Origin of the sequence: Actinoalloteichus caeruleus DSM 43889 (genome assembly GCF_000429185.2) — a bacterium.
GTDB lineage: Bacteria > Actinomycetota > Actinomycetes > Mycobacteriales > Pseudonocardiaceae > Actinoalloteichus_B > Actinoalloteichus_B caeruleus.
The window spans coordinates 5,355,477-6,039,370 of record NZ_AUBJ02000001.1 but is presented as its reverse complement, the minus strand read 5'-3'; the positions used below and the strand labels follow the sequence as shown (position 1 = coordinate 6,039,370).

The following is a 683,894-nucleotide window of genomic DNA, read 5'->3' as shown; positions in this document are numbered from 1 at the left end:
TACGCCTGTCGGCCTCGCCTTAGGTCCCGACTTACCCTGGGCGGGAATAACCTGGCCCAGGAACCCTTGGTCATCCGGCGGCAGAGTTTCTCACTCTGCTTTCGCTACTCATGCCTGCATTCTCACTCCCACACCGTCCACACCCGCTCACGCGACTGCTTCACCCAGTGCAGGACGCTCCCCTACCCATCCACACACCTACACCCACCCCCCAAAAGGGACAGATGGAGCTCTACATGTGAATGACACGGCTTCGGCGGTGCGCTTAAGCCCCGCTACATTATCGGCGCAGGACCACTTGACCAGTGAGCTATTACGCACTCTTTCAAGGATGGCTGCTTCTAAGCCAACCTCCTGGTTGTCTGGGCGACCCCACATCCTTTTCCACTTAGCGCACACTTAGGGGCCTTAGCCGGCGTTCTGGGCTGTTTCCCTCTCGACTACGAAGCTTATCCCCCGCAGTCTCACTGCCGCGCTCTCACACACCCGCATTCGGAGTTTGGCTGACGTCAGTAACCTTGTCGGGCCCATCGGCCATCCAGTGCTCTACCTCGGATGAGAAACACACGACGCTGCACCTAAATGCATTTCGGGGAGAACCAGCTATCACGGAGTTTGATTGGCCTTTCACCCCTACCCACAGCTCATCCCCCAGGTTTTCAACCCTGGTGGGTTCGGGCCTCCACGCGGTCTTACCCGCGCTTCACCCTGGCCATGGGTAGATCACTCCGCTTCGGGTCTAGGACACGCGACTCTGACGCCCTGTTCAGACTCGCTTTCGCTACGGCTACCCCACCCGGGTTAACCTCGCCACGTATCACTAACTCGCAGGCTCATTCTTCAAAAGGCACGCCATCACCCCACAACGGAGGCTCTGACGGATTGTAGGCACATGGTTTCAGGTACTATTTCACTCCCCTCCCGGGGTACTTTTCACCTTTCCCTCACGGTACTAGTCCGCTATCGGTCATCAGGGAGTATTTAGGCTTAGCGGGTGGTCCCGCCAGATTCACAGCAAATTCCACGAGCTCGCTGCTACTTGGGATCCCCTCCAGGAGACACAGTGCTTTCACGTACGGGAGTATCACCCTCTACGCTGACGCTTTCCAGACGTCTTCCGCTAACACCATGTTTTCTGACTCCTCGCCGAGATGGCAGCCTCGACCGGTGGGTCCCACAACCCCGCATACGCAACCCCTGCCAGGTATCACACGTACACGGTTTAGCCTCATCCGCTTTCGCTCGCCACTACTCACGGAATCACGGTTGTTTTCTCTTCCTACGGGTACTGAGATGTTTCACTTCCCCGCGTTCCCTCCACACACCCTATATATTCAGGTGCGGGTGACCAGACATGACTCTGGCCGGGTTTCCCCATTCGGAAATCCTCGGATCACAGCTTGGTTGACAGCTCCCCGAGGCCTATCGCGGCCTCCCACGTCCTTCATCGGCTCCTGATGCCCAGGCATCCACCATGTGCCCTTACTTACTTGACCACAAAGATGCTCGCATCCACTGTGTAATTCTCAAAGAACAACCGGCCACCACCCCCACACCAGCACCACCAACCCCGCACACCCACCAGGGGCACGCCAGACGGTATGGCACTCGGGGACAGCACCACCAGAAGACCCACGCACCACGCGTGTTCCCTCAGGACCCAACAGTGCACCGACCACACCACCACCCCACCACACAGCAGCTTTCCCCACCCCCACCCGAAAGCAGGAGCCGTACTCACCACCACACAGCAGAACAGCCATGCGGGTAACCAGCAGTCCACAATTCCACTGAGCAGTCACCCCCAGAACACACGCCTGAGACAGTGACCACCCCACCACCGAAGCAGTGGGATACATGCTCCTTAGAAAGGAGGTGATCCAGCCGCACCTTCCGGTACGGCTACCTTGTTACGACTTCGTCCCAATCGCCAGTCCCACCTTCGACCGCTCCCCCCACAAGGGTTGGGCCACGGGCTTCGGGTGTTACCGACTTTCATGACGTGACGGGCGGTGTGTACAAGGCCCGGGAACGTATTCACCGCAGCGTTGCTGATCTGCGATTACTAGCGACTCCGACTTCACGGGGTCGAGTTGCAGACCCCGATCCGAACTGAGACCGGCTTTAAGAGATTCGCTCCACCTTGCGATTTCGCAGCCCTCTGTACCGGCCATTGTAGCATGTGTGAAGCCCTGGACATAAGGGGCATGATGACTTGACCTCATCCCCACCTTCCTCCGAGTTGACCCCGGCAGTCTCCCATGAGTCCCCACCATTACGTGCTGGCAACATGGAACAAGGGTTGCGCTCGTTGCGGGACTTAACCCAACATCTCACGACACGAGCTGACGACAGCCATGCACCACCTGCACACTGACCTTACGGAAACCCCATCTCTGAGGCGATCCAGTGCATGTCAAACCCAGGTAAGGTTCTTCGCGTTGCATCGAATTAATCCACATGCTCCGCCGCTTGTGCGGGCCCCCGTCAATTCCTTTGAGTTTTAGCCTTGCGGCCGTACTCCCCAGGCGGGGCGCTTAATGCGTTAGCTACGGCACGGAGGACGTGGAAATCCCCCACACCTAGCGCCCACCGTTTACGGCGTGGACTACCAGGGTATCTAATCCTGTTCGCTCCCCACGCTTTCGCTCCTCAGCGTCAGTATCGGCCCAGAGACCCGCCTTCGCCACCGGTGTTCCTCCTGATATCTGCGCATTCCACCGCTACACCAGGAATTCCAGTCTCCCCTACCGAACTCAAGTCTGCCCGTATCGACTGCACGCCCACAGTTAAGCTGTAGGTTTTCACAGTCGACGCGACAAACCGCCTACGAGCTCTTTACGCCCAATAATTCCGGACAACGCTCGCACCCTACGTATTACCGCGGCTGCTGGCACGTAGTTAGCCGGTGCTTCTTCTGCGCCTACCGTCACTTTCGCTTCTTCGGCGCTGAAAGAGGTTTACAACCCGAAGGCCGTCATCCCTCACGCGGCGTCGCTGCGTCAGGCTTTCGCCCATTGCGCAATATTCCCCACTGCTGCCTCCCGTAGGAGTCTGGGCCGTATCTCAGTCCCAGTGTGGCCGGTCGCCCTCTCAGGCCGGCTACCCGTCGTCGCCTTGGTAGGCCATTACCCCACCAACAAGCTGATAGGCCGCGGGCCCATCCTGCACCGCCGGAACTTTCCACCCACCCCCATGCGGGGGAAGGTCGTATCCGGTATTAGCCCCGGTTTCCCGAGGTTATCCCAGAGTGCAGGGCAGGTTGCCCACGTGTTACTCACCCGTTCGCCGCTCGTGTACCCCGAAGGGCCTTACCGCTCGACTTGCATGTGTTAAGCACGCCGCCAGCGTTCGTCCTGAGCCAGGATCAAACTCTCCATAAAGGTTTGATTCTGTTACATTCGACGCATGACACTCACACCCACCCCGGAGGGCAGGGAATGCCACCGTCACTCAAAGGAACTCCTCTAACGAGGGTTCATATTTAGCTCTACTGGCTATTATATCGGTACACTGTTGAGTTCTCAAAGAACACACGCCACACCAGAACCCCACACCCACATCGTGGGCCCGTCGTCCTGGGACGCACTCTTCTCGTATCTGAAGCTTGTGTCCGGTAACCCCCACCACCACGTTCCCGTGATGTCCCATCCGGTGTTTCAGGGAGTTCCCGTTTTTCGCTGGAACCAGCTTAGCATTTCCGTTTCCACCGGGTCAAATCCGGGGTTTCCGTGGAAACCGCCGTTTTCTCAGCGGAACCGGAATCACCGTTGACCACCCTTCCGGGAAGGCCGTCGCTGTTTCCGTCGTGTTGTGTTGTCAACGCTACCAGACCGTGTTTCCGGTGTTTCCCGGGGGGTGTCGGTGTCACCGTGGTGAACCGTGCACCGTTTCCGGTGGACCGGTGTTTCTTTCCGGTCTGGCCGTTCCACCGTATCGGTCGGTGTTTCCTGGTGTCAAATCCGGTGTTCACCGGGTTTGGCCTGGTCACGACCGTTTCCGAATATCGTGGAACTGTGTTGTCAAAGTGTGGTTCCGGGCAGCACCGTGTGTGCGGTGTTTTCCGGTTCCGGGTCAACGTAACCGATCTTCGTTCGTTCCGTCAACTCGGCGCTTTCGACCGGTTGGCGGTGAACTCCTGGCTTTGTTGTTGTCAATGTGGAGCGTAGTGGAGCGTACTGGGCTGCTTTTCCCTGTCGCGTTCGGGGGCCGCGTCTTGGCCTCGCCAGATCCGTGTCAGGTCCGAGCTGCTCAGTGGTGTTGCTGTTTTCAACGCCCGGGAACGCTACCAGGCGGAGATCCTCACCCCTGTCGGGGGTCCGACTCTCCGACCGACCTCGTCCCACGGCCCGCGCGCCGTGACGCACCGACCGTTCTTCAGGTGTCAACCCCACCCCGGGCGCACGTCGAACCCGCCACGAAGGGACTGGTTCGCCAACACGCACAAGCGAGATCCCGGCTTTCGCCGCTGATCTTCACTGGGAGGGAGCAACGACTCTAGCCGGTCCGGATTCGCGGTGTCAAGTCCTGACGTCCGCTCGTCCCGTCTCGCCGTTCCGGGGATGAACTCTAGCACCCACATCCGTCCCGCTGATCACCCCCCTCCCCTCGGCGCGCCGCGTGGGTCGCCGGCGGCGGCCTGGTGGGTGCCCGAGGCGCCGGACACCCACCGGCCCCCACCCGTCAGGCCGGCACCGGCACGGGCGCGGGCGGACCGACGTACCTCGCGGCCGGCCGGATGATGCTGGACTCCCCGGCCTGCTCCAACAGGTTCGCGCACCAGCCGATGACCCGGCTCGTCGCGAACGTCGGGGTGAACATCGCCCGGGGCAGGCCGCACAGCTCCATGACAACGCCCGCGTAGAACTCGACGTTCGCGTGGAGCCGGCGCTCCGGCTTCAGCTCCGCGAGGAGCTCCACGACCCGGGCCTCCACCCGCACCGCGAAGTCCGCGAGGTCACCGCCCAGTTCCAGCGCGGTCCGCCGCAGCATCACCGCCCGGGGATCGGCCGTCCGGTAGACGGGGTGCCCGAAGCCCATGATCCGGTCGCCGGCCTGGACACGGCCCCGAACCCAGCCGTCGATCCGGTCCGGTGAGCCGATCTCGTCGAGGGCGTCCAGGGCGCGGTCCGGCGCGCCACCGTGCAACGGGCCGGAGAAGGCCCCGACGGCCGCGACCACGGCCGCCACCAGATCGGCGCCCGTGGAGGCCACCACCCTGCCGGTGAAGGTCGACGCGTTGAAACCGTGGTCGACCGTGGACACCAGGTAGCGGTTGATCGCCGCGACCTCGTGCTCCGCCGGCTCCTCCCCTGTCACCTGGTACAGCCAGTTCGCCGCGGCGGAGAGGCCCTGGCGCGGCTCCAGCGGTTCGAGCCCCACCCCGAGGCGGTACAGCGCGGCCAGGATGGTCGGCGTCACGGCAGCCACCCAGAGCGCGTCAGCCCGCCGCTGCTCCCCGCTGGAATCCCACAGCGGCCGCACCCCCCGGACCGCTCCCGCGAGGGACAGGGCGGCCCGCAGCCCGGCGAGCAGATCACCCCGGCTGGACCCGGCGATCGCGGGCAGCACGGCGAGCAGTTCCGCCGGGAGACGCCGTAGCGGCGCCACCTCCTCGACGAACGCCGCTCGCTCCTCGGCGTCGGGCAACCTCCCCTCCACGAACAGGAACCACACGTCCTCCAGGCTCCTGGTCTCGGCCAGGTCGACGGCCGAGTACTCGCGGTAGTGGTAGAAGCCCTCCTCTCCTCGGACGTCCCCGAGCGTGGTCGACGTGACGACGACCCCGCGCAGGCCGGGCGGCACCTCGCTGGCCCTGATGGTGTCCCGCGGCGAGTTGGTCGTTGTTCCGGACATCGCGCACCTCCTTGTGTGCCCGCCACTGTCAGCAGACGTCGCGATACCGTCAACGTTGATCCAGTCAATGTTGACGACAGGAGCTCCCGGATGACCGGACGGACCGGGCACGACGCGAACGAAGCAGGTCAGGAGGGTGTGCGACATCACCTGACCACCGCGCAGGTGGCGGACCGGCTCGGCGTCCGGCAGGAGACCGTGTACGCCTACGTGAGCCGGGGGCTGCTCACGAGCCACCGGGAGCCGGGACGCCGGGGCAGCAGGTTCAGCGTCGCCGAGGTGGAGGCCCTCGCCAGCGCGGGCCGCGAACGGCGCACGTCCACCGGCGTCCTGGAACGCATCCGCACCGAGATCACCCTGCTCGCCGACGACCGGCTGCGCTACCGAGGCAGGGACGCCGTCGACCTCGCGTCCTCGTGTTCGGCCGAACAGGCCGCCAGGCTGTTGTGGACGGGGAACCTGACCGACCACCGCCCCTTCGCCGCCCCCGACGAGCTGGTGCGCGCCGCCAGACGGGCCGACCGCGCGCTCCCGCCCGCCGCGCGGCTGACGGACCGGATCCGGGTGCTGTTGACGACCGTCGCCATCTCCGACCCCCTCCGCTTCGACCTCGACGAGGGCTCGGTGACCAACCGGACCGAGACCCTGGTCGGCGTGCTGGTGCGTGCCCTGCCCCTGGTGCCCGGGGCGAGCGGGCCCAGCTCGGCCGCGCTGGCCGACCAGCTCTGGCCTCGGCTCACGGCCGAGGAACCCACCGAGGAGGCGGTCGACCACCTGCGCGCCGCGCTCGTCCTGCTGGCGGACCACGACCTCGCCGCGTCGACGCTCGCCGCCCGCCTGGCCGCCAGCACCCGGGGCCCCCTGTACTCGGTCGTCTCCGCCGGGCTGGGTGCCGTCGAGGGAACCGCGCACGGCGCGGCCAGCGGGATCGCGTACCGGTTCCTCCGGGAGGCCCTCGACGACACCCTCGGCGCGCTCGCCGACCGGCTGCGGGTGGAGTCGGCCCTGCCCGGGTTCGGGCACCGCGTCTACACCGCGCGGGATCCCCGCGCGGAGGCCCTGCTGGGTCGGCTCCGGCAGTCGGCGGAGGGCTCGCCCCGCCTCGCGCAGGCCGTGGACGTGGTGGACACCATCGCCGACCGGCTGCGGGACCGGCCCGGCGGGTTCCCCAACATCGACCTGGCATTGGCGGCGATGCAGCACGGGTACCGGATGCGGGCCGACGCGGGCGAGGCGGTGTTCGCGGTCGCGCGGATCGCGGGGTGGGTCGCGCACGCGTTGGAGGAGTACCGGGAACCCGGGGTCCGGTTCCGGCCCGCCGGCGTGTACGTCGGTCCGCCGCCCACGTCGGACGCCGACGACGACCGGTAGGCACGCGGGCCGAGGAGTCCCCGGTCCGGGGGCGTCCTCGGCGGCTACCCCGTCGTGCCTGCTCGCGCCCTTGTCGTTCCCGTAGAGCGCCGCCGCTCGGGTGCCGCCGCCACCCCATCCCGTCCGGCGTTCACGATGCGGGCTCCTACCTGGAAAAAGACCCGCGACGGGGAACCGCTGCTCCGTTCCGGCGATGTCCGAGCAGGCGCCGGACCCGGGCGTGCTGGTGCCGTTCCACTGTCCCTGTCCGACGTGCGTCGGACCGCTCCCGGTACCGGGAGCCGCGTTCGTCAGGTCAGGAGGAGGAACAGATGCGTACTCGTGTCACGCTGGCGGCCGCCGTGGTGGCCGCACTGCTCGGCGGTACGACGGTGGCGGCCGCCGCCAGTCCCGCCGAGAACACGGCCACCGCCGTCGCCCCGACCCAGATGCGGTGTGGCGACAACTTCACGGACACCCGGCTGGGGACCACCGTGATGCGCGACCTCACCTACTACAACTGCGGCACCACGACGGTGTGGCGCAAGGCGACCGGCTACCCGCCGGCGAGCTGCCGGCAGATCGGCCCGGGTGAGCGGAGGTCACTCGCCTACGTGAACACCTTCTACTACTGGCTCGGCCCGTCCGTCGCCTGCTGAGTCCGGAGCGGTGCGCGTCGCCGGTGCGGCAGGACGGGCCTCGAGTCGCCACAGGGAGGGGTCGGGCTGCCCGGAGGGCGCGTCCGTGTCGGCCAGGACGAGAACCCGTTGCGGCGCGGTACGAGGGCCGTGGGCGGCGTCACCGGTGAGCCACGATGAGCGGAGGGGAGGGCGGCGGCGCTGGTCGTCCTCCCCCCACCCGGTCGTCGTGCGGTCCCGCGACGGAGCGCACCGGCGGCGTGCGGTATACCGGAACGACGCCCCCGGGAACGACGGAAGTGGGAGACAGGAGCCACCACGGGTGCGGCCGGATTTCAGCGAACCCCCCGGGTCTGACGCCAAACCTCGGGTTCGCTGCGGAACGGACGCGAGCGACGCCCTTCAGATGTATCCTGACCTGCGACTTTACTCTCGGGTCCTCATCGCTCCTACGAGGAGTTCCAACGAGTCGCTCGCCGCGCGCCGCCGCCAGGAGGTCGTCGTCCTCATCGCTCCTACGAGGAGTTCCAACATGTCCCGGGGGGACCGGGACGTCATGGCCGATCCGGTCCTCATCGCTCCTACGAGGAGTTCCAACCCTGCGCCAACTCCAGGAGCTCTTCGCCTCCTTCGCCGGTCCTCATCGCTCCTACGAGGAGTTCCAACTCTGGATGTCCGAGTGGACGGACGCGGTGACGTCCCGTCCTCATCGCTCCTACGAGGAGTTCCAACGCGAACCCGCTGATCCTCTCCACCGCGCCGGGGGTCCTCATCGCTCCTACGAGGAATTCCAACCGGCGGTAGGTACATCCCCTCCGCTGGGCGCGGCGTCCTCATCGCTCCTAGGAGGAGTTCCTGCGCCACCCTGTCCGCCTGCTCCGGGGTGTGGTCCGTGGTTCTCTGAGTTCCGGTGCGGGCCTCGCGAACCGGCGCCAAGTCGTCCAGGACATGGGAAGCGTTGACACCGTGTGACCGCCCTGCTGCAATTCACCCGTGGTTCCCACGGTGCTGACTCGACGGCGGCACATCGACTTCGCCCGCGTCAACACCCAGGCGTGTCGTAGCTCCCTGTTCCTCGAGCTCTGACCGCCCATCCCGGGTCGCTCCGGCCCGCTTCCCGTGAGGAACCACCACCATGTCGTCGCGTTGGCAGTCCACGTCCGATTCCCCCAGCCCCGAGTTGCGGGCGGTGCCCTGTCAGGTCTCCTCGGCGCCGGTCCACCAGGGCCAGCCGAGTGCTCACGCCGAGATGACGGTGACCATCACCGTCCGCACGGACGTGGAGGAGGCGGCGTCGGTCACGGGCCGCCTGGTGCGGGCGGTACGCCGGGCCGTCGACCTCTCGGCGGCCTCGCTCACGGTCGACGGGGTGACCGTCTCCCGCCGGTGCCCGGCGTCGCGCGAGGACGCGGGGCGGGGTGACGTCGGGCCTCGGACGTCCGGTCCGCTGCACATCGTCCTACCGGCGCGCCGGGTGACCCGCGCTGGCGTGGACGTGCCGTTGACGCGAATGGAGTTCGACCTGCTGGTGTTCCTGTGCGAGAACCCCGGGGTGGTACACCAGCGCTCCGACCTGGTGACGCGGGTGTGGGGGGCGCCGGGTCGGAGTTCGGAACGGACCATCGACGTCTACGTGCGGCGGATCCGGAGCAAGCTGGGCGTGGACTGCCCGTTGATCACCACGGTGCGGGGTGTGGGGTACCGGGTCGACGATCCCACGCTGGTGGTCCTCCACCACGCCGTCGCCTCGGGGTCCGCCCGGTCCTGACGGTGGTGCCGGGTGCCCCGGGCCGGGGCTCCCGACCCGCTCGGGTCGGTCGAGTCCGCCGGGGCGTCGTTCTCACCGCCGCGCGGCGGGTTCAGTCCCAGACGTAGCCGCGTGGGTTCCGCTCGCAGTCCTCACCGAGGCTGGGGAGGACGGTGCCGTCGAGCCCGGGGCAGCGGGGGTTCGCCCCGATGGGCGCGTCGTCCGCCTCGGCCGCCGGGGTGCTCGGCTCGTCGCCCGCGCCCGGCCGGGGGACGTCGTCGCTCGCCTTCCTGCGCGGGATGTCCATGTCGGTGACCTCCGGCTGGTCCGCTCGCGGGGGTGGGGTGGTGGTGCGGCCGGGCGGGGCGACGCGGAGGTGCCCCACCGGGGCGGGGGACGCGTGTCCTGGGGCCGAGGGGCGGCCGTGGGCGTTGGAGGCGGCACGGCGTCGGGTTCCCCGCCCGGGGGCGACGCGGTGCCCCGGTGGTGGACCGTGCCGGCGCCCGACGGGGTTCCGGCGCCCGGCCGGGAGGCGGCGGGGCGCGGAGGCTCGGTCGTCGGGGGCATCGGTCCTCCCCTGGCCTGCGAGGGGGTGGCGCCGCCGCCGGCGCTCGTCGGCGGGTGGGCGTCCGCGTCAACGGTAGGCAGCGGGCGGTGGGGAGGGCAACGGGGTGGGGTACCCGCCTCCTCACGATGTGGGATCGGGGCCGGAGGTGTGGATCTTGGGACTCCCGTTCACCCGTTCCCGGGATGGCGGTGCGGTGGGCCGGCGGCGGACCGGCGCCACCTCGGGGGGGCGGGTGCCGGTGCTCGGGCCCGCCGCGCCGGCCGCCGGCTGACGTGCCAGGGGACACGGAGATACCGGCGGCCGGGCCGTCCCGGGAGGACGGCGTCAGCGGGGCGACCTCACTGGCACGCCTCGCACTCGCCCGGCTCGGTGGAGCAGGCGACGGCGCCGGCGAGGAAGTCGTCCTCGTCCTCGGCCGCCAGGTCGCGGATCTCGGTAGCCGCCTCGGTCACGTTCGGGTCCTCTCTCTCGTTCGTCGGCACGACGTGTCACCGCGCCGCACTACCGCTGCCCAACCCGTGCGGCCCCGGGCGCATTCCCGCTCCGGGTGTGACGAGGTGGGGCGGCGGAGGAGATTACCGGCGACCGGTGGTCGGGTGTTCCCAGGTGCCGCACGGAGTCGGGGCCCCGGGGCGGCGGACGCCGTACCGACGTGCTCACCGAGGCCGCGAGCGCCCTCGGAGCCCGGGCGGTGGTCTTCGACGCCACTGGTCGGGGAGGCGGGGCGGCACGCGGTTCCGGTGGTGGTGTCGCGGTGGGTTCAGCGTCCGGAGTGGGCGCCACCGTGTTCAGTTTCGGGGCGGAGGGGGCGGGACCCGGCGCCCGGGGTTCCGGGAGACGCGGAAGGCGGTCCGGACGTCCCGGTGATCCGTTCCCCGAGCGGCGAAGTCCGGCCCCGCCCGCGTGGGCGCCGGCCCTCCCCCGGTGGCCCGTTCCTGGTGGGGCTGCCCGTTCGGAGCATTGACACCGGTTGGTCGAAGCTTCTACTTTCCGATCAACGACACCAGGTGAATCGTTTCGACCCCAGTCGCCTCAAACCGGACCGCAAAGGAGCGGAATGGTCACGATCAAGGACGTCGCCGAGAGGGCCGGAGTGTCCACGAGCACCGTGTCCTACGTGCTCAGCGGTGCCCGCAAGATCTCCGCCGGCACTCGGGAGGTCGTGCGCCAGGCGATCGACGAACTCGGGTACCACCCCCATGCCAGTGCCAGGGCGCTCCGCGCGGCGCGGACCAGGGTCCTGGCCCTGGCCCTCCCCCAGACCACCCGGTCCTACCGGGCCGTCGACGGGCGCTTCATCCACGACCTGAGCGTCGCCGCCGTCCGCCAGGGCCACGACCTGCTGCTCATGACCGCGCAGGAGGGTGTTCCCGGGCTGCGGCGGATCGCCAGGGGGCGGTTGGCGGACGCCGGGATCCTGATGGCGGTCGACCTCGACGACCCCCGGATCGAGGCGATGCGGGAGGCGAACTTCCCGATCGCGGTGGTGGGGCGGCCCACCACCACTCTCGGCACCCCGTGGACCGACCTGGACTTCGAGCAGGCCGCCGTCCTCGCCCTGGGGGACCTCGCCTCGGCCGGACACCACCGGCTCGCCTACCTCGCCGTCACCGAACAGGAGATCCAGGCCAGGCGCAGCTACGCCGCGCACGGGCTCGCCGGGGCGCGCCGCGCGGCCGGGCAGCTCGCGGGGAGCGTGGAGATCCTGCACTCGACCTCGGACCGGCTGGAGCTGCGGCGGCGGTTGGCGGCGCTGTTCGCGATGCCCGACGCGCCGACGGCGTTGGCCGTGCAGGACGCGGCGGCGGCGCGGGTGGTGGTCGACGCGTTGGCGGAACAGGGGATGCGCGTTCCCTCGGACGTGTCCGTGGTGTTGATCGGCACGTTGCCCGACGACCCGGAGCACGTCGCGTTCCGCCGCGTCGAGCTGCCCGTCGAACGGATGGCCGAGCACGCCACAGCCCTGGCGATCGCCGCCGTCGATGACCCGACGAGCGGGACGCGGGTCCTCATCCCGCCGGACCTGCTGCCAGGCCCGAGTGTCGCCCCGCCCCGCGAGGCGGGGTGAGGGCAGCCGCGCGGCCGCCGGGTGTCCCGTCGACGGGCTCCCCGGCACGGCGCGCGCGGCGGACCTCGTCGGCCGCGCCGTCCCCACGGGCGGCTGGCGAGGCACCGTTCACATCCACGAGAAGAGGAGCGACCCTTGTCCGACCTGCCCGTCCTGCCGCCGGATTTCGTCTTCGGTGTGGCCACCGCGAGCTACCAGATCGAGGGGGCGGTGCGGGAGGGAGGTCGCGGACCCTCCATCTGGGACACCTTCTCCCACACCCCGGGTCGGGTGGCCCGGGGTGAGACCGGGGACGTGGCCTGCGACCACTACCACCGCTACCGGGAGGACGTGGCCCTGCTGCGGGACCTCGGGGTGGACTCCTACCGGTTCTCCACGGCGTGGCCCCGCGTGCAGCCGGAGGGCCGGGGGCCGGCGAACGCGGCCGGCCTCGACTTCTACGACCGCCTGGTGGACGAGCTGCTCGCGGCCGGGGTGGCGCCGGCGCTCACCCTGTACCACTGGGACCTGCCCCAGGCGTTGGAGGACGCCGGGGGGTGGCGTGCGCGGGACACGGCGCACCGCTTCGCTGACTACGCGTCCCTGGTGGTGGGCCGGCTCGGTGACCGGGTGGCCCGCTGGATCACCCTGAACGAGCCGTTCTGCTCCGCCTTCATCGGGCACGCCGAGGGCCGGCACGCGCCCGGTGCGCGGGAGGGCACGCCGGCGCTGGCCGCCGCCCACCACCTGTTGTTGGCCCACGGGCTGGCCGTGTCGTGCCTGCGGGACGCCGGCGCCGGGGAGGTCGGCATCACGCTGAACCCCGAGCGGATCACCGCCGTCGGTGACGGCGAGGAGGAGATCGCCGCGGCTCGGCGCGCGGAGACGCTGCGGAACCTCGCGTTCACCGATCCGATCCTCGGTGCCCGGTACCCGGAGTGGGAGCGGGAGACCTGGGGGCCGCTGGCGGACGGGTCCTACCGGCGGGACGGGGACCTCGCCGTGATCGCCGCGCCGCTGGACTTCCTCGGCGTCAACTACTACGCCCCCAGCCGGGTGGCGCCCGCGCCTCGGGTCGAGGCCGATCCGGCCCGGCGGACGGCGTGGGACGTGGGGGCGGTCGCGGCCGGGTGGCCGGGTGCGCGGACCACCGAGATGGGGTGGCCGGTGGTGCCCTCCACCCTCACCGACCTGCTCACCGGGCTGGTGGAGCGCTATCCGGGGCTGCCGCCGCTGTACATCACCGAGAACGGGAGCGCCGAGGCCGACCAGGTCGGTCCCGACGGGGTGGTGCACGACGAGGGCCGGGTGGACTACCTGCGGGAACACCTGGGGGCGGTGGCGCGGGCGGTGGACCTCGGGGTCGACGTCCGGGGCTACTACGCGTGGTCCCTGCTGGACAACTTCGAGTGGGCCTACGGCTACGACCGCCGGTTCGGCCTGGTCCACGTCGACTACGACACCCAGACCCGCACGCCCAAGGACAGCTACCACTGGTACCGGCGTGCCATCGCCGGTCACCGGGAGCGGTCCGCCCGGGGCTGACCAGCATCACCGATCCGCCCGTTCCAGCGCGTTCGTCGACGTCAGAACGCTCGGCTTCCCGGCCGGGCACCTTCCAGTGGGAAGAGGAAGCGGATGAAGTTCACCAACGGTGTCTGGCTGATGCGCGACGGTGTGCGCGCGTCCTACGCCACCGAGGCACGGGACGTGGTCACCACCGGGGAGACGGTGACCGTGCACGCCGCCACCCGGGCGGTGAGACATCGGGGGGACACGTTGTACGGCCCGGTGTTGACCACGCACTGGTGGACGCCGGCGCCGGACGTGATCGCGGTCCGCACCACCCATTTCGCCGGTGGGCGGCCGCGGTCCCCGGAGTTCTCCCTGGCGGTGGAGCCGGACACCACCGCGAAGGTGGAGCGGGTCGGGCCGGTGGTCGAGCTGACCAGTGGGCGGCTGTCGCTGCGGTTGGACACCTCGGCCGAGTGGAGTCTGGACTTCCTCGCCGAGGGCCGGGTGCTGACGCGGACGGGCCGGAAGGGCACGGGGATCGCGGTCACCGAGGAGGACCGGCACTACTCGGTGGCCCAGCTCTCGCTCGGGGTCGGCGAGCTCGTCTACGGCCTCGGGGAACGTTTCACGCCGCTGGTGCGCAACGGCCAGGTCGTGGACATCTGGCAGGCCGACGCCGGGACCGGCAGCGAGCAGTCCTACAAGAACGTGCCCTTCTACCTCACCAACCGGGGCTACGGCGTCTTCGTCAACGAACCGGGGCAGACCTCGTTCGAGGTGGCCTCCGAGCACACGGGCCGCGTCCAGTTCAGCACTGAGGGCCAGACCCTGGAGTACCTGGTCATCTACGGGCCGACGCCGAAGGAGATCCTGTCCCGGTACACGGCGTTGTTGGGGCGGCCGGCGCTGCCGCCGGCGTGGTCGTTCGGGCTCTGGTTGTCCACCTCGTTCACCACCTCCTACGACGAGGAGACGGTGACCGGGTTCATCGAGGGGATGCGCGACCGGTCGATTCCCCTGAGCGTGTTCCACTTCGACTGCTTCTGGATGCGGGAGTACCAGTGGTGTGACTTCGAGTGGGACCCGGCGGTCTTCCCCGACCCGCCGGGGATGCTGCGGCGGCTGCACGACCGGGGCCTGCGGGTCAGCGTCTGGATCAACCCCTACATCGGGCAGAAGTCCCCGCTGTTCGAGGAGGGGCTGCGGGAGGGGTACCTGCTGCGGCGGCCGAACGGCGACGTGTGGCAGTGGGACCTGTGGCAGCCCGGGCTGGCGATCGTGGACTTCACCAACCCCGCCGCCCGGGCCTGGTACTCGGACAAGCTGCGTGGCCTGCTCGCGATGGGCGTGGACTGCTTCAAGACCGACTTCGGGGAACGCATCCCGACCGACGTCGTGTTCCACGACGGTTCGGACCCGGTGCGGATGCACAACTACTACACCCACCTGTTCAACCAGACGGTGTTCGAGGTGTTGCGCGAGCAGCGGGGCGACGGGGAGGCGGTGGTGTTCGGCCGGTCGGCGACGGCGGGCGGGCAACGGTTTCCCGTGCACTGGGGCGGGGACTCGGAGTCGACGTTCGAGTCGATGGCGGAGAGCCTGCGGGGCGGGTTGTCGTTGGGCCTGTCGGGTTTCGGGTTCTGGAGCCACGACATCGGCGGGTTCGAGGGCACCCCCGACCCGGGGGTGTTCAAACGGTGGTTGGCCTTCGGGTTGTTGTCCTCCCACAGCCGGCTCCACGGCAGCAGGTCCTACCGGGTGCCGTGGGAGTTCGACGAGGAGTCCGTCGAGGTCGCGAGGTTCTTCACGGAGCTGAAGTGCCGGCTGATGCCCTACCTCTACGGTGCGGCGGGGCAGGCCGCCGACCACGGGTGGCCGGTGATGCGGTCGATGGGGTTCGGTTTCCCCGACGACCCCGCCTGCGACTACCTCGACAGGCAGTACCTGTTGGGTGATGACCTGCTGGTCGCGCCCGTGCTCAGCGCGGACGGCGAGGTGGAGTACTACGTGCCCTCGGGCCGGTGGACCCACCTGGTCACCGGGGAGCCGATGGAGGGCCCCGGTTGGCGCCGGGAGCGGCACGGTTTCCTGGGGCTGCCGGTCCTGGTCCGCCCGGGTGCCGTGGTCCCGCTCGGTGGGCGGTCGGACCGCCCCGACTACGACTACACGCGGGGGTTGACGCTGCGGGTGGGCTGGTCACCGGAACTGACCAGGACGAGGACTGCCGTTCCGACGCTGGCCGGGGAGACCGGGGTCGAGTTCGAGACCACCCGCACGGGGGCGACGCTCACCGTTCGCGTGGTGGCCGGGGCCGCGGCGGGCTGGCGGGTGCTGGTGGTGGGTGTCGCGGCGGTGACGGCGGTGCGCGGAGGCACCTGGGAGCCGCACGAGCAGGGCGTCCTGCTGTCGGCGACCGGGGCGGAGCTGTCGGTGGTCGTGGCGGACTGAACCGGTTCGGGCGCCGCCGGCCCGTGCGGGTCGGACCTCGCGGTGGGAGCCGCCGAGGGGTCCGACCGGGTCGGCGGTGTGCCGGGGCGCCCAGGGGCTGGGCGGCCGGAAGGAGGATCCGGGCAGGGCCGCGCTTCCAACCTTCGGGTGATCGTCTCCGCCCGGTCGACCGATGCCGGGGTCCTGGTCGCGCACCTAGCGTGCTTCCCGCCGAGGTTAGGCACGGCCGAACCCGAGTCCAGGGAGGACCACATCCTGATGAAGCACCAGAGAACACCGCGAGCGCTGGTGTGCGGCGCGCTGGCAGCGCTGCTCGCGTTGGGGCGCCCCCGGCGCTCGCCGACCCCGGCGCCGGCTCCGCCGCGCCGCCGGACACGAACGGGGACTCCGACCGGAGCGCGATGCTCGACGCGCTCCGCTTACCCGTGGAGGCAGCCGGGTACCCGGGCATCCAGCTCCGCGTCCGGGACGGCGCGGACGAGGAGGTCCTGACCACAGGGGTGGCCGACCTCGGCACCGGGGTCCCGACACCGCCGGACGGGGTGTTCCGGGCGGCGAGCGTGACGAAGAGCCTGGTGGCGACGCTGGTCCTCCAGCTCGTCGAGGAGGACCGGCTCGCCCTGGCCGACCCCCTCGCCGAGCACCTGCCGGGTTCCGTGCCGACCGCCGACCGGGTCACCGTCGAGCAGTTGTTGAACCACACCAGCGGGCTCACCGACTACCTGGAGGACGCCGAGTTCGACGACGTCGCCGAGTACTCGCGGCGCACCTACACGCCGTGGGACCTCGTCCGGTTCTCCGGCGCCCAGGACCCGGTCGGGGAACCGGGAGGGGAGTTCTCCTACGCCAACATCAACTACGTGCTGCTCGGCCTCGTCGTGGAGTCGGTGACCGGGGAGCCGCTGGAGGTCCTGCTGCGGGAGCGGGTGTTCGAACCGGCGGGGATGGCCAACAGCTCCTTCCCGCTCACCGAGCGGGAACTCCCCGGCCCCCACTCCCTCGGGTACTACCGGCTGGCCGGGGACCCGGCTGGTGAGTGGCGGGAGCTCACCGAGCTGAACCCGTCCTTCGCCTGGGCCGCCTACGCCCTGGTGTCGGACACGGCCGACGTCAACCGCTTCTACCGGGCGCTGTTCGGCGGGGAGCTGGTGTCGCCGGAGTCGCTGGCGCTGATGACGGACGGCGTCCCCACCACCGATCCGACGCTGTTCCCCCAGTACGGGCTCGGGCTCCAGACGTTGAACACGGTGTGCGGGGTCCCGCTCGTCGGGCACACCGGCGGCATCCCCGGTTTCCTGACCTACTCGTTCGGGACGCTGGACGGCGAGCGGCACGTCACCGTCTCCGGTAACGCCTGGGCCGGGGACGAGAGCGTCGCGCTGTTCCACCTCGGGGTGGTCAACGCGATCAACCTCGAGTTCTGCGGCGAGGAGTGGGCTCCGGTGGGGAACGTCCCGACCGTCCTGACCGAGCAGCCGCCGCTGGGCGCCGCCCTGAACGGCTGACGCGACCCCGGCCCCGCCGCCCGGCGCGGCGGGGCCGGGTACCCGTTCGGGAGTGGAGCGGACCTCGCGGGGCGCGGGGGAACGCTCCGCCGCGCCGAGGACCGACGGGAAGCTCAGCAAGGCTTCCCCCCGTCGGGGTGGGTGGCTGGTCGTCGACGGTGGCCGCATCGGGCCAGCCCCACCGACCGGTTCCGGGCCGCCGCCGGCGACAATTCCCGAGAACTCGGGCGAAAGCCGACCGATAGTCACGAGAAACCACCGCCGCCCCACCGCCGGATCCCGATTTCGACGATCGCCGGTACTCCGTCCGGAGCATTCGGGGCGAATTCCTCGACGAGGAGGCACCGCCCGGGGCCACTTCGCCCCCGCTCTCCTCGACGAACACCGTTGTTCCGGCTTTCTTGGCTCCCCGATGAAGTCTGGGTAACATTCCCGCCCAGCCAGCCGGCACCGGTGGCCACCGTGAGGCCACCGCTCGACGACAAGCGTCCTGACCAGCCATCCCGCGCCGACACGAGAGACGGCGGGCGCCACCCCGCCTGGTATTCCGCGGAATTTCCGCCGTGGCGACACGCTCACCGCCCGGGCTGCCGTGACATCGCCGGCCCCGAACGGACGAGTGGCCTTCTCCTTCTTCCTCCCGGCGGGACACCAGGCACGTCGACGTGCGACCGGGCCGTGGTCAGGCCCTGAAGGGAATGACGATGTCGAACAGCGGAAGAATATCGGGAGCGCGCCCAACGCGAAGATGGAGAACGGCGGTCACCGCGGTCATCGCCACCGTGTTCGCCACTCTCGGGGTTCCGGCGGCCGCCAACGCCGCGACCGTCGACCCCAACGCCTACTACCAGCTGGTGAACCGGCACAGCGGGAAGGCACTGGACATCGAGGCACGGGGCACCGGGGACGGCGTGAACGCCGTGCAGTGGACCCGGAACTCGGGAACGAACCAGCAGTTCCGGTTCCTGCCCTCGGGTGACGGGTGGTACCGGATCCAGGCCCGGCACAGCGGCAAGGTCCTCGACCTCTACGAGTTCGACGTCGCCGATGGAGCCCGCGTCGTGCAGTGGGCCGACCTCAACGGGCACAACCAGCAGTTCCGCGCCGCCGACTCGGCCGGTGGCCACGTGCGGTTGATCAACCGGCTCAGCGGCAAGGCGCTCGAGGTGTGGGAGTGGTCCACCGAGGACGGGGCCAGGGTCTCCCAGTACTCCGACCACGACGGCCACAACCAGCAGTGGCAGCTGGTCCCGGTCGACGGGGGTGGCACGCAGCCACCCGGGCAGGCCAGGCAGGTGGAGGACCTGAACCGGGGTCTGATCAGCGCCAGGTCGGGGAACGGCAACCTGGTGAGCTGGCGGCTGCTGGGGACCGACCCGGCGGGAGTGGCGTTCAACCTGTACCGGGGTTCGACCCGGGTGAACTCGTCGCCGATCACGGACTCGACGAACTACTTCGACGGCGGGGCCTCGGCCACGGCGAGCTACACCGTCCGGGCCGTGGTGAACGGCACCGAGCAGGGCGCGTCGGAACCGTCGCTGCGGTTCGGCGGCGGCAACTACCTCGACGTCCCGCTCCAGGTGCCCTCGGGTGGTCGGACTCCGGACGGCGTGGACTACACGTACTCGGCCAACGACGCCAGCGTCGGTGACCTCGACGGCGACGGCCAGTACGAGTTCGTCGTCAAGTGGGATCCGTCGAACTCCAAGGACAACGCGCACTCGGGGCACACCGGGAACGTGTTCGTCGACGCCTACCGGCTGGACGGCACCCGGCTGTGGCGGATCGACCTGGGCCGCAACATCCGGGCGGGGGCGCACTACACCCAGTTCCAGGTGTACGACTTCGACGGCGACGGCCGGGCGGAGGTCGCGATGAAGACGGCGGACGGCACCGTGGACGGTGCTGGACGCGTCATCGGCAACGCCAACGCCGACCACCGCAACTCCAGCGGCTACGTCCTCGCCGGGCCGGAGTTCCTGACCGTCTTCGACGGTCGGACCGGAGCCGCGCTGTCCACGGTGGACTACCTGCCGGCGCGGGGCAACGTCAGCGACTGGGGCGACAACTACGGCAACCGGGTGGACCGCTTCCTGGCGGGCACCGCCTACCTGGACGGCCAGCGGCCGAGCCTCATCATGTCCCGTGGCTACTACACGCGCACGGTCATCGTGGCCTGGGACTTCCGCGACGGCAGCCTGACCAGGCGCTGGACCTTCGACAGCAACTCGGCCGGCAGCCAGTACCGGGGGCAGGGTTTCCACAGCCTGTCGATCGCCGACGTGGACGGTGACGGTCGTGACGAGATCGTCTTCGGCGCGATGGTCATCGACGACGACGGCACCCCGTTGTGGAACACCGGCTACGGGCACGGCGACGCGCTGCACGTCGGCGACTTCGTGCCCAGCCGCCCGGGGCTGGAGGTCTTCGGCGTCGCCGAGAACAGCAACCAGCCCAGTTCGTGGCTGGTGGACGCCCGCACCGGGCAGCCGATCTACACCACGCCGGCCAACGGCGACAACGGGCGCGGGGTGGCCGGTGACATCTGGGCGGGCAGCCCCGGAGCCGAGATGTGGTCGTCGCGGGTGGACGGCATGCGCGACACCCAGGGCCGGAACGTGGGGCGCAAGCCGTCGTCGACGAACTTCCTGATCTGGTGGGACGGCGACCCGGTGCGGGAACTGCTCGACCAGACCAGGATCGACAAGTACGGGCCGAACGGGGACACCCGGCTGCTGACGGCGAACGGTGTGGCCTCGAACAACGGCACGAAGGCCACTCCCGCGCTCTCGGGCGACCTGTTCGGGGACTGGCGGGAGGAGGTGGTGTGGCGGACGTCGGACAGCCGCGCGCTGCGGATCTACACGACGACCGACCTCACCGACCTGCGGATTCCGACGCTGATGCACGACACCCAGTACCGGGTGGCGATCGCGTGGCAGAACACCGCCTACAACCAGCCGCCGCACCCCAGCTTCTTCATCGGGGACGGCATGGCCCCTGTCCCGCAGCCCAACGTCTACTACCCGTGACCCGTCGAGCCGCTGAGCCGTGATCGCGCGTCGGGGAGCCCGGGTGGACTCCCCGACGTGTTCCCGGGAACGCGTCGGGGTGACGCGGGTCCGCAGGCGGCCCGGGAGGAATCGGAGAACGGCGCACCGGACGAGCTCCCTCCCCAGGGGGCGCGGACGGGGCGGCACGGACGTGGTGGTCCCGCCACCGCTCAGCCCGGGTAGCGTCCGACGGCGGCGTGCCGGGCCGCGGTGCGCAGCCGCCGCCACTCGCCGGCCGCCGTGCAGTCCCAGCACCACTCCTGCCCGTCGGGCCACCAGCCGCCGTTCCGGCAGGTCCGGCACCGCCGGAACTCCAACCGCACCCGCCGGGGCGCGGCCGGCGTGGGCGAGGACCGCCGCCAGGCGCGGGACCACCAGGCTGCTAACCGGCCGGCCGTCCCGGTCTGCCCCTCAACCCGGGGGGCGGGGACCTCGGCTGCCACCGGGGGATACTGGCCCGCCAACCTGCGCAGCATGTCGAGGCTGTCCCGCGCTGAGCGCGCCAGCAGCGCCGCCGTGCGTTGGATCTCGTCGAGGGTGTCCGCGACCTCGTCGAAGCACTCCGCCCACCGCTCCCGGTAGGCCAGCTGCTCCTCGGCAGGCGCGTCCTTGGGTGGCAGGTGCTCCACGAAGGTGAGGAACAGGGCGCGCAGTTCCCGTTCCCACGCGGGCACCTCCGGCTGGTCCTCGCTCACCGGTGGCACTCCCCCTCGTCGGTGGGCTCAGGTGCCCGCCAGTGGTGCGCCCCACCTGGGGGGTCCTCGGGTGGGGTGGCGGGCAGGTAGCCGGCCAGCGCGGTCCGGGCGGAGTCCACGTCGAGCAGACCGTGGGTGTGCCGAGGCTGGGAACGCAGCCAGGCCAGCGCCCGAGCCGCTTCCCCGGAGAGTTCGGACAGGAACCGGTCGAGGTGTTCCCGGTCCTGGCCGTCCTGGTGGAACCGGACCTGGACGCACAGGCTTCCCAGGTCCACCATCAGCATCGGCCCGGTGCCGGGCATCTCCACCGTGAACAACGCCCCCGCTCCCTGCGCTGGGGCCGCCACCACCTGGGGGACCATCATGGTGTGTCCCTCTCTCCGGTCGGCCACGCTCGACACCGCTGCCCTCGTCCCGCCGCCGGCGGGCCGCACTGCCCGCTGTCGTTCCGGGGAGCCGCGGTCAGCCCCTCGAAGACCACTGGTCGCAGGTTGGTGCCGGGCAGCGCCTCCGCCGCCTGGTCGATCACCGTCACCAACCACTGACAGTGTCCGGTGCCGGGGTCCAACTCGGGGACCCGAGCCGCACCCCGCGCCCGCTCCTCACGGCTCCGGGGCTCCATCACCCGCCCCACCCGCATCACCAGCGCACCGTGTGGGAACACCTCGTCATGCCCGGCCCGAAGTCGGGCTCCACCACCGCTCGCCATGCGAACACCTTTCACTTCTGCACGGCAAATGCTCATTGCGTCAAAGTCCTCAGTTCCCGGGGAGGATCAGATTTGTGACCTCGAAGTTGCCGTCCAACTCGTCACGCCGAGCGGCGGACTGATCCGCGCCGCGTGCTTCGCGTTTCCTGCCGCCACACCCCATCGCGATATGAGCGCGAGTCGTGAACAGCCGCCATACCAGCTATCCGGGTGGCGTCTACCGAACGTGCACCAGGACTCATAACCTCATCAGCTTCGTCCATCCGGTCGTGGTTGCGCTGTGCCCTCTGCCCGCACCTGTCATCCATTCCAAGAGCTAGAATCGGCCTCAGCAGCACCACAGTCGACCGAATGCGTACCCGGCGCATGCGATGCGCATAGCCAGGTACGGGAGGTGCCAGCATGGAACGGTTCGCAGGAGAACTCGCGCGGCTTCGGCGGCGTGCTGGTCTCAGCCAGGGAGAGCTCGCGAAAGCCGCGCACTGGAGCCAAAGCCAGGTCAGCCGTTGCGAGAACTCCAAAAGTCTTCCCGACGAAGGCATGATCGATCGCCTGGACACGATCCTGGGCGCCGACGGCTCCCTGGCCGCCGCTGCCCGCGCGACGGGCCGTGCGGTCCTTCCTCCCACGGCTCCGTCGGCTCCGGGCCGCCCCTGGGGACTGAGCGACGTCGTGCGACGCCTTCACAACACCGATGTCGGTAGCAAGACGCTGGAGCAGATGCAACTCGTCACCGAGCAGCTCTGTTGCGAGTACGCCTGGCGGGGCGCCCGTGAACTGCACCGTGAGACCATGCAGTGGTTGGAGTACAGCGCCCAACTGCTCGAACGCCCCACGACGCTCAGGGAACATCGGGACATCCTGGTCAACGCTGGGTGGCTCACCCTGCTCCTTGGTTGCCTGGAATACGATCTCGGCAACATCAGACAAGCCGAACTCAGCCGCCTTGCCGCCCTACAGATAGGCAAGGAATCCGGACACGCCGAGATCGTGGGATGGACCTTCGAGTTGAGCGCATGGTTCGCGCTCACGCAGGGACGCCTACGCTCCGTCGCCCAGTACGCGGAGGCCGGCACCGCAGCAGCTCCCCATTCTTCGGTCGTCGTGCAGCTTGCCGCGCAATCGGCGAAGGCCCATGCCCGGATGGGGCAGCGGGATCGCGTACATCGAACCCTGGACGGGGGGTACCGCCTTCTCACCCGGCACGATCACCCAAGCCGACCCGAGAACCATTTCGTCATCGACCCGACCAAGTGGGACTTCTACGCGATGGACTGCTACCGCCTGGTGGGCGATGATCGAAGGGCGACGGAGCACGCGCACGAAGTCATTCACCTGTCCCGAGCATCTGACGGAACCGAGAAAAGCCCCATGCGCGCGACCGAAGCCAGATTCACCCTCGGCATCTCCGCACTGCGAACCGGGGATATCGAATCAGCACTACCGTGGATCGAGGAAGCGAAGCAGGAAACTCGTCGATCTCAACTGCCGTTCGCCATGCTCGCCCAGGAGGCCATGCGGCAGGCACGTGAACTCTACCCCGGAGACCCAGCCGCACAACCCATATTCGAGGCACTTCAGCTGTCGGCCCCAACTGAGTGATCGATCTCGAACCGCCATCCCCCACTCGACCGCACGGCCGCTTCGGTCGAGGCGCCTGCCCGGCGCGGCACTGCCTGCCCAGGTTGCCCGCCGTTAACCCGGATTCGGAGACGACGTTCGCGCCCGAGATCATGGTCGGCGCAGCCCACGAGAAACGAGCACGGACGAAGGGAACGCAAGGGGCCGGACGGGACTACTACTACGACGAATCCGGCCCCGGGGCGAACAGCATCGCACCCGCCGTGACGGCAGTAGTTCGCAACTGGTCAGGGCACTTTTTGATTATTCGTCGGACCGACAACGACCTGTACGCCATCCCCGGCGAAACACAGGGTATCGGTGAAACCATCTCCCAGACCGTCGTCAGGGAAGTCGAGGAGGAAACCGGAATCACCGTAGTCCCCAGGGCGGTTACCGGAATCTGTACGGACCCCAACCACGTAGTCTCCTACAGCAGCGACGGCAGGTTCGTCAGGAATTCTCCATCCGCTTCCTTGCCGACCCGGTGTCTGGGAGCTTGCGGACCAGCAGTGAGAGCAAGGAGGTACTCTGGGCTTCCCGAGGAACTCATGACCCTCAACATCCACCCGGCGATCCGACTGCGCATCGACCATGCACTCGGACCCCACGCTCGATCTTGCTCAACCAGTCCTCGGATCGGCCCATCATGCCCGCCGGGGCCACCTGGGCGAGGCCCCGCCGGCGCCGGTAGAAGGCCACTCGTTCCCCGATGCTCAGTGGGTCGCCAGCACCGCGCATGACCACGAGACTAGCGTCCTCAGCGGACGGGGTGCCCGCCACGAGCGTTCGACGACGCACTCCCATCCAGGTACGCCAACCATCGGCCACCTTCCACAGGGAATCCCGAGGCGGGTGCGTACACACCCGGGTCGGGGCAGCGGGCGGACCAGCGGTCCGGTCAGTGGCGGGTCCCGCGGTGGATCACCGCCACCGACCGTGGACGGCCCTCCTCCGACTGCCTCCTCGTCGGGTTCACGCCGGCGAGGCGAGTTCCCAGGGCCGGGGGTGGCTGACGTCGGCATCGGAGGACCCGAAGGAGTGCCGCCGCAGCGGGGTGACGTACCGGCAGAGCCGCATCCAGGTGCGGCTGACGATGGTGTCCAGGGTTCCGCCCGCGACCATCTGGTCCCGCACCGCGAGCGCGTCCCGCACGGCCGCGTAGCCGTGTTCGCGGAGGTCCCGTTCGTAGGTGCGGACGGAGTCGAGGATCCCGTCGCCGCTCGTCGTGGCCAGCAGCTGGGTCAGGCGGCGGGCGTCCCGCAGCGCGGCGTTGCCGCCGAGGCCGCCGGTGGCGGGGACGGCGTGGATGGCGTCGCCGAGCAGGGTCACCCGGCTGGATGGCCAGGGCGGTAGCTGCGGCGCCACCCGGAAGACGCTGACGCCCCGGCTGTCGTCCTCGGACTCGTCGATCATGCGGCGGACCACCGGGTGCCAGTCGGCGACGAGTCCGGCCGCGACCTCGCGCAGGCGGTCCGGCCCGAAGTCCCCGATGTCGGGGGGCAGGTGGTCGGGGGCGGACACCAACGCGGTCAGCAGGTAGGGCTGGTCGATCGGTGGCGGCGTCCGCCCGGTGACCTCGGCGAGGACCCGCTCCGCGCCGGGGGGCGGCTGGTAGGCGGCGGTGAACAGCGAGTAGGGGCCGTCCCCGGTCACCAGGTTCATCCCCTGCCGGAACCGGCCGGGCACCCACCCCCGGCCGTCGGTGAGCACCAGCTTGTTGGCGAGCCCGACGACTCCGGCGGCCACCGGTTCCCCGTGCGGCAGGTACTGCCGACGCACCCGGGAGCCGGTGCCGTCCGCGCCCACGAGGAGGTCTCCGGTGGCCGAAGAGCCGTCGGCGAAGTGGGCGACGACGCGGCCGTCGTCGGTGACCTCGTACCGCTCGAACTCGGCGCCGAAGTGGACGACGTCCTCGATGCCGGCGAGCAGGAGTCGCCGCAGCGCGCGGCGGTCGACGGCGTAGTGCCCTTCGGCCGGGTCGTCGGCCCGGGGGTGGGAGATCTCCTCCTCGACGACGAGGAGTTCGGTGAGCCGCTCGGTGAGGAAACCGAAGTCCCCGCCCGGTGCGGCCAGGTCGAGGAAGGCCCGCCACAGCCTGTCCGGGAGGCAGGCGCGGAGTGATCTCGCTCCCGCCGGGTCGATGTGGATGCGGTACCCCTCCCACCGGCCGGCCGGGTGGGTGTCGCGTTCGTGGACGGTGACCGGGACGCCGGCCGCGCGGAGCCCCTGCGCCAGGCAGAGGCCACCGATGCCACCGCCGATGACCAGGACGTGGGGTGCGTTCATGACCTGTTCCCTCCTTCGGGAGCGGGTGGCGCGGTGAGCAGCGTGGCCAGGGGGTCGAGGACGGCGGGGGCGAGTTCGGGGGTGAGCCGAACGCCCTTGACCGCGGCGATCACCAGTTCGACGGCCTCCGCCACGGGAAGACCGGCGCGGGGCAGGTCGGTGAGGAGGGCGGACAGGGCCTGCCGCCACCCGGCCTCGTGCCGTTCCACCTCGCGCCGCACCTCGGGGTCGCGGCGGCCTCGCAGGTCGAGTTCGGCGCTGACCGTGAGCAGTTCCGGTTCCGTGCGCATCATCGCCAGCAGGGCGTCGAGGTGTGCGATGAGCGCGGCGGGCGGTTCGAGGTCCCACGGCGGCGCGGTGGTGGCCAGCCGGCTGGTCGTGTACTCGGCGACGGCTCCGATGAGCGCGTCCTTGGTCGCGAAGTAGTGGTGCAGGGTCGACTGGTCGAGGCCGACGTCGGCGGCGACGCGGCGCAGCCGGAGTCCCTCGAAGCCGACGTCGGCGACCACGCGGAACGCGGCCCGGACGACCTCACCCGCCCGCCCACTGTTTCCATCAATCACTTGATGGACTGTAGTGCACTCGTCCGGCGTCCTTGATCGGGTGGGCTGAGGCCGGCCTGGTCGTCCGTCAACGGTCAGGCTCGGACCCGCGCGGCGAACCGCCGAGGGGCGACGAGCCGGCGGTTCCGGTGCGGGGACAAGCGGAAGCGCGGCGGAGGTGGCAGGACACATCGGACCGCCGCTGGCCGCCAACACCCTGACAGAGCCTTCACAAGGAGTTCTCGGGGCATCACACTCGGTGTCACCTGTTCGGCTGGTGTGGCCGGGCAGGTCATCCCCCGAGAGTCCTCTGGAGACCACATGGGTCAGCACCTCGACGCTGTCACGCTCGATCCGACCGGGCGGGACGTGTACGCGGAGATCGAGAAGCTGCGGGGCCGGGGCCCGGCGGTCCCGGTCGTCCTGCCCGGTGCGGTACGGGCCTGGTCCGTGACCGGTCACGAGCACGTGCGTGCCCTGTTGGCCGACCCCCGTGTCTCCAAGGACCCGCACCAGCACTGGCGGGACTGGCGGGAAGGTCGAGTGCCCCGGGACTGGCCGCTGGCCAACTTCGTGTCGCTGCGGAACATGTTCACCGCCTACGGCCCCGAGCACGGGCGGCTGCGGCGGATCGTCAGCGCGGCCTTCCTGCCCCGTCGGGTCCAGGCGCTGCGCCCTCGGGTGGAGCAGGTCACGGCGGACCTGATCGTGCGCCTGGCCGCCAAACCCGCCTCCGAGGTGGTGGACCTGCGCGCGGAACTGGCCAGCCCGCTGCCGATCTCCGTGATCGCCCAGCTCTTCGGCCTGCGCCGTGCGGGGTGGACCACGTTGCGGGAGTGCGTGGACAACCTCTTCCAGACGACGGTGTCATCCGAGCACGCCGCGCGGGACCGCGCGCGGCTCGACGTGTTGTTGCGGGAGATGGTCGAGGAGAAGCGCCGCGAACCCGCCGACGACCTCACCAGCACCCTGCTGCACGGCGCGCCGGCCGAGGGCGACCAGCCCCTCAGTGACGAGGAGCTGCACGACACCCTGTTGTTGATGCTCGGCGCCGGGTTCGAGACGACGCTCAACCTGGTGCACAACCTGGTGCTGGCGCTGTTGACCCACCCCGAGCAGCGGGAGTTGGTGCGGGTGGGGGTCGCGTCGTGGTCGGATGCGGTGGAGGAGGCGTTGCGGTGGGCACCACCGGTGCCGCACGTGCTGTTGCGGTACGCGGTGACCGACCTGGACGTGGGGGGCACCGTCATCCCGGAGGGGGACGCGATCATGGTGTCCTACGGCGGAGCGGGCCGTGACCCCGACCAGCACGGGGATCGTCCCGACGTGTTCGACGTGCTCCGCCCCAGCCGTCGCGGGCACCTGTCGTTCGGGCACGGTGCCCACTTCTGCGTGGGTGCTCCGCTGGCCAGGATGGAAGCGGAGCTCGCGGTGTCCGCGTTGTTCGACAGGTTTCCCGGCATCGCGCTGGCCCAGCCGGCGGCGGCGCTCCCGCCGCTCGGGACGTTCCTGGTGAGCGGGCACGCGGCGTTGCCGGTGTTCCTGCACCCGGCGGGCGGCTTCGGCCGTCCGCTCCCGCCGCTCGGGCCCGTCCGCCCGTGACCCCGGCGGGCGGAAGCGCGGCTCAGGGGCCGTGACGGTCACCCCGCCTGGCCGGGACGGCCCGTTCCGAGTGCGCTGGCGGGCGGGTCGGCGGCACCCTGCGGTGTCCCCTCCGGGGTGGGTAGCGCGGTGCCTCCGGGACGGAGACCGTCGAGGAGCAGGGCGAGGGAGCGGGCACGGTCCACTCCGGCGCCGTCCTGGTCGTGCGCGGTCGCCAGCGTCATCACCAGGATCGCGGCGAGGTCGCGGAGGACCGCGTCCGGTCGTACCTCCCCGGCGTGCTGCGCCGCCACCAGCACCGCGCGCAGGTCACCCAGGTGGTTCTCGACCAGGTCGAGGTCGATGGCCCCTCGGTCGCGGGCGGCGTGGACCAGCGCGGGGCGGGCGACGAGTCGTTCGACCGCCTCGACGATCGCCGCCCTCAGGGCCGGGCCGGGGTTGGAGGCGGTCGCCGCGACCGCCGCGAGCGGCCAGACCTCGTCGGCGAGGAGGACCCGGAACGCGGCGCGGACCAGTCCCCCGCGCCCGCCGAAGAGCCGGTACACGGTGGCGACGCCGACGCCGGCCCTGGCGGCCACGTCCTCCAGTCGGAGGTCGGTGGGCCCGCCGGCCGGCAGTTCGGAGAAGGCCGCGAGGGCGGCCCTGGAGATCCTCTCCCTGTTGCGCCGAGCGTCGGCGCGTCGGGGTGTCTCGCGCATCAGCGCATTCAACAGGACGGATGTCGCAGGGCGTGCCGCTCGGCGAGCACGGTCACCCGGGCCGGTCGCCGGTTCCGCCCGTCAGGGGCGTGGCGGACCGACGGCGGTCCCGGTCGGCTTGGAGGTCGTCCCGCCCCGGGGGGTCACGGGTTCACCAGGTGACGGGGAACCTGGCGAGCCCGTAGACGGCGTTGAACGACCGGAACTCCGCCCCGCCCGGGACCTCCCGCAGGGTGGGGAACCGCCGCAGCAGCGCGGGGAACGCGACCCGCATCTCCATCCGGGCCAACGGCGCCCCCAGGCAGTGGTGCACACCATGACCGAAAGCCAAGTGCCCCAGCGCACCCCGGGTGAGATCCAGCCGATCCGGATCATCGATCACCTCGGGGTCCCGGTTGGCGGTGGGCAGGCCGCAGAGCACGACATCGCCGGCGCGGAGCGGGGTGCCGGCGAGCTCGGTGTCCTCGGTCACCGCCTTGAGGGTTCCGGTGTGGACGATGCTCAACCACCGCAGCAGCTCCTCGACCGCCGCGTCCACCGCCCCCGGATCGTCCCGCATGATCGCCAACTGCTCGGGATGCCGCAACAACGCCAACGTCCCCAACCCCAGCATGTTCGACGTCGTCTCGTGCCCGGCGATGAGCAACAGATCAGCGATACCGGCCAGCTCCCCGGTACCCACGTCCTCACCGTGCTCACGCACCAACATGCCCAACAGGTCCTCACCCGGCTCACGCCGAGCCCGCAACACCAGTTCCCGCATGTACTCCCGCGACTCCAACTGGACCCGCACCCGCTCCTCCGGCGTGCTCGACACGTCCAGCAACTGACCGCTGCGCTCCTGGAACGCGTCCCGGTCGGCATAGGGCACACCCAGCAACTCGCAGATGACCAACGAGGGAACCGGCAACGCGAAGTCGCTGACCAGGTCCGCCGGCGAACCACCACGCTCCATCGCGTCCAGGTGATCGGCGACGATGTCCCGGACCCGGGGTTCCAGGAGCCGGATGCGGCGGGCGGTGAACGCCCCGGTCAGCATCCGCCGCAACCGCGTGTGGTCGGGCGGGTCCGCGGCCAGCAGGTTGCCCTCCAGGACCCGCTGGATCTCCGCGTCGGTGACGCCTCGCCGGCTCGCCCCGCTGAGCACCTGGCGGGTGTTGCTGAACCGAGCGGGGTCCGACAGGACCTCCCGGACGTCCCGGTGCCGGGTGACCATCCACGCGTCGAACCCGAAAGGGGTGTGGACGAGCTCGATCCCGTCCCGCTCGCGGATCTCCCGCACCTCCGGGGCGGGGGCGAACTCCTGCCTCCGCATGTGCAGCGGTAATTCGGTGATACGTCCGGGCGCTGTCTCACTCACGTGCGGCCTCCGTTCGGGCGTGTCCCCGACCACCACCGTACTGATAGCGGTCTATCACATATTACTCAAGGTATCCGAACGGACACGAAAAATCACCGCGTGCGCACGGAGAAGGCCGGCGAGGAGCGAAGCCCCCCTGCACCGGGCTCCTACCCGCGCACTCCCCTCACCACGTGGTGGGGTGACGATCGCGGGGCTCCGCTCACCCGCGGCGAGGACGCCTCGCCGCCGGCGCGCGACCACTCCGTCCGCCTCCCCCTCACGGATGCCGACCCGGTGGCTCCCGCCCGGGACCTCGCCACCGACACCTCGTACCCGCACGGCGGCAGCCCTCCCCGCGTGGACCACGTGCAAGACGCGAGGCGCGCTCGGGCCGGGTGCGCGAGCGGACGCACCACGACCAGATTCGCCACGGTCCCCCGCGACGCCGAGCGTCGGGGCGCCCCCGCGCGAGCACGTCCCCGCCAGCGGTGGTGCCGGTCGAACGCGCCAACCGGCGGGGACGCTCACCCGGCACGGCGGCCGGTCACGTCGCGCGAGTCCGGGGACGGACGCGGACGGCCACGGACCCGGAAAGGGGACTCACCAGTCGACCGGCAGCGAGGCCAGCCCGTAGACGGCGTTGAACGACCGGAACTCCGCCCCGCCCGGGACCTCCCGCAGGGTGGGGAACCGCCGCAGCAGCGCGGGGAACGCGACCCGCATCTCCATCCGGGCCAACGGCGCCCCCAGGCAGTGGTGCACACCATGACCGAAAGCCAAGTGCCCCAGGCCACCCCGGGTGACGTCCAGCCGGTCCGGGTCGTCGATCACCTCGGGATCGCGGTTGGCCATGGGCAGACCGCAGAAGAGGACGTCACCGGCGCGAAGGCGCGCCCCGCCCAGCTCGGTGTCGGCGATGACCGCCTTGAGGGTTCCGGTGTGGACGATGCTCAACCACCGCAGCAGCTCCTCGACCGCCGCGTCCACCGCCCCCGGATCGTCCCGCATGATCGCCAACTGCTCGGGATGCCGCAACAACGCCAACGTCCCCAACCCCAGCATGTTCGACGTCGTCTCGTGCCCGGCGATGAGCAACAGATCAGCGATACCGGCCAGCTCCCCGGTACCCACGTCCTCACCGTGCTCACGCACCAACATGCCCAACAGGTCCTCACCCGGCTCACGCCGAGCCCGCAACACCAGTTCCCGCATGTACTCCCGCGACTCCAACTGGACCCGCACCCGCTCCTCCGGCGTGCTCGACACGTCCAGCAACTGACCGCTGCGCTCCTGGAACGCGTCCCGGTCGGCATAGGGCACACCCAGCAACTCGCAGATGACCAACGAGGGAACCGGCAACGCGAAGTCGCTGACCAGGTCCGCCGGCGAACCACCACGCTCCATCGCGTCCAGGTGATCGGCGACGATGTCCCGGACCCGGGGTTCCAGGAGCCGGATGCGGCGGGCGGTGAACGCCCCGGTCAGCATCCGCCGCAACCGCGTGTGGTCGGGCGGGTCCGCGGCCAGCAGGTTGCCCTCCAGGACCCGCTGGGTCGCCGTGTCGGAGATACCCGACCTGCCCGCGCTGTTGAGGACGTGCTGGGTGTTGCTGAACCGGGTGGGGTCCGACAGGACCTCGCGGACGTCCCGGTGCCGGGTGACCATCCAGGCGTCGAACCCGAAAGGCGTGTGGACGAGCTCGATCCCGTCCCGCTCGCGGATCTCCCGCATCTCCAGAGCGGGGGCGAACTCGTGCCGTCGGATGTGCAGCGGCAGTTCCGTGATGCGTCCGGGCGCTGTCTCACTCATGGGCGGCCTCCGTTCGGACCTGACCACGACCACCACCATGTTGGTAGCGGCCCGTCATTGATCACACAAGGTATCCGAACGACTACCGTCCATCACCGCGTGGTCGCGGCGAGCGGGGAGCGTCGCCGGGCCGATGCCGGCCGGTTCGGCGTGCCCCGCCGGGCACGCCGTTCCCTCGGGTGCTCCCGCCGGGGCACTCCCCACCCCACCGCGGGTGGGTGACGGTCCCGGGGGTCGCGCGCTCAGCCCGTCGCCGAGGAGGCGTGGCGCCCCCAGCGGGCGACCGCCTCGTCGACCTCCTCGTCACCGATCCCGACGAGGTGGCCATCCCGGACCAGGACCTCGCCGCCGACCACCGTGTGCCGCACGTCGGCGGCCGTCGCCGCGTAGACGACGGTGGAGTACGGGTCGTGCTCTGGCCGGGTGTGCGGCCGGTCGGTGCGCACGACGACCAGGTCGGCCAACTTCCCGGGCTCCAACGAGCCCAACCGGTCCTGCAACCCCAGGGCCCGGGCACCGCCCGCCGTGGCCATCCGCAGTACCGACCGCGCCCCCACCGCCGACGGGTCCCCGGTGTGGACGCTGTGCAGGAGCGCGCCGTACCGCATCACGTCGAACAGGTTCAGGCCCGTCGCGCAGGCGGAACCGTCGGTGCCCAGCCCCACGGGCACGCCTCGGGCGACGAGGTCGGGCACCCTCGCGATCCCGGCGGCGAGCTTCGCGTTGGACACCGGGCAGTGCGCCACCGACGCCCCCGAGTCGGCGACCAGGTCCAGTTCGGTGTCCGTCAGCCAGACGGCGTGGGCCAACACCGTGTCCGGACCGAGCAGGCCCAGATCCGCCAACAGCTCGACGGGCCGCCTCCCCGTCCGGTCGAGGACGGTGTCCACCTCGGTCTGGTTCTCCGCCGCGTGCACGTGGAGCAGTGCCCCGTGTTCCCTCGCCAGCGCCCCGACCGACCGCAGCTGCGCCTCGTCCAGGGTGTAGGTGCTGTGCGCGAAGACGCTCGGCCGGCCGAGCGCGTCCGGTTCCCGGCCGGCGAGCTCGGCGTCGGCGAGGCGGAGCCGTTCACCGAAGTCACTGATCCCGTCGGGCAGGTCCGGCACGTCCATGAAGGTCGGACCGGCGAGCAGGCGGAAACCCGCGCGCCGGGCGACACCGGCGGCGGCCTGGTGGAACCAGTACATGTCCAGGGCGGTGGTGGTGCCGCCCCGCAGCGACTCGGCGAGCGCGAGCAGCACCCCGGCGGCGACGTTGTCGGTCGTGAGCAGGCGCTGCTCCAGCGGGATCACCCTGGCGAGGAAGCCCTGGAGGTCGACGTCGTCGGCGGTGCCCCGCAACAGGGACATCGCCAGGTGGGTGTGGGTGTTCACCAGACCCGGTAAGACCACCGAGCCCGTCGCGTCGAGCACCGGCGCGTCCGGGTACCTGGCCCGCACGGCGGCGGCCTCCCCCACCTCCACCACCCGGCCCTCGCCGAGGGCGACGGCGCCGGCGGGCAGGACCGTGTCCTCGGCGTCCAGGGTGAGCACGACACCGCCGGAGACGACGAGGTCGACCGGGGTTGGCTGGCTGTGGTTGGCGGACGCGGGCGTCGGGTTCATGCGGTCAGCCTAGGTCAGCGGACCGAGGCTCCCGGTCGGTTCGGAGCGGGGGCCACGGGCCTGGTCTCGGCACGGGACCGGAAGTCGCCCGGTGCGGCGGGCCGCACGCGGGGGAACCGACGCCGGGAGAGCCCGGGGAGGGGAGCCGTTCCGGCACCGGTCTCCCCCAGGTGTTCACCCGCCGTGAACAGCCGTGCACACGGAACCGCGCCGGCCCCTAGGCTTCTCGGCATGGCGAAACGAGCCGTCGTCCTCGGCAGTTCCGGCCAGATCGGACGAGCGGTGGTGCTCGGTCTGGTCCGCACCGGGTGGGAGGTGCGGACCGTCGACAGGGGTCGCCGTCCCGTGCCCTCGACCTGGGCCGAGCTGGGGGTGCGCCGAACCCTGCTGGACCGGGACGAGCCCGGCGCACTCCGCGCCGCCCTCGCCGCTCAGGGCGGCGCCGACGTGCTGGTGGACACCATCGCCTACGACGAGGCGCACGGCCGGGAGCTGTGCGCCCTGGCGGACCTGGTCGGTTCGGCCGTGGTGGTGTCGAGCGCGGCCGTCTACGTCGACGAGGCCGGCCGGAGCCTGTCCGGCGGGCTGACCGACTTCCCCCGTTTCCCGGTCCCCCTCCGGGAGGACCACCGGACGGTCGCACCGGGCGACTCCGGCTACGCGGCGCGGAAGGCGGCGCTGGAACGCGTGGTACTGCGCTGCGACGCGCTGCCGGTCACCGTGTTGCGGCCCGGTGCCGTGCACGGTCCCGGCTCGACCGCTCCCCGCGAGCTGTGGCCCCTGCTCCGCGCGGTCGACCGTCGTCCTGTCGTCGCGCTGGCCCACCGGGGAGCAGGCGTGTTCCACACCGCCAGCGCCCGGAACCTCGCCGAACTCGTCCGGCTCGCCGCCGCCCGTCCCGGGAGCAGGGTGCTCAACGCCGGCGATCCGCATCCCCCCTCCGTCCTCGACATCGTGCGGTGGGTGTGCCAGGCGGCCGGCCACGCACCGGAACTCCTCCTGTTGGACGGGCCGCCGTTGGGCGGCGGTGTCGGTGCCACCCCGTGGTCGGTCCCCCACGACGTGGTGTTGGACCTCGGCGCGGCCGAACGCGAGCTGTCCTACCGGCCGGTCACCACCTATGAGGACACGGTGCGCCCGGCGGTGCGCTGGTTGACCGAAGCGCTTGAGGGCAGGGGGTGGCGGGAGGCCTTCCCCGAGATCGTCCGGTTGTACGGGGACGGGTTCGCCGACTACGCCGCAGAGGACGCCGTCCTGGGCGGCGTCGGGACGTAGCCCGGCGGCCCCGGTCCCGCGCGCCGGACCGGGCCGGGACATCGGCGACGGCCACTGCCCCGGGCCGGGTCGGGTCCGGGCCGACGACACGCACCGACGCGGGTCACCTCGGGTGCGCGGACGGGCCACCGGGCGGGGGAAACCGGTGGCGCTGAGGGTGACGCCGTTGGTACAAGGAACGGATGACTCCGCCTGCCACCGACGTCCCCCACCTGTTGGCCCGTCTCGGCCACCCGGGCGCGGAGCGGCTCGCCGGGGGGATGGAGGGGGAGGTCTGGCGCCTCACCGACGACCTGGTGGCGAAGGTGTGGCGAGCCAGGACCCCGGAACAGCTCTCCCCCCTCGTGGCGTTCTCCCGGGAACTCGCCGACCAGGGGCTTCCCTTCGCCACCCCGTACGTCGAGGAGGTCCGGGAGGTCGACGGTGTCGTGCTCAGCCTGGAACGGCACCTGCCCGGGACGTCCCTGGCCGACATCGTCACCCGGGGCGAGGTGACCGGCGAGCGGGCGGTGGAGATCACCGTCGAGGTGGTGTCCGCACTGGCGTCGACGGTGGCCGGCCCGGCCAGCCGGGCGCTACCGGTGTTCGGGGAACCGCGTCCCCTGTGGGCGGGACACCGGTCGTGGGGAGAGGCGCTCGCGGCGCTGGTGCGTCGTCGCGCCCCGGCGGGGCCCGCCGGCGGGCCGCTGGGTTCGACGGTCGACGAGCTCGACCGCAAGATCGACGGGCTCCTCGTCCTGCTGGACAGGGTCCGGGTGGCGCGGCCCGCCGTGGTGCACGGGGACATCTGCCCGGAGAACATCCTCGTGGACCAGGCAGGAGCGGTGACCGCGCTGCTGGACTGGGGTTTCGTCTCCACCGCCGGCGACAACGCCTTCGACGCCGCCACCGCCGCCGGGTTCCACGACATGTACGGGCCGGACGCCGGGGTGAAGCGGGAGCGGCTCGTCGACGCGGTCCACGCGGAGCTGGGCTACCCCGTCGAGCTGCTCCTCACCTACCTGGCCGCCTACGCGGTCACCGGTGCCACCGCCTACTCGTCGTCCGGAGCGGACGGCCACTTCGCCTGGTGCGCCCACATCCTCAACCAGGCGTCCGTCACCGACCTGCTGGTGGCCAACGCCCCGAGATGACCGGGCGGCCGGGGACCGGCGGTGCCCGGAGGACACCGCCCGGGTCCGCCCGTGCCGGTCACCTCGGCGGCTAGCCCTGCGGCAGCAGGGTCTGCATCTCGTCGATCTCGGCCTGTTGGGTGTTCAGGACACGCTCGGCCAGCTCGGCGACCTCCGGGGACTCCCCCTCGTCGAGCACGGCCTGGGCGAGGTCCACCCCGCCCTGGTGGTTGATGAGCATCATCGACAGCCAGAGCTGGTCGAACTCGTCCCCCTCGGCCTCGGCGAGTCGACCGAGTTCGTCCTCGGACAGCAGTCCGTGGGGCGGCACGGCGGACGCGGACGGTGACGTGCTCCCGTCCCCGCCGGCACCGTCCTCGGGGACCTCCTCGTCCCATTCCTCCAGCCAGGAGGTCAGCTGGTCCAGCTCGGGCCGCTGGGTGCCCTCGATCCGGTCGGCGAGTTCCTGGATCTCGGCGTTCTCGGTGTGCTCAGGCGCCAGATCCGCCATCTCCAGTGCCTGCCGTTGGTGGGGGACCATGTCCCGCGCGAACTCGATGTCGGCGGCGTTGGGGGCGGTGTCCCCACCGGTGGTGCCGGAACCGGTGTCCTGGCCGCCGTCGGAACAGCCGGTGAGGGCGAGGCCGACGGCGGCGGCGGCCGAGGTGAGGACGAGGCGGAGCGGGAAACGGGTGGTCACGGGCGTTCTCCTCGGGAGTGGCTGAGACGGGTGGACGCGACGACGCCGCGGCTGGCGGCCACGGCGCGACCGTCACAGCCGCAGCAGCCCCAGCCCGGCGAGCCGTAACGCGACGCGGGGGGCGCGGGTGACCTCGGGGAGTCGCCGGCGGCGTTCCCGGTGCCGGCGGGTGGGGCGGAGTTCGACGAGGGGGCGGGGGCGGCGGGCCAGGGCGGCCAGCGCGAGGGCCAGCACCACCGCGACGCAGACGTGGAACAGGGAGTCCTCGGCCACCACGGGTGTCCCGGCGCACGACGAGCAGGCATCGGACCCGACCGCCCACTGCGGCGGGGCCGGCGAGGACGAGGACACGGCCACCGGGGACGGGGCGGTCGGTGTTGCGCGGCCCACCACGTGGTGGGCGCCGACGAGGCCGACGAGCAGGACGAGCAGGACCAGCCACCGGCCGTGCGCGCTCCTCCACCCGTTCATCCGCCCCAGGCTATCGGTTCACCGTGGGAAAACCCGGGGTCCGCGGCGTGTCCGTCGGGGGAGTACCCGGACAGGCAGTGCGGGCGGAGTGCCGTGGAGTCGGCGGAAGGCGGGGCTCGCCCGGGTGGTGGGAGCCGGTGCCCCGCGCCGTCGCCGCGCCGGGTGGTGCCCGCGCCCGGGTGTGCCCGCGAAGGCGAGCGCCCCCGGGTCACGCGGCCAGCCGGTGGCCGGCGGCGAACCCGAGGAGCGAACCCCCGGAACGCCGCAGGCCCGCCGTCCAGAGTGGACGACGGGCCGGCGGTGTGCGTGTTCGGGAGCGGCTCACAGCGGGAGCGCGCGGAGCTCCTCGATCTCTCCCGGGTTCCGGTCGAGCACCCGCTGCGCGAGTTCCCGCAGCTCCCGGGCGGGAGCCTCGTCGAGCATGATCCGGGCCTTCTCCAACGCGATCTCGTGGCTGGCCACGAGCGAGTCCCGCCAGAACCGGTCGAACTCCGGGCCCTGGAGCTGTTCCAGCCGCTGGACCCTCGGCCACGGGCTCTCCTCGGGCCCCTCACCCTCCCCCTCGGCGTCGGACGGGTCGGCCTCGGGCTCGGTCTCCACCACCTGCTCCGCCGGGGACAGTTCCTCGTCACCGGGCAACGCGGGCGGGTCGTCCAGCGGTTCGAGGGGTGGCCACTGGCCCGTCATGTAGGAGAAGCCGACGAAGCGGTCCTTCAGCCGGGTGTGCTCGATGGCCGTGCGGTCCGCGTACTCCCGCAGCGCCGGCGAGGTGAGGCGCGCGTTCTCCTCGCCTCGGGCATCGAACAGGGCGACGGTGCGCTCGTAGTGGGCGACCATGTCGTGGGCGAGCGCGATGTCCTCCTCCGTGTAGGACGGTTCGGAGGTGAACTCCAACTGGGGGCCGGCTGGCTCGGGATCGCTGTTGATCTCGTGGGAGGTGCAGCCGGCCAGCGCCGCGGCGGTCACCGCCGCGAGCAGCGCGGCCTTGGTCCACGGCCTCACAGTCATGGTCAGGGTTCCTCGTCGTGTCAGCAGGGACGGGGCGCGCGGTGACCGGCCTGCGCCGCAGGACGGTGCCCGACCGGTGGGAGGGGGAGGACCGTCGGCGGCCGGGCGGTGGGGAACGCGCACGATGGTGGTTCCATCCGCCCGGGATCCTACTGAAGGGGGCCACCGCGCCCGGCTGGCCGTGGGCCAACACCGTCGACGCTCCCAACCCCACCCGCTCACCCGGACGGGCGTAGTCGGACGCGGCGCAGGAGCTGTGCGTTCAGGGCCACGACGATGGTGGACAGGCTCATCACGACCGCCCCGACGGCCGGGGGCAGCACGAAACCGACGGGGGCGAGCACGCCGGCGGCGAGGGGAACCGAGACCAGGTTGTAACCAGTCGCCCACGCGAGGTTCTGCCACATCTTGCGGTAGGTGGCGGCCGAGAGCCGCCGGACGGCCAGCACACCGCGCGGGTCGTCGGAGGCCAGGACCACGCCGGCCGACTCGATCGCCACATCCGTGCCGGCACCGATCGCGATCCCGACGTCCGCCCTGGCCAGGGCGGGGGCGTCGTTCACCCCGTCGCCCACCATCACGACCCGGTGCCCTTCGTCCCGGAGCCGGGTGATGGCGGCGTCCTTGTCCTCGGGCAGCACCTCCGCGATGACCTCGTCGACACCCACCTCGCGCCCCACGGCCTCCGCGACGTGCCGCGCGTCCCCGGTGATCATGAGCACGGCGAGCCCTTCGGCGCGGAGCCCGCGCACGGCCTCGGTGGACTCCGGGCGCACGGTGTCGGCGAGCCCGACCGCCCCGACCACCTCACCGTCCCGCACGACGTGGAGCACGGCCGCGCCCCGCTCGGCCCACCTCCCGGTGGCGGGTTCGAGCCGCTCGGGCACGCGGAGTCCCAGCTGGCGGAGGAGGGCCGGGCCGCCGACGGCGATGTCGACGCCTCCGACGCGTGCCGTCACGCCCCGACCCGTCAGGGAGCGGAAGTCCGCGGCCGGTTCGAGCTCGCCGCGCTCCCGCGCGGCGGCGACCAGCGCGCGGGCCAGCGGGTGTTCCGACTCGGCTTCGGCCGACGCCGCGAGCAGCAGGACGCGTTCGGCGTCACCGTCGACGGCCTCCACCCCCACCAGGGAGGGCTGTCCGGTCGTGAGGGTCCCGGTCTTGTCGAGGACGACCGTGTCGACGGTCCGCATCCGTTCGAGGGCGAGCCGACTGGTGACCAGGATCCCGGCCCTGGCGGCCAGGGAGGTGGAGATCGCGACGACGAGGGGGATCGCGAGCCCCAACGCGTGGGGGCAGGCGATGACGAGCACCGTCACGGTGCGCTCCACACCCGAGGTCGTCTCGCCGAGGAGGGACCACACGGCGAAGGTCAGCAGGCCGACCACCAGCGCGAAGTAGAACAGGGCGGCCGCGGCGCGGTCCGCCAGGGCCTGCGCCCGGGAACTCGAGCTCTGCGCCTCGGCGACGAGCCGGCGGATGCCGGCCAGTGTCGTCTGGTCGCCGACGGCGGTGAGGTGGACGCGCAACGCGGAGTCGGTGGCGACGGTGCCCGCGACGACCGGGTCTCCCTCCTCCCGGGTGACCGGCTGCGACTCGCCGGTCACCATCGACTCGTCCACCTCGGCGCTCCCCGCGACGACGGTGCCGTCGGCCGGGACCCGCCCGCCGGACCTGACGAGGACGACGTCCCCCACCCGCAGCTCGGGGAGCGGGACTGGGCGGGGCTCCCCGTCGTCGCCGAGCAACTCCGCCTCGTCGGGCAGCAGCTCGGCCAGTGCCTCCAGCGCCCCGCTGGCCTGCCCCAGGGCCCGCATCTCCAGCCAGTGCCCGAGGAGCATGATCACGATCAGCAGCGCCAGCTCCCACCAGAAGTCCAGGTCCCACCCGCCGAACCCGAGGGTGGTGAGTGCGCTGGCGACGAACGCGACGGAGATGGCCAGGGCGACCAGCGTCATCATCCCGGGTCTCCGGGCCCGCAGCTCGGTGGCGGCACCGGCGAGGAACGGCCAACCGCCGTACCCGAAGAGCACCGTTCCCAGGACGGGGGCCACCCACGCGACCGGGTCGGCGACGGGGTAGCCGAACCAGTCGGAGATCATCCGGCTGGTCAGCACCACCGGGACGGCGAGGACGAGGCTGACCCAGAAACGTCGGCGGAAGACCGAGGCGTGATCCGCGTGGCCGTGATCCGCCTGTTCCGCGTGGTCCTCGTGGCCGCCGCCGGGCGCGCCCTCGTCGCCGCTCGCGCGGCGCGTCACCCCGACTCCCGTCCCGCGCGGACCGGGGGCCGCGTGCTGTCCGGCATGCGGATCGCCGTCCTTCTCACTCCGGGCTCGTTCCGGGCGGGGTGTCCCGCTCCGGGTTCCCCCAGTGTCGGGCCGTCCCCTGGTGCCGTCGACCCGAACCCGGCCGCCCCTCCCCACCTCGGAAGTGACGGAAGAGGACGGCGGAATCCGGTCAGTCCACACCCACCCGTGTGACAGTCCCGCGTAGTCTCACTGATCGTGACTGTGGAACCGGACAGGCCGCTGAACTGGGGGATCGTCGCGACGGGTGGCATCGCCGGCACCGTCGTGGAGGATCTGGCCCGGCTGCCGGACGCGATCCCGCACGCCGTCTCCTCGCGTCGCCTCGAGCGGGCGGAGGAGTTCGCCGCCCGGCACGGCGTGCGACGCGCCTACGGCGACTACCGCGAGCTGCTCGACGACCCGGACGTGGACGTGGTCTACGTCGCCACGCCCCACGGCCAACACCACGAGATCAGCAGGGACGCCCTGCTGGCTGGCAAGCACGTGCTGTGCGAGAAGGCCTTCACGGTGACGGTGGCCGAGGCCGAGGAGCTGACCTCGCTGGCCCGCGCCCGGGGGCTGTTCCTCATGGAAGCGATGTGGACCCGCTTCAACCCGTTGATCCGCCGGCTCGGCGCGCTGCTCGCGGACGGCGCGGTCGGCGACGTCCGCTCGGTGCGGGCGGACTTCGGGTTCGCCGTGCCCTACGACCCGGCCGCCCGGCTGTGGGACCCGGCGCAGGGCGGCGGTGCCCTGCTGGACCTCGGGGTCTACCCCGTGTCGTTCGCGCACCTCGTGCTGGGCGAACCCACCGACCTCACCGTTCGGGGGAGCCTCGCCGCGAACGGGGTGGACGCGGAGGCGGGTCTGCTGCTGGGCTACCCGGACGGCAGGTACGCGTCCCTGGGCTGCACGCTGCTCGCGCACCAGACGGCGCGGGCGTCGGTGGTCGGGACGGCCGGCCGGCTCGAACTCGCCGACCCCTTCTTCAACCCGAGCGCGTTGACCCTCGTCAACCCGGGCCGGGACCCGGAGGTGTTCGAGCACCCGATCGAGGGCCGGGGCTACGGGCACCAGCTCCGCGAGGTCCACCGGGCGGTGCGCGCCGGGGAGGTGGAGAGCCCGTCGATGCGCCACGAGGAGTCCGTGGCGGTGATGCGCACGCTCGTCGGCGCGCTGCGCGGCCTCGGTGCGGTGACCGCCAGCTGAGGACGGCGCTCCCGAGCCGGTGAGGGTTCCGGGAGGTCGGTGGGCGGACGGGGTGGTCCGCCCACCGAGCGCGCTCAGCCGCCGATCGGATCGGCGTAGAGGATGCCCCGGCCGTTGGTCCCGAGGTAGACGCGGCCGTGCCGGTCCGGGTCCCCGGTGATGGTCTGGCCGATCCAACCGTACTGGTGGTCGTCGTCGTTGACCCGGACCCAGGTCGCGCCGGCGTCGTCCGACCGGAAGACGCCGCGCACGCCGTCGACGACACCGGTCACGAACACCGCCGGGGCCGTCGCCCCGGGGGCGGGCGCCCCGAACCCCACGGTGTGCGCCTCGTCGAGGACCTGGACGTAGCTCTCCCCCGAGTCCGTGGACCGGAGGAGCCCGCCCCAGCCGGCGGCGAGCCATACCTCGCCGGCGACGCCGGGCACCGCCTTCCACTGCGCCTGTCCGGTGGCGGGGACGTCGTCGTTGACCAGGGCGAAACTCGCCCCGCCGTCGTCGCTGCGGTAGTGGGCGCCCTCCTCCGGGTCGACGGCGTGGAACACGGCGGCATCCACCCGGTCGGAGCGCACCGCCAGACCGTCGGGCAGCCCCGAGGACGGGGTCCAGCTCCGGCCCAGGTCGGTGGTGCGGTGGGCGACGCCGTCCTCCGGGGTCCACACCACCGCGTCGCCGTTCGCCGACACCGCGATCGTGCCGCCGCCCGAGACGGTGGGGGGCTGGGTCGGGAACGGCTGCCAGCTGTCGCCCGCGTCGGTGGAGTAGGCCGCCCAGGGGCCGTCACCGGTCCCAGCCCGGACGACGGTGGCCGGGTCGTGCTCGGCGTGGTCGAGGCTGGTCGTGTTGCCCAGGATGGGGTTCTGGTGCATCCCGGCCGGCGGGCTGGTGGTGAGGTCGTGGTGGGTGAATCCGCCGATGTCACCGAGGCCGCTGATCAGCGGTCCGTCGGGGAGGCTGACCAGGTCGAGCACCGCCGTCTCCTCCAGACCCTCGGCCCGGACCGACCAGTCCGTCGCCGCTCCGGTGTCAGCGGGGGTGACGTCGTCGGTGCCGAAGATGGTGGCTCCGGTGACGTAGCGGACGCTGCCCGGGTCGAAGGGATCGATCTCCAGGTCCCCGATCATCCAGCCGAGCTTCGGGGTGTCTCCCCAGTCGAGGAACGGCGACACCGAGGTGTCGAGGTTCTGCCCCTCCTGGATGGACACCCAGTTCTGGCCGCCGTCGGTGGTGCGGAAGATGTCGTCGACCGGTCCCCAACGCCCCATCGTCGCGACCATCAGCGTGCCGGGGTCGGTGGGGTCGACGGCCAGGCCGCCGTAGCCGAACCCGGCCTCCTCGCCCTCGTTGGGCCGCAGCGGGGTGATGTCGGTCCACGTCCCGGCCCCCGGGTCGTGGGTGTGCACGGCGCCGTCGTACATCTCGTAGGGACCGGGCAGGTCGCCGTAGCTGACGTGGAGCGCTCCGGTGGTGGACAGCGCCGCCTGGTGCGGGATCAGGCCGGTGGGCTGCCCGGGGACCGGTTCCCAGGTCCGGCCGGCGTCGTCGCTCCGGTGGAGCGGGGCGTCCTCCCCGGAGACGGAGGCGTACACCACGGGTGTGGGGTCGCCGGTCTCTCCGCTGGCGGGATCGAACAGGACGGGCCCCACCCCGATGCCGGCCTGGCCCGTGGAGGGGAGGCCGTCGACCACGGCCCAGGTCGCTCCCTGGTCGGTGCTGCGCCAGAGCCCGTCGTCCCGCGTCCCGAGCAGGAGGACGTCGTCGTCGTTGGGGTCCACCACCAGCCGTTCACCGATCGAGCGTCCCGGTTCGTTGCCGCCCAGCCGGAAGGGCAGGTCCACCCGGTCCCAGGTCTCCCCTCGGTCGGAGGACCGGAGGATCGCGCCGGTGGAGGCCCATTCCTGGCTGTAGGCGCCGGCGGCGAGGTAGACCCGGTCCGGGTCGGAGGGGTCGAGGGCGATGCTGTCGATGCCGAGCAGGTTGTAGTCGTCCCACCCGATCCAGTCGGTCAGCGGCAGCCACCGCTCCGTCCCGGTGTCCCACCGGTAGGCACCGCCGATGTCGGTGCGCGCGTAGGCCAGGCCGGGCTCCGTCGGGTGGTACTCGATGCCCGTCACGAAACCCCCGCCCACGATCTCCACGTTGCGCCAGTCGTGGGCCTGCTCGTGGGCCAGGACGGCCGGGGACGGGTCGGCGGTGGCGCGCGGCACGTCGGGACTCGCTCCGGCGACGGCGGGGCCGGCTCCACCCGCGGTCGCCGCCGCGAGGACGGCGGCGAAGGCGGGCAGGATGCGTGGTCGCATTCCCAGTTCTCCTCACGTCGAGGCTGTCGTTTCCGCTGCGCGCCCATTCCCCCGAGCAGCCAGCCTCACCCGGGACGAAAGCGGAAGTCAAGGTTTTCCCGGCCTTTCCGGACCACCGGCACGCGTTCGACCGGAGTCGTCGAAATCGTTTCGACACCCCTCGTTCGAGTCCTCCTCGGCGAACTCCGATCGCGCCGCCGCGAAACTCGAAGGCGCATCACGGCGGAATCTCGTACGAATCCCCCGAGGAGATCCCACTTTCCCGATGAGTGTCCCGATACGCCGTCCGGCGGGTCGGGGTTGGCTCGGCACCCGGGGCGACCAGGGACATAATGCCTGGTCACGGGATCAGTACCGGCCGGAGATTCGGCGTCCCGCTTCGCGGGCACCCCCTCGGGCCGAGGGCGGCGATGGTCCGCGAGAACCCGATCGAGCCGCCTCCTCCGCACCGGGGAACTGACACCCGAATCCGCACCACCCCGTTCCCGAGCGCACCGACCTGGCGCCTCGGGAAACTCGACAATCCGGTGTGCGTTCGATTCTCGTGCCAGCCTTCGGTCGAATCGACACGATTGTCGACGGAACCCCCCCGAACGGCGCGCGGTCCTTTCCCGGCCGAAACCCGGGCCGAGCCCGGCGATCGGGCGGTCCCTCCGGTGGTTGCCCCGTCGGCGGGGGCCACCCGTCCGCCGCGAGTCGGGTGGGGAGGACGCTCCAGCGTCCAGCCGCTCCCCGGTTCCCAGCCCACGCGGCTTCCGCGCGAGGCGTCAGGTTCCGCTCCCGGTCCGGGTGGGGGCCGCCCGGTCGTCGCCGACCGGCGAGAGCGTCGGTTCGAGTGCGACGCCGGCCGCCGGGTCCGTGCCGAGGGCCCGGACCGAGCGGGAGGCCAGCAACGAGAGCACGGCCCCGCCCGCGAGCACGGTGCCGACCAGCAGCACCGGCGGTTCCCCGAAGCGGAGCGCGAGGTAGCCGCCGGCGAGCTGTCCGAACGGGACCGCCACCCTGGACACCAGCATGTCGTAGGAGATGACCCTGGACAGCACGCCCGAGGGCACGTTGCGCTGGAGGGAGGTCTCCCAGCAGACGATGAAGATCCCGCCACCGACGCCGGCCAGGACCGCCGCGGGCAGGAGCACGGCCGGGTGCGGCGCGACCACGACCGCCAGGTACATCGGTACGAAGGTCAGGTGCAGGAGCAGCCCGGTGGCCAGCGGGCGCCGAGGTCCCCAGTACAGCATCACCACGGTGCCCACGACCACGCCGGCGGCCTGGGCTCCGAGGGTGGCCCCCCACCACGCGCGTCCGACCGTGTCGTCCGCGATGCTCGCGCCCAGGGTGAGCCACGCTCCGGCCGTGACAGCGTGGACCAGGGAGAACACCGAGACGACCTGCCACAGCCACGGCCGGGAGGCGAACTCGGTCCAGCCGTGCCGCAGGTCGGCCACGATGCGCCCACCGCGCTCGCTCACCCGCTTGGGGAGGCGCATGAGCGCGAAGAAGAGAGCCGCGAGGAGCATGCACCCGGCGTCGAAGGCGAGGACCCAGCCCGGCCCGAGCACGGCGACCAGCGCCCCACCTCCGGATGCCCCGATCACGGTGATCCCGCCCCTGCTGAAGCCGACCAGCGCGTTGGCGCGTTGCCAGAGCGTCGAGGGCAGGAGCTGGGGCACCATCCCGTTGGTGGCGGGCAGCGCGAACGCGGCCGCGATGCCGTTGACGGCCTCGATGGCCACCAGCTGACCGACCTCGCCCGTTCCCGTGATCACGAGGGCCGCCGCCGCGCCCTGGGTCAGGGCGGAGACGAGGCAACCGACGAGGAGCACGAGGTGGCGCGGCAGCCGGTCGGCCACCACACCACCGACGAGAAGGAACAGCAACAGGGGGATGCTGCGCCCGGCCAGGACCAGCCCGACATCCGCCGTGCTCCCGGTCAGGTCGAGTACCGCGAAGGTGAGGGCGACGGGAGCGATGGCCTCACCGAGCAGCAGGACGGACCGGCCGGTGAAGTAGTTGCGGAAGGGGCGATAGGACAGCGGGGCGAGCGCGCTGTTCGAGGTCATGGGCGTTCAGCCTGCTCCACCCACCACCAGATGGGCAAGCGCTTTCCCCCACCTGGTCGGCGCTGACGGCGTCCCGCCACCCGCCACCGGCCCCCGACCACGAACGACGGGTCCGGCCGTTGCCTGATGTGGCCGTTCCCCAGAGCGGGGGGCCGGGATCACAGCCGGCGCAGTCCGTCGAGAACCCGGAGCATCAGGTGGGTGTCCGGGCGACCGGTCAGGGCGGCGGCCGGGTGCACGACGATGCTGCCCGTCTCCGCCATGTCCCCGAGGAGGACCTTCGCGACCCCCAGGGGGACGGCGAGCCGCGCGGCGACCTCGGCCACCGAGAGGGGCTCCGAGCAGAGCTGGATGATGCCGCGGTACTCCCGGGTGAGGCCGTGCCGGCGCAGCGACTCATCCCGGTCGCTCACCGACACCAGCGTCTCCACCCGCAGGTCCTCCCGCGCGCGCGTCCGTCCCCGCGTCCAGGCGTAGGGGCGGACGAGGGATGAGGACTCGCCCCCGGTCGCCTCCGGATCCACGGACCAGTCGGTCGAGGGCCAGGCCGGCTCGTCCTCGCCGGAGGTCCCCGTCGGGCCCGACCGACCGTGGTGCAGGGCCTCGAAGGAGACGACCAGGTCCCCGGTGTCCACGACGTCACGTCGCGGTCCCCCTGGCTCCCGCCGGCGGTCCGTCGCCGCGAACCTCGCGCCCGTGGTTCCGACCGGGTCGCCGGAAGGGAACGGAGGGTCATCCCGCTCCTCCTCCACCGGCGGTGGGGCTCCACCGAAGCGCGCCCCGGTTCGCCCGAGAACACCGCGTCGCCGATCACTCTCCGTGCCATGAGGAACGTCGGGGGTCGTCCGATCGGCGTGGGATCGCTGGCGCCGGGGACCTCCGAACCGCGCGCCCGTACGACCGACGCGGTCCTCCCCCGTTCGCTCCGCCGGTTCCTCCGGCGGACGTGTCCGATCAACCACCGACTCCACCCCTCGCCTGCCGGGAAACGTCGCGTCGGGTGCACCGGAGGACGCGCTGATCGTGCCGAGGAGAAATGGACGCCGTCCTCCGGTACTCACCGTAGTACCGAGACGGACGCCCGCATTACCGCCAACTGCCGGTCGCGTCGTGGGCGGATGAACCATGCGGAGTCGACATCGGACCAACACACCGGGGTCAATTGCGAAACAAATTCACAATGCACGAATCCGCGTCCCTCGGCCCTTCCCGTTCTTCCCCGCCGACTCGCCGGACCGCCGGACCGCCCGACCCCGCCGGCCGAATGCGCGAGCCACCTCCCGCGTCGCACCGGGAAACCGCGTTGCTCCCCGGACGCGGGTCGGCGAGGATCCCCCGGTGCTCGAGTTGACTCCCGAACGGTTCGCCGCGCTGGCCCGTTCCGCGCCGTGGCGCTGGGACCACCTGACCTTCACGGTGTGGTGGCCAGGTCGGGCGCCGGCGGTCCGGGCCTGGACGAGCCGCCGGGGCGCGCTGCGGGTGGAGACACCGGACGGACGACCGCTGCTGGTGAGTGCCGGCCCACGCCCACCGCGAAGCGACGGGATGGCGCCCGCCCCCGGTCGGTTCCCCCGCCGCCCGCCCGCCCGCTACCGCGACGGGGAAGGGACGTCGCCGACCTGGGGAGGGGACTCGGATCGGGGGGACCCGGTCAGCCACCACCCGCCGGAACTGGACGAGGACGGGCTCGTGCGCCGCCGACCGCCGCTGGGCCGTGGTGACCTCGACGCGCCGATGTACCAGGACTACCGCTGGGTGGCGATGCTCGATCCGGTGGAACTGGCGGACGGCACCGATCCGGACACCGGTGGCTGGGCGCCGGCCACCGCGGTGCGCGGTCTCGCCGTCGTCGAGCACCACGGCCGGACCGCGTGGGAGGCGGTGCTCACCCCGACGGGGGACTACGACCCCCGCTGTTCGTGCTGCCCACTGCTGTTCTCGCCGGAGTCGGAACGGATCGAGGCCGAGGCCGGGGCGCCGCCACCCGACCGGGGCCCCGGTTTCCGCCACGCGGAGGCCCACCGGGTCCGGCTCGACGTCGCCACCGGCGTCTGCGTGTTCACCGAGGAGATCGGGGGCAGCGACCCCGGCCCACGCCACGACCTCCGGATCGAGGAGGTCGACGTCCCGCCGCGAACCACCTCCCGGCGCCCCCGCTGATCCGGACGGGGTACCTCAGACGGGCGCGGCCGTCCGCTGGTAGCGCTCGGCGATGTGGGCGGTCAGCGGGGAGCGGAAGGCGTGGGACACCCGCTGCCACCAGGCGATGTTCTCGGACAGGGTGTGGTGGGAGTCCATCGGTCTCGCCCGTTCGCCCTCGGGGAGCACGGGGTGGTCGCCCTCCGCGCGGCGCAGGGCGACCGCGATCATCACCGCCTCGCTGATGGCCGCCGCCTGGTGGGGGTCACCCGTCTCGGCGTGCGCCCGCTCGTAGGCGTCGGACCGGATCTGGTCCGAGAGGTGACCGTGCAGGTACACCAGGACGTCCCAGCACTCGATGACCCGGTGGTACAGGCGGAGGGAGAGGTTCCCCAGCGAGACGCGGTCCCAGAGGCGTCCCACCGAGGCGGGCAGGTAGCGGAGGACGAAGGGTTGGGGCATCGCCAGGACGACCTCCGGGCGCACCCGGGTGAGGGCCATCCACAGGGGGCCGAGCCGTCCGTAGGCGGCGCGGTGCCGGCCGAGGCGGACCGCCGCCGGCAGGCCGGTGGCGATGAGCGGCATCGCCAGGCCGGCGAACAGCAGGGCGGCGCAGCAGACGATGAGCGCCCACTCCACCTGGTACTGGTCGTAGGTGGGCTGCCACCCGCCCAGGACCAGGGCGAGGAACACGACCTTGTGCGCGAGGTAGCTGATGCCGACGACGCAGCCGAGCGCGATCAGCCGGAGCCCCCTGGCGGTCCACGGCCGGTCGCTGTGCCGGGCCCACATCCAGGCGAGCGCGGCGATCGAGGCGCCGGAGAGCCCGACGTAGAGGGCGTAGAGGATCATGGCGGCGGCGCTCCAGGGCGCCTCGGTCCACTCCGAGCGCATGGCGGCCGCGACGTCCGCGTCGCCCGCCAGCAGTCCCAGGACCCAGCGCGTCGCGATCACCCCGACGAGGATCACGGCGTGCACGCTGATCCGCCGGGCCCGTGGGCGCCCCGGTTCCCACACCCAGCAGAGGAAGGCGGCGCGGAGGCAGAACAACGAGGTGAGCACGGCGGTGTGCTTGAGCGCGTAGGCGGCGGACAGCCCCAGCACCTCGTCCAGCCAGGGCGAGACCGCCGCGGACTCCATGATGAGCGCGGCGCCCATCGCGACGAGGAAACCGCACATCGCGCGGATCGCGGACCGGTTCGTACCGGGCCGGCGTAAGTGCAGCAGTTTCAGCACGCTGGCGGCCACCGCGAGCCCGATCACCGCCAACTGGACGACATCCCGCATCGTCGATCATCTCCTTCGCTGACCGTGCTCGAACGCGGCGGTCATCCTGCTCAGCGGATCCGTGACGAGGGCCCTCGGTGCCCCCGCCGCCTCCCAGATGGTGTAGGCGAGGGTCTCGGCCTCCAGTTCGGCCTGGTCCGGGTAGTGGTCGCGGTGCAGCACCCGGGCCGGCACCTCCTCCGGCGGGTCCCCCTCGCGGCGATCCGGTGGTCTGGTGGTGGCGGCGCCGCCGGCCTCGGCCGTCGGCCGGGTGGGACCTCCCGGTGGTGACAGGCCGGGCAGGGGAACGCCTCGGTGGTCGAGCAGCATGTGGGCGAGCTCGTGCAGGACGGTGTTCTCCTGGTGGAGCGGGCTGGAGGTGGCGTCGAAGACGACGATGTCCGCGTCGGGCTCACGCACCCACAGGCCGGAGGCGATGGAGCGGTAGGAACTCATCGTGCGCGGCACGAGTCGGATGGGGCGCCCCCGGCGTTCGGCGACGTGCTCGGTGAACTCCCGGAGGTCCCAGGGGTCGGGGATCGTCAGCGTGGCGACCGCCTCGTTGGCCAGCCGCAGTGCTCGCGCCAGGTTCAACCGGGGTGGACGGCGCCTCATCGCGGCCGGTGGTCGCCGGTCTCGCCGGGCGGGTGTTCCTACGCGTGGAGGTCGTTGATGAGCTGGAGCACCGCCTCCTGGCGTTCCGGGCTGAGGTCGGCGAACCTCCCCATCACCTCGACCTCGAGGGACGTGGGAGGCGCGTCGAAGTAGACGGGGCTGACGCCGAAGAAACGCGCGAGGCTGTTCTGCAATTCGCGGCCGGGATTCCCGTGGGTGCCGTTGACCAGGTTCTGGAGTGTGCCGTGGGAAATCGTCACGCCGTCGGAACGCATTTGGCGGGTGAGGGCGCGGATGCTGAGCTTGGGCTGTCCGGTGCGCTCTTTGTAGTCGTCGATGAGCCGGTTCAGGGCTTCGGCGATGGACCAGGACCCGCTGTCACCGACCGTCATTGCGACTCCCACGAAGCATCCCCCGATCGGGCGATACGCTCCGTGACTGAAATCCTTGACAGCCCATACTGGCGCTCCCTATCGTCGGGGGTAGTGTTAAGAATACTAGTCAGCATTCGGAGAGCAGAGTAGAGCAGCAGGGCCGTGAGTCGCATCCACTCCCCCCGACCGGGGGTAACGGTGTCGGGGAATGGATACGCCTGTCCGGGCGACAACTTGAGATGGACGACGCGGCCGGTATTCGCGTGAACGCGAGCGGGGAACTCGTACGCCGCCCAGCAGGGGGTCTCCGGAACGCAGGGCAGGGTGCCGGGAGGGGCAGGCATGATCAGGTGCAGGGGCGAGTTGACGGCGCACCCGGGCGGTGCGCGGTGACCTGGGTGATGGCGGCGCTGATCACCGGGGGTTGGATCATGTGGGCACTGCACGCCGCCGTGCTCCAACAGCGGATCCGGGGGCTCGAACGGCGCAACCGCGCGCTGTTGGAGGCCGTCGAGGCGGGTAGGCGTTGCGAGCGGACCAGGGTCTGGAACCGGGCCGCGTGGGGCAACGAGGCGAGGCCCCTCCTGGAGGAGTGCCCTGACCCGGCCGTGCTCTTCGTCGACCTCGACCAGTTCAAGCAGGTCAACGACACCTGGGGCCACTCGGCGGGAGATGCCGTCCTGGCGGTGCAGGCGGAACGGATCACCGCGACGCTCGGGCCCGCCGCCGTCGTCGGCCGGTTCGCCGGCGACGAGTTCGTGGCGGCCCTCCCGGAGTTGGCCGATCCCTCGGTGTTGGACAGGTTGGTCGAGGCGCTCGCCGAGCCCATCCAGCTCGCCGACGGCGGCTGGTTGGCGCCCAGTGCCTCGATCGGCGTCGCCGAGGTGTCCCAGATCCGGCGGGTGACGCGGACCCAGCCCAGCCTCCCCCAGTGGGTCGGTGCGGCGGATGCCGCGCTGTACCAGGCGAAGCTCTTACGCGGGCGGTGGGTCAGGTACGAACCCTGGATGCGCACCGCCCAGGTGCCCCGGCAGCAGACCCCCCGTCAGTACCGACCGGCGCTGACCAGCGCTCCCCGCATGGTGATGCCGGTGCGAACGGCCTCCGCCCAGAGCTGAGCTCGCCTCCGGCCCGCAGGTGTCCGCGCACTCGACCGCTCCTCGGGCCCGTCGTGCGGGACCAGGGCTGATCTCCCCCGTGGCCATCCCGGACGACGACGAGCACCGGCCACCTCCTCGGAGCACCCGTACTCCGAGCGGAGCCCTCGGCCACCCGTGACGGGTGCGGGACCGCGCGAGCGCGTGGCGCCGCCCTCTCCTTCGCCGGCCGACCACGACGCGGCGGGCAGGACACCCGGCCCGGGTGGACCAACCCACCGCGTCGAGCGACCCGCCGGTGCGACGGGCGCTCACCGCCCCGGTTCGCGGCGCCGGCGGTCACGCTCCTCCCACTGGCCCCGAACCCCGTGCCGTTCCGACCGGGCGGGGCTGCCGGGCCCGTGACCCGGCAGCGCCCGGCGTCGCCTCCCCACCCACCTCGTGCCGGCCGGCGATTCGGACGCGCTTCCGCTCCACCTCCGCCACCGCGGCGGCCCGCCGCCTCCCACTCGCGCACCGCTGGCCGGACCCCGAGGCCGAGGGCCAGGCGGAGGACAGCGATCGGACAACGGTGACCAACACCCGGTCGTCGCCTTGTGCCTGGCTCCACCCCGGTGGTTGCCTTGATCGTCGACCGGTGCGCCCGCGACCGCACGCGGGGGCCGCCCACCGACCCGGGAGCCGAACGCAACCATGACGGACGGGATCATCGCGCTTCGCGCGGCGGGAACCGCGCTCGTGCTCGACGTGCCGGCGTCCGGGACGCCCCGGGTGCTGCACTGGGGAGCCGACCTCGGCGAGGTCGACGCCGAACTGGGCGCCGCCCTGCGCACGGGCGTCGAACAACCCGCGCCACCCAGCTCGGTGGATTTCCCCCGCTGGTTCCCGCTGCTGGCCGGGGAGGCCGACGGCTGGTCCGGGCGGCCCGCGCTCGCCGGCCACCGCGAGGGCGCCGTCTCGCATCCCCGGTGGACGGTCCACGAGGTCGACCTCGACCACCCCTCGGACGGCCACCCCGCCAGCGGGTCCGGTGGGGAACTCACCGTCAGGGCCTCCGACGAGCGTTCCGGGCTCGCCGTCACCGTCACGCTGCGGATGGAGGCGGGTGGGCTGGTCAGGACCCGCCACCGCGTGACCAACACCGGGACCGGCGCGTGGACGGTGGGAGGGCTGGTCAGCGCTCTCCCACTGCCGGACGAGGCGACGGAACTCCTCGACCTGACCGGCCGGTGGTGTCGGGAACGCAGCCCCCAGCGGCGCCCCCTGGTGGAGGGTTCATGGGCGCGGGAGAGCCGACGGGGGCGGACCGGGCACGACGCTCCCCTGCTGCTCGTCGCCGGCCAGACCGGGTTCGGGTTCCGGCACGGCGAGGTGTGGGGCGTCCACGTCGCCTGGAGCGGCGACCAGACACACCTGGCCGAACGACTGCCGGAACGGGCCGGGCAGGCCTCGGCCACGCTGGGCGGCGGTGAGCTGCTCCGCCCCGGGGAGGTCCGCCTCGCACCCGGGGAGACCCACACCACGCCGTGGGTGTGCTTCTCCTGGTCCGACCGGGGCCTGGACGGCCTGTCGGCCCGGCTCCACGACTGGCTGCGCTCCCGCCGGCACCACCCCGCACCCCCCGCCCCCTGGTGCTGAACACCTGGGAGGCCGTCTACTTCGACCACGACGTCGACACGTTGCGCGAACTGGCCTCGGTCGCGGCCTCGGTCGGGGTCGAACGCTTCGTCCTCGACGACGGCTGGTTCCTCGGGCGCCGCCACGAGCGCGCCGGCCTCGGCGACTGGCACGTCGACCCCGGGAAGTACCCGGACGGTCTGCGCCCCGTCTTCGACCACGTCCGCGAGCTGGGCATGGAGGTGGGCCTGTGGGTCGAACCCGAGATGGTCAACCCCGACTCGGACCTCTACCGCGCCCACCCGGACTGGGTGCTGGCGGCGGAAGGGCGGTTACCGCTCCCCTGGCGCCACCAGCACGTCCTCGACCTGTCCCGACCCGAGGTCGCCGACCACCTCTTCGAACGCCTGACGGCGCTGGTCACCGAGTACCGGATCGACTACCTCAAGTGGGACCACAACCGCGACCTGCTGGAAGCCGTCCACGGACCGACGGGGCGCGCGGGCGTCCACGGCCAGACCCTGGGCGTCTACCGGTTGCTGGACAGGCTGCGGGAACGGCATCCTCGGCTGGAGATCGAGTCCTGCTCGTCCGGCGGGGCCCGCGTGGACCTGGGAGTGCTGGAGCGGACCGACCGCGTGTGGGCCTCGGACACCAACGACCCCGTCGAGCGTCAGGTCATCCAGCGCTGGACCGAGGTCCTCCTCCCTCCCGAGCTCGTGGGCAGCCACGTCGGCGGCCCCACCTCGCACACCACGGGACGGGTGACGGACCTGCGGTTCCGCCTGCTCACCAGCCTCGGCGCGCACGCCGGCATCGAATGGAACCTCGTCGGGCGGGACGAGGCCGAACTGGACGCGATCCGGGCCTGGGCCGCCCTGTACCGGGAACTGCGGGGGCTGCTGCACGGAGGTCGCGTCGTCCACGTGGACCACCCCGACCCGGAGGCCCTGGTCCGGGGCGTCGTGGCGCCGGACAGCCGGGAGGCCGTCTTCTCCTACGCCCGGTTGGGGACCTCCACGGGGGCGGTACCCGGGCGGGTCCGGCTACCCGGCCTGGACCCCGACCACCGGTACCTGGTGCGGTTGCGCACCGAGGTCGGCGAACCCACCTCGGGGTCCGCCGTCGCGCTGCCCCGGTGGATCGAGGAAGGCGGGGTGGTGTTCACCGGACGGGCCCTGGACGCGGTCGGGCTGCAACTGCCCGTCCTCCACCCCGCGCACGGGCTGCTCCTGCACCTCCGGGCGGCGTGACCCTGGTCGGCGGTCGTCCGGTGCCGGGAGGTCAGCCCTGCTTCCAGGTGCCGGAGGCGAGGAACTCGTCGATGGTCCGGCGGTGCGGCGCCAGGTCCAGGTCCTGCCGCTCCACCCAGGAGTCGTCGTAGTAGGTGTGGTCGTAGCGGTCGCCGCCGTCGCAGAGCAGGGTGACCACGCTGCCGGTCGTCCCGGCGTCCAGCATCCGGCTGATCAGCTGCCAACTGCCCCAGAGGTTGGTGCCGGTCGAACCACCGGCGCGCAGACCCGTCATCTCGTGCAGGTGGCGCACGGCCGCGATGCTCGCGGCGTCCGGCACCGGGATCATCAGGTCGATGACGCTGGGCACGAAGCTGGGCTCGATGCGGGGACGGCCGATCCCCTCGATGCGGGAGGGCATCCCGGTGGCGTAGTCGGGAGCGTTCGTGGTCCACCCGGGGAAGTACGCCGAGTTCTCCGGGTCGACGACCGCCAGCCGGGTCGGGTAGCGCCGGTACCGCAGGTAGCGGCCGATCGTCGCCGAGGTTCCGCCGGTACCGGCGCCCACCACGATCCACCGGGGGACGGGGTGCCGTTCCTGGCCGAGCTGCTCGAAGATCGACTCGGCGATGTTGTTGTTCCCCCGCCAGTCGGTGGCCCGCTCCGCGTAGGTGAACTGGTCCATGTAGTGCCCGCCGGTCTCCTCCGCGAGCCGCTGGGCCTCGGAGTAGATCTCGATCGGCCGGTCGGTGAAGTGGCACCGCCCGCCGTAGCGCTCGATGAGCGCGATCTTCTCGGGGCTCGTCGTGCGGGGCATCACGGCGATGAAGGGCAGGTCGAGGAGCCGGGCGAAGTAGGCCTCGGACACGGCGGTGCTCCCGCTGGTGGCCTCGATGATCGTGGTGTGTTCGGTGATCCACCCGTTCGCGAGGCCGTAGAGGAACAACGACCTGGCCAGCCGGTGTTTGAGGCTCCCCGTCGGATGCACCGACTCGTCCTTGAGGTAGAGGTCGATCCCCCAGTCGGCGGGGAGCGGCACGAGGTGCAGGTGCGTGTCGGCGGAACGGTTCGCGTCCGCCTGCACCCGCCGCACCGCCTCGTCCGCCCAGGCCCGCGCTCGACGGCCGAGACCGCCGGCCCACTCGTCCTCGTCCCGCGCCCCAGCCCGCATCGCGGCAGGATAGCCGACCCACCACCAGCCGGGTCGCCGCGCGTCCCACCGGCCAGCGGCGTTTGTTCCTCCCCCACTCGGGCACCCCCGGGAGACGCGCCTCGTGTGAGCAGAGCGGTGTGGGCCGCCTCGCCGGGCCGACGACGCCGGGCTGGCCGCGCCACGTGCCACCGACAGCGGGGCCACGGCAGGTCGTCAGCACTGGGAGGTTGGCAATGAGCGGCTACTTCGGCCCGGAGGGTGGCCTCGGCGGGGGACCGGAAGGCTTCGGCGGGGGTTCCTTCGACGAGTTCCTCGCCCGGTTCTTCGGCAGCGGTGGGCAGCGCCACCCCGCGCGACGGGTGGACATCACCTTGCTGATGAGCGAGCAGGCGCGGGAGCTGATGGCCAGGGCCGCCCGGAAGACGGCCGACTGGGGTCGGGCGGACGTCGACACCGAGCACCTCCTCTGGGCCGCCACCCAGGTGGCCCCGACCCGGGAACTGCTGGAGGAGGCGGGGCCGATCCGGGGGCGTTGGCCTCGGCCGTGGAGGAACACGGGCCGGCCTCCGGCGAACCCCGGGAGGCGCCCCCGACGCTGGCGCCGGCGGCGAAACGCGCCCTGCTGGACGCCCACCAGCTGTCCCGGGCGACGGGCGCCAGCTACATCGGCCCCGAACACCTGTTGCTGGCGCTGGCGGCGAACCCGGAGTCGAACGCGGGGCGGCTGTTGACCGCCGCCCACGTGACCCCCAACGCGTTGAGGTCGGCGTTCTCGGGGCGCGGCGCTCCGCCGGAGCGGGCGCAGCAGACCAGCACGCCCACCGTCGACCAGTACGGCCGGGACCTGACCGCCGCGGCGCGGGAGGCCAAGCTGGACCCGGTGATCGGACGTGACGGGGAGATCGAGCAGACCATCGAGGTGCTCTCCCGGCGCACCAAGAACAACCCGGTCCTCATCGGGGACGCCGGTGTGGGCAAGACCGCGATCGTCGAGGGGCTGGCGCAGCGCATCGTCGACGCCGACGTCCCCGACCTGCTGTTGGACAAGCGGGTCATCCAGCTCGACATCACCGGGGTGGTCGCGGGGACCCGCTACCGGGGTGACTTCGAGGAGCGGATGAAGAAGCTGATCGACGAGATCAGGGAGCACGGGGACGACCTGATCATCTTCATCGACGAGCTGCACACGGTCGTGGGGGCTGGCGCCGGCGCCGAGGGCACCATGGACGCGGGCAACATGCTCAAGCCCTCGCTGGCCAGGGGCGAGATGCGGGTGGTCGGCGCGACGACGCTCGACGAGTACCGGCGGAACATCGAGAAGGACGCCGCGCTCGAACGGCGGTTCCAACCCATCCTGGTCCCCGAACCGACGTTGGAGGACACCATCGCCATCCTGCGTGGTCTCCGGGACCGCTACGAGGCGCACCACCAGGTGCGGTTCCGCGACGAGGCGCTGGTGGCGGCCGCCGAGCTGTCGGACCGCTACGTCACCGACCGCTTCCTGCCGGACAAGGCGATCGACCTCGTCGACCAGGCGGGGGCCCGGGTCCGGCTCCGGTTGCGGACCCCGAACGCGCAGTTGCGGGAGCTGGAGCAGCAGCTGGAACAGGTGCGGCGGGACAAGGCGCAGGCGGTGGCCGACGAGCAGTACGAGCACGCCTCCCGGCTGCGGGACCGGTCCGAGGAGCTGCGGGACCGGATCGAGTCGATGCGGGAGGACGGCACCCCGCGTTCCCCGGAGGTCACGACGAACGACATCGCGGAGGTCGTCTCCCGCTCCACCGGCATCCCGGTCAGCCAGCTCACCGAGGAGGAGCGCAGCCGGTTGCTCCGGTTGGAGGACCACCTGCACCACCGGGTGATCGGGCAGGACGAGGCGGTGCGGGCGGTGGCCGAGGCCGTCCGGCGGTCCCGCGCTGGGCTGGGTGACCCGAACCGCCCGATGGGCAGCTTCCTGTTCCTGGGGCCCACCGGGGTCGGCAAGACCGAACTGGCGAAGGCGCTGGCGGAGGCGCTGTTCGGCGACGAGGACCGGATGGTGCGGATGGACATGAGCGAGTTCCAGGAACGGCACACGGTGAGCCGGCTCACCGGGGCTCCCCCCGGTTACGTGGGGTACGAGGAGGCCGGCCAGCTCACCGAGACCGTGCGGCGGCACCCCTACTCCGTGCTGCTCTTCGACGAGATCGAGAAGGCGCACTCCGACGTGTTCAACATGCTGCTCCAGGTGTTGGACGACGGGCGGCTGACCGACGGCCAGGGTCGGACCGTGGACTTCCGCAACACGGTGGTCATCATGACCAGCAACGTCGGATCCGACCTCGTCACCAGGGGCGCCGGGCGGCTGGGCTTCAACCCAGGATCGGCAGCCGGGGCGGACCGGGAGAGCGAACGGGTGGAGGCGCGGCTGATGAGCCGGCTGCGGGAGACCTTCCGCCCGGAGTTCCTGAACCGCATCGACGAGGTCATCGTCTTCCGACAGTTGGACTTCGCGCAGTTGCGGGAGGTGACGGACCTGATGTTGGAGGACACCCGCCGGCGACTGCGGGCCCAGGACGTCTCCATCCGGTTCGAGCCGGCGGCGGTGCAGTGGGTCGCCGAGCACGGCCACCAGCCCGAGTTCGGCGCGCGGCCGATGCGGCGCACCATCCAGCGGGAGATCGACAACCAGCTGTCCGCCATGTTGCTCGACGGCCAGCTGACGCCGGGGCACGAGGTCACCGTGGACGCCAGGGACGATCACCTGTACTTCGCCGTGGACGGCGGCGAGGGGGGTGTCCGGGAGCAGCCGCAACCCGCCTGAGCCGGCCGGGTCGGGGGCCGGCGTACGGTGTGGCCGGGGGTGCATCCCGGGAGGGGTGGTGGGAGCGGGGTCGCACCGGAGGAGGTGTGCGGCCCGCTCGGTCACGTGCCGGGCGGAACAGCACACCGTCCGTCACGGTGCCCGGCTCCGACCAGCCCGCCGTCCACCGGGACCACCACGGGAGACTACGGAGAGTGCTCGTCGCCCGCCGGAGGGGAGTCATCGCGGACTCCCACGCGACCGACGTCACCGGGGATCGGGGACACGCCGGGCCGCAAAGCAGCGGGTTGTCGGCGGCGTCCTTCAGGATGCCTTCTGACGTCCCTGCGACCAGCGGGAACATCGACGCACCATCAGGAAGGACGATCCACACATGGCTCTGCCCGAGTTGACGCCAGAACAGCGGCAAGCCGCGCTGGCGAAGGCCGCCGAGGCTCGCAAGGCCCGTTCCGAACTGCTCGCGGGTCTCAAGTCGGGCCAGCACACGCTGCCCGCGGTGCTCGACAAGGCCAAGACCGACACCATCGTCGGCAAGACGAAGGTGACGGCCCTGGTCAAGGCACTTCCCGGCATCGGTGACAAGCGGGCCGCGGCCGTGCTGGAGCAGGCCGGCATCGACACGTCCCGCCGCGCCGCCGGGCTCGGCGACCGGCAGCGGCAGGCGCTGATCGACGCGCTGGCCGGCTGAGCGATCACAGCGGACGAGGCCGGGCCCGGGCCCGGCCTCGTCCGCGTCCCGGACCGCCCCTCAGGCGGGCACCTGGTCGGAGTCCCGCTCCCAGTGCCGGTGCGCGCCCAGTGCGTGGACGAAGTGCCCGCTGACCCCCGGACTGCTCGGGTTGTCCACGTCGGTCACCACTCCCTGGTCGGTCACCGCGCCGTCCCCCTCGTTGGCCAACCGCACGTTGACCAGGCCGGCCCTGCCGAGCAGCGCGACGCCGTGCCCGGTCGCCGCGAGCGGCTTGCCGTGTTTGAAGGACTCGGCGACGAAGTGCAGGGCCAGACCGTCCGAGGAGAGGTTCTGGAGGTTCTCCTCCCCCGAGGGCACGTAGACGGCGTCGTAGAGCACGGAGGCCATCGTGGACAGCGCCCGGTCGACCGCGATGCTTCCCCCGTCGGAGGTGCGCACCGAGCCGTCGGTGGGCGCCAGCAGCTCGGGGATGGCTCCGCGCGAACGGAGTTCCTCGCTGATCAGCCGGACCGCGCTCTCGTCGACCCCGTCGGACACGAGGAACGCGACCCGCCGGGTCTCCAGGCGGCCGGTGACGGCGTTGGCCTGGCTCAGCGCTGGCGAGCTGCGGCCGTGGTTGGGCCGGACCTCCGAACTCGGGGGCGGGACTCCGATGCCCTCGGCCACCTGCACGGCGAGGTCGTGGTCGACGTGGTTGATCTGGGCGACGGCACGTTCGCGGACCTCGACGGTCTCGACCTTGCCCAGCTCGAAGCGGAACGCGGCGATGATGTGCTGCCGTTCCCAGGGCGACATGCTGTTCCAGAACAGGGTGGCCTGCGAGTAGTAGTCCTTGAAGCTCTCGCTCCTGGCCCGGATCTTGTGACCCTCGACCTTCTCCTGGTAGTGGCGGAAGGCACCCTGGTCGGCCCCCGCGGTCATCGGGCAGCCACCGCCGAGGCTGTTCTTGGTGTAGCTGGTCCGCCCCCGGTGGATCCGGGACTGGTGGTAGCCGTCTCGCTGGTCGTTGGTGACGGGTGCCACCGGGCGGTTGACCGGGATCTGCGCGAAGTTCGGTCCGCCGAGCCGGATGAGCTGGGTGTCGAGGTAGGAGAAGTTGCGGGCCTGGAGCAGCGGATCGTTGGTGAAGTCGATGCCGGGCACGACGTTGGCGGTGTGGAAGGCGACCTGTTCGGTCTCGGCGAAGAAGTTGTCCGGGTTCTGGTTGAGCACGAGTTTGCCCACCGGGCGGACGGGGACCTCCTCCTCCGGGATGATCTTCGTGGCGTCCAGCAGGTCGAAATCGAAGTCGAACTCGGCCGACTCCGGGACCAGCTGCACGCCCAGCTCCCATTCGGGGAACTGCCCGGCCTCGATTGCGTCCCAGAGGTCGCGGCGGTTGTAGTCGGGGTCCTTGCCCGCGACCTTCTGGCACTCGTCCCACACCAGGGAGTGCGTGCCCAGCACCGGCTTCCAGTGGAACTTCACGAAGGTGCCCCGGCCGTCACCGTCGACGAGGCGGAAGGTGTGCACGCCGAAGCCCTGCATCATGCGGTAGCTGCGAGGGAGCGCCCGGTCGGACATCAGCCACATCATCATGTGCATCGTCTCGGGTTGGAGCGAGACGAAGTCCCACAACGTGTCGTGGGCCGACTGGGCCTGCGGGATCTCGTTGTGCGGCTCCGGTTTCACCGCGTGCACGAAGTCGGGGAACTTGATGCCGTCGTGGATGAAGAAGACGGGCATGTTGTTCCCGACGAGGTCGTAGTTGCCCTGCCGGGTGTAGAACTTCGTCGCGAAGCCCCGCACGTCGCGAACCGTGTCGGCGGAGCCCCGGGAGCCGGCCACGGTGGAGAAGCGCACGAACACCGGGGTGCGCAGGCTGGGATCGGTGAGGAACTCGGCGGCGGTGTACTCCCCGAGGGAGCCGTCGTAGGGCTGGAAGTACCCGTAGGCCCCCGCTCCCCGCGCGTGGACCACCCGTTCGGGGATGCGTTCGTGGTCGAAGTGGGTGATCTTCTCCCGTGCGTGGAAGTCCTCCAGCAGGGTGGGGCCACGTTCCCCGACGGTCAGCGAGTCGTCGGTGTGGTCGACGCGCACGCCCTGCTGCGTCGTGAGGTAGGCGCCGTCGGCGCTGACGCGCTCGGCGTCGAGTTGCCGTTGCTTGTCGTCAGCGCCGCGACCGGTGGGCGGCGGGTTGCCCGAGACAGGATCTGGACCGCTCATCTGACAAACCTCTCCGTCGTGGTCTGGCTTCCCTCCGTAGGGGTTCCTCCGCTCCTACCCGACGGGTGGCAGCCGAAACCCCGCCAGCCCGTCGCGGGGCCGGCACCGGGCGGGAGTGGGCCACCGGACGACGGGGTACCCGGAGGGCATGACGAGGCACTTCGAATCCGGCCATGGTGGGGACGGCACGCCTGCTCACGATCCCGAGCGGGTTCCTCCCACCGAGACCCCTCCGGCGGAGAGCAGCGCCACCGAGGGGCTCGCCTACCGGGAGCCGAAGCCCCCGTCGCGGTGGAGCGTCCGGTTGACCGTGCTGGCGATCGTCCTGCTGGCCGCGCTGGTGGCCGGCTTCTTCGCCGGCTACCTCGCTGGCCTGTTCCTCTGAACGTTCTCCGCGGCCGGCCACTGGTGGGGATCCTGGGCCGGACCTCGGCCCGGGGGTCGGGTGTCCGGACGCCGGGACGCGCCCGGACCCGCCCGATGCGTGGCCGGGTCGTCTCCTCGTCACGATGTGCCGAGTGGTCCTCTCCTGGCCCGGGAGCTGGTCCGCCCCGCTCGACGCCCCCCGGTCCGCTCCGCGTGACGCGGACCGGCGCGGGTGCGCGTCCCCGCCTCGGGTCACTCGTGGTCCAGCACCGCTCCCATCGCCGCCACCACGATCGGGTGGCCGAGCGGCAGCGGCCGACGGCGCTCGTTGCGGGTGCCCGCCGGGTCGAGTTCCCGGACCGGCACCGAGCCGAAGTGGTCGGGGACCTCGGGGGGTTCGGGCAGCGCGGGGCCGGCGAGCAGGTAGACGGCGTCGACCCCGGACCGTGGGCGGGTGGCCAGCCACTCCGCCGTGTCGACCAGGTCCCGCGTGGTCAGCAGGACGACGGGGGCCTCCCCGAGCAGGCTGGCGGCCAGGTGCGCGGGGTTCGGCAGGGCGGGCCACCGGACCCATTCGACGCGGTAGCGGGCGGACAACGACCGCCAGGTCGCGGGCAGCTCGCCGTGGACCGCCTCCCCCGCCGGGTCCAGCACCATCACGGTGGGCGACTCCGGCGGTCCGGCGGTCACCACTCCCGGACCGCTCTCCGGGGAGAACCTGCGCTCGCTGATCGTCATGCTCGTCCTCCACTGGCCGCCTCGTCGCGTCCTTCCGGTGCGGGGCCTGGCCCGGTGGTGGGCGGCCCCGTGCTCGGGGTGTACCCACCGGGGGAGGTGGGCACACGGCGGAGCGGTGGGCGGTGCCGCCACCCCGCGCCGGGGGAGCCGGTCCCGCCCGGTGGGGGGCGGCGTCGCACCCGGGTGCTCGCCGGTCCCTGGTGGGCGGGGTGGCGGCGGTCGACGTCAGCGGATCGCCACCGCCTCCTCCCCGCGCGGCAGGAGTTCGCCCACCACCGGGAAGCCGGGGACCTCCCCCGCCACCAGCAGCCCACCCGAGATCTGCGGGTCGGCGAGGAGCAGGGCGTCCTCCTCCGGCAGGCCGTCGGCCACCAGGTGCTGTCCCAGCCACCCCAGGACGCGTCGCGCGCGGGGGCAGTCCGCGTGCGCCGGGCTGGTCCGCGCGCCGTCCAGGAACGGGAGGGCAGCCGAGTCGAGGACCACGGTCACGCCGCTCGCCCGCGCCAGCAGGTAGGCATGGCCGAGCAGGCCGTAGTCACCCACCTCGACGGCTCCCCTGGCGCCGTTCGCGAGGGCTTCCTCAGCTGCCCGGTGGTTGAGGGCGGTCATGCTCGCCACGGCCTGCGGGAAGTACTCGCCGGTCGCCCGGTGCCGTCGGGTCAGCACCCCGCTGCCCAGGGGTTTGGTCAGGGTGAGCGGCATCCCTGCCACGCCCGCGTCGGTGCCGAGGACGGCGTCGGGGCGCCCCGCGCCGGTCACGGACAGGCCGTAGGCGGGGCGGTCGTCGCCGAGGGGGTGGGTGCCACCGAGCTGGCAGCCGGCGTCGCGTGCCACGTCCAGACCCCCCTGGAGGAGTTGCGCCGCCTGGTCGGCGGGCAGGGCTCTCGGCCAGCCCAGCAGGTTCACGGCGAGCACCGGGCGGCCGCCGGTCGCGTACACCGGGGAGAACGCGTGGGCGGCCGCGACGCAGCCCCAGTCGTAGGGGTCGTCCAGGACGGGCGGTAGGACCCGGGTGGAACTGGCCAGGGTGTGGTTGGTGGCCCACCGCAGGACGCTGGCGCTGTCGGTGTCGTCGCGCCCGGAGAGGAGCTCGCCGACCGCTCCGCTCCCGGGCGGGGCGCCCGCGAGCCCGTGGACGAGCCGTTCCAGTTCGGGCGGGAGTAACGCCGGGTCCTCGTCCTCGGGGAGGAACCGGGTGAGGCGCTGGTCGCCGGGGGCCGGTCGGACCGGGTCGGCGGGGTGCGCTGGCTGTGGGGAATGGGACATCCGATCATGGTGCCCGAAGCCGGACCTCCGGCGGGGCGGTGGAGGGCACGTCGGCCGCCCGATCGGCCCGCCCGCCAGTCACGGGTCCGGTGCGACCGCTGGCGGGTCCTGGGCACCGGCCCCCGGGTTCGCGGGGCGTCGGACCGGAGGCGGGGCCGACCGGGAAACGCGGTGGTGTGAACGGAGGCGGCGCCCGAGGATGACCCCATGATCGATACTGGCCTGACGGACACCGTCGTCCTGGTGACGGGAGCTGACCGGGGGATCGGCGCGGCGACCGCGCTCGCCTTCGCGGCGCAGGGGGCTCGGATCGCCGTGCACCACCACCCTGGCACGGCGAGCGCGCCGCCGCCGGGTGTGCGGTTCGAGCACACGCCGGGAGGCGCGGACGCGGCGGAGGAGCTGGTCGACCGGTTGGTCCACGCCGGCGCGGGGGCGGCGGCGACGTTCCCGGCCGACCTCGGAGCTCCCGGAGCGCCGCGAGCGCTCCTCGACGCCGTGGCGGACAGGCTGGGGCCGGTGGAGGTCCTGGTCAACAACGCCGCGCACTGCGAAAGTCCCGACCTCGTCACCGAGCTCACCGATGGTGTGCTGGACCGGACCTACCGGGTGAACGTGCACGCGCCCGCGCTGCTCATCTCGGAGTTGGCGCGGCGGCACGGGACCGGCGGTGCCGGCAGTCCGACCGGGCCCGAGGCCCAGGAGTGGCTTCCGGCGGTGGTCAACATCTCCACCGACGCCGCCCGGGCGTTCCCCGGCCAGCTCGCCTACGGCACGTCCAAGGCGGCGTTGGAGGCGCTCACCCGTGCGACCGCCCTGGATCTCGGGCCGCTGGGGGTGCGGGTGAACGCCGTCGCCCCGGGGCCGGTCCAAACCGGTTGGATCGCCGCCGATCTGGTGGAGCGGGTGACCCCGTCGATCCCGTTGCGCAGGGTGGGGGACCCGAGCGACATCGCGGACTGCGTCGTCTTCCTCGCCTCCCGGCAGGCGCGGTGGATCACCGGGCAGGTGGTGCAGGTCGCGGGCGGCCACGCGCTGTGAGACGTGCCCGGTCCCGGTCCGCGAGGCGAGGGCGGGCGGCGGAGCGAGGGCGGGCGGCGCGGCCACCCGGCCTGCCCGGCCCTGGGCCGGCGGCGTCCCGGGGTAGCCCGGGGTGCCCGCTCAGCGGGAGCTCGCGGCCAACCAACCCGCCAGGCCGAGGAAGACGACCCCGGTCCCCTGGTCCACCCGCCGCATGGCACCGGGTCGGGCGATGGCGCCGATGCGGGCGCCGGCGGTGGCGTAGAGCAGCATGACGACGAACTCGACGACCAGGTACCCGGCCCCGAGGGCCAGCAACCGCGCGGTCGCGGACCCGCTGCTCTGGTCGACGAACTGGGGCAGGAAGGCCGTGAACAGCAGCAGTGCCTTGGGGTTGGTCGCGGCCACCAGGAACTCGCGGCGGGCGAGGCGCCAGCGGGACGGGCGGGCTTCGGCGTCCGGGGCCGGGGTCGCGCCCATCCCCTCCCGACGGGCCCGCCAGAGCGTGGAGAGCCCCAGCCACCCGAGGTAGGCCACGCCGCACCAGGTCAGCACGGTGTAGGCCAGGTCGGAGGACGTGATCAGGGCGCCGGCGCCGAACGCGACCGCGACGATCATGAGGACGAAGGCGACCAGGCGTCCGGTGGCGGCGACGACCGCGGGGGCGATGCCGTGGTGGATCGCGTTGCGCATGCCGAGCAGTTGGTTCGCCCCCGGTACCAGCGACACCAGGAACGCGGCGGTGAGGAACCCCGTCCACTCCGCTCCCACCCCGGACCTCCCCTGTCTGGCGGGTGTGACCGCCGTACCCGACGACGCCGGGGGCGCTCCGGCCCCACCCGATGACCCGCGTGTGAGTGGGCCACGCTACTGGTCGTGGTCCCGAGGTGGGGGCTCCCCGGGACCAGCCCTCACTGTGGGCGCCACCACCCGGGTGGGTGCCCGGCCGGGACCTCGTCCGGCCGGCGCGGTGGCCGGCCGGACGGGTCAGCCGTCCCCGGTGAGGGATGTCAACCGGGATCAGTTCGCGGCGACGCGGATGACGTTCCAGGACAACGGCGGCAGCTCGGCGGTGAGGGTCCCGTCCTGGCAGCTCGTACCGGACACCTGGCGAGGAGCGACCCGCTCCTGGTTCTCCAGGGTGTTGGTGGCGTGCCGGTCCTCGTCGGCGAGCACCCGGTGCTCCAGCACCCTGGCCTTCCCGAGACCGCGCAGGTCCGCGGTGAGCCGGAGGGGCTTCTCGGTGTCCCGGTTCACCGCGAAGACGGTGAGGCCGCCGTCCTCCGCCTCCACCGCGGTCGCGTGCAGGTGGTCGACCTCGCCGAACTTCGCCGTCTCATAGGTGGTGCTCGTGCCGGCCAGTCGCAGGACTCGACCTCGACCGTGCCGCGCCGCGTCCGCGAAGGGGAAGAAGCTCGCCTGGCGCCACGCCGGGCCACCCGGCTCGGTCATGATCGGCGCGATGACGTTGACGAGCTGGGCCAGGCAGGCGGCGGTGACCCGGTCGCAGTGCCTCAGCAGGGTGATCAGGAGGCTGCCGACCACCACGGCGTCGGTGACCGAGTAGACGTCCTCGATGACCCGGGGCGCGACCCGCCAGCCGGGGTCCTCGCCCTCGCGGGACTGGTACCAGACGTTCCACTCGTCGAAGGAGATCTCCAACCGCTTGGAGCTGCGGACCCTGGCCCGCACGTGGTCGGCCGTCGCCACCACGCTCTCGATGAAGTGCTCCATGTCGACGGCGGAGGCCAGGAAGCTGCCGACGTCGCCGTCACGCTCGTGGTAGTAGGCGTGGCAGGAGACGTAGTCGACGCGGTCGTAGCAGTGTTCGAGCATCGTCGCCTCCCAGGAGGCGAATGTCGACATCGCCGACGAGGAGCTGCCGCAGGCGACCAGGCGCAGGTCCGGGTCGATCAGGCGCATGACGTTGGCGGTCTCGTTCGCCAGCCGGCCGTACTCCTCGGCCGACTTGTGGCCCATCTGCCACGGGCCGTCGAGCTCGTTGCCCAGGCACCACAGCCGGATGTCGAAGGGTTCCTCGTCGCCGTGCCGCCGCCGCAGGTCGGACAGTTCCGTGCCACCGGGGTGGTTGGTGTACTCCAGCAGTCGACGGGCGTCGTCGACGCCCCTCGTCCCCAGGTTGAGGGCCATCATCGGCTCGATGCCCGTCTTGCGGGTGAAGTTCATGAACTCGCTGAGGCCGAACTGGTTGGTCTCGGTCGACTTCCAGGCCGGCTCCAGGCGGCGGGGGCGTTCCTCGACCGGCCCGACCCCGTCCTCCCAGTTGTACCCGGAGACGAAGTTCCCGCCGGGGTACCGGACCATCGTCACGCCCAGCTCCCGGATGAGGGCCAGCACGTCGGTGCGCAGGCCGTCCGCGTCGGCGGTGGGGTGGTCCGGCTCGTAGATGCCGGTGTAGACGCACCGGCCCATGTGTTCGACGAAGGAGCCGAACAGTCGGGGGTTCACCTCACCGACGCTGAACGCCGGGTCCAGGGTGAGGGAGGCGGTGGGCTGTTCTGGGGTGGCGGAGTCCTGCATTGCTTCCTTCCATCGGTTCACTGCGGGGGTGGTCGCCGGGCGGCGGCCACCCCCTGGCGGCCCGGGCCGCCACACGTCACGGCCGGTCGGCCGTCCTCGGTCAGGTCACGAGGGGCCAGCCCTCGTCATCCCAGGAGAGCCGGTTCAGGCCGACCTTGGACAGGCCGCCGTCGGCCCGGTCGTAGTAGTGGTAGACGAGCAGGTCGACATCGCCGTCCCGCAGGACGCTCTGCCCGCCGGGTCCGCGCACGTCGCCGTGGCTGGCGAGCAGCTGGGTCCCGCCGCCGTCGAGCATCGGCACGCCGTCGCGGTCGAGGTACGGTCCGGTCGGGCTGGTCGAGCGACCCACCATGATCCGGTAGTCGCTGTCCACTCCCCGGCAGCAGTGGTCGAAGGAGACGAACAGGTAGTAGTGGCCGCCGCGTTCGATGACGTAGGGCGCCTCGACGGCCTGTTCCACGGGTCGGCGGGCCAGGTGGTGGAGGGTGCGGTCGGTGGGGTGCGGCATCCCGGTGAAGGGGTCGAGGCGGATCATCCTGATACCGCTCCAGAAGGAGCCGAACACGAGCCACCACCGGCCCTGCCGGTCCACCAGCAGCGCCGGGTCGATGGCGTTGTGGTCGTCGTCGAGGTCGGTGGACACGACGATGCCGTGGTCTCTGAACGTGCCGGGTCGCCCGGTGGGGCTGGTCGCCAGTCCGATCGCCGAGTTCCGGGAGCCGGAGGTCGAGGCGGCGTAGTACAACCAGTACCTGCCGCGCTGGTAGGAGATGTCGGGCGCCCACACGTCACCGTCGCTGTACTCGTGGACCCAGGCGGGCACGGTCGGGAACACCGGGTCCGTGCGGGTGAACCGTGACCGGTCCGGGGAGGTGCGCGCGCCCAGGTTGCCGTGGCTCTCCAGCAGGAGGTAGCCGTCACCGGTGCGGACCATCGAGGGGTCGTGGATGCGGGTGTCCCCGCTGACCGGGTCGGGGCCGGGGTAGGCGGCGAACGCGGGGGGCGCCGCCGCCATCCACACCAGCACCGTGCCCGCCGCGACCGCCGCCCGCAGGGGCCCGCGTCCCTTCGTCCACCGCATACTCGTTCCTCCACCCTGCCCGCCGCCGGGATCGGCGGCTCGTCCCCCCAGCGTCGGGGGGCCCTGCCGCAGAGGCAGGGCGCGGTCAGCCGGCAGGGTGGCGGTGTCGCTCGATCGGCGGAGTACGCGGGCACGGCGCGAGCCGGCCGGTCCTGCCCGAGTGACGGGACGTGCCGCCGGCCTGCCCCGAGGGCAGGGGGCGGCGGCCGGGCTCCGCGTCCGGCCGCGCCCCGGGAACGGGATGGACTCAGTGGACACTGGGCCACCCGCCGCTCCAGTCGAGCAGGTTGACCCCGAGCTTGTGCCGACCGTGGTCGGCGCCGTCGTAGTAGTGGTACACGAGCAGGTCACCGTCGACGTCGGAGAGCACGCTCTGCCCGCCCGGCCCGATGATGGTGCCGTGGGTGGAGAGCACCTCGGTGCCGCCGCCGTCGAGCATCCGAACGCCGTCGCGGTCGACGTAGGGGCCGGTGGGGCTGGTGGACCGGCCGACCATGACGCGGTAGGTGCTGTCGACCCCGCTGCAGCAGTGGTCGTGGGAGACGAACAGGTAGTAGTAGCCGTTCCGCTCCAGGATGTGGGGCGCCTCGACCGCGTGGGGCGCGTCGGGGCGGGTGGCCAGGTGGTGCAGGGTGCGGTCGGTGGGGTGCCGATGCCCGGTCTCGGGGTCGAGGCGGATCATCCGGATGCCGGTCCAGAAGGAGCCGAGGGAGAGCCACCACGACCCGTCGGAGGTCACCAACAACGAGGGGTCGATGGCGTTGAAGTCGTCCCCGTCGGTGCTGGAGATGACGATGCCCTGGTCGGTGAACGTGCCGGGCCGCCCGGTGGGGCTGGTGGCGAGACCGATCGCGGAGTGGTTGGAACCGAAGCTGGAGGCCGTGTAGTACATCCAGTAGGTCCCCCGGTGGTGGGAGACGTCCGGCGCCCAGACACCTCGGACGTCGTTGTAGTCGTCCACCCAGGCCGGCACCTCGGCCAAGGCGGGGCCGACCCGGTCGAAATCGATCCGGTTCGACGAGCTCCGGACCTCGATGCCGTTGTGGGTGGAGTAGAGCAGGTATCCCTCGGGGGTGCGGACCATCGACGGGTCGTGGACCAGGACGTCGCCCCGCACCAGGCCGGGCAGCGGGTAGCCCTGCTCCGAGGACGACGCGGGGGCGCCAGCCTCGGCGGCGTGCGCGGCGGCGGGCGCTCCCGTCGTGACGAGCGCGGTCACCGCGAGGAGAGCGACGGTGGATCGGAGGCGGCCGGCGGCTCTGACAACCATCTTCGTGCTCCTTGTCACTGGAGGGGGTCGGGACACGGGTGGTGCTCGGTCACTGACCGGAGAGCCCGGTGTGGGCGACGCCCCGGACCACCTGGCGCTGGAAGAGGACGAAGAGGACCAGCAGTGGCAGTCCGGCGAGGACGGCGGAGGCCATGACCCTGGCGAACCGCAGGCCGTAGCCGTTCTCGATGGCCGCGAGTCCCACGGGCAGGGTCATGAAGTGGGGGTCGGTGCTGACGATGAAGGGCCAGAGGAAGTTGTTCCAGGTGGTGATGAACGTGAAGATCGCGACCGCCGCGATCACCGGGCGGGAGAGGGGCAGGATGATCTGCCAGTAGATCCGCCAGCGGCGGGCTCCGTCCATCAACGCGGCCTCCTCCAGTTCCCGGGGGATGGCGTCGAAGAACTTCTTGAGGATGAAGACCATCGCGGGTGTGACGATCTGCGGGAGGATGATGCCCCAGTAGGTGTCGACCATGTTGAGCAGCACCATCTGGTCGAACAGCGGGACGATCAGCACCTGCGGGGGCACCATGATGCCGACCAGGGTGATCGCGAACAACGCCCGTTTCCCGGGGAAGTCGGTCCTGGAGAACCCGTAGGCGGCCATCGTGCAGAGGATCACCACGAGGACCGTCACGACGGTGGCGGTGAACAGGCTGTTGAACAGCCACAGCCAGAAGTGCCCGCCGTCGAGGACGGCGCGGTAGGCGTCCAGGGTGAACTCGGTCGGGAACCAGCGCAACGGGATGCCGGTCGTCTCCGCCTCCGGTTTCACCGAGGTCAGGACCGCCCAGGCGAGCGGCAGCAGCCAGAGCGCCGCCAGCAACGCGGTGATCACCAGCAGCAGCAGCGCGCCGGGGCGGAACCGTCGGCGGCGGCGGGGCGGCGCCGGGGGCGGGACGTCGTCGCTCCGGCCGACGGAGGAGTGGGAGTCGGCCCTCCGGTCCGTCTCGGGCACGGTCACGATGCCTCCTCGCGCGGTCGGAAGAGCCGGATCTGGGCGACGGCGACGACCAGGATCAGGGCGAACAGGATGTAGGAGATGGCGGAGGCGTAGCCGATGCGGAAGTTGGTGAACCCGGTCTGGTACATGTACTGGATCACCGGTCGGGTGGTGTGCTCCGGTCCGCCACCAGTCATCAGGTAGAACTGGTCGAAGATCTTCAGCGAGGCCAGCAGCTGGAGCACCACGACCAGTCCGGTCGTGCGACGCAGCATCGGCAGCGTGATCCGCCAGAGCTTGTCCCACCAGGTGGCCCCGTCCAGCTCGGCCGCCTCGTACAGGTGGTGGGGGATCGCCTGGAGCCCGGCCAGGTACAACAGGAAGTTGAACCCGACCGTCCACCACACGGTGGTCAGGACCACCGACATCATCGCGGTGTTCGGCTCGGTCAGCCACCCGATGTCGGCGTCGATCCCCAGGCTCGCCAGCAGGCCGTCTGCCAGTCCGAAGTCCGGCTGGAAGATCCAGACGAAAATCATCGTGACGACGGTGGACGGCAGGACGTACGGGGCGAAGAAGGCGAGGCGCCACAGCCAGCGCCCGGGGCTGAGGTGGTTGGTGAGCAGGGCCATCACCAGTCCGACGGCCACCAGCAGCGGGGTGCTGAGCAGGGTGAACTTGACGGTGACCCACAGTGCCTGCCAGACGGCGGGGTCGCCTACCGCCTCCGCGTAGTTGTCGAGGCCGACGAACCGGGCCTCGTCGCTGGCGAGGCTGGCATCGGTGAGACTGCTGATCAGACCGCCCACCAGGGGCCAGCCGAGGAACAGCGCGTAGGCCAGCAGGAAGGGGAGCACGAACAGCAGCCCGGTCAGGTTGCGGCGCCGTCGTCGGGGTGGACTCGCGGTGGCGGGCGCGCGCCGGGTCGTGCCGGTGGGTCCCGTGTCGACGGTCATGGCGGCCCCTCCCCTCAGTCGATCGGATTCGGACGGTCGAGCAGGTCCTCCATCACCCGGCGGATGCCGAGGACGCCCTGCTCCGGACTGGTGCGGCCGGAGAAGACCGCCGAGATCACCGCGCCCAGTTCGAGCCACATCACCGACGCGGACCCCGCGAACCACACCTCCGGGTCCAGCTGGGCGTCGTCGGCGACGGACCGGTAGTTGGACTGCGGCCGGAGGTCGAGGTACTCCGGGTCCTCCTGGACCGGTCGGTACACGGGGACGTGTCCGCCCCGCGCCCAGGTGATGCTCTGGCGCAGGAGGAAGGCCACGAACTCGTAGATCCGGCGGTGGTCCTCGTCAGTGCGGTCGGACCGGTGGGGCAGCACGAAGACGTGCGCGTCGGCCTGGGCGTTGGCGTTGTCGAAGACCTGGGGTATGCGGGTCATGGAGAACGGCGTCCCGGTCTCGAGGAAGGTGCTGACCTCCCAGTCGCCGAAGATGAAGAAGCCGGCGTGCCCGCTGGCGAACAGCGACACCGCACCGTTGACGTCGACCTCCCTCGGGGCGAGGCCGTCGTCGGTCAGCCCTCGCATGTACTCGAGGACCCGCAGCACCTTGTCGTCGTCGACGGCGAGGCCGGTGCCCTCCGGGGTGAGGAGGTGCCCGTCCAGCTGGCGGTAGAGGGTCCAGAAGACCCGCCAGGGACCGACGGTGTCGCTGCCGACCGTCTCGGTGACCAGTCCGTGGTGCCCGGTGACCTCCTTGGCCGCGGCGAAGGCGGCCCGGAGCTCGTCCTGCCCGGTGATCGGGGCCAGTGAGCCGTCCGGAGCGAGGAGGCCGGCCCGCTCGCAGACGTCCACGTTGTAGTACAGGACGTAGGGGTGCACGTCCAACGGCACGGCGAAGAGCCGTCCGTCGTGGTGCGAGCGCCGCCACAGTTCCGGGGGGAAGTCCTCCTCCCGGATCCCCGCCTCGGCGAGCAGGTCCGGCCGCAACGGGTCGATGAGCCCGCTCGGCGCGTAGCCGGGCAGCCGCGCCAGGTGGAGCGCGCTGACGTCGGGGGCCCGCCCGCCGGCCCCGGACATCGAGAGCTTGGTGTAGTACCGCTCGCCCCAGGCCAGCGTCACCGCCTCCAGGTCCACCTCGGGGTGGGCGGCGCGGTAGGCGTCCAGCATCTGGTTCATGTTGATGCCGTCGCCGCCGGCGAAGAGGTGCCAGAAGCGGAGTGGTGTCCCGTCGGAGAAGCGCGGCGGCGCGCAGGCGCCCAGAGCTCCGAGCGCGCCGAGCGAACCCAGTCCGAGTGCGCCCCCCAGCACCGCGCGGCGGCTGAGGCGACGGGAGCGATCGCGTGGTGTCACGGCAGCACCCTGTCCCGTATATCGACATTGATCCGGTTCCTCGAACGCAAGCTATGACGCGGATTACAGCGGAGTCAACGGAACAAGAGCGAGACGTGACCGCTTTCGGACGAGAACCGCTGGTGAATCTGGGGCCGACTCGGGACGTTCCCTCAATTCCGTGCCCACACAACGACCAGGAAATGTACGAAATATCGAACCAAAGCCGTCGGGTCGGATGGTCACGAGCTCACGCCCCACGAATCGGTAGTGATCCACATCACCAGTGCGGGCCGGTGGGATCAGGTGTTCGCCGCCCGGACCTCCGACGGCGCCCGAGCGCCCCACCCACGCCCCCGCCGATCGGACCAGCGGGGAGCCACCCGGGCGGGGCACCCCACGACCGGACGGGGGACGAGCGGACCGCGCCGCCCCCTCGTCCGCTCGACGCACCGGGGGTCCACACTGGACTGACGCTCCCCGGCGCGACACCAACCCCCGTGGCATGACCACGCTTCACCGCGACTTGACGCGGTAGTGAGCGTGGCTAAGGATCACGAGAACCACGTCCGAGGAGGTCGCTTGTCGTTGCCGCGTCGTCTCACCTCTGTCCTGCTCAGCGCGGCCCTCGCCGTCGGCGCCGCGCTCGGGCCCGGCACGGCGCAGGCCGCGCCCGCCACCCACCGCGACCCCGGGAACGGCCCCGACCGGCACGAGGTCGCCGCGCCCGGGCCCACCAGCCGCACGGTCCCGGTCGCCGGGGAGAACCAGCCCGGGACACCGGGCGGCCGATCGTTGTCGGGACCCGCCCCCACCCTGGGCGACCCCGGTGTCCAGCAGGGGTACCCGCGCCAGACACGACTTCGCGAGTACCCCGAGGCCCCCGGGGACCGCGCCGTCAAACTGGGCCTGCTGCCCTACCACGAGATCGCCCCGCGCCTGAACGACCTCCAGCGGGAGAGCGACCGGGTCTCGGTCGAGGTCGTCGGCGAGTCCACCCAGGGCCGCGACCTCTACCTCGTCACGGTGACCGCCCCCGAACGCCCGGCCGAGACCCGCCGGCAGGACGCCTGGCGGGACCTCATCCAGGACAACCCGGACCTGGCCGCCCGGCGCGGCGCGCTGCGGGCCCAGTACAAGGCGCCGGTGTGGATCAACGCCAACATCCACGGTGACGAGTGGGAGGGCACCGACGGGGCCATGCGGGTCATCGAGCGGCTCGCGACCTCGAACGACGAGGACGTCCGCACCCTGCTCGAGGAGACGCGGGTCCACGTCACGATCAGCAACAACCCCGACGGCCGGGTGGCCGGCACCCGGTCCAACGCGGCCGGCTTCGACGTCAACCGGGACCACATCACCTCGTCGCAGCCGGAGTCCCGAGCGGCCCGCGACGTGCTCATCGCGACCCAACCGGTGCTGATGCTCGACCAGCACGGGTACACCGGCGACACCCTGATCGAACCCGGGACGCCACCGCACGGGCAGAACTACGAGTTCGACCTGTACATCAGGCACGCCTACGCCAACGCGCTCGGCATGGAGCGGGCGGTCCAGGACCTGGGGCACCCGGAGACCCGCCAGGTGGACATCCCCTTCCGCGACTACCAGCCGGGGGCGTGGGACGCCTGGCCACCGATCTTCACGCCGATGTACGCGATCTACCACGGAGCGGTCGGTCACACCGTCGAGGTGCCGATGCGCGTCAACCGCACCCAGTACGACACGCTGCCGGTGGAGGAACTGCGGCGCCGGGCCGGGATCAACACCGACGTCGCCGAGGCCACGATCGACGCCGCGCTCGACTACGTGGTGGAGCACCGCGAGTCGCTGGTGGCCGACCAGATCGAACTGTTCCGGCGGGGCTGGGCCGGTGAGGCTCAGCGGGACGTGGAGGACGACTACGTCCCGGGGTTCGGTGACGAGGACCGCTACCACACCACCTTCCCCCGCGCCTACGTGATCCCCGCCGGCCCGGGACAGCGCTCCGAGGCCGCCGCGGCCCGCCTGGTGGACCACCTGGTGGCCCACGACGTGCGGGTGGAACGCGCGGAGGCCGGTTTCCGGCTCGGCGGTGCGTCCTACCCCGCCGGTTCGTACCTGGTGGACATGCACCAGCCGAAACGGGGACTGGCGAACGTGATGTTGGAGGCGGGGCGGGACATCTCGACCGACGTTCCCACGATGTACGACATCTCGGGGTGGAGCCACGGCCTGCTGTGGGGCGCGTCCGTGGACGTGGTGCCCGACGAGGCACCCGCCGTGGCGACCAGCCCGGTGGCGGCCGCTGGGCCGACGGGTGCGGTGGACGCCCCGCCAGGATCCGACCTGGCCCTCGACGTGGTGGACGGCGGGGACGTGCGGGCGGTGAACGCCCTGCTGGCCGGCGGTCAGGCGGTCCACCGGCTGGACGACGGTTCCGTGGTGCTGCCCGCGTCGGCCAGGTCGGAGGCGCGGACCGTGGCCGACCGGTACGGGGTCCGTTTCACCGCTTCGGCGCACGGGGAGCGGGGCGTCCCCCTGCACCGGCCGGTGGTCGCGGCGGCGGCGTCCGCCGACGAGTCGTTGGTGCTGCGGGACCTGGGCTTCGAGGTCCGGTCCGTGTCGACGGCCGTGCTCGACGACGGGTTCGACTGGTCGGACGTCGATGTCCTCTACGTCTCCTCCGGACTGCGCTACTCCGCCCTGTCCGTGGCGGCGCGCTCGGCGCTGGACGACTTCCTCGAGGTCGGCGGCGTCGTGACCCGGGGCGGCACCGGTGCGACGTTCAACGCCGAGGCGGACCTGCTCACGGTCTCCGCCGTCGCCGGGCCGTCGAACGCCAACGGCGTCGTCGCCGTCTCCGGCGGTTCGGGTCCCGTCGGGACCCACGCCCCCGACCACTCCTTCGTGTACTCGCCGTTGTGGTTCACGGAGCTGGGCCCGGAGGTGCGGGTCGAACAGCGCTACGAGGAGGACGGCCCCCTCGTCGCCGGCCACTGGAGCGCGGGGGATCGGGGCCCGGGAGCGGCCGCCGGCGCCGCCTCCGTGGTGAGCGGTGTCGCTGAGCGCGGCGCGCGGACCGTGCTCTTCGGCACGGAGCCGCTGTTCCGGGCGCATCCCAAGGGGCTCCACGCCCAGGTGGGCAACGCGGTGTTCTGGGCCGTCTCGGCCTGACCGGACATGCCGGTCCGCCCGCCCCGCCGCCCACCGGGTGGCGGGGCGGAGTGCCATCGGGGCTCCCCCGCCGGGCGACGACGGGGCCTCGAACACGGGAACGCGATGTCCCGCGCGAGCGACCACGCCCCGCCTCAGGCAGCGCCCGCGACACCCCGGCCGCGACCTCCCGGGCCGTCAGCCCGCGAGCACGTCGCTCCCCTCGACCCGGCGTGCGCCACCACCGGACGAGCCAGGGGCCACGGGCGCGGGATCCCTCCCGGGTTCGGCGGCCGACGTCCCGCCGGCCCAGCCGTCCCGGTGCGCGCCCGGCCCGGCGGGGCCGAGGGGACGGGACCCCGGCCGCACGTCCGTTTCATCCGATTCCGTGATCGTTGCGTGGTCCCGGCCTCACCCGAGGTGACAGCCCGCTGACCTGCGTCATCACCGTGTCGCGGCCGGTGACGGCCCCCGAGGGCGGCTGGCAGGCCGATATTGGCCAGCGACTTTGAGAATGTCCGGTTCCCGGCCTACGGTGACGCCACCCACCGCCCCCGGGGCCTGTCCGGCCCCCACCGGTGAGCGCGACCGCGAGTGGAGTCGCGGGGCGGGTCAGGTCCAGGCCGCCGCGCCACGTGTCGCGGCACCGCAACGTCGAAGGAGACGCCGATGCGGGCATCCTCTCGGCCTCGCCACGCGACGCCAGGCACGCCCACCGCTGACCTCCGGGTGCCGGTATGGGCCGGACCGCCGTCGTGGTCGTACCACCGCCAGCGATCCCGGCCAGCGGGTGACGGGGGCGGGACACCGGGCGACCCGCCCCACCGCCACCGGCTCGCCGGCGCCTCCGGGCGGGGTGGGGCCCACGCCCACCAGCACATCGCCGGAGCGAGGTGACCCTTCACCGCGTTCCGCCGCAGACTGCCGTTCCGACGTCGCGCCCCGCGCCCGTCGGAACGTGCTGACCCCGCCTCCAGGGCGGGGGGCAATCCGGGAGAGGAAGACAACAGTGTCGTTGAGAACCAGGCGGTCCTGGCGGACCAGGGTGGCGGCCACGTCGGCCGCGTTCGCGGTGACAGCATTAGTGGCTGGGTGCGGAGCGGACAGCGGTGACGGGACCATCGAGCTGCGCTACACGTTCTGGGGCAACCCGGATCGCGGCGAACGGACCGACGAGGCGGTGGCGCTGTTCGAGGAGCGCAACCCCGGCGTGAAGATCACCACGACGTACTCCGAGTTCGGCGGGTACTGGCAGAAGCTCGCCACCGAGGCCGCGGGCGGCAACGCTCCCGACATCATCCAGATGGACTACACCTACCTGCGGGAGTACAGCGAGCGGGGCCAGTTGCTGGACCTGACCCCGCACATCGGCGAGGAGCTCAACGTCGACGACCTGCTGCCCGGCCTCGACGAGGCCGGCATGATCGGCGACGAGTACTTCGCGGTGCCGGTGGGCCGGAACATGATGGCCTTCCAGTACGACGCGGCGGTGTGGGAGGAGTCCGGGGCCCAGCTGCCCGAGGCGGGCTGGACCTGGGAGGAGTTCCACGAGGCGATCGCGGTCGTCCGGGATCACCTGCCCGAGCGGCAGTGGGCCACGGGCGCGCTGGGTGAGCACCTGCACATGCTCGACGTGCTGCTGCGCCAGGAGGGCAAGACGATCTTCACCGACGAGGGCGAGCTGGGCTTCGACGAGGCCGACCTCACCGAGTTCTGGGAGATCAGCGAGCGCATGCGGGAGGACGGGACGACGATCCCGCCGGAAGTCCTCGTGAAGGGCGACACCGCGACCGCGCTGGGCAAGGGCCAGGTCATCGCCGAGTTCGGCTGGGACAACTTCATGGCGAGCGCCCAGAACACCTACGGCAGTGAGCTCTCGTTGGCGCCCTACCCCTCGGACACCGACGAGCTCGGGCTGTACTTCAAGCCGTCGATGCTGATGAGCGTCTCGGCCCGGTCGGAGCACCCCGAGGTGGCGGCCGAGTTCATCGACTTCATGATCAACGACCCGGAGGTCGGCTCGATCTTCGGCGCCAACCGGGGTCTGCCGGCGACCAACACCCAGCGGGAGCAGGCCGAGCTGGAGGGCGTCGACGTGGTGATCGACGAGTACGAGGCCAGCGTGGAGGACATGCTCGGTGAGCCGGGAATCGCGCCCCCGCCGGGTGGCGCGGGCGTCGAACGGCTGATGTCGCGGATCGATGAGGAGATCAGCCACGGAAGGATCTCCATCGAGGAGGGCGTGGAGCGCTTCTTCCGCGAGGCGGAGCAGACGCTGTCCAACCCCTGACCCCCGTGACCGTCGGGGTCCGGCCACCGCGTCCGGGCCCCGACGTCCACGCCCCGGCGTGGTCGACCTCGGTCAGTCGGCCAGCCGGGCGGGGAAGCCACCGGTGGCGACCGGTCCCCAGCGGGTCGGGGTGATCCTGACCAACGACTTGCCCTGTCGGCGCATCGCCTCCCGGTACTCGTCCCAGTCGGGGTGTTCGCCGGCGATGGCGCGGTAGTAGTCGACGAGCGGTTCGACCGAGTCTGGCAGGTCCACCACCTCGGCGGTGCCGTCCACCTGGACCCAGGGCCCGTCGAAGTCCTCGGAGAGGAACAGCACGCTGACCTCCGGCGCGCGGCGTGCGTTGCGCGCCTTGGCCCGCTCCGGGTAGGTGGACACCACGATCCGGCCCTCCTGGTCGACACCCGCGGTGACCGGCGAGGCCTGGGGACCGCCGTCGGAGCGCCGGGTGATGAGCACGGCGCGGTGGCGGTCGCGGAGGAAGTCCAGCAGGCCGACGCGGTCGACGGTCTGGTTGGTCGCGATCTTGGGAGCCATCCGTCCAGGCTAGTCGGTGGGGTGCGTCGAGCCGGCCGGCCACGAGGTCGACGCCGGCGGTTCGTGCCTGGCTCCCACCCGCGCCCTGGCGTCACGTTCGGCCGCGCGGGCGATGTTGCGCGCCATGCCCCCGAAGACGAGGTCGTGGAAGGGCCAGACCGCCCACCAGTAGAGCTGGCCGGCGAGCCCCCGGGGGAGGAACACGGCGCGCTGCCGGTAGACGCTCCCCCCGTCCTCCGGCCGTACCGCCATCTCCAGCCAGGCCCTCCCCGGCATCTTCATCTCGGCGCGCAACCGCAGCAGCGCCCCCAGCTCGACCTCCTCCACCCGCCACCAGTCCAGGGCGTCCCCGACGTGGAGGCGGCGCGGGTCCCGGCGGCCACGGCGCAGTCCGACGCCGCCCAGCAGGCGGTCGAGCCAGCCGCGCACCGACCAGGCGAGGGGGAACGAGTACCAGCCGTTCTCGCCGCCGATGCTCTCGACGACCCGCCAGACCTCGGCGGGGGGTACGGGCACCCGTCGTTCCCGCACGTCCTGGTACCGCGAGCCGCCCGACCAGCTGGGGTCGGTGGGCAAGGGCTCCGACGGGGCACCGGGTACCGAGGCGTTCGCCCACCGCGTCTCCACCTCGGCGTCCCTGATCCTGGCCATCGCGAGCCGGATGGCCTGTTCGTAGTCCTGGAGGCCGCCCGGCGGGTCCGGGACGTACTGGCTGATGTCGTCCTCGGTGCGCACGACCTCGTAGGCGAGGGAGTCGATGAGTGGCCCGGCGATGCGCCTGGGAACCGGCGTCACGAGGTTGATCCAGTAGGAGGACAACCTGGGGGTGAGGACGGGAACGGGGATGACGTGCCGGGCCGGGAGTCCCGCGACCTCCGCGTAGCGGATCATCATCCGCTGGTAGGTCAGGACGTCCGGTCCCCCGAGGTCGAAGGTGCGGTTGACCTCCGCTGGCAGGTCGGCGGCGCCGACCAGGTAGTGCAGGACGTCGCGGATGGCGATGGGTTGGATGCGGTTGCGGACCCACCTGGGGGCGACCATCACCGGTAGGCGTTCGGTGAGGTAGCGGAGCATCTCGAAGCTGACCGAGCCGGACCCGAGGATGACGGCGGCCTGGAGCACCGCCGTGGGCACCCCGGAGTGCAGGAAGATTTCCCCGACCTCGGTCCGCGACGCCAGGTGCTCGGAGGTGCGCGCGTCGGGAGGGCGGAGCCCGCCCAGGTAGACGACCCGCCGCACCCCGGCCGCGCGGGCCGCCTCGGCGGTGAGCAGCGCTGCCCGCCGGTCCGTGGTGGCGAACTCCGGGCCGCTCAGGGAGTGGACGAGGTAGTAGAGCAGGTCGCGCCCGTCCATCGCCGACCGGAGGCTCTCCTGGTCGAGCACGTCCCCCCTGGCGATTTCCACCCGGTGGGCCCACGGGACGTCCCGCAACTTCCTCGGGTCCCGGGCCAGGCAGCGGACCTGGTGGCCCCGCTCGAGCAGCAAGGGGACCAGCCGACCTCCGATGTACCCGGTTGCTCCGGTGACCAGGATGCGCACCGGTCGATGGTCCTACCGGGCCGGCGGAACCGCACCTCGGAGGCGGCGCGTCCCCGCGAAGCCGTCCCGTGGGACGTGGGTCAGTTCGCGAGCGTGTAGCCGGCCTCGGCCACCGCCGCTCGGACGAGGTCCGGCGCGATCTCCGCGCTGCTGTCGACCACCAACCGGCCGGTGGCGAGGTCGACGGTCACCCCGGTCACCGCCTCGATCTCCCCCACCTCCTCCTCGACGGACCGCACGCAGTGCTGGCAGGTCATGCCTTCCACGGTGTAGGTCGTACTCGCCATCGTCACCCTCCCACGCGGTTGTCCCCTCCCCCGACCGCCCGCTCGGCGACCGGGGAACGCGACCAAGGATACCCCCCACGGGTATGCCCCACGAACAGGTGAGCCCCGGGTGTCCCGTCCGGTTCCGGACAACGACGCGCCGCTCGACCGACCGGGGGCCTCCCGAGCACCCCGGGGCGCCGGATCCCGGGGCCCGGCCGAGGGGAGGGCCTGCCGCACCCGCCGTGGTCATGGACGAAGCGGAGGTCGAGACGGGATGACTCGACGCCCGAGCCCGGCTGGTCCGCTTCGCACTACTCGCGACCGGGCGGCACCCGTTCGGGCGGCATGAGTCGGACACTCACCACGTTTTGGCAGAAACGGGACGAAGCATACTTCGGATGGATGGCGTAAGCCGACACGTTCTGCGCCTAAACTGTCACTCCGGGTTAATCCGGCGGCAGCACTCGCCGTGTCGACCTCAGGAGGAACAGTGCGGATCGCGGAACTCAGCCGCCGCACCGGTGTACCGGTGCCCACGATCAAGTACTACCTGCGTGAACGCATACTCCCACCGGGAAGGGAGGCCACCGGGGTCGCGCCCCGGTACGGCCCGGCGCACGTCCGGCGCCTCAACCTGGTCCGGGCACTGGTGGACGTCGGGGGTCTCCCGATGGCCACCGTGCGCGACCTGGTCGCCGACCTCGACTCCAGGCGGTCCACCCCGCCCCGGGACGTGACCGGGAGGGCCACCGCTCGCGATCACCGGGACCACCGGGAGACCGGGCTGTGGCGGGAGGCCAGCGCCGAGGCCGACGCCCTGTTCCACCGCCGGGGGTGGCGGATCAGGGAGAACCACCCGGCCCGGCAACAACTCGTCGGACTGGTCGTCCAGCTCCGGCAGCTGGGCCAGGCGAACCTCCTGGGACTGCTCGACGAGTACGCGGCGGCCGCCGAGCACCTCGCCGCGGCGGAGATGCGCACGGTGCCGGCCGAAAGCGACGCCAGCAGCGTCCTGGAGGAGGCGGTGCTGAACATGGTGCTGGGGGACGTCATCAGCTCGACCCTGCGCCGGCTGGCGCAGGAACACGTCTCGGTCGGACGCTTCGGCGCCGAGAGCGCCCGCGCTGCTCGGGAGCCCGCCTCGGAGACGGGCTGACGGCGAACCGGCGCCCGCCGCCACGACGGACGGAACGCCCCGTGCCCACGCGGACCGCTTCCGCCTCCGCTCGCCGTCAGTCGGGCCCCGACAACGGCGACGGGCCCGGGGCGCCGCTCCGAGGAGCCGGCGCGCCCGGTCCCTCGACGAGCTCCACCCACTCGCCCGCTCCTCCGGCTCCGCCCATCCGGCGCGCCCGCCGCCGCAGCAGGAGGACCACGGCGACAACCAGCGCGCCCACCACCAGCAGGGGGGCTCCCAGCAGACCGACGGCGGCGCGCACCTGGTCGAACGCCGCACCCGCGGAGTGCCCGACCAGCACGAGAGTCCAGGACCAGAGCGCGCAGCCGACGAGGTTCGCACCCGAGAACCGCCGCCACGCCACTCCCGAGGTCCCGGCCAGGCGCGGCGCGAGCGTGCGCGCCAGCGCCACGCAGTGCGCGCCGATGATCGTGGGGGCACCGCCCCGGTCGAGGAGCCGCGTCAGGCGCTCCCGCGCCCCGCCCACGCCCGCGCGGGCCAACCCGCGACGCGCCACGCCACCCGCGACGCCGAGCCCTCGACGGCGGCCCAGCTGGTACCCCAACTGGGCGCCCAGCGCGGTCGCGGCGAACGCGAGCGCCAGGGCGGCGGGCAGGGGGATGACCCCGAGGTCGGCGACAAGACCGAGGACCAGCACCGTGGACGCGCCGGGCAGGAACAGCCCGATCAGGACGCCGGACTCCAACACGAGCACGGCACCCGCGAGGAGCAGCACGAAGGGGGCCCGCAGGTCGAGCAGCAGGTCGGCCGGATTCATCCCGACCGCCCGCCCGGCCGGGGAGCGGACCGGGCCACGAACCGCCGCGGGTACCGCATGTGTCGTCCTCCTCGGGTCCTCCGGTCGGGCCGGCCCCAGGAGGCGGTCGCGATGGGTGTCCGATCCGGACCGCCATCCTGCACCGCCGCGCCCCGCTCGGGCGACGCGGGGTGGGGTGGACAACGCCCGACGACGGGTGCGGGTTCACCCGGTCCAGGCACGCACCGGCTCCAGCACGACCCCGAGGACGCCGAGGGCTCCACGGGAGGTCCACTCCACGGGGCGGCTCCCCACCCGGCGCGCCCTTCTCCCCCTGCGGGCGGGACCTGGGCTGCCTAGCCTCGTCACGACGGCGAAAGGTGTCAGGAGGAGTCGGAATGACCACCGCGCACAGCGAGCACACCCAACACCCGCACCGGCACGGTGAGGGCTGCGGGCACGTGGCGTTGCCACACCAGGACCACGTCGACTACGTCCACGACGGCCACCTCCACCGGCCCCACGAGGACCACTACGACGAGTGCGAGCCGACGTCCCACCAAGCGCACGAGGGTCACCCGCACCGGCACGGGGTGGACTGCGGCCACGTCGCCGTGCCCCACGGCGACCACGTGGACTACGTCCACGACGGCCACCGGCACGCCGAACACGGCGACCACTACGACGACCACTGACGGCGCGCGGCCCACGACCAGACCCGCGCGTGCGCCGGGTCTGGTCGCCCGTCCGCCCCGACCGGTCAGGCGGGCCGGTCCACGGCCAGCGTCAGACCTCGCGGTGCACGTGGCGCAGGAGGTTCCTGGGCACGAGCCGGCGCTCGCCCCGGATCACCACCGGCACCAGATCCGGCGCCGTGGCCTTCCACCGCGCACGCCTGGTGCGGGTGTTGCTGCGGGACATCCTGCGTTTGGGTACTGCCATCAACGGCCTCCTTCGTTCCCGCGCCGGCCTCCCGGCGCCCGTTCTCCGTACCGGCGGCGGAACTTCTCCACCCGGCCCGCCGTGTCGACCAACCGCTGCGTCCCGGTCCAGAACGGGTGCGAGGACGAGCTGACGTCCACCACCACCAGCGGATAGGTGTTGCCGTCACTCCACTCGACGCGTCGTTCCGAGGTGATGGTGGACCTGGTCAGGAACGACTCCCCCGTCGAGGAATCCTGGAACACGACCGGGTGGTAGTCGGGATGGATGTCCTTCTTCACTGTTCGTCCAGTCCTTTCGTCGTCTCGACGCCGGCGTCCCGCTCCGGGGCGCCGTCCTCGCAGGGCTCGGTGTGCCAGCTGCCGAAGGGGTCGTCGAACCGCCGCCAGCCGGCCGGGCCCAGGGCGAGTTCGTCCTCGGTGAGCAGCGCCTCCCGCAACGCGGTGGTGATCTCGCCCGCGGAGGCGCGGTGGGTGAGCACGACCAGTTCCTGGTGGCGGTCGCCGTAGCGGTGGTGCCACCGGGCCGCGGCGATGGCGGCTCGTTCCGCGTCCACGGACCCCCAGACCTCCCCGTCGGCCGAGGCCAGCCAGGGCCCGGCGTGCCCCACCCGGAGCCCGCCCCGGCGGACTCCAGCCACAGGGCCACGTCGGGTTGGGTGGCGACCCAGACACGTCCACGTGAGCGGACTACCCCGTCCAGCAGCACGTCCAACGCGTCGTGCAGCCGTTCGGGGTGGAACGGGCGCCGCGCGGAGAAGAGCACCAGTTCGACGCCCGCGTCGGGCTCCACGGGGGGTTCACCCCGGAGCAGCGGGGCGTGCGCGTCGTCCACCTCACCTCGTCGGGCCGTCGGTGGCAGCTCGGCCAGTTCGGCCCAGAGGTCGGCCCGGTGGGAGGTCCGCCGGGCTCGTGGTGCCAGGCGGTCGAGCACGGCCCCGGTCCGGTAAGCGGTCCAGGCATCGGTGGCCTGCCCGGTGAGCAGCACGAGGTCCGCGAACTCGACCTGCGCGGTGACGACCTGGGCGACGGTGCGTTCGTCGTCGGCGCTGCCGACCCTGCCGTCCTCGACCAGCTCGCGGTCGCCGGTGGCGTCGGAGAGCCAGCTGCCCTCGTCGACGACGGCGACGACCCCGAGCAGGTCGACGAGGTCGAGGACGGGGCCGTCCTCGACGACGACGTGGCGCAGGGCCCAGCACACCGCCTCGGGTTCCAGGGTCGGGTCGAGGTGCAGCACGACCCGGGTGACGGTGTCGTCGAGCGCGAGCCGCCGGACGAGGGGGAGCAGGTCCTCGCGCAGGGTGCAGGAGACACAGCCGTGGGCGAGCTCCAGCACGCGGGTCTCGTCGTCGGCTCCCACCCGGAGGCGCCGCCGCACCACTCCCTCCGTGATGAGGGCGAGGTCGTGGTGGACCACGGCGGTGGTCCCGTCGACGAGTTCGGCGGCCTGCCGCTCCACCTCCTCGGCGGCGTAGCCAGCCAGGACAAGCAGGGTCGGACGGGGGGCGCCGGGCACGTCAACTCCTCCTCACGACAGCACGGGCCGGGTACCTCCCGGCCTCGGCGCGAGGCTAGTTGAAAATGGTGTTCAACACCAATAAGAGGTTGCGCATACCCCGGGCCGCGCCCCCACCCCGACCCACGACGCCGGCTGCCGCCTAGAATGAGAAACGATTGTCATTTTCACTAGTGGGGAGGTGTCGAATGTCAGCCGTCTGCCAGGTGACCGGGCGTCGCCCGGGCTTCGGCAAGCAGGTGTCGCACTCGCACCGGCGCACCAGCCGGCGATGGAACCCGAATCTCCAGGACAGGAGGTTCTGGCTGCCGAGCGAGCGACGGTGGGTCCGTTTGCGGGTATCCACCAAGGGTCTGCGGACCATCGACCGGCGAGGCATCGAGGCGGTGGTCGCCGAACTGCGAGCACAGGGGGTGAAGATCTGATGGCCAGGTCCGAACTGCGTCCGATCATCAAGCTCCGGTCCACCGCTGGCACGGGCTACACCTACGTGACCAGGAAGAGCCGGCGCAACGATCCCGACCGGATGCGCATCAGGAAGTACGACCCGGTGGCGCGTCGCCACGTGGAGTTCCGGGAGGAACGCTGATGGCCAAGAAGTCCAAGATCGCGCGCAACGAGCGGCGTCGGGTACTCGTCGCCCGGCACCGGGAGCGGCGGGCGGAGCTGAAGGAGACCATCCGGTCTCCCCACTCCACCGACCAGGAGAGGGAGACCGCCCAACTCGCCCTCCAGCGGCTGCCTCGCGACTCCAGCGCCACCAGGCTGCGCAACCGGGACAGCGTGGACGGGCGGCCCCGCGGCTTCCACCGGGCCTTCGGCCTGTCCCGGCTGAGGCTGCGCGAGATGGCCCACCGCGGTGAACTGCCCGGCGTGCGCAAGTCGAGCTGGTGAGCCGTGGCGACCCGAGGTAACAAAGGACGGCACCGCCCGGTGGGCCGACGCAGCAACCTGCTGATGGCCGCCGGGGTCACGCGGGTGGACTGGAAGGACGTCGCCCTGCTCCGCAGGTTCCTGTCGGATCGGGGCAAGATCCGCTCCCGCCGGGTGACCGGCCTGACCGCACCGCAACAGCGCCAGGTCGCCGCCGCGATCAAGAACGCCAGGGAGATGGCGATGCTCCCCTACCCCTCATCACACCGCTGAGCACCGACGCCGGGCCGGTGCCGCACCGGCCCGGCACCGGGCCACGGCCCTCCGGACCACCCGGGCCGCGGTCGCCCACCGGCGCGGCTCTCCGACCGCGTCTCGCTCCACTCCAATGGCGGTGGAGCACGGCCGACGGCGGACGGGGAATACCGATCCCATCAATCACCGACGGTGAGCACTATCACTCGAATGCGGGATTGTTCTCCCCGTTCACACTAAATTCCTGTTCAGAGCGTGACACCCTTACCCGAGCTACTCGATCGTGTTAGGCTGCGCCGGCCCAGGGTACTCGTCACGCGTTTGGGGAGATGGTCGAGTCGTTCCCGCACACTCGCCCGGACCACCGAACCGGGCCGACCCCCCTCCTTCCGAGGGCATCCCATTCCGGCCGACGGACCGGCCCCACCTCGACACCCCGGATAACCCCGTCGCGGGGAAGAACACCGTTCCCGGGATATCCGCACGCCGACGAGTTCGCTGGCCGTTGCCTTTCCCCGGCCGGCCGTCCCCCGGGCTCACACCGTCCACGTCGACGCCGTCCGCCGGCCCGTCGTCCCGGCTCCCCCACGTGGGCGGCGACGACATCCGCCCGCGTGCGGCGAGGAAGCAGGCCACCAGCAAGATGAGTCGTCCCAGGAGCGCCGAGGCCCAGAAACTGGCCTGGTTGGTGAACAACTTCGTCTCCCTGACACCGAGCGTCGTGCACGCGGCGGTGGTGTCCGTGGACGGCCTACCCCTGACCTGTTCGGACGGGGTCCCGAACGAACACGCCGAACAGCTCGCGGCGCTCTCCAGTGGCCTGGTGAGCCTGGCGCACGGCAGTTCCCGACTGTTCGACCTCGGTTCCTACGACCAGACCGTCATCCGGAACGAACACGGGTTCGTGCTCATCATGACGGTCGCCGAGAATTCCTGCCTCACCGTTCTCACGACCGCCGACTGCGACATGAAGGTCGTCGCCTACCAGATGACCCTCCTCGTCGAGAACGCCGGACACGTTCTGACTCCCCAATTGCGGAAGGAACTCCGCGAGGCCGTGGTCGCCTGATTCTCCGGGGCCGCGTTCCCAGGACGTGACAGCCAGTGCGAGGTGACCGTGGCCCCGCCACCGAGCTGGCCGCCCATCGGGACGAGGAATGCGGGAACGCCGACGGCGACCCCGCTTCGCGCGCGGTGCCGGTGAGGGTGGCCGCGCCAACCCGGTCGGGCAGGAGGAGGAGAACGGATGCGCAGGATTCTGATCGTGGGCAGCGGGCAGTCCGGGTTACAGCTGGGCCTGAGCCTGTTGCGCCACGACTACGAGGTCACGATCATGTCCGCCCGCACGGCGGAGGAGATCCAGGGCGGGCGGGTCATGTCGACGCAGCTCATGTTCCACCCGTCCCTGGAGCACGAACGTGCTTACGGGCTGCACCTGTGGGAGGAGGAGACTCCCGACACGGGCGGCTTCGGGATGTCCGTGGCCGGGCCCGACGGCTCCCGCGCGGTCAACTGGTTCGGCTCCCTGCCCGGGCACGCCCACTCGGTGGACCAGCGGTTGAAGATGCCCCGCTGGTTGGAGGAGTTCGAGAACGCCGGCGGCAGGGTCGTCATCCACTCGGTGACCCTCTCCGACCTCGACGGTTTCGCGCGGCTCTACGACCTGGTGATCGTGGCGGCCGGCAAGGGTGACCTGGTGCGGCTCTTCGACCGGGACCCGACCCGGTCGGTGTACTCGGCTCCGCAACGGGCCCTGTCGGTCACCTACGTCCACGGCATGACCCGGCGACCCGAGCACCCGGACGTCGACGCGCTCCGCTTCAACATCGCGCCGGGCGGCGGCGAGATGCTCACCATGCCGTCCCTGACCACGAGCGGGCCCTGCGAGATCATCCTGTACGAGGCGGTGCCGGGTGGGCCGCTCGACGCCTTCTCCGATGTGCGGGGGCCCCAGGCGCACCTGGACAGGGCGTTGGAGCTCATGCGGGAGCACTTCCCGTGGGAGTACGAACGCTGCGGCGACGTCGAGCTCACCGACGACAGGGGCGTCCTGACCGGCGCGGTGAGCCCGGAGGTCCGGCACCCGGTCGGCCGGCTGCCGGGCGGCGGCCTGGTGCTGGGGATGGCCGACGCGGTGGTGGTCAACGACCCGATCTCCGGCCAGGGGTCGAACAACGCCGCGCGGTGCGCCGCGGTCTACCTGCGCGCGATCCTGGACCACGGCGACCGGCCCTACGACGCCGAGTTCATGCGCGACACGTTCGAGGCCTACTGGGACTACGCGCGCCACGCGACCACGCTGACGAACATGATGCTCCGCCAACCGCCGCCAGCGCACCTGATGGAGGTGTTCGGCGCCATCGGGGCGTACCCGCGCATCGCGGACCGCTTCGCGCTGGGCATCAACGACGCGTCGAGCTTCGACGAGTGGCTCTTCCACGAGGACCTGGCCCGTGGCTACCTGGCGGAGGTCGCGGCCGGCCGGGCGTGAGCTCCTCGAGTGCGGCCGCCCCCGGCGGGGCGCGTCAGAGCTCCTGGTCCAGCCCCATCGCCAGCAGCAGGGTGCGGAACTTCGCCGAGCTCTCCGCGAGTTCGCCGTGCGGGTCAGATCCCGGGACGATGCCGCCGCCGGCATAGAGCCGGATCGACTCGCCCGCGACCTCGGCGCAGCGGATCGCGACCACCCACTCGCCGTCGCCGTTGGCGTCGCACCACCCCAGTGTCCCGGTGTAGAACCCCCGGTCGAACGGCTCGATGTCCTCGATCGCCCTCCTGGCGGTCTCCGTCGGCGTGCCGCAGACGGCTGGCGTGGGGTGGAGGGCCGCAGCGAGTTCCAGCGCGGAGGGAGCGGGATCGTCCAGGACACCCGCCACCCGGGTGGAGAGGTGCCACATCGTCGCCGTGGTCACGAGCGAGGGTTCGGACGGCACCTCCAGCTCGCGGCAGTGGGGGCGGAGGCGCTCCGCCACCGCGTCCACGACGAGCGCGTGCTCGTGCCGGTCCTTCTCCGAGGCCAACAGGGCGGCGGCCCGGCGCCGGTCCTCGACCGGGTCCGGGCTGCGGGCGGCTGACCCGGCCAACGGGTTGGACAGCACCCGGGTCCCGGACCGCCGGACCAGCAGCTCCGGGCTGGTGCCGAGCAGGGTGCGCGTCCGGCTCCCCTCGGGTGGGAGGTCGACGGCGAAGGTGTACCCGGTGGGGTCACGGTGGGCCAGGTGCGCGAGCAGCCGGGCGACGGCGACCGGTTCCCCGGCTGTCAACCGCAAGGTCCTCGCGAGGACGACCTTCTCCAACTCACCGGCGTCGAAGGCCTCCAGGGCCTTGCTGACGCCCGCCAGGTACCGGTCGGCGGGAGGATCCGGCCGGACGCTCCAGCCGTGGGAGGACACCGGCGGTACCGAGCGCCAGCCCGAGCGCGCCGGTCCGCTCCACCGGACCTGGGCGGGGAGCACCAGGTGCGGGGGGCTGGTGGGGGAGAACGGGACGGCGCCGACCACGACCGCCGGGCCGCCCGCGGTGACCCGTTGGGTACCGCCCCACCGACCGAGCGCGTCGTCGACCTCACCGGCCAACGCGGCCGGAGTGGCCGCGGTGCTCTCCACCGGCAGGACGTCGCCCGCCCCACTGGCGAGCATGCTGTGCCTGGGTGCGGTGAGAAAGAACGAGGAACCCTCTCGGTACTCCCCGAGCAGGTCAGGTTCACTGCCCTGATCGGTTGTCGCGTGGTCCGCCATCACCATTGCCGCCCCCGAGTCCGCCGGGTCCTTGCCCCACTCGTGTGCCCTGCGCTTCCCCATTCCGGGGACGCGTCGTGTCCACTGGTCACGTTATTGCTCCCACTTCGCGAGCGTGCACGCGGTCTCCGCCCGACGCGGCCACCCCATCATCGTGACCGCGTGCCGGCCACCGCCGGCCCCGGCGGCGTACCGACCCGGTGACGTCCACCACCGCCGCCGACCGGCGGCGCCGCCAGGAACCACCCACTGCACAGCACGCCGACCAGGGACGATGTGGACGGGCAGGGCAGCGGGCGCGAGCCCGACGGTTGGGGACCACCGCCGCCCGGCCCCGTCCATGACTCATCCGCCTCGTCCTCGTTCCGTGCGAGAACGTAGGCGACTCGACGCCATCAGTCACGCTCGGTGACGTCGGGCGCGCCGCCGTGATCGGGGACGCGCGTGCCGGACCGGCGGGTCCACTCCGAGTGGACTGGGGCGTTGTGCCAGGTCAGGGCGCCTCCCGGCGGAGCTCGTCCGGATTGGGGCCTCCGGTTGTGGCGCTCGGCACACCGTGTCCCGCCCGGCCACCGGCCGCCCTGAGGTGGCGGCCGGCGGTCGCGCCGCTGGGTGGGGTCAGCGCAGTGGTTCCGGCGCGCCCGCCAACAGCGGGTCGCCGGGCAGCTCCCGGATCCGCAGCGGGCGGGCGTCCAGCACGGCGAGGCTGGCCAGGTGACCGGCCGGGGCAGCGAGCTCGTAGAGCCGCAGCGCCTCGGGAGGCGGCCGCTCCGAGCGCCAGTCCACCATCGCGGGCGCCTCGTCGGGGCCGGAGAGCAGCACGGACCGCATCGGCAACGCCAGCCCGAGGCCCACCGCCTTGAGCACCGCCTCCTTGCGGGTCCAGTAGGTGAAGAACGCGTCCTGCCGCCGCTCGGCGGGAAGCGCGGCCACCGTGCGCTGCTCCTCCTCGCACAGCACGGTGTCGCCCAGCCGGTCGACGTCGAGGTTCTCCCGCACCTCCTCCACGTCGACGCCGACCTCACCGCCCCGGCACACCGCCAGCACGACGGACTCGCCCGAGTGGGACAACGAGAACCGCAGCCCGCTGTCCGGGGTCAGCACGGGCTTGCCGTGCGCCTCCTCACCGCAGTGCGCGCACTCGTAGCGGAACCGGACATCGCGGGGGTCCAGGCCGAGGTGCGCTCCCAGCACGATCCGGGAGAGCGCTCGGGCGACGAGGTGACGTTGCCGGTCCTCCTCGCGGCGGAAGCGGTCGTGCCGGGTGCGTTCGGCGTCGTCGAGCAGGGAGATCAGCCCGGGGTCCGCCGCGTCCCTGGCCGCCCACCACACCTGGCACTCACCGCTGTCCAGCGGTGCGATCTCGGGTGCGCCCACCCGCCCACCTCCTGTTCGGTTGGCCCGGCCACGCGGGCACGGGACTCGGGTCGTGCTGTCGTCCGCTCAGAGCACGCCGCCGTTGCGGTCCACGACGTCCCCACCCGGCCACCGGGTCAGCGGGGCGGCGACGGGCAGCACCAGCAGCGGGTCGCGGAGGTCCGCGTGCCGCCACGGGTAGTCCGGGTCGGCCCACCTGCTCGCGACCCCGGTCAACACCGACCAGCCGGAACGGGCGTAGAAGGTGGCCGTCGTCCGGTCGGTGTTGAGCAGGCCGAAGGGCACCCCCAGGAGGCGCAGGCGGTCCTCCACCCTCGCCAACAGCTGGGCGCCCAGACCGTTCCCCTGGGCGTCGGGGTGGACGGCCACCAGGCCGACCTCAGCCACGAGCTGGTCGGTCTCCCCCACGCGCACGAAACGGCGCAGCACGGCCGCGTGCGCCACCACCGCCTCCCCCACCCGTGCGCCCAGGCGCAGCTCGGGCCGGGCACCGGCCCAGCTCCGGGCGTCGCGGAAGTGGTGGGAGGTGCTGGCGAAGGCGGCTGACAGCAGCTCCGCGATCCGCAGGTGGTCGAGCGGCGCCAGTTCCCCCTCCCAGCGGTGGAACCAGTGCGGCTCCTCGACGCTCATGGGCTCTCCTTCGTCGGCGGGCTGCCACCGCGTCGCGGTCGACGCCGGCTCCGGCAAGCATGTCGGTGCCACGGCGGGCACCGCCCGGGACCCGTCCGATCATCGTCAGCTCGGCGTCCCCCGTCCACCCGTTTCGACGGTCCTGGTGCTGTGGACCGCGCGCGCCGCGCCGTCATCCCCGGTGGGGAGCGGTCCGTCCGCGCCCGCCGGCCCGCCGTCGGCCCGCCTTCAGGTCGTCCCCCAGGGCGAGCGGTCCTCCGGGCGGGGGAAGGGTGCCCCGGGGTGGCCGCCGATGCCGTCGCCCACCGCGGGGCCGGTCGTGCCGGGCTCACGCCACCGCCCCGGCATGAGCGCCGAGGCGAAGAGGACCGTGCCCAACAGCAACAGCAACCCGAAGGACGCCAGTGAGATCAACGCCGGTGACACCGAACCCAGCCACCCCATGACGCGGGTCGCCGTGCCGGTGCTGACCATGAACAGGAGCCCGGCCGCGAGGAACGCGACGCCGGGGACGAGAGCGGCGACCGGTGAGACCCGCTCGCTCGTGAGCACCGCGATCGCGAGGCCGATCGCGACGATGACGAGGCTGGGCAGCAGCAGGTCGACGCCGACGTCGAAGACCCGGAACGCCCGCACCAGTTCGCCCGAGGCCCACCCGAGCCCCCAGCCGATCGCCGGTGTCAGCAGGACGCCGAGCACCGCGCCGGTGATGTGCCGTGACGAGTTGCGCAACTCTTCTCCTTGTGAGCGTGGCGGAGACGTGGCCGTGGTGACTCGCGGACGGTGTCACACCCACCGGGCGGCCGGGTCCTCCCACCGGGGAGCGTCAACGCCGGGCCGCTGACACCGCGTCGCCCGTGTGGGCCGCCGCTCGCCCGATGTCGCGTTGCACCATTCTGCCCAACGAGCCATCCGCCGAACACGGTAGGTGTCGATCGGTGAACCCGTCACACCGGGCCGTGGCGGGGCTGGGCTGCCCGGCGGGTCGGGTCTGCCGACCCGCCCACCACCGACCCGCCCCGGTAGGCACGACACGGAGGACACGATGACGACACCGGCGGACACCCCCTTCACCGCCGCCGTGGTCGCGGCGGTGGTGCGGCACAGGAACGAGGACCACGCGGAGGACTCGTTGGTGATCCGCCGGGCGCTGGGCGGCGCACCGGACGCCACCCGGGCCGTGCTGGTGGCACTCGACGACACCGGGCTGGACCTCGGACGTCACCACCGGCGCGTGCCCAGGTGCGCACCGAGGTGGTGCGCCTCCGCCAGGAGGCCTGTGGGGTGCTCGGGGCCCCGAACCGGCACTGGCGACGCGACCCGACCGGCGCCGCCCGGGCGGAGGCGGCGCCGGCGGGCCACCGGTCAGGTCGACGAGCCTCGGTCAGAACGGCCAGCCGAAGACCGGCCAGCCGATGACGGAGTCGACGGCCAGGCCCACGAACACCGCCATCAGGTAGCTGTTGGACAGGTGGAACAGGCGCATCGGCCGCACCTCCTCCCCCCGGAGCACACCGGAGTGCAGTCGGTGGGCGCCGACCAGGAACCAGCCACCGCCCAGGACGGCGAGCAGCAGGTAGATCCAGCTGGCGGCGGGCACCAGCAGCAGCGACCAGAGCACCATCACCCAGCTGAAGATGACGATCTGCCGGGAGACGTGGCTGGCCTCCGCCACCACCGGCAGCATCGGGACGCCAGCCCGCTCGTAGTCCTCGCGGTACTTCATCGCCAGCGCCCACGTGTGCGGCGGGGTCCAGAAGAAGATCACGCCGAACATCACCAGGGCGGGCCAGTGGATCGTCCCCGTCACCGCCGACCAGCCGATCACCACGGGCATGCAGCCGGCGGCCCCGCCCCAGATGATGTTCTGGGCCGTCCGACGCTTCAGCACCATCGTGTAGACGAGGACGTAGAACAGGATGGTGGCCACGGCGAAGACCGCCGCGAGCAGGTTGGTGGTCGTCCAGAGCACGACGAACGAGGCCACGCCGAGGGACACGGCGAACACCAGCGCGTGCGTCCGGGAGATCTGGTCCCGCACGAGCGGACGTTTGCTGGTCCGCTTCATCACGGAGTCGATGTCGGCGTCGATGACGCAGTTCAGCGCGTTGGCGCTGCCGGCGGCCATCGTGCCCCCCACCAGGGTGCACAGGACCAGCCAGAGCGACGGCACCCCCCGTTGGGCGAGCAGCATCGCCGGGATCGTGGTGATGAGCAGCTGCTCGACCACCCGCGGCTTGATCAGGGACAGATAGGCGCGTAGGACCTGACGCAGCGATCGGGATCGGGGTGCGACAGGAGTGGCAACGGTGCTCATGACGCGCTCCGTGCGGCGCTCCCCGGCGACATGGGACTCCTCGTCAGTTCGGGTCAGACCCCTGGACAGCAGGGCCACCGGAATGGTAGCCGCGCTACGGAACCGGACCAGCAGGTGGGGCGTAGACTGGAGCGTTCCGGTGACAGCCGGTAGCGGATTCCGCGACGAGGGTGACCGCCGCACTACGTGTGAGTGGAGCGCCCGCCGGGCACCCGTGACGCGACGGGCTGCGAGATCACCGAGATCAAAAGCCGCTATTAGGCTGGCGGCCGGACCAGGGACGACAGCGTGTCCGGCCCGAGGGTGCAACGGAGCGCCGTCCGGCAGGCCGCACCGAAGGAAATGGGGAGCACTGTCCGTGTCCGTCACTGAGGACCTCAACCAGCTGATCACACCGAACCTGCCCGCCGACTGGACGGCGCTGGACACCCGCGCCGTGGACACCCTGCGGGTGCTCGCCGCCGACGCGGTCCAGCACAAGGGCAACGGCCACCCCGGCACGGCGATGAGCCTCGCGCCCGTCGCCTACACGCTGTTCCAGCGCGTCATGCGCCACGACCCGAGTGACGCGGACTGGGCGGGACGCGACCGCTTCGTCCTGTCCGCCGGCCACAGCAGCCTCACCCTCTACCTCCAGCTGTTCCTGGCCGGGTACGGCCTGGAACTGGAGGACATCCGGCAGCTGCGCCAGTGGGGTTCCAGGACCCCCGGTCACCCGGAGTACAAGCACTCCCCCGGGGTGGAGATCACCACGGGCCCGCTCGGGCAGGGGCTGGCCTCCGCGGTCGGGATGGCGATGGCCGCCCGCCGGGAGCGCGGCCTGTTCGACCCGGACACCCCGCTCGGTGAGAGCCCGTTCGACCACCACATCTACGTGATCGCCTCCGACGGCGACATCGAGGAGGGCGTCACCGCCGAGGCCTCCTCGCTGGCCGGTCACCAGCAGCTGGGCAACCTGACGGTGATCTACGACGCCAACGAGATCTCGATCGAGGACGACACGAACATCGCGTTGTCCGAGGACACGGCCAAGCGCTACGAGGCCTACGGCTGGCACGTCCTGCGGGTCGACGGCGGTGAGGACGTGGTGGCGATCGAGGCGGCGCTGGCCGAGGCGAAGGCGGAGACGGAGCGGCCGACGCTGATCGTCCTGCGCACCGTCATCGGTCACCCCGCGCCGACCAAGCGCAACACCGGGAAAGCCCACGGCGCGGCGCTGGGCGAGGAGGAGGTCGCCAGGACCAAGGAGATCCTCGGCTTCGACCCGGCGAAGAACTTCCAGGTCGAGGACGAGGTGCTCGCCCACGGCCGACTCGCGGTGGAGCGGGGTGCCGCCGCCCACGCCGAGTGGCGGAAGTCCTTCGACGCCTGGGCCAAGGCCAACCCCGACCGCGCGGAGCTGTTCGACCGGCTGACCGCCGGCAGGCTCCCCGACGGCTGGACGGACAAGCTCCCCACCTGGGAGCCGGACGCCAAGGGACTGGCCACCAGGAAGGCCTCGGGTGAGGTGCTCAACGCCCTCGCCGACGTGCTCCCGGAGGTGTGGGGCGGCTCAGCCGACCTCGCCGAGAGCAACAACACCACCATGAGCGGGGTGGACTCCTTCGGTCCCACCAGCATCTCCACCCGCGAGTTCAACGCCCAGCCCTACGGCCGCACGTTGCACTTCGGTGTCCGCGAGCACGCGATGGCCTCGATCCTCAACGGCATCGCGCTGCACGGGCCGACCAGGCCCTATGGCGGCACGTTCCTCATCTTCAGCGACTACCAGCGGCCGGCGGTCCGGCTCGCCGCGCTGATGAGGGCCCGGTCCACCTTCGTGTGGACCCACGACTCGATCGGGCTCGGTGAGGACGGCCCCACCCACCAGCCCATCGAGCAGCTCGCCTCGCTGCGGGCGATCCCCGGGTTGTCCGTGGTGCGCCCCGCCGACGCCAACGAGACCGCCGCGGCGTGGCGGGCCACGCTGGAGTGGGACGAGGGCCCCGTCGGGCTGGCGCTGACCCGGCAGAACCTGCCCGTGCACGAGGGCACCTCCGCCGAGGGCGTGGCCCGGGGTGGTTACGTGCTCGCCGACGCCGGCGACGGGAACCCGGAGGTCGTCCTCATCGCGACCGGTTCCGAGGTCACCCTGGCCCTGGAGGCACGGCAGGCCCTGGAAGCCGAGGGCGTGGGAACCCGGGTGGTGTCCATGCCGTGCGTCGAGTGGTTCGACGCCCAGGACCAGAGCTACCGCGACCAGGTCCTGCCGCCGTCGGTCCGGGCCCGGGTCGCCGTGGAGGCCGGTATCGCGCAGCCCTGGCACCGCTTCGTCGGCGACGCCGGCCAGATCGTCTCCATCGAACACTTCGGCGCGTCCGCCGACTACCAGACCCTCTTCCGGGAGTTCGGTTTCACCCCGGAGGCCGTCGTGGACGCCGCCCGGACCAGCATCGCGCGAGTGGAGGGAACCAAGTGAGCAGCAACGAGCGCCTCGCGGCACTGTCCGAGGCCGGCGTGTCGGTGTGGTTGGACGACCTGTCCAGGGACCGCATCAGCTCCGGCCAGCTCGCCGACTACATCCGCGACTACAGCCTGGTCGGCGTCACCACGAACCCGACGATCTTCGCGGGTGCCCTCGCCGACAGCAGCTCCTACGACCCGCAGGTCCGGGAGCTGGCGGCGCGGGGCGCCAGTGTGGAGCAGGCCGTCAGGGAGATCACCACCACCGACGTCCGCAACGCCTGCGACGTGTTCCGGGAGACCTACGAGGCCACCGGGACCGTGGACGGTCGGGTCTCGATCGAGGTGGACCCCCGACTCGCCCACGACACCGAGGCCACCGCCGCGGAGGCCAGGGAGCTGTGGAAGACCGTCGACCGGCCGAACCTGTTCGTCAAGATCCCGGCCACCCTGGAGGGCCTGCCCGCCATCACCAGGGCTCTGTCCGAGGGGATCAGCGTGAACGTGACGCTGATCTTCTCCGTGGAGCGCTACCGGGACGTGATGGAGGCCTTCCTCACCGGGCTTGAGCAGGCGAAGCGGGCCGGCCACGAGCTGGCCACCATCGAGTCGGTGGCCTCGTTCTTCGTGTCCCGGGTCGACAGCGAGGTGGACAAGCGGTTGGAGGCCCTGGGCACCGGGGAGGCCTCCGCCCTGCGCGGCAAGGCCGCCGTGGCCAACGCCCGGCTCGCCTACGCCGCCTTCGAGGAGGTGTTCTCCTCACCACGGTGGAAGGCGCTCGCCGAGGCCGGCGCGCGGCCGCAGCGCCCGCTCTGGGCGTCGACCGGGGTCAAGAACCCCGACTACTCGGACACCCTGTACGTCGACGAGCTCGTCACCGCCAACGTGGTCAACACGATGCCGGAGAAGACCCTGCTGGCCGTCGCCGACCACGGCAGGGTGGAGGGCGACAAGGTCCGGGGCACCGGTGAGGAGGCCAAGCGCGTCTTCGAGCGGCTCTCCGAGGTCGGGGTGGACGTGGACGATGTCTACGTCGTGCTGGAGACCGAGGGTGTCGACAAGTTCGAGAAATCCTGGACCGAACTGCTGGACAGTGTCACCGAACAGCTGAGGGCAGCCACCGAGTCCGGGGGGAGCGCATGACGGGAGCGACGGCATCCGGTGACGGGCCGGGAGTGACGGTCGAGTTCACCGAGGCGACCGCGGCGGCCGAGGCCGCCGCGGTCGCGGAACGGCTGGTCGGCGAGCGGGTGGCGTCCCGTCTCGCCGACCAGGACGCGACGCTGTGGGGTCCGGAGGCCGAACCGGAGGCGTCGATCAGGCTGGCCTGGACGGGGCTGCACCGCGGCTCCCGTCCCCTGGTCGGGGAGATCGAGGCGGTCCGGGGCGAGTTCCACGCCGAGGGCGTCGACCGGGTGGTGCTGGCCGGGATGGGCGGTTCCTCCCTCGCCCCCGAGGTCATCACCGCCGCCGCCGGGGTGCCGCTGGTGGTGTTGGACACCACCGATCCGGCCCAGGTCGCCGAGGCACTGTCCGGTGACCTGTCCAGGACGGTCCTGGTGGTGTCCTCCAAGTCGGGGTCGACGGTGGAGACCGACAGCCACCGGCGGATCTTCGAGGCCGCGTTCCGGGCGAACGACATCGACCCGGCCAGCCGCATCGTGGTGGTCACCGACCCCGGATCCCCGCTGGAGTCGACGGCCAGGGAGAACGGCTACCGGCGGGTGTTCCTCGCCGACCCGAACGTGGGAGGACGCTACTCGGCGCTGACCGCGTTCGGGCTGGTCCCGGCGGGCCTGGCCGGAGCGGACATCGCCTCCCTGCTGGCCGAGGCCGCCGCGGCGGCGCCCGCGCTCGGAGCCGACTCCCCCGACAACCCGGCGCTGCGGCTGGCCGCGGCGTTGGGGGTCGCGCACTCGGAGGGCGCCGAGAAGGTCGTCTTCGCCGACAACGACTCCGGGTTCCCCGGCTTCGCCGACTGGGCGGAGCAGCTCATCGCCGAGTCGACGGGCAAGGAGGGCACGGGACTGCTCCCGGTGGCGGTGGAGAACACCTCCGCGCCGGGTTTCGTCGACGCCGGTGACGACGCCACCACCGTCGTGCTGGGTAACCCGGTGGAGACCGCGGCGCTCACGGTGTCCGGCACGCTGGGCGGCTCCCTGTTGTTGTGGGAGTTCGCCACCGCCTTCGTCGGCCGGCTGCTGGGGATCAACCCCTTCGACCAGCCGGACGTGGAGGCGGCGAAGAAGGCGGCTCGGGCGCTGCTCGACGCCCCGGAGCGGGCGGCCTCCGGCCCGGAGCCGTTGCTCCGGGACGGGGCGGTCGAGGTGTACGCCCCCGGGCGGTGGCAGCCCACCGACACGGGGTCGCTGGCGGCGGTGGTGCGGTCGCTGCTGGACGAGACGCCCCCGTCGGGTTACCTGGCCGTGCAGGCCTACCTCGACCGGGAGCAGGACGCCTCGGCGTCGGTCCTGCGGCCGGAGCTGGCCCGCCGGTCCGGCGCGCAGACGACGTTCGGGTGGGGACCCCGGTTCCTGCACTCCACCGGGCAGTACCACAAGGGCGGCCACCAGAACGGGGTGTTCCTCCAGCTCACCGGGGACAACGAGCAGGACCTCGACGTTCCCGGCCGGCCGTACACCCTCGGCACCCTCCAGCTGGCGCAGGCGCTCGGGGACGGCCAGGTGCTGGCCGACCACGGCAGGCCCGTGCTCCGGGTGCACCTGACCGACCGCGCGGCCGGCCTGGCCCAACTCGTCGCAGCGATCCAGGAGACGACCCCGTGACCAGCAGACACTGGCGCAATCCGCTGCGGGACGACCGGGACAAGCGCCTGCCGAGGATCGCCGGCCCCAGCGGGCTGGTCATCTTCGGGGTCACCGGTGACCTCTCCCGCAAGAAGCTGATGCCCGCCATCTACGACCTGGCCAACCGCAAGCTGCTGCCCCCGGGTTTCGCCCTCACCGGGTTCGCCCGACGGGACTGGGCGGACCAGGACTTCAGCAAGGTGGTGTACGAGGCGGTGCGGGAGCACTCCCGCACCCCGTTCCGGGAGGACGTCTGGCGGCAGCTCTCCGAGGGGCTGCGGTTCGTCTCGGGGAGCTTCGACGACGACCAGGCCTTCGACGACCTCGTCACGACGGTCGCCGACCTCGACCGGGTGCGGGGAACCGGGGGCAACCACGCCTTCTACCTGTCGGTGCCGCCCAGCGCCTTCCCGACGGTGTGCCGGCAGCTGGCCCGCTCGGGTCTCTCCGCGCAGAACCCCGAGCAGTGGCGTCGGGTCGTGATCGAGAAGCCGTTCGGGCACGACCTGGAGAGCGCCCAGGAACTGAACAAGATCGTCAACGAGGTCTTCCCCGAGGAGTCGGTGTTCCGCATCGACCACTACCTCGGCAAGGAGACGGTGCAGAACATCCTGGCGCTGCGCTTCGCCAACCAGCTGTTCGAACCGCTGTGGAACGCGCACTACGTGGACCACGTGCAGATCACCATGGCCGAGGACATCGGCCTGGGCGGTCGGGCCGGCTACTACGACGGCATCGGCGCGGCGCGGGACGTCATCCAGAACCACCTGCTCCAGCTGCTCGCGTTGACCGCGATGGAGGAGCCGGTCTCCTTCCACCCCCGGGCGCTGCGCACCGAGAAGATCAAGGTGCTCGCCGCCACCAAACCGTGGGAACCGTTCTCGGAGACCACCGCCCGCGGCCAGTACACCGGCGGGTGGCAGGGGGGCCAGCTCGTTCCGGGGCTGTTGGAGGAGGGCGGTTTCGCCAAGGACTCCACCACCGAGACCTACGCGGCGATGACGATGCAGGTCAACACCCGCCGCTGGGCCGGGGTGCCGTTCTACCTGCGCACCGGGAAGCGGCTGGGGCGGCGGGTCACCGAGATCGCGATCGTGTTCAAACGCGCCCCGCACCTGCCGTTCGACTCGACGTCCACCGACGAGCTCGGGGAGAACGCGCTGGTCATCCGGGTGCAGCCGGACGAGGGGGTGACGATGCGGTTCGGGTCGAAGGTGCCGGGCACCTCGATGCAGATCCGCGACGTCACGATGGACTTCGGTTACGGCCACGCCTTCACCGAGGACTCGCCGGAGGCCTACGAGCGGCTGCTGCTGGACGTGCTGCTCGGCGAACCGTCGCTGTTCCCGGTCAACGAGGAGGTCGAGCTGTCCTGGCGGATCCTCGACCCCGTCCTGCGGTACTGGGAGAAGGAAGGCAGTCCCGAGCCCTACCGGGCCGGAAGCTGGGGACCGGAGTCGGCCGACCGGATGATGGCCCGCACCGGACGTCACTGGAGGCGCCCGTGATCATCGACCTGCCCTCGACCACGACCTCCCAGGTCAACAAGAAGCTGGTGGAGATCCGGGAGACCGGTGGCGCGGTCGCGCTCGGCCGGGTCCTCACGCTGGCGATCATCACCGACGACGGCAGCCAGGCCGAACAGGCCATCGAGGCCGCCAACGACGCCAGCCGGGAACACCCCTGCCGGGTCATCGTGCTCGCCAGGGGGGCCCGCAAGGCGGCCGCCCGCCTCGACGCGCAGATCCGCGTCGGTGGCGACGCCGGGGCCAGTGAGGTCGTCGTGCTCCGCATGTACGGGCCGTTGGCCGACGAGGGCGCCAGCTGCCTGGTGCCCCTGTTGCTGCCCGACGCGCCCGTGGTGGCGTGGTGGCCCCTGGAGGCACCGAAGGTGCCGGCCGAGGACCCGATCGGCAAGCTCGCCCACCGGCGCATCACCGACGCCAAGTCGGAGCGCAACCCCGTCCGCTCACTGGAACAGCGGCGGGCCTCCTACCGGGGCGGGGACACCGACCTGGCGTGGACCCGGTTGACCTCCTGGCGCGCCTACCTGGCCGCCGCCCTCGACCTGCCGCCGCACGAGCCCGTGACCCGGGCGACGGTGACGGGCACCGCCGACTCCCCCTCCACCCAGCTGCTCGCCGGCTGGCTCGCGTCCTGCCTGGACATCCCGGTGCGCCGGGTCCGCACCTCCAGCGGGCAGGGCATCGTGTCGGTGGTGTTGGAGCGCCGGTCAGGGCTCATCGAGCTCGTCCGGCCGGATGGCCAGCTGGCGACCTTGACCCAGCCGGGGCAGCCCGACCGGACGATCGCGCTGCCGCGCAGGTCGGTGCGGGACTGCCTCATCGAGGAGCTGCGCCGGCTGGACCCCGACGAGGTGTACGAGGACACCCTGGAGGCCCTGTCGAAGGTCGTGGCCGCCAGGGGCTCGGTGACCACGGCGAAGTCCAGCCCGGCGGCGCGGTCGGCCGGGCGCCGGACGGCCACGTCGGCGGGGTCCACCTCGCGGGCCGGCGACTCCGACGGGGCCGGCGGGGCCGGCGGCCGGAAGGGTGGCGCGGCGAAGTCCCCCGGGTCGGAGCCGACGGCCTCGGAGGGCACGAGCGGTCGCGGCGGCACCGCCAAGCGCGGCACCCGCAGGACCACCGGTTCGGCCACGGGCGCGGCGAAACGGACCGGGGCACGGCGTTCGGCTGCCCCCAAGCCCGCCCGTCGGGGGAGCGTGGGCAGGTCCTCCCGGGGGGAGTCCTCGTTATCCCGAGGTGAGGACACCCCGCCGACCACGGAAGGGACGGAGAGCGGATGAGTTCGACCGACGGGAACACCACCCCCGGGTGGTGGTGCACCGCACTCCTGACCTGCTCGCTCCCGCCGTCGCGGCACGGCTGCTCACCGCGTTGGTGGACGCCCAGGCCGCGAAGGGCTCGGCGTCGGTGGTGCTCACCGGGGGCCGCACCGGGGGCGCCGTCCTGGAACGGTTGCGCGACGCCCCGGCCCGGGACGCCGTGGACTGGTCACTCGTCGACTTCTACTGGGGCGACGAGCGCTTCCTGCCCTCGGGTGACCCGGAGCGGAACGAGACACTGGCCAGGACGGCGTTCCTCGACCACGTCCCGGTGGACCCCGCGCGGGTGCACGTGATGGCTGCCTCCGACGGTGAGTTCGGGGACGACCCGGAGGCGGCGGCCGCCGCGTACGCCCGGCTGCTCGCCCAACGGTCGGTCGAGCAGGGCGGGACGGCCGGGGTGCCGCGCTTCGACGTCTGCCTGTTGGGGGTCGGGGAGGAGGGGCACACCGCCTCGCTGTTCCCCGAGACCCCCGCCGTGCGGGAGCCGGAGCGGACCGTGGTCGCGGTCCGGGACTGCCCGAAGCCGCCGCCGACCAGGATCTCGCTGACCCTGCCGGCCATCCGGGAGTCGGCCGAGGTGTGGCTGTTGACGACGGGGGCCGCGAAGGCGGAGCCGGTCGGGGCCGCGCTGCGTGGAGTCGATCCGGTGCTGGTCCCGGCGGCGGGCGCGACCGGCCGGGTCGCCACCCGCTGGTTGCTGGACGAGAGCGCGGCGGCCCGGGTTCCGGCGGACGCGCCCTGAGCGCGGTCCGTTCGCACCCTTCGGGGCCCGTCCCAGGCTGGGGCGGGCCCCGAACCATGTCGGCCCCCTGAGCTGACCGCCCGGGTCCGGCCGTCGCGGCCATCTCGTGGGTGGGACGCGCCGAGTACCTTCGGCGGACTGGTGGGAGGCCGGTGGGGTGGAGCCGTTCGGGGCGCACCGGCGCGGCTGGCCGGGCCCCGGACGCCGTCCAGTTCGGTCGAGGAGCCCTCGGCGTGCCAGTCCGGTGGAGGGTTGCCCGGCTCCACACTCGCACCGGCTCGGACGGACCTCGGCTCGGCGCCCTCCCCCGGGCGGGGATCGTCTCGACAGGGTGTTCTCGGAACCGTGACCGCCGTGGGGAGGGTCTCGCCGCGCCCCGGTCGGATGACTCCGGCGCCGGCGCCGTCCCCCAACTCCTCCGCGTCTGGTCCTGCCCGACGCGGTTCACGGGGTCGTCGTTCCCTTCACCACCGCCCGTGGCCACACCGGCGGACGTCGGCTCGCGATGGCTCCCGGCAGGGGATCACGAGCTCGCCGGCGAACAGGGCCACGCTCGCCGGCACCGCCCGGCGGCGCGCCGCGCCGCGTCACCGAACCCACCGGGCGGGCCTTGGCCGCCCCCGCGTCGGGGGTGGTCCAGCGCGGCCCTCGGGGCACCCGCGCCGCCCGGCTCCACCGTGGTGCGAGCCGGGTGGCGGGCGAGGCTGGGTCGCTTCGCCGGGTGCGAGGGCCGCCAGGCTGCGATGCTGGGCCGATGGGTGTGTTGCTGCTGGTCATCGCCCTGATGCTCGGCGCGGTGCTGCTCGTCGGCGTTGGTGACCGCCTCCGGCTGCCCTGGCCGGCGCTGATGCTGCTCCTCGGGCTCACGGTCGCGGTGATCCCGGGCCTCCCGGACCGGTTCGACCTCGATCCAGACCTCATCCTGCCACTCTTCCTGCCTCCGCTGCTGTTCGCCGCCGCCCAGCGCACCTCGTGGGCGGTGTTCCGCACCCGGTGGCGCAGCATCGTCACGCTGGCCATCGGCCTCGTGGTGGCGACGACGGTCGCCGTCGCCACCACGCTGGCGCTGTTGGTGCCGGGGGTCGCCATCGCGGGCGCGATCGCGCTCGGCGCGATGGTCGCGCCCCCGGACCCGGTGGCGGTGGAGTCGGTCGCCGGCCGGGTGAGCATCCCCCGCAGGTTGCTCGCGGTGCTCCAGAGCGAAGGCTTGTTCAACGACGCGGCAGCCCTGGTGATCTTCCAGACGGCGATCGCGGCGACCGTCCGGGAGCAGGACGTCAACGTGGGTGAGCTGGCGCTGCGGTTCCTCCTGGGCGCGGTGGCCGCGGTGGCGATCGGACTCGGGGTGGCCTGGGTCGCCCGCAGTTTCCTGACCCGGATCACCGACAGCACGGGCAGTACCGCGCTCACCCTGGTGCTGCCCTTCGCCGTGTACCTCGGCGCGGAGGAGCTGGGAGCCTCCGGGGTGATCGCGGTGGTCGTCCTCGCCCTCCAGCTGCGCGGTCACAGCGAGGTCGACGAGGCGGACGAGCGCCTCACCCAGCGCTCGTTCTGGAACGTGGTGGAACTGCTGGTCACCGGCCTGGCCTTCGGCCTGATCGGGCTGGACATGCGCCAGGTGGTGACCGAGGCCGGCAGCGAACTGGGCACGATGCTGCTGCACGCGGCCGTGGTGTGCGCGGTGGTCGTCACGGTGCGCCTCCTGTGGTTCCTGGGCGCGTGGCTGGCCCTACGACGGTCGCGGGACGCCTCGTCCGCACCGAGGACGAGGGCGGAGGCGGTGGTGATGACCTGGTGCGGTATGCGGGGGTTGGCGACGCTCGCGTTGGCGCTGTCCGTGCCCTCCACCACCGAGGACGGTTCCCCCTTCCCCGCGGGCGCGGAGCTCACGGTGATCGCCTGCACGGTGCTGGTGGTCACCCTGCTGTTCGCGGGTCTGACGCTGCCGTTGGTGGTGCGGCTGCTCGGGGTGTCCTCGGACGCCGGTGTGGAGGAAGCCGAGGAGCGGGCGGTGGCGCGCCGCGCGCACCAGGCGGCGTTGCGCCAGATCACGGAGTGGGAGGAGCGAGCCGAGCTGTCCGAACAGGTCAGCGCGTTGCTGCGGAAACGGGCCAGCCGGCTGGAGGCGAAGCTGTGCGGTGACCCGGAGGACGAGGAGCAGCGGGAGCGCATGGAGGCGTTGCGCCGGAAACGGGACGCGCTCCGCGACATCGAGGCGACGGTGCTGGCGGCGGCGCGTGCCGAGGTGTTGGCGGCCCGGCAGGAACCCGGAGTTGATCCGGCGGCGGCGGACCGGGTGCTGCGCCGGTTGGACCTGAAGACCCTGCTGCTCGACTAGGCGACGCGCGACCCAGCCGGTACCAGCGTTGCTGGGAGTCGCGCCACGTCCAGCGGGGTGGGCCGGCCCTTCGCCGCCGGCCGGTCGGGTGGTCCCGCCCCTGGTCCTCCCGACCGGCGGGAGGACGGGGCTCGGCGGCTCCACCACCTCACTGGGGCCAACGCGCCGCACCGGCCGCCACGGGGCACCGGTCCACCCGGTCCCCGGGAACACCGGCCGCGCCGCGCGCCGAGCCACCCCGGGTCAGCGCCTGCTCAGCGGCGTGGCCCCGGTCAGGGCCGGGCGGCGCCGAAGTACTCCACGGGGGTGCAGCAGGGCAGGACGTCCACCGGTTCCCCTGACAGGAAGGTCAGCACCACCTCGACGAACTCGACGGGACGTTCGAGGTAGACGAGGTGGTCCGAGTCCCGCACGGTGGTGAACCTGGCGTCCGGGCAGTCCTTGGCGACCTCCCGGCAGAGTTCGGGAGTGGTGAAGGGGTCGTGCTCCCCGGTCATCACCAGGATCGGCAGCGTCGGCGGGCTGGTGGAGCGGTCCCAGCGGTAGGCCAGCAGCCGCTCGGTGTTGTGCACGTACTTCTCGGCGGCGTCCTCCCCGAGCTGGCGCAGCTGCCTTCCGAGCAGGCGGCGCAGCACGTCGCGCTTGCGCACCACCACGCCCGGGTCCTGGCACAGCAGGAGCTCGATCACCCGCTCGGCGAAGGTGTCCCGGTCACCCGACCTGAGCAGCCGGACGGTGTTCTCCACGTCCGCCCGCGCCCGTTCCGGCAGCTCGGTCATCGTGCCCACCAGCACCAACCTGTCCACGAGGCCGGGGAACCGTTGGGCGAGTCGATAGGCGATCCCACTGCCGTAGGAGCCCGCGCCGACGTTGACCCGGGACAGGCCCGAGCTCACCAGCAGGTGGTGGAGCGCCTCGCACAGGAAGTCCACCCCGTACTGCCGGGGCAGCGGGTCCGCCGACCCCCAGCCAGGCAGGTCAACCGTGACCACCGAGGTGCGGCGCAGGAACTCCCGCTCGTGCCGAGCCCAGGAGTGCTTGTCCTGGAACGCCCCACCGAGCAGCACGAGGGGGGCGAGAGCCGGGTCCTCCGCATCGACGATGCGGATCTCGCAGGTGAAACCTCGGAAGTCGAAGGCTTGGCTGTGCTCTGGCACGACGGTGATCCTCTGGCTCGCACGGATTCGGGATCGCCGGCCGTTCCCTGCCCGTCCCAGCGGACGTCACCTCGGCACACGGGTTGGCGGGACACGGGGACGCGTCGTCGCGGACCACGGACAGCGCCGGGAACAAACCGGCAGGGTAGTCATCGGACGTCGCGGCGCCACGCCGAATCCACGCTGGAGCGTTTGACCCGAACGTGTGAGCGCAAAGATCAACAGGACGCGTTATATGCCGGGAATTTCGGATTCCTTCCGCAGTGGTCACCCACTCCCTCGGGTTACCACCGCCGTGAGAGCCCGGCAGGAACCCGGCGGGTGGCCCACCACGCCACCCCAGCGGGCCCGGGAACGCGGGCGGGGCACGGCGTCCGCCGCCGGCCTCGCCGTGACGTCGCGGCACGCACCGCACGTCCGCGCCGGCGCGGACGACCGGCTCCCACAGGGGTCTCGACGGCGTCTCGACGGCACGAGGGGTTCACTACCCCGCACGCCGGTCGGCGGTCGAGACGCGCGCCCCCGGCAGGCCCGACCACCCCCACGCGCACCGACGGCCCGGCACGTCGTCACGTGCCGGGCCGTCGACTGGTCCCGAAATCCCGTTCCCCGGCTCACGCCGGGCCCGGCCACCCGTGGTCGCCGCCAGCGACAGCGGACGTGATCAGCGTCCCCGCTGTTGCCGCAGCCGGGACAGGGCCTCGTCGAGAATGGCCCTGCCATCGGCCTCGCTACGCCGTTCCTTCACGTAGGCCAGGTGGGTCTTGTACGGCTCGGTCCGCGGCGGGTCCGGCGGCCTCTCCTCGTTGCGGCCGGCCGGGAAACCGCAGCGTGGGCAGTCCCACATCTCCGGAATCTCCGCCTCCACCGCGAAGGAGGGACGCGACTCGTGCCCGTTCGCGCACCAGTAGGAGATGCGCCGTCGCGGGGCGGACTCGCCACGCTCGGACTCCCCCATCGGCCCAGCACCGACCCGCGTGCCGCGGATCGCGTTACCACCTGCCATCGGCCCTCAACACCCCTGCGATCCTCGATCGTCGCCACTCACGACCCCGGCGGGACCCGCTGGCCCCGCCGGTCGCGACGTCCCGCCGTCACGACGTGGCGCGCGAACGCCACGTCATACCAATTACTCCACCTTGAGCAGCAATCCCACCGCGACGATGCAAATCACCCAGATAGCCGTAACGAACAGGGTGATCCTGGTCAGGTTCTTCTCCGCGACGCTCGAACCGGACAGGCTGGACTGCATCCCGCCTCCGAAGAGCGAGGACAGCCCTCCGCCGCGACCCTTGTGCAGCAGAACCAACATCACCAGCGCCAGGCTGGAGATCACCAGTGTGATTTGCAGGAAGAACTTCATCTCATCCTCGCAGTACGGCGGTAGGCATCACAGGGTACCCGGCAGTCAATCACGCAACGGAGTCGACCGGAAGGCCACACCGTTGGCGTGATCAGGGCAGCGGGCCCCCCGCGGCGAGGGCGGACAGCTTGGCGAACTCGTCCCCGTCGAGGCTGGCACCGCCGACGAGGGCGCCGTCCACGTCCCGCTGTTCGATCAGTTCGCCGATGTTGCCCGACTTCACCGAGCCGCCGTAGAGCACGCGCACCTGTCCGGCGACCTCGTCACCGTACTTCGTGGCCAGCGCGGACCTGATGGCGGCACACACCTCCTGCGCGTCGGCCGGGGTGGCGACGCGGCCGGTGCCGATCGCCCACACCGGCTCGTAGGCCACCACGACGTCGGCGACCTGCTCCGCGCGGAGCCCCTTGAGCCCCGCCAGCAGTTGGGCGGTGGTGTGCTCGACGTGACCGCTGGCCTCCCGCACCTCCAGCGGCTCCCCGACGCAGAGGATCGGCCGCAGACCGTGCTTGAGCGCCGCCCGCACCTTCCGGTTGACCAGGTCGTCGTCCTCGGCGTGGTACTCGCGGCGCTCGGAGTGCCCGACCACGACGTAGGTGCAACCCAACTTCGCCAGCATCGCCCCGGAGACATCGCCGGTGTAGGCGCCCGAGTCGTGCGGCGACAGGTCCTGGGCACCGTACTTCAGCCGCAGCTTGTCCCCGTCCACCAGGGTCTGCACGCTGCGGAGGTCGGTGAACGGTGGCAGCACCGCCACCTCGACCTTCTCGAAGTACTTCTCCGGCAGGGCGAAGGCCACCTTCTGGGTGAGACCGATGGCCTCCAGGTGGTTGCGGTTCATCTTCCAGTTGCCCGCGATCAGCGGTTGCCTGGCTGCCATCTGGTGTCAGTCCTCCAGAACCTCGACGCCGGGAAGGGCCTTGCCCTCCAGGAACTCCAGGGAGGCGCCGCCACCCGTGGAGATGTGGGAGAACCCGTCCTCGGGCAGGCCGAGCGCGCGCACCGCCGCGGCGGAGTCGCCCCCGCCCACCACGGTGAAGGCCGAGCTGCCGACCAACGCCTCCGCGACCGCCCTGGTGCCGCCCGAGAACGCCTCGAACTCGAAGACACCGGTCGGACCGTTCCAGAAGACCGTCGCCGCGTCGGCGAGCTTGCCGGCGAACAGCTCCCGCGTCCTCGGGCCGATGTCCAGTCCCTGCCGGTCGGCGGGGATCGCGTCCGCGTCCACCACCTGGTACTCGGCGTCCGCCCCGAACTCCTTGGCCGCCAGCACGTCGACCGGCAGCACCAGCTCCACGCCACGCTCCTCCGCCTCGGCGAGGAAACCGCGGACGCGGTCGAGCTGGTCCTCCTGGAGCAGCGACTGCCCGACCTCGTAGCCCTTGGCGCGGAGGAAGGTGTAGGCCATGCCGCCGCCGATGAGCAGCCGGTCGACCTTGGTGAGCAGGTTGGCGATGACCCCGAGCTTGTCGGAGACCTTGGCGCCACCGAGCACCACCACGTAGGGCCTGGCGGTGTCGGTCGTCAGGCGGCGGAGCACCGACAGCTCGGAGAGCACCAGGCCGCCGGCGTAGTGCGGGAGCCGCCTGGCCACGTCGTAGACCGAGGCCTGCTTGCGGTGCACCACCCCGAAGCCGTCCGAGACGAAGGCGCCGTCCTCGCCGACGAGCCCGGCGAGTTCCTCGGCCAGCGCGCCGCGCTCCGCCTCGTCCTTGCTGGTCTCCCGGCTGTCGAACCGCACGTTCTGCAGCAGGGCGACCTGGCCGTCGGCCAGGCCCCCGACCGTCTCCCGGGCCGAGGGCCCGGTGACGTCGTCGGCGAGCGCGACGGGCGTGCCCAGCAGCTCACCGAGGCGGCTGGCCACCGGGGCCAGCGAGAACCTGTCCTCCGGCGCCCCCTTGGGCCGGCCGAGGTGCGCGGCCACCACCACCCGGGCGCCGGCCTCGGCCAGCGCCCGAATCGTGGGCAGGGAGGCCCGCACCCGACCGTCGTCGGTGATCCTCCCGCCCGGGAGGTCCGGGGTGGGAGTTCCGTCCAGCGGCACGTTGAGGTCGGCCCGCACCAGGACCCGCCGTCCGGCGACCCCGGTCGCGAGCAGGTCGTCCAGCGTCGCGACGGCCGGCCGGCCGTCCTCACCGGTCGCCGACCCAGTGTTCGTCACCATGAGGTTGTCCTTCCCACCCCTCGCTCGCGCGCGCCGGTCAGGCCAGCTTCGAGCCGACCAGGGCGGTCAGGTCCACCAGGCGGTTGGAGTAGCCCCACTCGTTGTCGTACCAGCCGACGACCTTGACCTGGTTGCCGATGACCTTGGTCAGCGGCGCGTCGTAGATGCAGGAGGCCGGGTCGGTGACGATGTCGGTGGAGACGATCGGGTCCTCGCTGTAGCGGAGGATGCCGGCCAGCGGGCCGTCGGCCGCGGCCTTGAACGCGGCGTTGACCTCGTCGACCGAGGTCTCCCGGCCCACCGTCACCGTCAGGTCGGTGGCGGAGCCGGTCGGCACCGGGACGCGCACGGCGTAGCCGTCGAGCTTGCCGTTGAGCTCCGGCAGCACCAGGCCGATGGCCTTGGCGGCGCCGGTGCTGGTCGGCACCAGGTTGACGGCGGCCGCGCGGGCGCGACGCAGGTCCTTGTGCGGCGCGTCCTGGAGGTTCTGGTCCTGGGTGTAGGCGTGGATGGTGGTCATCAGACCCTGCTCCACGGTGAAGGTGTCGTGCAGGACCTTCGCCAGCGGCGCGAGGCAGTTGGTGGTGCAGGAGGCGTTGGAGATGACGCTCTGCGACCCGTCGTACTTGTCGTCGTTCGCGCCGAGGACGACGGTCAGGTCCTCGCCCTTGGCCGGGGCCGAGATGATGACCTTCTTCGCGCCACCCTCGTCGATGTGCTTCCTGGCGTCGTCGGCCTTGGTGAAGAAGCCGGTCGACTCGACGACCACGTCGACGCCCAGGTCCTTCCAGGGCAGCTTGCCCGGGTCGCGCTCGGCGAGCGCCTTGATGGTGGTGTCACCCACCTTGATGCCCTCGTCGGTGACGCTGACCTCCTCGCTCAGCCTGCCGAGGACGCTGTCGTACTTGAGGAGGTGGGCCATCGTCGCCACGTCGCCGAGGTCGTTGAAGGCGACGATCTCGATGTCCTGGCCGCTGGCCTGGGCGGCGCGCCAGAAGTTGCGCCCGATGCGCCCGAAACCGTTGACACCTACGCGAACCGTCACGGTACGTCTCCTCGCTACTCGGACCGGCGCAGCCCTTCGCCGCACTGGCCGGTGGGCATGATGAAGGTTGGCCACGTTGCCGAGCGCCACCCTAGCGCCCAACAGCCGACCAAGGTCACACGGACCGGCGTTCGACTTGATCGAACCAGTCCACCGTAACCGGCGGAGTTCGCCGCCGGCCGACCCGGTCCCAGCGGCGTCCGGTGCGTCCCGGGAAGGCGACCGCTCGTGGGCGGGGTCGACCGCCGGAGTCGGGCGGGAGGGCCCGGTGGGCTCGCCCCCGAGGGGCACCGCGTACTCGACGCCCCGGCGCCGCCATCGAGGCTACGCCCACTGGCGGTCCCACCGGCGGTTCGCGGCCGCGCCGAGGGGACCCCGGCGCCTCAGGCGTCGACCTCCAACATCTCCTGGGTGACGGCGGAGTCCGTTCCGGGCACGCCCAGATCCCTGGCGCGCTTGTCGGCCATCGCCAACAGGCGGCGGATGCGGCCGGCGACGGCGTCCTTGGTCATCGGGGGTTCGGCCAGCTGGCCGAGCTCCTCCAGCGAGGCCTGCCGGTGGCTCAGCCGGAGCTGCCCGGCCACCACCAGGTGGTCGGGGGCGTCGTCGCCCAGCAGCTCGATCGCCCGCTCCACCTTGGCGGCCGCCGCCACCGCGGCCCGGGCGGACCGCCGGAGGTTGGCGTCGTCGAAGTTCGCCAGCCGGTTGGCGGTGGCCCGCACCTCGCGGCGCATCCGCCGTTCCTCCCACGCGAGCACGCTGGCGTGGGCTCCCAGCCTGGTGAGCAGGGCGCCGATCGCGTCGCCGTCCCGGACCACGACCCGGTCCGCCCCCCTGACCTCGCGCGAGCGGGCCTGCACGTTCAGCCGCCGGGCGGCGCCCACCAGGGCCAGTGCCGCCTCCGGCCCCGGGCAGGTGACCTCCATCGCGGAGGACCGACCGGGCTCGGTGAGGGACCCGTGGGCGAGGAAGGCCCCGCGCAACGCGGCCTCGGCGTCGCAGGCACCGCCGGAGACGACGTGCACGGGGAGGCCCCGCACCGGCCGGCCCCGGGAGTCCAGCAGGCCGGTCTGCCGTGCCAGCCCCTCACCGTCCTTGACCACCCGCGCGACGTACCGGGTGCCCTTGCGCAGCCCTCCGGACGTCATCACCTGGAGTTCGGCCGTGTAGCCGTAGAGCTCGTGGATCTCCTTCCGGAGCCTGCGGGCCACCGAGCCGGTGTCGACCTCCGCCTCGACGACCACCCGGCCGGCCACGATGTGCAGGCCGCCGGAGAATCTCAGCAGCGCGGACACCTCGGCACGACGACAGCAGGTCTTCGTCACCACCAGGCGACTGAGTTCGTCCTTGACCGCCGCGGTCATCGCCACCGCTCGTCCTCCTCGTCTGCGCGCGCCGCCGGTCCGCTGGGCTGACCGCACAGGTCAGCCGGCCCGGCAAGCCCAAACCGGTCCAGGTCGGCGACGCCCTCGGCGCCACCGGAGTGCTCCACGGTCCGGTCCGCCACGCCGATCGCCGCGGCGAGCGCGGCACCCAGCGCGGCCGGGTCGTGCCGGTCCGGAGCGTCGTCGTCGGCGACCCGTCTCAGGTGCGTGGTGCCGCCCAGTTCGCCGGTGGCGCGACGCAGTCGGTCGGGCGTCGGCACCGAGTCGATGTCGGCGATGACGTCGTCCACCCGCAGACGCGGAGCATGTTCGGAGAGTACGTGCAGGTGCTGCTCGGGCGAGAAACCGGCCGTCTCACCCGGTTGGGGGACAAGGTTCAGGACGAGGACCTTACGGGCGGTGGTCGTCAGCAGGGCGTCGTGCAGCTCGGGGAGCAGCAGATGCGGCAGTACGCTGGTAAACCACGATCCCGGGCCGAGGATGACGACATCCGCGGAGTGCACCGCGTGTACCGCTTCCGGGCAGGCCGTGAGCCGTCCGTCAGGATCGGCCACGTTGCGCAACCACACCCTTTTCACCCGACCGGGGGTAGTCGCCACGGCGACCTGACCCCGGATCCGCCGGAGCCGGTGCGGGTTGTCCGACAGTCCGGACACCTCGGCCTCGATGTCGAGCGGTTCGGTGGACATCGGCAGGACCCGGGCCCGCACGCCGAGCAGCCGTCGAACGTGGTCCAGCACGGCCACCGGGTCGCCGAGGACCTCCAGCAGTCCGGCGATGAGCAGGTTGCCCACGGCATGCCCAGCCAGGGCGCCACTCCCGCCGAACCGGTGGCCGAAGACGCGGGACCACAGCTGCCCGTCCGGTCCGTCGGGTGCCAGCGCCTCCAGAGCCTTCCGCAGGTCCCCCGGGGGCAGCAGGCCCAGTTCCCTGCGGAGCCGACCGGACGAGCCACCGTCGTCGGCGACGGTGACCACCGCCGTCACCCGCGGGGTCACCCCGCGCAGCGCGGCCAGCGTGGCCTGGAGGCCGTGGCCCCCGCCGAGCGCGACCACTCGCGGTGGCCGGGACCAACCGGCTCCGGCGTCGTTCGTCCGTGCCTCGGGCACTGTCGTCATACTCTCGAAGGTCCTCGCTGACATGGGCCGAGCCGGCCGCGACCGGGCCCGGCCCTACCGGGTGGCGATGCCGCGAGCACCCCCCGTCGTCGTGGGGCCTACTCGCGGCCGAGGTCCCGGTGTACCACGGTCACCGCCATCCCGTCCTCGGTGGCCAACCGGCCGGCCAGTTCCTCGGACAGGGCCACGCTGCGGTGCTTCCCCCCCGTGCACCCGACCGCCAGTGTGAGATACCGCTTGCCCTCCCGCCGGTAACCGGCCCCGACCAGCCGCAACAGTTCGTGGTATCGCTCCAGGAACTCCTCAGCCCCCTCCTGGCCCAGCACGTAGTTGCGCACGTCGGCGTCCTGCCCGGTGAACTCGCGCAGCTCGGGGATCCAGAACGGGTTGGGCAGGAAGCGGACGTCCATCACGAGGTCGGCGTCCATCGGCAGCCCGTACTTGTAGCCGAAGGACAGCACGGTGACCCGGGTGTGCGTGCTGGCCTCGGTGCCGAAGGTGTCCTCGATCTTGGCCCGCAACTGGTGGACCGAGAGCGCACTGGTGTCCAGGACCAGGTCGGCCTCGGCCCGCAGCCGGGCGAGCAGCGCCCGCTCGGCGGTGATGCCGTCGACCAGCCGCCCGTCGCCCTGCATCGGGTGGCCGCGCCGCACCTGCTCGAAGCGGCGCACCAGCACCGCGTCCGTCGCCTCCAGGAACAGCACCCTCGGCTTGTAACCGCTGGCGTCGAGGTCCTTGATGACGGAGGCCAGGTCGTCGGTGAACGCGCGGCTGCGGACGTCCATGACCACCGCGACCCTGGTGATCACCGCGTTGGACCTGGCGCCCAGCTCCACCATCGTCACGATCAGCTCGGGCGGCAGGTTGTCGACCACGAACCACCCGAGGTCCTCCAGGCACTTGGCCGCGGTGCTCCGGCCCGCGCCGGAGAGCCCCGTGACCACGGCCACCTCGATGCCGGTGCCCTCCGCGCCGCCCTCGTCCACGGGTGTTGCCCTCACTTGGCTCCCCCTTCGTTCCTCTCCTGGGTGGGACGCTCCGTCCGCCCTTCCTGTTCCCCCGACAACGCGCGTCGCACCGCCTCCGCGGTGTGCCGGCCCACTCCCGGCACCCCGCTGATCTCCTCGACGCTCGCCGCCCGCAACCGGCGCAGCGAACCGAAGTGCTTCAGCAGCGCGGTCCGTCTGGCCTGGCCCAACCCCGGGATGTCGTCCAGCTCCGACCTGGTCATCCTGGACGACCGCTTCTGCCGGTGGTAGGCGATGGCGAAGCGGTGCGCCTCGTCGCGGACCCGCTGCAACAGGTACAGGGCCTCACTGGTCCTCGGCAGGATCACCGGGTCCGGTTCGCCGGCCACCCAGACCTCCTCCAGGCGCTTGGCCAGCCCGACGACGGCGACGTCGGTGATCCCGAGGTCGGCGAGCACGTCGGCCGCGGCGTTCGCCTGCGGCCCGGCACCGTCGACCACCAGCAGGTTCGGCGGGTACGCGAAGCGTCGTGGCCGGCCCGTCTCGGGGTCGACGCCGGCGGGGGTGCCCGTGTCGGACCCGGTGGCCGAGGCCCCACCCAGGGTCTCGGCCACCGCGTCCTCGGTGACCCGGCGTTCGGCGGCGTCCTGGCGCTCACCGTCGCTCCGGAAGCGGGCGAACCTGCGTCGGGTGACCTCCGCGATGGAGGCCACGTCCCCGCCCTCGGCGCCCTCCCGCACGGCGAACCGACGGTAGTCCGACTTGCGGGGCACCCCGTCCTCGAAGACGACGAGGGAGGCGACGACGTCGCTGCCCTGGACGTGGCTGACGTCGACGCACTCGATGCGCAGCGGGGCGCTGTCGAGCGCGAGGCCGTCCTGGAGTTCCTGGAGCGCGGCGGACCGGGCGGTCAGGTCGCCGGCCCTCCGCAGCTTGTGCTGCGCGAACGCCTCCGCCGCGTTGCGGGCGACCGTCTCCATCAACGCCCGTTTGTCCCCGCGTTGGGGGACCCGGAGGCGCACGCGCCCCCCGCGCAGCCCGCTCAACCACTCGGTGACGGCCTCGGCGTCGGCGGGCAGCTCGGGAACCAGCACCTCGCGGGGGACGGCCGCCGCGTCCGAGTCGGTGTCGGTCACCTCCACGAGCGTCGCCTGCTCGCCGTAGAACTGGCTGAGGAACCGCTCGACCAGGGCCGGGGTGTCGGTGGCCTCGACCTTGTCGATCACCCAACCCCGCTGGCCCCGGACCCGCCCGCCCCGGACGTGGAAGATCTGGACCGCCGCCGCCAGCTCGTCCTGGGCGAAGGCGATGACGTCGGCGTCCGTGCCGTCACCCAGGACGACGGCCTGCTTCTCCATCGCCCGCCGCAGCGCACCCAGGTCGTCGCGCAGTCGGGCCGCGCGTTCGAACTCCAGGCCCTCGGCCGCCTCGCCCATCTCCCGCTCCAGACGGCGGATCATGGTGTCGGTGCGGCCGCCGAGGAAGTCGCAGAAGTCGTCGACGATGTCACGGTGCTCCTCGGGGGTGACCCGTCCCACGCACGGAGCGGAGCACTTGCCGATGTACCCGAGCAGGCAGGGGCGCCCGATCTGCTGGTGGCGCCGCAGGACCCCCGCCGAGCAGGTCCGCGCGGGGAAGACCCGTAGCAGCATGTCGAGGGTCTCGCGGATCGCCCAGGCGTGCGCGTACGGACCGAAGTAGCGGACTCCCCTGCGACGCGGCCCCCGGTAGACCAGGAGCCGGGGCAGCTCCTCGTTCATGGTGACGGCGAGCACCGGGTATGACTTGTCGTCCCGGTAGCGGACGTTGAACCGGGGGTCGAACTCCTTGATCCAGGAGTACTCGAGCTGGAGCGCCTCCACCTCGGTGCTGACCACGGTCCACTCGACGGAACCCGCCGAGGTGACCATCTGGCGTGTGCGGGGGTGCAGGCCGGTGAGGTCGGCGAAGTAGGAGGACAGGCGGGAGCGCAGGCTCTTCGCCTTCCCCACGTAGATGACCCGGCCGTGCTCGTCGCGGAACTTGTAGACGCCAGGCGCGTCCGGGATGGAACCCGGCTGAGGACGGTAGGTCGACGGGTCGGCCATTCACCCAAGGTTACGGCCACCCTCCGACAACTCCGAACCGGCTGGTGAGTGCCGGGCGGGCTCCACCCGGTCAGGTCTCCGAGCGCAGCACCGCGTCCCGCAGCCGTGCCAGCGCCTCGGGGGGCGCCGGGCGGGCGGGGTCCGCCGAACTGGCATGGGCGCTGCGCACCACCAGGTCGTGACGGACCGTGGTGGCGGTCGTGACGAACTCGACGGTGTCGGCTCCGCTGTTGGCCAGGGCCACCGGCTCGCCGGTGAGCCGGGGTCCGACCAGGCGGCCCGGGTCGGGGCGGCCGAGTTCGTCGTCCAGGGCACGCGCCGTCTCCTCGTCCGGCATCACCACCTCGGCGAGGAGCACGTCGACCGGCGCTCCGTCGACCTCGCCGCGGTACACCGTGCGGTCCAGGCGCTCGCACGGGTTCCTGGTGAAGAACTCCCGCAGCCCGTCGGTGGCGTGTTCGCCGCAGTCGTTGTTGGTGGCGACGGCGATGACGTTGAACTGCTGCCCGTCGACCTGGGCGGTCTCGCCGATCCGTACCGGTGCGGCGGCGTCCTCGTCGGATGACCCGAACCAGGACAGGACGCCGGTGACACCGCTGACCAGCCAGACGATGAAGGCGATGGCCACGATGGCCGGGATGAGGATGGCGGGGACCACCAGCAGCTCGGGCCGGACGAACCGGCGCAGGCCGGCCAGCGGCAGGTCCTTCTCCGCCTCCTCGACGGGGTCCGGCTCCCCCCGATCGGGTTTCTCCGCTGGTCCCCCGCCCTCGGCCGGCTCCGACCGGGTCTCGGTGACCGCGCGGACGTCGTCACGTCCTCGGCCGTCGAAGTCGTCGGGGGCGAGCTGGTGGTCCTGGGGCATGTCGAAGTGCAGGTGCAGCGAACGCAGGACCTCCCGGACGTCCTCGGCGTCCCACACCCCGCGGCCGCCGGCCTGCCGGGCCACCGCCTTGGCGATGGCGGCGGAGTCGGCCACGCACACCGCGTAGTGGCCGAGGCGGCGCACCGAGCGCGGCTGGCGGACGCGGAGACCGGGGCCGGCCACGCAGACCAGCCCGCGGACCGGCAGATCCGCGAGGCCGTGCCGCCGGAGGTGGTCGCGGAGGGCGAACACCATCCTCGTCACGCGTTCCCCCGGGTTGCGGTCGACCTCGTCGCCCAGTCCGGAGTCCATGCCGTCCACGGTCCAGGGCCCGGTCAGCTCCACCCGCAGTTCGCCCCGCCGGTACCAGGGCAGTGATCGGAACTCCACCACCAACAGGGCACCGGGTGTGAACAGCAGCGCGGGCACGACGAGGTCCGGTTCGCCGCCGGCGGCGGGAACGAGCACCTCGAAGTACGCCACGCCGGGTGGGCCGAGGTCAGGACTGATCTCCAACAACCGTTGTCGGAACCACGAGCCGGACGTGCTGGTCAGCGGTTTCGCCCGCTGAGTACCGACGACCCACATGCCGCCTCCTGCACCCTCCGCAGTCAACCGGCAACCTAACGCACGAAAGGAACGAAAGGAACGCTCAGCGGGGGAAACACCGGGACGGAGGGGGATGCTCACTCGCTCAGACCAGTTGGGGTGGAACGACGTCTCACCCTGGGTCAGGAGGAGACCGGTCCTCGCCCTTCGAACGGGAGAGCGCCGCCCGCCCGGGTCGTTCCCGCTCACTCCCCGCCGGGAACACCCCCCTCCAGGGGTGCTCCCGGCGCTCGGGCGCTCCGGTCGCGACCCAGCCGGGCGTTCCGGTGTCAGCCGACCTCGACGCCCCGGAACAACAGCAGCGCCAGCCCGAGACCGACCACGAGGTTGACCAGCGTGGCCCCCGCGAAGACACCGACGGGACGCCACCCTGCGCTCCGCAGCGAGTCGAGCCGGAACTCCAGCCCGATGCTGACGAACGCCAGGATCAGGAACCAGTCGCGCAGGTCGTTGGCCACCCCGACCACGTCACCACCGGTGGTGGGGTTGATCCAGGTCAGGTAGGTGGTGGTCAGGACCGAGGCGGCGACGAAGCCGAGGACGAACTTGGGGAACCGCCGCCACAGCTCGCCCGCGCGGGGCGCGGCGGCCCCTGGCCGCCGTTCCACCCTGACCGCGAAGTAGACGGTCAACGCGACGGCCACCACCCCCATGAGGGCGTTCTGCGTGACCTTGACGATGCTGGCGATCTGGAGTGGGCCCTCACCGGCGATGGCACCGGCCGCGCTGACGGCGGCCGTGGTGTCGATGTTGCCGCCGATCCAGGCGCCGGTCACCGCCTCGCTGAGACCGAGCGCCCCCGCGGCCCACGGCAGCAGGAAGATGGAGGGCAGCGCGAAGAGGATCACCAGACCGCTGACGTAGGCCAGCTGTTCCCTGCGGGCCTGGACCGCGCCGGCGGCGGCGATGGCCGCGCTGACCCCGCAGATCGACACCGCGCTCGCGAGCAGGGCCCGCAGCCGGTCATCGAGGCCGAGACGGCCAGCCAACCACCAGGTGAAGAGGAAGACCGCGCTGATCAGCAGCAGCGCCTGGAGGATCGCCGGGCCGGCAGCACTGACGATGAGTCCGAGGTTGACCGACGCGCCGAGCAGGACGAGTCCGGTCTTGATGAGGAACTCGGTGCGGAAGGCGAGGGCCATCCGGTTCCGCGCTCCCGTGATGCCCAGCGCCAGGTTGCCCAGCAGGCCGAGGGCGATCGCGTACACCGGGTACTCGATCGAGGAGGCCAGGTCGGCGAGGGCGGTGTCCGCGAGCAGGGTGGGGACGTTGTCCTCCAGCAGCCGCACCGAGGCCGCGAGCGCCAGCAGCACCAGCAGGCCCAGGGCGGTCCAGAGGACGGTGTCGGAGGTGGGCCTGGTGGCGGGAGCCCCCGCGATCGGCGTGCTCGCCGGCTCTGGTGATTGGTCGTCGGTGTCGCGGGTGACGCTCATCAGGGCACCAGTCCTTCGGGGATCGCGCCGGTGAGCACGAGGACGAGCAACACGAGACCGAGCAGGGTCGCGGCCCAGTCCTCGTTCACCCGCCACCGGTGGCGTCGGGCTCCGGCGACCGGTGCGGGCGGAGGGGGGTTCTCCTGGTTCATGTCAGGACCTCGGGTGGTCGGCGCCCGACCCGTCCGGTCGGACGTGGGCGGCGGTGGGGGCGCGCGTGGTGACCGGCCCGAGGGCGCACGGCGGGGGACCGGGGCACGGCGAGGAGGACGACGCGGCGGGTGGTGGTGGTCCGTCCACCCGGGACGGTCGAGGTGAGAGGAGAGGTGTCAGCGCTCGTGATGACAGAGCGCGCTGGCCACGCGCATCAGATCGACGGCGAGGCGGGCCACCAGCGGAACGGGCCGCGACATGCGGACAAGCCTGCCCCGTCTCCTCGGGGCTCTCAAGACCGTATCGCCTGGTGGAATGACGGCGGACCAACCAGGCGGGCGACGTGGGTGCGCGTCGGCGGTGGCCGACCGGACCCGTCGAGGGCCGCCCGGACCGTCGCCGGCCATGCGGGCAGGGGGATGCGGCCCCCGTGCCCGGAACCGGTCTCGGCGAGGGGCGCGGACCTCGCCGGGCGCGACCGTTGACCGCGTGCTCCTGGGGCGTCGCGGCGGCCGCGCGGGACCGGCGGCGCGTTCCCCTCGGCACCGGCGCGCCGGCCGAGCTGGCCCCCGGGCCCGACGGGATCGCGGTGCCTAGGCCCGGCTCTCGCCGTGCTCGGCGGTGAGGGCGTCCCGGATCCGTCCCGCCATCAGGTCGAGGGTGGCGCGGTGCGGCTGCCGGCGGTTGGCGTGCAGCCGGACACCGTCGCGCACGGTGCGGGGGATGACGTGGAGGTGCACGTGGAACACCTCCTGGAACGCGACGGCTCCGTCCGCCAGCAGCAGGTTCACGCCCTCGCAGGGCAGCGGTCCGGCACGGAGCCCGCGCGCGATCCGGTGCGCCGTGCGGAACAGGTGCGCGCCCAGTTCCTCGTCCAGGTCCGCGAGGCCTGGGGCGTGTTCCCTCGGGACCACCAACAGGTGCCCCGGCGTGAACGGGAGGATGTCCAGGAAGGCGAGGACGAGGTCGTCCTGGTACACGACGCTGGACTCCGCGGTACCGGCGACGATGTCACAGAACGCGCAGTCGGTTCCCTGTCCGCTAGTCATGGGGTCCACTGTGCCGGCAACGGGCCCTCGAATGAAGGCATCCAGGCCGACGGACGGTGCCCGTTCGGGAACCCCGGGTCACGCCGCTCCCACCGCGCGGCTCCCCGCCCGGCTCCCACGGCGGTACGCCGCCTCCGCCGTCCGGTGGAGGGGGCACCGGCCGGGTGCCACCCGACCGACGGGTTCCGGGCCCCGCGACTACGACGTCCGGGGGACTTTCGCGGAAGTCGGAGGTTCGGCGCAACCCCGCGCACCGGGAGGTCCGTCTCCTCGACGGCAGGGTCGCATCCGCGTGTTACGCGGACGTTACCGGTGGGGTTGTTCCGTGGTGCGGTGCGTGAGGACGCGCCACACCGCGTCGACTCCGCCGGGCGAACCGATCTCGCCGGGCCCCGCAGCAGGGAGCGGGGACCGGTGGAAGGTGGGGGCGTTCGGCACCGCCGCGAGCACGGAGGAGAGTGGGTCCCTCCGCGCGGTCCGGTGCCGACGCCACCCGCTGTCCTCCTGGTCGGCCCCCCCGCTCGGCCCCGCTGGTCGGGCGGGATGACGTCCCCCTCATCCGCTCCGCGCTCGGTTCCCCGTGTCCTCACTGCCGCCCGACCCCGGTGACGGGGGCACCCGAGGGCACCGGCCAACCACCACCACGGGCGTGGGCCGGCGCGCGCTCCTGGCCGCTCTCGTCCGACGGGCACGGCAGGGGAAGTGCGGGGTGACCGCGCGGGACACCGGGTTGATGGGTCCGAACCGCCCTGTCCTCCCCTCGGCTGACCGGGGTGTGACAACCTCCGCGGCCGGTCCGGTGCCAACCCGGTCCCCGTGCCGCCCGGCGGGTCGGGGACGAGCGGGTGACCAGCGAGCCGCGGTGGTCCGGATCGTGCGGCCGGGTCGGCGGGGAGCAGCGGTGGCGGTCAGCCGGTCGGTGCCACCGGCCAGCGCCGGGTGTACGACTCCGGCAGGGGAAGGCCCCGTTCGGCCAGCACCGAACGCAACCGGTCCGGGTAGTCGGTGATCAGGCCGTCCACCCCGTCGTCGAGCAGTTTGCGCATGGTCGCCTGGTCGTTCACCGTCCACGGCACGACCCGCAGGCCGGCGGCGTGCGCCTCCTCCACCAGCTCCCGGGTGGTGAAGGGCTGGTAGTCGGGGTCGTCCACCGCCCCGTTCTGCGGGTTGCCGTGCACCGGTGAGATCGCGTCGACCCCGAGCGACGCCGCCGCCCGGACGACGCTGCCGTCGAAGTCGTCGATGTCCAGGCCGCCGAGCCAGGGCGAGGGACCGCCGTCCGGGGCGCGGAGGAACTCGGGCTGGGTGAGGGCGACCAGCCGCAGTCGGGGTTCCACCCGGGCCATCAGCATGAGCGCGCCCCAGTCGAAGCTCTGCACCGTCACGTTGTCGAGGAAACCGGACCGTCGGATCTCGCGGGCGGCGACCCGCACGAACTCGGCCCGGGGCGCGGTCTCGTGCGGTGCGGCCGCCTCGACCTTCGTCTCGATGTTGAAACCGACGTCCCAGGCCCGGTACTGCCGGGCCAGGGCGAAGACCTCGCCCAACGTGGGCATCCTCGCGCCGGGCGAGGGCTGCTGCCCCGGGTGCTCCGGCAGGGTCAGCGAGCCGCAGTCCAGGGTGCGCACCTGCGCGAACGTCAGGTCCTTGACGTACCGGCCGACGTAGGGGTAGTCGGGGTCGTCCGGTCGGACCGGGCCGGTGTCCTGGCACTTGGCGGGACTGATCCGCCGGTCGTGGGTGACGACGTCCCGGCCGTCGCTGGTGATCTGGATGTCGAGTTCCAGCGTGGACACCCCGAGCTCGAGGGCGTTGGCGAAGGCGTCGAGGGTGCCCTCCACCCGCAGGCCGAGACCTCCTCGGTGGGCCTGGACGTCGAAGACGTCCTCGCTCGCCCTGGCCTCCACCGGACCCGCGTCGTGGGGGCCCGCCGTGGCGACTCCGGTGGCCGTCGCGACCGTTCCCAGGGCCAGGGTCAGCGCGACCAACGCCCGGGGGTGTCCCCGTGTCCAGCACCGCATGCTCGGCTCCCTCCCCGTCCCGTGCGGGACAAGGCTGCCTCGGCAGCGTGTCCCCGGCGTGTCCTCAGTCTGGCCGGGTGTTGAACGGGTGACTACCGACCACCGGGTGGTCCGCGACGGGAACCTCGGGCTTGCGGGACGGGTGGGGCATCGCCAGGTCGGTCCGCCCGGTGCCCCACCGGGTGGTGGGACGCCCCGCCGCGTGGGGCGGGCGGGGGAACGCCGTCACCCCGGTGCCGCCGCACAGCCCGTGGAGGTCCGGTCGGAGCGGGACCTCGTGACCGGAGCCCGCCGCGGTGGTCCCCCCGTTCCCCGGTCACGCGGGTTCGAGCACGCCACCGGCCCGGAGCGGTTCCTCCCTGCCGTCGAGGTAGCGCACCACGACCCGTCCGCCGCTGGCTCGTGCCCGGTGCATCGCTCGCCCGTCGGCCACGAGTCGGCGCAGCGCCTCGGTGTAGGGGACGTTCTCGCTCTCCGCCACGCGAGCGATGGCGGCGACGGTGGTGGGGTGCAGCGACAGCGACTCGCGGGGCCCCGCTTCGGAGCAGGAAGTGGTGGCCGACTCACGGAACTGGTTCATGGCTCCCCTCAGGAGGTGGCATGGTCGCGGACCGGCGAACGGGATCCGGTCGACCGCTGGTTGACGCGGACACCCGACACGTCTCGTCGATGTGGTCCGCCCGCGTCCGGCGGCGCACCGGCGTCCACTCCGGGTCTCCCGGACCGACGCCGTCCGCGCGACGGAGGATGGGGCGTCCGCCCCCGGTCGTCGTGCGCCCTCGGGAATCGTCGGCCCTGTCGCGCGGGGAGTGCTCGGAACTCCGTCCGCCGCGCGTGATCATGGCAGCGTTGCCGAGGGACGGCAGCACGACATCATCACCGCACCCCACTTTCACCACCTTCGAGTGGTTCCAGGCCACCCACTGGAGGTAACGACGGCCCGGCCCAGGACGAGGACGCCGCCGCCGGGGCCCGGACGGCCGACTAGCAGGGTGTGTCGTCGAGGTCCGGGAACCACCGCCGCCAGTCGGATCCGAACTGGGCGTCCACCACCGTGGAGCAGAGCCGTTCCGTGGCCTGGTCCACGCTGGTCGGCCAGAGCAGGACCCGACCGTCGTCGCTGGTACTCGCCAGGGTGCGGCCGTCGGGGCTGAACGCCAGGTCGTTCACCGCCGCGTCGTGCCGGTCGAGCACCGCGTACGGCTCCCAGGTGTCGGTCCGCCAGAGCCGGATCACGGCGTCGACACCACCGACGGCGAGCAGCGAACCGTCCGGGCTGAAGGCCGTCGCCCTGGCGCCGGCGGACGTCGCGAGCTCGTGGACGAGTTCGCCTCGCCCCCAGTCCCAGACGGAGACCCGGTCGTCGGCGCGCGTGGCCGCCAACAAGGTCCCGTCCGGGCTGAAACGCAGTGTCGAGACGAGACTGGTCCCGACCACGCCCGACTGGCTGACCGCCGCTTCCCCCAGGTCACCTCGGCGTTCTCCCGTCCCGGACTCGAGCAGGGCGATGGTGCCGTCGAGCCTGCCCACCGCGAGCAGCGTGCCCCACGGGTGCAGGTCCAGGGCACCGGTCGTGCCCCGGACGTCGTGGGCGCGCAGGGCACCGGTGTCCGGATACCAGGTGAGCACTCCGGGTTCCGCCTCGTCCGGCTCGGCGACCTCGAACTGGGCGAGCGCCGTGTGCACGGCGCGCCCGTCCGGCCGGAACCTCAGCACGGCGGGTTCGCCGGGGGTGTGCGCCGGTTCCGCCGTCGACTCCTCCAGGGGCAGGGTGATCTCGGCGAGCTGCTCCCCGCTGTCCAGCTCCCACAGCCGGAGCGCGCGGTCGGTGCCGCCGGTGGCGAGGCGCCGGCCACCGGGGTCCACGGCGACGCAGTGGGGGCGCGCGGAGGGCCCCAGGTCGACGGCCCCCGTCCGCCGTCCCGTGGCGTGGTCCCACACCCGGACGCGGGCGTCGCCGGCAGTGGTGGCGAGCGTGGTCCCCGTCGGGTCGAAGTCCACGCAGCCGGCGGCGCCCTCGTGCCCGAGGAGGACGGTGCCCTGGTGGTCGTGGACCACGGCGTCCCCGGTGCCCCCGGCCCAGACCACCGCTCCGGTCGACGGGGACGACGCCAGGGCCCGCACTCCGCCCACACCCCGCGCGGTGCCCAGGACGTTCGACTCCCAGGATCCGACGACGGTCACCCGCAGTCGACCGCTCACGTGCCCGGTGACCACGATCCCGTCTCCCGGCAGGTGGCTGACAGCGGTCGCGGGATCCTCCGAGTTGTCCCGTGCGAACAGTTCGAGACCGGTGTCGACGTCCCAGTACCGGACCATCCCGTCCAGGGACGCGGTCACCAGCCGGGTGCCGTCCTCGTTGAGGGATACCCCGCTGATCGCCGCGCCGGTCGGGCGCACCCGCACCAGTTCCCGACTCCCGGGCAGGTCCCGGACCACGATCTCGCCGACGAGATCGCCGGTGGCCAGTCGGGACCCGTCCATGCTGAACGCCATCCCGGTCACCAGGTCCTCGTGCGCGGTCGCCTCGTCGACCACCTGGCCGGTGGCGGGATCGCGCAGCCGCACCACGTTGTCGGCGTCCGCGCTCGCGAGCAGGTCTCCCGAGGGCCGGTAGGCGAGCTCACTGGTCCCCGGGCCACCCCGCCAGCGCGGGTTCCCGCCGGCCGCGTCCCAGGCGGCCAGCCCACCTCCCGGGTCCAGGTCCGTGGTGACCACCTGGTCGCCGTCCGGGGACAGCACGACCCGGTAGACGCCGCTGTCGGTCACGCGGAGCCGGGTGCGTTCGGTCCGGTCCGCGACGTTCCACAGCACCACCTCCCCGCTCACCGCCGCGCCCTGACCGGTCAGCGGTCCTCGTAACGGGTTCAGCACCTGGGAGAACAACGCGCTCCTCGCCTCCACGGTCGGGCTGGCCCGCCAGGCGGCGAGCGCACCCAGCTGGGCGCGACGTTGCTGGGTCGCCTCGTCGAGCGCCGCCTGGGCCGCGTACTGGCGGGACAGCGCCTCGGCGGCGAGCACCGTGGAGGTCCGCAGTTGCACCACCGCCACCCCTGCCCCGGTGAGGGCCGCCACGAGCAGGGCGACGAGGCCGACCACGACCCCCACCCTGGCCCGGTCGCGTCGCCGGTCGAGGCGGACCGACGCTCGGACGAAGTCCGCCTCGACCGGCGGCAGCCCCACCGGGGAGGGCGGGAGGAGTCCTCGGTGGACCGGCGGCCCCGCAGCCGCCGGCCGGGTAACCGCGATCGGGGCCGCTCCCCCACCCACGCCCGCACCACCGCCAACTGGGTACCCCGCCACAACGAGTCCGGGGGCCGGCCACCGCCGTCCCAGTCGCGGGCGGCGACGGAGAGGCGGCCGCGCAGGACCAGTTCCTCGCGGTCCTCGGCGAGCCAGGCGCGCAGGCGGTCCCAGGACCGTGGCAGGACCTCATGGCTGATCTCGACCGAGTCCTCCCCCACGGTGACGAGGCGGGCCTCCACCAGGCCGTCCAGCACCTCCGGGTCCCAGGAGCCGCTGGGTTCCCACGCCTCAACCAGCTCGGCGCGCCCCCGGCGCCGCCGATGGGGTTCCGCGTCGCCGGACACGGTGACCAGCTCGGTGAACAGGCGCCGGACGAGGCGCCGCTGGTCGGGGGACAGCCGTTGGTAGCAGGACTCGGCGGCGCCGCTGATCGCGCCGGAGACACCGCCGGCGTCCCGGTAGCCGGCGACGGTGAGCGTGTTCCCCTCCCGCCGCCGCCAGGTCTCCCGCAGGGCGTGCCCCAGGTGCGGGAGCGTCCCGGGTTCCCCGGACCGGTGAGCCGTCCCGAGATCCGCGAGCAGCAGGTCCACCAGGCCCGGCTCGACGCGCAACCCCACCGCCTCGGCCGGACCCAGCACGGACCGCGCCAACTCCGCTGGTCGCATGGGTTCGACCGCGAGCGTGGTCCGTTCCAGCGCGGTGAGCAGGAGGGGGTGGTCGACGCAGCGACGCACGTGGTCGGCGCGGAGCCCGACGACGGCGAGCACCGGAGCGCCACCGCCCCCGTCGTGCGCCTCGGTGAGGGCGGCCAGCGCGTCGAGGAAGCGGGCGCGGTCGACGGCGTTGGCCTGGGTGAACAGCTCCTCGGCCTGGTCGACGACGAGCAGGACGCGCCCGGTCCCGTCAGAGGTCGTGGCGTCCAGCGCACGACGCACCGAGCCGGGTTCCTCACCGAGTCGGCGTCGGATCCGGGTGACCGGCCAGTCCAGTCCCGGGGAGTCGGAGCCGGCGGCGGCCGACGTGAGCTGTTCCGCGAGCCGGAGCACCGGGTCCGCCCCGGGGCGGACCAGCCGGGGACGCCACCTCCGGGAACCGGGGAACGGGAGGTCACCTCGGGCGACCGCTCGGGCCAGACCCGCGCGGATCAGCGACGATTTTCCGCTGCCGGAGGGCCCGAGGACCAACACCGGTCCCCCGTTGTCCGCAGTGGCCGCGAGCCGGCCGACGAGCATGGCGGTCAACCGCTCCCGTCCGAAGAACCACCGGGCGTCGTGCGCCTCGAACGGGGCCAGGCCCGGGTACGGGCAGGGTTCGGGCGGGCAGGCGTCTCGGGAGGAACGGTCGTGGACCGGGGCGGGCGGGTGCTCGCCCTCCTCGGCGGGGGTGGGCGCGCCGGCCAGTTCGGCGCGCAGCGCGGTGAGTTCGTACAGGGACCGCTCGGTGAGCAGGATGTGCCGCCGCTGGGCGGAGGTCTGGTCGGTGAGCTGCCGCTGCATGTCGAGGAGCGCTTCCCGCGCGCCGCTGATCATCCAGTGGAACTCGCGGAACTCCGCGCCGAGGGAGAGCAGCGCCGCGACGACGTCCTGACGCGTCTCCCGGGCTTCGGCGCGCACGGCGGCTTCCAGCGCCACACCGACGGCGTCGACCGAACGGAGGACGGCGGCCATCTCCCGGCGCAGCGCCGCCGCCTCCTCACCGCCGACGGCCAGCCGGCGTTCCAGTTCGACGGCGAGCAGTTCTCGGAGGAGGTCGGGGTCCACGGCCGTGGCTCCGCCGTCGGCGGTCGTTGGCTTCCGCTCCGACTCCGGCGCGTCCTCATCGGAGTCCGCGCCTCGCGCGGCCTTCTCGGCACGTTCCCGGACGCCGGAGACGAGGTCGCTGAGGTAGTCGCTGCCGAGCCCACCGAGGAGGTCGACCAGTGCGCCCGCGACGGCTCCGCCGGCCAACCCGAGGGCGGGGGCGGCGACGGGCGCGAGGGCGCAGGCGGTCAGGGTCGCCGCGATCGCTGGTGGACCGAGCCGGCGGAGACCGGAGCGTGCCGAGGAGCGGCCGAACCAGCGACGCACCCCGTTCCTGGCCGCCGCGTGCGCTGGGCTCTCCTGCTCACGGGGGACGTCGCGCGAGACGTCGCCGGCCAGGTGGTTGTCGTCGTTCTCGGTCCGCTCACCGCTTCCGGGGCGCTCACCGGTCTCCTGGTTCCCCGTGCGTCCGGCGTGGCGCCGGTCGCGACGAGCTCGCTCGGTGGACGACGGGTCCGGGCGTGCGAGGGGGTGGTCGCTGGCGGGGGTGGGCGCGGCGGGCGACGGGAGGTGCCACCCATCTTCGCCGGTGGCGTGGTCGTGGTCGGAGCCGCGCCCGATCCCATCCCCGGTGCCGGCGTGCCCGTGGCCGCCGGTCGCGGCCCGGCCCTCCGGTTCCTCGTCCCCCGCGTCGAACGATCCCTCGTCAGCCTTCACCCAGCTACCCCCGAAGCTTGAGGTGACCCCCGTCACAAGGAGCTTAGCGGTGGGGTGGCGCGAGGAGCGGCGGTTCCGCGAAGTCCCCGGCGGGGTCGGGACATCCCAGGGGCTGGCACGGGCCGGGTCGGTGCGGCGGGGCTGGTGGAGTGCCCGGTTCGGACCACGTCCCGGCGTGGCCCGGGGTTAGGGTCATCCGGGTGGGAATCCCGGTGTTCCTCGCGGCCGGCCGCGACGCGGACGTCTTCGCCCTCGACGACCGCCGCGTCCTGCGCCGCTACCGCGCGGGTACGGATGCGGCGCCCGAGGCAGCGGTCATGGCGCACCTCGGGAAGCTCGGATACCCGGTGCCCCGGGTCCACCGGGTGGACCACGCCGACCTGGTGCTGGAGCGACTGGACGGCCCGACCCTGCTCCAGGCCGTGGTCGACGGTCTGGTCAGCGCGGACGACGCGGGCCGCGAACTCGCCGACCTCCAGGCGCGGCTGCACACGCTGCCGCCCCGGGTCTCGACCGAACCGGACTGGCGGATCCGCCACGGCGACCTGCACCCGGGCAACGTGGTGCTCGCGGCGCGGGGTCCGGTGGTCATCGACTGGCGCAACACGACGGAGGGCCCGCCCGGCCTGGACATCGCGCTCTCAGCCGTGATCCTGGCGCAGGTCGCCGTGGACGGGGGCGGCGCGTTGGCGGGCATCGCCCGTGCGGTCCTCCCGGCGTTCCTCGCCCACTCCCGCCGGGACGCCCTGGTGGCGTTGGAGGAGGCGGTTGCGGCGCGCGGCGCCGATCCGAACCAGGGGGACGCGGAGATCGCCCACCTCGGACGGGCGGCGGCTCTGATCCGCGCGCTCAGCACCGACCCCTGATCGGCACGACGCGGACGGCTGGTGGGGGCCCTCCTCGCCGGAGTGGTGCCCGCTCCCCGCCCGACCGGAGTCGAGGGAGCGGGTTCCCGGGTGGACGCCGTCACCGCCCCCGACCGACCACGGTCCGGGGTACGCGCCGGACCTCCTCGCTCCTCCCCCAGGCCGGCCACCGCGAACACCGGGCGGGGCGCGGCTCCGCGCACCCGCCCATCTCCAGCGGAGCCCCGCGCCACTCCGAACCGAGGGACCGTCTCCGCCCGCTCCGCCGCCGGCGACCCTGACCGGGGCTTCTCCTGGGCGGGAATGGCAGCGACCGACGTTGGTTCAACCGGGTACCGACGTTCGTAGGGTGTGCGCCGCCGCCGGTGGCCACACGGTGGACGACAGCGAATCCACCGGTCACCACGAGCCGCCGCCGGTGTCGCGGCGGCGCTCCGCGCGTCCCCGGCCCCTACGAACCCGCGATCCGCGAGTCCTTCGGGGCGCGGGCCGAGGCCGTGCTCGCCGAGTACCCGGTGGAGTCCTTCGCCGACGACACCGAGGCCTGGTCGGCGGTGCGCACCGACCGCGCCCTCGCCTGTCCGCGATCGCACGCCAACGACGTGATGTCCGAGAAACACCGACGTCCACGCCCACGAGTTCGCCGACCGCGCCGCGCCGGCCCCGCTGCCGCTCCTCGACGGCGCGCCCCGAAGCCCGGCGCGGCGCACTCCGCTGAACTGCCCTACCTGTTCGACATGGCCAGCCAACCCCTCGACATCGAGGGCAACCACGTTCCGCTGACTCCGGCGCAGCGGGAGACCGCCTCCCGGGTGATCGAGGTCTGGGCGGGCTTCGCGGGGACGGGACGGGCGCCGGTGGCGCCGTGGACGCCGGGTGGGCGGTCGCTGGTGTTCGGCGCCGAGGACGTCACCACGGGAACCCGGTCGAGACCTGCCACCGCGACTTCCGGGCGCTGGTCGCGGAATCCACCGGCTGAAGCCGGAATCGAGGTCGTCGCTTCCCTGTCTCCCGCCCCCGTGCGGCGCCCCCAACGGGTGCGGGGTGGGCAGGGACGCCGCTGACCGGCACGGACGCGTCCCAACGGGCTCGCTCCGGACGGCACCGGGTCCGGTCCGCTGACCCCGGCACGCCCTTCCTACGGCGCGCGCACTCGCCTGACGGGTGCGCTGAACCACCGGGGTAGCTGGACGAGCGGGTCCCGCTGGTCGTCACCGGCCCACGTGACGTGATCGTCCGGCCACGGCGGCACGGCGGGCCTGTCGAGTTCGCCGGGTGCGGGCGCGCGACGGGTCGGCGGGTGGGGCGCTGGCCGGCGAGTGGATGCCGTGCGGTCCCCGCCGCGGTCCTCCCGACGACGCCCTACAAGCCGAAGGCCCCGCCCTCGACGAGGATGACCAGTCCGACGGCGATCAGGACGACCGGCATCAGGATGTGGCCCCACCGGGCCAACGCCCTGGCGACGGTCGGGCGGGTGGCCAGGTGACGACCGGTCAGGACCAACAGGGCCAACAGGACGAGGGAGACGACGATGTGGACGCTCGTCCCACCGACCCCCGCCGTGGCGAAGACGGGCACGTAGACACCGATGTTGTCCCCACCGTTGGCGAAGGTCACCGCCGTCACCGCCACGACGGTGGGGCCGGTCCGGGCGGTGGCCCTCTCCTCCTCCGAGTCGTCCCGGTGCAGCCACACCTCCACCGCCGCCCTGACGCCCAGGAGGAGCGGGAGGAGGCCGAGGTAGGGCACCGCCTGGTCGGGCAGGAAGGTGGCACCGAGCGCGGCGGCGACCGAGACGATCAGGATGCCGCAGAAGCCGAGGTACTGGCCGAGGAGGATGGTGCGGGTGGTACCGGAACGTCCCGCGCCCTGGGCGAAGAACAACGCGATCACCACGATGTCGTCGATGTTCGTGACGACGAACAGCCCCACCGCCTGACCGACGAGACCCAGGTTCACGGCGCCACCGCCGGCGACAGGGGAGCCCGGAGGGCCGCCCGTTCGGTGGAGTGCCCGGTGCGGACATGACGGCAGGATGTCGGTAAGCGCATCTTCACCCTTCGGCTGCTCGGTACGGTGGCACGACGCGGCGCGACGTGACCAGCCGCGCGGAGCACGTCCCACGTCCTGTCGGCACCGAATGATCCGGCGCGGGATCAGGGCGGGTCGCGCGTGGTTGGGGCGGAACACCGGACGGGCCGGGTCTCGTCGGCCCTCGGCGGAGCGCCGACGCCGAGCGCCGAGGGCCGACCCCGATGCCGAGGGCCGAGGGCCGAGGTCATCCTCGGACGTCCCGAGGCGAGACGCGCGAGGTCGAGGGTGGCCTGCTCCGGCCCACGCCGTGGGGCGATCCGTCTTGGCCGGAGGTCGGCGAACGGGACTGGCGGGTCGCGCACCACCAGGTGGGGATCGGCGCCGTGACCACCAGCACGCGACGCCCCTCGCCGCGCCACGGCGTCCTCGTGCCCGAGCGTCCACGTCCCCCGCCCCCCGGTGCTCCTCCCCGAAGCATCACACATCCCTGAGGTGGAGCCGCCCGATCCCCGACGCGCGCCCACCAGGCGGGAAGGGGGTCCGGGTCTCGGGAGGACCCCTGGTGCCCGCGCGGACCAGGGCCCGTACCCGTCCGGACGCCCGGGCCGTCCCGGCACCCGACCCCGGTGGCGCCAGGCGACCGGCTCCCGTGGCCAGTTGCGGCCCGGATCGGCGCCACCGGCGGCAATACACTCGGCGCACCGGCTGTGGTTCCGCGGGGTGTTCGTGGTGAGCGGCCGTGCCCCTCCACGTCGAACCAGGGAGAGTTCCGGATGAGACTGCTCCGCCTCGGCCCGGTGGGCGCCGAACGTCCCGCCGTTCGCGCCGACGACGGCACCACCTACGACCTGTCCCCGGTGACCGCCGACATCGACGGCGCCTTCCTCTCCTCGGGCGGGCTGGGCCGGGTCAGGTCGGCGTTGCGGGCCGGGGAACTGCCCGTGCTGGACACCGACGGGCTGCGGGTCGGGGCGCCCGTCGTACGCCCGCAGTCGGTGATCTGCGTTGGGCAGAACTACGCGGCGCACGCCGCCGAGTCCGGGGCCGCGCCGCCCGAGCAGCCGATCATCTTCCTGAAGACGCCGAACACCGTGGTGGGGCCCTTCGACGACGTGGAGATCCCCCGTGGTGCGGAGCGGACGGACTGGGAGGTGGAGCTGGCGGTGGTGATCGGCCGGCAGGCCGCCTACCTGGAGTCCCCCGAGGACGCCGCGGCCCACATCGCCGGCTACACCGTCTCCAACGACGTGTCCGAGCGGACCTACCAGCTCGAGGACTCGGGTGGGCAGTGGTCCAAGGGGAAGTGCTGCCGCACGTTCAACCCGTTGGGGCCCTGGCTCGTCCCGGCCGACGAGGTCCCGGACCCCTCCTCGCTGGGCTTGCGTTCCTGGGTGAACGGGGAGCCCCGACAGGACTCATCCACGTCGGACATGATCTTCACCCCCGCCTACCTGGTGTGGCACCTGAGCCAGTACCTCGCGCTCGAACCGGGCGACGTCATCAACACGGGCACCCCGCAGGGCGTGGCCCTGTCCGGGCGGTTCCCCTACCTGCGGGCGGGTGACGTGGTCGAGTTGGAGATCGACGGGTTGGGCCGGCAGCGGCAGAACCTGGTCCCGGCCTGATCACGGACTCGTCCTCGACCACCCGAACCACTGACCTCCAGTCACGCTCGGGTAACAGCTGGCGAGCAGCCCTCGATCAGGTGATCTCCGGCTGGATAGCGTGGCAGGGTTCGATCTCGACGACGGTGGGCGAGGCGCCGACCGCGCGACACAACTGAACAGGTGGCCCCAGCGGGGGAAGCCGGTGCGAATCCGGCGCTGACCCGCAGCCGTGTGTGACGGGACCGTGTGGAACGAGCCCGCCACGAGTCGGAATGCCCGCTCGGACACCGGTCGCTCGCTCACGAACTGCCGAGGATTGCAGGACGGAGCCCTCACGCGCGGGCACCTCCGACCGCCGGTCCACCTCGGGTGGCCGGCTCGCGGGGCGGCGGCCGGGCGGCCGGGCTTCCCCGACCGCCAGAGGTGCCATCGATGTCCAGGTTCCGTCTCCTCCGGGTGTCGGCCGCCGCCGTCACCCTGCTCGTCGGCGGTGGTACCGCCGTCGCGACACCGGCTCCGCCGCCGACCGCTCCCACGGTGACGTCGGTCGAGGTGGTGGCGCCGGCCACCCCCGGTCACTGCCCCGACGACGACGGCGTCACCGTCATCGTCGACTTCCAGGAACTCTCCACCGCCGACCCCCTCGTCGCCTGCGCCCCCGGCCCCCAGGAGACCGGCCTCGACGCCCTCGAGAACGCCGGCTTCGAGGTCACCGGGACCGACCGCTGGGGCAAGTCCTTCATCTGCCGCATCAACGGACTGCCCACCCCCGACACCGAGGACTGCGTCGACACCCCGCCCGCCCACGCCTACTGGTCCTACTGGCACGCCCCCAACGGCGGCGACTGGGAGTACAGCAGCCACGGCGCCACCTTCCGCACCCCACCACCCGGCAGCTTCGAAGGCTGGTCCTTCGCCCTCGACCGCGACTTCGACGACAACCCGCCCCCACGGCTCGACCCGGTCCGCCCGGTCGTGGTGGAGGAGCCCACCGAACCGACCCCGACCCCGCCCACGGCGACGGGGACGCCGGTCCCGGAGCACACGGCCGCCTCGGACGTCGCCGGCGCACTGGACGCCCCGCCACCCAACCCGCACCGGGGGCAGGCGGTGGCGGCCGGCCGGTGGCTGGCGGAGGAACTGGTCGACGGTCGGATGCCCGGGTTCGTCGGGGCCGACTGGGGACTGACGATCGACGCGCTGCTGGCTCTCGCGGCCACGAACGCCGACCCCGCCGCGGTCGAGGAGGCGGCCGACGCCGTGGCCGCGAACATCCGCTCCTACAACAGCCACGACGACTGGGGAGTGCCCGGTGTGCGCGTCGCGGGCGCCACCGCGAAAATCCTGGTCGCGGCCGTCGCCGCCGACCGGGACCCCACCGACTTCGGCGGCCACGACATGCGCCGGGAGACGTTGGACCTGATCGCCGGCCCGGATGCGGGGGTCCAGGAGGGGCGGTTGAAGGACCAGGGGACGGCCGACCAGTCCAACACCTTCGGGCAGTCCCTCGGCGTGATCGGCCTGGCCCGCAGCGGCGGGGTCCCGCAGTCCGCCGTGGACTTCCTCATCCGCCAGCAGTGTTCCTCCGGTGGGTTCCGGCTGTCACCCGAACTGTTCGGCACACCGTCGGCGTCCTGCGACTCCTCCCCGGACGCGGTCCTCGACCCGGACTCCACCGCGATGGCGGTGCAGGCGCTGTTGGCCGCCGACGAGGCGGGCGCCGAGCACGCCGGTGCGGCCGCGGCCAGGGGCGCGGGATGGCTGGCCTCGGTGCAACGGGACGATGGTTCCTTCGGGGGGTCCGGCCCCACCGCCGGGTCGAACACGAACAGCAGCGGATTGGCGGGGCAGGCGTTGGCCGCCGCCGGCCTGCGGGACGCCGCCGACGAGGCGGCCGACTACGTCGCCGAACTCCAGTTGACCGAGGGGAACGCTGGTGCGGCCTCGGCCGACCGTGGCGCGATCGCCTACAACCCGGGCTCCTTCGCGTCCGCCGTCGCCGACGGCGTGACCGACATGGCCCGCGACCAGTGGCGGCGGGCCACCGCCCAGGCCGTGCTCGCGTTGGCGAAGGTCCCGCTGGGTGAATCGGGGAAGGAGGAGCCGGGACCTCCGCCCCCGAGCACCTCGCAGCCGACGACGCCGTCGGCACCGGAAACCTCGCACACGCCACCGCCCGGTTCCTCGCCGGCCCCGACGTCCTCGGAGCCGGTCACCTCTCAGCCCACCGGTACCGCTCCCCCGCCCGTCGACCCCGCCGGGGTCGACCCGAAGTCCCCGCCACCGCTGGCCAGGACCGGTGCCGACGTCGGGGTCGCCGTGGCGTTGCTGGGGGCCCTGCTGCTCGGCGGTGCCGCGCTCCTGTGGATGTCCCGCCGACGGATCGGGAGCAGCTGATGGGACGACGCCCACTTCGTCGGACCCCGGCCGCCGTCGCGCTCGCCGTCGCGCTGTCGGTCGGTCTGACCGTCGGGCCGGCGGCGGTGGTGGCCCACGGGGAGTCCACCGGTCCGCGACCGACGTCGGTCGCCCCGACGTCCGGCTCCGCCGGCTACTGCCCCGACGCCAACGGGGTCACCGTGGTCATCGACTTCCAGGAACTCGGTGGGCAGACGATCATCCGCTGCGCACACGGCGACCAGGCCACCGGTCACGCCGCGCTCCGCAACGCCGGGATCAACATCACCGGGACGAACCGGTGGGGCGAGGCCTTCATCTGCCGGATCGAGGGCCTGCCGGTCCCCGAGGCCGAACCGTGCATCGACACGCCACCTGCCACCGCCTACTGGTCCTACTGGCACTCACCCAACGGCGGGGCCTGGGAGTACAGCCAGTGGGGGGTCATGAACCGCAAACCTCCGCTGGGCAGCTTCGAGGGCTGGTCGTTCTCGTTGAACCGCACCGAGACCACGAACCCGCCGCCCCGGGTGGCTCCTCGGCGTCCGGCCGCGCCCCCACCGCCGCCTCCGGCTCCCGACCAGCCCGCCCGCCACCGCAGGAGCCGGAGCCGGAGCGTCCCGTACGGCCGCCGGCCGAGCAGGGAGGCTCCCACGGCGGCACCGAGGAGGCCCCGAGCGGGGCCGAACGCACCGGAACGGTCTTCGAGTTCGAACCATCGCCCGAACCCGGATCCCCGTCGCGGTCGGGGACGGCGACCCCGTCGGGCTCCACCGAGCCCAGCTCCGAGCCCTCCGCCGGGGCCGGCGCCACCTCGTCCGTGGCCGGTGCCTCGGCGTCACCGGGACCGCCCGGCTCCCCGGCGGGTGCGGATCCCGGATACCCCGACCCCCTGGCCGACCGGGCCGACACCGGCGCCTCCTCGGGGATCCCACCGGCGACCCTGTTGGGGCTGGCCGCCGTGGTGGTCATCGTGGCGGCGGGCACGGCGACGGCGGTACGGCGACGACGCGCCGAACAGCACCACCCGTGACGCTCGGGTTCCCCGATCGACGCCGGCTCCCGAGGACGCTGCACCCGGGAGCGTGGTGGCTGTGGGCTCTCGGGCTGGCCACCGCGGCCAGCCGGACGACGAACCCGCTGCTGCTGGTCCTGATCATCGCCGTCGCCGGGCTCGTGGTGGCCCGCCGGCGGGGTGACGCGCCGTGGGCGTTGGCGTTCCGGCTGTACCTGCTGCTGGGCGCGTTCATCGTGTTCTCCCGGGTGCTGTTCCGGGTGATCTTCGGTGGCGGGCAGGGAGATCACATCCTGTTCACCCTGCCCGAGATCCCCCTACCCGCGTGGGCGGCCGGCATCCGCCTGTTCGGGCCGGTGGCGGTGGAACAGCTGCTCGGCGGCTTCTACGACGGGCTGCGGTTGGCCACCATGGTGGTCTGCATCGGGGCGGCCAACGCCCTGGCCAACCCCAAAAGGCTGCTGAAGGCGGTCCCTGGCGCCCTGTACCAGGTGGGTTCGGCCGTCGTGGTCGCCCTCTCGGTGGCTCCGCAACTGGTGGAGAGCGTGCTCCGGGTACGGCGGGCGCGGCGGCTGCGGGGTGGCCGCCAGCGGGGGATGCGGGCGTTGCGGGGCATCGTCATCCCGGTGCTCGCGGACGCGATGGACCGTTCGCTGGCCCTGGCCGCCGCGATGGACTCCCGGGGGTACGGCCGGGTCGGGGCGCTGTCCCGCCGGGCCCGGCTGGTGACCGGGGTGCTGGTGCTCGGCGGCCTGGTCGGGGTGTGCGTCGGGGTGTACGGGCTGATGGACGGGTCGACCCCCCGCCAGTTGGGGTTGCCGATGCTGGTGGCCGGCGCGGCGGTGGCGGCCGCCGGTCTGCTGTGGGGCGGCCGGCAGGTGCGGCGCAGCGTGCACCGCCCGGACCGGTGGCGGCTCGGGGAGGTCCTCGTCATCTGCTGCGGGGTCGGCGCCGGCGGCCTGCTCTACCTGACCAGCCAGGTCGACGCGGCGAACCTGTACCCGTCGCTGAACCCGTTGGCCTGGCCGGAGCTGGCGTTGTTGCCCTCGCTGGCCGTCCTGGTCGGGGTGCTGCCGGCGTGGCTGGCGCCGCCGCCGGAGCTGTCGTCGCCCTCGCCCGGCGACCCCGACGAGCACCGACCGGCTGGCAGCGGGGCTCCCGCCCTGGCCTGGCGGAGGACACCGGGAGGGGACGTGCGGCAGCCAGTGCCACCGTCGGCCACCCACGAGAGGACGACACCCTGATGATCGAGTTCGACCGGGTCACGGTCCACTACCCCGAGGCTCCCGGGCCCGCGCTCCGCGACGTGGAACTCACCGTCGGCGAGGGGGAGCTGTGCCTGGTGGTGGGCCGCACGGGCTCCGGGAAGTCCACCCTGCTCGGTGCGATCAACGGCCTGGTGCCCCATTTCACCGGCGGGCACCTGCACGGGGAGGTGCGGGTGGGTGGCGTGTCCACCGCGAGCCGACCACCCCGGGAGTTCGCGCACCTCGTGGGGCGGGTGGGGCAGGACCCGCTGGCGGGTTTCGTCACGGACACCGTCGAGGACGAGCTCGCCTACACGATGGAGCAGCTCGGGGTCCCGCCGGAGGTGATGCGCAAGCGGGTCGAGGAGACGCTGGACCTGCTGGGGATCGCCGAGCTGCGACGGCGTCCCCTGCGCACGCTCTCCGGTGGCCAGCAGCAGCGGGTGGCGATCGGGGCGGTCCTCACCGCCCACCCCGCCGTGCTGGTGCTCGACGAGCCCACCTCGGCGCTCGACCCGACCGCCGCCGAGGACGTGTTGGCGGCCATCACCCGGCTGGTGCACGACCTCGGGGTGACCGTGGTCGCGGCGGAGCACCGGATGGAACGGATCGTGCAGTACGCGGACCGGCTGGTTCACCTGCCCGGGGACGGCTCGGTGCTCGCCGGCGCGCCGCCGGAGATCCTCGACGTCTCCTCCGTCGCCCCGCCCGTGGTGGAACTGGGCAGGCTCGCCGGTTGGCGTCCGCTGCCGCTGTCGGTGCGGGACGCCCGACGGCGGGCGGCCGGGCTGCGGGACCAGCTGCGGGAGCGGCCGCGGCCGGCCCGGGGTCGGGCCGCCGTGGGCGAGGGTGACCGGCCGAGGCTGGTGGCGCGGCGGGTGGTCGTCCGCTACGGCCGGGTCCCCGCCGTCCGGGAGGTGTCGGTCGAGTTGGCCCCGGGGGCGGTGGTGGCTCTGATGGGGCGCAACGGTTCCGGGAAGTCCTCACTGCTGTGGGCGCTCCAGGGTTCCGGGCCACGTCAGGGAGGCACCGTCTCCGTCGACGGCACGGACCCGGCGAAGGTCAGCGCCGCCGAGGCGCGGGCGCTGGTGGGCCTGGTGCCGCAGACCCCGGGCGACCTGCTGTACCTGGAGACGGTGGCCGAGGAGTGCGAGCAGGCCGACCGGGAGTCCGAGGTCCCCGAGGGGACCTGTCGGCGGCTGCTCGACCGGTTGACCCCGGGCATCCGACCAGAAAGGCACCCGAGGGACCTGTCGGAGGGACAACGGTTGTCCCTGGTGTTGGCCGTGCAGCTGACCGCCGCGCCCGCCGTCGTGCTGCTGGACGAACCCACCCGAGGGCTGGACTACCACGCCAAGGCCAGTTTCGGCGACCTGGTGCGGGAGTTGGCCTCGGAGGGCAGGGCCGTGCTGCTGGCCACCCACGACGTCGAGTTCGTCGCCGGGGTGTCCGACCGGGTCGTGGTCCTCGCCGAGGGCGAGATCGTGGCGGACGGGCCGACCGCCGACGTGGTGGTCGCCTCCCCGGCGTTCGCGCCGCAGGTGGCGAAGGTGCTCAGCCCGCAACCCTGGCTGACCGTCTCCGAGGTGCGGGACGCCCTCGCGGGTGCGGAGGCCCGGGTATGACGGGGGCGGGTCGTCCCGAGGTGCCGGTCGACGACGCCACGGCGGACCCGGCCGCCCCGACCGGTCGCCCACCGGGTGCCGGCGGCGACGGGGCCAACGCGGACGGCACGACCACCGGTTCCGGTGCGGGGGGCGAGGACGGATCCGGGACGCCGGCCTCGGGTGCCACCGCTGGGCACCGGCGACCGGGACCGCGCCCACCGGCCTCACGGGAGGAGGAGCCGGCCCCCGGCGCGGGGGACGAGGAGGTCGCCGGCGCGCCGCCAGTGGAGGCGCGGGCGGCGGAACGGCGGGAACGCACGGGTGGCGAATCCACCGGCCTGGTCGGTTCCGGCGAGGGACCGGTCGACGCCGCCGCCCCGCGACCGACCGAGGCCGGACCGCCCCGGGTGGTGCGGATCGCGCCGCGCACCGCCGTGGTCCTCGCCCTGGCCTCCCTGGCGGGCTTCGCGATGTTCTTCTGGCCCCTGTTCGCCGCCCCGGAACCGGAGGCGATGGCCCACAGCGCCGACGCTCCCCTGATCTTCGTCGTGGTGCTGCCGGTCCTCATCGGCATCGTGCTGGCCGAACTGTCGAGCGGGGGCATCGACTCGAAGGCCCTCGCGATGCTCGGCGTGCTGTCGGCGATCAACGCCGCCCTGCGCCCGCTCGGCGCGGGAACCGCCGGCATCGAGACGGTGTTCTTCATGCTGGTGCTGGCCGGCCGGGTGTTCGGGCCGGGTTTCGGGTTCGTCCTCGGGTCGACCTCGCTGTTCGCCTCGGCCCTGCTGACGGCTGGGGTGGGGCCGTGGCTCCCCTTCCAGATGCTCGCCTCGTCCTGGGTCGGCCTGGGTGCCGGGCTGCTCCCGCGCCGGGTCCGGGGGCGGGCGGAGATCGTGATGCTCGCCGGGTACGGGGCGTTCTCCGCCTACTTCTTCGGGTTCGTCATGAACATGTGGTTCTGGCCGTTCACCGCCGGCATCGACACCCAGCTGTCCTTCGTCGCGGGCGACCCGGTGCTGGAGAACCTGCACCGTTTCGTGGTCTTCACCCTCTACACCTCCACCTTCGGATGGGACACGGGACGTGCGCTGACCAACGTGCTCGCGATCGCGCTGATCGGCGGCGCCGTGCTCGCGGTGCTGCGGCGCGCCGCCCGGCGGGCGGCCTTCCACGCCCCGGCCACCTTCGACCGGGGTTGACCGCGTCTCCCGGAGCCGTCCGCCGAGTCCCCCGGCGCGCGGTAATTCGGCCCCGGCGATCCGGGTGGCCCGTGGACGGCAACGGCACGTCCCCCACGACCGGGGGCCGCGGGGGCGCACCACCCGGCTCCGTGTCCCGACGTGGTCGCGGCACGCACCCGACGGCCGAGGTCCGGGCGCGACCGGGCGGCCCCGCCCTCCGGATGGAGCAGGAGCGGGAATGGCCAAGGCCCCGGTAGGACGGGACCTACGTCCCTGATCACCGCGAGGGCGCTCTGGTTCGCTCGGATGTGCCGGCCGACGCGGAGGACGCGGTCCCGGACAGGCGGCAGGAGGTGGGACGGTGCGCGACCCCCAGCCACCCGCGCACCCCCGCGGCCCTGCCCGCCAGGCCCCCACCGGGACCACCGCGTCCGGCCGGTCCAACTTCCCGCCCCGGACGGGGTGCCCGCCATACCCGACGCAGGTCAACGGCCGGAACCGCCATCTGGCCGCGGGTGGGTGGGGCGGGTCACACCAGCCAGGACCGGCCCGATGCTCCCCCGTGAGGCCGTTGCCGCCGCTAGATAGGGTGCCCGGTATGAGCTCGCACTTTGACGTTGTGGTCCTGGGCGCCGGCCCGGGTGGCTATGTGGCCGCGATTCGGTCGGCCCAGCTCGGTCTGCGCACCGCGATCATCGAGGAGAAGTACTGGGGCGGCGTGTGCCTCAACGTCGGGTGCATCCCGTCGAAGGCGCTCCTGCGCAACGCGGAGCTGGCGCACCTGTTCCAGCACGAGGCCTCGACCTACGGGATCCGCACCGAGGGCCAGGTGACCTTCGACTACTCGGCGGCGTTCAAGCGCAGCCGGAACGTCGCGGAAGGCCGCGTCAAGGGCGTGCACTTCCTGATGAAGAAGAACAAGATCACCGAGTTCCAGGGGCGCGGCTCCTTCACCGACGCCAACACCATCGAGGTCACCACGGCCGGCGGCACCGAGACGGTCACCTTCGACCACTGCATCATCGCGGCCGGCGCCACCACCAAGCTGCTCCCCGGCACGTCGCTGAGCGAGCGGGTGGTGACCTACGAGGAGCAGATCCTCACCGAGGAACTGCCGGAGAGCATCATCATCGCCGGTGCGGGCGCCATCGGTGTCGAGTTCGCGTACGTGATGCACAACTACGGCGTGCACGTCACGATCGTGGAGTTCCTGGACCGGGTGGTGCCGAACGAGGACGCCGAGGTCTCCGCCGAGCTGAACAAGCGCTACAAGAAGCTGGGCATCGACATCCTCACCTCCACGCGGGTCGACGCGATCGACGACAGCGGCGCGAAGGTGAAGGTGACCGTCACCAAGGACGGCGCGCAGCAGGTGCTGGAGGCGGACAAGGTCCTCCAGGCCATCGGTTTCCAGCCTCGGGTGGAGGGCTACGGCCTGGAGAACACCGGTGTCGCCCTCACAGACCGGGGCGCGATCGACATCGACGGCCGGGGCCGGACCAACGTGCCGCACATCTTCGCGATCGGTGACGTCACCGCGAAGCTGATGCTGGCCCACACCGCCGAATCCATGGGTGTGATCGCCGCGGAGACGATCGGTGGCGCGGAAACCATGGAACTCGACTACCGGATGATCCCCAGGGCCACCTACTGCCAGCCGCAGATCGCCAGTTTCGGCTGGACCGAGGAGCAGGCCCGGGAACAGGGCTTCGACGTCAAGGTCGCGAAGTTCCCGTTCATGGCCAACGGCAAGGCGCACGGCCTGGGCGACTCCGGTGGCTTCGTGAAGATCCTCAGCGACGCCACGCACGGCGAGCTGCTCGGGGCGCACCTCATCGGCCCGGACGTCACCGAGCTGCTGCCCGAGCTGACGCTGGCCCAGCAGTGGGACCTGACGGTGCACGAGATCGCCCGGAACGTGCACGCCCACCCGACGCTGGGTGAGGCCGTCAAGGAGGCCGTCCACGGCCTCGCCGGCCACATGATCAACTTCTGAGCGGTGAGCCAGCCCCCTCCACTCAAGGATGGGGGCTGGCCATTCACTCCCGCTCCACCAATACGGTTCACCGCCACCGCACATTGTCGGTACTCACTCAGGGCACGACTGTCCACGGTTGGAGCCCAGTTGTAGCCATACCGCGGACTGGTTTGAGCTGGTGTGCGCCCTCACTCCGATGCCCGGTCGCTTTCGAACGTCTCCCCCGCTCGCACTACACGGCTGATCCGTTCGGCCGCATCCGCTGGGTCCTCGTGTTCCCACACCCTGATGACAGACCAACCGGCGTCACGCAACAGCCGATTGGTTTCGGCGTCTCGAACCCGATTCCCCTCGAGTTTCGCCGCCCACGCATCTGCGTTCGTCCTAGCTGCCCGAAGGTGCTCGGGGCAGCCATGCCAGAAACAGCCATCCACGAATACAGCTACGCGCTTGCGCGGAAAGACGATGTCGGCTCTACGCCGAGTTGTACCCAAGGGGCAGACGTCCACTCGGTAGCGCAGCCCCGCTTTATGGAGCAGGGACCGAAGGGCGATCTCGGGGCCGGTGTCTCGCCTGCGATTCGCTCGCATGACTGCCCGCGCGCTTCTTGACGACGCCTTCGACTGTGGTGGGAGCGGCTCTTCACCAACCAAACCTCGATCGAGAGCCAGACGCCAGGCGTCAGCTAGGTTTCGAGACCGTGTTGCCTGGTCTACCTCGCCGATGTACCGCTCCTCGGTCTTTCCGCCCTCCGACCAGCGAAGATAGGCCCGAATCCGTCGCTGCCCCTTCGCCAACCTGAGGGAGACCGACGCCCGTGCGAAGCGGCCATCTCCTAGTGCGACAGCCCGCCGATGGTGCCCACCCGCGGCACGGTCCTGCTCAGCGGAAGGTTTGACGCCTCGTCGCGGCTTGTAGGCTCGCGCCGTTGGCCAAGCGGCCTTCCAGGCGCGACTCGAGAGGTTCATCGTCACCGCCTAGTGCCCGACCATTTCAAGAGCCTCAGCTACCTTGTTCGCGATGAACTCGGCGAGCACCACTGGAACCGCGTTGCCGAGTTGACGCATCTTCTCACCCCGCGGTCCCGCCCCCTGCCACTCGTCAGGGAAGGTCATGACGCGTGCCGCTTCACGGACCGTCATGTAGCGATGTAGCCTGCGCCACCCGTCTGGCGAACCCACTTCCTGCTTACGTTCGTCCAGGAGAACGACCGACTCTCCTCCCGGAACACCGTGAACCCCCGCTTTGACAGTCTTCGCGGGCCGGTCCAGCTCGTTCGGGGTGTGCCCCTTGTAGATGCGCGCGTTGGGCCACCCCACATGGTCGGTGATGCTACCGCCTTGCTCGGTCTTCCTGTCCAACTTTTCCAGGTCTATCGCTGGAAGGGAAGGAAGATAAGTTCCAGTACCGTAGCCTCTCACAGCGTCGCGCAACGTCCTCCACGGCAGTACACCAAGTTCATCATTCTTGTCCTCTGACTCAAGACCCCGAGGAAGACGAGAAATGACCTCTTCCCGAACATATCCAGGTACATCACCGTGACGCTTCCAGTAAGATCCCCCCTTGAGCATGGTTCGATGCAAGGCCTCTTCACTAAACGGAGCCTTCTGCACCTCCGCAACAAATCGATCCACATCGACGCCAAGATCCCGCCGAAAGGCGACAATGATAACACGATGACGAATTTGCGGGACACCGTAGTCTGCCGCATTCACGGGAATATGTCGGACCGCGTATTTCTCGTCCAGCCCTCCACCTCCCCCAGCCTCAATCAGCGTACGCAACCTATCATTATGATCCTCCCATCTAACGATGGATCCACGCTCAACAGCCGGCAACGAAAGCTCGCGCTTTATGTACTCAAAGTATTCACGAAAGGACTTCCGCAGCAGTCCGCGAACATTTTCGCAAATTACGACCTTGGGGCGTATCTCGCGAACTGCCTTGAACATGGCGGGAAACATGTTTCGCCTGTCCTCGTCACCCTTCGCCGCACCACCGGCACTAAACGGCTGACACGGCGGCCCGCCCGCAAGAACGTCCACCCGCCCCCTAAAAGCACTGAAATCGAGATCTCGAACGTCACCAGGATAGAGCGGAGCCGGCTCCCCACGCCCGGGAGGAATCGGACGGGTGTCCATGACACGTCGCACCCCTTCGGAACCCAGGATGCGCGGCGCGCTCGCCTCGAGGGTCTCACAAGCACGCTTGTCGAACTCGTTGAACAGCAGAGACCGGAACCCCGCGCGATGAACCCCCATCGCCAGACCACCACCACCCGCGAACAGCTCCACACTGGAGCGGCCACCTTCTACAGCGGGTACTTGCTGCTCAGACATGCCAAAATCGTACCGCGGCCTTACTGCGAAGGATGAACCGGCCCAGAACTTCCAACCCATCGTGTCGCTCGGATCACGTAAGGTGCGCACTGCGAGGAGAGCAGAAGGGACCGACAAGGTGACACCAAGCCCCCCTAGAAGCGTTCACTTCAGTGATTTTCGACTCAGCATCACGAAGGCACTCGGGGACCAGCTCGCCGAATCATTGGACAAGCTCACGCCAGCTCCGCTCACAACTGAGAACCTGGACTGCGTCGAGAGGACAGCAGGCGTCTACCAGCTCTACCACCGCGAGGAGCTCGTCTACGTCGGCAAGGCCGACCAACCGCTTCCCAGCAGGATCCACCAGCACCTCCGAAAAGTGTCAGGTCGGCGAAACATATCCCTACAGGACATGAAGTTCACCTGCCTCTACGTCGCCGAAGATTTTTCGGCACTCGCACCGGAAAGACTACTCATCAAGACACACCGCAAAAATGGACTGGCCATCTGGAATAACAACGGATTTGGAAACAAAGACCCAGGAAAAAGGCGCGACGAAACCCTGGTCAAGGAGAACCATTTTGACGCACTATACCCCATTGACGTGGACCGGAAAATCTCTGGGCTACCCTCAGGGAAAGTTGAAGTAGGCGAATTACTGATCGAAGCGAGCAAGAGAATCCCATACACGTTCCGCTACGACAAGAAAGGACACAGCAAGAGTTTTCGCGGCATAGTGGACAGCTCGGACACGCTATCCATCGATCAAGTTTTCAGGCTGACCACAGCGGCACTCCCCGAGGACTGGCAGATTACCATCCTTCCAGGTCGCGCCATCATGTACCCCGAACCTCGAATTTACCCCAGCGCTTTGAGCTATTATCGGCGAGGGGCCGCAACCGAGGTCACCCCTCAGTACGGAGAGGCGGGACTGATCACCGAAGAGAGCGAAGACGATACGAACAGTTCTTGACACTTCGCCACGCTACGCAATACCTATTACGCGTGGACCACTGGTTCCTCACCACGCGCTGAGGATGAGCGAAACTCGCTAGGCGAGCTAACGTTCATGGCGAAACACCGCTCACCTCAGCCCCAATGGCCGGCCCGTTGTGGTTGAGCGGAGGCGAAGCCCTCGACTCAATATCCTTCCGTCCAAGGAGTGTCGCGTCGTCACACCCGCCCGTGGACTCCGTCGCTCAGAAGTAGGCGTGCACCGTGTAGCCGTAGTGGCTGACCATCCTGCCCACCCGAACGGGGTGCGCCACCGGGAGCGGTTCTCCGCGCAGCGGCGGGATGCGCACGGTGTCCCAGTGGGGCTGGGCGTCCTCGCCCAGCTCGGCCAGTTCGATGCGCTCGTCCTCCTCACCGGCCTGGAAGGTCATCAGCGTGGTTCCGGCCAGCGACCCGTAGGTGTGGAAGAAGCGGTCGCAGGCCCACCTGAGCTCGTCGGGGTCGGTCACCACGAGTTGTTCCACGTAGCTGACCGCTCCGCTCCCGGTGTCGACCTCGACGAGGTACCAGCTGTAGCGGGACTGGCGCAGCTCGTCGGCCGACGGCTCCTCGTCGCTGGCGGCGGCGCGCAACGCCGCCAGTCCTGCGGAGGCCGCCGGGTCGGCGACGTTGACGTCCAGCACCCGGTCGTAGAGGGCGAGGGCCTCGCTCCGCCGACGTTCGACACCGTCCCGCGCCGACTCCTCCCCCAGGGTCAGGTCGGTCTCGTGGATGGCGTCGATCTGCTGCACGAGGCGACTGGCCAGCAGGTTCGTGGTCACGCTGTCACCCGGGCGTTCCCGCAGCGCGGCCCGCAGCCACCGTTCGCTGGGCCACAGGTCCTCGACGTCGTCCGCGTCGGAGAGCGCGGGACGCACGCACAGCAGCCGCCCCAGTTCGGCCGCGGCCCCGGCGTCCCCGGACTCGGCCTCGGCGCGCAGCGCGACAACTCTCTGCTCGATGTCCGCCATGACCCAGCACGCTACCGGCCGGAAAACGCCCCCGACGGGCGGACACTCCCGCCGGCGATCATGTCCTCCCGCCGCGCGCCCGGAAACTCGGTGGTCGCGGAGCCCCTCCCTGCCTACGGTGGCGGTCATGACGGACGTGGTGCGCACCGACCGCCTCCTCCTCAAACCCTACGTGCGGGAGGACGAGGAGAGCTTCGTCCGGCTCTTCCAGGACGAGGAGGTCGTCCGGTACGTGGGCGACGGCCTCCAGACCGAGGCGGCGGACCGCGCGCTGTTCCACCGCGTCCTCACCGACGTGTACCCGACTCGCCGGTTCGACGTCTGGGCGGTCTGGCTCGACGGTGCGCACGTCGGCCACGCCGAGCTCAAGCCCTGCTCGCGCGCGGAGGGCCACGAACTGATCTACGCGCTCGCCCGTGCGGTCTGGGGGCGGGGTCTGGGCCGGGAGCTTGTCGGCGGGCTGCTGCGGCAGGCCTTCGCGGTACGCCGCCTCCCCGAACTGCACGCCACCGTCGACGTCCTGAACACCCGATCGCTGGTCGTGCTGGCCGCCGCGGGCTTCGAGGCCGTCCGGGACTTCACCGAGGAGGGTGGTGGGATCACCCGGCTGCTCACCGTGCGCCGGGGTCGGATCCCCGAGCAGGCGCCCCCGGAGGACGCTCCCCTGCCTGCGGGGCCGTGAGGCGGGGCCGTCCGCCCGACGGTGGCGGGCTCGACCTCCGGTGGGAGCGGCCAGCGCCTCGCCGGCCGCGCTGACTGGGGCTGACCGGCGGGGACCGGCACCGGGAATCGTCGCCGGCGCGCCGGTGACCTCGTCCCGAGCGGGGCCAACGCCCCGGGCGGGCACGGCCGGGAACGGCGCGCGGGTTGCCGGGACGGGCGTCCCGGAGCACCCGTGATGTTCCGTGCGGGGCGACTCGGGTGGCGACGCGAGCCCGACCGGCCTGCGAGACTGGTGGTCATGACGACCGCCGAGGACACCCGCCTCGTCCTGTGGGACATCGACCACACGCTGATCGAGAACCGGGGCTTCGGCCGGCTGGTGTACGAGCGGATCTTCCCGCGGGTGGTGGGACGGCCGCTGCGCGCCCTGGCCGACGTGCACGGTCGCACCGAGTTGGACATCATCCACGACACCCTCGCCCTGCACGGGCTGGAGCCCACCGAGGACCTGGTCGCCCGGCTGTCCGCCGCGCGCACCGCCGCCTACCGGGAGGGGGAGGGGGAACTCGCGGCACTCGGCTGGGCGCTGCCAGGGGCGGAGGCGGCCCTGCGGTCGTTGGCGGCCGACCCCCGCGTCCACCAGAGCGTGCTGACCGGCAACACCCTGGAGGTCGCCGAGGTGAAACTGCGTGCCTTCGGCCTCGACGGCCTCCTGGACCTGGCCAGCGGTGCCTACGGCGACGACGCGCACGACCGGGCGGAGCTGGTGGGGATCGCCCGCCGCCGCCACCGGGCGGTCACGGGTCGCACCGCCACCGAGGAGACCTCGGTGCTGGTCGGTGACACCCCGCACGACGTGCTCGCGGGGCTGCGGGGCGGAGCCAGGGTGGTCGGGGTGGCGACCGGCGTCTACTCGGTCGCCGACCTGCGGGACGCGGGGGCCGTGCGCGTGCTGGCGAACCTGGAGGACCTGGCCCTGGTGCGGGAGGCGATCCTGACGGCCTGAGCGCCGTCGGCCGGAGCCCGCGGGCGGCGGGGTGCGCTGGCGGGTTCGGTGGGGGTTGGGGGCGGCGGGGTCCCGACTGCCGAGGGGAACGCTCGCCCAGCACGGGGGCGGGACGGCCGTCGGGGGCGGCACCCGCCTCCTGGTCCGGGCGGACCGCTGGTGGCCTCGGTGACCGAGCCCGTCACGCTGACCAGCGCCTCGGAGTGCGTCGTTCCGCCGACCCAGCGCGGGGACGACACCGAACGGTGGATAGTCGGGGAGCCCGCTCCCGTCTACCGTGGGAGCGGTCAACGGCGCGCCGACCTCGTGCTGTCCTCCCCCAGCCGCCGGTCGCATCCGTGACGAGGTTCGGCCAGTCCACGCTCCGCGCCGGCGGATCACCGCGCCCGCCGCTGGGCGCCGGCTGGCGGAACACGCATCGAGTCGCTCCGCTTCCCCGCGTGGTCGCGTGGGGACCGCTCGTCGGGAGGATCCACATGCGATTCCGCATCCGCCGCCAGGCACTCGTGATCGCCGTCGCCGTGGTCGCCGTCCTGCTCACCCCCACCGCCCAGGCCAACGTCGTGGACCCGCCGCCCGGTGCCCTCGGGATGTCCGCTCCCGCATGCTCCGAGGAGGACTGCCTCGGGCAGGACCCGCTGGTCACCCGGTGCGCCTCCGATGCCTACACCCCGAAGAACGGGTGGCGGGACCTCGCCGGCGGCGGGTATCTCGAACACCGGTACAGCCCCCGCTGCCACGCCTCGTGGACGCGGGTCTCCCGGTCGACCAACGGAGACGTGATCAGCGTGGAGAACACCCAGGAGCGGCGGCACGGGGCCACCATCGCGACGTCGGGGGTGACCGAGTGGACGGGCATGGTGCCCAACCGGTGGGGGCTGGACGAGGCGCGGGCCTGCGCGTTCTCCCGCCAGGTGCCGACCTGCACGGACTGGTACTGATCCACCTCCGGCACGGTCGGCGGCGCGGCGCATCCGTCCATGCCTGGTGGTTCGAGGTCCGGCCGCCGTACCCGACTGGCGCCCACCCGCCGCGCCTCGGGCCGCGGGCTGAACCGGCGACGGGCCGGCCGGTGGGCCGGAACCACGTGGGGAGGGCTCCCGGCCGGAGGTCACGCTTCCGGTGCCCTCGGGCAGGGAGCTCGCGCTCCGCCGGCCCGGCGGGCGGTCAGGGGGCGAGCAGCACGCTGGTCGTGGCCGCGGCGAAGAGCACCACCGCGAGGAACAGCGCACTCCGCCACGGCACGTCCACGGTTCGGGTGAGCGGCCGCTCGGGACGGCCTCTGGCCGCCTTCCTGGCCTGTTCGGCGGCCTCGGCGACCGCGTTCTGGAGGCGTCGGCCGCTCAGGCTGCTGGCCATCGAGTAGGCCGTGATCGTCGGTTTGACCACGCTGCCGTCGCGCAGCCGCACCGCGACGTCATCCGCCGCGTCGACGGCCCGGACCTCGGACCACGGTATCCAGTACCGGACCAGCGAGTTCACCACCAGCAGGCCCCGCTCCCGCACCTCGACCCGGTTCTTGGCCCCCAGGACCAGCACCAGCAGGACGGCCAGCGCGACCACACCGGCGAAGGCGAAGACGTCGGCGACCGGCAGGTTGGGGGAGATCAGCGAGAGCAGGCCCCACAGCCCGAGCAGTACGGCGAAGGCCGCCGCCAGCCAGGACACCAGGGCGGTGCTCCACCGCCAGAACACGGCGATCCTCCTGCCAGCGGCCTCGTCGTGCCGGGACCCGCGGATGGTCCACTCCGCGAACGCGCGCAGCGCCGAGCCGGGTTCCGACGCCATCGGGCCACTCCTCTCCTCAGCCCTTGTTGCGCTGCTTGCGCTCCCGCACCCGAACCGACAGCCGAACGGGGCTTCCGGAGAACCCGAAGGTCTCCCGGAGCTTGCGTTCCAGGAACCGCCGGTAGCCGGCCTCCAGGAAACCCGTCGTGAAGAGCACGATCGTCGGCGGCCGCGTCTGCGCCTGGGTGGCGAAGAGGACCTTGGGCTGCCGGCCACCTCGAACGGGTGGCGGAGTGGCGGCGATGATCTCGTTCAACCACGCGTTGAGCTGGCCGGTGGGCACCCGGGTGTCCCAGGACTCCAGCGCCCGGTCCAGCACGGGGGCGAACTTGCCGACGGCGCGTCCCGTCCTGGCGGAGATGTTCAGCCGCTCCGCCCACGGGACCCGGACCAGGCCCCGGTCCAGCTCGCGCTCCAGCTGGTGGCGCCGGTCGTCGTCGACGAGGTCCCACTTGTTGAACGCGAGCACCAGGGCTCGGCCCGCCTCCACGATCTGCGTGATGACCCGCAGGTCCTGCTCGGTCACCGGTTCGCTGGCGTCGAGCAGGACGATGACGACCTCGGCCGCGTCGATGGCGGCCTTGGTCCGCAGCGACGCGTAGTACTCGGTCCCGCTCGCGGTGTTGACCCGTTTGCGGAGGCCGGCGGTGTCGACGAAACGCCAGGGGCGTCCCTCGATCTCGATCAGTTCGTCGACCGGGTCGACCGTGGTCCCGGCGACCGAGTCGACGACCACCCGCTGTTCCCCGGCGAGCCGGTTGAGCAGGCTCGACTTGCCCACGTTGGGCTTGCCGACGAGGGCCACCCGCCGGGGGCCGCCGGGCTGCCCTCCGAAGGTGTCCCGGGGGGTGGTGGGCAGGGCCTCCAGGATCGCGTCGAGCAGGTCGCCGGATCCCCGGCCGTGCAGGGCGCTGACCGGGAACGGTTCGCCGAGTCCGAGCCCCCACAGGGCCGCGACCTCGGCCATCGCCCGCTCGCTGTCGACTTTGTTCGCCGCCACCAGCACGGGCCGCTTGGAGCGCCGCAGCACCTTGGCCACGGCGTCGTCGGTCCCCGTCGCCCCGACGGTGGCGTCCACCACCAGGAGGATGGCGTCCGCGGTGCTCATGGCCAGTTCGGCCTGGGCGGCGACGGCCGCCTGGAGCCCGCTGGCGTCCGGTTCCCACCCGCCGGTGTCGACGACGGTGAAGCGGCGGCCGTTCCACAGCGCGTCGTAGGCGACGCGGTCCCGGGTCACACCCGGCGTGTCCTGCACGACGGCCTCGCGTCGCCCGAGGATGCGGTTGACAAGGGTGGACTTGCCGACATTGGGTCGCCCCACGACGGCCAGCACGGGTTGCGGCAGCGCTGACCCCTGGTCAGCGCTCTCGTCTCCGGCTTCCGCCGAGAGGTCCCAGTCGGCCTCGTCGGTCCAGCTACCGTCCAGGCCGGTCACGTTCGTTCTCCTCTGCTGCTGTCGGGGTGCCCCCCTCGCCCGCTCCGGCCCGCGGCCGCGGTCGCCGGCGGTCGAGTTCCCGCACCAGGCCCGCCAGTTCCTCGCGTACCCGTTCGGTGGCGGCGGTCAACCCCGCGCGCCCACGAGCGTCGGGCAAGGTTAGGGGCTGTCCGAACAATACGTGCACGGTCGGCCGCGGCCTACGCCCGGATCCTGCTTCGCGGCGGGTTCCGCGCAGGGCGACCGGCAGCACGACCGCGCCGCTCGACCGCGCGAGCCACGCGGCGCCGTGGTGGGCGTTGTCCACCGCTCCCGCGCCCCGCGTGCCCTCCGGGAACACGCCGACGACGCCACCGGCCCGCAGGCGGCGGACCGCCGTCAGCAGCACCTCCCGGTCGGTCTGACCCCGGCGGACCGGCAGCTGGCCCAGCCTGCGGAGCAGCGCGCCCAGCGGCCCCCGGAACATCGACTCCTTGACGAGGAACACCGACGGGCGGGCGAGGAGACCGAACAACAGGGGGCCATCGGCGAAGGACGTGTGGTTGGCCACGACCACGACCGGCCCGCTGGCGGGTAACCGGTCCTCACCGTTGACGAGGATGCGGTAGCCGATTCCGCCACCGAGGCGGCCCACCCACCGTCCGGCGCGGTACCAGCCGGCCGAGCCGCCCTCCGGCACCCCGTCTCCCGGACCGTCCCCCAGCGCCGACCAGCGCTGCCACGGGCGCCGGTTCACCGCGTGCCCCCGGTGGCGGTGTCGGCCAGCAGCTCACGCTGTTCCACCAGTTCCCGCAACCGGGAGAGCACCCCGCTGACGTCCAGGTCGGAGGTGTCGACCTCCACCGCGTCCGGGGCGGCCCGCAGCGGAGCGACGGCGCGCGTGGAGTCGAGGGTGTCCCGCCGTTCCACGTCGGCCTGGGTGGCGGTGAGCGTGGCCCGCCGCCCCGCGGCGCTGTCCTGGACGCTCCGACGGCGGGCCCGGACCTCGACGCTCGCGGTCAGGAACACCTTCAACCCGGCGTCGGGGACGACCTCGGTACCGATGTCCCTGCCCTCCACGACGACGCCACCGACGGTGCTCAGCGCCTCGCGGATCAGGGAGCGCTGGTGTCCCACCAGCCTCGTGCGCACCGTGGGCACCGCGGACACCGCGGAGACGGCGCCGGTGACCTCCGGGCCACGGATCTCGGCGCTGACGTCCTCGCCGTCGAGGGCCACCGTGGGGTGGCTCGGGTCGGTCCCCACCCGCAGGTCGGCCGCCGTCACGACCTCGGTGACGGCCGCCGGGTCGTCCAGGGGGGCCTCAGCCCGCAGGACGGCCAGGGTGGCCGCCCGGTACATGGCCCCCGTGTCCAGGTAGCGGGCGGTGTAGCCGACCGCCAGTTGACGGGCCACCGTCGACTTCCCGGTGCCGGATGGCCCGTCCAGCGCCACCACGCCGCGCAGTTGCCCGCTGTCCACTCGTGCTCCTCATCGCCGTCACCGACCCGTGTTGGTCGGCCCCCATTCTGCCCGCCCGCCGGGGGTGGCCGTCAGGGCTCCGCACGGGTCGGCGACGGCGGGCGCGTCAGGAGGACGCGCTGGTCGAGGCCGGCTCCTTCCGGTCGGCCGCCCCGGAGCCCTCCTCGCTCCGATGGCCGCCCTCGGCGTCGAGCTTCATCAGCTCGTCCATGTCCACGAGCTTGGGGTTGTCGAGCACCTTCGCGAGTCGCTCGCGGTCCAGATCACCCTGCCAGCGGGCGATGGCGAGGGTCCCGATGCCGTTGCCGGTGAGGTTGGTCAACGCGCGCCCCTCGGACATGAACCGGTCGATGCCCACGATCAGTGCGATGCCGACCAGCGGGATGACGTCGTCGAAGGCCTGGAGGGAGGCGGCCAGGGTGATCAGGCCAGCACCGCTGACGCCGGCGGCACCGTTGCTGGAGACGAGCATGAACAGCAGGATCGCGATCTGCGTCCAGACGGAGACCTCGTTGCCGGTGGCCTGGGCGATGAACATCGCGCCCATGGTCATGTAGACGGCGGTGCCGTCGAGGTTGAAGGAGTAGCCGGTGGGGATGGTCAGGCCGACCACCGACTTCTTCGCGCCGGCTGCCTCCAGCTTGACCAGCATCCTGGGCAGCACCGACTCGCTGGAGGAGGTGCCGAGCACGATCAGCAGCTCGTCCTTGATCAGGCGGATGTACTTGAGGAGGCTGAAGCCGGCCAGGCGGCAGACCGTGCCGAGCACGAGGAAGACGAACAGGACGCACGTCAGGTAGAAGCTGAGCATGAAGTAGGCCAGGCTGCCCAGGATCTGCTCGCCGTAGCGGCCGATGGTGAAGGCCATGCCACCGAAGGCGCCGATGGGGGCGGCCCACATCACGATCTTGATGATGCCGAAGAACACCCGCGAGGTGGTGTCGAGCGCGCGGATCACCGGCTCGGCGCGGGTACCCAGCATGGACAGCGCGACCGCGACGAGGATGGCCAGGACCAGGACCTGGATGAGCTGGCCGTCGACGAACGCGGAGAAGAACGAGTCCGGCACCATGCTGAGGAGGAAGGAGGTGAAGCCCTCCGCCTCGGTCGCCGCGGCGGCGTCGAGGGTGCTCTGGGCGGCCGACTCGTCGAGTTCCATGTCGAGCCCGGCGCCCGGCCTCAGCAGGTTGATGGTCACCAGGCCGATGCCCAGGGCGAACACGGTGGTGATGTTGAAGTACAGCACCGTCTTCAGCGCCAGGCCGCCCGCCTTGGCGAGGTTGCCGAGGCTGGCGATCCCGACGACCACCGTGCAGAAGATGGTGGGCGCGATGACGACCTTGACCAGCTTGATGAAGAGGTCGGCGAGCCACTTCATCTCGGACGCCTGCGCGGGGAAGGCGATCCCGACTCCGACGCCGAGGGCGATCGCGATCAGCACCCAGAAGTAGAGGTGGTGGTAGATGCGCTTCTTCTTCGGCTTGGTGGGGGCGTTCGCCGCAGTGCCCGCCACGGCGGTATCCACTGCCGACGACATCGCGTCGTCAGGCGATGCCCCCTCTTTCCTCTTCCTGTCGTCGGCAGACACGAATCCTCCTTGATCTGTCGTCCGGGACAAGGAGTGATCCTGAGCACAGGGGTAACACCAGGCAAGAAACGCACACGAAACTTCAGATTCGCTTGACATAACGCGCACACCAGGTGATGGAGTGGTCGCTCCTGGTGTCGCTCGCCCACGGAGTGGTCGTCGTGCGTGCCTGAGCGTGTTCGCCGGCACCGTGTGCCCCGCCGAACGGGTTAACCTGCCGTGGTGCCCAGGAACCAGCCTCGCTCCGCGGCGCCGTCGCTGTCCCGTCGTTCCCTGCTCCGCCTCGGCGCGGTCGGCGGAACGGCGTTGGCCCTGGGCCTCCCTGGGTGCTCCGCCGGCGGCCGTGGGTTCCCTCCCCGGCTGGTCCTGGCGACCGGACCGGAAGGTGCCGTGTTCCGGGAGATCGGCGGGGCGCTGGTGGAGGCGTTGGACCAGCGGATGCCGGACACCGATGTGGAGGCGTTGCCGAGCAGCGCGAGCGTGGACAACCTCTCGCTGTTGTCCTCCGACGACGCGCAGCTCGCGTTGTGCAGCCTGGACGCGGTGGTGGGAGCCGAAGGCCGCCCCGCGGACTCGGTCTCGGCGATCGGCCGGCTCTACGACAGCTTCCTCCAGCTGGCGGTGCTGAACGGGTCGCCGGTGCGGAACCTGTCCGATCTGGCGGGCCTGCGGGTCTCGATCGGGGCGTCCGGTTCCGGCACCGAGTTCATCGTGACCCGACTGCTCGACCTCACGGGGGTCGAGGTGGAGAAGCTCCCACTCCCCCAGGCGATGTCCGCCGCCTCCCTCGCGGGTGGGGAGATCGACGCCGCCTTCACCCTCACCGGCATCCCCACCCCGGCTCTCACCACCCTCGCCGGGGTCGCCCCCTTCCGCCTGGTGCCCCTGGACGAGGAGGCCGACCGGATGGCCGACGCCCACCGTGGCGCCTACATCCCGGCGACGGTCCCCGCCACCACCTACCACCGGGTGCCGCCCTGTCCGACGGTGGCCGTACCGAACGTGCTCCTGGTCAGGAACGACGTCGCGGACCAGGTGGCCACCCTGGTCACCGAGGTGGTGTTCACCGAGTCGGGCCGGATCGCGGCCAACCGCCCCGAGGCGGCGCGGATCAACGTGCGCACCGGGATCGCCACCGGTCCCGTGCCCCTGCACCCGGGGGCGCGGGACTGGTTCGAGGACGCCAAGCGGTGAGGGCGGCCGGCGGGCTGCCGGTCGGTGCGCCCGAGTGGTGGCCGTCGACGCCGGCAGGCGCCCAGCGGGAGCCAGCACCGGCGGGAGCCCCGAGGCCCCCTCCCGGCAGGCGCGGGAGGGAGTTCGACCGCCCGCTCGGCCGGAGACGCGCCGGCCGGGGTTCGACGGGTGCCGTCCACTCGCTGACCCCCGGTCCCACGACTCCCGGGTGGTCCGCCGCCCAGCCGAGCACGACGACGTCGGGGCGGCCCTGGACGGGCACGGTCACGGCATCAGGCCTTCCCGCGCGGCGGCGTGGACGGTGGGAAGGACGAGCGCGCCCCCGCCAGCGGCCCCGGGGTGCGGGGACGTCGCCGGCCGACGCCCCTGCCCGCCCGGGCCCGGTGGGTCGGCACACCAGCCCCGCCGTTCCTCGACCCCGGTCGCCGGCGAGCCCCACCCGGGTCGTCGCAGCGGGGGCGGGTGGGTACCGTCCGACGCGGCCGGTGCCTGGCCCCGTGGTTCGCGCACATTCGGCACCGTCCCGGCGCCCGAACATCCTGGGCGACCCCGACGGCTCGGCCCGCGCCCGGCGACGCGGGCCGGGTCCCCCACGCGCTCCGGCCGGCGACGTCAGGGCGTCCCGCCAGCCACCTCCCCTTCGACGGACCCGGCGGGCGCGCGCAGCGTGACCACCGCCGCCAGCCCGTGCTCGCCGGCGGGGCGCAGCTCGAACCTTCCCCCCGCCGCCGTGACCAGCTCGTGGCAGATCGCCAGGCCCAGCCCGGTCCCGGCGACGTTCTGGTGCCGGGGGGAACGCCAGAAGCGGTTCAGGGCGGCCGTCCGTTCGGCCTCGTCGAGACCCGTCCCGTCGTCGGTGACCTCCAGCCGCACCCATTCCGTGCCGGAGGCCGGAGTGGCCACCTCCTCCGAGCTGAGGTCGGCCAGCTCGGTCGGCTCCCGCACCCGGCGGGCCCGAACCGTCACCCAACTCGCGCCCGAGAGCCGAACCGCGTTGCCCACGAGTTCGTCGAGGACACCGCCCAACCCGCCGGGAGGCTCCAGGGCACCGAGGCCCCGCCCCGGGTCGACCTCCAGGCGGATGCCAGCCTGCCTCGCCTGCACCCGCCACCCGGGCTCATGGGTCGCGAAGAGGTCGTCGAGGGCCACCGGCTCGGCGTCGGTGGCGCTGTCGAGCCGGGTCGCGGCCAACATCGCGTCCAGCAGGCGCCCGAGGGCGGCCGCCTCGTCGACGGCGACCCGCTGCGCCTCCCTGGCGTCGTCGTCCCGCAGGTGCGGTTCCAGGTTCTCGACGGCCAGCCGCAGGCTGGCCAGGGGGTTGCGCATCTGGTGGGAGGCGTCGGAGACGAAGGCCCGCTGCCGTTCCAACGCGGTCCCCACCACGCCGACCATCGTGTTGAACGACGCGGCCAACCGCCGCAGTTCGGGCGGGCCGGTCACCTCGTCGGCGCGGGTGTCCAGGCGTCCCCGCGCGACGGCCGCCGTGGCCTCGTCGAGCTGGCGCACCGGTCGCAGCACCCAGCGGGAGATGGGCCAGGCCGCCAGGACCAGCCCCCCGAGGGGAACCAGCCCGACCAGCCCGAGCAGCAGCCACTGCCAGCCGATCTCCGCCCGCAACCCGCCCGTCGGGGAGGCCATCGCCACCACGGCGACCACCTCGCTGTCCCGGCCGACCGGTTCCACGACGTGCAGGGGTCGCGCCTGCCACGGCCAGAGGAGGGCGGGTGGCTCCGGTCGGTACCCGGCGAACGCCTGCCGCAGCTGCCCCGACAGGTCGTCCCCGTCGATCTCGTCGGCCGCCGGCCACGCGTCCCTGGACGAGAGCAGCACCTCACCGCCGGGTGCGAGGACCGCCACGGGGATGCCGTACAGGTCGTCGTAGCGGGCGATCTCGTCCCGCAGGGCCTCGATCCGGCCGGAGGACAGGGCGCTCTCGGCGAGCGAGGCGAACCGGCCGACATCGCTGAGGCGGTCCAGGTACACCTCCTGGGTCACCCGTTGGGCCACCACCGCGCCCAGGGGCACCCCGAGAGCGGCCATCAGCACGACCAGCAGCGGGACCAGGACGGCCAGCAACCGGCGCAGCACTAGTCGGCCCGCCCGCCGGGTGAGAGCCGGTACCCGATCCCCCGGACGGTGTCGATGCGCGCGGCGTCCCCGAGCTTCGCCCGCAACGAGGCGATGTGGGTGTCCAGGGTCCGGGAGGACGTCTCCCAGGCCGCCTGCCACACCTGGTCGAGGATGTGCACCCGGCTCACGACGGCTCCCGCCTGCGCCACCAGGAGGGCGAGCAGGTCGAACTCCTTGCGGGTGAGCGGCAGCGGGCCGGTGGGGGTGCTGGCCACCCGGGTCGCCGGGTCGAGGACGAGATCGCCGGCGCGCAGCGGCGCGGCGGGCGCGGAGTGCGCCCGCGCGGCGCGGGTCCGCCGCAGCACCGCCTCGATGCGCGCGAGCAGCTCCGCCGTCCCGAAGGGTTTGACCACGTAGTCGTCCGCGCCGGTCCGCAGGCCCCGAACCCGGTCGCGTTCCTCGCCGCGCGCGGTCACCGCGATGACCGCGACGCCGGGCCGCTCCCGGAGTCGGCGCAGCACGTCGATCCCGTCACCGTCGGGCAGTCCGAGGTCGAGCAGCACGACGTCGGACTCCGGCGCGGCGAGCGCCGCGGCGGCCGTACCGACCCGGTTCACCTCGTAGCCGGCGTGGCGCAACGCCACGGTCAACCCGCCCGCGACCCGGTCGTCGTCCTCGACGAGGAGGATTCGCATGACTGGGGATCGTAAGGCTCCGACGGCACGGCGCCGCTTCTCAGCTGGTCCCGTCTCCGTCCGAGCGGTCCGTTCCGCCGGCCGGGCGACGGGGTTGGCGGGGTTCGGTACCGGCGGGGCGGGCCGGGGTGCGAGGAGTGGCCGCGGTGTCCCCGTCCGCCGGGGCGTCCCCGGCTCCGGCCGGGACGTCCCCGTCATCGTCGGTCCGGGTGACGGCCAACACCGACGGGTCCTCCCGTCCCTTGGGGGCGACGAGCAGGTAGACCAGGGCACCGAGGAAGACCAGCGCCGCGACGTAGACGTTGACCCGCACCCCGAGGATCTCGGTTGCCTGGTCGGTCCGCATCAGCTCGATCCAGAACCGGCCCAGCGTGTAACCGGCGACGTAGAGGGCGAACACCCGGCCGTGGCCGAGGCGGAACCGGCGGTCGGCCCAGACGATCACGAGGGCGACGAGCACGTTCCACAGCAGCTCGTAGAGGAACGTGGGGTGGACGACCGCGATCGGGGTGTGGTCGATGGCCACTCCGTTCAGCGGGTCGTTCAGCCCGGTCGCCGGGTTCACCCGCTGGTAGATCTCCAGCCCCCACGGCAGGTCGGTCGGTCCACCGTAGAGCTCCTGGTTGAACCAGTTGCCGACGCGTCCGACGGCCTGCGCCACGATGATGCCCGGGGCGATGGCGTCCGCGACCACCGGCAGCGGTATCCCCCGCCGCCGGCAGGCGATCCACGCCCCGACCCCGCCGAGGGCGATCGCTCCCCAGATGCCCAGGCCCCCGTTCCAGATCGCCAGCGCGTCGAGCGGGTTGCGGCCGGGGCCGAAGTACTGGTGGTAGTCGGTGATCACGTGGTAGAGGCGGCCGCCGATCAGCCCGAACGGGACGGCCCACACCGCGATGTCGAGCACGGTGCCCTTCTCCGCGCCCCGGGCGACGAGCCGCCGGTCGCCCCACCACAGTGCGATGAGGATGCCGGCGAGGATGCACAGCGCATAGGCGCGGAGCGATATCGGGCCGAGGTGCCACACACCCTGGTCCGGGCTCGGGATGTTCGCCAGGAACACGGTTGCCGTAGTGCTCACCGGACCACACTAACCGTCCACGTGTCCCCGGCGTCCGGCGGTGTGGTCGCGATCGCGCTGGCAGCGGGCGGTCCGGACGCGCGGTGGTCGGGGTGGCCGCGCAAGATCCCTCGGGAGCACCTCGGGTGCCGCCGTTCGGGTGATGGCGGGCCGCCGCCAGCGGCCCGCGACGGGTCGGGCGAGGCCGCCCCCGAACGGGCTCCACCGATGTCGCCGCCGCCGGCGGGCGCGCGGGTCCGCCCCGGCGGGTGGCGGCACCAGGCTGGTCGGGCGGCCGACGCCCCCGGTCAGCGGAGGGGCGGGGCTCGTCCCCGGCCGGTGGGCGCGGTCCTCCCGTAACGGGCCGCCGGGCAGCCGGCCGGTCAGCTGACCTGGCCCCGGACCCCGGCGGCGAGCTCCTCGGCCAGCGACCGGACCTCCGACCGGGCCCGCTCCTGGTCACCGCCGGCGCGCGCCACGAAGGCCGAGCCCACGATCACCGCGTCGGCGAAACCGGCGATCTCGGCCGCCTGCGCCCCCGACCGGACACCCAGCCCCACGCCGACCGGCAGGTCGGTGTGCTGCCGGGTGCGGCGGACGAGACCGGGAGCGTCGGAACCCACCTGGTCCCTGGCCCCGGTCACCCCCATGACGGCGGTCGCGTACACGAAACCCCGGCTCGCCTTCGTCGTCATGGCGATCCGCTGTTCGGTGGAGGACGGCGACACCAGGAAGATCCGGTCGAGGTCGTGGGCGTCGGAGGCCGACAGCCACGGCTCCGCCTCGTCCGGGATCAGATCGGGGGTGATCACGCCGAGCCCCCCGGCGGCCGCGAGGTCGCGGGCGAAGGCGTCCACGCCGTAGCGGTGCACCGGGTTCCAGTAGGTCATGACCACGGCGCGACCACCGGCGGTGGCGACCGACTCGACGAGCGAGAACACGTCCCGCAGCCGGAACCCGGCCCGCAGCGCGGTGTCGGCCGCGGACTGGATGGTCGGCCCGTCCATCACCGGGTCCGAGTACGGCACACCGATCTCGACCAGGTCACAGCCACCCGCGACCATCTCGCCCAGCAGGGCGGCGGAGTCCGCCACGGTCGGGTAACCGGCGGGCAGGTAGCCCACGAGAGCGGCCCGCCGCTCGGCCCGGCAGGAGGCGAACAGGGAATCCAACCGCCCCATCAGGCGTCCTCTCCGGGAAGCAGCCCGAACCACCGGGCCGCGGTGTCCACGTCCTTGTCGCCCCGACCGGAGAGGTTGACCAGGACCACGGCGTCCTCGCCGAGCTCACGGCCGAGGGTCAACGCCCCGGCCAGGGCGTGCGCGGACTCGATCGCCGGGATGATGCCCTCGGTGCGGCACAGCAGCTGGAAGGCGTCCATCGCCTCCGCGTCGGTCACGGGCCGGTACTCGGCCCGCCCGGTGTCCTTCAACCAGGAATGTTCCGGCCCGACACCGGGGTAGTCGAGACCGGCGGAGATGCTGTGCGTCTCCTGGGTCTGGCCGTCCTCGTCCTGGAGGAGGTAGGACATGGCGCCGTGCAGCGCGCCGGGCGAACCGGCGGTCAGGGTGGCGCCGTGCCGCCCGGTCTCCAGGCCCTCCCCACCGGGTTCCAGGCCCACCAATCGCACGCCCGGGTCGTCGAGGAACGCGTGGAACGCGCCGATGGCGTTGGAACCGCCCCCCACGCAGGCGGCGACGGCGTCCGGCAGCCGACCGACCCGGTCCAGGACCTGCGCCCGCGCCTCCAGTCCGATCACCCGGTGGAAGTCACGCACCATCACGGGGAAGGGGTGGGGTCCGGCGACGGTACCCAGCAGGTAGTGGGTGTCGGCGACGTTGGTGACCCAGTCCCGCATCGCCTCGTTGATGGCATCCTTGAGGGTGGCCGACCCCGTCCGCACGGGGATGACCTCCGCCCCGAGCAGGCGCATCCTGGCGACGTTGAGCGCCTGCCGCCGGGTGTCGACCTCGCCCATGTACACCGTGCAGTCCAGACCGAACAGGGCGCAGGCGGTGGCGGTGGCCACGCCGTGTTGCCCGGCGCCGGTCTCGGCGATCACCCGGGTCTTGCCCATCCGCCGGGTGAGCAGGGCCTGCCCCAACACGTTGTTGATCTTGTGGGAGCCGGTGTGGTTGAGGTCCTCCCGCTTGAGGAGGACCCGGGCCCCACCGGCGTGCTCACCGAACCGGGGCGCGTCGGTGAGCGGCGACGGCCGCCCCGTGTAGTCACGGAGCAGTCGGCGCAACTCGTCGACGAAGGCCGGGTCGACCCGGGCCTTCTCGTACTCCGCATGCAGCTCGTCGAGGGCCGCGACCAGGGCCTCGGGGACGAACCGGCCGCCGTAGGGGCCGAAGCGCCCGCGCTCGTCGGGGTCGTGCCCGCTGGGGAGGGTGCTCGCGGGAGGGGCCGCGTCCGTGGTCCGCGCCGCTCCGTCGTCTCCGCTCACGTCACCCACCGTCCGTCCGTCTCCTGCTCCCTGGTGCGCGCCCGCCATCAGCGGCTGGGGCGGGGGCACGCCGGATGGGAACCGGCCGTCACCAGCTGGGTGACCGCCGCCCTCGGGTCACCGCTGACGACCAGGCCCTCACCCACGAGCACGGCGTCCGCGCCCGCGCCCGCGTAGGCCATCAGGTCGCTGGGGCCCCGCACCCCGGACTCGGCGACCTTGAGCACGTCGGCCGGCATGCCCGGCGCGATCCGCCCGAACACCTCGCGGTTGACCTCCAGGGTGTGCAGGTCGCGCGCGTTGATGCCCACCAGGCTGGCCCCGGCCTCCAGCGCGCGGTCCGCCTCCTCGGCGGTGTGCACCTCCACCAACGCCATCATGCCCAACGACTCGACCCGGTCCAGCAACGCGGACAGGGTGTTCTGGTCCAGGGCGGCGACGATCAGCAGCACGATGTCCGCGCCGTGCGCCCTGGCCTCGTGCACCTGGTAGGTGCTGACGATGAAGTCCTTCCGCAGCAGAGGGACGTCCACCGCCGCCCGGACGGCGTCGAAGTCCTCCAGCGATCCGCCGAAACGTCGCCGCTCGGTCAGGACGCTGATCGCCCTGGCCCCCGCCGCCGCGTAGGAGCTGGCCAGCTCCGCCGGGTCGGCGATCTCGGCGAGCTCACCCTTGGAGGGGCTGCGCCGCTTGACCTCGGCGATGACCCCCACACCCGGGGCCAGCATCGCGGACTTGACGTCCTTGGGAGGCGCGACCTCCAGGGACCGCCTCTTGATCTCCTCGAAGGGGACCGCGGACTCGCGTTCCGCCAGGTCGGCCCGCACCCCGTCGAGGATGGACTCCAGGACGCTCACGAGATCACCTCGTCGCCGTGCCCGTTCGTGCGCTCGATCACGCCCACTCCCCTCGCGCGCCGCTGGTTGTCGAGGATGCTAACTCCGCTCGCGGGCGACCCCCCGCACTGGGTGGACCATCACTCGCGCGCCGCGTCGTGCTGGTCGCGTGCGGTGGTCGGATCGTCACCACTGTCCATCGCCTCCCAGAGTTGGCGGTCGGACGGCGCCGCCGAGCGCCGGTCGGCGGGCGTGCGGTAGCGCCCGCCCAGCACGGGCAGCGCGCCGGAACGCAGGACCAGCGACAGCCCGCTGAGCACCAGGACGACGCCGCCCGCGCCGCCGAGCACCCTGCCCCACGGCGGGCCCCCGTCGCCGGGGTCGGCGACGGACATCGGGTCCACCGGGACGTGACCAGTGTCGCCGACCACACCGACAGCCGCGCCCGGATCGAAGGAACTCACCGACCAGAGGACCCAGATCCCGGCGAGGGCCAGCACGACGCCCACCCCTCGGCGCAGCCAGCCCCGGGTGCCGAGCACGGCCGCCACGGCGGCCAGGGACAGCAGCGCGACCGCGGCCAGTCCACCGACGGCCGCGGAACCCGGGATGTCCCCGGGCAGCCTGGCCTGCCCCGGCCGCCAGTCCGCGACGAAACCCCAGCTGAGCTGGTTGGCGCCCCACAGCAGGAGCGCGGCCGACACGAGGCCGGCCACCAGCGGCCACAGCCGACCGCCGCGCCGGCGGGCGGCGTCCTTGCTCGCGGGAGCCTCCGCCTGGGCGGGCCCCGTTCCCGAACCGCCGGGTTCAGACGCCCGCGACATCCGCCGCCGCCCTCGTCGTCGTCTCGGCACCGCCGTCCGTGCCCTCGCCACCCACGGGTCCCGGTTCGGCCAGGGTCTCGGCCGTGGCGATCGCGGAGAGGACGGCACCGGCCTTGTTCAGGCACTCGTTGTCCTCGGCCTCCGGGTCGGAGTCGGCGACGATACCGCCCCCGGCCTGCACGTAGGCCACGCCCTCCCGGATCAGCGCGGTGCGGATGGCGATGGCGGTGTCGGCGTCGCCGGCGAAGTCCAGGTAGCCCACCACTCCGCCGTACAGCCCCCGGCGCGTCGGCTCCAGCTCCTCGATGAGTTCCATCGCCCTGGGCTTCGGAGCGCCGGACAGGGTCCCGGCGGGGAAGCAGGCGGCGACGGCGTCGAAGGCGGTGCGGCCCTCGGCGAGTTCACCGCGCACGGTGGAGACGATGTGCATGACGTGGCTGTAGCGCTCGATGCGGAAGAAGTCGACGACGTGCACGCTGCCCGGGCGGCACACCCGGCCGAGGTCGTTGCGGCCGAGGTCGACGAGCATCACGTGTTCGGAGCGTTCCTTCTCGTCGGAGAGCAGGTCCTTCTCCAACAGCGCGTCCTCGTCCGGGTCGGCGCCCCGCCACCGGGTGCCGGCGATCGGGTGGGTCGTCGCGTGGCCGTCCCGCACCGTGACCAGCGACTCGGGGCTGGAGCCGACGACGCTGAACGGGCGCTCCACACCGTCCTCGTCGGGCGCGGACAGCCGCAGCAGGTACATGTACGGGCTGGGGTTGGTGGTGCGCAGCACCCGGTAGACGTCGAGGGCGTCGACGTCGGTCTCCACCTCGAACCGCTGGGACACCACGACCTGGAACGCCTCGCCGGCCCGGATCGCCTCCTTCGCGGTCTCCACCGCCGCGAAGTGCTCCTCACGGGACCGGCGGCGCGTGAAACTCGGGCGGGGGCGGCCGAACGCCGAGACCGTCGGCTCGGCCGGGGTGCACAGCAGCCGGGTCATCTCGTCGAGGCGGCGGACGGAGTCGGCGTAGGCGGCGTCGACGTTCTCCGGGCTGTCGTCCCAGTTGACCGCGTTGGCGATGAGGGTCACGGTGCCCTCGTGGTGGTCCAGCGCGGCGAGGTCGGTGGCCAGCAGCATCATCAGCTCGGGCACCTGGAGGTCGTTCTCGGTCAGTTCGGGCAGCCGTTCCAGCCGGCGCACCGCGTCGTAGCCGACGTAGCCGACCATGCCGCCGGTCAGCGGCGGCAGGCCTGGCAGCGGATCGGTACGCAGCAGCTCCACCGCCTCCCGCAGCACCGCCATCGGATCACCCCCACTGGGCAACCCGACCGGTGGGCTCCCGGTCCAGGTGGCCTGGCCGTCGACCACCGTCAACGCGGCGGGGCTGCGCACACCGACGAAGGACCAGCGCGACCAGGACTTGCCGTTCTCGGCCGACTCGAACAGGAAGGTCCCGGGCCGGTTCCTGGCGAGTTTCCGGTAGACGCCGACGGGCGTCTCCCCGTCAGCGAGGAGCTTGCGCACCACCGGGATCACCCGCCGTTGGACCGCGAGCTGCCGGAACTCCTCCCTGGTCGGGCTCACCGAACCAGTACCGCCACCGTGCACGCCAGCCATGCCGGCCATTGTGCCGCCGGACCGGGCCGTCACCCAAACCGGGCTTGGGCTCGGCGAACGCCCTGCCCGCGAGGCGCTCAGCCCGTCTCGGCGGCGAGCAGGAGCCCGTCGTCGAAGCAGGTGGCGCTGCCGGTGTGGCAGGCGGCGCCCGTCTGGTCGACGGTGAGCAGCACGGTGTCGCCGTCGCAGTCCAACCGCACCTCGTGCACGTACTGGGTGTGCCCGGAGGTCTCCCCCTTGACCCAGTACTCCCCCCGGCTCCGGGAGAAGTAGGTGGCGCGCCGGGTGGCGAGGGTGCGTCGGAGGGCCTCGTCGTCCATCCACGCCACCATCAGCACGGCGCCGTCCTCCCGGCGCTGCGCGACCGCGCAGACGAGACCCGCCTCGTTGCGCTTGAGCCGGTCGGCGATGGTGGGATCCAGCCGCGCCGAACTCATCGACGACCTCCACGTTCTCGGTGTTCGCCGCCCTGGAGGGGCGGCGTGGCCGGCGGCGCCCCGGTCGGGGCGGCCCCCGGGATCAGGCCAGTCCGCCGTACCGGCGGGCGGGCCCCGTGTTGAGCAGGACCAGCGTGTAGAAGGCGCTGGCGGCCAGCAGCAGACCGACCACGGTCAGCCACCAGGGTCCGTCGCTCATCGCCAGCAGCAGGTAGAGGAGCCCGGCCAATGTCGCCCCCGCCAGTCCCAGGGCGCGCAGCGACGGGCGGCCGGCGTAGATGCTCACCGAGGCGGCCAGCACCAGCATGGTGATCATGGTGGGCAGCAACATCACGTCGGAGCCGCCCTCGGTCACCAGGCGCACCAGGCCCAGCACCAGGAACAACAGGCCCCCACCGGAGAGGACGCCGATGGCCACCCGCACCTCCAGTGGCGGACCAGCCTCGGTCGAGCGTTCCGCCCGGGTCATCGCACCGTCACCGCGCCTTCGCGCAGCGCGTCTTTGACCTGGCCGATGCGCAGCTCGCCGAAGTGGAAGACGCTGGCGGCGAGGACCGCGTCCGCACCGGCCCGCACCGCCGGGGCGAAGTGCTCCGGGGTCCCCGCGCCGCCACTGGCGATCAGGGGGACCGAGACCTCCCGGCGGACCGCCTCGATCAGTTCGAGGTCGAAGCCCCGTTTCGTGCCGTCGGCGTCCATCGAGTTCAACAGGATCTCCCCCACTCCGAGTCGTTCGCCGGTGGCCGCCCACTCCACCGCGTCCACGCCGGTGCCCCGGCGGCCCCCGTGGGTGGTCACCTCGAACCCCGACGGGGTGGGTGGCTGCCCGGCCGGGACCCGTCGGGCGTCCACCGACAACACGACGCACTGGGCGCCGAACCGGTGGGAGGCCTCCCGCAGGAGCTCGGGGCGGGCGACGGCGGCGGTGTTCAGGCTCACCTTGTCGGCACCGGCACGCAGCAGCCGGTTGACGTCCTCGACGCTGCGCACCCCGCCGCCGACCGTCAGGGGGATGAACACCTGCTCGGCGGTCCGGCGCACCACGTCGAAGGTGGTCTCCCGCTCGGAGGAGGAGGCCGTGACGTCGAGGAAGGTGAGTTCGTCCGCGCCTTCGGCGTCGTAGGCGGCCGCGAGCTCCACCGGGTCACCGGCGTCCACGAGGTCGGTGAAGTTGACCCCCTTCACGACCCGTCCCCGGTCCACGTCCAGGCAGGGGATCACGCGTACGGCGACTGACATGCGCCCAGGGTAGAGGCTGCCCCCTCCACGTCCGTCGACCGCCGGTCACCGCGCTCCGGTTCGGGCGGGCAGGGCCCGCGTCCTCCCCCGCCGGCCGGGCCGGCCACCACCTGGCCGAGGGCGCCGCCCCGTCCCGGCCCCCAGGTGGCCGGGCCGGCCAGGACGTCGCCCGTCCGGGGCTCCGGCGCCACGTCCTACCCGGGTCCCGGGGGGCGGGGTGGGATCACGGCGGGGCGCCGTTCGGTGCGATGCCGCATCCAGAACTTCCCGAACAGCGCGATCACCGGGAGGGTGAACAACAGCGGGCCCACCAGGGCCAGCGGGCGGCGGACCCACCACCCGGCGTCTGGCACGATCGCCTCCGGCACCGTGACGCCGAACACCCCCCACGACACCACCAGCCACAGGGCCATCCCGGTCGTGTGGAAGAGGAACAGCGGCAACGCGAACCGGTTGATGACGTCGTTGAACCGTCGCCAGCGCACGCCCTCGAGCACTCCCTCCATCCGGGGGCGGAGGGTCTCCACCACACCCATCTGGAAGACGAGCAGGGCCACGATGACGAAGGTCGGCGGCGCCATGTTCGAGAGCCGGTCGCCGGGGACGCCCACCATCGACCCCGGGTAGAGCCCGGAGAACACGAGCCCCACCAGGGCGAACAGCCCGGCCCACAACAAGGACAGGTCCAGTCGGCGGGAGGCGAGGACGAGGCGCCGGTAGAAGAAGCCGGCCTGGTGGGCCAGTCCCCACACCAGCACCATGTTCAGCCAGCCCAGCTCCTCCAGCCCGTAGCGGAACCGGAGGACGTCCACGCACATGGCCAGGCCGCCCAACCAGACGAGGGCGAGCACGTCGAAGCGGCGGTGCAACCAGAGCGCCACGGGGAGCAGGGCGATCAGCATGAGGTAGACGGCGAGGAACCACAGCGGGCTGATGACCATCAGCACCGCCTGGCCGATCCACTGGATGTCGAACAGCGCGCCGAGGACCAGTCCCAGCACGATCCACGTGAGCATCAGCGCGGCACCCGGGACGGCGAGTTGCCTGATCCGGTGCCAGACGAAGCCACCGAGTCCCGAGCCCCGCGCCTTCGCCCGCCGCCAGGACATCATGTGCACGTAGCCGCCGATGTAGAAGAACACCGGCATCACCTGGAGCAGCCAGGTGAAGATCCACAGCCCCGAGGTGAAACCGAGCGGGCTGGTGGCGACGGGGCCGTCGGGAGTCCAGATCAGGATGGTGAACGCCCAGTGCCACAACACCACCACCAGCAGGCTGAGAGCTCGCAGGAGGTCGACGTAGCGGTCCCGCTGGCCGGACGCGGTGAACTGGGATTCGTCCCCCGCGCCCGGAGCCTGCCCCACCCCGTCCGGCCCGACCATCGCTACCCTCTCCCCAGGTTCTCCGGCAGGATGGCATGACGATGGCGCAGGTCGGTTCCGATCCGGGGACGGCTCGGTGGTCCCGCCGCCGCGGCCTGTTCCTCGTGCTGGTCATGTTGGCCTGCTCGGTGGTGATGACCAACACGATTCTGCCCGCGACCGCCTACCCGTTCTGGAACGGGGTGGTCGCCGTGCTCGCCGTCGTCGTGGCCCGCCGCTGCGGCCTGAGCTGGCGGACGCTGGGCATCGGGTCCGATCTGGACCGGCGCGGGCTCCTCGTCGGCGCCGCCGCCGTGGCGGTGGTGCTGCTCGCGTTCGCGATCGCGCTGGTCGTTCCCGAACTCCGGCAGGCCTTCGCCGACGAACGCGCGGCCGAGGTCGGCACCGGGGCGATGCTGTGGGCGGTGCTGGTCCGCATCCCGGTCGGGACCGTCCTCCTGGAGGAGGTGGCGTTCCGGGGGGTCCTGCCCGCGTTGTTCCGGCCCGAGGGCCGCGGCTGGTGGCCGGCGGCCGCCCTGGCCTCGGCGTGCTTCGGCCTGTGGCACGTCCTGCCCTCGCTCGGCCTGAGCGAGGGCAACGACGCGGTGGGCGCGCTCTTCGGCGGTTCCACCCTGTTGACCAGCCTCACCGCGGTGCTGGCCACCTTCGTCCTCGGTCTGGTGCTGTGCGGCGTGCGGCGGCTCGGGGGCGGCCTGCTGGCGCCGGTCCTCGGACACCTGGCCAGCAACAGTGGCGCGTTCCTGCTGGCCTGGCTGCTGCACGCCTGACCGGGCCCGGTCAGGCGCCGCCACCAGAGCGGGTCAGCCTCGGACGGCGGTGTCCCGGACCGCGGCCAGCGCCGCCGGGAGGGTGAACGCGCCGGAGTAGAGCGCCTTGCCCATGATCGCGCCCTCCACACCGAGGTCGGCGAGGCCGGCCAGGGCGGTCAGGTCCTCGATGCTGGCCACGCCACCGGAGGCGACGACCGGCGCCGGCGTCCGTTCGCAGACGGCGCGGAGCAGGTCCAGGTTGGGGCCGGTGAGGGTCCCGTCCCGGCCCACGTCGGTGACGACGTAGCGGGCGCAGCCGTCCCGGTCGAGGCGTTCCAGCGCCTCCCACAGGTCGCCGCCGTCGCTGGTCCAGCCCCGGGCGGCCACCCGGTGCCCGCGTTCGGTGATGCGCACGTCGAGGCCGACGGCGATGCGGTCGCCGTGCTCGGCGATGGCGCGGGCGCACCAGTCGGGGTTCTCCAGCGCAGCCGTTCCGAGGTTCACCCGTCGGCAGCCGGTGGCCAGGGCGGCGCGCAGCGAGGCGTCGTCCCGGATCCCGCCGGACAGTTCCACGTCGATGTCGAGGCGCCCCACGAGGTCCGCGAGGAGCTCGCGGTTCTCACCCCGTCCGAAGGCGGCGTCCAGATCCACCAGGTGCACCCACTCGGCTCCGTCGCGCTGCCAGGCGAGCGCGGCGTCGAGGGGGGAACCGTACGAGGTCTCGGTACCGGCCTCACCGCGCACGAGCCGGACGGCCTGGCCGTCCACCACGTCCACGGCGGGGAGCAAGGTGAAAGTCACCGGGCAACCTTAAGGCCTGACGCGCCGCCGACGCCGGAGCGGTTCCCCGTACCGGCGCGCTGGGCGGCACATCGTGGCTCAGCGGTCGCGGTCCCGGTTGCGGCCGAACACCACGGCGGCGGGGACCGCGATCACCAGCAACAGCACGGCCAGCGCCTCCCACAGCGAGAGCCCGAAGTTGACCAGCACGGCCTGGCCGACGCTCGCCGTCATCACGACGATCAACAGGAGCGCGACGAACCTGGACCCCCTCCCGGGCCGCACGGAGCGGTAGCGGCGCCCGGTCACCGGAGTTCCCGCAACCAGTTCCGGAGTAGGACCGCGCCCGCGTCCGCCGACTTCTCGGGGTGGAACTGCGTCGCCCACAGCGGACCGTCCTCCACGGCGGCCACGAAGTCCTCGCCGTGGTGCCCCCAGGTGACCAGCGGTCCCGCGCCGCCGGTTCCGTCCGGCTCCCAGGTGCGGACGGCGTAGGAGTGGACGAAGTAGAAGCGGGTCTCCGGGTCGAGGCCGGCGAAGAGCCGACTGCCCGCCGGCACGCGGACCGTGTTCCAGCCCATGTGGGGTAGGACATCCGCTTTCAGGCGCTCCACCTGACCCCGCCACCGGCCGAGCCCGTCGGCGGTGACCCCGTGCTCGACGCCGCGTTCGAAGAGGACCTGGAGGCCGACGCAGACCCCGAGGACGGGGCGCCCGTCGCGGAGGCGCCGGTCCACGATCTCGGCGCCGCCCACCTCGCGCAGCCCTCCCGCGCATGCGGCGAACGCGCCCACGCCCGGCACCACCAGGCCCTCCGCCTCGACGGCCGCGCGAGCGTCGGAGGTCACCGTCACCTCGGCGCCCGCTCGCTCCAACGCCCGCTCGACGGACCGGAGGTTGCCCGACCCGTAATCCAACACGACGACTGATGCCACGCGTCCAGGCTAAACCGTCGGGCCGGCGTGCCCACGGGCCGGAGTCGGGAGGAGGCGGGGTGTGACGGACGCCGCGCCGAGGGAGGTCGGCGGCGGCCATCGCCGGAGCGGGTCGGGCGCGAGTGGCCTCGGCGTCCCGTCCGCGTTCCGCCACCTCCCGCCCCGACCGGAGGGCCACACGCGGACGAGGCCCTGGTCAGCGGCCGGAGCGGCGGCGGCCCTGGCGGAACGCGGAAGGTGGGGACCACCTACCGGGGCTGATGCCCCGGGCCACCCCGCCTCGGGTGCTCCGCCTCGGGTGCTCCGCCCGTCCAGGGCGACCTCGGCCAGGCCCCGGACAGGTCACCACGCCCACTTGTTCACCGTGACGGCACCCGATCAGGGTCTCGGGACCCCGGATCCGTACCGCTCACGAAGCGTGCGGGTGCCTACCACCGATCCGAGTGAGATCCGCGCCACCGAGCTACCGCCAGCCGGCGCTCAGGGGGTGTCGTCGAACGAGCCCCGCCGCACGTTGCCCACGAAGCCCGACCACTGCGAGGAGGCGAAGACCAGTGCCGGCCCGCGCGGGTTCTTGGAGTCCCGCACCCCGGCTTCCCCGGAGACGAACCGCACCTCCACGCAGGAGGAGTTGCCCGCGCTCCGCGTCGACTTGAACCAGGAGGAGCGCGCCGACCGATCGTGACGAACGGGGGACACCCGACTGGTCACAGCAGCTCCTTGGCGATCAGGCGGATGAGGGCTAACGAGTCGGCCGCGCTCAGGGCCAGCGTGGCGGCCTGCGAGTACGCCAGATCGTACTCGCGGACCCTCATGTAGTGATCGATCAGGTCCGTGGAGGTGACGGTCTCCTGCCAGACCAGCGTGGGTAACCGCGAGCTGGCGAAGTCGAGCAGGTAGAAGGTCGATCCGCCCAGCGCGTGGTAGGCGTCCGCGGTGAAGGGCACGACCCGCAGGTCGAGGGTGTCCGGGCAGGACTCGATCATGTCGACGAGGTAGGTGAGCTGGTCGGCCAGCACCCGGGGGCCTCCGACGTGTTGGCGGAGGACGGCCTCGTTGATCACCGCCGTGTAGTGGATGGGTGTGGGGCCGGTGAGCCGCTGTTTGCGCTGCATCCGCGCCTCGACCCGCCGGTCGACCTCCGCGAGCCGGATGTTGGGGCCCCCTCCCCGGATCACCGCGCGGGCGTAGTCCTCGGTCTGGAGGAGACCGGGCACCAGGCCCCCGTCGTAGGCGCGGCAGCTCTCCGCGCCGTGCTCGTAGCCGAAGAACCGGAGGAGGTCGTCGCTGAACAGGGCCGAGTAGGAGTTCCACCACGGGCGTTGGTTGGCGTCGCGCCGCAGCGCCGCCAGTTCCTCGGCCTCGTCGCGGTGGAACTCGTAGATCTCGGTCAACGCGGCCAGCCGTTCCTCGGCGATCTTGGTCTTTCCCCGTTCGACCTCCGAGAGGTAGCCCTGGGTGCACCCGCTGCGCTTGGCCACCGCCTGCGCCGTGAGCCCCATCAGCTCCCGACGTTCACGAAGCCGAAGTCCCAGTTCCCAACTTGCGACGGTGGGTGAGGACGGCGCCATCACGGTTCCTTCCTTCGAACTGCCGTGCGAATTGCCGCCGCCCACACAACCCCATCGGTGTAGCAGTGGCAATCAACCTCTTGGGCGATAGCCACTAGTGATATTGGCTGACGCCGTCACGGTCGGAAGAACTCCCGGGCGGCCAGCCCGATGCTCGTCGCGTCCAAGCCGTGCGCCGCCCTGTGCTCCTCGGGTGTGCCGTACGCGCGCAACTCGGCGTCCCGGGACACGCCCAGCGACCGGACGCGGTGGGGCACGGCCTCGAGCGCCGAGCCCACCCGGTGCGCGGAGGTTCCCGCCAGGTAAGGCTCGACCAGCATGACGTCGGCGTGCCGGGCACGACCGACCGCCTCGGCCAGGCCGACCGCGTCGAAGGGCCGGACGGTCGGGGTGTAGAGCACGGTGACGTCGAGGTCCCCGACGCCCTCGATGACCTGGTCGAGCACGGGGCCTACCGCGAGCACCACCCCCCTGTCCGAGCCTGACCCGCCCCTGACCTGGTGGAATCCGGCGCCGACCGGCATCGGCGTGGAGTTGGTCTGACCGGACAACCGCACGTAGACGGGGCCGTCGGAGTCGAAGGCGTCCCGCAACAGCGCGGGGACCTCGTCGGGGTGGCCGGGGACGTGCACCCGCCACCCCGGCAGCGTGTCGAGCAGGGCCACGTCCCCGGGTGCCTGGTGGGTGCGTCCCTCGCTGCTGGCGTCGAAGGAGGCGCCGATGCTGACGAGCACCGCACCCACCCCCTGGTGACCGATGCTGATCTTGAGCTGTTCGAAGGGCCGTTCCACCAGGAACGGGGTGTAGGAGTGGACCACGGGGCGGAGACCGGTCAACGCGAGGCCGCCGGCCACCCCGACCATGGCCTGTTCACGAATCCCGACGTTGAGCACGCGGTCCGGCCAGCGGGCCGCCGCCGGGGCGAAACTGTCCGCGCTGATGTCGGCCAGCACCACGGCCAGCCGGTCGTCGGTGTCGAAGCGGGCGGTGGTCGTCTCGACGAACACGTCGCGCATGGTCCGGGTGGGCCGCTCGTCGATCTCGCTGCTGGTGGCGGGTCGGGTGCTCATCGGGTCTGCTCCTCCGTCGTCGTGGCCGTGCCCTGGTCCTGGCTCTCGGAAGCGTCGTCGTCGTACGGTTCGACCTGGGCGACGACCACCGAGGGCCGCCCGTTCGAGGGCCTGGTGAACGCCGCGTACAGCGCGTCGTGGTCCCGTCCGTCCACGGTGGCCCCGTTCCAGCCCTCCCGGGTGAACCGGTCCTCGATGCCGCCTGGCCAGCCGTACGAGGCGGAGTCGTTGTCCACGACCACCGTGGTCAGCTGCTCCAGCCCCAGTCGACCGGCGACCGCGATGGCCTCGTGGTTGCTGCCCTCGTCCAGCTCCGCGTCCCCGGTGAGGACCACGACGCGGGAGCCGATGCCCCGGGCGCGCAGTCCCAACGCGGTGCCGACGCCCAGGGGGAGCCCGTGACCCAGGGAGCCGCTGCCGATCTCCACCCCCGGGAGCAGCATCCGGTCGGGGTGGTGGCCGAGGGGGGAGCCGAAGGACGCCCAGTCCGGGAACTGGTCGGCGTCGAGGAACCCCTTGGCCGCGAGCACCGCGTAGTAGGACATCGGACCGTGCCCTTTGGAGAGCAGGAAGCGGTCGCGCCCCTCGTCGTCGATCCGCTCGGGGCTGACGTCGAGGATCCGGTCGTAGAGGACCCAGAGGACGTCCAGGGTGGAGGAGGACGCGGAGTGGTGCTTCTCGTCGCCGGTCATCCGGCGGACGAGGGCTGGCAGGTCCGCGTACCCCCACCGCGTGGTGGTGGGGGTGGTGGGGTTCTTCATCATCATGACCCCAGCCTGATACCTCGACATTGGTTTAGGTCAAGGGTTAGGCTGTCCCATGCCCGCGAGCAGCCCCACCCTCAGCATCGGCGAGATCGCCCACCGCAGCGGAGTCCCCCACAGCGCCCTGCGCTTCTACGAGGACCGCGGCCTGATCTCCTCCCACCGCACCAGCGGGAACCAGCGCCGCTACGAGCGGTCCGTCCTGCGCCGGCTCGCCTTCATCCGTTCCGCGCAGCGGGTCGGTCTGAGCCTGGAGGACATCCAGGCGGCGCTCACCACCCTTCCGGAAGGGCGCACCCCGACCAAGGCGGACTGGGCGCGGCTCTCCCGGCAGTGGCGGTCCGAACTCGACACCCGCATCGACGGGATGGTGCGGCTGCGGGACCGCCTCGACTCGTGCATCGGCTGCGGCTGCCTCTCGCTGGCCACCTGCGGGCTGCACAACCCGGACGACGAGCTGGCCGCGCAGGGCCCGGGAGCCCCCATGCTGCGACCGTCACGCGAGGGTGGCCGCTGATCCACGAAAGGACGCCGACCAGCCGGGACGCGGCGGAGGTGGGTCGTGCGGCCGGGGTGGCGGGGCGGACCGCGCGGAACATCGACCCCGGCGGGATCCCGCGCGTCCTGGCCCACGCACTCCGGCGCGACCCGGGAACGCTGGGGGTCTCCCCGGGCGCCGCGGGGTGGGTGTCGGTCGAGCCCCGGCTCGCGGGGCTTGCGGGACGAGGGCACCGGATCGACCGGCGCCCTGGACCGGGTTGGTCGGCGAGAACGACCGGAAGCGCTTCGCCGACGACGGGTCCGGCTCGTGGATGCGGGCGAGCCAGGGGCCCCCGGTGCCCCTCGACCCCGGCCTCACCTCCGCCACCCCCCACCGACGTCGTTCCACGGCACGACGGCGAAGTCCCCTGCCTCGATCCGCCGGGAGGGGCTACGCCCGGTGCGGGGCCACGCCGTGCGTCTCCCCTGACGAGGCGACGGCCGGGGCCGTCCGCACCGCGGGGGCGCACCCGTCGTGCTCGTCGTGGACGCCGGAGGCATGACCCGGGGCAGGCACGTGTTCCACCTCAGCGCCAACGGCGGGTGGCTGGTCTGCCGGTCACCACCCTGCCGTCGGCGACCAGGTGGCTGGGCTCAGCCCGTCCAGAGCACCGCTCCCGCGGCGGCGAGCACCGCGCCGACCAGGAGGACCACCACGCCCGCCCGGCTGGTCCGGCGCAGCGACCAGGCCCCTCCCAACAGGAAACCCGCCACCCCGAGCAGCACGATCGACACCCAGGTGAACTCCACGCGGAACCCTTTCTCGTCGTGACACGTCGTCAGCCGGCGCCCGCGCCGGGGCGGACCGTGGTAGCGGCGCGGGGCTCCCCCCGCGCCGTACCGGTGCTCGGTCAGAGGGCGCCCTTGGTGGAGGGCACTCCCCGCAGCCGCTCGTCCGGCTCGACGGCGGCCCGCAGCGCCCTGGCCACCGCCTTGAACTGGGCCTCGGTGATGTGGTGCGGATCCCGACCGTGGATCACCCGCACGTGGAGCGCGATCTGGGCGTGGAAGGCCAACGAGTCGAAGACGTGCCGGTTGAGCACGAAGGGGTAGTTCCCACCAATGGTGAAGGTGTTGTAGGTCTCCGGCTCACCGGTGTGCACGCAGTACGGCCGGCCGGACAGGTCGACGGCCGCGTGCGCCAGGGTCTCGTCCATCGGGATCCAGGCGTCCCCGAAGCGGCGGACCCCCTTCTTGTCGCCCCACGCCTCCCGGAGCGCCTGCCCCAGCACGATCGCGATGTCCTCGACGGTGTGGTGCGCGTCGATCTCGGTGTCACCGCTGGCCCGCACCCGGAGGTCGAAGGCCGCGTGGGTCCCGAGCGCGGTCAGCATGTGGTCGTAGAAGGGCACGCCGGTGTCGATCTCGACCTTCCCGGCGCCGTCGAGGTCGACCTCCACGTCGACCGAGGATTCCCTGGTGGTGCGTTCCACCCGCGCGATGCGGTTCACCGCTGGTCCTTCCCGTCTGCGGCCCCCTCGGCGAGACCCCTGCTCGCGGCGAGGAAGGCGTCGTTCTCCTCGGCCGTGCCCACGGTCACCCGCAGGTGCCCCGGGATGCCGACGTCACGAACGAGCACACCGTAGTCGAGGTAGGCGCGCCAGGCCGCGCCCGCGTCGGGGAAACGGCCGAACAGCAGGAAGTTGGCGTCGGAGTCCACCACGTCGAACCCGAGCGCCCCGAGCCCGTCGGCGACGCGGTGCCGTTCCTCGACGAGGGTCCGCACCGACTTCAGCGTCGCGTCGGCGTGGCGGAGCGCGGCGCTGGCGGCGGCCTGGGTCAGGACGGACAGGTGGTAGGGGAGCCGGACGAGCAGCAACGCGTCGACGACCGCCGGGGCGGCGGCGAGGTAGCCGAGACGCCCCCCGGCGAAGGCGAACGCCTTGCTCATCGTCCGGCTGACCACCAACCGGTCCGGGTACTCGTCGATCAACGACACCGCGCTGGGGGCGGAGGAGAACTCGGCGTAGGCCTCGTCGACGACGACGATCCCGGTGGCGGCGTCCAGCACGGTGCGCAGGTCGGCCAGCGGCACCGACTGCCCCGTCGGGTTGTTGGGGCTGGTGACGAACACGACGTCGGGCCGCCGGGAGCGCACGGTCTCCGCCGCGGCGGCCGTGTCCAGCGAGAAGTCGGCGCGCCGGGGCGCGGCGACCCATTCGGTGCGGGTGCCGGCGGCGATGATGGGGTGCATCGAGTAGGACGGCTCGAAGCCCAACGCCGTCCTGCCGGGGCCGCCGAAGGCCTGCATCAGCTGCTGGAGGATCTCGTTGGAGCCGTTGGCCGCCCACACGTTGCGGGCGTCCAGCGGGGTGGAGGTCGCCCGGGAGAGGTAGGCCGCCAGGTCGGCGCGCAGCGCCACGGCGTCCCGGTCCGGGTAGCGGTGCAGCTCGGCGGCGGCCCGGCCCACCGCCGCGGTGACGTCCGCCACCAGCTCGGCGGGCGGCGGGAAGGGGTTCTCGTTGGTGTTCAGCCGGACGGGCACGTCGAGCTGCGGTGCCCCGTAGGGGCTGCGGCCGCGCAGGTCGGGGCGGAGCGGCAGGGCGTCCAACCCGACACGGGCACCGGGCACGGCGGAAGCGGGCGGCTCGGGGGTGCTGCTCAACTGGAAGCTCCAGACTCGGGACGGAAACGCGCGGTGACGGCCTGCCCGTGGGCTGGCAGGTCCTCGGCCTCGGCCAGGGCGACCACGACGTCGGCGACGTCCCGGAGCGCCTGCTCGGAGTAGTCCACGACGTGGATGCCCCGGAGGAAGCTCTGCACGGACAGGCCGCCGGAGTGGCGGGCGCAGCCGCCGGTGGGCAGCACGTGGTTGGATCCGGCGCAGTAGTCGCCCAGCGAGACGGGGCTGTGGGCTCCGACGAACACCGCTCCGGCGTTGCGCACCCGGGCGGCCACCGCCCCGGCGTCCTCGGTCTGGATCTCCAGGTGCTCGGCGGCGTAGGCGTCGACCACCCGCAGCCCGTCGGTCAGGTCGGCGACCAGCACGCAGCCGGACTGGGCGCCCGACAGCGCCGTCCGGACCCGCTCGCTGTGCCGGGTGGCCGGGACCCGGCGCGCCAGTTCGGCGTCCACGGCGTCGGCGAGGTCGGACGAGGTGGTCACCAGCACGCTGGCGGCCAGCTCGTCGTGCTCGGCCTGGCTGATGAGGTCGGCGGCGACGTGGACCGGGTCGGCGGTGTGGTCGGCGAGCACGGCGATCTCGGTCGGACCGGCCTCGGCGTCGATGCCGACCAGCCCGCGCAGTTCCCGCTTGGCGGCGGTCACGTAGATGTTGCCCGGCCCGGTGACCAGGTCGACGGGGACCAGGTCCTCCCCCGTGGTGTCCTGCCCCCCGTAGGCGAGCAGGGCGATCGCCTGCGCGCCCCCGACCGCCCAGACCTCGGTGACGCCGAGCAGCTGGCAGGCGGCCAGGATGGTGGGGTGCGGCAGCCCGCCGAAGTCGGCCTGGGCCGGCGAGCACACCACCAGCGAGTCCACGCCGGCCTGCTGGGCGGGTACGACGTTCATGACCACGCTCGACGGGTAGACGGCGTTGCCCCCGGGGACGTAGAGGCCGACCCTGGCCACCGGGACCCACCGTTCGGTCACCGTGCCGCCGGGCACGACCTGGGTGGTCACGTCCCGCCGGCGTTGGGCGGCGTGCACCCGGGTGGCGCGGGAGATGCTCTCCACCAGCGCGGACCGCACCCCGGGTTCGAGGTCCCGCTCGGCGTCGGCGAGGGCCTGGGCCGGGACGCGGACGCGGGCCGGGCGCACACCGTCGAAGCGCTCGGTGAGGTCGAGCGCCGCCGAGACCCCGTACCGCCGGACCTCCTCGACGAGCGGGCGCACCCGATGCAGCACCGTGTCCACGTCTACCTCGGCGCGCGGCAGCACCGCGCGCAACTCGGCGGCGGACGGGACGCGGTCCCGCAGGTCTGTTCGGGTGAGCATCGGGTTCCTCGCACTCGTCGTTCCGTCGCGGCGCTCCGGGTCCCGCGCACGGGGCTGCGGGTGGGCTCGCGGCCGTCCGGGCAGGTCCAGGCCCCGCCGGCCGCGTCCCGGCCGGAACGCCCCCCAAGGGTAGATGGCGGGACGCGGCCACGAACGGGGCTCTCCGGTCACAGCTGTTGACAGTGAACGGAACCGGGAGCGGTTCCCTGCTTGTGGACCGCCGGCCAGGTGGAGAACCATCAGGGGATCACGCTCCGCGATCACCCGGAGGCAGGATGTTCCCGACCACACGCACCCTTCGCCGGTCCGCCGCGGTTCTCGCGGCCGGCTGCTGCCTCGCGCTACTCGCGCCGATCAGCGCGACGGGCATCGCCCGACCCGCCGTTCCGGCGTCCACGTCCCTACAGGAGACCCAGCAGGAGGTCCGACCCGGGAGTGGGGCGTCCCCCCACCGGGTCGAGGGCACGGGCGAGGCCCGGGACCGGACCGCCGTGAGCCGCACCGGCGTCGACATCCTCGCGGTGGAGGGCGACGCGCTGACGGTGCTGGCCACCCCGGACCAGCTGGCCGAGGTGGAACGGCTCGGTTTCCCCACGGCACCGCTGGCCCCGCGCACGGAGGACGTCCCGAGCGATCCGCTGGCGTTTCCCCCCAACCACCAGGGCTACCACGACTTCGCCGAGGTGACCTCGGAGCTGCGGCGAACGGTGAGCGAGCACCCGGACATCGCGAGGATGTCGAGCATCGGCGCCTCCCACGAGGGGCGTGACCTCTGGTTGCTCAGCATCGGCACCCCCGGCCCCGACGTCCCCGAGGTGCTCTTCACCTGCTCCCAGCACGCCAGGGAACACCTGACCACCGAGATGTGCCTGCGCATCGTCGAACGGTTCACCGACGGCTACGGGACCGACCCGGACATCACCAGGGTCGTGGACGGCCGCGTGATCCACGTCGTCCCGGTGGTCAACCCCGACGGCAAGGAGTACGACATCGCCACCGGGCAGTTCCGGAGCTGGCGGAAGAACCGCCAGGGGCAGGGCACCGACCTCAACCGCAACTGGGGACACCAGTGGGGGTGCTGCGGCGGCTCCAGCGGAAGCCCCGGCAGCAGCACCTACCGGGGGGCGGCGGCGTTCTCCGCGCCCGAGACCGCCAGGGTGCGGGACTTCGTGGCGTCCCGGGTCGTCGGCGGTGAGCAGCGGATCACGGCCCACATCGACTGGCACACCTACTCGGAGCTGGTGCTGTGGCCCTACGGCTACACCTACGCCGAGACCGGCCCCGGGCTCACCGCGCGGGACGCGAGGGTGTTCGCCACCCTGGGCAGGCAGCTGGCGGCCACCAACGGGTACACGCCCATGCAGGCCAGCGGGCTGTACATCACCGACGGGAGCATCGACGACTGGATGTGGGCGGCCCACGGGATCTGGAGCTACACCTTCGAGATGTACCCGAGGGGGGCCGGCGGCGGCGGCTTCTACCCGCCGGACTCGGTCATCGAGCGGGAGACCGCCCGCAACGACGAGGCGGTGGACCTGCTGCTCTCCTACGCGGACTGCGTGCCCAGGGTGATCGGGGAGACCTGTTCCTGAGCGGGGTCCGGTCGCGAGCGGGCGGGTCCGGTTCCGAGCGGGCGGGCCCGCCCCGCGGCCGCCCGTCAGAGCTGGTCATACCGCGCCCTGGATGGCCGACACCCCGGGGCACGCCCCGCGTCCGGCGGCTCGCACGGTGGCGGACGGCCCGACCAGGCGAGCAGCACCGGACTCCCCGTCCGGTGGCACCGGTCAGCGGGCCAGCCTGTCCACCTCGGCGACGGCGGTGGCCACCTGGTCCGGCGAGACGAAGTAGTGGGCGGAGGCCCGGACCAGGTCGGGAAGGGACCTGCGGGTGGCGTCCAACAGGGTCGAGTTCGGCGGGCTCACCGTGACCGCGACCCGCTGGTCCCACAGCGCGTCCCGCACCTGACCGGCGGGGCGGCCCTCGACGGTGAAGGTGACGATGCCGCCCGGATCCGGGCCCAGGTCCCAGAGGCGCACGCCGGGGAGGGCGGCCAGGCCGGCGCGGAGGCGGGCCGCGCGGTCGGCCACCTCGCTGGCGATGGCCTCCATCCCGAGATCCCACGCGTAGTCCAGCGCGGCGATCAGCCCGAGCCGGTTGGCCACCCCGAACTCGAACCGCTCGAACACCCGGGCGTCGGTCCGCATCCGGTACCGCCCGGGCGCTGTCCACTGGGCGGCGGTGTGGTCGACGAGCCGAGGGCGAAGCCGGGGCAGGACCTCCTCCCGGACCACGAGCAGGCCGGTCCCCCTGGGGGCTCGCAGCCACTTGCGGCCGGTGGCGCTGAGCAGGTCCACACCGAGGGCGTCCACGTCGACGGGACGCTGTCCGACGGTCTGGCAGGCGTCCAGCAGCACCAGCGCGCCCACCTGGTGCGCGGCCAGCGCGGCCTCCCGCACCGGGTTGACCAGGCCGCCGTTGGTCGGCATGTGCACCAGCGACACGAGGCGGACCCGTTCGTCGAGCATCCGGCGCAGCGCGGCGAGGTCGAGCCGCCCGTCCTCGGCCGACGGAACGGTCTCGACGGAGATGCCCGTCTCGTCCCGCCGCCGGAGGAGTTCGACCGCGTTGGTCCCGTACTCGGCCTCGCTGATCAGCACCCGGTCGCCGGGCACGAGGGGTACCGCGTCGAGCGCGGTCAACCAGGCCTGGGCGGCACTGCCGAGGAAGGCGACCTCGGTGGGCCGGCACCCCAGCAGCCGGGCCGCGCTGTGGTAGCCGCGTTCGAGGTCGTCGGTGCGCTCGCCGGCGGCCCGGTAGCCGCCGATCTCGGCCTCCCGGCGGAGGTGGCCGGTGACCGTGTCGAGGACCACGGAGGGTGGCAGGGAGGAGCCCGCGCTGTCCAGGAACACCAGGTCCTCACAGGCCGGGGTGTCGGCTCGCACCCGGTTCAGCTCCACTTTTCCCCCTCGGTGCGGTGACAGACCTCGTCGCAGCCTAACCGGGTCACACTTTTGGGGGAAGGCGGTGCGGCTCCGGCCTCGGGACCAGGGTCGAGACCCCGGGAACGGCGCGGCGGCTGGGCGCCGGGACGCCGCTCCGGCCTCGCCTCGGCCCACGGGTGGGAACGCCCACCCGCGCCAGCCGGCACCCCCGGAGCGCCACCTCTCTCAGGCCCGGCCGGGGGCCGCCGTCCGCAGCCGGTCGCGGAGGTCCCCGGCCTCGTCGGTGGAGGTCCGGAAGAGCACGCGCAGTCCGGCTCCGCCCGGTTCCGGTCCGGTCGACCCCGCCACCGCGTCCAACACCCGGATGAAGGTCGTCAGCTCGGTGACGGGTTCGGCCACCAGGAGGTTCTCCGCGTGCCGCACGGTGATCTCCTCACGGGACCCCGGGCCCCCCTCCCGAACGCCGATTCCGGCGCCACCGGTGAGGAGGTCGGACAGGCACTCGTCGAAGGCGTCCCAGTTGCGGCCGAAGTAGTCGGGGAACCCCAGCGCCCTGGCCCACTCGTCGAAGAGCTGCGCCCTGGTGGCGCAGTGGCGACCGTCGACGGTCCAGCGACCGGGACTCGCTCCGCCGCCCTCGCCACCCCGGCTCGCGGTCGTGATCTCGTCGTCCAGGGCCAGTTCCGCCCATCGGTGTCCGGGGAGTACGGGCGCGTCCAGTGGCTCGGTCATGGTGGGGGTGTCCTCGGGCGCTGGGGCTGGCCGGGTGGGCCCGGCCGGCGCGGTGGGGGGTTGTCGTCCTGCCACCCGCGGAGCGGGTGGGCGGGCCGTGGCCGGGTCGGCACGGCCGTCGTCATCCGCAACCACCGGAGATCAGCCGGAAGGACTCGTAGTGGTCGGCGGTGTACCAGACCTCGTGGGTGTCGCGGTCCCGGACCAGCCGCTCGGCGTCCCGGCGCTCACCCGGCGGGCGCGGGTTGACGTCGTACTCCCGGTAGGACCCGTCGAGCGGCAGGTCCTCCCCGTAGTTGTGGTACTGGTTCCCGCCCCGGATGACGAGTCCGCCGCCCGCCGGGTGGTCCACCGCCTGGTCGTTGACCGGCCAGCTCAGGTCCGCCCAGGTCCCGCACGCCCGCCCCACCTGGTCCGGGAACTCGTCGACGGGCAGCGGCGGTCCCACGAGGTCGGCCGGGGTACCGCTGGTCGAGCGGGTGTCCTCGACCAGCGGCGCGGGAGGTGCGCAGGCGGCGGCCGCCGTCAACGCGGCGAGGAGGAAGGCGGTGATCGGCCCTGGCGGTCGGGTGCGGGCGCCGCCTCGCCGGCCCCGCCGGGGTGACGGTCCCGCTTCCCGGCCGGGGGGCGCGCCGCGGTCCCGGACGAGGGGGTGCCGAGTTCTCGAGGCGGGATCGCCCACGACGTGGTCCCGGGTGCGGTCCTTGCTCCACATGCCGCTCACCTGCCTGCCTCCGAGCCGCTGGGGTGGTTCTCCGTCGGGCGCGCTCACCGTCGTCCTCGTTCGACCACGGTAGGTGTGTTGATCACGGGGAGGAAGACGTTCACCCCCGAGCCCCCTGATCAGGTGAGGCGCGGACCGGGAGCCAAGGCTCCCTCGGCGGAACGTCACCTGCCGCCCCGCGCACCGGGCCCGGGCGCCAGCGGGTCCACGTGGACCGGTGCGTCCTCCCGCCCACCGCGCACCCGTCCCCCGGGGGCGCTCAGTTCCGGGACCAGTCCTCCAGGTTCCACCAGGGCCCCCAGGTCATCCCGTGGCCGCGAGGCTCGGTGACCCGCTGGTACCCGGCCCACCCCGGGCCCAGGAGGTAGCTGTGGCGGGGGAAGACCAGGTACACCAGCCCCGGCTCGGCCACGTAGGCCCGTTGCGCGGCCCGGTAGTGGGCGGTGCGCTCCGCCTGGTCGAGGCCGAGGCGGGCGGCGTCGAGCGAGGCGTCGACCTGGGGGTTGTCGTAGCGGCCCAGGTTGGCCTCGGCGACCGAGGAGGAGTGCAGCGACGGGTAGCCCTGGAGGTCGGGGTCCAGCGGGTTCCCGTGGCTGACCACCACGGCGTCCCTCCCGGCCCGGGGGAGGATGTCCTCCCAGGGCAGCCCCTCGACCCCCACCTCCACGCCGATGCTCGCCGCCCCCTCCGCGAAGGCGGCGGCGAGCTCGGCGCTCAGCGGGTCGTCGTCCGGGTGCAGCAGGGTGAAGCGCGCGGGGGTGCCCTCCCGGGTGCGGACCTCCTCGCCGTCGTCGAGGTCCCAGCCCTCGTTCTCCAGCATCCGGCGGGCCTGCGGGGCGTCGAGGACGAAGGACGCCTCGGGGTCGACGAACTCCGGGAGGGTGGGCGGGAACGGGGTGTGCGCCGGCTGTCCGTGCCCACCGAGGACGTCGGCCACCATGCCGGCGCGGTCGACGGCCAGGTTCAACGCGAGGCGGATGGCCGGGTCCCCGGCGACCGGGTGACCGGAGGGCAGCGTCACGGCCCGGAACTCCCCGCTGTCGTGGTGGACGACCTCCAGCTCGGTCTGTTCCGGGAGGTCCCTGGCCTCCCACGGGTGCAGCACCGCCCCGTCGAGCTCCCGGTCCCCCATCCCCCGGACCCTCTCCTCGAACCCCAGGCCGAAGACGACGGTCACCTGGTCGATCTCGGGTGCGCCGTCCCAGTAGTCCTCGTTGGCCTCCCACACCATCCGCTCGCCCTGGATCCACTCGACGAGCCGGTAGGGGCCTGTCCCGACGGGTTGGGTGTTCAGGGGTGAGTCGACGAGGGGGCCGGCGGCCACGTCCTCGCTGGGGACGATGCCCAGCACCAACAGGTCGGGGAAGGACGCGTGGGGGTGGCGCAGGTCGAACTGGACGGTGTGGTCGTCGAGCTCGGTGACCGACTCGACCACGTCGAGACCGGCGGCCACCAGGGACCCGCTGGCCGGGTCGATCGCGGCCCGGTAGGTCGCGACGACGTCCTCCGCGCCGAGGGGGGAACCGTCGTGGAAGGTGACGTCCTCGCGGAGGCGCACCGTCCAGGTGGTCCCGTCCGTGGAGGGTTCGGGTTCCTCCAGGGCCAGGGCGGGGCGCGTGACCCGTTCCGCGTCGTGGGTGAGCAGGCCGTCGTAGAACTTGCCCTTGCCCTGTTCGGCGTAGCCCAGCAACGGGTGGAGGGTGGCCGGTTCGGCGATCTCGGCCAACACGATCGAGTCGCCGGCCCGCACCTCGTCGGTCCGCTCGGAGGTCGGCGTGGTGCACCCGGCGGAGAACGCGACGGCGGACAGGGCGAGGAAGGCCACGGGCCTGCGGCGGACGAACACCCACCAACTCTAGGAACCGGCGTCCCACGACCGGCACGCGGAGTGCCCGGCGGGGTGCGAGCGCGGTCCACCGGCGGTTCCGCTCCGGTCGGCCCGCACACCCGACGGACCGCCGGACCGTCCGCCGCGTTCCCCGGCTGGCGCGGGCGGAGGCGTTCGGTTCCCCCGGGCGTGGCCTTCCTCGCCCGCCCGATCGGTCCAACCGGCGCGGTGGACGCGGGGTGGGGCAGGATCGGAGTGTCCGATCACGACGATGGCTACGGCGAGGTGGATGATGGCAGGCTCGTTGCGGGTGGCTCTCTGCCAGCTCAGCACGACACCGGATCCCGCGAGCAACCTGGAGCTGGTCCGGCACGGCGCGGCGGAGGCGGCCGCCGCCGGCGCCCAGGTCGTCGTGTTCCCGGAGGCGACGATGGCGTGCTTCGGGATCCCGTTGCGCCCCCTCGCCGAGGGCCTGGAGGGGCCGTGGGCGACGGAGGTCCGCCGGATCGCGGCCCAGTACGAGCTGCTCGTGGTCGCCGGCATGTTCACCCCGGCCCCGAACGACCGGGTCACCAACACCCTGCTGGTCACCGGGCGGGGGGTGGACACCTACTACGACAAGATCCACCTGTACGACGCGTTCGGCTTCCAGGAGTCGGCGACCGTGGCCTCGGGGGATCGGCTGGTCAGCGTCGAGGTCGAGGGCATGCGGTTGGGTTTCGCCACCTGCTACGACCTGCGCTTCCCCGCGTTGTTCACCCGGTTGGCGGCGGAGGGGGCGGAGGCGGTGGTGGTGCCCGCGTCCTGGGGCGCCGGGCCGGGCAAGCTGCGGCAGTGGGAGCTCCTGGTGCGGGCCCGCGCGCTCGACTCGACCAGCTGGGTGCTGGCCTGCGGCCAGGCCCTTCCCGATGGCGCGGACGTCGAGCAGGCCGGGGGACGGGCGCCCACCGGGGTGGGGCACAGCATGGTGGTCGACCCGTTGGGCACCGTGCGGGTCGCGGCGGGCTCCGCTCCCGAGGTGGTGCTCGCCGGCATCGACTCGGCACGGGTCGCCGCTGCCCGGGACTCGGTGCCGGTGTTGGCCAACCAGCGGCTCTGACGACCGCGACGACCAGTGCGCGGGTCGCCGTGCTGGGCACCGGCTCCGACCTGGGCGCGGGAGCGGGCGCGTGCCGCTCCCACCCGGGCCGGGCTCGTGGCTCGGACGGCCTCGGGGCGTTCGACGGGCGGCTCGTCCTGACAGGACGGTGCCAGCCCAGGACGGGGATCGGGGCGGAACCGGGGCGACGCACCGGCCGTTGTCGGGGGGATGCCCACCGCCTCCGGAGAGCAGGTCCTCGCATGCACCGTCCACCGTCGACCTCGTCGTCGCCGGCCCCCACCCTCCCGGAACGCCGGGGGACGGCGTTGCTGGAGTTCCGGGGGCTGACGGTGCGCTTCGGTGACCACGTCGTCCTGGACCGCCTCGACCTCGCCCTCGAGGCGGGTCGGGCGGTGGCGGTGGTCGGACCGAACGGCGCGGGCAAGTCGACGGCGTTGCGCTGTGCCGTGGGCGCGGAGGCGCCGACCTCGGGAGAGGTGCTGTTCGACGGGGCTCCGCTCGACGAGACCTCGCCCGCCTTCCGCGCCTCGGTCGCCGCCGCCCTGGACGACGCGGCCTCCTTCCCTGACCTCTCCGTCGTGGAGCACCTGCTGGTGGTGGCCTGGGCACACGGGGTCGACGACCCGGCGGTGGTCAACGCCGCCGTCGTGGACTGTGGACTGCGGTCCGTGCGGGACAACCTCCCCGCGACGCTGTCGAGCGGGCAGGCGCGGCGGCTGGCCCTGGCCTCCTGCCTCGTCCGGCCACGGCGCGCGCTGGTCCTCGACGAGCCCGAGCAGCGGCTGGACGAGAGTGGGCACGACTGGTTGCGGGAGAGGCTCCTCGCGGAGAAGGCGGCCGGGACGGCGGTGCTCTTCGCGTCCCACCACTCCGCCCTGGTCGACGCGGTGGCGGACGACGTCGTCACGGTCGCTCCGTGACCGCGGTCCGGCGCGCCGGTGGGCCGGGCACGACGGTCCCGGCGGTGGGTTCCCCACCTCCCACGGCGCGTGCGCTGCGGGCCCGGTTGCGCGCGGCGCGGCGGGAGCGGGGTGGGCGTGGGGCGATGGGTCGGGTGGGGGACCTCTCCTCGCCGGTCCTGGTCGCTCTGGTGGTGGCCGGTGCCCTGGTCAGCTTCGTCTCCGCCGTGGCAGGGGGGCCGGCGGTGCCGGCGCCCGAGGAGCTGGCGTCGCTGCGCTGGTTGGTGCTGGTGGGCGCGGTCGCCGCCTGGGCGGGGGTGGTCCGTTCCCTGCTGACCATCGGACCTGTGGTCGTCGGCGCGACGAAGCGGTTCTGGCTGTTGGGCGCGCCGGTGAGCCGCCGGGGCTTCCTGGCTCCGACGATGGTCGCCCTGTCATCCGGGATCGCGGCGCTGGGCGGGCTCGTCGGGGTGGTGCTGGCCGCGTTGGCGTCCCTGCGCGGCCCGGACGTCCTGCTCGCCGGTGCCGCCGGGGTGGCCGGTGGTGCGCTGGCGGTGGCGGTCGCGGTGCTGGGCCAATCGGTTCCGGACGGGCCGCGTCGGCTGCGGTGGGCCGTGGACGGGGTGCTGGCCGCCTGCGTGGTGGGCGGGGTGGTCCTCGCCGCACCGGCGGGGTGGATGGTCACCCTGCCCGCGCCCTCGTCGGCCTGGGTGGTCGTCTTGGGTGTGGTGGCGGTGGCCGCCTCGCTCGCCTCGTGGGTTCGGCTGGCCCGGGTGGGCGGGCCACCCTCACCGCTGGTGCCGACCTCGCGGGCACCGCGTCCGTGGCGGTGTGGTGGCTGGACCTCTCGGTGCTCTCGTCGGCTCTCGACGAGAAGGCGATGCGACGCCGGGGCCGGGTTCGGTCGCGGCGGCTGCGGGGGACGCGGGTGACGGTGTCGCTCCGCGCCGACTGCCTCCGCCTGCTGCGTCGGCCGGCGCGGGGTGTGGTGTGGGCGGTCCTGCTGCTCGTGCCCTACGCGGTGGCGGGCGTGGCGCTGCCCGAGGCGACGGTCGCGGTGGTCCAGGCGCTGGGCGCGGCGCTGGCCACCGACCGGCTCGCCGGGGGCTGCGGACGGTGGCGCGTTCGCCCGGTCTGCGGCGGGCGTTGGGCGGCACCGATCGCCACTTGCTGCTCGCCCATCTGGTGGTGCCGGGTGTGGGCGCGCTGCTGTGGGTGCTGTTGACGGCTCCCGCCCTGCCGTCCTCGACGTGGTGGTGTTCGGCGGTGTCGGTGCTCGGCGCGGTGCTGGTCACCTACCGGCTCGCCACCCGCCCCCCGCTGTCCTACGACCTGACGCTCTACGACACCGGGCTCGGACCGATGCCGCTGAACCTGATCCGCGAACTGTCGCGGGGGCCGCTGCTGCTGGTGCTGGTGGTCGTCGCCCAACTGGCCATCGTCGGTTGAGGACCGACGGCCACCTGGTCGCGGGCGAGCGGATGGCGGGTGGGCACGGGGTCAGTCCAGGTCCAGCCCCAGGTCCAGCGCCGGAGCGGAGTGGGTGAGCGCCCCCACCGCGAGGTAGTCGACGCCGGTGGCCGCGTAGGAGGCGGCGACCGCCAGTGTGAGCCCGCCGGAGGCCTCCAACCGGGTGCCGCTGGCTCCGGCGGCGTCCCGGCGGCGCACCGCCTCGGCGCACTGCTCGACGGTGAAGTTGTCCAGCAACACCTCGTCGGCGCGCGCGGCGAGCACCGCGTCCAGCTCCTCCAGCGTGGTCACCTCGACCTCGCACGGGAGGTCGGGGGCGTGTTCCCGCACGGCGGCGAGCGCGTGGGTGACCGAGCCCGCCGCCACGACGTGGTTGTCCTTGATCAGGACCGCGTCCCCCAGTCCCATCCGGTGGTTCGAGCCCCCGCCGCACCGCACCGCGTACTTCTGCGCCGAACGCAGCCCCGGCAGGGTCTTGCGGCTGTCCCGGATGACGCAGCCCGTGCCGGCCACCGCGTCCACCCAGGCGGCGGTGGCGGTGGCGATGCCGGAGAGGTGGCAGAGCAGGTTGAGCGCGGTCCGTTCGACGGTGAGCAGCCCCCGCACCGGTCCGCGTAGCCGCATCGCTGGCTGCCCGGCCACGACGCGGTCACCGTCGGAGAGCGCCTCCACCACCTCGTACCCCCGGGGGCCGAGGTGGAGGTCGCAGACGGCCCGGACCAGGGGGAGCCCGGCGAGCACCCCCGGCGATCTCGGCGCGATGTCGGCCACGGCCCACTGGTCGGCGGGGACGGTCGCCTCGGTGGTGACGTCCGGCCCGTACCGCAGGTCCTCGCGCAGGGCGGTGGCGATCAGCGTCGCGATCTCCGAGGGGTCCAGCCCGGCGGTGGTGAGGGCGGTGGCCACGGAGTCGGACAGGGCGGGGGCGGCTGGGGCAGTGCTCACGATCGCACCTTCCTCGTGCGGGTGGCCCCGGGGGGGCTCGGGGCGGGGGCCGGTGGCGGCGCGGCGGTTCACGCGGCGGCTCCGAGGGCGGGTGCGTCCACGGCGATGGGCTCGCCGAACACGTCGAGCCGGAACGCCGTGGACCGCCTCCAGACCTCGTCCTCGCGTCCGGGGTGGTCCAGGCGTTGGTGGCAACCCCGGGACTCGGTGCGGTGTGCGGCGGCGGCGAGCAGGGTCCTCGCCACCAGGGTGAGGGCGGCGTCCTCGGCGAGCCGCCGGGTGGACAGCGGGCGGGACACCGAGCGGGCCTCGAGCTCGGCGTGGGCCGTGGCCAGTCCCGCCGCGTCCCGGCCGAGACCGGCGTGCCGGGTCATCACCCGCTGCACGACGTCCCGGTCGCAGATGCCGCTGGCGGGCAGGGGTGCCCGGTCCACGGCGCAGGGGCCGCCGACCAGGCCGGCGTCGAGGTCACCGGCGACCGCCTCGGCGGCGAGTCGTCCCGTGACCAGCCCTTCGAGCAGGCTGTTGGAGGCCAGCCGGTTCGCGCCGTGCAGTCCGGTCCTCGCGGTCTCCCCCGCCGCGTAGAGGCCGGGGACGCTGGTGCGCCCGTGCACCGTGGCGAGGACACCGCCGCAGGAGAAGTGCGCGGCCGGAGCGACCGGGATGGGCTCAACCTCGGGGTCGATGCCCGCGCGGCGGCAGGCGGCGCTGACGGTGGGGAACCGGCGGGCGAAGGCGCCGCCGGCGAGGTGGGTGGCGTCGAGGAAGACGTGGTCGTCCACGCCGCCGGGCGCGGCGGCCAGGTGGGCGCCGATCGCCCGGGACACGACGTCCCGGGGGGCCAGGTCACCCAACGGGTGCACGCCCGCCATCACCCGGGCTCCGGTGGCGTCCACGAGGACCGCTCCCTCGCCTCGGACCGCCTCGGTCACCAGCGGTCGGCTGCCGGTCGCGTCGGCCGAGGTGTAGAGCACGGTGGGGTGGAACTGCACGAACTCCAGGTCGGCGACCTTCGCTCCGGCGCGCAGGGCGAGCGCGATCCCGTCGGCGGTGGCCACCGCCGGGTTGGTGGTGGCGCGGTAGAGCTGGCCGAGGCCCCCGGTGGCCAGCAGGACGGCGGGGGCGCGGACCACGCCGGGCACGCCGTCGGCGTCGAGCACCGTCAGGCCGGCGACACCGCCCGACCGGCCCCGCAGCACCTCGACCGCGGTGTGGCCGGTGAGGAGGGCCGGACCGCCGCGGGCGGCGGACAGCAGGGCGCGTTCGACCTCGGCCCCGGTGGCGTCCCCGCCGGCGTGGACGACCCGGAACGCGGTGTGGCCCCCCTCCCGCGTGCGGTCGAGCCGCCCGTCGGCGCCCCGGTCGAAGACAGCTCCCAGGTCCCGCAGGTCGGTGACGGCGGCGGGGCCGGCGCGGACGACCGCGTCCACGGTGCCGGGATCGCAGAGCCCCACCCCGGCGGTGAGGGTGTCGGCGATGTGCCGTTCGGGGGTGTCGTCGTCGGGGCCGTCGGGGAGGACGACCGCCACGCCGCCCTGGGCCCAGGCGGTGCCGCCCTCGGACGGTTCGCCCTTGCTGATGACCAGCACTCGGAGCCCGAGGCTGGTGGCGCGCAGCGCCGAGGTCAGTCCGGCCACGCCGGATCCGACGACCACGAGGTCCGCGCTGGCCTCCCAGCGCGGTGTGCCCTGGTCGCCGGTGTTCATTCCCCGCCGCCGGGCTGCCCGATGGCGATCATCCTCCGGACCGCGTCCCGGCCGCGTTCCGCGGTCTCCTGGTCCACGGTGACCTCGTCGAGGCCCTCGCGCAGGCAGCGGAGCAACGCGGCTGGCGTGATCATCTTCATGTAGCGGCAGGACGCCCTGTCGTTCACCGCGCGGAAGTCGATCTCCGGAGCGGCCCGGCGGAGCTGGTGCAGCATGCCGACCTCGGTGGCCACCAGCACGGAGCTGGCGTTGGTGGACCGGGCCGCGGTGAGCATGTCGCCGGTGGAGAGGATCTTGACCTGGTCGGCGGGGACGGCTCCCTCACCGGCCAGGTAGAGCGCGGAGGTCGCGCAGCCGCACTCGGGGTGGATGAAGAGGTCGGCGTCCGGGTTGGCCGCGGCCTTCTCCGCCAGCTCGGGGCCGTTGATGCCGGCGTGGACGTGGCACTCGCCGGCCCAGATGTGCAGGTTCTCCCGGCCGGTGACCCGCTTGACGTGGGCGCCCAGGAACTGGTCCGGGCAGAAGAGCACCTCGCGGTCCTCGGGGATGGAACGCACCACGTCCACCGCGTTGGAGGAGGTGCAGCAGACGTCGGTCTCGGCCTTCACCGCCGCGGTGGTGTTGACGTAGGAGACGACCACCGCCCCGGGGTGCTGGGCCTTCCACTCCCGCAACTGCTCGGCGGTGATGGAGTCGGCGAGTGAGCACCCGGCCCGCTCGTCGGGGATCAGCACGGTCTTCTCCGGGCTGAGGATCTTCGCCGTCTCGGCCATGAAGTGCACACCGCAGAAGACGATGGTGGACGCCGTGCTGCTGGCGGCGATCCTGCTCAGCGCCAGCGAGTCTCCCGTGTGGTGCGCGACGTCCTGGATCTCCGGGAGCTGGTAGTTGTGCGCCAGCAGCACCGCGTCGCGCTCCTCGGCGAGGCGCAGCACCTCCTCCCGCCACGCGGCGTCGGGGGTCACGCCGCCGTAGGGGGTCAGGTCCAGGTCGGTCGTGGTGGTCGCAACCATCTTGTCCTCCTCGAGGGAACCGGAGGTGGGTCACCACCCGCCGGTTTTCGCCCTCCGATCGAAAACTGGGTGGATACTATCAACCAGGTGAGTCAGACCGGTCACGAGGTGTTGGCGGCGGTGCTCGGAGTCCGGGGCCGCGACCGCGAGAAGTCCCTGCGGGTACTGCTCTGGCGGCGCGGCAGGCCGCCGCAAGCCGGCAGATGGGCGCTGCCCGGCGGGCAGTTGGGCGCCACCGAGGACGTGGAGTCCTCCATCCGGCGTCAGCTCGCCGAGAAGGTCGACGTGCGACAGCTCACACACGTCGAGCAGCTCTCGGTGTTCAGCGCCCCCGAACGGGTCCCGGGGCGACGGGTGGTCGCCACCGCCTTCCTCGGCCTGGTCCCCTGCGACGTCGACCCGGAGATCCCCGACGACACCGAGTGGTTCCCGGTCTCCGCGCTGCCCGAGACCGCCTTCGACCACGGGTCGATCGTGTTGCGCGCGCGCGACCGGCTCCGCGCCAAGCTGTCCTACACCAACCTCGGGTTCGCCCTGGCTCAGCCGCAGTTCACCATGTCCGCCCTGCGCCGCGTCTACTCCGCCGCGCTGGGTTACCGGGTCTCGGCCACCAACCTGCAACGGGTCCTGTCCCGACGCGGCCTGCTCGAACCGACCGGCGGCACCGCCCCGTCCGGCCCCAGCGGAGGACGGCCGGCGGCGCTGTTCCGGTTCACCGGCTCGGGGCTGCGGGTCACCGATCCGTTCGCCGTGCTCCGACCCCCGAGCGGGGAGGACGTCCGCTCCTGCTGAGCGCCCGCCGCGGGGGGTCGGACGGCACCGTCCCGCCCCCGGCGAAGGCCAGCCGGGCGCCCGCCGCCGGTGTCAGCCCCGCCGTCGACCCAGGTCGTCGGTCCCCGACCAGGCGACAGCCATGCCGTAGCTCAGTGCCGCTCCGAGCGGTTGCGCGACCAGGGCGAGGGCGGTCGTGAGTTCCGGAGGGCGCACCAGCGTGGCCCCGGCCGACACCGTGTCCGCCAGGGGGAACCGGCTCATGGCGAACGACGTGCCGATCCGGTTGGCCAACCAGGCCGCGGCCAGGCAGCCGAGGACGACGGCGACGAGGACGACCGGTCCCCGCCGGCTGCGCCACGACCAGGCCGCGAAGCCGGTGACCACGCCCGCTCCCAGGCCGAGGAGGACGAACAGCGCCAGGGCGTCGAACCGGTGGTAGCTCTCGGCGGGCAGGCTCGCCAGGCGCCCGTCGGCGAGCACCCGCAGCCGCACCGGGGGCGCCAGGGCGGACCACAACCACCCCAGGGGAAGGCCGGTGAGCGCGACCAGGGACAGCAGGTTCAGCGCGGGCAGCAGGTCGGGCCGCACCAACGGCGGGCGGGGGCGCCGCGCCGGCATCGCCACGACGTGCCCGGCACCTGGTGGCGGGACGGCCGGGAGGTGTGCTGGTCCGACATCTCCGGTGCTGCGCGGTTGCCGCGACACCCGCACCTCCGCTCTCTCGGTGGGTTCCGGCCGCCGCGCGGTTCACCCTGGTCGGTCCCGGGGCCGGGCGCCGTGGGCGACGCCGCTCCCGGGCGGTGAGTGTCCCAGGACGCCTCAACCGACCGGCGGGGTGGGTGCGTCGGCCTCCACCCCCAGGCTGCCGTGCCGGCCGCACCGGGCACTCCACCCGGCCGGGGTCACCTGCACCACCATGCGCCGGGCGCAGGAAGGACAGTACCGGGGAGGGTCGGTGCCGCGCCGACGAACACAGACCGCCCGGTCCGGGCAGGCCCCGTCCGGCCGGCCGCACCACCCGCAGTAGCCCGTGCCGTCCACGTCCCCCTCCTCCCACCCCCGGGTGCGTCGAGTCCGAAACCCCGAGGGCTCACAGGGTGCTGTTGAGCGCCTTGATCGGCATGTTCAGCTCGGCCAGCATGTCCAGGTCCTCGCCGGCCGGTCGCCCGAGGTTGGTCAGGTAGTTGCCGACGATGATCGCGTTGATCCCGCCGAGCATGCCCTGCCTGGCCCCCAGGTCACCGAAGGTCAGCTCCCGGCCCCCGGCGAAGCGCAGCATGGTGCGCGGCAGGGCCAACCGGAACGCCGCCACCGTGCGCAGCGCCTCCGGCCCCTCGACGACCGGGTAGTGCTCGAACGGGGTGCCCGGGTTGGGGATGAGGAAGTTCAACGGCACCTCGTGGGGGTCGAGCTCGGCGAGCTGGCTGGCGAACTCGGCTCGCTGCTCTGTCGTCTCCCCCATCCCGATGATCCCGCCGCAGCACACCTCCATGCCCGCGTCCCGCACCATCCGGAGGGTGGACCAGCGTTCCTCCCAGGTGTGGGTGGTGACGACCCGGGAGAAGTGGGAACGGGCGGTCTCCAGGTTGTGGTTGTAGCGGTGCACCCCCATCGCCGCCAACTCCTCCACCTGCTCCCCGGTGAGCATGCCCAGGGAGCAGGCGATGTTGAGCTCGCGGGTCACCTCGTCGGCGCGGATGGCCTCGATGCCCGCCCTGACCTGCCGGAGCAGGCGCTCGTCCGGCCCGCGCACCGCCGCCACCACGCAGAACTCGGTCGCACCGGAGGCCGCGGTCTGCCGGGCGGCGCGCACCAGGCCCGGGATGTCCAGCCAGGCCGCCCGGACCGGGGTGGGGAACAGGCCGGACTGGGAGCAGAAGTGGCAGTCCTCCGGACAACCGCCCGTCTTCAGGCTGACGATGCCCTCGACCTCGACCTCCGGACCGCACCAGCGCAGCCGCACCCGGTGTGCCAGGTCGAGGAGTTCGGGCAACCGGGAGTCCGGCAGGGACAGCACCTCGCGCAGCGCGCCCTCGCCCAGCCCCCGGCCGGCCTCCAGCACCTCGGCCTCGGCCCTGGCCAGGACGTCCACCGGCTGGGCGCTGGTGGTGGACCTACCGTCGACATCGCTCACGAGTTGTCACGATGTCAGTGACGGTACGTGGCGCGCACTGCCGAAGACCTACAAAATCGGTCGGCGAGTCTGTGCTGGCTCCTCCACTTCGGACGGCGTCGTGGGGGCGGTGCCCGGTGCGACGCCCACTCCGGCCGGCCCGGTGATCCCCTTCGGGGTGAACCGCCCGCCCAGTGCGCCGGCGAGACCGTCGCGGGCGGCGAGCAGGAAGTCCGCCGGGGACCGCCCCGCACACCCGGTGGGCAGCACGCCGAGCAGCGGTACCCCGGTGACCAACGGCAGGTCCCGGAGGTTCTCCCGGCACGCGAGGTCCGGGTGGGCCGGCCACTCCCCCACGACGAGCCCCGCGCAACGCAGGCCCCGCCCGCGCAGCGCCTCCACGGTGAGCGCCGCGTGGTTCAGCGTGCCCAGACCGGCCCTGGTCACGACCAGCACCGGAGCAGCCAGCTCGGCCGCCGTCTCGGCGAGGCCCCCGCTCTCGTCGAAGCGGACCAGCAGCCCACCGGCGCCCTCCACGAGCACCAGGTCGTGGTCGGCGGACAGGGAGCGGGCCAGGTCGGCGACATCGCTCGGGGACACCGGCGCCAGGCCCCGGCGGCGGGCCGCCGTCGCGGGGGCCAGCGGATCGGGGTAGCGCGCGGTCTCCCGGCAGGTGACCGCACCGGCGAGGCGGACCACCTCGTCGACATCCCCCGGTTCGTCCTCGGCCACCCCGGTCTGCGCGGCCTTGAGCACGGCGACACGCCGACCGCTCGCCGCCGCCAGCGCCGCCACCCCGGCCGTTACCACGGTCTTGCCGACACCGGTGTCGGTGCCGGTGATCACCAACAGTCGCACGCGGCGACCCTAGCGGCAGGCGCGCCTCACGCCTCCTCGGCCACCGCGGTCATGGCCGCGCAGATCGCGGCGATGTCCTCGTCCTCGCTGACGTAGGGCGGCATCGTGTACACCAGGTCCCGGAAGGGGCGCAGCCACACCCCGTGCCGGGCGGCGGTCTCCCTGGCCGCCGGGAGGTCCACCGGGCGGTCGAGCTGGAGGACCCCGATCGCCCCGAGCACCCGGACGTCCACCACGCCGGGCAGCGCGGAAGCGGCGGCCAGGCCGGCCCGCAGGCCCCGCTCCACCCGGGCGACGCGGGCGCGCCAGTCACCCGCCAGCAGCAGCTCGACGGAGGCCGCCGCGACCGCGCAGGCCAACGGGTTGCCCATGAACGTGGGGCCGTGCGCCAGGACGGGCACGGCACCGGCGGAGATCCCCTCCGCGACCTCCTCCGAGCACAGCGTCGCGGCCAGGCTCACGTACCCGCCGGTGAGGGCCTTGCCCAGGCAGAGGACGTCGGGCGCGACTCCGGCGTGGTCGGCGGCGAAGAGCTCACCGGTGCGACCGAAGCCGGTGGCGATCTCGTCGAAGACGAGCAGCACGTCGTGGGCGAGGGTGAGTTCACGCAGGACGTGCAGGTAGCGGGGGTCGTGGAACCGCATCCCTCCCGCGCCCTGCACCACCGGCTCCACGATCACGGCCGCCAGCTCGTCGGCGTGCCGCTCCACCAGGTCCGCCAGGGTCCGCACGTAGTCCTGGTCGACTCCGGCGTGGGCACCCGGGGGCGGTGCGGGGGCGAACACCTGCTCGGGCAGGACCCCCGACCACAACGCGTGCATCCCCCCCACCGGGTCGCAGACGCTCATCGGGTGGAAGGTGTCGCCGTGATAGCCGCCGCGCCAGGTGAGCAGGCGGGTCTTCTCCGGTCGTCCCCGGGACCGCCAGTGCTGGAGGCACATCTTGGCGGCCACCTCGACGGCGACCGATCCGGAGTCGCTGAGGAAGACGTGGGGCAGTGACCCCGGGGTGATCTCCGCCAGCCGTGCGCACAGCCGCACCGCGGGCTCGTGGGTCAGCCCCCCGAACATGACGTGGCTCATCCGCCCGAGCTGGTCCCGCGCGGCGGCGTCCAGCTCGGGCACCTGGTAGCCGTGGATCGCCGACCACCACGAGGACATGCCGTCGACCAGTTCCTCCCGCCCGGCGACGGGGGTGGCGAGGCGGAGCCGCACGCCGGACGCCGAGTCCACCACCAGCGGCTCCACCGTTCCCGGCATGGGCCCGTACGGGTGCCAGACGTGCCGTCGGTCCAGGTCCAGCAGGTGTTCGACCGTCACCCCAGCAGGGTAGAGCGGTGATCGCCCCGCCCGAGGTGGTCCCCCGCCCTGGCGGAGGACCGGGGACCACCTGGGTGGAGCGGGTGGCCTCAGCGCAGGCGGACCGGCAGTTCCTCCAGCGCCCTGACCAGGGTCGACTGGCGCCACCGGATCTCCGACTGGGGCGTGCCCAGGCTCATGTTCGGGAACCGGCGCAGCAGCCCACCGAAGGCCACCTCGCCCTCCATCCTGGCCATCGCGGCTCCGACGCAGTAGTGCACGCCGTGGCCGAACGCCAGGTGCCCGCTGGCGTTGCGGGTGATGTCGAACTCGTCCGGGCGGGAGTAGCACTGGTCGTCCCGACTGCCCGCGAGCAGCGAGACCAGCACGATCTCCCCGACGCCGATCCGGGCGTCGCCCAGGCGGAACTCCTCGGTGGCGTACCGGATGCTGGCCAGGTGCACCGGGCCCTCGAAGCGCAGGGTCTCCTCGATGGCGGCCGGCAGCATGGTCAGGTCGGACCGCAGCGCCCGCAGCTGCTCGGGGTGGCGCATCAGGTGCAGCATCCCGTTGCCGATGAGGTTCACCGTGGTCTCGTGACCGGCCACCACCAGGAGGAACGCCATCGCGACCAGCTCCTCCTCGCTGAGCCGGTCCTCACCGTCCCTGGCCTCGATCAGGTCGGTCAGCAGGTCGTTGCCCGGGTGCGCGCGCTTCTCGGCGATGAGGTGCTGGAGGTAGGCGAGCATGTCGTTGATCGAGGACTGGGTGCCGTCCGCCGGTCCGTAGTTGGCGACCACGTCGGCGCTCCACCGCCGGAACTCGTCCGCGTCGGCGTGCGGGATGCCCAACAACTCGCAGATCACCCTGATGGGCAGCGGGAAGGCGAAGGCGTCGAGGAGGTCGACCTCCGTCCTCGACTCCATCTCGTCGAGCAGCTCGGTGGTGATGGCCTCGACGCGGGGGCGGAGGTTGACGACCATGCGGGGGCTGAAGACCTGCCGCACCAGGCGCCGCAGCCGGGTGTGCTCCGGCGGGTCCATGTTGACCATCTGGGCGGCGAAGCTGCCGGCCAGCTCGGCCGGTGTCTGGCCGTCGGGCAGGTCGAGGTGCCGGAAGAGGCTGGAGAAGCCCCGGTAGTCCTTGCTCAGCGACGGCGTGGTCAGCGCTTCCTTCGCCTCGTCGTACCGGGTGACGACCCACGCCCGAAGACCGGAGGGTAGTCGGACCGCGTGCGCGGGTCCGGTGGTCCGTAACGCCTCGTAGACGCGGTGGGGATCCTGGAAGAAGTCGTCCCCGAGCGGCCGTGGGGCGGTCAGCGACTGGGTCATGGAGATCCTTCCTCGTTCAGATGATCTTGCGCGTGACGAGTGAACCGTCTCGATGGCTCGGAGTAAACGGCCAATCACGGGAAGCCGCCGGAACTACTCCGCTCGGCCCAGCGCGGGGTCCGCGGGCGGCACGGCCGCTACTCCCCCTGGCGGGTGCGGCGGTCCGCTCGGGCGCGGGGGCATGGGGCGCCCGGACCAGCGGGGGCGTCCGCCCGCGAGCCGCCCTCCCCGCCGGCCTCGCCCGGGCTGGCGCGCTCTCCCGGCGAGGCACGCGGCCGGTCGCCGCGACCCCGGAACCGACGGCTGGTCCCACGCCTCCCCGCCACCTCGATCACCACCCGAGCCGGTCACGGCGAGCACCGGCGCGCGGTCGTCACCGCCCCGGCCGCACCGGGTCGATGGGCCGGCCCAGGCCGACACGCCGGTCATGCTCCGACCCCTCCTCGACGATCATGCGGTGCCCGCCGGGCCTGACGGGACGTCACGTTGCCGGTTCAACCAACTACCACCCGTCGCCACCCCCGATCAACCTCGGGGGGCGGGTGGGACTCGCCAGCCACGCCACCCCGCCACACCCGAGGGGCGTCGTGGCCTCGCCCCACGCCGTCCCACCGTGCGGTGGGACACCCCGAACCGAGGGCGACACCCCGGGTGGGGTGCTCTCGTCGCGGCACGGCCAGGACATAGGCTGGGCGCTTCTCCCGCGCGGCCCGCACCGCCGCCCCCGCGCGCCGTCGACACGCCCCGGAGGTCCCTGCCCGTGCCCGGTGACTCCTTCGTCCACCTGCATGTCCACACCGAGTACTCGATGCTGGACGGAGCGGCCAAGATGGCGCCGCTGTTCGCCGAGGCCAAGAGACTCGGGATGCCGGCGGTCGGCATGACCGACCACGGGAACATGTACGGGGCCGACGAGTTCTACCAACAGTCGAAGAAGGCGGGCATCAAGCCGATCATCGGGATCGAGGCCTACCTCGCTCCCGGCAGCCGGTTCCACAAGAAGCCGGTGTTCTGGGGCCAGTCCCATCAGCGCTCCACGGACCAGTTCGGTGAGGGCGGTGACGTCTCCGGTGGGGGTGCGTACACCCACATGACGATGCTGGCCGGCGACGCCACCGGCCTGCGGAACCTCTTCAAGCTGTCCTCGCTGGCCTCCATCGAGGGCTACTACCGCAAGCCCCGGATGGACCGCGACCTGATCGCGGAGAACAGCCAGGGCATCATCGCCACCACCGGCTGCCCCTCCGGCGAGGTCCAGACCCGGCTGCGACTGGGCCAGTACGACGAGGCCATCCAGGCCGCCAGCGACTACAAGGACATCTTCGGCGCCGACAACTTCTTCGTCGAGCTGATGGACCACGGGCTGGCCATCGAACGCTCGGTGCGGGAGGGGCTGCTCGACATCGCCAAACGGCTCGAACTGCGGCCGTTGGCCACCAACGACTCGCACTACGTCACCAAGGACCAGGCGGAGTCGCACTCCGCCCTGCTGTGCGTGCAGTCCGGCAAGACTCTCTCCGACCCGAACCGCTTCAAGTTCGACGGCGACGGCTACTTCCTGAAGTCGGCCGAGGAGATGCGGGCGTTCTGGGACAAGGAGGTCCCCGGCGCGTCCGAGTCGACACTGCTGATCGCCGAGCGGGTCGAGTCCTACGCCGAGGTCTACGAGCACCGCGACCGGATGCCCGTCTTCGACGTGCCCGAGGGCGAGACGCAGGAGTCCTGGCTGCACCGGGAGGTGATGAAGGGGCTGGACTGGCGCTTCCCGGAGGGCGTGCCCGACGGCTACCACGAGCGGGCCGAGTTCGAGCTGAGCGTCATCGCGCAGAAGGGCTTCCCCGCCTACTTCCTCGTCGTGGGTGACCTCGTCCAGCACGCCAAGGAGATCGGCATCCGCGTCGGCCCCGGTCGTGGTTCCGCGGCGGGTTCCCTGGTGGCGTACGCCCTGGGGATCACCAACCTGGACCCGATCCCCCAGGGACTGCTCTTCGAACGGTTCCTCAACCCCGAGCGCGCGTCGATGCCCGACATCGACATCGACTTCGACGACCGCCGCCGGGGTGAGATGGTCCGCTACGCCACGGAGAAGTACGGCGCCGACCGCGTCGCGCAGGTCATCACCTTCGGCACGATCAAGACCAAGGCGGCGATCAAGGACTCCGCCCGGGTGCACTTCGGTCAGCCCGGTTACGCGATCGCGGACCGGATCTCCAAGGCCCTGCCCCCGCCGGTGGCCGCCAAGGACATCCCGCTGGCCGGCATCGTCAACCCGGAGCACGAGCGGTACCCCGAGGCCGCCGAGGTGCGCACCCTGATCGAGACGGACGCGGAGGTCTCCAAGATCTTCGAGACCGCCCGTGGTCTGGAGGGCCTGATCCGCAACGCGGGCGTGCACGCCTGCGCGGTGATCATGTCCTCCGAACCGCTGATGGACGCCATCCCGCTGTGGCAGCGGGACGACGGGTCGATCATCACCGGCTGGGACTACCCGTCCTGCGAGGCCATCGGCCTGTTGAAGATGGACTTCCTCGGGCTGCGGAACCTCACCATCATCAACGACGCCATCGACAACATCAGGGCGAACCGGGGCGACGAGATCGACCTCGACGTGCTGGGCCTGACGGACACGAGGACCTTCGAGCTGCTGGGGCGCGGGGACGCGCTCGGCGTGTTCCAGCTCGAGGGCGGCGCCATGCGGGACCTGCTGCGCAGGATGCAGCCCACCGAGTTCAGCGACATCATCGCCGTCAACGCCCTCTACCGCCCGGGCCCGATGGCGATGAACAGCCACAACAACTACGCCGACCGCAAGAACGGCCGCCAGGAGATCACCCCGATCCATCCCGAGCTGGCCGAACCGTTGGAGGAGATCCTCTCCGAGACCTACGGCCTGATCGTGTACCAGGAGCAGATCATGCGCATCGCGCAGAAGGTCGCCGGGTACTCGATGGGACGCGCGGACGTGCTCCGCAAGGCGATGGGCAAGAAGAAGCTGGAGGTGCTCGAGAAGGAGTTCGAGGGCTTCCAGGCCGGGATGCGGGAGAAGGGTTTCTCCGACGAGGCCATCAAGACGCTCTGGGACACGATCCTGCCGTTCGCCGGTTACGCGTTCAACAAGTCCCACGCCGCCGGCTACGCCCTGGTCTCCTACTGGACCGCCTATCTCAAGGCCAACTACCAGGCCGAGTACATGGCCGCCCTGCTCACCTCGGTCGCCGACAACAAGGACAAGTCCGCGGTCTACCTCTCCGAGTGCCGCCGCCTCGGCATCCAGGTGCTGGCTCCCGACGTCAACGAGTCGGCGCTGCGCTTCGCCGCCGTGGGGACCGACATCCGCTACGGCCTCGGCGGCATCCGCAACGTCGGCGGCAACGTCGTGCAGTCGATCATCGACACGCGGAAGAAGAAGGGCGCCTACACCTCCTTCAACGACTTCCTCACCAAGTCGGAGATCGTCAGCTGCAACAAGCGGGTGATCGAGTCGCTGATCAAGGCCGGCGGGTTCGACTCGCTCGGCCACTCGCGCCGCTCGCTGATCGAACACCACGAGGCGGCCGTCGACGCCGTGATCGGCCTCAAGCGGCAGGAGGCGATGGGCCAGTTCGACCTGTTCGGCGGTGGCGACGACACGCCGGCCAGCGAGGACGCCTCCCCGCTGGCGCACCTCACCTACACCCCCGAGGAGTGGCCCCGCAAGCAGAAGCTGGCCTACGAACGGGAGATGCTGGGGCTCTACGTGTCGGCGCACCCCCTGGACGGGGCGGAGCGCATCCTGCGCAAGCAGGCCCCCCGGGACATCGCCGCCCTGCTCAACGACCCACCGAAGGAGGGGGAGGTCATCATCGCCGGCATGATCTCCTCGGTCGAGCGGCGGGTCAACAAGAACGGCGAGCCCTGGGCGATCACGACCGTGGAGGACCTGGACGCCTCCATCGAGGTGCTGTTCTTCCCCAAGTCCTACGCGGTGCTCGGCCAGGACCTCGTGGAGGACACCGCCGTGGCGGTCAAGGGCCGGGTCAACTGGCGCGAGGACAAGATGAGCATCTTCGGTTCCGGGGTGATCCCGCTGGACATCAGCGAGGCGGAGAACAACCCCGGCGTCGAACCACCGTTGACGCTGCTGGTCAAGTCCGAACTGATCACCGAGGAGGTGGTCAGCGACCTCAAGCAGGCGCTGCGCGCCCACCCGGGGGAGACCCCGGTGCGGCTGAAGCTGCACTACCAGCACAAGACGGCCATGCTGGCCGTGGACGACTACCCGATCTCCACCTCGCCGGCCTTCTTCGGAGAGCTGAAGGCGATCCCGGGCGTCACGATCAGCGCCTGAGGCCACACCACCGAGGGGCCCGTTCCCGCGCGTCGGGGGCGGGCCCCGTCGCACGCCCGCCCGGACCGCCTCGCCGAGGTTCACCGGCCTGCCCGACTGGCCCCCTCGCGGGTGATCTTCCTCGTCCGACAGCCGCCACGTCCCGCACCCTGCGTGGTCGCGCGCGGCCGCGGCCCCCACGATCTGATGATCACGCTCGTCGTCGGTTTGGCGTGAGAATATCGGCAGGCCCAACGCAAGGGGCGACCCGAGCACTGGACGACATCCGGGAGAACCCGACGTGGTGGATCAGGCGGACACGAGATCACTGCCGGACGAGTTGGCGGCCCTGTTCCCCGAGGGCGGGGACGGGCGGCCCCTCCCACCGGACCTGCCGCCGGGCGAGCTCATCTGGGCCGACGAGAGCTTCGCCCGCTACCGGCTGTCCACCGTGCGGCCCGCGCTGTGGCTCAGCCGGGACCCCGCCGGGGCTGGGACGTGGGCCCGGTACCGCGCCCTCCACCCCGAGACCGGGCTGTGGCCGCTGCTGCTGCGCCCCAGTGACCTCCAGGGCGGTGAGCCGTGGGAGACCGGGGAGCTCGCTCCCGAACCGGTGTCCCGCGTCGACCGGCACGACGCGCGGGCCCTGATGGCGGAGTGGTGGGCCGAATCGGCCGCCCCGTCCGGCGGCGGACACGACGTCAGCGAACAGCTGCTGCCCTTCGGCCCCGACTTCCCCGGCCTCGCCCCCAGGGCCGTGCCCGACCGACCCCCGGAGGAGGTCGCCGACTGGCTGGCCGGTGAACTGACCGACGGGGTGGCTCGGCTGGGGCTCGTCGCGGCGTCGCGCGGCGCGGACGCGCTCGCCCAGATCGGCTGGATGGGGCCGGTGAACTACTCGGAGCGCACCGCCCCCCTGTCGGCGATCCTGCGCAGCTGGGAGGACCGGTTCGGGGTGCGCGTCGTCCGGCTCGGGTTCGACACCCTGGACCTCAGCGTGGCGGCGCCGCCCAAGACCCCGGAGCACGCCCTGGCCGTGGCGGCCGAGCACTGGTCGTTCTGCCCCGACAGCATCGACCAGGGGGTCGGCAACCTGGGCGACTACGCCCGGCAGATCGTGGGGCACCACTCCTGGACCTTCTGGTGGGAATGATGCCGCCGCACCCCCGTTCCCGCGCCGTCCCGCTACGGGAACGAGCCACCGTTGTCGGCTCCGCCCGGTGGGCGGCCCCCATGATTAGGTAGCGTGCCTGACGTGGTTGGTCCTGATCCCGTCGACACCCGGTTACTCGCGTTGATCGCCGAGGCCGGTCGCGCGTCCGTCACCGACATGGCGCACCGGTTGGGCATGGACGTGCGGGAGGTGGCCGCCCGCCTGGCGGCCCTGTCCGCCGCCGGCCTCCCCCTGGTGGTCGGGGTGGAGTGCGACCAACAGGCCATCCGCAACGTGTTGATGGCGGCCGGAGCCTGGGCGCAGCACCAGTACCAGTCCTACCCGCCCGGCCCGCCACCGGGCTACCCGGCGCCAGCCCCGCCCGGCTACCCGGTGCACGGCACGCCCAGCGGCTCCTACCCTCCCCCGGGCAGCGGTAGCGGCCCCTACCCCCCGCCGGGCAGCGCCAGCGGGGCCTACCCCCCGGCGCACCACCCCGGCGCGGCCAGCGGTCCCTACCCGCACCCGGCACCCGGCTTCCCACCGCCGGGGCAGGCGCCACCCAGCGGCCCGTTCCCCGCACCGCCGCCAGGCCCGGCCGCGCCCCCGCACCCGGCTCCGGCCGCGCAGGAGGGGGCGCCCTCGGATCCCGCCAGCGTGTGGGGTCCACCGCAGTCGGCGTCGTGGGCGAGAGGGGACGGCCCTCCGGCTGCCACCCCCACCCCACCCCGGGCCGGTCAGGTCGGGACGGCCCTGGAGACGCACGGCGTCGAGGGCGAACGCGTCCGCATCCAGCTCCTGGAGGTCGTCGACCCGGCGAACTTCCTGTTCGAGGCAGCCGGGTACACCCTCCAGGAGGGCGAACGCGCCGTCGTCGTCCACACCGAGATCACCAACCAGGGCCCCCTGCCGTTCGCGGCCCTGCCCGACCTGTACCTCGTCCTGGTGACCGAGGACGACCAACCGGTGTCGAAGGCCCCCGTGTCCCTGTCCTCCCGGCCCGCCTACCGCATCGGAGTGGGACCCGGGGAGACCGCCGGCGGCCACTCGGTGTACGTGCTGCCCGACAGCACCCGGGTCACCTCCGTCCGCTGGAGCCCCGGACCCGACCCCGACCACCGCACCCTGACCTGGACCGTCGACGAGGACTGAGCGGGCCGCCCGCGCGGCGCCGGCCCCGGAGGGTGACGCCGGCGAAGCTCCGCCCGGTCAGGCGTCGCGGCGGCCGAACATGCGGCCGACCCAGCCAGCCCTGCCGTCGGGCTCCTCCCGGTCGTCGTCACGGCTCCGGCTGAACGTCGGCCAGTCCCGGGTCTCGCCCTCGACCGACTCGGGCGCCTCGGCCCCGATCACCGCCGGCGCCGCCTGGCCAGCCGCCGTCTGGTCCACCAGCGGTCGCGGGGTCGGCTCGGTCGGCGGGTCGAAGGGGTCCCTCCGACCGCCCCCGGCCATCGACGCGCCGCCGGCCGAGGCCCCCACGGCCACCGGTGGCAGCGCGAACCCCATCGGCGGGGTGGGCGGTTCCTCCGGCCCCGCCAGCCTTCCGCGTCCCGCCTCGATGTACTGCTCGTCTCGTCCTTGCCGCACGACGTCTCCCCAGTCGGTCCCGTTCGGGCTCACAGCCGTCCCCACCACGCTAGACGGTGACGGCGCATGATCCACCCATTCCGGTCACTTCGTCCCGAGGTCGTGGCCGACCCGTTGCGTCGGCACACGCCCGACCGGCTGGGCCCGGGCCGGGACAGCCCGCGCCAGGGGACCACCGCCCGGCGGTCAACTCTCCGAACGCAGCCGCCGCAACGCCTCGGCGAGGTCGTCCGGGTACTCGCTGGTGAACTCCACCCACTCCCCCGTGCCCGGGTGGTCGAACCCGAGCCGCCTGGCGTGCAGCCACTGCCGCGTCAGCCCCAGCCGCTGGGCGAGGGTGGGGTCGGCACCGTAGGTGAGGTCACCGGCGCAGGGGTGCCGCAGCGCGGCGAAGTGCACCCGGATCTGGTGCGTCCGCCCGGTCTCCAGCCGCACCTCGGCCAACGAGGCGGCCCGGAAGGCCTCCACCACCTCGTAGTGGGTGACGCTGGGCTTGCCCCCCGCCACCACCGCGAACTTGTAGTCGTGCCGGGGATGCCGGTCGATCGGGGCGTCGATGGTGCCGTTGGTCGGATCAGGGTGACCCTGGACCACCGCGTGGTAGATCTTGGAGACCGTCCGCTCCTTGAACGCCCGCTTCAGGGTCGAGTACGCGGTCTCGCTCTTGGCGACCACCATCACCCCGGTGGTGCCCACGTCGAGCCGGTGCACCACCCCCTGCCTCTCGGCGGCACCGGACGTCGCGATCCGCAACCCCATCGCCGCCAGCCCCGCCAGGACCGTCGGCCCGGTCCAGCCCGGGCTCGGGTGGACGGCGACCCCGACCGGCTTGTCGACGACAGCCACGTCCTCGTCCTCGTGGAGGATCCGCAAGCCCGGCACCGGCTCGGGTGCGGCCACGACCGGCCGCTCCGGCTGGGGGAGCTGGACCTCCATCCACGAACCGGCCACCAGCCGGTCCGACTTGCCCGCGGGAGCACCGTCGATCACCACGCCACCGGACTCGGCGATCGAGACCACGGCCGTCCGTGACAGACCGAGCAGCTTCGCCAGGCCGGCGTCGACCCGCATCCCGTCGAGTCCGTCGGGCACCGGAAAGGTGCGGGTGTCGCTCATCGCTGGTCGTCTCCCTCGGCGGTGGTCGTCTTCTCCTGGTCGGCGCGCCCCCGGACGGTGCTCCCGTCGTAGTCCCGGCCGAGCACGGCCAGCACCACCAGCAGCGCCACCCCGCCCACCAGCGCGGAGTCGGCGACGTTGAACACCGGCCACACGCTGCCGTCAGGAGCGAACAACGAGACGAAGTCCACGACGTGGCCGTGCAGGGGCGCCGGGGAACGGAAGATCCGGTCCGCGAGGTTGCCCAGCGCACCGCCCAGCATGAGGCCCAACCCCAGGGCCCAACCCACCGAGCGCAACCGGGGCGCGATCCAGATGATACCCACGACCACGCCGACGGCGACCAGGGTCAGCAGCCACGTCATGCCCGTCGCCATCGAGAAGGCGGCGCCGGGGTTGCGCAGCAGCACCAGGTACACACCGCCACCGAGCAGCCGCACCGGCTCCCGCCCCTCCAGCTGGGCGACGGCCACGACCTTGGTGACGAGGTCGAGGGCGAACGCCACCCCGGCCACCACCGCGAGCAGGCCCACCCGTCGTCTCGGCGACCCCCCACCAGGGGGCACGGCGGGCCCGCTGGGTCCGCCGACGGCTCCCGCGTCGGCGTTGGCGGGATCGTCGTCGGCGTTGGACCCCGCAGGGCCGGTCTCGGTCACCCAGTCATTGTGACCTACCGGCATCGACGCTGGTCACAGGCGTCGACACCGGCCAGCGGGCGCTGGTCGGGCAGCCCCGGGCCGCTCGGTGGGGCCACCCGCGCTCAGGCGGGCCCGTCCCCCAGGAGCCCGACCGGCAACCGCCGGGGGTCCGGGACGGGCACCCAGCGCCCGTCCCGCTGGGCATAGGACCAGGCCGGCCCCGAGGCCACCACCGCCCGGAGCGCGGCGAGCAGGCGGTCGACGTGCTCCTCGGTGGCTCCCAGGCCCACGCTGACCCGCACCGCGCGTCCCCCACCGACCCCCGCCCGGGCCAGCAGGCGCTCGGTCGCGACGTGCGCGCAGAACGCCCCGTCCCGCACCCCGATCCCGTACTCCGCCGACAGCGCGGCGGCCAGCAACCCCGGGTCGATCCCGTCGACGCCGAAGCTGACGACGCCCACCGAGGGGGTGGCATCGTCGAACAGCCGCAGCGGACGCACCCCCGGCACGGCCGCGACGCCCTCCCGCAGTGCTCCCGCCAGCCGGTCCTCGTGCTCGGCCACCCCCCGCCAGTGCCCCGACAGCGTCTCGCAGGCCACCGCGAGCGCGTGCGCTCCCACCACGTTCGGCGTCCCGGCCTCCTGGCGCTCCACACCGGCCGCCCAGGTCACCCGCAGATCAGCTCCCACGGACTCCACCAGGGCCGACGCTCCTCCACCCCGCAGGTACGGCGGCGCCGACCGCAGCAGGCGCGCGGGCCCCGTCAGCGCCCCGCAGCCAAAGGGCGCGTAGGCCTTGTGCCCGGAGAAGGCGAGGAAGTCCACCCCGAGCTCGGACACCGACACGGGCCGGTGGGGCGCCCACTGCGCGGCGTCGAGGACGGACAGGGCTCCGTGCCGACGGCTGACCTCGGCCAACTCGGCCACCGGCCACAGTTCACCTGTGACGTTCGACGCGGCGGTGAGCACCACGGCGACCCGGTCACCGTCGGCGACCAGCCCGGACAGCTCCGCCTCCAGCGCCGCCACCGCCTCACCCCGGGTACGCGGCGCGCGGACGCGGCGCACCCGGCGGCCGGCCCAGGGCAGCAGCGCCGCGTGGTGGTCGGTGTCGAAGGTGACCACCACGGTCCCCACCGGCAACACGGCGGCGACCAGGTTCATCGCGTCGGTGGTGTTGCGGGTGAACACGACGTCGTGGTCGGGCGGGGCGTCGACGAACCGGCGCACCGTCGCCCGCGCGTTCTCGTAGATCCTCGTCGACGCCTGCGACAGCAACCCGGCTCCCCGGTGGACGCTCGCGTACCAGGGCAGGACCGCGTCGACGGCGTCCCGCACCGCCTCGAGGCAGGGGGCGCTCGCCGCGTGGTCGAGGTTCGCGTACGGGACATCCCCGCCGGTCACCAGCGGGACCCGCAGGTCCGCACCGACCACCGGCGGCAGGGCCGACACGGGGGGCGCGAGGCGGGACGGGCGGGCGGTGGTGGGTGCGGACGACATGGCACGACCTCCTCGGATCCAGGGGGGACCCGGTGGTAGGCCCCGCGCTTGCCCGACACCACACGGCTCGGGCCTGGTCCTCACCCGGAGCACCCCACCGCGGAGGAGGGTTGCCGGCCAGCGAGCCGGGGCTTGGCGCTGGCGCTCATGACCTGCGGCAGAACCTAACCGCCGCCGCCCGACCTGTCCAGCGGGCCTCCCAGCCACTGGGAGCCGGCCCGACCGCACCCACCGGAACAGCCACCCCCGCGCTGGACCCGCCCGGGCACCGTCGTCCGCCCCTCCTCGGTCGCCGCCGGCATCAGCCCTCCAGCAGGGTGCGCAGGCGGTCCTCGGCCGCGGTCTCGTCGAGGTCGACGACCAGCCACTTGTCCCGACCGCGTTCCCCGGCGTCCACTCGCACGGCTTGGCGGCGGACACCGAACGCGTCCGCCACCGCGCGGCGGAGCGCCTCATTGGCCTTGCCCTCGACCGCCGGGGCGGCCACCGCCACCACCAACGCCGGCCCCAGGACCCCGTCCCACCTGCCCCCGACGACGGTTCGTCGCGCGCCGGGTTTGACACGCACCGCGAAACGGAACACGACCGTCCACCTCCTCCGCCGGGCGTCCCGACCGGCCGCCCGCACCGACCACCCTGCCCCGACACGCGAGCCGAGCGCGGTCGGGGTGCTGGTGGGCCCGCGGCGGGCGAGCCGCCCAATCAGTGCCGCTGTCTCGTCAGGTCCAGGGACCGGGGCACCAGGAGGCAGGCCACGACTGGCACCGCCAGGAGGGTCACCGTCGCCAGCGACTCGCCGAACGCCGCCCTCGCCAGCCGCACCCACCTCGGGCACCCCGGACTCCGAGGACAGCTCCAGGACCGCGGCGAGGGGCTCCCCGGCCGGACCGGCGTCAACACCCCCGACATCGGCCTCCCCCAGCCCGACTTCCAGTTGGGCGCGGTAGAACACTGAGGCCAGACTGCCGAGCACGGCGACGCCGAGCACGGTGCCGAGGTCGTAGGCGGTCTCCTCGATGGCGGCGGCGTTGCCGGCCTTCTCCGGGGGTGTTCCGGACATGATGATGGCCGAGGCGATGGCCAGTGATCCCGCGCCAGCGCCCAACAGGGCCAGCCCGATCGCCAGGGTCGGGTAGGAGAGGGGATTGGGCGCCACGGGCAGCAGCAGGAACCCGACTCCGGCGACCGCGAGCCCGCCGGCCCTGGCCGAGGGGCGGACCTGACCGGAAGCTGAGGTGATCCGCGCGGACGGCGACACCGACGGCTGGATGGCGTCGGTGGATCACCGGCGCGGTCGCGGTGCGTGCACCTACGGGATGGAGGGCTGGTTTCAACCAGAACTGACCTGATGGATCGCGTCGACCAGTGGGTACGCGACGGCCCGGTGCCACCGAGGTGGCGGTGCGGGAACAGGGGCGGGGACCGCCCCTGGGACAGACGCGTCCCGGCTCACGGGAGCGGCCACCACACCGGGCAGGCGGCCGCCGGGGCCTGCGACCCCTCGTCGACGGGCCTCGGCTGACGGCCCCGCACCGGGGACCGCGCCCCACCGGCTCCCCTTCCCGGCATGGGAGGGCGGGACGGCCCGTCCGTCCCCCCGCACGACCACCACGGCCCACCCGCACCGCTCGCCACGCCCGAGCGGGGGCGCCCATGGCGCGGCGGACGACCGGTTCGTCCCAATCCCGGCGGGAGCGGGACGGCCACGACGGCCCCGACTGCCGCGCCGGTCGGTCACCGGCCCGGCGGCCGGGACCTCGTCGATGGTCCCGCCGGGCGCCGCCGGGCGGGACACGTTCCCACCGGCGGCGACGCCCGAGGGCTCACACCCTGGTCACGGAGACCCGCACGGAGGTCCCCTCGCCCACCGTGCCGGTGAGCGCGGGCGCACCCTCCTCGATGGCGGTGGACAGCGACACCGCCAGGGTCTCGCCCCGCACGAACTCCTCGTGGGCGGTCACCGCCGCCACCAGGTCCGCCGGCACCTCGACCGCCAACCCGATCCGGTCCGAGACGTCGAGACCCGCGTCGCGGCGGGCCTGCTGCACGACGCGGACCAGGTCGCGGGCGACGCCCTCGGCCGCCAGTTCCGGTGTCACCTCGGTGTCCAGGGCGACCAGCCCCGCGTTACCCGGCAGGGACTCGACGTCGTCCACGTTCTTCGCCAGCCGCTGCTCGTACTCGCCCGGCAGCAGCTCCACACCGGCGACGACCACCGTGCCGTCCTCGGTCTCGTGCCACTCCCCCGCCTTGGCCGCGCGGATGACCTTCTGCACGTCCCGGCCCAGTCGGGGGCCGGCCACCCTGGCGTTGACCGCGAGCTCGAAGGAACCGTACGAGCTGCCGTCGTCGGTCAGCTCGACCTCCTTCACGTTGACCTCGTCCTTGATGAGGTCGGCGAAGGGCGCCAAGGCCCCCGGGTCGGCGACCACGGCGGTCAGCCTGGCGAGCGGGAGACGAACCCGGCGCCGCGCCGCCTTCCGCACGGCCAGGGCCGAGGAGCACACCTGCCGGACCTGGTCCATGGCCGCGACCAGGTCGGGATCCGAGGGCAGGGAGTCCGCGTCCGGCCAGTCCGTCAGGTGCACCGATCGGCCGCCGGTGAGGCCGCGCCACACCGCCTCCGAGGTCATCGGCAGCAGCGGGGCGACGACCCGGCAGGTCACCTCCAGCACCGTGTGCAGGGTGTCCACCGCCTCCTGGGACCCGGCCCAGAACCGGTCGCGGGACCGACGCACGTACCAGTTGGTGAGCACCTCCAGGAAGTCCTGGACCTCCGCGCACGCCGAGGCGATGTCGTAGTGGTCCAACCGCTCGGTGACCCGCCGCACCAGGTCGTGGGTCTTGGCGAGGACGTAGCGGTCGAGGACGTGCCGGGAGACGCCGCGCCCGGCGGCGGCCAGTTCCTCCCCGTCCGCGTAGGACACCCCGGTCAACGACTCCGCGTTGGCGTACAAGGACAGGAAGTACCAGGAGTTCCACAGCGGCAGCACCGCCTTGCGCAGCGACTCCCGGATTCCCCGTTCGGTCACGATCAGGTTGCCGCCGCGCAGGATGGGGCTCGCCATCAGGAACCAGCGCATGGCGTCGGAACCGTCGCGGTCGAAGACCTCGTTGACGTCCGGGTAGTTGCGCAGCGACTTGGACATCTTCTGCCCGTCGGACCCGAGCACGATCCCGTGCGACACGCAGTTGCGGAACGCCGGCCGGTCGAAGAGCGCGGTCGCCAACACGTGCTGGGTGTAGAACCAGCCACGGGTCTGGCCGATGTACTCCACGATGAAGTCGCCGGGGTGGTGGTGTTCGAACCAGTCCGCGTTCTCGAACGGGTAGTGCACCTGCGCGTAGGGCATCGACCCGGAGTCGAACCAGACGTCGAGGACGTCCGGGACCCGGCGCATCGTGGACCGACCGGTGGGGTCGTCCGGGTTGGGTCGGGTCAGCTCGTCCACGTAGGGGCGGTGCAGATCGGTCAGCCGCACCCCGAAGTCCCGCTCCAACTCGTCCAGCGAGCCGTACACGTCCACCCGGGGGTGGCTCGGGTCGTCGGAGACCCACACCGGGATCGGCGTACCCCAGTACCGGTTGCGGGAGATCGACCAGTCCCGGGCGCCGGCCAACCAGTTCCCGAACTGACCGTCCTTGACGTGCTCGGGGTACCAGGTGATCTCCTGGTTCAGCTCGACCATGCGGTCCTTGAACGCGGTCACCCGCACGAACCAGGAGGACACCGCCCGGTAGATCAGCGGGTTGCGGCACCGCCAGCAGTGGGGGTAGGCGTGGTCGTAGGTCTCGTGCCGCAGGAGCACCGCGCCCTGTTCGGAGGCGCCCTCGGTGCCGTCCCGCAGGTCGCGGATGATGTTCGGGTTGGCCTCGAAGACCTGCTGGCCCTCGTAGTCGGACACCTCGGAGGTGAAGCGGCCCCTGGCGTCGACCGGGGTCACCGGCTCGATGCCGGCGGCGTCGGTGACCGCCTTGTCCTCCTCACCGTAGGCGGGGGCGATGTGCACGACGCCGGTGCCGTCCTCGGTGGTCACGTAGTCGGCGGCGAGGACGCGGTGGGCGCCCTCGTGCCCGACGAAGTACGGGAACGGCGGTGCGTAGCGCAGCCCGAGCAGCTCGGAGCCGCTGTGGCGGGCCAGGACCAGCGGGTCCTCGCCGAGCTCCCTGGCGTAGGCGGCCAGGCGCGCCTCGGCCAGGACGAACCGCCGCCCGTCCGACTCCACCAGCACGTAGTCGACCTCGGGGTGGACCGCGGTCGCCAGGTTCGCCGGCAGGGTCCAGGGCGTGGTCGTCCAGATGAGCAGGTACGCGCCGTCGAGGGCGGAGTCGTTGCCGGTGACGCGGAAGCCCACGGTGACGGCGGGGTCCTGGCGGCGCTGGTAGACGTCGTCGTCCATCCGCAGTTCGTGGTTGGACAGCGGGGTCTCGTCCCGCCAGCAGTAGGGGAGCACCCGGTAGCCCTCGTAGACCAGCCCCTTGTCCCAGAGCTGCTTGAAGGCCCAGATCACCGACTCCATGTACCCGATGTCGAGGGTCTTGTAGTCGTTGTCGAAGTCCACCCACCGGGCCTGCCTGGTGACGTAGGACCGCCACTCGTCGGTGTAGCGGAGCACGGAGGACCGGCACGCCTCGTTGAAGGCGGCCACGCCCATCTCATCGATCTGCGACTTGTCGGTGATGCCCAGCTGCCGTTCGGCCTCCAGCTCGGCCGGCAGGCCGTGGGTGTCCCAACCGAAGCGGCGCTCGACGCGGCTGCCGCGCATCGTGCGGTAGCGGGGAACGACGTCCTTGACGTAGCCGGTCAGCAGGTGGCCGTAGTGCGGAAGACCGTTGGCGAAGGGCGGACCGTCGTAGAAGACGTACTCGTTGGCCCCGTTCTCGCCCGCCGGCCGCGCCTCGACGCTGGCGGCGAAGGTGCCGTCGGCAGCCCAGTAGTCGAGGACGGCGAGTTCGAGGTCGGGGAAGGAGGGCTGGGCCGGCACGCCGCGCCGCTCGTCGGCGGCCGTGGTCCCGTCGGCCGAACCGTCGGCCTCGGATCGCGGTGTTCCGGTGAGATGGACCCGGGGGTAGGCCATCGGTGTCGCTCCTTGGGGCGTCGTGGCTGGCGTCCTGCGCACGGACCGGAGTCTCAGGGACTCCAGCCCCCACGGGGACGACGCGCACTCGCAGGCGCACCGCGGTACCACCCCGCTTGCCGCCGTCGCCGGTACGACCGGCCGCGACGACCTCTCTTCTGGGCTGTGACGGGCCCACCCGTCCGGTTCTACTTGGCTCCCGTCCCAGGGGGCGGCGCCGTTCTTCCGGAGGCTCCCCGGTGATGGCCGGATCGGTGCCTGTGACGACCAGCATAGCGAGGGTCGCGAGCGGGAACGCGCACGGATGCCCTCCGCTGGCCCGACCCGCTCCGCCGGCGACGTCACACCTGCCCGGCGAGCTCGTCCTCGCTCTCCGGAGTGAGAGAACCCCGACCGAGTGCGCACTGATCACGGTCCGTTTTCACCGCAAGGAGTGAACAGCCGGCGGCCGGGCGACCCCTCGGGGGTCGCCCGGCGGACAGCTGGCAGTCAGCCCACAGCCGTGGGAACTCCGGTCAGCCGGCCTCCGCCCGCGTGCCGAAGGTGTAGCCGGACTGGTTGGCCCGCCCCTCGGGCACCGCCGAGCCCCGGTCCTCCAGCTCGCGGAGCTGCGAGTCCAGCATCGTCTTCAACCTGGTCCGGTACTCACGTTCGAAGGTGCGCAGCACCTCGATCTGCTTCTCCAGGCTGTTCTTCTCCTGGGTGATGCTCCCCATCACCTCGGCATGCTTGCGCTGGGCGTCCCGTTCCAGGCCGGTCGCCTTCTCCCTGGCCTGCCGCTCCAGCGTCTCGGACCGGGTCCTGGCCTCGGACACCATGGTCTCCGCGCGGGTCCTGGCCTCGTTGATCATGCTGTCGGCCTTCGTGCGCGCCTCCGAGAGCAACTGCTCGGACTTGGCCCGTGCCTCCGAGAGCATCCCGTCGGCCTCGGTCTTGGCCTCGCCGGTCAGGCGGTCGGCCATCTCCTGGGCGAGTCCCAGCACCTTGGCGGCCTGCACGTGGTGGTCGCCGCCCGGGGAGGTCTGCTCCATCGGGGTGGGCGGCGGGACCGGCGAGAGCCGACGCGGTTCGTCCACCGGCCGGACCGCGGTCACCGACCCGGCGTTCGCCCTGGCGTCCTCCAGGTCGGCCCTGGCGTTGTCGAGCTGCTGGTCGAGCTGCTCGACCTGGTTGCGGAGCTCGTTGTTCTCCTCGATGAGCCTGGCGAGCTCGGACTCAACCAGGTCGAGGAAGGCGTCCACCTCGTCCTCGTTGTAGCCCCGTTTACCGATCGGGGGCTTGCTGAACGCGACGTTGTGAACGTCGGCGGGGGTCAGAGACGGCATGGTCAGATCACCTCACGCACTCCTCGACTCTGCGGCACCTGGGCTCCCCGTAACCCCGTGTGCTCCAGTCGAAACCTGTTAGGAAGGCACAACCAGTTGCATCGCGATGAAGACAACCAGCAGTAGCACCATAATCGACAAGTCCAGCCCCACGCCGCCGATCCGAACGGTCGGGATGAGCCGACGCAGCGCACGAACGGGTGGGTCTGTCACTGTGTAGATGGTCTCCAGCGCGACCGCAACCCCTCCGTTGGGTCGCCACTCGCGGGCGAACGACCGCACGAGCTCGACCACGATCCTGGCCATCAGCAGCAGCCAGAAGAAGAACAACACGTAGTACAGGACGATCCGGACCGCATCCACGCTCTTCACTCTGCCACTAGTCAGCCGCGACCAAACAGCCCGCCCTCGGCGAGCTTCTTGCGCTGCTCGGCGGTGACGTCGACGTTGGCCGGTGAGAGCAAGAACACCTTCGTCGTGACCTTGTCGATCGACCCGCGCAGCGCGAACGCGAGGCCGGCGGCGAAGTCCACGAGACGCTGCGCGTCCGCGTCGGCCATCTCGGTGAGGTTGATGATGACCGGGGTGCCGTCACGGTAGTGCTCCCCGATCGTCCTGGCTTCCTTGTAGGTCTTCGGGTGCAGTGTCGTGATCCTGCTCATGACGCTGCTCGCCGGCTCCGGCGCCGGGCGGATCCGGGTAACGGGTTCCCGTTGCGGATCCACGGCCAGCGCTCCCCGGGTCGGCGCGTCCCCGCCCGACCACTGCCGCCGGGGCCAGGGGCGCTGCTCGCCCTCGGTGTAGTCCTCGTCGTCGTCCTCGAACTCGGCGGGGCGGTAACCGCCGCGGTAGGAGCTGGAGCGGCGGCCACGAGTAGCCGACCGGTCGCCGTAGGAGTCGTAGTCATCACCATCTTGGTACCCGTCCCGGTAGCCAGACGACGACTCGTCGTACGCCTCCAAGTCGTCGGTGGGGACCATTCCGAAGTAGGCCTTCAGCTTGTGCAACGCGCTCATGGACAGCCCTTCCCCGCCTCCCGGTCCGCCAGGCCGTCGGCCTCAGCTTCCCCCCGTACCACACGACTCGACGGCCATCCGGCCGCCGTGGTTTCCCCGTCAACCTCAAGGCGAGGCTAACTTCCGGGTACCCAGCAGACCGGTTCCGACACGCACGAGGGTTGACCCCGCCGCGATGGCGTGTTCCATGTCCCCACTCATCCCGGCGGAGACTTCGGTGGCTCCTGGGTGGTGGCGCTGGATCTGATCGGACACGGTAGCGAGACTATGGAACGCCGTCAGGGGATTACCACCCAATGGCGCGACAGCCATCACTCCGCGCAGCCTCAGTTCACTCGCCTGGGCTACGGATTCCGCGAGAATTGTCACTTGCCCGGGTGGGCAACCACCACGGTCAGCATCCTCGTCGAGACTCACCTGGACCAGCACGTCCAGCGGCCGGCTCCGGTGGCCCTCGTCGAGGGCGGCCCGTACCCCGCCGCGCAACGCCTCGACGAGCCGGAGGCTGTCCACGGAGTGCACGACGTCCGCCCACCGGGCTACCGCCCGCGCCTTGTTCCGCTGGAGCCGGCCGACCATGTGCCAGCTCACGTCGAGCGCGGGCCGCAGCTCGCCGACCCGTCCGATCTTGGGCCGGGCTTCCTGGTCCCTGCTCTCCCCGAACTCGCTGAGGCCGAGGTCGGCCAACAGAGCCACGTCCTCCGCCGGGAAGTTCTTCGTGACGGCCAGCAGGCGCACCGAACCCGCCTCCCGGCCGGCCGCCCGTTCGGCGTCGGCCAGGCGACGGCGCACCGTCCGCAGTCGCTCCGCCAGTTCGCTGGCGCGGTCCTCGGTCACGGTCAGCTCCGTTCGAACCACGTCACCGCGGCGAACCGCCCGGTGGGGGCTCCCCGTCGGTGGCTGAACAGTTCCGGGGACTCCACCGTGCACCGGGGGTCCGCGCCGACCCGGCCCACGCCGGCCTCGGTCAGTTGGCCCAGTAGACCCGCCCGGAGGTCGAGACCGGGAGTTCCCCTGCGCGTGCGGCACGCCGTACCCGGAACGTGCCGCTCGACGTCGGCGCGCATCGCCTCCGGCACCTCGTAGCAGTCCCCGCACACCGCCGGGCCCAACAGCGCCTCGACATCGCCCACCCGCGCCCCGGCGCGTTCCATCGCGGCCAGGGTCGCCGGGAGCACGCCGACCCGGGTACCGATCCGTCCCGCGTGGACCGCGGCCACCACCCCGGCGACCGGGTCGGCGAGCAGGACCGGCACGCAGTCGGCCACCAGCACCACCAGTGCCAGCCCTGGTTCGGCCGTCACCAGGGCGTCGGTGGCCTCCACCGCCTCCGCGCGCGGGCCGTCCACGGTCGTCACGCCGCGGCCGTGCACCTGTTCCATCCACACCAGGCGGTCCGGGGGCAGCCCGAGCTCGTCGGCGAGGCGCCGGCGGTTCGCCGCGACGGCGGCGGGGTCGTCACCGACGTGGTCCCCCAGGTTGAAGGCCTGGTAGGGACCGGAGGAGCGACCGCCCTCCCTGGTGGTCACGATGCGGCGGACGCGCACGTGTCGGTCTTCCCTTCGCCCGGGTGTCGCACTGTCGAGAGTGATCTTAGGAAGAGCCGGGGTGGCCCGGACGCGGGAGTCCCGCCAACGGCGACCAACCCGCCCCGCGAACAGCGAAACGGCCGCCCCCCGGCTTGGACCGGGGGGCGGCCGTTGGTGCTGGCCCGTCGTCACCGCCTCATGAACGGTGGGATGTCGACCTCGTCGTCCTCGGCGTCGTCGGCCACGGGTACGGCCCGCCCCGGCAGGGAGCTACCGCCACCGAGACCCCGGTTGGGGAAGGCCGGCCGGAGCCCTTCCGCTCCCCCGGACTGGACGTGGGGGTGCTGCTGCTCACCGACCCCACCGATGCCCGGCTGACCGGTCGGGAACGCCGACTCGGCGGACGCGGGCGGCCGGTAGGGCTCCGGGGCGGGGCGGGGCGGGTCGGTCGGGTGGGCGTGGGTGAGCCGGGGCTGCGCGGGCGGCGGGTCCACCGCCGGAGGCGAACTGGGCCGCGCCGGCTGCGCGGGCTCTGGCTGGTAGGTGCTCGCGGACTCGCCGGTGGGTGCCGACCGGTCGGCACTTCGGGAGGTGACCGGCGCGGGCTCCAGGCTCTTGTGGGCGGGAACGCCCCCGTCGAAACCGGCGGCGATCACCGTCACCCGGACCTCGTCGCCGAGCGAGTCGTCGATCACCGTCCCGAAGATGATGTTGGCGTCCTGGTGCGCCGACTCCTGCACCAGCGACGCGGCCTCGTTGATCTCGAACAGACCGAGGTCCGACCCACCGGCGATCGAGAGCAGCACACCGTGCGCGCCGTCCATCGACGCCTCCAGCAGCGGGGAGTTGATGGCCTTCTGCGCCGCCTGCACCGCTCTGCCCTCCCCGCGCGCCGAGCCGATGCCCATCAACGCGCTCCCCGCGTCCGACATCACGCTCTTGACGTCGGCGAAGTCGAGGTTGATCAGGCCCGGGGTGGTGATCAGGTCCGTGATGCCCTGCACACCGGAGAGGAGCACCTCGTCAGCCGACCGGAAGGCGTCCATCAGGCTGACGCCGATGTCACCGAGCTGCAACAGCCGGTCGTTGGGGATGACGATGAGCGTGTCGCACTCGTTGCGGAGTTCCTGGATGCCCTGTTCGGCCTGCTTGCCCCGGCGGTTGCCCTCGAAGGAGAACGGCCGCGTGACCACACCGATGGTCAGAGCGCCCAGCTTCCGCGCGATCGAGGCGACCACGGGCGCGCCGCCCGTTCCCGTACCACCGCCCTCACCGGCGGTGACGAAGACCATGTCGGCCCCCTTGAGGACCTCCTCGATCTCCTCGCGGTGGTCCTCGGCGGCCTTGTGGCCGACCTCCGGGTTCGCGCCGGCGCCCAGCCCTCTGGTCAGCTCGCGCCCGATGTCCAGTTTGACGTCCGCATCGGACATCAACAGCGCCTGGGCGTCCGTGTTGACCGCGATGAACTCGACGCCCTTGAGCCCGACCTCGATCATTCGGTTGACCGCGTTGACGCCGCCGCCACCGATGCCGACGACCTTTATCACCGCGAGGTAGTTGTGCGGGGGCGTCATCGGATCCGCCTTCCTGATCTGGCTCGTGCTTCGAGTGCTGCGCTGGCCAGGACCAGCGCGTCCAGGACCTGGTCGTCCTGGACCGGAAAACCCCGGCGCGGAACCGGGAGTGCGCCTCGTCCAGTCAACCCGTGTCTCGATTGCGGACGTTAGGCACCGTAACGCCTGTGGTCCAGCAGCCACGCCGCACGGCGGCACACGCTGTGCCCCGTGCGCGCTGGTGAATGTGCACCCGACGTGTCAGCGCCCGCGGTCTGGCGCCGATGGTATCGGGTTCCCACCCGCGCGGTGCGCCCTCGTCGGGTCTCCCCTCCGAGCGGGCCCCACGGCGCCACCGCCCACGGTGTCCACCGTGTCCGTCCGGTGGTCCGCGCGCCGGCACCGGCACGGCCCACCCCGGCGGCGTGGACTCTGGTCGGAACCGGGATTCCCGCCCAGGTGACGGACGTTCCGGCGGTTCGTGGTCAGGTTCCCGACATCGGGATCGCCGGCGGACCGGCAGGACCAAGATCAATTTACCAGGGCGGTGCTGGCCGGCGGCGGGCAAGTGCGCCGTTCGCACCGCCCGGCGATGGCACGGTCGGGCCGGGGACGCACCGGAGCGTTCTCCGGTCCACCTCGGACCCAGCCGGGCCCGCCGGCCCGAACGGCCCGCTCGACTCCCCTCCCGTGGTCGCCGGCCCGCCGGTCGTCGCCGACGGGCCCGGGGTACGGCGCCGAGGTCCACCCCAGACCACCGCTCGCCACCCGGAACGCCGACGTCCTCCGGCGTCAGTGGTGGTGATCGTCCTCGTCGGGAGGCTCGACGGCCTCCCGGTACCGGGCGAAGCCCTCGGCGAGCTCCTCGGCCCGGGGGCCGGGGAGCACGGTCTCCCCCACGGACTCCGCCACCGGGGGTGACGGCAGACCGAGTGCCCCGGCGGCGAGGTGGGCCGCTCCGACGGCGGCGGCGCTGCGCACCTCGACGGGCCGCAGGGGCACGCCGAGCACGTCGGCGACCAGTTGCCGCACCGCCGGTTCGGTGAGCCCCCCGCCCGTCAGCCGCAGGGCGTCCGGAGCCGGCCCGGGCAGCTCCCCGGCGGCGTGGCGCACCGCGAAGGCGACGCCCTCGATGGCGGCGGTCAGCACGGTCCGCCGGTCGTGGTCCAGTCGGAGACCGCGCAGGGAGGCCGTGGCGGTGGGGTCGACCAGCGGGGTGCGCTCCCCGGTCAGGTGAGGGACGAAGAGGACCCCGCCGCTGGAACCGTGGCGCGCGGCGTCGGCCAGTTCCTCCCGGTCGGCCCGCACCACCGCGCGCACCCAGTCGAGGGCGAGCCCGGCGTTCTGGACGGCGGCCATCCAGTACCAGCCGGTGTCCTCCGCCCGGCGGTAGCGGTGGACCACCGGCCGGCCGGCACCGACGGCGTCCTCCGAGGCGGGTGAGGTGTCGTCGACCAGGCGCACCAGCTGGGCTCCGGTGCCGACGGTGAGCTGCACCTCCCCTGGGGCGGGCCCGGTGGCCAACAGCCCGGCGGCGGTGTCGGCCGCGCCGACCGCGACCGGGGTTCCGGCCCGCAGGCCGAGTTCGTCCGCGACCTCGGCACCGAGCTCCCCGGCGATCTCGGCCGAACGCGACACCAGGGGTAGCAGATCCTCCCGGAGGTCCTGCGCGCGCAGGACTGCCTCGCACCACCGGTCGGCGGGGATGTCCCAGAGCAGGGTCGCGGACGCGTCGGACGGGTCGGTGGCCGCCCGACCCACCATCCGCAGCCGCAGCCAGTCCTTGGGGGACAGCACCCACTCGGCGGCCGCGACCGCGTCGGGTTCCACCGTCGTGAGCCAGTCCACCAGCGGACCGGCCATGCCGGGTACCACCGGGTTGGCGAGCCGCACCCGGAGCGAGGTGGGCAGTTCGTTCCACCGGTCCAGCACTGACAGCGCCCGCTGGTCCGGCCAGAGGACCGCCGGTCGGGTGGGGCGGCCGCCGGGCCCGGTGAGCACCACGCCGTGCATCTGGCCGGCCAGGCCGACCCCGAGGACGCGCGTGCCGGGGCCCGCGCGGCTCACCGCGCTCCGGACTGCCGTCGCGGTCGCCCGCCACCACTCCTCGGGGTCCCCCTCGGCGGCACCGGGGGCGGGCCGTCGGACGGGGTACTCGACGACCGCCTCGCCGAGCACCGCGCCGTCCAGCGCGACCACCAGTGCCTTCACGCCACTCGTGCCCAGGTCGACACCGAGCAGGGCCTCGGCCATCACACCCTCCTCATCGTGTCCCGGCGCGCGACCGGGGCCGTCCTGCCGTCCCCGGGTCCTGTCGGCCGGGGTCCCGGCCACGTGGCCTGGTGGGGATCCCGGTCGCCGGCTCCATCAGTCGCTGGCCGGCGCCGGGAGGGGCCCGGGGGTCAGGTCCCGCAGCCGGGGCAGCACCCGCTCCGCGTAGAGCTCCATGAACCGTGCCTGGTCATCGCCGGGGGCGTGGAACACCAGGTGCGTGAACCCGAGGTCGACATAGCGGCGGATCATCTCGACGTGCTCGTCGGCGTCGCTGGAGACGATCCAGCGCTTCGCCGCCTCCTCGGTGGTGAGCGAGTCGGCGAGCCGCTCCATCTCCCGGGGGTCCTCGACGCCGACCTTGGACTCGGCGGGCAGGCCGAGCGCGGCCCAGTTCCTGGTGTCCGACAGCGCCCGCTCGTGGTCGGTGTCGAAGGAGACCTTCACCTCGATCATCCGCTCGATGTCCCGGGGGTCCCGGCTGGCCTTGACGGCGCCCTCCACGAGGGCGGGCAGCAGCGAGTCGCGGTACAGCTCCTCGCCCTTGCCACTGGTGCAGATCATGCCCTGGGCGGTGCGGCCGGCGTACCGGGCCATCCTGGGCCCGCCGGCGGCGAGGTAGACGGGCAGGGGCGCGTCGGGCTTGTCGTAGATCGTCGCGTTGGAGGTCTGGTAGTACTCGCCCTCGTAGGTGACGAAGTCCTCGCGCCACAGCTTCTCGATGAGGTCGACGGCCTCGCGGAACCGCCCCAGCCGTTCGCGGTACTCGGGCCACTCCATCGCCGTCGCCGGCACCTCGTTGAGGGACTCCCCCGTCCCGACCCCGAGCAGTACCCGGCCCGGGAACAGGACCCCTAGCGTGGCGACGGCCTGCGCGACGACCGAGGGGTGGTAGCGGAAGGTCGGCGTCAGGACGCTGGTACCGATCGTGATCCGCGATGTGCGTTCGCCGAGCGCGCCCAGCCAGGCGAAGGAGTAGGGGGCGTGGCCGTCGGTGTGCTTCCAGGGTTGGAAGTGATCGCTGACCATGACGCTGTCGAAACCAGCCTGCTCGGCGAGCACCCCGAACTCCAGCAGCTGTCGGGGGCCGAACTGTTCCGCGGACGCCTTGTATCCGAGCTTGACCATGTGCTGATCCTTCCGCGTCGGGTGGTGATCGTCATCCTGACGCACCGATTCTCGTCTCCCCTCGGCGCCTGGGCCCACCGCCGTCGCACGGCGCCGCGGGGGCGGCAAGGGGGTCAGCTGACCGTCGGGAGCTCCGGGGCGCGAACGTCGTAGACCTCGCCGTCCTGGGTCAGCAGCGCGGCCAGGGTCGCGGCCTTCCGCTCGGAGTCCCGGGTGTCGCCCCAGCGCGCCTCCCGGCCCAGGCTGAGCCGGAGCCGGATGTCGGTGGCGGTGGGAACGGCCACGGCGAGCACCTCGCGAGCGACCTCGGGGGGCAGCGTCTCCAGCACCCGGAGGCCAGCCAACGTCGGCTCGTCACCCACCCCGGGGTTCGCCACGTCGAGGACGGGCACCTCCGCGGGCTGGTCGGCGACCCGCGCGTAGGGACGCCCGGTGCGATCCACCAGCCAGAGGCCGTCGTCCTGCCGCACCACGGCCTCGGGTGCGCGCTCCGTCACCGAGATCACGGCCGTGTCCGGCCAGGACCGGCGCACGGACACCTCCGCGACCCGGGGGATGTCCCCGATCCGCGCCTCGATCCCGCTGGTGTCCAGCCGCAGGATCGGGACGTCGGACTCGATGGCGGCCGCCGCGAGGACCTCCTGCCGGGTGAGTTCGTCCAGCCCCTCCACCTCGACGGTCCGCAGGGGCAGCACCGGGGTGTACAGCAGCACGGCCGCGGAGGTCAGGCCGAGCAGCAACACGATCGCCAGCCCCCGCGGGGTCAGCAGGCTCCGGAGCCGGAGGCGGCGACGGGGGCGACGGGTGGCGTTCCGGCGCGTGCCGGGACGGCGGGGCACGTGGCGGCGGGTGGTCTCGGACCGCCCGCCGCGCCGGTCACGCGGCCGCCGCGTGCTCGTGCCGCCCCTGCCGCGGGCGGAACCGCTCCCCCGCCCGCCGCGCCCACCCGCCGCCGCCACTACCGGTCCGTTCCCGCGCCGCCCAGCCTGAGCGCGTCGATCACCTCGGGGCCGAGCATCGTGACGTCGCCGGCGCCCATCGTGATCACCAGGTCGCCCGGACGCGTGAGGTTCGCCACCTGCGCCGGCACCCGGTCGAACGAGGGTTCGTAGTGGACGTGTTCCGGTGGGAGGGGCACGGCCTCGGCGATCAGCGCGCCGGTCACCCCGGGCCTGGGTTCCTCCCTCGCGCCGAACACGTCGAGGACGAACACCTCGTCGGCCAGACCGAGCGCGGTCCCGAACTCGGGTGCGAACCGCTCGGTCCTGGAGTACAGGTGTGGCTGGAAGACGACGACGAGCCGGCCCTGGCCCGCCACGCCCCGCACCGCCTCCAGCTGCGCGCGCACCTCGGTGGGGTGGTGGGCGTAGTCGTCGTAGACGCGGACCCCGGCGCTCTCGCCCTTGAACTCGAACCTGCGGCGCACCCCCCGGAACCCGGCCAGCCCCGCCAGCAGGTCCTCCTCCGGGCCACCGGCCTCCATCCCGGCGAGGAGCGCGGCGACCGCGTTGGACCCCATGTGCTCCCCGGGGACGGCCAACCGGACGTCCAGGCGGCGGCCCGCCGGCTCCGCCGGCCCCTCCGGACCGACCTGACCGCCGTCGGCGGCCGCGCCGTCCCCGCCGGCCGGGGTGGCCGGGGCACCGGCGGTGTCACCCAGGACCTCCACGGTGGTCACCCCGCCCACCTCGTCCGGGCGGTGGCCCAGGATCCTGGCATCGCCTGGGGCCGTCACGGCGGACCCGTAACGGCGGACCCGGACCCCCCTGGCCGCCGCGCGGTCCCCGAGCGCCGCGGCGCCGGGGTCGTCCTGGCAGACGATGAGGACCCCGTCGGCGGGGATGCGGTCGACGAACTCGTCGAAGACCGCGACGTAGGCGGCCTCGGTCCCGTGGTGGTCGAGGTGGTCGGCCTCCACGTTGGTCACGACCGCCACCGACGGCTCGAACACCAGGAACGACCCGTCACTCTCGTCCGCCTCGGCGACGAAGATCCCGCCGGTGCCGTGGTGGGCGTTCGCGCCCGACTCGTTGAGGTCGCCCCCGATGGCGAAGGACGGGTCGACGCGGCACCGTTGCAGGGCGACGGTGAGCATCGAGGTGGTGGAGGTCTTGCCGTGCGTGCCCGCCACGCACACCACCCGGTGACCGCGCATCAGCTCGGCCAGCGCCTCCGCCCGCCGGACGACGCGCAGGCCGCGGCGGCGGGCCTCCGCCAGCTCCGGGTTGTCCTCCCGGATCGCCGTGGAGACGACCACGGCCGTCGGGTCCGCCTCGAACTGGTCGAGGTGGGCGGCGTCGTGGCCCACGCCGACCCGTGCTCCCTGCGCGCGCAGCGCCAGCACCGTCCGCGAGTCCCTGGCGTCCGAGCCGGACACCTCCGCGCCCCTGGCCAGCAGGATGCGCGCGATACCGCTCATCCCGGCCCCGCCGATCCCGACGAGGTGCACCCGGGACAGCGGTCCCCCCTCCCGGGTCGGGTCCTGCCGCCCGTCCCTGCCTCCGCCCGTCACCGGCGTGCCACCTCCAGCACCATGTTGGCCAGCTTCACGGCGGCTTCCCGGTGGCCGAAGCCCTGCGCCGCACTCGACATCGTGGCGAGCCGGTGGCCGTCGAGCAACAGCGGGACGACGGTCTCGGCCACCTTCTGGCTCGTGAGGTCCTCGTCGGCGACGAGGAGTCCCCCGCCAGCGTCCACCAGGGGCCGGGCGTTGAGCGCCTGCTCGCCGTTGCCGTGCGGCAGGGGGACGAAGACGGCGGGCAGGCCCACCGCGGAGATCTCGGCGACGGTCATGGCGCCGGAGCGGCAGAGCACCATGTCGGCCGCGGCCAGCGCCAGGTCCATGCGCTCCAGGTAGGGGACGGCCACGTAGGGCGCGGCGCCGGGCACCGACTGCACCGCCAGGGTGTTCTTCTGGCCGTACGCGTGCAGGACGCCGATCCCGGCCCTGGCCAGTTCCCCCGCGGCCCCGGCCACGGCGGTGTTCAGCGACCGCGCCCCCTGCGAGCCACCGGTGACCAGCAGGGTGGGAGCGGTGGGGTGCAGCCCGAAGTGCTGCCGGGCGTGGGCGCGCAGCGCCGCCCTGTCGAGGGACGTGATGGACTCGCGCAGCGGGATGCCGACCACCTCGGCGTTGGGCAGGCCGCTGCCCGGGACCGCCGCCGCGATCTTGGTCGCGAACCGGGCGCCGACCTTGTTCGCCAGGCCGGAACGGGCGTTGGCCTCGTGGACGACGATGGGGACGCGTCCGCGTGCCGCCAGGTAGGCGGGCAGCGAGACGTAACCCCCGAAGCCGACGACGACGTTGGCCCCGACCCGGGTGAGCACCTCCTTGGTGCGCCGCACCGAGTCCCGGACGCGCAGGGGGAGCTTCAGCATGTCCGGGCTGGGCTTGCGGGGCATCGGCACCGGGGGGATGAGCTCGAGCGGGTACCCCCGCGCGGGGATGATCTTGTTCTCGAGTCCTCGTTCGGTGCCCAGGGCCACGACCCGTGCCGTCGGGTCGAGGCGCCGGACGGCGTCCGCTAACGCCAGCGCCGGCTCGATGTGGCCGGCGGTGCCGCCGCCGGCCACCACCACGCACAGCCCGGCGCGGGCCGGTTCCGCCCCCGGGTGGTGTCCGGGCCGCCGGTCACCGGCCCCGTACGGAGGCATCTCTGGACCACCAGGACCGCCCTGACCGCTCAACAATGACCTCCCCGTTCCGACCGGGCCCTCACCGGCTCCGGTGTCCTCGTCCGACGTGCGCGTCCACCGCCGCGCCCTGCTGGTCGCGGTGGTGCGCCGGCGCACGTCCTTCTCGTGTGTGTCGTGTTCGCGTCGTCCGTCGTCTGGTGTTGCCGGGCGTTCGTCCGGTTCTCCTCCGCCCAGCCCGGTGGTGACCCGGTCAGGGCGACCGGCGTCCCCGTTGCCGGGGTCCGCCTCCGGTGCTCCTCGCCGGGTTGACCCGCCGGCGGCCCGCCGTGGCCGGGCGCCGCCGCCGCGCCGGGCCGCGGTGTTCTGGCCGGTCCGCCGGGGTGGGGCTGACGGCCCGACCGGTCGGCGACGACCGGCGGGGGGCCGGTAGGGGTCGGGCAGGGGGAGCCGGAGCCACCGGCTCACCCGGGTGCTGCGCTGGGCCCGCAACGCGGCGACGGCCTCCGGTTCGTGCCGGGCCAGGTTGGCCAGTATGCCGAACACGACCATGGTCGTCACCGTCGCACTGCCCCCCGAGGAGATCATCGGGAGGGGGAGCCCCGTCACGGGGAGGAGACCGACGACGTAGCCCACGTTGATCGCGGCCTGCCCCACCAGCCACACGGTCAGGGAACTGGCCACCAGGCGCATCCACGGGTCGGTGTTGCGGGCCGCGATGCGCAGTCCCACGTAGCCGAGGGTGCCGAACAGGCACAGCAGCAGCACCGCTCCGACGAACCCGAGTTCCTCCCCGACCACGGCGAAGATGAAGTCGTTGTGCACCATCGGCAGGTAGGACCACTTGGTGCTGCCCTGCCCGAGTCCCTGGCCGAAGAGCCCGCCGTCCGCCAACGCGTACAACGCCTGGCGCGCCTGGTACCCGGCGTCGAGGTGGTCGTCGCCGTCGCCGAGGAACGAGGTGATCCTGGCCAGCCGGTAGCCCGCCGTGAGTGCCAGCACGATCGCCCCGCTGACGAAGGCCAGCACCAGGATGGCGAACAGCCGCATCGACGCACCGGCGAACCAGAGCAGTCCCATCAGCACGATTCCGAGCGTGACGGTGCTGCCGAGGTCGGGCTGGAGCATGACGAGGGCGAACATCACCAGGGCCACCGGGACCACCGGCACCAGGACGTGCCGCCACTGGCTGAGCATGGCGCGTTTGGTGGCCAACACGTGGGCGCCCCACAGGCCGAAGGCGACCTTGGCGGCCTCGACGGGCTGGAACCCGACGGGACCGAGCCGGAACCAGCTCTGCGCCCCGCCCCCGGTGGAGCCGAGCGGGGTGAGCACCAGCACCAGCAGGACGACGCACATGACCAGCAGCGGCAGGCTGACCTGCCGGATGAGCCGGGGCGGGGTCCTCAGGGCCAGGTAGAACAGCACCAGCCCGACGGCGACGTACCCGAGCTGGGAGAGGAAGATCCGGTACGGGGAGCCGTAGGTCTGGATGGAGTCCTGCGCGGAGGCGGAGAGCACCATCACGAGACCGAACGCGGTGAGCAGCCCGAAGACCGCCAGGACCAGGTGGAACGACGTCAACGGGCGGGTCAGCCACGCGCTCCACAGGCTGCGGAGCAGCGCGAAGCCGCTGAGCCGGTCGATGGACCGCGTCGACTTCGCCCGTCCGCCGGTGGTGGTGGTGCTCACCGCGCCCCTCGCCGCCCGGCGCCACCGCCTCCAGCGGCGGGTGCCCGTCCCGGCCGGCCCGGATCACCGGCGGGTTCCCCGGCGACGAGGGACTCCACCGCCTCGACGAAGCGGTCACCCCGCTGCCGGTAGTCGGTGAACATGTCCATCGAGGCCGCCGCGGGAGCCAGCAGCACCACGGTCTCCTCGTCGCCGGCCAGTTCCCTGGCCACCGTCACCACCCGCGCCATCGCACTATCGTCACCCGAAAGGACGGTACGAACCGGGACCTCGGGCGCGTGTCGTGCGAGGGCCGCCGCGAAGACGTCGCGATCCGCGCCGAAGAGCACCACGCCGGCCAGCCTGGTCCGGGCCTCCCGGACCAGGTCGTCGACGGACGCGCCCTTGAGCAGACCGCCGGCCAACCACACCACGCGGTCGTGCCCGAGGAGCGAGGCCGCGGCCGCGTGCGGGTTGGTGGCCTTGGAGTCGTCGACGAAGGTAAGCCCGGCGACCCTGGCCACCACCACCGAGCGGTGCGCCCCCGGCTGGAACTCCCGAAGGCCGGCGCGCACGGCCGCCGGGGCGAGACCGTGCGCCCTGGCCAGCGCGGCGGCCACCAACGCGTCGGTGACACCGGGCGGCCCCGAGGGGTGGACGTCCTCGACCTCGGCCAGCACCACGGTGCCGGAGCCCTCGCCGTCGTCGGGTCCCGGTCCCTGTTCGGCGGCGGTCGCGTCCGGGCTGGCGGCGAAGGCTCGGTCGACCAGGCGCCCTCGCGACACCCCGAACTCGCCGGGCGCGGGTTCCCCCAGCCGCGCGGCGACACGGCGGCGGGCGGGGGACTCGGCGAGCATCCGCGCGGCGCGCTCGTTGTCCACGCCGGCGATCGCGACGTCACCGGTGAGCAGTCGCGCCTTGGCCGCCATGTAGGCGGCGAGGGACCCGTGCCAGTCGAGGTGGTCCTCGGCGATGTTGAGCACGGCCCCCGCCGCCGGCCGCACCGAGGGCGACCAGTGGAGTTGGAAGCTGGACAGCTCGACGGCGAGGACCCGGTGGCCGGCCAGCACGGCGTCCACCACCGGGAGTCCGACGTTCCCGCAGGCGACGGCGTCGATCCCGGCGGCCCGCAGCATCGCCTCCAGCATGCCCACGGTGGTGGTCTTGCCGTTGGTCCCCGTCACCGCGAGCCAGGTCGCCGGGCCGGCCGGCCTGGCCTGGTCGATCCACCAGGCGAGTTCCACCTCGCCGACGACCTCGATGCCCTCGGCGGCCGCCGCGGTCAGCAGTGGGCTGTCGGGCCGCCACCCGGGGCTGGTGACGACGAGCTCGGTCCCCTCGGGTGGCCGGGCGGCGCCCGCCAGGGTGTCGACCCCGGGGAGGTCGAGCTCGGCCAACCGCCGCTCCGACCCGTCCGCCACCGTCACCTCGGCCCCGACCGCCACCAGCGCCCTGGCCGCCGACACCCCGGAGACCCCGGCTCCGGTCACCAGCACGCGCCTCCCGGCGAGGGCGGTTGCGTCCACTGCCTCTCCCACTTCCTCGAACGGTCTCGGGTCTCACCTGCCCGGCTAAGGGGTGAGACCGAACTCCACGGCCCAGTCGCTGTAGAACACGCCGAGCCCGAACAGGCAGGTCACCCCCGCCATCAGCCAGAACCGGATGATGACGGTGGTCTCCGCCCAACCTCCCAGTTCGAAGTGGTGGTGGAACGGGGCCATTCGGAAGATCCGTTTCTTCGTCGTCCGGAAGACCAGCACCTGGAGGCTGACCGAGGCCGCCTCGACGACGAACACACCACCGATGATGACCATGAGGAGTTCGGTCTTGGTGGTGATGGACAGACCGGCGAGCAGACCACCGAGGGCCAGCGACCCGGTGTCGCCCATGAAGATCTTCGCGGGCGCGGCGTTCCACCACAGGAAGCCGATGCAGCCCGCCATCGCCGCGGCGGCGAGGATCGAGAGGTCCAGCGGGTCACGGACGGCGTAGCAGCCCGCGGTGTCCCGCAGCCCGCAGTCGTAGCGGAACTGCCAGAAGGTGATCAGCACGTAGCTGGCCAACACCATCGCCGCCGTGCCACCCGCGAGACCGTCGAGGCCGTCGGTGAGGTTCACCGCGTTGGACCAGGCCATGACGGCCAGGTTGCAGAACACGATGAACCCGACGACGCCGAAGGAGATGGCGGCGAAGTCGCGCAGGAACGACAGGTGGGTCGACGCCGGGGTCAGCCCGTCCGAGTTGGGGAAGTTGACGGCCAGCACGGCGAAGGAGATGGCCGCGACGAACTGCCCGACCAGCTTCGCCGTCTTGTTGAGACCGAGGTTGCGCTGCTTGCGGATCTTGAGGAAGTCGTCGAGGAACCCGACGAGTCCGAGGACCGAGGTGAGCAGCAGGACGATCAGACCGGACGCGGTGGGGCCGTCGCCGACCGTCAGGTGGGTGACGAAGTACCCGGCCCAGATGGCCACGAGGATCGCGACGCCACCCATGGTGGGCGTGCCGCGCTTGCTCTGGTGGCTCTGCGGGCCCTCCTCCCGGATCTCCTGGCCGAAGCCCTGCTTGGAGAACAGCCGGATCAGGTAGGGGGTGAGGAGGATGGAGACGGCCAGCGCGACGGCGGCCGCGATGAGGATCGCTCTCACGCGGCACCTCCCGCGGCGCCGCCACGCTCACCGGCCAGCAGGCTCTCGGCGACCCGCCACAGCTCGGCGACCTTCGACGCCTTCACCAGGACCACGTCACCCGGCCGCAGCTCCTCCTCCAGGAGCCGCGCCGCCGATCCGACGTCGGGCACCAGTACCGCCTCCTCGCCCCAGGAACCTTCCAGGCACGCGCCCTGGTACATGGGGCGGGCCTCCTCACCGACTACAACCAGGCGGCTGATGTCCAGCCGCACCGCCAACCGGCCGATCTCGTCGTGCGCGGTGGTGGAGTCCTCGCCCAGCTCGCCCATCGGCCCCAGCACGGCCCAGCTGCGACGTCGACCGGCGGGGGCGTCCCGCGCCATGGTGGCGAGGGTCTTCAATGCCGCCCGGACCGATTCCGGGTTGGCGTTGTAGGAGTCGTTGACGACGGTCACCCCGTCGGCGCGGTCGGTGACCTCCATCCGCCTCGGGACCGGCGGACCGCCGAGGACAGCGAGGCCGCGACGTCGGTGACCTCGGCTCCGCACTCGAGGGCGACGGCCGCGGCGGCCAGGGCGTTGCCGACCTGGTGGGCTCCGTGCAGGCCGAGGCGCACCGGTGCCGATCCGCGCGGTGTCACCAGCCGGAAGCTGGCCCTGGCCTGGTCGTCGAGGACCACGTCCTCCGCCCGGACGTCGGCGGAGGGCGCGAGCCCGACCCGGACGACCCGGGCGGTCGTCCGCTCCGCCATCGCCGCCACCAGGGGGTCGTCGGCGTTGAGCACGGCGACGCCACCCTCGGCGGCGGACGGCAACGCGGCGGGCAGCTCTCCCTTGGCCCTGGCCACCGCCTCCCGGGAGCCGAACTCGCCGAGGTGGGCGCTGCCCACGTTGAGCACGACCCCGATCCGGGGCGGGGCGGCCTCGCACAGGGCCGCGATGTGCCCCTCGCCCCGGGCCGACAGCTCCAGGACGAGGTGCCGGGTGCGCTCGTCGGCGCGCAGCACGGTCCAGGGGTGGCCGATCTCGTTGTTGAACGAGCCGGGCGGCGCCACGGTCGGGCCGAGGGGTCCCAGGACCTGGGCCACCAGGTCCTTGGTGGAGGTCTTGCCGGAGGACCCGGTGATCCCCACCACCGTCAGGTTCCCCTCGGGTCGACCGGGTGCCGTCAGCCGGTCGGTGACGTCCCTGGCCAGGGCGGCCAGGGCGGCGAGGACCGCCGCGCCCTCCCCCGCGACGTCCGCGGCCAGCACCATGGGGTTGCCGCTCGGGCCGGAGCCCGCGGCGACCGGCGGGACGATGATGGCGGGGGCGTCGACCTCGTGGGCCGCCAGTACGGCCACCGCTCCCTGGCTCACGGCTCGCGCGGCGAAGTCGTGGCCGTCGACCCGTTCCCCGGGCAGCGCCACGAACAGGCCGCCTGGCCCGACCTTCCTGGAGTCGAACTCCACCGACCCGGTCACCTCGACCGAGCCCTCGCAGCCGTGCGGCCGTCCACCGACGGCCCTGGCGATCTCAGCCAGGCTGAGCCTGATCACCGTGCCTCCTCAACAGCGCGGGCCTCGATGGCCTCCGCGAGTACTTCCCGGTCGGAGAACGGGTGGACGACGCCGGCGACGTCCTGCCCCGTCTCGTGGCCCTTGCCGGCCACGACGAGCACGTCGCCGGGGGCGGCCCGCCTGACCGCCTCGACGATGGCGTCGCGACGGTCGCCGATCTCGACGATGTCCCCGCGCTGCACGTCGGGGACGTCGTAGGCGCCCCGCAGCATCTCCGCGCGGATGGAGGCCGGGTCCTCGCTGCGCGGGTTGTCGTCGGTGATGATCAGCAGGTCGCTGCCCCGCGCGGCGGTCTCGCCCATGGCGGGGCGCTTCCCGGTGTCCCGGTCCCCGCCGCAGCCCAGGACCGTGATCACCCGGCCCCGGGTCTGGGCCCGGACGGCGTCGAGCATCGCGGCCACCGCCGCCGGCTTGTGCGAGTAGTCGACCATGGCGACGAAGGGCTGGCCGAGGGCGACCCGTTCCATGCGCCCGGGCACGTCGACGGCGGCGAGGCCGCGTTCGATGGCGTCGACGGGTACCCCGGCCTCGTGGAGGCACGCGGCGGCGACCAGTGCGTTGGCGATGTTGAATGAGCCGGGGAGGCGGAGCCAGACCCTGGCGACGATCCCCTCCGGGCCGACGGCCTCGAACCGCTGTTCCCCGCTGGGCATCGCCTCCACGTCGCGTGCCGTCCAGGTGGCCGCTCCGGCGCCGGTCGACACGGTCACCGTGCCGTCCCGGACCAGGCGGGCACCCCAGGGGCCGTCCACGCAGACGACCTCGCGGCGCGCCCTGCCGTCGAACAGCTTCGCCTTGGCCGCGAAGTAGTGCTCCAGGTCGGGGTGGAAGTCGAGGTGGTCCTGGGAGAGGTTCGTGAACGCGCCGACCGCGAAGTGGGTGCCGGCGACCCGGCCGAGGCTGAGGGCGTGGCTGGAGACCTCCATCGAGACCGACCGGACGCCGCGTTCGAGCATCACGGCGAACAGCGCCTGGAGGTCGGGGGCCTCGGGGGTGGTGAAGGCGCTGCCGAGCCGTTCCCCGGCGACACGGGTCTCGACGGTGCCCACCAGGCCGGTCGTCAGCCCCGCCGCCCGCAGGCCCGCGTCCAGCAGGTAGGTCGTGGTCGTCTTCCCGGCCGTGCCGGTGACGCCGATCACCTGGAGGGACTGGGAGGGGTCGCCGTAGATGCTGGCGGCGAGCGGGCCCAGCGCGGACCGGGGGTCGGGGTGCACCAGCACCGGCACGGAGCCGCCGGCGGCGGTGGCGCGGCCGGCGCCCTCCTCGTCGGTCAGGATGGCGACCGCGCCGGCAGCCACCGCCTGGCCGGCGAAGTCGGCGCCGTGCGCCCGGCCGCCGGGCAGCGCGGCGAAGAGATCCCCGGGCCGGGCCTCCTGCGCGCGCAGGGTGGCCCCGGTGACGACCGCGGCAGCGGTGTCCGCAGTGGACGGTGTACCCGTCTCGGCCAGTGGGCGGGCCGCCACCAGACTGGCGAGCTCGGCAACTGACCTCGGCTCTACTCGATGTGGTCGCAACGAGGCCATGGCTGCTTTCGGATTGGAGAGGACGGACACGGGCGAAAGGCTACCGACGGGCCACCGGCCCCTTGACACACGGCTCCTCTCCTGGATCTTCCCGCCAGATGGCAGGATCCGCCCGTCGGGACCGGGAACCCCGAGGGGGGTCCCGGGTCCACCCGGCGGGTGCGCGCCGTCGCCGCGGTTCAGCGCAGCGTCAGCTCGGCCACGGGACTGGGCTCCTCCGACAGGGGGATCTCGTACCGCTGGGTCAGGTAGGAGGCGATCTCCCGGAACAGCGCCGCGGACGAACTGCTGTGCTCGGTGCCCAACCGGTTGAGCATGACCGCCACCACGAACTGGGGGTCCTCGGCCGGCACCATGCCCGCGAAGGTGATCCAGTGGTCCTCCCGGCTGTAGCAGCCGCACTCGGGGTCGATCTGCTGCGCGGTGCCCGTCTTGCCGGCGATCTGGTAGCCGGGGAGCGCGGCCGCCGTGCCGGTCCCCCGTTGCCCCGGGGCGTCCTGGACCACCGCCCGCAGCATGTCGCGGACCGTGCGGGCCGTCTCCGGGCTGACCACCCGCACCCCCTCCGGCCGGGGCCGGTCGAGTCGCTCGCCGTCCGGGGAGATCTCCGCCTGGATGATCCTCGGCGGCACCCGCACCCCGTCGTTGGCGATCGCCTGGTACATGCCGGCCATCTGCAACACGGTCACACTGAGGCCCTGGCCGATGGGCAGGTTGCCGAAGGTGCTGCCGGACCACTGGTTGAGCGGGGGGACATAACCGGCGCTCTCCCCCGGAAGACCGACTCCGGTACGCTCTCCCAGGCCGAAGCGGCCGAGCATCTCGGCGAACCGTTCCCTGCCGAGCTGGTCGGCCACCATGAGGGTTCCCACGTTGGAGGAACGCGCCAGCACCCCGGTCAGCGTCATCCGCTCGACGTTGTGCGACCAGGCGTCCCTGATCACCCGGTCGGCGACCTGGATGCTCCCCGGAACGTCGAGCACGCTGTCCGGACGCAGGTGGCCGTCCTCGATGGCCCCGGCGGCGGCCACCACCTTGGCGACCGAGCCGGGTTCGAAGGCGTGGGTGACCGCCGGGTTGCCCATCTCGTCCCGGGTGGCGCCGCTGGTGTCGTTGGGGTCGAAGCTGACGTCGTTCGCCAGGGCGTAGACCTCGGCCGTCCTGGCGTCCAGCACGACGGCGCTGCCGCTCTCGGCCCCGGTCTCGGCGACGTAGGAGGCGAGTTCGTCCTGCAACACGTACTGGAGGTCGGAGTCGAGGGTGAGCGCCAGGCTGGAGCCCGGGGTGGCCTCCTCGATGACGCGGGTCGACCCGGGGATGGTGATGTTCCTGGCCCGGTCGAGGCTCAGGATGCGTTCGCCGTCGCGGCCGGCGAGCAGGGTGTTCTCCGAGTTCTCCAGGTGCGCCATGCCCAGCACCCTCGGCTCGTCCTGGTCGAGGCGCCAGTTGGCGAATCCCAGGATGTTGGAGGCCAGGTGCCCGCCCGGGTAGGTCCTGGTCGCCCGGTACTCGGTGGCGATCTCGGGGTACTCGGCGGTGATCTCGTCGGCCTTGCTCGGTTCGATGGGCCTGCTGGTGAGGTAGGTGAACCGGGCGTCCCGGGACAACGCCTCGCGCAGGGTGTCCTCGTCGACGGCGTCCCCGAGCGCGTCCTTGATGAAGGCGGCCATGGTCCGCTTGTACTCGGCGGGGTCCTCCCCCAGCTCCTCCCGGTCGGTCTCGATCTGGTTCGGGCTCGCGGTGAGCATCCGCGCCTCCCCGCTGAGCGCCAGCGGGTTGCCCTCCCTGTCGTAGATCGCGCCGCGCTCGGCGTGGATGCGCTGGGAGACCTCGCGTTGCCGCAACGACTGCTCGGACAGGGCAGCGGCCTCGAAGGTCTGGACCTGGACGAGTTTGACCCCGGCGGCGAGCAACGCGATGGCGAGTCCCAGCCGGGCGATCCGCAGCCGGAGGCTGTGCTGCCGCGCGTCGAAGGGCCCGCGCGGCCGGGAGGACCTCAGCTGCCCCGAGCTCCTGGTGGGGCGGCGGCGGGTGCTCGAGGGCATCAGTCCTCGCCCCCTTCCCCAGCCTGGTCACGAGCCGCCGCGTCGAGGACCGGGCGACCGGGCTGGTGGCCGGGGGCCTCCTCCCGGGAGGTGTCCTGGGCCGCCTCGTCCCCCGCCGCGCCGGTCGGATCCCCGGTGCCCCCGGCCGCACCGCCGGGCGGATCGGCGTCCCCGTCGGGGGCCTGGTCCTCGGCGCCGTCCCGTTCCTCGCCGGTCGTGCTGTCCTCGTCCGTCCCCGCACTGCCACCGGCCGCCGCGACGGGCGCCTCCACGGGGGACGGGGTGCCGACGACCCGCACGGAGTCGTCCGGCTCGACGACGAGGCGGGCCGGATCCCGCGCCGCGACCAGTCCCAGCTGTTGGGCTCGCTCGGCGAGGGCGGGTGCCGCCTCCTGCCGGGCGATGTCCTGGCGCATCGCCGCCGTCTCCTCGGTCAGCGAGTCCACGTCGGACTGCAACTGCTCGAGGTAGTAGGCGTCGTCGCCCGCCGCGGTCGACAGCCAGAGGGTGGCGACGAGGCCGGTGCTGAGCAGGGCCATCACCAGGAGCACGAAGGGAGCCTTGGTGGCTTTGCTCCCCGAGCTGGCCAGCAGCCCACCCAGCCCGCTCCGGCGACGACGCCGGGGGCTCGGAGCGTCCCGCCGTCGGGGTTCGCTCCGCGCGCCCGCCTGGCGAACGGGCGTTCCGATGGTCCGCTCGCGGCGGCCCCGGGTGGGCGTGCGGGTGGTCATGGTCGTGTCCCCCTGGGTTTCCGGATCCGTTCGGCGGCCCGCAGGCGGACCGAGGCCGCCCTCGGGTTCTCCTGGATCTCGTCCTCGCCGGCCTGTTCGGCGCCCCTGACCAGCAGGCGCAGCTCCGGCTCGTGTCCAGGAAGTTCGACCGGCAGCCCTGCCGGTGTGCTCGACTCGGCGCGCGGCGCCACCGCCCGCTTGACGATGCGGTCCTCCAGGGAGTGGTAGGACAGCACCACGAGGCGACCCGACACCGCGAGGCTGTCCACGGCGGCGGGGATCGCCGCGCGCAGGACGTCGAGCTCGGCGTTGACCTCGATGCGCAGGGCCTGGAAGGTGCGTTTCGCGGGATGCCCGCCGGTGCGGCGGGCCGGGGCCGGCACCACGTCGTAGAGCAGCCGCACCAGCCGTCCGCTGGTGGTGAAGGGTTCCTTGGCCCGTTCCCTGACGATGGCGGCGGCGATCCGGCTGGCGAACCGCTCCTCGCCGTACTCGCGCAGGATGCGGACGAGGTCCTTGCTGGGGTAGTCGTTGAGGACGTCCGCCGCGCTCGGACCGGCGCCCTGGTTCATCCGCATGTCCAGCGGGGCGTCCTGGGCGTAGGCGAAGCCCCGCTCCCGGGCGTCGAGTTGGAGGGAGGAGACCCCGAGGTCGAACAGCACGCCCTGGACCAGGGGTGTTCCCAGCTCCGCCAGCACGTCGGGGAGTTCGTCGTAGACCGCGTGCACCGGCCTGATCCGGTCGCCGAAGGGGCGGAGCCGCTCTCCCGCGAGTTCCAGCGCCTGCGGGTCCCGGTCGAGACCGACCACGGTCAGCTGGGGGAAGGCGGTGAGCAGCGCCTCGGTGTGCCCGCCGAGCCCGAGGGTGGCGTCGACGACCACCGGTCGCTCGCCGGCCAGGGCCGGTGCGAGGAGTTCACGCACCCTGCCCAGCATCACGGGGACGTGGCCGTACCCCCCGCCGGAGCCTCGCTCCGCCGCCGTCCCGTCGTCGTCCCCCACGCCGGTGTCGGCACCGCCGGGGACGGCCGTTGGCTCGTCGCCCATGGCCTCCTCCTTCGTCGTCGGCGCCCCATCATCCGGATCTTCGCTCCCGGCTCGCCCCCGGGTCCGGAAAACGGCGGAATCGGGTGCGGTCAGGTCCCCGCCCGCCCGAGTGCCCTGGCACCGGGGAAGGTGTGCCAGGGCCGTCAGCCGAGCGGACCGAGGCCTCACCGCACCCGATTCCCAGCTCTGCTCGAACCTGCCCGGTTCGTCTCAGAAGATTCCGGGCAGGACCTCCTCCCTCGCCTGGGCGTAGGAGTCCTCGTGCTGGTCGAGGTAGGTCTGCCACGCCTGCGCGTCCCAGATCTCGAGTCGCGTGATGGCGCCGATCACGACGCAGTCCTTGCGGAGGTTCGCGTAGCGGCGCAGTTCGGGGACGACGGCGATGCGGCCCTGCCCGTCGGGTTTCTGCTCGTCCGTGCCGGCGAAGAGGTAGCGCTGGTAGGCGCGGACGGACTCGTTCGTCAGCGGCGCCTGCGCGACGCGGCGCGCCATCTCCTCGAACTCCGCGCGGGGGAAGACGTACAGGCAGTGATCCTGGCCCTTGGTGACCATCAGACCCTCCGCGAGCGCGTCCCGGTACTTGGCCGGCAGCGTCAGCCTGCCCTTGTCGTCGAGCCTGGGACTGTGCGTGCCGAGGAACACCCCGCACCACCTCCCGCCCGGCTCGGGTGGAACCGGCCGTGGGGTCCCCGTCGCCCCACCGCGCGCCACATTACCCCACCACAGCCCACCGTCAACGCGGATCGGAGCGCGCCAGGCCCGAATGTCGGACCGTTTCCGCTGGTAGGAGGATCGACGCGCGGTGGGGGGCGGTGGGGGGCCGCTCGCGTGTCGGCCGGCGGGGCAGGCGGCCGCGCCGGCGCCGACAACCCGGGAGGTGGTTGGTTTCGTCTCCGACCGGAGCGTGGTGGGGAAGAATGGAGATCATCATCCCGGGCTGCCAGTGTTGGCCGCCGCCGCACTCGTCACGGGACGGCCCCGGCGACGTTTGACAGACTGCGTCCCACACCGCCTCACCCAGGGCGCCGGCGCGGGGTCCGGCCCCTCACGAGGGAGCGGCGGTGTCGGGACGCCTGCGATGCACAGGAGGTCGTGTGACGCCGAGTACCGAGTCCCCAGCGCCGCCGAACGAACGAGCGGCTCCGGCCGACGAGCGACACCGGAGCGGCACGCTCGGGCTGTCCGAGCTGCACGCGATCACCGGCCGGATCGCGGCCAACGTGGAACGGGTCATCGTCGGCAAGCCCGAGGTGGTGCGGGTCGCCATGATCACGATGCTCGCCGAGGGGCACCTCCTGGTGGAGGACGTCCCGGGGGTGGGCAAGACGTCGCTGGCGAAGGCGTTGGCGAAGTCGGTCGGGGGCACCGTGAGCAGGGTGCAGTTCACCCCGGACCTGCTGCCCAGCGATATCACGGGTGTGTCCATCTTCAACCGGCAGAACAGCTCCTTCGAGTTCCGCGCCGGCCCGGTGTTCGCGAACGTCGTGGTCGGCGACGAGATCAACCGGGCCTCCCCCAAGACCCAGTCCGCGCTGTTGGAGTGCATGGAGGAACACCAGGTCACCGTCGACGGGCAGACCTACGCGTTGACGCCGCCGTTCATGGTGATCGCGACGCAGAACCCGGTGGAGATGGAGGGCACCTACGCGCTGCCCGAGGCCCAGCGGGACCGCTTCACGTGCCGGGTGTCGATCGGCTACCCGGACCCGGCGGCCGAACTGGCGATGGTGGACGAGCACTCCGGGCACGACCCGCTCGCCGAGCTGCGGCCGATGTGCACGGCGGCGCAGGTGCGGGAGATGGCGCACGCCGTGCGCGGACTGCACATGTCCTCCGAGGTCCGCCGCTACGCCGTCGACCTGGTGGCCGCGACCCGCCGAACACCCGACGTCCGGCTCGGGGCGTCCCCCAGGGCCACGTTGCACCTGGTCAGGGCGGCCCGAGCCCAGGCGGCGCTGGTCGGGCGGGAGTACGTGATCCCCGACGACGTCCAGGCGGTCGCCGTCACCGTCCTGGCGCACCGGCTGGTCCTCGCACCGGAGGCCCAGGCCGCCCGGCGCTCACCCGCCGAGGTCGTGCACGGTCTGCTGCAACGGGTGCCCGTCCCGCAGGGGGCCGGTTCGGCCCAGCAGCGGAGCGGGCAGTGGCCGGTCGAGCCGGCGCACCGCGCGCGCTGAGACAACGGTCCCGTGACCGAGCGGGCGGACAGCCTCCGTCGCCTTCCGCGTCCCCCAGTTCCCCGACGACCAGCAGCTCCCGGCGACGACGAGAAGGCAGAAGATTGACAGCGCTCTCCGGACTGACCACCCGAGGCCGGTGCCTGTTCGCGGCCGGCACCGCGGCGGCCCTGTGCTCCGTCGTGCTCGACGAACGCGACCTGCTGCGGGTCGGCCTCTTCACGCTGCTGTTGCCCCTGCTGTCCGCTCTCGTGACACGCCGGTCGCGCACGCAGGTGAGCGTCGAGCGCGCCGTCAGCCCGGCCCGGGTCCAGGCCGGTGACCTCGCGCGGATGCGGCTGACCGTGCGGGGGCGCGGGACCCTGGGCGGCGGGACGGTCCTGCTCCAGGACACCCTGCCCTACGCGCTCGGCGAGCGCCCCCGCTTCCTCGCTCCCCGGCCGGTGCGGGGGCAGTGCGTCGTGCTGACCTACGAGCTGCGGCCCACGCTGCGGGGCGTCCACACGGTCGGTCCGCTCGCGGCCAGGTTCACCGACGCCTTCGGGCTGGCCGAACACGACGAGGCGTTGGGCGAGCAGCTGCGGTTCGTGGTGACCCCGCGGGTCGAGGAACTCGCCGGGCATCCGGCCGGGTCGGGCACCGGGCGGGGGGAGGAGGGCATCGCCAGGGCGCGGTCGGGGCAGGGCCTGGACGACGTGGTCGTGCGCCCCTACCGGCACGGTGACGACATGCGCCGGGTGCACTGGCGGTCCACCGCGCGCCGGGACGAACTGATGGTGCGGGTCGAGGAGAGCCCCTGGGTGGGTGGCACGACCGTGCTGGTGGACGTGCGCAACGCCGCCCACCGGGGCACGGGGCCGGCGTCGAGCCTGGAGTGGGCGGTGTCGTTCACCGCCAGCGTCTGCCTGCACCTCAGGAGCACGGGCAAGGGCTTCCGGCTCCTGACCAATGAGGGGGTCCCGTTGCTCAGCGAGGACGTCCTCGGTTCCCGGAGCGACGCCGTCGTGCTCGACACGCTGGCCAGGTTGGCACCCTCGCGGCGGCGGGAGCTGGCCTTGGAGGCGGACCCGGCCGAGGGGCGTGACCTGGTGGCGGTGCTCGGCATGCTTTCGGCGGACGAGGCGCACCGGCTCGCGGTCCGCCGCCCGCCCGGGAGCCGGACCAGCGCGGTCCTGCTCGACGTCCGGCAGTGGGCGGGCCTCGGCGACACGATGGCGCCCAGCCAGGAGCCGGCCGCGCGGGTGCTCCGGGCAGCCGGGTGGCGGGTCGTCACCCCGCTTCCCGGTGAGGAGATGGTCGCGGTGTGGTCGCGGTTGTGCGGGCGGGGAGCGGAGGGCCCGCCGGCCACGCCGACCGCCCGGGCGGTCTGGCACGGAGGAGTCGGGTGATGGTGGGCGTGGAGGTGGGCCGGACCGACCTGGGGCGGCACGCGGCGAACGCGGTCCTGTGCGGGCTGGCGATGCTCGGCGCGGCGAGCGCGGTCACCGGCATCGTCGACGGGGCTGGGCCGATCCTCCTGGTGGCGCTGGCGGTGTTCACCGTGGCCGCCGCCGGTGTGGCGCTGCGCGTGATGCGGCTGCCGGCGTGGATCGTCGTCACCGGCCAGCTGCTCGTCCTGTCGTGCCTGGTCACCGTGCTGTTCACCGGGAGCGGTGTCCTCGGTCTGCTGCCAGGGCCGGAGGCGGTGCGCGAGGTGCTCGGGCTGCTGGGCGAATCGCTGGAACAGGTCAAGGTCGGGGTCCCCCCGGTCGAGGCGACCGCTCCCATCCTGTGCCTGCTCATGCTGAGCATCGGCGTGGTGGCCGTGGTGGCGGACCTGCTCGCGGTGGGGTTGCGCGCACCGGCCGCCGCCGGCCTGCTGTTGTTGTCCGTGTTCGCCATCCCCGCGTCCCTGGCCAGGGAGATGCTGCCGTGGTGGACCTTCGCGGCTGGCGCGGTGGGCTTCGCCCTCCTGCTGGCGGTCGACGGTCGGCACCGGCAACGCGTCCTCGCGGGGGCCGCGACGGACAGCGGGGCGCCCCGGAACCGGTGGACGCCGGCGGCGACCGCGACGACGGCCCTGTCCGTGGCCGCGGCACTGGTCGCGGGCGCGAGCCTGACCTTCATCGGGACCGAGGGGCGGTTCCCCGGTGGGGGCGGCGGTGGTGGGGGCGGTGACCAGGGCGGTTACGGCGTCGGGCTGAACACCTTCACCTCACTGCGGGGACAGCTGGACCGGGAGACCACGATCGATCTGCTGCGGGTCGAGGGGATGCGGGAGCGGCAGTACCTGCGGGCCTTCACCCTCAGCCACTACGACCCCGGGGAGGGGTGGCGGCTCGGCCCCGTCGACGAGGGCGTCGACGCCGCCGCGGGGCGGCCGTTGCCGCGCCCGGCCGGCAGCGCGCGCCTGCCCGCCGAGAGCAGTCGCATCCGTGTCGAACCGCTGAACTACCAGGACCACTGGCTGCCCGTGTTCGGAGTCCCCACCGTGGTCGACGACGTGGCGCCCGGCTGGCGCTACGACGCGCGCTCCGGCCTGATCTACGCCGAGGAGAGCCGGCGGGCCACCCCCTACACGGTCGAGGCGGTGGTGCCCGAGTACCCGCTCGAGGAGCTGCGCACGGCACCGGACCCGCAGAACGTCGACCCGGTGTACCTGCGGCTGGACGGGGTCACTCCCGAGGTGAGCGCGCTGGCCGACCGGCTGGCCGCCCCCCACGCGGCGCCGATCGACAAGGCCAACGCGCTGACCGCCTTCTTCCGCGACCCCGCGAACGGCTTCCAGTACAGCCTGGAGACCGAGACGGGCAGCGGTTCGGACGCCCTCGCGGACTTCCTGTTCGAGGGGCGCACCGGGTACTGCGAGCAGTACTCCTCGGCGTTGGCGGTACTGCTCCGGTCGATCGGGGTGCCGGCCAGGGTCGCGGTCGGGTTCAGCCCCGGGTACCAGACGGGCACATCACGGCTGATCACCAACAACGAGGCCCACGCCTGGGTGGAGGGCTACTTCGAGGGTTTCGGCTGGATCTCCTTCGAGCCCACGCCGCTCAACGACGGCCGGGCCGTGGAGCCGGCGCACAGCACACCGGAGGAGTCCGACCGGCCGGACCGCCCGGAGGAGACGGACTCGGTGCCGACCACGACGGCGCCCACCGACACCTCCACGACGACGAGCGACGCCCCCCAGGCCGGTCACGACGAGGGCGTCGTCGAACCGGGCAAGGGCGCGTTCCCCGTCGCGCTCTGGGTGTGGTTGGTGGTGGGTGTCCTCGTCTCCGCCGCCCTGACAGCGCTGGTGGCTGGTCTCACCCTCGGACGCCGGCGGGCGACGGGCACGGGCCCCGGGGAGTTGGACGCCTGGCTCCGGCCGGTGGCGGCCACCCGGCGGGTCCTGCGGTTCGCGCTGTGCGGAGCGGTGGCGGCGACCCTCGTCCCGGTGTTGTGGTGGTTGGTGCTCCCGGTGGGGCCCGACGGCCTGTGGTGGCTGGCGGCCGTCCTGCTGCCCCCCGCTGTCGTGGTCGCGTCGCCGCCGCTGCTCCGCTCCTCGCGGCGCCGCATCCGCCTCCAGACCGTCCGGTCCGGGTGGGCCGGTGCCGCGACGGCCGCCTGGGCGGAGGTGCTCGACCTGTGCGCCGACCGGGGTTCCGCTCCCCCGGCATCGGACACCGTCCGGGTCGCGGTGGACCGCCTCAGCCGGCAGTACCGGTTCGACGGCCGGACGGTGGCCGGTCTGACCGTGCTGGCCGAGGCGGTGGAACGGGAGTGGTACGCGCCGTCCGCCGCCCCGTCAGGGGAGTTGGCCGGGGCGTTGGACTCGGTGCTGGCCGGTTTCCACCGGAACGCGCCCCCGCGCTGGGTCGACCGGGTCGTTCCCCCCTCGACACGGCGGCGGCCGCGCCGGGCCCCCGAGGGGCCGTCGAGCGACGGGGCTGGGACCGAGTAGGGCACGCCGGGCCCCGGAGGTGGGGCGCGGCTGGACGCGCGCTGGAGGCTGGCTGGAGGCGGAGGGCCGAGTGTGTGCCGCCGGGCCGGGGTGGGCGGCCCACGCGTCCTCCCCCGCCGGCGGAGCCACCTGGCGGCGATGGCCTCGCCGATGCCGCCAGGCCGGGTCGAGGTGACCCGGGCGGGTCAACCCGGAGGACTCGGTGCGGTCGGGGCGGGCGCGGCCACCAGTGGCTCCTCGCCGTCCCCCCGGCTACTCGGGCCTGGTGGCGCGGCCCCCCAACAGAAGAAAGGCACCCCGGCCGAAGCCAGGATGCCTGTCTGCCTGCTGATGCGGAGGAACACGCTCGGCTCGCGGCCCGATCCTTCGCACCGGGCCGCACGCACCACGTCCTATTCGCCGTCGAACCGCCGGCGGAACCGCTCCTCCATCCGTTGGGAGAAGGAACTCCTCGACGTCCGGGACGTCGGTGGCGGCTCGCCTGCGCCTCCCCCTTCGGCAGGTTCCTCGGTCTCGGAGGAACTGGCCCGAAGAGCGGTCAACATCAGTACGGCACCACCGAACATGAGCAGGAAGCCGAAAACGCTGATGACCGGTATGTCCGCCACCCGTACCGGGAGTACCACTCCGAGCACGAGCGTGAGCAAACCAACGGCCAGCAGCGCGACGCCCTGGAGGCGCCGACGCCTGGAAGGCCTCCGCACGCGTGCGCCACGCACGTTGGAGGCGAACTTGGGGTCTTCGGCATAGAGCGCGCGCTCGATCTGGTCGAGCAAACGCTGCTCGTGCTCGGAGAGTGGCATGGCTCCTCCTCCGGCACAGCGATTGCGGCGCCGGACAATCCTTCGAGACTTCCGGCGGACGCCCTCATGGGGCGTCACGTCTAAGGATACGAGCCGCGCAACCCGACCACTACCCGGACCGACCACCAGAATGTTCGCACACGCACACATTATCGTCGTGCGAGGTCAGTGAGTCGATTGTTCGACGCGGAGGGCGGGCCGCACGGCAGCGACACCCCGTGTTCCCCGGATCGGGGGAAGACGGGCGGGCAGCTCCTCAGCGGGGGCGGCGGGCCAGCACGTGCAGCCGGCTCGACAGCTCGCGCAGGGGCGGTTGCCGCGCCGCGAGCAACTCCAGTTCCGCGAGATCACTGGGCGAGCAGGTGTCGAGCACGGACCCCGGCACCAGGTCGGTGACGGCCCCGTCCCCCTGGAGCAGTTCGACCGCCAACCCGGCGGCGGTCACCAGCTCCGACAGGCCGGCGGCGTCGAAGCGGCGGAGCAGCGGGTCGGCACCGGTGCCGGGGGCGAGGGTTCCGCTCGGCGAGGTCAGCACCTCCCTGGCCTCCGCGACACGTCCCGAGAGGACGCGGTGCAGGACCGCCGCGTGCCGGTTGGCCACCACCACGGAGATCGCGCCACCCGGGGCGGTCACGGCCGACAGCTCCGCCAGCGCGGCACCCGGGTTCTCCACGTACTCCAGCAGTCCGTGGCCCAGCACCAGATCGGCCCGGCCCGGTTCCGCCACGGCGGTCAGGGCCTCGGAATCGCCCTGCACGGCGGTGACCCGGTCCAGCACGCCCCGCTCCGCCGCCCGGGTGCGCAGCGTGGCCAACGCGTTCGGGCTCGCGTCGACGACGGTGACCTCGCACCCCGCCTCGGCCAGCGGCACCGCCCACACCCCGCTGCCCCCGCCCACGTCGAGCACCCTCGGCGGACGCCCGGCCCCGGAGCGGCGGCGCACCGCGACCAGTTCGACGTTCAACGCGGACAGCACGGCCTCGGAAACCATGGGACAGAGCCTAGAACCCGTCGTGCGGGAGTGGCGGCGGCCTCCCTCCCCGCGAACCGGCTCGTCCGGCCGGCCGTGGTTCGCGGCGTGCCAGCACCTCGACCACCCGGGGCCACGACCGGTTCCGCCCCGGTCGGCAGCGGGGCCGGCCCGGAGCTCGTTGGGCCGATGCAGTGACGGCTCCACCACTGATCGGGGCAGACCGTAGGCTGCAACCCGTGCTTACTACGGTGGCAGTGCTCAGCCTGAAGGGTGGCGTGGGGAAGACGACCGTCGCGCTGGGGTGCGCCTCCGCCGCCCTGCGGCGGGGCCTGCGAACCCTGGTCGTCGACCTCGATCCCCAGTGCAACACCACGGCTGCGATGGATCCCGCCGAGACGGACGCCGACCTGGCCGACGTCCTCGCCGACCCCTCGCCGGACACGGTGCGGGCGGCGATCGCACCCAGTTCCTGGGGAGAGGGGCTGGACGTCCTGGTCGGTTCGGAGGGCGCCGAGGGCCACAACGTCCCCAACCCGGGCGCGCCGGAGCTCTCCCGGCTCCGGGAGGTGCTGACGACGGTGCGCGAGCTGGACGAGGAGGAGGGGCTGCCCCCCTACCAGCTGGTGCTCCTCGACTGCCCGCCCTCCCTCGGCCAGCTCACCCGTTCCGCGCTGGTGGCCGCCCAGCGCGCCATGCTCGTGACGGAACCGACGATGTTCGCCGTCTCCGGCGTGCAGCGCGCGTTCGAGGCCGTCCAGGCGGAACGGGAGAACACCAACTCCGACCTGCAACCGCTGGGTGTCGTGGTGAACCGGGTGCGCCCCCGGTCGCACGAACACCAGTTCCGGATCAACGAGCTCCGGGAGATCTTCGGTCCGCTCGTGATGCCGGTGGTGCTGCCCGACCGCCTCGCGGTGCAGCAGGCCCAGGGCGCCTGCATGCCCATCCACCAGTGGGGCACCCCCGGGGCGCGGGAGGTGTCGCTGGCGTTCAACCTGCTGTTGGCCCGCGTGTTGCGCTCGGCGCGTGGCCGGCGGGCCGGGCGGGAGCCCGAGACCGAGCCCGCGTTCGACTGAGCCGGGCGGTGGACCGGCTACCGGCTCCGGCGGGATGGCACCATCGGAGGTGTGCCGGAGGGTGACACGGTCTTCCTGACCGGACGGCGCCTCGACGCGGCGCTCGCCGGCCGGGTACTGGTGCGGGGTGAACTGCGGCACCCCGCGTTGAGCGCGGTCGACCTCGCCGGCCGGGCCGTCGTCGGGGCCGACTCGGTGGGCAAGCACCTCTTCGTGCGCTTCGACGACGGGCGGAGCCTGCACAGCCACCTCCGGATGGACGGGTCGTGGCGGCTGCACGGCCCCGGCGAGCGGTGGCGACGTCCCGCCCACGAGGTCAGGGCGGTGCTGGCGAACCAGGACCGGGTGGCGGTGGGGTTCCTGCTGCACGACCTCGCGCTGCTACCCACGGGGGAGGAGTCGTCGCTGGTCGGCCACCTCGGCCCCGACCTGCTGGGGCGGACCTGGGGGGAGGCGGACCGCCGGGAGGCCGAACGCCGGCTCGCCGCGCATCCCGGACGAGCCGTCGGCGAGGCACTGCTCGACCAACGGGTGATGGCCGGTGTGGGCAACCTCTACCAGTGCGAGATCTGCTTCCTCCTCCGCGTGTCGCCGTGGACGAGGGTGGCCGACGTCGACCCGGCCGCCACCGTCGACCTCGCCAGGAGGCTGCTGGCGGCCAACGCGTGGCGCTGGGAGCAGAGCACCACGGGCTCGTTGCGCCGCGACCAGCGGCACTGGGTGTACCGGCGGGCCGGCCTGGCGTGCGCGCGCTGCGGCACCGCGATCCGCCGGGGGACGCTGGGGGTGGGAGTTCAGGCCCGCACCGTCTACCACTGCCCCCGGTGCCAGCCAGCTCCCGAAGGGGCTCCCGGGCACTCCGCCCCGGCGGGAGCCGAGGGCTGACCCGGCATTCACGCCCTGGTGCGCGGGTGCTCGACGGCGGCAGCGGTCCGGACGGCTCAACCGGTCAGGCACCAGCGGTCGTCGCGCGGTCTCCCACTCCACGCCCGTTGTCCCCCCACCCCGTGCCGCCAGCCCCCCGGCCCGAGCGGGACCGGCCTCTCCCCCACCCCGGTCGCCGGGGCTCGGCGCCCTGTTCCCCGGGCAGCGGAGCAGGAGGTGAACACCGCGCGCCCCGAGGGACGGTGGCCACCGTGAGAGTGGACGATCGCGAGACGGTGCGGCACCAACACCTCGTCCGGGGCCGGCCGGGAGTCACGGCCACCGGCCGAGGGTTCCGCGAGGGAGCCGCCCCGAGCTCACCCGGCTGGCGGCCGGCGGGGCACCACGGCGCGGAGCCCGCGCAGCACCGGGTACAGGAGGACGACGACGAGCGCCCCCCAGGCCATCCCGCCGATCTCCACCCCACCGACGGTGAAGGTCAGCCCACCCACTCCGGCGACCAACGCGGCACCCGCCACCACGAGGTTCAGCGGATCCCGGAAGTCCACCTGGTGGTCGGACCAGACCCGGAAGCCGAGCATCGCGATGAGACCGAAGAGCACCAGGGCCACCCCGCCGATCACTCCTGGCGGGACGAGGACCACCGCCGCGCCAACGCGAGGTGAGAAGGACAGCACCACGGCCAGGACCGCCGCCGTGGCGCACGCGGCGGTGGAGTGCACCCTGCTCAGCGCCATCACGCCGATGTTCTCCCCGTAGGTGGTGGTCCCGACCCCGCCTCCCGCACCGGCCAGGCTGGTGGACAGCCCGTTGCCGATGAGCACGTCGCCGGCGTGACGGTCGAGGTCACGTCCGGTGACCGCGGCGACGGCCTTCAGGTGGCCGAGGTTCTCCGCGAGGACGGTGATCACCACGGGTAGGACCAGCAGCGACACCGAGGGCGTGATGACCGGTGTGACCAGTTCGGGCAGACCGGTCCACGGGATGTCGAGGAGTTCGGGGGCGTTCTCCAGGGGCCCGGACAGCCAGGACGCGGTCCAGCCCACCGCGATGCCGAGCACCACGGCCAGACGGCGCCACAGCCCGCGACCCACGACCGCCGCGACGACGATCGTCAGGAGTGTCACCCCGGCGACCACGGGCTGCGCCGAGACACTGGCGGTGGCGTGGGGGGCCATCCCGAGCCCGACGAGGACCACGACGGCCCCGGTCACCACCGGTGGCAGCAACACCTCCACCAGACCGACGCCCAACGCCTTGACCGCCACCCCGAGCATCACCAACGTCACGCCCGCCACCAGCACCCCACCGAGCATCGCCGAGGGCTCCGCCCCCGCCTCGGAAGCCGCCAGGAGCGGACCGACATACGCGAACGAAGCGCCCAGGTACCCGGGAACACGGTTGCGGGTGACCACCAGGAACAGCAGGGTGCCCAGACCGGAGAACAACAACGTCGTGGTCACCGGGAAGCCCGTGATCGTCGGCACGAGGACGGTGGCGCTGAACATCGCCGCCACGTGTTGCGCCCCGAAGCCCAAGGTCAGCGGCCAGCCCAACCGTTCCTCCGGCGCGACCACCCCGCCCGTCCCGGTGACGTCCTCCGCTCGCACCCGCCACAACGGCATGCCGACACCTCCCCGTGCGAGGTCGCATCCTGCCACCACGCGGCGCCCGCCGTCCGCCGAACACGACCGGCGGCCCCGCCCGCGCGCCCACCGGCATCCACACCGACGGTCCACGCGGACCGGAGGTTCAGGCCGCCGAGCTCACCCGAGGCGGAAGGAGGCGACGCCGATCACGGCGACACCACCTCGCGAACGGTCACAGCGCGGTGATGTGGTGTTCCGGGCTGTCCAGCCACAGCACGTGGCGACCGTCGGTGGTGACGGTCAGGCCGTACCGGTCGATCTCAGGACGGCCCGCGACGTCCCAGGTCTCCAGCACGGGTTCCACCTCGTCCCACAGGCGACGGCTCCCGGCCTGGTGCACCGTCGCCGGATGCTCACCGAGGTCGACGCGCACCCACGACCCGGATGCCGGATGCACCCACCGGTACGAGACCACCTGCTCGTCCTCGCCGAGGAACACGAGGCGGCCGTGTTCGGCGATCAGGGAGGTGAAGAACGCCGCCGTCGACAATTCGAGCCCCTTCGGGACCGTGACGGAACGCGTGTCGTCCGCGCTGCCCCCGGTCTCCTCGAGAACGCGACGGCCGCTCCACCTCGGCTGGTAGCCGTGGGAACGCAGCGGCATGAACCCCGCTGCCCCCAAGAACCGGCCGTGAACGGCGCCGTCCGGGGCGCGGCGCAGCAGCGCGATGCCCGTCGAGACGGTGACCAGGATCGCGCCGTCCGCCGTGAGCTGGTCCAGCCATGCTCCGGGCACGCGGTCCACACCGCAGGTCGCCATGATCCTGTCGAACGGCGCCCGTTCGGGCACACCGGCAGCGCCGTCGCCGCACACCACGGTGGGCGCGTAGCCGGTGACGTCGAGCGCTGCGCGAGCCGTGTTGATCAGCTCGCCGTCCACATCGATCGTGGTCACCTGCTCGTCGCCGACGAACCTGGCCAGCAAGGCCGCGTTGTAGCCGGTACCCGTACCGACTTCGAGCACACGGTGGCCAGGGCGCAGATCGAGCGCGGCCAGCATGGACGCCATCATGCTCGGTTCGGTGGACGAGCTGATGGGGTTGCCGTCATCGTCGAACCGCGTGATCAAGGTGTCGTTCGAGTACGCGGCCGCCATCGCCTCAGCACGCCGGACCGGGTCGGGATCGTGGACGTCGTAGTGGGTGAAGCTGCCTGTCACCGGGTCGAACAAGGCGAACCGGGGCGCGAAGACGTGGCGGTCGACGACGCGGAACACCTCGGGCCAGGTCCGCGAGGGCAGCTCTGCTGCGAGCTGGTCGGCCAAACCCGCGCGCAACGCGGGGATGTCCTGGTGGGGCGTGGTCATGCGGCATCCGTTCTGGTGAGTTCATCGGTCCACGCTTCCGTCACCACGTGATGCGCGAGCACCTGCTGTGGCTGCCGCACGTCGTCGAGTGGCCGACGGTGGACCTTCGCGTGGTGCCGATGGGTGTGGGCTGGCATCCCGGGCTCGAGGGTGCGTTCGGCATCGTCGAGCGCGGGGGCGATGACGCGCCAGTGGTGCGGTTGGAGACACGGCGGTCCGCCCTGTTCCTCCATGAAGCCAAGGATGTCGGCGCGTACCAGGAAGCGGCGGACAGGGTGCGGGAAGTCGCGATGAGCCCGGACGACACCTGCGCACTCATCGCTGACGTGATCGGGAGAATGGAGAGGAGATCATGACGGTGCACCACGAGCCGGAGCACTGGCGGAAGGCACGCCGGTCGCGGAATGGTTCCGCCCGCGTCGAGGTCGGCCGGTTCGCCGACGGTGTCGCGGTGCGGGACACCAAAGATCGGGCCGCTGGCCACGTCACCGTTACGGGCCCACGGTGGTCCTCTTTCCCGCGCGCCATCCAGGCCGGCCGTGACGACCGGTGAACACGCGCTGGACGGCCCCCGCCCCACATCGTGGCGAGAGGCCGTCTCGTCGCTGCCGAGGCCGACGAGGACCGCCACAACGGCATGCCGACACCTCCCCGCGCGAGGTCGCATCCTGCCACCACGCGGCGCCCGCCGTCCGCCCAACACCACCGGCGGCCCGCCCGCGCGCCCACCGGCATCCACACCGACGTCCCACGCGGACCGGAGGTTCAGGCCGCCGAGCTCACCCGAAGCGGAAGGAGGCGACGCCGAACGCCGTCCCCGCGAGGCCGCTCCCGAGGCGGGAGGGACTCCAGTGCTCATTCCGGCCGGGTTCCTGGCACCGCCAGCCCAGCGCACCCCTCCGGCGCGCACCCGGGCCGAACCCGCCCTCCTGACGGCTCCACCCGGCCTGCCGCACATGGTCCGAGAGTGGGAACCGGGCTGCCGGCCCCCGGGGCCGAGGGTGGGGGTACGGGAAGGGGGAACCCCGGTCAGAGCCGGGGTGAGCGGGACAGCTCCCGCAGCCCGGCGGCGAGCCCGTCGAGGTAGTCCGCGGCCTCGGTGAGCGCCGGCGCGGAGGTGTCGTGGTCATGGGCTGCGACGGTGCGACCCGCCGTGGCCACCAACCGCCCGAAGCCGTCCACGCCGTCGTGGAGCCTGGCGGCCAACCGGTCGATGTCCCCGGCCAGGGCGGCACGTTCCGAGGCGGGAGAGGCATCCCTGGCCCGCTCGACCGCCTGGAGCCGAGCGGCGGCCGCCCGAGCCGCGTCACCCGCCTCCCGCGCGGTCCCCCGAATCCTCCGCACGGACTCCTCCGGGACGAGCGGCGCCCCGCCGACCGGGGTGGACAACTGGTGGAGCAACTCCGCGAGACTGGCCTCCGCGTCGGCGAGCCGCCGCATCGGCTTGTGCGCGGCGGAACCCGGATCGGGCAGGGGCGGCGGAGGTGGCGGTGCCACCGCCTCCTCGGGCAGCGGGGTCCGGTACAGCCGGACTGTCCGCACGCCGGAGGACACCGCGCTCGCCCCGATCAGGGCGCTCACCCCGCCCACGACGACCTCGGACGTCTCCAGCCCTGGCTCGCTGCCCACGGTGAACGCGAACGCCCCGGCGAGGGCGGCTAAACCGGTCTTGACGTAGAGGCCCCGCCGGGCCCGGCGCCGCTTGCGCAGCAGCTGGGCCCGCGGGTCACGCCACTTGTCCAGGCCCTGGCGGAACTTGCTGGCGATCAGGCCACCGGCCTGGTTCGCCACCGAAACGAGGTCGGACACGTCGCCCCTGCGATCCGCCACCTGGAGTCACACCCTCGGTCGCTCAGGCCTGGCCTGGCTGCTGCTGACCGGGCTGCTGGATGTTCTGCGGCTGGGCCGGCTGCGGCGCCGCGGCACCGCCACCCACCTGGCCAGCGGATCCCCCACCCATGCTGGCACGGATCTGCTCCAGCCTGGAGACACCGGCCATGTTCACCGAGGCCTGTTCGACCTCCATCATCCGCCCCTGGACCGAGTTCTTCGCCAGCTCCGTCTGCCCCATCGCCGTCGAGTACCGCTTCTCGATCTTGTCGCGGACCTCGTCGAGCGACGGGGTGTTCTTCGGGGCGGCGAGCTCGCTCATCTGCTGGAGGGAGCTGGACACCTGCTCCTGCATCTTCGCCTGCTCCAGCTGGCTGAGCAGCTTGGTGCGCTCGGCGATCTTCTGCTGGAGCTGCATGGCGTTGCGCTCCACCGCCTGCTTGGCCTCGTTGGCGGCCTGGAGCGCGGAGTCGTGGAGGCTCTTGAGGTCCTCGATCTCCTGCTCGGCGCTGACCAGCTGGGCCGCGAACGCCTGGGCGCTGTTCTCGTACTGCTGTGCCTTCTCCAGGTCACCCTGGTTCCTGGCGTCATCGGCCATCACCAGTGCCTGCCTGGCCGAGGCCTGGAGCTTCTCGACGTCCCCAAGCCGCCGGTTGAGCTTCATCTCCAGCTGACGCTGGTTGCCGATCACGGCGGCGGCCTGCTGGGACAGCGCCTGGTGCTGCCGCTGCGCCTCCTCGATGGCCTGCTGGATCTGCACCTTCGGGTCCGCGTGCTCGTCGATCTTCGACGAGAACGCCGCCATGAGGTACTTCCAGAACTTCACGAACGGGTTGGCCATCTCCTCCGCCTGCCTTCTTCTGCTACCCGGCCGCCCGAGGCGACTATCCGGATAATCACCCGATGCCTGATTGCCTGTTCCATCGTGTCAGGTACCGTCGCGCGGTTCCAGCGACCCCGGAACATCTCGGGGCTGTCCCTGACCAGAGCCCGGGTCACCCCCCGCCGCCGAGAGCCGCTGAACCTCCACCAGCCCGGACCGCAAACCACGCAGTCGGTCGGCCAGGTCAGCCACCGGGTCACCGACGGTGACCGGGAGGGCACGGGCGGAGGTCAACTCGGCGATCTCCGTGCGGGACCGTTCCAGACCCGCCACCGCACCCCGCATCCTGGCGAGCAGCGTCTCCTTCGCCCCCTGCCGCGCCTCCGCGGCCCGGAGCCGGTCGGTGACGGAGGCGGCCGCGCCGGCCAGCTCGGCCCGGGTGACCTCGTCCGTCGCCTGGTCGGCGGCCTGGGACAGGCGCTGCGACTCGGCCCGCAGTTCGGGGGCCAGGTCCTGGCCCAACAGCTGGTCGAGCCTGGCCACCTCGGCCGCGCTGGACCGCACCTCCACCAGCACGAGCTCCACGTCGTCGTGGACACCCGACAGCTCGGGTCGACCCGCCGTGGCGGAGGTGATGGCGCGCGCCGCCCGCTCCGCCCGCTCCGCCCAGACCTGGGCGGGGCTACCGCGCACCGGGCGGGGCGCCTCGGCCGCGAGGCGCGGGGACGAGGTGCCGCTCCGGGATCGCCGCACGGCGACGAACAGCAGTGCCCCGCCCGCCAGCACGACGACCGCCAGTACCGCGACGAGGACTTCGAGAATCACTGGTGGTCCCCCACCCGCTCCGAGGGTTCTGACACGTCTCGAATTCCGGGTGCCCCACACCGTGACGTGTTATGACGTCGCTCCGTGGCCCCCGGTCAACGAAGTGCCCCCAATAGTAGTCAGGCGCACTCGCGTGGTGGTGCTGACCCGATCACCGGGTGGCAGCAGGCCGCGCGGGGGTGGCGGTCGTGACCCGGGTCCGAACCGGGAAGCGGCTCGTCAGGCCGCCACCACCACCTTGTTGGTGATGCGCATCGAGGAGTCGAGGCGTCCGCCGAGCACCGGGGCGACGGCGAACTCCGAGAACTGCTCCCCCACCACGGCGGGGACGAGCTCGTCCGACTGCTGGGCCTGCCGCGCGACCCGGGCCTCGGCGGTCGCCGGCTGGGCCACCCGGGCAGCGGCGCCGGGCACCGGCGTCGCCACCTGGCGGGTCCCGGCGTCGGACCGGATCTCGGTGGCCACGTCGTCGAGGAGCCTGGGCAGCTCCAGTTCCAGGGCGTCGCAGATGGCCGCGAGGAGCTCGCTGGAGGCCTCCTTGCGCCCCCGCTCGACCTCGGACAGGTAGCCCAGGCTGACCCGGGCGATCCTGGACACCTCACGCAGAGTGCGGCGCTGGGCCGTGCGTTCCTCACGCAGGCGCTCGCCGATGGCCTCCCGCAACAGAACGGCCATGCCGTGTCTCCTTCCACCCTGGATGTGTTCGACGGTTCACTGTCGGGCTGACGCGCCGGCAGCGCGCCGCGATCGAACGACGATCCAGTTGAGCGCGCCGTCCACTCCACCGTACCCAGCCGAGCCAATACGATCAGCAACTTCGGGTCAACGTCCGCCGAGGGCGAACGGGTTCCCGTCCAGCCAGTTCCCCCTGTTGTTTGCCTGATCGGGTTAACGGATCGCGACCGCCCGGCATTCCGGCCGGCGTCCGGGCGCCGGCCGGTGACCGGGCGCGACCGGGCCTTCCCCGTCCCTCACGCGGGTGGCGCCCGGTCCAGGGCCGCGCCGAGGGCGTCGAGAGCGGCGCGGACCGCCGCCGCGCGCACGCCGTGCCGGGAGCGGGACAGCCGGAGCGTACGGACCGTGACCTCGTCCGCGCCGGCCACCGCGACGTGCACGAGGCCGGGTGGGAGCCCGTTCTGCGGGTCCGGGCCGGCGACCCCGGTGAGCCCCAGACCCCAGTCCGCCCCGCAGCGCCGCCGAGCTCCCTCCGCGAGCCGCCTGGCGACCTCGGGGTGCACGGGCCCGTGCTCGTCGAGCACGGCGGTGTCGACGCCCGCGAGGCTGCCCTTCAGGTCGGTCCCGTACACGACGAGGCCGCCCCTGACGACCGCGCTGGCCCCGGGAACCGAGGTCAACAGCCCGGTGACCAGGCCCGCCGTCAGGGACTCGGCCGCGGCCACCGTCTCACCACGCTGGCGGAGCCTGTCCAGGAGGAGGGTGAGACGCTCCTCGTCCAGCCCGAACCCGGGCAGGGGCGAGTGGTCGTCCGCTCGGCTCACGCGGTACCCGCGAGCGCCCGCCGCCCCCGGGCGCGCATGCGCACGGCCCGAACCACGTAGTCGATCCCGGTCGCGAGGGTGAGCAGCAACGCCACCGCCATCACCGACCAGCGCACCAGGTCGAAGCCGTCGGAGAGCGGCAGCACGTACAGGCCGATGGCGACGATCTGGACGAGGGTCTTGAGCTTCCCTCCCCGGCTGGCGGGGATCACGCCGTGCCGGATCACCCAGAACCGCAGCAGGGTGACGCCGAGCTCGCGGACACCGATCGCGATGGTCACCCACCAGGGCAGCTCGCCGAGCACGCTGAGCCCCACCAGTGCCGCCCCGATCAGCGCCTTGTCGGCGATCGGGTCCGCGATCTTGCCGAAGTCCGTGATGAGGCCTCGGCGGCGGGCGAGGTCCCCGTCCAGGCGGTCGGTGATGGCCGCGAGCGCGAAGAGCCCGGCGGCGACCAGGCGCCAGGTCCCGCCCTCCGCCCCCACGAACAGGGCGACGAGGAAGAAGGGCACCAGGACGAGGCGGAAGACCGTCAGGGCGTTGGCGATGTTGACCACCGGGACGGCGGTCGGTGTCACGCCGGCGGGGTCGGCGGGCTCTGGCGCTTCCGCCTTCGCCCAGTCGGCGCCGGTCGGGGTTCCGGTGCTGTCCATGGTCGCGTCCTCGGCTGCCGTCACGGGTATCCCCTCGTCAGGACTTCCTGCGGCCGCACGATGAGGTCGACGCCCTCGGAATCGACCACCGTGGCCCGCACGAACTGGCCCACCTCGATTCCCTCAGCATCGGTGAGAACGCACTCCCCGTCGACTTCGGGCCCCTGGTGCTCCGCCCGACCGGTGCAGTCGCCCTCCTCGTCGGCGGTCCGCTCGACCAGCACCGTGACCTCCTCACCGACCCGTTCGGCGGCGCGTTGGGCGGTCAGCTCCTCCACGAGGGCGGAGACGCGCGTCACCCGCTCGGAGATCAGGTCCGGGTCCAGTTTGTCGGGGAATCCCGCCGCCTCGGTGTTCTCCTCGTCCGAGTAGCCGAAGACACCGACGACGTCCAGGCGGGCCGCAGTGAGGAACCGCTCCAGCTCCGCCACGTCGTCCTCGGTCTCGCCCGGGAACCCCAGGATGACGTTCGTCCGCAGACCGGCGGTCGGGGACAGCGCCCTGACGCTCTCGACGAGGCCCAGGAAGGACTCGGTCGACCCGAACCGGCGCATGCGGCGCAGCACCGACTCGCTGGAGTGCTGGAAGGAGAGGTCGAAGTACGAGGCCACCCCCGGTGTGGTGGCGATGGCGCTCACCAGACCCGGCCGGGTCTCCGCGGGCTGGAGGTAGGAGACGCGCACCCGGTCGATCCCCGGGACCTCGGCCAGGCGGGGGAGCAGCTTCTCCAACGCCCGCAGGTCCCCGAGGTCCTTGCCGTAGGAGGTCGAGTTCTCACTGACCAGGAAGAGTTCCCGCACCCCTGACACGGCCAACCACTCGGCCTCGGCCACCACGTCGTCGGTGGGGCGGGAGACGAAGGAGCCCCGGAAGCTCGGGATCGCGCAGAAGGAGCACCGCCGGTCGCAGCCGGAGGCGAGCTTCAGCGGGGCGACCGGGGACTTGTCGAGGCGGCGGCGCGGCACCCTCGGCCCCCAGGCGTGGCCGGGAACGGCCACCTGCTCGGCCGAGCCGGCCAGGGCGGAGGGGCGCTCGACCGGCGAGATCGGCAGCAGGCGACGGCGGTCACCCGGGGTGTGGGAGGCCACCGCGTTCCCGGCCAGCACCTCGTCGAGCCGGTTGGCCATGTCCGGGTAGTGGTCGAAGCCGAGGACGGCGTCAGCCTCGGGGAGGCTGTCGGCGAGTTCCTTGCCGTACCGCTCGGCCATGCACCCCACCGCGACCACCTTGGCTCCGGTGTCGGCCGCGGCGAGCAGGGTGTCCACCGAATCCTTCTTGGCGGACTCGATGAAGCCGCAGGTGTTGACCAGCACGACGGAGGGGGTGTCCTCCCCGCTGGCGTCGGTGTCGACGAGCTCCCAGCCCGCACCGCTGAGGCGGCCGGCCAACTCCTCGGAGTCGACCTCGTTGCGGGAGCAGCCCAGGGTGACGACGGCGACGCGGCGGGGTGGTTCGGGGGTTGGCACGAGGTCAGGGTAACGGGGCCCGTCCACCCGTCCGGTGGGGCGAGGGCCGCCAGGTGCCGGACGGCTCGGGGCCGGTCACCACCGCACGGGTGGTGAACCAGGCGGATAGGCTTGCTGAACGTGCAGGTAGCCGAGGACGAACCACTGGTGGTCCGGCGTGCCCGGGTGGGTGACGTGCGAGCCGTCAAACGACTGGTCGACGCCTATGCGGGCAAGGTGCTGCTGGCGAAGGAGCTCGTCGCCCTCTACGAGGGGGTGCAGGAGTTCTGGGTGGCCGAGACCGGCGGCGACATCGTCGGATGCGGCGCGCTGCACGTCCTCTGGGAGGACCTCGCCGAGATCAGGACCGTCGCGGTGGCCCCCGAGGCCGCCGGGCGGGGTGTGGGCCGAGCGGTGGTGAGCAGGCTGGTGGAGGTCGCGATCGAGCTCGGCCTGCGGCGGATCTTCGTGTTGACCTTCGAGACCGCGTTCTTCGCGCGGCTGGGCTTCCGCGAGATCTCCGGCACGCCGGTGTCCGCCGAGGTGTACGAGGAGATGCGGCACTCGGTGGACGAGGGGGTCGCGGAGTTCCTCGACCTGCCCTACGTCAAACCCAACACCCTGGGGAACAGCCGGATGCTGCTCGAACTGCCCGCCGAGGAGCAGGAGCGCCCGGGGCCCACGTCGCCCGGTCCGCGTGTGACCCCCACCTGACCCGCGTCTGACCCGCGTCTGACCCGTGGGAGCCGCGCCTGGCCCCGGCCTGGTCCGGTCCTGACCCGACGGGACCCGCCCGACCGGGTGGATCCCGCGACGCCGGCCCACCCGCGGCGGCACCGTCCCGTCGGGTTGACGGCCCGCCAGGGCGGAGCCCGGTCCGGACGGGACGCGCGGCGGCGGTTCCGGCTGCCGCCTCCCCCACCTGGCCACGGCGCCGGCGGTGCGGGTGCCTCGGAGCCCGCTCCCGCTCCGGTGGGCGGCCACATCCGGTGCGGCGAGGCCCTCGGGGAAGGCGGCGCGAGCCCGTGCCCGGTGTGGTGACGGGGTCGGCGGCGTGGCGCCGCTTCGGGCCGCCGCCATTCGCGAGCGCCCTCATCGGACTCCGCCAGTGCCCCGTGCCGACCATCCACCGTGGACCACGAGCACGTCGGTCGAGGACCCCGGGCCTCGTGGGCGGCGCACGCCGCGGGCGAACCCCTGATCCCCGGTTCGGGAACCCCTGCCCACACCCGGGAAACCGCCCCAGGACCCCCACCACCCGGAGTTATCAAACGAACACCCAATGTTTATCGGAGCCACATCGCATGACGGTTCCGCGCGGGGAATCGGTCGGCTAAGAATTGTGATCACTTCGACATCCCAGCGACCCGCCGGCATCCGGTTCCCGCGTTCCCCGGGGGGCCAGGCCCGTCGCGGTCGCCTTCCCCGCCCAGGAGATCGCATGTCCTCCAGATCCCCGCGCCGTGCCCTGCGAACGCTCATCGCCTCCGTTCTCGCGACGATGGCGTTGCTGGTGGGAGGGGGAGTCGCCCACGCCTCCCTCCCGCCGGCCGAACTGCGACAGGTGACCGACGACTACCTGTTCACCCAGAGCCTGCCCTTGTTCGTCCAACTCCGGTCGCAGCGCCCGCACGCGCCCCAGCTCGACTGGTCGTCGGACGGTTGTTCGTACTCCCCCGACGAGCCTTTCGGGTACGAGTTCCTGAACTCCTGCCACCGGCACGATTTCGGCTACCGCAACTACAAACTCCAGAACCGGTTCACCTCGGCCAACAGGAAGGCCATCGACGACCGGTTCCGTGACGACATGTACTCCGTGTGCTCCTCCGCCGTGTGCCGCCGCACGGCGGACGTCTACTACTGGGCAGTCCGGGCCTTCGGTGGTTCGGGCACCACCACCGCCGAGGCGATCGAGCGGGCCCTGCACGAGCCCTCGGTCCAGGCACGGCTCGCCGAGCTCGGTTCCCGCTGACCGGGCGCCGCCCCTTCCGCCGCCGTCGGCCGGGTCCCCACCGGTACGACGGCGGTCGCGGCCGCCGGTGCGCGTGCCGGTCCACGAGGGACGGTGGACCGGGCGCGACGGTCCGCGGCGCGGTCGGCACGGGTGGGCCCGCGCCGTTCGCCCCCGTTCACCCCCCCCCGGCCAGGCACCCGTCATCGGCTGGCTCCGCCGGTTGGCTGCAATCGTCCCGTCCCGATCAGCACAGTCCTTCCGACTGGAGGTCCGATGGTGACGCCACGGGGTGTCAGGACACTGCTCTGCGCCGCACTGGTGACGCTGCCCCTGGCCGCGCTACCGACCGCCACCGCCGCCCCCGATCCGGGGCCCCCGCCGGGGCGGCACTCCCCGAGGACGGTCCCGCGGCGTCCTCGCGGATCGAACCCGACCTGTGGGCGGCCCCGGGCGGGAGCGCGGCGGACCTCGGTTTCACGGTCAGCAGCAGCACGACCGCCGTCGCCCCGGGACTCGAGTTGACCGAGTTCGCCCGTTTCGACCCGAACGGCTGGGTGGAGGGCGACGTGCTCACCGCCGACCTGAGCGGGACCGGGCTGCGTCCCACCTACCTCCACCCCGGCTCGGTGTCCGACCGCGCGCCGCTCTCGGAGCAGGTGGCCTCGGCCGGAGCGGTCGCCGGGGTCAACGCCGACTTCTTCGACATCAACGCCACCGGCGCTCCTCTCGGGGTGGGCATCGACGACGGCACGTTGCGGCACGCCCCGGCCGACGGTCGCAACCTGACCGCCACCTTCACCGAGGAGGGCCTGGCCTCCCTCACGGAGGTCTTCCTGGAGGCCTCGGTGACCCTTCCCGGTGGGGAGTCCGTCCCGGCGAGCAACTTCAACTCGCCGGTCGTGGCCGACGGCGGCATCGGCGTGTTCACCCCGCTGTGGGGGGAGTCCGACCGGACGACGGCCGTCGTCGGCGCCGACCGCGTCTCGGAGGTGGAGGTCCGGGACGGACGAGTGGTCGCGGTCCGGGAGGCGCCATCCGCCGGGCCGGTGGCCGACGGGAGCCAGTTCCTCCTCGGCCGTGACGGCGGGGCGGACCTCCTCGGCGCGCTGTCGGTCGGGGACGCGGTGGGACTGGACGTCGACGTGCGCTCGGACGTCGAGGACATCGCCGTCGCCGTCGGCGGGAACCGGGTCCTGGTCAGGGACGGTGCGGTCCTGCCGGTCGACGACGTGGCCCTGCACCCGAGGACGGCGGTGGGCTTCTCGGAGGACGGCGAGCGCTTCTGGCTGGTCACCATCGACGGACGGCAGGCGAGCAGCCGGGGGATGACGGAGCGGGAGCTGGGCCACTACCTGCGGTCGCTGGGAGCGCACCACGCCCTCAACCTCGACGGCGGCGGTTCCTCCACGATGCTGGCCCGCCCCGTGGGCGACGCCGAACCCAGTGTCCGCAACTCGCCGTCGGACGGCGGCGAGCGGACGGTGCCCAACGGGCTGGGTCTGGTGACGCCGGAGGGCAGCGGCGAACTGACCGGCTACCGCGTGGAACCCGCCGTCACCGGTGCCGACTCGGAGCGGGTCCTCGGCGGGCTCGGCCGCCGGCTCGTGGCCCACGGCCACGACGAGACCGGCGCGGCCGTCGCCGCCACCCCGAGGTGGTCGGTCACCCCGCAACGGCTCGGTCAGGTCGGTCGCGGTGTGTTCCGGGCCCGTCCGGGCGCGCCGGGTGTCGACGGCCCCCGAACGGTCACCGTCGCGGCCGGCCGGGACGGCACTCGCTCGGAGGTGGAACTGAGGGTGTTGGGCACCCCGGTCCGGTTGGGTACCGACGTCGGTCAGGTCGCCCTCGCCGGTGACGGCGCCGTCGGGCACTTCACGGTCCTCGGGTACGACGGCGACGGGTTCGGCACGTGGGTCGAACCGGCCGACGTGTCGCTGGACTACGACCGGGACGTCGTGCGGATCACCCCGCACGAGGACGGTTTCGCCGTCACCGCCCTGGTGCCCAGCGGATCGACCGTGGTCGAGGCGACCGTCGGCGGACTGCGCGCCGCCGTCGGGGTGTCGGTCGGGACCGAGGACCACGTGCTGTCCAGCATGGACGACCTCGCCGCCTGGCAGGCCACCGGCTTCCCCGCCGTCGTCGACTCGGCGATCTCCTCGGCTCCCGGCCGCGACGGCGGCACCGGGATCGCCCTGGACTACGGGTTCACCGGCACCACGGCGACCAGGGCCGCCTACGTCGCCGCCCGGGGTGACCTCGCACTGCCGGCGGGCACCCAGCGGATCGGGGTGTGGATCAACGGGGACGGGCGCGGGGCGTGGCCGAGGCTGGACCTCCGGGACAACGGTGGGGTGGCCACGATCCTGGACCTCGCCGCCGCCGTGGACTGGACGGGCTGGCGCTACGTGGAGGCGACCGTGCCGGGAGGACTGGCCGGTCCGCTGCGGGTGCACCGCGTCTACCTCGCCGAGACCGACGGGAACAGCCAGTACGAGGGCAGGGTGGTCTTCGACGACCTCACCGCCGCTGTCTCCCCCGTCGCCGAGGTACCGCCACCCGGTGCTCCCCGGGACCCCTCGGTGCTGGGCGCGGCCCCGCGGGGGCCGGCGGGAGGCCTGCGGGTGGCCGTGGTCAGCGACGCCCAGTTCACCGCCGACTCCCCGGACGGCGAGGCGGCCAGGCAGGCGAGGAGGTCCTTCCGCGAGGCGTTGGCGTCCGAGCCGGATGTGGTGTTGATCAACGGCGACCTGGTGGACCGGGGGTTCGCCGAGGACTTCGCGGTGGCCCGCCGGATCCTCGACGAGGAGTTGGGCGACTCCGTGCCCTGGTACTACGTGCCCGGCAACCACGAGATCTCCGGCCCGGGTGACATCAGCGAGTTCCAGGCCGCGTTCGGCGCTCCCTTCCAGGTCGCCGACCACGGGGGAATTCGGATGGTGTTGCTGAACAGCGCGTACGGCACGCTGCGCGGTGGCGGGTTCGACCAGGTGGAGATGCTGCGGGACGCCCTGGACTCGGCGGTGTCCGACCCGGACGTGGACGGGGTCCTCGTGGCGATGCACCACCCGACCGTCGACCCGGGGCCCGCGGCGAACTCGCGGCTCGCCGACTCCAGGGAGGCCGACCTCATCGCCGGGTGGCTGACGGAGTTCGAACTGGAGTCCGGCAAACCCGCCGCCGTCATCACCGCCCACGCGGGACTGTTCCACGCCTCGCGGGTGGATGGCGTGCCCTACTGGATCAACGGCAACGCCGGCAAGGGCCCGTCGGCGCGGCCCGAGTCGGGCGGCTTCACGGGGTGGAGCCTGCTGCACCTGGACCCGAGCCGGGAGGAGCTGCCGATGCGCGTCGAGATGCGTCCGCACGTGGACGGGCTGTCGGTCGAGGTCCCGGACGAGCTGGCGATCGGCGGGACCGGCGAGGTGGTGGCCGAGGTCCACCAGGACGGCCGGACCGTCCCGGTGGCCTACCCGGTGGCCGGGTCGTGGTCCGGCTCGGACGGACTGCACGTCGCTGGCGCCTCGACCTCCGAGCCCGGCCCGGAACACGTGGCCTCCTTCGACCCGGCCACCGGTCAGGTCCGGGGGCTTCGGGCGGGGACGGCGTCCCTCGAACTGGCGGTGAACGGGGTGACGGAGCGGGTGCGGGTGACCGTGCGCTGATCTCGCCCAGGGTGACCGCCGCCCGCCCTTGACGCCAGACCTCGACGGCCCCGGGAACCGCTCCGGTTCCCTGGGCCGTCCGCCGCGCGGGGACGGCACACGGCCCAGGTCGATGACCAGGCGAAACCTGGACGCGCTCCGCGCGCGCGGTCTCCACGAAACGGTGTGCGGACACGAAGTTCGCGCCTGGGTCCGATTCGGATCGACGGTGTTCCCGAAGTGCCCCTCACACCCTTCTCACGCCTGCTAACTTCACAGAGGGGAATCACCAGCCGGCGGTGTGTGCACCGTCCCCGCCCGGCTGACGAGCATCGGAAGGGCCGCGGATGGCGACCGAACAGGGTGGGGAGCGCCTCGTCGCGTCACCGGACGCCGTGGGCACCGTCGACCGCCGGACCGCGCGCTCGCCCTCGCTGGTCCCGCGCGAGCACGCGGTCCGGGCGCCGGGTCGCCGGCACGCGCCCACCGCGCGGCGGGAGGCGATCCACTGGCCGTCAGCGCCGGCCCCGTGGTCCTCGCCCGCACGGAGAGCGTGCCCGCTCGTCGGTTCCCCCGAGGTCGGGTCGAGCGGCGGCGACTCCGCTCCACGGCGAGCACGGACCTCCGTGACGGCCGAGCGCCGGCCCGCGCCCCCGCGCGCCCTCCTGGCGAGCGAGCCGAGCCTGCCGGACCGCGCCTCCCTCCCCTCCGGCGAGGGCACTCCGCCCCCGAACACGGCTCACCCGCCCAGGAAGCCTGGGCCGGCGGGATCCGGCACCACCTCCCGCACGGCCCACCCGCACCAACCAGACCGGCGTCCCATCCGCCCCGGCGGCGGGCGACCGGTCGGCACGTCCACACGACCAGACAGCACCAAGGACCACCACGCGATCACGGCCACCGTTCCTCCGACGACGGGGGCGACCGGCACCACGTCGGCGGTCAGCGGGTGCGGGGCGTCCCGCCGCCCATGCGCACCCGGCCGCCGCGCACGGGCCGACGACCTCCGGGCATCCGGACCAAGCTGGGGAGAGCCGGTCCGGGTTCGTCGGGGAACGGTGATTTCCTTGTTGCGGCCAGCACTTCGGGGAGCAGCACCATGACCGACGCCGAAACCCAGGAACCAGACTTCACGCAGTCCGAGTACCAGAGACAGGAAAGCCCGACCCTGGAGTCCTTCGGGGATGTCTTGAAACTGCCCTCGACCTGGATAAACAACCAGTTGATCAGGAATCGGGGCGAGAAGCTCAACCAGGGTCTGGACCACCGGGACCCGATGCTCACGAGCTGCCACAACTACGCCTCGTCGGGGCACCCCGAGCTCAAGCAGTGGGTCGACGAGGGCAACGAGCCCGAGCACACCCACGCTGTCGGCGAGACCTGGAACAGCATCGGCAACGAGTTCGTCGAGGACTTCGAGGAGCTGAGGTCACTCGCCGACAACGGCGCCGACTGGGAGGGCGAGTCCGCCGACGCGGCCTTCGCCGCCGTCGCCTCCCTCGGCGAGTGGACCGGGGAGAGCAGCCAGGCGTACCACGCCACGTCCGCGCAGGTGGAACAGCAGGCCTTCGCCGCGTCCGAGGCGAGACAACGGATGCCGGAACCGGTCGAATACGACCGGGCCGAGTTCCAACGGCGGATATTGACCACGGCCAACCCGCTCGAGATGATCGCCATCGGCAACGAGGCCGTCGAGACCTACGAACGCGCCGTCGCCGCGCACGAAGAGGCCGTGCAGGTCATGGGCACGCTGGAGTCGACTTTCCAGACGACGGACAGCAGCATGCCCGCGTTCGCTCCGCCGCCCTCCATCACGGGTGGGGACGGTGACGGAACGGTCGACCGGTCCAACATCCGCACCCCGGTCGGTGAGGGCAGCCTGGACCGGTACGGCCGGCCGGGCGACGGTCCGGGCGGCGGGGGCCTGCCCGGCGGCGGTGGCGGCCTTCCCGGCGGTGGCGGGGGCCTGCCCGGCGGCGGGGGAAGCCTTCCCGGTGGCGGTGGCGGTGGCGGCGGGGGCGGTCTGCCCGGTGGCGGCGGTGGACTTCCTGGCGGCGGTGGTGGCGGCGGCGGGGGCGGCGGCCTTCCCGGCGGTAACTACCCCGGCGGCAACCCCCCTGGCTCTGACGGCCCGGGCAACGTCCGCCCCGACTGGGTGCCCAACAACCCGAACTACCCGGGCGGCAACCTGCCCGGCGGCAACCTGCCCCCCCTGCCGGGCGGTGGTGGCCCGGGGGGTGGGTTCCCCGGCGGAGGGCTACCGGGTGGCGGTGGCCCCGGTGGCGGCGGTCTCCCCGGCCCGCTCGGTGGGCTTCCTGGTGGCGGCGGCTTCGGCGGTGGACCAGGTGGGGGCGGCCCGGGTAGTGGCATGCGCCCCGGAGGTTTCGGCCCCGGTGGCGGCGGCTTCGGACCGGGCGGCAGCGGGGGCGGCGGTGGTTTCGGCCCTGGTGGCAGCTCGGGCGCGGGCGGTCCCGGTGCGGGTATGGGCGGCGCCCGGGGCATGGGCGGTATGGGTGCCGGTGGCATGGGTGGCGGTATGGGCGGCGGCATGGGTGCCGGCGGCGGCCGAGGCGGGCAGAACGCCGAGGACAAGGAGCACACCCGTGCCTCGTTCCTCCAGGAGACCGACGACATCTTCGGGGACGGGCGGATGGTGGCTCCCCCGGTGCTCGGCGACACCAACCGCTGACGGCTGACCGAGGCCCGGTGGCCGCGCGGCGGGTCCTCCCCGCCGCGCGAACGGGTCCCGAGAACCCCGGCGTGCGGCGGGCGGATCGGCACCGCTCGCGGAACGGAACGGCTCGGACCGCGCTTCCCGCCCGGGGTGCCCTCCCGGCCCAGACCGGTACCGACCGAAGCCGTCGTCGGCTGGCCGCCGCCGTGGGGCGGGGTTAGCGTCGGGAGGCTGCCCGGACCGGCCGGGCGACGCCGTCGGAGGTGCGTGTGATACGACCGATGACCAGCCTCGGGCACTGGCCCAGCCGGCTCGCGGCGGGGACCTTCATCCTCAACTCGGGTCTGAGCAAGCGGGACGCGGACGACGAGGCTGCCGCCGGTCTGCACGGCGCGGCGGCCGGCGCCTACCCGTTCCTGAAGTCGATGGAGCCGAAGCAGTTCGTGCGGCTCCTCTCGACCGCCGAGATCGGCCTCGGTGCCGCGCTGCTCATCCCCCTGGTTCCGACCGGGGTGGCGGGGGTCGGCCTGACCGCCTTCTCGGCCGGCCTGGTGGGCATGTACCTGCGGACTCCCGGGACGCGGCACAAGGGCAGCGTTCGTCCCACCGAACAGGGGCTCCCGCTGGCCAAGGACATCTGGCTGGTGGGCGCTGGCGTGGGCATGGTGGTGGAAGGGGTCGTGCACCGCGCGGCCCTCCGGCGGCACCGCAGGCGCAAGGCACTGCTGCGCGCCGGCGGTGCGGCGGCGCACCACGGGCGTTGCCGGCACCGCGGAGCCGGTGAGGGGCGCGGTCACGAACACCACGGGCACCACGAGTCCCGGCGGCATCACGGGCACGGGAAGCACGAGGGGTGGCACCACCTCGGTCGGCACGGTGGTCGAGCTCGGCACGACGAATCGGCTGCCACCGAACACCACGGTCACGGCGCCGCCGGCATGCTGTGGCGGAAGGCCCACCGGGAGCACTGACTTCCACCTCCTCCCCGGGCAGCCCACTCCCCACGCCGCGTGCCGGCGGTACCGCTGGCGAGCGGCGGCGCACCCCCTCCGCGGGGACGCTCGGGTCGGCCGGCGACAACGGCCGTGGCCCGCCTGGGGCTTGGGCGCTCCCGGTGGCGGGACGAGGACCGTCCGCGCCGGTGGGGGGATCCGGGGTGCGGGCCACCTCGGGTCGGCCGGAGCCGGCGGGTCTCCCGCCGAACGACCGACCGGCCGCCCCCGCCTCGGCACGGGGTTCCGCCCGGCGTCCCCTCGGTGCGGCGCTCCGAGCGGTGGGGAGCACGCGGCCACCACCCCTCACGGCGGTTGGCCGGCCCGGCTCCACCAGCGCGGGAAGCTCCACGGCCGTTCGGGTGTTGAGGTGGGCGTGAGCACCTCCCAGGTCACGCGGGTCGACGTCGTCGTCATCGGTGCGGGGCAGGCCGGGCTGTCCAGCGCCCACTCCCTGGCGAGGGCCGGTCTCCCGCCCGGCTCGGGTTTCGTGGTGCTCGACGGGGCGACCCGGCCCGGTGGCGCGTGGGGCGAGCGGTGGCCGACCCTGACCATGCGGACCGTGCACGGCATCCACCAACTGCCCGGCATGCCCGTCCCCGCCGTCGACGAGAGCGAGGCCGCCGCCGTGGCGGTGCCCCGGTACTTCGCCGACTACGAGCGCGAGTTCGACCTCCCGGTGCGACGCCCGGTCATGGTGCGGTCGGTGCGCCCCGGACCCGCCGGCCGGCTCCTGGTCGACTCCGACGACGGCGGGTACGCGGCGCGGGCCCTCATCAACGCCACGGGCACCTGGCGCCGCCCCTTCTGGCCGAGGTACCCCGGGCAGGAACTGTTCGGTGGCCGACAGCTGCACACCGCCGACTACCGGGGTCCCGAGGAGTTCGCGGGCCAGCGGGTCGTGGTCGTCGGCGGCGGGTCGTCGGCCGTCCAACTCCTGCTGGAGATCGACGAGGTGGCCAGCACGGTGTGGGTGACCAGGAACCCGCCTGACATCCGCCGGGGACCCTTCGACCAGGACCGGGGGCGGGAGGCCGTGGCCTCGGTCGACCGCGAGGTGCGGGCGGGGCGACCGCCCGGCAGCGTCGTGCGCGCCACCGGGCTCGTACTCCCACCGGACGCCCTGGCGGCGTGGGAGGCGGGGCGACTGGCACGACGGCCCATGTTCCAGCGGCTGACCCCCACCGGCGTGGCGTGGCCGGACGGGCACCACGAGGACGTCGACGTCGTCCTGTGGTGCACGGGCTTCCGCCCCGCCCTGGACCACCTGGCCCCGCTGCGACTGCGCACCCGGCACGGCGGGATCGTCATGGACGGGACGCGGGTGGTGGCCGACCCCCGGGTCCACCTGGTCGGATACGGCCCCTCCGCGAGCACCGTCGGAGCGAACCGGGCGGGTCGCGACGCCGTCCGCGACATCCGTCGGCTGCTCGCCGCTCCGGCGGCGGACGGCGCGGGCGACGACCTGCCCCGAGCGGGATGAGGGACGACGGGGTCGGAGTCGGAGGCACGCGACCACCGCGCCCTGGACCGTCCGACCGTCCCGACCACCGGTAGCTGGTCCGCCGGGCCGATGGCGGGTCGGGCCCAGCCCGGGTGCGGCGGACGACCACCACCAGGCCCACCCACCGCTCCCGACTGGTCAGCGCCGGGCGAGTTCCAGCCGGGCGGCGGCCCTGGCGGCCGAGGGCTCCGCCGCCGCCAACGCCGCCTCGGCCGCCGCCCGGCAGCGGGCCAGGTCCACCCCGGCCAACCGGGCGCCCACCGGCGCCAACGCCGGGTGGTTCATCGACAGGCTGCTGACTCCCAGGCCGACGAGGACGGCCGCCAGGTCGGGATCCGCCGCCGCCTCCCCGCAGACACCCACCGGCTTCCCGGCCGCCCCGGCGGACCGCCCGAGCAGGCGGAGCAGGCGGAGCAGGCCGGGCTGCCAGGGGTCGGTGAGCTGGGCGACCGCGCCGAGCTGCCGGTCCGCCGCCAGGGTGTACTGGGCCAGGTCGTTGGTCCCCACGCTGACGAAGTCGACGACATCCAGGATCTCGTCGGCGGTGAGCACGGCCGAGGGCACCTCGACCATCACCCCCACCCGTTCCACCCCCGCCGCCCTGGCCCGGGCCGCGAACCACGCGGCCTCGGCCGGCGTGGCCACCATCGGGGCCATCACGGAGACGACCGCTCCGCTGTCGGTCGCCGCGGCGACGATGGCGCCCAACTGCCTGTCCAGCACGTCCTCGTGGACCCGTCCGAGCCGCAGCCCGCGCACACCGAGCGCCGGGTTGGGCTCCCCGTGCTGGTCGAGGAACGGGATCGGCTTGTCGGCCCCGGCGTCGAGGGTGCGCACGACCACCGGCTTGCCCCGGAAGGGGGCCAGGACCCGCCGGTACGCCTCGTGCTGGTCCTGCGCCGAGGGCTCCCGGGTGGCCCCGAGGTAGCAGAACTCGGTGCGGAAGAGCCCGATACCCTCCGCGCCGGCCCGGACCGCCTCCGCCGAGTCCGGTGCGGACCCGACGTTGGCCAGCAACGCCACCTGGTGGCCGTCCGAGGTGCGGCCGACCCCGTCCCAGTGCGCCTCCGGCGGCCGGTCGGCGGTCACGACGGTCACCTCCGGGGCCGCCTCCACCACGGTGCCAAGGCCCCCGTCGACGACGAGGGCGGCGGGGTCCAGCTCCAGCACTCCCTGGCAGGCGACCACGGCCGGGATCCCCAGGGAACGCGCGAGGATCGCCGTGTGGCTGGTGGGACCGCCCTCCTCGGTGACCAGGGCGAGCACCACCGACGGGTCGAGACCGGCGGTGTCCGCGGGAGCGAGGTCCCTGGCGAGCAGCACGCTCGGCTGGTCCAACACCGGGATGCCCGGCGCCGCCCGCCCGAGCAGTTCGGTGACGAGCCTGTCCCGGACGTCGATCACGTCCCGGGCCCGTTCCGCCATGTAGCCGCCGGCCGCGCGCAGCGCGGTGACGAACTCCTCGGCGGCCTCGTGCACCGCCCTGGCCGCGGGCAGCGGACCGCTGGCCACGAGCTGTTCCGCCTTCCCGAGCAGGGAGGGGTCCTCCGCCATCACGGCGGTGGTCTCCAACACCTCGGCGGACTCGCCCTCCGCCCGCGCGGCCTGGGCACGCAGGCGACCGGCCACGGCGGCGCCGGCCGGCCGGATGCGGGCGGCCTCGGCGGTCGGATCAACGGGCGGCGGGCCGGCTGGCGGATCGAGCACCGGTTCGGTGATCCGCACCACCGGCCCGGCTGCCCGTCCCGGGCTCACCCCGACTCCGTTGAGCACGACCTCGGCCATCGGCGGACTCCCTTCCGTGGTGTGCCCGCACGCTATCCCGATCCGAGTGGTCTGGACCAGTGCCCCGGGCCGAGCGTCGCGACCGGTGACCCCGAACGTCCCAGCGCGACCGGCACCGAACGGCCCAGGGGAACCAGCGGGTAGCGACGCGTCGCGTCCCCTCGGCCAGGCGACCTGGACGGGAGCCGGGACGCCGCGCGGGCACCCATCGCCCTGCCCCCGACCGACGTCCCCGCCACCACCGGTACCGCCCGCCGGCGGTGACCCCCGAGACGACGGACGGTCAGCCCGCCGGTTCCTCCGCCGGCGGGGCACCCTTGATCGAGGCCATCAGACCGCCGAGGTCCTCCGGTTTCACCAGGACGTCCCTCGCCTTGGACCCTTCGGAGGGGCCCACCACTCCCCGTGTCTCCAACAGGTCCATCAGCCGACCCGCCTTGGCGAAACCCACGCGCAGCTTGCGCTGCAGCATCGAGGTCGACCCGAACTGGGAGGTCACGACCAGTTCCGCGGCCTGGAGCAACACCTCGAGGTCGTCACCGATGTCAGGGTCGATCTCCCGCTGCTCACCCGGCTTGGCGGCGGTGACACCCTCGGTGTACTGGGGCTGGGCCTGGTCCTTGGTGTAGGCGACGACCTGGGAGATCTCCTCGTCGGACACGAAGGCGCCCTGCATCCGGGTCGCCCGCGAGGCACCCATCGGCAGGTACAGGCCGTCGCCCATGCCGATGAGCTTCTCCGCCCCCGCCTGGTCCAGGATCACGCGGGAGTCCGTCAGCGAGGACGTCGCGAAGGCGAGCCGCGAGGGGACGTTGGTCTTGATGAGCCCGGTGACGACGTCCACGCTCGGCCGCTGGGTGGCGAGCACCAGGTGGATACCGGCCGCGCGCGCCTTCTGCGTGATGCGGACGATCGCCTCCTCGACGTCCCGGGGGGCCGTCATCATCAGGTCCGCGAGTTCGTCGACGATCGCGAGGATGTACGGGTAGGGCCGGTACTCCCGTTCACTGCCCGGCGGCGTGGTGATCTCGCCGTCCCGGACCTTGCGGTTGAAGTCGTCGATGTGCCGGACCCGATTGGCCTGCATGTCCTGGTAGCGCTGTTCCATCTCCTCCACGAGCCAGGCCAGCGCCGCCGCCGCCTTCTTGGGCTGCGTGATGATGGGGGTGATGAGGTGCGGGATCCCCTCGTACGGGGTCAGCTCGACCATCTTGGGGTCGATCAGGATCATCCGGACCTCGGTCGGGGTGGCCCGGGCCAGCAGCGACACCAGCATGGAGTTGACGAAGCTCGACTTGCCCGATCCGGTGGAACCCGCGCACAGCAGGTGCGGCATCTTCGCGAGGTTCGCGGTCAACATGTGGCCCTCGATGTCCTTGCCCAGGCCGATCACCAGGGGATGCGCGTCCCCCAGGGCGGTCGGCGAGTGCAGGACGTCCGCCAGGCGCACCATCTCCCGGTCGCTGTTGGGCACCTCGATGCCCACGGCGGACTTCCCCGGGATGGGGGCCAGCAGCCGGACGTTGTCGGTCGCGGCCGCGTAGGCGATGTTCTTGGTGAGCGCGGTGATCTTCTCGACCTTCACGCCAGGGCCCAGCTCCACCTCGTACCGGGTGACCGTCGGCCCCCGGGTGAACCCGGTGACCCGCGCGTCGATCTTGAACTGCTCCAGGACGCCCTGGATGGCGTCGATCATGGCGTCGTTGGCGCGGCTGCGGGCCTTCGGCGGGTCGCCAGCGCGGAGCAGTTCGGGCGGCGGCAACCGGTAGTCGCCCTCCACGGCCCGGACGGTGAAGGGCGTTCCCTTCGCCCGCTCGGCGGTGCCGGCGCCGGTCTCCTGGTCGGCGGCCGGCGGGTGCGCGACCGCACGGGCGGCGGCCGCCGCTGCGGCTGGCCGGGCCGGCTCGGCGGCCGCGACCTCCTCGGCCTCCCCGGTGTCGCCCACCGGATCCGCGTCCTCCCGCGCGGCCGCCCGGCGGCGGGGGCGGCGGGCGGGCCGGTCCTCCTCGGGCTCAACGTCCTCGCGCGTCCCGACCTCGGCCGCCCGGGTACGGCGGGGTCGTGGGCCGCGGCTGGGCGCGGGTTCCTCGTCACCGACGAGTTCACGCCACCGCTCCGGGATCCGGCTGACCGGCGTCCCGGTGAAGACGAGCAGCCCGAAGCAGACGATCAGGGCGAGTAAGGCGATGGCGACCGGACCGGTGAGGCCCTGCCCGAGCGGCCCGCCCGCCACGAAACCGATGACGCCCGCCGACTCCCGCCAGGCGGCCGGTTCCTGGGGCGCTCCGGTGGACAGGTGCAGGATGCCGAGAGCGGCGAGCCCCATGAGCAGCGACCCGAGGACGTGGCGCATCCGCGCGTCCGGAAGGGACTGGTGCCGGAACATGGCGATGCCGGTGCCGAACAGCACGACCGGGACCACCGCCGCGGCCAGGCCCGCGAAGCTGCGCAGCGCGACGTCGACCCACTCGCCGACCGGACCGCCCGCCCGCCACCACACACCGGCGGCGGTGACGATCGCCAACGCGATCAACACCATGGCCGCGCCGTCCCTGCGGTGCGCCGGGTCGAGGTCCCGGGTGCGGCCGACCGCCCTGGCCATGCCACCGACACCGCGTGCCAGCACCGACCAGCCGCCCCGGACCCCCTTGGGACGGCTCTTCTTCCGGGCGGCGGCGGAGCGGGACCGGGTGCCGGACCGGGTGCCGCCGGACTTCGACGAGCCGCCCTTCCGGTTCGAGCTACGTCCTGTCGTCGTGGTCCGGCCAGCCATGCCCCATACCGTAGTACGCCGTACCGCTGGTCACACGAACCACAACGGACCCGGCTCCGCCTGGGACGAGCTCGTGCCGTGGCCGGCACGAGGGGTATCCCGGTTGGGTGACCTCCGGCACTGCTGCCATGCTGCTGCGTCATGGTTGCACTCGCGCCCAGGCCGACCGGTTCGGCACCGCGAACCAGGTACCCCGTCCCGCCGGCTCGGCCGGTCCCCGCTTCCGGAGGGCGCTGGCACGTCCCGCCGCTCTGGCGGGCGTTGATGCCAGTGGCGAGCCTCCTCGTCGGACTGACCGGCAGGCTGGTCGTGACCGGGGACGTGCCGGCCAGGCTGCGGGGGCGGCCCCTGTTGCTGGCGGCGAACCACATCGGGAACTTCGACGTGCTGGTGCTGGTCGCGGCCTGCCGCCGCATCGGGGTGGCGCCCCGTTTCATGGCGACGGGCGGGCTGTTCGACGCCCCCGTGCTCGGTCCGGTGATGCGCCGCTGCGGCCACGTGCGGGTCAACCGGGGCAAGGACACGGCGGGGGACGCCATCGGCACGGCGGTGAGCGCCCTGGGCTCGGGCGCGCCGGTGCTGGTCTACCCGGAGGGGCGCATCAGCCTCGATCCGGGCCTGTGGCCGGAGCGGGGCAAGACGGGGGTCGCCCGGATCGCCCTGGCCTCGGGGGCTCCCGTGGTACCGGTGAGCCAGTGGGGCGCGCACGAGGCGGTGTGCTGGGGCACGCTGCGGATCGAGAGCCGGGCCGACCTGTGGATCCTCTTCCGGTCGTGGTTCCAGGCCATGCGCCGGCGTCCCACCTTCCGGGTGCACTTCGGTCACCCGGTCGAACTGTCCGGACTGGAGTCGGGCCGCCCCGGCGACGCCGTGCGGGCCCGGGACCGCATCATGCGGGCGATCAGCAGGGGCCTGCGCCCGCTGCGCCACCGGGAACCGCTGCGCCCCGCGTTCCACGACGGGACCCGACCGGTGACGGGCCGCAGCCCGTGGTCCCCGGAAGCCGACCGAGAACGGGCCAAGGCGGGCTGAGGACAGTACCGGTGGCCGCACGGCCGGCGGCCCACCCCGCCGGCCGCACCGTCAACTCGCCGACCCAACCGCACCACCCCCAGCGTGCGGGGACGACGCCAACGACTTCACGAACTTGAAGCAGGAGGCCGGAACAGCCCCGCGTGCGCGGGGACGACACGTGATCAGTCGCGCCCGTCACGGGACAATGGGGAACAGCCCCGCGTGCGCGGGGACGACGTGTTCGGTGACTCCTTCGACTTCGGGATGTTGGGAACAGCCCCGCGTGCGCGGGGACGACACTTTCCGACCTGCGGCGTTAGGGGCGGCACGCTCGGTTCTCGTTCACTTTTCCGAGCACCTCACGCCGCCGCGTCCTCGTCCGGTCAGGGTATCCGCACTCGGCGAGCTGGTAGGGCCACCGGTTCCGCGCGTTGACGCCCAGGCTCCACGTCGCACGCCGCGCCCCGACGGCCCTGGCCGCCCCGAGCACCGTGCTCCGCCCGGAGAGGAGGCCGCGTGCAGTCCTGCTCCCGGGCCGGGAACGGCGGGCGACGACACGCGTTCGTCCCGGGCTGGTCCGGACGGAGCCCGCTCTCCTCGCGCCCGCTGGCCTCCCCAGCCCTCCGCGACCCGTCAGCTCGCCGGCGTTCCGCCCCGCGTTGCCGCCGCCCGCAGCGCGTCCCGCAGCACCTCGGCGAGGTGCGAGGAGTCCCGCCCCAGGCCCTGGGCGAGCTGCGTCCGGCAACTGAACCCGTCGGCGAGCACCAGGGTGTCCGACTCGGCTGCCCGCACGGCCGGGAACAGCGAGTCCTCGGCGCAGGCCATCGACACCTCGTGGTGTCCCTTCTCGAAGCCGAAGTTCCCGGCCAGTCCGCAGCACCCGTCGACGAAGTCGGCCCGCACCCCCACGTGGTCGAGCAGCGTGCGGTCCGGGTCGGTGCTGAGTACGGCCGACTGGTGGCAGTGGGTCTGGGCGACCGCTGCCCGCTCCGCTCCTCGGGGCAGCCAGTCGAGGTCGTCGGCGACGAGGAGTTCGGCGAAGGTGCGGACTCCTTCACCGAGCCAGCCGGCCCCGGGCAGGAGTTCGCCCAGGTCGGTGCGGAGGGCGGCGGTGCAGCTGGGTTCCAGGCCCACCACGGGGACACCTGCCTGGACGTAGGGGGCCAGGACGCGGGCGGTGCGGCGCATCACCCGCCGGGCGATGCCGAGTTGCCCGGTGCTCACCCAGGTCAGCCCGCAGCACACCCGTTCCCTGGGCAGCTCGACGGTGTAGCCGGCGGCCTCCAGGACCTCGACGGCGGCCCGGCCGACCCCCGGGCTGAAGGTGTTCGTGAAGGTGTCCGGCCACAACAGCACCCGGCGTCCGCCCGCGGCGGGTGGGCGCGGGGCGCGGCGCCGGAACCAGCGGGTGAGGGTTTCGGGGGCGAACACCGGGAGGTCCCGGTGGGGGTCCACTCCGCCGAGTCGGCGGACGGCCGAGGCGACCGGGCGGGCCGACAGCGCCGCGTTGAGTGGGCGGGCGAACGGCTGGGCCAGCACCGCCAGCGCTGGCAGCCACCCCATCGAGTAGTGGGCGGCGGGCCTGATCCGGTTGCGGTAGTGCTGGTGGAGGAACTCGGCCTTGTAGGTGGCCATGTCGACCTCGACCGGGCACTCGGAGCGGCAGGCCCGGCAGGACAGGCACAGGTCCAGGACCTCGTGGACCTCCTCCGCGCGCCACCCGTCCCGGATGACCTCGCCGTGCAGCATCTCCACGAGCGCCCTGGCCCGGCCCCGGGTGGAGTGGCGTTCGTCGCGGGTGGCCCGGTAGCTGGGGCACATCACGCCGCCCCCGGTGTTGCGGCACTTCCCCACTCCGACGCAGCGGCGGGCGGCGGCGACGAAGGAACCACCGTCGTGGGGGTAGCTGAACATGGTGTCCACCGGGACGGTGACGGTGTCCTCGCTGGGCCAGCGGAGGTTCGCGTCGAGGGGCAGCGGGTCGACGATCTGGCCGGGGTTGAGCAGCCGGTCCGGGTCGAAGACGGCCTTGAACTCGCCGAACGCGTCGATGACCTCCGCCGGGTACATGCGGGTCAGTAGTTCGCCGCGTGCCTGGCCGTCGCCGTGCTCGCCGGAGAGCGATCCGCCGTACCCGGCGACGAGGTCGGCGGCGTCCAGCATGAACTCGCGGAAGCCGCGCACCCCGGTCGAGCTGATCAGGTCAAAGTCGAGGCGGACGTGGATGCACCCCTCGCCGAAGTGCCCGTAGTAGATGCCGCGTCGCCCGTGCTGCCCGAGCAACGCCTCGAAGTCCCGCAGGTAGTCGCCGAGCCGTTCCGGGGGAACGGCGGCGTCCTCCCAGCCCGGGTAGCCCTCGGTGCCGTCGCTCATCCTCGTCGCGATGCCCGAGCCTTCCTCCCGGATGCGCCACAACGCCCGCTGGTGGGCGGACTCGGCGAGGACGACGGCGGGAACGTCGAGGTCGCGGGCCAGCCCCTCCGCGCGGAGCACGGCCTCCGCCCGGGTGTCGCCGCCGGTCTCGCAGTACAGCCAGGCGTTGCCGTCGGGGAGGGATTCGGTGGCGGCGGAGGGGCCGTGGACGGCGCGGTGCGCCTCCACCAGGGCGCGGTCGACGCTCTCCACGGTGAGCGGGCCGTGGGGGAGGATGGCCGGCACGGCGTCGGCGGCGGCGAAGGCGTCGGGGAACCCCAGCACGGCCAGCACGCGCACGGCGGGCGGGCGGATCAGCCTGACGGTGGCGCCGAGCAGGGTGACGCAGGTGCCCTCGCTGCCCACGAGCGCGCGGGCCAGGTCCTCCCCGTTCTCGGGCAGCAGGGCGTCGAGGGCGTACCCGGACACGCGGCGCGGCAGGGTGGGCAACCCGGTGCGGAGGGCGGCGCGCCGCCGGTCGACGAGGGCGCGCAGGGGTCGGGTGAGGGGGCCGGCCGAGTCGAGGTCGGACACGGTCAACCGGGTTCCGTCGGCGAGCAGCACGTCGAGGTCGACGACGTTGTCCGCCGTGGTCCCCCAGGCGACGGCGGAGGAGCCGCAGGCGTTGTTGCCGATCATCCCGCCGATGGTGCAACGGCTGTGCGAGGACGGGTTGGGTCCGAAGGTGAGGCCGTGGGGCAGGGTGGCGTCGCGGAGGTCGTCGAGGACCAGTCCGGGTTCGACCCTGGCGGTCCCCCGGTCCGGGTCGAACTCGAGCAGCCGGTTGAGGTGGCGGGAGTGGTCCAGGACGACGCCGGGACCGCAGGCCTGCCCGCCGATGGAGGTCCCACCGCCCCGGTGGGTGATGGGGACGCCCTGCTCGGCGCAGACGGCGAGGGTGGCGGCCACGTCCTCGGCGTCGCGGGGCAGGACGACGGCTCTGGGCACGTGCCGGTAGTTGGAGGCGTCGCTGCTGTAGACCGCTCTCGTGGCGGAGTCCGCGAGGACCTCGCCCGCGATCCGGGCCCGGAGTTCCTCGGCCAGCCCCACCGTCACCACCGCCTCACCGTGTGCGTGTCGTCCCGCGATGGTGATCACAGTCCGGCGGCGAAGGCAAGCACCGGGCTGAGTGCGTCGCGGCCGGGGCGGGGCGGGGCGGGTCGTGGTGGCGGGGAGCCGGGCCGGACGTCGCCCGGCCCGGCTCCCCGCTCAGACCGGGAGGACGGTCGGGACGATCATCGGCCGACGCCGGTAGGTGGCGGCGACCCAGCGCCCCACCACGCGCCGCACCGCCTGGGCGATGCGGTGGGTGTCGTTGATGCCCTCCGCCTCGGTGCGGGAGAGCTCGTTCTCCACGAGGGAGACGACCTCGTCGAGCGCCTTCGGGTCGTCGGAGAACCCCCGCCCGGAGACGGTGGGCGGGGCGACGGCGCGCCCGGTGGCGGCCTCCACGGCGACGGTGATGGCGATGAAGCCGCCCTCGCCGAGGATGAGCCGGTCGGACAGGGTGGACTCGCCGACGTCGCCGACGGAGAGGCCGTCGACGTAGACCTGGCCGACCTCGACGCGCCCGGTGCGGCCCGCCAGGCCGTCCACGAGGTCGACGACGACGCCGTTCTCCGCGAGGACGACCCTGTCGGCGGGTACCCCGGTGAGTTCGGCGAGTTCGGCGTTGGCCCGCAGGTGCCGCCACTCGCCGTGCACGGGCATGACGTTCGTGGGGCGCACCGCGTTGTAGAGGTAGAGCAGCTCGCCGGCCGAGGCGTGCCCGGAGACGTGGACCTTCGCGTTGGCCTGGTGGACGACGTTGGCGCCGAGGCGGGTGAGGCCGTTGACGACGCCGAACACGGCGGTCTCGTTACCGGGGATCAGGGAGCTGGCCAGGACGACGGTGTCCCCTGGTTTGATGCTGATCTGGCGGTGTTCTCCCCTGGCCATCCTGGAGAGCGCCGAGAGCGGTTCGCCCTGGGAGCCGGTGGAGACGAAGAGCACCTGGTCCTCGGGGAGCCGCATGGCGGCGTCGAGGTCGACCAGGAGGCCGTCCGGCACCTGGAGCAGACCGAGGTCGGCTGCGACGCCCATGTTGCGGACCATCGAGCGGCCGACCAGGGCGATGCGCCGGCCGTGCGCGACGGCGACGTCGAGGACCTGTTGGACGCGGTGCACGTGGCTGGCGAAGCAGGCGACGATGACCCGTTGGGTGGCCTTGCCGATGACGCCGTCCAGCACCGGGCCGATGTCCCGTTCGAGGGGGACGAAGCCGGGCACCTCGGCGTTGGTGGAGTCGACGAGGAACAGGTCGACGCCCTCGTCGCCGAGCCGCGAGAACCCGCCCAGGTCGGTGAGTCGTCCGTCCAGCGGTACCTGGTCGAGTTTGATGTCCCCGGTGTGCAGCACGGTCCCGGCGGGTGTGCGCAGCGCGACGGCCAGCGCGTCCGGGATGGAGTGGTTGACGGCGAAGAACTCGCAGTCGAAGGCACCGTGCCTGGTGCGTTCCCCTTCCCGCACCTCCCGCATGTGGGGGGTCTGCCGGTGTTCCTTGCACTTGGCGGCGAGCAGGGCCAGCGTGAACCGGGAACCGACGACGGGCAGGTCCGGGCGCAGTCGCAGCAGGAAGGGGACGGCGCCGATGTGGTCCTCGTGCCCGTGGGTGAGGACCAGCGCCTCGATGTCGTCGATGCGGTCCTCGATGGCGCGGAAGTCCGGGAGGATCAGGTCCACGCCTGGGGCGTCGTCCTCGGGGAAGAGGACACCGCAGTCCACCACCAGCAGCCGGCCGTCGTACTCGAAGACGGTCATGTTCCGTCCGACCTCGCCGATGCCGCCCAGGGCGACCACCCGCATCCCGCCCTCGGCCAGTGGTGGTGGCGGGCTGGTGGGGCCGGGTCCCCGGTGCGGTGGCAACGCCTGGTCGGGTGCGGTCAGCGGTGGCAGGGAGGTTTCGGTCACTGGCTTGCCACCCCCGCGACGGTGTCGGGGTTGACCAGGACGAGGCCGGCCTCCCACAGGTCGGCGGTGATGAGCCGCACGTCCTCCTCGGAGGCGGGTGGCAGCGGGAGTCGGGGTTGGCCCGTCTCGTAGCCGCAGAGCCGCAGCGCCGTCTTGCTGAAGATCACTCCGCCCAGCTGGTTCATCGACCGGTACACGGGGAGGAGGCCGTGGTGGACCTCGCGCGCCTTGGCCAGGTCGCCGCCCTCGAAGGCGTCGAGCATGACGCGGAGCCGGTCGGCGACGACGTGGCCGATCACGCTGACGTACCCGACGGCGCCCACGGCGAGCCACGGCAGGTTGAGGGGGTCCTCTCCGGAGTAGTAGGCGAGGTCGGTGGTGGCCATCACCTCGCTGCCGGCCCACATGTTGTGCTTGGAGTCCTTGACCGCGAGGATCCTCGGGTGTTCGGCGAGGGTGCGCAGCGTGTCGACCTCGATGGGCACGACGGAGCGGGGCGGGATGTCGTAGAGCATCACCGGCAGCTCGGTCGCGTCGGCGACGGCGGTGAAGTGGCTGACCAGCCCGTCCTGGGGCGGTCGGGAGTAGTAGGGGGTGACCACCAGCAGGCCGTGCGCACCGGACTTCTCGGCGTCCCTGGCGAGCTGCGTCGAGTGCGCGGTGTCGTTGGTGCCGGCGCCGGCCACGATGGTGGCCCGGTCGCCGACGGCGGCGACGACGGCGCGGATGAGCTCGGCCTTCTCCTTGTCGGTGGTGGTGGGGCTCTCCCCCGTGGTGCCGTTGACGACGAGACCGTCGTTGCCCTGGTTGTCGATCAGGTGTACGGCCAGTTCCTGGGCCAGGTCGAGGTCGAGGGCGCCGTCGGCGTCGAACGGCGTCACCATTGCGGTGAGCACCCGGCCGAAGGGCCTGCCGGGCGAGGCGGTGGGACATCCGGTCATGCCCATGACGCTACCGCCTCACCCCCGGGTCGGGCGGCAGCGGCAGGCGACAGCTCGCCGTGTGGAACCCGGCACCGCGCGTGCCCGCCCTCGTGGCGGGTTCACGGGCGCTGGCCAGCGGGTTCACCCTCCACGAGGTAGCCGGCGGCGGCGAGGGCCCGGCGGGCGCCCGGGAGGCGGTCGGACGTCACCAGCGGGTAGTCGGTGTCGAAGGTCGACACGGCGAACAGGGCTGACGCCGGCCTCGGCGAGGGTGGTGGCCAGGCCGGCGAGCACGCCGGTGAGGGAAAGGTCCGGGGGCCGTCGACGGCGAGCAGCCGCCAGCCCGGTTCGACGGCGGGTGCGGTGGGGGCGCCCGCCGCGGGGCGCACCACCGACAGCTCCGCCTCGGTCCTGGTCAACCGACACCAGGCCCGGACCGGCCAGGGCGGCCGGGGGTGTCGGGTGGGTAGCGCGGGATCAGGTGGTCGCGTGGGTCGGTGGTGAGCCGGAGCGGTCGGTGGGCCGGGAGGCCGTTCCCGGTGCCCGAGGTCGCCTCGGGTCAGCCCTCGGTGACGTAGGGGCTGGAGGCGATCTCGGTGCCGTCGGGCAGCGCCGAGATCTCGAAGTCGCCGAACACGTTGGGCACCGCCTTGTGGAGCTGGCGGAGGCACTCGACCGCGAGCGCGCGGATCTCGACGTCGGCGCTCTCGGTGGCCCGCATGGCGATGAAGTGCCGCCAGGCGCGGTAGTTGCCGGTCACCACGATGCGGGTTTCGGTGGCGTTGGGCAGGATCGCCCTGGCGGCCTGCCTGGCCTGCTTGCGGCGCAGGGTGGCGTTGGGCAGGTCGGCGAACTTCTCCTCCAGCCCGGCGAGCAGCTCGTTGTAGGCGGCGACGCTGGCCTCGGCGGCGGCCTGGAACCTCGCGTGGAGCTCGGGGTCCTCGGCGATGACGTCGGGTTCGACCATCGCGGCCTTGCGCTCGGGCACGTACCGCTGGGAGAGCTGCGAGTAGGAGAAGTGGCGGTGCCGGATGAGCTCGTGGGTCAGCGAGCGGGAGACGCCGGTGAAGTAGAAGCTGACGGTGCCGTGCTCGAGGACCGACAGGTGGCCCACCTCGAGGATGTGGCGGAGGTAGCCGGCGTTGGTGGCGGTGGCCGGGTTGGGCTTGCGCCAGGACTGGTAGCAGGCGCGGCCGGCGAACTCGGCGAGCGCCTCACCACCCTCGGCGTCCGTCTCCCAGGGCACGTCGGCCGGCGGAGTGAACTCCGTCTTGGCGATCAACTGCACCTTCGGCGACACCAGCTCGGTCACGGCCCAACGACTCCCTCAACGATCGGCTCCGGACCGCTTCCCGATCCGGGCGGCGGCTTGCAGCCCGCCCGGCAGCCTAACCGCCCTGCTCTCGGGGCCTTCGAGGTGGGAGGAGGAGCCCGATCGGGCGGGGGTCCGGCGAGGGTCCGACACGGCGACGACACCACCCACCCTCCCCTGATGACACCACCTGTGCGTCAATTTCTCCTTGAATGACGCCATCGGTGATGTCATAGTGGTGTCATGGATCTCTCACCGTACGTCGCTCAACTGAGGAAGGACCTCGCCTCGGCGGCCTCCGCCGGGGACGAGGAGACCAGGCGGGCGGCCACGCTGCTGGCCGGAGCGGTGGAACCCGCGGTCCGACTGGCGCTGATGAACGCGCTCTCCGACCTCGCCGCCGAGGTCACGTCGAACCTGGACGACCACGTCGTCGACGTGCGGATCAGCGGGCGGGACGTCAACGTCGTCGTCACCCCGGTCGGTGGTCCCGCCACCGAGTCGGCCGAGCACCCGGAGTCCGCTCCCCCACCCCCGCCGCCCCGCCCCCGCCCCCCGCCGAGGGTGACATCAGCCGGATCACCCTGCGACTGTTCGACGAGATCAAGTCCAAGGCCGAGCAGGCCGCCGCGACGCAGGGCGTCTCGCTGAACTCGTGGGTCGCCCAGGCGGTGCAGGGTGCCCTGCACGGCCCCTGGAGCGGTCAGGCGCACCGGGGAGGTCCACCTCCCCGGGGTGAGCGGCCCGGCGGGCAGGAGGACCGGCGTGGGACCGGGCGGGACCGGGACGGCGACGGCGGGGTGCACGGCTGGGTTCGAGGCTGAGCCCTTCCTCCCCCCTGCCGCCCGCACCGAGGGCGCCGCGCGCGCCCCTCACCCACCCCCTCCCCGCCTCCAAGGCGACGACGACCGTGAGGACGACGATGACGACCGACAGCGACCACGACGGGCAGGCCAGGCAGGCCCGGTACCGACGGGTGGAGTTCGAGGCCGACGGGCCCGTGGACCTGGACATCGGCGTCGCCGACTGCGACGTCACCGTCGAACTCGGCGGTGCCAGCGGCGGTAGCGCCGAGCTCCGACACGCTCCCGACCGGGGGGCCGGGTGGGCGGGCGGCCTCCTCGACATCGTCGGCTGGGCCACCGAGCGGGCCGAGGGCGACTCGGTCGACCTCGCCGCCAAGGCGATCGAGCGCACCCGGATCGACCACGGTGACAACCGGCTCCTGGTCCGTTCACCCCAGAGCCTGCCGCTGCGGTCAGTTCCGATGTCCCTGCTGGTGCGGGTACCCAGCAGCTCCAGGGTGACCGTGCGCACCGAGACCGGGGACGTCACCGTGACCGGGGAGGCCGCCGGGCTGGACCTGCGGGCGGGCACCGGCGAGGTGCGCGCCGACGCCTCGGACGGCCGGGTGGACGTCGGCAGCGGCGCTGGGCGGGTCCGGCTGACCCGCGTGCGGGGCGAGACGACGGTGCACAGCGGGGCCGGCGAGGTGGAACTCACCGAGGTGAGCGGGCGGACCGCCATCCGCACCGGCCTGGGCAGGGTGCGGTTGGGCACCGTGCGCGGCGACGTCACGGTCCGCTCCGGCGCCGGCGATATCACCGTCACCGAGGCCGTCGAGGGCAACCTGCGGCTGACCACGGGCACCGGCCAGCTCCGGATCGGCATCGCCAGGGGTGTGCACACCGAACTCGACGTGCACGCCCCCCTGGGCGGCTTCCGCAGCGCGCTCGCCGTGTCCGACCGCCCACCCTCGGACGGCGAGGTCGGTCTGCGCGTACGGGCCAGGTCCGGCATGGGTCGGGTGCTCGTGGCCAGCACCGGGGACTCCTGACCGCCGGTGAACCGGCGGGCCCCGCACGGGCCGCGGGCGGGGTCAGCCCCCGTCCGAACCCGCTACGGCCCGGGCGAGGGGATCCGCGAGGTCCCCTCGCCCTCCCACCACGACACCGTCGAGCTCCAACCACTCCGCCATCTCCCGCAGGGCTCCCGCGAGCTCCGCGGCGGTCCTGGCCACCGGTCGGCCTTCCTCCAGGAACGCCCCGGGAACCCGCAGCACCCCGGCGGCCCGGTCCGCCTTGAGGTCGACGCGGGCGACGAGTTCACCGTCGAGCAGGAACGGGAAGACGTAGTACCCGTGCACCCGCCTGCTCTCGGGCACGTAGATCTCGATGCGGTAATGGAAGCCGAACAGCCGCTCCGCCCGCTCCCGTCGCCAGATCAGCGGGTCGAACGGGCACAGCAGCGCGCGGCCCTCCACGCGACGGGGAACGCTGGCGCCCGGCAACCGGTAGGCGGCCCGGTCCCAGCCGCGCACCTCGACGGCCTCCAGCGATCCGGCGTCCACCAACTCCGCGACGGCCGCCTTCGACGCCGAGGTCGGCAGGCGGTAGTAGTCACGCAGGTCTGGTTCCGTGGCGACGCCGAGGGCCCCGGCCGACCGCAGCACCAGTTCCCGCGCGGCCTCGTCCCGGTCCGGCGGGGTCCGGGCGAACGCGGTCGGGGGGAGCACCCGTTCGGGGAGGTCGTAGCGCCGTTCGAAGGACCGCCGGGTGCCGGTGGTCAACGCGCCCACCCCGAACAGGTACTCGCACATGTTCTTGGTGTCACTCCGGTTCCACCACCCGCCGCGCGACCCCGAACCGGCGCCCGTCAGCTCCCGTTCCAGCGCGCCCGCGCTGATCGGTCCCAGGCGTTTGACCGCGTCGAGCACCTCGTCGGCGAGTCCCGGGGAGCGTTCCTCCAGCGCCGCCCGGTGGTGCTCGTACCGCTGGCGGTAGGCCTCCCGCCGCCAGCCCAGGAGTGGCCAGTCCGCGACGGGCACGAGGCTGGCCTCGTGCGCCCAGTCCTCGACGAGCAGCCGGGGCCGGGCGGGGCTGTCGGTCCAGGCGGCGTCGTCGAGCAGCGCCCGGTCGTAGGGACCCAACCGACTCAGGACCGGCATGTAGTGGGCTCGTACGGCGACGTTGACCGAGTCGAGCTGGAGCAGCCTGACCCGCTTCAGCACCCGCTTGAGGTGGTGCCTCGTGGGTCTGCCGGTGGGTCGGGCGTCGGTGAACCCCTGCGCCCCGAGCGCGAGCCTGGTCGCGGCCGAACCACTCATCGTCTGCACAGTCCGGGGATGCTGTCACGGGGGACCGACAACCACGGAGGCGGCCCACCGGCTGGCGCCTTCTCCCACGCCCTCTGGCCGGGGACGGGCGACAGGGTCCGCCGGGTCCCAGCCCCGTGGAACTCCTCGGCCCGGCCCGCGCGCCGGCGTCGCACCACCCCGCCCTTTCCGCGCTCGGGGACCTCGCCCCCGTGCCGCGCCCGGCCGAGAACCCCGACCCGTCGGGGTGGCGCCGCGACGGCCCCGCCCGGGGGCCACTCGTCCGGGCGGCGCGGGATACGTTGGTGCGCATGGCCGTAGCCGATGTTCGACCAGCCGTGACCGCGGACGCCCGTGAGATCACGAGGATCCAGCGGGTCACCTGGCAGGCCGCCTACGCGGACCTGCTGCCGCCCGAGGTGCTGGCCACCCTGGACACCCCGGACGCCGAGGAGGCGTGGCGGGAGGCGCTGGCCCAGCCGACGGCCCGGGTGTTCGTCGCCACCGAGGGCGAGTGGACGGTCGGGTTCTGCGCCGCCGGGCCCGCGCCGGCCGAGGCCGTCGCCTCCGCCGACGGCGCCCTGCCCGAGGACTCCGACCGGGTGGGGCTGGTCAGCGTGCTCCTCGTGGAACCCCGTTGGGGGCGGCGAGGGCACGCGGGACGGCTGCTGGCCGCCGCGGGCGAGGCCCTCCGCGGCGAGGGGGCGGAGCGGGGGGTGACCTGGCTCCCCCAGTCCGACACCGCGTCGGAGTCCTTCTACCGGAAGGCCGGTTGGGAACCGGACGGCACGGCCCGCACCCTCGACGCGGGTGGTCGCCCCTTCCGGGAGGTGCGGCTCACCGGCCCGTTGGACATCCCGCTCGTCGAGCGGGGCGGCGGGGCCGGTGGCGTCCCGTCGGACGCCGACCCGAGGTGAGCGCCCTCAGCCCGTCGTCCCACGTTCCAGGTCGACCGCGCGCCGCATGGCCTCCCGGGCCCGGCGGCGGTCGCCGGCCAGGTCGTAGGCCCTGGCGAGTTTGAACCAGCTGCGCCAGTCCCCCGGCGCCTCGTCGAGCTCGGCCCGCCGGGCCGCGAAGAACTCGTCGGCGGCGTCCCGCTCGATCCGGCCGGAGGGCATGGTCGGCAGGTGGGACTCGTCGGGAAGCCCTCCCTCGGCCACGATGCGCTCCCCCAGCCGGGCCGTGCGGGCCCCGAACCGCCAGGTGGCGACGACCATCCACACCCCGAGCAGCGGCAACGCGAGCACCGCCGCACCGAGGAGCACGGCGACCGGGTCGCCGGAGGTGACCAGCAACCACGCCCGACCGGCCAACAGGACCAGGTAGACGACGAGGGCCGCCGTGAGGACGACGGCGGCGGCCCGAGCCCTCACCGGAGCCCCAACAGCGGGTCGATGCCCACCGTCACCCCGGGCCGGGCCCCGACCTCGCGGACGGCGAGCAGCACACCGGGCATGAACGACGACCGGTCCACCGAGTCGTGCCGGATGGTGAGGGTCTCCCCTTCCGACCCGAAGAGCACCTCCTGGTGCGCGACCAGCCCGGAGAGGCGGACCGAGTGCACGGGAACCCCGGCGATGTCGGCGCCCCGGGCCCCGGGCACCTGCTGGGTGGTCGCGTCGGGGGCCGCTCCGAGGCCGGCGTCCCGCCGGGCTCCGGCGATCAGCCGGGCGGTGCGGTCGGCGGTGCCGGACGGCGCGTCGACCTTGCGCGGGTGGTGCAGTTCGATGATCTCGGCCGACTCGTAGTGCCGGGCGGCGAGCTCGGCGAACCGCATGGCGAGGACGGCGCCGATCGCGAAGTTCGGCGCGACGAGCACGCCCACCCCCGGGTGCTCGGCCACCAGCTCCGACAGGCTCGCCAACCGCTCGTCGTCGAACCCGCTGGTGCCGACGACGGTGTGGATGCCGTGATCGACGCAGAACCGGATGTTCGTCATGGTGACGTCGGGCCGGGTGAACTCCACCACCACCTGGGCGCCCGCCCCGGTGAGCCGCTCCAGGGGGTCGCCGGAGTCGAGCGCCGCGACCAGTTCCAGGTCCGGGGCGCCCTCCACTGCCTGGCACACCTGGGAACCCATCCGGCCCCGAGCGCCGATCACCCCAACCCGAACCGGACCGGACGGCTGGTCAACAGTGCTCACCTGATCACCTCGTGCACTTCGGCTGGGAGTTCGTCGGGGTGAGAGTACGGGCCGACCACGGCGACGCTGAGCGGGCGGCGCAACAACTCCGCGGCCAGCGCGGACACGTCCTCGACGCGGACCGCGTCGATCATGGCCAGCTCCTCGGAGACCGGCAGGTGGGTTCCGTAGTTCAGTTCGCCCTTGCCCAGGCGGGACATCCGCGACCCGCTGTCCTCCAGGCCGAGCACCAACCCACCCCGGAGCTGCCCTCGTCCTCTGGCCACCTCGGCGTCGGTGAGGCCGCCCTCGGCGACGTCGGCGAGCACCGAACGCACGACCCGGACCACCTCACCGAGCCGCGCCGGCTGGCAACCGGCGTAGACGCTGAAGCTGCCGGTGTCGGCGTAGGAGGCCACCGACGAGTAGACCGAGTAGGCCAGGCCACGCCGTTCCCGCACCTCCTGGAAGAGCCGGGAGCTCATGCCGCCGCCCAGGGCCGCGCTGAGCACCCGCTGCGTGAACCTGCGGTCGTCGTGCCGGTGGATCGAGGGCATGCCCAGCATCAGGTGGGCCTGCTCGCTGTCGGCGTGTTCGAGGACCAGGCGTCGCCGGCCGGGGATCTCCGCGACTCCCCGCCGCGGCCCGACCGGCACCTCCGCCCCGGCGAGCCGCCCGGCGAGCGCCTTGCCGACCAGGGTCACGACCTCGTCGTGGTCCACGTTGCCGGCCACCGCCACCACCATGTGCGGGAGGGTGTACCGGCGGCGGTAGAAGCCCTGGAGGGCCGAGGCGGTCATCCCGGTGATGGACTCCTCGGTGCCCAGCACCGGGCGGCCCAGGGCGTGGTCCCCCAGGACCGTGGTGCAGAACGCCTCGTGCAGGAGGTCCTCGGGATCGTCGTCGCGGATCGCGATCTCCTCGAGGACCACGCCGCGTTCCACCTCGACGTCCCGGGGGCTGATCAACGCGTCGAACACGACATCGCAGATCAGGTCCACCGCCAGCGGCAGATCGCTGTCGAGCATGTGCGCGTAGTAGCAGGTGTGCTCCTTGGCGGTGAAGGCGTTCAGCTCACCACCGACGGCGTCGGCCTCCTCGGCGATCTCCGCCGCGGTCCGGCGCGCCGTGCCCTTGAACAGCAGGTGCTCCAGGTAGTGGGCGGCGCCGGCCACCTCGGGTTCCTCGTCACGAGAACCCGTTCCGACCCAGATCCCCACCGAGGCCGAGCGCACTCCCGGCACCCGCTCGGTGAGCACCCGCAGGCCACCGGGCAGGACGCTGCGGCGGACGAGGTGCCCGTCGGGTCCGCTTTCCAGCACCGTTCCGCCGTCGAGCGACGAGGCATTGGCTTCCATCCAACTCACCACCGGGACTCCACGCCAGACAGGTGACCGCGGGCGCCTCCGGAGGCGCCCGCGGTCAGGGTGTGCCACGTCGTCACTTGTCGGCGGGCGCCTCGGCGGGCTCGCTGCTCGCCTGCTCCTCGTCGGACACGAGGACCAGGCTGATCTTGCCGCGGCTGTCGATGTCGGCGATCTCCACGCGGAGCTTGTCGCCGACCTTGGCCACGTCCTCGACCTTGCCGATCCGCTTGCCGTTGCCGAGCTTGGAGATGTGGATCAGGCCGTCCTTGCCGGGCACCAGCGAGACGAAGGCCCCGAAGGCGGCCGTCTTGACGACGGTCCCGAGGAAACGCTCACCGACCTTCGGCAGCTGCGGGTTCGCGATCGCGTTGATCTTGTCGATCGCCGCGTCCGCGGACGGGCCGTCGCCCGCGCCGACGTAGATCGTGCCGTCGTCCTCGATGGAGATGTCGGCGCCGGTCTCCTCGGTGATCGAGTTGATCATCTTGCCCTTCGGGCCGATGACCTCACCGATCTTGTCCACCGGGATCTTGATGCTGGTGACGCGCGGGGCGTAGGGGCTCATCTCGTCGGGCCGGTCGATCGCCTCGGTGATCACCTCGAGGATGGTCACCCTGGCGTCGTAGGCCTGCCGGAGCGCCTGGGCCAGCACCTCCGAGGGGATGCCGTCGAGCTTGGTGTCCAGCTGGAGGGCGGTCACGAAGTCCTTCGTGCCGGCGACCTTGAAGTCCATGTCGCCGTAGGCGTCCTCGGCACCGAGGATGTCGGTCATCGCGACGTAACGGGTCTCCCCGTCGACCTCGTCGGACACCAGACCCATCGCGATGCCGGCCACCGGGGCCTTCAGCGGAACACCGGCGTTGAGCAGGGACAGCGTCGACGCGCAGACCGAACCCATCGAGGTGGACCCGTTGGAGCCGAGCGCCTCCGACACCTGCCGGACCGCGTACGGGAACTCCTCGCGGGTGGGCAGCACCGGCACCAGGGCGCGCTCGGCGAGCGCGCCGTGGCCGATCTCCCGCCGCTTCGGCGAACCGACCCGACCGGTCTCACCGGTGGAGTAGGGCGGGAAGTTGTAGTGGTGCATGTACCGCTTGGTGGTCTCGGGCGCCAGCGTGTCCAGCGTCTGCTCGAGGCGGAGCATGTTCAGCGTGGTGACGCCCAGGATCTGCGTCTCACCCCGCTCGAACAGCGCGGAGCCGTGCGCCCGGGGGATCACCGACACCTCGGCGCCGAGGCTCCGGATGTCGGCCAGGCCACGGCCGTCGATGCGGACCCGGTCCCGCAGCACCCGCTGCCGGACCAGCTGCTTGGTCAGGGAGCGGAACGCGGCCGAGATCTCCTTCTCCCGACCGGCGAAGGCCTCGCCCTCACCGACGCCGACCTTCTCGACCGCGGCCTGCTTGACCTCGCTGATGCGGTCCTCGCGCTCCAGCTTGCCCGAGATGGTCAGCGCCTGCGCCAGGTCGGCCGAGGCGACCCGCTCGACGGCCTCGTAGGCGTCCTGCTCGTAGGCCGGGAACACCGGGAACTCCAGGCGCTCCTTGCCCGAGGAGTCGGCCAGCGACTGCTGGGCCTCGCACAGCACCCGGATGAAGGGCTTGGCGGCCTCCAGGCCCTGGGCGACGACCTCCTCGGTCGGGGAGGGGGCGCCCTCGCCGACCAGCTCGATCGTGCGCTCGGTGGCCTCGGCCTCGACCATCATGATCGCGACGTCGTCACCGACGATCCGGCCGGCGACGACCATGTCGAAGACGGCGTCCTGGAGCTGCTCGTGGGTCGGGAACGCCACCCACTGGCCCTGGATGAGGGCGACGCGCACGCCGCCGATCGGGCCGGAGAAGGGCAGACCGGAGAGCTGGGTCGACGCCGAGGCGGCGTTGATGGCCAGCACGTCGTACAGGTCGCCCGGGTTCAGGCTCATCACGGTGACGACGACCTGGACCTCGTTGCGCAGCCCGTCGACGAAGGAGGGCCGCAGCGGCCGGTCGATGAGCCGGCAGGTCAGGATCGCGTCGGTGGAGGGACGGCCCTCCCGGCGGAAGAACGAACCGGGGATCCGCCCGGCCGCGTACATCCGCTCCTCGACGTCGACGGTGAGCGGGAAGAAGTCGAAGTGCTCCTTCGGCTGCTTCGAGGCGGTGGTCGCCGACAGCAGCATCGTCTCGTCGTCCAGGAAGGCGGCGACGCTGCCGGCGGCCTGCTTGGCGAGCCGGCCCGTCTCGAAGCGCACCGTCCTGGTGCCGAACTTCCCGTTGTCGATCGTCGCGGTGACTTCGGTGAAGTCGTTGTCCGTCACAGGTTCTCCTCATCTGCGACGCGTCCGACGCCACCAGGGGTCGCGGTCCACTCGAGGCCGGTCTTCGATCGAAGCTCCCGGGCCGAGCTGCCCGAAAGCCACTACCGAGGACCGGCGGACAGGTCTCCCCGTGGTCGGTTCGGCGCGTTCGCTCTGTGGTTGTCTCCGCCCGGGGGGACCCGGCCGGTGTCGTTCTATGTGCCGAGGGGGAGCAGCCGACTCGGCTGCTCCCCCTCGGCCTGGCGTCATCGACGCAGTCCGAGCCTACTGATCAGGGACCGGTAGCGCTCGATGTCCACCTTCGTCAGGTAGTTGAGCAGCCGGCGGCGGCGGCCGACCAGCAGCAGCAGACCACGACGGGAGTGGTGGTCGTGCTTGTGGGTCTTCAGGTGCTCCGTCAGGCCCGTGATGCGCTTGGTCAGCATCGCGACCTGGGCCTCGGGGGACCCGGTGTCGCTGTCGTGCAGGCCGTACTCGCCGAGGACCTGCTTCTTCTCGTCGGTGGACAGTGCCACGTGTCATCTCCTCACAGATTTCCGTGCGGCCCCTGGACACGGTGACGACGACCCCAGCCCGGACGGAGGACACACCGACGTCGTCGGCACGGCCATCCGCCCTGTTCCCGCTGGTTCCCGTCGGCTCCTCATGCAGGTCATGCGCCTGGTCGCGCAAAGCCACGCCGGGGTAAGACGGTCACGGCCGCCACGGAACGCAGCCGGACCCGGCCGTCACGATAGCACTCCCCACGTCAGAACGTACGTTCTGGCACGCGGACGCATCCCCCTCCGCTGGTCACGACGCCCGTCGGTCCCCGCTGCCCCGGGAGGGCGCTCACGGCGCCCCCGGAGGAGGGCCCAGGGCGATCCGCTGGTAGGCGGAGTAGCGGGGACGCTCCCGAGCGTCGCTGCGCACGACCAGGACCTCCTCGGGGGTCCACCACCGGCCGGCGTACGACGTCAGCGCCGTCAGCGCTGCCAGGTCGGGGGTCGCGCGCCGGGGCCACCGGGCGAGGGTGACGTGCGGCCGGTACTCCCCGGGGTCGGACTCCCCGACGGCGGCCACGAGGGCCGACAACGCCGCCTCGTCCTCTGGGCCCGCGCCCTCGACCCCGGCCCAGAGCACGCCGGGGAAGACCCCGGCACCGGCGATCCGCACCGTGGGGGCGCGACGACCGCCGAGCGCGGCCCGCAGTCCCGCCGCCAGCCTGGCCGGGTCGGTCACCTCACCGTGGAAGCCGAGGGTGACGTGCCACTCCCGTTCCGGCACCGGACGAGCCGGGGCGGGGACGACCGCCTGCTCGCCGGGGCGGAGGGCGGCCGCGAGATCACGAACCACGTCGTCGGGTGGCCACAACGCGGTGAACAGCCGCACGGGACCCCGTCACTCCCTGGCCGCGTAGCGCAGCAGCCGGGCCAGCTTCGGGTACTTCTCCTCGATCAGCTCGGCCGCGCCGACCAGTTCGTCGAACGAGGCCGTCTTCGCCAGGAAGGTCAACGTGACCTGCTCGCCGGTGCCGTCGTCGACGGGCAGCGAGCCCCGCCCCACGGTGGGTCGGGACGCGCGCACCTCGTCGAGCGCCCGTTGCAGGGCCTCCCGTTCGCCGGTGGAGACGTCGGGGGTGAGGACCTTCCGCTCCAACATGACCAACCTGGCCAGCACGGCGGGGTTGCCGATCTTCGCCCGCCGGCCGCTCATCACCTGGCTCAACATCGGCGCGCTGATGCCGAGGACGTCGGCCAGCTGGGCCTGGGAGATGCTGTAGGCGACGACGAGCCGTCGCACGCGGTCGCCGAGTGGTTCCCCGTACCACTCGCGTTGCAGCGCGAGGTTGCGCTGGACAATCTGCTGCTCCTCCACGTTCCCGCTCCCTGGCCGTGTCATCGTCGTCAGGCTGGCCACCCAGACGTATCCTGCCAGGTCAGTTCCGCCTCGAGGTGGGCAACCGACAGGTTGGGGCCACGTCACCTCCCCCGCACCCGGCGCCATCGGCCCAGGTGGGCGGTCGACACGAGGAGCGCGGACGGTCAGCGCCCGTCGCCGACCAGCTCCCGGGTCCGGACCACGTCCCGCTCCATCTGCTCGACGAGCGCGTCCACCGAGTCGTACCGCTCCATGTCCCGCAACCGTTCGACGAAGTCGAGTTCCACGTGCTCGCCGTAGAAGTCCTCGTCGGCGTCCAGCACGAAGGCCTCGACCCGGCGCTCCGAACCGGAGAACGTCGGATTGGTACCGACCGAGACCGCGGCGGGGCGGACCCGGGCCGGGTGCGGTTCGGTGCGCTTGCGGTGGCCGAACAGGCAGGCGTAGACCCCGTCGGCTGGGACCGCCGCGTGCGGGGCGGTGGACAGGTTCGCGGTCGGGAAACCGAGGTCACGGCCCCGGCCCTCACCCCGGATCACCACTCCCTCCAGTCGGTGGGGGCGGCCCAGCGCCGCCGCGGCCTCGCCCACGTCGCCCGCCGCGACGCAGGACCTGACGTAGGTCGAGGAGAAGGTCACCCGCTCCGTGGACAGGAGTTCGGTGCCCTCGGTGGTGAAGCCGAACCGGCGGCCCAGGCGGTTGAGCAGGGCGACGTCCCCGGCGGCGCGGTGGCCGAAGGTGAAGTTCTCGCCCACCACCACGGTGGCGACGTGCAGCTGGTCGACGAGCAGCCCGTGGACGAACTCGTCAGCGGGCATCCGCGCGAGCTCCTGCGTGAAGGGGATCACGCAGAAGACGTCGACCCCCAGCTCCTGCACGAGTTCCGCGCGGCGTCGCAGGCTGGTGAGTTGCGCCGGATGACTGCCAGGGCGGACGACCTCGGCGGGGTGCGGGTCGAAGGTCATGACGACGCTGGGGATGCCCTGCTTCCTGGCCTGTTCCACAGCGGTGCCGATGAGTCGCTGGTGGCCCCGGTGCACACCATCGAAGATCCCGATGGTCACCACGCAGCGACCCCAGTTGCCAGGGAGTGATTCCAAGCCACGCCAGCGTTGCATGACACGCAGACTACGACGGCGGTCCGCCCCGCCGCCCCCGGGTGGAGGCGGCGGCGGTCCCGGCCTGGTCAGCCGCCGGAGCCGGCCAGCACCACCAGCGGCCGGGTCACCCCGCCCTCCTCGGTGACCAGCGCGACCACCTTCCCGTCCGGGGCGAAGACCCCGTAGGCACCCCGCCGCCCGGTCGGGGAGAGACGTTGGCCGTGCGCCAGCGCCGTCGCCTCGGCCTGGTTGACCTCGCGCCGGGCGAAGGCGGTGGCCACGGCGTCGTCCAGGCCCATCGACAGGCCGGGTTCCGCCTCCACCTGCTCCAGGGTGCGAGCGCTGACGATGCCGAACGGGCCCACCCTGGTGCGGCGCAGCTCGCCGAGGTGGCCGCCGACGCCGAGGGCCGCCCCCAGGTCCCGGGCGAGCGCGCGGACGTAGGTGCCGGAGGAGCACTCGACCAGGACGTCGAGCTCGGTGGTCGCGGCGAGCCGGCGCACCGCGAGCAGGTCGAAGCGGTGGACGGTGACCGGTCGCGGCGGCAGTTCCACCTTCTCCCCCGCGCGGACCAGTTCGTAGGCGCGGCGGCCGGCGATCTTCACCGCGCTGACGGCGCTGGGCACCTGCTCGATGTCACCGGTCAACGCGGCGATGCCCGCGCGGATGGCCTGCTCGTCGACGTCGGCCGCGGGCGCTTCGCCGAGGGTCTCGCCCTCGGCGTCGTCGGTGGTCGTCGAGGCTCCCAGCCGGATCGTCGCCAGGTACGCCTTGGTGTCGAGCGCGAGGTGCCCGAGGAGCTTGGTCCCGCGTTCCACGCCGAGGATCAGCACACCGGTGGCCATCGGGTCCAGGGTTCCCGCGTGGCCGACCTTGCGGGTGCCGAGGAGGCGGCGGGCCCGGTCCACCACGTCGTGCGAGGTCATGCCGGAGGGCTTGTCCACGACGAGCAGCCCGGAGGGGGCGGTCGGACGACGGTCACGGGAACGGGAGGAACGGTTCGCGCCTGGCACGGGCGCACATACTGCCCTAACCCGCCGTCGGGTCCACGGCCCGGGGTCGGCACCCGGGCCGCGTCCGGCACGGGTGTCAGCGGGTCGCGCCGGTGATCGCCCACCGCCCCGACCTGACCCGCCCGAGCACCGCCGCCAGCCGCAGCAGCATGAACGCCGCCAGTCCGGTCCAGATCCCCCGCAGGCCCCAGCCCATCGCCATGGATGTCCAGATCAGGGGCAGGAACCCGACGAGGGCGCTGATCAGCGTCGCCGTCCGCAGGAAGGCCGCGTCCCCCGCGCCGAGCAGGACCCCGTCCAACGCGAAGACCACGCCGGCGACCGGTTGCAGCGCCACGAAGAACCACCACGCGCCGGGCACCTCCGCCAGCACGGCGGCGTCGGGGGTGAACACACGGGGCAGGACCTGGGACACCGCCGCGAAACCGAGGGCCAACACCGCGCCGAAGACGAACCCGTAGAGCGCGACCTGGCGGGCCACTCCCCGGGCCTGCCGGGCGTCGGACCTGCCGAGGGCCGCCCCGACCAGTGCCTGCGCCGCGATGGCCAGCGAGTCGAGGACCAGCGAGAGGAAGGTCCACAGCTGGAGCACGATCTGGTGGGCGCCGGCGGCCGCCACGGAGTGCCGCGCGGCGACGGCGGCCGCCGAGAGGAAGCAGGCCTGGAAGGCGAGGCTGCGCAGGATGAGGTCGCGGCCCATCCTGAGCTGGGCGCGCATCACCGCGGGTTCCGGGCGCAACGGCACCCGTTCCCTGGCCAGGGCGTGGAAGAAGAACCCGGCGGAGATCGTCTGGGCGACGACGTTCGCCACGGCGGAGCCGTTGAGCCCCCAGCCCGCGCCGTGCACGAGCAGGGGGCACAGGACGGCGGAGATCCCGTTGCCCACGAGCACGTACCGCAGCGGGCGGAAGGTGTCCTGCACACCCCGCATCCAGCCGTTGCCGGCCATCGTCACCAGGATGAGCGGCGCTCCGAACAACGCGATCCGCAACCAGCCGACGGCGGCGTCGGCGACCTCCCCCGGGCCGGCGAGGGCGTTGGCGATCGGAACGGCCAGCAGCTGGCCGACCACCACCAGGACCGCGCCGACGGCGAGCGCGAGCCAGGTGGCCTGCACCCCCTCGGCGACGGCCTCGGCACGCCGACCCGCGCCGTAGAGCCGGGAGGCCCTGGCGGTGGTGCCGTAGGAGAGGAAGGTGAGCTGCGTGGAGACCTGGGCCAGCACGATGGCGCCGATGGCCAACCCCGCGAGGGGGACGCCTCCCAGGTGACCCACGACGGCGGTGTCCACCAGCAGGTACAACGGCTCGGCGGCGAGAACCCCCAGCGCCGGCACCGCCAGCTTCGCGAGCTTGCCGGGGCTGACCCGGTCTCCGACCTGTGACACGCGGACCTCGTAAGGTGTGAACTTGGGACGTGCCCCTGACAGCGGCACTGTACGGGTAAGGACCCCTCATGGACAACACTGATTACCTGGACATCACGCTCCGGCTCGCCAACGCCGACCTGACCACGCTCGACGACCTGCGCGCCGCGCTGCACGACGAGCCGTGGTGGGCGGACCGGGTGACGGCGGACGATCTGCGTGAGCTGCGGGGAACGCGACTGCGGCTGCGGAGGGCACTCGACGCGGTCGTCGCGGGCGACGCGGCGGCGGTGATGCGGGAGACCAACGGCCTGTTGGGCGCGCACCCGCCACGGCCCCGCCTGTCCGCCGGGCACGAGGGCAACACCGAGTTGACCTCGGCCGAGGGGACGGGCGCAACGGTGTCCGCCCGGTTGGACTGGCACGTGCACGTCGCCGACGTGGACGCGCAGCCGGCCACGGAGGTGGCGGCCGCGGCGGCGTGGGGTCTCGCCCAGGGGGTCGTGCGGCACGGCCTGGAGCGGTGGGGCCGGTGCGCGGACGAGACCTGCGGCGCCTTCTTCCTCGACACCTCCACCAACCGGCGCAAACGCTTCTGCTCGCCCCGCTGCGCGAACCGGACCCACGTCGCGGCCTTCCGGGCCCGCCGCCAGGCCGAACCCGGCACCCCGGTGGAGCCGGCCTGAGCGGCGCCGCCAGGCACGAACACGGGCCGGCGCGCCTTCCCCGAGCAGCGCCGGTACCCCTAGACCCCGAAGGCCGCCGGGTACCGGATGAGACCGGTCGGGGTGGGTCGGGCGGGGTCGAGCGCCTGCGCCAGGAAGGCGTCGTCGGGCGCGTCGAAGGGAGCGCGAACACCGAGACCCGATGCGGGCGTGAACCCGAACCGGGGGTAGTAGGCGGGGTGCCCCAGCACCACGACGAGGTTCTCGCCTCGGCTGCGAGCGAGGTCGAGCCCGGCCCGGATCGCGGCTGATCCCGCGCCCCGTCCCTGGTGGTCCGGCAGCACGGCGCAGGGTCCGAGCGCGAGTGCCGGCCCGTCCCCCACCCGGCACCGGGTGAACAGGGCGTGGCCGACGACCTCACCAGCCGGGTCCTCTGTCACGACCGACAGATCACCGATCCACGCCTGCTGGTCGGCTCGCAGGGCGTCCACCAGGTCCGCCTCGAAGGGGGTGGGGAAGGCCGCGAGGGCGACGGCGCGGATGGCCGACCCGTCCTCCGGTGTCTCCGGCCTGGTGCTCCACACGGTGGCTCCATCCCTCGGGTCGGCCCGGTCACAGCGGTGGTCCAGGCGAGGGCCGCCGTCCCAGGAGGACCGCGGTCCATTCACGAAATCCTCTCCCCTCGGATCCGTGAACGGAACGCCGAGGAGTCGGGAGCGAGGCGGCTACCCCGTCGAGCGGACCGGGAGCGGCGGCGGGCGCACCCGACTCGCGGGAGGGGCCGAGCGCCCCACCCGCTCCGACACGCATCGTCGGTCCGCCGCCGGCGGGGACGGCCGCGAGCCTGGCCGCGCTGCCCCATCGAACGCCCTCGGGGCGTCAGTCGCCTCGGGTGTCCCGGGGCGGGGTCCCGGTGTCCCGGGAGGTGTCCTCCCCACCGAGGTCCTCGTCCACGTCGTCCTCGTCGGCGGCCCGGTAGGGGTCCGGGTCACCGGCGTGGCTGGCATCGGCCGCCAGCCTGGCGACCTGCTCGTCCGCCTCCCGCGCCCGTGCCAGCAACTCGTCCATCCTCCTGGCGGAGTCGGGCACGTTGTCGGGCACGAACGTGAGGGTGGGGGTGAACTTGATGCCGGTGCCCTGCCCCACCTTGGACCGGAGGACGCCCTTGGCGCTCTCCAGCGCCGCGGCGGCACCCGCCTCGTCGGGAGGGCTGGACAGGGACTCGCCGAAGACGGTGTAGTACACCGTCGCCTCGCGCAGGTCGGCGGTGACCTTGGCTTCGGTGATCGTCACCCTCGCCACCCGCGGGTCCTTCACCTCGTGTTCGAGCGCGGAGGCGATGATCTGCGCGATCCGCTTGGCGAGCCTGCGAGCGCGGGCCGGATCTGCCACGGCCTTGTCTCCTCGTCGTCGGGCCCACCGGCTCCGGCCGGTGGGCGGCCCCGGTGGCGTGCACCGAGGCGGACCTGCGTTGTCGAAAGTCGGGGCGGCGGGTTCCCGCCGAGCCCTGTCCGTCAGTTCTCGTCCTCGGGGCCGAACAGCCGGCGCCGCGCGGACAGCAGCTCCAGCTCGGGCCGGTTGGCGACCATCCGCTCGCAGGCGTCGAGGACGTCCCGGACGTGCTCCGCGTCGGCGGCGGCCACCGCCACCCCCACCAGCGACCTGCGGTGCAGGTCGAGGTGGCCGCACTCCCCCACGGAGGCGTCGTAGCGCTTCCGCAGCTCGGCGATGACCGGTCGGACCACCGACCTCTTCTGTTTCAGCGAGCGGACGTCGCCCAGCAGCACGTCCAGTTCAAGGGCACCCACGTACACCAGGCATCACCGTGTGTGTTGGTCGGCGGGGTAGGCCGGCATGGACCGGCCGTGAACAGCGCGCTGGGCCGCCCCACCCGGGACGGCCCAGCGCCTGGTGGCTCAGCCGCGCGGCTTCTCCCGCATCTCGTAGGTCTCGATCACGTCGTCGACCCTGAGATCCGAGTAGGAGCCGAGCGTCAGACCGCACTCGAAGCCCTCGCGGACCTCGGTGACGTCGTCCTTGAACCGGCGCAGCGTGTTGACGGAGAGGTTCTCCGCGACCACCACGCTGTCCCGGAGCAACCGGGCCTTGGAGTTCCGCCGCACGGTGCCGTTGCGGACCATGCAGCCGGCGATCGTGCCCACCTTGGAGGACTTGAAGACCTCGCGGACCTCGACGCGGCCCAGCTCGACCTCCTCGTACTCCGGCTTGAGCATCCCCTTCAGCGCCTGCTCGATCTCCTCGAGAGCCTGGTAGATGACCGTGTAGTACCGGACATCGATGCCCTCGCGGTTGGCCAGCTCGTCGGCCTTGCCGGTCGCCCGGACGTTGAAGCCGATCACGACGGCGTCCGAGGCCGCGGCGAAGTTGATGTCGCCCTCGGTGATGCCACCGACACCGCGCCCGATCACCCGGAGCTCGACCTCGTCACCGACGTCGATCTTCAGCAGCGAGCTCTCCAGCGCCTCGACGGTTCCGGAGTTGTCACCCTTGATGATCAGGTTCAGCTGACCGGTCTCCTTGAGGGCCTTGTCCAGGTCCTCGAGGCTGACGCGCTTGCGCGCCGCGGCGAACTGCGCGTTGCGCAGCCGGGCCCGGCGGCGGTCGGCGATCTGCCGTGCCACCCGGTCCTCCTCGACCACCAGGAAGGTGTCGCCCGCTCCCGGCACCGAGGTGAACCCGATGACCTGGACCGGCCGCGCCGGCAGCGCCTCGGTGACGTCCTCGTCGAACTCGTTGATCATCCGACGGACACGCCCGTAGGCGTCGCCAGCGACCACCGAGTCGCCGACCCGCAGCGTGCCGCGCTGCACCAGCACGGTCGCCACCGGACCACGGCCACGGTCGAGGTGGGCCTCGATCGCGACGCCCTGGGCCTCCATGGTCGGGTTGGCCCGCAGGTCCAGCGAGGCGTCGGCCGTCAGCAGGATGGCCTCCAGCAGGCCCTCGATGTTGACGCCCTGCCGAGCGGAGATGTCGACGAACATCGTGTCGCCGCCGTACTCCTCCGGCACCACGCCGTAGTCCGACATCTGCTGGCGGACCTTCGAGGGGTTCGCACCCGGCTTGTCGATCTTGTTGACCGCCACCACGATCGGCACGTCGGCCGCCCTGGCGTGGTCGATCGCCTCCGCGGTCTGCGGCATCACGCCGTCGTCGGCCGCGACCACGATGACCGCGATGTCCGTCGACGTCGCACCACGGGCACGCATGGCGGTGAACGCCTCGTGACCCGGGGTGTCGATGAAGGTGATGAGCCGCTCCTCGCCCTCCAGGTTCGTCGCGACCTGGTAGGCGCCGATGTGCTGGGTGATACCCCCGGCCTCGCCCTCGTGGACGTTGGTCTTCCGGATGGTGTCCAGCAGTCGCGTCTTACCGTGGTCGACGTGACCCATGACGGTCACGACCGGCGGCCTCGGGAGCAGGTCCTCGTCGCCTCCGGCGTCCTCACCGAAGGTGATGTCGAAGGAGTCGAGCAGCTCCCGGTCCTCCTCCTCGGGGCTGACCACCTGGATCTGGTAGTTCATCTCCTGACCCAGGAGTTCCAGCACCTCGTCGGAGACCGACTGGGTGGCCGTGACCATCTCACCGAGGTGGAACATGGCCTGCACCAACGAGGCCGGGTTCGCGTCGATCTTCTCCGCGAAGTCCGTCAGCGAGGCACCCCTCGGCAGGCGGACGACCTCGCCGTTGCCGCGCGGCAACCGCACGCCGCCGACCGACGGCGCCTGCATGTTGTCGAACTCCTGGCGCTTCTGCCGCTTCGACTTGCGGCCACGGCGCGCCGGACCACCGGGACGGCCGAAGGCACCCGCCGCTCCACCGCGGCCACGGCCACCGCCACCGGGACGACCGCGGAAACCACCCGCGGGGGGTGCGCCGGTGCCACCGCCGCCGCCACCGCCACCGCGGAAGCCGCCGCCACCACCGCCGCCACCGCCGCGGAAGCCGCCGCCACCGCCGCCGGGACGACCGCCGCCGCCACCGCCGCCACCGGGACGACCGCCACGGCCACCGCCGGGGCCGCCACCGGCGGGCCGGGCCGGCCGAGGGGGCATCATGCCCGGGTTCGGACGCGGAGGCATCATGCCCGGGTTCGGGCGCGAACCGCCGCCGCCACCGCCACCGGAGCCCTGGGGAGCACCCGGACGCGGGGCACCGCCACCGGGAGCGCCACCACGGGCACCGCCGCGGTCAGGCCGGTTGCCGCCGGGACGCGGGGCACCCCCACCGGGAGCGCCACCACCGCCGGGGCGGGGCTGGCCGCCCGGACGGGGAGCCGGACCACCCACGCCGAACGGGTTGTTACCCGGGCGCGGCGCGCGGGGCCCCGGCTTCGGCGACTGGGGCTTGGGCGGCACCACCGAGGGCGACGGACCGGGACGCGGCCCCGGCTTCGACGGGCCAGGACGGGGGCCGGAGGCCGCCGGCCGGGCCGGCTGCTGCCGCGGCTCTTCGGTCCTGGGCTGCTCGGTCCTGGGCTGCTGGGGCTCCTCGGCGGGCCGGGGAGCCTGTTCCTGAGCCGGCCGGGGCGCGGGGCGCCTCGGTCCGGGTGTCGGCGCGCCGGACGGGCGGTCCTGGCCGGGACGTCCACCGGTGGCCGGGGGACGGGGCGTCGGAGTGCTCGCCGGCGGCCCGGACGCGGCGCGGGGCCGGGACGCGGGCCAGGGCGGGGGACCTCACGCGCCGGCTGGGCACCGGCCTCGGGGGTCCTGTCGGCCGGCGGGCCGGGGCGCGGCCCCGGACGACGGCCCTTGCCGTTGGACGAGTCCCCTGACCGGGGGAAGGCGTCGCGCAGTCGCCGCGCGACGGGTGCCTCCACCGTGGAGGACGCGGACTTCACGTATTCGCCGAGGTCGGCGAGTTTCTTCAGTACTTCCTTGCTCGTGACACCGAGCTCTTTCGCGAGCTCGTGCACGCGGGCCTTGCCTGCCACTGCTCTCCTCATCTGGTGAGGCCGGGCGGCAAATCCCGCTCGACCTCGTCCTACCGTCGAAGCGCGTTCATGGCTTCAGCTTCACGGCTGCTTCATGACGGGTCGACCTGCTTCCTTCTGCTGCCGGACGCGGGGGAAGTCCCACGTCGGTCTGAATACTCCGAGCATTCTGCCCGAGGTGGCGCTCGACCGCCGACATGTCCAGCGGTCCCGGAACCCGGAGCGCGCGTGGGAACGCGCGTCGCCTTTCGGCCCGGCGCAGGCATTCCGGGTCGGGGTGCACCCACGCTCCTCGACCCGGCCGCCTTCGCTGGGGATCCGGGACCGCGGCTCGGCTCTCGCCGACGGCCACGGCCACCACTCGCAGTAGCTCGGAAGACACCACACGGCCTCGGCAGCCCACACAGGTACGCACGGGAAGCGTGCCCGGATGTGACCGCGCGGGTGCCCCCGGTCGGTGGTGATCCAATGAAAGTCTAACCCTTGCCGTTCACTCAGCCGAACCGGCTGCTGGTGCGCCCGTGGCTTCGCCCGACGACTCCCCGCCGCCGGCGACCGGCGTGCTCGGTTCGGCGTCGCTCCGGATGTCGATCCGCCACCCGGTCAACCTGGCCGCCAACCTGGCGTTCTGGCCTTCCTTGCCGATCGCGAGCGACAGCTGGTAGTCGGGAACCACCACCCTGGCCGTCTTGGCGCGTTCGTCGACGACCTCCACCGATACTACCTTGGCCGGCGAGAGCGCGTTGCCGACGAAGGTCGCCGGGTCCTCCGAGTAGTCGACGATGTCGATCTTCTCGCCGCCGAGCTCGCTCATCACGTTGCGCACCCTGGCGCCCATCGGGCCGATGCAGGCGCCCTTGGCGTTGACGCCCTGCACCGTGGAATGCACCGCGATCTTGCTGCGGTGCCCCGACTCCCTGGCCACCGCCGGGATCTCCACCACACCGTCGGCGATCTCGGGGACCTCCAGGGCGAACAGCCGCCGCACCAGGTTCGGGTGCGTCCGGGAGAGGGTGATCTGGGTTCCCCTGGCTCCCCTGGCGACACCGACCACGTAGCACTTCAGCCTGCTGCCGTGCTCGTAGGACTCCCCGGGCACCTGCTCGGCCGGGGGGATCACGCCCTCGGTGTCCCCCAGCTCGACCACGACCATGCCGCGTGAGTTGGCCCGGGAGTCCCGCTGCACCACACCGGCGAGGATCTCGCCTTCCTTGGTCGCGAACTCCCCGTAGGTCCGGTCGTGCTCGGCGTCCCGCAGCCGCTGCAGGATGACCTGCCTGGCCGTGGTGGCCGCGATCCGACCGAAGCCCTCGGGGGTGTCGTCCCACTCCGGGCCGGGCTCCCCGTCCTCGCCGACCTCGTGGGCCAGGACCCGCACGACGCCCGTCTTGCGGTCGATGTCGACCCTGGCGTGGGACTGGTGGCCCTCGGTGTGCTTGTAGGCCGTCAACAGCGCGGTCTCGATCGCTTCGAGGACGGTCTCGAAAGGAATCTCCTTGTCACGCTCGATCGCCCGCAGTGCGGCGATGTCCACGTTCACTTCGGCCTCTCCTCGCTCGGGCCCTGCTCGGGTGCGGCCCCGTCGTCGGCGGCACCCCCCAGGTCCAGCAGCTTCAGTTCGTCTACCGGCGGCTGCCGGAACTCCACCTCGACGACGGCCCGCTCCACCTCGTGGAACGCGAGCCTCCGCAGGCTGCCGTCGACGAGCAGCGTGACGCCCTCGTCGTCGGCCTCGCCGACCCGGCCGGTCAGCTCACCGCCCTCCGCCAGCCGCGTCCGCACCAGGCGGTGGCGAGCTCGGCGCCAGTGTCTCGGCCGCGTGAGGGGCCGGTCGACCCCGGGCGAGGTGACCTCCAGGGTGTAGGGGCCGGCGAGCACGGATTCGCGCTCGTCCAGGGCCGAGGACACCGCACGGCTCGCCTCGGCGATCTCGTCGAGGCCGACCCCGCTGTCACGGTCGACGACGACCCTGACCACGCGGCGCCCGCCGGCGCGCTGGACGTCGAGCGACTCCAGGTCGTAGCCCAGGTCGTCGACCACTCCGGCGACGATCGTCTCGAGTTCCGCGGCGTCCTGCCCGCTCGGCACGTCCGACACTCCCCACTCCCGGTGCAGGCCGGGTCGTGGCACACCGTCTCGACGGAGGCATGCCCAGGACCGACCGGCGCTGCACCTCGCCGGTCGTGGTCGCCCAGCGTAGCGCGTGCCCGCTCGACGTGTTGCCCCACGCCGGGTGGGTGGCGGCACGCCCGCGCCCCTGCCCGGCCGACCGGTTCACCGCCGCTGGCAGGATGATCCCCCGTGACCTCGCCACCGCAGGGCCGCTTCTCCTTCGGCCGACGGAGACTGCTGATCGCCGGCGTGCTGGGAGCCCTGGCGGCGCCGGTGCTCGCCGCCTGCACCTCCGAGCCCCCCGCCGAGCCGGAACCCGACGTGCTCGAACCGCTGCTCGCCTCGGCCAGGGCGGACGCGGCGTTGGCCGAGGCCGTCGCCGCCGCCCACCCGGGTCTCACCGCGGTCGCCCTGGTGGCCTCGGACCGCGCCGAGCACGCCGAGGCCCTCGCCGAGGAGATCGACCGGGCCAACCCGCCAGCGACGGGCGGTGAGGAGCAGCCGGCCACCTCGTCGGCCGCCCCGCCCCCACCTCCCGAACCACCGGGAGATCCCGAGGCGGCCCGCCAGGAGCTGTTGGCCGCCCTGGACGCGTCCCGCGAGCAGGCCAGCGCCCTCGTCGCCACCGTGCCGGGTTTCCGGGTCGGGCTGGTCGCCGCGGTCGCAGCCAGCTGCACCACCCTCCACGACGTCCTGTGAGGTCCCGTCCATGAGCACGTCAGCAGACGCGAACCAACCCACCAGCCCGTCCGGGACCCCGCTCAGCCCGGCGGCCGAGGCCACCGACGCGGTCCAGCGCGCCCTCGCCGCCGAGCACGCCGCGTTCTGGGCCTACGGCCTGGCCGACGCCTACCTCGACGAACAGCACGACGGGGCGCTCGCGGAGGGCCGGACGGAGCACCGCCGCCGCCGCGACGAGGTCGAGGCGCTGCTCACCGCGGGAGGGACCAACCCGGTGCCGGCGGAGCCCTCGTACCAGACACCCGAACCCGTGGTGGACGCCCGTCCCGCGCTGGTGCTGGTCCTCACCGCCGAAACCGACGTCGCCGCGGCGTGGCGGTACGTGCTGGAGCGGACGGCCGACGGCGAACTCCGGGCGGCGGCCTTCGCCGCGCTGGTCGACGCGGCTCGGCGGGCGGTCGGGTGGCGCCAGGCGCTCGGGCTGGACCCCGTCACCGTCGCCTTCCCCGGGCGCGGCTGAGGTCCGGCACCACCGGCGCGGGCGGCGCGGGGCCCACCGGTACCACCCGACGGGTTGGCGCCGCTGCCACGCCCGGCTGGTCGGCGGGGTCGCGGACGACCAGCCGGATGCCGTCCCGCATCACCTCCGAGGGACGGCGGGCGGGCGTCAGCTCCCGTCGTCCCAGGCGAGCTCCAGCCCTTCCTGGGCGATCTGGCGGAGGAGGTCCTTGTCACCCGTCCGCCCCGGGTCGAAGAAGGCCGTCTCAACCACGGTCAGCGTGCGGCTCTCCAACTGCGAGGCGTACCCGTACTCCGAACCCCGGCGGTGGAGTTCGGTGGGGCCCCCGTCGAACCGGACGTCCTCGCGGAGCAGGTCCTTCACGTTGCCGGTGTTGTCGGTGTCCAGCAGTGCCTGGAGGTCCCGCGCGGCCTGTTCGTCGGGCATGGTGGTGCTGACGACGGAGACCACCACCTGCTCGCCCTGGTCGGTCTCGGTCGCGTAGAGCCAGCGGTGCAGGCTCTCGCACTGCTGCTCCTCGAAGAACTGCTGGGCCGGCCCCCCGTAGGAGGACTCGACGCAGTCGACGTGGCTGCCCTCGTCGAACCTCTCGGCCTTCTTCTCGAAGCGGCTGGTCTCCTCCGGTCCGCTCGACTCGCTGGGGGCCGAGGAGTCGAGCGCCGTGGTGTCCCCGGTGCCCCCCGTCCGCACGTCCTCGGTGCCGCCGTCCGGTCGCAGTGCGAGGTAGAGGCTCCCGGAGATCACCGCCACCCCGACCAGGCCGAGCGCCTGGAGGGCGAGTCGCTTGTACTTCTGGTTGTCGCCGCCGCCCGTCGCCGCCCGGGTCCTCGGAGGTGGACCGCCCGGTCCGCCGGGGCCGCTCGCCGGACCGCCTGGTGCGACGGGCCCGCCTGGACCGCCTGGACCGCCAGGTCCGACCGGGCCGTAGGGGCCGCCCGGGCCCCCGGGCGGCGGGCCTCCGGGCGGCGGGCCTCCGGGCGGCCCGGAGTGCGCGATCGCGGCCACCGGGATGTCCACCGCGGTGCCCCCTCGGGGGGCGGACGCGCCCGGTGGCGGCGTGGGTGGCGCACCGGGGCCCGTCTGGATCGTGGGTGCGGCGTTCGGGGGTAGGGGGACGCCCGGAGGCGGGGAGTGCGACGGGGCGTGGGCCGCGCCACCTGACGGGAAGCTGCCCGGATGCGCGGGACCGCCCTGCGGTGGTGCCCCGGGAGAGTGGCCGACCCGGGCGGTGGCGGCCGCCTCCGGTGGCGGTGTGGGGCCCGCTGGCACCACCGGGATCGTCGTGGTGGGCCTCTCGTCCGGCGTCGGTTCGACCGGCGCGCCCATGCGGGACAACGAGGGCGTCGACCGGGTCGTCCCACCGTGCTCGGCGGGGGTGGGCGGGGGCGCGCTCGCGGTCAGGGCGGCCGAGGACCGCAGGGCGGGCGAGGACCGTTCGGCCGGGCCTCCGTCCGGGCTCGCCGGGGTCTCACTCGCGGTGGGGCGATCGGAGGAACCACCGGTCCGCTCGGCGGCCGGAGTCACCGGGTCGCCGTCGGACATCTCGTCCGGCGCGCGCCACGGGGACGCCTTGCCCGCCGTCGCCGAGGTCGGTGGAGGAACCTCCTCCTTCACAGCGGGCAACGGAGCGGTGTCATCGTCTCGCCCGTTCGTGTCGCGCTGACTCGCTGGGTCGGGTGCGCTCTCCACGTCGGACATGAGATCACACCGTAACCGCACTCACGGAGCCGCCGAAACGGGTCCCGCCTCCGCCGCGCTCCGAGAACCCGACGCGCGCAGGGCGTGGACCGCGCGGCGAACGTCCTCGTCCGTGTTGTACAGGTGGAACGAGAAGCGGAGCGCACCCGCTCGCTGGGCGCAGCGCACGCCAGCCCCGGCCAGCAGGTCCATCACCTCGGGTATCGGCCCGGGCGCGGGCACCGACACGATCGGGGAGGCACCCTCGCCCAGCCCCAGTTCGGCCCGGAAGCGAGCGGCGAGTCCCAGGACGTGCCGGGAGACCTCGGCGAGGTCCAGACCCGCCAACCAGGGCAGGGAGTGCGCGGCGCCGACCTGGGCCAGCCAGACGGGGGAGATGTCGTAGGCCCTCGCGTCCGCGGCGAGGCGCAGGGGAAGGCCGTACACGGTCCGCCACGGGTCCTCCCCGGCGTACCAGTTGGCGGCGTGGGGGACGGTGCGGGAGCGCGCCCGCTCCGACAGGGCCATCCAGGCCGAACCCCGGGGGCTGAGCAACCACTTGTACCCGGCGCACACGACCCAGTCGGCCCAGTCCAGCCGCAGCGGGAGCCAACCGGCGGCCTGGGTCACGTCCAGCAGCACCGGCGTGCCCCGTTCGGCGACCGCGCGGAGCCCCGCGAGGTCGGCGATCCGCCCGTCGGCCGACTGCACCGCGCTCACCGCGACGAGGTCGTGGTCCTCGGCGGCGGCGACGAGGTCGTCGAGCTCCACCTCCTCGGTGGTGACGCCCCTGTCGCGTTGGGCGGCGAACGGGAAGGTGACGCTGGTGAAGTCGCCCGCCGCGGTCAGCACCCTGGTCCCCGGCGGGAGGCTGGCGGCGACCAGGCCGACCAGCTGCGACGCGCTGGCGCCCTCGGCCACGTCCGAGGTGGCGACCCCGACCAGGGACGCGAAGGCGGCGCGCGCCTCACCGACCCACCGGTCGTACCCGGGGGCCGTCGACCGGCCGCCTGCCCAGTCCCGGATGTCCCGTTCGACGGCCTCGGCTGCCAGGGCGGGCGGGATCCCGATGCTGGCGGTGTTCAGGTAGCCGACCGGTACCGCGAAGTCCTGACCGAACGCACTGCGCACGCGTCCGAGACTACGACCACGCCGGCTCGGGCGGAACAGCCTCGCGGGCGCCAGCACGGGGGTCGTTCGGCGACCGCGACCGCGCGGCACCCTCGGGAGCCCCGTGGTGGTGCCGTCGCACGGCGTGGGGACGTGGCAGCGCGGCGGCGAGGAGTCGCCGTGGAGCCGGGTTCCCTGCCCCGGCACGTGCGCCGTCGTGGGGGTTCCGGCTGCTCGGCTCCCGCGATGCCACGAGCGCCGGCGGCGCCGCGCGTCGGGGCGCGGTGCCGGTGGCGAGGAGTGGGGGTGACGGCGGGTGCGGCGAGCCCGCGAGCGTGAGACGGCGCCGCGCTCGAAACCGGCGGCGGGCGGCGGCGCTGGCCGTGCGACGGCGGGGAGCGGGTGACGACCCACGACGGGAGGCGGCGCACCTCGTGTGCCCGGACCTCGGGAGCCACGCGCATCGCTGGAACGGTCCTCCGGCCGGCTGGGAGTCCCGGCGGCGGCCGGGGCGGAGGCGGTGCGCTGGTCCGGTGCGCCCCGGGTTCCCCGCCGTCGTGCCCTCCGCGCGGCACTCCTCGGCCGGGACTCGTCGACCAGGCGCACCACCCACCTCGGGCCCGTGCTCCGCTGCGGTGGGCACCACCGCGCTCCTAAGGTGGACACCGTGTTGAGTGAGGAGTTCGAGATCCGCACCGGTTCGGTCGAGGTGGTCTACGACCTGACGGCCGAGTGCGAGCAGTTCCTGAGCCGGGTGCCGCGAGCCGACGGCCTGCTGAACGTGTGGGTGCCGCACGCCACCGCCGGTCTCGCGGTCCTGGAGACCGGGGCCGGTAGCGACGAGGACCTGCTCACGGCGCTGAACGACCTGCTCCCCCGGGACGACCGGTGGCGCCACCAGCACGGAACGCCCGGTCATGGCCGGGACCACGTGCTGCCGGCGCTGGTACCGCCCTCCGTGACCGTCCCGGTGCTGTCGGGGCGGATGGCCCTGGGGACCTGGCAGTCGGTGTGCCTGGTGGACACCAACGTGGACAACCCGGTGCGCCGGGTGCGTCTGAGCTTCCTGGCCGGCTGATCGGCGCCCGGCCCGGCCGGATCCGACCCGGGCTCAGGCCTGGTGGGGGCGCAGCCCGGCGGCCCCGGCGAGCAGTTCGTAGGAGCGGCGGCGCTCCCCCGGGTCGAAGATCTGCGAGGTCACCATGACCTCGTCCGCCCCGCTGCGCGCGATGAGCCGGTCGAGCCCGGCGCGCACCGTGTCGGGGGAACCGACGACGTGGGAGGCCTGGAAGGCGTCGACCACCTCCCGGTCGAGGGGGGTGAAGGGGTGGGCGGCGGCCTCGTCAGGGCTGGGCAGCGTCCCGGGGCGGCCCGTGCGCAACCGCAGGATGGCCAGGCCCTGCGAGCCGGCCAACCACTGGGCGTGCTCGTCGGTCTCGGCGCACACGACGCCGGCGGCCACCATCGCGTAGGGCTCGGACAGGACCTCCGAGGGGCGGAACGAGTCGCGGTAGACCTCCAGCGCCGGGAGCAGGCCGGCGGCGCTGAAGTGGTAGGCGAAGGAGAAGGGCAGACCGAGCAGCCCGGCGGCCCTGGCGCTGTAGTCGCTCGATCCCAGCAACCACAGCGGTGGCCGGTTCCCGGCGGCCGGGACGGCGTGGATCCGCCCGGGACCGACCGGCCCGTCCGGGTGCTGCCCGAAGTAGTCGATCAGCTCCCGCAGTTGACGGGGGAAGTCCTCCACCGACAGCGGGTTCGCGGTGCGGCGCAGGGCGGCGGCGGTGTGCCCGTCGGTGCCGGGTGCCCGGCCGATACCCAGGTCGATGCGCCCCGGGTGGAGTGCCTCGAGCATCCCGAACTGCTCCGCCACCACCAGCGGCGGGTGGTTGGGCAGCATCACCCCACCCGATCCGACGCGGATGGTGGAGGTGGCGGCGGCGACCTGCCCGATCAGCACCGCCGGCGCCGAGCTGGCGATGCCGGGCATGTTGTGGTGCTCGGCGACCCAGTAGCGGTGGTACCCGAGCCCTTCGACGTGCCGGGCGAGTTCGACCGAGTCGCGGAGGGCCCGGGCGGAGGTCGAGCCGGTGGGGACCGGTGCCAGGTCGAGTACGGACAGCGGGATGTTCACGGGGTCGCTCACGGTCGGGTTCAACGCGTTCCGGTGGGCCTGACTTCCCACCACCGGGTGGTGGTCCTGGTCACAGCCCGCCTTCGCCGTCCCGCGCCGGGGTGGCGGCGGCCCCGGCTACGGTGACACGCATGACTTGGCCAACGGGTGGGCCGGGCGGTCCCGGTGACGGCAACTCCTGGGGCAGGGACCCGGCTTCCACGACCGGACGACACGACTCGGCGGCAGCGCCGTCGTACTCGGGCCTCGGGGTGTACGGCCAGCAGGGGGAGCCCTCCGGTCCCGATCGCCGGCGGAAGGTGTTGATCGGAGCCCTCGCCGCCGTCATCGTGGTCTGCGTCACCGCGACCGTGGTCCTGCTCGTCGGTGGCGGCGAGGAGGAGACCGCCGGGGGCGACGACACCCCGGCGCCGGCTCCCACCTCGGAGACGTCGGCGACCGCCGAGACCGCCGCCGCGCAGGAGGGCCAGGACGGGCCCGCTCCGCTGATCCCGGACTGGCTTCCCGTCGCGTCCGCCGAGCGCAACGCCGTGTACGACGTCCCACCGGGTTGGGAGGAACGCGAGCAGCTGGGGTTCACCCTGGAGAACGGCGACGAGATCTGGTACTCGGCGCCGGCCTCCTACCAGTGGGACTTCTGCTCCGCGCTCGACTACTCGGCGCGGGGTACCTCGGGGATCTGGGAGGTGGCCGAGCCCGACCAGGGTGCCGCCGCCCGCCAGCTCGCCGAGGACATCGCTCGTTCGGCGTACGGGTACTTCGACCAGGAGACGGGCGAGACGATCTCGGAGTTCGAGTACAGCGAACCGACGCCGGTGACGGTGGGCGTAACACCCAGGGCAGCCACGTGCGGGCGGAGGTCCTGCTGGGCCAGACGCACGACTGCCTGCCGGCGACGGGCGTCGTGCACGTGGTGACCATCCCGTCGACGGCCGGCGGTTCGCTGGCGATCGTGGCGACGGGCGACCAGAGCGCGGCGCACGGCGTCGCCGACTCGGACCTCCGGCAGATCGTCGAGAGCCTGCGCCCGCTGAACTGAGGGCCGGTCCCGGCGGGGTGGCGGTCACGGGAGCCGGGGCTCCCGTGACCGCGTCCGGTCAGGCGTCCAGCGCGGTGCGCAGGTGGTCGACGAGCGCTCCGACCTCGACGTCGGTCCGGTCGCCGGTGCTGCGCCGCTTGACCTCGACGACGCCGTTGGCCAGTCCCCTGCCGGCGACGACGATGTAGGGCACGCCGACGAGTTCCGCGTCGGCGAACTTGACCCCCGGGGAGACGGTTCGGTCGTCGAGGATGACCTCGATGCCGGCGGCGTCCAGTTCGGCGGCGATCCGTTCACCGCCGGCCCGGATCTCCTCGTTCTTCCCGGCGACGACGAGGTACACCGAGGCGGGGGCGACCGAGGCCGGCCAGACCAGGCCGAGTTCGTCGTGGTGCTGTTCGGCGATCGCGGCGACCAGTCGGGACACCCCGATCCCGTAGGAGCCCATCGTGATCCGGATCGGCTTGCTGTCCGGACCCAGCGCGTCCAGGCCGAAGGCGTCGGCGAACTTCCTGCCGAGCTGGAAGATGTGGCCGATCTCGATTCCCCGCGCGGCCACCAGCGTGCCCTCGCCGTCGGGTGCGGGGTCGCCCTCGCGCACCTCGGCGGCCTCGATGGTGCCGTCCGGGGTGAAGTCCCGGCCGCAGACCAGGTCGACGACGTGGTGGTCGGCCTTGTCGGCGCCGGTCACCCACGCGGTGCCGGTGACCACCCTCGGGTCGACCAGGTAGCGGACCCCGTTGGCCAGCAGGGCGCCCGGGCCGATGTAGCCCTTGACGAGGAAGGGGTTGTTCCGGAAGTCGGCCTCCTCCAGCAGGGCCACCTCCGCCGGGTAGACCGCCGACTCCAGCCGCTTGAGGTCGACCTCCCGGTCGCCCGGCAGGCCGACCGCGAGCAGCTCCCAGTCCTTCGCACCCGGCTGGCGGGTCTTCACCAGGACGTTCTTCAGCGTGTCGGCCGCCGTGAAGGAGCGGCCGAGTCCGGCCGAGTTCAGGAACCCGACCAGGCTGTCGATGGTGGGGGTGTCCGGGGTGTGGTGGACCTGCGCCTCGGGCTTGTCCTCCACCGGCTGGGCGGGCGGCGCGGGCGTGACGACCGCCTCGACGTTCGCGGCGAAGTCCGACCCGGTGCTGCGGACGAAGGTGTCCTCCCCGGTGGGGGCCTCGGCGAGGAACTCCTCGGAGGCCGAGCCGCCCATCGCCCCCGAGGTGGCCGACACGATGACGTAGCGCAGGCCGAGGCGGTCGAAGATCCGCTGGTAGGCGGCGCGGTGCAGCTGGTAGGAACGTTCGAGCCCCTCGTCGTCGAGGTCGAAGGAATAGGAGTCCTTCATGACGAACTCGCGGCCCCGGAGGATGCCGGCCCTGGGCCGTTCCTCGTCGCGGTACTTCGTCTGGACCTGGTACAGCACGACGGGGTAGTCCTTGTAGGAGCTGAACTCGCCCTTGACGGTGAGGGTGAACAACTCCTCGTGGGTGGGACCGAGCAGGTGGTCGGCGCCCTTGCGGTCCTTCAGCCGGAACAGGCTCGGTCCGTACTCGGTCCAGCGGCCGCTGGCCTCGTAGGGTTCGCGGGGGAGCAGGGCGGGGAACTGGATCTCCTGGCCGCCGATCGCGTCCATCTCCTCCCGCACGATCCGCTCGATCCGGCGGAGCACGCGCAGCCCGAGGGGGAGCCACGAGTAGCCACCGGGGGCGACCCTCCGGACGTAGCCGGCGCGGACCAGCAGTCGGTGGCTTGGCACCTCGGCGTCCGCCGGATCCTCCCGCAGGGTGCGCAGGAACAACGACGACATCCTGGTAATCACGGCAAGCTCCTCGGCTGGTCGGGTGCGCACGCGAGGCCGGGCCGGCGGCCGGGGCCGCGCCGCGTGGCCGTCGCGAGTGTGTGCCTTTGTTGGTTCGCGGGCAGAGTAGCGAGTCGGCCGTGACACTCCGCGACTGATTACCGGCCGCGGACCGACCGCCCGGATCGTCGCGTCCCCGCTCCGCGCCTCGCCGTCGGTCGCCCGGCGGTGGGGCCGTCGATCCGCGCGGTGCGCGCACCGGGCTGGTCCTCGGCCGGGTCGGGGCGGCGGCCGACGTGGGAGAGCGGGGCGGGATCCGGGGTCGGGGGTGACGCGTGGCGAGGCGGGCGGGGGCGCTTCAGTACCCTCCCCGACCATGCTGGTGCTGCTGCCCCCGTCGGAGACGAAGTCGAGCGGCGGCCAGGGCCCCGCGCTGCGGCTCTCCGGCCTGTCCTGGCCGGAGTTGGAACCGGTGCGGCGCCGGGTCGCCGACGCCCTGGTCGGGCTGGCCGGGGACGTGCCGGCGAGCCTGTCCGCGTTGGGGCTGTCCGAGCGGCAGGAGGACGAGGTCGCGCGCAACGCGAGGTTGTGGTCCGCGCCGACCGCTCCCGCGCTGCTCCGGTACACCGGAGTGCTCTTCGACGCCCTGGGCGCGCCCGAGTGGGGGCCGGTGGAGTGGGAACGCGCCGGGCGGCGCCTCGCGGTGTGTTCGGCGCTGTTCGGCCTGCTCCGCGCGACCGACCGGGTGCCGGCGTACCGGCTCTCGGCCGGCAGCCGACTGCCGGGGCTGCCGGCGCCGCGCACGGTGTGGCGCCCCGTGCTGGCCCCGCTCCTCGCGGGCGTGGAGGGGCTGGTCGTGGACCTGAGGTCCGGGGCGTACGCCGCGTTCGCCCCGGTTCCGGGCGCGGTGACGGTCCGGGTGCTGTCCGAGGACGCCGGGGGCGGGCGCACGGTGGTCAGCCACCACAACAAGGCGCACAAGGGGCGTCTGGCGCGCGTGCTGGCCACGGCCGGGACCGCCCCGGCGGACATCGAGGGCGTGACGGGGCTGGCCCTGGCCGCCGGGATGCGAGCGGAACCGGTCTCGGACACCGCGCTGGACCTCGTGGTTCCGCGCGGCTGACCGAACGCTCGACCCCTCCACGCGCGGGAGCCCCTCCCCCACGCCCCGTGCGGAGCCTCCCGGCCGGCCGCGGCGGGGGCGTCGCGCCCGGCGCGTCGGTGGGCCGTGGGAGGACCAGGTCGCGCCGGTGGGAGGTGGGGTCGAGGGCTGGGCCGTCCGGGGCACCCTCGGGCCCGAGCGGTGGGTGGGCGCGCGGGCACGGCGGTGGAGGGCCGTCGTCGACCCGGTCCCCACACCCCGAAGAAAAGTCGCCGGCGCAGGGCGGTGGGGTCAGGCTGGGCGCACGGTTCACGCCGCGTGCCGTCTTGGAGCAAGTGCCCGTGCCGAGTTGCCCCGTGGCCGACGCGCGCACCCCTCGTACGCCCGCCCGCCGCGCCCGCCGGCCGGGAGCCGCCCGCTCCTCCCAGCCGGCCGGGGCGCCCTCCCCCGGAGGTCCCGCCGTGTCCCGCTTCCGCGCCGTCGACCTCGCCGACCGCGAGGCCGACCCGATCGACGAGTCCCCAGCCACGCGTGTCCCACCGCGCGCCCGGCCGGTCGGGCGGTGGCCACCGCCTCGACCAGCGTCGCGACCGGTCGACCGGGACGGATGCCGAGTCCGGGTCGAGGGGGGCCGCCTGGTCGTCATCGACGTGCCCCGGCTGGTGGACGTCGTGGGCGATCCGTGTGGTCTCGCCCACCCGTGGCGGGATGTCGACTCGGTGCTGTCCTGGTTCCGGGCTCGGGGACTGCCGCCGGAGGTCGCCGACCCGGAGGTGGTGTACGCGGAGCTGGTGGCGGCGGCCGGACTCCCGTGCCGTGGCTGGTGGCAAGGCGTTGCGCCCCGGTGGTGTAGGAGCGTGTCGGGCCTGGCCGGGTGACGCCGGAGGTTGACCGGGACGTGTCGGGAGGGATGCGGAGGTCAGGGTGACGGGGCCCGGGGGGTGGCACGACGGCTTACCCCGGGGTGAGCGATGACCGACGGCGACCGTGTAGGCTCGCATCGCACCGTGACGGACGCGTCGGCAAGCGTCCGCTGATGGCTCGACGAAGGCCACCGGTGCCCCATCGTTCACCAATGGCGCCAAGGCGCCGGGCTCGTCCTTGTGATCGCATTCCGCGGCCTGCCGACTGTCGTCGCGGAGCGTCCCCGCGGCGTGCCATGTCACGGAGGTTCTCTGTGCCCACTACGTCCGCGGATCGCGCCCCGTCGCCCCGTCGTTCCGGCCCACGCCGGAACGGGGGAGGCGGAGGGTTCCGCCCCCGCCGCCGGCGGGGTGACTCCCGCCGCTCCGCGCAGGTGGTCGAGCCGTCGCCGCTGCTCGAACCGACCATCACCGAGTTCACCGGCCCGATCCCGTCCTTCACCGAGCTCGGGCTCCCCGACCGCCTCGTCGCCGCGCTGACCCAGCGGGGCATCACCGAGCCGTTCCCGATCCAGGCCGCGACGCTGCCGGACGTGCTGGCCGGCCGCGACGTGCTGGGACGGGGGCAGACCGGCTCGGGCAAGACCCTCGCCTTCGGGCTTCCCCTCCTGGTCAGGCTGCTCGACGGCACCTCGCAGCCGATGCGTCCCCGGGGCCTGGTGCTGGTGCCCACCCGGGAACTGGCGATGCAGGTCCACGACGCGCTCCAGCCGTTCGCGGTGGCGCTCGGCCTGCGTTGCGCGACCGTCGTCGGCGGCACGTCCTTCCCCAAGCAGGTGAACGCGCTGCGGCGCGGGGTCGACCTGCTGATCGCCACCCCGGGACGGTTGTCCGACCATGTCCGGCAGGGCACCTGCTCGCTGTCCGACATCGGCCTCAGCGCGCTGGACGAGGCCGACCAGATGGCCGACATGGGGTTCCTGCCGCAGGTCAGGGCGATCCTCGACCTGGTGCGTCCCGACGGGCAGCGGCTGCTGTTCTCCGCGACGCTGGACCGGGACGTGGACGCGCTGGTGCGGCAGTACCTGACCGACCCCGTCGTGCACGCGGTGGCTCCGCCGTCGGCGAGCGTGAACACGATGGACCACCACGTGCTGCTGGTCACCGACGAGCACAAGCCGGACGTGTTGGCCTCCATCGGTGCCCGTGAGGGCCGCACCATCATGTTCGTGCGCACCAAGCACAGCGCCGACCGGGTGGCTCGCAAGCTGCGCCAGGTCGGGGTCGCGGCCGGGGCGCTGCACGGCGGCAAGACCCAGAACGCCCGGACCCGCACCCTCGGCGAGTTCCGCGAGGGCACCACTCCGGTGCTGGTGGCCACCGACGTGGCGGCGCGCGGGATCCACGTGGACAACGTGAGCCTGGTCGTCCACGTCGACCCGCCGTCCGACCCCAAGGACTACCTGCACCGCGCGGGCCGGACCGCGCGGGCCGGCGAGTCGGGCACCGTGGTGACGCTCGTGCTCGACGAGCAGCGTCGCAGCGTCAACTCGTTGACGGGGCGCGCCGGGGTGCGGCCCACCGTGACCCGGGTGCTGCCGGGTGACGAGCAGCTGGCGGAGCTCACCGGCGCTCGGACCCCCAGCGGGGAGCCGGTGCCGGAGTCGAAGCCGAAGCGTCCGGCCAGGGCGCCGCGTCGTGACGGCCCCCGGGACGGCGCTCGTGCCGGTGGTCGGGCCGGGGCGCCGCGGGTACCGGGCGGTCGAGCCGCCGGGACCCGGCGTTCCGCTCGGACCGCGAGGGTGGTGCCCGGGACGGGCGGGCCCGTCGCCACGGCGGTCAGGGTGGTCACCGCAGGGACCGCGACCAGCAGCGTTGAACCCCTCGGTGACGGCCGAGCCGCCGTCGCCACGTACCCGCACGCCCGGTTGGTGGGCCACCACCAACCGGGCGTGCGGCATGTCCGGGGCCGCACGTCCTCGGGCGGATGGGACCCCCACGGCGCACCCCGGGTGGTGAGCCGCGCCCGTCGGGCGGCCCGCCCGGCGTGCCTCCCGCCCCCGCCGGGACCCGGTCCGCGCACTGGCCGGGGTCGCGCCCGGTGAGCCCGGGTCGGGGCCGGATGCCCGTCGCCTCGGCCGCGCGGCGCCGCCGCACCCGATCAGGTCGCACCCCCATCAGGCGGTCACGCGCGCTCTCACCTCCTGCGGTAGCCCGGTCCACCGCAGGGGGTCGCCAGTGGCGGGGATCATCACGAGGCGTCGCGTTCCCGTCGGCTGCCATGGTGCCGGCCACACTCCACGCTGATCAGGATTTCACCTTGTTAGGTTAGTCTTACCTGTGGCTGACCTGTGCCGCCGGCAGCCGTTCCCGCCGTGCGCGCCACGGCGGCCGGATGTGGGGCCACGGGGCCACCCAGGCGTCGTCGGTCTCGTCCGCCTCCTGGGTGAAGGCGCAACCACGAACCGAGGGAAACCAAGCGATGAGCTCAGTGTGGAGTGGCGCCCGGGTGCGCGCGGCGACGGCGCTGGTGGCCGTGGCGGTGTCGGGCGGCACGGCGTGCGGGACGTCCACCGAGGACGGTGGCGCGGAGGGCGGGCAGGACACCGCTGGCGGGGGTGCGTTCCCGGTGTCGATCGGGAGCGCGTTGGGGACGGCCGAGATCCCGGAGGCGCCCGAGCGGATCGTGACCCTGGGGCAGGGTTCGACCGAGACGGCCATCGCCCTGGGGCAGACCCCCGTCGGTGTCGAGCGTTACGACTGGGCCGCTGACGAGTCCGGCCACCTGCCGTGGATCCGGGAGGCGGTCGAGGAACGCGGCGACGAGCTGCCCGAGCTGTTCACCGGTGGTGAGGACATCGACATCGCGGCGGTGCTCGCGCTCGAACCGGACGTCATCCTCGCCCCCTGGTCCGGCATCACCCAGGAGCAGTTCGACATCCTCAACGACATCGCCCCCACGGTCGCCTACCCCGACCTGGCCTGGAGCACCGACTGGGACGAGCAGATCGACCTCATCGGACAGGCCCTGGGCAAGGGCGAGCAGGCCGAGGAGCTGAAGTCGGACATCGAGCGCCAGTGGGCCGAGGCCGCCGAGTCGCGCCCCGAGTACGCCGACGTCACCTTCTCCTACATCTACACCAACGGCCCCGGCACGCTCGGCGTGTTCCTGCCGGACGAGCAGCGGGTCGCGATGGTCTCCGGGCTCGGCCTCACCGTGGACCCCGTCGCCGAGACCCTCCCGGAGACCGAGGGCACGGACTCGGCTCTGATCGGCCTGGAACAGGCGGATCTCCTCCAGGACAGCGACCTGGTCTTCACCTTCTACTCGGACGAGGAGACGAGGGAGCAGATCGAGTCGCAGCCGCTGTACGCGGAGATCCCCGCCGTCGCCAGCGGCGCCCTCGTGGCCAGTGACGACAACGCGTTCGTCACGGCCTCGTCCGTCATCAACCCGCTGACGGTGCCCTGGGTGATCGACCGGTACCTGCCGCTCATCGACGACGCGGTGAGCCGGATCTCCTGACGCCGGCATGGACTCGTCCTCCTCGCGGACCCCGCCGGCCCGGACCACCTCCGGGGCACCGCGCTACACGCTGCTGCTGGTCGCGGGCCTGCTGCTCCTCGCGGGAGCGGTGCTGGCCAGCCTGGTGCTCGGTTCCCGGGAGACCTCGCTCGGCGACGTCCTCGACACCCTCGCCGGCACCGCCGACCCGTTCACCGCCGCGGTGATCGAGAGCAGGTACCCGCGCACCGTGCTGGGGCTGTTGGCGGGCGCGGGGCTCGCGGTCGCGGGGACCCTGCTCCAGGGGGTCACCCGCAATCCGCTGGCCGAACCCGGGTTGCTCGGCGTGAACATGGGGGCGGCGGCGGGCATCGTGACCGCCTCCGCCTTCCTCGGGGTCTCCGGCGCGGCCAGCAGCGTCTGGTGGGCGCTGCCGGGAGCGGTGGTGGCCGGTGTGCTCGTCTACGCGATCGGCGCCGCCGGACCGGGCGCCGGCCTGGTTCGCCTGGTGCTGGCCGGTGCCGTCGTCTCGGCCGTGCTCGGCGCCTACATCCAGGCCGTCGCGCTGAGCCTGCCCAACGTCTTCGACGGCTACCGCACCTGGGTCGTCGGGTCGCTGGCCGGGCGGGACATGGACGTCGTGCTGGCGGTGCTCCCCTTCGCCGTGTTCGGTCTCGCGCTGACGGCGCTGGTCACCCCCGGTCTGAACGGGCTCGCCCTCGGTGAGGAGGCCGCGCTCTCGGTCGGGGTGAACACCGCCCTGGTCCGGGCTGGTGGGCTGGCGGCGGCGACGCTGCTCAGCGCGGCGGCGACCGCCGCCGCCGGTCCGATCGTCTTCGTGGGGCTGGCCGTCCCGCACATCGTGCGGGCGTTCGTCGGCATCGACTTCCGCCAGCAGATCCCGTTCGCGCTGCTGCTCGGCCCGTCCCTGCTGCTGGTCGCCGACGTCGTCGGGCGGGTGGTGATGCGGCCGCAGGAGTTGATGGTGGGCGTGGTGGCCGCCTTCGCCGGTGCGCCGCTCCTCCTCTACACGGTGCGCGGGATGCGGGGTGCCACATGACGGCGTCGTCGACGCGGACGGCGACCCTCCGGCTGGGCTCGGTGGTCGCGGTGCCCTTCCGGTGGCGGTCGGTGGTGGTGGGCGCGCTGCTGCTGGTGGCGACGCTGGTGTCGGCCGTCGCGACGATCGCCCTCGGCCCCCTCGGGGTTCCGCTGGAGAGCTTCCCGGCCATCCTGACCGGCGAACTGGACCGGCAGACCCTGTTCGCCCTGGAACGGCTGAGCGGCCCCCGGTTGGTGGTGGCGGTGGGCACCGGTCTGGCGTTGGGGATCGCGGGAGCTCTCTTCCAGTCGGTGGCGCGCAACCCGCTGGGCAGTCCGGACGTGATCGGCGTGGGTGCCGGCGCGGGCGCTGGCGCGGCGCTGGTGGCGTTGCTCCTGCCCGGGTCGCTCCCCGTCCCGGTGGGTGCGGTGCTGGGTGGTTTCGTCGCCGTCGGCCTGGTCTACCTCGCCACCGGGAGCGGGTTCCGCCACCCGGGGCGGTTGATCATCGCCGGGATCGGGGTGGCGGCGTTGTCGACCGCCCTGACGCAGTACGTGGTGTTCGCGGTGGCCCGGGACCGCTCCTCGGTGCTGTCGGCCTACCTCAACGGCAGCCTGTCGGCGCGTTCCTGGGAGCACGCGTTGACCGTCTGGCTCTGCCTCGCGCTCATCCTGCCCGCCGTGGCGCTCCTGGCGGGGCGGGTGGCGATCACGGAGATGGGTGATGAGGTGTCGGACGGCCTCGGCGCCGAGCCGAACCGGACGCGGACGTGGGCGGTCGTCCTGTCCGTGCTGCTCTCCGCGGCGGCCGTCAGCGTGGCCGGCCCGATCGCCTTCGTCGCGCTGACCGCGCCCAACATCGCGAAACGGCTGTCCCGGGCGGCGGGTCCGAACCTGGTGCTGGCTGGCCTGACCGGCGGGCTGCTGCTGGTGTTGGCGGACCTGGTGGCCCAGCACTCCCCGATCGGTGACCGGTTGCCCGTCGGTGTGTTCACGATGGGGCTCGGTGGCGCCTACCTCGGTTACCTCCTGATCCTCGAATGGCGGAAGGGCACGTTGTGAGCGTCGACGACGGGGACGTGACGTCCTGGAGCCTGCGGGCCGAGTCGGTCACCCTCGGCTACGGCGGCGAGCCCGTCGTCCGGGAGCTGAGCCTGGACATCCCGCACGGCGGGCTGACGGTGGTCATCGGTCCGAACGGTTGCGGGAAGTCGACGGTGCTGAAGTCCCTGGCCCGCGTGGTCCGCCCCACCTCGGGACGGGTGGTGCTCCACGGCGTGGAGCTGTCGCGGTACCGGGGCAAGGCGGTCGCCCGGCGGCTGGCGCTGCTGCCCCAGAGCCCGGTGACCCCCGAGCGGATCACGGTCCGGCAGCTCGTCGGGCGGGGCCGCTACCCGCACCACACGCTGCTGCGGCAGTGGAGCGAGTCCGACGACGCGGCGGTGGCGGAGGCGTTGGAGCGGGTTGGCCTGACCGAGGAGGCGCACCGGCCGGTGAGCGAGCTGTCCGGGGGCCAACGGCAGCGGGCCTGGTTCGCCCTGGTCCTGGCGCAGGGCACGGACATCGTGTTGCTGGACGAGCCGACGACGTTCCTCGACATCGCGCACCAGTTCGAGGTGCTGGAGCTGTGCGCGCGGATGCACCGGGAGGGGCGGACCGTCGTCGCCGTCCTCCACGACCTCAACCAGGCCGCGCGATACGCCACCCACCTGGTGGTGATGGACGGCGGTCGTGTCGTCGCGCAGGGGCCGCCCTCGGAGGTGCTGCGCGCCGAGCTGGTCACGGAGGTCTTCGGCCTGGCCTGCGACGTCGTCCCCGATCCGCACGCGGGAACACCGATGGTGATCCCGATGCCGGGCGCCCTCGGCCCGGTGTCCTGACCAGCTCCCGGCCGCGGTCGGTGGCGGGTCCGGGCTGACCGGGCGCGGAGCGCGGTTCGTCCCGTGCCCTGGCGCCCGCCGGAGCCGGGTACCCGACCGGGAATAGGGAACGCCGAGGCAGCGTTGATGCATGCGCATACAACCTGAGGAGGCTGTCGGAGATGCAGTTCGGGATCTTCAGCGTCGGTGACGTCACACCCGACCCGACGAACGGCACAACCCCCACCGAGGCCGAGCGGATCAGGGCGATGGTGCGGATCGCGCTGAAGGCCGAGGAGGTCGGCCTCGACGTGTTCGCCACCGGCGAGCACCACAACCCGCCCTTCGTCCCCTCGTCCCCCACCACCATGCTCGGTTACGTCGCGGCGCGGACCGAACGGCTCATCCTGTCCACCGCCACCACGCTCATCACCACGAACGACCCGGTCAAGATCGCCGAGGACTTCGCGATGTTGCAGCACCTCGCGGACGGCAGGGTGGACCTGATGCTGGGCCGGGGCAACACCGGGCCGGTCTACCCGTGGTTCGGCCAGGACATCCGCCAGGGCATCCCGCTGGCGATCGAGAACTACCACCTGCTGCACCGCCTGTGGCGGGAGGACGTCGTCGACTGGGAGGGGCGGTTCCGCACCCCGCTCCAGTCCTTCACCTCCACCCCCCGCCCGCTCGACGGCGTGCCCCCCTTCGTCTGGCACGGGTCGATCCGGAGCCCGGAGATCGCCGAGCAGGCCGCCTACTACGGCGACGGCTTCTTCGCCAACAACATCTTCTGGCCCAAGGACCACTTCGCCCGGCTGATCGAGCTGTACCGGACCCGCTTCGAGCACTACGGCCACGGATCCGCGGACCAGGCCATCGTGGGTCTGGGCGGTCAGGTGTTCCTGCGGCGCAACTCGCAGGACGCGGTGCGGGAGTTCCGCCCGTACTTCGACAACGCGCCCGTCTACGGGCACGGTCCCTCCCTGGAGGAGTTCACCGAGCAGACGCCGCTGACGGTGGGCAGCCCCCAGGAGGCCATCGACCGCACCCTGCGCTTCCGCGAGTACTTCGGCGACTACCAGCGGCAGCTCTTCCTCGTCGACCACGCCGGCCTCCCCCTCAAGACGGTGCTCGAGCAGTTGGACCTGCTCGGTGAGGAGGTCATCCCGGTGCTGCGGCGCGAGTTCGAGTCGCTGCGCCCGGCGCACGTCCCGACCGCCCCCACCCACGAGAGCCTGCGCGCCGGAGGCTCCCGGGGTGGCACGACCTCGGAGGAGGGCACCGCGTGACGACCAGGACCATCACGGTGATCAGCGCCGGCATCGGCCAGCCCTCGTCGACGCGGCTGTTGGCCGACCGGTTGGCCGAGGCCACCACCGCCCGGTTGACCGACCGGGGCCTCCAGGTCGACCTGGAGGTGGTCGAACTGCGGGACCACGCCAGGAGCCTGGCGAACACGCTGCTCACCGGGTTCGCGACCGGGCCGCTCGGGGAGGTGGTCGAGCGGGTGGGGGCCAGTGACGGACTGGTCGCCGTCACCCCGGTCTTCAGCGCCTCCTACAGCGGCCTGTTCAAGATGTTCTTCGACGTCCTGGACCCCGACCTGCTCGCTGGGACGCCGGTGCTCGCCGGCGCCACCGGGGGGACGGCACGGCACTCCCTCGCCCTGGAGCACGCCGTGCGCCCCCTCTTCTCCTACCTCCGGTCGGTGGTCGTGCCCACCGCCGTCTACGCGGCACCCGAGGACTGGGCCGGCGGCGGCGCGGACACCGCGCTGGCCGAGCGGATCGGCCGGGCGGCGGAGGAGCTGGCCACGCTGGTCGCCGCCCGCGAACCGGGGTCGACCGACCGCCGGGACGGGTTCGAACAGCCCACTCCCTTCGAGGACCTGCTGTTCGGGGACCAGCGGTGACCGGGGTGGACGTGCGGGCGGGGCGCGCCGCCACCCGGCGACGGGTCGGGGTGTGGCGCTCGCTGATGGAGGTCCACTCCTCGGTGCTCCGGGAACTGGAACGGGAGCTGACGGCTCGGCACGGCCTGTCGGTCAGCGAGTTCGACACGGTCGTCAACATCCCCACCGGCGGGGTGGGTCTGAGCGAGCTGACCGGACGGGTGGTGCTCAGCCAGAGCGCGGTGAGCCGGCTGGTCGACCGCCTCACCCGACGTGGTCTGCTGGAGCGGACGACCGCGCCGGGGGATTCCCGGGCGGTGCGGGTCCGGCTGACCTCGCTGGGACGACGTCTCCAGGTGGCGGCCATCAGGACCAACGCCGAGGTCGTGGAACGGTGTTTCGCCGGCCGCCTGTCCGAGGAGGAACTTCGGGTGCTCGGCGCCGCGTTCGACCGGCTGCGCGCGGAGGAGCCGCCCGGCGAGCCGACCGCCTCCCCGGGCGGGGCCGGGCCGGGACCGTCCCCCGGGTGATCGCGTCGGCCGAGCGGGTCGCGCCGTCGGCGTTCCACCGGCCCGGGGGAGCCGCCCGCTGGGCCGCCCCTCCCCTGTGGTCACGCCTCCCCGGCGTCGCCCCCCACGGCGACGACGTCGCCGATGACGATCACGGCGGGCGGACGGACGTCCTCGGCCCGGACCCGTTCGGCCGCCTCACCCAAGGTCGACCGCAGCACCCGCTGCCCCGTCATCGTGCCGTCGGCGATCACGCTCACCGGGGTGTCGGCGGCCCGGCCGTGCTCGAGGAGGACACGGGCGAAGGCGTCGAGCCGGTCGACACCCATCAACAGCACCAGGGTGCCCCGCAGCCGGGCCAACGCGGGCCAGTCGGTGAGGGAGCGGGGATCGCCCGGGGCCACGTGCCCGGACACCACGACCACCTCGTGGGCGACCCCTCGGTGGGTCACCGGGACACCGGCCACGGCGGGTACGGCGAAGGCACTGGTCACCCCGGGCACGACGGTGACAGGGACGCCGGCCTCCACGCAGGCCAACACCTCCTCGAAGCCCCGGCCGAAGACGTAGGGGTCGCCGCCCTTGAGCCGCACCACGAACTTGCCGGCGCGGGCGTGCCGGACCAGGAGTTCGTTGATCACGTCCTGGTTGGCCGCCCGGCCGTAGGGGATCTTCGCGGCGTCGACGACCTCCACGTGCGGCCCCAGCTCCTCCAGGAGCTCGCGCGGGCCGAGCCGGTCGGTGACGACGACGTCGGCCCTGGCGAGCAGCCGGCGTCCCCGCACCGTGACGAGCTCGGGGTCCCCCGGTCCGCCGCCGACGAGGGCCACCCCGGGGGCTGCCGGTTCGGCGTGGTCGTCGACCACCCCGGACTGGAGCGCCGCGACCACGGCGTCCCGCACCGCCGCAGAGCGGCGGGGACGTCCTCCGGTGAGGACACCGACCTCGACGTCGTCGTGCGTCCCGACCGCCGGGGTCACCGCGCTGCCGTGGACCGCCAGGTCGGCCCGCACGCAGAAGACGCGGGCGCGTTCCGCCTCCCGCGCCACCTCCTCGTTGACGGCGGCATCGCTGGTGCAGGCCAGCGCGTACCACGCGTCGACCAGGTCACCGTCGCGGTAGGCCCGTCGGGTCCAGGTCAGTTCCCCGGCGGTGGCCATCGCCTCCACCGCCGGTGTCGCCTCCGGGGCGACGACCTCGACCCGCGCTCCCGACCTCAGCAACCGGGGTATCCGACGTTGCGCCACGGTGCCGCCACCCACGACCAGGACTCGGCGGCCAGCGAGCAGGAGACCGCTGAGGTAGGGCTGCGCGCGACTCATGGCGCAGACCCTATTCCCCGGGGGCCCGGCGGGAACACGGTGCGTGGTCGGCGTCTCACGGTGCGGGCGGGTCGGCTCCGATCAGCCGGTCCGCGAGGGGGTGGAGGTCGCCCACACCAGGAAGGAGGGGTCCTCGGCCACGAAGCGGGTGAGTCCCTGGGCGGTGGACACCATCCGGCTGACGGCGAGTTGCCGGCCCTCGACCTGGTACCCCGTGTTGGCCAGGATCGTCCGGGTGGGGCCGATCAGGTCCGAGGTGGACAGGGAGACGACGACCCGGGGCGCGCCGACGGCCGCGACGGCGCGGACCACCTCGGCGCCGCCGCCACCGACGAAGACCGCGTCCGGCTGGGGCAGGTCGGCGAAGGCGTCGGGGACGACGCCCTCCACGACACGGGGCTCCACCCCGAGGGCGGCGGCGTTGGCGATGATCCGGGCGCACTGCACCGGGTCGTGGTCGATGCTGATCACGGCGGCGCCGAGGCGGGCGGCCTCCACCGAGACGGCACCCGATCCGGCGCACACGTCCCACACGAGGCAGCCGGGTGCGGGCCCGAGCCGGGCCAGGGCGAGGGCGCGGAGCTCGGCCCTGCTGACCAGGCCGGGCCGCTGCGAGAAGGTGTCCTCCGGTAACGCCCACCCCTGGGCGCCGATCCCGGTGGTGGCCGAGGCGGCCCCGGCCAGCCAGGTCGGCTCGCCTGGCCCCTCCGGGTCGGCCAGGGAGAACAGGAGGTTGGGCTCGCGCCAGCGGCGGGCCGCGGCGCCGGCGGGGTCCACGGTGGACACCCGCTGGTCCTCGGTCCCGGGGTCCTCCACGACCACGAGGGTTCGCCGCCACCCGCGCAGGCCCGCCCCGATCTCGGCGGGTCCGGCTCCGGTGGCGGTGAGCACCGCCACCGAGGGGCGCGCGCGGCAGACGTTGAGCGCGCGCCGGAGGTCCCGGCCGCCGGCGGTCACGATCGGCAGGTCGTCCCAGGGTCGGCCGAGCTCGGCCGCGAGCCGTTGCACGCTGGTGGTGCCGGGGATCACCTCGGGCCGCAGTCCGTGTTCGCGCAAGGTGCGTACCAGCCCGAAGAAGCCGGGGTCGCCCTCGGCCAGGACCACGGCGTGCGCCTGCTCGCCCAACGCCCGCAGTTCCCGCACCACGGGTTCCCAGGGGCCCAGTTCGACGGTGCGCGTTCCGGTGGGGGCGTGCCGGTCGAGGAGGCGCGATGCCCCGACGACCATTCGCGCGCCCTCCAGTCTCGCGGCCGCCGCCGGGGGGAGCGCGCCGCCGTCGATGCCGATCACCGTCACCGTCACCTGTCCACCACTCCGTCCGTCGTCCGGGCCGGCCGTCGCCGAGCCGGTGGTCGCGTGCGCGGGCCACCGCCGGATCCATCCTGCCGGCGGCCGACAGCGTCGCAGATCAGGCACCGGGGGACAACGGCGGCGGTCCGCGCGTACTCGCCGGTGGGTGGGCGGTGCTCAGTCCGAGGCGTCGGCCCGTCGCCCTCGGGTGGACCTGCGGTTCGTGGTCTTCCGGGTCGCCGCCGACGGTGCCGACCTGGCCGCGCGGCCCCGTCCACCGCCGCCGCGCTCGGTGGTGGCCGGCTCGCCCGCCGTGGTGGGGGTGGGCCGCTGGCGTTGTGATCGGCCGGCGGAGCGTGGTTGTTCGACGGTGTGCTCGGGCTCCGACCGCTCGCCAGGCCCGCTGGTGTCGGGGACGGCGCCGGCCGGGGCGGGTGTCGACTCGGCCGTCTGGGCCGCCTGGTCGCCGGCGCCTGGCCGTTCCGCGGGGGGATCCGCCGGTGGGGGTTCGGGTGCCGTGGTGGTGTCCGTCGCGAACAGGTCGGGGTGCGCCGCGTCCGGCCGAGGGCGGGCGGATCGGGGCTGGCGGGGCCCCGGTGCCCTCGCCGACTCCTGCCAGTCCCGCACGGCCCACCAGGCCACCTCGGCGGTGGGGCCGCCGGGCCGCCTGGACTGCTCAGCCTGATCACCGGAGCGGCGCCAGCCGCTCGCGTCCTGAGCGGACGAGTCCTGGCCGTTCGTCGTCGCCGTCCCGGCGGCGCCGTCGTCGTGGCCGGCGGCGCGCGACTGCCACCGTTCCGATCCGTTCCTGGCGCGGGACCGCTCGTTCCACCTCCGCCGGTGCTCCCCGCCGTCGGCGCTGGACGACGTCCCGCTCCGGGTGGCGCGGTAGCCGGCGGCGCCGCCAGCCCTGGTGGTGCTGGTGGCGAGGGCGTCGCCGACCAGGAAGAGCGTCTGCTGCCAGAGGCGGCGTTCCTTGACGGTCGCCTCGAGGCCGGCGACCGTGGTCGGCACGACGAAGCCGTCCGGCCAGGTGGGCTTGTAGCCGACGAGGGCGGGGGTGTCCTCGCGGAACCCGGCTTCGAGCAGCCGCTCCGCGAGGCGCCCCGCGCGCGCCCCCGCCAGGAGGACGCCCACCGTGCTGCCCCGCTCGGCGACGCCGATCAGCTCGGCGGTGTCGGGAACCCCGTCCGACCGACCGTCGGCGGTGGTCAGCAGCACAGCCTGGCCACCGTCCGAGGTGGTCAGCTCGCGCCCGACCTCGGCGACGGCGCTGGACACGGTGGACACGCCCGGGATGATCTCCACGGTGAGGCCGAACCGCCGGCACGTCTCGTGCTGCTCGCGGATCCCTCCCCACAGCGCGGGGTCCCCGGGGCAGAGCCGGACGACCCGCTGCCGGCCCGCCGCCGCCTGGCGGTAGATCTGGTTGACCCCCTCGGCCGAGGTCCGCGACAGGTCGACCAGGTCGGCCTCGGCGTTGGCGTGTTCCCGGAGGCAGTCCTGGGTCACCTGAGCCGGTGCCCACAGCACCACGTCGGCCTCGGCGAGCCGCCGCGCGCCGCGCACCGTCAACAGGTCGGCCGCACCAGGACCGGCTCCGACGAAGGAGACCCGGCCGCTCGTCACTGTTGCTCCCCTCTGCCGCCGGACCCCGCGGGCGGGCGTCGGGCGTGGCGGGTGGTCGATGGACACCGATGTCGGTCCGGGCTGTCCGGGCGATCCTCGGGAGTGGATCACGGTCCGTCGTCGACGACCGTACTCCCCGCACACGTTCGGGTGTGCAGCGGTCGCCGCTCGGGTGGGCGTCGACGGGGCGGCGTGCGCGGCTCCACTCGGAGGTGGTCGCTCCGCCACCCACGACCGGTGACCTCGACGACTGGTGGGGCGGCCGGCCCTTCGTGGGGTGGGGCCGGTCTCGCCGGCGGGCCGGACCCTGGCCCGGTCGAGAGGCACCGTGCGTGCCGGATGCGCCGGTGGCCGGACGGTGATGATCTTAGTACAACGATCCGTCGCCGGTGCCGGGTGGACGGCCGCCGGCGCCGTCCCGGCCCCCACGGGGGAGTCCGACCAGGACGCGGGCGGGGGCGCGGAAGGAGAGCAGCCCCAGCATCGGCGGCCGTCCCTCCATCCGGACGAGCCGAGGGAAGGCGCGGGCTGTCTCGTCCAACGCGACCTCGGCCTCGACGCGGGCCAGGCCGGCGCCCAGGCAGACGTGACGGCCCAGGCCGAAGGCGAGGTGCCGGCGCGCGTTCGGGCGACCGGGTCGGAAGCGGTCCGGTTCGGCGACGAGGTCCGGGTCGGAGCCCGCGCCCAGCAGCTGCGCCAGGACGGCGGCGCCGGCGGGCAGCTCCACTCCGGACAGGACGGTGGGACGGGTGGTGACCCGCCGCCAGGTGAGCACCGGGGTGTCCAGGCGCAGCACCTCCTCCACGCAGTGGGCCGCGAGTCCTGGCTCCCCGGTGGCCAGTCGTCGCCACAGCTCCGAGTTTCCGAGCACCCGGTGCAGGGCCGCGTTGACGAGCTGGCTGGTCGTCTCCTGGCCGGCGATGAGCAGGAAGTAGCAGACCCCGACCGCCGCCTCCACGCCGAGCGGCCGTCCGTCGGGCAGGTGGTGCCGGACGAGGTCGCCGAGCAGGCCCCCCTCCCCCGGTGACGCGGCCGTCCCGCTGACCAGCCGGCTCAACCACCGGTGGAACCCGCCGGCCTCCTCGGCCAGGTCACGCTGCCGGTCCGGCCCGGGGTTCCCCCAGAACAGTTCGAGGGAGGCCTGGCTCCACGTCTTCAGGAGCCGCGGGTCGACGTCCCGCATTCCCAGGAGGGACAGCAGCACCCGTGCTGGTGGGTGGGCCGCGACCCGCTCTGCCAGGTCGGTGGTCCCGGTGCCGGCGAGGTCGGCGGCGGCCTCCCGCAGCCCGTCCCGCACCAGCGACCGGGCCAGCGGCGTGACCGCCCGCACCCGTTCGCTGGTGAAGTGGGCGGCGACGAGCCGCCGCAGGCCCGGGTGGGTGGCCGTGCCGTTGTTGGCGAGGGTGGGTGGCAGGGAGAAGCCGTGCTCCGCGAGCACCCGGAGCGCGGGCACCGACAGCGGTGTGATCGCGTGCAGCGCGTTGTCCGGCGCGAAGGTGTCGGCGTCGGTGAGCACGGTGCGCACGTCGCGGTGCCGGCTCACCACCCAACACCCGGTGGGCGGGTGGTAGGCCACGGGCTGCCGGCGCAGCGCGCGCAGCGTGGGATGGGGGTCGGCGACGAAGGCTGGCGAGAACGGGTCGTAGTCGGCGAGGGGGCAGCCGACCGGGGGCGGGCCGGGGGGCTCGTGGGGTTCGGTGTCGCTGCGCACGGCCACGACGAGCACCGTAGCGCGCTGCCGGGGGTGCTCCCGCCGACGCCTCGGCGGCTGGGCGCGGCCCGGGTCGGGGTTCCGCCACGCGGGTGGTGGGGGACGGCGCCGGGCGGGACGGGGCGGGCCGGGAGGACCCTGGCTGGGAGACTGCCGGCATGATCGAGGTCGGGAACGTCTTCGGCTGGCTCGCGACGAAGGCCGCCGCGCGGGAACGGGCCGGGCTCCGGCGGCTGCTCCGGGCTCGGGACGGCGCGGAGGCGGTGCTGGACCTCGCGGGCAACGACTACCTCGGGCTGTCCCGCCACCCCGCTGTCATCGAGGCGGCCGAGGCGGCGCTGCGCCGCTGGGGCGCCGGGTCGACCGGTTCGCGCCTGGTCACCGGGAGCACGACGGCGCACGCGGCCCTGGAGGAGGAGATCGCCGACTTCTGCGGCGCGGAGGCCGCCGTCGTCCTCTCCTCAGGCTACCTGGCCAACCTGGCGGCGCTGACCGCGCTGGCCACGCCGAACACGAGGGTCGTGGTCGACGCGTACAACCACGCGTCCCTGGTGGACGGCGCCCGGCTCGCGCGGGGCAGCACCGTTCCGTTCGCGCACGCCGACGTCGCCGCGGCGGAGGAGGCGTTGGCGACGAATCCGTCACGCCGGGCGCTGGTCGTCACCGACTCGGTGTTCTCGGTGGACGGGGACCTCACCGACCTGGGGGCGCTGGCCGCCTCCTGTTCTCGGTTCGGGGCCGCGCTGCTGGTGGACGACGCGCACGGCCTCGGTGTGGTGGGCCCGGGGGGCCAGGGGGCCGTGGCGGCGGCGGGGCTGGCGGGCCGGCCGGACGTGGTGGTGACGGCGACCCTGTCGAAGGCGCTCGGTGGGCAGGGGGGAGTGGTGCTGGGCTCGCGGACCGTGGTGCGCCACCTGGTCGAGACGGCGCGGCCCTTCCTGTTCGACACGGCGCTCGCCCCGGCCTCGGCCGCGGCGGCGCTGGCGGCGTTGCGGGTGCTCCGGGCCGAGCCGGGCCTGGCGGCACGGGTGCGGCTTCGGTCGGCGGAGCTGTCCCGGGGGCTCGTGGCGGCGGGACTGCCGGCCAGCACGCCGGCGGGGGCCGTGGTGTCGGTCCGCGCCCCCGGCCCGAGGGCCGCCGCGGCCTGGGCGGAGCGGTGCCGGGAGGCGGGCGTGGCCGTGGGGTGCTTCCGGCCCCCGTCGGCGCCCGACGGCGGATCCCGACTCCGGTTGGGGGCGCGTGCCGACCTCACTCCGGAAGACGTCCGCCGCGCCGTCGCCGCCGTGCGCGCGGCGGCCCTCGACGTGCCCGAGGGGTGAGCGGGACGCGGCGGGGTCCGTTCGCGGTCGCCCTAGCCGGGGACGCCGGTCCGGGTGGACGCGGCGGGTCGGCGCATCGGGACGTGCGGGATGCCGTCCTCCAGGTACTCCGGACCGCACTGCGCGTAGCCGAACGCGGCGTAGAAGCCCTTCGCCCGTGTCTGGGCGTCCAGGACGGTGTCGCGGTCCCCGACCTCCGCCAGCGCGGCGGTCATCAGCCGGCGGCCCTGCCCGGTGCCTCGGGCCGATAGCGCGGTGCAGACCCGGCCGACGCGCACCGATCCGTCCGCCTCCTCCAGCAGGCGGAGGCAGGCCAGCGGGGTGTCGTCGCCCGGTTCGGTGCTCCACAGGTGGCGGGTGGTGGGGGCGAGGTCGCGGCCGTCCAGTTCCGGGTACGGGCACTCCTGTTCGACGACGAACACCCGCACCCGGAGCTGGAGGAGCTGGTAGAGCTGGTTCGGGGTCAGCTGGTCACCGCGTGCGACGTGCTGGACGCGCTCGGGCCGGTGGTCGGTCGTGCTGGGCATGTGCCCTGCATAGCACAGCCGGTCAGCGGCCGAGCTGCGCGAGCAGTTCGTCGCGGTAGGTCAGCACCCGCGTGTACACGCCGGGTTTGCCGGCACGCGCGCACCCGTCCCCGAAGGACACCAGCCCGACCAGGCGGCCGCCGACGACCAGCGGGCCCCCGGAGTCTCCCGCGCACGCGTCCCGGCCGCCCTCGGGGTAGCCGGCGCACACCATCTGCGGGGCGGTGAACTGGGTGTAGGCGCTGGCGCAGTCCGCGTCGGTGACCAGGGGGACGACCACCTCCCGCAGGACGCTCGAACTCGCGCCGTTCTCGCTGGTGCGGCCCCACCCCATGACCGTGGCCTCGGTTCCGGCCCGGTAGTGGGACTGCCCGTCCCGTTCGACCACGGGCAGCGTCCGGTAGGGCAGGGGCTCGCTCAGGGTGAGGACGCCGATGTCCTCACCCTGGGTGAAGGAGACGTACTCGGGGTGTATCCACACCCGGCTGACGGCCACGTCGTGACCGCCTCCGGTGCGCAGGTCGGTGCGCCCGGCCACGACGCGCAGGCTGGCCGGGCTGCGGGTGGTCACCTTTCCCGACCGGGTCTCGGCGACGCAGTGCGCGGCGGTCACGACCTTGTCCTCGGCGACGAGCGCTCCACCGCAGAACTGCTTGCCGGCGTCGTTGAGGAGTGTGACGGCCCACGGGTACTGCTCGGTGGTGGCGTTCGTCCCGCCGACGATGCGGGCCTGGGCGGGTGGGGCGTCCGGTTCGTCGAGCGCGGCCGCCGCGGGGGCGGCCAGTCCCGGAGCGGCGACCAGGGCGAGCACGAGGGACGAGGTGAGGCCCCGCAGCCACGACCTCCCGCGGCGCGACTGGACTGAAGAGCGCAGCACTGCTGCTCCTTTCGTCGGACACCAGTAGGGAACTCAGCGTAGCGAACCGGGCGCTCTCCGCATGTGGTCCGCACAACCACACCCCACGAGCGAGAAATATTGTCGTGTTAGCCTGCAGAAGCACAGGAATTCTTCCTGTAGATGTGCGCTCGATCACCAGATCATTTCATGAGGAGCTGTTCAATGTCGTGGGATGCCTCGGTACTGCCGGCGTTCCTGCTCGCCACCGCCGTCTTCGTCCTCACACCGGGCGTGGACGTCTTCCTCCTGCTGCGAACCTCGGTGCTGGCCGGGACCCGGGCGGGGCTGGCGACCCTCGCGGGCATCCACACGGCCGTCACGCTGCACATCGTGCTGGTGGTGTCGGGGGTCGGGCTGCTGGTGGCGCGCAACGACACGGCGCTGACCGCCCTCCGGTGGCTGGGTGCCGGCTACCTCGCCTACCTGGCGGTGTCGATCCTCCTCGGGCTGGTCCGCCGACGGACGAACCCGCCCGGTGCCGAGGGTGACCGGACGCCGGAGGGCACTCCCCCACCGGCGACCCAGACCAGCCGCCCCTACCTCCGCGGGCTGTTGACCAACCTGACCAACCCGAAGATGCTGCTGTTCACCCTCGCCCTCCTGCCCCAGTTCATGGGCTCGGCGCAGAACTCGACCCTCCAGCTCGCGGTCCTCGGCGTCGTGCTGCTGGCGGTGGCGGTGGTCCTGGAACTGTGCATCGTGCTGGCGGCGGGACTGCTCTCCGAACGGTTGCGCCGACCCCGGGTCACCGCCGGCCTCGACGCCGTCTGCGCCGGCGTCTTCATGGTCCTCTCGGTCGGCCTGGTCGTGGGCTGACCCGCCCGGGACGCCCCGTTCAGGCGCCGGGCGTCCCCGCCACCGCCCGGCTCCAGTCGTCCACGCCCTCGAGGGTGTCGCGGTGGTGGGACAGCCGGGTGTGCACGCCGGGATCCTCGGAGGCGCACCCTGCCGAGAACGAGGCGAGGCCCACCAGCAGGCCTTCGGCGACCAGCGGGGCCCCCGAATCGCCCTGGCAGAAGCCGGCCCGGCCCGCCGCGTCCTCCGCGCAGACCATCCGGTCGCCGTCCACCTCGGGATGGCTCCTCGCGCAGTCCTCGGCCGACAGCGTCGTCACCACGACCCGGCGCAGCGGCCCGCCCGGCAGGCCGCCCTCCTCCTCCGCCCCCCACCCCACGACCTCCGCGGCGGTGCCGGGGCGGTACGGGTCGGTGTCCGACGGACCGGCCACCGCGATCGTGGCCCGGTCGACGGGGGTGGCCAGTCGCAGCAGCCCGACGTCGTCGCCCCGCACCGCCGTGGTGAACTCGGGGTGCACCCACAGCCCGTCGACCGGCAGGCTCTGGCCCTCGGCGCCACCGCTGTCCGTCCGACCGACCACGACCCGCACCCGGTCGGCGCTCGCGCCGAGCAGGCAGTGGGCGGCGGTGACGACCCGGTCCGCCGCCACGAGCGCCCCGGCGCAGAACACCACGCCGTTGCGGGTGGTCAGGTGGACGGCCCAGGGGTAGTCGTCGACCGGCACGGGCTCACCGCCCACGACGTTGGTCCGGGAACCGGCCGTCCGGGGTTCGGACGCCGTCCGGTCCACCCGCACCGGCGCCGCCGCCGCGAGGACCCCGGAGAGCACGATCCCGGCCAGGACCAGCCCGGCGACCCTCCTGGCGCGGCCTCGTCGGCCTCCTCCGTACCCACGCATCGGTTGCCCCTTCCGACCCCGCTCCCGGGTCCAGGCAACCCCGGCGGGGTGGGGCGGACAAGTGGGGACCACCGAGATCATCCGGGCAGGTGATCCACGTGCCCGGATCAGCCGCGCCGCGTCCCACGGACCGTGACCACCAACGCCCCGCCGTTCTGCCGGCCGGGTTCGGGGTGCTCGGTCGGCGGGCCGTCAGGAAGTCTCGGAACCCCGGCCCCGCGTGCCCTCGGCCCCCGCCGACGGGTCCGCCGGCTCGTCCCCGCTACGCCCCCCACCCGCCGGGGATCCCCCGAAACGCTCCCAGAACCTGCTCGCCGCGCCGCTCACCGCGCCGCCGACCTCGTTGGCCAGCCGGGCGAGCGGATCGGCCGACCGGGCCAGCGACTCGGTGTAGGAGCGGGCGCCCTTCCTGATGTCCGACCGCCAGTCCGCGGCCGGGTCATCGGTCTCCCGGCGGGGGTAGTCCCCGGACAGGATCGACCGGTACTCCTCCCCAGCGGCCCACCGCTGGAGCTCGGCCGCGCGGACCACGGCCAGCGGATGGGTGCGCATCTCCAACTGGCGCAGCTTCAACAGGCTGTCCCACAACGACTCCACCCCGTCGTAGTCCCGGGCCTGCCGGAGGAACTCGGCGGTGTCGATCCGGTCCGGATCGGTGGCACCCGCCATGATCATGTGAGCGCGCAGCGCGGCGCCCGCGTCCTGCGCGCAGAGCAGACCCGCCCGGTCGCAGGACAGTTCCGACCTGCGGTACCAGTCGGCCAACGCGAAGAGCACCGCGCGGATCCCCCAGTAACCGACGGGCATCCAGCCCATCCCGGCCATGATGGACTGGAGCCGGTTCATCAACGTCCGGTACACCGCGTGCCCGGACAGCGCGTGCCCCATCTCGTGCCCGATGACGAAGCGCAGCTCCCGGGTGTCCATCACCTCCACCAGCCCGGTGGTGAGCACGATGAAGGGCCGGTCCATGCCCACGCACTCCGCGCTCGGCCTCGGGTCGCGGGCGACGAAGACCTCCGGGACCTCCGGGAGGTCGAGAGTGGACGCGCACTCCAGCCGCAACGCCTGGAGTTCCGGGAACTGCGACTCGGAGACCCTGATGTGGGAGGCGAGCGAGAGCAGCCGTTCGCTGCGTTCCCCGGTCATACCGTTCACCGCGCGCAGCACGGCGGCGAAGGGGGGCACCGCCCGCAGGGTGGCCAGCGCGCCGCGGTCAGCGGGATGTTCGTAGGCACGCGGGCTGATCCCGGGGAAACGGACGCGGTGCGCGCGGTCGCCGTGGTCGATCTCGTCGGTGGGCATCGTCGGGTCCCCTCAAGCCGTGGTCCGGTGCCCCCACGCTAACCGCCCGCGCGGCCGCTCGAGCCCGATTCGGGGGCTCCGGTGGGGACCGAGGCCCGCCGCGAACGCGCGGGGGCCGGTCAGCGCGGCCGCTCCACCGCGCCGGGCTCCCGGGATCTCCCGCCGCCCCCACGGACGGCCGAGCGCAGGGGTTCGCTCCCCGGCCACGACCGTCCGCCTGGTCCTGCCGCGCTCGGGCCGGCGCGCTCCCCGCCAGCCCGGGCCGGGTTCAGGACAACGAGCCCGCGACGTTGTCCAGCAGCCGCTGGTGGATCTTCCGGAGGCCGAGGGGAGCGAAGATGCGCTCGAAGAACCCCTTGACGCCACCGGCGCCCTCCCAGGTCGTCACACCGGTCACCCGGCTGCGGTCGTCACCGAGGTCGACGACCGTCCACGTGGTCACCAGGGAGGAGTTCTCGTCCGACTCCACCAGCTGGGTCTCACGCGGGGTGGAGACGTTCATGACGCAGTCCCGCACCCTGCTCTTCGTCGCCTGGAGCTTCCACCGGACCCGGGTCCCCTCGCCCCGGCCGCCGCTGAGCACCTCGTACTCGGTGTAGTTCTCGGTGAGCACCCTGCTGCGCGAGTCCTCGTAGTCCGCCATCGCCGCGAAGACCTGGGTGGCCGGCCTGTCGAACTCGCGGCTCACCTCCGCCTTGACCTGTCCCATGACCTCGACCGTGCCCCTCGTCGTGCCCGGGCACCGGAGCCGGACCGGCGCCGCCTGATCACCATCCTGTCACCGCCCCCCACCGGTTCACCACCGGGGGACGGGGCCGCACCGCGGTGGCGCCGCGTCCAGGACGTCGATCGCCACTCGCGGGCGAAGCGGGCGAACTCGCCCGAACAGCCCACCGGTTCCACCCTGACTACAGTCGTTTGTGGACCCGCCACCCCGCGCCGCGCCCTCCCGGGCCCCGTGGAGCCCGGACCCCTCGGCGCGGTGGTGGTGACACCGGACAACGAGGAAGGACCACCTGACATGGGCCTGGACCGCCCCGTCGCACCCGACCCCTACCGCCTGCTGCCCGAGGTCGGCTCGTTCACCGTCACCAGCTCCGACATCCGGCACGGCGAGACCCTGCCCGACGCGCAGGTCGCCGCGCACGGCGACACCTCTCCCCAGCTCAGCTGGCGGGGTTTCCCGGAGGCGACGCGGAGCTTCGTCGTGACCTGCTTCGACCCGGACGCCCCGACGCCCTCCGGGTTCTGGCACTGGGGGGTGGTGAACCTGCCCGTCGACGTCACCGACCTCCCGACCGGCGCGGGCGCGTCCGACGACACCCTGCCCGCCGGTGCCTTCCACGTGCGCAACGACCTCGGTGGCCACGGTTTCACCGGCGCCGCGCCGCCGCCCGGCGACCACCCGCACCGCTACTACTTCGTGGTGCACGCGGTCGACGTCCCCCGGTTGGAGGTCGACGGTGAGGCAAGTCTCGCCGTGGTGTCCTTCAACCTCGCGTTCCACACACTGGCCAGGGCCGAGCTGACCGCCACCTACGCCACCAGCGGTTGACCACCAGTTCCCCAGCACACCCCCTCCGCGCACCCGAGGTGCGGGCGGGCCGGTGTCCCGGCAGGGGTTCGGTCACCGCCTAACCTGGTGGCCGAGCCCACCGCACCCGGACAGCCGCGCGGCCCTGGTCGTGGTCTCGAACGACGACGAACGAGCGAACAGCGGTGGGGGCCGGACGTGGGCGAGCTCGGGGTGCGGGTGCTGCCGGGCGTGATGGCGGCCAGCGTCGCCCTCACCGTGGCGATCGTCCTGTTCGTCCCCTACGTGGCCCGCCAGTACCGCCGTCGAGGCCGGTTGGGAGTCGGGCACGCCGCCCTCGCGTTCGCGTTCCTGGTGTACGTGCTCGCGCTGGTCGCCTACGTCCTGGTCCCGATGCCGCCGTTGGTACCCGACTTCTGCTCCTACCACGGCGGCCAGCGACCACAGCTCGAGGCCCTGGGGAGTCTGCGTGGCCTGCCCGGCGTCCACGCCACGGGTGGTCTCCGCGCCGTGGTCATGGACGCCGACTTCCAGCAGTTCGCGATGAACATCGCGCTGTTCGTGCCCCTGGGGATGTTCCTGCGCCACATGTTCCGACGAGGGGTGGTCGCCACCCTGGCCATCGGCGTGGCGACGACGCTGTTCGTGGAGTTCACCCAGCTCACCGGGAACTGGTTCGTCTACCCGTGCCCCTACCGGCTGTTCGACGTGGACGACCTCATCGCCAACACGGTGGGAACCGGGGTGGGAGTGGTGCTGGCACCCCTGCTGCGACTGGTCCCCGGGCAGCGGGCCGTGCCGGACCCGGGAGCGCCACGACCGGTCACCGCCGGCCGCCGTCTGCTGGGCATGCTCTGCGACCTCCTCCTGATGTGGCTGGGCGGCAACCTGGCGCTGCTGCCCGTCGAGTGGGCGCTGCGCACCGCCGCGCCGCTCGCCGACTCCGGCTGGATGGTCCTGCTCCCGGCGTTGACGCCGTGGTCGTTGCCCGCGCTGGTGGTGCTCCTTGTCCTGCTGGCCACCGGCGGTACCCCGGGGCAGCACGTCGTCATGCTGCGCTTCCACCGCGTCGGCCGGCGGCGCCCGGGGGCCGGCCGGCTGCTCGTCGCCTGGCTCGTCGGGCTGGGCGGTCTCGGCGTCCTGGCCGCGGCGGCGCTGGCCGGATGGGCGCCGGGCGCGCCGCTGGCCCTCGGGCTCGCCGCCCTGCACGTCGTGGCGTTGGTCCTGGTTCCCGGTGGCCGTGGAATGACCGGGCTGCTCAGCGGGTTGCACACTGTCGACTCCCGCCCGGCTCGGCCGGCCGGGCGCGCGGAGACCCCGGAGGCCCACGTCACCGGCCCTGGGGGCTCCACCTGATGGCGCGGTCACCCGACCCGCCCGGACGACGAGCACGGGGAACACGGATGCGGACATTCGACCTGATCATCGTGGGCAGCGGCTCCGGGAACTCGCTGCTGGACGAACGCTTCGCGGACTGGGACGTGGCGATCGTCGAGCGCGGCGTCTTCGGCGGCACCTGCCTCAACGTGGGCTGCATCCCCACCAAGATGTTCGTCCACACCGCGGACCTGGCCGCCGCGCCCGCCGACTCGGCCCGGTTCGGGGTGGACGCCACCCTGCGGGGCGTGCGGTGGCGGGACGTGCGGGACCGGATCTTCGACCGCATCGACCCGATCGCGGCCGGCGGCCGCCAGTACCGGGCGGAAGGCAGCCCCAACGTCACGCTCCACCAGGGAACTGCGGCCTTCGCCGGGGAACGGGTCCTGCGCGTCGATCCGGGCGACGGGGGGCCGTCGACGCTGATCCAGGCCGACCAGATCGTGCTCGCCACGGGCAGCCGGCCCTTCGTGCCGGCGGTTCCCGGCCTGGCGGAGGCGGGCTTCCACACCAGCGACACGGTCATGCGGCTCGACGAGCTGCCCGCCCGGATGGTCATCCTCGGCGGGGGTTTCGTCGCCGCCGAGTTCGCCCACGTGTTCTCGTCCTTCGGGGTGGAGGTCACGGTGGTCAACCGGGGCGACGCCCTGCTCAGGGCGGAGGACGGCGACGTGTCCCGCCGCTTCACCGAGCTCGCCTCCCAGCGCTGGGACGTGCGGCTGGGCCGGACCGCGCTGCGGGCGACCCGGTCGGGCGGGGTCACCAGCCTGGTCCTGTGGGGGCCGGACGGTGAGGAGACCGTGGAGGCGGAGGAGGTCCTGGTCGCGACGGGCCGCGTGCCCAACAGCGACCTGTTGGAGCCGGGGGCCGCCGGGCTCGACCTCACCCCGGACGGCAGGGTGCGGGTCGACGAGTACCAGCGGACCTCACTGCCCGGTGTCTGGGCGCTGGGTGACCTCAGCTCGCCGTTCCAGCTCAAGCACGTCGCCAACCACGAGACCCGCGTGGTCCGGCACAACCTGCTGTGCCCGGACGACCTGATGGCCAGCGATCACCGGCACGTGCCGCACGCCGTCTTCTCCTCCCCGCAGGTCGCCTCGGTGGGGCTGACCGAGGAGGAGGCCAGGGCGCGGGGCGTCCGGCACGTGACGGCGGTCCAGGACTACGGCGACGTGGCCTACGGGTGGGCGTTGGAGGACTCCACGGGGTTCTGCAAGCTGGTGGCCGACCCCGAGACGGGGGCACTGCTCGGGGCCCACCTGATCGGGCCGGAGGCTGCGACCCTCATCCAGCCGTTGATCCAGGCCATCAGCTTCGGCCTGCCCGCCACCGAGCTGCCCCGGCGGCAGTACTGGATCCACCCGGCGTTGCCGGAACTCGTGGAGAACGCGCTGCTCAAACTCCCCCTGGCCTGACCGGGCTGCCGCCGTCGGGGCCCGGCCTCACGGGACGGTGAGGATCTCGGCCCCGTCGGCGGTCACCAGCAGGGTGTGCTCGAACTGGGCGGTCCACTTCTTGTCCCGGGTGGTGACCGTCCAGTCGTCGTCCCAGATGTCGTACTCGATCGTGCCGAGGTTGATCATCGGCTCGATCGTGAAGGTCATGCCCTCCTCGATCACGGTCTCCACCGAGGGGTCGTCGTAGTGCAGGATGACCAGGCCGCTGTGGAAGGACCGCCCGATGCCGTGCCCGGTGAAGTCCCGGACCACGCCGTACCCGAAGCGGTTGGCGTAGGACTCGATCACCCGGCCGATGACGTTGAGCTGGCGTCCCGGGCGCACCGCGCGGATGGCTCGCGCCAGCGCCTCGTGGGTGCGCTCCACCAGCAGCCGGGCCTCCTCGCTGACGTCGCCGGCGAGGAAGGTCGCGTTGGTGTCGCCGTGCACACCGTTGAGGTACGCGGTGACGTCGACGTTGACGATGTCACCGTCCTCGATGACGGTGGAGTCGGGGATGCCGTGGCACACGACCTCGTTCAGCGAGGTGCAGCACGACTTGGGGAAGCCCCGGTACCCCAGCGTCGACGGGTAGGCCCCGTGATCGCACAGGAACTCGTGCACGACGCGGTCGATCTCGTCGGTGGTCACTCCCGGCGCCACCGTGCGGCCGGCCAGCTCACGCGCCTGCGCGGCGAGTTTGCCCGCCAGGCGCATCCGCTCGACGACCTCGGCTGGCTGGACCCAGGGGTCGGTGTTGCGGGCCGGCGACGGTCGGTCGACGTACTCCGGGCGTTCGATCGAGCGGGGGACCGATCGGCGGGGCGAGATGCTCCCAGGTCGCAGGGGTGCGCGTTCTGGCATGACGACAACCCTACGCAGCCCGCGCCGAGGCGCGCGCGGACACCCACCAGGCGACCAGGCGCCAGCCCACCAGGCAGGCTGCGAGGAAACCGGCCGCCACCAGCGCGAACGACAGCGGCGGCCAGTGCAGGACGAGGGCGCGGATCGCCAGGCCGCCCACCAGCGTGGCCAACCACACCCCCAGCCCGTGGAGCGGTCGCGTCGGGGCCCGCCACGCCCGGACCAGCAGCCACCCCAGGAGCAGCCCGACGAGGAAGGGCCACGCGGTGTCCAGGACGCCCACGATCCCCCCTCCCCGCTCGTGTTCACGGCGCCCCAGCGCGGCGAACACGACGACGAGGGTCACGTCGAGGGCGGCGGCACCGAGGACGAGCCGCGGCCGGGGACTGTCTGCTGGCATACGGGCAGGGTAGGCCGGGGGTTCCGGTGGGAGCGGCGGGGTGGCTGGTGGTGAGCCCGGTGCCGTGTGCCCGGAGACCGCTGCTCCCCCGGCCCTCCCCGAGGCCGCCGCGCCGGCGGGAGCTCCCCCGTCCCGAACCCCTCGCCCGCGACCGGTCCCCCCGGCCGACCGGACGTCGGGGCGGCTCCCCACGTCGAGGCGTCGGCCACGGCCGCCCGCCGGCCCTCCTCCTCGACCGCCACTCGCGGCTCCCACCCGACGAGCGCGCGGTCGCCCCGGTGCGGACCCGGTGCCGGCCACCGACGTGCGACGGCGGCCGGAGCGCTTCGCGCCCCCGACGCCGGCGTCCGTGGGAGTGGACCGGGTCCACCGTCCGGCGTCCCGCGGTCCCCGGTCGTGCCGGACTGCCGGCGTCCACCGCCCGAGGTGGGCCTCACCCGTGACGACGACGCGGCGGGCCGCGCCGGTGGACCGGCGGTGGTCACCGTGGTCCGGGGTGCCCGGGCGGCGGCCGGGACCGAGCGGGAGGGGCGGGCTCGCGAAGTGGGCGGCCCACCACCCGGCGGCGACATCCTGGCTGGCCGCGCCGCCCCCGCCGCCGCCCCCTCCGGCCGGTGTGGACCGAGGTGCCCGCGAAGCCAGGCGGGGACCGGTCCGCCGCTGGTGACGCGCCGCCAGGGCATGCCGAGATCGTCATACTCCCGGGTAGGCTGGTGATCGTGACTACCGCCTGGCCTCCTGACGATCCTGAGGAACAGGTGGCCGCCGTGCGGTTCGCGACATCCTGGTGGCGGTACCCGGGTTCGCTCGAGCAGGCCGCCCGCGAGCGGTACGGCGTCACCGGTGCCCGGTTCTGGCAGGGCATCAACAGCCTGATCACCGAGCGGCACGTGATGGCGGCGTTGCCCAACGAGTGCAACCGACTGCTCCGGTTACGGGACCGCCGCCGGGTGGCGCGAACCCGGCGGCGAGGGGGATACCGTGACTGTGGTTGAACCATCCGGGCGGCGCCGTTTCGGCGCGTGGGCACTGGTGCGGGACCCGGAGAACCTGGCGCCGGGCACCCGGGTGCGGGTGCACTACAACCGGGGCCTGCTCTCGGCGACGGTGCTCGTGGGGGACCTGATCGCCTGCGGCGAGGACATGATCCGGCTGAGCGGTTCCCACCTGTGCGACCTGATCGCGCCCCGGGTCGACGGTGACCAACCCGCGATGGTGGAGCGCTGGTCCTACCCGGACGAGGCTCCGGCACAGTAGTGCCCATGTTGATCGGCCTGAAGTCCGGTTGCCCGAACTGCCACGGCACCGGGATGGATCCCCTGGACGCCACCAGCCTCTGCCCCACCTGCCGGGGGTTGAGCGAGGAGGTGGAGGGACGCCTGTCGACGGGTTCCTCCCCCGTTCCCCTTCCACTGGTGGTCGAGCGGGCGAGGAACCACCGGCACTCCCCCTGGCGGCGCTGGACGTGAGACGCTCCCGCCGGGGGTCAGCCGAGGGAGCCCAGGAAGTCGCCCGCCAGCTTGGTGGCCGGGGCCGAGCTGCCGCCGTCGACCACGAGTGCGGCGAAGGCGATGTCCCCCTGGTAGCCGACGAACCACCCGTGGGACCGGGAGCCGTCCCCGAACTGGGCGGTGCCCGTCTTCCCGTGCACCTCGGGCAGCCCCGCGAGCTCGGTGGCGGTGCCCTCGGTCACCACCTCCCGCATCATCGGTCGCAACGCGTCGATCACCTGGGCTGAGGGCGCCTCGACGGGGCCCGCCGAGGACGGGCCGTCCGGCTCGGCGCTCGTTCCCCCCGCCGCCGCACCGGCCGCATCCGAGGGTTCCCGGTCGTCCTCGGCGAGGAAGACCGGGGTGGGGGTCGTGCCAGCGGCGACCGTCGCGGCGACGAGAGCCATCCCGAAGGGGCTCGCCAGGACGGTGCCCTGCCCGAAACCGGCCTCCACCCGCTCGGCGGAGCTGTCGGTGACCGGGACCGGCCCCGTCCAGGTGGCGAGACCGGGGATGACGAACTCCCGCCCGAGGCCGAACTGGCGGGCGGTCTCGGCCAGTTCGTCCGGCTCCATGTCGGAGGCGAGGGTGGCGAACGTGGTGTTGCAGGAACGCGCGAAGGCCGTGTGGAAGGGCACGTCCCCGAGGTCGAAGCGGTCGTTGTTCGGCACGAGTCGACCGTCGATGGCGGTGGTGGCCGGGCAGGCGACGGTCCGGTCCGCGGTCACCTGCCCGGAGGCGAGCGCGGCGGCGGCGGTGACGATCTTGAAGGTGGAGCCCGGCGGGTACTGGCCGACGAGCGCGACCGGGCCCTCGGCGTCGGCCGCCGCGTTCTGCGCGACCGCGAGCACGTGACCGGTGGACGCCTCGACGGCCACCAGCATGGCCTGCTCGTCGAAGGGCTCGACGGCGTCCTCGGCCGCCGCCTGGGCGGCACGGGACAGGGTGAGCCGGGTGGCCTCCGCCGGGCGGGGCTGCTCGTGGTGCAGGGTGTTCACCTCGGCGCCGGTCGCGTCGAGGCTGACCACGCGCCACCCGGCCCGCTCGACGTTGGCCTCCTCGACGCCGCGGCGCAGCGACGGCAGGATCTGCGAACCGAAGTCCCGGGTGACCGGGAGCAGGCGCGGTTGGTTGGTGAAGCGCACTCCGGGGAGCTCGTGGATGTCGGACCGGACGGAGTGGTAGTCGGGCTCACGCAGGGTGGCGACCAGGTAGGAGTGGCCGTCCTCGGTGTCGGACACCCCTTCCAGCACCGAGTCCGGGGTGATGCGGTCGTCGAAGCGGTTGAGCGTGTCGCCCAGCACCGTGGCGACCTCGGTGACGTCGCCCTCCTGCTCCTCGGTGGCCGCCGGGTCCAGCAGGACCGAGATGACCACGCCGGGATCGAGGACGACGTGCCCGTCACGGTCCAGGACGGGTGGCAACGGGGCGGCCTCGGTCCGGACGGCGAGCGTCTGCTGCTCCCCGAAGTCGGGGTGGATGACCGAGGGCGCCCACTCGAGCCGCCAGTCCCCCTCGATCTCGCGCAACCGGGCCGTGCCGTGGTAGTTCCAGGTGCGGTCCCCCGCCAGTTCCCAGGTGATGTCGAGATCCGCGTGCGTGGACCCGTCGGTCTCCCGCACCTCGATCACCTCGGCGCTGGCTCCCTCGGGTGCCAGCGCGCGGTCGACGCTCTCCAGCGTGGGCAGGGCGCCGTCCGGGCTGTCGGTCAGGGCCGCGGCCCGTTCCGGCTCACGGGCGCCCATCGCGGCCACGAAGTCCGCCAGGGCCTGTTCCGGGCCGGGGCCCGAGTCGAACACCCCACATCCGCTGAGCGTCAGGGACAGCGCACCAGCGAGCAGCACGGTTCCGGCTCGGCGTCCCGGCCGGGAGGAAACGACGACCACCACGACTGGAGTATGCCCGCATTCGTGTCCCCTGGCACAGGGCCCGACCGCCTCGAGTCGTGTTTCCGCTGTTCGAAGGCCGGAAACTGTTGGGCCACTGTGGAGCGATCAGGACCGCCCACGAGGGGGTCACAGCAGGACGGTGGCGAACCGGCCCACCTCGGAGAAGCCGACCTTCCGGTAGACCGCGCGGGCCGGGAGGTTGTAGTCGTTGACGTAGAGGCTGGCGATGCGGCCCATCCACCCGGAGAGGCGGTCGACGACGGCCGCGGTGCCGGCGGCGGCGAGACCCCGGTTGCGGTGTTCCGGGTGCACCCACACCCCCTGGATCTGGCCGACCCTGGCGGAGAGCGCGCCGACCTCGGCCTTGAAGACGACCTCGCCTCCCTCGAAGCGGGCGAACGCGCGTCCGTTGACGATGAGTTCGGCGACCCTCGCCCGGTAGCTGGCCCCGCCGTCCTCGCCCTGGGGGTCGATGCCGACCTCCTCGGTGAACATGGCCACGGCGGCCGGCAGGTAGCGCTCCAGGTCGTCGAGGCGCACCTGGCGCACCAGCGGGTCCGGGGCGACCGAGGGCGGTGCGGACATCGCCAGCAACGGCTGGTTGGGCCGCACGTCACGTGCCGGCCCCCACCCGGGTTCCAGCTGCTGCCACATCTCCAACACCTGGTCGGCGGGGCCGACCAGTGACGAGCAGTGCCGGGGTTGGCTGAGGGCTCGTTCCGCGAAGGCGCGGCTGGCGGCCCTCCCGCCCCGCAGCGGGATGAGGTTCACCCCGGAGAAGCAGAGCCCACCGAGTCGGCTCCCGACACCCCACAGTTCCCCGCCGAGCCGCCAGGGGTCCAAGCCCACGCTCTCCACCCTGGCGGCGACCATACAGCTCACGACAGGATCAGCGACCAACGCTGATCGGACCGCCAAACCCTCACGCTCCGTGAGCAACCTTGCACCCGCGAGCTTCAGCACGGTCCCAGAGTGCCAGAAAGCACCGGAAGGGTGGGTAGGCGCGTCGAGGGCGTCGGGATCGACACCTGAGTGGACCGACCACGGGCCCCTTCGCGGCCCGGGGCACCGCGCCCGACGAGCCGAGGGGATCAGCTCACCGTGACCGTCGGTTCGCCCACGAGCGTGCTGGGGTCACCGTCCATCTCCTCGGCGATGCGCATCGCCTCCTCGATGAGGGTCTCCACGATCTTGTGCTCGGGAACGGTCTTGATGACCTTGCCCTTGACGAAGATCTGCCCCTTGCCGTTGCCCGAGGCGACGCCGAGGTCGGCTTCCCTGGCCTCACCGGGGCCGTTGACCACGCAGCCCATCACCGCCACTCGCAGCGGGACCTCCAGGCCGTCGAGACCGGCGGTGACCTCGTCGGCCAGCTTGTAGACGTCGACCTGGGCACGGCCGCACGACGGGCAGGAGACGATCTCCAGCTTCCTGGGCCGCAGGTTCAGCGACTGGAGGATCTGCGTGCCGACCTTGATCTCCTCGACCGGCGGCGCGGACAGCGAGACCCGGATGGTGTCCCCGATGCCCTGCCGCAGCAGCGCGCCGAAGGCGACCGCGGACTTGATGGTGCCCTGGAAGGCGGGGCCCGCCTCCGTGACGCCCAGGTGCAGGGGGTAGTCGCAGGACTCGGCCAGCAGTTCGTAGGCCCGGACCATCACGACGGGGTCGTTGTGCTTGACCGAGATCTTGATGTCGTGGAAGTCGTGCTCGGCGAACAGGCCGGCCTCCCACAGCGCCGACTCCACCAGCGCTTCCGGGGTGGCCTTGCCGTGCTTGGCGAGCAGGCGGGGGTCGAGCGACCCGGCGTTGACGCCGATGCGGATCGGGGTCCCGTGGTCCCGGGCCGCCTGGGCGATCTCCTTGACCTTGTCGTCGAACTTCTTGATGTTGCCGGGGTTCACCCGGACGGCGGCGCAGCCGGCCTCGATGGCGGCGAACACGTACTTGGGCTGGAAGTGGATGTCGGCGATGACCGGGATCTGCGACTTCCTCGCGATCGCCGGCAGGGCGTCGGCGTCGTCCTGGCTGGGGCAGGCCACCCGGACGATGTCGCAGCCCGAGGCCGTGAGTTCGGCGATCTGTTGCAGGGTCGAGTTGATGTCCGCCGTCACGGTCGTCGTCATCGACTGGACCGAGACGGGGTGGTCACTGCCCACGCCGACCGCGCCCACCCGCAGCTGGCGGGTCGTGCGGCGGGGCGCCAGCACCGGCGGCGGGATGGTTGGCATTCCTAGCTCGACGCTCATCGGTCCTCTCCGCGACCAGATGTCCGATGTCGTGGCCCGCGCAAGGGCCGACAGGGTGACAGCCCGACCACCGGGCCGTCACCAGCGTACTAGCAGTCCTTCACCCGGGCCGCCGGGTGGCCGCCCCGGGGGAGGGAGCGTGGCCACGAGGTGAACGCCCTGCTCGCACGCCCCGTGGCCAGGCGGGGCTAACGCAACCGGATCGGGTTAACGATGTCCGCGGTCAGGGTGAGGAGCATGAACGCACCGCCGATGAACACCGCCGCATAGGTGATGGGCAGCAGTTTGGTGTAGTCGACGGGCGCCCCCTTGGCCTTGCCGCGCCACCCCCGAATGGTGTCCCGCGCCTTCTCGTAGAGGTTGACGGCGACGTGACCGCCGTCCAGGGGCAACAGTGGCAGCAGGTTGAACACGCCGATGAAGAGGTTGAGGGTGGCCAGGAGGAACAGGAACAGCTCCCAGTAGCCGCCGGCGACGGCGTCGCCGCCGATGATGCTCGCTCCCACCATGCTGACCGGGGTGTTGGGGTCGCGCTCGGCACCCAGGATGGCGTCGATGACGGCGGGCACGCGGCTGGGCAGTTCGAGCAGGCGTTCCCAGGTGTGCACGAACATCTCACCGGTGAAGGTGAGCGTGCCCGGCAACGCCTGGGCGGCCGTGAAGTGCAGGTAGTTGGGGAAGCTCACACCCAGCGCGTTGGTCTCGACCTTCTCGGCCTCACCGGTCTCCGGGTTCACCATCACCCGTTGCACGGGGACGATCGGGATGGTCAGCTCCTGCTCGGAGCCGTCCCGCAGGACCGTGATGGTCGCGCTGTCCCCGCTCTGCTCGACCAGGGCCGCCTGCACCTCGGTGTAGTTGCCGGTCGCCTCGCCGTTGACCGCGACGATCTCGTCACCGGGCAGCACGCCGGCGTCCCTGGCCGGTGCCGGGTCCTGGCCGGGCGTGCACTCGGCGTACTCGTAGGTCTCCAGGTCCTGGTCCGGCGGGACGCAGGAACTGGCCTCGGCGACGACCGCCCGGCCGCTGATGTTGGGCAGGCCCATCGTCACCGCCATCGTGAGCAGGATCACGAAGGCGAGCATGAAGTGGGTCGCCGAGCCGGCGCACAGCACCACGACGCGCTGCCACACCGGCTTGCGGTTCATCGCCCTGGGCGCGTCCACCGGGTCGACCTCGTCGAGGGAGGTCATGCCCGTGATCCGGCAGTAGCCGCCCACGGGCAGGGCTCGCAGGCCGTACTCGGTCTCGCCCCGCCGGAACGAGAAGATCTTCGGCCCCATGCCGACGAAGTACTCGGTGACCTTCATCCGGAACGCCTTGGCGGCGGCCAGGTGCCCGAGTTCGTGCAACGCGATGGACACCCCGATGCCGATGGCGAACAGGATGACCCCGATCACAAAGGCCACGCGTCAGTCCTTTCCCACCGAGCCCGCAGCGTGGCCCGTCACACCGAGCAGCCGCCGCGACCGGGCCCGCGCCCAGTCCTCGGCTGCGAGAACGTCGTCGACACCGGAGGGGTCCCGACGCCACTCGTCGGCCTCAGCCAGCACCCGCTCCACAGTCTCCAGGATCCGTGTGAATTTCGTGCGACCTTCGAGGAAGGCCTCCACGGCCTCCTCGTTGGCCGCGTTGTACACGGCAGGGACCGACCCGCCCGCGCGCCCAGCGGCCCTTGCCAGCTCCACGGCGGGGAAGCTGAGGTTGTCCACCGGCTCGAAGGTCCACGTGGTCGTGGTGTCGAAGCGGCACGGCGAGGAGACGTCGCGCAGGCGGCGCGGCCAGCCGAGGGCGACGCCGATCGGCAGTCGCATGTCGGGCGGACTGGCCTGGACCAGGGTCGATCCGTCCACGAAGGTGACCATCGAGTGCACGACCGAGGTGCGGTGCACGACGACGTCGATCCGGTCGTAGGGGACGCCGAACAGCAGGTGCGCCTCGATGAGCTCGAGCCCCTTGTTGACCAGCGTGGCGGAGTTCACGGAGATGACCCTGCCCATCGACCAGGTCGGGTGCGCCAGGGCCTCCTCGACGGTCACCGCCTCGAGGTCCTCCCTCGTCCGGGAGTAGAAGGGGCCGCCGGAGGCGGTGAGGACCAGGCGGTCCACCTCGTCGGCCCGGCCGCCCCGCAGGCACTGGGCCAGGGCGGAGTGCTCGGAGTCCACCGGGACGATCTGGCCGGGAGCGGCGGCCGCCAGCACCAGCGGGCCGCCGGCGATCAGGGACTCCTTGTTGGCCAGGGCCAGCGTCGCGCCGGTGGCCAGGGCGGCCAGCGTCGGTTCCAGGCCCCGCGAGCCGGTGACGGCGTTCAGCACGATGTCCGAGGGGGTGGACTCGATCAGGTCCAGCAGGGCGCGGACGCCGGTGTGCACCCGAGGCGGGGCCGTACCGGCCGGGACTCCACGCCGCTCGGCCTCGGCGCGCCAGGCCGCGACCAGGTCTCGCTCGACCCCGACGCGGGGGACGGCGATCGCCTCCACCTGGAAGTCGTGGGCCTGGGCGGCCAGCGCGTCCAGGTTCGCACCGCCCGCCGCGAGCCCGACGACGCGCACGGCGTCCGGGTTCCGCCTGGCCACGTCCAGGGTCTGCGTTCCGACGGACCCGGTGGATCCGAGGAGCAGGACGCGGCGCGCCGATGAGGGGGCCTCGGCGGGCACGGGGCGGGGACCCGGCTCGGCGGCGGTCGAGGTGGGGGACAGCGAGCTCATGGCCCGACATTGTCGCGGAGCCGGCTCGGCCGCCCGCCCCGGGGCGGGGTCGACGGCCACGGAGGGCGACGGGGGAGCGGCCGGCCACCACCCGCCGTTGATAACGGAACGATAACGGACGCATGGCCCTCACCGGACGTGGTTATTCCAGAGTCAGGTCATGAACACCGCCGAAGGACCGTGGAGCTGGGGTTTCTCCCAGCCCCACGCCGCCCGGTGGCGGCGAACTCCTAGGAGGTTTCGATGGGTATTCTCGGTTGGATCGTCCTCGGTCTGCTGGCCGGCCTCATCGCCAAGGCCATCATGCCCGGCCGCGATCCTGGCGGGATCATCATCACTCTCGTACTCGGCGTGATCGGGGCCTTCGTGGGCGGCTTCATCGGCCGCGCGATCTTCAACACCGACCTCGGCTCGTTCTTCGAGATCCGGACATGGCTGTTGGCGATTCTCGGTTCGATCATCCTGCTCGCCATCTACCGCCTGGTCACGGGGCGGCGAGCACACGCCTGACCCGAGTACCAGCGGCGAGCGCGTCACCGGTCGAGGTGGCGCGCTCGCCGTGCGACGACCAGGACGGCCAGCACGAGCAGCACGGTGCTCAGCACCACCATGCTGGTGGACAGCGCGACGATCTCCGGTGAGACACCGCGCCGACTGGCCTGCCCGTAGACCAGGACCGGCAACGGGGTACCTCCCACCCCCGAGAGGTAGCTCGAGGTCACCACGTCGTCGAAGGAGAGCACGAAGGCGAACGCGGCCCCCGCCCCGATCGCCGGCCACAGCACCGGCAGCGTCACGGTGCGCCACCGGGTCAGGGGGCCGGCGCCGAGGTCGGCCGCCGCCTCCTCCAGCCTCGGATCGAGCCCGGCGAGCCTGGCCCGCACCACGATGACGACGAAACTCAGGGAGAACGTGACGTGCGCGGCCAACAGGGCGCCGAACCCCAGCGGGATGCCCGCCAGCTTCACGCAGAAGGCCAGCAGGCTCACCCCGAGCACCACCTCGGGGACCACCAGGGGCATCGCGAGCACCGTCGACCACAGCCCCCGCCCTCGGAACGGCCGACGCAGGGCCCAGGCCGCCAGCGTGCCCAGCACCGCGGCCACCACGGCCGTGCTGGCCGCCAACCGGACGGTCAACCACAGGGCGTCCAGCACCTGCCCGTCGGTGAGCAGCTCCGCGTACCAGCGCAGCGAGAACCCGGTGAACGTGCTGACCGAACGGGAGTCGTTGAACGACAGCAGGGCCAGCCACAGGATCGGCGCGTACAGGAAGGCGTAGGCGCCCACCACGGCGGCCAGCAGCACCCAGGGCCGGCGACCCCGGGCCGCACGACGTCCCCGTCCCGCGTGTTCCACGGTCACAGCACCTCCCGCGCCCGTCGGCCGCGCGCCACCCACAACACCGCCACCGCGGCGAGGAGCAGCACCGCCAGCGCCGAGCCGAGCGGCCAGTTGTTCCCACCCCGGAACTGGTCGTCGATGACACTGCCGAACGTCAACTGGTTGACCCCGCCCAGCAGGGCCGGTGTCACGAAGTCGCCCACCGAGGGCACCAGCACCAACAACGACCCGGCCACCACCCCCGGGGCCAGCCCGGGCAGCACCACCCGGACGAAGGTGCCGAGCCGCCCGTGCCCCAGGTCCTGGGACGCCTCCAGCAGCCTCGGGTCGAAACGCCGGCAGACGACGTACAGCGGGAGCACCATGAAGGGCAGGTAGCCGTAGGTCAGCCCCACCACGACGGCGACGTCGGTCAGCAACAGCCCACCCGGCCGGTCCAGCCCCACCAGGCCCAGCACCCGGTTCACCGGCCCGTCCTCGGCCAACAGCGCCTTCCAGGCGTAGATCCGCGCGAGGTGGCTCGCCCAGAACGGCACGAGCACCGCTCCCAGCAGCACGAGCCGCCACCTCCCTGCGTGCCGGGCGACGAACCAGGCCAGCGGCAACCCGATCACCAGGCACGCCAGCGTGGCGGACAGGGAGTAGGCGGCGGTGCGCCAGAAGATCGGCAGCACAGCGGGGTCGACGGCGAGCCGGTAGGCGTCGAGCGTCCAGGGGAGCACCACGCGGGCGATGCCGAGGTCCCTGGTCGCGAAGCTGTACTGCGCGACCAGGGCCACCGGGACCACGAAGAACGCGCCCAGCCACAGGCCCGCCGGGGCGAGGGCCGCCCAGCCGGCCAGGGAACGGCCGTGCGCGCGGGCACGTCCTCGCCCCCGGGAGCGGGCTGGTCGGGCCGCGCCACCGGGGCGGCCGGCGCCGCTGGTGGGCTCGGGCCGGGGGCGCCGCGGCCCGCCCGAGGCTCTCGTCACGCCATCCATCAGCCCGTCTTCACCCTCGTCCAGGCGTCCGCGTACCGGCCCTCGACCTCCGGTCCCAGATCGCGGGTGAAGGGGACCCGGGCTAGCGCCTCCGGGGAGGGGTAGATGCGCTCGTCGGCGAGGAGTTCGGCGTCCACGAAAGGGCGCGCGGCCGCGTTCGGACTGCCGTACTGGATGGCGTTGGCCAACCTCCCCCCGACCTCGGGCCGCAGGATGTGGTCGATGAAGCGGTGGGCGTTGGCGGCGTGCGGCGCCGACCGGGGGACGCAGAGGAGATCCACCCAGGACAGGCCGCCCTCCTCGGGGATGACGAAGTCCAGTTCCGGGTTCGTCTCCATCGCCTGGAACACGTCCCCCGACCACGCCTGCGCGAGAGGGGCCTGCCCGGAGGCGAGCGGTTCGATCACGTCCGAGGTGATCTGACCGAGCACGCCCTTCAGGTCGAGCAGGTACTCGACGGCGTCCTCCAACTCCCCGGGGTCGGTCGTGTTGGGGTCGTGACCCGCGCCCAGGAGCCCCAGGGCCATCGCGTCCCTGGCCTCGTCGAGCAGGGCGCTCCGCCCCCGGGCGGCGGCCAGCCGGAACGCGTCCAGCGAGGTGACGTCGGCCCCGCCGAGGGCCTGCCGCGAGAAGGCGAGCCCGGTGGTGCCCCAGGCCCAGGGCACCGAGTACCGGTTGTCCGGGTCGTACTCCGCCTCCCGGAACCGCCGGTCCAGGTTGTCCAGGTTGGGGATCAGGTCGTGGTCGAGCGGGTTCAGGAGGTCGGAGCGGAGGAACCGCCGCAGGAAGTTGTCGCTGGGCACGATCAGGTCGTAGCCGCTGCCTCCGGCGGCGAGTTTCGCCTCCAGCTCGTCGTTGGAGCTGAAGTTGTCGTAGGTGACGGAGATGCCGGTCTCGTCCTCGAAGCCCGGGATGGTGTCCTCGTCGACGTAGTCGGTCCAGTTGAAGAAGTTCAGGACCGGTTCCTCGACCTCGTTGACGGCCCGGGTCGCCCTCGGGTCGGTACGACGTGGCTCGACCGGCTCCGAGATCGCGCAGCCCGCGGCCCCGTGCGCCGCCAACGCGAAGAATGCGGTCGACCGGAGCATCGCGCGTCGGGTGACCGGCCGCTCCCGACCGTCCCACAACCGCGCGATCCGTACCGCGTCCCTGTCCGCCATGTGCGAGTGGTCCTCCCCTCCCCCGGGCAGCGCCAGCTGGCGGGCCGTCCGGGGTGTGTCCGGCTGGTGTGCTCAGCGGGCGCTACGAGACGTCCGCCCGGGAGGTGGCGCCGACCGGAGTCGGTGCCGAACCCGGGGTGGGATCGCCGTCCGCCGCCGTGGGACGAGCGCGTCCGCCCGGCTCCGCGCCGCCGTCCCCACGGCCCGGCTCATCGGCCAGCAGGACGCTGAACCGCGGTTCCCAGCCCACCAGCACCGGACCGCCACCGGGCCCGGTCTCGCCCGCCCGCCGGGTGTTCTGGGTGAACACGGTCAGCGGCGTGGCTCCGGGGTCCCCCACGACCTCGACGAGGTGTTCGGTGGCGGCGCCGGTGTACACGGTGTCTCGCGGCCGGACGGGCACCCGGGACCACCCTGGTGGTGGTCCGTCGTCCTCCGCGGAGTAGAGCCGGGCCTTCTCCGGGCGCACCGCCACCGCCACCGGTTGTCCCCGTCGCAGCGCCCGGCCCGGTGGGAGTTCGGCCAGGACGGCCCCCTCCCCCACCGACACCTCCACCAGCGCCGCGTTCCCGGCGCCGGTCACGGTCCGCACGGTCCCCTCCAGCACGTTCGAGCCACCCGTGGTGGAGGAGCGGATGAACTCGGCGACGAACCGGCTCACCGGCCGTTCGTAGACGTCGGCGGGAGTGCCCACCTGTTCGACCCGGCCGGCCCGCAGGACCGCGAGCCGGTGCGAGAGCACCAGCGCCTCCTCCTGGTCGTGGGTGACGTAGAGGAAGGTGGTGCCGACCTCGCGCTGGATCCTGGTCAGCTCGACCCGCAGCTGCGCCCGGAGCTGGGCGTCGAGCGCCGCCAGGGGCTCGTCCAACAGCAGGACGCGGGGGCGGCGGGCGAGCGCCCTGGCGATGGCCACCCGCTGTTGCTGCCCGCCGGAGAGCTGGTGCGGCCGACGGCGCCCGTAGCCGGCGAGCTGGACGAGGTCCAGGTAGTCGCCGACCCTGGCGCGCAGCTCCGCGCGGCGCAGTCCCAGCCGGCGCAGCCCGTAGGCCACGTTGTCCCAGACCGAGAGGTGGGGGAAGAGCGCGTAGGACTGGAAGACGGTGTTGACGTCCCGCCGGTGGGCGGGTACCCCCACCACGTCGCGGCCCCCCAGCAGGATCGCTCCCCCGTCGGGGTCCTCGAACCCGGCGACCATCCGCAGCAGCGTCGTCTTCCCGCTCCCGGACGGGCCGAGCACGGAGAAGAACTCGCCCTCCCCCACCCGCAGGCTCAGGTCACGGACGGCGACCTGGTCGGTGTAGGTCCTGGTCACCCCGCGCAGCTCGACGGCGGGCGGGCCCGAGGCGTCGGGGACGCGGTGGTCGAGTGCCGGTGTCTCTCGCGGGTCCTCGGACATGGCTCACCTCCGGGAGGGCGTCTGGGGTGGATGGGGTTGACGCGGGCCGCGCCGCGGCGGACAGCCTAGGCGGTGATCCCCCGCACGGGTGGCCGGACCCGAGTCGGCGGGGCGCGGCGCCGGGAGGGCGGTGCCGCCCGGGTGCGGCCCCCACGACCGAGGTCGACGGGCGAGGGTGCCGCTTCGCGCACCCGGTGGTCCGGCGCGGCCGCCAGGGCACCGACGGGGGACCGTGTGCGAGGATAGGTCGGCAAGCTACGTGATGAGCCCGTGCTGGAGGGATCGTGTCCGCTGAGCAGCCGTCGAGGACCAACGCCGCTGTGGACAGGTATTCCGGCGGTGACGTGGTGGATCCCCGGGACGAGCCGTCGGCGGAGTGGGGCTGGCACGGCGAGTGGCCGCGCGGCCGCCGCGTCGCCGGCTGGGCCGTCGCGGCCATCATGTTCCTGATGCTGATCGGCAACCACGAAGGTCACGTCGAGACCATCTGGCTGATCGGGATCGGGCTCGGCATGATCGGGTTCCTGATCTGGGACCAGACGCGCCGCCGGACACCGTGGCGTAACTGAGGGGTCCCCGGGGTTCGCCCCGGGGTCCATCTCCCTGTCACACCCACGCACCGTTGTCACACTTCCCAGTGATGTTCCTTGCCTCAACGCGGTGACACCCGATTCACTGCCTCCAGTGCGGCACCCCGGTACCGGGCGGCGCCGCGCCAGACCTGTCACCGGTGATTATCGCGGACGCCGGTCTTCCCGACATCGCGCCGGCCGTTCCGACGGTCGAGCAGACACCAGGCCGGGGGTTTCCCATGTCCATGTCCATCACGCAGCGGCTGGTGCACCACAACGCCGCTCACCCCATCTCGTGCGCCGACCTGCCCACCGAACCCGCCAGCAAGTTGGCGGTGGTGGCGTGCATGGACTCGCGGATGGACGTCTTCCAACTGCTCGGGCTGCGCGTCGGCGAGGCGCACATCATCCGCAACGCCGGGGGCGTCATCACCGACGACGTGATCCGGTCCCTCGCGATCAGCCAGTGGCGGCTGGGCACCGAGCACATCATCCTGCTGCACCACACCCGCTGCGGGCTGCGGACCTTCACCGACGCCGAGTTCAAGGCCCAGATGCGGCAGGAGGTCGGCGTCACCCCCGAATGGTCGGTGGAGTGCTTCGAGGACGAGTCGGTCGACGTGCACGAGAGCAAGGAACGCATCAAGCGCAGCCCCTTCATCCGGCACGCCCACTCGATCCGAGGCTTCGTCGTCGACGTGGACACCGGTCTCCTGCACGAGGTGGACTGAGCCCGAGCCGCCGGCGGATCAGGGCCTGGTGCCATCCGGCATGACCGGCGGGTGTCCCCAGGGGTCCCTCCGGGGTACCGCGCGCGGAGAAGCCTCGTTCGCGCGGCGCCCGCGTCGTGCGGCAGGTCATGGCCGTGTCCGCGCCCCGGACGGGGTGGGGGCGCGGACACGGCCGGGTCCTCCGGCCCGGTCCCGCCCTCGGGCCGAGCGGAGACAACCGATGCCGGGGCGGGCCTGGCCCGCCCGACCACCATCCACGACGGCCGACGGGGTGGGCTGGCGCCCACGCCCGGCGATCGCGGCGCGGGCGCACCCGGAGGGCGGAGCCCCTCACCCCTGTGGCCACGGCTCGCGCCCGGCGGGCGGATCGCCTCGCCTCACCAGTGGGTGGGGTGGCTACTCCTGGGCCGCGAGTTGGCCGCAGGCGGCGGCGATCTCCTGCCCCCTGGTGTCGCGCACCGTGCAGCTCACCCCGGCCTCGCGCACCCGCCGGACGAACTCGCGCTCCACCGGTTTGGGGCTGGCGTCCCACTCGCTGCCCGGCGTCGGGTTCAGGGGGATCAGGTTGACGTGGGCCAGATGGCCCAGGTGCTGGCGCAACAGCCTGCCCAGCAGGTCGGCCCGCCACGGGTGGTCGTTGACGTCCCGGATGAGCGCGTACTCGATCGACACGCGGCGACCGGTCCGGTCGGCGTAGTACCGGGCCGCCCGCAGCACCTCGTCCACGCTCCAGCGCGTGTTGACCGGCACGAGGGTGTCCCGCAGCTCGTCGTCCGGGGTGTGCAGGGACACCGCGAGCGTGACCTGGAGGTCCTCGTCCGCCAGCTTCCGGATGGCGGGAGCCAGCCCGACCGTCGACACGGTGATCGAACGCTGCGAGAGCCCGAGACCGGCGGGCGCCGGCTCGCAGAGCCGGCGGACGGCGGCCACCACCCGCTTGTAGTTCGCCAACGGCTCGCCCATGCCCATGAACACGACGTTGGACAACCGGCCCGCTCCGCCGGGGAGCAGGCCGTCGCGCATGGCGGCGGCGGCCGACCGCACCTGGTCGACGATCTCGGCCGTGGACATGTTCCGCTGGAGCCCACCCTGGCCGGTGGCGCAGAACGGGCAGGCCATCCCGCACCCGGCCTGGCTGGACACGCAGACGGTGGCCCGGTCGTCGTAGCGCATCAGCACGCTCTCCACGAGGGTGCCGTCGTGCGCCCGCCACAAGGTCTTCCTCGTCGTGCCGTTGTCGGTGGTCACCTCCCTGACCTGCGTGAACAGCGTCGGCAGGAGGGATTCCACGAGCCGGTCCCTCGTCGCCGAGGGGATGTCGGTCATCGACTCGGGATCCACGCTGAGCCGGCCGAAGTAGTGGTGGGACAGCTGTGTGGCGCGGAACGCCTTCTCGCCGAGCTCGGCGACCGCCGACCGGCGATCCTCAGGGGAGAGGTCGGCGAGGTGGCGGGGCGGAAGCCCACGGCGGGGGGCGTCGAACACCAGGGGAAGTGCAGTCATGGCGCGACCAGTGTCCCACGGCCTCCTGCCGGCCCCGTGCGGCGTCCCTCCTGTTGGCGCCCTCGGCGTCACCACCGGTGTCCCCGTCGGCCGCGCGGTCGGTACGCGTCACTGTCGGTGCCTGGCGGTAGCAAGGTCACCGCAGGACGAACAGCCCCTGGGCGGTGAGGAGCAGCGGTGCTTCCCGAGGACGACAGGTTCGAACCGATCGGTGACCCCCACTTCGACCGCCTCGTCGGCGAGACGCGGTCCGCGGCGGTGGCAGGCCACCTGCTGGACTGGTTGGCCCTGGCGCACAGCGCCGCGGCCGAGCTCCAACGCGTCCGGCGCAGGTCCGCGCGGGGCTCGTGGGCCAACGGCTGGAGCTTCGGCACCGACCGGTACCAGTACCTGCTCGCCACCGCGAGCGGGCTGCCCGACGCCCGTGTCAACCCCGCTTTCCAGTCCATGACGATCGGCATCGGGAACTGCGCCCTCTACCAGTACCGGGCGAAGACCGGTTCGCCGCTGACCTCGGTCCTCGACGACACCGAACTCCAACGTCGGCTCGTGCGGCCGCCGGAGGAACCGCCGGGGCTGTTCCCCGCCAACCACGCGATCACCGGCGGCCGCGATCTCCTGTTCCTCCCGTGGACCGGCAGCGAGGCGGCGGGGCTGTCCGGCGCGTGGGTCGGCCAGGGCAGCGCGGACCGCGACTACCGGATCCGGTGGAGTTGGCTGTGGCCGCTGACGTCGTTCACCAGGGGCTACGCGCGGACCGCCGGCCTCGGGGGCCCGCTGACCGCGCGGCCGGCACCCACCGGGACCACCGGTTGGAATCCGCACGACCTGCCCGAACTGCCCCTGCGGCACCGGGCGCGCCCCCAGGAGGGCACCTCCGGTACCTGACCACCCCGGGTGATCTCCGGTGGCCCCACCCGGCCGGTGGGGAAAGAATGTCTGTCGGCAAGATTCTCAGGTGCCCGTCGGCGGCGTCACCCCTCGCGGGGCGCTCGCGCGCCGACCAGGTACCGACCACGGCAGTGGCAGGCCGACGAACCAGGAGATCGCAGTGACCACGGGTGCGTTCGCGGCCGCGCGGGCCTTCGACCCGGCCAGGTTGACGATGGCCAGGCGGCTTCTCGGGTTGAGCAAGCGCGAGCTGGCGGAGTGGATAGGCCGGCCGGCCGCGCTGCTCTCCCGGTTCGAACTCGGCCAGTCACGACCCGACGTGACCGTGCTCTCCCGCTGCGCCCAGGTGATGGAGCTGCCCGTCGGGTTCTTCGCGGCCGGTCGTCCCCAGCTGAGGCTGGACACCACCAACGCGCACTTCCGCTCGTTGCGGGCCACCACGGCCACCCAGCGCCTCCAGGCCCTCGCGCAGGTGGAACTGCTGTGGGAGGTCCTGTCCAGGTTGGAGGACCTCATCGAACTGCCGGTGGCGGACCTGGCGCCGGCCGCCACCGGGAGTGACCCGGCCCGGGCCGCCCGGGCGGTGCGCCGAGGCTGGGACGTCCCCTCGGGGCCCGTCCCGCACCTGGTGCGCACCCTGGAGGCCCGGGGCGTCGCCGTCGCCCGGCTGGTCATTCCCGACAACAAGAACATCGACGCGTTCTCCTCGGCGAAGGGTGGACGCCCGATCATCGCGCTCACCGATCGGGGGAACCCGCTGCGCCAGCGGTTCTCCGTGGCGCACGAACTGGGCCACCTGCTGCTGCACCCCGAACCGGCACCCGGCAACCCCCGGCACGAGGCGGAGGCGAACGCCTTCGCCGCGGAGTTGTTGATGCCGGCGACGGAGATCGGTGACCTCCTGCCGGTGGAACCGGAACCAGCGTCGCTCCGCGACCTCGGCCACCGGTACGGGGTGTCGATGGCGGCACTCGCCGTGCGGGGGCGCACCCTGGGTTTCTACTCCGACACGACCTACCGCGAGGTGATGGTCGAGCTGTCCCGTCTCGGCCTCCGCACCGACGAACCGGTCAGCGAGGTCTTCCCCGGGGAGGAGCCGACACTGCTCCGGACGGCCACCGAGATGGCGGCGGACCAGGGGGTGGGGCTGGCGGAGCTGGCCGCGCGGATCGAGGTCACCCCAGCGATCATCCGGCGGCTGCTGGGGATCCCCGACCCACGGCCCCACCTGCGGCTGGTCACCTCGCCCTGACCGGGAGGACGGCCACCCGGGGGCCTGAGCTCAGCGCGGGTCGTCCCGGGCGGTGGCCCCGTTCGGCAGCACCGGGCCCCTGGGCTTGTGCCGCACGTGCACCCGGTACCCGACGCGGAACGACAGTCCCGGCACCTCCGCGGCGGCCCGCGCCGCGATCTCGGGGGAGAACTCGATGCCCAGCACCGACTCCAGGCTCCGCCGATCGTCGAAGCGCCAGTCCACGTCGAACCGCTGGCAGGAGAAGCCGCGCTCCACGAAGAACCGTTCGGCCGCGAGCGGGTCGTAGCGGGGCAGGTCCGCGCGCATCCACCGGCCGTAGGAGTGCCGGGTGGCGTCCAGATCGACGACGGCCAGGGTTCCGCCGGGCCGGAGCACCCGGTCGGCCTCGACCAGACCTGGCTCGCAACCCGGCCCGAAGAAGTAGGCGGTCCTCGCGTGCACCAGGTCGACGGCCGCGTCGGGCAGCGGCAGCCGCTGGGCACCGGCCTCGTGCACGGTCACCGCGGGGAGGTCGCGCACCCGCTGCCTGGCCGCGGCGGCCAACGGGGGGTGCGGTTCGACCCCCACCACCCGGGCGGCCGAGCGGGCGAACACCGGGAGGTGGAACCCGGCCCCGCAACCCACGTCCACCACGTCCGCGCCCGACCAGTCCCTGGCGGCGCGCAGAGCATCCCACAGGACTCCGTCGGGGTCCTGCGCCCTGTTCTCCACCTCGTAGAGATCCGGCCAGTTCCAGATGTTGGGGCTGGGCAGGACACCGCCTCCCCGCCGTTCCCGCCGGCCCGCCAGGCCCGTGACCGCCTGGAACAGGGCCGGCAGCCGCCGCCCGGGACCGGTCACGCGAGCGGCAGGAAGACGGTGAGCAACAGCCAGGAGACGACAGCGGAGGGCAGCAGGGAGTCCATGCGGTCCATGATCCCCCCGTGCCCGGGGAGCAGGGAGCCCATGTCCTTGACCCCGACGTCCCGTTTGACCAGTGATTCGATCAGGTCACCCGTGGTCGCGGTCACCACGAGGGCCGCCCCGAAGATCGCCCCCTGCCACCAAGCGCCGTCCAGCAGGAACACGAAGCTGCCCACGCCGGCGGCCACCCCGGCCAGCAGGGAGCCGGCGAAACCCTCCCAGGACTTCTTCGGGCTGATCGACGGGGCCATCGGGTGGCGGCCGAAGAGGACGCCCGCGACGTACCCACCGGTGTCCGAGCACACGACGGCGAGCAGGAACGCGATGGTGCGGGCCGCGCCGTCCGGCGAGAGCACCAGCAACGCCGCGAAGGAGGCGAAGAGCGGGACGTAGGCGGCCACGAACACCGACGCCGAGGTGTCCCGGAGGTACCCGTCGGCGCCGCCCCGGAACCGCCAGAGCAGGCACGCGACGACCGTCAAGGCGAAGGAGGCGAGCACCCCGACCGTGCCGAACGGCCAGGAGAGCCAGATCATCGCCTGGCCACCCACCAGCAGCGGGGCCAGGGCCAGCCGGACCCCGGCCGCGCGACCCAGGGTCCGGTGCAGCTCCATCGTGGAGACGGCCACCGCCGCGGCCACGATGGCCACGAACAGGTGCCGCCAGAAGAGCAGGGCGGCCAGCAGCAACGCCCCGAGTCCCAGCCCGACCGCGATGGCGGCCGGGAGGTTCCTCCCCGCGCGGGAGGCGGTCCCCCCGGTCACCGCCGTTCCCGGAGGGGTGGATGTGTGCTGGTGGTGACCGGTTTCCCCGTCAACACCAGGTGCGTCGTGGTCACCGGCCGCCATCATGGAGAGCCCTATACCTCCAGCAGCTCGGTTTCCTTGTGCTTGACGAGGTCATCCACGCTGGCGACGTACTTGTCGGTCAGGTTCTGGAGTTCCTTCTCCGCGCGGGAGCCCTCGTCCTCGCCGGCCTCGCCGTCCTTGACGATCCGGTCGATCTCGTCCTTGACCTTCCGCCGGATGTTGCGGATGGTGACGCGGGCGTCCTCACCCTTCTGCTTGGCGACCTTCACCAGGTCCCGCCGGCGCTCCTCGGAGAGCTGGGGGATGACCACGCGGATGATGGTGCCGTCGTTGCTGGGGTTCACGCCCAGGTCGGAGTCCCGGATGGCCTTCTCCACGACGCGCAGCTGGCTGGGGTCGTAGGGCTTGATCACCGCGAGACGCGCCTCGGGGATGCTGATGCTGGCGACCTGGTTGATCGGCGTCATCGCACCGTAGTAGTCGACGCTGATGCCGTTGAACATCACCGGGGTCGCGCGACCCGTGCGAATGGTGGCGAGCTCGTCCTTGGCGACGGACACCGCCTTCTCCATCTTCTCCTCGCCATCGAGGAGGGCCTCGTCGATCACGACTGCTCCTTCGCTTGCCGCCGGTTGGCTGATGCTGGTCAGAGCCCTGTCTCACAACCACTGCCCGACCGCACAGGGCTCGGGGACAGCCTCTTCGTAGATCTCAGCACGCCCCCGAGGGGACGCGCTCGTCAGGGGGTGGAGACCAGCGTGCCGATCTTCTCACCACGCACTGCCCTGGCGATGTTGCCCTCCGTGAGGAGGTTGAACACCAGGATCGGCATGTTGTTGTCCATGCACAGGCTGAACGCGGTGGCGTCCGCGACCTTCAGACCACGCTCCAGCACCTCACGGTGGGTGATGTGGTGGTACATGGTGGCGGTCGGGTCCTTCTTCGGGTCCGCCGTGTAGACGCCGTCGACGGCCTTGGCCATCAGCACCACCTCGCAGCCGATCTCCAACGCGCGCTGGGCGGCGGCGGTGTCGGTGGAGAAGTACGGCATCCCGACGCCGGCGGCGAAGATCACCACCCGGCCCTTCTCCAGGTGGCGCTCGGCGCGACGGGGGATGTAGGCCTCGGCGACCTGCCCCATGGTGATGGCCGTCTGCACCCGCGTGTCGATGCCCTGCTTCTCCAGGAAGTCCTGGAGGGCGAGGCAGTTCATCACGGTGCCCAGCATCGCCATGTAGTCGGCCCGGTCGCGGTCCATCCCCCGCTGCTGGAGCTCCGCGCCCCGGAAGAAGTTGCCGCCGCCGATCACGACGCTGACCTGGACACCGGTGCGGACGACCTCGGTGATCTGCCGTGCCACCGTCTGGACCACGTCGGGGTCGACGCCCACCGCGCCACCGCCGAACATCTCACCGCCGAGCTTGAGCATCACGCGGCGGTAACCGGGGTGGTCGTCGTCGATCTGCGGGTCGGACACCGGACCTACTCTCCTCACGGGCTGGACGGGGTGTTACCAGGGCCTGGCAGAGCTGAGCACGGAACCCCGGGTTCTCCGGAGTTCCGTGCCCAGGGTGGTGCGGGTCAGGAAGCGCCGACCTCGAAGCGGGCGAAACGGGTGATCGTCACGCCGGCCTCGTCGAGCACCGCCTTCACCGTCTTCTTGGACTCCTGGACCGAGGACTGCTCCAGCAGGACGACGTCCTTGTAGAAGCCGTTGACCCGACCCTCGATGATCTTGGGCAGCGCCTGCTCCGGCTTGCCCTCCTCGCGGGCGGTCTCCTCGGCGATGCGCCGCTCGTTGGCGACGATGTCGGCGGGCACCTCGTCCCTGGTGAGGTACTTGGCGCGCATCGCCGCGACCTGCATGGCCGCCGCCTTGGCCGCGTCCTCGTTCGACCCGGTGTACTCGACCAGCACACCCACGGCCGGCGGCAGGTCGGCGGCCCGACGGTGCAGGTAGACGGCCACCTGGCCGTCGAACACCGCGACCTTGGAGACCTCGAGCTTCTCGCCGATCTTGGCGGAGAGCTCCCGCACGGCGTCGGCGACGGTCTTGTCGCCCACGGAGGCGGCGTTCAGCGCGGCGACGTCGGCCGGCCGGGTCTCCTTCGCGGCCTGGACGACCTTCGCGGCCAGCTCCTGGAACTCGGCGTTCTTCGCGACGAAGTCCGTCTCGGAGTTCAGCTCGACCAGCACGCCGCCGTCGGCGGCGACCAGGCCGTTCGCGGTGGTGCGCTCGGCACGCTTGCCCACGTCCTTGGCGCCCTTGATGCGGAGCAGCTCGACGGCCTTCTCCAGGTCGCCGGCGGACTCCTCCAGCGCCTTCTTGCAGTCCATCATGCCGGAGCCGGTGAGCTCACGAAGCCGCTTGACGTCGGCGGCGGTGTAGTTCGCCATGTGCGTCGTCAGTCCTTCTCGTCGTTGCGTACCCGCTGGCCGGCACCGCGCGGCGCGGGTGAGTGTCTGGTGACCCCGGGGAACGGGGCACCCGCGTGGTCGCGGGTGCCCCGTGCTGACGGTGGCGGAGCGGTGGAACCGCTCTCGTCCGACGCGTGACGCCGCCCGGGCGGCGTCGGCGGTCCGGCTGCGATCAGGCCTGGGCGGGCTGCTCGCTGCCCTGCTTCTCGCCCTCGCTGGCGGCACCGGCGAGCAGCTCCTGCTCCCACTCGGCCAGCGGCTCGTCGTTGGCGACGCCCGGCTCCGGCTTCTCCTGGCCCTCCGGGGCGTTGCCTCGGCCGGAGCGGGCCATCAGGCCCTGCGCGACACCGTCGGCCACGACCCTGGTCAGCAGCGCCGCGGACCGGATGGCGTCGTCGTTGCCCGGGATCGGGTAGTCGACCTCGTCGGGGTCGCAGTTGGTGTCGAGCACCGCCACCACCGGGATGCCCAGCTTCCGGGCCTCACCGACGGCGATGTGCTCCTTCTTGGTGTCGACGATCCACACCGCGCTCGGGACCTTGGCCATGTCGCGGATACCGCCGAGGGTCCGCTCCAGCTTGTCCTTCTCCCGGGTCAGCATGAGGATCTCCTTCTTGGTGCGACCCTCGAAGCCCCCGGTCTGCTCCATGGACTCCAGCTCCTTGAGCCGCTGGAGGCGCTTGTGCACCGTGGAGAAGTTGGTGAGCATGCCGCCCAGCCAGCGCTGGTTGACGTAGGGCATCCCCACGCGGAGGGCCTGCTCGGAGATGGCCTCCTGCGCCTGCTTCTTCGTGCCGACGAACAGGATGGTGCCGCCGTGGGCGACGGTCTCCCTGATGAACTCGAAGGCCCGGTCGATGTAGGTCAGCGTCTGCTGGAGGTCGATGATGTAGATGCCGTTGCGCTCGGTGAAGATGTAGCGCTTCATCTTCGGGTTCCAACGACGGGTCTGGTGCCCGAAGTGCACGCCGCTGTCGAGCAGCTGCTTCATGGTGACGACGGCCATGGCCGGTTAGCACCTCGTGTTCTCGGGCGCGCCGAGGCGCGCTGGTGGTTGTCACAGCGGGTGGTTGGCCCGCTGTCCTGGTGTCGCGCCGCCATCGGAGCCCGACCACCCCGTAGGGTGAGGTCGGGACCACCGGATGCCGTGCCGCCCGGAGAACCCGGCCGACGCGCGCGATCACGCGAAGTCGGACCGCACAGTGTCAGCCCGCACCACTCAGTGTACGACCTGCGGCAAGATCCCCGGTGGCTGGGATGCGCTGGGAACCTCGGCGATCCCCAGCGCCGAGTTGTCCACACCCCGCGGGTGCGTGGCTGGTCGCCCGGGGCACCGGCGGCGCACGATCCGGACATGACCCGCACCCGTCGGCCCACCGGCCTCACCCGCGCCCTGGCCCTGCTCACCGTCCCCGCGCTGGCGGTGTCCGCGTCGGTGCCCACGCCCACGCCGCGCGGCTGGGCCGCGGAGCCCGCGACGGCGTCCCCGGCAGGGTGGCGGTGGGAGCGGCCACCCACACCGGCGTCGCCCGGCTCCGGCCCCCACCGGGCACCGGGCCCTCCGCCCGACCGGGCGAGCATCACCCCGCCGGGGGTGACCCACTCGCCTGTCGGTGGAGCCGAGGTGGTCCGCCTGTTCAGCAGGCCGCTGACCCCCTACGGGCCAGGCCACCGAGGGGTCGACCTCGCCGCTCCCCCCGGTGGACCGGTGCTGGCCGCCGCCGACGGTGTGGTGCTCTTCGCGGGCCCGGTAGGTGGCCGCCCCGTGGTCTCCGTCGACCACGCCGGTGGGTTCCGCACCACCTACGAACCGGTGCGCGCGGCCGTCCGGGTGGGACAGCCCGTCGTGGGCGGCGCGCTGCTGGGCTGGCTCGACGGCGCCCACCCCGGTTGCTCGGCGGCCTGCCTGCACTGGGGAGCGCTCGTCGACGGGGAGTACCTCGACCCGCTCACCCTGTTGCCCGGCCGACGTGCCCGGCTGCTGCCCTGGGAGGCGTCCTCCCCGACCGTGGTGGGCGGCCCGGTCGGGACCGCCCACCCGACAGTGGGGTCAGGACTGGCCGGTCAACCTCGTGCGCAGCCGCAGCACGGCCCGGGTGTGCAGTTGGCAGACCCGGGACTCGGTGACACCCAGGACCCGTCCGATCTCGGCGAGGGTGAGGTTCTCGAAGTAGTACAGGGTGACCACGATCCGGTCCCGCTCGGTGAGCTGCGCGATGGCCGACGCGAGCTGGCGGCGGCTGTCCCCGTCGATCAGGTTCGCGACCGGGTCCTCGGCGCGTTCGTCGGGGAGGGTCTCGGCAAGGGAGGCACTCCCCCGCCCGGCGGCGATGAGTTCGTCGAGGGCGACGACGCTGGTGAGCTGGACCTGCGCGAAGAGGTCCCGCAACTCGGAGACGCCGATACCCAGCTCATGGGCCAGTTCGCCGTCGGAGGCGGTGCGTTGCAACCGGGCCTCCAGGCGTTCCTGTGCTCGTTCCAGGTCCCTCGCCCTGCTGCGGACCGACCGGGGCACCCAGTCCTGGGCGCGCAGGTCGTCCAGGATGGCTCCCCGGATGCGTTGCATCGCGTAGGTCTCGAACTTCAGGCCACGTTCGGGTTCGAACTTCTCGATGGCGTCGACCAGGCCGAAGATCCCGGACTGCACCAGGTCGGCGACGTCGACGTGGGCTGGCAGTCCGGTGCCGACCCGGCCGGCGACGTACTTCACGAGGGGCGCGTAGTGCAGGACCAGTCTGTCCCGGAGCGCCTGCTGCCGCGCCGCGCCGTAGGAGCGCCAGAGCGCGACGATGCCGGCTTCCACGTCGTCGGCGCTGCGCGGATCACCGGAGGACGGGGCGTCACGCCGAGTGACGCGGGAGCGGTACGACCCGGCGGTGGGCTGGGCTGGCTGTGAGGGTGTCGCTGGAGCAGTCCCCGACCGAGCTGAGCGGATGGCGCGGTCGCCACCGACCGTGGCGCCATGCTCCTGCTGGTGACGCGCGATGGCCGTACGGGAACCTCCCCCAACATCGTCAGGAACGGGGGTGGGTTCGGTCATGGATTGCCTTTAGCCGTTCGACGGTGACGTGTGTGTAGAACTGGGTTGTTGCGAGCGTAGCGTGACCGAGCAACTCCTGTACGCTGCGGAGGTCAGCCCCGCCCTCGAGGAGGTGGGTGGCCGCCGAGTGCCGGAATCCGTGCGGTCCCACGTCCGGAGCGCCGGGAGCCGCCGCGGCGGTCTGGTGCGCGATCGTGCGTGCCGCCCGGACGCCGAGTCGACCGCCGCGCACCCCGAGGAAGACGGCTGGGGGCGAATCCGACCTGGTCAAGCTGGGTCGTCCTCGTTCGAGCCACGCCGCCAGCGCACGTTCGGCGGGGACACCGAACGGCACGGCGCGTTCCCGGTCGCCCTTGCCCCGCACCACCAGGAGGCGGTCCGCACGCCGCACGTCGTCCACGTCCAGCGCGCAGAGTTCTGCCACCCGGACCCCGGTCGCGTACAGGAGTTCGACCACGGCGTGGTCACGCAGCGCCACCGGGTCGCCGTCGGCGGTGGCCCGCTCCGCCGCGCGAAGCGCCGTCGCCGCCTGGTCGGGGCGCAGGACGGAGGGCAGCGCGCGCCGCACGCGGGGAGCACGCAACCGAGGCCCGGGGTCGGAGGGGAGGAGGCCTCGCCGGGTGGCCCAGGCGGTGAAGGCTCGGGCGGCGGCGGCGCGGCGCGCGAGGGTGCTCCTGCTGGCCCCCTCGGCGTGGCGTGTGGCCAGCCAGGCCCGCAGCAGGGTGATGTCGAGCGGGAGCGGGTCGAGCGGTACGGCGTCGGGGGCTCCGGGGAGCTGGGCGAGGAGCTCGCGCAGGTCGCCCAGGTAGGCGCGGACCGTGTGGGCCGACAGGTTCCGTTCGGCGCGCAGGTGCCGTCGGTAGTCGGCCAGCAGTTGCTCGGCGGTCGTCGAGGAGACGGCCTCCGCCTGTCCGGTCACGGCTGGGCGGGGTGCGGCCTGGGCGGTCGCCCCACCGTCGCCGCGGGGAAGGGGAGCGCGCTCGCCCCGGTCCGAGGCGGGCCGTCGTGGCGCTTCCGCCCCGTCGGGTGCTGGGCTCGACGGGGACCTCGGGGGATCGTGGGGGTGCACCTGGTCCACCCTCCCAAGTCGGCCGAGGTCTGACCAGCCGACCCGCGCGGTCGCCGGGGAGGGATCGACGGGCGCCACCCGTCCTGGCCGCCGGTGCCTCGGGGGGTGGCCTCGCGGCCTCCCCTCCCCCGGCCGCTCCTCCCCGGAGGGGACGGGCCGGGCGTCCCGGTCGGGGGACCGGCTCCCCTCCCCGGCCTCACCAGAGGCGTCAGCCCGGCGGTGGGACGGGGTTCCGTTCGCGTCCCCGCGCGCCTCGGCCGGGGCGACCCGAGTCCCGCTGGCCGTCCCAGTCCGGTCCGGACGAACCGGGATCGGGGCCCCGCCACGCCGCGACCGGGCGACGCGCCGCGTCAGCCGGAGGAGAAGGGGCCGTTCTCGGGTAGCCGCAACTCGGGCTTGTCGAGTTCCTCGACGTTGACGTCCTTGAAGGTGATGACCCGGACGTTCTTCACGAAACGGGCTGGTCGGTACATGTCCCACACCCAGGCGTCGGACATCCGCACCTCGAAGTAGACCTCGCCCTCCGAGTTGCGCACCTGGACGTCCACGGCGTTGGCCAGGTAGAACCGCCGCTCCGTCTCCACCACGTACGAGAACTGACCGACGATGTCGCGGTACTCCCGGTAGAGCTGCAGCTCCATTTCGGTCTCGTACTTCTCGAGATCCTCGGAACTCATCGAGTCCGAACCCTCCCTACCGCCGAAGCACCGGTGATGCGGGCCTCATTGTCCACGACACTCTTCCTCAACACGAGCGGCGACCATCAGCTGATCGCCACGGGCTCTGGCGCACCCCCTCCGACCGGCGACGTTCGACTGCTCGTCACCCTGTGACCGGCAGCCTCCCGAACGTTGGAGTAGGAGAAGCGGTGCTCCGCGCACGGACCGTACTCCCTCAGGGCCTCGGCGTGGTCCGCCGTGCAGTACCCCTTGTGCACGGCGAAACCGTACCCGGGGTACCGCTGGTCCATCCGGGCCATCGCCCGGTCCCGGGTCACCTTGGCCAGCACGGAGGCCGCCGCCACGCACGCGGCGACCAGGTCGCCCTTGACCACCGCGAGGTTCGGCGCCGTCAGGCCGGGCACCCGGAACCCGTCGGTGAGCACGTACCCGGGATGCACCGGAAGCCGTGCCACCGCCCGGCGCATGCCCTCGAGGTTGGCGACATGCACCCCCAGCGCGTCGACCCGCTCCGCCGGCACCGACACCACCGAGAACGCGACCGCGCGGTCGACCACCTGGTCGTAGAGCCGTTCCCGGGCCAGGGCGGTGAGGAGCTTGGAGTCGGTCAGCCCGGGCAGGCGTTCCGAGTCCCTGGGCCGGAGGACGCAGGCCGCGATCACCAGCGGGCCGGCGCAGGCCCCGCGACCGGCCTCGTCCACCCCGGCCACCGGGCCCAGCCCGCGCCGGTCGAGCGCGGACTGCAACGCCCAGTTGCCGAGACTCCGCCGGACCACGGCCCTGGGCGGCCGCGGTAACCCTGGTTCGGCGTCCACCATGCCAGTCCCAGCCGTCAGTCGTCCCGCCGACGCAGCGAGAGCAGCCGCCGTCCGATCCACAACGTCGGGAAGGCGGCCGCGAGACCGATCCCGGCGGGGATGGCGCCGTGCCAGGCCGGCGCGCTCAGCGCCTGCCCCGTCCGCTGCGGATCATCGTCACCGATGCCCTGCCAGCGCTGCGGGGGAAGCACGATGAACCGGGCTTTGCCGATCACGTCGTCCACGGGCACCGAGCCCCGCTCACCACCGCCGCCCTGCACTCGGGAGTCCAGGGAGTTGTTGCGGTTGTCGCCCATCATCCAGAGGTGGTCGGCGGGCACGGTGACCGGGCCGAAGGCCTCCTGGGTGTTACCCCGGTTCGGCTGCCAGTAGACGTAGGTCTCGTCCAGCGGTTCCCCGTCGACGAGTACGCGGTTCTCCTCGTCGCAGCACTCGACGGTCTGCCCGCCGGTCGCGATCACCCGCTTGACGAACTCGCGGTTGTCCGGCGGCGCCATGCCCACCAGCCCACCGATGGACTGGAAGAAGCTCACCACCGGGTTGTCGGACCGCTGCGGAGGGATCTCGTTCTCGGTCCACGTCGCCGGCCCCCGGAACACCACCACGTCGCCAGGGCTCGGGTCGGTGAACCGGTAGGTCATCTTGTCCACCAGCACCCGGTCGTTGGTGCAGCCGTTGCAGCCGTGGAGGGTCTCCTCCATCGACTGCGAGGGGATCACGTAGACCCGGGCGATGAAGGCCTGGATGACGATGGTCAGCACCACGGCGATGCCCACCAGGACGACCAGTTCGCGCCAGAAGGAGCCCTTCTTCTGCTCCTTCTCACCCGCACCGCCCGCGCCCTCGCCAGCGGTGGCCTCGTCGCTCACCGGCTCCGAGCTATGTCGCCCACCGTCGGACGGCGGGCCCTGCTCGGAGCCGGGCCGAGGCGCTGGGTCGGGCTTGGGCTGGTCTGGATCGCCCTGGGGTGTGTTCGAGGGCACGAAGTCCGCCACCGCCTCAGACTACGCTACGTGATCCACAAGGGACTCAGGAGGCCGTCGGCGTTTCGCGCTTCTCCTTGATCTTGGCGGCCTTGCCGCGGAGTTCACGCAGGTAGTACAGCTTGGCGCGCCGCACGTCACCCCTGGTCGCCACCTCGATCTTGGCGATGTTCGGGGAGTGCACCGGGAAGGTCCGCTCGACGCCGACGCCGAAGGAGACCTTACGCACGGTGAAGGTCTCGCGGATGCCGCCGCCCTGACGCCGGATGACGGCGCCCTGGAACACCTGCACGCGCTCCCGAGAGCCCTCGATGACGCGGACGTGAACCTTCAGCGTGTCGCCCGGCCGGAAGGCGGGAATGTCGGAACGCAGCGACTGAGCGTCCAGAGCGTCCAGGGTGTTCATCGGTGGTCCGTCCTCACCATTCACTCGGGTCTTTCGTCTCTCCGCGGGGCGCGGCCGCGCGCTGTCGGCACAGCCTGGGCTCGCCGTCGGAGTGGTCTGTGGTGCGCGCCGGCTGGTCTGCCGGTTGCAGCAACCCACCCAGTGTGCCACGGGCGGGATCGTCTCAGGAAATCGGGCCGGCTCCCGCGCCGCCACCATCGGCCCCGACCTGCGGAGACCCTTCCTCCAGCCCGGCGAGGAACGCGCGGTCGGCACGGGAGAGCTCCTCCGGCGGCAGGGCGTCGAGCAGGTCCGGTCGACGACGGAGGGTGCGCTCCAGCGCCCGGTCCCGCCGCCACCGGTCCACCGCCGCGTGGTTGCCGGAGCGCAGGACGTCGGGCACCGCCCTGCCCCGCCACACCTCGGGACGGGTGTAGCAGGGGCCCTCCAGCAGGCCGTCCGAGAAGGAGTCCTCCGACGCCGAGACGGGGTTGCCCAGCACGCCGGGGATCAGCCGTGCCACCGCCTCGACCATGACCAGGGTGGCGACCTCCCCGCCCACCAGCACGTAGTCACCGATGGAGACCTCCAGGACGCGCATCCGCCCCTCGGCCTCGTCGACCACCCGCTGGTCGATCCCCTCGTACCGCCCGCAGGCGAAGACCAGCCTCGGTTCCTCGGCCAGCTCGCGGGCGAGGGCCTGGTCGAACCGGCGTCCCGCCGGGGTGGGGACCACCAGGACAGGAGCCCTGCCCCCGGCGTCCTCGGGGTCCGGGGCCGGGCAGACCGCGTCAAGGGCCTCGCCCCACACGTCGGGCTTCATCACCATGCCCGGCCCGCCACCGTACGGGCTGTCGTCCACGGTGCGGTGCACGTCGTGCGTCCAGGACCTGAGGTCGTGCACGCCGATCTCCACCAGGCCGCGGTCGACGGCCTTGCCGAGCAGTGCCGCGCGCAGTGGCGCCAGGTACTCGGGGAAGATGGTGATCACGTCGATGCGCAACGGCGCTCCCTGAACGTTCACGGGGGTGGATGCGGTCATCGGGGACGGGATCGACCCGGGCGACCGGGAGGAGCGGCGCCTCGGAGCCGAACCGCGAGGATCGGACGCCGAACCGCGAGGACGCGCACCCACCCCCGGCACGGCGGCGGCCACGGCTCGCGGCACGGCGGGCCCTCAGGTCTCGTCGAGCAGCCCCTCGGGCGGGTCGACGACCAACCGCCCCTCGTCGAGGTGGACCTCGGGCACGATCGCCCGCACGAAGGGGACGAGGACGCGGTCGGCCCGCTCCGGGGCTCGGATCGAGAGGAGGTCGGCGCCGGCGCCGTGGACCACCTCGACGACCTGACCGATCTCGCTGCCGTCGGGGAGCTCGGCCCGCAGACCCTCCAACTGGTGGTCGTAGTACTCGTCCGGATCGCCGGTCGGGGGCAGCGCCGCGCGGTCCACGGTGAGCAGGGTGCCGCGCAGCTCCTCCGCCGCGTCGCGCCCCACGACACCGTCGAGGGTGAGCAGCAGCCGCCCGGAATGGTTCCGGGCGGCTGTCACCGTGAAGGTCCGGGTGCTGCCGTCCCGCAGGCGACCGTCGAGCGTGGTGCCGACGGCGAACCGCTCCTCGGGGGAGTCGGTCCGGACCTCGACGACCAGCTCCCCACGGACACCGTGCGGGCGGACGACCCGGCCAACGAGGAGGGCGGACTCCCCTGGCCTGGCGGTGTTCACCACTGCCACACCACGCTCACCTGTCGGTGTCGACCACGTCGACCCGCAGACCGCGGCCACCGATGCCGGCCATCACGGTCCGCAGGGCGGTCGCGGTGCGACCACCACGGCCGATGACCTTGCCCAGGTCGTCGGGATGCACGTGCACCTCGAGGGTGCGTCCCCGCCGGGTGGTGATGAGCTGGACCCGGACATCGTCCGGGTTCGCCACGATGCCCCTGACGAGATGCTCCAGGGCGTCCGCCAGGACACTCACTCCTGGCCGCCCTCGTTCTTCTCGCCCTCGGCCTCGGACGCGTCGGCCTTGTCGCTCTTCTTCGTCGACTTCTTCTTCGGCGTCGTGGCCTCGGTCACCGGCTCCTCACCGGCGGCGGCCAGCGCGGCGTTGAACAGCGCCTGCTTGTCCGGCTTGGGCTCGGCCTGCTTCAGGGCGCCCTCCGGGACGGGGAGGCCCTTGAACTTCTGCCAGTCGCCGGTCAGCTCCAGGAGCCGCTGCACGGGCTCCGTCGGCTGCGCGCCGACACCCAGCCAGTACTGGGCACGCTCGGAGTCCACCTCGATGAAGCTGGGCTCGCGGGTGGGGTGGTACTTGCCGATCGTCTCGATGGCCTTGCCATCACGGCGGGTCCTGGCGTCGGCGACGACGATCCGGTAGTGCGGGGCGCGGATCTTGCCGAGCCGCATCAACTTGATCTTGACGGCCACGGGTGAGTTGCTCCTCAAGCTCTCGTCTGCTCATGGATGAGCGCCCGTGGCCCGAGTGGGGCGACGGGTCCGAGCGCTCGGACGTCATGGGTAGCCGCTGCACGGTGAGAGGGCCCGACAGCGACGGACAGCGAGCCATTCTGCCAGATGGTCCCCCGCGAGCCGAACTGACCTCGGAAGCCACCGGGACGGGGTCGTGCCGGAGCGCCGCCGACCGCCCCGGGGGAGCCACGTCCGCGCGGTGCGTCACGGGGGGATCACCCCGAGGGCCATCAGCAGCAGCCCCACCGCGCCGAGCAGGTTGTTCATCTGGTGGGCGACGATGCTGGCCAGCAGTCGTCCCGTGTACAGGCGGGCGAGCGCGATCGGGATGCCGATGAGCAGCAGCAGCGGGGTGCGCTCCGGCTCGAGGTGGGCCACCGCGAAGATCGCCGTGCTGGAGACGAACACGGTCCACCTGCTCCACCTGAGCCGCTCCATGGCTCCCCACAGCGCGCCTCGGAAGATCAGTTCCTCGCAGGTCGGTGCGATGAGGAAGACGTGGAGGAACAGCAGGACCGCCAGGCCGGGGGACAGCTGGAGCCCCTCGACCAGCGATCCCACCGCGGAGTTCGCGTTCTCCTCCCCCACCCACTGGGACCAGAACATCGCCCCCACGTAGGCCAGCCCCATGCACAACGCCCCGTACTTGAGGCCGGTGCGGACGTCCGCCCACGACCACTCGAGCCCGAGGTCGCGCCGGGGGCCGTTGCCCCGCAGACGGGTCGCGGCCAGCACCACCCCGGCCGCGAGCAGGGTGGGCAGGACCAGCCCCACGATGAGCACCGTCTCCCGGAGGGAGGAGTCCGGGTCCATCGGTCCCAACGGGGCGACCAGGAAGACCGAGGAGAGCAGGAACACCAGTTGGGCGAGGAAGAACACACCCAGTCCCCAGCGGTGGGTGCGGACCGGCGCCCCGTCGGCGCCGGGGTCGGGCCGGGGTTCGGCGGTGGGCGGTCCCCGTCCCGCCGGGCCTCGGCCCCGGGCCGGCGGTCCTGGTCGCCCGTTCCTCGCCGGGGATGTCGGTCACGGTCTCGTCGGGCTCAGCCGTCCCGTGCCCGGGCGGGCCGGGCGTTGCGCGGCGAGGTTCCTCGCCACCGTCGACCTGGTTCACGTTGTGATCTCCCCACTCCGCTTCCCCGTCCCACCGAGATTAGCCGCACTCGTCGTGATCGCGGCACGCCGAACAGGGCGGGGCCGTGGTCTCGTGGTGTGATCACGCCAGCCACGCTGGGTAGTGCCGGCGGGTCCTCAGCCGCTGAACTGCGCGTAGAAGACGACGGCCGGCAGCAGGTTGTAGGTGGCGTGCGCGATGATCGCGGCCGCGACCCGGCCGGTGATCATCCGCGCGATGCCGATGGCCAGCCCACCGACGAGCAGCACCGGGGTGCGCTCCGGTTCCTCGTGGATCAACGCGAACACGAAGGTCGTGAGCAGCAGGATGGCGTACCGGGGTACCCGGTACTGCTCCAAGGCGCCCCACAACGCGCCGCGCACGAGCAGTTCCTCCGTGAGCGGCGCGCCGATGAAGACGAACAGCGAGAACAGCAGGATCCAGATCGCCTGCCCCTGGGCGAGCTGGCCGAGGCTGTTGATCCCGGAGGACTCGCCGTTCTCGTCCAGCGATCCCGACATCAGCAGGATCGCCATCACGAAGGCGGCGACCAGGCCGATGCCCCCGGAGAGCAGCCCGACCTTCCAGTCGCGGCGTTTGGGCACGATGCCGAAGTCGCGACGCAGCCCCTGGCCCTTCCACCAGGACAGCACGGCCGGGCCGAGCCCGAGGAAGAGGTTGGGGATGAGCGAGACGAGCAGCAGCGGCCCCATCGGTGGCGGGGCCAGCGGGTCGAACTCCTGGAACTGCCCGGCGAGGATGGCCCCGATCAACCCGGCCACCAGGTAGTAGGCGGCCCAGCCGACGAAGAACGCCAGGAATCCCCAGTGGAGGCTGTTCCGGGCGCCCGCCTCCAGCTGCGCCTCCCAGTAGCGGTCGTGCAGGCCGGGATCGCGGCCGTCCTGCACCGACCCCATCGGCTGGTACTGGTTCAGGAACCCCCCGGTGGGGGACGCGCCGGGCCCGGGGGACCCGGCGGGGCGGCCGGTGGGCCCTGCCACGGGTTCGGTGCGGGCGGGGACCCGGCCGGCTGGCCCGGGTGGGTCCCCGGCCCGGGTGGGACGGGAGCGCTGGGAGAGGCCCCGGCGGAGTGCGGGGGCGCGGGCGGCCGGCTGCCGGGGGCACCGGTGCCGGGCTGGGGCAGGCCGGTCGGCGGCGTCCGCTCCGCGTCCCCGGACCGGTCCGGAGGCCGGTGCGCTGGCTCGTCCGGTGTGGCCGACCCCGGCTCCCGCTCTTCCACGTGTTTCCCTTCGACGTCTCGACGGCGCCCCGACGCGGGCGTGCTCCTGGTGCGGGCGACGTGGCGGGCAGCCGGTTCGGCGGCTCACCGCACGACGCGCCCCCGCAACACTATGCGGGCCGGGTCGCGCAGCGCCGTCAGATCGCGGCGAGGGTCGTTCCGGTACACGACGAGGTCCGCCGGAGCCCCGTCCTCCAGGTTGGGGTGGCCCAGCCACTCGCGGGCCCGCCAGCACGCGGCGGACAGCGCCCGCTCCCGGCTCATGCCCACCCGGTGCAGCGACTCGATCTCGTCGACGATCCGGCCGTGGACGATGCCGCCGCCGGCGTCGGTACCCGCGTAGACCGGGACCCCGGCCTCGACGGCCGCGCCGATGGTGGCGTCCACCCGGGCGTGGAGGTCGCGCATGTGCGCCGCGTACCGCGGGTAGCGCACCGCCGTGTCGGCGATGGAGGGGAAGTTCTCGATGTTGATCAGGGTGGGCACGAGGGCGACCCCGCGGCGGGCCATCAGGTCGATCGTGTCGTCGGTCAGGCCGGTGCCGTGCTCGACGCAGTCGATCCCCGCGTTGAGCAGCCCGGGCAGGGCGTCCTCCCCGAACACGTGGGCGGTGACCCGGGCGCCCGCGTCGTGGGCCACGGCGATCGCCTCGGTGAGGACGTCGTCGGGCCACAGGGGCGCCAGGTCGGCGGCGGCCCCGCCGGCCGAACGGTCGATCCAGTCCCCGACCAGCTTCACCCAGCCGTCGCCGGCCTCGACCTGTTCGGCGACGGCCTTCGGCAGCAGGGACGGGTCGTCGAGGTCGACTCCCAGCCCCGGCAGGTACCGCTTGGGCCGGCCGATGTGCCGGCCGGCGCGGAGGATGCGGGGGAGGTCCTCCCGCCCGCGCAGGTGACCGGTGTCGATCGGCACCCCGCAGTCGCGGATCAGCAGGACGCCGGCGTCACGGTCGGCGCGCGCCTGGTCGACGGCCTCGTCGGGGTCGGCCGGACGGGCCCCGAGGCCGATCCCGACGTGGCAGTGGGCGTCGACCAGGCCGGGGACCACGTAGGCCCCGCTGGCGATGGTCTCGGCGCCGGGCACGGGTGCGGTGCTCACCCGGCCGTCGACGATCCACAGGTCGCGGTGCTCGCCCTCGGGCAGCACCACTCCGCTCAGGTGCAGCGCGGTCCCCACTGGATCACTTCTTCTTTTTCTTGCCGCTCTTGGTTCCGCCGAAGGTCAGGCGGTTGGGGTCGAAGTCGGCGGGCAGCTGGTCCATGCCGGCGAGGCCGGGCGGCACCTGACCGCCACCGCCGAAGGCTCCGGGACCGCCGGGCATACCGCCGGGCATTCCTCCGGGCGGGAGGCCGGGGAATCCGGGCATCCCGGCGGGCATCCGGGGCGGGGTGGGGCCGCGGCCCTTGCCCTTCTTGCCCTTCTTCCCCTTCTTGCCCTTGCGGTTGCCCCCGCCGGCACCGGGCATCCCGAAGCGACCGGCCATCTGCTGCATCATCTTGCGGGCGTCGAAGAAGCGGGTGACGAGGTCGTTGACGTCGCTGACCGCGACTCCGGACCCCTTGGCGATCCTGGCGCGCCGCGAGCCGTTGATGATCTTGGGGTCGGCCCGCTCGTCCGGCGTCATGCCCCGGATGATCGCCTGGACGCGGTCCAGCTGCTTCTCGTCGAACTGCGCGAGCTGGTCCTTCATCTGCCCGGCGCCGGGCAGCATGCCGAGCAGGTTCGCCAGCGGGCCCATCTTGCGGACGGCCAGCATCTGCTCGAGGAAGTCCTCCAGGGTGAGGTCCCCGGCGCCGATCTTGTGCGCGGCCTGTTCGGCCTGCTCGGCGTCGAAGGCCTGCTCGGCCTGCTCGATCAGGCTGAGCATGTCGCCCATGCCCAGGATGCGGCTGGCCATCCGGTCCGGGTGGAAGACGTCGAAGTCCTCCAGCTTCTCGCCGTTGGAGGCGAAGAGGATCGGCTGCCCGGTCACCTCCCGGACGGACAGGGCCGCGCCACCCCGGGCGTCGCCGTCGAGCTTGGTGAGGACCACACCGGTGAAACCGACGCCGTCGCGGAACGCCTGGGCGGTGGTGACCGCGTCCTGGCCGATCATGGCGTCGAGGACGAAGAGGATCTCGTCGGGTTTCACCGCGTCCCGGATGTCGGCGGCCTGCCGCATCAGCTCCTCGTCCACGCCGAGGCGCCCGGCGGTGTCCACGAGGACGACGTCGTGTTGGGCCCGCTGGGCCTCGGTGATGCTCCGCCTGGCGACCTCGACGGGATCGCCGACCCCGTTGCCCGGCTCGGGGGCGAACACGGTGACGCCGGCCCGTTCCCCGACGACCTGGAGCTGGGTGACGGCGTTGGGGCGTTGGAGGTCGCAGGCCACCAGCAGTGGGGTGTGCCCCTGGCCTCGGAGCCACTTGGCGAGCTTGCCGGCCAGCGTCGTCTTGCCCGCACCCTGGAGGCCGGCGAGCAGGATGACGGTGGGCGGGTTCTTCGCGAGGTGGATCCGGCGCGTCTCACCGCCCAGGATGCCGACGAGTTCCTCGTTGACGATCTTGATGACCTGCTGGGCGGGGTTGAGCGCCTGGGAGACCTCCGCGCCCTTCGCGCGCTCCTTCACCTTGGCGATGAAGGTCCGGACGACCGGGAGCGCGACGTCCGCCTCGAGCAGCGCGATCCTGATCTCGCGGCAGGTGGCGTCGATGTCGGCGTCGGACAACCGGCCCTTGCCTCGAAGGTTCTTCAGGACCGAGGTGAGCCGATCGGAGAGTGTGTCGAACACGGGGTGGCGTCTCCAGGACTCGTCGGGGGCCAACGGTGTGGCCTTGCACGTGCGAGGGTAGCCGCGCCCGGGGTGGGCGCGGCTACCCGCTCCTGACGAGGCGCGTCACGGGTGGGGTGGTGTCGGCCCCTCCCCCTCCTCCCGTTCCCGGAGTTCCAGTTCGTGGAGCTCGGCGTCGCTCAGCAGCCGGGACCGGAGCAGGAAGCGCACTCCGTCGGGGGCTTCCAGGGAGAACCCGCTGCCCCGCCCGGCGACGACGTCGATGGTGAGGTGGGTGTGCCGCCAGTACTCGAACTGGGCGCCGGACATCCACACCGGTACCGGTTCGGCCACTCCGGGGATGTCGAGGTCACCGAGGTGGCGGTCGGAGGCGCCCACCCGGAACTCGCCGTCGGGGTAGCACATGGGCGAGCTCCCGTCGCAGCAGCCGCCGGACTGGTGGAACATCAGCGGCCCGTGCCGGGTGCGGAGCCGGGCGAGCAGGTCGGCGGCGGCGGGCGTGGCCGCCACCCGCGACGCCGGGGCCCGGTCCGCCCCGGGAACGCCGTCCCGCTCCGGGGCGGCGTCCCGCTCGCAAGCGGGGTCCGGCTCCACCATCAGAACAGCCCCTGCGGATGTTCACCGTAGCTGACCAGCAGGTTCTTGGTCTGCTGGTAGTGCTCCAGCTGGACCTTGTGGGTCTCGCGTCCGATCCCGGACTGCTTGTAACCGCCGAACGCGGCGTGGGCGGGGTAGGCGTGGTAGTTGTTGACCCACACCCGGCCGGCCTGGATGTCCCGACCCGCCCGGTAGGCGGTGGTCCCGTTGCGCGCCCAGACACCCGCTCCCAGCCCGTAGAGGGTGTCGTTGGCCACCGAGATCGCCTCCTGGTAGTCGGCGAACCGGGTGACCGACAGGACGGGACCGAAGATCTCCTCCTGGAAGATGCGCTGCCGGTTGTGCCCGGCGAACACCGTGGGCTGGACGTAGTAGCCGCCGGAGAGTTCGCCGCCGAGGTCGACGCGGTCGCCGCCCAGGAGGACCTCCGCGCCCTCCTGCCGGCCGATGTCGACGTAGGAGAGGATCTTCTCCAGCTGGTCGTTGCTGGCCTGGGCCCCGACCTGGGTCGTGGTGTCCAGCGGGTGCCCCTGCCGCAGACCCCGGGCCCTGGCCAGCCCGTCGGCCACGAACTCCTCGTAGATGTCCTCCTGGACCAGGGCACGTGACGGGCACGTGCACACCTCGCCCTGGTTGAGGGCGAACATGGTGAAGCCCTCCAACGCCTTGTCGTAGTAGGAGTCCCTGGCCGCCGCGACGTCGGCGAAGAAGATGTTCGGGCTCTTCCCTCCCAGTTCCACGGTGGCGGGGATGATGTTCTCGCTCGCGTACTGGAGGATGAGCCGGCCGGTGGTGGTCTCCCCGGTGAAGGCGATCTTGCGGATGCGGCTGTTGGAGGCCAACGGCTTGCCCGCCTCCACCCCGAACCCGTTGACCACGTTGAGCACCCCGGGTGGCACCAGGTCCGCGATGAGTTCCACGAGCAGGTGGATCGAGGCCGGGGTCTGCTCGGCGGGTTTGAGCACCACCGCGTTGCCCGCCGCCAGCGCGGGCGCCACCTTCCAGGTGGCCATCAACAGGGGGAAGTTCCACGGGATGATCTGACCGACGACGCCGAGCGGTTCGTGGAAGTGGTAGGCGACGGTGTCCTCGTCGAGCTGGGAGATACCGCCCTCCTGGGCGCGCAGCGCGCCGGCGAAGTAGCGGAAGTGGTCGACGGCCAACGGGAGGTCCGCGGCGAGGGTCTCCCGGACGGGTTTGCCGTTCTCCCAGCTCTCGGCGACGGCCAGCCGTTCCAGGTTCCGCTCGATCCGGTCGGCGATCGCCAGCAGGACCCCGGAGCGTTCCGCCACGGAGGTCCTCCCCCAGGCGGGCGCGGCGGCCCACGCGGCGTCGAGGGCACGTTCGACGTCGGCCGCGGTGCCCCTGGCGATCTCGGTGAACACCTGGCCGGTGACCGGCGTGGGGTTTTCGAAGTACTCGCCGCCGGCGGGCGGGACGTACTCGCCCCCGATGAAGTGGTCGTAACGGGAGCGGTACTCGACGATGGCGCCGGGGCTTCCCGGTGCCGCGTACTGGGTCATGACCTACCTCCGTTGGTGCGGTGGTGTCCCACGACTCCCGGGGCGCGCCGCCGGGCGAGGCACCTCGGGGAGCGCCCGTGGTGCGGCGGTGGGCGCCGGCCGGGTTCGGGCGTGCACCGTAGGTCGGGCGGGGTTGCGTCGACGTTGCGCCGGCTCGGCGGCGGGCCCCGGCGACAGGGGCTGGTCGGTTCGCCGAGGTGGACGGCCGGGTTCGTCCAGGCCGGGCGTGGGTGCGCCGTCCTGCCTGGTCAGCGCGCTCGACGGGCCGGGCCCGCGCGGTGCAGGGGTGGCGCGCGGTGGGCTCGCGGTGAGCTGGGGCCCGCGCCCCGCGCGCCGACCACATCCCCCGAACAGGTGAAGCCGATTGTGGTGCGCGGCCCAGGGGACCGAGGATTCCGGTGCGGGCGCGCCGGGGTTGGCGCGGTGCGGGTCGCGCGTCTCCTCCCCCGAGCACGTCGCCCCCGGAGGTCAGATGGCAGCGGAGTTCCCACGGTCCGCGCCGTGGCGGCCGGTCGCCGCCCCCGCCGAGGAACGGTCCGAGCACCAGCTGCGCGCCACCCATGAGGCCGTGTTGGGCGGGGACCTCGCACGCCGGCCACGCCCGCTGGTCTGGGAGTCCTGGCAGCGGTCGCTGGCCGCCGAGGTGCGCCCCGACTCCCCTGTTCCCGAGATCGGGTTCGACCGGGCTGAGCTGGCCGCGCGCCGATCCGCCCACCCGCTGGCCGCGGTGCTCCCGGAACTGCGGGAGCTGCTGGTCGGGATCGCCGACGAGGCCGTGCACCTGATGATCGTCACCGACGCGGAGGGCCACATCCTCTGGCGGGAGGGACATCGGGACCTGTGCCACCGCGCGGACCGGGTCGGACTGCGGGAGGGCACCTGCTGGAGCGAGGACGCGATGGGCACCAACGCGATGGGCACCGCGCTGGCCGTCCGGCGCGCGGTGCGCATCCACTCCGCCGAACACCTGGTGCGCACCTACCACCCGTGGACCTGCGCGGCGAGCCCGGTCCGCGACCCGGACAGCGGCGCGATCGTCGGGAGCGTCGATGTCACGGGGCCGCTGTCCTCCGCGCACCCGGCGACGGCCGCGCTCGTCAGGGCCGCCGTGGAACTGGCCCAGGCACGGCTGGCGGAGCGGATGCGCGAGCGGGACTCCTGGCTCCGGCACCGCCACGGTTCGGTGTTGCGCCGCCGCCCCGGCGAGTTGCGGGCGGTGGTCACCCCGACCGGCCGGGTGGTGGGTGACGGGCTGCCGGGCTGGGTACCGGCCAGGGTGGTCCCGGTGGTGGACGGCGCCGGGCGGCGGTGTGGCTGGCGGATCGACGACGGCACCGTACCGGGCCTCGGGCCGGGGGCGGCGTCGTGGGAACCGCTGGACGACGGCTGCCACCTGCTCCGGCTGAGCACGCGCCCCCACCAGCGCGGTCGCTCCGCGAGGCCGGCCCGGGGCGCACGGCCGGCCCGTCCCGCCGGCCGCGACCGGAGCCTGGCCGTCGGCGGCGGGGCGGAGGAGGAACCCGCGGTGCCGGCCACCAGCCCGCTGCCGCCGGGTCCCCCCGGCCCTGGCGGGTCCGCCTCCCCACCGCGCGGGGTCTCCCTGCTGCGGCTGCTCGGCACGACACCCTCGGCGGTGGTCGACGGCCGGGAGGTCCGGCTCTCGGTCCGGCACTGCGAGCTGCTGCTCGCCCTCATCCTGCACCGGGGCGGCCTGACCGCCAGCGAACTGGCGCTGCACGTGCATGGCGAGCACGGCAGCCCGGTGACGGTCCGGGCCGAACTGCACCGGCTTCGACGGCGGCTGACCCCGCAGGTGCTCACCGCCCGTCCCTACCGGTTGTCCCCGGCGGTCCGCTCGGACGTCGAGGCGGTGCGGTCCGCGCTCGACGACGGCCGGACCGGCGACGCCGTCGCCGCCTACACCGGTGAACTGCTGGTCGCCTCGGAGGCACCCCTGGTGCGGGCGGAGCGGGAGGTGCTGCACGCCTCGGTGCGGGCGGGGGTGCTGCGGGACGGCGACCCGGCGGTGCTGCTGCGGTTCCACCGACGGTGCGCCGTGCCCGACTCGACCGTGCTGGAACGCCTCGTGGAGGTGCTGCCCGCCCAGGACCCACGGCGCGCGCTGGCCGAGGCCACGCTGCGCACCGGGTGACCGCCGAGATGGGGGCGGGGCCGGCGGATGCCCCTCAGAAGTCGCCCTCAGCCACCTGCATGACGGTCAGGCCGAGGCCGCGCCACAGCCGCACCACCTGGTCGCGGTCGTCGAGCACGAAGACGACCCGGTAGTGGTCCCTGATCTCCCGGTCGAACATCTCCAGCTTCACCACGGCGTCCTTCCGCCGGTCACCGGGTTCCCGCATCAGCAGCAGGTCGTGGGGCACGTCCACGTGCCGGGCCAGCCACCGTTCGGTGGCCCCCCGGCTCCCGCTGGTCCGCCCGGAGCAGAACAGGACGCGGTGCCCGGTGGCGTGCATGCCCCGCAGGGCGGCGATGACGGCCGGGTTGGGCTGGTCGGACTCCACCCGTGACTCGTCGTAGGGGGAACGGTCGCCCACCAGGGCCACCGTGCCGTCGAGGTCGCACATCACGGCGGCGGGCAGGTCGCGGCGGGGGTGGTAGGGCCTGCCGGTCGTCTCCTGCCCGCGCTCCGGTTCGGACGCCGGGGGCACCGGCAACGGCAGCTCGCGGCCGGCGAGGTAGCGCCGCCACAGATCGCGGATCACCCCTTCCCCGACCGGTTCCTCCCGGGCGGCGTCCCGCGCCACGCAGTCCTCCAAGGGCACCGAGGTGAAGTCCCGCACCTCGAAGTCGGCGCCCGACCGCCGGGCGAGGTCCCGTAGTTCCCGCAGGTAGCGGGCGCGGAGGTTGGTGTCGTCGACGACGACGGTCACCCCGAGGTCGAGCTGGGCGCGGATCAGCGCGTGCTGCGCGGCGGTCACCTGCCGCTCGGTCGCACCCCGGTGCGACGCGGCGCCGTGCAGCATCACGCGCAGGTCGTCCCGGTTGACTCGCACGGCTCGATCACCGGACTTCGCGACGTACCGCTTCGCCCAGGTGGTCTTTCCCGACCCGGGGAGGCCACGGGTGGCGATCAGCGCGGTCACCTCGTCGAACCCTCCTGTCTGGCCACGGCGCACCGGAGCCACGGTAGACCGCTCGGCGGTGGGGGGAGAGCCTCCTCGGCAGCGGTCGGGTGGACGGACCAGTGCATTCAGTCCGAAGAGGGCACGTCGCGGACCTGCCTGCCGATCCACTGGCGATGGCACCGCCCGCGGAGCAGCCAGTTCGGATGTTGATCGCGCCTCAGTGCTGGATCAGGCCGCCGACCGGGACGGCAGCGACGTGGCCAGTCGCCGGAAGCGTCTGAGCCAGGGCGAGGCCGACATCGACCAGCGATGACCGGCGCAGGCGAGTGACATCGGGGATCGGAGTCCAGACCGACTCAGCGATTTCGCCGTTCGGCTCCGGCCGCAGCTCGCCGCCGGTGACACGGACCTGGTAAAAGACGCCGACGTTGTGATGCTCCGGTCCACCGGGGATGGCACGTTCGGCCGCGGGGATCACCCGGGAGTCCACGCCCAGCAGCCGTTCGACCACCGCATCGCAGCCGGTCTCCTCTGCGACCTCCCGGATCACCGCGTCGAACGGATCCTCCGCGTGCTCAACCCTGCCACCCGGAAGAATCCAGTTGCTCTCGCCCTTCGGCGGCACGTGACGGGCGAGCAGCACCCGCCCGCCCTCGATGCACACGGCGTACGCCGCCAGCCGGACACTCATTCCCCCGCACCTCCCACCGGACCCTATCCCGACGTCCAAGATCGATGAGACGCCATGAGCGCAAGGTGGAGCTGGAGCAAATTCTTACGCCTGGGGCCACTTCAGTTCCGCGCGGTGGAGCCCGAAGAAGTGCTCACAGACACGCACTCCGGGGACGGGGACGGGGACGGCCCGCCGGGTCCGCTTCGGACACGCTCCCGGGCCGTTCTTGGCGCGCTCGGGCCCACGACGGGATGCCCGGCGGCCGGCGCACGGCACCCCGGGATCCGGGTGCACGCGCACCACCCCAGTCCAGTAGACACCGCCGGCCGCCGCAGCGGCAGCCGCCGAACGGCTGACGTCCGAGCGGGCGGGCGGCGGTACCCCGACACCCGCCCGCTGGCTCGAATGGTGTCGTACCGTCTTCGCGTGCCCCGCCGACCAGGCCGGTGCCCCGACCGGACAGGGGAAAACCGATGTCCCGCTGGTTCACGCTCCTCGACCGGCACCGGCGCGCGGCGGCGGGCCTGGCGGTGGTCGCGGTCGTCCTCACGGGATGTTCCACCGCCGGCCCCCCGGCTTCGGACGCGGGTGTCGGCGAGGCCGCTCCGACCCCGTCCGCGACACCTCCGGCGACCACTCCCTCCGCCGAACCCCTGACGGATCCCGAGGAGTCGCCGGCTCCCTCCGCCGCGCCCACCACCTCCTCCGACTCCTCCACCACCCGCACCGAGGACGACGCCGGCCCCCACGCCGACGAGGTCCCCGTGCCCCGGGACGCCACCACGCGGGGGCTGGGCAGCTTGTCCACCCTGGACCCGTGCGGTCTGGTCGCCGTCGAGGACCTCGACTTCCAGCAGCCCGAGCTGGTGACCGTCGAACCCCGGCTGACGCACTGCCTGCTGACGGTGACCCTGCCAGCGGACGAGGAGGTGACCGCCCAGGTCCAGGTCGACCACGACGCCGACCCGACCGGTGCGGCACTGCTCGCGGTCGGGGCCCGCGGCTCGGCCTGGGTGGTCGAGTACTGGAGCGCGGCGACCGGCATGTGCCTGCGGGAGGGGGTGTTCCCCGACGGGCTCGTCGTCCGGGTGACGACCCTGCCCTCGGACGGTGTTCCCGTGTCCTCCGACCGCGACGACACCTGCCGCCTCACCCACGTCCTGCTCAACGCCGCGGTCGACCGGGTGGCCGACGGCTCGGCACGACACCTGCCGGTGGGGTCGGACAGCCTGATCGCCCGCCGGATGTGCGGCCTGCTGCCGGTCGACCGGGTCCGCGCCGTCGCCCGCACCTCGGGTGAGTGGCACGACGTCGACCCGATGGGCCGGGGCTGCGTGTGGGGAGCCGACGACCTCACCGCCGGCGAACCCGCCGTCGCCCTGTCCCTGACCAGCAACCACGCCCTGCGAGGAGCCACCAGGACCCTGCACGGGCGCCCCACCCGGGAGCAGCGGGTCACGATCCGCCCCGGCTACCGAGGATGTGTCCTCGGCGCGGAGGGCGGCGAGTTCCACCCCGCGCACGCCACCGTCCCCGGCCCGCACCGCGAGGCCCTGACCCTGGGCGTCTACGGCGGGTCCGGGTTCGACGAGCTGTGCGGTCGCGCCTCCCGGCTCAGCGGCGCGGTGTGGCCGCTGCTGGCCGACTGAGACCGCCGACCCCGAGGGCGGGCCACGAAGGGGCCCAGCGGCGGGCAGGGCCGGCGGTGCGCGCGGTCCGGCGGGTGGCCGTCACGGGCCACGAGTCCCACGAACCGGCGCCGGCGGTCAGGGGGTGTCAGTACAAAAAGGATGATCGGCACCCCTCGCCGCCGCCGCGTCCTCGGGAGGTCGCATGACCGGACAGCCACGGTCCCTCGTCGTCGTCGGGGACTCGACGGCCGCCACCTACGCCGCCGACGAGGCCCCGCAGGCGGGTTGGGGGCAGGCCCTGCCCGCCTTCCTCCGACCGCACCTGACGGTGCGCAACACCGCCTGGCCCGGGGCCAGCACCAAGAGCTTCCTCGACAGTGGACGCGGCGCGGCAGCCCTGGACCTGCTCCGCCCCTCGGACCTGCTGCTGGTCTCCTTCGGTCACAACGACCACAAGGCGTTCGACCCGGCGCGGTACGCCCCGGCGGACACCGATTACCGGCACAACCTGCGCCTGTTGGTCGACGGCGCCCAGCGGCGGGGAGCCCGGCCCGTGCTGGTGACCTCCGTGGAGCGGCGGGTGTTCGACGAGCGGGGCCGGGCCGGGACCTCGCACGGGCCCTACCCGGCGGCGATGATGGAGGTCGCGGCCGCCACGGGGGCCAGCGCGGTGGACCTGGCCCGGATCAGCCGGGCCCGCTGGGACCGGCTGGGCCCCGAGCGCACCGCGCGGGAGGTGTTCCTCTGGTTGGCGCCCGGCGAGAGCCCGAACCACCCGGAGGGCGTCCGTGACGACACGCACTTCACCGGGTCGGGGGCGGTGGTCGTCGCGCGGATGCTGGTCTCCGCCCTGCGCCGGCTGGGGGTGCTGTCCGAGGAGGACGTCCGGGGTCTGGACCGGGAAATGGAGGCCGGGGAAGTCGGGTGGCCCGAGGTGCGACCGGCGGCCGCGCTCGGGGCGGGCTGACGGTCCCCGGTGTCGCATCTCGACCGTCCTGGTGTCGGCGGAACGGTGCTGGGGTTGGGCGGCGCGGCAGGCCGGACGGCGGCACGACCCCGTGCGGGTTCAGCGGCCGGAGCCGTGGGAGCCCCACGTCCTCGGGCCCCGAGCGCCGGCCAGGAGACCGGCTGGTCGCGCGCGTGCCCACATCGAGCCATCCACACCTGATCCCATGACGAAGGGTGAGTATTCGTCAACACACCACAGCCATCACACCCGTTCGGCGTACGATCTCGCGAGTGTCCGATGACCCGCTGTTGACGAGTCTTCTCGCCGCGGTCTCCGCCGCCCCCCAGGACGTCCCGCTGCGGCTGCACGTGGCCGAGCTCCTGCTGGACAGGAACGACGCCACGGGCGCGCTCAGCCACTGCACCGTGGTGCTGCAGACCGATCCCGGCAACGCGCAGGCGCTCAGCCTGTTGGGACGAGCGTCCGCCGCGCTCACCGGCGCCGCGGCCGCCCCGACACCGCCGCCCCCGGCCACCCCGCCGGCCGCCCCGCCCGTGACGCCACCGCCCGACGCGACACCAGCCGTCGCCCCGCCACCGACCGCGCCCCCTCCCCCGCCCGGGGCGACCCCCACCTCGCCGGCCAGCGGTCAGGACGCCACGCGGGGCGGCCCCGGCGGAGCCGAGCCGTCCGGCGAGCGGCCCGTCGTACCCCTGCGCCCCACGACGACCAGGTTCGACTCGGCCGCCGAACGGCCCGCACCCACCAGCCCGCCCCGCCTCCACGTCGTCGGCGACGACGAGGAACCCCCGGAACCGGCGCTCGACCTGGAGACCAGCCAGATCACCCTGGCCGACGTCGGAGGTCTGGAGCAGGTCAAGGCACGCTTGGACATGGCCTTCCTCGGGCCGATGCGCAACCCCGAACTGGCCAGGGCCTTCGGCAAGAGCCTGCGCGGCGGCCTGATGCTCTACGGGCCCCCCGGCTGCGGCAAAACCTTCATCGCCCGGGCGGTCGCCGGTGAACTCGGCGCCAGCTTCAGCACCGTCAGCCTCGCCGACATCCTCGGATCCCGCCTCGGCGAGACCGAACGCAACATCGAACAGATCTTCAGGGCGGCCCGCCGCAACAGCCCCTGCCTGCTGTTCTTCGACGAGGTCGACGCCATCGGCCACCGCCGGTCCGGCATCGGTTCCGGCTGGAGCGGACTGCGATCGGCCGTCAACCAGATCCTCACCGAGATGGACTCCGCGACCGAGGACAACACCGGCGTGTTCATCCTCGCCGCGACCAACCACCCGTGGGACGTGGACCCCGCGTTGCGCCGCCCCGGCCGGTTGGACCGCACCGTCCTCGTGCTGCCGCCGGACGGCCCGGCCAGGGCCGCGATCCTCCAGGGCAAGCTGCGGGACCGCCCCGTCGACGGCCTCGACCTCGACCTGCTGGTCAAGCGCACCGAGGACTTCTCCGGCGCCGACCTCGGCCACCTGGTCGAGTCCGCCGCCGAACTCGCCCTGGCCGACTCGATGCGCCTCGGCCGGGCGCGGCCCATCACGATGAAGGACATGAAGGTGGCGCTGCGCCAGGTCAAGCCGTCCATCGGCCCCTGGCTGGAGTCGGCCCGCAACGTCGCGCTGTTCGCCAACGCCAACGGCGAGTACGACGACCTGCTGGCCTACCTCAAGCAGAGAAAGATGGCATGACGGCCGCCGACCCCACCACGCTGTTCACCCACTCCGAGGCGCTGCTGGACCTGGGCCGCACCTCCGAGGCGATCACCGTGCTGGAGGCCGGGCTCGCCGCATGGCCCTCCGACGGTGTCCTCTGGGGGCAGTTGGCGAAGGCGCTGGTCGGCAACGGCGAGTTCCAGCGCGCCCTCGTCGCCGCGGACAACGCCGTCCGCGGCGCCCCCGGGGACGACTGGGGGCACCGGCTCCGCAGCGGGGCCCTCGTCGGCCTCGGCCGCCTCGCCGACGCCGAGGTCGCCGCCCGGGAGGCCGTCCGCCACAACCCCCACGTCTGGCAGACCCACTCGCGGCTCGCCGAGGTGCTGGCCCTGCAGCGGAAACGGCTCCCCGAGGCCGTGGCCGCCGCCGAGGAGTGCGTCCGGCTCGGCCCCACCGAGGCCGGACCGCACCTGCTGCTCGCCCGGCTCGCCCTCCTCAACCGCCGACGTGACCAGGCCGAGGAGGCGCTGCGGGCGGCGCTGGCGATCGACCCGCACAACGACCAGGCCCTGTTCCTGCTCGGCCAGGTGCAGTCCGACCGGGCCCGGGTCGGCCAGGCGATGGCCACCTTCCGGGCGCTGCTGACCGTGGCGCCGGGGCAGCGGGCCACGGAGGCCGAACTGGCGCGGCTGGGCTGGCTCACCGCCCGGCTGGCGCCGATGGTGACCGCCGCCGCGACCCTCCTGCTGCTCGTCCTCGCGCTGCTGCTCCCCGACCACGCCGGCCGGTGGGTGGCGTTGGGCGCCACCCCGCTACCAGCCCTGCTCGGCCTGCACCTGTGGAGCGAGCACCAGCGCTACCAGCGGGGCCTCGGCGGATACCTGCGCATCCTGCTGCGCACCCGCCGGGTGCTGGCCGGTCTCGTCGGAGTGACCTGCCTGAACACGCTGCTGCTCACGGGGTGGTGGATCGGCTCGCTGATCCAGGGCGGGGACGTCACCCCCCTGCTGCGGGTCATCCTGGCGATCGCCCTCGGATCGACCGCCGTCGCGGTCCTGGCCATCCGCCGGCAACGCGACGAACGGATCTACGACGCCCAACCCGTCCGGTTGTGGCGCCAGTCGTGGCTGACGACGCTGCTCGCGCTCCCCCCGCTGGTGTTGCTGACCGCGCTGGGCGAACAGTCCGAAACATGGTGGTACCCGCCGCTGGGCGTCGCGCTGTCGGTGGTGCCGCTGCTGGCCGTGGTCCGCGCTCGCCACCCCCGCGTGGTCCGGGCCCACCTGGCCGCCCGGGCCGGAGCCGACCGGCGCTCCTACCTGGGCCACGTGCTGGTGGCCGTCACCCTGCTGTGCGGGGCGCTGACCGGACCGCTCTGGGTGCTGGCGTCCCTCGCCTACCCGGCGCTGGACCCGGCGCTGATGTTCGTGGGCCTGGGCCTGCTCATCGTCGTCACCTACTGCCGGGTCCTACGGCTGTTCCTCGCCGGGGTCATCGTCACCCTCCAGCGCCTGTCCGGCCGCCGCCAGCGCTGAGGCGCCGCGCGGCCCACGACCCGGGGACGGGAGACCGGGACGGCAGGACTTCCGGCAGGTCACGACACCCGGACACCCGGGGGCCGGGCGCGGACAGCCAGGACCCCGGGTCAGGGTCAGTCCTCCTCGAAGTAGGCGGCCGGTACCCCGCCCTGGCACACCACGTCCACCTCGATGTCGACGTCCTCCGACTCGAACTCCAGGGACACCTCCCGGGCCGGGCCTCGCTCCACGTCGTCGGCGTCCACGTGGAAACCCTGGTCCGGGGTCCAACTGACCAACCGGGCCTGGTCACCGACGCACTCCACCGCCAGCGAACCGCCGGGGGTCCCGATCACCTTCCGCTGTGGAGGCGGCCCGGTGTCCACGGGCTCGGAATCCTCCCCCGGCCCCGATTCCGCCGAGGTGCTGGGCACGGCCGGCGCGGTGGAGGGCGCGGGCTGGTTCGCCGTCTGCGAGGTCAACCGGGAGCTGATCGCCTGCTGGTCCAACACGCGGGGAGCGTCGTCGACGATCCCGGCGCCGATCGCGCCGACCGCGGCGATGCCCACCGCCGTCGCGGCGGTGGCGCCGGCGGCCCAGCCAGCGGCACCCAGGGCGAACCTGGTCCGATTCGAAAGGCCTTTTCTCACCATCACACTCTCGCGCGGGCCGGGTTAACGCCGGGATAAGACGATCCTAGCCCTCGGTGAGAGGCGTACCGGCCGCCTCGGCCCTCCGATAGCGTGCGGGGGTGGCGCACCTTCTGCTCGTCGAGGACGACCCGACGATCCGTACCGCACTGACCAGGGCACTCGGGGAACGAGGCCACGCCGTCGCCTCCGCGCACACCGCGATGGACGGCCTGCGGCTGGCCGTGTCCGAAGGACCCGACCTGGTCGTGCTCGACCTCGGGCTCCCCGACATGGACGGCCGGGAACTGCTGCGGATGCTGCGGGCGGTGAGCACCGTCCCCGTCATCGTCGCCACGGCCCGCGACGAGGAGACCGAGATCATCTCGGTCCTCGACGCCGGAGCCGACGACTACGTCACCAAGCCCTTCAGCGCCGGCCAGCTCGACGCCCGCATCCGCGCCGTGCTCCGCCGAGGCGGGGAGGAAGCCCCCGCCCAGGCGCTGACCGTGGGCGGCTTGCGGGTGGACGCCCGCTCCAGGGAAGCCAGCCTCGACGGGCGGCCACTCGACCTCACCCCCCGCGAGTTCGACCTGCTGCACTACCTGGCCGCCCATGCCGGCGCCGTGGTCAGCAAACGGGAACTGCTCATCGAGGTGTGGCAGGTGCCCTACGGCGGGGCGGACAAGACCGTCGACGTCCACCTGTCCTGGCTCCGCCGCAAACTGGGCGAGACCGCCCAACAGGCCCGATACCTGCACACCATCCGAGGCGTCGGCGTCAAACTGGCCGCACCGGGCGGGGCGTGACCATGCGAGGACGCCTTGCCCTGCTCGTCGCCGCCACCACCTCCCTCATCCTGGTCGCGTTCCTCGTGCCGCTGGCCCTGTTGGTCCGCACCGTCGCCGAGGACCGCGCGCTGCACGCGGCCAACGTCGACGCGCAGTCCTTCAGCTCCCTGCTGGCCACCGCCGACCCCGAGGTCATCCGCCTCGCCGTCGAGCGGGTCAACCTGTCCGACGACCACCAGTTGACGATCTTCCTCCCCGACGGGACCACGGTCGGCGAGCCGGCCGAGCGCACCGAGTCGGTGGACCTCGCCCTCCGCGGCCACACCTTCACCGCTGACGTCGACGGTGGGATGGAGCTGCTGGTCAACGCCCAGGACTCCACCGGGGAGCAGGCGGCGGTGCGCGCCCACGTGCCCGCCGAGGTCCTGCACCGGGGCGTGGACCGGGCCGTGCTGATCCTCGTCCTGCTGGCCGTGGTGCTGCTCGCGGTCAGCGCGCTCGTCGCGGACCGGCTGGCCACCTCCCTGGTGCGACCCACCACCCAGCTGGCCGCCGTCTCCCACCGGCTGGCCCGGGGAGAGCTCCAGGCCAGGGCTGACCCGGCCGGCCCCAAGGAACTGCGGGACGTCGGACTGGCCCTCAACCACCTGGCGGGTCAGATCGAAACCCTGCTCCAACAGGAACGGGAAACGGTCGCCGACATCTCGCACCGGCTCCGCACCCCGCTGACCGCCCTCAAACTGGAGGCGGAGGGCCTGCGGTCGCCGGAGGAGGCCCGCCGGGTGGAGGGGCTGGTCGAGGAACTGGAACGCGCCGTCAGCGAGGTCATCCAGGACGCCAGGGGGCGCAGCGGCGGCGACGGGCAGACCGCGGCCCGAGTGGCCTGCGACGCCGCACAGGTCGTGTCCGAGCGGGTGCGCTTCTGGTCGGTGCTCGCCGAGGACACCGAACGCCACGTCGAACTCGACCTCGCCCCGGGGCCACTGCTCGTCCGCGTCTCCCCCGGCGACCTGGTCGCCGCCGTCGACTCCCTGCTCGGCAACGTCTTCGCGCACACCGAGGAGGGCACCTCCTTCGCGGTCCGGCTCCGCCCCGCGCCTGAAGGCGGAGCCGTCCTCGTCGTCGCCGACGCCGGCACCGGGTTCGGTGGCGTCAACACCGGGCGGCACGTGCTGGACCGGGGCAACAGCAAAGGCGGGTCGACCGGGCTGGGCCTCGACATCGCCCGCAGGACCGCGGAGGCCTCCGGCGGCGGGATGTCCCTGGGCGCCTCCGGCTGGGGTGGAGCCCAGATCACCGTCCGGCTCGGCCCACCCGACCCCGACTGACCCCGCCCCACCCGCACCCCGCCGACGCCGCCCCGGACAGCCAACCGGCAGGACCGGCCCACGTCGGGGACGGCGGGGGTTGAGGACGGCGGGCCACGCCTAGTCGAAACGCACGTGCCGCAGCTGGACCCCCACCCTGCGCACGGCCCGCCGCACCGGGTGCTCGGCGCTGTCGGACAACCGCAGACCGCAGTGCTCCGCGATGTCCTCGGCCACCTCGGCGATCGTCTGATGCTCGGTGTCGACGTGGACGTCGAACTGGGGGGTGCTCAGCACGTCCAGGCAGCGCCGGGCCTGCCCCGCCGCGAAACTCGCCCTCCCCTCACCCCGATACCGGATGCGGCGCAGCAGCGACTGCTCCGAGGTGAGCAGCGTGACGTGCCGCAGGTTCGGGTGGTTCCGCCGGAGCCCGCCGACGATCTCGTCGTGGTAGTCCGGGTTGATCAGCGTCATGGGCACGATCACGTGCCCGTCGTGGTCCTCGACCAGGCCGGAGAGGAACTCCCGGACGCCACGCCGCCACAGCGGCAGGTCCTGGAAGTCACCCCGCCGGGTGGGAGGAGTCATTCGCCGCAACGCGAAACCGAGCTGCTCGGGATCGCAGACGAAACTCCCGGGCAGGCGGTGCTCCAGTTCGTGGGCCACCTGCGTCTTCCCGACGCCGAACGGCCCGTTGATCCAGATCAGCATGAACGCGCAGACTACCGCCCACGTGGTGCGATCGGACGAACACCCAGCGCCATCACCCGCAGCGCGCTTCTCCTCCGCGCCGCCGCCATTCGCCCTCGAACGCCCGCGCCACCCCGACATCCGGTCCGACGCGGCACCACAGGCGACGCGAGCCGCCCGGCCGCCGGGCCGCCGGGCCGCCGGGCCGCCGGGCCGCCGGGCACGGCCTCGGACGGCCGAGCGAGCCCATCGGCTTCGCGGGCTCCCGCGACGCACGCCCCGCTCCTCCTCGGGCCGTGCACCCCGAAGGCCGCGTCCTGTTCCGCCAAGCCCGCGAGGACGCCACGAGCCCGCGAGCCAATGTCGCCACCACACCGGGCGGACCAGGCAAACCAGCAGGTCACAGCACTGGAGCGTGGTTCACGCACCGGTCGCACGACCGCCTCCGCCGATCTTTACCTCCCCTTAGGAGTCAGACAGCGCGGCCCTATCACCGGGAACGGCAATCTTGGTCCCACACCGAGGGGAACACCCCCGAGACCAGGCCGGGAGAGCCGGACAGCGACTCGGGACCCACCAGGAGAAGGAAGGGAACCACCATGAAGAACCCGAAGATGGTCGCCGCGGTTGTCGGAGCTGTGGGCCTGCTCGCCATCGGTGGCACGGCCGTGGCGCTCAACGACGGCGGGAACAACGAGACCGTGCCGGCGGCGAGCGCGCAGCACTGGGAGAACCCCGGCAACGCCGCCGTGAACAACGTCGAGCGGGACGACGACTGGGACGACCGCGATGACCGGGACGACCGCCACGACGACCGGGACGACTGGGACCCGAGGTCCGTGGAGACCGTGGAGGCCACCAGCGCCGAGGCACGGGAGGGCGGACCGAAGATCAGCCGCGAGGAGGCCGAGCGGATCGCCCTGGAGCGCGTCCCCGGCGCCCGGGTGACCGAGGTCGAACTCGACGAGGACGACGGCCGGTGGGAGTGGGAGATCGAACTCCGCAAGGACCGGATGGAGTACGACATCGACATCGACGCCGCCAGCGGCGACATCATCGGCTACGAGGAGGACCGGGACGACGACGACTACGACGACTGAGCAGCAGCCGGGTAGATCCGGCAGCCAGGCCCGAACAGGCCGCTTCGAGTCGCTCACCGAGGAAGGCCGGTGCCGCTGGGCACCGGCCTTCCGCACGTGTGCGTGGCTGAGCAGCAGGTGAAGCCCTGGCCGGCCAGCGGGTGGACGTCCCACTGTGGACCGCCGAGCCGGGATCACCATGGTCGGCGGGCTTGTGAATGCCCGTACGCGCTCCGCTAGGATCGGGCCGCGTTCGCTCCCGCCCGTCCCGGCGGCCGAGGAGCGATCACGGGAGACTGGGGGCAGTAGCTCAGTTGGTCAGAGCAGGGGACTCATAATCCCTTGGCCGTGGGTTCGAGCCCCACCTGCCCCACCACCCGTGACCAGGGAGAACGATCCGACCAGCCTCGTCGGAGTCGACCGGGGGCGCGACTTCTGGGTGCGAGATCTACCCGGGGCCACGAGTCGTGGACGCGGCGAAGCACGAGCCCGGGACCGCCTCGAGCAATGGTTCCACCGCACTACCGGTCGTCCTCAACGCGGAAACAGCCTCGTGACGCTCCGCCTACCCCTGAGAAACGATCAGTGGCATCGACCGAGCCACCTGGAAGCGAGCGGAGAAGGCACTGACCCGCCTCACGGACCAGGTGGACCAGCAGAACTCCGTGACCTCCGCCGTGCCGTTCAGTGAGGTCCTGGATGAGTGGTTGCGGACGGCGGACCTCGAACGTCCCGAGTCGACCTGGACGTGAAGATCCTGAAAGTCCGTACGGGCTCCGTCCTGATCGGACGTTGGGGCCGAGGAGACGACGGTGCCGCTGAACTCGAACTGGTGCCGATCGCTCTGGCACCCCGATCGAAGCCGGGATCAACTCGTGGGCCCGGCCGAGGTCCCTGCCGCCTTCAGCTGTTCCGCGCGGGCGACAGCTCCGACCCGCCACCCGGCTGAACCCGTCCTCGCCGCCACCTCAGCGAGCCGCGCTTGGACACTGGTGCGAGTACCGCGTTGACCGATCCCCACAGCTGCGAGGGAAGAGTCAGTCGACCATTCGTTCCTTGTTGTTCTCCCTGGTCGGCGACCGCGACCCCTCGAGATCGATGAGCCGGCTGCTCAGCAGTCCGATTTGCGCCCGCAATCCCCTCAGTTCCCGGATGACGGTGTTCAGCAGTGGGATCACCGGATCCTGGGCCACCTTGGTGGCCGGGATGTTAGGCGGCGTCACTCCGTTCAGAACAGCCGTCAGGTGACGGGGATGCCACTCCAGTGCCAGCGAGAGGGCCTCCAAAGTCCGCGGATTGCGTTGCCGCTCAATACGAGCTTGCTGAATTTCTCGCACTATCGCCAGCGACACACCAGACCTGTCCGATATCTCCTTCTGTTTCAAGGACAGCTCCCGCGCTCGGGAATTCACCGCGTACGCGACCTCCGCCCAGTTCTTCGACACCTTATCCTCCGTGGTCGGTCGATCTTCTCCACGCACGTCTCCGACGGTCTGCCAGCCCAATCACCTACACGGGTCCATCGATGTGACCAGGCCGCAGACAGCTCGATGGCTCTTGGCCACACAAGCCATCGAGTGAGTTTCCCACTCGGCCACCATCGTCTTCCGCGCGATCGACCCCGACTCACCGACGCCTCCGACGACGACAACAGAGTATGAGCTGACCTCCTGACATGGGGGCTGACCCGAGGCGTCAGACAGGACAACCCGCGACTACCCGCACACGGACGTGTCCACAGCGAGGAGTCCTCAGCCTTGGACGACCCCCGCCTACCGCCGCCCCATCAGGCCACACAGCGGGGGGAGGGCCAGTCGGTGCCCCCCACCGCCCCACCGCCTCGACGAACTGGGCCGCCAGGCACGCAGGAGGGGGCTCCCAAGGCTGGTAATTCTAGTACTAGAATATGCTCATGGAGCTGACGCCGGCGGAACTGACGGTGCTGGGCCTGGTCATCGAACGGCCCCAGCACGGCTACGACCTGGAACGGGTCATCGAGCAACGCGGCATCCGCCAGTGGACCGACATCGGCTTCTCCTCGATCTACTACCTGCTCACCAGGCTGGAGAGACGCGGGCTCGTCCACGTGCCGGACGCCCCCGCGGCCGCGAAGTCCCGACGGGTCTTCCACGCCACCAGTGAGGGCCACCAGGCCGCGCGGGATACCGCGCTCGCCCTGGTCACCGAGCTGCGGTCAGCGACGAACCCGCTGCTGGTCGGAGTGGCGAACCTGCCCCTGCTCTCCGACGAGGAGTACACGCGGGCCCTCCGGAGCCGCCTGACCCAGGTGGAGGCGCGCCTCGTCGGCATCCGCGCCGCCCAGGGCGCCCCAGTCCCCCTCCCGCGCCCGGCGCGGGAGGTCTTCTCGTACTCACTGAGCCTCCTCGAGGCGGAAAGGTCGTGGCTCGCCGAGCGAGTCCGGGTGACCGATGACGAACAAGACCGACTTCAAGAAGAGCCTCGACGCCTACCAGGCGAAGCAGGACCAGTTCCGGATCATCGACGTACCTGATCTGCGGTACCTGATGGTCGACGGCCACGGGGACCCGAACACCTCGCCGGCGTTCTCGGAGGCGGTCGAGGCCCTTTACCCGGTCGCCTACAAGCTGAAGATGGCGAGCAAGCGGGACCTCGGGCAGGACTACGTCGTCATGCCGCTGGAAGGCCTGTGGTGGGCGGAGGACCTCGACTCCTTCACGTCCTCACGGGACAAGTCCCGGTGGGACTGGACGATGATGATCATGGTTCCGGACTGGATCGACCAGGACATGTTCACCACGGCCGTGCGGCAGGTCGGGACGAGGAAGCCGCCGGCTCGCCTCGACGGAGTCCGGTTGGAACCACTGTCCGAGGGCCGGTGCGTCCAGACCCTGCACGTCGGGTCCTTCGACGACGAGACGGCGGTGCTCAACCGGTTGCACCACGAGTTCGTACCCGACAACCAACTCCGCATGGTGGGCAAGCACCACGAGATCTACCTCAGTGACTTCCGGAAGGTGGCGCCGGCGAAACTGCGCACCATCCTCCGCCAGCCGGTCCTACCCGTCGCCGAGGGCTGAGCGGGGAGCGTTCCAGGTCGCCCCACGGCGCGTCGTGGAGTACCCGTGCGCACGCGGGCCTTGGGGCGGCCGGCGGGAGCACTGCTGTCCTCGCCCGGAACGGAAGGACGGCCAGGCGGGACGGGTGATGACGTGGGCCGCTCGGTTCGTGTCGGGCGATCTCCGCACTGCTGGGTCCGGGGCCGCGTCCCACGCGGACAGCGCCGGCGCGGGACTGGCGCCGCGAGGGCCTGTGGGAGGCCGGACTCCTCGGGCCTCCTGGCGTGAACGCGAGCAGGCCGAGAACGGCCAGGTCACGGCAGGGGGTTCCCGGTCGACGGACAGGCCTACCGCGCCATTCCTTGCCCCCACGCCCGAGGATCGGGCGCTCCGAGCGGCGGCGGTCAGCCCCCTGGCCCGCTCGGCTTCCCTCCCCTGGCGATGGCCCGGTGGATCTCCTGGACGATGTCCCCCTTGGCGTCGGCGTAGTCCTGGACGTGTCGCCAGGTCCGTCGCGCGAGCTCACGTTTGACGGCTTCGTACCTCCGCCTGTCGTCGGCGTTCGCGCGGAGGTGGTCGCGGAACGCGGTCATGCGGTCGATCTCAGAGCAACCGGCGGTGAGGACGTGCAGGTTGACGTCGGGGGCCGTTCCCTTCAGCAGGCGGTGTTGGAACCAGTCGGGTTCTCGGATGCGCAGTACGTACCCGGCCGCTTCCGGGTCGGGCACGTAGTGGGACTCCGCGGTGGAGTCCGCGACGGCGAGGACGATGTCGATGATCGGCTTCGCGGCGAGTGAGGGGACGGCGGTCGATCCGACGTGCTCGACCGCCAGCGCCCGGTCCCCCAGTGCCTCCCGGATCCTGGTGGCCTCCTGGTGGAACAGCCGGGCCCACCGCGGGTCGGGGTCGACGATCTCGATGCTCGCGTTGTGCGGCCGGACCGCCCCGACGGTCATCTCGGCCAGGCGTTCCTCGCCTCCACTCGACATGCGCCCCCACTCCTCGGATACGGACAGGATCCTCGCCGCGCCGCGCCGCTCGCGAACGACTTCTGGAACGCGGGGGTTCGCGGGGGCGAGATGGACGCCGGTGCCTGCGACCGGCACTCCCAGGACGGCGAGTGGGTCGGTCCTCACGGCGGGCGAGCGATCACGTGAGCTCGTCGTCCGTCGCGCCTCACCTCGGCGAGCGGCCGTCCTGCGACCAGCGGGTGTTCCTCGGGAAGGTTCGCGCGAAGGCACTCGCGAGATCGATCTGAGCCAAGAACCTTGGAACTGAGCCAAAGTGGTGCCATGATGGCATCATGGACTTGACCACGTACGTGGGCCAGTTGGGCCGCGAGTTGGCGGCACTCGCCGACGCCGGCGGTGAGGAGTCACGTGCGCTGGTCGAGCGCCTGACCGGCCCGCTCGAGTCGGCGATCCGCATGACCCTGCTGGACACCCTCTCCGCCGCCTCGGACGAGATCACCCGGGAGCTGGCCCCAGGGTCGGTGGAAGTGCGCCTGCGCGGACGCGACCCGGAGTTCGTCGTGACCCCACCGCCCAGCGACCCCCTCGCCGGCTCGGCCGCTGGTGGGACCACGACGACGGAGAAGGTTCCGCCGATTCCCGAGGACGGGCCGACGACGCGCATCAACGTCCGGCTGCCCGAACCGCTGAAGGCAGCGGTGGAGGAGGCCGCCGCCGCGGAGGGCCGCTCGGTCAACTCCTGGCTGGTCCGCGCCGCCGCCGCCGCCCTGCGCCAGCCCGAGGGCGACCCGCGCTCCGAGCACGCCAGCCGTGGCACACGCGGCAGGCAGGGCTTCACCGGCTGGGTCCGCTGACCGCGCCACCTCCGACACACGTCCCGACCCACGGGAACGCCCCACCACCACGTCACGGGGGATGACCATGCCCAGATTCGACACGCCCGAACCCATCGCCGTCCTGATCGAACTCGGCGTCACCAGCGAAACGCGGATCATCGCGAGCGACCGAGCCGACACGTGGGTCGAGGTGCGCCCGACCGACGAGTCCGACGACTCCGACGTGCGGGCCGCCCAGCGGGTCAGCGTCGAGTACACCGACGGTGTACTGCGCGTCCAGGGGCCGAGGGCGCCCGTATTCGACTTCTCCCGGAGGACCCGGTCGGTCGACGTGGTCGTCGAGCTGCCCACCGGTTCCCGCCTGACCGGCTCGGTGCAGCTCGGCGACCTGACGTGCGTCGGCCGGCTCGCGGAGACCCGGTTCAGGACCTCGATGGGGAACGTCCACCTCGAACACACCGGTCCGCTGCGGCTGGAGACGGGGCACGGCCACGTCACCGTGACCCGAACCGAGGGGGACATCGAGATCCACACCGGATCCGGGCAGGTGAGGCTCGGCCGGGTCGAGGGCACCTCGGTCGTGAGGAACTCCAACGGCGACATCCACCTCGGCGCGGTCGGGGGTCACGCCCGGTTGAGCTCGTCGAACGGGGGCATCTCCGTCGGGCGGGCGGAGGCCGGGGTAATCGCGAAGACCGCCAACGGGAGCATCCGGCTGGACGAGGCCACTCGCGACTCCGTCACGCTCGAGTCCGCGCTCGGCGAGATCGAGGTCGGCATCGCCGACGGTACCGCCGCCTGGCTCGAGGTGTTCACCAAGTTCGGGCGAGTGCGCAACCTGCTGGACGAGGCCTCGGGCCCGGAGGGCTCCGAGTCGACCGTCGACGTCCGTGCCCGTACCTCCCACGGCGACATCACGATCAGCCGTGCCTGATCGTCGCCCACCCCAACACGGAAGGACAACCATGGCGACCGCACCCCCTGAGACGGCGATCTCGGTCACCGGGCTGCGCAAGTCCTTCGGCGAGCACGTCGTGCTCGACGGGCTCGACCTCACCGTCCCCGCCGGGACGGTGTACTCCCTGCTCGGCGCGAACGGCGCTGGCAAGTCCACCACCGTCAGGATCCTGTCCACCCTGGCCGCCTCCGACGGCGGCTCCGCGCGGGTCCGCGGGCACGACCTGGCGTCCGAACCCGACGCGGTGCGCGCGGCGATCGGCGTCACCGGCCAGTTCTCGGCGGTGGACTCCCTCCTCACTGGTGAGGAGAACCTGCTCCTGATGGCGGACCTGCACCACTGGCCCCGACGTGACGGCCGGCGGCGCGTCGCTGAGCTGCTGCGGCGGTTCGACCTGGTCGATGCCGCTCGACGACCGGCCTCCACCTACTCGGGAGGTATGCGGCGGCGGCTCGACCTCGCGATGACCCTGGTCGGCGACCCCCAGGTGATCTTCCTCGACGAACCGACCACCGGCTTGGATCCCCGGAGTCGCCGGGCGATGTGGCGGATCGTCCGCGAGCTGGTGTCCACCGGGGTGACCGTCTTCCTCACCACCCAGTACCTCGAGGAAGCCGACGAACTGGCGGATCGGATCGGTGTCCTCCACCACGGGAGGCTGGTCGCGGAGGGCACGGCGGAGGAGCTGAAACGGCTCGTCCCCGGGGGCCACGTGCTCCTGCGGTTCGCGGACCCGACCAGCCTCGAGGACGCCGAACGCGCGCTCGACACGTCCTCGCGGGAGAACGGCACGCTTGCCCTGCGCGTGCCCAGCGACGGCGGTCTCCGGTCGTTGCGGGCAGTGCTGAGCAGGCTCGACGACCGGAGTATCGAGGTCGAGGAGCTGTCCGTGCGCACCCCCGACCTCGACGACGTCTTCCTTGCCCTGACCGGCCAGCCCGGCGCCGAGAAGGTGAGCACCTGATGGGCACCGCACCTTCCCTCCCCGGCCCGGCGCCCGCCGCCCTCCGGTTCCACCCGTTGCGGGATTCGGCGACGATGTCGCGCCGCAACCTCCGGCACATGCTCCGGTACCCCTCGACGACCCTGGTGCTCGTCGGGATGCCGATCGTGTTCCTCCTGCTGTTCGTGTACGTCTTCGGCGGAGCGTTGGGCGCCGGGATCAGCGAAGGCCCCGGTGGACGGTCCGAGTACGTCACCTACGTCGTACCGGCCATCCTCCTGATGACCATCGCCTCGACGGTGCAGGGCACGGCCATCTCGATCGCCATGGACCTGACCGAGGGGATCATCGACCGGTTCCGCACCATGCACATCGCCCGGGTCTCGGTCCTGACGGGCCACGTCGTCGGGAGCGTGATCCAGGCGTTCCTCAGTCTGGCGATCGTGATGGGCGTGGCACTGCTCATCGGTTTCCGGCCCGGGGCCGGGCTGGGCGGCTGGCTGGCGACCACGGGTTTCCTCGCCGTGGTGACCTTCGCCCTCGTGTGGCTCTCGGTGGCTCTCGGTCAGGTCAGCAGGAGTGTGGAGACCGCGAGCAACCTGCCGATGCCGTTGATCCTGCTGCCCTTCCTCAGCAGCGGATTCGTCCCCACGGACTCGATGCCCGCCGGGCTGCGCTGGTTCGCCGAGTACCAGCCGTTCACCCCGATCATCGAGACGTCGCGCGGCCTGCTGATGGACCAGCCCGTCGGCCACCACGGCTGGGTCGCGCTCGGCTGGTGCGCGCTCATCGCGCTGGGCGGGTATCTCTGGTCGCGGAGGCTGTTCGGTCGGGAGCACCCGAGCTGACCGTCTGGCGGTCCTCCCGCGCCGCCCGGTCTCCCACTGGTCCCCGGGGCCCCCGTGCGGCCGCCGGGTCGGGTGTGGACCGTGCGGTCGGGAGGACGACGACGTCCGTGCGCGTCACAGCTGGATGCTCGCGCGCAGTTCCTCGTAGGTGGGGGCGAGGTCGACCAGGAGGCGCGCGGCGGTGGCGGTGTCCCCGGTGACGAGGGGGTGTTGCAGGGCACCGACGAGCCGGGCCTGCCGGGTGAGGACGCGGGACGCCTCGGGGAGGTCGACGGTGCGGAGGCAGTGGGCCGCGTCGGCGAGTCGCCGCGCTCCCACGCGCACCGCGAAGTGGATGAGGTGTTCCTGGACGTCCTCGGGCCGTGTGCTGAGGAGGTCGGCGAGCGCGAGGGCGGCGTCGTGGTTGGCGAGGGCGCCGGGCGGGGCGGTGTCGCCTCGCAGCCAGTGGAGGGCGCGGGGTGGGGAGGCGCGGAGGGCGTCGGCGGGGGCGACGTCTCGTTCGCGGACGAACCGTGTGCGCATGGTGAACGGGGCGGCGTAGTCCACGGTGTCCGCGCGCCACGCGTCCCGGAACTGGGCCCAGGGCAGGCGCGCGTACGGGTACCCCTGGGGGTCGTGCAGGACCAGGTGTCCCCCCTCGTGGCCGATCGCGACGAGGTAGTGGTCGGCCCCGAGGGGACCGGTCCTGCCCGGTTGGTAGCTCAGGTGTCCCATCTCGACGGGGCCGACCAGGACGGGGCCGGTTTCCAGGGCGCCCAGGAGGCGGTCGTGGGCTCCGTGTTCGTCGCCTCCGCCGCTCCGGTGCGTTGACCAGCCGAGGGCGGTGAGGGCGTGGTCGATGCCGATCTCGGGGGTCCAGCCGGCCGGGTCGAAGTACGGTGTCGCTTCCTCGGTGAGCTGCATGCCGTACGGGCTCCCGGTCAGGGTCTCGATGACCGCCACGTCCGGCGCGGCCGCCCCCATCATCATCGCCATCGAGTGGGAGTAGCAGTAGGGACCGGATCCGGCGTAGGTGGTCTCGGACACGCGGTCAGGATGCCATTTTCCCTTCTGTCGTGGTCCGCGCGCCCGACGCCGGGGAGTTCCGCCTCCGTCCCGTTGTCGCCCGCCCGCTCCCGGGGCCGGCCCGACGGTCGTGAGCGTTCGGGGGACGCCGAGGTCGGCGTACCGCCGGAACCCTGGGACGGGACGTCCGTGGGCGTTCGACCGGCTTCCCGAACCCTCGGTGGTGACGGGGAGCCTCGGCGTGCGCGCGCCGGTTCTCCGGGTGGTGGGGCCGGGCCGGGACCTTCAGGCGGCAGGCTGCCCGCCCGGCGAGGTCGGAACGGGCGCGCGTGCTCCCGGCCGGGTCACGCGGGAGCGGGCGAGGTGACGGGGGCCAGCAGGCCGGCGACGCTGCGGCGGAGGCGGGCGGGGACGTCCTGCTCGGCGTTGGCCGTGAGCGCGAGGTGGTGGAACGACCCGACCACGGCGAGGGCGAGCGCGGCGGGATCCGCGGTCGGGGCGATCCGGCCGAGCCGTTGCTCGGCGGTGAGGTAGCGGGCGGTGGCGGTTTCGAGGGCGTCGAGGCCGCTGTTGCCGGGGCCGAGCACGGCGTGGACCCGTTCCACCAGTCCCGGCCTGGCGACGAGGAGGGTGAGGGCGGCCCGCAGGCTGGTCAGCGGTGTGGCGGTGACCGCGTCGCACAGGTTGCCGGCGACCTCGCCGGTGCCAGCCCGGTCGGCGAGGGCCGAGGTGCCGGCGGAGATCAGGAAGGCGCGATCGGTCGCGTAGGCGGCGAGGAAGTCGTCGAGGTCGGCGAAGTGGGCGTAGAGCAGGCCGCTGGCGACTCCGGCCTCGGTGGTGACGGCTCGTCCGCTGAGCCGGCCAGGCCCGTCCCGGCCGATGACGCGTTCGACGGCCGCGAACAGTTCCTGGCGGATCTCCGGGATGGCGACACCTCTGGGCACGGGCCCCAGTCTAGGTGGGGGTACCCGCACCCAGCCCGAGATGAGCACGCGTTCATACTTGAGTTTGAACACGTGCTCATACAAGGAGGGAGCAGGCATGGCACCCGACTTCACCACGCCCGGGACGACGCGGCGTCGAGCGGTCGTCGTCGGCGCGGGCATCGCGGGACTGGCCGCCGCGACCAGGCTCGGCCACAGCGGTTGGGACGTCCTCGTGGTGGAACGCTCCCCCACCCGGCGGAGCAGCGGCTACCTGGTGAACCTGACCGGCCCCGGCTACGACGCCGCCGAACGCCTGGGCATCCTGCCCGCCCTCGGGGCACGCGACCTCGGATTCCTCACCTCAGTGCTCATCAGAGCCGACGGACGCCACAAGTTCACCGTTCCGGCCGCGCTCGCCCAGGCGGCCCTCGGCGGCCGGGCGGTCACCGTGTTCCGGGGTGACCTGGAATCAGCGCTCCACGACGTGGCCGAGGGCGCCGCCGAGTTCCGCTTCGGTACCACCGTCCGCGCCGTCCACCAGGACACCAACCAGGTCCAGGCCACCCTGAGCGACGGTGACATCGTCGACGCCGACCTGCTCATCGGCGCCGACGGCCTGCACTCGGGGGTCCGTGAGCTCGTGTTCGGCCCCGAGGCCGACTTCCGGGTGGACCTGCGGCACGTCGTGGGCGCGCTCCCCCTGGAGCGGGTCTCGCCGGAGGTCCCGGAGCGGACCAGCGCGACCTTCATCGGCCCCGGCCGCACCGCCGCCGTCACCAACCTGGGGCCGGGCCGGTCCTCGGCCTTCCTCACCTACCGCTGCGCCGATGTCGAGGGCGAACTGGGGCGCGGGGCGACGGGTTCACTGACCTCGGCGTTCGGTGACCTGGGCGGCCCGGTACCCGAGGTCCTCCGACAACTCGCCGCCTCCCCGGACCTCGCCTACTTCGACTCGGTCAGCCAGATCGTGGCGGACCGCTGGAGCCGGGGGCGGGTCGTGCTGCTCGGCGACGCGGCCTGGTGCGTCACGCTGTTCGCCGGCCAGGGCGCGGGCCTGGCGCTGTCCGGCGCCGACCGGCTCGCCGCCGCCCTCGCCGACCACGGTGCTGACCTGCCGGCCGCGCTGAGCGACTGGGAGTCGTCACTGCGCGCTGAGGTCCGGAAGCGGCAGGCACTGGCGCGGAAGGGGACGAGCCAGTACGCCCCGCCCACGAAGGCGCACGTGTGGGCACGGGACCTCGCGATGCGGGCCATCCAGCTCCCGGGTATCCGGGGCATGGTCCAGCGAGCCGTCCGGCGGGCGAACCAGCAGCCGTCCGGTGTGGAGCGCCGCGCGCCGCGGTGAGCTGGCCGGGGCCAGCCCGGCGTGGCGCGGACGTGGGGACCGTCGAGGACGAGGGGGCCGTGCCAGTGCCAACCTCGTCCTCGGCGTGGCGCACGACGTGTCGGAGGACCGAGCCCGTACGGAGCGCTGTCGACCGCGGCAACCCCGCTGATCCCCGCCACCACCGTGACGGAGGCGCCTCGGGAGGCGGTCCGCTGAAGGCGACCTCCCACCGCGCAGGACCTCGACGCCGGGACCGCGAACGTCCGGGACCGGCGCCGGGACCGCGAACGTTCGGGACCGGCGGCGGGGTCGCCGGTCCAGCACCCGGATCGGCGACGAGCACGTGCGCCACGTCCTCCACGACCCGGGTTCGTCCGGTCCAGCCACCAGGGCGACGGCGGGCGGGTACCGAGGGCCGCCGTACGGCTGCTCGCCGGACTCCTGGCCACTCCCGCCGACACGGCGATCCAGCCGGTGGTCGACCTCATCGCCGGATCCACCCGAGGAGCCGTTCAACCAGTACGGTCGACGCGGCCGCTGCCCGTCGAGGTGGCGGCCACGGACCTGGCCACCGCTCCACGAGCGGGACACCACCTCCTCGCACTCCACCTGCGGAGGCGAGGAGCACGCGGACGCGACCCGTGCACGCCGGCCGCCCACCCCCTGGGCCGCCCGAACACACGCGGGAGCGGCGGGAGACCGGGGCGGTATCCCCGCCGCCCGCTCAGCGGAGCTGGCGGAAGAACGCCCGGACGTCGGCCACCAACGCGCCAGGGTCCTCCTGGGACAGGAAGTGCCCGCCCCGCTCCAACTCGGTCCACCGCACCACGTTGTGGTCACGCTCGGCCCACGGCCGGACGGTGACGTCGAGGGCGGAGAGCAGGACCGCCGTCGGAGTCGTGCCCCGCTCGGGAGCCCAGCTCGTCTCGCCCGTTCCCCCGGCCCCACCCGCCTCACCGGCTCCGGGCTGGTCATCCCCGCCCCACGAACCGGAGGCAGCGGCCTCCCCTGACGCGTCCCACTCGCCTCCCCCCTCGGCGTCGCTCCAGGAGTTCGCCGACATCTCCTCGTAGTAGATCTGGGCAGCCGAGCCCGCCGTTCCGGTGAACCAGTACAGGGCGACGGTGGTGAGCATCCAGTCCCGGTCGAGGCTCTCCTCGGGCAGGCCGTCCTCGGGCTCGGACAGCTCCTTGAACTTCTCCACGATCCACGCGAGCTGGCCGACCGGGGAGTCGTGCAGCCCGTAGGCGACGGTCCGCGGCCGCTTCGCGTTGCACTGGAGGTAGCCGTCGTTGTAGTCCCGCATCCCGTCCCAGCTGCGCTGTTCCTTCTCGGTGAGGTTGTCCATCTCCCCCGGCGCGCCGATCGGGAAGGAGAGCATGGCGTTGACGTGGACGCCCACCACGTGGTCGGTCGCCTGCCTGGCCACCTCGGGAGCGATCCAGCTCCCGGTGTCGTAACCCTGCACGCCGTACCGCTCGTAGCCGAGTTCGGCCATCAGCCGGGCGAGGATCCCCGCCATCCTGGCCGCGTTCATGCCCGGCCCGGCCAGCGGCACCGAGAAGCCGAACCCGGGCAGGGACGGGATCACCAGGTGGAAGGCGTCGGCCGGGTCACCTCCGTGCGCGCGGGGATCGGTGAGGGGCGCGATGACCTCGAGGAAGTCTGCGAAGGTTCCCGGCCAGCCGTGCAGCAGGAGCAGCGGCGTGGCACCCGGCTCGGTGGACCGGACGTGCAGGAAGTGCACGTTCTGCCCGTCGATGCGCGTCGTGAACTGGGGATGCCGGTTGAGCTCGGCCTCCCGAGCGCGCCAGTCGTGGTGCTCCCGCCAGTACTCGGTGAGTTCCCGCAGGTAGGACGTGGGCACTCCCCGGCTCCAGCCCACCCCCGGGACCTCGTCCGGCCAGCGGGTGTTGGCGAGCCGGTCGTGGAGGTCGTCGAGCTGGGTCTGGGGAACGTCGATGCGGAAGGGCCGGATGCCGTTGGCGGTGCCTGTCATGCGGGAGACGCTAGGAACCGGTTGGGACAGGTCGCGTCCTAAGCGGCGGCCAGGCTCTGATGGTGTGGTGGAAACGTCGGCCAGGCTGCTGAGGCTGCTGTCCCTGCTCCAGGTCCAGCGGGAGTGGACCGCCGCTGCTCTCGCGGACCGACTGGACGTGAGCACCCGCACGGTCCGCCGGGACGTGGTGCGGCTGCGCTCGCTCGGATACCCGGTGGGCGCCACCCAGGGCAGCGCGGGGTACCGCCTCGGCGCGGGAGCGGCGTTGCCCCCGTTGCTGCTGGACGACGACGAGGCCGTCGCGGTGGTGGTGGGCCTGCGCACCGCCACCGCCGGCTCGGTCGCCGGCGTCGAGGAGACCTCGCTGCGCGCCCTGTCCAAGCTGGAACAGGTGCTGCCCTCCCGGCTGCGGTACCGGGTGAACACCCTGCACACCGCGACCGTCCGCACGGGAACCGCTCCCGGGCCGGTAGTGGACCCCGACGTCCTGATGGCGGTCGCCGAGGCGTGCCGGCGACGGGAGGGCCTGCGGTTCGACTACGCCAGCCCTCACGGCGGCGAGGGCCCGCGAGCGGCCGAGCCCCACAGCCTGGTCAGTTTCGGCCGGCACTGGTACCTGGTCGCCTTCGACACCGACCGGGACGCCTGGCGCACCTTCCGGGTCGACCGGCTGCGGCCCCGCGTCCCGAACGGCCCCCGTTTCACTCCCCGGGAGTTGCCGGGCGGCGAGGACCCCGCCAGCTACGTCGCACACCAGCTGTCCGCACGGGCCTGGCCCTACCAGGCGACGGTGACCCTGCACGAGCCGGCCGAGACGGTCTCGGACCGGATCTGGCCGGGCATGGGCGTCCTCGAGGCCGTCGACCACACCAGCTGCCTGCTGCGGGTGGGTTCCGACAGCCCCCGCGACCTGGCGTGGATGATCACCTCGGTGGACGCCGACTTCACCCTCGTCGACGGGCCCGACGAGCTGGTCGCCTCGCTGCGCGCCATCGGGAGGCGGTGCCTGCGGTCCCTTGACCACGTCGACCAGCCCGGGCCCGCCTGACGGCAGCCGAACCTGTGCGCACCGTCGGGCGGTGCGCGTCGCGCGGGCGAGGACCACACCCCACTCCGGCTGCGGCGTGACAACCACAGAGGGACACCCCCACGAGGTCAGCACGGCGGCGTCCCCACCGGTCCGCGCCTCGGGGTGGGCAACCCCGGTGAGCCGGCGCGCAGCCGCCCGGGCGCACCCGGTGGCCGACCGTCCCCACCGTCCACGCCCGGCACCTCAGCCGGCGCGCTCCGGCTCCGGGGAACCCTCGGCGCCGGCGAGGGGCGGGGCCTGGTCGATGAACCTGTCCAGGGCGTCGCGCATCCTGCGCCGTTCGGCGATCTCACGGGCGAGGCGGTCCCGTTCGACGACCAGCCGGGAGGTCAGGGACGTGGTCTGGGTCGCCGGGTCGGCCAGGCATGGCAGCACATCGGCGATGGCGTGCGTGCCCAAGCCCGCCTCGAGCAGTCGCCGCACCAACAGGACACGCTCGACGACGTGGCCGGCGTAGTGGCGTTGACCGCTGGGACCTCGTTCGGCGGCGATGAGCCCACGTTCCTCGTAGTACCGCAGGGACCGCACGCTGGCCCCGGTGCGCCGCGACAGTTCACCGATTCGCACTTGCCCTCACATCAGTGTCAGCTCCTACCGTGACCAGCATGACCGACACCACGACCACACCGGTCCGGCAGCTGCGCCTCGTCGTCGAGGCCGAGGACTTCGAAGCGGCGCTCACCTTCTACCGGGACGTACTCGGCCTCCCGCAGCGGGCGGCCTTCGAAGGCGACGGGGACGCCAGGGTCGCGATCCTCGACGCCGGCGCGGCCACGCTGGAACTCGCCAACCCCGCGCAGGTGCGGATGATCGACGGCATCGAGGCGGAGGGGACGCGCAGCGCTCGCCTGCGTGTCGCCTTCGAGGTCGACGACGCGGAGGCACGCACCGGCGAGCTGGTCGCCGGTGGCGCCGAACTCGTCGCCTCCCCCCGACAGACCCCGTGGCGGTCGCTGAACTCCCGCCTCAACGGCCCGGCGGGCCTCCAGCTGACGTTGTTCGAGGAACTGGACAGCCCCGGCGGATGACCCCCGTCGTTCCCGGCGCGGCCGGCGGGGCGAGTCGAGGATCACCTTCCGACGATCGGTCCACTCCCGACACACACACGTCACGGATTCTGGGCCATGCTCGGGGAGAGCAGTCAAGTCCAGACCTGGAGGTGTCATGGGAACCGGAACGCGAGGCAGCGGCGGGCCCCGGTCGGCCGTCATCGTGGGAGCGGGGATGGTGGGCCTGTCGACCGCGTGGTTCCTCCAGGAGCGCGGCGTCGAGGTCACGGTGGTGGACCGCGCCGGCGTGGCGGCGGGAGCCTCGCACGGCAACGCCGGGTGGCTCTCCCCTGGCCTGGCGATCCCCCTGAACGAGCCCAGCGTGCTGCGCTACGGGCTGCGGTCGCTGGCTGACCCGAAGGCACCGCTGCACGTGCCCGTGACGGTCGACCCGGACCTGTGGCGCTTCCTGCTCCGGTTCGCCGCGCACTGCACGTGGGGCTCGTGGCGCCGCGCCGCCCACGCCGGGCTCCCCCTCAACCAGGCCGCCCTGGACGCCTTCGACGAACTGGCGGAGAACGGGGTCAGGGCCGAGACGCACCGTGCCCCGGTGACGGCGCTGTTCCGCGACCGTTCCGACGCGACCCACCTCCTCCAGGAACTGCGCCGGATGCGGGAGGTCGGCCAGCACATCGACTACACGGGCCTGGAGGGACCTGACCTGCGGGAGCGGCTCCCGCAGGCATCCGGCCAGATCACCGCCGCCGTCAGGTTGGACGGACAGCGGTACGTGGACCCGGGGGCCTTCACCCGGTCACTGGCCGACTCGGTGCGCGACCGGGGCGGGGTGGTCCTCGACGGGTTCGAGGTCATCGAGACGCACCGCAGCGCGGACCAGTCCGTCGTCCGCTCCTCCTCGGCCGAGACGATCTCCGCCGACGTCCTGGTCCTCGCGACCGGCGCCTGGTTGGACCGCCTGTCCCGCCAGTGGGGCGTGCGGGTGCCGGTGCGGGCCGGACGCGGCTACTCCTTCACCGTGCCGACCTCGGACCCCGTGACGGGACCGATCTACCTGCCGGAGGCCCGGGTCGCCTGCACTCCCTACCGGGGGTCGCTGCGCGTGGCCGGCACCATGGAGTTCCAGCCCCCGGACGCGGCCCTCGACCAGGCCCGGATCGAGGCGATCGTCGACTCGGCACGCCCGTTGCTCACCGGCGTCGACTGGGATCGGCGCACCGACGAGTGGGTGGGCCCCCGCCCGGTCACCCCGGACGGCCGCGCGCTCGTGGGGGAGGTCGGAGTACCCGGTGTGTACGTGGCGGGCGGGCACGGCATGTGGGGCCTCACCCAGGGCCCGGTGACGGGACGGCTGTTGGCGGAACTCATCACCACCGGCCGGCGACCCGACCCGCTGCGGGAACTCGACCCGCTGCGGTGACGGCCCGCCCACCGTGGAACGGGGGCGGGGACGGGCGCTGGTGAGCGCCCGTCCCCTGGTACCCCGGTGCTGGCCGGTCCTCGCCTCGAGGACCGCGGCGGAGACGTCGATATCGCCCTCAGGACGGCCGGCCCGGCACCGGGGTGGTCACCGCTGTCCGGATCAACCGCCGTTCAGCGTGTTGAGCACGGAGTAGTAGGCCTCCTTCTTGTTCCCCTGCCCGTCGAACAGGAGCGGCGTCTGCGACGCCCGCCACGAGTCGCTGTCACGGATTCCCCAGACCGTGATGCCCGTGCAACGCGGAACGTTGAGGCAGGCCTGGGTCACCCGGCGGTAGTTGTCCGCCTGCTGCCACCCGGAGCCACCCACGTCGAGCTCGGTGATCTGCACCTCCACGCCCAGGGCGGCGAAGCTGGAGATGGTCGTCTGGTAGTTCGCCGGGACGTTCACACCGAAGAAGTGGGACTGGAGACCGACGCAGTCGATGGGCACGCCACGCGACCGGAAGTCCTGCACCATGCGGTACACGGCCTGGGTCTTGGCGTGGCTCCAGTCGTCGATGTTGTAGTCGTTGTAGCAGAGCTTGGCGCCGGGGTCGGCCGCGCGGGCGGCGCGGAAGGCCGCCTCGATCCAGTCGTTACCGGTGCGTTGCAGGTTGGAGTTGCGCCGAGCGCCGGAACCGCCGTCCTCGAAGGCCTCGTTGACCACGTCCCACGAGTGGATCCGTCCACGGAAGTGGGCCGCCACCTGGGTGACGTGGTTGAGCATGGCCTGCCGCAGCCCCGGCCCCTCCATCCCCTGCATCCAGCCGGGCTGCTGCGAGTGCCAGGCCAGGGTGTGGCCACGCACCCGCATGCCCCTGCTGAGGGCGTGGTTGACGATCCGGTCGGCGTTACCGAAGGTGAACTGTCCCTGGTTGGGCTCGGTCGCGTCCATCTTCATCTCGTTCTCGGCCGTCACCATGTTGAACTCGCGGTCGAGGATCGAGACGTAGGCGGGTTCCGAGAGCTTGTGGGCCGCGACGGCCGCACCGAAGTACCGGCCGGTCTGGGACGCGGCGGCCCCGAGGGTGTCCTGAGCGCTCTCCGCCACGACGGGTGGCGCCATCACGGTTCCCAGGGCCACCGCCGCGCTGATCGCCACGACGGCCTGTCGCACTGACCTCGTTGTCAGTCGCATTGTCTGTCCTGTTCTCTGGACGTTGCGGACACGCGCGCACACCCCCGGCGAAGGGCCTCCCGGTGACCGCGCCCGGAAATCACCGAGAATTCCCTCCCGTTGGGAAGCCCGACAGCACGGGAGCGACCAACACTCCCGTTCGGACGGGAAAGGAGAACGCCCACCCCGAGACGCGTGGCGAACCAGGAGAAGGCGGACACCTCGCCCACCACCACATCACGACCGCCGGGCCGAAATGCGCACGAAGATATCATCGACCCGACCACCCGCCAGCACACTGACCCGAACAGTGCAATTTTCGACACGATACCGGCACCATTGTGGCCGAGTTCTCGAACGGATTCGGCCCCATTCTCCGCGTCCGTTTCGACGAGAGCTTCGCGGCGTTCGACACATCCACGGCGCACGAGCGACCACCCGCTCCTCGGCGAACCCCACCGCCTCGCAACCCGGCGCACCTCCGATCGACACGCCGTCGAGCAGCGACACGCGCGCACTCGCCATCCCCTGACCGGGTGAACGGAGGGCCGCTGCGAGCAGAATTGTCCCCCACCCCCGCTAGGAATGGGCCGATTTCCCCGGAGCAGAGGAGCCGCATGGCCGGTAGGTGGATTACCAAGAACGGGAGAAAGATCTTCATCGAGGACAGCCGTGGTTCCCGGAAGGCGGGTCCGGTGGTTGCCGCGGCGGCCACCGTCACGCTGATGGGAGCGGCGTCCGTCGGCACGACTGGCGGGACGCTGTTCGGTGGTGGCCAGGTCGTGACCGGAGCGGGAAACCAGGCCGTCGCGCGAGTCATCCAGACCCGACTGCCCAACGCCAGGAAAGCGGCGAGGAACGGGCAGCGGACGACGGCGTGGAAGGAACTGCGGGTCACCCAACGGCACAAGAAGCGGAGTCGCCGGCACACCAACTGCGCGCGGCACTCGTTCGGCCAGGTGCGGACCTTCTTCCAGACGACACCATGTCAGTCCCTCCGCCGCCAGCTGTTCTCGGTGCGGGACGAGCACGGCAACGACGTCGCGGTGTCGATCGCCTGGGTCCGGATGCGCGACGCGGCGGAGGTCTGGGACCTTCGGCAGGTCTTCGATGAGCACGGTTCCGGTGACTTCCACCCGGCGTGGAGCCCGTTCCCTGAGCTGTCGGCAGTCAGGTTCACCGCCGAGTACTACGGGTCGGAGCCCCACGGCAGGGTGCTGACGATCGCGGAGGCTGAACCGCTGTCCGGAAGCCCGGACCCGGCCCTGCTGCACGCCGTCGCCGACATCGCCGCGCACCTCCCGAGCCCCTGACCAGGGTTCCTGCCGCCCCTGCGTGCGGAGTTCCCGGGTCCCACGCGGGCCCGGCCGCGCGGCGCTCGGCTCGGACGAGCACGCTCGCACGGGGCCGGGCGGAACCGGGTCCTCAACCGCCGCGGTGGTAGTCGGTGGCGATGACGTGGTTCTTGGCGGGGCCGGTGACCCGCCACCGCTGCGCCCATGTGTTCTCGTCCCGGACCAGGTACTCCACCCGGTAGAGGTCGGCCACGCAGAGGTGCTCGGCGTTCCACCGGGGCCCGCGGAGGTCGACGGTGTGGAAGAACCCGCCGTGGTCGAAGGTGACCTCGGCGGTGGCGGCGCCCGTGGTGCGGTACCACAGGGTTCGGTAGGCGGGTCCGACGTGCGTGCCGAACCGCAGTTCGCCCTCCTCCCGGTAGCGGAGGAGGGCGGGGCGCACGTCCGTGAACTCGGCCGACCCGGTGAAGGTGCCGAGTTCGCCTCCCTCGGGCGTGCTGATCACCCGGTCCAGGCGCCACCGCCCGAGCAGGTAGCCCCGGAGATCGGTGTCGGCGGTGGGCGCTGGCGGCGGGCCGCTCTCGGCGTTCATCGCCCAGCATTGTCCTGGAGCCGGAGCGGCGGCACCGCCGGTGGGGCGGTCGGCCCCGGGGCCGGCCAGTGGGCGCGGGGCGACGGGACTACCTGGCGAACGCGCCGAGCACGTCCAGGAGCCCCTCGGCGAGTTCGTCGATCTGGGCGGCCGCGGTCTCGTAGGCGGCCCGCCCCCGCCCGGCGGGGTCGACGAGGTCGGTGTCCGGCAGGGGTTCGCCCTCGGCGAGGCGGGCGCACAACCCGTCGAGGTCCGGTTGCGGGGGCAGCGCGGCGGCCCGTGCCACGAAGTCGGCCCAGACGTGGATCCGGCCGGCGGCGGTGGGAACCTCGGCGCGGAGGGCGTCATGGTGGGCGCGGGTCGCGCCGAGCACCAGGTCCGCCTGTTCGACGAGGTGCGGCGTGACCTGGACGGCCGGTCGCGGCCCCGGGTCGATGCCCCGCCGCTGGAGCATCGCCGTCGTGTCCGGGCTGATCAGCGTCTCGGCGCGTAGCCCGGCCGAGGACACCCGCACCGGAACGGAGCGCCGGGCGGCGACGGCCTCGGTGATGGCGGCCGCCATCGGGGAGCGGCAGGTGTTACCGGTGCAGACGAAGAGGATGCGCACCGGCTCACGCTATCGGCGACGCCGGGCGGGAACTCGGGTGCAGGGAAGCCCGGCTACCGGATCTCCACCGGCTGACGGAGGAACGACGCACGGGACGTCCGGTGAACGGCGCACGCGGAGTGGCCGCGCCTCACGGTTCTCCCGAACCCGGCCGAGGGGACAGGGGCGAATCTCGGTGGCGCTGCCCCGTGCCCCGGGGCCACGATCTCGGTATGACCGCTGACTGGTGGCTGGACGAGATGGCCTTCGCGGGGCCGGAGCACCTGGACCCGGAATTCGTGGCCGGCTACGAACGCAAGGCCGGGTTCCGCCGGGACGACGGTGCTCCCAGCGACGAGGACGGGGAGATCGCGGCGGACCTCGCCGCGCTGCGGGCTGCGGGGATGACCTCGGAGTCCACCGTGGTGGATCTGGGCGCCGGCACCGGGCGTTTCACGCTGGCGGTGGCGCCGCACGTCCGGCGGGTCGTGGCCGTGGACGTCTCCCCCGCGATGCTCGACGTGCTGGCGGCCAGGGTCACCAGCGAGGGCTGGCGGAACGTCGAGTGCGTGCGGGCGGGCTTCCTCAGCTACGAGCACACCGGTGCGCCCGCCGACGTCGTCCACACCCGCAACGCGCTGCACCAGCTGCCGGACTTCTGGAAAGCGCTCGCGTTGCGCCGGATCGCCGGTCTGCTCCGGCCGGGCGGCGTGCTCCGGCTCCGCGACCTGGTCTACGACGCCGACCCGGGGGAGGTGGAGACCGTGTTCTCCCGGTGGTTCCAGCACGCCGTGGACGACTCGGCGCGGGGGTACACCGCGCACGACCTGGCGGAGCACGTCCGCACCGAGTTCAGCACCTTCCGCTGGTTGCTCGAACCGATGGTGGACCGGGCGGGGTTTGAGGTGGTCGACAGCGCTTTCGTCGGCTCCGTGTACGCCGCCTACACCTGCCGCCGGCGCTGAGCCCGACCGGCCCCTGTCCTCAACCGGACACCTGGACGGGGAGCGGCCCCGCCGGCGCCACCCTCCCTGGTGGCGCGCCCCCGAGCCCTCCACCGTTGACGCGACCCACATCACACCGGGTTCGATCGTGCCCCTTCACCGGACCTTCACCAGGGAGGACGCCGCACGACGCGGCGCGGACCGGGGACTCGCCGGCGACCCCTCCCCGCCCGGGGGTGCACGGTGGAGTGAACGTGTGTACGGTGCCGCAGGCCGACGTGGTCACGGCGTGCGATCACGCCGCTCCAAATCGTCTCCTCCCGGGGCCGCGACCCGCCGTAGGGGACGAGAACGGTACGTCTCGACGGAGAACGAGGTAGGGGAACAGTGAACGACGCGATCGTCGCGCTGAACGACGACTTCTGGACCTACCTGGTCATCCCCCTGCTCGCCGTGGTCAGCATCTACTTCACGGTGCGATCCCGAGGCGTGCAGTTCCGGCTGGTCCGGGAGATGGTCCGCAACCTCGGAGGGAAGCCGGAGCGGGCGCGGGACGGGAAGCCGGCCGTCTCCTCCTTCCAGGCTTTCGCGATCTCCGCGGCGGCCCGGGTGGGGACCGGCAACATCGCCGGCGTCGCCATCGCCATCAGCCTCGGTGGGCCGGGCGCGGTCATGTGGATGTGGATCATGGGGCTGGTCGTCGGCTCCGCCTCGTTCGTGGAGTCCACGCTGGCGCAGTTGTTCAAGGTGCGCGACCGGGACGGCTACCGAGGGGGCCCCGCCTACTACATGTGGCACGGGCTGGGGCAGCGGTGGATGGGAGTCCTCTTCGCCGTCGTCATCATCTTCACCTTCGGCTTCGTGTTCAACATGGTGCAGTCGAACAGCATCGCGGCGGCGATCTCCAACTCGGTGAACACGGTGTCCGGTGGGGCGGAGACAGCTGGTTGGTTGGCGCCGGCGGTCGGCATCGCGCTCGCGCTGTTGGCCGGGGTGGTCATCTTCGGCGGGGTCCGCCGGATCGCGGCGGTCGCGCAACTGGCCGTTCCGTTCATGGCGCTGATCTACCTGGTGATGGGCGCGGTCGTGGTGGGCATGAACATCGAGCAGGTCCCGGCGGTGTTCTCCGACATCGTCGCCTCGGCGTTCGGCCTGCGTGAGGTCGGCGCCGCCGGTCTGGGGACCGCGGTGATGATGGGCATCCGGCGGGGGCTGTTCTCCAACGAGGCCGGGATGGGTTCCGCCCCGAACGCGGGCGCGACTGCGTCGGTGAGCCACCCGGTGAAGCAGGGCCTCGCCCAGACCTTCGGCGTGTACTTCGACACGCTCGTCGTCTGCTCGATCACCGCCTTCATCATCCTGTTCGCCAACCCCGCCTACGGCAGCGACCTCGGGGGCGCGGAGCTCACCCAGCAGGCGCTGGCGGCCAGCCTGGGCGCCTGGTCGGTGCACCTGCTGACGTTGATCATCTTCCTGCTGGCCTTCACCTCGGTCATGGGCAACTACTACTACGGCGAGTCGAACCTGAGCTTCCTGACGTCCAGTCCCGCCGTGATGCTGGGTTACCGGATCGTCGTGGTCGGTGTCCTGTTCTTCGGCGCCATCAGCTCGCTGGAGCTGGTGTGGAACCTCGCGGACGTCACGATGGGCGTGATGGCGGTGATCAACCTGGTCGCGATCGCCCCGCTGGGGGCGGTGGCGATGCGACTGCTGCGGGACTACGAGGCGCAGCGGCGGCAGGGGCTCGACCCCGTCTTCACCCGCGACCGCCTGCCGGACGTCCAGAACGTGGCGTGCTGGGAGCCGGAACCCGACGGCGACCGGGCTCGTGAGGCTGTCAGCGAGAGCTGACCCGGCCGGCGAGGACGGGGCGGGGATGCCGCACCGAGCGGGTGGGATGGGGACGGGCGGCTTGGGCGTCCGACCTCGGGAGACGCGCTGATCACTCGATCAGCCGGCCGCGACGACGCCTGGGGCCACCTCGGGCGCTGCGGACCCACCCGAGGTGGTCGGCTCCCGCCACGCCTGCCGTGGCGCGCCCGAGGTCACCTCTGGCGGCTGTCGTAGGCCTCGCCGTTGGCGAGCACGACGTCCATGTGGGTGTCGGCCCACTCCTTGATGCCGCGCATGAGGTGGTGCAGTGAGAGGCCGAGGTCGGTCAGCTCGTAGGTGACCGTGACCGGCACGGTTGGTGTGACCGTGCGGCTGATCAGGCCGTCGCGTTCGAGGGAGCGCAACGTCTGGGTGAGCATCTTCTGACTGACCCCGGCGAGCCGCCTGGCCAGCTCCGAGTAGCGCATCGGTCGTGGTCCGTCGGCGCAGGCCTCGCCGGACCGATGCGGACCGCCGCTGCCGAGCGCGGCCAGGATCAGGGCGGTCCACTTGTTGGAGATCCGGTCGAGCAGTTGACGGCTGGGGCAGCCCGCCAGGAAGGCGTCGTAGCTCGCTCGCGCCCGCTCCCGCTGCTCGGTCGCCGTCCTCGTCGTCATCACGCACCCACCTTCCAGCACCGGGTGCCTTACGCACTTCGAGGTGCCTTCTTCCCGTTGGGGAGTATCTCACCCACAGTGGTGCTGGCACCCAGTCATGGGGCAGCAACCGTCCTGAGGAGCACGTTGTGAGCACGTCCACCTTCCGCGCCGCCGTCGTCCGCGACCCCGGCGGCCCCGACTCGATCGAGATCATCGACGTCCCCGTCCGCGAGCCCGGCAGGGGTGAGGTCCGGGTCGCGGTCGCCGCGGCGGCCGTCAACCCCGTCGATCTCGCGGTCGCCGCCGGCCTGTTCCACGCCAGGGGGGTGATCCACCAGCCGGACCACACCGGTCTGGGCTGGGACTTCGCCGGCACCGTCGTCGCGACCGGCCCGGATGTGGACCTGGCCGTGGGCACCCGGGTCGCCGGACTGGTGGACGGCTTCGACCGCGACCACGGCTCCTACGCCGAGCAGCTCACCGTGCCGGTCGCCAAACTCGCCGTCGTGCCCGACGGGCTGGACCTGTCGACAGCCTCGACCGTGCCGGTCAACGGGCTCGCCGCCGCGGGGATCCTCGACCTGCTCGGCGACGCGACCCCCGGTGCCGACCGGCTGCTGGTGACCGGGGCGGCGGGCGCGGTCGGCGGTTACCTGGCCGTCCTCGCCGCCGACCGCGGCTGGCGGGTCACCGGGCTGGCGAGGCCGGCCGACGAGGAGTTCGTCCGAGGTCTGGGCGCCGAGTTCGTCACCCACGCCGAACCGGGGTGGGACGCCGTCGCCGACTGCGCGGTGTTCCAGGAGCGGGCGCTGGCCCTGGTCCGCGACGGCGGCACCCTGGTCGGTGTCCAACCGGGCAACGCGCCCGCCACCGAGCGCGGGATCACCGTCCGCACCGTCGTCGCGGGCCCCGACAGCACCCGGTTGGACGACCTGCTCGGCCGCGTGGCGGCCGGGGAGCTGCCCGCTCGGGTGCACGCCGCCGTGCCACTGGACCAGGTCCCGGACGCGCACCGCGCCGTGGCCGGCGGCGGAGTGCGCGGCCGGTACGTGATCCACCCCTGACCTCCCAGGGCGGCGGGACGGTCCTGGTGTGGGCCCACCATGCCGCTCGCCCGTGTCGACGACGGCGTGCGGTCCGGGTAGCAGCGGGAGTACGGGGGACCTGGTCCACGCCCCTCGTGCCCGTCTCGAGCGGTGAGGTCCTCGGGACCCTCGGCCAGGAACCCCGGAGCTGTTCGCGCGGTGCCGTCCGAGTGGCGGCCAGGCGGCGGCGCGCACGCCAGCCTCGTCCGGCCACCCGCGCCCGTACCCGGGGCCGGCGACAGGAACACCGGGAAGCGTGCCTTCGCCGCGCTGGTCAGAGGAGGCGCTTGATCTCGCCCCGCGCCCGGTAGAAGCCGCCTCGACCGGACTCGTGCACCTCGGCGACGAGGTAGCGGGCTCCCACCTCGCGGATGTCCTTGGGGAACTGCACTCGCCAGGTCGGGTCGAACCCGGGGGTCAGGACTCGGACCCGGGTCCGGCCCCCCTCCTGGACGCACTCGACCTCCACGCCGGCGAGGCCGCTGGTGCTCGCGGAGCGCCGCACCGTCTCCAGGCGGGTCGACGGGGTGACCCGCTCCCACCCAGTGGCCTTGATGTCCTCGGTCCGGGGCAGCTGCCCCTCCTTCGCGGCGGTGACCGCCTGCTCACTGGCGTCGATGCAGGCCAGCGAGCCGTCGGTGGTGACGACGTAGAGCCGGTCGTCGTGGTACTGCATCGAGTAGGCGGAACCGCAGCCGGTGCCCAGCTTCCACAGCCGGGTGCCGTCGGCGGCGAAGCAGTACACCGAGGAGTGGTTGTCCCCGGCGAAGACGTACCGCCCGTCCGGGGAGGTGGCGCAGGAGAACACGGCGGCGTCGCACCGGTAGTGGTTGCGCACGGCACCGCTGGCCTTGTCGATCCGGTACACCGACCCGAAGGAGGTGCCGGCGTAGACGTCGTCGCGTTCCTGCCAGCCGAAGAGCACGCTGCCCCGCGTGTCGGTGTGCCACACGGGCTGGCCGTCCCGGGAGCCGTAGCGGGTGACGCCGCCCGAGTGCCCGTGGTAGACGCCGTCGTCGTCGCACCGCACCATCCAGGCGTAGTTCCCGGAGCTGGTGCGCCGCCACTGGAACTCGTCCTCGTGGTCGACGGTGGTGATGCCACCCTGGCGGTCGGACACCCCGAGCACACCGTCGTTGACGTCGAGCCAGTAGATGTCGACGTCCTCGGCGATCTCGTAGGCCACGTGCGGGATCTTGCCGCCGAGGTCGTAGACCCGGCCGTCGTCGCAGCCGGCGTAGATCCAGAAGTCGTCGGCGACGATGCACTTGACGCCGTCGGGTAACCCGTAGCGGCCGGTGACGGTGCCGTCGTGGGCGAGGGTGAAGACGTCACCCTTCTCGTTGCCGACCCAGGCCTGCTCGTCGTTGACGAAGATGCCGAACGCCGGGGCGCCGGAGGCGAAACGCCACAACACGGGGGCCTGCCGGGCCGTGGACCGGGTGCTCACGATCTCCCGTCGGGTGATGGCCCGGCGCTGCCGCACCCCCCGCACCGCTGGGGCATACCCCTTGCGGACCTTCTCGCCGATCTTCCTCGCCGCCGCGGCCGCCGCCTTCTCCTCGGTGGCGTAGGCGCTGGAACGCACCTGGCCGCGTTCGCCGATCCGCCCGTAGGTGATCGTCACCTCGGTCCCGCTGATCCGCACCTCGTAGAACTTGTGGGCGCCGCCGCCCTCTTCGGACAGTTCCAGGTACGTGGTCTGGTCGGCGCTGCTGGCCATCGCGTGCTCCGTGGGGTTCGTGGGGTGGGGCCGGGCGGTGGCCTCGGCTCGCCGTAGCTGATGGGCCGAACCATAGGAGCGGCCACCGACACGTGATCGTCACGGCGCGTGTCGCCATCCCGCGGCGGCACGCCCGTCGGACCGCGCTGGTCGGTCGGGGCCGGGGCGGTTCCGGTGGCCGCGGCAGGCTCCCGGCGGGCCTCGAGGAATGCCGCCCGAAACCGCTCGGACCGCCCCTCACCCGTGGTCGTGGTCGACGTCCAGCAGCGTGCCGACCGTGTCCTCCTGCCCCGGTTCGACGACCAGGAACTGCCCCATCATGCCCAGGTCCTCGTGCAGCAGCAGGTGGCAGTGGTACATGTACGGCACCTCGGGGTCGGTGTGCGGGCCGAACCGGATCAGCAGGCGCACCTCCCCGCCCGGCGGCACGTACACGGTGTCCTTCCACCCGGACAGCGGCGGAGGTGGTGGGTCCCCGTCGAGGTCGAGGACCCGGAACCGCACGTCGTGGACGTGGAAGTTGTGGGGTTGGTTGTGGTCGTTGCGCACCACCCAGGTCTCGGCGGTGTCGCGGACCACCACCTCGTCCACCCGGGACATGTCCATCGACCCGCCGTTGATCTGCCTGCCGCTCAACACGAACTCGCGGGTGGTGACCGACTCGGCGGGATCGGGTGGTGGGATGTCGGCGAGGGTGTCCGGCAGCGGCGGAGCGGGGCGCAGGTCACCAGCGGCCCGGATCTCGAGGATGTCGAGGGTGTCCCGGCCGCCGACCCGGCCGGTCATCGCGTCGCCGGTGCCCAGGTCAGGAGGGGTGGAACGCAGAACGGTGGACTCGCCCGCCACCAGGTCCACGACGATCTCGGCTCGTTCCCCGGGTGAGAGCCGCACCCGGGTAGTGCGGTGCGGGGCGGCCAGCAGCCCTCCGTCGGTGCCCACCAGCGCGAACCCGCGGTCGTCCGCGAACCCGAAGTCGTAGACGCGGGCCGTGGAGGCGTTCAGCAGGCGCAGCCTGACCCGTTCGTCCTCGACCTCCAGGTAGGGGCCGGCGGTGCCGTTGACGAGCACGGTGTCACCCAGGACGCCCATCGGGTTGCGGGACTCGCGGTCGAGCCGTCCCTGGCCGTCAAGCCGGACGTCCCGCACGACCAGGGGGATGTCGTCCACCCCGTACTCCCGGGGGAGGTCCAGGGCGGCTTCCTCGGGGTCGTCGACGAGGAACAGCCCCGCGAGGCCCTGGTAGACCTGCTTCTCCGTCTCACCGTGCGGGTGCGGGTGGTACCAGAGCGTCGCCGCGGGCTGGTCGACGGTCCACGTCGGTTCCCAGGTCTCCCCCGGTTCGATCGCCTGGTGCGGGGTGCCGTCCATCGCGGCGGGCAGGCGCATCCCGTGCCAGTGCACGGTGGTCACCTCGTCGAGGTCGTTGCGGACCCGCACTGCGACCCGTTCGCCCTGCCGTGCCCGCAGCGTCGGCCCGAGGTGATCGCCGTTGAACCCCCGCGTCGGAGTGCTGAGCCCGGGGACGAACTCACGCTCGCCATCCTGGGCGACGAGGTCGAACACCCGCCGGCCATCGCCGTCCAGGTGGGACTCCGCCAGTGGTGGCACCGCCAGTGGCCGTGCGAAGTCGACCTGTCCGACGGTGTCCACGGGTTCCTCTCCTCCGAAACCGAGGCTGGAACACCCGGAGGCGACGGCGATCACGAGAAGGGCGACCAGGAACGGACGGGGGCCGCGAGGGAACCCCCGACCCGCGAACCGGCTCACCTCCCGGAGCCGTCCCGACGGCGGCGCGAGTCGACGAGCACCGCGACCACCACGCCCAGCAGCGACCCCACCTGGGGAGCCAGCCCGACCACCACCACCAGCGGCCCGCCCTGGTAACCGGTCACCTGCGCCGTCCTGGCCAGCAGTTCGCCCACCAGGAAGCCGGCGATCCACCCGGCGAACAGGCCCAGCACCACGATCCCCACGGTTCGCACCCGACGTCCTCTCCCTCGGCATCACGGCGCGGAACGCTAGGTCGGGCCGGGCCGCGCGTCGTCGGCCTGAGGACGCCTCCCCTGGTCGCTTCTCGACGTACCCGGAGGTCGACCGGACCCGTCGTCGGCGGGCGACGTTGGACGACTGTCCCGGTCGGGCGCACTGCCTACACTCCGCGAGGTGAGCGATTCCGCGTCGGGTGACGAACCGGGTTCCGGGCGGGAACCCGTGGCCGCCGGACCCACGCACCCGGGGATCCGCCACGGCACGGGCTGGCCACCGGAACCGGCGGCGGAGGGGACCGACGGGGGGTGGATCGCTGCCCCGGGCCGCCGGACGGCCCGGGCGCGCTGGCGGTGGACTGCCTGCTCGGGGCCGCCGTCACCGCGGTGGTGGCGGTGGCGATCACGGCGGACCTGGGTGGGAGCAGGGGCCCGGACGTCACCGCGTACCTCTTCGCCGCCGGCCTGGGTGCGCTGATGGTGGTCCGCCGCCCCTTCCCCCTGCTGGCGCTGGCCGCGACGGCGACCGGGGTCGTCGCCTACCACATCGCCGACTTCCCCCCGATCGGTCTGGCGATCCCGCTGGCCGCCGCGTTGTTCTCCGCCGCGGAAGCGGGCCGGGCCCGGATCGCGGTGGTGACATCGGCGGTGCTGCTCGCGGTGAGCTCGTTCTTCCGGCTCCGGGAGGGCGAGGACGTCGGCTACCTGCTTGGCTACGAACTCGCCAGCTCGGTGGGGGTGATGGCGGCGGCGATCGCCCTGGGGGACGCGGTGCGGGCCCGGCGGCGGTGGCGGTGGGAGTCGCGGCGACGGGCGCTGTCGGCGGCCGTGGAACGGGAGCGGGAGGCGGAGAGCCGGGTCGCGGCGGAGCGCCTGCGGATCGCGCGGGACCTGCACGACGTGCTCGGCCACACGATCGCGGTCGTCTCGCTCCAGGCCGACGTGGCGGCGGAGGCCCTGGCGGACGACCCGGCCTCGGCTCGGTCGGCTCTCGGGGCGATCAGATCCGCCAGCGACGACGCCTCGCGGGAGCTGCGGGCCACCCTGGGCCTGCTGCGGGACCCCGCCGAGGGGGACGGCCGGTCGCCGATGCCGGGGCTCGACCAGTTGGGCCGGGTGGTCACGTCGGTCTCCGACGGTGGTCTCACCGTCCGGACCAGGGTCGAGGGGACTCCCCGCCCGCTGCCGCTGGTGGTGGAGACGACGGCGCTCCGCGTCGTCCAGGAGGCGTTGACCAACGTCCTACGGCACGCCGACGCGCGGCACGCCGAGGTCGTGGTCCGGCACGAGGAGACGGCGGTGTGGGTGGAGGTCGGGGACGACGGCCGGGGACCGGGCGGCGGCCACCGGGACGGCGCGGGGCAGGGCCTGCGGGGCATGTGCGAACGGGTCGGCCTGCTGGGGGGTTCGGTCGAGCTGGGGCGCGCGCCTTCGGGAGGGTTCCTGGTGACGGCCCGGCTGCCCAGGGAGGTGGTCGCGTGATCCGCGTGGTCGTGGTGGACGACCAGCCCCTGGTCAGGGCCGGGTTGCGGGCCCTGCTGGAACGGGGCGAGGACATCACCGTGGTCGGGGAGGCCGAGGACGGCTCGGGTGGGGTGCGTGTCGTGCGGCGGGAACGACCGGACGTCGTGTTGGTCGACGTGCGGATGCCGGAGATGGACGGGATCGAGGCCACCCGCAGGATCGTCGCGGACGAGGAGCTGCGCGGGGTCGGCGTCATCGTGCTGACCACCTTCGACGTCGACGAGCACATCTTCGACGCCATCCGGGTGGGCGCGGCCGGGTTCCTGCTGAAGAACACCGGCGCCGAGGACCTGCGCAGGGCGGTCCGCCTGGTCGCGGCGGGCGAGGCGTTGTTGTCCCCGTCGGTGACGCGCCGGGTGATGGCGGAGGTCGCGGCGAACCGGGCCGTGACGAGGCCGGAGTTGGTGGCGACGTTGACGGACCGGGAACGGGAGGTGCTGGTCGAGATCGCGGCGGGGCTGTCGAACCAGGAGATCGGCGCCTCGCTGTTCATCAGCCCCGCGACCGCGCGGACCTACGTGGGCAGGCTGCTCACGAAGCTGGACGCCCGGGACCGCGCGCAGCTGGTCACCCTCGCCTACGAGAGCGGCCTGGTCCGCCCCGGCGGCCGGTGAGCACCGGGTCCGGCTGGGCGGACCGGAGTACCGGCGGCACGACGGAGTGAACGCGGGTGGACCGAAGCCTGGTAGCTCTCCCACCCGGCACGTCCCGCTACGGCTGGCCAGGTGCGGGGCCACCGCTCCTTTCCGCGATGCGGACAGTGCGCCGAGAGCGCGCGCCGACGGCATGGGGGTCGGTGGCGGTCCCCCTCAAGGCCGCCCGCCGGTCGCGGCGGGGCCTGGGTCGCGCCGCCCACGCGAGCCGCGATCCGCGCCTGAGCCCCCGCCATCACGCTCCGCACGCCACCCACGCGCTCCGGACCGGGACTCCCACCGACACGCTCCGGAGCGCACCGACGAGGTCCCGGAGGCGTTGGCCGTCCTCTGACGGGAATCGCGTTGACTCCGGCGGGGGGCGGAGCCTACGGTTCGCGCCATGTCCTGCTTCTCCGCCTCCTTCTTCGTGAGGCTGCGCACCGCCTGACGGCGGTGTCGCCCTTCGTACCGCTCGCGCCCCCGCGTTCCACCCGGACCGTGGTCAGTTCCGCCTGACCACCACCGGGTCCGAGCCGCGGGCCCGTGGCAGTGGGACCACGCCGCCGTCTGTTCCGACGTTCTCCCGTCCGCGCGTGCCGTCGTCGCCGCCGGACGTCCCCACCAACGTCCTCGCAGGAGCAGCAGTGTCCTCCCATTCCCACAGTCCCGTCGGGGGGCGGCACGAACTCGGCCAGAACTTCCTGGTCGACCGTGCCGTCGTCCGGCTGATCGCCGAGCTGGCGGCGTCGGCCGCGCCAGGTCCCGTCCTGGAGCTGGCCGCCGGTGACGGCGCGATCACCTCGGCCCTGGTCGGCCTGGGTCGCCCGGTGACCGCCGTCGAACTCGACCCGTCCCGGGCACGCCGCCTCGCCGCCCGGCTGGGCGACTCGGCCCGCGTCGTCCGGGGCGACCTCCTCCGGCACCGGGCTCCCACCGTCGAGCACGTCGTGGTGGCCAACGTGCCGTTCCACCTGACCACTCCGCTGCTGCGGCGCCTGCTCGACGACGGGGCGACCTGGCACACGGCGGTGCTGGTGCTCCAGTGGGAGGTGGCCAGGAAGCGCGCCGGGGTGGGCGGGGCGACCATGATGACCGCCGCGCACTGGCCGTGGTTCGACTTCGACCTCGTCGACCGGGTTCCGGCCCGGGCGTTCCGGCCGGTCCCGAGCGTGGACGCCGGTGTGTTGCGGATCCGGCGTCGGCCCGGTCCGCTGCTGCCGGAGGACGACCGAGGTCCGTACCAGGCGTTCGTGCGGGAGGTCTTCACCAGCAGGGGGGCTGGGTTGCCCGCGATCCTGCGGCGGGTGACGAACGGCCGCGTTCCCGCCGCCCGCCTGCGGGACTGGCTCCGCGCCGAGTCGCTCGACGAGGGCGGCCTGCCCCGGCGGTTGACCTCCCGCCAGTGGGCCGAGCTGTACCGGATGTTCCGGGACGGCCGCGCCGACCGGGCGCCCGCCCCCAGCCCGGCGGGGCGGCCGGCGGCGCGAGCCGGCCGGGACGTGCGGTGCCACGCCACCGCCCTGGCGGCTCCGACGGGAGTGGGGCGGGCTGGCGGGGGCGTCGACGTCGGGGGTGACCCCGGACCGCCCCGGCCGGTGCGGGCTGTCAGTGGTGGGAGTGCCCACCGCTCGGGTGGTTCAGGGTGCGGTCCACGGTGTCGACCCGCTCGGGTGGCACGACGAGGAACTGCCCCATCATGCCGGCGTCCTCGTGGGCGAGGAGGTGGCAGTGGTACATGTAGGGCACCTCCTCGTCCACCTCGGTCCCGAAGTCGACCGCGAGCCGCACCAGGGCCCCGGGGGCAGGTAGACGGTGTCCTTGGGTCCGGCCAGCCACGCCGGGGGCGGGGCGCCGTCCACGTCGAGGATGCGGAAGCTGACGTCGTGGATGTGGAAGTTGTGGGGTGAACCGCTCCCCCTGACCTCCCAGATCTCCGTGGCGCCCGCCGGCACCACCTCGTCGACGCGACCCATGTCCATCGGCCGCCCGTTGATCTCGGAGGTCCCGGAGAGTTCGAAGGCGCGGACGGTGGCGCCCGGCGGCGGCTCGACGACGGGTTCGCTGCCCAACTCCCGGGGAACGGGTGGTGACTCCCGCAGCCGGTCGGCGGCCCGGAGCTGGATGATGTCGAACGTGTCGTCCCCACCGGAGAACCTGTCCTGGAAGAAGCCGGCGTCCAGGCCGCCGGGGAAGGACCGCAGGACCGCCCGTTCTCCGGGGTCCATCTCGACCACGATCTCCGCCCGCTCGCCCGGTGAGAGCCGCACCCGGTCCCGCTCCACGGGTGCGGGCAGCAGGCCCGTGTCGGTGGCCACCACCTGGAAGTGCCGGCCGTCGACGAAGCCGAGGTCGTAGACGCGGGCGGTCGACCCGTTGAGCACCCGCAGGCGGGTGCGGCTGGCGGTCACCTCGAAGTGCGGGTCGTGGGTCCCGTTGACCAGGATCTCGTCGCCGAGGATGCCCACCCCGCCGCCGCCGCTGAGGTCGAACTGGCCGGCGTCGTCGAAGTCCTTGTCCTGCACGATGAGGGGAACGTCGTCCACCCCGTACTCCGAGGGCAACGTCAGCGAGTCGGTCCGCTCGTCCTCGACGATGATCATGCCGGCGAGACCCCGGTAGACGTGCTCGGCCGTCCGGCCGTGGGGGTGCGGGTGGTACCAGAGGGTGGCCGCGGGTTGGCGCACCATCCACTCCGGGATCCACACCCCACCGGGCCGGACCTCCTGGTGGGGTCCCCCGTCCATGCGGGCCGGGACCCGCATCCCGTGCCAGTGCAGCGAGGACGCCTCGGAGAGCTCGTTGGTGACCCGCACGGCGACGTGGTCGCCGCGCCGCATCCGCAGGGTCGGGCCGAGGTGGTCCCCGTTCACCCCCCAGGTCACCGTCCGCGTGCCGGGCAGCAGCTCGGAGGCCCCTGTCCTCAGCCGCAGGTCGAAGGCCTGGCGGCCTTCCTCGTCGGTCTCCGGTTCGAGGAGGGGTGGTACGACCAGCGGTGTCGCGAAGTCCAGCTGGCCCAGGTTGTCGCGCCGCACGACCTGGTAGCCGATCGCGAAGCCCGCCGCGAGCAGGATCACCCCCACGAGGGAGAGCGCCAGGAGCGCGGTCACCACGGTGCGCGGGCGCGGCCACCGGCGCCGGGACTGCGGGGACTGGGGAGTTCTTCTCACCCCCTCAGCCAACCGGTCGGAGGGCCTGGTCGACGTCGGGAAGGCCCCGGAGCAGGCCCCTGGTCCCGGTCCTGGGGTGGCTCGGTGACAACCCTGGCTACGACTTTCGGCCGAGGGGGCCTCCCGTGCCTGGCCGTTCGGCTGATCTGCGGGACAGGGGTTCACGGCCAGGCTGTACGCACACCGACCCCTCCGATCGAGAAGGACGACGATGCGCTCCGCCACCACCACCGGCCCGGTTCCCGGAACCACCGCGTTCCGGATGCCCGAGGCGACCGGTCCACGGGCCTGGCACGGCCCGTCATCGCACGGACGCGGTCCGGACGGAGCCAGCACCCCACCGGGGCGGTCCCCCAGGTCCGCTGCCCCCCGCGCGCGCGGAGGGAGCCGCCCGACCGGCTGAGGCGACTCGACGAAGGGAGAACACGGACGAAAGGACGGAACACCATGTCATCCACCACCACCGCCACCGGGACGATCGTGGCGGCCACCGACGTGTCGAAGGTGTACGGCAGCGCCGACACCCAGGTGCACGCGTTGCGCGGGGTCAGCCTCGGCGTCGCCGAGAGCGAGTTCACCGCCGTCATGGGTCCCTCGGGCTCGGGCAAGTCCACGCTGATGCACTGCATGGCCGGTCTGGACCGGCCCACCAGCGGGTCGATCACCGTCGGCGGCACCGAGATCACCTCCCTGCGGGAACGGCAGCTCACCGACCTGCGGCGGGACCGCATCGGGTTCATCTTCCAGAAGTTCAACCTGCTCTCGGAGCTCACGGCGGAGGACAACATCCTGCTGCCGTTCAGCATCGCCGGCCGCTCGCCGGACCAGGAGTGGCTGAGGACCGTCATCGACATCCTCGGCATCCGCCCCCGGCTGGGGCACCGCCCGTCGCAGCTCTCCGGCGGTCAGCAGCAGCGGGTGGCGATCGCCCGGGCACTGGCGACCAGGCCGGACGTGGTGTTCGCCGACGAGCCGACCGGCAACCTGGACTCGTCGTCGGGCCGGGAGGTGCTGGAGTTCCTGCGCAGGTCGACCGGGGACTTCGGCCAGACCATCGTGATGGTCACCCACGACCCCTCCGCCGCGGCGGCGGCCGACCGGGTCGTGCTGTTGGCCGACGGTCGGATCGCGGGGGAGCTGCGCCGGCCGTCCCGGCAGGACGTGCTCGCCGCCCTCGACGAACTGAGCAGGTGAACGATGGGACTGGGCAAGGCATCACTCGCGCAGATCCGACAGCGGCCCTCGCGGATCCTGCTGACCGGTATCGCCATCGCCATCGCCACGTTCTTCGCGGCGGGCACCATGCTGTTCACCGACACCCTCCGCGACGAGTTCATCCGCAGCACCGTCTCGGTGAGCGAGGAGACCGACGCGGTCGTCGACGCCGTCGAGGAACCGTGGGTGCTCACCGACGAGCAGATCCAACGGGTCGCGGCCATGCCGGGCGTCGACCAGGTCGCGCCGTCCGGTAGCGGGGTCTCCATCGCCATCGGGCGCAACAACTACGTGTTGCGCACCTCCCCCGTCGAGGGCCCGTTGGCGATGCACACGGTGGAGGAGGGGTCGGCTCCGGGTACCGACGAGGTGCTGCTCAGCCGCTCGCTGGCCGAGGAGCTGGACTTCGCGATCGGCGACCAGTTCGAGGTGGTCCTCTACACCGAGGCGGACCAGAAGACGGTCACGGCCACCCTCAGTGGTCTGGTGCGGGACAGCCCTCAGGGCAGCTACAGCGTGATGACCAGCGAGGACACCTTCGCCGACTGGTCCGAGACCGACGGGTTCTACCAGCTGCTGGTGGCCGGTAGCCAGGACGAGGGCGACCTGGTGTCCGCCATCCAGGACGACCTCGGCACCTCCGTGCTGGTGAACTCCGGTCAACAGGTCCGGGACGAGGACATGCGGTCCGCCGCCCGGCAGGCCGACTCGATCTTCCTGGTGTTGTCGATCTTCGTGGTGATCGCGATGCTGGCGGCGGCGATCATCGTCGCCTCCACCTACCGCATCCTGCTGGCGCGCAGCCGCCAGCGCACCGCCATGTTGCGCTGCATCGGCGCGCATCCCGGGCAGATCGTGCGCGCGCTGCTGGTGGAGGCGGTCATCTCCGGTGGCCTCGCCGGGCTGAGCGGTGCCCTCGCCGCCGTCGGCGCGGGCACGGCCGGGCTGGCCATCGCGGACCTGTTCGTCACCGCCACCATGCCCCCGCTGACGGTGTCGGTACCGAGCCTGCTCCTCTGCGTCCTCGCCGCGGTGCTGCTCTCCGTGGTCGCCGCGGTCTTCCCCGCGATCAAGGGCGCGAGGATCCCCCCGGTGGCGGCCATGAGCTCCGCTCCGCTGGCCGACAGCGAGTCCCGGGTAGGCAGGTTGCGCACCACCCTCGGCGTCCTGCTCCTGCTGGGGGCGCTGGGTCTGCTCGCCCTGGGGCTGATGATGGGCACCAACGAGGGCCAACTGTTCGTGCTGGCCGTCATGGCCTCCGGGGTGTTGCTGTTCGGCGCCGTGCTGGCAGCCGGACCGCTGTTGGTGCGCATCATGACGCGCCTGGTCGAGAGGCCGGCCGGGGCGGCGGGCGGGATCGCCGGTCGGTTGGCGGCCCGCAACACCGGTCGCGCGCCGCGCCGCTCGGCGACCACCGCCTCGGTGTTCGCCCTCGGCGTGACCCTGGTCAGCGCCGTGCTCGTCGGGTTGAGCAGCATGCAGGCCGGCGCGGACGAGCAGCTGCGGGCGTCGATGCCCGCTGACGCGATGGTGAGCGACTTCTCCAACCAGGAGGAGGTTGACGGGCTGCTCGACCAGCAGCTGGTGGACGACCTGGCCGCCGCGCCCGGTGTCAGCGCCGTCACGCCCCTCTGGGAGACCCCGCTGGACGTGGACTACGGGACGGACGTCGTGGAGGAGTGGGTGTCCAGTGTGGACGTCCCCGCGATTCCCAACCTCACCCGCAACATCGCCTCCGGGGACTTCTCGGAGTGGGGCCAGGGTTCGGTGGCGCTCTACCAGCGGGTGGCCGACGACCACGGCCTGTCCGTCGGTGACACGGTCACGGTGGGCGCCGAGGGTCGGACCGTGGAGCTGACGGTCCAGGCGATCTACCGGCAGGGGGGCACGCTCGGGTTCGTCTCGATCCACCCGGACGACCTGCGCACCCTCATGCCCGACCTCGACCCGTTCCGGCTGCTGATCGCGGCGGACGAGGCGATCGAACTCGACGCGCTCCAGCAGGCGCTGGAGGCGACCGTGCCCATCGACCCGAACCTCAGCCTGTTCTACCCGGCCGAGGAGCGGGAGGCGTTCGAGGAGATCATCGGCAACCTGCGGTTGGTGGCGTTGGGCCTGGTCGGGATCACGGTCATCGTCGCGATGGTCGGGGTGGCGACCACGCTGTCGCTGTCGGTGGTGGAGCGCGGCCAGGAATACGGCCTGCTCCGGGCGTTGGGGCTGCGTGGCGGCCGACTGCGGTCGATGCTCACCTGGGAGGGCGCCCTGCTGGGCGTGTACGCCACGGTCATCGGGATCACCCTGGGCAGTGCCTACGCGGCGATGGTCGCCTCGGCGCTCTCCGACGTGCCCATGATGGCCATCCCGTGGGGCCAGTTGGGGGCCGTGCTGGTCGCGATGATCGCGATGGCGCTGCTGGCCGCGCTGATCCCGGCGCGCAAGGCCGCGAGGAGTTCCCCGATGCAGGCGCTCGCGGACGACTGACGCCACGGCGGCGGTCCTCTCCGGTGCGGGTGTCGGCGGGTTCGTCCCGCCGACACCCGTTCGCCGTGCCGGGACCGGGCCGGCCGGCACCTCCCGGGAATGGCTGATCCGTGGGCCGTCGGCTCGGTCGTATCACTGAGCGGTTCCCCCCGGGGAGGCTCACCGAACGACCGGTTTCGCCGGGGTGCGGCCTCGCCGCCGCACACGGCCAGTGATACTGCTTGTGATAACTACTCGTTCCGTGCCAGAGCGGCGGTCCATCCCACGTCAGGGGGCGCTGTGCGGCGGGACCGCTCAGGGGGCTGGGACACCGAACTCGACAGAGGTGACCATGTCCGGTTTCGAGGTGGCCGAGGAGGAACTGGCCGCCGTGGGTGACTCGTTGTCGACCCTGTCCGAGGACCTCGACGCGGTGTGCCGCTCGTGGAAGTCCGGCACCGGCGGCGGGGGTGGCGCGTTCACCACCTCGGACTGCGCGGAGGCCTTCGACGACCTGGCGCGCAACCTGGCGGGCACCTTGCTCGGGCACTCCGAGCGGGTCGGCGAGCTCGGTGAGGGTGTCCGGCGGAGCTCGGAGACCTACACCGACATCGACGACGAACGCGCCCGCGCCTTCGACGGCAAGGGGGTGTCGGTGTGAGCCAGGTGGCGGTGGAGGAGCTGGAGGACCGGGCGGCGAGCCTCGGCTCGATCGCCGGCTCGGTCAGCGGGAACAACGTCCGTTCGGTGCTCGGGGACCTGCCGGCCAAGATCGGCGAGCTGGGTGGTGACGCGGAGGCCATCGAGGACCTGCGGATCAGCTGCACGCGAACGGCGGAGGCCACCGAGACGGCGGCCTCCGACGGGCTGTCCTCGGCGGCGAGCGAGCTGGAGGCCGCGTGGACCGGCTCCGCCGCGTCCTCGGCGGTGGGCGCCATCACCAAGCAGCGGTCCGCGCTGCTCCAGGACTCGGAGCTGTTCACCCGCGCCGCCGGGGTGCTCTCCTCGTTGTCCACCAACCTGGCCTCGGCGAAGGAGGACCACACCGCGATCCTCGACAACGTGGCCGACCTCGCCGCCCGCGCCGCCGACGTTCCCGATGACGACGAGGAGGCGCTGCACGAGTTCGCCGTCGCCACCAGGCGCGTCGCGACGGCCGCCGCGACCCTCCTCACGGCACTGGCCCAGGAGAACCGGGCCGCGGCGGCGGAGCTGCGGAGCATTTCCCTCGGCGGCGACGACGTGGTGGCGCTGACACCCGACGGCCGCGAGTCGTTGGAGGACATCCTCAACCGCTACCAGGTCGCCGCGTCCGAGTACGAGCTGGTGGACTTCCCACCACCCGAGCTGGTCGACGTCATCAACCCCATCCTGGAGAGGCTGGGGTTCTCGGTGCCCAGCAGCAAGTGGACCCAGGAGGAACTGGACCTCTTCCTCCAGCTGCGGCCGGACGAGATGTACACCTGGTACCGCCTCCAGCAGGAGGCCTACGTCGTGAGCGAACAGCAGTTCGGCGACCCGGACAACACCACGCACAACCACGTGGACGCCTTCCGGCACGCCTACTGGAACGCCAGGATGACCCAGGAATTCGGGGCCGAGTGGTCCGAGGCCTTCGCCACGGCGCACGAACGGAAACCCGAGAACGGTCGGTACCCCGAGGCGATGGACCTGTACAACAACGAACGCGGCCGGGAGATCGGCACGTCCAACCCGAACGCCAGTCCCGAACAGATCGCCAGCCAGGTCCGCCAGTCGGTCGACCAGGGGGACATGGTGGTGATCAGCCAGGACGGCCGGTTGGCCTACAGCGACCAGGTGGGCCACGGCGGGACGACGACCCTGGACGACTACGACGAGTCCGAGGTCGACCGGGGCGGGTTCGTCCCCGACACCGACGGGGTGCGACCGGACCGTTCCGGGCTGAACCCCTGGGCCTGAGCCCCCGCGACCGGGATCCGGTGGCCGCCGCACCGCGCGGCTGGCCACCGGGCACCACCCGGGTCCGAGCCGCCCGCTGCCCCTGACCTCTCCGGGCTGGATCGCCGCACCAGGGTGGACGAGGAGAGGGCGCGAACCCGCTCCCCGGCGTCGTCCACGGCGACCACCCACCTCACGCACGGGGCGGGTCGAACGGCGGAGAGGGCGGCGCCGGCCACCGCGAGCCCCTTGTCGTCCGCCTGCCCTCGATTCGCGCGGACGATTCCCGGGATCGGCGGAACAAGCCCGACAACGACCAACGGGCACGCGATGACGCCGATCACTGGCCACCGTGAGCACACGGGTCCCACCAGGCGACCACGTATCTAGCCGTACCAGGACCGTTCCGCGGAGCGGCGTCCGACCGTGGGTGGCGCGGGCATCGTCGATGTCCCCAGACCGGCGGAAAGGGAAAAATCAACCCGCCGGGAACCGGTCCACGGCATTCCACTGGCCCCCGTCAGGTGATGTCCCCTCCCGGATCCGGTTCCGCCACCGCGCCGGTCCGGCAGCCGCTGCCCTGGTGTTCCGCGTCGCCGGCGCGAGCCGTGCCGGGTGGGAGAGCACCCGGTCACGGCCGGGTCACCGCCCTCCGCCGCGCCGGACGGCGCCGCCCCTCGCGCTCCCCCTCCCGCTCCCCCACCGGGGCCCGCCACGGCCCGGTCCCGCCACCCGATGGCGAGGAGCGGTGTTTAGCGCCGCTTCGCACCGGGCAGGGCAGGTGTCAAGGTGACACTCCCCCGACGACGCCAACTGGGAGCGAGATGCCCACACAGCAGCAGACCCGTGCCCTGCTCGCCGCCGGGCACGACTACGAGCGGGCCGGCCGCGCCCTACGGGTTCCGCCCGGGCTCGCCTACCTGATCGCCACCGGGGAACCAGCCGACGGCGACCACACCGAACCGCCCCCCACCGCGGTGCGGCTGGGACTCACCCGTTCGCGTAGTCAACGGTTGGTGAACGCGCTGGAGCACACGCCCGACAGCCACGACGAGGTGCGCTGGTGGACGGCCCACCGCGTCCTGTCCGACCCCGACCAGCGGCGGCACGCCTCGTAGGGCGGGGAACGGCCCACGGGCCGAAGCTGGAGACGACAGGCCCACGGCCCCACGGGGGGCCGTATCCGAGGAGGTCCCGGTGGCGACTCCCCGCTGGCTCGACTGGCCGGTGTTCCGGCAGCTCACGGGCCCCGACCGCCTGGGACGCGGCGCGGCCGCCGTGTCCCGCGAAACCGAGTCCCTACGACCCAGGGTGGCGACGGCGGACAAGGTGTCCAAGTCGATCTGCCCCTACTGCGCGGTCGGCTGCGGCCAGAACGTCTACGTCCAGGACGGACGGGTCACCCATATCGAGGGGGACCCGGACTCACCGGTCAGCCGGGGCCGGCTCTGCCCCAAGGGCTCGGCGAGCCTCCAGCTGACCACGGGGTCCTCACGGCGGCACGAAGTGCTGTACCGCAGGCCGTACGGCACCGAGTGGGAACCGCTCGACCTGGAGACGGCCATGGACATGGTGGCCGAGCGGGTGATCAGGACACGACGGGAGAACTGGCAGGAGGAGGTGGACGGGTCCCGCACCCGACGCACCCTCGGCATCGCCAGCCTCGGCGGGGCGACGCTGGACAACGAGGAGAACTACCTCATCAAGAAGCTGTTCACCGCCCTGGGCATCGTCCAGGTGGAGAACCAGGCCAGGGTGTGCCACAGCTCCACCGTCGCCGGCCTGGGCACCTCCTTCGGGCGGGGTGGCGGCACCACCTACCTGCAGGACCTCCAGCACTCCGACTGCATCATCATCGAGGGGTCGAACTTCGCCGAGGCCCACCCGGTGGGGTTCCAGTGGGTCATGGAGGCCAAGGCCCGGGGCGCCACCGTCATCCACGTCGACCCCCGGTTCAGCCGGACCAGCGCGCTGGCCGACCTCTACGTCCCGATCCGCGCCGGCACGGACATCGCCTTCCTCGGCGGCATCATCAACCACGTCCTGAGCACCGGGAAGTACTTCCACGACTACGTGGTCAACTACACGAACGCGGCGATGCTGGTCCACGAGGACTTCCAGGACACCGAGGACCTCGACGGCCTCTTCGGCGGGTTCGACCGCGAGGACGGCACCTACGACGTCGACTCCTGGCAGTACGAGGGAGTGCGCGTCGCCTCGGCGGCGGGCAAGCGTAGCGTCGACGAGCCACGGCACCCCGGGCGGGACATGCAGTCCTCCGGTCACCCCGAGTCGCACGGCTTCGGCGGTCCCGCCCTGCACGGGGAACCGCTCCGCGACGAGACCCTCCAACACCCGCGCTGCGTCTTCCAGGTCCTGCGTCGGCACTACGCCCGCTACACCCCGGAGATGGTGGAACAGGTGTGCGGGATCCCCCGGGAGAAGTTCCTGCGGGTCTGCGAGGAGATCACCAGCAACTCGGGACGCGACCGCACCACGGCGTTCGCCTACGCCGTGGGCTGGACCCAGCACAGCGTCGGCGCCCAGTACATCCGCGCGGCCTCGATCCTCCAGCTGCTGCTGGGCAACATCGGTCGCCCCGGCGGGGGCATCCTGGCGCTGCGGGGACACGCCAGCATCCAGGGTTCCAGCGACATCCCGACCCTCTTCGACCTGCTGCCCGGCTACATCCCGATGCCCCACGCCCACCTGCACGAGGACCTAAACCACTTCATCTCCTCCGACGCCGCCGACAAGGGCTACTGGGCGAACATGCGGGCCTACGTGGTCAGTCTGCTCAAGGCCTGGTGGGGGCCGGCGGCCACCGAGGAGAACGACTACTGCTTCGACTACCTGCCCCGGTTGACCGGCGGGCACAGCACCTACGACACGGTGATGGCCCAGCGGGACGGCATCTGCCGTGGCTACTTCCTGCTCGGCGAGAACCCGGCGGTGGGCTCGGCGAACTCCCGCATGCAGCGGCTGGGCATGGCCAACCTGGACTGGTTGGTGGTGCGGGACTTCTCCCTCATCGAGAGCGCGACGTGGTGGCAGGACGGGCCCGAGATCGAGACCGGCGAGCTGCGCAGCACCGAGATCGGCACCGAGGTGTTCTTCTTCCCCGCGGCGGCGCACATCGAGAAGTCCGGCAGTTTCACCAACACCAACCGGCTGTTGCAGTGGAAGCACCAGGCGAAGGAACCCGACGGCGAGGCCCGCAGCGACATGTGGTTCATCTACCACCTCGGGCGGCGCATCCGGGAACGGCTCGCCGGCTCCACCGAGCCGATGGACCGCCCCATCCTGGACCTGACCTGGGACTACCCACTGGAAGGCACGCTGGGTGACCCCAACGCCGAGGCGGTCCTGGCCGAGATCAACGGCTGGGACGCCGAGGGGCGGCCGCTGTCGGGCTACGACGACATCAGGGACGACGGCTCCACCTCGTGCGGCTGCTGGATCTACTGCGGGGTCTACCAGGACGGGGTCAACCAGGCCGCCCGCCGGCGACCGCACCGCGAGCAGAACTGGACGGGCTCGGAGTGGGGGTGGGCGTGGCCGCAGAACCGCCGCACCCTGTACAGCAGGGCGTCGGCGGACCCGGAGGGCCGGCCGTGGAGCGAACGCAAGGCCCTGGTGTGGTGGGACGAGGAGGCGGGCCGCTGGACCGGCCACGACAGCATCGACTTCATCGCCGACCGTCCCCCCTCCTACCGGCCGGCCCCCGAGGCGCGCGGTGTGGAGGCGATCTCCGGGGTCGACCCGTTCATCATGCAGGCCGACGGCAAGGGCTGGCTGTACACGCCGGCGGGCCTGGTGGACGGGCCGCTGCCCACCCACTACGAGCCCCAGGAGTCCCCGTTCCCGAACCTGCTGTACCCGCAGCAGCGCAACCCGGTGCGGCTGGCCAACTCCCGGGAGGACAACCGCTACCAGCCCAGCGGGGACGAGCCGGGCGCCGAGGTGTACCCGTACGTGGTCACCACCTACCGGCTCACCGAGCACTTCACCGCGGGCGGCATGACGCGGTGGCAGCCCTACCTGGCCGAACTCCAACCCGAGTTCTTCTGCGAGGTCTCACCGGAGTTGGCCGAGGAACGCGGGCTGGAACACCACGGGTGGGCCACCATCGTGACGGCCCGCAACGCCATCGAGGCCAGGGTGGTGGTCACCGACCGGATGACGCCCCTGTTCGTGCAGGGCCGGACCGTCCACCAGATCGGGATGCCCTACCACTGGGGTCCCAACGGCTACACCACCGGCGACTCCGCCAACGAGCTGTCCTCCATCACCCTCGACCCCAACGCCCACATCCAGGAGGTCAAGGCCTGGACGGCGGACATCCGCCCCGGGCGACGTCCCCGCGGCGCCGCGCTGCGCCGCTACGTGGAGGACTACCGGCGGCGAGCGGGCGTCACCGAAACCACCGGAACGGAGGCCTGAGCGCCGTGCCGACCAACCAGTTCTCCGGACCGGACCCGCACGTCGCGGCCTCCGCCGGCCACCGCGACGCACCCCCGCGCTACGGCTTCTTCACCGACACCTCGGTGTGCATCGGGTGCAAGGCCTGCGAGGTGGCCTGCAAGGAGTGGAACGCGATCCCGGAGGACGGCCTGGAGCTGACGGGCATGTCCTTCGACAACACCGGCCGGCTGGGAGCGGACAGCTGGCGGCACGTCGCGTTCGTCGAACAGCGCAAACCCCTGGTGGGGCCCCCGCCCGACGAGTCGCACCGGGGTGTGGACGCGCTGGCCGCCGCCGCCCAGGGCGTCACCGTCCCCGAACAGGGCGGGTGGCCGGCGCCGCTGGTCCCCGAACAGCCCGGCCGGGGAGGCGACGGCGGATCGGCGGGCGACACCGACCTGCGATGGTTGATGGCGTCCGACGTGTGCAAGCACTGCACCCACGCCGCGTGCCTCGACGTCTGCCCGACCGGTTCGCTGTTCCGCACCGAGTTCGGCACCGTCGTCGTGCAGGAGGACATCTGCAACGGCTGCGGCTACTGCGTGCCGGCCTGCCCCTACGGGGTCATCGACCAGCGACCGGACGACGGCCGCGCCTGGAAGTGCACCCTGTGCTATGACCGGGTCGGCGTGGGCATGGAGCCCGCCTGCGCCAAGGCCTGCCCGACTGACTCCATCCAGTTCGGGGAACTGGACGAGCTGCGCGAGCGGGCGGCCGCCCGGGTGGAACAACTGCACGGTGACGGCGTCGGTTCGGCCCGGCTGTACGGCCACGACCCGGAGGACGGCGTCGGCGGGGACGGTGCGTTCTTCCTGCTGCTGGACGAACCCGAGGTGTACGGGCTGCCCCCCGACCCGGTGGTGACGACCAGGGACCTGCCCCGGATGTGGGCGCACGTGGGCGTGGCCGCCGCGACCATGCTCGGTGGACTGGCCGCGATGTTCGTCGGGAGGCGGTCATGAGCACGTCGGACGTCACCAGGGACGGCATCAGGGGGGCGCACCCCGGGCGGGAGGCCCGCGTCGGGGGCACCGGGGAACAGCGGTGGCGGCCCCGGGGGCAGCGGACCGCGGCTCCCGAGTACAGCCCGGACTCCTACTACGGGCTGCCCGTGCTGAACCCGCCCCGCTGGGCGGCCACCGACATCGCCGGGTACTTCTTCCTCGGCGGCCTGGCAGGGGGGTCGTCGGTCCTCGCCGCCGGCGGGCACTGGACGAACCGGCCCGGTCTGGCCAGGCCGGCCAAGCTCGTGGCGCTCGGCGCGGTGTCCGGGTCGGTCGTGGCCCTGGTGCACGACCTGGGGCGCCCCGCCCGCTTCCTGAACATGCTCCGCGTCTTCAAGATCACCTCGCCGATGAGCGTCGGCTCCTGGCTGCTGGCCGCCTACGGTCCGGCGGCCGGAGCGGCCGCGATCACGGACCTCACCGGCTGGTTCCCCAGGATCGGGGCGACCGCGACGGCGACGGCGGCCGTGCTGGGACCGCTGGTGGCCGCCTACACGGCCGCGCTGGCCGCCGACACCGCCGTCCCCGCCTGGCATGAGGGCCACCGCGAACTCCCGTTCGTCTTCGTCTCCTCGGCCGCGCTGGCCGCCTCGGGTGCGTCGATGATCGCCGCGCCGACCGCCCAGACCGGGCCGGCCCGCCGCGCGGCGGTCCTCGCGGCGGCGGGCGAGCTCGCCGCCACCGCGCGCATGGAACGGCGGATGGGCATGGTCGCCGAGCCCTACCGCACCGGGTGGGGCGGCCGGTTGATGAAGGCGGCGAAGGCGTTGACCGTGGCCGGTGCGGTCGGCGGCGCGCTCCTCGGCCGCCGGAGCCGGGTGGCGGCGGGCGTGTGCGGCGCCGCGCTGCTCGTCGGATCGGCCTGCACCCGGTTCGGCGTGTTCCACGCCGGGATGGAGTCGGCGCGCGATCCGAAGTACACGGTCGAACCGCAGCGAGCGCGGGTGCGGGAACGCGCGGCGCGGGCCGCGGAGGAGAACGTCGCCTGATCCGACATGCCACCTCGCCCTCGCGGTGCGGGGAGGCGGCAGTCGGCGGTGGAGTCGTGCCGGTGTCCATCGTGGTCCGCTGGTGTGCCGCCCCGGCCCCGGGCAGCGGTGGGTTGGTCCTCGGTACCCGCCCCCTCAGGACGGCGGGAGGGACTGGCCGAACGGGCCGAACGGGGCCGAACGGGCCTCGGCACCGGACCCGCGCACCAGGAACGCCGTCCCCGTCGCCCCGTCGCCCCGTCGCCCTCGGCCGAGCACGGCGGGACTCACCCGCGACGGGGAGCGGTACGCGAGGAGGGGGCGCCGGGTCTCCCCCGACGCCCACGCACCCCGCCGTCCGGGACTCGGACGACGTCACCTCCACCGGCTCACAGGTCAGGTCGGTGCACCAGCTGGACGGCGTTGAGCACCGGCGGCTCGTAACCCCGCCGGGCGAGGAAACGCAGGTCCACCGACCCGCCCTCCTCCACGGTGACCGTGGTGGTGTGCTCGTCGGCACGCAGTCCCCCGACCGCTTCGGCGATGTCGTGGCCGACGAGCACGTACCGCCCGTTGAGCTGGACGTCGAAACGACGCCAGTCGAGGCGGGGGGACCGGTCGAGTTCGGCGAAACCGAGCGTCAGTTCGTAGGTCCCGGCCGGCAGCGCGTCGAAGCGGTAGCCCTCCAGCCCCACGAGTTGACTCCGGTAGACCGCGTCCTCCCGGGTGTCCCGGATGTCGACCGACTCGTCGACCTCGGCGGTCGTGACGTCGTCACCGAGATACCCGAAGGAGCCCGTCTGGTACGCCTGGTCGGCGACCCACTCGATGCCGGTCGAGTCGGTGTGCGCGGCACCGGCGGGGTTCACCGCCTGCCAGTGCGCGGACACGACGAGCCGCACCGGCACCCGCAGCACCGCCTGCCGGCCACCGTTGGTCCGGAAGGCCACCACCCCCTCGTGGACACCAGGGGCGAGCCCGCCGGTGTCGACCTCCAACCCGAGGGTGACCGCCCGGCCGGGCCGCAGCTGTCCACTGGTGAGCTCGTGGGACAGCCAGGGCACCCCGATGGCCCTGGAGGCGGGGCCCGCCTCGGGGTCGGGCGTGAGTTCCCAGGTCAGCAGCTCGGTGCCGACGTTGGTCACGGTGATCTCGGCCTCCCGGGTGGTGTCCCCGGGCAGCAGCCACTCCAGCCGGTCGACGCTGGTGGCGCCCCGGCTGGTGCGCAGCGTCGCGTCGTGGCTGACCCGTTCCCCGGACTCGCCCACGTAGGCGGTGCCGGTGGTCGCGACGTAGTTCTCCTTGCTGACCGCCACCGTGTAGTAGCCGAGGGGCAGCTGCCTGCGGTACGTGCCGTCGTCCCCGGTGCGTGTGGTCGACACGACCTCACCGCGCTGGAGGAACTCGACCAGCGCCCCGGCCACCGGCCCGCCGTCGTTGCCGTCGACGACGGCACCGGTCACGAACCCGCTGTCGGGCAGGCTGAAGGTGATCGAGCTGCCTGACCGCAGGCTGGCCGCGTTGTGGGAGAACTGGAGGGCGACGGTCCCCGAGGCGTTCTCGATGCCGACCGTCGCGGAGGCGCCCCGCTCGATGGCGTCGTCCTCGCCCAGGTCGCGGTAGTCGAAGACGATGTCACCGCCCTCGTGGAGCGTCACCCCGAAGTCCACCCGCCGGGAGCCGCTGCCGAAGAACGTGAGTTCGCGCCACTCCACGAGGAAGGTCCTGTTCGGGGCCTCCCCGGCCGTCCGGGTGTAGATGCCGGAGTTCGCGTCGGCATTCAGGTCGTCCCAGAACGGGTAGACGGCGGCGTTCGGCGCCGAGGCGCTGGGCAGCGCCCCGTTCAGGAACGCCGTCGCCGGGCCCTCGAAGGCGAGGAAGCCGTTGGTGGAGACGGCCGCGCTGCCGTAGGTCTCGCCGTAGAAGTCGAAGTCGAAGGGCAGGTCGACGGTCTCCGAACGGTCGTCGCCGGTCAGCGCCAACCTGGTCTCGCCCTCGGTGTAGTCGCCCTGGCCGACCCGGCAGGAGTGCCCGTACTCGTCGGTGACGTCGGGCAGCCGGAAGTTCAGCACCCTGGTGAAACCGGAGACGACGGTCTCGCGGGTCACCGGTTCGACGCAGGCGGAGCCGGCCGCGGTGAGGGCGTAGCTGCCCTCGGGCACCGCGTCGAAGGCGTAACCGCCCTCGTCGTCGGTGGTGACGGCGGGCAGGACGTGGTCGTCGAACACGACCGTCGCACCGGGCAGCGGTGCGCCCCTGGCGTCGGTCACCTCACCCACCAGCGACCGCGTCGGCACGGGGTCGAGTTCGAACTCCAGGGACGTGGTCTCGTCGAGCGAGACCGTGGCGGTGCTGGTGGACTCGCCGTAGCCGAAGGCCGACACGGTGACCTCGTACTCCCCGACCGACACCGTCGCGGAGAACCGGCCCTCCGCGTCGGCGGAGGTGGCGCGCTCCAGCGGGCCGGCCAGCGAGACGCGGGCCCCGGCCACCGGGTCCCCGGTGGCGGAGTTGGTGACGCTGCCGGCGAGGACCCCGGTGTCGCCGCGGGGCGCCGCGCCGACCGCCGCGAGCACGTCGAGCTTGCCGTGGCCCCAGACGTTGTTGTTCTCCGGAGTCCCACCGCAGCTGGTGTCGTCCACCGCGATGGCGCTGCCGTTGAGCAGGTCCCGGGTGGACTCGACGTCCCCGACGAGGCTGGGCGCCGAGGACCACAGCAGCGCGACGGCACCGGCGACGTGCGGCGCGGCCATCGAGGTGCCGCTCTTGAGCCCGTAGGAGCTGTTGGGGGTGGCCGACCGGACGCTCACGCCGGGGGCGGAGATGTGCGGTCGGATCTCACCGTCGAACCCGGGTCCCCGGCTGGAGAAGCTGGCGATCGACCCGGTGGACCCGTAGGCGCCGACGCCGTAGGAGTACCGGGAGTCGGCTGGCGACCCTGCCGTGTCGCAGCTGGGCCCGGAGTTGCCGTTGGAGAACAGCCCGAAGATTCCGGAGGCGTTCCAGGCGGCGACCACGTCGTCGTACCAGGGGTCGATGATCGGCCCGTTGGAGGCGCCCCAGGAGTTGTTCACCACGTGGGGGCGCAGGTCGGCACGCGGGTTCTCACCGGCCAGGTCGGTGGGGGCGAGCATCCACTGCCCGGAGGCCAACAGCGAGGCGTCGGTGCACCCGTTGGCCTCGCAGCCCTTCGCCGCGATCCACTGGGCACCGGGCGCGACGCCGATCTGGTTGTCCCCACCGTCGTCACCGGTCATGGTGCCGGTGACGTGGGTGCCGTGGCTGTTGTTGTCGCAGGGGGCGGGGGAAGGGCTGCCGCAGACCGAGGCCGGGTCGAACCAGTTGTGGTCGTGGTCGAAGCCGGATCCCAGATTGCCCCGGTAGCTGTCCACGAGGGCGGGGTGGTCGTACTGGGCCCCGGTGTCGATGCTGCCGACGGTGATGCCCTCACCCCGGACGCCGTAGTCGCTCCACACGGCGTCGGCGTTGATCTCGGCGACCCCCCACTCCAGGGCGTCCACCGACACCCGGGCTGGCCGTTCCTCCACCGGTTCCGGCGCGTCGAGGGTGACGGGCAGGGTGACCCGTGAGACACCGGAGGACCGGTCGAGCCCGGTCAGCAACTCCCGGGTGGCGTCGCGGACCAGGACGCGGTTGGAGATCCAGAAGGAGCTGAACTCGGCATCGGCCTCGGTCAGATGCCCGATCACCTGCTTCTGGGTTCGGGCCGCGTGGTCGCGCAGGGCCGACACGACCGCCTCGCCCCGTTCCACCCAGCCGGTGGTCTCGGCGGCGGCGCTGAGGTCGGCCCGGTCCTCCAGGACGAGCCAGACGTCGGAGCTGCCCTTGGCATCCAGGGCACGGGTGACGGCGGAATCGACGGAGAGGACGTCGCCGGCGGCGTCATCCTGGGCCGAGGCGGCCGGGGGCACGACGAGCGCTGCCGTGATCGCGGTCAACGCCGTGACGGCGGTACCGGCTCGGCCTCGGGACGTTCTGACGGAGTTGCGTTCCCGGCTGGCGGGACTACGTCTGTGGGACACCAACCCTCCTCGAACAGGACGGCGCCCGGCTTCGGGAATTCGGAGCCGGGCCTGTGGTCCCTTCGAGCTAACCGACGAATCCGACGACGCCACAAGAAGCCATTCAGCCCAACGGAGCGAATTCGTCGCCGCCGACGAGAACGAATTGTTTCCGCCACATAAACTGTTTAAGTTCGTTGACCTGCCCGGCGCGTACGCCCATGTGAGGGCGACCGCCAGGAACGCCGGATCGGAACGGCGAAATCCAGGCCGAAATGGACGACCGATAGTGAACTCAACGACATTCTTTCACCCGAACGACGGCTGTTCACCTCGTTACCGACGGAGCGGCCAACGCGAACGGTCACCAGGGAGCAGCGGATCCCGAATCCCCGGGTCGGTGATTCACCAACCTCGACGACAACGGACCGGCGGCCGCCACCGGGGCCGGGAAGCCCTCGTTCCGACGAGCGGAACTGGAGCGGCGGCACCCGCGGACCGGGGTGCGCCGTACCGCCGGCCCCGCCCTCACCGGTCGTCCCGCCGCCCGGCGCCCCGGTCCGGCGCGGCGACGGCCCTCGGGTAGCTGACGCCGGTGAGACGTTCCGAGGCCGCCCACAGCCGCGCCGCCAGCTCGCGGTCCGCGAGACGACCGGTGAGGGGTGTCGCGGAGGGCGGTCGCCGGCCCGCTCCGGGGCCCGTCATGACGTCGGGTTCGGGCTCCGGCCCCACCGCCGCGTGGAGCAGGGGCCGCGCACCCTCCTCCACGCTCCTGCCGAACAGCTGGGCGGGCGTGGCGAACGCCAGTCGCGCCACCACCGAGGTCACCCGGCCGTGGATGGGAGTGCGGGTCATCCCCGGATGGGCCAGCACGCTGCGCACCGGGGAGCCGCCGTCACGCAGCAACCGGTCGAGTTCGGCGCCGAAGAGGACGTTGGCCAGTTTGGAGCGCGCGTAGGCGCGGGCTGGGGAGAGGTGGGTGTCCAGCCGGTCCGGGTCGAGCCGGCCGTACCGGGCGAAGTCGGAGGCCACCGTGAGCACCCTCGATCCGCTCCCCCGCTCCAGCACCGGCATCAGCAGCCCGGTGAGCACGAAGTGGCCGAGGTGGTTCACCCCCAGCGCCCCCTCGAAACCCTCGACCGTGGGCGGCGCACCGGCGAAGCCGACTCCCGCGTTGTTGACGAGCAGGTCCACCCCGTGGTGGTCGGCGGCCAGAGCGGCGGCGAAGGAACGCACCGAGGCGAGGTCACCGAGGTCGAGCTGCCTCACCTCGGTGTCACCCACCAGTTCCGCGCTCGCCGCTCGCCCCCGGGCGAGGTCCCGGACGGCGAGGACCACGTGGGCTCCGCGCTCGGCGAGCACCCGGGCCATGACATGGCCAAGTCCGCTGGTGGCTCCGGTCACGACGGCGGTGCGACCACGCAGGTTCGGGATGTCCCGGGGGCTCCGGCGCGGGGACGAGGGAAGCATGGGTTCTCCTCGGGTAGAGGGACGTCACGTTCCCACGCTACCGCACAAACGGATAGGTCTATCTATTCGGATGACCCCATCAGTTCTCGGGTCGTAGTCCCGCGACCAGGATGCCCAGGTACAGCCCGGCGCGGTCGTCGACCTCGGTGCCCGCGCGTACCGCCTCCTGCGTACCGATCAGCAGACGGCGCACGTCGTCGGGAGTGATCTCCGGCCGCACCACGCCAGCCCGGATCGCCCGCTCCAACAGCGCCGCCAGCGCCGCCAACAGCTCCCGCACCCGCTCCCCGGTCTCCACGCAGGCGAACGCGGGACGGGTCAACACCAACCGGAGCCCCTCGTCGGCCAACTGCCCGCGCAGCACGCCCTCGAGGAACGCCACCAGCGCCGCCGCCGGGTCGGCCATGGACACCGCCGCCCGCGCCGACTCCACCAGCGCGTCCAGCGACCCCGCCACCAGCGACTCCAGCAGCGCCCCGCTGGTGGGGAAGTGCCGGTAGACGGTCCCCACCCCAACCCCGGCCCGCCGGGCGACGACGTTGAGCGGAAGACCGCCATCCCCCTCCCGGACCAGCTCGCGCGCGGCATCCAGGATCCGGTCGCGGTTGCGGGCCGCGTCCGCCCGCAACGGCCCGGGATGCACCGAGAAGGACTGCTCGCTCATGGCGCCGACGGTAGTCCGCGCCCGCCGGGGTTCGACCAACACCGAGCCCCCACCGGACCGGAGGGCACCCGGGGCTGGTGGGAGCCAGGACCTGGAGGCCGCGGCGGCCGGCCCAGGGACCGCTGCCCCGGACCGGCACCTCCTGTCGGTACCGGGGCGCCAGCCCCGCGCGGGAAGGACCGGACGGAGAGATCCCGGTACACCGCGACCGCCTCCGTGGACAGCATCGAAGGACGGGACCGGGCGTGGAGCGTCGACCTGCTCGGCGAGGACGGCGTCCACGGGATGCCTCGGATGCGCGAACGGATCCGGGAGGAGCCCGCGTTCCGCCAGTTCGGCGGGACCGCACCGGTGACTGGCACCCGCGGACGCGCCGCATCGTCGCGGGGCACAGCCACCCGTCGCCGTATGGCTGGCGTGCGCATGGGGGCGAAGGATGGACGCCCGCATCTGGCTCGAGGTTGTCCGAGGCCGGCCTGATCCACCACGTCACCGACTACTGGTCGGAGTCCTACGACCCACCCTCCGGGCAGGACCACCACTGGGAGCGCGGGCCTCCCCGCGGGGAGCGCGACCGGGCGTGGAGCGTCGAACGTGTTCCGCCCCGACCCCGGACTCCCCACAGCGATCCCACACGAAAAAACCCCAGGCCGCGACCTGGGGTACTGCTCCTCCGGTTGGACTCGAACCAACAACCCTTCGGTTAACAGCCGAATGCTCTGCCAATTGAGCTACGGAGGACCGTCTTCTGTTGTCGTCGGACTCGGTGCCCGACTGGTGAATACCTTAGCGCACCCCGGAAACCCCGAGGAACGCACCCCCCTACCCAGCGCCTACCCAGCGCGCGACCAGGCACGACGGGCACAGTCGGGTGCCGGAGCCCGTCAGTCGCAGCGCCCACGCCCCGCCGGCCCGCTGGCCGCCTCGGGTGTCGGGATGATGCTGATGGCACCGGAGGTCTCCAGCACCGCGTACCGGATCTGGTGCAGGCCGTGCACGCCCTGGCGTTCCCGCGCCGCCGTGAGGATGTCGTCGACGGTGATGTGCTGGGCTGCCAGGTGCCTGTCGACGGGCTTCCCGTGGTCGACCAGGACGAGGGGAGCCCCCTGGAGCACGCGGTCCACCGGCCGGAACCGCCACCGCAGGTAGTCGGCCGTGCGGTCGACGAACATCAACGTCGTGATCACCAGCAGGGCGGTCGTGATCGAGAAGTCATCCCCGATGAGCGCCTGCTGGGTCGCCTCGCTGATGATGAGCAGCAGGATCAGGTCGAGGGTGCTGACCTGGGCCAGGGTGCGCTTGCCGGTGAGGCGGAGCAACACCAGGATGCCGAGGTACACGGCGGTGGTGGCGAGGACTGAGTGCACGGTTCCCTCCTCCGGATGTGCCCGACCAGGGGCTCACGGGTAGACGAACTGCCAGAACTCGACGCGGTCCCCACCCGGGACGCTCACCCATCCGGACCGGGCGCCCGCCCCCTGCGGAGCGAGGTCGAAGGTGACGCCGACCTCCGCTCCCTCCCCGACGAGGAAGTCGAACCGGACCGACCCCTCGGACGCCGTGACCTCCGAGGGCTCCGGATCCAATGACTCGACCTGGTTGTCGGACAGGTACGAGGCCGACACGAGCACCGCGACCGTCTCGGCCCCGTTCGGCACCGGAACCCGGAGCCGCAGGTCGTTCTGCCCCGTCGCCCGGCTGAAGCGGTCGTACTCGATGGCCAGGCCGCTGCCGACGTCCCGCGCGGTCGCGTCGCTCAGCGGCCCTCCTCCCCAGCCGCCGAGGAGGCCCACCAGGACGATGACGCCCATCACCAGCCAGCCACCGTTCTGGGCGAGTTTCTCCCAGCGCAGGGACCCCGACCGGTGGTTCACCGGCCAGTTGGGAGGAGAGTCCTCGCCCGCGCCCACCACACCTCCCCGCCCCTCGCCGGGTCGACAGACCGCGTCCAGGCGCGGATACCCCTGCCGCCCCTGGGAAGCACCTCCCGGCGGCGAACTTCACCCCCAGAGGTGACGGCGCGACCCTCGGCCGGCCAGCCACGCCGGGCTGGGGCGGCGGAGCGACCAGGCCGGGCCGCCGGCCCCCGCGCAGGACACCACGGCGGTCAGGCGTCACGGACCTCCACCCGATCACCGTCCAGGCACACCCCCACCCGGTGGCACCGCTCGGGCGCCCCCGCCGACCAGCAGGAACGGTTGTCCTCCGCGACCACCACCTCCGAGGGGTGCACCCGCAGCCGCCGGGCGAGGTGGTCCTTCACCGCCACACGGACCAGCCGCGCCGGTCCGCGCAGGTCCGGTGGAAGCCCGTAGAGCCCGGCCACCGTGCCCGGCAGGAGGTCCGCCGCGTCCACGTCGACCGCCGACAGCACGGTCGCCTCCCCGTCGGTGCGCGACAACCCGAGCCCGCCGGCGTAGCGGCGCAGGTGCAGGAAGGCGCGCCGGTCGCGCAACGGCGACTCCGGGGGGAGCCCCGTCTCCACCAGCACGTCGACCATGCGGACGGCGACCAGCACGGCGCCGTCCGCACCGGTGAGCTGGATGTCGAAGGTGGGCAGCGCCGGGCCGGCCGGGAACCCCACGAACCGCACCTCCAGCCCCAGCCGGCCCACGTCCGGCACCTCCCCGAACAGGTCGAGGGACTCCACCCGATGGGGGAAGCAGACCGCCGAGCGGCTGACCTCGGGCGCCCACCGCCACAGCTCCTGGTGCGGGATGGCCTGGGGCAGGGTGTCCAGCACGCCCTGGTGCAGGTGGCCCCGTGGTACCGATCCGGCCGTCGGGTCCACCACCGCCGAGGCGCCGGTGGAACCGAGGGACAGCGACCGCAGGTAGTGGAAGCTGGGGCCGTGGAAGAGCGCCCCGGACTCGTAGGGGTTGGGTTGCGCGACGGCGTCCACCAACGGCGCGAACGGCTCGGGCGGTGGACCCGGTCGGGCGCCCACCCGGACCGTGCTCGTCGCCACCGGCTCGAAACGGGACAGCTCCGCCGTCCTCGCCTCCCGCCAGACGGCCAGCTCGGCGGAGTACCCGTCGGGCCCTCGGGCGACGGAGGTCCGCAGCCGCAGCGGCCCCGTGACGGGTGTCCACCTCCTGAGCTGCACGCCACGCAGGGACAGCACCCGTTCACCGGTGTGCTCGGCGACCGCGCCGGCGAGCCGGTCGACGGTGGACATCATCGGCAACGCCGGGAGCACCCAGGTGGGCCGGTGGTCGTCCAGCCACCCGTCCGTGGCCGGGTCCAGGACCTCCTCCCGGACCGCGACGGCGGCGTCCACACCTGCGGCCACCCCGGCGGAGGGGGGACGCGGCGGTGTCCGAACCAGGCCCGACGCGGCCGGCGCACCGGCGCCACGGCCCGACCGGGCACCCCCTCCGGGCCCCGGTCCGCCAGCCGACCCACCCCCGGGATCCCCCTCGACGATGCGCATCCCGAGGTCACGCACGTGGTAGATGCGGCGGCCGTCCACCCACAACCAGGCCTCGGCGGTCGCGTACACGCCGCGCTCGTCCACCCCGACGTCGAGCACGTCCATCTCCACCGTGACGACCCGGTCGGTCGGCAGGACCTGCCCCCGGTAGCGCCAGTTCACCCGGTGGCCCAGCCGCACCGGTTCGAACCGGGGACTGGTCACCGCCGGTTCCACCGTCCGCAGCAGGTAGTACTGGAGCAACTGGCACATCGCCTCCACCCCGAGCGAACCCGGTTGGACGGGGTCCTGGAAGAAGTGGGCCTTGAAGTACCAGGCGTCGGCGACGATGTCCTTCTCGGCGCGCAACCGTCCCAGGCCCGCCGAACCGCCCTCCGGCCAGAACCCCGTCACCCGGTCGAGCGAGCGCAACATCGGACCGGCCAGCCGCAACGCGCCGGGCCGGTCGCTCCACTCGGCGAGGTGGACGACCGCGTCCCCGGGGAGCAGCATCCGATCCCGGTCCCGTTGGCTGGCCGGCAACCCGGGCTGCTGCTGGAAGGAGTCCTCCGGGAAGAACCCGAAGACCGCCGTGCCGGTGAACACCGCTCGTCCCTCCACCGAGGAGGCGAAGGAGAACGACAGGAGGGTGATCTCCCCGGCCCGCGAGTGGTTGGTCACCTCGATGGTGGTCGCCACCACGTCACCGGGCCGGACCTCCCCGACGACCGTGCCCTCGCCGTCGAGGTTCCGGAAGAAGACCTCGACCGAACCGACCAGCGTGGGCCGGGCCAGCTGGACGGCCAGGACCCCGCACCCCTGGAGGGCGACCTCCATCAACGCCGCCATCGGCATCGTCGGGCACCCGTTCTGCTCGAAGTACCACGCCCGGTGGGGCGCGTCGTACTCCACGGTGAGCCCGGTGGGCACGTCGCCGGCGTCGCCGGCGAACTCGGTCACCCTGCTCAGGAAGTTGTACGGCGGCCCCGGGAAACGGGGTGTGCGGCGCGCGTCCAGCGCCGCGAAGCCCGGCCCCAGCGCCTCCGAGGGACGCCCCCAGGCGCCGGTGAGCAGGGCGGCGTACCCGAAGGACAACTCCCCCCACCGCGCCGGCGGCACCGGGTCCCGGTGGTCGCGCAGCCCGCCGAGGTCCACGAGGGGGACCGGGGCGCCGGTGGTCTGGGCACGAGGTGGGCCCAGGTGCCGCCAGTGGTCGAGGGGCCAGTCCGGCACCAGGCGCAGCGCGAGGTCACGGGCGTGGAACGCCATGACGCCGTCCACCCAGCACACGACGTCGGCCATCAGCGCGGGTTCGGGTTCCCCGGTCACCGACGACACGAACACCTCGTACCGCAGCCGCGTGCTGTCCGGGGTGACCTGACCCCGGCAGCGCATGGTCACCGGGCGACCCGTCACCGGTTCGAAGCGCCACCCGTCCCGACGGAGCGTGAGCCCCAGCGCCGTGAGGTGGAACGCCATCGCCTGGAGGCAGCCCTCCAGGATCAGGCTGCCGGCCATGCACGGGTCGTGGGGGAAGTGACCGTCGAAGAACCAGTCGTCCGGCCGAACCGGCGTCTCCGCCCGCAGGTACCCCGCCCCCCACGGCCCACCGTGGGGGTCCAGTTCGGTGACCTCGCCGAGCAGGAGGGTCCGCGCGTCGGTGATCCTGGGCGTCCGCACGTGCGCCGCCGCCAGCGCCCAGCCGGGGCCGAAGCAGTCGACGGGCCGCCCCTCCGCCCACGCCAACACCGCGTCCCGGTCGAACCGGCCGGCCGGGGACACCGGAAGCGGCCAGGTCACCGGCCTGACGGCCGAGGGATGGTGCCGCTCGGGCTCCCACCGGGTCGGGCCGACCCCGGCGAGCTCCTCGTCGGTGAAGAACCCGGCCCGCGCCTCGCGGACCGTCACCCTCAGTTCGTCACCGGCATGGCAGTCGTAGTGGAAGAAGAACAGCCGGGTGCCGGCGTGTTCGGCGTGCCGGTCGACGTGGATGTCGTAGCGCAGCGTCTCCCCCGGCCGCGGGAGCGGGCCGTGGAAGGTCACCTCGCAACCGAGCAGCCGGTAGACCCGTTCGCCCCGGTTGAGCAGGTCGACGCCCAGCCAGCTGATCAGCAGCAGGTCGGCCTGGCCCGCCTCGATGACCATCCCGGCGGTCATCCGCCCGGCCGGGTCGAGGCACCAGCTGTCCAGTCGGACGTCGGTCTCGGTGCGGATCGAGCCCAGCCCCATCGTGCCCGGCTCCCCGTCGAGCCCGGTGACCCGGTCCACCAACAACAGCGGACCGCTCGGCAGCCGTACCCACCGTGAGAAGCGGTCCTGGGCGGCGAAGAGCGGACCGAAGTGGCGGGACAGCGGTTCGATGGCCATCCGTTCCAACTGGGCGCGGCCGAACAGCGGGACCGACGGCGTGACGGGACCCGACGGCGCGACCGCGCCACGGGCACCCCGCTCCACGGGCTGGCCCCACGGCTCGGGTGCCGGGCTGTCCGAGCGGACCAGGTCCGTGAGGTGTCCCACGGCCGCGCCGAGGTCCACCGCACCTCCGGGGGCGAGCGTCCCTCCCTGGGTCGCTGACGCCCCGGCCAGTCGCACCACCGACCACAACCCCCTCTCCCGACCGCGCAGGAACGCGTGGTGCGCGGCGGTGAGAGCCGCGAGGTGCCGCCGGTGCGCCTCCACCAGCCGTGAGCGGAGCCCCGCCGCCAGCACGAGCGGTCGCGCGTCCGGGTCGGCGTCCCACACCTCCTCCGAGTCCGACCTCGGCGCCGCCGACGACCCGGTGGTCCTCCCGACCGACGCGCGCGAGGCGGGCACGTCGGATCGCCGGGTCGCTCCCGGTGCGGGCGCCGACAGGCCAGCCCCGGTGATCGGCGCGGGTCCAGCCGCCGGCGAGCGCGGCCCGCCGTGGACAGGCCCTCCCACCACCGGCGACGAGTTCGCGGCCGGGGGCACCCACGGCGCTGGCAGCATCGTTCCGGCCGCGTCCGCCACCGCGACCGGGACGGCCGCACCGTCTCGGACCGGTGGCCCCTCCGGCCCTGCCTCGGGTGCCACGGGGCCGTCGGCGCGGCCCTCGGCGTGACCGGTCGCCCTCCCGGCGGGTGCCGACCGTCCGCCGCCACCGCCGCCCACCGACACGGGCTCGACGACACCCCGCGCCAGCCGGAGCCCGGCGGCGAGCAGCTCGGCGGCCACCCGGTCGAGCTGGCGCACCGCGCGACCCGGCGACCCGTCCAGGGCCACCGCGAGGTGGTCCCGTCCCGCCAGCACCCGGCTGATCCATGCCGTGCACTGGGCACCCGGCCCCTGTTCCAGGAAGAACCGCACACCGTCGGCCCACGCCCGCTCGACCACCTCGGCGAAACGCACCGTTCCCACGGCCTGCGCGGTCAACGCGTCGGCGAACCCCTCCGCCGTCACCGGCACCGGAGCCGCCGCGGCGCCACCGTAGAACCGGACTCCGGGATCGGTGGTGGACCGGTGGTGGTGCCGCCACCACCGGTCCCGGACCTCGACGAGCTCGGGCGCGTGCGCCGCCACCGGGTAGTCCACCGGGATCGCGTGGACACCGCCCATACCGCGCACCACCTCGGCGCAGGCCTCGCTCTCACCGCCGACGACGCAGACGTCCGGCGCGGTCACCGCGAGCAGGTGCACCGCCCGGCGGCCGGCGAGGGCGACGCGCACGGCCTCGGCGGAGGCCAGCACGAGGTAACTGGACCAGCGGGAACCGGGGATCCCCTGGCGACGCCAGGCGCGGCGGACGGCCCGGTACTCACCGGAGAGGTCCCGCGTGAAGAGGGAGTCCCGCGCGGTGTCGGTGAACACCGCCGAGTCCCGCCAGGCACCGAGCGCGACGGGCGCGGTGGCCTCACCCGAGGAGTAGCCGATGGCGGCCTCCGGCCGCAGGCCCCACCGCGTCAGGCAGAACTCGGTGTGCCAGATCGCCAACCGGCCCGCGCCCAGGATGCGGGCGGGCACCCCGGTGGCCACGTCACCGACGGGCATCCCGGTCCGGCGGGACGCCGAGTCCACGACCTCGGGGAAGGCCAGGGCGAACTCCTCCCCCATGCCGGCGTAGCTGGCGGCGGCGTTCGTGTAGACGAAGGCGACCTGCCCGGCCAGGGGAGCGTCGCGGTAGGCCACCCCGGGCGGGCACGGCGCCGGCCCTCCCCCCGCCAGCCACCGACCGGCGGCGTCCTCGTCTCCGTCCCGGAGGACCACCAGCCGGGCCGGGCCGACATCCGACCGGGCCCGGGCGCGCAGTGCCGCCAGCACCTCCGCCCGGTCCCGTCCCGAGTAGACGCGGGACGCCACCGGCCCGAGGAGCGGGGACGCCGGCTCGCCGGTCCCCTCCCGGTCACCACCCACGGCCATCCCCTCACCGCCCCGCCGCGTGCTCGTCCGGGGCGGCGTCCACCCCGAACGCGGCGAGCGTTCCCGGCGCGACGAGCACCACCCGGGTCGCGGCCCCCGACCCGGTCACCTCCTCGGTGAAGGCGGTGGCCCCGGCACCCAGCGGGATCAGGGGCACGCCGGCCCGTTCGAAGCGCTCCGCCAGGGCCGGGCCGACCATCCCGCCGTGCCACGGGCCCCAGGCGAGGGAACGGACCAGGCAGTCGGGCCTGGTGATGCGCTGCGAGGACGCCACCAGGTCGAGGACCTCGTTGGCCATCGCGTAGTCGGCCTGGCCCGCGTTGCCGAAGCACCCGGCGACCGAGGAGAACACGCACAGCAACTCCACGGGGTCGTCCTCCGTCGCGGTCAGCAGGGCGCGCAGACCGCCGACCTTGGTGTCGAGGACCCGGTCGAACTGTTCGTCGGTCTTGTCGGCCAACAGCCGGTCGGCGAGCGTGCCGGCACCGTGCACCAGGCCGGTGATCGGGCCCCAGTCACGGCGCACCTCGTCGAGGGCGGCGGCCACCGCCGCCTCGTCGCGGACGTCGACGCTCAGGTACCGCACCGGTGACCCGAGGGCCCGCAGGTCGTCGAGCGTGGCCCGGATCTCCCGCACCGCGAGCACCCGGCGTGCCTCGGCGGCGAGCTCGGCGGGGGACGGTGGCCCGTCCGCGCGGTCGCCCCACGAGGAGGCGAGCGAGCGGACCAGGTCGGCTTCCTCCGTGGCACCGTCGAGACCCGGCGGTTCCTCCACCAGCTCGGTCCGACCGATGAGGGCCAGGTAGGGCTGGTGCTCCTCGGCCATCGCCCGCATCGCGGCGGCCGTCACCCCGCGCGCGCCCCCGGTCACGACGATCACCGACCCGGGGCCCACCCGGGACTGGTCCACGTCGGGCACGACCGCCGCCGGGACCGGGACGGGAACGACGCGCGACCCGTCCGCCCGGAGCCCCACCGCGGGTGTCGCGCCTCCGACCGTCAGCTCGGTGACGAGGACCTCGGCGATCTGCTCCGGCCCACGGCCGCCCCGCGCGCAGTCGAGGGCCCGCACCGAGGCCAACGGCCACTCCCGCGCGGCCGTCCTGGCCAGCGCGGCCAGCCCGCCCAGCCAGGCCCGGGCCGGATCGCCGCCGTCGAGGCCGAAGTCCCCGCCGGTGTCCTGGACCGTGACCAGCAGTCCACCGCGCTCGGTCGCCCGGGGCGCGAGGCGGCGGGCCGCCGCGAGCGCGGCGCGGCTCACCGCCCTGGCTCGGGTGGGCGAGGTGTCCTCGGTCAGCGCGCCCAGCAGGATCGCCGCCGACGCGGTCTCCGGGACGTCGTCGACCACGGTGGCCTCGATCCCCTGCCGCCGGAGCCGTTCGACCAGCGCCGGCGCGATCCCCCCGCCGTCGTCGGTGACGACGATCGGCGCGTCACCGAGCCGGGGCGTCGGTTCGCCGGGCGCGACCGCCTCCCGGGCCTCGACGACGAACCGGCGCACCAGGTCTGGCGGGGTGGGGGACGGGGACGGCGCGAGGTCGGGCACCTCCTCCACGCGAAGCGAACTTGTCGGAGCCGAGGTGCCCTCGCTGCGCCCCGCCAACCGGTCGGCCACCTCCCGCAGTGTCCGCAGCCGCGCCCACTCGGCGAGTTCGTCCTGGGCGAGCTCGCCGACGAGTTCCCGCAGGGAGGAGAACACCTCCACCTTCTTGATGGAGTCGATGCCGAGGTCGGCCTCGAGCTCCATGTCGAGGTTGAGCACGTCGACGGGATACCCGGTCCGGTCGGCCACCACGGACAGCAGGGTCTCCTCGATCCGCTCCGGGTCCAGCGCGGGGAGGTCCGCGCCGCGGCCGGCCGGGGCGGTCAGCTCGGTTCCCACCGGGGCCGGGCCGGGCTCGGAGGAGGGCACCAGCGGAGCGGCGGCCGGGGCCTGGGGAGCTGGGGCCATTTCCCAGGCCACCTGCGGTTCCCCGACGGCGGGGGCGGCCCGGTGCGCTGGGGTGGTGGCGCGGTGGGGACGGTCGGGCCCCAGGTCTCGCCCCACCGGGCGCCTCGACCGTCGTCCACGGTTCCACGGCGGGCTCCGGGACGCGGTGGGATGGCGGGGTGGGGAGGGTGGCCCGCGTCGACGGGGCTCCGCGGGGCCGGCGGCCAGGGACCGGCCTGCCGCCCGGAGCGGCCTCGCCCCCGGCGAGCAGCGCGGTGAAGGTGGACTCGGCCATCCGGAGGTACGTCAGGTGGCTCTCGGTGAGCATGCGCTGGAAGTCCGCGTGGGCCTGGGCCGTCTGCCGTTGGGCCTCCTCGACGATCCGGAGCCACCCGGAGCCCAGCACGCGCGTCGGCGGTACCAGCGTTCCGGAGAGGACGTCGGGCACGGGCCCGTGCCCGTTGGTCGCGGGCGGCGTGGGCGCCCCGGGTGCGCTCGGCGCGGACGCTCCGGGGGTGGTCGCTCCGGGTGCGGTCGGCGAGTCGACCGGACCGCGCGTCGGCGGGCCGGGGTGCGCGGGGGCGACCGACCGGATCGGCGGACGCGGCGACGGCGGTTCGCCGGGCCCCCACTCCGGCGGGGCGGTGAACCCGCCGCCCGCGCCGACCTCCGCGGCGGGGGCCGGTGTCGCCGGCTCGGCTGGTGGGGCTGGTACCGCGCCGACCCCGGAACCGTTCGAGGGGCCCGGAGGAGCGGTATGGGCCGCCGGTGGACCGGGAAGCTCACCGGAGCCGTCCGGAGGCGGGTAGGGGCGTCCGTAGTTCCCACCGTTGATGCGCACCGTCATCCTGGGCACGACCTCCGTTCCTGTCCGGGTCGGGCCGTAGCCCGCCCACAGCTGTGTGCGGTCCAGTGGGACCCCGGCGACCGCCAGCCGCGCCAGGCCGTCCCACAGCACCCTGACGCCGCACCGCCCTGGTCGGTCCAAGGGCACCGCCAGGTGGTCGCGGTCCGCCAGGACACGCCCCACCAGACCGGTGAGCACCGCCGAGGGTCCGACCTCGACGAAGGTGCGGACACCGGCGCCGTACATCTCCTCGACCACCTGGGTGAAGAGCACCGGCCGGGTCGCCTGCTCCACGAGGCGACGGCGGACCTCGTCCGGCTCCCTCGGGTACGGCCGGGCGTCGGCGCCCCCGAACACCTCGACCCCGGGCGGCCGCGCCTCCATCTCGGCGAGGAAGGCGGCCAGGGGATCTGTCACCGCCGCCACCAGGGGGGTGTGGAACGCCGCCGCCGTCCGCAGGGGTGTCGAGGAGAACCCCTCGGCGGCCAGCGCCGTGGCCAGCTCGGCCACCGCCTCGGTGGCCCCCGCGATCACCACCTGGTCCGGCGCGTTGTGGTTGGCCACCCACACCCGCGAGCCCGGGTGGTCCCCCAACACCGCCGCCACCCGCTCCGCGGGTCCGCTGACCGCCAGCATCACGCCCGGGTCCCCGGGCACCGCCTCCATCAGCTCGCCGCGACGCCGAGCGATCCGCAGCAGGGAGGCGAGGTCGAAGGCGCCGGCGGCGTGCAGGGCGGTGACCTCCCCGAAACTGTGTCCCGCCACGCAGTCGGGACGCAGGCCGACCGAACGCAGCACCCGCAACAGCGCGGCGGAGTGCGCCGCGAGCGCCGGCTGCGCCCACCCGGTGGCGGTCAGCCGCTCCTGCCGCTCGTGGAGTTCGTCCTCGGAGAACGAGGGCGGCGGGAAGACCCGATCGCGCAGCTCCGGCCCGAAGTCGAGATCGGCGGCCTCGTCCCAGGCCTCCCGCCCGGAGGAGAGGTGCACCGCCAGGTCCGCGCCCATGCCGACGTACTGGCTGCCCTGCCCCGGGAACAGGAATCCGACCCGCCCCGGGCTTACCGCTCCGACGCCGTAGTGCCAGCCGGCCGGAGTCGCGAAGGACGAGTCGGGCCGGCGCTCCACGAGGTCGGCCGCCTCGCCGAGCGCGTCGACCCCACCGGCCTCGACGACGACGGCGAGCCGGGCGGGCGCCTCCCGCCGGAAGTCCGCCTGGGACCGGCGCGCGAGGTCCGCCAGCGGCTGGCCGGTGTCCAGGGCGCGGGCCGCCTCGGCCAGCTCCGACGGGCCGCCGGCGGACACCAGGACGAGCTCGGCGGGGCAGGACCGCACCCGCCATGCCGGCCGGCCCCCCGTTCCGACCGGGGGCCGGTACTCCTCCACGGTGACGTGGAAGTTGCTGCCGCCGAAACCGAAACTGGACACCGCGGCCCGCCGGGGGTGGTCAGCCGACCGGACCCAGGGACGGGCTCGGGTGTTCACGTGGAACGGGCTGTCGTCCACGCCCAGCTCCGGGTTGGGCCGGTCCACCTTGATCGTCGGCGGGAGGACACCCTGCTGGACCGCCAGCACCGCCTTGATCAACCCGACCGCGCCCGCCGCGCACTTCGTGTGCCCGATCTGCGACTTGACCGACCCGAGCGCGCACCACTGCCGGTCGACCCGACCGGTCTCCTCGAACACGGCGCGCAGCGCCGTGAACTCGGCGACATCACCCGCCCGCGTGGCCGTGCCGTGCGCCTCCACCAGTTCGACCGTCTCCGGCCCGTAGCCGGCTTCGGCGTAGGCGTGCCGCAGGGCCCGGCGCTGGCCCTGTTCGAGGGGGGCGTAGATCGACGTGCTCCGCCCGTCGGAGGACGCCCCCACTCCCCGGATGAGGGCGTGCACCCGGTCGCCGTCCCGTTCGGCGTCCTCGAGCCGCTTCAGGGCGAGCATGCCCAACGCCTCCCCCAGCATCGTGCCGTCGGCGCGATCCGAGAACGGGCGGCAGTCCCCGGTCAGCGACAACGCCGGGGTCTTGCTGAACCCGACGAACGCGGTGATGTCGTTGAAGGTGTCCACCCCTCCGGTGAGGACGAGGTCCGAACGCCCCAGCCGCAGCTCCGCCACCGCCGAGGCCAGCGCGGCGAAGGAGCTGGCGCAGGCGGCGTCGGTGGTGTGGTTCACCCCGTGCAGGTCGAACCGGTTGGCGACCCGGCCGGCCACGACGTTGGTCAGGCCGCCGGGGAACGTCGACTCCGTCCAGGGCGGGATGAGCTCGGCCACCCGTTCGGCGATGCGCTCGGTGTCGTCCGGGGACAGCCCGTGCTCGCGCATCACCCGGCGCAGCAGCGGCCCCTGCAGGCGGGTCGCCGTGTAGGGGATGAGGTCCAGGGTGGAGGCGCCCAGGATCACGCCGACCCGTTCCCGGTCGACCCCGTCGAGGCCGATCGCGTCGAAGACCTGCCGCGCCACCACGAGGGCCAGCAGTTGCGAGGTGTCGGTGGCCGCGAGGGTGGACGGGGGTATCCCGTAGGACATCGGGTCGAAGTCGACATCGGACAGGAAACCGCCCCGCCGCACGTAGCTGTGGTCGGGCGCCGAGGGGTCGGGGTCGTAGTAGTCCTCGACCAGCCACCGGTCGCGGGGGACGTCGGTGATCAGGTCCCGACGCTCCAACACCATCCGCCAGAAGTCCTCGACCCCGACCGCGCCGGGGGTGAGCACGCCGAGGCCGACGACGGCGATCGGGGGCGTTGCCGGTTCAGATGACATCGTGGGCCTCTCTGTCGGTCCGGCCGGCCGTCAACCGAGCGGTCGGGATCGGAATCGGAGGGCGTGCGCCGGCACGGGGACCCCGAGGGTCCTGGCCTGGTGGGCCCGGGTGACGACGGCGGCCCCCTCCAGCAGGTTCCGGGCGATCTGCACGACGGACCGGTTCTCGGGGTCGGCGAGCCACCCGTCGGCCGCCCACCGGTTGAAGGCCCCCATCGCCGGACCGCACCACAGCTGGTAGTCGAGCCGCCGGTCCTCCGCGCCCTCGATGGCCCACCGGCTGGAACTGCCGAGGTACCACCGGAACACCAGGGCCATGCGGTGCCGGGGGTCGCCCTCCGCCCTGACGAGTTCGGCCGGGTTCCTCCGCTCCCAGAACCGGCGGGTCCTGGCCCACACCTCGTCGAGGGACGCGTGCAGCACCTCCCGTTCGAGGGTGTCCCGCACGGGGCCGGGCAGCGCCTCCAGGCACGGGTACGACTCGTAGAGCACCCGCAGCCGACCGGCGCGGGAGGGGAAGAGGGTGCCCCTGCGCAGCACCTGGAGGCTGATGCCCAGCTCGAACATGTCCGCGGCGGGGGCCATCGTGACGTCGGTGACCTCGGCCTTGGCGAGCATGTCCTTGGCCTCCCGCGACAGGTTCGCCTCGACCGAGGCCTGGTTCACCGAACCGGTCACGACGTAGGCGGCGCCGAGCGCGAACGCGGCCGCCACCGCCTCGGGGGTGCCCAGTCCGCCGGCGGCCCCGACCCGGACCGGACGCCGGTAGCCGTGGCGGCGGGTCAGCTCGTCACGGAGGCCGAGGACGACCGGCAGCACGCACCCCAGCGGCCGGTTGTCCGTGTGACCTCCGCTGTCCCCCTCGACGGTGACGTCCTCGGCCACCGGAACGGTGGCGGCCAGGGCCGCCTCCTCCGGTGTCAGCTCGCCCCTGTCGACCAGCCCGCGCAGCAGTCGGTCGGGAGCCGGTGCCAGGAACAGCGCGGCGGTCTCCGGGCGCGACACCTTGGCGAACATCCGGGTGCGGCGCAGCACCTCCCCTCGCGACCCCCGGCGGAGTCCGGTGGCCGCGCAGCGGACGACGGTCGGGGTGAGGTCCATGAACGCCGACACCGAGACGCAGGGCACCTCGCGGTCCAGCAGCAGCTCCGCGACCGCCCGTTCGAGGTCCGGTTCGGCGGGCGAGTGGATCAGGTTGACCCCCCAGTTCCGGCGGCCGGGCAGGGCCGCGACGAGCTCGTCCACCGCCTTCCCGACCTCGGTCAGGCCGAGACCGGCGGCCCCGAGGAAACCGAGCAGGTCCGCCCTGGCCAGGGCGGTCACCATCCGGGTGCCGGCGATCCCGTTGGCCATCTCCCCGGCGACGTAGGGGAAGCGGACCCCGTGGGCGTCGAGGAAGGAGCGGTCGCCCAGCCATTCGGGGTAGGAGGGCGGGAGGGAGCCGACCAGTGGGTACCCGTGCGGCCCGCTGCCCGGTCCGCCGCCGACGCCGAGCCCGTAGTGGCCGTCCCGGTCGCGGACGACGTGCAGGGGTTCCCGGATGCGGTGCAGGGCGTCGGGGAGCTCGTGGGCGGTGAAGGCCGGCGGCAGTTCGGCCGGCCGCCAGGTCGGGAGGTTGGTCGAGGGGTGCGGGGGTGACACGGCCATCGGTGCTCCTCCGGTCAGTCGCTCGCGCCCAGCAGCGGTGGCCGGCGCATCGCCGCGGACAGGTAGTCCAGGTCGATCCGGGGAGGGGACGGCTCGCTGGTTCCGGCGGTCCCACCGAGCCGGGACCAGGTCCGGGAGGCGTCGAGTCGACGGTGGTGCAGCAGGTAGCCGGCGAGGGCTGGTTGCAGGCTGGTCGCGAACTCCAGGGCGGACAGCGGCGCGGGTAACTCGGAGACGAGGCGGATCCGCAGTGGTAGGAACCGTTCGACGAGACCCGTGAGGAGCAGGACGGACACGTCGTCCCGGGCGACGACGTGGTAGGTGTCGACCAGGCCGGTGGTCCCGCTGGCCGCGAGCCGCACCATCATCCGCGCGGCCTTCTCCACGGGGAGGAAGTTCAACCGCGCCTCGTGGTCCCCGACGACGCGGACCTCCGTCCTGGCCGACCCCCGCCCGGTGGAGGGCTCCTGGTGCTGGCGGACCGTGTCGGCCATCCTGCGGAGCAGGATCCCGACCGGGTGCCCTGGACGCGGGCCCCGGAAGGCCCGATCGGTGACCAGGACGCTCGGGCGGAGGACCGCCACCGGCCTGGCGTGTTCGGTGGCCCACCGGCGGACCAGCACCTCGGCCTCGAACTTGGACTGCTCGTAGAAGTTCTCGAAGCCGTGGCTGTCGTCCAGGTCGTCCTCTTCCACGGTGCCGTGCCGGCGACGGCCGGCGACGAACGCGGTGCTCACGTGGTACACCCGCGGCCTGCGCTCGCCGGCCAGGGCCAGGGCCAGGACGCCCCGGGTCCCGTCGAGGTTGGTCCGTCTCAGGTCGGCCAGCCCACCGCCGAGATCGGTGTCGCCCGCGCTGTGCCAGAGAGCGTCGATCTCGTCGGCGAGCGCGCGGAAGGCGGGGGGCCGCAGTCCGAGCCCCGGCGCGGTGAGGTCGACCGGCACAAGGCGCAGCCGGGTCCGGAGGTCGCGGACCTCCGCCGGTGTCGTGCCGAGTTCGGCGTAGAAGCGCATCAGCCGCCGGAGGGCGGTCGGGCCGGAGGAGCGCACCAGGACGATCAACTCGTCGTGTTCGGCCAACAGTTCGCGGACCAGGTGTATGCCGAGGAAACCGGTGGCTCCGGTGATGGCGACCGTCATGACCCGCGTTCTCCTTCGTCCATTCCCCAGAAGCAGACGAAAGACAATCACAGGAGTGGGAATGGCGACAGAGACCACTTCACGCTACTGGCCTAGCACTCGATCTATTGCACACCACAGTGCAGTCAATTCACTCCAATGCCAAAAGTGCATCGTTTCCGTCGACATTCTCGGCCGATCACCGCCCAGTTCCGCACCATGAGCGATCCACCGGTCGGGGAATACGGGACCGGCACCACTCCAGCGTCCCCCTGGCCGCCCTACCTGCGACTCCCCCGAACCCCGATGCCTCACGCCCACCCGCGCACCGGGATCGCTTCGGCGGCACATCCAGTTCCGGGAGGGGAGATGGCGGGCCAACGGAGCCGGTACGCCCCCGAGGGCAGGGTCCGGGACGGGCCGCCCCGCCCGGGACCGCCACGGCGGTCGAGGTGGGTCTCGAACGCCGCCGACGACGGGAACCGGGAATTCGCCCCGCGACCCGAGACCTTTCCGGAAGCGGACCGACGGCCCACACGAAGGTGAACCGTTCGAGTGAAAACGCGACGGCCGCCTCCGTCACGCGGGGAGCCGGCGGGAGGATCGGACCACCCGACCCCGTGGGCGACGACGAACGCGGAGACGCCCCGTTCCCCGCCGGGGGTGCGCTCCCCGGGGCCCGGCTGCGACGGGCTTCGCGATCCGCACGACCGACCCCTTCCCGAACTCGCTCCACCCCGCCTAGTATAAAAAACGTACGTACGGTTTTGGAGGCTTGATGCAGAACCCCCAGTGGGACCCCGCCACCTACCTCACCTTCGCCGAGGAGCGGGGCCGCCCCTTCCACGACCTGCTCGCCCGGGTCAGGACGACCGCGCCCCGCCGGGTCGTCGACCTCGGCTGCGGCCCCGGCAACCTCACCGCCGACCTACCTCGCCGGTGGCCCACCGCCACGGTCGAGGCGCTCGACTCCTCGCCCGAGATGGTCGAGGAGGCCCGCGCGCTCGGACTGGCGGCGGAGCTGGGAGACGTCCGGGAGTGGCACCCGAGCCCGGACACCGACGTCGTCGTCGCCAACGCCCTCCTCCAGTGGGTCCCCGAGCACCGGGAGCTGCTCCGCCGTTGGACGCGGGAGCTCCCGGCTGGCGCGACCATCGCCTTTCAGGTCCCCGGGAACCAGGGCAGCCCCGCGCACGTCAGCGCCCGCCAGGTCGCCACCACGACCCGCTGGCGGGAACGGCTCGGCGACGCGCTCGTCGCCCGCGCCGACGTCGTCTCCACCCCCACCGAGTACGGCGACCTCCTGGCGGCGGCCGGGTGCGCGGTCGACGCGTGGGAGACCACCTACCTCCAGCGGCTGACCGGCGAGGACCCGGTCCTGGAATGGCTCAGCGGAACGGGTCTCCGTCCGGTGCGGACCCAGCTCGACGACGCCGGGTGGCGTGAGTTCCGAGAGGACCTCGCCCCGCTGCTCCGGGAGGCCTATCCGCGTCGGGCGGACGGCACGACGTGGTTCCCCTTCCGGCGGATCTTCGTCGTGGCGACCACCCCGCGGGGCTGACCGGGCCGTGAGCCACCACCGACCGTGCCGGTGTGGTGGCCACGAGGGGTGCCGTTCCCACCGGGAAGGGGGTTCCGGGCCGCGTTCGGGCGCGGCCCGGGCATCAGGGCACCGGCCTCGCGGATCGGGAGGCGGCCGGGCCGGGACGGAACTCCCGAAGCGCGCGTCACGGGGCCGTCCCCGTTCGGAGCAGGGCGCACCGGAGATCGACCGCGCCGACCGTCGGTCCACGGCCAGCCCGCGCGGGACGACGTGGTTCCGCTCCGACCTCCGCGACGCCCGGCCGCCGCCCGCCGTGCGGGCGGCGGGCCACCACGCTCCCCCGGCGCTGGCACGCCTCGCCCAGCACCGCCGTCACCGCGACCGCCGGGGCGAGGGCCGAGGGGCGCGGCACCGACGACTGGCCCAGGGGACCCCGTCCACCGCCGCCGGCCCACCCGAGCGGGGAGGCCCGACCCACCCGGAGCGGGGGTCCGCCCGTCGAAGCGGGTGGGCGGGCCGCCCATGCGGTAGGCCCGCCCACGCGCCCTCGTCGCCGAGGGCCGTCAGATGTCCGTCTCGCTGTAGCGGGCGGAGGTCCGACGGGCCAGGTCACGTACCTTGGCCGACGCCGAGTCCACGGTCGTGCGGACCGTGGGGTGGTTGACGACCTGCTGGTAGGCGCGAACCAGTTGCTCGTAGCGTGCCCGCCCCGCCTTCGCCCCCAGGACGTAGCCGACGGCGGCACCGATCGCGATCTTGATCATGTTGCCTCCTCGGTGGTCAGGCTACGCGGGGCTCGCCGCACCCGCAGCGGAGCGTGCGCGACCGACTCCACGTGCGGGTGAAGCGTCCCCCATCTCAGGAACGCCGGCTACTCCTGGGAGGCATCCCGTGCTCGGCGGATCTGGGCGGCGACCGCCGTCGCCACCTCGGTGACGGCCCCGCCGTCGGTGCCCGGCTCCGGCCGGACCTGCAACAGCACCCCGGTCCGGCCCGGAATCCTCCGCTGGACGAACCAGGCTCCCCCACCCGGGAGCTCCCGGTGGTGACGGGACTGGATGGAACCGGTGACCCGCTTGTGGACGATCTCCGGCAGCCGCCCCGGCTGTTCCAGCGCGTACCGGCGCGGGGCCTGGTCGGTGAGCACCTGCACGTCCTCCGCCGGCTCCTCGGCCACGGACTCGACCACCGTGAGGACCCCGTCCCGCCAGGTCGCCTTGCTGACCAGGTGCCAACCGACCCGCCGGTGGCCCACCTCCACGTCAGGCAGCCACAGCCCCAGCTGGGTCGCGAGGACGACCCCACCCAGCCCCGTCGACGCGGAGGCGAGCACGCGTTCGTCCCCCTCGAGCGTGCCCTCGAAGCCGTCGGGTACGGGTTCCCGCCCGGCCAGCTGCTCGGTGAACCGCTTCCACCAGCCCGTCACACCAGTCCTCCCATGGCCGACTGCTCCCGCAGCGCCTTCCGGTACTCCTCCAGGCTCACCAGGTCCCCGAACAGGGCCCGGTACTCGTCGGCGTCCTGGGTGGGCGACATCCGCTGGAGCCTCGACTTCAGGTCGGAGATCTGGCTGGCCACCACGAACTCACGCATCGCGGCGAGGATGCTGGACACGTAGCGGGGATCGGACTCCGACCGGGAGCGCAACGACTCCACCGACAGCTCGGTCAGCAACGACCGGAGCGAGTCGTGCGCGCACTCCCGGCCCACGGCGTCCACCAGCGAGGACCCCGACAGCCCGCAGGACGCGCCGCCGGCGGCGATCACGGCCCGGTGCAGCGCGACGTAGGCGGGGTGGGTGAAGGCGCTCTCGTCCAGCGTGTCGTACACCGGGCCGGCGAGCGCGGGGAGCTGGAGCGCGATCTTCAGCGCCTCCCGCTGCACGTGCAGCGCCGGGTCACGGGGATCGGGGCGGGCAGGCGCGTCGACGTCGACGGCCAGGCTGCCCTGGTTCGGGTCGGTCGCCCGTGCCCGTCGGGGCCGGGGGCCTCCGCCTTCCCCCCGGCGCTCTCCCGCACCCGGCGCACCACCGTCTGCTCCTCGGGCCAGCCGACCCAGCCGGCCAGCCGGGGCGCGTAACGCTCCCGGAGCGCCTGGTCCTTGATCCTGGCCACCAGCGGGACCGTGCGCCGCAGCGCCTCCACCTGCCCCTCGGCGGTGTCCAGGTCGTACTCCTCCAACACCGCCCTGATCGCGAACTCGAACAGCGGGGTGCGCTGGGCGACGAGGTCCCGGACCGCCGCGTCCCCCTTGTCCTGCCGGAGTTCGCACGGGTCCATGCCCTCCGGCGCGACCGCGACGTAGGTCTGGGTGGTGAACCGCTGGTCCTCGTCGAAGGCGCGCAGCGCGGCCTTCTTCCCCGCCTCGTCGCCGTCGAAGGTGTAGATCACCTCGCCCCGGAAGGCGTCGTCGTCCATCAACAACCTGCGGAGCACCGCGATGTGGTCCTCACCGAAGGCCGTCCCGCAGGAGGCCACCGCCGTGGGAACACCCGCCAGGTGCATGGCCATCACGTCGGTGTAGCCCTCCACCACGACGGCCTGCCGCCGGCGGGCGATCTCCCGACGGGCCAGGTCGAGACCGAAGAGCACCTGCGACTTCTTGTAGATCGGGCTCTCGGAGGTGTTGACGTACTTCGCCTGGATCGGGTCCTCGTCGAAGATCCGGCGGGCGCCGAACCCGACGACGTCCCCGGAGATCTCCCGGATCGGCCACAACAACCGGCGGTGGAACCGGTCGATCGGGCCGCGCCGGCCCTCGCGGGAGAGCTGCGCCTTGTACAGCTCCTCCAGCGCGAAACCCCGCCCGAGCAGGTGCTTGGTGAGCGTGTCCCACCCGGCGGGGGCGAAACCGCAGCCGAACCGGGTCGCCGCCTCCTCGTCGAAGCCCCGGGTGGCCAGGAACTCGCGGGCGGCCACCGCCTCCGGGGTGCGCAGCTGTTCCGCGTAGAACTCCGCCGCCGCCCGGTGCGCCTCGATCAGCCGGGACCGCGTCCCCCGGTCCCGCTGGACCGTGGTGCCGCCGCCCTCGTAGGTCAACCGGTACCCGATGCGGTCCGCCAGCCGCTCGACCGCCTCGACGAAACCGAGGTGGTCGTGCTTCATCAGGAAGCTGATCGCGTCGCCACCCTCACCGCAGCCGAAGCAGTGGAAGGTGCCGTGGTTCGGGCGCACGTTGAACGAGGGGGTCTTCTCGTCGTGGAAGGGGCACAGTCCCTTGAGCGCGCCCGCACCGGCACGACGAAGCTCGACGTACTCCCCGATGACCTCGTCGACCCGGCTGCGGTCCCGTACTTCCGCGATGTCGCTGTCCCGGATCCGTCCCGCCACGCCCCGAGTCTAGGGACACCTCCGAGCGATCCGCTCGGAGGTCCGACCGGGGGCCCACTCCGACCCCTGCGGGCGCACCGGCCGTCACCGACCGGGGTCGGCCACCCGCGCCAGGAAGTACACCTCCCCGCTCCGGCGGTGCCGCACGAGCAGCAGGAACGGCCGATCCAGCCGGACGACCACCGGGCGGGAGGGCGGCGCCGCGGCGGTGAGGGAGACCACGGCGGCCGTCGCGGCCGCCCCCTCCAGACCCTGTTCGTCGACCCGCAGCACCGCCTCGTGCACCACCGAGGACAGCAGTACCCGCCGGGACTCGCTGATCCCGCTCAGGTCGGCGTCCGAGGTGAAGACCGTGTCCACCCCCAGCCCCCCGAGCGGTTCCCGGAGCTCGGCGCGCCCGGAGACCCGCAGCCGGGGCAGGAACAGGTCCACCTGCGTGGAGCGCATCGCGTCGAGCAGCCGCCCCAGGGTCCACGCGTCCAGGGCGACCTCCGAGTCCTGGAGATCGCCGTCCGGGAGCAACGCGACGGCCTCCACCCCGCCGTGCGTTGGCAGGCTGACCGCCTGCCAGCCGTCCTGGGCCGCGTGCGGCAACCGGCTGACCTGCCGCATGGTCGGCACGTCCCGCCGGCCCCCCGGGGAGTGGAAGGGCAGGGGGGAGGTGCGGTGCTCGGTGAAGCCAACGATCCAGGACGTCCGCAGGTACAACGCGTTCACGAGGGTGGCGACCGTCCGGGGCTCCACCGACCCGGGCGCCAGCAGCTCCGGGATCAGGTCACGCGTGGTCTCCGCGACGTCCTGGTTGATCAGCCGACGCACGCCGTCGGGATCGGAGGCGAAGTCCGCCGCTCGGACCGCCCCACCCGGCCAGTCCCCGAGCCCCTCGACGAAGTCCCCGGAGACGTCGATGTCCGGTCGCACCCACAACGTGTTGCTGAGCGCGAGCACCGGCCGCTCCTGGTGGGTCCCGAGCACCTTCAGCGAGCTCGCGGAGGTGAGCCGTTCCGCGATGCGGTCGACGCCCTCCGCCTTGCCGGGGCTCAGCAGGGCGAGCAGCTCGTCCCTGGTCCGGCCGCGCGCCCCGGCGGCGACGAGACCCAGGCCGCTGGTGACCGAGTAGGGCGACCAGCAGAACGTGGTCGCGGGATCTGGTTCGAGAGCACGCAGCAGGGACAGTGCGAATGCGAGATGAGCGCGATCATCCACCGAGGACAGCTCCCTGGTCGAGGGTTTCCGGCCGTCGACGTGTCCCGCGACCGGGCTGTTCGCCAACCTACCGCCGGCGCGGGGTGTCGCGGGGCACCGAGGAGGGCCGACGCGGACCGGGACCGACGGCGGGTCAGCCTGGTGCGGGGGTGCCCCGGCCACGCGGTGGCAAACCGGCGCCGGCTCTCCCGGCGGGCGGGCGCCGACGAACGGCGCCCGGAGCTGGAACGCTCCGAGCCGCGGGCGAATCCCCGTCTCGGGCTGGGTGGGTGGGGGCCGACGAGCCGGTGCCCACCCCCGACGGCGCCCAGGCCGAGGCGCGCCCCCGGAATCCCCTGCCCTCGGCCGTGCCGTTCGTCCGCCGTGCCGTGGTCCCCGGGCGGCACCGGCCATGACCCGCACCCGAGGAGACCGTGGTCGTCGGCAGAGCGACCCACCCCTGGTCCCCGGGTTCGACCGGTGGCACGAGCCCGACCAGCCCTGACCCCGCACGACACGACCGCCGTCCTCGACCGCTCCGAGGCCGTCACCCGGGCGTGGCCCGACGGTGTCGGCGAGGACCCGCGCACCGTGGTCGGGCAGGGCCCACCCGGTCCTCGCCAGGTGTGGGGACGCGGGACGACCCCGTAGGTCGCGTCGGGGCGCGGCGCGTCGAGCGCGGCCGGGTCGCTACCCGTGCCGGCACCCCCGGCGAGCAGGGCACCGGACCAAGGGCCGCGGAACGGTGGTGGGACGTCCGCACCCCGCCCCGGCGGGGGAGGTCGGCCCACGGGATCGACGGGGGTGAACCGTCAGCTCCGCTCGCCTCGACGACGCACCAGGTGGGCGTGCCAGCGGTGGGCCTGGGCGTCGGTGAGGCAGGCGACCTGGTCGACGACCACCCGCAGCCGGCGGGTGTCGTCGGCGGCCCGGATCCAGGCCGGCAGGAAGGCCGGGTCGAGCGCGTCGGGGGCGCGGTCGAGCAGGGCCTCGACGAGTTCCGCCAGCAGCTCCCGCTGGTCCGCCTGCACCGCGAGGCGACGCGGATCGCTCATGACGTACCGGACCGCGAGGGACTTCAGCACCGCCACCTCCGCGGCCACCTCCGCCGGTACGACCAGCTCGGCCGCGTACCGGACGAGCGGACCGGGACCGAACTTGTCGCGGGTGCCCGCGACCGCCGCCGAGGCGAACCGGCCGACGAGTTCACTGGTCAGGCGCTTCAACGCCACCTGGGCTCGCAGTCCACCGTCGTACCGGAGGACGTCGGCGACCACCGGCAACCGAGCCAGCCGCGCGGCGGCGGTCTCCAACTCGGCGACCCCGTCGAGGGAGAAGTTCGCGGCGGCGAGTTCGGCCAGCGCGCGTCGCTCCACGGCGTCGGTGAGGACGCGCAGCGAGATCCGCCCGGCCACGACGCCGTCCTCGACGTCGTGCACCGAGTAGGCGACGTCGTCGGCCCAGTCCATCACCTGCGCCTCCAGGCAGCGCGGCGGGTCGGTGTCCCCGGCGGAGCCGCCGACGCCGCCGGCCGGCGCGCCGTGCCGCACCCAGTCGAAGACCGCCTGGTCCTCGGCGTACACACCGAACTTCCGCTGCCCGGGGCGCCGCGGCCACGGGTACTTGACCGTGGCGTCCAGGGACGCCCTCGTGAGGTTCAGGCCGGCCACCCGCTGCTCGGCGTCGATCGACTTCGGTTCCAGCCTGGTCAGGATGCGCAGCGTCTGCGCGTTGCCCTCGAACCCCCCGCAGGCGGCGGCCAGCTCGTTCAACGCCTGCTCACCGTTGTGACCGAAGGGCGGGTGACCGATGTCGTGGGCGAGGCCGGCGGTGTCCACCACGTCGGGGTCGCACCCCAGCTCGGCACCGATGCCCCGGCCGATCTGCGCGACCTCCAGCGAGTGGGTGAGCCGGGTGCGGGGCACGTCTCCCTCGTCCGGGCCCACCACCTGCGTCTTACCCGCGAGGCGGCGCAGGGCGGCGGAGTGCAGCACCCGGGCGCGGTCCCTGGCGAACGGACTCCGCTGTTCGCCGTGCGCGCCGGGCAGCGCGGCCTGCTTGGGCTGCTCGGGGAGCAGCCTGGCCACATCGTGCTCACGGTACCGCTGGCTCATCGGGGCAAGCCTACGGGCCGCCGGCGCCGGGACGGCGTGAACCCGCCACCACCCGCGTCGGAGGACCCCCGCCCGACCTGCGGATCTTCGAGGGTTCCCCGGCGCCGCCGTCAGCCAAGACCCGTCTGGGCGTCCACGGCCACCGGGGCGTGCGTGGCGCGGTAGTGCAACAACGCGGCCGTCTCGCGGATGATGTACTTGGCCTGCATCTCCCTGGTCTGCACGATGGGCCCCCGCCGCGTGGGTGAGGCGCTGGCGTCCAGCCCGGCGTCCCTGGCCATCGTCACCGCGCGCAGCGAGTGCCAGGGATCGCTGACGATCACCGCACTCCGCCAACCCTGCCGCTCGGCCTCCTCGGCGGCGGCCCGGACACTGCCGAGGGTGTCGCTGCCCTCGCCGACCGGGACGATGGCCGCCTCGGGGACTCCTCGGTCGATCAGCCAGTTCCGGCCCGCCTCCGCCTCGGTGTACACGTCGCCGGCTCGGCTGCCTCCCACGGTGAGGACCCGGTCGGCGACCCCGTCCGCGTAGAGCTGGGCGGTGTGTTCGAGACGCGCCTCCAGGACGGCGGACGGACGGCCGTTGTACTGCGCGGCGCCCAGCACGATGACGACGTCCGCCGGCCCGCGGTCGTCGTCGCGGGCGACCTGCCAGACGCGGAAGAGGGTGCCGCCGACCACGAACAGGCCCATCAGGAGAACACCGATCACGGTCCTGGTGAACAGACGTCGAAGTCGGGAGCCACGGGAGGACGGAGTGGCGACCACGGGAGAATGGTGGCAGAAGGCCGAGGCGCCTGCTCGGCCCGTCGATCTTTTGACCCCCTCCTCACCTGCCCACTCGCCGGACGGCCCCACCGGGACCACCCGCCGTGGTGACGACCGCCCGCCGAAGGACTCCCCCGGATCCGGTGCCGGCCCTTCCCGCACCCGGACGGGAGCTGGCGACGGCCCGGGACGGGCGGCTCCCGTCCCTCCGGACAGGCCCGACCCAGCTCGACACGGCCCGACCGGCCGCGTACACCTCGATCATGTCCGTTCACCCCGCCAGCACCCTGCTCCTCGTCAGCGGAAGCGTCCGCCGGGGATCGGTGAACTCCGCCGCCCTGGCCACCGCCGCGTCCACCCTGCCGGGCGGGTGGCAGGCCACCATGTACTCCGGTCTCGCCGACCTGCCGCACTTCTCACCCGACCTCGACACCGACGGTGGTCCCCGGCCCGTCCTCGACCTCCGCGCGGCGATCCGGAACGCCGACGCCCTGCTGTTCTCGACGCCCGAGTACGCCGGAACCCTCCCCGGAGCGTTCAAGAACCTGCTGGAGTGGACGATCGGTGACACGGTCATGACCGGCAAGCCGGTGGCGTGGCTCAACCCGTCGACCGCGCCACGACGCGCGGCGGGCACCTACCAGGCGCTGCGGACCGTCCTCGCCTACACCGCGGCGCGGATCGTCGAGGACGCGTGCCTCGACGTGCCCGTCGAGCGGGGCCAGATCGGCGCGGACGGCGTGGTCACCGACCCGGATGTCCGGCGCCGTATCGGCGGCTCGGTGCGCGCGCTGACGGCGTCCGCCCCCAACGGCCGCTGACAGCGCTCCGGCGACGGCCCCGGCCCGGGAGGGTCGCCGCCCCGGGGGACGCGGCCGGCCCCGCCCACGCTCGACCTCCGGAGCGTCCCGCGCGGGGCGCCGGCCCGGACCTGATCCGGAGCCTCGCGCCGCCTGGCCGTGCCGGTCGCGTGGCCGCCGGTTACCCGCTTGCCACCGCCCCGGCGATCCACGAAGGTGCACCCATGTCAGCAGCGCATCCCACCATCCTCGCCACCTCCGGCGGCCTGCTGCGGGGACACCGCACCGAGCTGGAGTTCGCGCCACTCCTGCACCACGCCGTCGAGCTCTCCGGCGTGCACGGCCGCCGGCCCGTGGTCTGCCACGTGGGGACCGCCGGCGGCGACCAGCGGTGGTTCAACGCGGCCGTGTCGGAGGCCGGGCAGCTCGCCGGGGTCGAGGTCCGGCACCTGAACCTGTTCCCGATGCCCCCGACCGCCGACCTCGACGACTACGTCCGGTCCTCCGACGTCGTCTGGGTGAACGGCGGGTCCGTCGCGAACCTGCTCGCGGTCTGGCGGGTCCACGGGCTGGACGCCGTGTTCCGCCGCGCATGGGAGTCCGGTGTCGTCCTCGGCGGCGTGTCCGCCGGGTCGATCTGCTGGTTCCGGGGCGGCACCACCGACTCCTTCGGCCCCGAGCTCCGGATCGTCGACAACGGACTGGGCCTGCTCCCCTACGGCAACGGGGTGCACTACGACAGCGAGGCCGCGCGGCGCCCCGCCGTCCACGCCGGGGTCGCCTCCGGCGAGTTGCCGGACACCTACTGCACGGACGACGGGGTGGGTCTGGTGTTCCGCGGCACCGACCTCGTGGAGGCCGTGACCGAGCGGCCGGGCAAGGGCGCGTACCTGGTCACCGCCGACCAGGCTGGTGACGGGGTGACCGAACGGCGCATCGAACCCCGCGCCCTGGTCTGACCGCCGGCCCCCGCACCACGGCCCACGCGGCACCCCGAGTTCGCCCCGTGCCCTCGGCGGGCCGAGGTGGGCTGGCCAGGGCGCGTCACGCCGCCCCACCCAGGGAGGCGGGGCGCGGCAGGACCCGCTGGTCCCGTCCCGGTCGCGGCCGCGGGGGCCGGGCCGTCGATCGACGCCGCCCCCGGGCTCCCGGGTCGCCGCCCCGGGGCGGCGACCGGCCGGGCGAACCGGCCCGGTCGCCTCCGTGCCTCAGCAGCCGACGAGGCGGGCGGCCAGGTAGGACTCCAGCTGGTCCATCGACACCCGCTCCTGCGACATGGTGTCCCGCTCGCGCACCGTCACCGCGTTGTCGTTCAGGGAGTCGAAGTCGATCGTGACGCAGAACGGCGTCCCGATCTCGTCCTGACGGCGGTACCGGCGGCCGATGGCCCCGGCGTCGTCGAAGTCGATGTTCCAGTTCCTGCGCAGCGCCGTGGCGAGATCACGCGCCTTCGGCGAGAGGTCACTGTTCCGCGACAGCGGGAGGACGGCGACCTTGACCGGGGCGAGCCGGCGGTCCAGCTTGAGCACCACTCGCGTGTCGACGCCGCCCTTGGCGTTGGGGGCCTCGTCCTCGTGGTACGCGTCGACGAGGAACGCCATCATCGGGCGGCCCACCCCGGCCGCCGGTTCGATCACGTACGGGCGGTACCGCGAGCCGGTCTTCTGGTCGAAGTACGACAGGTCCACGCCCGAGTTGTTGCTGTGGGTCGTCAGGTCGAAGTCGGTGCGGTTGGCGATGCCCTCCAGCTCGCCCCACTCCTGCCCCGCGGAGAACCCGAAGCGGTACTCGATGTCCACCGTCCGCTTCGCGTAGTGGGACAGCTTCTCCTTCGGGTGCTCGTAGTGCCGCAGGTTCTCCCTGGCGATCCCGAGGTCGGTGTACCAGTCGGTGCGGAAGTCGATCCAGTACTGGTGCCAGGTCTCGTCCTCGCCGGGCTCCACGAAGAACTCCATCTCCATCTGCTCGAACTCCCTGGTCCGGAAGATGAAGTTGCCGGGCGTGATCTCGTTGCGGAAGGACTTCCCGATCTGCCCGATGCCGAACGGCGGCTTCCGCCGGGACGTGGTCAGCACGTTCAGGAAGTTGACGAAGATGCCCTGCGCCGTCTCGGGCCGCAGGTAGTGCAGGCCCTCGTCGCTCTCGACGGCACCGAGGTGCGTCTTGAGCATCATGTTGAACTCGCGGGGAGCGGTGTACTGGCCGCGCGTGCCGCAGTTGGGGCAGGGCACGTCGCCGAGGTCGCCCTCCAGCACCTCCTTGCCGGTGCGCTCCGCGTACTCCTCGGCCAGGTGGTCGGCGCGGTAGCGGCGGTGGCAGGACAGGCACTCCACCAGCGGGTCGTGGAACGCGCCCACGTGGCCGGAGGCGACCCACACGTCGCGGGGGAGGATGACCGAGGAGTCGAGACCCACGACGTCCTCGCGGCCCTGCACCATCGCCTTCCACCACTGGCGCTTGATGTTGTCCTTCAGCTCCACGCCCAGCGGACCGTAGTCCCACGCCGACCTGGTCCCGCCGTAGATCTCACCGCTGGGGTAGACGAAGCCACGGCGCTTGCACAGGTTGACGACGGTGTCGATCCGATCGGCGGGCACGGGTACTCCAATGACGGTGTGAGCGGTACTGACGCGCGTTGCACCAAGAGTAGCGACTACGACCTGGTGCCTCCGCGCGCCCCGGACGCCCCGCCGAGCGGGCGGCCGAGGGCCGTCCCCCACCCGGCTCCGATGGGCTCGACCGTCAGGCGTCGGCGGGGGAGGTCTCCAGCTCGGCGATCACCACCCGGTTGTCCTCGTACCCGTCCTGACCACCGACGAAGTCGCCGCCGCAGGTGACGAGGACGAGGCGGTGCGGCCCCTGCTGGCCGAAGAGGTCCTCCGCGCGTGCGGGCAGCTCGTCCTTGTGCAGGGTGAAGACCTCGACGGTCCGGTAGACCCAGGTGCCACCGTCGACGTCGGTGACCTCGACGCGCTGGCCGACCTCGGCGCGGTGCAACTGGTCGAAGGGGCCGTCCTGCCCCTGCCAGTTGACGTGCCCGGACATCACCGACGCCCCGCTCGCGGCCCCGAGCCCGGCACCCCACCACGCCGCCTCGCCCAGGTCCTCGGGGATCGGGAGGACACCGTCGACCACCTCCGTCCGCACCAGGGTGGCCAGCCCGCCGTCGGCGAGCCGGACCGTGCCGGGCGGTTGCGGGGCGTCGGTGACGGGCGCGGAGGGCTGGTCGGGGACGACCGGGGGTGGGACGGCCGACGGTTCCGGAGCGGGCCGCTCACCGCTCGTCGGCGCCGCCGCCACCGGAGCCGGTACGTCGTCGTCCGGGGCGATCAGGACGGCGACGAGCACCCCGAGCACCGCTGCCGTGACCCCGGCCGCGGCGAGGCCGATCCACTTCCGCGCCCCCCGACGCGGGCGCTGACTGTCGCTGGAGTCCGACGGATAACCCTGCTGCGAGTACATGGCCAGTCTTCCTCGGTGCGCTCGATGTCGATGACCGGTGGATCAGCCGCTGCGGCGTCGTCACCGGACGTGAGACCGCATCAGCCTGCCAGCCCGACCCGGCGAAGGTAACCGCCCATTGGAAGGACGGTTGTCCACTCGGACGGCCGAGCGGGTCCGGTGAGCTCAGCGCCGTGGGATCTCGGGTCCGGCCGCCTCCCCCAACCGCACCGTGCCGGCGTCGTCGGCGAGCAGGCTGTCGGACCGGGTGACCGTCCCGCCCTCCCCCTCGGCCAGCACCTCGTACACCGCCGACTCGGCCGGAAGCGCCTCCGCGAGCAGCGGGACGACGTGCTCCCGCACCTCGAACGGGGAGAGCGCCCGCCGGTAGGCCGTCACCGACTCGAAGCGGGCGACCAGGACCCACCGCCGGGCGTCCTCGGTGGCCCGTGCCAGCCGCGCGTCCAGGCACCCGGCCTGCTCGCTGAGCAACCGCAGAGCCAGCTCGGCGCGTTCGGCGAAGCGGATCCGTTCCGAGTCGGGCACGTCGAACGGGCAGATCATCAACACGGCGGGGTTCCTCTTCTCGGTGATGGCAGGATTCGGGGACGGACGGCACCAGTGTGTCCGGCGCCACGGGGTGACGCGGAACGGGTGGGAGGTCAGCGATGGGCGGGTCCGGTGGACGACCTCGGCAGGACCGCGAGCGCGGACCGGAGGGGCCGCTCAGCCGGGTGCCGCCGGCGGCCGCGTTCGTGGGGGTCCTGGCCGTGTTCCTCATCGGGGTCTGGGTCGGTGGCCCGCTGGGGGCGGCGCTGCTGTCGGTGCTCCTGCTGTTCGTCCTCGGCCTGATCGTCACCCGCTGGCACCAGCTGCGCCCGGCGGAACGGGTGGGCAGGGTGCTGGTGGTGGCGGTGCTCACCCTCGTGACCCTGTCGGTCCTCGTTCCGGCGCTGCCCTGACCGGGACGACGCCGGGGCTGACCGGAAGGACGCGGCGCGGTCACCGAACGGTTCCAGCGCCTACGATGTAGGGGAGCCTGGCACGCGTGCCGTGCCGGTCCCGTGCGCCGACCGTAGGAGATCACCATGCCCGCCCCCACCCCTCACGGGACCAGTGCGACCACCCCGGTCGCCAGGGCGGCGGCCGGCATCCCCGGCGGCGAGCACTGCGGGGTGCGGGACGCGAGTCCACGTCCGCTGCCCGACCAGGGGACACTCGCCGCGGCGGGCGACCTGCTGCGCGCCCTGGCGGCACCGGTGCGGATCGCGATCGTGCTCCAGCTCAGGGCCGGTGACCGCTGCGTCCACGAGCTGGTCGACGCGCTCGAGGTCGCCCAACCGCTGATCAGCCAGCACCTGCGCGTCCTCAAGTCGGCGGGGGTGGTGCAGGGTCGCAGGCAGGGCCGCGAGGTGGTGTACCGCCTGGTCGACGAGCACCTGGCGCACATCGTGGTGGACGCGGTGACGCACGTGGAGGAGCCGGGCGAGCGGCAACGCCCCGAACGCACCGCCGGTGCCCGCGCACCGGCGACGACGCCCTGACGGAGGTTTCGTGACCGTTGACAAGAAGCCTGTCGCCGTGCCCGGCCTGCGGGCCACCCGGCAACGGGCGGCGGTGTCCAGTCTCCTGGCCAGGCAGAGCGACTTCCGGTCAGCGCAGGAGATCCACGAGGAGCTCCGCCGCAGCGGCGAGGGCATCGGACTGACCACGGTCTACCGAACACTCCAGAGCCTGGCGGACGCCGGCGAGGTCGACACCCTGCGCACCGACTCGGGGGAGGCGATCTACCGGCGCTGCTCCAGCCATCACCACCACCACCTGGTGTGCCGGCACTGCGGGCGGACGGTCGAGGTCGAGGGGCCGGCCGTCGAGCGGTGGACCAGCAGGGTCGCGCAGGAACACGGCTTCACGAACGTCAGCCACACCCTGGAGATCTTCGGCGACTGCGAGGACTGCCACGGGGGTTCCGGCTCCGGGGGTTGACCCCTACCCGGTCGGCCGGGGCACCGCCCCGGCCGAGGCGGTGCCCGCTCGGTGGCGAACCGGGAGACCCGCCCCGCCGCCGCCCGCCCCTCGCCGCCCCAGGTCCCCCGGCGCCACCGTTCCCACCCCGGCGAGGTGGTCACCGTCCCGGTGTCACCACCGGTGCCGGTGCCCCGCCCGACGCGACCAGCCCCCGGGTGGCCGTCGGCCCCCCCAGCGGAAGCCCTCCCGGGCCGTACGTCACCAGCTCACCACCGACGCCGCCGAGCTGCCGGGTCCCCACGAAGTGGGCCGGCGGTACGGCGCCACCGTCCTCGGGTCCACCTGCTCGGCCCAGGTGGTGGCGGCTCCGGCCGCTACCGTCGCACCCGCGTCATCGACGTGCCCGGCGCCCCCGGGCGGGGCGGCCGACCGGGTCCGCGCACCGCTCGGATGGTCGCCTCGGAACCGACGAACCCTGACCTCGTGGGGTGCCGCCGGCAAGCGGACCGGCGCACGCTCGGGGACGGTGGGCGCACCCCGGCGCTAGGTCGGTGGGCGGGCCCGTCCCCGCCGGCTGCGCGGTGGGGACGGCGTCCTGGTTCCGCCTTCGGGCCGGTCGCTGCCCCGAGCCTGGCGGGAGAGCGCGGGACCGCTCCGGCGGATCAGTACTCGTAGGGGTCGCTCGGCGGTTCCACGGCGCGGACGGACTCGGTGACGAACGTGGGGACGTGACCGTTGGCGGCGGTGGCCGAGTCGGGCACCACCTCCCCGGTCACCTCCACCCAGGAATCCGTCTCGTGATCGGCGAACTCGGCGAGCGCCGGTCCCTCGATCCGGAGCTTCACCGGCACCGCGTCGGCGGCGCAGCACATGATGCGCACCCTGGCGACGTGGACGGCGTCCACGTCGTGGACGACGAAACCGGTGACCCGCACCGTGCGCCCGTCCAGGGTGCCGGACCGGTCCCACACCGTGCGCATCACGACGTCGGTGATCTGGAGGTCGGCGACCTCCGACGAGGTGTCGATCGGCTGGAAGAGACCGCCTCCCGCCGGTTCCTCGTCGGAGACGACGGAACGGCTTCCGGCGCGCTGCACGGAGTCCGCGCCGAGCGCCGGCGGGGCGACCAACAGGATGGCCAGCACCGGGACGAGCAGCATCCACGTCGACCGCCCCGAGCCGTGGTCGTGGTCGTGGCCGTCGTCCGGGGCAACGGCCGGAGCGCCGTCGTCGGAGTGGCCGCCGACCCGGCTCGACCGGTCGCGGTGCGCGGAGATGTCCCTGGCGATGGCGAGCGCGGCGACCAGGATCATCGCCACGCCGGCGAAAACCACCAGCGGCAGCAGTGAGGGCCGCACGTAGCGCAGGTAGGTCTCGTTCCAGGAGATCTTCAGCAGCGCGCCGCCCAGCAGGATCAGCAGCACGTTCTGGGTCTCACGTCGCACCGTGGCCGCCTTCCTCGTCGCTTCCCGTCAGTACCGCCGGGGCGGGCCGTCCCGCGCACCCCGGGACGATCACGAGGCCCCCAACAGCGGGACACCGACCGCGAGGGCGCACACCACCGCCACCACGAACGTCGCCGGGGCGAAACGGGCGGCGAAGGCCCTGCCGAAGGTGCCGGACTGGAGCGCGATGAGCTTCACGTCAACCGCCGGCCCCACCACCAGGAACACCAGTTTCGCGGTGAGCGGTATCCCGGGCAGCGAGGCCACCACGAACGCGTCGGCCTCGCTGCACAACGCCAGGACGACGGCCAGCAGGGCCATCACGACCACGGCGAGGACGAGCTGCCCGCCGAGGGAGTCCATCCACTCCGCCGGCACCGCGACGTTCAGCACCGCGGCGGCCAGCCCGCCCAGCACCAGGAAACCGCCGGCCTCCACCAGATCCTGGCGCACGGTCTCCACCAGCACCCGCCAGCGCGGTCCGGTCCGCTCGGACCGGACGCGCCGCAACGCGCGCTCCGCGATCCACTCCGTGCGCCCGAGGCGCAGCCACAGCCACCCCATCACCACGGCGGTGAGCAGGGAGGCGACGAACCGGGCGACCACCATCATCGGCTGGCCCGGGAACGCGATCGCCGTCGCGACCAGCACGATCGGGTTCACCGCGGGAGCCGCCAGCAGGAAGGTGAGCGCGACGGCCGGGGCCACCCCTCGTTGCATGAGCCGCCGGGCCACCGGCACCGAGGCGCACTCGCAGCCGGGCAGCGCCAGCCCGGCCGCGCCGGCCACCGGCACCGCCGCGGCGTCGTTGCCCGGCAACGCCCGCCGCAGCGCGCTCTCCGGGACGTAGGCGACGATCAGCCCGCTCACGATCACGCCGAGCAGCAGGAAGGGGAACGCCTGCACGCACACGGCGACGAAGACCGTCGCCCCCGTCCGCACCGCCGGGTTGTCCAGCACCCCGACGAGGGCGTCCTGGAACAGCACGGCGAGCACGAGGAGCAGGCACAGCACCTCGAGGGAGCCGATCCGCGAGCGCCAGCCACGCGGCTCGCTCGCCCCGCCGGTCCCCTCCGAGGGGCCGGCTCGCTCCGGCGTTCCTGTCGTCACTGCCGTCCCCCTGCCGTGCGGGTCGCCGTGTGGGTGGTGTCAGCGCTGGTCGAGCAGCTCGGTGCGCAACTGCGACGCGGTGGAGACGACCAGCATGAGCAGGGTGCTGAGCGGCGCCGACCCGAGACCCTCCGCGGGGAACGCGTACCGGAGGGTGACGTCCATCCCCCGGTCGGTGCGGATCACCCCCAGCGTCCCGAAGAGCCCCTGGCCGGCCCGCTCCGCCGCCGACCTCGCCAGTTCGGCGTCGTCGGGCAGGTCCCAGGCGACCACGCAGGTGAGGCTGAGCATGGTGAGGCCCTCGACCAGTTCGGTGCTCTGCACCGCGCAGGGGACGTCGCCGTGCCGGAAGGTGAGCGCGCCGTCGTCGTCGAGGACGACCTCGTGGTACCGCTCCAGCGCCTCCCTGGCGGCGGCGAGCACCCAACCGGTGCGCATCGCCTCGGGGTGGGGCGCCGGGTAGGGCATCGGCTCGTCGGTCACGGGTGTTCCTCCTGGTGTCCCCGGCCGGGCCGGGTGGTCTCGCGGTGGGTGGGGCGCCGGGTCACCGGTCGTCACCGGCGGGCCGCTGGCCGGACTCGCCCGTCCCACCACCGCCCTTCTCCCCGGTGTCCTCGTCGTCGCCGGGTTCCACGTCCCACTCCCCGTCGGTGGGGTCGGGGGCCGCTTCCCGCTCCTCCCAGGACGGCAGGTCCTCCCGCTCGGGAACGGCCTCGGTGGCCGGGGCGTCGGCGGCGACCGGGGTCTTCACACCCCCGAACCGGCGGTCACGCCGAGCGTAGATGTCGCAGGCCTTCCACAGCTCACGTCGGTCGAAGTCGGGGAACAACGTGTCCAGGAAGACCATCTCGGCGTACGCCGACTGCCACAACATGAAGTTGGAGGTCCGCTGCTCGCCCGAGGGGCGGAGGAACAGGTCGACGTCGGGCATGTTCGGCTCGTACAGCCGCCGGGTCAGCATCCGCTCGTCGATCCGCTCCGGGTTGAGCTTCCCGGCGGCGACGAGCCTGCCGAGTTCCCTGGCGGCGTCGGCGATCTCCGCCCGCCCTCCGTAGTTCACGCACATGGTGAGGGTGAGGACGTCGTTGTCCTTCGTCCGCTCCTGGGCGATCTCCAGTTCCCGGATCACGCTCCGCCACAGCCGTGGCCGCCGTCCGGCCCACCGCACCCGTACACCGATGGAGTCCAGGTAGTCGACCTGGCGGCGGATGACGTCCCGGTTGAACCCCATGAGGAAGCGCACCTCCTCGGGGCTGCGCTTCCAGTTCTCCGTGGAGAACGCGTAGACCGACAACCACTTCACGCCGAGCTCGATGGCCCCGCCGACGACGTCGATGAGCACCGCCTCACCTCGCCGGTGGCCCTCGGTACGGGGCAGTCCCCTGGCCCGCGCCCACCGACCGTTGCCGTCCATGACCAGGGCGACGTGGTTGGGCACCAGCTCCCGGGGGATCGCGGGCGGTTGGGCGCCGGAGGGATGCGGGTCCGGAGCGGAGACGCCGGACCGCTCCCGGCCCCACCGGTAACGACTCAGCATGTGACGTGCCTACCTCCTCGACGTGTGGGAACGGCTCGGCCGGCCGTGGGCCGACGGCGAACCAACCTGGTGCCGGATCGGACGCGGCCACCGTCGCCGTGACGGGCCGGCGGTGGGACCGCCGTCACCCGTGCGGGTCCTGGGCCGTGTCGGCATCGCCCGGGCCGGGACCGCGTGCTCCCGGTGAGCCGTTCCCCGCGATCGCCCATCCTGCCTGACCGCCCTCCGCAGCGATCAGCGGGTGGTTGCTCACTCCCCCGGCGGTCGCCCACGAGTCGCCGGGGCGACCGTGCGTTCGCCGAACACCGGCGTCCGAGGCCTCGGCGACCTCGTCCGTGGTCAGTGGGCCACCGGCGACGGGTCCGCGCCCGCCGAGGCGATGTCGGCACCGCGCTCCGGCTCGGCCGGCCACGGCGCGTCGTCCCCGGGCCGGTCGACCAGGGCGAGGGACCTCAGCTGCCGCTCCACGTGCCACTGCACGTGCGCGGCGACCAGGCCGGCTCCCTCCCGGCGGCTGGCGGCGCTGGCCGCCTCGGCGTCCGCCCAGTCCCCGTGCAGCAGGGCAGACAGCAGTTCGAGGGTTTCCGGGGCGGGGGACACCGAACCGGGGGGACGGCAGGTCGGGCACACCGAACCACCGGCGGGCACGTTGAACGCCCGGTGCGGTCCTGGTTCCCCGCAGCGGGCGCACTCCAGCAACGCCGGCGCCCAGCCCGCCTGGGTCATCGCCCGCAGCAGGAAGGCGTCCAACACCAGGGTGGGTTCCCGCTCCCCGTTGGCCAGGGTGCGCAACGCCCCCACCACCAGCAGGTAGATCCGCATGGCAGGGGTGCGTTCCTCGGGGGTGAGGCGATCGGCGGCCTCCAGCACGGCCGAGGCGGCCGTGTAGCGCTCGTAGTCGTCGACCAGGCCCGCGCCGAAGGCGTCCAGGGTCTGCACCTGGGTGACCACGTCCAGGGTCCGGCCGGTGTAGAGCTGGAGGTCGACGTGGCCGAAGGGTTCGAGCCTGGCCCCGAACCGGGACATCGTCCGCCGCACGCCCTTGCCCACGGCGCGGATCTTGCCGTGCCGCCGGGTCAGCAGGGTGATGATGCGGTCCGCCTCCCCGAGCTTCTGCACGCGCAGCACGACTCCGGTATCGCGGTACAGGCTCACCGGGCCATCCTGCCACCCGGATGGCGCGGCACCGGGCAGGGGCACCGGCAGGGCGGAGCAGGTCACACCGGGTGCGCCGAGGGGCGCACCCGCACGGTGGCGGGGGCGCGCCCGTGACGCGCGCCGGTGCGGGACGCGGTTCGTCGCGCGCCGCGAGCCCACTCCGAGGCCCCGCCGGGGGCACCCGGGGCGCGCCGGGTGGTAGCCACCGCTGGGCCCGGGCTCCACCACCAGGGGTCCTTCCTCTCGTGGCGGGGATGTCGTACCGCTCCGCTAGCTTCGGAGCCGGCCCGACGAACCCACCACGGAGGAACCGGAGCACCGATGCCTGTCGCCCCACGCGAGGTCACCCTCAGCCTGCCGATCGAGGACCGGCAGCGGTCGATGGCGTTCTACCGCGACGCCTTCGGGTTCGAGCTCGTCGGTCCGCCGACCGAGGACGGCGTGCCCGAACCGCTGGCCTTCCGGCTCGATGACCGCGTCCTGTTGGCGCTCATCCCCACCGAGGGCTTCGGCTGGGCGCTCGGCGACCGCGAGGTCGCCTCCCCTGGCACCAGCGAGTGCCTGGTGACGGTGTCGGTCGCGTCCCCGGCCGAGGCCGACGCGCTGGTGGCGCGGGTCATCAGCGCCGGGGGCGCGGTGATCAGCGAACTCACCGACCAGCCGTGGGGCTACTCGGGGGTGTGCGCGGACCCCGACGGCCACGCCTGGCAGATCCACGTCGACCCGCCGTCGACGTCCTGAGGCAGGCGGGCCCACGGCCCGACGGGAAGCCCTCGAGGGGGTGACGTCGCCCCGCTCACCCCGAAGCGGGCAGGAGCTCGGCGAGCAGGGCGACGACCCGGCGGTCGATCTCGTCGCGGATCGGTCGGACGTCCGCCACGCCCAGTCCCGCCGGGTCGTCGAGGCGCCAGTCCAGGTAGCGCTTGCCCGGGTGGACGGGGCAGGCGTCGCCGCAGCCCATCGTGATCACCACGTCGGCCGCGCGCACCGCCTCCTCGGTCAGGGGCTTGGGCAACTCACGACTCAGGTCCAGGCCGATCTCCGCCATCACCTCGACCACCGCGGGGTTCACGGAGTGGGCCGGGGCGGAACCGGCCGAACGGACGTCGACCCGCCCCCCGGCGCGGTGGTGCAGCAGGGCGGCGGCCATCTGGGAACGGCCGGCGTTGTGCACGCAGACGAACAGGACCTCGGGCCGGTGGGGCATGGGTGGCTCCTCCGTGTCGTGCCGGGAACGGCGTCAGGTCGCGGCGTCACCCCGTGGGAGCACCGGTGGTCAGGGGGCCCGCCGCTTCCCAGGGGATCATCCGGGTGGTGGGGGCTCCCCGGTTCCCCCGCGACCTCAGCCCTCGCCTCTGGTGCGGGTCAGGTCGCCGTCACGATCGTCGTCCGGTCGGCCTCCGGGGGCCGGGAACAGGCGGCGGGCCCACAGCGCCACGTACACGAGGCCGACCAGGACGGGGACCTCGATCAGCGGGCCGACCACGCCGGCGAGCGCCTGCCCGCTGGTGAGGCCGAACGTGGCGATGGCCACCGCGATGGCGAGTTCGAAGTTGTTGCCGGCCGCGGTGAAGGCCAGGGTCGTGGAGCGTTCGTAGCCCAGGCCCAGCGCTCGGCCCAGTGCGAAGGAGCCGGCCCACATCGCGGCGAAGTAGACGAGCAGCGGCAGCGCGATACGCGCGACATCCCAGGGGCGGCTGGTGATCCGCTCCCCCTGGAGCGCGAAGAGCACGACGATGGTGAACAGCAGCCCGTACAGGGCCAGGGGGCCGACCCGGGGCAGGAACCGGTTCTCGTACCAGTCCCGTCCACGTGCGCGCTCGCCGAGTCGGCGTGTGAGGTAGCCGGCGAGCAGGGGAACCCCCAGGAAGATCAGCACGGACCTGGCGATGTCCCAGCCGGAGACCGCCAGCTCGGTCTGGGGGAGGCCGAGCCAGCCGGGTAGCACCGCCAGGTAGAACCACCCCAGGGCCCCGAAGGCCACCACCTGGAAGACCGAGTTGAGGGCGACCAGCACGGCCGCGGCCTCACGGTCCCCGCACGCGAGGTCGTTCCAGATGATGACCATGGCGATGCAGCGGGCCAGGCCGACGATGATCAGGCCGGTGCGGTACTCGGGCAGGTCCGGGAGGAGCAGCCAGGCCAGCGCGAACATCAGCGCGGGCCCGACCACCCAGTTCAGCACCAGGGAGGAGAGCAGGAGCCGACGGTCGGAGGTGACGGTGTCGAGCCGGTCGTAGCGGACCTTCGCCAACACCGGGTACATCATGACCAGCAGGCCGACCGCGATGGGCAGCGAGATCCCGTCGATCTGGACGGTGTCCAGTGCCGGGCCCAGTCCGGGAACCACTCGGCCCGCGAGGAGGCCGAGCAGCATCGCCGCCAGGATCCAGAGGGGAAGCAGCCGGTCCAGGGTGGAGAGGCGCCCCACCACTCCGCTTTCGGCGGTGCTGTTCACGTGTCCACCCGCTCAGGCAGCGCGGATGCCGTCAGCACCGTCGCGAGCGCTCCGAGCGCGGCCGGGCGAACCCGGTAGTAGATCCAGGTGCCCCGCCGCTCCCCGTCGATGAGCCCCGCCTCGCGCAGGACCTTGAGGTGGTGCGAGATCGTGGGTCCGGTCAGGTCGAACGCGCCCGTCAGATCGCACACGCATGCCTCTCCGCCCGCGTGGGAGGCGACGAGGGACAGCAACCGGAGCCGCACCGGGTCGGCCAACGCCTTGAACATCCTGGCGAGCTCCGTCGACTCGTCGGCGGAGAGGGGCCGACGCATCAGCGGCGAGCAGCACAGGGCCTCGACGTCCACCGCCGGACGTTGCTTCGACATGAGCCAACCTTGACACACATCTATTTAGAGAGCAATCTATCCATGCCTGTTTCGATGCCTGTCTATCCAAGGGAGTACTCATGTCGCGCCTGCAACTGGCCCTCCGGGTGGGTGACCTGGACGCCTCGATCGCCTTCTACACCAAGCTCCTGGGTGTCGAGCCGGCCAAGCTGCGCCCGGGCTACGCCAACTTCGCCGTCACCGAACCGCCGCTCAAGCTCGTGCTGCTGGAGGGTGAGCCCGCACAGGACACCGTCCTGGACCACCTCGGTGTCGAGGTCGAGACCAGCGAGCAGGTGGGCACGGCGACCCGCCGCCTTTCCGAGCTGGGCCTGTTCACCGAAGTGGAGAACGACACGACCTGCTGCTACGCGGTGCAGGACAAGGTCTGGGTCCACGGCCCGGGCAGCGAGCCGTGGGAGGTCTACGTCGTCAAGGACGACTCCGCCGACTACGGCACGAACCCGGAGCTGACCACCACGCCCGACCGGGCCGCTCCGAGCGCGTGCTGTTCCTGAGCACCCGGCGGACACCCGGTGGGCGAGCATGGCCGCTCACCGGGTGCGCACCCACCAGCTCGACCTGACCCGACGACCCTGCCGCCCGCCTCCGGGCCACCGCCGCCCCGGTCCGAACCGTCTCGCCCCGCCACAAGATCGACACCTTCGGTAGTTGTGGAGTGATCGCACGACGACCGGGAGGTTCGGTGAACAACGGTGGCCACAGCACGACGGGTCTGCTGGCGGGGGTGGGGACGACGATGGCGCTCGCCCCGCTGGCCGGGGTGGAGACGACCGTCCCCCTCTTACTCACCGGCGGCCTGGTGGCCGCCGGAGCCGCGCTCCTGCCCGACATCGACCACGACGGCTCCACCGTCTCCAGGTCCGGGGGCGCCTTGACCGCCCTGCTGGCCAGCGGAGCCCAGTCGGTGTCCCGGTTCGCGTACCGGGCCACCCGCACCCGGCACGACCTGCCCGGCGACGGCGCGCACCGCTACCTCACCCACACCCCCGTCGCGGCCCTGGCCGTCGGGCTGGTCGTCGGCCTCGCCCAACATCTCACCCACTGGGTGATCGTGGGGGTGCTGCTGCTCTGCCTGACCGCGTCCGTCCGGTCCCTCAGCTACGCGCTCCCGCGCGGCGTGCGGCAGGTGACCCGCGCCCACCGGCGGCTCTGGTCGGCCGGTTACGCGATCGTCCTCACGGTCGTCCTGGTCCGGACGGGCGCCACCGACGGCATGGGCTGGCCGCTCGGAGCCGTCGTCGCCGTCGGGATGCTGGTCCACGTCGCCGGGGACGCCGTCACCGAGTACGGGGTTCCGATGGCGTGGCCGCTCAGACTGCGCTGCCCGTCGCGGGCGTGCCGGCGCCCCGCGCGGTCCGGCCGTCGGCGTCGGTGCCCCGGCCGGCGCTGGCACCGGCTGCACCTGCTCCCCCGGCGCCTGCGCTTCCGCACCGGCAGCCGGGTGGAGAAGGCCGTCCAGGCGGTCAGCCTGCTCGGCACCGGGGGACTGCTGCTGGCGGTGGGCCTCACCGGCTGACCGTCCGGCTCGTCACCGCCCCCGACGGCGACCCGGCTCCCGGGTCGCCCACGACCCGCGCCCCTTGCCGCCCGGAGCGGTGGGGGCCGCCCTCCCGCCTTCAGAAACCGAGGCGGCGGAGCTGCTTGGGGTCGCGCTGCCAGTCCTTGGACACCTTCACGTGGAGGTCCAGGTAGATCTTCGTCCCCAGCAGCTTCTGGATGTGCTGCCGCGCGGTGGCCCCCACCTCGCGGAGCCGCTGGCCGCGTTGCCCGATGACGATGGACTTCTGGCTGGAGCGCTCCACGTGGACCACCGCGTAGACGTCCACCAGGTCGTCCCGCCCCTCCCTGGGCGCCATCTCGTCGATGGTCACGGCGATGGAGTGCGGCAGTTCGTCCCGCACCCCCTCCAGCGCGGCCTCCCGGATCAGCTCGGCCACCAGTGTGGCCTCCGGCTCGTCGGTGAGCTCCCCGTCCGGGTAGAGCGGGGGACCGACCGGGAGGCGGCCGACCAGCAGGTCGGCCACGACATCCACCTGGTAGCCGTCCACGGCCGAGACGGGCACCAGTTCGGCGAAGTCCATCAGCTCCTGGAGGGCCAGCAGCTGCTCGGCGACCCGCTGCTGCGGCACGAGGTCGGTCTTGGTGACGATGCCGACCACGGGCGTCTTGCGGGCGATCGACCGCAGCTCGGTGGCGATGTACTTGTCACCGGGACCGATGCGCTGGTCAGCCGGGACGCAGAAGCCGACGACGTCGACCTCCGACCAGGTCTCCCGCACCACGTCGTTGAGCCGCTGCCCGAGCAGGGTGCGCGGGCGGTGCAGGCCCGGGGTGTCCACCACCACGAGCTGGGCGTCCGGCCGGTGCACGATGCCACGGATGGCGTGCCGCGTGGTCTGGGGCTTGCTGGAGGTGATGGCCACCTTCGTGCCGATCAACGCGTTCGTCAGGGTGGACTTGCCCGCGTTCGGGCGCCCGACGAAGCAGGCGAAGCCGGACCGGAAGTCGTCAGCCGGGGTGGTCATGCCCCCCATTGTCGCTGACGGTGCCGCACCTCTGGGCACCCCCGGCCCGTGACCAGCGCCTCCTGGGCGGGCCCCGCCGGCGCGGGGCCTCGCGAGGGCGACCCCCGCCGCCGTGCGCACCGAGGTGGAGCGGGCCGCCATCGCCGCGAGGCTCGGGGGGTCGCGGTTCACCCCCGGCTTCGGTGAGGTCCTGTCGCGGCTGGTGCGGAACGGGCTCGGCACGCACGCGGCACGCCGACCGCGCCGTGGCGTCGTCCCCCGACACGGGCTGGCCGACCGCCGAGGCGAGCGCGCGTGCCCCAGCTGCTCACCACGGAGGCATCCCCTCGCCCCGCACCGCCGAAAGGCGGGCGGGACGGTCGGGCGAGCCCAGGCGCCAGGGATCCGATCCGGGACGGCTCAGGAGCCGAACACCTCCGCCGATGCGCGCGGAACGCGTCCGAGGCGCGGGACCCACCGCCGGGGCGGCTCTCAGCCGTTGACGGCCCCGGCGGCCACCACTGCCCCGCTGGCGTCCGCGCGGATCAGCAGGGCGTCAGGGGTGAGGTCGTGGATCACGGCACGGGAGGCCTCGTCGACGTCACCGGCCTCGGTGACCACGGCCACCGCCTCCAGCCCCTCCGCGCCGCTGGCCACCGCCGCGGCCACGGCCGCCTGGACGGCGGTGAGCCGCAGCGACGGCAGGGTGACGGTGGCGGCCGCGTAGGTCCGGCCGTCCAGGTCCCGAACCGCCGCGCCCTCGGCCGCGCCCGTCCTGGCGCGTACGGACCTCGCGAGGACCACGATCTTGCTGTCCTCCTGACCCAGTTCAGTGGTGACGGCCGGCGATTCAGCCACGGGCGGCGCTCCCTTCCTGGTCATGACTGTCAGCGATCGCCCGCTGGGCCGCCTCGGCCTCCGCGGGCTCGGTGTCCACCGCGCTGGTGGGTCGGCGCCGGGCCGGGCCCGTCCGCCGCGCCAGCAGCGTCGTGATCCGAATCCGTCCCCGGTTGTCCTTGCCGCCCTCCGCCCGCAGCCACAGGCCGTCGATGTCGGCCTCGGCACCGGGCAGCGGGACCCGGCCCAGCCGGTGGGCCAACAATCCGCCGGCGGTGTCGACGTCGTGTTCCTCCAGCTCGAGGTCGAACAACTCCGCCAGGTCGTCCAACGGCAGCCGGGCACTCACCCTCGCGGTGCCGTCCGGCAGCATCTCGACCGGCGGACGCTCCCCCACGTCGTGCTCGTCGGTGATCTCGCCGACGATCTCCTCGAGGATGTCCTCGATCGTCAACAGGCCCGCGGTGCCGCCGTACTCGTCCACCGCCACGGCCAGGTGGTTGCGGGAGATCTGCATCTCCTTGAGCAGGTCCACCAGGCGCTTGGAGTCGGGCACCAACGCGACCGGCCGCATCAGGTCGGAGACCGGGGTGTGGGTGCCCGACGTGCGGTCGAGCGCCGCCGGACCGCTCGCCTCCACCGCGTGCCGGACCAGGTCCTTCAGGTTGACCACGCCGACGATGTCGTCGACGCTCTCGCCGATCACCGGCACCCGCGTGTACCCGGTGCGCAGGCACAACGCCAGGGCCTGGCGGACGGTCTTGTGCTGCTCGATCCACACGATCTCGGTGCGGGGCACCATCACCTCGCGGGCGACGGTCCCCCCGAGGTCGAAGATCGAGTGGATCATCTGGCTCTCGCCCGCCGCGACCACACCCCGCTGCTCGGCCATGTCGACCAGCTCGCGCAGCTCGACCTCCGAGGAGAACGGTCCCTCCCGGAAACCCCGGCCCGGGGTGATCGCGTTGCCGACCAGGATGAGCAGCCGGCTCAAGGGGCTGAGCACTCTGGCGAGCAACCACACCGGTCCGGCCAGCAGGCAACCCACGCCGTAGGGGTGCTGCCGGCCGATCGTCCTCGGTCCCACCCCGATGAGGGCGTAGGACACGACGAGCATCACCAGCCCGGCGATGAGCACCGCCAGCCAGTCGGGGTCGAACGCCTCCACGACCACGACCGTGACCAGCACGGTCGCCGTGAGCTCGCACCCCAGGCGCAGCAGGACGAGCAGGTTGATGTGCCGGGGTCGGTCGGCGACGACGGCGGCGAGCCGGGAGGCGCCGTTGCGCCCGGCCCGGACCATTTCCTCGACGCGGGCCCGGGAGACCGTGCTGATCGCCGAGTCCGCCGCCGCGAAGACCCCTGCCAGCGCCACCAGCAGGATCGCGACCGGGAGGAACACCGGAAGGCTCGACATGCTCAGCTCCTCGCCTCAGCTGCCGGTGTCGCCCGACCGGTGGTCGGGCGCCTCGGCCGCGGAATCGTCATCCAGCCCGACCGCGCCCAACACCCGCGAGTCGGCGCTGTGCTGCCTGGCGAGCCGCCTGGCCTCGGTGAACTCGTGTTGGAACTCGGCGAGCAGCCGGTTCTGGAGCGCGAACATCTCCCGCTCCTCGGCCGGTTCCGCGTGGTCGTACCCGAGGAGGTGCAGCACGCCGTGGATGGTCAGCAGGTGCAGCTCGTGGCTCAGGCTGTGACCGGCCTTCTTGGCCTGGTCCCGGGCGAACTCGGGGCACAGCACGATGTCCCCCAGCAACGCGGGGCCGGAACCACCGGCGTCCGGTCGCCGCGCGGAGTCCAGCTCGTCCATCGGGAAGGCCATCACGTCGGTCGGCCCCGGCAGGTCCATCCACCGCTCGTGCAGGTCGGACATCGTGTCCAGCTCCACGAGCAGCACCGACAGCTCGGCGAGCGGGCTGACCCCCATCTGGTCGAGGGCGTACCGCGCGGCCGCCACCACGGACTTCTCGTCGATGGCCACGCCGGATTCGTTGGCGATCTCGATACTCATGTCGTTCATCGGTCCCGGCGCCGGCCGCGGCCCTGCCGCCCGGCCGAGCCACGACCCCGGTCCGATTCCTCCTGGTCGTCAGAGTTGTTGTCGTGCCGGGCGTGCCAACGGTCGTAGGCCTCCACGATGTCGCTGACCAGCCGGTGTCGGACCACGTCTTTGCTGGTCAACGTGGAAAAGTGGACGTCGTCCACGCCCTCGAGGACGTCCCGGACCATACGGAGCCCGCTGGTCGCCCCGCTGGGCAGGTCGACCTGGGTCACGTCACCGGTGACGACGATCTTCGATCCGAAGCCGAGGCGGGTGAGGAACATCTTCATCTGTTCCAGCGTGGTGTTCTGCGCCTCGTCCAGGATGATGAAGGCGTCGTTCAGGGTGCGCCCTCGCATGTACGCCAGCGGAGCGACCTCGATCGTGCCGGCCTGCGTCAGCCGGGGCACCGAGTCGGGGTCGATCATGTCGTGCAGCGCGTCGTAGAGGGGCCGCAGGTACGGGTCGATCTTCTCGTAGAGGGTGCCGGGCAGGTAGCCCAGGCGTTCCCCGGCCTCCACGGCCGGGCGGGTCAGGATGATGCGGTTGACCTGCTTCGCCTGGAGCGCCTGCACCGCCTTGGCCATCGCCAGGTAGGTCTTGCCCGTTCCCGCCGGGCCGATCCCGAAGACCACCGTGTGGTGGTCGATGGCCTCGACGTACCTCTTCTGGTTCAGCGTCTTGGGGCGGATCGAGCGGCCGCGGCGGGAGAGGATGTCCAGGCTCAGCACCTCGGCGGGCGACTCGCCGCTGTCGGCGGAGAGCATGCCCACCGTGCGGCGCACCACGTCCGGTTTGAGGTGTTCTCCCCTGCCCACGAGCGTCACCAGCTCGTTGAACAGGCGCTCGGCGAAGGCCACGTCGGCAGGGGCCCCCGAGAGGGTGACCTCGTTGCCCCGGACGTGGACATCGGCGCTGACCAGCCCCTCCAACGCGCGGAGGTTCTCGTCCTGGGAGCCCAGCAGCCCCAGGACGAGGGGGTCGGGAACGACGATGCTGGAGCGTGCCCGCCCTGGCCCGCCCGCCGACCCGTTGCCTGCTGTGTTCGCCGCTCCGGCCGGGGCGGTCCCGCCCCCCGATGTCGTGTCGACACTGCGAGCGGTTCTCGCTGCGGATCCAGCCACGTGCTCTCGGGCCTGCCTTCTGCGCCTGCGCGCGCCTCTCGACTCCCGTCCGGTGCGCCCGGCGCCGAACGGCCACGCCACGATGCTAGCTGGCCCGGGCGCCGGGACGCACTGTTGATTCGACTACCCGCGCACGGGGTGACGGGACGTGCTCCCTCGTCACGCGTCCGAGGGAGCCTTGAGCACGCCTCCCACGAGGCCGCCGAGCGGCTCACCGCCGAGCAGGTGCAGGTGGGCGTGGAAGACGGTCTGCCCCGCGTCGGCACCGGTGTTGAACAACGTCCGGTAGCCCGTGCCGGTCAGCCCCTCCTCCTCGGCGACCCCGGCCGCGACGTTGAGCATGTCCACCAACAGCGACGGCTCCTCGCGCCCCACCTCGGCGGCGTCCGCGTAGTGGGCCCTCGGGATCACGAGCACATGGGTGGGCGCCTGCGGGTTGATGTCCCGGAACGCCACCACGGTGTCGGTCTCCCGCACGATCGTGCTCGGCAGCTCACCGGCGACGACACGGCAGAACAGGCAGTCCGCTTCCGCTTCACTCATGGCCCCAGGCTAATGCTTCACGATCAGATCCGGGTCACGTCACCACCGGCCGGTCAGCGCGCCCAGCGCACCCAGCGCCACCACCCCGGCGGTGGAGGCGCGGAGCACGGTGCGCCCCATGCGCACCGGGACCGCCCCACCCTCGGTGAGCGCGGCCAACTCGCGGTCGGTGATCCCGCCCTCCGGGCCGACGACCAGCAGCACCTCCCCGGAGGCGGGGAGGGGCACGGCTGGCAGGGGCTGGTCGGCGACCTCGTGGAGGACCAGCGCGAGGTCGGCGGAGGCCACTCGAGCGGCGAGCCCGCTCAGGCCCAGCGGCTCCTCGACCGCCGGCAGCCAGGCCCGCCGGGCCTGTTTCGCCGCGGACCGGGCCGACGACCGCCAGCGGGTCAGCCCCTTCGCGCCACGCGGGCCGTCCTCCCACTTCGCCACGCACCGCTCGGCCCGCCACGGCACGACCGCGTCGACACCGGCCTCGGTGGCGAGTTCGACCGCCAGCTCGCCCCGGTCGCCCTTGACCAACGCCTGCGCGAGGGTCACCCGCAGCGCCGGAGCGGGTTCGAACCAGTGCTCCAGGACCTCCGCGCGCAGTTCACCCCGGCCGAGCGAGGTCACCCGGCAGCGGGCCCGGCCGCCCGCTCCGTCGCCGAGCAGCAGCTCCTCCCCCGCCCGCAGCCGCCGCACGGTCGACGCGTGCCGCCCCTCCTCGCCGGTCAGGTCCACCTCGCCGGCCTCGGGCAGCCCGTCGACGAGGAAGACGGGGAGCCCGGCCGTGCGGCGGTCCCGGTCCCGCACCTCAGCGGTGACCGAACGAGTCGCGCAGCCGGGAGAAGAGCCCGCCGCTCCTGCCGTTGGTGTGGGCGGCGGCCAGGTCCTCCTGTTCCTCACCGCGCAGCGCGGCCAGCTCCCGGAGCAGTTCCGTCTGCCGGCTGTCGAGCCGGGTGGGCACCGCGACCTCCAGGTGGACGTGTAGGTCACCGGTGCCGGCGGTGCGCCCGTTCGGGCGCAGCTTGGGCATGCCACGCCCGCTGAGCAGCACCTCGGTGCCCGACTGGGTGCCGGGTTCGACGCGGATCTCCTCGGCGCCGTGCAGGGTCTCCAACGGGATGACCGTTCCGAGGGCGGCAGCCGTCATCGGGATCGACAACGTGCAGTGCAGCTCCGCGCCCTCGCGCACGAAGACCTCGTGGGGTAGCTCGACGACCTCGACGTAGAGGTCACCGGCCGGGCCGCCGCCCACGCCGACCTCCCCCTGGTTGCTCAGGCGCACCCGCATGCCGTCCCCGACACCGGCGGGGATCTTCACGGTGATCTCGCGGCGGGCGCGGACCCGGCCCTCACCGTCGCAGCGGCGGCAGGGGTCGGGGATGACCTCGCCGTACCCCTTGCAGGTGGGGCAGGGCCGCGCCGTGACGACCTGGCCGAGGAACGACCGCTGCACGGACTGGACCTCGCCGCGACCGCCGCACGTGTCGCACATCTCCGGTACGGAGTCGTTCTGGCAGCCGGTCCCGTGGCACAGGTCGCAGACGATCGCCGTGTCGACGGCGATCTCCTTGCTGATGCCGCTGGCGCACTCCTCCAGCGTGAGCTCCAGCCGGAGCAGGGCGTCCTTGCCGGGCTGCACCCGGCTGCGGGGGCCGCGTCCTCCGCCGCCCGGGCCGCCACCACCGAAGAAGGCGTCCATGATGTCGCCGAGCCCGAACCCGGCGAACGGGTCGGACGCTCCCCGACCGCCACCACCGCCGCCGTTGGCGAGCGGGTCACCGCCCAGGTCGACGATCTTGCGCTTCTGCGGGTCCGACAGCACCTCGTAGGCGGCGGTCACCTCCCGGAAGCGCTGCTGGGCGTCCGCATCCGGGTTGACGTCGGGGTGCAGTTCCCTGGCCAGCTTGCGGTAGGCCCGCTTGAGCTGGTCCGGCGTGGCGTCCCGGCTCACTCCGAGCAAGCCGTAGTAGTCCTTGGCCACCTTCTCCAGTCCTCCTGTCGCAGCCGCCGCCACCCGCGGCTGCCGCGCTCTCGCTCGGTTCGCGCGCCCCCACGGCGCGCACCTCGGTTGCCGGCAGTGGCACCCGCTCCTCGGGTCGCACCGGGCGGGTCGGCCACTGCCCGTTCGATGGGGTTCCCGTCCATGTTCCACGTCCGGCCCTGGTCTGTCCCACGGCCGGAGGTGGTCAGCGTCCAGCGAGTATCTCCCCCACGTAGGTGGCGACCGCGCGGACCGCCGCCATCGTCCCCGCATAATCCATCCGGGTGGGGCCGACCACCCCCATCCCGCCCAACACCATGTCGTGCACCCCGTAGCCCACCGAGATCACCGAGGTGTCCCGCATCTCCCGCGCCTCGTTCTCCCCGCCGATGCGCACCGTCACGGTGCCGGAGTCGCGGGCCGTGGCGAGGAGCTTGAGCACGACGACCTGTTCCTCCAGCGCCTCCAGCACCTGGCGCAGCGAACCGGGGAAGTCGGTGATGTTGCGGGTGAGGTTCGCCGTGCCACCCAGCACGAGCCGCTCCTCCGGGTGCTCCACCAACGACTCGATCAGCACCCCGCACACCCGCAGCACCGAGTCCCGCAGTTCGGCGGGGGCCTGCTCGGGCAGCTCGGCGACCTTCGCGGACGCCTCGGGCAGGCGTTGCCCGACCATCGCGGAGTTCAGGATGGTGCGCAACCTGCCGACGTCGTCCTCGCCGATGACGTCGGCGAGGTCGACCATCCGCTGGTCGACCCGACCGGTGTCGGTGATGAGCACCAACATCAGCCGCGCCGAGGTGATCGGCACGACCTCCAGGTGCCGCACCGTCGACCGCGTGAGCGTCGGGTACTGCACGACGGCGACCTGCCTGGTCAGCTGGGCGAGCAACCGCACGCTGCGCCGCAGGACGTCGTCGAGGTCGAGCGCGCCGTCCAGGAAGCTGCGGATGGCCCGCCGCTCCGCCCGCGACAGCGGCTTCACCTCGCTGAGCCGGTCGACGAACAGGCGGTAGCCCTTGTCCGTCGGGACCCGGCCAGCGCTGGTGTGCGGCTGGGTGATCAGCCCGTCCTCCTCCAACGCGGCCATGTCGTTGCGCACGGTCGCGCTGGAGACGCCGAGGTTGTGCCGGTCGACGATCGCCTTGGAACCGACCGGTTCGTGGGTGGAGACGTAGTCGGCGACGATCGCGCGCAGCACCTCGAATCGGCGTTCCTCCGCGGTCGCCATCAGGTGCCTCCCACCTCGTCCGGATGCCTGGGTAGACGACACCGCCGACCCGGTGGCCGGGGCGCGCCTGATCCAAGTTTAGTGGTGTCAGGGGACCGTGAGGTCAGCCTTCCTCGGCCGCGGCTCGATCGTGACGCCCGGCGACGGTACCGGTACCGGGTGACAGGCGATCAGGCGACCAGTCGGCGGACCACGCCGTCGGCGAGGAGCCGCCCCCTCCTGGTCAGCACCGCCCGTCCCGACCGCAGCGCCTCCGGGTCGAGCAGCCCCTCCGAGGCCGCGGCCTCGGCCTCGGCGCGCGCCGACCCGGCCAGCACCTCCACGGGGAGCCCGTTGACGACCCGCAGCTCCAGCAGCACCCGCTCCACCAGCTGGTCCGCCTCCGCCAGGACCTCCCGCCCGGCGGCGGGGGTGCGTCCCTGGGTGAGGAGACCCGCGTAGCGGGCCGGGTGCTTGACGTTCCACCACCGCACCCCGCCGACGTGGCTGTGGGCGCCCGGGCCGACTCCCCACCAGTCGCCCCCCGTCCAGTAGCCGAGGTTGTGCCGGCACCGCGCCCCCGGTCCGGCTGAGGTCAGTGCCCAGTTGGACACCTCGTACCAGCCGAACCCGGCTCGGCCCAGGGTGTCGTCGAGGAGTTCGTAGCGGGCGGCGAGCACGTCGTCGTCCGGGGCGGGCAGGTCCCCGCGCCGCACCCTCCTGGCCAGGGCCGTCCCGTCCTCGACGATGAGCGCGTAGGCCGAGACGTGGTCAACACCGGCCTCGACGACCGTGTCCAGCGACGCCAGCAGGTCCTGGTCGGTCTCGCCGGGCGTTCCGTAGATGAGGTCGAGGTTGACGTGCTCGAACCCCGCCGCCCGGGCTTCCCTCGCCGAGGCGGCGGCCCGCCCCGGCGAATGCTGGCGGTCCAGGACGGCGAGCACGTGCCGGGCGGCGGACTGCATGCCCAGCGAAACCCGGGTGTACCCGCCGGCGCGGAGGGTCTCGAAGAACCGGGGAGAGGTGGACTCCGGGTTCGCCTCGGTGGTCACCTCCGCGTCCGGGGCGAGCCCGAGGGTGTCGCGGATCCAGCCCAGCACCTCGACCAGGCGGTCCGCGCCCAACAGGGAGGGGGTGCCCCCTCCGACGAAGACCGTGTCGACGGGCCGTCCGTCGCCGAGGACGGTGGCCGCGAGTTCCAGTTCCCGGCGCGCCGCCTCCGCCCAGGAGTCGGGGGAGGCAGCCCCGCCCAGCTCGCCGGGGGTGTAGGTGTTGAAGTCGCAGTAGCCGCACCGGGTGGCGCAGAACGGGACGTGGACGTAGACACCGAAGGGCCGCCGTCCGAAGGTGGACAGCGCTTCCGGGGGCAGGGAACCGTCCGAGGGGACCGGCTCACCGTCGGGCAGGGTCGAGGGCACCTCCGCAGTGTTCCACCGCGCCGTCGACGACCAGACGGGCGGTGGAGGACCGCTCCCCGCGGTCGTGGGCGGGCTCTCCACGTGACCGGGTCCACGCCGCCCCGCCCGGTGGTGGCCCCGAGGCGCCGACCGGATCCCACCCCCACGACCACGGGAGGACCGTCCCCGCCGCCGTTTCCCACCATGCGGTCGGGGGTGGACCGGGGTTCACGCCCGTGGCAGGCTCGAAGCCATGACCGCACTGCGTATGCGACTGGTAGCTCGACGTCACGTCGACTACAAGCGCGTCGCCAGCGCACTGTGCCGTCCCGGCCGCTAGACCCGCGCCGCTCTCCTCTTTCACCAGCAGGCGCCGGGTGCGTCGGCTGGTCCTCCCTCCGCCCGTCTCCCGGGCGTCGGCCACCGCACCCCGCGCGCACCGTCCGAACGTCGGAGGTCACGCATGGTTTCCCCACCCGAGGCGACGAGCACGCCCCCACGTCGTCGTGGTGAAGGGCAGTGGGCCCTGGGGTACCGGGAGCCGCTCAACCCCAACGAGCGGTCCAAGAAGGACGACAACCCGCTGAACGTGCGCTCTCGCATCGAGTCCCGGTACGCCGCCGGCGGGTTCGCCAGCATCGACCCGGCGGACCTGCGCGGCAGGTTCCGCTGGTGGGGCCTGTACACCCAGCGCCGCCCCGGGATCGACGGCGGGCGCACGGCCGTGCTGGCCCCGGAGGAACTCGACGACGAGTACTTCATGCTCCGGGTCAGGATCGACGGCGGAGCGCTGACGACGGAACAGCTCCGCGTCATCGGGGAGGTGTCCCAGACCTACGCGCGGGACACCGCCGACATCACCGACCGGCAGAACGTCCAGCTCCACTGGGTGCGCATCGAGGACGTACCGGCCATCTGGCGGGAGCTGGAGGCCGTGGGGCTGTCCACCACCGAGGCGTGCGGGGACTGCCCCCGGGTGGTGCTGGGCTCCCCGGTGGCCGGGATCGCCGAGGACGAGATCGTCGACGGCACTCCCGCCATCGAGGAGATCACCCGCCGCTACATCGGTGACCCCGAGCTGTCCAACCTGCCCCGCAAGTTCAAGTCGGCGGTGTCCGGGTCCCCCCGCCAGGACGTGGTGCACGAGACCAACTGCGTGTCCTTCGTCGGCGTCGACCACCCCGAACACGGCCCGGGGTTCGACGTGTGGGTCGGCGGTGGGCTGTCCACCAACCCCCGGCTGGCGGTGCGACTGGGGGCGTGGGTCCCCCTCGACGACGTCCCGGACGTGTGGCACGGCGTCGTGCGGATCTTCCGCGACTACGGCTACCGGCGGCTGCGGCACCGGGCGCGCCTGAAGTTCCTCGTCGCCGACTGGGGTGCCGAACGGTTCCGGCAGGTGCTGGAGGAGGAGTACCTGGGCCGGCGGCTCACCGACGGTCCCGCTCCCCCGCCGGCCGTTCGGGACCGCGACCACGTCGGGGTGCACCGGCAACGCGACGGCCGCTACTACGTGGGCGCGACCACCGTCGCGGGGCGGGTCTCCGGGTCGACCCTGGTGGCGCTGGCCAAGGCGGCCGAGCGCGCCGGGTCCGGCCGGGTCCGCACCACCGTGCACCAGAACCTCCTGGTGCTCGACGTGCCCGAGGCGCAGCTGGCCGCGCTGCGGTCCGATCTGGACTCCCTCGGGCTGCGTTCGGACGACCGGCCGTGGCGGCGGGGCGTCATGGCGTGCACCGGCATCGAGTTCTGCAAGCTCGCGATCGTCGAGACCAAGGGCCGGGCCGCGGAGTTGGTGTCCGAGTTGGAACGTCGCCTCGCCGACGTGGGATCGGACCTCGGTGACCCGGTCACCGTGAACATCAACGGCTGCCCGAACGCGTGCGCCCGCACCCAGGTCGCCGACATCGGCCTCAAGGGGCAGATCGTCCGGGCCGAGGACGGCCGGCAGGTCGAGGGGTTCCAGGTGCACCTGGGCGGTGGGCTGGGCCTGGACGCCGGGTTCGGCCGGAAGCTGCGGGGGCTGAAGGTGACCGCCGAGGAGCTGCCGGACTACGTGGAACGCGTGGTCCGTCGGTACGTGGAGCAGCGTGAACCGGGGGAACGGTTCGCGCGGTGGGCGCAGCGGGCCGAGGCCGGGGCGCTCACGTGACCGACCGAGCCGTCCCCCACTACTGCCCGTACTGCGCGGACGAGGACCTGTACCCGGAAGCCGACCACGCCGGGGCCTGGCGCTGCGCCGCGTGCCGGCGCGTCTTCGCGGTGCGCATGCTCGGCCTCGCCTTACCGGAGGTGTCCCCATGAGCGCCACCCGCCCGAGGGCCAACGGAGCCGGCCCCGCCCCCGACAACACGGACGCGCGGCGGGCGGAGTCGCGGGCGCTGGCCGAGCACGGCGCCCGCGAGCTGGCCGGAGCGGACGCCGCCACCGTCCTGGCGTGGACCGCGCGGACCTTCGGCGACGACTGGATCGTCGCCTCCAACATGCAGGACGCGGTGTTGGTCCACCTCGCGTCCCGGGCTCGGCCCGGTGTCGCGGTCCTCTTCCTCGACACCGGTTACCACTTCGCCGAGACCATCGGCACCCGTGACGCGGTGGCCACCACCTATCCGGTGCGGGTGGTCGACGTGGTCCCCGAGCGCACGGTGTCCGAGCAGGACGCGATCGAGGGACCGGACCTGTTCGCCCGCGACCCCGACCGGTGCTGCGCGCTGCGGAAGGTCGCACCGTTGCGCCGCACGCTCTCCGGCTACCGCGCCTGGGTGACCGGGGTGCGGAGGGTGGAGGCACCGACGCGGGCGGACACGCCGTTGGTGACCTTCGACGAACGCCACGGCCTGGTGAAGGTGAACCCCCTCGCCTTCTGGAGCGACGAGGACATGGCCGACTACGCCGCCGAACACCAGGTGCTGGTCAACCCGCTCGTGGCGGCCGGCTACCCCTCCATCGGCTGTCGACCGTGCACCAGTCGTCCCGCGCCCGGTTCCGACCCGCGAAGCGGGCGGTGGGCCGGCCTGCGGAAGACGGAGTGCGGGCTGCACGGCTGACACGGCCCCGACCCGTGACCGGCGGACGACCAGTCCTGCGCCCGCCCCGCATCCCCCTCCACACCACCGCCACCGATCCGCCGTGAGAGAGGCGCCGATGGGCAACGTCACGCCGCACACCCCACCCCAGCACTCCCCGTCCCCGCCGATGGTCGCCGTCGCCCCGCCAGTCGGTTCCGAGGCCGACCCGCTGTCCACGCTGGACGCGCTCGAATCGGAGTCGATCCACGTCCTCCGGGAGGCCGCGGGTGAGTTCGACCGGCCGGTGATCCTGTTCTCCGGTGGGAAGGACTCCACGCTGCTCGTCTGGTTGGCGATCAAGGCGTTCTGGCCGGCGCCGGTGCCCTTCCCGCTGCTGCACGTCGACACCGGGCACAACTTCCCCGAGGTCCTGGAGTTCCGGGACCGCCTGGTCGCCGAGCACGGCCTGCGACTGGTCGTCGCCGAGGTCGAGCACTGGCTGGCCGACGGCCGACTGGTCGAACGCCCCGACGGCACCCGCAACCCGCTCCAGACGGTGCCGTTGCTGGACAGCATCGCCGAGCACCGGTTCGACGCGGTCTTCGGCGGGGGCCGCCGGGACGAGGAGCGGGCCAGGGCCAAGGAGCGGGTCTTCAGCCCGCGCGACTCCTTCGGCCAGTGGGAGCCCCGCCGGCAGCGCCCGGAGTTGTGGAACCTGTACAACGGCCGCCACCAGCCCGGGGAGCACGTCCGGGTGTTCCCGCTGTCGAACTGGACCGAACTCGACGTCTGGGCCTACATCGCGCGGGAGGGCGTGCCGCTGCCCTCCCTGTACTTCGCCCACGAGCGGGAGGTGTTCGCCCGCGACGGGATGTTGCTGACCAGTGGGCCGTGGGGCGGGCCTCGGGACGGTGAGGCCGTCCGCCGCGCCACGGTCCGCTACCGCACCGTCGGTGACGGTTCCTGCACGGGGGCGGTGGAGTCCACCGCCTCGACGGTGGACGAGGTGATCGACGAGGTCGCGGCCAGCCGGTTGACCGAGCGCGGGGCGACCCGCGCCGACGACCGGCTCTCCGAGGCCGCCATGGAGGACCGCAAGAGGGAGGGCTACTTCTGATGGTCGGTGCGCGACACGGCGAGAACACCCGCGGCCTGCTCCGCCTGGCCACCGCCGGCAGCGTGGACGACGGCAAGTCCACGCTGGTGGGTCGGCTGCTGCACGACACGAAGTCGGTCCTCGCCGACCAGCTGGACGCCGTCACCCGCGCCAGCGCGGACCGGGGCCTGGCGACGCCGGACCTGTCCCTGCTGGTCGACGGCCTCCGCGCGGAACGGGAGCAGGGCATCACCATCGACGTCGCCTACCGCTACTTCGCCACGCCCCGCCGCACCTTCGTCCTGGCCGACACGCCCGGCCATGTGCAGTACACCCGCAACACGGTGACCGGGATGTCGACCGCGCAGCTGGCCGTGCTCCTCGTCGACGCGCGGCGCGGGCTGCTGGAGCAGACACGTCGGCACGCCGCCGTGGCCGCCCTGCTCGGGGTCCCCCACCTCGTCCTCGCGGTCAACAAGATCGACCTCGTCGGCTACGACCAGGGGACCTACGAGTCGATCGCCAAGGACTTCGCCACCCACGCCTCGGCGCTGGGCTACCCGGCCGGGCGCGTGCGGTCGGTGCCGGTGTCGGCGTTGGTCGGCGACAACGTGGCACGCCCGTCGACGGCGACTCCCTGGTACGCGGGACCGACCTTGCTGGAGCTGTTGGAGACCACCCCGGTGGCGACCGACCACCGCGACGCGCCCTTCCGGTTCCCCGTGCAGTACGTGATCCGCCCGCGCACCCCGGAGCACCCCGACTACCGGGGCTACGCCGGGCAGGTGGCCGCCGGGACGGTCCGGCCCGGTGACCGCGTCACCGTCTCACCCGCCGGCCTGACCAGCACGGTGGCGCGCATCGACACGGCGGACGGCCCGCTCCCGCACGCGGTGCCGGGCCAGTCGGTGACCCTCGTGCTGGGCGACGACCTCGACATCGGGCGGGGCGACCTGATCGCGGGCGCGACGTCGGCCCCCACTCCCAGGGAGGAACTCGACGCCGTGCTGTGCTGGTTGGCCGACCGCCCGCTGCGCCCCGGGACCCGGCTCCTGGTCAAGCACGGCACCCGCACCGTGCCGGCGATCGTCACCGAACTCGCCGCCCGCTTCGACGAACAGCGGTTGGGGTCGTCACCGGCCCCGGACCTGCTGGAGCTGAACGACATCGGGCGGGTGCGGATCAGGTGCGCCCAGGCGCTGCCCGTCGACGACTACGCCGACTCCCACCGGACCGGCGCGTTCCTGCTGATCGACCCCGCCGACGGCACGACCGCCGCCGCCGGTCTCGTCGGCCGTCCCCTGCCGGTGATCCCCGACGGCGACGGTCCCGCCGGGTCGTCCCCGGGCCCACTCGGCCACGACGCGTGACCGCGACACCGAGAGGAACGGGAACGAGCATGACCACCACCCCCGTGCGGAGAGGGTCCGCCCGCGCCGTCGCGGTCGGCGCCGCGCTGCTCCTGGCCGCGACCGCGTGCAGCCGCGCCGACCGGGTGGACGAGGCGGACGGCCCGGCGGACCTGGGGGCCGCCGCCGAGCTGCGCCTCGGCTACTTCCCCAACGTGACCCACGCGGCGGCGGTGGCCGGGGTGAGCGAGGGCTTCTTCGCGGAGGAACTCGGCGACACCGAGCTGGTCCCCCAGACCTTCAACGCCGGCCCGGACGCGGTCGGCGCGTTGCTCGGCGACTCGCTCGACGCCACCTTCATCGGTTCCAACCCCGCCCTCACCGCGTTCCAGGAGTCCGGTGGAGCCCACACCCGGCTGGTCGCCGGAGCCACCTCCGGCGGGGCGCAGCTGGTGGTGCGGGCGGACATCGACGGCCCGGAGGACCTGCTCGGCGAGTCGGTGGCCACCCCCCAGCTGGCCAACACCCAGGACGTGGCCGCGAAGAAGTGGTTGGTGGACCTCGACCTGCCCAGCGGGGACGGCCCGGACCAGGTGACCGTGCAGAACATCAGGAACCCGGACACGCTGAACCTGTTCCGGGAGGGAGCGGTGGCCGGGGGCTGGCTCCCCGAGCCGTGGGCCTCACGCCTGGTCGTGGAGGCGGACGCCGAGGTCCTCGTCGACGAACGGGACCTGTGGGACGGGGGTGCCTTCCCCACCACCGTGCTCATCGTCCGCACCCAGTACCTGCGGGAGCACCCGGAGACCGTCGAGGCCCTGGTGCGGGGGCTGCTGCGGAGCACCGACTGGGTGGAGGAGGACCTCGGGCGCGCCAAGGCCGTGGTCAACGCCGAACTGGACCGCCTGGCCGGGGCCCCGCTGGACCAGGCCGTGCTCGACCGGGCCTTCGAGAACATCGACCTGGACCTCGACCCGCTGGCCGCGACGTTCCCCCGCCTGGCCGAGGACGCGGTCACCGCCGGGCTCAGCCCGGCCGTCCCGGACCTCCACGGCCTGGTCGACGTCGGACCGCTGAACAACGTGCTCGCCGAGGCCGGCCGGCCCCTGGTGGACGACGCCGGGCTGGGTGAGGGATGACCACCCGCGCCGGCACCCGGCGGGGACCGGGTCCAGGCACCGGTACCCGCTCGCGACCCGTGACAGACGACGCCTCCCCGGTGCGCACCGGGGGCCGCGCAGGAGGGCAGACACCATGACCGCCGTCACCGACACCACGACCTCCCCCCAGCGCGCCGACAGCCCGGAACGGGAGGTCGCGGTCCGCCTGCGCGGCGTCGGCCGGTCGTTCGGAGCGGGGCCGCGCTCCGTCGTCGCGCTCGACGGCGTCGACCTGGCGGTGCGGGCGGGCGAGTTCGTCTGCCTCCTCGGTGCCTCGGGCTGCGGGAAGAGCACGCTGCTGAACCTCGTGGCCGGACTGGACGAGCCCACGGCGGGGTCGGTGGACGTGTCCACGGGACGCCCGGCCGTCATGTTCCAGGAGCCGGGCCTGATGCCGTGGTTGAGCGCCAGGCGCAACGTCGAGCTGCCGCTCCGGGTGGCCGGTCTCGGTCGCGCCGCACGGCGCGCCGTCGCCGAGGAACTGCTCGACCTGGTCCGCCTCGGCGGCCAGGGGTCCCGGCGTCCGCACCAGCTCTCGGGTGGCATGCGGCAACGGGTGGCGTTGGCCAGGGCACTGGCCTGCACCAGGACCGGCGCGACCGGTCTTCCGCTGCTGCTGATGGACGAGCCGTTCGGGGCGTTGGACGCCATCACCCGGGACATCCTCCAGGCCGAGCTGCTGCGGGTGTGGCGGGCGACGGGGGCGGCGGTGGTCTTCGTGACCCACGACGTGCGGGAGGCGGTGCGCCTGGCCGAAAGGGTGGTCCTGCTGTCCTCCCGACCGGGGCGGGTGGTGCGCGAGTGGACGCTCCGCTCCTCCGGCGGTGACGGCGGTGCCGCGCTCGGCCCGACCGGGGTGGCCGAGGCCGAGGTCACCGAGGAGATCACGACGGCCCTCCGGGAGGTGATCTCCAGTCATGGCAGGCACTGAGACCGGCTCCCGCGCCGAGGCCGACGGCCTGGCCGACGTGGCAGCCGGCCTCGACGCGCTGGACACCCCGGTGGAGCGCGGGACGCCCTGGTGGCGGCGGCTGCTCACCAGGGCGGTACCGCCGGTCGTGGCCGTCCTCGCCGTGTTGGCGGTGTGGCAGGCCCTGTGGGCCGCGGCGATCTGGCCGGAGTTCAAGCTCCCCGCTCCGGCCGCGGTCGGTGAGCACGTGGGTGACCTGGTGGGCGACGGGGAGATCTGGGGGGTGCTGTGGGTCTCGGTCCACCGCGCGGTCCTCGGGTTCCTCACCGCGGTGATCATCGCCACGCCGCTGGGGCTGCTGGTGGCGAGGGTTCCCCTCCTGCGCAACGCCGTCGGCCCCCTCATCACGGGGCTTCAGAGCCTCCCGTCGGTGGCCTGGGTCCCCGCCGCGATCCTGTGGTTCGGGCTGACCCCGGCGACCATCTACGCCGTGGTGCTGTTGGGGTCGGTGCCCTCGATCATGAACGGGCTCATGTCCGGGCTGGACCAGGTCCCTCCCCTGTTGACCAGGGTGGGGAAGGCGGTGGGCGCCGGGCCCCTCACGAGCGCCCGCCTGGTGTCGCTGCCCGCCGCGCTGCCCGGTTACCTGGCCGGTTGCAAGCAGGGTTGGGCGTTCTCCTGGCGTTCGCTGATGGCGGCCGAACTGATCGCGAACTCGCCCCAGCTCGGGGTGGGCCTGGGGCAGACCCTGGAACAGGCGAGGGCCATGAACAGCATGTCCGGTGTGATCGCAGCCATCTTGCTCATCCTCCTCGTCGGAATCAGCATTGAACTGCTCGTCTTCCGACCTGTGGAGCGGCGGGTGCTGCGCGGCCGCGGCCTGGCCGGGGCGGTGTGAACCGGCGGGCCGGTTCCGACACGAGGACATGCTGAGGTGGTGCCCGATGTTGCTCGCTGTCGCTCACGGCAGTCGTGACCCCCGCTCGGCCGCGACGATCTCCACGTTGATGGACGTCGTCAGGACGTTGCGCCCGGACCTGGAGGTGCGGCTGTCCTTCCTGGAGCTGTCCGCGCCCCGCTTCGGGGAGGTGCTGTCCCGGGTGGACGGGCCGGTCACCGTGGTGCCGCTGCTGCTGTCCCACGCCTACCACGCCGGTGTGGACGTGCCCGGCTCGATCGAAGCCGTCCGCCGGGGCAGGCCGGAGGTCGACGTCCGCGTCGCCGAGGTCCTCGGACCCGATCCCGTGTTGGAGTCGTCGGTGCTGCGCCGGCTGGCCGAAGCCGAGGTGGGTCCGCGCGAGCCGGATACCGGGGTCGTGCTCGCCGCGGCCGGTTCCGCCCACGAACCCGCGAACGCCCTGGTCCGCGACATCGCCAGCCGGTGGGCCGCCTCGGGCGGGTGGGCCGGGGTGGAACCCGCCTTCGCGGCGGCGGCCGACCCGGCGGTCGACGTGGCGGTGGAACGCCTGCGGGCCGCCGGTGCGCGCCGCATCGCGGTCGCCCCCTGGTTCCTGGCCCCGGGGCTGCTGCTGACCAGGGTCGTCGACCGGGTCCGCGACCTCGCCCCGGACGCCACGATCGCCGCCCCGATCGGCGCGGACATCGAACTGGCCCAACTGGTGCTGCGCCGCTTCCACGCCGCCGAGTGCGCGCCCCCGCGCCGCCGCTACGCCTGACCGGGGCTGGGAACGGTCCTCGACCGCCCCGGGCAGCGCGGTGGGGTGCTCCTCGGTCGCGCGGGCCTCGTGCCCGACCGCCCTCGGGCACTCGTGCCGGAGGTCACACCCGGGCTACCGTGCGGTATGGCCGACCGACTGATCGACTACTCGCTGCGGAACGGGGTGGCGGTCCTCACCCTCGACTCACCGCACAACCGGAACGCGCTTTCGACCCGGCTCCGGGGCGAGCTCAGGGACCTGCTGCTCACCGTCCGGGAGGACGAGGCGGTACGCGTGGTGCTGCTCAGCCACACCGGCCCGGTGTTCTGCTCGGGAATGGATCTGAAGGAGTCCCGGGGCGGTACCGCCGACCAGCAGGGCGTGCGCGAACTGCCGGAACTGATGGAGCTGGTGGCTTCCTGCCCGAAACCCGTGGTCGTCCGGGCCGCGGGACCGGCCAGGGCCGGCGGCGTCGGCCTCCTCGCCTCCGCCGACATCGTCGTGGCCGCCTCGACCGCCACCTTCGCGTTCACCGAGGTCCGACTGGGGCTGGTGCCGGCGGTCATCTCCGTGCCGCTGCTGCGTCGAATGGCCGCCACCGCCGTGTCGGAACTCCTCCTGACCGGGGAGACCTTCGGCGCCGACCGGGCCGCGGCGCTGGGGCTGGTCAACTCCGCCGTACCGGAGGCCGACCTCGACGAGGAGGTGGCCCGCTACCTGGACATGCTCGGGCGGGGGGCGCCGGGGGCGTTGACGGCGACCAAGGCCCTGTTGCGGGAGACCACCGCCAGGCAGGTCCCGGCCGACTACCCCGCCCTGCTCACCCTGTCCGCCGGGCACTTCGCCGGCCCGGAGGGGCAGGAGGGGATGCGGGCCTTCGCCGAGAAGCGCCCCCCGGCCTGGGTGCCCACCCCCACCCGGTGACCCACCCCGGTGGGGCCGCGCGGCGGCACCAGTCGGTTCCGGCGGCCCCGGTCATGCCCACTGCTGCCAGGCCCAGGCGACGAGGACGAGCAGGATCAGTCCCAGCAGCACGACGGTGACGCGACGGGAAGAACTCACTGGGCGGTCCCCTCGTGGTGCCGGGTGGTGTCGGTGTTCGGCGCGCTGGGCTGGTCCGGTTTCCCGTCGGCGGGTCGAAGGCGGGACCGCCGGTATCGGCGCAGGCGCGCGGAGACACCGTCGACGCCCCGGTCGATCACGAAGGCCGCCAGCCACGCCAACGGCAACAGGACCGCCATGACCAGTACGAACTGGAGCACGAACGGGAGCTGGGCCATCCACAGCTCCACTCCGTCCCACCAGCTGACCAGTGCCGAGAACACGGGAGGAGCCTACGCGCCGCCCTCCTCGGGGTGGCCGGGTACCACCTGGCGCGGCGCGCGGTGGTCGACCGGACGCCCCGGGGGCGTGTCCGACCGGGTTCCACCCTCCCGCCGGGTCCGGCCGACCCGCCGAGGTGGTGGTCGCGCCCGCGCGGGCCACGCTCGGCGCTCACCCGGTGGGCGGAGGTGCGCTCCCCGGGGCCGGCGGAGTTCCGCACGGCGGCCGTGACCGGGTGTTCCTCCGGCGGGGCGGCACACCGGAGCGCACCATGTCCTCGGAGACCAGGTCGCCCGTAGGGTCGGCCTGGCGGGAACCGCCCCCGGGGGCGGAACCAGTGTGGGGCCTGGTCCCGCCAGCAGGGCACGGCAGGGCATGGGAGGGGTTCGAGATGGGACGAGGGAACGACGCCGGCACGATCGGGGGCGGCGGATGACCTCCCCCGCCGGGCGACCCTCCGCCAGGATCGAACCGATCGACCTCTCCTCCCAGGTGGGGGAGGTGATCGACCTGGCCCGGCGGGCGATGGCGGCGGCCGACCAGCCCTTCGCCGAGCACACCGCCAACTACCTGCCGCGTGTCGTCGACCTCCCCGGTCTGCTGGCCCTCGGTGTGCGCGAACGGTCGCGCCTGGTGGGGGTCGCCGTCGGGTGGCCCTGCGGCCAGCACCCCAGCTGGCCCGCGATGGTCGGGCCCGCGCTGGTGGCCACCGGGAACCTCCACTGGTTGGAGGGCTCCTTCGAGCTCGCGGAACTCCAGGTCAGCCCCGAGCACCACGGCCAGGGCCTGGGCACCGCGCTGGTTCACGCGGTGGAGGGGAGCACCACGTCGGACCGGATCGTCCTCCAGGCCAATGTCGCCAACCGGCGGGCGAGGGAGTTCTACCGCCGTCGCGGGTTCCGGGTCCTCAGCGGGCCCTACCAGTGGCTGCGCCGGCCGCGTTTCCTCGTGCTCGGCGCCCGGCTACCGCTGACGTGAGGGCGCGGTGGCGTGGTGAACGCCGGCCGCTCCCGGGCCGCCGCCTCTCGTCACGGCCTCCAGGTCACGCCATGCTCGTCGTGGCCGCGGCGCGGGCGGCGCGCACCTTGTCCGCCCACTCCTGGGGCAGGTCGTCGAGCGCCTGGCAGACGTGGTCCACGAGGTCGGGGCGGCGACGCTGCTTCACGGCGAAGACCTCGGCCACCGTGACACCGTGCGCCGGCCTGCTCAGCACCTCGACCCGGTCACCCGCCGAGACCAGTCCCTCCTCGTCGACGGCGAGGTAGGCCCCGGTCCGGCCCCGCTCGGTGAACCGGCGGACGAAACGCTCGGCCTCCCAGAACCCGGCGAAGACCCGGCAGGGGGTGCGCGGGCCGGTCACCCTGAGCACGGCCGACCCGATCCGCCACCGTTCACCGATGACGGCGTCGCTGCTGTCCATCCCGTCCAGGGTGAGGTTCTCCCCGGCGTTGCCGGGCACCAGCTCCCTGCCGAGCTCCTGGGACCAGTAGCGGAGTTCGGCCAACTCGAACGCGTAGGCCGCGCGGTACCAGCCGCCGTGGCTGGCGGTGTCGACGATGGTGTCGCCGGCCACCCCCGCACCCGTCAGGGACACCGGCCCGGGAACGGCCCGCTTGTCGATTCCCGAACTGCCCATCCGCCCGGTCCAGGCGCCATGACGGACCACGGCGACGTTGACCGAGACCACTTCTCCCATCGCTCGAATCTAGAAGACCCCGCTTATCACCCACAAGAGTGGTGTGGTGGGTGTCCCGGAACCCCACCCCCAGCGCACGGCGGGCCACGCTCCGGCGCCACCCCTCCGGCGCCGAGGCCGTACCGAGGGGTGTCCCGGCTCCGCCGTCCTCGCGTCCGCGACGGGTACGGCGTTCGGGCGGAAGGTCTGGGCCAACCGCCACGCGTCAGCACTCGGTGCGGACACCACCACCCACGGTGACTACTGTCGACTCACAGGACGACGGTACGGGTTGGCGCGACGCGCCACGGGGGGACGAACGCGAACGGACTCGAGATCCGCCCGCTCCAGCACGGCCGCCGCCCTGCGCAACGCCTGTCCGCCGTGTGTCGGAGGGAGTCGTGATGCGGGGACAGCCGAACCTGGCCCTCGCCCGTCGTCGAGCCAAGGCGGTGCTGGCCACCCTGGACATCCCGGTCCCGTGGTCGCTGACCGCCTTCCTGAGTTCCATCGAACGCCAACGGGGACGACGCATCCTCCTCGTCCCCTCGACGATGAGCAGGTACGCCGCCGTGGCGTCGGGGCTGTGGATCAGCCGGGGCGAGGAGGACCTCATCGTCTACGACGCCACGGCCAGCCCGTTGCACCGGCAGAACACCGTGTTCCACGAGCTGGCGCACATGCTCCTGGGGCACCGGGGCCGCCCGCTGTCCGGCGGTACCCAGGGCAACCAGCCGCCGCTCATGATGCACAGACAGCACTACGAGGACCAGCTGGAACTGGAGGCGGAGACCTTGGCGTACGAGATGTGGCGAGCCGTGGGGCAGCGACTCCTGACCCGACACGGCACGGCGGGCCGGCTGGCCGGCGCCTTCGAGGCACCACCGGGGGTCAGGCATGCGTGACGCCATCCAGCTGCTGGTCATCGCGGTCGTGCTGTCCGGAGGGGTGCTCAAGCTCCTGCACCTGCGACGCTCGGAGAGCGAACACCGCGCCGCGTTGCGGGCGATGTGCCTCGGCCTGATCGCCCTGTCCGTGGCGTTGGTCCTCGAACTCGACGCGGTCACCCCGGCCCTGGTGGAGGCGCTGGGCTGGGAGTACTCCTACGCCCTCCGGCACACCCCGGTGCTGGTGGCGATCTTCGCCTGGCGGGTCTTCTTCCTCTGCTGGGTCTGGGAGGCCGGCCCCACCAGGGACCGCCGGGTGCGGGCACACCTGTGGGTCCTGCTCGGCGTGCTCGCGGCACGCTGGCTGATCGCGGTCCTGTCCCCCGTCGGCGACGCCCACGCCGCCCTGACCTCGGACTGGAGCCAGGCGCCGTGGTCGGCGGCGGGGATGCTGCTCTACGCCTGCTACATGGGTCTCACGGCGCTCGGGGTGACGTACCTGACGATCGTGTGGGCACGGGACCCGGGGACCCGCCCCTGGACCCGGCGGGGGCTGCGGTTCATCACCGCCGGGTCGATCGTGGCGCTGGCCTACCTCGTCCACAAGGTCGTGTTCATGGTCGCGGTGCTCGCGGGGTGGCAGCCCGGCTACGACCAGTACCAGCTGGAATGGGTCCTGATCGCCACCTCGGCGTTGCTGCACGGGATCGGGACGCTCATGCCGCTGGTCGCCTCCGGGGTGCCGGCCGCGATCAGACTGGCCCGGCACCGGGCCGCCTACCGCCGGCTGGGTCCGCTCTGGCTGGCGCTCACCTCGGCCCGCCCCGGGGTGGTGCTCTGCCTGGCCCCGGCCTGGGTCCCCGAGCGGTTCCGACACCTCTGGGACGCGGTGAACCTGCGCCACCTCGACCTGCGCCTCTACCACCGCGTGGTGGAGTGCTGGGACGTGTTGGTGGCCCTGCACGGCCACATGGACACCCGCCTCCGGGACCGGGCCTACGCCGAGGCGGTGGCCGCCGGGGAGGACGCGGAGAGCGCGGAGGCCATCGCGGAGGCGGTGATGATCAGGGCGGCGCTGCGCCGTGACGAGGACGACCACCGGTTCGTGGAGGAGGCGGCCCGTCCTGGCCGACGGGACCGGCAGGAGACCCTGGCCGACGACATCGGCTGGTGGCAGCGGGTCGGCCGCGCCTGGCACCACCCGGTCACCCGCCAGTTGAGCGGGCGGCTCAGCCCCTCACCCGTTCCGACCGGCTGAGCCGCGCGGCGTCCACCGCCGACCACCGGGAGCCGGGGACCGACGTGCGGTCCCCGGCCCCGGGCGCTCCCGCTACTTCTTGCCCTTGCCCTTGTCGCTGGACTCCTCGGTGGACAGCGCGGCGACGAAGGCCTCCTGCGGGACCTCCACCCGGCCGACCATCTTCATCCGCTTCTTGCCTTCCTTCTGCTTCTCCAGCAGCTTCCGCTTCCGCGTGATGTCGCCGCCGTAGCACTTGGCGAGGACGTCCTTGCGGATCGCGCGGATCGTCTCCCTCGCGATCACGCGGGACCCGATGGCGGCCTGGATGGGCACCTCGTACTGCTGGCGCGGGATCAGCTCCCGCAGCTTCGTGGCCATCCGCGTCCCGTAGGCGTAGGCCCCGTCCTTGTGGACGATCGCGCTGAAGGCGTCGACCGGCTCACCCTGCAACAGGATGTCGACCTTGACGAGGTCGGAGCTCTGCTCGCCGGACTCCTCGTAGTCCAGGGAGGCGTATCCCCTGGTCCTGGACTTCAGCGAGTCGAAGAAGTCGTAGATGATCTCGGCGAGGGGCAGCGTGTACCGCAGCTCCACGCGGGACTCGGACAGGTAGTCCATCCCGTCCAACTGGCCGCGGCGGCTCTGGCAGAGCTCCATGATCGCACCGACGAACTCGTTCGGCGCGATGACCGTGCAGCGGGTGATGGGCTCGAAGATCTCCGCGATCTTGCCGGTGGGCCAGTCGGAGGGGTTGGTGACCTCCTGCTCGGTCCCGTCGTCGAGGCGCACCCGGTACACGACGTTGGGAGCGGTCGAGATCAGGTCGAGCCCGGCCTCCCGCTCCAGCCGGTCCCGGGTGATCTCCAGGTGCAGCAGCCCCAGGAAACCGCAGCGGAACCCGAACCCGAGCGCCGCCGAGGTCTCGGGTTCGTAGGTGAGGGCGGCGTCGTTCAGCTGGAGCTTGTCCAACGCCTCCCTGAGCTCCGGGTAGTCCGAGCCGTCCACCGGGTACAGCCCGGCGTAGACCATCGGCTTCGGCTCCCGGTACCCACCGAGCGCTTCCTTGGCGCCCTTGCGCTCCAGGGTGATGGTGTCCCCGACCTTGGACTGCCGGACGTCCTTGACCCCGGTGATCAGGTAACCGACCTCACCCACGCCCAAGCCGGGGCAGGGCTTGGGCTCGGGGCTGATGATGCCGACCTCGAGCAGCTCGTGCGTCGCGCCGGTGGACATCATCCTGATGCGTTCCCGGGGCATGATCCGGCCGTCGACGACCCGGATGTAGGTCACGACGCCCCGGTAGGTGTCGTAGACGGAGTCGAAGATCATCGCCCGGGCCGGGGAGTCGGTCTGGCCGGTGGGCGGCGGGATCTGCCGCACCGCCTCGTCCAGCAGCTCACCGACTCCCATCCCCGTCTTCGCCGACACCTTGAGCACGTCGCTGGGTTCGCAGCCGATGATGTGCGCCAGCTCGGCGGCGTACTTCTCCGGCTCGGCGGCGGGCAGGTCGATCTTGTTGAGCACGGGGATGATCGTGAGGTCGTGCTCCAGCGCCAGGTAGAGGTTGGCCAGGGTCTGCGCCTCGATGCCCTGCGCCGCGTCGACCAGCAGGATCGCGCCCTCGCAGGCGGCCAGGGACCTGCTGACCTCGTAGGTGAAGTCCACGTGACCCGGTGTGTCGATCAGGTGCAGCACGTGGTCCTGGCCGTCGACCCGCCACGGCAGGCGCACGTTCTGCGCCTTGATGGTGATGCCGCGTTCCCGCTCGATGTCCATCCGGTCGAGGTACTGGGCGCGCATGGCGCGGTCCTCGACGACCCCGGTGAGCTGGAGCATCCGGTCGGCCAGGGTCGACTTGCCGTGGTCGATGTGCGCGATGATGCAGAAGTTCCGGATGAGTTCCGGCGAGGTGAAGGTCGTGTCTGCGAACGTGCTCAATGCAAGCTTCCTCGCGCGGTCGGGCGGAAGGGTGGACGCTCCCATCGTCCCATGACACCGTCCGGGTGCGGCGTGTGTCCTCCCGGTCGCCTGTCCGGTGCTCCCGGACGCCCTGTGCTGTCATGGACGGGTGGGAAGGCACCGCTCGGTGTTGGGGCGGGCGGCGTTCGGGGAGCCGCGCGGCCTGCCTGGCAGGCTGGGCGGACTGCTGATGTCCTGGCTGAACCGCTCCGTGGAGCGCCACGCGGTGCTCCTCGCCGACCCGGCGCCCAGGGACACGGTCCTCGTCATCGGCTTCGGACCGGGTGTCGGTCTCCTCGCCGCGGCCGAGGCGGCGTGGCGTGGTCACGTCGTCGGCGTCGACCCGTCCCGGATCATGGTGCGAACCGCGCTGGCCCGCTGCGCGGAGCGGGTGCGATCCGGCCAGATGCGCCTGCACCTGGGAACCGCCGCGGAGCTCGGTGAGGCCGACGACTCGGTCGACATCGCGATCTCGGTGAACAACGTGCACCTGTGGCCGGACAGGAGGGCCGGGTTCACCGAGGTGCGCCGGGTGCTCCGCCCGCACGGCCGGCTCGTGCTCTCCGCGCACCGGGGCGTGCTCGGCAACGTCCTGGACGAGATCCCCGACGAGCTGACGGCCTGCGGTTTCACCTCGGTGGAGGTCGACATCGACGACAGGGGCGTCGGCGGTTCCGTGGAGATCATCGGGACCCGCGCCGGGTGACGACGACGGCCCCGGCGCGGGGTCCCGTTCGTCCTGGTCGAGCGGATCGATGGCTCCGTGCCGCCGATCGCTGGCGGGGCCCGCCCGGAACGCACGGCGTGCCCCGGTCAGGGCTCCGGGTCGGACCGGGTGTCGCGGCGCAGGGGGTGGTCGGAGGGGATCTCCACGAGCACGATGCGCAGGCCGTCCGGGTCGGCGATCCACATCTCCCGGAGCCCCCAGGGCTCGGTCCGGGGTTCCCGCAGCACCGGGACCCCGCGACGGGTGAGCTCGGCCTCGGTGTCCGCGAGGTCGCGGACCTGCACCCAGATCGCGACGTCCGGAGCGGACGAACCAGTTCCCCGTCCGGAGAGTTCCAGGAACCCGTTGCCGAGGAAGAACACCGTCCCGCCGGGGAACTCCCGGTGGATCGCCAGTCCCAACGCGTCCCGGTAGAACCGGAGGCTGCGGTCGCGGTCGACGGGGCGCACCAGCACCCGGCTGCCGAGAACCTCCATCGGGGCTCCCTCCCTCGGATGTCGACGGGCCGTCGGCGCCGACGGCCCGGGGGTCCTCGTCCATGCTCCCCCAGGAGGCGCCCGAGGTGGTCACGAGAGGCGGCGCTCCTGCCCATCGCGACGCCGTCGACGCCCTCACGTTGATCGACCGGCATTCCGTTGCCAGACTGATCACCCCCGTTCTGTCCGTTCTGTCCGGGCAGCGGCCCCAGCGAAAGGGAACCTCGTGCGCGTACGCCGGTACACCTCCGCCGACCGCCCGGCCTGCCTGGCACTGGCCCATCGCCTGCGGGAGGGTGTCGCGGAGTGGCGTGACCCCGGGGCCGTCACGGCGACCGCGCGGGACTGGTTGGCCCGGTCCCTGGACCTGGCCACCAGCGACCTGAGCCCGGCGTTCGTCGCGGAGGTCGACGGCCGCGTCGCCGGCGTGGTGACCGTCAGCGAGCGCCGACACTTCACCGGCACCGCCGAGGTCCACGTCGCCGAGCTGGTGGTGGACGAGGGGCTGGAGGGGCGGGGCATCGGGAGCGCACTGGTGCGCACGGCCGAGGAGTGGGGACGGACCCGGGGTCTGCGCCGGCTGAGCCTGGAGACGGGGGCCGCCAACCACCGCGCGCGGTCGCTGTACGCGGCCCTGGGGTACCAAGAGGAGGATGTCCGGCTGAGCAAGGACATCGCCGGGGCCGCGGCCAGCCCGATCGAGGCGGACGGCGCCGTCGAGCCCCGGACGGGCGAGCCGGATGGCAGCCCGCTCGCCTCGTCCCGAACGAGGTGACCGCCACGGCCCCAGCGAGGTGACGGCGGACTCCTGACCGAGGTGACGGCGGGCAACCCGAAAAAGTGATATCATCTTGCTAGATGATCAGTCGCTCGCAGGAAAGGGCGTCCACCATGACCACTTCACCGCAGGCCGTCGCGGAGAGGGTGCCCATGCCCTCCCCCCAGTACCGCGAGCGGACCGCCTTCAGCCTCCCCGGCCTCCCGGTGGCCGGCGCCCTGACCGTGCTGGTCCTCGGAGGGGGCGGTGCGATCGCCGCCGGCGTGAACGGGTCGGGGGTCCTGATCGGCATCGGCGTCGTCGCCCTGGTGGCCGCCGCCCTCCTCGGTCCCGGCCTGGTGATGGTCCAACCCAACGAGGCACGGGTCGTCCAGTTCCTCGGCCGCTACACGGGGACGGTCCGCCGGGACGGCCTCCAGTGGGTCAACCCCTTCACCAGCAGGGCCCGGGTCTCCCTGCGCATCCGCAACTTCGAGACCTCCGTCATGAAGGTCAACGACGCCGACGGGAGCCCGGTGGAGATCGCGGCCGTCGTCGTCTGGCAGGTGGAGGACAGCGCCCGGGCCTCCTTCGAGGTCGACAGCTTCGTGATGTTCGTGGAGACCCAGACCGAGGCCGCCGTGCGGCACATCGCCACCAGCTATCCCTACGACAACCCCGACGACTCGGCGTTCTCCCTGCGCGACAACGCCGAGAAGATCACCGAGCAGCTCTCCGCCGAGATCTCCGCCCGGGTGGAGTCGGCCGGCGTGCGGGTCATCGAGTCCCGCATCACCCACCTGGCATACGCCCCGGAGATCGCGCAGGTCATGCTGCAGCGACAGCAGGCGAACGCCGTGGTCGCGGCGAGGTCCCGCATCGTCGAGGGCGCGGTGGGCATGGTCGACATGGCCCTTGCGAAGATCGCCGAGCAGGGCATGGTCGAGCTCGACGAGGAACGGAAGGCGACGATGGTCAGCAATCTTCTGACGGTGCTGTGCAGCGACAGGGCCACCCAGCCGGTGGTCAACACGGGCTCCCTCTACAACTGATCACTGTGGCTGGCCGCAAGAGCTTCCTCCTCCGACTGGACCCGGCGGTGCACGACGCACTGGTCCGGTGGGCGAACGACGAACTGCGCAGCGCCAACGCCCAGATCGAGTTCCTCCTCAGACGCTCGCTGTCCGAGGCGGGCAGGCTGCCGAGCCAGGCGGGCCAGCTGCCCCGCAGGGGACGCCCGCCCAAGAAGGTGGAGCCCGACGACGAGGCGTGAACCGCCCTGGCGCTTCCGACGCCGCCAGGCCGACGCGGTACCGGGGGACCGCGTCCCTGGTGGCGACGGCCACGCCCGGGGGCTCTCCCGGGCGTCCCGGCATGGGGTAGCATCGCCACCATGCGGCGTTATTGGCGGTTTAGCTGGCCGGCCCGGAATGGGCATGCCAGCGCCGTGACGCGCTGATTCCCACCATTCCGAGCCGGCACACGATGGCCGAGAGGCCAGTGCTGTCGTTCGCCGTTCGTTCTCCACGAAGGCGAGCCGGCTCGACACCGGTGGTGGGGTGCGGTCGGTTCGCGGAAAGGCTGCCCGCCGTGTCCCCCGCCCCCAGCGCACCCCCGGTCGACCAGCTGAACGACCAGCGGGTGCTCCGCGTACGCCCGCTGGCGTCCCCCGCGCTGCTCAAGGACCGCCTCCCCCTGACCGACCAGGCCCGGGACGTGGTGCTGCGAGGCCGCCGGGACGTCGTCGACGTCCTCACCGGCCGGGACGAGCGCCTGTTGGCCGTGGTCGGCCCGTGCTCCGTCCACGACCCCGCCGCCGCCCTCGACTACGCGACCAGGCTCGCCGCGCTCGCCGAGGAGGTCCGGGACCAGGTGCTCGTCGTGATGCGGGTCTACTTCGAGAAGCCCCGGACCACTCTCGGGTGGAAGGGCCTGATCAACGACCCGGGGCTCGACGGGAGCTACCAGGTCAACGAGGGCCTCACCCTCGCCCGTCAACTGCTGCTGGACGTCCTCGCGCTCGGCCTCCCCGTCGGCTGCGAGTTCCTGGACCCGATCACGCCGCAGTACATCGCCGACACGGTCAGCTGGGGATCGATCGGCGCCAGGACCGCGCAGAGCCAGGTCCACCGCCAGCTCTCCAGCGGGCTGTCCATGCCGATCGGCATCAAGAACTCCACCGAGGGTGACGTGCAGTCCGCGGTCGACGCGGTCCGCTCCGCCGCCGCCGAACACGTCTTCACCGGCATCAACGAGGACGGCCAGGCGGCCATCCTCAGCACCACCGGCAACGAGGACTGCCACGTGGTGCTCCGGGGCAGCGCCCAGGGGCCGAACTACGACGCCGCCTCCGTGCGGGCCACCCTGGAGCGCCTGGCGGCGGCCGGGCTCCCGGAACGGGTCGTCGTCGACGCCAGCCACGGCAACAGCGGCAAGGACCACCGACGCCAGCCGGTCGTGGTGGCGGACCTCGCGCGGCGGCTGGCCGGCGGCGAACGGGGTGTGCGGGGTGTGATGCTGGAGAGCTTCCTGGAGGAGGGGAACCAGCCGCTGGCGGACCCGGCGTCGCTGGTGTACGGGCGGAGCGTCACCGACGCGTGCCTCGGCTGGCCGGACACCGCCGACGTGCTGCGGACGCTGGCGGCCACCCTCCGGGCGGCCGACCCCACCCGCTCGGGAGCCGGCACGGGGTGACGGGAGGACGCGGAGGACGCGGGCTGGTCAGCCAGCGGAGGGAGCGCTGGACCGTGCCCCGGTCCGGGGAATCGGCGGGAAAGTGGTCAGGGGACAACACGCCGATTTCCCAACCGGTCAACGTTCCACCAATTCACACCAGCCCGCTGAATCCGTCGTCGAGGTAGGCCGCGAGATCCGGCCCCGCCGAATTCGCCAGCACGTGGCGCACCCACGCTCCCCGTTCGTAGGCCACCACGGCGAGGTCCCAGACCGAACCCATCGTCTGCGACCGCACCTCGCGGAAAGTGTGCGCGCTGTCGCGGGTCGAGGAGAACCGGCGCTGCACGAGGGTCGCGCTCCGCTCCCACCAGTGCACCTGCGTCAGGCAGTGCTCCGAGGTCTCGTGCGCCACCACGAACCCGACCCCGTGCACCTCCGAATCGGTCCCGGTCGCCGAGACCACCGAGACGGCCTGCGTGACGGCGGCGTCGATCACCTCACCATCCGGCTGTCTGGACCGGGCTGATATTCCGTAGCACTTGATCCGCCACCCCGCGACCGCCTCGATTCCCAGGAATCGGATTGGTCTGGGCTGATAGGAGTTCTCGCCAGCTGCCGACACGCCTGAAGATTCTCAACTCGTCGACGGTGTCTGTCGACCCGTGAGAACGGTTCGGACGACAGGATCGACGGGAACTCGCCCACCTGCCGCCGCCCCGGCGGCCGCCGGGGCGAGCGCCGCGCGGCCGTTCGGACCCGCCGGTCGCGCGGCCCGAGGGCTCGCCCCGCCCGCCGACCACGCGAACCGACTCGTTGCCCGCGCCCTGCCGAGCCGGTGGAACGGACGCGCGTCCGGCGGGAGCGCCCGCTCGGGCCCGCCCCGCGCTTCCGGGCCCGGGCGCCGAGGAGTCGTCCGCCACCCCGCGACGCCGGTGCGCCCCTTCCCGCGCCAGGCGGGCCAGCACCGGGAACCGCCCTCCCCCGAAAAGCGGCGTCGGACAGCCGGGGGCGAACGGCGGCGCCAGCACCCCTCGCCGCGTCGATCGTGGACCTCCCGAACCCGAACCACCCACGACCAGGGCGCGCCCGGGACACCCGCGTCCGAGAAGGCCCGCTCGACGGCCCGGGAGTGGGTCGACGACCAGCCGGGGCCGCCCTCGGCCTCACACCCCTCCACCCGCCGCCAGCGCGCCGTTGACCCCCGCACGGGCACCAGGACCACGCCCGGCCGGTCAGCCGCCCGTCGCCAACCGCCAAGCCAGGCTGACCACCATCGCCACCACCACCGTCAGGAAGACCCGCCGGATGAACTCGGAGCCCCGCCGGCTCGCCAGCATCGCGCCGGACACGCTGCCCGCCAGGTTGCAGACCGCCATCACCAGGCCCAGCCCCCACAGCACCTTGCCAGCCGGGATGAAGTAGCAGAGCGCCCCGATGTTCGTCGCGGTGTTGACGAGCTTCGCTGTCGCGGAGGCGTGCAGGAAGGCGTAGCCGACCAGCCCCACCAGCAGGAACACCAGGAAGGAACCCGTGCCGGGCCCGGCGAGACCGTCCCAGAAACCGATGGTCGCGCCGCCAAGGGAAGCCAGCAGGATCTGGTGCCGGCGGCCGAAACGCGGCGCCTCGACGCTGCCCAGCGACGGCCGACGCCAGGTGTAGACGCCGACGACGACCAACGCGACCAGCACCACGGAGTTCAACGCGACCGACGGGAGCAGGTTCGCGAAGGCCGCGCCGCCCACCGCCCCCAGGAACGCCACGACCGCCATGGGCACCGCCGTGCTCCAGTCGATCCTGGTCCGCCTGGCATAGGTCGGGACGGCGGACGCGGTGCCCACCACCGCCGCCACCTTGCTCGTCGCCAGCGAGAAGATCGGTTCCCCTCCCGGCATGACCAGGAGCAGCGCGGGCAACTGGATCAGGCCACCACCGCCCACGATCGCATCCACCGCCCCGGCCGCGAACGCCGCCGCGCAGAGCAGCAGCAGTGCCGCCAGGGACACGTCGGCGAAGCCCGGCCAGTTCAGCGCGCTAGTCACTCGAACGAGCGTACGAGGTGCGTGGCGGTGGTTCCGCGATGCCATCGACCGGCCACCACGACCTGTCGGGTCGCTGGTACCGTTGTCCGCCGTGCCGTGCGGCATTCCGCCAGGGAGGAAACCCGCCACCGCTCGGACGGTCGAGTCACCACTCGACCTCGCGCCAGGTGGCGGCGCCAACACAGCGCGGCACGAACCACGTCGAGATCAAGGGGTGCCCTCGTGGCGAACATCAAGTCCCAGATGAAGCGGATCCGGACCAACGAGAAGGCCCGGCTGCGGAACAAGGCCGTCCGCTCCTCGGTGAAGACCGCCATCCGCAAGTTCCGCGAGGCCGTGGAGGCCGGCGACAAGGACAAGGCCGTGCAGCTCAGCCGCGAGGCCAACCGCAAGCTCGACAAGGCTGTCAGCAAGGGCGTCATCCACGCCAACCAGGCCGCCAACAAGAAGTCGGCCATCGCGCAGCGCGCCAACTCGCTCTGACCCGCGGACCGCGGTCACGTCCGGTGGGGGCCTCCCGTTCGCGGGGCGGCCCCCACCGTCGTTCCCGCCCCGTCGACGCCCCGGACTCCGCCACCGGACCCGGTCCGCGCCCTGGGGATCACCCCGGGTAGCTCCTCAGTCGAAACCAGGGCCCGCACGCCCGGCGTCCGGACCGGCACAGGTGAACGGGACGAGGAGCTGGTCCCCACCGGGCGGCGCGCACGACGGCCCCGACGAGGGCAGCCGCGGAGCGTGTGCGGGACATGCGCGGAGTATGCGCTGGTCAGCGGGCGCGCTGCCCCGCGCGCTGGGCACGCGCCACCTCGAGCACCGCCCGTTCCAGGGCGTACGACGCGTCGGCCGCCTGCCCCTTCACCTCCCCGTTGAGGGTCGCCACCACCCGCATCGCCCGCACCAGCGAGTCGTCCTCCCAGCCCCGGATCTGGTTGCGCACCTTCTTGACCTTCCACGGCGGCATCCCCAGCTGCCCGGCCAGCCGGAACGGGTCCCCGCCGCCCGCGCCGCGCACCAGCGCGACCGAACGCACCGCGTCCGCCAGGGCGTCGGCGACCAACACGTGGGGAACCCCCAGGCTCAGCGCCCACCGCAACGCCTCCAGCGCCCCGGGGACGTCCCCGACCACCGCGCGCTCCGCCACGGCGAATCCGGTGACCTCGGCCCGGCCGCGGTGGTAGCGCCGCACCGTCGCCTCGTCCAGCGGGCCGTCGTGGTCCGACACCAGCTGCGCGGCCGCCGAGGCGAGCTCCCGCAGGTCCGAACCCACCGCCTCGATGAGCGCGTGCACCCCCGCCGCGTCGATGCGTCCCCCCGCCACCCGCACCTCGTTGCGGACGAAGGCCTCCCGATCGGACGCCTTCGTCACCTTGGGGCACTCGGTCACCTCCGCACCGGCCGAGCGGAGCGTGGCCGGCAACTGCTTCGCCAGCTTCGACCGACCACCACCCGAGTGCACCACGACCAGCACGACGCCCTCGGCTGGCGCACGGCAGTAGGCGGCCACGGCCTCGCAGATCTCCGCCCCCGCCTCCTGCGCGGCCTCGAGCACCACCACCCTCGCCTCGGCGAACAACGACGGGCTGACCAGCTCGGCGAGGTGGGGCGGGGTGAGTTCGGTGGCGCGGAGCCTGGTCAGCTCGGCCATCGGTTCCGCCACGCGCAGCTGGCGCAGGGTCTCCCGGGTGGCCCGTTCCACCAGCAGTTCCTCATCACCGAGGATGAGCTGGAGCGGGGCTGGCGGAGCGGGCTGGGGGGGCACGCCGGGATTCTCCCACGCAGGCCCGGACCGTCGCGCTCCCGCATTCCGGACACCGCTGGCCCCGGCCCACCCCCATGCCCTAGCGTGTGCCGCACAACCGAACAGCGCTCATCCAGAGGGGTAGAGGGATCGGCCCGACGACACCCCGGCAACCAGCGCCAGTTGGACGTGGCCCCACCACGCCGCTGCCGCACTCGGTGCCAAATCCGGCCCGCCCAGCGGGAAAGATGAGGAGAGGCCTCGCCATGACAGTCACTGCTGGCTCGAGCACGACGCCAGGAACCCGCCGCCCGCTCGACCTCGGCCCCGCCGTCGCGTTGGCCTCGAAGGAGAGCGGCCACCAGATCCCCCTCGCCCCCGAGTTCGTCTCCCCGGACGACTTCGCTCCGCTGGAGGTCGTGTACGACTTCGGTCGCGTCCGCCGCGAGGACATCGAGGCCGGGCCCCGCTCGATCTGGCGGTACAAGCGGTTGCTGCCGGTCCCCAGCGACATCGAGACCATCCCCAGCACCGACCCCGGCTGCACCAGGCTGGTGCGTGCCGACAGCCTGGCCAGGGAGCTCGGGGTGCGCCGGTTGTGGGTCAAGGACGACACCGGCAACCCGACGCACTCCTTCAAGGACCGCGTGGTGGCCGTGGCCCTCGCCGCCGCCCGGGAGTTCGGGTTCCGCGTGCTGGCCTGTCCCTCCACCGGCAACCTCGCCAACGCCGTCGCCGCCGCGGCCGCGCGCGCCGGTTGGGACTCGGTCGTGCTGGTCCCCTCCACGCTCGAACGGGCCAAGGTGCTCACCACCGCCGTGTACGACGGCACGCTCATCGCCGTCGACGGCAACTACGACGACGTGAACCGGCTGGCCACCGAACTGGCCGCCGAACACGAGGACTGGGCGTTCGTCAACGTCAACGTGCGCCCCTACTACGGCGAGGGATCCAAGACCCTCGGCTTCGAGGTGGCCGAACAGCTCGGGTGGCGGCTGCCCGAGCAGATCGTCGTCCCGATCGCCTCGGGTTCCCAGCTCACCAAGGTGGACAGGGCCTTCCGGGAGTTCGGTGAACTCGGCCTGGTCGAGCCAACGCCCTACCGGGTCTTCGGCGCCCAGGCCAACGGGTGCTCGCCCGTGGCCTCCGCGTTCAAAGCGGGACTCGACGTCGTCCAACCGGTACGACCGGAGACGATCGCCCGTTCCCTGGCCATCGGCGCACCCGCCGACGGCCCCTACGTCCTCGACACCGTGCGCCGCACCGGCGGGGCGATCGAGGACGTCACCGACCAGGAGATCGTCGAGGGCATCCGACTCCTCGCCCGCACGGAGGGCATCTTCACCGAGACGGCGGGTGGTGTCACCGTCGCCACCGCCAAGAAGCTGATCGAGTCCGGACAGCTGGACCCCGACGCCGAAACGGTGCTGCTCATCACCGGCGACGGCCTCAAGACCCTCGACGCGATCAGCGACCACGTCGGGCCGAAGGCCACCGTGCCCCCCACCGCGCAGGCGGTGCACGAGGTGCTGGGACAGGCCGGTTCCTGATCCGGCCAGGTCCCGCCCCACGCGACCGGGGCGGGACCCCCGGCCCCACCCGAGGACCGCGGAGACCCTGGCCCGGGTGGGACGCCGTCCCACCCGGGTCACTCGGCGGTAGCCTCCCGCCACACCCGGACCCGAACCCCCTCCGGCCCCGGCCCGACGGCCAGGTGGCCGTTGAGGTCGGTGCGCACCACCGTCGCGCCCAACGCCCGCAGCTCGGCGATGACCTGGCCGCTCGGATGCCCGTACCGGTTGTCGGCACCCACGCTGATGATCGCGACCCGCGGGGCCACCCTGGTGAGGAACTCCGGGAGCGTGTACCGGGAACCGTGGTGCGGCACCTTCAGCACCGGGGCGGCCAGATCCACCCCCGCGCCCAGCAGGCCCGACTGGGCCGCCAGCTCCGCGTCCCCCGTCAGCAGCACCCGCCCCACCGAGGTGGTGGCCAGCAGGACCAGCGACGCGTTGTTCACCTCCGTTCCCGACGTCTCGTCGGCCACGTACCCGTCCAGCGGGCCCAGCACGTCGATGGCGAGCCCCGACCACCGCAGCCGCTGCCCCAACCGCAGCTCGACCAGGGGAACGCCCCTGCCCGCCGCGACGGCCGCGACCTCCTCGTAGGCCCAGGTCGGGGACCTGGCCGGCCCGAGCGCGACCGCTCCCACCCGCCGACCGGCCAGCACCCCGTCCAGCCCACCCACGTGGTCGGCGTGCAGATGGCTCAGGATGACCAGCGGGACGCGAGTGACCCCCAGACGGCGCAGGCAGTCGCCCACCCCGGTCAGATCCGGCCCGGCGTCCACGACCACCGCGCGCCCCGGCTCACCGGTCGCCAGCACCAGCGCGTCCCCCTGGCCCACGTCGCAGGCCACGAACGACCAGTCCGGCCCGGGCCACCCGGGGAAGGCGGTGCGCGCGGGGACCACCATCAACGCGCCACCCAGGACGACCCCGACCGCGGCCACCCGGAACCGGCTCGACCGGGCCGCGACCAGGACGACGGCCAACACCGCAGCCAACACCAGGCCGCCGCCCGCCCCGGCCGGCCAGGGCAGGGTGGGATGGGAGACACCCGCCGCCGTCCGACCCACCCAGATCAGCCACGACACCTCCGGCCCGGCCAGCCGGACGAAGAACTCCGCCACCCCGGGAGCCCACACCGAGAGGACGGCCGCGACCACACCGAACACCGTGGCCGGCGCGACCACGGGCGCGGCCACGATGTTCGCGACCACGCCGACCAGGCTCACCTCGGCCGACAGGGCCGCCACGACGGGCGCGGTCGTGACCTGCGCCGCGAGTGGTACGACCAGCGCCTCGGCCAGCCCGGCGGGTACTCCTCGCGTCCGCAGGGCCGCCACCCAGGGCGGGGCGAGCAGCACCAGACCACCGGTGGCCAGCACCGACAGCGTGAAACCGGCGCTCACGGCCAACGCCGGATCGACCAGCAGCAGCGCGGCCACCGTCGCCGCCAGGGCCGGCAGGGCCGAGCGCTCCCGGCCGAGCACCAACGCCAGCAGGGTGACGGCTCCCATGCCCGCCGCCCGCAGCACGCTGGGCTCGGGACGAGCGAGCACGACGAACCCGACCAGAGCCACTCCCGCCGCGACGGCGCTGCCCCTGGGCCCGGCTCCGACGGCGCGGGCGGCCAACAGCACGGCGCCGCACACCACGGCGAGATTCGAACCGCTGACGGCCGTGAGGTGGGTCAGCCCGGCGGTCCGGAACTCCTCGACGACCTGCGGGGACTGCTGGCTGGTGTCCCCCACGACCAGGGCGGGCAACAGCCCGGCCGGTTCCGGGGCCAACACCCGTGCCGCGTCCCGCAGCCCCTCCCGGAGCTCCCCTGCCCCCCGCTGCCACCACGGTGGCTCACTCGGGTGCCCGGGCGGGTCGCGGGCGCTGACCACCGCCAGCAGGGGTTCGCCGGACCGAGGCGGTGACAGCCGCCCCTCGACCGAGACCTCCTGCCCGGGCAGGAGCTCGCCCCAGCTGTCGGCGGGCGCGATCACCAGCACTCGTCCTCGCCCTCGTCGCACCCCGGGCTCCCCGGCCACGCGGTACGACTCCAACCGCGCCTCGACGACCACCCGCTGGTCGGGGCGACCCGACGGCGCACCACCAACGCGGCGAGGGTCGTCGCTGACCACCACCGCCATCGCCGCCGACCGCCCCTCCCCGGCGGCGACCCGCAGCGGATGCTCGACGGCGTCGCGGACCTCCACCGCCGTGACCACCGCGCTCACCACCGCCAGCCCGGCCACGACCGCCGCCTGGGGCCAGGTGCGTCGGTACCACGCCGGCCGGCACCACCGCACCACGAGCACCACCAGCGCGGCGACCACCACGGTCCCGACACCGACGAGCGGGGCCAGCCACCACTCCCCGAGGATCCCGGTGAGCGCCGTGCCCCAGACGGCGAGGGCGGCGGGGACGAGACGGGCGTCCGTCGCACGAGCCATGTCACACCGTCACCAGCTCACGCAGCCGTTCGAACCGGGTCGGTCCGATCCCGTCGACGTCGCGCAGCTGTTCCACGCTGGCGAAACCGCCGTGTTCCGCTCGCCACTCGACGATCCGGTCCGCCATCACCGGGCCGATGCCCGGGAGCGCGCGCAGCCCCTCCGCATCGGCCGAGTTCAGGTTCACCACGCCGGGTGCTCCGCCGGATCCGTCCTCCGCCCCGGGCCCCTCCCCACCAGCCACCCCCTCCCTGGCACCCGGCGGGGGCGGCACCCCGACGTGGACCTGCTCACCGTCGGCCAGGCGCCGCGCGAGGTTGAGCTCGCCGACCTCGGCGGTCGGCACCTGCCCGCCCGCCGCGCGGACCGCGTCCGCCACCCGCGCCCCCGGTGCCAGGGTGACCAGGCCGGGCCGGGACACCAGACCCACGACGCTGACCACCACCTCGGTGGGCGCGGGCGAGGGTGTGTTGGTGGGGGTTGTCGGCGACGGGACGGACTCGGCGACCGCGGCCACCGGCAGCGGGGGCGCGGGTTCGGCGGGCGGGCGGGACGCCAGCCACCACACGAGCCCCGCGCCGAGGAGCGCGGCCGTTCCCACGGCCAGGGCAGCCGACCGGCCGGGGTCCAGCCGGACTCCACGCATCCCGTCGGGCAGCCACCTCCTCGCCCACCCGCCGGCGGTGGTACGCGCGGCGTGGCGAGGCGTCCTCGTGCTCCGGCAACCGCCGACGCGGGGTTCCTCCCCATCGCCTCCCGTCGTCTCGGCCAGCACCGTCAACCGGTCGCGGGCGGCCACGGCCGGCTCCGCACGCGGGTCGTAGGCATGGAAGCTCGTCATGGCCCAGACGCTAGGGACGACAGCGGTCGCCGCGCGCCTCCCGGCGGCGCCCCTGTGGACAACCCCGGGATGGGGACAACTCCGCCCACGAAAGACCGAACAGCGGCCCACCGCACCCGCTCGGTCGGGGGCGTGACGTGTTCGAGTGGACGGCGGACCGGCTGGGACGGCCCCGCCGCGGAGCCCGGACCCGCCACGAGGCGCACATCAGGGTCCACAACGGATCGGGACCGGGAGGAGCCGCTGGCGCCCGTTCCCGCTCGGGTGCCAGCGGCTCCTCGTGGCGGGCGGCGAGCGCCTCTCGGGAGCCAGCCGGTGACGTGCGCTGGTGTGCTCCCGCCGATCGCGCCGGCGACAGGGTGCCGTGCCTGGTCGCTGGCTGGAACGGGGTCTTCGCGCTGGGGTGCGGGGCGTGCTGGTGGGCCTCGCGCCCCGCTGCGCCCTCGCGTGATCCGGTTGGCTGCCGCACGGCTGGTACCGCTCCTCGCAGCCTGGCTCGACGAGCCGTGCGGCACGGGCAGTGGTGACGCGTGCCCACCGGGGCAGGGCGGCGCTGCGGCAGCCGGCCTCGGTTCCCCTGGGACGATCCGCCCGGGCCTCCCGGTGCCTCGCAGTCGCCGGAATCCGGGGCGGCCGGACGGGGAGCGCGCCTACTTCACGCCGACCCACGGCTGGCGGTCCTCGGTGGGCATGCCGTGGCGTTGAGCCTCGTCGCGGTCCTCGTCGCCACCGGTGCGCCCCTCTGGCCGTTCGGGATCGCCGTGGTCGCGTGGTCGGTGTTCGCCTGGGCACTCAACCCACCCATGCAGGCCAGCACCATCGCCGCCGCGCCAGGGGCCGCGATGACGGCGGTCTCGCTGAACATCTCCGGTCTCTACCTCGGCGCCGCCGTCGGCCGGAGCTGTCGGCGGTCTCGTCCTCGACCGGCTGGGTCCACCCGCGATCCCCGTCGTCGGGGCGATCGCGCTGGTGGGCGCCTGGGTGATCGCGGCCCCGGCGATCAGGGACGGCCGGACTCCGGCGCCGTGCGCCGAGGCCCCCGACGTCACCACCCGGCCGAAGCCGTGAAGCGCACCCGAGCGGACCGGTCAGGCGACGCCGACGCTCAGGCCCCGGCGGGCAGCCCTCCCGGTAGGACAACCGCTCCCAGCGCGCCGGGGCCGGTGTGCGCCCCCAGCGCGGCACCGAGCTCGGACACCAGGCAACCGTCGCACCCCGGTACGCGTTCCTCGATCAGACCTGCCAGCTCGACCGCCCGCTCCGGAGCGTCCAGGTGGTGGACGGCCACCGCGACCGGTCCGGAGCCGGAACTCCGCGCGACCAGCTCGACAAGCCGGGTCATCGCCCGTCGGGTGGTGCGCACCTTCTCCAACGGGACGATCCGCCCGTCGTCGACGTGCAGCAACGGCCGGATCGCCAGGGCCGTGCCCAGGAGCGCGGACGCGGAGCCGAGGCGGCCGCCACGCCGCAGGTGTTCCAGGGTGTCGAGGCAGAAGACGGTGCGGGTCCGGGCCGTCGTCGTCTCCGCCACCGAGGCGACCTCGTCCAGGTCAGCGCCCCGGGACGACGCGGCGGCCGCGGCGAGCACCCCGAAGCCCATGCCCATCGCCGTGGACCGGGAGTCCACCACCCGGATGCGGTCGGGCGCGACCTCCTCGGCGGCGCTCCTGGCCGCCTCCCACGTACCCGAGAGCTCACGGGAGAGCTGGATCGACAGCACCGAGGACGCCCCACCGTCCAGCAGGGAACGGAACGTCGAGGCGAACTCGGCCGGGGACGGTCGGGACGTGGTCACCCGGCGGTGGTGCCGCAGCGCGTCGGCCACCCCCGGGCCGTCCGAGCCCTCCCCGTCCAGCGTCCCCACTCCGTCCACCACCACGTGCAGCGGGACGCGGTGGATGCCGTGGCGCTCCGCCGCGCCCTCCGGCAGGTAGGCGGTGGAGTCCGTGACGATCGCGACGGGCATGGCACACCACCCTACGGGCCGGCGAGGGCGGCGCCCACCGAACCCGGCTGGCCCCCCGGGTTCAGGTGGGTCCGGCGTTGTAGGCGCGAAGACGCCACCCCGTGGTGGTGGAGCGCTCCAAGACCACCCAGTTGCAGTTCGAGACCGCGGCCAACGACCCCCACTGCTCGAGGGGCAGACCGAGCAGCCGCGCCGTCAGCCCGACGATGAGACCGCCGTGCGCGCAGAACAGCGCGGTCGCGGGCTCGGGGCCGCCGCCACCCAGTTCGCGGTCGACCTCGTCGACCACCTGGGAGGCCCGGACGGCGACCTCGACCCTGCTCTCCCCGCCGGGAGGCGCGACCGTGGAGACCGCCCGCCACTCCCGCAGCGCTCCCGGCCAACCCGCTTCCACCTCGTCGTGGGTCAGACCCTGCCACTGCCCGCAGTGGGTCTCCCGCAACCGCTTGTCCAACCGCGACTCGACGCCCGTGACGGCGCTGAACGCCGAGGCCGTCGCGCTGGCCCTCCGCAGATCGGAGGAGACGAACACCGCGGGCGCGAACTCCGCCAGGACGGGCGCGGCGCGGCGTGCCTGTTCCCGGCCGGTGGGGGTCAGCTCGATGTCGAGCTGACCCTGGAACCGGTGGGCGACGTTGTAGGAGGTCTGCCCGTGTCTCCACAGGACGAGTCGCCCCAGGCCGGCGCTCATGCCGGCTCGCTCCCGGTCGTCTGCTCCGGCTCGCCGCCGGCCGGGTCGTGGAAGGGCACCCGGGGGCAGTCCTTCCACAGTCGTTCGAGGGCGTAGAACGCCCGTTCCTCGGAGTGCTGCACGTGGACGACCACGTCCACGAAGTCCAGCAGCACCCACCTGCCCTCCCGGGCGCCCTCCCGCCGCACCGGCTTCACGCCGTGCTCGCGCAGCTTCTCCTCGACGTTGTCGACGATCGCCTCGACCTGGCGTTCGTTCGGAGCCGAGGCGATCACGAAGCAGTCGGTGATGACGAGCTGCTCGGACACGTCGAGCACGACGACGTCGTTCGCCTTCTTGTCGGCGGCCGCGTGCGCGGCGAGCAGCGCCAGTTCGCGGGCCTCGTCGGTTGCTACCACGTTTCTCCTTCCGGCGCGGGCGGGACGCGTCCACGCGACTCCCGGAGCCTACCGGCCGACGTGGGAGGCACCCGACGGCATTTCCCCACCGCCCGCTGACGCGTCCGCTACGGCCCGGGTCGGGCGGTAGCGGCGCCCCGCCGGTAGAGGCCCCGCTTGGAGATGTACTGCACCACCCCGTCCGGCACCAGGTACCAGACGGGGAGCCCGGCGGCGACCCGGTCGCGGCAGCCGGTGGAGGAGATCGACATCGCCGGCACCTCCACCAGCGTGACCGAGCCCCTGGGCAGGTGGTGGTCGGCCAGCCGGTAGCCGGGTCGGGTGACGCCGACGAAGTGCGCCAGCTCGAACAGCTCGTCGACGCGGTGCCAGGACAGGATCTGTTCGAGGGCGTCGGCGCCCGTGATGAAGAACAGCTCGTCCTCGGGATACGCCCGGTGCAGGTCACCCAGGGTGTCGGCCGTGTAGGTGGGGCCACGCCGGTCGATGTCCACCCGGCTCACGGAGAACCGAGGGTTGGAGGCGGTCGCGATCACGGTCATCAGGTAGCGGTCCTCGGCCGGGCTGACCTCCGCGTCGGACTTCTGCCACGGCTGCCCGGTCGGGACGAACACCACCTCGTCGAGGTCGAACCGCGCCCCGACCTCGCTGGCGGCGACGAGGTGACCGTGGTGCACCGGGTCGAACGTGCCGCCCATGACACCGACCCTGCGCCCCCGGCCGCGCCGACCGGGATCGTGGACATTGCCTTCGGCCATGAACGGCGAGCCTACCGCCGTCGTGCGCTGTTCTCGCCGACCACAGCGGTGTCGAACACCACAGCCCAGGCGCCGGTCAGGAGGCCGGGCGGGTGTGGCCGTCCCCCCAGACGACCCACTTCGTCGACGTCAGCTCGGGCAGGCCCATCGGCCCCCGCGCGTGCAGCTTCTGGGTGGAGATCCCGATCTCCGCTCCCATGCCGTACTCCCCGCCGTCGGTGAAGGCGGTGGACGCGTTGACCACGACCGCCGCCGCGTCGACCCGGGTCACGAAGTCCCGGGCCGCCCGCACGTCGTCGGTGACGATGGCCTCGGTGTGGCCGGTACCGTGCCGGGCGACGTGCCGGACCGCCTCGTCCAGGGAGCCGACCACCCGCACGGCGAGGTCGAGGGAGAGGTACTCGGTGTCCCAGTCCTCGTCGGTGGCCGCCACGGCGTCGGGCACCAGGGCCCGGGTCGACTCGTCCGCGTGGAGGGTCACACCGGCCTGGCGGAGCGCGACGGCGACGGCGGGCAGGAAGCGGTCAGCGATCCCCTGGTGGACCAGCAGGGTTTCGGCGGCGTTGCAGACGCTGGGTCGGCGTGCCTTCGAGTTCAACACGATCGGGATGGCCTGGTCCACGTCAGCGGCGGCGTCGACGTAGACATGGCAGTTGCCCACCCCCGTCTCGAGGGTGGGCACGGTGGCCTGCTCGACCACGGCGGAGATGAGCCCGGCCCCGCCTCGGGGGATCACGACGTCCACCAGGCCCCGGGCGGTGATCAGGTGCCGCACGGTGGCCCGGTCGTGGCAGGGCAGCAGCTGGACCGCGTCGGCGGGCAGGTCCAACTCCTCCAACACGTCCCGCAGCACCGCGACGAGGGCGCGGTTGGAGTTCTCCGCCGAGGAGGAGCCCCGGAGCAGCACCACGTTCCCGGACTTCAGGGCCAACCCGGAGGCGTCGACCGTGACGTTCGGACGCCCCTCGTAGACCATCCCGACCACGCCGAGCGGAACCCGGACCTGCCGCAGTTCGAGGCCGTTCGGCAACGTGCGCCCCCGCAGCACCTCACCGACGGGGTCGGGGAGGGCCGCCACCGTCCGCAGGCCCTCGGCGATGTCCCGAACCCGCTGGTCGGTGAGGACGAGCCGGTCGATGATCCCCGCCGGCAGGCCCGCCTGGGTGCCCAGTTCGACGTCCTCGGCGTTGGCGGCCAGCAGGGTCGGCGACGCCGCGACCAGCCGATCGGCCATCGTGAGCAGCAACTCGTCCTTGCGGGACTGGGGCAGCGGACCGAAGGTGGTGGCGGCGGTCCGGGCCCGCCGGGCGGCGTCCAGGACGCGCCCACGCAGGTCCTCGGAGTCGTGCGAACCGGTTCCGACCTGGTCGAACGTGGTGGTCACCACACCTAGGGTAGTCATCTCGCGGTTCGGGGTCCCCACCGCACCCGCCCGACCACCGCGGGAGAGGACACTGGGTCACCGGTCCGGTCACGACGGCCGGTCCTCGTCCGGTGAGGGAACGTCAGGCACGGAAGAGGTGGACGTGGACGACGAGGTGTTGCGGGAGATCGCCGAGGACCGGCTGAGGAGCCTGGCCGGCCCCGGGGCGCGGCTGCGGGAGGACCAGTGGCGGGCCATCAGGTCGCTGGTGGTCGACCGGCACCGGGTCCTGGTCGTGCAACGCACGGGTTGGGGCAAGTCCGCCGTGTACTTCCTGGCCACGGCGCTGTTGCGGGAGCTGGGCGAGGGACCCACCGTCATCATCTCCCCGCTCCTCGCGTTGATGCGCAACCAGCTGGCGGCGGCGGAGGGCGCCGGTGTCCGGGCCGCGACGATCAACTCGGCCAACACCACGGAGTGGGAGGACATCCAGGAGTCGGTCGCCGTCGGGGAGGTCGACCTCCTCCTGGTCAGCCCGGAGCGGCTGAACAACCCGGACTTCCGGGACACCGTCCTGCCCTCGCTCGCGGAGAACGCGGGGCTGCTCGTGGTGGACGAGGCGCACTGCGTCTCCGACTGGGGCCACGACTTCCGTCCCGACTACCGGCGGCTCCGCTCCCTCCTGGAGGGGCTGGACCCGGACGTCCCGGTCCTGGCGACGACGGCGACGGCCAACGACCGGGTCGTGCGGGACGTGGCCGACCAGTTGGGCGTCGGCGCGGACACCGGCCGGGAGCGGACCCTGGTGCTGCGCGGACCGCTGGACCGGGAGAGCCTGCGGCTGTCCGTGCTCCGCCTGCCCGACGCCGAGACGCGGCTGGGGTGGCTGGCCGAGAACCTGGGCCGCCTCCCCGGCTCGGGCATCATCTACACCCTGACGGTGTCGGCCGCCGAGGATGTCGCCACGTTCCTGCGGGAGCGGGGTTTCCCCGCCAGCGCCTACTCGGGACGCACCGACCCCGAGGACCGGCAACGCGCCGAGGCCGACCTGCTGGCCAACCGGGTGAAGGCGCTGGTGGCGACCTCCGCGCTCGGCATGGGCTTCGACAAACCCGACCTGGGTTTCGTCATCCACCTGGGCGCTCCCGCCTCCCCCATCGCCTACTACCAGCAGGTCGGGCGCGCCGGGCGAGGTGTCGAACGCGCCGAGGTGCTGCTCCTGCCCCAGCGTGAGGACGCCGACATCTGGCGGTACTTCGCCTCCCTCGCCTTCCCCCCGGAACCCGTGGTCCGGCACCTGTTGTCCGTCCTCGCCGAGGCGGACGGCCCGGTGTCCACCACGGCGTTGGAGCCCCGGGTGGACCTCAACCGCGGCCGCCTGGAAGTGGTCCTCAAGGTCCTCGATGTCGACGGGGCGGTCCGGCGGGTGCGGGGTGGCTGGGAGTCCACCGGCCGGGAGTGGACCTACGACGCCGACCGCTACGGCCGGATCGCCGAGGCTCGCCGCTCCGAGCAGAGCGCCATGCTGGACTACCTCGCCCACGACGGCTGCCGGATGGAGTTCCTGCGCCGCCAGCTCGACGACCCGGACGCGGCTCCGTGCGGCCGGTGCGACAACTGCACCGGGCGACGGTGGTCGGCCGGCGTCTCGGAGGGCGAGCGGGCCGCCGCGCGGTCGCGGCTCCACACCCCCGGCGTCAGTGTCCAGCCACGACGCCAGTGGCCCACCGGAATGGGCACGCTCGGCGTCCGCGTCAGCGGCCGCATCGCCGAGGACGAACGCACCGAGCCCGGCCGCGCACTCGGCCGGCTCACCGACGTCGGATGGGGCAGCCGGCTCCGGGGCCTGCTCCGCGAGGGTGAACCGGCGCCGACCGAGCTGCCCGAGGACGTCGTGCGGGGGTGCGTCGAGGTGTTGGCGAGCTGGGGGTGGGCGACCCGCCCGGTCTGCGTCGTCGCCGTGGGTTCGTCCCGCGCCGACTCCCTGAGCCGGGCGACGGCCGAACGCATCGCCACCATCGGGCGGCTCCCACTCCTCGGCGAGGTGACCATGACCCGACCGGTGGCGCGCCGCGCCAACAGCGCGCAACGGCTGGCCAGCCTGTGGGAGGCCTTCGCGCTGGACGACGGGCTCGCCCAGCGGGTGGCCGAGGCGGGTGGACCGCTGCTGCTGGTCGACGACCGGGTGGACACCGGCTGGACGTTCGCGGTCGTCGGCAGGCTGCTGCGCCGCGCCGGGGCTCCCCAGGTGCTGCCGTTCGCGCTGGCCGCCACCAGCTGAGGCCACCGGGGGATCAGCCGGACCGGGACGGGCCGGTGCCCTCCTCCCCGGTGCCGGCAACCCCGGCAGGGTTCGTGGTCGCCGCCGGTGCTCCCGGCGTCGGACGGGGCGACGAGTCGCTCCCCACCGGAGCCGAGGTGGCCTGGGTGGACGCGGGGGGCTGGGAGCCGGCGGGACGCCCAGCGTCCACCGGCGCTCCCCAACCGCCGCCGCCCCACCCGGGCGGTGGTCCGGCGACGGGCAGCGAACGGAGGTAGGCGCGCACCGGGGCCGGGGCGGTGAGCGAGAGCACGACCAGCCCGGGCACCCCGAAGGCGATCAGCAGGACGTAGGGGCTCACCGCGTCCGAGAGGCTCACCTCCACGGCCAACTGGATCACGCCCAGCAACAGCAGGACCCCGGCGACGGCCACGGCGGCGACCCGCCCCTGCCTGGGTTCCCTGAGCAGCATCGACCTCGCGGTGATCGCGGCGACCACGACGAGCACCTGGCAGACGAGCATCGCGACCTTCGCGCCCCGGTCGGTGGCGCTCTCGGCCATCATCAGGACCACCCCGACGAACGCCGGGGCGGTGACCACCGCCGCCAGCTCCAGGGCCCGGCGGGCCGTGACGAACCACAGCAGGTGCGGTGGCCCCGGTCGCAGGGTGAGCAGTACGGCCGGCACCGAGGCCGCGACGACGGCCGCCGGCAGGAACACCAGCCCGGAGGCCGGGATCCACAGGCTCTCCTGGTGCCCGGTGAACGACGACGCCAGCAGCACCACCACCCCGACCATCACCGCCACCCGGCGGAGGGTGTGATCACGCCGGAGCAGACCGACCAGGACGACGGCGACCAGCACCAGCCCCGACGCCGACGCCAGCACCAGCGCCGCCACCAGGGGGCCACCCGCCGCCCCCGCCACGTCGCCCGCCAGGAAGACCACGCTGCTGGCGACGAGGAGGACCGCGGCCAGGCCGCTGACCGCCACCCCCACCACCCGCCACCGCTCCCCCAGCCGCCGGCCCGACCAGGCCGACGTCTCGGCCCACCGGGGGGACAGGGCCAGCACGGCCCCCGCGAGTCCCATCGCGACACCCGCGCCGAGGCCGCCCCCGCGCCCGTCAACGCACCGCCGCCGACGAGGCTCGCGTTCGCGGTCGTCGCGTCCCCGTTCACCACGTCGAGGACGACCGTCACCACCACGACCACCAGGTACGGGGTGTTGAGCACCAGGCGGAGCAACCACGCGCGTTCCGGCCCGACCGACGGGCCGAACGTCCCGATCCGCGCGAGGTAGAAGACGCTGAGGGAGGCGAGCGAGACCAGGGTGACCAACACGACCTCGAGACGATCCGCGCCGTCCTCGGCGAAGGTCCAGGGCAGCGCCAGGGGGACGAGCAGCAGCACCAGCGCGACGCCGTCCCGGACGAAATCGCTCCAGTGCACCCCGGTGAAGGGGTTGGGCACGGTGGCCGGGGCGTCCGGTGGCGGGGTCGGGTGGTGCGGTCCGGGTGGCGGGTCCGCCGGGCCGCTCGGCTCGGCGCTGGCCGCCCCGCCACCTCCGTCCGCCATGCCGGCCTGGACGGTGGCGGCCAGCCGCTCACCGCAGTGCACGCAGAAACGGCCGCCACCCGCCGGATGACCGCACTCCCCGCAGAAGTTCACTGGACGTCCTCTCGGTCAGGCTCGCCGGTGACGGCACGACGCGGGGCGCCAGGGATCGACCGCCGACGACCCGCCCGTGCTGTCGCGACCCCGTGGCTCGTCCCGCGCCGGACGCACCCCGGCGTCGTCCCACCGGTCGTCGTGCTCCCGACGACGGCGAGCCCGGACGGCGCGACCGCCGCACCGGCGACGGCGGCCTCGATCGCCACCGTGATCAGGCGCCTGATCGTATCGGCCAGGACGGTCGGGGGACCCTCGGAGCAACGGGAGCCAACCACCGCCGCCCAACCCTCCACCGTTCGGATCAGGACGTCGCTCCCGGCGGGCCAGCCCGGTAGCGGACCGGTGGCCGGGGTGGGGGCGGGACGACGGCCAGCACCACGTCCAGCCGCGCTCGGTCACAGCCGGGGGAGCGGAACCAGGTCGTCGGCGTGGACCACCTCACGACGCAGCTCGGGCGGCAACCGGTGGCTGGACGATCCGATCAGGGCCGGCAGTTCGGAGGCGTCGAAGTTGACCACGCCCCTGGCGACCACGCGCTGGGTGGGATCGAGCAGGTCCACGACGTCGCCCGCGTGGAAGGAGCCCTCCGCCCGGGTCACGCCCGGGGCCAACAGCGAACGGCGGGACTCGACCACCGCGGCGACGGCACCGCTGTCCAGGTGCAGTCTCCCCGCCGGGTCGGCGGCGTAGCCGAGCCAGAACCTGCGGGCCGGCAACCGCGCGCCCGTGGGCGCGAACGCGGTGCCCACCGAGGCGTCCGTCAGGGCGGCGCCAGCGTCGACGGCTCCCGCCAGCAACACCGGGATCCCCGCACCCGCCGCCAACCGGGCGGCGGCGAGCTTGGACGCCATCCCCCCTGTTCCCAAGCCCGAGGCACCGACCCCACCGGCGCGGACGCCGGCGATGTCGTTCGCGCAGGCGACCTCCCGCACGACCCGGGCCCCGCCCAGCCGGGGGTCCCCGTCGTAGAGGGCGTCCACGTCGGAGAGCAGCACGAGCGCGTCCGCTCCCACCAGGTGCGCCACCAGCGCCGCCAGCCGGTCGTTGTCCCCGAACCGGATCTCCTCGGTGGCGACCGTGTCGTTCTCGTTGACCACCGGAACGGCACCCAGGGCCAGCAGCCTCTCGAAGGTGCGTTGGGCGTTCCGGTAGTTCGCCCGGCGCACGACGTCGTGCGCGGTCAGCAACACCTGCCCCACGGTGCGCGCGTAGCGCCCGAACGACAGCGCGTAGGCATGGGCCAACTGCAACTGGCCGACGCTCGCCGCCGCCTGCTGGGTCGCGAGGTCCTTCGGCCTCCTGGCGAGCGCGAGCGGGGCGAGTCCCGCGCCGATGGCGCCCGAGGACACGAGGACCAGCTGCGTTCCCGACTCGCACCGCCGCGCGACGGAGTCCACGAGGCTGTCGAGGCGCCCCCGGTCGAGCCCTCCCCCGGCCGTCGTCAACGACGACGACCCGACCTTGACCACCAGCCGGCGGGCGGCGGCCACCGCCGACCGCGCCGCCGACTGGATCTCGCAGGTCACCGCCGTGCCTCCCCGGCGTCGCCCCCGTCCTCGGTGGCACCGGCGGGCGGGGGCTCCTCGATGCCCCGGCGGACCCGTTTGGCCGACTTGCGCTCGGCCGCCGTGGGGCGGTCGGTCCGGTCGAGCCGGGGGTCCTCGCCTCGGCTCATCATGGTCACCGCGACCCCGGCCGGCGTCGACGGCTCCCAGTCGAAGGTGACGCCGCCGATCGTGACCGCGCTGCCAGGGCGGGCGCCCTTCTTCGCGAGCTCGTCCTCGACACCCAGCCTGGCGAGGCGGTCAGCCAGGTAGCCCACGGCCTCACCGTTGTTGAAGTCGGTCTGCCGCACCCACCGCTCCGGCCGCTCACCCCGCACGAGGAAACCGTCCTGGTCGTGCGGATCCCGGACGACCTCGAACCCGGAGTCGTCCACCGCGGTCGGGTGCAGCACCAGCCGGGTCGGTTCCGGGGCCTCCCGCCCGGCCCGGTCGCGCTCGACGATCGCGGCCAACGCGAAGGTGAGCTCCCGCAGGCCCTCGCGGCTCGCGGTGGACACCGCGAACACCTGGTGGCCCTTCGCCCGCAGCTCCTCCTCCACCATCTCGGCGAGTGCCCGACCGTCCGGGATGTCGATCTTGTTGAGCACCACGACCCGGGGCCGGGAGGAGAGGTCCGCGTCGAGGGAGGGCGTGTACTCGGCCAGTTCACGCTCGATGGCCTCGATGTCGGCCACCGGGTCCCGGTCGATCTCCTCGCTGGCGCAGTCCACCACGTGGACCAACACCGAGCACCGCTCGATGTGGCGCAGGAAGTCCAGCCCCAGCCCCCGGCCGGAGCTGGCGCCGGGGATCAGCCCTGGCACGTCCGCCACGGTGAAGACCTTGTCCCCGGCCGTGACCACCCCGAGGTTGGGCACGAGGGTGGTGAACGGGTAGTCGGCGATCTTCGGCCGGGCGGCGGAGAGCACGGCGATCAACGAGGACTTACCGGCGGAGGGGAACCCGATGAGGCCCACGTCGGCCACGGACTTCAGCTCGAGGACGAAGTCCCGTTCCTCCCCGGGTTCGCCCAACAACGCGAACCCCGGGGCCTTCCGGGCCCGGGACGCCAGCGCCGCGTTCCCCAACCCGCCACGCCCGCCCCGGGCGGCGACCAACCGGGTGCCCTCGCCGACGAGGTCCGCGAGCACCTCCCCGTCCGGGCCCAGCACGACGGTGCCCTCCGGAACCCGCAGTTCCAGGTCCTGGCCCGTGGCACCCTCCCGGTGACCACCCTGCCCCTGCCGGCCGTTGGTCGCCCTGGCGTGCGGCCGGTAGTGGAAGTCCAGCAGGGTGTGCACGCCGGAGTCGACCACCAGCACCACGTCGCCGCCCCGGCCACCGTTGCCGCCGTCCGGCCCGCCCAGCGGCTTGAACTTCTCCCGGTGGACGGAGGCACACCCGTTGCCACCGTTGCCTGCGGCCACGTGGATCGCCACGCGGTCAACGAAGCGGGACACGGCTTGCTCCTTCGGTTCGTCGCGGCGAGGCCGCGGTCAGGGGTCTCCCGGCGGTGCGCGCCCGGCCGGGAGCGTCGCGGGGCACCACGCGGTGGGACATCGGACCAGTCCACACCGCCAGGGCCTTCGCCCACGGACCCCGAGACGCCAGAACGGGGGGCGGGACCAGCTACTGCGGCCCGCCCCCCGTTCGGGGTGTCAGTGGTCGTCGTCGGACGCAGGCCTCAGGCGGCCGGCACCGGGACGATGTTGACGGTCTTGCGACCACGCTTGGTGCCGAACTGCACGGCACCGTCGGTCAACGCGAACAGTGTGTCGTCGCCGCCACGGCCGACGTTCACACCGGGGTGGAACTTGGTGCCGCGCTGGCGGACCAGGATCTCACCAGCGTTGACGGCCTGGCCGCCGAACCGCTTCACACCAAGCCGCTGCGCGTTGGAATCGCGGCCGTTCCGGGAGCTGGATGCGCCCTTCTTGTGTGCCATGGCTGGTCAGATCCTCACTTGTTGGTGATGCCGGTGACCTCGACGCGGGTCAGCTGCTGACGGTGACCCTGCCGCTTGTGGTAGCCGGTCTTGTTCTTGAACTTGTGGATGCGAATCTTGGGGCCTTTGGTCTGCTTGACGACCTTGCCGGTCACCGAGAACTTCCCCAACGCGTCCGCATCGGTGGTGACGTCGCTGCCATCGACGACGAGCAGCGCCGGGAAGTTGACCTCGGTGCCCGGCACGCCAGCAAGCTTCTCGACCTCGACGACGTCGCCGACAGCCACCTTGTACTGCTTGCCGCCGGAATTGACGATCGCGTACATCGGGACGGAAGTCTCCTGCTACTCGACGATGATGGGCGACGTGTGCACTCGCCCGCTCCAGCTGGAGCCACGAAGGACACACGACTAGGGTCCTCCTGACGGAGGATCAGGTTCAGGGTACGTGGCCCGTTCGAAGCCGGTCAAACCGGGGTACCTCCCGGTCGTCTCCAGCCCTGCACCGAACGTCGGCCCCGCCACCACCCGAGTGGGCAGCGTCCTGACCTGCAACGAGACGAGTCTAACCCCTGCCGTCGGGCCGCCTGACGCGCCCCCCGCGATTCGAGGAACGCGACCCGCCCCCGCATGCGACGGCGCCACCGCCCTCGGAGGGCGGTGGCGCCGGAACGTGATCGGGACGACCTCAGGCGTCCGTCCCTCCCGGCGGGCCCGCCGGACGGGACGCGGCCCGACGGCGCCCGGAGCGGGCGCGGGCCGGCCGGCGGTGACCAGCTGGTCCTCACCACCGTCGTGGGACTCCACGTGCCCGTTCCGCCGCGCACCCGAGTCCACCGCGTTGGAGGAGTTCGCCGAGTCGGTGGTCGTCGTCACCACGGCGACGGGCTCGGCCGAGGACGCCGCCGCGCCGGCCGCGCGGGTCGCGGCGCGCCGCTCACCCGTGCGGCGCCGGGATGCCGGCTTCTCGCTCCGCGCCGGCTTCTCCTCGCGCTGCTCCTCACGGGCACGCTCGGCCACGGCCGGTTCCTCGCCGGCCTCCCGCGCGGGCGGAACCTCCTCCACCCTCGGAGCGGACGCGGGCTGGTCGGCCGGGGGCTGAGCCGGTTCGGCCGCTGGCTGCGCGCTCGCCGCCGGCCTGGAGGCCCGACGCCGGCCGCCGCTCCGAGCCTCCTTGGGGCGCTGCTCCTCGACGGGCTTCGCCTCCGGCTTCGTTTCCTCTCGCTGGCCCGGCTCCTCCGCATCCGGGGACGCGGCCTTGTCCGGCGCACCGTTCAGCGTGGCCTCGGCGACCTGTTCGAGACCCTGACCGCCCTTGTTGCGCTGCCGGGCACGGCGACCGGACCCGCCGCCGGCGTTGCCGGCGGAGGCGGCGGCCCCGTTCTGACCGCCGTTGCCGTGCTGGTGGCCGTTGCCGCCGCCCACGCCCACCGGCTCGGTGGAGACCAGCAGCCCCCGACCCCGGCAGTGCTCGCAGGTGGTGCTGTAGGCCTCGAGCAGGCCCGTGCCGACCCGCTTCCGCGTCATCTGGACGAGCCCCAGCGAGGTGACCTCGGCCACCTGGTGGCGGGTGCGGTCCCGGCCCAGGCACTCGGTCAGCCGGCGGAGCACCAGGTCGCGGTTGGACTCCAGCACCATGTCGATGAAGTCGATGACGATGATGCCGCCGATGTCACGCAGCCGCAGTTGGCGGACGATCTCCTCGACCGCCTCCAGGTTGTTCCTGGTGACCGTCTCCTCCAGGTTCCCACCGGAACCGGTGAACTTCCCGGTGTTCACGTCGACGACGGTCATCGCCTCGGTGCGGTCGATGACGAGGTAGCCCCCCGAGGGCAGCCAGACCTTGCGGTCGAGCCCCTTGGCCAGCTGCTCGTCCACCCGGTGTTCGGTGAACACGTCGACGGCCCCGACATGGCGCTTGAGCCGTCCCACCAGGTCCGGCGCGACGTGCTCGACGTAGGACTGGATGGTGTCCCAGGCCTGCCCGCCCTGGACGGTCAGACCGGAGAAGTCCTCGGTGAACAGGTCCCGGACCACCTTGACCAGCAGGTCCGGCTCCTCGTAGAGGAGCTGCGGGGCGGAGGAGCGAACGGTCTCGGCCTTGTCCTTGATGACCTGCCACTGGGCCTGGAGCCGCCGGACGTCGCGGTCCAGCGCCTCCTCACTGGTGCCCTCCGAGGCGGTGCGGATGATGACACCCGACTCCTCGGGAACGATGCGGCGGAGGATCTCCTTGAGCCGCTTGCGCTCGGTGTCCGGCAGCTTGCGGCTGATCCCGGTCGCCCCACCGCTGGGCACGTAGACCAGGAAGCGCCCCGGCAGGCTGATCTGGGTGGTCAGCCGGGCGCCCTTGTGGCCGAGCGGTTCCTTGGTGACCTGGACGAGCACGCTGTCGCCGGTGGAGAGCGCCTGCTCGATGCGACGGGCCTTGCCCTCGAGGCCGGCGGCGTCCCAGTCCACCTCGCCCGCGTAGAGGACCGCGTTGCGGCCCCGCCCGATGTCGACGAAGGCCGCCTCCATGCTGGGCAGCACGTTCTGCACGCGGCCCAGGTAGACGTTGCCCACGATCGAGCCGCTGTTCGCCGAGGCGACGAAGTGTTCGACGAGGACACCGTCCTCCAGCACCGCGATCTGCGTGCGGTCGCCGCGCTCCCGCACCACCATCTCGCGTTCGACGGCCTCCCGCCGGGCGAGGAACTCCGCCTCGGACAGCACCGGGGTGCGCCGCCGGCCCGCCTCACGACCGTCCCGCCGGCGCTGCCGCTTGGCCTCCAGCCTGGTGGAGCCGCGCACGGCCCGCACCTCGTCGTCCGAGGACTCCTGCTTGGGGGCCTTGGTCTCCCGGACGTGCACGACGGTGTTCGGCGGGTCGTCCTCCCGCAGCCCGGTCTCGTCGTCCGAGGAGCCCTTGCGCCGACGGCGCCGGCGGCGACGCCGGCTGCCCTCGCCCTCGCCGGACTCGGCCTCCGACTCACCAGCCTCCGCGGCCTGGTCCCGTTGCTGGTCCTTCTCCTGGACGCCGTCCTCGGCCGACCCCGGCTGCTCGGCGGCCTCCTCGTCGGCCTCCTGGTCGCGCGGGCCGTCACCGTCGCCGTCCTGACCACCCCGACCGCGACCCCGGCCCCGGCGGCCACGGCGGCGCCGGCGACGACCGCCGCCGTCCTCGTCCTCGTCGGTCGCCTGGTCCGCCGCGGGCGGCTGCTCCACGACCGGCTCGTCCTGGGCGCGCGGTTCCTCCCGTTCCTGGGGCTCCTCGCGCCGCGGCTTGGCCGGCCGTGACTCGGGCCTGGCCGCCGCCGGCTGCGGGGGCAGGAAGACGGCCTGCGGCGGAGCGAACACCGGGGCCAGCGCCCCCACCGCGTCACCACCGGAGGCGTCCTGGGAACCGGAGGCGGTGGTCTCCTCGGTACCGGTGGCCTGGGCGGCACGTTCCTCGGCCTCGGGTCGGCCCGTGTCCTCGGGGGGCAGCAGCGCCTCCGCCACCTGCTCCGCCAGCTCCCTGGTCACGCTGGACTGGGCGCTGCGCACCTCGATGGAGAGGTCGGCGAGGGTCGCGATGACCTCCCGGCTGGTGACCCCCAGCAGCTTGGCGAGCGCGTGCACCCGCAGCTTGGGGGGGAAGGTGGCACCGGACGTGGGTGCGACGGTGGCCCCACCGGCGGAACCGGCGGGTGTCTCGTTCTTCGACATGCAACTCCTCCGCCCCCGGGCGCGTCCCACCGGGACGCGGCCGCGCAGGGGCCTTGTGTTCTCGTCATCCGCCGCTCGAGGCGACGGCAATCCTGTCGGCTACCTGCCGGGTGTCGGTGTGCTCTCCGCGCCCGCGCAGGCGATGTCTCGTGACGACGCGTCGAACCGCCCGTCAGCCTCCACCGGGGTCGGCCCTGTCGCCTCGTTGGCAACCGTTCTGTCGGCGGCCAGTGGGTCGACGATGCACCCGTCGTCGTCGAGCGTCCCCTGGGCCATCCGGGTCGCCTTCGCGGGCACCGGCGGCTCCAGACCAGCGACGACGCGCAGCGCACCTAACACGTCATCTGGCCGCACGGTTGGTGTGGCTTGCCGGACGACCGCCGCCAGTATCCCACATGGCGGTGCGCCACGCCGCCGGTCGTCCACCCGATCGTCGGAGACCACTGCGCCACCCTGGGCAGCGCCGTGGTCGTGACCTGGTGGAACCTCGGCCGCTACCGGCCGCCCCGCCCCTCCGGGAAGGCCGTCGTCGCGCGCGTCGCCCATGGTGAGCGGACTCACGATAGGGACGCCCCAACCCGCCTGGCCGGCGGACAGCCCGAGCAGCGCCGGTCGGACGTCCATCAGCACCCGGCCGTTCTTGGTCAGCCGTTCGACCTCCGCGCGGTCCTCGGCCCACAGGGAGGCGGCCGCGCTGGCCAACGCCAGGGGCGACACACCTGGCAGTTCGATCACCCACAGGCTGACGTCGATGCGGTGGGCCAGCACACCCGGCCCGGCCTCCACCGCGTCGAGGATGTCCAGACCGGCCGGCAACGCCCTGTTCAGTTCGCTCCGCAGCACGGCCGCCGGTACTCGTTCGGCCAGTTGCACCTCCACGTACTCCGCCTCGCTCGCGGCCCCGGTGGGCGCGGCCCCCACCCAGGACACCCGTGGATGAGGGCTGAAGCCCTGCGAGTAGGCCATGGGAACGCCTCCGCGCCGCAGCGCGCGTTCGAAGGCCCTCGCCACGTCCCGGTGGGACATGAACCGCAGCCGTTCCCGTTTGGCGTACCGCAGGCGGACCTTCCGCACCGACGTCGGCAGGGTCCCGGTCGCTGGTTGACGACTCAGTGCCGATTCCTTTCCGTAGTCACGGAGGGTGATCCCCGAAGATCACCCGGACGGACCAGGCAGGGGCGGTCCGCTCCTCCTGTCGGCGGTCCGGCACCTGCACCGGACAGCCATTTCCCATCAGTGGAAGAAGGTACCGCCCGCGATCCGGGCCACTCGTGCTTGTCCGACGGGCACGATGTGGCTAGCGTCCGCGACGTCGGTACGACGACGCGGCGTGTCCACGCCCCGAACGGGATGGGAGTCACGGTGCCCCTGCCATGCCGCACCCAGCTCGTCTCGATGAGCGTGGCGTTGGCCGTCGGCTGCTGCGTGGTCGACCCGGCCTCGTCGGAGGCCGCCTCGCCTGGGCACCGCGGCGAGCGCCCCGGTCTCTGCGCCGAGGGTTCGGACGCCGAGCGGTACCTGGTGGTCTTCCCCGAGGGGCTCGACCGCCGGAGCGCGGAGGAACGCATCACCGAGGCCTGCGGCACCACCGTGGCGCACTACCACCAGATCGGGGTGGCCGTCGTCACGGCGCACGACCCCACCTTCGACGACCGCCTCGTCGGCGGCCGCGCGGTGAGCGCGCAACGCTCCCGCACCGCCCTCGACCGGGGCGGGGAGACCCGCCTGACCTCCACCGGGGCCACCCTCCCGGCGCCCGCCGCGAGCTCGCCACCGGCCGGCGACCTGGAGTGGAACCTCAGACAGGTGGGGGCCGACGAGGCCCGGCGGGTGGGCACCGGCCCGGAGGAGGTCGTGGTCGGGGTGCTCGACTCCGGGGTCGACCCGGCCCACCCCGCGTTGACGGGCAGCGTCGACGTCTTCCGGTCCGCCGGGTGCCTGACGGGCCGACCGGATCGGGCCCGGGATGCCTGGACGCCCAGCACCTCGCCCCACGGGACGCACGTCGCCGGGATCATCGCCGCGACGGGGGCGGACGGCGGTCCGGCCGGCGTCGCGCCGGGGGTGCGGATCGCCTCGGTCAAGGTCGTCGACGACGACGGCTACATCTACCCCGAGTACGCGGTGTGCGGCCTCATGTGGGCGGCGACCAACGGGATGGACATCACCAACAACAGCTACCTCGTCGATCCGTGGCCGCTGCTGTGCGCCGGCGACCCGGGCCATCGGGTGGCCGGTGAGGCCGTGCGGCGGGCCGTGCGGTTCGCCGAGGACCACGGGGTGCTCACGGTCGCGGCCGTCGGCAACGACGCGGTGGATCTCTCCGCGCCCTTCCGGGGTGTCGAGGCGCGCGGTGGTGGCGGGGCCCGGTGCTCCGCCCTGCCCGCCGAGGTGCGCGGAGTGCTCACCGTCGGCTCGGTCGGCCCGGCCGGGGTCAAGGCACGCGCCAGTTCCTACGGGTACGGGGTGGTGGACGTGGTGGCCCCGGGCGGCGACCGGTGGCAGTCCGGGGTTCCCGGCGGTGGCTGTGTCAGCTCCACCGTGCCGGGTGGCCGGGACGAGCTGTGCGGCACCTCGATGGCCGCTCCGCACGCGAGCGGCGTGGCCGCGCTGCTCGCCTCCCACCGTCCCGACCTGACCCCGCCCCAGCTGCGGGGCCTGGTCCGGGGGCAGGCCAACCCGATCGGCTGCCCCGAGGCGTACGACCTCGACGGCGACGGGGTGCCCGACGGCGTGTGCACCGGGTCGCCCTACTACAACAGCTTCCACGGGGCCGGGCTGGTCAACGCGCTCGCCGCCGTGGGCGGTTGACCCCGGGCGCGCGCTCGTCGGCGTCCCGCCGGTCGACCTCCGCACCCTGACCCACCCCACCGAGCGGTCCGCCCGCTCCCAGCCGACGCCGGCCACCAGGTGCCCGACGACGATCGGGCGGACCACGACCTCGTGATCAGCTCACGCCGGTCCTCCGTCGTCGCTGGCCGCTCCGGGTGCCACCCCGGCCCGGTCCGGCGGCGAGAACGCCGGGTTGCGGACCGGGCTCCCGGTGCCCACCGACGCGATCGGCAGGAGCGTCCGCCCCGTCGGACCGATCTCGATGTCGGTCCCCATCGTCGGGCACACCCCGCAGTCGAAGCACGGCGTCCAACGGCAGTCGTCCTGCTCCCGTTCGTCGAGCGCGTCCTGCCAGTCCGCCCACAGCCATTCCTTCTCCAGACCCGAGTCGAGGTGGTCCCAGGGCAGCACCTCGTGCTCCTCGCGTTCCCTGGTCGTGTACCAGTCCAGGTCGACCGGGGTGGAGGCGAGTTCGGTCGCGCAGGCGTCGACCCACCGCTGGTAGGAGAAGTGCTCGCTCCAGCCGTCGAACCGCCCGCCGTCCCGCCAGACCCGTTCGACCACCGGTCCCAGCCTCCGGTCGCCCCGGGAGAGCAGTCCCTCGATGTGCGAGGGCCTGCCGTCGTGGTAGCGCATCCCGATGCTCCTGCCGAGGCTCCGGTCTCCGCCGACCTCGGCTCGCAACCGCCGCAGCCGCCCGTCCACGACCTCCGGGGCGCACTGCGCGGCCCACTGGAACGGCGTGTGCGGTTTGGGGACGAAGCCGCCGATGGAGATCGTGCACCGGATGTCCCGCCGCCCGGAGGCCTCCCGCCCCGCGCGGACCACCTCCTTGGCCATCCGCGCGATCTGCAGGACGTCCTCGTCGGTCTCGGTTGGCAACCCGCACATGAAGTACAACTTCACCTGACGCCACCCGTTGGCGTAGGCGGTGGTGACGGTCCGGATCAGGTCCTCCTCCGAGACCATCTTGTTGATCACCCGGCGGATCCGCTCGCTGCCGCCCTCCGGGGCGAACGTCAGGCCGGAGCGCCGCCCGTTGCGGGCCAGCTCGTTCGCGAGGTCCACGTTGAAGGCGTCCACCCTCGTCGAAGGCAGGGAGAGCCCGGTGTTGGTCCCCTCGTACCGGTCGGCCAGCCCCTTGGTGATCTCGGCGATCTCCGAGTGGTCGGCGCTGGAGAGGGACAGCAGCCCGACCTCCTCGAACCCGGTCCGCTCCAGACCAGCCCTGACCATCTCGCCGATGCCCTCGACGGAACGCTCCCGCACCGGGCGGGTGATCATCCCCGCCTGGCAGAACCGGCACCCCCGGGTGCAACCCCGGAAGATCTCCACGCTCATCCGCTCGTGCACGCTCTCCGCGAGCGGCACCAGGGGCTGCTTGGGGTAGGGCCACTGGTCGAGATCCATCGTGGTCCGCTTGAAGACCCGGAACGGCACCCGGTCCCGGTTCGGGGCTACCCGCCGGATCCGGCCGTCCGCGTGGTACTCGACGTCGTAGAAGCGGGGGACGTAGACACCGCCGGTCTCGGCGAGCCGCAGCAGGAGTTCGTCCCGCCCACCCGGGGAGCCCTCCCGCTTCCAGTCACGGGTGATGTCGGTGATCTCCAGCACCGCCTCCTCGCCGTCACCGAGGACCACCGCGTCGAGGAAGTCCGCGATCGGCTCCGGGTTGAAGGCCGCGTGCCCGCCGCCGACCACCACGGGGTGTTCCTCGGTCCGCGCGTCGGCGCGCAGGGGGATCCTGGCGAGGTCGAGGGCGGTCAGCAGGTTCGTGTAGCCGAGTTCGGTCGCGAAGCTGACCCCGAGCAGGTCGAAGTCACCGACGGGCCGGTGGGCGTCGACGGTGAACTGGGGCACGCCGTGCTCCCGCATCAACGCCTCCAGGTCCGGCCACACCGAGTAGGTGCGCTCGGCGAGCACGTCCTCCCGTTCGTTGAGGATCTCGTAGAGGATCATCAGCCCCTGGTTGGGCAGCCCCACCTCGTAGGCGTCCGGGTACATCAGCGCCCAGCGGACCTCGGTCGCCTCCCAGTCCTTCGTGGTGGAGTTCAGCTCACCACCGACGTACTGGACGGGCTTGGACACCCTGGGCAGCAGCTGCTCGAGTTCGGGGAAGACGGACCGCGTGCTCACAGCGCGACAGGGTAACGAGCCCCGCCGGCTCAGCGCAGGAGCAGCGTGCCCAGGCGCCTCGTCGCCACCCACAGGCCCACCGCGGCCATCACCAGGAAGTAGGCGACGTGCCCCAACAGCCCCCAGTGGACGGCGCCGGTGCTCAACGCCCGCATCAGCTCCACGCCGTGGTAGAGCGGCAGGCACTCGATGAGCACCCGCAGCCCGCCCGGGTAGACGTCGATCGGGTAGAAGGTCGTGGAGAACAGGAACATCGGCAGGATCGCCAGCTGGACGAAGTCGAAGTCCTGCGTGGAGCGGATGAACGTGGTGCACGCCATCCCCACCGCGGCGAAGGCCAGGGACACCAGCAGCGCCGCCGGCAGCGCGAGCAGCGCCCACGGCGAGGTCAGCAAGCCCATGCCGAACATCACCGCGAGGAACCCGGTCGCGTAGGCCCCACCCCTCAGCAGCGCCCAACTGATCTCGGCGATGGCCACGTCCAACGGCCCCAACGGGGTGGCCAGCACCGCGTCGTAGAGCTTGGCGTGCCGCAGCTTGAAGAAGATGTTGAACGTCGCGTCGTAGACGGCCCCGTTCATCGCCGAGGCCGCGAGCAGGCCGGGGGCGATGAAGGCCGCGTAGTCAATCGGTTCCCCGCCTGGGCCGACCACCTGCCCGACGAGCGCGCCGAAACCGACACCCAGCGACAACAGGTAGAACAGCGGCTCGAAGAAGCCGGAGAGCAGGGCCAGCCAGGCCCTGCGGTTGGCCACGAAGGCCCGTTCGAGCAGGGCGCTCGCCCGACCGGCGTAGAGCCCGGGCGGGAGGATGCGCAGCACCGTGCCCCGGGACGGGGGCGGCGGTGGCACCTCGCGGGTCGGCACGTCCGTCGTCATCGCGTCACACCACCAACCGCTTGTGGAAATGGCGGCAGGCCAGGACCGTGCCGACGCCGGCCAGGGCCAGCAGGTAGGAGAGGTGCAGGAGCGCGGGGAGCGCCTCCAGCGTGCCGAAGGCCAGGCCCCTGGCCAGTTCGGTGCCGTGCCACAGCGGCGTGATCCACGCCACCGGCTGGACCACCTCCGGGAGCTGGCTCACGGGGTAGAACGTGCCGGCGAAGAGCACCATCGGCATCACCACGAACCGGAACAGCGCGTTGAAGCCGGCGCCCTCCCCCTGGACCGTGGCCGAGTAGGCCACCACCGGTGCGGCGAAGGCCATTCCCGTGAGCACGGCGGCGAGCAGCGAGACCAGCACCATCGGGTTGAGCAGCGCGCCGAGCAGCGCGGCGATCAGCAGGTAGACCAGGCCGGAGAACAGCAGGCGCAGCGCGATCCAGGTCAGCTCGCCGAGGGCGAGCCGGGCAGGGCTGATCGGGGTGGCCGCCACCGCCAGGTAGTTCCGCTGCCACTTGAACCCGGAGAGCACCGGGTAGGTGGACTCGCCGGCGGCGGTCTGGACGAGGCTGACGACGAGGACGGCGGGCGCGAGGTAGACGAGGTAGTCGTGGCCCTGGGTGAACTCCCCCGGTTCGACGAGGGACCCCATGCCGATGCCCATCGCGATCAGGTACAGGGCTGGCATCAGGACGCTGGAGATCACGGTCGCCCGCCAGTTCAGGCGGTACCAGACCCAGTGCCCCTCGAGGACCCGGCCGACCTCGGCGAACAGCGAACCGGACCGGCCGGTGGCGGCGGGTGCGGTGCGGGTGGTTGCTGCGTCGTTCGTCGTCACGTCAGTCCACCAGGCTCCGGCCGGTGAGCCGGAGGAAGACGTCCTCCAGGGTGCTGCGACGCACCAGGCCGCTCACCGGTCGCAGGCCCGCCTCGTGGGCCGCGGCGAGGGCGGCGTCCCCGTTGTCGGTGTAGAGCAACAGCCGGTCCGGCAGGACCTCCACCCGCTCGGCCAGCCGGGCGGCGACCTCGGTGTGGTCGGCGACCCGCCCGAAGGGGAACCGCAGCTCCAGCACCTCGCGGGTGGAGTAGCGGCGGATCAGCTCGGAGGGCGACCCCTCGGCCGCGATGCGTCCCCCGTCCATCACGACGAGCCGGTCGCACAGCTGTTCGGCCTCGTCCATGTAGTGGGTGGTGACGATGAGCGTGACGCCCTGCTGCTTGAGCCGGAACAGCCGGTCCCAGAGCACGTGCCTGGCCTGCGGGTCCAGGCCGGTGGTCGGCTCGTCCAGCAGCAGGACCTCCGGGTCGTTCACCAGGGCGCGGGCGATCGTCAACCGCCGCTTCATGCCCCCGGACAGCGGCTCGACCTTCGCGTCGGCCCGGTCGGTGAGCTGCGCGAACTCCATCAGCTCACCGGCCCGTTCCCGCACGGCGGCACGGGACAACCCGAAGTAGCGCCCGTAGACCTGGAGGTTCTCCCGCACGGTCAGCTCGACGTCGAGGTTGTCCTGCTGCGGCACGACCCCCAACCTCGCCCTGATGCGGGGGCCGTCGGTGTCCGGGTCCATGCCGAGGACGCGCAGCTCACCGCCGCTCCGGGGGGACAGGCAGGACACCATGCGCATGGTGGACGACTTGCCCGCGCCGTTGGGGCCGAGGAAACCGAAGGACTCGCCCGGTGCGATGTCGACATCGACGCCCCGGACGGCCTCGAAGGAGCCGAACCGTTTGACGAGCCCCCTGGCATGGATCAGAGAACCAGCTGTTGCCACGAGGATCGACCCTAGGAGGTGGCACCGACGGAAAGCGAGCGTTTTCCCCGAGGTGGCCAAGCCGGCACCGCCACTCCGCCACGTGGACGCCGGGATCGTGCCCCGGCGCCGTCCTGACGCGCGGACGTCGGCCGGCAGCGCCGGCGGCTTCCCTCAGATCCGACGGGTGAACCAGAGCTCGTCGCGGTAGGTCCCGTCGGGCAGGAGGACCGCGTCCGGCGCGCGCCCGCACTCGGTCCACCCGGCCGCCCGGTAGAAGTCGTCCAGCCCGGTGCCGTCGCGGGCGGAGAGGAACAGCCGTCGCAGCCCGTGGGCGGTCGCCTGGGCCACCACGGCGTCCAGCAGGACACGCCCCCACCCCTGCCGCTGGAGGTCGGGGTCGACCATCAGGTCGAGCACGAGGCCGCGGTGGGCGACGAGCGGGCCGCTGTCCGGGCGGAGGACGACCGCGCCGACCAGCACGCCAGCCCGGCCCAGGGTCAACAGTTGTTCCCGTCGGGCGCTCACGGCCTCCACGACCCGTTCGGCGGCGGTCCGCACCTCCGCCAACGGGGTCTCGGGAGTGAAGCCGACCGCTCCCCCGGCGGCGCCCACCCGCCCCCACAGGTCGGTCAACCCGTCCACCAGACCGGGGTGGACCTGGTTGACCAAGTGGGGGCCGGAGACGAAGGAGTCGTCAAGGTCGCGGTCGGTCATGTCACGTCCCTCTCAGAGGCTGGGGAACCAGAGCTTGATCTCCCGGGCGGCCGACTCCGGGGAGTCCGAGCCGTGCACCAGGTTCGACTCGACCTCGACGGCGAAGTCACCGCGCAGGCTGCCCGGAGTCGCCTTCTCCACGGGGTCGGTGCCGCCGGCGAGCTGCCGGAACGCGGCGATCGCCCTCGGCCCCTCCACGACGGCGGCGACGACCGGGCCGGAGGTGATGAAGTCGAGCAGCGAGGTGAAGAAGGGCTTGCCGTCGTGCTCGGCGTAGTGCTGCTCGGCGACCTCGCGGCTGACGGTGCGCAGCTCCAGGGCGGCCAACCGCAGCCCCTTGCGCTCGATGCGGGCGATGACCTCGCCGACCAGGCCACGCTCGACGCCGTCGGGCTTGACCAGAACCAGGGTGCGCTCGCTCACGACCACTCGCTTTCGTTGTTCACACCACCGGACGGGACGGGTGTCCACGTCCGGCCCGCGCGCGGCGGCACGGTGTTGTCCGGTTTGGGGGGAAGGCTAGTCAGGTGGCGTGATCCACGGTGACACGGGTGGGTGGCCCACCACCGAGGACATCCGTCGGCGAGTGACCAGTTCCCCCGCTCCCCGGTCGCGACGGGTCGCCCGATCACTGCGCGGTGTAACCCCCGTCCACCAGGTGGTAACTGCCGGTGATGAAGGAGGCCCGGTCCGACAGCAGGAAGACCACCAGTTCCGCGACCTCCCCTGGGGTGCCGAGCCGTTGGGCGGCGTGCGCCGAGACCAGCGCGGCGCGGGCCTCCGCCGGCATGGCCGCCTGCGACAGCAACGGGGTCTCGATGAAACCGGGCCCGACCGCGTTCACCCTGATCCCCTCCGCGCTGTGGGCCAGGGCGGCGCTCTTGGTCAGGCCGACCACGCCGTGCTTGGCGGCCACGTAGGCCGGGGAGCTGGCGAACCCCACCGACCCCAGGATCGAGGCCATGTTGACCACGGACCCGCCCCCACCGTCGTGCATGGCGGCGAGTTCGGCGCGCAGGCAGTAGAAGACGCCGTCGAGGTTCACCGCGAGGACCTGCCGCCAGGACTCGGTGGAGTACGAGGCGACGTCCCCGCTGTCACCGCCGATGCCCGCGTTGTTCACGGCGAGGTCCAGCCGCCCGTGGGTGGTGACGGCGTGCTGCACCATCGCCGCGGCCGAGGCGGGGTCGGCCACGTCGACGGCGATCCCGCTGGCCTGCCCACCGCTGCCGTTGATCTCCTCGGCCACCTCCAGGGCGGCCTCCGCGCGCAGGTCGGCGACGACGACGGTCGCCCCGGACGCGGCCATCCGCAGGGCCACCTCCCGCCCGATCCCGGAGGCCCCGCCGGTGACCAGACCGACCTTGTCCTTGAGTTCGTCCCGCATCGCACCGCCCCGTTCCCGCCCGGCCGGCGGGGAACGCGACGACCGCGCATCCCGCCCTCCCGACCGAGCACCGATGTTCCACCGTTCGGACGCACATTTTCGTCCTCCCGGCGGAACGGCGCTCGGTGGGGTCCACGCGGACCCGCTAGCCGGCGCCTCGGCTGAGCCGCCGCGCGAACCCGGTGGACCCGAAGGTCGCCGCGTGGGCGGCGACCGCGACGCCGAGCAGGGCGAGCGCCGCGACCGGGTGGCTCGTCGGGTCCTCGGGGGCCGTCACGGGCAGCCACCCGACCGCCGCCGGGGCGGCGTTGGTCAGCAGCACCACCAGCAGGAACGACCCGACCGTCACCGCGGCGCCCACCGCCGGGCCGACCAGCGCCGCCAGCAGGAACGCGAGCGCGGTGAACAGCAGCACGTTCGACCACAGCGTGAGCGCGTGGTACCGCTCGGGCACCTGGGCCACGCCGAGCAGGAAGGCCGGCAGCGGCGCCAGGCACCCCAGCGCCGCCACCACACCCGCGACGGCCCGGCTGCGCGCCCCGCCCAGGCGCTCCCACTCCCAGAACCCGGGAGCGAGCAGACCGGCGAACACGGCCCCGGTCACGACCCCGGCCAACTCCGGGTAGGGCAGGGTCCGCCGGGGGTTGGCGCTGAAGGGTTCGACGTGCACGGCCACCCGCCAGAAGAGCAGCGCGCCGAGCAGGGACACCGTGAACGCCAGCAGGCACCGGCCGGGGCGGCGGGCGAGGACCACGAGGCGCAGCGCCGTCACGGCAGGTCCTCCTGGCCCAGCTCGCAGCTGGCCACCGTGTGCTGGTGCTCGGCCAGCCACCGCACCAGCTCCGCGTCGGAGAGCTCGCTGAACGGGCCATCCACCCTGGCGTACTCCTCGTGAAACAGCGCGGCCACCCGCCACCGGAGGTCGTCGGCGAGTGCCACGGCCTCCGGCCAGTCCTCCTCGGGTCCGGGATCCCCGTAGCGCTGCCGGCAGGCGTCATCCCCGGCGATGCTGGCCGCCATCGTGGAAGCCACTGCCGGCTCGAGGGGGAGGACCGGATCAAGCTGGACCCACACCACCCCGGGGTCCTCCCCACGGCCGGCGAGGGCCAGGTCCCAGACCCGCCGGGGAGCGGGAACCGAGTCCCCGAGGCGCGCGAGCGCCGTCTCGCCGACCGCCCCGAGGACGTCCAGCTCGGAGGCGTGGCCCTCGTGCACGCAGTACTCGGTGCCCCCGCGCTCCGCGCACACCCGGGGGCGTTCGGCGTCGTGGACCAGCGGGGCCGGCGTGCGGACGAAGGGCACGACGGCGAGCAGGCCGGGCAGCGCGAGGCAGCCCAGCACCGCCACCAGCGCGCGCGGCGCGGTCCGCCGCGTCGCGCGGAGCAGCACCGCGCTGGTCACCGCGCAGGCCGCCAGCAGGGCGAGGAGGAAGATCACCCGGTAGCCGGTGACGGCGGGGTTCTCCGACCTGCCCAGCGAGATCCACACCCGGACGAGCGGCAGCAGCGCGGTCCACCCGTCGGCGACCGCGGACTGGGAGTACAGCAGGTAGACCCCCAGGCCGGGGACCGGCGAGAGCAGCGCCACCGGGACCACCACGCCGAAGAGGTAGCCCAGGGCGGAGGCCGCCGCGATCCCCAGCGGTCCGCCGAGGATGGCCAGCACGTCGGGACCGCCGTACTGGGCCCGGGTGGCGGTGAGCACGAGGGCGGGCGCGATGCCCACCACGTACCCGAGGAGGAACCACCCGTTGAGGACGGCGAGGTGCCGGCGCACGACCGGCCAACCGGTACGGGGGTGGTGCGCACCGCCGAACAGCATCCTGGTCGGGGTGAGGCGCGTGGCCGCCCAGCAGCTCACCACGGCCGCCAGCACGGCCGCCCACAGCACCTGCTCGTGGGCCTCGAAGGACGTGACCACCCACTCCTGGAACCGCTGGTCCCACAACCAGCGGGTCGACAGGACGAGCGAGGCCGCGACCAGCGCGGCGGAGGACACCAGCACGACCGGCGGAAGCGGCCACCACAGGGCCGCCAGCCGGTTCACTCCCCCGCTCCCCAGCGCCGGACCAGCCGCTCGTAGCCGCGTTCGAAGGCGGAGCCGAGCGCGCGGCCGTCCTCGGGGGCCTCGTCCTCGAACAGCCCGGTCAGCTCCTCGACGGTGCCGTCGAAGACGATGCGGCCGGCCACCAGCACGCCGACCCGCCGGCACAGGTAGGCGATGTCCTCCACGAGGTGCGTGGCCAGCAGCACCGTCCGGTCCTGACCGAGATCGGCGATCACCTCCCGCACCCGCAGCCGTTGCGCCGGGTCCAGACCCACGGTGGGTTCGTCCAGGACCAGGACACGCGGCTCGTGGGCGAGGGCGGCGGCGATGCCCAGCCGTTGACGCTGGCCCCCGGACAGGGCGCGGACCCGCTCGCCGGCCCGGCCGGCGAGGTCGACGAGCCCCAGTGCCCGGCGGGCCGCGTCCTCGCACTCCCGACGCGGGACGCCGTTCACCCACGCCGCGTAGGCGGCGGTCTGGAGGACGGACATCCCGGGGACGAGGGAGAAGGACTGCGGGACGTACCCCAGCGACGGGCTGGCACCGCCGTTCGGTCCCGACGTGCCCGCGTCCCCGACGGTGATCCCACCTCGGCCGGGCAGCGCGCCGACGGCCAGGGAGATCAGCGTCGTCTTGCCCGATCCGTTCGGCCCGAGGAGCCCGCTGATCCCCCGCCCCAACTCCCAGTCAACGCCCCGGAGGACCCTTTTCCTCCCGTAGGAGAAGTGGACGTCGGAAAACCTCATCGCGGCCCGTCCAATCGCGGTTCTTCCCTCCGGGTCACGGCGAAACGAAACCGCCGAGATCCTAACCCACCGACAGTTGTCGTTGATCCGGATTCCCACCCAGGAAAAGGACCGACCTCGCCTGGGCGCACCAGCCGACGTCGAATTGCCCACGGCCGGGTCACGCCCCGGTGGTTCGGCCGTCCCTCAGCCGACCCAGGCCGCGTCCTCGACGGGGCCACGCTGTCCCGAGGACCACGCCGTTCCGTCGCCGCCGCCAGCAAGCCGCCCGCAGCACCTCTTCCCGTTCCCGCAGCGAGGAGGCGGTTCGCGGGCCAGGTACGCACCGACACCGCGCGCCAGGCCTCGCCGGTCCGGGACCGGTGCTCCACCCTGGAGGCCCGAGCTCAGGCACGTCGATGGGCGGCTGGTTCGCCACGACGGGGGTGCGCTGGCGCGGCGGCGCGGTTCATGGCCAGGAATTCCCCAACCCGGACGCCGAAGGGCGACGCGAGTGGGGAAGCGTTCGGACCACGGAACCCGCGAACCGACCACCGGCACCCATCAGAATCCGATTCCCTACTCCGAACGCGGGAACCGGTGCCGCCATTCTCCGAGTGGATCCGCGAATTCGGTCGTGAAAGCACCCCGGGGGTCGGACCCCGCGCACTGCCGCGCCCGACGCACACCGTGCCACCGGACCGACGGCTGTCGGGCGGGGTCGGGTGGCACGGGAACCGGCCAGGCGGCCGGGGCTTCAGTCGGTGTGCTCGCCCACCGGCCGCTGACCGGGGAGCCGGCCCTCCTTCATCCGCAGCTGGACGTCCCACCGCATCCACAGCAGACCGACCCAGACCAGTCCGAAGACGAGCCCGAGCGCCCCCAGTGCCGGGGTGATGAACGCGCAGCAGATCATGGCGGCCTGGAGGGCGATGGCCACGGGCAGCCCCCAGCTCCGGCCCTGCACGCCGGCGGCGAGGACCATCGCGACCGCGAGGCCACCCACCAGCCAGCCGCCGACGCTGCCGACCCCGGAGCCGAGGTTGTCGACCACGAGCACGGCGAGACCGACGACGATCGCCTCCAGCACCAGGGTGCCGGCCAGGACGCCCCGGAAGCTCCTGAAGGGGTCCTTGGCCGGGGGTGTGAAGGCCACCGGCCCGTCACCCGGGGTGGCCGGGGACGACGCCGCCGGGTCGGTCCGCGTCTCGTCGGCCGTGGGCTGGTCGGTCATGTCGGTTCCTTCCCCAACAGCGCGCGAGCCTCACCGGCGGTCACCACGGAGCCCGTCACCAGCACGCCACCGCCCGCGACCGGCTCGTCCGGCTCGGAGACCTCCTCGGCGAGGCCGATCGCGGTCTCCACCGCCACGTCCAACGCCGGCTGGACGGTGACGGCCTCCGACCCGAAGATCTCCTCGGCCTGGGCCGCGAGCCGTTCCGCGCTCATCGCCCTCGGTGAACTCGTCTGGGTGATCACCACGTGTTCGAGCACCGGTTCCAGCGCCTGGAGGATGCCGGTGGCGTCCTTGTCGTCCATCACACCCACCACGCCGACCAGCCGGCGGAACGCGAACTCCGCCGTGACGGCCTCGGCGAGCGCCCCCGCGCCGTGCGGGTTGTGCGCCGCGTCCACGAGGACGGTCGGTGCGGAGCGGACCGGCTCCAACCGGCCCGGGGAGCTGACGGCGGCGAAACCCTCCCGGACCGCCTCGACGTCCAGCTGCCGCTCCGGCCCGGCCCCGAAGAACGCCTCGGCGATCGCGAGGGCCATCGCCGCGTTCCGCGCCTGGTGCGCCCCGTGCAGGGGCAGGAAGATCTCCTCGTACACGCCACCGAGGCCCTGCAACCGCAGCATCTGACCACCCACGCCGTGGGTGCGTTCGAGGACGCCGAACTCCGAGTCCTCCCTGGCCACCGCCGCGTCCACCTCGACGGCGCGTTCCAACAGGACTCGGGTGACCTCGGGTTCCTGCTTGGCCAGCACCGCGACCGAACCGGGTTTGATGATGCCGGCCTTCTCCCTGGCGATGCCGAGGAGGTCGGTGCCGAGGTACTCGGTGTGGTCGAGCGCGATCGGGGTGATGGCGGCCACCGTGCCGTCGGCGACGTTGGTGGCGTCCCAGCTGCCCCCGAGGCCGACCTCGACGACGGCCGCGTCCACGGGCGCGTCGGCGAAGGCCGCGAACGCCATGCCGGTGAGCACCTCGAACTTGCTCATCCGGATCTCGCTCCGCCCGTCGACCATCGTCACGTAGGGCTCGATGTCGCGGTAGGTGTCGACGTACTGCTCCGGGGAGATCGGCGCCCCGTCCAGGCTGATCCGCTCGGTGGCCAGTTGCAGGTGGGGGCTGGTGTAGCGGCCGGTCCGCAGCCCCACCCGGGTCAGCAGGGCGTCGAGCATCCTCGCGGTGGAGGTCTTGCCGTTCGTGCCGGCGATGTGCAGCACCGGGTACGAGCGCTGCGGCTCGCCCAGCAGGTCCAGCAGCACCCGGATGCGGTCCAGCGACGGCTCGATCTTCGTCTCCGGCCACCGGGTGTTGAGCTCGTCCTCGACGGCGCGCAACGCCACCAGGGCATCGGAGTCGGGCTTGGGCACGGACCCTCCTGACGTGCGGTTACCGGTCCGGGTCCGAGTCTAGTTCCGACGGACGGCCGGTCATGCGGCGGTGCGCCCCGGTGTGACCCACCACGGTCACACCGGGGTCGTCGCCCGTTCCTGGTGTCCTCCTCGGCCCGAAGGGCCGGCGCTCAGCCGGGCAGCCCGGCCAGCCGCTCGCGGAGCCGCCGGATGTCGACCTCGGCGGTCTCCCGCCGCGCCTCGATCTTGGCCCGCACCTCCGGTGGGGCCTTCTCGGTGAACGCGGGGTTCCCCAACTTCTTCTCGCAGCCGGCGAGTTCCTTCTCCGCCGCCGCGAGGTCCTTGGTCAACCGCTTGCGCTCGGCCTCGACGTCCACCGCGCCCGAGGTGTCGATCTCCACGGTCATCTCGCCCGAGGCGAGCCCGACCTCCAGGGAGACCGTCGGGGCGAAGCCGTCGCCGGGCTCGTCGAGCCGGGTCAGGGCGCGCGCGGCGACCAGCTGGTCGGCGAGCCGGTCGACAGCGGTGCCGGTGAGCCGGGCGTCAACCCGCTGGCCGGGCTTGAGCCCCTGGTCGGAGCGGAAGCGGCGCACCTCCGTGACGAGTTTCCGCAGGTCGTCGATGCGCCGCTCGGCCTCGACGTCGGGAGTCGCCCCGGAGGGGACCGGCCAGGCCGCGCGGTCGAGGGCCTGCCCGCCGGTCAGCTCCCGCCACACCACCTCGGTGATGAACGGCATCACCGGGTGCAGCAGCCGCAGCGTCGCGTCCAGGGTGTGCCCGAGCACCGCGCGGGTGGCGGTGGCCCTGGCCTCGTCACCGTTGAGCTGGGTCTTGGCCAGCTCCAGGTACCAGTCGCAGAACTCGTCCCACACGAAGTGGTACAGCGTGTCGCAGGCCTTGCCGAACTCGAAGCGTTCGAACAGCTCGTCGACGCCGGCGACCACGGTGTCGAGCCGGTCGAGGATCCACCGGTCGGCGTCGGTCAGCTCCGCGCGGTCGGGCAGCGGGGTACTGGTGTTCGCCCCGTTCATCAGGGCGAACCGACTGGCGTTCCACAACTTGGTGCCGAAGTTCCGCGCTCCCGCCGCCCACTCCTCGGCGACCGCCTCGTCCGCGCCCGGGTTGGCGCCCCTGGCCAGGGTGAAGCGCAGGGCGTCCGCGCCGTAGCGGTCGAGCCACTCCAGCGGGTCGATGCTGTTGCCCTTGGACTTCGACATCTTCTTGCCGGTGCTGTCCCGAACCAGGCCGTGCAGGAACACGTCGTTGAAGGGCTGCGCGCCGTCCATCGCGTAGAGCCCGAACATCATCATCCGGGCGACCCAGAAGAACAGGATGTCGTAGCCGGTGACCAGGACGCTGGTCGGGTAGAAGCGCTCCAGGTCGGGGGTCTTCTCCGGCCAGCCCAGCGTGGAGAACGGCCAGAGCGCCGAGGAGAACCACGTGTCCAGCACGTCGGTCTCCTGGTGCCAGCCCTCACCGGTGGGCGGTTCCTCGCCGGGGCCGACGCACCGCATCTCCCCGTCGGGCCCGTACCAGACGGGGATGCGGTGCCCCCACCACAGCTGGCGGGAGATGCACCAGTCGTGGAGGTTGTCGACCCAGGAGAAGTAGCGCTTGGCCATCTCGGGCGGGTGAATGCGGGTCCGGCCGTCCCGGACGGCGTCACCGGCCGCCTTGGCCAGCGGACCGACGTTGACGAACCACTGCTTGGACAGCCGGGGTTCGACGACCGTGCCGCACCGCTCGCAGTGCCCCACGGCATGCAGGTAGGGGCGCTTCTCCGCCACGATCCGGCCCTCCGCGCGGAGGGCGGCGACGATGGCCGGCCGCGCCTCGAACCGGTCCAGCCCCTCGAAGGGACCAGCGGCGGTGATGACGCCCCGTTCGTCGAGCACGGTGAGGTTCGGCAGGCCGTGCCGCTGGCCGATCTCGAAGTCGTTGGGGTCGTGGGACGGCGTGACCTTGACGGCGCCGGTCCCGAACTCCGGGTCGACGTGCTCGTCGGCCACGATCGGGATCCGCCGGCCGGTGAGCGGCAGCTCGACCTCGGTCCCCACCAGGTGCCGGTAGCGCTCGTCCTCCGGGTGCACCGCCACGGCCGTGTCGCCGAGCATCGTCTCGGCACGGGTGGTCGCGACCACGATCGACGAGTCACCCTCGCCGTAGCGGATCGAGACGAGCTCGCCCTCGTCCTCGCTGTGCTCGACCTCGATGTCCGACAGCGCCGTCTGGCACCGGGGGCACCAGTTGATGATGCGTTCCGCCCGGTAGATCAGGTCGTCGTCGTACAACCGCTTGAAGATCGTCTGCACGGCGCGCGACAGACCCTCGTCCATCGTGAAGCGCTCACGGCTCCAGTCGACGCCGTCGCCGAGCCGCCGCATCTGCTGGCTGATCTGACCGCCGGACTGGGCCTTCCACTGCCAGACCCGGCGGACGAACTCCTCACGCCCGAGATCGTGGCGCGACTTCCCCTCGCTGGCGAGCTCCCGCTCGACGACGGTCTGGGTCGCGATCCCTGCGTGGTCCATGCCCGGCAACCACAGCGCCTCGTAACCCTGCATCCGGCGGCGCCGGGTGAGGGTGTCCATCAGGGTGTGGTCCAGCGCGTGCCCCATGTGCAGCACCCCGGTGACGTTGGGCGGCGGGATCACGATGGAGAACGGCGGCCGGTCGCTGCTGGCGTCGGCGGTGAAGTCACCGCGCTCGACCCATTCCTGGTACAGCGCGGCCTCTACCGCTACCGGCTCCCACTTGGGCGCGAGGCCGACGGGAAACTGGGCAGGGCCGGGCGATGAATGGGTCTCGGTCACGGGGAAAGTCTACGAACGGCGGGCAACCCGGTTCACGGGGCCATCGCTGGGCCGCTCGGGTGACGACGGGTGCTGGTGACGTCACCCATCCAGCGAAGATCGCTCTCCCGAACGACCCCCGCCGACGGGGTCGATTCGAGATCATCGGTGACAAACGCTAGTTTTCGGCACGACAACTGGAGAAGACGAGGGGCTCCGTGCAAGACCACCCTTTCGAGCGAGACGCGGCGACCAGCGAAGCGGCTGGGAGCGCCCCCGTCCCACCGCCACCCCTCCCCGCCGGTCGCGGGGACGGGTTCCAGGAAGAGCCTGCCGGCCGGGGCGCGCACGACGACGCGCGAACCTCCCACCCATTACCCCAGCCTTCCGCCGCCGCGCCAGGCACCCACCAGGGCTGGTCCGCTCCCGGGCCTCCGCACCCCGGATGGGGCCCGGCCGCGCCCCCACCGAGTGCTCCCACCGGTTTCGCGTTCGGACCCTCCGGCACCCCGGCCGCGTGGCCACCGCCGGCGGCGTCCCGGCGGGCCGGTGTCCTGGTGCCGTGGGTGCTGGCCGGGACCGTGGTCGCGGTCGTCCTCTCCCTCGTCGTCTTCCTCCTGATCCGAGACGAACGGGTGAACCAGGCTCGGGCGGCCGATCCCTTCGCCGGGACCTCCGCCGAGCACTGGCGGACGGGAACCGAGGGCATCAGCGTTCCCACGCCCACGGCCTTCGCCGGTTACACCGTGGAGGAGGTGCGCGAGGCGACCTCGGCGGCCCTGTCCGCGGTGCGGGCCTCCCGGCTCTCCGACGCCGCGCTCCTCCGACACGACCCGGACGAACTGCTGGGCCTGCTCGCCCCCTACTCACGGGACGCGGTCAGCTCGGAGATCGACGCCTATGGGCCCAGCGGCTACATCACCATGCTGGCCTCGGGCCGGACGCTGGCCGCCGAGCCCCGGATGAACGGTTCACTCGAGGTGTCCCTGCACCCGGACAGCTCGCTGCTGGTCGAGTTGAACTACACGACCGCCTACCCCTTCGACCCGGAGGGGTCGACCTCTTCGGACGGCGTCGTCTACGAACGGTGGGTCGAGGCCTACTCGTACGCGATCGGCGACGGGTGGGAGACCGGCGCGCGCGGTCTGTGGGTGGAGTTCGGCGGGGAGGTGGGGCACCGGGCCGTCGACTGCGACGTCGCCACCGGGGTCATCGGCCCAGGTTCCGACGAGGGGTCCTGCGTGGCGGAGGTCCTCGAACCCGCCTGACCCGATCCGTTCCGGCGGCTCAGCGCTCCGCCCCGCACCCCCGAACCCGCACCTCCGAGGAACGGCGACCCGACCATGCCGCACCTGACGAACCAGGCTCATCCCGGTGACGACAGCCCCGGCTCGACACCCTCCCCCGACCCGCTCGGCACCACGCCCTCACCAGCGAACACCGCTCGGGACGAACGGCGCGGCGCCGGTTCCACGCCACTCCGGCGGGTGCTCCTCGCCGCCGGCGCGCTCGTCCTCGTGGCCGGCGCCGTCATCGTCGTACGCCAGACCGGCCTGGTCGACGAGGCTCCAACCGCGCTCCCAATGACCGCGAGCACCCCTGCCACCCTCCCCCCGGAGCCGACCGCCGGGCACGGGGATCGGACCGGGGACGGTGGGGAGACCGGTGCCCTCGCGTTCACGGACACCGTCGCCGCCGGGTGGGAGGAGGGCATCGACGGCATCGACAGGACGGTCACGACGCCGGTCGAGGGACACAGCCGCGACCAGGTGGCGGAAGCCGTCGACCTCGCGTTGCGTGCCGTCGAGGCGACGAGGCTCGATCCGGAGGCCATCGAGGAGCACTCCGCCGATCCGCTGCTCGACCTGCTGGGGCCGGACGCCAGGGCCGACACCGAGGAGCACATCAGGAGGCTGGGCCTGGACGCCTTCGTCACCATGATCTCGCCGGAGCACACGCTCGCCGACGAACCGCCCCGGATGGACGGTCGTGTCTCGGTCACCGCCGAGGAGGAGGGCGTCCTCGTGGTGGAGGTCAGCTACCTGGCGGGGTACCTGTTCGAGTCCCATCCGGCCGTGGTGTTCCAGCGGCAGACGGACGAGTTCCTCTACTACTCGGGGGAGGAGTGGTTGGAGTCGAGCTGGGGGCTGTGGGCGGGTGGCAGCGACGGGCTGGTCTACGGGATGGACTGCGACCTGATCGACGAGGGGCTGCTGGCGCCCGCCACCAGCGCGGACCAGGTCGTGGCGGGCCTCGGCGGGGTCGACGAACAGGCGATGTTCGACCTCGACAGCGAACTCCCAGGGAGCACCTGCTGAGCACCCGGCCCCCACGTCTGGCCCTCCGCCCACGTCGGGGGTGACGTACCGGGGACCGGATGAGGACATCGACGGGACCACCACCGAGGTCAGGGACTGAAGGGGGTTCGCCAAGATCCCCGGCGTGCCCACCTCGTGCGGGGCGGCGGGGCGGGTGGGGACAAGGCCGCGCCACCCAAACACCGCGACCGCTCAGTAAGCGGAAACGGGTTCGACCGCCCCCGCTGCGCCTGGCCCGAGCCGCCGGCGGCCGGCACAGCGCAAGGTTCTCGCGGAACTCGGCGGCGGAATCTCGAGGTCCCACGTCGACGCGGGTGACGCCCTGCCACACGACCTGATCAGGGGCGTGAGGTCGGGTTCACGCTCCGGCCCGTTCTCGCGAGTTGGTGCGGGTGATCGCCCCCGTGCTGACGTCGTGCTGACTCTGGCACGGCGCCCTTCCACGCGGAAGTGGCCATTCTCCCCACACCCAACAGTTACCCGTTGCTACTGTTCGTCACGGTGTGCAACGGGGGTGTGAGGAGGGTGGCTGGTGTCCGTCGCCGACGTCGTGGCTCAGGCACGGGCGGCCCTGAACCCGCAGAACCTCCGGGGCGTGCTGGGGCGGGGGGTCGGGCTGGCCGACGAGTTCTGCCAGATCCGGATCGGCGGGGATCTCGCGCTGTTCCGCGCGTTGGGGCACCTGCTGGTGGAGCGGGAGCGGGCCGAACCCGGGTCCGTGGTCGACCGGGACTTCGTCGCCGACCACACCGAGGGGTACGAGGAGTACGCGGCGCACGTCCGGGACCTGGACTGGCCTGCCGTCCTCGCCGCCACCGGACTTCCCCGCGAGCAGATCGAACGCGTCGCCGAGCTCCTGGCGACCTCGCGCCGGACCGTCGCGTGCTGGGCGATGGGCCTGACCCAGCACCGCCAGTCGGTGGCCACCATCCGCGAACTGGTCAACCTCATGCTCCTGCGGGGCATGATCGGTCGTCCGGGTGCGGGTCTCTGCCCGGTTCGCGGCCACTCGAACGTCCAGGGCGACCGGACGATGGGTATCTGGGAGAAGCCGCCCGCCGCGTTCCTGGACGCCCTGGAGCGCGAGTTCGGGTTGCCCATGCCCCGGTCGCCCGGTCTGGACACGGTGGAGGCGATCCGCGCGATGCGCGAAGGTCGGATCGGGGTCTTCGTCGCCCTGGGCGGGAACTTCGCCGCCGCCGCTCCGGACACCGAGGTCACCGCGAGGGCGTTGCGATCCTGCGCGCTCACCGTCCAGGTCTCGACCAAGCTGAACCGTTCGCACGTGGTGACGGGCCGGCGCGCGCTCATCCTGCCGACCTTGGGCAGGACCGAACGGGACGTCCGGAACGGCGTCGACCAGTTCGTGACCGTGGAGGACTCCATGTCCTGCGTGCACGCCTCCCGGGGACGGCTCGCCCCGGCCAGCGCGCACCTGCGTTCGGAGGTCGCGATCGTCTGCGGCCTCGCCCGCGCGGTCCTCGGGCCGGACCACCCTGTCCCGTGGGAGTCGCTGGCCGAGGACTACGACCTGGTGCGGGACCGGATCGGCCGCGTGGTGCCGGGGTGCGAGGACTACAACGACAAGGTGCGGCGGCCGGACGGTTTCGTCCTGCCCCACCCGCCGAGGGACAGCCGGTCCTTCCCGACGGCCAGCGGGCGCGCCCGGTTCACCACCAACCAGCTCGACGTCCTCCGGGTGCCCCCGGGCCGGCTGCTGTTGCAGACGCTGCGCAGCCACGACCAGTACAACACCACGATCTACGGGCTCGACGACCGCTACCGGGGTGTCCGCGGCGGCCGGCGGGTGGTTCTCGTGCACCCCGACGACTGCGCCGCCCTCGGCGTCGCCGACGGCCAGCTGGTGGATCTGGTGGGTGAGTGGCGCACCGGGGACGAGCTGGTCGAACGGCGCGCCCCCGGGTTCCGGGTGGTGCCGTACCCCACCGCCGCCGGCTGCGCCGCCGCCTACTACCCCGAGACCAACGCCCTGGTGCCGCTCGACTCGGTCGCCGAGGTCTCCGGCACCCCCGCCTCGAAGTCGGTCGTCATCCGGCTCGAACCCGTGTCGGCCCGCGAGGTGTGATCCGTGGTCGCCGCCGAGCCGCCGGGCGCGCGCCGTGACTCGCTGGTCGCGGGCACGAAGGCGGCGTCTGATCCGCTCCGTGGGCCAGACTGGTGTGCCGTGGAGGATCGTCGAGCGACGGAGGAGCGGACATGGGGCGAGTGACCGTGCGCAGGCCGGTGCTGAAGGTGTCGCCGGCGGGTGCCCGGCGGCGCCCGGACGCCCTGGCCGCCGAGGAGCCCCTGGAGCTGCGGGTCGGCGGCGGGGCCCTCGCGGTGACGATGCGGACGCCGGGGCACGACGTCGAGCTGGCGCACGGTTTCCTGCTCACCGAGGGGGTGATCGGGTCCCGGGAGGACGTGGCGAGCGCCCGGTACTGCGACGCGGCCGGCCCCGACGGTCGCAACACCTACAACGTCCTGGACCTCACCCTGGCCGAGGGCGTCCCGGCACCCGACCACGGCGTGGAGCGGAACTTCTACACGACCTCCTCCTGCGGGGTGTGCGGCAAGGCCGCGCTGGACGCCATCCGGCTGCGCACCCGGTTCGGCCCGGAGGGCGACGAGGTGCGCGTCGACGTGTCCGTGCTGACCTCACTGCCGGACACGCTGCGGGCCGCCCAACGCGTCTTCGACTCCACCGGTGGTCTGCACGCCGCCGGGCTGTTCACCTCCGACGGCACGCTGGTGGTGTGCCGGGAGGACGTGGGACGGCACAACGCGGTGGACAAGGTGCTCGGCTGGGCGTTGCTGGAGGGACGGGTGCCCGCCCGGGGCCAGGTCCTGATGGTCTCGGGTCGGGCCTCGTTCGAACTGGTGCAGAAGGCGGCGATGGCGGGCGTGCCGGTGTTGGCCGCGGTGTCCGCACCGTCCTCACTGGCCGTCGATCTCGCCACCGAACAGGGGATGACCCTGGTGGGCTTCCTCCGGGGGCCGTCCATGAACGTCTACAGCGCCGCGCACCGCCTGACCGGCACGACGGCGGTACCCCCGTCCGAGTGAGCGCTCAGTAGCGATCATCACAGACCTCCCGCACCGTGAATCGGGCAGGATTTCTCCCGGAACACGATCACGTAGCTACATGTGATCAGCACGCGACCTGATCGTTACCTCGCTCAGGTGGCGCGTGCCACGGACGGAGGTCGCCACATGGGGAAGCACCGACTCATCCGACAGTCCCGCTCCATGGACAGGCGAACGGTCCTCGCGGCGGGCGGTGCCCTCGGTGGCAGCCTCGCCGCGATGCTGTTCTCCTTCACGCAGGGAATCTCCCAGGCCAGCTCCCGCAACCAGGTCGGCATCCCCTCCGGGTTGGACCCGATGCCGCCCCTGGACACGATGCCGACGGCCCCCGCGCCGGCACCCGGCACGGACTGGCGGCAGGCCGGCCCGCCGGAGACGGTCATCGACGAGGTGCACTCCTACTTCCGGGGGAGGACGGTCGAGCTCCTGACGGTCCGACCCGCCGGCGAGCTGCCCAGGTCGACGCCGGTGTGCCTGGTGCTCCACGGCAGGAACGGCAACGCCCGCCACCCCGGGTTCACCACGCTGCCCCAGGCGCTCGGCGACGCCATCGCGGCCGGCGCGGTCCCGCCCTACGCCTTCGCCCTGGTCGACGGTGGCAACAGCTACTGGCACGAGCACGAGCGGGGAGACGACCCGATGGGAATGCTCCTGGAGGAGGTCCCCCGGTGGCTGGCCCGGCGGGGGCTCGGCGGCCCCAGCGGCCAGCCGGCGGCGGTGGCCGGGGTGTCGATGGGTGGCTTCGGTGCCCTGCTCTACGCCCGGCGGCGCAACGAGCGCCGCCGACCTGTCCGGGCCTGCGCGACCCTCGCCCCCGCCCTCATCACCACCTGGGAGGAGATGAAGCTGCGCAACGCCTTCCACGACGAGGCGGACTGGGCGTCGATGGACCCGCTGCGGCACATCGACAAGCTCGGCACCGTCCCCAACGGGATCTGGTGCGGCACCGAGGACCAGTTCATCGAGGGGGCCCGGCTGTTCACCGCCGCCGCCAAACCGGAGATCAGCTCGCTCTCCCCTGGCGGCCACAGCCTTGAGTACTTCAACGGGTCGCTGCCGGCGATGGTCCGCTTCCTTGGCCGGCACCTCGGCTGACCCGCCGCCGGCGCGAACCGGCGGGGTGCTCGGACACCGACCACCCCGCCGCCGCCCCGCTGCCCCTCAACGGCGGGCGTCGAGGACGTCCCGGTGGTGCAGGGCCCCCAGGTCGGCGGGAGGACCCGGGTTCCCGGCCGCCGCCACGGACTCCGCCCTCGGGTCCAGCGCCCACTCCAACGCACCGGGCCACGGCCCGTACCCGGACTCGGCGTCCAGGTGCCCCGCGTCCGGCACCACGTCAAGCCCGATGCGCAGCGCCCGCGCCCACTCCTCCGACTCGCGGACCGGCGCGATCGGGTCGTCCGAACCGCACACCATCCGCGTGATCCCGGCGGCGCGTCGCAGGCTCCAGCTGTGCGGGGGCGGCGGCCGGAGGCCGACGAGGTCGGGGTGGTTCCACCCTCGGCCGGGGAGACCGGCCAACAGGACCCGGTCCACCCGCCGGTCCCGCCCGCCCAGCGTCGCCGCGTGGTGCAACCACAGCGTCGCGCCGACGCAGTGGGCCAGCACGACGAGCTCGTCGCCCCGGGGTACCGAGGCCAACCGGTCGCGGAGCACCGGTAGCCAGGACCGCAGCACGGGGGTTCCCGGCGACGGGAACCGGGGGAAGTGGACCTGCCAGCCGAGATGGCGCAACTCGGCGGACAACCAGAGCTGCCAGTGGCCCCGGGTGGGGCTCTGCCAGCCGTGCACCAACAGGACATGACGATCGGACATCCCCGGGACTCCCCTCGGTCATCACCTGACCGCCCTCGCGGCACCCCGTCGGTGATACCCCGAGCACCGGCGCCCGGTCCCGCGCACACGCCCGACCCACGCGGGCCATCACCCGAAAGAGCGGCGGCCGGCTCAGGCCCCGAGGTGGCGTCGGAGGAAGCGCAGGCTCGCCTCCCAGCCCGCCCGGTCCGCCGAGGCCGTGCCGGCCGCCGACCCGCCCGACACCAGGTTCTCGTTCCACGCGGCCGTGGTGGGGACCAACGGGGGCCGGAGGAAGTGACCGGCGTCGGGGAACACGATGTTCTCGTCCTCCTCCCCGACGCCGTGGGCGTCCCGCCGGTGCAGGATGGTGGCCGCCATGTCGGGCGCGGGCCACAGCTGGTCGTCCTCCCCGCTGATCAGCAGCAGCGGGCACCGCACCCGCTCCACCGGTATCCGGGCGGCGGACACGGCGGTGTAGTCCCGCAGCCCCGCCGCGTAGGAGGACCGCAGGTGCAGGGCGGACGGACGGGGGTAGCGGGTCACCCTGTCCCGGATCGCGTGCGCCAACATCTCGGGCAGCAGCCGGTTGGCGTGCACCCGCACCCAGGGCAGCGGCTCCCCCCGGTGGGACCAGGAGGACGTTCGGATCGACGGCCCCTCACCGGAGGAGGCCTGCCAGATGACGCTGCTCGGGGAGATGGCCACCACGCAGCGCACCGGTTCGTGGTCGGTGAGCGCGAGGGCCGCGAACGCGCCCTCGGTGCCCACCGACGACGCGTACACCCCCACCCTGTCCGCCGCCACCCGGGGCTGCCTGGCGAGGACGGACAGCCCGGTGGTGACCACCTCCACCGGGATCTCCACCAGGTGCGGCGGGCCCGGGCCGTTGGGCAGGTAGTCGACGACGGCCGCGACGTACCCGTGCGAGGCGAGCAGGGCGGCCCGGGGCTGGATCGCCGCCTCTCCCGCGAACCCCGGCACCACGAGCACCCCGGGAGCAGGCTCGTCGCCGGCAGGGGTGAAGACGGTCAGCCGAACCCCGTTGTCGTTGAGTTCGCGCCGCTCCACCCCGTCGGCGGCCCACCGCCGTCGGATCCACCGGGTCTCCGTGACGCGCCCCGCCTGCGCGACGACCCGGTAGTCGAGCCAGTCGGCGCTGGAGACGAAGTCGGTCGGGGCGGTGCCCCGGTTCGTGAAGGACATGGACCACCACGGGCCCGTCGGGTCGACCCCCTCGTAGGTCCCGACGAGAGGTTCGTCCCTGGCGGTGTCCACGAGTCCGGACACGTCCGCGCCGAAGGTGTTCAGGGAGCCCCAGTCATGCCCCGCCGCGTCGGTGACGCTCACCTCGAGCTTCACTCCGACGTGGGGGTTGGCCCGTACCCGCACCGCCGGGCAGCGGTCGACCAGCCCGTCGAGCGGGTCGATCTCCAACTCCATGCGGACCAACCTCCGCGCTGAGGTAGCGCGTGTCCGCCACCTGCCGCCCCGGCACCGGTCCGGCCCGGTGGAAGGGGCCTCCGGCCCCTCCCACGGCGCCCGCGGCGGTCACGCTCCCGACCACACCGTGACGATAGTGCCGGTGCCGCCACCGCGCTCCTCACCGCGCGGAATTCCCTCAACCGAGGGTCACGCGCTCTTCTCCCGGCGCTCCCGACGGGAGGGCTGCCGCGCCACGATCGTCGGGTTCACGTTCTCCCGGACGGTCTGCTCGGTGATGACGACCTTCGCGACGTCACTGCGGCTGGGGATGTCGTACATCACGGGTTGGAGGACCTCCTCCATGATCGCCCGCAGCCCCCGGGCCCCCGTTCCGCGCAGGATCGCCTGGTCGGCGATGGCCTCCATCGCGGTGTGGGTGAACTCCAGCTCCACGCCGTCCATGTCGAACAGCTTGTTGTACTGCTTCACCAGGGAGTTCCGCGGTTCGGTGAGGATCTGGACCAGCGACTCCTTGTCGAGGTTCGTCACGCTCGCCACCAACGGCAGCCGGCCGATGAACTCGGGGATCAGACCGAACTTGATGAGGTCCTCGGGGAGGACGTCCCGGAAGAAGTCGGTCTTGTCGATCTCGACCTTCGACCGCACCTCGGCCCCGAAACCCAGACCGCGCTTGCCCACCCTGTCCTGGATGATCTTGTCCAGCCCGGCGAACGCGCCGGCGACGATGAACAGCACGTTCGTCGTGTCGATCTGGATGAACTCCTGGTGCGGGTGCTTGCGGCCTCCCTGCGGGGGGACGCTGGCGGTGGTGCCCTCCAGGATCTTCAACAGGGCCTGCTGCACGCCCTCGCCGGAGACGTCCCGCGTGATCGACGGGTTCTCGCTCTTCCTGGCGATCTTGTCGACCTCGTCGATGTAGATGATGCCCGTCTCGGCGCGCTTGACGTCGTAGTCGGCGGCCTGGATGAGCTTCAACAGGATGTTCTCGACGTCCTCGCCCACGTACCCGGCCTCGGTGAGCGCCGTGGCGTCGGCGATGGCGAAGGGCACGTTGAGCATCTTGGCCAGCGTCTGGGCCAGGTAGGTCTTGCCACACCCGGTCGGGCCGAGCAGCAGGATGTTCGACTTGGCCAGTTCGACGTTGTCGTGGCCGTCCCGGCCCCGGTCACCGGCCTGGATGCGCTTGTAGTGGTTGTACACCGCCACCGACAGGGTGCGCTTCGCGTCGTCCTGACCGATGACGTACTGGTCGAGGAACTCGTGGATCTCCGCCGGCTTGGGCAGCTCGTCGAGCTTGACGTCACCCGCCTCGGCGAGTTCCTCCTCGATGATCTCGTTGCAGAGGTCGATGCACTCATCGCAGATGTAAACGCCAGGTCCGGCGATGAGTTTTTTCACCTGCTTCTGGCTCTTCCCGCAGAATGAACACTTGAGCAGGTCGCCGCCGTCACCAATACGCGCCATGGCCGCTGACCTCTGTCCCCTCCGGCGCCCCCCTGGGGTGCGCCTGGCTGTCTACGTTCCCGACGGTACCTTTCCGAACCCGTACAACGGGAGCACAACCCTGCCCGGTGTGCGCCGAGCGCGCCGGCACCCCGGCGCACTCGGCGTGTCGGATCAGCTCCGGGACAACTTCCGGTAGGGCAGCACCTCGTCCACGATGCCGTACTCGAGGGCCTCCTGCGCGGTGAGGATCTTGTCGCGCTCGACGTCCTCTCGGACCTGCTCGGCGCTCCGGTTGGTGTGCCGGGCCAGCGTCTCCTCCATCAGGGCGCGAACCCGCTGGATCTCGTTGGCCTGGATCTCCAGGTCGGAGACCTGGCCGTACGCGCCCTCCATCGCCGGCTGGTGGATGAGCACCCGGGCGTTGGGCAGGGCGAGCCGCTTGCCGGGGGTACCCGCCGCCAGCAGCACGGCCGCGGCCGAGGAGGCCTGGCCGAGGCAGGTCGTCTGGATGTCCGGACGGACGTACTGCATCGTGTCGTAGATCGCCATCAGCGAGGTGAACGACCCGCCGGGCGAGTTGATGTACATCGTGATGTCCCGGTCCGGGTCGTTGCCCTCCAGGACCAGCAGCTGGGCCATCAGGTCGTTCGCCGCGATGTCGTCGACCTGTGAGCCGAGGAACAGGATGCGCTCCTCGAACAGCTTGTTGTACGGGGTCATCTCCCGCACGCCGTAGCTGGTCTGCTCGGTGAACGACGGCAGCACGTAACGGGACGTGGGTTGGTGCAGTTCACGCACGGGTGTCACTCCTTGTGATCAGCCTGGGAGCGCTGGGTGTCGGTGGTTGGTCGGGCTCAGCGCCCGCTGCCCGAGCTTCCCGGGCTCATCTCGGTGGCGCGGCTGACCACGTGGTCGACGAAGCCGTACTCCTTGGCCTCCTGCGCGGTGAACCAGCGGTCCCGGTCCGAGTCGGCCACGATCCGCTCCAGCGGCTGCCCCGTGTGGTCGGCGATGAGCTGCGCCATCTCGTCCTTGTCCTTCTTCCAGACCTCGGCCTGGATGGCGATGTCGGAGGCGGTGCCCCCGACGCCGGCGGACGGCTGGTGCATCATCACCCGGGCGTGCGGCAACGCGTACCGCTTGCCCCGGGCGCCGGCGGACAGCAGGAACTGCCCCATCGACGCCGCGAAACCCATCGCGACGGTGGCGACGTCGGGCTGGATCAGCTCCATCGTGTCGTAGATCGCCATGCCGGCGAAGACCGAACCACCGGGCGAGTTGATGTACAGGCGGATGTCGGCCTCGGGGTCCTCGGCCTCCAGCAACATCAGCTGCGCGCAGATCTGGTTGGCGATGTTCTCCTCGACCTGCGTGCCCAGGACGATGATCCGCTCACGCAGCAGGCGCTCGTACACCGAGTCGTTCAGCGAGAGGCCGGCGTTGGCTCCCCGCATGTAAGGCGTCAGGTTGGGTTGGTGGTGCGTCACGTCTGCCTGCCTTCTCCAACAAGTAGTCAGTCGTACACCCCGCCTCGGCTGCCCGGGGCGTCGAATGGCCGGGTTGCGCCGTTGGTTGTCCGGGGACTGGTGCTGTCGACCCTAACGAAAACGGGCGGCGTTGATCCCGCAACACCGCCCGTGTTCGCCGAGAGCGTGCGCCGGCTCGGTGCCGGCGGTCACTGCTCGCTGGTGGCCGTCTCCTCGGACTTCTTCTCCTCGCCCTCGGCCGGACCGAACAGCTCGTCCATGTCCACCGCGTTGCCGGACTCGTCGGTGACCGTCGCGTGCCGGACGACCCCGGCCAGCGCCTTGCCCCGCCGCACGTCGGCGTAGATCGCGCCGAGCTGGTTGGACTGCTGGGCCCGCTGCACGTACTCGTCCGGGCTCACGCCGAAGCGCTGCGCCTGGTAGATGATGCGCTGGGTGAGCTCCTCGTCGGAGACGCTGACCTGCTCGGCGTCGGCGATGGTGTCCAGCAGCAGCTGGGTGCGCACCGCCTTCTCCGCCTCCTCACGGGTCTGGGTCTCGAAGCTCTCCAGGTCCTGGCCCTGCTGCTCCAGCCAGGCGGCGAACTGCTTCTCGTCGTGGTCGAACGGGTGCACCGCGTCGTGCTTGCGCACGTCGATCTCGGCCTCGACGACCTTCTCGGGCAGCGGCACCTCCGTGGTGGCCAGCAGCGCCTCCAGGACCTTGTCCCTGGCCTGCATGCCCTGCTGCATCCGCTTGACCCGGGCCACCCGCTCCCGCAGGTCGCCGCGCAGCTCCTCGATGGTGTCGAACTCGCTGGCCAGCTGCGCGAACTCGTCGTCGGGCTCCGGCAGCTCCCGCTGCTTGACCGACTGGAGGACCACGCTGACCTCGGCGTCCCGCCCGGCGTGCTCCCCGGCGACCAGCTTGGTCGTGAAGTTCCTCGTCTCACCCTGCGAGGCGCCGACCAGGGCGTCGTCGATGCCCTCGACGAGCTGACCGGAACCGATCTCGTAGGACAGGCCGGAGGTGGTGGCCTCCTCGACGGGCTGCCCGTCGACCGAGGCCGACAGGTCGATGACGACGAAGTCACCCTGCTGGGCCGGGCGGTCGACGCCGGTGAGGGTACCGAAGCGGGCGCGCAACTCGTCGAGCTGCGAGTCGATGTCGCTCTCCTCGACCTCGACGTCGTCCACGGTCACCGCGAGCTCACCGAACGCGGGCACGGTGATCTCCGGCCGCACGTCGACCTCGGCGGTGAAGGTCAGCTCCTTGCCGTCGTCGAGGTTGGTGACCTCGATCTCCGGACGGCCCAGGGTCCGCACCTCGCCGGAGTTCACGGCCTCCAGGTACTTGGCCGGGATGGCCTCGTTCACGACCTCCTCGAGAACGACGCCCCGACCGATGCGGCTCTCCAGCACCCGGGCCGGGGCCTTGCCCGGCCGGAAGCCGGGGATGCGGACCTGACCCGCGAGCTTGCGGTAGGCACGATCGAAGTCGGGCTTGAGCTCGTCGAACGGCACCTCGACGTTGATCCGTACCCGCGTCGGGCTGAGCTGCTCGACGGTGCTCTTCACGTGATCTCCTTGTGCGTTGCGGTCTCGGCTTGCCTCAGGGCAACGGGCGCCGCGGGAGTCTAGACAGAAATGACTGCCGAGACGCCGTCGGGGCGGCAGGTCAACGGTTCGAGGCCGGGCCGATCCGGCTCGGCGGACCCGGCCCGTTGATCACGTCACCGACCGCGCGCACGGCGCGGCCGGCGGGGCGCCACCCTGACCGACGATTCTAGGCGAGAGCGACCAGCCGGGAGCCCGGGGTGTCCCGGGCGTACGACCCGCGTCGTCACATCGGCGGCGGCTCCAGGTCGCAGTCGGCGCGCTGCCGGCCGATGGCGGCGATCACCTCGGGATGCCGTTCCCCGAGGGAGTCGCGGTAACGGGTCACGGTGTCGGCCTCCAGATCCTTGGCCCGACCCCGGTCACCCCCGTCGAGCAGGTCGATGGCCAGGTTGGACGCGCAGGCCAGGGTGTGGGGGTGGCTCCGGCCCCTCGCTCGCCGCAACTGCTCGAGCGTGCGTTCCCCCAGCAGCACGGCGCCCGGCTGGTCGCCCTCCGCGGCCAGGTCGCTCGACAGGTTCGTGGCGGCCGCCAGCGTGTAGGGGTGTTCCTCGCCCATCACGGTCCCCAGCAGCCCGTGGGTCTTCTCGTTCAGGGCCCTGGCGGCCTTGAGGTCGCCGAGGGCGCGCAGGATGATGGCCAGGTTGACCCCGGCCACCAACGTGTAGGGGTGCTGCTGGCCGAGCTGGCTCTTGCCGTTCTCGTAGGCCAGCCGGGCCTGGTGGACGGCCGCCGTGTAGTCGCGGCTCAACCGGAGGTCGTTGGCGAAGTTGGTGATGGCGGCGATCGTCTCCCGGTTGTTGGGCCCCAGCAGGGTGCGGTGGCGCTCCACGCCCTCCGCGGACAGGCTGAGCGCCCTCGGGTAGTAGCCGGCCTTCCTCGCCGACACCGCCAGCCCCCGGAAGGCGCGCAGCGTCCCCAGGTTGCGATCGCCGAGCACCCGCCGGTAGTTGTCGAACACCCGCTGCTGGGTGGTGTACGCCCTGGCGTAGAAACCGCACTCCCGGAGATCGTTGGCGACCGCGTTGGCCGAGAACAGGGTCCTCGGGTGGTTCTCGCCGTGGATCTTGCGCCGCCGGGCGAGGGTCTTCTCGTCCCGTTTGCGCGCCTCCTCGAACTCCCCGACCAGCCGCAGCGAGATCGCCAGGTTGTGCCCCGCGAGCAGGGTGTTGTGGTGGTCGCGGTCGAAGGCGTCGGTGAGCTGCCGCAGGGTCTGCTCGTCCAGCTCCCGGGCACCCCGGAAGTCACCCAGCTGCCGGAGGTCCGCGGCGTAGCCCATCGCCGCGTGGATGGCGTGCTCCGGGTACTCCTCGAAGCGGGCCCTGGCCACGTCGAGGAACCGGGCACCCAGTTCCCGGGCCTCGGCCACCCGGCCCGCCGACCGCAGCAGGTTCGAGTAGTGGATGCTCAGCGCCACCACGTCCGCGTGCTCGGCCCCCAGTCTCGGCTCCCACCGCCGCATCGCCCGCTGCCCCAGCTCGATGCCCGGCGCGTTCTCCCCCCGGTGCGCGAAGAAGCTCAGCACGTTGAGCACCATGCGCCGGATCTCGGGGCTGTCGACCCGCTCGACGGCGTCGGAGTGGTCGACGTGCTGGGCGAGTTCCGCGTACCGGGACCACTGCCGCTGGTCGCCAGGGTCACCCGGGTCAGCGACCGCGAGCAGCTCGTGGACCGTGTTCCTGGCCTCCTCCGCCTGCGCGGGGGTGAGCCGGCCTCGTTGCGCGGCCTGCACCATCTGGTGCAACTGGATGGCCGCTCCGCTGGACTCGTCGGTGCCGTGGGAGATCCGGGCCAACGCGTAGTGCCCGATGGCGTCGAGGATGCGGGCCCGCATCAGCGGGTTCCTGATCTGGGAGTGCAGCGGCTCCGGCAGCACCACCAGCGGACGCGGCCGGGACCCGATCATGTCCTCGGGGCTGAACAGCCGCAGCGGCACGCTGATCGGCGCGAAGTAGGCGCCCAACCGCAGCAGTTGTTCGGCGGCGGGCTGCTCCTCGCGCAGCCGGTTCAGCGGGAGGTTCCACACCGCGGCCACCGAGCGGTCGTAGTGGGGCAGCTGGGTGTCCTCGAAGAGCTTCGTGTAGTGCTTGCCGTACAGGTGCAGGAACTCGGGCACCTGCTGCCTGCCGTGCCGGAGCCACCCGGCCGCCAGTTCCAGGGCCAGCGGGTGGTCACCCAGGACCTGCGCGACCCGTTCGGCCTCCATCGTGGACAGGTTCGCGATCCGGTGCAGGAAGTCGACGCTCTCGGGGCGGCTGAAGGCCCCCACCTCGATGAGCTCGCCGACCGTCTCCCAGTCGGGGTTGCGGGAGGTGATCAGCACGTGCCCGGGGCCGTCGGGCACCCACCGCCACAGCTTCGTCGGATCGGTCGCCGCGTCGAAGATGATCAGCCAGCGGCGGAAGGGCTGCCCCCGGCGCAACGCCTCCCGCACCACGGAGACGACCTGGTCGGCCTCCAGCCCCTCGGTGCGGATCTGCATGGGCCCGATCAACTCGGCCAGGTCGTTCTTCGCCGTCGCCACGTTCTCGGCGCGCACGCACCACACGAGGTCGTAGTCGGCGCGGAACCGGTGGGCGTACTCGAAGGCGAGCTGGGTCTTCCCGACGGCCGGCATGCCGTGCAGCACGGCCGGCTGCCGGGTCAACGGCTGCCGTCGTAACTGGACGCGGAGGGAGGCGAGCGCCTCCTCCCGGCCGGTGAACCGGCCGTGCGGCCGGGGGATGTGCCGACCCCACACCAGCGGCTGGTTGCCGGGGAAACGGGTCAACGCCTCGGCGGTGATCTTGCGGATCAGGGAGGGACGTTCCTCCACCCGGTCGGAGTCGGGAAGCCCGGCGAGCAGCCGTTCCCGCGCGCCCGCCTCGTCGACGTCCCGCAGGTCGATGTAGACGAAGGGCCGGCTCACCTCGGGGATCTCGCTGGGTGCCACCAGCGCGAGCATCAGCCTGTCCAGGTGGGGCGCGGCCTCGTTCACCGCGGTGTCCCACTGCTCCGCGGTCCAGTCGCTGGCCTGGAAGAACGCGTCGCTCAGGACGGCGATCGTCAGGTCGTTGCCGGTCAGCCCCTTGCGCAGCAGCTCCGACAGGTCCGCCTCCGGCGCCGGAGCCCAGGTCACCAGCTCGACCGCGTACCCAGCGGGTTCGAGCTGCTGGCGGATCCACTCCGCCCACAACTGGTCGGCGCTGGCGTGGGAGATCAGCACCGACCGCGGCGGAAGTCCACCTGGCAGCACGTTCGGCCGGCCGGGGAAGTTGTCATTCGGACCCATGATCCCCATCGCCCTTCAGCTGGCACCCGGTAGTGAGCAGGTACAGGCTAGTCGCCCAAAGGCCGCCACCCTCCCATGTCGAGCGGTTCGTCGTACCCGGGTCCGGGCCGACCCTCGAATAACCAGCGTGCCACGGATATCGGGTCGGCGACGCCGTCGCACAATTGCCTGATGCGGAGGTAAACCGCGTGGACCAACTCCGGACGGCACAGCAGCCACTCCGCGAGCCCCGGATCACCCGACCGCCGCTCGACCAAACCGAGCCCGACCCAGGCGTCCCGATGGCGGGGACTGTCCAGCAGGCGATTCCGGTAGCCGAGTTTCGCCGCGTCGTCCTCCCCTGCTATATCGGCAAGTTCCACCCGAAGTATCGCATCCCGCGCCATACCGTTGCCGTCCTGTGACCGAGAAAGCCGGCGCGCGACGAGATCGGGGTCCCGCACGGCCGCCCTCCGCAGACCGGCACGGGGGCTGTCGGGGCCCAGCGGGGGTGGGCACAGTTCGGTTTCCGGTGTCAACCTCGCCGGTGCCGGGCCGCCCGCCGCCCATTCCTCGGCCAGGTTGTTGACGAATACGGGATCGGCGCGGAGATTCCGCAACCTCCACTGCGCGCGGTGTTCGGCGGCGGCGTCGATCGCCAGGGCACGCTCGCGGACGGGAATCGGTTCCGCGCGCCAGCGGGACAACCGGCGTGACATCGTCGTGAGGAAATGCCGTCCGGCGGGGTTGAGCGCCGGCGAGGTGGCGAGCACCCGGGCGGCGAAATGCGTCTGGATGAGCCACAGCGCGAACTCGAAGTGCGCGGTCGCCCGCTCCGCGTCGTCCCCGCTCTGCCACCGCTGCCGCCGCCAGAAATCGGCGACCGCGAGATGGGCGTAGACACCCTGCAACAGCGCGCCGGCCGGCCGAGGATCGTTGCGCCACGGCGCGTAGTAGCGGGCCGGGTCGTTCCCGTCGGCGAGCGGCACGAGGTCGAGGAGCGCGCTCAGCTTGGAATGCTGGAACTCGTGCACCAACACGGCGCCCAACTGCGCGGCGTCGGCCGGGAGGGAGAGGGCGACCGAGCCGAAGGCGTCGCTGTGGGTGGCGCTGCGGTTGCCACCCACTCGCCTCGCCATCGGCACCAGGGCCCGCAGTCCCGCCGCCAACTCGCGGGAGGACTCCGGGTGGTGCCGCTCCAACAGGTGCCAGCAGCGCTCCACCAGGTCCCGCCAGTCGCGCTCCTGGCCCTCCTCCAGGTGGTGGGCGGTCGCCAGATCGCCCCCGCCCCGGAACGGGTCCACATCGTCCAGCAGCACGCGCAGGCTGAGCCGACCGCTGACGGCGATCCTGCTGATCGGACGCCACCCCGGCGCGGCCTTCCCCAGGTCGGTGGGCAGGGTCACGACGGCACCGCCGAACCACACCCGCACCCGAAGTCCCGAGGTGCCCCCCTCCGCCCGGACCAACGCCGGCGGCGGGGCCACCGGGTCGGACATCCCGGGGTCCTCCCCACGGACGTCGGTCGAGGCGCCCGGGGTGGGCTCCGGCGCGAGGACCACGCCGAGCGTGGGGAGCACCAGGCGCCCCTCCACCAGCGGGACCGCGATCTCGAAGGGTTCGGCGGCTCGGATCGCGGCACTGGCGGCCAGGGCCGCCAGGTACCAGGAATCGTCCCGCACGTGGCGCCGGCCCCCGCCTCCACGACGCTCCGCAGGCACCGTGTCGCCCACACCCCCACCTGCGGCTGGCCGAGGAGGTCCCGGACCACGTCAGGGCGGTTCCGCTCGACCCTCACCAGCAGGGGGAACGCCTCGGCGAGCCATCCCCGGCCCGGCTCGCCCGAGGGGGTGCGTTCGAGGAGGCCGCGCAGCAGCAACAGGTGCCGGCTCAGGCGGGCATCCCGCAGCAGCGTGACGGCCGCCGCGCCGCCCCGCCCCTCGGCGAGCGCGTCGAAGGACTCCGCGGGCAGCTGGTGGGTGCGGCTCACCTCGCACCCGCCCGGAGCCTGGCCAGGTCCGCGCGCACGCGCCGGCTGACGTGGTCCACCAGGATTCGCAGGTCCGCGCAGTACACGGACGGGTTCAGGAAACCCTCGCCAGCCCGGTACCGGTGCGCGTACAACCCACCTCCGCAGACCGCCACCACCGGACAGCTCCGGCAGGTGGGGGACAGGCCCGCCAGTCCCAACTGCCGGGCCACCACGGCGGGATGGTCCATCGCCTCCTCCAACCCGTCCGCGACGGTCAGCCCCGTCGCCGCGGCCCCGTCGAAGGCGGACCGCAGGGAGTCCACCTGTTCGAGCGACCCGTCGGTGTCGACCACCACGAAGGCGACCGGGGCGAGCCCCACCGCCTCCGACCTGCTCCGGCCGCCCAACAGCAGGTTGACCAGTTCCTCGAACAGCCGGACCCTGGTCTCCCGTCGCGGCGCCCCGTACCACCGGTCGTAGACGGCCATCAGCCACCGGGCGTAGTTCCCGTCCGGCACCCGGCCCGGTGGGGGCGGGGTCGTCCAGTTCCCGTGCGGCAGGAGGAAATCCACCGCCGGCGGGGAGTAGGACAGGAGGTGCTCGTAGACCTCCACCGGGTCGTTGTCCAGGTCGACGACGGCGAGCAGTCCCGCGAACAACTCGGGGTGGGCGGCGGTCAGGCGTCGGATCCCGGCCGCGGCCGCCGCGTGACTTCCGCCGCCGCCCCGGCGGCGCCGGTGCCGGTCGTGCGCGTCGGCGCCGCCGTCCAGGCTGACGCCGACCCGGACCCGGTGTTCGGCGAGCACCCCCACGACCTCGTCGGTCAACAGCACCCCGTTGGTCTGGATGGCGAACCCGATGCGGGCGACCGGCTCCACGGACGCCCGCAGCACCCGGAGGACCCGGTCGAGCGCCACCGGGCCGACCAGGAGTGGTTCACCTCCGTGCAGGGTGATGCGGACGTCCGCCAGGTCATGCCGCCGCGCGTGCTCCGCGACCCGGTCGGCCACCACCCGGACCGTCTCCTGGCTCATCACGGCCGGAGTCCGGCGCCAGGACGTGTCGGCCATCTCGTAGAGGTAGCAGTAGTCGCAGGCCAGGTTGCAGCGCCCGTGCACCTTGAGCACGAACCGGGAGAACGGCAGACGTGGCTGGCCACGCTCACGCAGTCCCGCGACATCCAGGCCCCCCGGCCATTCCCGACCGGAGCCCGGGCGGTCGTCGCCTCCCGCCCGCCGTGGCTCGCCCCCACTCCCCGCGGTCACGGCAGGGCCCCTCATCCCGAGTCCAGCGGCGGCCCCGGGGGCTCGTTGTCGAAGTCGGCCAGCACCTGGCGGGGGGACGCGATCTCCCGCAGGACCCGCCGCAGCGAATTCACCAGCACCGAATCATCGGCCTCACACAAATGGTCCAGCCGAATGTCGGTGAGGTCCGCGAGGCCGGAATCGAGACGGGCGTCAGTCTCCCACACGGTCCACCCTCCTGACCCCACCGAAAACGGGACGGAGGGACGACCCGGTGGGTAGAATACCGGCCAGCGCGGTGAGGGCCGGGGTGGTGGGACGGTATCGGTCGTAGGCCACGAGGGACATTCTCGACGAACGAACCACGACAATCGCCGTGGCGACGTTGTTGCTGACCATGACAACTCCCCGACGTATGCAACGCCATTATCGCCATAACGTCGTCCGCTGACAACCAAGGTTGCCAGCGGGCAATCACACTGCGTACCCGGGAGCGGTCGGACGGTCACACCGTGCGGACCAGTGCGTCGTTTGTTGCCCGGTTCGGCCGAACCGGAACTGACCCGAAAACCGGCGGCCGATACGTCGCCCGACCGACCTCGGGTAACCCCCACCGTCACCCGGAACCGGGGTGGATACGCCCGATCAGACCAACTCGCCGAGTTCCCGTCGGATTTCTTCCGTTTCCGGGTGATTCGTCCCCAGCAGCCGCACCCGAATCTCCAGGACCTCGGTCAGCTCCCCCACCCCAGCCGACCGTTCGCCGGACTGGTACAGCGAACGAGCACGATAAATCCGGCACCGCAGGGTCTCCTCGGCTTCCGGGCCGAGCAATTGGGCGAAGGCCCCGGCGGCGTCCGAGAGCAGATCGATGGCCGATTCGAAGTAGCGCAGGCGCATCGCGAAGCGCCCGGCGGTGAACAGCCGCTTCGGGTACTCCTGCTCGCCCGGCCTCGTCGCCCTGGCCGCGCGCCGCCACGCGTCGTAGGAGTCGGCCAGGTCGGTCTCCAGGCCCGTGCTCTCCGCCTGGTCGCCCAGCACACCCGCCAGCTTGGCGAGCACGTCGGCGTGGGCCGGTCCCTCCGGGTCGAGGTCCTCCAGCACGGCCCGGTACAGCGTGGCCGCCTCGGCGAGCTCCCCGAGCTCCCCGATCAGCAGGAAACGCCGGTGCAGCACGTCGGCGAGCGACTCCCGGTAGACCCGGGCACGCGAGTCGTCCTCGGGCGTGGCGTCGAGGGCGGACCGGCCGGCGCGGGCCGCGTCGTCCAGGTAGTCGGGGATCTGGGACAGCGTGTAGCGGGCGAACAGCGCCGTGCTGAGCCGGTGCAGCAACGTGGCCTCGTCCTGTTCGCGGCCGCCGCCGACCCGCAGCGCCTCCTGGTAGAAGCGGATCGACTCGTCCAGCGAGCCGGCGCGCCCGAAACGCTGGTAGCGCAGCAGCAGCCCCCCGGCGAGCCCGACCAGGGACCGGAAGCGGCCGTTGCGGTCCAGCGCGAAGAACTGGAGCGAGTCGCGGAACGCCGTGATCGCCTTGTCCAGCTCGTCGGAGGTGCCGGACCTGCGGAAGGAGGCCAACGCGTCCTCCGCCTGCTCCAACAACGCGCGGTGGTGGTCCCGGTCGTGCCGGAGGCTGCTCGGGTTCTCCCCTCGCAGACTGGTGGCCAGCTGACCGTGCACCCGCCGCAACACCGAGACCGAGACGTAGGCGAACGGGCTGCCGAACACCCGTTGGCCGTTCTGCGGCCGACCCGGCATCGCCAGGGTCGCGCTGAACTCCCTGGGGCTGATCCCGAAGTGGTCCTCCAGGAAGTGCGACAGGGCCTCCAGGACGGCCTGCTGCCCCGATCTGCTCAACATCGACAGCAGCACCTCGCGCACCCCGGGCAGGAACTGGTAGTGCACGTCGGTGGTGGGCCCCACCGGGACGGCGGACTCCTCGGCCGGCATCGCCGAGGACAGCGTCACCAGGCCCCCGGTCAGCACCTCGGAGAGGTGGAACGGCCGGGACTCCGGCATCATCACCCGCTGCACCAGCCGGATGACCGAGAGGTCCAGGGGAACCGCGGAGAGGTAGGTCGCCAGTTGGAAGGCCTCCGGGCTCGCGGCGGCCCTGAAGGACCACACCCGTTCCAGGGGCGACGCCGGGAGGTACCGCCGCTGCCGTTGGACCGGGCTCGTCGAGGGACGCGTCGCGGGCAGCCCGAGCACCGCGCAGTCCATCGTGGCGCTCCCCCGACCCGCCACCAGCCTGGCCCAGGGCCCCAGCCACTCCGGCCCGAGCTGGAGGACGGGGATGCTGGTCGCGCGGGTGCTCCTGCGCCGGTCGGCCAACGACCGCCGCGCCCGGAACCGGAACCGGCGGCGTCCCCGCCCGAAGGTCGCCGCCGACATGCGGCCGCTCACCGGCCGGACGCCCGTCCGCCGCCACAGGTGCTGGGGCAGCGGTTGGAAGACGGACACCGGGCCGCTGCGGGAGAGCTCCGCGAGCCCCCGCCCGATCACCCCGCTGTCCCACCCCTCGCCGACGCAGTCGCTGACCACGATCACCACGCGCCGCCCGGCCGGGTCGAGCAGCTCCGGCAGCGGACGCAGCCGCGTGCTGTCCCGGCGGTCGGAGCTGCTCTGCGAGACCTCACCGTCCTCGGTGCTGTGCAGGTAACGCACCCGCACGTCCCGGAACGCCCCGAGGCACTGCAACAGGCTGGCCAGCTCGGAGACCAACGCCTTCCAGATCACCATGGAGGCGCCGGTGTCGACGAGCAGCACCACGTCGAACCACCGTTCGGGCACGGGCCGGAACACCGGCCTCCACACCTGGGTCCTGGCTATCCAGGCGACCGTGCCCTCCTCGTCGAGCTGCTGGGTCCGCCCCGCGACCAGGCGTCTCTTGAACGCGCGCAACTGGCGGATCAGCTCGAGCTGGTCGGGGAGCGCGCTCACGGCGGGCACGCGGATGTTGTGGCCCCTGGCCTCGGTGCTGGGGCGTTCCTCGGTCAGCCCGTTCGAGTACAGGCCGTACCGCCAGTCGTCCCCGACCTCGTTGCCGTCCCTGCCGTCCACGCCCCGGCCGTCCTCGGCCGGCGGCCGGTAGGGCGCCGGCCACCCCTCCGGCTCGGCGGCCTCCTGCTTGGCCGGTCGGGTCACCCGGACCGTCGAACCGCCGGTCGGGCCCCCCAGGTGCCGGGCGAGCCACAGCGCCTCGGCCACCTCACGGTAGGTGGGTTCCAGGCCGAGGTCGTCCAGGACCTTGATCAGACGGCGCATGCTCATGGCGTCAGGTGGTGTCGACGAACCGGAGGATCTGGTCCGCGAGCCGCTCGCGGGTCTCGCCCCGTTCCTGGGCCGCGTAGGAGGTCAGGTAGATGGCGCTCAGGAGCTGGTCCGTGGTCAACGTGCCGTCGGCCCGCCGAGCCAGGAACCGCTCCACGAGGTCCTGGCTCTCCTCGTACATCTCGGGCCCCAGTTGCGACTCCACCATGCTGGCGAGCTGCTCGGGCCCCGGCTCGCGGAGCTCGACCCGGATGCACCGCCTCAGGAACGCCGGGGGGAAGTCCCGTTCACCGTTGCTGGTGAGCACGACGAAGGGGAAGGCCCGGCAGCGCACCTGCCCCCGGTGGATCTCCGCCTGCCGCTCGCTCCCGGACACCGCGACCGACACGGCGGGCTGGGTGGCGGCGATCCGCTGGAGCACCGGGACCGTGTACTCCCCGTTCTCGAAGACGTGGAGCAGGTCGTTGGGCAGGTCGATGTCGCTCTTGTCGATCTCGTCGATGAGCAGCACCCTGGGCCGTTCGTAGGGCAGCAACGCGGTGCCCAGCGGTCCCAGGCGGATGTAGCGGCCGATGTCCAGCGGCTCGGTGGCGTCGGGAAGGTGCCGACGCAGGTTCGCCTCCTCGAGCCGGGCCATGGCGTCGTAGCTGAACAGGCCCTGCTCGATGGTCGAGCGGCTGGTGATCGACCAGGTCAGGACGGGGCCGAGGCGGAGTTCGCTCGCGATGGAGTAGGCCAGGGTGGACTTCCCGATGCCGGGTTTCCCGGTGACAAGCAGGGGCCGGCGGAGGTACAGGGCGGAGTTCACGAGCTCCAGCTCGTCGCCGTAGGGCCGGTACACCCTGGCCCTGGCGACGTCACCCAGCCGGCGCGCGACCGAGGGGTCGTCCGCGTCGGGCACGGGAAGCGGGGGACCACCGTCGAAGTACCGCCACGGGGGCGGTTCGGGCAGCCGTTCGATGCCCTCGTGCGGCTGCCCGCTGCCGCGGAAGATCAACCAGTCGTCCACGTCACTGCTTCCTCTCACGAAGGTGAGGCCAACGGGTACTCGTCGGGCGGACGCCGTTCCGGATCCTCCCAGAGCAGCACCACCTGGTGGCCGGGGTGATCATCGTCCGCCCCCGGTTGGGTGGCCATGTTGCGCAGGTCCCGCACCTTCCACGGCAGGTCCGTCACGCCGACGCCCTGGAGGCTCCTGTCGAGCGTGTCCAGGAACCGGGTACCCGCGCACGACTCCCCTGTCCCACTTCCAGGTGAGTCCGAGTAGTGCAGATCACACAGGTCGCGCCGCCAGAGCAGCACGGGCACGCCCGCGAAGAGCCCCTCGACGATGACCTCCCCCGTGGACGGTTCGGTCGGGGGGTTGGCCAGGGCGAGGGCCGTCTGACCGGCGGGGAGCTGGAAGAGCCCCGCCCAGGCCTCCCGTTCCCGGTCGTCCCGGCACCGGACCAGGGTCAGGGGGACCGGACCGGTGAGGTCCCGCAGGTACTCCCACCGGGCGGCGCTGTCCTCCCGCCGGGTCTCCTCCTCGTCCTGCCAGTTGTCCAGCGACCGCAGGACGACGGCGTGCCGCTGGCCGAGCCGGGTGGCGGTCTGCTCCGGCCACAGCTGCCAGCGGTCGATCGGCTCGTTGAGCAGTTCGAGGGGGAGGACGAACTCGACGATCGCGTGCCGCTCCCCCAAGCGGCGCAACGCCTTCGGCAGTTCGTCCTGGATCCGCTGCCACAGCCCCGGTTCGGGGCGTGGGGTCGTCTCCCGGAACTGGGTGTCCCACTGGCCCGGCCCCCGGTACAACCAGAGCGTGAACAGGTACTGGTCGGGGTCGTGGGCACTGGGCACCACCTCCGCCAGCACCGAGGAGGTGCGCCGCAGGTTGGGGGACGGTCCGCTCTCGCTGCCGAGGTGCTCGTCGAGGACCGCCTTCTGGTCGAACATCACCGCGAGGCGGCGGAGGTTCTCCCGGAGCAGCACCTGGAGCACCGGGTCGTGGCACCGGTCGAGCAACGCCGCCAGGAACCGCAGGACCGGGTGCAACTGCCCGCCCAGCGGCAGGTTCACCAGGACCTGCACGGTGTCGTGGTAGTCCAACAGCTCGATGTTGAGCGAGGGGACCTGCGGGTAGGCGGCGTGGTGGAAGACCGCGTTGACGTCCTCCACCCGGTCGAGCCGGGCCAGGATGCCCAGCAGGGCCGCCTCGTCGGCCGGGTTGATCAACGGGGGCGGCGAGACGTCCTGGCGCTGCTGGGTCAGCAGCTGGGTGCGCAACGAGGTCCACGGGCCCTCGTCGGCGTGGAACAGGTCGTGCGCCCGCCAGATCGATCGGAGCAGGTCGCCGGGAAGTCGGCGGAGCGCCGCCACCGGCAGGGCCAGCCCCCCGTGGGGTTGGTTGGCGTTGCGGTTGGTGCGGACCAGTCCCAGCACCTCCCCCGTCCGCATGTCGAGGAGGGGGCTGCCCGACATCCCGCTCGGGATCTCGTCCCCGCTGACCCGCAGCAACGGCTGGTTCTGGAGATCGGTGAACCCGGAGTAGGTCAGCCGCGCCGAACTCAGGTGGGGTTCGTCGCTGTAGATGGTGGCATACCCCTCGACATGCGCGGAGCCCTCGAGACCGGGGCGCTGCTCGCCGAGGAACACGCGGTCACCGAGGAAGACGCACCCGGGGACCGAGGTGGTGTCCTCGATCTCGATCACGGCGAGGTCGGGGTACTGGGTGAGCCCGGCGCTGGTCAGGTGGTCGGGGGCCTCCGGGTCGGCGAACACCACCGTGCCGTGGAGGGATCCGGCGGGCCACGTCACCGTCACGGGCCCACGCCGCCACCCCACCACGTGGGAGCAGGTGAGCACGTACCCGGGCGCGACGAAGAAGCCGGTGCCGCCCTCGATGTCGTCGCCCTCGACGAGTACGACGCAGTCGGCGAGCTTCCGGCTCAGCTCGCCCGTCTTGGATCCACCGTGGAACATGGCGGCGCTACTCCGGCCGTGTCCACGTCACGAGGTCACTCTCCCGCCGAACCGTCCTCAGCGGCATCGTCCTGGCCACCGTCCGGCTCCTCCGCATCATCCCCGTCGTCTCCGTCCGCCTCGGCTCCTCGGCCCCGGGTCGACTTCGACCAGCCCAGCGCGACCTTCACCGTCGCCTTGGCGCCCGCGTCGGTCAGGACGCTGACGATCTTGCCGGCACTGACGGACAGTTCCAGGCCGAACTCGACGGTGACGGTGTCCGGCCTGACCCGGACGAGACCCCGCTGAACGCTCTCGGCCACTCCCTGGATCGTCTCGGCGAGCCCTTCCACGGAGGGGATGACCTTGCGGAAGCCGACGTCGGAAGGCCCGCGGTCGGCCGAGGACACCCGGGCCCAGATCTCCTGCCCGCTGGGCAGACGCATCCTCACCAACTCAGACACAGGCGTCTCCTTCGACGAGCGGCCCCCACACCACCCCAGCCAACTCTAATGAGGACCCGGAGGCCGCCGGTACCGCAGTGCGGGTGGAACAGCGGGGGGACGGCGCAGTAGGACGGCTACTCCGCGTGTCGGACCCACCGCGTCTCCCTGGTCCTTCCGGGGCATGGGACCCGCCGGCCGGCGGCGTTCGCCTGGCGGGCCACCACCAGCCGCACCGAGCGGGCCGATGCGTGCGGCCAGCCGGGTGAGGCCCCGCCACTCCCCCGCGCCGCACGCTCCCGAGGCCGCCCTCCGCGACGCGGGCGCGGCCACCCGGTGCCACCCGAGGACCGCGGGCGGCGGCGATGTCGAGCGGCGGTTCGGCGAGCGGACACGCGCCGCACAGCGGGGAGTCCGGTGACCGGCCGGTTCGGCTGGGGAGACCGGTGACGCCTCCAGCAGGCCGGCGGGAACAAGAGAAGGCCCGCGGTCCGTCGCTCCACGGATCGCGGGCCCTGGCCGTCGGGGTGGCGGGATTTGAACCCACGACCCCTCGCACCCAAAGCGAGTGCGCTACCAAACTGCGCCACACCCCGGCCGCACCGTCGTCCGGTGCCACTGGAGCATAGCGCGCGGCGAGGGCCCGGCGGTGGCCGGCTGCCAGAGCGCGCACCGACCCCGTCGACGGGATCACGTCCGCCACCGCCACGCTGGTCCACGACCGGATCCGGGGCGCCGCGAGGGGTGCGACGACGATCGGCTAGACTTCCCGCACGACGACCTGGACACCAGGCTCGCGGGTGTAGCTCAATGGTAGAGCCCCAGCCTTCCAAGCTGGTTATGCGGGTTCGATTCCCGTCACCCGCTCCACACGACGGTGGCGCCATCCGTACGGATGGCGCCACCGTTCGTTCGGTGGTGTCCTCGCCGACGGGCCGCCCGCCTGGTCGCCCGGCGCTGGGGTCCGGGCCGGGGAGGGCCGGGAGCTCGGCCGCTCAGGCTGATTCGGGGACCGTCGGGTCCCAACGCTCCAGCCCCACGTGCGACAGGCGTTCCCGGGTGCGGTCGACCGCGCCCCGCAACTGGTCCCGGCCGAGTTCGAGGAACCGGCGGGGAACCGAACCCACCGGATCGCGCGCCTCGATGTCGGCGATCCACTGGTCGAACGTCCGCCGTTCGCCGTTGGGCCCCACGGTCAGCTCGCAGTACCAGAGAGCGTCCCTCGTGGGCCCGGGCTCGTCGGGGAACTCCGCGAGCTCGTCCGCCAGCCCCCGCAGCCCGGCCTCCACCGCCGCTCCCCCGTGGTGGGCGACCAGGCCGCACAGCCGAGGGTGCGCCCCGAGGTCACGCAGGTGACGCGCCCCGTCGACGGGCGGGAAGCCGGTGTCGACCAGATCAGGCGCGTAGCCGATGCAGTGCAGGACGGCCGCGGCCACGAGCAGGCCGTGGTCCGGCTTGTAGAGGTCCGCGATCTGCACCGCGCGCACGCCCACCGCCTGGGCGTGCCGCCACCGGCCGGGCGCCGTCGTGGCCAACCGGTCGCGCGCCACCCCGTGCGCCCACCTGACCTGCTCCATGACACGACGGTAACCAAGGAAACCTGTCCGTAACAGCTTTTCCGTGACGGGCCGGTGACGCGCGGGAGAACCACCGGTGCCCTGGGCCCCGAGGGCCGCCTCGGCGGGGGCTGGGCAGCCGGGAGTCATCGAGGACGAGCGGCGGTGGCCCATCACCCCTTCGGCGACTCCCGACGTCCCCGGCTGCCCTACTCGGCCAGGGCGCGCGCACCCGCGATGTGCGTCGGCGTCACCCGGACCACGACTTCGCCGGGAGTCGCGTTCCGCCGCCCGTACTCCTCGGCGACCTCGGCTCCCACGTACCGCGCCGCGATCGCGGTCGCCCACCGCCGGACGGCGTCCAGGTCGTCGTCCACCCGCGCCGTACCGTCGACGGTCAGGAAGTGGTACGGGGGCAGCTCGTAGTCGAAGCACAGCGAGACGCGCCCGTCCCTGGCGATCGTCCGCCCCTTCACGCTGCTCGCCGAGGTCGTGAAGACGACGTCGTCGCCGTCCAGTGCCACCCAGACCGGGGCGACGTGTGGAGACCCGTCCTTGCGGACGGTGGCCACCTTGGCGGTCTTCGCCGGCTCCTCGGCGACGAAGTCCCGCCACCAGGTCCTCGGGTCGTCTCGCTCTGCCATGACCGGAGCGTAGGCAGCATCGCGCCACCTCGCCGCTCGGAGGAGGAGGAGGAGGAGGAGGAGCGGCCTCAGCTCCCCCGCACCCCGCCGACCCGCTCCGCGCCGGGCGCGGAGGGGGCGGGGACGAGCCCGTCGACCGCCGCCAGCACGGCGGACCACGGGATGGCCGGGTCCTCGGCCTCGGCGCTGACCAGGCGCACCCCGGCGGACCGCAGCACCGCGAGGTGGCCGGCCCAGGCCGGGTGCCTCACCTGCGACGGCCCCACCCTCGGGCTCAGCACCAGCGGTACCCCGGCGCCGAGCGCCTCGCCCACCTTCGTCAGCGCCAGGTTGTCGGCAATGCCCAACGCCAGTTTGGCGACGGTGTTGGCGGTCGCGGGAGCCACCGCCCAGCAGTCCGGGCTGGGCCCCGGGCTCGGCTCGCTCGGGAGCCTCCCCCGCCACCGGACGGGGAAACCGGTGACCCGCCCGACCCTTTCCAGGTCTCCCGACTCCCGCCACCAGCCCGCCGCGGTGGGGGTCACCGTCACCGCCACCCGCCACCCCGAGGCCTGGGCCGGGAGGATCATGCCCTCCAGCACGGTCGAGCAGCCCTCGGCCGCGCAGCACACCAGCCCCAGCGTTCGCCCGTCACCCATGCCCCCACTATCGCCCTCCCCCGTCGGGGCCCCGCCGAGGGGGGACGCCACGCTCGGTGGCGGTCCCACCGCCGAGGACGGGAACGTTCACCCGAGCGGCGGAGTCGGTCCGTCCGTCGTCGGACGCGGGTAGACCACGGCCTCCTCGGTCCTCGGTTCCACCCAGAACCGGGCGTCGACCCGCACACCCAGGTCCGCGACGGCGCCGGTGGGGAGGGAGACCCGGAGGTCGGGAGGGCCTTCGACCGAGACCAGGACCCGGTCCACCTGGGACTCCAGGCCGACGACCCGCACGGGCCAGGACCGCCCCTCGTCGGCCGGCGCCACGGCGCGCAGGCGCAGCGCGGCCGGGGGAACGCGACGAGGACATCCCCGACGGGGGCGCCCGGGAGGGTGAGAGCGCAGCCGTCGAGGGCGACGCGGTCGCCACCCAGGCCCCGACCCGGGACGAGGTTCACCCCGACCAGGTCGGCAACGTAGCGGCTGGCGGGACGGGTGGCGATCTCGCGGGGCGCACCGCACTGCACGACCCGCCCCTCCTCCAACACCACCACCTGGTCGGCCAGGACCATCGCGTCCAGCGGATCGTGGGTCACCAGGACGGCGACTCCCCCGAAGTCGTCGAGGTGCCGGCGGAGCTCGGTCCGGATCCGCATCCTGGTGCCCGCGTCGAGCGCGGCCAACGGTTCGTCCAACAACAGGAGTCGTGGTTCGGTCGCCAGTGCCCTGGCCAGGGCCACCCGCTGCGCCTGGCCGCCCGACAACCGCCGGGGGCGCCTGCCCGCCAGGTCCCCCAGCCCCACCCGGTCCAGCCACTCCTGGGCCACCTGTCGCGACCGCGCCCGGGACAGACCTCGGCACCGGGGCCCGAAGGCGACGTTGTCCAGGGCGGTGAGGTGCGGGAAGAGCAGGTAGTCCTGGAACACCACGCCCACCGGTCGCCGTTCGGGCGGCAGCAGAACCCCGGCGGTGGGATCGTCGTACACCGTCCCGTCGAGCACCACCCGACCGGCGTCGAGGGGGAGGAGACCGGCGAGGACACGCAGCAACGTGGACTTCCCCGCGCCGTTGGGCCCGAGCAGGGCGGTGACCGTGCCGGCCGGTGCGGACACGGCCGCGGACAACGTGAAGTCCCCGGCCCGGGTCACGCGGACGTCGGCGGACAGCGTCACCTCGACGCACCTCCCATCCAACGCTCGCGGAGCAGCGCCAGCACCGCGACCGACACGAGCAGCAGGACGAGGCTGAGCACGATCGCGGCCTCCGGGTTGGACTCCATCGCCAGGTAGACGGCCAGCGGCATGGTCTGCGTGCGGCCGGGGAAGTTGCCCGCGAAGGTGATCGTCGCGCCGAACTCCCCGAGGGCCCGGGTCCACGCGAGGACCGCACCGGCCGCGACGCCCGGCGCCACCAGCGGCAGTGTCACCCGGCGGAAGGTGACCCAGCGGGAGGCGCCCAGCGTGGCGGCGGCCTCGTCGAGCCGGACGTCGGCGGCGCGCAACGCACCCTCCACGGACACGACGAGGAACGGCATGGCCACGAAGGTCCCGGCGAGAACCACCGCGCCGGTGGTGAACGGGAGGGACACCCCGAACCACTCGTGCAGGTGTTCCCCCACCAGGCCACGCCGACCGAAGACCACCAGCAGGGCGACGCCACCCACGACGGGTGGGAGCACCAGCGGAACCGTCACCAGGGCTCGCACCAGCCGTTTCCCGGGGAAGGTCGACCGGGCGAGCAGCCACGCCAGCGGAACCCCGAGCAGCAGGCTGAGCGCGGTGGCGGCGGTCGCGCACACCAGGGACAGCCGCAGCGCGCCGAGCACCTCCGGGCTGCCCAGCTGCGCGGGCAACTCCCCCCACGGCGCCCGCAGGACCAGTCCGAGCAGGGGAACCAGCAGGAACGCCAGTCCGAACAGGGCGGGCACGAGGAGGAGCGCCGGGGCCACCGCGCCGGCCCTGCGGGGCCGTGCCCCACCCCGCTCCGCCGTCCCCCGCCGGGGAGCGCCGGCCGGTGGGCCGCTCACGGGACGTCGAACCCGGCGGTCCGCAGCACGTCCTCGGCGGCCGGGGACCGCAGGTAGTCGACGAAGGCGGAGGCGAGGTCGGCGTCGGATGCCTCGGCGAGGGCCGCGAGCGGGTAGTCGTTGACGACCCGCTCGGACTCGGGGAAGTCCACCCCCCGCACCTCGTCACCCGCGACGAGGACATCCGTCCGGTACACCAGCGCCGCGTCCACCTCACCGAGTCTGACCTTGGTGAGGGTGGCGCGCACGTCCCGTTCGTAGGTGTCGGGCTTGGCATCGATGCCCGCCAGTTCGAGCACCTCCCGCGCGGCGCCGCCGCAGGGGACCGCCGGCGCGCAGAGCGCGATGACCTTGTCCGGATCGGCGAAGTCGGCGAGGCCGGTCACCCCGCCCGGGTTCCCGGACGGCACCACGATCTGGAGCCGGTTGGCCGCGAAGATCACGGGGGGCTCGGCCACCAGGTCGAGGTCGACCACCTGGTCCATGGGCTCGGGGCTGGCCGAGGCGAACACGTCGGCGGGCGCCCCGGCCGCGATCTGCTGGGCCAACGCGGAACTCGCCGCGAAGTTGAAGTCGATGCTCGTGCCCGGGTGGCCACGTTCGAACTCCGCTCCGAGTTCGGTGAGGACCTCGGTCAGGGACGCCGCCGCGAACACCACCGCGGACCGGGAGGTCTCCCCGACCTGGGCGACGTCCTGGTCGGGGGCCGAGCAGGCCGCCACCGCCAGCCCGGACACCAGGGCCACCGCGACGGGTGTCCGCCAGGCCCGACCGGTCCCACCCGCTCGTCGCCGCACCCGTCTCCCCCTCCTGCGCGATCCACCGGCCAACCCCCACTGTAGTTCCGCATTCGCGGAACCAGTACCGGGTATTCGCCCGCATCCGCGTCACTGGGCGGGGGAAGGGGCAGCGGGACAGGGACGAAGGCGTTACCGGGCGCGGGTCACGACGGGCGCGAGATCCGGCCTCGGCTCGTCCAGCGGCTCGACCTGCCACTGCCAGCGCCCGACCGCGTCCACGCCGGGGATGTCGGCCCGGCCGGTCGACCAGAGCAGGACGTGCCACGAGTCGACCGACCAGCCCTCCTCGGGGATCTGCGGGAACAGCCGTCCCAGCAGGCGACGGGCCACGTCGACCGGGGCCCGGTAGTCCAACCCGAGACCGAGCGCGAGGTCGTACCCGTGCAGCACCAGCTCCGCGACCCCGACCGCGAGCAGCCCCTCGGCATCGGCTCGGCCGTCGGCGCAGGCTCCCCGTGCCCCCGGCGGCGCGGTGCGGAAGGCGACCGTGAGCAGCGCGGCGCTGGCCCGGATGACCTCCACGAGCTGGGCGGCGGTCGCACCGTCCTCGGCCCGGAGCCAGCAGGCCAGCTGCTCGTGGCTCCGCCCGGCCAGGGTGACGGCGGAGAAGAACAGGTCGTCGGCGACGTGTTCCGCCGTGGCGTGGCACGTCCAGTCCAGCCCGGCGGCGCGCACCTCGCGCCACTCCCGGTCCGTGGCGGCGGCGAGCACGGCCAGCACCCCCTCTGCCGCCCTGTCCAGGTCCTCGGCGGTGACCGGGTTGCGTCGCGCTGGTTCGGAGTGGGCCACCCCGGCAGTATCGACGGGAGCACCGACGTTCCCGGCCGCCCCGGCGGTGTGGCGGCCGCCGCGCGCTGGCGTGGGACCGGGCCTCCGGGGGGCAACGGGGGCACGCCGGCGCCGGGTACACGAGGGGAGCAGCCATGACCAGCGAGCTGAGCGTCCGCGAGCTCACCGACGACGACTTCACGGAGAACCTCGCCGTCCTCGTCTCCGCGTTCCTGAAGGACCCCGACCCCGACCGCGAACCGCTGCTGCGGCGGGTGCTGGAGCTGGAACGCCACCACGGCGTCTTCGACGGCGCCGAGCAGGTGGGCAGTTGCGGTGTCATGACCAGGACCCTCACCGTGCCGGGCGGGGAACCCCGACCGCTGGCCGCCATCACCCACGTGGGGGTGAAGCCGGGCCACCGCCGCCGCGGCATCATGCGCATGATGATGCGCGCGCAGCTCCACGCGCTGCACGAGGCCGGCGCGGAGCCGGTGGCGGGACTGGAGGCGTCCGAGGCGGGCATCTACGGGCGCTACGGCTACGCGCCCGCCACCGAGTGGGCCGACATCCGGGTACCGAGGGGTGCGGAGTTCCGGGCCGACGTCGACACCGGCCCGGACCCGGTGCGGGAGGCGCCGAGGGAGGACGCGCTGCCCCGGCTGCGGGAGCTCCACGACCGGGCCGCCGGCCGCGTGGGGTGGCTGGACCGCGGCGCCCCGGTCTGGGACCTCTGGCTGGCCGACACCCCCCGTGCCGACCGGACCGCCTACCGCTTCGCCACGCACCCCCGGGGGTACGCCGTGTACCGCCTGCTCCACGGCGAGGGCAGGCGGGAGGCCAGGGCGCGGGTGGAGGTGCTGGAGATCCAGTCCCTGGACGCCGTGGCCGCCGCGGCGCTGTGGCGCTACCTGCTCGACATCGACCTGGTCAGCGAGGTCCAGTGGTTCGGCGCCGCCGTGGACGATCCGATCCGGTGGTTCCTCGCCGACCCCCGGCGAGCCCGGGTCGAGGTGGAGGACGCGCTGTGGCTGCGGATCGTCGACCTCGACCGCGCCCTGCCGGCCCGCGCCTACGCCGCCGAGGCCGACGTGGTGTTCCAGGTCTCGGACCGGCTGTGCCCCTGGAACGCGGGGCGGTGGCGGATGGCGGTGGACGCCGACGGGCGAGCCGAGGTGCGCCGCACCGACGCCGAGCCCGCGCTTTCGCTGGACATCAGCGCTCTCGCCGCCGCCTACCTCGGCGGGACCACGCTGACCGCGCTGGCCGCCGCGGGCCTCGTCTCCGAGCACCGGAGGGGCTCGGTGCGGGCCCTGACCCGCGCCTTCCTCGCCGATCGGTCCCCGCACTGCCTCATCGACTTCTGAACCCTGCCGGGCCTCCGGGGCGGCGGGTCCCCGCGGACGGTCGAGCGCGGCCCAGCCCAGCCCCGCGAGGTCGTTCGGACGCACGTCCCCTTCGGGGCGCGGTACCTCCGGGTGTTGATCGTGAGCTGACACCCGACGGGTAACGTCAACTTCGTCCGGTTCGCACACACGCGGACGCGCCCGAGGCAGGAGGAACGATGATGGGCACAATCATTCTGATCGTGCTCTTGGTGGCAGTGGTCGGAGGTGTCGCCCTCATGCTGAGGCAGAAGGCGGCCGCGCGGCAACGCGAACTCGAGAACGCCCAGGCGGACGCTCGCCGCTGGGTCGAGCGGCTCGGCGGGCAGGTGATCAACCTGGTCGGTTCGAACGAGGCCTCCCAGCAGGCGTTGGCGGACGCCTCGGAGCGTTACACCGCCGCCGGCTCGCAGATGGAGCAGGCCAAGAGCACCGAACAGTGCGCGCTGGTCACGGCCACCGCGATGGAGGGGCTCTACTACGTCCGCGCGGCGAGGACCGCGATGGGCATGGACCCGGGCCCGGAGCTCCCCGACCTCAACGGCCAGTCGCGGGCGGGTTCGGTCGGCGAGGACCGGCAGATCGAGCTGGAGGGCCGGCAGCTCGCCGCGTCCCCCAACCCCGGCGAGCAGACCCCGCACTACTACCCCGGCGGCGAGGTCGCGGGGCGGCCCGTTCCGCAGGGTTGGTACAGCGAGCCCTGGTGGAAGCCGGCGCTGGTGGCCGGCGCGTGGGGCATGGGCTCGGCGCTGCTGTTCACCGCCCTGTTCTCCGGGATGATGGGCGTGCCGGACGTCGTCGTGGTCGAGGCGGCGGCCGACGAGAACGGTGACGACTCCGGCGACTCGGGCGGCGACGACTCGGGTGACTCCGGTGACTCGGGCGACTACGACATGAGCGACATGGGCGGGGACATGGACTTCGACATCGGGATGGAGTGAGTACTCCGTCGAGGTGATCGCCCCAGACTGATCGCGCCGAAGGGCCCCGGGTTCGCCCGGGGCCCTTCGTTCGGTGTGGAGCCGGCAGCCTCCCCGTCCAGGACGCGCACCGCGTGCTCACGGCGTCGGGCCGAGGGGCCTGCCGGGCACCCGAACCGTGGTCTGGTGTCCCCTCGTCAGCGGGTACCCCGCGACGGGTCCGACGGCCGCCCCGTCGTGGAGATCGTCCTGGCCCCGCCGAGTCCCGGCGAGCCGCGTCGGCGATGGCGAGCACGGCGACGTCCGATCTCCGCCGCCGCGTCACCAGGCGGAACGTCGACGGCCGGCTCCGGTGCTCAACGCTCCGGCTGGCAGCTCGGGCACCAGTACAGCTTGCGGCCCCCGAGGTCCCGCATCCGGACTTCCACGCCGCAGACCAGGCAGGGCTGCCCGTCCCGCCGGTAGACGTAGACCTCGCCGCCGTGCCGGTCCTGGCGGGGCGGCCGCCCCATCCGGTGTGGCTCGTGTTCCTCGGCGACCGTGTCGATGCGTCCGGTGCGAACCCCGTCGGCCATCAGGTCGACCAGGTCCTTCCAGAGGGCCTCCCACAGCTCGCGGTCGATCAGCCGGCCCGGTGTCATCGGGTCCACGCCGTGCCGGAACAGCACCTCGGCCCGGTAGACGTTGCCGGCTCCCGCCAGCACCGACTGGTCGAGCAGCAACGCGGCCACGGACCTGCCAGACCGGCTCAGCCGCGCCCACGCCCGCTCGGGGTCGGCGTCGGGCCGGAGCGGATCGGGTCCCAGCCGGTCGACGAGCGCGTCGACCTCGTGGTCGTCGAGCAGGCGGCAGGTGTTGGGCCCCCGGAGGTCCGTCCAGTGGTCACCGCCGACCAGGCGCAGGCGCACCTGCCCGACCGGTTCCGGCGCGGGGCGAGCTCCTTCGGTGAACGTCCCGTACAGACCGAGGTGGATGTGCACCACCGGGGCGGCCTCGTAGCGGTGCAGCAGGTGCTTCCCGTGGGCCTCGGCAGCGACCAGCACCCGACCGTCCAACCGCGACGCCTCGGCGGCGAACCGTCCCTGCGGGCTGGTGACCTCCACCGGGGCCCCGACGAAGAGCTCCCGGTGACGTCGGGCCAGCCGGTGCAGGGTGTGTCCTTCCGGCATCAGGGCCTCCTCGGTCGGCGGGCGAGGACCTGGCCTCCTCGGCGCCGGCCCGCGTCCTCGTGCCCCGCCGGGACCGGGGCCAGGCGCCCGGCGTGCGGGGTCAGGACGCCGGCAGGGCGGGCGGCGTGCCGGTGCGCTCGTACTCGGCGAGCAGCTCCAGCCGTCGACCGTGCCGGTCCTCGCCGGAGAACGGTGTCTCCAGGAAGGCCGCGACGATCGCGGTGGCCTCCTCCCGGGTGTGCATCCGCGCGCCCACCCCGGCCAACTGGGCGTCGTTGTGCTGCCGCGCCAGTCGCGCGGTCTCCACGCTCCAGGTGAGGGCGGCACGGGCCCCGGGGACCTTGTTCGCGGCGATCTGCTCACCGTTGCCGGAGCCACCGAGCACGATGCCCAGGCTGCCCGGGTCCGCGACGACCCGGCGGGCGGCCTCCACGCAGAACGGCGGGTAGTCGTCCAACGGGTCGTAGGCGTGGGGGCCGACGTCGACGACCTCGTGGCCCTGTTCGGTCAGCCACCCGACCAGGTGTTCCTTGAGTTCGAAGCCGGCATGGTCGGCTCCCAGGTAGACGCGCACGGGGGCAGTCTGCCAAACGCCGCGGGCCGCACGGGAACCCGTGCCCCCGCCACGACGTCCCGCCGTGCCACCATCGCGCCGTGACCTTGGCGGCGCCGGGCGACGGGGTGTTCGAACAGGCTGGCTTCGATGTCAGGCTGGACTGGGGAGAGCGGGGCATGGCGAACCTCGCCCCCAGTTGCGGTGTGCTGGTGGTGGTCGACGTCCTCTCCTTCTCCACCGCCGTGGACGTCGCGGTGGGGCGTGGCGCCTCGGTGCTGCCCCTGCGCTGGCGGGACGCCCGCGCGGCGGAGGCGGCCGCGCGGGCCGGAGCGGTGCTGGCCAGCCGTCAGCGCGGCGCGGGCTGGTCGTTGAGCCCCGAATCCCTGTCCACGCTGGAGACGCGGACCCTGCTGGCCCTGCCGTCGCCGAACGGGGCGACGCTCTGCTCCCTCGCGGCGGGATCCTCCGCGACCGTCCTCGTCGGGTGCCCGCGCAACGCGGCGGCGGTCGCGGGAGCGGCTGCGGCGTGGCGCGCCGGCCGGCCGGTGGGCGTCATCGCCGCCGGTGAGCGGTGGCCCGACGACACGCCGCGACCGGCGGTGGAGGACCTGTTGGGAGCGGGTTCCATCGTCTCGGCCCTGCGCGCCGTCGAGCCGCTGATCGACGTCTCGGCGGAGGCCGAGGTGGCCGCGACCGCGTTCGAGTCGTACGCGGGCGCCCTGGGCACCGTGCTGGCCGAGAGCGTGTCGGGCCGGGAGCTGCGGGCGGCGGGCTTCGGGGCGGACCTCGAGCTCGCGGGGTGCCACGACGTCTCCCATGCGGTGCCGGTGCTGCGGGACGGCGTGCTCCGGGGAGGCTGAGCCCCTCGCACGGCCGGGACCCGCCCACACGAGGGGCGTCCACGGCCGCTCCGCGCCGTGGCCCGCCACGCGATACTGGACGGGTGGGACCGCACGAGGACGAGGACATCGGCGCCGGGACCTGGATCGAGGTCGGCGACCGGGTGTGGGCGCGCCGGTACCGGGAACTGGACCTGTCCGTCGGCCTGGTCGTCGGACGCGACCGCTGCCTGGTCGTCGACACCCGGGGCGACCGGGAACAGGGGGCCGAGTTCGCGGCCGAGGTGCGCGCGCTGACCGAACTGCCGTGGACGGTGGTCCTCACGCACGTCCACTTCGACCACTGCTTCGGGAGCGAGGCCTTCCTGCCGTGCCCGGTGTGGGCGCACCCCGACGCCGTCGAGGCGTTGGAGCGGACCGCCGCCGCGCAGCGCACGGAGTGGGTGGCCCGGTACCGGGCCGAGGGGCGGTCGGCGATCGCCGACCGGTTGGACCGGGTCCGTCGCCCCGTCCTCCCACGTCCGCTCCCCGCCGACCCGACCACGTTCGACCTGGGCGGCCGCACGGTGCTGGTGCGCCACCTCGGGCGCGGCCACACCGATCACGACGTGGTGGTCGAGGTACCGGACACCGGCACGGTGTTCGCCGGTGACCTCGTCGAGCAGGGCGCGCCACCGGACTTCGGCGACTCCTACCCGCTGGAGTGGCCGGGCGCCCTCCGGCGCCTCGCCGGGTTGGTTCCGGCGAACGGGGTGGTCGTGCCCGGTCACGGGGAACCGGTGGACGCGGCCTTCGTCCTGGCACAGGCCGACGATGTGGAGCGGGCGGTGGTGTCGTGCCAGTCCGGCTCGCCCGACCGGGCCGCTCCCGGCGGTGGGGAGCCGCCCTATCCCGAGGAGACGATGGCGGTCATCGCGGCGCGGGTGCGCGCGACCCGCCCCGAGGTTCCGACCAGCCCCCCGACTGGTGGCGCGACGACGGCTGCCCGTCCCTCTGACCGATCACGTCCCGCCAGTTGATCTTGACGGCGGGTGCTGCCCGGGTGGCATATCCTGTGCCGCAACGGTGCTCAGGGCGACGGACGTCGCGCTACCGAGGGGAGGTGGACATGCGACCGAACCGGCGGGTCACCGGGCCACCGTCCTCCACGTCCGGTCCACCACGCCGGGACTCCCTGCACCGGGAGCTCCAGGACGCCCTCGAACACGGACCGTTCAGCGACGCGTTGCGGCTCGCCATCGAGACGAGCGGTCTGAGCCTCGACCGCATCCAGCACCGGTTGGCCGAGCGGGGCGTGCGCATCAGCCTGACGACCCTCAGCTACTGGCGGCACGGTCGGAGCCGACCGGAACGTCCCGAGTCGTTGCGGGGCGTCCAGATCCTGGAGGAGGTGCTCGCCCTCCCCGACTCCTCCCTCACCGCCCTGCTGGGCCCGCGACGCCCCCGGGGTCGATGGGTGTCCCGGACACCGAGGAGCCTGGACATGGACCAGCTCTTCGGTGACCAGGAGACGCTGCGCGACCTGCGGGCGAGCCTCGGAGTGCCCTCCCCCGACCAGCTCATCCCGCTGGCCGTGCACGACCTGCTGGTGGTCGACGCGCGGCGCGACGAGCTGGCGATCCGGACCAGGATGGTGATGCAGGCGGCGGTGGACGGGGTGTCGAGCACGTTCCTCGTGTACCGGAGTGACGATCCCGAGCGCACCGCCGCCGCCATCAGCACCCGCTACTGCACCCTCGGGGAGGTGCACCGCGACCCGGCCAGCGGTTTCGTGATGGCCGAACTCGTCCTTGACCGCGTCCTGGGCACCGGCGAACCGACCGTCTTCGAGTACGAGATGGAGCTGCCCCCCTCGGAGCCCGCCGGGTACCACGACCGGCGTTTCCTCTTCCCCACCCGGCAGTACGTCCTCCAGGTCCAGTTCGCCCCCACCTCGCTGCCCACCCACTGCCAGCGCTACTACCAGGCCAGCGGGGACGCGCCCAGGCAGGACGTCCGCGAGGTCCCCCTGGGCGCGTCGAACGCCGCCGCCATGATCGAGGTCGATCTCGCCGCCGGCATCTACGGGATGAACTGGGGCTGGAGTTGACCGGTCAGGAGAAGTCCAGCGTTCCCGTGCGGGTCCGCTTCAACTCGAAGAAGTGCGGGTAGGCCGCGAGGGTCCGGGACGCGTCGAACAACGCCCCCGCCTCCTCACCCCGGGGGATGCTGGTCAGGACGGGGCCGAAGAACGCGACGCCGTCGACGTGGATGACGGGGGTGCCGACATCCATCCCCACCGGGTCCATCCCCTCGTGGTGGCTGGCGCGCAGCCGCTCGTCGTACTCGGTGCTCGTCGCGGCGTCCGCCAGGTCGGCCGGCAGACCCACCTCCGCCAGCGACTTGCTGATCACCCGGTCGTAGTCCCGGTCCTTCTCGAGGTGGATCCGGGTGCCGAACGCGGTGTAGAGCGGGCGCAGCACCTCCTCGCCGTGCTGAGCGGCCGCGGCGACGGCGACCCGGACCGGCGCCCAGGCCTTGGTCATCAGTTCCCGGTACTCGGCGGGCAGGTCCCGATCCTCGTTGAGGACCGACAGGCTCATGACGTGGAAGGAGAGGTCGATCTCCCGCACCTTCTCGACCTCGAGCACCCACCGGGAGGTGATCCAGGCGAACGGGCACGCCGGGTCGAACCAGAAACGAACGCGCGGCTTGGACGGGGAGTCTGCGGACACTGTCACGCCTCCAACTTGATCGGTGCCGGGGTGGGGCTTACGTCCGCACTCAACCACCGCCGTCGCCGGTCCTATTCCCGGCGCCGGACCGGACTGGCCTCCGAAACGCGCGCCAACTCCTACCAGCCCACCCCGACGGTTTCCCCGCCCTCGGTGGGACGGCGACCCTGGCGGCGGCCCGCACGACGGCGAGCCGTGGCCGCACGGCACCGGTTGATCGTGATTGGATGCGGTGTCCCTTCACCCACGACGTCGTGTAACCGAGGTAGCCAGTGGCCGCACCGAACCTGACCAGAGAACAGTCCGCAGAACGGAGCGCCCTGCTCTCCGTGCAGTCCTACGCCGTCGAACTGGACCTCACCGACGGCCGGGGGAAGCCGGGGGAGCACACCTTCCGCTCCACGACGACCGTCCGGTTCCGCGGTGGGACACCCGGCGCGAGCAGCTGGATCGACCTGGTCGCCGACCGGGTCGAGCGCGCGGTCCTCAACGGGACGGAGCTGGACGTCAGCGCCTACCGGGAGGAGGACGGGATCGCGCTGCCCGATCTCGCCGAGGACAACGAGCTGGTGGTGGTGGCCGACTGCCGCTACATGAACACCGGCGAGGGCCTGCACCGGTTCGTCGATCCCGTCGACGGCGGCGTGTACCTGTACACGCAGTTCGAGACGGCCGACGCCAAGCGCATGTTCGCCTGCTTCGACCAGCCCGACCTGAAGTCCGTCTACGACCTCGTCGTGACCGCGCCCGCCGACTGGAAGGTGATCTCCAACGCGGCGGCGGAACGCACCGAGGACACCGCCGACAGCGGGGTGCGCCACGTCTTCCGGCGCACGGAACGCATGTCGACCTACCTGGTCGCACTGGTGGCGGGCCCCTACGCGGAGTGGCGGGACGAGCACGACGGCATCCCCCTCGGCCTCTACTGCCGGGCCTCGCTCGCCGAGCACCTCGACGCGGAGCGGCTGTTCACCGAGACCAAGCAGGGCTTCGACTTCTACAACTCCGCGTTCGGGGTCCGGTACCCCTTCGGCAAGTACGACCAGTGCTTCGTGCCCGAGTTCAACGCCGGAGCGATGGAGAACGCCGGCTGCGTCACCTACCTGGAGGACTACGTCTTCCGGTCCAGGGTCACCCGGTACCTGTACGAGCGCCGGTGCGAGACGCTGCTGCACGAGATGGCCCACATGTGGTTCGGCGACCTGGTCACCATGCGTTGGTGGAACGACCTGTGGCTCAACGAGTCGTTCGCCACCTGGGCCAGTGTGCTCGCCCAGGCGGAGGCGACGGAGTACACGCACGCCTGGACCACCTTCGCCAACATCGAGAAGTCCTGGGCGTACCGGCAGGACCAGCTGCCCTCGACGCACCCCGTCGCCGCCGACATCCCCGACCTGCACGCGGTGGAGGTCAACTTCGACGGCATCACCTACGCCAAGGGCGCCAGCGTGCTCAAGCAGCTGGTCGCCTACGTGGGCCTGGAGAACTTCCTGGCTGGTCTGCGGCTCTACTTCGAGCGCCACGCCTGGGAGAACGCCACCCTCGCCGACCTGCTGTCCGCGCTGGAGCAGGCGTCCGGCCGCGACCTGTCCTGGTGGAGCGCCGAGTGGCTGGAGACGACCGGCCTGAACTCGCTGCGACCCCGCTTCGAGCTGGACTCCGAGGGCCGTTTCACCTCCTTCGACGTGATCCAGGGACCGGCCAGGCCAGGTGCGGGCGAACTGCGCACCCACCGGGTCGCGGTGGGCGTGTACGACGAGGACCCGGCGACCGGCCGTCTCGTCCGGGTGCGGCGGGTCGAGCTGGACGTCTCCGGCGAGCGGACCCCGGTCGAGGAGCTGGTCGGGCAGCACCGGGGGCGGCTCGTCCTGGTCAACGACGACGACCTGACCTACTGCCACATGCGCCTGGACCCGGAGTCGTTGACCACCCTGATCGACCGCATCTCCGACGTCGAGGAGTCGTTGCCGCGCACGCTGTGCTGGTCGGCGGCGTGGGAGATGGCACGCGAGGCGGAGCTGAAGGCCAGGGACTTCGTGAACCTGGTCCTCAACGGGGTGCACCGCGAACCGGAGGTCGGCGTGGTGCAACGGCTGTTGCTCCAGGCCCAGACCGCCCTGAACTTCTACGCCGCCGAGGACTGGCGGGCCGAGGGCTGGTCGCGGTTCAGCTCCCGGGTGTTGGAGTTGGTCAGGACGGCGGAGCCGGGATCGGACCACCAGTTGGCCTTCGTCAACTCGCTGAGCGGCGCGGTGCTGGGTGCGGCGGAGCAGGCGGCGGTACGCGGCTGGCTCGACGGGGTGGACGTCCCCGAGGGGCTGACGGTGGACACCGACCTGCGTTGGCGGCTGCTCCAGGCGCTGGTCGCCCACGGCTCGGCTGGCGCGGACGAGGTCGAGGCGGAGCGGGAGCGGGACGACACCGCGACGGGTCGCCGACAGGCCGAGCGGGCACTGGCGCTGCGCCCCACGGCCGCCGACAAGGCCGAGGCCTGGCGGCGGGCCACGCTCGACGACGAGTTGCCCAACGCGGTCAACGAGGCCATCATCGCGGGCTTCGCGCACCCGGGCCAGTCCGAGCTGTTGGCGGACTACGTGGGGCGGTACTTCGCCGAGATCGCGGACGTGTGGAGCAGGCGTTCCATCGAACGCGCCCAGCCGGCCGTGGTCGGGCTCTTCCCGTCGTGGGCCGTGTCGGAGGAGACGGTGTCCGCCGCCGACGAGTGGCTCGCCGCCGAGCACCCGCCCGCGTTGCGCCGGCTGGTGTCCGAGGGGCGTGCTGGTGTGGTGCGGGCGTTGGCGGCCCGGGAGTTCGACGGGCAGTGACGCGGACCGTTCCTGGAGGCGTCCCGTTGGCGGGTCGCCTCCGGGGGCGGAGCGAACCCGAGATCGGTACGAGCCGGAGTTCGGCCGGAACCGACCCGCTCGGGACGCGCCGACCGGGCACGCCCCGAGCGGGGGCCGCGCGGGTGGGGGAAGGCGGTCGTCCCCGGGGCCCGCACCGGCCGGGGCGCACGTGGGACGTGGTGGAGGGCGGGCCGCGCTGACCGCCCCGCCCGGCGTCAGTCGCGCTGGATGTCCACGCCCGCCTGGTCGGACAGCATCCGCAGCCCGTCCAGCAGGCCACCGGCCAGGTCGCCCTCCTTGAAGGAGGCCACCATGCTCATCACCGCGAGCTTGCAGCTGCGGTCGGGGATGCGACGGCCGGCTTCCTCTCCGGTCACCAACTCCACGACCCGCTGCTCGGGCGAGACGGCGATCAGCACGGAGTCGGTCGCCCTCGCGCCGAGGGACGCGTGCAGTTCCTCGGCCTGGCGGCGCGTGTTCTCGCCGAGCCCACCCAGGTAGATGCTGAAGTCCAGTCCGGTAGCCCTCGTGGTGAGCGTGAGGGCCTCGTCGAGTCGCGCGAGCTCGTTGTGCCCGAACGGGGAGTCCGACTCCTCGGGCAGCACCCGTTTGGCGACCGAGACCCGCCCGGTCACCGTCCTGGCCTCCCCGTACCCCAGTTCGGCGTCAGCTTCCGCACTGCGCTGCGCCACTTCACCAGTTCCCACGGGCGCCTCCCTGGATCGTCGTCGTCTGGAGGCCCTCGGTCGGTTCCTCGGCGACGTGTCGCTGGGATCCGCGCAGCCCTGCCGGGTTGGCGGTCCACCAGATCGGCTCGTGCGTCCACTCCTGCCCCGGGCGGTAGCGTGTGTCGCGAACGGGTTGCTTCCGCAGCGTCAGCAGCGCGACCAGCCCATAGAGGACGAGTGGGATCAGCACGAAGACGAGTGTTGTCTCCATGATGGTCACGGCCCGTACGGTAACCGATGACCTGGGCCAAGCGCCTCCTGCGGGTCCTCGGACGGCGGCCCGGGCCAGCCACTCGGCCAAGGTGAACCAGGTGTGACCAACTCACCGACAGTTCGCTGTGTGGGTGACATTTCCCCGCCATCCCTCGGTTGCGTCACAGCGTTTGCGCACTACCCGTGCACTTCCCTCGCTCCGCTACTCATCCCACCGGTGGAAACGGCGTACGCCAGGCCGCCACCTGGCCGCTTGTGCCACGTCCACCCCGCTCCTAGCTTCTGTGGTGGGCGGCCCGGGCCCCGTGCGCATGCTGACGAGCACTCGCGCAGTTCCAGCTCGTTCCCATTCTCGTGATCAGCTGTCCGAGGAGGATCCGCATGTCCGGCCACTTGGTGATTCGTCGTGGAAGCAGCACGCGCGGACTCGCGCCCCAGCCGTCCGGTGCCCTCGTCTCTCGTCCCGGTGGTCCCCGGTGCGGGAGCGCCGGCGAGCGGGTGCCGAGCCGGGGGCGCACCAGCGGTGCGGGGTGCTCAGCACCGACCAGTGCGGGCATCCGGGTGACCCGCGCCGGGATCCGCGTGACCCGCGACGGGATCCGCGTCACCGAATCCGGGATCCGAGTCACCCCCCGAACCCCCAACCACTCCACGCCCAACGCCGGCATCCGCGTCACCCGCGACGGCATCCGCGTCACCAAGGCCGGCATCCGCGTCACTCGTGATGGCATCCGCGTCACCGAAGCAGGCATCCGCGTCACCCCGCAGAAGCCACCCCACCGCTCATCCCGCGCCGGCATCCGCGTCACCAAGGCCGGCATCCGCGTCACCCGCGACGGCATCCGCGTCACCAAGGCCGGCATCCGCGTCACTCGTGATGGCATCCGCGTCACCGAAGCCGGCATCCGCGTCACGCGCTGAGCTGGCCCGCCGCCAGCCTCGGCGGCGTGTTCCCGGTGAGACCCCGGTTCGGCACGGAGCCGGACCGGGGTCTCACGGCAGCCGGGACACCCGAGCATGACCAGTGGTCGACCGCGCGACCTGGCGCAGCGCACCGGGCGGGACATGGGCGGGCGCTCGTGCCTCCTCCAGCTCGGCCACGCCCGAGGCTCCACCGGAGGTGGTCCGCCGCCGCCAGCACCCCGCCTCGGCCGGGTGCGGCTAGGCCGCCTCCCCGAGGTAGGGCAACCAGAGCGGATCGGTCTCGCCGGCGCCCGCCAACAGACGCCAGTGGGGCCCGTGCGGCGCCCTCGGGAGGACCCGCAACCTCCACCCGATCTCCAGGAGCAGGCGGTCAGCCTTGCGGTGGTTGCAACGCGCGCAGCTGGCCACGCAGTTCTCCCACACGTGCTGCCCCCCTCGGCTCCGGGGCACCACGTGGTCGACGGTGTCGGCACGGCCACCGCAGTAGGCGCACCGGTGCCGGTCCCGCAGCATCAGACCGGCGCGGGTCAGCGGCACGCGGCCCAGGTAGGGGACCCGGACGTACCGGCTGAGCCGGATGACCGAGGGCACCTCCTGCACCAGGGCGGCCGCCCGCAGGGCACTGCCAGCTGGGTCCCGGTGCACCACCTCGGCCTTCCCACAGACCACCAGCACCACCGCCCGCCGCAACGGCAGGGCGGTCAATGGCTCGTAGGTCGCGTTGAGCAGCAGGACCCGCCGACGTGCCGGGATGATCGACCCGCCGGTCGATGCTCTCCGGGCATGGTCCATACTTGGCGCCAGCACGCCCACTGGGCCGTGTCGTTCTCCTCCACCGTCGGCCGCGGCGTCCGCGTGCGGCCGTGGGGCACGCAGGACGGACCGGGATGCGAACCCGTCAGCCACGCCGATCGGAGTGGGTTGTCGGTCGGGCACTCGACCACCTCCACCGCTAGCGTGGACTAGTCGACCACATCTGGTGGCTTCCGCGCACCTGTGAAAAGCCGATACACCGAAAACAGGTCCCCCGGACCCGCCCATTCGTGTCGCAACTCACAGCGAGCCACGTGGTGGAACCGAACCTGACGGCGGCCGACCGCGCCCGGTTCTCTAAGGTCAGCGGGTGACCGCCAGCCCCGCACCCCCGAACGGCGCAGTCGATGACTACCCCCGGGCACGTCGGCTCGATCTCGTCGACGACCTGCACGGCCGACCGGTCCCTGATCCCTACCGGTGGCTGGAACGGGGCGACTCCCCCGAGACGGAGTCCTGGCACCGCGAGCAGGACGAACTGACGCGGCGTCGCCTCGACGGACTTCCCGGCAGGGAGGCGCTCGACGCCCGTCTGACCGAGCTGACCTCGGCCGGTTCCGTCTCCGTTCCGACCTGGCGCGCCGGCCGCGCCTTCCTCACCCGGCGGGTTCCCGGGCAGGACCACGTCGTGCTCCACGTCCGGGAACGCGCCGACGACGGATCCTGGCGGGAACGCCCACTCATCGACGTCGCGGAGATCGACCCGTCCGGTCGCACCACCCTGGACACCTGGTCGCCCAGCCTGGAGGGCGATCTGCTCGCGTACCAGCTGTCCGTTGGCGGCGACGAGCACTCCGTGCTGTTCGTGGTGGACGTGCGGACCGGCGAGCGGGTGGACGGCCCCATCGACCGGTGCCGCTACTCGGCCGTGGCCTGGCTACCGGGGGGCAAGGAGTTCTACTACGTCCGCCGCCTGCCGCCGGAACGGGTCCCCGCCGGTGAGGAGCAGTTCCACCGCAGGGTCCTGCGGCACGTCGTGGGCCAGGACAGCTCGGAGGACGAGGTCGTCCTCGGTGAGGGACTCGACCCGACGAACTACTACGGCGTGCGGGTGTGCCCCCGGGGCCGGTGGCTGCTGGTGACCGCGCGCCCGGGCACCGCCCCCCGCGATTCGGTGTGGATCGCGGACCTCCAGGCCGGCGGCACCCTGACCCAACTGGTGGACCAGCGTGACGGGATCCGGGTCGACCCCTGGGTGGACCGGACCGGGGTTCTGGTGGTGCGCACGACCGACGGCGCGCCCCGCTGGCGGCTGTGCGTGGCCGACCCGGAACGGCCGGAGCGTGCCGAGTGGCGCGAGCTGGTCCCGGAGGAGCCCGACGCCGTCCTGGAAGGGGCGCGGTACCTGCCAGGTGGCCCGGAACACCCGTCCAGCCTGGTCGTGCTCCGTTCACGTCATGCCAGGTCGGAACTGTCGCTGCACCACCCCACGACGGGTGAGCCGCTCGGAGACGTGCCGCTGCCCGGGCCGGGAGCGGTCACCGGCCTCTCCACCGTCGACGACCAGACGGGGCACGACGAGGACCGCATCTGGATCGGGTGGACGGACTTCGTCACGCCGCCGGGAGTGCTGGAGCACTCGGTGCTCACCGGGCCAGCCGGGCTGGTGAGTCCGGCACCGGGAGCGGTGCGGCCCCCCGAGGTGCGCACGGACCAGATCTCGTACCACTCGGCCGACGGGCAGCTCGTGCGCATGTTCGTCGTCTCCCCGGCGGGCGTGCCGGACCGCCCTCGTCCCACGCTGCTGACGGGCTACGGCGGGTTCTCGGTCAGCCGGCGCCCCGGCTACTCGTCGGCGGCACTGGCGTGGGTGGCCGCCGGTGGCGTGTGGGTCGTCGCCTCCCTGCGCGGGGGTGGTGAGGAGGGCGAGGACTGGCACCGCGCCGGGATGCGCCAGCACAAGCAGCGGGTGTTCGACGACTTCCACGCGGCGGCGGAACACCTCGTGGCCCAGGGCTGGACCACGCCCGAGCAGCTCGCGATCATGGGCGGGTCCAACGGCGGTCTGCTCGTGGGCGCGGCGCTGACCCAGCGGCCCGAGTTGTACCGGGCGGTGGTGTGCTCGGCCCCCCTGTTGGACATGGTGCGCTACGAGCACTTCCTGCTCGGCCGCACGTGGAACGACGAGTACGGGAGCGCCGAGGTCCCGGAGGAGCTGGACTGGTTGCTGGCCTACTCCCCCTACCACCACGTGGTCTCCGGGGCGAGGTACCCCTCCGTGCTGTTCACGGTCTTCGACTCCGACACCAGGGTGGATCCCTGCCACGCCAGGAAGATGTGCGCGGCCCTCCAGCACGCGACCTCGGGTGAGCCGGCGGAACGCCCGGTGTTGCTCCGCCGCGAGACCGAGGTCGGGCACGGCGCGAGGTCGGTGTCGCGGTCGGTGGCGTTGTCCGTGGACCAGCTCGCCTTCCTCGCGGAGGCCACCGGTCTGGATCTCGGCTGACGGCCGCGCCGGTCCGGGCCCCGCACCCCGCTCAGCGTCGTCGTCGGCCGCCGACCCAGCGCCGACCGGCCCAGCTGAGGACGCCGAGGCCGAGTGCCGCGATCCCGGCCAGGACCGAACCCGCGGGCAGGGTGACGGCGAGGACCAGGCAACCGAGCAGGCCCGTCGCGGGCACGACTCGCGGCGGGCGGTGTTCCTCGCGGGACAGGGTCCACGCGGCGACGTTGGCGATGGCGTAGTAGACGAGCACCGCGAACGAGGAGAACCCGATGGCGTCGCGCAGGTCCACGAGGCTCACCAGGACCGCGACGACCAGCCCGACCGCGACCTCCGCGCGGTGCGGGCCTCCGAAGCGGGGGTGCACCGCCGCCAGCCGGCGGGGCAGGTGCCCATCCCTGGCCATCGCGAACACGGTGCGGGAGACGCCCAGGACCAGGGCGAGCAGCGCCCCGAGCGCGGCCGCGGCCGCCCCCACCCGGACCAGCGGGGTGAGGGAGGGCACGTCGCTGGCGGCGACCACGGTGGCGAGGGGGTCGGGGGCGGCGGCCAGCTCCGCCGGTCCCACCGCGGCCAGGGCGGCACCGGCGACCGCGACGTACACCAGGAGGGTGAGGCCAAGCGCCACGGCGACCGCGCGGGGGATGGTCCGGCTCGGGTCGCGCACCTCCTCCCCCAGGGTCGCCACCCTCGCGTAACCGGCGAAGGCGAAGAACAGCAGACCGGCGGCCTGGAGCACGCCCGCTCCGCCGGTGCCGGCGGGTGGGGCCAGGCGGGCGGCGTCCGCGCCGTCCGAGGTCAGGGCGAGAACGACCACCAGGGTGAGCACCGCCAGGGTGATGGCGACGAGTGCCCTCGTCAGCGCCGCTGACTTCCGCACTCCCCGGTAGTTCAGCGCGGTCAGCGCGAGCACGACCCCCACGGCGAGTGCCGTGCGGCCTGGGCCGCTCGCGGCGGGGAGCAGGTAGGCGGCGGCGGTGAGCGCCATGGCGGCGCAGGAGGCCGTCTTGCCCACCACGAAGCCCCAGCCGGCCAGGTGTCCCCAGAACGGCCCGAGCCGCTCCCGCCCGTAGACGTACGCGCCGCCGGACTCGGGGTGGCGTGCGGCCAGCCTGGCGGAGGAGATCGCGTTGCAGCAGGCCACGAGGGCCGCGACAGCCAACGCGGGCAGCAGGTTGGCACCGGCGACCTGGGCCGAGGGGGCGAGGACCGCGAAGACCCCGGCGCCCAGCATCGCCCCGAGGCCGACGACCACGGCTCCCCCGGTCCCCAGCTGCCGCGACAGCCGGTCGGCGGCACCGTCCCCGGACACGCTGTTCACCCCTGGACCTCCCCGCGTCGATGGTCGACCCACGAGCTTGGCGCGGCCACGTGAACGTGGGGGCACCAGGAGGTGACGGAGGAGGTGGTGGTCGGCGACGGGACGGCTCCATCCTGGGCACCAGCCCGTCACCGTCGGTGACGACGGCTGGTGCTCTCGCTGTCCGTGTGCCCGCCGTCGCCCTCGGCGACGGGTTCCTCATGGCCCACCGCTCGATGGGCCGCGGCCAGCCGCCCGACGCGAGGGCTGTACCGGTGCAGGTCCCGTGACCAGGCCGGGAGTCGTGGGGTGACCGCGTCTCGGCGCCGAGGTGGTCCAGCCGCTCCCAGCTGGACGGGTGACAGTGGGACGTCATCCAGATTTCGTTCGCGTGTTTCCCGGGCTTCTTGTCTTGACAACAAGCCGTAGCGGGCCTGTTATGGGTGACATAAATGAAACGCCGTTGCGATTATCGCAACGATTCCTCCCTCGGAGCGTTCATGTCGTCGTCCTCCCGCGCCCCCAGCGGCGTATTACAGACCGCGGACCGCGCGCTGCTGGTGCTCGCCGCGTTCACCGAGCGGGAACCCGAGCACGGGGTCTCCGACCTCGCGCGGCGCCTCGACCTGGACAAGTCCCAGGTTCAGCGCCTGATGGCGACCCTGGCGCGACGGGACTTCCTGGTCGCCGACCCGAGGACCCGGCGTTACCGCCTCGGGCCGGCGCTGGTCGGCCTGGGCCGGCTGGCCGAGCGTGGCGACGGCATCAGCACGGTGGTCCGCCCGATCCTGCTCGACCTGTCCGAGACGACAGGGGAGAGCACGGTCTTCAACGTCGCCGACGGGGGCCGCTACCGGTGCTCGGTGGCCGTGGACCAGCCAGGCCCGTTCCGGTACACCTCGGCGGTCGGCCAGCTCTTCCCCGGGCACGGCGGGGCCAGCGGGCACGCGATCTTCGCCTTCTACCCGGAGGAGGAGATCCCGGCCCTCTTCGCACCCGAGCTCGAGGGAGCGACCGACGCGACGATCGGCACCCGCGCCGAGCTGCGACGGCGCTACGCCGAGGTGCGGGAGCGCGGTTACGCGGTCTCGTTCGGAGAACACGACGCCCGGGTCGTCGGGGTCGCCGCTCCGGTGTTCGCCCACGGGACCGTCCTCGGCTCGGTCGCCGTCGTCGGCGCCGCCGCGCACCTGCGCCCCCAACTCGACGCGATCGCCGAACGGGTCGTCGCAGCCGCCGACGCGCTCACCCAGCGTTTCGGTTCCCCACCCGGAGCCCCCCAACCCGACTGATCCGCAGTCGGGTTGGGGGGCTCCGCTCCCGATCTGATCCCCACCCGAGCAGTGCCCGTCGCGGCGGCTCGTCCCAGAAAGGAAGCCGGTATGTCTCGGACTCGGTCCACCCCGGCTCGTCCGCTCCACCACCCCACGGTGTTCGAGCCGCTGACGTTCGTGCTGATCGTCGCGCTCAGCGCCTTCGGGGCGCTGATCGGCCTGCACCTCATCACCACGCTGGGCATCTCGGCGAACACCTCGGTCATCGGCGCGCTGCTCGCCATGCTGCTGGGCCGGGTGTCGATCCTGGGGCTCAGCAAGATGCGGAGCATCCACCGGCAGAACCTGACGCAGAGCGCGATCTCCGCCGCCACCTTCGCCGCCGCGAACGCACTGCTCACCCCGATCGCCATCCCCTTCGCCTTCGGGCGTCCCGACCTGGTGTGGCCGATGCTGATCGGTAGCGCCGCCGGGCTGATGATCGACATCTGGGTGCTCTACCGGGCGTTCGACAGCGCCTTCCTCCCCGCCACCGGCACCTGGCCGCCCGGCGTCGCCGCCGCCGAGACCATCCTCGCCGGCGACCGGGGCGGCCGGCGGGCGCTGATCCTCGCCGGTGGCGCCGTGGTCGGTGTCGTCGGCGCCTTCGCGGGGCTGGCGATGTCCGCCGCCGGTGTCGCCCTCATCGGGAACATGTGGGCGCTGCTGATGTTCGGTGTCGGGCTGTTCGTCAACCAGTACGGACCCGGCCTGTTCGACGTCGACCTGACCGCGCTCTACATCCCGCACGGCGTCATGATCGGCGCCGGTCTGGTCGCCCTCGGGCAGGCGATCCACCTGTTGGTGGGACGTCGTTCCGCCAAGGCGGCAGCCCGGGCAGCGGCCACCGCGTCCAAGGCCGGCCAGCCGGCCGTCGAGGAGGTCGAGCCCGGCCGTCCCACGGTGGACCCGGCCCGCCTGCGCCGGGCCTTCGGGGAGGGCTTCGTGCTCTTCGTGCTGGGCGCGGTGCTGCTGGCCGTGCTCTCGGGGCTGTGGGCGGACATGAGCCCGATGGCGCTCATCGGCTGGGTCCTCTTCGCCGGCTTCGCCGCCCTGGTCCACGAGATCATCGTGGGCCTGGCCGCCATGCACGCCGGGTGGTTCCCCGCCTTCGCCGTCACGTTGATCTTCCTGGTCTGCGGCCTCCTCGTGGGGATTCCCACCGTGCCCCTGGTGCTGCTGACCGCCTACACGGCCACCACCGGACCGGCGTTCGCCGACATGGGCTACGACCTCAAGGCCGGGTGGATGCTCCGCCGCGAGGAGCAGAACACCGCCTTCGAGCTGGCGGGCCGCCGCCAGCAGTACCTCGCCTCGGCCATCGGCTGCCTCGTCGCGCTGGGCATGGTCGCGCTGCTGTGGCGGTCCTTCCTCGAAGGCGGGAGCATCCCGCCGGTCGCCACGGTCTACGCCGACACCATCAAGGCCGGTCTCGGCGCGGACGGCGTGCTGACGAACATGCTGATCTGGGCGGTGCCGGGCGCGCTGATCCAGCTCATCGGCGGCTCCCGCCGGCAGATGGGCGTCCTGCTCGCCACCGGCCTGCTGGTCGGCAGCGTCAACGCGTGCTGGCTGGTCTTCGCCGCCTTGCTCGGACGGGTGATCTACCGCCGGGTTCGCGGCGCCGCCGCCGACCAGGAACTGTCCCTCGTCGGCGCCGGCCTGATCGCCGGGGACTCGGTGGCCGCCACCGCGCAGGTCCTGCGGTCCTGATCCGTCCCGGGGGGCCGCACCGGCCCCCCGGGTTGTTCCAGAACACGACACCGAGCACGCCGGCAGGCGTGCACTGAGAGGAGCTCACCGTGGAGGTCGTCAACCGGGTGGAGTCCCGGAGCGGGTATCTCAGCTACGAGGCCGCGCTGGGTGCGCGCAAGCTCGTCGAGGAGATCATGCTGGTCAAGCCCGGTGAGTCCGTGGTCATCACGGTCGACACCGCCGGCGACGACCGCGTCGCCGAGTTGACCGCGCAGGCCGTGCAGGCCGCTGGCGCCAGCCCCGTGGTGGTGCGGTACCCGACGAATCCGAGCTCGGCGATGGAGCCACCGTCGCCGGTGGCAGGCGCCATCGCCTCGGCCGACGTGTGGATCGAGTACGCGGTCGGCTACCTGATGCACAGCAACGCGTTCCGTCACGCGATGGAGACCGGCAAGCCCCGCTACGTCAACCTCACCGGCATGGACGTGGCGATGCTGGTCGACACCGTGGGCCGGGTCGACTTCGCCGGCACGATGCGCCTGGGCAAGGCGCTGGTGCGCCTGCTGGAGCAGGCCGACGAGGTGCGGATCACCACCCCGGCCGGCACCGACCTGACCGCCCGCAACGGGGATCGCCCGATCAACCTGCGGGGCAAGCCGGCCGAGCGCCCCGGCGAGACCATCATGCTGGCCGGGCAGATCTCCTGGAACCCGCTGGAGGAGACGCAGCAGGGAGTCCTCGTCTTCGACGGCGCCGTGTGGCCGCCCGACGAGCTGGGCCTGCTCCGCACCCCGGTGCGGATGCCCGTCAAGGACGGCGTCGTCACCGGCATCGAGGGCGACGCCGACGCCACGGTGTTCCGCCGCTGGATGGAGGGCCTGGACGACCCGAACATGTTCCGGATCGCCCACTGGTCGCTGGGCTTCAACCCCGGAGTGCTGCGCCCGACCGGCCGCATCGTCGAGGACGAGCGCGTGTTCGGGTGCGTCGAGCTGGGGCTGGGCACGAAGGGCGCGTGGATCGGCGGCGAGCCCTGGGTGGCGGCGGCCCACACTGACGGCAGCCTGCTCAACCCCTCCATCTACCTCGATGGGGAGGCCATCGAGATCGACGGTCGTTACGTGCACCCCGAGTTGGTGGAGATCTGCCGCGAGCTCGGCGTGTCAGGGTACTGAGCATGCGCGTGAACGAGTACCGCCAAGCAGGCATGGTCATCACCGAACACGTGGTCGAGTCCCCCCTCGACCACCGGGACCCCGCGCGGGGCTCGATCGAGGTGTTCGCCAGGGAGGTCGTCTCCTCGGCGAACGCCGGGAGGGACCTGCCCAGGCTGCTGTGGCTCCAGGGAGGTCCCGGCAACCGGGCACAGCGGCCCACCGCCCCGAGCACCTGGCTCGGCAGGGCGCTGCGCGACTACCGGGTGGTGCTCCTCGACCAGCGGGGCACCGGGCTGTCCACTCCCGCCAACCGGCGCACCCTGGCGGAGGTGGGTGGCCCCGAGGCCCAGGCGGACTACCTGTCGCTGTTCCGGGCCGACTCGATCGTCGGTGACGCCGAGGTGCTGCGCCGGCACCTCGGGGGTGACGAACCGTGGAGCGTGCTCGGCCAGAGCTTCGGCGGGTTCGTCACCCTCAGCTACCTGTCGTTCGCACCGGAGGGACTGCGGGAGGCGTTCGTCACCGGCGGGTTGCCCCCGCTGGCCGGGACGGCCGACGACGTGTACCGGCTCACCTACGACCGGACAGTCGAGCAGAACGAGCTCTACTTCGCCCGGCACCCCGCTGACCGGGAACTGGTCCGGCGGGTCGTCGACGTCCTCTCCGCCGGGGAGACCCGGCTGCCGACGGGGGAGGTCCTGACCCCTCGGCGGTTCCAGACGGCGGGCATCCAGCTCGGGACGAGGTCGGGCTTCGACTCCCTGCACTTCCTGTTGGAGCAGGCCTTCGCCGGCTCGCCGGGTCGGGACCGGCTGGGTGACACGTTCCTCGCCGAGTTGGGCGCCGCGTTGTCCTTCGCGGCGAACCCGCTGTACGCGGTGCTGCACGAGCCGATCTACAACCAGGGGACGGCCTCGTCGTGGGCGGCCGAACGCGAGTACCAGCGCCGGCCGGAGTTCGCGGTGGACGCGGAGGACTTCCTGTTCACCGGGGAGATGATCTACCCGCTGCACTTCGCTGAGGTGCCCGCGTTGACGCCGCTGCGGGAGACGGCCGAACTGCTGGCCTCCCGCACGGACTGGCCGGCGCTGTACGACCCGGCGCGGCTGGCGGCGAACGAGGTGCCGGCGTTCGCCGCCGTGTACTACGACGACATGTTCGTGGCCCGGGAGCACTCGTTGGCGACGGCGTCGGCGGTGCGCGGTCTGCGACCGTGGATCACCAACGACTACGCCCACGACGGCGTCCGCGCCGACGCGGCGGTCCTGGACCGGTTGCTGGCGATGGCTGGCGGACTGTCGTGACCGGCGGTCTCCCCCGGCTCGGCGTGGTCACCATCGGCCAGTCGCCCCGCGTCGACCTGGTGCCGGAGCTGCTGCCCCGGCTGGGTCGGGTGGAGGTCGTCGAGCGCGGCGCGCTGGACGACCTGGGCCGGGCGGAGATCGCGGCACTGGCACCGGGCGAGACCACTGTCGAGCGGCTGGCGACCCGCCTCGCCGACGGTCGGGGCGTCGCGCTCGACGGGGCGCTGGTGGCGCCGCACCTGCGGGCCGCCGTGCGCTGGGTGGAGGAGGCCGGGGTCACGGCGACCCTGCTCGTGTGCACCGGCCACCTCGTCGACATCCCCCACCGGCGCCCGTTGATCACCGCCCAGCCCCTCGTCGTGCACGGGGTGCGGGGCCTGGTCAGCGCCGCCGGCGCGGCGACGCTCGGCGTGGTGTGCCCCCTCCCGGACCAGCGGGACACGGCGGCCGGCACGTGGCGGGACGCGGCCGACCGGGTGCTCGTCGAGGCGGCCACCCCCTACGCGGAGCCGGCCGCCCTGGCCGAGCAGGGGGTGGCCAGGGCGGCCGCCGACCTCGCGGACCGCGGCGCCGACTGGATCGTCCTCGACTGCATGGGTTACTCGGAACGGATGCGCCGGCTGGCGGCCAACGCGAGCGGCCGGCCGGTGGCACTGGCCCGCTCGGTGGTGGCCCGGCTGGCGGCGGAGGTGATCGCATGACCGCCGTCAACCAGGACGGCAGGGCCACGGTGGGCGTCATCCGCGTGGTCAGCTCGACCGACGCCGACCTCGTCGCCGCGCACGGCAGGGCGGTGGAACGCGAGTGGGACGTGCCGACCCGGTCGGCGTGCATCCCGGACCAGCCGTACGGGGTGCACGACGAGGCCAGCCACGCCCTGGCGGTTCCCAAGATCGTCGACACCGCGCGGGCGCTCGCCGGCACCGGCTGCGCGGCACTGCTGATCAGCTGCGCCGCCGACCCCGGGTTGCGCGAGGCCCGGGCCGCGGTGGGCATCCCGGTCATCGGGGCGGGCTCCGCCGCGGCGGCGGCCGCGCTCGCCACCGGCGACCGGGTGGGTGTCCTCGGCATCACCGACGAGGTCCCCCCGGCGGTCGGTGACGTCCTCGGCGCGCGCCTGGTCTCGGCCCGCCGACCGGACGGCGTGACCCGCACGACCGACCTGCTCACCGACCAGGGCGCCGCCGCCGCCCGCGCCGCCGCCGCCGACCTGGTCGCGGCCGGCGCCGAGGTGCTGCTGTTCGCCTGCACCGGCCTCACCACGATCCGCCTCGCGCCGTGGGTGCGCTCCCACCTGGGAGTACCCGTGGTCGACGCGGTCCTGGCCGGCGGCGCGGTCGCCACGCTCGCCCTGGGAGGGCGGGAACGCTACGAGGAAGGAGACCAGGCATGAGCCTGCGACACGTGATGGACGCCTACGACCTGCTCGACGACCCGGGGGTGGACGGGGAGGCAGCCGCCGAGTGGCTCCGGTCCCACGGAGCCGACCGGGTGGAGGTCACCAGGGTGACCGGCGAGTCGGGGCGCACCGACTTCCTGCGGTGCGTCGTTCCGGGTTCTCAGGGCCGCCTCGCCGGGGGAACCGCGCCCACGTTGGGCGTGATCGGACGGCTGGGCGGGCTCGGCGCCCGGCCCGAGCAGATCGGCTTCGTCTCCGACGGGGACGGCGCGCTGACGGCGTTGTCCACGGCGGCGAAGCTCTCGGCCATGCGCGCCCGGGGTGACGTGCTCGCCGGGGACGTGGTCATCTCCACCCACGTGTGCCCCGACGCCCCCACGATGCCGCACGACCCGGTCCCGTTCATGGGCTCGCCGGTCGACATGGGCCAGATGAACGAGCACGAGGTCAGCGCGGAAGCCGACGCGGTGCTGTCGGTGGACACCACCAAGGGCAACCGGGTGCTCAACCACCACGGGTTCGCGATCTCCCCGACTGTCCGGCAGGGCTGGATCCTGCGCACCAGCGAGGACCTGCTGGGCATCGTCGAGCAGGTCACCGGCCGGCTCCCGGCCGTCCTCCCGCTGACCACCCAGGACATCACGCCCTACGGCAACGGCGTGTACCACGTCAACTCGATCCTCCAGCCGGCGACGGCGACCACGGCGCCCGTGGTGGGCGTCGCGTTGACCACCGAGACGGCGGTGGCCGGCTCCGCGACGGGGGCCACCGACCCGCACGTGGTGGAGCAGGCCGTCCGGTTCTGCGTGGAGGTGGCCAAGCGGTTCGGTCGGGGCACCTGCTCGTTCCACGACACCGCCGAGTTCGACCGCCTCGTCGAGCTGTACGGGCCGATGACCCACCTGCAGACCGGCGGCTGACCCCGCGCGCACCGGGCGTGGGCCGGGGAGGGGCGGGGCGGGTGCGGTGACCGGCCCCGTCCCCCGCTGCCGGTGTCCCGTTCAGCGGGCCGGCTCGTCGAACCTCGGGTGGGCGTCCAACAGGAACCCGAGGTCGCTGCCGGGAGCGAGCTCGCGGGCCGGCCGGCCCCGCTCCATCAGGACCGCTCCGGTCTCGCCACCGAGGGTCGCGGCCGTCCCCGACACCCGCGCCCAGGCGCCCTCGCGGAGGCCGAGCACGGGGACGTCGTTCTCCTCGTGGAACTCGGCGATCCGCTGCTCCCTGGTCTCCCCCATGTGCGTGCTGCCCGGGCTGGCGTCCAGGAAGTGCGGGTTGATCTGGAAGGGCACCAGACCCAGCGTCTCGAACGAGGGCGGCTGCACGATCGGCATGTCGTTGGTGGTGCGCAGCGACGGGCAGGCCATGTTCGTCCCGGCGCTGGCCCCCATGTAGCGCAGGTGCCCCGACCGCACCTGTCCCCGCAGCGCGTCCAGCAGTCCCCGGGTGCGCAGGTTCGACAGGAGGCGGAACGAGTTGCCGCCCCCGACGAACACCGCTCGGGCTCCCGCCAGCGCCTCCCGGGGGTCCTCCCGTTCGTGCGCCCCGACGACCTCCACGACGTCCCGCAGCGCCGTGCGGACCTTCTCGGTGTACCCGTCGTGGTCCGCCAGCGCGTAGGGGACGAACACGAGCCGGTCCACCCCGGTGAGGAAGTCCCGCACCTCGTCCCCCGCGTGTTCGAGGAAGCCCCGTCCGTGGTTGGTGGAGTTCGACAACAGCAACAGGTCCATGACCCTCCGCCCTTCTCTGACCTCGTCGTTCGCCCTCGGCGTCCTCGCGAGCCTCCCATCCGGCCCCCCTGTGACCTCGCACCCGTCCCACCTCGCGTGCCCCGGGCGACGACACCACCCCGGAGGTCACGCTCGGGTAACGAAGACAACACCGGGTCCCCGGTCGCGGGTGGCTAGCATGGCCGACGTGTCCACCGTTTCCCCCGGCCCCGAGCCCGCGTGCGTGAACGAGGACGGGTCCATCTGCGACCGCGTCTTCGAGGTGACCGGCAACGCGACGGTCGCCGAGCTGTCCCCGCTCGTGGTCAACGGCATCGCGATCGCCCTCATCGTGATCGCCGCGTTCGTGCTCCGCTGGCTGGTGCACCGGATGATCTCCCGGGCGACCAGGGGTGGCGGCGAGGGCCGGGTGCCGGCGCTGCTGGCGCCGTTGCGGGAGCGGGCACCGGACGCCCTGGGGCCGCTGCTGTCGGAACGTCGGGCCCAGCGCGCCAGGACCATCGGCTCGGTGCTCAAGTCGGTCGCCAGCTTCGTGATCTACGGGGTGGCCGCGCTGATGGTGCTCGACCAACTCGGCATCCAGATGGCCCCGATCCTGGCCTCGGCGGGTGTGGTGGGCGTCGCCATCGGTTTCGGCGCGCAGAACCTGGTCCGAGACTTCCTGTCCGGCATGTTCATGATGCTGGAGGACCAGTACGGCGTCGGTGACGTGGTCGACCTCGGTGACGCCATCGGCACGGTGGAGGCCGTCGGCCTCCGGGTGACGACGCTACGGGACCTCAACGGCACCGTCTGGTACGTGCGCAACGGCGAGGTCCTGCGGGTGGGCAACTTCAGCCAGGGCTTCTCGGTGGCCGTCGTCGACCTGCCGGTCGCCCACACCGTTCCGGTGGACAGGGCGATCCAACTCGCGCTCGACACGGCCACCGAGGCCGCCGAGGAACCCAGCTTCTCGGCGGACGTGCTGGAACCCCCGGAGATGCTCGGCGTCGACCAGATCACGGCGGACACGATCACGATCCGGCTCACCGTGAAGGTCCGGCCCGGACGCCAGTGGGCCGTGCAGCGCTCGCTGCGGGCCAGGATCAAGGACGTCTACGACCGGGAGGGCATCACCGCGCCCTACCCCGCCGGCCGTGCCTTCTACCAGCAACAGCAGCAGCCCTGACGGGCGGTCGTCGGTCCGCGGCGCACGTGGGTGAGGATGGAGAACGTGGCAGCACCCGAGAACTTCTACCAGGCTGTGGGCGGCGAGCCGACCTTCCGCGCGATCGTCGGCCGGTTCTACGAGGAGGTCGCCAAGGACGACCTGCTGCGGCCGATGTACCCCGAGGAGGACCTCGGCCCTGCCGAGGAGCGCCTGCGCCTGTTCCTCGAGCAGTACTGGGGCGGTCCGCACACCTACTCCGACCGCCGGGGCCACCCGAGGCTGCGGATGCGGCACGCCGCCTTCCACGTGGGGCCGGCCGAGCGGGACGCGTGGCTGCGGTGCATGCGGGTGGCCGTGGACGAGGCCGACCTCTCCGAGGAGCACCGCGACCAGCTCTGGAAGTACCTGGACATGGCCGCGCACAGCCTGTTGAACAGCTGGGAGTGAGGGGTCCGGGACCTCCTCCCCGCGCCACCACCCACCCGTCGGGCTTCCTGATCGGTTCACCTCCACCCCCCTGATCCGGTCGGCCCAACCGGCGGCGGTGACCACTACTGCGGACGGCCCAACGAGGCGAGGTGTACGCAGTAACGACGTGGATCACCCGAAATGGATCACCCGTACGGGAGAATCCGCGCCTCGGAGATGGCAATATGGCTCTTTGTGCGACGATCCGCCGACATTCAGCGCGAGGCCATCGACGGGCCCGACTGGTGGGGCAACGCTGTCTTCTACCAGGTGTACGTCCGTTCGTTCGCCGACTCGAACGGTGACGGCGTCGGAGACCTCGAGGGCATCCGGCAACGGCTGGGCTACCTGGAGCTACTCGGGGTGGACGCCCTGTGGCTCACGCCGTTCTTCCGTTCCCCCATGGCCGACCACGGCTACGACGTCGCGGACCCCCGGGACGTCGACCCCCAGTTCGGTGACCTGGCGGCCTTCGACCGGCTCATCGAGGACGCCCACGCCGCCGGCATCAAGGTGACCATCGACCTGGTGCCCAACCACAGCAGCGACCAGCACGTGTGGTTCCAGGAGGCGCTGGTGGCACCGCCGGGGAGCCCGCAACGTGACCGCTACATCTTCCGGGACGGGCTCGGCTCGGACGGTGAGCTGCCCCCGAACAACTGGACGAGCATCTTCGGCGGCCCGGCGTGGACCCGCGTCGCCGACGGACAGTGGTACCTGCACCTGTTCGCGCCGGAACAGCCGGACCTGAACTGGGCCAACCAGGAGGTCTGGCTGGACCTGGAGACGACGCTGCGGTTCTGGCTGGACCGGGGCGTCGACGGCTTCCGCATCGACGTGGCGCACGGCATGGCCAAGCCGGCGGACCTGCCGGACATGTCCGAGGACGCCGACCAGGGCTCGGCCGTCCTGCACGACAACCGGTTGGACCCCCGCTTCGACAACGACGGTGTGCACGACATCCACCGCATGGTCCGCAAGACGCTGGACCAGTACAGCGGGAAGGTCGCCGTCGGGGAGATCTGGGTGAAGGAGGACCACCGCTTCGCCCGGTACGTCCGTCCCGACGAACTCCACCTCGGCTTCAACTTCCGGCTCGTCGAGGCGTCCTTCGACGCCGGGGAGGTCCGCGCGGCGATCGAGCACTCGATCGCCGCGGTCGCCGAGGTGGGAGCTCCGCCCACCTGGACGCTGTCCAACCACGACGTTCCCCGGCACGCCACCCGCTACGGCGGCGGCGACCTGGGGGTGCGGCGCGCACGGGCCATGGCCCTCGTCCAGCTCGCCCTGCCCGGCACGATCTACCTGTACTACGGGGAGGAGCTCGGGCTGCCCAACGTCGAGCTGCCCGACTGGGCCCTTCAGGACCCGATCTGGCGGCGGTCGGGCGGCACCGACCGGGGGCGGGACGGCTGCCGCATCCCGATGCCGTGGGAGGGCGACCAGCCCGCCTTCGGTTTCTCCTCCGGTGAGACGAGCTGGCTGCCGATGCCGGAGGAGTGGGCCGCGCTCACGGCGGAACGCCAGCTGGAGGACCCGGACTCGATGCTCTCCCTGTACCGGAGGGCGATGGAGATCCGCCGGACCCACCCGGGATTCGCCGGTGACCAGGTCGAGTGGTACGGGGCGCCGGACCGCTGCTTCGCGTTCCGCCGCAGCGAGGGGCGGCTCATCTGCGCGTTGAACACCTCTGACGCCTCGGTTCCGCTGCCGCCGGGAGAGGTGCTGCTGGCCAGCGGCCCGCTCGACGACAACGGGGAGCTCCCCCCGAACACGGCGGCCTGGCTGCACTGACCTCGACGTGCCCGGCTGGCCCTCCCCGTGGAGGGCCGGCCGGGCACCCGTCGACCCACAGGCTCAGAACAGCAACGGCAGCAGCGCGTGCCGCCGCCGCACCACCGCTCCGAAACGCGCGTCCATCCGCAACCAGGAGTCCGTGGCGCTGACCCTGATCAGGTCGTCTGAGTCAGCGCCGCCCACGAAGCCCATCCCCGACAGGGAGAACAGGCACCGCATCGGGACCTTCACCTCGAATCCGGAACCGCTGACGGTGAGCACCGCCTGGTCCAACAGCGAGGCAGGCGGATTCCCCTTGGGACCGGCGTTCTCCCTGGCCACCGCCACCCCACGGTCCGCGAGGTCGGACACCACCCCGGCCGGCAGGTCGTCGACGCGGACCCACCCGTCGGCGGGGGGAAGGGCCGAACGCCACAACAGGTCCTGGGGAGCGCCCGGGTCGACGCCGTCCCCCCTGCTGACGGCGAGCGAGGCCAACAGCTCGGACCCGTGCACGGTGAGGTCGTTGGGGTGGACCGCTCCCCGCACCGACCTCGTCACCAGGGTGTCGAAGGGAGTGGCCATCCACGCGTCCAGCACCTCGGCTCCCGGTTCCCCCGACCGCGTCCGCAACCGGATCGCGCACTGCTGGTCGAGCCGGACGGCCCTGGCCACGAACGCGCCGAGATCGTCACGTTCGCTGCCGTCGGCCAGTCGGAGTTCAGGCACCGCCGACCCCCGACCCCTCGGAGGCCGCCCCGGTGGCCTTCGGCCGGCGGGGCTCGTAGCGCGGTCCCTCCGGGCCCGGTACCCACTTGCTCAGGTACTCCACCTCGACGGGGCTCAGCCGTCGTGGCCGGCCCGCGTCGACGTCGAAGGGCACCAGCACCGTCCGCGCCGACGCCGCCACCGGGTCGGACGCCCCGGGCCCCTGTCGGAGCGCGTAGTCCAGGGTGAAGGACGCCGTGCGCACCTCGCGCACGGCGATCTCCGCCCGCAGCGGCGCCCCGGTGACCACGATGGGCAGGTGGTAGTCGATCGCCAGGTGCGCGATCACCACCCCCCTGGACAGTTCGTCCAGGCCGGAACCGGCGGGGTGGTCGAACAGCAGGCCCACCCTCGCCTCCTCCAGCAACGTGACCATCTTGGCGTTGTTGACGTGCCCGAAGGAGTCCATGTCGGACCAGCGAGGTGCGATGTCGGTGACGTACGCGGCCAAGTCAGCGCGCCCTTTCGTTCACATCCGTACGAATTCCCGGCAGCCTAACCGCGGCGAGGTCCACCCGTCACCGCACCATGCTCCGGATCTGCCTGGCCGCGACCGAGAGGGTGGCCAGGTCGTTGCGCCCCGACCGGTCGATCTCCCGCAGCGTCGACCGGGCCCTGGCAAGCCTGGAGGCGTTCGCCTGCTCCCACTGGGCGATCTTGTCCGCGGCCGCGTCACCGGGCTCGCTGCTGCGCAGCACGTCCAACGCGATCCGCCGCAGCGAGGAGTAGACGTCGTCCCGCAACGCGAGCCTGGCGAGGCTGTGCCACCGGTTCCCGCGCTCGAGCGCGCTGACCGAGTGGAGCAACTCGTCGATCCGCAGGTGCGCCGACACCGCGAAGTAGGTCTCGGCCGCCTCCTGGGGGCTGCGCTCGCGCTCGACCCCGCCGTCGCGCTCGGCGAGTTCCGCCACCTCCACGATGTCGAGCAGCGAGTAGGTGTTCAGCAACGCCGCGACCCTGCTGGCCAGTTCCGGCGGGGTGCCCTGGTCGACGAGTTCCGCGGCCCGCCCGGACACCACCTCCCGCTCGCTGCCCAGCAGCAGCTCCGGGACCTTCGGACCCAACTCGGCGACCGTGGACGCGAAGCGGGTGACCTCCGCTCCCACCGCCAACGGCTGGGGACGGTTCGCCAGCAGCCAGCGCACCGCCCGGTCCAGCAACCGACGCGTCTCCAGCGTCAGCTCGTCGGTGACCGTGGAGGGAACGACGTTGTCCAGCTGGTCGATCGCCCGCCACAGCGACCCCATCCCGAAAACCTCCTTCACCACGGCGAAGGCGCGAACGGCGTCTGTGGCGGTGGCGCTGGTCTCCTCCAGCAACCGGTAGGCGAAGGAAAGCCCAGCCCCGTCGAGGACCTCGTTGACCAGCAGGGTCGTCGCGATCTCCCGACGCAGCGGGTGCCGGAGGATCTCGGCGTCGAACCGCTCCCGCAGCGGCGTGGGGAAGTAGGCGGGAAGCCGGCGCAGGCACATCTCCTGGTCGGGCAGGTCGCTGGCGAGCAGCTCGTCCTTCAGGGCGAGCTTGACGTGCGCCAGAACGGTGGCCAGCTCCGGGCTGGACAACCCTTCCCGCGCCTTCTCCCTGGCCTTGATCTCCTCGGAGTCCGGCAGGGCCTCCAACTCGCGGTCGAGCCCGTGCCGTTGTTCCAGGTGGTGGAGCAACCTGGCGTGCACGGACAGCATCGGCGCCGCGTGCGAGCGCGCCACCCCCAGCACCCGGTTCTGCTCGTAGTTGTCGGCCAGGACCAGGCTGGCGACCTCGTCGGTCATCTCGGCGAGCAGCTCGTTGCGCTGTTCGCGGTCGAACAGGCCCCGGGCGACGAGCCTGTCGAGCAGCACCTTGATGTTGACCTCGTGGTCGGAGCAGTCGACACCGGCGGAGTTGTCCAAGGCATCCGTGTTGATCTTGCCGCCCGTCCGGGCGAACTCGATCCGCCCCCGCTGGGTGAGGCCGAGGTTCCCTCCCTCGCCCACCACGCGGACCCGCAGGTCACGGCCGTCGACGCGCACGATGTCGTTGGCCTTGTCCCCCACGTCGGCGTGGCTCTCGTCCGCCGCCTTCACGTAGGTACCGATACCGCCGTTCCACAGCAGGTCCACCGGTGCCAGCAGGATCGCCCGCACCAGCTCCGGCGGGGACAGCTTCGTCACGCTCTCCGCCAGGCCCAGCGCCCGGCGCATCTGCCGGCTGAGCGGAACGGACTTGACCGTCCTCGACCACACCCCGCCTCCGGCGCTGATCAGGCTGCGGTCGTAGTCGTCCCAGCTCGACCGCCCCAGGTCGAACAGGCGTCGCCGCTCCGCGTAGGAGCTGGCCGCCGCGGGGTTGGGGTCGACGAAGATGTGCCGGTGGTCGAAGGCGGCCACCAACCGGATGTGCGGGGACAACAACATCCCGTTGCCGAAGACGTCCCCGGACATGTCACCGACACCGACCACGGTGAACTCGTCCCGCTGCGTGTCGACGCCGAGCTCACGGAAGTGCCGTTTGACGCTCTCCCACCCGCCCCGGGCCGTGATGCCCATGGCCTTGTGGTCGTACCCGGCCGACCCGCCCGAGGCGAAGGCGTCCCCCAGCCAGAAGCCGTAGGACAACGCCACCTCGTTGGCGATGTCGGAGAACGACGCCGTGCCCTTGTCGGCCGCGACCACCAGGTAGGTGTCGTCCGGGTCGTGCCGCACCACCTGGGGTGCCGGCACGACCTCCCCGTCCCGCAGGTTGTCCGTCAGGTCCAGCATGCCCGAGATGAACGTGCGGTAGCAGGCGATGCCCTCGGCGAGCAGCGCCTCCCGGTCCATCCCCGCGTCCCCGGTGCGCGTCGGCGGCCTCTTCACCACGAAGCCGCCCTTCGCGCCCACCGGCACGATCACGGCGTTCTTCACCGCCTGGGCCTTCACCAACCCCAGGATCTCGGTGCGGAAGTCCTCACGGCGGTCGGACCACCGCAGGCCGCCCCGGGCGACCGAACCGAACCGCAGGTGCACGCCCTCCACCCTCGGCGAGTAGACGAAGATCTCGAAGGCCGGTCGCGGCTGGGGCAGGTCCGGCAGCGACGCCGGGTCGAGCTTGAAGGCGAAGTACGGCAGCGGCTCCCCCGTGGCGTCCCGCACGAAGTAGTTGGTGCGCAGGGTCGCCATGATCAACGCGCGGTAGGACTGGAGGATGCGGTCCACGTCCAGGCTGGCGACCTCGTCGAGGAGGTCCGTGATCTCCTCGGTCTGCTCGTCGACGAGTTTCGCCCGCCCCTCCTCGGACACCTCCGGGTCGAACCGGGCCTCGAACAGGCGCACCAGCGCACCGGTCAGCATCGGGTTGCCCAGCAGGGTGTCCTCGATGTAGTCCTGGCTGTAGGGGGTGCGCACCTGCCGCAGGTACTTCGCGTAGGCGCGCAGCAGCGCGGCGTGCCGCCAGGTGATCCCGCACCGCAGCACGAGGGCGTTGAAACCGTCCACCTCGACGTCGCCGCGCCACGCCGCGACGAACGCCTCCTGGAAGCGGGTCTGCACCTCGGCCAGCTGGTCCCGCTCCCCCTCCGCGAGGGCGCGGGGGTCGAGCCGGAGCCCGAAGTCGTAGACCCAGCACTGGACGCCGTCGTGCCGGTTGACCTCGTAGGGCCGCTCGTCGACGACTTCGACGCCCATCCGCTGGAGCACCGGCAACACCTGGGACAGCGTGACCCGCTCGCCCACCATGTACAGCTTGAAACGGCGCTCCCCCGGCGCCGAGTCCGCGGGGGCGTAGAACGAGATGTCGAGGTCGCCCGGCCCGCCGAGGCGGAACAACCGGTGCAGGTCGTCAAGCCCCTCGGCGGCGGTGAAGTCCTCCTTGTAGGCCTCGGAGAACGCCGACGCGTACTGGCGGCCCCGTTCCAGGGCGGTCTCGGAGGCCGTGGTCTCGTCGTCGGCGAGGCGCTCGGGGTCGTCCCTGCGGCGAACCACCTCCTCCACCATGAGGTCCTCCCACGTGCGGGAAACCTCCAGCAGCCGCTGTTGGAGGGCGGCGGTGTCGACCTGGACCGGCTCACCGGGAGTGGTGCTCACCACGAAGTGCACCCGGGCCAGCTGCGACTCGCCGATGCGGGCGCTGTACTCCAGCTTGTGGCCCCCCAGCTCCCGGAGCAGCACCTCCTGCATCGCCAACCGGCTCGTGGTCGTGTACCGGTCACGCGGCAGGTACACCAGGCAGGAGTAGAAACGGCCGTAGGGGTCGCGGCGCAGGAACAGCCGCAGCATGCGGCGCTCGGCGATCGCGAGCACGCCGGAGATCGTCTCCAACAGCGTGTCCGGTTCGGTGGAGAACAGCTCCGCCCTCGGGTAGTTCTGGATCTCCTCCAACATCCTGGTCCCCGAGTACGACTCCAGGGGGAACCCCGCCCGCCGCACGACCTCCCTGGCCTTGTCCGCGACGACCGGGATGTCGAGGACGTCCGCGTGCAGCGCCGCCGGGGTGAACAACCCGAGGAAGCGGTGTTCGCCGTTGACGTTGCCCTGGTCGTCGAAGGTCTTCACACCGACGAAGTAGGGGTGGGTCGCCCGGTGCACGGCGGAGGGTTCGCTCCCCTGCGTGAGCACCAGCAGGGTGGGGGCCAGGGCGTGCGCCCCGCCGTCGGGGGCGGCTCCCAGCCCCTTGGCGTCCAGGCTGTCCCGCCGCAGCACCCCCAGACCGGACCCGAGGACGACGCGCAACGCGGGTTCGTCCCCGTCGCCCGTGCCGTGCACCAACTCGTAGTGCCGGTAGCCGAGGAAGGTGAAGTGGCCGGTGGCCAACCAGTCCAGGAGTGAGGCGCCCCGTCGGACCTCGTCCGGGTCCAGCGGCGGCGGCGTCCGCCGCAGTTCGGCGGCGAGGGCGTGCGCCCGCTCGGTCATCCGGTCGGTGTCCTCCACCACCTCGCGGACGTCGTTGAGCACCGCGTACAGCCGCTGCTCGACCTCCCCGAGCACCTCGCCGTCCCGGAGCTGGGCGATCTCCAGGTACATCCACGACTCCACCAGCGCGTCGGGTGGCGGGGACGTGGGATCGGCGTCGGCCAGCACCTCGAGCAGGTCACCGGCCAGGTTGCGACGCACCACGACGATGGGGTGCACCACCCGTTGCACCTGGACCTGTTGGCGGTTCAGGCCGGACACCACCGACTCGACGAGGTAGGGCATGTCGTCGGTGACCAGCTGGATGGCGGTGCTGACGGTCTCCGACACCCGGCCGTCCGGGGTCAGCGACCGCAGCGCCGGCCGCCCCGGCACCCGCGAACGGGCGAGGTCGAGGTGGGCGCGCAGGATGGCCGCCAACCCGGCGGGGTCGTAGTCGGCCAGCTCGTCGCCGGGAACGTGTCGGTAGTAGAGGCGCAGCAGGTCCTCGACGTCGGGCACCGCCGACGCGGCCTCGTTGAGCAGGTCCTCGCGATTGACGTCCGACCCGGTCGACCGGTCCACCGGACCGGTCGACATCCTCGCCGCGTCACCCGCGGCCTGAGACTGTGCTCCTGTTGAGCTCATCACCAAACGACTCCACACTGTGCGGTACCCCGTTGTACCGCGACCGTCTCCACCCTAAGCGTGCCCCCGGTGGTGGCGGGCCGACGGGTGGACGCGGACGACAGGCGGCACGGTGGTGACCGCGGTCTGACGATCCGTTGCGGAAACTGCCCACGATGCTAGAGCCTGGTCCCGCCGACGCTCCGCCGGAGACGGGCCAGCGAGACCCAGCACACGTTCGTCCGCTCCACTCGAACCGGACTCGGGGGCTTCCCGCGTGCGCTGGCCGAGGCCGCCCACCGCGGTTGGTGTCCCGGGTGGTCCCGTTCCGGTGCTGGCCCCGACGGGTGGTGCCCCAGCTCAGGTGGTGTGCGAGATGCCCTCACCCTCGGAGGGCGGGCGGTGGCGCGCGGGGCGGTCGGCGGGGAACGCCTCAGTCCGCCGGCGGCGTCCACCGCCGATGTCGCGGCCGGGGACCCTCCGCCTCCGGCGGCCCGGTGGGGGAGCCACCGGACGGCGCCCGCCAACCGTTCGGCTCCCCGTGGTGGCGCGCATCCGTGGTCGCCCGGTGCGTACCGCCGGAACGCGTCGGCTCCGGAGTCCGGTGGGCGGCCCGACCGGACACGAGCGGGCCGCTCGGGTCCGGGTCCTGGTCCGGGTCCGGGTCCGCTTGGTGCCGAGCGGCGACCCACCGGTCGAGCCCCGGATCGACGTCGTCGTCCCCCGAGCCGCGATGCCGCCCCCTCAGCACCTCGGAGGCCCCGCCGGTCATGGTGGGGGCCGCCTCCTCGTCCGCACCGGGCGTCGGGGCGGCTGAGGTGGGCGCGCCACCGGGTCGGCCGTGCCGCCGAGTCGGGCTCCCGATGGTTCCGTACGCCGGGAGCACCGGCGCGGCGTGCTGATCTTCGACGGCGGGGCCTCCCGGCCGCTCGAGGGCCGTCCCCGTGCCGTCCTCGTGGGGCGCTCGCCTCCGCCGCCGCCCTGTCGTCAGCGCCTCCTCCTGGACGGTCTCCGCACCGGGGACGGACGAGTGCCGGGGCGGCGGGGCCGGGGCCGGCGGGCCGGACACCTCCGCTTCGACCGCCCAGGTCAGAGCGGGTTCCGCGACCGGGTGGGCGCCGCCGGCCTCCACGACGGGAGCCGACGCCCCTGGCCCATCCAGCAGGTCCTCCCGGCCGGGATCGGGGGGAGGGGGGACCGCGGAACCGGTCGGGGCGCCCGGGCCGTCGGACACGCCGTGGACCTCGGACCGCGTCGTGCCAGGCCCCGACACCTCGTGGGGCAGGGACGGCGCGACCCGCCATTCGGGGACCGGGGTCTCAGCTGCCCCGGCCAACTCCTGGTGATGGCTCGTCCGCCAGGAGAGGTCCCCACCCGGTGATGGTCCCTCACTGACCGCGGTCCTCCCGGGTGGTTCTCGTACGGCGTTCTCACCCGCCTCGCTCGTCGGGACGAGGGCGCCGTCCTCCCCCCTCCGTCCCGGCGACGCCGAGTGCCGGCCGCCGGGAGACGCGTGCGGCCGGGCATCCTCGGTCAGCGCCTCAGGGTGGTGGCCCGGTCCGGTTCCGGCTGCCGCGCTCCCGGCGGGGGCGTCGTCCGTGCCCTGGCCATCGGTCGGGTTCGCATCGCCCCTGGCGCACCACGCACCGCCCGGGCTCCGGCCGGACCCGCTGGCGCGCCGCCCTCACCGCCGTCCACCCCCGTCGGCCGGTCGACCCGGCACGCGGGGGGTGGGCCCTCGGCGGTTGACGTGGCATCGGTGGGCGCTGGGCTCGACGGGGGCTCCGCGTCCGCCCCCGCCGGCGGGGTCAGGCCCCGGGGCGGGTGGTCGGCCCCGACGGCAGGGGCCGCCGCGGGCCCCTGCCCGCCCGTCACCGAGGGATGGGGGAGGTCCGGGGGTTCCGAGGGATCGGTGGGCACCGCCCGCAGATGTGCTCGCTGCCGGGAACGCTCCTGGTCGATCCGCCGGCGCAGGGACTGGCGGGTGGTCTCGTAGGCGACCATCGCTCCCGCGAGGAGCTCGGCGAGACTGGCCCCGCCCAGATCGTCCCCGCTCGCCACCGGGGAGTGCGTCCCCGGATCGGCCGAGGCCACCGGCATGGGCTCGGCAGCTGGGCTGGAGGAAGCGCCCTCCCCCCGCGCCCCAGTACCGCGACCAGCCGATGTCGTGCCGTCCGGCCGCTCGGCGGGCGGCGGCCCGTCCGCACCACCGCTCGACCGGGTGCCGGCCGCCGGAACGGTCGCCGCTGACTGGCCGGGCCCGGTGAATGCCCCACCTCGGGGCGGCTTCGCCCCGAGGTCCGGCTCGTGCCCGGCGCCCCAGGCCCCCGATGCCCTCGCCACGTCTCCGACCGGGGCACCGCCCCCTCCCCGGTGTTCCGGGCAGGACTGGCGCGGTGCGGCAGGGCCGACGGCTGCACCCTCGGTGGACGGTCCCGTCTCGACGGGCAGCCCGACCGCCCAGGGCCGGGCCGGTGCGGCGTCCACGGCACCCGGCTCACCCGGAGCCGAGGCGGACGGGGTGGGCGGGGTGGAGCCGGCCGGTGGCCGGTCGCGGTCGGCACCGCCGGACTCGTCGTGGTCATCGCGCCCGCCCGCCAGGAACCGGCGGGGAGCCGGGTCGTCGGGGGGAGGTCCGTGGGCCACCTCGGGAGCGGGGCCCTCGCCGGCCGACCACGACTCCACGGGCACCGAGAACGGATCGACCGCAGGATCGAAGGGCAGCTCCCCCGGCTCATCCGAGGGAGGTGACGGCACCACCGGCGGTGGTCCGCCGTCGGGCAGACCCCGAGCACCGTGGTCAGGCGGGCCAGCCAGCTCGAGCTCCCCGTCCCCGGGGCCCCGCCCCGAGGGAGGGGTCGCGTCGTGGTCCCGCCGCTCCGCCGCGCCGATGCCCCGGAACAGGTCGAGGGTGCTGCCCAGCAGGCCACGCCGTGCCTCCTCGACGGCCCCGCCGGTCAGCGCGAGGAAGCCGCCCCCACCCGAGGGGTCAGCCGCCGGGGGCAGCGGTGGCGCGCCTGGCTGGCCAGCGGGCGACCAGCTCGCCGGCTCACCGGCACCCGGCAGCCCGATGCCCGGGTCCCACTGGTCGAAGGGATCGTCGGCGGACGACCACGCGGGGGGACGGCCAGCGGGCTCGGTCTCCACCGCGTCAACCTGATCCATGCCGGCACGCTCGACGTCCCAGGCGGCGGCGCGGCGCCGACCGCCGCTGCCCTCGTCGACCGACCTCCGGCCACCATCGGACCACCGGCCGGCCGTCTCCCCGGGGACCAGGTCGTCGGCCCCGAGCGGCGCGCCAGGACCCCCCTCGGGTTCCGGCCCGTCCACGGCGGAGGGGTCGGTGGTGGAACCAACGGAAGCCCCCCGGGGAGGGCTCCCCCGGCGCGCGACAGGTCAGGCTCGTTGGCGGCCCGGTCAGCCGCCCGGGTGGACGCCGGGTCCTCGGGCAGCGGTTGGCCGGGAGCGGACGACCGCGTTCCGCCAGGACGGCCCGAGGCTAGGGCCGCTGCGCCCCCATCCCAGACCTCCGGGTCCTGGCCCACGCCTCGGCCCACCCGGAACCGGCTGAGGAAGGGCGAGTCCTGCTGACGCTCCCGTCGACGGCGGCCGGCGACGCGAGACGAGGAGGAAGCACCAAGCCGGTCCGCCTCCCCCAGCACGGTGAGCAGGTCGCCGACCCCGTCCTTCCCCTCCGCCGAGTCGGCGAACTCATCGGCCAGCCGGAGGCGCGCGGTCCGCACCTCCCGCTGCGCCCGACGCTCCGCGGCATGGGCGGCCCGCAGGCAGTCCAGGGCCTCGGTGGTCTCGGCGAGCCTCTCGTGCACGAAGGACAGCTCACGCATGGCCTGTGACAACAGCGGGTCCAGGCGGTGGTGCCTGGCGTCCTCGGCCACGGAGACCAACAGCTCCCGAGCGCATTCGGCGTCCCCAGCCGGCAGCCGAACGCGGGTGGCCAGCAGGATTCGCAACCAGCCGTGCGAGGACAGGGCCGGCAACCTCGCCGGCGCGGCCAGCAGCTCCTCGGACACCGCGACGGCCATGCGGGGCTGGCCGGAGTCCAGGAGCGCGTTGACCAGCTCCACGACGAGACGCCCCCGAACCCGCCCGCTGTCGCGGGCCGGCGAGTCGAGCTGCTCGAGCAGCCGGAGACCGTCCCGCGCCGACAGGATCGCGGCGTCCAGATCGCCCGCCCTCCGCTGGCGTCGAGCCCACGCTCCCCGCACCGCCGCGCGTCGCGACCAGGTGGCGTCACGGTCCGCCTCGCCCCCGTCGCAGAGCTCCTCCGCCTCGGTGAGCACCCGCGCCCACTCCGACTCCCCGGTATCCCCTGGTAACAGCGATGCCAGTTCGAGCAAGGCGTCCGCCCGCGCACCCGACGCCACGCCCCCGGCAGCGAGCACCGGACGCAGGAGCGGCACCGAGACCGCCGGCGACCCGAGTCGACGAGCGCTCCTGGCCACCTGCACCCGGAGCTCGGCGAGGAGCTCGGTCTCCTCCGACATCTCGGCCCGGGCGGTCCCGGTAGCACCGGCGAACCACCGTTCGAGCAGCCGCAGGGCCGGCACGGCCCGTTCGGCCGCCGCCGGTTCGCGATCGAGCCGGCTCAGGGCATAACAGGCCACCGACTGGGCCCGGGACCAGGTCAGGTCCCGGGCCGTCCCACCCATCGCCGCCGCCCGGTCGGCGAGGACGAGGGCGACCTCGGGCGCGCTCCAGCGCAACTCCCGTGCCGCACGCACGAGTGAGTCACGTTCGTCGCCTGCTGGCGCGGCGCCCCAGGCCGCCGTCATCCGGTCTCCGATCAGTCGCGCGTCAGCTTGCGATGGGTGACCCGATGCGGGCGGGCCGCCTCGACGCCGAGGCGCTCCACCTTGTTCTGCTCGTACCCCTCGAAGTTGCCCTCGAACCAGAACCACTGCGCTGGGTTCTCATCCGTACCTTCCCAGGCAAGGATGTGGGTAGCCACCCGGTCCAGGAACCACCGATCGTGGGAAATCACGACGGCGCAGCCGGGGAACTGTTCCAGGGCGTTCTCCAACGACGACAGGGTTTCCACGTCCAGGTCGTTGGTGGGCTCGTCGAGCAGGATCAGGTTCCCACCCTGCTTCAGGGTGAGGGCCAGGTTGAGGCGGTTCCGCTCCCCACCGGAAAGCACCCCCGCCGGCTTCTGCTGGTCCGGCCCCTTGAAACCGAACGCGCTCACGTAGGCGCGGGAGGGCATCTCCACGTTGCCGACGTGCATGTAGTCGAGCCCGTCGGACACCACCTCCCACACGGTCTTCTTGGGGTCGATCCCGGCCCGGCCCTGGTCGACGTAGGAGAGTTTGACGGTCTCGCCCACCCTCACCGAACCGGCGTCCGGCTCCTCCAGCCCGACGATCGTCTTGAACAACGTCGTCTTGCCGACCCCGTTCGGGCCGACGACACCGACGATGCCGTTCCTCGGCAGGTCGAAGGACAGGTTGTCGATCAGGACCCTGTCGTCGAAGCCCTTCTGGAGCTTGTCGACCTCGACGACGACCGTGCCCAGACGCGGACCCGGCGGGATCTGGATCTCCTCGAAGTCGAGCTTGCGGGTGCGTTCCGCCTCGGCCGCCATCTCCTCGTAGCGCTGGAGACGGGACTTCGACTTGGCCTGCCTCGCCTTGGCGTTCGACCGGACCCAGGCCAGCTCGTCCTGGAGGCGCTTGTGCAGCTTCGCGTCCCGCTTGCCCTGCACCGCGAGCCGCTCGGACTTCTTCTCCAGGTAGGTGGAGTAGTTGCCCTCGTAGACGAACGCGCGTCCCCGGTCGAGCTCCAGGATCCAACCGGCGACGTTGTCGAGGAAGTACCGGTCGTGCGTGACGGCGAGCACGGCACCGGGGTAGCTGGCGAGGAACTGCTCCAGCCACAGCACGCTCTCGGCGTCCAGGTGGTTGGTCGGCTCGTCGAGCAGCAGGAGGTCCGGCTTGCTCAGCAGGAGCTTGCACAGCGCGACCCGGCGGCGCTCACCGCCGGAGAGCACCTTGACGTCGGCGTCCGGCGGCGGGCACCGCAGGGCGTCCATCGCCTGCTCCAACTGGGAGTCGAGGTCCCAGGCGTCAGCGTGGTCCAGCTCCTCCTGGAGCCTGCCCATCTCCTCCATCAGCTCGTCGGTGTAATCGGTGGCGAGCTGCTCAGCGATCTCGTTGAAGCGGTTCAGCTTGGTCTTGATCTCCCCAACGCCCTCCTCGACGTTGCCGAGAACCGTCTTGTCCTCGTTGAGTGGCGGTTCCTGTTGCAGGATCCCGACCGAATAGCCCGGTGACAGGAACGCGTCACCGTTGTTCGGCTGGTCGAGTCCGGCCATGATCTTGAGCACAGACGACTTTCCGGCCCCGTTCGGGCCGACGACACCGATCTTGGCGCCGGGGTAGAACATGATGGTGACGTCGTCAAGGATCACCTTGTCACCGTGTGCCTTGCGCACCTTTTTCATGGTGTAGATGAACTCGGCCATGGCCGCGATCGTAGAGCGGTGGCCGTGGCACCCGGTATGTCGGTCAACCGGACGGCGACGATCCCCCGCTGCGGCGCCCTCGACCAGGGCCCCGGCGGCGGCCGCCAGGCGGTGCGAGGGCGTTTCCTCGCGGCCTTCCCCACCGGCGGAGGCCCGCCACGAGAAGGCCGCCGAACCGAAACCCGACGGTCCGTGGCCAGCCCCCGGACACCGGCCAGCCCCTTCCGGTCGCGCTGTCCCCGGCACGGCGCCCCTCCCGAGCCGAACCGCCGTCGGCGCCGGTCGACGTCACCGGGCCTCGCCTCGGTCGCTCCGCGTCCCCCCACGGCCACGGGCTGGACGAGGCGGCGTCCTCGTCCAGCCCCGGTTGGGCGAGCGGGCGGCCGGACGGCGGTACCCGCCGGCGAGACGCCTTCGCCGGGCGCGGCCACCCCGAACTCACCCGACCGACCGAGGTGGGCGCGGCAGGGGGACCGTCCTGCCGCGCCCACCCGCTCAGGCGGGCACCAACGGCGCGGCAGCGGGGTGGTCGGGAACCCGGCCGGGAGAGGAACCCGGGGCGGTCCGGGTTCCAGGGGCGCCGTCACCGCCCGCCCCAGGAACAGGGGAGGCCCCCGGCTCCGAGGAGTCGGAACCGCCCCCGGCCGGGATCTCCCGCCGGTCGCGGAGCAGGTCCACGCGACACCGAGCCAGGTCAGGGCCCAGGGTCGTCGCCACCAGCTCCACCGCGTACCGGCGCTGCCCCTCGATGTCGTAGTCACGGGTATGAAGGCGCCCCTGGGCCACCACCGGATCGCCCTTGCGCAGCGCCGCCGTCACGTTCTCGGCCAGCTGGCGCCAACACCGCACCGTGAGGAACAGGCGATCCCCGTCGACCCACTGCCCGGTACCCCGGTCGTACCGGCGCTCGTTGCTGGCCACCCGGAAGCTCGCCGAGGCGTGCCCCTCCCGGGTCTGGCCAGCCCGGACCTCACTGATCACGGTTCCCACCACGGTCGTCATCGTCTCGTTCACTGTCGTCAGCCCTTCCGGTGAGCGGAGGGAGGCCGGGCAGGCACCGACACCGCGCGCCGACGGCGGTCCGCCGCACCGCCGTGGACGCCGGTGGTCCGCCCCGCCCCCTCGTGTTCGTTTTCCGGAAGCCAGGCTGGCCCATCGAGAGGGCTCCCGGCAGCTCACCGCCGGCCGCCTTGTGGATAACCGGGGGCTGTGGACAACTCGGGTGGGAGGCGACACCCCTTCACCCGTGAGGGGGTGCGTCGACCGGAACGACCACCCAGCGGCGCACACCGGCGACGCGCGGTTCCCGCCACCGCGTCCAGGCCGTCGCGCCAGGCACGCCCCGCGAGGCCGAGATGCTCGAACGCCGCCCGACCCCAGCCCACCGCCTCGCCCGCTGGCGGAACACGACGGCCGAGGTCCGCGAGGGCGACTCCGCTACTTCCCGGGGCCGTTGAGGTCGCGGAGCATCCGGTTGTAGGCGGCCAGGTCGGCATCCCCGTCGGACTCGGCCCGCCGGTCGGAACGAGCGGCGTCCCTGGCGTCGCTGCGCGCCCACTGGACGAGCAGGGCCACGATCACCACCAGGACCGGGACCTCCCCGCTGGCCCAGGACAACCCACCGCCGAGTCGCTGGTCCTCCAACAGGTCGGACACCCACGGCAGGGACAACCCCCGGTAGAAGGACTCCCCGATGATGGTGCTGGACCCCATGAGGATGATGCCGAAGAACGCGTGGAAGGGCATCGACGCGAACATCAGACCGAGCCGCCCCATCGGCGCCAACCGGTGCGGCGCGGGGTCCACCCCGATCACCAGCCAGTAGAACAGGTAGCCGGTCACCAGGAAGTGGGCGTTCATGGCCAGGTGCGCCCAGTGCTGGTCCAGGGCCACGTCGAACAACCCCGAGAAGTAGAGGCCGTAGAAGGACCCGACGAACAGGACCAGCGCGACCAGCGGGTGGGCCAGCACCCGGGTCACCGGCGACTGCACGGCCGCCAGCAGCCACTCCCTCGGCCCCGGCGCGCCGTCCTTCCCGGCGGTGGGCAGGGCGCGCAGCGCCAAGGTCACCGCACCGCCCAGGGCCAACAGGATGGGGGCGAGCATCGCCAGCATCATGTGGGCACCCATGTGGGCGCTGAACATCGCCGGCGAGTACTTGCCGAGACCGGAACTGGTGGCGATCAGCACCGTGGCACAGCCACCCAACCAGGCGACCGTCCGCCCGACCGGCCAGGCGTCGCCCCGCCGCCGCAACCGGCGGACACCCGCCAGGTACAACCCGGCCAGGACCAGGGACAACGTCCCGTACACCAGGTCGAAACGCCAGTCCAACACCATCCGCCCGAAGGTGAACGGCCCGTCGAGCTCGAAGCCCAGCACCAGCTCCATCGCGCTGATCTCGGTGTTGGCCACCTCCCTGGGCGGCGGAGTCCGTCCCAGACCGACGGCCAGACCCACCGTGACCAGCATCAACAGGATCTCCACCGCGCCGAGGCGGATCAGCGGCCTTGCGGAGCCGGTGCGCTCGATCTCGGCGACCGACCGCTCCCGTTGCAGGTAGCCGAAGACGAGGAGCAGCAGGATGGCCACGGCCTTGGCCACCACCAGCTGACCGTAGGTGCTGGTCAGCAACTCGTCGGGGCGGAGGCGGGACAGGGCGTTCACCACGCCGGAGACGCCCATGGCGATCCAGCAGACCAGGGCGAGCCGGGAGAACCGTCGAGCCGCCAGACCGAGGTGACGGCCGCCTCGCAGGGCGTGCGTGACCAGGGCGATCAGGCCGCCCACCCACAGCATCGTGCCGAACAGGTGGAACAGGAGGCTGTTGGTGGCGACGTCGTGCGCGCCTCCGCTGGCGGAGTGCCCCGTCATCGCCACCGGGAGGAGAGCGGCCAACGACAGGAAGAACCAGGCGACGGCCCACGACCACGTGAGCACCACCCGGCAGGCGACCGCGACCGCCAGCGCGAGACCAGCGGTCCACGCCCAGGCCCGCGCCTGCTCCAGCTGGCCCAGCAGCTCGCCGAACATCTCCCAGTCCAGGACCCGCGCCAGCGGCCACCCGACCGCGTCCGCGAGGCTGAGGGGCACGGTGACCGCCGCGCCGAGCGCCCACGCGGCGGCGGCCCAGCTCGCGATGCGCACCGCCGCGAACCCGTCGGCGGCGAGCTCCCCGGAGCGCTGCGGAGGGGTGAGGAACGCGGCGAGCAGCAACGACCCGATGGTGACCGCGGCACCGACCTCCGCCACGACACGGGCCACGGGCAGCCCGTACCGGACCACGTCCCCGGGATCGGGCAGGCCGAGCGCCAGGTAGGTGTCGGTCGCGGACAGCATCAGGACGAGGGCCGCGACCAGCGCGGCGAGCACCGTACCCGGCAGGACGACCGCGAGGACGCCGACGGCGGAGCGCCGAGCCGGTTCCTTCCGGTCGGCCTCGACCCGTTCCGTGGTGAGTGTGGGGGACACGGCGCGAGCCTAGGACAGATGTCCCCGGCTCGGTCCGGCCGTCCTTACGGCCACGTGCGGTTTCCCGGCGACGGCACCGGAGTCAGCCGCCCGGGAGTGAATCGCCGTGACCAAGAGCACACGGACACGGCATCAGGTGGCAACCCATCCGGGTTTCGGCTGGTAAAACGATCTCCACCTGGCCAGCCCAGGAGCCGGTCAGCCGGGCGGTGACCACTAGGCTTCCCCCGGCTCACGCGGGGAAGGTGTGCGGTCGTCATCGGTTAGGTACCGGCTCGGCAACGGTCCACCGCTGAAGCTGAACACCGACTTCACACCGGTTAACCTGTCCGCGCGTTTGGCGCACGCCTCCGTAGCTCAGTGGATAGAGCGAGGGACTTCTAATCCCGAGGTCGCAGGTTCGAATCCTGCCGGGGGCACCACCACGTCGTCGTTCACCGCGGCGTTCTCACTCGATCCGCCCCGTTTCCGCCGGTCCCCAGCGGGCGAGGGCGATCGCCCTGGCCGGGCGGAACGGAACTGCGGTCCGGGCGACGACTCACGATGAGGCATTCCGGGAAGGCCCGGTCGGCGAGGCGGCGGTGCTCGGGTAGGACTAGCGGGCGTCGCCCGCCGGGGACCGGGCGGCCATCGGGGTGGGCGCGGACCTCGTCGTACCCGGCCTCGCTCACCCGGTGCGCGGCTCGGAGACCGCGACTCCGAGGCGGTGCGTCCTTACCCGCTGGGTCCCGAGCAGGGCCGGTGGCAACGGCCCCGGCATGGTGGGTCGGTGGGAGTTCCTCGTCGGACGAGGCGGTCCGCGTTCGACGCCGTGCGTCCTCGGTCGCGGACCCGCTCGGCGGGCCGCACCCCTCGGAGCGGGGCGCTCCTGGTCCGTCCAGGCCGCCCTCGAGTCGCGACCCGTCACGACGAGCCGGTGCGCCCGCCGAGGTCGCCGGTGCCCACGAGGAGGGACCGGGGACACCAACCCCGGCCGGGAACGTGGTGACCGGATCCGAGGGCGACGCACGCGGTCACGGCGCGACGATCAGCGCCTGCGGTGCGGCCGCCTTCATGCGGGTGTTCAACCAGGACAGTTGACGGGAGGTCTGCCCGCTGGCGCTCCGCGCGATGGACAGCAGCTCGTGGTCCCGCAACCCCTGGGCCGCCTGGTTGATCACGGTCCAGGTGGTCAGGACAAGAGTGCCCAGGACGTGCAGGTCCTGGAGGTCGCGGAGCAGGCCGACCGGCCCGGAGCGGACCTCGGCGAGCCCGGCGGCGTGGAGGCGGTCGGGTTCCTCGACGTCGCCCCCGTGCTGCTCGCCGTAACGGCGGGCGACGGGCTCGAGCTGGCGCACGTGGTCGTCGCTGAACCCGGCGAGGGTGCGACAGGTGAAGAGCACGTCGGGGTGGCGGGCGTGGCCCTCCCCGACGACGCGGAGGGACTCGGCGAGGGTCCGCTCGGACCGGTGGGCCAGCCCCACGTAGGTGGCGAGGTGCATCATCGGCCTCCGGTCCCGCCGGCCGCGTCCACCGCCGGGTCGTCCGGGTAGCCCGGGGTGTCCGTCAGCCGCGTGGTGGTCGGCGCCCCGCCGGACGTCCCCGGAACGCCACCGCCGACCGGCGCGGACGCCGCCGTGGTGGGCGCCGGCGCGGGGCCGTCACCGCCGCGAACCCGGACGACGCGGCAGGCCGCCGTCTTGAAGTAGGGCTGCTTGGACACCGGATCCCACACGGTCATGGTCAGTTCGTTGGCCTGCCGGTGCTGGTGCTCGGGATCGGCGTCGTCGAGGTCCCAGGAGCCGTAGTGGAAGGGCGCGAACACCGTTCCCGGTCTCACCCGCCCGACCCGGGCCCTGACCTCGATGGCGCCTCTCGGCGATTCCACCCGGACCACGTCGCCCTCGCTGACTCCCAGCCGGGCGGCGTCGACCTCGGACAGCTCGACCCAGGCGTCGGGTGCCGCCGCCCGGAGCGAGGGGGACCGGCCGGTCTTGGTCCGGGTGTGGAACTGGTAGACGGTCCGGCCGGTGGTGTAGAGCATCGGGTACTCCGGCCCTGGTTCCTCGTGCGGCGGGGTGTGGTGCGCTCCCTTGAGGAACGCGCGACCGTCGGGGCGCATCGCCCGGTGTTCCTGCTCGGTGACGACCGCGCCGGTGAGCAGGTCGTGGCCGTAGGTCTCGCACTCGTCGGTGCGGGTGGGGAACACCCCGTCGTGGTAGAGCCGGTCCGTTCCGTCGGGGGCGTGCTCGGTGACCGGCCACGGGATCCCGGTGGGCCCTCGCAGCCTGGCGTAGGTCAGTCCCGTGTAGTCCACGGGTCGACCTCGGCTCGCCTCCCGCCAGGCGTCGAAGACCTCCTCGGGCTCCCGCCACGGGACGAGCGGCGCGCCGTCCCTGTCGCGGAAGTCCATGGCGTCGGCGTACATCAGGAAGATCTCCAGGTCGCTCCTCGCCTCACCGGGGGGTTCGACGGCCTTCTCGGACAGGTGCACGACCCGGTTGGTGTTGGTGAACGTTCCCGTCTTCTCGCCCCAGCCGGCGGCGGGTAGCACCACGTCGGCCAGCCGCGCGGTCTCGGTGAGGAAGAGGTCCTGCACGACCACGAAGCACTGGTCACCGCCCAGGATCCGGCGGATGCGCGCCGACTCGGGCATGGACACGGCCGGATTGGTTCCCACGACCCACAACAGCCCGATGCTGCCCTCCTCGGCGTAGCCGAAGATCTGCATGGCGTGGGTGGGTGGCGCCCAGTGCGGAATGGTCAACGGGTCGACGTTCCACAGCTCCGCCAACTCCCCCACGTGGCGCGGGTTCTCCCAGTTGCGGAATCCGGGCAGGTCGCCGTCCGCGCCGCACTCCCGGTTGTTCTGGGCGGTGGGCTGGCCGTTCATCTGGAGGACACCGGACCCGGGTCGACCGATCAGGCCGCGCAACAGGTGGAGGTTGTGCACGGCCACGGCCGAGGCGGTGGCCTGGTGGGACTGGTAGAAGCCCTGGAGGACGGTCGACAGGACGTCGCGGCTCTCCCCGAAGATCCGGGCCGCCCTGCGCAGGTCGTCGGCGTCGACCCCGCAGGTCCGCGCGACCACCTCCGGGGTGTAGGGCTCGACGATTCCGCGCAGTTCCTCGACGCCCAGGGTGTGGTCTCGGACCCACCGCTCGTCGACCCAGCCGTTGGCGAACAGTTCGCGGGTGAGCCCGTTCATCAACGCGAGGTTCGTGCCGACCCGGGGTGCGAGGTGGACCCCGCCGGTGCGTTCCGCCTCCACTGCCACCGGGGTCCGCCTCGGGTCCACGCAGACCACCACCGGCGGGTCCGGTGATCGGGTGCGGTCCAGCACCCGCATCCACAGCACGGTCTGCGTCTCGGCCATGTTGTGGCCGTAGAGGAAGAGCGCGTCGCAGTGCTCGACGTCGGTGTAGGAACCGGGCTGCCCGTCAGCGCCGAAGGACTCCTTGAAGGCTGCCGCGCTGGTCGCGGTGCACAAGCGGGTGTTCCCGTCCATGTGCGGCGTTCCCAGCCCGGCCTTGCCGATGACCCCGAGGACGTAGTACTCCTCGGCGAACAGCTGGCCGGTGCTGTAGAAACCGTGGGTCAGCGGCCCCTTCTCCGCCAGCAACCGGCGTGAGACCTCCACGACCCGACCCATCGCGGTGTCCCAGTCGGTCTCGACCAGCTGCCCCGCCTCCCGCACCAGGGGGCGGGTCAGCCGGTCGGGGGACGACGCCCACGGGGTGCTGCCGTAGAGGCCCTTCGGTCCGAGCCGGCCGTGGTTGACCACGTCGGTCGCCCGCCCCCGCACCCCCACCATCCGGCCGTCCTTCACCGCGATGTCGCAGCCGCACCCGTTGCTGCACAGCACGCAGGCGCTGGGGACCCACCGGTCCACCTCGTCCTCGGACAGACCGTCGGCCAGGTACTCGTCCACCCTGGCCGGCCAGACCGTCCCCTTGCCGTGCGGGGTGCGCGGCCCCCAGACGTCGGCGATCCGATCCATGTGCCCCACTGTGCTCCCCACCAGGGCGGTCCGCAGGTCGAGACGGGCACGGCGTGCCCGGCTGGACCTGGGTTCGGTACCGAGCCGGATCCGCGTTCGTGGGGGCCGGTTGGTCATGCTGGTCGGGCGGGCGGCTGAGGCGCGAGCCGGTGCCGGCGGCCCCCGCGACATCAGCTCGTCGGCCCACCGCGCTCGGCCACCCGCCTCCGCTCCGCCGCCCGGACCACGGCGACCGCGACCACCATGGCGACGAGGAGCACGGCGGTTCCGAGCCACACCATCCACGGGTGCACGGAGAGGCCGGCGCCGTCGATCCCGGGGGTTCGACCGCCGTCCCGTCCGGTGACCACCACCGCCAGCACCACGAGGATCGACGCGGACACCGCCAGCAGGGCCACCGCCCGCCGCCCGACGGCCAGCCAGCCGGCCAGGCGGCGGAGGCGTTCGGACCTGCGGGCCGGGGCGAGCAGCCTGATCAGCAGCAGGACCGCCACGGGTATCTGGAGCAGCCACAGCGTCGTCCTCGGCCACCCGTCGAACCACACGTTCGTGCCGTACAGCAGGGTGTGCCAGGCGCTGAGGACGTAGACGACGATGACGAAGCGGTGCAGTGCCCGCCACGTCCTCCCGCCCGTGCGGTGCCGGAGGTAGAAGGCGATGCTGAGCGGGATGGCCAGGTAGAACGCCAGCAACCCGAGCAGGATCGCGACCCGTCCGGTGCCGGAGGAGTAGCCGCCGGGCACGAAGGCCTCGACGAACGCGTTCCACGTGCGGCCGACCCAGCCGCCCCCAGGCTCCCTGGTGCGCACGAGTTCCGTGAAGAAGAGGAAGGCGTGCGCGAACATCAGGCCGATGGTGGTGAGGCTGGTCGTGCGGTGCCACCGTTCGATCCGGGCGGGCGGCACCGGGAGCCAGCGGGGTGGCCGGGCGGAGCGCACCAGGCCCAGCATCGTCGTCATCCAGGCCCACAGCAGCGCTGACCAGCCGAAGGCCTGGCAGAGCCAGTACATCCAGTAGGCGTTGGCGTCGGCGAGGTAGGGCATCACCTCGAGCGTGGCCGAGACGCCGGTCCGCACCCGGTGGTGCAGGAACGCGAAGATCGCCCCGGTCAGCAGCAGAGCCGCGACCGCGTCCGGTACGGCGGCCCGCAGGTCCGCCAGCGGCTCGGAAGGCCGCCGCCCAGTGTCGTCGGTCGTTGTCGTCGAGACCATCGCGCCCTCCCGGTCGTCCCCCACGTACACAGTCGGACGCGGAGCCGGGAAAGTTCCAGGGAACTCGCACCTCCGGGCCGAGGACGGCCAGGCCGGCCACCTGCTGGGGCGTGGACGCCGAGCGCACCCACCGCCGCTGGTTCGCGCCGCGGCCGTCACGCACTCCCGGGGAGTGCGCCGGGCGCCTCCCCGGCGGGAACGGCAGTGGCGCCGGGCACTCCTACCGCCGCCGGGCTTGACCTTCTGGTTACCGCAGGGTCCACGCTCCTGGTGTGTTGTCCATCAGCGATTTCAGCCAGGTGTGCCAACTTCCGGCACAGACCCTGCGCTTCTACCACTCCGAGGGCCTGGTCGTGCCGGCGGAGGTCGACCCCAGGACCGGGTACCGCCGCTACACCTTCGACCAGGTGGAAAGGGCGCTGCTCGTGGCGACGTTGCGCCGGGCCGGGCTGGCCGTCCGCCTCGTCCGGCACGCCCTGGCGCACCCTGAGGACACGCCGGAACTGTTGCGGAACCACCGGGAGGCGATCCGCCGCCAGCGTCAGGCCGAGGACGCCGCGCTCGACGACGCTCGCGTGTTCGTCGACGCGTGGCCGCAGGTGCGGGAACAGGCGACACCGGCAACGTTCGCGCTGTCCGCCGCCGTCCCCGCCCGAGCCGCGGAGCGCGGCGAGACCCACGAGGCGTGGTACGACTGGGACGAGCTCAACGAGGCGGTCTGGGAGGTCGTCAACCGACTCGCGTCGCTGGCCGACGGCCTGGGCGCACGGGTATCGGGGGCGCCCTGGCGGTGCTCGGCGATCGAGACCCGGGAGCAGCGGCGGCGCTACCACACCCCGGAAGGTCCGCACTGGCTGGTGAAGGTCCCGGTGGATCTCGAGGAGGTGCCGCCGGAACGGCTGCCCGACGGGGTCACGCACGAACTGTTCGAGACCCGCACGGAGATGTCGATCGAGATGCCCGGTGAGGACTCCGCCGCCAAGTACGCGGCGGCGCTGTCCCGACTCATGGCCCACCCGCTCGACAACGCCTTCCTCGACGTGGCGCGGATGCGTCACATCCTGCGCCCTGGCGGGGTGGAGACGGCGATGGCCGTCATCGCGCTCGACGAGTACGAGGACCCGTTCTGTTCCTGACGGGTCACCGCCTGGGACCACCGGCCGGGACGCGACGACCGCCCCGACGGCGAGCTCGACGAGGCATTGGCTGCCGGTGCCGCTGACGGGCTCGCCCCGGTGGGGCGGGGCGTTCACCACGCCGAGGACGGAGCTCCATGGAGGCGGCGGGGGCGGGGGCCCGGATCCCGACGCGGCGGCTCCTCTCCACGCTCTCGGCGACCGACCGCCAGTCGCGCGGGCCTGAGGGGTGGCGCACCCCCCGGGACCGAACCGTCGTACCCGTGCCGCGGCGGGCGAACACCCGCGCCAGGCGTCGCGCTCGCGCCGACCGGGACGTGACCCCGGGCGCCACCAGGTCGGTCAGGGCCGGACCGGGTCGGACCACCCCTGCTGTCGGGTGCCCGACGGGCCCTCGGCGGAATGGTGCCGCCGGGTGCGCAGGTGGAAGACCACGAGGCCGACGAGCCCGCAGCCGACGCACCAGGCCAGCGAGTTCAGCAGCGGGGCACGCGGTACGAGGTCGGTGAAGCCGGCGGCGACCCCGAGCTGCATCGGGCCGTAGTTGGGCAGGTAGACGATGAGCGCCGCGTCGGCGGCGGGATTCGCGATCGGGTTCTGCAGGGCGAGGTCGATGATGCTGACCATGATGATGGTGAACATGCCTTCCAGGTCGTCCGGGAGGAACACCCCGAGGACGATGCCGATCCCGCCGTAGATGAGCCCGGACACCACGAGGGCCAGGTAGAGCAGCCACGGCTGCCGCACGTCCCAGTAGGCCAACATCACCAGGGTGGCCCAGCCGGCGACGAGGAGCGAGCCGACGGTCAGGGCCACGAGTTTGGCCAGCAGGAGCGCGCGCCGGGGGCAGCCAGCGTCGGTGAGACGCCGGTCGAACATCCTCGCCCGCCGGGTGGCGCTGAACATCAGGAACCCCATCAGCAGGGTGACCGCGTTCAGCGAGCCGCTGATCATGGTGAGTTCCCGACCGCTGACCTGGAGCAGGGTCCCCGTCGACCGGTGCGTGAAGTCGAGGGGTACCGGCGAGAACACCAGGTGGGCGAGGCTGATCCACACGGGGATGAACACGAGCAGCAGGAGCATGGCGAGCCGGTTCCGGCTCAGCTCGTACAGCGTCAGCCAGGCGACCGTCCCGGCGGTTCTCACCGTCGGTCCTCCGTTCCCGGCCCGCGCAGCGCACCAGCGCGGAGGCGGTGCAGCCGGTCCAGACGTTCGATGTCGTGCGCCAGGTGGGAGATCACCAGGATCGCGCGGCCCCTGGCCCGCAGGTCGTCGGCGAGGTCCCAGAACCGGAGGTAGGTCTCCCAGTCGAAGCCCTGGTACGGCTCGTCGAGCAGCACCACGGCGGGGTCGTGCATCAGCGCCAGGACCAGGTTCAGCTTCTGCTGGTTCCCGCCGCTGAGCACACCGGCCGGGACCCGCTCGTAGCGGGTGAGCCCGAGCCGCTCGGCCAGTTCCCGTGCGCGGTGGTCGTTCTGGAGGCGGTAGGCGACCTGGAAGAGCCTGAGGTGTTGGCCGACGGTGAGGGCCTCGTTCACCACCGCCTGCTGGGGGCAGTACCCCAGGGAACCCCGCACTCGCACCGTCCCGCCGTCGGGGCGGAGCTGCCCGGCGAGTATCCGGAGGAGGGTCGTCTTTCCAGCTCCGTTCTCCCCCACCACCCCGACCAGTTCCCCAGGCCGGACACCCAGGTTGACGTCGGTCAGGACCCGCTGTCGTCCGTAGGACCTGCTGACCGAGGAGACCAGCAGCACGGGGTCGTGGTCACCGGCTGCCGGGTGGGCGACGACTCCGCCGCCGGCACGGGGGCCGCCGCCCACGTCGGGCGGGTTCCCGAGAGCTCCGAGGCCACCGGGACCCGATCCGCGTGCCGGGGAATCGCGGGTCCGGCCGCCACTCGCGGGACCCGTCCCGGGTGCCGCTCCGACGCCCGGGCGGGGTTCGGGCGGGGGTGTCCCCGGTGGCGAGCCGGGTAACGGACGTGTCTTCCTCACGAACCGAACCGTCCCTTCTCACGGCGGGCACCGAGGAGGTGCGTCCCGAGCACCAGGGCCTGGGTGGAGCGGGACAGCTCGACCCGCTGGCGCAGGGCCCGGGCACCAGCCCGGTCGACCAGCTCGAAGTGCGTCATCATCACCCTGGTCGCCGCGGCCATGAAGGGCCGGTCGACCGGGGGCAGGTGGTGCACCAGGGCGGCCCCCTCCCGGCACATCTCCCGAGCCCTGGAGGCGAGGTGGCGCACCAGGTCGTCGAGGGCGGGGCTGGGGAGGCCGCGTCGGAACTCGGACCGGCTGACCGAGAACCGCGCCAGGTCCTCGTCCGCCACGTAGACCCGCCCCCGTGGCAGGTCCACCGGGAAGTCGCGGGTGATGTCGACCAGTTGGAAGACCTCCCCCATCTTCGAGGCCAGCCGATCGGCCTCCTCGGAGACGACGCCGAGGAGCCGCACTCCCAGCAGAGCGGGCACCCCGGCCACCCCGCGCAGGAACTGGCGGAGGTCCTCGAACGTGGGGAATTCGGCGGGGCCGGCCGCGTCACGCGCCGTCGCGTCGAGGAAGGCTTCGAAGAGCGTGGGGTCGAGGTCCCGTTCTCTGCTGGTGTGCACCACCGCTCGGCGGAGCGGGTGATCGCTGTGCCCCCTGCGCAGCTCGCGCAACGACTCCTCGGCCCACCGGTGGAAGTGCCTCCGCCGTGAGCCCGGGGTCTCCCCTTCGTCGGCGATGCGGTCCGAGGTGGTGCAGAAGGCGTAGACGGCGTGCGCGTGGGGGCGGGTCCTGGCCGGCAGGAGCGCACGCACCGTGAGGAAGCTCAGGCGGTCGCCAACGGCGTGCACCCGACGGCACAACGCGAAGGAGTCACGCAGCGTGGAATCGTTTCTCGCGGCCATTCCGCCCCCGTCGCCCGTCGGTCAGCTGTTTCCGCGAACAATGGGGTCAATCGGATCGGCTGGCAATTCGAGTCCAACGACCGTGGCAGCTCGATTTCCCAGATCGGGACGCGATCCACCGAATCCTCACCACGTTCTGGACCACACGAGTCGTGGTCGTCATCAGATTACTCATCGTGGATCACCCGGACCATCACACGATCGGGGCTAATGGTTGCCTCCTTCCGTGACCGACCGCCCCGGACCCAGGCGAGATCAGGACGGGGACCGGCGTCGGCCACCCAGTTGGGCGGAGCGGTACCACGACACGGCCGTGGACCGGTGGGCGCGGGTGGACCACGGCAGCGGGAGGGGACCGCGGGGGACCGCCCTGGTTCGCGCCACCGCCTCGGAGCGGCACCTTCGGCATAGTCTTCGGTCCCACCGCAGGGACTTCGGCCGTGGCGACCATCAGCCTGTAACCAGGCGGTCGGCTGCCGAGGGCGGACGTCGGCCGCCCCCAGCCACGACGATCCCTGGAGTACCGATGCAGAGGAAAGCCCCGGGCAACACGGTCGAAGCCCTGCTGCGCGCCGCGGCGGGACCCCCCGACGAGATCGGCGCGCTGGTCGACGAACTGACGTTGGAGACGGTGGTACCGCTGGTCATCGACGAGATCGTCAGCCGGTGCGCACCGCCGAGCGGGGTGACCGCGACGCTGGTGCTCGAACTACGACGGGGCGAGGGCAGGTCGGAACACACCTTCTCCTTCGACGGGGGAGAGCTGGAGGTGACCGCCGGGCGAGCCGGGGACCCCGGTGCGCTGGTCCGCTTCGAGATCGCCGACCTCGTCACCGCGCTGTACGGCCCCGCCACCAGGCCATCCGGGACCACCAGGCAGGTCGAATCCCTGCTCACCCCTCCTGGGCGGGACCCGCGCGAGGACAGCTACCTGATGTTCCAGGCGCAGCGGCCCTATGCCGAGGCGATCCAGGCCGTGCTCTCCGGCTGCCTGTCGGCTCCTGTGAGCCTGGACGACCTCGCGGTGCGGTTCGGCTCCGACAAGTGGGGTTTCCTCCACTGGTTCACCCAGCACTACGCCGAGCACTTCCGGCGGTTGGCGGACGAGCCGGTGCGCCTCCTTGAGATCGGCGTCGGCGGGTACGACGACCCCACGGCGGGTGGGGCATCCCTGCGGATGTGGCAACGCTACTTCCGCAGGGGCCTCGTCTACGGACTCGACATCCACGACAAGTCGACCATCCGCGGTCCGAGGATGCGCACCATCCGGGGCGACCAGAACGACCCTGAGTTCCTGGGGCGGCTCGCCGAGGAACTGGGGCCCTTCGATGTCGTGATCGACGACGGCAGCCACGTCAACGAGCACGTGTCGACCTCCTTCGACGCCCTCTTCCCCCACGTCAGGGAGGGTGGGATCTACGTCATCGAGGACATGCACACCTCGTACTGGGAGGGTTTCGGTGGCGGCCCGCCCGGCAGCGGGGTGACCGGCACCTCGGTGGAGCGGGTCAAGGCGCTTCTCGACGGGCTGAACCTGCTCGAGTACCGCTCGCTGGACGAACACACGCCGTCGATGACCGAACGGTATGTCTCGGGCGTGCACTGCTACCGCAACATCGCCTTCGTCGACAAGGGGCTCAACACCAAGGACGCGCCGCCGCCGTGGATTCCCCGCGAGCCGGTCTGACGCACGCCCAGCACAGGCCCCGCCACCGCTCGCCGGGCTCGCCCGGCGAGCCCACGCGGCCGACGCGTCGGCACCGGTGTCACGGGACCCCGTGGTCGCGTGGTCTTAGCTTAGACTAACCTCACTGGTGACTGACCGTCGGTCATTCGTTCGTCGCAGGACATGGAGTCGCTGATCCGTGCCCTCCGCGACTGTTGGCCGACCCGGGTGCCGCCCGCGTCACTCGCCACCAACGGAGGATGTCGAGAGCCGCGGGACGGGAAGGTGAAGGACGAGCGGAGCGAGGGATCCTCATGAAAAGCACGGAGACGACGGCGGAGCAATTCGAGCCCGCCGGCGCCCCGGCATCTGATGAGCAGCAGCCGAGGGCCGAACCGAACGAGCCCCGTCTGCTTCCGATCCGCGACACGGCCCGGATGCTCCGCCCGGTGCGACGCCACCTCATCACCTGCGCGGTGTTCTCCGCCGTGGCGGCCGCCGCGGGCTTCCTGCCGTTCGTGGCCGTCGCGGAGATCGCGCGAACCGTACTGGGGAACACCGGTGGTCCGGTGGCGAGCACGGTGTGGGCCTGGGCCATCGCCGGCGCCTGCGGCGCGCTCCTCCGGCTCCTGCTGCTCGGCCTGTCCACCCACGTCGGGCACAAGGCCGACGCCCAGATGCTGCACAGCCTCCGGGTGCGGATCGTCGGGCGACTCGGCACCGTCCCGCTGGGTTGGTTCCGCGCGGCGGGGTCGGGGCGGGTCAAGAAGGCGATGACCGACGACCTCGAGGAGATGCACGAGCTCTTCGCCCACGCGCTGGGCGGCCTGCTCGGCGCGGCGGTGGCGGTGGTCGTCGGAACGACCTACCTCTTCCTGGTGGACTGGCGGATGGCCCTGGTCACCCTGGCCGTGCCCGTGCTGACGCTGATCACCTACCGGATGTCGATGCGTTCGCTGCCCGAGCACATGTCCCGTCTCATCGCGGCGGAGGGCCAGATCAGCGCGGCGAGCGTGGAGTACGTCGACGGCATCGGCGTGGTCAAGACCTTCGGCGGCACGGAGGGACGGGTCCTGGGCCGGTTCGCCGACGCGATGGCCGAACACACCGCGGCCTACCGGGCCTGGATGGCGGGCCACCGCAGGAGTTCCGCGGTGAACCGGGTGCTCGGATCCGAGATGGCGGTCTTCGGGGTGGTGATGGCCGGCGGGCTGGCCTTCGTGGCCGCCGGCTGGCTCCCCGTGGCGGACCTCCTCCCCTTCCTCGTGGTGGGAGTGGGCCTGCCCACCTCCTTCAGCCCGATGATCCACGGTGCCCAGGGTCTCCGGATGGCACGGATGGCCGCCGGCCACATCGACAGCCTGCTCAGGCACCCACCGCTGCCCGAACCCGACCACCCCCGCCAACCCGAGGGGTACCGCATCGAGTTCGACCGGGTGTCCTTCTCCTATGACGGAGTCACCAACGCCGTGGCGGAGATCGACACGGTTTGCGAGCCCGGCACGGTCACCGCCATCGTGGGGCCGTCCGGCGCGGGGAAGAGCACCATCGCGAGCCTCCTTCCCCGGTTCTACGACGTCACGGCCGGCGCCATCAGGATCGGGGGCGTGGACCTGCGGGATATCTCCTCCACGACCCTGCTGGCGTCGATGTCCCTGGTGTTCCAGGACGTCACCCTGCTGCGGGACACGGTCACCGAGAACATCAGGGTGGGGCGCCCCGGTGCCACCGACGAGGAGGTCAGGGAGGCCGCGGAAGCAGCACAGATCGACGAGGTCATCAAGCGGCTCCCGCTGGGGTACGACACGGTGCTGGAGTCGGGGACGGGCGGTCTGTCCGGTGGCGAGCGTCAACGGTTGACCATCGCGCGGGCGATCCTCTCGCGGGCACCGATCGTGGTGCTCGACGAGGCGACGGCCTCGCTCGACCCGGACAGCGAGGCCGCGGTGCAGGACGCGCTCGCCCGGCTCGTCGCGGGGAAGACGGTGGTCGTGATCGCCCACCGGCTGCACACGATCCAGCACGCCGACCAGATCCTCGTGCTGGAGGCGGGCCGCGTCGTCGAGAACGGCACCCATGCGGAACTCCTCGGACGACGAGGCCTGTACGCCCGGATGTGGCGTGCCCAGCAGAACGGAGACAGCAGGTGATTCGCAGGCTCTACCGCTTGTGGCCCCATCCCGGCCTGATGGTCCGTGTGTGGCTGATGACGGCGGTCCTCGCCGTGCTGCAGGGGCTGTTGCTCGGGTTGCTGATCCCGATCCTGCGCGCGGTGTTGCGCCCGGAGCCAGATTTCGCGGCCGCCGCCCCGTGGCTCGTCGTTGGCGGACTCGGACTGGCCCTGTACGCGGTGCTGAGCGTGGTGGCCACGCCTCTGGGGTTCACGGCGAGCATGAAGCTGGCCGAACAGCTCCGGCACCACCTGATGCGCCACGTCACCACCCTTCCCCTGGGATGGTTCACCTCGGACAGGAAGGCGACCTTCGTCCGCACGGTCACGAACGTGACGGGCGTCCTGTCCCAGCTGACGGTGACCGTCGCCGCACCGGCGATCACCTGCGTCCTGGTGCCCGTCACCGTCATCGGGGTGACCTTCGCCGTGGACTGGCGCCTGGCGCTGGTGCTGCTGGCCACCCTCCCGCTCGCCCTGGCCGTGATGCGGGTCTCCCGTCGGACCGTTGCCCGGGTGTCGGTCGACATGGAGATCGCGGCGAACGAGGTGGCCGGACGCGCCATCGAGTTCGGCCAGGCGCAGCCGGTGCTCCGGGCGGCGGGCACCAGCTCCACGGGCAGCGCGCGGATGCGGGAGGCGCTGGACGACCACCGCTCGCAGTACCGGCGTGGCCTGGACCGGATGTTGTTCCCCGACCTCTCCTACAGCGGGGTCGTGATGATCGGCTACGTGGTGGTGCTGGTTCTCGGGGTCCAGTTCCTGTTGTCCGGCACGCTGTCCGTGGCGGACTCCCTCGCACTGCTGATCCTGGCCATCCGCTTCCTGGAACCGCTCGGGGCGATGATCGACCACGCGTCCGGGATCGGAGCGATGGACTACCTCGCCGAGCGGGTCGAGAAGGTGCTGCGCATCCCCGCCCTCCCCCACCACCCGAACCCGGTGCGCTCTCTCCGGAGCGCCGACATCGAGTTCTCCCGGGTGACCTTCTCCTACGGGGACACACCCGCCCTGACCGATGTCTCCTTCCGGTGCCGGCCGGGCACCACCACGGCGCTGGTGGGGCCTTCCGGGTCGGGGAAGACGACGATCACCCGGCTCGTGGCGCGGTTCTTCGACGTGGATTCCGGCAGCGTGCTGGTGGGCGGCGTGGACGTCCGGGAGCTGGACCACCCGGTCCTGCTGAACGACGTCGCGATCGTCTTCCAGGACGTCTACCTGTTCGACACGACGATCGAGGAGAACCTCCGGCTGGCCCGGCCGGAGGCGAGCCGGGCGGAGTTGGAGGAGGCTGCTCGCAACGCCCGCCTCGACGAGGTCATCGAACGGTTGCCGGCGGGGTGGCGGACCCGCGTGGGGGAGGGCGGCACCCAGCTCTCGGGTGGCGAACGTCAGCGGGTCTCCATCGCCAGGGCCTTCCTCAAGCGGGCCCGGGTGGTGCTCATCGACGAGGCGGCCTCGGCGCTCGACCCCGAGAACGAGAGTGCCGTCAGCCAGGCCATCGCGAACCTGTCGGTGGACCCCGAACGGACGGTCATCGTGATCGCCCACCGCCCCGGGACGCTGGCCACGGCCGATCAGGTGGTGGCCCTCGACAGGGGGCGCATCGCGGAGGTCGGGACACCGGCGGATCTGCGGAACACGGGCGGGATCTTCTCCCGCCTGTACGACCAGTACGAGCACGCGAGGAGCTGGCGGATCACGAGTTGACCCCCCGGGTGGTTCAAGGGGTGGGTGCGGGTTCGCCGGGCGGGTCGGCCGGGCGGACGGACAGGGCGTGCCGGAACACGTCGCGTGGGTCCCAGTCGCGCTTCACCCGTCGCAACCGCTCGTAGTTGTCCTTGTAGTACAGGTAGTGCCAGGGCACGCCGGAGGTGTTCCAGGCCGGGTCGGCCAGGTCGGTGTCGGGGTAGTTGATGTACGTACCGTCGTGGACCTCACCGGGAACGGGAACACCTCCGGTTTCGACGTAGACGTCCCGGTAGAACCTCCGCATCCAGTCGAGGTTCTCGGCGTCGTCCGCCGCGTCGGACCAGATGGCGATGTACACGGCCTTGAGGACGGAGTCGCGCTGGGCGAGCGCGGTCGCGGCCGGGTCGACCGCGTTGATCTGGCCGCCGTAGGCGAGCAGCCACAGCCTGGCGAGTTCGACTCCGGCCCGGGGGCTGGTCAGGTAGTCGTAGACGGTGTCGATCTGCTGGCGGGTGAAGCCCCGCCGGAGATACCCGGCCTTGCCCTTGTACCGGTCGTACTCCGCTCCCCGGTGGGCGTCGCCATCGGGCACAGGGGGCATCATCGTGTAGAGCCACGGTGTCGCCTGTCCGATGTGCTGCTCACCGCCCACTCCGTCGCCGACCTCGTCGAGGTAGTCCGCCAGCATGCGGCGAGCGTCGGGCAGTCCCCCGTCGATCATGGCGGCGACCACGACGGCTTCGCCGTCCTCCTGGTCGCCCCGCCCGGTGACCACGAGTCGGGAGGCGAGTGCGGCGTACCGGCAGCCGGGGGAGCTGTTGGCCTGGTGCCACCGCCCGTGGTTGTCCATCAGCTGGTGGAAGGCGTCGCGGGTCAGCCCGTCCCAGGTCCAGCGGCGCACACCGGTGAGCAGGGTGGCGGGCGGTGGGGGTAGGAGTTGGGCCGGGTCGTCACCCGGGGTCACGGCGCTTCGCAGCCAGTACCGGGTGACGACGCCGAAGTTGCCACCGCCGCCGCCCGTGTGCGCCCACCACAGCTCGTGGTGGGGGTCGGCCGGGTCCCGGGTGGCGATGACCGCGCGTGCCGTGCCGTCGGCGTCGACCACGACGACCTCGACGGCGAACAGGTAGTCGACGACGGAGCCAAGGCTGCGGGAGAGCACCCCGTATCCCCCGCCCTGGATGTGGCCGCCGACGCAGACCGAGTGCCCCCAGCCTCCCGGTATGGTGACCCCCCAGGTCAGGTAGAGGACCCGGTAGATCTCGCCCAGCGTGGCACCGGATTCCACGACGAAGGCCCTCCTCCCGGGATCGTGGTAGACGCCGTTCATGGCGGACAGGTCGATGATCACGCCGTCGCTGGCTTCGCCGACGGAGTTCTCCATCGAGTGGCCTCCGCTGCGGATCGTGATCCGGTCCCCCGCCCGCACTGCCTCGGTGACGGCGGTCACGACCTGCTCGGTCGTCCGGGGGACGCGGAAGTAGCGGGGACGGTGTTCGAACCGCTCGTTCCTCACTCGGAGCGCGAGGTCCTCGTACCGGGCGTCCTCGGGGGTGATGCGGGGCGGGCCCGGGTCGCCGCTGAGGACCTTGGGGTTGATCAGCCGGTTCGACGGCACCTCGTCCATCGTGGACGCTCCTTCGCGGGTGTGGACGGTTGGCTTGCGATCGCGGTCACGCGGTCACGCGGTCACGCGGTCACGCGGTCACGCGGTCACGCGGTCACGCGGTCACGCGGTCACGCGGTCAGCTGAGCGAGGATGTCGGGCAAGTGGTCGGCGATCTCGTCCGGGCCGGGCATCGCGGCGATCTCGTCCGCGACCCGTCGCGCCGACGCGCGGAACGTCGGTTCGGCGAGCAGGCGTCGCGCCGAGGCCGCCACCGCCGAGGCGGTGAGTTCCTCGGGCAGCAGCCGTTCACCGGCGCCGGCCGCGAGGACGGCGTCGGCGTTGACGAACTGGTCGACTCCTCGCGGGAGGAGCAGTTGGGGCAGGCCCTTGGCGAGCGCGCCGAGCATCGTTCCCGAACCGGCATGGCTCACGACGAGTTCGAGGTGGGGCAGTACGGCCGCCTGCGCCACCCAAGGACGGACGATGACGTTGTCCGGTGGGGCCCCCAGCACGTCCACGGGGAGTTTCGGACCGGTCGCGACGAGGACCGTCGCGTCGAGTACCGCGAGACCCGCCACCGTCTCGCGGATCGCGGCCGAGGCGCCCTCCGCCCCGGCCTCGGTGCCGAAGGTGACGTAGACCCGGGGGCGGTGACCGGTGGAGGCCGGTAGGGGCGGCAGCGGGTGGGCATCGTCGACGTGGGGGACGGGACGGAGTTCGACTCGTCTCGCGCCGGCCACGAAGTCGGGGTCCTGCATCGAGGGCGGGTAGATATCGAGGTAGGGATGTCCGAGGGGGTTGGGGTCGGTCAGGTCGAGACGCAGCTTCCGTTCGGCCGCGAAGTCCCGAACCCTGCTCACGTACTCGGGTGAGAGCTGGGTGAGCGTGCGGTGACCCAGTCCGTGGGCAAGCGCGGGAACGCCCACCGCCACTGCCGCGATCCCAGCTCCAGGGCAGACCGCGTCGTAGACGAGGAGGTCGGGGCGGAACCGTCGCAGTGCGACCTCCAGGTCATCCGCGTAGCGGCGCGGGAGCACCGAGCCGAAGACGACGGCCAGGTAGCCCGGGATCTGCTCCGGGCGCAGGTCCGCGATGCGGACGGGTCGCCCGAACACGTGGTGGGCGGCTTCCTCGAACGCCGCCGGCATGGACATCCCCGCCGCGACCGGTTCCAGCCCCAACGCCGCCACCCGTCCGTGCAGCCCGGCGTCGATGGCATAGCCGACGTGGTGTCCGTGCCGGCTGATCGCCGTCGCGAGGGGAAGGAGTGGGAAGAAGTGGCCGATCGAGGAAAGACCTGCGAACAGCACGCGCATCTGGCCCCCAGGGTTGGTTCGGAGCATGGCGCCGGGTGAGGGGCCCCGGCGCTGCCCTCCGCTCCGGCTGGCCACCCGTCCCGGTCCCGGTCGGTCGGTTCCAGCGTGGGTGGCCTACCGGGAGAAGTCGCTGCGGTGGGACCGAAGTCTTTGCCGACGCCCTGGTGGTGGGCGGGACCGTCAGGGTGGCCACGTTGGTCCGAACGAGGGGGCGATGGGACATGCTCGCTCGCCCCCGGCATCCGCCCCGCCCCCGGTTCGGCCCTGGTCGGCCAGGAAGCGGGAGTGTTCGGGCCGGGTGCCTCGCACGTCCGGTGTCCCGAGAGCCGGCGGCCGGCCGGGTGTGCCGTCGCACACCACGGGCCCGGCTGGCGGTAGGCAGGAAGATCAACCTGTCGTACGCTCCGCCCCGTTCTCGCGCCGGGCTGGGAGGTCCCGCTCGGCGCGGGACGACCGCACGAGTCGCTTGCGAGGAGACGAGAGCATGTCCCGACACTCCACCGCGGCCACCCTCGCGCTGTGCCTGCTCGCCACGGGTTGCGCGTACGGGTCCGCCGCCGGGCAGCCGGCTGAGCCGGAATCGACGACGGTGGCGCGGGAGGACGCCCAGGGGTGGGCCGCGCCGCCGGTCAACGCCTCCTTCGACTACCAGATCGGCGGTGAGTACCCCTTACCGGAGGACGTGACGGTGGTGTCCCGCGACTGGTACTACGGTTCCGTCCCGCAGGACGTCTACGGCATCTGCTACGTCAACGCCTTCCAGACCCAACCGGACTGGTCCGGGACACGACCCGATGAGCTGTCGAACTGGCCGTCCCACCTGGTGCTCCTCGAACTGGGCGACGACCCGAACTGGGGCGGCGAGTACCTCGTCGACATCTCGACCGAGGGCAACCGGATCGACGCGGTCGAGCACCTGCGGCCGATGTTGGAGACCTGCGCCGACAAGGGGTTCTCGGCGGTGGAGTTCGACAACCTCGACTCGTGGATGCGCTTCGACGGGACGCCGGTCGAGGAGTTGGTCCCCTTCGGGCAGGACGAGGCGGTGGACTTCGCGGCCCGGCTGACTGAGGTCACCCACGACCTGGGGATGGCCGCGGCCCAGAAGAACACGGTGGAGTTGCCGCGCGCGGTGTCGCTGGAGGAGATCGGGTTCGATTTCGCGATCGCCGAGAACTGCGGCATGTGGCGGGAGTGCCAGCTGTACCGGCAGGTGTTCGGCGACAACCTGATCGCCATCGAGTACGAACGCCAGCACTTCGAGTCGACCTGCGCCGAGATCGGTGACAGCGTCTCGGTGGTCCTGCGGGACGTGAACGTCACCCCGCCGGGGTCGCCGACGTACCAGTACGACTCCTGCTGATCGCGCCGCGGCTCGGCCTCCCGGTCGTGAACGCCGCGACCGGGAGGTGAGCGCGGAACGCCGACCTGGGCCGTGCTGGCGCCCGTGCCCCGGCACTCCCAGGCACTCCCCGCCAGGCCGCCGTCAGGCCCGCTGTTCGGCGCTGCCCGTCCTTCCGACCGGGGGCTGGCGGGTGGGTGACCCGCCCGGGGAGGAACGCAGCGATCCGAGCAGTCGGCGCAGGGCGGCGACGGTCTCCTCCAGTTGGGCCGGGGAGTCGGCGCGGGCCAGCCAGAGCGCGGCCTCGTTCATGGCGCCGGAGAGCAGGCGCACCAGTGGTTCCCGTGGTTGCTGGTCGATGACGCGCGCGGTCATCAGCTGGTCGAGCACCTCGTCGAGGTGACGCGCCGACGATTCCTCGTCCAGGGCGCGCCACTCCTCCCAGCCGAGCACCGCGGGACCGTCGACGAGCATGACGCGCCGCACCTCGGGGGCGGAGCTGGCGACCAGGAACTCGCGACAGCCGGCGAGGAGGCCCTCCCAGGGGTCACCCTGCCGCTCGGCGGCTGCGACGACGCGGTCGGCGACCTCCTCCTGCGCTTGGCGCACCACGGCTCGGAACAGGCCGGCCTTGCTGCCGAAGTGGTGGTAGAGCGCGCCCTTGGTCAGCGCGAGCTCCCGTGCGATCTCGTTGAGCCCCACCTCCGCGTATCCCCGCCTGGAGAAGAGCGCGCGGGCCGTGGTGATCAGCGCCTGTCGCGTCGCCTCGCGCTGCCGGGCCTTGCTCGACGTCGTCGCTCCCATCGGTCTCCTTCCGGTACCCCAGTTTGACATACCGAGGGTATGCGTCCTAGCGTCCCCCAGGTCACATACCGAGGGTATGTGAAGGGAAGGACGGGAACCATGACGCTGACCAGTTGCTATCCGGTGCTGTGCACCACCCGCCTGCGGGAGAGCCTCGACTTCTACACCCTCCACCTCGACTTCGACATCACCTTCGAGTCGGACTGGTACGTAAGCCTGCGCCACCGCGGCGCGCCACACCAGGAGCTCGCCCTCCTCGCGGCCGACCACCCCACGTTGCCGGAGAGCCACCGGGGCGCGACCGCGACCGGCGTGCTGATCAACATCGAAGTCGACGACGTGGACGCCCAGTACGCGCGCCTGGTGGAACGGGCGGGACTCCCCTGCCTGCTCGATCTCCGCACCGAGGACTTCGGGCAGCGCCACTTCATCACCCGGGACCCCAACGGCGTGCTGGTGGACGTCATCACCCCGGTGGCACCCACCGTGGACTTCGCCGACCAGTACTCATGACCCGTGGAGGGGAGCGCCGAGGACGGGCGGCGGGGCGCCGAACGCCGTGGGCTGGGGTGGACACCGCACTCCCGCTGCTGGCGACGACGACCGTCCGCCCCGTGACGGGTCAGCCGACCAGCTCCTGGCAGATCGCGGCGGCCGGGCGGGCGCTGGCGGACCGGAAGCCGGTGCCCGCCCACAGGTGTGTCGTGCCCGTGTCCCCCGCGCGGGCGGCCGCCGCCCGCAGCGGCGCCGTCATGCGGTGCACCTGCGGGTAGGCGGCCGGCGCGGCCTCGTCGTGGGCCGCGAGGAAGCGGTTGACCAGGCCACGCGCCCGACGACCGCTGAACGCCCTCGTCACCCTCGTCGTCCTCGGCTCCGGATCGACGAGAGCGGCCCGGTGGGTCGCGCTCGCGCCGCTCTCGTCGGCGAGGAGCAGGGCGGTGCCGACCTGGACGGCCACCGCTCCCCCACCGAGCGCGGCCCGCACCGCGGCCGGCGAGGCGAGGCCGCCGGCGGCCAACAGGGGCAGCGGGACACTGGCTCGCACCGCCGCCAGGAGGGAGGCCAGCGGCTGGACCCGTTCCTCGGTGTCGTCGAAGGACCCCTGGTGCCCACCTGCCTCGGCTCCCTGCACGCACAGCGCGTCGGCTCCCCGTTCGGCCGCCGCACGGGCCTCCTCCACGCAGGTGACGGTCACGACCACCAGGCTGCCGGCCCGGCGCAGCGCACGGACGGCGCTCGCGTCCGGCAGCCCGAAGGTGAACGACACGACCGGCACGGGATCGTCGAGGAGAGCGGCGAGCTTGGCGGGGAAACCGTCGTCATCCCAGCGCGGCTCCCCCAGTTCGACACCCACCCTGGCGGCCTCGGGTGCCAGCCGCCGCCGGTACTCGTCGAGCTCCGCCGGGACGGCCCGGTCCTCGCCGGGCACGAACAGGTTCACACCGAAGGCCCGGTCGGTGCGGCCCCGCACCTCGCTCACCTGGTGGAGCATCTCCTGGGCGGAGCGGTAGCCACCCGCGAGGAACCCGAGGCCACCCGCCGAGTTCACGGCCACGACGAGGTCCGGGGTGCTCGCGCCACCGGCCATCGGAGCCGCGACCACGGGCGTCGTCAACTCGTCGAACTCGCCCACACCGATCTCCGTCCTCCGCCGGGCCATCGCACTCCTCCTGGAGCATCGCACGCCTCCCACCGTCCTCGGCCACGGTCCCCTCGGCGCCGCCGGAACCCGGGATACGGTCGTCGGGTGCCGCCCGACCACGACAGCAGCAACCAGCCGCTCAGCCCGGACACCGCCGGAACGGTCCTGCGGGAGGTGTGCCGGCGAACGGGGATGTCCGCCCCCGACGCCAGGCTCATGCGGATCGGGGACAACGCGGTCTACCGCGTCGGGCCGGTCGTCGTCCGGATCGCCAGGTCCGCGGCCCTGCTCCCGGCGGCACGCCGGGAGGTGGCCGTCGCCCGGTGGCTGCGGACCCGGGACTTCCCGGCCGCCGTCCCGCTCGACCTCGACCAACCGATGATGGTGCTGGGTCGGGTCGTCACCTGCTGGGAGGCGGTCGAGGTCACAGCCCCGGCCACGACCGGGCAACTCGCCACGCTGCTCCGCCGGTTCCACGAGCTCACGGCACCGCCGGAGCTGGACCTGCCAGCCCTCAACCCCTTCGCCCGCGTCGACCACTGGCTGGCGTCCGCCCCGCTCGACGAGCAGGACCTGGACTACCTGCGCGGGCGGGTGCACCAGGCTCGGACCGACTGGGCCGACCTCGACTTCGTGCTACCGACGGGGGTGGTGCACGGTGACGCCAACACCGGGAACGCGGTGGTGGACGGTGCGGGCCGACCGCTGCTCCTCGACCTCGAGTACGCGGCGACGGGTCCGCGTGAGTGGGACCTGCTCCAGACGGCTCTCTTCGCGGACAGGTTCGGCTGGCACACCGAGGCCGAGTACCGGGCCTTCTCGGACGCCTACGGCTACGACATCCGCCGCTGGCCCGGTTACCAGCGGCTCGCGGACATCCGCGAGGTGCTGATGACCTGCTGGTTGAGCGCCAGGGCCGACGACGAGTGGGCAGCGGGGGAACTCCGGAAACGCCTGCGCGCGCTGCGCACCGGGGCCGACCGGCACGACTGGTCCCGGCGCTGACCCCGGTCGGACGAGGCCGGGACGACCGGCCGGGGAACGCTCGCGGCACCGGGCCGCCCCGGGTCGGGGACCGCCGGACCCGCCGCCCCGGGCCAGGGACCGGGGGCTCCGGTGCGCACCGGCGTGGTCGGTCGGCTCACGCGGCGGAACGCCGCCGCGTCGCGGGCGCAGCGTTCTCGTCCTCCCGGTCCGCCGGAGCGACCGCGACCACGACGAGGTCCGCCAGGAACTCCCGCTGGCCCGGGTGGCCGTCGAGCCGAGCGGTGGGCCAGGCGGCTGGCCGTCCGGTCATCCGGTGGCGGAGCCGACGCGCGCCACCGGGTGCGCCCTGCCGTGTCGCGCCTTCGCCGTGAGCCACCCCAGGCGCGGAGGGGTGCGGCGGGATGGCCCCGATCACGGGCGGCTCCGCCATCCCCGTGGTGGGACCGGTTCCGCTGTCCCCGTTCGTCCTGTTCACTGGGGAGCGGACGCGGATCAGCGGGTCGCGTGGCCCCGGTCGGCCGCCGTCCTGGTGGTGCCCCGGCCTCCTGACGCCTGCTCACCGGATGGCCTGATCGCGATCGCCGTCAGCAGCCCGGCCAGCACCCGGCGTTCCTCGGAGGACAGGGAGGAGCACAGCGCGCTCTCGTGGTCGGCGACCATCCGGTCGACGTCGTCCATGCGCGCCGCTCCCGCCACCGTGAGGTGCAGTTCGTGGAGCCGGCGGTCCTCGGGGTTCCGCCGGCGCTCGACCAAGCCCTTGGCTTCCAGGTCGTCGACGTGACCGACGACCCGGCTGGGCAGGATTCCGAGCAGGTCCGCCAGCGCCTGCTGGCTCAGCCCCGGTGCGGCGTCCACGGCTCGCAGGATCTTGACCTGGGGCGCGGACAGGCCCAGCGCGGCCGCCCTCTCGGCGAACAAGCCGGCCGCGTAGGCGCCCACCTGGACCAGGAGCGCACCCGCGCCGGTCGGGTCCGGCACACCACCCTGCGCGTCCGCGTCCTCTCCCACAGTGGCCACGCTGCGACTCTAGCAGCGCGCCGGGGATGTCCGCGCTCGCCTTTTCCGAGGTCAACGAGTACCACTCCCCTTGCGAGGACGAGACCGTCGTCGGCTCGGCCACCCCGAAGCGCCCGGCCCCTGCCCTCGGGGACTCCCGGCGCCGCGCGGTCGGCTCGTTCACCCGCCGTCCGTCGCGGAGCGGGTCGTCGGTACTACGATCCGCCCGTGGGTGGGGACGCGGTGCGAGGGGTCGACGGGCGGGACCAGGAGTTGGCCCGGGCCTTCGGCACCCACCGGGCCCACCTCGTCGGTGTCGCCTACCGCCTCACCGGCAGCCGCGCCGACGCCGAGGACGCCGTGCAGGACGCCTGGCTCCGGTTGTCCCGGCTGGGGGATGCGGAACTCGCGGAGGTGCGGGACCTGCGCGGCTGGCTGACCACCACCGTCGGTCGGCTCTGCGTCGACCGGTTGCGGTCCGCCCAGCGGCGCCGGGAGCGTTACGTGGGCCAGTGGCTGCCGGAGCCCCTGGTCACCACCCTCGAGGGCGGGGAGGACGATCCGTTGGCCTCCGTGGTGCGAGCGGACGGCGTGCGGATGGCGGCGATGGTCGTCCTCGACGAGCTGACGCCGGAGCAGCGGGTGGCGGTGGTGTTGCACGACGCCTTCGGGGTGCCCTTCGACGAGGTGGCGGCGACGCTGGGCTGCGCTCCCGCCACGGCCAGGCAGCACGCGGTCCGTGGTCGACGGACGATGGCCGCCGCCGACCCGCCTCCCCGCGCGGCCCTCGTCGAACAGCGGGAGGTGCTGGACCGCTTCCTCGTGGCGCTCCGCTCCGGGGACGTCGTCGCCGTCACCTCCCTCCTCCACCCGGACGTCAGGTTCATCAGCGACGGTGGCGGTCGGGCCAGGACGGCGCTCCGGGTGGTCGTCGGCGCGGAGAAGGTGGCGCGACTGTTCCTCGGCCTGCTGCGCCGGCACGGCACGCTGCCGGTGACGGCCGGCAGGGCGGTGTTGGTCAACGGCGACCTCGGAATGATGCTCGCCGCCGGCTCGGGCTGGGGCGGTCGCGACGAACCGGGGGGCAGGGTGACGTCCTTCGCCATCCGGGACGGGTTGGTGCTGGGGGTGTACGAGGTGGTCAACCCCGAGAAGCTGGTGGCCCTGCCGCGCTGACGAGGTAACCGGCCGGTGCCGGCTTCGACTCAGCCAGGCCCTGCCCACCCGATCCGCTGGGCGGCCCGAGGCGGGGTGGGGGCGTGGCCGTCAGAGGCCGTACCGGTGCTTCACGTTCCGCCAGAAGTCGCGGAGCATCCACCCGTCGAACTCGGTGATGTGCGGCGAACTGCCCGCCCGCATGATGAACTCGCTGACGCCGGTCGGCGTCCAGTCGTAGAAGTCGTCCAGGCCGAAGGTGTGGCCGATCTCGTGCAACAGGATCGTGACGTTCTCCGCGTCGAGCGAGTCGACGAAGTACTCGCTGCCCATGCGCTGTCCCCAGTCACCGCCCGCGCCACCGCTCATCCCCTCGGTCAGCCACAGCGACTGGTCGTAGTGCCGCGCCGTTCCTCCGGGGCACCGGGAGTAGTCGCCGTCCTGGTTGAAGAACCGGCCGCACTCCTCGGCGCACTGCGGAGCGCCCTCGCGGATGTCGTTGACGTAGATGTCGACCGAGTCGTCATCCCATCGCAGGGTGTCCCTGTCCCGGACGGCCCACCCCACCACCGTGACGGGCACCTCGGTGTAGGGCCAGGCGTTGTGCCCCTGGCCGTTGTCGAGCATCACGTCCGTCCATTTCCGGTACTGCCGACGCAGGGTCTCGTGAATGCGGTCCCGGAGCTCCTCGGACACCGGCCGCGAGGAGTCCCAGCGCACGCAGAAGTTCAGGTATCCGCCGTTGGCCATGACCTGGTCCCAGCCGTAGTTGCGGAAGCCGTGCAGGTCCGGGTAGGTGGCCTCGACGTGGTCCCACACCTCCTGGAGGGGCTGGCGCAGGTGGGCCGGCGGGTTCCAGTCATCGGCGACCTCGACGACGGCGGTCGGCGCCGCGGCCTCCGAGTTCCCGGGCTCCGCGCCGGCGGTTCCGCTGGTCGTGGGGATCGCGGCCAGGAAGACCGCCGCCAGTGCGGCCAGCACGAGTCCGGGTCGACCTCTCATGGTTCCCCCCACGGGTGCGTTCGGCGGCGCTCGGGGTGGACCGGAGGAGCTGGGCCGGCTCCCCTCCCGGCAGGCGAAGCGCCCATGCCCGCCACCCGTGCCCTCCGACACTAGGAGCGGGCCGGGACGGCCACAATCCGCCGCCGGAGCCAGGCCGGCCGGCCGGGTGCCGCAGCCGGGCGGCATCCTGTCGAGCATTCCGGCGGCCGGGCGGCCGGGCAATGGCACTCCCGAACGGTTCCACGGGAGGCCGAACCGTTCATCCGGCGATTGTTCCGCTTTTTTCCATTCCCGCGATGGCGGCGGTGAATGGGAGGGGTTTCGACCGGGCGGGCGCGCCAACCGCAGCTCACCACCCGGTCAACCCGCTGCGCGCCACCTCTCCTCCCGCCACCCGCGCGAGGTGAGCAATTCACCCACTGGATCGCCGGGGAGTCACCCGTTCCCCGAACGGGAGAACGCGGACACGGAGCGGAACCAGGAATCATGGCGCGCCGCACGGCGACGACGGGAGCTCGACAGGAGGAACACCCTCGGGGAGCTGCGCGGACCCGGCACTCTCGCGGACCTCGGCGCCACCCGCCCTGGCGCCGGGGCCGCGGCTCCTCCAGGTCGACCACCCGGGCAGGCGATGGTCCCGCGCACGCGGAGCGACGAGCCCGTCCCAGACAGATGCGTCGCGGTGCACCAAGTCGGACACGAACCGATAACTCCGGTCGGTCAAATCCGTTACAGCCTGGCCACAGGCAGACAAACCTTTTTGCCGTCTTGTTGACCTGCCGCGCCCCGCCCATACATTTGTACCCGGTGCTCACAGGCGTATAACAAGGAGAACAGCGTGGACCTCGCGAACTCGGCAATTCCGTCGGCGCAGCAGAACACGGCCACTGGACGGGGTGTGAAGCCCGCCCGTCGGCGCACCGCCGCCGTCGCGGCCCTCACGACCACCCTGGCCGGGGCGGCCACCTTCCTCGCGGCCCCCGCCGCGCACGCCGCGCTGACGACCCACTGCGTGGGCACCGCCGGCGCCGTGACAGTGCCCAACAACCTGGTCGTCCCCGCTGGTGAGTCGTGCGACCTGACCGGCACCGTCATCAACGGCGACGTCACCGTCTTCGAGGGTTCCGACCTGCTGCTCCAGGACGTGACCATCAACGGCTCGGTCACGGTGCGGGAGAACGGCTTCCTCGACGCCGCCGGTTCGTCGGTGTCGGGTTCGGTGACCCTCGCCAACGCCTTCGGCACCTACGCCTACGACAGCGAGCTGAGCGGTGCCACCGCCACCGACTCGGGCTTCTTCTACAGCTTCGACTCGGACATCACCGGTGACGTCGCGACCCAGAACAGCGAGGTGCTGGTCGAGTCCAGCTGGGTCGAGGGCAGCCTGAGCTCCGAGGGCAGCCTGCTCACCGACGTCTACGACTCGGTCGTGACCGGCGACTTCCGCGTCAGCGGGGCCGAGCAGGGCAGCGTCCTCTGCTCCACCGAGGTCGACGGCGACGCCGCCTTCGTCGGCAACAGCCAGATCCTCCAGGTCGGCGCCGCCCAGCCCTACGGCGGCTGCGGCACCAACGTGTTCGGTGGTGGGCTGTCCTTCGAGGGCAACAGCGCCGACGGGTACGTGAGCAACAACATCGTCCGCGGCGACCTCAGCTGCACCGACAACGACCCCGCCCCGCGCGGCACGGACAACCGTGTCCGCGGTGAGTCGCTGGGTCAGTGCGCCGAGCTGGCTCCGGTGCAGGCTTCCGCCCGCACCATGACGCTGGCCACGCAGTCCCGCGACGCCGACATCACCGAGCGCATCGAGACCCGCTCGGCCGAGGGCGCCCAGGCGGCCCAGGAGGCCGGCCCGGCCAACATCGGTAGCTGACGCCCGGCGTCACCTCCACGACCAGGGGCGGTCGGAGCACACGGTGCTCCGACCGCCCCTGACGTCTGTCCAACCGTCACCGAGTGACACCGACCACGAACTGGCGACCTCGTGCGAGGGGCCCGATTCATCCTGTTGGTACGTTCGTGCCACCGAACTGACCACAACGTGGCGGCTGATCCGCCGCTCGGGTGCGGACCCAGGCGGGGTCGTCGCCACCACCACGGAACGGATCACCCCATGGACGTCGTGCGGCTCCTCTTCGTTCTGGCCCATCTCGTGGGTCTGGCCCTGCTGCTGGGAGGCTTCCTCGTGCAGTGGCGCGCCGGGGACCACAAGCCCGGAGAGGTGATGTGGTGGGGCGGTCTCGTCCAGCTCGTCACCGGAGCGGCCCTCGTCGGGCTCCGTGAGGCGCAGGACCTCCCGGTCGACCACATGAAGATCGGGATCAAACTGCTCGTCGCCCTCGCCGTGGTCGTCCTGATCCTGCTGGCGCGCCGACGGACCACCCCCTCGACGGGAATGTTCCTGGCAACCGGAGCGCTGACCTTCGTGAACGCCGCGATCGCGGTGCTCTGGGTCTGATTCGGACGGTCCCGGCAGCACCGGCGGGCCACCTGATCGGCCGGCACGCCGACCGATCACTTGGCAAGCCAGGGCGGCGGGTGCAGGCTGGGACCTCCCAGCGGATCAGGCGAACCGGCGGCGCTGGGGCGGCGCCGGAAGAAGGTGGTGTCATGCCGTTGCCGGTGAGCTCTTCCGCACTCCGTCGGGCCCTGCGTCGTGCCCGGGACGGGGTCACCCTCAACGTGGACGAGGCACGGGTGCTGCTCTCGGCCCGGGGCGAGGCGTTGACGGACCTGATGGCCAGCGCGGCCCGCGTCCGGGACGCCGGGCTGGCCGCGGCCGGCAGGCCGGGAGTGGTCACCTACTCGCGGAAGGTCTTCATCCCGCTCACCAGGCTGTGCCGCGACCGGTGCCACTACTGCACCTTCGCGACCGTGCCCGGCAGGGTCGCGGCTCCGTACCTGGAACGGGACGAGGTGGTCGCCCTCGCCAGGGACGGCGCGCGGCTGGGGTGCAAGGAAGCGCTGTTCACGTTGGGCGACCGCCCGGAGGAGCGGTGGCCCGCGGCCCGGGAGTGGCTCGCCGAACGCGGGTGGTCGTCCACCGTGGACTACCTCCGCGCCTGCGCCATCGCGGTGCTGGAGGAGACCGGCCTGCTGCCGCACCTCAACCCGGGCGTGTTGACCTGGGAGGAGTTCCAGCGGTTGAAGCCGGTGGCCCCCTCGATGGGCATGATGCTCGAGACCACCGCCACCAGGCTGTGGTCCGAACCGGGCGGCCCCCACTACGGCTCCCCGGACAAGGAACCGGCGGTGCGCCTGCGCGCCCTGGAGGACGCCGGGCGGAGCGGGGTCCCGTTCACGACCGGGATCCTCATCGGCATCGGGGAGAACGACCAGGAACGGGCGGAGTCGCTCTTCGAGCTGCGGCGGATCTCGCGGGCCTACGGCGGGATCCAGGAGGTCATCGTCCAGAACTTCCGCGCCAAGCCGGACACCGCGATGCGCGGCGTGCCCGACGCGGAGGTCGAGGACCTGGCGGCCACCATCGCCGTCGCCCGACTCGTGCTGGGCACCTCCGCCCGCATCCAGGCCCCGCCGAACCTGGTGGACGAGCAGTACGCCCTCCTGCTCCGCGCCGGGATCGACGACTGGGGTGGCATCTCCCCGTTGACCCCGGACCACGTCAACCCGGAGCGGGCCTGGCCGGAGATCGACGAGCTGGCCCAGCGCTGCGCGGAGTCGGGTTTCGTCCTGCGGGAACGGCTGACCGCCTACCCGCCCTACCTCCGCGAGCCCTGGCTTGACCCGCGTCTCCGGGCCCATGTCGACGCGCTCGCCGACGAGGACGGCCTGGCGAGGGAGGGCGCGATCCCGCGGGGGGCGCCCTGGCAGGAGCCCGAGCTGGGCCTGGCCGAGTCCGGCCGGACCGACCTGCACGACACCATCGACACCGCCGGCCGCAGCCGGGACCGGCGCGACGACTTCGACAGCGTCTACGGCGACTGGGACGAGTTGCGGGCCAGGCTCGACCGGTCGGCGGCCGGGGCGCCCCCTCGGCTGGACGGGGACGTGCGTGCCGCGCTGCGGGTCGCCGAGGACGACCCCGCGGCGATGAGCGACGCCCAGGCGCTGGCGATGCTCACCTCGACGGGAGCGGAACTCGAGGAGGTGTGCCGGCTCGCCGACGACGTGCGACGGGACGTCGTCGGTGACGAGGTCACCTACGTGGTGAACCGGAACATCAACTTTACCAACGTCTGCTACACGGGCTGCCGGTTCTGCGCCTTCGCGCAGCGGCGCGGCGACGCGGACAGCTACACCCTGTCCCTGGAGCAGGTCGCCGACCGGGCCGAGGAGGCCTGGCGGTTGGGCGCCACCGAGGTGTGCATGCAGGGAGGCATCCACCCCGACCTCCCCGGGACGGCCTACTTCGACATCGCCTCGGCGGTGCGGAACCGCGCACCCGGGCTGCACGTGCACGCCTTCAGCCCGATGGAGGTCGTCAACGGCGCCAGTCGCACCGGCATGTCCATCGAGGAGTGGCTCGTCGAGGCGAAGCGGTCCGGTGTGGACTCGATACCCGGCACGGCCGCGGAGATCCTCGACGACGACGTGCGCTGGGTCCTCACCAAGGGCAAACTCCCGGCCGCCACCTGGATCGAGGTGATCACCACGGCGCACCGGGTTGGTCTCCGTTCGTCGGCGACCATGATGTACGGCCACGTGGACACCCCGGAGCACTGGGTCGCCCATCTGCGGACCCTGGCCGCCATCCAGGACGACACCGGCGGGTTCACCGAGTTCGTCCCCCTGCCCTTCGTGCACACCAACGCGCCGATCTACCTGGCGGGCCTCGCCCGGCCGGGCCCGACGGCCGAGCAGAACAGGGCCGTGCACGCCGTCGCCAGGCTGGTGCTGCACGGCCGGATCGACAACGTGCAGTGCTCCTGGGTGAAACTCGGCGACGACGGGGTCCGCCAGCTGTTGCGGGGTGGCGCGAACGATCTCGGGGGCACGTTGATGGAGGAGACGATCAGCCGCATGGCGGGATCGCGGCACGGCTCCCGCAAGAGCATCACCGAACTCCGAGAGCTGGCGACCGGGATCGGCCGTCCCGTGCGGCAACGGACGACCGACTACGGACAGGTGGCCGAGGAGGCCCACGAGGTGGCGACGATCGCGTTGCCGCTGCTGGGCACCGACTCGCGCGGGTCGGGGTGAGCCGGGTCCCCGGGATGGAGCGGGAGAATTCCCGGAATTCCGGGGACGACCGAATCCGTTATCGGCGAAGGCACCCGCGCTCGGTGCGTTCGAGGAGCACGGCGGCCTGAGATCGGAACGACGTCCTCACCGCCGGGTGGCCGGGGCACCCCCGGCCACCCGGCCCCCGGCACCGGCACCGACACCGACACCGACACCGACACCGCCCCTGACCAGGGCTGATCATGGTCCTCCTCGCGGTGCTCGGCCGCGTCTCGCCCCTCGGGAACCCCCGGATCGAGCGACGGCGAGCCGGGCGTGGCCGCACGGCGCCGACGGCGCGAGCCGTTCTCCACGATCGTGAGAAGTGGAACCTCCCGGACGAAGCCCACGTCATACGATCGGCGCATTCAGCGCACCGCACCATGCCCTGTTTCACGGACGGGAGGACCGATGCGATTCCGCGTGCTCGGCCCACTGCGCGTCCGCCGTGACGATTCCTGGGTCCCGGTCGGCGCTCCGAAGTGGCGGTCGCTGCTGGCCGTGCTGCTGATCAACCGCGACCTGCCGGTCTCGACGTCCCGCCTCGTGGACGAGCTGTGGGGCGAGACACCACCCACCCGGGCGAACGACCTGGTGCGCAACTACGTGATGCGGCTTCGCCGGTTCCTCGGTGCGGACGGCGGAACCCTGCTGGTGCGCGAACCGGCCGGATACCGCCTGCGCTGCCCTCCCGAGGACGTGGACTCGGAGGTCTTCCGCCACCAGGTGGCCGAGGGGGTGGCCGAGTTGGAGGCCGGGGACCCCGCGCTCGCCACCGCCCTGCTGAGGGACGCACTGGACCTGTGGTCCGGTGAGCCGCTGGCGGACGTCGTCCCGTCCCCGTCGGTGACCGCGGCCCGCCGGGCGCTCGGCGAGCGCCGCGACCTCGCCCTCGACCACCGGATCGAGGCCGACCTGGCGACCGGGGAGCACGTGACGCTGACGGTGGAACTGCGGCGCCTGCTCAGCGAGAACCCCTGGCGGGAACGGCGCTGGGGCCAGCTCATGCGGGTGCTGCACGCGTCGGGCCGGCGCACGGAGGCGTTGGAGGCCTACCGGGAGTTCTACGGGATGCTGCGGGACCAGCAGGGCGTCTCACCGAGCCGCGACCTGGTCGAGCTGCACCAGGCCATCCTGACCGCCGGCCACCAGCACGCTCCCACCGAACCCGCGCCCCCGCCAGGGGCGTCGGCAGCGCCCGGCGCCCCACCGACGAGGTCGACGCCTTCCCGGTGTCCGAGCCCGTGTACCAACTTCCCGCGGACATCGCCGACTTCACCGGGCGGGCGGAGCAACTCCGCACCCTTCGGTCGGTGTTGGCGGAGTCCGCTCCTGGCACCGCGGTGCCCGTCGCGGCGATCTGCGGGCCACCCGGCGTGGGCAAGACGGCGTTGGCCCTGCACACGGCGCACCAGCTCCGCTCGTGGTTCCCGGACGGACAGCTCTACATCCGGCTCGGGGGTGGCTCCGGCCACCCCAAGGAGCCCATCGAGCTGCTGGGCGAGATCCTCCGCGCCCTCGGGGTACCGCCGGGACTGCTGCCGGCCTCCCTGGAGGAACGGGCGTCGCTGTACCGGTCCCGGCTGGCCGATCGCCGGGTGCTGCTCGTACTCGACGACGCCGGGGAGAGACCGGAGTCGTTGGAACCGCTGATCCCGGGTACGGCGGGCTGCTCCGTGCTGATCACGTGCCGGTTCCGCCTGACCGGGCTCGCGGGGATGCGGTACGTGCAGCTCGGCCCGCTGTCGAACCAGGAGTCCTACGAACTGCTGGGGCTGACCATCGGCCGGCACCGGGCCGCGCGGGAGAGCGGGGCCGCGCACGAGATCGTCGCCCGGTACGAGGGCCTTCCCCTGGCGATCAGGGTGGTGGCCGGCAAGCTCGCCTCCACCCCGCACCTCCCGCTGGCGGCGTTCCTGCGGGGTCTGCGCGCGGAACGCACCCGGCTGGACAGCGCGGAGGACGGCGGAACCGGGGTGAGGGCCGCCATCTCCGCGACCTACGACGCGTTGACCCCGGTGGCCGCCCGGTCGCTGGACACCCTGGGCGTGCTGCACACCGAGACGGTGTCCGACTGGATGTTCCGCCTGCTCGCCCCCTGGCAGGCGGACCGGGCGCTGGACGAGCTGGTCTCCCGGTACCTCCTGGACATCGACGCCCCCGGGTACGACGGGTGGCCCGTGTACAGGTTCCACTCCCTGTTGCGGGACTACGCCAGGGAACGGCTCTTCGAACGGGACGTGGACGAACGTCGCGACGTACTGCGCCGCTTGGTGGCCGGGGTGCGGCAGGTGGCCGAGCGCGCGGCGGACCGGGCGGGCGTGTACCCGACCCTGCCGCGTCCGAGGGCGGTGACGGCGCGACCGGTCCCGGAGGAGACCGTGCGGACGATCGTCGAGGCCCCGTGGGAGTGGTTGCTCGGCGAGAAGCGCACCCTGTCCGGCGTCGTCGCCGACCTGGTGGGGCACGGGCTGCTCGAGGAGGCCGTGGGACTCCTCGACTCGGTGCGGCCCTACTTCGAATCCCTCGGTCGACAACGTGAGCTGACCGCGCTGTGGCGGCTGGTCGCCGACGCCCTGCCCGGGGACGATCCCCTGCTGCCCAGGGCGCGGCTCGCGGTGGCGGCGGCCATCGGCGAGTTCGGGGACTTCTCGGAGGCCCGCCGACTCCTGGAGGACGTTCTCCGCCGCCACGCCGGCAGCCTGGAACCGACGGAGATGTTGCAGGTCAGGCTCTCACTGGGCTACTGCCACGCCGGGCTCCGCGACCAGCTCGGCGCGCTGCGGGAGTTCCGGGCCTTCACGGCCCTGGCGGAACGGGTCGATGGGGTCGCCCCGACGCTGGTGGTGGAGGGCCTCTGCTGCGAGGCGGGCGCGCTCACGGCCGCCGGCCGGACGGCGGAGGCCGACGAGCTCTTCGACATCGTCGAGTCGCGGTTGGTCGCCGTCGACGACCCCCGGTGCGAACTGCGCTACCTGCACGGGCGAACACAGCACGACCTGCGGCTGGGGGAGGTGGCGAGAGCACTCCGCCGGGCCGAGCGGGGTGTCGAGTTGGCCCGGTCGTTGCACACGATGCTGGCCGAGATCACCTTCCTCGGCTTCGCGGGGGAGGCCAGAAGCCGGCTGGGCGACCACGACCAGGCCCTGTCACTGCTCGGGGCGGCCCACCGCCGGTGCGTCGACATCGGACACCAGTCGTTCCAGGCGATGGCCCTCACCCGGCTCGCGGAGGCCCACGAACGCGCCGGTGCCTACTCCTCGGCCGAGGAGACCGCGACCCGGGCCGTCACGCTCTGGCGTCAGCTGCGGGCCGATCGGCGGGAACGGACCGCCACCGAGATCCTCGCCCGGGTGCGGCAGCGGTGCGATCCGCGCCGCGAGCGCCCCAGCGCGGCCTGCTGAGGGGCGGCGCGTCCGCCGCGCCGAGGCGCACCGGGCATCGATCGGCCGGCCAGCCCCGGACAGCTGACATTAGGTGATCTGGCGGATGTCGCCACGGAGGGTAGCCGCTAGGTTCGAGGTCGGCGGGCGCGCGCCTCCCAACGTCCCCGCCCGGGACGCGAGCGTCGGGCTCACCCGGGCGCGACCCGGCACCCCACCCCGGTCCGGGGTCGGCGGTGCCCGTGCCCGCTCGCGAGGTGCGCGGTCCCCCGGTTCCGGACGTCACGCCACCACCACTCAACGCATCCTCAACGCCGACTCAACGGCGGTCCGGTTCGCTGGGGTGCGCAGGGGCGAACTCGACAGGTTGGAACGGCATGGACATCACCCAGATGAACGCACGCGGAAGCGCCACGGGCTGACGGGGGCGGCGAGACCGCCCCCGACCAACTCCGTCAGCCACGGACCACTCGCAACGGGAGGCTTCCCATGCTCAGCATCGACATCATCACCGGCAGCAGGGACAGGCTGCAGAACGACACCCAGCTCCAGTTCATGATCGCGCTCGGCCTCGGCCGCTTCAACATCTCGATCCACGCGGTGCACGAGACGCTGCGGGAATCCCTGCGCCACTCGGCGAACTCGGAGGTCGCGGCCTGGTTGCTCTACTCCGACGCGTTGGACGGCGACGACCTCGTCGACCTGAGGGCGCGCACCGCGGTCGAGGGCCAGCCCGCGCCCGTGGTCATGGTCTACCCCAAGGGCGCGACGGACTTCGACGCCGTGCTCCGGTCCCAGCTCGCCGGCGTGGTGACCACGGCGGACACTCCCTGGGTGCTCACCGCCGCGCTGCACTCGGCCGCGCAGCACAAGCTGTTCCTGTCCCCCGAGGTGCTCGCGACCCAGGCCTCCAGCCTGGTCAACGTGCTCCGGAGCGGGCCGGCGCCGGCTGACCTGCTGACCGAACGCGAGCAGCACGTGTTGGCGCTGCTCGCCGAGGGGCTGCCCAACTCGAAGATCGCGGTGGAGCTGTTCATCAGCAGGGCCACCGTCGGGTCGCACGTGCTCAGCATCCTGCGGAAGCTGGGGGTGTCGAACCGGACCGAGGCGGCGGCCATCGCCCACCGCACCGGTATCGCGCACCGGACGGCCTGCCGGCCCGTGGAGGCGATGGGTAGGCGCACGGTGCCGGTGTGAGCGAGGAGGGCACGCGGGGCGGGGGCCGGGCCAACCGAGCCGGGCCCCGTGCCAGGTCGTCGGCCGGACGGGGCGCCCGGGTCCTCAGCGGCGCGCCCCGGGGCGCTCGGCCGCACCCCCAGGGCAGCGCGGGGCGTCCTGGAGGGGGTCGTAGGACAGCCGGTACCCCCGTTTGATGACCGTCTGGATCACATCGGCCCGTCCCAGCGCGGCCCGCAGCCTGGTCATCGCCGTCTCCACCGCGTGTTCGTCGATGTCCTGGCTGCCGCCGGGGGCGGTTCGGAGCGCGTCGACCAGTTCGCCCCGGGGGACCACCCGGCCCGGCCGCCGCGCGAGGACCCGCAGCAGGCACATGGCGCTCGGAGGCACCGGCCGCAGCGCACCGCCCAGGACGACGGCCCGCCCGCGCAGCCAGAGCTCGGTCCCGGCCACGGGCAGCCGGGGGGAGCGGGCGGCGAGTCCGTCGGCGAGTTCACGGACCAGCGCTCCCAGCCGGTACCGCTCGGGCATCACGGCGGGCACGTCGTGGTCCTCCAGCGGGGCGCGGGTCACGGGCCCGACGCAGGCCACGAGCACCCGGCCCCGCAGCGCGGCCAGCAGGTCCCGCTGCCTCCCCATCTCGGCGGCGGTGCTGAGCGTGCTCGCGGCCGCCGGGGCGCTGGTGAAGGTCAGCGCGTCCACCTCCCCCGCGCAGGCCAACGTGACGAGTCGCCGCAACGGCTCCACGTCGACGGGCCGCGTCCACCGGTAGACGGGGATCTCGATGACCTCCGCACCGGCGCCGCGGAGGGCGTCGACGAAGTGCGGCAACGGTTGCCCGTGCAGTTGCACGGCGATCCTGGCGCCCGCCACTCCCTCGGCGAGCAGCCGGGCGAGCACCTCGCCGGAGGACTCCGACGCCGGCGACCAGGCGTCGGGCAGACCGGCGGCGCGGACGGCCCCCCGCGCCTTGGGGCCACGGGCGAGGAGCCGCGCGCCCCGCAACCGGTCGATCAGCCGGTCGCCGAGGCCCCACCCGTCGGCCGCCTCGACCCAGCCCCGGAAGCCGATACCGGTGGTGGCGACCACCGCGTCGAGTCGGCCCGACAGGCATCGTCGGGTCGCCGCCACCAGGTCCGCGTCGTCGGCGAGGGGGACGATCCTGATGGCCGGGGCGTGCACCACCTGGGCTCCCCGCCGTTCCAGGAGCGCACCCAGTTCCTCCGCACGCCGGGCCGCGGTCACCCCGACGGTGTAGCCGGCGAGTGGCGGTGGAGGGTCGCGCGGTGGGGTCACGGAAGTCCGATCTCGACGACGTCGCCCTGTCGCCGAACAGCGTAGGTGGGCAGGGCCAACTCCGGGTGGGTGACATCGAGGCAACGCCCGGACCGGAGGGAGAAGACCTGCTTGTGCATGGGGGACGCCACCACCGGTTCCCCCGCTCGGTCCCCGACGATCCCCCGGCTCATCACGCTGGCGCTGCTGACCGGATCGACGTTGCCCAGGGCGTACAGTTCCCCGTCCTCCGTGCGGAACAGGGCGATGAGATGGCCGTCCACCAGCACGGGAGCACCCAGTTCTGGTCGCAGCGCCTCCCACCGGCACACCTCGCGCCACCTCATGCGCGCACCGCCTCGGGACGGATCACCGGCAGGGGCAGCGGCACGGGCCCGTCCGTGGCGCCCGGGCGGATCTGCCCGCGTTCCGTGGTGAACCGGATCGTCGGATCGGGCACGTCCGGGGAGTTCACGAAGGACACGAACCGCGCCACCTTCTCGGGATCGGCCAGCACCCCCGCCCACTCGTCGGCGTACTCGCCCACGTGACGTTCCATCGCCGCCTCCAGTTCCTCCGCGATCCCCAACGAGTCGTCCACCACCACGGCGCGCAGGTGCTCCAACCCGCCCTCCATCGCCCCGATCCACGCCGCCGTGCGTTGCAGGCGGTCCGCGGTCCGGATGTAGAACATGAGGAATCGGTCCACGAGGGCGATGAGCGCTCGGTCGTCCAGGTCGGCGGCCAGCAGTTCCGCGTGCCGGGGGGTGAAGCCGCCGTTGCCCCCGACGTAGAGGTTCCACCCCTTCTCGGTGGCGATCACGCCGAAGTCCTTCGACCTGGCCTCCGCGCACTCCCGGGCGCAACCGGACACCCCGGCCTTGATCTTGTGGGGGGCCCGCAGGCCCCGGTAGCGCAGTTCCAGCCGGATGGCCATCGCCACCGAGTCCCCCACCCCGTAGCGGCACCAGTCGGTACCGACGCAGGACTTCACGGTGCGCAGCGCCTTCCCGTAGGCGTGGCCCGACTCGAACCCGGCGTCCACCAGCCGCCGCCAGATCAGCGGGAGCTGCTCGACCCTGGCCCCGAAGAGGTCGATCCGCTGGCCGCCGGTGATCTTGGTGTAGAGGCCGAAGTCCCTGGCCACCTCGCCGATCGTGATCAGCTTCTCCGGGGTGATCTCCCCGCCGGGGATCCTCGGCACCACCGAGTAGGTGCCGTTGCGCTGGATGTTGGCCAGGAAGCGGTCGTTGGTGTCCTGGAGGCCCGCCTGGTCCTCGGAGAGCACGTGGCCACCCGCGAGACCGGCGAGGATGGAGGCGACCACCGGCTTGCAGACGTCGCAGCCCCTGCCAGCCCCGTGGGTGCGGACCAGCTCCGAGAACGTGGTGATGCCGGTGGCCCGCACGATCTCGTACAGCTCGGCCCTGGTGTGCCGGAAGTGCTCGCACAGCGCCCGGTCCGGTTCCACCCCGCACCCGGCCAACAGGCCGCCGAGCATCGGCACGCAGGACCCGCACCCCGTGCCCGCGAGGGTGCACCGCTTCACCCCGGCGACGTCGGTCAACCCGTGCTCGGTGATGGCGGCGGTGACGTCTCCCTTGCTGACGTTGTGGCAGGAGCAGACGGTGGCGTCGTCGGGAACCGCGTCGGCGCTCAGCCCGCCGCCCCCGACCGGCGCCAGCACCTCCTCCGGGCTGGCGGGCAGCGGTCGCCCGAGCAGGGCCCGCAACGTGGGGTAGGCGCCGGCGTCTCCGACGAGCACCCCACCGAGCAGGGTTCTGGCGTCGTCACTGAGCACCAGCTTGGTGTAGGTGCCGCTGGCGGCGTTCGCGTGCACGACGTCCAGGGCGCCCGGGGTGGTCGAGTGCGCGTCGCCGAAGCTGGCGACGTCCACGCCGAGCAGTTTCAGCTTGGTGGCGGGTTCGGCCCCGCCGAAGGTGGCCGAACCCCCGAGCAGCCGGTCCACCACCGTCTCGGCCATCGCGTAACCGGGTGCCACGAGGCCGTAGGTGCGCCCCGCGACGGCGGCGCACTCACCGACCGCCCACACCCGTGGGTCCTCGGTCCGGCAGGTCTCGTCGACGAGGACACCGCCGCGCTCCCCGACCGGCAGGCCCGCCGCCCTGGCCAGCTCGTCACGCGCCCGGATGCCGGCGGAGAACACGACGAGATCGGCCGGGACCTCGGTTCCGTCGGTCAGGCGCACCGCCCGGGTCCTGCCGTCCTGGCCCGCCTCGACGGCGCCCGTCCCACTACCGGTGTGGACGACCAGGCCGAGCCGCTCGACCAGCCGCCCCAGGGTGTGACCGCCTCCCTCGTCGACCTGCAACGGCATCAGCCAGTCCGCCATCTCCACGACCTGGGTCCGCAGCCCGAGCAGTCGAAGCGCGTTGGCTGCCTCCAACCCGAGCAGGCCGCCGCCCACGACGACCCCGTCCCTCGCCTCCCCGCTCGCGGCCCTGATCCGATCGAGGTCGTCGACGGTGCGGTAGGCGAAGCACCCCGGCAGGTCGTGCCCGGGGACCGGGGGCACGAAGGGGCGGGAACCGGTGGCCAGCACGAGGGCGTCGTAGCGCACCGGCGTGCCGGCGGAGGTCCACACGGTGCGGGTGGCCCGGTCGATCGACTCGGCGACGACCCCCAACCTGAGATCGACGGCCGTGTCCCCCGCGAGTTCCCCGTCGTCGAGGCGCAGGTCGGCGAGGCCCCGCCCGTCGAGGTAGGACGACAGGCCGACGCGGTCGTAGGCGGGATGGCGCTCCTCACCGAGGACGATCACCCGCCAGCGACGTTCGTGGTCGCGGGCGCGGAACGCGGTCACGAACCGGTGACCGACCATGCCGTGGCCGACGACAACTAGGGTGCGGGTCATGCGACACCTTCCTCGTCCAGGTCGGGGCGTGCGGTGGAAGCGGGAGGGGCGGCACCCGCGCGGACCAGGTCCCCGGCGCCTGACGCCGGGGGCGGGCGGCGCGCGGCGGGAGCGGCTGCGAGCGGGACCTGGCACGACGGGACGTCCTGGTCGCGGGACTCGGGTTGGCCGGGCGCCCGGGCCGTCCCAGCGGGTTCCGGCTCCGCCGCGGCCCCGCCGTTCTCGCCCTCGGCCGCCCCCGCCGGCGCGGCGGCCGGCCCGGCACGCTCCAGCCACCGGCACAGGCCGGTGAGGGTGGCGGCGCAACCACCGCAGCCCGTGCCCGCGCGGGTCACCCTGCTCAGGGCCGGGACATCCCTGGCACCCACCCGCCAGGCGGTGACCAGCGCCCGTTTCGAGACGGCGTTGCACCGGCACACCACGGCGGTGTCGGGCAGCTCGGCGAGTTCCTGGCCCTGGGCGCCGCCGGTGGTCTCACCGAGCAACAGGTGGAACGGGTCGTCCGGCAGTGGATCACCCCGGTCGTAGAGCTGCCCGAGGGTGGCCGCCGCACGCGGGAACCCGATCAGGATCGCCCCGGTGACCCGGTCGTCACGAACCGCCAGCCGGGCGTAGCGGCCCCGCCGCTGATCGGCCATCGTGACCAGGTCGGCGGGCTCCGACGCCCTGCTGTCACCCAGCGCGGTGAGGTCGATGTCCCGCGCCTTGAGCCTCGTCACCGCGCTGGAACCCCGGTAGGCGGCGACGGGCGCCGCGCGGGTGAGCAGGGAGGCCAGGACGTCGGCCTGGTCGAAGCCGGGGGCCAGCAACCCGTACTGCACGCCGTCGTGTTCGGCGCAGTCACCGACGGCCCGGATGTGGGGGTCACTGGTGGTCAGGGTGTCGTCGACGACGACACCGCGACGCACCACCAGCCCCGCCCCGGTGGCCAGCTCGGTCCTCGGGCTGGCGCCGACGGCGACGACGACGAGTTCGGAGTGGATCTCCCGGCCGTCGTCGAGGACGAGGTGCCCGTCGCGGTAGCCCACCGGCTGGTGGCCGAGGTGGACGGTGATGCCCAGGGCACGGGTCGAGGCCAGCAGGACGGCGCCCGCCACGTCGTCGAGCTGGCGTTCCATCAGGGAGCGGGACCGGTGGACCAGGTCGACCCTCGCTCCCCGGGCGGCCAACGCCCGAGCGGTCTCCAGCCCCAGCGTCCCGCCGCCGAGGACGGTCACGGGCAGCCCGGTGCGAAGGCGGCGTCCCAGGTACTCGACGTCGTCCAGGGTGCGCAGGGCGACCACCGCCGCCCCCGGCTGGTCGGAGGGACCGGTCAGCCCTGGGGCCTCGGGCCAGACCGGTCGCGCCCCGGTGGCCAGCACGAGCACGTCGTAGTGGTGGATCGCGCCGGAGGAGGAACGCACACGGCGGCGGTCCCGGTCCACGTCCGTGACCCGCTCCCCCACCCGCACGACGACCGCCGGCCCCGGCGGCGGCAACCGGGTGTCGTCCCCGCTCAGGGTCCCCGCGACCACCGAGGGCAGCAGCACCCGGTTGTAGGCGGGACACCGTTCCGCTCCGAGCACCGTGACCCGGTGGTGCTCACCGCCTCGGGCCGTCCGGTCGGCGAGCCGGTGACCGACCGGCCCGTTCCCGACGATGACGATCCTGCTCATCGGACCTCCTCCGCTCCGGTCGAGCCGCCGGGGCCACCCGGTCCGGGCGAGGTGGTTCCGCCCGCTCGTTCGAGCCGGACGGCGCACACCTTGAACTCGGGCATCCGGCTCACCGGGTCGAGCTCGGGGTTGGTGATCAGGTTGGCCCGTCCCTCCTCGGGGAAGTGGAAGGGCAGGAACACGGTGTCGGCCCGCAGGTGGGGAACGAGGCGCACGGTGGCGGTGACGCGACCGCGCCGGGTGACGACGTGGGCCACGTCCCCGGCGGCGAGCCCGGCGCGGCCGGCGGTGTCGGGGTGGACCTCGACGTAGGGGACGGGTTCCACCGACGCGAGCTCCGGGACGCGGCGGGTCTGCGCCCCCGACTGGTAGTGGGCGAGCACGCGCCCGGTCGTGCCGTACAGCGGGTAGCCATCGTCGGGCGGCTCCGCTCCCGGGCGATGGGCGACCGGCCGGAACCGGGCCCGACCGTCCGGGTGGGCGAAGCGGTCCAGGAACAACCTCGGGGTGCCGGGGTGCGGCGCGCCCGAGGTGCGGGGGCACGGCCAGTGCAACGCCTCACCCCGGTCGAGCCGGTCGTAGTCGATCCCCGAGTAGTCGGCGCGGCCGCCGGCGGAGGCCGCGGCCAGTTCGGCGAAGACGACCTCCGGTCGGGTGGGGAACCGCCCGGCGGGCTGGCCGAGCCGGGTGGCCAAGGCGCTGAGCACCTCCAGGTCCGTGCGGACCCCGGGGGGCGGTGGCACCGCGGCCCGGCGTCGCAGCACCCTCCCCTCCAGGTTGGTCATCGTGCCGTCCTCCTCCGCCCACTGGGTGGTGGGCAGGACGACGTCGGCGATCCGGGTCGTCTCCGAGGGGACGAAGTCGGCCACCACCAGCAGGTCGAGGGCGGCGAGGCGTTCGGTGACGTGCCCGGCTCGCGGGGCGGACACCACCGGGTTCGTGCCGAAGACCAGCAGTGCCCTCGGCCCGTCGGGCCCGCCGAGGGCGTCCAGCAGTTCGTAGGCGCTGCGGCCGGGCCCGGGCAGGTCCTCGGGGCGCACCCCCCACACCCCGGCGACGTGGTTCCGAGCCGAGGGGTCCTCGATCGAGCGGTACCCGGGTAGTTGGTCCGCCTTCTGCCCGTGCTCCCGGCCGCCCTGCCCGTTGCCCTGTCCGGTGAGGCAGCCGTAGCCGCTGCCCCGCCGGCCGGGCAGGCCCAACGCCAACGCGAGGTTGATGACAGCGCTGACGGTGTCGGTCCCGGTGCTGTGCTGCTCGGCGCCCCGCCCGGTGAGCACGTAGCGGTGGGACGCCGCGGCCAGCAGCCGCACCGCCGCCCGCTGGTCGGCCACCGGCACGCCCGTGACCTGTTCGGTCCGCTCGGGCCACCAGGCGACCGCGTGCCGCCATGCCTCGTCGAAGCCGGTGGTGCGGTCCCGGACGTAGCTCCGGTCGACGTGCCCGTCGACGACGGCGACGTGCAGCAGGCCCAGGGCCAGCGCCAGGTCGGTCCCGGGCCGCGTCCGCAGGTGCAGCGCCGCCCGTTCGGCGGTGGGAGTCCGCCTCGGGTCCACCACGACGAGGTCAGCGGCGGCGATCCTGGCCATCAGCGGCGGCATCGTCTCGGCGGGGTTGGCCCCGACGAGCAGGACCACCTCCGCCGCCTCCAGGTCGGTGACCGGGAACGGCAGTCCCCGGTCGACGCCGAAGGCCGCGTTCCCGGCGGCCGCCGCCGAGGACATGCAGAACCGACCGTTGTAGTCGATCTGGCTGGTGCCCAACGCGACCCGGGCGAACTTCCCCAGCAGGTAGGCCTTCTCGTTCGTCAGCCCGCCCCCTCCCAGCACCGCGACCGAGTCCGCTCCGGCGCGGTCAACGGCGGCCCGGATCCCGGCGACGGCGCGGTCGAGAGCGGTCGGCCAGTCGGTGGCCCGCGACGGACCGCCTCGGTGGTCCCGCACCAGCGGACCCAGCAGCCGGTCGCCGGCGGAGAGCAGCCGCGGCGCTGTCCACCCCTTCTGGCACAGCCGACCGCGGTTCACGGGGAAGTCGGTGGGGCGCACCCCGATCGTGGGGCGTCCCCCGCCTCCCCCGCCCTCCTCGACGAGTTCCGTCCCGCACTGGAGTGCGCAGTAGGGGCAGTGGGTGGCGGTGGCCGCGACCACGGGCGGCGGGACCGACGCGGGTGGTGTGGAGGTCACGCTCCACCCCCCACCGCCGCCGGGGCTCCCCGCTCGGGGGCGAGGGCGCCGTTCCTGGTCCGGGGAGCCCTCAGGTACACCACCCAGGTGACCAGCACGCACAGTCCGTAGAAGGCGAGGAAGGACAGGAACGCGCCGGTCCCGGTGCCCGCCTCCCCGCCGTAGGCCGCGCGGAACGCCAGGTTGATCAGCACGCCCCCCAGCGCGCCCACGGCACCGGCGATGCCGATCACCGCGCCGGTGATCCGGCGCACCCACCTCGCCTCCGTCCCGGGCGCCGCCCCGGGTGCCCGGCTGGTCGCCCGCGCCCGGAACACCACCGGGATCATCTTGTAGGTGGAGCCGTTCCCCACGCCGGTCAGCACGAACAACACCGTGAATGCCCCGATGAACAGCCGGAACGACCCCTGGGACGAGGCCAGGACCAGCAGCCCGGTGCCGGCCGCCATCGCCAGGAAGGTCCAGAACGTGACCAGGGCGGCGTCGAACCGGTCGGACAACCAGCCACCGACCGGGCGGCTCAGCGAACCGAGAAGAGGTCCGACGAAGGTCAGGGAGGCGGCCTCCACCGCGCTGAACCCGAACTGGGTCTGGAGGACGAGACCGAAGGCGAAGCCGTAGCCGATGAAGGACCCGAAGGTTCCCACGTACAGCAGGGAGATCAGCCACGTGTGGGGTTCGCGGACCGCCTCCCGCTGGGCGTCGCGGTCGGCGCGGAGCCCGGGCAGGTTGTCCATCCGCAGCGCGCAGGCCAGGGTGACCAGCACGATCACGGGCAGGTACACGGCGGCGACGTAGGCGGGGCTGGTCGACCCGGCCACCGAGATGACGGCGAGGCCGACCAGCTGCACGGCGGCGACCCCCAGGTTCCCGCCACCCGCGTTCAGCCCGAGCGCCCACCCCTTGTGCCGTTCGGGGTAGAAGGCGTTGATGTTGGTCATCGAGGACGCGAAGTTCCCGCCGCCGACACCCGCCACCGCCGCCACGACGAGGAAGACCCAGAACGGGGTCTCCGGCCGCTGCACGAGGATCGCGGCCAGCAGCGTCGGGACCAGCAGGACCGCCGTGGCGGCGACCGTCCAGTTCCGGCCGCCGAAGCGGCACACCCACCCGCTGTAGGGCAACCGGAGCAGGGCACCGACCAGCGTCGGCGTGCAGACCAGCAGGAACTTCTCGCCCGAGGTGAAGTGGAAGCCGATCTCCGGCGTCATGAAGAGCACCATCACCGACCAGACGCTCCACACCGAGAACCCGACGTGCTCGGAGAGCACCGAGAAGAGCAGGTTGCGCCTGGCGACGTGCCGGCCCGTCCGCTCCCAGAACTCGTGGTCCTCCGGGTCCCAGCGCTCCAGGCGTCGGTCACCGGACGGGTGGGCAGTGGCGTCCGTCGTCACCGGCACGGCGGTCTCCTCTCGCGGCTGGCGGGAGCCACGCTAGGCAGCGCCTGTTACCGGCCGGGGTCGCCGCGTTACGCCGAGCGGAAAAGGTCCTCACAGGGGGCGGGCGGCGGCGGTGAGGCTCCGACCCCCTCGGGCCGTGTGGGGTCAGCCGAGGGTGTCGGCCACCACGGCCGCCGCCGCCGCGACGGCCTCGGCCCGCCCTCCCGCGTCCCGCTCGGTCCGGCTGGTCAGCACGGCGAGGACGATCGGCGGGGCGTCCGGCCGGAAGGCCACCGCGATGTCGTTGCGGGTCCCGTAGAAGCCGCCGCCGGACTTGTCCACGACCCGCCAGTCCGAGGGAACGCCCGCGCGCACCAGCTCGTCACCGGTGGCGTTGCCCGACATCCAGTCCTCCAACACCGCGCGCCGTTCGTCGGTCAACGCGTCCCCCAGCAGCAGGGTCCGCAGGGTCGTCGCCAGCGCCCTGGGCGTGCTGGTGTCGCGGTCGTCGCCCGGGACGGCGTCGTTGAGCTCCGTCTCGTACCGGTCGCTGCGGGTCACCTCGTCGCCGAGTTCGCGCAGCCTCCGTTGGAAACCGGCCGGTCCGCCGAGTTCGGTGAGCATCAGGTTGGCCGCGGTGTTGTCGCTGTACCGCACGGCTGCCTCGCACAGCGCGTCCAGGCCCAGCCCGGCCCCGACATGCGCCTCGGTGACGGGTGAGTGGGTGACGAGGTCCCCCTGCTGGTAGGGGATCACCTGGCCCATCCGCTCGTCGGAACTCACCAGCAGGACGGCCCCGGCCGCGACTGCCTTGATCGTGGAGCAGTACGCGAAACGTTCGTCGGGGCGGTGGACCAGCGCGCGGCCGCTCCCGGTGTCGAGGGCGTACACCCCCAGCCGCACGTCGTGTTCCCGTTCGACGCGTTCGAAGGCCGCCTCCCGCTCCTCCGGCGAGGGCGAGGGGGCCGGCGGGGCTGGTGGGGAGGGCACGGCCCCGCCCGCGGGTTCCGGCCCGGCTCCGGTCGACGCGCAGCCCGCCAGGGGGACGAGCGCGGCCAGTGCGAGCAGGGAACGGCGGGACAGGTCGTGTGGCATCGCGGTGGTGTCCTCAATCGTCTCGACCCGGGGTCCGGTCCACCCGCCGAGCGCCTCGGCGGGTCCCCCTCCCGGGGTTGGGCGTGGACGCGAACTCGCCGTGGTCCGGGTGTCCGGTCTCCCGGTGGACGCGGGGGCCCCGGCGGGGGTTGCGAGTGCCACTCGGCCGGGTGGACGAGGAGCATCGTCACCGGCACGGCGGACATGGGCGCCCGCCGGGTCAGGCTCGGGACTCCCGGAGGCCGTGGGGGAGGAACCGGATCACCCGCACCCCCGGCCGCCCCACGTCGGCGGCAAGGGGGTCGTCGGCCTCGGGGCCCGGGATGGCGGAGCGGTGGGCTTCGGGAGAGGTCCACTCCGCGTAGTTGAGGACGCGGCTCCCGTCGAGGCTGACGTGGAAGTGGGCGGCGAGCAGTCCGGGCAGGGGCGCGTCATGCCCGGTCTCGTGCTCGGAGGCCCCGTCGAACATCTCGTCGACCCACTTCCTCGCCGCGGCCGGATCGGCCTGGCCAAGGTCGACCACGACGGTGACGGCGCAGCCGGTGGGCTCGCGGAGGTCGGTCACGCTGCTGCGGTAGAGCTGGTACGCGGTTCCCGCTCTCGCGGGTTCCGGGGGGCGCGTGTCCTCGGCCCCCGTGCCCCCCGGCCGGGGGTCGGCCCACTGCTCGTACTCGAGCAGCGTGTTGCCGGTGACGCTGCGGAGGCACGCCCTGCTGAGCAGCCCCGCTGGCCAGTCGTGGGCGTCCCACTCGGCGA

Annotated in this window: 567 protein-coding genes, 5 tRNA genes, 2 rRNA genes, 19 pseudogenes, 1 CRISPR repeat array and 3 riboswitches (1 of these 597 only partly in view); of the genes and pseudogenes, 218 read left to right on the top strand and 375 right to left on the bottom strand. The window is 72.8% G+C overall.

Annotated elements, in window-relative coordinates; all coding sequences use genetic code 11:
• The 3 genes from G443_RS24765 to G443_RS24755 all read right to left on the bottom strand — a co-directional run.
• Positions 1-1,496 (bottom strand): 23S ribosomal RNA (locus tag G443_RS24765); the annotation flags it as partial.
• Between the two features lie 372 nt (positions 1,497-1,868).
• Positions 1,869-3,383, bottom strand: a 16S ribosomal RNA gene (locus tag G443_RS24760).
• Positions 3,384-4,683: 1,300 nt separating this feature from the next.
• On the bottom strand, positions 4,684-5,856 hold the full coding sequence (locus G443_RS24755) for a citrate/2-methylcitrate synthase (protein ID WP_051314067.1): 1,173 nt from the start codon (positions 5,854-5,856) through the stop codon (positions 4,684-4,686).
• Positions 5,857-5,946: 90 nt separating this feature from the next.
• Here G443_RS24755 and G443_RS24750 point away from each other — a divergent pair, with 90 nt between their 5' ends.
• The 3 genes from G443_RS24750 (at position 5,947) to G443_RS24740 (ending at position 9,612) form a co-directional block, all read left to right on the top strand.
• Positions 5,947-7,227 carry a citrate/2-methylcitrate synthase gene (locus tag G443_RS24750; protein ID WP_026419203.1) on the top strand — a complete coding sequence of 427 codons (1,281 nt, stop codon included), beginning with the start codon at positions 5,947-5,949 and terminating at the stop codon, positions 7,225-7,227.
• A 311-nt stretch (positions 7,228-7,538) separates the two neighbouring features.
• Entirely contained in the window at positions 7,539-7,865 is a 327-nt protein-coding gene (locus G443_RS24745) for a hypothetical protein (RefSeq protein ID WP_026419204.1), read from the top strand.
• Between the two features lie 415 nt (positions 7,866-8,280).
• A CRISPR array of direct repeats spans positions 8,281-8,703; the repeat unit is 30 nt; unit sequence GTCCTCATCGCTCCTACGAGGAGTTCCAAC.
• Between the two features lie 276 nt (positions 8,704-8,979).
• A complete protein-coding gene (locus G443_RS24740; protein WP_081715504.1) occupies positions 8,980-9,612 on the top strand; it encodes a winged helix-turn-helix domain-containing protein in 633 nt (210 codons plus the stop codon).
• A 91-nt stretch (positions 9,613-9,703) separates the two neighbouring features.
• Here the strand turns inward: G443_RS24740 and G443_RS24735 are convergent, their stop codons facing one another.
• The gene (locus G443_RS24735) at positions 9,704-9,898 is read right to left on the bottom strand and encodes a hypothetical protein (RefSeq protein WP_155886167.1); all 195 of its coding nucleotides are present in this window, start codon (positions 9,896-9,898) and stop codon (positions 9,704-9,706) included.
• 1,318 nt (positions 9,899-11,216) lie between these two features.
• Between G443_RS24735 and G443_RS24730 the strand changes: the two genes are divergently transcribed.
• The 5 genes from G443_RS24730 to G443_RS24705 all read left to right on the top strand — a co-directional run bounded on the left by G443_RS24730 (position 11,217) and on the right by G443_RS24705 (position 20,706).
• The gene (locus tag G443_RS24730) at positions 11,217-12,227 is read left to right on the top strand and encodes a LacI family DNA-binding transcriptional regulator (RefSeq protein ID WP_026419206.1); all 1,011 of its coding nucleotides are present in this window, start codon (positions 11,217-11,219) and stop codon (positions 12,225-12,227) included.
• Between the two features lie 135 nt (positions 12,228-12,362).
• The gene (locus tag G443_RS24725) at positions 12,363-13,751 is read left to right on the top strand and encodes a GH1 family beta-glucosidase (RefSeq protein ID WP_026419207.1); all 1,389 of its coding nucleotides are present in this window, start codon (positions 12,363-12,365) and stop codon (positions 13,749-13,751) included.
• 93 nt (positions 13,752-13,844) lie between these two features.
• Positions 13,845-16,169, top strand: coding sequence for an alpha-xylosidase (gene yicI / locus G443_RS24720; RefSeq protein WP_026419208.1), 2,325 nt, complete (start codon positions 13,845-13,847; stop codon positions 16,167-16,169).
• 401 nt (positions 16,170-16,570) lie between these two features.
• Positions 16,571-17,674, top strand: a complete 1,104-nt coding sequence (locus tag G443_RS24715; protein ID WP_253860283.1) for a serine hydrolase domain-containing protein — start codon at positions 16,571-16,573, stop codon at positions 17,672-17,674.
• 782 nt (positions 17,675-18,456) lie between these two features.
• Positions 18,457-20,706 carry a rhamnogalacturonan lyase family protein gene (locus G443_RS24705; RefSeq protein WP_162147314.1) on the top strand — a complete coding sequence of 750 codons (2,250 nt, stop codon included), beginning with the start codon at positions 18,457-18,459 and terminating at the stop codon, positions 20,704-20,706.
• 191 nt (positions 20,707-20,897) lie between these two features.
• Here G443_RS24705 and G443_RS24700 read toward each other — a convergent pair whose 3' ends face one another.
• The gene (locus G443_RS24700) at positions 20,898-21,422 is read right to left on the bottom strand and encodes a hypothetical protein (protein WP_155886169.1); all 525 of its coding nucleotides are present in this window, start codon (positions 21,420-21,422) and stop codon (positions 20,898-20,900) included.
• A complete protein-coding gene (locus G443_RS24695; RefSeq protein ID WP_026419210.1) occupies positions 21,419-21,787 on the bottom strand; it encodes a hypothetical protein in 369 nt (122 codons plus the stop codon). The genes G443_RS24700 and G443_RS24695 overlap by 4 nt, the downstream gene beginning before the upstream one ends.
• 3 nt (positions 21,788-21,790) lie before the next feature.
• On the opposite strand from G443_RS24695, the gene G443_RS24690 reads away from it, so the two are divergent.
• From G443_RS24690 to G443_RS24680, 3 genes are all read left to right on the top strand, one after another.
• Positions 21,791-21,967 carry a hypothetical protein gene (locus tag G443_RS24690; protein WP_155886170.1) on the top strand — a complete coding sequence of 59 codons (177 nt, stop codon included), beginning with the start codon at positions 21,791-21,793 and terminating at the stop codon, positions 21,965-21,967.
• 566 nt (positions 21,968-22,533) lie between these two features.
• Positions 22,534-23,733, top strand: a complete 1,200-nt coding sequence (locus G443_RS24685) for a helix-turn-helix domain-containing protein (RefSeq protein WP_026419212.1) — start codon at positions 22,534-22,536, stop codon at positions 23,731-23,733.
• A 131-nt stretch (positions 23,734-23,864) separates the two neighbouring features.
• Positions 23,865-24,494, top strand: a complete 630-nt coding sequence (locus tag G443_RS24680; RefSeq protein ID WP_372493024.1) for an NUDIX hydrolase — start codon at positions 23,865-23,867, stop codon at positions 24,492-24,494.
• 232 nt (positions 24,495-24,726) lie between these two features.
• Here the strand turns inward: G443_RS24680 and G443_RS24670 are convergent, their stop codons facing one another.
• Both G443_RS24670 and G443_RS24665 read right to left on the bottom strand, forming a co-directional pair.
• Positions 24,727-26,040: an FAD-dependent oxidoreductase gene (locus G443_RS24670; RefSeq protein WP_051314069.1), complete on the bottom strand. Its 1,314-nt coding sequence runs from the start codon at positions 26,038-26,040 to the stop codon at positions 24,727-24,729.
• Entirely contained in the window at positions 26,037-26,603 is a 567-nt protein-coding gene (locus G443_RS24665) for a TetR/AcrR family transcriptional regulator (RefSeq protein WP_162147315.1), read from the bottom strand. The genes G443_RS24670 and G443_RS24665 overlap by 4 nt, the downstream gene beginning before the upstream one ends.
• A gap of 300 nt (positions 26,604-26,903) precedes the next feature.
• On the opposite strand from G443_RS24665, the gene G443_RS24660 reads away from it, so the two are divergent.
• Positions 26,904-28,184, top strand: coding sequence for a cytochrome P450 family protein (locus tag G443_RS24660; RefSeq protein ID WP_051314070.1), 1,281 nt, complete (start codon positions 26,904-26,906; stop codon positions 28,182-28,184).
• Between the two features lie 38 nt (positions 28,185-28,222).
• Here the strand turns inward: G443_RS24660 and G443_RS24655 are convergent, their stop codons facing one another.
• From G443_RS24655 to G443_RS24640, 4 genes are all read right to left on the bottom strand, one after another.
• Positions 28,223-28,882: a TetR/AcrR family transcriptional regulator gene (locus G443_RS24655; protein WP_051314071.1), complete on the bottom strand. Its 660-nt coding sequence runs from the start codon at positions 28,880-28,882 to the stop codon at positions 28,223-28,225.
• Positions 28,883-29,033: 151 nt separating this feature from the next.
• The gene (locus tag G443_RS24650; RefSeq protein ID WP_103056465.1) at positions 29,034-30,242 is read right to left on the bottom strand and encodes a cytochrome P450; all 1,209 of its coding nucleotides are present in this window, start codon (positions 30,240-30,242) and stop codon (positions 29,034-29,036) included.
• A 582-nt stretch (positions 30,243-30,824) separates the two neighbouring features.
• Positions 30,825-32,033, bottom strand: a complete 1,209-nt coding sequence (locus G443_RS24645) for a cytochrome P450 (RefSeq protein WP_103057127.1) — start codon at positions 32,031-32,033, stop codon at positions 30,825-30,827.
• A gap of 242 nt (positions 32,034-32,275) precedes the next feature.
• Entirely contained in the window at positions 32,276-33,637 is a 1,362-nt protein-coding gene (locus tag G443_RS24640; RefSeq protein ID WP_026420144.1) for an amidohydrolase family protein, read from the bottom strand.
• 231 nt (positions 33,638-33,868) lie between these two features.
• Here G443_RS24640 and G443_RS24635 point away from each other — a divergent pair, with 231 nt between their 5' ends.
• Together G443_RS24635 and G443_RS24630 are read left to right on the top strand one after the other, a co-directional pair.
• Positions 33,869-34,912 (top strand): NAD-dependent epimerase/dehydratase family protein, encoded by a 1,044-nt coding sequence (locus tag G443_RS24635; protein WP_016696948.1) that lies wholly within the window; start codon positions 33,869-33,871, stop codon positions 34,910-34,912.
• A 182-nt stretch (positions 34,913-35,094) separates the two neighbouring features.
• Complete coding sequence (locus G443_RS24630; RefSeq protein WP_035292770.1) at positions 35,095-36,045, top strand: phosphotransferase family protein; 951 nt, start codon at positions 35,095-35,097, stop codon at positions 36,043-36,045.
• A 70-nt stretch (positions 36,046-36,115) separates the two neighbouring features.
• Here G443_RS24630 and G443_RS24625 read toward each other — a convergent pair whose 3' ends face one another.
• The 4 genes from G443_RS24625 to G443_RS24610 form a co-directional block, all read right to left on the bottom strand.
• Positions 36,116-36,724 (bottom strand): DUF305 domain-containing protein, encoded by a 609-nt coding sequence (locus G443_RS24625; protein ID WP_026420142.1) that lies wholly within the window; start codon positions 36,722-36,724, stop codon positions 36,116-36,118.
• A gap of 72 nt (positions 36,725-36,796) precedes the next feature.
• Positions 36,797-37,195: a DUF6153 family protein gene (locus G443_RS24620; RefSeq protein ID WP_026420141.1), complete on the bottom strand. Its 399-nt coding sequence runs from the start codon at positions 37,193-37,195 to the stop codon at positions 36,797-36,799.
• A 321-nt stretch (positions 37,196-37,516) separates the two neighbouring features.
• Positions 37,517-38,203: a DUF305 domain-containing protein gene (locus G443_RS24615; RefSeq protein WP_081715640.1), complete on the bottom strand. Its 687-nt coding sequence runs from the start codon at positions 38,201-38,203 to the stop codon at positions 37,517-37,519.
• Positions 38,204-38,421: 218 nt separating this feature from the next.
• Entirely contained in the window at positions 38,422-40,461 is a 2,040-nt protein-coding gene (locus tag G443_RS24610) for a heavy metal translocating P-type ATPase (RefSeq protein ID WP_016699845.1), read from the bottom strand.
• Between the two features lie 246 nt (positions 40,462-40,707).
• On the opposite strand from G443_RS24610, the gene G443_RS24605 reads away from it, so the two are divergent.
• Positions 40,708-41,700, top strand: a complete 993-nt coding sequence (locus tag G443_RS24605) for a Gfo/Idh/MocA family protein (RefSeq protein ID WP_245588915.1) — start codon at positions 40,708-40,710, stop codon at positions 41,698-41,700.
• A gap of 74 nt (positions 41,701-41,774) precedes the next feature.
• Here G443_RS24605 and G443_RS24600 read toward each other — a convergent pair whose 3' ends face one another.
• From G443_RS24600 to G443_RS25670, 3 genes are all read right to left on the bottom strand, one after another.
• Positions 41,775-44,000 (bottom strand): WD40/YVTN/BNR-like repeat-containing protein, encoded by a 2,226-nt coding sequence (locus G443_RS24600; protein ID WP_026420138.1) that lies wholly within the window; start codon positions 43,998-44,000, stop codon positions 41,775-41,777.
• A 767-nt stretch (positions 44,001-44,767) separates the two neighbouring features.
• Complete coding sequence (locus tag G443_RS24595; RefSeq protein WP_051314246.1) at positions 44,768-46,060, bottom strand: MFS transporter; 1,293 nt, start codon at positions 46,058-46,060, stop codon at positions 44,768-44,770.
• A gap of 158 nt (positions 46,061-46,218) precedes the next feature.
• Positions 46,219-46,695, bottom strand: a complete 477-nt coding sequence (locus tag G443_RS25670; protein WP_162147330.1) for a DUF742 domain-containing protein — start codon at positions 46,693-46,695, stop codon at positions 46,219-46,221.
• Positions 46,696-47,398: 703 nt separating this feature from the next.
• On the opposite strand from G443_RS25670, the gene G443_RS24585 reads away from it, so the two are divergent.
• A complete protein-coding gene (locus G443_RS24585; RefSeq protein ID WP_026420137.1) occupies positions 47,399-48,220 on the top strand; it encodes a hypothetical protein in 822 nt (273 codons plus the stop codon).
• Positions 48,221-48,235: 15 nt separating this feature from the next.
• Here G443_RS24585 and G443_RS24580 read toward each other — a convergent pair whose 3' ends face one another.
• Genes G443_RS24580 through G443_RS24570 form a run of 3 tightly spaced genes read right to left on the bottom strand, consistent with a single transcriptional unit; the run spans position 48,236 to position 50,472 of the window.
• Positions 48,236-49,486, bottom strand: coding sequence for an MAB_1171c family putative transporter (locus tag G443_RS24580; protein WP_026420136.1), 1,251 nt, complete (start codon positions 49,484-49,486; stop codon positions 48,236-48,238).
• Between the two features lie 6 nt (positions 49,487-49,492).
• Positions 49,493-50,080, bottom strand: coding sequence for a hypothetical protein (locus G443_RS24575; RefSeq protein ID WP_155886233.1), 588 nt, complete (start codon positions 50,078-50,080; stop codon positions 49,493-49,495).
• 38 nt (positions 50,081-50,118) lie between these two features.
• Positions 50,119-50,472, bottom strand: coding sequence for a hypothetical protein (locus G443_RS24570; RefSeq protein WP_026420135.1), 354 nt, complete (start codon positions 50,470-50,472; stop codon positions 50,119-50,121).
• A 371-nt stretch (positions 50,473-50,843) separates the two neighbouring features.
• Between G443_RS24570 and G443_RS24565 the strand changes: the two genes are divergently transcribed.
• From G443_RS24565 to G443_RS24555, 3 genes are all read left to right on the top strand, one after another.
• A complete protein-coding gene (locus G443_RS24565; protein ID WP_051314243.1) occupies positions 50,844-51,572 on the top strand; it encodes a GGDEF domain-containing protein in 729 nt (242 codons plus the stop codon).
• Positions 51,573-52,244: 672 nt separating this feature from the next.
• Positions 52,245-53,189, top strand: a complete 945-nt coding sequence (locus G443_RS24560; RefSeq protein WP_253860282.1) for a glycoside hydrolase family 36 N-terminal domain-containing protein — start codon at positions 52,245-52,247, stop codon at positions 53,187-53,189.
• Positions 53,183-54,421 (top strand): alpha-galactosidase, encoded by a 1,239-nt coding sequence (locus tag G443_RS24555; RefSeq protein ID WP_308208879.1) that lies wholly within the window; start codon positions 53,183-53,185, stop codon positions 54,419-54,421. Before G443_RS24560 ends, G443_RS24555 begins: the two co-directional genes overlap by 7 nt.
• 31 nt (positions 54,422-54,452) lie before the next feature.
• Here the strand turns inward: G443_RS24555 and cds1 are convergent, their stop codons facing one another.
• Complete coding sequence (gene cds1 / locus G443_RS24545) at positions 54,453-55,571, bottom strand: L-cysteine desulfhydrase Cds1 (RefSeq protein WP_026420133.1); 1,119 nt, start codon at positions 55,569-55,571, stop codon at positions 54,453-54,455.
• 223 nt (positions 55,572-55,794) lie between these two features.
• Positions 55,795-56,007, bottom strand: a complete 213-nt coding sequence (locus G443_RS25665) for a hypothetical protein (RefSeq protein WP_253860318.1) — start codon at positions 56,005-56,007, stop codon at positions 55,795-55,797.
• On the opposite strand from G443_RS25665, the pseudogene G443_RS24535 reads away from it, so the two are divergent.
• Both G443_RS24535 and mihF read left to right on the top strand, forming a co-directional pair.
• Positions 55,913-58,356 (top strand): annotated as a pseudogene (locus G443_RS24535) (ATP-dependent Clp protease ATP-binding subunit). The gene G443_RS25665 and the pseudogene G443_RS24535 sit on opposite strands and share 95 nt — an antisense overlap.
• Before the next feature lie 373 nt (positions 58,357-58,729).
• Complete coding sequence (gene mihF, locus G443_RS24530; RefSeq protein ID WP_016698609.1) at positions 58,730-59,044, top strand: integration host factor, actinobacterial type; 315 nt, start codon at positions 58,730-58,732, stop codon at positions 59,042-59,044.
• A gap of 60 nt (positions 59,045-59,104) precedes the next feature.
• Here the strand turns inward: mihF and G443_RS24525 are convergent, their stop codons facing one another.
• The gene (locus tag G443_RS24525; protein ID WP_051314242.1) at positions 59,105-61,252 is read right to left on the bottom strand and encodes a catalase; all 2,148 of its coding nucleotides are present in this window, start codon (positions 61,250-61,252) and stop codon (positions 59,105-59,107) included.
• Between the two features lie 148 nt (positions 61,253-61,400).
• Between G443_RS24525 and G443_RS24520 the strand changes: the two genes are divergently transcribed.
• Positions 61,401-61,637, top strand: a complete 237-nt coding sequence (locus G443_RS24520; RefSeq protein WP_026420130.1) for a DUF6480 family protein — start codon at positions 61,401-61,403, stop codon at positions 61,635-61,637.
• 233 nt (positions 61,638-61,870) lie between these two features.
• Here the strand turns inward: G443_RS24520 and G443_RS24515 are convergent, their stop codons facing one another.
• Both G443_RS24515 and selD read right to left on the bottom strand, forming a co-directional pair.
• Positions 61,871-62,356, bottom strand: coding sequence for a hypothetical protein (locus G443_RS24515; RefSeq protein WP_051314241.1), 486 nt, complete (start codon positions 62,354-62,356; stop codon positions 61,871-61,873).
• Between the two features lie 225 nt (positions 62,357-62,581).
• Positions 62,582-63,622 carry a selenide, water dikinase SelD gene (gene selD, locus G443_RS24510; protein WP_026420129.1) on the bottom strand — a complete coding sequence of 347 codons (1,041 nt, stop codon included), beginning with the start codon at positions 63,620-63,622 and terminating at the stop codon, positions 62,582-62,584.
• 207 nt (positions 63,623-63,829) lie between these two features.
• On the opposite strand from selD, the gene G443_RS24505 reads away from it, so the two are divergent.
• Positions 63,830-64,663: an SDR family NAD(P)-dependent oxidoreductase gene (locus G443_RS24505; protein ID WP_026420128.1), complete on the top strand. Its 834-nt coding sequence runs from the start codon at positions 63,830-63,832 to the stop codon at positions 64,661-64,663.
• Between the two features lie 120 nt (positions 64,664-64,783).
• Here G443_RS24505 and G443_RS24500 read toward each other — a convergent pair whose 3' ends face one another.
• From G443_RS24500 to G443_RS24470, 7 genes are all read right to left on the bottom strand, one after another.
• Positions 64,784-65,413: a LysE family translocator gene (locus tag G443_RS24500; RefSeq protein ID WP_026420127.1), complete on the bottom strand. Its 630-nt coding sequence runs from the start codon at positions 65,411-65,413 to the stop codon at positions 64,784-64,786.
• Positions 65,414-65,662: 249 nt separating this feature from the next.
• Positions 65,663-67,183 carry an arabinosylfuranosidase ArfA gene (gene arfA / locus G443_RS24495; protein ID WP_026420126.1) on the bottom strand — a complete coding sequence of 507 codons (1,521 nt, stop codon included), beginning with the start codon at positions 67,181-67,183 and terminating at the stop codon, positions 65,663-65,665.
• A 100-nt stretch (positions 67,184-67,283) separates the two neighbouring features.
• Positions 67,284-68,264, bottom strand: coding sequence for an arabinan endo-1,5-alpha-L-arabinosidase (locus G443_RS24490; RefSeq protein ID WP_026420125.1), 981 nt, complete (start codon positions 68,262-68,264; stop codon positions 67,284-67,286).
• Positions 68,265-68,511: 247 nt separating this feature from the next.
• Complete coding sequence (locus G443_RS24485) at positions 68,512-69,534, bottom strand: arabinan endo-1,5-alpha-L-arabinosidase (protein WP_026420124.1); 1,023 nt, start codon at positions 69,532-69,534, stop codon at positions 68,512-68,514.
• A gap of 49 nt (positions 69,535-69,583) precedes the next feature.
• Positions 69,584-70,501: a carbohydrate ABC transporter permease gene (locus G443_RS25660; RefSeq protein ID WP_026420123.1), complete on the bottom strand. Its 918-nt coding sequence runs from the start codon at positions 70,499-70,501 to the stop codon at positions 69,584-69,586.
• Positions 70,498-71,436, bottom strand: coding sequence for a carbohydrate ABC transporter permease (locus tag G443_RS24475; protein ID WP_026420122.1), 939 nt, complete (start codon positions 71,434-71,436; stop codon positions 70,498-70,500). The genes G443_RS25660 and G443_RS24475 overlap by 4 nt, the downstream gene beginning before the upstream one ends.
• 14 nt (positions 71,437-71,450) lie before the next feature.
• Positions 71,451-72,782, bottom strand: a complete 1,332-nt coding sequence (locus G443_RS24470; protein WP_030105963.1) for an extracellular solute-binding protein — start codon at positions 72,780-72,782, stop codon at positions 71,451-71,453.
• A 561-nt stretch (positions 72,783-73,343) separates the two neighbouring features.
• On the opposite strand from G443_RS24470, the gene G443_RS24465 reads away from it, so the two are divergent.
• Both G443_RS24465 and G443_RS24460 read left to right on the top strand, forming a co-directional pair.
• Positions 73,344-75,917 carry a M14 family zinc carboxypeptidase gene (locus G443_RS24465; RefSeq protein ID WP_026420120.1) on the top strand — a complete coding sequence of 858 codons (2,574 nt, stop codon included), beginning with the start codon at positions 73,344-73,346 and terminating at the stop codon, positions 75,915-75,917.
• A gap of 988 nt (positions 75,918-76,905) precedes the next feature.
• Positions 76,906-78,186: an ABC transporter substrate-binding protein gene (locus tag G443_RS24460; protein WP_162147329.1), complete on the top strand. Its 1,281-nt coding sequence runs from the start codon at positions 76,906-76,908 to the stop codon at positions 78,184-78,186.
• Positions 78,187-78,258: 72 nt separating this feature from the next.
• Here G443_RS24460 and G443_RS24455 read toward each other — a convergent pair whose 3' ends face one another.
• From G443_RS24455 to G443_RS24445, 3 genes are all read right to left on the bottom strand, one after another.
• On the bottom strand, positions 78,259-78,723 hold the full coding sequence (locus tag G443_RS24455; RefSeq protein ID WP_026420119.1) for a PPOX class F420-dependent oxidoreductase: 465 nt from the start codon (positions 78,721-78,723) through the stop codon (positions 78,259-78,261).
• 9 nt (positions 78,724-78,732) lie between these two features.
• A complete protein-coding gene (locus tag G443_RS24450; protein ID WP_035292767.1) occupies positions 78,733-80,262 on the bottom strand; it encodes an SDR family oxidoreductase in 1,530 nt (509 codons plus the stop codon).
• 80 nt (positions 80,263-80,342) lie between these two features.
• Entirely contained in the window at positions 80,343-80,549 is a 207-nt protein-coding gene (locus G443_RS24445; protein WP_026420118.1) for a heavy-metal-associated domain-containing protein, read from the bottom strand.
• 472 nt (positions 80,550-81,021) lie between these two features.
• On the opposite strand from G443_RS24445, the gene G443_RS24440 reads away from it, so the two are divergent.
• Entirely contained in the window at positions 81,022-81,687 is a 666-nt protein-coding gene (locus tag G443_RS24440) for a MerR family transcriptional regulator (protein WP_051314240.1), read from the top strand.
• A gap of 76 nt (positions 81,688-81,763) precedes the next feature.
• Here G443_RS24440 and G443_RS24435 read toward each other — a convergent pair whose 3' ends face one another.
• Positions 81,764-82,486, bottom strand: coding sequence for a DedA family protein (locus G443_RS24435; protein ID WP_051314239.1), 723 nt, complete (start codon positions 82,484-82,486; stop codon positions 81,764-81,766).
• 377 nt (positions 82,487-82,863) lie between these two features.
• On the opposite strand from G443_RS24435, the gene G443_RS24430 reads away from it, so the two are divergent.
• Positions 82,864-83,160 (top strand): hypothetical protein, encoded by a 297-nt coding sequence (locus G443_RS24430; protein WP_026420117.1) that lies wholly within the window; start codon positions 82,864-82,866, stop codon positions 83,158-83,160.
• A 91-nt stretch (positions 83,161-83,251) separates the two neighbouring features.
• On the opposite strand, the gene rpmF is transcribed toward G443_RS24430, so the two are convergent.
• The 3 genes and pseudogenes from rpmF to mrf form a co-directional block, all read right to left on the bottom strand.
• A complete protein-coding gene (rpmF, locus tag G443_RS24425; protein ID WP_026420116.1) occupies positions 83,252-83,407 on the bottom strand; it encodes a 50S ribosomal protein L32 in 156 nt (51 codons plus the stop codon).
• Positions 83,407-83,688: a type B 50S ribosomal protein L31 gene (locus G443_RS24420; protein WP_026420115.1), complete on the bottom strand. Its 282-nt coding sequence runs from the start codon at positions 83,686-83,688 to the stop codon at positions 83,407-83,409. The genes rpmF and G443_RS24420 overlap by 1 nt, the downstream gene beginning before the upstream one ends.
• Positions 83,685-84,922: pseudogene (mrf, locus tag G443_RS25650) on the bottom strand (ribosome hibernation factor-recruiting GTPase MRF). Before mrf ends, G443_RS24420 begins: the two are co-directional and overlap by 4 nt.
• Positions 84,923-85,110: 188 nt before the next feature.
• Between mrf and rpmB the strand changes: the two are divergent.
• The 6 genes from rpmB to G443_RS24385 all read left to right on the top strand — a co-directional run bounded on the left by rpmB (position 85,111) and on the right by G443_RS24385 (position 88,541).
• Positions 85,111-85,347, top strand: coding sequence for a 50S ribosomal protein L28 (rpmB, locus tag G443_RS24410; RefSeq protein ID WP_026420113.1), 237 nt, complete (start codon positions 85,111-85,113; stop codon positions 85,345-85,347).
• Positions 85,347-85,511: a 50S ribosomal protein L33 gene (gene rpmG / locus G443_RS24405; protein ID WP_026420112.1), complete on the top strand. Its 165-nt coding sequence runs from the start codon at positions 85,347-85,349 to the stop codon at positions 85,509-85,511. Before rpmB ends, rpmG begins: the two co-directional genes overlap by 1 nt.
• Positions 85,511-85,816, top strand: a complete 306-nt coding sequence (gene rpsN, locus G443_RS24400) for a 30S ribosomal protein S14 (RefSeq protein WP_026420111.1) — start codon at positions 85,511-85,513, stop codon at positions 85,814-85,816. The genes rpmG and rpsN overlap by 1 nt, the downstream gene beginning before the upstream one ends.
• Before the next feature lie 39 nt (positions 85,817-85,855).
• Positions 85,856-86,068, top strand: a complete 213-nt coding sequence (gene rpsR, locus G443_RS24395; protein WP_026420110.1) for a 30S ribosomal protein S18 — start codon at positions 85,856-85,858, stop codon at positions 86,066-86,068.
• A gap of 571 nt (positions 86,069-86,639) precedes the next feature.
• On the top strand, positions 86,640-87,119 hold the full coding sequence (locus G443_RS24390; protein WP_372493002.1) for a roadblock/LC7 domain-containing protein: 480 nt from the start codon (positions 86,640-86,642) through the stop codon (positions 87,117-87,119).
• 177 nt (positions 87,120-87,296) lie between these two features.
• Positions 87,297-88,541: a styrene monooxygenase/indole monooxygenase family protein gene (locus G443_RS24385; protein WP_026420108.1), complete on the top strand. Its 1,245-nt coding sequence runs from the start codon at positions 87,297-87,299 to the stop codon at positions 88,539-88,541.
• A 34-nt stretch (positions 88,542-88,575) separates the two neighbouring features.
• Here G443_RS24385 and dhbC read toward each other — a convergent pair whose 3' ends face one another.
• The 4 genes from dhbC to G443_RS24365 all read right to left on the bottom strand — a co-directional run bounded on the left by dhbC (position 88,576) and on the right by G443_RS24365 (position 92,523).
• On the bottom strand, positions 88,576-89,790 hold the full coding sequence (dhbC, locus tag G443_RS24380; protein ID WP_035292761.1) for an isochorismate synthase DhbC: 1,215 nt from the start codon (positions 89,788-89,790) through the stop codon (positions 88,576-88,578).
• A 612-nt stretch (positions 89,791-90,402) separates the two neighbouring features.
• Positions 90,403-91,161, bottom strand: a complete 759-nt coding sequence (locus G443_RS25645) for a 4'-phosphopantetheinyl transferase family protein (protein WP_051314238.1) — start codon at positions 91,159-91,161, stop codon at positions 90,403-90,405.
• Between the two features lie 66 nt (positions 91,162-91,227).
• The gene (locus tag G443_RS24370; RefSeq protein ID WP_051314237.1) at positions 91,228-91,791 is read right to left on the bottom strand and encodes a GNAT family N-acetyltransferase; all 564 of its coding nucleotides are present in this window, start codon (positions 91,789-91,791) and stop codon (positions 91,228-91,230) included.
• A gap of 228 nt (positions 91,792-92,019) precedes the next feature.
• Positions 92,020-92,523, bottom strand: a complete 504-nt coding sequence (locus G443_RS24365) for a hypothetical protein (protein WP_026420106.1) — start codon at positions 92,521-92,523, stop codon at positions 92,020-92,022.
• Positions 92,524-92,836: 313 nt separating this feature from the next.
• On the opposite strand from G443_RS24365, the pseudogene G443_RS25950 reads away from it, so the two are divergent.
• Positions 92,837-92,998: pseudogene (locus G443_RS25950) on the top strand (DUF2470 domain-containing protein); the annotation flags it as partial.
• A 177-nt stretch (positions 92,999-93,175) separates the two neighbouring features.
• Here the strand turns inward: G443_RS25950 and G443_RS24360 are convergent.
• Complete coding sequence (locus tag G443_RS24360) at positions 93,176-94,108, bottom strand: heme o synthase (RefSeq protein ID WP_051314236.1); 933 nt, start codon at positions 94,106-94,108, stop codon at positions 93,176-93,178.
• A 358-nt stretch (positions 94,109-94,466) separates the two neighbouring features.
• On the opposite strand from G443_RS24360, the gene tkt reads away from it, so the two are divergent.
• The 7 genes from tkt to G443_RS24325 all read left to right on the top strand — a co-directional run bounded on the left by tkt (position 94,467) and on the right by G443_RS24325 (position 105,285).
• Entirely contained in the window at positions 94,467-96,566 is a 2,100-nt protein-coding gene (gene tkt / locus G443_RS24355) for a transketolase (RefSeq protein WP_081715634.1), read from the top strand.
• The gene (tal, locus tag G443_RS24350; RefSeq protein ID WP_026420103.1) at positions 96,563-97,693 is read left to right on the top strand and encodes a transaldolase; all 1,131 of its coding nucleotides are present in this window, start codon (positions 96,563-96,565) and stop codon (positions 97,691-97,693) included. Before tkt ends, tal begins: the two co-directional genes overlap by 4 nt.
• On the top strand, positions 97,690-99,336 hold the full coding sequence (locus G443_RS24345; protein WP_035292758.1) for a phosphoglucose isomerase-related protein: 1,647 nt from the start codon (positions 97,690-97,692) through the stop codon (positions 99,334-99,336). The genes tal and G443_RS24345 overlap by 4 nt, the downstream gene beginning before the upstream one ends.
• On the top strand, positions 99,333-100,865 hold the full coding sequence (gene zwf, locus G443_RS24340; RefSeq protein WP_026420101.1) for a glucose-6-phosphate dehydrogenase: 1,533 nt from the start codon (positions 99,333-99,335) through the stop codon (positions 100,863-100,865). Before G443_RS24345 ends, zwf begins: the two co-directional genes overlap by 4 nt.
• Positions 100,862-102,163: a glucose-6-phosphate dehydrogenase assembly protein OpcA gene (gene opcA / locus G443_RS24335; RefSeq protein WP_026420100.1), complete on the top strand. Its 1,302-nt coding sequence runs from the start codon at positions 100,862-100,864 to the stop codon at positions 102,161-102,163. The genes zwf and opcA overlap by 4 nt, the downstream gene beginning before the upstream one ends.
• A 28-nt stretch (positions 102,164-102,191) precedes the next feature.
• Positions 102,192-102,947: a 6-phosphogluconolactonase gene (gene pgl, locus G443_RS24330; protein ID WP_026420099.1), complete on the top strand. Its 756-nt coding sequence runs from the start codon at positions 102,192-102,194 to the stop codon at positions 102,945-102,947.
• A 754-nt stretch (positions 102,948-103,701) separates the two neighbouring features.
• Positions 103,702-105,285 carry a Na+/H+ antiporter gene (locus G443_RS24325; RefSeq protein WP_026420098.1) on the top strand — a complete coding sequence of 528 codons (1,584 nt, stop codon included), beginning with the start codon at positions 103,702-103,704 and terminating at the stop codon, positions 105,283-105,285.
• Positions 105,286-105,557: 272 nt separating this feature from the next.
• Here G443_RS24325 and G443_RS24320 read toward each other — a convergent pair whose 3' ends face one another.
• The 19 genes from G443_RS24320 to G443_RS25640 form a co-directional block, all read right to left on the bottom strand.
• Positions 105,558-106,442 (bottom strand): alpha/beta fold hydrolase, encoded by an 885-nt coding sequence (locus G443_RS24320; protein WP_051314235.1) that lies wholly within the window; start codon positions 106,440-106,442, stop codon positions 105,558-105,560.
• A 664-nt stretch (positions 106,443-107,106) separates the two neighbouring features.
• Complete coding sequence (locus G443_RS24315; RefSeq protein WP_026420097.1) at positions 107,107-107,448, bottom strand: RNA polymerase-binding protein RbpA; 342 nt, start codon at positions 107,446-107,448, stop codon at positions 107,107-107,109.
• Between the two features lie 123 nt (positions 107,449-107,571).
• Positions 107,572-107,805 (bottom strand): preprotein translocase subunit SecG, encoded by a 234-nt coding sequence (gene secG / locus G443_RS24310; RefSeq protein WP_016701243.1) that lies wholly within the window; start codon positions 107,803-107,805, stop codon positions 107,572-107,574.
• A gap of 91 nt (positions 107,806-107,896) precedes the next feature.
• Positions 107,897-108,685 (bottom strand): triose-phosphate isomerase, encoded by a 789-nt coding sequence (tpiA, locus tag G443_RS24305; protein WP_026420096.1) that lies wholly within the window; start codon positions 108,683-108,685, stop codon positions 107,897-107,899.
• A gap of 6 nt (positions 108,686-108,691) precedes the next feature.
• On the bottom strand, positions 108,692-109,969 hold the full coding sequence (locus G443_RS24300; RefSeq protein ID WP_051314234.1) for a phosphoglycerate kinase: 1,278 nt from the start codon (positions 109,967-109,969) through the stop codon (positions 108,692-108,694).
• Between the two features lie 37 nt (positions 109,970-110,006).
• Positions 110,007-111,014, bottom strand: a complete 1,008-nt coding sequence (gene gap, locus G443_RS24295) for a type I glyceraldehyde-3-phosphate dehydrogenase (protein ID WP_026420094.1) — start codon at positions 111,012-111,014, stop codon at positions 110,007-110,009.
• 383 nt (positions 111,015-111,397) lie between these two features.
• Positions 111,398-112,384: a DNA-binding protein WhiA gene (gene whiA / locus G443_RS24290; protein WP_026420093.1), complete on the bottom strand. Its 987-nt coding sequence runs from the start codon at positions 112,382-112,384 to the stop codon at positions 111,398-111,400.
• Positions 112,375-113,517 carry a gluconeogenesis factor YvcK family protein gene (locus G443_RS24285; protein ID WP_081715632.1) on the bottom strand — a complete coding sequence of 381 codons (1,143 nt, stop codon included), beginning with the start codon at positions 113,515-113,517 and terminating at the stop codon, positions 112,375-112,377. The genes whiA and G443_RS24285 overlap by 10 nt, the downstream gene beginning before the upstream one ends.
• A gap of 98 nt (positions 113,518-113,615) precedes the next feature.
• Complete coding sequence (rapZ, locus tag G443_RS24280) at positions 113,616-114,518, bottom strand: RNase adapter RapZ (RefSeq protein WP_245588914.1); 903 nt, start codon at positions 114,516-114,518, stop codon at positions 113,616-113,618.
• The gene (gene uvrC, locus G443_RS24275; protein WP_026420091.1) at positions 114,515-116,572 is read right to left on the bottom strand and encodes an excinuclease ABC subunit UvrC; all 2,058 of its coding nucleotides are present in this window, start codon (positions 116,570-116,572) and stop codon (positions 114,515-114,517) included. Before uvrC ends, rapZ begins: the two co-directional genes overlap by 4 nt.
• A 70-nt stretch (positions 116,573-116,642) precedes the next feature.
• A complete protein-coding gene (locus G443_RS24270) occupies positions 116,643-118,025 on the bottom strand; it encodes a hypothetical protein (RefSeq protein WP_026420090.1) in 1,383 nt (460 codons plus the stop codon).
• 290 nt (positions 118,026-118,315) lie between these two features.
• A complete protein-coding gene (locus G443_RS24265; protein ID WP_026420089.1) occupies positions 118,316-119,479 on the bottom strand; it encodes a YeiH family protein in 1,164 nt (387 codons plus the stop codon).
• The gene (locus G443_RS24260) at positions 119,479-119,631 is read right to left on the bottom strand and encodes a hypothetical protein (RefSeq protein ID WP_169731700.1); all 153 of its coding nucleotides are present in this window, start codon (positions 119,629-119,631) and stop codon (positions 119,479-119,481) included. Before G443_RS24260 ends, G443_RS24265 begins: the two co-directional genes overlap by 1 nt.
• Before the next feature lie 177 nt (positions 119,632-119,808).
• Positions 119,809-119,892 carry a putative leader peptide gene (locus tag G443_RS25945; protein ID WP_372493023.1) on the bottom strand — a complete coding sequence of 28 codons (84 nt, stop codon included), beginning with the start codon at positions 119,890-119,892 and terminating at the stop codon, positions 119,809-119,811.
• Between the two features lie 333 nt (positions 119,893-120,225).
• Positions 120,226-120,681, bottom strand: coding sequence for an HIT family protein (locus tag G443_RS24255; protein ID WP_026420088.1), 456 nt, complete (start codon positions 120,679-120,681; stop codon positions 120,226-120,228).
• A 908-nt stretch (positions 120,682-121,589) separates the two neighbouring features.
• A complete protein-coding gene (locus tag G443_RS24250) occupies positions 121,590-122,702 on the bottom strand; it encodes a glycerophosphodiester phosphodiesterase family protein (protein WP_051314233.1) in 1,113 nt (370 codons plus the stop codon).
• Positions 122,703-123,018: 316 nt separating this feature from the next.
• Complete coding sequence (locus G443_RS24245; RefSeq protein ID WP_026420086.1) at positions 123,019-123,282, bottom strand: hypothetical protein; 264 nt, start codon at positions 123,280-123,282, stop codon at positions 123,019-123,021.
• A 404-nt stretch (positions 123,283-123,686) separates the two neighbouring features.
• Positions 123,687-125,420 (bottom strand): WD40 repeat domain-containing protein, encoded by a 1,734-nt coding sequence (locus G443_RS24240; protein WP_308208892.1) that lies wholly within the window; start codon positions 125,418-125,420, stop codon positions 123,687-123,689.
• A gap of 149 nt (positions 125,421-125,569) precedes the next feature.
• Positions 125,570-128,404: an ATP-binding protein gene (locus tag G443_RS25640; RefSeq protein ID WP_026420084.1), complete on the bottom strand. Its 2,835-nt coding sequence runs from the start codon at positions 128,402-128,404 to the stop codon at positions 125,570-125,572.
• 200 nt (positions 128,405-128,604) lie between these two features.
• Between G443_RS25640 and G443_RS24230 the strand changes: the two genes are divergently transcribed.
• Both G443_RS24230 and G443_RS24225 read left to right on the top strand, forming a co-directional pair.
• Entirely contained in the window at positions 128,605-129,270 is a 666-nt protein-coding gene (locus G443_RS24230; protein ID WP_026420083.1) for a phosphotransferase, read from the top strand.
• Positions 129,271-129,635: 365 nt separating this feature from the next.
• Complete coding sequence (locus G443_RS24225; RefSeq protein WP_026420082.1) at positions 129,636-130,334, top strand: carboxylesterase/lipase family protein; 699 nt, start codon at positions 129,636-129,638, stop codon at positions 130,332-130,334.
• 298 nt (positions 130,335-130,632) lie between these two features.
• Here G443_RS24225 and G443_RS24220 read toward each other — a convergent pair whose 3' ends face one another.
• Positions 130,633-131,229: a cadmium resistance transporter gene (locus tag G443_RS24220; protein WP_026420081.1), complete on the bottom strand. Its 597-nt coding sequence runs from the start codon at positions 131,227-131,229 to the stop codon at positions 130,633-130,635.
• 848 nt (positions 131,230-132,077) lie between these two features.
• Between G443_RS24220 and G443_RS24215 the strand changes: the two genes are divergently transcribed.
• Positions 132,078-132,929, top strand: coding sequence for a fumarylacetoacetate hydrolase family protein (locus G443_RS24215; RefSeq protein ID WP_026420080.1), 852 nt, complete (start codon positions 132,078-132,080; stop codon positions 132,927-132,929).
• Positions 132,930-133,103: 174 nt separating this feature from the next.
• Positions 133,104-133,189: riboswitch (cobalamin riboswitch) on the top strand.
• 154 nt (positions 133,190-133,343) lie between these two features.
• Complete coding sequence (locus G443_RS24210) at positions 133,344-135,308, top strand: SCO2322-related protein (protein ID WP_155886230.1); 1,965 nt, start codon at positions 133,344-133,346, stop codon at positions 135,306-135,308.
• A 253-nt stretch (positions 135,309-135,561) separates the two neighbouring features.
• Here the strand turns inward: G443_RS24210 and G443_RS25240 are convergent, their stop codons facing one another.
• Positions 135,562-135,690, bottom strand: a complete 129-nt coding sequence (locus G443_RS25240; protein ID WP_272500072.1) for a hypothetical protein — start codon at positions 135,688-135,690, stop codon at positions 135,562-135,564.
• Positions 135,691-135,702: 12 nt separating this feature from the next.
• The gene (locus tag G443_RS24205) at positions 135,703-135,963 is read right to left on the bottom strand and encodes a hypothetical protein (RefSeq protein WP_253860281.1); all 261 of its coding nucleotides are present in this window, start codon (positions 135,961-135,963) and stop codon (positions 135,703-135,705) included.
• Between the two features lie 165 nt (positions 135,964-136,128).
• On the opposite strand from G443_RS24205, the gene G443_RS24200 reads away from it, so the two are divergent.
• The 5 genes from G443_RS24200 to lpdA all read left to right on the top strand — a co-directional run bounded on the left by G443_RS24200 (position 136,129) and on the right by lpdA (position 142,354).
• Positions 136,129-136,341 carry a hypothetical protein gene (locus G443_RS24200; protein WP_253860280.1) on the top strand — a complete coding sequence of 71 codons (213 nt, stop codon included), beginning with the start codon at positions 136,129-136,131 and terminating at the stop codon, positions 136,339-136,341.
• Entirely contained in the window at positions 136,338-137,567 is a 1,230-nt protein-coding gene (locus tag G443_RS24195; RefSeq protein WP_081715629.1) for a CbiQ family ECF transporter T component, read from the top strand. The genes G443_RS24200 and G443_RS24195 overlap by 4 nt, the downstream gene beginning before the upstream one ends.
• Complete coding sequence (locus tag G443_RS24190; RefSeq protein ID WP_026420078.1) at positions 137,567-139,195, top strand: ABC transporter ATP-binding protein; 1,629 nt, start codon at positions 137,567-137,569, stop codon at positions 139,193-139,195. Before G443_RS24195 ends, G443_RS24190 begins: the two co-directional genes overlap by 1 nt.
• 389 nt (positions 139,196-139,584) lie before the next feature.
• Positions 139,585-140,376, top strand: coding sequence for an ECF transporter S component family protein (locus G443_RS24185; RefSeq protein WP_051314266.1), 792 nt, complete (start codon positions 139,585-139,587; stop codon positions 140,374-140,376).
• Between the two features lie 580 nt (positions 140,377-140,956).
• Entirely contained in the window at positions 140,957-142,354 is a 1,398-nt protein-coding gene (lpdA, locus tag G443_RS24180; RefSeq protein ID WP_026420077.1) for a dihydrolipoyl dehydrogenase, read from the top strand.
• Between the two features lie 170 nt (positions 142,355-142,524).
• On the opposite strand, the gene G443_RS25235 is transcribed toward lpdA, so the two are convergent.
• Together G443_RS25235 and G443_RS24170 are read right to left on the bottom strand one after the other, a co-directional pair.
• Positions 142,525-143,304 (bottom strand): very short patch repair endonuclease, encoded by a 780-nt coding sequence (locus G443_RS25235; RefSeq protein WP_081715650.1) that lies wholly within the window; start codon positions 143,302-143,304, stop codon positions 142,525-142,527.
• A gap of 9 nt (positions 143,305-143,313) precedes the next feature.
• Entirely contained in the window at positions 143,314-144,675 is a 1,362-nt protein-coding gene (locus tag G443_RS24170; RefSeq protein WP_035292752.1) for a DNA cytosine methyltransferase, read from the bottom strand.
• 82 nt (positions 144,676-144,757) lie between these two features.
• Between G443_RS24170 and G443_RS24165 the strand changes: the two genes are divergently transcribed.
• Entirely contained in the window at positions 144,758-145,630 is an 873-nt protein-coding gene (locus tag G443_RS24165; protein WP_211257290.1) for an Eco29kI family restriction endonuclease, read from the top strand.
• A gap of 226 nt (positions 145,631-145,856) precedes the next feature.
• Here G443_RS24165 and G443_RS24160 read toward each other — a convergent pair whose 3' ends face one another.
• On the bottom strand, positions 145,857-146,621 hold the full coding sequence (locus tag G443_RS24160; protein WP_026420075.1) for a hypothetical protein: 765 nt from the start codon (positions 146,619-146,621) through the stop codon (positions 145,857-145,859).
• Between the two features lie 127 nt (positions 146,622-146,748).
• On the opposite strand from G443_RS24160, the gene G443_RS24155 reads away from it, so the two are divergent.
• The 4 genes from G443_RS24155 to G443_RS24140 all read left to right on the top strand — a co-directional run bounded on the left by G443_RS24155 (position 146,749) and on the right by G443_RS24140 (position 149,231).
• Positions 146,749-147,303, top strand: a complete 555-nt coding sequence (locus G443_RS24155; protein WP_026420074.1) for a GNAT family N-acetyltransferase — start codon at positions 146,749-146,751, stop codon at positions 147,301-147,303.
• Between the two features lie 279 nt (positions 147,304-147,582).
• The gene (locus G443_RS24150; RefSeq protein WP_026420073.1) at positions 147,583-148,290 is read left to right on the top strand and encodes an HAD family hydrolase; all 708 of its coding nucleotides are present in this window, start codon (positions 147,583-147,585) and stop codon (positions 148,288-148,290) included.
• 168 nt (positions 148,291-148,458) lie between these two features.
• Positions 148,459-148,632, top strand: a complete 174-nt coding sequence (locus G443_RS24145; protein ID WP_155886229.1) for a hypothetical protein — start codon at positions 148,459-148,461, stop codon at positions 148,630-148,632.
• A 134-nt stretch (positions 148,633-148,766) separates the two neighbouring features.
• Entirely contained in the window at positions 148,767-149,231 is a 465-nt protein-coding gene (locus G443_RS24140; protein ID WP_026420071.1) for a DUF2690 domain-containing protein, read from the top strand.
• 226 nt (positions 149,232-149,457) lie between these two features.
• Here G443_RS24140 and G443_RS24135 read toward each other — a convergent pair whose 3' ends face one another.
• The 5 genes from G443_RS24135 to dctA form a co-directional block, all read right to left on the bottom strand.
• Positions 149,458-150,078, bottom strand: coding sequence for a hypothetical protein (locus tag G443_RS24135; protein ID WP_026420070.1), 621 nt, complete (start codon positions 150,076-150,078; stop codon positions 149,458-149,460).
• A gap of 16 nt (positions 150,079-150,094) precedes the next feature.
• Positions 150,095-151,513, bottom strand: a complete 1,419-nt coding sequence (gene der / locus G443_RS24130) for a ribosome biogenesis GTPase Der (RefSeq protein ID WP_026420069.1) — start codon at positions 151,511-151,513, stop codon at positions 150,095-150,097.
• Positions 151,494-152,249, bottom strand: a complete 756-nt coding sequence (locus G443_RS24125; RefSeq protein WP_245588912.1) for a lysophospholipid acyltransferase family protein — start codon at positions 152,247-152,249, stop codon at positions 151,494-151,496. Before G443_RS24125 ends, der begins: the two co-directional genes overlap by 20 nt.
• A complete protein-coding gene (gene cmk, locus G443_RS24120) occupies positions 152,246-152,974 on the bottom strand; it encodes a (d)CMP kinase (RefSeq protein ID WP_026420068.1) in 729 nt (242 codons plus the stop codon). Before cmk ends, G443_RS24125 begins: the two co-directional genes overlap by 4 nt.
• Before the next feature lie 106 nt (positions 152,975-153,080).
• Positions 153,081-154,487, bottom strand: coding sequence for a C4-dicarboxylate transporter DctA (gene dctA, locus G443_RS24115; RefSeq protein ID WP_035292750.1), 1,407 nt, complete (start codon positions 154,485-154,487; stop codon positions 153,081-153,083).
• Positions 154,488-154,784: 297 nt separating this feature from the next.
• Between dctA and G443_RS24110 the strand changes: the two genes are divergently transcribed.
• The gene (locus G443_RS24110) at positions 154,785-155,756 is read left to right on the top strand and encodes a TAXI family TRAP transporter solute-binding subunit (RefSeq protein ID WP_245533504.1); all 972 of its coding nucleotides are present in this window, start codon (positions 154,785-154,787) and stop codon (positions 155,754-155,756) included.
• 612 nt (positions 155,757-156,368) lie between these two features.
• Here the strand turns inward: G443_RS24110 and G443_RS24105 are convergent.
• From G443_RS24105 to G443_RS24050, 12 genes are all read right to left on the bottom strand, one after another.
• A complete protein-coding gene (locus tag G443_RS24105; protein WP_245533548.1) occupies positions 156,369-157,832 on the bottom strand; it encodes a HAMP domain-containing sensor histidine kinase in 1,464 nt (487 codons plus the stop codon).
• Between the two features lie 11 nt (positions 157,833-157,843).
• Positions 157,844-158,521, bottom strand: coding sequence for a response regulator transcription factor (locus G443_RS24100; protein ID WP_016699564.1), 678 nt, complete (start codon positions 158,519-158,521; stop codon positions 157,844-157,846).
• Between the two features lie 40 nt (positions 158,522-158,561).
• Positions 158,562-159,602: a prolipoprotein diacylglyceryl transferase gene (gene lgt / locus G443_RS24095; RefSeq protein WP_245588911.1), complete on the bottom strand. Its 1,041-nt coding sequence runs from the start codon at positions 159,600-159,602 to the stop codon at positions 158,562-158,564.
• A gap of 362 nt (positions 159,603-159,964) precedes the next feature.
• Positions 159,965-160,762: a tryptophan synthase subunit alpha gene (gene trpA, locus G443_RS24090; protein WP_026420067.1), complete on the bottom strand. Its 798-nt coding sequence runs from the start codon at positions 160,760-160,762 to the stop codon at positions 159,965-159,967.
• Positions 160,762-162,039, bottom strand: a complete 1,278-nt coding sequence (gene trpB / locus G443_RS24085) for a tryptophan synthase subunit beta (protein WP_245588910.1) — start codon at positions 162,037-162,039, stop codon at positions 160,762-160,764. The genes trpA and trpB overlap by 1 nt, the downstream gene beginning before the upstream one ends.
• A gap of 38 nt (positions 162,040-162,077) precedes the next feature.
• Positions 162,078-162,887 (bottom strand): indole-3-glycerol phosphate synthase TrpC, encoded by an 810-nt coding sequence (trpC, locus tag G443_RS24080; RefSeq protein ID WP_026420065.1) that lies wholly within the window; start codon positions 162,885-162,887, stop codon positions 162,078-162,080.
• Between the two features lie 119 nt (positions 162,888-163,006).
• Complete coding sequence (locus G443_RS24075) at positions 163,007-163,690, bottom strand: Trp biosynthesis-associated membrane protein (protein WP_026420064.1); 684 nt, start codon at positions 163,688-163,690, stop codon at positions 163,007-163,009.
• A complete protein-coding gene (locus tag G443_RS24070; RefSeq protein ID WP_026420063.1) occupies positions 163,674-165,302 on the bottom strand; it encodes an anthranilate synthase component I in 1,629 nt (542 codons plus the stop codon). Before G443_RS24070 ends, G443_RS24075 begins: the two co-directional genes overlap by 17 nt.
• A 68-nt stretch (positions 165,303-165,370) precedes the next feature.
• Entirely contained in the window at positions 165,371-165,730 is a 360-nt protein-coding gene (gene hisI / locus G443_RS24065) for a phosphoribosyl-AMP cyclohydrolase (protein ID WP_026420062.1), read from the bottom strand.
• An 82-nt stretch (positions 165,731-165,812) separates the two neighbouring features.
• Positions 165,813-166,199, bottom strand: coding sequence for a hypothetical protein (locus G443_RS24060; RefSeq protein ID WP_026420061.1), 387 nt, complete (start codon positions 166,197-166,199; stop codon positions 165,813-165,815).
• Positions 166,196-166,969, bottom strand: a complete 774-nt coding sequence (gene hisF / locus G443_RS24055) for an imidazole glycerol phosphate synthase subunit HisF (RefSeq protein ID WP_026420060.1) — start codon at positions 166,967-166,969, stop codon at positions 166,196-166,198. Before hisF ends, G443_RS24060 begins: the two co-directional genes overlap by 4 nt.
• 194 nt (positions 166,970-167,163) lie before the next feature.
• The gene (locus tag G443_RS24050) at positions 167,164-168,351 is read right to left on the bottom strand and encodes an acyltransferase family protein (protein ID WP_026420059.1); all 1,188 of its coding nucleotides are present in this window, start codon (positions 168,349-168,351) and stop codon (positions 167,164-167,166) included.
• Positions 168,352-168,386: 35 nt separating this feature from the next.
• On the opposite strand from G443_RS24050, the gene G443_RS24045 reads away from it, so the two are divergent.
• Positions 168,387-169,118 carry a CPBP family intramembrane glutamic endopeptidase gene (locus G443_RS24045; RefSeq protein ID WP_026420058.1) on the top strand — a complete coding sequence of 244 codons (732 nt, stop codon included), beginning with the start codon at positions 168,387-168,389 and terminating at the stop codon, positions 169,116-169,118.
• 33 nt (positions 169,119-169,151) lie between these two features.
• Here G443_RS24045 and priA read toward each other — a convergent pair whose 3' ends face one another.
• From priA to G443_RS24010, 7 genes are all read right to left on the bottom strand, one after another.
• Positions 169,152-169,901: a bifunctional 1-(5-phosphoribosyl)-5-((5-phosphoribosylamino)methylideneamino)imidazole-4-carboxamide isomerase/phosphoribosylanthranilate isomerase PriA gene (gene priA / locus G443_RS24040; RefSeq protein WP_026420057.1), complete on the bottom strand. Its 750-nt coding sequence runs from the start codon at positions 169,899-169,901 to the stop codon at positions 169,152-169,154.
• Positions 169,902-169,979: 78 nt separating this feature from the next.
• Positions 169,980-170,189, bottom strand: a complete 210-nt coding sequence (locus tag G443_RS24035; protein WP_026420056.1) for a hypothetical protein — start codon at positions 170,187-170,189, stop codon at positions 169,980-169,982.
• Positions 170,186-170,815, bottom strand: coding sequence for an imidazole glycerol phosphate synthase subunit HisH (gene hisH, locus G443_RS24030; RefSeq protein ID WP_030225497.1), 630 nt, complete (start codon positions 170,813-170,815; stop codon positions 170,186-170,188). The genes G443_RS24035 and hisH overlap by 4 nt, the downstream gene beginning before the upstream one ends.
• A gap of 480 nt (positions 170,816-171,295) precedes the next feature.
• Positions 171,296-171,526, bottom strand: coding sequence for a DUF397 domain-containing protein (locus G443_RS24025; protein WP_245588909.1), 231 nt, complete (start codon positions 171,524-171,526; stop codon positions 171,296-171,298).
• The gene (locus G443_RS24020) at positions 171,523-172,386 is read right to left on the bottom strand and encodes a helix-turn-helix domain-containing protein (protein WP_026420053.1); all 864 of its coding nucleotides are present in this window, start codon (positions 172,384-172,386) and stop codon (positions 171,523-171,525) included. The genes G443_RS24025 and G443_RS24020 overlap by 4 nt, the downstream gene beginning before the upstream one ends.
• Before the next feature lie 116 nt (positions 172,387-172,502).
• Positions 172,503-173,456, bottom strand: coding sequence for a transketolase family protein (locus G443_RS24015; RefSeq protein WP_211237584.1), 954 nt, complete (start codon positions 173,454-173,456; stop codon positions 172,503-172,505).
• The gene (locus G443_RS24010; RefSeq protein ID WP_372493001.1) at positions 173,453-174,223 is read right to left on the bottom strand and encodes a thiamine pyrophosphate-binding protein; all 771 of its coding nucleotides are present in this window, start codon (positions 174,221-174,223) and stop codon (positions 173,453-173,455) included. The genes G443_RS24015 and G443_RS24010 overlap by 4 nt, the downstream gene beginning before the upstream one ends.
• A 52-nt stretch (positions 174,224-174,275) precedes the next feature.
• Between G443_RS24010 and soxR the strand changes: the two genes are divergently transcribed.
• A complete protein-coding gene (soxR, locus tag G443_RS24005; RefSeq protein ID WP_026420050.1) occupies positions 174,276-174,737 on the top strand; it encodes a redox-sensitive transcriptional activator SoxR in 462 nt (153 codons plus the stop codon).
• A 617-nt stretch (positions 174,738-175,354) separates the two neighbouring features.
• Here the strand turns inward: soxR and G443_RS24000 are convergent.
• The 4 genes from G443_RS24000 to hisD form a co-directional block, all read right to left on the bottom strand.
• A complete protein-coding gene (locus G443_RS24000) occupies positions 175,355-175,510 on the bottom strand; it encodes a CG2302 family histidine operon protein (RefSeq protein WP_169731699.1) in 156 nt (51 codons plus the stop codon).
• A gap of 101 nt (positions 175,511-175,611) precedes the next feature.
• Positions 175,612-176,211 carry an imidazoleglycerol-phosphate dehydratase HisB gene (hisB, locus tag G443_RS23995; RefSeq protein ID WP_026420049.1) on the bottom strand — a complete coding sequence of 200 codons (600 nt, stop codon included), beginning with the start codon at positions 176,209-176,211 and terminating at the stop codon, positions 175,612-175,614.
• Positions 176,208-177,332: a histidinol-phosphate transaminase gene (locus G443_RS23990; RefSeq protein ID WP_026420048.1), complete on the bottom strand. Its 1,125-nt coding sequence runs from the start codon at positions 177,330-177,332 to the stop codon at positions 176,208-176,210. Before G443_RS23990 ends, hisB begins: the two co-directional genes overlap by 4 nt.
• Before the next feature lie 29 nt (positions 177,333-177,361).
• Positions 177,362-178,696, bottom strand: a complete 1,335-nt coding sequence (gene hisD / locus G443_RS23985; protein WP_026420047.1) for a histidinol dehydrogenase — start codon at positions 178,694-178,696, stop codon at positions 177,362-177,364.
• Between the two features lie 275 nt (positions 178,697-178,971).
• Between hisD and G443_RS23980 the strand changes: the two genes are divergently transcribed.
• Positions 178,972-180,288 carry a M14 family metallopeptidase gene (locus G443_RS23980; protein ID WP_081715626.1) on the top strand — a complete coding sequence of 439 codons (1,317 nt, stop codon included), beginning with the start codon at positions 178,972-178,974 and terminating at the stop codon, positions 180,286-180,288.
• Between the two features lie 192 nt (positions 180,289-180,480).
• Here the strand turns inward: G443_RS23980 and G443_RS23975 are convergent, their stop codons facing one another.
• The 4 genes from G443_RS23975 to G443_RS23960 all read right to left on the bottom strand — a co-directional run bounded on the left by G443_RS23975 (position 180,481) and on the right by G443_RS23960 (position 184,940).
• A complete protein-coding gene (locus tag G443_RS23975; protein WP_245588908.1) occupies positions 180,481-181,638 on the bottom strand; it encodes an aminotransferase class V-fold PLP-dependent enzyme in 1,158 nt (385 codons plus the stop codon).
• 225 nt (positions 181,639-181,863) lie between these two features.
• The gene (locus tag G443_RS23970; protein ID WP_051314231.1) at positions 181,864-182,370 is read right to left on the bottom strand and encodes a barstar family protein; all 507 of its coding nucleotides are present in this window, start codon (positions 182,368-182,370) and stop codon (positions 181,864-181,866) included.
• A 121-nt stretch (positions 182,371-182,491) separates the two neighbouring features.
• Positions 182,492-183,142 (bottom strand): ribonuclease domain-containing protein, encoded by a 651-nt coding sequence (locus G443_RS23965; RefSeq protein ID WP_211237583.1) that lies wholly within the window; start codon positions 183,140-183,142, stop codon positions 182,492-182,494.
• Positions 183,143-183,353: 211 nt separating this feature from the next.
• Positions 183,354-184,940 (bottom strand): ABC transporter substrate-binding protein, encoded by a 1,587-nt coding sequence (locus G443_RS23960; protein ID WP_026420044.1) that lies wholly within the window; start codon positions 184,938-184,940, stop codon positions 183,354-183,356.
• Between the two features lie 274 nt (positions 184,941-185,214).
• Between G443_RS23960 and G443_RS23955 the strand changes: the two genes are divergently transcribed.
• From G443_RS23955 to G443_RS25940, 4 genes and pseudogenes are all read left to right on the top strand, one after another.
• Positions 185,215-186,021, top strand: a complete 807-nt coding sequence (locus G443_RS23955; RefSeq protein WP_103056441.1) for a carbon-nitrogen hydrolase family protein — start codon at positions 185,215-185,217, stop codon at positions 186,019-186,021.
• A 242-nt stretch (positions 186,022-186,263) separates the two neighbouring features.
• The gene (locus G443_RS23950; protein WP_081715624.1) at positions 186,264-186,944 is read left to right on the top strand and encodes an ABC transporter ATP-binding protein; all 681 of its coding nucleotides are present in this window, start codon (positions 186,264-186,266) and stop codon (positions 186,942-186,944) included.
• Entirely contained in the window at positions 186,941-187,855 is a 915-nt protein-coding gene (locus G443_RS23945) for a DUF6297 family protein (RefSeq protein WP_372493000.1), read from the top strand. Before G443_RS23950 ends, G443_RS23945 begins: the two co-directional genes overlap by 4 nt.
• Positions 187,747-188,372: pseudogene (locus G443_RS25940) on the top strand (DUF6297 family protein). The gene G443_RS23945 and the pseudogene G443_RS25940 overlap by 109 nt, the downstream one beginning before the upstream one ends.
• A 51-nt stretch (positions 188,373-188,423) precedes the next feature.
• Here G443_RS25940 and nadC read toward each other — a convergent pair.
• From nadC to nadA, 3 genes are all read right to left on the bottom strand, one after another.
• Entirely contained in the window at positions 188,424-189,299 is an 876-nt protein-coding gene (gene nadC, locus G443_RS23935; RefSeq protein ID WP_026420040.1) for a carboxylating nicotinate-nucleotide diphosphorylase, read from the bottom strand.
• Between the two features lie 107 nt (positions 189,300-189,406).
• Positions 189,407-191,044 carry an L-aspartate oxidase gene (locus G443_RS23930; protein ID WP_026420039.1) on the bottom strand — a complete coding sequence of 546 codons (1,638 nt, stop codon included), beginning with the start codon at positions 191,042-191,044 and terminating at the stop codon, positions 189,407-189,409.
• Complete coding sequence (nadA, locus tag G443_RS23925; RefSeq protein ID WP_026420038.1) at positions 191,041-192,057, bottom strand: quinolinate synthase NadA; 1,017 nt, start codon at positions 192,055-192,057, stop codon at positions 191,041-191,043. Before nadA ends, G443_RS23930 begins: the two co-directional genes overlap by 4 nt.
• Positions 192,058-192,144: 87 nt before the next feature.
• Here nadA and G443_RS23920 point away from each other — a divergent pair, with 87 nt between their 5' ends.
• Positions 192,145-192,849: an NUDIX hydrolase gene (locus tag G443_RS23920; RefSeq protein ID WP_081715623.1), complete on the top strand. Its 705-nt coding sequence runs from the start codon at positions 192,145-192,147 to the stop codon at positions 192,847-192,849.
• Positions 192,850-192,921: 72 nt separating this feature from the next.
• Here the strand turns inward: G443_RS23920 and G443_RS23915 are convergent, their stop codons facing one another.
• From G443_RS23915 to G443_RS23890, 6 genes are all read right to left on the bottom strand, one after another.
• A complete protein-coding gene (locus tag G443_RS23915; protein ID WP_051314230.1) occupies positions 192,922-193,536 on the bottom strand; it encodes a DUF2567 domain-containing protein in 615 nt (204 codons plus the stop codon).
• 114 nt (positions 193,537-193,650) lie between these two features.
• Positions 193,651-193,872, bottom strand: a complete 222-nt coding sequence (gene bsaP, locus G443_RS26010) for a biotin synthase auxiliary protein BsaP (protein ID WP_081715622.1) — start codon at positions 193,870-193,872, stop codon at positions 193,651-193,653.
• Positions 193,873-193,921: 49 nt separating this feature from the next.
• Positions 193,922-194,965, bottom strand: coding sequence for a biotin synthase BioB (gene bioB / locus G443_RS23905; protein ID WP_026420035.1), 1,044 nt, complete (start codon positions 194,963-194,965; stop codon positions 193,922-193,924).
• A gap of 48 nt (positions 194,966-195,013) precedes the next feature.
• Entirely contained in the window at positions 195,014-195,802 is a 789-nt protein-coding gene (bioD, locus tag G443_RS23900; RefSeq protein ID WP_026420034.1) for a dethiobiotin synthase, read from the bottom strand.
• A gap of 26 nt (positions 195,803-195,828) precedes the next feature.
• Complete coding sequence (locus tag G443_RS23895; protein ID WP_026420033.1) at positions 195,829-197,121, bottom strand: adenosylmethionine--8-amino-7-oxononanoate transaminase; 1,293 nt, start codon at positions 197,119-197,121, stop codon at positions 195,829-195,831.
• 89 nt (positions 197,122-197,210) lie between these two features.
• Positions 197,211-198,431, bottom strand: a complete 1,221-nt coding sequence (locus G443_RS23890) for a cytochrome P450 family protein (RefSeq protein ID WP_026420032.1) — start codon at positions 198,429-198,431, stop codon at positions 197,211-197,213.
• A gap of 760 nt (positions 198,432-199,191) precedes the next feature.
• Here G443_RS23890 and dnaE point away from each other — a divergent pair.
• The 3 genes from dnaE (at position 199,192) to G443_RS23875 (ending at position 205,042) form a co-directional block, all read left to right on the top strand.
• Positions 199,192-202,758 carry a DNA polymerase III subunit alpha gene (gene dnaE / locus G443_RS23885; protein ID WP_026420031.1) on the top strand — a complete coding sequence of 1,189 codons (3,567 nt, stop codon included), beginning with the start codon at positions 199,192-199,194 and terminating at the stop codon, positions 202,756-202,758.
• Between the two features lie 280 nt (positions 202,759-203,038).
• Complete coding sequence (locus G443_RS23880) at positions 203,039-203,890, top strand: DUF4253 domain-containing protein (protein ID WP_103056435.1); 852 nt, start codon at positions 203,039-203,041, stop codon at positions 203,888-203,890.
• Between the two features lie 102 nt (positions 203,891-203,992).
• A complete protein-coding gene (locus G443_RS23875; RefSeq protein ID WP_026420029.1) occupies positions 203,993-205,042 on the top strand; it encodes an Lrp/AsnC family transcriptional regulator in 1,050 nt (349 codons plus the stop codon).
• Between the two features lie 57 nt (positions 205,043-205,099).
• On the opposite strand, the gene G443_RS23870 is transcribed toward G443_RS23875, so the two are convergent.
• From G443_RS23870 to mraZ, 27 genes and pseudogenes are all read right to left on the bottom strand, one after another.
• A complete protein-coding gene (locus G443_RS23870) occupies positions 205,100-205,477 on the bottom strand; it encodes a hypothetical protein (protein ID WP_155886228.1) in 378 nt (125 codons plus the stop codon).
• Positions 205,478-205,663: 186 nt separating this feature from the next.
• Positions 205,664-206,593, bottom strand: coding sequence for an RluA family pseudouridine synthase (locus G443_RS23865; RefSeq protein WP_026420027.1), 930 nt, complete (start codon positions 206,591-206,593; stop codon positions 205,664-205,666).
• Positions 206,590-207,126 carry a signal peptidase II gene (lspA, locus tag G443_RS23860; protein ID WP_030105869.1) on the bottom strand — a complete coding sequence of 179 codons (537 nt, stop codon included), beginning with the start codon at positions 207,124-207,126 and terminating at the stop codon, positions 206,590-206,592. Before lspA ends, G443_RS23865 begins: the two co-directional genes overlap by 4 nt.
• Positions 207,127-207,353: 227 nt before the next feature.
• Positions 207,354-208,730 carry an aminotransferase class V-fold PLP-dependent enzyme gene (locus tag G443_RS23855; RefSeq protein ID WP_026420026.1) on the bottom strand — a complete coding sequence of 459 codons (1,377 nt, stop codon included), beginning with the start codon at positions 208,728-208,730 and terminating at the stop codon, positions 207,354-207,356.
• Positions 208,731-208,769: 39 nt separating this feature from the next.
• A riboswitch (SAM riboswitch) is annotated at positions 208,770-208,883 on the bottom strand.
• Positions 208,884-209,031: 148 nt separating this feature from the next.
• Entirely contained in the window at positions 209,032-209,313 is a 282-nt protein-coding gene (locus G443_RS23850; RefSeq protein ID WP_026420025.1) for a DUF167 domain-containing protein, read from the bottom strand.
• A 347-nt stretch (positions 209,314-209,660) separates the two neighbouring features.
• Positions 209,661-209,877, bottom strand: a pseudogene (locus G443_RS25935) (MFS transporter); the annotation flags it as partial.
• A 676-nt stretch (positions 209,878-210,553) separates the two neighbouring features.
• Complete coding sequence (ileS, locus tag G443_RS23845) at positions 210,554-213,808, bottom strand: isoleucine--tRNA ligase (RefSeq protein ID WP_026420024.1); 3,255 nt, start codon at positions 213,806-213,808, stop codon at positions 210,554-210,556.
• 515 nt (positions 213,809-214,323) lie between these two features.
• On the bottom strand, positions 214,324-215,133 hold the full coding sequence (wag31, locus tag G443_RS23840; protein ID WP_026420023.1) for a DivIVA-like cell division protein Wag31: 810 nt from the start codon (positions 215,131-215,133) through the stop codon (positions 214,324-214,326).
• A 78-nt stretch (positions 215,134-215,211) separates the two neighbouring features.
• Positions 215,212-215,496, bottom strand: a complete 285-nt coding sequence (locus G443_RS23835) for a YggT family protein (protein WP_026065904.1) — start codon at positions 215,494-215,496, stop codon at positions 215,212-215,214.
• Between the two features lie 20 nt (positions 215,497-215,516).
• On the bottom strand, positions 215,517-216,149 hold the full coding sequence (locus tag G443_RS23830) for a cell division protein SepF (RefSeq protein ID WP_026420022.1): 633 nt from the start codon (positions 216,147-216,149) through the stop codon (positions 215,517-215,519).
• 105 nt (positions 216,150-216,254) lie between these two features.
• Complete coding sequence (locus G443_RS23825; RefSeq protein WP_026420021.1) at positions 216,255-216,986, bottom strand: YggS family pyridoxal phosphate-dependent enzyme; 732 nt, start codon at positions 216,984-216,986, stop codon at positions 216,255-216,257.
• Between the two features lie 2 nt (positions 216,987-216,988).
• Entirely contained in the window at positions 216,989-217,696 is a 708-nt protein-coding gene (gene pgeF, locus G443_RS23820; RefSeq protein WP_026420020.1) for a peptidoglycan editing factor PgeF, read from the bottom strand.
• A gap of 170 nt (positions 217,697-217,866) precedes the next feature.
• The gene (ftsZ, locus tag G443_RS23815; protein WP_026420019.1) at positions 217,867-219,252 is read right to left on the bottom strand and encodes a cell division protein FtsZ; all 1,386 of its coding nucleotides are present in this window, start codon (positions 219,250-219,252) and stop codon (positions 217,867-217,869) included.
• Positions 219,253-220,023: 771 nt separating this feature from the next.
• A complete protein-coding gene (locus tag G443_RS23810) occupies positions 220,024-221,484 on the bottom strand; it encodes a xylulokinase (RefSeq protein WP_051314229.1) in 1,461 nt (486 codons plus the stop codon).
• 114 nt (positions 221,485-221,598) lie between these two features.
• On the bottom strand, positions 221,599-222,630 hold the full coding sequence (fgd, locus tag G443_RS23805; RefSeq protein WP_035274805.1) for a glucose-6-phosphate dehydrogenase (coenzyme-F420): 1,032 nt from the start codon (positions 222,628-222,630) through the stop codon (positions 221,599-221,601).
• A gap of 113 nt (positions 222,631-222,743) precedes the next feature.
• On the bottom strand, positions 222,744-223,469 hold the full coding sequence (locus G443_RS23800; RefSeq protein ID WP_026420018.1) for a cell division protein FtsQ/DivIB: 726 nt from the start codon (positions 223,467-223,469) through the stop codon (positions 222,744-222,746).
• Between the two features lie 119 nt (positions 223,470-223,588).
• Positions 223,589-225,142, bottom strand: coding sequence for a UDP-N-acetylmuramate--L-alanine ligase (gene murC, locus G443_RS23795; protein WP_051314227.1), 1,554 nt, complete (start codon positions 225,140-225,142; stop codon positions 223,589-223,591).
• Positions 225,139-226,284, bottom strand: coding sequence for an undecaprenyldiphospho-muramoylpentapeptide beta-N-acetylglucosaminyltransferase (gene murG, locus G443_RS23790; RefSeq protein ID WP_245588907.1), 1,146 nt, complete (start codon positions 226,282-226,284; stop codon positions 225,139-225,141). The genes murC and murG overlap by 4 nt, the downstream gene beginning before the upstream one ends.
• Before the next feature lie 549 nt (positions 226,285-226,833).
• Positions 226,834-227,787: pseudogene (locus G443_RS23785) on the bottom strand (FtsW/RodA/SpoVE family cell cycle protein); the annotation flags it as partial.
• Between the two features lie 164 nt (positions 227,788-227,951).
• On the bottom strand, positions 227,952-229,460 hold the full coding sequence (murD, locus tag G443_RS23780) for a UDP-N-acetylmuramoyl-L-alanine--D-glutamate ligase (RefSeq protein WP_026420014.1): 1,509 nt from the start codon (positions 229,458-229,460) through the stop codon (positions 227,952-227,954).
• Between the two features lie 45 nt (positions 229,461-229,505).
• Complete coding sequence (gene mraY, locus G443_RS23775) at positions 229,506-230,579, bottom strand: phospho-N-acetylmuramoyl-pentapeptide-transferase (protein ID WP_026420013.1); 1,074 nt, start codon at positions 230,577-230,579, stop codon at positions 229,506-229,508.
• A pseudogene (locus G443_RS23770) lies at positions 230,576-232,098 on the bottom strand (UDP-N-acetylmuramoyl-tripeptide--D-alanyl-D-alanine ligase). The gene mraY and the pseudogene G443_RS23770 overlap by 4 nt, the downstream one beginning before the upstream one ends.
• Positions 232,095-233,642, bottom strand: a complete 1,548-nt coding sequence (locus tag G443_RS23765) for a UDP-N-acetylmuramoyl-L-alanyl-D-glutamate--2,6-diaminopimelate ligase (RefSeq protein ID WP_035292742.1) — start codon at positions 233,640-233,642, stop codon at positions 232,095-232,097. The pseudogene G443_RS23770 and the gene G443_RS23765 overlap by 4 nt, the downstream one beginning before the upstream one ends.
• Before the next feature lie 179 nt (positions 233,643-233,821).
• Positions 233,822-235,687, bottom strand: coding sequence for a peptidoglycan D,D-transpeptidase FtsI family protein (locus G443_RS23760; protein ID WP_026420010.1), 1,866 nt, complete (start codon positions 235,685-235,687; stop codon positions 233,822-233,824).
• Entirely contained in the window at positions 235,687-236,418 is a 732-nt protein-coding gene (gene ftsL, locus G443_RS23755; protein WP_051314226.1) for a cell division protein FtsL, read from the bottom strand. Before ftsL ends, G443_RS23760 begins: the two co-directional genes overlap by 1 nt.
• Positions 236,415-237,464, bottom strand: a complete 1,050-nt coding sequence (rsmH, locus tag G443_RS23750) for a 16S rRNA (cytosine(1402)-N(4))-methyltransferase RsmH (protein ID WP_272480996.1) — start codon at positions 237,462-237,464, stop codon at positions 236,415-236,417. The genes ftsL and rsmH overlap by 4 nt, the downstream gene beginning before the upstream one ends.
• 210 nt (positions 237,465-237,674) lie before the next feature.
• Positions 237,675-238,106, bottom strand: coding sequence for a division/cell wall cluster transcriptional repressor MraZ (mraZ, locus tag G443_RS23745; RefSeq protein ID WP_026420008.1), 432 nt, complete (start codon positions 238,104-238,106; stop codon positions 237,675-237,677).
• A gap of 452 nt (positions 238,107-238,558) precedes the next feature.
• Between mraZ and G443_RS23740 the strand changes: the two genes are divergently transcribed.
• From G443_RS23740 to G443_RS23730, 3 genes are all read left to right on the top strand, one after another.
• A complete protein-coding gene (locus G443_RS23740; protein WP_026420007.1) occupies positions 238,559-239,641 on the top strand; it encodes an AAA family ATPase in 1,083 nt (360 codons plus the stop codon).
• 104 nt (positions 239,642-239,745) lie between these two features.
• The gene (locus tag G443_RS23735; protein WP_026420006.1) at positions 239,746-241,029 is read left to right on the top strand and encodes a DUF58 domain-containing protein; all 1,284 of its coding nucleotides are present in this window, start codon (positions 239,746-239,748) and stop codon (positions 241,027-241,029) included.
• Positions 241,029-243,566, top strand: a complete 2,538-nt coding sequence (locus G443_RS23730) for a transglutaminase TgpA family protein (RefSeq protein WP_155886227.1) — start codon at positions 241,029-241,031, stop codon at positions 243,564-243,566. Before G443_RS23735 ends, G443_RS23730 begins: the two co-directional genes overlap by 1 nt.
• A gap of 392 nt (positions 243,567-243,958) precedes the next feature.
• Here the strand turns inward: G443_RS23730 and G443_RS23725 are convergent, their stop codons facing one another.
• Together G443_RS23725 and G443_RS23720 are read right to left on the bottom strand one after the other, a co-directional pair.
• The gene (locus G443_RS23725) at positions 243,959-244,369 is read right to left on the bottom strand and encodes an SCO2097 family morphological protein (protein WP_026420004.1); all 411 of its coding nucleotides are present in this window, start codon (positions 244,367-244,369) and stop codon (positions 243,959-243,961) included.
• 256 nt (positions 244,370-244,625) lie between these two features.
• On the bottom strand, positions 244,626-245,360 hold the full coding sequence (locus G443_RS23720; protein ID WP_026420003.1) for a methyltransferase domain-containing protein: 735 nt from the start codon (positions 245,358-245,360) through the stop codon (positions 244,626-244,628).
• Between the two features lie 236 nt (positions 245,361-245,596).
• Between G443_RS23720 and G443_RS23715 the strand changes: the two genes are divergently transcribed.
• Together G443_RS23715 and G443_RS23710 are read left to right on the top strand one after the other, a co-directional pair.
• On the top strand, positions 245,597-246,418 hold the full coding sequence (locus G443_RS23715) for a ParA family protein (protein WP_026420002.1): 822 nt from the start codon (positions 245,597-245,599) through the stop codon (positions 246,416-246,418).
• A gap of 51 nt (positions 246,419-246,469) precedes the next feature.
• Positions 246,470-247,303 carry a DNA-formamidopyrimidine glycosylase family protein gene (locus G443_RS23710; RefSeq protein ID WP_026420001.1) on the top strand — a complete coding sequence of 278 codons (834 nt, stop codon included), beginning with the start codon at positions 246,470-246,472 and terminating at the stop codon, positions 247,301-247,303.
• Positions 247,304-247,659: 356 nt separating this feature from the next.
• Here G443_RS23710 and G443_RS23705 read toward each other — a convergent pair whose 3' ends face one another.
• The gene (locus G443_RS23705) at positions 247,660-248,928 is read right to left on the bottom strand and encodes a uracil-xanthine permease family protein (protein ID WP_030105843.1); all 1,269 of its coding nucleotides are present in this window, start codon (positions 248,926-248,928) and stop codon (positions 247,660-247,662) included.
• Positions 248,929-249,124: 196 nt separating this feature from the next.
• Positions 249,125-250,258, bottom strand: coding sequence for a methyltransferase domain-containing protein (locus G443_RS23700; RefSeq protein ID WP_026419999.1), 1,134 nt, complete (start codon positions 250,256-250,258; stop codon positions 249,125-249,127).
• A gap of 50 nt (positions 250,259-250,308) precedes the next feature.
• Between G443_RS23700 and G443_RS23695 the strand changes: the two genes are divergently transcribed.
• Both G443_RS23695 and G443_RS23690 read left to right on the top strand, forming a co-directional pair.
• Positions 250,309-250,614 carry a Scr1 family TA system antitoxin-like transcriptional regulator gene (locus G443_RS23695; protein WP_156038480.1) on the top strand — a complete coding sequence of 102 codons (306 nt, stop codon included), beginning with the start codon at positions 250,309-250,311 and terminating at the stop codon, positions 250,612-250,614.
• Positions 250,611-250,811, top strand: coding sequence for a DUF397 domain-containing protein (locus G443_RS23690; RefSeq protein WP_026419997.1), 201 nt, complete (start codon positions 250,611-250,613; stop codon positions 250,809-250,811). The genes G443_RS23695 and G443_RS23690 overlap by 4 nt, the downstream gene beginning before the upstream one ends.
• Before the next feature lie 476 nt (positions 250,812-251,287).
• On the opposite strand, the gene pspM is transcribed toward G443_RS23690, so the two are convergent.
• From pspM to rimO, 7 genes are all read right to left on the bottom strand, one after another.
• The gene (gene pspM, locus G443_RS23685; protein ID WP_103056426.1) at positions 251,288-252,088 is read right to left on the bottom strand and encodes a phage shock envelope stress response protein PspM; all 801 of its coding nucleotides are present in this window, start codon (positions 252,086-252,088) and stop codon (positions 251,288-251,290) included.
• A gap of 22 nt (positions 252,089-252,110) precedes the next feature.
• On the bottom strand, positions 252,111-252,929 hold the full coding sequence (locus G443_RS23680; RefSeq protein ID WP_035274800.1) for a PspA/IM30 family protein: 819 nt from the start codon (positions 252,927-252,929) through the stop codon (positions 252,111-252,113).
• 87 nt (positions 252,930-253,016) lie between these two features.
• Positions 253,017-253,736, bottom strand: a complete 720-nt coding sequence (locus G443_RS23675; RefSeq protein ID WP_026419996.1) for a hypothetical protein — start codon at positions 253,734-253,736, stop codon at positions 253,017-253,019.
• Positions 253,737-253,955: 219 nt separating this feature from the next.
• Entirely contained in the window at positions 253,956-254,411 is a 456-nt protein-coding gene (locus G443_RS23670; RefSeq protein ID WP_026419995.1) for a helix-turn-helix domain-containing protein, read from the bottom strand.
• Between the two features lie 296 nt (positions 254,412-254,707).
• Positions 254,708-255,193 (bottom strand): CinA family protein, encoded by a 486-nt coding sequence (locus tag G443_RS23665; RefSeq protein WP_245588919.1) that lies wholly within the window; start codon positions 255,191-255,193, stop codon positions 254,708-254,710.
• Between the two features lie 38 nt (positions 255,194-255,231).
• Positions 255,232-255,888 carry a CDP-diacylglycerol--glycerol-3-phosphate 3-phosphatidyltransferase gene (gene pgsA, locus G443_RS23660; RefSeq protein ID WP_245588906.1) on the bottom strand — a complete coding sequence of 219 codons (657 nt, stop codon included), beginning with the start codon at positions 255,886-255,888 and terminating at the stop codon, positions 255,232-255,234.
• 20 nt (positions 255,889-255,908) lie between these two features.
• Positions 255,909-257,354 (bottom strand): 30S ribosomal protein S12 methylthiotransferase RimO, encoded by a 1,446-nt coding sequence (rimO, locus tag G443_RS23655; protein ID WP_026419992.1) that lies wholly within the window; start codon positions 257,352-257,354, stop codon positions 255,909-255,911.
• 111 nt (positions 257,355-257,465) lie between these two features.
• Here rimO and G443_RS23650 point away from each other — a divergent pair, with 111 nt between their 5' ends.
• The 6 genes from G443_RS23650 (at position 257,466) to G443_RS23625 (ending at position 268,080) form a co-directional block, all read left to right on the top strand.
• The gene (locus tag G443_RS23650) at positions 257,466-258,047 is read left to right on the top strand and encodes an amino-acid N-acetyltransferase (protein ID WP_026419991.1); all 582 of its coding nucleotides are present in this window, start codon (positions 257,466-257,468) and stop codon (positions 258,045-258,047) included.
• A gap of 727 nt (positions 258,048-258,774) precedes the next feature.
• Entirely contained in the window at positions 258,775-259,305 is a 531-nt protein-coding gene (locus tag G443_RS23645) for a phospholipase (RefSeq protein ID WP_026419990.1), read from the top strand.
• Between the two features lie 500 nt (positions 259,306-259,805).
• A complete protein-coding gene (locus G443_RS23640) occupies positions 259,806-262,952 on the top strand; it encodes a phosphodiester glycosidase family protein (RefSeq protein ID WP_253860278.1) in 3,147 nt (1,048 codons plus the stop codon).
• Positions 262,953-264,030: 1,078 nt separating this feature from the next.
• Positions 264,031-265,620: a PPE domain-containing protein gene (locus tag G443_RS25230; protein WP_051314223.1), complete on the top strand. Its 1,590-nt coding sequence runs from the start codon at positions 264,031-264,033 to the stop codon at positions 265,618-265,620.
• 266 nt (positions 265,621-265,886) lie between these two features.
• Positions 265,887-266,576, top strand: coding sequence for a hypothetical protein (locus G443_RS23630; protein WP_245588905.1), 690 nt, complete (start codon positions 265,887-265,889; stop codon positions 266,574-266,576).
• Between the two features lie 397 nt (positions 266,577-266,973).
• Entirely contained in the window at positions 266,974-268,080 is a 1,107-nt protein-coding gene (locus G443_RS23625) for an NAD(P)-binding domain-containing protein (RefSeq protein WP_051314222.1), read from the top strand.
• A 159-nt stretch (positions 268,081-268,239) separates the two neighbouring features.
• On the opposite strand, the gene G443_RS23620 is transcribed toward G443_RS23625, so the two are convergent.
• A complete protein-coding gene (locus tag G443_RS23620) occupies positions 268,240-269,886 on the bottom strand; it encodes a phosphoenolpyruvate--protein phosphotransferase (protein ID WP_026419988.1) in 1,647 nt (548 codons plus the stop codon).
• 283 nt (positions 269,887-270,169) lie between these two features.
• Entirely contained in the window at positions 270,170-272,659 is a 2,490-nt protein-coding gene (locus G443_RS23615; protein ID WP_211237582.1) for an FtsK/SpoIIIE family DNA translocase, read from the bottom strand.
• Positions 272,660-272,923: 264 nt separating this feature from the next.
• On the opposite strand from G443_RS23615, the gene G443_RS23610 reads away from it, so the two are divergent.
• Complete coding sequence (locus G443_RS23610; RefSeq protein ID WP_030105824.1) at positions 272,924-273,691, top strand: lysophospholipid acyltransferase family protein; 768 nt, start codon at positions 272,924-272,926, stop codon at positions 273,689-273,691.
• 615 nt (positions 273,692-274,306) lie between these two features.
• Here G443_RS23610 and G443_RS23605 read toward each other — a convergent pair.
• The 5 genes from G443_RS23605 to thyX form a co-directional block, all read right to left on the bottom strand.
• Positions 274,307-277,144 carry an FAD-binding and (Fe-S)-binding domain-containing protein gene (locus G443_RS23605; protein WP_211237581.1) on the bottom strand — a complete coding sequence of 946 codons (2,838 nt, stop codon included), beginning with the start codon at positions 277,142-277,144 and terminating at the stop codon, positions 274,307-274,309.
• 150 nt (positions 277,145-277,294) lie between these two features.
• Positions 277,295-278,929: a ribonuclease J gene (locus tag G443_RS23600; protein ID WP_103057119.1), complete on the bottom strand. Its 1,635-nt coding sequence runs from the start codon at positions 278,927-278,929 to the stop codon at positions 277,295-277,297.
• A gap of 101 nt (positions 278,930-279,030) precedes the next feature.
• Complete coding sequence (gene dapA, locus G443_RS23595; RefSeq protein ID WP_051314255.1) at positions 279,031-279,975, bottom strand: 4-hydroxy-tetrahydrodipicolinate synthase; 945 nt, start codon at positions 279,973-279,975, stop codon at positions 279,031-279,033.
• Between the two features lie 101 nt (positions 279,976-280,076).
• Entirely contained in the window at positions 280,077-280,376 is a 300-nt protein-coding gene (locus tag G443_RS23590) for a hypothetical protein (protein ID WP_051314221.1), read from the bottom strand.
• 140 nt (positions 280,377-280,516) lie between these two features.
• Positions 280,517-281,269, bottom strand: a complete 753-nt coding sequence (thyX, locus tag G443_RS23585; protein WP_026419982.1) for an FAD-dependent thymidylate synthase — start codon at positions 281,267-281,269, stop codon at positions 280,517-280,519.
• 243 nt (positions 281,270-281,512) lie between these two features.
• On the opposite strand from thyX, the pseudogene G443_RS23580 reads away from it, so the two are divergent.
• Positions 281,513-282,093 (top strand): annotated as a pseudogene (locus G443_RS23580) (toxin-antitoxin system HicB family antitoxin).
• A 98-nt stretch (positions 282,094-282,191) separates the two neighbouring features.
• Positions 282,192-283,106 carry a DUF4097 family beta strand repeat-containing protein gene (locus G443_RS23575; protein ID WP_051314220.1) on the top strand — a complete coding sequence of 305 codons (915 nt, stop codon included), beginning with the start codon at positions 282,192-282,194 and terminating at the stop codon, positions 283,104-283,106.
• Between the two features lie 42 nt (positions 283,107-283,148).
• Here the strand turns inward: G443_RS23575 and G443_RS23570 are convergent, their stop codons facing one another.
• Positions 283,149-284,384, bottom strand: coding sequence for a winged helix-turn-helix domain-containing protein (locus G443_RS23570; protein WP_026419980.1), 1,236 nt, complete (start codon positions 284,382-284,384; stop codon positions 283,149-283,151).
• A gap of 290 nt (positions 284,385-284,674) precedes the next feature.
• Between G443_RS23570 and G443_RS23565 the strand changes: the two genes are divergently transcribed.
• Positions 284,675-285,280: a GNAT family N-acetyltransferase gene (locus tag G443_RS23565; RefSeq protein ID WP_035292812.1), complete on the top strand. Its 606-nt coding sequence runs from the start codon at positions 284,675-284,677 to the stop codon at positions 285,278-285,280.
• Positions 285,281-285,286: 6 nt separating this feature from the next.
• Here the strand turns inward: G443_RS23565 and G443_RS23560 are convergent, their stop codons facing one another.
• The 10 genes from G443_RS23560 to G443_RS23515 form a co-directional block, all read right to left on the bottom strand.
• Positions 285,287-285,736 (bottom strand): hypothetical protein, encoded by a 450-nt coding sequence (locus G443_RS23560; protein WP_026419979.1) that lies wholly within the window; start codon positions 285,734-285,736, stop codon positions 285,287-285,289.
• Positions 285,733-286,506: a 4-hydroxy-tetrahydrodipicolinate reductase gene (gene dapB, locus G443_RS23555; protein WP_026419978.1), complete on the bottom strand. Its 774-nt coding sequence runs from the start codon at positions 286,504-286,506 to the stop codon at positions 285,733-285,735. The genes G443_RS23560 and dapB overlap by 4 nt, the downstream gene beginning before the upstream one ends.
• The gene (locus G443_RS23550; RefSeq protein WP_026419977.1) at positions 286,503-287,843 is read right to left on the bottom strand and encodes a M16 family metallopeptidase; all 1,341 of its coding nucleotides are present in this window, start codon (positions 287,841-287,843) and stop codon (positions 286,503-286,505) included. Before G443_RS23550 ends, dapB begins: the two co-directional genes overlap by 4 nt.
• Before the next feature lie 82 nt (positions 287,844-287,925).
• Positions 287,926-290,151 carry a polyribonucleotide nucleotidyltransferase gene (locus G443_RS23545; protein WP_026419976.1) on the bottom strand — a complete coding sequence of 742 codons (2,226 nt, stop codon included), beginning with the start codon at positions 290,149-290,151 and terminating at the stop codon, positions 287,926-287,928.
• Between the two features lie 245 nt (positions 290,152-290,396).
• Positions 290,397-290,666, bottom strand: a complete 270-nt coding sequence (gene rpsO, locus G443_RS23540) for a 30S ribosomal protein S15 (RefSeq protein ID WP_016699485.1) — start codon at positions 290,664-290,666, stop codon at positions 290,397-290,399.
• A gap of 316 nt (positions 290,667-290,982) precedes the next feature.
• Entirely contained in the window at positions 290,983-291,522 is a 540-nt protein-coding gene (gene thpR / locus G443_RS23535) for an RNA 2',3'-cyclic phosphodiesterase (RefSeq protein WP_035292737.1), read from the bottom strand.
• A gap of 9 nt (positions 291,523-291,531) precedes the next feature.
• Positions 291,532-292,008 carry a helix-turn-helix domain-containing protein gene (locus G443_RS23530; RefSeq protein WP_026419975.1) on the bottom strand — a complete coding sequence of 159 codons (477 nt, stop codon included), beginning with the start codon at positions 292,006-292,008 and terminating at the stop codon, positions 291,532-291,534.
• A 167-nt stretch (positions 292,009-292,175) separates the two neighbouring features.
• Positions 292,176-293,129, bottom strand: a complete 954-nt coding sequence (locus tag G443_RS23525; RefSeq protein ID WP_081715617.1) for a bifunctional riboflavin kinase/FAD synthetase — start codon at positions 293,127-293,129, stop codon at positions 292,176-292,178.
• A gap of 68 nt (positions 293,130-293,197) precedes the next feature.
• Positions 293,198-294,124 carry a tRNA pseudouridine(55) synthase TruB gene (gene truB, locus G443_RS23520; protein ID WP_026419973.1) on the bottom strand — a complete coding sequence of 309 codons (927 nt, stop codon included), beginning with the start codon at positions 294,122-294,124 and terminating at the stop codon, positions 293,198-293,200.
• A 76-nt stretch (positions 294,125-294,200) separates the two neighbouring features.
• A complete protein-coding gene (locus G443_RS23515; RefSeq protein WP_026419972.1) occupies positions 294,201-295,511 on the bottom strand; it encodes an MATE family efflux transporter in 1,311 nt (436 codons plus the stop codon).
• A 68-nt stretch (positions 295,512-295,579) separates the two neighbouring features.
• Between G443_RS23515 and G443_RS23510 the strand changes: the two genes are divergently transcribed.
• On the top strand, positions 295,580-296,176 hold the full coding sequence (locus G443_RS23510) for a CGNR zinc finger domain-containing protein (protein ID WP_026419971.1): 597 nt from the start codon (positions 295,580-295,582) through the stop codon (positions 296,174-296,176).
• A 59-nt stretch (positions 296,177-296,235) separates the two neighbouring features.
• Here G443_RS23510 and G443_RS23505 read toward each other — a convergent pair whose 3' ends face one another.
• The 7 genes and pseudogenes from G443_RS23505 to rimP all read right to left on the bottom strand — a co-directional run bounded on the left by G443_RS23505 (position 296,236) and on the right by rimP (position 303,206).
• Complete coding sequence (locus tag G443_RS23505) at positions 296,236-296,739, bottom strand: GNAT family N-acetyltransferase (RefSeq protein ID WP_026419970.1); 504 nt, start codon at positions 296,737-296,739, stop codon at positions 296,236-296,238.
• A gap of 295 nt (positions 296,740-297,034) precedes the next feature.
• Positions 297,035-297,547: a 30S ribosome-binding factor RbfA gene (gene rbfA, locus G443_RS23500; RefSeq protein WP_026419969.1), complete on the bottom strand. Its 513-nt coding sequence runs from the start codon at positions 297,545-297,547 to the stop codon at positions 297,035-297,037.
• A gap of 122 nt (positions 297,548-297,669) precedes the next feature.
• Positions 297,670-297,969, bottom strand: coding sequence for a DUF503 domain-containing protein (locus G443_RS23495; RefSeq protein ID WP_026419968.1), 300 nt, complete (start codon positions 297,967-297,969; stop codon positions 297,670-297,672).
• 102 nt (positions 297,970-298,071) lie between these two features.
• Positions 298,072-301,109 (bottom strand): annotated as a pseudogene (gene infB / locus G443_RS25225) (translation initiation factor IF-2).
• 67 nt (positions 301,110-301,176) lie between these two features.
• Entirely contained in the window at positions 301,177-301,461 is a 285-nt protein-coding gene (locus tag G443_RS23480) for a YlxR family protein (RefSeq protein ID WP_245588917.1), read from the bottom strand.
• Between the two features lie 138 nt (positions 301,462-301,599).
• The gene (gene nusA / locus G443_RS23475) at positions 301,600-302,649 is read right to left on the bottom strand and encodes a transcription termination factor NusA (RefSeq protein ID WP_026419966.1); all 1,050 of its coding nucleotides are present in this window, start codon (positions 302,647-302,649) and stop codon (positions 301,600-301,602) included.
• The gene (gene rimP / locus G443_RS23470; protein ID WP_026419965.1) at positions 302,646-303,206 is read right to left on the bottom strand and encodes a ribosome maturation factor RimP; all 561 of its coding nucleotides are present in this window, start codon (positions 303,204-303,206) and stop codon (positions 302,646-302,648) included. The genes nusA and rimP overlap by 4 nt, the downstream gene beginning before the upstream one ends.
• 204 nt (positions 303,207-303,410) lie before the next feature.
• Between rimP and G443_RS23465 the strand changes: the two genes are divergently transcribed.
• Positions 303,411-303,920, top strand: a complete 510-nt coding sequence (locus G443_RS23465) for a hypothetical protein (RefSeq protein WP_051314218.1) — start codon at positions 303,411-303,413, stop codon at positions 303,918-303,920.
• A gap of 10 nt (positions 303,921-303,930) precedes the next feature.
• Positions 303,931-304,422, top strand: coding sequence for a ferritin-like domain-containing protein (locus G443_RS23460; RefSeq protein WP_051314217.1), 492 nt, complete (start codon positions 303,931-303,933; stop codon positions 304,420-304,422).
• 147 nt (positions 304,423-304,569) lie between these two features.
• Here G443_RS23460 and G443_RS23455 read toward each other — a convergent pair whose 3' ends face one another.
• Positions 304,570-305,166, bottom strand: a complete 597-nt coding sequence (locus tag G443_RS23455; protein WP_155886226.1) for a hypothetical protein — start codon at positions 305,164-305,166, stop codon at positions 304,570-304,572.
• A 975-nt stretch (positions 305,167-306,141) separates the two neighbouring features.
• Positions 306,142-307,230: an aminotransferase class V-fold PLP-dependent enzyme gene (locus G443_RS23450; RefSeq protein WP_026419961.1), complete on the bottom strand. Its 1,089-nt coding sequence runs from the start codon at positions 307,228-307,230 to the stop codon at positions 306,142-306,144.
• A gap of 646 nt (positions 307,231-307,876) precedes the next feature.
• Between G443_RS23450 and G443_RS23445 the strand changes: the two genes are divergently transcribed.
• Entirely contained in the window at positions 307,877-308,287 is a 411-nt protein-coding gene (locus G443_RS23445; RefSeq protein WP_026419960.1) for a secondary thiamine-phosphate synthase enzyme YjbQ, read from the top strand.
• Positions 308,288-308,320: 33 nt separating this feature from the next.
• Here the strand turns inward: G443_RS23445 and G443_RS23440 are convergent, their stop codons facing one another.
• Positions 308,321-309,352: an LLM class flavin-dependent oxidoreductase gene (locus tag G443_RS23440; RefSeq protein ID WP_035292810.1), complete on the bottom strand. Its 1,032-nt coding sequence runs from the start codon at positions 309,350-309,352 to the stop codon at positions 308,321-308,323.
• Positions 309,353-309,471: 119 nt separating this feature from the next.
• On the opposite strand from G443_RS23440, the gene G443_RS23435 reads away from it, so the two are divergent.
• Together G443_RS23435 and G443_RS25220 are read left to right on the top strand one after the other, a co-directional pair.
• Positions 309,472-310,257, top strand: a complete 786-nt coding sequence (locus tag G443_RS23435) for a DUF8017 domain-containing protein (RefSeq protein ID WP_155886224.1) — start codon at positions 309,472-309,474, stop codon at positions 310,255-310,257.
• Positions 310,188-310,379 carry a DUF8017 domain-containing protein gene (locus tag G443_RS25220; RefSeq protein WP_155886223.1) on the top strand — a complete coding sequence of 64 codons (192 nt, stop codon included), beginning with the start codon at positions 310,188-310,190 and terminating at the stop codon, positions 310,377-310,379. The genes G443_RS23435 and G443_RS25220 overlap by 70 nt, the downstream gene beginning before the upstream one ends.
• A 58-nt stretch (positions 310,380-310,437) precedes the next feature.
• On the opposite strand, the gene G443_RS23430 is transcribed toward G443_RS25220, so the two are convergent.
• Positions 310,438-312,186 carry a proline--tRNA ligase gene (locus tag G443_RS23430; RefSeq protein WP_026419957.1) on the bottom strand — a complete coding sequence of 583 codons (1,749 nt, stop codon included), beginning with the start codon at positions 312,184-312,186 and terminating at the stop codon, positions 310,438-310,440.
• Positions 312,187-312,541: 355 nt separating this feature from the next.
• On the opposite strand from G443_RS23430, the gene G443_RS23425 reads away from it, so the two are divergent.
• The 10 genes from G443_RS23425 (at position 312,542) to G443_RS23380 (ending at position 322,956) form a co-directional block, all read left to right on the top strand.
• On the top strand, positions 312,542-313,288 hold the full coding sequence (locus G443_RS23425; RefSeq protein ID WP_026419956.1) for a YaaA family protein: 747 nt from the start codon (positions 312,542-312,544) through the stop codon (positions 313,286-313,288).
• Between the two features lie 440 nt (positions 313,289-313,728).
• On the top strand, positions 313,729-314,145 hold the full coding sequence (locus G443_RS23420) for a hypothetical protein (protein WP_026419955.1): 417 nt from the start codon (positions 313,729-313,731) through the stop codon (positions 314,143-314,145).
• Positions 314,146-314,564: 419 nt separating this feature from the next.
• Positions 314,565-316,235, top strand: coding sequence for a DEAD/DEAH box helicase (locus G443_RS23415; protein ID WP_372492999.1), 1,671 nt, complete (start codon positions 314,565-314,567; stop codon positions 316,233-316,235).
• A 377-nt stretch (positions 316,236-316,612) separates the two neighbouring features.
• Positions 316,613-317,656: an iron-siderophore ABC transporter substrate-binding protein gene (locus G443_RS23410; protein ID WP_051314215.1), complete on the top strand. Its 1,044-nt coding sequence runs from the start codon at positions 316,613-316,615 to the stop codon at positions 317,654-317,656.
• 7 nt (positions 317,657-317,663) lie between these two features.
• On the top strand, positions 317,664-318,695 hold the full coding sequence (locus G443_RS23405) for a FecCD family ABC transporter permease (RefSeq protein WP_026419953.1): 1,032 nt from the start codon (positions 317,664-317,666) through the stop codon (positions 318,693-318,695).
• Positions 318,692-319,738 carry a FecCD family ABC transporter permease gene (locus tag G443_RS23400; protein ID WP_026419952.1) on the top strand — a complete coding sequence of 349 codons (1,047 nt, stop codon included), beginning with the start codon at positions 318,692-318,694 and terminating at the stop codon, positions 319,736-319,738. Before G443_RS23405 ends, G443_RS23400 begins: the two co-directional genes overlap by 4 nt.
• On the top strand, positions 319,735-320,556 hold the full coding sequence (locus tag G443_RS23395; protein WP_245588904.1) for an ABC transporter ATP-binding protein: 822 nt from the start codon (positions 319,735-319,737) through the stop codon (positions 320,554-320,556). The genes G443_RS23400 and G443_RS23395 overlap by 4 nt, the downstream gene beginning before the upstream one ends.
• A gap of 161 nt (positions 320,557-320,717) precedes the next feature.
• Positions 320,718-321,824, top strand: coding sequence for an LLM class flavin-dependent oxidoreductase (locus tag G443_RS23390; protein ID WP_026419950.1), 1,107 nt, complete (start codon positions 320,718-320,720; stop codon positions 321,822-321,824).
• Positions 321,821-322,447, top strand: coding sequence for an FMN reductase (locus tag G443_RS23385; RefSeq protein WP_026419949.1), 627 nt, complete (start codon positions 321,821-321,823; stop codon positions 322,445-322,447). The genes G443_RS23390 and G443_RS23385 overlap by 4 nt, the downstream gene beginning before the upstream one ends.
• The gene (locus G443_RS23380) at positions 322,444-322,956 is read left to right on the top strand and encodes a MarR family winged helix-turn-helix transcriptional regulator (protein WP_026419948.1); all 513 of its coding nucleotides are present in this window, start codon (positions 322,444-322,446) and stop codon (positions 322,954-322,956) included. Before G443_RS23385 ends, G443_RS23380 begins: the two co-directional genes overlap by 4 nt.
• A gap of 80 nt (positions 322,957-323,036) precedes the next feature.
• On the opposite strand, the gene cobA is transcribed toward G443_RS23380, so the two are convergent.
• The 4 genes from cobA to G443_RS25630 form a co-directional block, all read right to left on the bottom strand.
• On the bottom strand, positions 323,037-324,257 hold the full coding sequence (cobA, locus tag G443_RS23375) for a uroporphyrinogen-III C-methyltransferase (protein ID WP_026419947.1): 1,221 nt from the start codon (positions 324,255-324,257) through the stop codon (positions 323,037-323,039).
• 81 nt (positions 324,258-324,338) lie between these two features.
• On the bottom strand, positions 324,339-325,559 hold the full coding sequence (cbiE, locus tag G443_RS23370) for a precorrin-6y C5,15-methyltransferase (decarboxylating) subunit CbiE (RefSeq protein ID WP_035292732.1): 1,221 nt from the start codon (positions 325,557-325,559) through the stop codon (positions 324,339-324,341).
• 165 nt (positions 325,560-325,724) lie between these two features.
• Positions 325,725-327,176, bottom strand: a complete 1,452-nt coding sequence (locus G443_RS23365) for an SAM-dependent methyltransferase (RefSeq protein ID WP_051314214.1) — start codon at positions 327,174-327,176, stop codon at positions 325,725-325,727.
• Between the two features lie 367 nt (positions 327,177-327,543).
• Positions 327,544-328,893, bottom strand: coding sequence for a cytochrome P450 (locus G443_RS25630; RefSeq protein ID WP_211237579.1), 1,350 nt, complete (start codon positions 328,891-328,893; stop codon positions 327,544-327,546).
• 152 nt (positions 328,894-329,045) lie between these two features.
• Here G443_RS25630 and G443_RS23355 point away from each other — a divergent pair, with 152 nt between their 5' ends.
• On the top strand, positions 329,046-330,206 hold the full coding sequence (locus G443_RS23355) for an aminotransferase class I/II-fold pyridoxal phosphate-dependent enzyme (RefSeq protein ID WP_026419946.1): 1,161 nt from the start codon (positions 329,046-329,048) through the stop codon (positions 330,204-330,206).
• Positions 330,207-330,238: 32 nt separating this feature from the next.
• On the opposite strand, the gene G443_RS23350 is transcribed toward G443_RS23355, so the two are convergent.
• Complete coding sequence (locus tag G443_RS23350) at positions 330,239-330,733, bottom strand: GNAT family N-acetyltransferase (RefSeq protein ID WP_026419945.1); 495 nt, start codon at positions 330,731-330,733, stop codon at positions 330,239-330,241.
• A 22-nt stretch (positions 330,734-330,755) separates the two neighbouring features.
• Positions 330,756-331,610 (bottom strand): S1 family peptidase, encoded by an 855-nt coding sequence (locus tag G443_RS23345; RefSeq protein WP_026419944.1) that lies wholly within the window; start codon positions 331,608-331,610, stop codon positions 330,756-330,758.
• A gap of 183 nt (positions 331,611-331,793) precedes the next feature.
• Here G443_RS23345 and G443_RS23340 point away from each other — a divergent pair, with 183 nt between their 5' ends.
• Positions 331,794-332,447 (top strand): LysE family translocator, encoded by a 654-nt coding sequence (locus G443_RS23340; protein ID WP_026419943.1) that lies wholly within the window; start codon positions 331,794-331,796, stop codon positions 332,445-332,447.
• 19 nt (positions 332,448-332,466) lie between these two features.
• Here G443_RS23340 and G443_RS23335 read toward each other — a convergent pair whose 3' ends face one another.
• The 3 genes from G443_RS23335 to G443_RS23325 form a co-directional block, all read right to left on the bottom strand.
• Positions 332,467-333,327, bottom strand: a complete 861-nt coding sequence (locus G443_RS23335; RefSeq protein WP_051314213.1) for a S1 family peptidase — start codon at positions 333,325-333,327, stop codon at positions 332,467-332,469.
• 192 nt (positions 333,328-333,519) lie between these two features.
• The gene (locus G443_RS23330; protein ID WP_026419942.1) at positions 333,520-334,632 is read right to left on the bottom strand and encodes a M48 family metallopeptidase; all 1,113 of its coding nucleotides are present in this window, start codon (positions 334,630-334,632) and stop codon (positions 333,520-333,522) included.
• Between the two features lie 268 nt (positions 334,633-334,900).
• Positions 334,901-335,341: an SRPBCC family protein gene (locus G443_RS23325; protein WP_026419941.1), complete on the bottom strand. Its 441-nt coding sequence runs from the start codon at positions 335,339-335,341 to the stop codon at positions 334,901-334,903.
• Between the two features lie 312 nt (positions 335,342-335,653).
• On the opposite strand from G443_RS23325, the gene G443_RS23320 reads away from it, so the two are divergent.
• The 3 genes from G443_RS23320 (at position 335,654) to G443_RS23310 (ending at position 338,958) form a co-directional block, all read left to right on the top strand.
• Positions 335,654-336,187: a YbhB/YbcL family Raf kinase inhibitor-like protein gene (locus G443_RS23320; RefSeq protein ID WP_026419940.1), complete on the top strand. Its 534-nt coding sequence runs from the start codon at positions 335,654-335,656 to the stop codon at positions 336,185-336,187.
• Positions 336,188-336,364: 177 nt separating this feature from the next.
• Positions 336,365-337,522: a VanZ family protein gene (locus G443_RS23315; RefSeq protein WP_051314212.1), complete on the top strand. Its 1,158-nt coding sequence runs from the start codon at positions 336,365-336,367 to the stop codon at positions 337,520-337,522.
• Positions 337,523-337,569: 47 nt separating this feature from the next.
• Positions 337,570-338,958, top strand: coding sequence for a mycothione reductase (locus G443_RS23310; RefSeq protein WP_026419938.1), 1,389 nt, complete (start codon positions 337,570-337,572; stop codon positions 338,956-338,958).
• A gap of 27 nt (positions 338,959-338,985) precedes the next feature.
• Here the strand turns inward: G443_RS23310 and map are convergent, their stop codons facing one another.
• On the bottom strand, positions 338,986-339,843 hold the full coding sequence (gene map, locus G443_RS23305) for a type I methionyl aminopeptidase (protein WP_026419937.1): 858 nt from the start codon (positions 339,841-339,843) through the stop codon (positions 338,986-338,988).
• Positions 339,844-339,853: 10 nt separating this feature from the next.
• On the bottom strand, positions 339,854-340,243 hold the full coding sequence (locus G443_RS23300; protein ID WP_026419936.1) for a DUF3054 domain-containing protein: 390 nt from the start codon (positions 340,241-340,243) through the stop codon (positions 339,854-339,856).
• Positions 340,244-340,962: 719 nt separating this feature from the next.
• On the opposite strand from G443_RS23300, the gene G443_RS23295 reads away from it, so the two are divergent.
• From G443_RS23295 to G443_RS23285, 3 genes are read left to right on the top strand one after another with little or no spacing between them, the layout of a single operon-like run.
• Positions 340,963-341,238, top strand: a complete 276-nt coding sequence (locus G443_RS23295; protein WP_162147327.1) for a DUF3263 domain-containing protein — start codon at positions 340,963-340,965, stop codon at positions 341,236-341,238.
• The gene (locus G443_RS23290) at positions 341,231-341,500 is read left to right on the top strand and encodes a hypothetical protein (protein ID WP_030104870.1); all 270 of its coding nucleotides are present in this window, start codon (positions 341,231-341,233) and stop codon (positions 341,498-341,500) included. Before G443_RS23295 ends, G443_RS23290 begins: the two co-directional genes overlap by 8 nt.
• Positions 341,501-341,505: 5 nt before the next feature.
• Positions 341,506-341,712: a hypothetical protein gene (locus tag G443_RS23285; protein WP_155886221.1), complete on the top strand. Its 207-nt coding sequence runs from the start codon at positions 341,506-341,508 to the stop codon at positions 341,710-341,712.
• Between the two features lie 17 nt (positions 341,713-341,729).
• Here G443_RS23285 and G443_RS23280 read toward each other — a convergent pair whose 3' ends face one another.
• From G443_RS23280 to dxr, 5 genes are all read right to left on the bottom strand, one after another.
• Positions 341,730-343,622, bottom strand: coding sequence for a penicillin-binding transpeptidase domain-containing protein (locus G443_RS23280; protein ID WP_245588903.1), 1,893 nt, complete (start codon positions 343,620-343,622; stop codon positions 341,730-341,732).
• 126 nt (positions 343,623-343,748) lie between these two features.
• Positions 343,749-344,585: a GNAT family N-acetyltransferase gene (locus G443_RS23275; protein WP_026419933.1), complete on the bottom strand. Its 837-nt coding sequence runs from the start codon at positions 344,583-344,585 to the stop codon at positions 343,749-343,751.
• 128 nt (positions 344,586-344,713) lie between these two features.
• Positions 344,714-345,871, bottom strand: coding sequence for a flavodoxin-dependent (E)-4-hydroxy-3-methylbut-2-enyl-diphosphate synthase (gene ispG, locus G443_RS23270; protein ID WP_026419932.1), 1,158 nt, complete (start codon positions 345,869-345,871; stop codon positions 344,714-344,716).
• A 188-nt stretch (positions 345,872-346,059) separates the two neighbouring features.
• The gene (locus G443_RS23265) at positions 346,060-347,271 is read right to left on the bottom strand and encodes a M50 family metallopeptidase (RefSeq protein ID WP_081715608.1); all 1,212 of its coding nucleotides are present in this window, start codon (positions 347,269-347,271) and stop codon (positions 346,060-346,062) included.
• Positions 347,272-347,283: 12 nt separating this feature from the next.
• A complete protein-coding gene (gene dxr, locus G443_RS23260; protein WP_026419930.1) occupies positions 347,284-348,579 on the bottom strand; it encodes a 1-deoxy-D-xylulose-5-phosphate reductoisomerase in 1,296 nt (431 codons plus the stop codon).
• Positions 348,580-348,822: 243 nt separating this feature from the next.
• Here dxr and G443_RS23255 point away from each other — a divergent pair, with 243 nt between their 5' ends.
• The gene (locus G443_RS23255) at positions 348,823-349,089 is read left to right on the top strand and encodes a GlsB/YeaQ/YmgE family stress response membrane protein (RefSeq protein WP_026419929.1); all 267 of its coding nucleotides are present in this window, start codon (positions 348,823-348,825) and stop codon (positions 349,087-349,089) included.
• 23 nt (positions 349,090-349,112) lie between these two features.
• Here G443_RS23255 and G443_RS23250 read toward each other — a convergent pair whose 3' ends face one another.
• From G443_RS23250 to G443_RS23235, 4 genes are all read right to left on the bottom strand, one after another.
• Positions 349,113-349,943 carry an ABC transporter permease gene (locus G443_RS23250; protein ID WP_026419928.1) on the bottom strand — a complete coding sequence of 277 codons (831 nt, stop codon included), beginning with the start codon at positions 349,941-349,943 and terminating at the stop codon, positions 349,113-349,115.
• The gene (locus tag G443_RS23245) at positions 349,940-350,893 is read right to left on the bottom strand and encodes an ABC transporter permease (RefSeq protein WP_245588902.1); all 954 of its coding nucleotides are present in this window, start codon (positions 350,891-350,893) and stop codon (positions 349,940-349,942) included. The genes G443_RS23250 and G443_RS23245 overlap by 4 nt, the downstream gene beginning before the upstream one ends.
• An 8-nt stretch (positions 350,894-350,901) precedes the next feature.
• Positions 350,902-352,062, bottom strand: coding sequence for a polyamine ABC transporter substrate-binding protein (locus G443_RS23240; protein ID WP_026419927.1), 1,161 nt, complete (start codon positions 352,060-352,062; stop codon positions 350,902-350,904).
• An 82-nt stretch (positions 352,063-352,144) separates the two neighbouring features.
• A complete protein-coding gene (locus G443_RS23235; RefSeq protein ID WP_026419926.1) occupies positions 352,145-353,458 on the bottom strand; it encodes an ABC transporter ATP-binding protein in 1,314 nt (437 codons plus the stop codon).
• Positions 353,459-353,778: 320 nt separating this feature from the next.
• Between G443_RS23235 and G443_RS23230 the strand changes: the two genes are divergently transcribed.
• Together G443_RS23230 and G443_RS23225 are read left to right on the top strand one after the other, a co-directional pair.
• Positions 353,779-354,027, top strand: coding sequence for a DUF2631 domain-containing protein (locus tag G443_RS23230; protein WP_026419925.1), 249 nt, complete (start codon positions 353,779-353,781; stop codon positions 354,025-354,027).
• 248 nt (positions 354,028-354,275) lie between these two features.
• Positions 354,276-354,761, top strand: a complete 486-nt coding sequence (locus G443_RS23225) for a beta-class carbonic anhydrase (RefSeq protein ID WP_026419924.1) — start codon at positions 354,276-354,278, stop codon at positions 354,759-354,761.
• 396 nt (positions 354,762-355,157) lie between these two features.
• Here the strand turns inward: G443_RS23225 and rlmN are convergent, their stop codons facing one another.
• Positions 355,158-356,264 (bottom strand): dual-specificity RNA methyltransferase RlmN, encoded by a 1,107-nt coding sequence (rlmN, locus tag G443_RS23220; protein WP_026419923.1) that lies wholly within the window; start codon positions 356,262-356,264, stop codon positions 355,158-355,160.
• Between the two features lie 177 nt (positions 356,265-356,441).
• On the opposite strand from rlmN, the gene G443_RS23215 reads away from it, so the two are divergent.
• Positions 356,442-357,152 (top strand): hypothetical protein, encoded by a 711-nt coding sequence (locus G443_RS23215; RefSeq protein ID WP_026419922.1) that lies wholly within the window; start codon positions 356,442-356,444, stop codon positions 357,150-357,152.
• Positions 357,153-357,315: 163 nt separating this feature from the next.
• Positions 357,316-358,407, top strand: coding sequence for a helix-turn-helix domain-containing protein (locus tag G443_RS23210; RefSeq protein ID WP_035292726.1), 1,092 nt, complete (start codon positions 357,316-357,318; stop codon positions 358,405-358,407).
• A 30-nt stretch (positions 358,408-358,437) separates the two neighbouring features.
• Here the strand turns inward: G443_RS23210 and G443_RS23205 are convergent, their stop codons facing one another.
• The 6 genes from G443_RS23205 to rpsB all read right to left on the bottom strand — a co-directional run bounded on the left by G443_RS23205 (position 358,438) and on the right by rpsB (position 363,546).
• Complete coding sequence (locus G443_RS23205) at positions 358,438-359,220, bottom strand: class I SAM-dependent methyltransferase (RefSeq protein WP_081715647.1); 783 nt, start codon at positions 359,218-359,220, stop codon at positions 358,438-358,440.
• 26 nt (positions 359,221-359,246) lie between these two features.
• Positions 359,247-360,164 (bottom strand): phosphatidate cytidylyltransferase, encoded by a 918-nt coding sequence (locus tag G443_RS23200; protein WP_026419920.1) that lies wholly within the window; start codon positions 360,162-360,164, stop codon positions 359,247-359,249.
• 8 nt (positions 360,165-360,172) lie between these two features.
• Positions 360,173-360,730, bottom strand: a complete 558-nt coding sequence (gene frr / locus G443_RS23195) for a ribosome recycling factor (RefSeq protein ID WP_016696781.1) — start codon at positions 360,728-360,730, stop codon at positions 360,173-360,175.
• Between the two features lie 131 nt (positions 360,731-360,861).
• Positions 360,862-361,551, bottom strand: coding sequence for a UMP kinase (gene pyrH / locus G443_RS23190; protein ID WP_051314254.1), 690 nt, complete (start codon positions 361,549-361,551; stop codon positions 360,862-360,864).
• A 152-nt stretch (positions 361,552-361,703) separates the two neighbouring features.
• A complete protein-coding gene (gene tsf / locus G443_RS23185; RefSeq protein WP_026419918.1) occupies positions 361,704-362,519 on the bottom strand; it encodes a translation elongation factor Ts in 816 nt (271 codons plus the stop codon).
• A 193-nt stretch (positions 362,520-362,712) separates the two neighbouring features.
• The gene (rpsB, locus tag G443_RS23180) at positions 362,713-363,546 is read right to left on the bottom strand and encodes a 30S ribosomal protein S2 (RefSeq protein WP_026419917.1); all 834 of its coding nucleotides are present in this window, start codon (positions 363,544-363,546) and stop codon (positions 362,713-362,715) included.
• Between the two features lie 348 nt (positions 363,547-363,894).
• On the opposite strand from rpsB, the pseudogene G443_RS25625 reads away from it, so the two are divergent.
• A pseudogene (locus tag G443_RS25625) lies at positions 363,895-364,476 on the top strand (M23 family metallopeptidase); the annotation flags it as partial.
• A 114-nt stretch (positions 364,477-364,590) separates the two neighbouring features.
• Here the strand turns inward: G443_RS25625 and G443_RS23170 are convergent.
• From G443_RS23170 to exaC, 16 genes are all read right to left on the bottom strand, one after another.
• Positions 364,591-365,580: a FliA/WhiG family RNA polymerase sigma factor gene (locus tag G443_RS23170; RefSeq protein WP_026419916.1), complete on the bottom strand. Its 990-nt coding sequence runs from the start codon at positions 365,578-365,580 to the stop codon at positions 364,591-364,593.
• A complete protein-coding gene (locus G443_RS23165) occupies positions 365,555-366,499 on the bottom strand; it encodes a tyrosine recombinase XerC (RefSeq protein ID WP_051314210.1) in 945 nt (314 codons plus the stop codon). Before G443_RS23165 ends, G443_RS23170 begins: the two co-directional genes overlap by 26 nt.
• A gap of 500 nt (positions 366,500-366,999) precedes the next feature.
• Positions 367,000-367,326 carry a DUF2469 domain-containing protein gene (locus tag G443_RS23160; RefSeq protein WP_016696788.1) on the bottom strand — a complete coding sequence of 109 codons (327 nt, stop codon included), beginning with the start codon at positions 367,324-367,326 and terminating at the stop codon, positions 367,000-367,002.
• Positions 367,327-367,412: 86 nt separating this feature from the next.
• Positions 367,413-368,147 carry a ribonuclease HII gene (locus G443_RS23155; RefSeq protein WP_051314209.1) on the bottom strand — a complete coding sequence of 245 codons (735 nt, stop codon included), beginning with the start codon at positions 368,145-368,147 and terminating at the stop codon, positions 367,413-367,415.
• 14 nt (positions 368,148-368,161) lie between these two features.
• Entirely contained in the window at positions 368,162-369,130 is a 969-nt protein-coding gene (gene lepB, locus G443_RS23150; RefSeq protein ID WP_026419914.1) for a signal peptidase I, read from the bottom strand.
• Positions 369,131-369,176: 46 nt separating this feature from the next.
• Entirely contained in the window at positions 369,177-369,536 is a 360-nt protein-coding gene (gene rplS, locus G443_RS23145) for a 50S ribosomal protein L19 (protein ID WP_016696791.1), read from the bottom strand.
• A 163-nt stretch (positions 369,537-369,699) separates the two neighbouring features.
• A complete protein-coding gene (trmD, locus tag G443_RS23140; protein ID WP_026419913.1) occupies positions 369,700-370,518 on the bottom strand; it encodes a tRNA (guanosine(37)-N1)-methyltransferase TrmD in 819 nt (272 codons plus the stop codon).
• A gap of 174 nt (positions 370,519-370,692) precedes the next feature.
• Complete coding sequence (gene rimM / locus G443_RS23135; RefSeq protein WP_081715607.1) at positions 370,693-371,241, bottom strand: ribosome maturation factor RimM; 549 nt, start codon at positions 371,239-371,241, stop codon at positions 370,693-370,695.
• A 13-nt stretch (positions 371,242-371,254) separates the two neighbouring features.
• Positions 371,255-371,494, bottom strand: coding sequence for an RNA-binding protein (locus tag G443_RS23130; protein ID WP_016696794.1), 240 nt, complete (start codon positions 371,492-371,494; stop codon positions 371,255-371,257).
• Entirely contained in the window at positions 371,491-371,943 is a 453-nt protein-coding gene (gene rpsP, locus G443_RS23125) for a 30S ribosomal protein S16 (RefSeq protein ID WP_026419911.1), read from the bottom strand. The genes G443_RS23130 and rpsP overlap by 4 nt, the downstream gene beginning before the upstream one ends.
• A gap of 246 nt (positions 371,944-372,189) precedes the next feature.
• The gene (locus G443_RS23120; RefSeq protein ID WP_253860276.1) at positions 372,190-372,864 is read right to left on the bottom strand and encodes a CPBP family intramembrane glutamic endopeptidase; all 675 of its coding nucleotides are present in this window, start codon (positions 372,862-372,864) and stop codon (positions 372,190-372,192) included.
• A gap of 369 nt (positions 372,865-373,233) precedes the next feature.
• Positions 373,234-374,013: a CPBP family intramembrane glutamic endopeptidase gene (locus tag G443_RS23115; protein ID WP_051314208.1), complete on the bottom strand. Its 780-nt coding sequence runs from the start codon at positions 374,011-374,013 to the stop codon at positions 373,234-373,236.
• A 407-nt stretch (positions 374,014-374,420) separates the two neighbouring features.
• Complete coding sequence (locus G443_RS23110) at positions 374,421-375,512, bottom strand: amidohydrolase family protein (protein ID WP_245588899.1); 1,092 nt, start codon at positions 375,510-375,512, stop codon at positions 374,421-374,423.
• A gap of 4 nt (positions 375,513-375,516) precedes the next feature.
• The gene (ffh, locus tag G443_RS23105; RefSeq protein WP_026419907.1) at positions 375,517-377,106 is read right to left on the bottom strand and encodes a signal recognition particle protein; all 1,590 of its coding nucleotides are present in this window, start codon (positions 377,104-377,106) and stop codon (positions 375,517-375,519) included.
• 105 nt (positions 377,107-377,211) lie between these two features.
• The gene (locus G443_RS23100; RefSeq protein WP_155886237.1) at positions 377,212-377,616 is read right to left on the bottom strand and encodes a DUF779 domain-containing protein; all 405 of its coding nucleotides are present in this window, start codon (positions 377,614-377,616) and stop codon (positions 377,212-377,214) included.
• Positions 377,617-377,702: 86 nt separating this feature from the next.
• Positions 377,703-379,226, bottom strand: coding sequence for an acetaldehyde dehydrogenase ExaC (exaC, locus tag G443_RS23095; RefSeq protein WP_026419905.1), 1,524 nt, complete (start codon positions 379,224-379,226; stop codon positions 377,703-377,705).
• A gap of 472 nt (positions 379,227-379,698) precedes the next feature.
• Here exaC and G443_RS23090 point away from each other — a divergent pair, with 472 nt between their 5' ends.
• Positions 379,699-381,378: a helix-turn-helix domain-containing protein gene (locus G443_RS23090; RefSeq protein WP_035292723.1), complete on the top strand. Its 1,680-nt coding sequence runs from the start codon at positions 379,699-379,701 to the stop codon at positions 381,376-381,378.
• A 34-nt stretch (positions 381,379-381,412) separates the two neighbouring features.
• Here the strand turns inward: G443_RS23090 and G443_RS23085 are convergent, their stop codons facing one another.
• Positions 381,413-382,363: a phosphatase domain-containing protein gene (locus G443_RS23085; protein ID WP_245588898.1), complete on the bottom strand. Its 951-nt coding sequence runs from the start codon at positions 382,361-382,363 to the stop codon at positions 381,413-381,415.
• A gap of 166 nt (positions 382,364-382,529) precedes the next feature.
• Positions 382,530-383,003, bottom strand: coding sequence for an NUDIX hydrolase (locus tag G443_RS23080; RefSeq protein ID WP_026419903.1), 474 nt, complete (start codon positions 383,001-383,003; stop codon positions 382,530-382,532).
• A 455-nt stretch (positions 383,004-383,458) separates the two neighbouring features.
• On the opposite strand from G443_RS23080, the gene G443_RS23075 reads away from it, so the two are divergent.
• The 4 genes from G443_RS23075 (at position 383,459) to G443_RS23060 (ending at position 388,767) form a co-directional block, all read left to right on the top strand.
• Positions 383,459-384,634 carry a hypothetical protein gene (locus G443_RS23075; RefSeq protein ID WP_026419902.1) on the top strand — a complete coding sequence of 392 codons (1,176 nt, stop codon included), beginning with the start codon at positions 383,459-383,461 and terminating at the stop codon, positions 384,632-384,634.
• A 184-nt stretch (positions 384,635-384,818) separates the two neighbouring features.
• Complete coding sequence (locus tag G443_RS23070; protein WP_081715606.1) at positions 384,819-385,583, top strand: rhamnogalacturonan acetylesterase; 765 nt, start codon at positions 384,819-384,821, stop codon at positions 385,581-385,583.
• Positions 385,584-385,855: 272 nt separating this feature from the next.
• Complete coding sequence (locus tag G443_RS23065) at positions 385,856-387,268, top strand: ATP-binding protein (RefSeq protein WP_026419901.1); 1,413 nt, start codon at positions 385,856-385,858, stop codon at positions 387,266-387,268.
• The gene (locus G443_RS23060; RefSeq protein WP_026419900.1) at positions 387,265-388,767 is read left to right on the top strand and encodes a tetratricopeptide repeat protein; all 1,503 of its coding nucleotides are present in this window, start codon (positions 387,265-387,267) and stop codon (positions 388,765-388,767) included. The genes G443_RS23065 and G443_RS23060 overlap by 4 nt, the downstream gene beginning before the upstream one ends.
• Positions 388,768-388,883: 116 nt before the next feature.
• Here the strand turns inward: G443_RS23060 and G443_RS23055 are convergent, their stop codons facing one another.
• Positions 388,884-389,399 (bottom strand): hypothetical protein, encoded by a 516-nt coding sequence (locus tag G443_RS23055; protein ID WP_155886220.1) that lies wholly within the window; start codon positions 389,397-389,399, stop codon positions 388,884-388,886.
• A 101-nt stretch (positions 389,400-389,500) separates the two neighbouring features.
• On the opposite strand from G443_RS23055, the gene G443_RS23050 reads away from it, so the two are divergent.
• Both G443_RS23050 and G443_RS23045 read left to right on the top strand, forming a co-directional pair.
• The gene (locus tag G443_RS23050) at positions 389,501-390,187 is read left to right on the top strand and encodes a response regulator transcription factor (RefSeq protein ID WP_026419898.1); all 687 of its coding nucleotides are present in this window, start codon (positions 389,501-389,503) and stop codon (positions 390,185-390,187) included.
• Between the two features lie 2 nt (positions 390,188-390,189).
• Positions 390,190-391,497: a sensor histidine kinase gene (locus G443_RS23045; RefSeq protein WP_026419897.1), complete on the top strand. Its 1,308-nt coding sequence runs from the start codon at positions 390,190-390,192 to the stop codon at positions 391,495-391,497.
• 99 nt (positions 391,498-391,596) lie between these two features.
• Here the strand turns inward: G443_RS23045 and G443_RS23040 are convergent, their stop codons facing one another.
• Complete coding sequence (locus tag G443_RS23040; RefSeq protein ID WP_026419896.1) at positions 391,597-392,187, bottom strand: AAA family ATPase; 591 nt, start codon at positions 392,185-392,187, stop codon at positions 391,597-391,599.
• A 578-nt stretch (positions 392,188-392,765) separates the two neighbouring features.
• Here G443_RS23040 and G443_RS23035 point away from each other — a divergent pair.
• A complete protein-coding gene (locus G443_RS23035) occupies positions 392,766-393,266 on the top strand; it encodes a PepSY domain-containing protein (protein WP_051314206.1) in 501 nt (166 codons plus the stop codon).
• Between the two features lie 278 nt (positions 393,267-393,544).
• Positions 393,545-393,621: transfer RNA gene (locus G443_RS23030), tRNA-Ile, on the top strand.
• Positions 393,622-394,282: 661 nt separating this feature from the next.
• Here the strand turns inward: G443_RS23030 and G443_RS23025 are convergent.
• Positions 394,283-394,690 (bottom strand): hypothetical protein, encoded by a 408-nt coding sequence (locus G443_RS23025; protein WP_035292720.1) that lies wholly within the window; start codon positions 394,688-394,690, stop codon positions 394,283-394,285.
• Between the two features lie 467 nt (positions 394,691-395,157).
• On the opposite strand from G443_RS23025, the gene G443_RS23020 reads away from it, so the two are divergent.
• On the top strand, positions 395,158-395,757 hold the full coding sequence (locus tag G443_RS23020; protein ID WP_051314253.1) for a PadR family transcriptional regulator: 600 nt from the start codon (positions 395,158-395,160) through the stop codon (positions 395,755-395,757).
• Positions 395,675-396,304 carry a GyrI-like domain-containing protein gene (locus G443_RS23015; RefSeq protein WP_026419895.1) on the top strand — a complete coding sequence of 210 codons (630 nt, stop codon included), beginning with the start codon at positions 395,675-395,677 and terminating at the stop codon, positions 396,302-396,304. The genes G443_RS23020 and G443_RS23015 overlap by 83 nt, the downstream gene beginning before the upstream one ends.
• Positions 396,305-396,687: 383 nt before the next feature.
• On the opposite strand, the gene G443_RS23010 is transcribed toward G443_RS23015, so the two are convergent.
• Positions 396,688-397,272 carry a GrpB family protein gene (locus tag G443_RS23010; RefSeq protein ID WP_026419894.1) on the bottom strand — a complete coding sequence of 195 codons (585 nt, stop codon included), beginning with the start codon at positions 397,270-397,272 and terminating at the stop codon, positions 396,688-396,690.
• A gap of 314 nt (positions 397,273-397,586) precedes the next feature.
• Here G443_RS23010 and G443_RS23005 point away from each other — a divergent pair, with 314 nt between their 5' ends.
• The 4 genes from G443_RS23005 to G443_RS22990 all read left to right on the top strand — a co-directional run bounded on the left by G443_RS23005 (position 397,587) and on the right by G443_RS22990 (position 400,839).
• Positions 397,587-398,108: a ribbon-helix-helix protein, CopG family gene (locus G443_RS23005; RefSeq protein ID WP_026419893.1), complete on the top strand. Its 522-nt coding sequence runs from the start codon at positions 397,587-397,589 to the stop codon at positions 398,106-398,108.
• Between the two features lie 67 nt (positions 398,109-398,175).
• A complete protein-coding gene (locus tag G443_RS23000; protein ID WP_026419892.1) occupies positions 398,176-399,024 on the top strand; it encodes a DUF4097 family beta strand repeat-containing protein in 849 nt (282 codons plus the stop codon).
• 31 nt (positions 399,025-399,055) lie between these two features.
• Positions 399,056-400,012: a daunorubicin resistance protein DrrA family ABC transporter ATP-binding protein gene (locus G443_RS22995; protein ID WP_026419891.1), complete on the top strand. Its 957-nt coding sequence runs from the start codon at positions 399,056-399,058 to the stop codon at positions 400,010-400,012.
• On the top strand, positions 400,012-400,839 hold the full coding sequence (locus tag G443_RS22990) for an ABC transporter permease (RefSeq protein WP_211237578.1): 828 nt from the start codon (positions 400,012-400,014) through the stop codon (positions 400,837-400,839). Before G443_RS22995 ends, G443_RS22990 begins: the two co-directional genes overlap by 1 nt.
• Positions 400,840-400,953: 114 nt before the next feature.
• Here the strand turns inward: G443_RS22990 and G443_RS22985 are convergent, their stop codons facing one another.
• Together G443_RS22985 and G443_RS22980 are read right to left on the bottom strand one after the other, a co-directional pair.
• Positions 400,954-401,865 (bottom strand): YobF C-terminal domain-containing protein, encoded by a 912-nt coding sequence (locus G443_RS22985; RefSeq protein WP_026419890.1) that lies wholly within the window; start codon positions 401,863-401,865, stop codon positions 400,954-400,956.
• Between the two features lie 323 nt (positions 401,866-402,188).
• Positions 402,189-402,788, bottom strand: coding sequence for a TetR family transcriptional regulator (locus G443_RS22980; RefSeq protein ID WP_026419889.1), 600 nt, complete (start codon positions 402,786-402,788; stop codon positions 402,189-402,191).
• Positions 402,789-402,885: 97 nt separating this feature from the next.
• On the opposite strand from G443_RS22980, the gene G443_RS22975 reads away from it, so the two are divergent.
• The gene (locus G443_RS22975; RefSeq protein ID WP_026419888.1) at positions 402,886-404,115 is read left to right on the top strand and encodes an FAD-dependent monooxygenase; all 1,230 of its coding nucleotides are present in this window, start codon (positions 402,886-402,888) and stop codon (positions 404,113-404,115) included.
• Positions 404,116-404,821: 706 nt separating this feature from the next.
• Here G443_RS22975 and G443_RS22970 read toward each other — a convergent pair.
• Positions 404,822-406,096, bottom strand: a complete 1,275-nt coding sequence (locus tag G443_RS22970; RefSeq protein ID WP_026419887.1) for an epoxide hydrolase family protein — start codon at positions 406,094-406,096, stop codon at positions 404,822-404,824.
• 64 nt (positions 406,097-406,160) lie between these two features.
• Between G443_RS22970 and G443_RS22965 the strand changes: the two genes are divergently transcribed.
• Positions 406,161-407,144 (top strand): helix-turn-helix transcriptional regulator, encoded by a 984-nt coding sequence (locus G443_RS22965; RefSeq protein WP_026419886.1) that lies wholly within the window; start codon positions 406,161-406,163, stop codon positions 407,142-407,144.
• A 225-nt stretch (positions 407,145-407,369) separates the two neighbouring features.
• Here the strand turns inward: G443_RS22965 and G443_RS22960 are convergent, their stop codons facing one another.
• Entirely contained in the window at positions 407,370-407,753 is a 384-nt protein-coding gene (locus G443_RS22960; protein ID WP_026419885.1) for a MerR family transcriptional regulator, read from the bottom strand.
• Positions 407,754-407,791: 38 nt separating this feature from the next.
• Here G443_RS22960 and G443_RS22955 point away from each other — a divergent pair, with 38 nt between their 5' ends.
• Together G443_RS22955 and G443_RS22950 are read left to right on the top strand one after the other, a co-directional pair.
• Positions 407,792-408,214 (top strand): VOC family protein, encoded by a 423-nt coding sequence (locus tag G443_RS22955; RefSeq protein ID WP_026419884.1) that lies wholly within the window; start codon positions 407,792-407,794, stop codon positions 408,212-408,214.
• Between the two features lie 136 nt (positions 408,215-408,350).
• A complete protein-coding gene (locus tag G443_RS22950) occupies positions 408,351-409,613 on the top strand; it encodes an NAD(P)/FAD-dependent oxidoreductase (RefSeq protein ID WP_026419883.1) in 1,263 nt (420 codons plus the stop codon).
• A 162-nt stretch (positions 409,614-409,775) separates the two neighbouring features.
• On the opposite strand, the gene G443_RS22945 is transcribed toward G443_RS22950, so the two are convergent.
• Entirely contained in the window at positions 409,776-410,792 is a 1,017-nt protein-coding gene (locus G443_RS22945; RefSeq protein ID WP_051314205.1) for a glycoside hydrolase family 10 protein, read from the bottom strand.
• 596 nt (positions 410,793-411,388) lie between these two features.
• Between G443_RS22945 and G443_RS22940 the strand changes: the two genes are divergently transcribed.
• Positions 411,389-412,084, top strand: a complete 696-nt coding sequence (locus G443_RS22940) for a hypothetical protein (protein WP_051314204.1) — start codon at positions 411,389-411,391, stop codon at positions 412,082-412,084.
• A gap of 112 nt (positions 412,085-412,196) precedes the next feature.
• Here G443_RS22940 and G443_RS22935 read toward each other — a convergent pair whose 3' ends face one another.
• Together G443_RS22935 and G443_RS22930 are read right to left on the bottom strand one after the other, a co-directional pair.
• Positions 412,197-412,658 carry a DUF6314 family protein gene (locus G443_RS22935; RefSeq protein WP_026419882.1) on the bottom strand — a complete coding sequence of 154 codons (462 nt, stop codon included), beginning with the start codon at positions 412,656-412,658 and terminating at the stop codon, positions 412,197-412,199.
• Positions 412,659-412,746: 88 nt separating this feature from the next.
• Complete coding sequence (locus tag G443_RS22930) at positions 412,747-413,265, bottom strand: arsenate reductase/protein-tyrosine-phosphatase family protein (RefSeq protein ID WP_026419881.1); 519 nt, start codon at positions 413,263-413,265, stop codon at positions 412,747-412,749.
• Between the two features lie 212 nt (positions 413,266-413,477).
• Between G443_RS22930 and G443_RS22925 the strand changes: the two genes are divergently transcribed.
• Entirely contained in the window at positions 413,478-414,209 is a 732-nt protein-coding gene (locus G443_RS22925) for a class I SAM-dependent methyltransferase (RefSeq protein WP_026419880.1), read from the top strand.
• Between the two features lie 366 nt (positions 414,210-414,575).
• Positions 414,576-416,039, top strand: coding sequence for an alanine/glycine:cation symporter family protein (locus G443_RS22920; RefSeq protein WP_026419879.1), 1,464 nt, complete (start codon positions 414,576-414,578; stop codon positions 416,037-416,039).
• 194 nt (positions 416,040-416,233) lie between these two features.
• Here G443_RS22920 and G443_RS22915 read toward each other — a convergent pair whose 3' ends face one another.
• Complete coding sequence (locus G443_RS22915; protein WP_026419878.1) at positions 416,234-416,677, bottom strand: winged helix-turn-helix transcriptional regulator; 444 nt, start codon at positions 416,675-416,677, stop codon at positions 416,234-416,236.
• Positions 416,678-416,805: 128 nt separating this feature from the next.
• Here G443_RS22915 and G443_RS25620 point away from each other — a divergent pair, with 128 nt between their 5' ends.
• Positions 416,806-417,723, top strand: coding sequence for an NADP-dependent oxidoreductase (locus G443_RS25620; RefSeq protein WP_026419877.1), 918 nt, complete (start codon positions 416,806-416,808; stop codon positions 417,721-417,723).
• Between the two features lie 295 nt (positions 417,724-418,018).
• Here the strand turns inward: G443_RS25620 and G443_RS22905 are convergent, their stop codons facing one another.
• The 3 genes from G443_RS22905 to G443_RS22895 form a co-directional block, all read right to left on the bottom strand.
• Positions 418,019-419,467, bottom strand: coding sequence for a WGR domain-containing protein (locus G443_RS22905; protein WP_026419876.1), 1,449 nt, complete (start codon positions 419,465-419,467; stop codon positions 418,019-418,021).
• A 237-nt stretch (positions 419,468-419,704) separates the two neighbouring features.
• On the bottom strand, positions 419,705-421,117 hold the full coding sequence (locus G443_RS22900; protein ID WP_245588897.1) for a multicopper oxidase family protein: 1,413 nt from the start codon (positions 421,115-421,117) through the stop codon (positions 419,705-419,707).
• A gap of 113 nt (positions 421,118-421,230) precedes the next feature.
• Complete coding sequence (locus tag G443_RS22895; RefSeq protein ID WP_026419875.1) at positions 421,231-421,449, bottom strand: DUF5957 family protein; 219 nt, start codon at positions 421,447-421,449, stop codon at positions 421,231-421,233.
• A gap of 312 nt (positions 421,450-421,761) precedes the next feature.
• On the opposite strand from G443_RS22895, the gene G443_RS25205 reads away from it, so the two are divergent.
• From G443_RS25205 to erm, 3 genes and pseudogenes are all read left to right on the top strand, one after another.
• Complete coding sequence (locus G443_RS25205) at positions 421,762-422,934, top strand: sensor histidine kinase (RefSeq protein WP_308208874.1); 1,173 nt, start codon at positions 421,762-421,764, stop codon at positions 422,932-422,934.
• On the top strand, positions 422,931-423,590 hold the full coding sequence (locus G443_RS22880) for a response regulator transcription factor (protein WP_026419873.1): 660 nt from the start codon (positions 422,931-422,933) through the stop codon (positions 423,588-423,590). Before G443_RS25205 ends, G443_RS22880 begins: the two co-directional genes overlap by 4 nt.
• Positions 423,591-424,255: 665 nt before the next feature.
• A pseudogene (gene erm, locus G443_RS22875) lies at positions 424,256-425,029 on the top strand (23S ribosomal RNA methyltransferase Erm); the annotation flags it as partial.
• A 187-nt stretch (positions 425,030-425,216) separates the two neighbouring features.
• On the opposite strand, the gene G443_RS22870 reads toward erm, so the two are convergent.
• Positions 425,217-425,348, bottom strand: coding sequence for a multicopper oxidase domain-containing protein (locus G443_RS22870; protein ID WP_253860310.1), 132 nt, complete (start codon positions 425,346-425,348; stop codon positions 425,217-425,219).
• A complete protein-coding gene (locus G443_RS22865; RefSeq protein WP_253860275.1) occupies positions 425,306-426,778 on the bottom strand; it encodes a multicopper oxidase family protein in 1,473 nt (490 codons plus the stop codon). Before G443_RS22865 ends, G443_RS22870 begins: the two co-directional genes overlap by 43 nt.
• A gap of 447 nt (positions 426,779-427,225) precedes the next feature.
• On the opposite strand from G443_RS22865, the gene G443_RS22860 reads away from it, so the two are divergent.
• The 8 genes from G443_RS22860 to nrfD all read left to right on the top strand — a co-directional run bounded on the left by G443_RS22860 (position 427,226) and on the right by nrfD (position 438,833).
• Complete coding sequence (locus G443_RS22860; RefSeq protein ID WP_026419872.1) at positions 427,226-427,972, top strand: ABC transporter ATP-binding protein; 747 nt, start codon at positions 427,226-427,228, stop codon at positions 427,970-427,972.
• A gap of 3 nt (positions 427,973-427,975) precedes the next feature.
• Positions 427,976-430,477, top strand: a complete 2,502-nt coding sequence (locus tag G443_RS22855) for an ABC transporter permease (protein ID WP_026419871.1) — start codon at positions 427,976-427,978, stop codon at positions 430,475-430,477.
• Between the two features lie 331 nt (positions 430,478-430,808).
• Positions 430,809-431,117, top strand: coding sequence for a hypothetical protein (locus G443_RS22850; protein ID WP_026419870.1), 309 nt, complete (start codon positions 430,809-430,811; stop codon positions 431,115-431,117).
• Positions 431,114-432,397 carry a WXG100 family type VII secretion target gene (locus tag G443_RS22845; RefSeq protein ID WP_026419869.1) on the top strand — a complete coding sequence of 428 codons (1,284 nt, stop codon included), beginning with the start codon at positions 431,114-431,116 and terminating at the stop codon, positions 432,395-432,397. The genes G443_RS22850 and G443_RS22845 overlap by 4 nt, the downstream gene beginning before the upstream one ends.
• An 803-nt stretch (positions 432,398-433,200) precedes the next feature.
• Positions 433,201-433,494, top strand: coding sequence for a hypothetical protein (locus G443_RS22840; RefSeq protein WP_026419868.1), 294 nt, complete (start codon positions 433,201-433,203; stop codon positions 433,492-433,494).
• 79 nt (positions 433,495-433,573) lie between these two features.
• Positions 433,574-436,819 (top strand): formate dehydrogenase, encoded by a 3,246-nt coding sequence (gene fdh / locus G443_RS22835; protein WP_035292716.1) that lies wholly within the window; start codon positions 433,574-433,576, stop codon positions 436,817-436,819.
• Between the two features lie 5 nt (positions 436,820-436,824).
• A complete protein-coding gene (locus G443_RS22830; protein WP_081715603.1) occupies positions 436,825-437,802 on the top strand; it encodes a 4Fe-4S dicluster domain-containing protein in 978 nt (325 codons plus the stop codon).
• Positions 437,799-438,833, top strand: a complete 1,035-nt coding sequence (gene nrfD / locus G443_RS22825; RefSeq protein WP_026419865.1) for an NrfD/PsrC family molybdoenzyme membrane anchor subunit — start codon at positions 437,799-437,801, stop codon at positions 438,831-438,833. The genes G443_RS22830 and nrfD overlap by 4 nt, the downstream gene beginning before the upstream one ends.
• 368 nt (positions 438,834-439,201) lie before the next feature.
• Here the strand turns inward: nrfD and G443_RS22820 are convergent, their stop codons facing one another.
• The 12 genes and pseudogenes from G443_RS22820 to G443_RS22770 form a co-directional block, all read right to left on the bottom strand.
• Positions 439,202-442,855 carry a S8 family serine peptidase gene (locus tag G443_RS22820; protein ID WP_155886219.1) on the bottom strand — a complete coding sequence of 1,218 codons (3,654 nt, stop codon included), beginning with the start codon at positions 442,853-442,855 and terminating at the stop codon, positions 439,202-439,204.
• Between the two features lie 507 nt (positions 442,856-443,362).
• Positions 443,363-444,304 (bottom strand): SDR family NAD(P)-dependent oxidoreductase, encoded by a 942-nt coding sequence (locus G443_RS22815; protein WP_035292713.1) that lies wholly within the window; start codon positions 444,302-444,304, stop codon positions 443,363-443,365.
• 79 nt (positions 444,305-444,383) lie between these two features.
• The gene (locus tag G443_RS22810; protein WP_051314202.1) at positions 444,384-444,968 is read right to left on the bottom strand and encodes a TetR/AcrR family transcriptional regulator; all 585 of its coding nucleotides are present in this window, start codon (positions 444,966-444,968) and stop codon (positions 444,384-444,386) included.
• A gap of 668 nt (positions 444,969-445,636) precedes the next feature.
• Positions 445,637-445,709: transfer RNA gene (locus G443_RS22805), tRNA-Asn, on the bottom strand.
• 143 nt (positions 445,710-445,852) lie between these two features.
• Complete coding sequence (locus tag G443_RS22800) at positions 445,853-446,335, bottom strand: DUF421 domain-containing protein (protein ID WP_026419862.1); 483 nt, start codon at positions 446,333-446,335, stop codon at positions 445,853-445,855.
• Positions 446,336-446,368: 33 nt separating this feature from the next.
• Positions 446,369-446,878, bottom strand: coding sequence for a hypothetical protein (locus tag G443_RS22795; RefSeq protein ID WP_026419861.1), 510 nt, complete (start codon positions 446,876-446,878; stop codon positions 446,369-446,371).
• Between the two features lie 197 nt (positions 446,879-447,075).
• Positions 447,076-452,757 (bottom strand): hypothetical protein, encoded by a 5,682-nt coding sequence (locus tag G443_RS22790; RefSeq protein WP_051314201.1) that lies wholly within the window; start codon positions 452,755-452,757, stop codon positions 447,076-447,078.
• Positions 452,758-452,761: 4 nt separating this feature from the next.
• Positions 452,762-454,303: an SDR family NAD(P)-dependent oxidoreductase gene (locus G443_RS22785; RefSeq protein ID WP_253860274.1), complete on the bottom strand. Its 1,542-nt coding sequence runs from the start codon at positions 454,301-454,303 to the stop codon at positions 452,762-452,764.
• 117 nt (positions 454,304-454,420) lie between these two features.
• Positions 454,421-454,504 (bottom strand): annotated as a pseudogene (locus G443_RS25930) (hypothetical protein); the annotation flags it as partial.
• A 1,210-nt stretch (positions 454,505-455,714) separates the two neighbouring features.
• Positions 455,715-458,288 (bottom strand): annotated as a pseudogene (locus G443_RS25925) (beta-ketoacyl synthase N-terminal-like domain-containing protein); the annotation flags it as partial.
• A 30-nt stretch (positions 458,289-458,318) separates the two neighbouring features.
• Positions 458,319-459,935, bottom strand: coding sequence for a PfaD family polyunsaturated fatty acid/polyketide biosynthesis protein (locus G443_RS22775; protein ID WP_026419860.1), 1,617 nt, complete (start codon positions 459,933-459,935; stop codon positions 458,319-458,321).
• A 14-nt stretch (positions 459,936-459,949) separates the two neighbouring features.
• Positions 459,950-461,074 (bottom strand): SDR family oxidoreductase, encoded by a 1,125-nt coding sequence (locus G443_RS22770; RefSeq protein WP_035292707.1) that lies wholly within the window; start codon positions 461,072-461,074, stop codon positions 459,950-459,952.
• Positions 461,075-461,831: 757 nt separating this feature from the next.
• On the opposite strand from G443_RS22770, the gene G443_RS22765 reads away from it, so the two are divergent.
• A complete protein-coding gene (locus G443_RS22765; RefSeq protein WP_026419859.1) occupies positions 461,832-462,614 on the top strand; it encodes a trans-aconitate 2-methyltransferase in 783 nt (260 codons plus the stop codon).
• A gap of 545 nt (positions 462,615-463,159) precedes the next feature.
• Here the strand turns inward: G443_RS22765 and G443_RS22760 are convergent.
• From G443_RS22760 to G443_RS22735, 6 genes and pseudogenes are all read right to left on the bottom strand, one after another.
• On the bottom strand, positions 463,160-463,360 hold the full coding sequence (locus G443_RS22760; RefSeq protein WP_026419858.1) for a hypothetical protein: 201 nt from the start codon (positions 463,358-463,360) through the stop codon (positions 463,160-463,162).
• Between the two features lie 107 nt (positions 463,361-463,467).
• Positions 463,468-464,022, bottom strand: coding sequence for a hypothetical protein (locus tag G443_RS22755; protein ID WP_026419857.1), 555 nt, complete (start codon positions 464,020-464,022; stop codon positions 463,468-463,470).
• Positions 464,019-465,925, bottom strand: a pseudogene (gene dnaG, locus G443_RS22750) (DNA primase). Before dnaG ends, G443_RS22755 begins: the two are co-directional and overlap by 4 nt.
• 84 nt (positions 465,926-466,009) lie before the next feature.
• Positions 466,010-467,140 carry a serpin family protein gene (locus G443_RS22745; RefSeq protein ID WP_026419855.1) on the bottom strand — a complete coding sequence of 377 codons (1,131 nt, stop codon included), beginning with the start codon at positions 467,138-467,140 and terminating at the stop codon, positions 466,010-466,012.
• A gap of 782 nt (positions 467,141-467,922) precedes the next feature.
• Positions 467,923-469,224, bottom strand: a complete 1,302-nt coding sequence (locus G443_RS22740; protein ID WP_026419854.1) for a deoxyguanosinetriphosphate triphosphohydrolase — start codon at positions 469,222-469,224, stop codon at positions 467,923-467,925.
• A gap of 110 nt (positions 469,225-469,334) precedes the next feature.
• The gene (locus G443_RS22735) at positions 469,335-469,916 is read right to left on the bottom strand and encodes a YdcF family protein (protein ID WP_051314251.1); all 582 of its coding nucleotides are present in this window, start codon (positions 469,914-469,916) and stop codon (positions 469,335-469,337) included.
• A gap of 338 nt (positions 469,917-470,254) precedes the next feature.
• Between G443_RS22735 and G443_RS22730 the strand changes: the two genes are divergently transcribed.
• Complete coding sequence (locus G443_RS22730) at positions 470,255-470,812, top strand: NADPH-dependent FMN reductase (RefSeq protein WP_026419852.1); 558 nt, start codon at positions 470,255-470,257, stop codon at positions 470,810-470,812.
• Between the two features lie 203 nt (positions 470,813-471,015).
• Positions 471,016-471,750, top strand: coding sequence for a Type 1 glutamine amidotransferase-like domain-containing protein (locus G443_RS22725; protein WP_026419851.1), 735 nt, complete (start codon positions 471,016-471,018; stop codon positions 471,748-471,750).
• Between the two features lie 249 nt (positions 471,751-471,999).
• Here the strand turns inward: G443_RS22725 and G443_RS22720 are convergent, their stop codons facing one another.
• The 3 genes from G443_RS22720 to G443_RS22710 all read right to left on the bottom strand — a co-directional run bounded on the left by G443_RS22720 (position 472,000) and on the right by G443_RS22710 (position 474,796).
• The gene (locus G443_RS22720) at positions 472,000-473,388 is read right to left on the bottom strand and encodes a glycine--tRNA ligase (RefSeq protein ID WP_026419850.1); all 1,389 of its coding nucleotides are present in this window, start codon (positions 473,386-473,388) and stop codon (positions 472,000-472,002) included.
• A gap of 145 nt (positions 473,389-473,533) precedes the next feature.
• Positions 473,534-474,253, bottom strand: a complete 720-nt coding sequence (locus tag G443_RS22715) for a class F sortase (RefSeq protein WP_026419849.1) — start codon at positions 474,251-474,253, stop codon at positions 473,534-473,536.
• 165 nt (positions 474,254-474,418) lie between these two features.
• Positions 474,419-474,796 (bottom strand): antibiotic biosynthesis monooxygenase, encoded by a 378-nt coding sequence (locus G443_RS22710; RefSeq protein WP_245588916.1) that lies wholly within the window; start codon positions 474,794-474,796, stop codon positions 474,419-474,421.
• Positions 474,797-474,900: 104 nt separating this feature from the next.
• On the opposite strand from G443_RS22710, the gene G443_RS22705 reads away from it, so the two are divergent.
• The 3 genes from G443_RS22705 to G443_RS22695 all read left to right on the top strand — a co-directional run bounded on the left by G443_RS22705 (position 474,901) and on the right by G443_RS22695 (position 476,218).
• Positions 474,901-475,194, top strand: a complete 294-nt coding sequence (locus G443_RS22705; protein WP_051314199.1) for a DUF6703 family protein — start codon at positions 474,901-474,903, stop codon at positions 475,192-475,194.
• Positions 475,195-475,320: 126 nt separating this feature from the next.
• Complete coding sequence (locus G443_RS22700) at positions 475,321-475,776, top strand: ArsR/SmtB family transcription factor (protein ID WP_026419847.1); 456 nt, start codon at positions 475,321-475,323, stop codon at positions 475,774-475,776.
• Between the two features lie 10 nt (positions 475,777-475,786).
• Complete coding sequence (locus tag G443_RS22695; protein WP_026419846.1) at positions 475,787-476,218, top strand: Fur family transcriptional regulator; 432 nt, start codon at positions 475,787-475,789, stop codon at positions 476,216-476,218.
• 644 nt (positions 476,219-476,862) lie between these two features.
• Here G443_RS22695 and G443_RS22690 read toward each other — a convergent pair.
• From G443_RS22690 to recO, 5 genes and pseudogenes are all read right to left on the bottom strand, one after another.
• Entirely contained in the window at positions 476,863-477,645 is a 783-nt protein-coding gene (locus G443_RS22690; RefSeq protein WP_026419845.1) for a TIGR03943 family putative permease subunit, read from the bottom strand.
• A 69-nt stretch (positions 477,646-477,714) separates the two neighbouring features.
• Positions 477,715-478,755, bottom strand: a complete 1,041-nt coding sequence (locus G443_RS22685; RefSeq protein ID WP_026419844.1) for a permease — start codon at positions 478,753-478,755, stop codon at positions 477,715-477,717.
• A gap of 39 nt (positions 478,756-478,794) precedes the next feature.
• Positions 478,795-479,223: a YbjN domain-containing protein gene (locus tag G443_RS22680; RefSeq protein WP_026419843.1), complete on the bottom strand. Its 429-nt coding sequence runs from the start codon at positions 479,221-479,223 to the stop codon at positions 478,795-478,797.
• A gap of 262 nt (positions 479,224-479,485) precedes the next feature.
• Positions 479,486-480,292, bottom strand: a pseudogene (locus tag G443_RS22675) (isoprenyl transferase); the annotation flags it as partial.
• A gap of 339 nt (positions 480,293-480,631) precedes the next feature.
• Positions 480,632-481,447, bottom strand: coding sequence for a DNA repair protein RecO (gene recO / locus G443_RS22670; protein WP_026419841.1), 816 nt, complete (start codon positions 481,445-481,447; stop codon positions 480,632-480,634).
• Positions 481,448-481,771: 324 nt separating this feature from the next.
• Between recO and G443_RS22665 the strand changes: the two genes are divergently transcribed.
• Positions 481,772-482,191: a VOC family protein gene (locus tag G443_RS22665; protein WP_026419840.1), complete on the top strand. Its 420-nt coding sequence runs from the start codon at positions 481,772-481,774 to the stop codon at positions 482,189-482,191.
• Between the two features lie 55 nt (positions 482,192-482,246).
• On the opposite strand, the gene G443_RS22660 is transcribed toward G443_RS22665, so the two are convergent.
• The 3 genes from G443_RS22660 to G443_RS22650 all read right to left on the bottom strand — a co-directional run bounded on the left by G443_RS22660 (position 482,247) and on the right by G443_RS22650 (position 484,276).
• Positions 482,247-482,657: an arsenate reductase ArsC gene (locus tag G443_RS22660; protein WP_026419839.1), complete on the bottom strand. Its 411-nt coding sequence runs from the start codon at positions 482,655-482,657 to the stop codon at positions 482,247-482,249.
• Positions 482,658-482,792: 135 nt separating this feature from the next.
• Positions 482,793-483,908, bottom strand: a complete 1,116-nt coding sequence (arsB, locus tag G443_RS22655) for an ACR3 family arsenite efflux transporter (protein WP_026419838.1) — start codon at positions 483,906-483,908, stop codon at positions 482,793-482,795.
• Positions 483,905-484,276: an ArsR/SmtB family transcription factor gene (locus tag G443_RS22650; protein ID WP_026419837.1), complete on the bottom strand. Its 372-nt coding sequence runs from the start codon at positions 484,274-484,276 to the stop codon at positions 483,905-483,907. Before G443_RS22650 ends, arsB begins: the two co-directional genes overlap by 4 nt.
• A gap of 80 nt (positions 484,277-484,356) precedes the next feature.
• On the opposite strand from G443_RS22650, the gene G443_RS22645 reads away from it, so the two are divergent.
• Together G443_RS22645 and G443_RS22640 are read left to right on the top strand one after the other, a co-directional pair.
• The gene (locus G443_RS22645; RefSeq protein WP_026419836.1) at positions 484,357-484,794 is read left to right on the top strand and encodes an ArsI/CadI family heavy metal resistance metalloenzyme; all 438 of its coding nucleotides are present in this window, start codon (positions 484,357-484,359) and stop codon (positions 484,792-484,794) included.
• A 188-nt stretch (positions 484,795-484,982) separates the two neighbouring features.
• Positions 484,983-485,816 (top strand): metal-dependent hydrolase, encoded by an 834-nt coding sequence (locus G443_RS22640; protein ID WP_026419835.1) that lies wholly within the window; start codon positions 484,983-484,985, stop codon positions 485,814-485,816.
• Positions 485,817-485,916: 100 nt separating this feature from the next.
• On the opposite strand, the gene era is transcribed toward G443_RS22640, so the two are convergent.
• From era to hemW, 10 genes are all read right to left on the bottom strand, one after another.
• Positions 485,917-486,825 (bottom strand): GTPase Era, encoded by a 909-nt coding sequence (gene era / locus G443_RS22635; protein WP_026419834.1) that lies wholly within the window; start codon positions 486,823-486,825, stop codon positions 485,917-485,919.
• Between the two features lie 471 nt (positions 486,826-487,296).
• Positions 487,297-487,686, bottom strand: coding sequence for a cytidine deaminase-like protein (locus G443_RS22630; protein ID WP_051314198.1), 390 nt, complete (start codon positions 487,684-487,686; stop codon positions 487,297-487,299).
• Positions 487,655-489,058 carry a hemolysin family protein gene (locus tag G443_RS22625; RefSeq protein ID WP_030105554.1) on the bottom strand — a complete coding sequence of 468 codons (1,404 nt, stop codon included), beginning with the start codon at positions 489,056-489,058 and terminating at the stop codon, positions 487,655-487,657. Before G443_RS22625 ends, G443_RS22630 begins: the two co-directional genes overlap by 32 nt.
• 15 nt (positions 489,059-489,073) lie before the next feature.
• Positions 489,074-489,652, bottom strand: a complete 579-nt coding sequence (gene ybeY, locus G443_RS22620) for an rRNA maturation RNase YbeY (protein WP_026419831.1) — start codon at positions 489,650-489,652, stop codon at positions 489,074-489,076.
• Between the two features lie 5 nt (positions 489,653-489,657).
• The gene (locus tag G443_RS22615; RefSeq protein ID WP_081715600.1) at positions 489,658-490,806 is read right to left on the bottom strand and encodes a PhoH family protein; all 1,149 of its coding nucleotides are present in this window, start codon (positions 490,804-490,806) and stop codon (positions 489,658-489,660) included.
• A gap of 159 nt (positions 490,807-490,965) precedes the next feature.
• On the bottom strand, positions 490,966-491,349 hold the full coding sequence (locus G443_RS22610; protein WP_026419829.1) for a histidine triad nucleotide-binding protein: 384 nt from the start codon (positions 491,347-491,349) through the stop codon (positions 490,966-490,968).
• Positions 491,350-491,388: 39 nt separating this feature from the next.
• A complete protein-coding gene (locus tag G443_RS22605) occupies positions 491,389-492,144 on the bottom strand; it encodes a 16S rRNA (uracil(1498)-N(3))-methyltransferase (protein ID WP_026419828.1) in 756 nt (251 codons plus the stop codon).
• Between the two features lies 1 nt (position 492,145).
• Positions 492,146-493,318: a molecular chaperone DnaJ gene (dnaJ, locus tag G443_RS22600; RefSeq protein ID WP_026419827.1), complete on the bottom strand. Its 1,173-nt coding sequence runs from the start codon at positions 493,316-493,318 to the stop codon at positions 492,146-492,148.
• A gap of 205 nt (positions 493,319-493,523) precedes the next feature.
• Positions 493,524-494,549, bottom strand: coding sequence for a heat-inducible transcriptional repressor HrcA (gene hrcA / locus G443_RS22595; RefSeq protein WP_026419826.1), 1,026 nt, complete (start codon positions 494,547-494,549; stop codon positions 493,524-493,526).
• Positions 494,550-494,719: 170 nt separating this feature from the next.
• Positions 494,720-495,946 (bottom strand): radical SAM family heme chaperone HemW, encoded by a 1,227-nt coding sequence (gene hemW / locus G443_RS22590; protein ID WP_026419825.1) that lies wholly within the window; start codon positions 495,944-495,946, stop codon positions 494,720-494,722.
• 442 nt (positions 495,947-496,388) lie between these two features.
• Here hemW and G443_RS22585 point away from each other — a divergent pair, with 442 nt between their 5' ends.
• The 10 genes and pseudogenes from G443_RS22585 to G443_RS22540 all read left to right on the top strand — a co-directional run bounded on the left by G443_RS22585 (position 496,389) and on the right by G443_RS22540 (position 506,030).
• The gene (locus tag G443_RS22585; RefSeq protein ID WP_026419824.1) at positions 496,389-498,077 is read left to right on the top strand and encodes a nitrite/sulfite reductase; all 1,689 of its coding nucleotides are present in this window, start codon (positions 496,389-496,391) and stop codon (positions 498,075-498,077) included.
• Positions 498,074-498,229, top strand: coding sequence for a hypothetical protein (locus G443_RS22580; RefSeq protein ID WP_026419823.1), 156 nt, complete (start codon positions 498,074-498,076; stop codon positions 498,227-498,229). Before G443_RS22585 ends, G443_RS22580 begins: the two co-directional genes overlap by 4 nt.
• Positions 498,226-498,972, top strand: coding sequence for a phosphoadenylyl-sulfate reductase (locus G443_RS22575; RefSeq protein ID WP_051314197.1), 747 nt, complete (start codon positions 498,226-498,228; stop codon positions 498,970-498,972). Before G443_RS22580 ends, G443_RS22575 begins: the two co-directional genes overlap by 4 nt.
• A gap of 148 nt (positions 498,973-499,120) precedes the next feature.
• The gene (cysD, locus tag G443_RS22570) at positions 499,121-500,050 is read left to right on the top strand and encodes a sulfate adenylyltransferase subunit CysD (RefSeq protein WP_253860309.1); all 930 of its coding nucleotides are present in this window, start codon (positions 499,121-499,123) and stop codon (positions 500,048-500,050) included.
• Positions 500,050-501,399: a sulfate adenylyltransferase subunit 1 gene (locus G443_RS22565; protein WP_051313848.1), complete on the top strand. Its 1,350-nt coding sequence runs from the start codon at positions 500,050-500,052 to the stop codon at positions 501,397-501,399. Before cysD ends, G443_RS22565 begins: the two co-directional genes overlap by 1 nt.
• Before the next feature lie 29 nt (positions 501,400-501,428).
• Positions 501,429-502,517: an ABC transporter substrate-binding protein gene (locus G443_RS22560; protein ID WP_026418460.1), complete on the top strand. Its 1,089-nt coding sequence runs from the start codon at positions 501,429-501,431 to the stop codon at positions 502,515-502,517.
• A 283-nt stretch (positions 502,518-502,800) separates the two neighbouring features.
• Positions 502,801-503,469 (top strand): annotated as a pseudogene (locus G443_RS22555) (ABC transporter ATP-binding protein); the annotation flags it as partial.
• Positions 503,456-504,346: an ABC transporter permease gene (locus tag G443_RS22550; RefSeq protein WP_026418462.1), complete on the top strand. Its 891-nt coding sequence runs from the start codon at positions 503,456-503,458 to the stop codon at positions 504,344-504,346. The pseudogene G443_RS22555 and the gene G443_RS22550, both read left to right, overlap by 14 nt.
• Before the next feature lie 46 nt (positions 504,347-504,392).
• Positions 504,393-505,124 carry a sirohydrochlorin chelatase gene (locus tag G443_RS22545; RefSeq protein WP_051313849.1) on the top strand — a complete coding sequence of 244 codons (732 nt, stop codon included), beginning with the start codon at positions 504,393-504,395 and terminating at the stop codon, positions 505,122-505,124.
• A gap of 126 nt (positions 505,125-505,250) precedes the next feature.
• Positions 505,251-506,030: an enoyl-CoA hydratase-related protein gene (locus tag G443_RS22540; RefSeq protein ID WP_026418464.1), complete on the top strand. Its 780-nt coding sequence runs from the start codon at positions 505,251-505,253 to the stop codon at positions 506,028-506,030.
• 134 nt (positions 506,031-506,164) lie between these two features.
• Here G443_RS22540 and G443_RS22535 read toward each other — a convergent pair whose 3' ends face one another.
• Complete coding sequence (locus G443_RS22535; RefSeq protein ID WP_051313850.1) at positions 506,165-506,431, bottom strand: hypothetical protein; 267 nt, start codon at positions 506,429-506,431, stop codon at positions 506,165-506,167.
• 430 nt (positions 506,432-506,861) lie between these two features.
• Between G443_RS22535 and G443_RS22530 the strand changes: the two genes are divergently transcribed.
• Complete coding sequence (locus G443_RS22530; protein WP_026418465.1) at positions 506,862-507,407, top strand: GNAT family N-acetyltransferase; 546 nt, start codon at positions 506,862-506,864, stop codon at positions 507,405-507,407.
• Positions 507,408-507,471: 64 nt separating this feature from the next.
• Here the strand turns inward: G443_RS22530 and G443_RS22525 are convergent, their stop codons facing one another.
• Positions 507,472-508,125, bottom strand: a complete 654-nt coding sequence (locus G443_RS22525) for an MOSC domain-containing protein (protein WP_035274310.1) — start codon at positions 508,123-508,125, stop codon at positions 507,472-507,474.
• 383 nt (positions 508,126-508,508) lie between these two features.
• On the opposite strand from G443_RS22525, the gene G443_RS22520 reads away from it, so the two are divergent.
• Positions 508,509-509,009 (top strand): ImmA/IrrE family metallo-endopeptidase, encoded by a 501-nt coding sequence (locus G443_RS22520; protein WP_051313851.1) that lies wholly within the window; start codon positions 508,509-508,511, stop codon positions 509,007-509,009.
• The gene (locus G443_RS22515) at positions 509,002-510,249 is read left to right on the top strand and encodes an MAB_1171c family putative transporter (protein ID WP_026418467.1); all 1,248 of its coding nucleotides are present in this window, start codon (positions 509,002-509,004) and stop codon (positions 510,247-510,249) included. Before G443_RS22520 ends, G443_RS22515 begins: the two co-directional genes overlap by 8 nt.
• Positions 510,250-510,321: 72 nt before the next feature.
• On the opposite strand, the gene lepA is transcribed toward G443_RS22515, so the two are convergent.
• Entirely contained in the window at positions 510,322-512,169 is a 1,848-nt protein-coding gene (gene lepA / locus G443_RS22510) for a translation elongation factor 4 (RefSeq protein WP_026418468.1), read from the bottom strand.
• Positions 512,170-512,299: 130 nt separating this feature from the next.
• Here lepA and G443_RS22505 point away from each other — a divergent pair, with 130 nt between their 5' ends.
• Complete coding sequence (locus tag G443_RS22505) at positions 512,300-512,896, top strand: class I SAM-dependent methyltransferase (RefSeq protein ID WP_051313852.1); 597 nt, start codon at positions 512,300-512,302, stop codon at positions 512,894-512,896.
• A 107-nt stretch (positions 512,897-513,003) separates the two neighbouring features.
• Here the strand turns inward: G443_RS22505 and G443_RS22500 are convergent, their stop codons facing one another.
• Positions 513,004-513,393, bottom strand: a complete 390-nt coding sequence (locus tag G443_RS22500) for a VOC family protein (protein WP_026418469.1) — start codon at positions 513,391-513,393, stop codon at positions 513,004-513,006.
• Positions 513,394-513,619: 226 nt separating this feature from the next.
• Between G443_RS22500 and G443_RS22495 the strand changes: the two genes are divergently transcribed.
• From G443_RS22495 to G443_RS22480, 4 genes are all read left to right on the top strand, one after another.
• Entirely contained in the window at positions 513,620-514,168 is a 549-nt protein-coding gene (locus G443_RS22495; protein WP_051313853.1) for a GNAT family N-acetyltransferase, read from the top strand.
• Between the two features lie 116 nt (positions 514,169-514,284).
• Positions 514,285-515,202 carry an SPFH domain-containing protein gene (locus G443_RS22490; RefSeq protein WP_026418470.1) on the top strand — a complete coding sequence of 306 codons (918 nt, stop codon included), beginning with the start codon at positions 514,285-514,287 and terminating at the stop codon, positions 515,200-515,202.
• A 5-nt stretch (positions 515,203-515,207) separates the two neighbouring features.
• Positions 515,208-515,423 carry a type II toxin-antitoxin system antitoxin gene (locus G443_RS22485; protein WP_026418471.1) on the top strand — a complete coding sequence of 72 codons (216 nt, stop codon included), beginning with the start codon at positions 515,208-515,210 and terminating at the stop codon, positions 515,421-515,423.
• Between the two features lie 317 nt (positions 515,424-515,740).
• Positions 515,741-516,844 (top strand): 3-deoxy-7-phosphoheptulonate synthase, encoded by a 1,104-nt coding sequence (locus tag G443_RS22480; RefSeq protein ID WP_026418472.1) that lies wholly within the window; start codon positions 515,741-515,743, stop codon positions 516,842-516,844.
• 133 nt (positions 516,845-516,977) lie between these two features.
• Here the strand turns inward: G443_RS22480 and G443_RS22475 are convergent, their stop codons facing one another.
• Both G443_RS22475 and G443_RS22470 read right to left on the bottom strand, forming a co-directional pair.
• Entirely contained in the window at positions 516,978-517,322 is a 345-nt protein-coding gene (locus G443_RS22475; RefSeq protein ID WP_051313854.1) for a hypothetical protein, read from the bottom strand.
• 736 nt (positions 517,323-518,058) lie between these two features.
• On the bottom strand, positions 518,059-518,865 hold the full coding sequence (locus tag G443_RS22470; RefSeq protein WP_026418473.1) for a sulfite exporter TauE/SafE family protein: 807 nt from the start codon (positions 518,863-518,865) through the stop codon (positions 518,059-518,061).
• Positions 518,866-519,087: 222 nt separating this feature from the next.
• Here G443_RS22470 and rpsT point away from each other — a divergent pair, with 222 nt between their 5' ends.
• Entirely contained in the window at positions 519,088-519,348 is a 261-nt protein-coding gene (gene rpsT / locus G443_RS22465) for a 30S ribosomal protein S20 (RefSeq protein WP_026418474.1), read from the top strand.
• Positions 519,349-519,631: 283 nt separating this feature from the next.
• Here the strand turns inward: rpsT and holA are convergent, their stop codons facing one another.
• A complete protein-coding gene (gene holA, locus G443_RS22460) occupies positions 519,632-520,624 on the bottom strand; it encodes a DNA polymerase III subunit delta (protein ID WP_026418475.1) in 993 nt (330 codons plus the stop codon).
• 105 nt (positions 520,625-520,729) lie between these two features.
• A riboswitch (SAM riboswitch) is annotated at positions 520,730-520,858 on the top strand.
• 11 nt (positions 520,859-520,869) lie between these two features.
• Here holA and thrC point away from each other — a divergent pair.
• Entirely contained in the window at positions 520,870-522,153 is a 1,284-nt protein-coding gene (gene thrC / locus G443_RS22455) for a threonine synthase (RefSeq protein WP_026418476.1), read from the top strand.
• Between the two features lie 98 nt (positions 522,154-522,251).
• On the opposite strand, the gene G443_RS22450 is transcribed toward thrC, so the two are convergent.
• From G443_RS22450 to G443_RS22415, 8 genes are all read right to left on the bottom strand, one after another.
• A complete protein-coding gene (locus tag G443_RS22450; RefSeq protein ID WP_026418477.1) occupies positions 522,252-524,612 on the bottom strand; it encodes a ComEC/Rec2 family competence protein in 2,361 nt (786 codons plus the stop codon).
• A gap of 1 nt (position 524,613) precedes the next feature.
• Positions 524,614-525,453, bottom strand: a complete 840-nt coding sequence (locus tag G443_RS22445) for a ComEA family DNA-binding protein (RefSeq protein ID WP_245588759.1) — start codon at positions 525,451-525,453, stop codon at positions 524,614-524,616.
• 655 nt (positions 525,454-526,108) lie between these two features.
• Positions 526,109-526,318, bottom strand: a complete 210-nt coding sequence (locus G443_RS22440; RefSeq protein ID WP_026418478.1) for a hypothetical protein — start codon at positions 526,316-526,318, stop codon at positions 526,109-526,111.
• Positions 526,319-526,558: 240 nt separating this feature from the next.
• The gene (locus G443_RS22435) at positions 526,559-527,419 is read right to left on the bottom strand and encodes a DegV family protein (RefSeq protein WP_026418479.1); all 861 of its coding nucleotides are present in this window, start codon (positions 527,417-527,419) and stop codon (positions 526,559-526,561) included.
• Positions 527,420-527,480: 61 nt separating this feature from the next.
• Positions 527,481-528,110: a histidine phosphatase family protein gene (locus G443_RS22430; protein ID WP_026418480.1), complete on the bottom strand. Its 630-nt coding sequence runs from the start codon at positions 528,108-528,110 to the stop codon at positions 527,481-527,483.
• Positions 528,107-528,508, bottom strand: a complete 402-nt coding sequence (gene rsfS / locus G443_RS22425) for a ribosome silencing factor (protein WP_026418481.1) — start codon at positions 528,506-528,508, stop codon at positions 528,107-528,109. Before rsfS ends, G443_RS22430 begins: the two co-directional genes overlap by 4 nt.
• 107 nt (positions 528,509-528,615) lie before the next feature.
• Positions 528,616-529,266: a nicotinate-nucleotide adenylyltransferase gene (nadD, locus tag G443_RS22420; RefSeq protein ID WP_081715373.1), complete on the bottom strand. Its 651-nt coding sequence runs from the start codon at positions 529,264-529,266 to the stop codon at positions 528,616-528,618.
• Between the two features lie 76 nt (positions 529,267-529,342).
• Positions 529,343-530,668, bottom strand: a complete 1,326-nt coding sequence (locus tag G443_RS22415) for a glutamate-5-semialdehyde dehydrogenase (RefSeq protein WP_103057097.1) — start codon at positions 530,666-530,668, stop codon at positions 529,343-529,345.
• Positions 530,669-530,792: 124 nt separating this feature from the next.
• Here G443_RS22415 and G443_RS22410 point away from each other — a divergent pair, with 124 nt between their 5' ends.
• On the top strand, positions 530,793-532,910 hold the full coding sequence (locus G443_RS22410; RefSeq protein WP_026418484.1) for a RecQ family ATP-dependent DNA helicase: 2,118 nt from the start codon (positions 530,793-530,795) through the stop codon (positions 532,908-532,910).
• A 13-nt stretch (positions 532,911-532,923) separates the two neighbouring features.
• On the opposite strand, the gene G443_RS22405 is transcribed toward G443_RS22410, so the two are convergent.
• The 8 genes and pseudogenes from G443_RS22405 to G443_RS22375 all read right to left on the bottom strand — a co-directional run bounded on the left by G443_RS22405 (position 532,924) and on the right by G443_RS22375 (position 542,815).
• Positions 532,924-533,982 carry a DUF7937 domain-containing protein gene (locus tag G443_RS22405; RefSeq protein ID WP_443612869.1) on the bottom strand — a complete coding sequence of 353 codons (1,059 nt, stop codon included), beginning with the start codon at positions 533,980-533,982 and terminating at the stop codon, positions 532,924-532,926.
• Positions 533,983-534,062: 80 nt separating this feature from the next.
• A pseudogene (locus G443_RS26005) lies at positions 534,063-534,467 on the bottom strand (DUF7937 domain-containing protein); the annotation flags it as partial.
• A 491-nt stretch (positions 534,468-534,958) separates the two neighbouring features.
• Complete coding sequence (gene proB, locus G443_RS22400; protein WP_026418487.1) at positions 534,959-536,089, bottom strand: glutamate 5-kinase; 1,131 nt, start codon at positions 536,087-536,089, stop codon at positions 534,959-534,961.
• Positions 536,086-537,567, bottom strand: a complete 1,482-nt coding sequence (obgE, locus tag G443_RS22395) for a GTPase ObgE (RefSeq protein ID WP_026418488.1) — start codon at positions 537,565-537,567, stop codon at positions 536,086-536,088. The genes proB and obgE overlap by 4 nt, the downstream gene beginning before the upstream one ends.
• Before the next feature lie 224 nt (positions 537,568-537,791).
• Positions 537,792-538,052 (bottom strand): 50S ribosomal protein L27, encoded by a 261-nt coding sequence (rpmA, locus tag G443_RS22390; protein ID WP_016697099.1) that lies wholly within the window; start codon positions 538,050-538,052, stop codon positions 537,792-537,794.
• Between the two features lie 14 nt (positions 538,053-538,066).
• Positions 538,067-538,378, bottom strand: coding sequence for a 50S ribosomal protein L21 (gene rplU / locus G443_RS22385; RefSeq protein WP_016697098.1), 312 nt, complete (start codon positions 538,376-538,378; stop codon positions 538,067-538,069).
• Positions 538,379-538,462: 84 nt separating this feature from the next.
• Positions 538,463-541,741 carry a translation initiation factor IF-2 N-terminal domain-containing protein gene (locus tag G443_RS22380; protein WP_253860271.1) on the bottom strand — a complete coding sequence of 1,093 codons (3,279 nt, stop codon included), beginning with the start codon at positions 541,739-541,741 and terminating at the stop codon, positions 538,463-538,465.
• Between the two features lie 99 nt (positions 541,742-541,840).
• Entirely contained in the window at positions 541,841-542,815 is a 975-nt protein-coding gene (locus tag G443_RS22375; RefSeq protein ID WP_245588760.1) for a TIGR03936 family radical SAM-associated protein, read from the bottom strand.
• Between the two features lie 288 nt (positions 542,816-543,103).
• Between G443_RS22375 and G443_RS22370 the strand changes: the two genes are divergently transcribed.
• On the top strand, positions 543,104-544,552 hold the full coding sequence (locus tag G443_RS22370) for a S8 family peptidase (RefSeq protein ID WP_245588761.1): 1,449 nt from the start codon (positions 543,104-543,106) through the stop codon (positions 544,550-544,552).
• Positions 544,553-544,693: 141 nt separating this feature from the next.
• Here G443_RS22370 and G443_RS22365 read toward each other — a convergent pair whose 3' ends face one another.
• The 13 genes from G443_RS22365 to G443_RS22305 form a co-directional block, all read right to left on the bottom strand.
• Positions 544,694-546,709 carry a TIGR03960 family B12-binding radical SAM protein gene (locus G443_RS22365; RefSeq protein WP_026418492.1) on the bottom strand — a complete coding sequence of 672 codons (2,016 nt, stop codon included), beginning with the start codon at positions 546,707-546,709 and terminating at the stop codon, positions 544,694-544,696.
• 29 nt (positions 546,710-546,738) lie between these two features.
• Positions 546,739-547,587, bottom strand: a complete 849-nt coding sequence (locus G443_RS22360; RefSeq protein WP_026418493.1) for an ABC transporter permease — start codon at positions 547,585-547,587, stop codon at positions 546,739-546,741.
• Positions 547,588-547,591: 4 nt separating this feature from the next.
• Positions 547,592-548,425 (bottom strand): ABC transporter permease, encoded by an 834-nt coding sequence (locus G443_RS22355; protein ID WP_026418494.1) that lies wholly within the window; start codon positions 548,423-548,425, stop codon positions 547,592-547,594.
• Position 548,426: 1 nt separating this feature from the next.
• Positions 548,427-549,359 (bottom strand): ABC transporter ATP-binding protein, encoded by a 933-nt coding sequence (locus G443_RS22350; protein ID WP_026418495.1) that lies wholly within the window; start codon positions 549,357-549,359, stop codon positions 548,427-548,429.
• Between the two features lie 153 nt (positions 549,360-549,512).
• On the bottom strand, positions 549,513-550,055 hold the full coding sequence (locus G443_RS22345; protein ID WP_026418496.1) for a GNAT family N-acetyltransferase: 543 nt from the start codon (positions 550,053-550,055) through the stop codon (positions 549,513-549,515).
• Between the two features lie 12 nt (positions 550,056-550,067).
• The gene (gene ndk, locus G443_RS22340; protein WP_026418497.1) at positions 550,068-550,478 is read right to left on the bottom strand and encodes a nucleoside-diphosphate kinase; all 411 of its coding nucleotides are present in this window, start codon (positions 550,476-550,478) and stop codon (positions 550,068-550,070) included.
• Between the two features lie 205 nt (positions 550,479-550,683).
• On the bottom strand, positions 550,684-551,442 hold the full coding sequence (locus tag G443_RS22335) for an SDR family NAD(P)-dependent oxidoreductase (protein WP_016700377.1): 759 nt from the start codon (positions 551,440-551,442) through the stop codon (positions 550,684-550,686).
• A 145-nt stretch (positions 551,443-551,587) separates the two neighbouring features.
• Complete coding sequence (locus G443_RS22330) at positions 551,588-552,214, bottom strand: hypothetical protein (protein ID WP_026418498.1); 627 nt, start codon at positions 552,212-552,214, stop codon at positions 551,588-551,590.
• A complete protein-coding gene (locus G443_RS22325; protein ID WP_051313859.1) occupies positions 552,211-553,488 on the bottom strand; it encodes a hypothetical protein in 1,278 nt (425 codons plus the stop codon). The genes G443_RS22330 and G443_RS22325 overlap by 4 nt, the downstream gene beginning before the upstream one ends.
• Positions 553,485-554,234, bottom strand: coding sequence for an ABC transporter ATP-binding protein (locus tag G443_RS22320; RefSeq protein ID WP_026418499.1), 750 nt, complete (start codon positions 554,232-554,234; stop codon positions 553,485-553,487). The genes G443_RS22325 and G443_RS22320 overlap by 4 nt, the downstream gene beginning before the upstream one ends.
• A 736-nt stretch (positions 554,235-554,970) precedes the next feature.
• Positions 554,971-555,447: a DUF4233 domain-containing protein gene (locus G443_RS22315; RefSeq protein ID WP_026418500.1), complete on the bottom strand. Its 477-nt coding sequence runs from the start codon at positions 555,445-555,447 to the stop codon at positions 554,971-554,973.
• Entirely contained in the window at positions 555,444-556,811 is a 1,368-nt protein-coding gene (gene folC, locus G443_RS22310) for a bifunctional tetrahydrofolate synthase/dihydrofolate synthase (protein ID WP_026418501.1), read from the bottom strand. The genes G443_RS22315 and folC overlap by 4 nt, the downstream gene beginning before the upstream one ends.
• A 152-nt stretch (positions 556,812-556,963) precedes the next feature.
• Positions 556,964-559,606: a valine--tRNA ligase gene (locus G443_RS22305; protein WP_026418502.1), complete on the bottom strand. Its 2,643-nt coding sequence runs from the start codon at positions 559,604-559,606 to the stop codon at positions 556,964-556,966.
• A 545-nt stretch (positions 559,607-560,151) separates the two neighbouring features.
• Between G443_RS22305 and G443_RS22300 the strand changes: the two genes are divergently transcribed.
• The 5 genes and pseudogenes from G443_RS22300 (at position 560,152) to G443_RS22280 (ending at position 566,085) form a co-directional block, all read left to right on the top strand.
• On the top strand, positions 560,152-560,853 hold the full coding sequence (locus tag G443_RS22300; RefSeq protein ID WP_155886094.1) for a hypothetical protein: 702 nt from the start codon (positions 560,152-560,154) through the stop codon (positions 560,851-560,853).
• A gap of 75 nt (positions 560,854-560,928) precedes the next feature.
• Positions 560,929-561,903: a hypothetical protein gene (locus G443_RS22295; RefSeq protein WP_026418504.1), complete on the top strand. Its 975-nt coding sequence runs from the start codon at positions 560,929-560,931 to the stop codon at positions 561,901-561,903.
• Between the two features lie 574 nt (positions 561,904-562,477).
• Positions 562,478-563,989 (top strand): annotated as a pseudogene (locus G443_RS22290) (FdhF/YdeP family oxidoreductase); the annotation flags it as partial.
• 131 nt (positions 563,990-564,120) lie between these two features.
• Positions 564,121-564,969, top strand: coding sequence for a formate dehydrogenase accessory sulfurtransferase FdhD (gene fdhD / locus G443_RS22285; RefSeq protein ID WP_026418505.1), 849 nt, complete (start codon positions 564,121-564,123; stop codon positions 564,967-564,969).
• Between the two features lie 183 nt (positions 564,970-565,152).
• On the top strand, positions 565,153-566,085 hold the full coding sequence (locus G443_RS22280; RefSeq protein WP_245588762.1) for an alpha/beta hydrolase: 933 nt from the start codon (positions 565,153-565,155) through the stop codon (positions 566,083-566,085).
• A gap of 66 nt (positions 566,086-566,151) precedes the next feature.
• Here the strand turns inward: G443_RS22280 and G443_RS22275 are convergent, their stop codons facing one another.
• The 15 genes from G443_RS22275 to G443_RS22210 all read right to left on the bottom strand — a co-directional run bounded on the left by G443_RS22275 (position 566,152) and on the right by G443_RS22210 (position 586,473).
• The gene (locus tag G443_RS22275; RefSeq protein WP_051313860.1) at positions 566,152-566,805 is read right to left on the bottom strand and encodes an RBBP9/YdeN family alpha/beta hydrolase; all 654 of its coding nucleotides are present in this window, start codon (positions 566,803-566,805) and stop codon (positions 566,152-566,154) included.
• A 132-nt stretch (positions 566,806-566,937) separates the two neighbouring features.
• Positions 566,938-568,227 carry an acyl-CoA thioester hydrolase/BAAT C-terminal domain-containing protein gene (locus G443_RS22270; RefSeq protein ID WP_026418507.1) on the bottom strand — a complete coding sequence of 430 codons (1,290 nt, stop codon included), beginning with the start codon at positions 568,225-568,227 and terminating at the stop codon, positions 566,938-566,940.
• A gap of 189 nt (positions 568,228-568,416) precedes the next feature.
• A complete protein-coding gene (gene clpX, locus G443_RS22265; RefSeq protein ID WP_026418508.1) occupies positions 568,417-569,694 on the bottom strand; it encodes an ATP-dependent Clp protease ATP-binding subunit ClpX in 1,278 nt (425 codons plus the stop codon).
• Between the two features lie 153 nt (positions 569,695-569,847).
• Positions 569,848-570,474, bottom strand: coding sequence for an ATP-dependent Clp protease proteolytic subunit (locus G443_RS22260; protein ID WP_026418509.1), 627 nt, complete (start codon positions 570,472-570,474; stop codon positions 569,848-569,850).
• A gap of 56 nt (positions 570,475-570,530) precedes the next feature.
• Entirely contained in the window at positions 570,531-571,163 is a 633-nt protein-coding gene (locus tag G443_RS22255) for a ClpP family protease (protein WP_026418510.1), read from the bottom strand.
• 188 nt (positions 571,164-571,351) lie between these two features.
• Positions 571,352-572,719, bottom strand: coding sequence for a trigger factor (tig, locus tag G443_RS22250; protein ID WP_026418511.1), 1,368 nt, complete (start codon positions 572,717-572,719; stop codon positions 571,352-571,354).
• 265 nt (positions 572,720-572,984) lie between these two features.
• A complete protein-coding gene (fxsT, locus tag G443_RS22245; RefSeq protein ID WP_162147297.1) occupies positions 572,985-576,029 on the bottom strand; it encodes an FxSxx-COOH system tetratricopeptide repeat protein in 3,045 nt (1,014 codons plus the stop codon).
• A 47-nt stretch (positions 576,030-576,076) separates the two neighbouring features.
• A complete protein-coding gene (locus G443_RS22240) occupies positions 576,077-577,690 on the bottom strand; it encodes an aKG-HExxH-type peptide beta-hydroxylase (RefSeq protein ID WP_253860270.1) in 1,614 nt (537 codons plus the stop codon).
• A gap of 304 nt (positions 577,691-577,994) precedes the next feature.
• Positions 577,995-579,245 (bottom strand): FxsB family cyclophane-forming radical SAM/SPASM peptide maturase, encoded by a 1,251-nt coding sequence (locus G443_RS22235; protein WP_245588763.1) that lies wholly within the window; start codon positions 579,243-579,245, stop codon positions 577,995-577,997.
• Positions 579,246-579,256: 11 nt separating this feature from the next.
• A complete protein-coding gene (locus tag G443_RS26040) occupies positions 579,257-579,451 on the bottom strand; it encodes an FxSxx-COOH-like cyclophane-containing RiPP peptide (RefSeq protein ID WP_026418514.1) in 195 nt (64 codons plus the stop codon).
• 418 nt (positions 579,452-579,869) lie between these two features.
• The gene (locus G443_RS22230; protein ID WP_026418515.1) at positions 579,870-582,494 is read right to left on the bottom strand and encodes an SAV_2336 N-terminal domain-related protein; all 2,625 of its coding nucleotides are present in this window, start codon (positions 582,492-582,494) and stop codon (positions 579,870-579,872) included.
• 4 nt (positions 582,495-582,498) lie between these two features.
• Complete coding sequence (locus tag G443_RS22225) at positions 582,499-583,521, bottom strand: AAA family ATPase (RefSeq protein WP_245588764.1); 1,023 nt, start codon at positions 583,519-583,521, stop codon at positions 582,499-582,501.
• On the bottom strand, positions 583,518-585,455 hold the full coding sequence (locus tag G443_RS22220; protein WP_026418517.1) for a VMAP-C domain-containing protein: 1,938 nt from the start codon (positions 585,453-585,455) through the stop codon (positions 583,518-583,520). Before G443_RS22220 ends, G443_RS22225 begins: the two co-directional genes overlap by 4 nt.
• A 35-nt stretch (positions 585,456-585,490) precedes the next feature.
• Complete coding sequence (locus G443_RS22215) at positions 585,491-585,898, bottom strand: CU044_2847 family protein (RefSeq protein ID WP_155886095.1); 408 nt, start codon at positions 585,896-585,898, stop codon at positions 585,491-585,493.
• A 501-nt stretch (positions 585,899-586,399) separates the two neighbouring features.
• Positions 586,400-586,473 (bottom strand) — tRNA-Pro (locus G443_RS22210).
• Between the two features lie 200 nt (positions 586,474-586,673).
• Here G443_RS22210 and G443_RS22205 point away from each other — a divergent pair.
• Positions 586,674-586,747 (top strand) — tRNA-Gly (locus G443_RS22205).
• Positions 586,748-586,872: 125 nt separating this feature from the next.
• On the opposite strand, the gene G443_RS22200 is transcribed toward G443_RS22205, so the two are convergent.
• The 7 genes from G443_RS22200 to G443_RS22170 all read right to left on the bottom strand — a co-directional run bounded on the left by G443_RS22200 (position 586,873) and on the right by G443_RS22170 (position 592,330).
• Positions 586,873-587,454 (bottom strand): hypothetical protein, encoded by a 582-nt coding sequence (locus G443_RS22200; RefSeq protein ID WP_051313863.1) that lies wholly within the window; start codon positions 587,452-587,454, stop codon positions 586,873-586,875.
• A gap of 188 nt (positions 587,455-587,642) precedes the next feature.
• Entirely contained in the window at positions 587,643-588,077 is a 435-nt protein-coding gene (locus G443_RS22195) for a PPOX class F420-dependent oxidoreductase (RefSeq protein ID WP_026418518.1), read from the bottom strand.
• A gap of 68 nt (positions 588,078-588,145) precedes the next feature.
• Complete coding sequence (locus tag G443_RS22190) at positions 588,146-588,715, bottom strand: flavoprotein (RefSeq protein ID WP_026418519.1); 570 nt, start codon at positions 588,713-588,715, stop codon at positions 588,146-588,148.
• Complete coding sequence (locus G443_RS22185; RefSeq protein ID WP_253860269.1) at positions 588,643-589,887, bottom strand: ABC transporter ATP-binding protein; 1,245 nt, start codon at positions 589,885-589,887, stop codon at positions 588,643-588,645. The genes G443_RS22190 and G443_RS22185 overlap by 73 nt, the downstream gene beginning before the upstream one ends.
• On the bottom strand, positions 589,884-590,741 hold the full coding sequence (modB, locus tag G443_RS22180; protein WP_026418521.1) for a molybdate ABC transporter permease subunit: 858 nt from the start codon (positions 590,739-590,741) through the stop codon (positions 589,884-589,886). The genes G443_RS22185 and modB overlap by 4 nt, the downstream gene beginning before the upstream one ends.
• On the bottom strand, positions 590,738-591,538 hold the full coding sequence (modA, locus tag G443_RS22175; RefSeq protein ID WP_051313864.1) for a molybdate ABC transporter substrate-binding protein: 801 nt from the start codon (positions 591,536-591,538) through the stop codon (positions 590,738-590,740). Before modA ends, modB begins: the two co-directional genes overlap by 4 nt.
• A 132-nt stretch (positions 591,539-591,670) precedes the next feature.
• The gene (locus tag G443_RS22170) at positions 591,671-592,330 is read right to left on the bottom strand and encodes a maleylpyruvate isomerase mycothiol-dependent enzyme family protein (protein ID WP_051313865.1); all 660 of its coding nucleotides are present in this window, start codon (positions 592,328-592,330) and stop codon (positions 591,671-591,673) included.
• Positions 592,331-592,464: 134 nt separating this feature from the next.
• On the opposite strand from G443_RS22170, the gene G443_RS22165 reads away from it, so the two are divergent.
• Both G443_RS22165 and G443_RS22160 read left to right on the top strand, forming a co-directional pair.
• A complete protein-coding gene (locus G443_RS22165; RefSeq protein WP_026418523.1) occupies positions 592,465-593,676 on the top strand; it encodes a GNAT family N-acetyltransferase in 1,212 nt (403 codons plus the stop codon).
• Between the two features lie 200 nt (positions 593,677-593,876).
• Positions 593,877-594,635: a hypothetical protein gene (locus G443_RS22160; protein WP_035274319.1), complete on the top strand. Its 759-nt coding sequence runs from the start codon at positions 593,877-593,879 to the stop codon at positions 594,633-594,635.
• A 335-nt stretch (positions 594,636-594,970) separates the two neighbouring features.
• On the opposite strand, the gene G443_RS22155 is transcribed toward G443_RS22160, so the two are convergent.
• Both G443_RS22155 and G443_RS22150 read right to left on the bottom strand, forming a co-directional pair.
• Positions 594,971-595,783, bottom strand: a complete 813-nt coding sequence (locus tag G443_RS22155; RefSeq protein WP_026418525.1) for an Fpg/Nei family DNA glycosylase — start codon at positions 595,781-595,783, stop codon at positions 594,971-594,973.
• A gap of 100 nt (positions 595,784-595,883) precedes the next feature.
• The gene (locus tag G443_RS22150; RefSeq protein WP_026418526.1) at positions 595,884-596,357 is read right to left on the bottom strand and encodes a ribose-5-phosphate isomerase; all 474 of its coding nucleotides are present in this window, start codon (positions 596,355-596,357) and stop codon (positions 595,884-595,886) included.
• A gap of 80 nt (positions 596,358-596,437) precedes the next feature.
• Here G443_RS22150 and G443_RS22145 point away from each other — a divergent pair, with 80 nt between their 5' ends.
• The 3 genes from G443_RS22145 to G443_RS22135 all read left to right on the top strand — a co-directional run bounded on the left by G443_RS22145 (position 596,438) and on the right by G443_RS22135 (position 599,267).
• Positions 596,438-597,199, top strand: coding sequence for a 2-phosphosulfolactate phosphatase (locus G443_RS22145; RefSeq protein WP_245588765.1), 762 nt, complete (start codon positions 596,438-596,440; stop codon positions 597,197-597,199).
• 83 nt (positions 597,200-597,282) lie between these two features.
• Complete coding sequence (locus G443_RS22140) at positions 597,283-598,197, top strand: MBL fold metallo-hydrolase (RefSeq protein WP_051313866.1); 915 nt, start codon at positions 597,283-597,285, stop codon at positions 598,195-598,197.
• 89 nt (positions 598,198-598,286) lie between these two features.
• Positions 598,287-599,267 carry a hypothetical protein gene (locus G443_RS22135; protein WP_081715377.1) on the top strand — a complete coding sequence of 327 codons (981 nt, stop codon included), beginning with the start codon at positions 598,287-598,289 and terminating at the stop codon, positions 599,265-599,267.
• A gap of 4 nt (positions 599,268-599,271) precedes the next feature.
• Here G443_RS22135 and G443_RS22130 read toward each other — a convergent pair whose 3' ends face one another.
• Positions 599,272-599,898 carry a mycothiol-dependent nitroreductase Rv2466c family protein gene (locus tag G443_RS22130; protein WP_269808366.1) on the bottom strand — a complete coding sequence of 209 codons (627 nt, stop codon included), beginning with the start codon at positions 599,896-599,898 and terminating at the stop codon, positions 599,272-599,274.
• Between the two features lie 266 nt (positions 599,899-600,164).
• Here G443_RS22130 and pepN point away from each other — a divergent pair, with 266 nt between their 5' ends.
• Positions 600,165-602,717: an aminopeptidase N gene (gene pepN / locus G443_RS22125; RefSeq protein WP_026418530.1), complete on the top strand. Its 2,553-nt coding sequence runs from the start codon at positions 600,165-600,167 to the stop codon at positions 602,715-602,717.
• Between the two features lie 236 nt (positions 602,718-602,953).
• Here pepN and G443_RS22120 read toward each other — a convergent pair whose 3' ends face one another.
• Both G443_RS22120 and ctaJ read right to left on the bottom strand, forming a co-directional pair.
• The gene (locus tag G443_RS22120) at positions 602,954-603,445 is read right to left on the bottom strand and encodes a DUF5130 family protein (RefSeq protein WP_035274323.1); all 492 of its coding nucleotides are present in this window, start codon (positions 603,443-603,445) and stop codon (positions 602,954-602,956) included.
• Positions 603,432-603,677, bottom strand: a complete 246-nt coding sequence (ctaJ, locus tag G443_RS22115; protein ID WP_051313895.1) for an aa3-type cytochrome oxidase subunit CtaJ — start codon at positions 603,675-603,677, stop codon at positions 603,432-603,434. Before ctaJ ends, G443_RS22120 begins: the two co-directional genes overlap by 14 nt.
• Before the next feature lie 584 nt (positions 603,678-604,261).
• On the opposite strand from ctaJ, the gene G443_RS22110 reads away from it, so the two are divergent.
• A complete protein-coding gene (locus tag G443_RS22110; RefSeq protein ID WP_253860268.1) occupies positions 604,262-604,600 on the top strand; it encodes a hypothetical protein in 339 nt (112 codons plus the stop codon).
• A gap of 240 nt (positions 604,601-604,840) precedes the next feature.
• On the opposite strand, the gene G443_RS22105 is transcribed toward G443_RS22110, so the two are convergent.
• Positions 604,841-605,539: an HNH endonuclease gene (locus G443_RS22105; RefSeq protein ID WP_372492998.1), complete on the bottom strand. Its 699-nt coding sequence runs from the start codon at positions 605,537-605,539 to the stop codon at positions 604,841-604,843.
• A gap of 187 nt (positions 605,540-605,726) precedes the next feature.
• On the opposite strand from G443_RS22105, the gene G443_RS22100 reads away from it, so the two are divergent.
• The gene (locus G443_RS22100) at positions 605,727-607,862 is read left to right on the top strand and encodes a prolyl oligopeptidase family serine peptidase (protein ID WP_026418535.1); all 2,136 of its coding nucleotides are present in this window, start codon (positions 605,727-605,729) and stop codon (positions 607,860-607,862) included.
• A gap of 31 nt (positions 607,863-607,893) precedes the next feature.
• Here the strand turns inward: G443_RS22100 and G443_RS22095 are convergent, their stop codons facing one another.
• Positions 607,894-609,180, bottom strand: a complete 1,287-nt coding sequence (locus G443_RS22095; protein ID WP_051313868.1) for an APC family permease — start codon at positions 609,178-609,180, stop codon at positions 607,894-607,896.
• A gap of 479 nt (positions 609,181-609,659) precedes the next feature.
• On the opposite strand from G443_RS22095, the gene G443_RS22090 reads away from it, so the two are divergent.
• The 7 genes from G443_RS22090 to G443_RS22060 all read left to right on the top strand — a co-directional run bounded on the left by G443_RS22090 (position 609,660) and on the right by G443_RS22060 (position 616,947).
• The gene (locus G443_RS22090; protein ID WP_162147298.1) at positions 609,660-610,451 is read left to right on the top strand and encodes an IclR family transcriptional regulator; all 792 of its coding nucleotides are present in this window, start codon (positions 609,660-609,662) and stop codon (positions 610,449-610,451) included.
• 90 nt (positions 610,452-610,541) lie between these two features.
• The gene (locus G443_RS22085; RefSeq protein WP_211237507.1) at positions 610,542-612,185 is read left to right on the top strand and encodes an OPT/YSL family transporter; all 1,644 of its coding nucleotides are present in this window, start codon (positions 610,542-610,544) and stop codon (positions 612,183-612,185) included.
• Between the two features lie 89 nt (positions 612,186-612,274).
• A complete protein-coding gene (locus G443_RS22080; RefSeq protein WP_026418538.1) occupies positions 612,275-613,342 on the top strand; it encodes a 2,5-dihydroxypyridine 5,6-dioxygenase NicX family protein in 1,068 nt (355 codons plus the stop codon).
• A 2-nt stretch (positions 613,343-613,344) separates the two neighbouring features.
• Positions 613,345-614,628: an alpha/beta fold hydrolase gene (locus G443_RS22075; protein ID WP_026418539.1), complete on the top strand. Its 1,284-nt coding sequence runs from the start codon at positions 613,345-613,347 to the stop codon at positions 614,626-614,628.
• Positions 614,625-615,329, top strand: coding sequence for an AroM family protein (locus G443_RS22070; RefSeq protein WP_026418540.1), 705 nt, complete (start codon positions 614,625-614,627; stop codon positions 615,327-615,329). The genes G443_RS22075 and G443_RS22070 overlap by 4 nt, the downstream gene beginning before the upstream one ends.
• Positions 615,326-616,021 carry an aspartate/glutamate racemase family protein gene (locus tag G443_RS22065; RefSeq protein ID WP_026418541.1) on the top strand — a complete coding sequence of 232 codons (696 nt, stop codon included), beginning with the start codon at positions 615,326-615,328 and terminating at the stop codon, positions 616,019-616,021. The genes G443_RS22070 and G443_RS22065 overlap by 4 nt, the downstream gene beginning before the upstream one ends.
• Positions 616,018-616,947 (top strand): DUF1177 domain-containing protein, encoded by a 930-nt coding sequence (locus G443_RS22060; RefSeq protein ID WP_026418542.1) that lies wholly within the window; start codon positions 616,018-616,020, stop codon positions 616,945-616,947. Before G443_RS22065 ends, G443_RS22060 begins: the two co-directional genes overlap by 4 nt.
• An 81-nt stretch (positions 616,948-617,028) precedes the next feature.
• Here the strand turns inward: G443_RS22060 and pepE are convergent, their stop codons facing one another.
• Positions 617,029-617,757 (bottom strand): dipeptidase PepE, encoded by a 729-nt coding sequence (pepE, locus tag G443_RS22055; RefSeq protein ID WP_026418543.1) that lies wholly within the window; start codon positions 617,755-617,757, stop codon positions 617,029-617,031.
• Positions 617,758-617,935: 178 nt separating this feature from the next.
• Between pepE and G443_RS22050 the strand changes: the two genes are divergently transcribed.
• The 3 genes from G443_RS22050 to G443_RS22040 all read left to right on the top strand — a co-directional run bounded on the left by G443_RS22050 (position 617,936) and on the right by G443_RS22040 (position 621,169).
• A complete protein-coding gene (locus tag G443_RS22050) occupies positions 617,936-618,925 on the top strand; it encodes a mechanosensitive ion channel family protein (RefSeq protein ID WP_030105423.1) in 990 nt (329 codons plus the stop codon).
• A gap of 36 nt (positions 618,926-618,961) precedes the next feature.
• Positions 618,962-619,354, top strand: coding sequence for a globin (locus G443_RS22045; protein ID WP_030105424.1), 393 nt, complete (start codon positions 618,962-618,964; stop codon positions 619,352-619,354).
• Between the two features lie 216 nt (positions 619,355-619,570).
• Positions 619,571-621,169, top strand: a complete 1,599-nt coding sequence (locus G443_RS22040) for a glycoside hydrolase family 13 protein (RefSeq protein WP_051313870.1) — start codon at positions 619,571-619,573, stop codon at positions 621,167-621,169.
• Positions 621,170-621,232: 63 nt separating this feature from the next.
• Here the strand turns inward: G443_RS22040 and G443_RS22035 are convergent, their stop codons facing one another.
• The 8 genes from G443_RS22035 to G443_RS22000 form a co-directional block, all read right to left on the bottom strand.
• A complete protein-coding gene (locus G443_RS22035) occupies positions 621,233-621,880 on the bottom strand; it encodes a DUF8185 domain-containing protein (RefSeq protein WP_026418547.1) in 648 nt (215 codons plus the stop codon).
• The gene (locus G443_RS22030) at positions 621,873-622,370 is read right to left on the bottom strand and encodes an acyl-CoA thioesterase (protein WP_026418548.1); all 498 of its coding nucleotides are present in this window, start codon (positions 622,368-622,370) and stop codon (positions 621,873-621,875) included. The genes G443_RS22035 and G443_RS22030 overlap by 8 nt, the downstream gene beginning before the upstream one ends.
• A 67-nt stretch (positions 622,371-622,437) precedes the next feature.
• A complete protein-coding gene (locus G443_RS22025; RefSeq protein WP_026418549.1) occupies positions 622,438-627,411 on the bottom strand; it encodes an NAD-glutamate dehydrogenase in 4,974 nt (1,657 codons plus the stop codon).
• 1,512 nt (positions 627,412-628,923) lie between these two features.
• Positions 628,924-629,490 (bottom strand): hypothetical protein, encoded by a 567-nt coding sequence (locus tag G443_RS22020; protein ID WP_253860267.1) that lies wholly within the window; start codon positions 629,488-629,490, stop codon positions 628,924-628,926.
• Between the two features lie 857 nt (positions 629,491-630,347).
• Complete coding sequence (locus tag G443_RS22015; RefSeq protein ID WP_253860266.1) at positions 630,348-632,183, bottom strand: hypothetical protein; 1,836 nt, start codon at positions 632,181-632,183, stop codon at positions 630,348-630,350.
• Positions 632,184-632,194: 11 nt separating this feature from the next.
• The gene (gene ettA / locus G443_RS22010) at positions 632,195-633,871 is read right to left on the bottom strand and encodes an energy-dependent translational throttle protein EttA (RefSeq protein ID WP_026418550.1); all 1,677 of its coding nucleotides are present in this window, start codon (positions 633,869-633,871) and stop codon (positions 632,195-632,197) included.
• Between the two features lie 495 nt (positions 633,872-634,366).
• Positions 634,367-634,873, bottom strand: coding sequence for a single-stranded DNA-binding protein (ssb, locus tag G443_RS22005; RefSeq protein WP_155886098.1), 507 nt, complete (start codon positions 634,871-634,873; stop codon positions 634,367-634,369).
• Positions 634,874-635,308: 435 nt separating this feature from the next.
• Complete coding sequence (locus G443_RS22000; RefSeq protein ID WP_026418551.1) at positions 635,309-637,342, bottom strand: bifunctional copper resistance protein CopD/cytochrome c oxidase assembly protein; 2,034 nt, start codon at positions 637,340-637,342, stop codon at positions 635,309-635,311.
• A gap of 346 nt (positions 637,343-637,688) precedes the next feature.
• On the opposite strand from G443_RS22000, the gene G443_RS21995 reads away from it, so the two are divergent.
• Positions 637,689-637,764: transfer RNA gene (locus tag G443_RS21995), tRNA-Arg, on the top strand.
• 591 nt (positions 637,765-638,355) lie between these two features.
• Here G443_RS21995 and G443_RS21990 read toward each other — a convergent pair.
• The 3 genes from G443_RS21990 to G443_RS21980 form a co-directional block, all read right to left on the bottom strand.
• Positions 638,356-638,826, bottom strand: a complete 471-nt coding sequence (locus G443_RS21990) for a hypothetical protein (protein ID WP_308208872.1) — start codon at positions 638,824-638,826, stop codon at positions 638,356-638,358.
• Complete coding sequence (locus G443_RS21985; protein ID WP_035291902.1) at positions 638,823-641,321, bottom strand: molybdopterin oxidoreductase family protein; 2,499 nt, start codon at positions 641,319-641,321, stop codon at positions 638,823-638,825. Before G443_RS21985 ends, G443_RS21990 begins: the two co-directional genes overlap by 4 nt.
• 170 nt (positions 641,322-641,491) lie before the next feature.
• Positions 641,492-642,532, bottom strand: coding sequence for a ferric reductase-like transmembrane domain-containing protein (locus tag G443_RS21980; protein ID WP_051313896.1), 1,041 nt, complete (start codon positions 642,530-642,532; stop codon positions 641,492-641,494).
• 272 nt (positions 642,533-642,804) lie between these two features.
• Here G443_RS21980 and G443_RS21975 point away from each other — a divergent pair, with 272 nt between their 5' ends.
• Positions 642,805-643,668 carry a MerR family transcriptional regulator gene (locus G443_RS21975; protein WP_016697326.1) on the top strand — a complete coding sequence of 288 codons (864 nt, stop codon included), beginning with the start codon at positions 642,805-642,807 and terminating at the stop codon, positions 643,666-643,668.
• A gap of 342 nt (positions 643,669-644,010) precedes the next feature.
• Here G443_RS21975 and G443_RS21970 read toward each other — a convergent pair whose 3' ends face one another.
• The 3 genes from G443_RS21970 to G443_RS21960 all read right to left on the bottom strand — a co-directional run bounded on the left by G443_RS21970 (position 644,011) and on the right by G443_RS21960 (position 646,555).
• A complete protein-coding gene (locus G443_RS21970) occupies positions 644,011-644,814 on the bottom strand; it encodes a hypothetical protein (protein WP_026418554.1) in 804 nt (267 codons plus the stop codon).
• Entirely contained in the window at positions 644,811-645,488 is a 678-nt protein-coding gene (locus G443_RS21965; RefSeq protein ID WP_245533480.1) for an ABC transporter ATP-binding protein, read from the bottom strand. Before G443_RS21965 ends, G443_RS21970 begins: the two co-directional genes overlap by 4 nt.
• Before the next feature lie 170 nt (positions 645,489-645,658).
• Positions 645,659-646,555, bottom strand: a complete 897-nt coding sequence (locus tag G443_RS21960) for a phytoene/squalene synthase family protein (RefSeq protein WP_026418555.1) — start codon at positions 646,553-646,555, stop codon at positions 645,659-645,661.
• A 526-nt stretch (positions 646,556-647,081) separates the two neighbouring features.
• Here G443_RS21960 and G443_RS21955 point away from each other — a divergent pair.
• The 3 genes from G443_RS21955 to G443_RS21945 all read left to right on the top strand — a co-directional run bounded on the left by G443_RS21955 (position 647,082) and on the right by G443_RS21945 (position 652,101).
• On the top strand, positions 647,082-648,242 hold the full coding sequence (locus tag G443_RS21955; RefSeq protein WP_026418556.1) for a class I SAM-dependent methyltransferase: 1,161 nt from the start codon (positions 647,082-647,084) through the stop codon (positions 648,240-648,242).
• A 293-nt stretch (positions 648,243-648,535) separates the two neighbouring features.
• A complete protein-coding gene (locus G443_RS21950; protein ID WP_026418557.1) occupies positions 648,536-650,371 on the top strand; it encodes an ABC transporter ATP-binding protein in 1,836 nt (611 codons plus the stop codon).
• Positions 650,372-650,409: 38 nt separating this feature from the next.
• The gene (locus G443_RS21945) at positions 650,410-652,101 is read left to right on the top strand and encodes an ABC transporter ATP-binding protein (RefSeq protein ID WP_245588766.1); all 1,692 of its coding nucleotides are present in this window, start codon (positions 650,410-650,412) and stop codon (positions 652,099-652,101) included.
• A gap of 13 nt (positions 652,102-652,114) precedes the next feature.
• On the opposite strand, the gene G443_RS21940 is transcribed toward G443_RS21945, so the two are convergent.
• Positions 652,115-653,710: an FAD-binding oxidoreductase gene (locus G443_RS21940; protein ID WP_081715381.1), complete on the bottom strand. Its 1,596-nt coding sequence runs from the start codon at positions 653,708-653,710 to the stop codon at positions 652,115-652,117.
• Positions 653,711-653,820: 110 nt separating this feature from the next.
• A complete protein-coding gene (locus G443_RS21935; protein ID WP_026418558.1) occupies positions 653,821-655,008 on the bottom strand; it encodes a glycosyltransferase in 1,188 nt (395 codons plus the stop codon).
• Positions 655,009-655,492: 484 nt separating this feature from the next.
• On the opposite strand from G443_RS21935, the gene G443_RS21930 reads away from it, so the two are divergent.
• Entirely contained in the window at positions 655,493-656,371 is an 879-nt protein-coding gene (locus tag G443_RS21930) for an endo alpha-1,4 polygalactosaminidase (RefSeq protein ID WP_016696892.1), read from the top strand.
• A gap of 123 nt (positions 656,372-656,494) precedes the next feature.
• On the opposite strand, the gene G443_RS21925 is transcribed toward G443_RS21930, so the two are convergent.
• Positions 656,495-657,154 carry a TetR/AcrR family transcriptional regulator gene (locus G443_RS21925; protein WP_026418559.1) on the bottom strand — a complete coding sequence of 220 codons (660 nt, stop codon included), beginning with the start codon at positions 657,152-657,154 and terminating at the stop codon, positions 656,495-656,497.
• A gap of 99 nt (positions 657,155-657,253) precedes the next feature.
• Between G443_RS21925 and G443_RS21920 the strand changes: the two genes are divergently transcribed.
• Positions 657,254-657,667 carry a VOC family protein gene (locus G443_RS21920; protein ID WP_016696894.1) on the top strand — a complete coding sequence of 138 codons (414 nt, stop codon included), beginning with the start codon at positions 657,254-657,256 and terminating at the stop codon, positions 657,665-657,667.
• A gap of 109 nt (positions 657,668-657,776) precedes the next feature.
• Here G443_RS21920 and G443_RS21915 read toward each other — a convergent pair whose 3' ends face one another.
• Entirely contained in the window at positions 657,777-658,814 is a 1,038-nt protein-coding gene (locus tag G443_RS21915) for a nitronate monooxygenase (protein ID WP_051313875.1), read from the bottom strand.
• 87 nt (positions 658,815-658,901) lie between these two features.
• On the opposite strand from G443_RS21915, the gene G443_RS21910 reads away from it, so the two are divergent.
• A complete protein-coding gene (locus G443_RS21910) occupies positions 658,902-659,801 on the top strand; it encodes a phosphotransferase family protein (protein WP_026418561.1) in 900 nt (299 codons plus the stop codon).
• A 136-nt stretch (positions 659,802-659,937) separates the two neighbouring features.
• On the opposite strand, the gene G443_RS21905 is transcribed toward G443_RS21910, so the two are convergent.
• Together G443_RS21905 and G443_RS21900 are read right to left on the bottom strand one after the other, a co-directional pair.
• Positions 659,938-660,093, bottom strand: coding sequence for a hypothetical protein (locus G443_RS21905; RefSeq protein WP_155886100.1), 156 nt, complete (start codon positions 660,091-660,093; stop codon positions 659,938-659,940).
• 182 nt (positions 660,094-660,275) lie between these two features.
• Positions 660,276-660,800 carry a MarR family winged helix-turn-helix transcriptional regulator gene (locus G443_RS21900; protein WP_245533403.1) on the bottom strand — a complete coding sequence of 175 codons (525 nt, stop codon included), beginning with the start codon at positions 660,798-660,800 and terminating at the stop codon, positions 660,276-660,278.
• Between the two features lie 207 nt (positions 660,801-661,007).
• Between G443_RS21900 and sigJ the strand changes: the two genes are divergently transcribed.
• Entirely contained in the window at positions 661,008-661,955 is a 948-nt protein-coding gene (sigJ, locus tag G443_RS21895; protein ID WP_016696899.1) for an RNA polymerase sigma factor SigJ, read from the top strand.
• A gap of 90 nt (positions 661,956-662,045) precedes the next feature.
• Here the strand turns inward: sigJ and G443_RS21890 are convergent, their stop codons facing one another.
• Complete coding sequence (locus G443_RS21890; protein WP_026418562.1) at positions 662,046-662,936, bottom strand: hypothetical protein; 891 nt, start codon at positions 662,934-662,936, stop codon at positions 662,046-662,048.
• An 838-nt stretch (positions 662,937-663,774) separates the two neighbouring features.
• On the opposite strand from G443_RS21890, the gene G443_RS21885 reads away from it, so the two are divergent.
• The 6 genes and pseudogenes from G443_RS21885 to G443_RS21865 all read left to right on the top strand — a co-directional run bounded on the left by G443_RS21885 (position 663,775) and on the right by G443_RS21865 (position 672,700).
• Entirely contained in the window at positions 663,775-664,809 is a 1,035-nt protein-coding gene (locus G443_RS21885; protein WP_103056308.1) for a hypothetical protein, read from the top strand.
• 240 nt (positions 664,810-665,049) lie between these two features.
• A complete protein-coding gene (locus tag G443_RS21880) occupies positions 665,050-665,394 on the top strand; it encodes a hypothetical protein (RefSeq protein WP_016696902.1) in 345 nt (114 codons plus the stop codon).
• 152 nt (positions 665,395-665,546) lie between these two features.
• On the top strand, positions 665,547-668,099 hold the full coding sequence (locus G443_RS21875; protein ID WP_035274334.1) for a bifunctional FO biosynthesis protein CofGH: 2,553 nt from the start codon (positions 665,547-665,549) through the stop codon (positions 668,097-668,099).
• 432 nt (positions 668,100-668,531) lie between these two features.
• Positions 668,532-669,245: pseudogene (locus G443_RS25920) on the top strand (AfsR/SARP family transcriptional regulator); the annotation flags it as partial.
• Positions 669,246-669,352: 107 nt separating this feature from the next.
• Positions 669,353-671,524, top strand: a complete 2,172-nt coding sequence (locus tag G443_RS21870; RefSeq protein WP_253860265.1) for an AAA family ATPase — start codon at positions 669,353-669,355, stop codon at positions 671,522-671,524.
• A 468-nt stretch (positions 671,525-671,992) separates the two neighbouring features.
• On the top strand, positions 671,993-672,700 hold the full coding sequence (locus G443_RS21865; protein WP_051313876.1) for a helix-turn-helix transcriptional regulator: 708 nt from the start codon (positions 671,993-671,995) through the stop codon (positions 672,698-672,700).
• 84 nt (positions 672,701-672,784) lie between these two features.
• Here G443_RS21865 and G443_RS21860 read toward each other — a convergent pair whose 3' ends face one another.
• The 8 genes from G443_RS21860 to G443_RS21825 all read right to left on the bottom strand — a co-directional run.
• On the bottom strand, positions 672,785-673,924 hold the full coding sequence (locus G443_RS21860; protein WP_245588767.1) for a uroporphyrinogen-III synthase: 1,140 nt from the start codon (positions 673,922-673,924) through the stop codon (positions 672,785-672,787).
• 47 nt (positions 673,925-673,971) lie between these two features.
• Positions 673,972-674,301: a nitrite reductase small subunit NirD gene (nirD, locus tag G443_RS21855; protein WP_026418564.1), complete on the bottom strand. Its 330-nt coding sequence runs from the start codon at positions 674,299-674,301 to the stop codon at positions 673,972-673,974.
• The gene (gene nirB, locus G443_RS21850; RefSeq protein WP_026418565.1) at positions 674,298-676,829 is read right to left on the bottom strand and encodes a nitrite reductase large subunit NirB; all 2,532 of its coding nucleotides are present in this window, start codon (positions 676,827-676,829) and stop codon (positions 674,298-674,300) included. The genes nirD and nirB overlap by 4 nt, the downstream gene beginning before the upstream one ends.
• Positions 676,826-678,484: an FAD-dependent oxidoreductase gene (locus G443_RS21845; RefSeq protein ID WP_081715396.1), complete on the bottom strand. Its 1,659-nt coding sequence runs from the start codon at positions 678,482-678,484 to the stop codon at positions 676,826-676,828. The genes nirB and G443_RS21845 overlap by 4 nt, the downstream gene beginning before the upstream one ends.
• Positions 678,481-680,664 (bottom strand): molybdopterin oxidoreductase family protein, encoded by a 2,184-nt coding sequence (locus G443_RS21840; protein ID WP_026418566.1) that lies wholly within the window; start codon positions 680,662-680,664, stop codon positions 678,481-678,483. The genes G443_RS21845 and G443_RS21840 overlap by 4 nt, the downstream gene beginning before the upstream one ends.
• A complete protein-coding gene (locus G443_RS21835) occupies positions 680,661-682,064 on the bottom strand; it encodes an MFS transporter (protein WP_051313878.1) in 1,404 nt (467 codons plus the stop codon). The genes G443_RS21840 and G443_RS21835 overlap by 4 nt, the downstream gene beginning before the upstream one ends.
• A gap of 144 nt (positions 682,065-682,208) precedes the next feature.
• On the bottom strand, positions 682,209-683,138 hold the full coding sequence (bla, locus tag G443_RS21830; RefSeq protein ID WP_026418568.1) for a class A beta-lactamase: 930 nt from the start codon (positions 683,136-683,138) through the stop codon (positions 682,209-682,211).
• A 220-nt stretch (positions 683,139-683,358) separates the two neighbouring features.
• On the bottom strand, positions 683,359-683,894 hold the 3' portion of the coding sequence (locus tag G443_RS21825; protein WP_155886101.1) for an antibiotic biosynthesis monooxygenase. The gene runs 109 nt beyond the window's last position; the window shows 536 of its 645 coding nt (coding positions 110-645); the start codon falls outside the window, past its right edge — the gene reads right to left on this strand; the stop codon is at positions 683,359-683,361.

Coding starts and splice junctions, on each gene's coding strand:
- G443_RS24685 (WP_026419212.1), top strand. CDS start 22,534: ATGGAACGGTTCGCAGGAGAACTCGCGCGGCTTCGGCGGCGTGCTGGT.
- G443_RS24505 (WP_026420128.1), top strand. CDS start 63,830: ATGATCGATACTGGCCTGACGGACACCGTCGTCCTGGTGACGGGAGCT.
- G443_RS21945 (WP_245588766.1), top strand. CDS start 650,410: ATGGTCCGTGTGTGGCTGATGACGGCGGTCCTCGCCGTGCTGCAGGGG.
- G443_RS22950 (WP_026419883.1), top strand. CDS start 408,351: ATGGGAACCGGAACGCGAGGCAGCGGCGGGCCCCGGTCGGCCGTCATC.
- G443_RS23020 (WP_051314253.1), top strand. CDS start 395,158: ATGGAGCTGACGCCGGCGGAACTGACGGTGCTGGGCCTGGTCATCGAA.
- rlmN (WP_026419923.1), bottom strand. CDS start 356,264: ATGACTGCACTTCCCCTGGTGTTCGACGCCCCCCGCCGTGGGCTTCCG.
- yicI (WP_026419208.1), top strand. CDS start 13,845: ATGAAGTTCACCAACGGTGTCTGGCTGATGCGCGACGGTGTGCGCGCG.
- G443_RS22270 (WP_026418507.1), bottom strand. CDS start 568,227: ATGGAGTTGGAGATCGACCCGCTCGACGGGCTGGTCGACCGCTGCCCG.
- G443_RS21915 (WP_051313875.1), bottom strand. CDS start 658,814: ATGGCCCGGCGGAGGACGGAGATCGGTGTGGGCGAGTTCGACGAGTTG.
- G443_RS22320 (WP_026418499.1), bottom strand. CDS start 554,234: ATGAGGTTTTCCGACGTCCACTTCTCCTACGGGAGGAAAAGGGTCCTC.
- G443_RS24285 (WP_081715632.1), bottom strand. CDS start 113,517: ATGACGACAGTGCCCGAGGCACGGACGAACGACGCCGGAGCCGGTTGG.
- G443_RS23695 (WP_156038480.1), top strand. CDS start 250,309: ATGCGCGAGCACCTGCTGTGGCTGCCGCACGTCGTCGAGTGGCCGACG.
- G443_RS23060 (WP_026419900.1), top strand. CDS start 387,265: ATGACGGCCGCCGACCCCACCACGCTGTTCACCCACTCCGAGGCGCTG.
- rsmH (WP_272480996.1), bottom strand. CDS start 237,464: ATGGGCGACGAGCCAACGGCCGTCCCCGGCGGTGCCGACACCGGCGTG.
- G443_RS24315 (WP_026420097.1), bottom strand. CDS start 107,448: ATGGCAGGTGGTAACGCGATCCGCGGCACGCGGGTCGGTGCTGGGCCG.
- G443_RS24520 (WP_026420130.1), top strand. CDS start 61,401: ATGACGAGGCACTTCGAATCCGGCCATGGTGGGGACGGCACGCCTGCT.
- G443_RS22610 (WP_026419829.1), bottom strand. CDS start 491,349: ATGAGTGAAGCGGAAGCGGACTGCCTGTTCTGCCGTGTCGTCGCCGGT.
- G443_RS22715 (WP_026419849.1), bottom strand. CDS start 474,253: ATGTACTCGCAGCAGGGTTATCCGTCGGACTCCAGCGACAGTCAGCGC.
- rplS (WP_016696791.1), bottom strand. CDS start 369,536: ATGAACACCCTGGACGCTCTGGACGCTCAGTCGCTGCGTTCCGACATT.
- G443_RS22760 (WP_026419858.1), bottom strand. CDS start 463,360: ATGATCAAGATCGCGATCGGTGCCGCCGTCGGCTACGTCCTGGGGGCG.
- G443_RS23565 (WP_035292812.1), top strand. CDS start 284,675: ATGGCCGTAGCCGATGTTCGACCAGCCGTGACCGCGGACGCCCGTGAG.
- G443_RS23405 (WP_026419953.1), top strand. CDS start 317,664: ATGGACTCGTCCTCCTCGCGGACCCCGCCGGCCCGGACCACCTCCGGG.
- G443_RS22165 (WP_026418523.1), top strand. CDS start 592,465: ATGACCAGCGAGCTGAGCGTCCGCGAGCTCACCGACGACGACTTCACG.
- G443_RS23035 (WP_051314206.1), top strand. CDS start 392,766: ATGAAGAACCCGAAGATGGTCGCCGCGGTTGTCGGAGCTGTGGGCCTG.
- G443_RS22575 (WP_051314197.1), top strand. CDS start 498,226: ATGAGCGCCACCCGCCCGAGGGCCAACGGAGCCGGCCCCGCCCCCGAC.
- G443_RS22790 (WP_051314201.1), bottom strand. CDS start 452,757: ATGGCCGTGGGTGGTGACCGGGAGGGGACCGGCGAGCCGGCGTCCCCG.
- G443_RS24050 (WP_026420059.1), bottom strand. CDS start 168,351: ATGGTCGGGCCGGACGGGGTGGGGCAGGCTCCGGGCGCGGGGGACGAA.
- G443_RS23310 (WP_026419938.1), top strand. CDS start 337,570: ATGCGGACATTCGACCTGATCATCGTGGGCAGCGGCTCCGGGAACTCG.
- G443_RS22625 (WP_030105554.1), bottom strand. CDS start 489,058: ATGTCGAGCCTTCCGGTGTTCCTCCCGGTCGCGATCCTGCTGGTGGCG.
- G443_RS23325 (WP_026419941.1), bottom strand. CDS start 335,341: ATGGGACAGGTCAAGGCGGAGGTGAGCCGCGAGTTCGACAGGCCGGCC.
- G443_RS24735 (WP_155886167.1), bottom strand. CDS start 9,898: ATGGACATCCCGCGCAGGAAGGCGAGCGACGACGTCCCCCGGCCGGGC.
- G443_RS22230 (WP_026418515.1), bottom strand. CDS start 582,494: ATGAGCATGCGCCGTCTGATCAAGGTCCTGGACGACCTCGGCCTGGAA.
- G443_RS24595 (WP_051314246.1), bottom strand. CDS start 46,060: ATGACCTCGAACAGCGCGCTCGCCCCGCTGTCCTATCGCCCCTTCCGC.
- G443_RS24190 (WP_026420078.1), top strand. CDS start 137,567: ATGATCGAGTTCGACCGGGTCACGGTCCACTACCCCGAGGCTCCCGGG.
- G443_RS24645 (WP_103057127.1), bottom strand. CDS start 32,033: ATGAGTGAGACAGCGCCCGGACGCATCACGGAACTGCCGCTGCACATC.
- hisI (WP_026420062.1), bottom strand. CDS start 165,730: ATGAGTTCGGCGCGGCTGGATCCCACCATCGCCGACCGGCTCAAGCGC.
- G443_RS24430 (WP_026420117.1), top strand. CDS start 82,864: ATGACCACCGCGCACAGCGAGCACACCCAACACCCGCACCGGCACGGT.
- G443_RS24155 (WP_026420074.1), top strand. CDS start 146,749: ATGACGGACGTGGTGCGCACCGACCGCCTCCTCCTCAAACCCTACGTG.
- G443_RS24660 (WP_051314070.1), top strand. CDS start 26,904: ATGGGTCAGCACCTCGACGCTGTCACGCTCGATCCGACCGGGCGGGAC.
- G443_RS22160 (WP_035274319.1), top strand. CDS start 593,877: ATGGGCACAATCATTCTGATCGTGCTCTTGGTGGCAGTGGTCGGAGGT.
- G443_RS23390 (WP_026419950.1), top strand. CDS start 320,718: ATGCAGTTCGGGATCTTCAGCGTCGGTGACGTCACACCCGACCCGACG.
- ssb (WP_155886098.1), bottom strand. CDS start 634,873: ATGACGACCGTGGTGGGAACCGTGATCAGTGAGGTCCGGGCTGGCCAG.
- G443_RS24560 (WP_253860282.1), top strand. CDS start 52,245: ATGACGGACGGGATCATCGCGCTTCGCGCGGCGGGAACCGCGCTCGTG.
- G443_RS23460 (WP_051314217.1), top strand. CDS start 303,931: ATGAGCACGTCAGCAGACGCGAACCAACCCACCAGCCCGTCCGGGACC.
- G443_RS23435 (WP_155886224.1), top strand. CDS start 309,472: ATGACTTGGCCAACGGGTGGGCCGGGCGGTCCCGGTGACGGCAACTCC.
- G443_RS22415 (WP_103057097.1), bottom strand. CDS start 530,668: ATGACTACCCTAGGTGTGGTGACCACCACGTTCGACCAGGTCGGAACC.
- G443_RS22345 (WP_026418496.1), bottom strand. CDS start 550,055: ATGACCGACCGCGACCTTGACGACTCCTTCGTCTCCGGCCCCCACTTG.
- G443_RS22645 (WP_026419836.1), top strand. CDS start 484,357: ATGTCGCGCCTGCAACTGGCCCTCCGGGTGGGTGACCTGGACGCCTCG.
- G443_RS24730 (WP_026419206.1), top strand. CDS start 11,217: ATGGTCACGATCAAGGACGTCGCCGAGAGGGCCGGAGTGTCCACGAGC.
- G443_RS23225 (WP_026419924.1), top strand. CDS start 354,276: ATGTCCATCACGCAGCGGCTGGTGCACCACAACGCCGCTCACCCCATC.
- G443_RS25230 (WP_051314223.1), top strand. CDS start 264,031: ATGACCGACGCCGAAACCCAGGAACCAGACTTCACGCAGTCCGAGTAC.
- G443_RS22405 (WP_443612869.1), bottom strand. CDS start 533,982: ATGGGACTCGCGGGGGCCGTGCTGGCCCTGTCCCCCCGGTGGGCCGAG.
- dapA (WP_051314255.1), bottom strand. CDS start 279,975: ATGACCGGATGTCCCACCGCCTCGCCCGGCAGGCCCTTCGGCCGGGTG.
- G443_RS22735 (WP_051314251.1), bottom strand. CDS start 469,916: ATGGGCCTGTTCGTGGTCGGCGGCACCCTCTTCCGCGTCTGGCAGGTC.
- G443_RS22775 (WP_026419860.1), bottom strand. CDS start 459,935: ATGGCCGTGTCACCCCCGCACCCCTCGACCAACCTCCCGACCTGGCGG.
- G443_RS23620 (WP_026419988.1), bottom strand. CDS start 269,886: ATGGCCGAGGTCGTGCTCAACGGAGTCGGGGTGAGCCCGGGACGGGCA.
- G443_RS24100 (WP_016699564.1), bottom strand. CDS start 158,521: ATGCGAATCCTCCTCGTCGAGGACGACGACCGGGTCGCGGGCGGGTTG.
- G443_RS22430 (WP_026418480.1), bottom strand. CDS start 528,110: ATGAGCGCCGGCCTGGGGCGACTCGTCCTGTGGAGACACGGGCAGACC.
- G443_RS22500 (WP_026418469.1), bottom strand. CDS start 513,393: ATGGAGGTTCTCGGCAGCCGGGTGCTGGTGCGCCCCGTCGACCGCGAC.
- G443_RS24060 (WP_026420061.1), bottom strand. CDS start 166,199: ATGACCCGGGCGGAACGCTCGACCGAGGCTGGTCCGCCACTGGAGGTG.
- ispG (WP_026419932.1), bottom strand. CDS start 345,871: ATGAGCGTCGAGCTAGGAATGCCAACCATCCCGCCGCCGGTGCTGGCG.
- rpmA (WP_016697099.1), bottom strand. CDS start 538,052: ATGGCACACAAGAAGGGCGCATCCAGCTCCCGGAACGGCCGCGATTCC.
- G443_RS22155 (WP_026418525.1), bottom strand. CDS start 595,783: ATGCCGGAAGGACACACCCTGCACCGGCTGGCCCGACGTCACCGGGAG.
- G443_RS23045 (WP_026419897.1), top strand. CDS start 390,190: ATGCGAGGACGCCTTGCCCTGCTCGTCGCCGCCACCACCTCCCTCATC.
- G443_RS21845 (WP_081715396.1), bottom strand. CDS start 678,484: ATGAGCAGGATCGTCATCGTCGGGAACGGGCCGGTCGGTCACCGGCTC.
- G443_RS22660 (WP_026419839.1), bottom strand. CDS start 482,657: ATGCCCCACCGGCCCGAGGTCCTGTTCGTCTGCGTGCACAACGCCGGC.
- G443_RS24715 (WP_253860283.1), top strand. CDS start 16,571: ATGCTCGACGCGCTCCGCTTACCCGTGGAGGCAGCCGGGTACCCGGGC.
- cds1 (WP_026420133.1), bottom strand. CDS start 55,571: ATGCGGGCTGGGGCGCGGGACGAGGACGAGTGGGCCGGCGGTCTCGGC.
- G443_RS23950 (WP_081715624.1), top strand. CDS start 186,264: ATGCACCGTCCACCGTCGACCTCGTCGTCGCCGGCCCCCACCCTCCCG.
- G443_RS22550 (WP_026418462.1), top strand. CDS start 503,456: ATGGCAGGCACTGAGACCGGCTCCCGCGCCGAGGCCGACGGCCTGGCC.
- G443_RS24140 (WP_026420071.1), top strand. CDS start 148,767: ATGCGATTCCGCATCCGCCGCCAGGCACTCGTGATCGCCGTCGCCGTG.
- G443_RS23980 (WP_081715626.1), top strand. CDS start 178,972: ATGTTCCCGACCACACGCACCCTTCGCCGGTCCGCCGCGGTTCTCGCG.
- G443_RS24255 (WP_026420088.1), bottom strand. CDS start 120,681: ATGACTAGCGGACAGGGAACCGACTGCGCGTTCTGTGACATCGTCGCC.
- tpiA (WP_026420096.1), bottom strand. CDS start 108,685: ATGGCAGCCAGGCAACCGCTGATCGCGGGCAACTGGAAGATGAACCGC.
- G443_RS24170 (WP_035292752.1), bottom strand. CDS start 144,675: ATGTCTGAGCAGCAAGTACCCGCTGTAGAAGGTGGCCGCTCCAGTGTG.
- uvrC (WP_026420091.1), bottom strand. CDS start 116,572: ATGGCCGACCCGTCGACCTACCGTCCTCAGCCGGGTTCCATCCCGGAC.
- G443_RS22435 (WP_026418479.1), bottom strand. CDS start 527,419: ATGCCCGTCGCGATCGTCACGGACTCCACCGCCTACCTGCCGGAGGGC.
- G443_RS22360 (WP_026418493.1), bottom strand. CDS start 547,587: ATGACGACGGACGTGCCGACCCGCGAGGTGCCACCGCCGCCCCCGTCC.
- G443_RS24490 (WP_026420125.1), bottom strand. CDS start 68,264: ATGCGGTGGACGAAGGGACGCGGGCCCCTGCGGGCGGCGGTCGCGGCG.
- G443_RS22860 (WP_026419872.1), top strand. CDS start 427,226: ATGTCATCCACCACCACCGCCACCGGGACGATCGTGGCGGCCACCGAC.
- G443_RS21890 (WP_026418562.1), bottom strand. CDS start 662,936: ATGAGAGGTCGACCCGGACTCGTGCTGGCCGCACTGGCGGCGGTCTTC.
- G443_RS23730 (WP_155886227.1), top strand. CDS start 241,029: ATGGTGGGCGTGGAGGTGGGCCGGACCGACCTGGGGCGGCACGCGGCG.
- G443_RS23865 (WP_026420027.1), bottom strand. CDS start 206,593: ATGAGCGACACCCGCACCTTTCCGGTGCCCGACGGACTCGACGGGATG.
- G443_RS24215 (WP_026420080.1), top strand. CDS start 132,078: ATGAGACTGCTCCGCCTCGGCCCGGTGGGCGCCGAACGTCCCGCCGTT.
- arfA (WP_026420126.1), bottom strand. CDS start 67,183: ATGCAGGACTCCGCCACCCCAGAACAGCCCACCGCCTCCCTCACCCTG.
- G443_RS23335 (WP_051314213.1), bottom strand. CDS start 333,327: ATGCGTGGGTACGGAGGAGGCCGACGAGGCCGCGCCAGGAGGGTCGCC.
- G443_RS24740 (WP_081715504.1), top strand. CDS start 8,980: ATGTCGTCGCGTTGGCAGTCCACGTCCGATTCCCCCAGCCCCGAGTTG.
- G443_RS23550 (WP_026419977.1), bottom strand. CDS start 287,843: ATGGAAGCCAATGCCTCGTCGCTCGACGGCGGAACGGTGCTGGAAAGC.
- G443_RS22065 (WP_026418541.1), top strand. CDS start 615,326: ATGACCGCCGTCAACCAGGACGGCAGGGCCACGGTGGGCGTCATCCGC.
- G443_RS21960 (WP_026418555.1), bottom strand. CDS start 646,555: ATGGCCGCGAGAAACGATTCCACGCTGCGTGACTCCTTCGCGTTGTGC.
- G443_RS21930 (WP_016696892.1), top strand. CDS start 655,493: ATGTCCCGACACTCCACCGCGGCCACCCTCGCGCTGTGCCTGCTCGCC.
- dhbC (WP_035292761.1), bottom strand. CDS start 89,790: ATGGTGATGGCGGACCACGCGACAACCGATCAGGGCAGTGAACCTGAC.
- tsf (WP_026419918.1), bottom strand. CDS start 362,519: ATGGCGAACTACACCGCCGCCGACGTCAAGCGGCTTCGTGAGCTCACC.
- G443_RS21990 (WP_308208872.1), bottom strand. CDS start 638,826: ATGATGCACCTCGCCACCTACGTGGGGCTGGCCCACCGGTCCGAGCGG.
- rpmB (WP_026420113.1), top strand. CDS start 85,111: ATGTCAGCCGTCTGCCAGGTGACCGGGCGTCGCCCGGGCTTCGGCAAG.
- fxsT (WP_162147297.1), bottom strand. CDS start 576,029: ATGGGTCCGAATGACAACTTCCCCGGCCGGCCGAACGTGCTGCCAGGT.
- ileS (WP_026420024.1), bottom strand. CDS start 213,808: ATGGCCTACCCCCGGGTCCATCTCACCGGAACACCGCGATCCGAGGCC.
- G443_RS23610 (WP_030105824.1), top strand. CDS start 272,924: ATGCCAGTGGCGAGCCTCCTCGTCGGACTGACCGGCAGGCTGGTCGTG.
- G443_RS22075 (WP_026418539.1), top strand. CDS start 613,345: ATGCGCGTGAACGAGTACCGCCAAGCAGGCATGGTCATCACCGAACAC.
- G443_RS22850 (WP_026419870.1), top strand. CDS start 430,809: ATGTCCGGTTTCGAGGTGGCCGAGGAGGAACTGGCCGCCGTGGGTGAC.
- G443_RS24015 (WP_211237584.1), bottom strand. CDS start 173,456: ATGAGCACCCGACCCGCCACCAGCAGCGAGATCGACGAGCGGCCCACC.
- cobA (WP_026419947.1), bottom strand. CDS start 324,257: ATGAGTCGCGCGCAGCCCTACCTCAGCGGTCTCCTGCTCGCTGGCCGC.
- era (WP_026419834.1), bottom strand. CDS start 486,825: ATGACCACCCCGGCTGACGACTTCCGGTCCGGCTTCGCCTGCTTCGTC.
- G443_RS22515 (WP_026418467.1), top strand. CDS start 509,002: ATGCGTGACGCCATCCAGCTGCTGGTCATCGCGGTCGTGCTGTCCGGA.
- G443_RS22025 (WP_026418549.1), bottom strand. CDS start 627,411: ATGAGCTCAACAGGAGCACAGTCTCAGGCCGCGGGTGACGCGGCGAGG.
- G443_RS25235 (WP_081715650.1), bottom strand. CDS start 143,304: ATGAACCTCTCGAGTCGCGCCTGGAAGGCCGCTTGGCCAACGGCGCGA.
- hrcA (WP_026419826.1), bottom strand. CDS start 494,549: ATGGCGACCGCGGAGGAACGCCGATTCGAGGTGCTGCGCGCGATCGTC.
- G443_RS22740 (WP_026419854.1), bottom strand. CDS start 469,224: ATGAGCCAGCGGTACCGTGAGCACGATGTGGCCAGGCTGCTCCCCGAG.
- G443_RS22990 (WP_211237578.1), top strand. CDS start 400,012: ATGGGCACCGCACCTTCCCTCCCCGGCCCGGCGCCCGCCGCCCTCCGG.
- G443_RS22015 (WP_253860266.1), bottom strand. CDS start 632,183: ATGACGGCGGCCTGGGGCGCCGCGCCAGCAGGCGACGAACGTGACTCA.
- G443_RS24210 (WP_155886230.1), top strand. CDS start 133,344: ATGTCCAGGTTCCGTCTCCTCCGGGTGTCGGCCGCCGCCGTCACCCTG.
- G443_RS22275 (WP_051313860.1), bottom strand. CDS start 566,805: ATGTCCGATCGTCATGTCCTGTTGGTGCACGGCTGGCAGAGCCCCACC.
- lpdA (WP_026420077.1), top strand. CDS start 140,957: ATGAGCTCGCACTTTGACGTTGTGGTCCTGGGCGCCGGCCCGGGTGGC.
- G443_RS22190 (WP_026418519.1), bottom strand. CDS start 588,715: ATGGGTGACGGGCGAACGCTGGGGCTGGTGTGCTGCGCGGCCGAGGGC.
- G443_RS24525 (WP_051314242.1), bottom strand. CDS start 61,252: ATGAGCGGTCCAGATCCTGTCTCGGGCAACCCGCCGCCCACCGGTCGC.
- G443_RS23680 (WP_035274800.1), bottom strand. CDS start 252,929: ATGGCCAACCCGTTCGTGAAGTTCTGGAAGTACCTCATGGCGGCGTTC.
- ybeY (WP_026419831.1), bottom strand. CDS start 489,652: ATGAGTATCGAGATCGCCAACGAATCCGGCGTGGCCATCGACGAGAAG.
- G443_RS23670 (WP_026419995.1), bottom strand. CDS start 254,411: ATGGCCGTTCTGTTGCGGGAGGCCATCGGCGAGCGCCTGCGTGAGGAA.
- G443_RS22700 (WP_026419847.1), top strand. CDS start 475,321: ATGCCCGCCCCCACCCCTCACGGGACCAGTGCGACCACCCCGGTCGCC.
- G443_RS24020 (WP_026420053.1), bottom strand. CDS start 172,386: ATGGCGCCGTCCTCACCCACCGTCGCAAGTTGGGAACTGGGACTTCGG.
- dxr (WP_026419930.1), bottom strand. CDS start 348,579: ATGAGCTCGCTGTCCCCCACCTCGACCGCCGCCGAGCCGGGTCCCCGC.
- cysD (WP_253860309.1), top strand. CDS start 499,121: ATGGTCGCCGTCGCCCCGCCAGTCGGTTCCGAGGCCGACCCGCTGTCC.
- G443_RS22650 (WP_026419837.1), bottom strand. CDS start 484,276: ATGTCGAAGCAACGTCCGGCGGTGGACGTCGAGGCCCTGTGCTGCTCG.
- G443_RS23235 (WP_026419926.1), bottom strand. CDS start 353,458: ATGTCCGAGGACCCGCGAGAGACACCGGCACTCGACCACCGCGTCCCC.
- G443_RS24635 (WP_016696948.1), top strand. CDS start 33,869: ATGGCGAAACGAGCCGTCGTCCTCGGCAGTTCCGGCCAGATCGGACGA.
- G443_RS22530 (WP_026418465.1), top strand. CDS start 506,862: ATGACCTCCCCCGCCGGGCGACCCTCCGCCAGGATCGAACCGATCGAC.
- G443_RS24385 (WP_026420108.1), top strand. CDS start 87,297: ATGCGCAGGATTCTGATCGTGGGCAGCGGGCAGTCCGGGTTACAGCTG.
- bla (WP_026418568.1), bottom strand. CDS start 683,138: ATGCCACACGACCTGTCCCGCCGTTCCCTGCTCGCACTGGCCGCGCTC.
- secG (WP_016701243.1), bottom strand. CDS start 107,805: ATGAAGTTCTTCCTGCAAATCACACTGGTGATCTCCAGCCTGGCGCTG.
- ettA (WP_026418550.1), bottom strand. CDS start 633,871: ATGGCCGAGTTCATCTACACCATGAAAAAGGTGCGCAAGGCACACGGT.
- G443_RS25945 (WP_372493023.1), bottom strand. CDS start 119,892: ATGTCGCGGCCCGTTCCGCTGGTGGCCCGCCTCGCCGTCGATCTGATG.
- G443_RS23155 (WP_051314209.1), bottom strand. CDS start 368,147: ATGGTGGACGCCGAACCAGGGTTACCGCGGCCGCCCAGGGCCGTGGTC.
- G443_RS22870 (WP_253860310.1), bottom strand. CDS start 425,348: ATGTACCACTGCCACCTCCTCGCCCACGAGGACGCCGGCATGATGGGG.
- soxR (WP_026420050.1), top strand. CDS start 174,276: ATGCCCGCGAGCAGCCCCACCCTCAGCATCGGCGAGATCGCCCACCGC.
- G443_RS22195 (WP_026418518.1), bottom strand. CDS start 588,077: ATGGCAGAGCGAGACGACCCGAGGACCTGGTGGCGGGACTTCGTCGCC.
- G443_RS21935 (WP_026418558.1), bottom strand. CDS start 655,008: ATGCGCGTGCTGTTCGCAGGTCTTTCCTCGATCGGCCACTTCTTCCCA.
- G443_RS22840 (WP_026419868.1), top strand. CDS start 433,201: ATGCCCACACAGCAGCAGACCCGTGCCCTGCTCGCCGCCGGGCACGAC.
- G443_RS22565 (WP_051313848.1), top strand. CDS start 500,050: ATGGTCGGTGCGCGACACGGCGAGAACACCCGCGGCCTGCTCCGCCTG.
- G443_RS22810 (WP_051314202.1), bottom strand. CDS start 444,968: ATGAGCGAGCAGTCCTTCTCGGTGCATCCCGGGCCGTTGCGGGCGGAC.
- G443_RS22050 (WP_030105423.1), top strand. CDS start 617,936: ATGGCCGACGTGTCCACCGTTTCCCCCGGCCCCGAGCCCGCGTGCGTG.
- G443_RS23080 (WP_026419903.1), bottom strand. CDS start 383,003: ATGAGTGTCCGGCTGGCGGCGTACGCCGTGTGCATCGAGGGCGGGCGG.
- G443_RS23930 (WP_026420039.1), bottom strand. CDS start 191,044: ATGAACACCGGCGACCAGGGCACACCGCGCTGGGAGGCCAGCGCGGAC.
- nrfD (WP_026419865.1), top strand. CDS start 437,799: ATGAGCACGTCGGACGTCACCAGGGACGGCATCAGGGGGGCGCACCCC.
- G443_RS23355 (WP_026419946.1), top strand. CDS start 329,046: ATGATCGAGGTCGGGAACGTCTTCGGCTGGCTCGCGACGAAGGCCGCC.
- G443_RS23170 (WP_026419916.1), bottom strand. CDS start 365,580: ATGACCGAACCCACCCCCGTTCCTGACGATGTTGGGGGAGGTTCCCGT.
- G443_RS23645 (WP_026419990.1), top strand. CDS start 258,775: ATGTCCTCCAGATCCCCGCGCCGTGCCCTGCGAACGCTCATCGCCTCC.
- G443_RS22335 (WP_016700377.1), bottom strand. CDS start 551,442: ATGCGGGACGAACTCAAGGACAAGGTCGGTCTGGTCACCGGCGGGGCC.
- G443_RS24575 (WP_155886233.1), bottom strand. CDS start 50,080: ATGAGGCGCCGTCCACCCCGGTTGAACCTGGCGCGAGCACTGCGGCTG.
- pgsA (WP_245588906.1), bottom strand. CDS start 255,888: ATGGACAGCACCGGAACCCCGACCGGCGCCGACTGGGCGAAGGCGGAA.
- wag31 (WP_026420023.1), bottom strand. CDS start 215,133: ATGCCGTCTCTGACCCCCGCCGACGTTCACAACGTCGCGTTCAGCAAG.
- G443_RS21950 (WP_026418557.1), top strand. CDS start 648,536: ATGAAAAGCACGGAGACGACGGCGGAGCAATTCGAGCCCGCCGGCGCC.
- G443_RS23000 (WP_026419892.1), top strand. CDS start 398,176: ATGCCCAGATTCGACACGCCCGAACCCATCGCCGTCCTGATCGAACTC.
- G443_RS24135 (WP_026420070.1), bottom strand. CDS start 150,078: ATGGCGTCGGAACCCGGCTCGGCGCTGCGCGCGTTCGCGGAGTGGACC.
- G443_RS22380 (WP_253860271.1), bottom strand. CDS start 541,741: ATGTCGAAGAACGAGACACCCGCCGGTTCCGCCGGTGGGGCCACCGTC.
- G443_RS22855 (WP_026419871.1), top strand. CDS start 427,976: ATGGGACTGGGCAAGGCATCACTCGCGCAGATCCGACAGCGGCCCTCG.
- G443_RS23075 (WP_026419902.1), top strand. CDS start 383,459: ATGTCCCGCTGGTTCACGCTCCTCGACCGGCACCGGCGCGCGGCGGCG.
- G443_RS23285 (WP_155886221.1), top strand. CDS start 341,506: ATGTTGATCGGCCTGAAGTCCGGTTGCCCGAACTGCCACGGCACCGGG.
- G443_RS23890 (WP_026420032.1), bottom strand. CDS start 198,431: ATGACCCAGTCGCTGACCGCCCCACGGCCGCTCGGGGACGACTTCTTC.
- nirB (WP_026418565.1), bottom strand. CDS start 676,829: ATGACCCGCACCCTAGTTGTCGTCGGCCACGGCATGGTCGGTCACCGG.
- fgd (WP_035274805.1), bottom strand. CDS start 222,630: ATGGTCAAGCTCGGATACAAGGCGTCCGCGGAACAGTTCGGCCCCCGA.
- G443_RS24150 (WP_026420073.1), top strand. CDS start 147,583: ATGACGACCGCCGAGGACACCCGCCTCGTCCTGTGGGACATCGACCAC.
- G443_RS21980 (WP_051313896.1), bottom strand. CDS start 642,532: ATGGTCTCGACGACAACGACCGACGACACTGGGCGGCGGCCTTCCGAG.
- G443_RS23200 (WP_026419920.1), bottom strand. CDS start 360,164: ATGATGGCGGCCGGTGACCACGACGCACCTGGTGTTGACGGGGAAACC.
- pepE (WP_026418543.1), bottom strand. CDS start 617,757: ATGGACCTGTTGCTGTTGTCGAACTCCACCAACCACGGACGGGGCTTC.
- G443_RS23955 (WP_103056441.1), top strand. CDS start 185,215: ATGGCAGGCTCGTTGCGGGTGGCTCTCTGCCAGCTCAGCACGACACCG.
- G443_RS22730 (WP_026419852.1), top strand. CDS start 470,255: ATGTCCGTTCACCCCGCCAGCACCCTGCTCCTCGTCAGCGGAAGCGTC.
- G443_RS22295 (WP_026418504.1), top strand. CDS start 560,929: ATGCCGCACCTGACGAACCAGGCTCATCCCGGTGACGACAGCCCCGGC.
- G443_RS22925 (WP_026419880.1), top strand. CDS start 413,478: ATGACCGCTGACTGGTGGCTGGACGAGATGGCCTTCGCGGGGCCGGAG.
- exaC (WP_026419905.1), bottom strand. CDS start 379,226: ATGACCCAGTACGCGGCACCGGGAAGCCCCGGCGCCATCGTCGAGTAC.
- G443_RS23320 (WP_026419940.1), top strand. CDS start 335,654: ATGGGCCTGGACCGCCCCGTCGCACCCGACCCCTACCGCCTGCTGCCC.
- G443_RS23720 (WP_026420003.1), bottom strand. CDS start 245,360: ATGGTTTCCGAGGCCGTGCTGTCCGCGTTGAACGTCGAACTGGTCGCG.
- G443_RS23115 (WP_051314208.1), bottom strand. CDS start 374,013: ATGGGGTCGGTGCAGGACGGCCGCGATCCCGGCCTGCACGACCGCTAC.
- G443_RS22525 (WP_035274310.1), bottom strand. CDS start 508,125: ATGGGAGAAGTGGTCTCGGTCAACGTCGCCGTGGTCCGTCATGGCGCC.
- G443_RS22680 (WP_026419843.1), bottom strand. CDS start 479,223: ATGCCCTACCCGGCGCCCCACCCCGAGGCGATGCGCACCGGTTGGGTG.
- G443_RS22090 (WP_162147298.1), top strand. CDS start 609,660: ATGTCGTCGTCCTCCCGCGCCCCCAGCGGCGTATTACAGACCGCGGAC.
- fdhD (WP_026418505.1), top strand. CDS start 564,121: ATGGGGCGAGTGACCGTGCGCAGGCCGGTGCTGAAGGTGTCGCCGGCG.
- G443_RS24435 (WP_051314239.1), bottom strand. CDS start 82,486: ATGAATCCGGCCGACCTGCTGCTCGACCTGCGGGCCCCCTTCGTGCTG.
- G443_RS22060 (WP_026418542.1), top strand. CDS start 616,018: ATGAGCCTGCGACACGTGATGGACGCCTACGACCTGCTCGACGACCCG.
- G443_RS23005 (WP_026419893.1), top strand. CDS start 397,587: ATGGACTTGACCACGTACGTGGGCCAGTTGGGCCGCGAGTTGGCGGCA.
- G443_RS24075 (WP_026420064.1), bottom strand. CDS start 163,690: ATGTCGCGGGCGTCTGAACCCGGCGGTTCGGGAACGGGGCCCGCCCAG.
- G443_RS23410 (WP_051314215.1), top strand. CDS start 316,613: ATGAGCTCAGTGTGGAGTGGCGCCCGGGTGCGCGCGGCGACGGCGCTG.
- G443_RS23700 (WP_026419999.1), bottom strand. CDS start 250,258: ATGACCACGCCCCACCAGGACATCCCCGCGTTGCGCGCGGGTTTGGCC.
- G443_RS24695 (WP_026419210.1), bottom strand. CDS start 21,787: ATGATGGTCCCCCAGGTGGTGGCGGCCCCAGCGCAGGGAGCGGGGGCG.
- G443_RS24640 (WP_026420144.1), bottom strand. CDS start 33,637: ATGAACCCGACGCCCGCGTCCGCCAACCACAGCCAGCCAACCCCGGTC.
- G443_RS23630 (WP_245588905.1), top strand. CDS start 265,887: ATGACCAGCCTCGGGCACTGGCCCAGCCGGCTCGCGGCGGGGACCTTC.
- G443_RS23255 (WP_026419929.1), top strand. CDS start 348,823: ATGGGTATTCTCGGTTGGATCGTCCTCGGTCTGCTGGCCGGCCTCATC.
- thrC (WP_026418476.1), top strand. CDS start 520,870: ATGACAGTCACTGCTGGCTCGAGCACGACGCCAGGAACCCGCCGCCCG.
- G443_RS22020 (WP_253860267.1), bottom strand. CDS start 629,490: ATGCCGGTGGCCTCGGCCGATCCGGGGACGCACTCCCCGGTGGCGAGC.
- G443_RS24245 (WP_026420086.1), bottom strand. CDS start 123,282: ATGAACCAGTTCCGTGAGTCGGCCACCACTTCCTGCTCCGAAGCGGGG.
- G443_RS24300 (WP_051314234.1), bottom strand. CDS start 109,969: ATGGTGACGAACACTGGGTCGGCGACCGGTGAGGACGGCCGGCCGGCC.
- G443_RS22585 (WP_026419824.1), top strand. CDS start 496,389: ATGGTTTCCCCACCCGAGGCGACGAGCACGCCCCCACGTCGTCGTGGT.
- ctaJ (WP_051313895.1), bottom strand. CDS start 603,677: ATGGAGACAACACTCGTCTTCGTGCTGATCCCACTCGTCCTCTATGGG.
- G443_RS24630 (WP_035292770.1), top strand. CDS start 35,095: ATGACTCCGCCTGCCACCGACGTCCCCCACCTGTTGGCCCGTCTCGGC.
- G443_RS23160 (WP_016696788.1), bottom strand. CDS start 367,326: ATGAGTTCCGAGGATCTCGAGAAGTACGAGACCGAAATGGAGCTGCAG.
- nirD (WP_026418564.1), bottom strand. CDS start 674,301: ATGAGGTGGCGCGAGGTGTGCCGGTGGGAGGCGCTGCGACCAGAACTG.
- G443_RS22630 (WP_051314198.1), bottom strand. CDS start 487,686: ATGACCAGGAAGGGAGCGCCGCCCGTGGCTGAATCGCCGGCCGTCACC.
- G443_RS22665 (WP_026419840.1), top strand. CDS start 481,772: ATGCCTGTCGCCCCACGCGAGGTCACCCTCAGCCTGCCGATCGAGGAC.
- G443_RS23525 (WP_081715617.1), bottom strand. CDS start 293,129: ATGCAACGCTGGCGTGGCTTGGAATCACTCCCTGGCAACTGGGGTCGC.
- G443_RS24620 (WP_026420141.1), bottom strand. CDS start 37,195: ATGAACGGGTGGAGGAGCGCGCACGGCCGGTGGCTGGTCCTGCTCGTC.
- G443_RS22135 (WP_081715377.1), top strand. CDS start 598,287: ATGCGACCGAACCGGCGGGTCACCGGGCCACCGTCCTCCACGTCCGGT.
- G443_RS22815 (WP_035292713.1), bottom strand. CDS start 444,304: ATGCTTCCCTCGTCCCCGCGCCGGAGCCCCCGGGACATCCCGAACCTG.
- hisD (WP_026420047.1), bottom strand. CDS start 178,696: ATGCTCACCCGAACAGACCTGCGGGACCGCGTCCCGTCCGCCGCCGAG.
- hisF (WP_026420060.1), bottom strand. CDS start 166,969: ATGTCAGTCGCCGTACGCGTGATCCCCTGCCTGGACGTGGACCGGGGA.
- G443_RS22520 (WP_051313851.1), top strand. CDS start 508,509: ATGCGGGGACAGCCGAACCTGGCCCTCGCCCGTCGTCGAGCCAAGGCG.
- G443_RS24360 (WP_051314236.1), bottom strand. CDS start 94,108: ATGAGCACCGTTGCCACTCCTGTCGCACCCCGATCCCGATCGCTGCGT.
- G443_RS21875 (WP_035274334.1), top strand. CDS start 665,547: ATGCCGTTGCCGGTGAGCTCTTCCGCACTCCGTCGGGCCCTGCGTCGT.
- G443_RS21940 (WP_081715381.1), bottom strand. CDS start 653,710: ATGGACGAGGTGCCGTCGAACCGGCTGATCAACCCCAAGGTCCTCAGC.
- G443_RS23725 (WP_026420004.1), bottom strand. CDS start 244,369: ATGCCACTCTCCGAGCACGAGCAGCGTTTGCTCGACCAGATCGAGCGC.
- G443_RS22975 (WP_026419888.1), top strand. CDS start 402,886: ATGGCACCCGACTTCACCACGCCCGGGACGACGCGGCGTCGAGCGGTC.
- G443_RS23600 (WP_103057119.1), bottom strand. CDS start 278,929: ATGCGGGTGGTCGCCCTGGGCGGCATCGGCGAGGTCGGACGGAACATG.
- G443_RS22560 (WP_026418460.1), top strand. CDS start 501,429: ATGACCACCACCCCCGTGCGGAGAGGGTCCGCCCGCGCCGTCGCGGTC.
- G443_RS23855 (WP_026420026.1), bottom strand. CDS start 208,730: ATGTCGTCCGCACCCACCACCGCCCGCCCGTCCCGCCTCGCGCCCCCC.
- G443_RS24475 (WP_026420122.1), bottom strand. CDS start 71,436: ATGACCGTCGACACGGGACCCACCGGCACGACCCGGCGCGCGCCCGCC.
- G443_RS24270 (WP_026420090.1), bottom strand. CDS start 118,025: ATGTGGGTCGTCGGTACTCAGCGGGCGAAACCGCTGACCAGCACGTCC.
- G443_RS24265 (WP_026420089.1), bottom strand. CDS start 119,479: ATGAGCGTCACCCGCGACACCGACGACCAATCACCAGAGCCGGCGAGC.
- G443_RS23510 (WP_026419971.1), top strand. CDS start 295,580: ATGGACAACACTGATTACCTGGACATCACGCTCCGGCTCGCCAACGCC.
- G443_RS22905 (WP_026419876.1), bottom strand. CDS start 419,467: ATGGCCAGCAGCGCCGACCAGACCACGTACCTGGAACTGTCCGAAGAG.
- rpsN (WP_026420111.1), top strand. CDS start 85,511: ATGGCCAAGAAGTCCAAGATCGCGCGCAACGAGCGGCGTCGGGTACTC.
- G443_RS22450 (WP_026418477.1), bottom strand. CDS start 524,612: ATGGCTCGTGCGACGGACGCCCGTCTCGTCCCCGCCGCCCTCGCCGTC.
- G443_RS24160 (WP_026420075.1), bottom strand. CDS start 146,621: ATGGCGGACATCGAGCAGAGAGTTGTCGCGCTGCGCGCCGAGGCCGAG.
- G443_RS22490 (WP_026418470.1), top strand. CDS start 514,285: ATGACCACTTCACCGCAGGCCGTCGCGGAGAGGGTGCCCATGCCCTCC.
- G443_RS23970 (WP_051314231.1), bottom strand. CDS start 182,370: ATGACCGAGCCACTGGACGCGCCCGTACTCCCCGGACACCGATGGGCG.
- G443_RS24680 (WP_372493024.1), top strand. CDS start 23,865: ATGGTCGGCGCAGCCCACGAGAAACGAGCACGGACGAAGGGAACGCAA.
- G443_RS23615 (WP_211237582.1), bottom strand. CDS start 272,659: ATGGCTGGCCGGACCACGACGACAGGACGTAGCTCGAACCGGAAGGGC.
- G443_RS22315 (WP_026418500.1), bottom strand. CDS start 555,447: ATGACCGACCAGCCCACGGCCGACGAGACGCGGACCGACCCGGCGGCG.
- G443_RS21925 (WP_026418559.1), bottom strand. CDS start 657,154: ATGGGAGCGACGACGTCGAGCAAGGCCCGGCAGCGCGAGGCGACGCGA.
- G443_RS22200 (WP_051313863.1), bottom strand. CDS start 587,454: ATGGAGCAGGTCAGGTGGGCGCACGGGGTGGCGCGCGACCGGTTGGCC.
- G443_RS22540 (WP_026418464.1), top strand. CDS start 505,251: ATGGCCGACCGACTGATCGACTACTCGCTGCGGAACGGGGTGGCGGTC.
- G443_RS23760 (WP_026420010.1), bottom strand. CDS start 235,687: ATGCCCTCGAGCACCCGCCGCCGCCCCACCAGGAGCTCGGGGCAGCTG.
- G443_RS22915 (WP_026419878.1), bottom strand. CDS start 416,677: ATGACGACGAGGACGGCGACCGAGCAGCGGGAGCGGGCGCGAGCGAGC.
- G443_RS24515 (WP_051314241.1), bottom strand. CDS start 62,356: ATGACGATCAGCGAGCGCAGGTTCTCCCCGGAGAGCGGTCCGGGAGTG.
- G443_RS21865 (WP_051313876.1), top strand. CDS start 671,993: ATGCTCAGCATCGACATCATCACCGGCAGCAGGGACAGGCTGCAGAAC.
- G443_RS24750 (WP_026419203.1), top strand. CDS start 5,947: ATGACCGGACGGACCGGGCACGACGCGAACGAAGCAGGTCAGGAGGGT.
- G443_RS24250 (WP_051314233.1), bottom strand. CDS start 122,702: ATGCGGTGCTGGACACGGGGACACCCCCGGGCGTTGGTCGCGCTGACC.
- G443_RS24670 (WP_051314069.1), bottom strand. CDS start 26,040: ATGAACGCACCCCACGTCCTGGTCATCGGCGGTGGCATCGGTGGCCTC.
- G443_RS23300 (WP_026419936.1), bottom strand. CDS start 340,243: ATGCCAGCAGACAGTCCCCGGCCGCGGCTCGTCCTCGGTGCCGCCGCC.
- G443_RS23340 (WP_026419943.1), top strand. CDS start 331,794: ATGTCGTGGGATGCCTCGGTACTGCCGGCGTTCCTGCTCGCCACCGCC.
- G443_RS24580 (WP_026420136.1), bottom strand. CDS start 49,486: ATGCGGGATGTCGTCCAGTTGGCGGTGATCGGGCTCGCGGTGGCCGCC.
- rpmG (WP_026420112.1), top strand. CDS start 85,347: ATGGCCAGGTCCGAACTGCGTCCGATCATCAAGCTCCGGTCCACCGCT.
- murG (WP_245588907.1), bottom strand. CDS start 226,284: ATGCCTCCGTACGGGGCCGGTGACCGGCGGCCCGGACACCACCCGGGG.
- map (WP_026419937.1), bottom strand. CDS start 339,843: ATGCCAGAACGCGCACCCCTGCGACCTGGGAGCATCTCGCCCCGCCGA.
- G443_RS24655 (WP_051314071.1), bottom strand. CDS start 28,882: ATGCGCGAGACACCCCGACGCGCCGACGCTCGGCGCAACAGGGAGAGG.
- G443_RS22545 (WP_051313849.1), top strand. CDS start 504,393: ATGTTGCTCGCTGTCGCTCACGGCAGTCGTGACCCCCGCTCGGCCGCG.
- G443_RS24010 (WP_372493001.1), bottom strand. CDS start 174,223: ATGATGATGAAGAACCCCACCACCCCCACCACCACGCGGTGGGGGTAC.
- G443_RS22440 (WP_026418478.1), bottom strand. CDS start 526,318: ATGTTCAGCGAGACCGCCGTCATCGCGGCCCCTGGCGCGGCGGCGATG.
- G443_RS24600 (WP_026420138.1), bottom strand. CDS start 44,000: ATGCGACCACGCATCCTGCCCGCCTTCGCCGCCGTCCTCGCGGCGGCG.
- G443_RS23830 (WP_026420022.1), bottom strand. CDS start 216,149: ATGAGCGCGTTGCACAAGCTGAAGGCCTACTTCGGAATGGTCCCCACC.
- ftsL (WP_051314226.1), bottom strand. CDS start 236,418: ATGACCACCCGCACGCCCACCCGGGGCCGCCGCGAGCGGACCATCGGA.
- G443_RS23400 (WP_026419952.1), top strand. CDS start 318,692: ATGACGGCGTCGTCGACGCGGACGGCGACCCTCCGGCTGGGCTCGGTG.
- G443_RS24745 (WP_026419204.1), top strand. CDS start 7,539: ATGCGTACTCGTGTCACGCTGGCGGCCGCCGTGGTGGCCGCACTGCTC.
- G443_RS22945 (WP_051314205.1), bottom strand. CDS start 410,792: ATGCGACTGACAACGAGGTCAGTGCGACAGGCCGTCGTGGCGATCAGC.
- G443_RS24070 (WP_026420063.1), bottom strand. CDS start 165,302: ATGGCCGGCATGGCTGGCGTGCACGGTGGCGGTACTGGTTCGGTGAGC.
- G443_RS21905 (WP_155886100.1), bottom strand. CDS start 660,093: ATGACCGGACGGCCAGCCGCCTGGCCCACCGCTCGGCTCGACGGCCAC.
- G443_RS23765 (WP_035292742.1), bottom strand. CDS start 233,642: ATGGCCTCGTTGCGACCACATCGAGTAGAGCCGAGGTCAGTTGCCGAG.
- G443_RS24260 (WP_169731700.1), bottom strand. CDS start 119,631: ATGAACCAGGAGAACCCCCCTCCGCCCGCACCGGTCGCCGGAGCCCGA.
- mihF (WP_016698609.1), top strand. CDS start 58,730: ATGGCTCTGCCCGAGTTGACGCCAGAACAGCGGCAAGCCGCGCTGGCG.
- G443_RS24755 (WP_051314067.1), bottom strand. CDS start 5,856: ATGTCCGGAACAACGACCAACTCGCCGCGGGACACCATCAGGGCCAGC.
- G443_RS24445 (WP_026420118.1), bottom strand. CDS start 80,549: ATGGCGAGTACGACCTACACCGTGGAAGGCATGACCTGCCAGCACTGC.
- G443_RS22280 (WP_245588762.1), top strand. CDS start 565,153: ATGGACAGGCGAACGGTCCTCGCGGCGGGCGGTGCCCTCGGTGGCAGC.
- selD (WP_026420129.1), bottom strand. CDS start 63,622: ATGTCCCATTCCCCACAGCCAGCGCACCCCGCCGACCCGGTCCGACCG.
- G443_RS22770 (WP_035292707.1), bottom strand. CDS start 461,074: ATGACGGTCGCCATCACCGGAGCCACCGGTTTCCTCGGCATACACCTG.
- G443_RS23810 (WP_051314229.1), bottom strand. CDS start 221,484: ATGGCCGAGGCCCTGCTCGGTGTCGACCTGGGCACGAGTGGCGTGAAG.
- G443_RS23350 (WP_026419945.1), bottom strand. CDS start 330,733: ATGCCCAGCACGACCGACCACCGGCCCGAGCGCGTCCAGCACGTCGCA.
- G443_RS23090 (WP_035292723.1), top strand. CDS start 379,699: ATGGCAGCGGAGTTCCCACGGTCCGCGCCGTGGCGGCCGGTCGCCGCC.
- G443_RS21955 (WP_026418556.1), top strand. CDS start 647,082: ATGCAGAGGAAAGCCCCGGGCAACACGGTCGAAGCCCTGCTGCGCGCC.
- trpA (WP_026420067.1), bottom strand. CDS start 160,762: ATGGGGCGGTTGGATTCCCTGTTCGCCTCCTGCCGGGCCGAGCGGCGG.
- G443_RS22085 (WP_211237507.1), top strand. CDS start 610,542: ATGTCTCGGACTCGGTCCACCCCGGCTCGTCCGCTCCACCACCCCACG.
- G443_RS24615 (WP_081715640.1), bottom strand. CDS start 38,203: ATGACTGTGAGGCCGTGGACCAAGGCCGCGCTGCTCGCGGCGGTGACC.
- G443_RS22705 (WP_051314199.1), top strand. CDS start 474,901: ATGGGCGGGTCCGGTGGACGACCTCGGCAGGACCGCGAGCGCGGACCG.
- G443_RS22220 (WP_026418517.1), bottom strand. CDS start 585,455: ATGTTCCACGGTGGATCCAAGACGGGCGAGCTGAGCCGGAAGCTCGCC.
- nadA (WP_026420038.1), bottom strand. CDS start 192,057: ATGGTTGCGACCACCACGACCGACCTGGACCTGACCCCCTACGGCGGC.
- G443_RS23575 (WP_051314220.1), top strand. CDS start 282,192: ATGACGACCGACAGCGACCACGACGGGCAGGCCAGGCAGGCCCGGTAC.
- ftsZ (WP_026420019.1), bottom strand. CDS start 219,252: ATGACGCCCCCGCACAACTACCTCGCGGTGATAAAGGTCGTCGGCATC.
- G443_RS21880 (WP_016696902.1), top strand. CDS start 665,050: ATGGACGTCGTGCGGCTCCTCTTCGTTCTGGCCCATCTCGTGGGTCTG.
- G443_RS23240 (WP_026419927.1), bottom strand. CDS start 352,062: ATGGCGGACAGGGACGCGGTACGGATCGCGCGGTTGTGGGACGGTCGG.
- G443_RS23040 (WP_026419896.1), bottom strand. CDS start 392,187: ATGCTGATCTGGATCAACGGGCCGTTCGGCGTCGGGAAGACGCAGGTG.
- G443_RS22955 (WP_026419884.1), top strand. CDS start 407,792: ATGACCGACACCACGACCACACCGGTCCGGCAGCTGCGCCTCGTCGTC.
- G443_RS21920 (WP_016696894.1), top strand. CDS start 657,254: ATGACGCTGACCAGTTGCTATCCGGTGCTGTGCACCACCCGCCTGCGG.
- G443_RS24345 (WP_035292758.1), top strand. CDS start 97,690: ATGACGGGAGCGACGGCATCCGGTGACGGGCCGGGAGTGACGGTCGAG.
- rpmF (WP_026420116.1), bottom strand. CDS start 83,407: ATGGCAGTACCCAAACGCAGGATGTCCCGCAGCAACACCCGCACCAGG.
- G443_RS23690 (WP_026419997.1), top strand. CDS start 250,611: ATGACGGTGCACCACGAGCCGGAGCACTGGCGGAAGGCACGCCGGTCG.
- G443_RS22940 (WP_051314204.1), top strand. CDS start 411,389: ATGGCCGGTAGGTGGATTACCAAGAACGGGAGAAAGATCTTCATCGAG.
- rplU (WP_016697098.1), bottom strand. CDS start 538,378: ATGTACGCGATCGTCAATTCCGGCGGCAAGCAGTACAAGGTGGCTGTC.
- G443_RS22935 (WP_026419882.1), bottom strand. CDS start 412,658: ATGAACGCCGAGAGCGGCCCGCCGCCAGCGCCCACCGCCGACACCGAT.
- G443_RS24325 (WP_026420098.1), top strand. CDS start 103,702: ATGGGTGTGTTGCTGCTGGTCATCGCCCTGATGCTCGGCGCGGTGCTG.
- rpsB (WP_026419917.1), bottom strand. CDS start 363,546: ATGGCCGTCGTCACCATGAAGCAGCTGCTCGACAGCGGCGTGCACTTC.
- G443_RS21985 (WP_035291902.1), bottom strand. CDS start 641,321: ATGGATCGGATCGCCGACGTCTGGGGGCCGCGCACCCCGCACGGCAAG.
- G443_RS22710 (WP_245588916.1), bottom strand. CDS start 474,796: ATGATCTGCCCGTTCGACGTGCCCGACTCGGAACGGATCCGCTTCGCC.
- pyrH (WP_051314254.1), bottom strand. CDS start 361,551: ATGCTCAAGCTCGGCGGTGAGATGTTCGGCGGTGGCGCGGTGGGCGTC.
- G443_RS23015 (WP_026419895.1), top strand. CDS start 395,675: ATGACGAACAAGACCGACTTCAAGAAGAGCCTCGACGCCTACCAGGCG.
- clpX (WP_026418508.1), bottom strand. CDS start 569,694: ATGGCGCGTATTGGTGACGGCGGCGACCTGCTCAAGTGTTCATTCTGC.
- G443_RS23070 (WP_081715606.1), top strand. CDS start 384,819: ATGACCGGACAGCCACGGTCCCTCGTCGTCGTCGGGGACTCGACGGCC.
- G443_RS22995 (WP_026419891.1), top strand. CDS start 399,056: ATGGCGACCGCACCCCCTGAGACGGCGATCTCGGTCACCGGGCTGCGC.
- G443_RS22725 (WP_026419851.1), top strand. CDS start 471,016: ATGTCAGCAGCGCATCCCACCATCCTCGCCACCTCCGGCGGCCTGCTG.
- G443_RS23330 (WP_026419942.1), bottom strand. CDS start 334,632: ATGCCCACCGACGAGATCGACCACGGCGACCGCGCGCACCGCGTCCGT.
- G443_RS23705 (WP_030105843.1), bottom strand. CDS start 248,928: ATGCCGTTGTGGCGGGTGCGAGCGGAGGACGTCACCGGGACGGGCGGG.
- G443_RS24370 (WP_051314237.1), bottom strand. CDS start 91,791: ATGAGCGTCGAGGAGCCGCACTGGTTCCACCGCTGGGAGGGGGAACTG.
- nadD (WP_081715373.1), bottom strand. CDS start 529,266: ATGGCCGAAGGCAATGTCCACGATCCCGGTCGGCGCGGCCGGGGGCGC.
- G443_RS23425 (WP_026419956.1), top strand. CDS start 312,542: ATGCTGGTGCTGCTGCCCCCGTCGGAGACGAAGTCGAGCGGCGGCCAG.
- G443_RS22765 (WP_026419859.1), top strand. CDS start 461,832: ATGCAGAACCCCCAGTGGGACCCCGCCACCTACCTCACCTTCGCCGAG.
- G443_RS24455 (WP_026420119.1), bottom strand. CDS start 78,723: ATGGCTCCCAAGATCGCGACCAACCAGACCGTCGACCGCGTCGGCCTG.
- G443_RS24485 (WP_026420124.1), bottom strand. CDS start 69,534: ATGGTTGTCAGAGCCGCCGGCCGCCTCCGATCCACCGTCGCTCTCCTC.
- G443_RS22970 (WP_026419887.1), bottom strand. CDS start 406,096: ATGACAGGCACCGCCAACGGCATCCGGCCCTTCCGCATCGACGTTCCC.
- G443_RS22445 (WP_245588759.1), bottom strand. CDS start 525,453: ATGACGAGCTTCCATGCCTACGACCCGCGTGCGGAGCCGGCCGTGGCC.
- G443_RS24570 (WP_026420135.1), bottom strand. CDS start 50,472: ATGACGGTCGGTGACAGCGGGTCCTGGTCCATCGCCGAAGCCCTGAAC.
- G443_RS22045 (WP_030105424.1), top strand. CDS start 618,962: ATGGAGAACGTGGCAGCACCCGAGAACTTCTACCAGGCTGTGGGCGGC.
- G443_RS24045 (WP_026420058.1), top strand. CDS start 168,387: ATGACGATGGCGCAGGTCGGTTCCGATCCGGGGACGGCTCGGTGGTCC.
- G443_RS23010 (WP_026419894.1), bottom strand. CDS start 397,272: ATGTCGAGTGGAGGCGAGGAACGCCTGGCCGAGATGACCGTCGGGGCG.